The 922,746-nt window shown below is 56.7% G+C and carries 805 protein-coding genes, 19 tRNA genes, 3 rRNA genes, 3 other RNA genes, 10 pseudogenes, 1 riboswitch and 1 other annotated feature (1 of these 842 only partly in view); of the genes and pseudogenes, 338 read left to right on the plus strand and 502 right to left on the minus strand.

The genetic code is table 11. The features are described 5' to 3' along the window. Nucleotides 1-495, minus strand: a 495-nt coding sequence (gene udk, locus J2Y91_RS00005; RefSeq protein ID WP_253536741.1) for a uridine kinase, incomplete at its 3' end; no start/stop codon positions are given. A 189-nt stretch (nucleotides 496-684) separates the two neighbouring features. Here udk and J2Y91_RS00010 point away from each other — a divergent pair. After that, entirely contained in the window at nucleotides 685-1,314 is a 630-nt protein-coding gene (locus J2Y91_RS00010) for a phosphatase PAP2 family protein (RefSeq protein ID WP_253536743.1), read from the plus strand. 155 nt (nucleotides 1,315-1,469) lie between these two features. Continuing rightward, nucleotides 1,470-4,808 (plus strand): diguanylate cyclase, encoded by a 3,339-nt coding sequence (locus J2Y91_RS00015; protein ID WP_253536745.1) that lies wholly within the window; start codon nucleotides 1,470-1,472, stop codon nucleotides 4,806-4,808. Here J2Y91_RS00015 and J2Y91_RS00020 read toward each other — a convergent pair. Continuing rightward, nucleotides 4,801-6,192, minus strand: coding sequence for a hypothetical protein (locus tag J2Y91_RS00020; RefSeq protein ID WP_133623286.1), 1,392 nt, complete (start codon nucleotides 6,190-6,192; stop codon nucleotides 4,801-4,803). The genes J2Y91_RS00015 and J2Y91_RS00020 overlap by 8 nt on opposite strands. A gap of 170 nt (nucleotides 6,193-6,362) precedes the next feature. On the opposite strand from J2Y91_RS00020, the gene yegD reads away from it, so the two are divergent. After that, nucleotides 6,363-7,715, plus strand: coding sequence for a molecular chaperone (yegD, locus tag J2Y91_RS00025; RefSeq protein ID WP_133623285.1), 1,353 nt, complete (start codon nucleotides 6,363-6,365; stop codon nucleotides 7,713-7,715). A 204-nt stretch (nucleotides 7,716-7,919) separates the two neighbouring features. Here yegD and J2Y91_RS00030 read toward each other — a convergent pair whose 3' ends face one another. Further along, nucleotides 7,920-8,882, minus strand: coding sequence for an aldo/keto reductase (locus J2Y91_RS00030; RefSeq protein WP_099755259.1), 963 nt, complete (start codon nucleotides 8,880-8,882; stop codon nucleotides 7,920-7,922). Nucleotides 8,883-9,128: 246 nt separating this feature from the next. On the opposite strand from J2Y91_RS00030, the gene J2Y91_RS00035 reads away from it, so the two are divergent. The 15 genes from J2Y91_RS00035 (at nucleotide 9,129) to J2Y91_RS00105 (ending at nucleotide 29,616) form a co-directional block, all read left to right on the plus strand. Beyond that, nucleotides 9,129-10,361 (plus strand): MdtA/MuxA family multidrug efflux RND transporter periplasmic adaptor subunit, encoded by a 1,233-nt coding sequence (locus J2Y91_RS00035; protein ID WP_048915563.1) that lies wholly within the window; start codon nucleotides 9,129-9,131, stop codon nucleotides 10,359-10,361. Beyond that, entirely contained in the window at nucleotides 10,361-13,480 is a 3,120-nt protein-coding gene (locus tag J2Y91_RS00040) for an MdtB/MuxB family multidrug efflux RND transporter permease subunit (RefSeq protein ID WP_133623284.1), read from the plus strand. The genes J2Y91_RS00035 and J2Y91_RS00040 overlap by 1 nt, the downstream gene beginning before the upstream one ends. Further along, entirely contained in the window at nucleotides 13,477-16,551 is a 3,075-nt protein-coding gene (mdtC, locus tag J2Y91_RS00045; protein ID WP_133623283.1) for a multidrug efflux RND transporter permease subunit MdtC, read from the plus strand. Before J2Y91_RS00040 ends, mdtC begins: the two co-directional genes overlap by 4 nt. A 1-nt stretch (nucleotide 16,552) precedes the next feature. Further along, nucleotides 16,553-17,962 carry an MFS transporter gene (locus J2Y91_RS00050; protein WP_133623282.1) on the plus strand — a complete coding sequence of 470 codons (1,410 nt, stop codon included), beginning with the start codon at nucleotides 16,553-16,555 and terminating at the stop codon, nucleotides 17,960-17,962. Next, a complete protein-coding gene (gene baeS, locus J2Y91_RS00055; RefSeq protein ID WP_133623281.1) occupies nucleotides 17,963-19,348 on the plus strand; it encodes an envelope stress sensor histidine kinase BaeS in 1,386 nt (461 codons plus the stop codon). A gap of 14 nt (nucleotides 19,349-19,362) precedes the next feature. Beyond that, nucleotides 19,363-20,070: an envelope stress response regulator BaeR gene (baeR, locus tag J2Y91_RS00060; protein ID WP_048915558.1), complete on the plus strand. Its 708-nt coding sequence runs from the start codon at nucleotides 19,363-19,365 to the stop codon at nucleotides 20,068-20,070. A gap of 125 nt (nucleotides 20,071-20,195) precedes the next feature. Beyond that, a complete protein-coding gene (gene trhP, locus J2Y91_RS00065; protein WP_253536747.1) occupies nucleotides 20,196-21,578 on the plus strand; it encodes a prephenate-dependent tRNA uridine(34) hydroxylase TrhP in 1,383 nt (460 codons plus the stop codon). Nucleotides 21,579-21,857: 279 nt separating this feature from the next. Next, complete coding sequence (gene yegS / locus J2Y91_RS00070; protein ID WP_133623279.1) at nucleotides 21,858-22,757, plus strand: lipid kinase YegS; 900 nt, start codon at nucleotides 21,858-21,860, stop codon at nucleotides 22,755-22,757. Between the two features lie 170 nt (nucleotides 22,758-22,927). After that, nucleotides 22,928-23,395 carry a hypothetical protein gene (locus tag J2Y91_RS00075; RefSeq protein WP_133623278.1) on the plus strand — a complete coding sequence of 156 codons (468 nt, stop codon included), beginning with the start codon at nucleotides 22,928-22,930 and terminating at the stop codon, nucleotides 23,393-23,395. Continuing rightward, nucleotides 23,364-23,561: a hypothetical protein gene (locus J2Y91_RS00080; RefSeq protein ID WP_133623277.1), complete on the plus strand. Its 198-nt coding sequence runs from the start codon at nucleotides 23,364-23,366 to the stop codon at nucleotides 23,559-23,561. Before J2Y91_RS00075 ends, J2Y91_RS00080 begins: the two co-directional genes overlap by 32 nt. A 163-nt stretch (nucleotides 23,562-23,724) precedes the next feature. Beyond that, nucleotides 23,725-24,939, plus strand: a complete 1,215-nt coding sequence (gene manD, locus J2Y91_RS00085; RefSeq protein ID WP_133623276.1) for a D-mannonate dehydratase ManD — start codon at nucleotides 23,725-23,727, stop codon at nucleotides 24,937-24,939. Between the two features lie 10 nt (nucleotides 24,940-24,949). Then, nucleotides 24,950-25,960, plus strand: a complete 1,011-nt coding sequence (locus tag J2Y91_RS00090) for a Zn-dependent oxidoreductase (RefSeq protein ID WP_133623275.1) — start codon at nucleotides 24,950-24,952, stop codon at nucleotides 25,958-25,960. A 93-nt stretch (nucleotides 25,961-26,053) separates the two neighbouring features. Further along, nucleotides 26,054-27,337 (plus strand): MFS transporter, encoded by a 1,284-nt coding sequence (locus J2Y91_RS00095; protein WP_048915553.1) that lies wholly within the window; start codon nucleotides 26,054-26,056, stop codon nucleotides 27,335-27,337. A 43-nt stretch (nucleotides 27,338-27,380) separates the two neighbouring features. Beyond that, nucleotides 27,381-28,844 (plus strand): mannitol dehydrogenase family protein, encoded by a 1,464-nt coding sequence (locus tag J2Y91_RS00100; RefSeq protein ID WP_133623274.1) that lies wholly within the window; start codon nucleotides 27,381-27,383, stop codon nucleotides 28,842-28,844. 91 nt (nucleotides 28,845-28,935) lie between these two features. Then, entirely contained in the window at nucleotides 28,936-29,616 is a 681-nt protein-coding gene (locus J2Y91_RS00105; RefSeq protein ID WP_133623273.1) for a GntR family transcriptional regulator, read from the plus strand. Nucleotides 29,617-29,761: 145 nt separating this feature from the next. On the opposite strand, the gene fbaB is transcribed toward J2Y91_RS00105, so the two are convergent. From fbaB to thiM, 3 genes are all read right to left on the minus strand, one after another. Beyond that, nucleotides 29,762-30,814, minus strand: coding sequence for a class I fructose-bisphosphate aldolase (gene fbaB / locus J2Y91_RS00110; RefSeq protein ID WP_133623272.1), 1,053 nt, complete (start codon nucleotides 30,812-30,814; stop codon nucleotides 29,762-29,764). Between the two features lie 154 nt (nucleotides 30,815-30,968). Continuing rightward, complete coding sequence (thiD, locus tag J2Y91_RS00115; RefSeq protein WP_133623271.1) at nucleotides 30,969-31,769, minus strand: bifunctional hydroxymethylpyrimidine kinase/phosphomethylpyrimidine kinase; 801 nt, start codon at nucleotides 31,767-31,769, stop codon at nucleotides 30,969-30,971. Continuing rightward, nucleotides 31,766-32,557: a hydroxyethylthiazole kinase gene (thiM, locus tag J2Y91_RS00120; protein WP_133623270.1), complete on the minus strand. Its 792-nt coding sequence runs from the start codon at nucleotides 32,555-32,557 to the stop codon at nucleotides 31,766-31,768. The genes thiD and thiM overlap by 4 nt, the downstream gene beginning before the upstream one ends. Nucleotides 32,558-32,591: 34 nt before the next feature. Further along, nucleotides 32,592-32,690, minus strand: a riboswitch (TPP riboswitch). 193 nt (nucleotides 32,691-32,883) lie between these two features. On the opposite strand from thiM, the gene J2Y91_RS00125 reads away from it, so the two are divergent. Continuing rightward, nucleotides 32,884-33,615: a carbonic anhydrase gene (locus J2Y91_RS00125; RefSeq protein ID WP_133623269.1), complete on the plus strand. Its 732-nt coding sequence runs from the start codon at nucleotides 32,884-32,886 to the stop codon at nucleotides 33,613-33,615. 8 nt (nucleotides 33,616-33,623) lie between these two features. Here the strand turns inward: J2Y91_RS00125 and J2Y91_RS00130 are convergent, their stop codons facing one another. Then, on the minus strand, nucleotides 33,624-34,172 hold the full coding sequence (locus J2Y91_RS00130) for a helix-turn-helix domain-containing protein (protein WP_048915546.1): 549 nt from the start codon (nucleotides 34,170-34,172) through the stop codon (nucleotides 33,624-33,626). A gap of 103 nt (nucleotides 34,173-34,275) precedes the next feature. Between J2Y91_RS00130 and J2Y91_RS00135 the strand changes: the two genes are divergently transcribed. The 4 genes from J2Y91_RS00135 (at nucleotide 34,276) to J2Y91_RS00150 (ending at nucleotide 36,139) form a co-directional block, all read left to right on the plus strand. Beyond that, entirely contained in the window at nucleotides 34,276-34,938 is a 663-nt protein-coding gene (locus J2Y91_RS00135; protein ID WP_048915545.1) for an AzlC family ABC transporter permease, read from the plus strand. After that, a complete protein-coding gene (locus J2Y91_RS00140; protein ID WP_133623268.1) occupies nucleotides 34,938-35,261 on the plus strand; it encodes an AzlD domain-containing protein in 324 nt (107 codons plus the stop codon). The genes J2Y91_RS00135 and J2Y91_RS00140 overlap by 1 nt, the downstream gene beginning before the upstream one ends. Before the next feature lie 93 nt (nucleotides 35,262-35,354). After that, complete coding sequence (locus tag J2Y91_RS00145) at nucleotides 35,355-35,780, plus strand: GNAT family N-acetyltransferase (protein WP_048915543.1); 426 nt, start codon at nucleotides 35,355-35,357, stop codon at nucleotides 35,778-35,780. A 110-nt stretch (nucleotides 35,781-35,890) separates the two neighbouring features. Then, entirely contained in the window at nucleotides 35,891-36,139 is a 249-nt protein-coding gene (locus J2Y91_RS00150; RefSeq protein ID WP_062818168.1) for a hypothetical protein, read from the plus strand. A gap of 55 nt (nucleotides 36,140-36,194) precedes the next feature. Here J2Y91_RS00150 and apbC read toward each other — a convergent pair whose 3' ends face one another. Continuing rightward, complete coding sequence (gene apbC, locus J2Y91_RS00155) at nucleotides 36,195-37,307, minus strand: iron-sulfur cluster carrier protein ApbC (RefSeq protein WP_133623267.1); 1,113 nt, start codon at nucleotides 37,305-37,307, stop codon at nucleotides 36,195-36,197. A 132-nt stretch (nucleotides 37,308-37,439) separates the two neighbouring features. Here apbC and metG point away from each other — a divergent pair, with 132 nt between their 5' ends. From metG to sanA, 6 genes are all read left to right on the plus strand, one after another. Continuing rightward, nucleotides 37,440-39,521, plus strand: coding sequence for a methionine--tRNA ligase (gene metG / locus J2Y91_RS00160; RefSeq protein ID WP_366521322.1), 2,082 nt, complete (start codon nucleotides 37,440-37,442; stop codon nucleotides 39,519-39,521). An 82-nt stretch (nucleotides 39,522-39,603) separates the two neighbouring features. Next, nucleotides 39,604-39,999, plus strand: coding sequence for a CidA/LrgA family protein (locus J2Y91_RS00165; protein WP_048915539.1), 396 nt, complete (start codon nucleotides 39,604-39,606; stop codon nucleotides 39,997-39,999). Further along, nucleotides 39,992-40,684 (plus strand): CidB/LrgB family autolysis modulator, encoded by a 693-nt coding sequence (locus J2Y91_RS00170; protein WP_253536748.1) that lies wholly within the window; start codon nucleotides 39,992-39,994, stop codon nucleotides 40,682-40,684. Before J2Y91_RS00165 ends, J2Y91_RS00170 begins: the two co-directional genes overlap by 8 nt. A gap of 123 nt (nucleotides 40,685-40,807) precedes the next feature. After that, a complete protein-coding gene (gene cdd / locus J2Y91_RS00175; RefSeq protein ID WP_253536749.1) occupies nucleotides 40,808-41,698 on the plus strand; it encodes a cytidine deaminase in 891 nt (296 codons plus the stop codon). A 134-nt stretch (nucleotides 41,699-41,832) separates the two neighbouring features. Then, entirely contained in the window at nucleotides 41,833-43,530 is a 1,698-nt protein-coding gene (locus J2Y91_RS00180; RefSeq protein WP_048915536.1) for an NAD-dependent malic enzyme, read from the plus strand. Nucleotides 43,531-43,681: 151 nt separating this feature from the next. After that, complete coding sequence (sanA, locus tag J2Y91_RS00185; protein WP_048915535.1) at nucleotides 43,682-44,395, plus strand: outer membrane permeability protein SanA; 714 nt, start codon at nucleotides 43,682-43,684, stop codon at nucleotides 44,393-44,395. A 147-nt stretch (nucleotides 44,396-44,542) separates the two neighbouring features. Here sanA and mglC read toward each other — a convergent pair whose 3' ends face one another. From mglC to J2Y91_RS00210, 5 genes are all read right to left on the minus strand, one after another. Further along, on the minus strand, nucleotides 44,543-45,553 hold the full coding sequence (mglC, locus tag J2Y91_RS00190) for a galactose/methyl galactoside ABC transporter permease MglC (protein ID WP_048915534.1): 1,011 nt from the start codon (nucleotides 45,551-45,553) through the stop codon (nucleotides 44,543-44,545). Between the two features lie 19 nt (nucleotides 45,554-45,572). Next, nucleotides 45,573-47,093, minus strand: a complete 1,521-nt coding sequence (mglA, locus tag J2Y91_RS00195; protein WP_253536750.1) for a galactose/methyl galactoside ABC transporter ATP-binding protein MglA — start codon at nucleotides 47,091-47,093, stop codon at nucleotides 45,573-45,575. Between the two features lie 87 nt (nucleotides 47,094-47,180). Beyond that, nucleotides 47,181-48,176, minus strand: a complete 996-nt coding sequence (mglB, locus tag J2Y91_RS00200) for a galactose/glucose ABC transporter substrate-binding protein MglB (RefSeq protein ID WP_048915532.1) — start codon at nucleotides 48,174-48,176, stop codon at nucleotides 47,181-47,183. A gap of 320 nt (nucleotides 48,177-48,496) precedes the next feature. Continuing rightward, the gene (gene galS, locus J2Y91_RS00205; protein ID WP_253536751.1) at nucleotides 48,497-49,537 is read right to left on the minus strand and encodes an HTH-type transcriptional regulator GalS; all 1,041 of its coding nucleotides are present in this window, start codon (nucleotides 49,535-49,537) and stop codon (nucleotides 48,497-48,499) included. Nucleotides 49,538-49,759: 222 nt separating this feature from the next. Then, on the minus strand, nucleotides 49,760-50,383 hold the full coding sequence (locus J2Y91_RS00210) for a hypothetical protein (RefSeq protein ID WP_253536752.1): 624 nt from the start codon (nucleotides 50,381-50,383) through the stop codon (nucleotides 49,760-49,762). 470 nt (nucleotides 50,384-50,853) lie between these two features. Here J2Y91_RS00210 and J2Y91_RS00215 point away from each other — a divergent pair, with 470 nt between their 5' ends. The 10 genes from J2Y91_RS00215 (at nucleotide 50,854) to J2Y91_RS00260 (ending at nucleotide 61,853) form a co-directional block, all read left to right on the plus strand. After that, a complete protein-coding gene (locus J2Y91_RS00215; protein ID WP_253536753.1) occupies nucleotides 50,854-51,513 on the plus strand; it encodes a common pilus major fimbrillin subunit EcpA in 660 nt (219 codons plus the stop codon). Between the two features lie 95 nt (nucleotides 51,514-51,608). Continuing rightward, complete coding sequence (locus J2Y91_RS00220; protein ID WP_253536755.1) at nucleotides 51,609-52,301, plus strand: EcpB family pilus assembly chaperone; 693 nt, start codon at nucleotides 51,609-51,611, stop codon at nucleotides 52,299-52,301. Between the two features lie 2 nt (nucleotides 52,302-52,303). After that, a complete protein-coding gene (locus J2Y91_RS00225) occupies nucleotides 52,304-54,883 on the plus strand; it encodes a TcfC E-set like domain-containing protein (RefSeq protein ID WP_253536757.1) in 2,580 nt (859 codons plus the stop codon). After that, nucleotides 54,880-56,478, plus strand: coding sequence for a fimbrial adhesin EcpD family protein (locus tag J2Y91_RS00230; RefSeq protein WP_253536759.1), 1,599 nt, complete (start codon nucleotides 54,880-54,882; stop codon nucleotides 56,476-56,478). The genes J2Y91_RS00225 and J2Y91_RS00230 overlap by 4 nt, the downstream gene beginning before the upstream one ends. Further along, complete coding sequence (locus tag J2Y91_RS00235; RefSeq protein WP_253536761.1) at nucleotides 56,469-57,134, plus strand: fimbrial biogenesis chaperone; 666 nt, start codon at nucleotides 56,469-56,471, stop codon at nucleotides 57,132-57,134. The genes J2Y91_RS00230 and J2Y91_RS00235 overlap by 10 nt, the downstream gene beginning before the upstream one ends. A gap of 107 nt (nucleotides 57,135-57,241) precedes the next feature. Next, the gene (locus tag J2Y91_RS00240) at nucleotides 57,242-57,436 is read left to right on the plus strand and encodes a hypothetical protein (protein WP_253536763.1); all 195 of its coding nucleotides are present in this window, start codon (nucleotides 57,242-57,244) and stop codon (nucleotides 57,434-57,436) included. 55 nt (nucleotides 57,437-57,491) lie between these two features. Continuing rightward, nucleotides 57,492-57,677 carry a hypothetical protein gene (locus J2Y91_RS00245; protein ID WP_253536765.1) on the plus strand — a complete coding sequence of 62 codons (186 nt, stop codon included), beginning with the start codon at nucleotides 57,492-57,494 and terminating at the stop codon, nucleotides 57,675-57,677. A 58-nt stretch (nucleotides 57,678-57,735) separates the two neighbouring features. Further along, nucleotides 57,736-59,865 (plus strand): peptidase domain-containing ABC transporter, encoded by a 2,130-nt coding sequence (locus tag J2Y91_RS00250; RefSeq protein WP_253536767.1) that lies wholly within the window; start codon nucleotides 57,736-57,738, stop codon nucleotides 59,863-59,865. Further along, nucleotides 59,862-60,587 carry a hypothetical protein gene (locus J2Y91_RS00255; protein ID WP_253536769.1) on the plus strand — a complete coding sequence of 242 codons (726 nt, stop codon included), beginning with the start codon at nucleotides 59,862-59,864 and terminating at the stop codon, nucleotides 60,585-60,587. Before J2Y91_RS00250 ends, J2Y91_RS00255 begins: the two co-directional genes overlap by 4 nt. Nucleotides 60,588-60,590: 3 nt before the next feature. Continuing rightward, nucleotides 60,591-61,853, plus strand: a complete 1,263-nt coding sequence (locus tag J2Y91_RS00260; protein ID WP_253536771.1) for an HlyD family secretion protein — start codon at nucleotides 60,591-60,593, stop codon at nucleotides 61,851-61,853. A gap of 35 nt (nucleotides 61,854-61,888) precedes the next feature. On the opposite strand, the gene yeiB is transcribed toward J2Y91_RS00260, so the two are convergent. From yeiB to J2Y91_RS00275, 3 genes are all read right to left on the minus strand, one after another. Next, nucleotides 61,889-63,016, minus strand: coding sequence for a DUF418 domain-containing protein YeiB (gene yeiB, locus J2Y91_RS00265; RefSeq protein WP_187496808.1), 1,128 nt, complete (start codon nucleotides 63,014-63,016; stop codon nucleotides 61,889-61,891). 81 nt (nucleotides 63,017-63,097) lie between these two features. Further along, nucleotides 63,098-63,763, minus strand: a complete 666-nt coding sequence (gene folE, locus J2Y91_RS00270; RefSeq protein WP_048915529.1) for a GTP cyclohydrolase I FolE — start codon at nucleotides 63,761-63,763, stop codon at nucleotides 63,098-63,100. Nucleotides 63,764-64,014: 251 nt separating this feature from the next. After that, nucleotides 64,015-65,148 (minus strand): YbfB/YjiJ family MFS transporter, encoded by a 1,134-nt coding sequence (locus J2Y91_RS00275; RefSeq protein ID WP_062818167.1) that lies wholly within the window; start codon nucleotides 65,146-65,148, stop codon nucleotides 64,015-64,017. A gap of 102 nt (nucleotides 65,149-65,250) precedes the next feature. Between J2Y91_RS00275 and ptrR the strand changes: the two genes are divergently transcribed. From ptrR to fghA, 3 genes are all read left to right on the plus strand, one after another. After that, nucleotides 65,251-66,129, plus strand: coding sequence for a putrescine utilization regulator PtrR (gene ptrR, locus J2Y91_RS00280; RefSeq protein ID WP_133623250.1), 879 nt, complete (start codon nucleotides 65,251-65,253; stop codon nucleotides 66,127-66,129). A gap of 62 nt (nucleotides 66,130-66,191) precedes the next feature. Further along, nucleotides 66,192-67,319 carry an S-(hydroxymethyl)glutathione dehydrogenase/class III alcohol dehydrogenase gene (locus tag J2Y91_RS00285; RefSeq protein WP_253536773.1) on the plus strand — a complete coding sequence of 376 codons (1,128 nt, stop codon included), beginning with the start codon at nucleotides 66,192-66,194 and terminating at the stop codon, nucleotides 67,317-67,319. Nucleotides 67,320-67,330: 11 nt separating this feature from the next. Further along, nucleotides 67,331-68,173 carry an S-formylglutathione hydrolase gene (fghA, locus tag J2Y91_RS00290; protein WP_253536775.1) on the plus strand — a complete coding sequence of 281 codons (843 nt, stop codon included), beginning with the start codon at nucleotides 67,331-67,333 and terminating at the stop codon, nucleotides 68,171-68,173. 81 nt (nucleotides 68,174-68,254) lie between these two features. Here fghA and J2Y91_RS00295 read toward each other — a convergent pair whose 3' ends face one another. The 4 genes from J2Y91_RS00295 to yieE form a co-directional block, all read right to left on the minus strand. Then, complete coding sequence (locus J2Y91_RS00295) at nucleotides 68,255-69,040, minus strand: ABC transporter ATP-binding protein (RefSeq protein WP_253536777.1); 786 nt, start codon at nucleotides 69,038-69,040, stop codon at nucleotides 68,255-68,257. Then, nucleotides 69,040-70,122: a FecCD family ABC transporter permease gene (locus J2Y91_RS00300; protein ID WP_253536779.1), complete on the minus strand. Its 1,083-nt coding sequence runs from the start codon at nucleotides 70,120-70,122 to the stop codon at nucleotides 69,040-69,042. The genes J2Y91_RS00295 and J2Y91_RS00300 overlap by 1 nt, the downstream gene beginning before the upstream one ends. Nucleotides 70,123-70,257: 135 nt before the next feature. After that, the gene (locus J2Y91_RS00305; protein WP_133623248.1) at nucleotides 70,258-71,724 is read right to left on the minus strand and encodes an amino acid permease; all 1,467 of its coding nucleotides are present in this window, start codon (nucleotides 71,722-71,724) and stop codon (nucleotides 70,258-70,260) included. A gap of 193 nt (nucleotides 71,725-71,917) precedes the next feature. Continuing rightward, a complete protein-coding gene (gene yieE, locus J2Y91_RS00310) occupies nucleotides 71,918-72,784 on the minus strand; it encodes a DNA-binding transcriptional regulator YeiE (protein ID WP_048915520.1) in 867 nt (288 codons plus the stop codon). Between the two features lie 149 nt (nucleotides 72,785-72,933). Here yieE and J2Y91_RS00315 point away from each other — a divergent pair, with 149 nt between their 5' ends. Both J2Y91_RS00315 and nfo read left to right on the plus strand, forming a co-directional pair. Beyond that, on the plus strand, nucleotides 72,934-73,986 hold the full coding sequence (locus J2Y91_RS00315; protein WP_253536781.1) for a YeiH family putative sulfate export transporter: 1,053 nt from the start codon (nucleotides 72,934-72,936) through the stop codon (nucleotides 73,984-73,986). Nucleotides 73,987-74,051: 65 nt separating this feature from the next. Further along, nucleotides 74,052-74,894: a deoxyribonuclease IV gene (nfo, locus tag J2Y91_RS00320; RefSeq protein ID WP_048915518.1), complete on the plus strand. Its 843-nt coding sequence runs from the start codon at nucleotides 74,052-74,054 to the stop codon at nucleotides 74,892-74,894. An 82-nt stretch (nucleotides 74,895-74,976) separates the two neighbouring features. Here the strand turns inward: nfo and fruA are convergent, their stop codons facing one another. The 3 genes from fruA to fruB are packed head-to-tail and all read right to left on the minus strand — an operon-like array spanning nucleotide 74,977 to nucleotide 78,756. Next, nucleotides 74,977-76,671, minus strand: coding sequence for a PTS fructose transporter subunit IIBC (fruA, locus tag J2Y91_RS00325; RefSeq protein ID WP_048915517.1), 1,695 nt, complete (start codon nucleotides 76,669-76,671; stop codon nucleotides 74,977-74,979). A 16-nt stretch (nucleotides 76,672-76,687) separates the two neighbouring features. After that, nucleotides 76,688-77,626 (minus strand): 1-phosphofructokinase, encoded by a 939-nt coding sequence (fruK, locus tag J2Y91_RS00330; RefSeq protein ID WP_048915516.1) that lies wholly within the window; start codon nucleotides 77,624-77,626, stop codon nucleotides 76,688-76,690. Further along, nucleotides 77,623-78,756, minus strand: coding sequence for a fused PTS fructose transporter subunit IIA/HPr protein (gene fruB / locus J2Y91_RS00335; RefSeq protein WP_048915515.1), 1,134 nt, complete (start codon nucleotides 78,754-78,756; stop codon nucleotides 77,623-77,625). The genes fruK and fruB overlap by 4 nt, the downstream gene beginning before the upstream one ends. Before the next feature lie 373 nt (nucleotides 78,757-79,129). Here fruB and J2Y91_RS00340 point away from each other — a divergent pair, with 373 nt between their 5' ends. Continuing rightward, on the plus strand, nucleotides 79,130-80,338 hold the full coding sequence (locus tag J2Y91_RS00340) for a sugar efflux transporter (protein ID WP_253536783.1): 1,209 nt from the start codon (nucleotides 79,130-79,132) through the stop codon (nucleotides 80,336-80,338). A 1-nt stretch (nucleotide 80,339) separates the two neighbouring features. On the opposite strand, the gene J2Y91_RS00345 is transcribed toward J2Y91_RS00340, so the two are convergent. After that, complete coding sequence (locus tag J2Y91_RS00345) at nucleotides 80,340-80,594, minus strand: YkgJ family cysteine cluster protein (RefSeq protein WP_048915513.1); 255 nt, start codon at nucleotides 80,592-80,594, stop codon at nucleotides 80,340-80,342. 613 nt (nucleotides 80,595-81,207) lie between these two features. Here J2Y91_RS00345 and yeiP point away from each other — a divergent pair. Then, nucleotides 81,208-81,780, plus strand: a complete 573-nt coding sequence (gene yeiP, locus J2Y91_RS00350; RefSeq protein ID WP_048915512.1) for an elongation factor P-like protein YeiP — start codon at nucleotides 81,208-81,210, stop codon at nucleotides 81,778-81,780. Nucleotides 81,781-81,858: 78 nt separating this feature from the next. Here the strand turns inward: yeiP and J2Y91_RS00355 are convergent, their stop codons facing one another. Beyond that, nucleotides 81,859-82,176, minus strand: a complete 318-nt coding sequence (locus J2Y91_RS00355) for a YmdA family protein (protein ID WP_253536785.1) — start codon at nucleotides 82,174-82,176, stop codon at nucleotides 81,859-81,861. Nucleotides 82,177-82,295: 119 nt separating this feature from the next. Here J2Y91_RS00355 and J2Y91_RS00360 point away from each other — a divergent pair, with 119 nt between their 5' ends. The 8 genes from J2Y91_RS00360 to yejF all read left to right on the plus strand — a co-directional run bounded on the left by J2Y91_RS00360 (nucleotide 82,296) and on the right by yejF (nucleotide 92,553). Continuing rightward, nucleotides 82,296-83,264, plus strand: coding sequence for a CobW family GTP-binding protein (locus J2Y91_RS00360; RefSeq protein ID WP_253536787.1), 969 nt, complete (start codon nucleotides 82,296-82,298; stop codon nucleotides 83,262-83,264). A gap of 50 nt (nucleotides 83,265-83,314) precedes the next feature. Continuing rightward, on the plus strand, nucleotides 83,315-84,022 hold the full coding sequence (locus tag J2Y91_RS00365) for a phosphatase PAP2 family protein (protein ID WP_048915509.1): 708 nt from the start codon (nucleotides 83,315-83,317) through the stop codon (nucleotides 84,020-84,022). Nucleotides 84,023-84,530: 508 nt separating this feature from the next. Next, nucleotides 84,531-85,103, plus strand: a complete 573-nt coding sequence (mepS, locus tag J2Y91_RS00370; RefSeq protein ID WP_048915508.1) for a bifunctional murein DD-endopeptidase/murein LD-carboxypeptidase — start codon at nucleotides 84,531-84,533, stop codon at nucleotides 85,101-85,103. 228 nt (nucleotides 85,104-85,331) lie between these two features. Then, a complete protein-coding gene (locus J2Y91_RS00375) occupies nucleotides 85,332-86,921 on the plus strand; it encodes a cyclic di-GMP phosphodiesterase (RefSeq protein ID WP_133623242.1) in 1,590 nt (529 codons plus the stop codon). 110 nt (nucleotides 86,922-87,031) lie between these two features. After that, nucleotides 87,032-88,840 carry an extracellular solute-binding protein gene (locus J2Y91_RS00380; RefSeq protein WP_133623241.1) on the plus strand — a complete coding sequence of 603 codons (1,809 nt, stop codon included), beginning with the start codon at nucleotides 87,032-87,034 and terminating at the stop codon, nucleotides 88,838-88,840. 11 nt (nucleotides 88,841-88,851) lie between these two features. After that, nucleotides 88,852-89,943: a microcin C ABC transporter permease YejB gene (locus J2Y91_RS00385; protein ID WP_048915505.1), complete on the plus strand. Its 1,092-nt coding sequence runs from the start codon at nucleotides 88,852-88,854 to the stop codon at nucleotides 89,941-89,943. Next, complete coding sequence (locus tag J2Y91_RS00390) at nucleotides 89,943-90,968, plus strand: microcin C ABC transporter permease (protein ID WP_133623240.1); 1,026 nt, start codon at nucleotides 89,943-89,945, stop codon at nucleotides 90,966-90,968. The genes J2Y91_RS00385 and J2Y91_RS00390 overlap by 1 nt, the downstream gene beginning before the upstream one ends. Nucleotide 90,969: 1 nt before the next feature. Next, entirely contained in the window at nucleotides 90,970-92,553 is a 1,584-nt protein-coding gene (gene yejF, locus J2Y91_RS00395; protein ID WP_253536789.1) for a microcin C ABC transporter ATP-binding protein YejF, read from the plus strand. Here yejF and J2Y91_RS00400 read toward each other — a convergent pair. From J2Y91_RS00400 to rsuA, 3 genes are all read right to left on the minus strand, one after another. Further along, nucleotides 92,545-92,877, minus strand: a complete 333-nt coding sequence (locus J2Y91_RS00400) for a YejG family protein (protein WP_253536791.1) — start codon at nucleotides 92,875-92,877, stop codon at nucleotides 92,545-92,547. The genes yejF and J2Y91_RS00400 overlap by 9 nt on opposite strands. A 515-nt stretch (nucleotides 92,878-93,392) precedes the next feature. Continuing rightward, nucleotides 93,393-94,595: a Bcr/CflA family multidrug efflux MFS transporter gene (locus tag J2Y91_RS00405; RefSeq protein ID WP_133623237.1), complete on the minus strand. Its 1,203-nt coding sequence runs from the start codon at nucleotides 94,593-94,595 to the stop codon at nucleotides 93,393-93,395. A 22-nt stretch (nucleotides 94,596-94,617) separates the two neighbouring features. Next, nucleotides 94,618-95,322, minus strand: coding sequence for a 16S rRNA pseudouridine(516) synthase RsuA (gene rsuA / locus J2Y91_RS00410; RefSeq protein ID WP_099754029.1), 705 nt, complete (start codon nucleotides 95,320-95,322; stop codon nucleotides 94,618-94,620). A 183-nt stretch (nucleotides 95,323-95,505) separates the two neighbouring features. Here rsuA and radD point away from each other — a divergent pair, with 183 nt between their 5' ends. The 6 genes from radD to J2Y91_RS00440 all read left to right on the plus strand — a co-directional run bounded on the left by radD (nucleotide 95,506) and on the right by J2Y91_RS00440 (nucleotide 103,079). Further along, nucleotides 95,506-97,260 carry a DNA repair helicase RadD gene (gene radD / locus J2Y91_RS00415; protein WP_133623236.1) on the plus strand — a complete coding sequence of 585 codons (1,755 nt, stop codon included), beginning with the start codon at nucleotides 95,506-95,508 and terminating at the stop codon, nucleotides 97,258-97,260. Nucleotides 97,261-97,396: 136 nt separating this feature from the next. Continuing rightward, nucleotides 97,397-97,681, plus strand: coding sequence for a 50S ribosomal protein L25 (rplY, locus tag J2Y91_RS00420; protein WP_048915499.1), 285 nt, complete (start codon nucleotides 97,397-97,399; stop codon nucleotides 97,679-97,681). A gap of 451 nt (nucleotides 97,682-98,132) precedes the next feature. Beyond that, complete coding sequence (locus J2Y91_RS00425; RefSeq protein WP_133623235.1) at nucleotides 98,133-99,206, plus strand: TauD/TfdA family dioxygenase; 1,074 nt, start codon at nucleotides 98,133-98,135, stop codon at nucleotides 99,204-99,206. A gap of 38 nt (nucleotides 99,207-99,244) precedes the next feature. Beyond that, nucleotides 99,245-100,627: an MFS transporter gene (locus tag J2Y91_RS00430; RefSeq protein ID WP_208864878.1), complete on the plus strand. Its 1,383-nt coding sequence runs from the start codon at nucleotides 99,245-99,247 to the stop codon at nucleotides 100,625-100,627. A 28-nt stretch (nucleotides 100,628-100,655) separates the two neighbouring features. Then, nucleotides 100,656-101,813, plus strand: a complete 1,158-nt coding sequence (locus J2Y91_RS00435; RefSeq protein ID WP_133623233.1) for an ATP-grasp domain-containing protein — start codon at nucleotides 100,656-100,658, stop codon at nucleotides 101,811-101,813. Then, on the plus strand, nucleotides 101,814-103,079 hold the full coding sequence (locus J2Y91_RS00440; protein WP_133623232.1) for an ATP-grasp domain-containing protein: 1,266 nt from the start codon (nucleotides 101,814-101,816) through the stop codon (nucleotides 103,077-103,079). It abuts the gene before it with no gap. A 411-nt stretch (nucleotides 103,080-103,490) separates the two neighbouring features. Here the strand turns inward: J2Y91_RS00440 and yejK are convergent, their stop codons facing one another. After that, a complete protein-coding gene (gene yejK, locus J2Y91_RS00445; RefSeq protein WP_133623231.1) occupies nucleotides 103,491-104,495 on the minus strand; it encodes a nucleoid-associated protein YejK in 1,005 nt (334 codons plus the stop codon). A 156-nt stretch (nucleotides 104,496-104,651) separates the two neighbouring features. Here yejK and J2Y91_RS00450 point away from each other — a divergent pair, with 156 nt between their 5' ends. From J2Y91_RS00450 to J2Y91_RS00470, 5 genes are all read left to right on the plus strand, one after another. Continuing rightward, nucleotides 104,652-104,882, plus strand: coding sequence for a YejL family protein (locus tag J2Y91_RS00450; RefSeq protein WP_048915494.1), 231 nt, complete (start codon nucleotides 104,652-104,654; stop codon nucleotides 104,880-104,882). A 20-nt stretch (nucleotides 104,883-104,902) separates the two neighbouring features. Further along, entirely contained in the window at nucleotides 104,903-106,654 is a 1,752-nt protein-coding gene (gene yejM, locus J2Y91_RS00455) for an LPS biosynthesis-modulating metalloenzyme YejM (RefSeq protein WP_133623230.1), read from the plus strand. 75 nt (nucleotides 106,655-106,729) lie between these two features. Continuing rightward, nucleotides 106,730-106,806: transfer RNA gene (locus J2Y91_RS00460), tRNA-Pro, on the plus strand. A gap of 652 nt (nucleotides 106,807-107,458) precedes the next feature. Beyond that, complete coding sequence (locus tag J2Y91_RS00465) at nucleotides 107,459-107,665, plus strand: hypothetical protein (RefSeq protein WP_048915491.1); 207 nt, start codon at nucleotides 107,459-107,461, stop codon at nucleotides 107,663-107,665. Between the two features lie 75 nt (nucleotides 107,666-107,740). Next, nucleotides 107,741-108,451, plus strand: coding sequence for a 4'-phosphopantetheinyl transferase family protein (locus J2Y91_RS00470; protein WP_133623229.1), 711 nt, complete (start codon nucleotides 107,741-107,743; stop codon nucleotides 108,449-108,451). A 10-nt stretch (nucleotides 108,452-108,461) separates the two neighbouring features. Here the strand turns inward: J2Y91_RS00470 and J2Y91_RS00475 are convergent, their stop codons facing one another. Next, complete coding sequence (locus J2Y91_RS00475; RefSeq protein ID WP_166643171.1) at nucleotides 108,462-108,632, minus strand: hypothetical protein; 171 nt, start codon at nucleotides 108,630-108,632, stop codon at nucleotides 108,462-108,464. Between the two features lie 203 nt (nucleotides 108,633-108,835). Here J2Y91_RS00475 and J2Y91_RS00480 point away from each other — a divergent pair, with 203 nt between their 5' ends. The 6 genes and pseudogenes from J2Y91_RS00480 (at nucleotide 108,836) to J2Y91_RS00505 (ending at nucleotide 114,190) form a co-directional block, all read left to right on the plus strand. Beyond that, nucleotides 108,836-109,849 (plus strand): MsnO8 family LLM class oxidoreductase, encoded by a 1,014-nt coding sequence (locus J2Y91_RS00480; protein WP_133623228.1) that lies wholly within the window; start codon nucleotides 108,836-108,838, stop codon nucleotides 109,847-109,849. After that, entirely contained in the window at nucleotides 109,846-110,976 is a 1,131-nt protein-coding gene (locus tag J2Y91_RS00485) for a M20 peptidase aminoacylase family protein (protein WP_133623227.1), read from the plus strand. Before J2Y91_RS00480 ends, J2Y91_RS00485 begins: the two co-directional genes overlap by 4 nt. A gap of 41 nt (nucleotides 110,977-111,017) precedes the next feature. Continuing rightward, nucleotides 111,018-111,968, plus strand: a pseudogene (locus J2Y91_RS00490) (ABC transporter substrate-binding protein); the annotation flags it as partial. Nucleotides 111,969-111,979: 11 nt separating this feature from the next. Next, on the plus strand, nucleotides 111,980-112,504 hold the full coding sequence (locus J2Y91_RS00495) for a GNAT family N-acetyltransferase (protein WP_048915486.1): 525 nt from the start codon (nucleotides 111,980-111,982) through the stop codon (nucleotides 112,502-112,504). Then, nucleotides 112,491-113,393, plus strand: coding sequence for an amino acid ABC transporter permease (locus tag J2Y91_RS00500; RefSeq protein ID WP_048915485.1), 903 nt, complete (start codon nucleotides 112,491-112,493; stop codon nucleotides 113,391-113,393). Before J2Y91_RS00495 ends, J2Y91_RS00500 begins: the two co-directional genes overlap by 14 nt. Before the next feature lie 2 nt (nucleotides 113,394-113,395). After that, nucleotides 113,396-114,190 (plus strand): amino acid ABC transporter ATP-binding protein, encoded by a 795-nt coding sequence (locus J2Y91_RS00505; RefSeq protein WP_133623226.1) that lies wholly within the window; start codon nucleotides 113,396-113,398, stop codon nucleotides 114,188-114,190. 171 nt (nucleotides 114,191-114,361) lie between these two features. Here the strand turns inward: J2Y91_RS00505 and J2Y91_RS00510 are convergent, their stop codons facing one another. From J2Y91_RS00510 to apbE, 3 genes are all read right to left on the minus strand, one after another. Continuing rightward, nucleotides 114,362-116,038, minus strand: coding sequence for a multidrug ABC transporter permease/ATP-binding protein (locus J2Y91_RS00510; protein WP_133623225.1), 1,677 nt, complete (start codon nucleotides 116,036-116,038; stop codon nucleotides 114,362-114,364). Between the two features lie 97 nt (nucleotides 116,039-116,135). After that, nucleotides 116,136-116,777, minus strand: a complete 642-nt coding sequence (gene alkB / locus J2Y91_RS00515; RefSeq protein WP_133623224.1) for a DNA oxidative demethylase AlkB — start codon at nucleotides 116,775-116,777, stop codon at nucleotides 116,136-116,138. A 13-nt stretch (nucleotides 116,778-116,790) separates the two neighbouring features. Then, complete coding sequence (apbE, locus tag J2Y91_RS00520) at nucleotides 116,791-117,840, minus strand: FAD:protein FMN transferase ApbE (RefSeq protein ID WP_301291972.1); 1,050 nt, start codon at nucleotides 117,838-117,840, stop codon at nucleotides 116,791-116,793. Nucleotides 117,841-118,307: 467 nt separating this feature from the next. Between apbE and J2Y91_RS00525 the strand changes: the two genes are divergently transcribed. Then, complete coding sequence (locus J2Y91_RS00525; protein ID WP_166643170.1) at nucleotides 118,308-118,460, plus strand: hypothetical protein; 153 nt, start codon at nucleotides 118,308-118,310, stop codon at nucleotides 118,458-118,460. Nucleotides 118,461-118,559: 99 nt separating this feature from the next. Here J2Y91_RS00525 and ompC read toward each other — a convergent pair whose 3' ends face one another. The 5 genes from ompC to J2Y91_RS00550 form a co-directional block, all read right to left on the minus strand. Next, complete coding sequence (gene ompC / locus J2Y91_RS00530) at nucleotides 118,560-119,666, minus strand: porin OmpC (protein ID WP_099754255.1); 1,107 nt, start codon at nucleotides 119,664-119,666, stop codon at nucleotides 118,560-118,562. Nucleotides 119,667-120,266: 600 nt separating this feature from the next. Continuing rightward, nucleotides 120,267-121,436, minus strand: a complete 1,170-nt coding sequence (locus J2Y91_RS00535; protein ID WP_062818159.1) for a beta-barrel domain-containing protein — start codon at nucleotides 121,434-121,436, stop codon at nucleotides 120,267-120,269. Further along, the gene (locus J2Y91_RS00540; RefSeq protein WP_062818158.1) at nucleotides 121,433-123,592 is read right to left on the minus strand and encodes a type I secretion system permease/ATPase; all 2,160 of its coding nucleotides are present in this window, start codon (nucleotides 123,590-123,592) and stop codon (nucleotides 121,433-121,435) included. The genes J2Y91_RS00535 and J2Y91_RS00540 overlap by 4 nt, the downstream gene beginning before the upstream one ends. Before the next feature lie 37 nt (nucleotides 123,593-123,629). Next, the gene (locus J2Y91_RS00545) at nucleotides 123,630-124,985 is read right to left on the minus strand and encodes a TolC family outer membrane protein (protein WP_253536795.1); all 1,356 of its coding nucleotides are present in this window, start codon (nucleotides 124,983-124,985) and stop codon (nucleotides 123,630-123,632) included. A 371-nt stretch (nucleotides 124,986-125,356) separates the two neighbouring features. Further along, on the minus strand, nucleotides 125,357-143,539 hold the full coding sequence (locus J2Y91_RS00550) for an Ig-like domain-containing protein (protein ID WP_253536797.1): 18,183 nt from the start codon (nucleotides 143,537-143,539) through the stop codon (nucleotides 125,357-125,359). A gap of 805 nt (nucleotides 143,540-144,344) precedes the next feature. On the opposite strand from J2Y91_RS00550, the gene J2Y91_RS00555 reads away from it, so the two are divergent. Genes J2Y91_RS00555 through rcsB form a run of 3 tightly spaced genes read left to right on the plus strand, consistent with a single transcriptional unit; the run spans nucleotide 144,345 to nucleotide 148,824 of the window. Then, nucleotides 144,345-145,499, plus strand: a complete 1,155-nt coding sequence (locus J2Y91_RS00555) for an MFS transporter (RefSeq protein ID WP_062818157.1) — start codon at nucleotides 144,345-144,347, stop codon at nucleotides 145,497-145,499. 15 nt (nucleotides 145,500-145,514) lie between these two features. After that, nucleotides 145,515-148,175 carry a phosphotransferase RcsD gene (gene rcsD / locus J2Y91_RS00560; RefSeq protein WP_133623221.1) on the plus strand — a complete coding sequence of 887 codons (2,661 nt, stop codon included), beginning with the start codon at nucleotides 145,515-145,517 and terminating at the stop codon, nucleotides 148,173-148,175. A 1-nt stretch (nucleotide 148,176) separates the two neighbouring features. Further along, nucleotides 148,177-148,824: a response regulator transcription factor RcsB gene (gene rcsB, locus J2Y91_RS00565; protein ID WP_048915479.1), complete on the plus strand. Its 648-nt coding sequence runs from the start codon at nucleotides 148,177-148,179 to the stop codon at nucleotides 148,822-148,824. A gap of 231 nt (nucleotides 148,825-149,055) precedes the next feature. Here the strand turns inward: rcsB and rcsC are convergent, their stop codons facing one another. Further along, entirely contained in the window at nucleotides 149,056-151,908 is a 2,853-nt protein-coding gene (gene rcsC / locus J2Y91_RS00570; RefSeq protein WP_133623220.1) for a two-component system sensor histidine kinase RcsC, read from the minus strand. Between the two features lie 101 nt (nucleotides 151,909-152,009). Then, on the minus strand, nucleotides 152,010-152,984 hold the full coding sequence (locus J2Y91_RS00575; RefSeq protein ID WP_048915477.1) for a helix-turn-helix domain-containing protein: 975 nt from the start codon (nucleotides 152,982-152,984) through the stop codon (nucleotides 152,010-152,012). A 79-nt stretch (nucleotides 152,985-153,063) separates the two neighbouring features. Between J2Y91_RS00575 and J2Y91_RS00580 the strand changes: the two genes are divergently transcribed. Next, nucleotides 153,064-154,050: an alpha/beta hydrolase family protein gene (locus J2Y91_RS00580; RefSeq protein ID WP_133623219.1), complete on the plus strand. Its 987-nt coding sequence runs from the start codon at nucleotides 153,064-153,066 to the stop codon at nucleotides 154,048-154,050. A 28-nt stretch (nucleotides 154,051-154,078) separates the two neighbouring features. Here the strand turns inward: J2Y91_RS00580 and J2Y91_RS00585 are convergent, their stop codons facing one another. The 3 genes from J2Y91_RS00585 to gyrA all read right to left on the minus strand — a co-directional run bounded on the left by J2Y91_RS00585 (nucleotide 154,079) and on the right by gyrA (nucleotide 157,538). Next, nucleotides 154,079-154,279 (minus strand): hypothetical protein, encoded by a 201-nt coding sequence (locus tag J2Y91_RS00585; protein ID WP_133623218.1) that lies wholly within the window; start codon nucleotides 154,277-154,279, stop codon nucleotides 154,079-154,081. Further along, a complete protein-coding gene (locus tag J2Y91_RS00590) occupies nucleotides 154,260-154,745 on the minus strand; it encodes a hypothetical protein (RefSeq protein WP_133623217.1) in 486 nt (161 codons plus the stop codon). Before J2Y91_RS00590 ends, J2Y91_RS00585 begins: the two co-directional genes overlap by 20 nt. Nucleotides 154,746-154,901: 156 nt before the next feature. Beyond that, nucleotides 154,902-157,538 (minus strand): DNA topoisomerase (ATP-hydrolyzing) subunit A, encoded by a 2,637-nt coding sequence (gene gyrA / locus J2Y91_RS00595; RefSeq protein WP_048915474.1) that lies wholly within the window; start codon nucleotides 157,536-157,538, stop codon nucleotides 154,902-154,904. Nucleotides 157,539-157,730: 192 nt separating this feature from the next. Between gyrA and ubiG the strand changes: the two genes are divergently transcribed. From ubiG to yfaE, 4 genes are all read left to right on the plus strand, one after another. After that, nucleotides 157,731-158,459 (plus strand): bifunctional 2-polyprenyl-6-hydroxyphenol methylase/3-demethylubiquinol 3-O-methyltransferase UbiG, encoded by a 729-nt coding sequence (gene ubiG, locus J2Y91_RS00600; RefSeq protein WP_048915473.1) that lies wholly within the window; start codon nucleotides 157,731-157,733, stop codon nucleotides 158,457-158,459. Nucleotides 158,460-158,906: 447 nt separating this feature from the next. Next, on the plus strand, nucleotides 158,907-161,192 hold the full coding sequence (gene nrdA / locus J2Y91_RS00605) for a class 1a ribonucleoside-diphosphate reductase subunit alpha (RefSeq protein ID WP_048915472.1): 2,286 nt from the start codon (nucleotides 158,907-158,909) through the stop codon (nucleotides 161,190-161,192). 91 nt (nucleotides 161,193-161,283) lie between these two features. Further along, complete coding sequence (gene nrdB / locus J2Y91_RS00610) at nucleotides 161,284-162,414, plus strand: class Ia ribonucleoside-diphosphate reductase subunit beta (protein WP_048915471.1); 1,131 nt, start codon at nucleotides 161,284-161,286, stop codon at nucleotides 162,412-162,414. Between the two features lie 5 nt (nucleotides 162,415-162,419). Then, nucleotides 162,420-162,680: a class I ribonucleotide reductase maintenance protein YfaE gene (yfaE, locus tag J2Y91_RS00615; protein WP_048915470.1), complete on the plus strand. Its 261-nt coding sequence runs from the start codon at nucleotides 162,420-162,422 to the stop codon at nucleotides 162,678-162,680. A gap of 87 nt (nucleotides 162,681-162,767) precedes the next feature. On the opposite strand, the gene J2Y91_RS00620 is transcribed toward yfaE, so the two are convergent. The 8 genes from J2Y91_RS00620 to elaB all read right to left on the minus strand — a co-directional run bounded on the left by J2Y91_RS00620 (nucleotide 162,768) and on the right by elaB (nucleotide 171,507). Next, nucleotides 162,768-163,958, minus strand: coding sequence for a nicotinamide mononucleotide deamidase-related protein YfaY (locus tag J2Y91_RS00620; protein ID WP_048915469.1), 1,191 nt, complete (start codon nucleotides 163,956-163,958; stop codon nucleotides 162,768-162,770). 103 nt (nucleotides 163,959-164,061) lie between these two features. Then, nucleotides 164,062-165,456 carry an o-succinylbenzoate--CoA ligase gene (gene menE, locus J2Y91_RS00625; RefSeq protein ID WP_253539413.1) on the minus strand — a complete coding sequence of 465 codons (1,395 nt, stop codon included), beginning with the start codon at nucleotides 165,454-165,456 and terminating at the stop codon, nucleotides 164,062-164,064. Continuing rightward, nucleotides 165,444-166,418: an o-succinylbenzoate synthase gene (menC, locus tag J2Y91_RS00630; RefSeq protein ID WP_253536799.1), complete on the minus strand. Its 975-nt coding sequence runs from the start codon at nucleotides 166,416-166,418 to the stop codon at nucleotides 165,444-165,446. The genes menE and menC overlap by 13 nt, the downstream gene beginning before the upstream one ends. Then, entirely contained in the window at nucleotides 166,418-167,275 is an 858-nt protein-coding gene (menB, locus tag J2Y91_RS00635) for a 1,4-dihydroxy-2-naphthoyl-CoA synthase (RefSeq protein WP_133623213.1), read from the minus strand. The genes menC and menB overlap by 1 nt, the downstream gene beginning before the upstream one ends. A 9-nt stretch (nucleotides 167,276-167,284) precedes the next feature. Further along, nucleotides 167,285-168,049, minus strand: a complete 765-nt coding sequence (menH, locus tag J2Y91_RS00640; RefSeq protein ID WP_099754609.1) for a 2-succinyl-6-hydroxy-2,4-cyclohexadiene-1-carboxylate synthase — start codon at nucleotides 168,047-168,049, stop codon at nucleotides 167,285-167,287. After that, a complete protein-coding gene (gene menD / locus J2Y91_RS00645) occupies nucleotides 168,049-169,740 on the minus strand; it encodes a 2-succinyl-5-enolpyruvyl-6-hydroxy-3-cyclohexene-1-carboxylic-acid synthase (RefSeq protein WP_253536801.1) in 1,692 nt (563 codons plus the stop codon). Before menD ends, menH begins: the two co-directional genes overlap by 1 nt. 72 nt (nucleotides 169,741-169,812) lie before the next feature. Beyond that, nucleotides 169,813-171,069: an isochorismate synthase gene (locus J2Y91_RS00650; RefSeq protein WP_133623211.1), complete on the minus strand. Its 1,257-nt coding sequence runs from the start codon at nucleotides 171,067-171,069 to the stop codon at nucleotides 169,813-169,815. A gap of 126 nt (nucleotides 171,070-171,195) precedes the next feature. Then, entirely contained in the window at nucleotides 171,196-171,507 is a 312-nt protein-coding gene (elaB, locus tag J2Y91_RS00655) for a stress response protein ElaB (protein WP_048915462.1), read from the minus strand. A 331-nt stretch (nucleotides 171,508-171,838) separates the two neighbouring features. Here elaB and J2Y91_RS00660 point away from each other — a divergent pair, with 331 nt between their 5' ends. The 3 genes and pseudogenes from J2Y91_RS00660 (at nucleotide 171,839) to J2Y91_RS00675 (ending at nucleotide 176,860) form a co-directional block, all read left to right on the plus strand. Then, nucleotides 171,839-173,494: a glucan biosynthesis protein D gene (locus tag J2Y91_RS00660; RefSeq protein WP_133623210.1), complete on the plus strand. Its 1,656-nt coding sequence runs from the start codon at nucleotides 171,839-171,841 to the stop codon at nucleotides 173,492-173,494. 356 nt (nucleotides 173,495-173,850) lie between these two features. Then, nucleotides 173,851-176,204, plus strand: a pseudogene (locus tag J2Y91_RS00670) (M23 family metallopeptidase). Beyond that, nucleotides 176,201-176,860, plus strand: coding sequence for a hypothetical protein (locus tag J2Y91_RS00675; RefSeq protein WP_253536803.1), 660 nt, complete (start codon nucleotides 176,201-176,203; stop codon nucleotides 176,858-176,860). Before J2Y91_RS00670 ends, J2Y91_RS00675 begins: the two are co-directional and overlap by 4 nt. A gap of 136 nt (nucleotides 176,861-176,996) precedes the next feature. Here the strand turns inward: J2Y91_RS00675 and nuoN are convergent, their stop codons facing one another. The 14 genes from nuoN to lrhA form a co-directional block, all read right to left on the minus strand. Then, nucleotides 176,997-178,454, minus strand: a complete 1,458-nt coding sequence (gene nuoN / locus J2Y91_RS00680; RefSeq protein WP_048915460.1) for an NADH-quinone oxidoreductase subunit NuoN — start codon at nucleotides 178,452-178,454, stop codon at nucleotides 176,997-176,999. 6 nt (nucleotides 178,455-178,460) lie between these two features. After that, on the minus strand, nucleotides 178,461-179,981 hold the full coding sequence (nuoM, locus tag J2Y91_RS00685; RefSeq protein ID WP_253536805.1) for an NADH-quinone oxidoreductase subunit M: 1,521 nt from the start codon (nucleotides 179,979-179,981) through the stop codon (nucleotides 178,461-178,463). 213 nt (nucleotides 179,982-180,194) lie between these two features. Next, nucleotides 180,195-182,033, minus strand: coding sequence for an NADH-quinone oxidoreductase subunit L (gene nuoL / locus J2Y91_RS00690; RefSeq protein WP_048915458.1), 1,839 nt, complete (start codon nucleotides 182,031-182,033; stop codon nucleotides 180,195-180,197). Next, nucleotides 182,030-182,332 (minus strand): NADH-quinone oxidoreductase subunit NuoK, encoded by a 303-nt coding sequence (gene nuoK, locus J2Y91_RS00695; RefSeq protein WP_048915457.1) that lies wholly within the window; start codon nucleotides 182,330-182,332, stop codon nucleotides 182,030-182,032. The genes nuoL and nuoK overlap by 4 nt, the downstream gene beginning before the upstream one ends. Further along, complete coding sequence (nuoJ, locus tag J2Y91_RS00700) at nucleotides 182,329-182,883, minus strand: NADH-quinone oxidoreductase subunit J (protein ID WP_253536807.1); 555 nt, start codon at nucleotides 182,881-182,883, stop codon at nucleotides 182,329-182,331. Before nuoJ ends, nuoK begins: the two co-directional genes overlap by 4 nt. Before the next feature lie 10 nt (nucleotides 182,884-182,893). Continuing rightward, nucleotides 182,894-183,436, minus strand: a complete 543-nt coding sequence (nuoI, locus tag J2Y91_RS00705) for an NADH-quinone oxidoreductase subunit NuoI (RefSeq protein WP_048915455.1) — start codon at nucleotides 183,434-183,436, stop codon at nucleotides 182,894-182,896. Between the two features lie 12 nt (nucleotides 183,437-183,448). Further along, nucleotides 183,449-184,426, minus strand: a complete 978-nt coding sequence (gene nuoH / locus J2Y91_RS00710) for an NADH-quinone oxidoreductase subunit NuoH (RefSeq protein ID WP_048915454.1) — start codon at nucleotides 184,424-184,426, stop codon at nucleotides 183,449-183,451. Then, nucleotides 184,423-187,149 (minus strand): NADH-quinone oxidoreductase subunit NuoG, encoded by a 2,727-nt coding sequence (gene nuoG / locus J2Y91_RS00715; protein WP_253536809.1) that lies wholly within the window; start codon nucleotides 187,147-187,149, stop codon nucleotides 184,423-184,425. The genes nuoH and nuoG overlap by 4 nt, the downstream gene beginning before the upstream one ends. Nucleotides 187,150-187,199: 50 nt before the next feature. Continuing rightward, the gene (nuoF, locus tag J2Y91_RS00720) at nucleotides 187,200-188,540 is read right to left on the minus strand and encodes an NADH-quinone oxidoreductase subunit NuoF (RefSeq protein WP_048915452.1); all 1,341 of its coding nucleotides are present in this window, start codon (nucleotides 188,538-188,540) and stop codon (nucleotides 187,200-187,202) included. Next, nucleotides 188,537-189,052: an NADH-quinone oxidoreductase subunit NuoE gene (nuoE, locus tag J2Y91_RS00725; protein ID WP_133623205.1), complete on the minus strand. Its 516-nt coding sequence runs from the start codon at nucleotides 189,050-189,052 to the stop codon at nucleotides 188,537-188,539. The genes nuoF and nuoE overlap by 4 nt, the downstream gene beginning before the upstream one ends. A gap of 2 nt (nucleotides 189,053-189,054) precedes the next feature. Continuing rightward, on the minus strand, nucleotides 189,055-190,854 hold the full coding sequence (gene nuoC, locus J2Y91_RS00730) for an NADH-quinone oxidoreductase subunit C/D (RefSeq protein ID WP_099754448.1): 1,800 nt from the start codon (nucleotides 190,852-190,854) through the stop codon (nucleotides 189,055-189,057). 119 nt (nucleotides 190,855-190,973) lie between these two features. After that, nucleotides 190,974-191,648, minus strand: a complete 675-nt coding sequence (locus J2Y91_RS00735) for a NuoB/complex I 20 kDa subunit family protein (protein ID WP_048915449.1) — start codon at nucleotides 191,646-191,648, stop codon at nucleotides 190,974-190,976. A 17-nt stretch (nucleotides 191,649-191,665) separates the two neighbouring features. Continuing rightward, complete coding sequence (locus J2Y91_RS00740; protein WP_048915448.1) at nucleotides 191,666-192,103, minus strand: NADH-quinone oxidoreductase subunit A; 438 nt, start codon at nucleotides 192,101-192,103, stop codon at nucleotides 191,666-191,668. A gap of 669 nt (nucleotides 192,104-192,772) precedes the next feature. Beyond that, entirely contained in the window at nucleotides 192,773-193,699 is a 927-nt protein-coding gene (lrhA, locus tag J2Y91_RS00745; protein WP_048915447.1) for a transcriptional regulator LrhA, read from the minus strand. A 1,032-nt stretch (nucleotides 193,700-194,731) separates the two neighbouring features. Between lrhA and J2Y91_RS00750 the strand changes: the two genes are divergently transcribed. Next, on the plus strand, nucleotides 194,732-195,949 hold the full coding sequence (locus tag J2Y91_RS00750) for a pyridoxal phosphate-dependent aminotransferase (protein WP_133623204.1): 1,218 nt from the start codon (nucleotides 194,732-194,734) through the stop codon (nucleotides 195,947-195,949). Nucleotides 195,950-196,008: 59 nt separating this feature from the next. Continuing rightward, nucleotides 196,009-196,605 (plus strand): 5'-deoxynucleotidase, encoded by a 597-nt coding sequence (gene yfbR / locus J2Y91_RS00755; protein ID WP_048915445.1) that lies wholly within the window; start codon nucleotides 196,009-196,011, stop codon nucleotides 196,603-196,605. A 185-nt stretch (nucleotides 196,606-196,790) separates the two neighbouring features. Here the strand turns inward: yfbR and J2Y91_RS00760 are convergent, their stop codons facing one another. From J2Y91_RS00760 to yfbV, 7 genes are all read right to left on the minus strand, one after another. Then, nucleotides 196,791-197,876 carry a T6SS immunity protein Tli4 family protein gene (locus tag J2Y91_RS00760; RefSeq protein ID WP_133623203.1) on the minus strand — a complete coding sequence of 362 codons (1,086 nt, stop codon included), beginning with the start codon at nucleotides 197,874-197,876 and terminating at the stop codon, nucleotides 196,791-196,793. Nucleotides 197,877-197,947: 71 nt separating this feature from the next. Beyond that, entirely contained in the window at nucleotides 197,948-199,048 is a 1,101-nt protein-coding gene (locus J2Y91_RS00765; RefSeq protein WP_133623202.1) for a T6SS immunity protein Tli4 family protein, read from the minus strand. Then, nucleotides 199,045-200,712, minus strand: coding sequence for a lipase family alpha/beta hydrolase (locus tag J2Y91_RS00770; protein ID WP_133623201.1), 1,668 nt, complete (start codon nucleotides 200,710-200,712; stop codon nucleotides 199,045-199,047). Before J2Y91_RS00770 ends, J2Y91_RS00765 begins: the two co-directional genes overlap by 4 nt. A gap of 407 nt (nucleotides 200,713-201,119) precedes the next feature. Then, nucleotides 201,120-201,248 (minus strand): hypothetical protein, encoded by a 129-nt coding sequence (locus J2Y91_RS22970; protein ID WP_301291977.1) that lies wholly within the window; start codon nucleotides 201,246-201,248, stop codon nucleotides 201,120-201,122. 167 nt (nucleotides 201,249-201,415) lie between these two features. Beyond that, nucleotides 201,416-202,075 carry a sugar phosphatase gene (locus J2Y91_RS00775; protein WP_133623200.1) on the minus strand — a complete coding sequence of 220 codons (660 nt, stop codon included), beginning with the start codon at nucleotides 202,073-202,075 and terminating at the stop codon, nucleotides 201,416-201,418. 13 nt (nucleotides 202,076-202,088) lie between these two features. Continuing rightward, entirely contained in the window at nucleotides 202,089-202,583 is a 495-nt protein-coding gene (locus J2Y91_RS00780) for a YfbU family protein (RefSeq protein WP_048915443.1), read from the minus strand. 122 nt (nucleotides 202,584-202,705) lie between these two features. Beyond that, on the minus strand, nucleotides 202,706-203,158 hold the full coding sequence (yfbV, locus tag J2Y91_RS00785) for a terminus macrodomain insulation protein YfbV (protein WP_048915442.1): 453 nt from the start codon (nucleotides 203,156-203,158) through the stop codon (nucleotides 202,706-202,708). 456 nt (nucleotides 203,159-203,614) lie between these two features. On the opposite strand from yfbV, the gene ackA reads away from it, so the two are divergent. Further along, nucleotides 203,615-204,817 (plus strand): acetate kinase, encoded by a 1,203-nt coding sequence (gene ackA, locus J2Y91_RS00790; RefSeq protein ID WP_253536811.1) that lies wholly within the window; start codon nucleotides 203,615-203,617, stop codon nucleotides 204,815-204,817. Between the two features lie 121 nt (nucleotides 204,818-204,938). After that, nucleotides 204,939-207,083 carry a phosphate acetyltransferase gene (pta, locus tag J2Y91_RS00795; RefSeq protein WP_099754969.1) on the plus strand — a complete coding sequence of 715 codons (2,145 nt, stop codon included), beginning with the start codon at nucleotides 204,939-204,941 and terminating at the stop codon, nucleotides 207,081-207,083. Nucleotides 207,084-207,174: 91 nt separating this feature from the next. Here the strand turns inward: pta and J2Y91_RS00800 are convergent, their stop codons facing one another. The 4 genes from J2Y91_RS00800 to pdxR (J2Y91_RS00815) form a co-directional block, all read right to left on the minus strand. Next, on the minus strand, nucleotides 207,175-207,861 hold the full coding sequence (locus J2Y91_RS00800) for a helix-turn-helix transcriptional regulator (protein ID WP_253536813.1): 687 nt from the start codon (nucleotides 207,859-207,861) through the stop codon (nucleotides 207,175-207,177). Between the two features lie 137 nt (nucleotides 207,862-207,998). Beyond that, on the minus strand, nucleotides 207,999-208,259 hold the full coding sequence (locus J2Y91_RS00805; protein WP_253536815.1) for a helix-turn-helix domain-containing protein: 261 nt from the start codon (nucleotides 208,257-208,259) through the stop codon (nucleotides 207,999-208,001). 193 nt (nucleotides 208,260-208,452) lie between these two features. Then, nucleotides 208,453-209,538 carry an ABC transporter ATP-binding protein gene (locus J2Y91_RS00810; RefSeq protein ID WP_253536817.1) on the minus strand — a complete coding sequence of 362 codons (1,086 nt, stop codon included), beginning with the start codon at nucleotides 209,536-209,538 and terminating at the stop codon, nucleotides 208,453-208,455. A gap of 246 nt (nucleotides 209,539-209,784) precedes the next feature. Beyond that, the gene (gene pdxR, locus J2Y91_RS00815; protein ID WP_253536819.1) at nucleotides 209,785-211,293 is read right to left on the minus strand and encodes a MocR-like pyridoxine biosynthesis transcription factor PdxR; all 1,509 of its coding nucleotides are present in this window, start codon (nucleotides 211,291-211,293) and stop codon (nucleotides 209,785-209,787) included. Nucleotides 211,294-211,411: 118 nt separating this feature from the next. On the opposite strand from pdxR (J2Y91_RS00815), the gene J2Y91_RS00820 reads away from it, so the two are divergent. From J2Y91_RS00820 to J2Y91_RS00840, 5 genes are all read left to right on the plus strand, one after another. Further along, the gene (locus J2Y91_RS00820; RefSeq protein ID WP_048915437.1) at nucleotides 211,412-212,671 is read left to right on the plus strand and encodes a 4-aminobutyrate--2-oxoglutarate transaminase; all 1,260 of its coding nucleotides are present in this window, start codon (nucleotides 211,412-211,414) and stop codon (nucleotides 212,669-212,671) included. Nucleotides 212,672-212,741: 70 nt separating this feature from the next. Beyond that, on the plus strand, nucleotides 212,742-213,767 hold the full coding sequence (locus tag J2Y91_RS00825) for an ABC transporter substrate-binding protein (protein WP_253536821.1): 1,026 nt from the start codon (nucleotides 212,742-212,744) through the stop codon (nucleotides 213,765-213,767). An 84-nt stretch (nucleotides 213,768-213,851) separates the two neighbouring features. Continuing rightward, nucleotides 213,852-215,111: an ABC transporter permease gene (locus J2Y91_RS00830; RefSeq protein WP_253536823.1), complete on the plus strand. Its 1,260-nt coding sequence runs from the start codon at nucleotides 213,852-213,854 to the stop codon at nucleotides 215,109-215,111. Between the two features lie 10 nt (nucleotides 215,112-215,121). Further along, nucleotides 215,122-215,946 (plus strand): ABC transporter permease, encoded by an 825-nt coding sequence (locus J2Y91_RS00835; protein WP_253536825.1) that lies wholly within the window; start codon nucleotides 215,122-215,124, stop codon nucleotides 215,944-215,946. Between the two features lie 277 nt (nucleotides 215,947-216,223). Then, nucleotides 216,224-217,216: a TIGR04086 family membrane protein gene (locus J2Y91_RS00840; RefSeq protein WP_048915433.1), complete on the plus strand. Its 993-nt coding sequence runs from the start codon at nucleotides 216,224-216,226 to the stop codon at nucleotides 217,214-217,216. Between the two features lie 56 nt (nucleotides 217,217-217,272). Here J2Y91_RS00840 and yfcD read toward each other — a convergent pair whose 3' ends face one another. Both yfcD and yfcF read right to left on the minus strand, forming a co-directional pair. Further along, nucleotides 217,273-217,794 (minus strand): NUDIX hydrolase YfcD, encoded by a 522-nt coding sequence (yfcD, locus tag J2Y91_RS00845; RefSeq protein WP_133623197.1) that lies wholly within the window; start codon nucleotides 217,792-217,794, stop codon nucleotides 217,273-217,275. A gap of 107 nt (nucleotides 217,795-217,901) precedes the next feature. Beyond that, the gene (gene yfcF, locus J2Y91_RS00850; RefSeq protein WP_048915431.1) at nucleotides 217,902-218,564 is read right to left on the minus strand and encodes a glutathione transferase; all 663 of its coding nucleotides are present in this window, start codon (nucleotides 218,562-218,564) and stop codon (nucleotides 217,902-217,904) included. Between the two features lie 203 nt (nucleotides 218,565-218,767). Here yfcF and J2Y91_RS00855 point away from each other — a divergent pair, with 203 nt between their 5' ends. Then, on the plus strand, nucleotides 218,768-219,661 hold the full coding sequence (locus J2Y91_RS00855) for a TIGR01777 family oxidoreductase (RefSeq protein ID WP_133623195.1): 894 nt from the start codon (nucleotides 218,768-218,770) through the stop codon (nucleotides 219,659-219,661). 41 nt (nucleotides 219,662-219,702) lie between these two features. On the opposite strand, the gene hisP is transcribed toward J2Y91_RS00855, so the two are convergent. The 16 genes from hisP to tctD form a co-directional block, all read right to left on the minus strand. Then, nucleotides 219,703-220,476 carry a histidine ABC transporter ATP-binding protein HisP gene (hisP, locus tag J2Y91_RS00860; RefSeq protein ID WP_048915429.1) on the minus strand — a complete coding sequence of 258 codons (774 nt, stop codon included), beginning with the start codon at nucleotides 220,474-220,476 and terminating at the stop codon, nucleotides 219,703-219,705. 8 nt (nucleotides 220,477-220,484) lie between these two features. Further along, entirely contained in the window at nucleotides 220,485-221,201 is a 717-nt protein-coding gene (locus J2Y91_RS00865; RefSeq protein ID WP_048915428.1) for an ABC transporter permease, read from the minus strand. Beyond that, nucleotides 221,198-221,884 (minus strand): histidine ABC transporter permease HisQ, encoded by a 687-nt coding sequence (locus J2Y91_RS00870; protein WP_048915427.1) that lies wholly within the window; start codon nucleotides 221,882-221,884, stop codon nucleotides 221,198-221,200. Before J2Y91_RS00870 ends, J2Y91_RS00865 begins: the two co-directional genes overlap by 4 nt. 141 nt (nucleotides 221,885-222,025) lie before the next feature. After that, complete coding sequence (gene argT, locus J2Y91_RS00875; RefSeq protein ID WP_048915426.1) at nucleotides 222,026-222,808, minus strand: lysine/arginine/ornithine ABC transporter substrate-binding protein ArgT; 783 nt, start codon at nucleotides 222,806-222,808, stop codon at nucleotides 222,026-222,028. Nucleotides 222,809-223,092: 284 nt separating this feature from the next. Continuing rightward, nucleotides 223,093-223,662 carry a UbiX family flavin prenyltransferase gene (locus J2Y91_RS00880; protein WP_133623194.1) on the minus strand — a complete coding sequence of 190 codons (570 nt, stop codon included), beginning with the start codon at nucleotides 223,660-223,662 and terminating at the stop codon, nucleotides 223,093-223,095. 63 nt (nucleotides 223,663-223,725) lie between these two features. After that, nucleotides 223,726-225,243: an amidophosphoribosyltransferase gene (gene purF, locus J2Y91_RS00885; protein WP_048915424.1), complete on the minus strand. Its 1,518-nt coding sequence runs from the start codon at nucleotides 225,241-225,243 to the stop codon at nucleotides 223,726-223,728. Nucleotides 225,244-225,279: 36 nt separating this feature from the next. Further along, nucleotides 225,280-225,765 carry a colicin V production protein gene (gene cvpA, locus J2Y91_RS00890; protein ID WP_048915423.1) on the minus strand — a complete coding sequence of 162 codons (486 nt, stop codon included), beginning with the start codon at nucleotides 225,763-225,765 and terminating at the stop codon, nucleotides 225,280-225,282. A 299-nt stretch (nucleotides 225,766-226,064) separates the two neighbouring features. Then, nucleotides 226,065-226,802 (minus strand): cell division protein DedD, encoded by a 738-nt coding sequence (dedD, locus tag J2Y91_RS00895; protein ID WP_133623193.1) that lies wholly within the window; start codon nucleotides 226,800-226,802, stop codon nucleotides 226,065-226,067. Further along, on the minus strand, nucleotides 226,792-228,054 hold the full coding sequence (folC, locus tag J2Y91_RS00900) for a bifunctional tetrahydrofolate synthase/dihydrofolate synthase (RefSeq protein ID WP_133623192.1): 1,263 nt from the start codon (nucleotides 228,052-228,054) through the stop codon (nucleotides 226,792-226,794). The genes dedD and folC overlap by 11 nt, the downstream gene beginning before the upstream one ends. 65 nt (nucleotides 228,055-228,119) lie before the next feature. Beyond that, the gene (gene accD / locus J2Y91_RS00905; protein WP_048915420.1) at nucleotides 228,120-229,028 is read right to left on the minus strand and encodes an acetyl-CoA carboxylase, carboxyltransferase subunit beta; all 909 of its coding nucleotides are present in this window, start codon (nucleotides 229,026-229,028) and stop codon (nucleotides 228,120-228,122) included. Nucleotides 229,029-229,201: 173 nt separating this feature from the next. Beyond that, nucleotides 229,202-229,861, minus strand: coding sequence for a DedA family protein (locus J2Y91_RS00910; protein ID WP_048915419.1), 660 nt, complete (start codon nucleotides 229,859-229,861; stop codon nucleotides 229,202-229,204). 30 nt (nucleotides 229,862-229,891) lie between these two features. After that, nucleotides 229,892-230,707: a tRNA pseudouridine(38-40) synthase TruA gene (gene truA / locus J2Y91_RS00915; RefSeq protein ID WP_099753363.1), complete on the minus strand. Its 816-nt coding sequence runs from the start codon at nucleotides 230,705-230,707 to the stop codon at nucleotides 229,892-229,894. Next, the gene (locus J2Y91_RS00920) at nucleotides 230,707-231,717 is read right to left on the minus strand and encodes an aspartate-semialdehyde dehydrogenase (protein ID WP_133623191.1); all 1,011 of its coding nucleotides are present in this window, start codon (nucleotides 231,715-231,717) and stop codon (nucleotides 230,707-230,709) included. Before J2Y91_RS00920 ends, truA begins: the two co-directional genes overlap by 1 nt. A 115-nt stretch (nucleotides 231,718-231,832) precedes the next feature. Further along, complete coding sequence (gene pdxB, locus J2Y91_RS00925) at nucleotides 231,833-232,960, minus strand: 4-phosphoerythronate dehydrogenase PdxB (protein ID WP_133623190.1); 1,128 nt, start codon at nucleotides 232,958-232,960, stop codon at nucleotides 231,833-231,835. Nucleotides 232,961-233,024: 64 nt separating this feature from the next. Next, the gene (locus J2Y91_RS00930; RefSeq protein ID WP_133623189.1) at nucleotides 233,025-234,416 is read right to left on the minus strand and encodes a sensor histidine kinase; all 1,392 of its coding nucleotides are present in this window, start codon (nucleotides 234,414-234,416) and stop codon (nucleotides 233,025-233,027) included. Further along, nucleotides 234,413-235,078: a transcriptional regulator TctD gene (tctD, locus tag J2Y91_RS00935; RefSeq protein ID WP_133623188.1), complete on the minus strand. Its 666-nt coding sequence runs from the start codon at nucleotides 235,076-235,078 to the stop codon at nucleotides 234,413-234,415. Before tctD ends, J2Y91_RS00930 begins: the two co-directional genes overlap by 4 nt. Nucleotides 235,079-235,198: 120 nt before the next feature. Between tctD and J2Y91_RS00940 the strand changes: the two genes are divergently transcribed. The 3 genes from J2Y91_RS00940 to J2Y91_RS00950 are packed head-to-tail and all read left to right on the plus strand — an operon-like array spanning nucleotide 235,199 to nucleotide 238,142. Further along, complete coding sequence (locus J2Y91_RS00940) at nucleotides 235,199-236,179, plus strand: Bug family tripartite tricarboxylate transporter substrate binding protein (protein ID WP_133623187.1); 981 nt, start codon at nucleotides 235,199-235,201, stop codon at nucleotides 236,177-236,179. Nucleotides 236,180-236,190: 11 nt separating this feature from the next. Further along, nucleotides 236,191-236,622 (plus strand): tripartite tricarboxylate transporter TctB family protein, encoded by a 432-nt coding sequence (locus tag J2Y91_RS00945; RefSeq protein WP_133623186.1) that lies wholly within the window; start codon nucleotides 236,191-236,193, stop codon nucleotides 236,620-236,622. 11 nt (nucleotides 236,623-236,633) lie between these two features. Next, nucleotides 236,634-238,142, plus strand: coding sequence for a tripartite tricarboxylate transporter permease (locus J2Y91_RS00950; protein WP_133623185.1), 1,509 nt, complete (start codon nucleotides 236,634-236,636; stop codon nucleotides 238,140-238,142). Nucleotides 238,143-238,168: 26 nt separating this feature from the next. Here J2Y91_RS00950 and J2Y91_RS00955 read toward each other — a convergent pair whose 3' ends face one another. After that, nucleotides 238,169-238,951 (minus strand): AraC family transcriptional regulator, encoded by a 783-nt coding sequence (locus J2Y91_RS00955; RefSeq protein WP_133625037.1) that lies wholly within the window; start codon nucleotides 238,949-238,951, stop codon nucleotides 238,169-238,171. Between the two features lie 99 nt (nucleotides 238,952-239,050). On the opposite strand from J2Y91_RS00955, the gene J2Y91_RS00960 reads away from it, so the two are divergent. The 6 genes from J2Y91_RS00960 to flk all read left to right on the plus strand — a co-directional run bounded on the left by J2Y91_RS00960 (nucleotide 239,051) and on the right by flk (nucleotide 246,568). Then, nucleotides 239,051-239,932, plus strand: a complete 882-nt coding sequence (locus J2Y91_RS00960; protein ID WP_253536827.1) for a DMT family transporter — start codon at nucleotides 239,051-239,053, stop codon at nucleotides 239,930-239,932. Between the two features lie 442 nt (nucleotides 239,933-240,374). Next, a complete protein-coding gene (locus J2Y91_RS00965; protein ID WP_133623183.1) occupies nucleotides 240,375-240,902 on the plus strand; it encodes a fimbrial protein in 528 nt (175 codons plus the stop codon). 34 nt (nucleotides 240,903-240,936) lie between these two features. Further along, nucleotides 240,937-241,734, plus strand: a complete 798-nt coding sequence (locus tag J2Y91_RS00970) for a fimbrial biogenesis chaperone (RefSeq protein ID WP_133623182.1) — start codon at nucleotides 240,937-240,939, stop codon at nucleotides 241,732-241,734. Nucleotides 241,735-241,785: 51 nt separating this feature from the next. Then, complete coding sequence (locus tag J2Y91_RS00975) at nucleotides 241,786-244,341, plus strand: fimbria/pilus outer membrane usher protein (RefSeq protein ID WP_133623181.1); 2,556 nt, start codon at nucleotides 241,786-241,788, stop codon at nucleotides 244,339-244,341. Between the two features lie 13 nt (nucleotides 244,342-244,354). Next, nucleotides 244,355-245,386, plus strand: a complete 1,032-nt coding sequence (locus J2Y91_RS00980) for a fimbrial protein (protein WP_166643167.1) — start codon at nucleotides 244,355-244,357, stop codon at nucleotides 245,384-245,386. 144 nt (nucleotides 245,387-245,530) lie between these two features. Then, nucleotides 245,531-246,568: a flagella biosynthesis regulator Flk gene (flk, locus tag J2Y91_RS00985; RefSeq protein ID WP_048915411.1), complete on the plus strand. Its 1,038-nt coding sequence runs from the start codon at nucleotides 245,531-245,533 to the stop codon at nucleotides 246,566-246,568. 48 nt (nucleotides 246,569-246,616) lie between these two features. On the opposite strand, the gene J2Y91_RS00990 is transcribed toward flk, so the two are convergent. Beyond that, nucleotides 246,617-248,065: a sugar porter family MFS transporter gene (locus tag J2Y91_RS00990; RefSeq protein ID WP_133623179.1), complete on the minus strand. Its 1,449-nt coding sequence runs from the start codon at nucleotides 248,063-248,065 to the stop codon at nucleotides 246,617-246,619. 121 nt (nucleotides 248,066-248,186) lie between these two features. Further along, nucleotides 248,187-248,639, minus strand: coding sequence for a rhodanese-like domain-containing protein (locus J2Y91_RS00995; RefSeq protein WP_133623178.1), 453 nt, complete (start codon nucleotides 248,637-248,639; stop codon nucleotides 248,187-248,189). 88 nt (nucleotides 248,640-248,727) lie between these two features. Between J2Y91_RS00995 and pdxR (J2Y91_RS01000) the strand changes: the two genes are divergently transcribed. Next, complete coding sequence (gene pdxR / locus J2Y91_RS01000) at nucleotides 248,728-250,176, plus strand: MocR-like pyridoxine biosynthesis transcription factor PdxR (protein WP_133623177.1); 1,449 nt, start codon at nucleotides 248,728-248,730, stop codon at nucleotides 250,174-250,176. Here the strand turns inward: pdxR (J2Y91_RS01000) and J2Y91_RS01005 are convergent. Beyond that, nucleotides 250,136-251,329: an MFS transporter gene (locus J2Y91_RS01005; protein WP_133623176.1), complete on the minus strand. Its 1,194-nt coding sequence runs from the start codon at nucleotides 251,327-251,329 to the stop codon at nucleotides 250,136-250,138. The genes pdxR (J2Y91_RS01000) and J2Y91_RS01005 overlap by 41 nt on opposite strands. Before the next feature lie 541 nt (nucleotides 251,330-251,870). Here J2Y91_RS01005 and J2Y91_RS01010 point away from each other — a divergent pair. The 6 genes from J2Y91_RS01010 to J2Y91_RS01035 are packed head-to-tail and all read left to right on the plus strand — an operon-like array spanning nucleotide 251,871 to nucleotide 258,597. After that, a complete protein-coding gene (locus J2Y91_RS01010; protein ID WP_048915407.1) occupies nucleotides 251,871-252,857 on the plus strand; it encodes an autoinducer 2 ABC transporter substrate-binding protein in 987 nt (328 codons plus the stop codon). A gap of 51 nt (nucleotides 252,858-252,908) precedes the next feature. After that, a complete protein-coding gene (locus J2Y91_RS01015) occupies nucleotides 252,909-254,408 on the plus strand; it encodes a sugar ABC transporter ATP-binding protein (protein ID WP_133625036.1) in 1,500 nt (499 codons plus the stop codon). Continuing rightward, nucleotides 254,401-255,387, plus strand: coding sequence for an ABC transporter permease (locus tag J2Y91_RS01020; protein ID WP_133623175.1), 987 nt, complete (start codon nucleotides 254,401-254,403; stop codon nucleotides 255,385-255,387). The genes J2Y91_RS01015 and J2Y91_RS01020 overlap by 8 nt, the downstream gene beginning before the upstream one ends. Before the next feature lies 1 nt (nucleotide 255,388). Next, nucleotides 255,389-256,342: an ABC transporter permease gene (locus tag J2Y91_RS01025; protein WP_133623174.1), complete on the plus strand. Its 954-nt coding sequence runs from the start codon at nucleotides 255,389-255,391 to the stop codon at nucleotides 256,340-256,342. Nucleotides 256,343-256,357: 15 nt separating this feature from the next. Next, nucleotides 256,358-257,992, plus strand: coding sequence for an FGGY-family carbohydrate kinase (locus J2Y91_RS01030; protein WP_048915404.1), 1,635 nt, complete (start codon nucleotides 256,358-256,360; stop codon nucleotides 257,990-257,992). Beyond that, the gene (locus J2Y91_RS01035; RefSeq protein ID WP_048915403.1) at nucleotides 257,992-258,597 is read left to right on the plus strand and encodes a KpsF/GutQ family sugar-phosphate isomerase; all 606 of its coding nucleotides are present in this window, start codon (nucleotides 257,992-257,994) and stop codon (nucleotides 258,595-258,597) included. The genes J2Y91_RS01030 and J2Y91_RS01035 overlap by 1 nt, the downstream gene beginning before the upstream one ends. 67 nt (nucleotides 258,598-258,664) lie before the next feature. Here J2Y91_RS01035 and J2Y91_RS01040 read toward each other — a convergent pair whose 3' ends face one another. Together J2Y91_RS01040 and J2Y91_RS01045 are read right to left on the minus strand one after the other, a co-directional pair. Continuing rightward, complete coding sequence (locus J2Y91_RS01040; protein ID WP_133623173.1) at nucleotides 258,665-258,820, minus strand: Hok/Gef family protein; 156 nt, start codon at nucleotides 258,818-258,820, stop codon at nucleotides 258,665-258,667. A gap of 321 nt (nucleotides 258,821-259,141) precedes the next feature. Next, nucleotides 259,142-259,297, minus strand: a complete 156-nt coding sequence (locus J2Y91_RS01045; protein ID WP_133623172.1) for a Hok/Gef family protein — start codon at nucleotides 259,295-259,297, stop codon at nucleotides 259,142-259,144. A gap of 262 nt (nucleotides 259,298-259,559) precedes the next feature. Here J2Y91_RS01045 and J2Y91_RS01050 point away from each other — a divergent pair, with 262 nt between their 5' ends. Beyond that, nucleotides 259,560-259,925, plus strand: coding sequence for an MmcQ/YjbR family DNA-binding protein (locus tag J2Y91_RS01050; RefSeq protein WP_133623171.1), 366 nt, complete (start codon nucleotides 259,560-259,562; stop codon nucleotides 259,923-259,925). 60 nt (nucleotides 259,926-259,985) lie between these two features. On the opposite strand, the gene fabB is transcribed toward J2Y91_RS01050, so the two are convergent. After that, complete coding sequence (gene fabB, locus J2Y91_RS01055) at nucleotides 259,986-261,209, minus strand: beta-ketoacyl-ACP synthase I (protein ID WP_048915398.1); 1,224 nt, start codon at nucleotides 261,207-261,209, stop codon at nucleotides 259,986-259,988. A 155-nt stretch (nucleotides 261,210-261,364) separates the two neighbouring features. Here fabB and mnmC point away from each other — a divergent pair, with 155 nt between their 5' ends. From mnmC to J2Y91_RS01085, 6 genes are all read left to right on the plus strand, one after another. Next, nucleotides 261,365-263,365, plus strand: a complete 2,001-nt coding sequence (gene mnmC, locus J2Y91_RS01060) for a bifunctional tRNA (5-methylaminomethyl-2-thiouridine)(34)-methyltransferase MnmC2/FAD-dependent 5-carboxymethylaminomethyl-2-thiouridine(34) oxidoreductase MnmC1 (RefSeq protein WP_133623170.1) — start codon at nucleotides 261,365-261,367, stop codon at nucleotides 263,363-263,365. 147 nt (nucleotides 263,366-263,512) lie between these two features. Next, nucleotides 263,513-263,986 carry a (2Fe-2S)-binding protein gene (locus tag J2Y91_RS01065; protein ID WP_133623169.1) on the plus strand — a complete coding sequence of 158 codons (474 nt, stop codon included), beginning with the start codon at nucleotides 263,513-263,515 and terminating at the stop codon, nucleotides 263,984-263,986. Continuing rightward, entirely contained in the window at nucleotides 263,983-266,226 is a 2,244-nt protein-coding gene (locus J2Y91_RS01070) for a xanthine dehydrogenase family protein molybdopterin-binding subunit (protein WP_133623168.1), read from the plus strand. Before J2Y91_RS01065 ends, J2Y91_RS01070 begins: the two co-directional genes overlap by 4 nt. Next, complete coding sequence (locus tag J2Y91_RS01075) at nucleotides 266,223-267,521, plus strand: c-type cytochrome (RefSeq protein WP_133623167.1); 1,299 nt, start codon at nucleotides 266,223-266,225, stop codon at nucleotides 267,519-267,521. Before J2Y91_RS01070 ends, J2Y91_RS01075 begins: the two co-directional genes overlap by 4 nt. Further along, nucleotides 267,518-268,096: a nucleotidyltransferase family protein gene (locus tag J2Y91_RS01080; protein ID WP_133623166.1), complete on the plus strand. Its 579-nt coding sequence runs from the start codon at nucleotides 267,518-267,520 to the stop codon at nucleotides 268,094-268,096. Before J2Y91_RS01075 ends, J2Y91_RS01080 begins: the two co-directional genes overlap by 4 nt. 2 nt (nucleotides 268,097-268,098) lie before the next feature. Beyond that, complete coding sequence (locus J2Y91_RS01085) at nucleotides 268,099-269,070, plus strand: XdhC family protein (RefSeq protein ID WP_191149738.1); 972 nt, start codon at nucleotides 268,099-268,101, stop codon at nucleotides 269,068-269,070. A gap of 36 nt (nucleotides 269,071-269,106) precedes the next feature. Here J2Y91_RS01085 and J2Y91_RS01090 read toward each other — a convergent pair whose 3' ends face one another. From J2Y91_RS01090 to prmB, 6 genes are all read right to left on the minus strand, one after another. After that, nucleotides 269,107-269,388, minus strand: coding sequence for a YfcL family protein (locus J2Y91_RS01090; RefSeq protein WP_048915392.1), 282 nt, complete (start codon nucleotides 269,386-269,388; stop codon nucleotides 269,107-269,109). Nucleotides 269,389-269,419: 31 nt separating this feature from the next. Then, nucleotides 269,420-269,968, minus strand: a complete 549-nt coding sequence (locus J2Y91_RS01095; RefSeq protein ID WP_133623164.1) for an elongation factor P hydroxylase — start codon at nucleotides 269,966-269,968, stop codon at nucleotides 269,420-269,422. An 84-nt stretch (nucleotides 269,969-270,052) separates the two neighbouring features. After that, nucleotides 270,053-270,856 (minus strand): sulfite exporter TauE/SafE family protein, encoded by an 804-nt coding sequence (locus J2Y91_RS01100; RefSeq protein WP_133623163.1) that lies wholly within the window; start codon nucleotides 270,854-270,856, stop codon nucleotides 270,053-270,055. A 9-nt stretch (nucleotides 270,857-270,865) separates the two neighbouring features. After that, nucleotides 270,866-271,693, minus strand: a complete 828-nt coding sequence (mepA, locus tag J2Y91_RS01105; protein WP_133625035.1) for a penicillin-insensitive murein endopeptidase — start codon at nucleotides 271,691-271,693, stop codon at nucleotides 270,866-270,868. 4 nt (nucleotides 271,694-271,697) lie between these two features. Beyond that, nucleotides 271,698-272,783: a chorismate synthase gene (gene aroC, locus J2Y91_RS01110; protein WP_133623162.1), complete on the minus strand. Its 1,086-nt coding sequence runs from the start codon at nucleotides 272,781-272,783 to the stop codon at nucleotides 271,698-271,700. Nucleotides 272,784-272,809: 26 nt separating this feature from the next. Beyond that, the gene (prmB, locus tag J2Y91_RS01115; protein ID WP_048915386.1) at nucleotides 272,810-273,742 is read right to left on the minus strand and encodes a 50S ribosomal protein L3 N(5)-glutamine methyltransferase; all 933 of its coding nucleotides are present in this window, start codon (nucleotides 273,740-273,742) and stop codon (nucleotides 272,810-272,812) included. A gap of 200 nt (nucleotides 273,743-273,942) precedes the next feature. On the opposite strand from prmB, the gene smrB reads away from it, so the two are divergent. Further along, nucleotides 273,943-274,494 (plus strand): endonuclease SmrB, encoded by a 552-nt coding sequence (gene smrB, locus J2Y91_RS01120; RefSeq protein WP_133623161.1) that lies wholly within the window; start codon nucleotides 273,943-273,945, stop codon nucleotides 274,492-274,494. Between the two features lie 109 nt (nucleotides 274,495-274,603). Here smrB and sixA read toward each other — a convergent pair whose 3' ends face one another. The 4 genes from sixA to J2Y91_RS01140 all read right to left on the minus strand — a co-directional run bounded on the left by sixA (nucleotide 274,604) and on the right by J2Y91_RS01140 (nucleotide 279,170). Continuing rightward, nucleotides 274,604-275,086 (minus strand): phosphohistidine phosphatase SixA, encoded by a 483-nt coding sequence (gene sixA / locus J2Y91_RS01125; RefSeq protein WP_048915384.1) that lies wholly within the window; start codon nucleotides 275,084-275,086, stop codon nucleotides 274,604-274,606. 170 nt (nucleotides 275,087-275,256) lie between these two features. Next, nucleotides 275,257-277,410 (minus strand): fatty acid oxidation complex subunit alpha FadJ, encoded by a 2,154-nt coding sequence (gene fadJ / locus J2Y91_RS01130; RefSeq protein WP_133623160.1) that lies wholly within the window; start codon nucleotides 277,408-277,410, stop codon nucleotides 275,257-275,259. Further along, nucleotides 277,410-278,720 carry an acetyl-CoA C-acyltransferase FadI gene (gene fadI / locus J2Y91_RS01135; RefSeq protein ID WP_133623159.1) on the minus strand — a complete coding sequence of 437 codons (1,311 nt, stop codon included), beginning with the start codon at nucleotides 278,718-278,720 and terminating at the stop codon, nucleotides 277,410-277,412. Before fadI ends, fadJ begins: the two co-directional genes overlap by 1 nt. Nucleotides 278,721-278,873: 153 nt before the next feature. Next, complete coding sequence (locus tag J2Y91_RS01140; protein ID WP_099753350.1) at nucleotides 278,874-279,170, minus strand: YfcZ/YiiS family protein; 297 nt, start codon at nucleotides 279,168-279,170, stop codon at nucleotides 278,874-278,876. 374 nt (nucleotides 279,171-279,544) lie between these two features. Here J2Y91_RS01140 and fadL point away from each other — a divergent pair, with 374 nt between their 5' ends. Then, nucleotides 279,545-280,882 carry a long-chain fatty acid transporter FadL gene (gene fadL, locus J2Y91_RS01145; protein ID WP_048915381.1) on the plus strand — a complete coding sequence of 446 codons (1,338 nt, stop codon included), beginning with the start codon at nucleotides 279,545-279,547 and terminating at the stop codon, nucleotides 280,880-280,882. Between the two features lie 73 nt (nucleotides 280,883-280,955). On the opposite strand, the gene mlaA is transcribed toward fadL, so the two are convergent. The 10 genes from mlaA to ccmA form a co-directional block, all read right to left on the minus strand. Beyond that, a complete protein-coding gene (mlaA, locus tag J2Y91_RS01150) occupies nucleotides 280,956-281,717 on the minus strand; it encodes a phospholipid-binding lipoprotein MlaA (RefSeq protein WP_133623158.1) in 762 nt (253 codons plus the stop codon). Nucleotides 281,718-281,744: 27 nt separating this feature from the next. Next, nucleotides 281,745-282,965 (minus strand): c-type cytochrome biogenesis protein CcmI, encoded by a 1,221-nt coding sequence (gene ccmI / locus J2Y91_RS01155; RefSeq protein WP_133623157.1) that lies wholly within the window; start codon nucleotides 282,963-282,965, stop codon nucleotides 281,745-281,747. Beyond that, nucleotides 282,962-283,420 carry a cytochrome c-type biogenesis protein gene (locus tag J2Y91_RS01160; RefSeq protein WP_048915378.1) on the minus strand — a complete coding sequence of 153 codons (459 nt, stop codon included), beginning with the start codon at nucleotides 283,418-283,420 and terminating at the stop codon, nucleotides 282,962-282,964. Before J2Y91_RS01160 ends, ccmI begins: the two co-directional genes overlap by 4 nt. Further along, on the minus strand, nucleotides 283,417-283,974 hold the full coding sequence (locus J2Y91_RS01165) for a DsbE family thiol:disulfide interchange protein (protein ID WP_048915377.1): 558 nt from the start codon (nucleotides 283,972-283,974) through the stop codon (nucleotides 283,417-283,419). The genes J2Y91_RS01160 and J2Y91_RS01165 overlap by 4 nt, the downstream gene beginning before the upstream one ends. Beyond that, nucleotides 283,971-285,926: a heme lyase CcmF/NrfE family subunit gene (locus tag J2Y91_RS01170; RefSeq protein ID WP_133623156.1), complete on the minus strand. Its 1,956-nt coding sequence runs from the start codon at nucleotides 285,924-285,926 to the stop codon at nucleotides 283,971-283,973. Before J2Y91_RS01170 ends, J2Y91_RS01165 begins: the two co-directional genes overlap by 4 nt. Further along, a complete protein-coding gene (gene ccmE, locus J2Y91_RS01175) occupies nucleotides 285,923-286,405 on the minus strand; it encodes a cytochrome c maturation protein CcmE (RefSeq protein WP_133623155.1) in 483 nt (160 codons plus the stop codon). Before ccmE ends, J2Y91_RS01170 begins: the two co-directional genes overlap by 4 nt. Next, nucleotides 286,402-286,635 (minus strand): heme exporter protein CcmD, encoded by a 234-nt coding sequence (gene ccmD / locus J2Y91_RS01180; protein ID WP_133623154.1) that lies wholly within the window; start codon nucleotides 286,633-286,635, stop codon nucleotides 286,402-286,404. The genes ccmE and ccmD overlap by 4 nt, the downstream gene beginning before the upstream one ends. Further along, on the minus strand, nucleotides 286,632-287,375 hold the full coding sequence (locus J2Y91_RS01185) for a heme ABC transporter permease (protein WP_048915373.1): 744 nt from the start codon (nucleotides 287,373-287,375) through the stop codon (nucleotides 286,632-286,634). Before J2Y91_RS01185 ends, ccmD begins: the two co-directional genes overlap by 4 nt. Nucleotides 287,376-287,454: 79 nt before the next feature. Next, nucleotides 287,455-288,114 (minus strand): heme exporter protein CcmB, encoded by a 660-nt coding sequence (ccmB, locus tag J2Y91_RS01190; protein ID WP_133623153.1) that lies wholly within the window; start codon nucleotides 288,112-288,114, stop codon nucleotides 287,455-287,457. After that, entirely contained in the window at nucleotides 288,114-288,731 is a 618-nt protein-coding gene (gene ccmA / locus J2Y91_RS01195; protein ID WP_133623152.1) for a cytochrome c biogenesis heme-transporting ATPase CcmA, read from the minus strand. Before ccmA ends, ccmB begins: the two co-directional genes overlap by 1 nt. Nucleotides 288,732-288,977: 246 nt before the next feature. Between ccmA and J2Y91_RS01200 the strand changes: the two genes are divergently transcribed. The 12 genes from J2Y91_RS01200 (at nucleotide 288,978) to J2Y91_RS01255 (ending at nucleotide 305,896) form a co-directional block, all read left to right on the plus strand. Next, nucleotides 288,978-289,898, plus strand: a complete 921-nt coding sequence (locus J2Y91_RS01200; protein ID WP_099755043.1) for a formate/nitrite transporter family protein — start codon at nucleotides 288,978-288,980, stop codon at nucleotides 289,896-289,898. Nucleotides 289,899-289,968: 70 nt separating this feature from the next. Further along, nucleotides 289,969-290,043 (plus strand) — tRNA-Arg (locus tag J2Y91_RS01205). A gap of 599 nt (nucleotides 290,044-290,642) precedes the next feature. After that, nucleotides 290,643-291,923 carry a nucleotide sugar dehydrogenase gene (locus tag J2Y91_RS01210; RefSeq protein WP_133623151.1) on the plus strand — a complete coding sequence of 427 codons (1,281 nt, stop codon included), beginning with the start codon at nucleotides 290,643-290,645 and terminating at the stop codon, nucleotides 291,921-291,923. A 29-nt stretch (nucleotides 291,924-291,952) separates the two neighbouring features. Further along, complete coding sequence (locus J2Y91_RS01215; protein WP_253536828.1) at nucleotides 291,953-294,505, plus strand: tetratricopeptide repeat protein; 2,553 nt, start codon at nucleotides 291,953-291,955, stop codon at nucleotides 294,503-294,505. Next, complete coding sequence (locus J2Y91_RS01220) at nucleotides 294,502-296,535, plus strand: glycosyltransferase (protein ID WP_253536829.1); 2,034 nt, start codon at nucleotides 294,502-294,504, stop codon at nucleotides 296,533-296,535. Before J2Y91_RS01215 ends, J2Y91_RS01220 begins: the two co-directional genes overlap by 4 nt. 115 nt (nucleotides 296,536-296,650) lie before the next feature. Then, entirely contained in the window at nucleotides 296,651-297,724 is a 1,074-nt protein-coding gene (locus J2Y91_RS01225) for a polysaccharide biosynthesis/export family protein (RefSeq protein ID WP_253536830.1), read from the plus strand. Further along, on the plus strand, nucleotides 297,721-299,040 hold the full coding sequence (locus J2Y91_RS01230) for an ABC transporter permease (RefSeq protein WP_253536831.1): 1,320 nt from the start codon (nucleotides 297,721-297,723) through the stop codon (nucleotides 299,038-299,040). Before J2Y91_RS01225 ends, J2Y91_RS01230 begins: the two co-directional genes overlap by 4 nt. Nucleotides 299,041-299,046: 6 nt before the next feature. Continuing rightward, nucleotides 299,047-299,769, plus strand: a complete 723-nt coding sequence (locus J2Y91_RS01235; protein WP_253536832.1) for a P-loop NTPase family protein — start codon at nucleotides 299,047-299,049, stop codon at nucleotides 299,767-299,769. 52 nt (nucleotides 299,770-299,821) lie between these two features. Further along, entirely contained in the window at nucleotides 299,822-300,925 is a 1,104-nt protein-coding gene (locus J2Y91_RS01240; protein WP_253536839.1) for a KpsE/RkpR family capsule polysaccharide export protein, read from the plus strand. 40 nt (nucleotides 300,926-300,965) lie between these two features. Continuing rightward, nucleotides 300,966-302,057, plus strand: a complete 1,092-nt coding sequence (locus J2Y91_RS01245; RefSeq protein WP_253536841.1) for an SDR family oxidoreductase — start codon at nucleotides 300,966-300,968, stop codon at nucleotides 302,055-302,057. A 40-nt stretch (nucleotides 302,058-302,097) separates the two neighbouring features. Then, on the plus strand, nucleotides 302,098-303,312 hold the full coding sequence (locus tag J2Y91_RS01250) for a pectate lyase family protein (RefSeq protein WP_253536843.1): 1,215 nt from the start codon (nucleotides 302,098-302,100) through the stop codon (nucleotides 303,310-303,312). Nucleotides 303,313-303,955: 643 nt separating this feature from the next. After that, entirely contained in the window at nucleotides 303,956-305,896 is a 1,941-nt protein-coding gene (locus tag J2Y91_RS01255; protein WP_253536845.1) for a methyl-accepting chemotaxis protein, read from the plus strand. A gap of 59 nt (nucleotides 305,897-305,955) precedes the next feature. Here J2Y91_RS01255 and J2Y91_RS01260 read toward each other — a convergent pair whose 3' ends face one another. Then, complete coding sequence (locus J2Y91_RS01260; RefSeq protein WP_048915310.1) at nucleotides 305,956-307,203, minus strand: mechanosensitive ion channel family protein; 1,248 nt, start codon at nucleotides 307,201-307,203, stop codon at nucleotides 305,956-305,958. Between the two features lie 72 nt (nucleotides 307,204-307,275). After that, on the minus strand, nucleotides 307,276-307,827 hold the full coding sequence (locus tag J2Y91_RS01265) for a chorismate mutase (RefSeq protein WP_133623143.1): 552 nt from the start codon (nucleotides 307,825-307,827) through the stop codon (nucleotides 307,276-307,278). Nucleotides 307,828-308,013: 186 nt separating this feature from the next. Between J2Y91_RS01265 and J2Y91_RS01270 the strand changes: the two genes are divergently transcribed. Further along, nucleotides 308,014-308,223, plus strand: a complete 210-nt coding sequence (locus tag J2Y91_RS01270; RefSeq protein ID WP_048915308.1) for a hypothetical protein — start codon at nucleotides 308,014-308,016, stop codon at nucleotides 308,221-308,223. Between the two features lie 45 nt (nucleotides 308,224-308,268). Here J2Y91_RS01270 and J2Y91_RS01275 read toward each other — a convergent pair whose 3' ends face one another. Then, nucleotides 308,269-310,197, minus strand: a complete 1,929-nt coding sequence (locus tag J2Y91_RS01275; protein ID WP_253536848.1) for a methyl-accepting chemotaxis protein — start codon at nucleotides 310,195-310,197, stop codon at nucleotides 308,269-308,271. A gap of 339 nt (nucleotides 310,198-310,536) precedes the next feature. Here J2Y91_RS01275 and J2Y91_RS01280 point away from each other — a divergent pair, with 339 nt between their 5' ends. Continuing rightward, the gene (locus J2Y91_RS01280) at nucleotides 310,537-311,763 is read left to right on the plus strand and encodes an L-lactate MFS transporter (RefSeq protein ID WP_253536850.1); all 1,227 of its coding nucleotides are present in this window, start codon (nucleotides 310,537-310,539) and stop codon (nucleotides 311,761-311,763) included. Between the two features lie 43 nt (nucleotides 311,764-311,806). Here J2Y91_RS01280 and J2Y91_RS01285 read toward each other — a convergent pair whose 3' ends face one another. Next, nucleotides 311,807-312,697 carry an SMP-30/gluconolactonase/LRE family protein gene (locus J2Y91_RS01285; RefSeq protein ID WP_253536852.1) on the minus strand — a complete coding sequence of 297 codons (891 nt, stop codon included), beginning with the start codon at nucleotides 312,695-312,697 and terminating at the stop codon, nucleotides 311,807-311,809. A gap of 274 nt (nucleotides 312,698-312,971) precedes the next feature. On the opposite strand from J2Y91_RS01285, the gene J2Y91_RS01290 reads away from it, so the two are divergent. Continuing rightward, nucleotides 312,972-313,118, plus strand: a complete 147-nt coding sequence (locus tag J2Y91_RS01290; protein ID WP_180276845.1) for a hypothetical protein — start codon at nucleotides 312,972-312,974, stop codon at nucleotides 313,116-313,118. A gap of 116 nt (nucleotides 313,119-313,234) precedes the next feature. Here the strand turns inward: J2Y91_RS01290 and J2Y91_RS01295 are convergent, their stop codons facing one another. The 4 genes from J2Y91_RS01295 to J2Y91_RS01310 all read right to left on the minus strand — a co-directional run bounded on the left by J2Y91_RS01295 (nucleotide 313,235) and on the right by J2Y91_RS01310 (nucleotide 315,884). Next, a complete protein-coding gene (locus J2Y91_RS01295) occupies nucleotides 313,235-313,516 on the minus strand; it encodes a hypothetical protein (RefSeq protein ID WP_048915303.1) in 282 nt (93 codons plus the stop codon). A 255-nt stretch (nucleotides 313,517-313,771) separates the two neighbouring features. After that, nucleotides 313,772-314,581 carry a hypothetical protein gene (locus J2Y91_RS01300; RefSeq protein WP_253536854.1) on the minus strand — a complete coding sequence of 270 codons (810 nt, stop codon included), beginning with the start codon at nucleotides 314,579-314,581 and terminating at the stop codon, nucleotides 313,772-313,774. Between the two features lie 58 nt (nucleotides 314,582-314,639). Beyond that, nucleotides 314,640-315,089: a universal stress protein gene (locus tag J2Y91_RS01305; protein ID WP_048915301.1), complete on the minus strand. Its 450-nt coding sequence runs from the start codon at nucleotides 315,087-315,089 to the stop codon at nucleotides 314,640-314,642. Between the two features lie 12 nt (nucleotides 315,090-315,101). Next, nucleotides 315,102-315,884, minus strand: a complete 783-nt coding sequence (locus J2Y91_RS01310; protein ID WP_253536856.1) for an IclR family transcriptional regulator — start codon at nucleotides 315,882-315,884, stop codon at nucleotides 315,102-315,104. 172 nt (nucleotides 315,885-316,056) lie between these two features. On the opposite strand from J2Y91_RS01310, the gene J2Y91_RS01315 reads away from it, so the two are divergent. From J2Y91_RS01315 to ypdK, 3 genes are all read left to right on the plus strand, one after another. Further along, nucleotides 316,057-317,664 (plus strand): MFS transporter, encoded by a 1,608-nt coding sequence (locus J2Y91_RS01315; protein WP_253536859.1) that lies wholly within the window; start codon nucleotides 316,057-316,059, stop codon nucleotides 317,662-317,664. After that, nucleotides 317,664-318,692 (plus strand): HlyD family secretion protein, encoded by a 1,029-nt coding sequence (locus tag J2Y91_RS01320; RefSeq protein WP_253536860.1) that lies wholly within the window; start codon nucleotides 317,664-317,666, stop codon nucleotides 318,690-318,692. Before J2Y91_RS01315 ends, J2Y91_RS01320 begins: the two co-directional genes overlap by 1 nt. Nucleotides 318,693-318,759: 67 nt before the next feature. Next, a complete protein-coding gene (ypdK, locus tag J2Y91_RS23030; RefSeq protein WP_208864875.1) occupies nucleotides 318,760-318,855 on the plus strand; it encodes a membrane protein YpdK in 96 nt (31 codons plus the stop codon). A gap of 50 nt (nucleotides 318,856-318,905) precedes the next feature. On the opposite strand, the gene alaC is transcribed toward ypdK, so the two are convergent. After that, entirely contained in the window at nucleotides 318,906-320,108 is a 1,203-nt protein-coding gene (gene alaC, locus J2Y91_RS01325; protein WP_048915297.1) for an alanine transaminase, read from the minus strand. Between the two features lie 118 nt (nucleotides 320,109-320,226). Continuing rightward, nucleotides 320,227-320,754, minus strand: coding sequence for a GNAT family N-acetyltransferase (locus tag J2Y91_RS01330; RefSeq protein WP_253536862.1), 528 nt, complete (start codon nucleotides 320,752-320,754; stop codon nucleotides 320,227-320,229). A 123-nt stretch (nucleotides 320,755-320,877) separates the two neighbouring features. Here J2Y91_RS01330 and J2Y91_RS01335 point away from each other — a divergent pair, with 123 nt between their 5' ends. The 3 genes from J2Y91_RS01335 to J2Y91_RS01345 all read left to right on the plus strand — a co-directional run bounded on the left by J2Y91_RS01335 (nucleotide 320,878) and on the right by J2Y91_RS01345 (nucleotide 324,843). After that, entirely contained in the window at nucleotides 320,878-322,119 is a 1,242-nt protein-coding gene (locus tag J2Y91_RS01335; RefSeq protein ID WP_133623135.1) for a DUF1479 domain-containing protein, read from the plus strand. Between the two features lie 295 nt (nucleotides 322,120-322,414). After that, nucleotides 322,415-324,100, plus strand: coding sequence for a sensor histidine kinase (locus tag J2Y91_RS01340; protein ID WP_133625032.1), 1,686 nt, complete (start codon nucleotides 322,415-322,417; stop codon nucleotides 324,098-324,100). A gap of 14 nt (nucleotides 324,101-324,114) precedes the next feature. Further along, entirely contained in the window at nucleotides 324,115-324,843 is a 729-nt protein-coding gene (locus tag J2Y91_RS01345; protein ID WP_133623134.1) for a LytR/AlgR family response regulator transcription factor, read from the plus strand. Nucleotides 324,844-324,862: 19 nt separating this feature from the next. On the opposite strand, the gene glk is transcribed toward J2Y91_RS01345, so the two are convergent. Together glk and J2Y91_RS01355 are read right to left on the minus strand one after the other, a co-directional pair. Further along, nucleotides 324,863-325,828, minus strand: a complete 966-nt coding sequence (gene glk, locus J2Y91_RS01350) for a glucokinase (protein WP_133623133.1) — start codon at nucleotides 325,826-325,828, stop codon at nucleotides 324,863-324,865. Between the two features lie 158 nt (nucleotides 325,829-325,986). After that, nucleotides 325,987-327,636, minus strand: coding sequence for an alpha-keto acid decarboxylase family protein (locus J2Y91_RS01355; protein ID WP_133625031.1), 1,650 nt, complete (start codon nucleotides 327,634-327,636; stop codon nucleotides 325,987-325,989). Between the two features lie 207 nt (nucleotides 327,637-327,843). Between J2Y91_RS01355 and mgrA the strand changes: the two genes are divergently transcribed. Continuing rightward, nucleotides 327,844-328,833 (plus strand): L-glyceraldehyde 3-phosphate reductase, encoded by a 990-nt coding sequence (gene mgrA, locus J2Y91_RS01360; RefSeq protein ID WP_133623132.1) that lies wholly within the window; start codon nucleotides 327,844-327,846, stop codon nucleotides 328,831-328,833. A gap of 186 nt (nucleotides 328,834-329,019) precedes the next feature. Next, a complete protein-coding gene (locus J2Y91_RS01365; RefSeq protein WP_099754678.1) occupies nucleotides 329,020-329,373 on the plus strand; it encodes a DUF2502 domain-containing protein in 354 nt (117 codons plus the stop codon). A gap of 117 nt (nucleotides 329,374-329,490) precedes the next feature. Here J2Y91_RS01365 and J2Y91_RS01370 read toward each other — a convergent pair whose 3' ends face one another. After that, nucleotides 329,491-330,732, minus strand: coding sequence for an Nramp family divalent metal transporter (locus J2Y91_RS01370; protein ID WP_133623131.1), 1,242 nt, complete (start codon nucleotides 330,730-330,732; stop codon nucleotides 329,491-329,493). 439 nt (nucleotides 330,733-331,171) lie between these two features. Here J2Y91_RS01370 and J2Y91_RS01375 point away from each other — a divergent pair, with 439 nt between their 5' ends. Continuing rightward, nucleotides 331,172-332,356, plus strand: coding sequence for a NupC/NupG family nucleoside CNT transporter (locus tag J2Y91_RS01375; protein WP_048915289.1), 1,185 nt, complete (start codon nucleotides 331,172-331,174; stop codon nucleotides 332,354-332,356). A 56-nt stretch (nucleotides 332,357-332,412) separates the two neighbouring features. On the opposite strand, the gene J2Y91_RS01380 is transcribed toward J2Y91_RS01375, so the two are convergent. Together J2Y91_RS01380 and J2Y91_RS01385 are read right to left on the minus strand one after the other, a co-directional pair. Beyond that, a complete protein-coding gene (locus tag J2Y91_RS01380; RefSeq protein WP_133623130.1) occupies nucleotides 332,413-333,717 on the minus strand; it encodes an LLM class flavin-dependent oxidoreductase in 1,305 nt (434 codons plus the stop codon). Nucleotides 333,718-333,719: 2 nt separating this feature from the next. Then, nucleotides 333,720-334,637 carry an aliphatic sulfonate ABC transporter substrate-binding protein gene (locus J2Y91_RS01385; protein WP_133623129.1) on the minus strand — a complete coding sequence of 306 codons (918 nt, stop codon included), beginning with the start codon at nucleotides 334,635-334,637 and terminating at the stop codon, nucleotides 333,720-333,722. A gap of 149 nt (nucleotides 334,638-334,786) precedes the next feature. Here J2Y91_RS01385 and J2Y91_RS01390 point away from each other — a divergent pair, with 149 nt between their 5' ends. From J2Y91_RS01390 to J2Y91_RS01410, 5 genes are all read left to right on the plus strand, one after another. After that, nucleotides 334,787-335,686 (plus strand): LysR family transcriptional regulator, encoded by a 900-nt coding sequence (locus tag J2Y91_RS01390; protein ID WP_253536864.1) that lies wholly within the window; start codon nucleotides 334,787-334,789, stop codon nucleotides 335,684-335,686. Nucleotides 335,687-335,792: 106 nt separating this feature from the next. Then, the gene (locus tag J2Y91_RS01395; RefSeq protein WP_133623127.1) at nucleotides 335,793-336,875 is read left to right on the plus strand and encodes an LLM class flavin-dependent oxidoreductase; all 1,083 of its coding nucleotides are present in this window, start codon (nucleotides 335,793-335,795) and stop codon (nucleotides 336,873-336,875) included. Next, on the plus strand, nucleotides 336,875-337,849 hold the full coding sequence (locus J2Y91_RS01400; RefSeq protein WP_133623126.1) for an ABC transporter substrate-binding protein: 975 nt from the start codon (nucleotides 336,875-336,877) through the stop codon (nucleotides 337,847-337,849). The genes J2Y91_RS01395 and J2Y91_RS01400 overlap by 1 nt, the downstream gene beginning before the upstream one ends. Continuing rightward, nucleotides 337,842-338,426, plus strand: a complete 585-nt coding sequence (locus tag J2Y91_RS01405; protein ID WP_133623125.1) for a cysteine dioxygenase family protein — start codon at nucleotides 337,842-337,844, stop codon at nucleotides 338,424-338,426. Before J2Y91_RS01400 ends, J2Y91_RS01405 begins: the two co-directional genes overlap by 8 nt. Continuing rightward, on the plus strand, nucleotides 338,419-340,017 hold the full coding sequence (locus J2Y91_RS01410) for a rhodanese homology domain-containing protein (RefSeq protein ID WP_133623124.1): 1,599 nt from the start codon (nucleotides 338,419-338,421) through the stop codon (nucleotides 340,015-340,017). The genes J2Y91_RS01405 and J2Y91_RS01410 overlap by 8 nt, the downstream gene beginning before the upstream one ends. Before the next feature lie 154 nt (nucleotides 340,018-340,171). Here J2Y91_RS01410 and J2Y91_RS01415 read toward each other — a convergent pair. Together J2Y91_RS01415 and J2Y91_RS01420 are read right to left on the minus strand one after the other, a co-directional pair. Next, nucleotides 340,172-340,247 (minus strand) — tRNA-Ala (locus J2Y91_RS01415). Nucleotides 340,248-340,297: 50 nt separating this feature from the next. Then, nucleotides 340,298-340,373 (minus strand) — tRNA-Ala (locus tag J2Y91_RS01420). Between the two features lie 345 nt (nucleotides 340,374-340,718). On the opposite strand from J2Y91_RS01420, the gene J2Y91_RS01425 reads away from it, so the two are divergent. Together J2Y91_RS01425 and J2Y91_RS01430 are read left to right on the plus strand one after the other, a co-directional pair. Beyond that, a complete protein-coding gene (locus J2Y91_RS01425; protein WP_133623123.1) occupies nucleotides 340,719-341,507 on the plus strand; it encodes a formate/nitrite transporter family protein in 789 nt (262 codons plus the stop codon). Nucleotides 341,508-341,659: 152 nt separating this feature from the next. Continuing rightward, complete coding sequence (locus tag J2Y91_RS01430; RefSeq protein WP_048915280.1) at nucleotides 341,660-342,010, plus strand: YfeC-like transcriptional regulator; 351 nt, start codon at nucleotides 341,660-341,662, stop codon at nucleotides 342,008-342,010. 45 nt (nucleotides 342,011-342,055) lie between these two features. Here J2Y91_RS01430 and gltX read toward each other — a convergent pair whose 3' ends face one another. Further along, a complete protein-coding gene (gltX, locus tag J2Y91_RS01435; RefSeq protein WP_048915279.1) occupies nucleotides 342,056-343,465 on the minus strand; it encodes a glutamate--tRNA ligase in 1,410 nt (469 codons plus the stop codon). A gap of 272 nt (nucleotides 343,466-343,737) precedes the next feature. Between gltX and J2Y91_RS01440 the strand changes: the two genes are divergently transcribed. The 6 genes from J2Y91_RS01440 (at nucleotide 343,738) to J2Y91_RS01465 (ending at nucleotide 344,923) form a co-directional block, all read left to right on the plus strand. Further along, nucleotides 343,738-343,813: transfer RNA gene (locus J2Y91_RS01440), tRNA-Val, on the plus strand. Nucleotides 343,814-343,865: 52 nt separating this feature from the next. Continuing rightward, a tRNA-Val gene (locus tag J2Y91_RS01445) sits at nucleotides 343,866-343,941 on the plus strand. Nucleotides 343,942-343,976: 35 nt separating this feature from the next. Beyond that, nucleotides 343,977-344,052: transfer RNA gene (locus J2Y91_RS01450), tRNA-Val, on the plus strand. A 4-nt stretch (nucleotides 344,053-344,056) separates the two neighbouring features. Further along, nucleotides 344,057-344,132, plus strand: a tRNA-Lys gene (locus J2Y91_RS01455). 31 nt (nucleotides 344,133-344,163) lie between these two features. After that, a non-coding RNA gene (locus J2Y91_RS01460) (RtT sRNA) lies at nucleotides 344,164-344,287 on the plus strand. Between the two features lie 291 nt (nucleotides 344,288-344,578). Next, nucleotides 344,579-344,923 carry a FlxA-like family protein gene (locus J2Y91_RS01465; protein WP_048915278.1) on the plus strand — a complete coding sequence of 115 codons (345 nt, stop codon included), beginning with the start codon at nucleotides 344,579-344,581 and terminating at the stop codon, nucleotides 344,921-344,923. On the opposite strand, the gene J2Y91_RS01470 is transcribed toward J2Y91_RS01465, so the two are convergent. After that, on the minus strand, nucleotides 344,920-345,840 hold the full coding sequence (locus tag J2Y91_RS01470) for a LysR family transcriptional regulator (RefSeq protein WP_048915277.1): 921 nt from the start codon (nucleotides 345,838-345,840) through the stop codon (nucleotides 344,920-344,922). The genes J2Y91_RS01465 and J2Y91_RS01470 overlap by 4 nt on opposite strands. A gap of 93 nt (nucleotides 345,841-345,933) precedes the next feature. Between J2Y91_RS01470 and J2Y91_RS01475 the strand changes: the two genes are divergently transcribed. After that, the gene (locus J2Y91_RS01475) at nucleotides 345,934-346,956 is read left to right on the plus strand and encodes a bile acid:sodium symporter family protein (protein ID WP_133623122.1); all 1,023 of its coding nucleotides are present in this window, start codon (nucleotides 345,934-345,936) and stop codon (nucleotides 346,954-346,956) included. A 50-nt stretch (nucleotides 346,957-347,006) separates the two neighbouring features. Here J2Y91_RS01475 and J2Y91_RS01480 read toward each other — a convergent pair whose 3' ends face one another. The 4 genes from J2Y91_RS01480 to zipA form a co-directional block, all read right to left on the minus strand. Next, the gene (locus J2Y91_RS01480) at nucleotides 347,007-348,476 is read right to left on the minus strand and encodes a PhoPQ-activated pathogenicity-related family protein (protein WP_133623121.1); all 1,470 of its coding nucleotides are present in this window, start codon (nucleotides 348,474-348,476) and stop codon (nucleotides 347,007-347,009) included. Nucleotides 348,477-348,583: 107 nt separating this feature from the next. Beyond that, complete coding sequence (locus J2Y91_RS01485; RefSeq protein ID WP_048915272.1) at nucleotides 348,584-348,796, minus strand: DUF3820 family protein; 213 nt, start codon at nucleotides 348,794-348,796, stop codon at nucleotides 348,584-348,586. A gap of 1 nt (nucleotide 348,797) precedes the next feature. Then, a complete protein-coding gene (gene ligA, locus J2Y91_RS01490; protein WP_133623120.1) occupies nucleotides 348,798-350,810 on the minus strand; it encodes an NAD-dependent DNA ligase LigA in 2,013 nt (670 codons plus the stop codon). Nucleotides 350,811-350,880: 70 nt separating this feature from the next. Next, a complete protein-coding gene (gene zipA / locus J2Y91_RS01495) occupies nucleotides 350,881-351,840 on the minus strand; it encodes a cell division protein ZipA (protein ID WP_133623119.1) in 960 nt (319 codons plus the stop codon). Between the two features lie 220 nt (nucleotides 351,841-352,060). Between zipA and cysZ the strand changes: the two genes are divergently transcribed. From cysZ to crr, 6 genes are all read left to right on the plus strand, one after another. Continuing rightward, nucleotides 352,061-352,822: a sulfate transporter CysZ gene (gene cysZ / locus J2Y91_RS01500; protein ID WP_133623118.1), complete on the plus strand. Its 762-nt coding sequence runs from the start codon at nucleotides 352,061-352,063 to the stop codon at nucleotides 352,820-352,822. Between the two features lie 297 nt (nucleotides 352,823-353,119). Then, on the plus strand, nucleotides 353,120-354,091 hold the full coding sequence (gene cysK / locus J2Y91_RS01505) for a cysteine synthase A (protein WP_048915268.1): 972 nt from the start codon (nucleotides 353,120-353,122) through the stop codon (nucleotides 354,089-354,091). A 10-nt stretch (nucleotides 354,092-354,101) separates the two neighbouring features. Next, on the plus strand, nucleotides 354,102-354,353 hold the full coding sequence (locus J2Y91_RS01510) for a hypothetical protein (protein ID WP_208864921.1): 252 nt from the start codon (nucleotides 354,102-354,104) through the stop codon (nucleotides 354,351-354,353). Nucleotides 354,354-354,482: 129 nt separating this feature from the next. Next, nucleotides 354,483-354,740 (plus strand): phosphocarrier protein Hpr, encoded by a 258-nt coding sequence (gene ptsH, locus J2Y91_RS01515; protein ID WP_048915267.1) that lies wholly within the window; start codon nucleotides 354,483-354,485, stop codon nucleotides 354,738-354,740. A 213-nt stretch (nucleotides 354,741-354,953) separates the two neighbouring features. Then, nucleotides 354,954-356,681: a phosphoenolpyruvate-protein phosphotransferase PtsI gene (ptsI, locus tag J2Y91_RS01520; protein WP_048915266.1), complete on the plus strand. Its 1,728-nt coding sequence runs from the start codon at nucleotides 354,954-354,956 to the stop codon at nucleotides 356,679-356,681. Nucleotides 356,682-356,723: 42 nt separating this feature from the next. Further along, nucleotides 356,724-357,227, plus strand: a complete 504-nt coding sequence (crr, locus tag J2Y91_RS01525; RefSeq protein WP_012440843.1) for a PTS glucose transporter subunit IIA — start codon at nucleotides 356,724-356,726, stop codon at nucleotides 357,225-357,227. A gap of 71 nt (nucleotides 357,228-357,298) precedes the next feature. Here crr and J2Y91_RS01530 read toward each other — a convergent pair whose 3' ends face one another. The 12 genes from J2Y91_RS01530 to J2Y91_RS01585 all read right to left on the minus strand — a co-directional run bounded on the left by J2Y91_RS01530 (nucleotide 357,299) and on the right by J2Y91_RS01585 (nucleotide 367,993). Then, nucleotides 357,299-357,994 carry a GntR family transcriptional regulator gene (locus tag J2Y91_RS01530; RefSeq protein ID WP_133623117.1) on the minus strand — a complete coding sequence of 232 codons (696 nt, stop codon included), beginning with the start codon at nucleotides 357,992-357,994 and terminating at the stop codon, nucleotides 357,299-357,301. 20 nt (nucleotides 357,995-358,014) lie between these two features. Further along, entirely contained in the window at nucleotides 358,015-359,367 is a 1,353-nt protein-coding gene (locus tag J2Y91_RS01535) for an ATP-binding protein (protein WP_133623116.1), read from the minus strand. After that, nucleotides 359,364-360,044, minus strand: a complete 681-nt coding sequence (locus J2Y91_RS01540) for a response regulator transcription factor (protein ID WP_048915263.1) — start codon at nucleotides 360,042-360,044, stop codon at nucleotides 359,364-359,366. Before J2Y91_RS01540 ends, J2Y91_RS01535 begins: the two co-directional genes overlap by 4 nt. A 162-nt stretch (nucleotides 360,045-360,206) precedes the next feature. After that, nucleotides 360,207-361,085, minus strand: coding sequence for a cysteine synthase CysM (gene cysM / locus J2Y91_RS01545; RefSeq protein ID WP_133623115.1), 879 nt, complete (start codon nucleotides 361,083-361,085; stop codon nucleotides 360,207-360,209). A 76-nt stretch (nucleotides 361,086-361,161) separates the two neighbouring features. After that, nucleotides 361,162-362,250, minus strand: a complete 1,089-nt coding sequence (cysA, locus tag J2Y91_RS01550; RefSeq protein ID WP_133623114.1) for a sulfate/thiosulfate ABC transporter ATP-binding protein CysA — start codon at nucleotides 362,248-362,250, stop codon at nucleotides 361,162-361,164. Next, complete coding sequence (gene cysW, locus J2Y91_RS01555; protein WP_048915260.1) at nucleotides 362,240-363,115, minus strand: sulfate/thiosulfate ABC transporter permease CysW; 876 nt, start codon at nucleotides 363,113-363,115, stop codon at nucleotides 362,240-362,242. Before cysW ends, cysA begins: the two co-directional genes overlap by 11 nt. Beyond that, a complete protein-coding gene (cysT, locus tag J2Y91_RS01560; RefSeq protein WP_048915259.1) occupies nucleotides 363,115-363,948 on the minus strand; it encodes a sulfate/thiosulfate ABC transporter permease CysT in 834 nt (277 codons plus the stop codon). The genes cysW and cysT overlap by 1 nt, the downstream gene beginning before the upstream one ends. 2 nt (nucleotides 363,949-363,950) lie before the next feature. Continuing rightward, a complete protein-coding gene (locus J2Y91_RS01565) occupies nucleotides 363,951-364,964 on the minus strand; it encodes a sulfate ABC transporter substrate-binding protein (RefSeq protein WP_133623113.1) in 1,014 nt (337 codons plus the stop codon). Between the two features lie 225 nt (nucleotides 364,965-365,189). Then, on the minus strand, nucleotides 365,190-366,083 hold the full coding sequence (locus J2Y91_RS01570; RefSeq protein ID WP_133623112.1) for a Dyp-type peroxidase: 894 nt from the start codon (nucleotides 366,081-366,083) through the stop codon (nucleotides 365,190-365,192). Nucleotides 366,084-366,199: 116 nt separating this feature from the next. Beyond that, nucleotides 366,200-366,823: an RpoE-regulated lipoprotein gene (locus J2Y91_RS01575; protein ID WP_048915256.1), complete on the minus strand. Its 624-nt coding sequence runs from the start codon at nucleotides 366,821-366,823 to the stop codon at nucleotides 366,200-366,202. Between the two features lie 69 nt (nucleotides 366,824-366,892). Continuing rightward, nucleotides 366,893-367,339, minus strand: coding sequence for a DUF2919 domain-containing protein (locus J2Y91_RS01580; RefSeq protein ID WP_099753437.1), 447 nt, complete (start codon nucleotides 367,337-367,339; stop codon nucleotides 366,893-366,895). Between the two features lie 228 nt (nucleotides 367,340-367,567). Then, nucleotides 367,568-367,993, minus strand: a complete 426-nt coding sequence (locus J2Y91_RS01585; RefSeq protein ID WP_048915254.1) for a GNAT family acetyltransferase — start codon at nucleotides 367,991-367,993, stop codon at nucleotides 367,568-367,570. Nucleotides 367,994-368,200: 207 nt separating this feature from the next. Between J2Y91_RS01585 and amiA the strand changes: the two genes are divergently transcribed. After that, on the plus strand, nucleotides 368,201-369,079 hold the full coding sequence (gene amiA, locus J2Y91_RS01590; RefSeq protein ID WP_133623111.1) for an N-acetylmuramoyl-L-alanine amidase AmiA: 879 nt from the start codon (nucleotides 368,201-368,203) through the stop codon (nucleotides 369,077-369,079). 47 nt (nucleotides 369,080-369,126) lie between these two features. Further along, a complete protein-coding gene (hemF, locus tag J2Y91_RS01595) occupies nucleotides 369,127-370,035 on the plus strand; it encodes an oxygen-dependent coproporphyrinogen oxidase (protein WP_133623110.1) in 909 nt (302 codons plus the stop codon). Nucleotides 370,036-370,073: 38 nt separating this feature from the next. On the opposite strand, the gene maeB is transcribed toward hemF, so the two are convergent. From maeB to J2Y91_RS01630, 7 genes are all read right to left on the minus strand, one after another. Next, nucleotides 370,074-372,353 carry an NADP-dependent oxaloacetate-decarboxylating malate dehydrogenase gene (gene maeB / locus J2Y91_RS01600; protein ID WP_099753434.1) on the minus strand — a complete coding sequence of 760 codons (2,280 nt, stop codon included), beginning with the start codon at nucleotides 372,351-372,353 and terminating at the stop codon, nucleotides 370,074-370,076. A gap of 562 nt (nucleotides 372,354-372,915) precedes the next feature. Beyond that, a complete protein-coding gene (locus J2Y91_RS01605) occupies nucleotides 372,916-373,878 on the minus strand; it encodes a sugar-binding transcriptional regulator (protein WP_048915250.1) in 963 nt (320 codons plus the stop codon). Between the two features lie 116 nt (nucleotides 373,879-373,994). Further along, on the minus strand, nucleotides 373,995-374,639 hold the full coding sequence (gene dhaL, locus J2Y91_RS01610) for a dihydroxyacetone kinase subunit DhaL (protein WP_133623109.1): 645 nt from the start codon (nucleotides 374,637-374,639) through the stop codon (nucleotides 373,995-373,997). A gap of 4 nt (nucleotides 374,640-374,643) precedes the next feature. After that, nucleotides 374,644-375,645, minus strand: a complete 1,002-nt coding sequence (locus J2Y91_RS01615) for a dihydroxyacetone kinase subunit DhaK (protein WP_048915248.1) — start codon at nucleotides 375,643-375,645, stop codon at nucleotides 374,644-374,646. A gap of 34 nt (nucleotides 375,646-375,679) precedes the next feature. Next, nucleotides 375,680-376,426: an SDR family oxidoreductase gene (locus J2Y91_RS01620; RefSeq protein WP_133623108.1), complete on the minus strand. Its 747-nt coding sequence runs from the start codon at nucleotides 376,424-376,426 to the stop codon at nucleotides 375,680-375,682. Further along, entirely contained in the window at nucleotides 376,423-377,697 is a 1,275-nt protein-coding gene (locus J2Y91_RS01625; protein ID WP_133623107.1) for an MFS transporter, read from the minus strand. Before J2Y91_RS01625 ends, J2Y91_RS01620 begins: the two co-directional genes overlap by 4 nt. Before the next feature lie 71 nt (nucleotides 377,698-377,768). Then, nucleotides 377,769-378,881 carry an MDR/zinc-dependent alcohol dehydrogenase-like family protein gene (locus J2Y91_RS01630; RefSeq protein ID WP_048915245.1) on the minus strand — a complete coding sequence of 371 codons (1,113 nt, stop codon included), beginning with the start codon at nucleotides 378,879-378,881 and terminating at the stop codon, nucleotides 377,769-377,771. Between the two features lie 311 nt (nucleotides 378,882-379,192). Here J2Y91_RS01630 and rpiB point away from each other — a divergent pair, with 311 nt between their 5' ends. The 3 genes from rpiB to tkt (J2Y91_RS01645) all read left to right on the plus strand — a co-directional run bounded on the left by rpiB (nucleotide 379,193) and on the right by tkt (J2Y91_RS01645) (nucleotide 382,901). Continuing rightward, complete coding sequence (rpiB, locus tag J2Y91_RS01635; RefSeq protein WP_048915244.1) at nucleotides 379,193-379,651, plus strand: ribose 5-phosphate isomerase B; 459 nt, start codon at nucleotides 379,193-379,195, stop codon at nucleotides 379,649-379,651. 235 nt (nucleotides 379,652-379,886) lie between these two features. Continuing rightward, nucleotides 379,887-380,837, plus strand: a complete 951-nt coding sequence (gene tal / locus J2Y91_RS01640; protein WP_048915243.1) for a transaldolase — start codon at nucleotides 379,887-379,889, stop codon at nucleotides 380,835-380,837. A gap of 63 nt (nucleotides 380,838-380,900) precedes the next feature. Beyond that, nucleotides 380,901-382,901, plus strand: coding sequence for a transketolase (tkt, locus tag J2Y91_RS01645; protein ID WP_253536867.1), 2,001 nt, complete (start codon nucleotides 380,901-380,903; stop codon nucleotides 382,899-382,901). Between the two features lie 201 nt (nucleotides 382,902-383,102). On the opposite strand, the gene J2Y91_RS01650 is transcribed toward tkt (J2Y91_RS01645), so the two are convergent. From J2Y91_RS01650 to ansP, 8 genes and pseudogenes are all read right to left on the minus strand, one after another. Continuing rightward, on the minus strand, nucleotides 383,103-383,417 hold the full coding sequence (locus J2Y91_RS01650; RefSeq protein ID WP_253536869.1) for a hypothetical protein: 315 nt from the start codon (nucleotides 383,415-383,417) through the stop codon (nucleotides 383,103-383,105). Nucleotides 383,418-383,739: 322 nt separating this feature from the next. Continuing rightward, entirely contained in the window at nucleotides 383,740-384,018 is a 279-nt protein-coding gene (locus tag J2Y91_RS01655; protein WP_253536872.1) for a hypothetical protein, read from the minus strand. A 321-nt stretch (nucleotides 384,019-384,339) separates the two neighbouring features. Continuing rightward, nucleotides 384,340-384,618, minus strand: a complete 279-nt coding sequence (locus tag J2Y91_RS01660) for a hypothetical protein (RefSeq protein ID WP_133623104.1) — start codon at nucleotides 384,616-384,618, stop codon at nucleotides 384,340-384,342. Continuing rightward, nucleotides 384,615-386,183, minus strand: a complete 1,569-nt coding sequence (locus J2Y91_RS01665; protein WP_366521323.1) for an S-type pyocin domain-containing protein — start codon at nucleotides 386,181-386,183, stop codon at nucleotides 384,615-384,617. The genes J2Y91_RS01660 and J2Y91_RS01665 overlap by 4 nt, the downstream gene beginning before the upstream one ends. Nucleotides 386,184-386,222: 39 nt before the next feature. Next, nucleotides 386,223-387,170, minus strand: a pseudogene (locus J2Y91_RS01670) (colicin-like bacteriocin tRNase domain-containing protein); the annotation flags it as partial. Nucleotides 387,171-387,377: 207 nt separating this feature from the next. Then, nucleotides 387,378-388,469 carry a DUF1176 domain-containing protein gene (locus J2Y91_RS01675; RefSeq protein ID WP_133623102.1) on the minus strand — a complete coding sequence of 364 codons (1,092 nt, stop codon included), beginning with the start codon at nucleotides 388,467-388,469 and terminating at the stop codon, nucleotides 387,378-387,380. Nucleotides 388,470-388,595: 126 nt separating this feature from the next. After that, entirely contained in the window at nucleotides 388,596-389,177 is a 582-nt protein-coding gene (gene nudK, locus J2Y91_RS01680; RefSeq protein ID WP_133623101.1) for a GDP-mannose pyrophosphatase NudK, read from the minus strand. Nucleotides 389,178-389,307: 130 nt separating this feature from the next. Further along, complete coding sequence (gene ansP / locus J2Y91_RS01685; RefSeq protein ID WP_133623100.1) at nucleotides 389,308-390,756, minus strand: L-asparagine permease; 1,449 nt, start codon at nucleotides 390,754-390,756, stop codon at nucleotides 389,308-389,310. Between the two features lie 641 nt (nucleotides 390,757-391,397). On the opposite strand from ansP, the gene J2Y91_RS01690 reads away from it, so the two are divergent. Both J2Y91_RS01690 and acrD read left to right on the plus strand, forming a co-directional pair. Continuing rightward, complete coding sequence (locus J2Y91_RS01690) at nucleotides 391,398-392,033, plus strand: LuxR C-terminal-related transcriptional regulator (protein ID WP_133623099.1); 636 nt, start codon at nucleotides 391,398-391,400, stop codon at nucleotides 392,031-392,033. A gap of 214 nt (nucleotides 392,034-392,247) precedes the next feature. Then, the gene (gene acrD / locus J2Y91_RS01695; protein ID WP_133623098.1) at nucleotides 392,248-395,361 is read left to right on the plus strand and encodes a multidrug efflux RND transporter permease AcrD; all 3,114 of its coding nucleotides are present in this window, start codon (nucleotides 392,248-392,250) and stop codon (nucleotides 395,359-395,361) included. Nucleotides 395,362-395,484: 123 nt separating this feature from the next. Here acrD and ypfM read toward each other — a convergent pair whose 3' ends face one another. Both ypfM and J2Y91_RS01705 read right to left on the minus strand, forming a co-directional pair. Continuing rightward, a complete protein-coding gene (gene ypfM, locus J2Y91_RS01700; protein WP_118665656.1) occupies nucleotides 395,485-395,544 on the minus strand; it encodes a protein YpfM in 60 nt (19 codons plus the stop codon). A 247-nt stretch (nucleotides 395,545-395,791) separates the two neighbouring features. Beyond that, nucleotides 395,792-395,986, minus strand: a complete 195-nt coding sequence (locus tag J2Y91_RS01705; protein WP_048915236.1) for a hypothetical protein — start codon at nucleotides 395,984-395,986, stop codon at nucleotides 395,792-395,794. A gap of 196 nt (nucleotides 395,987-396,182) precedes the next feature. Here J2Y91_RS01705 and treZ point away from each other — a divergent pair, with 196 nt between their 5' ends. From treZ to glgX, 3 genes are read left to right on the plus strand one after another with little or no spacing between them, the layout of a single operon-like run. Beyond that, a complete protein-coding gene (gene treZ / locus J2Y91_RS01710) occupies nucleotides 396,183-397,970 on the plus strand; it encodes a malto-oligosyltrehalose trehalohydrolase (RefSeq protein ID WP_253536874.1) in 1,788 nt (595 codons plus the stop codon). Then, complete coding sequence (gene treY, locus J2Y91_RS01715) at nucleotides 397,967-400,492, plus strand: malto-oligosyltrehalose synthase (RefSeq protein WP_253536875.1); 2,526 nt, start codon at nucleotides 397,967-397,969, stop codon at nucleotides 400,490-400,492. Before treZ ends, treY begins: the two co-directional genes overlap by 4 nt. A gap of 50 nt (nucleotides 400,493-400,542) precedes the next feature. Next, nucleotides 400,543-402,618: a glycogen debranching protein GlgX gene (glgX, locus tag J2Y91_RS01720; protein WP_253536876.1), complete on the plus strand. Its 2,076-nt coding sequence runs from the start codon at nucleotides 400,543-400,545 to the stop codon at nucleotides 402,616-402,618. Nucleotides 402,619-402,956: 338 nt separating this feature from the next. Here glgX and J2Y91_RS01725 read toward each other — a convergent pair whose 3' ends face one another. The 3 genes from J2Y91_RS01725 to J2Y91_RS01735 all read right to left on the minus strand — a co-directional run bounded on the left by J2Y91_RS01725 (nucleotide 402,957) and on the right by J2Y91_RS01735 (nucleotide 405,035). After that, nucleotides 402,957-403,799, minus strand: a complete 843-nt coding sequence (locus J2Y91_RS01725; RefSeq protein ID WP_253536877.1) for a YecA family protein — start codon at nucleotides 403,797-403,799, stop codon at nucleotides 402,957-402,959. 5 nt (nucleotides 403,800-403,804) lie between these two features. Beyond that, a complete protein-coding gene (locus J2Y91_RS01730) occupies nucleotides 403,805-404,197 on the minus strand; it encodes a hypothetical protein (RefSeq protein WP_253536878.1) in 393 nt (130 codons plus the stop codon). Nucleotides 404,198-404,282: 85 nt separating this feature from the next. Then, on the minus strand, nucleotides 404,283-405,035 hold the full coding sequence (locus tag J2Y91_RS01735) for a hypothetical protein (RefSeq protein ID WP_253536879.1): 753 nt from the start codon (nucleotides 405,033-405,035) through the stop codon (nucleotides 404,283-404,285). Between the two features lie 507 nt (nucleotides 405,036-405,542). Between J2Y91_RS01735 and J2Y91_RS01740 the strand changes: the two genes are divergently transcribed. From J2Y91_RS01740 to J2Y91_RS01760, 5 genes are all read left to right on the plus strand, one after another. Beyond that, a complete protein-coding gene (locus J2Y91_RS01740) occupies nucleotides 405,543-405,923 on the plus strand; it encodes an ArsC family reductase (protein ID WP_253536881.1) in 381 nt (126 codons plus the stop codon). 2 nt (nucleotides 405,924-405,925) lie between these two features. Continuing rightward, nucleotides 405,926-407,053: a succinyl-diaminopimelate desuccinylase gene (gene dapE / locus J2Y91_RS01745; protein ID WP_048915231.1), complete on the plus strand. Its 1,128-nt coding sequence runs from the start codon at nucleotides 405,926-405,928 to the stop codon at nucleotides 407,051-407,053. 18 nt (nucleotides 407,054-407,071) lie between these two features. After that, on the plus strand, nucleotides 407,072-407,260 hold the full coding sequence (locus J2Y91_RS01750; protein WP_048915230.1) for a YpfN family protein: 189 nt from the start codon (nucleotides 407,072-407,074) through the stop codon (nucleotides 407,258-407,260). Between the two features lie 130 nt (nucleotides 407,261-407,390). After that, nucleotides 407,391-407,690, plus strand: coding sequence for a BrnT family toxin (locus tag J2Y91_RS01755; RefSeq protein ID WP_048915229.1), 300 nt, complete (start codon nucleotides 407,391-407,393; stop codon nucleotides 407,688-407,690). Further along, nucleotides 407,684-407,938, plus strand: coding sequence for a BrnA antitoxin family protein (locus J2Y91_RS01760; RefSeq protein ID WP_048915228.1), 255 nt, complete (start codon nucleotides 407,684-407,686; stop codon nucleotides 407,936-407,938). Before J2Y91_RS01755 ends, J2Y91_RS01760 begins: the two co-directional genes overlap by 7 nt. Nucleotides 407,939-407,971: 33 nt before the next feature. Here J2Y91_RS01760 and J2Y91_RS01765 read toward each other — a convergent pair whose 3' ends face one another. The 6 genes from J2Y91_RS01765 to dapA all read right to left on the minus strand — a co-directional run bounded on the left by J2Y91_RS01765 (nucleotide 407,972) and on the right by dapA (nucleotide 414,072). Next, on the minus strand, nucleotides 407,972-408,310 hold the full coding sequence (locus J2Y91_RS01765; RefSeq protein WP_418756173.1) for an alpha/beta hydrolase family protein: 339 nt from the start codon (nucleotides 408,308-408,310) through the stop codon (nucleotides 407,972-407,974). Next, nucleotides 408,261-410,264 (minus strand): tRNA(Met) cytidine acetyltransferase TmcA, encoded by a 2,004-nt coding sequence (locus J2Y91_RS01770; RefSeq protein ID WP_253536892.1) that lies wholly within the window; start codon nucleotides 410,262-410,264, stop codon nucleotides 408,261-408,263. The genes J2Y91_RS01765 and J2Y91_RS01770 overlap by 50 nt, the downstream gene beginning before the upstream one ends. 6 nt (nucleotides 410,265-410,270) lie before the next feature. Then, nucleotides 410,271-411,131 (minus strand): KPN_02809 family neutral zinc metallopeptidase, encoded by an 861-nt coding sequence (gene ypfJ, locus J2Y91_RS01775; RefSeq protein WP_048915226.1) that lies wholly within the window; start codon nucleotides 411,129-411,131, stop codon nucleotides 410,271-410,273. 143 nt (nucleotides 411,132-411,274) lie between these two features. Next, on the minus strand, nucleotides 411,275-411,988 hold the full coding sequence (gene purC, locus J2Y91_RS01780) for a phosphoribosylaminoimidazolesuccinocarboxamide synthase (RefSeq protein WP_048915225.1): 714 nt from the start codon (nucleotides 411,986-411,988) through the stop codon (nucleotides 411,275-411,277). A 161-nt stretch (nucleotides 411,989-412,149) separates the two neighbouring features. Then, nucleotides 412,150-413,178, minus strand: a complete 1,029-nt coding sequence (bamC, locus tag J2Y91_RS01785) for an outer membrane protein assembly factor BamC (protein WP_133623092.1) — start codon at nucleotides 413,176-413,178, stop codon at nucleotides 412,150-412,152. Between the two features lie 15 nt (nucleotides 413,179-413,193). Next, a complete protein-coding gene (gene dapA, locus J2Y91_RS01790; protein ID WP_048915223.1) occupies nucleotides 413,194-414,072 on the minus strand; it encodes a 4-hydroxy-tetrahydrodipicolinate synthase in 879 nt (292 codons plus the stop codon). Between the two features lie 143 nt (nucleotides 414,073-414,215). Here dapA and J2Y91_RS01795 point away from each other — a divergent pair, with 143 nt between their 5' ends. After that, on the plus strand, nucleotides 414,216-414,767 hold the full coding sequence (locus tag J2Y91_RS01795) for a glycine cleavage system transcriptional repressor (protein ID WP_048915222.1): 552 nt from the start codon (nucleotides 414,216-414,218) through the stop codon (nucleotides 414,765-414,767). Between the two features lie 68 nt (nucleotides 414,768-414,835). After that, on the plus strand, nucleotides 414,836-415,303 hold the full coding sequence (gene bcp, locus J2Y91_RS01800) for a thioredoxin-dependent thiol peroxidase (protein WP_048915221.1): 468 nt from the start codon (nucleotides 414,836-414,838) through the stop codon (nucleotides 415,301-415,303). Between the two features lie 69 nt (nucleotides 415,304-415,372). Here bcp and J2Y91_RS01805 read toward each other — a convergent pair whose 3' ends face one another. The 3 genes from J2Y91_RS01805 to J2Y91_RS01815 all read right to left on the minus strand — a co-directional run bounded on the left by J2Y91_RS01805 (nucleotide 415,373) and on the right by J2Y91_RS01815 (nucleotide 419,077). Next, a complete protein-coding gene (locus J2Y91_RS01805; RefSeq protein ID WP_133623091.1) occupies nucleotides 415,373-416,431 on the minus strand; it encodes an AI-2E family transporter in 1,059 nt (352 codons plus the stop codon). A gap of 89 nt (nucleotides 416,432-416,520) precedes the next feature. Then, entirely contained in the window at nucleotides 416,521-418,131 is a 1,611-nt protein-coding gene (locus J2Y91_RS01810; protein ID WP_133623090.1) for a sensor domain-containing diguanylate cyclase, read from the minus strand. Nucleotides 418,132-418,474: 343 nt separating this feature from the next. Then, nucleotides 418,475-419,077: a DsrE family protein gene (locus J2Y91_RS01815; RefSeq protein ID WP_048915218.1), complete on the minus strand. Its 603-nt coding sequence runs from the start codon at nucleotides 419,075-419,077 to the stop codon at nucleotides 418,475-418,477. A 672-nt stretch (nucleotides 419,078-419,749) separates the two neighbouring features. On the opposite strand from J2Y91_RS01815, the gene bepA reads away from it, so the two are divergent. Both bepA and arsC read left to right on the plus strand, forming a co-directional pair. Next, entirely contained in the window at nucleotides 419,750-421,213 is a 1,464-nt protein-coding gene (gene bepA, locus J2Y91_RS01820) for a beta-barrel assembly-enhancing protease (RefSeq protein ID WP_253536894.1), read from the plus strand. 11 nt (nucleotides 421,214-421,224) lie between these two features. Beyond that, nucleotides 421,225-421,593 (plus strand): arsenate reductase (glutaredoxin), encoded by a 369-nt coding sequence (arsC, locus tag J2Y91_RS01825; RefSeq protein ID WP_253536896.1) that lies wholly within the window; start codon nucleotides 421,225-421,227, stop codon nucleotides 421,591-421,593. On the opposite strand, the gene hda is transcribed toward arsC, so the two are convergent. After that, nucleotides 421,583-422,290: a DnaA inactivator Hda gene (hda, locus tag J2Y91_RS01830; RefSeq protein WP_048915215.1), complete on the minus strand. Its 708-nt coding sequence runs from the start codon at nucleotides 422,288-422,290 to the stop codon at nucleotides 421,583-421,585. The two genes, arsC and hda, sit on opposite strands and share 11 nt — an antisense overlap. Before the next feature lie 200 nt (nucleotides 422,291-422,490). Here hda and J2Y91_RS01835 point away from each other — a divergent pair, with 200 nt between their 5' ends. After that, on the plus strand, nucleotides 422,491-423,552 hold the full coding sequence (locus tag J2Y91_RS01835) for a haloacid dehalogenase-like hydrolase (RefSeq protein ID WP_133623088.1): 1,062 nt from the start codon (nucleotides 422,491-422,493) through the stop codon (nucleotides 423,550-423,552). Nucleotides 423,553-423,595: 43 nt separating this feature from the next. Here J2Y91_RS01835 and uraA read toward each other — a convergent pair whose 3' ends face one another. Then, on the minus strand, nucleotides 423,596-424,885 hold the full coding sequence (uraA, locus tag J2Y91_RS01840) for a uracil permease (RefSeq protein WP_133623087.1): 1,290 nt from the start codon (nucleotides 424,883-424,885) through the stop codon (nucleotides 423,596-423,598). 243 nt (nucleotides 424,886-425,128) lie between these two features. Then, a complete protein-coding gene (gene upp, locus J2Y91_RS01845; RefSeq protein WP_048915212.1) occupies nucleotides 425,129-425,755 on the minus strand; it encodes a uracil phosphoribosyltransferase in 627 nt (208 codons plus the stop codon). Between the two features lie 244 nt (nucleotides 425,756-425,999). Between upp and purM the strand changes: the two genes are divergently transcribed. Continuing rightward, nucleotides 426,000-427,040 carry a phosphoribosylformylglycinamidine cyclo-ligase gene (purM, locus tag J2Y91_RS01850; RefSeq protein ID WP_133623086.1) on the plus strand — a complete coding sequence of 347 codons (1,041 nt, stop codon included), beginning with the start codon at nucleotides 426,000-426,002 and terminating at the stop codon, nucleotides 427,038-427,040. Next, complete coding sequence (gene purN / locus J2Y91_RS01855) at nucleotides 427,037-427,675, plus strand: phosphoribosylglycinamide formyltransferase (RefSeq protein ID WP_253536898.1); 639 nt, start codon at nucleotides 427,037-427,039, stop codon at nucleotides 427,673-427,675. The genes purM and purN overlap by 4 nt, the downstream gene beginning before the upstream one ends. A gap of 28 nt (nucleotides 427,676-427,703) precedes the next feature. Here purN and pstB read toward each other — a convergent pair whose 3' ends face one another. The 3 genes from pstB to J2Y91_RS01870 are packed head-to-tail and all read right to left on the minus strand — an operon-like array spanning nucleotide 427,704 to nucleotide 432,299. Then, on the minus strand, nucleotides 427,704-428,483 hold the full coding sequence (gene pstB / locus J2Y91_RS01860) for a phosphate ABC transporter ATP-binding protein PstB (RefSeq protein WP_099754794.1): 780 nt from the start codon (nucleotides 428,481-428,483) through the stop codon (nucleotides 427,704-427,706). Between the two features lie 13 nt (nucleotides 428,484-428,496). Further along, on the minus strand, nucleotides 428,497-430,146 hold the full coding sequence (gene pstA / locus J2Y91_RS01865) for a phosphate ABC transporter permease PstA (protein ID WP_253536900.1): 1,650 nt from the start codon (nucleotides 430,144-430,146) through the stop codon (nucleotides 428,497-428,499). Further along, complete coding sequence (locus J2Y91_RS01870) at nucleotides 430,143-432,299, minus strand: ABC transporter permease subunit (RefSeq protein ID WP_253536902.1); 2,157 nt, start codon at nucleotides 432,297-432,299, stop codon at nucleotides 430,143-430,145. Before J2Y91_RS01870 ends, pstA begins: the two co-directional genes overlap by 4 nt. 143 nt (nucleotides 432,300-432,442) lie before the next feature. Between J2Y91_RS01870 and ppk1 the strand changes: the two genes are divergently transcribed. The 3 genes from ppk1 (at nucleotide 432,443) to tehB (ending at nucleotide 436,769) form a co-directional block, all read left to right on the plus strand. Continuing rightward, nucleotides 432,443-434,503, plus strand: coding sequence for a polyphosphate kinase 1 (gene ppk1 / locus J2Y91_RS01875; RefSeq protein WP_048915206.1), 2,061 nt, complete (start codon nucleotides 432,443-432,445; stop codon nucleotides 434,501-434,503). A gap of 5 nt (nucleotides 434,504-434,508) precedes the next feature. Beyond that, the gene (ppx, locus tag J2Y91_RS01880) at nucleotides 434,509-436,035 is read left to right on the plus strand and encodes an exopolyphosphatase (protein WP_133623084.1); all 1,527 of its coding nucleotides are present in this window, start codon (nucleotides 434,509-434,511) and stop codon (nucleotides 436,033-436,035) included. Nucleotides 436,036-436,163: 128 nt separating this feature from the next. Continuing rightward, the gene (gene tehB, locus J2Y91_RS01885) at nucleotides 436,164-436,769 is read left to right on the plus strand and encodes a tellurite resistance methyltransferase TehB (RefSeq protein WP_253536905.1); all 606 of its coding nucleotides are present in this window, start codon (nucleotides 436,164-436,166) and stop codon (nucleotides 436,767-436,769) included. Here tehB and J2Y91_RS01890 read toward each other — a convergent pair whose 3' ends face one another. After that, on the minus strand, nucleotides 436,770-438,998 hold the full coding sequence (locus tag J2Y91_RS01890; protein ID WP_191149765.1) for an EAL domain-containing protein: 2,229 nt from the start codon (nucleotides 438,996-438,998) through the stop codon (nucleotides 436,770-436,772). 309 nt (nucleotides 438,999-439,307) lie between these two features. On the opposite strand from J2Y91_RS01890, the gene J2Y91_RS01895 reads away from it, so the two are divergent. From J2Y91_RS01895 to denD, 4 genes are all read left to right on the plus strand, one after another. Beyond that, nucleotides 439,308-439,490: a YfgG family protein gene (locus tag J2Y91_RS01895; RefSeq protein WP_048915202.1), complete on the plus strand. Its 183-nt coding sequence runs from the start codon at nucleotides 439,308-439,310 to the stop codon at nucleotides 439,488-439,490. A gap of 179 nt (nucleotides 439,491-439,669) precedes the next feature. Then, nucleotides 439,670-441,106 carry a magnesium transporter gene (gene mgtE, locus J2Y91_RS01900; RefSeq protein ID WP_133623081.1) on the plus strand — a complete coding sequence of 479 codons (1,437 nt, stop codon included), beginning with the start codon at nucleotides 439,670-439,672 and terminating at the stop codon, nucleotides 441,104-441,106. Nucleotides 441,107-441,323: 217 nt separating this feature from the next. After that, the gene (locus J2Y91_RS01905; protein WP_099754924.1) at nucleotides 441,324-442,643 is read left to right on the plus strand and encodes an MFS transporter; all 1,320 of its coding nucleotides are present in this window, start codon (nucleotides 441,324-441,326) and stop codon (nucleotides 442,641-442,643) included. Between the two features lie 17 nt (nucleotides 442,644-442,660). Beyond that, entirely contained in the window at nucleotides 442,661-443,635 is a 975-nt protein-coding gene (gene denD / locus J2Y91_RS01910) for a D-erythronate dehydrogenase (protein ID WP_253536907.1), read from the plus strand. 67 nt (nucleotides 443,636-443,702) lie between these two features. On the opposite strand, the gene J2Y91_RS01915 is transcribed toward denD, so the two are convergent. The 5 genes from J2Y91_RS01915 to J2Y91_RS01935 all read right to left on the minus strand — a co-directional run bounded on the left by J2Y91_RS01915 (nucleotide 443,703) and on the right by J2Y91_RS01935 (nucleotide 448,819). Continuing rightward, nucleotides 443,703-444,479, minus strand: coding sequence for a DUF3750 domain-containing protein (locus tag J2Y91_RS01915; RefSeq protein ID WP_133625029.1), 777 nt, complete (start codon nucleotides 444,477-444,479; stop codon nucleotides 443,703-443,705). Between the two features lie 156 nt (nucleotides 444,480-444,635). Continuing rightward, nucleotides 444,636-446,108 (minus strand): pyridoxal phosphate-dependent decarboxylase family protein, encoded by a 1,473-nt coding sequence (locus J2Y91_RS01920; RefSeq protein WP_253536909.1) that lies wholly within the window; start codon nucleotides 446,106-446,108, stop codon nucleotides 444,636-444,638. 13 nt (nucleotides 446,109-446,121) lie between these two features. Then, entirely contained in the window at nucleotides 446,122-447,504 is a 1,383-nt protein-coding gene (locus tag J2Y91_RS01925; protein WP_253539419.1) for a diaminobutyrate--2-oxoglutarate transaminase, read from the minus strand. A gap of 457 nt (nucleotides 447,505-447,961) precedes the next feature. Beyond that, the gene (locus J2Y91_RS01930; RefSeq protein WP_133623078.1) at nucleotides 447,962-448,456 is read right to left on the minus strand and encodes a cold-shock protein; all 495 of its coding nucleotides are present in this window, start codon (nucleotides 448,454-448,456) and stop codon (nucleotides 447,962-447,964) included. A gap of 117 nt (nucleotides 448,457-448,573) precedes the next feature. Then, entirely contained in the window at nucleotides 448,574-448,819 is a 246-nt protein-coding gene (locus tag J2Y91_RS01935; RefSeq protein WP_048915193.1) for a YmjA family protein, read from the minus strand. Between the two features lie 157 nt (nucleotides 448,820-448,976). Here J2Y91_RS01935 and J2Y91_RS01940 point away from each other — a divergent pair, with 157 nt between their 5' ends. Next, entirely contained in the window at nucleotides 448,977-449,675 is a 699-nt protein-coding gene (locus J2Y91_RS01940; protein ID WP_253536911.1) for an RluA family pseudouridine synthase, read from the plus strand. Nucleotides 449,676-449,688: 13 nt separating this feature from the next. On the opposite strand, the gene J2Y91_RS01945 is transcribed toward J2Y91_RS01940, so the two are convergent. Next, nucleotides 449,689-450,228, minus strand: coding sequence for a DUF2058 domain-containing protein (locus J2Y91_RS01945; RefSeq protein WP_133623076.1), 540 nt, complete (start codon nucleotides 450,226-450,228; stop codon nucleotides 449,689-449,691). Between the two features lie 389 nt (nucleotides 450,229-450,617). Between J2Y91_RS01945 and J2Y91_RS01950 the strand changes: the two genes are divergently transcribed. Continuing rightward, nucleotides 450,618-451,913, plus strand: a complete 1,296-nt coding sequence (locus J2Y91_RS01950; RefSeq protein WP_253536913.1) for an MFS transporter — start codon at nucleotides 450,618-450,620, stop codon at nucleotides 451,911-451,913. Between the two features lie 15 nt (nucleotides 451,914-451,928). Further along, the gene (locus J2Y91_RS01955) at nucleotides 451,929-452,735 is read left to right on the plus strand and encodes a substrate-binding domain-containing protein (protein WP_253536914.1); all 807 of its coding nucleotides are present in this window, start codon (nucleotides 451,929-451,931) and stop codon (nucleotides 452,733-452,735) included. Here J2Y91_RS01955 and psrA read toward each other — a convergent pair. The 4 genes from psrA to guaB form a co-directional block, all read right to left on the minus strand. Continuing rightward, on the minus strand, nucleotides 452,692-453,609 hold the full coding sequence (gene psrA / locus J2Y91_RS01960) for an L-proline-binding transcription factor PsrA (protein WP_133623073.1): 918 nt from the start codon (nucleotides 453,607-453,609) through the stop codon (nucleotides 452,692-452,694). The two genes, J2Y91_RS01955 and psrA, sit on opposite strands and share 44 nt — an antisense overlap. Nucleotides 453,610-454,094: 485 nt before the next feature. Further along, nucleotides 454,095-458,717 carry an nSTAND1 domain-containing NTPase gene (locus tag J2Y91_RS01965; protein WP_253536916.1) on the minus strand — a complete coding sequence of 1,541 codons (4,623 nt, stop codon included), beginning with the start codon at nucleotides 458,715-458,717 and terminating at the stop codon, nucleotides 454,095-454,097. Between the two features lie 154 nt (nucleotides 458,718-458,871). Next, the gene (gene guaA, locus J2Y91_RS01970) at nucleotides 458,872-460,452 is read right to left on the minus strand and encodes a glutamine-hydrolyzing GMP synthase (RefSeq protein WP_048915187.1); all 1,581 of its coding nucleotides are present in this window, start codon (nucleotides 460,450-460,452) and stop codon (nucleotides 458,872-458,874) included. Between the two features lie 84 nt (nucleotides 460,453-460,536). Continuing rightward, complete coding sequence (gene guaB, locus J2Y91_RS01975; RefSeq protein WP_048915186.1) at nucleotides 460,537-462,003, minus strand: IMP dehydrogenase; 1,467 nt, start codon at nucleotides 462,001-462,003, stop codon at nucleotides 460,537-460,539. Between the two features lie 170 nt (nucleotides 462,004-462,173). Between guaB and xseA the strand changes: the two genes are divergently transcribed. From xseA to J2Y91_RS01990, 3 genes are all read left to right on the plus strand, one after another. After that, nucleotides 462,174-463,544, plus strand: coding sequence for an exodeoxyribonuclease VII large subunit (gene xseA, locus J2Y91_RS01980; RefSeq protein WP_133623071.1), 1,371 nt, complete (start codon nucleotides 462,174-462,176; stop codon nucleotides 463,542-463,544). A gap of 99 nt (nucleotides 463,545-463,643) precedes the next feature. Next, nucleotides 463,644-464,660 carry a M4 family metallopeptidase gene (locus J2Y91_RS01985; RefSeq protein ID WP_133623070.1) on the plus strand — a complete coding sequence of 339 codons (1,017 nt, stop codon included), beginning with the start codon at nucleotides 463,644-463,646 and terminating at the stop codon, nucleotides 464,658-464,660. Next, entirely contained in the window at nucleotides 464,657-464,983 is a 327-nt protein-coding gene (locus J2Y91_RS01990; RefSeq protein WP_133623069.1) for a protealysin inhibitor emfourin, read from the plus strand. The genes J2Y91_RS01985 and J2Y91_RS01990 overlap by 4 nt, the downstream gene beginning before the upstream one ends. Before the next feature lie 71 nt (nucleotides 464,984-465,054). Here the strand turns inward: J2Y91_RS01990 and J2Y91_RS01995 are convergent, their stop codons facing one another. The 13 genes from J2Y91_RS01995 to J2Y91_RS02055 all read right to left on the minus strand — a co-directional run bounded on the left by J2Y91_RS01995 (nucleotide 465,055) and on the right by J2Y91_RS02055 (nucleotide 486,220). Beyond that, nucleotides 465,055-467,490: a glucose/quinate/shikimate family membrane-bound PQQ-dependent dehydrogenase gene (locus J2Y91_RS01995; RefSeq protein ID WP_253536918.1), complete on the minus strand. Its 2,436-nt coding sequence runs from the start codon at nucleotides 467,488-467,490 to the stop codon at nucleotides 465,055-465,057. Nucleotides 467,491-467,748: 258 nt separating this feature from the next. Then, on the minus strand, nucleotides 467,749-467,973 hold the full coding sequence (locus tag J2Y91_RS02000; protein WP_253536921.1) for a zinc ribbon domain-containing protein: 225 nt from the start codon (nucleotides 467,971-467,973) through the stop codon (nucleotides 467,749-467,751). Nucleotides 467,974-468,078: 105 nt separating this feature from the next. Beyond that, on the minus strand, nucleotides 468,079-469,578 hold the full coding sequence (gene der, locus J2Y91_RS02005) for a ribosome biogenesis GTPase Der (RefSeq protein WP_253536924.1): 1,500 nt from the start codon (nucleotides 469,576-469,578) through the stop codon (nucleotides 468,079-468,081). A 183-nt stretch (nucleotides 469,579-469,761) separates the two neighbouring features. Continuing rightward, entirely contained in the window at nucleotides 469,762-470,943 is a 1,182-nt protein-coding gene (gene bamB / locus J2Y91_RS02010; protein WP_253536926.1) for an outer membrane protein assembly factor BamB, read from the minus strand. A gap of 44 nt (nucleotides 470,944-470,987) precedes the next feature. After that, nucleotides 470,988-471,608, minus strand: a complete 621-nt coding sequence (locus tag J2Y91_RS02015) for a YfgM family protein (RefSeq protein WP_253536929.1) — start codon at nucleotides 471,606-471,608, stop codon at nucleotides 470,988-470,990. 34 nt (nucleotides 471,609-471,642) lie between these two features. Then, nucleotides 471,643-472,920: a histidine--tRNA ligase gene (hisS, locus tag J2Y91_RS02020; RefSeq protein ID WP_253536932.1), complete on the minus strand. Its 1,278-nt coding sequence runs from the start codon at nucleotides 472,918-472,920 to the stop codon at nucleotides 471,643-471,645. A gap of 64 nt (nucleotides 472,921-472,984) precedes the next feature. Then, nucleotides 472,985-474,106, minus strand: a complete 1,122-nt coding sequence (gene ispG / locus J2Y91_RS02025) for a flavodoxin-dependent (E)-4-hydroxy-3-methylbut-2-enyl-diphosphate synthase (RefSeq protein ID WP_048915176.1) — start codon at nucleotides 474,104-474,106, stop codon at nucleotides 472,985-472,987. A 40-nt stretch (nucleotides 474,107-474,146) separates the two neighbouring features. Then, nucleotides 474,147-475,145 carry a cytoskeleton protein RodZ gene (rodZ, locus tag J2Y91_RS02030; protein WP_253536935.1) on the minus strand — a complete coding sequence of 333 codons (999 nt, stop codon included), beginning with the start codon at nucleotides 475,143-475,145 and terminating at the stop codon, nucleotides 474,147-474,149. Next, nucleotides 475,135-475,866, minus strand: coding sequence for a type IV pilus biogenesis/stability protein PilW (gene pilW, locus J2Y91_RS02035; RefSeq protein ID WP_253536938.1), 732 nt, complete (start codon nucleotides 475,864-475,866; stop codon nucleotides 475,135-475,137). The genes rodZ and pilW overlap by 11 nt, the downstream gene beginning before the upstream one ends. 87 nt (nucleotides 475,867-475,953) lie before the next feature. Further along, nucleotides 475,954-477,123 carry a dual-specificity RNA methyltransferase RlmN gene (gene rlmN / locus J2Y91_RS02040; protein ID WP_048915173.1) on the minus strand — a complete coding sequence of 390 codons (1,170 nt, stop codon included), beginning with the start codon at nucleotides 477,121-477,123 and terminating at the stop codon, nucleotides 475,954-475,956. Nucleotides 477,124-477,295: 172 nt separating this feature from the next. Beyond that, complete coding sequence (gene ndk, locus J2Y91_RS02045) at nucleotides 477,296-477,727, minus strand: nucleoside-diphosphate kinase (RefSeq protein WP_048915172.1); 432 nt, start codon at nucleotides 477,725-477,727, stop codon at nucleotides 477,296-477,298. A 220-nt stretch (nucleotides 477,728-477,947) separates the two neighbouring features. Next, nucleotides 477,948-480,263 carry a penicillin-binding protein 1C gene (pbpC, locus tag J2Y91_RS02050; protein WP_253536941.1) on the minus strand — a complete coding sequence of 772 codons (2,316 nt, stop codon included), beginning with the start codon at nucleotides 480,261-480,263 and terminating at the stop codon, nucleotides 477,948-477,950. Beyond that, nucleotides 480,260-486,220, minus strand: a complete 5,961-nt coding sequence (locus tag J2Y91_RS02055; protein WP_253536944.1) for an alpha-2-macroglobulin family protein — start codon at nucleotides 486,218-486,220, stop codon at nucleotides 480,260-480,262. The genes pbpC and J2Y91_RS02055 overlap by 4 nt, the downstream gene beginning before the upstream one ends. 184 nt (nucleotides 486,221-486,404) lie before the next feature. Here J2Y91_RS02055 and sseA point away from each other — a divergent pair, with 184 nt between their 5' ends. Then, on the plus strand, nucleotides 486,405-487,265 hold the full coding sequence (gene sseA, locus J2Y91_RS02060) for a 3-mercaptopyruvate sulfurtransferase (protein ID WP_253536947.1): 861 nt from the start codon (nucleotides 486,405-486,407) through the stop codon (nucleotides 487,263-487,265). 87 nt (nucleotides 487,266-487,352) lie between these two features. Here sseA and sseB read toward each other — a convergent pair whose 3' ends face one another. From sseB to trmJ, 5 genes are all read right to left on the minus strand, one after another. Continuing rightward, the gene (sseB, locus tag J2Y91_RS02065; protein ID WP_253536950.1) at nucleotides 487,353-488,132 is read right to left on the minus strand and encodes an enhanced serine sensitivity protein SseB; all 780 of its coding nucleotides are present in this window, start codon (nucleotides 488,130-488,132) and stop codon (nucleotides 487,353-487,355) included. Nucleotides 488,133-488,245: 113 nt separating this feature from the next. Then, nucleotides 488,246-489,535 (minus strand): aminopeptidase PepB, encoded by a 1,290-nt coding sequence (gene pepB, locus J2Y91_RS02070; protein ID WP_133623058.1) that lies wholly within the window; start codon nucleotides 489,533-489,535, stop codon nucleotides 488,246-488,248. A gap of 206 nt (nucleotides 489,536-489,741) precedes the next feature. Further along, nucleotides 489,742-490,941: an IscS subfamily cysteine desulfurase gene (locus tag J2Y91_RS02075; protein WP_133623057.1), complete on the minus strand. Its 1,200-nt coding sequence runs from the start codon at nucleotides 490,939-490,941 to the stop codon at nucleotides 489,742-489,744. 137 nt (nucleotides 490,942-491,078) lie between these two features. Further along, entirely contained in the window at nucleotides 491,079-491,576 is a 498-nt protein-coding gene (iscR, locus tag J2Y91_RS02080; RefSeq protein WP_048915166.1) for a Fe-S cluster assembly transcriptional regulator IscR, read from the minus strand. A 168-nt stretch (nucleotides 491,577-491,744) separates the two neighbouring features. Further along, nucleotides 491,745-492,470: a tRNA (cytosine(32)/uridine(32)-2'-O)-methyltransferase TrmJ gene (gene trmJ / locus J2Y91_RS02085; protein WP_133625027.1), complete on the minus strand. Its 726-nt coding sequence runs from the start codon at nucleotides 492,468-492,470 to the stop codon at nucleotides 491,745-491,747. Nucleotides 492,471-492,622: 152 nt separating this feature from the next. Here trmJ and suhB point away from each other — a divergent pair, with 152 nt between their 5' ends. Continuing rightward, nucleotides 492,623-493,426, plus strand: coding sequence for an inositol-1-monophosphatase (gene suhB / locus J2Y91_RS02090; RefSeq protein ID WP_048915164.1), 804 nt, complete (start codon nucleotides 492,623-492,625; stop codon nucleotides 493,424-493,426). A gap of 103 nt (nucleotides 493,427-493,529) precedes the next feature. Here suhB and J2Y91_RS02095 read toward each other — a convergent pair whose 3' ends face one another. Together J2Y91_RS02095 and J2Y91_RS02100 are read right to left on the minus strand one after the other, a co-directional pair. After that, nucleotides 493,530-494,534 (minus strand): nickel/cobalt transporter, encoded by a 1,005-nt coding sequence (locus J2Y91_RS02095; RefSeq protein WP_133623056.1) that lies wholly within the window; start codon nucleotides 494,532-494,534, stop codon nucleotides 493,530-493,532. Continuing rightward, on the minus strand, nucleotides 494,525-495,169 hold the full coding sequence (locus J2Y91_RS02100) for a DUF1007 family protein (protein ID WP_133623055.1): 645 nt from the start codon (nucleotides 495,167-495,169) through the stop codon (nucleotides 494,525-494,527). Before J2Y91_RS02100 ends, J2Y91_RS02095 begins: the two co-directional genes overlap by 10 nt. Nucleotides 495,170-495,304: 135 nt before the next feature. Here J2Y91_RS02100 and csiE point away from each other — a divergent pair, with 135 nt between their 5' ends. Further along, a complete protein-coding gene (csiE, locus tag J2Y91_RS02105; RefSeq protein ID WP_133623054.1) occupies nucleotides 495,305-496,570 on the plus strand; it encodes a stationary phase inducible protein CsiE in 1,266 nt (421 codons plus the stop codon). Here the strand turns inward: csiE and J2Y91_RS02110 are convergent, their stop codons facing one another. Then, entirely contained in the window at nucleotides 496,571-497,707 is a 1,137-nt protein-coding gene (locus J2Y91_RS02110) for a 3-phenylpropionate MFS transporter (RefSeq protein WP_133623053.1), read from the minus strand. Between the two features lie 110 nt (nucleotides 497,708-497,817). Further along, the gene (gene glyA / locus J2Y91_RS02115) at nucleotides 497,818-499,071 is read right to left on the minus strand and encodes a serine hydroxymethyltransferase (protein ID WP_133623052.1); all 1,254 of its coding nucleotides are present in this window, start codon (nucleotides 499,069-499,071) and stop codon (nucleotides 497,818-497,820) included. Between the two features lie 315 nt (nucleotides 499,072-499,386). Between glyA and hmpA the strand changes: the two genes are divergently transcribed. Continuing rightward, complete coding sequence (gene hmpA, locus J2Y91_RS02120) at nucleotides 499,387-500,571, plus strand: NO-inducible flavohemoprotein (RefSeq protein WP_253536953.1); 1,185 nt, start codon at nucleotides 499,387-499,389, stop codon at nucleotides 500,569-500,571. 52 nt (nucleotides 500,572-500,623) lie between these two features. Here the strand turns inward: hmpA and J2Y91_RS02125 are convergent, their stop codons facing one another. The 7 genes from J2Y91_RS02125 to purL all read right to left on the minus strand — a co-directional run bounded on the left by J2Y91_RS02125 (nucleotide 500,624) and on the right by purL (nucleotide 512,319). Continuing rightward, the gene (locus J2Y91_RS02125; protein WP_048915159.1) at nucleotides 500,624-501,790 is read right to left on the minus strand and encodes a c-type cytochrome; all 1,167 of its coding nucleotides are present in this window, start codon (nucleotides 501,788-501,790) and stop codon (nucleotides 500,624-500,626) included. Next, complete coding sequence (locus tag J2Y91_RS02130) at nucleotides 501,787-503,697, minus strand: NAD(P)-binding protein (RefSeq protein ID WP_048915158.1); 1,911 nt, start codon at nucleotides 503,695-503,697, stop codon at nucleotides 501,787-501,789. Before J2Y91_RS02130 ends, J2Y91_RS02125 begins: the two co-directional genes overlap by 4 nt. A gap of 176 nt (nucleotides 503,698-503,873) precedes the next feature. Beyond that, nucleotides 503,874-504,212: a nitrogen regulatory protein P-II gene (gene glnB / locus J2Y91_RS02135; RefSeq protein WP_048915157.1), complete on the minus strand. Its 339-nt coding sequence runs from the start codon at nucleotides 504,210-504,212 to the stop codon at nucleotides 503,874-503,876. A 131-nt stretch (nucleotides 504,213-504,343) separates the two neighbouring features. Beyond that, nucleotides 504,344-505,678 carry a two-component system response regulator GlrR gene (glrR, locus tag J2Y91_RS02140; protein ID WP_048915156.1) on the minus strand — a complete coding sequence of 445 codons (1,335 nt, stop codon included), beginning with the start codon at nucleotides 505,676-505,678 and terminating at the stop codon, nucleotides 504,344-504,346. Then, nucleotides 505,675-506,418 carry a two-component system QseEF-associated lipoprotein QseG gene (gene qseG / locus J2Y91_RS02145; protein WP_099753523.1) on the minus strand — a complete coding sequence of 248 codons (744 nt, stop codon included), beginning with the start codon at nucleotides 506,416-506,418 and terminating at the stop codon, nucleotides 505,675-505,677. The genes glrR and qseG overlap by 4 nt, the downstream gene beginning before the upstream one ends. Further along, nucleotides 506,418-507,848, minus strand: coding sequence for a sensor histidine kinase (locus J2Y91_RS02150; RefSeq protein WP_253536956.1), 1,431 nt, complete (start codon nucleotides 507,846-507,848; stop codon nucleotides 506,418-506,420). The genes qseG and J2Y91_RS02150 overlap by 1 nt, the downstream gene beginning before the upstream one ends. A gap of 586 nt (nucleotides 507,849-508,434) precedes the next feature. Continuing rightward, on the minus strand, nucleotides 508,435-512,319 hold the full coding sequence (purL, locus tag J2Y91_RS02155; protein WP_253536959.1) for a phosphoribosylformylglycinamidine synthase: 3,885 nt from the start codon (nucleotides 512,317-512,319) through the stop codon (nucleotides 508,435-508,437). A gap of 269 nt (nucleotides 512,320-512,588) precedes the next feature. Here purL and mltF point away from each other — a divergent pair, with 269 nt between their 5' ends. After that, a complete protein-coding gene (gene mltF, locus J2Y91_RS02160; RefSeq protein WP_048915152.1) occupies nucleotides 512,589-514,046 on the plus strand; it encodes a membrane-bound lytic murein transglycosylase MltF in 1,458 nt (485 codons plus the stop codon). A gap of 41 nt (nucleotides 514,047-514,087) precedes the next feature. Here mltF and tadA read toward each other — a convergent pair whose 3' ends face one another. Genes tadA through murQ form a run of 4 tightly spaced genes read right to left on the minus strand, consistent with a single transcriptional unit; the run spans nucleotide 514,088 to nucleotide 517,507 of the window. Then, complete coding sequence (tadA, locus tag J2Y91_RS02165; RefSeq protein WP_253536962.1) at nucleotides 514,088-514,573, minus strand: tRNA adenosine(34) deaminase TadA; 486 nt, start codon at nucleotides 514,571-514,573, stop codon at nucleotides 514,088-514,090. A gap of 42 nt (nucleotides 514,574-514,615) precedes the next feature. Next, complete coding sequence (yfhb, locus tag J2Y91_RS02170) at nucleotides 514,616-515,254, minus strand: phosphatidylglycerophosphatase C (protein ID WP_048915150.1); 639 nt, start codon at nucleotides 515,252-515,254, stop codon at nucleotides 514,616-514,618. A gap of 3 nt (nucleotides 515,255-515,257) precedes the next feature. Further along, on the minus strand, nucleotides 515,258-516,610 hold the full coding sequence (locus J2Y91_RS02175; protein ID WP_133623044.1) for a PTS transporter subunit EIIC: 1,353 nt from the start codon (nucleotides 516,608-516,610) through the stop codon (nucleotides 515,258-515,260). Nucleotides 516,611-516,613: 3 nt separating this feature from the next. Continuing rightward, nucleotides 516,614-517,507 (minus strand): N-acetylmuramic acid 6-phosphate etherase, encoded by an 894-nt coding sequence (gene murQ / locus J2Y91_RS02180; protein ID WP_253536965.1) that lies wholly within the window; start codon nucleotides 517,505-517,507, stop codon nucleotides 516,614-516,616. Between the two features lie 187 nt (nucleotides 517,508-517,694). On the opposite strand from murQ, the gene J2Y91_RS02185 reads away from it, so the two are divergent. The 3 genes from J2Y91_RS02185 (at nucleotide 517,695) to J2Y91_RS02195 (ending at nucleotide 519,948) form a co-directional block, all read left to right on the plus strand. Next, a complete protein-coding gene (locus J2Y91_RS02185) occupies nucleotides 517,695-518,534 on the plus strand; it encodes a MurR/RpiR family transcriptional regulator (protein ID WP_133623042.1) in 840 nt (279 codons plus the stop codon). A 178-nt stretch (nucleotides 518,535-518,712) separates the two neighbouring features. Beyond that, on the plus strand, nucleotides 518,713-519,690 hold the full coding sequence (locus J2Y91_RS02190; RefSeq protein WP_133623041.1) for a hypothetical protein: 978 nt from the start codon (nucleotides 518,713-518,715) through the stop codon (nucleotides 519,688-519,690). Nucleotides 519,691-519,693: 3 nt separating this feature from the next. Then, nucleotides 519,694-519,948 (plus strand): YfhL family 4Fe-4S dicluster ferredoxin, encoded by a 255-nt coding sequence (locus J2Y91_RS02195; RefSeq protein WP_048915140.1) that lies wholly within the window; start codon nucleotides 519,694-519,696, stop codon nucleotides 519,946-519,948. Here J2Y91_RS02195 and acpS read toward each other — a convergent pair. The 11 genes from acpS to rpoE all read right to left on the minus strand — a co-directional run bounded on the left by acpS (nucleotide 519,945) and on the right by rpoE (nucleotide 529,295). After that, nucleotides 519,945-520,325: a holo-ACP synthase gene (gene acpS / locus J2Y91_RS02200; protein WP_048915139.1), complete on the minus strand. Its 381-nt coding sequence runs from the start codon at nucleotides 520,323-520,325 to the stop codon at nucleotides 519,945-519,947. The genes J2Y91_RS02195 and acpS overlap by 4 nt on opposite strands. Beyond that, nucleotides 520,325-521,056: a pyridoxine 5'-phosphate synthase gene (gene pdxJ / locus J2Y91_RS02205; protein ID WP_133623040.1), complete on the minus strand. Its 732-nt coding sequence runs from the start codon at nucleotides 521,054-521,056 to the stop codon at nucleotides 520,325-520,327. The genes acpS and pdxJ overlap by 1 nt, the downstream gene beginning before the upstream one ends. A 74-nt stretch (nucleotides 521,057-521,130) precedes the next feature. Continuing rightward, nucleotides 521,131-521,868 (minus strand): DNA repair protein RecO, encoded by a 738-nt coding sequence (recO, locus tag J2Y91_RS02210; protein ID WP_133623039.1) that lies wholly within the window; start codon nucleotides 521,866-521,868, stop codon nucleotides 521,131-521,133. Nucleotides 521,869-521,873: 5 nt separating this feature from the next. After that, nucleotides 521,874-522,779, minus strand: a complete 906-nt coding sequence (era, locus tag J2Y91_RS02215) for a GTPase Era (RefSeq protein ID WP_048915136.1) — start codon at nucleotides 522,777-522,779, stop codon at nucleotides 521,874-521,876. Next, nucleotides 522,776-523,456 carry a ribonuclease III gene (rnc, locus tag J2Y91_RS02220; RefSeq protein ID WP_048915135.1) on the minus strand — a complete coding sequence of 227 codons (681 nt, stop codon included), beginning with the start codon at nucleotides 523,454-523,456 and terminating at the stop codon, nucleotides 522,776-522,778. Before rnc ends, era begins: the two co-directional genes overlap by 4 nt. 139 nt (nucleotides 523,457-523,595) lie before the next feature. After that, a complete protein-coding gene (gene lepB, locus J2Y91_RS02225; RefSeq protein ID WP_048915134.1) occupies nucleotides 523,596-524,552 on the minus strand; it encodes a signal peptidase I in 957 nt (318 codons plus the stop codon). Nucleotides 524,553-524,581: 29 nt separating this feature from the next. After that, nucleotides 524,582-526,381, minus strand: a complete 1,800-nt coding sequence (lepA, locus tag J2Y91_RS02230; protein ID WP_048915133.1) for a translation elongation factor 4 — start codon at nucleotides 526,379-526,381, stop codon at nucleotides 524,582-524,584. Between the two features lie 237 nt (nucleotides 526,382-526,618). Further along, on the minus strand, nucleotides 526,619-527,083 hold the full coding sequence (gene rseC / locus J2Y91_RS02235) for a SoxR-reducing system protein RseC (RefSeq protein ID WP_048915069.1): 465 nt from the start codon (nucleotides 527,081-527,083) through the stop codon (nucleotides 526,619-526,621). Next, entirely contained in the window at nucleotides 527,080-528,036 is a 957-nt protein-coding gene (gene rseB, locus J2Y91_RS02240) for a sigma-E factor regulatory protein RseB (protein ID WP_048915068.1), read from the minus strand. The genes rseC and rseB overlap by 4 nt, the downstream gene beginning before the upstream one ends. Continuing rightward, nucleotides 528,036-528,689 (minus strand): anti-sigma-E factor RseA, encoded by a 654-nt coding sequence (gene rseA, locus J2Y91_RS02245; RefSeq protein ID WP_253536968.1) that lies wholly within the window; start codon nucleotides 528,687-528,689, stop codon nucleotides 528,036-528,038. The genes rseB and rseA overlap by 1 nt, the downstream gene beginning before the upstream one ends. 30 nt (nucleotides 528,690-528,719) lie before the next feature. After that, nucleotides 528,720-529,295, minus strand: a complete 576-nt coding sequence (gene rpoE, locus J2Y91_RS02250) for an RNA polymerase sigma factor RpoE (RefSeq protein ID WP_048915066.1) — start codon at nucleotides 529,293-529,295, stop codon at nucleotides 528,720-528,722. Nucleotides 529,296-529,767: 472 nt separating this feature from the next. On the opposite strand from rpoE, the gene nadB reads away from it, so the two are divergent. Further along, on the plus strand, nucleotides 529,768-531,381 hold the full coding sequence (gene nadB / locus J2Y91_RS02255) for an L-aspartate oxidase (RefSeq protein ID WP_253536971.1): 1,614 nt from the start codon (nucleotides 529,768-529,770) through the stop codon (nucleotides 531,379-531,381). A 16-nt stretch (nucleotides 531,382-531,397) separates the two neighbouring features. Here the strand turns inward: nadB and trmN are convergent, their stop codons facing one another. Next, on the minus strand, nucleotides 531,398-532,135 hold the full coding sequence (gene trmN, locus J2Y91_RS02260; protein WP_133622983.1) for a tRNA(1)(Val) (adenine(37)-N(6))-methyltransferase TrmN: 738 nt from the start codon (nucleotides 532,133-532,135) through the stop codon (nucleotides 531,398-531,400). 132 nt (nucleotides 532,136-532,267) lie between these two features. On the opposite strand from trmN, the gene srmB reads away from it, so the two are divergent. Further along, a complete protein-coding gene (srmB, locus tag J2Y91_RS02265) occupies nucleotides 532,268-533,596 on the plus strand; it encodes an ATP-dependent RNA helicase SrmB (RefSeq protein ID WP_048915063.1) in 1,329 nt (442 codons plus the stop codon). 229 nt (nucleotides 533,597-533,825) lie between these two features. On the opposite strand, the gene grcA is transcribed toward srmB, so the two are convergent. Further along, the gene (gene grcA, locus J2Y91_RS02270; protein WP_048915062.1) at nucleotides 533,826-534,209 is read right to left on the minus strand and encodes an autonomous glycyl radical cofactor GrcA; all 384 of its coding nucleotides are present in this window, start codon (nucleotides 534,207-534,209) and stop codon (nucleotides 533,826-533,828) included. 288 nt (nucleotides 534,210-534,497) lie between these two features. Here grcA and ung point away from each other — a divergent pair, with 288 nt between their 5' ends. Together ung and J2Y91_RS02280 are read left to right on the plus strand one after the other, a co-directional pair. Then, complete coding sequence (gene ung / locus J2Y91_RS02275) at nucleotides 534,498-535,181, plus strand: uracil-DNA glycosylase (RefSeq protein WP_133622982.1); 684 nt, start codon at nucleotides 534,498-534,500, stop codon at nucleotides 535,179-535,181. 190 nt (nucleotides 535,182-535,371) lie between these two features. Further along, nucleotides 535,372-536,937 (plus strand): methyl-accepting chemotaxis protein, encoded by a 1,566-nt coding sequence (locus tag J2Y91_RS02280; RefSeq protein ID WP_133622981.1) that lies wholly within the window; start codon nucleotides 535,372-535,374, stop codon nucleotides 536,935-536,937. Between the two features lie 80 nt (nucleotides 536,938-537,017). Here the strand turns inward: J2Y91_RS02280 and grpE are convergent, their stop codons facing one another. Further along, entirely contained in the window at nucleotides 537,018-537,599 is a 582-nt protein-coding gene (gene grpE / locus J2Y91_RS02285) for a nucleotide exchange factor GrpE (RefSeq protein WP_133622980.1), read from the minus strand. 123 nt (nucleotides 537,600-537,722) lie between these two features. On the opposite strand from grpE, the gene nadK reads away from it, so the two are divergent. The 3 genes from nadK (at nucleotide 537,723) to bamE (ending at nucleotide 540,889) form a co-directional block, all read left to right on the plus strand. After that, nucleotides 537,723-538,601, plus strand: coding sequence for an NAD(+) kinase (gene nadK / locus J2Y91_RS02290; protein ID WP_133622979.1), 879 nt, complete (start codon nucleotides 537,723-537,725; stop codon nucleotides 538,599-538,601). Nucleotides 538,602-538,689: 88 nt separating this feature from the next. Beyond that, nucleotides 538,690-540,351, plus strand: coding sequence for a DNA repair protein RecN (gene recN, locus J2Y91_RS02295; protein ID WP_253536974.1), 1,662 nt, complete (start codon nucleotides 538,690-538,692; stop codon nucleotides 540,349-540,351). A gap of 190 nt (nucleotides 540,352-540,541) precedes the next feature. Beyond that, nucleotides 540,542-540,889, plus strand: coding sequence for an outer membrane protein assembly factor BamE (gene bamE, locus J2Y91_RS02300; protein WP_048915057.1), 348 nt, complete (start codon nucleotides 540,542-540,544; stop codon nucleotides 540,887-540,889). Between the two features lie 70 nt (nucleotides 540,890-540,959). On the opposite strand, the gene J2Y91_RS02305 is transcribed toward bamE, so the two are convergent. Together J2Y91_RS02305 and J2Y91_RS02310 are read right to left on the minus strand one after the other, a co-directional pair. Then, entirely contained in the window at nucleotides 540,960-541,247 is a 288-nt protein-coding gene (locus J2Y91_RS02305; protein ID WP_099753938.1) for an RnfH family protein, read from the minus strand. Continuing rightward, a complete protein-coding gene (locus J2Y91_RS02310; RefSeq protein WP_253536977.1) occupies nucleotides 541,240-541,674 on the minus strand; it encodes a type II toxin-antitoxin system RatA family toxin in 435 nt (144 codons plus the stop codon). Before J2Y91_RS02310 ends, J2Y91_RS02305 begins: the two co-directional genes overlap by 8 nt. A gap of 160 nt (nucleotides 541,675-541,834) precedes the next feature. On the opposite strand from J2Y91_RS02310, the gene smpB reads away from it, so the two are divergent. From smpB to J2Y91_RS02330, 4 genes are all read left to right on the plus strand, one after another. Beyond that, nucleotides 541,835-542,317, plus strand: a complete 483-nt coding sequence (gene smpB, locus J2Y91_RS02315) for an SsrA-binding protein SmpB (protein WP_048915053.1) — start codon at nucleotides 541,835-541,837, stop codon at nucleotides 542,315-542,317. A 49-nt stretch (nucleotides 542,318-542,366) separates the two neighbouring features. Continuing rightward, nucleotides 542,367-542,729: a transfer-messenger RNA gene (gene ssrA / locus J2Y91_RS02320) on the plus strand. Between the two features lie 211 nt (nucleotides 542,730-542,940). Next, nucleotides 542,941-543,087, plus strand: coding sequence for a hypothetical protein (locus tag J2Y91_RS02325; RefSeq protein WP_253536980.1), 147 nt, complete (start codon nucleotides 542,941-542,943; stop codon nucleotides 543,085-543,087). A gap of 81 nt (nucleotides 543,088-543,168) precedes the next feature. Then, nucleotides 543,169-543,957 carry a hypothetical protein gene (locus J2Y91_RS02330; protein ID WP_253536983.1) on the plus strand — a complete coding sequence of 263 codons (789 nt, stop codon included), beginning with the start codon at nucleotides 543,169-543,171 and terminating at the stop codon, nucleotides 543,955-543,957. On the opposite strand, the gene J2Y91_RS02335 is transcribed toward J2Y91_RS02330, so the two are convergent. The 24 genes from J2Y91_RS02335 to J2Y91_RS02455 all read right to left on the minus strand — a co-directional run bounded on the left by J2Y91_RS02335 (nucleotide 543,954) and on the right by J2Y91_RS02455 (nucleotide 562,101). Further along, nucleotides 543,954-544,238, minus strand: a complete 285-nt coding sequence (locus J2Y91_RS02335) for a hypothetical protein (RefSeq protein ID WP_253536986.1) — start codon at nucleotides 544,236-544,238, stop codon at nucleotides 543,954-543,956. The genes J2Y91_RS02330 and J2Y91_RS02335 overlap by 4 nt on opposite strands. Nucleotides 544,239-544,366: 128 nt before the next feature. Then, nucleotides 544,367-544,678 (minus strand): hypothetical protein, encoded by a 312-nt coding sequence (locus J2Y91_RS02340; protein WP_253536989.1) that lies wholly within the window; start codon nucleotides 544,676-544,678, stop codon nucleotides 544,367-544,369. 132 nt (nucleotides 544,679-544,810) lie between these two features. After that, nucleotides 544,811-546,487, minus strand: coding sequence for a phage baseplate assembly protein V (locus J2Y91_RS02345; RefSeq protein ID WP_253536992.1), 1,677 nt, complete (start codon nucleotides 546,485-546,487; stop codon nucleotides 544,811-544,813). A 2-nt stretch (nucleotides 546,488-546,489) separates the two neighbouring features. Beyond that, entirely contained in the window at nucleotides 546,490-547,020 is a 531-nt protein-coding gene (locus J2Y91_RS02350) for a baseplate complex protein (RefSeq protein ID WP_253536995.1), read from the minus strand. Continuing rightward, a complete protein-coding gene (locus J2Y91_RS02355) occupies nucleotides 546,992-547,717 on the minus strand; it encodes a hypothetical protein (protein WP_253536998.1) in 726 nt (241 codons plus the stop codon). The genes J2Y91_RS02350 and J2Y91_RS02355 overlap by 29 nt, the downstream gene beginning before the upstream one ends. After that, complete coding sequence (locus tag J2Y91_RS02360; RefSeq protein ID WP_253537000.1) at nucleotides 547,707-548,222, minus strand: tail fiber assembly protein; 516 nt, start codon at nucleotides 548,220-548,222, stop codon at nucleotides 547,707-547,709. Before J2Y91_RS02360 ends, J2Y91_RS02355 begins: the two co-directional genes overlap by 11 nt. 9 nt (nucleotides 548,223-548,231) lie before the next feature. Continuing rightward, the gene (locus J2Y91_RS02365) at nucleotides 548,232-550,370 is read right to left on the minus strand and encodes a phage tail-collar fiber domain-containing protein (RefSeq protein ID WP_253537003.1); all 2,139 of its coding nucleotides are present in this window, start codon (nucleotides 550,368-550,370) and stop codon (nucleotides 548,232-548,234) included. Between the two features lie 2 nt (nucleotides 550,371-550,372). Continuing rightward, nucleotides 550,373-550,969, minus strand: coding sequence for a phage tail protein (locus J2Y91_RS02370; RefSeq protein ID WP_253537006.1), 597 nt, complete (start codon nucleotides 550,967-550,969; stop codon nucleotides 550,373-550,375). After that, entirely contained in the window at nucleotides 550,962-552,146 is a 1,185-nt protein-coding gene (locus tag J2Y91_RS02375; protein WP_253537009.1) for a baseplate J/gp47 family protein, read from the minus strand. The genes J2Y91_RS02370 and J2Y91_RS02375 overlap by 8 nt, the downstream gene beginning before the upstream one ends. Continuing rightward, nucleotides 552,143-552,472, minus strand: coding sequence for a DUF2590 family protein (locus tag J2Y91_RS02380; RefSeq protein WP_253537012.1), 330 nt, complete (start codon nucleotides 552,470-552,472; stop codon nucleotides 552,143-552,145). Before J2Y91_RS02380 ends, J2Y91_RS02375 begins: the two co-directional genes overlap by 4 nt. After that, the gene (locus J2Y91_RS02385) at nucleotides 552,472-554,592 is read right to left on the minus strand and encodes a phage tail tape measure protein (protein ID WP_253537015.1); all 2,121 of its coding nucleotides are present in this window, start codon (nucleotides 554,590-554,592) and stop codon (nucleotides 552,472-552,474) included. The genes J2Y91_RS02380 and J2Y91_RS02385 overlap by 1 nt, the downstream gene beginning before the upstream one ends. Beyond that, nucleotides 554,589-554,729 carry a DUF6890 family protein gene (locus J2Y91_RS02390; protein ID WP_253537018.1) on the minus strand — a complete coding sequence of 47 codons (141 nt, stop codon included), beginning with the start codon at nucleotides 554,727-554,729 and terminating at the stop codon, nucleotides 554,589-554,591. The genes J2Y91_RS02385 and J2Y91_RS02390 overlap by 4 nt, the downstream gene beginning before the upstream one ends. 50 nt (nucleotides 554,730-554,779) lie before the next feature. Further along, nucleotides 554,780-555,040: a putative phage tail assembly chaperone gene (locus J2Y91_RS02395; RefSeq protein WP_253537021.1), complete on the minus strand. Its 261-nt coding sequence runs from the start codon at nucleotides 555,038-555,040 to the stop codon at nucleotides 554,780-554,782. 110 nt (nucleotides 555,041-555,150) lie between these two features. Further along, nucleotides 555,151-555,531 (minus strand): hypothetical protein, encoded by a 381-nt coding sequence (locus J2Y91_RS02405; protein ID WP_253537027.1) that lies wholly within the window; start codon nucleotides 555,529-555,531, stop codon nucleotides 555,151-555,153. Beyond that, nucleotides 555,531-555,872 (minus strand): M15 family metallopeptidase, encoded by a 342-nt coding sequence (locus tag J2Y91_RS02410; protein ID WP_253537030.1) that lies wholly within the window; start codon nucleotides 555,870-555,872, stop codon nucleotides 555,531-555,533. The genes J2Y91_RS02405 and J2Y91_RS02410 overlap by 1 nt, the downstream gene beginning before the upstream one ends. Further along, nucleotides 555,869-556,168: a phage holin family protein gene (locus J2Y91_RS02415; RefSeq protein ID WP_253537033.1), complete on the minus strand. Its 300-nt coding sequence runs from the start codon at nucleotides 556,166-556,168 to the stop codon at nucleotides 555,869-555,871. Before J2Y91_RS02415 ends, J2Y91_RS02410 begins: the two co-directional genes overlap by 4 nt. Before the next feature lie 9 nt (nucleotides 556,169-556,177). Next, a complete protein-coding gene (locus J2Y91_RS02420; protein ID WP_253537036.1) occupies nucleotides 556,178-556,633 on the minus strand; it encodes a phage protein in 456 nt (151 codons plus the stop codon). Then, nucleotides 556,630-557,763, minus strand: a complete 1,134-nt coding sequence (locus tag J2Y91_RS02425; RefSeq protein ID WP_253537039.1) for a DUF2586 domain-containing protein — start codon at nucleotides 557,761-557,763, stop codon at nucleotides 556,630-556,632. The genes J2Y91_RS02420 and J2Y91_RS02425 overlap by 4 nt, the downstream gene beginning before the upstream one ends. Next, a complete protein-coding gene (locus J2Y91_RS02430) occupies nucleotides 557,763-558,461 on the minus strand; it encodes a hypothetical protein (RefSeq protein WP_253537042.1) in 699 nt (232 codons plus the stop codon). The genes J2Y91_RS02425 and J2Y91_RS02430 overlap by 1 nt, the downstream gene beginning before the upstream one ends. After that, a complete protein-coding gene (locus J2Y91_RS02435) occupies nucleotides 558,458-558,955 on the minus strand; it encodes a phage tail protein (RefSeq protein WP_253537044.1) in 498 nt (165 codons plus the stop codon). Before J2Y91_RS02435 ends, J2Y91_RS02430 begins: the two co-directional genes overlap by 4 nt. Continuing rightward, a complete protein-coding gene (locus J2Y91_RS02440) occupies nucleotides 558,952-559,404 on the minus strand; it encodes a head completion/stabilization protein (protein WP_253537047.1) in 453 nt (150 codons plus the stop codon). Before J2Y91_RS02440 ends, J2Y91_RS02435 begins: the two co-directional genes overlap by 4 nt. Nucleotides 559,405-559,496: 92 nt before the next feature. Further along, nucleotides 559,497-560,201 carry a phage terminase small subunit gene (gene gpM, locus J2Y91_RS02445; RefSeq protein WP_253537049.1) on the minus strand — a complete coding sequence of 235 codons (705 nt, stop codon included), beginning with the start codon at nucleotides 560,199-560,201 and terminating at the stop codon, nucleotides 559,497-559,499. 3 nt (nucleotides 560,202-560,204) lie between these two features. Further along, nucleotides 560,205-561,224, minus strand: coding sequence for a phage major capsid protein, P2 family (locus tag J2Y91_RS02450; RefSeq protein WP_253537052.1), 1,020 nt, complete (start codon nucleotides 561,222-561,224; stop codon nucleotides 560,205-560,207). Between the two features lie 58 nt (nucleotides 561,225-561,282). Further along, on the minus strand, nucleotides 561,283-562,101 hold the full coding sequence (locus J2Y91_RS02455; protein WP_253539421.1) for a GPO family capsid scaffolding protein: 819 nt from the start codon (nucleotides 562,099-562,101) through the stop codon (nucleotides 561,283-561,285). A gap of 165 nt (nucleotides 562,102-562,266) precedes the next feature. On the opposite strand from J2Y91_RS02455, the gene J2Y91_RS02460 reads away from it, so the two are divergent. From J2Y91_RS02460 to J2Y91_RS02470, 3 genes are read left to right on the plus strand one after another with little or no spacing between them, the layout of a single operon-like run. Further along, nucleotides 562,267-564,051, plus strand: a complete 1,785-nt coding sequence (locus J2Y91_RS02460) for a terminase large subunit domain-containing protein (RefSeq protein WP_253537055.1) — start codon at nucleotides 562,267-562,269, stop codon at nucleotides 564,049-564,051. Then, nucleotides 564,048-565,088, plus strand: a complete 1,041-nt coding sequence (locus tag J2Y91_RS02465) for a phage portal protein (RefSeq protein WP_253537057.1) — start codon at nucleotides 564,048-564,050, stop codon at nucleotides 565,086-565,088. The genes J2Y91_RS02460 and J2Y91_RS02465 overlap by 4 nt, the downstream gene beginning before the upstream one ends. Nucleotides 565,089-565,138: 50 nt before the next feature. Continuing rightward, a complete protein-coding gene (locus J2Y91_RS02470) occupies nucleotides 565,139-565,405 on the plus strand; it encodes an Ogr/Delta-like zinc finger protein (RefSeq protein WP_253539423.1) in 267 nt (88 codons plus the stop codon). Here the strand turns inward: J2Y91_RS02470 and J2Y91_RS02475 are convergent. The 9 genes from J2Y91_RS02475 to J2Y91_RS02515 form a co-directional block, all read right to left on the minus strand. Then, entirely contained in the window at nucleotides 565,402-565,608 is a 207-nt protein-coding gene (locus tag J2Y91_RS02475; RefSeq protein ID WP_253537059.1) for a hypothetical protein, read from the minus strand. The genes J2Y91_RS02470 and J2Y91_RS02475 overlap by 4 nt on opposite strands. A gap of 123 nt (nucleotides 565,609-565,731) precedes the next feature. After that, complete coding sequence (locus J2Y91_RS02480; protein ID WP_253537062.1) at nucleotides 565,732-567,777, minus strand: replication endonuclease; 2,046 nt, start codon at nucleotides 567,775-567,777, stop codon at nucleotides 565,732-565,734. Continuing rightward, nucleotides 567,774-568,634, minus strand: a complete 861-nt coding sequence (locus tag J2Y91_RS02485) for a DNA adenine methylase (RefSeq protein ID WP_253537065.1) — start codon at nucleotides 568,632-568,634, stop codon at nucleotides 567,774-567,776. Before J2Y91_RS02485 ends, J2Y91_RS02480 begins: the two co-directional genes overlap by 4 nt. Before the next feature lie 118 nt (nucleotides 568,635-568,752). Continuing rightward, a complete protein-coding gene (locus J2Y91_RS02490) occupies nucleotides 568,753-568,980 on the minus strand; it encodes a DUF2732 family protein (RefSeq protein ID WP_253537068.1) in 228 nt (75 codons plus the stop codon). A 73-nt stretch (nucleotides 568,981-569,053) separates the two neighbouring features. Next, a complete protein-coding gene (locus J2Y91_RS02495; RefSeq protein WP_253537071.1) occupies nucleotides 569,054-569,479 on the minus strand; it encodes a hypothetical protein in 426 nt (141 codons plus the stop codon). After that, nucleotides 569,476-569,898, minus strand: a complete 423-nt coding sequence (locus tag J2Y91_RS02500; RefSeq protein WP_253537074.1) for a hypothetical protein — start codon at nucleotides 569,896-569,898, stop codon at nucleotides 569,476-569,478. The genes J2Y91_RS02495 and J2Y91_RS02500 overlap by 4 nt, the downstream gene beginning before the upstream one ends. Beyond that, the gene (locus J2Y91_RS02505; protein WP_253537077.1) at nucleotides 569,891-570,082 is read right to left on the minus strand and encodes a phage filamentation protein Fil family protein; all 192 of its coding nucleotides are present in this window, start codon (nucleotides 570,080-570,082) and stop codon (nucleotides 569,891-569,893) included. Before J2Y91_RS02505 ends, J2Y91_RS02500 begins: the two co-directional genes overlap by 8 nt. Nucleotides 570,083-570,090: 8 nt before the next feature. Next, nucleotides 570,091-570,594 (minus strand): phage regulatory CII family protein, encoded by a 504-nt coding sequence (locus J2Y91_RS02510; protein ID WP_253537081.1) that lies wholly within the window; start codon nucleotides 570,592-570,594, stop codon nucleotides 570,091-570,093. 23 nt (nucleotides 570,595-570,617) lie between these two features. Next, nucleotides 570,618-570,926, minus strand: a complete 309-nt coding sequence (locus J2Y91_RS02515) for a hypothetical protein (RefSeq protein ID WP_253537083.1) — start codon at nucleotides 570,924-570,926, stop codon at nucleotides 570,618-570,620. Between the two features lie 155 nt (nucleotides 570,927-571,081). Here J2Y91_RS02515 and J2Y91_RS02520 point away from each other — a divergent pair, with 155 nt between their 5' ends. From J2Y91_RS02520 to J2Y91_RS02530, 3 genes are all read left to right on the plus strand, one after another. Beyond that, the gene (locus tag J2Y91_RS02520) at nucleotides 571,082-571,645 is read left to right on the plus strand and encodes a phage repressor protein CI (RefSeq protein ID WP_253537085.1); all 564 of its coding nucleotides are present in this window, start codon (nucleotides 571,082-571,084) and stop codon (nucleotides 571,643-571,645) included. 1 nt (nucleotide 571,646) lies between these two features. After that, a complete protein-coding gene (locus J2Y91_RS02525) occupies nucleotides 571,647-572,675 on the plus strand; it encodes a site-specific integrase (RefSeq protein WP_253537088.1) in 1,029 nt (342 codons plus the stop codon). Nucleotides 572,676-572,806: 131 nt separating this feature from the next. Continuing rightward, nucleotides 572,807-573,697, plus strand: a complete 891-nt coding sequence (locus J2Y91_RS02530) for a hypothetical protein (protein WP_253537091.1) — start codon at nucleotides 572,807-572,809, stop codon at nucleotides 573,695-573,697. 362 nt (nucleotides 573,698-574,059) lie between these two features. On the opposite strand, the gene J2Y91_RS02535 is transcribed toward J2Y91_RS02530, so the two are convergent. From J2Y91_RS02535 to J2Y91_RS02550, 4 genes are all read right to left on the minus strand, one after another. Beyond that, complete coding sequence (locus tag J2Y91_RS02535; RefSeq protein ID WP_253537094.1) at nucleotides 574,060-574,995, minus strand: DUF4435 domain-containing protein; 936 nt, start codon at nucleotides 574,993-574,995, stop codon at nucleotides 574,060-574,062. Then, on the minus strand, nucleotides 574,992-576,368 hold the full coding sequence (locus J2Y91_RS02540; RefSeq protein ID WP_253537096.1) for an AAA family ATPase: 1,377 nt from the start codon (nucleotides 576,366-576,368) through the stop codon (nucleotides 574,992-574,994). The genes J2Y91_RS02535 and J2Y91_RS02540 overlap by 4 nt, the downstream gene beginning before the upstream one ends. 368 nt (nucleotides 576,369-576,736) lie before the next feature. Beyond that, a complete protein-coding gene (locus J2Y91_RS02545) occupies nucleotides 576,737-577,069 on the minus strand; it encodes a type II toxin-antitoxin system PemK/MazF family toxin (RefSeq protein WP_253539426.1) in 333 nt (110 codons plus the stop codon). After that, entirely contained in the window at nucleotides 577,069-577,326 is a 258-nt protein-coding gene (locus J2Y91_RS02550; protein WP_253537099.1) for an AbrB/MazE/SpoVT family DNA-binding domain-containing protein, read from the minus strand. Before J2Y91_RS02550 ends, J2Y91_RS02545 begins: the two co-directional genes overlap by 1 nt. 295 nt (nucleotides 577,327-577,621) lie before the next feature. Here J2Y91_RS02550 and J2Y91_RS02555 point away from each other — a divergent pair, with 295 nt between their 5' ends. Continuing rightward, nucleotides 577,622-578,137, plus strand: coding sequence for a DUF2778 domain-containing protein (locus tag J2Y91_RS02555; protein ID WP_253537102.1), 516 nt, complete (start codon nucleotides 577,622-577,624; stop codon nucleotides 578,135-578,137). Nucleotides 578,138-578,423: 286 nt separating this feature from the next. Here J2Y91_RS02555 and J2Y91_RS02560 read toward each other — a convergent pair whose 3' ends face one another. From J2Y91_RS02560 to flgB, 22 genes are all read right to left on the minus strand, one after another. After that, the gene (locus J2Y91_RS02560) at nucleotides 578,424-578,906 is read right to left on the minus strand and encodes an Hcp family type VI secretion system effector (protein ID WP_253537105.1); all 483 of its coding nucleotides are present in this window, start codon (nucleotides 578,904-578,906) and stop codon (nucleotides 578,424-578,426) included. A 231-nt stretch (nucleotides 578,907-579,137) separates the two neighbouring features. Beyond that, nucleotides 579,138-579,335 (minus strand): hypothetical protein, encoded by a 198-nt coding sequence (locus J2Y91_RS02565; RefSeq protein WP_253537107.1) that lies wholly within the window; start codon nucleotides 579,333-579,335, stop codon nucleotides 579,138-579,140. A gap of 2,641 nt (nucleotides 579,336-581,976) precedes the next feature. After that, complete coding sequence (locus J2Y91_RS02570; RefSeq protein ID WP_253537109.1) at nucleotides 581,977-583,518, minus strand: methyl-accepting chemotaxis protein; 1,542 nt, start codon at nucleotides 583,516-583,518, stop codon at nucleotides 581,977-581,979. Between the two features lie 155 nt (nucleotides 583,519-583,673). Next, on the minus strand, nucleotides 583,674-584,177 hold the full coding sequence (locus J2Y91_RS02575; protein ID WP_301291982.1) for a chemotaxis protein CheW: 504 nt from the start codon (nucleotides 584,175-584,177) through the stop codon (nucleotides 583,674-583,676). Further along, nucleotides 584,177-586,129, minus strand: coding sequence for a chemotaxis protein CheA (gene cheA, locus J2Y91_RS02580; RefSeq protein WP_253537112.1), 1,953 nt, complete (start codon nucleotides 586,127-586,129; stop codon nucleotides 584,177-584,179). Before cheA ends, J2Y91_RS02575 begins: the two co-directional genes overlap by 1 nt. Next, nucleotides 586,116-587,024: a flagellar motor protein MotB gene (motB, locus tag J2Y91_RS02585; protein ID WP_253537115.1), complete on the minus strand. Its 909-nt coding sequence runs from the start codon at nucleotides 587,022-587,024 to the stop codon at nucleotides 586,116-586,118. Before motB ends, cheA begins: the two co-directional genes overlap by 14 nt. After that, complete coding sequence (gene motA / locus J2Y91_RS02590) at nucleotides 587,021-587,917, minus strand: flagellar motor stator protein MotA (protein ID WP_253537118.1); 897 nt, start codon at nucleotides 587,915-587,917, stop codon at nucleotides 587,021-587,023. The genes motB and motA overlap by 4 nt, the downstream gene beginning before the upstream one ends. 84 nt (nucleotides 587,918-588,001) lie before the next feature. Then, the gene (flhC, locus tag J2Y91_RS02595; protein ID WP_099754297.1) at nucleotides 588,002-588,580 is read right to left on the minus strand and encodes a flagellar transcriptional regulator FlhC; all 579 of its coding nucleotides are present in this window, start codon (nucleotides 588,578-588,580) and stop codon (nucleotides 588,002-588,004) included. Further along, complete coding sequence (flhD, locus tag J2Y91_RS02600; RefSeq protein ID WP_099754298.1) at nucleotides 588,570-588,932, minus strand: flagellar transcriptional regulator FlhD; 363 nt, start codon at nucleotides 588,930-588,932, stop codon at nucleotides 588,570-588,572. The genes flhC and flhD overlap by 11 nt, the downstream gene beginning before the upstream one ends. A gap of 408 nt (nucleotides 588,933-589,340) precedes the next feature. Next, nucleotides 589,341-590,060: an RNA polymerase sigma factor FliA gene (gene fliA / locus J2Y91_RS02605; RefSeq protein WP_253537121.1), complete on the minus strand. Its 720-nt coding sequence runs from the start codon at nucleotides 590,058-590,060 to the stop codon at nucleotides 589,341-589,343. A gap of 170 nt (nucleotides 590,061-590,230) precedes the next feature. Next, the gene (locus tag J2Y91_RS02610; RefSeq protein WP_133622967.1) at nucleotides 590,231-591,871 is read right to left on the minus strand and encodes a methyl-accepting chemotaxis protein; all 1,641 of its coding nucleotides are present in this window, start codon (nucleotides 591,869-591,871) and stop codon (nucleotides 590,231-590,233) included. Nucleotides 591,872-591,951: 80 nt separating this feature from the next. After that, a complete protein-coding gene (gene flgL, locus J2Y91_RS02615; RefSeq protein ID WP_133622966.1) occupies nucleotides 591,952-592,863 on the minus strand; it encodes a flagellar hook-associated protein FlgL in 912 nt (303 codons plus the stop codon). A 25-nt stretch (nucleotides 592,864-592,888) separates the two neighbouring features. Continuing rightward, a complete protein-coding gene (gene flgK / locus J2Y91_RS02620; protein ID WP_253537123.1) occupies nucleotides 592,889-594,529 on the minus strand; it encodes a flagellar hook-associated protein FlgK in 1,641 nt (546 codons plus the stop codon). Between the two features lie 113 nt (nucleotides 594,530-594,642). Beyond that, nucleotides 594,643-595,590, minus strand: coding sequence for a flagellar assembly peptidoglycan hydrolase FlgJ (gene flgJ / locus J2Y91_RS02625; RefSeq protein WP_133622964.1), 948 nt, complete (start codon nucleotides 595,588-595,590; stop codon nucleotides 594,643-594,645). Beyond that, nucleotides 595,590-596,711 (minus strand): flagellar basal body P-ring protein FlgI, encoded by a 1,122-nt coding sequence (locus tag J2Y91_RS02630; protein WP_253539432.1) that lies wholly within the window; start codon nucleotides 596,709-596,711, stop codon nucleotides 595,590-595,592. Before J2Y91_RS02630 ends, flgJ begins: the two co-directional genes overlap by 1 nt. A 1-nt stretch (nucleotide 596,712) precedes the next feature. Then, nucleotides 596,713-597,426 carry a flagellar basal body L-ring protein FlgH gene (locus J2Y91_RS02635; RefSeq protein ID WP_133622962.1) on the minus strand — a complete coding sequence of 238 codons (714 nt, stop codon included), beginning with the start codon at nucleotides 597,424-597,426 and terminating at the stop codon, nucleotides 596,713-596,715. A 62-nt stretch (nucleotides 597,427-597,488) separates the two neighbouring features. Further along, entirely contained in the window at nucleotides 597,489-598,271 is a 783-nt protein-coding gene (flgG, locus tag J2Y91_RS02640) for a flagellar basal-body rod protein FlgG (protein WP_133622961.1), read from the minus strand. A gap of 21 nt (nucleotides 598,272-598,292) precedes the next feature. Next, nucleotides 598,293-599,030, minus strand: a complete 738-nt coding sequence (locus tag J2Y91_RS02645; RefSeq protein WP_133622960.1) for a flagellar basal body rod protein FlgF — start codon at nucleotides 599,028-599,030, stop codon at nucleotides 598,293-598,295. A 12-nt stretch (nucleotides 599,031-599,042) separates the two neighbouring features. After that, nucleotides 599,043-600,254 (minus strand): flagellar hook protein FlgE, encoded by a 1,212-nt coding sequence (gene flgE, locus J2Y91_RS02650; protein WP_253537126.1) that lies wholly within the window; start codon nucleotides 600,252-600,254, stop codon nucleotides 599,043-599,045. Between the two features lie 29 nt (nucleotides 600,255-600,283). Next, nucleotides 600,284-600,961: a flagellar hook assembly protein FlgD gene (locus tag J2Y91_RS02655; RefSeq protein ID WP_099754309.1), complete on the minus strand. Its 678-nt coding sequence runs from the start codon at nucleotides 600,959-600,961 to the stop codon at nucleotides 600,284-600,286. A 9-nt stretch (nucleotides 600,962-600,970) separates the two neighbouring features. Beyond that, entirely contained in the window at nucleotides 600,971-601,375 is a 405-nt protein-coding gene (gene flgC, locus J2Y91_RS02660) for a flagellar basal body rod protein FlgC (protein WP_133622957.1), read from the minus strand. 14 nt (nucleotides 601,376-601,389) lie between these two features. Further along, nucleotides 601,390-601,797 carry a flagellar basal body rod protein FlgB gene (gene flgB / locus J2Y91_RS02665; RefSeq protein ID WP_253537129.1) on the minus strand — a complete coding sequence of 136 codons (408 nt, stop codon included), beginning with the start codon at nucleotides 601,795-601,797 and terminating at the stop codon, nucleotides 601,390-601,392. Between the two features lie 263 nt (nucleotides 601,798-602,060). Between flgB and flgA the strand changes: the two genes are divergently transcribed. The 3 genes from flgA to J2Y91_RS02680 all read left to right on the plus strand — a co-directional run bounded on the left by flgA (nucleotide 602,061) and on the right by J2Y91_RS02680 (nucleotide 603,597). Beyond that, entirely contained in the window at nucleotides 602,061-602,765 is a 705-nt protein-coding gene (gene flgA / locus J2Y91_RS02670; protein WP_253537132.1) for a flagellar basal body P-ring formation chaperone FlgA, read from the plus strand. A gap of 75 nt (nucleotides 602,766-602,840) precedes the next feature. Further along, nucleotides 602,841-603,137: a flagellar biosynthesis anti-sigma factor FlgM gene (gene flgM / locus J2Y91_RS02675; protein WP_133622954.1), complete on the plus strand. Its 297-nt coding sequence runs from the start codon at nucleotides 602,841-602,843 to the stop codon at nucleotides 603,135-603,137. Nucleotides 603,138-603,156: 19 nt separating this feature from the next. Further along, nucleotides 603,157-603,597 (plus strand): flagella synthesis protein FlgN, encoded by a 441-nt coding sequence (locus J2Y91_RS02680; RefSeq protein WP_301291986.1) that lies wholly within the window; start codon nucleotides 603,157-603,159, stop codon nucleotides 603,595-603,597. Nucleotides 603,598-603,723: 126 nt separating this feature from the next. On the opposite strand, the gene J2Y91_RS02685 is transcribed toward J2Y91_RS02680, so the two are convergent. The 3 genes from J2Y91_RS02685 to fliD are packed head-to-tail and all read right to left on the minus strand — an operon-like array spanning nucleotide 603,724 to nucleotide 605,984. After that, on the minus strand, nucleotides 603,724-604,065 hold the full coding sequence (locus J2Y91_RS02685) for a flagellar protein FliT (protein ID WP_253537138.1): 342 nt from the start codon (nucleotides 604,063-604,065) through the stop codon (nucleotides 603,724-603,726). Beyond that, nucleotides 604,058-604,465 carry a flagellar export chaperone FliS gene (gene fliS, locus J2Y91_RS02690; RefSeq protein ID WP_253537142.1) on the minus strand — a complete coding sequence of 136 codons (408 nt, stop codon included), beginning with the start codon at nucleotides 604,463-604,465 and terminating at the stop codon, nucleotides 604,058-604,060. The genes J2Y91_RS02685 and fliS overlap by 8 nt, the downstream gene beginning before the upstream one ends. A 46-nt stretch (nucleotides 604,466-604,511) precedes the next feature. Then, nucleotides 604,512-605,984: a flagellar filament capping protein FliD gene (gene fliD / locus J2Y91_RS02695; RefSeq protein ID WP_253537146.1), complete on the minus strand. Its 1,473-nt coding sequence runs from the start codon at nucleotides 605,982-605,984 to the stop codon at nucleotides 604,512-604,514. Nucleotides 605,985-606,325: 341 nt separating this feature from the next. Between fliD and J2Y91_RS02700 the strand changes: the two genes are divergently transcribed. The 4 genes from J2Y91_RS02700 (at nucleotide 606,326) to J2Y91_RS02715 (ending at nucleotide 610,313) form a co-directional block, all read left to right on the plus strand. Continuing rightward, on the plus strand, nucleotides 606,326-607,837 hold the full coding sequence (locus tag J2Y91_RS02700) for a flagellin N-terminal helical domain-containing protein (protein WP_253537149.1): 1,512 nt from the start codon (nucleotides 606,326-606,328) through the stop codon (nucleotides 607,835-607,837). Nucleotides 607,838-608,296: 459 nt separating this feature from the next. Next, the gene (locus J2Y91_RS02705; RefSeq protein ID WP_253537152.1) at nucleotides 608,297-609,127 is read left to right on the plus strand and encodes a winged helix-turn-helix domain-containing protein; all 831 of its coding nucleotides are present in this window, start codon (nucleotides 608,297-608,299) and stop codon (nucleotides 609,125-609,127) included. Next, nucleotides 609,099-609,617 carry a hypothetical protein gene (locus J2Y91_RS02710; protein WP_253537155.1) on the plus strand — a complete coding sequence of 173 codons (519 nt, stop codon included), beginning with the start codon at nucleotides 609,099-609,101 and terminating at the stop codon, nucleotides 609,615-609,617. The genes J2Y91_RS02705 and J2Y91_RS02710 overlap by 29 nt, the downstream gene beginning before the upstream one ends. A 111-nt stretch (nucleotides 609,618-609,728) precedes the next feature. Continuing rightward, a complete protein-coding gene (locus tag J2Y91_RS02715) occupies nucleotides 609,729-610,313 on the plus strand; it encodes an acyltransferase (RefSeq protein WP_253537158.1) in 585 nt (194 codons plus the stop codon). A gap of 16 nt (nucleotides 610,314-610,329) precedes the next feature. Here the strand turns inward: J2Y91_RS02715 and J2Y91_RS02720 are convergent. From J2Y91_RS02720 to fliF, 15 genes and pseudogenes are all read right to left on the minus strand, one after another. Then, nucleotides 610,330-611,462: pseudogene (locus J2Y91_RS02720) on the minus strand (DegT/DnrJ/EryC1/StrS family aminotransferase). 1 nt (nucleotide 611,463) lies between these two features. Continuing rightward, complete coding sequence (locus J2Y91_RS02725; protein ID WP_253537161.1) at nucleotides 611,464-614,835, minus strand: O-linked N-acetylglucosamine transferase family protein; 3,372 nt, start codon at nucleotides 614,833-614,835, stop codon at nucleotides 611,464-611,466. 148 nt (nucleotides 614,836-614,983) lie between these two features. Next, entirely contained in the window at nucleotides 614,984-615,763 is a 780-nt protein-coding gene (gene fliR / locus J2Y91_RS02730) for a flagellar biosynthetic protein FliR (RefSeq protein ID WP_253537164.1), read from the minus strand. After that, on the minus strand, nucleotides 615,763-616,032 hold the full coding sequence (fliQ, locus tag J2Y91_RS02735; RefSeq protein WP_099753776.1) for a flagellar biosynthesis protein FliQ: 270 nt from the start codon (nucleotides 616,030-616,032) through the stop codon (nucleotides 615,763-615,765). Before fliQ ends, fliR begins: the two co-directional genes overlap by 1 nt. 10 nt (nucleotides 616,033-616,042) lie before the next feature. Then, complete coding sequence (gene fliP / locus J2Y91_RS02740) at nucleotides 616,043-616,792, minus strand: flagellar type III secretion system pore protein FliP (protein ID WP_413449793.1); 750 nt, start codon at nucleotides 616,790-616,792, stop codon at nucleotides 616,043-616,045. Next, a complete protein-coding gene (fliO, locus tag J2Y91_RS02745; RefSeq protein WP_133622941.1) occupies nucleotides 616,786-617,178 on the minus strand; it encodes a flagellar biosynthetic protein FliO in 393 nt (130 codons plus the stop codon). Before fliO ends, fliP begins: the two co-directional genes overlap by 7 nt. Further along, on the minus strand, nucleotides 617,178-617,552 hold the full coding sequence (gene fliN / locus J2Y91_RS02750) for a flagellar motor switch protein FliN (protein WP_133622940.1): 375 nt from the start codon (nucleotides 617,550-617,552) through the stop codon (nucleotides 617,178-617,180). Before fliN ends, fliO begins: the two co-directional genes overlap by 1 nt. 7 nt (nucleotides 617,553-617,559) lie before the next feature. Next, nucleotides 617,560-618,552: a flagellar motor switch protein FliM gene (gene fliM, locus J2Y91_RS02755; protein ID WP_253537168.1), complete on the minus strand. Its 993-nt coding sequence runs from the start codon at nucleotides 618,550-618,552 to the stop codon at nucleotides 617,560-617,562. 5 nt (nucleotides 618,553-618,557) lie between these two features. After that, on the minus strand, nucleotides 618,558-619,070 hold the full coding sequence (gene fliL / locus J2Y91_RS02760; RefSeq protein ID WP_253537171.1) for a flagellar basal body-associated protein FliL: 513 nt from the start codon (nucleotides 619,068-619,070) through the stop codon (nucleotides 618,558-618,560). A gap of 127 nt (nucleotides 619,071-619,197) precedes the next feature. Then, complete coding sequence (locus J2Y91_RS02765) at nucleotides 619,198-620,322, minus strand: flagellar hook-length control protein FliK (RefSeq protein WP_253537175.1); 1,125 nt, start codon at nucleotides 620,320-620,322, stop codon at nucleotides 619,198-619,200. After that, complete coding sequence (fliJ, locus tag J2Y91_RS02770; RefSeq protein ID WP_253537177.1) at nucleotides 620,319-620,768, minus strand: flagellar export protein FliJ; 450 nt, start codon at nucleotides 620,766-620,768, stop codon at nucleotides 620,319-620,321. The genes J2Y91_RS02765 and fliJ overlap by 4 nt, the downstream gene beginning before the upstream one ends. Then, nucleotides 620,765-622,144, minus strand: coding sequence for a flagellar protein export ATPase FliI (gene fliI / locus J2Y91_RS02775; RefSeq protein ID WP_253537180.1), 1,380 nt, complete (start codon nucleotides 622,142-622,144; stop codon nucleotides 620,765-620,767). The genes fliJ and fliI overlap by 4 nt, the downstream gene beginning before the upstream one ends. Beyond that, nucleotides 622,141-622,851, minus strand: coding sequence for a flagellar assembly protein FliH (locus tag J2Y91_RS02780; protein WP_253537182.1), 711 nt, complete (start codon nucleotides 622,849-622,851; stop codon nucleotides 622,141-622,143). The genes fliI and J2Y91_RS02780 overlap by 4 nt, the downstream gene beginning before the upstream one ends. Next, nucleotides 622,838-623,824, minus strand: coding sequence for a flagellar motor switch protein FliG (fliG, locus tag J2Y91_RS02785; protein ID WP_253537185.1), 987 nt, complete (start codon nucleotides 623,822-623,824; stop codon nucleotides 622,838-622,840). The genes J2Y91_RS02780 and fliG overlap by 14 nt, the downstream gene beginning before the upstream one ends. Continuing rightward, nucleotides 623,821-625,524, minus strand: coding sequence for a flagellar basal-body MS-ring/collar protein FliF (fliF, locus tag J2Y91_RS02790; protein ID WP_253537187.1), 1,704 nt, complete (start codon nucleotides 625,522-625,524; stop codon nucleotides 623,821-623,823). The genes fliG and fliF overlap by 4 nt, the downstream gene beginning before the upstream one ends. A gap of 270 nt (nucleotides 625,525-625,794) precedes the next feature. Between fliF and fliE the strand changes: the two genes are divergently transcribed. The 13 genes from fliE (at nucleotide 625,795) to speG (ending at nucleotide 638,832) form a co-directional block, all read left to right on the plus strand. Beyond that, on the plus strand, nucleotides 625,795-626,127 hold the full coding sequence (gene fliE / locus J2Y91_RS02795; RefSeq protein WP_133622931.1) for a flagellar hook-basal body complex protein FliE: 333 nt from the start codon (nucleotides 625,795-625,797) through the stop codon (nucleotides 626,125-626,127). 19 nt (nucleotides 626,128-626,146) lie between these two features. Then, on the plus strand, nucleotides 626,147-627,001 hold the full coding sequence (locus J2Y91_RS02800; protein ID WP_253537190.1) for a CheR family methyltransferase: 855 nt from the start codon (nucleotides 626,147-626,149) through the stop codon (nucleotides 626,999-627,001). Then, entirely contained in the window at nucleotides 626,998-628,053 is a 1,056-nt protein-coding gene (locus J2Y91_RS02805) for a protein-glutamate methylesterase/protein-glutamine glutaminase (RefSeq protein WP_253537193.1), read from the plus strand. Before J2Y91_RS02800 ends, J2Y91_RS02805 begins: the two co-directional genes overlap by 4 nt. A gap of 47 nt (nucleotides 628,054-628,100) precedes the next feature. Beyond that, entirely contained in the window at nucleotides 628,101-628,487 is a 387-nt protein-coding gene (gene cheY / locus J2Y91_RS02810; protein ID WP_099753763.1) for a chemotaxis response regulator CheY, read from the plus strand. A gap of 11 nt (nucleotides 628,488-628,498) precedes the next feature. Continuing rightward, nucleotides 628,499-629,137, plus strand: a complete 639-nt coding sequence (cheZ, locus tag J2Y91_RS02815) for a protein phosphatase CheZ (RefSeq protein ID WP_253537196.1) — start codon at nucleotides 628,499-628,501, stop codon at nucleotides 629,135-629,137. 17 nt (nucleotides 629,138-629,154) lie between these two features. Beyond that, on the plus strand, nucleotides 629,155-630,300 hold the full coding sequence (gene flhB / locus J2Y91_RS02820; protein ID WP_253537199.1) for a flagellar biosynthesis protein FlhB: 1,146 nt from the start codon (nucleotides 629,155-629,157) through the stop codon (nucleotides 630,298-630,300). Next, nucleotides 630,300-632,402 carry a flagellar biosynthesis protein FlhA gene (gene flhA, locus J2Y91_RS02825; RefSeq protein WP_253537202.1) on the plus strand — a complete coding sequence of 701 codons (2,103 nt, stop codon included), beginning with the start codon at nucleotides 630,300-630,302 and terminating at the stop codon, nucleotides 632,400-632,402. Before flhB ends, flhA begins: the two co-directional genes overlap by 1 nt. Further along, entirely contained in the window at nucleotides 632,402-632,818 is a 417-nt protein-coding gene (locus J2Y91_RS02830; protein WP_133622925.1) for a flagellar protein FlhE, read from the plus strand. The genes flhA and J2Y91_RS02830 overlap by 1 nt, the downstream gene beginning before the upstream one ends. Before the next feature lie 577 nt (nucleotides 632,819-633,395). Continuing rightward, entirely contained in the window at nucleotides 633,396-634,421 is a 1,026-nt protein-coding gene (locus J2Y91_RS02835; RefSeq protein WP_253537205.1) for a hypothetical protein, read from the plus strand. Between the two features lie 2 nt (nucleotides 634,422-634,423). Then, complete coding sequence (locus J2Y91_RS02840) at nucleotides 634,424-635,560, plus strand: BamA/TamA family outer membrane protein (protein ID WP_253537209.1); 1,137 nt, start codon at nucleotides 634,424-634,426, stop codon at nucleotides 635,558-635,560. Further along, nucleotides 635,557-636,711, plus strand: coding sequence for a DUF4056 domain-containing protein (locus tag J2Y91_RS02845; RefSeq protein WP_253537212.1), 1,155 nt, complete (start codon nucleotides 635,557-635,559; stop codon nucleotides 636,709-636,711). The genes J2Y91_RS02840 and J2Y91_RS02845 overlap by 4 nt, the downstream gene beginning before the upstream one ends. A gap of 413 nt (nucleotides 636,712-637,124) precedes the next feature. Beyond that, the gene (locus J2Y91_RS02850) at nucleotides 637,125-637,985 is read left to right on the plus strand and encodes a nucleoside-specific channel-forming protein Tsx (protein WP_253537215.1); all 861 of its coding nucleotides are present in this window, start codon (nucleotides 637,125-637,127) and stop codon (nucleotides 637,983-637,985) included. A 280-nt stretch (nucleotides 637,986-638,265) separates the two neighbouring features. Further along, entirely contained in the window at nucleotides 638,266-638,832 is a 567-nt protein-coding gene (speG, locus tag J2Y91_RS02855; protein WP_048915044.1) for a spermidine N1-acetyltransferase, read from the plus strand. A gap of 41 nt (nucleotides 638,833-638,873) precedes the next feature. Here the strand turns inward: speG and J2Y91_RS02860 are convergent, their stop codons facing one another. Then, nucleotides 638,874-639,293 (minus strand): hypothetical protein, encoded by a 420-nt coding sequence (locus tag J2Y91_RS02860; protein ID WP_048915043.1) that lies wholly within the window; start codon nucleotides 639,291-639,293, stop codon nucleotides 638,874-638,876. 107 nt (nucleotides 639,294-639,400) lie between these two features. Further along, the gene (locus tag J2Y91_RS02865; protein WP_048915042.1) at nucleotides 639,401-639,736 is read right to left on the minus strand and encodes a DUF2002 family protein; all 336 of its coding nucleotides are present in this window, start codon (nucleotides 639,734-639,736) and stop codon (nucleotides 639,401-639,403) included. A gap of 150 nt (nucleotides 639,737-639,886) precedes the next feature. Here J2Y91_RS02865 and J2Y91_RS02870 point away from each other — a divergent pair, with 150 nt between their 5' ends. From J2Y91_RS02870 to emrB, 11 genes are all read left to right on the plus strand, one after another. Further along, complete coding sequence (locus J2Y91_RS02870; RefSeq protein ID WP_253537217.1) at nucleotides 639,887-640,210, plus strand: DUF883 family protein; 324 nt, start codon at nucleotides 639,887-639,889, stop codon at nucleotides 640,208-640,210. Between the two features lie 290 nt (nucleotides 640,211-640,500). Beyond that, a complete protein-coding gene (gene nrdH / locus J2Y91_RS02875) occupies nucleotides 640,501-640,743 on the plus strand; it encodes a glutaredoxin-like protein NrdH (RefSeq protein WP_253537235.1) in 243 nt (80 codons plus the stop codon). A 4-nt stretch (nucleotides 640,744-640,747) separates the two neighbouring features. Beyond that, a complete protein-coding gene (nrdI, locus tag J2Y91_RS02880) occupies nucleotides 640,748-641,158 on the plus strand; it encodes a class Ib ribonucleoside-diphosphate reductase assembly flavoprotein NrdI (protein ID WP_133622919.1) in 411 nt (136 codons plus the stop codon). Then, nucleotides 641,131-643,281, plus strand: a complete 2,151-nt coding sequence (nrdE, locus tag J2Y91_RS02885; protein ID WP_301291988.1) for a class 1b ribonucleoside-diphosphate reductase subunit alpha — start codon at nucleotides 641,131-641,133, stop codon at nucleotides 643,279-643,281. Before nrdI ends, nrdE begins: the two co-directional genes overlap by 28 nt. A gap of 104 nt (nucleotides 643,282-643,385) precedes the next feature. Then, entirely contained in the window at nucleotides 643,386-644,345 is a 960-nt protein-coding gene (gene nrdF / locus J2Y91_RS02890; RefSeq protein WP_133622917.1) for a class 1b ribonucleoside-diphosphate reductase subunit beta, read from the plus strand. A 395-nt stretch (nucleotides 644,346-644,740) separates the two neighbouring features. After that, nucleotides 644,741-645,937 (plus strand): glycine betaine/L-proline ABC transporter ATP-binding protein ProV, encoded by a 1,197-nt coding sequence (proV, locus tag J2Y91_RS02895; protein WP_253537238.1) that lies wholly within the window; start codon nucleotides 644,741-644,743, stop codon nucleotides 645,935-645,937. Continuing rightward, nucleotides 645,934-647,100 (plus strand): glycine betaine/L-proline ABC transporter permease ProW, encoded by a 1,167-nt coding sequence (gene proW, locus J2Y91_RS02900; protein ID WP_253537241.1) that lies wholly within the window; start codon nucleotides 645,934-645,936, stop codon nucleotides 647,098-647,100. Before proV ends, proW begins: the two co-directional genes overlap by 4 nt. A gap of 68 nt (nucleotides 647,101-647,168) precedes the next feature. Beyond that, a complete protein-coding gene (proX, locus tag J2Y91_RS02905; protein ID WP_253537245.1) occupies nucleotides 647,169-648,164 on the plus strand; it encodes a glycine betaine/L-proline ABC transporter substrate-binding protein ProX in 996 nt (331 codons plus the stop codon). 1,416 nt (nucleotides 648,165-649,580) lie between these two features. Further along, nucleotides 649,581-650,111, plus strand: a complete 531-nt coding sequence (gene mprA / locus J2Y91_RS02910) for a transcriptional repressor MprA (protein WP_048915033.1) — start codon at nucleotides 649,581-649,583, stop codon at nucleotides 650,109-650,111. A gap of 161 nt (nucleotides 650,112-650,272) precedes the next feature. After that, nucleotides 650,273-651,445 carry a multidrug efflux MFS transporter periplasmic adaptor subunit EmrA gene (emrA, locus tag J2Y91_RS02915; RefSeq protein ID WP_048915032.1) on the plus strand — a complete coding sequence of 391 codons (1,173 nt, stop codon included), beginning with the start codon at nucleotides 650,273-650,275 and terminating at the stop codon, nucleotides 651,443-651,445. A 17-nt stretch (nucleotides 651,446-651,462) separates the two neighbouring features. Next, nucleotides 651,463-652,998: a multidrug efflux MFS transporter permease subunit EmrB gene (emrB, locus tag J2Y91_RS02920; protein ID WP_253537247.1), complete on the plus strand. Its 1,536-nt coding sequence runs from the start codon at nucleotides 651,463-651,465 to the stop codon at nucleotides 652,996-652,998. Between the two features lie 59 nt (nucleotides 652,999-653,057). Here the strand turns inward: emrB and J2Y91_RS02925 are convergent, their stop codons facing one another. After that, nucleotides 653,058-654,095: a tRNA/rRNA methyltransferase gene (locus J2Y91_RS02925; protein WP_099753747.1), complete on the minus strand. Its 1,038-nt coding sequence runs from the start codon at nucleotides 654,093-654,095 to the stop codon at nucleotides 653,058-653,060. Between the two features lie 247 nt (nucleotides 654,096-654,342). Here J2Y91_RS02925 and trxC point away from each other — a divergent pair, with 247 nt between their 5' ends. From trxC to J2Y91_RS02955, 5 genes are all read left to right on the plus strand, one after another. Then, nucleotides 654,343-654,762 carry a thioredoxin TrxC gene (gene trxC / locus J2Y91_RS02930; RefSeq protein ID WP_048915029.1) on the plus strand — a complete coding sequence of 140 codons (420 nt, stop codon included), beginning with the start codon at nucleotides 654,343-654,345 and terminating at the stop codon, nucleotides 654,760-654,762. 63 nt (nucleotides 654,763-654,825) lie between these two features. Beyond that, nucleotides 654,826-655,539 carry a tRNA-uridine aminocarboxypropyltransferase gene (locus J2Y91_RS02935; protein ID WP_133622910.1) on the plus strand — a complete coding sequence of 238 codons (714 nt, stop codon included), beginning with the start codon at nucleotides 654,826-654,828 and terminating at the stop codon, nucleotides 655,537-655,539. A gap of 70 nt (nucleotides 655,540-655,609) precedes the next feature. Continuing rightward, nucleotides 655,610-658,279 carry a bifunctional acetate--CoA ligase family protein/GNAT family N-acetyltransferase gene (locus J2Y91_RS02940; protein WP_133622909.1) on the plus strand — a complete coding sequence of 890 codons (2,670 nt, stop codon included), beginning with the start codon at nucleotides 655,610-655,612 and terminating at the stop codon, nucleotides 658,277-658,279. Nucleotides 658,280-658,375: 96 nt separating this feature from the next. After that, on the plus strand, nucleotides 658,376-659,734 hold the full coding sequence (gene pssA / locus J2Y91_RS02950) for a CDP-diacylglycerol--serine O-phosphatidyltransferase (protein ID WP_180276729.1): 1,359 nt from the start codon (nucleotides 658,376-658,378) through the stop codon (nucleotides 659,732-659,734). A gap of 59 nt (nucleotides 659,735-659,793) precedes the next feature. Further along, the gene (locus tag J2Y91_RS02955; RefSeq protein ID WP_048915025.1) at nucleotides 659,794-660,114 is read left to right on the plus strand and encodes a YfiM family lipoprotein; all 321 of its coding nucleotides are present in this window, start codon (nucleotides 659,794-659,796) and stop codon (nucleotides 660,112-660,114) included. Here the strand turns inward: J2Y91_RS02955 and J2Y91_RS02960 are convergent, their stop codons facing one another. The 9 genes from J2Y91_RS02960 to rluD form a co-directional block, all read right to left on the minus strand. Further along, entirely contained in the window at nucleotides 660,115-661,416 is a 1,302-nt protein-coding gene (locus tag J2Y91_RS02960; protein WP_062818112.1) for an MFS transporter, read from the minus strand. 244 nt (nucleotides 661,417-661,660) lie between these two features. Beyond that, nucleotides 661,661-661,776, minus strand: a 5S ribosomal RNA gene (gene rrf / locus J2Y91_RS02965). Between the two features lie 215 nt (nucleotides 661,777-661,991). After that, nucleotides 661,992-664,898, minus strand: a 23S ribosomal RNA gene (locus tag J2Y91_RS02970). 207 nt (nucleotides 664,899-665,105) lie between these two features. Next, a tRNA-Ala gene (locus tag J2Y91_RS02975) sits at nucleotides 665,106-665,181 on the minus strand. A 134-nt stretch (nucleotides 665,182-665,315) separates the two neighbouring features. Further along, nucleotides 665,316-665,392 (minus strand) — tRNA-Ile (locus J2Y91_RS02980). A gap of 73 nt (nucleotides 665,393-665,465) precedes the next feature. Then, a 16S ribosomal RNA gene (locus J2Y91_RS02985) occupies nucleotides 665,466-667,006 on the minus strand. The 16S, 23S and 5S rRNA genes sit together here with 2 tRNA genes alongside, the layout of an rRNA operon. 476 nt (nucleotides 667,007-667,482) lie before the next feature. Further along, a complete protein-coding gene (gene clpB, locus J2Y91_RS02990) occupies nucleotides 667,483-670,056 on the minus strand; it encodes an ATP-dependent chaperone ClpB (RefSeq protein ID WP_133622908.1) in 2,574 nt (857 codons plus the stop codon). A gap of 126 nt (nucleotides 670,057-670,182) precedes the next feature. Next, nucleotides 670,183-670,911 (minus strand): purine nucleoside phosphorylase YfiH, encoded by a 729-nt coding sequence (yfiH, locus tag J2Y91_RS02995; protein WP_133622907.1) that lies wholly within the window; start codon nucleotides 670,909-670,911, stop codon nucleotides 670,183-670,185. Beyond that, nucleotides 670,911-671,888, minus strand: coding sequence for a 23S rRNA pseudouridine(1911/1915/1917) synthase RluD (gene rluD / locus J2Y91_RS03000; protein ID WP_062818391.1), 978 nt, complete (start codon nucleotides 671,886-671,888; stop codon nucleotides 670,911-670,913). Before rluD ends, yfiH begins: the two co-directional genes overlap by 1 nt. Before the next feature lie 134 nt (nucleotides 671,889-672,022). Between rluD and bamD the strand changes: the two genes are divergently transcribed. From bamD to J2Y91_RS03025, 5 genes and pseudogenes are all read left to right on the plus strand, one after another. Next, nucleotides 672,023-672,754 (plus strand): outer membrane protein assembly factor BamD, encoded by a 732-nt coding sequence (gene bamD, locus J2Y91_RS03005; protein ID WP_133622906.1) that lies wholly within the window; start codon nucleotides 672,023-672,025, stop codon nucleotides 672,752-672,754. Between the two features lie 269 nt (nucleotides 672,755-673,023). Beyond that, nucleotides 673,024-673,362 carry a ribosome-associated translation inhibitor RaiA gene (gene raiA / locus J2Y91_RS03010; protein ID WP_099753847.1) on the plus strand — a complete coding sequence of 113 codons (339 nt, stop codon included), beginning with the start codon at nucleotides 673,024-673,026 and terminating at the stop codon, nucleotides 673,360-673,362. Between the two features lie 100 nt (nucleotides 673,363-673,462). Then, nucleotides 673,463-673,587: a sequence feature (Phe leader region), on the plus strand. Next, nucleotides 673,464-673,511, plus strand: a complete 48-nt coding sequence (pheL, locus tag J2Y91_RS03015; protein WP_133625021.1) for a pheA operon leader peptide PheL — start codon at nucleotides 673,464-673,466, stop codon at nucleotides 673,509-673,511. Its footprint overlaps the feature before it by 48 nt. Nucleotides 673,588-673,613: 26 nt before the next feature. After that, nucleotides 673,614-674,774, plus strand: a complete 1,161-nt coding sequence (pheA, locus tag J2Y91_RS03020; protein WP_099753848.1) for a bifunctional chorismate mutase/prephenate dehydratase — start codon at nucleotides 673,614-673,616, stop codon at nucleotides 674,772-674,774. Continuing rightward, nucleotides 674,771-674,987 (plus strand): annotated as a pseudogene (locus J2Y91_RS03025) (hypothetical protein); the annotation flags it as partial. The gene pheA and the pseudogene J2Y91_RS03025, both read left to right, overlap by 4 nt. A 105-nt stretch (nucleotides 674,988-675,092) precedes the next feature. Here J2Y91_RS03025 and tyrA read toward each other — a convergent pair. Continuing rightward, entirely contained in the window at nucleotides 675,093-676,214 is a 1,122-nt protein-coding gene (gene tyrA / locus J2Y91_RS03030) for a bifunctional chorismate mutase/prephenate dehydrogenase (protein ID WP_133622905.1), read from the minus strand. A 6-nt stretch (nucleotides 676,215-676,220) separates the two neighbouring features. Continuing rightward, complete coding sequence (locus J2Y91_RS03035) at nucleotides 676,221-677,300, minus strand: 3-deoxy-7-phosphoheptulonate synthase (RefSeq protein WP_133622904.1); 1,080 nt, start codon at nucleotides 677,298-677,300, stop codon at nucleotides 676,221-676,223. Nucleotides 677,301-677,605: 305 nt separating this feature from the next. On the opposite strand from J2Y91_RS03035, the gene J2Y91_RS03040 reads away from it, so the two are divergent. Continuing rightward, on the plus strand, nucleotides 677,606-678,121 hold the full coding sequence (locus J2Y91_RS03040; protein ID WP_048917092.1) for a GNAT family N-acetyltransferase: 516 nt from the start codon (nucleotides 677,606-677,608) through the stop codon (nucleotides 678,119-678,121). On the opposite strand, the gene J2Y91_RS03045 is transcribed toward J2Y91_RS03040, so the two are convergent. Then, complete coding sequence (locus tag J2Y91_RS03045; RefSeq protein ID WP_133622903.1) at nucleotides 678,059-678,814, minus strand: GNAT family N-acetyltransferase; 756 nt, start codon at nucleotides 678,812-678,814, stop codon at nucleotides 678,059-678,061. The two genes, J2Y91_RS03040 and J2Y91_RS03045, sit on opposite strands and share 63 nt — an antisense overlap. Nucleotides 678,815-678,922: 108 nt before the next feature. On the opposite strand from J2Y91_RS03045, the gene J2Y91_RS03050 reads away from it, so the two are divergent. Continuing rightward, nucleotides 678,923-679,612 carry a CTP synthase C-terminal region-related (seleno)protein gene (locus tag J2Y91_RS03050; protein ID WP_048917094.1) on the plus strand — a complete coding sequence of 230 codons (690 nt, stop codon included), beginning with the start codon at nucleotides 678,923-678,925 and terminating at the stop codon, nucleotides 679,610-679,612. A gap of 32 nt (nucleotides 679,613-679,644) precedes the next feature. Here the strand turns inward: J2Y91_RS03050 and J2Y91_RS03055 are convergent, their stop codons facing one another. The 6 genes from J2Y91_RS03055 to ffh form a co-directional block, all read right to left on the minus strand. After that, complete coding sequence (locus tag J2Y91_RS03055) at nucleotides 679,645-680,577, minus strand: DMT family transporter (RefSeq protein WP_133622902.1); 933 nt, start codon at nucleotides 680,575-680,577, stop codon at nucleotides 679,645-679,647. A gap of 204 nt (nucleotides 680,578-680,781) precedes the next feature. After that, nucleotides 680,782-681,144, minus strand: a complete 363-nt coding sequence (rplS, locus tag J2Y91_RS03060; RefSeq protein ID WP_048917096.1) for a 50S ribosomal protein L19 — start codon at nucleotides 681,142-681,144, stop codon at nucleotides 680,782-680,784. Between the two features lie 47 nt (nucleotides 681,145-681,191). After that, nucleotides 681,192-681,962 carry a tRNA (guanosine(37)-N1)-methyltransferase TrmD gene (trmD, locus tag J2Y91_RS03065; protein WP_133622901.1) on the minus strand — a complete coding sequence of 257 codons (771 nt, stop codon included), beginning with the start codon at nucleotides 681,960-681,962 and terminating at the stop codon, nucleotides 681,192-681,194. A 35-nt stretch (nucleotides 681,963-681,997) separates the two neighbouring features. Next, nucleotides 681,998-682,546, minus strand: a complete 549-nt coding sequence (gene rimM, locus J2Y91_RS03070) for a ribosome maturation factor RimM (protein WP_048917098.1) — start codon at nucleotides 682,544-682,546, stop codon at nucleotides 681,998-682,000. Nucleotides 682,547-682,564: 18 nt separating this feature from the next. Further along, a complete protein-coding gene (gene rpsP / locus J2Y91_RS03075; protein WP_004155935.1) occupies nucleotides 682,565-682,813 on the minus strand; it encodes a 30S ribosomal protein S16 in 249 nt (82 codons plus the stop codon). A 136-nt stretch (nucleotides 682,814-682,949) separates the two neighbouring features. Then, on the minus strand, nucleotides 682,950-684,311 hold the full coding sequence (ffh, locus tag J2Y91_RS03080) for a signal recognition particle protein (RefSeq protein ID WP_133622900.1): 1,362 nt from the start codon (nucleotides 684,309-684,311) through the stop codon (nucleotides 682,950-682,952). A gap of 166 nt (nucleotides 684,312-684,477) precedes the next feature. On the opposite strand from ffh, the gene J2Y91_RS03085 reads away from it, so the two are divergent. Both J2Y91_RS03085 and J2Y91_RS03090 read left to right on the plus strand, forming a co-directional pair. Then, nucleotides 684,478-685,269 carry a cytochrome C assembly family protein gene (locus tag J2Y91_RS03085; protein WP_048917100.1) on the plus strand — a complete coding sequence of 264 codons (792 nt, stop codon included), beginning with the start codon at nucleotides 684,478-684,480 and terminating at the stop codon, nucleotides 685,267-685,269. Nucleotides 685,270-685,291: 22 nt separating this feature from the next. Continuing rightward, complete coding sequence (locus tag J2Y91_RS03090) at nucleotides 685,292-686,578, plus strand: HlyC/CorC family transporter (protein WP_133622899.1); 1,287 nt, start codon at nucleotides 685,292-685,294, stop codon at nucleotides 686,576-686,578. A gap of 53 nt (nucleotides 686,579-686,631) precedes the next feature. Here J2Y91_RS03090 and luxS read toward each other — a convergent pair whose 3' ends face one another. The 17 genes from luxS to J2Y91_RS03175 all read right to left on the minus strand — a co-directional run bounded on the left by luxS (nucleotide 686,632) and on the right by J2Y91_RS03175 (nucleotide 699,486). Beyond that, nucleotides 686,632-687,147: an S-ribosylhomocysteine lyase gene (gene luxS, locus J2Y91_RS03095; RefSeq protein WP_048917102.1), complete on the minus strand. Its 516-nt coding sequence runs from the start codon at nucleotides 687,145-687,147 to the stop codon at nucleotides 686,632-686,634. Nucleotides 687,148-687,309: 162 nt separating this feature from the next. Beyond that, nucleotides 687,310-688,911 carry a glutamate--cysteine ligase gene (gshA, locus tag J2Y91_RS03100; RefSeq protein ID WP_208864871.1) on the minus strand — a complete coding sequence of 534 codons (1,602 nt, stop codon included), beginning with the start codon at nucleotides 688,909-688,911 and terminating at the stop codon, nucleotides 687,310-687,312. 31 nt (nucleotides 688,912-688,942) lie between these two features. Beyond that, the gene (locus J2Y91_RS03105) at nucleotides 688,943-689,371 is read right to left on the minus strand and encodes a YqaA family protein (protein WP_133622898.1); all 429 of its coding nucleotides are present in this window, start codon (nucleotides 689,369-689,371) and stop codon (nucleotides 688,943-688,945) included. Further along, nucleotides 689,368-689,934 (minus strand): fructose-1-phosphate/6-phosphogluconate phosphatase, encoded by a 567-nt coding sequence (yqaB, locus tag J2Y91_RS03110; protein WP_133622897.1) that lies wholly within the window; start codon nucleotides 689,932-689,934, stop codon nucleotides 689,368-689,370. The genes J2Y91_RS03105 and yqaB overlap by 4 nt, the downstream gene beginning before the upstream one ends. Before the next feature lie 353 nt (nucleotides 689,935-690,287). Then, nucleotides 690,288-690,364, minus strand: a tRNA-Arg gene (locus tag J2Y91_RS03115). Nucleotides 690,365-690,399: 35 nt separating this feature from the next. Continuing rightward, nucleotides 690,400-690,476, minus strand: a tRNA-Arg gene (locus J2Y91_RS03120). A gap of 55 nt (nucleotides 690,477-690,531) precedes the next feature. Next, nucleotides 690,532-690,608 (minus strand) — tRNA-Arg (locus tag J2Y91_RS03125). 143 nt (nucleotides 690,609-690,751) lie between these two features. Further along, nucleotides 690,752-690,828, minus strand: a tRNA-Arg gene (locus tag J2Y91_RS03130). A 4-nt stretch (nucleotides 690,829-690,832) separates the two neighbouring features. Continuing rightward, nucleotides 690,833-690,925 (minus strand) — tRNA-Ser (locus J2Y91_RS03135). 362 nt (nucleotides 690,926-691,287) lie between these two features. Then, nucleotides 691,288-691,473, minus strand: a complete 186-nt coding sequence (gene csrA / locus J2Y91_RS03140; protein WP_004155916.1) for a carbon storage regulator CsrA — start codon at nucleotides 691,471-691,473, stop codon at nucleotides 691,288-691,290. 249 nt (nucleotides 691,474-691,722) lie between these two features. Next, the gene (alaS, locus tag J2Y91_RS03145; RefSeq protein ID WP_048917105.1) at nucleotides 691,723-694,350 is read right to left on the minus strand and encodes an alanine--tRNA ligase; all 2,628 of its coding nucleotides are present in this window, start codon (nucleotides 694,348-694,350) and stop codon (nucleotides 691,723-691,725) included. 137 nt (nucleotides 694,351-694,487) lie between these two features. Further along, nucleotides 694,488-695,000, minus strand: coding sequence for a regulatory protein RecX (locus J2Y91_RS03150; protein ID WP_133622896.1), 513 nt, complete (start codon nucleotides 694,998-695,000; stop codon nucleotides 694,488-694,490). 189 nt (nucleotides 695,001-695,189) lie between these two features. Further along, complete coding sequence (gene recA, locus J2Y91_RS03155; protein ID WP_048917107.1) at nucleotides 695,190-696,257, minus strand: recombinase RecA; 1,068 nt, start codon at nucleotides 696,255-696,257, stop codon at nucleotides 695,190-695,192. A 94-nt stretch (nucleotides 696,258-696,351) separates the two neighbouring features. Continuing rightward, on the minus strand, nucleotides 696,352-696,846 hold the full coding sequence (pncC, locus tag J2Y91_RS03160) for a nicotinamide-nucleotide amidase (RefSeq protein ID WP_133622895.1): 495 nt from the start codon (nucleotides 696,844-696,846) through the stop codon (nucleotides 696,352-696,354). A 102-nt stretch (nucleotides 696,847-696,948) separates the two neighbouring features. Next, nucleotides 696,949-697,722, minus strand: a complete 774-nt coding sequence (gene tam, locus J2Y91_RS03165) for a trans-aconitate 2-methyltransferase (RefSeq protein ID WP_133622894.1) — start codon at nucleotides 697,720-697,722, stop codon at nucleotides 696,949-696,951. Nucleotides 697,723-697,817: 95 nt separating this feature from the next. Continuing rightward, nucleotides 697,818-698,897 (minus strand): lytic murein transglycosylase B, encoded by a 1,080-nt coding sequence (gene mltB, locus J2Y91_RS03170; protein ID WP_133622893.1) that lies wholly within the window; start codon nucleotides 698,895-698,897, stop codon nucleotides 697,818-697,820. A gap of 130 nt (nucleotides 698,898-699,027) precedes the next feature. Further along, on the minus strand, nucleotides 699,028-699,486 hold the full coding sequence (locus J2Y91_RS03175; RefSeq protein ID WP_048917111.1) for an RcnB family protein: 459 nt from the start codon (nucleotides 699,484-699,486) through the stop codon (nucleotides 699,028-699,030). A gap of 266 nt (nucleotides 699,487-699,752) precedes the next feature. On the opposite strand from J2Y91_RS03175, the pseudogene J2Y91_RS03180 reads away from it, so the two are divergent. Beyond that, nucleotides 699,753-699,978, plus strand: a pseudogene (locus J2Y91_RS03180) (cell filamentation protein Fic); the annotation flags it as partial. On the opposite strand, the gene J2Y91_RS03185 reads toward J2Y91_RS03180, so the two are convergent. Continuing rightward, complete coding sequence (locus J2Y91_RS03185) at nucleotides 699,975-700,142, minus strand: hypothetical protein (RefSeq protein WP_166643155.1); 168 nt, start codon at nucleotides 700,140-700,142, stop codon at nucleotides 699,975-699,977. The pseudogene J2Y91_RS03180 and the gene J2Y91_RS03185 overlap by 4 nt on opposite strands. 181 nt (nucleotides 700,143-700,323) lie before the next feature. Between J2Y91_RS03185 and J2Y91_RS23035 the strand changes: the two are divergent. Beyond that, a pseudogene (locus J2Y91_RS23035) lies at nucleotides 700,324-700,415 on the plus strand (hypothetical protein); the annotation flags it as partial. Between the two features lie 314 nt (nucleotides 700,416-700,729). Further along, nucleotides 700,730-703,285 carry a DNA mismatch repair protein MutS gene (mutS, locus tag J2Y91_RS03190; protein ID WP_133622892.1) on the plus strand — a complete coding sequence of 852 codons (2,556 nt, stop codon included), beginning with the start codon at nucleotides 700,730-700,732 and terminating at the stop codon, nucleotides 703,283-703,285. A gap of 175 nt (nucleotides 703,286-703,460) precedes the next feature. On the opposite strand, the gene rpoS is transcribed toward mutS, so the two are convergent. From rpoS to cysG, 15 genes are all read right to left on the minus strand, one after another. Next, nucleotides 703,461-704,453, minus strand: a complete 993-nt coding sequence (gene rpoS, locus J2Y91_RS03195) for an RNA polymerase sigma factor RpoS (RefSeq protein WP_048917113.1) — start codon at nucleotides 704,451-704,453, stop codon at nucleotides 703,461-703,463. Nucleotides 704,454-704,504: 51 nt separating this feature from the next. Then, nucleotides 704,505-705,614: a murein hydrolase activator NlpD gene (nlpD, locus tag J2Y91_RS03200; RefSeq protein ID WP_133622891.1), complete on the minus strand. Its 1,110-nt coding sequence runs from the start codon at nucleotides 705,612-705,614 to the stop codon at nucleotides 704,505-704,507. A gap of 152 nt (nucleotides 705,615-705,766) precedes the next feature. Beyond that, nucleotides 705,767-706,393 carry a protein-L-isoaspartate(D-aspartate) O-methyltransferase gene (locus J2Y91_RS03205; protein WP_133622890.1) on the minus strand — a complete coding sequence of 209 codons (627 nt, stop codon included), beginning with the start codon at nucleotides 706,391-706,393 and terminating at the stop codon, nucleotides 705,767-705,769. Continuing rightward, the gene (gene surE, locus J2Y91_RS03210; RefSeq protein WP_133622889.1) at nucleotides 706,387-707,148 is read right to left on the minus strand and encodes a 5'/3'-nucleotidase SurE; all 762 of its coding nucleotides are present in this window, start codon (nucleotides 707,146-707,148) and stop codon (nucleotides 706,387-706,389) included. Before surE ends, J2Y91_RS03205 begins: the two co-directional genes overlap by 7 nt. A 259-nt stretch (nucleotides 707,149-707,407) precedes the next feature. Next, nucleotides 707,408-707,755: an immunity 8 family protein gene (locus J2Y91_RS03215; RefSeq protein WP_133622888.1), complete on the minus strand. Its 348-nt coding sequence runs from the start codon at nucleotides 707,753-707,755 to the stop codon at nucleotides 707,408-707,410. A 9-nt stretch (nucleotides 707,756-707,764) separates the two neighbouring features. Beyond that, entirely contained in the window at nucleotides 707,765-708,175 is a 411-nt protein-coding gene (locus J2Y91_RS03220) for a filamentous hemagglutinin (RefSeq protein ID WP_253537250.1), read from the minus strand. Between the two features lie 261 nt (nucleotides 708,176-708,436). Beyond that, the gene (truD, locus tag J2Y91_RS03225) at nucleotides 708,437-709,486 is read right to left on the minus strand and encodes a tRNA pseudouridine(13) synthase TruD (RefSeq protein WP_133622887.1); all 1,050 of its coding nucleotides are present in this window, start codon (nucleotides 709,484-709,486) and stop codon (nucleotides 708,437-708,439) included. A gap of 2 nt (nucleotides 709,487-709,488) precedes the next feature. After that, nucleotides 709,489-709,962, minus strand: coding sequence for a 2-C-methyl-D-erythritol 2,4-cyclodiphosphate synthase (gene ispF, locus J2Y91_RS03230; protein ID WP_133625018.1), 474 nt, complete (start codon nucleotides 709,960-709,962; stop codon nucleotides 709,489-709,491). A 12-nt stretch (nucleotides 709,963-709,974) separates the two neighbouring features. After that, nucleotides 709,975-710,682, minus strand: a complete 708-nt coding sequence (gene ispD / locus J2Y91_RS03235) for a 2-C-methyl-D-erythritol 4-phosphate cytidylyltransferase (protein ID WP_133622886.1) — start codon at nucleotides 710,680-710,682, stop codon at nucleotides 709,975-709,977. An 8-nt stretch (nucleotides 710,683-710,690) separates the two neighbouring features. Continuing rightward, nucleotides 710,691-711,005, minus strand: coding sequence for a cell division protein FtsB (ftsB, locus tag J2Y91_RS03240; protein ID WP_048917122.1), 315 nt, complete (start codon nucleotides 711,003-711,005; stop codon nucleotides 710,691-710,693). 192 nt (nucleotides 711,006-711,197) lie between these two features. Then, nucleotides 711,198-711,518: a DUF3561 family protein gene (locus J2Y91_RS03245; RefSeq protein ID WP_048917123.1), complete on the minus strand. Its 321-nt coding sequence runs from the start codon at nucleotides 711,516-711,518 to the stop codon at nucleotides 711,198-711,200. Nucleotides 711,519-711,606: 88 nt separating this feature from the next. Then, complete coding sequence (gene cysC / locus J2Y91_RS03250) at nucleotides 711,607-712,212, minus strand: adenylyl-sulfate kinase (protein WP_133622885.1); 606 nt, start codon at nucleotides 712,210-712,212, stop codon at nucleotides 711,607-711,609. 1 nt (nucleotide 712,213) lies between these two features. Continuing rightward, nucleotides 712,214-713,644 (minus strand): sulfate adenylyltransferase subunit CysN, encoded by a 1,431-nt coding sequence (gene cysN, locus J2Y91_RS03255; RefSeq protein WP_133622884.1) that lies wholly within the window; start codon nucleotides 713,642-713,644, stop codon nucleotides 712,214-712,216. A 9-nt stretch (nucleotides 713,645-713,653) separates the two neighbouring features. Then, on the minus strand, nucleotides 713,654-714,562 hold the full coding sequence (cysD, locus tag J2Y91_RS03260; RefSeq protein WP_048917126.1) for a sulfate adenylyltransferase subunit CysD: 909 nt from the start codon (nucleotides 714,560-714,562) through the stop codon (nucleotides 713,654-713,656). 9 nt (nucleotides 714,563-714,571) lie between these two features. Further along, nucleotides 714,572-715,987, minus strand: a complete 1,416-nt coding sequence (cysG, locus tag J2Y91_RS03265; protein ID WP_133622883.1) for a siroheme synthase CysG — start codon at nucleotides 715,985-715,987, stop codon at nucleotides 714,572-714,574. A gap of 254 nt (nucleotides 715,988-716,241) precedes the next feature. On the opposite strand from cysG, the gene J2Y91_RS03270 reads away from it, so the two are divergent. Together J2Y91_RS03270 and J2Y91_RS03275 are read left to right on the plus strand one after the other, a co-directional pair. Then, nucleotides 716,242-717,228 (plus strand): aminopeptidase, encoded by a 987-nt coding sequence (locus J2Y91_RS03270; protein ID WP_133622882.1) that lies wholly within the window; start codon nucleotides 716,242-716,244, stop codon nucleotides 717,226-717,228. A 15-nt stretch (nucleotides 717,229-717,243) separates the two neighbouring features. Continuing rightward, complete coding sequence (locus J2Y91_RS03275; protein ID WP_253537253.1) at nucleotides 717,244-717,528, plus strand: YciI family protein; 285 nt, start codon at nucleotides 717,244-717,246, stop codon at nucleotides 717,526-717,528. A gap of 126 nt (nucleotides 717,529-717,654) precedes the next feature. On the opposite strand, the gene J2Y91_RS03280 is transcribed toward J2Y91_RS03275, so the two are convergent. The 3 genes from J2Y91_RS03280 to cysJ are packed head-to-tail and all read right to left on the minus strand — an operon-like array spanning nucleotide 717,655 to nucleotide 721,916. Then, nucleotides 717,655-718,386, minus strand: coding sequence for a phosphoadenylyl-sulfate reductase (locus J2Y91_RS03280; protein WP_048917130.1), 732 nt, complete (start codon nucleotides 718,384-718,386; stop codon nucleotides 717,655-717,657). Between the two features lie 12 nt (nucleotides 718,387-718,398). After that, nucleotides 718,399-720,114: an assimilatory sulfite reductase (NADPH) hemoprotein subunit gene (gene cysI / locus J2Y91_RS03285; RefSeq protein ID WP_253537255.1), complete on the minus strand. Its 1,716-nt coding sequence runs from the start codon at nucleotides 720,112-720,114 to the stop codon at nucleotides 718,399-718,401. Continuing rightward, nucleotides 720,114-721,916, minus strand: coding sequence for an NADPH-dependent assimilatory sulfite reductase flavoprotein subunit (gene cysJ / locus J2Y91_RS03290; protein WP_253537258.1), 1,803 nt, complete (start codon nucleotides 721,914-721,916; stop codon nucleotides 720,114-720,116). The genes cysI and cysJ overlap by 1 nt, the downstream gene beginning before the upstream one ends. 286 nt (nucleotides 721,917-722,202) lie before the next feature. Here cysJ and queD point away from each other — a divergent pair, with 286 nt between their 5' ends. Then, on the plus strand, nucleotides 722,203-722,562 hold the full coding sequence (gene queD, locus J2Y91_RS03295) for a 6-carboxytetrahydropterin synthase QueD (RefSeq protein ID WP_048917133.1): 360 nt from the start codon (nucleotides 722,203-722,205) through the stop codon (nucleotides 722,560-722,562). Between the two features lie 51 nt (nucleotides 722,563-722,613). Here the strand turns inward: queD and J2Y91_RS03300 are convergent, their stop codons facing one another. Then, nucleotides 722,614-723,510 (minus strand): LysR family transcriptional regulator, encoded by an 897-nt coding sequence (locus tag J2Y91_RS03300; protein WP_133622878.1) that lies wholly within the window; start codon nucleotides 723,508-723,510, stop codon nucleotides 722,614-722,616. A 99-nt stretch (nucleotides 723,511-723,609) separates the two neighbouring features. Between J2Y91_RS03300 and J2Y91_RS03305 the strand changes: the two genes are divergently transcribed. Next, on the plus strand, nucleotides 723,610-724,482 hold the full coding sequence (locus tag J2Y91_RS03305; RefSeq protein WP_133622877.1) for an MBL fold metallo-hydrolase: 873 nt from the start codon (nucleotides 723,610-723,612) through the stop codon (nucleotides 724,480-724,482). 51 nt (nucleotides 724,483-724,533) lie between these two features. Here J2Y91_RS03305 and queE read toward each other — a convergent pair whose 3' ends face one another. The 8 genes from queE to rlmD all read right to left on the minus strand — a co-directional run bounded on the left by queE (nucleotide 724,534) and on the right by rlmD (nucleotide 736,861). Further along, nucleotides 724,534-725,205 (minus strand): 7-carboxy-7-deazaguanine synthase QueE, encoded by a 672-nt coding sequence (gene queE, locus J2Y91_RS03310; protein ID WP_133622876.1) that lies wholly within the window; start codon nucleotides 725,203-725,205, stop codon nucleotides 724,534-724,536. A 94-nt stretch (nucleotides 725,206-725,299) separates the two neighbouring features. Continuing rightward, nucleotides 725,300-726,967 (minus strand): methyl-accepting chemotaxis protein, encoded by a 1,668-nt coding sequence (locus J2Y91_RS03315; protein WP_133622875.1) that lies wholly within the window; start codon nucleotides 726,965-726,967, stop codon nucleotides 725,300-725,302. Between the two features lie 108 nt (nucleotides 726,968-727,075). After that, the gene (locus J2Y91_RS03320) at nucleotides 727,076-728,962 is read right to left on the minus strand and encodes an acyltransferase family protein (protein WP_133622874.1); all 1,887 of its coding nucleotides are present in this window, start codon (nucleotides 728,960-728,962) and stop codon (nucleotides 727,076-727,078) included. A gap of 207 nt (nucleotides 728,963-729,169) precedes the next feature. Next, nucleotides 729,170-730,465, minus strand: coding sequence for a phosphopyruvate hydratase (gene eno / locus J2Y91_RS03325; RefSeq protein ID WP_253537261.1), 1,296 nt, complete (start codon nucleotides 730,463-730,465; stop codon nucleotides 729,170-729,172). A gap of 83 nt (nucleotides 730,466-730,548) precedes the next feature. Beyond that, nucleotides 730,549-732,186: a glutamine hydrolyzing CTP synthase gene (gene pyrG, locus J2Y91_RS03330; protein WP_253537263.1), complete on the minus strand. Its 1,638-nt coding sequence runs from the start codon at nucleotides 732,184-732,186 to the stop codon at nucleotides 730,549-730,551. Between the two features lie 199 nt (nucleotides 732,187-732,385). Continuing rightward, entirely contained in the window at nucleotides 732,386-733,168 is a 783-nt protein-coding gene (mazG, locus tag J2Y91_RS03335) for a nucleoside triphosphate pyrophosphohydrolase (protein WP_133622873.1), read from the minus strand. 106 nt (nucleotides 733,169-733,274) lie between these two features. Next, complete coding sequence (relA, locus tag J2Y91_RS03340) at nucleotides 733,275-735,512, minus strand: GTP diphosphokinase (RefSeq protein WP_048917142.1); 2,238 nt, start codon at nucleotides 735,510-735,512, stop codon at nucleotides 733,275-733,277. A gap of 32 nt (nucleotides 735,513-735,544) precedes the next feature. Then, nucleotides 735,545-736,861, minus strand: coding sequence for a 23S rRNA (uracil(1939)-C(5))-methyltransferase RlmD (gene rlmD / locus J2Y91_RS03345; RefSeq protein ID WP_253537289.1), 1,317 nt, complete (start codon nucleotides 736,859-736,861; stop codon nucleotides 735,545-735,547). Between the two features lie 140 nt (nucleotides 736,862-737,001). Here rlmD and barA point away from each other — a divergent pair, with 140 nt between their 5' ends. Further along, nucleotides 737,002-739,728, plus strand: a complete 2,727-nt coding sequence (gene barA / locus J2Y91_RS03350; RefSeq protein WP_133622871.1) for a two-component sensor histidine kinase BarA — start codon at nucleotides 737,002-737,004, stop codon at nucleotides 739,726-739,728. Between the two features lie 76 nt (nucleotides 739,729-739,804). Here the strand turns inward: barA and J2Y91_RS03355 are convergent, their stop codons facing one another. The 5 genes from J2Y91_RS03355 to syd all read right to left on the minus strand — a co-directional run bounded on the left by J2Y91_RS03355 (nucleotide 739,805) and on the right by syd (nucleotide 743,757). Further along, complete coding sequence (locus tag J2Y91_RS03355) at nucleotides 739,805-740,947, minus strand: glycerate kinase (protein ID WP_133622870.1); 1,143 nt, start codon at nucleotides 740,945-740,947, stop codon at nucleotides 739,805-739,807. Between the two features lie 84 nt (nucleotides 740,948-741,031). Next, nucleotides 741,032-741,481, minus strand: a complete 450-nt coding sequence (locus tag J2Y91_RS03360; RefSeq protein WP_048917146.1) for a flavodoxin — start codon at nucleotides 741,479-741,481, stop codon at nucleotides 741,032-741,034. 14 nt (nucleotides 741,482-741,495) lie between these two features. Further along, entirely contained in the window at nucleotides 741,496-742,281 is a 786-nt protein-coding gene (gene truC / locus J2Y91_RS03365; RefSeq protein ID WP_048917147.1) for a tRNA pseudouridine(65) synthase TruC, read from the minus strand. Continuing rightward, on the minus strand, nucleotides 742,281-742,607 hold the full coding sequence (locus tag J2Y91_RS03370) for a YqcC family protein (RefSeq protein WP_133622869.1): 327 nt from the start codon (nucleotides 742,605-742,607) through the stop codon (nucleotides 742,281-742,283). Before J2Y91_RS03370 ends, truC begins: the two co-directional genes overlap by 1 nt. A 598-nt stretch (nucleotides 742,608-743,205) precedes the next feature. Continuing rightward, nucleotides 743,206-743,757 (minus strand): SecY-interacting protein, encoded by a 552-nt coding sequence (gene syd / locus J2Y91_RS03375; RefSeq protein WP_133622868.1) that lies wholly within the window; start codon nucleotides 743,755-743,757, stop codon nucleotides 743,206-743,208. 116 nt (nucleotides 743,758-743,873) lie between these two features. Here syd and queF point away from each other — a divergent pair, with 116 nt between their 5' ends. From queF to xni, 3 genes are all read left to right on the plus strand, one after another. Then, nucleotides 743,874-744,719, plus strand: a complete 846-nt coding sequence (queF, locus tag J2Y91_RS03380) for an NADPH-dependent 7-cyano-7-deazaguanine reductase QueF (RefSeq protein ID WP_048917150.1) — start codon at nucleotides 743,874-743,876, stop codon at nucleotides 744,717-744,719. A gap of 155 nt (nucleotides 744,720-744,874) precedes the next feature. Continuing rightward, nucleotides 744,875-746,239 carry a nucleotide 5'-monophosphate nucleosidase PpnN gene (gene ppnN / locus J2Y91_RS03385; protein ID WP_253537292.1) on the plus strand — a complete coding sequence of 455 codons (1,365 nt, stop codon included), beginning with the start codon at nucleotides 744,875-744,877 and terminating at the stop codon, nucleotides 746,237-746,239. A gap of 38 nt (nucleotides 746,240-746,277) precedes the next feature. Then, complete coding sequence (xni, locus tag J2Y91_RS03390; RefSeq protein ID WP_133622867.1) at nucleotides 746,278-747,027, plus strand: flap endonuclease Xni; 750 nt, start codon at nucleotides 746,278-746,280, stop codon at nucleotides 747,025-747,027. A 91-nt stretch (nucleotides 747,028-747,118) separates the two neighbouring features. Here the strand turns inward: xni and rlmM are convergent, their stop codons facing one another. The 4 genes from rlmM to J2Y91_RS03410 form a co-directional block, all read right to left on the minus strand. Continuing rightward, nucleotides 747,119-748,219, minus strand: coding sequence for a 23S rRNA (cytidine(2498)-2'-O)-methyltransferase RlmM (gene rlmM, locus J2Y91_RS03395; RefSeq protein WP_253537295.1), 1,101 nt, complete (start codon nucleotides 748,217-748,219; stop codon nucleotides 747,119-747,121). Then, a complete protein-coding gene (locus J2Y91_RS03400) occupies nucleotides 748,212-748,607 on the minus strand; it encodes a DUF423 domain-containing protein (RefSeq protein WP_048917154.1) in 396 nt (131 codons plus the stop codon). Before J2Y91_RS03400 ends, rlmM begins: the two co-directional genes overlap by 8 nt. Nucleotides 748,608-748,685: 78 nt before the next feature. Next, entirely contained in the window at nucleotides 748,686-749,603 is a 918-nt protein-coding gene (locus tag J2Y91_RS03405) for a transcriptional regulator GcvA (protein WP_048917155.1), read from the minus strand. 347 nt (nucleotides 749,604-749,950) lie between these two features. Further along, nucleotides 749,951-750,175: a YgdI/YgdR family lipoprotein gene (locus J2Y91_RS03410; RefSeq protein WP_048917156.1), complete on the minus strand. Its 225-nt coding sequence runs from the start codon at nucleotides 750,173-750,175 to the stop codon at nucleotides 749,951-749,953. 155 nt (nucleotides 750,176-750,330) lie between these two features. Between J2Y91_RS03410 and csdA the strand changes: the two genes are divergently transcribed. After that, entirely contained in the window at nucleotides 750,331-751,536 is a 1,206-nt protein-coding gene (gene csdA, locus J2Y91_RS03415; protein WP_253537298.1) for a cysteine desulfurase CsdA, read from the plus strand. A 2-nt stretch (nucleotides 751,537-751,538) separates the two neighbouring features. Then, complete coding sequence (gene csdE / locus J2Y91_RS03420; protein WP_133625017.1) at nucleotides 751,539-751,976, plus strand: cysteine desulfurase sulfur acceptor subunit CsdE; 438 nt, start codon at nucleotides 751,539-751,541, stop codon at nucleotides 751,974-751,976. 181 nt (nucleotides 751,977-752,157) lie between these two features. Here the strand turns inward: csdE and tcdA are convergent, their stop codons facing one another. Beyond that, nucleotides 752,158-752,961 (minus strand): tRNA cyclic N6-threonylcarbamoyladenosine(37) synthase TcdA, encoded by an 804-nt coding sequence (tcdA, locus tag J2Y91_RS03425; RefSeq protein ID WP_133622865.1) that lies wholly within the window; start codon nucleotides 752,959-752,961, stop codon nucleotides 752,158-752,160. A 49-nt stretch (nucleotides 752,962-753,010) separates the two neighbouring features. Further along, the gene (mltA, locus tag J2Y91_RS03430) at nucleotides 753,011-754,153 is read right to left on the minus strand and encodes a murein transglycosylase A (protein WP_133622864.1); all 1,143 of its coding nucleotides are present in this window, start codon (nucleotides 754,151-754,153) and stop codon (nucleotides 753,011-753,013) included. Between the two features lie 202 nt (nucleotides 754,154-754,355). On the opposite strand from mltA, the gene J2Y91_RS03435 reads away from it, so the two are divergent. The 3 genes from J2Y91_RS03435 to J2Y91_RS03445 all read left to right on the plus strand — a co-directional run bounded on the left by J2Y91_RS03435 (nucleotide 754,356) and on the right by J2Y91_RS03445 (nucleotide 754,697). Further along, nucleotides 754,356-754,432: transfer RNA gene (locus tag J2Y91_RS03435), tRNA-Met, on the plus strand. Between the two features lie 68 nt (nucleotides 754,433-754,500). Then, a tRNA-Met gene (locus J2Y91_RS03440) sits at nucleotides 754,501-754,577 on the plus strand. A 43-nt stretch (nucleotides 754,578-754,620) separates the two neighbouring features. Then, nucleotides 754,621-754,697, plus strand: a tRNA-Met gene (locus tag J2Y91_RS03445). Nucleotides 754,698-754,781: 84 nt separating this feature from the next. Here the strand turns inward: J2Y91_RS03445 and amiC are convergent. After that, nucleotides 754,782-756,029, minus strand: coding sequence for an N-acetylmuramoyl-L-alanine amidase AmiC (gene amiC, locus J2Y91_RS03450; protein ID WP_253537301.1), 1,248 nt, complete (start codon nucleotides 756,027-756,029; stop codon nucleotides 754,782-754,784). Nucleotides 756,030-756,242: 213 nt separating this feature from the next. Here amiC and argA point away from each other — a divergent pair, with 213 nt between their 5' ends. Then, nucleotides 756,243-757,616: an amino-acid N-acetyltransferase gene (gene argA / locus J2Y91_RS03455; RefSeq protein WP_253537319.1), complete on the plus strand. Its 1,374-nt coding sequence runs from the start codon at nucleotides 756,243-756,245 to the stop codon at nucleotides 757,614-757,616. A gap of 859 nt (nucleotides 757,617-758,475) precedes the next feature. On the opposite strand, the gene recD is transcribed toward argA, so the two are convergent. From recD to rppH, 12 genes are all read right to left on the minus strand, one after another. Continuing rightward, entirely contained in the window at nucleotides 758,476-760,314 is a 1,839-nt protein-coding gene (gene recD / locus J2Y91_RS03460) for an exodeoxyribonuclease V subunit alpha (RefSeq protein WP_048917163.1), read from the minus strand. Further along, entirely contained in the window at nucleotides 760,311-763,847 is a 3,537-nt protein-coding gene (recB, locus tag J2Y91_RS03465; protein WP_133622862.1) for an exodeoxyribonuclease V subunit beta, read from the minus strand. The genes recD and recB overlap by 4 nt, the downstream gene beginning before the upstream one ends. Further along, nucleotides 763,844-766,729 carry a pitrilysin gene (gene ptrA / locus J2Y91_RS03470; RefSeq protein WP_133622861.1) on the minus strand — a complete coding sequence of 962 codons (2,886 nt, stop codon included), beginning with the start codon at nucleotides 766,727-766,729 and terminating at the stop codon, nucleotides 763,844-763,846. Before ptrA ends, recB begins: the two co-directional genes overlap by 4 nt. A 207-nt stretch (nucleotides 766,730-766,936) precedes the next feature. Then, nucleotides 766,937-770,305, minus strand: a complete 3,369-nt coding sequence (recC, locus tag J2Y91_RS03475; RefSeq protein ID WP_133622860.1) for an exodeoxyribonuclease V subunit gamma — start codon at nucleotides 770,303-770,305, stop codon at nucleotides 766,937-766,939. Nucleotides 770,306-770,374: 69 nt separating this feature from the next. Then, nucleotides 770,375-770,686, minus strand: a complete 312-nt coding sequence (locus tag J2Y91_RS03480; protein ID WP_133622859.1) for a prepilin-type N-terminal cleavage/methylation domain-containing protein — start codon at nucleotides 770,684-770,686, stop codon at nucleotides 770,375-770,377. Beyond that, entirely contained in the window at nucleotides 770,673-771,101 is a 429-nt protein-coding gene (locus J2Y91_RS03485) for a DUF2509 family protein (protein WP_133622858.1), read from the minus strand. Before J2Y91_RS03485 ends, J2Y91_RS03480 begins: the two co-directional genes overlap by 14 nt. Continuing rightward, nucleotides 771,101-771,649, minus strand: coding sequence for a prepilin peptidase-dependent protein (locus tag J2Y91_RS03490; RefSeq protein ID WP_133622857.1), 549 nt, complete (start codon nucleotides 771,647-771,649; stop codon nucleotides 771,101-771,103). Before J2Y91_RS03490 ends, J2Y91_RS03485 begins: the two co-directional genes overlap by 1 nt. Beyond that, nucleotides 771,640-772,107 carry a prepilin peptidase-dependent protein gene (locus J2Y91_RS03495; protein ID WP_048917196.1) on the minus strand — a complete coding sequence of 156 codons (468 nt, stop codon included), beginning with the start codon at nucleotides 772,105-772,107 and terminating at the stop codon, nucleotides 771,640-771,642. The genes J2Y91_RS03490 and J2Y91_RS03495 overlap by 10 nt, the downstream gene beginning before the upstream one ends. Before the next feature lie 195 nt (nucleotides 772,108-772,302). Next, nucleotides 772,303-773,097, minus strand: coding sequence for a thymidylate synthase (thyA, locus tag J2Y91_RS03500; protein ID WP_048917170.1), 795 nt, complete (start codon nucleotides 773,095-773,097; stop codon nucleotides 772,303-772,305). Then, complete coding sequence (gene lgt, locus J2Y91_RS03505; protein ID WP_048917171.1) at nucleotides 773,094-773,972, minus strand: prolipoprotein diacylglyceryl transferase; 879 nt, start codon at nucleotides 773,970-773,972, stop codon at nucleotides 773,094-773,096. Before lgt ends, thyA begins: the two co-directional genes overlap by 4 nt. A gap of 319 nt (nucleotides 773,973-774,291) precedes the next feature. Then, nucleotides 774,292-776,538: a phosphoenolpyruvate--protein phosphotransferase gene (ptsP, locus tag J2Y91_RS03510; RefSeq protein ID WP_133622856.1), complete on the minus strand. Its 2,247-nt coding sequence runs from the start codon at nucleotides 776,536-776,538 to the stop codon at nucleotides 774,292-774,294. Nucleotides 776,539-776,550: 12 nt separating this feature from the next. Further along, nucleotides 776,551-777,078 (minus strand): RNA pyrophosphohydrolase, encoded by a 528-nt coding sequence (gene rppH, locus J2Y91_RS03515; RefSeq protein ID WP_048917173.1) that lies wholly within the window; start codon nucleotides 777,076-777,078, stop codon nucleotides 776,551-776,553. Nucleotides 777,079-777,763: 685 nt separating this feature from the next. Here rppH and mutH point away from each other — a divergent pair. The 4 genes from mutH (at nucleotide 777,764) to J2Y91_RS03535 (ending at nucleotide 780,848) form a co-directional block, all read left to right on the plus strand. Continuing rightward, the gene (mutH, locus tag J2Y91_RS03520; protein ID WP_133622855.1) at nucleotides 777,764-778,450 is read left to right on the plus strand and encodes a DNA mismatch repair endonuclease MutH; all 687 of its coding nucleotides are present in this window, start codon (nucleotides 777,764-777,766) and stop codon (nucleotides 778,448-778,450) included. 74 nt (nucleotides 778,451-778,524) lie between these two features. Continuing rightward, the gene (locus J2Y91_RS03525) at nucleotides 778,525-779,235 is read left to right on the plus strand and encodes a TerC family protein (RefSeq protein WP_048917175.1); all 711 of its coding nucleotides are present in this window, start codon (nucleotides 778,525-778,527) and stop codon (nucleotides 779,233-779,235) included. Between the two features lie 151 nt (nucleotides 779,236-779,386). Then, nucleotides 779,387-779,602 carry a YgdI/YgdR family lipoprotein gene (locus J2Y91_RS03530; protein WP_048917176.1) on the plus strand — a complete coding sequence of 72 codons (216 nt, stop codon included), beginning with the start codon at nucleotides 779,387-779,389 and terminating at the stop codon, nucleotides 779,600-779,602. Nucleotides 779,603-779,807: 205 nt separating this feature from the next. Continuing rightward, nucleotides 779,808-780,848 (plus strand): NADP(H)-dependent aldo-keto reductase, encoded by a 1,041-nt coding sequence (locus tag J2Y91_RS03535; RefSeq protein WP_133622854.1) that lies wholly within the window; start codon nucleotides 779,808-779,810, stop codon nucleotides 780,846-780,848. Between the two features lie 70 nt (nucleotides 780,849-780,918). Here the strand turns inward: J2Y91_RS03535 and J2Y91_RS03540 are convergent, their stop codons facing one another. From J2Y91_RS03540 to J2Y91_RS03600, 13 genes are all read right to left on the minus strand, one after another. Further along, on the minus strand, nucleotides 780,919-781,749 hold the full coding sequence (locus tag J2Y91_RS03540; protein WP_133622853.1) for a DJ-1/PfpI family protein: 831 nt from the start codon (nucleotides 781,747-781,749) through the stop codon (nucleotides 780,919-780,921). 145 nt (nucleotides 781,750-781,894) lie between these two features. After that, nucleotides 781,895-783,100, minus strand: a complete 1,206-nt coding sequence (gene lplT / locus J2Y91_RS03545; RefSeq protein WP_133622852.1) for a lysophospholipid transporter LplT — start codon at nucleotides 783,098-783,100, stop codon at nucleotides 781,895-781,897. Beyond that, nucleotides 783,090-785,252, minus strand: a complete 2,163-nt coding sequence (gene aas, locus J2Y91_RS03550; protein WP_253537322.1) for a bifunctional acyl-ACP--phospholipid O-acyltransferase/long-chain-fatty-acid--ACP ligase — start codon at nucleotides 785,250-785,252, stop codon at nucleotides 783,090-783,092. Before aas ends, lplT begins: the two co-directional genes overlap by 11 nt. 227 nt (nucleotides 785,253-785,479) lie before the next feature. Beyond that, the gene (locus tag J2Y91_RS03555; protein WP_133625016.1) at nucleotides 785,480-786,868 is read right to left on the minus strand and encodes an efflux transporter outer membrane subunit; all 1,389 of its coding nucleotides are present in this window, start codon (nucleotides 786,866-786,868) and stop codon (nucleotides 785,480-785,482) included. A 16-nt stretch (nucleotides 786,869-786,884) separates the two neighbouring features. Continuing rightward, nucleotides 786,885-789,983, minus strand: a complete 3,099-nt coding sequence (locus J2Y91_RS03560) for an efflux RND transporter permease subunit (protein WP_133622851.1) — start codon at nucleotides 789,981-789,983, stop codon at nucleotides 786,885-786,887. Beyond that, nucleotides 789,980-793,162 (minus strand): efflux RND transporter permease subunit, encoded by a 3,183-nt coding sequence (locus J2Y91_RS03565; protein ID WP_253537328.1) that lies wholly within the window; start codon nucleotides 793,160-793,162, stop codon nucleotides 789,980-789,982. The genes J2Y91_RS03560 and J2Y91_RS03565 overlap by 4 nt, the downstream gene beginning before the upstream one ends. Next, nucleotides 793,159-794,391, minus strand: a complete 1,233-nt coding sequence (locus J2Y91_RS03570; protein ID WP_133622849.1) for an MdtA/MuxA family multidrug efflux RND transporter periplasmic adaptor subunit — start codon at nucleotides 794,389-794,391, stop codon at nucleotides 793,159-793,161. The genes J2Y91_RS03565 and J2Y91_RS03570 overlap by 4 nt, the downstream gene beginning before the upstream one ends. Before the next feature lie 571 nt (nucleotides 794,392-794,962). Beyond that, a complete protein-coding gene (locus J2Y91_RS03575; RefSeq protein ID WP_301291991.1) occupies nucleotides 794,963-796,369 on the minus strand; it encodes an efflux transporter outer membrane subunit in 1,407 nt (468 codons plus the stop codon). After that, nucleotides 796,359-799,487: an efflux RND transporter permease subunit gene (locus J2Y91_RS03580; RefSeq protein WP_133622848.1), complete on the minus strand. Its 3,129-nt coding sequence runs from the start codon at nucleotides 799,485-799,487 to the stop codon at nucleotides 796,359-796,361. Before J2Y91_RS03580 ends, J2Y91_RS03575 begins: the two co-directional genes overlap by 11 nt. 14 nt (nucleotides 799,488-799,501) lie before the next feature. Then, a complete protein-coding gene (locus tag J2Y91_RS03585) occupies nucleotides 799,502-800,629 on the minus strand; it encodes an efflux RND transporter periplasmic adaptor subunit (protein WP_133622847.1) in 1,128 nt (375 codons plus the stop codon). Nucleotides 800,630-800,831: 202 nt separating this feature from the next. Further along, nucleotides 800,832-801,020 carry a hypothetical protein gene (locus tag J2Y91_RS03590; RefSeq protein WP_048917186.1) on the minus strand — a complete coding sequence of 63 codons (189 nt, stop codon included), beginning with the start codon at nucleotides 801,018-801,020 and terminating at the stop codon, nucleotides 800,832-800,834. Nucleotides 801,021-801,452: 432 nt separating this feature from the next. Continuing rightward, nucleotides 801,453-803,168, minus strand: coding sequence for a penicillin-binding transpeptidase domain-containing protein (locus J2Y91_RS03595; RefSeq protein ID WP_133622846.1), 1,716 nt, complete (start codon nucleotides 803,166-803,168; stop codon nucleotides 801,453-801,455). A gap of 287 nt (nucleotides 803,169-803,455) precedes the next feature. Then, the gene (locus J2Y91_RS03600) at nucleotides 803,456-805,729 is read right to left on the minus strand and encodes a molybdopterin guanine dinucleotide-containing S/N-oxide reductase (protein WP_133622845.1); all 2,274 of its coding nucleotides are present in this window, start codon (nucleotides 805,727-805,729) and stop codon (nucleotides 803,456-803,458) included. A gap of 183 nt (nucleotides 805,730-805,912) precedes the next feature. Here J2Y91_RS03600 and galR point away from each other — a divergent pair, with 183 nt between their 5' ends. Beyond that, on the plus strand, nucleotides 805,913-806,914 hold the full coding sequence (gene galR, locus J2Y91_RS03605) for an HTH-type transcriptional regulator GalR (protein ID WP_133622844.1): 1,002 nt from the start codon (nucleotides 805,913-805,915) through the stop codon (nucleotides 806,912-806,914). Between the two features lie 253 nt (nucleotides 806,915-807,167). Here galR and J2Y91_RS03610 read toward each other — a convergent pair whose 3' ends face one another. The 5 genes from J2Y91_RS03610 to J2Y91_RS03630 are packed head-to-tail and all read right to left on the minus strand — an operon-like array spanning nucleotide 807,168 to nucleotide 811,537. Then, nucleotides 807,168-807,623, minus strand: a complete 456-nt coding sequence (locus tag J2Y91_RS03610) for a GNAT family N-acetyltransferase (protein WP_133625014.1) — start codon at nucleotides 807,621-807,623, stop codon at nucleotides 807,168-807,170. 2 nt (nucleotides 807,624-807,625) lie between these two features. Beyond that, entirely contained in the window at nucleotides 807,626-808,399 is a 774-nt protein-coding gene (locus J2Y91_RS03615; RefSeq protein ID WP_133622843.1) for an FCD domain-containing protein, read from the minus strand. A 38-nt stretch (nucleotides 808,400-808,437) separates the two neighbouring features. Next, on the minus strand, nucleotides 808,438-808,755 hold the full coding sequence (locus J2Y91_RS03620) for a PTS sugar transporter subunit IIB (RefSeq protein WP_048917192.1): 318 nt from the start codon (nucleotides 808,753-808,755) through the stop codon (nucleotides 808,438-808,440). A gap of 10 nt (nucleotides 808,756-808,765) precedes the next feature. After that, nucleotides 808,766-810,193, minus strand: coding sequence for a glycoside hydrolase family 1 protein (locus tag J2Y91_RS03625; RefSeq protein ID WP_133622842.1), 1,428 nt, complete (start codon nucleotides 810,191-810,193; stop codon nucleotides 808,766-808,768). A 9-nt stretch (nucleotides 810,194-810,202) separates the two neighbouring features. Continuing rightward, the gene (locus J2Y91_RS03630; protein WP_048917194.1) at nucleotides 810,203-811,537 is read right to left on the minus strand and encodes a PTS sugar transporter subunit IIC; all 1,335 of its coding nucleotides are present in this window, start codon (nucleotides 811,535-811,537) and stop codon (nucleotides 810,203-810,205) included. 181 nt (nucleotides 811,538-811,718) lie between these two features. On the opposite strand from J2Y91_RS03630, the gene J2Y91_RS03635 reads away from it, so the two are divergent. Next, nucleotides 811,719-812,030: a PTS lactose/cellobiose transporter subunit IIA gene (locus J2Y91_RS03635; RefSeq protein WP_133622841.1), complete on the plus strand. Its 312-nt coding sequence runs from the start codon at nucleotides 811,719-811,721 to the stop codon at nucleotides 812,028-812,030. Between the two features lie 147 nt (nucleotides 812,031-812,177). On the opposite strand, the gene lysA is transcribed toward J2Y91_RS03635, so the two are convergent. Continuing rightward, a complete protein-coding gene (gene lysA, locus J2Y91_RS03640) occupies nucleotides 812,178-813,431 on the minus strand; it encodes a diaminopimelate decarboxylase (RefSeq protein WP_133622840.1) in 1,254 nt (417 codons plus the stop codon). A gap of 120 nt (nucleotides 813,432-813,551) precedes the next feature. On the opposite strand from lysA, the gene J2Y91_RS03645 reads away from it, so the two are divergent. Beyond that, the gene (locus J2Y91_RS03645) at nucleotides 813,552-814,472 is read left to right on the plus strand and encodes a LysR family transcriptional regulator (RefSeq protein WP_133622839.1); all 921 of its coding nucleotides are present in this window, start codon (nucleotides 813,552-813,554) and stop codon (nucleotides 814,470-814,472) included. Here J2Y91_RS03645 and J2Y91_RS03650 read toward each other — a convergent pair. Beyond that, entirely contained in the window at nucleotides 814,469-815,632 is a 1,164-nt protein-coding gene (locus tag J2Y91_RS03650; RefSeq protein WP_133622838.1) for an MFS transporter, read from the minus strand. The two genes, J2Y91_RS03645 and J2Y91_RS03650, sit on opposite strands and share 4 nt — an antisense overlap. Nucleotides 815,633-816,130: 498 nt before the next feature. On the opposite strand from J2Y91_RS03650, the gene J2Y91_RS03655 reads away from it, so the two are divergent. Then, the gene (locus tag J2Y91_RS03655) at nucleotides 816,131-816,754 is read left to right on the plus strand and encodes a S1 family serine peptidase (RefSeq protein ID WP_133622837.1); all 624 of its coding nucleotides are present in this window, start codon (nucleotides 816,131-816,133) and stop codon (nucleotides 816,752-816,754) included. 22 nt (nucleotides 816,755-816,776) lie between these two features. Here J2Y91_RS03655 and J2Y91_RS03660 read toward each other — a convergent pair. From J2Y91_RS03660 to prfB, 4 genes and pseudogenes are all read right to left on the minus strand, one after another. Then, nucleotides 816,777-816,968 (minus strand): annotated as a pseudogene (locus J2Y91_RS03660) (aspartate/glutamate racemase); the annotation flags it as partial. Next, nucleotides 816,965-817,468, minus strand: a complete 504-nt coding sequence (locus J2Y91_RS03665) for a cupin domain-containing protein (RefSeq protein ID WP_133622836.1) — start codon at nucleotides 817,466-817,468, stop codon at nucleotides 816,965-816,967. The gene J2Y91_RS03665 and the pseudogene J2Y91_RS03660, both read right to left, overlap by 4 nt. 109 nt (nucleotides 817,469-817,577) lie before the next feature. Then, nucleotides 817,578-819,098, minus strand: coding sequence for a lysine--tRNA ligase (lysS, locus tag J2Y91_RS03670; RefSeq protein WP_133622835.1), 1,521 nt, complete (start codon nucleotides 819,096-819,098; stop codon nucleotides 817,578-817,580). Nucleotides 819,099-819,107: 9 nt separating this feature from the next. Continuing rightward, nucleotides 819,108-820,206, minus strand: a protein-coding gene (gene prfB, locus J2Y91_RS03675; protein WP_099753485.1) for a peptide chain release factor 2 whose coding sequence is annotated in 2 segments (ribosomal slippage) — nucleotides 819,108-820,130 and nucleotides 820,132-820,206 — 1,098 coding nt in all. Because the reading frame shifts where the segments join, the coding sequence is not laid out codon by codon here. A gap of 161 nt (nucleotides 820,207-820,367) precedes the next feature. Here prfB and J2Y91_RS03680 point away from each other — a divergent pair. Next, nucleotides 820,368-820,991 carry a LysE family translocator gene (locus J2Y91_RS03680; protein WP_133622834.1) on the plus strand — a complete coding sequence of 208 codons (624 nt, stop codon included), beginning with the start codon at nucleotides 820,368-820,370 and terminating at the stop codon, nucleotides 820,989-820,991. A gap of 49 nt (nucleotides 820,992-821,040) precedes the next feature. Here the strand turns inward: J2Y91_RS03680 and recJ are convergent, their stop codons facing one another. From recJ to xerD, 3 genes are read right to left on the minus strand one after another with little or no spacing between them, the layout of a single operon-like run. Further along, on the minus strand, nucleotides 821,041-822,759 hold the full coding sequence (gene recJ, locus J2Y91_RS03685; protein ID WP_133622833.1) for a single-stranded-DNA-specific exonuclease RecJ: 1,719 nt from the start codon (nucleotides 822,757-822,759) through the stop codon (nucleotides 821,041-821,043). A gap of 5 nt (nucleotides 822,760-822,764) precedes the next feature. Then, nucleotides 822,765-823,469 (minus strand): bifunctional protein-disulfide isomerase/oxidoreductase DsbC, encoded by a 705-nt coding sequence (gene dsbC, locus J2Y91_RS03690; protein WP_048917209.1) that lies wholly within the window; start codon nucleotides 823,467-823,469, stop codon nucleotides 822,765-822,767. Between the two features lie 24 nt (nucleotides 823,470-823,493). After that, on the minus strand, nucleotides 823,494-824,387 hold the full coding sequence (gene xerD / locus J2Y91_RS03695) for a site-specific tyrosine recombinase XerD (protein ID WP_048917210.1): 894 nt from the start codon (nucleotides 824,385-824,387) through the stop codon (nucleotides 823,494-823,496). A 180-nt stretch (nucleotides 824,388-824,567) separates the two neighbouring features. On the opposite strand from xerD, the gene fldB reads away from it, so the two are divergent. Then, on the plus strand, nucleotides 824,568-825,086 hold the full coding sequence (gene fldB, locus J2Y91_RS03700) for a flavodoxin FldB (protein WP_048917211.1): 519 nt from the start codon (nucleotides 824,568-824,570) through the stop codon (nucleotides 825,084-825,086). Between the two features lie 63 nt (nucleotides 825,087-825,149). Here the strand turns inward: fldB and creD are convergent, their stop codons facing one another. The 5 genes from creD to sdhE are packed head-to-tail and all read right to left on the minus strand — an operon-like array spanning nucleotide 825,150 to nucleotide 829,353. Beyond that, nucleotides 825,150-826,493: a cell envelope integrity protein CreD gene (gene creD / locus J2Y91_RS03705; protein WP_133622832.1), complete on the minus strand. Its 1,344-nt coding sequence runs from the start codon at nucleotides 826,491-826,493 to the stop codon at nucleotides 825,150-825,152. Nucleotides 826,494-826,532: 39 nt separating this feature from the next. Further along, entirely contained in the window at nucleotides 826,533-827,999 is a 1,467-nt protein-coding gene (gene creC, locus J2Y91_RS03710; protein WP_133622831.1) for a two-component system sensor histidine kinase CreC, read from the minus strand. Continuing rightward, complete coding sequence (gene creB / locus J2Y91_RS03715; RefSeq protein ID WP_133622830.1) at nucleotides 827,999-828,694, minus strand: two-component system response regulator CreB; 696 nt, start codon at nucleotides 828,692-828,694, stop codon at nucleotides 827,999-828,001. The genes creC and creB overlap by 1 nt, the downstream gene beginning before the upstream one ends. After that, the gene (locus J2Y91_RS03720; RefSeq protein ID WP_133622829.1) at nucleotides 828,687-829,106 is read right to left on the minus strand and encodes a protein YgfX; all 420 of its coding nucleotides are present in this window, start codon (nucleotides 829,104-829,106) and stop codon (nucleotides 828,687-828,689) included. Before J2Y91_RS03720 ends, creB begins: the two co-directional genes overlap by 8 nt. Then, a complete protein-coding gene (gene sdhE / locus J2Y91_RS03725; protein WP_099753482.1) occupies nucleotides 829,087-829,353 on the minus strand; it encodes an FAD assembly factor SdhE in 267 nt (88 codons plus the stop codon). The genes J2Y91_RS03720 and sdhE overlap by 20 nt, the downstream gene beginning before the upstream one ends. Nucleotides 829,354-829,579: 226 nt before the next feature. Between sdhE and ygfZ the strand changes: the two genes are divergently transcribed. Next, nucleotides 829,580-830,566 carry a tRNA-modifying protein YgfZ gene (ygfZ, locus tag J2Y91_RS03730; protein WP_133622828.1) on the plus strand — a complete coding sequence of 329 codons (987 nt, stop codon included), beginning with the start codon at nucleotides 829,580-829,582 and terminating at the stop codon, nucleotides 830,564-830,566. A 19-nt stretch (nucleotides 830,567-830,585) separates the two neighbouring features. On the opposite strand, the gene trhA is transcribed toward ygfZ, so the two are convergent. Next, nucleotides 830,586-831,239 (minus strand): PAQR family membrane homeostasis protein TrhA, encoded by a 654-nt coding sequence (gene trhA / locus J2Y91_RS03735; RefSeq protein ID WP_133622827.1) that lies wholly within the window; start codon nucleotides 831,237-831,239, stop codon nucleotides 830,586-830,588. Between the two features lie 208 nt (nucleotides 831,240-831,447). Between trhA and J2Y91_RS03740 the strand changes: the two genes are divergently transcribed. Then, nucleotides 831,448-832,056, plus strand: a complete 609-nt coding sequence (locus tag J2Y91_RS03740; protein ID WP_048917217.1) for an HD domain-containing protein — start codon at nucleotides 831,448-831,450, stop codon at nucleotides 832,054-832,056. Nucleotides 832,057-832,109: 53 nt separating this feature from the next. Here J2Y91_RS03740 and J2Y91_RS03745 read toward each other — a convergent pair. The 9 genes and pseudogenes from J2Y91_RS03745 to J2Y91_RS03785 form a co-directional block, all read right to left on the minus strand. Beyond that, nucleotides 832,110-832,721: pseudogene (locus J2Y91_RS03745) on the minus strand (SDR family NAD(P)-dependent oxidoreductase); the annotation flags it as partial. Nucleotides 832,722-832,818: 97 nt separating this feature from the next. After that, the gene (gene gcvP, locus J2Y91_RS03750) at nucleotides 832,819-835,680 is read right to left on the minus strand and encodes an aminomethyl-transferring glycine dehydrogenase (RefSeq protein ID WP_253537331.1); all 2,862 of its coding nucleotides are present in this window, start codon (nucleotides 835,678-835,680) and stop codon (nucleotides 832,819-832,821) included. 72 nt (nucleotides 835,681-835,752) lie between these two features. Next, nucleotides 835,753-836,139 (minus strand): glycine cleavage system protein GcvH, encoded by a 387-nt coding sequence (gcvH, locus tag J2Y91_RS03755; protein WP_048917220.1) that lies wholly within the window; start codon nucleotides 836,137-836,139, stop codon nucleotides 835,753-835,755. Between the two features lie 25 nt (nucleotides 836,140-836,164). After that, complete coding sequence (gene gcvT, locus J2Y91_RS03760; protein ID WP_253537333.1) at nucleotides 836,165-837,277, minus strand: glycine cleavage system aminomethyltransferase GcvT; 1,113 nt, start codon at nucleotides 837,275-837,277, stop codon at nucleotides 836,165-836,167. Nucleotides 837,278-837,788: 511 nt separating this feature from the next. Next, complete coding sequence (locus tag J2Y91_RS03765; protein ID WP_253537334.1) at nucleotides 837,789-838,211, minus strand: hypothetical protein; 423 nt, start codon at nucleotides 838,209-838,211, stop codon at nucleotides 837,789-837,791. A gap of 211 nt (nucleotides 838,212-838,422) precedes the next feature. Next, on the minus strand, nucleotides 838,423-839,625 hold the full coding sequence (gene ubiI, locus J2Y91_RS03770; RefSeq protein ID WP_048917223.1) for an FAD-dependent 2-octaprenylphenol hydroxylase: 1,203 nt from the start codon (nucleotides 839,623-839,625) through the stop codon (nucleotides 838,423-838,425). A 13-nt stretch (nucleotides 839,626-839,638) separates the two neighbouring features. Then, nucleotides 839,639-840,817 (minus strand): 2-octaprenyl-6-methoxyphenyl hydroxylase, encoded by a 1,179-nt coding sequence (gene ubiH / locus J2Y91_RS03775; RefSeq protein WP_253537336.1) that lies wholly within the window; start codon nucleotides 840,815-840,817, stop codon nucleotides 839,639-839,641. Continuing rightward, nucleotides 840,814-842,130 carry a Xaa-Pro aminopeptidase gene (gene pepP, locus J2Y91_RS03780; protein ID WP_133622821.1) on the minus strand — a complete coding sequence of 439 codons (1,317 nt, stop codon included), beginning with the start codon at nucleotides 842,128-842,130 and terminating at the stop codon, nucleotides 840,814-840,816. The genes ubiH and pepP overlap by 4 nt, the downstream gene beginning before the upstream one ends. Before the next feature lie 46 nt (nucleotides 842,131-842,176). Next, nucleotides 842,177-842,755, minus strand: a complete 579-nt coding sequence (locus tag J2Y91_RS03785; protein WP_048917226.1) for a YecA/YgfB family protein — start codon at nucleotides 842,753-842,755, stop codon at nucleotides 842,177-842,179. 170 nt (nucleotides 842,756-842,925) lie between these two features. Between J2Y91_RS03785 and zapA the strand changes: the two genes are divergently transcribed. From zapA to J2Y91_RS03800, 3 genes are all read left to right on the plus strand, one after another. Further along, complete coding sequence (gene zapA / locus J2Y91_RS03790; RefSeq protein ID WP_048917238.1) at nucleotides 842,926-843,255, plus strand: cell division protein ZapA; 330 nt, start codon at nucleotides 842,926-842,928, stop codon at nucleotides 843,253-843,255. A 41-nt stretch (nucleotides 843,256-843,296) separates the two neighbouring features. After that, a non-coding RNA gene (gene ssrS, locus J2Y91_RS03795) (6S RNA) lies at nucleotides 843,297-843,481 on the plus strand. A gap of 93 nt (nucleotides 843,482-843,574) precedes the next feature. After that, nucleotides 843,575-844,162, plus strand: coding sequence for a 5-formyltetrahydrofolate cyclo-ligase (locus J2Y91_RS03800; RefSeq protein ID WP_048917227.1), 588 nt, complete (start codon nucleotides 843,575-843,577; stop codon nucleotides 844,160-844,162). 64 nt (nucleotides 844,163-844,226) lie between these two features. Here the strand turns inward: J2Y91_RS03800 and serA are convergent, their stop codons facing one another. Both serA and rpiA read right to left on the minus strand, forming a co-directional pair. Then, on the minus strand, nucleotides 844,227-845,465 hold the full coding sequence (gene serA, locus J2Y91_RS03805) for a phosphoglycerate dehydrogenase (protein WP_048917228.1): 1,239 nt from the start codon (nucleotides 845,463-845,465) through the stop codon (nucleotides 844,227-844,229). 282 nt (nucleotides 845,466-845,747) lie between these two features. After that, entirely contained in the window at nucleotides 845,748-846,407 is a 660-nt protein-coding gene (gene rpiA / locus J2Y91_RS03810; protein ID WP_048917229.1) for a ribose-5-phosphate isomerase RpiA, read from the minus strand. A 204-nt stretch (nucleotides 846,408-846,611) separates the two neighbouring features. Between rpiA and J2Y91_RS03815 the strand changes: the two genes are divergently transcribed. Then, a complete protein-coding gene (locus J2Y91_RS03815; protein WP_253537338.1) occupies nucleotides 846,612-847,511 on the plus strand; it encodes a LysR family transcriptional regulator ArgP in 900 nt (299 codons plus the stop codon). A 56-nt stretch (nucleotides 847,512-847,567) separates the two neighbouring features. On the opposite strand, the gene J2Y91_RS03820 is transcribed toward J2Y91_RS03815, so the two are convergent. The 7 genes from J2Y91_RS03820 to tkt (J2Y91_RS03850) all read right to left on the minus strand — a co-directional run bounded on the left by J2Y91_RS03820 (nucleotide 847,568) and on the right by tkt (J2Y91_RS03850) (nucleotide 855,951). Further along, nucleotides 847,568-848,305 carry an oxidative stress defense protein gene (locus J2Y91_RS03820; protein ID WP_413449781.1) on the minus strand — a complete coding sequence of 246 codons (738 nt, stop codon included), beginning with the start codon at nucleotides 848,303-848,305 and terminating at the stop codon, nucleotides 847,568-847,570. 146 nt (nucleotides 848,306-848,451) lie between these two features. Then, the gene (argO, locus tag J2Y91_RS03825) at nucleotides 848,452-849,072 is read right to left on the minus strand and encodes an arginine exporter ArgO (RefSeq protein ID WP_133622818.1); all 621 of its coding nucleotides are present in this window, start codon (nucleotides 849,070-849,072) and stop codon (nucleotides 848,452-848,454) included. A 134-nt stretch (nucleotides 849,073-849,206) separates the two neighbouring features. Further along, the gene (mscS, locus tag J2Y91_RS03830; protein ID WP_253537339.1) at nucleotides 849,207-850,079 is read right to left on the minus strand and encodes a small-conductance mechanosensitive channel MscS; all 873 of its coding nucleotides are present in this window, start codon (nucleotides 850,077-850,079) and stop codon (nucleotides 849,207-849,209) included. Between the two features lie 180 nt (nucleotides 850,080-850,259). Further along, nucleotides 850,260-851,339, minus strand: coding sequence for a class II fructose-bisphosphate aldolase (fbaA, locus tag J2Y91_RS03835; protein ID WP_048917233.1), 1,080 nt, complete (start codon nucleotides 851,337-851,339; stop codon nucleotides 850,260-850,262). 81 nt (nucleotides 851,340-851,420) lie between these two features. Further along, the gene (gene pgk / locus J2Y91_RS03840) at nucleotides 851,421-852,587 is read right to left on the minus strand and encodes a phosphoglycerate kinase (protein WP_099753472.1); all 1,167 of its coding nucleotides are present in this window, start codon (nucleotides 852,585-852,587) and stop codon (nucleotides 851,421-851,423) included. Between the two features lie 49 nt (nucleotides 852,588-852,636). After that, nucleotides 852,637-853,656, minus strand: coding sequence for an erythrose-4-phosphate dehydrogenase (epd, locus tag J2Y91_RS03845; RefSeq protein WP_253537341.1), 1,020 nt, complete (start codon nucleotides 853,654-853,656; stop codon nucleotides 852,637-852,639). 303 nt (nucleotides 853,657-853,959) lie between these two features. Continuing rightward, nucleotides 853,960-855,951, minus strand: a complete 1,992-nt coding sequence (tkt, locus tag J2Y91_RS03850; protein WP_099753471.1) for a transketolase — start codon at nucleotides 855,949-855,951, stop codon at nucleotides 853,960-853,962. A 288-nt stretch (nucleotides 855,952-856,239) separates the two neighbouring features. On the opposite strand from tkt (J2Y91_RS03850), the gene loiP reads away from it, so the two are divergent. Next, nucleotides 856,240-856,992, plus strand: coding sequence for a metalloprotease LoiP (loiP, locus tag J2Y91_RS03855; RefSeq protein WP_048917237.1), 753 nt, complete (start codon nucleotides 856,240-856,242; stop codon nucleotides 856,990-856,992). Between the two features lie 41 nt (nucleotides 856,993-857,033). Here loiP and J2Y91_RS03860 read toward each other — a convergent pair whose 3' ends face one another. The 17 genes and pseudogenes from J2Y91_RS03860 to speA form a co-directional block, all read right to left on the minus strand. Beyond that, nucleotides 857,034-858,668, minus strand: coding sequence for a thiamine pyrophosphate-binding protein (locus J2Y91_RS03860; RefSeq protein ID WP_253537342.1), 1,635 nt, complete (start codon nucleotides 858,666-858,668; stop codon nucleotides 857,034-857,036). 20 nt (nucleotides 858,669-858,688) lie between these two features. Then, nucleotides 858,689-860,158, minus strand: coding sequence for an aldehyde dehydrogenase (locus tag J2Y91_RS03865; RefSeq protein ID WP_253537344.1), 1,470 nt, complete (start codon nucleotides 860,156-860,158; stop codon nucleotides 858,689-858,691). Nucleotides 860,159-860,167: 9 nt separating this feature from the next. Next, nucleotides 860,168-860,950, minus strand: a complete 783-nt coding sequence (locus J2Y91_RS03870) for an aspartate dehydrogenase (protein WP_253539443.1) — start codon at nucleotides 860,948-860,950, stop codon at nucleotides 860,168-860,170. Between the two features lie 9 nt (nucleotides 860,951-860,959). Continuing rightward, nucleotides 860,960-861,754 carry an SDR family oxidoreductase gene (locus J2Y91_RS03875; protein WP_253537346.1) on the minus strand — a complete coding sequence of 265 codons (795 nt, stop codon included), beginning with the start codon at nucleotides 861,752-861,754 and terminating at the stop codon, nucleotides 860,960-860,962. Continuing rightward, the gene (locus J2Y91_RS03880) at nucleotides 861,738-862,517 is read right to left on the minus strand and encodes an alpha/beta fold hydrolase (RefSeq protein WP_253537348.1); all 780 of its coding nucleotides are present in this window, start codon (nucleotides 862,515-862,517) and stop codon (nucleotides 861,738-861,740) included. Before J2Y91_RS03880 ends, J2Y91_RS03875 begins: the two co-directional genes overlap by 17 nt. Then, nucleotides 862,514-863,038, minus strand: a complete 525-nt coding sequence (locus tag J2Y91_RS03885) for a cupin domain-containing protein (RefSeq protein ID WP_253537352.1) — start codon at nucleotides 863,036-863,038, stop codon at nucleotides 862,514-862,516. The genes J2Y91_RS03880 and J2Y91_RS03885 overlap by 4 nt, the downstream gene beginning before the upstream one ends. Nucleotides 863,039-863,050: 12 nt before the next feature. Continuing rightward, nucleotides 863,051-864,235, minus strand: a pseudogene (locus tag J2Y91_RS03890) (MFS transporter); the annotation flags it as partial. A gap of 60 nt (nucleotides 864,236-864,295) precedes the next feature. Further along, complete coding sequence (locus tag J2Y91_RS03895) at nucleotides 864,296-865,495, minus strand: NAD(P)/FAD-dependent oxidoreductase (RefSeq protein ID WP_253537358.1); 1,200 nt, start codon at nucleotides 865,493-865,495, stop codon at nucleotides 864,296-864,298. After that, nucleotides 865,492-866,421 (minus strand): VOC family protein, encoded by a 930-nt coding sequence (locus J2Y91_RS03900; protein WP_253537360.1) that lies wholly within the window; start codon nucleotides 866,419-866,421, stop codon nucleotides 865,492-865,494. Before J2Y91_RS03900 ends, J2Y91_RS03895 begins: the two co-directional genes overlap by 4 nt. 92 nt (nucleotides 866,422-866,513) lie before the next feature. Continuing rightward, on the minus strand, nucleotides 866,514-867,302 hold the full coding sequence (locus tag J2Y91_RS03905; protein WP_253537363.1) for an IclR family transcriptional regulator: 789 nt from the start codon (nucleotides 867,300-867,302) through the stop codon (nucleotides 866,514-866,516). 15 nt (nucleotides 867,303-867,317) lie between these two features. Next, nucleotides 867,318-868,067 carry an SDR family oxidoreductase gene (locus J2Y91_RS03910; RefSeq protein WP_253539445.1) on the minus strand — a complete coding sequence of 250 codons (750 nt, stop codon included), beginning with the start codon at nucleotides 868,065-868,067 and terminating at the stop codon, nucleotides 867,318-867,320. Continuing rightward, entirely contained in the window at nucleotides 868,067-869,092 is a 1,026-nt protein-coding gene (locus tag J2Y91_RS03915; protein WP_253537366.1) for a Rieske 2Fe-2S domain-containing protein, read from the minus strand. The genes J2Y91_RS03910 and J2Y91_RS03915 overlap by 1 nt, the downstream gene beginning before the upstream one ends. 12 nt (nucleotides 869,093-869,104) lie before the next feature. Beyond that, the gene (locus tag J2Y91_RS03920; RefSeq protein WP_253537370.1) at nucleotides 869,105-869,413 is read right to left on the minus strand and encodes a recombinase-like helix-turn-helix domain-containing protein; all 309 of its coding nucleotides are present in this window, start codon (nucleotides 869,411-869,413) and stop codon (nucleotides 869,105-869,107) included. Continuing rightward, a complete protein-coding gene (locus tag J2Y91_RS03925; protein ID WP_253537373.1) occupies nucleotides 869,410-869,736 on the minus strand; it encodes a Rieske (2Fe-2S) protein in 327 nt (108 codons plus the stop codon). The genes J2Y91_RS03920 and J2Y91_RS03925 overlap by 4 nt, the downstream gene beginning before the upstream one ends. 491 nt (nucleotides 869,737-870,227) lie before the next feature. Next, nucleotides 870,228-871,148 carry an agmatinase gene (gene speB / locus J2Y91_RS03930; RefSeq protein ID WP_253537376.1) on the minus strand — a complete coding sequence of 307 codons (921 nt, stop codon included), beginning with the start codon at nucleotides 871,146-871,148 and terminating at the stop codon, nucleotides 870,228-870,230. A gap of 103 nt (nucleotides 871,149-871,251) precedes the next feature. Continuing rightward, nucleotides 871,252-871,695 carry a YidB family protein gene (locus tag J2Y91_RS03935; protein ID WP_494773783.1) on the minus strand — a complete coding sequence of 148 codons (444 nt, stop codon included), beginning with the start codon at nucleotides 871,693-871,695 and terminating at the stop codon, nucleotides 871,252-871,254. 63 nt (nucleotides 871,696-871,758) lie between these two features. After that, a complete protein-coding gene (speA, locus tag J2Y91_RS03940) occupies nucleotides 871,759-873,735 on the minus strand; it encodes a biosynthetic arginine decarboxylase (protein ID WP_253537382.1) in 1,977 nt (658 codons plus the stop codon). Between the two features lie 765 nt (nucleotides 873,736-874,500). On the opposite strand from speA, the gene metK reads away from it, so the two are divergent. The 8 genes from metK (at nucleotide 874,501) to ruvX (ending at nucleotide 881,684) form a co-directional block, all read left to right on the plus strand. Then, nucleotides 874,501-875,655, plus strand: a complete 1,155-nt coding sequence (gene metK, locus J2Y91_RS03945; RefSeq protein WP_048917242.1) for a methionine adenosyltransferase — start codon at nucleotides 874,501-874,503, stop codon at nucleotides 875,653-875,655. A 362-nt stretch (nucleotides 875,656-876,017) separates the two neighbouring features. Next, nucleotides 876,018-877,412 carry a sugar porter family MFS transporter gene (locus J2Y91_RS03950; protein WP_253537385.1) on the plus strand — a complete coding sequence of 465 codons (1,395 nt, stop codon included), beginning with the start codon at nucleotides 876,018-876,020 and terminating at the stop codon, nucleotides 877,410-877,412. A 74-nt stretch (nucleotides 877,413-877,486) separates the two neighbouring features. Next, nucleotides 877,487-877,999, plus strand: coding sequence for a SprT family zinc-dependent metalloprotease (locus J2Y91_RS03955; RefSeq protein ID WP_133622802.1), 513 nt, complete (start codon nucleotides 877,487-877,489; stop codon nucleotides 877,997-877,999). Between the two features lie 121 nt (nucleotides 878,000-878,120). Continuing rightward, complete coding sequence (endA, locus tag J2Y91_RS03960) at nucleotides 878,121-878,834, plus strand: deoxyribonuclease I (protein ID WP_253537387.1); 714 nt, start codon at nucleotides 878,121-878,123, stop codon at nucleotides 878,832-878,834. Nucleotides 878,835-878,894: 60 nt separating this feature from the next. Further along, a complete protein-coding gene (gene rsmE, locus J2Y91_RS03965) occupies nucleotides 878,895-879,626 on the plus strand; it encodes a 16S rRNA (uracil(1498)-N(3))-methyltransferase (RefSeq protein WP_253537390.1) in 732 nt (243 codons plus the stop codon). Between the two features lie 37 nt (nucleotides 879,627-879,663). Further along, entirely contained in the window at nucleotides 879,664-880,608 is a 945-nt protein-coding gene (gene gshB / locus J2Y91_RS03970) for a glutathione synthase (RefSeq protein WP_048917246.1), read from the plus strand. A gap of 90 nt (nucleotides 880,609-880,698) precedes the next feature. Beyond that, nucleotides 880,699-881,262, plus strand: coding sequence for a YqgE/AlgH family protein (locus J2Y91_RS03975; protein WP_048917247.1), 564 nt, complete (start codon nucleotides 880,699-880,701; stop codon nucleotides 881,260-881,262). Next, nucleotides 881,262-881,684, plus strand: a complete 423-nt coding sequence (gene ruvX / locus J2Y91_RS03980) for a Holliday junction resolvase RuvX (protein ID WP_208864869.1) — start codon at nucleotides 881,262-881,264, stop codon at nucleotides 881,682-881,684. Before J2Y91_RS03975 ends, ruvX begins: the two co-directional genes overlap by 1 nt. A 79-nt stretch (nucleotides 881,685-881,763) precedes the next feature. Here the strand turns inward: ruvX and J2Y91_RS03985 are convergent, their stop codons facing one another. After that, a complete protein-coding gene (locus J2Y91_RS03985; protein ID WP_253537393.1) occupies nucleotides 881,764-882,762 on the minus strand; it encodes a type IV pilus twitching motility protein PilT in 999 nt (332 codons plus the stop codon). 15 nt (nucleotides 882,763-882,777) lie between these two features. Here J2Y91_RS03985 and J2Y91_RS03990 point away from each other — a divergent pair, with 15 nt between their 5' ends. The 4 genes from J2Y91_RS03990 to hemW all read left to right on the plus strand — a co-directional run bounded on the left by J2Y91_RS03990 (nucleotide 882,778) and on the right by hemW (nucleotide 885,856). Next, nucleotides 882,778-883,491, plus strand: coding sequence for a YggS family pyridoxal phosphate-dependent enzyme (locus J2Y91_RS03990; protein WP_253539447.1), 714 nt, complete (start codon nucleotides 882,778-882,780; stop codon nucleotides 883,489-883,491). A gap of 8 nt (nucleotides 883,492-883,499) precedes the next feature. Then, complete coding sequence (locus J2Y91_RS03995; protein ID WP_048917250.1) at nucleotides 883,500-884,039, plus strand: YggT family protein; 540 nt, start codon at nucleotides 883,500-883,502, stop codon at nucleotides 884,037-884,039. Between the two features lie 94 nt (nucleotides 884,040-884,133). Further along, the gene (locus tag J2Y91_RS04000; protein ID WP_048917251.1) at nucleotides 884,134-884,727 is read left to right on the plus strand and encodes an XTP/dITP diphosphatase; all 594 of its coding nucleotides are present in this window, start codon (nucleotides 884,134-884,136) and stop codon (nucleotides 884,725-884,727) included. Next, a complete protein-coding gene (hemW, locus tag J2Y91_RS04005) occupies nucleotides 884,720-885,856 on the plus strand; it encodes a radical SAM family heme chaperone HemW (protein ID WP_230050462.1) in 1,137 nt (378 codons plus the stop codon). The genes J2Y91_RS04000 and hemW overlap by 8 nt, the downstream gene beginning before the upstream one ends. Nucleotides 885,857-885,941: 85 nt before the next feature. Here the strand turns inward: hemW and J2Y91_RS04010 are convergent, their stop codons facing one another. From J2Y91_RS04010 to trmB, 3 genes are all read right to left on the minus strand, one after another. Continuing rightward, entirely contained in the window at nucleotides 885,942-886,655 is a 714-nt protein-coding gene (locus J2Y91_RS04010) for a YggN family protein (RefSeq protein WP_253537396.1), read from the minus strand. A gap of 113 nt (nucleotides 886,656-886,768) precedes the next feature. Beyond that, nucleotides 886,769-887,095 carry a YggL family protein gene (locus tag J2Y91_RS04015; protein WP_048917254.1) on the minus strand — a complete coding sequence of 109 codons (327 nt, stop codon included), beginning with the start codon at nucleotides 887,093-887,095 and terminating at the stop codon, nucleotides 886,769-886,771. Continuing rightward, nucleotides 887,095-887,814 (minus strand): tRNA (guanosine(46)-N7)-methyltransferase TrmB, encoded by a 720-nt coding sequence (trmB, locus tag J2Y91_RS04020; RefSeq protein WP_133622796.1) that lies wholly within the window; start codon nucleotides 887,812-887,814, stop codon nucleotides 887,095-887,097. Before trmB ends, J2Y91_RS04015 begins: the two co-directional genes overlap by 1 nt. A 240-nt stretch (nucleotides 887,815-888,054) precedes the next feature. Between trmB and mutY the strand changes: the two genes are divergently transcribed. Genes mutY through mltC form a run of 3 tightly spaced genes read left to right on the plus strand, consistent with a single transcriptional unit; the run spans nucleotide 888,055 to nucleotide 890,547 of the window. Next, complete coding sequence (gene mutY / locus J2Y91_RS04025) at nucleotides 888,055-889,143, plus strand: A/G-specific adenine glycosylase (RefSeq protein ID WP_253539450.1); 1,089 nt, start codon at nucleotides 888,055-888,057, stop codon at nucleotides 889,141-889,143. Next, complete coding sequence (locus J2Y91_RS04030) at nucleotides 889,143-889,415, plus strand: oxidative damage protection protein (protein WP_048917257.1); 273 nt, start codon at nucleotides 889,143-889,145, stop codon at nucleotides 889,413-889,415. The genes mutY and J2Y91_RS04030 overlap by 1 nt, the downstream gene beginning before the upstream one ends. A gap of 52 nt (nucleotides 889,416-889,467) precedes the next feature. Continuing rightward, a complete protein-coding gene (mltC, locus tag J2Y91_RS04035; protein WP_048917258.1) occupies nucleotides 889,468-890,547 on the plus strand; it encodes a membrane-bound lytic murein transglycosylase MltC in 1,080 nt (359 codons plus the stop codon). A gap of 45 nt (nucleotides 890,548-890,592) precedes the next feature. Here mltC and J2Y91_RS04040 read toward each other — a convergent pair whose 3' ends face one another. Beyond that, the gene (locus J2Y91_RS04040; RefSeq protein WP_133622793.1) at nucleotides 890,593-891,423 is read right to left on the minus strand and encodes a phosphoenolpyruvate hydrolase family protein; all 831 of its coding nucleotides are present in this window, start codon (nucleotides 891,421-891,423) and stop codon (nucleotides 890,593-890,595) included. Nucleotides 891,424-891,425: 2 nt separating this feature from the next. After that, a complete protein-coding gene (locus tag J2Y91_RS04045) occupies nucleotides 891,426-892,646 on the minus strand; it encodes a Tm-1-like ATP-binding domain-containing protein (protein WP_048917260.1) in 1,221 nt (406 codons plus the stop codon). A 286-nt stretch (nucleotides 892,647-892,932) separates the two neighbouring features. On the opposite strand from J2Y91_RS04045, the gene J2Y91_RS04050 reads away from it, so the two are divergent. Next, nucleotides 892,933-893,568 (plus strand): TetR/AcrR family transcriptional regulator, encoded by a 636-nt coding sequence (locus tag J2Y91_RS04050; protein ID WP_048917263.1) that lies wholly within the window; start codon nucleotides 892,933-892,935, stop codon nucleotides 893,566-893,568. A 237-nt stretch (nucleotides 893,569-893,805) separates the two neighbouring features. Here the strand turns inward: J2Y91_RS04050 and J2Y91_RS04055 are convergent, their stop codons facing one another. After that, nucleotides 893,806-895,947, minus strand: coding sequence for an ornithine decarboxylase (locus J2Y91_RS04055; RefSeq protein ID WP_253537398.1), 2,142 nt, complete (start codon nucleotides 895,945-895,947; stop codon nucleotides 893,806-893,808). Nucleotides 895,948-896,501: 554 nt separating this feature from the next. Between J2Y91_RS04055 and J2Y91_RS04060 the strand changes: the two genes are divergently transcribed. The 3 genes from J2Y91_RS04060 (at nucleotide 896,502) to J2Y91_RS04070 (ending at nucleotide 898,204) form a co-directional block, all read left to right on the plus strand. Further along, nucleotides 896,502-896,577 (plus strand) — tRNA-Phe (locus J2Y91_RS04060). 234 nt (nucleotides 896,578-896,811) lie between these two features. Then, nucleotides 896,812-897,492 (plus strand): type 1 glutamine amidotransferase domain-containing protein, encoded by a 681-nt coding sequence (locus tag J2Y91_RS04065; RefSeq protein ID WP_048917265.1) that lies wholly within the window; start codon nucleotides 896,812-896,814, stop codon nucleotides 897,490-897,492. 106 nt (nucleotides 897,493-897,598) lie between these two features. Beyond that, the gene (locus J2Y91_RS04070) at nucleotides 897,599-898,204 is read left to right on the plus strand and encodes a TetR/AcrR family transcriptional regulator (RefSeq protein WP_133622791.1); all 606 of its coding nucleotides are present in this window, start codon (nucleotides 897,599-897,601) and stop codon (nucleotides 898,202-898,204) included. Nucleotides 898,205-898,266: 62 nt separating this feature from the next. Here the strand turns inward: J2Y91_RS04070 and ulaA are convergent, their stop codons facing one another. From ulaA to J2Y91_RS04085, 3 genes are read right to left on the minus strand one after another with little or no spacing between them, the layout of a single operon-like run. Then, entirely contained in the window at nucleotides 898,267-899,640 is a 1,374-nt protein-coding gene (gene ulaA / locus J2Y91_RS04075) for a PTS ascorbate transporter subunit IIC (RefSeq protein WP_133622790.1), read from the minus strand. A gap of 43 nt (nucleotides 899,641-899,683) precedes the next feature. Beyond that, nucleotides 899,684-899,953, minus strand: coding sequence for a PTS sugar transporter subunit IIB (locus J2Y91_RS04080; protein WP_048917272.1), 270 nt, complete (start codon nucleotides 899,951-899,953; stop codon nucleotides 899,684-899,686). Between the two features lie 40 nt (nucleotides 899,954-899,993). Beyond that, nucleotides 899,994-900,449, minus strand: coding sequence for a PTS sugar transporter subunit IIA (locus tag J2Y91_RS04085; protein WP_133622789.1), 456 nt, complete (start codon nucleotides 900,447-900,449; stop codon nucleotides 899,994-899,996). 358 nt (nucleotides 900,450-900,807) lie between these two features. On the opposite strand from J2Y91_RS04085, the gene J2Y91_RS04090 reads away from it, so the two are divergent. Next, on the plus strand, nucleotides 900,808-901,542 hold the full coding sequence (locus tag J2Y91_RS04090; RefSeq protein WP_133622788.1) for a GntR family transcriptional regulator: 735 nt from the start codon (nucleotides 900,808-900,810) through the stop codon (nucleotides 901,540-901,542). A 40-nt stretch (nucleotides 901,543-901,582) separates the two neighbouring features. On the opposite strand, the gene J2Y91_RS04095 is transcribed toward J2Y91_RS04090, so the two are convergent. The 3 genes from J2Y91_RS04095 to J2Y91_RS04105 all read right to left on the minus strand — a co-directional run bounded on the left by J2Y91_RS04095 (nucleotide 901,583) and on the right by J2Y91_RS04105 (nucleotide 904,716). Continuing rightward, the gene (locus J2Y91_RS04095; protein ID WP_166643153.1) at nucleotides 901,583-902,191 is read right to left on the minus strand and encodes a hypothetical protein; all 609 of its coding nucleotides are present in this window, start codon (nucleotides 902,189-902,191) and stop codon (nucleotides 901,583-901,585) included. Between the two features lie 258 nt (nucleotides 902,192-902,449). Then, on the minus strand, nucleotides 902,450-903,700 hold the full coding sequence (locus tag J2Y91_RS04100) for an MFS transporter (protein WP_133622786.1): 1,251 nt from the start codon (nucleotides 903,698-903,700) through the stop codon (nucleotides 902,450-902,452). Between the two features lie 62 nt (nucleotides 903,701-903,762). Next, the gene (locus J2Y91_RS04105; RefSeq protein ID WP_133622785.1) at nucleotides 903,763-904,716 is read right to left on the minus strand and encodes a sugar phosphate isomerase/epimerase family protein; all 954 of its coding nucleotides are present in this window, start codon (nucleotides 904,714-904,716) and stop codon (nucleotides 903,763-903,765) included. Between the two features lie 321 nt (nucleotides 904,717-905,037). Here J2Y91_RS04105 and J2Y91_RS04110 point away from each other — a divergent pair, with 321 nt between their 5' ends. Then, nucleotides 905,038-905,919: an SIS domain-containing protein gene (locus tag J2Y91_RS04110; RefSeq protein ID WP_048914687.1), complete on the plus strand. Its 882-nt coding sequence runs from the start codon at nucleotides 905,038-905,040 to the stop codon at nucleotides 905,917-905,919. A gap of 11 nt (nucleotides 905,920-905,930) precedes the next feature. After that, complete coding sequence (locus J2Y91_RS04115; RefSeq protein WP_133625011.1) at nucleotides 905,931-906,863, plus strand: ribokinase; 933 nt, start codon at nucleotides 905,931-905,933, stop codon at nucleotides 906,861-906,863. 64 nt (nucleotides 906,864-906,927) lie between these two features. Here J2Y91_RS04115 and J2Y91_RS04120 read toward each other — a convergent pair whose 3' ends face one another. Continuing rightward, a complete protein-coding gene (locus J2Y91_RS04120; RefSeq protein WP_133622784.1) occupies nucleotides 906,928-908,262 on the minus strand; it encodes a putative bifunctional diguanylate cyclase/phosphodiesterase in 1,335 nt (444 codons plus the stop codon). A 240-nt stretch (nucleotides 908,263-908,502) separates the two neighbouring features. On the opposite strand from J2Y91_RS04120, the gene J2Y91_RS04125 reads away from it, so the two are divergent. From J2Y91_RS04125 to yjiA, 7 genes are all read left to right on the plus strand, one after another. After that, nucleotides 908,503-909,825 carry a sensor histidine kinase gene (locus tag J2Y91_RS04125; RefSeq protein ID WP_253539454.1) on the plus strand — a complete coding sequence of 441 codons (1,323 nt, stop codon included), beginning with the start codon at nucleotides 908,503-908,505 and terminating at the stop codon, nucleotides 909,823-909,825. Next, the gene (locus tag J2Y91_RS04130) at nucleotides 909,822-910,469 is read left to right on the plus strand and encodes a response regulator transcription factor (protein ID WP_133622782.1); all 648 of its coding nucleotides are present in this window, start codon (nucleotides 909,822-909,824) and stop codon (nucleotides 910,467-910,469) included. Before J2Y91_RS04125 ends, J2Y91_RS04130 begins: the two co-directional genes overlap by 4 nt. Before the next feature lie 71 nt (nucleotides 910,470-910,540). Further along, entirely contained in the window at nucleotides 910,541-911,023 is a 483-nt protein-coding gene (locus J2Y91_RS04135; protein ID WP_133622781.1) for a GlcG/HbpS family heme-binding protein, read from the plus strand. Between the two features lie 113 nt (nucleotides 911,024-911,136). After that, complete coding sequence (locus J2Y91_RS04140) at nucleotides 911,137-911,514, plus strand: DUF1090 domain-containing protein (RefSeq protein WP_133622780.1); 378 nt, start codon at nucleotides 911,137-911,139, stop codon at nucleotides 911,512-911,514. 257 nt (nucleotides 911,515-911,771) lie between these two features. Then, a complete protein-coding gene (locus tag J2Y91_RS04145; RefSeq protein WP_133622779.1) occupies nucleotides 911,772-913,922 on the plus strand; it encodes a carbon starvation CstA family protein in 2,151 nt (716 codons plus the stop codon). Nucleotides 913,923-913,996: 74 nt separating this feature from the next. Then, entirely contained in the window at nucleotides 913,997-914,200 is a 204-nt protein-coding gene (locus tag J2Y91_RS04150) for a YbdD/YjiX family protein (RefSeq protein WP_048914688.1), read from the plus strand. A 13-nt stretch (nucleotides 914,201-914,213) separates the two neighbouring features. Then, nucleotides 914,214-915,185, plus strand: a complete 972-nt coding sequence (yjiA, locus tag J2Y91_RS04155; RefSeq protein WP_133622778.1) for a GTPase — start codon at nucleotides 914,214-914,216, stop codon at nucleotides 915,183-915,185. A gap of 39 nt (nucleotides 915,186-915,224) precedes the next feature. Here yjiA and btsR read toward each other — a convergent pair whose 3' ends face one another. Next, nucleotides 915,225-915,953, minus strand: a complete 729-nt coding sequence (gene btsR / locus J2Y91_RS04160; RefSeq protein ID WP_048914678.1) for a two-component system response regulator BtsR — start codon at nucleotides 915,951-915,953, stop codon at nucleotides 915,225-915,227. Then, nucleotides 915,947-917,635 carry a sensor histidine kinase gene (locus J2Y91_RS04165; protein WP_133622777.1) on the minus strand — a complete coding sequence of 563 codons (1,689 nt, stop codon included), beginning with the start codon at nucleotides 917,633-917,635 and terminating at the stop codon, nucleotides 915,947-915,949. The genes btsR and J2Y91_RS04165 overlap by 7 nt, the downstream gene beginning before the upstream one ends. Before the next feature lie 150 nt (nucleotides 917,636-917,785). Between J2Y91_RS04165 and J2Y91_RS04170 the strand changes: the two genes are divergently transcribed. The 7 genes from J2Y91_RS04170 to lldD form a co-directional block, all read left to right on the plus strand. Then, the gene (locus tag J2Y91_RS04170; protein WP_048914673.1) at nucleotides 917,786-918,793 is read left to right on the plus strand and encodes a LacI family DNA-binding transcriptional regulator; all 1,008 of its coding nucleotides are present in this window, start codon (nucleotides 917,786-917,788) and stop codon (nucleotides 918,791-918,793) included. Between the two features lie 172 nt (nucleotides 918,794-918,965). After that, entirely contained in the window at nucleotides 918,966-919,055 is a 90-nt protein-coding gene (locus J2Y91_RS23160) for a protein YdgV (protein ID WP_472776641.1), read from the plus strand. Between the two features lie 81 nt (nucleotides 919,056-919,136). Beyond that, nucleotides 919,137-919,484, plus strand: a complete 348-nt coding sequence (mdtJ, locus tag J2Y91_RS04175) for a multidrug/spermidine efflux SMR transporter subunit MdtJ (protein WP_166643207.1) — start codon at nucleotides 919,137-919,139, stop codon at nucleotides 919,482-919,484. Then, nucleotides 919,471-919,800 (plus strand): multidrug/spermidine efflux SMR transporter subunit MdtI, encoded by a 330-nt coding sequence (gene mdtI, locus J2Y91_RS04180; RefSeq protein WP_133622776.1) that lies wholly within the window; start codon nucleotides 919,471-919,473, stop codon nucleotides 919,798-919,800. The genes mdtJ and mdtI overlap by 14 nt, the downstream gene beginning before the upstream one ends. A gap of 50 nt (nucleotides 919,801-919,850) precedes the next feature. Further along, a complete protein-coding gene (gene yddG / locus J2Y91_RS04185) occupies nucleotides 919,851-920,753 on the plus strand; it encodes an aromatic amino acid DMT transporter YddG (RefSeq protein WP_133622775.1) in 903 nt (300 codons plus the stop codon). A 242-nt stretch (nucleotides 920,754-920,995) separates the two neighbouring features. Continuing rightward, entirely contained in the window at nucleotides 920,996-921,772 is a 777-nt protein-coding gene (gene lldR / locus J2Y91_RS04190) for a transcriptional regulator LldR (RefSeq protein ID WP_133622774.1), read from the plus strand. Beyond that, nucleotides 921,769-922,746: the 5' portion of an FMN-dependent L-lactate dehydrogenase LldD gene (gene lldD / locus J2Y91_RS04195; RefSeq protein ID WP_133622773.1), read on the plus strand. It continues 168 nt past the right edge of the window; the window shows 978 of its 1,146 coding nt (coding positions 1-978); its start codon is at nucleotides 921,769-921,771; the stop codon falls past the right edge of the window. The genes lldR and lldD overlap by 4 nt, the downstream gene beginning before the upstream one ends.

The raw sequence follows: 922,746 nt of genomic DNA on the forward strand, positions 1-922,746 counted from the left end.
CATGACCGAATCCATGGAGCGGCCGCGTTCGTTAACATCACGCTTCATACGGCGCATCAGGCAGATATCCAGCGGCGTGTCGACGAAGATGGAGAAGTTCATCTCCTGGCGCAGGCGCGCATCGGTCAGCAGCAGAATGCCTTCAAGAATAATCACTTTCTTCGGTTTGAGAATAATCGTTTGCGAGGTGCGGGTATGCTCAACGTAGCTGTAGACCGGCAGTTCAATCTGCTGCCCTGCTTTCAGCATCTGCAGATGTTGCAGCAGGAGGCTGTGATCCATGGCGCTCGGGTGGTCGTAGTTGGTTTTGACCCGCTCTTCCATGGTTAAATGGCTTTGGTCTTTGTAATAGGCATCCTCTGGGATAACGCCGATGTTTTCATCACCTACCCGATCGCGCACTTCACGATACAGCGTACTGGCAATAAGACTTTTTCCCGAGGCAGATGCGCCCGCGATACCTACGATGACGCACTGGTGTGACTTGTCAGTCATATATTAAAGACCTGATTTTGAGACGATATTAAAAAGTATGAATACACCTGGATGGAACGCCGCAATTATAGGGAGTTAGCCGCTCTGATGCCAGAGAAAAGCGCCCTTGCTGTTTTCGGACTTTCCCGTTAGGCGACAAATGCTTTCACCGTTAAACTGGACAGCAGAAAAACAGCAAAAGGAAACAGCGTGTCCTGGCATCTCATTCATCTCCTGACTTACTTTGGCGACAGCATGTTGCTGATCCCGACCGCCATCATTATGGCGCTGCTGCTGCACTGGAAAAGTGACGATAAGCGCACCGCGTGGTACTGGGTGCTGGCGTTTTGCGCGGCGGGTGCAGTGGTTAGTCTGTCTAAAATTGCCTTTCTCGGGTTTGGCATCGGCAGCGCACGCTTTAATTTTACCGGATTCAGCGGCCACAGCGCGATGTCTGCCACCCTGTGGCCGGTGATGCTGTGGCTGCTGAGCGGCCGTCTTAGCAACGTCTGGCGCGGGCTGGCGCTGGTTGTCGGCTATCTGATCCCGCTGATGGTGGGGATTTCACGCCTGGTGCTTAATTACCACTCCACCAGCGAAGTCATCTGCGGTCTGATCCTCGGTTTCACCCTCAGCACCGCCTTCCTCGTCAGCCAGCGCCGCATCCGCCCGCACGGATTCTCCCCCGTCCAGCTGTGCATTGCCCTGCTGCTGCCGCTGTTGCTGATTGGTCATGGGCGCATCGCCACCACTCAGCAATTTTTACAGCGTCTGTCGGTGCAGATAGCCGGTATCGACCATGCCTGGACGCGCGAAGAGCTGCTGAAGCTTCGCCAGTAACAGGATTCTCTGGCCGCCCCGCGCGGCCACAATCGCCTGTCAATCGTCCGAATACAGGCATCTTTGTATTTCGCGCGCTGCATCGCTTATTTCTTATGCTAGCATGGCAAAAGTTATTAAGATTACGCCTATATCGGCGCCGTGCTGGATGTGTGATGACGACAGAAACTTTGCCCCGCCCCGAGACCTCTCCCCAACCCTGGCTTAACGCCGGGCTGCTGGGGGTATTGAGTTTTGTCGTCACGTTTTACTGCCTGGAACTGATTAAGGTCAGCGGGCAGATCTCGCCGCTCTGGTTCTCTACTGCCCTGATGACCATCGTGGTGTTCCGCAACCCACGCCGCACGCTGCCGCTGCTGTTACTCGGCTGCGTGCTGGGTGTTGCCTGTGCCAATGCGCTGGTGATTGGCCCGGCTCTGTCTAACCTTCTCTTCCCGCTGATCAACCTGATCCAGGCGCTGCTTGGCGGCGCTCTGCTGCGCCTGCTGCTCGATCGCCATGCCCCACTTAGCTCGTTATTAAGCTGGAGTAAAATGTTGGTGGCCGTGGGGATTTTCACCCCGCTGGTCGGCGGGCTGCTGGCCAGCTGGCTGCTGGATATTCATGGCCATGCCTCGCTGCGCTTCTTTACGACCTGGGTGATGTCTGAAGTGGTCGGCATGCTGGCAATCGGACCGGTCTGCCTGCTGTGGCAGCGCGATTATGTGCGCCGCCACCTGCGCCAGAACGTGCTGTTTGAAGCCCTGCTGACGCTGACCGCCACGCTGGCGCTGTGTTGGGTCACGCTGCGCTATGCGCCCTGGCCATTTACCTTCGTGATTGTGATCCTGTTCTACAGCGCGGTGCGCCTGCCGCGCCTTGAAGCTTTTGTGGTCTATCTCGCCACCGTATCGATGATGTCGCTGATGCTGGTGTTCCAGCTGATCCCCATCGACACCACCGCGCGCCAGCTGCTCTCGATGCCCTGGGTCCCCTTCCTGCTGGCGCTGATCCCCAGCCATATGATGACGCTGGTGATGCACTCCTTCCGCGAAGAGCGCAAACATATCTCGGAGAGCGAAACGCGTTTCCGGCATGCCATGGAGTTTTCCGCTATCGGCATGGCGCTGGTTTCCCCCTCCGGCCAGTGGTTACAGGTCAATAAATCCCTGTGCAAACTGCTGGGGTACACCCCGAAGGAGCTACTGTCGCTTAACTTCCAGCAGCTGACCCATCCGGACGACCTCAACGCCGACCTGACGCAGCTGCAGGCGCTGCTGACGGCAGAGATCGACAACTACAGCATGGAAAAACGCTATCTGCGCAAGGACGGCGAGATTGTCTGGACGCTGCTGGCGGTGTCGCTGGTGCGCGACAGCGAGCACACTCCGCTGTATCTCATCGCACAGATCGAAGATATCACCGGCCTGAAGCAGACCGAAAAGGTCAACCAGCGCCTGATGGAACGCATCACGCTGGCGAATGAGGCGGGCGGGATTGGCGTCTGGGAGTGGGATTTTAATAGCGGCACCATGAGCTGGGATAAGCGCATGTTCCAGATCTATCAGTTGCCCAGTGCGATGCAGGCCAGTTACCTGACATGGGTAAACAGCCTGCACCCCGCCGACCGGGAGATGGCGATTAAAACCTTCGATAATGCTGCCAGAGACGGCACCCCGGCGGACGTTGAGTTCCGTATTGAAACCGCCACCGGCATCCGCTACATCCGCAGCCAGGGCAGCATCGTGCTGGATGAGAAAGGCAATGTCGAACGCATGCTGGGTATTAACCAGGATGTCACCGCTATGCGCCTGCTGACCGACGCGCTGTATCAGGAAAAAGAGCGGATGCACATCACGCTCGACGCCATCGGCGAAGCGGTGATCAGCACCGATGACGAGATGCGGGTGATCTTTATGAACCCGGTGGCCGAGAAGATGAGCGGCTGGCTGCAGCATCAGGCTTCCGGCAGGCCGCTAAGCGACATTCTGCGCATCACCTACGGCAGCCACGGCCCCCGGATAGAAAATCTGCTGCAGTGCGATGTGCCGCAGGAAAAAACACCGGGCGACTTTGACGCTGGGCTGGTGCTGCACAACCGCGCCGGCGAACAGTATGCCGTTCACTACAGCCTGTCGCCGTTGAGCACGCTGGAAGGCGAGCAAATCGGCAGCGTGATGGTCATTCAGGACGTCAGCGAGTCGCGGGAGATGATGAAGCGCCTGAGCTACAGCGCCTCGCACGATATGCTGACGCGCCTGCCGAACCGGGTCAGCTTCGAGCGTCAGCTAAAACGCCTGATCGCCAGCGCCAGCGAGCATCAGGTGCAGCATGCGCTGGTGTTTATCGACCTCGACCGCTTTAAGGCGGTAAATGACACCGCAGGCCACGCGGCGGGCGATGCGCTGCTGCGCGAAATCTCCGGGGTGATGCAGCATCACCTGCGCGGCACGGATTTCCTTGCCCGCCTCGGCGGCGACGAATTCGGCGTGCTGCTGGCGGAGTGCAGCATGGAGAAAGCCAGTGAGGCGGTCGGCCGCATCGTTGATGCCGTTAACCAGCATCGCTTTCTTTGGGAGGGCCGCCTGCACCGCGTCGGGGCCAGCGCCGGGTTAACCGTGATTACCCGGGAGAATGCCAGCGCCAGCGAGCTGATGGCCCAGGCCGACCTCGCCTGCTATAACGCTAAGCATAACGGCCGGGGTCAGCTATCGGTGTATGAAAATCACCTGCACCAGCGCCTGAAGCCAGTGATGAGCCGCATTGAAAATGAGCAGATTATCACCCAGCAGCCGATGCGCCTGCAGATCCGCGCCGCCGCGCCGCCGCGCAAAATTCATGCGGTCAGCTTCTGGCTGGCGGAGATGCAGCTGTTTACCCCGGAAGGTTATGAGATTGATGAGGCCAGCTTCCGCGCTGGCTTACAGGATGGTGAGCTGTTCGTCGCGCTCGACCGCAAGCTGATGAGTGAGTTTTTCCAGCACTATGCGCAGGGAGTGATCGGCAAGTCGCTGACGCTGGCCCTGCCGCTTTCCGGCTTCGGGCTGCGTGAGGATGCCTTTATCAGTGACGCGCTGGCGATGATAGGGCGCTATAACGTTCCGGATCATCTGCTGTGGTTCACCATCAATGCCGATGTGCTCAGCCAGCCGGACGAGCGCCTGCATGCTAATATCGGCCGCCTGCGCGCTGCCGGCTGCCGCATCGTGCTGCGCGATTTTGGCCGCAATCTTGATGCCTTCAATCAGCTGCCCGCTGATGAGATTGATTACCTGATCCTCGCTCCGGAACTGGTCAGTAACGTCCACTGTAATCTGATGGACGAAATGATGGTGTCAATTATTCACGGTCACGCCCAGCGCCAGGGGATCCTGACGCTGGCCGGACCGGTCGACCTGCCCGCCGCGCTGAATACTCTGTCATCGATCGGGATTGATGCCGTATGGGGCGATACCATCGCCGCACGCCAGCCATTATCTGCGCTGCTGGTGAACAGCTATTTTGCGATTAAGTAGGGGCAGAACACCGCTGCGCAATCCGCTGACGAGCGCGAATATCATTGTCATCCTCTTTCAGCAGCGCGCTGACGGAGAGCAGTCGGGAGCACGGCAACCCCGCCTCGATCAGCATCGCCAGCGTTACCCCCTGCTCGTCGTAGCGTAAAATATCTGCCAGCTGCGCTGCTGGCAGCGTGGCACGCTGGCGCACCGCGCTGACCAGCACCTGCTGCAGCACCGTGGGGTTTTCATCGCGAAAACGCCAGTTCCCGCGCGCCTCATTCACCAGCGTATTCTCTACTTTCCCGTCAGCTGACGCGCGCTGAAAGCGATCCCACGCTATCAGGTTGCTCTCCAGTACGGCCTGACGGGTGGGTTGAGCGGCGTATTTAATCAGCCACTCCATCAAACTCAGACGGCGCCCCGCACCCTCCGTCAAGGTTTCTTCGAGCTGCGCCGGCTGCTGGTGCAGCGCATTCATCAGCGGCTGCGTTTGACCATTTAACGCCAGCAGCGCCAGCTGCCAGACCCCCTGCGGGGCGGGCAGCCACGCCAGTAAAAAGTTGGCACTTTCGGTGTAGCCGTTAAAGATGGCGGTGGTGAAATAAGATGGCGAAGAGCCACTGCGCGGATGGATCCAGTCCGGACGTGCCTTCAGTAACAGCGCCATGCTGCGGTAAAACTTTTTCCTTTCGGCATCGTGATAAGGCGGTTCGAGGCGCAGGTCGCGCAGCGGATCGTGATCGAAGGTGAGCGCCTGAATCTGCGCCGGAGTCATCAATCTTAAGAACAGATCAAGGGCGACCGGATTATGGTGTTCAATCGCATTACTGAACGGCGTAAAGCCAAACTCCTGCCGATCGAGGGGGGAGATCCCCTGACGAATAAAGTAGTGGTAGCTCTCAACCGGATAATCCTGCTCGACTGCACGGAAAAACAGCTCGCGCTGTTGCCCGCTCGGCAGGCGGTCGAGATCTGCCCATGCCTGCCGCTGCAGCAGACCCAGATTATGCTGCACCTGCTGCTGATGGCGCGCCCATTCCATGGCGCTCTGATGCTGTGGGTAGAACCAGAATGCCGCCGCCAGCAGGATAAACAGCGCCCAGCCGCTCACCAGAGCCTGGAGCCACGCCTGCGGTCGCCAGCGGCCAAACAGCAACGTCAGCAGCGCGCAGAACAGCACCAGCCAGGCCATCATCGGCAGCGCCAGCCCGACAGCATTCAGGCCCTGCCACAGCATCACCGCGGCAATCAGGCACTGCGGCAAGAGCAGCAAGAGAAGGAGCCGCCGCGACGCAGGCTGCTGCCATTTGACGGCCAGAACCAGTGCGCCGATAGCCAGCAACAGCGGCCCCAGCATGATAATCAGCAACAGCAGCGCCACTGACAGCGTTAAGTGCACAATATGCCCCCTGCAAAATAATAAAGAACGATTCCGTTCAGCGCTGCCGATTCTATATGCAGGCGGTTGATATTTGAAAGCCGCGATATTCAAAGCGGGATTTGCCGCTTGCGCCGCCCCCGCACACAGGCTAAAGTCGCCCCCTTTTTTCACACTCAGCGGAGGAAACGATGTTTATCGGTTTCGACTACGGTACGGCAAACTGCTCGGTTGCCATCATGGAAAACGGCGCACCAAAGCTGCTGCCGTTAGAGCAGGGCTCGCCTTATTTACCTTCAATGCTGTGTGCGCCGACCCGCGATGCCGTCAGTGAATGGCTGTTCCGTCACCACCAGGTGCCGACTCCGCAGGCGGAAAACCAGGCGCTGCTGCGCCGTGCCCTCGCCTTTAACCGTGAGGAAGATATTGAAGTGCTGCCGGGCAGCGTGAAATTCGGGCTGGCGTCGCTGGCGCAATATATGGATGACCCGGAGGAGGTGTGGTTTGTTAAATCACCAAAATCCTTCCTCGGTGCCAGCGGCCTGAAACCTCAGCAGGTGGCCTTCTTTGAGGACCTGGTGTGCGCGATGATGCTGCAAATTCGCCTCTCTGCGCAAAGCGCGCTGAATGACAGCGTGACGCAGGCCGTGATTGGCCGCCCGGTCAACTTCCAGGGGTTGGGCGGCGATGATGCCAACCAGCAGGCTGAAGGTATTCTGGCACGCGCTGCCAGCCGCGCCGGGTTTAGCGATGTGGTATTCCAGTTTGAACCGGTCGCTGCCGGGCTGGATTTTGAAGCCACGCTGAGCAAAGAGACGCGCGTGCTGGTGGTGGATATCGGCGGGGGAACCACCGACTGCTCGATGCTGCTGATGGGGCCGCAGTGGCATGATAAAGCCGACCGTAAGCAGAGCCTGCTGGGCCACAGCGGCTGCCGCGTTGGCGGAAACGATCTCGACATTATGCTGGCGTTTAAAGAGCTGATGCCGCTGCTGGGCCTTGGTGGGGAAACCGTGAAGGGCACCGGCCTGCCCGCGCTGCCGTGGTGGAATGCCGTGGCGATTAACGACGTTCCGGCGCAGAGTGATTTTTACGCCGCAGCTTCGCGCAAGCTGCTGCAGGACCTGATCCGCGACGCGGCCGAGCCGCAAAAGGTGCAGCGTCTGCTGAAAGTGTGGCAACAGCATCTAGGCTATCGCCTGGTGCGCGCGGCGGAAGAGAGCAAAATTGCCCTGTCGCAGCAGAGCGAGGTGCTGACCGCGCTGGACTTTATCGAGAGCGGGCTGGAAACCGGGATTAGCGTGGCGGGATTAGAGACGGCTATCAGCCAGCCGTTAGAGCGGATCCAGGAGCAGGTGACGCTGGCGTTAAATACCAGCGGCACCCGTCCTGACGTCATTTATCTCACCGGCGGCAGCGCCAAATCCCCGGTACTGCGTGCCGCACTGCAACAGCAATTGCCGGATATCCCGCTGGCCAGCGGCGATGATTTCGGCTCGGTCACCGCCGGGCTGGCACGCTGGGCGCAGGTGATGTTCCGCTGATTTGGTTGCGGGCGTGCTGGCCCACCTGTAGGGGCCGATCATCTTTTTCGATCGGCCCTTTCACTCGTGCGGTGCGGGCGGGCTGGCTGACCGGAAAAGAGGGTCAGCCACTACGAATCCCTCGTACCGTTGATTTATTGGGTTTACGCTGCACGGACGGGCTGACCGGAAAAGAGGGTCAGCCACTACGGTAGGACCCACACATCAATAGCTGCTCACTTCCGACAGCAGGCGCAAATCGTCATCCTTCAGCTTCAGCACCGCCGCTTTGCTTAGCTCTTCAACCTGTGCCAGGGATGTTGCGCTGACGATCGGGGCGGTGATGCTCGGGCGGGCAATCTGCCATGCCAGTGCCACCTGCGTCGGCGTAGCGCGATGTTTCTCCGCCACCTCTACCAGTGCTTTGACAATCTTCAGCCCGCGATCGTTAAGATACTTCTCGACCACGCCCTGCCCGCGCGCGCTTTTCGCGGCGTCCTCTTTACTCAGGTATTTCCCGCTGAGGAAACCGCTGGCCAGCGAGTAGTAGTTAATCACCCCCAGCCCGTGATCTTTCGCGACTTTCTCCAGCCCGCTCTCATAGCCTTCACGGTCGTAAAGGTTATATTCCGGCTGCAGAGTTTCGTAGCGCGCCAGGCCATTGTCGCTGCTGACTTTCAGCGCCTCCTCAAGACGTTCATCGGAGTAGTTAGAGGCACCAATCACCCGCACCTTGCCCTCTTTAATCAACGCATCAAACGCCGCCAGCGTCTCCTGCAACGGCGTATCGGCATCGTCACGGTGCGCCTGATAGAGGTCGATATAGTCGGTTTGCAGGCGCTTGAGCGATGCCTCAACCGCCTGACGAATATAGTGCGGCGCGAGGCCGGTTTTGCCATCACCGAGGTCCATGCCAACCTTGGTGGCGAGAATAATTTTGTCGCGCTTGCCGCTCTGCTTCAGCCAGTTACCAATAATCACCTCTGACTCGCCGCCCTTGTTGCCCGGCGCCCAGCGTGAATAGACATCGGCGGTATCAATAAAATTGAGTCCCTTTTCCACCAGCGCGTCGAGCAGCGAAAACGAGGTCTTTTCGTCGACGGTCCAGCCAAATACGTTGCCACCAAACGTCAGCACCGGAACCTGAAGCTTGCTGCGGCCCAGCTGGCGATGTTCTAAATTACTCATGATCATTCTCCTGATATGAAGGATGCAACAGCCTGTAAGCTTAGCAAACTAAGCTTTTCGCGCTGCGCTAATTTGTGGCAAAAGATTTGCGTATTCGGCCCGATGAACGCGGGACAGAACAAAACTAACCCGTTATCCTTATTTCCTTCATTTTTCAGCGCTTGAAATCCGCTATTGTGACTATATTCGGGATACTGTTTTGTCCCGCCTGGGCTTCAGGCCCTGCTACCGGAGAGCAAAAAAACCATGAAATCGCAGCGCCGCGTTCCGCTAATTCCCCTGATTATCCTCGTTGCCCTGATCGGTGGTGGCGCTTACTGGTGGCACAGCCACAGCGCCTCATCCACTGCTGAGCCAAAAGCCGGCACTCAGCAACCGCGTGGCAAAGGTGGGCGACACGGCGGCGCGGGTGCAGCGATGGCTCCCGTGCAGGCGTCAGAGGCGGTACGTCAGAGCGTGCCGCAGTACCTTTCCGGATTAGGGACCGTCACCGCGGCCAATACCGTGACGCTGCGTAGCCGGGTGGACGGCGATTTAATGGCGATTCACTTCACCGAAGGGCAGGAAGTCAAAGCCGGTGAGCTGCTGGCCGAAATCGATCCGCGCCCGTACCAGGTCGCGCTGATGCAGGCTCAGGGACAGCTGGCGAAGGATCAGGCGACATTAGCCAACGCCCGCCGCGACCTGGCGCGCTATGAAAAGCTGGCGAAAACCAGCCTGGTGTCAAAACAGGAGCTGGATACGCAGCGCTCGCTGGTCAGTGAAACCCTCGGCACCCTTAAAGCCGACGAAGGCAGCGTGGCCAGCGCCCAGCTCAACCTGAGCTACAGCCGCGTCACCGCGCCCATCTCCGGCCGCGTCGGGCTGAAACAGGTCGATATCGGCAATTACATCACCAGTGGCGATACCAACGGTATTGTCGTGATCACCCAGACGCACCCGATTGACCTGGTGTTCAGCCTGCCGGAAAACGATATTTCCAGCATTCTCAGCGCGCAGAAAAGCGGCGCGGTGCCGGTCGAAGCCTGGGATCGCAACAACAAAAACCTGCTCACCACCGGCCAGCTGCTGAGCATGGACAATCAGATTGATACCACTACCGGCACCGTCAAGCTGAAGGCGCGCTTTACCAATGAAGACGATCGGCTGTTCCCCAATCAGTTTGTTAATGCGCGTCTGAAGGTCAGCACGCTGCAGGATGCGATTGTTATCCCGACCGCCGCGCTGCAGATGGGCAACGAAGGCAGCTTCGTCTGGGTGGTCAACAGCGACAGTAAAGTCAGCAAGAAAATTGTCAGCGTAGGCTTCCAGGACAGTGAAAAAGTCGTGGTTAAGGCCGGGCTGGAAGCCGGGGAGAAAGTGGTCACCGACGGGATTGACCGCCTGACCGAAGGCGCGCAGGTGGAGGTGGTGGCTGCGCAGGCCACGCCGCTGACCTCAGGGAAAAGCGCCCTGCCAAGCAAGGGAGCCAGCGACTGATGCAGGTGATGCCCCCAACGCCAGGCGGCGGACCGTCCCGCCTGTTTATTCTGCGCCCGGTCGCCACCACCCTGCTGATGATCGCTATCCTGCTGGCGGGGATTATTGGCTACCGCTCGCTGCCGGTTTCGGCCCTGCCGGAAGTCGACTACCCCACCATTCAGGTCGTCACGCTCTATCCGGGCGCCAGCCCGGACGTGGTGACCTCGGCGATTACCGCCCCGCTGGAGCGCCAGTTCGGGCAGATGTCCGGGCTTAAGCAGATGGCCTCGCAGAGTGCGGGCGGTGCATCGGTAGTAACGCTGCAGTTCCAGCTGGCGCTGCCGCTCGACGTTGCCGAGCAGGAAGTGCAGGCGGCGATCAATGCCGCCACCAACCTGCTGCCTAACGATCTGCCCAATCCGCCGGTTTACAGCAAGGTTAACCCAGCCGACCCGCCGATTATGACCCTTGCCGTCACCACCTCCAGCATGCCAATGACCCAGGTGCAGGATATGGTGGAGAACCGCGTGGCGCAGAAAATTTCCCAGGTGTCCGGCGTCGGGCTGGTGACGCTCTCCGGTGGCCAGCGGCCCGCGGTGCGGGTGAAGCTCAACGCGCAGGCGCTGGCGGCGCTCGGTATCACCAGTGAAACGGTGCGCACCGCTATCAGCAATGCCAACGTCAACTCGGCCAAAGGCAGCCTGGATGGCCCTGACCGCTCGATTACCCTCTCCGCCAACGACCAGATTAAAACCGCCGAAGGCTACCGCCAGCTGATCGTCAGCTACAGCAACGGTGCGCCGGTGCGCTTGGGCGACGTGGCATCGGTTGAACAGGGGGCGGAAAACAGCTGGCTCGGCGCCTGGGCTAACCGCCAGCAGGCCATTGTGCTGAACGTGCAGCGCCAGCCGGGCGCCAATATTATTGCCACCGCTGACAATATCCGCCAGATGCTGCCTGCCCTCACCGCATCGCTGCCAAAGTCGGTCAACGTGCAGCTGCTGAGCGACCGCACCACCAATATTCGCGCTTCGGTGCACGACGTACAGTTTGAGCTACTGCTGGCGATTGCGCTGGTGGTGATGATCATCTATCTGTTCCTGCGCAACGTGGCGGCGACCATTATCCCGGCGGTGGCGGTACCGCTGTCGCTGGTCGGCACCTTCGCGGTGATGTACTTCCTCGGCTTTTCGGTGAATAACCTGACGCTGATGGCGCTGACCATCGCCACCGGCTTTGTGGTCGATGACGCTATCGTGGTCATCGAAAACATCACTCGCTACATCGAGAAAGGCGAAAAGCCGCTGACGGCGGCGCTGAAAGGGGCGGGTGAGATCGGCTTTACCATTATCTCGCTGACCTTCTCGCTGATTGCCGTGCTGATCCCGCTGCTGTTTATGGGCGACATCGTCGGCCGCCTGTTCCGCGAGTTTGCGGTGACGCTGGCGGTGGCTATCCTGATCTCCGCGCTGGTGTCGCTGACGCTGACGCCGATGATGTGCGCGCGCATGCTGAAGGCCGAGTCGCTGCGCAAACAGAACCGGTTCTCCCGCGCCAGCGAAGCCTTCTTTGAGCGCGTGATTGCGCGCTACGGCATCATGCTGCAAAAGGTGCTCAGCCATCCGTGGCTGACGCTGGGCGTGGCACTCAGCACCATGGCAATCACCGTGCTGCTGTGGCTGGCGATCCCGAAAGGCTTCTTCCCGCTGCAGGATAACGGCATTATTCAGGGCACCGTTCAGGCGCCGCAGTCGGTTTCCTACAGTAATATGGCGCAGCGCCAGCAGGAAGTGGCCTCGATCATTATGAAAGATCCGGCGGTGCAGAGCCTGACCTCCTTCGTCGGCGTGGACGGCACCAACCAGGCGCTGAACAGCGGCCGCCTGCAGATCAACCTCAAGCCGCTTGACCAGCGTGACGACCGCATTCCGGTGGTGATCGCCCGCCTGCAGCAGGAGGTGGCGAAGCTGCCGGGCATTAACCTCTATCTGCAGCCGGTGCAGGACCTGACGATTGATACCCAGGCCAGCCGCACGCAGTATCAGTTCAGCCTGCAGGCAGGTTCGCTCGATTCGCTCAGCCTGTGGGTGCCGAAACTGCAGGCCGAGCTGAACAAATTACCGCAGCTGAAAGAGGTGAGCAGCGACTGGCAGGACCAGGGACTGGAAGCCTATATCCGCGTCGATCGCGACAATGCCAGCCGGTTGGGCATCTCCCTGTCTGACGTCGATAACGCGCTGTATAACGCCTTCGGGCAGCGGCTGATCTCAACGATTTATACCCAGGCCAGCCAGTATCGCGTGGTGCTGGAGCACGACACCGCCGCCACGCCGGGGCTGGCTGCGCTGCAAAGCATCCGGCTGAATAGCACCGATGGCGGCAGCGTGCCGCTCAGCGCCATTGCCAGCATCGAACAGCGCCACGGCGCGCTGAGCATTAACCACCTCGATCAGTTCCCGTCGACCACCTTCTCGTTTAACGTCAGCGACGGTTATTCGCTGGAGCAGGCAGTGAATGCGATAACCCAGGCGGAACAGGATCTGGCCATGCCGACGGAGATCATTACCCAGTTCCAGGGCAGCACCCTCGCCTTCCAGGCGGCGCTCTCCAGTACCGTGTGGCTGATTGTTGCGGCGGTTGTGGCGATGTATATCGTGCTCGGCGTGCTGTACGAGAGCTTTATTCACCCGGTCACCATTCTCTCGACGCTGCCGACCGCCGGGGTGGGTGCGCTGCTGGCGCTGCTGATCAGCGGCAGCGAGCTGGACGTGATTGCCATTATCGGCATTATTCTGCTGATCGGCATCGTCAAGAAGAACGCCATCATGATGATCGACTTTGCGCTGGCGGCCGAGCGTGAACAGGGCATGACGCCGTATGAGGCGATTTATCAGGCCTGTCTGCTGCGCTTCCGTCCAATCCTGATGACCACGCTGGCGGCACTGCTCGGTGCGCTGCCGCTGATGCTGAGCACCGGCGTCGGTGCCGAACTGCGCCGCCCGCTGGGCACCGCGATGGTGGGCGGCCTGATCGTCAGCCAGGTACTGACGCTGTTCACCACGCCGGTGATCTACCTGCTGTTTGACCGTCTGGCGCTCGCCACGCGCCGCCGCTTCAGCAAGCAGGAGGCAGAGTGAAATTTTTCGCGCTGTTTATTCATCGCCCGGTCGCCACCATTTTGCTGACGGTGGCGATCCTGCTGGCGGGCATGCTCGGCTTTCGCCTGCTGCCGGTGGCCTCGCTGCCGCAGGTCGATTTCCCGGTGATTGTGGTCAGCGCCTCGCTGCCCGGTGCCTCGCCGGAAACCATGGCCTCCTCGGTTGCCACCCCGCTGGAACGGGCGCTGGGACGCATTGCCGGGGTGAGTGAAATGACCTCTACCAGCTCGCTCGGCAGCACGCGGGTGATACTGGTATTCGACTTCGAGCGCGATATCAACGGCGCGGCACGTGACGTGCAGGGCGCGATTAACGCCGCCCAGAGCCTGCTGCCAACCGGGATGCCAAGCCGCCCGACCTATCGCAAAGTGAATCCGTCCGATGCGCCGATCATGATTATGACGCTAACCTCGGACACTTACTCCCCCGGCCAGCTGTACGACTATGCCTCAACGCAGCTGGCGCAGAAGCTGGCGCAAATTGATGGCGTAGGCGATGTCACCATTGGCGGCAGCTCGCTGCCTGCGGTGCGCGTCGACCTCAATCCGCAGGCGCTGTTTAATCAGGGCGTGTCGCTGGACGCGGTGCGTACCGCCATTGCCGACGCCAACGTGCGTAAACCGCAGGGTGCGATCGAGGATCAGCAGCAGCGCTGGTGGCTCAAAACCAATGACGAGCTGCAAACCGCTGCCGAGTATCAGCCGCTAATCGTGCATTACAACAATGGCGCGGCGGTGCGGTTGCAGGATGTCGCTACCGTCTCGGACTCGGTGCAGGACGTGCGCAACGCCGGGATGTCCAACGCCCGCCCGGCTATTCTGGCGCTGATCCGCAAAGCGCCGGAAGCCAATATCATTGATACCGTCGACCGGATTAACGCCCAGCTGCCCGAACTGCGCAAAGTCATTCCGGCGTCGATCAAACTGGAGGTGGCGCAGGACCGTTCACCGACCATCCGCGCCTCGCTGCATGAGGTCGAGCAGTCGCTGGCGATCTCGGTCGGGCTGGTCATTCTGGTGGTGTTTGCTTTCCTGCGCTCCGGGCGCGCCACGCTGATCCCGGCAGTCGCCGTGCCCGTCTCGCTGATCGGCACCTTCGCCGCGATGTACCTGTGCGGCTTCAGCCTCAATAACCTGTCGCTGATGGCGCTGACCGTGGCGACCGGCTTTGTCGTCGATGATGCAATTGTGGTGCTGGAGAATATCTCGCGCCACGTCGAAGCGGGGATGAAACCGCTGGCGGCGGCGCTGCAGGGGGTGCGTGAAGTCGGCTTTACCGTGGTCTCGATGAGTATTTCTCTGGTGGCGGTATTTATTCCGCTGCTGATGCTCGGCGGGCTGATAGGCCGCTTCTTCCGTGAGTTCGCCGTCACGCTGTCGGTATCGATCGCCATATCGCTGCTGGTGTCGATTACCCTGACGCCGATGATGTGTGCCTACCTGCTGCGCAATAAGCCGCGCCACCAGCAGCCGCGCATTCGCGGTTTTGGTAAGCTGCTGCTGGCCGTGCAGCAGGGCTATGGCCGCACGCTGAATCTGGTGCTGAATCATGCACGCTGGACGCTACTGGTGTTTCTCGCCACCATCGGCCTGACGATGTATCTCTACGTCTCGATCCCGAAAACCTTTATGCCGGAGCAGGATACCGGGCGGCTGATGGGCTTTATTCAGGCCGACCAGAGCATCTCCTTCCAGTCGATGCGCGGCAAGCTGGAAGACTTTATGCGCATCGTCCATGCCGACCCGGCGGTTGACAGCGTGGTGGGCTTTACCGGCGGGTCACGCACCAACAGCGGCTCGATGTTTATCGCCCTGAAGCCGCTGAGCGCGCGCACGGAAACCGCCCAGCAGGTGATTGCCCGCCTGCGCGGCAAGCTGGCGAAAGAGCCGGGCGCCAATCTCTACCTGATGGCCGAGCAGGATCTGCGCGTCGGCGGGCGCGAGTCCAACGCCGGCTATCAGTACACGCTGCTGTCCGACAGCCTCGACGACCTGCGCGAGTGGGAGCCGAAAATCCGCCGCGCCTTTGCCGCGCTGCCGGAGCTGGCCGACGTCAACTCCGACCAGGAGGACAAAGGCTCGGAGATGGCGCTGACCTACGACCGTGAGACCATGGCGCGGCTGGGGATTGACGTGGCGGACGCCAACGGCCTGCTGAATAACGCCTTCGGCCAGCGCCAGATCTCCACCATCTACCAGCCGCTCAACCAGTACAAAGTGGTGATGGAGGTTGACCCGCGCTACACCCAGGATATCAGCGCGCTTAACCAGATGTACGTGATCAACAGTGAGGGGCAGTCCATTCCTCTGTCGTCGTTCGCCAAATGGCAGCCGCAGAACTCGCCGCTGTCGGTCAATCATCAGGGGCTTTCTGCGGCTTCAACCGTGTCGTTTAACCTGCCGGAAGGGGTATCGCTGTCCGAGGCCTCCGCCGCGATCGACCGCAGCATGACCTCACTGGGCGTGCCTTCCAGCGTGCGCGGCAGCTTTGCCGGTACGGCGGCGGTGTTTGAGCAGACCCAGAGCAGCCAGCTGTGGATGATCCTCGCCGCTATCGCCACGGTGTATATCGTGCTGGGGATCCTGTATGAGAGCTACGTCCACCCGCTGACGATTCTCTCTACCCTGCCCTCGGCGGGGGTCGGCGCGCTGCTGGCGCTGGAGCTGTTCTCCGCGCCGTTCAGCCTGATTGCGCTGATCGGGATCCTGCTGCTGATCGGCATCGTGAAAAAGAACGCCATTATGATGGTCGACTTTGCGCTTGAAGCGCAGCGCAACGGCAATCTCACGGCGCGTGAGGCGATCTTCCAGGCCAGCCTGCTGCGCTTCCGCCCGATTATGATGACCACGCTGGCAGCCCTGCTGGGCGCACTGCCGCTGGTACTGACCAGCGGTGACGGGGCCGAACTGCGCCAGCCGCTGGGGATCACCATCGTCGGTGGCCTGGTCATGAGCCAGCTGCTGACGCTGTACACCACCCCGGTGGTGTATCTGTATATGGATAAACTGCGGCGTAAAGCTAAGCCGCAACCGGCACACGAAGGAGCCTGAGATGGCTAACGCCTCCCCCGCTTCGGTTCGCTGGCAGCTGTGGATTGTTGCCTTCGGCTTTTTTATGCAGGCGCTGGATACGACCATCGTCAATACCGCGCTGCCGTCGATGGCCGCCAGCCTCAACGTCAGCCCGCTGCATATGCATTCGGTGATTGTCTCCTATGTGCTGACGGTGGCGGTGATGCTGCCTGTCAGCGGCTGGCTGGCCGACCGCTTTGGGGTGCGCAACGTCTTCTTTAGCGCGATTATCCTGTTCAGCATCGGCTCGCTGTGCTGCGCGATCTCCGCCACGCTTGATCAGCTGCTGCTGTCGCGCGTGGTGCAGGGCATTGGCGGGGCGATGATGGTGCCGGTCGGGCGCCTGACGGTGATGAAGCTGGTGCCGCGGGCGGAATATATGGCGGCGATGACCTTTGTCACGCTGCCAGGGCAGATTGGCCCGCTGCTCGGCCCGGCGCTCGGCGGCGTGCTGGTCGAGTACGCCAGCTGGCACTGGATCTTTCTGATTAACATTCCGGTCGGCATAGTTGGCGCGATCGCCACGCTGATGCTGCTTCCCAACTTTACGCTGCAGACCCGGCGCTTCGACTTTAGCGGCTTCTTTCTGCTCGCGGCAGGGATGGCCACGCTGACGCTGGCGCTCGACGGCCAGCGCGGCTTAGGCATTTCCCCGCTGCTGCTGTGCCTGCTGATCCTCGCCGGGGTATTCGCCCTGCTGTTCTATCTGCTGCACGCGCGCAATAACGAGCGCGCGCTGTTCAGCCTGAAGCTGTTCGATAACCGCATCTACTCAATTGGCCTGCTCGGCAGCCTGACCGGGCGCATCGGCAGTGGGATGCTGCCGTTTATGACGCCGATTTTCCTGCAGATCGGCATGGGCTACAGCCCGTTTCACGCCGGGCTGATGATGATCCCGATGGTGCTCGGCAATATGGGCATGAAGCGCATTATCGTGCAGATCGTCAATCGCTTCGGCTATCGCAACGTGCTGGTCGGATCGACCCTCGGGCTGGCACTGGTGGTGGTGCTGTTCCCCACCGTGGCGCTGCTGGGCTGGAACCTGCTGCTGCCGGTGGTGCTGTTCTTACAGGGCATGGTCAACGCTATCCGCTTCTCGGCGATGAACACCCTGACGCTGAAAGAGCTGCCCGATGAGCTGGCCAGCAGCGGCAACAGCCTGCTGTCGATGGTGATGCAGCTGTCGATGAGTATCGGCGTGACCATCGCCGGGCTGCTGCTCGGCACCTTTGCCCACCAGGCGGTGACCGACAGCCCGACGGTGCACCAGGCCTTTATCTATACCTATTTCTGCATGGCGCTGGTTATCGCCCTGCCCGCGCTGGTGTTCTGGCGCGTGCCTGCGGAAACCGGCCCTAATGCGCTGCTGGCGCGCAGGAGAAAGCGTTAAATGTTGGCAAAATTACGTATCGGCATCACCGCCAAGCTGTTCGCGGCGATCTTCTCCACCTGCATGCTGGTGCTGATCACCATGCACTGGGGGGTGCGCCTCAGCTTTGAGCACGGCTTTATCGACTACATTAAACGCGGCAACGAGCAGCGGCTGATGATGCTAAGCGATGCGCTGGCGGACCAGTACGAACAGCACGGCAACTGGGACTTCCTGCGCAACAACAATAAGCTGGTGTTTAATATTCTGCGCTCGCTGGAGCAGAATCCCGACGCCAGTAATCAGCTGCCGCCGCACGGCTGGCGCACCCAGTTCTGGATTATTGACCAGCAGTATCAGGTGATGATGGGGCCGCGCGCGCCGGTGCCGCCGGAAGGTTCGCGGCGCAATATCACCACCAGCAGTGGCAAAGTGGTCGGCTGGGTGATTGGCTCGCCGCCCGAGCGCCTGACGCGCAGCGCCGATATCAACTTTGACCAGCAGCAGAAGCGCACCAGCTGGATGATCGTCGGGCTGACGATGCTGCTGGCCGCAGCGGTAACCTGGCTAATGTCGCGCGGCCTGTTGGCCCCGGTAAAACGGCTGGTCGACGGTACCCATCACCTCGCCGCCGGGGATTTCGCCACCCGCGTAGAGTCCTCCAGCCGCGATGAGCTTGGGCGGCTGGCGCAGGACTTTAACCGCCTTGCCAGCACGCTGGAGAAAAACGAAAGCATGCGCCGCGCCTTTATGGCCGATATCTCGCACGAGCTGCGCACGCCGCTGGCGATCCTGCGCGGCGAGCTGGAAGCGATTCAGGACGGGGTGCGCAAGCTGACGCCGGAGTCGATCGTCTCACTGCAGGGTGAAGTCGCGACGCTGACCAAGCTGGTCGACGATGTGCACCAGCTCTCGCTGTCCGACGAGGGGGCGCTGGCTTACCGCAAAAGCCAGATCGATCTGGCGTCGCTGCTGGAGCTGGTCTCCGGGAACTTCTCCCAGCGCTTTGCCCGCCATCCGCTGGCCCTGACGCTGGATCTGCCGGCGAGCGCGCCGCAGTTTGGTGACCCGGACCGCCTGATTCAGCTCTTTACCAATCTGATGGAGAACAGCCTGCGCTATACCGACCCCGGCGGCACGCTGCATATCACTTTGCAACACCTGCCGGACGGCAATTACCTTCATTTTGACGACAGCGCACCCGGTATTAGCGATGAGCAGCGCACTCAGATTTTTGAGCGCTTTTACCGGGCGGAAGGGTCGCGTAATCGCGCCAGCGGCGGCTCTGGCCTTGGGTTGGCAATCTGTCAGAACATTGTCGAAGCCCATGACGGCACCCTTGTTGCGGACCACTCCGATGCCGGAGGCGTGAGAATTACGGTACACTTACCGTATAAGACTCACTGATATGGACTCCTTTAATGCTTCCGGACAACGCTGCTCCGCTGATCTTAATCGTTGAAGATGAACCCAAACTTGGCCAGCTGATGGTGGATTATCTGCAGGCCGCCAACTATCGCACCCACCATCTGATGCGCGGTGATGAAGCCATCGACTGGATTAAGCAGCACGCGCCGGACCTGGTACTGCTCGATCTGATGCTGCCGGGGCTGGATGGTCTGTCAGTGTGCCGCGAGCTGCGCCGCTTCTCCGAGCTGCCGGTGATGATGGTTACGGCGAAAATTGAAGAGATTGATCGCCTGCTGGGGCTGGAGATTGGCGCGGATGATTACATCTGTAAGCCTTTCAGCCCGCGGGAAGTGGTGGCGCGGGTGAAAACCATTCTGAAACGCTGCCAGCGCACGCCGGAAGAAGCCCAGGCAGTCTCGCTGCTGAAGGTTGATGAAAACCGCTTTCAGGCCAGCTGGGACGAAAAACCCCTCGACCTCACTCCGGCGGAGTTCCGCCTGCTGAAAACGCTGGCGCAGGAGCCGGGCAAGGTATTTTCCCGCGAACAGCTGCTAAACCACCTGTACGACGATTATCGCGTGGTGACCGACCGCACCATCGACAGCCATATTAAAAATCTGCGCCGCAAGCTGGAGTCGCTCGACGCCGACCAGCCCTTTATCCGCGCCGTTTACGGCATGGGCTATCGCTGGGAAGCCGATGTCTGTCGTTTGATTTAGATCAAATCCCGCCGCGATTCCCGCCAGTACAATCCCCCGCCGTCGGGCCGATCGAAAAAAATGATCGGCCCCTACAAAAACTAACCCCCATTGCAATTTCTGACCTGACATCAGACTGAGACATCATGTATAAACCGGAACTGCTTTCTCCGGCCGGCACCCTGAAAAATATGCGTTACGCTTTTGCGTATGGCGCAGACGCAGTGTACGCCGGTCAGCCTCGCTATAGCCTGCGCGTGCGCAATAATGAATTTAATCATCACAACCTTGCCCTCGGCATCAATGAAGCTCACGCGCTCGGAAAAAAATTCTACGTGGTGGTAAATATCGCCCCGCATAACGCCAAGCTAAAAACGTTTATTCGCGACCTGCAGCCGGTGGTGGCGATGGGGCCGGATGCGCTGATTATGTCCGATCCCGGGCTGATTATGCTGGTGCGCGAAGCCTTCCCGCAGATGGATATTCACCTGTCGGTGCAGGCCAACGCGGTCAACTGGGCAACGGTGAAATTCTGGCAGCAGATGGGGCTGACGCGGGCGATCCTGTCGCGCGAACTGTCGCTGGAAGAGATTGGCGAAATCCGCCAGCAGGTGCCGGAGATGGAGCTGGAGATCTTCGTGCATGGCGCACTGTGTATGGCTTATTCCGGCCGCTGCCTGCTTTCCGGCTATATCAACAAGCGTGACCCGAACCAGGGGACCTGCACCAACGCCTGCCGCTGGGAATACAACGTGCAGGAAGGTAAAGAGGATGCCGTCGGCAATATCGTTCATCGCCAGCAGCCGATTGCGGTGCGCAACGTTGAACCCACGCTGGGCGTCGGCGAGCCGACCGATAAAGTATTTATGATCGAAGAAGCGATGCGCCCCGGCGAATATATGACCGCCTTTGAGGATGAGCACGGCACCTATATTATGAACTCAAAGGATATGCGCGCGGTGGCGCACGTTGAGCGCCTGACCCGGATGGGCGTCCACTCGCTGAAGATCGAGGGGCGCACCAAGTCGTTCTACTACTGCGCCCGCACCGCTCAGGTTTATCGCCGGGCGATTGATGACGCCGCCGCCGGAAAACCGTTCGACCCTGCCCTGCTGGAAACGCTGGAAGGGCTGGCGCACCGCGGCTATACCGAAGGGTTTCTGCGCCGCCACACGCACGATAGCTACCAAAGCTATGATGCCGGGTACTCCGTCTCCGACCGTCAGCAGTTTGTCGGGGAATTTACCGGCGAGCGGCGCGGTGCGCTGGCCGAGGTCGATGTGAAGAACAAATTCAGCGTGGGTGATAGCCTGGAACTGATGACCCCGGCGGGCAATATCAATTTCACCCTGGCACAGATGGAAAACGGCAAGGCGCAGCCGATTGAGGTTGCACCGGGCAACGGTCATCTGGTGTGGCTACCGCTGCCGGAGGCGGTGGATCTGCAATACGCCCTGCTGATGCGCAATCTGTCAGGCACCACTACCCGCTCCCCCCATGCGGTCGACTTGGCAAAAGAAGTCACATAATGTTACTGATATTAGAATCTGGTCACATAACCTCAGGACATTCCTGGTTATGATGCTCCCGCTCCTAACGAACAAATCCAAATAGCATATCGGTCATTCAAATTTCCACCCGAAAAAGGGATGACCTGGACCACCTCATTTGGCTCGCCCGGCTCCCCCGTGCGGGCCATTTCTTTTTTTACAGCCCTATTTTTTCAGACGTTGTCCCCCTGCGTTACCCCCAGGCGCCAGGATATGCTATATCTTGATGCAAACTGCAAACGCCATCAGGAATTAAAAATGGAAAAACATTCACTTACCCTGGCGATCCTCAACGGTAAAAGCGCTGGTAATGAAGAGCTGCGCGCGGCGATTAGCACTTTGCGCCAGCAGGGCTTCCCGCTGGAGGTACGCGTTACCTGGGAACACGGCGACGGCGAACGCTACGTGCGCGAAGCGGTAGCGCTGCAGGCCAGCACTGTGATTGCCGCGGGCGGCGACGGCACCATCAATGAGGTCGCCACCGCGCTGGCCCGCCTGGCGCCGCAACACCGCCCGGTGCTGGGCCTGGTACCACTGGGTACCGCCAACGACTTCGCCACCAGCGCGGGTATCCCGCTGGAGATGGAGAATGCGCTGCGCCTGGCCATTCTCGGTAAAGCCACGCCTATCGACATCGCCCGCGTCAATAACGACCGCTACTTTATCAATATGGCGACCGGCGGCTTCGGCACGCGCATTACCACCGAAACCCCGGAAAAGCTCAAGTCGGCACTCGGCGGCGTCTCCTACTTCATCCATGGCCTGATGCGCATGGATACCCTGAAAGCCGACAGCTGCACGCTGCAAGGCCCGGATTTTCACTGGCAGGGTGATGCGCTGGTGATTGGCATCGGAAACGGGCGCCAGGCCGGAGGCGGGCAGCGCCTGTGCCCGACCGCGCTGATTAATGACGGCAGGCTGGAGCTGAGCATCGCCACCTCGCAGGAGCTGCTGCCCACCCTCATTCACAAGCTGACCAGCGACGAAGAGAACCCGAACCTGATCACCGCTTCCCTGCCGTGGCTGACCATCAGTGCGCCAAATGAGATGACCTTTAACCTCGACGGCGAACCGCTGAGCGGAAAAGAATTCCGTATTGAGGTGATGCCGGACGCGCTGGAGTGCCGCCTGCCACCTTCCTGCGAACTGCTGGCTTAACCCCTAAAGGCCGATCGCAAAACGATCGGCCTTAATATCATCACCCATCATTATTTTGCGGCACGCCTTCCATTTTATTTATCACACCAATTATTTAAATAGACTCGTTACGCCTTATCGTTAATATACCTTGTAAATGAGCAGGCGTTATTTTTCTGCGGAGAACAAGGATGATGACACAAATGGAATTTAAAAAATTTTACTATCACACAAACCGGGTGACTTATATTTATGAGTTCCTCTCGCAGGGTATTGATTATGAGATTATTATCGAGCAGCTCACCCATGTCGATCAGGCCACCATCAGCCTGCATGACGGCTTTACCCTCAGTAAAAATGGCGCGTATGAAGTTAGCTTTGATATTAAAGCGAATCGCTTAGCGAAGCGGTTATATGCGCGGGCGTTGCCTGGCCAGGTGTCAGCAATACAGGTTATTCGCCAGATGGAGAAAGCATTAATTGCACACATGGAAGAATTTAATGCTGGTATGTATATCTTCACCGCCAGCGATATTAAGCTGGCAGCGATTTATCGACGCATTATTAAAAAACACCACGCCAGGGGAAATACTCTGGAATCAGGCTTTAAACCCATCGGGAGGGGATATGTTATACGGACGAAATACTGTTACCGCTGAGCAAAAAGAAGCGGATAAAAAGGAAGATGAAGAAGCGTGGCAAAGAGCTCTCAATATACTCACTGCGATGATGGTGCGGGCCGGGGAAGCTTATGACGCCTGGAAAGCCGAAGAAGCGGCGAAGGCAGCCGCTGCCGCGCAGGCTGACTCCTCTGCCAGTGAGTAAGCGACTTTCCACTTTCTGATAAGCGCCATCCGGCGCTTTTTTTGTTATCCCAACCCTGTTAAGCAAATGTGATCCCCTTCGCGAATTCTGCACGCGCATCTTGTATGGTAGTACGTTAAGAGCGTATTTTTTCACCATTGTCAGCGCACAAGGCGAACTCAGAATGAAAATTGTTAAAGCAGAAGTCTTTGTTACCTGCCCCGGCAGGAACTTTGTCACCGTTAAAATCACCACTGACCAGGGGCTGACCGGCGTCGGTGATGCCACGCTCAACGGGCGCGAGCTGCCCGTTGCCTCCTACCTGAAAGATCACGTCTGCCCACAGCTGATTGGCCGCAATGCGCACCAGATTGAAGATATCTGGCAGTTCTTCTATAAGGGCGCTTACTGGCGTCGTGGCCCGGTCACCATGTCGGCGATCTCTGCCGTGGACCAGGCGCTGTGGGATATCAAAGGGAAAGCGGCGAATATGCCGGTTTACCAGCTGCTGGGCGGCGCATCCCGCACCGGGGTGATGGTTTACTGCCATACCACCGGCCACAGCATTGATGAAGTGATGGACGATTACGCCAAACATAAAGAGCTGGGCTTCAAGGCGATCCGCGCCCAGTGCGGCGTGCCGGGGATGAAAACCACCTACGGCATGGCGAAGGGGAAAGGCGAAGCCTATGAACCCGCCACCAAAGGTGCCCGCCCGGAAGAGCAGCTGTGGTCGAGCGAGAAATACCTCGACTTCACGCCAAAGCTGTTTGCGGCGATCCGCGACAAGTTTGGCTTCAACGAGCATCTGCTGCACGATATGCATCACCGCCTGACCCCGATTGAAGCGGCGCGCTTCGGTAAAAGCGTGGAAGCGTACCGCCTGTTCTGGATGGAGGACCCAACCCCGGCCGAGAACCAGGAGAGCTTCCGCCTGATCCGCCAGCACACCGTCACGCCGATAGCCGTCGGCGAGGTGTTTAACAGCATCTGGGACTGCAAGCAGCTGATTGAAGAGCAGCTGATCGACTATATCCGCACCACTATTACCCACGCGGGCGGCATCACCGGGATGCGCCGCATCGCCGACTTTGCCTCGCTGTACCAGGTGCGCACCGGCTCACACGGCCCGTCCGACCTGTCGCCAATCTGCATGGCGGCGGCGCTGCACTTCGACCTCTGGGTGCCTAACTTTGGCGTGCAGGAGTATATGGGCTATTCGGAGCAGATGCTGGAGGTGTTCCCGAACAGCTGGAGCTTCGACAACGGCTATATGCATCCGGGCGACAAGCCGGGCCTCGGCATTGAGTTTGACGAGAAGCTGGCGGCGAAATATCCCTACGAACCTGCGTACCTGCCGGTGGCACGCCTGGAAGACGGCACCCTGTGGAACTGGTAAGGAGAGAACAATGAAAAGTGTGGTGATTGAACGCCCGGGCGAACTGCAGCTGCAGGAGCGCCCGCTGCTCACCCCGTCCACGGGTGAAGTGCGCGTCAAGGTGCGCTTCGCCAGCATCTGCGGCTCTGACGTGCATATCTGGCACGGCCATAATCCCTTTGCCCGCTATCCGCGCGTCATCGGCCATGAGTTTTTTGGCGTCATCGACGCCGTCGGCGACGGTGTGGATGCTGCACGCATCGGCGAACGTGTGGCGGTGGACCCGGTGGTGAGCTGCGGCCACTGCTACCCCTGCTCCATCGGCCGCCCTAACGTTTGTCGCGAGCTGCAGGTGATTGGCGTACACCGCGACGGTGGCTTCAGCGAATATGCGCTGGCCCCGGCGGGCAATGCTTACACTCTGCCGGAAGCCATCCCCGATACGCTGGCCAGCCTGGTTGAGCCGTTTACCATCGCCGCCAATATCACCGCGTTCCTTAAGCCGCAGCCGGATGACGTGGCGCTGATTTACGGCTCCGGTCCGATGGGGCTGACCGCCATTCAGGTGCTGAAAGGCGTGTATAAGGTCAGGCAAGTGATTGTCGCCGATCGGCTGGATGAGCGACTGGCGATGGCCAAAGCCAATGGCGCGGACCTGGTGCTGAATAATGGCGAAACGCCGCTGGCAGAACAGCTGAATGGCGTGCAGCCTACGCTGATTATCGATGCCGCCTGCCATCCGTCGATTTTGGCGGAAGCGGCGGCGCTCGCCTCCCCCGCCGGGCGCATCGGCCTGCTTGGATTCTCCGGCGAGGCGTGCACCGTGACGCAGCAGAGCCTGACCAGCAAAGAGCTGTCGCTGTTCACCTCGCGCCTGAACAGCCATCGCTTCCCCGAGGTGATTGCCTGGATGGAGCAGGGGCTGATCCAGCCGGAAAAACTGGTTACCCATACGCTGCCGCTCAGTCAGATTGAGCAGGCGATGACGCTGTTCGAAAAGGATCCGCGCAGCTGCTGCAAAGTGATTTTACAGGTTAGCTAACACCAGAACGCCGCAGGCCCGGTTCCCGGCCTGCGGTCAATATCAATACCTCAAACCCTACCCACTAAAAATATAACAAGCGGAGTTATTACTATGTTTAAGAACCTGCGCTGGACGATAGTCTTATTACTGTTCCTTGTTTACATGATCAACTATCTCGACCGCGTCGCGCTGTCGCTGACCGTGCCGATGATTGAAAAAGACCTGATGCTGAACGCCGAAGAGTTTGGCCTGATTTTCGGCAGCTTCTTCTTCGGCTATGCCATCTTTAACTTTGTCGGCGGTCTGGCGACCGACAAATTCGGCCCAACGCTGACCCTCGGCGTCGCCGTCGGGATGTGGTCGCTGTTCTGCGGCTTCACCGCGCTGGCGACCGGCTTCTGGTCGATGCTGATCCTGCGCGTGCTGTTCGGCATGGCGGAAGGGCCTATCTGCGCCTCGGCTAACAAGGCCATTAACGGCTGGTTCCCAAAAAAACAGGCGGCAACCGCGATGGGGCTGCTTAGCGCGGGTTCTCCGCTCGGCGGGGCCGTGGCGGGGCCGATTATTGGCTACCTCGCCCTCGCCTTTGGCTGGCGCCCGGCGTTTGCCATTATCTGCAGCATCGGCATCGTCTGGATGGTGGTGTGGTTCTTTATCGCCTCGGATAACCCGCTAAAAAGCAAAATCATCAGCGAGCGTGAGCGCGCCCTGATTGCGCAGATGAAAGATGAGCAGCTCAGTGCGGAAGAGGAGCTGTCGCAGTCGCAGCACGGGCTCGGTTACTACCTGCGCCAGCCGATCATTCTGGTCACGGCGTTCGCCTTCTTCTGCTACAACTATATTCTCTTCTTCTTCCTGAGCTGGTTCCCGGCCTATCTGGTACAGGCGCACGGGCTGGATATTAAGGCGATGAGCATCACCACCATGATCCCGTGGATTGTCGGTTTCGTCGGCCTGGCGCTGGGTGGGATCATTTCAGACAAGATCTTTAAAGTCACCGGTAAGTTACTGCTTTCCCGCAAAATTGTGCTGGTGGTCTCGTTAATGGCAGCGGCGATTTGTGTCGGCCTGGCGGGTACGGTAAAAGAGGTAACGTCGGCGGTTGGCCTGATGTCGGTTTCCATCTTCTTCCTGTATATCACCGGGGCCATTTACTGGGCGATTATTCAGGACGTGGTGCACAAGAGCCGCGTCGGCAGTATCAGTGGTTTTATCCATCTGATTGGCAGCCTGTCCGGTATCGTTGGCCCGATTGTCACCGGCTATATCGTGCAGCACACCGGCAAGTTTGACAGCGCCTTTATCCTCGCCGGCTGCGTGGCCGCGCTGGGCGCGCTGCTGGTACTGCTGGTGATTAAACCGCCGAAAACCCATAACACCCCGGTTTCAGTGTGACCCCTGCGGGCGGGGATAACCCGCCCTAAACTAAGGATGTTTTATGCTCTCCCTCGATAAGCTTCCGCAAGACGTACAGCGCCCGCAGTATGACCGCAAGGCCCTGCGCACCCGCATGGTACATATCGGTTTTGGTGCTTTCCACCGCGCTCATCAGGCGGTATGCAGTGACCGCCTCGCCGCCGAGCAGAGCAGCGACTGGGGCTATTGTGAAATCAATCTCAACAGCGGCGAGCTGATTCAGGCTCTGCGCCAGCAGCAGCTGTGCTACAGCGTGGCAGAGATGGCCGATGACCGCCTCAATCTGCGGGTCATTGGCGTGGTGACCGCCGCTCTGCACGGCCAGTCCGACGGCATCAGTGCGGTACTGGATGCACTGTGCCAGCCGGATGTGGCGATTGTTTCGATGACCGTGACGGAAAAAGGCTACTGCCATCATCCGGCCAGCGGCAAGCTGAACCTTGAACACCCGGCTATCGTGCACGATCTGGCCCATCCGGATGCGCCTGAATCGCTGCCGGGCATTATTCTTGCCGCCATCCGCCGCCGCCGCGAGCTGGGGCTGGCTCCTTTCAGCGTGATGTCCTGTGACAATATGCCAGAAAACGGCCACGTCACGCGCCAGGTTATCAGCGCACTGGCCCGCCAGCAGCAGCCCGAACTGGCCGACTGGATTGCGCAGAACCTGACTTTCCCGTCGACCATGGTTGACCGTATCGTTCCGGCGATGACGGATGACACTCACCGCGCCCTGCACAATAAGCTGGGCTGCGAAGACCCGGTAGCCGTGGCCTGTGAACCCTTTTTCCAATGGGTGATTGAGGATAATTTTGTCAGTGGGCGCCCGGCCTGGGAGCTGGCTGGAGCAGAGCTGGTTACCGACGTACTGCCGTTCGAAGAGATGAAGCTGCGCATGCTGAACGGCAGCCACTCTTTTCTCGCTTACCTCGGCAATCTGGCGGGCTATGAACATATCAGCGACTGTATGGCCGATGCCAAATTTAAACAGGCCGCACGCCAGCTGATGCTCGACCAGCAGGCGCCGACGCTGCGCACTCAGGGCGTGGACCTGACGGCCTACGCCGATTCCCTGATAGCCCGCTACAGCAACCGCGCAATTAAGCACCGCACCGCGCAGATTGCCAACGACGGCAGTCAGAAGCTGCCACAGCGCTGGCTGGACAGTATTCGCTGGCACCTCGCCAACGGCAGCAACTTTGACCTGCTGGCGCTTGGCGTGGCGGGCTGGATCCGCTATGTCGCGGGCAAAAACGAACGGGGAGAGCCGATTGCGATTAACGATCCGCTGCGTGACGATCTGGCGCAGCGTGTGGCATCGAGCAGCGAAGGTCAGGAGCGCGTGAGTGCGTTACTGGCGATGACTAACGTATTTGGTGAAGATTTACCCGCCAGCGCGCAGTTTGTCAGCCGGGTCAACCATTTTTACCAGCAGCTGCTCAGCCAGGGTGCCAAACTGACGGTGCATCAGCTGGTTGCTGACGTTTAACGCTAGCGCACTAACGCCATGCTGATTAGACTGGTGCTTTCCCGTCGCTCGCAGGCAGGCTGCTGAGCCTGCCGCAAAAGGAAGTTGCCGAATGTCTTATACCATCACCGCCAGTGAACCGGTCAACCAGCAGATCTACCGCTTTTTGCGCCAGGAGATCGTCACCTGTGCCATTCACCCCGGTTCGCTACTGTCGGAAAAAGAGGTGTCTGCGCGCTTCAACGTCTCGCGCCAGCCGGTGCGTGAAGCCTTTATCAAGCTGGCGGAAGCCGGACTGGTGCAGGTACTGCCGCAGCGTGGCACCTTCGTGCGTAAAATCTCCGCGCAGCGCGTGGCCGATGGGCGATTTATTCGTGAGGCGGTGGAAGTCGCAGTCGTGCGGCGGGCGGCCGTTGAAGCGAGCGCAGACGGACTGGCGGCGCTGGAGCACAATCTGCAGCTGCAAAGACTGGCGGCAGAGCGCCATGACAGCCAGGCGTTCCTGCTGCTGGACGATGAGTTTCATCGCCTGATTGCACAAAGTATTCACTGTGAGCTGGCGTGGGAAACGGTGGAAAATATTAAAGCCACTATGGACCGCGTGCGCTTCCTGACGCTGAGCAAAGTCTCCCCGCCCGAAAGCCTGATTGAGCAGCACCAGCTGATTTATCAGGCGCTGCGCGCGAAAGATGCCGACGCCGCCGAAAGCGCGCTGCGCCGTCATTTGCAGGAGATGATCTTCTCCATCACCCCAATTGCCGAGCAGAACAGCGAGTGGTTTGAAGCGCTGTAACGCGTAGGGGCTGACCCTCTTTTTCGGTCAGCCCTTTTTGCTCACGGCTGATGCAAACCTTCAACACGGGTCGACCGGAAAAAATGGTCGACCCCTACGGAATTTTGTAGGGGCTGACCCTCTTTTTCGGTCAGCCCGTTTTACCTCAGGCGATAGTCACGTTCTTCGCCAGATACACATCCTGCACCGAATTAATCAGCGCCACGCCCTCTCTCATCGACTTCTTAAACGCCTTGCGGCCAAGGATTAACCCCATACCACCCGCACGTTTGTTGATCACCGCGGTACGCACCGATTCGGCGGTATCCGTCTCCCCCGCTGCTGCGCCACCGGAGTTAATCAGCCCGGCGCGGCCCATATAGCAGTTCGCCAGCTGATAACGCACCAGATCGATAGGATTATCACTGGTCAGATTGCTGTAGACGCGCTCGTCGGTATGACCGAACTTCAGCGCCTGGTAGCCGCCGTTATTCTCCGCCATCTTCTGCTTAACGATATCCGCCCCGATGGTGGCGGCCAGATGGTTGGCCTGCCCGGTCAGATCGGCGCTGGCGTGGTAATCCACCCCATCCTTCTTGAAAGCATCGTTACGCAGGTAGGCCCACAGCACGGTGACCATCCCCAGCTCATGCGCCCGTTCAAACGCGGCGGAGATCTCCTCAATCTGGCGACGCGACTGCTCAGAACCGAAATAAATCGTGGCACCGACCGCCACCGCACCGAGGTTGAACGCCTGCTCGACGCTGGCGTACAGGGTCTGGTCGTACTGCGTGGGGTAGCTCAGGGTTTCGTTGTGGTTCAGCTTGACCATAAACGGAATGCGGTGGGCATAGCGGCGCGATACCGACGCCAGCACGCCATAGGTGGACGCCACGCAGTTGCATCCGGCTTCAATCGCCAGCTCCACGATATTTTTCGGATCAAAATAGAGGGGATTGGCGGCGAAGGAGGCCCCCGCAGAGTGCTCAACGCCCTGATCGACTGGCAGGATAGAGAGGTAACCTGTCCCGGCTAAACGTCCGGTGTTGTACAGGGTTTGCATATTGCGCAGTACCGCTGGCGGGCGGTTATTATCCACCATCACCCGATCAACATAATCCGCGCCCGGGAGATAGAGGCTGTCCGCTGGAATAGTCATGCAGCGATGTTGCAAAAGAGAGTCTGCTTCTTTGCCCAGTAACTGTACGATGTCCGTCATGGTAACTCCTGTCAAAGTTGTGGAGGCCGCAGCGAAGCGGCCCGCGGGTCAGACTGACTGACCTCAACAGGGTGAACCTAAAACGTCCATTAAGGCAAATTGCTGACTCCATTTTTCAGAAGGATCCGCACTAAAAAGCGTGAGGGGGTGCGCGCTACCACCACTGATGGAAATGGTGCACCGGGCCGTGCCCGTGGCCGACTTCCAGCGAGTCAGCCTGCTCCAGCGCCCCCTGCAGCCACTGCTTGGCGGCCTGCACCGTCGTTACCCAGTTATCATGGCGCGGACGCAGCGCTGCCAGCGCCGCCGAGAGCGTGCAGCCGGTGCCGTGGGTGTTGCGCGTGTTAATACGCGGTGCGGTGAAGCGCTGTTCTAACTCGCGGGTTAACAGCCAGTCAGGGCTCTCCTCTTCGCTGAGGTGGCCGCCCTTCATCAGCACAGCCTGGCAGCCGAGCGCCAGCAGCGCCCGCCCTTGTGCGCGCATCTCGGTTTCGTTGCGCGCGGGCTGGCACTGTAACAGAGCCGCAGCTTCAGGCAGGTTTGGGGTGATCAACGATACCTGCGGCAGCAGGCGTTCGCGTAGCGTGGCAACGGCCTCCACCGAGAGCAGCGGATCGCCGCTTTTCGCCAGCATCACCGTATCCAGCACCACCCACGGTGCGCTGGCACCCTTCAGGCGATCGGCCACCACGTCGACGATGGCACTTTCCGCCAGCATGCCGATTTTAATGGTGTCGATGCGCACGTCGGACAGCACCGAATCCAGCTGCGCGGCGACAAAATCCGGCTCAATGCGATACACCGACTGCACCCCGGTGGTGTTTTGCGCCACCAGCGCGGTGATCACGCTGGTGCCGTAAGCGCCCAGCGCGGAGAACGCCTTAAGATCGGCTTGAATACCCGCCCCGCCGCTCGGGTCGGTACCGGCAATAGTCATGGCGTTGATACGTTTCATACCAGCGCCTCCGGATTGAGTTGGTACAGGGCATCGAGAAACGCCGGGATAAAGCTGCCCGGCCCCTTCACCTGCGCGGCAGCACGCTCGCCAGCCAGCGATACCACGCGGCAGGCACTGGCGACATTCACCAGACGGTCGCCCGGCAGCGCGGCAAACCCGGCCACCACAGCCGACAGTGCACAGCCGGTACCCACCACGCGAGTCATCAATGGCGAACCGCCGCTCACGCTTAGCGTGCGCCGCCCGTCGGTAACAAAATCGACCTCGCCGGTTACCGCAATCACCGCGCCGCTGGCAAGCGCTAGGGTTTCGGCGGCCTGTAACGCTGCATCCGACGGATGCAGGCTGTCGACGCCACGCCCGCTGACCGCCTGTTTTGCCAGCGCCATGATTTCGGAAGCATTACCGCGAATCGCGGCGGGCCTGCTCGCCAGCAGCTGCTGACAGAATTCACTGCGGAAATCCAGCGCGCCGACCGCCACCGGGTCCAGCGTCCAGGCGTGTCCGGCGCCATTCGCAGCGCCGATCGCCGCACGCATCGCGTCACTGCGCGAATGCGTTAGCGTGCCGACGTTGACCAGTAAGGCATCGGCGATGGCGCTGAACTGCGCGGCTTCATCCGGGTCGATCACCATCGCCGGGGAGGACCCCAGCGCCAGCAGCACGTTGGCGGTAAAGGTTTGCACCACGTCATTGGTCATACAGTGGATTAACGGTGATTTTTGGCGAAACAGCGCCAGAGAGTGGGCCACGTCGGCGTGGCTGAGGCTTTGAGGTTGGATCATGATTACTCCCAACCGGCGATCAAGAAGGCGATGCCGGTCGGGCATCTGACTTCCCTACGCTGGCATTATCCAGTTCAGGTTATGCGGGTTTTTCTCAGCCGGACGGTTAGGTCGGGCACCCCGAGTCATTGATAAATCGTTAAATTTTAGAATTCATTGCGCTGGTAGCGAATCCACAGAATACGGGGGATGGCGCTATCTTGTAAACCCATTTGTCATGCATCCGAATACCAGACGCATCTCGTAGGTGACAGGTTGCGCAACGCCCATAATCCCACCTCTTTAACCGTGCCAACACCGCAAATACATCCATAATAGAGACAGAAATGAAACTTTTTATTGCCGCAACACTACTCGCCCTGTCTGCATCAGCCAGTGCAGAGACAGCGCCGCACTGGACCTATGAAGGCCAGGCTGGACCAGAAAACTGGGGGAATCTGAGCGAAAAGTTCGCCACCTGTAAAATTGGTCAGTTTCAGTCACCCATTGATATCCGCTTTGTCACTAAAGCGAATCTTCCCGCGCTAGAAATGGATTATCACTCTGAGGCGGAAAGCCTGGTGAATAACGGCCATACCTTACAGGTCACCGTGGATGATGAAGATGATTTCAAGCTGGATAACAGGATGTTTAGGCTGCGCCAGTACCACTTCCATGCGCCGAGCGAAAACCTGATCAACGGCAAGCGCTATCCGCTGGAGGTGCACTTTGTGCATGCGGATGCCAGTGGTTCACTGGCGGTAGTTGCGGTGATGTTTGAAGTGGGTGCGGAAAACAGTGCTCTCAATCCCATCCTTAAGCGCATTCCGGCTAAGTTAAACCAGAGTGTGAAGCTGGATGAGCGTTATGACCTGAAACCCCTGTTCCCGACCGATCTACACTACTACCGTTTCAGCGGCTCGCTGACCACACCACCTTGCACAGAGGGCTTGCGCTGGCTGGTGATGAAAAAGCCGGTCACCTTGTCCGCAGCACAGCTGGCGCAGTTCCAGAAAGCGCTGGCACAGAGCAACAATCGCCCGGTGCAGCCGCTGAATGGCCGTATGGTAGTCGAGTAAAGGCTTTTCTATCCCTGCTCCGCCACCAGCAGCGCCAGCGTATCCGGCTCCAGCGCCTTGAAGATATGCGGGCGATCGCCGGGATAGCAGATGTAATCGCCGGGGAATAACTCTTCCGGCGACTCTTTCAGCCCCACCAGCGCCCGCCCCTGGGTGATGATAATATGCTCAACAGAGCCGGGAATATGGGGCTGTGAGAGGCGTTCCTCGCCAGGCTGGGTGATCAGCAGATAGATATCCCGCCGCGCGCCCGGCGGACAGCTGGCCAGCAGAATGGCCTCATAGTTGCCGCGCTCGGCCACCACTTTACTTCCCTCTCCACGCCGTACCACCTGAGTCTTATTGCTCTCCGGCTCCAGCAGTTTAGCAAACGGGATATTCAGCGCCACGCACAGCGCCCACAGCGTTTCCAGGCTGGGATTGCCGTTACCCGCCTCCAGCTGCGACAGCGTGGATTTAGCGATCTCTGCCCGCCGGGCGACTTCGGCCAGCGACAGCCCTGCGCGCGTCCGCTCGCGCACCAGGCTTTGGGCAATCAGGGCGATTGGCTGGGTCATGCCTTACCTCACAGTTCGTTAAAACGAACGAAACGTTCGTCTTGATAACCTATTCTAATGCGTTCATTATAATGGCAGTTTCGTTCGATAGGGTTAGAAAAGCATGTTTAGCCACAATTTTTCCTCGCTGACGCCCGCCACGCGTAAGGCGATCTACCTGATCTGCCTTGCCGTTGGCGTGGTGGGTGTTTCCTACGGTTCTCTGGCAACGGCTTACGGTTTTCCGCTGTGGGTGCCGCTGTTCTCCTCGCTGTTTGTGCTGGCCGGGGCGTCAGAGTTTATGTTTATCGCCATTATTGCCAGCGGCGGCAATCCGTTAGCCGCCGCCGCCGCCGGGCTGCTGGTCAATGCCCGCCATTTTCCGTTTGGCATTGCGGTGCGCGACCTGGTCGGTTCACGCCTCTCCGCGCTGCTTGGCTGCCATATTATGAATGACGAAAGCGTGGTATTTGGCCTGTCGCAGTCCACGCCGCAGCAGCGTAAGGCCGCATTCTGGCTGTGCGGGCTAGGGGTGGCGATCGTCTGGCCGCTTGGGGCGCTGATCGGCAGCCTGATTGGCACCCTGCTGCCCGATACCAGCGTGATTGGGCTGGATGCCGTGTTCCCGGCGATCCTGCTGGCGCTGGTGATCCCGGCGTTTAAGTCTCGTACCACCCTGACGCGCGCCTCCTGTGGCGCGGCGCTGTCGCTGCTGGCAGTGCCGTTTACTCCGGTCGGCTTACCGGTGCTGCTGTCGATGGCCGGCCTGCTGGCGAGGAGGAAATAATGCCCGCTCACTCTTTGATCATCAGCGGTATCGCGATTCTGGCGCTCGGCACCTGGCTGATGCGTTTTGCCGGAGCAAAACTCGGTAACCGCATGGCGCTGTCAGAAAATGCGCGCACGCTGCTCTCCGATGCCGCCACCACGCTGCTGTTTGCCGTTGCCCTGGCGAATACCTTCTATGAAGGGGTACATTTTGCCGGGATTGCCCGCGTGGCTGGGGTGGCCGTGGCCGTGCTGCTGGCCTGGCGTAAGGCGCCGCTGATCGTCGTGATCTTCGCGGCGGCGCTGGTCACCGCCCTGCTGCGTTATGCCGGGGTCAGCTAACCGCCTTTACGCGCTTTTTCTTCTTCAGAAACGGCTGTTTTGCGATAAACTCTGCGCCGTTGCCACACGGCGTTTTGCTGCAGGAGTTTCATCATGAATATTCGTCCGTTTACCGAAGCTGACCGCCCCTTTTTGCGCACGCTGTTTCTCGCCTCGCGCAAGGCGAACTGGACCTGGCTGGACGACGCCGAATGGCAGTTAGAGGATTTTGACCGCGTGACGCTCGGCGAGCGCGTGCTGGTGGCAGAAGAGGACGGGCACCGCGTGGGTTTTGCCGCGGTGCTGGATAACGATAACTTTTTGCACAGCCTGTTTATTGACCCGGCCTGGCAGGGCAGCGGCGCGGGCAGCGCGCTGTTGCAGGCGGTACAGAACAGCTTTACCTCTACCGGGGCGCTCAAGTGCCTGGCGGAAAACTTACAGGCGCAGAGCTTCTATAAAAAGCACGGCTGGCGGGTAGTGGCGCAGGGCGAGAGCGACCAGGGTGAATACCTGTTAATGCACTACGTGCTGAAATAGCCGCCACCGCAGCATCACACCTGCACTGAAATATAAAATCGGCTTGCCGCCTGTCGAACACAACCGACTATAATGCGGTTTTAGCTCTAAGAATGGCGCCAGAACCGACGATGACCAACAGACCTCTTCACGAACAGGCGGGCGTAAGCAAAAACGCTTATGAGATGCTGCAATATCTGAAGCGCATTGCGCGTGGCGACAAGGCCTTTACTATCCAGGACACCCTGCTCAACCACCGCTGCAACGTGACGCCGGATAATGACTTTACCCTGATTAACCAGCTGTTTGACGGCGGGAAAATCGATTTTGATTATTCGATGGTGGATGGCTTCCAGCAGCGGCACGTGCGTTTAGTGTGAAATATCTTAAACAGGCCGACCAGAATAAAGGTCGGCCCCCTACAAAGATAGAGAATTACAGCGCGCGGAAGGCGATATCCTGCGGGATAACGTCGCCCTGCCAGTAAAGCTGGGCCGCCACGGCGTTCGCCAGCTGGCGGTAAAGGCGCGTAAACTCACTGTCCGGTCGGCGCACCACGGTTGGCTCACCAGCATCGAGGTCTTCGCGCAGGCTGATGTGCAGCGGCATCTGACTCAGCAGCCGGGTGTGATACTGCGCCGCCAGCTTCTCCGCCCCGCCGGTGCCAAAGATCGGTTCATGATGGCCGCACTGGCTACAGATATGCATGCTCATATTTTCCACCACGCCCAGTACCGGAACGTTGACCTTCTCGAACATCACAATGCCCTTGCGCGCATCCAACAGCGCAATATCCTGCGGTGTGGTGACCACTATCGCCCCGGTCACCGGCACGTTCTGCGCCAGCGTCAGCTGGATGTCTCCGGTGCCTGGCGGCATATCGAGGATCAGGTAATCCAGCTCCGGCCACAGCGTTTCATTCAGCAGCTGCATCAGCGCCTTGCTGGCCATCGGGCCGCGCCACACCATGGCGTTATCTTCGCTGACCAGGTAGCCAATCGAGTTGGTTGCCAGGCCGTGCGCCACGATCGGCGCCATATGCGTGCCGTCCGGTGAGGTCGGGCGCTGATCTTCCACGCCCAGCATGTCCGGGATCGACGGGCCGTAGATATCCGCATCCAGCAAACCCACTTTCGCCCCTTCCGCGGCCAGCGCCAGCGCCAGATTCACCGCCGTGGTCGATTTCCCCACCCCGCCCTTGCCGGAGCTGATGGCGATAATATTTTTCACGCCGTTGGTGCCCGGGCGGTTTTTCACCCGCTGCAGCGTGGCGACATCCAGCGTTAAGCGCCAGTTAATCGCGGTAGCTCGGGTCAGGCGCAGCAGCTCGGCGCTGAGCGAAGCTTTCAGCTCCTCAAACGGGCTTTGCCAGACAAACGGCATGCCCAATTCGATATGCAGCGTATTATCCATCAGCGCGCAGTGGCGTAACGCCTTCAACGTCGTGAGGTTGTGCTGCAGAGTGGGGTGTTCAAACGTCGTCAGCACGCCCATCACGATAGCACGCAGCGCCTCGGGGGAGTGATGCCCCCTGGATTGTGAAGTCATCTCGGTTCCTTGATATTGCTGGTGGTTTTGTTCGATATCTGCGTTTAAGCATATCAGATCTGCCATGTACTGACCTTAGCCGCTGGAAAAATCCTCGGGCAGTAGAAGCCCTTGTTTACGCAGGGTCCGGCAATCGGTTACCATCTAAACCCCTTTTTCAACAGGTATGAGCTAAGTCTCACTATGACTCAAGTCGCGAAAAAAATTTTGGTAACGTGCGCACTGCCGTACGCTAACGGCTCCATCCATCTCGGCCACATGCTCGAGCATATCCAGGCAGATATTTGGGTCCGATACCAGCGAATGCGCGGCAATCAGGTTTACTTCATCTGTGCCGATGACGCACACGGTACGCCAATCATGCTGAAAGCTCAGCAGATGGGTATTGCGCCGGAGCAGATGATTGCCGAGATGAGTCAGGAACATCAGACCGACTTTGCCGGTTTCGAAATCAGCTATGACAACTACCACTCGACGCACAGCGAAGAGAACCGTGAGCTGTCTGAGCTTATCTATACTCGTCTGAAAGAGAACGGTTTTATTAAGAACCGTACCATCTCTCAGCTCTACGATCCGGAAAAAGGCATGTTCCTGCCGGACCGTTTTGTTAAAGGCACCTGCCCGAAATGTAAATCTCCGGATCAGTACGGCGACAACTGTGAAGTGTGCTCGGCCACGTACAGCCCGACCGAACTGATCGACCCGAAATCGGTGATTTCTGGCGCCACGCCGGTGATGCGTGACTCTGAGCACTTCTTCTTTGACCTGCCAGAGTTCAGCGCCATGCTGCAGGCGTGGACGCGCTCCGGCGCGCTGCAGGAGCAGGTGGCGAATAAGATGCAGGAGTGGTTTGAATCCGGCCTGCAGCAGTGGGATATCTCGCGCGATGCCCCCTACTTCGGCTTCGAAATTCCCGGTGCGCCGGGCAAATACTTCTACGTCTGGCTGGATGCCCCCATCGGTTACATGGGCTCGTTCAAGAACCTGTGTGATAAGCGTGGCGACATCAACTTTGACGACTTCTGGAAGAAAGATTCGGACGCCGAGCTGTACCACTTCATCGGCAAGGACATCGTCTACTTCCACAGCCTGTTCTGGCCGGCGATGCTGGAAGGCAGCAATTTCCGCAAGCCTACCAACCTGTTTGTGCACGGCTATGTCACGGTCAACGGCGCGAAAATGTCTAAATCGCGCGGCACCTTTATTAAGGCCAGCACCTGGTTGCAGCACCTGGATGCCGACAGCCTGCGCTACTACTACGCGGCCAAGCTCTCTTCGCGTATCGACGATATCGACCTCAATCTGGAAGATTACGTGCAGCGCGTTAATGCGGACATCGTAAACAAGGTGGTGAACCTGGCCTCGCGCAATGCCGGTTTCATCAACAAACGCTTTGGCGGCCAGCTGTCTGCTGAACTGGCCGACCCGGCGCTGTACAAAACCTTTACTGATGCCGCTGAGAGCATTGGCGAAGCCTGGACCAGCCGTGAATTTAGCCGTGCCATCCGCGAAATCATGGCGCTGGCCGACGTGGCCAACCGCTATGTTGACGAGCAGGCTCCGTGGGTAGTGGCGAAGCAGGAAGGCCGCGATGCCGATCTACAGGCGATCTGTTCAATGGGCATCAATATGTTCCGCGTGCTGATGACCTGGCTGAAGCCGGTGATGCCTTCGCTGGCCGAGCGCACCGAAGCCTTCCTGAATCAGGAACTGAGCTGGGACGGCATTCAGCAGCCGCTGCTGAGCCACAACATTTCGGCGTTCAAGGCGCTGTATAACCGCGTTGAAATGGACAAGGTTAACGGCCTGATTGAAGCCTCGAAAGAAGATGCCGCGGCGGCAAAAGCACCGGCTAGCGGCCCGCTGGCGGACGACCCGATCGCTGAAACCATCAGCTTTGACGACTTCGCCAAAGTTGATATGCGTATCGCGCTGATTGAGAATGCCGAGTTCGTTGAAGGTTCTGACAAGCTGCTGCGCCTGTCGCTGGATCTCGGCGGCGAGAAGCGCAACGTGTTTTCCGGCATCCGCGCCGCCTATCCTGACCCGGCGCTGCTGGTCGGCCGCCTGACGGTGATGGTAGCGAACCTGGCGCCGCGTAAAATGCGCTTTGGCATCTCGGAAGGAATGGTGATGGCAGCCGGTCCTGGCGGGAAGGATATCTTCCTGCTCAGCCCTGACAGCGGCGCACAGCCAGGCCAGGCGGTTAAGTAACTTCGTAGGGGCGGGGCATGCCCCGCCCGGGTCAGGCATGCCTGACCCCTACGGCGATTGTCGTTCAATCCTGGGGCCGACCATGCGCAACGTTCCGCTTGTTTTATGGCAATACCTCCGCGCCTTCTTCATAATCTACCTCTGTCTTTTTGCCGGTCGCGGCATTGAAACCCTGTTGCCCGTCGCCATCCCCGGTAGCATTCTCGGTATGCTGCTGCTGTTTGCTCTGCTCGCTTCACAGCTGCTGCCCGTTCACTGGGTGAAACCCGGCTGTCATTTGCTGATCCGCTATATGGCACTGCTATTCGTGCCGATCAGCGTCGGCGTGATGAACGATATGGATATTCTCACCGCCCAGTTTGCCCCAATTGTGCTCTCCTGCATTGTCAGCACCCTGATTGTACTGGTGACCGTCGGCCTGATTTCGCAGCGCCTCAACGATCGCCACATCCAGCGGGCGGGAGGCGAAAATGAGTGATATCTGGTGGTCGCTACCGCTGACCATTGCGGTGTTCTTCGCGGCGCGAAGGCTGGCGGCGAAAGTGAAAGTGTCGATCGTCAATCCGCTGCTGATCGCCATGGCGGTGATTATTCCGCTACTTTTGCTGCTGCAGCTGCCCTATACGCGCTACTTTCAGGGCAGCAAGCTGCTCAATGACCTGCTGCAACCGGCCGTGGTAGCGCTGGCGCTGCCGCTGTATGAGCAGATGCATCAGATCCGCGCACGCTGGAAATCGATTATCAGCGTATGCTTTATCGGTAGCCTGACGGCGATGATCTCCGGCACCGCGATTGCGCTGTGGCTGGGCGCAACGCCGCAGATCACCGCTACCCTGCTGCCGAAATCGGTCACCACGCCGATTGCGATGGCAGTTTCCGGTACGCTGGGCGGCATCCCGGCGATCAGCGCCATCTGCGTGCTGCTGGCCGGGGTGCTCGGCGCGGTGTTCGGCCATATGCTGCTGAACCTGCTGAAGGTGCGCAGTAAAGCGGCGCGCGGGCTGGCGATTGGTAATGCATCACACGCTCTTGGCACCGCTCGCGCTGCTGAAGTGGACTATCAGGAGGGCGCATTCAGTTCGCTGGCGCTGGTACTGTGCGGGATTATCACTTCCCTGCTGGCGCCGTTTATTTTCCCGCTGCTGATGGCGCTGTGGGGGTAAAACTTGCGATAAGTCTCGCAATTTGTTGATCGTTTTCATGTATTGCATTGATAGAGCGATTCAGATCACATATAAATGGCTGCCGGCCCGCTAGCACGGGCGGCTTTTTGCGAGAGGCTTACTATGCACCCACGTTATCAGCAGGCATTTGCCACGCTGCCTACCCTGTTACAGAGCGCTTTGCAGCCGATATTATCCGCTGACGACTTTGCCGGATTTATCACTGCCAGCCAGGCACACCAGTTAAAACAGCACTGCGGTTACAGCGACAGCGAGCTGGCCTTTGCCCTGCTGCCGCTGGCGGCGGCCTGCGCCGTGGCCACCCTGTCTGATTTTAAAGTGGGGGCGATTGCCCGCGGAGCCAGCGGCACGCTGTGGTTTGGTGCCAATATGGAATTTGCCGGGGCCACCATGCAGCAGACGGTGCATGCCGAGCAGAGCGCGGTCACCCATGCCTGGCTGCGCGGGGAAAGCGCGCTGGCCTCGATAACCGTCAACTACACGCCGTGCGGCCACTGCCGTCAGTTTATGAACGAGCTGAACAGCGGAACGCAGCTGACGATTGAACTGCCCGGCCGCGCTGCCGCAACGCTGGGCCACTATCTGCCTGACTCTTTCGGCCCGCGCGACCTGGCGATCACCACCCTGCTGATGGATGCCGTCGACCACGGCATCGTCCCTTCGGGTGATACGCTGGAGCAGGCCGCCCTGAATGCCGCCAACCGCAGCCATGCCCCTTACAGCCAGGCTTACAGCGGCGTGGCGCTGGAGACGGCTGAGGGGGGTATCTTCGCCGGAAGCTACGCGGAAAATGCCGCCTTTAACCCTGGCCTGCCGCCGTTGCAGGGGGCACTGAACCTGCTGAACCTGGCAGGGCACAGCCTGAATACCATCCAGCGTGCAGTACTGGCTGAATCCCCGCAGGCGAAGCTGAGCCAGCAGAATGCCACCGCCGCCACCCTGGCTGCCCTCGGCTGCGGTAATCTCAGCGTCGTTGCTCTGGTTAAAGCGTAACAAAGCCTCTGTTCGTCGAGGAGGATCGCAGCTTTTGTTATTACTTGTTAACAAAAGCTGTACTTTCAGATGAATTATTTTAGGATTGGCGCCACGACACTTCCGATCCTGACACCTGACAGAGTATTAATTGCATGGAACTCGAATACGAAAGTAAACGACCGCTGTATATCCCTTATGCCGGCCCTATCCTGCTGGAATTTCCCCTTCTGAACAAAGGCAGTGCGTTCTCCATTGAAGAGCGTAATGACTTCAACCTGAATGGTCTGCTGCCAGAAACGGTGGAAACCATTGAGGAGCAGGCTGAGCGTGCATGGCGCCAGTTCCAGGACTTTAAAAACGATAACGATAAGCACGTCTACCTGCGCAATATTCAGGACACTAACGAAACGCTGTTCTACCGCCTGCTGGACAATCATCTGGAAAAGATGATGCCAATTATTTACACCCCGACCGTGGGCGCGGCCTGTGAGCACTTCTCCGAAATCTACCGCCGCGCGCGCGGCCTGTTTATCTCCTACCCAAACCGCTCCAGCATTGAAGACATGCTGCAAAACGCCACCAAGCAAAACGTAAAGGTGATCGTGGTCACCGACGGCGAGCGCATTCTTGGCCTGGGCGACCAGGGCATCGGCGGCATGGGCATTCCTATCGGTAAGCTGTCGCTGTACACCGCCTGTGGCGGCATCAGCCCGGCGTATACCCTGCCGGTGGTGCTGGATGTCGGCACCAACAATCAGCAGCTGCTGAACGACCCGCTGTATATGGGATGGCGCCATCCGCGCATCACCGGCGAAGAGTATGACGCGTTCGTCAACGAGTTCATCAACGCCGTCAAGAGCCGCTGGCCGAACGTGCTGCTGCAGTTTGAGGACTTCGCGCAGAAGAATGCCATGCCGCTGCTGGAGCGCTATCGCGACGAAGTGTGCTGCTTTAACGATGATATCCAGGGCACCGCAGCGGTGACGCTGGGTACGCTGATCGCCGCCAGCCGCGCCGCGGGCAGCAGGCTGTGCGAGCAGAAGGTGGTGTTCCTTGGTGCCGGTTCCGCGGGTTGCGGCATCGCCGAGCAGATCGTCGCGCAGATGAAGTCTGAAGGGCTCAGCGACGAAGAGGCGCGCGGGCGCGTATTTATGGTCGACCGCTTTGGACTGCTGACCGACAAACTGCCAAATCTGCTTAACTTCCAGAGCAAGCTGGTGCAGAAGAGCGACGGCCTGAGCGGCTGGGACAGCAGCAGCGATTCGCTGTCGCTGCTCGACGTGGTGCGTAACGCGCAGCCAAGTATTATGATCGGTGTTTCCGGCCAGCCGGGCCTGTTCAGCGAAGAGATCGTGCGCGAGATGCATAAGCACTGCGCACGCCCGATCATTATGCCGCTGTCGAACCCGACTTCACGCGTGGAAGCAACGCCGCAGGATATTATGGCGTGGACCGACGGCAATGCGCTGGTCGCCACCGGCAGCCCGTTCTCCCCGGTGAGCTGGAAGGATAAAACCTACCCTATCGCACAGTGCAATAACTCCTATATCTTCCCGGGTATTGGGCTCGGCGTGATTGCCTCTGGCGCGACCCGCGTCACTGACAGCATGCTGATGGCGGCCAGCCGCGCGCTGGCCGACTGTTCCCCGCTGGCGAACGAGGGCAGCGGCCCGGTGCTGCCTGAAGTGAAAGATATTCAGGGCGTGTCGAAAGTGATCGCAATGGCGGTTGGTAAAGCCGCACAGCTGGCCGGCGTTGCCGTGGTGACTTCTGAAGATGTACTGTCGAAAGCCATCGCCGCCAACTTCTGGCTGCCGCAGTATCGTAATTACCGCCGCACCTCAATTTGATCGTCTGAACCCTCACTTGATAGCCGGGTGCAGCATTGCGCCCGGTTATTTGTGCGAAATCCCGCCATCCGACGCACTGTCACTTGCTTCACTCCCCTGCCTCAAGTAGCCTTGAATTCTCTTTTGATTGCCAACCCGAGCGCCGTCCAGCATGTTGAAACGCCTGATTTATGGTCTGATTATCATCGTCGCCCTGATGGTGATGGCCGCGCTTGGCCTGGACCGCTGGATCAGCTGGAAAACGGCACCCTATATATATGACGATCTGAAAACGCTGCCGCACCGTCAGGTTGGCGTGGTCCTGGGCACCGCGAAATATTATCGCACCGGGGTAATCAATCAGTATTATCTCTACCGCATGCAGGGCGCGTTGAACGCCTACAACAGCGGCAAGGTGAACTATCTGCTGCTGAGCGGAGATAACGCCTTACAGAGCTATAACGAGCCCATGACCATGCGCCGCGACCTGATCGCCGCAGGCGTTGAGCCATCCGATATCGTGCTGGACTACGCCGGTTTCCGCACCCTCGATTCGATTGTGCGCACGCGTAAGGTCTTTGATACCAACGACTTTATTATCATCACCCAGCGCTTCCACTGCGAGCGTGCGCTGTTTATCGCCCTCCATATGGGCATTCAGGCGCAGTGCTATGCGGTGCCATCACCAAAGAATATGCTGAGCGTGCGTATGCGTGAAGTCGGCGCCCGCCTCGGCGCGCTGGCGGACCTGTACCTGATGAAGCGTGAACCGCGCTTCCTCGGACCGCTGGTGCCGATCCCCGCCGTACACGAAGTGCCGGAAGATGCGCAGAGCTACCCGGCGGTGACGCCAGAGCAGCTGCTGGAGATTCAGCAGAAGAGATAAGGCTGTAGCGTTAAATCCAGTGTGCGAGTTATCAGCCTATTTCCGAAATAAAAAGGGCCGACCCAAAAAGCGGTCGGCCCCTACGCGATCTTCTGCCACTTGTAGGGGTTGACCTTCTTTTTCGGTCAACCCGTCAGCTCAGGAAAATTACTTCTTACGTGCGTACTTAAGCGAATCCAGCGCCACGGCGAAGATGATGATGCCGCCCTTGATAATGTACTGCCAGTAAGGGTTAACGCCGATATAGGTCAGGCCGTAGTTGATCACCGTAAAGATGATAACCCCGGTTACCACGCCCGCTACCGTACCCACACCACCGGCAAACGACACGCCGCCGACCACGCAAGCCGCAATCGCATCCAGCTCATACATAAAGCCGAGGTTGTTGGTAGCAGAACCGATGCGCCCGGCTTCCAGCATGCCGCCGAAGGCGTAGAACACGCCGGACAGCGCGTACACCAGAATCAGGTTGTACGGCACGTTAACGCCAGAGACTTTCGCCGCTTCCGGGTTACCGCCGATAGCGAAGATGTTTTTACCAAAGCGCGTTTTGTTCCACAGGATCCACACCAGGAAGATGGCGATAATCGCGTAGAAGGTTATGTAAGAGAGCTTGAAGTCACCAAAGCGCAGGAAGCCCTGAGCAAAGGTTGAAAACTTCTCGTCAAAGCCCGCCACCGGCGAAGCACCCACAAAGTCGTAATACAGTGAGTTAATACCGTAAACGATAATCATGGTGCCCAGCGTGGTGATAAACGGTGTCACCTTCAGATAGGCAATAATCAGGCCGTTAACCAGACCAATCACCGCGCCAATGGCGCAGACAATCGCAATCACCGCCGCAATCGGCAGAGTTTCCAGGTGCGGAAACACCTTGTTCGCATTGTCCATCGCCTGCAGCAGCGTTGCCGCCACCACCGCCGCAAGGCCAACCTGACGCCCTGCTGACAGGTCCGTGCCCTGAGTAACAATCAGCCCGGCCACACCGAGTGCGATAATCACGCGCACGGAAGACTGAGTCAAAATATTACTCAGATTCATTAAGCTTAAGAATGTTGGATCCTGGATAATGATGATCGCCAGCAATACCAGCAGCACCACATAAATCCCGCCCTCTTTTAAAAAGGTGAGCGCACTTTTCTTATTCACTGCATTCATAGTAACAGCCCTTACATCATTAAAGGTGCAACGATGCCAAACGCAATATTTCGTTTTGCGTAGTCGTTTTTGTTTCGACAATGCCTGCAACCAGGCCATTACTCATTACCAGAATCCTGTCGGTAATCCCTAACAACTCTGGCATTTCAGAAGAGATAATAATAATCCCCTTATCCTTCTTCGCCAGCTCTGAAATCAACTGATAGATTTCAAATTTCGCCCCCACGTCAATACCGCGCGTAGGTTCATCGAGCATCAATATTTCCGGCTGGGTTAATAACCAGCGGCCGATAATGACCTTTTGCTGGTTACCACCGGATAAAGAACCGATGGACGTGTGGTGCCCCGGTGTTTTCACCCGCATGGAGTCAATCACCCACTGGGTATCGCTCTTCATGCGGCTGTTATCCAGCAGGCCAATACTGTTTTTATATTTCTTAATATTGGAGATCAGTGAATTAAAACCGATATCCAGGTACGCATAAATTCCGGTTGAGCGGCGTTCTTCGGTCACCAGGGCAAAACCATGGTTGATGGCTTCATTGGCACTGTGGTTATTGATCGCTTTACCGTGCAGGCGAATAGTACCGCCGGACTTCTCGCGAATACCAAACAGCGTTTCCACGATATCGGTTCGTTTCGCCCCAACCAGGCCCGCAATGCCGAGGATCTCACCTTTACGCAGGTCAAAGGAGATATCACGGATCGACGGCTGGCGCAGCGATGTCAGGTTGCGCACCTCAAGAATGGTTTCCCCCGGCACGTTGGCTTTATCCGGGAAACGCTGATTGAGCGAGCGCCCAACCATCATTGAGATGATCTTATCCATATCCAGCCCTTCCAGCGACTGAGTGGCAATCCACTGGCCGTCGCGCAGGATGGTGATTTCGTCACACAGCTGGAAAATCTCTTCCATCTTGTGCGAGATATAGATAATGCCGCAGCCGCGATCTTTCAGCTTACGAATAATGGTGAACAGATGGTTCACTTCTTTTTCGGTCAGCGATGACGTTGGCTCATCCATAATGACAATTTTGGCATTATAGGAGAACGCTTTCGCGATTTCGATCATCTGCATCTGGGATACAGAGAGATTAATCACCTTGTCACGCGGATCGATATCAATATCCAGCTCGTCGAAAATGGCTTTGGTATCGCGATACATTTTATCCTGATCGACGAAGAAGCCTTTTCTCGGATAACGCCCGAGCCACATATTGTCCATAACGGTACGTTGCAGAACGAGGTTTAATTCCTGATGCACCATTGAAACGCCATTTTCCAGCGCTTCTTTAGAGCTTTTGAAATTAACTTCCTCCCCCTGAAAAAGAATGCTCCCCGTATCTTTACTGTAAATGCCAAACAGGCATTTTAATAGCGTCGATTTCCCCGCGCCATTCTCCCCCATCAAGGCGTGAATAGAGTGTGGACGGACTTTTAAATTTACATTATCGAGCGCTTTAACACCGGGGAATGACTTACTGACATCAGTCATTTCCAGCAAATATTCGCGCTGTGTTTGCACGTTATCACTGCCCATATGTCTACCTGGATGAGTGGTGTAGAGTCAGGTCACCCTGACTCAACGCCTGAATACGGGCGCCGCAGCGCCCGCATCAGGTGATACTTATTTGACGAACTGAGACAGATTCTCTTTATCGACTGGAACATAGGCAACGCGAACCACTTTGCCGTCCAGCTTATAGTTGGTGCCTTCGGTAGCAGGTTTACCCGCTGCCAGGTTTTTCGCCATATCGAAGGTGGCTTTAGCCTGGTTTTCAGCATCATTCAGCACAGTACCGGCCATTGCACCGGATTTCACCATCGCCAGCGCTTCTGGCAGCGCATCTACACCGAACACCGGTACAGAAGATTTGTTGTGGGCTTTCAGCGCTTCTACCGCACCCATCGCCATTGCATCGTTATTAGCGATAACCACTTCGATTTTGTTACCGTTCGGGCCGGACAGCCAGGCGTCCATTTTGTCTTTCGCCTGAGCGGTATCCCACATCGCGGTATCCATATGCAGCTGCTGAGTTTTCAGGCCATCTTTATTCAGCGTCTCGATCACATACTTGGTACGCGCTTCAGCATCCGGGTGGCCCGGCTCGCCTTTCAGCAGCACGAACTGGATCTGACCATCTTTGTTCAGGTCCCATGCCGCGTTCGCTTTCCACTGCTTCTCGATCAGTTCGCCCTGCTTCACGCCAGACTCTTTGGAGTCAGTCCCGACGTAATAGGCTTTGTCATAGCTGGCCAGTGCTTTTGCCGATGGCTCTTTGTTGAAGAACACCACCGGGATATCGTTAGCTTTCGCTTTGCTAATCACCACCGCAGCCGCAGCCGGGTCAACCAGGTTGATGGCCATCGCCTTAACGCCCTTAGCAACCATAACGTCGACCTGGTCGTTCTGGGTAGACTGGCTGTTCTGCGAGTCATTCATCAACAGCTGAACGTCCGGGCTGTTTTTGGCTTCTTTCTCGATATCCTTACGCACCACCGACATAAAGTTGTCGTCATACTTATAAATAGTTACGCCGATACGGGTGTCAGCAGCATGAGCAGTGGCGCCAAACAGCATGGTGGCCACCAGGGCGCTGAGAGTGAAAACCTTCTTATTCATGGTATCTCCGGTTTTTTGTAGGGTAGTACTCAACGCCGCGTGTCGGCTATCAGGACAACACGCAGCATCCAGTTGGTGGCGGCGCGGCGATAGTGTTAAATCGATGTTGCGCACAGCCGACGTTCTAAAACATCAAACCCGACTTCCCTGTACGGAAATGCTTTCCAGTTACTGTGTGTGAAAATGTTTCACAGGGCAGTAAGAAGAGAGCTATCAGGGGCGCTCTCGCCGTTACATAATGTTTCAAACCCTGCAGGACGCTGCCATCATAGAGAAGGCCCTGTTAATTAACTGTGAATTTACTCACAGATTGGAAACGGTTACATCCCAGATTCGCCTGAGTTAGTGACGGCCGCCACATTTTGCCGCACGGCCACCGAATGGCGGCGCACAAGAGTAGGCATAAAGCAGTGCTCAGCACTGCTATCCAGCTCGCCAGCCGCCCCTTTTAACGCCAGTTCGGTCGCCAGTTTTGCCATGGAAACAATCGGATAGCGCACGGTGCTCAGCTGCGGGTCGGTGTAACGCGAAATAGGAATATCATCGAAGCCCACCACTGAAAGCTGCTGCGGCACCGCAATGCCGTTGTCTTTCAGCGCGGCTAAAGCTCCGGCGGCCATGCTGTCGTTATAGGCGAAGACGGCGGTCAGATGCAGATTACGCCCCAGTAGCTCCACCATCGCCGCTTCCCCGCCCTGTAAGTCGGGTTCGCCGCTGGCGCACCAGCTGTCGATTGGAGCAATCCCCTGCTCTGTCAGCGCCTGCGACCAGCCGTCACGGCGCTGATCGTTATCTTCGATGGGGTGGGCAGAACCCAGGTAGCCAATGCGCTGATGACCATGCTGTTGCAGCATACGCATCGCCATCAGCGCCCCGCTAACGTTATCGAGGCAGACGCAGCGGTGAGCAAAACCGGGGATAATCCGGTTGACCAGAACCATGCCCGGCACCTGCTGCATCAGGGACCCCAGCTCGGCATCGCACAACGCTTTTGCATGGACGATCAGGGCGTTACAGCGCTGACGGATCAGCACTTCAATCGCGTGGCGCTCTTTATCCGCCTGATGATAGGAGTTGTTGATAAGGACATGCTTGTGCAGACGCTGGGCCACGGTATCCACCGCTTTGACCAGCGCGCCAAAGAAGGGATCGGAAACGTCCATCACGACAACACCGATGGTGTCGCTAACCTGGGTGGCCAGCGCCTGCGCGTTGGCATTGGGCCGATAGCCCAGCCGTTCCACGGTTTTCAGCACCGCATCACGCGTGTCGCCCGTGACCGAAGCGCTGTTATTGAGCACGCGCGACACGGTCGCTACCGACACGCCCGCTTCACGCGCCACATCACGAATAGTAATCATGAGCGATTACCGCTGAAGTATAAGTTTTGCATAGCCCTTCCTGACAGACGCATTCTGGCGTCTATTCTGTCAGTCTTCAAAGGTTGGCTACGTGAATTGCGTCACAGCGTTGAAAACGGTTACATACAAATTTATAACCTTTGTGATGGATATCATTATCCTGTGGGACGCTATGTGAGGGATGTCCCGCTTGGTCCAATTAGTAAGAGGTTTACCCCGCATTCAGGGATCGATTAGTCGACCAATATGCCGGTAGAATTGCTGTTGGTCGTGCTTGCTGGCACCAAAAAGTTTTACCACCTGCTGCCACAATGCATAAATTCTTCGTGGATTACAGTCAAGTGCTCTGGCAATCTCTTTTGTATGAAGATTGTTTAAATAGCCGCGTAATACACTTATCTGCTGCTGGTTAAGTTTTCGATTTTTTACAGTCAGCGCCTGATAACCTGCACTCACACGGGAAGGTGATTTAACCAATACATTATTAATCAGCGCTCGCACGCAGCCAATTTTGACTCCTTTACTAAGCGAAAAATCTGCAGATAATGTGGGCATGTATTCATTTATGATTGAAAAATTAAAAACTTTGCAGTCTTGATTAGCCCGCTTGATGCGCGCTATATCACTGTCAAGGTCGATGAGTATCTCATCGGAAATCAGCACGTCATAAAAAACCATATCATAATTTTGGGTTAAAGAGGCCTCAATAAATGCACTCAGCGTACAGAAGTTCGACACGATAATGTTGGCATTCAGCTCCATGCAAATATGGCTAAGAGCTAATTGTGTGAAAACACACGCATCAATGATGGCAACATTAATTTCCATTTTTGTTTCTGCTTCCATTTTTTATTTCCACCTCCATAAAACAGTACATTTGACATGCTAAGTTAACCAATTAGCATTAATAAACTTTTACTAGACCACCGTATCACAAGAAAAACCTGAAAAAAGCCAGAGATCATCAATTGCCATAATAAGTTATTAAATATGTGCACTCTATTTTCATAGTCAGGCAGAGAGCACTTAATAACAAAAAAACCTCAGCCTTTTTATGCATGGGTTATCTTAATGCTCGCTTACACAACTAAGATAACACTTATATTCAGATTAAAATTGATTAACTTAATACAAATCTATAGTAACGAAGAGAAAAAAACGACCACAGTTGACTTATTGCCTGATAATTACATTAGGAGAAACCCTTAAATTGAGAAAAAATCCTAGCCGCTAATGTTTGCCTTAGAAAAATAATCACTTTAGTATTGACGGGCATGTCTGGAACAGCATGCCACTTCAACCCAAAAGGATTTAATATGAAAAAAATTTACGCCGCACTTCCGCTCGCTGTCGTTGCAATGACTCTCTCCAACGTGAGTTATTCTGCAGACCCGGTAGATAAAACGGTGACCGCATCAGCAGTTTGGCAAGCTGAAGCCAGCAAAGATACGACAAGTGAACTGGTTGTAACCCCAATGAGAGCACTAATGTTTAAATACTCTCCGAGCACCAACAGCTTTAACCAGGATATTGGGACCTTTGATGTCGCCATTAAAGGCGATCACTCCAGCGCGAAAAGCTTTAAGCTTGAAGCACGAATTGATGACGGTAATAACACCTTACGTCAAATGGGTGGTAAAAGTACGCTGCAAGTGGGTGGCTCTTTCGGTAGTAGTTTATTAGGTTCCAGCGCAGGCGGTACCGATCACGGGGTTGGTGCTAACAGCAACTGGACCACGCTGATTGATTCAGGTAAAGAAATTGGTACCGGCAGCGCACTGTGGAATCTGTCGCAGGAGAAAGGTTCAGCCGACACCGTGGTATCTGCACGCGACAACTTCAAATTTAGCGTAGTTAACGCCAGCGTTGATGGTATTGCCAAGACGACGGATATGTCTACTCTTCCTGATGGAATGTGGCAGGGTGAAGTGGCCGTTGCATTCCGTGCAACTTGGGAAGCTCCAGCTGCAAATTAACCTTAATTAATTTAAGGGGAAGCCCATATAATTCAATAAAAGAATAATTTACAGGGGCAGAGACTTGCCCCTGCAATTACCATAGGGAAAGTAATGTGATTAACTCTCGTACTGTTGCATTGGCATTTTTTGCCTTACCACTGGCAGCAAATGCATTGAATGTTGGAAGTGTCACCACTATTATCCCAGCTGATAAGCAACTGGTGGCTAAGCAGTTATCAAATGAAACAGACACAGGTCGTCTTGTCAAAATTTTCGCACAAAGAATAAACTCCCCCTACTCTTCCGGAGAGGTGATTAATTTTGATAGTCCATCAGAATTACTGATAACGCCTACGCGTATGATCATGCCAGCTGATTCAAAAAACCTAGTGAAAATATACTACCAGGGTAAATCAGATAATATCGAACGCTATTATCGGCTCACTTTTACCGATGAACCTGTCTCGGATAACGCTACCGAACAAACCGGAAAACAGGCTCAGGCTCTTACCAGAGCAGTGATTAGTACAATTTTGGTGGTACAACCGCGAAACAAAAACCTTGATTTCAAGTATAAAAATGGACAAATCAGCAATACCGGGAACGTTTCATGGCGAGTTACAGCAAATGGCCCCTGCCTGAAAAAACCGATACTTGATAAGAAAAAAGATTGTCGCGATGCGTTTTATGTTCCTCCAGGAAAAACCTATCTGTTCCCGACGGTAGATGTTGCAGCAAAAGAGTCATACATAGGCATATGGGATATTGGCAAATTCATTTATGTTAACAAGAATAACAACTTTTAAAAATGAATAAAAAAAACCGAATCTATAGCCTAATTGCATGGGCGATTTTTTCATCCACAGCATCGGCAATGGATAACCCTGAGAAATCTCATGTAATTGGTCAGTACCGATTCCCTGCAGCACTATACAGCATGATGGAGTCCGGTTTAGAAATACCCATAATGCTGGATAATGCTGCCAACCCCTCCGATTCTAAAGCTTGTGGTGAAGAGTGCTATGTCTCGATTGGCAAGACTATATTATTTACCGAGCATGATAAGCTGGGCCTAAGAAACATTCAAACTTCCGTTAACGATGATAACAACATCAAATTATCTACTAACTTAATTAATCAATTTGACGGGATTAACAACAAATACTTCGATGATAAACTAAATTTATCGGTTACACCATGGGCATGGTTCAGCCTGGACGTTAGCAAAATGAGATTAATACTTCATATACAACAGCAAGGGTTTGGTGTTGTAACCCGTCCGCGCCAGTTCGACATGGATGCTCCCTCGAACGAAAGCTTAAGTGGCACTATCTCATATAACTTTGGCGGTTATAGCAATAACACTTCACAGGGACTGAACACCAACTCCGGCTATCTTAACGCTAACAGCACCACTTCACTGGGAGCACAACATTTCATTCTGAATGGTTCAATGTATGTGGGCAACAGTATTTCGTCCGACCGAAGTGGCAGAATCAATGCCGCGTTATGGGAGCGCGATTACAAAGGGATGAGATATGCTGCTGGTGCGCTTGATTCCTGGAGTATGCAGTCTGTCGGTAACGTCACCGCCTTAGATGGCGGCGATATCTATGGTTTTTCATTAGGTAATGCAGCTAGCTCACGCAAACGTGATAAGACATTATCGCTCACTCCAGTCGTGGTTTTTTTCTCGCAGGCAGGTGAAGCACGCCTGTATCGCGATGGTAAATTGATTAACATCCAGCGCTTCGCAGTGGGCAATCACGAAATAGACACCTCTGTCCTGCCTTACGGTATATACAGCGTTGACATTGAAGTGGTCAGTGGCGGGCATCGCTTATCGAGAAGCGTATATCAGATTAATAAGCCATTCTCTGCTGAAGTCGGCGACAGCATGCGCTGGCAAGTATGGGGCGGCGCTTATAACCGCGATCGTTACAATAACAACCAGTATGATAACGAAAAGAAAAATCTCGATCGTGAAGATAATTTTTCACAAAATCGCAAACAGCTGCTTTCGTTGCTGGGCATTTCTTTGGGTAAGAGTCATAGCAAGCTGGAGTGGAGTTCTTCAGGGTATATGCTGCGTAACCGCATCATTGCTGAAGTTTCAGCATCGACACGCCTTATCTCCTGGTTGTCCTTAAACACTCAAGGCATGGCTGCAAGCGACGGCAGCTCACGTACCAATGTTGGATCAAATCTCAATCTGCCCTACAACGCAGGTAGCGTCTGGTACAGTTACAGCAGATTGTCCACTGGTCGATTTCTTGCGCTTTATGAAAATAAAGGGGTCAACTGGGGAGTCTCCCTGAATGTGCCGTCCTTAGGATTCATTCGCAATGGTGTCGTGACCTTCAACGAGGATCGCGATGCGATCTACGGGTATAAACGTCGCCGACTGGACTACTCTCAGGCCCTGTACGCTGGCAGGTATGGTTCTGTAAGACTGCGTACGGGTGTCGCAACTAACAGCAGTAATTATGGTTATCATAGTCATACCTCCCGTGAAAGATATGTCATGCTCGATTTCTCAATCCCGCTGGGTGATTCCATCTCCGCAGGTATATCACACTCACGTGAATCCGGTACGAATTTCGATCTCAATGCAACCCATCATTTCGAGGGTGAATACCTCAAGAGCGTTTCAGCGAATATGTCGAAATCCTTTTCAGGTAATGCTACCCGCAGCGTAGCGGGTGGCGTAACTGCGGATATTGACACGCCATTTAACGCCAACAGTGTCAGCGTCCAAACAGATAATGACAAAGGATGGAACGGTACATTGACCAGTGCAGGATCGGTTGGATGGTCAGGAATGAGCTTTGGGGCGGATAAGGGAACATCAAACGCTGGGGTGATGATTGATACCGGGCTGAAGTCGGGAGAAAAACTCATGCTTGATGTAGATGGACGTTCATACCCATTAAAAGGAAATCGTAATTACATCCCTTTGCCTCCTTACAGCAATTATAAAATTGAATTAATGAACAGTGCTGACACGCTAGATAACTATGAAATTGATGATAGCTATAAAAATAAGGTCGCGCTTTACCCAGGGAATGTTGTCCATTTGACCCCGAAGGTTAAAAAAATCGTTACAGTCTTCGGTCGGCTGGTAGATAAATACGGTCACTCTTTGGCTAAGCGCAGGATAAAAAACAGCTTCGGCCTGGCCGAAACTGAAAGTGATGGCCGCTTTGTCATCGATGTCGATACCCTTAAGCCTGTGCTGGATATTGAAACTTCAGATAACAGCGTGTGTTCAATCACGCTTGAATTTAAATCAACCCAGGGTGCCCAGTGGTTGGGTGATGTTAAATGCGCTGCTGATAACTATGTCGCGAATGCTAGCGTTTCGGATAAAGGGAGCAATAAATCATGAAATGGCTGACGTACGTTCTGGCTCTAATTTCTACTATGGCATGGTCAGATAGCACCATCCCCTTCGTCGCATTTCATCACTTGGGAGCGAAAAGCAGTGAGAACACGTCAGCACTGTATGGATTGGCGCGAGGAACAAGTTTACTGGTAGGGTCATCCACCCTGCCTGTTTTAAGCGATCAGCAATCACCAACCGTAGCAACCTATGTTCCTGGTAGTCTGACCGAAGTCGGACTAAACAATTATGATAATGACCCGGTCTGGAATTACAGCATCCAGGGATTTAAGGGCACGGCGTTTAGGGGTAGCAGCTGTACCTTCAGCTGCGGCAGTGGTTTCACTCAACCCGTTGCCGTGAGTGATTCATCTATCACGCTCAAGTATGTCGTGACCGGGGGTATATATAGCCAAAATGGTCTGGTTTTAAGCGAACCTTTCTTCAACTATCTGGCTCAGTTATCAGCAGGTAGTAATACAACTATTACTACTTCCGTAAGAAACCAATTCAACGAGTTTAGCCAAAAAAACACCGTGCATAAGCTAGGTGACTTTACCTTGTCAAACATGGAACGACTGGAGTTTGCAATTGACCCTATCAGTGGACAGATCACTCTTAAAACAGCGGACAGCAAGAAAAACTGTGTCTCATATACTCGCAATACTATGCCGGGTGTGTTGTGCAGTATTATGAGTTATACCTATCGAGGGGAATCAACAGCCGCCTGGAAATATACTCTTTCACTTAGCACCTCCAAGGTTAATCCGATTTTGTATAAATATCAGGCGAGAGGGCTAAACGTTGAATACACCTTTGATGAAAAACTATGGACGGCATTATCTAATGCCAGCACAGGTTCCGCCGCCGAGCTGGCTAACAATTTTATGGAACAGCCACAGAAACATGGCGGGACTGCCAACATGAAAATGTTCTTTCCCAATGATTTTATTTCTGCGGTTGCAACCGGCGGTAACGCCAGCGATCTGACTGATATCATGACATTATGTATAAGCGCACCCTACAGTATGATAAATGCAGACTTCTGTGTAAAACCGGGAGATGGTATCGGGATCCGCCCCATTGCACCAGATGTAGAAATTACGCCAGACAACCCCGACTATACTCTTGACCCCGATGGGCTTGCCGGCAGTGGTAAAGGCAAGATTGGTGACAGTGCACCGATAGCCATCCCTTACACCATCACGACCACCGCAGAAGATCCGGCAATGGCGATGAGTGTACGTGTCACCGGCAATAGTCAGTCATTAAATGGCCACCTCTACTGTCTTTTTCGCGGTATTGCCGATGCCAGCGCCGTCACGGTTCCGGTGCCCGGTTTCATGACGGTAGGAAATAGTAAAAAACGCTATGCGCACAATTGCTCGGGTAAAATGATAAATATTGATGACCCTTATCACTCTCCGCAGGAGTGGAATCGGCGAGACTCAGCTGTTAGTGGTCTCAAATCGTGGCACACGCCGTTTATTCTTGAGTTTCAAATGGATGATCCTGTCTCACTTAGGACATATTCCGATGGCTACTGGGATGGCGTAGTCAATGCTCAGGGAACTATTGAGGTTTCTGCATCATGGAAATAAAAAAATCAATGCGTTGCCTTTTATATTTAGCATTTTATTTTATTTCATTTAGTGCTTTTTCCCTGACTTTGGATAATCTAAATATTGACCTGATGCCTGATAAAAAGGTGCGCTATGTCACTATTCATAACAGTAGCCCGCAGAAAAATCTCTACACGGTCAGCATGGTGCAGGTCGCTGTCCCCAGACAGAGTGGTCAGGAAACCATTATTTCAGATGGTTCTCTTCTTTACTCCCCTCAAAAGTTAGAACTCAATCCCGGCCAACGCGCCGGGTTTAAGTTTTATTATATGGGAAAAACTGACAACATTGAGCGCTACTATCGGGTAAAGTTTACCGAAACACCGATAACGACGATGAAGTGGACAGCAAGCAAACGAGAAATCAGCTCTGATTTTCGCCTTGCGGTTGAAGCTATTATGATTGTCAGACCCGCTAAAATAGCGTTTAGCTATAAGATTAACAAGAATGAGATAATCAATACTGGAAATACCTATTTTAAGTATATGTCTTCTGTAGGATGCAGCAACAATTATCTTGATTCTAAATTTGTCGCCCCTGATGAAACCTTCCTAATAAATAAAAACAGCAGCAGATCAAAAAAAATACTTGTCTTTCGAGATAAAATAATTAAACTCACCTCCTGTAGCAAGTAACTACAGCTACGCTGTAATCTGTAAAAAACAAGCTAAGCCAGTAAAATAGTTAAATCTCCAATTGATTTAATTAAAAACCTCACCTTCATTTATAAAAGGAAAATAAAATGAAAGTTGTCTCTATGTTCTCAGCATCAACGGTTATCGGTGGCGCATTAAATCCAATTGAGGGGCTGGTAAAAGGCGCTCAGCTGGGCTACACCACTGGCGCTAGTATTATGGGTATTATCGGTGGTCTTGCAATGGGTGCAGTATGCGGTATCGGTGGATTCCTGGGTGCACTCGTCGGTAGCTTCAAATAACTCTAAAATAAAAACTTTACACATCTCATCAATTTAAAATTAATAAGGATATTATATGCAAGCGATTAAACTTAGCCAAGCAACTGAAATTGTTGGTGGTTGGGATCCTTTTGGTGCTGCTATTCAAGGTGCCACTAAAGGTTTTAATACCGGTACGCAGATCCTTGGCCCATTGGGCGGGACTGTCTGCGGTCTGATGGGTCTGGTCGGTGGATTCATTGCTGGCTTCCTTTCTGCGTAAGCATTAGATACTTCAAGGCCCAAATTTATTTTGGGCCTGTTAATTTCAGTAGAATAAAATGAATCTATTCTCCTTCCTTAGTTCTAAACAAAACACCCTTACACCGTTAATAAGACAGCATGAATATACAGAGTGTGGTCTTGCTTGCCTTGCTATGGTTCTTGGTCATTACGGCCACCATACTTCTGTAAGCCAACTTCGTCGTGAATATACCGTATCTGAAGATGCCGGAACATCGATGGCTGATCTGCTGCAGTGGTCAAATAGCAAAGGACTTGAAGGCCGCATACTTAAAGGTAACATTAAAGAAGTTAAGAATATTTCTTTTCCGCTGATTGCCTTTTGGCGCGGAAATCATTTCGTGGTAATTGTAAAGTCTGATGTGAGAGGGATAACAATCCATGATCCTGCGTGTGGCATACGCACTTATAAATACAGTGAAGCCGAATCTCTGTTCTCTGGGTATGTTCTTGAAATCAAACCGACACAAGAGTTCAAGAATCAGGATAAGCAGAAAGATTTCAAGCTCGAATACATGGCAAGGTTCATATCGCAAGTGGCAAAAAAACAGCTTGTTCTGTTTCTTTTTTCACTATTTTCGCTGATCATTCTGCTTATCTCGCCATCCTATGTACAGCTAGTACTTGATGAAGCAATTGCACGCAATGATTTCGACCTGGCCATCTTGCTCACATTTATTTTTGCTATTGTATTTATTTTCGATGTTGCCAGTAAATTCATCAAGCAAATACTTGAGATTTGTATGCGAAACTTCGCCTATGATGATTTAAGTCAGCATATTCGTGGTTTCCTCTTACGCACTCATCCTTCCTATTTTCGTACCAGGCCGGTAGGTGTTATTCTCGCCATCGAGAAGTCACTTCATGCTTGTGCAGACTTTATCAGCAATGGTTACGTTCTTATTGTCTATTCAGCAATGATCGCGGTTTTTAGTATGATTTTCATGCTGTTTTATAACGTCTATATTGCTCTGATCACCCTGGCATCGATGGCAGTCTTCCTGGCGATACGATTCATCCTAATTGGCCCCTACCAGCGCGCCGTGGATGACTCCATCACTAAAACTGCAGTGTACGAATCACTCTTAGTCGAAACACAAAAAGGTATTATCACTGTCAAAGCTAATAATATGGAGGTCAACCTCAACTCAATCATTGACCGATCCATGCGTGAGCACATCAATGGTTTGATGAAGCGTGAACGTTTGCTGGCTCGTTTCGATGCAGCTTCAGTCGGTGTGATAAATATCGAACAGTTGATTGTTGTTTGCTTCGGCGCATGGTCAATTCTAAAAGGTGAAATGACTATTGGTATGCTTTTTGCCTACCTGAGTTATAAACGCTACTTTGCCGATTCTGTCATTCAATTAGCGCACAAGTATCTTGATAAAAATGCTCTTCAGGGACCTCTTGAGCGCATCGGCGACTTAGTCACTTATCAGCGAGAAGATGCTCAGTTTGGTGAACGTGTCATGACGCACGTCGATGAAATCGAATTCAATGAGGTAAGTTTTGCTTATCCGGCAAAATCAGTCACTTTACACAATATCTCCCTCACTCTGCACTATGGAGAAGAAACAGTCATTATAGGGCGCAGCGGATCCGGAAAAACAACTTTTCTGCGGCTGGTATCAGGTATTCTTGCAGCCAGTTCGGGTGAAATAAGGATCAACCAGCATCCTCTGACATCTTATAAACTTACCTCTTTGCGGGAGCATATACGCATTGTGCATGCTGATGATACCTTGTTTACAGGTAGCGTGGCAGAAAACATCGGTTGTTTTGATAGCGAGCTGGATCTGGAGAGAATTATTTGGGCCTGTAAACTTGCTGAAATCGATCATATTATTTCTGAGCTTGCTCATGGCTATGACACACCCTTTGTGCCGGGAAGCCCCTTTTTCTCTGCGGGTGAAGTTCAGCGCCTTGTCCTGGCTCGCGCACTCTATTCACGACCAGACTGGTTATTGTGCGATGAGGTAACGGCTAATTTGGATAAAGAGACTGCACAAAAGGTATTGCAAAATCTTCGCAGCCTCAACATCGGTCTGGTTTTTGTCACTCACTCTCCAGAGGTGGTATACCAGGACGGGCAGCTCCTCAAGCTTGACCGTGGTAATTTAACAAAATTGGAAAATACTCCTCACGATGAAAGGAATCTGCAATGATCGCAAACTATTTGCATCAGTGGCTGGTGAAAATCGCCCTCAATCAGCCATGGGCCAGCAGGATTGAACAAAATTATTCACAGTTAATGGGAACACACCCTGATAATTCTGCTCATGAATGGCTTATGGAGCATATCCTTGAAAAATTACGACTGATGACGACATTGAGCATCAAGTCGCCTCGCCGCTGGGAGATAATATCTGCGCCATATCTTACTCCAGCTGTTCTGCAGTGGCTGGACATTACGCAACTCTACCAGCAGCGTACACTGTTGCCGCTTATGCGCTGGACGGGGCTTCCCCTGATACTGAATCAGATAAAATTACATGCCCCTGACTATTTTCAGCTAAAAATCATTACTGCTGATGAGCTCTATCACTCGTTCAACAGTCATTCATCTTCTTTTTTTTCTCAACAGCCGATGGCCGTCGTCGTTTTTATGGATGAACGGCTACCGATGTCATTTAGACAATCGATTAAATTCAACAAAAATCGATTCTTTGTTACGGCCTGTCGCGCACAGGTTCTGAACCGACTCAAGCTGTCGATTACCACTCTTTTACCTATTAACCGCTGTTTAGAACCTCTTTATTCTATCACCGGCAATCGTTATCAATCCGATCAGTATCAACTGGCCGTAAATGATACGTTTAAACATCTTGAATCTTTCCCTGCCCCCTGGGGTAAATGGGATGATATTTCTGTTTTATTGCATGGATAAGCTATGTCTTTGATTAAAAACCGCAAGGACCATCCACCGGTGGTTACCGGAAATAAATACGCCCGCATTTACCGGGTTAACATTCCGACGCTTAAGGCCGTCTCCACTCTTTTTTCACTGTTCTTTATTTGCTTACTGACTTATTCGATTATCATTGATTTCTCCGAAACAACTCCGGCTCGCGGGGTTATTATTAGTGCGAAAGGTGATGCTGAAGTCCGGGCCAAAGCATCAGGTACAATAGTGGATATCCCTGTTACAGTCGGGCAGTACATTGAAGAGAATCAGGTACTGTTTACTCTGACTCAAGACTATGGTGGAAAAGATGGCTCGGTGATCGATTATGAAGCTAAACGCTATCAGCAAGAAAAAAATCGTGCAGAGATTCGCATCAGGGAGTTAAAACTATCGGTTGAAAAGCTTAAAGCCAATCTTATCCTGCAGCATAAGTTAATAGATGCGCAGATTGCAGCATCAGAGATCAAAGTAAATAAAACCAAACAGTTGGTAAAAAATACTCAGCAGACTTTAGACTCTTATAAGAAGATGATTGATAGAGGTTATGTTTCACAGCTTGACTTGAATCAACGCACTAACGATCTCCTTAATGCACAATTAAATCTGAAGCTGGAGGAAACCTCAATACTCCAGCTGGAAAGCAATAAAAGTAGCCTGACAAACAATACTAATTTTCAAATTGACGATTTGTCAAACCAGGCATTGAGTCTCAGCAGTAGAGTTAGCGAAATAGATCGCACTCTTGCATCACGTGGTAGTAAGAGTCTGGCTATGTTAGCCCCTATTAGTGGCTATGTTGTTGCGATTAACTTCCCACCTGGCCGGGCTGTTACTCAAGACAATGAAGTGGTTATGGTCATTCGTCACGATCTGAACAGCCCACTTGAGGGATATGTCTATATTCCCTCAACAGGAGCTGGAAGGATTCACCCTGGTGAATCGGTGAAAGTACATTTCGATGCCTGGCCAGTGGATAAATATGGCACTGTCACCACCACACTCAAAGATTTTTACCCAGTGAATATTGATGCTAAATCGGCATTAATCACTCTGCCTCAGGGGCAGACATGGTATCTGGCACGTATCAGTCTTCCTGCCAGTTTTACTGACCCAAATAAACATCAGCGGTTATTGATGGGAGGTATGACCCTGGGCGCTGATATTGTAGTAGATAAAAAACCCCTTATCGCCATGCTGATAGCACCGTTAGATCGGGTCAGGGCACGTTTTCTTGGCAGTGATGATTAGCCTTAACTCTTTCTCATTAATCCAATGATGTGTCTCTAACATTGGCGGGTTAAACGCCGCCATAACCACTCCATCGGTCCCTGGCGGAAAACGCGCAGCCACAGGGTGGAAAACAACAGGTTAATCAGCCAGATCGCCGGCACCAGCATCAACAACTGCAGGCGGTCCAGCTGATTAAACAGCGCAAAGTGGTTAAATAGCGTGGTGCAGATCAGCGTCTGTAACAGGTAGTTACTCAGCGCCATCCGTCCTACGGCGGTAATGCCGTGCGTGATGCGAAAACGCTGTAACTGCGGCCAGAAACCGAAGCATAACGCGGCATAGCCCAGCGCCTGCAGCGGCGCACTGATTTCACGCGGCACCTGCAGGAAGAAGCCGGACCAGCGGAAATCCCACTGCGTTACCCACTGCATGACGATCGACGGCAGCTCAATCGCCAGGCCTGCGGTAATGAGGATCAGTCCGCTGCGACGATAGTGCTGCAGGCTGTAGGTGCCCTGCAGCCAGCCGCTGCGCATCAGCGCGGCGCCCAGCATCATCAGCCCCGCCAGCTGCCAGCCATACTGCGCCGCCAGCGCCATCAGCGCCGAACCCAGCATATCAAGACGATTAAACGCCGCTTCCCAACCGCCCTGAGTCCGCCAGAAGGTTTCATACTGCACCTCGGCCGCACCCGGCAGCCAGGAGCTGTTAGGCGTGGGTCCGGACGCCAACCCGAGCACCACCAGCACCGCGCTACCGATCAGGTAAAGCATCACGCCGGTGTTAAACAGCTGCCGCGTACCCGGCACGTCGCGGATCATGCGCCACGCAATTAACCCCACCAGCCCATAGGCCAGCAGGATATCGCCCTCCCACAGCAGCAGCGCATGCAGTAAACCGAAGATCACCAGCCACGACAGGCGCGACTGGATCCAGCGCTTGCCGCGTGGCAGCAGCAGTTGCAGCCCGGCACCGAACAGAATGGCAAACAGCGTAAGAAATTTCGCCTGCGCCAGCAGATCCATGCTCGCCCATACCCAGAAATCGCTGGCGGACGGTAGCCCCTGCCAGGCAGGATTAAGATAGGCGGCCTTCGGCAGGCCAAAGGCGGTGATATTCAGCAGCAGGATGCCGAGGATCGCCATCCCACGCACAAAATCCAGCGGAACAATACGCGGCATAAAAGGTTCCACATCAGGGATGCTGAGGCCATTACGGGCGGACCGATAAACAGGGGGTCCGCCCCTGAGAGGGATAATCAGTTAACGGTGGCGTACGGAGCGCAGAAACTCCTGCCGAGTGTTCTGGCTCGACTTGAACAGCCCACCCAGTGAAGTGGTGGTGGTGGCGCTGGTAGCATCACGAATGCCGCGTGCTTTCACGCAATAGTGAACGGCATCGATCGATACGGCCACATTATTGGTGCCGAGCAGCGTTTGCAGCGCCAGCAGGATCTGCTGCGTCAATCGTTCCTGCACCTGCGGGCGCGAGGAGAAGAACTGCACGATGCGGTTGATTTTCGACAGGCCAATCACCTTATCTTTCGGAATATACGCCACGGTCGCCTGGCCATCGATAATCACAAAATGGTGTTCGCAGGTGCTGGTCAGCGTGATATCACGTACCGTTACCATCTCGTCCACTTTCATTTTGTTTTCAATCAGGGTGATTTTCGGGAAGTTGGCGTAATCCAGGCCGGAAAACACTTCATTAACGTACATTTTGGCGATGCGCTGCGGGGTTTCCGCCAGGCTGTCATCTTCGAGATCGAGATTGAGCAGCTGCATAATCTCGGTCATATGACCGGCGATCAGCGCTTTACGCGTGTCATCATCCATGTCGCGCACGGGTGAACGCAGCGGGGTTTCCAGACCACGGGCAAGCAGTGCTTCGTGAACGAGTGTGGCTTCCTGACTCAACGTCGCCATGATTTTCTTTCTCCGGCAGGTGTGACTTGCCAGGATTAAATCCCCCAATAGATTTCATGTTGCAGGAAGGCGGCAACCGAACAAGTCCCCGGGAGCTTACATCGGTAAGTGACCGGGGCGCGTAAGGGCAGCCAACGCACCTGCAGCGTGAAAGATGAAGGGGACAGTCCTGGCGAAAATTCTGAGGCCCTATTTTGGTACACATTGCCGGTGTAATCCAGTGAATCAGAGCAATTGACGATGAAACTGCTTCATTCAGCCATCGCGTCACGCTGCCACACCAGCAGGCCGGCGATCAGCAGCGCCACGCCTGCCACATACAGCGCCGGTTCCAGCCGGTGCGTTAACGCGGTGGAGGCAGCCGACAGCAGCGGCCCGACCAACTGCCCTACCGCATAGCCGGTGGTCAGCAGCCCGGCGAGATAGCGCGTGTGCTGCGGCGCCAGTTCACGCGCGTACTGCAGCGACAGCTGCACCACGCAGAGGAAGCCGCCGCCGACCAGTGCGGCCCCCAGCGCCAGCCCGCCCAGTCCGGGCAGCAGATCGGAGGCAAATACGCCTAACGCCTGCACCCACAGCACCAGCGCCAGGCGGCGGTTACTGCTGCCCAGATGACGCGTGAGGATGCCAATCACAATGCCGATCACCGCTGCCCCACCAAATACCGGCCAGACAAACTGGCTGATCAGGCCGGGGAAGCGGGTGGTCGCCATCTGGGCCAGAAAGGTGGCGGGCAGAATGTAACCAAACCCGGCCAGGCTGTAGCTCCACACCAGCCGCTTCAGGCCCGTCGTCAGGCGCAGCGGCTCCGGCGCAATATCCGGGCGATGAAGCTGACCGGTGCGTGGCAGCGTGCGGGCGATCAGCGCCACCAGAATCAGCGCCAGCACGCCGTAAGCGGCCCACGCCCAGGCCGCGGAAACCTGCAGGCTATGCAGCCCGACGGCCAGCATGCCGCTAATAAAAATCCCGGTGCCGGGGCCAGCAAAAACGGCGGCGCTGAGGCCCGGACGCTGGTAGCGGTGCAGCTGCTCGTTGCTCCAGGCGGCGATCAGCACCATCCCCCAGCCGCTGGCCCAGCCGATCAGGAAGCGCACCACGCCGTGCAGCCACGGCCCGGAGACGCAGGCCGACAGCAGCGTCAGCAGCACGGCGCCCCAGATGCCGGCCTGTAAGCGCCACTCTACCCGGCGCGTAGCGCGCATGGCGTCAAACGAGCCGCACAAATATCCCAGATAGTTTAAGGCCGCCACCACCGCCGCGCTGGTCAGCGACAGCTGATGTTCGGCTATCATTAATGGCACCTGCGGCGTAAAGGCAAAACGCCCAATCCCCATTGCTACTACCAACGCCAGAAAGGCGCTAAACGCGACGCGCACAGCCATTTTTACCTCAGATTCTGTTTTTCAGTTGCCACCAGCATGGGGGATGAGTAAACTCACGAAAAGTGAATAATAGTAATCAAGTTACTTACAATAAGAGAATACATGGATCTGACCCAGCTAAAAATGTTCTGTGCCGTGGCCGAAAGCGGATCGGTGGTGCGCGCGGCGGAGCAGCTTCATCGCGTCCCGTCCAACCTCACCACTCGCCTGCGCCAGCTGGAAGAAGAGCTGGGCACCGATCTGTTTATCCGCGAAAAACAGCGCCTGCGCCTGTCGCCGATGGGGCATAATTTTCTCTGCTATGCCCAGCGCATTCTGGCGCTGAGCGAGGAAGCGCTCAATATGGCGAAAGGCGGCGAACCCGCGGGTAATTTCGCGCTCGGTTCGATGGAAAGCACCGCCGCCACTCGCCTGCCCACCCTGTTGGCCGAGTTTCATCAGCGCTATCCGGCCGTATCGCTGGCGCTGAGTACCGGCACTTCCGGCGATATTATTGAGCGCGTGCGCGCCGGTACGCTGGCCGCCGCGCTCGTCGACGGTCCAATCAACGTTGATGAGCTGAACAGCTGTAAAGCGTTTCCTGAGCAGATGGTGTTGATCTCAAGCACCGAGCATGCCCTGATAACCCAGCCGGCTGACGCCGCAGGCTGTACATTGTTTGGCTTTCGTCCCAGCTGCTCCTATCGCGTGCGCTTTGAGAACTGGTTCCGCGCCGCCGGGGTACAGCCCGGCAACGTGATGGAGATCCAGTCCTATCACGCCATGCTGGCCTGCGTGGCCAGCGGTGGCGGCCTGGCACTGTTACCCGCCGCCGTGCTGGAGCAGATGCCCGGTCGCGAGCGCGTGCGCCAGCACCCCATCCCCGCTGAATTACGTGATACCGACACCTGGCTGGTGTGGCGTCGCGATGCTTTCACTCCCAACGTGGAAGCGCTGAAGTACCTGATTATTGAACAATTTGACGAGAAGTCCAGCGATTAGCAGCGCTTTTCCTCAACCCTGGTTACGCTTAACTCTCTCCACGACTGACAGGAAAAAAATATATGCAGATGATTAAAACACGCGCCGCCGTAGCATGGGCCGCCGGTGAGCCGCTGAAGATTGAAGAAGTGGATCTGATGCCGCCGCAAAAAGGCGAAGTGCTGGTGCGCATCGTCGCCACCGGCGTATGCCACACCGATGCCTACACCCTTTCCGGCAAAGATCCGGAAGGCGTGTTCCCGGCTATCCTCGGCCATGAAGGCGGCGGCGTGGTGGAAGCCATCGGTGAAGGCGTGACCAGCGTCGCGATTGGCGACCACGTTATCCCGCTTTACACTCCCGAATGCGGCAAGTGTAAATTCTGCCTGTCCGGTAAAACTAACCTGTGCCAGGCCATCCGCACCACCCAGGGCAAGGGCCTGATGCCGGACGGCACCACCCGCTTCTTTAAAGACGGCCAGCCGATCTTCCACTATATGGGTACCTCTACCTTCTCTGAGTACACCGTGGTGCCAGAAATCTCGCTGGCGGTGGTCAGTAAAGAAGCGCCGCTGGAAGAAGTCTGCCTGCTGGGCTGTGGCGTGACCACCGGCATGGGCGCGGTGATGAACACCGCGAAAGTGAAGGAAGGCGATACCGTGGCGATCTTCGGCCTTGGCGGCATCGGTCTGTCGGCGATTATCGGCGCTAAAATGGCCAAGGCTGGGCGCATTATTGGCATCGATATCAACACCAGCAAATACGACCTGGCGCGCAAGCTCGGTGCCACTGACCTGATCAACCCGAAAGATTTCGATAAGCCGATTCAGGACGTGATTGTCGAAATGACCGACGGCGGCGTCGACTTCTCCTTTGAATGTATCGGCAACGTCAACGTGATGCGTTCCGCACTGGAGTGCTGCCACAAGGGCTGGGGCGAGTCAGTGATTATCGGCGTGGCCGGTGCAGGCGAAGAGATCGCTACCCGTCCATTCCAGCTGGTGACCGGACGCGTATGGCGCGGTTCCGCCTTTGGTGGCGTGAAGGGCCGTTCGCAGCTGCCGGGCATTGTTGAGCGTTACATGAACGGTGAGTTCCAGCTTAACGACTTTATTACCCACACCATGCCGCTGGAAGAGATTAACGAAGCGTTTGACCTGATGCACGAAGGCAAATCCATTCGCTCTGTGATTCATTTCAACAAAAAATAAGCGAGGAAAGGATGCCATCCACACTGGAGCTTTTAGAAGAACATCGCCTGTTTGGCGGCTGGCAGCAGCGCTATCGCCACCCGTCAACCAGCCTCAACTGCGCGATGACCTTTAGCGTATTCCTGCCTGGCCCAAAAGGCAGTACCCCGCCGCCGGTGGTGTACTTCCTCGCGGGGCTGACCTGCAGCGATGAGAACTTCAGCGTTAAGTCCGGCGCGCAGCGCGTAGCCGCCGAACTGGGGCTGGTGCTGGTGATGCCGGATACCAGCCCGCGCGGCGAAAGCGTTGCCAATGACGAGGGCTATGACCTCGGCCAGGGCGCCGGGTTCTACCTCAATGCCACCGAGGCACCGTGGGCCAGTCATTTTCGCATGTATGACTACATCAACGATGAGCTACCGGCGCTGATTTCCGGTAATTTCAACGTCAGCGATCGTCAGGCGATAATGGGGCACTCGATGGGCGGCCACGGCGCGCTGATGATTGCGCTGCGTAATCCGGGGAAATTCAGTTCGGTGTCGGCATTTGCCCCTATCGTCAATCCGCTGGAAGTGCCGTGGGGGCAAAAAGCCTTCCGCGCTTATCTGGGTGATGATGAGACGACGTGGCGTCAATACGACAGCTGCTGGCTGATGCGTAACGGCGGTGCGGTGCTGCCGATGCTGATCGACCAGGGGGACAGCGATCAGTTCCTCGCCGATCAGCTGCGGCCGCAGCGGCTGGAAGAGATTGCGCTGGAGGTGAAGTATCCGTTAACGGTGCGTGAGCAGCCGGGATACGACCACAGCTACTTCTTTATCGCCAGTTTTGTTGAGGATCACCTGCGCTTCCATGCGCAGCATCTGCTGGCATAAAAATCGGGCCGACCGAAACAGAGGGTCGGCCCCTACATGATTGCGCCCAGAGGCCGACCTTTTTTTCCGGTCGGCCCATAATCAAAACGCCGGTGATTCAACTAATCCATCAATTAATACCTGCGGGGTGCCCTGCGAACAGCGCTCAATGCGCCCTTTCACGCCGTACACCCGTGCCAGGCTCTGCGGCGTGATCACCTCTTCTGGCAATCCATCCGCTATCAGCTCGCCGTTCTGCAACATCAGCACATGCTCACCGTGGCGCAGCGCGATATTGATATCGTGTACCACTACCACCGTGACGATATTGCGCAGCCGCGTTTCGCGCCGCACCAGATCCATCACGTGGAACTGGTAGTTCAGATCCAGCGCGCTAAGCGGTTCATCCAGCAGCAGCAGCTCCGGGCGGCGGATCAATGACTGCGCCAGGCCCACCAGCTGCTTCTGCCCGCCGGAAAGCTGGTCGAGATAGCTCAGCGCCAGATGAGCGATCCCCAACTGCTCCAGCAGCGCCATCACTTCCGCTTCGCTGGCAGCACTGCTCCGCCCGCCGCTGGCGCGCTGCGCCACGATAATCGACTCCAGCACGTGCAGATGCACCCCGGCGGGCAGCGACTGCGGCAGATAGACCACGCGGCTGGCGCGGCGGGCAAACGGCAGCGCCATCAGCTCTTCACCATTTAGCCACAGCTCACCGGAGGCGCGGTTAAGCCCCGCCAGCGAGCGCAGCAGCGTCGATTTACCGCAGCCATTCGGCCCCAGCAGTACGGTGATTTTGCCGCGTGGCAGCAGGGGCACATTGAGGTCGCTGATAATCTGGCGCTTCGGATAACCGGCGTTAAAGCCGCTGATTTTTAACCCCTGCATCAGACACTCCCTCGGTGGCGCAGAATAATACTCAGGAAGAACGGCACACCCACCAGCGAGGTCACAATGCCCACTGGAATGATCACACCGGGGATCAAATTCTTCGACACCACCGAGGCCATCGACAGCACCAGCGCCCCGGTCAGCGCACTGGCAGGCAGATATAAGCGGTGATCTTCGCCAAACAGCATTCGAGCGATATGCGGTGCCACCAGGCCGATAAAGCCAATGGGCCCGACGAACGCCACCGCCAGCGCGGAGATAATGCTGATGCGCAGCAGCGTCGCGAGGCGCAGGCGGCGCACGTCGATGCCAAAACTGACGGCGCGATCTTCGCCAAGGCGCAGCGCGGTGAGTTTCCAGCTGCTCAGCAGCGAAAACGGCACCAGCACCAGCAGCGCGATGCACAGCACGCCCAGTTTATCCCACGACGCGCGCGCCAGGCTGCCCATGGTCCAGAATACCAGCCCCTGCAGGGTGTCTTCGCTGGCGATAAACTGCATCATCGACACCAGCGCGTTGAAGGTGAACACCAGCGCAATGCCAAACAGCACCACGCCGGAGGTTGCCACCTGCGTCCAGCGCGTTACCGCATCCAGCATCAGCGCGGCAAACAGCGCAAAGACAAACGCATTGGCGGAGATAAACCACTGATCGGGAATGCCCGGAATACCGATGCCCAGCACAATCGCCAGCGCGGCGCCAAACGCGGCGGCGGAGGAGACGCCAAGGGTAAACGGACTGGCCAGCGGGTTATTCAGGATGGTTTGCATCTCAGCCCCGGCGAGGCCCAGCCCCAGCCCAACCACCACCGCCATCAGCGCATAGGGCAGGCGAATATCCCAAACGATCACCCGGGTGCCGGCATCAACCGTTTCCGGCGACAGCAGCGTTTGCCACAGCGTGGAGAGCGACAGGCCCGAAGGGCCAAGGGTAAAGTCCAGCACCAGCGAGGCGACAATCGCCAGCAGCAGAATCGCCATCATCAGCAGGCGGTGGCGCAGCAGCTGATGGTAGCGCCCCATCACGCCTTCAGGAGGCTGCGCGGCAGAGGTTGCCAGCGGTTCGTGGGTTACACTCATTTGAATCCCTGTTTTTGTGTTCAGGTGCGATAAAATAGAGCAAATGATAATACGTATCAGTAATATTTGTAATCCCAGATTTCAGAATAAAAAAAGGCGCGGAGAGCCCGCGCCTGAGTTAACTTTCCGCCCGATTTATTTCTCGAATTTCGGGAATTCCATCTCGCTGTACTTCACGAAACGCGTTTTGCGCGTCAGCTTGAATCCGAACCAGATAATCAGGAACAGCGGGATACCGATGTAGGTTGCCGCCACGCCGCCCCAGTCGATGGTGTCGGACAGGAATGCCTGGTAGTTCTGGCCGAGGGTAATAATCAGGCACAGCACGAAGGCGAAGATCGGCCCCAGCGGGAAGAAGCCGGAGCGGTAAGGCAGATCGGCCAGATCGTGCCCCTGCGCCACATAACCGCGGCGGAAGCGGTAGTGGCTGATAGCAATCCCGAGCCAAGCGATAAAGCCGGTCATGCCCGAGGTATTCAGCAGCCACAGGTAGACGGTCTGATTACCAAACATGGAGGTCAGGAAGCACAGGCCCGCGACCACGGTGGTGGCATACAGCGCATTACGCGGCACGCCGCCTTTCGACAGCCTGGCGAAAATGCGCGGCGCTTTGCCTTCAGACGCCAGGGTGTAGAGCATACGCGTGGAGGCGTACATGCCGGAGTTACCCGCCGACAGTACCGCCGTCAGGATCACCGCATTCATCACCGCCGCAGCCGACAGCAGGCCAGCGTGCTGGAACACCAGGGTGAACGGGCTGACGCTGATGTCTTTCACATCGTTGCGCAGCAGGCTCGGGTCGGTGTACGGGATGATCAGGCTGATCACCAGAATGGCCAACACGTAGAATAGCAGGATACGCCAGAACACCTGGCGCACCGCGCGCGGAATGTTCTTCGCCGGATCTTCCGATTCCCCGGCGGCGATGCCGATAAGCTCGGTGCCCTGGAAGGAGAAGCCGACAATCATCGCCACGCCGATCATGGCGGCAAACCCACCGGAGAATGGCGCATCGCCAATCTGCCAGTTGTGCCAGCCCGCGCTCTCACCGCCGCGCAGAATGCCGACGATCATCGCCACACCGACAATAATAAAGATGATCACGGTGGCGACCTTGATCAGCGAGAACCAGTATTCCGCTTCGCCGAAGCCTTTCACCGAGATGTAGTTAAGCAGGAAGATCAGGCAGAGGAACAGCGCGCTCCAGATCCAGCCTGGGGTATCCGGGAACCACCAGGTCATCACCAGCTGTGAGGCGACGAGGTCAACGGCGATGGTCACCGCCCAGTTGTACCAGTAGTTCCAGCCCAGCGCGAAGCCGAAGCCCTCTTCGACGTATTTTGCGCCGTAGGTAGAAAATGAGCCTGAGACCGGCATAAACGCCGCCAGCTCACCGAGGCTGGTCATCAGGAAGTAAACCATCAGGCCGATCAGCGCGTATGAGAGTAGCGCCCCGCCCGGGCCAGCCTGCGAAATGGTCGCGCCAGAGGCGACAAACAGACCGGTACCAATTGAACCGCCAATGGCGATCATCGTTAAATGACGAGCTTTAAGCTCACGCCTTAACCCAGGCGGTTGTGTTGTTTTTGTGTCATGATCCATGTTTTAACGCTGCGCCTTGCAAAAAATGAGGCGCGATTATAGCAACATGGGCATCCCGGTATAGCGATAACGCCACGTTATAAGTTAGCTTCATGATCGGCGGCGGATTATTAGCGCGGGTACGTCAGGTGTAAACCCTCAGCACGGGGCGAGCGGAAAAATGGTCGCCCCCTGCGGGGGATCGTCGGCCCGGTTACTCGGTGCAGTAACTCAGGAAACGGCTCAGCGCTTTCGAAATATGCTTCTGGCGGTGGTGAATGCGGTACAGCGTGCGCTTGAGCGCGGGCAGCGGTATCGACACTTCCACCAGCGTTCCCATCTCCAGCTGCTCGGCAATCACCCGCCGCGACAGGCAGCTGATCCCCATGCCGTGGCGCACCGCATTTTTAATCGCCTCCGAATTGCCCAGCTCCAGCGCCAGCTCAAACTGCGGCAGGTGCGACAGCAGCAGATAATCGACAATCTCACGCGTGCCGGAACCGTGCTCACGCAGGATCCATGGCGCAGCCGCCAGGCTTTTCAGTGAGACCGGCTGGCTGAGGATCGCGGCACCCGGTGCGGCAAACACCACCAGCTCATCCTCCAGCCACGGCTCGGTGATGAGCTCGGCCATATGACACGGCCCCTCAATTAAGCCGATATCGACGCGAAAATCCGCCACGGCGGTGATCACATCCTGACTGTTGCCGACGCTCATCTCCAGCGGCAGCGCCGGGAAATCGCGGCGGTAGTTAGCGATCATCCCCGGCAGTAGATAGTTGCCAATGGTGCTACTGGCCGACACGCGCAGCGCGCCGTTATCTTCGCGGAACAGCTGCTCGATCTCCAGCGCCTGCTCCAGCAATCCGACCGCGCGCGGATACAGCAGGCGGCCATGCTCGTTAATGACCAGCCGTTTACCGACGCGGTCAAACAGCTGCACGCTGAGCTGCCCCTCCAGATCGGCGAGGGCGGCGCTGACGGCCGACTGCGATAGCGCCAGCACCTGAGATGCCTGGGTGGTCGATCCGCTTTTCAGCACCTCGGTAAAAACTTCCAGCTGGCGCAGCGTGATATGCATAGTCGTTCCTTACGGTTATTGCGGCGCATCGGGCCTCGATCAGACGATAACGCGTTAACACTTATAGTGGTTAATTATAAATATATAATCAATTTCTCTTTTATACCAGCCCCCCTCATTATGTGGATATTGCATAAGGAGAAGAGATCATGGCTGAACTGAATATTACTCATCATCATCCGCGTCCAACGCGTTTTGCTCCCGGCGTATTGCTGGCGCTGGTTATTGCCGCTGCGGCGATCTGGCTGGGCAACCAACCGCATATCGCCGCGCTGGGCCTGGGATCGTTAACGCTGGCGATTATCGGCGGGATCGTGGTCGGTAATAGCGTCTATCCGCGCATTGCCGTGCGCTGTGACAGCGGCGTCGTGCTGGCCAAACAGCGCCTGCTGCGCGCCGGTATCGTGCTGTATGGTTTTCGCTTAACTCTGCAACAGCTTACCGATGTCGGCATTAGCGGTGTGATTATCGATGCGCTGACGCTCAGCTCCACCTTCGTGCTTGCCTGCTGGCTGGGGCAGCGCGTGCTGGGGATGGACCGTGATACCAGCTGGCTGATCGGCGCGGGTAGCAGCATCTGCGGCGCCGCGGCGGTACTGGCGACCGAACCGGTGGTGAAAGCGGACCCGGCCAAAGTCGCGGTCGCCATTGCGACGGTAGTGATTTTCGGCACGCTGGCAATCTTTATCTATCCGCTGATGTGGCCGCTGGTGAGCCACTGGCTGCCGCAGATCAGCGCCAGTGAATTCGGCGTCTATACCGGTTCCACCATGCATGAAGTGGCGCAGGTAGTGGCCGCCGGTCACGCGATTGGCCCAGATGCAGAGAACTCAGCGGTCATCGCCAAACTGCTACGCGTGATGATGCTTGCGCCGTTCCTGGTGCTGCTGGCAGCGCGGGTGCGCCGCAGTGACAGCAGCAAAAGCAGCGGGCCGATTACCTTCCCGTGGTTCGCGCTGATGTTCATTGTGGTCACGCTGTTTAACTCGCTGCATCTGCTGCCGCCGGTGGTAATTAGTTATATCAATCAGCTGGATAACATCTTACTGGCAACGGCGATGGCGGCGCTTGGCCTGACCACCCATGCTGGCTCACTGAAAAAGGCGGGCCTGAAACCGCTGCTGCTCGGACTGATGCTGTTTGTCTGGCTGATTGTCGGTGGCGGTGCGATCAATCTGGCGGTCGCGCATTTGATGGCATAATTCCTGCCGTTTTCCGGTTATGATGATGCGCCTGCATTGCGCAGAATCATTAACAGGAGAACGGCATGAAATATATCGGTGCCCACGTCAGCGCGGCTGGCGGTGTGGATCAGGCGGTACAACGCGCATATGAACTGGAAGCGACTGCTTTCGCGCTCTTTACCAAAAACCAGCGCCAGTGGCGCGCGTCTCCGCTGACTGATGAAGTGATTTCCGCCTTTCGCCTCGCCTGTGAAAAGTATCACTACACGCCCGGGCAGATCCTGCCGCACGACAGCTACCTGATTAACCTCGGCCACCCGGTGAGTGAAGCGCTGGAGAAGTCGCGCGAAGCTTTCCATGATGAAGTAACGCGCTGCATGCAGCTCGGCCTGACGCTGCTGAACTTCCATCCCGGCAGCCATCTGCATCAGATTAGCGAAGAGGATTGCCTGAAGCGTATCGCCGAGTCGATCAATATCGTGCTGGATAAAACCGAAGGGGTGACGGCGGTGATCGAAAACACCGCCGGTCAGGGCAGCAATCTTGGCTTCCGCTTTGAACATCTGGCCGCGATTATCGACGGCGTTGAGGATAAATCCCGCGTCGGCGTCTGCATTGATACCTGCCATGCATTTGCCGGGGGCTACGATCTGCGCACGGAAGATGAGTGCGTGAAAACCTTTGCCGAGTTTGAGCGTATCGTTGGCTTCCAGTATCTGCGCGGGATGCACCTCAATGATGCCAAGAGCGAGTTTAACAGCCGCGTCGACCGTCACCACAGTCTTGGCGAAGGCAACATTGGTAAAACGGTGTTTAGCTGGCTAATGAAGGATGCGCGTTTTGACGGGATCCCGATGATTCTGGAAACCGTTAACCCGGATATCTGGAAAGATGAGATTGCGTGGCTGAAGTCGGAACAGCGTTAAAAAAGTAGGGGTCAGGCATGCCTGACCCCTTTTGATAACCTGTTACCAGGGCGAGGCATGCCCCGCCCCTACGGTGATAAGATTACACTTTCAGTGCTTCTGCTTCCGGGCGCTTCAGCACCGCGTAAGCCAGGCCAGCAATGAGCGTACCGACGATAATCGCCCCCAGGTAGCCCAGCACCGGGGTGATAGCGCCAGGGATCAGCAGTACAAACAGACCGCCGTGTGGCGCCATCAGTTTGGCACCAATCGCCATCGACATCGCACCCGTTACCGCACCACCGATGATGCAGCAAGGCAGGACGCGCATCGGGTCACGCGCCGCAAACGGAATCGCACCTTCAGAAATAAAGCACAGTCCCAGTACCAGCGCCGCTTTGCCGCCTTCCTGCTGACCCTTGTTGAACTTCTTACGCGCAACCAGCGTCGCCAGGCCCATCGCCAGCGGTGGCACCATACCGGCGGCCATAATCGCTGCCATAGGAGCGTAGGTTTGTGAGCTTAACAGCCCAACGCCGAACGCGTAGGCCACTTTGTTCACCGGGCCGCCCATATCAGTACACATCATGCCGCCGAGAATCGCCCCCAGTACGACCGCGTTGGCGGTACCCAGGTTCGCCAGCCACGCGGTCAGACCGGACATAATGCCGGCAACCGGCGTGCCCACGACGTAGATCATCAGCAGACCGGTGATCAGGCTGGCAACCAGCGGAATGATCAGGATCGGCTTCAGCGCTTCCATACTGGTCGGCAGTTTCACCTTCGAGCTGAGGAACTTCGCGGCATAGCCGGCAATGAAACCGGCGATAATCCCGCCAAGGAAGCCGGCGTTAATGCTGGTGGCGATCATCCCGCCAATCAGCCCCGGGGTCAGACCCGGACGGTCGGCAATCGAGAAGGCAATAAAACCTGCCAGCACCGGCACCATCAGGGCGAAGGCACTGCCACCCCCAATCTGCATCAGCGCCGCAGCCAGCGTACCCTGCTCTTTAAACGCGGTGATACCAAAGGCAAACGACAGCGCGATGCTCAGACCCCCTGCGACCACCATCGGCAGCATGTAAGAGACGCCGGTCAGCAGATGACGATAAGCCCCCGCTTTCTCTTTCTTATCTTCGGTAGCGGAAGAGTGGCCGCCCTGCGGCTGATATGGCTTGGCTTCCGCCACGGCCTTATCCAGTTCCTGCGCGGTTTTCTTCAGCGCAAGTCCGGTAGAGGTGCGGTACATCGGCTTGCCGGCAAACTTCGCCAGATCCACTTCAATATCCGCCGCGACGATCACCAGGTCGGCCTCTGCCACTTCTTCCGCAGTGATTGCGTTACCCGCGCCCACTGAACCACGGGTTTCCACCTTCACCCACCAGCCGCGCTTTTTCGCTTCGGTGTCGATGGCTTCCGCCGCCATAAAGGTGTGCGCCACGCCGGTCGGGCAAGCAGTGACGGCCACGATACGTTTTGGCCCTTTGCTGGCGGCCGCAGCCGGTGCCGGTGCCGCGCTCACCGCTGGCGCAGTGTACGGCTGGGCGTCAGTCTGCGCTTTCGCCAGCACTTGTGCAGGTTCGCGCATCAGCTGCTCGATATCCGCCAGATAGATGGCTTTACCGTTCAGCGTGCTGTCCGCTGGAATATTTTTACCTGCAACAATGACCTGGTCCGCCTCTGCCGGATTATCCGTCAGCGTCAGACCGGCTTTTGCAGCAGCCGCAGTAGTGATATTTTTTGCCAGATAGCCCGTTGCCAGTCCCAGCGAAGAATCGATTATCAGCAGCGTTTTCATTTAGCTTCTCCTGCTGTTAGTTATAGGGTTGTAGGTCGACACGCGCCATCATCGCGGCCAACTGGGTACGATCGGTAACGCCCACGTTGCTCTGGCTGACGGCCATCGCCGCCACTGCCGTTGCAAGACGCAGTGTGTGCTCGCTGGATTCGCGCATCAGCAGGCCGTAGATCAGCCCGCCAACCATCGAATCACCGGCACCCACGGTGCTTACAACTTCACAGGCAGGTGGTTTTGCAATCCATTCGCCTGAAGCATTCACCCACAGCGCCCCTTCGGCACCGAGAGAGATCACCACGTGTGCGATACCCTGCTCACGCAGCGCATGTGCTGCTTCAATCACATCTTGTAATGTCGGGAGTTTACGCCCCGCCCAGATTTCCAGCTCGCGGCGGTTAGGCTTGACCAGCCACGGCGCGGCTTTCAGGCCAGCGACCAGCGCCTCACGGCTGCTGTCAAAAATAATGCACGGGCAGTGGGTACGCAACTGCGTCATCCATTCGGTGAACGCATCCGGATCGACGCCTGCTGGCAGACTGCCGCTGACGCAGACCATGTCGAACTGACCCAGCCAGGTCAGCGAGTCGGCGGTGAAGCGCTCCCAGTCCTGAGCGGTGACTTCAAAACCTGAGAAGTTCAGGTCGGTCACGTCGCCGTCTTTTTCAGTCAGCTTCACGTTGATACGCGTGCGCCCTTCCACCACCTGGAAGCGGTTGGCGATGCCAAGGTCGCTAAACAGGTGCTGGAAGCCGTCCTGATTCTCTTTGCCGAGGAAGCCGCCAACGGTGACGTCGATGCCGAGATCCTTCAGCACTTTGGCCACGTTGATGCCCTTGCCCGCCGCGTGCAGCCCGGTGGTTTTTACCAGGTTGACTTCTCCGCGTTCAACTTCCGGCACGTACCCGACCAGGTCATAGGCCGGGTTGAGGGTAATGGTGGCTACGCGTCTGCTCATGCTGCCCCCTCACCCAGGCCGGAAGCGATGGCGGCGCCGATGGCATCCAGCGCGGCGCGGGCATCTTCACCGCTGGCGGTGAAGCGCAGACGGTGGCCTTTTTTCACGCCCAGCGCGACCACTTTCATCAGGCTGCGGCCGTTAGCGGGCTTGCCGCTGCCGTCGAGGTTAGTCACGGTGACATCACAGTTGAACTGCTTGATCACACTGACCAGGGCGGTGCCCGGACGGGCATGCAGGCCATGTTCATTACGAATGCTGAACTCTTCGGTCAGCACGTCTGCCTGTTCGGACACTTCGCTGGTTAACAGCGCGAGGATCCCGGCGGCATCGGCGCTCAGCAGGCGATCGGCTTTCTGCTGGATCAGCAGATCGCTTAAATAGTTGAGCACGGTTAACGGCTGGTCATCGGCGACGGATACGGTAATCAGCAGCTGTGCAGTTTCACCATTAACATCAAACGGTGCGGCAGCGCGGCTGATTGCCACGGCGCTGGCGAGGTTACCGCTGGTGCTGTCGCTCAGCCAGATGCCCTGCCCGAGGTTCAGCGGCTTACCGGCAATCACGCAGGTCAGGAATGAGGCATCTACCGCGCCCGCCTGCTGTAAACGCCCGGCGTTCAGCGCCTGCAGGGTCATCAGATCGCTGGCTGCAACGTCGGTGGCAATCAGCGAGGTATCAAATTTGAATTCGGCGGCCAGCTTCTCACCCATCAGGATGCTGCGCAGAGTCTCGGCAGAGTCGGCCGTTTTCAGCTGTTCCGTTACGCTGTCATCGCTCAGTACGTGCGTCAGCTGGCGCAGCAGTGCCAGATGCTCGTCAGACTTCGCCGCAATGCCGATCACCACATAGGCGGTCTGATCGTCACCCCAGGCGATGCCCTGCGGGAACTGGAATACCTGCACGCCGGTTTTCAGCACCAGGTCGCGGGTATCGGTGGTACCGTGCGGAATAGCGATGCCGTTACCCAGATAGGTAGAGGTCTGCTGTTCACGCGCCAGCATGCCGTTTACGTAGCCTTCGCCCACGTTACCTGCTGCGGTCAGCGCGGCAGCAACCTGACGAATGGCATCCTGTTTGTCGCCGGCCTGGGCACCAGGCTTAATGGCGTTGAGTTCTAACTGGAACATGGTTCTCCTCGCTGCTGAATTTGAATCGTTTCAGCTAATTTGAGAAAAAAAGCGCTATCACCTTGATAACAACCTGAAGCGACAACGCTGAAACGTTTCAATGAGTTTGGTCCCGTTAGCGGATCCGTTGCAAGTTTTACTGTGAACGGCGTAGCAGATTTTTGATGTCCCGCACATTTCATCAAGGTTTTTCGGAAAAAGAGCCCCTTAACTCAAATAGCTGAAGGCCTGCTGAAGCCAGACGGCACAGGGCTTTATTGTGCAAAAAGTGCGTTAATTCCACACACTTGCGCGAAGAATGGCAAAAGCATTCCCGCCCGCTGGATAACGGCGTAAAATCTCGCCGTTTTTCCTTACCAGGCCCGATTACCCCATGCAAATACCCGCTGCCCCCTCCAGAACCTTGCCCGGCAACCGCTCGCTGGCCTTCCTCGTGGTGGCTTTTATCTCTGGCCTCGCCGGGGCGCTACAGACCCCGACTCTCAGCCTGTTTCTCACCAGCGAAGTGCAGGTGCGGCCTTTTATGGTCGGGCTGTTTTTCACCTTTAATGCGGTCATTGGCATTCTGGTCAGCCAGCTGCTGGCGCGCTACTCGGACCGCAAAGGCGACCGTAAAACGCTGATCCTTTACTGCTGCCTGCTCGGTGCGCTGGCTTCTCTGCTGTTCGCCTGGAACCGCAGCTACTTCGTGCTGCTGCTGGTTGGCGTGCTGCTTTCCAGCTTTGGCAGCAGCGCAACGTCGCAAATGTTTGCGCTGGCGCGTGAGCACGCCGATAAAACCGGGCGCGAGAGCGTGATGTTCAGCTCGGTGATGCGCGCACAGATTTCTCTGGCGTGGATGATTGGCCCGCCCTTAGCCTTTGCGCTGGCGCTCGGCTACGGTTTCCGCACCATGTATCTCACCGCCGCCATTGCCTTTGTGCTGTGCGCGGTGATTGTGCGCTACCTGCTGCCGTCAATGCGCAAAAAGACGTTGGTCACCGCTATGCCTGTTCAGGCGCCGCGCCAGCACCGCCGCGCTACGCTGACGCTGTTTATCGCCTGCACGCTGATGTGGTCCTGCAACGGGCTGTATCTGATTACCATGCCGCTATACGTAGTCAATGAACTGCATCTGCCGGAGAAGCTGGCGGGGATCATGATGGGGCTGGCGGCCGGGCTGGAGATCCCGATCATGCTGCTGGCGGGCTATTACGCCAGGCGCTTTGGCAAACGCCTGTTAATGCGCATCGCCGCCGTTGCCGGCCTGCTGTTTTACGCCGGCACGCTGCTGTTTGATGGTGAGATGCAGATGCTGGTATTGCAGGGGCTGAACGCGGTGTTTATCGGTATCCTCGCGGGTATTGGCATGATCTACTTCCAGGATATGATGCCCGGCCAGGCCGGAGCGGCAACTACGCTGTTCACCAACTCAACGCGGATGGGCTGGATTGTTGGCGGCGCGCTGGCGGGTGCCGTGGCGCAGTTCTGGAGCTATCATGGCGTATTGTGGTTTGCGGTGGTGATGATGGCGGCAGCAATCGCCTGCCTGTTACGCGTGCCGGAACCAAAAGTGCAGAGTTGTGAAGTGGCACAAGGGTAATTCAGGGCGCGGTTTGCGCCTCCAGATCCAGCAGAAACACCATCGCCTGCTGGCGGCTACTGCCGCACATCGTCAATTCCGGCTGCAGCCCGGCACAGACTTTCGGCCGCAGCGGGGAGCCGAATATTTTGCAGCGCGACTGGCTGTCGAGCTGTACGCAGGGCGTGTTCGCCGGTTTGCCGTTGGGCATGCCGGGAATAGGCGATGAAATTGACGGTGCTGTACAGCAGGCACCACATCCGGCACGACATTCCATCACTGACCCCCTGTAATAAGATCGCGACAATAGCAGCTCGCCCCGCTGAATACTATTCTTTAACGACGGCCCCAAGGGTCGACCGAAAAAGAAGGTCGACCTTTGGGGTATGCCCGAAAATGACGTCCATCGCTAAACGTCCTTTAACCGGTCTGAGCTTAGCCTGAGCACGCCGGAACGGCAAAAGACGCTCCCTGCGGGCCTCGGCACGCGGCATCCCTGCCGCGTGACGTCCGGCTTACCTCAGGCCGAGCTCATCCCCCACTATCATCGTGCTCGCTGTGGGTTTTAAACCGCGACGCTGAAGCTTTGGGTGCAAGGAGTGAGGGCTGATTGCAGCAGGCCCACGGCCAGGGATGGCCGTGAGCCAGGCTACAGGGATGTATTCATGCCGGTGCGGAAAGCAGCCCTCCCTCCTGAAACCGGGCATCTGTCATCCCGCGATAATATTCAGATCAGTTTTTGTGGGAACACCTCACAGGTTGCCCCCTACGATTCCCTGAGATTTTGATGATCTTCCGGACAGATATTTTCACTGCGCCATCTTGCCTGGCGGCAGCGGCGCGAGTAACGTGTCGCGATAATTTATCCTCTTCACGACGAGACCTGTTTTATGCCAAGAGCGAACGAAGTTAAAAAGGGCATGGCGATCAATTACAACGGCAAGCTGCTGTTAGTCAAAGATATTGATGTACAAAGTCCCAGCGCCCGTGGCGCGTCTACCCTGTATAAGATGCGCTTTACCGATGTGCGTACCGGCCTGAAAGTCGAGGAGCGCTTCAAAGGCGATGACCTTCTCGACACCATCCAGCTAAGCCGCCGTCAGGTCACCTTCTCCTATATTGACGGTGACGAGTACGTGTTTATGGATGACGAAGACTACACCCCTTACAACTTTAAGCAGGAGCAGATTGAAGATGAGCTGCTGTTCCTGCCGGAAGGCGGCATTCCGGGTATTCAGGTGCTGACCATGGACGGCCAGATTCTGGCGCTGGAGCTGCCGCAAACGGTGGACATGGAAATCGTTGAAACCACGCCTGGCATTAAAGGCGCTTCCGCCAGCGCCCGCACCAAACCGGCCAAAATGAGTACCGGCCTGGTGGTGCAGGTGCCGGAATACCTGAGCAACGGCGACAAAATCCGCATTCACATCCCGGAACGCCGTTACATGAGCCGCGCTGACTAGCCTTCGCCTGCGACCATAAAAAAAGGCGCGGTCTGATGACGGCGCCGTTGATGTTATGTTATAACAACTTGATTATGATTACTGATACTCTACCGTGACAATCCCCACTCTTCGCTGCGCATCAATCCAGTGGATTTTGCTGCTGCCGATATTGTAGGGCAACTGCTGTGCGGTCGTGCTGTTCAGTGCCAGCGTGCTGACTTTTGTCTTGCCGTTGCGCTGACAGGAGACATTAACCTGGGTTTTATTCACATCGGAATCGCAGAGAGACTCAACGATACTGCCTTGAAAATTAATAACACCCGAACCGCTCGTTGATTGACTATTCCCTGCCATAACACTGCTCGTCCATGAGGCGAATAGCACCACGGCCGCAGCCGAAAAAATGCTTTTCATGCTCACCTCATCGTTTATTGTGTTCCTTATTAGGATAGCCAATTACAATTAGTTACATGATGAAAACAAATCACGGTAAAGAACGATAAATATCATTAAAGTTTCTTCAAGGAGTGCCGATGACCCGCGTAAATCTGATTACTGGCTTTCTCGGAAGCGGAAAAACCACCACCCTGCGCCATCTGCTGGCCAGCAAACCTGCTGGTGAAAACTGGGCGGTGCTGGTAAATGAGTTCGGCGAAATCGGTATCGATGGTGCCCTGCTGGCGGAGAGCGGCGCGGTTCTGAAGGAAATACCCGGCGGATGCATGTGCTGCGTCAACGGCCTGCCAATGCAGGTCGGGCTAAATATGCTGCTCAAGCAGACCCGGCCCGACCGCCTGCTGATTGAACCCACCGGCCTTGGCCACCCTAAACAGATCCTGGATATGTTATCGGCGGCGGTATATCAGCCGTGGATCGATCTGCGCGCCACGCTTTGCCTGCTTGATCCGCGCCAGCTGGCGGATAATCGCGTAGTAGAAAATGAAAACTTCCGCGATCAGCTGGCCGCCGCCGATATCATTATTGCCAATAAGCAGGATCGCTGGGACGAGGTCACGCAAACGGCGCTCAGCCAGTGGCAGCAGGATTTCGGCCATGCGCGGCCGCTGGTGCGCACCTCTCAAGGCACCATCGACGCCGCCCTGCTCGATCGGCCGCGCAGCAATCAGCAGGCCTTGCCCTCCCCTTTGCACCATTCTCACGGCGCCCCCTCACCGCTGGCCTCGCTGCGGCTGAATGAAAATTCCCGCTGGCGCCGCGCGCTGAATCAGGGCCAGGGCTATTATGCGGCGGGCTGGATTTTCGACAGTGACACCGTATTCGACACCATCGGCCTGCTTGAATGGGCGCGGCTGGCCCCCGTTTCGCGCGTAAAGGGCGTGCTGCGGATCGCCGAGGGCCAGGTGAGCATTAACCGCCAGGGCGCCGACTTCCATATCGAAACCCGCCAGTTGCCGCCGCCGGACAGCCGGATTGAGCTTATTCACCAGGAACAGTCCGACTGGAATATTTTACAAAGTGCTTTGTTGAGCCTTCGTTTATAATGTCAGGCATACTCTACGCCGCGACATTTCTTAATAAATCCTTAATCACAATGACAACTAAACGCCTGCTAACCATACTGGCCCTAAACGCTGCGGGCTTTGCGCTGTTCTTCTCGTGGTATCTGCCGGAGAATCATGGCCAGTGGTTTATCCTCGACAAGACGATTTTCTACTGGTTTAACCAGCATCTGGTGACTAACCAGGCCCTGCTGTGGCTGGTAGCCATCACCAACTTCCGCGCGTTTGACGGCGTGTCGCTGCTGGCGATGGGTGCGCTGTATCTGCACTTCTGGCGCCGTGAAACCCCACAGGGGCGCCGCCGGATGTTGGCAATTGGCATCACGATGCTGATTACCGCGGTCGGTCTGAACCAGTTAGGGCATTTGATCCCGGTCTCTCACGGCAGCCCGACGAAGTTCTTCCCGGACGTTAACCACGTGACCAGGCTGACCGGCATCCCGACTAAAGACTCCTCTGCGGACAGCTTCCCGGGCGATCACGGCATGATGCTGATGATATTCGCCTGCTTTATGCTGCGTTATTTCACCCGTCGCGCGTTTGCCGTCGCTGTGGTTATCGTGCTGGTATTTGCTCTGCCGCGCGTCATGATTGGCGCCCACTGGTTTACCGATATCGCCGTGGGCTCGTTATCGATAGTGCTGGTTGGTATGAGCTGGTGGCTGATCACTCCTGCGAGTGATTATCTGGTGAACTGGCTGGATCGAAACCTGCCGGGAAAATATAAGCCGCGGAAATAATTTATCGGCAGTAGCGAAACGGCGGGGAATATTTCCTCGCCTGCTGCTGCGATAATTGAAATTAATTAGTCTGCTAACGAAGCGTGATAAATAGAATTTGTTATGCTCTGGCCCGCACAAAATCCTCTGATTTTCCCATCCGTCCAGCCCGATAATTCTGATTTTAACTTGACTATGAGCGCGTTGTTGCAAAATTGCACTTAGGTGCACACGGTTGCGCTACAAATTGACGATAATGTAACCAATTCGTTGCGTAATGATTTCACATCACAAAAACCTATAAAAAACTGCTTAAAACCCCTCGCCATGCGGCTTGTAATCGGTTAACCTCACTTTCAATTAGACGATCTGGCTAAAGTATTTCGGTAAGTTACATTTTAAAGTGTGCTAAATCACACATTTTAACGTTTTCCGAATTGTCTTAGCTCACCGGACTAATTAATCTCGTTTCGCTCCGTCACTTTTCTAACGACTTGGTCGTTAAGGACTTCAAGGGATCACAAATATAATGGTCAAGTCTCAACCTATTCTGAGATATGTTTTGCGGGCGCTCCCCGCTGTCGCGTTAGCGGCGCTGTTGTCAGCATGTAGTTCGAACAGCGGACACAATGTACAAACTGATACTCATGCAGTTAAAAGCCAGAACGGTTTTTTACTTCAAGCGTCTCAGGATGAATTCGAACAGATGGTTCAGAATGTGGATATCAAATCCCGCCTGATGGACCAGTACGCGGACTGGAAGGGTGTGCGTTACCGCTTAGGCGGTACCAGCAAGCGCGGCGTTGATTGCTCCGCCTTTGTACAGAACACGTTCCGTGAGCAGTTTGGCCTGGATCTGCCCCGCTCGACCTATGAGCAGGAAGATACCGGTAAAAGTATTCAGCGCACGAAATTGCGCCCGGGTGATTTAGTTCTGTTCCGTGCAGGCTCTACGGGTCGTCATGTCGGTATTTATATCGGTAATGATAACTTCGTTCATGCCTCCACCAGCAGCGGTGTGATGATTTCTAACCTGAATGACTCATACTGGAAAAATCGCTACCGCGATGCACGTCGCGTACTGAGCCATACGCAAAGCTAACTTCCGATCTCCTGAAGTTCGCGAAACACGAGATATGAAAACGCTGCCCAGGCAGCGTTTTTTTTTGCCTGATTTTCAGCACCAATAGCGGCGCTGAAAAAGGATTGATACACATCAATAATCATAGAGACAGAACGGCCAGCGCCGTTATATTCTCATGGGCTTCATCAGAGAGCAGTATTTGACGACAACATAATAAGAACCGGCGAAAACGGGAGAAAACACCCAATGCCACTCACCACCACCGTCAGGCGGCATGTGACGCATCCGCGCAGGATAATCTGCCTGAGTGCGGCAATGGGGCTGCTCTTTTTTCTGTTATTTGTTGCTATCACGCTGATCCTGACCTGGAACCGGCGCTCCGAAGGCCATAACCGGCTTGCCGGATATACGCAGTCTTATGTCATCAACGTTTTCGATGAGCTGAAAACCACCCTGTTGCCCTTGCAGGGCGCGACGCAGGCTCCCTGTGAGCAGGTTCGCAGTGATTTAACCCAGCGCGCGGCCTTTGCGGCCAATATTCGCGCCATCCTGCTGGTGAAAGATCACAGCGCTTTTTGTTCATCCGCCACCGGCCCCATGGCGCTGGATATCGATGAAATCTCACCCGAAACCGACGCCAGCCGTGCCGTTGATATTCGCCTGATCCCCGGAACGCCAATGGTGCGCAACACACCCGCTATCGTGCTGTGGCTGAAGAATGCTTCCCAGCCCGGCAGTGGGATTTTTACCACGCTGAATATCAACCTGACCCCTTACCTGCTGCTCGCTTCGCGCCAGCAGGAGATCAGCGGTATGGCGATTGCCGCCGGGCAGAGGGCGCTGACCACCTGGAATGACAAAGTGGTCAACCGCAGTCAGCTGCCCGCCAGCCCGCTGCGTAAAATCGCCATTACGGGCTATCCACTCACGCTCTATCTGTATGGTGAAGTGCTGCCCGGGCGCGATGTTCATATTATTTTGCTGGCCGGGTTGCTGCTGGGCGTGCTGATTACCTGCGGCTGCTTCCTGCTGTTGACCCTGCGCCTGCGCCCCGGCAAGGAGATCCTGCTGGGGATTAAGCGCGGCGAGTTTCACGTTGAGTACCAGCCGGTCATTGATGCCAGCAGCGGCAAACCCTACGCGATCGAAGCACTGCTACGCTGGACGCATCCGACCGAGGGACGCATTCCACCGGACTCCTTTATCAGCTACGCCGAAGGGCAAAACCTGATCGTCCCACTGACCCGCCATCTGTTTCGCCTGGTGGCGCGCGATGCTCATCGCCTGCGTCACGCCGTGCCTAAGGGCACCAAAATGGGTGTTAATCTCTCCCCTGCTCATCTGGTTCATCCGACCTTCCGTCAGGACGTCAACGACTGGATCAGCGCGATGCCAGCAGACCACTTTGGCTATGTGTTTGAGATTACCGAACGCTCCATGGTGGCTGAGGCAAATGCCGACGAGGTGTTTGACTGGATCCGCGAGCGCGGGATCAAGATTGCCATTGATGATTTCGGCACCGGGCACAGCGCCCTGATCTATCTGGAAAAGTTCCAGTTTGACTACCTGAAGATTGACCGTGGCTTTGTGCAGAGCATTGGCATGGAGACGGTAAACTCACCGGTGCTGGACACCGTGCTGAGCCTGGCGAAAAAGCTGAATCTCAAGACCGTGGCCGAAGGGGTGGAAACCGGCGAACAGGCGCTGTGGTTAATTAACCGCGGCGTGACGCATATGCAGGGTTACCTGTTCAGTCGTCCACGCGGTGTGGCGCAGCTGATCGAATATTATCTGCAGCAGCAGGCACCGGCGAAAACTCTCAGACGTCGCGATTAGCCGGTACTGTCAAAACGGGTAAAAAGCCTTTAATATCATTGCTCCGCCCGGCTAATGGTGTCAGGCTTACGCAGATTACTGACCCCTCACAGGTGGGAGCCGATGAAACCATGATTGCGCGTATTGTTGCCCTGACTTTATTTGGCCTGACCGCCAGCGTTGCGCAGGCGGAAAAGATTAATGTGAGCTACAGCTTTGCTCAGCTGGGTACAGCGAAATACGCCAGCGGTTTCAACCACTTTGATTATGCCGACCCGGCCGCACCGAAAGGCGGCACTATTACCCTCTCCGCCATTGGCACCTACGACAACTTTAACCGTTACGCCATGCGCGGCAACCCGGCCGTAGGAACGGAGTCGCTGTACGACACGCTGTTTACCTCCTCGGATGATGAAACCGGCAGCCTTTACCCGCTGGTGGCCGAGTTCGCGCGCTACCCGGATGATTACCGCTGGGTTGAGGTCAGTATCAATCCGCGCGCACGTTTCCACGACGGTACGCCGATTACCGCTGAAGATGCGGCCTTCACCTTTAAACTGTTTATGACCCAGGGCGTGCCGCAGTATCGCGTGATCTATAAGGGCGTAACGGCAAAAGCCATTTCGCGCCTGACGGTACGTTTTGAGCTGCCAAAGTCGGACCGTGATCAGATGCTCTCTTTGCTGTCGTCGAAAGTTTTTCCGAAAAGCTTCTGGAAAGATCACAACCTCGCCGACCCGCTGCCGTCACCGCCACCGTCCAGCGGTCCGTACCGCATCACTGCCTATAAAGTGGGCCAGTCCGTCACTTATACGCGGGTGAAAAACTACTGGGCTGCAAACCTGCCGGTGAATAAAGGTCGCTACAATTTCGACACCATGCGTTATGACTACTATCTGGACGATAATGTCGCCTTTGAAGCGTTTAAGGCCGGGGCGTTTGATTTCCGCGCCGAAGGCTCGGCCAAGAAATGGGCTACGCAGTACAGCGGCAATAACTTTGCACGCGGCTATATCGTTAAGGATGAGGTACCTAATACCGTCAGCACTGATACCCAGTGGCTGGCGTTTAATATCCAGAAGCCGCAGTTTGCCGACCGCCGGGTGCGTGAAGCACTCTCCCTGCTGTTCAATTTTGAATGGATGAACAAAGCGCTGTTCTATAACGCCTACCGGCGCGTCGACAGCTATTTCCAGAACACCGAATATGCGGCGCGCAGCTACCCGGATGCCAAAGAGCTGGAAATTTTAGGGCCGTTAAAGGGCCAGTATCCGGCGGAGGTGATTGATAAGATCTATCAGCCGCCAAAGTCGGACGCTTCTGGCTACGATCGTGGCAAACTGATGCAGGCGCTGGATTTGCTGAAGCAGGCGGGCTGGGAGCTGAAAAATCAGCAGCTGGTGAATGTGAAAACCGGCCAGCCATTCCGCTTCGAACTGCTGCTGCGCAGCGGTGGCAACGACCAGTGGGTGCTGCCGTTCCAGCATAATCTGGCGCGTATTGGCATTACCATGAACGTGCGCCAGGTTGACAGCTCGCAGTATCTGGCGCGCCTGCGCAAGCGCGATTTCGATATGCTGCCTACGCGCTACCTGGCGTTTGCCACGCCGGATGCGCAGCTGCAGATTGTCTGGGCTTCGGCCTATATCGACTCGTCATGGAACACGCCGGGCGTGACCAGCCCGCTGGTGGATAATCTGATTGCGCAGATTGTGCAGCATCAGGGCGACAAAAATGCCCTGCTGCCGCTGGGCCGCGTGCTGGATCGCGTGCTGCTGTGGAACTATTACATGATCCCGATGTGGTATGCCGCCAACGATCGCTATGCGTACTGGAACAAGTTCTCGATGCCGACCACGCGCCCGACCTATGCGCAGGGCATCGACAACTGGTGGTACGATGTCAATAAAGCCGCACAGCTGCCGGCGCAACGTCGTTAAGGAGCCAGACTGTGGGTGCTTATTTAATTCGTCGCTTATTACTGATTATTCCCACGCTGTGGGCGATTATTACTATCAACTTCTTTATTGTGCAGATTGCCCCCGGCGGCCCGGTCGATCAGGCGATTGCCAATATTCAGTTCGGCCAGACCACCGGCATGCCTGGCGCCGCCGGAGAGGGCGCGGCGCACGGGCGCAGTTCGCTCAATGCCTCACCGGGCGACAATCAGTATCGCGGCTCGCGCGGGCTGGACCCGGAGGTAATCGCGGAGATCACCAAACGCTACGGCTTTGATAAGCCGCTGCACGAGCGCTACTTCACCATGCTATGGAACTACATTCGTTTCGACTTCGGTGACAGCCTGTTCCGCAGCAGCTCGGTGATCCAGCTGATTAAAGAGAGCCTGCCGGTTTCGGTGACGTTAGGGCTGTGGAGCACGCTGATCATCTACCTGGTGTCGATCCCGCTGGGGATCAAAAAGGCGGTGCGCAACGGCAGCGCGTTTGATATCTGGAGCAGCACGCTGATCATTGTCGGCTACGCCATCCCCTCTTTCCTGTTTGGTATCATCATGATCGTGCTGTTTGCCGGCGGCAGCTACCTCGACTGGTTCCCGCTACGTGGCCTGGTATCCCCGCAGTTCGACACGCTGCCGTGGTACGGCAAGGTCACAGATTATCTGTGGCATATCTGCCTGCCGGTGCTGGCAACCGTGATTGGTGGCTTCGCTACGCTGACCATGCTGACGAAAAACTCGTTTATGGATGAGATCCGCAAGCAGTATGTGGTGACCGCACGCGCAAAGGGGCTGGACGAGAAAAAGATCCTTTATCGCCACGTGTTCCGCAATGCCATGCTGCTGGTGATTGCCGGGTTTCCGGCCACCTTTATCAGCATGTTCTTTACCGGGTCGCTGCTGATTGAAGTGATGTTCTCGCTCAACGGCCTCGGGCTGCTTGGCTATGACGCCACCATCCAGCGCGATTACCCGGTGATGTTCGGCACGCTGTATATTTTCACCCTGATCGGCCTGCTGCTCAATATTCTCAGTGATATCACCTATACGCTGGTCGACCCACGTATTGATTTTGAGGGCCGCTAATGAGCCGTTTAAACCCGATTAATCAGGCGCGCTGGGCGCGATTCCGCCATAACCGCCGCGGCTACTGGTCGCTGTGGGTTTTTGCCGTGCTGTTTGCCCTGTCGCTGGGCGCAGAGCTGCTGGCCAACGATAAGCCGCTGGTGGTGCACTATCACGACCGCACCTATTTCCCGCTGCTGGTGAACTATACCGAAAGCGACTTCGGCGGCCCGCTGGAGACCCCGGCGGATTATCAGGATCCTTGGCTGAAATCGCGGCTGGCAGCAAACGGCTGGGCAATCTGGGCGCCGGTGCGCTTTGGTGACGACACCATTAACTTTGCCACCGATGTTCCCTTCCCTTCCCCCCCCTCGGCGCAGAACTGGCTGGGCACCGATGCCAATGGCGGCGACGTGCTGGCGCGCATTCTTTACGGCGCCCGCATCTCGCTGCTGTTCGGGCTGATGCTGACGCTGGCCTCCAGCGTGATTGGCATCCTCGCCGGCGCGATTCAGGGCTATTTCGGCGGCAGGGTCGACCTGTGGGGCCAGCGCTTTATTGAAGTGTGGTCGGGCATGCCGACGCTATTCCTGATTATCCTGCTCTCCAGCGTGATCCAGCCCGGCTTCTGGTGGCTGCTGGGCATCACCGTGCTGTTTGGCTGGATGAGCCTGGTGGGGGTGGTGCGTGCCGAATTCCTGCGCACGCGTAACTTTGACTATATCCGCGCCGCGCAGGCGATGGGCGTCAGCGACTGGCGCATTATGTCGCGCCATATGCTGCCCAATGCGATGGTCGCCACGCTCACCTACCTGCCCTTTATTCTCTGCGGCTCAATCACGACGCTGACTTCGCTCGATTTCCTCGGTTTTGGTTTACCGATGGGTTCGCCGTCGCTGGGTGAGCTGCTGCTGCAGGGCAAAAACAACCTGCAGGCGCCGTGGCTTGGCCTGACCGCTTTCTTCTCGCTGGCGATCCTGCTGTCACTGTTAATATTTATCGGCGAAGCGGTGCGCGACGCCTTTGACCCCAGCAAGGTGTATTGATATGGCACTACTCTCGATTCAGGATCTGAGCATTGCCTTTCGTCAGGGCGCGCAAGAGCGCCGCGTGGTCGAGGGGCTGTCGCTGTCGGTCGATGCCGGAGAGACGCTGGCGCTGGTCGGCGAGTCCGGCTCCGGAAAAAGCGTCACCGCCCTGTCGGTGATGCGCCTGCTGCCAACGCCGCCGGTAGTATATCCGCAGGGTGATATTCTGTTTGCCGGGCAGAGCGTGCTGCACGCCGATGAGCGCACGCTGCGCGGCCTGCGCGGTAACCGCATCGCGATGATCTTTCAGGAGCCGATGGTGTCGCTTAATCCGCTGCACAACATCGAAAAGCAGCTGTACGAGGTGCTGTCGCTGCACCGCGGCATGCGCCGTGAAGCCGCACGGGCCGAGATGCTCAGCTGCCTTGATCGCGTGGGCATCCGCAATGCCGCGCAGCGCCTGAGTGATTTTCCGCATCAGCTTTCCGGGGGTGAACGTCAGCGCGTGATGATCGCCATGGCGCTGCTGACCCAGCCTGAATTGTTGATCGCCGATGAACCCACCACCGCGCTGGATGTGACGGTGCAGGCGCAGATCCTGGTGCTGCTGAAAGAGCTGAAGCAGGAGATGAATATGGGCCTGCTGTTTATCACGCACAATCTGAATATCGTGCGCCAGCTGGCGGACAGCGTCACGGTGATGCGCAACGGTCAGGCGGTCGAACATAATCGCACCCAGCAGCTGTTCAGCGCACCACAGCATCCCTATACGCAAAAGCTGCTGGACTCCGAGCCGGAAGGCCAGCCTGACCCGGCTGACAGTGCTGCGGAGCCGCTGCTGCGGGTAGAGAATCTGCAGGTGGCCTTCCCAATCAAACAGGGGCTGATGAAGCGCACTGTGGGCTATCACCACGCGCTGAAGTCACTGAGCTTTACGCTGCGCCCGGGTGAGAGCCTTGGGCTGGTGGGGGAATCCGGCTCTGGCAAAAGCACCACCGGGCTGGCCCTGCTGCGCCTGCTGCATTCGCAGGGTGAGATCTGGTTTAAACAGCAGCCGCTGCATTTGTGGAACCGTAAAAAGATGCTGCCGGTTCGCCGTCAGATCCAGGTGGTGTTCCAGGATCCAAACTCATCGCTCAACCCGCGCCTCAACGTGCTGCAGATTATCGCCGAGGGTCTGCAGGTGCACCATCCCGAGCTGAATGAAGCCGAGCGCGAGGCGCGCGTGATAACCGCTATGGAAGAGGTTGGGCTGGATCCGGCTACGCGCCAGCGCTATCCGTCAGAGTTTTCCGGCGGTCAGCGCCAGCGTATTGCCATTGCGCGCGCCCTGATCCTGCAGCCGCAGCTGATCATCCTGGATGAACCGACCTCATCGCTCGACCGTTCGGTGCAAAAGCAGATCCTCGCGCTACTGAAAAATCTTCAGCAGCAGCACCGGCTGGCCTATATCTTTATCAGCCACGATCTGCGCGTGGTGCGGTCGTTATGCCATCAGGTGGTGGTGTTGCGGCAGGGAGAGGTGGTGGAACAGGGCATGTGCGAAAGCGTGTTTAGCGCGCCAGCGCAGGAGTATACGCGCCAGCTGCTGGCGTTAGCCTGAGAACGGCTCGGCAATGCCTACGCCAAAGTTTTTCAGACGGCAGGTGGTGGCGCATTCGTCTTCGCGCTGGACGAACAGGCAAGGCTCCCCTTCCCACTCCAGCACCGAACAGCTGAGCTGAATTTCAGCCAGCGCGGCCTCAATCTTCTGCATAATTTCCCACGCAGAAGCCCCGCTATGGCTGAGCAGGCGCAGCCCGATCACATCGTCATCGCTGTTCAGGAGGTTGAGTGCGCGTGGTTCGACAGCCATGCCAACAGGCCCGGCGCACCAGCGATAGCTTTGCGGCAAACGATGTACTACTGAATGTTGTAACGTATTCAACAGGGTTCCCCAGAGCGAATTTTAAACAATATTTTCACAAATAATTCACAAGGTAAATCATCAATTGGCGCCAGCAAAGCAACTCATTAATAACTGGCACTATTTACCCTGCAACTGCTTACCCTTCAGCGGGATAAATCCTGCGTTCGGCGGTTTTTTTGAGAGCTACCTCTCATTTATTCGTTATATTTACCGCGTTCGCCGGGCAATCACAACCAATTTTGCTGCAATCTGGTTACTTATTGCGAAATATTTTTACAAATAATCAACATATTGAGCAGGGTTTTAGTGGGGAAGCCAGGTGATATGGCTCGAGCGGAGAAAGGCTCTTCATTGGGGACGGTGCAGATCCTCGGCACGGGGCGACCGGGAAAATAGGTCTTCATCGGGGACGGCGCAGATCCTCGGCACGGGGCGACCGGAAAAAATGGTCGCCCCCTACGGCGGGCGATTACACTGTAGGGGCTGACCCTCTTTTTCGGTCAGCCCGGGGTCAGCCTGGAGTCAGCCCGGGGTCAGCCCACCCTATCCGATTTACGTGGCCGTGAAGCGTAGGTAAACAGCACAATCGACACGGTCGCACAGATAAAGATCGCGCCCACCATCGGCCATGCGCTGTTGAAGGTGATCAGCGACAGCAGTGCGCCAGCCAGCGCCCCCACGCCAAAGCGCAGCGTGCCCGCCAGCGAAGACGCAGTACCGGCCATATGTGGAAACTCTTCCAGGATCACCGCCATTGCATTGGATGACACCATCGCCACGCAGCCGATAAACATCGCCACGCCAAACACCAGCGGCAGGAAGCCGAGGTTCAGCGCGCTAACGATCACCATCCAGACGCCCATGGTGAACTGGATCAGCAGCCCAAGGCGGAACATCACCAGCGGCCCAAAACGGCGCACGCAGCGGCTGTTAAGCAGCGTCATCAGGAACAGAAACACCACGTTAAGCGCAAAGTAATAGCCGAAATCCTGCGGCGAGATGTGGTTCAGTTCGATGTAAACAAACGGACCGGCATTGAGGAACGAGAACAGCCCGGCAAACGAGAAGCCGCTCGCCAGCATGTAGCTGAATACGCGCTTATGGCGGAACAGCGACAGGAAATTACGCAGGGTGGTGCGCAGGTTAAACTTCTGGCGTTGATCGTGCGGTAACGTCTCTTTGATCTGGGTCACCACCATCACGGTGGTGATGACGGCCGCGGCCGAAATGGTCCAGAAAATCGCGTGCCAGCTCCAAATCAGCAGCAGCCAGCCGCCGACAATCGGTGCCAGCAGCGGTGCAATAGTGGTGACCAGCATCACGAAAGACATCATGCGTGAAAACTCCTCTTTCGAGTAAGTGTCACGCATCAGGGCGCTGATCACCACGCTGCCGGCCGCCGCCGACAGGCCATGCATAAAGCGCAGGACAATCAGCTGATCGATGGTCTGCGCCATGGCACAGGCCCCGGCAGCAATCGCAAAGATCAGCGTGCCAACGGCAATCACCGGTTTGCGGCCAAAGCTGTCCGCCAGCGGGCCATATACCAGCTGCCCGAGCGCGAAGCCAAGAATATAGGCGTTTAGCGTCATCTGTACGCTGCCCGCAGAGACCGAGAATTCGCGGGCGATTTGCGGCAGCGCCGGAAGATACATATCAATCGACAGCGGCATTAACATCGCCAGCAGTCCGAGGATCACCACCAGACCCACAGAGGAATTCTTATCCTTAGCCACGCACCCACCCTTTAAAAAAGTCTTAACGCGCCAAACCGACGCTGGCAATTTCTTCTTCTGTTAACGGACGGTATTCACCCGGTTCCATATCCGCATCCAGGGCAATCGCGCCGATGCGCTCACGGTGCAGGGCCACCACGTGGTTGCCGACGGCGGCGAACATACGTTTAACCTGGTGGTAGCGCCCTTCGCTAATGGTCAGGCGCACCGTCTGCGGGTCAATCACTTCCAGCGTCGCCGGTTTGGTCAGGGTCTTCTCATTATGCAGCTGCACGCCGTCGGCAAACTGCCGGGCAGTATCGTCAGAGAGCGGCGATTCCAGCGTCACCAGATAGGTTTTCTCGCAGTGATGGCGTGGAGAGGTAATGCGGTGCGACCACTGACCATCATCGGTCATCAGCACCAGCCCGGTGGTGTCGATATCCAGACGCCCAGCGGCGTGCAGTTTGTAAGCGGTCGGTTCAGCGAGGAAATAGAGCACCGTCGGGTGATCCGGGTCATCCGTTGAGCAGACATAGCCCTGCGGCTTATTCAGCATAAAGTAGCGCGGCCCCACCTGAACGTGCAGCGGGTTGCCGTCATATTCTACTGCGCTTTCCGCGCTGAGTTTAAAGGCACCACTGCGTACCACTTCACCGTCAACGGTGATTTTATTGGCGCGAAGTTCGCGTGCGGCGATGGCGCGGCTGACTTCCAGCTGCTGGGAAATAAATTTATCAAGTCGCATTAACTCTGCACTGCCTGTTATTTGGGGTGAAAACGGAAAATTATGTCTTGGATGTGGCGCTGAACGCTCATCCAGAATGGATTGAACAGTATAACGGGAGAAACCCACAAGGCACAGAGGGGATCGTACTCGCAAAGTAATTTCGTGGCATAATATGCCTTTGTTGCTGCTTTACGAGTGTTCATGTCGTTTACCCTACGCCCCTATCAGCAGGAAGCAGTGGATGCCACCATCAGCTACTTCCGCCGCTCCAGCCAGCCCGCCGTCATTGTGCTACCGACCGGTGCCGGAAAAAGTCTGGTGATTGCCGAACTGGCACGCGTGGCGCGCGGACGCGTGCTGGTGCTGGCGCACGTTAAGGAACTGGTGGCGCAGAACCACGCCAAGTATCAGGCCTACGGGCTGGACGCCGACATTTTCGCCGCCGGGCTGCAGCGCAAAGAGAGCCGCGCCAAAGTGGTGTTTGGCAGCGTGCAGTCGGTGGCACGCAACCTTGAGCTGTTCGATGCCGAATTTTCGCTGCTGATTGTCGACGAGTGCCACCGCATCAGCGACGCCGACGACAGCCAGTACCAGCAGATTATCAACCAGCTGCGCCAGCATAATCCGCAGCTGCGCCTGCTCGGGCTTACGGCCACGCCTTACCGTCTGGGAAAAGGCTGGATTTACCAGTTCCACTATCATGGCATGGTGCGCGGCAATGAACGCGCGCTGTTCCGCGACTGCATCTATGAGCTGCCGCTGCGCTACATGATTAAACACGGCTTTCTGGTGCCGCCGGAGCGGCTGGATATGCCGGTGGTGCAGTATGATTTTAGCCGCCTGCAGGCGCAGGAAAACGGCCTGTTTAGCGAAGCCGATCTCAATCGCGAGCTGAAGCAGCAGCAGCGCATCACGCCGCATATCATTCAGCAGATTGTTGAGTTTGCCGAACAGCGTGAGGGCGTGATGATCTTCGCCGCCACCGTTGAGCACGCGCGTGAGGTGCTCGGCCTGCTGCCCGGCAGTAAGGCGCTGATCAGTGCCGGAACCCCGGCCGCCGAACGCGACGCGCTGATTGCCGCGTTTAAAGCCCGCGAGCTGCGCTACATGGTTAATGTAGCGGTGCTGACCACCGGCTTCGATGCCCCGCACGTGGATCTGATTGCCATTCTGCGCCCGACCGAGTCCGTCAGCCTGTATCAGCAGATCGTCGGGCGCGGCCTGCGCCTCAGCCCCGGCAAAACCGACTGCCTGATCCTCGACTATGCCGGCAACCCTCACGATCTGTTCACCCCGGAAGTGGGCGCACCGAAGGGCAAAAGTGATAACCAGCCGGTGCAGGTGTTCTGCCCCGGCTGCGGCTTTGCCAATACCTTCTGGGGGAAGACCACCGCTGACGGCACCCTTATTGAGCATTTTGGCCGCCGCTGTCAGGGCGTGCTGGAGGATGATGACGGCCTGCGTGAGCAGTGCGATTATCGCTTCCGTTTTAAAAACTGCCCGCAGTGCAATGCCGAAAACGATATCGCCGCCCGCCGCTGCCGCGAGTGCGACACCATTCTGGTTGACCCGGATGATATGCTGAAAGCCGCGCTAAAGCTGAAGGATGCGCTGGTGCTGCGCTGTGCCGCAATGGTGCTGGAGAGCGGCAGCGACGAACACGGCGAGTGGCTGAAAGCACGCTATTACGATGAAGATGCCACCGAGGTCAGCGAGCGTTTTCGCCTGAAAACCCCGGCGCAGCGTACGGCCTTTGAGCAGCTGTTCCTACGCCCGCATCAGCGTGCTCCCGGCGTGCCGCTCGGCTGGAAAACCGCCGCTGATGTGATCGCCCTGCAGCCGTTACTGCGCCATCCTGATTTTGTGGTGGCGCGCAAACAGCGCCATTTCTGGCAAATTCGCGAGAAAGTGTTTGATTACCAGGGGCGTTTTCGCCGCGCAAACGAGCTGCGCTGAGTTATTGCGTTGCCTGGGGGGCGGTATTCGGCTATAATCCCGCCCGCTTTTGCCGGGTTTCACCCGGTCAAAGCTGAACAATCCAGACTGCTGCTGGGTCGCCTGTAGCAGGATTAAAAATTGAAGAGACTTAACAATGTTCACTATTAAAGCAGAAACTCGTAAAGAGCAGGGCAAGGGTGCGAGCCGCCGCCTGCGTACAGCTAACAAATTCCCGGCAATCATTTATGGCGGAAACGAAGCAGCTGTAGCTATCGAACTGGACCACGACTCCGTACTGAACCAGCAGACTAAGCCTGGTTTCTACGAAGAAGTGCTGACTCTGGTTGTAGATGGTAAAGAAACCAAAGTTAAAGTGCAGGCTGTCCAGCGTCACCCGTTCAAGCCAAAACTGCACCACATCGACTTCGTTCGCGCTTAATTGCCCGAGTGAAAATGATGTAAAGAAAACGCCGCATCTGCGGCGTTTTTTTTCGTCTGAATATTGTGGTGATTGGGGGCGGGCCTCAGCACGCAGCATCCTTCCTGATACCTGTCATTCCGCGATTATATTTAAATTAATTTTTGTGGGGCTGCTTCAGAAAAGGTCCATCACATCACTACATTTCATGCATATGAAAAACTGTTAACAATCATTCATTAAATAAAGTTTAGCTAAAATATTTTACGGCAGTAGGCTCAATATAATCCTGTAAAGACATATCCCCCAATCTCATCCTGGATGAGGATTATCAATTGAAGCTTAAAGTAGGATAAAATATTTTTCTCAGCACGAAAGAATCAGAATATATCCCTTCAGGTCTTGTAAAGTAGCCTTTGTATCGTTCTATAAGGATACCACCCCAAACCTCACCCTGGAGAGGATTTATCAAATGAAGCTAAATGTAGATCAACATATTCTTCTCAGCACGAAAGAATCAGAATATGTTCGTTCAGTTCTTGAGAATATTGCTTACGACCCATCGGGTTCTGATTTGTATCTAAACGAAATCCGTAAGGTTGCTTATGCGACATTTCCTGAGCGTGTAATAACAGCAATCAATCGAATTAAAAGCTTTTCATCTAGCGCTCTCGGTTACTTACAAATTGATAATCTTCCAATAGACAAGGGTGTCACTGGAAGCCCCCGCCACAGAGAAACCGGCAATGCATTCAAAAATGGCGTATTAAGCGAAAATGTACTGGTGACGATGGGTGTACTTATCGGTGAACCATATTCTATTGCTCATGAAGGTCATGAGCTGGTAAATAATCTTACACCACATAAAGAGGCCGCAAAAGAATTTACCGGTCTTGGATCTGAAGTTGAGCTTGATTTCCATATCGAAAATGCCGCACAAGCGTATATGCCAGAAGGTGACACCTCACCTCTTGCTCTTATATTACTTGGCGTACGTGGTGAACTTCACGGGGGCCCACAGACCCGTATTTCAGACTGCCGCCGGGCGTTAGAAAAACTTTCTGAGGAAGATATAAAACATCTTTATGGCAAAAATTTTATTATTCGCGTGCCGTACCGTTGGCGTGGCGCTTCTGCTGAACCACGTGATAATACGGACTTAAGCCCAATTCTTTCAGGCCCTATCTCTGCTCCACGTGTCACCGTGGCTTTCTACCCTGATATGGTGCTTGCAGTTAATCAAAGCGCCAAACAGGCTCTTGAAAACCTTTATCAGGCGGTACGTGAAGTCTCATTTGGCATTCAGATAAACCCTGGCAGACTGATACTCATCAATAACAGTTTCACTCTGCATTCCCGTGATAGTTTTAAACCCAATTTTGATGAAAATGATCGTGCACTTCGCTGGGTTCAGAGAGTTTTCGTTGCCCGAAACCTGTGGAACTTCAGAGAGTTCACTGCTGTAGAAGATCGCGTATTTGACCCCACAAACAAAATAGCAGCGTCTGAAAAGACAAATCTTAAAACTGCATCATCAGCAGCGTAAAGCCTTTACGACACCGCTAACGCCAAAAAGGAATGTTAATGAAACCAGCCAGTCGGACATCCCTCAAGCGCTACATTCCGGGTGGCGCCGGTAATATAACGGGAACCTTACTTGCAACCAGCTTCGGTTTCATTGTCGTCCAACTGGATGTCACAATAGTGAATGTTGCACTTCCGGAAATTGGAAGCAGCTTACGGACAGGTATATCAGGGCTTCAGTGGGTGGTTGACGCTTATACCCTTTCATTTGCTGCCCTGCTGCTTACAGCCGGATCTGCCGGAGACCGGTTTGGAAGCCGCAATGTTTTTAATGCCGGTCTTTTACTATTCTGTATGGCCTCCCTGACATGTGCGCTTGCACAGTCGGTCGACCTACTTATCGCGGCTCGCTGCCTTCAGGGTGCCGGCGCGGCGCTTATACTTCCAACCTCTCTGGCGCTACTTTCACACGCGTGCGCAGAAGATTCAGCAGCGAGAAGCCATGCAATCGGATGGTGGAGTGCTATCGGGGGAGGTGTAAGCGCCATGGGACCGGTCGCAGGGGGGCTTCTCATAACAGGTTTTGGATGGCGCGCCATCTTCCTGGTAAATCTTCCCGTATGTTTATTAAGCTTGTGGGCAACCCACCGGTTTGTGGCTGAAACACGGGCAACTAAAAGTGAAAGCTTCGATACGCCCGGCCAGATTCTGGCAATCTTATTTCTGTTTTTACTCACCTACTCCGTTATTGAAGCCGGGGCAAAAGGATGGTTTTCCTCGGCAATATGGACTGGTTTTATCCTGGCACTAACCACTGCATTATTATTTCTGGCCAGAGAATCACGGGCTGCAAATCCTATGTTACCGCTCACTTTATTTCGCAGCCCTGTACTAACAATTTCCGTTATTTTAGGACTACTTTCAAATCTGACTTTTTATGCCCTGATATTTATTCTGAGTATTTTTTTCCAAAGTGTAAAGGGATATACGCCTACTGAGACAGGGCTGGCTTTATTGCCTTTTACCGTGATTATAATTGCCAATGTAGCAAGCAGTCGGCTTGCCAGACATTTCACATCCCGCATGACGGTTATTGGCGGCGGAGTTTTATCTGTTCTTAGCTTCCTGCTTTTACACGGTCTGGAGCAGAATACACCTTATTACGTTATCATGCTGTGCATGATGTTACTGGCGATAGGCTCTGGAATAAGCACGCCTGCTCTCACATCAGCCATTCTGAGCAATGTCCCGTCAACCTGCTCTGCAACTGCATCGGCCATCTTCAACGCATCACGTCAGGTAGGGAGTGCGCTGGGCGTGGCGCTGTTAGGCGCCATGATGACAGGTACCACTGATAATATGACAGTGGGCGCCAGTCTTGCCTTTGATATTTCAGCAGTGCTGCGGATGGCCGGAGTCATACTGGCCGTATTGTTTCTGTAAAGAAATCATTTCAAACAGGAGAGTAAGCATGATGAGGCTTGTAATTATTGGCATCCGCAAAACGGGAACCAGCCTGACACTGGTTGATACTGCGCTAAACAGAGGGATTGACGTAACAATAATAAGCAACCCCGAGGACAAAATAGACGGAATTTTTTCTCCTGTCGTTGTAATAGAGTATATAACCTCAAGTGTCAGTATCATCACTAACTGGATTAAGGGAAATTATCCAACTCCTGAATCCAGCCTGAGAATCACCACGTTAAACGATGTGTACGCATGTGTTACAGCGCAGGTAAACTCGGCGCTTAATCTTCCAGGGCCAGACGTCTTGTGCGTCTCCCGTGCAGTGTCAAAACATCAACAGAAGAAAATATTCAGCGCTAATAAAATACCCACTTCCGGGTTTTGGAAAATTAGCCTTTCAGAACTTGAAAAAAAATCAGAAATCCTCGACAAACTTGAATTTCCAGTAGTTGTAAAACCCTCAGAGGGGACTGCCAGCAATGGTGTAAAACTATGCAATCTTTACTCTGAAGTCATCAGCCACCTTAATTTCCTTGCCGAACAAAAAAACCTGAGACCCGACCTGGTTCCCAGCGATATTATTCTTCTGGAAGAATATTTACCAGGTGCAGAATACTGCGTGGAATATTTTGACGGGAAATATGTGGGAGCCATACGCAAGTCTAAACGTTACGGCAATGATTTTTTTGAACGCGGCTATACTTCAGAACTTAATATAGATGAGAAAGCGCTACGCAATCTTATCGAAACAGGTTCTCGAGCAGTCGAAGCAGCAGGGCTGAATTGGGGTCCGGTTCATATTGACTGCATTGTGAATGATGGTCTGGCAAGCATTATTGAAATGAATCCCAGAATTGCAGGCAGTTTTATCTGTGACATTGTACGCGATGCCTACAGCTTCGACATGATTGAAAACCTTCTCAATAAACTTCAGGGGAAAGACGTTACTGTTCCCGTGAAGTTTATTCCTGACGCCTATGCCTGCGTTAATTTTTTCCTGGAAAGCGATCCGCTGCCCTGGGCGTTTGCTGAAAGTGGAGAATTGAAGAATGACATTATACACATCACTTATGGCCCACAGCACCTGAGGAACCGCAATCGCAGGGCATACGTTTACACAAAAATTTTAATGCGGACTAATCAACTCGAGACTGATTAAATGAAATTAATAAATACTGTGGCCATTGTGGATGGTGCATCAACCAGCGCCTATCTGGCGCCTGCTTTTCGTTCTTATGGCATTAAATGCGTGCACGTACTCAGCAGTGAGTCACTGCCAGATCGGCTCAAAGTGCAAATCATTCATACAGACTTTATACGTAGTGTCGTTTACCAGGGAGACATTAGTGTGCTGGCAAATATGCTGAAAGATTTGCAAATCGATGTGGTTTTACCAGGCGGGGGGAGTGGCATTGAGCTTGCCTCCGAACTTGCTGATGCACTTGACGTCCCCTATAAAAACCCCGGGCATCTGGCAAAAGCCCGCCGTCATAAATATGAACAGATTGAAATATTGCACCGTAGCGGTTTACTCACGCCAAAACAGTATCAGTCAGATCAGGTTGCTGGGATCGTGGAATGGACACGCACTCATCTGACCCTGCCGGTCGTGGTGAAACCTACACGCGGAGCAGGTGTAAGCGGAGTAAAGGTATGCCACACCCTCTCTCAGATCCGGGAGGCTTCTGAAAGCATTCTCAACTCTAAATCTTATTATAATGAAGATCAGAATGAAATTCTGGTTCAATCCTGTACAGAAGGTCAGGAATTTATTGTTGACATCGTGTCTTTTAAGGGAATTCACAAAGTTGTCAGCGTATGGCAAGTTGATCGCGACCGCCGCGAGTCGCCACGGCTTGAAAAAATGATGGTGGTCGATCATACGCAGCAGAGTTACTCACAGCTTATTGATTACGCTAAAAAGGTTTTGAATGTGGTGGGGCTAAATTATGGCCCATCACACATGGAAGTTATGTTAACCAGTGAAGGCCCGGTCATCGTTGAGCTGAACTCCCGCCTTCATGGAAGCCTCGACCCTTTATTGACCACAGCCGTTACGGGCGAAAACCATGTTTCCGCTACAGTAAACGCCTTTGTTAATACGTCACATTTTATCGACAGCATCAGTCAGGACCCCGTATTCAGCGGCTTCTGCGGTCATATACTGTTGGTTTCGCCAGTCTCAGATCGTGAATTCAGGGGCTTTCCGTGGGACAGAATTGAAAACCTCCCGTCTTTTGTTAGTGTAAAGCGCTGGGTGAAGCCCGGTGACATACTTCAGGTCACTACAGGCTTACAGACAGCCATCGGTATGGTCGGATTGTTTCATAAGAAATTCGAACAATTGGATACGGACTGGAAAGAAATCAGGAAAATTGAAAAAGATTACTTTTCACTACCTCAAATGCCTGCCGAGCCAGCATAGGTTGAGATTAAGCATCTTGGTCGAACTTCCGAAAACTTCTACCTACTAGAATTTCTTCAGTAATAAGGTCGCCCCTGAGGTATCCCCATAAAAATTGATCTGAATATTATCGCGGGATGACAGCTGTCGCTTTGAGGAGGAAGGCTGCTTTCAACATAGCCTCATCGTCGCAGTTGTAAACCCACAGCGAGCACAATGATAGCGGGGGCTGAGCTCAGCCTGAGGTAAGCCGGACGTCACGCGGCAGGGATGCCGCGTGCCGAGGCCCGCAGGGAGCGTCTTTTGCCGTTCCGGCGTGCTCAGACCGGTTAGCAGGCGTATAGCGAGGGGGCAATTCAGAGGATACCTTAGCGGTCAGCCCCTAAAAAGAGTGGTAGCATCGACCCGTTATGGCCCCCCTCTTCCCTGCGGCTACTTCCCGCTGGTGCGGCGCTGCAGCTGGTCGCGCAGGTTCGGTGGCGTGCCTTTGATGGTCAGCGTGTCCGTCACCGGATCCCAGAAAATACGCTCGCCTAACAGCATCGCATCGAAGTTGATGGTTAAGCCGCCGCCGCTGCCGGCAAACTTGGTTAACTGACGCAGCGTGCTGCGATCGGCCGGGAAGCTCTCTTCCAGCTCGTAGCCCTGCTCCTGGGTAAACGCCTGGAAGGTTTTCTCTCCCAGCGGCGCCAGCTCGTTCGACAACTCCGCCAGTTCAATCTCTTCACCGGACTTCAGCTGCTCGTTGCAGTAGGTCGAGACCTGCTGGCGATAGTTCTGACGCTCGTTTTTATCCAGGCTCGCCTCTTCGCAGTAATCATCCACCGCCTGTAACAGGCCGCGGTTCTGCGCTTTGGTGTCCAGCCCGACGCTGGCGCCGAGAAAGTCCATAAAGAAATCGGAGACTTTACGTCCTACCCGCCCGCGCAGGAAGGTGAGATAGCGCGTCGATTCCGGATTGGTTTCCCACTCGGTCAGATCGATACGCGCGACAATATCCGCGTGGTTGATATCCAGATAGTGCGTGCTGCTGATATCCAGCTCTTCATTAACGCGCATGCTGTTCTGGCTGCTGAGCACCGCAATCAGCAGGTACTCAACCGCCAGATAGCGGTAGTGGCCGAACAGCACAATGCCGCCTTCCGCAAACGGGTACTTGCCCAGCTCATCGCGCAGGCGTGCGCTGGCCGCGCGGCTGAACGCCAGGAAGTCATTCTCACCCTTGCGGCAGTTACGCAGCGCATCGGCCAGCTCGCTCTCTTCATTGAACAGGCCGTAGGCTTTGCTCTTGGCGCTGTAAACACGATGCAGCTCTTCCATCATCGCCGTCACGGTCACATTGGACGGCAGCAGTGAATCGCGCAGGACCAGCTCAAGCGTTTGTTCGTCACGTTTGATCATCTGGTGAAGGGCAATCTGGTCGATATCCAGACTCATGGTAAACTCTCCTTTAAGCACAGGCGCGTATTCAATCACTGTGCGCCTTTACGATCAACTGCAACAAGTTTACGCGGATGATTACGATAAAAATGCAGAAAAAAATGCGCTCTTACGGTAAGATAGCGCCTTTTAAATCTCAGTAAAATTGACCTCATGGCCCAATCATCTCGCTACAGTAACGAACGCGTGGAACGCATCCTCGCAGAAATGGTGCAGGTTCTGGAACAAAACCAGGCCCCAACCGATCTTTCCCTGATGGTTCTGGGAAATATGGTGACCAATCTACTTAACACCAGCGTGGCACCTGCGCAGCGCCAGCATATGGCTCGTTCGTTTGCCGAAGCCCTGCAGGCTTCCGTGATCAACAACGACAAAGCCCACTAAAGAGACGCCCCGATCCCGCTATGGTAACAAATCGACAGCGCTACCGAGAAAAAGTCTCCCAGATGATCAGCTGGGGGCACTGGTTCGCCCTGTTTAACATCATTTTTGCCTTTGTTCTCGGCAGCCGTTACCTGTTTGTCTCCGACTGGCCAGCCTCGCTGGCCGGACGTATCTACTCTTTCAGCAGCTGGATTGGTCACTTCAGCTTTATTGTCTTTGCCGCCTATCTGCTGATTGTTTTCCCGCTCACCTTTGTGGTGATGTCGCAACGCCTGCTGCGTTTCCTGTCGGCGATTATTGCCACCGCCGGGCTGACGCTGATCCTCATCGACAGCGCGGTGTTCGCCCGCTTCCACCTGCACCTGAATCCGGTGGTTTGGGAACTGGTCGTTAACCCCGACCAGAGTGAGATGGCGCGCGACTGGCAGCTGATGTTTATCAGCGTGCCGGCGATTTTCCTCGTTGAGATGCTATTCGCGACGTGGAGCTGGCAGAAATTGCGCAGCCTCAACCGGCGCAGCTTTGGTAAACCGCTGGCCGGGCTGTTTATCACCGCGTTTTTTACCAGCCATCTGATGTATATCTGGGCAGATGCTAACTTCTATCGCCCGATCACCATGCAGCGCTCTAACCTGCCGCTCTCCTATCCAATGACCGCGCGTCGCTTCCTGGAAAAACACGGGCTGCTGGATGCGCAGGAGTACCAGCGCCGTCTGGTCCAGCAGGGCAATCCAGAAGCGGTATCGGTGGCTTACCCGCTTAACGACATCACCTTCAGCGATAAAGGCACGCGCAATAATCTGCTGGTGATCACCGTTGATGGCCTGAATGAAGCCTCAATGGCGAAATCGCTGCCCAATCTGATGCGCTTCGCCGACGATAACGTGCGCTTCAGCCAGCACTTCAGCTCCGGCAGCTCAGAAGACAGCGGTCTTTTCGGCCTGTTCTACGGTATCTCACCAAGCTATATGGACGGTGTGCTGTCGTCGCGCGTGCCGTCAACGCTGATCAATGCGCTAAGCCAGCAGGGTTACCAGTTTGGCCTGTTTGCCAGCGACGGCTTTAATTCGCCGCTGTATCGTCAGGCGTTGCTGTCCGACTTCTCACTGCCGAGCGCGCAAAATCAGTCCAACGCGGATACCACCAGCCAGTGGCAGCGCTGGCTGGACAGCCATAAAAATGTGAGCAGCCCGTGGTTCTCCTATATTTCCCTGTCGACGGCAGATGACAGCAACAGTGCGGATAAAACTACGCTGCGCCACTACAACCGCGCAGCCGGTAACGTGGATAAACAGATTCAGAACGTGCTGACCACGCTCGATCAGAAAGGTCTGCTGGCGAATACCGTGGTGGTGATCACCGCCCAGCACGGCGTAGTGCTGGATGGCGAAGCCGTAGCGGGGAATCGTGAAATGCTGCAGGTGCCGCTGGTAGTACACTGGCCAAACACGCCGGCGCAAACCGTGAATAAACTCACCGATCATCAGGACATCATGACCACCCTGATGCAGCGGCTGCTGCACGTCAGCACCCCTGCGGTGGATTACTCGCAGGGCGAGGATCTGTTTGCCGCTCAGCGACGTCATAACTGGGTTGCCAGCAGCACCAACCATCAGCTGCTGATCACCACCCCACAGGAGACGCTGGCGCTGGATAATAACGGCAGCTATGCCGCATGGGATAGTCAGGGCAATAGTCTGAAAGACCATAAGCCGCAGCTGGCACTGCTATTACAGGTGTTGACCGACGAGAAGCGCTTTATCGCCAATTAACTGCACAAATCCTGCGCAGTCAAGATGTTAGCCGCTTGCAATCGAAGTGAAGTTGAGTAATATAACGTCATCTGTCGGCGCGTAGCGCAGCCTGGTAGCGCATCGTCATGGGGTGGCGAGGGTCGAGAGTTCAAATCTCTCCGTGCCGACCAAAATACTCCAATAGAAAAGGAGCTAATCTTACGATTAGCTCCTTTTTTGTTTCAGGGCTACTGGCCGCAGTGCTTGCCACTGCCCGGCTGTGCTTTACCTGCCTGCTGACGCTGACGGCGGGCCGGCGGGGTTCCCTGGGGATGCAGACAGGACTGACAGCGGGTCACCGGTCCGAATCGCAGCCTGGCCACTCTTAATGCATCGCTTGCTGAGAAAAAACTGCCGAGAAACTCGCGCTGCTGCACGGGAGGAAGGTGGCGACAGCCCTTGACATGGACGCCGTACAGGCCATTTTGCTGTGGTAATTTATTAATATAATAAAAAGTAAACATCTCCAGACCCTTATCGCCTTGTTGTTTTTATAACCTTATTAACATTAGACCGCTGCGCAGAATTTGGTATTAAGACTGCCGTCTTACATCGATTTTCAGAATTTCCTGCCCTGAAAAGGCTAAAAAGTGTAGTTAACGCGGCGAAAAAGGGGAGGAAAAAAGGCGCCTCTTTACAGTTTTTTTTCACTGTAGCTAAAGTTTTCACTGGTCGTAAAATTGTGGCGATCTTCTCAATTTTCAACCCTGCAACAAAACTGTCACAGTAATATCATAGGCTGTCGCTACACTTTCCCGGCAATCCGTAAACAGGATCAAACCCATGGCGACGATCAAAGCAAAAAACCTTAAAGATGCAGAAGAAATGCTGTACTCCGGGATTAGCAAAGTAGAACTGGCTTACGACATCGGCAGCGATGATTTCTTTCGCCTGGCCAGCCAGTGGTGTGACCGCGGCGCTAAAATCTCCAAGGGTGACGATCACTTCGTCGTCTCTCTGAAAAGCATGGCGATACCGCCAAATCACTGATGCGTTAAAGTAGCTTTTGATATCCGGCCATTAACCTGTTTAAATATTTTATCTTTTTTACACAGGTTAGTGGCTATGTCTGCCCTAAGCACCCCACTGTTCAGTAACTACACCCTGCGCCCCCTCGACGACTATCCGGCTATTTTGCTACTTGATGTGCATTTCGACGCCAGCCAGTTTGCGGAATCCCTGTTCAGCACCTTGAACATCACCCCACCCGCGCATCTCATTCGCGCCGTGAAAAAGCGCCGCGCTGAATATCTGGTCAGCCGCTACTGCATTCAGCAGGCGATGCAAACGCTGGGGATTGAGGGTTTTGTGCTGCGTAACGGGGAAGACCGCGCGCCAGTCTGGCCTGAGGGAATCGGTGGGTCGCTGTCCCATACGCAGCATCGGGTATGCGCGCTGCTGACGCGGGAGCGCGGACTGCTACTGGGGGTGGATTGCGAACGCCTGATGACGGCGGAAACTGCCGCCGAAACCCAGCATATGTTAATCAACGCGGCGGAAAAGCGCCTGCTGGAGCAGTGCAGCCTGCCGTTTAACCTGGCTCTGACGGTGGTGTTCTCGCTAAAGGAGAGCCTGTACAAAGCGCTCTATCCGCAGCTGTTGCAGTTTATGGATTTCAGCGCGGCGCAAGTGGTGGCCTGCAGTGACGATCTGCAACAGCTGACGCTGCGGCTGACGCACACTTTTTCAACAGAGATGGTGGCCGGGCGGGAGTTTATTGGCAGAGCGCAGGTGCAGCCCGACGAGGTGTTAACCTGGGTCGTCGGGCAGCAGTGATAAGCTTGCGTTAGCGGTTTTCATCCTGTCCACGCGGCTCCGGCGTGGTCAGCTCATAGAGATCGACACCGTACAGTTCGATCATCGGTATCATCGCCTCGACCACGCGACAGCTGTCAAAGGTTGCCATACCAGAGGGGCCTTCAAAATAACGCGTAAAGTGCTGCCAGAACCCTTTCATACTCTGTTCTCCTCTGCTCAGTGAACCCTGATTAAACCTGACGATCGCCCTGCGGCAAAATACCCATTTCTCACAGCTATTTGCGTTTTCCGGCAAAGGCCGCCATTCCCGTCTGGCGACTGTTTTAAGCCAGATTTGTTGTTTTACAGCCCCCCTTCAGCCCTTCAATAATTGCCCGCATCTGAACTGAACAAGGATGCATTATGGCTTACCGACTGAGCTTACTGGATAAAAGCCCGCTGGCCGAAGGCGAGAGCGCATCTGCCGCGCTGGCCCGCACCGTAGCCCTGGCACAGCAGGCGGAGGCGCTGGGCTATCATCGTTTCTGGCTGGCCGAGCATCACAATACTCAGGCGCTGGCCAGCCCGTCGCCGGAAGTGCTTATCGCCTGGATTCTGGCGCACACTACCCACCTGCGCGTCGGTTCCGGTGGCGTGATGCTGCAGCACTACAGCCCCTATAAAGTGGCGGAAAACTTTAACCTGCTGGCCGCGCTGGCCCCGGGCCGGGTGGATCTTGGCGTCGGTAAAGCGCCGGGCGGCCTGCCGCTGTCGACCAAAGCCCTGCAGCTTGGCGTGCATGCTGAAGAGAAAGGCGATTTTGCCAGCCAGCTCAAGCTGCTGGATAGCTGGCTGAATGCCAGACCCACGGGCAAAGAGGAGGACCAGCTGCTGGCGACGCCGCTGCCCGCCCGCCCCGCCGAACGTTTTCTGCTGGGGGCCAGCGAAGCCAGCGCCCGACTGGCGGCACAGCTGGGCTGGCAGTTTGTTTTCGCCGCGCATTTGAACGGTGACCGTCAGGAGCTGGAGCGCTCGCTGGCAGCGTATCGCGACCTGAGCGGCGGCAAATCCGCACTGCTGGCGGTACAGGTGATTGTCGCCGACTCCCCGGCCGCAGCCGAACTGCTGGCAGCGGACCTGCAGCAATACCGGGTTCATGTGGATAACGGTCAGAGCGTCACCGTGGGCAACCTTGAGCAGGCGCAGGCGTTTATTCGCCAGTCGGGTGCTACCCGGCATCGCATCGAACCGCGTGAATCGGCGGTGCTGAAGGGAACTGCATCCCAGGTTCACGCCCGGCTGGCGCAGCTGCACCAGCAGTTTGGCGTCGAGGAATTTATCATCGATACGCCGCTCAACGCCGCGGTACCGCGCCTCACCTCCCTGCGCCTGCTCGCCAGCCGCCAGCCCGCCATCGCGCAGGAGGCCGTATTATGAGCCACGATTTTGCCCAACAGCTGATCGCCTGGCGCCGCGAGCTGCATCAGTTTCCCGAGCTTTCCAATCAGGAGTTCGCCACTACCGAACGCATTAAAAACTGGCTGCGGGCTGACGGCATCACCCTGCTGCCGTTTGATCTGGCGACCGGCGTGGTGGCGGAAATCGGTCAGGGCGAGCCGCTGATTGCTTTGCGCGCCGACATCGATGCCCTGCCGATAGAAGAGGTGGTAGCGGTCGAGTTCCGTTCGCGCAACGCCGGAGTGATGCATGCCTGCGGTCACGATGTGCATACTTCGGTGATGCTCGGCGCGGCGCGGCTGCTAAAAGCGCGTGAAAAAACCTTACCCGGCCGCGTGCGGCTGCTGTTCCAGCCTGCGGAAGAGCGCTTCGGCGGGGCCAAAACGCTGATCGCCGCCGGCGCGCTGCAAAACGTCGCGGCAATCTTCGGCATGCATAACGCTCCGGAGCTGCCGGTCGGCACCTTCGCCACGCGCGGCGGCCCGTTTTACGCCAACGTCGACCGCTTTGAAATCGAGGTGTACGGCAAAGGGGCACATGCCGCCCGCCCGCAGGAAGGGGTCGATGCCATTGTCACTGCCAGCCAGATCGTCACGGCTCTGCAAACGCTGGTCAGCCGCAGCTACAGCCCGCTGGAAACGGTGGTGGTCAGCGTCACGCGTATTGAGGGCGGAAATACCTGGAACGTGCTGCCGCAAAAAGTGGTGCTGGAAGGCACCGTGCGCACCTACAGCGATGCCATTCGCCGTGATGTGCCCGTGCGCCTCGCGAAGCTGATTGAGGGCGTTGCCGCCGGGTTTGGCGCGCGCAGCGAACTCAACTGGCACCCGGGTCCGCCCGCCGTGGTCAACACCGAGCGCTGGGCCGAGTTCAGCAAACGGGTGGCGGCACGCGCCGGGTACGAGGTGCAGCACGCCGAACTGCAGATGGGCGGCGAGGATTTTGCCTTCTATCTGCATGATACCCCCGGCACCTTTGTCAGCATCGGCAGCGCCAGCGAGTTTGGCCTGCATCATCCCGCGTTTAACCCGGACGAGGCCCTGCTCTCCCCCGCTGCGCACTATTTCAGCCAGCTGGCGCAGGATGCATTACACGAGATCGCTTAACCGGCAGGGAACTGCCGAACTTTCATCTGCACACATAATAAGAGTCACTCACTATGAAAAAAACACTGCTCCTCAGCCTGCTCAGCGCTTCGCTGTTACTCAGCATCACGGCACGCGCCGAAACCGTCACCGTGAACGGCACCGGGATCAGCGTCGAAGCCAACGCCGCGCCAATCCATGCGCCGGTCAACCCGCAGGCGGTCGCGCTGCTGCCGAAGGATCTGCGTCTGGCGCAGCCGGGCAAGTTTACCGTGGCGGTTGCCGCGCTTAACTCCCCGCCGTTAACGCTGTTCTCCGACGACAATAAAACCCTGCAGGGCAGCGAGGTAGACATCGCCCGCCTGGTGGCCGACAGCCTCGGGCTGGAGCTGAATGTGGTACCTACCTCGTGGGAAGACTGGCCGCTGGGCGTCAGCTCGGGCAAATATGATGCGGCCATCACCAACGTGACGGTGACCAAAGCGCGCAAAGAGAAGTTCGACTTCGCCACCTACCGCAAGGACTCGCTGGGTTTTTACGTCAAATCTGACAGCAAAATCACCTCACTGACCAAAGCGCCGGATATTGCCGGGCTGCGGATTATTGTCGGCTCCGGCACCAATCAGGAAGCGATCCTGCTGGCGTGGGATGAAGAGAACCAGAAAAACGGCCTGAAGGCCTTCACGCCGATCTACGTCAAGGATGATGCCGCGCAGACACTGGCGATCCAGTCCGGCCGCGCCGATGCTTACTTCGGCCCGAACGTGATTGGCGCATGGAAAGCGGCGCTGACCGGCAAAACCAAACTGGTCGGCAGCGTAGACGGCGGCTGGCCAAAAGCGGCGCACATCGCGGTGACGCTGAAGAAAGGCAGCGGTCTGGTGACGGCGGTGAATGCCGCGCTGAACGGCGTGATCAAAGGCGGCGAGTACGACAAAGTGCTGAACCGCTGGGGCGAAGGCATTGAGCGCCTTGACCACTCAGAAATTAACCCGGCCGGTCTGGGCGATTAACGGAGGTCCGTATGAGCCATGAACAATTTCGCCAGCTGTCGCCGGAAGCCCCGGAGCTGGAACCGATTATCGACGGGCTTTTCGGTGAATACAGCGCGCGCTACGGCGACTTTTTTGCGCGCGATGCCGAGGTTGAACTGACCGAATGGTATCTGCCACCGCGCGGCATGTTTGTGGTGCTGGAGCGCGACGGCGAGATTATTGCCATGGGCGCCTATAAGCCACTGGATGCGGAAACCGCCGAGCTGAAGCGTATCTGGACGCGCGGCGATCTGCGTCGCCAGGGGCTGGCGCTGAAAATCCTGCAGGAGCTGGAGCGGCTGGCACTGCAGGCTGGGTATCGTCAGGTGTATCTCACCACCGGTTTCCGCCAGCCGGAGGCGGTGCGCCTCTATCTGTCGCACGGCTATCAGCCGCAGTTTGACACCACGCGCGACCCGGAAGAGTACAGCCGCGCCCCTTACGATGGCCGCCTGCGCTTTACCAAAGCGCTGCATCAGCATGCCACAACAGGAGCCACCCATGAAATCGACTGAAACCCTGCGCGTGGTGCCCGCCCGCTATCCGCTGCGGCTGGTGGGTGCGGCGATTGCGCTGTTTATTCTGGCGGTGGTGATCCAGTCGGTGGCGTTTAATCCACGCTGGGAGTGGTCGGTGTTTGCCCACTGGTTCTTCCACCCGGCCATCCTCAGCGGGCTGGGGCAGACGCTGCTGCTGACGCTGATTGCCAGCGTACTGAGCATCGTGCTCGGCGTCGGGCTGGCGCTGGCGCGCCTCTCCCCTTCCTGGCTGCTCTCCGGGCTGGCGTTCAGCTATATCTGGCTGTTCCGTTCGCTGCCGCTGATTGTGGTGCTGATTATTCTCTATAACTTCTCTTACCTGTACGACACGCTGTCGATTGGCATTCCGTTTACCGCGCTAACGCTGGCTGAGTACCACACTATCGACGTGCTCGGCCAGTTCAGCACTGCGGTGATTGGCCTGACGCTGGTGCAGGCGGCCTACAGCGCGGAGATTATTCGCGGCGGCATTCTCGGGGTCGATCAGGGGCAGTTTGAAGCCGCTGCGGCGCTCGGCCTGCCCGCCTCACGCCGCACCTATCGCATTATCCTGCCGCAGGCGCTGCGGGCGATTATCCCGACCGGCTTCAACGAGATTATCAGCCTCGCCAAAGGCACCGCGATGGTCTACGTGCTGGCGATGCCGGAACTGTTCTACACCATTCAGATGGTCTACAACCGCACGCAGCAGGTGATCCCACTGCTGATGGTGGCGGCGGTCTGGTATCTGATTATCACCACCGTTCTGTCCGCCGTTCAGCACTATGTTGAGCGCTGGCTGGCACGCGGCGCCACGCGTGAATCCGGGTCGCGCACCGCAACCACTGCGCCGGGCGCCGCCGCCATCACCCCAATCAGGAGCTAACCATGTCTGAAGCGATTGCACTGGAAAACGTCCCGACCCTTGGCCATATCTCCATCGCCGGGGTGAGTAAAAGTTACGGCAAATTTAAAGCGCTGGACGATGTTTCACTGGAGCTGACGCCGGGTTCGGTGACGGTGATCATCGGCCCGTCCGGCTCCGGCAAGTCCACCCTGCTGCGCGCGATTAATCATCTGGAGCGCGTGGACCAGGGCTTTATCCGCATTGACGGCGACTATATTGGCTATCAGCGGCGCGGCAACCGGCTGTACGAGCTGAAGGAGAAAGCGATCCTGCGCCAGCGCACCGGCGTCGGCTACGTGTTCCAGAATTTCAATCTGTTCCCGCATATGACGGTACTGGAAAATATTATTGAAGCGCCGCTGGCTCATAAGCAGCTCAGCCGCGAGGCAGCGGAACGGCGGGCGCTGGAACTGCTGGAAGCCGTCGGGCTACGCCATAAGGCCGATGCCTGGCCGCGCCACCTTTCCGGTGGCCAGCAGCAGCGCGTAGCCATTGCCCGGGCGCTGGCGCTTAACCCGAAGGTGATCCTGTTCGATGAACCCACCTCAGCGCTGGACCCGGAGCTGGTGGGCGAAGTGCTGGACACCATTAAAAAGCTGGCGCGCTCCGGCACCACGCTGGTGGTGGTGACCCACGAGATTGGTTTTGCCCGCGAGGTGGCGGACCAGGTGGTGTTTATGGTGGAAGGAAAGATTGTCGAACAGGGCAGTGCACGGCAGGTGCTGAACCAGCCGCAGCACCCACGCACCCGGCGTTTTCTGGCGAAAGTATTGTAGGACCTGCGGCACGGGGCGAACACGTTGTTTTGTAGGGGTTGACCTTCTTTTTCGGTCAACCCGTTGCGGTACCAGTGCGTTTCACCGCGTCGAGGGCGACCGAAAAAAATGGTCTTCATTGCGGCCGGTGCAAACCTGCAGCACGGGGCGACCGAAAAAAATGGTCGCCCCCTACGGGGGGGAACCCGCTGCGGTATCGGTATCGGTATCGGTGCGTTTTACCGCGTCGAGCGTGGCGGCATCGCGCTCAATGCCGGTCAGCTCGCTCAGCACGCCGTCACGCATCTCCAGCAGGCGGTCGGCATGCAGGAAGTAGTGGTCATCATGGCTGATGGCAAACACCGTTTTCCCCATCTCCTTTAACCACGGCAGCAGCTCGCGATAGAAAATGCGGCGGAAGTGCGGGTCCTGATCCGCCGCCCATTCGTCCAGCAGCAGAATGTCACGCTGTTCGGCGGTTGCCAGCAGCAGCGCCAGGCGCTTAGTCTGCCCCTTCGACAGCTTGAGGTTCAGCACCCGGTTGCCCTCCAGCTTGATCTTGTCCTGCATCTTCAGGCGTTCCAGCCAGCTCTGCACCAGCGCCGGATCGATCGCCTTACCCTGGTCATCAATCAGCCGATCAAACAGATGCACGTCGGTAAACACCGCCGAGAACATGCGGCGGTAGCTGTCCATCGCCGCGCTATCAATCACCTTGCCATCCAGCAGGATCTCACCGGAAACCGGCTGATACAGCCCGGTCAGCAGCATCGCCAGCGTTGACTTACCGCTGCCGTTGCCGCCAATCAGGAACACCAGCTCGCCACGCTTCAGCGTCATGTTCACCGGGCCAACGGCAAAACCGTGGTCGCCGTAGTGGAACATCAGATTGCGCAGCTCCAGCGTCTGCCAGCTTTTTGCCGCCGGCAGCTGCGGGAACTCCGCCTGATACGGCGCCAGATTAAACCTGTTCAGCTTGTCAAATGCCACCTGCGCGGTGAGTAACGTCGGCAGCGCGCCAACTGCTGACAGCATGGGCGTGCGCAGGAACAGCAGCGTCAGAGAGTAGGTTGCCGCCACGGCGGTATCGGCCCAGCCCAGGCTGTTGGCGAGGTAAAACGCCAGCCCGATGGCGCCGAGCATCATAATATTCGACCAGTTCACCGCGCTGAGGTGATAGGTATCGGCACGCACGATGTGATGACGGTAGGTTTTGGCATCCACGCTGTAGACCTCGTCGAAGATCTGCTGCGCGCGCTGACGGTTGAGCGCCAGCTCTTTACGCCCTTCAATAATGGTCTGGAAGTCAGCGTACAGGTTATCTTCGGTATCACGCAGGATTGCCATATGGCGGTAAACCCGCGCCACCAGCAGCCAGCCGCCGATGATGGTGATCGCCACCCAGACGGCGGTCACCACCAGCATTTTCGGCGACAGCCAGGCCAGGTAGGCCGCAGAGCCGACGGTCAGGATAATCCCCTGGATTAACTCCGGCAGGCGCACAAAAGCGATAGTAATATTGCGCACGTCGCTGGTCAGCCCGGCCAGCAGCTGTGCGCTGCCGATCTGCTCAATGCGCTCTACGCGGGTGTCGAGGATGCGTTTGATAAACTCGCCGCGCAGGCGGTAGACAAAGTGGTGGCCGAGCAGCGTCAGCGCCAGCTGCGAGCCAAGCGTTACCGCCATCAGCAGCAGCAGCAGGCCGAGAAGCTGTGGCAGCACCATCAGCGAGGAATTTAAGGTGACGATCAGCTCGCGGTTAATAAACGCGATTAGCCCGATCCCCAGCGCGGCGCTGAGCAGGCTGAGCACAATCACCAGAATAAACGGCCAGCGGTACTGCTTGTAAACGACGTGAAGCAACTCCATGAAAACATCCCGGCAGGTAAAAAAGCAGCTTGCAGTTTAATGAGAAGCAAGACGATATCAATAACAATTCTCATTCGGGAGAGTGCCGCGGGGGAAATTAGCGGGCGCGGCGGAAGGTGAGATTAAAGCGGAACGCCCCGGCCAGCGGATGAATGCCCGGCTTAAGCGGCAAAATGCCGTGATAGCGCAGGCGCGACGGACCGCCCCACACCACCACATCGCCATGCTCCAGCAGCACGCGCTGGCAGGCATCACCGCGTTCGAAGCCGCCGAACAGAAATATCGCCGGTAACCCCAGCGAGACAGAAACAATCGGCTGGCGCAGGTCGCGCTCGTCTTTATCCTGATGCAGCGTCAGTTTCGCCCCCGGCTGGTAGCGGTTGAGCAGGCAGGCATCGGGATTGAAGCCGTTAAACCCCGCCTCGCGCGCGCAGGTCACCGCCAGCTGGCGAAACAGCGGCGGCATCGCGGGCCAGCGCTGCCCGCTCAGATTATCCTGCTCGCTGTACTGATAGCCGCGTGAATCGGTGGTCCAGCCGGAATCACCGCAGTTGGTCATCGCCACCGACATGCGGTGGCCGCCGGGCGTGATGCGGTGACGAAACGGGTTCTCTGCCGCGACCTGCTCCACCAGCGTCATCAGTTCTTCTGAACGTGCGCGGGCGCGACGGCGCAGGATCACCGCCCCTTCTGCCAGCGGCTCCTGCCACGGGCTATCTTCGGCAAACAGATCGAGCATCGGCTCTCCTTAATCAGTGCGTGGAGGACGGGGTAAGAAAGGCAGCAAACTGCGGCGACATCCAGCTCTCAAAGCGATCCCCCTGCTTGTAGATCAGATACACCGCCAGTTTATCACGCAGCGCCAGCGCTTTCGCGCGCTCGGTACCCAGCACCATCAGCCCGGTATCCCAGCCATCGGCCTCCAGCGCGGTTGTGGCGATCACCGTGGCAGAAACCAGCTTGTGCTGAATCGGCTGCCCGGTTGCCGGGTCAATGACGTGCGAGATGCGCTTACCGTCCAGTTCATAATAGTTGCGATAGCTGCCGGAGGTGCTGATGCCGTGGCCCTGTAAATCGACAATTGCCTGCACCGCATTCTCTTTATCGGTCGGTTTCTGGATCGCCACCTGCCAGGCATTGCCCTGCGCGTTTTTCCCGCGCGTCAGCACTGCCCCGCCGACCGATACCAGATAGTTGTTGATCCCTTCCCGCTCCATCAGGCGCGCCAGGTGATCGGTGGCGAAGCCTTCGCCGACGGTAGAGAGATCAACATACAGCCCGGGCAGATCTTTTTGCAGCCAGGCCTGCCCGGCGCGGTTGATCACCTGCAAGTGCTGCAGGCCAGTCAGCGCGCGTGCGGCGGCGATCTGCTGCGCGTCCGGCGTTTTAACCGGCTGCTTATCCGGCCCGAAGCCCCACAAATTCACCAGCGGCCCGACGGTGATATCCATCGCGCCCTGCGTCTGCTGGCCAATGCGCAGCGACAGCGTGACGATATCCGCCATATTGTTGCTCACCGGCTGCGGGTCCGTACCGCGATAGTGATTAAACCGTGACAGCACCGAGTCATTTTTCCAGGTCGACAGCTCATGGTCGTCGTTGTCCAGCTGCTGCTGAACCGCTGTTTGCAGCGCCGCGCGCCGATCCGCTGCCACTCCGGCCAGGCTAACTCTCCAGAATGTTCCCATAGTGCGCCCTTCGAGTACCATACCATCAGGACCTTTCGATGGCTGAGGCGCGTCACAGGCTGCCAGCAAGCAAACCACCATAAAACTTAAAAAACACCGCCAATTACTCTTCATATTTGCCTGTAATCTTAATTAAAAACTGGTCCGATCCGGGTTATCGCGCAGGAAAAACTCAGATTCGAGACCTTGATCTTGCGGCGTGCTCTCACCAGGATAGTGGCTGAACAGGGCCGATCCCCGCCCCCTTTTTTCACCCTTAACAGGAGAGCCATAATGATCTATTTCGCGCTTCTCATGATTTCCACCGCACTGATTATCTTTGCGGGCTATAAGCATTACAAGCAGACACACACCCGCCAGCTGCATCGCCCGCGCTATCGCTGATGCTAACCCGGCTCCCCTGTTGGCCAGGGGAGTTGCCCTTGCGGCACTCTCTTCGTGCGCGCTGCACCGTATTAGCGCAGCTATTCTGCCCTGCCGCACCTTAATCCCGCCTCAATCGCCCCCGCTTAGCTGGCACGTTTTCTGCAAGCATGGCTGGAGACAGAAAATGTTTTCTGCTGACCGCGAGGGATACTACGATGCGCAACAAAAATTCGGTTAAAGAGAACCAGGCACGTCGTCGCCTGCTGCGTTTTTCGCTGTTTACGCTCGGTGGGATGGGGCTGGAAGGCAGTTACCTGCCAACGAAAGATCAGAGTAGTGAGAAGAAAGCGGGCGTGATTGCCGCGTAGACAGGTTGATATTGAACAGGGGCGACCGGAAAAAAAGGTCGCCCCGATGGGCCGTTCGGAAAAGACGATCGGCCCCTACAGTCGGGCCGACCCTTTTGATCAGAACTGGTAAACCAGGCCCACTGCCACCACGTCGTCGGTGTTGATACCGGCGGCTTCGGTGAAGTCGTTGCTGTCCATCAGGTTGATCTGGTAATCAACATAGGTAGACATATTTTTGTTGAAGTAGTAGGTGGCGCCCACGTCGATGTACTGCTTCAGGTTCTGGGTGCCCCAGTTCTGAATGTCGGTACCGCGTGAGGTCACGTATGCCAGGGATGGGCGCAGGCCGAAGTCGAACTGGTACTGAGCAACCAGCTCCCAGTTTTCTGCTTTATCCGCAAAGCCGTAGGCGGCTGGGTTGTCGGTGCTGCCGAAACGGGTGGCGTTGTACGATTTGGTGTACATCGCGGCCAGGTAGATATTGTTGGCATCATATTTCAGACCACCGGTGTAAGCCTCAGCTTTGTCACCGTTACCCAGCAGCGCTGCGCTGTTCTGAGTGTTGGTACGGTCGGAGGAGAACATGGCCGCACCGGCGCTGAAGCCCTGACCGAAGTCATAGGTGGCAGACAGACCGTAGCCATCACCGTTCTGCGCGGTGGCGCTGCGGTTGCCGGCGACTTCTGCATCGCTGTCGTTTTTGCCCTGGTACTGTACGGCGACGTTCAGGCCGTCAACCAGACCAAAGAAGTTGTTGTTACGGTAGGTCGCCATGCCGTTACCGCGCTGGAACATAAAGTTGTCCGCGCCGTAGGTATCGCCACCGAACTCTGGCAGCACGTCGGTCCATGCGCCGATGTCATAGGCTACGCCATAGTTACGACCATAATCGAAAGAGCCAGCATCACCAAATTTCACACCAGCAAAGCCAACACGCGTGTAGCTGTTTGCCGTACCCTGAGATTCTGCGGTGTTCAGCGCAGCCTGGTACTCCCACTGGCCGTAACCGGTCAGCTGGTCTGAAATCTGAGTTTCGCCCTTGAAGCCAAAGCGCAGGTAAGACTGGTCGCCATCGGTGCCGGAGTCGTCAGAGAAATAGTGCAGGCCGTCAACTTTACCGAAAAGGTCCAGTTTGTTGCCGTCTTTGTTATAAATTTCTGCTGCACCGGCCGATGCTGTAACCAGCAATGCCGGGACCATCAGGGAAAGAACGCGAAGTTTCATTTTATTACCCTCTCGATTATAAGTCTTATTTGCCACTGCGTGCTGAATATGGATTTGAGCACGAAGTGTCATGTTAAGCCGAGGTGAGTAATAATCTATCAGGAAAATGATACTGAATTTCCGAAAGTGTTTCATTTAAGGTAAAAATATTACAAAATGTAATTTAAGCGGAACTTTTATACAGCACAAATAGATAAAAATTATGGCATCTAAAGACAAGAAAATAAGATAAGTCCATAATTACATCAACTTAACTGGAAACCTATCCTTGCGCACTGAATGATAAAAATTTTCACCCATGTGGATGTATTATTACCCCGCTATCATCATTTTATTTCAGTATTACCTTCATTCACCCCGAATGAGTTGCCACATTTAGTATTCCCGCCGGGCTTAGTTCCCGGCATTTTTTTGCCTTTTTTCACCCAGCGTCAAAAAATGTCAATAACGGTAAAGTTAACCACGGCAACAAAATAAGTCCCCGCTTTGCCGGGAATTTACGCCAGATAACTGAAAAATATCCGGCGTGCTCCTCTCTAAATTGCCAATCAATTAAGCGCCGAAAATAACTGCCCCTTTCAGTAAGCCTGGCCGTAATATCTAACGCTCACGCAGCGACTCTTTGACTTTATTCAGCGGCTTAATCAGGTAATCCATGACGGATTTCTGGCCCGTTTTAATTTCAACATTGGCGACCATGCCCGGCACGATAGGGAATTTGCGCCCTGCTTTATTGGTCAACTCGGCTTTGTCGGTGCGCACATAGACGCGGTAGTAGTACTGATCGCGTTTGACCTCATCCTGTAAGGTATCCGGCGACACGGTTTCCACCTCGCCGTGCAGGTCGCCATAGATCGAAGAGTCATAGGCGGTCACCTTCACCGTGGCGGGTAGCCCGGGGCGGATATAGGCGATATCACGCGGGTTAATGCGCGTTTCAATCAGCAGCTGATCCTCTAACGGCACAATCTCCATCAGCTTGCCGCCAGGCTGCAGTACGCCGCCTACGGTGGTGACCTGGATATCCTTCACGATACCGCGCACCGGCGAATAGATTGTGGCGCGGGTGAGCTGATCCTCTTTACCGGTCATCACCTGCAGCTGAGCGTCGAGGTCGGCGTTATTTTTTACCTGCTCTTCACGGGCGCGTACCGCGTAGTCATTGCGCGCTTCGTCAATTTTTCCCTGCAGCTCAGTGACCTGACGCCGCAGGCGGATCACCTCTACCTGACCGGCTGCACCTTTTGCCACCAGCGGCTCAGTCATGCGCAGCTCGTCCTGCACCAGCTTTTTCGACTGTTGCAGGTTGCTAACGGTTTCCGTCAGGTTCTGGCGCCGTGACTGATAGAGCTGGGTCTCACGCGCCACCAGGTCTGGCTCTTTCAGGGTGGCTGCACTGAACTGCAGCGGTGCGCCGGTCAGCTCCGCGCGCAGGCGCTCTGCCGAGGCGCGCAGGGTGGTCGCTTTGGAGGCCGCCTCGCCGAAGTTCGACTGGAAGCGGGTCGGGTCGAGCTTTGCCAGCACCTGCCCCTTCTCCACGATGTTGCCCTCGTGCACGTTTAGCTCATCGACGATGCCGCCGTCGAGGCTTTCGATCACCTGCGCACGGCTGAGCGGGGTGACCTTGCCGGTACCGACGGTAACTTCGTCAAGAATGGCGAAGTGCGCCCAGACAATAAAGAGCACCAGCGCAGCGGTACAGATCCAGATAATGGCGGAGGTGCGCCGTTCATTTTTTTTCAGGCTGCGGTCGATCAATACCAGGCTCATGCGGCATCTCCCCGGGCGGGCGTGGCGGCCGGCGGGGTGCTGGCAGCAGTGGCACGCTTAAGAATCTCATCTTTCGGGCCGTCGGCGATGACCCGCCCGTTGTCCATCACGATAATGCGATCGACCATTTTCAGCAGCGCCGGGCGGTGGGTGACCAGCACCAGCGTGCGTCCGCTCAACCAGCCCTGCATCTGCTTAATCACATGCTCTTCCAGCTGTTCATCCATTGAAGCGGTCGGCTCATCCATCAGTACCACCTGCGGCTGGCGCAGGATCATACGGCTCAGCATCACCATCTGCCGCTGCCCGCCGGACAGCCCGCGCCCACCCTCATTAATAATGCGGTCGAGGCTGGCGGCATCCTGCTGGATCAGGCTCAGCGCCCCGCTGACGCGTAGCGCCTGCAGCATATCCTGCTCGCTGGCGTGGGGATTCCCCAGCATCAGATTCTGGCGCAGCGTGCCGAAGAACAGGCGTGAATCCTGCGACAGCCAGCCGAGCTGACGGCGCAGATCCACCGGGTCAATACGGCGCAGATCAACGCCATCGACCATCACTTTGCCCTGGCTGGCCAGTGCCTGGCCGGCCAGCAGCTTGAGCAGCGTCGATTTTCCGGCACCGACGCGGCCAAGAATGGCGATGCGCTCCCCCGGTTTAATCTGCAGCTGATTGATGGTCAGCACGTTTTTCGGGTTCTCTTCCTCATAGCTGTACTGCACGCCGCGCAGATCGTAGTGCCCGGTCAGCGTTGGGCAGTGCGCCATTTCGCCCTCCTCCGGCTGGTCGAGCGGCTTTTTCAGCAGTTCGTCCAGACCGTTCATCGCGCTTTTTGCATGCTGCCAGCGCGAGAACACCATCGTCAGCTGCATCAGCGGCGCAATGGTGCGTGAGGAGAGCATGCTGCTGGCGACCAGGGTACCGGTGGTAATTGCGCCGTCGAGCACCAGATAGACGCCGAATACCAGCATGCTGGCATAGGTCAGCTGCTGCACGCTGGAGGCCCAGCCGGTGAGCCGGGCGCCCCACAGTCGCTGCTGCATGCCGATGGCGGCGCTCACTTCATGCGTCTGCTCCCACTGGCGCTGGAAGTACGGCTCCGCCTGCAGCGATTTAATATCCTCAATCCCTTCAATGGTCTCCACCAGGATCGCGTTGCGCAGCGCCCCTTCGCGCAGCCCCTCTTTTGCCAGTTTCGCCATCGGGATCTGGATCAGCAGGCCAGGAATGACGATCAGCGGGATCGCCAGCAGCGGCACAATCACCAGCGGGCCGCCGATAAACGCCATGATAAACAGGAACAGGATGACAAACGGCATATCTGCTGCCGCCCCGACGGTGGTGGAGGTCAACAGCTCGCGCACCTGGTCTATCTCACGCAGCTGGGAGATAAACGAACCGGTGGATTTGGGCCTGGCCTCGTTGCGGATGTTCATCGCCCTGGCAAACAGCATGGAGGAGACTTTCAGGTCGATGCGCTTCCCCATCAGATCGGAAACCTGGGTACGCATCAGGCGGATAAGATATTCAATCACCGCCGCGATCAGTACGCCGCCGAACAGCACCCACAGCGTCGATTCGGACTGTGCGGGGATCACCCGGTCATAGATCTGCATCGAGAACAGGATCCCGGCCAGCGCCAGCACGTTGCCAACAATCGAGGCCAGTGAGATCTCACCAATTCGGCGCCCCATTCCTTTGAAGTTGTGCCAGAACCAGTGCTCTTTATACGGCTGAACAAATTCATCGATGCGCGCATCGCGCCCGCGCGCCGCCACGCCAACGATGCCGACCTCCTGCTGGCTCTGGGCCAGCAGCAGCGCCAGCTCGCTTTCGCGTACCACGTCGCCGCCGTCGCTCAGCCAGTAGCGGGCGTTACCTTCGCCGTCGATGGCTTCCAGCACCACCACGCTGCCGTTCTCCATGATCAGCACCACCGGCGTGACCTCCTGTCGCCAGCGGATCTTATCGCGCGGGGTCATGGTGAGATGCAGACCGAGCAGCCCGGCCAGGCGCTCCAGCTGCTGAGGCGGGCTGAGGTGTTCGAACCAGCGCATCTGCTGACGCAGGGTTTTTCCATCGGCCGGCTTACCGAAGCGCGCCGCCACGCGCAGCATGGCATCGATCCAGTTTTCGGTGGTTGCGGTTTGTTTCGTCATAGAACTGCCTTATCTGGTTGTCATGCACACGGCCGCTTTACAGCGACGGCAGCGTTTGCCCACTGTTTGCTTCACGATCGATGCCTAAAATATCCAGCAGATTGTCGACGGCGGCAGCGTAGCGGACCGTGGCATCCCAGCCGTCGTACAGCGCCGTCAGGCGGCCGCTGTCGGCCTGAAAGACATCCTGCTCCACGCTAAGCAGGTCATTCAGGCTGCGTTTGTTCAGTTTGTACTCATCGGCGTAGACCGAACGCGTATGATCCGCGCTGTCCAGCTGCATCTCACCCGCCTGCTGGCGCTGCTGCGCGCCGATCATGTCGGCGTAGGCGGTGGAGGCATTCTGGTTGATTTGCAGCTTTGACTGCTGGATGGCGGCTTCGGCGGCTTCGCGGTCGCCCTCGGCGGCGCGGGTTTTGGCATTAACCAGCCCGCCCTGATAGAGCGGCGCTTCGACCTGCAGTTGCAGCTCGTCGTCCCAGTAAGAGCGGCTCTGGTTTTCATAGCGGGTGCGCCCCGCCTGCACTTTGATGGTCGGCCAGTGGTTGGAGGAGGCCTGGCGCACGCGCTCCATCGCCGCTTCCTGCTTGGCCTGCGCGCTGCGCACCGCAGCGCTTTTCTCATAGGCAATCTTATCCAGCGTGACCTGCTGGTTGAGCAGTGCCTTCGGCAGTTCCGGCAGATTGTCGGACATCACTCCGGTCAGCACCGTCAGCTGCGCGCGCGCCGAGCGCTCCTGCGCACGATACTGCTCCATGCTGGCGTTCATCCCGGCGATGCGCGTTGACGCCTGCAATACGTCGGACTGCGAGCTAAGCCCGGCGTCGGCGCGCAGTTTCGCCATGTCGCGCACCCGCTCCAGCGAGCGAATGTTGGCGCGCGCGGCCTCCACCAGCGCCTGGTAGCGCTTGACCGACAGATAGGCTTGCAGCGTGTCCTGCGCCACGGTGGTCATGGTGTCGTAAAGGGCATATTGATAGGCTTCAGAGAGCTTGTGCTGTTCATCAATCGCCCCGCCGGTGCGGCCAAAGTCATACAGCAGCTGGCTGAGGGTGATGCCGCCAGAAGCGCTGTTGTTCAGGCTGCCTGCGGAGTCGGTCTGCTGCGAGCGCCCACCGCTGGCCGCCAGCGAGATTTGCGGATACCACGCGCTTTTCGCCGCATCGAGATCGGCGTCGCCAACACGAATTTGTGCGGCAGCTTCAGAAATTTTCGGGTTGCGGGCAAAAGCGCGCAGGATGGCATCGCGCAGGGTCAGGGTAGCAATCTGTTCTTCGGTCGGTGCCGCGCGCCAGTTAAATGCCGCGACCGGCTGCTGTTGCGCGGCCAGCGCCGTCTGACTACTCAGGCAGGTGGCAAGAATAATAACCGCGCCACGGGCGGAATTAGCCATTGAACTCTCCTTAATACCCCGGAAAAATGAAAAACGCCCGCGGAAAAACACAAGCTGTGCTGTTTCTTCCCACGTATCACGTTGGCCAGCATCACAACCATGATGCCAGGCTTTACCCGGTGTGCTTAAGGATTACCATGTAATCCGTAACAAGAATAAATTGGCTCAGTGCCAAAAAAATGCAAAGAATTTTCATGCCGTTATCAATACCGGCGTCGTTGAGTGCCAGTTTCAATACTGGGTTGACTGGCGCCACAACGACCAACAGCGGCCGAAGCCGCTTCTGGTCATTATTTTTACCAACCCATCACTTCCTCTTAACTTTAGACCCCCTGCACGGGAATGCGAACCGCGCAGGGGTTATTTTTTTGTTATACGACATGGACCTGCAGATTGTGCTGGATCAATACGTCACCCAGGGTGTTCTCCGACGACAGCGCCGAGTTGTGGTAGACGTCATAGGTTTGCCCGCCGACCGTGCGCTGCCCGGTGGTAGCCCAGATGCCGCCATCACCGTTGGCCAGCGTAACCTGGTCACCCAGCGTCCCTTTAATCAACAAATCATCCGTCTGCTTGTCGGTGATGTTCAGCGCCTCATTAAGGTCCAGCTTGATGCTGTTATTGCCCGCCTTGCCGAGGTCGATAATCTCGATATGCTCCACCTTCAGCCCGAGCGAGGTGAGATCCAGCGTGAGATGCTCGCCGTTCAGCACCAGGGTGTCGGTCCCTGCGCCACCGTCGATATGGCTAAAGTCCATTGAGCCAACCGAGATGGTGTCGTTACCGCTGCTACCCGTCACCGAGTCGCCATGCAGCACCTGCCCGTCCGCCAGCGTAATGGTGACGCCGCCGATGGTGTAAGCATCGCTGTCAGCCTCGACGGAAGTGGTCGCCGCTGCCGCGGTGCTGGTCGTCGCGCTGGTGCTGGTCGTGGCGGCATCGGTGCTGCTGGTGTCGCTGTCGGTCACCAGCGTCGAGTGAACTGCTGCGACGGCATGCGCCGTGCTGCTGCTCTCCTCCGTGGTGGTGCTGGTTTTGCTGCTGGTGCTGGAGGTATCGGTTGAGGCCACCGCCAGCGAGTCATCAGCCGCGACCGCCATCAGCGATGCCGCTGCCACCGTTGAGCTGACCGGTAACAGCGAGCCGAGCAGCAGCGTGGTAGAGGTCGTCGCCGGGTTGCCCGCCGCATCCACCGCCGCGACCGTCACCAGCGCGCCCAGGTTCAGCGTGGTGAGCAGCCCCCCGGTGAACTTGGCGCTGTAGCGCCCATTGGCGTCAATCACTGCCGTTTGCGTTTGCGATTGGCCATTCTGCGACAGCGTGATGCTGACCGTGGTGCCCGTTGCCAGGCGCAGCGTGCCGCCGGTGATGGTCAGACCGGTTAACAGCACATTCACCAGGCTGGTAACCGCATCGACCCCAACTGCCGGCAGGCTGTGGGTCACCGCCGTGAAGCTGGTGCTGTTGCCCGCCCGGTCCGTCACGGTTACCGCGACAGTGTGGCTGCCATCGGCAATCGCGCTGAGGCCCGAGCTCGGCACGCTGACGCTCCAGCTGCCGTTGCTGCCCACCGTGGTGTTGTAGACCGTACCGGCAATGTTGACCGCCACAGTTCCGCCCACCGCGTTGGTCGCCGTGCCGCTCAGGGTCTGCGCCGCCCCCGCTTCCGCCAGGTTGAGGTAGTGGTCGGTAAACACCGAGGCGTTGGTCAGCGTGACCGTTGGCGTGACGTGCGTACCAACAATCACCGATGCCGAGCCGTTTGCCGTGTTGCCCGCGCCGTTGACCAGACTGGCGGTAATGGTCTGCGTACCGTCCGCCAGCGCCAGCAGGCTGGCAGAGGGGACTGAGACACTCCAGCTGCCGTTGGCGGCAACAATGGCGTTGAGGGTCAGTGCACCGACCTTAACCGCAATGGTTGAACCTTCCGCATTGGTGGCGGTACCGGAGATAGTCTGCGCCGACAGCGCCTCGACCGCATTCAGGCCGCCGTCGCCAAACAGCGTGCCGATAGTGATAGACGGGGCGGTCTGGGCGATCACGCTGACCGTACCGCTGGTGGTCGCGCTGTTGCCATACGGGTCGCTAAGCGTGACCTGCGCCGTCTGCGTACCGTTCGCCAGCGTCGCGAGGTCCGCTTTCGGCACGCTCAGGCTCCAGCCACCGCCGCTGCCCACCGTGGTGGTATAGGTATGCGTTCCGAGCACCACCGTGACCGTTGAACCCGCCACCGCGTTAGTGGAGGTCCCGCTGATCAGCTGGGCGTTGGCGAGATCGCCCGCGCTCAGCACGCCGTCACCGAAAATAGTGTTGACCGCGATAGTGGGGGCGCTCTGCACGCCGATGATGACGCCCACGCTGGCACTGGCGTTGTTACCATAGGCATCGGTCACCGCCACGCCCACGGTAAGATTACCGGTCAGCAGCGTGGTCAGCAGCGAAGGCGCCAGCGCAGCGGTGAAGTTACCGTTGGCATCGGTGGTGGCGGTCAGCGTGGTGGTACCCACATTGATTCGGACGCTGGTTCCCGCCGCCACGTTATTCACATGCCCGCTCAGCGTCTGGCCGAGCAGCGCTTCCGCCACGCTCAGCACGCCATCGCCAAACAGCGGATTCAGCGTGACCGAAGGCAGGTTGTTGATGCCCACAATCGCACTCAGCGAGTTGCTGGTGGTGTTGCCCGCCGCGTCGGTAACGCTGACGCCGACATTGAGGTTGCCGTCGGTCAGCGTTGCCAGCAGCGCCGGGGTCAGCGCAATGCTGAATTTCCCGTCGCTGTCTGCGGTCGCTACCAGCTGCGTACTGTTCACGCTTACCACCACGCGCGCTCCGGCAGCGGTGGTGCCGCTGATGGTCTGGGTCAGCAGCGCATCCGCCGCGTTCAGCACGCCATCACCGAACAGCTGCAGCTGGTTGAGCACCAGCGACGGCGCGGTGAGGTTAACTGCCAGCCCGCCCGAGGCGCTGGCGGTATTGCCCGCCGCATCCTGTAGCGAAGCGGTCACCGTCAGGTTCGGGTTACCGGTCAGCAGCTGCAGCTGCGCCTGCGTCAGGTTGGTGCTGAAGGTGCCATCGGCATTCACCGTGGCGGTGGCAGAGACAATATTCCCCACGTTGAGATTGACGATAGTGCCCGCCGCCACGTTTTTCACCGTACCGCTAATCAGCTGGCTGGCGAAGTTAGTGACATCGTTGAGGTTGAGCGCCCCGTCACCGAAGATGGTGTTAAGGGTAATGCTCGGTTCTGCGGTCAGCAGGCCCACGGTGACGCTGTTGCTGGCGGTGTTGCCCGCCGGGTCGACCACTTTGACGCCCAGCGTGGCGTTCCCGGTGGCCAGGCTAAGCAGATCCGTGGCGCCAATATTTACGCTCCACGCCCCGCCCGCCTGCACCGTGGTGGTATAGGTTTTAGTGCCGAGGGTGACGGTAACGGTTGAACCGGCCACCGCATTCAGCGTACCGCCAATGGTCTGGCCCAGCAGCGCCTCAGCGTGGTTCAGCAGATTATCCCCGCCAAACAGGCCGGTAAGCGCCGGAACTACCGGTACGTTGTTGATAATCGCCGTGACGTTTTCCGCCAGGGTTTTGCTGTTACCTGCCGCGTCGCTCACCACTACATTGAGCGCCAGATTGCCATCGGTCACGCCGCTCAGCGCGGAGGATGGGATGGCCAGCGACCATTTACCATCCTGGCCCACGGTGGCGGTCAGGTTTTGTCCCCCCAGAGACAGAGAAACCGTTGCGCCAATGGTGCCGGTACCGGTAATCACGTGATCGACCAGCAGATCGGCTTTGCTCAGGAAGCCATTATCAAACAGCGGGTCAACCGCCAGCGCCAGGGTGTTCAGCACTTTGCTGACGGTCAGCGCGGCGCTGCCCTGGTTGCCGTTGACATCATTGACTCGGACCGACAGCACGTTGGTGCCGCTGGCTAACAGGGCAATCTCGGCAGCGGCCAGCGGGATGCTGAACACCCCGTCAGTCACCACGGCCGAGGCCAGCAGCGTGTTGCCCAGATAGACGCCAACGGTTTGCCCATCCGCGCCGGTCGCTGTCCCGGTCAGCAGCTGCTGTAGCGTTGCTTCCACCCCATTGATGATGTTGTCCTGCGCCAGCACGTTAAGCGTGATCAGCGGCGGTATGGTATCCACCACGATGCCATGCGTTGCCGTCCCGACGTTGCCCGCTGCATCGCTAATAGAGGCATTAATGGTTTGCGCATTCTGCCCCAGCGCCTGCAGATCCGCCGACGGCACGTTGAGTGACCAAGTACCGCCCGCCTGCACCACGGTGGTGTAGGTTTTTCCGCCCAGCGTGACGGTCACCGTACGCCCCACTTCAGTGAGCGATGCGGTGCCGCTGATGGCCTGCGAAACCGCGGCTTCGCTGGCATTCAGCACATTATCCGCACCGGCAAAGTCGCCGATAGTCAGGGTTGGCACCACCGTATCGACCAGCACCGTGGTGGTGGTGGTTACCGGAGAGCCAACGGTTGGGGTATAGGTGACAACCACCGTATCTGTCCCCTGCGGGAATTCCGCGGTGGAGAGTGCAGCCGAGGTCCAGTTGTTATCCGCACGGATTGCATTAACCGTCACCGTGCTGACTAAGGTGCCATTCACCGTAATGGTGATGGTGCCTCCGACACCCGGGGTGGCATTTTGCAACGCACCGCTCAGGGTGGTGGTTGCCCCATCCGCTGCGTTAATAATATTGTCGCCGGTTACCGGGTTCAGCGTGATTGACGGCGTCAGCGGCACGGTCAGGTCAAGAATCACCGAACCATTGGCGGTGGCGGTGTTACCCGCCGCGTCGGTAATCGACACGCTGTAAGCGCCCAGGTTGGTTGCCAGCTCGGCGAGCGCGGCGACCGAGACATTGACGCTCCAGCTGCCGTTGGCCTGCACCGTGCCGGTTAAGGTCTGGCTGCCGATGGTCAACGTCACGGTGGAACCGACGTCGGCAGCGTTAGTGGTTCCGGTCAGCGTCTGAGTGGTCAGGCTTTCCAGATAGCTCAGGGTGTTATCCCCGGCAAAGGTCAGGCCGGAGATCGCTGGCGCCACGGTGTCAACGATAAAGCCTTCGCTGATGGTGTTGCTGTTGCCCGCAGGGTCTGTCACGGTCACCGACAGATTCTGCGACCCCTGGCCAATCCCGCTCAGTTCGGCGTTGGTCAACGCGAGGCTCCAGTTGCCGTTGGTCCCCACCGTAGCTGCATGGATCTGGCCGTTGAGGGTGACGGAGACCGTCTGGCCTGCCCCCACTGCCCCGGTGGTCCCGGTCAGCGTGCCGCCGTTGGTCAGCTCGTTCAGGTTAAGGTAGCCGTCACCAAACGCCACGCCAACCGTCGGCAGCGGCAGCGTCAGGTAAGCGTCGAAGCCCAGCGTCTGGCTGGCGCTGTTGCCTGCCGCATCGGTTACCGTCACGCTGAGATTGTGTTCGCCGTTCGCCAGGCCGCTCAGCGCCCCGGCAGGCAGCGCCACCGACCAGCTGCCGTCGCTGTTCACCGTGCCGGTATAGCTGATGCCATTGACGTCGACCTTCAGCACCACGCCCTGATTGGCGCCGGTCACGCCGGTATTCCCGGTGATGGTGATCGCACCGTTGGCCTGAGTAATGCCCAGCGCGTCGTTAGCAAACGGATTGGTGATGGTCGGCACCGGGGCGGTCAGCACGGCGGTGTAGCTGCCGTTGAGCACCGATTCGTTACCGTAGCTGTCGGTAGCGGTCACCACCACGGTTTTCGTCCCGTTGCCAAACCCGGCAAGCTGATCGGGCGTCAGGTTCAGCGACCAGTCGCCGTTGGCGTTTACCGTGGCGGCAATCGCCGTACCGCCGTTAATACTGACCAGCACGCTCTGCCCCGCCCCGGTCACGCCAGTGGAGCCGCTGAGTAGCTGGGCGACGCCCGCCTCGGCAATGCTCAGCAGGCCATCGACAAACGGCGTAACCAGCGTCACGGCCGGAATATCATGCACCGCCACCACCAGCGAGGTATTGGCAGAGCTGCTGTTGCCAACCGCATCGGTGATGGTCACCGAGATCGGCCAGTTACCGTCCGGCAGCGCCTGCAGCACCTCAGCCGACAGCGGCAGCGACCAGCTGGTGCCGTCGGCACTGATGGTGGCAGGCAGCAGTGCGCCATTGACGTTGACCGTCACCGTCAGCCCCGCAAGACCACCGGCATGGGTGATCGCCCCGCTCAGGGTGCCGCCGAGCGCCGCTTCCGCCGCGTTCAGCACGCCGTCGCCGAACAGCGGAAGGCCGCCAACGGACACGGTTGGCAGTGCGGTTACGATGGCGTCGAAGTTCAGCGTGGCGCTGTCGCTATTGCCCGCTGCATCGCCCGCCGTCACCACGATTTCATGATTGCCATTGCCCAGCGCCAGCAGCTGCGCCGGTGACACCGTGGCGCTCCATACGCCATTATCATTGACCGTCGCGGTCAGCGCGGTGCCGCCAATGGTGACGCTGATGGTCTGCCCGGCCCCGATCAGGCCGGTGGTGCCCGTCAGGGTCTGTGCGACGCCCGCCTCAGCGACATTCAGCAAGCCGTCAACAAACGGCAGATTGATGGTTGGGTTCAGCGTAGTGGTCAGCACCAGTTCCGCACTGGCGGTAGCGCTGGCCGGATTCACCAGCCCGGCTTCGGTACTGACAGTGACCTGCACCGCCCCGTTACCCAGCCCGACCAGCGCGCCCGCCGGAATATTCGCCGACCAGGTACCGTCAGCGCCCACCGTACCGGCAAAGGTCAGGTTACCGACCGTCACCACCAGCGCCGTGCCGACCTCAAGATTGCTCACCGTACCGGTCAGCGTCTGCGCCAGCGCCGCCTCCACGCCGCTCACCAGGCCGTCACCAAACGGCAGATCCAGCGTCAGCGTTGGCGTATCGTGAACATCCACCACAATCCCGACGTTGCTGGTGGTGGTATTGCCGTTGGTATCGATAACGGACACGCCTACCGTGACGTTGCCGTCCACCAGCGCCAGCAGATCGGCGGCTGGAATAGTGGTGCTCCAGTTACCGTCTGCATCGGCCAGCACGTTGTAAACTTTGGCCCCCACCGTGATGGTCAGATTAAGGTTTGGCAGGGTGGTGCCTTCAATCAGCAGGCCCGCCAGCGCTTCGGCCAGGCTGAGAATATTATCCGCACCCACGCCGACATCCACCGTCAGCAGCGGCGGCACGGTGTGAACGGTGAACTCCTGGCTGTCCGTCGCCACGTTCTGCGCCACATCATTGCCGGTCGCGGTGACGGTGTTGCCATCTTGCGGCAGCGCCTGCACATCCGCAGCGGGCACGGTGGCCTGCCAGTTGCCGTCGGCATCCACCGTCGCGGTGTAGTTTTTATTGTTCAGAGTGACGGTAATCGTCTGCCCCGCCGGAATATGCTGGCTGCTCCCGGTGATCGTCAGGTCACTGCGCGACTCCTGGTAGTCGACCATATCGTCGCTGGTCACGGGATCGATGGTAATGGTTGGCAGGTTGCCAGGCTGCGCCACCACGGTGAAGTCCTGACTGTCGTTGGCAATATTGCCATCGCGGTCGGTGACGGAAACGCTCACCTGCTGAGCACCATCCGCCAGCTGCTGTACATCCGCAGCCGGTACGCTGAAGCTCCATTCCCCACCGGTTACCGTAGTGGTATAAGTCTGGCCGCCGAGCGTGATGGTGACCGTTTGACCGTCCGGCACGCCGTCACTGGTGGTGCCACTCAGCAGCAGCGGCTGATTATGCTCGGTGCTGTTGATGTAGTCATCGCCGGAGACCGGAGCAATGGTGATTAACGGCAGGTCAGCAGCGGTAGCGCGCACGGTGACGGTTTCAGTTTGTACCGTCTGGTTGCCCGCGCTGTCGGTCAGCGTGGCGGTCACGGTGTAATCGCCGTTGGCAAGCGTTTTGGTCACGCTGCCCGGCAGATCGAAGCTCCAGCTGCCGTCACTCTGCACGATAGCAATGTAAGCAGGCTGGATGCCGTTAAAGATGATGCTGACCTGCTGGCCCACCTCATCCGGCGAGGTACTGCCGGAAACGGTAATCGTCTGCTGGATCTCGGTCGGGTTGATGACGTTATCACCCGCCACGTTATTCAGCACCAGATCCGGCGGCGTCAGGTCCACGATGGCGGCGCTGCTGACAGTGCCGCTGTTACCCGCGGCATCGGTCACCGTCACCGTAATCGGCAGATTGCCTTCGTTCAGCCCCTGCAGCGTAGCCGCCGGGATATTCAGCGTCCAGTTGCCGTTGTTATCCACCGTGGCCGGATAGTCCGTGCCGCCGATGTTCACGCTGACCTGCTGGCCTGCGCCGACAGTACCGGTGGTCCCGCTCAGCGTCTGGCCTGCGCCTGCTTCATCCTGGTTGAGGTAGCCATCGCCAAACGGGGTGTTGATGGTCGGCTGCAGCGCGGCGGTCGCCAGGGTGACATCCGCGCTATTGCTGCCCGGATTGCCCGCCTGGTCGGTGACCGTGGCGGTCAGCGTGTAATTGCCGTCGCTGACGCCCGTCAATGCCGCCGCCGGAATATCCAGCGTCCAGCTGCCGTCGGCACCCACGGTGGTGGTCCAGGTCTGGCCGTTGAAGTTAACGGTGACCGTCTGCCCTTCCAGCGCCGGACCGCTGCCGTTATCGGTGCTGCCGCTAATGGTCAGCGGCTGGCCCGCTTCGCTGGCGTTAATAATACCGTCGCCGGCAATCGGGTTCAGCGTAATGGCCGGAGCCACGGTATCAACGTTAAAGCTGACCGGCTGCGTACTGGCGTTGCCCGCCGCATCGGTTGCCGTCACCTGCAGGGTATTGCTGCCCTGTTCGAAGGATTGCAGTAGCGCAGAAGGCAGGCTGATGCTCCAGTTGCCGTTACCGTCGACGGTGCCGCTGTACTGGGTGCCGTCAATGGTGACGCTCACCGTCTGGCCGTTACCGCTGACGCCGGTGGTGCCGTTCAGCGTCTGGGTCAGCGCGGCCTCACTCGCGTTGAGCGCGCCGTCGTTAAACGGCACGTCGACAGTGACGGCAGGAAGCGTGTTGACCACCACATTCAGGCTCGCACTGCTGTTGACGAGGTTACCGGTGGCGTCGGTGACGCTGACGCCGACGGTTGCCGGGCCATCAGGCAGCCCTGCCAGCGCGGCAGCCGGAACCACCACGCTCCATGCGCCGCCGTTGCCGACCGTCGCCTGGAAAGTCTGGCCGTTGATGGTCAGCGTCAGCTGGCTGCCCGCGTCGACGTTGGCGGTGTGCCCGGTCACGATCAGCGGCTCCTGCGCTTCGCTGGCATTGAGATAGCCGTCGTTGGAGATCGGGTCGATACTGATGCCGGATGCCAGGCTGTTTACCGTGACATCATGGCTGGCACTGACCGGGTTTCCGGCCGCATCGCTGACCGCCGCCGCGATGGTGGTAGTGCCGTTCTCCAGCCCTTGCAGCGTGGAGGCAGGAATAGAGACGCTCCAGCTGCCGTCCGCCTGCACCAGCGCGCTGTATACTTCCGTACCAAGGGTGATGCTGACCGTCTGCCCGGCTTCCACATTACTGGTGGTCCCGGAGAGCAGCTGGCTGCTCTGCTGCTCCGCCCCGTCCAGGATATCGTTGCCGGCAAAGGTATTGATGCTGATGGTCGGCAGATCGGCGGCCGCCGCCTTGACCTCCAGCGGGCTGCTGGTGGTGGTGCTGTTGCCTGCTGCATCGGTCGCCGTAACGCTCAGCGTGTAGCTGCCGTCAGCCAGCGCCTGCAAATCGGCGCTCGGAACAGATACCGTCCAGTCGCCGTTGCCGTTGACCTGCACGCCCTGGTAGGTGACGCCGTTCAGCGTGACGACAATCGTGTCCCCGGCTTCGCCCCGGCCGCTGACGGCCAGATCCGCGCCCTGTTCGGCAGCATTCAGGATGCCATCGCCCGCCACGGGGGCTACCGTTACCGTTGGTGCCACGGTGTCGACCGTAAACGGCTGGGTGGTATTGGCGCTGTTACCTGCGGCATCGCTGACCACCACGCTGAAGCTGTTATCCCCCTGGGCCAGGCCCGCCAGCGCGGTGGCAGGTACCGCCACGCTCCAGCTGCCGTCAGCCGCTACGATACCGGTATAGGTGGTGCCGTTCAGCGTCAGGGTGACGGTCTGACCATCGCCCGTCACGCCGGTGCTGCCGGTAATATTTTGTGTCGCCGTTGCCTCCTGCGCGTTGAGCGCGCCGTCGCCAAACGGTGGGTTAACGGCGACCACCGGCTGGGTATCAACAATCACCACCAGGCTGCCGCTGCTGGTCTGGGTGACGCCCGCCGCATCCGGGCCGCTGACCACAATCGGCAGCGTGCCGTCGGTGAAATCCGCCACCACGTTTTGCGGCAGCGTCACGCTCCAGCTGCCGTCTGCCTGTACGGTTGCCAGGTAAGACGCCCCGCCAATCGCCACGGTCAGCTGGGTTCCCGCCGTGTAATTCGCCGAGGTGCCGCTGATGGTCAGCGGCTGCGCCGCTTCCTCCGCATTCAGGTAACCATCCACGCTGACCGGGTTAATCGCCAGGCCGGAGAGCTGATTATTGATCTCGAAGCTGCCGCTGACCGTGGCCGGGTTGCCTGCCGCATCGCTGACCACCACGCTGTAGCTCTGTTGGCCGTTACTCAGCGCCTCCAGCGCGGAGGCCGGAATGGTTATGCTCCATGACCCGCTGGCCTGCACTACGCCAGTGTAAGTCACACCGCCCAGCGTGACGCTAACCAGCTGCCCTTCCTGCACGTTAGTGGTGGTGCCGCTCAGCACCTGACTGACGTGCTGTTCCGCGCCGTCAACGATGTTGTTACCGGCAAAGGTGTTCACCGTCAGGGTCGGCAGCGTTGCCGCGTCCACACTGACCGCCAGCGTGCTGGTCTGCGTAGTAACGTTACCTGCGGCATCGGTAGCGGTCACGCTGAGCGGATAGTTACCGTTGGTCAGCGCAGCCAGATCGTCAGCGCTGAGCGGCAGCGACCACTGGCCGTTTGGCCCGACGGTGGTGGTGTAAGTTTCATTGTTTAGCGTGACGGAAATGCTGGCCCCGCGCTCGCCGCTGCCGCTCAGCGTAATGCCCTCCTGCTGCTCGGCGGCGTTGAGGATGTTATCCCCGGCTGGCGGATTTAGCGTCAGCGCTGGTGCAGCGACGTCCACCGTCAGCGCCGGGGTCTGCGTGCTGATATTGCCCGCGCCATCTTTCACCGCCACGCTGACGGTGTAGTCGCCGTTGTTCAGTGCAGCGAGATCGGCTGGCGGAACGCTGACCGACCAGTTGCCGTCACCGTCAACGTTAGCGGTGTAGACTTTGCCGTTCAGCGTCACGCGCACGCTGTCATTGCTGTCGCCGGTACCGCTGATGGTCAGCGGCTGCCCCTGCTCGGCGGCATTGAGATAGCCATCGGTAGAAATTGGCGCCACGGTAAAGTCCGGCGGCGTGGTGTCCAGCCCGACAGGGCGAGTCACGGTCGCGACATCTCCCGCCGTTGTAGTGGCCGTCACGGTCAGCGTGTAGCTGCCATCGGTCGCGCCGTTCAGCGCGCCGGCCGGAATGGTGGCGCTCCACAGGCCATCAGGCCCGACGGTGGCAGGGTAGTTAGTGCCATTGAAGTTCACGACCACCGAGGTACTGCCGTCCGGCACGCTGCCGGTAACGTTAAACCCGGCGGCCGCTTCTGCCGCATTGATCAGATCGTCGCCCGCAACCGGATTCACCAACACTTGATTGGTGATGCTGGTATCCACATCGACCGTCGCATTTTGGCTGGCGCTGTTACCGTTCGGCGCGGTCACCACTACGGTTACCGTGTTGTCGCCCTGCGGCAGTGCCCCGAGGGTCTCTGCCGGAACGGTCACTGACCATGCGCCGTTCACCACCGTGGTGGTCAGCGTCTGGCCACCAATGGTGACGCTGACGGTATCACCGTTGGTGCCGGTCCCGGTGATATCCAGCGGCTGCGCGGCTTCAGCGCGATCGATGATGCCGTCTCCGGCAATCGGATCGAGGGTATAAGTAGGCGCGGTAAGCTGCACCTGGACTACTTCACTGTTAACCGTCTGGTTGCCCGTTGGGTCAGAAACCGTGACCGTCAGCGGATAGCCGCCGTTTTGCAGCGCCAGCACGTCGTTGGCCGGGATGGTGGCGCTCCAGTTGCCGTCACCGTCGACCACCGCCTCATAGGTTTTGCCATTCAGGCTGACCACCACGCTATTGCCCGCCGTGGTAGTACCGCTAATGTCGAGCGGCAGCTCATGTTCCGCCGCGTTGATAATGCCATCTTCCGCCACCGGGCCAACCGTCACTGGCGGCAGCTCAGTGGCAATATTCACCGGAACCGGCGTGGTAGTGCTGCTGTTTCCGGCCACGTCCGTCGCGGTGACGGTAATGTTCTGTTGCCCGGTCGGCAGCGCCTGCAGCTGTTCCGGCGTTAGCGCCAGCGTCCACACGCCGGAGCTGTTAACGGTCGCGCTAAAGTCCGTACCGCCGATGTTGACCACCACCGTCTGGCCGTTGCCGGTTTCGCCAGTGGTGCCGCTCAGCGTCTGGCCCGCGGCTGCGGTTGCTTCAGCATTGGTCAGCACGCTGTCGCCAAACGGCGCTTCCAGCGTTGGCTGCGGCAGAGTGTTGATATGCACATTGAGGGTGCTGCTGCTGGTCACCTCAGTGCCATTTGGCGCCACCACGCTGGCGGTGGCGGTAAACGGACCATCGGCCAGTACGGTGAGATCGCCCGCCGGAATGGTGGTGCTCCACGAACCGTCCGCCTGCACCTGCGCGCTGTAGGTTTTGCCGTTGAAGGTGAAGGTGACGGTGCTGCCTTCCGCGATATTGAGGGTGCTACCGCTCACAGCCAGCCCGTTTTCGGCTTCCTGCTGGTTGAGATAGCCGTCGTCGCTCAGCGGGTCGAAGGCAATCGCCGGCTGGGTGTTATCCACGGTGAAGGTTTTGCTGCTGCTGCCGGTGTTGCCTGCCTGGTCAGTAATGCTGACCGTCAGGGTGTAAGAGCCATTCGCCAGCCCGCTCAGCGCCGATGCCGGCAGCTCCACCTGCCAGCTGCCCGGACTGCCCGCCTGCACCGTGGTGGTGTAGCTTTCGCCGTTCAGGGTAACGGTAACCGTATTTCCGGCTTCGGCATTGGTCACGGTGCCGCTGATAATCTGCGCCACCTGCTGCTCTGCGCCATCAACGATATTATTGGCGGTGACGTTAGAGACAAAGATCGCCGGAACCCCGGTATCAATAGCCAGCGGCGTGCTGGTGCTGCTGGTGTTGCCCGCCGGATCGGTTGCGGTGACGTTGAGGGTATAGCTGCCGTCGGCTACGCCCGCCACGTACGTTCCCGGAATGGTCAGCGTCCACTGGCCGTTGGTGCCGACCACCGCGCTGAAGGCGGTACCGTTCAGCTCAACGCTAATGACGTTACCCGCTTCCCCGCTGCCGGTGACGACCAGCGGCTGGCCGGATTCCGCGGCGTTAATCACGCCGTCAGAGACCGGATTAACGCTGACCGCTGGGGCCGTCAGGTCCACTTCGATGGTGCGCGTGACGGTGGTGCTGTTGCCCGCCGTATCGGTGCTGGTGACCTGCAGTGGGTAGCTGCCATTGGTCAGGGCCGTCAGTGCGTTTGCCGGCAGATCGATGCTCCAGCTGCCGGTGCCGCCAACCGTGGTAGTGTAGGTTTCGCCATTCAGCGTGACGGTGATGCGGTCGCCGACCTCGCCGGAGCCGCTGAGGGTTTGCAGCTCGCCGCTCTCTGCGGCGTTGATGCGGTTATCCCCGGTCAGGGCTTCCACGCTGACCTGCGGCGCTACGGTGTCGACGGTGAAGTTGCCGGTCGCCGTGCTGGTGTTGCCCGCGCTGTCAGCCACCGTGACGCTCAGGGAGTTGGCCCCCTGCGGCAGAGACTGCAGCACGGCGGAAGGCAGGGAAACACTCCAGTTGCCCTGCGCGTCCACCGTCCCGGTGTAGGTAATCCCCGCAATCACCACGCTGACGGTCTGGCCTGCCCCCTCCACCCCGGTGCTGCCGCTCAGGGTCTGCTCGCTTCCGGCCTCCACCGCGTTGAGCAAGGCATCGCCAAACGGCGGATTGATGCTGAGGTCGAGCTCAGAGGTCACGGAACTGTCCAGCGAGTGCTGAGCCGTGACGGTGTTGCCATTGATATCCGTGGCAGTGGCGGTCACGGTCAGGTTGCCGTTGGGCAGCGCCACCAGGTCGGCAGACGGCACATTCACCGTCCAGCTACCGTCGCTATTGGTCGTGGTCAGATACTCTTTGCCGTTGAAGGTCACCGCGACGCGGCTGCCTGCGGCAACAAAGCGGCTGAAGCCGTGAATCGCCATCGGCAACAGCGACTCGTTGTGGCTCAGCATATTGTCATCGCTGATCACCCCGATGGCGATGGCGCTGAAGGTGTTATCAACGGTGAAGCTCCCGTTGGCGCTGGTCGGGTTACCGGCAACGTCGCTGACGCTGACGGTGTAGCTGTCGGTGCCGTTCGCGAGGTTAGCCAGCGCCGCTGCCGGAACCAGCACGCTCCAGCTGCCGTCGGCGTTCACTAGCCCGGTGTACTGGTTGCCGTTAAGCGTCACGGTCACTACCTGCCCGGCCTGTACGTTGCTGGTGCTGCCGGTCATCAGCTGCGACAGCCCTTTCTCGGCGCCATCCACAATATTATCGCCGGCAAACGCGCCCACGGTAATCACCGGCAGCGAGGCAGCGCTGGCAATCACGGTCAGCGGCTGGCTGCTGCTGCCCATGTTGCCGACACTGTCGGTAGCGGTCACCGTCACGGTGTAGCTGCCGTCCGCCAGGCCGCTAACCACATTGGCCGGTATATTGGCGCTCCAGCTGCCGTCGGCAGCCACGGTAGCGGTGTAGTCGACGTTGTTGATGGTCACGACCACGCCCGCACCCGGCTCGGTGGTGCCGACGATCGCCAGCGCCGCGTTATGCTCGGCAGCATTAAGATAGCCATCGCCGGAAACCGGCGCGACGGTCACAACCGGAGGCGCGGTATCGATGACGATCGGCGCCTGCACGGTGGTTTCATTGCCGCCGCTGTCGCGTGCGGTAATGCTGATGTCATATTTGCCATCGCTCAGCCCCTGCAGGGTGGCCGGGTCGACATTGACGCTCCAGCTGCCGCTGGCATCGGCCGCGCTGTGGTAGGTCACACCGTTGATCACCACGGTAATGGTGCTGAGCGCCTCTGCCTGGCCGCTCAGCACCAGCGGCTGATTCTGCTCGCTGGCGTTAATCACGCCGTCGCCAGCAATGGTGCCGACAGAAAGGGTTGGCGGGGTGGTATCCACGCTGACAGTGGTGCTGCTGACGATCTGATTGCCTGCGGCATCGCTGACGGTCACGGTGACCGTATTGCTCCCCTGCGGCAGCCCGCTGAGCGCCGATGGCGGCAGCGTTACGCTCCACTCGCCGGTGGCCGGGTTAACCGTCGCCGGGTAGTTCACGCCGTTCAGGCTCACGGTGACCACCTGGTCCGGCAGCGCCAGCCCGGTATTACCGCTCAGCACCTGCGGGGTTGTCGATTCGCCCAGGTTGAGGATATTGTCGCCACCGAAGGCGGCATTAAATTCAATATTGTTCGGGAAGTTAACCTGCACGCCCAAATTGAGGCTGCTGGTCACCGAGTTGTTATTGGCATCGGTGACCACCACCGGATAACTGCCGTTAGCCACTCCGGCGAAATCAGCCGGAGGGATGGTGATGCTCCAGCTGCCATCGGCTGCCACGGTGGTGTTGTAAGTATGACCGTTAAAGGTGACGGTGAGCGGCGCGCCCACGGGCAGATTGAGGCTGGTACCGTTCACGCTAACCGGTGACTGAGCCTCCTGCGCGTTGACCCAGTTATCTTCGCTGATCGGAGCAATGGCGAGGCTGGCGGCAGCCGGATCGAGAGCCACACTGACCGAACCGCTGCTGGTCGCGACGTTGCCTGCTTTATCGGCAACGGTGGCGGAGTACGTTACCGTCTGGCCGTCGCTCAGGCCGCTGAGGGCGCTGGCCGGGATGGAGACGTGCCACAGCCCGCCCGCCAGCACCGTGGTGGTGTACTGCACCCCGTTGAAGGTCAGGGTCAGGGTTTGTCCGGCCTGCACGTGGGCGGCGGTGCCGCTCAGCTCCTGCGCCACATTCAGCTCTGCCCCCTGCAGAATATTATCCCCGGCGAAGCTGTTGAAGGTGATGGTTGGCTGATTGGCTGGCTGGGCGGCAAAGGTCACCTCGGTATAGGCCGTGCCCTGGTTACCGGCCGTATCGGTTGCCGTCACGGTGACCGGATAGCTGCCGTCAATGAGGGTAGCTTTGCTTTCCGGCGGAACCACCACGCTCCAGTCGCCGGAACCGTTGGTGGTGGTGGTCAGCGTCACGTCGCCAAACTTCACCTGAATAGTGCTGTTGGCTTCCGCCCGACCGCTGATGGTCAGGTTACCCGCCAGTTCAGCGGCGCTGACGTAGCCATCGCCGCTGACGGGGTTAACGCTAACGGCAGGCGCCAGCGTATCCACGTTGAGATTCAGCGGGTCACTGCTGACCGTGTTGCCATATTTATCGCTGGCCGTTACCGTCAGCGAATTATTCCCCTGCTCAAGCTGCTGCAGCGCGGAAGCTGGAATATTGACGCTCCAGCTGCCGTTCGCGCCCACCGTCGCGGTGTAGGTCTGACCATCCAGCGTCACGGTGACGGTCTGGCCGCCGGTGCTGGTGCCGGTCAGCGTCAACGCCTGGCCGACATCGGCGGCGTTGAGTGGGGCATCAGGAATATTCACCTCCAGCCCCGGAGGCTGGGTATCGACATTCACCTGGGTGGTGGTGGTGGTTTTGTTGCCTGCGGGATCGGTGACGGTCACCACCAGCGGCAGCTGCCCTTCAATCGGGGTTGAGACCGCATTGGCGGGCAGAGTGACGCTCCAGCTGCCGTTGCTGTTTACCGTGCCGGTGTAGGTGTTGCCGTTGAAGGTCACAGTGACGGTCTGGCCCGCCCCGCTAACGCCGGTGTTACCGGTGATGGTCTGGCTGCTGCCCGCTTCCGCACCGCTCAGCACCCCGTCGCCAAACGGCAGATCGATCCCGGCATTTGGCAGCGTGGTGTGGACGTCAACCGTCACGACCGTACTGTTCTGCAAGGTGGTGCCGTTGGCCAGCGTCGCGGTCGCCACGATCAGGTTTGAACCCTGCGGCAGGCTTTGCAGATCGGCAGACGGCACGCTGATGCTCCAGCTGCCGTTCGCTGCCGTGGTGGTGGTGTAAGCATGGCCGCCGAGGGTGACGGAAATCGCCGTGCCGGCTGGCAGACCGCTGGCCGTACCGGAAATGGTCAGCGCACTTTGTGCCTCTGTGGCATTGAGGTAACCGTCGCCGCTTATCGGCGCGGTGATGCTAATGCTGGGGCTGCCGCTGGTATCGGGCTCAACGGTAAAGTTATGCGTATCAGTGGCTGTCTGACCGCTGGCGTTGGTGACGGTCGCGGAGAGGGTCGCGGTGCCGTTCGCCAGCGCCTGCAGTGCGCTGGCAGGAACCGAGACGCTCCAGCTGCCGTTGGCCTGCACGCTGGCGCTGTAGGAAACGCCGTTCAGGGTAATGGTGACCGTCTGCCCGGCCTGTACGTTGGTGGTGGTGCCGCTCAGCAGCTGGCTGGTCTGCTTTTCCGCGCCGTCCAGCACGTTATCCCCGGCAAAAGTGCCGATGGTCAGGGTGGGTACGCCGGGTACCACCGTTGGCTCAACGGTGAAATTATGCGTGTCGGTCGCCGTCTGGCCGCTGGCGTTGGTGACGGTGGCGGAGAAAGTGGCAGTCCCGCTCGCCAGCGCCTGCAGCGCGCTGGCAGGCACGGAAACGCTCCAGCTGCCGTTGGCCTGCACCACCGCCGTGTAACTCACGCCGTTAAGCGTGATAGTCACCGTCTGCCCGGCCTGCACGTTGGTGGTGGTGCCACTCAGCAGCTGACTGGTCTGCTTTTCGCTGCCGTCAAGAATGTTATCCCCGGCGAAGTTGCCGATAGTCAGCGTCGGCGTGGTGGCAGGCGGATTAGTGCCGCCGTTGTTGTCATTGCCTCCGCCACCGCCGCCACCGCCCGCTAAGGCGCCGATGCCCACGCCGACTAATCCCAGCGCCCCGATACCGGCAGCGGTCATCACGCCGCTACCGGCCCCCGTATCAGCCAGCAGCAGCGGTTCAATACTGCCGAGGGATTCATATTGCGGGGTCAGGACCATCGCGGTCTGTGCATCAAGTTCGTTGGTCACCGGGAACAGCACGTGCTCCGGCCGGTTAACCCCATCGTCAAACACCAGTTCGCTGTGCTCGCCGTCCACATCGTCAAAGAAGAACTGCTGATAGCGCACGGTAGTGCCATCTTTCATGTGCAGGATCAGGTCGTTACCCTGGCGTTCGTATTCAGCCACCATCTCGCGCGTGCCGTGGATTTTCACCACGCTAGGCTGATTGAGGAGAACCGTTTTCGAGGAGCCCGAAGTGGCCTGAGAGAGGATCGTTCCGTCGTCGCGTGAAAGGATTTCTACGCTGCCATTATTGAGCTGTGCCATGGTCATAACCTCGTGTACACCAGATAACAGGGATTAAGTGTCCAACGCACAAAAGTGAAAATAAATTTCACTTTTATTGCGTTAGACAAAATTTTGAGCAGTGCCATCTACCGGCAGCGCTTTTCACCTGATGCACGGACGGGGGTTAGTTTCCCCGCGAAAATATAGGACCTAAACTGGCTAATAGAGACTGTTATTTTGTTAATTTCACTAACAGATATAATTAATAAAGTGAATGTGTTGTTTGATGTTTATTTATCGGAAGGATAAATTTATTTAATTACTAACCGTACTCGACAGCTGAGAAGAGCGGCAAAAAATGTCAGATAATTACGATTCAGCTGACAGTAATGATTTGATTTAAATCCAAGAAAAATCCTAATCAGCAGCGAGAGGAATGGGCGATTTATTAGGTCAGAGTGGATTAAAAACAGGTAATACCCCCCGGTGAGTTTCGCGAAAATTTCATGTTGATTCGTGACATTCAGCACAAGTTTTATCCCAGACAAATGTCTGGTGAGGAACGGTCATAAAGTCACTGCCAGCAGAATTTTTTTACGCTTTTCCAGTGATTTGGCTTAAGGAGTGATCCCCGTCACGTTTTCCAGGACTCCTCTGGAAATTTGCCCTTAAGCGACAATTCTGATTAACAGCCGCATTTTTTCAGGTTATTAACTCCTCTACCCTAATGTAGCTGGATTGATGCCAGCGCTTTTAACCTCATTCCGCCAGGGTTTAGCTTCTTAAAACAGGTCAGATGTGGTAAAAATTGGGGCTAATTTTTGTGGCTGGCAATAGGGATAAAATGACGACAGTGGATGCGCAAGCCTCTGATACTCAAGCGCGAGCAGTACAGCGCGCAACGCGAATAGCGTTTTTGATCGCCGGTATCGGGATGGCGTCGTGGGCCCCGCTGGTCCCCTACGCTAAACAGCGTGCTCAGCTGAGTGACGGCTCACTCGGTACCCTGCTGCTGTGCCTGGGTTTAGGCTCACTGATCGCCATGCCGCTCACCGGCGTGCTGGTCGGCCGCTTCGGTTGCAAGCGGGTGATGGCCACCGGAAGTGCTCTACTGCTGGTCCTGCTGCCTCTGCTGGCATCGCTCTCAACGCCCCTCTCGCTGGGCCTGACGCTGATGGTATTTGGTGCTGCGATCGGGTTAATCGACGTGGCGATGAATATCCAGGCCGTGGAGGTCGAAAAGGCCGCAGATAAGGCCATGATGTCGGGCTTTCATGGCTTTTTCAGCGCGGGGGGGATTGTCGGTGCCGGTCTGGTCAGCGCGGCCCTCGCCCTTGGCGCCAGTCCGTTAGTTGGCGTGCTGTTTATCGATTTATTACTGGTCCTGCTGTGGCTGGGCTGCCAGCGTCACCTGATGAACCAGCGCCTGCACCAGCCGGATACACCGCTGTTTGTGATGCCGCGTGGCTGGGTACTGTTCCTTGGAGTGATGTGCTTTATTCTGTTTTTAACCGAAGGCGCAATCCTCGACTGGGGGGCGCTGTTCCTCAACCAGGCTCGTGACCTGCCTGCCGCTCAGGCCGGGCTGGGCTATGCGGTGTTCTCGGTGGCGATGACCATTGGCCGCTTAACCGGCGACCGAATCGTTAACTATTTTGGCCGCACCGCGACGCTATTCTGCGGCACGCTCTGCGCCGCCGCCGGGATGCTGCTGGCGGTGTTGGTGCCGAGTACGCTGGTGACGCTGCTGGGTTTTATGCTGATCGGTTTTGGTGGTGCCAATGCCGTACCGATTATGTTCACCGCTGCGGGTAAACAGCAGGTGATGCCGGTCAATCTGGCGATTTCGGCCATGACAACCATCGGTTATGCAGGTATTCTGGCAGGCCCGGCTTTAGTCGGATTTATCTCACAGTTGTCCAGCCTGTCGGTGGCCTTCAGTGCCATTGCCGCGCTGCTTTTAGTCGTGGCTGCCAGCGCCCGACTGATTACACGTTAACTGGGGTTTCATTGCATGTTGCCATATAAATTTCCGCTGACATCCGGCAATGTTACGCGCTTTTTTGTGATGTTTATCGTGGTGCTGCTCCTGGCATCAGGATTTATGATCCACAACGCGGTAAACGCCTGGTTGACGGAAAAACGTTATGCGATGGCGGATATCACCCATGCCATGCAGAAGCGCATTGATACCTATCGCTTCGCCACCTGGCAGATCTATGAAAACCTGGCGGCCAGCGCGGCCGGTATGCCATCGAACAGTCTGCAGGAAACGCGCCTGCGCCCGGACGTCTACTATCTGGAAAAAACCCGTCGTAAAACCGAAGCGCTGATTTTTGGTTCTCACGATAGCGGCACGCTGGATATGACCCTGCGCATGAGCAACTACCTTGATACGCTGTGGGGCGCGGAAAACAGCACCTGGTCGATGTACTTTTTGAACGGCCAGGATAACAGCATGATCCTGGTCTCTACCCTGCCGCTGAAGGATATGGCCACGCGCTACAAAGAGAGCGCCATCAGCAATATCGTTGAGGCACGCCGCGCGGAGATGCTGCAGCAGGCCAACGCCCTGGACGAGCGCGAGAGCTTCTCGCCGCTGCGCCGCTTCAGCTGGCAAAACGACCACTACTTTACGGTACGCACCACTTTTAATCAGCCGGGTCACCTGGCAACCGTGGTGGCGTTTGACCTGCCGGTGAATGACCTGGTCCCGCTCAATATGCCGCTGGAAAACTTCCAGTTGAAGCAGGATGCCGCACCGGTGGCGGAAGGGGATGACAATCAGGACAGCAACGGCAGCACGCGCATTGACTGGGTTAACCCGAATATTGAAATTGCCGCTTCGCTGGCCAGCACCCCGCTACAGCTGGTTTATCGCGTACCGATCACCGGCCTGGTCATTGATACCCTGCACAATCTGCTGTGGCCGCTGCTGGCAAACCTCGCGCTGCTGATCATGTCGCTGGCTGGGCTGTTTTTGCTGCGCCAGCAGTCGCTGCGCCCGAGCGAGAATCAGAGCGCAGAGCTGGAGTCATTGCGCCTGCTGAACGAAGAGATTGTTGGCACGCTGCCGGTCGGTCTGCTGGTGTATGACTTCGCCAACAACCGCACGATTATCAGTAACAAGATTGCCGAACATCTGCTGCCGCATCTTAACCTGCAAAAGATTATCAATATGTCCGATCAGCATCAGGGCGTGCTGCAGGCCACGGTGAACAACGAAGTGTATGAGATCCGCCATGCGCGCAGCGTCATCTCTCCGCATACCCAGCTGTTTATGATGCGCGATCAGGACCGGGAATTACTGGTCAACAAGAAGCTGCAGAAAGCGCAGCAGGTGCTGGATAAAAACCACCAGTCGCGTCAGCAGCTGTTACAGAACCTGGGTCATGCCCTGCAGCGCCCGCTGCATGATGTTATCGGCCGTTTGCAGTCGCTCGGGGCGGAACACCCGCCTGAGCAGCTCGAAGATTCGCTGGAGGCATCAAAGGCTCTGAGCCGCCTGGTGGATGATATCGTGCTGCTGAACCAGCTGGAAACCCTCGACTGGGCGCCGGACGCCTGCAGCTTCAGCCTGCAAACCCTGCTGGATGAGCTGGCGGTAGAGATCCTGCCGATAATGCGCCGCAAAGGGTTGACGCTGATGATTAACAACACCCTTAGCAGCGATGAGATGCGTTTCGGTGACCGCCGGGCCATTGCTAAAATTCTCTCAACGCTGGTGCATTACGCGGTGACCACCACCACCTGGGGCCGCGTCAGCATCACCATCAGCGCACCGCCAGAGCGCGCCGACCGCCTGTCGATTGAGATTGTCGATACCGGCGCGGGGCTGTCCGCCGATGAGATGGCGAATACCGATTTCCCGTTCCTCGGAGAGACGCACCAGGATCGTTTTGGTCAGGCATCCGGTATGGCCTTCTTCCTCTGCAAGCAGCTGTGTAAACAGCTTGGCGGGCATTTGGACATTGCGGCGCGCCCGGATATTGGCTCGCGCTACAGTATTCAGCTACACGCCCCGCTGGAGCCACAGCAGGATCAGGAAGAGAAACTGCTGGAAGGGGTTAACGCCCTGATTGATATTACCGTTGATGACGTGCGTAAAATCGTGGTGCATCAACTGGAAAACTGGGGCGCGAACTGTATTACGCCAGACGAGCGCTTCTCCGGCCAGGAACATGATGTGCTGGTGACTGACGATCCACAGCGTTTAACGCCATGGTCGCTACTGCTCACGGATGATGAACCCGGTTTCAGCCAGCTGGCTGCAAATCAGTACCGCGTGAACTTCAATATCAGCAGTGCGATGCAGGATGCGCTGCTGACGTTGATTGAACAACAGCTTGCCCGGGACGAGTTGACTGACGAAAATATGGACCCGCAGGATACGGCTCAACTTTTCGCCAGTGGCTACTTCCAGCTTTTCGTTGATACAGTACCAGATGATGTAAAGAGGCTGTATAATGAAGCCGCAGACAGGGATTACAGTGCGCTGGCTCAGACCGCACACCGGCTGAAAGGCGTGTTTGCCATGTTAAATTTGCTACCCGGCAAGCAGCTTTGTGAAACGTTAGAACTGCACATTAAAGAATGTGACGATTCAAACATTAAAAATACCACCAGTGAAGTTGACACTTACGTCGATGAACTGCTGCAGCAAGGTAACCAATAATATGAATAACCTGAATGTCATTATTGCCGACGACCATCCTATTGTTCTGTTCGGCATTCGTAAGTCGCTTGAGCAGATTGAATGGGTCAACGTTGTAGGCGAATTTGAAGACTCCACGGCCTTAGTTAACAGCCTGCCTAAGCTTGATGCGAACGTGCTGATCACCGACCTTTCTATGCCAGGTGAGAAATATGGCGACGGTATTACGCTGATTAAATACATCAAGCGTCACTATCCCGACCTGTCGATTATTGTTCTGACCATGAACAATAACCCGGCGATCCTGAGCGCGGTACTGGACCTGGATATCGAAGGGATTGTCCTGAAGCAGGGTGCACCAACCGACCTGCCGAAAGCGCTGGCAGCCTTGCAGAAGGGTAAGAAATATACTCCGGATAGCGTGGCAAAACTGCTGGAGAAAATCAGCGCGGGTGGCTACGGTGACAAACGTCTGTCGCCGAAAGAGAGCGAAGTATTACGCCTGTTTGCTGAAGGTTTCCTGGTGACTGAAATTGCCAAGAAGCTGAACCGCAGTATTAAAACCATCAGTAGCCAGAAGAAATCAGCGATGATGAAACTGGGTGTTGATAACGATATTGCCCTGCTGAATTATCTCTCTTCAGTGAGCATGTCTCCTTCCGTAGATTAAGCCAATATTCACCTGGCGGGTCGACCGGAAAAAATGGTCGACCCCTACGAGGGAATGTGTAACGGGTCGACCGGAAAAATGGCCGCCCCCTGCGAGGGAATGTGTAACGGGTCGACCGGAAAAATGGCCGCCCCCTGCGAGGGAATCTGTAACGGGTCGACCGGAAAAATGGCCGACCCCTACATGGGAATTTGTAGGGGCTGACCTTCTTTTCCGGTCAGCCCTTAATACTTAAACGCTACCCCTGCCCTTTCTCACCCGCTCCGCATAAAACGCCAGCGCCTGCTGCAACGTATCCATCGTCACCGGCTTCGACAGGCAGTTATCCATTCCGGCCTCAATACAACGCTGCTTCTCTTCGGCCAGCGCATTCGCGGTCACGCCGACCACCGGGAAAGTTTGCCCCAGCTCGCGCAGGCGCTGCGTCAGACGGTAGCCATCCATATTCGGCATATTGACATCGGTCAGCACAATATCAATCTCGCTGCGGCTCAGTACATTGAGGGCATCAATACCGTCCTGCGCCGTTTTGACGCGGTAACCCAGCGAGCCGAGCTGATCTGACAGCAGCATGCGGTTGATCGGATGGTCATCAACCACCAGAATCAGGATATCGTCATTGCTGACGCCGCTCTCCTGCTCAACCAGCGTGGCCGGTAATCCTTCCGGCATCGCGACTTCCACGCGATAAATGCGCCCAAGCAGCACCGGCAGCTCGTGCGGCGTGGTCGTGGCGCACAGCCAGCGCCCCGGCAGCACTTCGCGCGGTCCGTCATTATGACGATTGTCGAAGCGTATCACAGCGCGCACGTTCTGTTCCGGCTGGCAGTCGTAATCGCAGATAATCACGTCCTCCGCTTCAGCCTCACCCTCGTAGCGCCGCACCTGGATGCCATGACCACGCAGCATTTTGTCGAGGAATTCCGCCAGCTGATCGTTACGCACCGCCAGCCAGCACTGTTTATCCTGCAAGCCATCATGCAGCTCGGGGGTCATCACCCGGCTGTTGTAGAGCGGTATACGAATAATAAACTGGCTGCCCATCCCCGGCTCGGAGTCCACCTCAATATCGCCGTCCATCATGTTGATCAGCTTCTCACAGATCGCCAGCCCGAGTCCGGTTCCCTGGAAATTCCGCTGCACGCCGCTGCCGACCTGGAAGAACGGGTCAAACAATCGGGTCAGCTCCTTCGCCGGGATCCCCACGCCGCTGTCGCGCACGCGGAACGCCAGGTAACCATCCTTGACGTAGGCGTGCAGAACGATGCCGCCGGTATGGGTAAACTTGATGGAATTACTCAGCAGGTTGGAGATCACCTGCTGCAAACGCATCGGATCGCCGTCCAGCGTCACCGGCACGTCGCTGTCGATAAAGCACCACAGCGTCAGACGCTTTTTCACCACCATCGCCAGATAGTTGGAGGTGATATGCGCTATCACCTCACGCGGGGAAAACTCACGCGGCTCAATCTTCAACTGCTCAGACTCGATTTTCGAGAAATCGAGGATATCACTGATGATTTTCAGCAGCAGGCTGGAGGAGTTGTTCATCGCCGTCACCAGCGACTCCACGCCTTTCGGTAAGGTTTTGGTTTGCAGCAGGTCGAGGTTACCAATAATGCCGTACAGCGGGGTGCGTAGCTCGTGGCTGACGGTGGCGAGGAACATCGATTTCGACTGGCTGGCCTGCTCTGCGGCCTGCGCCATCTCCTGCAGCGACTCTTCCATCTTCACGCGCGCGCTGACATCCACCAGCACGCAGATCGCCACGTTTTCATTGCGGTAGCGTGAATGCACAAAGCTGATTTGCAGGTTGGTATTGCTTCCGGTCAGCACGTCGACAAAGTTAACCTGCTGTCCGCAGATAATCTCGGTCAGACGCAGCCGGTCTTCCTGGGTCAGCATGGTGAGGTAGTTGTGCGCCAGCTCGTTACTCAGAATATTGGTGCCGTCGCTGGTGCGCAGAATGCAGATCCCGACCGGCGCCGAAGCGACAATTTTGCGGTTGAACTGCTCATGCTCTTCCAGCCGGTGTGCATTATCCTCGGCGGGGAGAAACATGCGGCGCTCGAACAGCCAGGCGAGGGTAAACAGGATAATCGCGCTGATAATATTCAGCAGGATGGCGTTGATCAGCAGCATTTTTAGCGGCTCAATCATCGCGCTGGTCGGCACCGAGTACACCACGCTCAGGGACGAAGGCGGCAGCTCTTTTTTCATCACCAGCTGTTTGTACCCGGCAACATAGCCAAACCAGCTGGCGTCATCAGGGAGATCGTCGGCGGAAAAGGCCAGCGCGCCGCGGGACGAAGAGAGCACCCGCTGGTTGTTCTGATCGACCAGCGTCACCGCCACCGGCAGGTTGCCCGGGGTGATAAAGTCCTCCATACGAATGCTCTGCTCAATACCGAGCAGCGCCGCAACCTTATTCGCCACATAAACCGGGGTGATCATATAGTAATAGCCGACCCCCGGCTGCGCGGTTGGCGACACCCAGAACAGGCTATTTTTGCGCTCCTCTTCGTTGCCGCTGCGGTACTTCAGGATGCGTTCATGCAGCGATTTCAGCGCTCGCTCACGGTCGACGGAAGCATTCCCCACCCCGAAGTCCGCCAGGCACTGGCTCTCGCCACCGACGAAAAATACCCGGTTCAGCTCATAGGCCGAGGCAAAGTTCACTTTCCAGTAATTGAGGAAATAGCTGAGCGATTCCAGCGAATTACGCCAGGTGTTGCTCATCGCACTACAGTCTGAATCGGCATAAAGCGGGTAGAACTGCGGCAGCGTACTCTTACCGGGAAACACGCCGTTCAGCACATCAAGCCCGCTGGAGGAGGTATTCAGGCGGTTTTCAGCAATAAACTTCAGCTCGCGCGTCACGTCTGCGGAGTGACGCACGTACCACTGAGTCTGGTCATAGCTGGTATTAAACTCCTGGCGAACCTGGGACTCTCTCTCGTGCAGGACGTTAATAATGTAGAACGTTGTCAGCAAGGCACCCAGCATCCACAGCATCAGCGCCAGCGCACGGAACAGGTAGCGCGAGATTTTTAACGTTGTACGGAAAGAGACAAGATATTTCAAACGGGACCCACGCAGCCATCAGCAGTGATAAACAGAGTGCCGATACAGTAGCGTTCACCTGCTGAAAAAGCCAGTTATCCCCGCCCCGCCCCCGCTCTATTTCAGCTAATTCTGCTTTGTTCCCCGGACTCTTTACGCCACTGCGAGGGGGTTTTGCCGGTAATGCGCAGAAACTCGCGATTAAAGTTTGATTTGGTCTGGAAACCGACGTTTTCCATGATCTCAATGATCGTACTCTGACTGCGGCAAAGGTGCTCGCAGGCTTCAGCAATTCGCCAACTGTTAACATATTGCGATACGCTCTGGCGGTGGAGTGCATTGATGGCGGCGGAGACCTGACGACTCGGAATTCCTGATTTACGCGCCAGCTGCTCGAGGTTCAGTCCGGTCTCGCGATGAATACCGCTACGCATCAGCTCATCGATGCGCTCGAGCACGGCGGCGTCGCCCTCTTTCACTTTGCGCGATTTTACCGCCGTGCTGGCGGTGGCAGGCGTCAGCAGTAGCGTCAGGGCCACCAGCAGGCAAACCAGTAAATTACCGCAGGCTGTTAATAGCTGAACCCCGCTGCCCGCCCTGTATTCCAGCAGCCCCGCAACGCTGATGTCGATCAGCGCGACCGCGATTAGCAAGACGGCCAGCAGACGCCAGCCATTCACGCTCAGGCCACTGCTCTCCAGCGGCAGCTGGCAGAAAGTGTCCCTGCCCTGACGCAATGTTATCAGCATCGCTGCTGCGCTACTCATCCAGATGACTGCCATCAGCCCATCAATCGCCTGCGGTAGCCACAGGATACTGCCCGCCATTAACAGTAGCGCCAGCACGCTAAGCGCAAGATGCAGCCTCTGCCCGGTGGCCTGGCACAGTGCCAGATAGCAAAACAGCGGCAGCGCGACTGCCGTCAGCGGCTGTATTATGCGCAGCTGATTAAACTGCGGCAGTGCCCCCAAACCGGCAACCACCGTGTGCAGCAGGAAAACCAGCAGCAGCAGACGGAAGAACGCGCCAGCCTGACGTTTCTGCACCAGCAGCAGCAGGCAGGCAAAGCTAAGGAGAAAATTTATCGGTATTAGCATAGGACTCAATCGCGATCGAGGACGCCAGGCGCCTGTAAAGTTCTGATAATGTGACTTTTATACGCGAGGAGTAAATAAGATGCGCCTGATTTTTCTGTTTTCACTGATGCTAATCAGTTTCTCGAGCTGGAGCTATTCCGTTGCTACACAGCAGGAAACGCTCAGTAATCCTGCCCTGAAGCGCACGCTCAATGTCCGTATTTTCTACCCCAGCGATAGCCATCGGGCGGCCAGGTTGCAGGCAGCAAGCCCGGTGTTCTCTGGATTTTATGCGTCAGAACAGGCTCAGCCTGCTGCAGGTCAGTTTCCCCTGATTGTGCTGAGCCACGGCAGCGGCGGTAATAACAGCAGCCTGGCCTGGCTGGCCGTGCCGCTGGCGGCGCAAGGGGCCATTGTGATTGCCGCTAATCACCCGGGCAGCACCACCGGCGATTCCAGCCCCGATACCGACCTCACGCTGCAGACGCGCGACCTGTCGTTTTTAATCACCCACTATCTTGATGACGCCAGATGGCGGCCTGCCATTGACGCCAACAGGATTGGTGCTATCGGGCATTCAAAGGGCGGTTACAGCGTGCTGGCACTGGCCGGGGCGCGGATAACACAGGCACGGCTGGTTGATTACTGCCGCAGCAAACCGCAGATGCCGGACTGCCAGTTTTATCAGCGCGGGCACCTGCCGCTGGCACAGCGATCGGCGGCCACGCTGGCGGCCAGCTATCGTGACCCGCGAGTGAAGTTTGTCGTCGCTATCGACCCGGCAATGAGCGATGTTTTCACTCCCGCCAGCCTGCATTCCATTACCCTTCCACTGCTGGTGATTGCCGCGGGCTATTATATCCGCGCGCAGCCGGAGATTAATTTGGGGGTGGATAGGTTGCCGCTACCGCTGTTGCACCTGCCACAGGCCGGGCACTTTGACTTCCTGCCGCAATGTCAGCCAGCGGCACAAGCGATTCTGGCAGAGGAGGGGGAAGCATTTATTTGCGAAACATCGCGGGAAAAGCGTGAGGAGGTACATCAGCAGACAATTACCGCCGTCAGCGCGTTTATTCAGCGCAGCTGAGCAGCGGGAGTTTCAATATGGAGTGAACTCAGCGTTTCGATTTGAGTTCAGGTTTGGCAGAGAGGTCGGGGCCAAGGAAAGGCTCCAGCGATCCATACTCGAGCAGGATTTGGCGTATCCTCGCACTGCTTTCCAGAAACATCTGGTCCATCGCTGCGCCGATCGCTTCCCGCCGCTTTGAGGTGGCTATGATGCTCATATCCATAGCACTACTTTTTTTCAATGACATATACTGCCTCCTGCAACCACGTCTGATTATAGATAAATCCTTTTTCAGCGGCATGACGCCGCAGCAATCTATCGTACATTTTCCCTAATGCCGGATGGATTGGCATAGCCAGAAGAGAGGCTACAAGCTGATGCTGAAGAAAACTCTCCACCGCCTGGCCGACCCCTTCTGCCAAAAACCGTATCAACTCACTGTAGCTAAATGCCATACGGCGGTCGACTCTGTAGCGGGCACCAGGTTCCGACGAGAATAGCGCGTCATATGGATAAAAATCAACCAACCAACAGCAATTCTGTAGGTAATAACCAGACCAGTAACAACCAAAGCAGTTATGGATCATCGTTGGTAATCTTTTTATCTCAACAACATATTCATTGTTTCTACCCCCTGACTTTTTAACCGAAACCAGATAACTCAGCGCGTTGGCTAATAGCGGTGATGAGAACGCCTTAACAGTAATATCCATGGCCACCTCTCCTTTTGGGTACCCGCGGGTTGTATCACTCTCTGCTCTGCTGGTCAGATTTGGCGCTGCATCCTGCGTAGCGTCTTCCAGATCCCCAGATTTCAGGCAAAAAAAAGCCGGTTCAGCTGAACCGGCTTTTTCATCAGGGCTTAACGATTACTCGTCGTCGGCCTCTGGCGCTTCATCGTCATTGTCGACTTCAGGTGCGATATCATCATCGCCTTCCGCCACGCTGCCGTCGATAGCATCGAGCTCTTCTTCCGCTACCGGCTCGGCCACGCGCTGCAGGCCAACCACGTTTTCATCTTCCGCGGTACGGATCAGGATCACACCCTGGGTGTTACGCCCGACCACACTCACTTCAGAAACGCGGGTACGCACCAGCGTACCGGCATCGGTGATCATCATGATCTGATCGCTGTCGACCACCTGTACCGCACCGATAACCGGTCCGTTACGCTCGGTGACTTTAATCGAGATCACCCCCTGAGTCGCACGCGACTTGGTCGGGTATTCGCTGTTGGCGGTACGCTTACCGTAACCGTTCTGCGTCACCGTCAGGATGGCGCCGTCATCACGCGGCACAATCAGGGAAACCACGCGGTCACCTTCTGCCAGCTTGATACCGCGCACGCCTGAGGCGGTACGGCCCATGGCACGCACAGCGCTTTCAGCGAAGCGCACCACTTTACCGGCGGCAGAGAACAGCATGGTTTCATCCGTGCCGTTAGTCAGGGCCACGCCGATCAGTTCGTCGTCGTCACGCAGGTTGACGGCAATAATACCGGCGCTGCGCGGACGGCTGAACTCGGTCAGCGCGGTTTTCTTCACGGTACCGCTGGCGGTCGCCATAAAGATGTTCCAGCCCTCGGCGTATTCACGCACCGGCAGGATCGCGGTAATACGTTCATTCGCTTCCAGCGGCAGCAGGTTGACGATTGGACGCCCACGCGCACCGCGGCTCGCTTCCGGCAGCTGGTAGACCTTCATCCAGTAGAGACGACCACGGCTTGAGAAGCAGAGGATGGTGTCATGGGTGTTGGCCACCAGCAGGCGGTCAATAAAGTCTTCTTCTTTAATACGCGCTGCCGATTTACCCTTACCGCCGCGGCGCTGCGCTTCGTAATCAGTCAGTGGCTGATACTTCACGTAGCCCTGGTGCGACAGGGTCACCACAACGTCTTCCTGGTTGATCAGGTCTTCGATGTTGATATCGGCGCTGTTGGCGGTGATCTCGGTACGACGCGCGTCGCCGAACTGATCGCGGATCAGCTCCAGCTCTTCACGGATCACTTCCATCAGGCGCTCTGAACTGCCCAGAATGCGCAGCAGCTCGGCAATCTGCGCCAGCAGATCTTTATACTCGTCGAGCAGTTTTTCATGCTCAAGGCCGGTCAGTTTCTGCAGGCGTAAATCCAGGATAGCCTGCGCCTGCTGCTCGGTCAGGTAGTACTGGCCGTCACGAATACCGTACTGCTCTTCCAGCCACTCAGGGCGGGCGGCGTTGTCACCGGCACGTTCCAGCATCGCAGAAACGTTGCCCAGCAGCCATGGACGGGCAATCAGGCCCGCTTTTGCTTCGGCTGGGGTCGCAGCCTGGCGGATCAGCTCGATAATCGGATCGATGTTTGCCAAGGCCACGGCCAGTGCTTCAAGGATATGAGCACGGTCGCGCGCTTTGCGCAGTTCGAAGATGGTACGGCGGGTGATCACTTCACGACGGTGACGCACGAAGGCTTCCAGAATATCCTTCAGCGGCATAATCTTCGGCTGGCCCTGATGCAGTGCCACCATGTTGATGCCGAAAGAGGTTTGCAGCTGCGTCAGCGAGTAGAGGTTGTTTAACACCACTTCGCCCACGGCATCGCGCTTCACTTCGATGACGATGCGCATACCGTCTTTGTCAGACTCATCGCGCAGGGCGCTGATGCCTTCCAGACGCTTCTCTTTCACCAGCTCGGCGATTTTCTCGATCAGGCGCGCTTTGTTCACCTGATAAGGAATTTCATGCACGATGATAGTTTCACGGCCGGTCTTGGCATCCACTTCCACTTCGCCACGGGCGCGGATGTAAATTTTGCCGCGACCGGTACGATAAGCTTCTTCGATGCCGCGACGACCGTTGATGATAGCAGCGGTGGGGAAGTCCGGGCCTGGGATGTGCTCCATCAGGCCTTCAACGGTGATGTTCTCATCGTCGATATACGCCAGACAGCCGTTGATCACTTCGGTCAGGTTGTGCGGCGGAATGTTGGTCGCCATACCGACTGCAATCCCCGAAGCACCGTTAACCAGCAGGTTAGGTACGCGGGTTGGCATCACTTCTGGGATCTGCTCGGTGCCGTCGTAGTTTGGCACAAAGTCGACGGTCTCTTTTTCAAGATCCGCCAGCAGTTCGTGAGCAATTTTGGACATGCGCACTTCGGTATAACGCATCGCCGCAGCCGAGTCGCCGTCGACGGAACCGAAGTTACCCTGGCCATCGACCAGCATGTAGCGCAGCGAGAATGGCTGCGCCATACGCACGATGGTGTCGTACACGGCGGTATCACCATGCGGGTGATATTTACCGATGACGTCGCCGACAACACGGGCGGATTTTTTATAGGCTTTGTTCCAGTCGTTACCGAGCACGTTCATAGCGTAAAGCACACGGCGGTGAACCGGCTTTAAACCATCACGGACATCTGGCAGCGCACGGCCAACGATGACCGACATTGCATAATCCAGATAAGAGTTCTTTAGCTCTTCTTCGATATTGACCGGTGTAATTTCGCGGGCGAGGTCGCTCATGGACGCGCTTTCCTTCTGTCTTATTCCCGGATTCAAAGGTGCGAAAGTATATCACATCGCGGGCATGTGTTGAATGGAAAGCATCGCTTTGGCCGCTTTATTGCATTCTGTTTTTAGCGCAGGCAACAACCCTGGCTGTCAGGGGCGGGAAACTTGTATACTGCGGCAAACTTTGGCCGGAGTCATACCCCAATGAAAGCAGAACAAAACGCGGGCGCGCAGAACGTAGATCGCGGCGAGATCGCCAAATTTGAAGCAGTAGCAACACGCTGGTGGGACCTGGATGGCGAATTTAAGCCGCTGCACCGGATCAACCCCCTGCGCCTCGGCTGGATTGCTCAGCACTGCGACGGGCTGTTTGGTAAAAAGATCCTCGACGTCGGCTGCGGCGGCGGCATCCTGGCGGAGAGCATGGCACGTGAAGGTGCTAACGTCACCGGGCTGGACATGGGCGCGGAGCCGTTACAGGTCGCCCGTCTGCACGCGCTGGAAAGCGGTGTAACCATTGATTACGTGCAGCAAACGGTTGAAGAGCACGCCGAACAGTTCGCCGGGCAGTATGACGTGGTGACCTGTATGGAGATGCTGGAGCACGTGCCGGACCCGCGCTCTGTGGTTCACGCCTGCGCCAGGCTGGTGAAACCCGGCGGCGAAGTGTTCTTCTCTACGCTGAACCGCAACAGCAAAGCCTGGCTGATGGCGATTATCGGCGCTGAGTACGTGCTGCGCATGGTGCCGCGCGGAACGCACGACATCAAAAAATTCATCCGCCCCGGCGAACTGCTGAACTGGGTTGACGAAACCCCACTGCGCGAGCGCCATATCATTGGCCTGCACTACAACCCGCTGACCAACCACTTCAAGCTGGCCCCTGGCGTTGATGTGAACTACATGGTTCACACGCACCGCGCAATTGACTGACCCATCAGGGGGTGGATACCACTCCACCCCTGCCAGATCTTTTTCGTCTTACAACTGTCATCACGGCTGAGTTAGGGTTACCCCATCACGACAATTATTGCTGTGAGGCGTCTCAATACGCCGCATTTTTCAGCAAAGAAATTCAGGAAATATCGGGGATGAACAAGAAACCCGCGCTCGATCAAATTTCTAAAAAATTTCTCAAACCATTGACATCGACTGTGGGCCTTGAGAAACGTGGACTTAGGAAAAATACCCACCCTGCGACAGTAGTTTCACCTGAAAATCAAGCCTTGTTAAGCACGCGGAAATTACTAGAATACTCACCATATTGTTAGTCAGTCTTCCCTCACCCCCTATATATAGTGTTTATCCACAGAGTTACTCACAACGAGCAAGCTGTGTATAAACGTGGGGATTATTTGTTAAGGACAGGTAAAACGCGACATGAATCAGAGTCTGCTTGTAACCAAACGCGACGGCCGCACCGAACGCATCGATCTCGATAAAATCCACCGTGTTCTCGACTGGGCTGCCGAAGGTCTGCAAAACGTCTCCGTTTCGCAGGTTGAACTGCGTTCACACATCCAGTTCTACGAAGGTATTCGCACCTCCGACATTCATGAAACGGTGATCAAGTCTGCCGCTGACCTGATCTCGCGTGATGCACCTGATTACCAGTACATGGCCGCCCGCCTGGCCATCTTCCACCTGCGTAAAAAAGCCTACGGCCAGTTCGAGCCGCCGAAGCTGATCGAGCAGGTCAAACGCATGGTCGATATGGGCAAATATGACCCTCACCTGCTGGAAGATTACAGCGCGGAAGAGTTCGAGCAGATGGACGGCTTTATCGACCACTGGCGCGACATGAACTTCTCCTATGCGGCAGTCAAGCAGCTGGAAGGTAAATACCTGGTGCAGAACCGCGTCAGCGGTGAGATCTACGAGAGCGCGCAGTTCCTGTATATCCTCGTGGCCGCCTGCCTGTTCTCTGGCTACCCGCGTGAAACCCGTCTTGATTACGTCAAGCGTTTCTACGATGCGATCTCCACCTTTAAGATTTCGCTGCCGACGCCAATTATGTCCGGCGTGCGCACCCCGACGCGCCAGTTCAGCTCCTGCGTACTGATTGAGTGCGGCGACAGCCTTGATTCCATTAACGCCACCTCCAGCGCGATTGTGAAGTACGTTTCTCAGCGTGCCGGTATTGGCATTAACGCCGGTCGCATCCGTGCGCTGGGCAGCCCGATCCGCGGCGGTGAAGCATTCCACACCGGCTGCATTCCGTTCTATAAGCACTTCCAGACCGCGGTGAAGTCCTGCTCTCAGGGCGGCGTGCGCGGCGGTGCAGCGACCCTGTTCTACCCAATGTGGCATCTGGAAGTGGAAAGCCTGCTGGTGCTGAAGAACAACCGCGGCGTTGAAGGCAACCGCGTGCGTCATATGGACTACGGCGTGCAGCTGAACAAGCTGATGTATCAGCGCCTGCTGAAGGGTGAAGAAATTACTCTGTTCAGCCCGTCCGACGTGCCTGGCCTGTATGACGCGTTCTTCGCCGATCAGGATGAGTTTGAGCGCCTGTACACCAAATACGAGAAAGACGACAGCATCCGCAAGCAGCGCGTGAAGGCGGTGGATCTGTTCTCGCTGATGATGCAGGAACGCGCCTCTACCGGCCGTATCTACATTCAGAACGTTGACCACTGCAACACCCACAGCCCGTTTGACCCGGCAATCGCGCCAGTGCGCCAGTCTAACCTGTGCCTGGAGATCGCACTGCCGACCAAACCGCTGCTGGATGTTAACGACGAAAATGGCGAAATCGCGCTCTGTACGCTGTCGGCGTTTAACCTCGGCGCGATTGAGAGCCTGGACGATCTGCAGGAGCTGGCAACCCTGGCGGTGCGTGCGCTGGATGCCCTGCTCGACTACCAGGACTACCCAATCCCGGCCGCGCAGCGTGGCGCAATGGGCCGCCGTACTCTGGGTATTGGCGTGATCAACTACGCTTACTACCTGGCGAAGAACGGCGTGCGTTACTCCGACGGCAGCGCTAATGTCCTGACGCACCAGACCTTTGAAGCCATTCAGTACTGGTTGCTGAAAGCCTCTAACGATCTGGCTATCGAACAGGGTGCCTGCCCGTGGTTTAACGAAACCACCTATGCGCAGGGTATTATGCCGATCGACACCTATAAGAAGGACCTGGATGCGATCTGTGATACGCCGCTGCTGCTGGACTGGGAAGCGCTGCGTGAATCGGTGAAAACCCACGGCCTGCGCAACTCTACGCTCTCTGCCCTGATGCCGTCTGAGACCTCTTCCCAGATCTCGAACGCCACCAACGGTATTGAACCACCGCGCGGTCATATCAGCATTAAAGCGTCGAAAGACGGCATTCTGCGTCAGGTGGTGCCAGAGTATGAGCGCCTGAAAGATAACTACGAACTGCTGTGGGATATGCCAAATAACGACGGTTACCTGCAGCTGGTCGGCCTGATGCAGAAATTTATCGACCAGGCAATTTCATCCAACACCAACTACGACCCGACGCGCTTCGCCAACGGTAAGGTGCCGATGAAGCAGCTGCTGAAAGACCTGCTGACTGCCTATAAGTTTGGCGTGAAAACGCTTTACTACCAAAACACCCGTGACGGTGCGGAAGATACGCAGGAAGATCTGGCGCCATCGATTCAGGATGACGGCTGTGAAAGCGGCGCCTGCAAAATCTGATAACGGTGGGTCAGGCATGCCTGGCCCCTATGCGCAACATTGACTCTGTAGGGGTCGGGCATGCCCGACCCTGAAGCATTTGGACTGAATCATGGCTTACACCACATTTTCGCAGAATAAAAATAACCAACTGTTAGAACCGATGTTCTTCGGACAGCCGGTAAACGTGGCGCGTTTCGACCAGCAGAAATATGACATCTTTGAAAAGCTGATCGAAAAGCAGCTCTCTTTCTTCTGGCGCCCGGAGGAAGTGGACGTCTCGCGCGATCGTATTGACTATCAGGCGCTGCCAGAGCACGAAAAACACATCTTTATCAGCAACCTGAAGTATCAGACTCTGCTGGACTCCATTCAGGGACGCAGCCCGAACGTGGCGCTGCTGCCGCTGATCTCGATCCCGGAACTGGAAACCTGGATTGAAACCTGGGCGTTCTCTGAGACTATCCACTCGCGTTCGTACACCCATATTATTCGTAATATCGTTAACGACCCGGCGCTGGTCTTTGACGATATCGTCACCAACGAGCAGATCCTGTCACGCGCCAAAGATATCTCTGGCTACTACGACGATCTGATCGAAATGACCAACTACTGGCATCTGCTGGGTGAAGGCACGCACCAGGTGGCGGGCAAAACCGTGACCGTCAGCCTGCGCGCGCTGAAAAAGCAGCTCTATATCTGCCTGATGAGCGTCAACGCGCTGGAAGCGATCCGCTTTTACGTCAGCTTCGCCTGCTCTTTCGCCTTTGCCGAGCGCGAACTGATGGAAGGCAATGCCAAAATCATTAAGCTGATCGCCCGCGATGAAGCTCTGCACCTGACCGGCACTCAGCATATGCTGAACCTGCTGCGCAGTGGGGAAGACGATCCGGAAATGGCCGAGATTGCTAAAGAGTGCCGTCAGGAGTGCTACGATCTGTTCGTGCTGGCTGCCGAGCAGGAGAAAGAGTGGGCGGAGTATCTGTTCAGCGGCGGTTCAATGATTGGCCTGAACAAGGATATTCTGTGGCAGTACATTGAGTACATCACCAACATCCGTATGAACGCTGTTGGTCTGGATCTGCCGTTTAAAACCCGCTCGAACCCGATCCCGTGGATCAACTCGTGGCTGGTGTCCGATAACGTGCAGGTTGCTCCGCAGGAAGTGGAAGTCAGCTCTTACCTGGTCGGACAGATCGACTCTGAAGTCAACGCCGACGACCTCAGCGACTTCGAACTGTAATTCTGATGGCACGCTCTACCATTACGCTGCGCACCACCGGTGCGCAGCTTGAATGCCATGATGAACACCCTTCCCTGCTGGCTGCGCTGGAATCGCACCGCGTCTGCGTGGAGTATCAGTGCCGCGAAGGCTACTGCGGCTCCTGCCGGATGCGCCTGTTGAAAGGGGAAGTGAGCTACAGCGCGAAACCGCTGGCCTTTGTGCAGCAGGGTGAGATTTTGCCATGCTGCTGTAAGGCCGAGGGTGATATTGAGATCGAGCTGTAGAACGGGTCGGGCATGCCCGACCCCTACACGATCTGGCGTAGGGGCTGACCTTCTTTTTCGGTCAGCCCGTATTGAAACGCCCAAATCTTATAACGTTTCCACCACATCTATCCAGCCATGCCCGGTGCTGACGGACTGACCGTTCAGCCAGCGGCGCAGCATATTCATCGCCAGCATGGCCACCATATCCTGCCGTGCCTTCAGATCGTGACGGTTGACGTTGAACTTCACCTTCTGGGCAAAGGTGCCATCCGGCGTGTGCAGCGCAAAGCCTAAACGATCGTCCTCAATGCCGCCCACCAGCAGCGCCACAGCGGAACCGCTGCTGGCTGCCAGCTGGCGCGCACGCTCGGCCATGTTCTGCAGCGGCTCGGCCTGATTCGGCAATATGTTGCCCGCGGCCAGCGCGGCGCCGGCGGAGATCAGCTGCCACTGCAGCAGCCCGGCGCTGAACTGTTCGCTGACGGCCAGCGTAAGGTTGCGCGCCTGCAGACGGCGCGCCAGCTGCTGCGGTAAGGTCTCAAATCCTTCAAAAATCACGCTGTCGCCCGCTATCTCGCGCACCTGCTGCCAGAACTGCTCCATTTCCGGCAGTTTTTCCGCCGGGCCGTTCAGCTTCAGTTCGATAATCGGCATCGAGGCGCGATAGCCCATCACCACGCCTTCCGGCAGCGGCAGCGGTTCAATGTCGGATGCCAGATCGCTCTCGCCACGGCCAAAAGTGGTCATGCGCAGGCAGACCGGCGGCTCTGGCAGCTGATAACGGGCTTTCAGGCGCGGCAGGATCTGGTCCATCACCATCACTTTATATTCGGAAGGGACGCCGGGGGTGAAGAAGATCCAGCAGCGGTTAAGCTGCATGGCGAAACCGCAGGCGGTGCCGACCGGATTGTCGATCATCTCGGCCCCTTCCGGGATCTCCGCCTGCTTACGGTTGCTGGCGGCCATCGCCTTGCCGCGGCTGGCGAAGAAAGCTTCCATTTTAGCCAGCCACTCGGGGTGAATTTTTAGCGCCACACCGGCGGCGGTCGCGGCGGCCAGCGCGCTCAAATCGTCGCTGGTCGGGCCAAGACCGCCGTTGACGATCAGCACGTCAGCCACTTTGCTGCGTTCGGTCAGCACCGTGACCAGTTCCTGCAGGCTGTCGCCCACCGTCTGGCGGCTGGTCATCGGTAAACCGTGTTCAAACAGCACTGTCGCCAGCCAGGCCGCGTTGGTATCGACGATCTGGCCGTGCAGCACTTCATCGCCGGTTGCGAGCATTTCCACTCTTATCATGTTGTTCTCCGGTGTACTCAGGGCATAACACGGTGGACTGTGTCCCGTAACTGGTCGTGGTGCCGTCGCAGTGCCAAACTCACGCACAGTTATGGAACACAGTCTAGGAAGCCCTTTGCGGAAACACAACGTCAATTTCCTGCTGCTGCTGCTGCGCCACCCACTGCATCAGCCGGCGGCGCGATGGCTTGATGCCACCGCAGCCGAGCGCTGGCAGCGTATACCACTTAACCGGGCGCTGCCAGGCAGCCAGCTGCGGCAGCGCCCATGCGGCCAACGGTGCCATTGCCACCCCGTCATTCACCAGCGCCACCGGCCGGCTGCCGTATTCATCATCTTCCAGCGCGACCACGACTGCCTGCGTCACCTGCGGATGCCGCAGCAGCAGGCGCTCAATCACTTCCGGCTGCACGGCTTCTGCGCCACAAAAAAACAGGTTATCCCGCCGGCCAAGAACGCAGAGTTCATCCAGGCGCCACGCACCGAGATCGCCGCTGTGCAGCCAGCCGTCGGCATCCGTCAGCGGACGCAGCTGACCCTGCTGCCAGTAACCGAGCGCCAGCGTGGGCGAGCGTAGCCAGATCTCACCGTTGATAATCCTGACCTCCTGCCCGTCGAGCGGCTTCCCGACGCCCGGACGGTCGTCTGCACGTTTGGCGCTGACGGTCGAGGCGCTTTCCGTCATGCCATACCCGCAGAAGCAGCGGATGCCCGCTGCCTCCGCCCGCTGCACCAGCTCGCTGGCGATAGCTGCGCCTCCCAGCAGCACCGAGCGCAGCATTGCCGGGCGCTCCGGCTGGCGCAGCAGTCGCCACAGTTGGGTTGGCACCAGCGAAGCGAAACTGCTGCGCGCCAGCGCGGCGCTAAACCCGGCACTGTCCACCAGCGTTAATGTCGCCCCGCTGACCAGCCAGCGCCAGAGAATGCCCAATCCGGAAACGTGAAACAGCGGCAGCGACAGCAGCCAGCGGTCGCGCGCGCTGAACTCCATCAGTGCGATCACCGCTGCAGCACTGTGCAGATGGGCCGCAATCGTGTGCGCTGCGGCTTTTGGCAACCCGCAGGAACCCGAGGTCAGCGTCAGGGTTGCCAGCGCTGCCGGCTGCCAGGGGTGAATAACATGGCCTGCGCGCCGCAGGTGCAGCAGCGCAGGCGGGTTCAGGCAGCCAGCGCCTGCGCTGCCGACGCTGAAATCGGCGCGGAGGTTGGGTAACAGCATTTCCAGCTGGCTGTCCGGCAGCTGGGGATTAAGCGCCAGCACCCGGGCGCCGCAGGCGAGCAGGCTTAGCCAGCTCACGACCGCCTGCAGACTGTTGGCACTGCGCAGTATCACCAGGTTACCCGGCTGCACGCCCTGCTGGCGAAACCCCTGAGCGTGCTGGACAATTTCCTGCTCCAGCTGCTGCCAGTTGAGCGTGACGTCACCCGCATCGATGGCCTGCGCCTGCGGGCATCTGCGCGCCCAGTGACGCCACGGCCAGTCAGTCAGTGCTGCCACAGACATGTTAAAACCTCCCTGTCGGTCACGGGCACCGCCACGGGTAGCGCACTGCCGGGCCAGCAGCGCAACAGCTGCTGCTGCATCAGCTGCAGCGTGTCGAGCCCCGGGATGATGCCCGGCGTGAGCCAGTGTGCCAGCCGTGCCAGCTGGGTCAGACCGAGGCTCGACTCCAGCGCGCTGCTGATTACCGCGGTTAATCCCTGTGATTTGGCCCATGCCACCTGCTGCTGCACGCGCTGAATGCTGCCGGTCAGCGTTGGTTTGATCACCACCGCGCTGACGCCCGGTGCTGCTGCCAGCGGCCCCTCGCGCAGGCTCTCATCCCAGGCAACAGCGATGGATGTTTGCTGGGCAAATGCGAGGCTTTCCGCCATGTTGCGGCACGGCTCTTCGATAAAGGCGATGCGCCCGCGCAGCTCGGGTGAGACGTAGCGGGCAAACTGCAGCGCTTTTTCCAGGCTCCAGCTGCGGTTCGCGTCCAGCCGCAGCGTCAGGTTAGGTAGCGCCTCCAGCAGCAGGTTGGCCTGCATCCCGTCGCGCACCGCTTCATACAGCCCAACTTTCATTTTTGCCAGCGGCTGCGGCAGCTGGCGCAGCCGCTGGAACAGCTCATCCGGGTCGCCGCTGCACAGTAAGGCGGTACGATACTCGCCTGCGGTGGGCAGCGTGCCATCCAGCTCGGCAAGCGCACAGCTGATGCCAAATGCGACGGAAGGCAGATCGCTCTCTGCGGGATGAGAACCGGCGCGCCATGCCGCCAGCCAGGCACGGCAGGCCTGCTCTGCCTGCGCGGGCGTTTCCACGCTGAACTCTGGCAGCGGCGCAATCTCACCCCAGCCCTCACCGCGTTGGTCACGCAGCTGGATCAGCAGGCCCTGGCGCGCTGTTAACCGCTGATGGCGCAGCACGACCCCCGCTTCCAGCGGGATCTGATAGCGATACAGTGCGACCGCACGCATCAGGGATTGCGCCGGAAGTGGCTGAAATCGGGCGAGCGTTTTTCATTGAAGGCGTTGCGCCCCTCCTGCCCCTCTTCGGTCATGTAGAACAGCATGGTGGCGTTGCCCGCCAGCTCCTGCAGCCCGGCCTGGCCGTCACAATCGGCATTGAGCGCCGCTTTCAGGCAGCGCAGCGCCATCGGGCTGTTCTGCAACATTTCGCGGCACCAGCGCACGGTTTCCTGCTCCAGCTGCGCCAGCGGGACGACGGTGTTCACCAGCCCCATCGCCAGTGCCTGCGGTGCGCTGTACATGCGGCACAGGAACCAGATTTCCCGCGCTCTCTTCTGCCCGACAATGCGCGCCATATAGGCTGCGCCCCAGCCGCCGTCGAATGAACCGACCTTCGGGCCGGTCTGACCAAACTGTGCGTTATCCGCTGCGATAGTCAGATCGCACATCATATGCAGTACGTGCCCCCCGCCGACGGCATAGCCGGCTACCATTGCCACCACCGGCTTCGGGCAGGTGCGGATCTGGCGCTGCAGGTCGAGCACGTTGAGGTGATGCACCCCGGCATCATCCTGATAACCGCCGTAATCGCCGCGGATTTTCTGATCGCCGCCCGCGCAAAACGCCAGTTCGCCCTCGCCGGTGAGGATAATCACGCCGACCGCCGGGTCGCGCCGCGCGTTATCCAGCGCCTGCTGAATTTCGCTAATGGTCAACGGGCGAAAAGCGTTGCGCACCTCCGGGCGGTTAAGGGTAATTTTTGCTATGCCGTCGCTCGACTTGTGATAGCGGATATCGCGGTAGTCCGCTGCGCAGTCGTGCCATTCGACGGGTGCCGTCAGCAGGCTTTCATCGGGGTAGATCATCGAAGTTCCTTAATGATAATTGAGCACGCGAGCGAGCTGATGGGCAAAAGCCAGCGGGTTCGCCAGGTGAGAGTTGTGGCCGGCAGCGGGGATCACCGCCGGGGGCAGCGCGGCCTGAAGCGCCAGCTGCAGGAATTTTTGATCCCACTCACCGCACAGATAGCGGAACGGGAAACTTTTCTGCCGTAGCTCCGGCAGGAGCCACGGCTGCGCCGACAGCGACGTGGCCTCCAGCATCGCGGCCAGCCCTTCACCGCGATTATCCAGGCGGCGAGCCACCAGGCGCTGGCGCTCAATCGGGGTCAGCTCGGCAAAGACCGGCTGCTGATACCACTGGCACAGCGCCTGCTCCAGCGGCTGCTGGCGAAAGCGCTGCGCCCAGCAGAGATCGTGCTCCCTGCGGGTCGCGCGCTCTGAGGGCGAAGCGAGGCCAAAATGTCCGGCTTCGACCAGTAACCCCATCAGTCCCTTCCCGGCATGGCGGCAGGCGTGGTAAAGCGCCAGCCGCCCGCCGAGCGAATAGCCAATCAGCCAGTAGCGCTTAACCTGGTGATAATCCAGGGTGGCGTTAAGCCGCTGCGACAGCTCATCAAAGCCGTTAACGCTTTGCGCGCGCGAACCACCATGCCCGGGGAGATCAACGCTGAGCAGCGGCCAGTGGCTGAAATAGCGCTGTACCGGCTGCCACTCCTGCGCGCTGCCGAGAAAACCGTGCAGCCAGACCAGCACCGGGCGCGTGCTGTGATGATGCCCCTGCCAGTGCGCATGGAGCATCACAGGGTCACCACTTCTCTGGCGCAGCAGGCCAGGGTTTGCGCGCCGTCATCGCCATTGACCACCACTTCGACCAGCGTGACGCCGCCGTTAAAGCCCTGCTGCACCGCCTGTTGCAGCGCCAGCCAGCTGGCCACGCGCTGGAACTGCAGACCAAACAGCGCCGCCGCATGGCTGAAGTCCGCCTGCGGCGGCAGGGCAAACAGCGAAGCGCGCTGCGCAGGCGGCGTCGGCAGCAGCGAGAAGATCTGCCCTCCCTGATTGTTGACCACCAGGATCACCACCGGAGCCGGGGCCTGCAGCAGCAGCGCCAGGCTGTTAAGATCGTACAGCGTGGAGAGGTCGCCCAGCAGCACCAGCAGCGGCTGGCCGTTGCCGCGCTGGGTGCCCGCCGCCGTCGCCAGCAGGCCATCAATACCGCTGGCACCGCGATTGCAGTACACCGGATATCCGGCCGGCAGCGAGGCAAAGGCATCCACCAGCCGGATCGACAGGCTGTTACCGAGAAACAGCGCGCCTTTTTCCGGCAGCAGTTCGGGCAGACGATGCGCCAGCTGCGCCTCGCCGAAGTGGTGCAGATGCTGATGAAGATAGCGCCGGGTGCGCTGCGCCAGCGCATCAAGCTGCGGGCACCAGGGCTGGCGCGGCTGGGCCGGATGGTGCTGTAACCAGCGATCGATCTGCACTTCCATCCGCCGCCCGCGCGGGCATGCCGGGTTACGCTGGCCGGGCAGAGGATCAACATGCCAGTAGCTCTGCGCCCGGCAGTTGGCCTGGTAGCCGAGCAGGTTTTTCCCGGTCAGGCTGCTGCCAAACTGCAGCACAATCTGCGCGGCATCCAGCGCCCGCTGTGCATCGGGATGTGCCAGCCACAGCGCGGCGGCCGGTAATGGTTGCCCACATTGCGCAATCACATCACCCAGCAGCGGCCAGCCCAGCTCTGCGGCCCACTGCCCCACCAGCACGCCCTCGGCCGCCGTCATTCTTCCCGCAATCACCACGCCACGCTTCTGCCGCCAGAACAACCAGTCGGCTTCGGTCGGGATATTCACAGTGCGAGCGTAATGCAGCCAGGGATCCCGGCTCTGCCACCAGTCGCCCAGCGCCTGCTGCCAGCCAGGGAAATCATCGCTCTGCTCAGCGTACAGCGGCTCGGCAAACGGACAGTTAATATGAACCGGACCGTGACGCGGGTTTGCCAGCAGCGTATCCAGCGCGCTAACCAGCCAACGCGCCGGGATCTCCGCCGTCGGGCGCGGCAAATTGAGGGAGCCTGCGAGGTGAGATGCAAACAGGCCAGGCTGTTCGGTCGCCTGATTGGCGCCGCAGTGGATCAATTCTGGCGGGCGGTCGGCGCTGATAATGACCAGTTTTTCTCCGGTCAGCTGCGCTTCCACCACCGCCGGATGCAGGTTCGCCACCGCCGTGCCGGAGGTGACAATAATCGCCACCGCCTGGCGGGTTGATTTCGCCAGACCCAGCGCCAGAAAGCCCAGCCCGCGCTCGTCAAAATGGGTGTGGCACACCAGCTTTTGGTTTGCCGCGGCGGCCAGCGCCAGCGGCGCCGAGCGTGAACCGGGTGCAATGCAGACGTGGTGGATGCCGTGGCGCGTGAGCGTCTCCAGCAGCACCTCTGCCCAGCAGCGATTAAACGCTGCCTGTGAACTCCCCTGCGACCTCGTTTGCTGCATAGCCACTCCGCATCAAAAACCCTGCTGCTATTATAAGCAGCTGTTCTGCGCCCTTTTTGATTTGAACCCGTATTACGCCGGGTTTTCACCACTGAATAAGCAGCCAAGCGTCGCTGCCTTATGCTCAACTTCCTGCCACTCCCGCTGCGCATCGGAGCCGCTGACAATGCCCGCTCCGGCATACAGCCGCGCCTGATTTCCCCGTACTTCGGCACAGCGCAGCACCACCGCGAACTCACTGTGGTGCAGGGAGAGATAGCCAATTGACCCGCTGTACCAGCCGCGCTGAAATGACTGATGCTGATGAATGAACGCAGCGGCCGCGCGGCGCGGTAAGCCATAGACGGCGGCGCTCGGCTGCAGGCGGGACACGCAGCGTGCGTCATCGCTGTGGCGCAGCGTGGCGTGAATGCTGCGCCGCAGGTGCTGCAGGTGACGCAGCGGCAGCAGTTCCGCAGCCGCGACGTCGAGCGCCGTCACCTCATCGGCCAGCCGCTGGCGGATATCCTCAACCACCAGCTGGTTTTCCCACTGATTTTTACCGTCGGTCAGCAGGCCAGCCTCAGCAATATCGGCGGTACCCGCCAGGGCTTCGCTCCACAGTTCCGTGCCATGCCGGGCATATAATCTTTCCGGGCTGGAGCCTGCCAGTGCCCGATCTTCGGCGGTGGCCAGCATAAAGTGATAACAGCGCGGGTTGATCTGCTGACTGGCGGCCAGCAGCGCTGCAGCTGAGAGCGGCTGCGCGCAGGTGAAATCACTGGCGCGGGCCAGCACGACCTTATCCAGTTCGCCAGCGCGAATGGCCTGCAGGGCGCGCTCAACCTGCTGGCACCAGCCGGATTTATCCGGCTGCGTATTGACGCTGATTGCGCGGGGTAACGGTGGCAGCGGCTGTGACGGCAGCAGGCCGTCGAGCCAAGCCAGCAGGCGCCGGGCTTCCTGATACAGGGAGGTCTCGCTGAGTAAGTGAAGGCTCAGCCACTGCCCGCTGTCGTCCTGTCGCAGGCTGAGGATCGGCAGAAACAGGTAGCTGTCGCCATCGACGGCGTTCGCCCCGACCAGCTGCCAGTGCGGCGGGAGTGCGTGAAGTCGTGCGGTCGCCCGATCCATCGAGCGGCAAACATCCCGCGCCCCAAGCGCCATTAAGGTGCTCTGCCCGCAGCGCGACTGCCAGTAAAACTGCGGCCAGCAGCGCTGGCTACCCAGCCACGCCAGCGCGTCGACCTCCCCTGACAGAGAGACGCGTAGCTGCAGCGCGCCGGGGGCATCACTCGAAATCTCAATAAGCTGGTCACGCAGTTGATGCAGCGCACGGACGAACGGCAAGGGAACCTCGGCAGTAAACGGGCCAGGCGCACATTTTAATGAAGGGAAAAACGGGGAATATTGATCTCAGTGGGGCAGAATGAAAACAGGCGCCGAAGCGGCGCCTGAATCACGAGCAATTAACGCTTAGCGTCGAGCCAACAGCAGCCCGACGACCAGGCCAAGGGTGGCACCGACGCCAATACCCTGCCACGGTTTATCATGCACATACTCGTCGGCGCGCGTGACAGCCTGCTTAGCGCGCACATAGTAGGTATCAGACGCGTTGCTGACGCGGGATTTCACTTCATTCAGTGATTTTTCCGCTTTCGCTTTCAGCTCCATGTATTTCTGGTCTGCCGGGTCGCCCGATGATTTCAGTACTTGTTCCAGCGTTTCAGTCAGTAACGCCAGGTCGTCATCCAGTCGAGTTTCATGTGGTTCAGTTGTTGTTGCCATTTCCATTCTCCTTGGGCGAATAACATACGTTGATAACTATAGACAGTATTTGCCGCTCTGCCTGGCTAAAGCGACCAGGAATGCGCTGAGAATCGCGCAGAAGGTTGCCATAAGGCGCGTGTATTTGTGCTTCAGGCGCGGTAAACCAACGAATAAACACGGGAAATCACTGCGGCAGTTAGATTTATCTGATAAATTTTGCGTGAACTGAATTATCAACCCGGCTCGCTGTCGTAACTCCCTGTAACCGGGCTAAATCCGGCCAAGCGAATGCGTGCAAACGCACGACAGTCACTACAAACTCCGTTCACCTGAGGAAATTATTTCCGGCATGAATCGAAGAATGTTTATGAAAGCGTCAATGGCATTCGCTACCGTAAGTGGGATGTCAGGACTCTCCGCGTTATTCTCCCAGGCTGCCTGGGCGGAAGATGGGATTGCCGACGGAACCGCTAAGCGTTTTGACTTTGACGTCCTGAAAAAAATGGCTGCCGGCATGGCAAAACAGGCCTATGGCGGCGCTCCGGCCCCGCTGCCGGAAACGCTGGCAACGCTGACTCCGCAGGCCTATAACGAAATCCAGTACGATGCAAACCACTCGCTGTGGAACGGCATTGACAATCGTCAGCTCGACGTTCAGTTCTTCCATGTGGGCATGGGCTTTAAACGCCGTATCCGCATGTTCTCCGTTGACGGCGCCAGCCGTGAGGCGCGTGAAATCCACTTCCGCCCGGAGCTGTTCAACTACAACAATGCCCACGTGGATACTCAGCAGCTGGAAGGCAAAAACGACCTCGGCTTTGCCGGTTTCCGCGCGTTTAAAAAACCGGAACTGGCAAAACGCGACATCGTTTCGTTCCTTGGCGCCAGCTATTTCCGCGCGGTAGATGAAACCTACCAGTACGGGCTGTCGGCACGCGGCGTAGCGATCGATACCTTTACCAGCAAAGAAGAGTTCCCGGACTTCACTGCCTTCTGGTTCGAAACGCCAAAAGCAGACGACACCACGTTTGTGATGTATACCCTGCTGGATGGCCCAAGCTGCACCGGCGCATTTAAATTCACCATCCACTGCGAAGAGAAACGCGTGGTGATGGAAGTGGAAAACCACATTTATGCGCGTAAAGATATTCAGCAGCTGGGTATCTCTCCCATGACGACCATGTTTAGCTGCGGCAATAACGAACGCCGCATGTGCGACACCATCCATCCGCAAATTCACGACTCCGACCGCCTGGCGATGTGGACCGGTAGCGGTGAGTGGATCTGCCGCCCGCTGAACAACCCGCAGCGCCTGACCTTTAACGCTTATCAGGACGAAAACCCGCGCGGTTTCGGCATGTTACAGCTTAATCATGACTTCCAGGATTATCAGGACGTGATTGGCTGGTACAACAAGCGCCCGAGCCTGTGGGTTGAGCCGGTCGGCAAGTGGGGCAAAGGGGCGATTAACCTGATGGAGATCCCGACTACGGGTGAAACGCTGGATAATATCGTCTGCTTCTGGCAGCCGGCGGACGCCATCAAAGCGGGCAGCGAACACAGCTTCTCCTACAAACTTTACTGGAGCGGCCTGCCGCCGGTTCGTAGCGGTCTGTCACGGGTGAATGCGACGCGCACCGGAATGGGCGGCTTCCCGGAAGGCTGGGCGCCGGGCGAACACTATCCCGACGTCTGGGCGCGCCGTTTTGCGGTCGACTTCGTGGGTGGCGATCTGAAAGCGGCGGCCCCGAAAGGGATCGAGCCGGTGATCAACGTCAGTGGCGGCACCCTCAAGCAGGTTGAGATCCTCTACGTCGAGCCTATCGACGGCTACCGCATCCTGTTTGACTGGTATCCTGACAGCGACTCCACCGCACCGGTGAATATGCGCCTGTTCCTGCGCACCAAAGATGAGACGCTGAGCGAAACCTGGCTGTATCAGTATTTCCCCCCACCGCCGGACAAGCGTAAGTATATTGATGACCGCGTGATGACGGCGGGTTAAATAAGTTAATTGACTGGCCAGAATACCTGGCCAGTCTGATGATATCTAATCAATAATGTTTCATGCTGAAATCTCAGCGTTGTTAACCCCCTCTTGTGATTACTGTCGGCATTAGCGCAATTAATGCCTGTTCATTAATTAGCCGCGCGTGATACTTTTCCCACTCAGATTGAGAGGAAATCCAGGAGGGATACCATGTCGTTACACCCGTTGATCCATATTGCGTCTTTTACATCTTCACTCAATTCCCGCTTTCGATTAAACGTCCTTGTATTAAATCAACAACCTTCAAAATCGACTTTAATGCATTTCCTCAATGCTTTAGCGACCAGCGGTATCGACGAGAGGGTGAATAAATGATTATCAGCCCCCCGATGCTGCGTGATAAAAACTACGGCGAAAGTGATATTGACTGGGTGATGCGTATGATCCCCATTGCCCCTCAGCGTAACTATCCGATTAACACCCATCAGTCATGGCACGGCGGTGTGCATCTCAGGCACGCAGACAGTGGGCCCAGGCCCGAGTATATCCGCGCGATTGCCGATGGAACGGTCGTATCCTTCCGCCCGTCGAACCTGGATATGCGTGATAAGCCACCGCTGAATTATAACGGTGGTTCTGACTGTGGTTATGTCTTGCTTAAACATGAAACGGAAACGGGCAGCGGTGAACAGGGCAAGGTGACGTTTTACTCTCTGTATATGCATGTGAAAGATATTTCCGATGCAATGCAGAAAAATGACCGAATTTACCGCAAGGACCCACTGGGCACCGTCGGACGGGTTGATGCCCGGAATGGTGTTCACTTCCAGATATTTGTGACGATGCCAATCTGCAAAAATTAGTCGGTCGTACCACCCCAGAACTGGATATCAGCCACGATGGTCGCCGGGACGTGGTATACGGCGATATTCATTTTTACCTGCCGCCAGGCACCCGATTCTATCCATCACGACCGGATAACAATGCCCCGCAGTCACGTGAAGATGCCGTTTATCAAAGTGAGCAACCGCTGTACGTCACTATGGCCTTTGAACAAGGCAACGGCAGTATAACCACCCGCTGTAAGGTTCCTGCTCCGGGTGTGGGTTATGCAGAAGTGGGTGAAACACTGGTTAATGCGGATGTGGACGATAATGACGGAGGGTATGAGTCGCTACTTTACGATCTGGCTAAAAAGTTATATCCAGATAATCCTTCAGCCGGTTACGAACTGCTGCGCTTTGGCCGAATTATCCATCCCGATCGTGAAACGCTGATGCCCGATAATGCGCCATTATGGCGCACAGTTAACTACCCCGGCGGGCACGGATGGGTCAATATTGCTGCGGCTGAAATCAAAAAATTCAGTGATGCGGATTTCCCGCACTGGCTGGGCTGGCTGCTGATTGATGACGATCCCGATGATAACAGCCAGTGGAATTCACCAAGCCTGTTCGCGATGAACGGCGAAGACTTAAGCCGCACTATCTGCCACTTTCCGTTTGAGTGGAACGAAGACAGCGTAGAAACCCGCTATAGCTGGCTGAAATCGCAGGAAATCGCGACAAGCATAGCCCGCCGCCAGGCTGTGCATCGCGCACAGACCACAGACAGCGGGGAGCAGAGCGATACATCATGGCACTCCTCCAGGTTGGAGGAGTTTGATAAACCAGTTACTGCGCCCTCCGCCTGGGAGCTGGCAGCCAGCCAGGTGGTGCTGGCAGAAGATGACTGGGATAAGCTGATCGCCCATGCCAGGGCACTGTGCTTTAACAGCACAGCGTGCGGGCTGCCTGCCGGGCGCGTCTGGCACTTTGAGCCACGCCAGTTTATTGCTCATTTTCGCCGCTGTTCCTGGTTAAGTAAGGCTGAATTTAAGCAGACTATCCCCTCTTATGCCATGCGCCTTGTCGGAAAAATTTACCACTGGGAACCGGTCCATCTTAATGAGGGGGATGGTTCCGTCTTCTCACTGCATTATCAACAACTCAATATCGCCATGCGTAAATACGGTATTAACACCCCGTGGCGCATGGCGTGCTTCCTCGGGAATGCCTGCCAGGAGACGCAGTGGTTTAGCACCACCGCGGAAGGCTACCGCTACAGCAGAAAAAGTGCTTTAAGCGGGCAAACGGAATATTACAACGCCTGGTACTATCCGTGGCACGGGCGCGGATTTTTACAGCTGACCAACCCTGACAACTATTTTAGCTATTTCAGCTTTCGCGGTTACCACTATCCGCAAGCTATCCGCAACACGCTGGTGGCGGCCTACCGCCGTATAGCGAATAACCGTGCACTGCGCGACGGTGATACCTCGCTGTATGATGAGAACCAGCCGGAGCTTAGCACAGAGATTATCGGCTGGCGTGAACAGGTTAACACCGGGAGCTATCAACCAGCTGACAGTGCGGGGTTTTATTGGGTTAAAGCGGGAATGGCCGCCTATGCCGATCAGGAGCACGTTCTGGAACGTCAGCTAATCTCAACGATCAGAGGAAGTAAGGTCTACTATCGCAGCCTGGCCTTCTGGCGGGCCAGCGCAGCGGTTAATCTCCCGACAAAGGTTGATAGAATAGATTATTCCGGCCTGAATGGTTTTGATGCACGCTGCTGCGCCTATGGTAATGCTCTTTCGGTGCTTACAGAAATAAGGTTCCCTGACTCAGAAAACCATTGCACGGTGGAAAACCCCGAATCCAATCAGTTGAGGAGGAATAAATGAAAGCGCTAATTTTTATATCTATAATATTAAGTTTCGCCGTCCATGCAGCTATCACACCAATGATTAAATTTCCTGAGTCATTCAATGAAAAAAAATACTCACCCCGGACCATTAGAGAAATTTCATTTGTACATTACATCCAGGAGTCAACTGCATGCAATAACGCAACATTTAATGATTACTACTTCCCCGCAAGAAAGAAATACTCCTGGCCCAGCCGAGGAGATGAACCTGAGACAAAACCCATAAAAGAGTGGTTTTGTCTTTATGCTAATGGCATCCGTGAAGCGGGGTATGACGTTAGCGTAAAGCAGAAAGTTGTATTCAGCACAAAAAATAACAGCTGGGAGCTGAGAAAAAGCGCTTACATCCATAAAGACCATAAAGAAAAAAAATATATTCCACTCAAGCTGTACAATATCCAGTCAACACACGCCAAAGGATTTATGGTTGTTGATGAAAATATCACCGAAGATAATAAGTCACAGCTGGGAGATAAAAACCTTAAAAAGAAAATCTATTTTTGCATGATTCAAAACAGCTCTGGATTGTGCGGATTTGGTAATTTAATGATAAACACTGATGGAAAAGAAGTCGATCTCACCCCTTACTTTCTGAAGTCACTGGAAAGTATGGAATTAGGCGTTAAAGAGTAAGTCATTATCAGTATTTCCCACCACCGCCGGACAAGCGTAAGTATATTGATGACCGCGTGGTGACGGCGGGTTAATCAAATTACAGGTAAAAAAAATCGGGCCACCAGAGCCCGATTTTTATTGGCAGAGCGCTGAACTACATCAGCGGCTGCGCCAGTTTCACCAGCGAGATCAGCGGCTGCGGGTAGATACCCAACGCCAGCACCAGAATCGCTGAAATCAGCACCACCACACCACCCGCGGTGAATGCCCAGTTTGCCGGGGTATCACGCTGCATCAACTCCGGCGGGTTGAGGTACAGGCTGACGGTCATACGCAGGTAGTAGTAAAGGCCGATGGCACTGCCCAGCACCACGGCGCCGGTCAGCCACCACAGATGCGCACTCACACCGACCGCAATGACGTAGAACTTACCGATAAAGCCAAGCGTCATCGGGATACCCGCCAGTGACAGCATCATCACGGTCATCACCGCGGCGAGGATCGGACGGTGCCAGAACAGACCACGGTAGGAGTACAGCGAGTCAGCATCCGGGCCACGGTAAGGGCTGGACATCAGGCTGACGACACCGAAAGCACCAAGGCTGCTGAACAGATAACCGGCCAGGTAAACGCCAACCGTCTCCATCGACAGCTGGTGAGTCTGCACGGCAATCAGCGCCACCAGCAGATAGCCGAGGTGAGCAATTGACGAGTAGCCCAGCATACGCTTGATGTTGGTCTGCGAAATCGCCATCAGGTTACCGAACAGCATCGACAGCACCGCCATGATGCCGAGTACGCTGCGCACGCCTTCGTTATCGGCCAGCGGTGCATACATAAACAGGCGCATCAGCACGCCAAAGATGGCGATTTTGCTGGCGGTAGCCAGGAAGGTCGACACCGGAGCCGGAGCCCCCTGATAGACGTCTGGCGTCCACAGGTGGAACGGAACCAGCGACAGCTTGAAGCCAAAGCCGACGATCATCATACCCAGACCCGCCATCAGCAGCGGCTCATGCAGTACGCCATCGTTCAGGCTCTTACCCAGCGAAACAAAGCTGAGGTTGCCCGAGTCCGCATACACCAGCGCCATACCGAACAGCAGGAATGACGATGCCGCTGCCGACAGGATGGTGTACTTGATCGCCGCTTCCAGCGAGCGTTTCTGCTGGAAGGCGTAACCCACCAGGCCAAACAGCGGCAGGGAGATCAGCTCAATACCGAGGAACAGCGAAGCCAGGTGATTGGCGCTGGCCAGCATCACACCGCCCAGGGTCGCAATCAGCACCAGCAGGTAGAACTCTTCGCGGTTATCCGGGTAACCCGCCAGCCACGGGTAGGCAAAGGTGCAGGTTGCCAGGCTGGCAAGAATAACCAGCCCGGTATACAGCATCGAATAGCTGTCCACGCGCAGCAGCGGGGTGACATCCATTGGCCCAGCCTGGCCGACAAAGTACAGCGAGAACAGCGCCAGGTTGAGGCCGATGACGGCCAGCGTCGCATTGACGAAGTGATTGCGTCGCCACGCAATGGACAGCATCACAACTACCACCGTCAATCCGACGATCAGCAGCGGTAAAAGCGCGATCAATTGTTGAGGAGTTATTGTCATGGCGAATTACGGCCTTGTAGTTGAAATTGAAGCAGAAAACCACTGCTGAATATTGCTCATCGCAGCATGCGAGGTATCCAGAATCGGCTGAGGATAAACACCCAGCAGCACCAGCAGGACCACCAGCACCATAATCATCAGGAACTCACGCGCTGACATCCCGCGCAGTGGCGTATCTGACTTTGGCGCACCGTAGTAAGCGCGTTGCATCATAATCAGTGAGTAAACCGAAGCAAACACCAGACCGAAGGTCGCGATGACGATGATCACCGGCACCGTCTGGAAGCTGCCCGTCAGGATCATAAACTCCCCGACGAAGTTACCCGTACCCGGCATCCCAAGGTTTGCTACCGCGAAGAACAGCGACAGGCCCGGTAACCATTTGATACGTGCCCACAGGCCACCCATCTGACGCATATCACGGGTGTGCAGGCGTTCATACAGCTGACCACAAAGGATGAACAGCGCAGACGCTGACAGGCCGTGTGCGATCATCTGTACCACCGCGCCCTGGAACGCCAGCTGGCTACCGGTGTAGATAGCAATCAGCACGAAGCCCATGTGGGAAATCGAGGTGTAAGCAATCAGGCGTTTGATATCGTACTGCGAGAAAGCCATCCACGCGCCGTAGAAGATACCAATAATCCCCAGCCACATGGCGATAGGGGCAAACTCGGCCGAAGCATTTGGGAACAGCGGCAGCGCGAAGCGCAGCAGGCCGTAAGCGGCGGTTTTCAACAGAATACCGGCAAGGTCAACCGAACCTGCGGTTGGTGCCTGGCTGTGCGCATCCGGCAGCCAGCCGTGCAGCGGAACCACCGGCATTTTTACCGCGAAGGCGATAAAGAAGCCCAGCATCAGCAGGTATTCCACGCCGTGCGACATTGGCGTTTTCAGCAGCAGTTCATAGTTGAACGTCCAGATGCCGGTCGCGTTGTAGTGCACAAACACCAGCGCCAGAATCGCAATCAGCATCACCAGACCGCTGGCCTGGGTATAGATGAAGAACTTGGTTGCGGCAGAAATACGCGTCTTCCCGTCGGAGGCTTTGTGGCCCCACAGCGCGATCAGGAAGTACATCGGCACCAGCATCATCTCCCAGAAGAAGAAGAACAGGAACATGTCCATGGCGAGGAACACGCCGATCACGCCACCGAGGATCCACAGCAGGTTAAGGTGGAAGAAGCCCTGCCATTTCTCAATTTCATTCCACGAGCAGAGGATCGCCATCAGGCCAAGCAACCCGGTCAGCACCACCATCAGCAGCGACAGACCGTCGAGCGCCAGATGGAACTCAATACCAAAGCGTGGGATCCACGGAACGGAGAACTCAGATTGCCACTGCGGAATACCCGCAGCCTGCGTCAGTGAGTAGCCACCCTGCAGCCAGAGCTGCAGTGAAAGCACCAGCGTCAGCCCCATTGCGATCAGTGCGATCCAGCGCGGCAGCTTGGGTCCGAAGCGCTCAAGCTGCCAGCACAGCAAGCCACCGACAAACGGGATCAATATAAGCCAAGGTAATAACATGGCGGGCCTTTCCCTTTTTTGTCCCCTGCGTGAGCTATCTTGCTCGGTATTTTGCTTCCCGGCAGTGCTCGCAATGCTCACATACAAAAGTATGCTGCGCTTGCTCTGCGCTGGCGGTAAACAAACTCCCTTCGCCGATAACGCTCATCATTCAGGAGAATATTTTCAACATTTATATCAGGGTGAACATAAATTCACCCCACTCACGAACCTTTACATCACCATCAGCAGAGCCAGCACCACCACGGCGCCGATGCTCATTGAGGCCAGATACCAGCGCAGGTAGCCGTTTTCACTGATCACCAGGCCTTTGTTTGCGCCACGCGCCAACAGTGCCGGGATGTTCATCAGGGCATTTAGCGGGTCACGCGACAGCAGCCAGGCCACGCCGAGGTAAGGCTTAACGAAGATTTTGTCGTACAGCCAGTCGAAGCCCCAGGCAGCAAACCACCAGGTCGAGAAGAAACGGCCTGGCGCGCTGTTGGCGATCGAAGTCACCAGCGTGCGTTTGCCCAGCCACAGCGCGGCAGCCAGCAGAATGCCGACAATCGCGACCACGCCAGAGGCAATCTCCAGCGTCAGCACGCTGCCGTGCGCCAGTTCAGCGGTATCCGGCAGTACGCCTTTCAGCGGCGGCACAATCATCGCGCCAATAAAGGTTGAGAGAATTAACAGCACGATCAGCGGCAGATGATGAGTAATCCCTTTGCCGGCGTGAGCGTGAATTTGTTCTTTCCCGTGGAAAGTAATGAAGATCATACGGAAGGTGTAGAGCGAGGTCATAAAGGCCCCGGCCAGACCGGCAATCATCAGGTTAAGATGACCATTAGCCAGTGCCCCTGCCAGAATCTCATCCTTACTGAAGAAGCCTGCAGTGATCAGCGGCAGGGCAGACAGCGCGGCGCCCCCGACCAGGAAGCAGACATACACCAGTGGGATACTTTTACGCAAGCCGCCCATTTTGAAGATGTTCTGCTCATGATGGCAGGCAAGGATCACCGAACCCGAGGAGAGGAACAGCAGCGCTTTGAAGAACGCATGGGTCATCAGGTGGAAAATCGCCGCATCCCAGGCCTGAACGCCGAGCGCCAGGAACATATAGCCAATCTGACTCATGGTCGAATAAGCCAATACGCGCTTGATATCGGTCTGCACCAGCGCCGCAAAGCCTGCCAGCACCAGCGTCACCGCACCAACGATACCGACCAGATGCAGCACTTCCGGCGTCATCAGGAACAGGCCGTGAGTACGGGCAATCAGATAGACACCTGCGGTGACCATGGTTGCCGCGTGGATCAGTGCAGATACCGGGGTTGGGCCCGCCATCGCATCGGCCAGCCAGGTCTGCAATGGCAGCTGGGCTGATTTACCGACCGCACCCCCTAACAGCATCAGGGTTGCCCACATCAGCATATGGTTATCGGCAGCAAAGTGTGCCGGCGCCAGCTCGACCATCTCGCGGAAGTTCAGCGTACCCAGCTCGTTGTAAAGAATGAACAACGCAAATGCCAGGAACACGTCACCCACGCGGGTCACGATAAAGGCCTTCATCGCCGCCGCACCGTTTTTCGCTTCGGTGTAGTAGAAACCGATCAGCAGGTACGAGCAGAGACCCACGCCTTCCCAGCCGAGATACATCAGCATCAGGTTATCGGCCAGTACCAGAACCACCATGCTGGCGATAAACAGGTTGGTATAGGCGAAGAAGCGCGAGTAGCCCTCCTCCCCACGCATGTACCAGGAGGCGAACATATGGATGAAGAAGCCGACACCGGTGACCACGGACAGCATAGTCAGCGACAGCCCATCCAGCGTCAGGCTGACGCTGATGTTGTAGTTACCTACGTGGATCCAGGTCCACAGCAGCTGATTAAATACCTGCTGGCCGTTGGCAAAGAAGTCCATGCCAACATAGAGCGTGACCAGCGCGGCCAGACCGACAGAGCCCATCCCGACGGTAGCGGCCAGATTTTCTGACCAGCGACCACGGGAAAATGCCAGCAGTAAGAAGCCAATCAGCGGAAACAGGATTGTTAAATAGAGAAGGTTCATCCGCGCATCTCACTCACTTTATCAATGTTGAGGGTCTGACTGCGGCGATGCAGCTGCAGCAGCAGCGCCAGGCCAATACTGGCCTCAGCCGCAGCCAGGCTGATTGCCAGGATATACATCACCTGACCGTCTGCCTGACCCCAGTAGCTCCCCGCCACCACAAACGCCAGTGCTGCGGCGTTAATCATGATTTCGAGACCAATCAACATAAACAGCAAGTTACGGCGAATAACCACGCCCGTGAGTCCGAGGACAAACAGAATGGCCGCCAGAATAAGTCCATGCTGCAGAGGGATCATACCTGCTCCTCCTTGTTACTTTTCACTTTGTCCGCCGGGCGGTTGCTCAGCACCTCACCAGCGCGCTGCTCGCGACCGATGTGGAAGGCCACGACCAGGCCTGCCAGCAGCAGCATGGAAGCCAGCTCGACGGCCAGAACATAAGGACCAAACAGGCTGATGCCGACGGCTTTTGCATCGATCATCGTGCCGTCAATGCCCTGGTCATTAATGCTACGGATGGCGTAAACCAGCACCACCAGCAGGACAAACGACAGCACGGCTGGCCCGATCCACATAGACGGTTGCAGCCAGCGGCGCTCCTGCTCGATCTCCTGGCCGCCAAGATTCAGCATCATCACCACGAAGACGAACAGCACCATGATGGCACCCGCATACACAATGATCTCCAGCGCACCGGCAAAGTAAGCGCCGAGCGAGAAGAACACACCGGCGACAGCCAGCAGAGAAATAATCAGGTACAGCAACGCATGTACCGGGTCTGTGTGGGTGACAACGCGCAACGTCGCCAGCACCGCTACCAGTCCGCAAAGATAAAACGCAAATTCCATGCCTGGCTCCTTAAGGTAACAAGCCCTTGACGTCGATGGGTTTGGCTTCGTTTTCTGCGTCGCCTTTGTCTTTGCCGTCGATCGCCATACCCGCCATCCGGTAAAAATTGTATTCCGGGTATTTGCCCGGGCCGGAAATCAGCAGGTGTTCTTTTTCATACACCAGATCCTGACGCTTGAACTCACCCAGTTCGAAATCTGGGGTAAGCTGAATCGCAGTGGTCGGGCAAGCCTCTTCACACAGGCCACAGAAGATGCAGCGCGAGAAGTTGATACGGAAGAATTCCGGATACCAGCGGCCGTCGGCCATCTCTGCTTTTTGCAGCGAGATACAGCCCACCGGGCAGGCTACGGCACACAGGTTACAGGCAACGCAGCGTTCCTGGCCGTCCGGATCGCGCGTCAGCACGATACGCCCACGATAACGTGGCGGCAGGTAAACCGGCTCTTCCGGGTACATCATGGTTTCGCGTTTGGCGAAGGCATTCATACCTATCAGCCAGATACTGCGTACGGTTGTCCCGAAACCAACGACAAGGTCTTTTAATGTCATGTTCTTAACCCCTTACTGCGCCGTGTACAGAATCACTGCGGCGGTCGCCAGCAGATTCAACAGCGTCAACGGCAGACAGACTTTCCAGCCGAACGACATCACCTGGTCATAGCGCGGGCGCGGTAACGCAGCACGAATCAGAATGAACATCATCATGAAGAATGCCGTTTTGATGGCAAACCAGAAAATCGGCGGCAGCCACGGACCATACCAGCCACCGAAGAACAGCGTGACGATCAGTGACGATACGGTCACGATACCGACGTATTCACCGACGAAGAACAGGCCGAATTTCATCCCGGCATACTCAATGTGGTAACCGTCGGCCAGTTCCTGCTCGGCTTCTGGCTGGTCAAACGGATGGCGGTGACACACGGCAACACCGGCGATGCAGAAGGTGATAAAGCCCAGGAACTGCGGGATCACGTTCCACAGATGCTGCTGGCTGTTCACAATGTCGACCATGTTGAACGAGCCAGCCTGAGCGACCACGCCCATCAGCGACAGGCCGAGGAACACTTCGTAGCTCAGCGTCTGGGCCGAGGCACGCATCGCACCGAGCAGTGAGTATTTGTTATTACTCGACCAGCCCGCGAACAGCACGGCATACACTGCCAGGCCTGCCATCATCAGGAAGAACAGCAGACCGATGTTCAGGTCCGCGCCCATCCAGGTGGAAGTCACCGGCACAATCGCCATCGCCAGCAGCAGCGAGGTGAAAGCGATCATTGGCGCAAGGGTAAAGATCACGCGGTCGGTGAACGGTGGGATCCAGTCCTCTTTAAAGAACATTTTGATCATATCCGCCACCAGCTGCAGCGAGCCGCCCCAGCCGACACGGTTTGGTCCGTAACGGTTCTGGAACAGGCCGAGCAGGCGACGTTCGCCGAAGCTCATAAACGCGCCGCAGCCCACCACGACAAACAGAATCACTAAGGCTTTTACGACGGCGATAATGACGTCGATAACTTCCGGTGTCAGCCAGCTCATTGTGCAGCCTCCCGCAGATTTTCAATGTCGCTTCCGGCAAGGAACGGTGGAACACCCGGCAAACCAATTGGCAGACCAACCTGCCCTGCCTGCAGGTTGCTGGAGAAGCGCACCGGCAGACGCAGGATTTCACCCTGGCAGTTAAATTCCACCGCAGCACCGGCATTTACGCCCAGTTTTGCCGCATCGTCCGGGTTCACCATCACGTAAGCCTCAGGCATACGCTGCTGAATAACCGGAGCGCGCTGCGTCATCTCTTCACTACCAAACAGGTGGAAGTATGGCACCACGCGCCAGCTTTCGGCGTTACCGCTGAAGGCAGCCGGCACATTTTCGAACCAGCCCAGCTGAGACTCACCCGCTTCGATCAGGCGCACGCCTGGATCGCCGTTGCGCAGATGTCCACCCACTTCCGCCTGGAATTTGTTCCATGCCTGCGGTGAGTTCCAGCCCGGAGCCCATGCAAATGGGATCTGCGAGCGCGCAGCGCCCGGCTGGTTGTTCCCTTCCATTGAGAAGGAGAACATGGTGTCTTTGTCCTGCGGCTGACGCGGTTCGTGCACGCTGATATTGGCGCGCATCGCGGTACGTCCACTTGAGCGGTGCGGCGAACGCGCCAGCTTCTGACCACGAATACGGAAGCTGGCATCCGGTGCCGCTTCTTTGATTCCGGCCAGCTGCGGCAGTACCGCCACGCAGGCATCTATGACGTGATCGAGCTGGCTCCAGTCCACTTCGCGGCTGTTGATGGTGCTCTGCAGCGAGTGCAGCCAGCGCCAGCTTTCCAGCATCTGAACTTTTTCGTCGTAGTAAGCCGGGTCATAAACCTGGAAGAAACGCTGTGCGCGGCCCTCCTGATTGACGACGGTGCCGTCGCTTTCGGCGAAGCTGGCGGTAGAGAGGATCAGACCGGCCTTTTCGCTGGTGGCAGTACGCTGGTGATCGAGCACGATCACGTTTGGCGTATTGCTCAGCGCGGCATCCACGGTGGCTTTCGGCAGGTGACGATAGAGATCGTTCTCCAAAATGATCACCGCATCTGCCGCGCCGTTTTCCAGCTCGGCCAGGGCGACGTCGAGCGAGTGACCGCCGATCATGCCAAGGCCAACGCTGTTTGTGGCACCCGCAATCAGGGTGATCCCCACATCAGAACCGCGCGCTTTCAGCGCTTTCGCCACGTTAGCGGCGGCCTGAATCATCGCTTCACTGCCGGAGTGAGTGCCGGAAATAATCAGCGGTTTTTTCGCACCGGCTAGCGCCTGCACGATCACATCAATTTTGCCCGCCAGTGATTTATCGAGATCGCTGACTGCCGGTGCGCTGGCGTCCAGCTCATGGGCGATGGCAAAACCTAAGCGCGCCTGATCGTCAACCGGGGCGCGATAGCTCCAGGCGGCGATATCATCCAGGCGGGTTTCATCCACGTTAGTGACGAACAGCGGATGTTTGGCGTTCTGACCGATATTGAGAATCGCAGCAATCTGCCAGTCCGCGACTTTCTGTGCGGCGGCCATTTCACGCGATTTGCCCTTCACGGCCTGACGCACGGAGAGCGCAACGCGCGCCCCGGTCTGAGTCAGATCTTCACCCAGCACCAGCACCGCATCGTAGCTCTCAATATCACGCAGCGCCGGGGTGTGAATGCCGCTGTCGCGCAGCACGTTGAGCATCAGCTCAAGACGCGCCTGCTCGCCCGCAGCGATACCGGTAGAGAAGTTTTCTGCTCCCACCAGCTCGCGCAGGGCGAAGTTGCTCTCCACGCTGGCGCGCGGTGAACCGATGCCGATCACTTTCTTCGCCTGGCGCAGCACATCTGCGGCTCCCTGCATCGCCTGCTCAGCGTTGAGCGCGATCCAGTCATCGCCGCGGCGCTGCATTGGCTGGCGCGGGCGATCTTTCAGGTTAACGTAGCCATAGCCGAAACGGCCACGGTCGCACAGGAAGTAGTGGTTTACCGTACCGTTATAGCGGTTTTCGATGCGGCGCAGTTCACCGTAGCGCTCGCCCGGGCTGGTGTTACAGCCGATGCTGCACTGCTGGCAGATGCTTGGCGCAAACTGCATATCCCACTTACGGTTGTAACGCTCGGAGTGAGTTTTGTCGGTGAACACGCCGGTTGGGCAGATTTCGACCAGGTTACCCGAGAATTCACTCTCCAGCACGCCATCTTCCGGGCGGCCAAAGTAGACGTTGTCATGCGCACCGTAAACGCCGAGGTCTGTACCATCGGCATAATCTTTGTAGTAGCGCACGCAGCGATAACAGGCGATACAGCGGTTCATCTCATGGGAGATAAACGGACCGAGATCCTGATTGCGGTGAGTACGCTTGGTGAAGCGATAACGGCGGAAACTGTGGCCGGTCATCACTGTCATATCCTGCAGGTGACAGTTACCGCCCTCTTCACAGACCGGACAGTCGTGCGGGTGGTTAGTCATTAACCACTCCACCACGCTTTCGCGGAACTCTTTCGCTTCACCATCATCGATGGAGATGAACGTGCCATCGGACGCCGGGGTCATGCAGGACATAACCAGGCGGCCACGGGTGTCTTCGGCATTTTGGAACTGCTTTACCGCACACTGGCGGCAGGCACCGACGCTACCGAGCGCCGGGTGCCAGCAGAAATAAGGAATATCAAGGCCGAGGGAGAGACATGCCTGCAACAGGTTGTCTGCACCATCAACATCATATTCTTTACCGTCTACATGAATTGTAGCCATAGTGAACATGCTTCCGTAAGGCCCGTGCGAACACGGGCGTTAAACTTTGCTTACCAGCGCGCCTTTAACAGGTTTGGCTGGATGCCGCTAATCGCGTGTGCGTTGCTGTATACCTGGGGTGCCATACCCGCTTCAAACTCTTCGCGGAAGTATTTAATGGCACTTTGCAGTGGCTCTACTGCACCCGGCGCATGCGCACAGAATGTTTTACCCGGGCCAAGCTGGCGGCAGAGCTGCAGCAGGGTTTCGATATCCCCTGGCTGCCCCTGCTTGTTCTCCAGCGCGCGCAGAATTTTAACGCTCCACGGCAGGCCGTCACGGCAGGGTGTACACCAGCCGCAGGATTCACGGGCGAAGAACTCTTCCAGATTGCGCACCAGCGACACCATGTTGATCTCGTGGTCAACAGCCATTGCCAGCGCCGTACCCAGACGGCTACCGGCTTTACCAATGCTGGCAAATTCCATTGGCAGGTCGAGGTGGGATTCGGTCAGGAAGTCAGTCCCTGCGCCACCCGGCTGCCAGGCTTTGAATTTCAGGCCGTCGCGCATGCCACCGGCATACTCTTCCAGAATTTCGCGGGCGGTGGTGCCAAACGGCAGTTCCCAGACGCCAGGATTTTTGACCCTGCCGGAGAAGCCCATCATTTTGGTGCCGGTATCTTCACTGGTGGAAATGCCTTTGTACCAGTCAACGCCATTAGCAATGATGGCCGGCACGTTGGAGAGCGTCTCAACGTTATTCACACAGGTCGGCTTGCCCCAGGCACCCGCTGATGCCGGGAAGGGTGGCTTGGAGCGCGGGTTAGCGCGGCGCCCTTCCAGGGAGTTAATCAGCGCGGTCTCTTCACCACAGATATAGCGACCCGCGCCGGTGTGCACGATCAGCTCAAAGTCGAAGCCCGACCCGAGGATATTTTTACCCAACAGACCCGCTTCGGTTGCTTCCGCGATGGCGCGGCGCAGGTTAGCGGCCGCTTCAATATATTCGCCACGCAGGAAGATATAGCCACGATAGGTTTTCAGCGCGAAAGCGGCGATCAGCATGCCTTCCACCAGCTGGTGCGGCATCTGCTCCATCAGCAGGCGGTCTTTATAGGTGCCTGGCTCCATTTCATCGGCGTTACACAGCAGGTAACGGATGTTCATGGATTCGTCTTTCGGCATCAGGCTCCACTTCAAACCCGTGGAGAAGCCTGCACCGCCGCGCCCTTTCAGACCAGAGTCTTTAACCTGCGCGACGATCTCTTCCGGCGCCATGGATTTCAAGGCTTTCTCAGCACCGGCATAGCCATTCTTACTGCGATATTCCTCAAGAAATACCGGCTGTTTGTCTTCACGCATGCGCCAGGTCAGCGGATGCATTTCGGCAGTACGCACGATCTGTCTCATTGATACTGCTCCAGTAAGTTGGCGATGCCTTCCGGCGTCAGATGAACGTGAGTGTCTTCATCCACCATCATCACCGGCCCCTTGTCGCAGTTACCCAGGCAACAGGTCGGCAGCAGCGTGAAGCGGCCATCAGCCGTGGTCTGGCCCGGCTTGATGTTCAGATTGGTCTCCAGCGCGGCCTGAATGCCCTGGAAGCCAGTGATGTGGCACACCACGCTGTCGCAGTAGCGGATCACATGGCGGCCAACCGGCGTGCGGAAGATCTGGCTGTAGAATGTTGCTACCCCTTCCACATCACTGGCCGGAATACCCAGCACATCCGCAATCGCGTTAATCGCGCCGTCTGGCACCCAGCCGCGCTGCTTCTGAACAATTTTCAGCGCTTCAATTGAAGCGGCACGCGCATCTTCGTAATGGTGCTTTTCATGCTCGATGGCGTCGCGCTCGGAGGCACTCAGCACAAAAGCCCCGGATTCATCGATCGTTTCGATCGCAATTCTTTGATCGTGCATAATTAGCGGTCCACGTCTGACATAACAAAATCGATACTACCGAGGTATACGATCAGGTCGGATACCAGGCTGCCGTTGATCACTGAAGGGATCTGCTGCAGGTGCGGGAAGCTAGGCGTACGCACGCGGGTGCGATAGCTCATGGTGCTGCCGTCGCTGGTCAGGTAGTAACTGTTAATCCCTTTGGTCGCTTCAATCATCTGGAAGGACTCATTGGCCGGCATCACCGGGCCCCATGAAACCTGCAGGAAGTGAGTGATCAGGGTTTCGATATGCTGCAGCGTGCGCTCTTTTGGTGGCGGCGTGGTCAGCGGATGGTCAGCCTTGAACGGGCCTTCCGGCATGTTCTTCAGGCACTGTTCCAGGATGCGCATACTCTGACGCATCTCTTCCATCTTCAGCATCACGCGGCTGTAAGCACAGCTGACCCCGTCACCGATTGGAATGTCGAAATCGAAGTTTTCATAACCGGAGTAAGGGCGCCATTTACGCACGTCAAAGTCGAGACCCGTCGCGCGCAGACCTGCGCCGGTGGTACCCCAGGCCAGTGCCTCTTCCATGTTGTAGGCAGAAACACCTTTCGAACGGGCGATCAGCACGGAGTTTTTCAACGCGGTCTGTTCGTAGGATTTCAGACGTTTTGGCAACCAGTCCAGCAGCTCGCGCAGCAGGCGCTCCCAGCCTTTCGGCAGGTCATGCGCCACGCCGCCAATGCGGAACCAGGCCGGGTGCATACGGAAACCAGTAATGGCTTCCACCACGTCATAAATTTTCTGGCGATCGGTAAAGGCAAAGAACACCGGAGACATCGCACCGACGTCCTGAATAAACGTTGAGATGTAGAGCAGGTGGCTGTTTATACGGAACAGCTCTGAAAGCATCACGCGGATGACATCCACGCGCTCTGGCACTTTGATACCGGCCAGTTTCTCAACCGCTAACACGTACGGCATTTCATTCACGCAGCCGCCAAGATACTCGATGCGGTCGGTGTAAGGAATGTAGCTGTGCCAGGATTGACGCTCGCCCATTTTCTCCGCACCGCGATGGTGGTAACCGATATCCGGCACGCAGTCGACGATCTCTTCGCCGTCCAGCTGCAGGATAATACGGAACGCACCGTGCGCAGACGGGTGGTTCGGGCCGAGGTTGAGGAACATAAAGTCCTCATTGTTGGTGCTGCGCTTCATGCCCCAGTCTTCAGGCTTAAAGGTGAGCGACTCCATCTCCAGATCTTCTTTCTGCTTGGTCAGCTCGAAAGGATCGAATTCGGTCGCACGCGCCGGATAATCTTTGCGCAGCGGGTGCCCTTCCCACGTCTGCGGCATCATGATGCGCGTCAGGTGCGGGTGGCCCTCGATATTGATACCAAACATCTCCCAGGTTTCACGCTCATACCAGTTGGCATTCGGGAAGATTTTGGTGATGGTCGGCACATTCAAATCGTTTTCAGACAACGCCACCTTGAGCATGATATCGCGATTGCGTTCAATGGAGATGAAGTGGTAGAAAACGGAAAAATCCGCCGCGGGTAAACCCGCACGGTGAGTACGCAGACGCTCGTCCATGCCATGCAGGTCATACAGCATGACATAGGGTTTTGGCAGCTTGCGCAGGAAATGGATAATCTCAAGCAGCTGCTCACGTTTCACCCAGACTACCGGAATGCCGGTACGGGTTGCTTGCACAGTAAAGGCGTCAGGCCCAAAACGATTACGCAGCTCGCCGATCACCGGGTCATCCTGGTGATCTCGGGTTTGCCATAACGGCTGAGCGAGATCTTGCGTGGTTAAATCTGTCATAAGTGGTTCACCATTCTGGCCTGTCATCCAGGCGCTCAGTGTTGGCGTCAGGTGGGTCGGCGCACGTTACATTGTGTTTTTTTTGCGCTGTTGCTGACCACATCCATAAACTGCTGTTTTTAAATTTCGTCAGGCGTGCGCAGATTCGTCACGGCGATACGCTCGGCATTCTTTCTGTCGCGCTCCGACTGCATATTGGCGCGATACACGCCCTGATCGCTGACAACCCACGACAGCGGGCGGCGCTCTTTGCCAATCGACTCCTGCAGCAGCAGCAGTGCCTGCATATAGGCTTCAGGGCGCGGAGGGCAACCCGGGATATACACGTCAACCGGCAGAAACTTATCCACGCCCTGCACCACAGAATAGATATCGTACATACCGCCGGAGTTCGCGCAGGCACCCATCGAGATCACCCACTTGGGTTCCAGCATCTGGTCATACAGGCGCTGCACAACCGGAGCCATCTTGGTGAAACAGGTTCCCGCTACCACCATAAAGTCAGCCTGGCGAGGCGAAGCACGAATAACTTCCGACCCGAATCGCGCCACGTCATGTACCGCCGTAAACGAGGTAGTCATTTCGACGTAGCAACAAGAAAGGCCGAAGTTAAACGGCCAAAGGGAGTTCTTACGACCCCAGTTCACCATGTCATGCAGAGCGTGTTCCAACTTGCCCATATAGACGTTTTGATGAACGTGCTTTTCCAGGGGATCGGTAACAATCTCCTGTTTTTGCAGGGGGTAACGGTCGTTCTCACCGTTCGGGTCTATGCGGGTGAGCGTATAGTCCATGTGTTTTTGCCTCGCTGTTACTGCTTGTGACGGTTGGCGTGCGAGATGGTGGTTGGTTTGACGTCAAACTGACGACGGGCAGGAGCCCAATCCAGCGCGCCAATGCGAACCAGATAAAACAGACCAGCTAGCAGAACCAAAATGAAAATAGCGGCTTCCACAAAGCCGACCCAACCGCTTTCGCGGATCGCCGTCGACCATGCGTAGAGATAGAGGGCTTCAACGTCGAAGATGACGAAGAACATGGCAACCAGGTAAAACTTGGCAGACAGGCGCAGTTTAGCGCTGCCCACCGAAGCAATACCGGATTCAAAAGGTGTATTTGTATGCCTTCCACGGGCTTTTCCGCCCAGGAACCATGCTCCGGCCAGCATTGCGCAGCAAAGGCCAATAGAGACGATCAGGAAAACAGCGAATGCCCAATGATGGGCGACGACTTCTGTGGTTGTTGACATACTCTTGCTTACTCACCAAAAGTGGCGTTTCGCGTCCTGCTCTGATAATTGGCAGTTAACACACCACATCGATTCAAGGGAAGAATGAAAAACCTGATAAATCTTACTGTCTTTCGCGATTAGGCAGTAATTTTATGTGGTTTTTTACTCCTTTAACTAACCTTTTGTCAACTTTGACAAAACTATCCGCACATTAATTTACACCCACAACACGAATTTAACATATGATGCTCAATAAGTGAGCTAAATCGAGTCAGTAGCATCATGTGAAGTTAGTGTAGCGGGTAAAACCTTGTTTGGATCGGGTATTTAACAACGCCTATTTTGGCAGGATTCACCCGGTTTTCCTGCCCCTTATTGGGGTTATTTTTTTGATCCAGAACACAGTTTGGTGTTTTATGCCGGTAAAACAGGCAACTTTTTTTGAGCAGAATCAATTCACTGATCGGACCAGAGTGGAGCGTGAGGGAGGAATTTTGGGTTTTTAGCTGAATGGGCGCTTTTTAACGCGCATAGCCAGATTAATGCCAAAAAATGGCCTGAGCTGGCATATAAATTTGCAACAAAAAGGCCCTTCAGCTTAATTTCTAACTGAAAGGCCTTTTTTAACCACTCATTTCGAAAACAATCGACTTTTAATGATAAAAGTAATCGTTTGCGTTTGGACGGTTATTCATCTTCGTCGGCGAAGCCTGCGGCGCTCTGCCCTGCAGTGATCAGGTTGTACGGATCGTTGCTGGACTCCATCGCGTTGAAGATTGCCAGCGCCAGCTCGTTATCGCTGTCCGGATTACGGCACAGCAGATACTCGGTATCCGGCAGCATTGGCAGGCCTTCTGCAGCACCCATTACGCGCAGCTCCGGGCTCATCATCTCCACCGGACGCGCAGTCACACCTAAGCCCGCTTTCACCGCAGCACGTACCGCAGCCAGCGTAGAGGCCACGTACGATATACGCCACGGGATGCCCGCTTCGTTAAGGTGATCGATCGCCATGTCGCGGTATGGGCTTGGCTCATCCAGCAGCACCAGAGGAATCGCTTCCCCACGCTGGAAGATGTAATCAGCCGCGCAGTACCACAGGGTCGGCGACGTACGCAGTACCTGCCAGGTGAAATTCATCGGGCTGGAGGTGGTCACCACCAGGTCAACTTCGCCCTGGTTAAGCATTTCCATCATAAATGGATTGCGCTTCACGCGAACGTCGATGGCCAGTTTCGGGTATACCGAGGTCACACGATTGAGCAGGAACGGTAAAATGGTATCAGAAGTATCATCGGAGGCACCGATGGTGAGCACCCCCTGAATGTTGCTGTACATCAGAGAAGTACAGGCTTCATCGTTGAAGCGCAGTATCTTTCTGGCGTAGCCCAACAGCTGAATACCATGTTCCGTCAATAACTTGTTGCGTCCATGCCTGGCAAACAGCTCTTTGCCTACCAATTGCTCCAGACGCTGCATCTGCTGGCTCACGGCGGATTGCGTTCTGCACACGGCGGCCGCAGCAGCGGCAAAAGTGTTCAGGTCGGCAACAGCCACGAAAGTTCTCAGCAGATCGAGGTCGAGATTAAGTATCGGACGATTTGCACTAGTCATGTTTTTCTTCACTTTATAAGTTTTTTACAAACAGCTACCCTGGTGTTATTACCAGTCTTATCAAAGGGATAAGACGATAACAATTGCGTAATGGCTACAGTGTTTAGCAATTAAAAATTACCCGATGCATTACTTACATTTGCAGACGATAAAGACTCTTCACCTCCAGCCGTCGATCCCGCTTGAGCCAGGATTTACTGCCAGAGTTAAATAGGTTCTTCTGTCTGATACATCACTAATGCACGCTGCACTAACCCATAAGTTGCAGGAAGCCGCGTCGTTATAGTTAATTAACACCGACGAAACTCAAAAAAGGATGAGTTGTGGTGCCGCAAGTCTAAAACAACCATTGAAAATTGAATTGCCAGATCGCTGTAGTTACAGCGCAAAATGTTAAGTACAACTTACTATTTAGGGTAATAAAAAGCGTTTTTTTATCACCCGGAGTACCTGCACGCACGGTGCAAAGTCTCCTGAGCATTATCCTGACATACTGTCGTTTACTTTTTAAGCCCAAAAGCAATTAAACTTATCACTAAAGCAAGATTTTATCGGCGACAGCACGCAATACCGGGCCTGGCCCTAAAAAATTTATCGTCACACGGGTAGCCTCAAGTTCCGATCCTTCTCTCCCCCCTCCCCCCTCAGATGCTGCCTATTCTTCAGCTATCGCCCCGACTGATTAAAAAACAGACAGTGAAATAAGCATATCTTCACAGTTTCTTAAAGCATCAGTACACCGTTTTTTACTGAATCAGCTAACAGAGTCCCTTTAGTGGAACGACTAATCATGCAGGCGCTTGACAGCGTAGAATCATTGCACAGATGTTAGTATCGGATTACACCCATTATGCAGCATGAAATATCAGAATATTCGGTCCTGACGTGCCCCCCTGCCAGCTGAGTGAAAAAACATCCTTTAACTCACCAAAGCCCGCTGTCGCCCTTCAAAAGCTCAGAGGAGAGGAGTACATTGTGCAATGTTTAGTTTTCCACGGCAGGAACGCAGTTCTGCCAGTCAAGGCGACAAAAATGACCCCAATTGATAAATCCAGCAAACTGGATAATGTGTGTTACGACATTCGCGGCCCGGTGCTGAAAGAAGCTAAGCGCCTCGAAGAAGAAGGTAATAAAGTCCTCAAGCTGAACATCGGCAACCCGGCGCCGTTTGGTTTTGAAGCCCCCGATGAGATTCTGGTGGATGTGATCCGCAATCTGCCAAGCGCTCAGGGCTACTGCGATTCCAAAGGGTTGTACTCGGCGCGTAAAGCGATCATGCAGCACTACCAGGCACGCGGCATGCGTGATATCACCGTTGAAGATATCTACATCGGCAACGGCGTCTCTGAACTGATCGTACAGTCGATGCAGGCCTTGCTGAATACCGGTGACGAAATGCTGGTTCCGGCGCCGGATTATCCGCTGTGGACTGCGGCCGTCTCGCTTTCAGGTGGCAAAGCCGTTCACTACCTGTGTGATGAGTCCGCAGGCTGGTTCCCGGACCTTGATGATATCCGCAGCAAAATCACCCCGCGCACCCGCGGCATTGTGATTATCAACCCCAATAACCCGACCGGTGCCGTTTACAGCAAAGAGCTGCTGATGGAAGTGGTCGAGCTGGCCCGTCAGCACAACCTGATTATTTTCGCCGACGAAATCTACGACAAAATCCTTTACGATGCCGCACAGCACCACTCTATTGCGGCGCTGGCGCCGGACCTGCTGACAATCACCTTTAACGGTCTGTCTAAAACCTATCGCGTCGCGGGCTTCCGCCAGGGCTGGATGGTCCTCAACGGGCCGAAGAAGCACGCCAAAGGCTATATTGAAGGTCTGGAGATGCTGGCCTCCATGCGCCTGTGCGCCAACGTTCCGGCACAGCACGCCATTCAGACCGCGCTGGGTGGATATCAGAGCATCAGCGAATTTATCCAGCCTGGCGGCCGCCTCTATGAGCAGCGCAACCGGGCATGGGAGCTGATTAATGACATTCCGGGCGTGAGCTGCGTGAAGCCAGACGGCGCGCTGTATATGTTCCCGAAAATTGACAGCAAGAAGTTCAATATTCACGATGACCAGAAGATGGTGCTCGACTTCCTGCTGCAGGAAAAAGTGCTGCTGGTTCAGGGCACCGCCTTTAACTGGCCGTGGCCGGATCACGTGCGCATTGTCACGCTGCCGCGCGTTGATGAACTGGATATGGCGATTAACAAGTTTGGTCGTTTCCTCAGTGGCTACCGCCAGCTGTAATGTTCTCCCCAAAGAGCGGCTCAGGCCGCTCTTCGCATTTTGTACCAGGGAAAATAATCATGACCCAAAGCCACTTCTTCGCCCACCTCTCCCGCCTGAAGTTAATCAACCGCTGGCCGCTGATGCGCAACGTGCGCACGGAGAACGTTTCCGAACACAGCCTGCAGGTAGCGATGGTTGCCCATGCGCTGGCGGTCATCAAGAACAAAAAGTTTAATGGCAATCTCAATGCTGAACGCATCGCCATGATGGCGATGTATCACGATGCCAGTGAAGTCCTGACCGGCGATCTCCCCACCCCGGTGAAGTATTACAATGCGCAGATCGCCCACGAATATAAGAAAATCGAAAAGATAGCCCAGCGTAAGCTGATTGAGATGCTGCCGGAGGAGCTGCGCTCCGCCTATGCTCCACTGATTGACGAGCATCAGCACAGCGAAGCGGAAACGGCGGTGGTGAAGCAGGCCGACGCGCTCTGTGCCTATCTGAAGTGTCTCGAAGAGCTGTCGGCGGGCAATAATGAGTTTCTGCTGGCCAAAGCTCGCCTGGAAAAGACGCTGGCACAGCGCCACAGTCCGGAGATGGACTACTTTGTAGAGGTATTTGTTCCGAGCTTTAGCCTGTCGCTGGATGAGATCAGTCAGGATTCGCTGTAACCCATCGGCAAAAACTGCGTCAGCGTGAGATTATGCAAATGCGGTAGCCATGGCAGAGCAGCAAAGAGTATGCAGGCCAGCGTTAACGCAACCTTGTGCGGGTAAATTTTCATGTTAAGCAACCTTGCACTGCTTTTAAACAGTGGCTCCCAGGAAAACCGGAGAGCCATATGTAACTCAATTAGTTATTTGTAGCGCAGTGAATTGACCAGTCGGTCCCAGATTTCAATCATCTGCGCTTCGCTGTAGCGCGTTTTTAGATACTCACTGCTGAGGCCAACAATAAGATTGGGTTTTTCAGGCGTGGCATCGCGCTCATTGGCATAAAGAAGAAAGTCATAATAAGTATTATTTTCATCTTCATGCGTCACCGGATTTGTAATAGTCTGATTTCCACCGAACAGCCAAGTCTCACTGGGAATGCCCCCAGGCGCAAGGGTCATTTTCTTCATGCTGTATTTATTGGATGTTTTCAGCGCTTCATTAATTTCCGCACTACGATTAAACAGAGTGTCATCTGAACCCTCTATCGTATTGTCCATTTCAGCACCAAAAACAAAATCATCATTGACATATCGGAAGGTGATTTTTTCAATGTGTTTAGCGCCATCATCCCTGATAAATCCGTTTGGTATACACACCCCTTTTTCCCTCGGGATTTCTTCATCCTTTCGGCCACTTAAGCGCGAAATCAACGATTGCAGTGCGGCCAGCTTGGCGGGTTTGGTGTTTGCATCTGCTTCAGTAAAACCATCAGCTAAATATTCAATTTTCTCTTGCTTATTTTTCTCACCAGAGAAATCCTGAATATCCGTAGTAATGACAAAGGCCACATGATTGACATACACATGGGCCTCAAGCTGGCGGTAAATATCTGGCGTAACCGACTCGTTATGATCATAAATCATGCCACGACCATCAGGTAAGGTAATGACTTCCTTCAGATAGGGGGCATCTTTGGCTTTATTTCCAGGTTTATTAATCGCGTCACGCAGTTCCTGCTCTCTCAGCCTTATCCGCTGCTGAAAGGCTGGCGGGTAGACCCACTTGCTGCTGATTTTAAAGTCATCGATAAAAATCATATCGTGCAGCTGGTTGTTAAATGACTGCGGCACATCAATGATATAGCGCCCGATGCACTGCGGTTTGGTCTCGGCAAACAGGGTGTTGATCACAGAACTCTCCTTCATCGGTGACGTGACAGCTTTAGCCTGGACAATAAACATGATGAAGGCCAGCGACAGCGCAACGCTGTAATGGAAAATTTTCATGATAAGCATCCTTGCACCGTTTTTAACAGTGGCTCCCAGGAAAACCGGAGAGCCATAATTAACTCAATTAGTTATTTGTAGCGCAGTGAATTGACCAGCCGGTCCCAGATTTCAATCATCTGCGCTTCGCTGTAGCGCATTTTTTTGTACTCACTGCTGAGACCAATATAAAAGTTGGGTTTTTCAGGCGTGGCATCCCGTTCGTTGGCATACAGGTCAAAGTCGTAGACGGTGATCTTTTCATCCTCGTTCGTCTGCTCATTTCTGAGATCTTGTGTACCACCAAACAACCACATTTCAGTGGGGATACCGTTAATGGTCCGCGCCTCTTTTTTAATGCTGTACTTATTGGAGGTTTTCAGCGCTTCGTTTATTTGCGCACTGCGATTAAACAGAGTGTCATCCGAACCCATAAACTTGTTATTTTCATATACACCCAAAATAAAATCATCATTTTCATAGCTAAATGTCACTTTTTCCATGTGCTTAGCGCCATCATCCCTGATAAACCCGTTCGGAATACATACCCCTTTCCCCCTCGGGATTTCTTCATCCTTTCGGCCACTTAAGCGCGAAATCAACGATTGCAGTGCGGCCAGCTTGGCGGGTTTGGTGTTTGCATCTGCTTCAGTAAAACCATCAGCTAAATATTCAATTTTCTCTTGCTTATTTTTCTCACCAGAGAAATCCTGAATATCCGTAGTAATGACAAAGGCCACATGATTGACATACACATGGGCCTCAAGCTGGCGGTAAATATCTGGCGTAACCGACTCGTTATGATCATAAATCACGCCACGACCATCAGGTAAGGTAATGACTTCCTTCAGATAGGGGGCATCTTTGGCTTTATTTCCAGGTTTATTAATCGCGTCACGCAGTTCCTGCTCCCTCAGCCTTATCCGCTGCTGAAAGGCCGGCGGGTAGATCCACTTGCTGCTGATTTTAAAGTCATCGATAAAAATCATATCGTGCAGCTGGTTGTTAAATGACTGCGGCACATCAATGATATAGCGCCCGATGCACTGCGGTTTGGTCTCGGCAAACAGGGTGTTGATCACAGCACTCTCCTTCTGCGTGATAGGCGGTTGTGTGGCGGCCACGGTCGGGGTAGCCAGCAGCATGCTGCTGGCCAGCAGCGCTAACATAGTAAATTTCTGGACAGATTTCATGGAACCGGGACCTCATGCACCATTTTCACAATCGCCCGCAGGGTAAATTGCAGGGCCGGTCGTTTAGAGATATCTTTCAGGCTGCTGACGTCATAGGCTTTCTGATGTTCAACTGCGGTTGCCAGCACGCTTTTGATGCTACTGCTATGGCGTATAGTGTTCAGTGATTCCACCGGCACCGTACCGTCACCCGGGGTGTTGGATGAGCCGAGTCGGTAGACCTGAGCACGCTGAAGCGGCAACGGGACTTCCCGGTAGTTATTGGGCAGTTTTAAGTCATTCTCACCCTTTTTTTTCGGGTAAACCTGGGTGATCCTGTTCCAGCTTAGCGTACCGTCAGAGTCTATTTGATCACCATAAAACGCATAGCTATTAGGGTGATAGGTATCGTCTAAATTTTCAATAAATGGTTTTACTACTTTACGAATACACCTGTTGTATTCAGCCCAGTTGCTCTTTATTACCGCTGCATCCTTATCGATAATATCGGCCTCATACAGGCGATACCACAGGGTTTTATTGAGGTAAATCTCGCCGAACGGGTCCCGGGTTTGCGGCAGTGCTATATCGCTGTCATCCTCATTAACTCCTTCCACCGTCAGCCATGGCGCGCCACCAAGGTATTTAGCCGAGGGCAAAAGCTGCAGCGGTGCCGGGGCGCGGGCTAACACCGGCATCAGCTCCTGCGCCGTACTGCCCAATACCGCCCCCGCCATCCCCTCCTGCCCCGCGCCGACTTTCATACGGCGGTACGCCGCCGGGGAACCGAGGTCAGGGATAACGCCGTGCACAATGCCAAGGATTTTATCCTTAGCCCCTAAAATCTGCGAGGCATAGCGCGCCACCAGCCCGCCCATGGAGTGAGTGACGATGATGACTTTCTCCTGCCCGGCGGGAAAGGCCATGCCGTGACCATGCTCATGTTTGTAGAGGTCAATCACCTCGTCGATATAGTTAACCAGCCCCTCGGCAGAAGTTTTATTATCCTGCAGCCAGTTATAGCCGTAGACATGGAGCGGCAATAAAAAATTCCGGAAGTGGTCAAGCTCCTGCTGAGTCATTACGGATTCGCCACTAATCTCGTCTCCTTTATCCTGCGACAGCGGCCTGCCCACCAGCTGGCTTAACACGCCGCCTTTCCCCCGTGCGGGCGTGGCGTAATTCACCAGGTCCTGCTGCCAGTCATCCAGCAGTGCCCCCTGGAAGACGCTTAAAAACTTGCCGTAGCTGAAGGATAAAATCTCGCCCCAGCCGCGTTCGCTGCGGGTTGGAAACATTTTTCCGTCATCGGATAACGGTGAATAGAAACTTTGGTCGATATCGCCACGGTTATCCACCTTAGTGGTATTGGGGTTTAGCAACTCCCGACGGTCATTGCCTTTTTTCCGCGCCCACTCCCAATACACCCCCACCTGACTGTCGCCGCGCCAGATAACGCTCTTCTTACCCTCATCGTTTGACATCAAATTCGTCCCCATCACGCCGGGGAGAAAAATCACCGGGATAACCTTAATCGGTGGCTGCAGCAGCACCGCCCTGGCATTCAATGATTTTTTCTGGTTCTGGATACCGTGCCAGTTGACCAGCCCGTGCTGGTCCCACTCCGGCAGTATGTAGGTCACATGCTGACCGTCACCGTTTCCCTGCTGTGTTTCTTCCGTCATTCGTCACGTCCTTTTTCCGTTCAGGTAGATACTTTCATTACGCTGCCGGGCAGCGGTCCTTTAGCTTTTTTTCGGCAAAGTCGCGCTGTGTGAATCAATATCGACATTATTCTGCGTTGACGTTTAACCCGATGAGGAGGTTGCCAGGGATTGCTGTATGCCGTCGCCATTTTTAAAACTAAACGCCTGGCCCACCACGTCGATACTCTGTCTGCCAGTCTTTAACTGCTATAACTCAGCCTGCATCTCACGCTGGTTGTCTTGCGCCTTATGTTGGCCATCCACTTTGATTGGTAATCCCTTTAAATAGTGAACTTCAGAGTAGGTATACACACTCTTTCATAGGTATTTAGCTGCGACTATATAGCAGCCAGGTTAATGGCTGCAATATGTCAAATCAGGAATTTCTAGCTGATTTTTATAGGATTTTTCTTGCCTTCTTGAGTTAACCAGCTGAATGGGATGGCGAAAAACACATCGATATTATCGGAAAAGCTAAAGGATTCGTCAGCAACCAGCGTCAGAATAAACAGCATCAACCCGCCAGTATTATCACATTATGTTAACTGTTGAATGTAATGACCTTCACCTGATCTGACTTTTATCATCACTGCTTTAGCTGGATGCGGAAGAAGATATACCAGCCAGGCTGGAAGTTACGCTGCAGGAATACTGCAGCGCAGTTGCGGGGTCTTAGGGGAGATTAGTGTTTGCGATGGACGTTGACGCTGCCGTCAGGATTCTTGTTGATGATCAACTCTTCCAGCGAGCTGAGCACCATATCGACATCTTCCAGCCGCGGTGAATCTGCCGGCGCGTTAACCGCGATCACATGGCTGCCGGAAGCCAGACCGGAGAGGATCCCGGCAGCGGCATCTTCCACCACCACGCACTCCTCCGGTTCCAGGTCGAGCAGCTGGGCGCCAAGCAGATAGGCATCCGGCTCTGGCTTGCCGCGCTCAACGCGCTCGGCGGTGACAAATGCTGCCGGGGCGGGTAAACCTGCCGCCGCATGGCGCGCGCTGGCAACGGGTATGGAACCTGAAGTGACGATCGCCCAGGGGATCTCCAGCTCGTCCAGCTGGCTTAACAGCGCAACGGCACCGGGCAGGGCAACAATGCCGTCAATATCTTCAGCTTCCAGCTTTTCCAGCGCGATAAATTCCTGCTGAATCTCCTCCGCTGAAGCCCCGCTCATAAAGTGGCGCAGTGAGGTAATTGCCTGCTTACCGTGGATGAAGCCCAGCACCTCTTCAGGAGCGATCCCGTGGCGCTTACCCCAGTTTTTCCAGGCACGTTCAACTACCGCAAGGGAGTCAACTAACGTGCCATCCAGATCAAACAGAAAACCTTTACACTTCACCGCATCTTCCTTCTCAGGCGTTGATAACTTGCGCGATCTCGTTCGCACTCAGATGATACTGCCGGGGACAATTGTGCCACAGCGCGAGCATGCGTTGGTATTTTTCCCACATCGGCACCTGAGTATCAAACTCGTGGCTGCCCGCATCAAAGTGGGTGTAGCGCCCTTCAACCTCCACCAGAAAGCGCACATAGCCAAGATATCGCCCTTCAGAAGCGGCATCAAAGCCAGGGAATACCAGACGACGCAGCTCGATGCCCTGCGGTTCTTTCAGATTGGTCCAGGAGATATGCAGGGCATGATACATCTCCATCATCGCGATCAGCGTGCGGCACTCCGCCTCCGGAAGCTGGCTAAAATCGTTATCCAGCTCGCGCATCTGCAGGCCAAAGCCGCGTTCGATAATGGTCTGATGGCGCTGGTAACGCGCGGCGTTATCCGGGTCGAGCATCGCCATCATCTGGTACTGATTGGAAAGAATTAAACGCTGGGCATGGGTCATGTCCATTTGGGGCTCCTCCGCCACGGGGAAAATAGTCAGTGGCGGCAGGATCTCACGGCGCGGGGAGAGGCTTCTTTGACGCAGCGCGGGTTTCCGGTGAGATCGTCACAGAAAACCCGCAAACGCGATTAAAGGTCGTCGAGGAAGGTTTTATCCAGCTGCTTGAAGGCGCGCTTCAGCACGTCAGCCAGTGACTGATAGGTTGGCTTGCCTTCCACCGGGGCAATGGCCTGGCCTGCGGCCTGCAACTTTTCACGCACGTCGTGGAACCAGCCCAATAAAGAAGGCGGCAATGGCGTTACCGAGCGCTTGCCCAGCCACCACAGACCCTGCATCGGCAGGCTGCAGGCGAACAGCGCGGTGGCGACGGCCGGGCCCAGCTGCCCGCCAAGGGCGATCTGCCAGGTGAGGCTGAAAACAGCCACGGGCGGCATAATGCGGATGGCAAACCGTGTCGCGCGCGTGACGCGATTTTCTGGAAACATAGGCGCAAGGCGTTTATCGACAGGCCATGTCTTCATGTAGTGCTGACCATGCTGGAACAGCTTAAACCAACCGACACTGCCGGATTCATTCGCCATGGCTAACCTCAACTTCAGAGATAAATATTAAAAAAAAATTACAAGTCACCAACTTTACCTAACATCATTCAAAATATTTTGTCTTTACGGCTGACACTGGTTATCCTGTGCGCGTTTTTACCCGTCATACTTCAAACTTCAGGTGCGCCGACTTCCTTTGCTCACCTCAGTCACTTACTTGAGTAAGCTCCTGAGGGTTCACTCAGTTGCCGTCTTCCTGAAACTCGAATTATTTAGGGTAATGCCCTGGACAGCGAGCAATCCTGGTCAACATTCGGCCAAGCCATGAAAAAGCGCATCAGATTTAAAAAAAAATCGTAAAGTTTCCAAAATTTTTTGCTTTCGGACAAAACTTTCCGGCAGCATGATGTTCATCATTAATGTACCAGCTTTCATGCGCTACGCTGATAGTCTGTTTGACTTTTATTTCGCCACTTTTAATAAATAGGACCTTCCATGTCGAGTAAGTTAGTACTGGTTCTGAACTGCGGTAGTTCTTCCCTGAAGTTTGCCATTATCGATCCGGCAAACGGCGACGAATACCTGTCAGGTTTAGCTGAATGTTTCCACCTGCCGGAAGCCCGCATTAAGTGGAAACTGGAAGGCGCTAAACAAGAAGCGGCTCTGGGTGCAGGCGCAGCGCACAGCGAAGCACTGAACTTCATGGTTAAAACTATTCTGGCACAAAAACCAGAACTGTCGGCACAAATCGTTGCTATCGGTCATCGCATCGTTCACGGTGGCGAAAAGTTAACGCAGTCCGTCGTGATTGACGAATCCGTCATCCAGGGTATCAAAGACGCCTCTTCATTTGCACCGCTGCACAACCCGGCGCACCTGATCGGCATTGACGAAGCGCTGAAAAACTTCCCGCACCTGTCAGATAAAAATGTGGCTGTTTTCGACACCGCATTCCATCAGACTATGCCGGAAGAGTCTTATCTCTACGCCCTGCCGTACAAATTGTACAAAGAGCACGGCGTACGCCGCTATGGCGCGCACGGTACCAGCCACTTCTACGTGACGCAGGAAGCCGCCAAAGTGCTGAACAAGCCGGTGTCCGAGCTGAACATCATCACCTGTCACCTGGGTAACGGTGGTTCGGTTTCCGCTATCCGTAACGGCGAGTGCGTTGACACCTCGATGGGTCTGACCCCGCTGGAAGGCCTGGTGATGGGGACCCGCAGCGGTGATATCGACCCGGCGATTATCTTCTTCCTGCACGATACGCTCGGCATGAACGTGGATGCGATCAACAAGATGCTGACCAAAGAGTCTGGCCTGCTGGGCCTGACCGAAGTCACCAGCGACTGCCGCTATGTGGAAGATAACTACGATACCAAAGCCGATGCCAAACGTGCGATGGACGTTTACTGCCACCGCCTGGCGAAATATATCGGCTCTTATGCCGCGCTGATGGATGGCCGTCTGGACGCGGTGATCTTCACCGGCGGGATTGGTGAGAATGCCGCGATGGTGCGCGAGCTGTCGCTGGCGAAGCTCGGCCTGCTGGGCTTCGAAGTGGACCACGAACGCAACCTGGCCGCGCGCTTCGGCAAAGCCGGCTTCATCAACAAAGAGGGCACCCGCCCGGCGCTGGTTATCCCAACCAACGAAGAGTTGGTCATCGCGCAGGACGCAGACCGTCTCACCGCATAATAAACGCTTCTCTCCGTCAGCTCAGGCTGGCGGAGTTGTTTTAGACACCAAGAAATTTGTATAGCCCTTGCTACTGGAGCAGCTGCTCTACGTGTGCAGGCTAAAGTCATGAGGAGTTACTGTGTCCCGTACAATCATGCTCATCCCTACCGGCACCAGCGTCGGCCTGACCAGCGTCAGCCTCGGCGTTATTCGTGCTATGGAACGTAAAGGCGTGCGTCTTAGCGTCTTTAAGCCTATCGCCCAGCCGCGCGCTGGCGGCGACAGCCCGGACCAGACCACCACTATCATCCGTAAAAACTCCAGCATTCCCGCCGCCGTGCCGCTGGCCATGAGCCGCGTGGAATCCCTGCTGGGTTCCAATCAGCAGGACGTGCTGATGGAAGAGATCATCGCCAACTACCATGAAAACACCAAGGATGCAGAAGTGGTGTTGGTAGAGGGCCTGGTGCCGACGCGCAAACACCAGTTTGCCTCGGCGCTGAACTATGAAATCGCCAAAACGCTGAATGCGGAAATCGTCTTTGTGATGTCGCTGGGCAATGACTCGCCGGCGCAGCTGAAAGAGCGCATCGAACTGACCCAGAGCAGCTTCGGCGGCAGCAAAAACAAAAACATCACCGGCGTGATCATTAACAAGCTGAACGCACCGGTTGACGATCAGGGCCGTACGCGCCCGGATCTCTCCGAGATCTTCGACGACTCCACCAAAGCCAGCGTCGCGAATATCGATCCCAAGCAGCTGTTCGCTAACAGCCCGCTGCCGGTGCTGGGCTGCGTGCCGTGGAGCTTTGAGCTGATTGCCACCCGCGCTATTGATATGTGCCGTCACCTTGACGCCCGCATCATCAATGAAGGTGAGATTGCCACCCGCCGCGTGAAATCCGTGACCTTCTGCGCACGCAGCATTCCCCACATGCTGGAGCACTTCCGTCCGGGTTCCCTGCTGGTGACCTCCGCCGACCGCCCTGACGTGCTGGTTGCGGCCTGCCTTGCAGCGATGAACGGCGTTGAGATTGGTGCCATCCTGCTGACCGGTGGTTATGCGATTGATGCGCCCATCCAGAAGCTGTGTGAACGCGCCTTCCAGACTGGCCTGCCGGTCTTTATGGTCGACACTAACACCTGGCAGACCTCTCTCAGCCTGCAGAGCTTCAACCTGGAAGTACCCAGCGACGATACCCAGCGTATTGAGCGCGTGCAGGAGTACGTGGCCAGCCACATTGACGCGGACTGGATCGAGTCGCTGACCGCCGCTTCAGAACGCAGCCGCCGCCTTTCTCCTCCGGCCTTCCGCTACCAGCTGACCGAGCTGGCGCGTAAAGCGGGCAAGCGCATCGTGCTGCCGGAAGGCGACGAACCTCGCACCGTGAAAGCGGCGGCTATCTGTGCCGAACGCGGCATCGCCACCTGTGTCCTGCTGGGCAACCCGGAAGAGATCCAGCGCGTGGCCGCAGCTCAGGGCGTTGAGCTGGGTAAAGGCATTGAGATTGTTGACCCGGAAGCCGCACGTGAAAACTACGTGGCGCGCCTGGTAGAGCTGCGCAAGAGCAAAGGTATGACCGAGGTGGTCGCGCAGGAGCAGCTGGAAGATAACGTGATGCTCGGCACCATGATGCTGGAGCGTGGCGAAGTGGACGGCCTGGTTTCCGGTGCGGTTCATACCACTGCCAACACTATCCGCCCGCCGCTGCAGCTGATCAAAACCGCGCCGAACAGCTCGCTGGTCTCCTCGGTGTTCTTTATGCTGCTGCCTGAGCAGGTGCTGGTGTATGGCGACTGCGCCATCAACCCGGACCCGAATCCGGAACAGCTGGCAGAGATTGCGATTCAGTCCGCCGACTCGGCGCTGGCGTTTGGCATCGAGCCGCGCGTGGCGATGATCTCCTACTCCACCGGTAACTCAGGTGCCGGTAGCGACGTGGAGAAAGTGCGTGAAGCGACGCGTATCGCGCAGGAAAAACGCCCTGACCTGGTGATCGACGGTCCACTGCAGTATGACGCAGCGATCATGGCCGACGTGGCGAAATCTAAAGCGCCAAACTCCCCGGTTGCCGGCCGTGCGACCGTGTTCATCTTCCCGGATCTGAACACCGGTAATACCACTTATAAAGCGGTACAGCGCTCTGCGGACCTGATCTCCATCGGGCCAATGCTGCAGGGGATGCGCAAGCCGGTCAACGACCTGTCGCGTGGCGCACTGGTTGACGATATCGTCTACACCATCGCGCTGACGGCGATCCAGTCGAAGCAGGCGGAAGGGTAATCGCGCAGCCGGGTCAGGTTTTCCTGACCTTCTGCAGACAACTGCTGACGCTTTATTCTGTAGGGGCCAATCTTTATTCGATTGGCCCTTTTTATTCCACGGGAAAAGATTCGCAGCGATTGAAAAAGCTTTGTGGGATATAGTTATTCATATTGTTATCGTGACAATACTCAATCAGCCCCCGTTTGTTGCACACGCCAATCTTGCTGTACATATTCTGCACGTAGTTTCCTACCGTACGTTGCGACAGCCCCAGGCGGATGGCAATCTCTTTCACGGAATAGGTATGTAGAATGTAAAAAATGATTTCCCACTCGCGATCGGTAAATATTTTTGAAGGTGGGGTAAAGACCAGCGAGGTAGGTACTTTTATTTTATTAAGCTTAGTCAGGATAATATTTTCAACCGGCCTACCGTGGAAAAAGGTTCCCCTCACGCTACCATCTTCTGCAATAAGGGGATATTTATCAAAGAACCAAGGAGAAAGGTAGGGCCTGTTTTCCCACGGATGTATCTCTAGTGCGGTCACGCGATCCCTGGCTTTTTCAACGGTTCTGTCATGCGCCTGAAAACAGTCCTGATATTCACAAAAATGTGAAGGCAGTTCACAGTCCAGCCGGCCTTCAAGGTTAAACCCTGCTGGCAACATAAGCATTTTCCTCAATACTGCATTACCAAAAATAAATCGTGACTCTGTATCCTTAGCCCCCCATGGTTCGCTGCTATGCTCCCAAAAGCGAATCAGCATATTGATGGTACTCTTTAATGTATCAGCCATGATATTACTCCCGTTCATTCCTTAAATATAAATAATGCCTTTATCTCACCCTCAACATAGCGAAGACCATCACAAGAATAAAAATATCGATAAATAGCTATCTGCTGAATCATTTTGTGAACGTGACAAACCAGGTACTAAGATTTTTTCCTGATGATGCGTTTGATTGTCTTTCCTGATGCGGAGAAATAACGCTGCGGCCAGATGACTTCCGGCGTGGTACCAATCGCATTAGCGATAATTAATTCCCCCTTCGGCCACGGACGGGTCAAGGCGTTAGCCAGAGTGCCCGGTGCCAGTCCATGCTCTATTGACAGCGCAGCGAGCGACCCTTTTTCCTTGCGGATAGCAGCCAAAATATCCTGTCGATGCCAGTTTTCACTCTGCTTATCCCTCATGATTCGCTCCCTGCGCGAGAAAAAGATAACGCCGTACCCGTCGGCCCCATCCCATTCAATGGCAATCAGCTCGCGGTAAACAGGGTAATAATCACTCTGATTTGCAAAACGACATTACGAGGACATTGAGAAAAGCTGTAACGCATGGAAGGATGAAAAGTCAGGCAGCCCCGACCTTTCATTTTATCGCTAATTACTGGATCACCACATCCAGCGCCCGCAGATGCTGCGGCTGCCACGACAGCAGCACTTCACTGCCCGGCTGCCAGCGGCTGTCCATTTTAGCGGGTGACAGTTTGACCATAAAGTTCCCCTGCCCTGCGACTTCCGTCAGCATCCGCACGTGATCCCCCAGATAGATAAACTGCTGAATCCGCGCCTTCACCTGCTGATCGCCCTGTTCCGGCGCATTGACGTTAATGCGCTCCGGGCGGATGCTGAGCTGGATTTTTTTACCCGGCGAGCTGGGGCGCACTTTGAGCGCATCCAGCTCGCAGCCATCGTCCAGCTGCACGCGGTAGTAGTCGCCCTGCACTGAGATCTGAGTCGCCAGCAGGCTGTTATTTTCGCCGATAAACTGCGCGACGAAGGCATTCGCCGGCTGCTCATAAAGCGTGCCGGGGCTGTCCATCTGCTGGATCATGCCGTCGTTGAATACCGCCACCCGGTTCGACATAGTCATCGCTTCGCTCTGGTCGTGCGTAACGTAGACGATGGTCAGACCCAGCATTTCGTGCAGCTGTTTAATCTCCAGCTGCATATGCTCGCGCAGCTGCTTATCCAGCGCACCCAGCGGCTCATCCATCAGTACCAGCTTAGGTTCAAACACCAGCGCTCGCGCCAGGGCCACGCGCTGCTGTTGCCCACCCGACATCTGCGCCGGGTAACGATCGGCCAGCGACGTCAGCTTAATCATATCGAGAATGCGCGACACCCGATCTTTAATATCCGCCTTGTTCATGCGGCGGATCGACAGCGGGAATGCCAGGTTTTCCGCCACGGTCATATGGGGAAACAGCGCATAATTCTGGAATACCATACCGATATCACGCTGGTGCGGCGGCAGGGTATGCAGCGGTTTCTCGCGTAGAAAAATCTCGCCATCGGTCGGGGTTTCAAAGCCAGCGAGCATCATCAGGCTGGTGGTTTTTCCAGATCCCGATGGCCCTAAAAGCGTTAAAAACTCACCCTCCTGCACCTCAAGATTCAGGTTGCGAACCACCAGCTTTTCGCCGTCGTAGCTCTTTTTGATGTTCTTAAAACTCACCAGGGATCTCATAGTATTCTCTCGTCAAGCGGGGGAAAAACCTCTCAGGCACGCTTTGTGCATTACCTGCACCGGGCGCATCTGTCGGGTGGCTCTTTTTTAGCTCTACCACAACGAATTTCGCTTAGACAAGCAGAATTTGACAAACCCCCCAAAAAAAAGCCTGAGAGATAATCTCCCAGGCTATTGTTTTCTATTGTCTTTTATCTTCGCACCAGTTTGAGTCACACAAATAACCCGCAGAATCAGGCTATTTGATTAGTTCGCACTGCGTTGGTGCAATTGCGCCGACTGCAGGCGACGGTTGAGACAGGCGAGCACCGGGGCAAATTTCTCCGCCATCTGCTGCTCCTCGACGCAGGCATAACCCAACAACAGCCCGCGCCGCGTGGTACCCAGCAGGTAATAGGCCGAGAGCGGGCGGGTCAGCACGCCGTTTTGCTCCAGCTCGGCGCTGAGCGCCACATCGTCAATATTATCGGGCAGGGAGAGGATCAGGTGCAGCCCGGCATTGCTCTGCTGAGCGATAAAACTCTCCCCCAGGCTCTCCTTGATGACCCGCACCAGCTCCGCGCGGCGGCGACTGTAGAGCTGGCGCATCTTGCGCACGTGCGCCGCGTAATGCCCCTCGCGAATGAACTCCGCCAGCGTCAACTGCACCAGCCCATTGCCGCCGCGATACAGTTCGGAGTGAGCCATCTTCATGCGCGCCGCCAGCGCTTTCGGCACCACCATGTAGCTCAGGCGCAGCCCGGGGTAGAGCGTTTTGCTGAAGGTACCGAGATAAATTACCGGTGCATCCGGTGCCAGCCCCTGCAAGGCCGGGATCGGCGACTCGGCAAAGCGAAACTCACCGTCGTAATCATCCTCCACCACCCAGCTGCCCGCGCTTTGCGCCAGCGCCAGCAGCTGGTGCCGCCGCTGCAGGCTCATCACCGAACCGAGCGGATACTGGTGCGAAGGCGTGACGCAGATCAGGCGCGGCGGGCGCAGCTCCGCGCTAAGGTCCGGCAGCGTCATGCCCTGCTCATCCACCGCCGTCGGCAGCAGGTCGATACCGTTGACCGCCAGCACGTTGCGGATCCCCCAGTAGCCCGGCTCCTCAATCCACGCGCGGTCGCCCGGGTCGCAGAGCATTTTCGCCAGCAGGTCCAGCGCCTGGTGCGTCCCGGCAGTGATCAGAATTTGCTCCGGCGTGCAGTTGACCGAGCGGATCACCCGCAGATGGTCGGCTAACGCCTGCTGCAACTCCAGGCAGCCGCCGTGGCTGGAGTAGCTCAGCGCCTCCACCGGCATACGGCGGCTAAGCCGCAGGTGGATCTTGCGCCAGATGTCGTGCGGCATATGGCTGACATCCGGCACGCCGGGCATGAACGCACCCCACTGATGTGGCCCGGCCCCGCTGCGCGTCAGCAGCCGTGAACCACGGCTGGAGAAACGTACAAAGTTAAATGGCTTGCCGGCGCTGACCGGTAACTCCTCGGTTTCCGGCACCGCTTCCGGCAGTGAGTCGCTGACGAAGGTACCACTTCCGGTGCGCGTCTGCAGATAGCCCTCGGACTGCAGCTGCTCGTAGGCTGCCAGCACGGTATTACGTGAGACCGACAGCTCGCGCGCAAGGTCGCGCGTGGCGGGCAGGCGGCTGCCGGTGGCAATGGATCCATCCTGAATCGCACACTGCAGCACGTCGTACAAACGTTTGCCCAGCGCCCCATTAGGGTTCCGGGCTAAGCGGTGTGCAAGCAGGTCTCCGAGTAACGTTCGCAAAATTGGTTCCTTGAAATAAAAAAAACTGGATCTGGTTTATAAACCCCCGAAAAAGCTACAAAACAGGGAGAGCTGAGAATGTGTGAAGTTTATACCTAAAATTTGACGAGGTAACACCATGAGTCACAGTGAAGTACAACAGCGCCGTCTGAATGCCACACCGCGCGGTGTCGGTGTGATGTGTGATTTCTTCGCCGCTAAGGCTGAAAATGCCACGCTGTGGGACCATCAGGGCCGCGAATATATCGACTTCACCGCCGGGATCGCCGTGCTCAACACCGGCCACCGGCACCCAAAAGTGATGGCCGCCGTCAGCCAACAGCTTGAGTGCTTCACCCATACCGCGTACCAGGTGATCCCCTACGAGAACTACATCGCTCTGGCCGAACAGCTTAATGCCCGGGTTCCTGTCAGCGGTCCGTGCAAAACCACCTTCTTCTCAAGCGGTGCCGAAGCGGTAGAAAATGCGGTGAAAATTGCCCGCGCTGCCACCGGTCGCCCTGGCGTTATTGCTTTCACCGGCGCATTCCATGGCCGCACGCTGATGACCATGGGCCTGACCGGTAAAGTCACGCCGTATAAAACCGGCTTCGGTCCCTTCCCCGGCTCCGTATTCCACGCCCGCTATCCGAACGCGCTGCACGGCTACAGCGTGGATGATGCGCTGGAGAGCCTGGAAACGCTGTTCAAATGTGATATCAGCCCGCAGCAGGTCGCGGCAATCATTTATGAGCCAATTCAGGGCGAAGGCGGTTTTAACATCGCCCCCGCCGAGTTTGTCAGCGCCCTGCGTAAGCTGTGTGACCAGCACGGCATCCTGCTGATTGCCGATGAGATCCAGAGCGGTTTTGCCCGCACCGGCAAGCTGTTTGCCAGTGAATACTATGAGGTAAAACCCGATCTGATGACCATGGCGAAAAGCCTTGGCGGCGGACTGCCTATCTCTGCCGTCTCCGGCCGCGCTGCGGTGATGGATGCGCCAGAACCCGGTGGTCTTGGCGGCACTTACGCCGGTAACCCGCTAGCGGTGGCGGCCTCGCTGGCGGTGTTAGAGGTGATCGAAGAAGAGCAGCTGTGCGCACGCGCGCTGCGCCTCGGCGCTGAGCTGGTCGAAACGCTGAATAGCAGCAACAACCCGGCGCTGGTCGAAGTCCGCGCGCGCGGTTCCATGGTGGCCGCCGAATTTAACGACCCTGCCACCGGTAAACCGTCCGCAGAGATTGCGCGCAGCATCCAGCAGCGTGCGCTCGAGCAGGGCCTGATCCTGCTGACCTGCGGCGTGCACGGCAACGTCATCCGCTTCCTCTACCCGCTGACGATCCCAGACGCACAGTTCAAAAGCGCGCTCGCACTGCTCTCTACTTTATTACGTGGCTGATCGATTGCGCCCGGCCACAGGGAAGTGGCATAGAAACTGCACATAAAACATTAATAATCAGGAGTTTGGCATGGTTAAGACATTAGCTGCACTGATTCTCGCGACATTCACACTCCAGGCGCAGGCGGAAAGCCTGACGGTGATTTCGTTCGGCGGCACCAATAAAGATGCACAGGACAAAGCCTTCTATAAACCGTTTACCGCCGCAGGCAAAGGCACCCTCGAAGCGGGTGAATATAACGGCGAAATGGCGCGCATTCGTGCGATGGTCGAAACAGGTCAGATCGGCTGGGATGTGGTGGAGCTGGAAACCCCGGAACTGCAGCGCGGCTGTGAAGAGGGTCTGTTTGAGACGCTGGACTGGAATAAGCTGGGCAAGAAGTCGGACTTTATCCCTGCTGCGGTGACCGAGTGCGGCGCGGGCATTTTCGTCTGGTCAACCGTGCTGACCTATGACGCGGACAAGCTGAAAAAAGGGCCAGCCAGCTGGGCAGATTTCTGGAACGTGAAGTCGTTCCCGGGCAAACGTGCCCTGCGTAAGAGCGCGAAATATACCCTGGAAATTGCGCTGATGGCCGACGGCGTGAAGCGGGAAGAGGTGTATAAAGTGCTGGCCACTCCGGCTGGCGTTGAGCGCGCCTTCAAGAAACTGGACCAGCTGAAGCCAAATATTCAGTGGTGGGAATCCGGCGCGCAGCCGCTGCAGTGGCTGGTATCCGGCGACGTGGTGATGAGCTCCGCCTATAACGGCCGCATCGGCGCCGCGCAGGATGAAGGCCACAACTTCAGGATCGTCTGGGACAACGCGCTGTATGACCTCGACAACTGGGCGATCGTTAAAGGGTCGAAGCACAAGGCGCTGGCGGAGCAGTTTATTGCCTTTGCCAACCAGCCTGAAAACCAGAAGGTGTTTGCCGAGAACATTCCTTACGGCCCTACCAACCTGAATACCAGCAAACTGCTGGATCCGGCGCGGCTGAGCAAACTGCCGACGGCACCGGAAAACCTTGCCGTTTCCATGCAGATCAACAGCGAATTCTGGCTCGAGCACGGTGAAGACCTGGAGCAGCGTTTTAACGCCTGGGCGGCAAAATAATACCCTGCGGGCGGACCGCAACAAAAAGTCCGCCCCTACTGTAGGGGCGACACCCCGTTGCCAGATATCTTTCAGGAGACAGCAATGAGTCATACCGTAATGGAAACCCCCACCCCTGCGGCCCCAGCCGGGGTGTCGCTAACCCGGCGCCTGCGTCAGGTCGACGGTACTAAAACCCGCCGCTCCCTGCTGCTGATTGCGCCGCTGCTAATTTTCGTGGTGCTCTGTTTCCTGTTTCCAATTGCCTCCATCCTGAGCAAAAGCGTTGAGAATCCGGAATTCCACGACGCTCTCCCGCAGACTTCCCGTGCGCTTGAGCAGTGGTCGGGGAAAAACCTGCCGGATGAAGCGCTGTACGCCACGCTGGGCAAGGAGCTGATCGCCGCACGTGAAAGCGGGCAGATTGCTGCCGTGGCTAAACGCCTGAGTTATGAAAACGCGGCTTTCCGCCGCCTGATCGTCACCGCGCCACGGCAGGTGCCGGAATCGGGCATGGGGGTTAAAGACGCGCTGATTGCCAAACAGCCTTTGTGGGGCGAGCTCTCCACCTGGCAAACGCTCAAGCGCGTCTCCAGCCCGGTGACCAGCTATTACCTGCTGTCGGTGTTTGACCGTAAAATTGATGTGCAAAGCGGTGACGTTAAGGCCCTGCCCGCCGACCAGGCGCTGTATGTCAATGTGCTGCTGCGCACGCTGTGGATGGCAACCGTGGTAACGCTGCTGTGCGTGGGCATTGGCTATCCGCTGGCTTACTGGCTGGCAAAACAGCCATCAAACCGCGCCAACCTGCTGATGATTCTGGTACTGCTACCGTTCTGGACCTCGCTGATTGTCCGCACCGCCAGCTGGATCGTGCTGCTACAGTCCGGCGGATTGATCAACCGGGCGCTGATGGCGGTGGGCATCATCGATCACCCGCTCACGCTGGTGTTTAACCGCGTCGGGGTGTTCATCTCCATGACCCACATCCTGCTGCCATTTATTGTGCTGCCGCTGTACGCGGTGATGAAGGGGATTTCACCGAGCTACGTGCGTGCTGCGGTATCGCTTGGTGCTCATCCGTTTCTTGCCTTCTGGCGCGTCTATGTGCCGCAGACCTGGGCCGGGATTGCTGCCGGAGCGCTGCTGGTGTTTATGATGGCGATTGGCTACTACGTGACCCCTGCCCTGCTGGGCGGCCCGGACGACCAGATGGTCAGCTATTTCGTCGCCTTCTTTACTAACAGCACCATGAACTGGGGCATGGCCGCCGCACTCGGCAGCCAGCTGCTGATCATTGTTATGCTGCTGTACATCGTATATATCCGCGTCACCCGCACCTCTGCCGAAGCGGCAGCTCACTAAGGAGATGATGATGAGACAACAGGGAACCCTGATCCTGCGCTTGTGGAAAGGCCTGTTCAATTTCTACAGCGCTGCGGTACTGCTGTTTTTAATTGTGCCGGTGCTGGTGATAGTGCCGCTCTCCTTTAACGCCAGTTCATTTCTCAGCTACCCGCTGAGCGGCTTTTCGCTGCGCTGGTATCAGACCTTCTTTCATTCACAGGAGTGGCTGAGCGCGTTGGGCAACAGCCTGATTATTGCCCCTCTGGCCACCCTGCTGGCGACGGTGCTGGGCGTGCTGGCGTCGATGGGGCTGCTGCGCGGTGAGTTTCGCGGCAAAGGACTGGTGATGGCGATGATCATTTCGCCGATGGTTGCGCCGGTGGTGATCATCGCCGTGGGAATGTTCTTCTTCTTCGCCAGGCTGTCGCTGCTCAACAGCTATCTCGGTCTGGTTCTGGCCCATGCGCTGCTGGGGGTGCCCTTTGTGGTGATCACCGTCGTGGCGGTGCTGAAGAGCTACGATACTAACCTGTCACGCGCGGCGGCCAGCCTGGGCGCATCGCCGTTCCTGACATTCCGCAAGGTAACGCTGCCGCTGATTGCCCCCGGAGTGTTTTCCGGTGCGCTATTTGCCTTTGCTGCCTCGTTCGATGAAGTGGTGGTCACGCTGTTCCTTGCCAGCCCCGGCCAGCGCACGCTGCCGATCCAGATGTTTGCCGGGATCCGGGAAAACCTTGATCCCACCATCGCTGCCGCGGCCAGCCTGATGATTGGCGCATCGCTGATCCTGTTAATCGTGATGGAAATTTTACGCCGCCGTGGGGAAAAAATGCGTCAGCCCGCGCAGGCCTGAACAATAGGTTGTATTAAACAGTACCGGGGTAATTCAAATACGCTCTCGCAAACAGGTATTTGAATTACCCTTTAATGCTTATTGATTAAACGCTAAATATTTAAAATGTCCCCATTCGCTAGTCTGCTTTTGCCGTAATTCCAATAAATTTATTTTCTGGTGGAAATCACTTCTCGTGACTAACCTTACTTCGAACGCATCAGGACTTGCGTTCACTTGGATAACTGTCAAAGCAAGGTTCAATTAGCAACCAGAGATTAATCAAAGGAATAATGTTATGAGCGAAAACTTTACTCAACCGGTTTATCGTGAAAATTACACTGGCGTACCATTAAAACGTATTTCATGGAGCGCTGTTTTTGCCGGCGTTATTTTGTCGATTGTCATCTATCTGCTGCTTTCGATATTAGGCACCGCTATTGGTACAACCACTATCGACCCGCTGAAGGAGCAAAATCCACTGGATGGATTGGGTAAAGGCGCGCTGATTTGGAGCGGGCTGAGCATGCTGATTTCCATAGCGGTTGGCGCCTTCGTCAGCGGCAGACTGGCACAGCGTGAAGGCGCGCTGCACGGTATTTTGATGTGGGCAGTTAACACGCTGATCTGCGTCTGGCTTGTGGTCTCTGTACTGAGTTCAGCAGTGAGCGGAACGGCAAGCGTGATCGGTTCCGGATTTAATTTGATGGGACAAGGTATTTCTGCCGTCGCCCCGTCGGTCACCCAGGCAGCCAAAGATAAACTGAAAGAGAGCAATATCGATCTGGGTAATGTTCAGAACGAGCTGGAAAAAACGCTGCGTCAAACCGGCAAGCCGGAGTTGCAGCCTGAGAATCTTAAAAACGATGCCCAGGGCGAAGCGAATAATGCGCAAAATCAGGCGCAGGATACCGCAAATCATCCGCAAACCGCGGACAGTGATTTAAGCAACTGGTTTAAAGGTGTGGTTGAACGTAATCAGGCTACCCTGCAGGCCGCCGACGTTGATGCGCTGAAAAATATTATTAAAGCGCGTACCGGGAAAAGCGATCAGGAAGTGGACCAAATGGTCGCTCAGGTACAGAAAAGCTATGAGCAGGCTTATCAAAAGTATCAGCAGCTGAAAGCAGAAGCCGAGCAGAAAGCGCGTGAGGCAGCCGAGAAGGCGGCCGCGGCGACGGCAAAAGCCAGCTGGTATCTGTTACTGATCCTGCTGGTGCAAGCGGTTATCGCGGGCGTGGTAGGTAAAATTGGCCGTAATACTCAGCCGGAAACTAAAGTGCTGAATTAATCGCAATTGCTGCCAGTTAATGAACAGGGATGCACAGTGATGTGCATCCCTTTTTATTAGAAAGTGCCTGACTCGTTGTTACGCGTCAGCCACAGCGACAGCGCTTTCAGCGAGTCGTTGGTGAATTCGTCACAGCGGGCGGTAATCTCTTCCGGCGTCATCCAGAAAATCTCATCCACTTCCTCTTCCTGCATGGCGAACGGGCCATGAGAAACGCAGCTGAACAGCCCGCCCCATACGCGGCAGTGCTCATCCTCGTAGTAGAAATGGCCGTGCTCGGCAAACGGCACCGCCGCGATGCCCAGCTCCTCTTCCGCTTCACGGCGCGCGGAGGCCAGCATCTCCTCACCGCTCTGCACCACGCCACCGGCCGTGGCATCTAACATGCCCGGCATAAAATCTTTAATTTCTGTGCGGCGCTGTACCAGAATTTTACCCCTGCCATCGTGAACCACGATGTAGGTTGCGCGATGGCGCAAACACTGCGCTCGCATCTGCGCACGGCTGGATTGTGCAATAACCTCGTTATCTTCGTTAACGATATCCACCCACTCCGTGCCCTGATCTTGCTCCACCATCCGTAACCCTTTTATTGTTCTGGCGCCTGGCGCTCAGTTGAATCAAACGTTTTTACGCGCCTTCGCGCTGCGCTTAAATTAATGTTTAACGCCGTATGACGCAATCATCAATTTGTGCTCATCCCGCACTCTGCTGTTTTTGACGACTCGGCAAGCCACAGCTGCACCGACGCACGCTGCCACTGGAAATGGGCGTAGTCAGCCAGCCGCTGCGGCAGCGGGTCATCATGCAGAGCCAGGCGGTTCAGCATCACGGCCAGATCGGTGTCGGCAATCGACCACTCGCCAAACAGATTCTGCTGGCCTTCCGGCAGCATGCGATCGGCAGCAGCGATAAGCCTGGCGGCTGACTGCTGCGCCGCTTCATCCAGCGCGGCAAAACGCTTACCGGCAAACAGCACCTCGGTCGGACGCTGCTGGCGAATGGGCATAAAGTCGCTGCGCAGCCACGCCTGTATTTCACGCGCTTTGGCGCGCTTTTCAATGTCACGCGGATAAAGGCGCTCATATTCCGGTGCCGGAAAACGGTCTTCCAGATACTCAGTAATCGCTGAAGACTCAGAGAGCTGGAAACCGTCTACCGCAAGGGTGGGAACGCGGCGGGTGAGCGACACTTCGCCATAGGCTGGCTGCTGATGCTCCTGGCTGGCAAGGTCGACACGCTTCAGCGTAAAAGGAATGCCTTTTTCACTGAGGGCAACGTAAACCGACATTACATAGGGGCTGAAGAAATTGGCATCTGACCATAAAACGAGAGTGGGATTACTCATCCGGACGTCCTCTGACGTTCATCAACTTGAACCTCCTGTTTAGCTGTTTTTTAGCCTAAAGGCAATCACCTGAACAGCTTCCTGCTGGTTTTCAGAAACCCTTACCATCGCGGCCTGACGCGGCATCGCTCACACGCAAACTCGCTAACTTCACCTATGCTAAACACAGGATGTGGATACCCATCACTTTGAAGGAAAACAACATGCATATATTGATCACTGGCGGCACCGGGCTGATTGGCCGACCGCTGACGGCACGCCTGCTGCAGGCCGGTCACCAGGTTAGCGTGGTGACGCGCGATGTCGCCGCCGCCCGCCACCTGCTGGGCGAACAGGTTAATCTGTGGTCGGGGCTGGACCAGCAGCGCGATCTGAACGGTATTGATGCGGTGATTAACCTGGCCGGGGAGCCGATTGCGGATAAGCGCTGGAATGAGGCACAAAAGCGCCAGCTGTGCGACAGCCGCTGGCTGCTGACCGAACGTCTGGTCGCGCTGATTCAAGCCAGCAGCGAGCCGCCTGCCCTGCTCATTTCCGGTTCCGCCACTGGCTTCTATGGTGATGCCGGCGAAGTGGTGCTGACCGAGGACGATCCGGGCCATAACGAGTTCACCCACCGGCTTTGTGCAGGCTGGGAGCAGCGGGCACTGCGCGCGGAAAGCGAACGCACCCGCGTCTGCCTGCTGCGCACCGGCGTGGTGCTGGCAAAACAGGGCGGTGCGCTGGCAAAAATGAAGCTGCCGTTTAAGCTGGGCATTGGCGGGCCGCTCGGTAACGGTAAGCAGTATATGCCGTGGATCCATCTGGAAGACGCCCTGAACGGCATCATCTGGCTGCTGGAACATCCCCAGCTCAGCGGGCCGTTTAACCTGGTGGCACCTTATGCGGTTCGCAACGAGCAGTTCGCCGCCGCGCTCGGCCATGCCCTGCATCGTCCGGCGTTTATGCGCACGCCCGCCGCCGCCATCAAGCTGATGATGGGCGAATCGGCGGTGCTGGTATTAGGCGGGCAGCATGTTATCCCGCAGCGGCTGGAAGCCTCGGGATTCAGTTATAAATGGTATGAGTTAGATAAAGCGTTAGCGGATGTGGTGTAAACAACTGCGTAGGGGCCAGGCATGCCTGGCCCTACCGAATATTACTTTAACGCGCCAGACAAAAACTGCTGCAGGCGGCCGCTCTTCGGGTTGTTAAACAACTCTTCAGGCGCGCCCTCCTCCTCGATTTTCCCCTGATGCAGGAAAATCACATGGCTGGAAACGTGGCGGGCGAACTCCATCTCGTGAGTCACCACCACCATGGTTTTGCCCTCTTCCGCCAGTTTCTGCATGATGCGCAACACTTCGCCCACCAGTTCAGGATCCAGCGCGGAGGTCGGTTCATCAAACAGCAGCACTTCTGGCTCCATTGCCAGCGCACGCGCGATGGAAACGCGCTGCTGCTGACCGCCGGAGAGATGCACCGGATATTTCGCCCGCGCCCGCTCATCAATCCCCACCTTATCCAGATAGCGAATGGCGCGCTCACGCGCTTCACTCTTGCTCAGGCCCAGCACCTGGATCGGGGCTTCCATCACGTTCTCCAGCACTGTCATATGGCTCCAGAGATTAAAGTGCTGGAATACCATCGTCAGGCGGGTTCGCAGCATGCGCAGCTGCTCTTTGTTGGAAACTTTCAGCTGGCCGTCGGTATCGCGCACCAGGTTAATACTCTCATTGTTGACAGAAATTGTGCCTTCACTCGGCTTTTCAAGGAAGTTGATGCAGCGCAGGAAGGTACTTTTCCCGGAACCGGACGAGCCGATAATGCTGATCACATCGCCCGCGTTCGCCTGCAGAGAGACGCCCTTCAGCACTTCATGCTCACCGTAACGCTTGTGCAGTTCGGTGACGTTTAATTTATTCTCAGCCATAGTGTCACTCAATGTGAAGATGAAGGTTTAACGTGCGCCAGCCAGCGTTTTTCCGCTTTACGGAACAGACTAATCAACACATAGGAAATAATCAGATACAGCACCGCAGCAATACCGAACGCGACAAACGGCTGGTAGGTTGCGGAGTTAATGTCGCGCGCCACCTTGAGCAGGTCCGGCACCGTGGCGGTAAACGCCAGCGCCGTCGAGTGCAGCATCAGAATCACTTCGTTGCTGTAAGCCGGTAGCGCGGTGCGCAGCGCCGCAGGCATGATAATGCAGCGGTACAGCTTGAAGGTGGAGAAACCGTAAGCGCGTGCGGCCTCAATCTCACCGTGCGGCACCGAGCGGATCGCCCCGGCAAAAATCTCGGTGGTATAGGCACAGGTATTCAGCGTCAGCGCCAGCAGCGTACAGTTCAGTCCGCTGCGGAAGAAGGCATTCAGCAGCTCGGTGCCTTTCACAATCTCCAGCGTGTACATGCCGGAATAAAACACCAGCAGCTGCACATACAGCGGGGTACCGCGAAACACATAGGTAAACAGCCACACCGGGAAACGGATCGCTTTAATTGGCGAAACGCGGGCAATGGACAACAGCACGGCCAGACAGCCACCCAGCACCACGGAGATCACCAGCAGCCACAGCGTGATCGCCACGCCGGAAAAGCGATAACCGTCGGTCCACAGCAGGGCTTTCCAGTATTCCTGAATAATTTCGATCATAAGTCAGCCCTTTTCACGCCTACCGTATAACGGCGTTCCAGCCACCACAGCACGCCGTTGGAGAGCGTGGTAAAAATCAGATAGATCACGCCCGCGACCACGGCGAAGTAGAACGGCTGCCAGGTCGATTTCCCGGCCAGCTGCGTGGCCTTCACAACATCTTCCAGCCCCAGCAGCGACACCAGCGCGGTGGCCTTCAGGATAACCTGCCAGTTGTTGCCAATGCCCGGCAGCGCGTAGCGCATCATGCCTGGGAAAAGGATGCGGCGGAAGGTCTGGGATGAGGTAAAACCAAAGGCGGTCGCCGCTTCAATCTGCCCTTTCGGTACGGCCATATAGGCCCCGCGGAAGGTCTCAGTGAAGTAAGCTCCGTAGATAAAGCCGAGGGTGATGATCCCGGCAACCATCGGGTCAATGTCGAACTGCGACAGACCCAGGAAATCGGTAACCTGGTTAAGGATAATTTGCAGACCGTAAAAGATCAGCAGCATCAGAACCAAATCAGGCACGCCACGGATCAGCGTAGTGTAGCCTTCAAATACAGCCACCAGTGGGCGACTGCTGGAAAGTTTGGCCCCGGCGCCAATTAAACCCAGTACAACGGCAACCACCAGAGAGCTGACTGCCAGCTCGAGGGTGACCATAGCACCTTTAAAAATGACTTCAGAGTAGCCATACAGCATAAGCAATATCCTGTCGTTCTACCGTCATAGTTCAAGCCGCAGATGCGTTGTCTGCTGCTCGAGCTATTCAGGTATATATCATCATTTTGCGGGCAGTAGCCCCACCGTGTCAGACGGTGGGGCCTGCAGACAGGTTTTTACTTAACCGCCGTACACATCAAAATCGAAATATTTTTTCGCTAATTTGTCGTAGGTGCCATCTTTACGCATTTCGTCGAATGCTTTATCGATAGCGGCTTTCAGCGCGGGGTCATCTTTACGCATGCCCATACCGGTACCGACGCCGAAGATCTTCTCATCTTTTACCGCCGGGCCGGCAAACGCATATTCCTTACCGGCTGGCTGCTTGAGGAAGCCTTCGCTGGCGGCAACTTCATCCTGGAAAGCGGCATCGATGCGGCCCGCGGTCAGATCCTGATACACCAGGTCCTGGTTCGCGTACGGGGTCACAGTAATGCCTTTAGGACGCCAGTTGTCGTTGGCATAGGTTTCCTGCGTAGTGCCCTGCAGCAGCCCGATGGTTTTACCTTTCAGCGACTCCAGCGTTGGCTGAATTTTCGACCCTTTAGGCGCGATCAGACGTGAGTTTGCCGCGTACAGTTTTTCTGAGAAGGCGATCTCCTGCTGACGCTTTTCGGTAATCGACAGAGAAGAGATGATCGCGTCAATTTTTTTCGCTTTCAGCGAAGGGATCAGCGCATCAAAATCACTTTCCACGAAAGTACATTTGGTTTCCATGCGCTTACAGATTTCGTTGGCCAGATCGATATCAAAGCCTACCAGCTGCCCCTGCGCATTCTTCATTTCGAACGGTGCATAGGTCGGGTCGGTGCCGATACGCAGCGTTTTTGGGCCAGCCGCAAATGCGCTGCCCGCAGCCAGTGTTGCCATCAACAGGGAGAGAACCAGGACCTGCTTTTTCATAAATTACCCTCGAGTTTCAGTATTATTATGTGGTTCGTGATGTGTCTGCGCGGTACGTTGAAAACAGCTTCACCCCTTACTGATAGCAGATTCCGTGCCACATTTTGTGGCAAGGCCCTGTTTATATTACGCAAGGTAAAAGCACCGCGATTACTCAGTTTGCAGGAAAATGTATAGCAGGTTTGTGAGCGGCAGGAAGCAACTATGTTTCATATTGGTGCACAACTTGCACGAAAAGCGATTCAGCACCAACATTTGCACTTAATCAGTGCAGCCCGTTGGCGCTATGCACCTTGCCAGCGCGTAAACAGATCGTTGTCCAACTCGATATCAAACTGGTCGATTACGCGGTTTACCGTCTGGTCAACGATGTCCATCACGCTCTGCGGACGATGATAAAAAGCCGGCACCGGCGGCATAATAATCGCCCCCAGTTCAGCGGCCGTGGTCATCATGCGCAAATGGCCGAGATGCAGCGGGGTCTCGCGCACGCACAGCACCAGACGGCGACGCTCTTTCAGCACCACATCCGCCGCGCGCGTTAGCAGGCCGTCGCTATAGCTGTGAACGATCCCGGAAAGGGTTTTCATTGAGCACGGCAGAATAGCCATGCCGTCGGTTTTGTATGAGCCGGAAGAGATACTGGCGGCGATATCACGCACGTCATGCACCACATCGGCCAGCGCCTGAACCTCGCGCACGGTGTAATCACTCTCCAGCGCCAGCGTCTGACGCGCGGCCTGGCTCATTATCAGATGGGTCTCTACCCCGCTCACCTGCTGCAAAATTTGCAGCGTGCGGATGCCATAAATCACCCCGCTGGCGCCAGAGATACCAATAATGAGTCGCTTCATAAAAATCCTTAAAAAAAATGGGCCGGAATCACTTCCGGCCCATCTTAGCGTATTTACCCGGGCTTAGCCTTCGTTATGCATTTCCAGGTTCTCAACTTCGTTCTGACGCTGCATCGCCTTCGCATCGTCATTACGCAGCGACTGCAGATACTCCAGGTATTGCTGATCGACGTCTTTGGTAACGTAGATACCGTCAAATACCGAGCATTCAAACTGGGCAATATCGGGGTTCTCTTCACGCACCGCTTCGATCAGGTCGCTCAGATCCTGGAAGATCAGCGCATCAGCACCAATCAGCTGGCGGATCTCTTCCACTTCACGTCCGTGAGCAATCAGCTCAGTGGCGCTCGGCATATCGATACCGTAAACGTTCGGGAAGCGAATTTCCGGGGCCGCAGAGGCGAGGTAAACTTTTTTCGCCCCGGCTTCCCGCGCCATCTCGATGATCTGCTCACAGGTGGTGCCGCGCACGATGGAGTCATCCACCAGCAGCACGTTTTTACCGCGGAACTCAGCACGGTTAGCGTTCAGCTTGCGGCGAACCGCACTGCGGCGCAGGTGCTGGCCCGGCATGATAAAGGTACGGCCTACGTAGCGGTTTTTCACAAAACCCTGACGGTAGGGCTTATCGAGAATACGCGCCATCTCCAGCGCGATATCGCAGGAGGTTTCCGGAATGGGGATAACCACATCGATGTCGAGATCTTCCCACTCGCGGGCGATTTTCGCCCCCAGCTTGGTACCCATGCGCACGCGGGCGCTGTACACGGAGATCTTATCAAGGAAAGAGTCCGGGCGCGCAAAGTAGACATACTCGAACAGGCACGGATTGTATTTCGGGTTCTCCGCGCACTGGCGGGTAAACAGCTGACCTTTTTCGGTGACGTACACCGCTTCGCCAGGTGCCACATCGCGCAGGAACTCAAAGCCTAAAGTATCCAGCGCCACGCTTTCGGAAGCGACCATATACTCGGTGCGGCCGTCGGCCATGCCGCGTTTCCCGATAACCAGCGGGCGGATGCCGTTCGGGTCACGGAATGCCACCAGGCCATGACCAATGATCATCGCCACACAGGCATAAGCCCCGCGCACCTTCTGGTGAACGGCAGCAATGGCGGAGAAGATGTTTTCGGCTTCCAGCGGGTAGTGCTGAAAGCGGTCCACTTCCTGCGCAAAGATGTTCAGCAGGATTTCGGAATCCGACGTGGTATTCACATGACGGCGGCCACTTTCGAACAGCGCCTTGCGCAGCTCGTGGGCGTTGGTCAGGTTGCCGTTGTGGGCAAGGGTAATACCGTAAGGGGAGTTCACATAGAAAGGCTGGGCTTCAGAAGCACTGGAACTTCCTGCCGTTGGGTAGCGCACGTGGCCAATACCCATATTGCCCTGCATACGCTGCATGTGGCGGGCTTCAAATACATCGCTGACCAGGCCGTTTGCTTTACGCAGACGGAAGCAATTCAATGCATCAATGGTAACGATGCCGGCGGCATCCTGCCCACGGTGCTGAAGCACCGTTAACGCATCATAAATCGACTGGTTGACCGGCATGAATCCGGCGATCCCGACAATACCGCACATAGTGACATTTCCTCATAAGCCGCAACCCCAGTGCGATTACTGGGGCAAAAAACTCGACGTGCTTTTCAGGTAATCAAAAAACCACCTGATGATGTAACTGAACTGGGGAATAAGCTGAGACTGCTGCCAGTCCGGGCTTTTGGAAAAACCGGTGAAAGTATCAAGGAAGAACAGCATCGCTGAAACAATCAGCACACCACGTAATGCCCCGAAACAGACTCCCAGTACTCTGTCGGTACCCGACAGGCCGGTTTTTTCAACCAGCGACCCGATCACATAGTTGACGATTGCCCCGACAATCAGCGTGGCAATAAACAACACCGCAATGGCGATTCCATTTCGAACCAGTTCGTCTTCAAATCCTGTAAACCAGACGGCAAGGAAGGAGTAGTAATGACTGGCGACAAAAAATGCGCAACCCCAGGTGACGAGAGAAAGAGCTTCCCGAACAAACCCACGGATCAGGCTGACAAGAGCCGAAAAACCAACAACCGCAATAATGACGTAATCTATCCAGACCATGAACTCTTCCAGTGACAATGCCCCTGAATCCAGCCATCCAGCTCGTTCGGGGCGAATTCTAACAGAAAAAGAAAACGTTTGCGTAGGGTTTTCCCACGTCGATTTAAATAATCGCCGACGTGGAAAAAATCTACAGACGGGCCACGATTTCGGCCGTCAGCACGCCGCAACGCAATACCTTGATTTGCCAGTATCATCACGTAGTACGCCCGGAACGACAGTGCTGCCGTTCCGGGCGTGAGACGATAAAAGCTATCGCAATCATAGCCCGTGCCATTGCTGCGCACGGGTTAACAACACTATCTAGCGCTGTAAGGCTTCACCACCCCGCCGAGGCCGGAGATGCTTTGCAGCTGGCTGACTGACGCCTGCATTTTCGCCTTGGAGGCATCCGGGCCGACGTAAATCCGGGTGATCTGCCCCTGCACCGGCGTTGAAGGCACGGTAAAGGCGCGATAGCCCGACAGACGTAGCTGGGCGACAATCTCATTCACCTTAGCGGCATTTTTCAGCGCGCCGAGCTGAACAACATAGGCCTGACCGCCTGGTGCGGCTTCCGCTGCCGGTGCTTCTTCTTTCGGCTGCGTTTTCTCAACTGGCTTCTCGACCGGTTTTTCTACCGCTTTCGGCTTCTCAACCGGCTTCGCTTTCTCAACTGGTTTTTCTACCGGCTTCGGTTTCGCCAGCGGTTTCTCCACCACTTTCGGCGGCTGCTGCTGCACCGGCGGCGGCGTAACGACAGTCGGCTGATTGCGCGACTGCGGCACGGTGGAACCACTGTCCGCCTGTGAGGTATTTTCACTGCTGCCTGGTGCCGTGGCCGCTGCGCCTTGCGGCGGCTGAGCAGGCAACGACTGCGTGACAGGCGGTACGAGATCCGTTTCCTGCTGATCTTCCGGTTTCGGCACCAGCGGGATTGCGGCAAACTCTTCTTTGTAATGTTTTTTCTTACCATCGAGCACGCCGGGCAGCACGATCACACCCAGCGCGACAATGATGATGGTTCCGACTAAACGGTTCTGAAACTTACTGGCCACTGCCGTTCTCCGTTTCCATCGTTTCCATGACCTGCGCTACGGTGTGGAATGAACCACACACCAGCACAATATCCTGTTCTGCTGCCTGCTGCAGCGCCTGCTGATACGCCGCCGTCACCGAACTGAAGGCCTGCGCGCCCTCCAGATACGCCATCAGCTGCTCCGCGCTGGCACCGCGCGGGCCGTCAAGCGGCGCACAGTACCAGGCATCAACCTGGGGACGGAGGCAGGCCAGCGTACCGGCAATATCTTTGTCGTGCAGCATACCGACCACCGCATGGACCTTCCCGACGTGCGCTAATTCTGCCAGTCGGCCAGCCAGATAGGCCGCCGCATGGGGATTATGCGCCACATCGAGGATCACCCGCGGTGACTCTGCCACCGTCTGAAAACGGCCCGGCAAAATGGCCTGATGCAGATGCGTGCGGATCACCGTTTCATCGACCTTCAGCCCGGAGGCACGCAGCGCAGCCAGCGCGGTGGCGGCATTGGGCAACGGCACCTGCGGCAGCGGTAACTGGTCGACGCGGCCCTGAGCATCCTGGAAAGACCAGCCTTGTGCGCTGGCCTGATATGACCAGTCACGATCGCGCTGGCTCAGCAGTGCGCCCTTCTCCGTCGCCACATCTGCAATGGTATGCGGCATATCCGGTTCACCGACAATGGCCGGTTTGCCGCCGCGGAACACGCCCGCTTTTTCGCGACCAATGCTTTCACGGTCCGGCCCCAGCCAGTCGGTATGATCCAGCGCAATACTGGTGATCACGGCGACATCAGCATCCACGATGTTGGTGGCGTCAAGGCGCCCGCCGAGGCCAACTTCGAGGATCGCGACGTCCAGCTGCGCCTGCTTAAACAGCCACAGCGCCGACAGGGTGCCGTATTCAAAATAGGTTAACGAGGTTGCGCCACGCCCGGCTTCAATTGCCGCAAACGAAGCGGTGTGTGCCGACTCGGCCAGTTCTGCCCCCTGAATGCGCACGCGTTCGGTGTAGCGCACCAGGTGCGGGGAGCTGTATACGCCCACGCGAAAGCCTGCGGCCATCAGCACAGTTTCCAGGGTTCGGCAGGTGGTGCCTTTGCCATTCGTTCCGGCAACGGTGAAGACCATGGGGGCAGGTTTGAGCAGGTCGAGTGAGGTGGCAACGCGCTGGACACGATCCAGCCCAAGTTCGATAGCCTGAGAGTGTAAATGCTCAAGATAATAAAGCCACGTGGCAAGAGGCGACGTGGCTTGAGGAAGATTATCCATGTGTCCCGTTCACAAAGTTACGGTTCATTGGTGAAAGGGACCCGTGGTCCCTTTCTCATCATCGATCAGGCCTCGGGGCTCTGTGGAACAGCAGCGGCTTCAGCGATCTCTTCTTCCTGCGGTGCAGGCAGATTCATGAACTTAGCCAGCAAGCAGGCCAGCTTGAAGCGCATCACCGGACGGCGCACGATCATGTCGATCGCACCCTTCTCGATCAGGAACTCACTGCGCTGGAAGCCCGGCGGCAGTTTTTCACGCACGGTCTGCTCAATCACGCGTGGGCCGGCAAAGCCGATCAGCGCTTTTGGTTCAGCAATGTTGAGGTCGCCCAGCATCGCGAAGCTGGCAGAAACCCCGCCCATAGTCGGGTCAGTCAGCACGGAGATATAGGGCAAACCACGCTCCTGCATCTTCGCCAGGGCTGCACTGGTTTTCGCCATCTGCATCAGCGACATCAGCGCTTCCTGCATACGCGCACCGCCTGAGGCCGAGAAGCAGATCATCGGGCAACCATCTTCCAGCGCCTGCTCAACGGCACGCACAAAACGCGCGCCGACCACAGAACCCATTGAGCCGCCCATAAAGGAGAACTCAAACGCGGCAGCCACAACCGGCATCCCGTGCAGGGTGCCTTTCATTACGATCAGCGCGTCTTTTTCGTCGGTCTCTTTCTGAGCAGCGACTAAGCGATCTTTGTATTTTTTTGAATCTTTGAACTTGAGCAGATCTTTGGGTTCCAGCTCGCTGCCCAGTTCAGTCATTGAACCTTCGTCCAGCACGCTGTGCAGACGGTCGCGACCATGCATACGCATGTGGTGGTCGCATTTCGGGCAGACTTCGAGATTGCGCTCCAGCTCGGCACGGTAAAGAACCTGCCCGCAGCTATCACACTTGGTCCAAACCCCTTCAGGAATGCTTGCTTTACGCGATGGGGCAGTTGTGCTCTTGTTGAGAATTCGTTCAATCCAGCTCATTGATGACCTTTCTGTTTGAACCTGGCCTTCTCTTGGGAAGTGCCAGTTTTTCTTTTCTACGTTGCCACGCCGGGCGGCAACGCAAACCATAAATTGTCGCTCATTAAACCATAACCGCCCGTCACTGTGGATAAAAATCTGGTAAGGGGGTGACAGTCTGATGATCTCTCATATTACTGTTTTTGCTGACGTGCCGCACGGCGATGACGCCATACTTCGATAACACCCGGCATAATGGACAGCAGGATAATCGCCACAATCAATAACTTAAGGTTCTCCTGCACCGCAGGCAGGTTTCCGAAGAAGTAACCCGCATAGGTAAACAGCAGCACCCACAGTAGCCCGCCCGCGACGTTGTACAGCGCAAAATGACGATAGGACATTTTGCCCATTCCAGCCACGAATGGCGCGAAAGTACGAACGATCGGCACGAAGCGCGCCAGAATAATCGTTTTACCGCCGTGGCGCTCGTAAAATTCATGGGTTTTATTGAGATAGCTGCGACGGAAGATTTTTGAGTTCGGGTTGCTGAACAGCTTATCGCCAAACAATCTGCCAATGGTGTAGTTAACCGCATCGCCGAGGATCGCCGCCACCACCATCAGCGCCACCATGGTGTGCACGTTCAGGTCATTGCCCGGCAGTGCGGCCAGCGCACCGGCAACAAACAGCAGGGAATCCCCCGGCAGGAACGGTGTTACCACCAGCCCGGTTTCGCAGAACAGGATCAGGAACAGAATGGCGTAAATCCAGATACCATACTGTGCCACCAGTTCCGCAAGGTGGACGTCGATATGCAGAATGAAGTCGACAACAAAACGAATCAATTCCATACAGGCTTCCTTTAATACTCCAGGCCAGGGTTAATCCCCGAGGAACAGTGGTCCCATCGGTGGACGGGGTAATTCAAAGCGTGCGGGATAATCCACGGCGACCAGATAAAGACCCTCGGCACGCGCGGTCGCTGCTGCCAGCGTTCGGTCTTTCGCCGCCAGTAGCTCAGCCATCCAGCCTTCGGGCTGATTCCCGCAGCCAATTTCCATCAGGCTGCCCACGATATTGCGCACCATATGGTGCACAAAGGCGTTAGCTTTAATATCCACCACCACGTAAGCGCCAAAGCGGCTGACGTTGAGGTGCATCACGTAGCGCATCGGCGTGCGCGACTGGCACTGCACGGCGCGGAACGAGGTGAAGTCGTTCTCGCCCAGCAGGCACTGTCCGGCACGCTGCATCTTTTCCACATCCAGCGGATGGTAGAAGTGCGTGACGCCCCCCGACAGGATCGCCGGGCGCAGCCGCTGGTTGTAGATCACATAGCGGTAACGGCGCGCCGTGGCGCTGAAGCGGGCGTGAAAATCGTCCGCCACCGTTTTAACCCAACGCACCGCAATATCCGCCGGTAAATTGGCGTTAGCGCCCAGCGTCCATGCGGCATCTTTACGCTGCGCGCTGGTCTCGAAATGCACCACCTGTCCGGTGCCGTGGACCCCGGCATCGGTGCGCCCGGCGCAGAACACCACCACCGGATGATCGGCCACTTTCGTTAGCGCCTTTTCCAGTTTTTCCTGCACGCTGCGAACTTCGTTCTGTTTTTGCCAGCCGTAATAGCGGCTGCCGTCATATTCAATGCCCAGCGCCAGCTTGGTCAGCGGCTGTGGCACAGTGCTGTCGGACATCAGTACAGATACTCCTGCACCAGTTTTTCAGCGGTTTTGATCGCCATCAGCGCGCCGCCAAAGCGTACGTTATCGGCCACTGACCAGAACTGTAACAGCTCGGCGATACCGTAATCATTGCGCACGCAGCCAATGCTGAGATGCGCGCTGCCGGAGGCATCACCGACCTGAGTCGGGAAGTCATCTTCATCGGTCAGGTTGATATCTTCCGCCTGCTGCAACGCTTCACGCGCCTCTTCGGCCGAGACCGGACGCAGGTTTTCAATATGCACAATCTGCGCGTTACCGTAGAACACCGGCGCCTGCACGGTGCTGACCGCGATAGGTAAACCGTCGTCCTGCAGCACTTTACGCACCTGATCCACCAGGCGGCGCTCCTGCGCGACGCTGCCTTCCGCATCAGCGACCAGCGGCAGCATGTTGAACGCCAGCTGGCGGCCGAAATACCCCTCTTCAGTCGGCAAACCGTTCAGCAGACGCGCACTTTCACCGGCCAGCGAATCCACCGCCGCTTTGCCGTGTGAAGAGGCGGCCAGCAGGTTGGTCACCTGCAAACGCCCGAGACCGGCGTTATCCACCAGCGGTTTGATGGCGCACAGCAGCTGGCTGGTTAATGCATCGGCCACGCTGATAATGTTGCGGTTGCGATAGTCGCCCAGCACCTGGGGATTGACGTCAGGCACCACCAGCGGAACGTCCGGCTCCAGCGCGAACAGGTCGCTGCTGTCGATCACCAGGCAGCCGGCGTTGGCCGCATCTTCCGCGTAACGTGCCGAGGCGTCACGCCCGGCGACAAAGAAGGCCAGCTGCGCCTGTGACCAGTCGAAGTCAGCCGCATCGGTGACCTGGACCGATTTGCCTTCATAGCGCAGTACTTCACCCGCGCTACGCTCGCTTGCCAGCGCGTATAACTCACCAACCGGGAACTGGCGTTCCGCCAGCAATTCCAGTAAAGCTGCCCCTACTGCGCCTGTCGCACCTAAAAGCGCGATATTCCAGCCGTCAGACATGTTGGTTTACTCCAGACAATGACACAAAAGTAGAAGACGATGACTTCATCGCCTTAAGATTCAGAAAAATCCCTTCATGAAATCGAGATTTTAAATGAGATGAATTAATAAAGACTTAATGGCTAAAGGCGTTAAAGCCCAGCCTGTTGAGCAGCGCTGCGGCCTCGGCGTTATCACACTCAACCTGCAGTGAAGACCATTCGCGGCGCTCCTGATAATTCTTACGCAGACGGTCGAATTCACCGGCTATCGCCGCGACGTGGCGCAGCGGTGCATCATCGCGGCGCACATCATACACCAGATGCACCAGACGTTTTAGCGTTGCCTGATCGAGCGGGCCATGTAGCGTGATGCGGCCAAATTCCGGCGCCGGCAGCAGCGTGTCCAGCGCCACCTGCTGCGGCTGGCCGATAAACTGCGTCCAGGCTTCAAATACCTGAGTGGTGCCGCGCGCTTTGCCTTCCAGCGTATACCCGGCAATGTGGGCGGTGGCGATATCCACCTTATCCAGCAGCGGCAGCGACAGTTCCGGCTCCGGCTCCCAGACGTCGAGCACCACGCTCAGGTCGTCGCGCTGCCCCAGCACTTTCAGCAGCGCCGCGTTATCCACTACCGGGCCACGGCAGGCGTTGATCAAAATAGTATGCGGCTTCAGCGCCAGCAGCAGGGCCTCATCGGCCATATGCAGGGTCTGATAGGGCCCCTGCTTGAACAGCGGAGTATGGAAGGTCAGGATATCGGCCTGCTCTACCAGCTCAGAGAGCGCAAGGAAATCACCTTCATCACCGCGATCGGCCCGCGGTGGATCGCACAGCAGCGTACGAATGCCCAGCGCTGCCAGCCGCGCCTGCAAGCGACCACCGACATTGCCCACGCCGACGATACCCACGGTGCGGTCCGCCAGCTGGAAACCATCACGCTCGGCCAGCAGCAGCAGTGCGGAGAAGACATATTCGACCACGGCGATGGCATTACAGCCGGGCGCGGCGGAGAACGCGATGCCCTGCTCGCCCAGGAACTCTTCGTCAATATGGTCGGTGCCCGCCGTGGCGGTGCCAACAAACTTCACCGGCTTGCCCTTCAGTAGTTCAGCATTCACTTTGGTTACCGAACGCACCATCAAACCGTCCGCATCGTCCAGTTCGGCCTGCGGGATGGGGCGACCCGGCACGGCAACCACATCACCGGTGCGGCTAAACAGTTCGCGGGCGTACGGCATATTTTCATCAACGAGGATTTTCACAGTCTGTTTCCAGTCGGCTGGGTGAGGGGCATTATTCTGCCACAAGCACAGCCGGGAGACATCCTCAGCGCACAGACGGCAGCGGGGAAAATTGCACGCTGATTTGCAAACCGCCCAACTGCGCACTTTGCGACAGCTGCGCCTGGCTGCCGTGCCAGCGAGCAATATCTTTTACCAGTGCCAGACCCAACCCGCTACCGGCTACCTGGCTGCTGTGCTCCAGACGGTAAAACGGCTGCAGCGCCTGTTGACGTTCTGACTCTGCAATCCCCGGCCCGCTATCCTCCACCCGCAGGGTACCGCGCCGCACGCTGACCGTAATCGTGCCCCCCTGCGGCGTATATTTGATGGCGTTATCCAGCAGATTGGCACAAAGCTCAGCCAGCAGATGGGTATCCCCGCATATCAGGCATTGATCGTCACCTTCGTATCCGAGATCGAGCTGCTTGCTGCGCGCCTGCGGGTAACGCAGCAGACAGGCTTCGCGCACGATAGCCACCAAATCGACGTTATTTTTCACCTGATCCTGCTGCATCGCCCTGATGCGCGATAACTGCAACAGTCTTTCGGTCAGCACGATCGTGTCATCGAGGGTGTTGCGCATCCCCTGAAGACTTTCGCGCCATAAAGCCGGATTATCGCTGTTAAGCGCCACGCCAACCTGCGTTTTCAGAATGGTCAGTGGGGTACGCAGCTGGTGAGAAGCATCGGCACTGAAGCGCTGCTGGCGTGCCACCATGCCGCGTAACCTTTCAATGTAGCGATTCACCGCGACCATCAGCGGCTGCATTTCCGACCACGGCAGCACGGCAGGCAGCGGAGAGAGATCGCCGGGGTCGCGCAGCAGCATCACCCCGGACAAGCGTCGCAGCGGGCGAAGCACTTTGCGCAGTACCCATCCCGCCAGCAGCAGCGTAATTAATACCAGCGCCCCCTGGCTCAGGATGGCGGTGTACAGCAGGCCACCGGCAAAATCACGGCGCGAGTTGAGGGTTTCCGCCACCAGAATCAGCGCCATCCCTTCAACACTCCCTTCGTTCACCGGTTGCCACAGCGCGGCCACCCGGATGGGTAAGCCGTGGTAATGACCATAGTAAAAGTGCACCAGCGCAGGATAGATACGGGATAGCGGAGTATTCTTCGGCAGCGGTGGCAGGTCGTCATAGCCGGAAAGCGTTTTACCTTCAGGGGAGATCACCTGGTAGTAAAGCTGGTCGTTCATATTGCGCTCGAAACTGTCGAGCACCACCCAGGGAACATCCACCTCCAGATGACCATGCTGCACGCGCAGCCGCTCCGCCACCGTCCGCGCAGAGGCCAGTAGCGAGCGGTCGTAAGCCTGATTTGCCGCCTGCAGGGCGCTGGCGTAATGGGTATAGACCGACAGCCCCCACAGGATGAGCAGCGGCAGCCCGAGCCACAGCAGCAACTGTGCTCGCAGCGAATCCAGCCTCATAGCTGGCATTCAAGGCTGTAGCCCAGTCCGCGTAAAGTTACAATCGCGACATTGCTGCCAGACAGTTTTTTGCGCACCCGGTGAACGTACAGTTCGATACTCTCCAGACTGGCCTCATCCGCGAGGCTGAAGGTTTGTTCGTACAGCTGCTGGCGCGACACCGGACGACCACGCCGCTGCATCAGCGTGGTCAGGACGCTCGACTCACGCGGCGTCAATGCTAAGGGCTTGTGCGCCAGTTCGAAAAAGCCCTCGTTGTGAAACACCAGCTCGCCAAACGACTGCGCCTCCTGCACTTGCCCCTGGCTGCGGCGCAACAGCGCCCGGATACGCGCTTCGAGCTCTTCCAGTTCAAACGGCTTGCTGAGGTAATCATCCGCCCCCTGATTCAGTCCGCGCACCCGATCGGTCAGCTCATTACGGGCCGTCAATAACAGCACCGGCATCGCCTGCCCACGCTTACGCAGGCGACTGAGCACCTCCAGACCGTCGAGCCTCGGCAGAGAAATATCCAGCAGCACCAGCTCATACTGCTCGGTTTGTAACAGATGATCGGCCGCCATTCCATCAGCCAGCCAGTCAACGGCAAAGCCCGCCTGCGTCAGCGCTTTCTGCAACCAGCAGGCTAACTCGACCGTATCTTCGACCAGTAAGAGACGCATATCACACCCTGCTATTTTTTTCGTTAGCTGAAAGGTAAATGAAAGGTTACAGAGTTAACAATCCCATAACCCCATTTTTTGGGAAGGTTCACAAACTCGAAGCAATGATCGGAGTAACTCATGAAAAAAATGATTCGCAGCACCTTAGCCACGGCCATTTTGGCACTGGCATCCCCAGCCTCCTTTGCTGCTGAAGCCCCTTCCCGCACCGAGTGCATAGCGCCGGCCAAACCCGGCGGCGGTTTTGATTTAACCTGCAAGCTGCTGCAGGTCTCCCTACAGGATACCAAACAGATTGATAGCCCAATGCGCGTCACTTATATGCCTGGTGGCGTGGGCGCCGTGGCCTACAACGCCATCGTCGCCCAGCGCCCGGCGGAAGCGGGCACGGTGGTGGCGTTCTCCGGCGGCTCGCTGCTTAACCTTTCACAAGGCAAGTTTGGCCGCTACAGCGTGGACGACGTGAAGTGGCTGGCGGCGGTCGGCACCGATTACGGCATGATCGCGGTGCGCAGCGATTCACCGTATAAAAACCTCAATGAACTGCTGAAAGCGATGAAGGAAGACCCTGACAAAGTGGTGATCGGTGCGGGGGCCTCCATCGGCAGCCAGGACTGGATGAAAACCGCCCTGCTGGCGCGTAAGGCCGGGGTCGACCCGCGCAAAATGCGCTATGTGGCCTTTGAAGGCGGTGGCGAACCGGTGACCGCGCTGCTGGGCAACCATATTCAGGTGGTTTCCGGCGATATGAGTGAAATGGTGCCGCATTTACAGGGGGGCAAACTGCGCGTGCTGGCAGTGCTGGCCGATAAACGCCTGCCGGGTGTACTGGCGGACGTCCCGACGGCCAAAGAGCAAGGGGTGGATGTGGTCTGGCCCGTTATCCGCGGTTTCTACCTTGGGCCGAAAGTGACCGATGCCGAGTATCAGTGGTGGGAAGACGCGTTTAAAAAAATGGTCCAGACCGACGAGTTTAAAAAGCAGCGCGATCTGCGCGGCCTGTTTGAATTCAACCTGTTCGGTAAAGAGCTGGACAGCTACGTGAAGCAGCAGGTCACTGACTACCGCGAACAAGCCAAGTCCTTTGGCCTGGCAAAATAACAGGGGCGACCATGAGCGATCGTATTTTTGCCGTCGTCTGGCTGCTGTTGTGCATCGGCGGACTGTTTATCGCCTGGGGCATTCAGAGCGAGTACAGCTATGAACCGGTCGGGCCCCGGCCCTTCCCGATGATCATTCTTGGCCTGATGGCGGTCTGCGCGCTGTTTCTGCTGTTGCGCAAGCCAGACACTATCCACTGGCCAACGCACGGCACGCTGCTGCGCCTGCTGCTACTGATCGTCTCTCTCGCACTGTACGGCGCGCTGTTTGAAAGCCTCGGTTTTCCGCTGTCGACAACGCTGCTGACCTTCGCTATCGGCATGCTGTTCGGCGCAAGCTGGTGGGCCGCTGCGCTCTCCGGCGTGGTGATGGGCGGAGTGCTGTTTTACGCCTTTGACCGCCTGCTCGAAGTCACACTACCGCTCGGCAGCTGGCTGAGCTAACGGAGAACCTGATGGATACCTGGTCCTTTTTAATGCAGGGCTTTGCCGTCGCCATGACGCCGGAAAACCTGCTGATCGCCTTAATTGGCTGCTTTATCGGTACCATTGTTGGCCTGCTGCCGGGCCTTGGCCCGATCAACGGCGTGGCAATCCTGATGCCGCTGGCCTTTGCACTGCATCTGCCGGCCGAATCCGCACTGATCCTGCTGGCAACGGTGTATATCGGCTGTGAATACGGCGGGCGTATTTCGTCCATTCTGCTGAATGTGCCGGGCGATGCCGGGGCGATAATGACTGCGCTCGACGGTTACCCGATGGCGCAGCAGGGGCGTGCGGGCGTAGCGCTGTCGATTTCGGCGGTCAGCTCATTTATCGGTTCCACTATCGCCATTGTCGGCATCATCCTGTTTGCGCCGATACTCGCCAACTGGTCGCTGGCATTTGGTCCGGCGGAATATTTTGCGCTGATGGTGTTCGCTATTGCCTGCCTTGGCAGCATGATGAGCCAGAACCCGCTCAAATCATTCCTCTCGGCGTTAATCGGCCTGAGCATGGCCACGGTCGGCGTTGATGCCAATACCGGGGTTTACCGGTTTACCTTTGACAGCGTTCACCTCTCCGACGGCATTCAGTTCGTGGTAGTGGTGATTGGTCTGTTCTCGGTAAGCGAAATCCTGCTGATGCTGGAGTCCACCAGCGGCGGCCAGAAAGTGGTGCGCGCCAGCGGACGTATGCTGTTCAATATGAAAGAGGCGGCCCAGTGTACCGGTGCCACACTGCGCTCATCGCTGATTGGCTTCTTTGTTGGCGTATTACCCGGTGCAGGAGCCACCATTGCCAGCGCCATTGCCTACATGACCGAGAAGAAAATCAGCGGTGGCGAAACCTTCGGCAAGGGCGATATTCGCGGCGTGGCCGCGCCGGAAGCGGCGAATAATGCTTCCGCCTGCGGCTCGTTTATCCCAATGCTGACGCTGGGTATTCCCGGCTCCGGCACCACGGCGGTAATGGTGGGCGCGTTGACGCTGTATAACATCACGCCAGGCCCGGAGATGTTTGTTGAACAGCCGGATATTGTCTGGGGGCTGATTGCTGCCCTGCTGATCGGCAACGTGATGCTGCTAATCATGAATATCCCGATGATCAATATCTTCGCCCGTATGCTCACTATTCCGCTGTGGTTCCTGGTGCCGGCGATTGCGGCCATCTCCGCCGTCGGTGTTTATGCGGTTCACAGCACCACCTTTGACCTGTTGTTAATGGTGGGCTTAGGGATCTTCGGCTATATCCTGCGCAAGATGGATTTCCCTATGTCTCCGCTGATCCTCGGTTTTGTACTTGGCGGAATGCTGGAGCAGAATCTGCGCCGCGCGCTGTCAATCAGCAACGGCAACCTGCCTATTCTTTGGGAGAGTCTGATCTGCAAACTGCTATTGGTGCTGGCTGTCAGCGTGCTGGTCGTGCCTCCGCTGTGGAAACGCTGGCGTCGTAAGCGCCTGCAGTCGGCAGAGTCTCATTAAGCCCGGGGCGTGGGACGCCACGCCCGCTAACTTCCGGCACGATGACGATAACGTTCCGGCGTGGTGCCTGACTGCTGCTGGAACATCACAATCAGCGCTGACGCCGAGCTATACCCCAGGTCCAGCGCCACCTCCTTAACACTTTTCCCCTGTTCCAGCAGCGAAATTGCGTGCAAAAAGCGCAACCGCTGCCGCCATTCACTGAATGACATGCCAAGCAGCGTCTGGCAGCGCCGCGACAGGGTGCGCTCCGTGGTGTAAACACGCTGCGCCCACTGTGCCAGCGTGGTGTTATCCGCCGGGTTACGCTCCAGCGCCTGCAATACCGGCGCCAGCGCCTTATCCTGGGTAGAAGGCAGATAACTCTGCTGGCTTTCCGCCTGGCGCAGCTGGTCGAGCAGCACCGCGCATAGCCGACGATCTTCAGCACTTTCCGGCACCAGCAGCTGGCGAGCAGCGCACTCATCGATAATCGCATGTACCACCGGACTGACGCGCAGCAGGCAGGCACGCGGCGGCAACGATGCGCAATCCTCTGCGGCGATATTCAGCGTGCGAAAATGCGCCTGCTTGTGGTTATAGCTGGCATGCTGCTGCAAAGGGGGGATCCAGATCGGCAGATCGGGTGGCGTCAGCAGACGCTCGCCCTCCACCTGCATCTCCAGAACGTTGCACTTAACGAAAATCACCTGGCCCCAGCGGTGCTGGTGCGGCAGATATTCGGTACGCGCATTGGCCTGTTCATAGCGGAAGAACAACCGCAGCGCTTCGGCATCCGCCGGTGCGCTATAGGTTAACTGCTGAATCATCTTGTCCGGTTGCGTCATACTTTTGTCTGATTATGATTATCTGTTTCAAAACCGACAAGATTACACTGCTGCGCTTTCCCTGAACATAAGAGAACCCCGATGAATTTTCTGTTTCCTCTGTTTGCGGTGCTGATCTGGTCGATCAACGCCGTGGTCAGCAAGATGTCTGCCACGGCAATCGATCCCGCCGCCATCTCCTTCTACCGCTGGCTGCTGGCCCTGCTGGTGCTGGCCCCGTTTGCCCTGCCCGGCGTCTGGCGCCATCGTCAGCAGGTGAAACAAAATGGCTGGAAGTTACTGGTGCTCGGATTACTCGGTATGGTGCTGTATCAGAGTCTTGCCTATTATGCCGCTCACAGCGTCAGCGCGCTGTTTATGGGGATCCTCAATGCGCTGATCCCGCTGCTGACGGTACTGTTAAGCCTGCTGCTGCTGCGCCTGGCTCCGACCGTCGGCATTCTGCTCGGCAGCCTGCTCTCCTTTTGCGGGCTGGTGTGGCTGGTCAGCCAGGGTAATCCCGCGCAGCTGCTGTCGCACGGACTGGGCAAAGGTGAGCTGATGATGTTCGCCGCATCAGGTTCTTACGCGCTGTACGGCGTGCTCACTAAACGCTGGGCGCTGCCGCTGCCTAACTGGCAGAGCCTGTGGGTGCAAATCTTCTTTGGCGTGCTCCTCCTGACGCCGGGTTTTCTGCTGGCGCCGGACGTCTCGCTCAATGCGCACAATATTCCGCTGGTGCTGTTTGCGGGCATTTCTGCTTCGATCATTGCTCCGTTTTTGTGGATCCAGGGGGTGGCACGACTCGGAGCCAGCACCACAAGCATCTTTATGAATCTGGTGCCGATTTTTACCGCAATTATTGCCGTACTGTTCCTGCATGAGCAGCTGCACGCCTATCACTATATCGGCGGCGGGATCGCGATTTTAGGCGTTGCCCTCGCCCAGAGATTACGTATCACATTGATATTTAATAATAAATAATGCCACTTTAGATTATGTAGCTGTAGGATTTCTTTCTTGCAGCTGCCCCCACCAATCACTAAGATCATTCTGATATTTAAATAAATACTTCTAAATAAAATCAATTATTTTTAATAAAAACATACCAAATATAATAAAACATAAATATTTATGTTATTTTGGACTATTTGCTATTTACCATTTTCACACAGCGACTAATCTTCTTAGCAATGCAAGCATTAACGAACTGGGGAATCGTTCATTATCGATATATCTAAAAACCTGACATTCTCTCGCATTTTTATTCTCGAGATTCGAGAGTGATTCCACCAAGATTCTATTTATCTTTATTTTATTCAGCTGAGGAAGTTTTCAATAAAACTTCAGGTAAAAAATAAAACATCGCTTGTGTTAATGATATTTAAATTAACAATCGGCACTTTCAAATCAAAAGGAATTAAATATGAAAAAGACATTACTGACCACCGCGCTGATTTCAGTGATAGTACTTCCTATATCATCGGCAATGGCTTATGACGGAACAATCAAGTTTGTTGGCTTAATTTCCAACACCACTTGTAACATCAATATCAACGGGCGCGGCAGCAACACGACGATAAAATTTAATCCTATATCAGAAAACGCCCTTCCACAAAAAGGGGCAGTTGCTAACGAACTGCCTTTCACCCTGGTATTAGATAATTGTAAGAATGCCACTAACTATGTCCGCGCATTGTTTGAAAGCCCGCAAACGGATTACCGCACAGGTAACCTGATAAACAATGGCGATGCAGCCAACGTTCAGATACAACTGCTGGATAAAACTCATCAACCAATCAGGCTGGGCGATGGTTCACAGTCCGATGGTGCCTCGTTCAAAATTATTGATAATACGGCTACCCTGAACTATTTTGCGCGTTATTATGCCACTGGAAAAGTCACTGGCGGTAAAGTCGACACGCTGGTCCATTACTCATTAAACTATTTCTAACTCATCACTCTGTTTAAAGTGCAAGGGGAGAACCTTGCACTTTATCGTGCATCCAAAATATAGAGTATCGATTATGCCAGTCGTAACAAACCTTCCTCACTCACTATTGATATATTGTATCTATATACTGTTAGCCTCGCAAAGCCTGGTGAGCCACGCTAACGTTATCATTAATAGTACACGCGTGATTTACCCACAAAATCAGCATGAAGTGAGTGTTCAGTTAACCAATGACAGCCCCCAGCCTGCGCTGATACAGGCGTGGATTGACAGCGGTGATCCTGATGCAACTTTTAACCAGATCTCCGTGCCCTTTATATTGACGCCTCCCATCGTTCGTATTGAACCACAAAGTGGTCAAACGCTAAGGCTGACCTGGACCGGGGGCAGTTTACCGCAGGACAGAGAATCGGTTTTTTGGCTTAATATCCTCGACATTCCACCCAAAAAAACTGACTCAACGGACAGTAATATCTTGCAGATGGCGATCCGCAGCCGGATTAAAATTTTCTTTCGCCCGCCCTCTCTTGATGAAAAAGGTGCAACAGGGTCATTTCAGTCACTACGCTGGCAGCGCGCATCTGCATCCCCGGCCACCATCCTGACTATTTATAATCCATCAGGTTATTTTATTAATATTGCAAGTATAACTATTGGCCACCATGGCAAGGAGATAACAAGTTTAAACGGGGAGATGATTGCGCCACGCGGCTCAGCAGAATTCAAATTCACGCATCTTCCGGAAAAAATAGATAACACCGCGTTGCGCTACGAAATATTTAATGACTACGGCAGCATTACGACGGTGAAAGCCGATAACAACAAAAAATAGCTCCAAGCCACATCACGCCTGATTTAATTGAGCTAAATATGGAGAGAATAGATGTTCAGGATACTTTTCACTGCCGCTCCTGTCTGGCGTCTCCGGCTTTGCAACTTTTTCTCGCGTAGTCTGTTACTTCTTGGATTGCTGAGTATAGAAACTCAACAAAAACTTTTCGCCGCAACGGATGAGGGAATCGCTATATTTGATGCTCATTTTTTACGTAACACCTCTGATGAAAGTATTGATGTTTCACAGTTTAGTCGCGGTCACGCGTTACAGCCCGGTCGCTATGATGTCAATATTGTGCTGAATGAAAGATCGATTAAACAATTAAAAGTGACGGTTAAAAAAATTTCAAACCACACGGTTATCTGTATAACGCGCCCGCTGCTCAATTTATTACATATAAAAAGCACTTACATTGACGACCAGCAGCTAAAAAAACTCGATACTTCTGCAAACTGTTTAAGTCTGGAACAGCTTATTCCTGCCGCAAGTGCCCATATCGACATTAGCACCTTAAGCATGATAATCGCTATTCCGCAGGCAGCATTACAGCATCAGGCACAAAATGAAGTTGATCCTTCTTTGTGGCAACGAGGAATTAATGCTCTTATTTTAAACTATAACGCTAACTACTATCAGTCAAAGCAGGATGGTAGCGCGTTTAACTCCTTATATAACAGCAATAATATTGGCCTGAATATCCATGGTTTTCATTTCCGCCATCTGGGATCGCTGAACTGGCAAACTGAGAGCAGCACGCACTATCAAAACCTGCGCAATTATGTTGAGCGTGATATCAGTTCAATCCGGTCGCGCATTACTGTGGGAGACGCCGATACCAGCGGCAATCTTTTTGATAGCTTTTCATTCCGCGGCTTAACACTGCGCAGCGTCGACGCCATGCTGCCAGATTCGCGGCGCGGCTATGCTCCCGCCATTAGAGGCGTGGCTCAGACCCATGCCCGCGTTAGCGTGCGGCAGAATAACGTGCTGCTGTATGAAACCACCGTCCCTCCTGGCCCCTTTAGCTTCGACGACCTTTATCCTACCGGCTATGGTGGAGACCTGGTGGTCACCATAAGGGAATCCGATGGCCAGATAAGTCAATTTATGGTGCCTTACGCTTCTATTCCCCAGCTGGTGCGTCAGGGAACAACACTGTTTAGCATTACCGCCGGTACGCTGCGTAATATGAATCTGTCCAACACGGAAACCGTCGCCCAGGCCACGCTGCAACGGGGGGTCAGTAACCTTGTGACCAGCTATGGCGGTATCTTAACCACGCGTAATTATCACGCTTTCCTGCTGGGCGGCGCAGTCGGCACGTCAATGGGGGCGCTGGCGCTGGATGTCAGCCAGGCACAAACGGTCAGCCGCAGTAAGCGCCTTTCAGGTCAAAGCTATCGAATGACCTACAGCAAAGAGTTTAATCAGAGCAGCAGTAGCGTATCTGTCGCCGCCTGGCGCTTCTCATCTTCCGGTTATCTGGGCCTGAATGATGCGATGCACTGGATAGATAACCGGCGGCGTAACGTCCCCTCTTCCTGCGATGATGCAAAGCAGGCGCAGCGTAGCCGTCTCTCCATCAGCCTTTCACAGACTCTGCCTGAAAGCTGGGGGCAAATGTATCTGACTGCAATCAGGCAGAATTACTGGCGCAATAATGGCAATGACAACCAGCTTCAGGCGGGATACAGCAATGCGTTTCGCTCGCTGAGTTGGTCACTCTCGGTAAACCGCTTGAGTTCACGCGATGGGGGAGAGACTCAATTTTCTCTCGGCTTCTCACTGCCGCTGGGCAGCGACATGCAGGATACCAGCATGAACCTGAACGTTAACCACGACGCCCAGGGATTATCCAGCCAGGTTAATCTCAGCAGTTCACTGGGAGCAGAACAGCAGTTTGATTACAACGTTGGAATAAGCCAGGATCGCCAGCAGGGAGCCAGCGCCAATACGGTCGCCAGCTGGCACTCAGCCTGGAGCACCTTGCAAGGCAGCTATGAAGCTGGCAACCATAGCCACTCATGGTCCGGGGGTCTCAGCGGGGCGCTGGTAGCACTGCCTGATGGCGTGATTTTCAGTCCCTGGTACAGCGAAACCATGGCGCTGGTCGATGCGCCTTACGCTAAGGGCGCCACGGTGGAAGGTCACTCTGGCCTGAAGCTCAATGATCAGGGACGTGCACTCGTTCCCTATATGATTGCCTACCACCTCAATGAGATCGTCCTCGACCCACAAGGGTTACCGCCAGATGTGGAGCTAAAGAGCACCCGTCAGCAGAGCGCACCATATGCAGGTGCGCTGGTTAAAGTTAAGTTTGCCACCACGCGCGGTCGGGCTGTGTTAATCCATTCTACCCACTCCGATGGTCAGAGCCTGCCGTTTGGTGCCAGCGTGAGTGATGAACGGGGGAATAACCTCGGATTGGTTGCTCAGGGCGATATGATCTATGTCCGTCTACCAGAGGGACGTTCTCGTCTGGTGGTCAAATCCGGCGAAACAACCGTCTGCACGCTGACCGTTACTCTTCCCCCGCACCAGCAGCTGGAAAACGGCTTTGAACGGTTTAACACACCCTGCCTGCCTGCTAACGCCCGATCGTAACGAGATGAGATTGATGAATTATCGATACTATTTACTGCTGTTTGCCGCCGTTGCGCTCGCACCGTTCAGTTTGCCGACCCAAGCCGGCTCGCTGAAATGTGTCACAGAGCGGCGAGGCGCTTTCCCGCTGGTGGTGTTCAACGCCGGCAACGCGCTGAAATTATCCTCTTCACTGCCAATGGGAGCTACGGTGTTTAACCAGAGCTACACTATCACCGCCTGGTGCAGTATCAGCGACCCTCAGCAGCAGGGAAATGAACTGGCCTTATTCATTCGCCGTAACGGCAGTAAAATACTCGGTAACGGCTTAACGCTGATCACCACGCTAAATGGCGATCGGGGTAGCGATGATGGCGTAGTCAGTACCGGCGTGATGATTACCAATCATAATGCTGCGGCTGGTCTCCCGCATAGTACCTGGCAACGAGCCAGCTTTGGCGTCACCGTTGAAATTGTTAAATCCGGGCAAACGCCGGAACGCCCTGAGCAGGTAACGCCAATTAACTCACGCATTTCACTATTTGATATTGGCTCCGACAACGGCGGAAAAAAAGCGAACTATCAGATGCTGGATGCCGAAAAGTGGCTGAGCTTCAAAGCAAAGAGCTGTAAAGTCCAGGGACCTGCGTCCTTTAGCGTTTCGCTAGGTACCATCAGGATCAGACAAGACCGGGGTTTCGGTTCAGCTATCGGTTCCACTAGCGAGGGTAAAACATTCGCGCTTAACTTTATTTGCGATACGGATGTTTCGGGCAATTTTAATGTGATGCTGCGGCTCGATGGTCAAACCCCAGCAGGTGGGGCAAAACAGGGATTGATCAGCCTGAACAGCCAGGTTCACAGCGCCAGCGGCGTCGCGATACAAATCTTACATGCTGCCAGTGGCTTTCCGGTAGATATTGGCAACAGCTGGAAAATCGGCAGTTATCCTCTTGCCCGCCGTACCATAGAAGTGCCGTTGCTTGCACGCTACTACCAATTGACACCGGGCATTACTCCCGGAAAGGCTACCGGCATACTCACCTGGACAATCAGCTATCTGTAAACGGTGCACGTTAAAAAAAAGTCGGAAAGCGACACGATTAAGCCGCCCTGCTCTACCTATCCCCGGCCGGGATTGTTATCATGCTCTATTACCCTCTGTGGTCCGGCGCGCCCCGGATAATGACTCTGACTGAAGGACTTCGCCATGCAACCTTTGAGTGGCCCTGGTGCGCCGATTCCCGGCGATCGACCGACGATCGATGCCCAAAAGGGCACATCGCGCCCCGGCCCTGGCGATCAACCTCTTACGCCCGCACAGCGCACCACGCTGGAGCGCCTGATCGTCAAGATCATGTCGCTCAGCACGCTGAAATCCCCCGAGCTGTGGGCTGGCCTGCGCCATGAGGTCGGCGTAAAAAATGATGCGGGCCTGCTGGCGCGCCATTTTCCTCCGGCAGAACAGTTCCTCAATACGCGTTTGTCACAGGTGCAAAACACCCACGCCACGCGCCAGCTGTTACAGCAGCTGACCGACCTGCTGCCCACCGGGAATAACCGCCAGGCGGTGAGCGACTTTATCCGTCAGCAGTTTGGTCATACGGTCTTAAGCTCGCTCAACCCTGACCAGCTGCGTCAGGTGCTGACCATGCTGCAGAACGGGCAGATGGCGATCCCACAGCCGCAGCAGACGCGCAGCAGCGATCGCAGCCTGCTGCCAGCCGAGCATCAGACGCTGAACCAGCAGATTTCGCGCCTTGCCGCCGCCACCGGCGAGCAGCCGGTCAAACTGTGGGCTTCCGTACTGAAGGTGATGAACCTGCACAGCGGTGATCCTATCCCCTCGCGCGCCTTCCCGCTGCTCAACCAGTATCTGCAGGCCAGCCAGACGCTTAGCCAGCATAGCGCACCGACGCTAACGCAGCTGATTGCCACCCTGAAGCAGCCGCCGGATGTGGGCGAGCAGCGTATGCTGGAGGATTACAGCCAGCAGCGCTTCAGCATTGCGCCACAAACGGTGCTCAGCCCGACTCAGGCACAGGACCTGCTCAATCTGCTGTTCAGCCGCCGCGCAGAGCGTTTGCAGGAACAGCCGCTGGCCGACAGCGAGCTGAATCCAAAACCGATTGCAGCGCCAATCTGGGGTACGCTGCCGCCGATGTTGCAGCCGCTGGCGAATCGTCCGGTGTTTACCGCCTTTGCCATGCTGATCCTGCTGGTTCTGGTGCTGTGGATGCTGTTCTGATTTAGCGCCTTATCAGGGCTGGCGCCAACGCGGCGCCAGCTCTTCTTCTCAGGCCACTTCCTCTACCGGCTTGCCGCCAAAGCGGTCGCGCATAATCTGCTCGATCTCCTCCAGGCTCTTACCTCTTGTCTCCGGCAGCATCAGCGCCACAAAGGCCAGTGAGCCGATGTTAATGATGGCGAAAATAAAGAACGTTTTGCTGCCGGCAAACGCCATTAGCGGCGGGAAGCAGAAAGCGACCAGCGCATTAAAAATCCACTGTAATGACACCGCGGTGCCCGTCAGCGCCCCGCGCAGCTGCATCGGGAACAGTTCGGACATCAGCAGCCAGTAGACGGGTGAAATGCACATCTGCATAAAGAACAGGAACATCAGAATAAAGGCCAGCGCCAGATAGCTTTGGGTTAAACCGGCTGGCACCAGCGTCATCACCAGCCCTAACATCAGCTGGGCGGCGATAACAAAGAACAGCCCGGTCATCAGCATTTTACGGCGTGGGAAGCGGCTAACCGCCCAAATACCCACGAAGGTGGCAATCACGGAAACCACACCGTTGCCAATCGTGGCGGCGATAGAGGCGCTGGTTCCCAGCCCGGTCGACTTCAGGATAATCGGCGTGTAGTACATAAAGGCATTGACCCCGGTGAACTGGATAACGAAACCCAGCCCGATGCCGATCATCAACAGGCGCAGCACCCATTTTTCCTTAATCAGGGTCATCACGTCCGGCCCACGCTCGGCCTTACGCGCCTGTTTTTTCATCTCGCGCATCTCCTTACGCACCTCTCGCGGAGTTTCACGCAGGTACTTCAGGATGTTTTTTGCCTCCTGCAGTCGCCCTTCGGCCACCATCCAGTGCGGGGATGCCGGAACAAAAAAGGTGCCGATAAACAGCAGCAGGCCGGGGATCATGGCGATAGCCAGCATATAGCGCCACAGGTGTTCGTCATGCAGCAGATAGCTGAGCAGAGTGCTGGCAACGTAGGCCACCAGCTGGCCGGTGACAATCATCAGCTCATTACGGCTCACCAGTGGAGCCCTTAATTTCGGACCGGCGATCTCAGCAATAAACACCGGCACGGTGGCCGACCCGCCGCCAACGGCGATACCGAGCAGAAAACGCATCGCCACCATCACCGAAATCGACGGTGCAAGAGCAGTACCGAGGGAGCCGGCAACAAACAGCACGGCGAGGCTGCGTAGCGTGATGCGGCGGCCAAACTTGTCGGAGAAGAAACCACTGAGGAAGGAACCGAGCGCGGCGCCAAACACCAGTGAAGAGGCGACCAGCCCTTCAGTAAACGAGTTTAAGCCCAGCCCGCCCTGTGCCGCAGGCGCGGACATATAGGGTAAAGCCCCGGAGATAATACCGGTGTCGTAACCAAAGGCCAGCGCGCCCATGGTGGCGACGAGCACCACAAAGAAAATTCGCTGTTTAACAATCGTCGCGCGCGAGGACTCATCGGCTTCCGAGGAGTCTGAGGAGGTTGTGTTCATATGATCCCTGAATAAGAAGAAAAGTCTGTGGCGCTCACATTTATTGTGGAAAAGGCGCTAAACGGTGAGTCGCGCAAAAAGTGTAGACTCCGTCACAGTTTTCGACAAATTCAAAAGTCATTTAACATCCGCAGTCGCTTAGAGCGGCAGCGGCGGGCCACTGCCCCGCGTTATCTCCTGTCACGATCGGATGGCTATCGCGCTGCCAAAAATCCAGCCCGCCGATCAGCTCTTTCACCTGAAAACCCGCAGCAGCCAGCTTCCAGGCTCCTTTGGTCGAACCGTTACAGCCAATGCCGTCACAGTAGGTGATATACACCTTTTCGCGCGCCAGTGCGGCCAGGGTCTCTGCCGTCATGGTGCGATGGGGAAAGCTGAGCGCCCCGGCTATATGCCCGGCGCGGTACTGCTGTGCGGAGCGCACATCCAGCACCACAATCGCCGCGATGCCCGCAGCAAGGTCCTGCGCCACATCCCAGGCATCGGCGTAATGCGCCAGTTTGTCACGCAGCCACGCTTCACTCTGCGCGGGGGATGGCGGGGGAAACTGTAAAACGGCTGAAAATGGGTTCATCTCATGCTCCGGTTCGGGTTAATGTTGTTATCTTAATGCGAATGGGTCTTTACAATAAGACCGATTAAGCCACTACGATAAGGCCAATATGCCCACTGTTACCGTGCCGTTTCCTGCCCTGTTTAGTCGTCAGAATGCCACCACCCTGCGCGAGAAAGTGTGCGCGATGCTGCGTCAGGCCATCGTCGACGGCTCACTGCCAACCGCGGCACGCCTGCCCTCTTCTCGCGTGCTGGCCAGCGATTTGTCGCTGTCGCGCATCACGGTTGAAGCAGCTTACAGCCAGCTGGAGAGTGAAGGCTATCTGACGCGTCAGACCGGGCGCGGAACGTTTGTCGCTGTTGCGCCCGTGCCGCCGCCGCGCCGCCGCCCGCCCGTGGCTGCCCCGCTTCTTTCCCTGCGCGGGCAGCAGATCGTCGCCGACGGCGGCTGTGAAGATCCGCCGTTTCCTCAAGCGTTTGCAGCCGGATCGCCAGACCTGCGCGCGTTTCCGCAGCGGATATGGCGTAGACTGACGCAGCAGCGCCTGCGGCTGGATGGCGAAAGCCTGATGCGCTACGGCGATCCGCTCGGCCTGCCGGCGCTGCGCCAGGCGGTGGCGCACTATCTGGCGCAGTCTCGCGGGGTGCGCTGCCACGCCGAACAGGTGGTGATCCTCACCAGTTCCCAGCAGGCACTGCAGATGATCGCCCTGCTGCTGTGCGATAGCGGCGACAGCGTTTGGCTGGAGGATCCGGGCTATCTCGGGGCCTGGCAGGCGTTTAGCAGCAGCGGCGCGCAGGTCAGCGGCATCGCTTGCGATGAGAGTGGCGCGATTATTCCGGGTGGAGATGCGCCAAAGCTGGTGTATCTCACGCCATCCCATCAATATCCCACCGGCGTGACGCTAGCGCTGGAGCGGCGCCTGGCGTGGCTGGCTTTTGCCCGCCAACAGCAGTGCTGGCTGATAGAAGATGATTATGATAGCGAGTTTCACTACGACCAGCGCCCGATGCCCGCCTTACAGGGTCTGGAAGAGGATGCCCGGGTGCTGTATCTCGGCACCTTCTCCAAAGTGCTGTTTCCCTCTTTGCGGCTGGCGTATCTGGTGGTGCCCGATGCATTAATCGAACCATTACGCCGCCTGCGCAGCATTATCGACGGGCACAGCGCGCAGCTGATGCAGGCGGTGACGGCAGATTTTATTCACCACGGTCACTTTGCCGCGCACCTGCGCCTGATGCGCCAGCTGTATGCCAGCCGCCGCAATCTGCTGGTCAATGAGGTGAATGACAAACTCGCCGATCGCCTTACGCTATTCCCACATCAGGGCGGTTTACAGCTGGCGGTCGGGCTGAAAATGGGCAGTGAACAGCAGCTGACGCAGCAGGCAGCGCAGCACGGCCTGCTGCTGCCGCGCCTGTCTCCGCTTTATCAGCAGCAGCCAGCGCAGGCGGGCTGGATGCTGGGATATTCCGCCCTGCAGCCGGCGGAGATCGTCCAGGCAGTGACACGGCTTAGCCGCCTGGATTGGTCAACCCCGCGCGGGCAAAGCTGAAGGTGACGGCAATACCCAGCGCGGCGCAGACCGCACCGGCAATGTACACCGAACCGTAGCCGAGACCGGTGGCCAGCAGCCCGGTAAGCGGGCCGGTGATGCCATAAGCGATATCCTGAAACGCCGAAAAACCGCCTAGCGCGGTGCCACGCACCTGCGGCGCCACCCGTTTTAGCACCTCAACTCCCAGCGCCGGGAACACCAGCGAACAGCCGCAGCCGGTCAAAGCCGCCCCTGCCAGGGCTATCCAGCCGTTCGGGGCCATGCCCAGCAGCAGCAGGCCAAGCGCTTCCACCATCAATGAAATCAGCGCCACGCGCGTGCCGCCCAGCCGATCCGGCAGGCCGCCAAACAGCACGCGCACCAGCACAAAGGCTACGCCAAACGCGGTTAAAGCAAACCCGGCATTGCCCCACTGGCGATCGGCGAAATAGAGCGAGGTGAAGGTGCCAATCACCGCAAAGCCTGCCCCCTGAAGTGCCAACGCAGATCCCGGCTGTGCAATCTGCCCAACCACTTTCCACAGTGACGGTCGCTCACCACCGTGTACCGGTACGGCGCGCACGCCAAGGTTGAACAGCAGCGCCGCCAGCGGCAGCAGAATAGTGGCAATGCCCAGCAGTGCAAAACCGCCGTGGCTGTATAACAGCAGCCCGAGCGGTGCTCCTGCAGCCAGCGCGCCATAAATGGCCATGCCGTTCCACGACATCACCTGGCCGCCGCGTGTCGCGCCCACCAGCCCCATACCCCAGGTCAGATTGCCGGTCAGCAGCTGGCTTTCACCAAAGCCCAGCAGCAGGCGCCCGGCCACCAGCAGGGCAAATTTAGCCATTACCGGCAGCGGCAGCAGTGCCGCCAGCAGATAGGCAACCCCAACCAGCGCCAGCGCCAGCATGCCCTGTAGCGTTGAGCGTTTTGCCCCGCGCTGATCGGCCAGCCTTCCGGCATAGCCACGCGTTAGCAGCGTGGCAAAAAACTGGATGCCTACCGCAACGCCCACCAGAAAGTTGTTCAGCCCCAGCACCTGGTGAACATAAAGCGGGATCACCGGCAGCGCGAGGCCCGCCGTCAGGTAGGTGAGAAATACGGCAAATGAGATGCGCGCCAGCGCAGTCGTGGCCTGCGCCGGGCGTTGGTCGATACGGCTGGACATCGTTAACTCCTCCTGAGAGAACCGGGGCACGGCCTGTGCCACAGATGGTTATGGAATTTTATTTTCAAAGACAACCAGAGTGGCTAAATAGTTTCAAATCGTCAACGCTATTAACCGCCCGCGCTGGAATGTAACCCAGTTACGTGCCTTATTACCTGCGGTAGCTAAACAACCAGACCAGGCTCAGGCATAAAATCGCGATATGCGCCGCATTTCGCTGACAAAAATAGCGGCTGTTTGAGATTAGAGTACCACTTTCACTCAGGCCGGGAAGCGCCCTGCGGGTAATTGTTACCAAAATGATAACAGGCAAAAAAATTAACAATAATGAAACAATAAGATCTCAGTAAACTTCCTACAATCACGCCGAAAATAACAACTTATTAACAGATTTAACTACATAATTTAACTTTAAAGGTCACAGATCACACTTTCCATCATTGCCCACTTCTTCGCCAAAATCTTATTGCTATCGTGAGCCGGTGGTGAAATCCACCCTCATACCTGACGAAAACAACGATCTGGATAACAAGGTACTGCTATGAAATTTAACCTCGCGTTACTCAATGCATGTGTCGTATCCGCCTGCATGTTATTAGCAACACCCGTGCTGGCAGCAGAAAAACATGATATCGCCGTCGTGGCAAAAGTCACAGGCATTCCGTGGTTTACCCGGATGGCGGTGGGCGTGGACGAAGCGGCGAAAAAGCTCGACGTCAATGCTTACCAGGTTGGCGGCTCCACGGCCGATCCGGCGCAGCAGGTAAAGGTGATTGAGGACCTGATCGCCAAAAAAGTCGACGCAATCATCGTGGTGCCCAATGACGCCAAAGTCCTTGAGCCCGTGCTGAAAAAAGCGCGTGACCAGGGCATCGTAGTGCTGACCCATGAATCCCCGGACCAGCAGATTGGTCAGTGGGATATTGAAACCATCGACAGCACTAAATATGCCGAAAAGAATATGGATGAGCTGGCGAGCGCGATGGGTGGCAAGGGCGGATACGCCATTTACGTTGGCTCGCTGACCGTGCCGCTGCACAATGCCTGGGCCGATGCGGCCATCAAATACCAGAAAGAGAAATACCCGGAAATGCACGAAGTGACCGCGCGCCTGCCGGTGGCGGAGAGCATCGACAAATCCTATGCCACTACGCTCGACCTGATGCGCACCTACCCTGACCTCAAGGGCATCATCGGTTTTGGCTCGCTTGGCCCAATCGGTGCCGGACAGGCGGTGAAAAGTAAACGGGCGAAAAACAAGATCGCCGTGGTGGGTATCGCGATGCCTGCTCAGGCTGCGCCTTACCTGATGAGCGGCGATATCAAAAAAGCCCTGCTGTGGGATCCAAAAGATGCCGGTTTCGCCCTGGTCAGCCTGGCGGATCAGCTGCTGGATGGCAAACAGGTGACGCCTGACCTGACCATCGACGGCCTGGGCAAAGCGGATGTTGATATGCAGCATCACGTTATCCGCTTCAACCGCATTCTGGAAGTGACCAAAGATAACGCTAAATCCCTCGGTTTTTGATTGTTTCGGGCCGGCGACTGTCGGCCCTCACCCACTCCAGGGCGATGAATGATGGCCACACAAACTCCTTTTATATCGTTGGAAAAAATCAGCAAATCGTTTCCCGGCGTGCGTGCGCTGGATAACGTCACGCTGACGCTGAACCGCGGCGAAGTACACTGCCTGGCCGGGCAAAACGGCTGTGGCAAAAGTACCCTGATCAAAGTCATTTCCGGGGTATATCACCCCGACAAAGGCTCGCATATCAGCGTTGACGGCAAGCGCTTTAACCAGCTCAGCCCTGCCCTGTCGGCGTATTACGGCGTGCAGGTGATCTACCAGGATCTGTCGCTGTTTCCCAATTTATCGGTGATGGAGAACATCGCGGTCCACCGCTATCTGCCGGGCGGCAGCTTCTGGGTGAATCGCCGTGCCATGCGGCAGCTGGCGCTGGAGACCATGCAGCGTATCGGCGTTAGTCTCGACCCGGCGCGCAAAGTAGAAAAACTGTCGATCGCCGACCGGCAGCTGGTGGCGATCTGCCGGGCGCTGGCCGCCGATGCCAGCCTGGTGATCATGGATGAGCCCACCGCCTCACTGACGCGCCATGAGGTTAATGGCCTGCTGCGCGTGGTGCGTGAGCTAAAGGCCGCCGGGATCTGCGTGGTGTTCGTCAGCCATAAGCTGGATGAGGTGATGGAGGTTTCGGACCGCATCAGCGTGATCCGCGACGGCAAGCTGGTCGGCACCTATGCCGCCAGTGAACTGGACGGTGATGAACTGGCGTTCCTGATGACCGGCCAGCGCTTCAGCTTCAGCCACCTGCCGGAGCGGGCCGACCGCAGCGAAACCCCGCTGCTGGAAGTGCGCAACCTCTCCCGGCGCAACCAGTATCAGCAGATTAACCTGCAGCTAAGACGCGGCGAGATCACCGCCATCGTCGGCCTGCTGGGTGCCGGGCGCACCGAGCTGTGCCTGTCGCTGTTTGGCCTTTCGCGCCCGGACAGCGGCGAAATGCTGATAGACGGTAAGCCAGTCAGGCTGCGCCATAATCGCGACGCTATCCGCCACGGCATTGCTTACGTTTCGGAAGATCGTCAGAGCGAAGGGCTGATTATGCCGCAGTCGATCTTCGATAACCTGCTGGTGCCGGTGTTTGGCCGCCTGCGCGGTCGACTCGGCTTGATGGATCGCGCGCAGGCGCGCCACCAGGTGGCCTCACTCATCCGCGAGCTCAATATCAAAGTGTCCGACAGCCAGCTGCCGGTTCAAACGCTTTCCGGCGGCAACGCCCAGCGCGTGGCGATCGGTAAATGGGTGGCGACGCAGCCCAAAGTGCTGATCCTCGACTCGCCGACCGTCGGCGTCGATATTGCTAATAAAGAGGGGATCTATCGCATTGCCCGCGAGCTGGCCGATTCCGGTATGGCGGTGCTGATGATATGCGATGAGATCCCGGAAGCTTACTACAACAGTCATCGCGTACTGGTGATGCGCAAAGGCGAGCTGGTTGCCAGCTTCGCGCCCCATCAGTGCAGCGAAGAGGAGATTGCCGGGGTGGTTAATGAATAACAAGCTGCGTCACTTGATCAGCCACCATGAGTTCTGGCTGGGTCTGTTAATTGTCCTGCTGGCGCTGGGACTAAGCCTGCGCACCAGCGAATTTCTCACTCTCGGCAACCTGACCGACGTGGCCACCAGCTATGCCATTCTCGGCATTCTCGCCTGCGGCCTGTTTGTGGTGCTGATCGCCGGAGGCATCGATATCTCCTTCCCGGCGATGACCGCCATCGCGCAGTACGTGATGGCCAGCACCCTGCTGGCGCACGGCGGCAATTTCTTCAGCGCCTTTGCCATTGCCATCGGCTGCGGGCTGCTGCTCGGCATGGTTAACGGGCTGCTGGTATACCTGCTGAGGGTGCCGGCAATTATTATCACCATCGCCACGCTCAACCTGTTCTATGGCCTGCTGGTGTGGATGACCAACGGCACCTGGCTGTACGGCTTCCCGGAATGGTTTATGAACGGCATTAACTGGCTCTCCTTTACCGCTTCGGACGGCTATGAATATGGCCTGACGCTGCCGCTGCTCTGCCTGCTGGGCGTCTTTGTGCTGACTGGTGTGCTGATGAACTTTACCCGCTTCGGGCGGCAGATCTACGCGATGGGCGGTAACCGCGAATCCGCTTCGCGCCTCGGCATCAACCTGCGCAGCCTGCATCTGGCGGTTTACGGATATATGGGCGTGCTGGCGGGCGTCGCGGCCGTGGTTCAGGCACAGACCACGCAGTCGGTAGCACCGAACTCGCTGGTCGGCTACGAGCTGACAGTGCTGGCGGCGGTCGTGCTGGGAGGAGCCAGTATGAGCGGCGGGCGAGGAACGCTGATTGGTACCCTGCTCGGCGTATTACTACTGGCCTTCCTGCAAAACGGCCTGACGCTGATGGCGGTGTCATCCTACTGGCACATGGTGTTCAGCGGAGTGATTATTCTGGTGAGCGTCAGCGCGACGGCGTGGAACGAGAAACACCAGCTGGCGAAGGGGAACTGAGATGCAGACATTACTGAATAAACTGCCGGGCGACCGCATCATCCGGCTGCAGCTGCTGATGATGGTGGTGGTGCTGGCGCTGTTTTCCCTGACGCTTGGCGGACGCTTCTTTAGCAACGGCAACTTTCAGTCTATCGCCAGCCAGCTGCCGGTGCTGGGGCTGCTGGCATTAGGCATGGCAGTGACCATGCTGACCGGCGGCATTAATCTGTCGATTATTGCCAGTGCCAATGCCTGCTCGCTGGTGATGGCGGCACTGATTGTCGCCCATCCGGAACAGCCGCTGTGGCTGGCCCTGGCGCTGCTGGCCGGCCTGCTGACGGCTGTAGCGATTGGCGTGCTTAACGGTGTGCTGATTGCAGTGGTGGGCGTTTCGCCAATTCTGGCAACGCTCGGCACCATGACGTTGATTGCCGGGCTGAATATCCTGCTGTCGAACGGCGCGGTAATCTCTGGCTTCCCGCCGCTGATCCAGATGCTCGGCAACGGGGATATCGCCGGCATCCCGCTCTCGCTGTTGATCTTCCTGCTGGTCGCTGCGCTGGTGTGGCTGCTGCTGGAACGCACCACGCTCGGGCGCAGCATTCTGCTCATCGGTTCGAATCAGAAGGCCACGCGCTTTAGCGGGGTGAACACCACCCGCGTGATTATCACCGTGTATGTCCTCTCCGCGTTGATGAGCTGGGGAGCCGCGCTGCTGATGATGTCGATGTTTAACTCTGCCAAGGCAGGTTATGGCGAGTCATGGCTGCTGGTCACCATCCTCGCCTCCGTGCTCGGCGGCATCAATCCTGACGGCGGCTTTGGCCGTATTCCCGGGCTGGTGCTGGCGCTGATTGTGTTACAGATGATTGAAAGTGGACTGAATCTGCTGGGGGTGAGTAGCTACCTCACCATGGCACTTTGGGGTGGCGTACTGATCCTGTTTATTGCGTTGCAAAATCGCAGAACCTGACGACTGAGGATAAAAATGGCGAGCTATTACATTGGTGTGGATGTGGGAACGGGCAGCGCACGCGCGGGGATTTTCGATATCACCGGGCGCATGATGGGCCAGGCCAGCCGTGAAATTGAGATGTATCGCCCACAGGCCAATTTTGTCGAGCAGTCCTCCGACAATATCTGGCAGGCGGTTTGCCAGGCGGTGCGCGATGCGATTAACCAGAGCAATATTAACCCGGTGCAGATTAAAGGGCTGGGCTTTGATGCCACCTGTTCGCTGGTGGTACTGGATAAAGAAGGCAAGCCGCTGACGGTCAGTCCGTCCGGTCGTAATGAGCAGAACATCATCGTCTGGATGGACCACCGCGCCATCGTGCAGGCCGAGCGCATTAATGCCTTAAAACATCCGGTGCTCGATTACGTGGGTGGCGTAATCTCCCCGGAGATGCAGACTCCGAAGCTGCTGTGGCTGAAACAGCATATGCCCGCCAGCTGGCAGAATATCGGCCATCTGTTCGACCTGCCCGACTTCCTGACCTGGCGCGCCACGGCGGACGAAACCCGCTCGCTCTGTTCGCTGGTGTGTAAATGGACCTACCTTGCCCACCAGGACGGCTGGGATGCCAGCTACTTTAAACAGATTGGGCTGGATGACCTGCTGGAGCGCGACGCGGCTAAAATTGGCAGTGAAGTGAAAAGCATGGGCGAACCGCTTGGGCGAGGGCTGACCCAGCGCGCCGCCAGCGAGCTTGGCCTGTTGCCCGGCACGGCGGTTAGCGCCTCGATCATTGATGCGCACGCTGGCAGCCTTGGCACCCTGGGTGCCGCCGGGCCGTCCGGCGAGCTGGCTGATTTTGACCGCCGCATCGCGCTTATTGGCGGCACCTCCACCGGTCATATGGCGATCTCCCGCGAGCCGCGCTTTATCAAAGGTGTTTGGGGGCCCTACTTCTCGGCGGTGCTGCCAGACTTTTGGTTGAATGAAGGCGGCCAGTCAGCAACCGGGGCGCTGATCGACCACGTTATCCAATCGCACCCCTGCTACGCCACGCTGCGCGAACAGGGAAAAACTCAGGATAAAACCATTTATGAAGTGCTGAATGGCCTGCTGCGCAGTATGGCGGGTGAAGCGGATAAGATCGCCTTTCTCACGCAGGATATCCATATGCTGCCCTATTTCCACGGCAACCGTTCGCCGCGGGCGAATCCGAATCTGACCGGAATGCTGACCGGATTGAAGCTGTCGCGTACCCCGGAAGATATGGCGCTCCATTATCTGGCCACCATTCAGGCGATTGCGCTCGGCACGCGTCACATTATTGAGACCATGAACCAGACGGGTTACAGCATCGATACCATTATGGCCAGCGGTGGCGGCACGAAAAACCCAATTTTCGTGCAGGAGCATGCCAACGCCACCGGCTGCACGATGCTGCTGGCGGAAGAGAGCGAATCAATGCTGCTGGGCAGCGCGATGATGGGCACGGTGGCTGCAGGCGTATATGACTCACTGCCGGAAGCCATGAATGCCATGAGCCGGATTGGCAAAACCGTCACCCCGCAAACCAACGAAATCAAACGCTACTACGATCGTAAATACCGCGTGTTCCGTGAGATGTATCACGACCATATGAAATATCAGCAGATGATGCAGGAGGCCTGATGGATGCCCAACAGAGCTGGCAGCAGGCCTGCGCGGGCTGGCAAAGTTATCGGCAAGCGCTGAGCGCGCTGGAGCAGCAGCTCGACCGTCAGCAGTGGCAGGCGGTGCTTGATGCCCTTGCCCACTGTCGCGGAAAAATCGCCGTCACCGGCATCGGCACTTCCGGCATCGCGGCGCGTAAAATCGCCCATATGCTGGCCTGCGTTGAGCACCCTGCCATCTGGCTGAGCGCCGCCGATGCTGCGCACGGTGACATCGGTTTTCTGCGCGCCGATGACGTGCTGATTATGCTGTCGCGCGGCGGCAATTCCGATGAGCTGACGCGCCTGCTGCCGACGCTTAAAGCCAAAGGCACCCTGCTGATTAGCGTGACCGAAAACGCTGATTCGGCGATTGCCCACGCGGCAGATTTGCTGCTGCTCATGCCGAAAACGCAGGAGATCGACCCGCTAAACATGCTGGCGACCACCTCCATCATCAGCGTACTGGCGGTGTTCGATGCGATGATTGCCGTGCTGATGGAATACAGCGGCTATGACAGGCAAACACTGCTGGCGGTGCACCCGGGCGGCAATGTCGGGAAGATCCTGCGCGAAGAGCAATAGAAAGGGTGCTTAAGGACAGTGCATCGCCACACCGAAAAGGCGGGATTGCTCCCGCCTCCGGCTGCTCTTACTTCTGCGGGTTGCAGGCCATAAACGCAGCCACCTCTGCGATACCGGTGCGGATCCGCACCTCACACAGGTCCTTCCTCGTCACCAGAACGGCGGCCAGCGCCGTCATACAGAGGATGATAAGGGCGATAAAGATCGCCTTGTGCTGTTTCATGGTTGCTCTCCTTGTCTTTCGACGGGTAAGAGGCTAACCTGATGTTGCTAGGCATCGGATAGGCCTCGGGTTGATTGAAAAATCACTCGGGGCTTTTCTCTTTCTGCCGTCTGCAAACAGCATGCTTAAGGCAGAAAGCCTCAAGCACCCGCGGGAATAATACAAACCTCACATTTAATATCTGCGGCAAACGTGCGCAGGCCGCCGGATATTCTCATTATTGAGAGCATCAGCAGCTGCGGACGGGAATGGAGAAAGGGTGCTTAAAGACAGTGCATCGCCACACCGAAAAGGCGGGATTGCTCCCGCCTCCGGCTGCTCTTACTTCTGCGGGTCGCAGGCCATAAACGCAGCCACCTCCGTAGTATTAGTGCGGATCCGGAACTCACAGAGATCCTTCCTCGACACCAGAACGGCGGCCAGCGCCGTCATACAGACAATGATAAGGGCGATAAAGATCGCCTTGTGCTGTTTCATGGTTGCTCTCCTTGTCTTGCGACGGGTAAGAGGCTAACCTGATGTTGCTAAGCATAGGATAGGCCTCGGGTTGATTGAAAAATCACTCGGGGCTTTTCTCTTTCTGCCGTCTGCAAACAGCATGCTTAAGGCAGAAAGCCTCAAGCACCCGCAGGCATAGTACGTCTCTCACGCTTTATATCTGCTGAATAAGTGCGCAAAAAAGGAAAGCGCGGTTGCTCTGTGCTAGCCTGCTGATATTCAACGATGACGGATGCTGGCAATGGACGGACAACAGATACAGAAAATCGCGATGCGCATCGCACAGGCGTTACCCGCTGCTGAGCTGTGCTACCCGTTCGGGCCGGAGTATGAAGTGTTCAAGGTCCGCGGCAAGATGTTTGCTCTGATGGCACAGGTGCGCGGCGAGAGGGTTGTAAACCTGAAATGCCGCCCGCAAGATGGCGAACTGCATCGCGTGATTTATGACAGCATCCACGCCGGCTACCATATGAATAAGCGCCACTGGATTTCGATTTATGCCGGAGAGCAGATAAGCGAAGGATTGATCAAACAGCTGGTGGAAGAGTCATACGACCTGGTGGTTGCCGGGCTGCCGAAGCGCTTACGGCCAATGGAAAAACGCTGATTTACCTGAGAGGTAAAAAAAAGGGGAGACTTTACAGTCTCCCCTTTTTATTTCGGCAGATTACGCCAGTTTGCGCATCACCAGGGTGGCGTTGGTGCCACCGAAACCGAAGCTGTTTGACATCACGGTGGTCAGCTTACGCTCGGTAGGCTTCATCACGATGTCCAGGCCTTCGGCCGCCGGGTCCAGCTCATCAATGTTGATGCTTGGTGCAACGAAACCGTGCTCCAGCATCAGCAGTGAATAGATAGCTTCCTGCACGCCAGCGGCACCCAGAGAGTGGCCGGTCATGGCTTTAGTGGCTGACATGGCCGGGGTTTTGTCCGGGAACACGGCGCGAATTGCGCCAAGCTCTTTCACGTCGCCAACCGGGGTAGAGGTACCGTGGGTGTTCAGGTAGTCGATTGGGGTATCCACGCCTTCCATCGCCATACGCATGCAGCGCATTGCGCCTTCACCTGATGGAGCCACCATATCAGCCCCGTCAGAGGTTGCGCCGTAGCCGACGATTTCAGCGTAGATGTGCGCGCCGCGTGCCAGAGCATGTTCCAGCTCTTCCACCACCACCATACCGCCGCCGCCAGCAATGACGAAGCCGTCACGCTGCTGATCGTAGGTACGGGACGCTTTTTCTGGCGTGTCGTTGTACCTGGTGGACAGGGCGCCCATCGCATCAAACTCACAGGACATTTCCCAGCACAGCTCTTCGCCGCCGCCAGCAAACACGATGTCCTGCTTGCCCAGCTGGATCTGCTCTACCGCGTTACCGATGCAGTGTGCAGAGGTGGCGCAGGCGGAGCTGATAGAGTAGTTAACACCGTGGATTTTGAACGGGGTGGCCAGGCAGGCAGACACGCCGGATGCCATCGCTTTGGTCACCATGTAAGGGCCAACGCCGCGCAGGCCTTTAGCGCGCATACCGTCAACGCTGGCAGCCTGATAGAACGGAGAACCGCCGCCGGAACCGGCAACCAGGCCCACGCGTGGGTTATTCTGGTACTGCTCGTCAGTCAGGCCGGCATCTTTCACCGCGTCCTGCATGGAGAGGAAAGCATAAATTGACGCATCGCTCATAAAACGCAGCATTTTGCGGTCAATACGCGCCGCAATGTCTTCTTTAGACAACTTAACATTGCCCCAGACGTGACTACGCATGCCGGAATCTTTCAGCTCCTGCGAGAAGGTAATACCAGAGCGTCCTTCACGCAATGATGCCAGAACTTCCTCTTGGTTATTACCAATACTGGAAACGATCCCTAAGCCAGTAATCACAGCACGTTTCATTCAATACCTCTTCCACTTCTAATTAGGATTCGACTGGCACTCTAGCTTACAGTTGTACGCCGAACAAGTCCGATCAGCAGATTCCTTGTGTAAATTTGCGTAGGGTCAACCACATCGTTAAAATCGCGCCACTGCCTGAGCAATGAGCCTTTGCCGTGAAAACCGCACCAATAGAGTACGCTGAGCTAAGCTGGAACGATCAGGGTACACCTGTATCCCGAGTATTTGATGATGTTTACTTCTCTAACCAGAATGGTCTTAAAGAGACGCGTTATGTATTTCTCGGCAACAATGGTCTGCCTGAGCGTTTTGCTCATCATTCGCGTGATTTATTCATCACCGCGGAAACCGGCTTTGGCACCGGTCTGAATTTTCTCACCCTATGGCAGGCTTTTGACGCCTTTCGGCAAGCACAGCCAGACGCTACGCTACAGCGTTTGCACTTTATAAGCTGTGAGAAGTTTCCGTTAAGCGCCAGCGACCTGGCGGCAGCCCATGCCAGCTGGCCGGAGCTGGAAAATTATGCACGCCAGCTGCAGGCACAGTGGCCCGAAGCGCTGCCGGGCTGTCAGCGCCTGCTGCTGGACGGCGGCCGCATCACGCTTGACCTGTGGTTTGGCGATATTAACCAGCTTATTCACACTTTTGATGACACCCTGAATCAGCAAGTTGATGCCTGGTTCCTCGACGGCTTCGCCCCGGCGAAAAACCCCGATATGTGGACTCAGGAGCTGTTCGACTGCATGGCTAGGCTGGCGCGCCCTGGCTGCACGCTGGCGACCTTTACCGCCGCCGGATTTGTGCGCCGTGGGCTGAATCAGGCCGGGTTCGCGGTGCGCAAATGCAAAGGCTTTGGTGAAAAACGCGACATGCTGGCAGGCTATCTGCCCGCAGCGGTGGTCACCACCGCGCAGGCTCCGTGGTATGCCCGCCCTGCCGCCGATGGCGATGATATTGCGATCGCCGGAGGCGGTATTGCCAGTGCGCTGCTGGCGCTGGCGCTGCTGCGGCGCGGCAAACGGGTGACGCTCTACTGCGCCGATGCCCTGCCGGCACAGGGTGCTTCAGGCAATCGTCAGGGCGCACTCTACCCGCTGCTCAACGACCACGACCCGGCGCTGGCGCAGCTGTTCCCTGCCGCCTTTACCTTTGCACGGCGCCTGTATGACCAGCTGGACCTCGCTTTCGAACACGACTGGTGCGGCGTGACGCAGCTGGCGTGGGATGAGAAAAGCGCGCAGAAGATTGAAAAAATGCTGCAGATGGGCCTGCCGCACAGCATCGCGCACGCGGTGGATCGGGTGGAAGCGGAAGCGCTCTGCGGTGTGCCGACCGGCTGTGGTGGCATCACCTATCCCCTCGGTGGCTGGCTCTCCCCCGCTGAACTGACCGCCGCGCTGTGGCAGCTGGCGCAGCAGCAGGGGGCGCAGCTCAACTGGCAGCACGAAATCACGCAGCTGAATGAAGCTGAACAGGGCTGGCAGCTGCACTTTGCCGCCCAGCCTGCACGCCATCACCGTAACCTGGTGCTCGCGACCGGTCACCGGCTGGCGCAGTTCACGCAGAGCGAAAAACTGCCGGTGAATGCCGTCGGTGGCCAGGTCAGCCACGTGCCGACCACGCCTGCCCTGACCTCTTTGCAGCAGGTGCTGTGCTACGACGGTTATCTCACCCCCGTCAGCCCGCACTACCAGCAGCACTGTATTGGCGCCAGCTATCATCGTGGCGCCACTGACGCCGAATACCGCGCAGAGGACCAGCAGGAAAACCGCGAGCGCCTGCTGCGCTGCCTGCCCGGGGAACAATGGCCTGAAGAGATTGATATCAGTGGCGCAGAGGCCCGCTGCGGGGTGCGTGCCGCCACGCGCGATCATCTGCCGATGATTGGCGCACTGCCGGACTACAGCGCCACCCTGGCGCAGTATGTCACGCTTGCTCAGCAGCCGCAGCAGGCAGGCACTGCACCGGCCCATCAGGGGCTGTTTATTCTGGGAGGGCTGGGCTCTCGCGGGTTATGCAGCGGACCGCTGGCGGCCGAAGTGCTGGCGGCTCAGCTGTGTGATGAACCTATCCCGCTCGATAATGCCACGCTGGCGGCCACCAGCCCCAATCGTTTCTGGGTACGGCGACTGCTGAAAGGGCGCCCCGTGGAATAGGGTAAGAATTATCTTTGCGCTAAGGTGCTATCGCCAGCAAACCAGCTTAACTAAAGCACAAAAAATAGCATAAAATCCGTAATTGCCCTTGAGTTCTTCAGGGGCAATTCGCTCCCCCGCCGGGGTAATCAACGGATGATTCAAGCTATGTATTTCACACTTAACGGCCAGCACGTCACTCTTGATGACGCGCACTCAGACACCCCGCTTCTCTATATTCTGCGCAACGACTTCCAGCTTAACGGCCCGAAATACGGCTGCGGCATCGGTGAATGCGGCGCCTGTACTATCACTATCGATGGCGTCGCTGCGCGCTCCTGCAGCGTACCTGCCCACACCGTGGCCGGAAAACAGGTCACCACTCTGGAAGGGCTGGCCGATGGCGACAAGCTGCACCCGGTGCAGCAGAGCTTTATCGATGAACAGGCTGCGCAGTGCGGCTACTGCACTAATGGCATGATCATGACGCTGGTCGCGCTGTTCAGGCGCGAGCCCCAGGCCTGTGAACAACAAATAAAAAATGAGCTGGCGTTTAACCTCTGCCGCTGCGGTACGCATCTGGAAATTTTGCGCGCCGCGCAGAAAGCCCGTGACATTATCAGCGGGGAGCAGAAGCCATGAACCTGTTTAATCTCACCCGCCGCCGCCTGTTAAAGGCCGGGGGCGTCATCAGCGTCAGCACGCTATTACCCCAGACAACATTCGCGCAGGCACAATCGTTAACGCTCCCTGAGCGCCCGCTTAATCGCATGGACAGCTTTATCGCGCTGGCTGCCGATGGCAAAGTCACCGCCTTTAACGGCCACGTCGATCTCGGCACCGGCGTGCGCACTGCCTTAGCCCAATACGTTGCCGATGCGCTCGACGTGCCCTTCCACTCTGTCACCATGATCCTTGGCGATACCGCACTGACGCCGGATCAGGGGCCCACCATCGCCAGCGCCACGCTGCAGGTTACGGCCGTGCCGCTGCGCCAGGCCGCCAGCCAGCTACGTCAACAGCTGATGCAGCTGGCAGCCAAAGTGTTAAACGTTGCGCCCGGCCAGCTGCGCAGCGAAGCCGGCTGGGTTTTCGACAGCAGCCATCCGCAACGCCGCCTGAGCTATGGCCAGCTTGCCAGCCGCGAAGACACTCATCTGCCGCTGGACACTTCCATTACGCTACATACTGCCAAGCCTCGCTACGTGGGCAAATCGGTGCCGCGCGTGGATATCCCGGCCAAAGTGAGCGGCCAGCTCACCTGGATTCACGATCTGCGCGTGCCGGGCATGCTGCACGGCCGCGTTATCCGCCCGCCCTACGGCGGCGCCGACAGCAGCGCCCCACTCGGCAATAGCCTGCTGGCGGTGGATGAACATTCGATTGCTCATCTGCCGGGCATCGTCAAAGTGGTGGTTAACGGAGATTTTGTCGGCGTGGTGGCCCAGCGAGAGGAGCAGGCTATCGCCGCGATGTACGCGCTGAAAGTACGCTGGCAGCCCTGGGCCGGGCTGCCGGAGCTCGGGCTGGACCAGCTGCATCAGACGCTGAGTAACTGTGCCAAAACAGCGCGCGTGCTGCGCGACGATCCAGGAACCGATCTTGCCCTGAAACAGCGCCATATTAGCGTGGATGCCGATTACGTCTGGCCCTATCAGCTGCACGCCTCCATTGGTCCCTCCTGCGCGGTAGCCGACATCACTGACGACCGCGCACGGGTGTGGTCCGGCACGCAGAACCCGCACGACCTGCGCAAAGATATTGCCCTGCTGCTGAGGCGCGATGCCGCGGCAGTTGAAATTAAGCGTATGGAAGCCTCTGGCTGTTATGGCCGCAACTGTGCCGATGACGTCGCCGCCGATGCTGCGCTGCTGTCGCAGGCAACGGGCGTGCCGGTGCGGGTGCAGCTGATGCGCGAGCAGGAAGCAGCATGGGAGCCGAAAGGCACCGGTCAGCTGATCCGCGTGCGCGGCGGGCTGGATCGCATGATGAATATCTCCAGCTACGAGCTGCGCACCTGCTATCCATCCAACAACGCTACCACGCTGCCGCTGCTGCTGACCGGTAAAGTCCCTAACCTGCCCGTGGTGCAGTCGATGGGGGACCGCACGGCCGTTCCGGCCTATCATTTCCCACACATGCGTATGATCTGTGAGGATGCCGCCCCGCTGGTGCGCGCCTCCTGGATGCGCGGCGTTTCGGCCCTGCCGAACGTTTTCGCGCATGAGAGCTGGATGGATGAAATCGCGTGGCGCACCGGGCGCGACCCGATCGATCTGCGGCTGGGCTATCTCACTGATTCTCGTGCCGTGGCCCTGATTGATGCGGTCAAAAAAATGGCGCGCTGGCAGCCTGGCCCGCCGCATCGCCAGCAGCAGCAGGGTGACTGGCTGCACGGGCGTGGATTTGCCTGGGCACGATACATCCACAGTCAATTTCCCGGCTTCGGTGCCGCCTGGGCTGCCTGGGTGTGTGACCTGCGGGTGAACCGCCTGAGCGGTGAGATCAAACTCGAGAAGATTTTTGTCAGCCACGACTGTGGGCAGATGGTCAATCCGGCCGGGGTACGCCACCAGGTCCACGGCAATATTGTGCAGTGCGCCAGCAGAGTGCTGAAAGAGTTCGCCACTTTTGATGGCAGCGGCACCACCTCACTCGAATGGGGCAGCTACCCACTGCTGCGCTTCGATGAACTGCCGCAGGTGGAGATCAATCTGCTGGATTATCCCGACGAACCGGCAATGGGGGCCGGTGAGTCTGCCTCGGTACCGGGCGCGGCTGCGATTGCCAATGCGCTGTTTGACGCAACCGGCGTGCGCTTCCGTGCGCCACCGTTTACTCCGGATCGGGTATTACGTGAACTACAGGGAAGTGAAGCATGAAAAATGGCAAAAAAAAGCCGATCGCACTGGGCGTGCTCCTGCTGCTGGCGGGCAGCGCTGCGGCACTGCTCAGCATGCAGCCCGAGATAGCGCCGATTTCACCAATGCAAACCCCTTCGTTCTCCGCGCAGAGCATCGCACGCGGCAAAACGCTGGCCGCGCTTGGCGACTGTGCTGTCTGTCATACCCGCAAAGGCGGTGCAACCAACAGTGGTGGACTGGCAATGGCAAGTCCGTTTGGCACTCTCTATACCAGCAATATCACCCCGGACATGGACAGCGGAATAGGCGCCTGGTCCTATCCGGCGTTTGAACGCGCCATGCGTCATGGCATTGACCGCCAGGGAAATTACCTCTATCCGGCGTTTCCTTACACCGCCTTCACCCACACCAACGACCAGGATTTGCGGGATTTATATGCTTATCTGATGAGCCAGCCCCGCGTCAGCTATCAGCCGCCGCAGACCAGCCTCAGGTTCCCGTTTAATATTCGCCGGGGCATGGCGGCCTGGAACTGGCTCTATCTGCAGCCGGGGGCGCTACCGCCCAATCCTCAACAGGATGCGCAGTGGAATCGCGGCGCTTACCTTGCCGAAAGCCTCGGACACTGCAGCGCCTGCCACACGCCGCGCAACTTCGCGGCGGCCGAAAAAACCGGGCGCGATCGTCTGGCAGGCGGCGTTGCCGAGGGCTGGACCGCGCCGGCACTCAACGGTAGCTCTCCGGCGCCGGTTGCATGGGATAAACCGCAGCTGATGCGCTATCTGCGCCACGGTTTTTCCGCCGAACACGGGGTGGCAACCGGTCCGATGGGGCCTGTAATAGCCGGGGGATTATCCCAGCTGCCAGACGAAGATCTGCAAGCGCTTGCCAGCTGGTTAAGCAGCTTCCAGCCGCCGAAAACGCAGCAGGCGGCAGCGCTGACGGCAGCGGCCGACCAGCGCAGTGAACGACTCGACTCACCCGGAGCCAGACAATATTCCGGTTCCTGTATGGCCTGCCATTCTCAACAAAAAGGCCCGCAGCTCGCGGGAGTTCGCCCGTCGCTGGCGCTCAACAGCAATCTCTATCTTGGCGAGCCGGACAATCTTATCCGCATCGTACTCGATGGCATCGACCATCCAGCCAGTGACAATCTCGGCACCATGCCCGGTTTTCGTCACCAGCTTAATGACAGCCAGATTGCCATGCTGCTCAACTGGCTACGCACGGAGTTTGCCGGGCAGACCCCGTGGCAGGGGCTGCAGGATAAAGTGGCAGGAATTCGTAAGCAAAGCGCCAGGGAGTCGCAATGAAAACTGGAATTCTGGTGATGGCTGCCGGTCGCAGCTCGCGCTATATCGAGCAAAGCGGTCAGCATAAGCTGCTGATCCGTCACCCCACCTGTCACAATCTGCTGCTGCTGACCTATACCCTACAGCTGGCTATCGCCGCCTGTGGAAAACGCGTAAACGTTGTGGCACGCCCCGAAGACCGTCAAATTATTGAGCTGGCACAGCGTTATCGCTGCGCCACCACCCTGATTGAAAGTGATGGGTTAGGGTCGTCAATTGCCGCCGGTGTTGCAGCACAACCCCAGTGGTCGGGCTGGCTGGTGATGCTGGCTGATTTACCCTGGCTCCAGCTCAGCACCGTTAAGCAGGTTTATGCCGGGCTGCAGTTAGCTGATGTCGTACGCCCGCTATGGCAGGGGCGCAGAGGGCATCCGGTAGGTTTTAACGCCAGTCTGCGCGAGCAGCTGCTGGCGTTGAAGGGGGAAGACGGCGGGCGCCACGTCATCTCTCCTGCACCGCCGCTGCTGCTGGATGTCGATGACCCCGGCTGCGTGCGTGATATTGACAGGCCCGCCGACTGGCTCAGCGGGAGTTAAGCATGCGCTCACTGGATATTACGGTGCTGGAAAGTGCGCTGGGGTGGCTGCAACAGCAGCGCAGCATCTGGCTGTGTACCGTTCTGCACACCTGGGGGTCGGCCCCGCGCGCGCCCGGCGCGCTGCTGGCGGCCTCTGATGCTGGTGCGGTAAGCGGCTCACTCTCTGGCGGCTGTATTGAAGAGAGTTTCCTGCGCCGCCTGGCGGCAGGAGAATTTCGCCAGCCCAGCCAGCGCGTGCGCTATGGTGCAGGTGGACTGCAACCCGATATTAGCCTGCCCTGTGGCGGCAGCCTTGAGGTGCTCATCGAGTACCTGCCCCCTTCGGCCGCAGCGGAGCGTTATCTCGCCCAGCTGCTGAGCGCGCAGCGCGGGGAGTGCTCATTACAGAAACGCGTCGTGACAGGCCAGTTTGCCCGGCTGACTCCCTGTGAAAAGGCCACGCCGCAGTCTGAAATTCGCTTTGATGACCAGCAGGTCAGCCTGAAACTTACTGGCTCGACCACGCTATTGATAGCCGGACTGTCGCCGGTCGCTGACTACTGCATTCATCTGGCGCAGATGCTGGGCTACGCTGTTGTGCTTTGTGAGCATCGTGAGCAGCCACTGGCAGCGTTCCTCGCCAACAGCACGCTGAGCGATGGCGTCACCGTGATAAAGCAGTTCCCGGCGCGTTATCTTGAACAGCATCAGTGCGCAGCGCACACGGCCATCCTCTGCCTGACGCACGATGCGCGCATCGACGATCTCACCCTGATGGAAGCCTGTCGCGGTGCGGCGTTTTATATTGGCGCACTGGGTTCACCGCGCAACAGCATGCACAGGCTGGCACGGCTGGCGGCGTGCGGGGATTTAACGAAGGAGCAGCTGGCGCGCATCGCAGCCCCGGTTGGCCTGCCAATTGGCAGTAAAACGCCACCGGAGATTGCGCTGGCGATTATGGCGGATATTGTGCGGGTAAAAAACGGGCGCTGAGGGCAGCGAGAGTGCTGCCCACAGGTAAGCGGGAGGTTACGACGGTTGGCGCGCCTGCAGGAACAGGTTGTCCCACATGCCAATCACCAGCGCCTGGTCACGCGGCGACAGTTCACCCGCCTGGATAGCATTTTGCAGGCTATTCTGTACCTGAATCTGCAGTGCCTCCGGGGTATGTTCGCCGCTCAGCTCCAGCTCGGCCACGGCCAGCGTCAGGTGACCGCGCAGATAGCCACCGGCAAACAGCTCGTCGTCGCTGGCGTGATCCACCATGTCATCAATCAGGCCAAGAATACGCGCCTCAAATTCATCGATCATATCTTTCCTCTGTAAGCAATTCGCGCGGCCGTTAGCACAAGTCTTCCGGCCAGGGAAACTGCGCCGCCGTTAGCGGGGGAGTTGAGTAAAACGAGCGAAGTTCGGCAATCAGTCGTGCCGGGCGCGCGGGAATACCTTTTTCCAGATATTCCATCACCTGAGCATGGACCTTACGCTGAAACGCAATGCGATCCGGCTCACAATCACCTTCAAGATTGTCACAACTTACATTGAACGGAAAGCCCGCTGCAACACTAAACATCCACTCCAGCGCCTGCGGTTTGATCTCCACGGATTCAAACTGGCTCTGGGTGGCTTCATCACGGCCGTCCGGGCAGTACCAGTAGCCAAAATCCACCCGCTTGCGGCGCTCGGGACCGGCAATACACCAGTGGGAAATTTCATGCATGCCGCTGGCGTAGAAACCGTGGGCAAAAACCACCCGGTTCCACGGTGAACTGTCGTCAGCAGGAAGATAGATCGGTTCGTCGTCGCCTTTAATCAGGCGGGTCTGAAAATCATCCATAAAGCAGCGATCGAAGATGTCGATCAGATCCTGATAGTGGTGTTGCGCGCTCATAGCTGTTTGTCGTCAAAGTAAAAAAACGCGCAATTGTCGCATTTTGTACGGCGGGTTTCGAGAACTATTCTCACCCCGCGCGCATCAGCCCGTGAGCTGATGAAACCAGCTAACTAACTCTGCGCCGTGGCTGTCATACAGCAGTTTGGCGCTCATCACCGCAGAGACAATCACGATCATCGGGCGGATAAGCTTCTGCCCTTTGCTCAGCACCATCCTGGCCCCGAGGCGCGCGCCGCACACCTGGCCGACCAGCATCACCAACCCCACCAGCCACACCACTTTGCCGCCAATCATAAACAGCAGCAGGCCGCCGAGGTTGGAGGTAAAGTTCAGCACTTTGGCATGCGCGGTGGACTTCGCCAGGTTATAGCCGCACAGCGTGACAAACGCCAGCGCGTAGAATGACCCGGCGCCGGGGCCAAAGAAGCCATCGTAGAAGCCCACGCAGCCCCCGGCGACCAGTGCAAACGGCAAGCCGTGCAGACGCCGCTGGCGATCTTCTTCGCCAATCTTCGGCATCAGCAGGAAATAGAGGCCAATGGCAATCACGAGCAGCGGCAGCAGCTGGCGCAAAATATCGCCCTTGACGTGCTGCACCAGCAGCGCCCCGCTGATTGAGCCGAGGAAAGTCAGCGCAATATTCAGCTTCTGCTGGCTGAGATCGACCGCTTTACGGCGGATGAAATAGAGGCTGGCGGAAAACGATCCGCCCACCGACTGCAGCTTATTCGTCGCCAGCGCCTGGGCCGGTGACAGCCCCGCCGCCAGCAGCGCCGGAACGGTTAACAGCCCGCCGCCGCCCGCAATAGAATCGATAAAACCCGCCAGTAACGCCACCAGAAACAGCACGCCGAGCAACCACGGCGCCACGCTAACCCATTCCATTTTAACGCCTTACAGTAAGTGTTTATCCAGCAGAGCCTGACACGACGGCGGCAACGGCGGCGGCTCGCGCTTCACCGGCGGCGTACTGCCCGGTTTTGGCGGAGCGAACCAGCTCTGCAGCTCGGCGCCGCAGCCGTCACCCGGCGGTGGCAGCGGCTGATCCTGACACTCCAGGCTACCCGCCGGGCAGCGCAGGCGCACGTGCATATGCGCACGATGCTGGAACCACGGTCGCACCTTGCGCAGCCAGTCGCGATCGCTACCGGCATCGGCACACAGCTGCTTTTTAATCGCCGGATTGACGAAAATACGCGTGACGTCGTTATCTTTCGCCGCCAGTTTAATCAGGCTGTCGATCTCTGGCTGCCAGTGACGCGCCACGACATTTTTGCCGTCGGCAGCCACCAGATCGAGCGGCTGAGGCTTCAGCAACATCTGCTGCGTCCAGCGCTGTTTCGGCAGCTGCAGCCAGATATCCACGTCCAAGCCGGACTGATGGCTGGCGTGACCGCTGCTGAAGCGCCCACCGGCCGCCATGCCCATATCGCCGACCAGCACTTCGCCGAGGCCCAGCTGACGGGTTTGCGTGCTGAGCCGTTGGATAAAGGCGATCAGATCCGGGTGGCCATAATAGCGCCGCTGATCGGTGCGCATCACCTGATAGCCCGATGCCTCAAGCGGTAGCGCCTGAGCGCCGATAATACAGCCGTTGGCGAAGCCACCAATCGACTGCGGCGCGCCGCTGACCGGCTGGCGAATAGTCTGCCACGGGGTGGCGGCCTGTACGGTGGCGCTGGTCAGCAGCAGCGCGCCTAAGGCAATCAGCGTCTTCTTCATGGCGTTACCAGCGTGGGTAAGTGGTTTCAACATCGGCGTTCTGCGCGCGGTGGCGCAGCAGGTGGTCCATCAGCACAATCGCCATCATCGCTTCCGCAATGGGCACGGCGCGGATCCCCACGCAAGGATCGTGACGGCCCTTGGTGATCATCTCCACTTCTTCCCCGCTACGCGTCAGCGTCTTGCCCGGCACGGTAATGCTGGAAGTCGGTTTCATCGCCAGGTTGGCAACAATGGTCTGACCGCTGCTGATCCCGCCTAAGATGCCGCCCGCGTGGTTGCTCTGGAAACCGCTGCTGCGGATTTCGTCGCGGTGCTCGCTGCCGCGCTGGCCGACGACCGCAAAGCCATCACCGATTTCTATGCCTTTCACCGCATTGATGCTCATCAGCGCGTGCGCCAGATCAGCGTCCAGGCGGTCAAACACCGGCTCGCCGAGACCCGCCGGAACATTCTCTGCCATCACCGTGACTTTCGCCCCGATGGAGTCGCCCTCTTTTTTCAGGGCGCGCATCAGTTCGTCCAGCGCTTCCAGCTTTGACGGATCCGGGCAGAAGAACGGATTCTGTTCAACCTGGTCCCACTCTTTCAGCTCGCAGGCGACGTCACCAATCTGCGCCAGATAGCCGCGCACTTTGATGCCGTACTTCATTTCGAGGTATTTTTTAGCAATCGCACCGGCCGCCACGCGCATCGCGGTTTCACGCGCTGAAGAGCGCCCGCCGCCGCGGTAGTCGCGGAAGCCGTACTTCTGGTCGTAGGTGTAATCCGCATGACCCGGGCGATAGAGATCTTTGATCGCGCCGTAGTCCTGCGAGCGCTGATCGGTATTTTCGATCAGCAGTCCGATGCTGGTGCCGGTGGTGCGCCCTTCGAACACGCCCGACAGAATTTTCACCTGGTCCGGCTCGCGGCGCTGGGTGGTGTAGCGTGAAGTGCCCGGACGGCGACGATCGAGATCGTGCTGAAGGTCGGCTTCGGTCAGCGGGATCCCCGGCGGTACGCCATCCACGATACAACCGAGGGCGATGCCGTGCGATTCGCCGAACGTTGTGACCCGAAATACTTGTCCAATGGTATTACCCGCCATACGGCTTCCTCACTAAAATTTAAAAATCAGTCTTTATAGATTTTGAAATGATGTTGTGCGTCGATAATCTGCTGTTTGGTCAGCATAAACACGCCGTCACCGCCGTTATCAAACTCCAGCCAGGTAAACGGTACATCCGGATACTGCTCGATCATGTGCACCATGCTGTTGCCCACTTCGCAAATCAGCACGCCCTGCTCGCTGAGATAATCCGGTGCGCAGGCCAAAATACGGCGCGCCAGCTTCAGCCCATCGCGACCCGCAGCCAGGCCGAGTTCCGGCTCGTGACGGTACTCGTTCGGCAGGTCGTCCATATCGTCGGCGTCAACGTAGGGCGGGTTAGTGACGATCAAATCGTACTGCGTTTTAGGCAGTTCGCGGAACAGGTCAGCGCGGATCGGCGTGACGTGGTGGTCAAGGCCGTGCGCGCTGATATTTTGTTCAGTCACCGCCAGCGCATCCGTGGAGATATCCACCGCATCGACTTCCGCATCCGGGAAGGCGTAAGCACAGGCAATCGCGATACAGCCGCTGCCGGTACACATATCAAGAATGTGCTGCGGCTCGTCAGCGATCAGACCGGCAAAGCGATTGTTGATCAACTCGCCAATCGGTGAACGCGGCACCAGCACGCGCTCATCGACGTAGAATTCATGGCCGCAGAACCAGGCTTTATTGGTCAGGTAGGAGACCGGAATGCGCTCGTTGATACGGCGGATCACGCGCTCAACGATGCGGTGACGCTCGCTGGAAGTGAGGCGCGCCGTGCGCATATCTTCAGGAATATCCAGCGGCAGATAGAGCGTTGGCAGCACCAGCTGAACGGCTTCGTCCCAGGGATTGTCGGTGCCGTGGCCGTACCAGATGTCAGCGGCAGAAAAACGGCTGACCGACCAGCGCAACATATCCTGAATAGTGTGCAGTTCATTGACTGCTTCTTCGACGAAAATTTTGTCCAAAGTGCCCTCCGCAGGCCGTTCTGTTAAACCCGGGCGTTAGTTTGCCATGAAGCTGGTGATAATTCAGCGCGCAGGGGTGAAAAAGCTGAGATTTGTTTCAGCCGCGGGCGCGGAAAAGGTAGACTGGCGACAGAAAATGACTGAAACGCCCCTTTAAAGCGGTTGCGAAACAGCAGCCAGGAAAATAGTGACCTACAGAGATGAGCAAAAAAGAGAAGCTGAGCGCGGAAGATGAGGCGCTGTTTCGCGGGTTGATGAGCGGCACGCGCAAGCTGGCGCAGGACACCATTGTTCATAAACCGCTGCGTAAAAAGATAAGTGAAGTCCCGCAGAAACGCCTGTTGTCGGAACAGATAGATAACAGCCACTATTTTTCCGACGAGTTTCAGCCGCTGCTGGCCAGCGAAGGCGCGGTGCGCTATGTGCGTGCGGATGTTGACCATTACAAGCTGAAGCAGCTGCGCCGCGGTGATTTCAGCCCGGAGATTTTCCTCGATCTGCACGGTTTAACGCAGAATCAGGCTAAGCAGGAGTTGGGCGCGCTGATTGCCGCCTGTCGCCGTGAGCATATTTTTTGTGCCAGCGTGATGCACGGGCACGGTAAACACGTTCTGAAGCAGCAGACACCGCTGTGGCTGGCACAGCATCCGCACGTAATGGCATTTCATCAGGCACCCAAGCTATTTGGCGGCGATGCCGCGCTGCTGGTGCTGATTGAAGTGGAAGAGTGGTTACCGCCGGAATTACCGTAGCCTGGATGGCTGATTTGACACGGGCCGACCGGAAAAAAGGGTCGGCCCCTACAGGTGACGCGGAATAGTGTAGGGGCCGACCTTTTTTTTCGGTCGGCCCGCAAGGCGATTACATCGCCTTGGCTAATTTCGCCGGAGAGACCTGCCACTCGAGCTTGCCCAGCACATTTTCCGCATCGAAGTCGATGCAGGCAATGGCGGAAGTGGCAAACATCGGCGGCGCTTCCTGCGGGCACAGCTCTGCCACCAGGTAGCCCACCAGCGGCAGATGTGAAATCACCAGCGCCGACTTCACGCCTTCATTCGCCAGCGCGTGCAGGTAGCACGCCACCAGCCCGGGGTCGCCACCCGGGGTTAATTCTGGCAGCACATCCTCACCTTCCGGCAGAGGCAGCGCTTCACGCACCGTGCTGAGAGTCTGCTGGGCGCGCAGATAGGGACTGACCAACACCCGTTCAATATCAACCGACTGACCGCTAAGCCAGGTCGCCATTTGACGGGTTTCATCACAGCCGCAGTGAGTCAAAGGTCGAACTGAATCACTTGCTGCATCTAAAGCCGCATCGCCGTGACGCATTATGAAAACTTGCATATAGCACCGCTGTTGTTAAACAAAAACGCCGGGGGACAACGCCAACCGACTCTTCATTCAGAGAATGAACGCTGTGTTGTACCCCAATGCCTTGAGTATAGTCAACCGATTGTTTACTTATTGAGCGCCCTGGTGGGCACCCGCCATAAGTAACTCACCCCGTGACCAGACTAACCCGCTGAATCACGAAAACTATTCAGATTTACGTCCGGTTTATAGAACGTTTGCTGCTGTTCCAACATTTTTTTCAGCAGCGCGCAGGGAGCAAAACGCGCACCGTGACGCTGCGTTAACAACTCTAAACTGTTAACCACTTCAGCAATGCCCAGCTGGTCCATATAGCGGAACGGCCCCCCGAGGAAAGGTGGGAAACCAATGCCAAATACCGCGCCGATATCACCGTCGCGCGCGCTGGCAATCACCTGCTCTTCCAGGGTGCGCGCCGCTTCATTCAGCATCATCATCACACAGCGCTGCGAGATATTCTGTGCGTCAAGGTGGTGTTTTGGCGTGATGTTCAGCAGGCGGTAAATGGCACTGTCCACCTGTTTTTTTCGCCCTTTCTGCGGATAGAGATAAAAGCCGCGCCCGTTTTTGCGCCCTTTGCGGTCGTCATTCAGCACCGCAACCAGTGCTGGCGGCAAGGCGAAACGTTCTCCCCAGGCCTGTTCGAGGATCGGCATAATATGGGTGCCAACATCAATACCGACCTCGTCCAGCAGCTGCACCGGACCGACCGGGAAGCCAAATTTAACCAGCGCCGCATCAATAGATTCGATCGGTTCGCCCTCCAGCAGGCAGTGCATCGCCTCGATCATATAGGGCGCCAGAATGCGGTTAACGTAGAAGCCAGCGCTATCCGCCACCACAATGGGGGTTTTACCCTGCTTTCTTGCCAGAGAGACTGCCGTCGCCACCGTCTCTGCTGCGGTTCCCGCATGAGGGATCACCTCAACCAGCGGCATTTTTTCCGGCGGGCTGAAGTAGTGCAGACCAATAACGTTATGCGGACGCTGCGCGCCGGCAGCGATTTCGGCAATCGGCAGCGAAGAGGTATTGGAGGCAAACAGCGTTTCTGCGCCGCAGTGCTGTTCAATCTCCGCCACCATTTTCTGCTTCAAGGCCAGATCTTCAAACACCGCTTCGATCACCATATCGCGCTGGCTGAACCCCTGGTAATCCGTGCTACCGCTGATCAGTGCCATCTGCTGCTGGCGTTCGGCCGCGCTTATCCGGCGTCTTTTAACGCCTTTACTTAACAGATCCCAACTGGTTTTCAGCGCGTGATTGATACCCTGCGGGCTGACATCCTTGATGCGCACCGGTAATCCGGCACGCGTGGCGGTCACACAGGCAATTCCCCCGCCCATCAGCCCCCCGCCGAGCACGCCAATGCTGCGCAATGCGCGCGGCTGAGCCTGTGCGCCCCGCTCTTTTTTCATTGCGGTGGTGGCAAAGAACAGGCTGCGCAGTGCGGCAGACTGCGGCGTCATTGCCAGCTCGCCAAAGGCGCGGGCTTCGGCGGCATAACCGCTACTGCTGCCCTTCTCCAGCCCGCAGCGCACCACGCTGAGGATTTTATCCGCCGCCGGATAGTTGCCGTGAGTTTTCGCCTGCGTCTGGCGCTGGGCCAGACGGAACAGGATGGCACGCCCCGCTGGGCCGGCGAGCAGCCGTTCGCGCAGCGGAAGACGCTGTCGGGCGGTACGCGGTTGCAGCGCCAGCTTAACGGCGGTATCCAGCAGGATACTGTGGGCGACGGCATCATCCACCAGCCCACATTTGCGCGCGGCGCGGGGGCGCAGCGTTCTGCCGGTAAGGATCATATCCAGCGCGGTCGAGGCGCCAATCAGGCGCGGCAGGCGCTGGGTGCCGCCGGAGCCGGGCAGCAGCCCCAGCTGCACTTCCGGCAGGCCAAGGCGGGTTTTGTCGTCGAGCGTGCAAACCCGGCGGTGGCAGGCCAGCGCCAGCTCCAGCCCCCCCCCCAGGCAGGCACCGTGGATAGCTGCCACCACCGTAACCGGCAGCGCTTCAATCTCGGCCATCACGTTCTGCCCCTGCTCGGCCAGCGACTGCGCCTGCTGAGCATTTTCACAGGCGGCGATCATGCTGATATCGGCCCCGGCAATAAAGGAATCGGGCTTGCCGGAAATCAGTACGATGCCAGCCAGCCGGGGATTGGCGCGCGCATTGCGGATTGCCGTACGGATCTGCGCAGCAAACTCCGCTTTCAGGGTATTCATCTTCTCGCCCGGTACGTCGAGGGTAATCACCGCCACGTTATCCAGGCGCATCGTCAGCCTAAATGCGCTTGTCTGTTCCATTATTCCGCCTCCAGAACCATGGCTGCACCGAGGCCACCTGCCGCGCAGGCGGTGACTAATCCTAAGCCGCCGCCGCGCCGCCGCAGCTCGTTAAGCGTCTGGGTAATCATACGCGCCCCGGTGGCGGCAAACGGGTGGCCATAAGCGATGGAGCCACCCAGCACGTTAAACTGTTCCTGATTGACTTCCCCCAGCGCGTGCGGACGGTTCAGCACCTCACGGGCAAAACGCTCATCGGCAAACATTTTCAGATTAGCCAGGGTCTGGGCGGCGAAGGCTTCATGCATATCGATCAGGCTGAGGTCGGCAAGGGTAATTCCGGCACGATCCAGCGCCAGCGGTGAAGCATAAGATGGCCCTAACAGCATATCTTCGCGCACGCCAATCGCCGTGAAGGCATAGCTGCGCAGATAGCCGAGCGGGGTTATGCCCAGCTCGCGCGCGCGCGATTCCGTCATCAGGATCACCGCCGCCGCACCGTCGGTCAGCGGCGTACTGTTGGCGGCCGTCACCGTGCCATGCTGGCGGTCAAAGGCCGGGCGCAGGCGCGCATAATCTTCCGGCTTTGAGTCGCTGCGCACGTTGTTGTCCTGCTCCAGCGGCTGCTTCCACGGTGGCGCAAACGCCGTCATCACTTCTGCGTTCAGCAGCCCCTGCTGCCAGGCGCGCGCGGCGTGCTGATGAGAACGGTGCGCCAGCGCATCCTGCTGTTCACGCGTGATGCCGTGGCTTTTCGCCATCTGTTCGGCAGTATCGCCCATGCGCAGCCCGGTTGAATACTCCGCAACCGCAGGCGGCACCGGCATTAAATCACGCGGGCGCAGGCGGGAAAGCAGCCTGAGCTTTTGCCCGACGCTGCGTGCTTTACTGAGGTCGAGCAGCGTGCGCGCCAGGGTTTTACTGACGCCAATCGGCAACACGGAAGTGGAGTCAGCCCCGCCGGCGATGCCTGCCCGAATCGTCCCCGCCAGCAGGCTTTCCGCCACGTTGGCTACCGCCTGAAAGCTGGTGGCGCAGGCGCGGCTGACGCTGTAAGCATCCGTGCTGACGTTGAGTCCGCTGGCCAGCACGATTTCACGGGCAATATTCGGCGCTTCCGGCATCTGCACCACCTGGCCGAAGACCAGCTGCTCAATGATGTCAGCCGGCAGCTCGCTGCGCGCCATCAGTTCACTCACCACCATACGGCCAAGCTCCAGCGCAGGAATACCGTGGAAAGCCGTTGCCTGGCGGGCAAAGGGGGTACGTAAACCGTGGGTAATGGCGATACGATCGCCCTGACGGGTCAGCAAAGGTAATGCTTTGCTCATTATTCTCACCTGTGTCGTGTCGATAGAGGCATCATTGCCAAAGAGGTCGGACCTGATAAGTGTAATCAGAATTGATGCAGGCGCTACGACGGGAAGAGAAAAATGCGAGTGGAAACACGAATCTGGCGAAGGAGAGCTCCTCCGCCACGGGGATTAACGCAGAGCGAGCTGGAAGATCATCGTTTCAGCCTGGCAGCTGAAGGTAAAATCACAGTCCAGCTGTACGCCCTGTGGCGTTTCGCTGATGCGACTGTCAATAGTGCAGGGTTCAGATTCCACCGCCCGCGCTTTTTCACTTAGCGATTGCAGCATCGCCTGGGCTTCAGCATGGGTGCTAAATAGCTGGCTGAATGTGGCAGTACAGTCGGTATTATCCATTATCGTGCCCACATCCACACAGCAACAGGCCGCCGTTTCACTGGCACTACAGCGGTTAATGGCATCGCTCATACATCCTCCGGCATGCCACCCAGATACGGCGGCAGATTATTTAGACTGGCGTCAGTCTACGCTTGCCCGGTTTTCAGCTCCAGCCATCGGGCAAAAACAGCGTGTTAAGTGACGAAAATCACACTATTATTTGATCCAAAACAAGTCAGACTAAGACCAGTAAATATCAAGTGTAAGTTTTTTGTTAGCCAGATCTCTTTTCCAGCATCATTTCCGCAATATTTAAAAAACATTATTGCAACACATATACAGGTCAGACCTATACTTGCGCCACTGGTCTGATTTGTTGGTTGTCTGTCAGTCCCTAGAATTCGCGATCCCTTGTTACGCTAAGTAACAGAGTTTAATAAAAATCCGATAATGAGGTTGTGGTCATGAACCATAAAAACCTGTTTGCTAAGTCTGCACTCGCAGCAGCAGTGGCGCTTGTTTCTTCGAATGTCGTAGCAGCCGGCTTTCAGCTAAACGAATTTTCTACGATTGGCCTCGGTCGTGCCTATTCTGGTGAAGGCGCGATGGGTGATACCGCCGCGTCCGCCAGTCGTAACCCGGCAACCATGGCACTGATGGACCGCCCGATGTTTTCCATCGGCGGGGTATTTATCGACCCGGACGTGAATATTAGCGGTGAATCCGGTTCCGGCAACAGCCTGAACGCCGATAATATTGCACCAACGCAGTGGGTTCCTAATATTCACTACGTTCAGCCAATAAACGACCAGTGGTGGGTTGGCGCCAGCGCCACCTCTAATTACGGTCTGGCAACAGAATTTAATGATGGTTATGCCGGCGGTCCGTTTGCGGGTAAAACCGATTTAATGACCATGAACCTGAATTTAAGCACCGCCTATCGTCTTAATCAGCACTTCAGCTTTGGCGTAGGTTTTGATGCTGTCTACGCCCGTGCCAAAATCGAACGTAATATCGGTGAGCTTGGTGCCCTACTGCCTGCCGCAGGATTACCTGCTGCACCGGCCGACACGCAGATTGCCCATCTTAAAGGTGACGAATGGGGTTACGGCTGGAACGCCGGTATCCTGTATGAAGTAGATGACAACAACCGCTTCGGCCTGACCTACCGTTCTGAAGTTAAAATCGACTTCGACGGCGATTATCGCAGCGATATCCCGGTAGCTTATAACCCGATTGGCGGTCAGTTCGGCCTGCCAACCGGCACCAGCGGCCAGACAATTCCGGGGTCGCTGTCGCTGCATCTGCCAGAGATGTGGGAAGTTTCCGGCTATCACAAAGTCGCGCCTCAGTGGGCGGTGCACTACAGCCTGGCCTACACCAGCTGGAGCCAGTTCCAGGAACTGCGCGCCACCGACAGCAACGGCAATGATCTGTTCCTGAAGGATGAGAGCTACCATGATGCCTACCGCATCGCGCTGGGTACCAGCTACTTCTACGATAAAAACTGGACCTTCCGTACCGGTATCGCCTTTGATGACAGCCCGGTCCCTTCTGACAAACGCTCTATCTCGATTCCCGATCAGGATCGCCTGTGGCTGAGCGCCGGCGCGTCCTACGCGTTTAACGATAATGCTTCAGTCGATGTCGGCGTCTCCTACATGCACGGCCAGAGCGTAACGATTAAAGAGGGTACCGACCCGGTTGCCACCGCGCGAAATGGCGGCGTAGCAACCCCTTATACCTTTAATTCTGAAGGTAAAGCGTGGCTGTACGGCGCGAGCTTTAACTACAAGTTCTGATTGCCCGGCAGGCTCTAAGTACAAAAAACCCCACATCAGTGGGGTTTTTTATTGCCTGAAGCTAATCGGGTATTTACTGGGAGTCGATAGAATTCAGATCGCCCTCAATCGCCGACGCGTTCGGGTTTTCCTGCGGGATCAGCTTGCCGTCGCTGGCAAGGAAATCATGATGCTGGAAATAGGCCGCACGCACGAAGGCGTAAGGATCTTTCGAGTTTTTCAGCATAGCGTCGGAATCCAGCAGCTGGGCACGGGTTTCAATCCCTTCCAGCGTCCATTTACCAATCGACATCCACCAGGTCAGCCAGCTGAGCGGTGGGTACACATCGTCGACCAGCCCGCCAATATCTTCACGCGGCGTAAAGCCACCGTAGCCCGGCAGCTCCACATAGGTTCCGTAACCCACACCGTAATGGCCGAGCGTGCTGCCGAAGGCGCGCGTCTCTTCTTTTGCCAGTTTCGGGTTAGCCATGGAGGCAACATCGATAAAGCCGCCCATGCCCAGCAGGGTGTTCAGGAAGAAGCGGTTAAAATGCACCATCGCCTTGTACGGATTCCCTTCCACGAAGTAGTTCACCATGGTGGCAGGCTCATCGAGGTTGCTGAGGAAGTTCCCCAGACCGGTGCGCGCAGGCACCGGCACATAATCACGCCAGGCCACCGCGACGGGACGCACGACATAAGGATCCAACACGTTGTAGTTAAAGTTGAACATTGAACGGTTGAAACCTTCCAGCGGATCGGAACGCCCCTGTGGTTCATCCCCCGGTTTAGAGCTAGCGCAACCCACCATCAGTACGCTCGCCAGCACTAAGCCCGTCAGGCGATAGTTCATAGTTTTCTCCCTGTACTGTTTTATAAATTATCGCCCAGCGGATGACATTTGCCGGTTAATTTCAACAGCCATCTGCTGCTGCCCGGCAAACGGGGTGACCGCACTCAGCCCAAACCAGTCGCCCGGCTGCGGATTGGCGCTGCCATCACGTGAAATACGCACGCGGACCTGTAACTGGTGCTGCGCGGATAACAGGCGCTGCGGCATCATGGCATTGCTGTCATCCAGCGTGAGCGATAAAGGAAAATGGCTCAGCGGTAACTTTTTCACCGCCACGGGGACCGGTGAGTTCCCGTCTGACACGGAAATATACAACACTCCGCCCTCTGGTAACATTTTTTCTGCCGCAGGCGACAGAGTGACCGTTAGTGCCAGCTGGCTATTTTGCTTACCGGATGCGCTTTTGGCCTGCTCGATGCTGCGCTGGATCATCAGCACGCGCCGATCGTCAGCCGGTAACAACTGTAACATCTTTTGCCAGGCGCTAATCGCCTCCGCATAGCGCTGCTGACCAAAAGCATTAAATGCCAATAAGCCCAGCACCCGCAAATCGCTGCCGTCATGACGCGCCATCTCTTCCAGCATTGCCGTTGCCTGGCTGTTGTCCTGCGGATCTTCAGAACGGGTCAACACTTCAGCATAGCTCAGGCGCACTTGCTCATCGGTTGGCGCCAGCTGTAATGCATGACGAAACGCCTGGCTGGCCGTGCTGGCGTTGTTCAGCACCATGCCCAGCCGGCCGAGCATCATCCAGTCGTTGAGATTTGTCGGGTCGCGCTGTAGCTCGCTGCGAATGCCTAATGCCAGGCGCGCCAGCTGTTCCATGCTCAGCGGGCGGGCCTGCGGGTCCATCACCTGGGCACGCAGCGCGGGCAGTTCGTTCTTCACCTGCTGCCACGCCAGCACCTGCGACAGGCCACCGGTTTTCAGATAGAAACCGATGCTGACGCCGAGCAGCAGCAGCACGCCCGGCAGCAGCACCCAGCGGCCGATCGGACGTTCCCTCAGTGACGTTTGCGGCGGCACGTCCAGCAGCAGCGTTTGCTGCAGTTCGCGCACCATCTCCGGTCGCTCGGCCACCACGCCCTGCGCTTCATCTTCTTCCAGCTCGCGCAGGCGCTGATGGTAAAAGGTCTGGTTCAGCGTATCGCGGTCACTCACGCTGCCGCTATTTCTGCGCCAGGCCAGAACAAACAGCAGGCAGGCGGCGATCAGCAGCGCCAGAAGGGTTAGCAAAAGTGCGCTCATGGTTGCTTCCTGTTATTTAACAACGCATCCAGCCGCTGCTGCTCGGCGGCATCCAGCTCGACATGCGGCGTGCGTTTGCGGCTGCGCAAAATAATCACCAGCGCGCCAATGATCACAAACAGCGCCGGGCCAGCCCACAGGATCAGGGTGGAGGCAGTCAGCGGCGGCTGATAAGAGACAAAATTACCGTAGCGCGCCACCATATACGCCTTCACCTGTTCCGGCGTCTGCCCTGCGCGCAGCAGCTGATACACCTTGAGGCGCATATCCCCGGCGATCATCGCGTTTGAGTCGGCAATGCTGTTGTTCTGGCATTTCGGGCAGCGCAGCGATTCGGTCAGATGGCGGTACTGCTGCTCCTGGGTGACTGAATCAAACTGATAAGTATCGATATTATCGGCCAGCGCCAGGCTGCTAAACAGCAGTGACGCCAGCAGGATCAGGATAGATTTCACGAACCGCTCTCCTGGCTATATTTCTGCCACAGCGGTTTGACTTCGTCATTCCACACGCGCTCGTTGAGATCGCCCGCGTGGCGATAGCGGATAATCCCGTGACCGTCGATCAGGAAGGTTTCCGGCGCGCCGTACACGCCCAGATCCAGCCCCAGCATCCCGTCGCCGTCATACAGGCTCAACGCATACGGGTTACCCAGCGTATTGAGCCAGTTAATCGCTTTCTGGCGGTCGTCTTTATAGTTCAGGCCCACCACGCGCACGCCTTTGGTCGCCAGCGTGTTGAGGTACTGATGCTCCGCGCGGCAGGTTGGGCACCAGGTAGCCCAGACGTTCAGCAGCAGCGGTTTACCGTCGGTCAGCACTGACTGGTCAAAGGTTTTGCCCGGCTGGTCGAGTGATTCCAGCTTAAATACCGGCACCGGCTTGCCGACCAGCGCCGACTCCAGCCGCGTCGGATCATCGCCGTTGGCGTTACGGGTTAGCTGCCACAGCAGCGCCGCCGCCAGCAGCAGAAACAGGATCAGCGGGATATAGAGGATTTTCTTGCTCATGCCAGCTCCTTCTGCGCTTTCTTACTGGCGCGATAGCGCGGGTCGAGCAGGCAGAAAATGCCGCCCACCGCCATAAACACGCCGCCAAACCAGATCCAGCGCACAAAAGGTTTGTAATAGATGCGTACCGCCCACGAATTACCGCCCAGCTCTTCGCCCAGCGCCGCATAGAGATCGCGCGTAAAGCCGCCGTCGATCGCCGCTTCGGTCATCATGGTACGCGCCACGCTGTAGTAACGTTTTTCCGCGTGCAGCGTGGCCTCATGTTTGCCGTTGCGCGTCACGTCGATAATGCCCACGCCGCCGGAGTAGTTCGGTCCCTGCAGGCTTTGCACGTCGCGGAAGGTGAAGTGATAGTTGTGGATATCCACGCTGTCACCCGCCTTCATACGCACGTCGCGCTCCACGCTGTAGTTCTGGCTGAAGGCGATGCCGATCACCGTTACCGCCACCCCGAGGTGGCCCAGCACCATGCCCCAGTGGCTGCGCGACAGATGGCGCAGCCCGCGCAGAAAGCTGTGGCGGTGAGTCGCGCGCTCGTGCAGCTCCAGCAGCGTCAGGATAATCACCCAGACCGCCATCATCAGCCCCACTACCGTCATCGCTTCAATGCGGTCCTGCATCAGCCACGGCAGCAGTATCGACAGCAGCAGGGTAGCAACCACGGCAATCGCCAGGCGCTTCCACAGCTTCTGCGGCTCATCGCGACGCCAGCGCACCAGCGGACCGATGCCGAGCATCAGCGCCAGCGGAGCCATCAGCCAGGTAAACAGCGTATTAAAGAACGGCTCGCCGATGGAGATGGTGCCCAGCCCTAGCTGTTTATGCACCAGCGGCAGTAGCGTACCGAGCAGCACCACCAGCATCGCGGCAATCAGCAGCACGTTGTTGCCGAGCAGGAAGGATTCCCGCGACCACACCTCGTTCTGCACCCGGCTGCGCACCTTGCTGCCCTTGATGGCGTACAGCAGCAGCGAACCGCCGATAACAATAATCAGGAAGGCGAGGATAAACATGCCGCGCGCCGGATCGGAGGCAAACGAGTGCACCGACACCAGCACCCCGGAGCGCACCAGGAAAGTGCCCAGCAGGCTGAGGGAGAAGGCAGCGATCGCCAGCAGCACGGTCCAGGCCTTAAAGGTGCCGCGCTTCTCGGTAACCGCCAGCGAGTGGATCAGCGCCGTTCCGGCCAGCCACGGCATAAACGAGGCATTCTCGACCGGATCCCAGAACCACCAGCCGCCCCAGCCAAGCTCGTAATAAGCCCAGGCGGAACCGAGCACGATGCCGATGGTGAGGAACACCCAGGCCGCCGTGGTCCACGGACGCGACCAGCGCGCCCAGGCGGTATCCAGCCGTCCGGCCATCAGCGAGGCAATCGCAAAAGCGAACGCCACCGAGAAGCCGACATAGCCCATATACAGCAGCGGCGGGTGGAAGATCAGCCCAATATCCTGCAGCATCGGGTTCAGGTCGCTGCCGTCGATAGGGAAGTCCGGCAGCGTGCGGGTAAACGGATTCGAGGTTAGCGTGATAAACAGCAGGAAGCCGAGGTTGATCATCCCCATCACCGCCAGCACGCGGGCAATCGCCTCCAGCGGCATCGCGCGGCTGAACAGCGCCACCGCCAGCGTCCAGGTGCTCAGCAGCAGCACCCATAGCAGCAGCGAGCCCTCATGCGCGCCCCAGGTGGCAGCCACCCGGTAGTAAACCGGCAGCAGCGTATTGGAGTTGGTGGCCACATACGCCACGCTGAAATCATTCACCACAAAGGCGTGAACGAGGATAATAAACGCCGCCGCGATACAGGCAAACAGCCCGTAGGAGAGCGGGCGGGCCAGCCCCATCAGCCGACGATCGTGGCGCGCCGCGCCCCACAGCGGGTAGATGCTGAGCAGCAGGGAGAGCGCCAGCGCCAGGCACAGCAGGAAGCTGCCGATTTCGGGGATCATGACTGGCCTCCGTTATTGTCGTTAGCGGCAGGATGGGTGTGATTCTTCTTCATCGCGTCACTGATTTCCGGTGGCGTGTATTTTTCATCGTGCTTGGCCAACACTTCTTTGGCGATAATGTGCGTACCGTCCTGCAGTACGCCCTGCGCCACTACGCCCTGCCCTTCGCGGAACAGGTCCGGCAGAATACCTTCGTAGCTGACGTTAATCACCGCGCTGTTGTCATACAGCTGGAAGGCGACTTTCAGGGTATCCGGGTCGCGCTTAACGCTGCCCGGCATCACCATGCCGCCAATACGCAGCCGCTGCCCCGGCTCCGGCTTAACGTGGGTTTCACCTTTGCCATACACCACTTCACCAGGAGTGTAGAACAGATCGATATTAGAACGCAGTGCGTACATCACTAAAGCCGTTGCCAGCCCCAGCCCGACGAGCACCACCATCACCAGCATCAGGCGATTTTTACGACGGGGATTCACGATGGCTCTCCTGCCGCTTCACCGGCGTTTTTTTTCACTTTTGCCGCACGAATGCGCTGCTCACGCGCCTGGCGCTGACGAATATCCGCCAGCAGCCGACGACGTTGTAAAACGGTATGCACTACCAGGCCGCCAAGGGCAACCAGCGTACAGATTACGGCCAGCCAGACATAGAAGGCGTAGCCGCCCATGGCAAAGAAGTCGTGCCAGGTAGAGAATGCCGGCGTCATGATTTACGCCCCCCTTTTGCCGCCACGGCAGCCACCCACGGGCGGTGGCGCTCGCTCAGCAGCAGCAGATTGCGCAGGCGCATCAGCGTCAGGGTAACGAATATCAGCAGATAACCGAGGATTGACCAGCGCAGCGGCGTGCGCATACTCGGGTCTATCGCCTGCTGCAACACCCCGCTAGACCCCTGGTGCAGCGTGTTCCACCACTGCACCGAGTAGTGAATAATGGGCAGGTTAACCACCCCAACGAGGATCAGGATGCTGGCCGCGCGGCCCGCCATGCGGCGGTCGTCAAAGGCGTGATAAAGCGCGATAGTGCCCATATAAAGGAACAGCAGCACCAGCTCCGAGGTCAGGCGTGCATCCCAGATCCACCAGGTCCCCCACATCGGCTTACCCCATGCGGAACCCGTCACCAGGGCAATAAAGGTAAATACTGCCCCCACCGGAGCCATTGCGGCGGCGGCAAGATCGGCGGTTTTCCACTGCCACACCAGCCCGACAAAGGCCGCAATCGCCATTGAGGCATAGATGCCCATTGACCACATCGCGGCAGGCACGTGGATATAGATGATGCGGTAGCTGTTACCCTGTTGATAATCTGATGGGGCAAAACCGAATCCCCATGCCCAGCCGAGCAGCAGCGCCGCGATGCCGGGAATGGCAAACCACGGCACAAAACGGCCGCATAACGGGTACAGCCGCTCGGGCTGGCCCAGTTGATGTATCCATTTCCACATTATTATTTTGCTCACAATAAAAGAAATCGTTCTGGTATCTGCATCGGAACTGCCGCGCGCACCGGTCTCTGTTAGCCGTTTAGTGCACGCTTACCCGTAAAGCTGCTGCGGTGGCAAACGGCGCCAGCGTGGCGCTCCCCACCAGCAGCGCGCCGAGAATGGCCAGGTAACCATCAATCGGCAAGCCCATCCCGGCAGCATCAATCGCCGCACTGGCAAAAATCAGCACCGGTACCGCCAGCGGCAGCACCAGTAAACTCAGCAATACGCCACCGCGCCGCAGCCCGACCGTCAGCCCGACGCCAATGGCACCGAGGAAGCTCAGGGTGGGTGTCCCCAGCAGCAGGGTCAGAGCTACCGCCCGCCAGCTGGCAAAATCCAGCGACAGCAGCAGCGCCACCAGCGGCGACAGCAGCAGCAGCGGTAGGCCGGTGACGATCCAGTGCGCCGCCACCTTGCCCAAAACCGTTATCGGCAGCGGTGCGGGCAGCAGCAGCAGCTGTTCCAGCGAACCATCGAGAAAATCATCGCGAAACAGTCTTTCCAGCGCCAGTAGCGAGGAGAGCAGCGCCGCAACCCAGACAATCCCGGGGGCAATTCGCGCCAGCAGCTGCGGCTCCGGGCCGATGCCGAGTGGAAACAGGGTAATCACAATCAGGAAAAACCACAGCGGATTGATAATCTCCGCGCCGCTGCGAAAGGCAATGCGCAGTTCACGCTTGAGTACGCGCCAGAACATCACGGCTCCCCTGCGTAAGTGAGACGAATACGGCTGACGCGCTGAGCGGCCCCTGGCAGATCCTGATGGGTTGTGAGGATCACTGCCCCGCCCTGCTCTGCGTGCTGCACAAACAGCGCCATCAGTTTCTCCACGCCGGATTTATCGATTGCCGTCAGCGGCTCATCGAGGATCCACAGTGCGGCCTGGCTCAGCCACAGCCGCGCCAGCGCCACGCGCCGCTGCTGCCCGGCGGAAAGGGCTGCGACGGGCACATCTTCATAACCGGTGAGGTCAACCTGCTCAAGCGCCTGAAACAGCTCATCCGCCGTACGTTCGGCATGCCAGAAACTGAGATTTTCAAACGGCGTCAGCACCGCCTTCACCCCCGGCTGATGGCCGAGGTAGAGCAGGCTGGCATGATAGCTTTCGCGCTGGCGCTGGATGCTTTCCTGCTGCCAGAGGATCTCTCCCTGCTCCGCCCGGCTGAGGCCGGCAAGAATTCGCAGCAGTGAGGTTTTCCCTGCCCCATTCGCCCCTTCAACCTGCACAATTTCACCCGCCGCAACGGTAAAGCTGAGATTGCGAAACAGCGCCCTTTCGTCGCGAACACATGTCAGATTTCTGGCTGCCAGCATGGGAGGAAGATCACACTTTGTTAAATTTGATGGCGAATAGTACCACAGGCTTTACGTTCGCTGAAACGCGGCAGGTCGCGCCCGGCGCGGTTTTGCGGCTCTGTACGCCGTAAAGCGCACAAAAACAGCTGAAAACATCGCTGCGGTTAAAGCTTTGTTACTCTTCTTATAAAATCTACTTACATTTCACTTTTTAGCGACAATACCCGCTACGCTTATCAGGACACTTTATTACTGGGGGGAAAAATGGATAACACACAAAAAGAGACTGAAAATCAGGTTGAGAGCGAAGAGAGCGAACAGGGCGAAGAGATCGAGGTGGATGAGGAGGCGTTGCCCTCACGCGCTGCTGCGGTCCATGAACAGATCCGCCAGGAAGGTGAGAAGGAGTTAGAGCGTGATGGGCTGGCGCTGCTGTTTTCCGCCATCGCGGCCGGGCTGTCGATGGGCGCATCGCTGATGGCAAAAGGGATCTTTCAGGCCAATCTGCACGACGTGCCCGGTGGTTTTCTGCTGGAAAACCTCGGCTACACCTTCGGCTTTATTATCGTCATTATGGCGCGCCAGCAGCTGTTTACTGAAAACACCGTGACGGCCGTGCTGCCGATAATGCATAAACCTAGCGGCAGTAACCTGCTGCTGCTGCTGCGCCTTTGGGGGCTGGTTCTGGTCGGGAACCTGGTAGGTACCGCGCTGGCGGCGCTGGCCTTTACCCATATGCCCATTTTTGACGATGCGGTGCGCAGCGCCTTTGTCAGCATCAGTCAGAAAGTGATGGAGAATACGCCGGGAGAGATGTTTGCCAATGCGGTGGTATCCGGCTGGATTATCGCCACTATGGTATGGATGTTCCCTTCCGCTGGCGGCGCGAAAATCTGGATTATTATCCTGATGACCTGGCTGGTAGCGCTCGGCGACCTGGCGCATATCGTGGTGGGTTCGGTAGAGATCTTCTATCTGGTGTTCAACGGTGAGATCCCGTGGCAGCAGTTTATCTGGCCCTTTGCCCTGCCGACGCTGGCGGGTAATATCATCGGCGGCACCTTTATCTTTGCCCTGATCAGCCACGCGCAGATCCGCAACGATATGAGCACCGAGGCCAAAGCTAAAGCGCAGGCCGAGGCGAAGCGTAAGCAGCATAAAGAGAAGAAGGATTGCGCGGATTGATGGTTAAACGCGCAGTCAGTCAGGTAACTGGTTAATCCGCGGCGATAATTGCGTTATACTGCGCGCCGCGGTCCCCTTAGTTAAATGGATATAACGAGCCCCTCCTAAGGGCTAGTTGCAGGTTCGATTCCTGCAGGGGACACCATTTCACAGTTCGCCCCCTCCTTCGTGGTTCGCAAAAACGCTTAAAAGTCAGGCTCAACTTAAGACACTCTTTCGCGATGGTTCGTTGGCAAACATGCTCCACAACGGTTAAAAAAAGTAGTGCTTAAGTTATTGATTCGCAGAATCAATAATTCCGTAAGATATTTTTCCTGTTTAATATATTGTTGCATATTGGAATTAAAACCTCGTAAAGACGCTTAATTTTTTCATAAAACCTCGCCTGACTTACGCTTATAAAAAATGTATATTTCACCTAAATTTCAACCTGCAATAAACACTATATCTTGATAACATTGAAGATACATATTGAAAATGGTTTTATTGATTTTAGTAAAATCACCACCAGAGGCTTAACTTCCCGCAGAATCCTGAAAATTTAATGATTATCGATAAATATCTATTTAAATCGATCGATTCAATGATTATAAACTAACCACCACCCCACCCTAAATAACCGGACACTGGCTCTTACCAGTAAGAATCAGGAGTGAAATTAATAAAAAAACTATAGCTTATTAGCTGTAGAAAAAATCACGTATTGTTCATATCAAATTAGGATAACTTTTTAAGGATTTCGTTATGAATGTTCAGAATATCGCTGTATGCGGGTTAGGATATGTTGGCCTGCCTGTTGCTGTAGCACTTGCTCAACATTTTAATGTGATGGGTTTTGACGTAGACACCGAGCGGATAAGTCATTTACGGGACTTTAATGATTGGACTGGGGAAGTTAGTCAAGAAATACTCGCTCACTCAACACTTCAACTCACTGATAAGATAGAAGATATTAAAGATTTCGATTTTTTTATCGTCGCAGTACCAACCCCAATAGATGAACGCTGCGCGCCAGATTTTACCATGTTGAAAGAGGCGAGTCGTTTGATAGGCTCGGTGCTGACACAAGGAAGTACGGTTGTTTTTGAGTCGACAGTATATCCGGGTGCCACGGAGGAAATCTGTGCTCCTGAACTGGAAAAAAGTTCGGGGCTTCGTTGTGGTATTCATTTCAAAATTGGCTACAGCCCTGAGAGAATTAATCCAGGTGATACTGAACACCCGTTCGAAAAAATTATAAAGGTGGTAGCAGGCCAGGATGAGGATACGCTGGAGCGAATCGCCAGCGTCTATGAAACCGTGGTCGAAGCTGGCGTTTTTCGCGCTTCATCAATCAAAGTGGCTGAAGCTGCAAAAGTCTTAGAAAATACCCAGCGCGATATTAATATAGCCTTGATGAATGAAATATCTAAGATTTGCGCACTGATAAAAATAAATACTTCTGACGTGCTAAAGGCTGCGGGTACGAAGTGGAACTTCATGCATTTCACACCAGGTTTAGTGGGAGGGCACTGTATTGGCGTAGACCCTTACTATCTGACATCTAAGGCTCAGCAATATGGCTATCATCCCGAAGTCATCCTGGCAGGACGGCATATTAACGACAGCATGGCTGAGCACGTTGCCTCCAGACTGATCCAAATTTTGGCCTGTAGCAAGCGGCTCGCATCGTCAACTCGTGTCGGTATTGTTGGCATCACGTTTAAGGAAAATGTGCCAGATATTCGCAACTCGAAAGTCATCGATCTTTATAGAGAGTTAGGACGTTATGGCGTCAATTCACTGGTAAGCGACCCTCTTGCCGACCCAATTCAGACGGAGCGCGCATACGGGATGACTTTAGTTGACCCTTCGTTACTGATAGACCTCGACATGCTGATACTCGCCGTTCCCCATACCCAGTCGGTGAAACTCATTTATCGAAGGCTCGATCAAATGGTGGCGAAAGGTGGCGTGTTATGCGACCTCCGTTCAGTACTGGAACCGTCCCGGTTACGTTCAGACATTCTTCACTGGACGCTGTAATACCTGGTTCAACATGGAGTAATCATCCTATGACTTCCCTGAGTATTTGTCCGATAGGAACCTGCCGTATCCATCAGCCTTTGCGTATCTGCACTCAGCACTATCCAATAGCGTTAGAGCATGGGCGCAACTATGGTTATATCCATACCAGCACCGAAGCACTGCAGCAGTTACATTTTATGAAAGGAGAAAAAAAATTTTCCGACGATATAAAACCACTTATTTTCCGGCCAGGTACATCTGCCAGTTTTGTCTTAACCCCTCACCATCAAGCAGATATCTATATGGTGGAGATTTCATCAAACAAGCTGCATTACATCGATGATCAACCGATCCAGTGTAATTATACCTATCGCTATTTCAGTGATTTCTTTGCCAACAGTGAGCGCGCAAAGTTGTTCTGGTCAATGGCGGGAGATGATCAGATCAACGCCCGACGTAAAGTCCTTGAGGAAATGCCGGTGTTTCAGCGCCTGTCGTCGGACGATCGTGAACTTCTTGCCCGCATCCAAAGGCGAAATCTTGCTGACGATGAGATTGCACGCGATATGGAAGAAATCACACAAATCATCGGCCGCGATAAGCTGGTGTTTGTCACACATGTTAACGCTTGTACCGCAGACAGTGCTGTCATTAATCGGCGAAGCGCACTGATCAAGTTGGTGCGTGAGAAGGGTAAGCACCTGGACGTCGCCTGCTATGACCCAACACCGTTAATGCGCCGGCTCGGGCAGATCAACGCCATTGCCAATGACGGGCTGGATTTAGCGCACTATACCGATCTGTTTAATGAGCGGCTGGGTGAAGACTGGTACAAAATTTTTGTCTTGCCGCGACTCGATGCCTCGACTTTTCATGATGTGCCCTCACCCGAAGAGAGCCAGCTTGCCGAAATCGAGGCTCTATGGAACGCCGGAAAGCACCTTAGTGCCTCACGACAATTACATGAGGCTTTGCGTAATCAATTCGCCTCACGTCGTCACCGTATTCTGCTCGGGCGCATGCAGTATGAACTGGGCGACTTTGAGAATGCCATCCGTCATCTGCAGTCGGCCAAAGAGCAGGGCGACACCAATGATGAAAAAAACGATCTGATGCTAATGCGGGCCTATTTCAGAATAGGTCAATATCGCGAGGCCCGTTTGTGCGCGCAAGCGTTGCTGTCAGATGAAACCGTCACGCTGGAAATTATGCATGTCTGTGCAGTTTCGGCAACGCATCTTGGCGAGCATACTGCTGCGCTCGGTGAGTGGAAGCAGCTGTTTCGCCTGAGCGATGACAAAGCCGAAGCTGCTCAGGCAGTGTTGAGCCTGCTGGAAGCGATGGCAGATAAAGATGCTGTGCTTGACTGGGTAGAAAAAGTGCTTGAGGTACTGCCAACGCATGGTCCCTGTTTTGTTGTGTTGTGGAACCAACGGCTGGCAGAGGCAGATCGGGCGGGCCTGCTCGAACTTGCATCCCGACCCGTCGTTTTGAGCGAACAGGAGGCCTTCAATCTGACATGCCGCACTGCTGAACAGGGTTTTGCCCTGCCGGCAGCGTTACTCGTCGTAGCGCATGCACTACCTGAGAGCCATGACCCTGGGGTAACGACATGGATCAAAAATCAAGCTGGCAAATGGTTGCAGGAGGGTATGAGCCAGCTTGATGAAGGGGAGCTGCTAAAAGCTGCGGATAATATTCAGGCACGAGCCTGTCTACCTGCAATCAACAATACGCTCAGACGTGCACGGCGTTCACTGGAACAGAAGATGCGCGTTGATATACGCCGTGCCTTCCAGCAAAAACGTTATGAAGAGGTCATGGAGATCTCACTTATCGCTAGCCAGACTCTGACAAGTTTTCCCGAACTTAATAGTTTCACGGGCCGGGCGGCGTATGCGCAGGGAGACATCACAACAGCGTTGCTGTACTTGAGACGGGCCGCCAGCGAAGAAGACGCGACCGTCGTGGCGAAGGTTTTATTGGCGCGTACTGCCGCACGCAGCGGAGAACATATCGAAGAAGCCATTGACACCTACCAGGAATTGCTAGGAAGTCATCCGACGGAGGCATGGGTCAGCGATGAAGCAAAGCGGCACATTCCCCGGTTGGAGAGTCGCCTGACGCGCGTGGCGCGTGAGATGTTGACGCAAGGCGAATATGACAAAGCATGGGAGCTACTCAAACGCGCTGAAAATGTTGATGCGAATAACCCGGCGGTCTCACGGGAGAAAAAACGCGTAATTTCGGCACTCTATTCCAGACTTAAGTCCCTGGCTCCTGACAATGTCTCTGAGCGACTGATGATTGGCGAAACGATCCTGCGTTTTGCCCCCGAAGATACGGTAGGACTTAAAGCCGCAGCGACGGCGGCAATGCGAACCCACCGATTTACCGAAGCCCTGCACTACTGGTCTTTATTACGGACGCACTCTGAAAAACCAGAATTGATCGATGCCAATATCAATAAATGTCATTTATGGATTGACCGGGCGCGGCGCAAAAAACAGTCTGACATTTTTATGCCAACTCTTTCCGTTTTGCCTGCTATCGATAGCCCATGTTCCCGCTCTGAGTGGGTAATGGACCAACCATTATGACCGAATCGAACAAATTAGTTTCGGATCTGCATATTGCGACGCTCCGCGAGCTTGAGAATACGCGTTCTCGTCTGGCAGAAATACTCAAGCTTTGCCTCACCGATGACGCGGCACATCGTCATCTGAAAGAGGCTGAAAATCTGGCGCTCAGGTATTGTAATGATATTAAGGTGCAAGCGTTTTGGCTGCAAATCAGGGAGCGAACGGGAGACAGCACGGGTTTGAGCGAGCAATGGGCTGCGCTTTTGCTCAATTGCCCACAGGATCCTGCTCTTTTACGTCTCTATGTCCGTTACCTGATGAAGGCGCAGCGTAAAGGGGAAATCCCCGCGCTGATTGACCAACATCTGCCAGAAAATATGGAAGATATGCACTCTGCCCTGGCACGCGCAGGGATAATGGTGGATGCCCATCTGTACGACAGGTCAGATACCCTATTTCGTAGACTGATTGACCGCTATGATCATCCGACCATACGGGTACGATTCGCCAAAAATTTGCACAAGCGCGGTTTGTTGTATGAAGCGATTGAGGTGCTCGCTCCAGTCGCTGAGGGTCAGGATCCGGATAGCCCGATCGGAGAGTTCAATATTCGGCTCATGGATGACTACGATTTTTTCTGTCGGCTTGAGCCCAGCGGCAGTATTGTCGGGCAGCACATCTCAATGCTGTCACTGAAGCATGCATTGCTCCATTTCCGTTATCGGGAAATTGTCGCAGGGAAGGCGCAATCATCACGCATCGCCTTGATCACAGGAAGCCTCGGACCCGGGGGAGCCGAACGCCAGTTGGCCAGACTGGCCTGCTGCCTGACGTCTCCCCGCCAACTGCAAGAAGGGGCAGAATACCCGCTTCAACATCCACTTCTCATCAATGTCATCGTCAAGCGCTATACCGCAACGGTTGCTGAAACGAACACACATAAGCAGCTGGATTTTTTTCTCCATGACCTCCTTGACGCTGGAATCAAAGTGACAGAGATAAACAATCTGCCAGTGAATAACCTGTTCGCTTTAACAAACGGCGATCCTGATTTTCTCAGACTACTGGAGCATCTCCCGGCTCAAGTGCGTTATGGCTTAACACGTCTGTATCCGTATCTTCTTGAAAATCGTTTTGATGTTGCCAGCCTGTGGCAGGACGGAACCTGTTTCTTTGGCGCGCTGGCTGCGCTACTGGCTGGCGTGCCCGTCATTCATCTGGTGTTTCGCGGCCTGCCGCCTAATCTGCGTGGCGCACGCTACAAACCTGAATATCGTTTACTGTACCAGGCGCTGGCTGAAATTCCGGGGGTCTGTTTTATCAGTAACAGCAAAGTGATTGCCCGGGAATATGCTCAGTGGCTGGATTTGCCTATCGAACGTTTCCATATTCTTTATAACGGTGTGCCAGTGCCAGCCATCGGCGCTCCGGGCAAAGAGGAAAGCAAATGGCAGGAATTTTCGCAACATACCAAGGATGCCACCGAAACCATCGGCGGAGTATTCCGTCATGAACCCGATAAGCAGCCACACATATGGGTCAGGCTGGCACATCACTATTTGCAGCGTCGCCCAAATGCACGCTTTGTCATGGTGGGCGATGGCCGATTACTGGAAAGCACACGCAATTTAGTGAACGAACTGGGGATCCAACAGCATGTGCTTCTGGTGGGATTATCCCGGCACGTCGGATTCTGGTATTCGAAAATGGACGTAAAGGTACTCCTTTCGCTGTATGAAGGATTACCGAATGTGCTTATTGAGGCGCAGCTGTTGGGCGTGTTAACCGTGTCAACACCTGCGGGTGGCTCTGGCGAATGCTTTATTGATGGCGTGACCGGACATCTGCTCTCTCGGGCAGAAAATCCCGATCTTGATGAAGCCTGCGACAAAATTTCATTGCTGGTGGATAGCCTCCATTCCAATGCAGAGGTGCGCGAAATGGCAAAAACACGCGCACGTAAGCTGTTTGCTGTCAACGCGATGCGCGATACGTTCATCGACTTATGTCGCTCTTCAGTCATGCATGACCAGCTGACTACGGTATAGAAATCTCTGCCTTTAACTGAGATTACGCTGATTCATTTCAGGATGGTGTTTAAGAAGAAAAACAATGCGTTTCAGGGAGGATTGTGTGAGGAAGATACGCGTTAAGGAGACACTGATGTTGTTACTTCTGGCCTGCACGACACTACAGGGATGTGGCTTACCACGCGGTGGCCCCCTGCTCAGCGAAATAGAAAAGTCGTACAACCAGGGAGGCATCCAACTGCTACCCGTGACGCCATCACTCGCAACAGCCAGCCGAGATGCACAACATGCCAGCTTTCCCGAAAGCTTTCTCACTGCGACGGAAACCGACCTCACCCGTTTGGCCCCGGGAGACAGTGTCAATGTCATCCTCTGGGAAAGAGACGGCCTGCAACTGTTTATGCCGGACACTGGCGGCAGGGCCGATCTGGGAGAACTGGTCCTTGACCACGAGGGGGCAATCTATCTGCCCTATGTGGGAAAAATTCCGGCGAAAGGACTCACCATCGCACAATTACGCGATGCCATCATGAGACATCTACACGGCATCGTGAATGCTTCCGCTGTGAACGTACAGGCAGGGTCACGGAGTAGCCAGATGGTAATCGCACAGGGCGATTTATCTAAATCTGGCGCATATCCGCTCAATCAGGCAACCCGCAGATTGAGCGGGTTACTTGCACAGGCCGCACCGGATCAGCGTAATCCTGAACAAATGGCAATCACGGTGCAACGTTCCGGGGAGTCGGCTTCTGTTCGTTTGGCCGATATCTATCGTAATCCAGCTCAGAATATTGCGTTACAGCCAGGGGATGTTGTCGTTGCGCATAACGTGACTCAATATTTCACTGTATTGGGCGCTGCCAACGGGCAAAAACGTCTCAGGCTGAGTAAACGTAATTATAGCGTTGCCGATGCCCTTGGTGATGCCAGTGGCCTGAACGACAGCCAGGCAAACCCTGGTGCTGTATTCCTGATGCACACACCTGATGCAGATAGCTTTGCTTCAGGAACGGAAGCGCAGCCAGTTGTCTATCAATTTGATTTTACTCGGCCGGAGCAGCTGGTCCTTGCCAGCCACTTCGTGGTGCACGAAGGTGACCAGATTTACATTTCGGACGCACCATTTACTCAAGTACAAAAAGTACTTTCTGCCTTCAGCTCAACGCTGGGTTCCGTTCGCTCTGTCACGGGCATAGAGCAATGAGAGCGGATATTCATCATGAGAAGTTAACACAACCAGCCGCGGAGTCTGCTGATAGCGACCTTGATTTATTGCGTCAGCAGGTAGATGCCGCCACGAGCCTGGCGCTGGAACCGCTTGAAGTTTCATTGGCGATATTCCTCAGCTCACTGGCGCGTCTACCACATGCCACGATCGGTCAACGACGCGCAATCTACGAGGCGATCCAGACCGGGCAGAAAAGTGGCCTCACCCGTATTGGCGCTGAGGATGCGCTGGTGAATGTTCGTTACCGCCAGCTTCGCATGATCATGCGCTATCTCGAACAGGATATCCGGGCTGGCGTTGACGTGCTGGCTGAGGGTTTTCATTCAACAGATCTTGAGCGAGATTACCAGCGGCTGGAGGCAGGCTATGCCATAAGGGTTGCACAGCAAAAGAGTCGGGCTGCGCGTGCAGCGAAGTCCAACGCATCTGCGGCTGAGTTACTCACCCCTCAAGAGGCCGAGCAGTGTTCGTCACTGGGGATACGCATGAATCGCATTCATGCCGCTCAACAGCTACGGCCGCTGGAACGTGGTGCTTCGTGGCCAACCACACTGATACCTTTAATCTGTTTTCTTCTGCATGTTATTCGCAATGAAAGTCGGGTGGCGTTACTGTGGGCGATGCTTGCACCTGCCTTACTGCTTGGCTTGATTTCAACCCCCTATTTCCTGACAGGCGTTCGCTATATTTTGGGTATGGATGTCGCGACATTCGCACTGTTGGGTGCGATTACGTGGATTATGGTTCGGCAGATCGTCTTTCGCAGCAGTACCCACTATGTCGCATCGCGCGTATTAGTTCATTTGAGTGTCATCACGCCACTGCTGTGTTCTCTGGCTTATGCGCTGATCCAGCTCGGTATCTATCTGGTGGTATATCTGGTGCTGCTGCCTGCCGGGGCTTATCTGAACCTTATCACTCCCCCCGACCAGTGGATGATGGTTCTTTTTTATGTGCTGATGATGGCGTTGGGGGCAACCGCAATCGGTATCCTGTTTGGCAGCATCGCCTCAATCTGGCCCTATTTCCTGCGTTTCTCTGCTGTTATCGAGCGTTTCCTTCAGGTGTTCTCCAGTGTTTTTCTTGTTTCAGAACAGTTACCTGAAGCATATCGGAGATATTTTTTGTGGTCGCCATTTGCGCACGGCATGCAGTTAATGCGGCAGGCTTATTTCGAGAACTACACATCACAAGATGCAAGCCTTAACTATTTTTTTATCATGCTGGTGATCATGGTCGCCATTAGCTTGCTCGCTGAACGTCTGTTGCGCTGCAATGTGCAGCCAATGTGAGGACCCATGATCCATCTGACTGGTGTGACCGACTGTCCGCGAGTATTTGGCGAAAGAAAACTGCTGCTATCGAATGTTGATCTGGTGCTTGCGCCCGGCCGCTATGCGTTGCTTTCAAGCAAGCCTGAATGTCATCGTCCGCTGTTAGACGTGCTAGCCGGAATTCGCCCCCCACAGCGCGGGCTGGTACAGCATCGCGGTCTGGTTTCATGGCCGATGGGCCGCCAGGGCTTCATCCGTGGTAAAGGCTCAGGCCTGAAAATGGTGCGGCTTGTCTGCAACCTTTTTGGCCTGGATGTGCACTCTTCGATCGACTGGTTAGCCGACTTGATGACCCACCCTGAGTATCTGTCCAGGCCAATGTCTGACTGGCCGCTTTTTATGCGACAGGAATTTTCTTTTGCATTAGCTCTGATACCCGATTTCGATATCTACCTGGTTGATGGAGCAATGCCATTTCAGCCTTGCCGTTTTACAAGATTATGGCGAGCGCTGTTTGAGAAGCGGCTGGCAAACCGCACGTTGATACTTTCCACATATCGTCATTCGCAGATGACGGACTATTGTACGAAGGCAATGATCTATGAGCGAAATGGACTCCGCATCGAAGAAAACCTCACAGATTGCATCGGGAAATTCCCTGCAAGGCAAAACAGCAGCGACGCCTCTGCACAGTCAATCGACGTATCCAACTTCAGCTCCTCTGCAGGAGACCCCTTCATATATTGAGACCCACTCGCAGGAGGAAGAGACTTATCTACTCCGTCTCCGGGCCGACGCTTTGCGCAAGCTGCGCAGGGAGCGTTGGGTTATCGCAACATTCATTTTACTACCCGTACTGCTGGCAACGCTGTATCTGACGAATTTGGCGACGCCGCGCTACACCGCCGAGTCTAGCTTTTCGGTGCGAGCCAGCGATCGGCAAAGCTATGCCTCACCTGACAACGCCACCAGCCTGATTTCAACGGACGGCAGCGCTGCAAATGGTTTAGTGGACGGTTGGGCTGTTAACAGCTTTCTGAATTCACGCGATGCCATGCATCAGCTTGACAGGAAAATTGGACTGCGCCGACATCTCACCAACACGACGCGCGACCCGGTGAACAGACTGATGCCTGAAGCGGATGACGATGCACTGTATAAGGCCTATCAATCAATGATAAATGTCTCCTACAACATGCTCGAGCAGCTCAACCTGATGAGGATCAGCGCTTTTTCGCCAAACGATGCGCGAATAATTTCGCTTGCTTTGCTGGAGCTAGCCCAGCAATTCGTACACAACATGGATGAAAAAGGCATTGCCGATGCGCTGAAAGTTTCCCAACAAGCAGTCACTCTGGCCGAACAACAGGCCCGGCATGCGAGGGAGAAACTGACGAACTGGCGTATCACAAACGGCAATATCGATCCTACCGCAGATGCGGCAATGCGACTCACGCTGATCGCTCAACTTGAAGGCGAACTCAATACAGCCAGCATCAATCTTTACAAAATTCGTGCACTGGGCAATGCCCATCATCCAATGATGCAGGCAGCAAAAACAGAGGTAGACGCCCGACAAAAGCGGCTCGTCGAAATTCGCCAGCATCTGAGTGGTTTGGGAGATTCCGAAGTCAATCGGATGAAAACCTATGAGGTCCTCAAGAATGCACAGCAGTTTGCGGACGCTAATCTCGTCACCGCACGCCAGAATTATCATCAGTCGTTTATCAGTACGCTGCAGTTGCGCCGCTATCTTAGCATTGTCGTCAACCCTGAGCCTGGCGTTCGCCCTGACAGCCCCAATGCATCCATCATCCTGTCGGAAGCTCTGGTGGTGGGTTTATTACTGGTCTTCATTTATCGGATTGCTGCAGGAGTATCACGCGCATTGCGCTTTAGATGAGCATTGCCATGCTTTTATTCTTCATTCAAAGGATTCTGATATGAAAATAGCGATTAACCAAAATTCTCTGTTGCCCGCCTGGGCACAGCACCCTACCCAGCAGGCATTGTGCACAAAATTACTTGCACAACGGTGCCACTGGCTAATCACCGGAGCCGCAGGATTTATTGGTTCCAACCTTGTAGAGACGCTGCTGATGCTCGGACAGGACGTGCGGGGTTTAGATAATTTCTCAACGGGACACCAGCGTAATCTGGATGAAGTCAGGGATCGCGTGGGGGCAGAACGCTGGCGCCATTTTCGTTTTATTGAAGCCGACATCAGAAACCGCAGCCACTGTAGCAGAGCGGTCAGGCAGATTGATTACGTGTTGCATCAGGCAGCCCTGAGCTCTGCCCCGCGTTCGGTGGATGACCCGGTGGCAAGCCACGAGGTGAACATCACAGGTTTCCTAAACATGCTTGATGCTGCACGGTGTGCACAGGTACGTCGCTTCGTTTATGCCGCATCCAGTTCGACCTATGGTGATGAGCCGAATTTGCCCAAGCGTGAGGATCGCATTGGTCAGCCTCTATCACCTTACGCAGCAACCAAGCTAATTAGCGAAATTTATGCCGGGGTATATGCGCGAACCTACGGTTTTGGCACGACCGGGCTACGCTACTTTAATGTTTTTGGTGCGCGCCAGGACCCGGCCGGCGCCTATGCAGCTGTCATCCCAAGATGGATCTCCGCAATGTTTGACGGGCAAGATGTCGAAATATTTGGTGATGGCGAGACCAGTCGGGACTTTTGTTATATCGGCAATGTCGTGCAAGCCAATCTTCGCGCTGCGCTAAACTTCAGGCCGGGAGCGAGCACGATTTATAATGTCGCTGTTGGCGAGAGAACCACGCTTAACCAACTGTTCGAGATCATCAGCAATAATTTGAAATTGCTGGGCTTTGAGTATGGCCGACAACCACGCTATAAAGCCCTACGGCCGGGCGACGTGCGCCATTCTCAGGCTGATATATCTAAAGCTCAGAGCGAACTGAGCTATGTACCTCTTGTGGATCTAAAAGCAGGCCTGAAAGAAACCGTGCCATGGTACGTGCGCTTGCTCATTGATAAGCGTATTAAGCATGACTAAGCAAGGAAGGATTGGGGGGGCATGCCGTCGGGTTCAACGTATGCTTGCACGTGCATCTGTCACGCTACTGGGCATGGGCAGTGCGATCGGTTTTTTTGTACCGATATCCCAGGCCTCACCCCATCGGTGCGACAGGGCATTAGAGGATTGTGCGTTGGTGAAGTCTCTTTTGAAACAACGACAGGGATATGGTCGCATGGCGCAGGGAGGCGTAAAGGGGGACGTTGTGCAGGTAACATCAATGGCAGATAGCGGTCCGGGGACACTGCGAGATATCCTCAAACAGGCACACGACTTGAATGTCCCTCTCTGGGTACGTTTTGCCTCCGACATGACGATCAGGCTTGATTCACAGATTCGGGTGCCTTCCAATGTGACAATTGACGGCCGAGATAAACGCGTGAAGTTGCTGGATTATGGGCTCGCTATCTATCACAGTCACAATGTCATCGTCACTCATCTGACGATTGACGGGAGGTTACGCACTTTCTCTCAAGCCATCAATATCGCAAATTTTTCGCACGATGTCTGGATCGATCATCTCGATCTCTCCCGTTTTGCCGACCGGCTGCTCAACGTCAAAAATGGTGCAACGGACGTCACACTGTCCTGGACCCGCTTCCATGATGACGACAAAGTCATGCTGCTCAATAACATCACGTCGGCCAATCTGTTTAAACATTATCATCGCGACTCACAGGCTCGGGTCACGCTGCATCACAACTATTTCTTCAATACGGTGCAGCGTAATCCACGGGCACAATTTGGCACATTCCATCTTTATAACAACGCACTGGAGAACTGGGATTTTTATGGTATGAGTTTCAGCCTTGAAGCCCTTGCATTGATTGAAGGAAATATATTTATCAACCGTGCCAAAAGACCTTGTAAAGAACCCAAATATTTTCCCACGGTTGAGGGGGTTAAAGCCAGATACTGTCAGTATATTAAAAGCGCCCCTGCCAGGAGCGCACTGGAAAATGGTAAATCAGATCGGCGAAGTTATGAGCGGACAAAAAAACGATATGCTTACAGACATCGCGTAGAGGCTTTTTTAAAGGTCAGAGATAATCTTTACCTGGCGGATGCCCGTCAGGTGCTCAATAACTTTCGCGCAGATCGTGTGCCTCAGCCACCTTATAATTACGATTATGAACAGCCGTCTTTAGCATTGTTAGATCGAATTCGACGGCTTGCGGGCAATACATCTAACGATTCAGAGGCCGCATTAAGCAGTAAGGCGCGCAGCAGGTAAAAAACAAGTCAATAAATCTACCCTCTGGAATTGGGCCAGTTAACGCACGAATCTGTTTTGCCAGCACTATCTTTTTACGACCTGATAGCCAAACACTCCATAACATACATCCTTAGAGATAAATAGACAGGATGCAATAAAGTAAGTTAAAAAACCAATCGGGTTATTTATTTAGCAGTCTTAACTCCTTGAGAAATATGCTCTTGTCCTTGCTGAAATGAGCTCTTTCTTGAGATAGCAGTATCAAAAACCCCCTTATCGGCATATTCCCTGCAAACTTTAACCTCTTTTTCCATCGTTAATAAAAATGCATTTATAGCGTTCAATTAAATACCACAAGAGTAGCAATAATATAAAAATAACAATAAAAACAACAATTTATAATAGCTTAAAAATAAACCTATCATTAATAAATATTACCAGTTTCCTTCATGGACAATCACTCACTTGAACCTATACTTCAACTCGCTATGCAAAAGATTTATTTATACCTAGATAACAAATCTCATTCTCATTATTGAGTCATGCAGTGGTTGTCCCTAAGTATGAATTTTTAAGCACATTTGGCATTCAGATATAAATTGTCATTCACCCACCAGTGAAATAACGAACAGCCATATTCAACTTAAGTGAAATTAAAAAAATGAAAAAAATCCTGAATACGATTAATTTGCCTGCAAAGTTTCTCATTCTTGCTTTTTTTGCTTTGCTGCTGTTTGCCGTACCCTCATGGCTTTTTGTCAATGAAGGTAATCAACAGATAAACGCTAAAGAGCGAGAATTGCAGGGAATTCCCGTTGAAAAACAGATGCTGAATCTGCTCAATATGATGCAGCTCCATCGCGCACAAGCGGCAATCGCCGTGGCACAGCAAAATGCCGCTATTCCTGCACGTCTGGCGCTGAAAGAGCAGGTAGAACAGTCTATTAGCACTCTTCAGACCACGCTGGCCGCCACCGGTCAGGACAATGTGGCCTGGCAAGATTTTAGCAAGGTGACAGCACAGTGGCAGCAGCTACAGCGCGACATTGACAGCCGTAACCTGACGCTGCAAACCAACCTCTCGCGCCACGCCGAAATGATTCGGACGCTGCTTGATGCCAATATTGAAGTGATCGACTATTTTGGCCTGTCGCTGGATCCAGATTTAAATACTTACCAGTTTATTATCAGTACATTCAGTCGCCTGCCAGAACTGACAGAAACATTGGGTCAGATTCGTGCCCGGGGTACGTCACTACTGGCCAGCAAAGAGGCGATTCAGGACAGCGATTACGCCCGTATGGAGTTTCAGATCCTTAACGGTAAGAATGCTCTGCGTCTGTATAACGCGAATCTTTTAAAGTCCTTTAACACTGATAGCAGCGTACGCGAAAAGTTTAGTGGTCAGGCTAATGCCGCACTGCAACAGGCGGGTGAAGCCTTAGCCCTCGCTGAGGACGTCTTTATTAAGCGGACGAAAAACGATCTCCCGCCCACGGAGTTCGTGGCACGCTTTACCGCTGCGATCAATCAGTACAATCAATTTGCTAACGACGCGAGTAACCAGCTCAGCAACATGCTTTCTGAGCAAATTAGTCAGCATCGCACCGCTCAATTTGAATTGCTGGGCGTGCTGGCACTGCTGGCGGGGCTTATCATCTTCCTGGCGGTATTTATCATTCGCTCCATCACCGGGCCGGTACGTGATGCCGCAAAAGTTGCCAAAGATGTCGCTGCCGGTGATTTAACCTCGCACCTGGTGGTGACCGGAAGTAATGAAATGGCGGGCCTGATCGCCTCGTTGATGGAGATGCGCCAGCGCCTTTCTCTGCTGGTTGCGGATATCAAGGATAACGCCACGACGATTGCCACCTCTTCTGAAGAAATTGCTCAAGGCAATGGCGACCTCTCCGCGCGCACAGAGGAGCAGGCTGCTTCACTGGCACAAACGGCGGCCAGCATGGAAGAGCTGTCATCCATCATTCTGCAAAACGCCGAGAATACCCGCTACGCCGCAGGCATGGCTACATCGGCCACCGATGCGGCACTGTTAGGGGGAGAGGCGATGCAATCCGTCATGGTCTCCATGCAGAAAATCAGCGCCAGCGCGGGTCAGATTGAAGAGATCATCAGCGTTATCGACGGTATTGCCTTCCAGACAAATATTCTGGCGTTAAACGCCGCCGTTGAGGCAGCCCGAGCCGGGGAACATGGTAAGGGGTTTGCCGTGGTCGCCGCTGAAGTCAGAGCGTTAGCCCAACGTTCTGCCTCTGCAGCGAAAGAGATTAAACAGTTAATTGCACACTCGGTGGAAAATGCGCGCCAGGGTATTTCAATGGCTGAGGATGCCGGAGAAAAGGTGAAGCAAAGCGTGGGTGCGATTGAACAGACTGCGCAGCTGGTCAACGAAATCTCCTCCTCTTCCCAGGAGCAGAGCGCCGGCGTGTCGCAAATCAATATCGCCGTCAATCAGATGGACCAGGTGACTCAGCAAAATGCGGTGCTGGTAGAACAGTCCGCCTCTTCTGCCGATGAGCTGGCCGCGCGCGCGATACAGCTACGAGAGCTGGTGGCCGTGTTTCGTACCGGGCAGCCAGCGTAACGGCACCGCGCATTAAGACAGGGCAATCCGGTGTGGTCAGTCCCACACCGGATGTGCCGTTACTGCACCTTGAACCCTTCCGCTATTGCCCGCACATCATTGCCGGTGGGCGCCTGATGAATGCGCAGACCGAATTCATCCACCACCGCAAAGATGTGGTCGAAGATATCCGCCTGAATACTTTCATACTCCAGCCACACCACGGTATTGGTAAAGGCGTAGATTTCTACCGGTAGCCCCTCTGCGCCCGGTGCCATCTGGCGCACCATCAGCGTCATATCCTTGCGGATTTTCGGATGCTGGCGCAGATATTCGGTGAGATAGGCGCGGAAAGTGCCCACGTTGGTCATCCTGCGCTGGTTAAGTACCGAATCACGGGTGTTGTGTTCGCCATTCCAGCTGTCAATCTCCTGCTGACGCTCGGCAATATAGGGTTGCAGCAGGCGCGCCTGCGCCAGCTTTTGCTGCTCCTCTGCGCTAAGGAAGCGAATGCTGGTGCTGTCGATATTAATGCTGCGCTTGATACGGCGGCCGCCGGAAGCGGACATGCCGCTCCAGTTTTTAAACGCATCGGAAACCAGCGCATAAGTTGGGATAGTGGTAATGGTATTATCCCAGTTCTGTACTTTTACCGTGGTCAGGCCGATGTCAATCACCGCGCCGTCGGCGCCGTATTTCGGCATCTCCAGCCAGTCGCCCATTTTCAGCATGCTGTTGGCCGACAGCTGTATTCCCGCCACCAGCCCGAGGATCGGGTCTTTAAATACCAGCATCAGCACCGCGGCCATCGCGCCCAGCCCGCTGATCAGAATGGCCGGAGATTTACCAATCAGCAGCGAGATCATCATGATGCCAATCACGATCGCGCTCAGCAGCTTCACGCCCTGCAATAAGCCCTTAAGGGGAAACTGTGAGGAGAAGGCAAAACGGTGCGCCAGGCCCTGCATCACGTCCAGCAGCGAGAAGAATGACATCAGCGCGTACAGCATCACCCACAGCTGGGCGCAGGTGGTGACGATGGCGGCAGCATCGCTGCCCTTTTGCAGCCACAGCACCGCCTGCACGTTGACGATCACCCCCTGCAGGGTAAATGCCAGCCGGTGAAACAGGTTGTTTTGCGTGATGACTTGCAGCCACAGGTGGCTGCTGGCCTGCGCACGCTTCTCAAAGGTGCGCAGGACGATGCGGTGCAGGATAAAGTGAATAATAATGGCGGTGAGGAAAATAATGCCAAAAATAACAATAAGCGAAGTGGTGTGGTCGGGTTCTATTCCATATTGCTTTAATAATGCGAGTAACTGCTGCATGACGCCTCCTTTTCGAACGAGGAGGGATCATGCCTGCTGCGGCATCCAGGTTCAACCCCTGGTTATCCGTGCTCAGGTCTTGGTTTTACTCGCGGCGTGGCAGTCACCTGACCATAATCTGACCTCCCGGAGCGTGCGATAAAGGCGCGATTTATCCGCATCGCTCAGGTTCGGCTGATTAAGCTGCCCGACAAACTGCTTTTCATCCAGCGCGTTGAGTGTCTTCTGCTGCAAGCCTTGCGCAATCTGCTGCAATATAACGTCATTGAGTCTGGCGAGCTGGGCGCGCACCTCTTCCAGCGGTCGGGGCTGCCAGCCATGAATCGGCGTAGCCAGCCAGTCAGCACGAAAACGATACTGCACCGCTTTGGCCGCGTCCATCTGCGCCTGAATAAACGGCACTACCGAGTTCTCATCCAGACAGAACTGCGTCGCGCGCTGTTTGCTGGCAGCCAGCACCTTCTGTTCCTGCTGCAGATCCTCTATTGGCCGGTGCTTGTCGGCCTTAAACGCCGCCACATCTTTCATATAGCTCAGGCGTTGATTAACCGAGGCGGCGAGATCGCTGGCCTGCGCGCTGCCGATGCTCAGGCATAACAGAGTAAATAGAATTTTTGCTGACATGTGGCTTCCCTGTTCCCGTTTATTGACCTGCAGACTGTAGATCATTGGGCTGGATATGCCAAAGCATGATGGCGCATTTAGCGACCTGCAGCAGAATCGCGGCAGAAATCGGCGATATTCGACGAATTGATTTGTGCGCACAGGGGCTAAGCTGGTGGAATAACTGATAGCCGTACGGAGCACCCTATGCCAGATAAAGACCCCGTTGTTGAACGCCTCTCCCTTGAGGTAGTTGCACTGCGCAATATTGTGCAGATGCTGATCGCCTACGGCAATGTGCCGACCGGCGGTAAGCTGAACAAGTACCTTGAGAAGGTGGCAGAAGACGTTGAGCACCGCGACGGGCGCGAAGCGAATAAAGCGATTGCCGATGTGATCCGCACCTATATTCGCTAAGTGCGGCGACAAAGCCCCGGTATCACGCCGGGGCCTGCCAGCCTGTTACGCCACTTTAAACACTGAGATATCCTGCGCCAGCTGCGAAGCTTCGGCATGCAGGGCGTGAGTGTTTTCAGCGGTCTGATGAACCAGCATCAGGTTCTGCTGGATGCTGCGCTCCATCTGCGACACGGCCTGAGTGACCTCGGCAATGCCTTTGCTCTGCTCATCGCCCGCCACGCGGATCTCACCCACCACCTCTTTCACCTTCAGCACATCTTTCACCAGCTCTTCCAGCTGACGCCCTGCCCCTTCCACCAGCTTGCTGCCGGTCAGCACATTGCTGTCTGACTGGCCAATCAGCGCTTTGATCTCGTGCGCCGCCGTCGCGCTGCGCTGGGCCAGTGCCCGTACTTCAGAGGCCACCACGGCGAAGCCGCGCCCCTGCTCGCCGGCGCGGGCTGCTTCCACCGCCGCGTTCAGCGCCAGAATATTGGTCTGGAAGGCGATACCGTCGATCACACTGAGGATCTCACCGACGCGGCTGGATGACGTGCGGATGGTTTCCATCGTATCAATCAGCTGACGCATCACATCACTGCTATTGCGTGCGATCTCTGCGGTCTGCTCGGTAAAGGCATCGGCCAGCCGGGTGTTCTCGGCGTTCTGCTGTACTGTCGCATTGAGCTGTTCCATCGCCGCGGCGCTCTGTTCGACCGCTGCCGCCTGCTCGCTGATTTTTCCGCTCAGCTCCTGATTGCTCTGCTCCAACCCGCTGGCGTTGTGCGCCACCTGTACGCCGCTCGACTGCACGTTGGTGATCACCCCGGCAATCTTGTCGACAAACTGGTTAAAGGAAACGGCAATATCGGCAATTTCATCACGGCCGGAGGTATCGAGGCGGCGCGTCAGGTCACCGTCGCCGTGGGCGATATCGTCCAGCGCTTTACGCGTGGATTCCAGCCGCCCGGAGATCTGGCGGGCAACAAACCACAAGATGACCAGCAGCAGCAGCAGTGCCGGGATCAGCAGGATGAAAATGTCCTGCATGATATTATCGGCCAGCGCGGTCACCTGGGATTCCGGCGTCACCAGGCCGATCGTCCAGCCGGTATCCGCCATGCGAAACAGGGTCAGCTGGCTGCGGGTGTGCAGCCACTCATCATTCAGGTTGCTGAAGGTGGCGCTGCCTTGGCTGGCGCTGGCGGATTTCACTGCTGCCACCATCGGAGCAAGCCACGCCTGCTGCTGCGCCAGATCGCTGAACTTCTTCAGCGCCTTATCTTTGATACCCGGGAAATAGAGCACGTTGCCAGCCTGGTCGAGAGCAAAAGCATAGCCGCCGGTACTGGCGCCGTTGCGCTGCATAAAGCCGGAGAGGTTGTCCAGCAGCACGTCAAAAGTGGCGACGCCGGCAAAGGTATCGCCCTTGCGGTAAGGCACGCTGCAGGTCACCATATTTACCCTGGATACCGGGTCCTGGTAAACTTCCGACCAGTTGCACTTATTGGGGGAAGTGGTGCGGGTCGAGGTGTACCACAACTCGTGATGATAGCCGGTTCCGGCAGGGTCGTTATAGCCGTCAGAGTAGTCGAGGCTGCCGCTGGCGTTGCGCGCCCAGAAGAAGCTGCGGCGGGCTACGCCGTCACTGAATGCATTCGGCTCCGGCCAGATTCCACCGCCGGCAATGCTTTTGTCGCCCTTGCTGTCGATAATTTGCGGCAACACCTGGCGAAACAGCGCTTCATCGTGCGGCAACACTTCGGCCAGCCGCGCCAGGCTCACGCCCTCACCCTCTACGCGGATCAGCTGCTGATTAAGCTGGCCAACGATATTCTCTCCGGTTTGCTGAATTAAGCTGTTACTGGCCTCGATCACGCGCGGCTGGCCGCGCAGTGAGATAGCCAGATAGACCATGATGCAGGTAAGCAGCAGCATTAAGACGCCACCTGACATCAATTTCCCTGATAAACGAACTGGAACCCACGACATAATGAATATCCTCAAAATGGAATTGCACAGCGACTATCAGAGATAAGCTCAACGCTAAATATTGATTAAGGTTATGCAGCTGCGTTCTAAAGACGCTTTATCCGGTTAATATCGGCCGTGCCGTCATAAAACTTTAACTTGTGGGAAAAACTTGATATATATCAAAATATTCCACTACCTGGTATTCTGCGTTCGATCCCTGAGACTGCCGTTCATGTCGCTCTCAGTGCATTTCATTCCCTGCTAATGGCAGCTCATGCCCTTTTCTCCCGCCATAAAGAAGCCGGTCTTACTATGGCTGCAATTCCATATTGTTAATTTTCCCACCGGGAGAGCCCCATGAGCACAGCAACCGTCAGCAGCAGCGTTAATCGCACCCGCGGGTTAACCCTGATAGGCACTATCATCACCCAGTTTGCGCTGGGTTCGGTCTACACCTGGAGCCTGTTCAACGGCCAGCTCTCTATGAAGCTGGACGCGCCCATCAGCCAGGTGGCATTTTCCTTTGGTTTGCTGAGCCTCGGCCTGGCGCTGGCTTCTTCGGTAGCAGGGAAATTGCAGGAGCGTTTTGGCGTGCGCAACGTCACTATTGGTGCCGGCCTGCTGATGGCGATTGGCCTGATGCTGACCTCGCAGGCGGATAATCTGTTTATGCTTTACCTCAGCGCCGGGGTACTGGTCGGTCTGGCGGACGGGGCAGGCTATCTGATGACGCTGTCCAACTGCGTGAAGTGGTTCCCGGAGCGTAAAGGGGTGATCTCAGCCTGTGCTATCGGCGCTTACGGCCTCGGCAGCCTGGGCTTTAAGTTTATCTGCAGCTACCTGCTGAGCGTCTACAGCCTTGAAACCACCTTTATGATCTGGGGCGGCGTGGCAATGACCATGATGATCCTCGGCGCGCTGATGATGAAAGATGCCCCTAAACAGCAGGCGGCGGGTAACAAAATGGCGAGCCAGGCGCGTGACTATTCGCTGGGCGAATCGATGCGCATGCCGCAGTACTGGATGCTGGCGCTGATGTTTTTGACCGCCTGCATGAGCGGCCTGTACGTGATTGGTGTGGCGAAGGATATCGGCGAGAGCATGGTACATCTGAGCGCGCAGACGGCGGCGAATGCAGTGACCATCATTGCGATTGCCAACCTCAGCGGTCGCCTGGTGCTTGGCGTGCTGTCGGATAAAGTGGCGCGTATTCGGGTGATCACCCTGGCGCAGGTGGTGTCGCTGGTCGGCATGAGCATTCTGCTGTTCAGCCATATGAGTGAAAGCAGCTTCTTTATTGCCATTGCCTGCGTCGCCTTCAGCTTCGGCGGCACCATTACCGTTTATCCGTCGCTGGTCAGTGATTTCTTCGGCCTGAACAACCTGACAAAAAACTACGGCGTGATTTACCTCGGCTTTGGTATCGGCAGCGTGATGGGTTCACTGATCGCCTCACTGTTTGGCGGCTTTACCATCACCTTCAGCCTGATTATGGCGCTGCTGGTTATCTCCCTGATGCTCTCCGCCACCATCCGCATGCCGCACAAGCCGGCAGCGCGCAAAGAGACGCTGCAGCACGCCTGACGGCACGCAAGAGTGGCCCGCTGCTGAACACAGCGGGCTTTTTTTATGCCTGTTGATGGCGAAACTTCGGCTCCGGCAGGCCCGCCACCGCCACGCGCACCGCAAACAGGTCACCGCACTGCGGATATTGCGCCAGCTCCTCAGCGCTACGATTTTCGCGTGAGCTGGTGATATACAGCGTTTTCAGATCCGGCCCGCCAAATGCCACCATGGTCGGCCAGCGTACCGGCAGCGGGATCTCATCGACAATCTCCCCGCTGTGCGGATCAAGACGAATGACTCGGGCGCCGTCGAACATCGCCGACCAGTAATAGCCTTCACTGTCGACCGCCGCGCCGTCGGGGATCCCCCCCTGCTGCTGAATAAAGCGGCGCACTACCTGGCGCTTACCGATCTCCCCGCTGTGGGGGTCAAGCGGGTAGCGGTACATCACGCCGTTTGGCGTGTCGGTGTGGTACATCCAGCGGCGATCGGGAGAAAATGCCAGCCCGTTGGAAATCTTAATATCGTCGGCCTGCCTGCTCAGGTTCAGCTGATTATCGACGCGGTAAAGCGCCGCGCCGTTGCGATCCTGCGGTTCCCACAGCGTGCCGCACCAGAAGCGCCCAAAAGGATCGACGCGGCCGTCGTTAAAGCGGCTGCGCGGCGCATCACCGGGATTATCCGCGATGCGCTGGGTAATTTGCCCCTGCTCATTAAGGAAGCAGACGCCGCTGCGCAGTGCGGCTATCAGCCCGCCCTCTGCGCGCAGGCCGATGCAGCCAATATCTTCCGCCACCGGCCAGCGCTGATGCTCGCCTGTGGCCGGGTCAAAGCGGTGCAATGCTGGCGCGAGGATATCGACAAACCACAGCACCTGCTGCTCGCTGCACCACAGTGGGCACTCACCCAGCTCCGCCTGTACCGGTAATACGTTGCTCACCTGATAATTCATCTCAGCTCCTTGCACGGTTATTTACCTTAAGTGTACGTGATTTTATCCGCGGCATCGCAGGCAAAATTCCCTACCTCATTTAATGTTTGAGACAATTCCCAATCGAAAGGCCTGTTTTTAGGCTATATCTTATTTAATAAATAGCAGCTTAATAAATAACTCTGCTATTGGAATTATTTTGAAATACCTTATTAAATAAATCTACAATCGACGCATTATTCCTCCACTTTTCCCACGTAGAGTTGTAGCTATAGAAAAGGGAAGGAGAGACATAATGAAAAACATAATTAAAGCAGCGACCGTAGCTGCACTGATTGTCATGCTGAGTGGTTGTATCGTTGGCCGACCTTATCACGGCGGCGGCGGATATCACGGCGGCGGAGGGTATCATCATGACCACGGCAGACACCGTGGCTGGTAAGGAAGTCAGGTGAGGTTTTCTCACCTTCGCGGGCAAAGCCTGCACACAGCAAGATAATAAAAACAGAGAAGTTGAAATAAATTGGGCGGGGATTTCCCCGCCCTTATTTTTTGCTTTTAGCTTTTAACGCTGAAATTACACTGATACCAGGCTTTCTTCAGTCCCGGGACGTGGCTGTCCTGCGGGTCAAGCGCTTCTACCTTATCGAACCCGCGCTCATTACAGTAGCGCTCAACATCTTCCAACATGGCGGTCTTATCCACGCTTGTCGGGTTAAAACGATATTGCACGGTATTCACCGCCGGATCTTCATCGACTTTCTCAAAAGCCCCTGGTTTGCTGGAAGTACAGCCCGCCAGCAATAACAGCGCCAGAGCGCCGAACAGTTTCGTTTTCATTCTGATTCCCCTCTTCCGGTGCCGCATAATAACAAGCTCCCCCTCCGTGACTATCGGATTCCGGCGCATTTGCATAATTTTACTTACGTTATGCAATGTTCTACCGATTGAATCGATTCAGGAAGACGCTTAGCGTTATCTGCTGTTAGGTGCGAATATGCTTTACAGACATCGCGACATGTCTGCACAACACCAGGATTTTTATTAATAATTACAATATTTTATGCCCGCGGCGAGCGGGCTTTTTTTTGCAGGTCAGTTACCTGTTCCGCTAATAATTATACGTAAGACGTTTGCCGAATCCTTATCAGTAAGTGCCAGAACCGACTGATAAAGATCAATGGTCATATCGCACAGCTTCGCTTCGTCAACGCCCACTTCAGCAGGCGTATTGAGGGTTTGTAAGTCACTGCCCCACTTCGCGTACAGCGTGCGCACCACCCCCTGCAATTTTACTCTTCCCTGCTGTAAATCAACCGGTTGGTCAGCACCATTGCTGTGCTTAAACAGCGTATCCATCGCCAGCAGTTCGCTGTCGGTCAGCGGCTTGGGCAGCACATCGCTGATGTTGATCCCCCCCTTCACCTGCGGGAACAGAAAGCGGAAACATTCAGCGGCACCTCTTTCACGCATCGCTTTCATCTCCTCAAGGGAAATCTGCATATAGCGGATAAGATCTTCATCGCGCGCGGCGTTGATGCGCTGATTTAGCAGATCGGCAGCCAGCGGGCGCAGGCGATCAATCGCCTGCTGTAAGGGTACGCCCGCCTCAAGGCTGCTGAGCAGCCGATCGTTTGCCTGACGGTAGAGCGTGGGCTGCTGCTCTTTGATGGTGCGCCAGACGGGCTGCACCGCCAGGCTGTCCTGCGCGGCAGCCAGAGCCGCTTCCTGCTGCTGACGCGGGGCTATCCAGCCGTAGTAGTAGAGATTCCCCAACAGCAGCGGCAGTACAAACAGCAGCGCGCCGGTTAGTTTCGACAATTTTTGGCGTTTTAGCAGCCAGCCGATAACCAGCAGCCAGACCAGAGCGGAGAACAGCGAGGCGAGAATAGCGTGAGAGTTCAAAACAGGTTCCTGAAATCATCAGGCCGGGTTGCCGGCCTGTCTAAGGTTCGTCGGTGGGTTAATCAGCGCGGACGTCAATCAGCACCGGGCAGCTGGCGCGTTCAATCACGGCGGCGCTGCACGATCCTTTCAGCAGGCGGTTGAACGAGGAGAGATGGCGGCGGCCCATGATGATCATCGCGGCGTTCAGCTCGTTGGCCTGGGCGACAATACTTTGTGCCGACTCGCCGGGAACCACCTTGCCGCGCGCCTTAACGCCCGCGCGTTGCAGTTCGGCCAGCGCCATGCGCACTACGGCTTCAGCGGTATTTTGCTCATCGAGCGCCAGGCCGAAATCACCCGGGTCCTCCCCGGCTTCAATATCAAACGCCCCGGAAGCAGAGTAGCTGGCATCAACACAGCACACCACCACCACTTCCGCCTGTAAAGCCAGCGCCTGTTCGGTGGCCAGCGCCACCACTTTACGTGCAATAACTGAATTATCTACAGCGACTAAAAGCGTTTTCATATCCCTCTCCTGTCAGTCACGTAATGCCGCTTTTCCAATCTCATCGATCAGCGCGTCTTTACACTTGAGGATTTCAGCGCGATTGCGCTCCTCATTCAGCTGAAAGCGTGCGCTGGGGATCAACAGGCTGATGGAAAAGCGGCCAAGAATGGTATCGATCGCCACGGCCATGGTGGAGATCCCTTCCAGCGTTTCGCCGCGATCGTAGGCCAGGCCAGTGTGACGAATTTCATTTAAGTGCGCCAGCAGCGCGGGGAAGTCACGCACCGTCAGCTCGGTCATGGCCTGGTAGGCCTCGCCCACCAGCTCTTTTGCCGCTTCATCACTGTCCAGCGCCAGCAGAGCGCGCCCGCCGGAGGTGCTGTAGAGCGGCAGATTCATGCCGATGCGCGGCACGACCCGCAGCTCGCGATCGGCCACCACGTAGTGCACGATGGCCAGCTGCAGCCCGCTGGCGCGCGCCAGCGAGACGGTTTCGCCCGTGGCATCGCACAGCGCCTGCAGCCAGGGCTGAGCGATAGCCACCACGTCGGTATGCACGTTGGCGATCAGCCGCAGCAGCGCGGGGCCAAGGCGCACGCCGCCCACGCCGTGGCTGCGCACCAGCTGCACCGAGTCGAGTGCGCCGACGATGCGCTGCACGGTCGATCGCGGCAAATCGACGGCCTGGGCGATCTCGCCCAGACTCATGCCGTTTGGTGTGGCCCCCAGCGCATCTAATATTTTCGCGGCGCGTGTGATGACCTGAATGCCGCCGATCCGTTCATCATCGCGGCAGTGTAGGGGTTCAGACATAGGGATTCTCTTTCCTTGTAATCGGCAATTACTTTAGCACTATTTGGCTTAGCGGACACGCTGTATCGCATTGCAATACAGTGCATCACCCTGTACTATTGCCGCAAATGTATCACGATGCAATACAGTGCATCGATAATAATAACGATGAATGATGTCGGAGCCCCCTGCTATGAACTCCCAGCCTGCCGCTATGCCCGCACCGCACCCATTTACCCTGCGCCTGGCGCTGGGGCTGGTCGGCGTGCTGATCGCCGCGCTCAGTTCAGGACTTAACGATCGCGTCACCGATCTGGCGCTGGCCGACATTCGGGCGGCGATCGGTATCGATTTTGACAGCGGCAGCTGGATCACCTCCAGTTACCAGGCCGCAGAAGTGGCGGCCATGATGATTGCGCCGTGGTTTGCCGTGACCTTCTCCCTGCGCCGCTTTGCGCTGGCAGTAACCTTTGGTTTTGCGCTGATCGCCATGATCCAGCCCTTAGCCCGCGATGCCAGCACCTTTATTACCCTGCGCACAATCCAGGGGCTGTTTGGCGGGGCGCTGCCACCGTTGCTGATGACGGTGGCGCTGCGTTTTCTGCCGCCGGGCATCAAACTCTATGGCCTGGCCGCCTATGCGCTGACCGCCACCTTTGGCCCGAATATGGCCGCCTCGCTGGCGGCGTTCTGGACCGATTCCGTCGGCTGGCAGTTTACTTTCTGGCAGGTGATCCCGGCTTGCCTGGTGGCCGCCACGCTGATTGGCTGGGGACTGCCGCAGGATCCGCTGCGCCTTGAGCGCTTTCGCCAGATTGATGCCTTCGGCATGCTGACCGGCTGTAGCGGCATGGCGCTGCTGGTGCTGGCGCTGACCCAGGGCGAGCGCCTTGACTGGCTGCAGTCACCGCTGATTAGCGCCATGCTGCTGGCTGCGGCTGCCCTGCTGCTGGTGTTCCTGATTAACGAATGGTATCACCCGCTGCCGCTGTTCAAGCTGCAAATGCTGCAGCGTAAAAACCTGACCCACGGACTGCTGGTGTTAGCGGGCGTGCTGATGGTGGCACTCTCCGGATCTGCGCTGCCCTCTGCCTACTTCGGGCAGATTGACGGGTTTCGCACCGCGCAGTTTGCTCCGCTGGCGCTGACCATTGGCCTGCCGCAGCTGCTGATTGCGCCGCTGATAGCAGCCCTGCTTAATCTGCGCTGGGTAGACTGCCGCTGGATGCTGACCGCCGGCGCGGCGCTGATGGTGCTCTCCTGCCTGCTGGGAATGCAGCTGACCGACGACTGGGCGCGGCAGAACTTCTGGCTGATCCAGAGCCTGCAGGCGTTCGGTCAGCCGATGATGATCCTGCCGGTACTGATGAGCGCCACCAGCGTCGTGTTACCGCCCGAAGGCCCCTTTGCTTCCGCAATGTTTAATACCGTACGCGGCTTTTCCAGCGTCGCCGCCGGGGTACTGGTGGAAAACTTCCTCACCCATCGTGAAAAATTCCATTCGCACGTGCTGGTCGATCAGCTCGGCAACCGTCCGTGGCTGATGACCGCCCCCGGCAGCGACAGCGCCAGTGCTCTGGCTCCGCTGCTGCCGGACGGTTCAATCAGCTCCGGCGAGAACCTTGGCCATTTCAGCACGCTGGTAAAACATCAGGCGGTGATCCTCAGCATCAGCGACGGCTACCTGCTGATCATCGGCTTCGCTCTGCTGCTGGTGCTGCTGACCGCCTGGCTGCCGAAACGCGTCTGGCCACCGCAAACCTTACTCACTTCTGCTCCGCTTACTCCGGGAAAATTATAATGCGCTTCACACCTGCCAAACGTACCACTCTGCTGCTCCTGCTGCTGTTGATCCTGCTGGCTATCGCCTTTTTCGTCTGGTCGGCGATCAACCACCGTTCGCTACGCACCGATGACGCGGTCGTCACGGCGGACTATACGCTGGTGGCCCCGAAAGTCTCTGGCTATATCAGCACGGTAAATGTAGCGGATAACCAGCAGGTGAAAGCCGGTGACGTGCTGGCAACCATCGACGATCGCGACTATCGCGTCGCGCTGGAAACCGCCCAGGCCAATTTACAGGTCAGCGAAGCGAAGCTGAGCAGCATTGATGCCCAGCTTGAACAGCAGCAGGCAACCATCGCCCAGACGGCCGCCGCGGTCAGCGCCAGCCAGGCGACCCTGAGCTACGCCGGGCAGAATGCCGAGCGCTATCGCCGCCTGCTGAAAAGCGGCACCGCAACGGCGGATGAACAGCAAAAATCCAGCTCCACCATGCAAAGCGCCGCAGCGCAGGTAAAGCAGAGCCAGGCGGCCGAGCTGGCCGCGCGTAAGGAAGTGGCCGTGTTGCAGGCCAGCAAGAAGCAGGCGCAGGCCGATATCGCCGCGATGCGCGCCAGCGTGGATCAGGCGCAGCTTAACCTTTCGTATACCCGCATCACCGCACCGATTGACGGCAGCGTTGGGCAGCGCGCGGTGCGCCAGGGGGCGTGGGTGTCGGCCGGAACGCGTCTGCTGGCGGTGGTGCCTTTGCAGCAGAGCTATGTGGTGGCCAATTTTCTTGAGACCCAGCTGGCGCATGTCAGCCACGGCCAGGCCGTTTCAATAACGGTGGATGCCCTGCCCGGAGTTACGCTGCGCGGCCATATCGACAGTATCGCACCGGCGACCGGCTCGACCTTTGCCGCAATTACCGCCGACAACGCGACCGGAAACTACACTAAAGTGGTTCAGCGTCTTCCAGTTAAAATCGTGCTGGAACCGGGCCAGCCTGAGCTGGCAAGGCTGCGCGTTGGCATGTCGGTGGTGCCGCAACTGGAAAGCCATTAATGTAAGAAAGGTCTCAGAACAAGCGTCTTTATTTTGCCGGGAAATAGCGGTAGATTAGCGTTCGATCATGGGTGTTCAGAGGGTTTTTGCAGTGAAATATGCTTTTATGGGGATCTCTTTTATCCTGTTAATCTGGGTTGGCACTTTCTATCTGATGCTGTAATGATTGGCCGGATAAAGAAAAGGGTCAGGTGCGCCTGACCCCCAGCCTGGTTAGTTCACGCCCTCTCCACGAAACATCGCCTTAATCCCTCTTACCGCCTGGCGAATACGGTCGCTGTTCTCTATCAGCGCAAAGCGCACGTGGGTGTCGCCGTAATCGCCAAAGCCAATCCCCGGCGAGACGCAGACTTTCGCTTCCTGCAGCAGCAGTTTAGCGAACTCCAGTGAACCCAGGTGCGCATAGCGATCGGGGATTTTCGCCCAGACGTACATCGAGGCTTTCGGGTTATCCACCATCCAGCCCGCCTCGTGCAGCCCTTTCACCAGCACATCACGGCGGCGTTTATACTGTTCGGCGATGTCGCGCACGCACTGCTGATCCCCTTCCAGCGCGGCAATCGCGGCAACCTGTAGCGGGGTGAAGGTGCCATAATCGTGATAGCTCTTAATGCGCGCCAGCGCCGCCACCAGCTCTTTATTACCGACCATAAAGCCGATACGCCAGCCCGCCATGTTGTAGCTTTTCGACAGCGTGAAGAACTCCACTGCCACGTCGCGCGCGCCCGGCACTTCCATAATCGACGGCGCTTTCCAGCCATCGTAAACGATATCGGCGTAAGCCAGGTCGTGGATCACCAGCACGTTGTACTGCTTAGCCAGCGCGATGACCCGTTCAAAGAAGTCCAGCTCGACGCACTGCGCGGTGGGGTTCGACGGGAAGCCGAGGATCATCATCTTCGGCTTCGGATAGCTTTCGCGGATCGCACGCTCCAGCTCGTTGAAGAAGTCCACGCCCGCCACCAGCGGCACCGAACGTACCTGCGCCCCGGCAATCACGGCACCGTAGATATGGATGGGATAACTCGGATTCGGTACCAGCACGGTATCACCGTGATCGAGCGTTGCCAGCATCAGGTGTGCCAGCCCCTCTTTGGAACCAATGGTGACAATCGCTTCCGATTCCGGGTCGATATCCACCTGGTAACGGTCGGCATACCAGCGGGAAATCGCCCGACGCAGGCGCGGAATGCCGCGCGACGTCGAGTAGCCGTGGGTGTCATCACGCTGCGCCACGGTGCAGAGTTTTTCCACGATGTGCGGCGGCGTCGGGCCGTCCGGGTTGCCCATGCTGAAATCGATAATATCTTCCCCGCGACGGCGTGCGGCCATCTTCAGTTCGGAAGTGATATTGAATACATAGGGGGGAAGACGTTCGATACGGGAAAAACGGCGAGCGGAATGATTGTCAGCCATAGTAACCTCTGATTAACGTAAGCGCCCGGACCATCCGAGCGACGCTGACCACCGTAGTGGTCGAGGAATGACCATAACGTACATTTCTGTAACCTGTCGAGAGGCAGAATAAAATTTTTTATCTGGCCGTATTAATGCGTCCAAACAGCCAGTCATTCACCCACTGGCCGCGCAGCAGATAATTATCCCGCAGCGTCCCCTCCAGCACGAAGCCGTTTTTTTCCAGCACCCGGCGCGAGGCGATATTGCCCTCCACCACCTGCGCTTTCAGCTTGTGGAACTCACACTGCGCCAGCAGGAAGTCACACAGCGCCCCCAGCGCTTCGCTGCCGTAGCCCTGGCCGAAATAGTCGCTCAGCAGCGAATAGCCCACTTCCACCTGCCGATGGGGAGCCCATTCCGGGTTCGCCCCCATCATGCCTATCGCCTGGTTGTCCTCTTTGCGGCGGATAACCAGGCACAGCATGTGAAAGCTGGTCACCTGCCAGGGCGCCAGCCGGTCCTGAAAACGCTGGCGGATATCGGCCAGCTGCGGTACTGCACTGATAAACTCCATGCAGGTTTCGTCAGTGTGGACCTGTAAAAAAAGCTGCCAGTCTTCCGGCTTCAGCCGGGTCAGTACCAGTCGTTGCGTGGTGAGTTGCATCGTTTCGCTCACTAAAAGGGGAAAAACCACAAAATAGTCATCTCTTTTATCTGCCGCTTTTTGGCCGTGTAATCGTCCTGCCCTACAGCAAAACGATAACAATTTTGTCACTGGAGAACGACCATGGCCCCTCTCAAAATCGACAATATTCCCGACGCAGTGCGCCAGATTAAAGCGCAGCTGCGCCAGCAGCTTCCCAACTATCGCCAGGTGTTTGCCGAACTGGATGCCGATATGCGCCGCCAGATTGCCACGCTCAACCATGAGCAGCAGCGCGGTGAGCATCCGGTACCGCAGCTTGAGGCCAACGATATCCTGAATCAGCGCGTGACGGAACAGCAAAAAAATCTGATCCGCCAGCGCGGCTGCTGCGTCATCAAAGGCGTGTTCACGCGCCAGCAGGCCAGCGACTGGAACCAGCAGATTGGCGATTACCTCGACGAGAATCAGTTTGTGGAAAAGCTAAAACATGCCGCCGAGGACAATTACTTTGGCGACCTGAAGCAGGGTAAGCCGCAAATCTACGGCATTTACTGGTCCAGACCCCAGGTGGAGGCGCGTCAGGATGCACGCATGCAGGCGGTGCAGGCATTCCTTAACTCGCTGTGGCAGAGCGAAAGCCACGGCCAGCAGCACTTCGACCCGACGCGCATCGTCAGCTACGCCGACCGCACGCGCCGCCGCCCACCGAACTCGGGTTCACTCGGCCTGTCGCCGCACGTGGATGGCGGGTCGCTGGAGCGCTGGCTGGATGAGAACTTCCGTCACGTCTACCGACACGTGTTTAGCGGCAACTGGCAGCAGTACAATCCGTTTGATGCCGAGAAACGCTGCGAAGTACGCGAATTTCCCTCCCCTGCCGTCTGCTCGATGTTTCGCACTTTCCAGGGCTGGACGGCGCTGACGCCGCAGCGCAAGCACGGCGGCACCCTGCAGCTGCTGCCGATCGCCAACGCCATGGCGTGGATTTTACTGCGCGCGCTGCAGGATGATGTCGCGGAGGATGACCTGTGCGGTGCCGCTCCGGGGCGCGCTTTATCGATTAGCGAGAAGTTTCATCCTCTTTTACTTGAAGGTTTTTCCTCTATTCCCGATATGGAAGCGGGCGACACGGTGTTCTGGCATTGCGACGTGGTTCACGCCGTGGAAAATGAGCATCAGGGCGAGTTCGACAGCAACGTGATGTACATTGCCGCCGCGCCGTGGTGCGAGAAAAATGTCGCCTATTTACAGCGCCAGTGGCCCGCCTTTGTTGAGGGGCGTTCGCCACCGGATTTCGCCGCCGACGATTTCGAAGTCGATTTCGTCGGGCGCGCCACCGCGCAGGATCTGACGCCATTGGGCAAGCAGCAGATGCTGGAGTAACCCTGCGGGGCGATCGAAAAAAGGTCCCCCGTGAGGGATCTGCACAAACATTGTGCCTGGATATTGTCGCGGGGTGACCGGTGTCAGGTTTCAGGAGGCGGTTAGCGGACGTTTAGCGAGGTAAGTCGTTTCTGGGAATACCCCAGTGGTTGCCCCCTGTTTATCCGGGAAAAATTGATCCAGGCCGGGATTAACCGATTGCCACGCTGTGATCCCTGGCACATCCCGCCCGCTTTCCCTATCATAGCGCCACTGTTTTCCGCCAGCCGAGATGCCCGTGCATTCGATGTTTGAGATGTTGCTCGCCGTGTTTGATCGCGCAGCGCTGATGCTTATCTGCCTGTTCTTTATTACCCGTACCCGTCATTTCCGGCAGCTGTTGCAGAAGGACGAGCACTCGCGCCAGGAGCTGCTGGCGGTGACCGCTATTTTCTCGCTGTTTGCCCTGTTCAGCACCTGGACCGGCATCAATGTTGAAGGGTCGCTGGTCAACGTGCGCACCATCGCCATTATGTCCGGCGGCATCCTGTTTGGCCCGTGGGTCGGCATCGCCACCGGAGTGATTGCCGGGCTGCACCGCTTCCTGATCGACATTGACGGTGTGACTTCGGTACCGTGCCTGATCACCAGCATTGCCGCCGGGATCGTCTCCGGCTGGATCAATCTCAAAGTGGTGAAAGAGAAGCGCTGGAGCAGCGGCATTATCGGCGGGATGGCCTGTGAAACGCTGACCATGGTGCTGATTGTGCTGTGGGCGTCACCGACCTCACTGGGCGTCGATATCGTCTCTGAGATTGCCATTCCGATGATCCTCGGCGCGGTCAGCATCGGTCTGATCGTGCTGCTGGTGCAGAGCGTGGAGGGGGAAAAAGAGGCTATTGCCGCCCGCCAGGCGAAGCTGGCGCTGGATATTGCTAATAAAACTCTGCCGCTGTTCCGCCAGGTCAACAGCCAGTCGCTGCGCCAGGTGTGTGACATCATCCGCAGCGATATCAACGCCGATGCGGTGGCGATGACCAATACCCGCCAGATCCTCGCCTACGTTGGCGTGGGCGAAGGCAACTATCGTGACGGCGATGACGGCATCAGCCCGACCACGCTGGCGGCGATTTCACAGGGTAAAATCATCATTAAAAATAATGATGAGGCGCACCGCACCCCGGAAATTCACTCGATGATTGTCATCCCCCTGTGGGAAAAAGGCGAAGTGACCGGCACGCTGAAGATCTACTATCGTCATGCGCACCGCATTACCTGGTCACTGAAAGAGATGGCGGTCGGGCTGTCGCAAATTATTTCCACCCAGCTGGAAGTTTCACGCGCTGAGCAGCTGCGCGAAATGGCTAATAAGGCGGAGCTGCGCGCCCTGCAAAGCAAGATCAACCCACACTTCCTGTTCAACGCGCTCAATGCCATCTCCTCCTCTATTCGCATTAATCCCGATACTGCGCGCCAGCTGATTACCAATCTTTCGCGCTATCTGCGCTATAACCTCGAACTGAATGACGATGAAACCATCGACATCAAAAAAGAGCTGTATCAGGTGAAAGATTATATCGCCATTGAGCAGGCGCGCTTCGGCGACAAGCTGACGGTGATTTACGATATCGATGAAGATGTCAACTGCCCGCTGCCCAGCCTGCTGATCCAACCGCTGGTGGAAAACGCCATTGTCCACGGCATCCATCCCTGCCGGGGTAAAGGCGTGGTGACGCTGAGCATTAAGGATCAGGGCCATCGCGTGCGTATTGCGGTGCGCGATACCGGCCACGGCATCAGCGAAGAGGTGATGGCGCGCGTGAAGCGCAACGAAATGCCGGGCAACAAGATCGGCCTGCTGAACGTGCATCACCGGGTGAAGCTGCTGTACGGCGAGGGGCTGCATATCCACCGTTTTAATCCGGGTACCGAAATCACCTTCTACATCAGTAAGAACGGCGCCATGTTGCCGGAAAACCAGAGTGTTTCATTGACTGCCTGAGATGGGAAACCGATGTGAAAGCAATAATCGTTGAAGATGAATTTCTTGCCCAGCAGGAGCTGAGCTGGCTGATCCGCCAGCACAGCAGCATTGTCATTGAAGCCACCTTTGATGACGGCCTCGACGTGCTGAAGTACCTGCAGAGTCACCAGGTGGACGTGATATTTCTCGATATCAATATTCCGTCGCTGGACGGCATGCTGCTGGCGCAGAACATCAGTAAGTTCGCCACTAAGCCGCTGATCGTGTTTATTACCGCCTATAAAGAGTACGCGGTAGATGCCTTTGAGCTGGAAGCATTTGACTACATTCTCAAGCCATGGTCAGAGATGCGCATCGTCACGCTGCTGCGCAAGCTGGAAAACCATGCGCAGAGCAGCGCACAGCTCAGCAGCACGGCGGCGCGCCCTGCTCCGTACACCATTAATCTGGTGAAGGACGAACGCATTATCGTCACCGATATCAACGATATCTATTACGCAGAAGCCCATGAAAAGCTGACGTTTGTCTATACGCGGCGGGAAGAGTATGTAATGTCGATGAATATCACCGAATTTTGCAGCCGCCTGCCGGAGGCGTATTTCTTTCGCTGCCACCGCTCATACTGCGTCAATCTGAGTAAGATCCGCGAGATTGAGCCGTGGTTTAACAACACCTATATTCTCAAGCTGCGCGATATGGAGTTCCAGGTTCCGGTCAGCCGCAGCAAGGTGAAGGAGTTTCGCCAGCTGATGCGGCTGTAGCGCCGCATCAGCCTGGAGATTACAGCACGCGGCCCAGGGTCTGACGCAGGTGCGCGCCCGCGCCCAGCAGGCCCGGCTGATCGTGAGTGATCATAAAGACCGGAATGCGCGAGGTGTAGTCGCGGAAGCGGCCTTTATCTTCAAACGCCGCACGGAACCCGGAGGCTTTAAAGAACTCCAGGAAACGCGGCACGATGCCTCCGGCGATGTAGACACCGCCAAAAGTGCCGAGATTCAGCGCCAGGTTGCCGCCAAAACGGCCCATGCAAACGCAGAACATCGACAGCGCACGGCGGCAGTCGGTGCAGCTACCGTCAAGCGCCCGCTCGCTGACATCGCGCGGCTTGAGGTTTTCTGGCTCCCGGTCATCTGATTTAACAATCGCCCGATACAGGTTTACCAGCCCGCCGCCGGAGAGAATACGCTCGGCAGAAACGTGGCCGAGCTCAGCGCGCAGTACCTCAAGGATCATATCTTCTTCGTCGCTGTTAGCAGCGAAATCAACGTGGCCGCCCTCGCCCGGCAGGCTCACCCAGCGCTTATCCACGTGGACCAGATGCGCCACGCCGAGCCCGGTGCCCGCACCATACACGGCAACCGGCTTATCCTGCACCGCCGGTTCGCCGCCGAACTGCAGCACGTCGTCAGGCGACAGCATCGGGATCGCCATCGACACGGCGGTAAAATCGTTGATGATCTCCAGCGACTCGAAGGCCAGGCTGGCTTTCATTTTACTGGTGGAAAATGCCCAGTCATGGTTGGTCATTTCGACCCAGTCTTCCGTGATTGGGCAGGCGATGGCAATACAGCCATGCTTAATATCCTGCTGCTGTTCATCCAGATAAGCGCGGATCACCGCTTCCAGACTGGCATAATCTGTCGTGGGGAACGTTTTGGCTTGTGAAATAGCACCGGTCTCAACTTCACACAGTGCCAGGCGCGCATTGGTGCCGCCGACATCACCTACCAAAGCATACTTAGTCATTATTGTTTTGCTCCACTTACGTCAATTAGACACACTATAAATTCCCCCCGTTAAAACGACAACGATCAGCGGAAGTAAAACCTACGCGAGCGTTACCTTAACGGGGTTAGTGCTTTTTGCCCACGGGCAACAGTCTGAATTGCGCACTAAATGGCAGTTTAGCTGCTGTTACGCTGATGCAGCGCCTGGGTGACGGCGGCCAGCAGCGGCGGAATGTCCTGCTGCGGCAGCACCACTTCCACCAGCGACAGGCGCGAGTTCCCCTCAAGCAGCTTCATCACTTCCTGCAGCTGCACCGTTTGCGTTACGCGCCAGCTCTGGGCCTGACAATCGACGTTCAGCGCCTGCGGCAGCCGCGTCCAGTCCCAGTGAGCGATATCGTTATAGCGCTGCTCTGCGCCGTGGATGGCACGCTCGACGGTGTAGCCATCATTATTGAGCAGGAAAATCACCGGTTTTTGCCCATCGCGCAGCATCGATCCTATCTCCTGCGCCGTCAGCTGGGCCGAACCGTCACCGATTATCAGCACCACGCGGCGGGCAGGCTCTGCCGTTTGCGCGCCAAAAGCCGCCGGTAATGTGTAGCCGATCGATCCCCACAGCGGCTGAACCAGCAGGCGGGCATCCGGCGGCAGGCGCAGAGAGGCCGCACCGAATGCCGCCGTTCCCTGATCGGCCAGAATAATATCCCCGGGGCGCAGAAACGCCTGAATCAGCGGCCAGAAGCTGTTTTGCGTCAGATTGTCTGAGCAGTCCCCTTCCAGCTGCGGCGGCGCAACAATGGCGCGCTGCCAGCCTGCACCATGCTTACGTGCCAGCTGGTGCAGCACTTCCAGCGCAGTCGCCATGGGCAGCTCGAACGTCTGGTCACCGATGCGGCTGCGATATAGCCCGACGTCAATGGTTTTTGCGCTGTCAATCTGCTGAGTAAAGCCGGCGGTAATGGTATCGGTATACATTACCCCCACGGTAACCAGCACGTCGCTCTGCTCGATCACCTGTCGAGTGTGTGGCGCACTGGAGGCCCCGGCATAGGTGCCGGCAAAGCCATGCAGCGTTTCCGGCAGCAGGCTTTTTCCCATCAGCAGCGTGGCAAATGGCATCGGCACCTCGCGCAGCCAGCGCACCAGCGGTTGCTGCTGCCCGGCACGATCGGCGAGGAAGTCAGCCAGCAGCGCCACGCTGGCGGCCGGGGCCAGCTTCAGCTCTGCGGCATCGGCAAAGGCCGCCCGCTGTGTGCTGTTGTGAGTGACGGGCAGCAATAACGGGGTTGAAGGCGGTGAAAGCGGGCTTTCTGCCACGTTGGTCGCCAGCAGCAGATAGACCGGGCGATACCCGGTCAGCGCGGCAATCAGCACCCGGTCAATCTCTGCGGCCGCGTTCTCTGCCGTCAGCACGCTGCTGGCGACGGAAATTTCCTGATGCATACGCATAAAGTGGCGGAAGTCGCCATCGCCCAGCGTGTGGTGCAGCAGCTCACCCTTATTCTGTGAGGTTTGTGAGGGCGCGCCAACGATATGCACCACCGGCAGATACTCGGCATAGCTGCCCGCCACGCCATTGATGGCGCTCAGTTCACCCACGCCAAAAGTGGTCAATAACGCCGCTGCCCCGCGGCAGCGGGCATAACCATCCGCCGCATAGGCGGCATTAAGCTCGTTGGCACAGCCCACCCAGGCAAGACGCGGATGGTCGATAACGTGGTCAAGAAACTGCAGGTTGTAGTCCCCGGGCACGCCGAACAGATGATCGATACCGATCTCATTTAAACGCGTAAGAAGATAATCCCCAACGGTATAACTGCTCATCATTCGGCTCCTCATGGCGGTATGAATTGAGTATTAGCGATTATTTTCACTCTGTTATAGGAAACTCCTTTGACCGCGTGGCAACAGATCGTTACGCCGTTCAGATTTATCTTTAAGTTGCGATCCATCCCGCTCTTTCGCTTAGTGTAACCGTATACACTGCTATGCTATCCCGCGTCCTTACCGTTTCAATCACAGGATTTACTCATGGTTTATCAAGCAGATGCCCAGCGTTATGAGAAAATGACCTACCACCGCTGCGGGCGCAGCGGCCTGAAACTCCCGGCAATTTCACTGGGTTTATGGCACAACTTTGGCGACAGCACACGCGTGGATAACAGTCGTGACCTGCTGCGCCATGCTTTTGATAACGGTATCACCCATTTTGATCTGGCCAATAATTACGGTCCGCCTCCCGGCTCGGCCGAGGAGAATTTTGGCCGGATTCTGCGCGAAGATTTTCGCCCGTATCGCGATGAGCTGGTGATCTCCAGCAAGGCGGGTTACACCATGTGGCCAGGACCTTATGGCGACTGGGGTTCGCGCAAATACCTGATTTCCAGCCTGGATCAGAGCCTGCAACGCATGGGGATGGAGTATGTGGATATCTTCTACCATCACCGCCCGGATCCGGAAACGCCGCTGGAAGAGACCATGGCAGCGCTTGACCATCTGGTGCGCCAGGGCAAAGCGCTGTACGTGGCGCTTTCCAACTACCCGGCAGAGCTGGCCGCGCAGGCGATTGCTATCTTGCAGGATCTCGGCACGCCGTGCCTGATCCACCAGCCGAAATATTCGATGTTTGAGCGCGCACCGGAAGGTGGCTTGCTGGATGTGCTGGCGCAGAAGGGTGTGGGCAGCATTGCCTTCTCCCCGCTGGCCGGTGGTGTGCTGACCGACCGCTATCTCAACGGCATCCCGGAAGATTCCCGTGCAGCCAGCGGCAGCCGTTTCCTCAGCAGCGATCAGCTGACGCCGGAGAAAATGGAGAAGGTTCAGCGCCTGAATGCGCTGGCGCAGCAGCGCGGGCAAAAGCTGTCGCAGATGGCGCTGGCGTGGGTTTTACGCGGCGGCCACGTCACCTCGGTGCTGATTGGCGCCAGTAAAACTGCGCAGATTGATGATGCGGTGCAGATGCTCAACAAGCGTGATTTCAGCGCAGATGAGTTAGCCCGTATAGAGTCAATTCTGGCTTAATCCCGCCATGCGGGCCGACCGGAAGAGAGGGTCGGCCCCAACGAGAATTGCCCCTTTCCCCCCTGCAGAAAAATCCCAATTCGCCGTTTTTGCGCGTTTATCAGAATTCACCAGGCGTTAAGCCAGCAATCTCGTTATATTGTGCTGCTACAGCGGAGAAGGCAGACCGCTGATAAAGGAGATAATATGAAACGCTTATTGCTTGTTGCCACTTTATTGGCAAGTTTGTCCCCGTTGGCGGTACACACAGCTTATGCCGACAGCGCACGTATTACTTTAGCCCCGGGAGTGACGCTGCATTTGGGCGACCGCGACGATCGCGGACGCTACTGGGACGGCGGCCGCTGGCGCGACAACCACTGGTGGCGTAATAATTATCGCTACAATGAAGGGCGCTGGTGGCGACACGAGCAGTGGCGACGCCATGAAGCAGAGCGCCGACATCATGAAAGGGAAAGGGAGCGCCGCTGGCGCGACCACGAGCGCCATCGTGAATGGCGTCACGACCACGGTCGCCATCACGGCCACGACCGTTGGTAACCATCCTGGCGGGTCAGGCATGCCTGACCCCTACGAAAAACATCCATTTGAATGCTGCGGCATAGGCCGCATGCATAACGTTAAGCGTAGGGGCGGCGGCATGCCCCGCCCGGTTTTTTACAAATTCATTCCCATCGATACCAGCAGATACCCATTCAGCACCACCACAACCGCGACGATCAGGCGGCCAACGTTCTGCATCAGGCGCGAGTTCACCATATCCCCCATCAGCTCACGGTTGCCGGTAAAGACCAGCAGAGGCACCAGCGCCAGCGCAATACCGAAGCTGAGCAGTACCTGGCTCATCACCAGTATCCGCGTGGGTTCCCAGCCTGCCATAATCACAATAAAGGAGGGCAGCATGGTGATCACGCGTCGCACCAGCAGCGGAATATGGAAGTGGATAAAGCCCTGCATCACCACCTGCCCGGCCATGGTGCCGACCACGGTAGAGGACAATCCTGCTGCCAGCAGGCTAAGGCCAAACACCAGCGCGGCGGCTTTACCTAACAGCGGGTCCAGCGTCAGATACGCCTGGTCGAGATCGGCAATCCCGCTGTGGCCGCTAAAGTGGAATGCGGCAGCCGCCGTGGCCATCATCGCCAGATTCACAAAGCCGGCGATAGTCATGGCAATCGCCACATCCAGCTTGGTTGAAGAGTAGCGCTGCTCCCGTGTACCGCCATCGCTGCTGTTCTGCGTCAGCGAGGAGTGCAGGTAGATGACGTGCGGCATAATGGTCGCGCCAAGCACCCCCGCCGCCAGCAGCACGGCATCTGCGGTTGGCAGTGATGGCACCGCCATACCCTGCAGCAGGTCGACCACCTTCGGCTGCGAGAAAAACAGCTCAATCACATAGGCCGCCGCGACAAACAGCAGCAGGCCACCGATCACCAACTCCAGCGGCTTTGAACCACGGCTTTGCAGCATCAGGATCAGAAACGTTGCCACACCGGTGAGCATCGCCCCCTGCAACAGGCTGACGCCAAACACCAGCTTGAAGCCTATCGCCGCGCCGATAAACTCGGCAAGGTCGGTTGCCATGGCGATAATTTCCGCCTGCACCCAGTAAAACCACACCGCCGGGCGCGGAAAACGATCGCGGATATGCTCGGCCAGATTTTTGCCGGTAGCGATACCCAGCTTGGCAGACATCAGCTGGATCACCATCGCCATGATGTTGGCCCAGACAACGACCCACAGCAGGGTGTAACCGTAAGAAGCACCTGCCTGGATATTGGTGGCGAAGTTGCCGGGGTCGATATAGCCAATCGCCGCAATAAAGGCTGGCCCCATCAAGGCAAATTTGATTTTACGACTACTGCGGACGTTCTGCTCCGCAGTGCGGCTTTCCGACATAGCTGTTACCCCTGCTGCTAAACACCTGACAATTATCATGCCTTTAAGTGATAATGATTATCAAGTGCATTTAAAATGGTTATCTTTATCGCTGTGATAGCCAGCGCTATGAGTTATAGCAATGGCTATACTTTTAGATAAAGTACGGCAACGCCAAAAAATGAGCAACCTTTTTCACTGTAGGGTATCTGGCATTCACTTACCACTTGTGCGGTGATTTTTTCATCGCAATTCAGCCAGGATTGTTTTAATAAAGAGGTCGGTAAGCGCAACTTTACGCGTAAGCTGTTAAAAAAGAGTGAAAACCTGTGACGCCTCAAGCTTTTCTGTAATCTGCTGCAATAGGGAATTGTTATATTGAGGCATAGATCTCGTTTTTCCGGTTCCTGTTACATAGAATGTGCAACGAAATATAACAGCCCTCAAATTTGGAGCAAATATGTCCCGCATTCTTCACTTTGCTTTGGCACTGGTGGTGGTGACTCTGCTGGCCTTGTTAGTCAGCCGTGACCGTAAAAACATCCGTGTCCGCTTTGTCATACAGCTATTGGTGATTGAAGTCGCCCTCGCCTGGTTCTTCCTGAACTCGGAAGTGGGTCTCGGCTTCGTCCAGGGGTTCTCAAATCTGTTCGAAAAATTACTGAAGTACGCGGCGGAAGGGACCAACTTCGTCTTTGGTAATATGAGCGATAAAGGTCTGGCCTTCTTCTGGCTTAATGTGCTGTGCCCTATCGTCTTTATCTCTGCGCTGATCGGCATCCTGCAGCACTTCCGCATTTTGCCCATCGTCATCCGTGCCATCGGTACCGTGCTGTCAAAAATCAACGGTATGGGCAAACTGGAGTCTTTCAACGCCGTCAGTTCTCTGATTTTGGGACAGTCAGAAAACTTTATTGCGTATAAAGATATCCTTGGAAAAATGTCCGAACGCCGCATGTACACCATGGCAGCGACCGCGATGTCGACCGTTTCAATGTCGATTGTCGGCGCCTACATGACCATGCTGCAGCCAAAGTATGTGGTCGCCGCGCTGGTACTCAACATGTTCAGCACCTTTATCGTGCTGTCATTGATCAACCCGTACCGCGTTGATAGCGAAGAAGACCTCAAGCTGGGGAATACCCATCAGGGACAGAGCTTCTTCGAGATGCTGGGCGAATATATCCTCGCCGGTTTCAAAGTGGCAGTGATCGTGGCAGCGATGCTGATTGGCTTTATCGCCCTGATCTCCGGGATTAACGCGCTGTTCGACTTTATTTTCGGTATCAGCTTCCAGGGCATTCTTGGCTATGTCTTCTTCCCGTTCGCGTGGGTGATGGGCGTGCCGGCTCATGAAGCGCTGCAGGTCGGCAGCATCATGGCGACCAAACTGGTATCAAACGAGTTTGTGGCAATGATGGATCTGCAAAAAATCGCCGGTACGCTGTCACCGCGTGGTGAAGGCATCCTGTCGGTGTTCCTGGTATCGTTTGCTAACTTCTCCTCGATCGGTATCGTGGCGGGTGCCATCAAAGGCCTGCATGAAGAGCAGGGCAACGTAGTTTCCCGCTTTGGCCTGAAGCTGCTGTACGGCTCAACGCTGGTCAGCGTGCTGTCGGCCTCGATTACGGGTCTGGTGCTGTAATAGGTTTGCGGGCTGACCGAAAAAAAGGTCAGCCCTGTGCCAAATCCCCCTTCGATTCACAACGGTACCGCCAGGTGCTCGCGCAGCGTTTTCCCCTGATACTCCTTTCTAAAGGCCCCGCGCCGCTGTAACTCCGGCACCACGTAATCGGCAAAATCATTCAGTGACGCAGGCATATCGGCCGGCATCAGCACAAATCCATCGCAGGCCCTCTCCTCTACCCAGCGAATCATCTCGTCAGCTATCGAGCGTGGTGTGCCCACCAGCAGCGGGAATGAGGCACTGGCGGCATAGGTTTTCGCCACCTGCGCCAGCGTCTTCCCTTCCTGCCGCGCCTGCCTGATCACATATTCAAAGCGCCCTTTGCTGCCGCTGATCTGCGCAAAGATATCCGGGAACAGCTCATCAGGGTCATGCTGTGACAGATCGTAATTCATGCTGGCCGACATAAAGCTCAGGCCCGCCAGCGGGTTAACCAGTTCGTCCAGCTCACGGCGTTTCTCTTCAGCCGCCCGCTGCGTGGCGGCCACCACTGGCATAATTCCCGGCAGCACTTTGCAGGCGGCGGGCGGGCGACCGTGCAGGGCCATCTGCTGTTTGAACTGCTGATAGAACAGCTGCGCGCGTGCCAGCTCGGGCTGCACGGTGAAGATCACCTCCGCCAGCCGGGTCGCCACCTGCTGGAAATCCGCCGAGACGCCCGCAAGGATCTGCACCGGCCTGCCCTGCGGCGGCTGGCTGACCGTCAGCGGACCTTTGATTTGAAAATGTTTGCCGTGGAAATGGCTGTAGCTGACCTTGCTGGCATCGACATACACGCCGCTGGCTTTATCAGCCACGCGCGCGCCGGGTTGCCAGCTCGCCATCAGCAGCTGCACCGCGTCGATAAACTCGGCCGCGCGCTGATAGCGTTCGCCGTGCGGGGGCAGCTGCTGACGGCTGAAGTTGTGCGCTTCGCCGTCGTTAGTCGACGTCACCGCATTCCAGGCGGCGCGCCCGTGGCTGAAGTGATCCAGGGTCGCCAGCGTGCGCGCCGCGTGAAACGGTTCGCCATAGGTAGTCGACAGCGTACCCCCCAGCCCGATGCGGCGGGTGAACAGGCTGAGCGCGGTCAGCAGCGCCATCGGTTCCGGGCGCGCATAGCCGGGACGATACTGCACGGTAGTGGCGATGTCCGCACCGTAGATATCATCGATCGACAGCTTATCGGCAATAAAGGCGAAGTCGAATTTTGCTGCCTCGGCCTTCTGCACCAGCTTCAGCCAGGTTTCCAGCTGCATCGGGTCCGGGTTTTCGGCGTCAGGATGGCGCCAGCCGCCCGCATGCAGCCCGGTGTCGCTCAGGTAGAGTGCCAGGTGCATAACTATTTCCCCGCCGATAAGGAGAGATCGATAAACGATTCGGCCTTGAGCGGTTTCGGGATCAGGCCATTTTTCGCGTAGAAATCAGCGGTATTTTGCTGGATAGCCAGCACCTGCGCCTTATCGCTGACCACCGTATTGATCTCACGCTTCACCTTTTGCAGCGCGACGTCCTGCGGGATGCGCAGCAGCTTAGCAATTGACGCGGCGTACTCCTGCGGATGCTGCGCCCCCCAGGCCCGTGCGCGCGTCAGCCGCTGGCTGAAGTCCGACAGCTCGCTGCGCCTGGCGGCAATCGCGCTGTTGCTGGCGACCAGGTAGTTGAGCGCCGGGTAATCTTTGCCGTCAGCAATAATCTGCGCGCCGGACTGCTGGGTGGCGAACGAGACGTAAGGCTCCCAGGTGGAAACCGCATCCACCCCGCCCTGATCCAGCACCAGCGTGGCCTCTGCCGGGGTCGTGAACACAAAATTGACCGCTTTAACCGCGACACCAGCGCGTTCCAGCACCTGCAGCGCCAGATTATGGCCCGACGAACCTTTGACGGTGGCAATGCGCTTGCCCGCCAGCTGCTGTGGCGTGGTGATAGCACTGCCCTTTTTGACGATAATCGCGTTACCCGCATACTGAGTGGCAAGAATGCCTTTGGCATCCAGGCCGGCGGCCACGGCAAAAGTGAGCGGTGCATCGCCGACCGAACCGGCATCAATCGAGCCGGCGCGCATCGCTTCCAGCAGCGGAGCGGCATTGGCAAATTCGTGCCAGTCGAGCGTATACGGCAGATTGTTCAGCTCGCCAGCGGCTTCAAGGATGGCACGGGCATTGCCGCGCTGATCGCCAACCGACAGCGTGGCGGCAAAGCTGGTGGAGCTGACGGCGGCCAGCAGCAGGGAAACAGGAAGCAGATAGCGTGATTTCATCGGGTGTCTCAGCAAGTGGAAAAAACTGAGACTAGCACCGCGCTGTTTATAATCTGAACGCATTTTATCGGCAATAAATATGCATAATGAGCATATTAAATTCCATAACGAGCCATTATGCTGACGTTTTTTACTGCTGGAAAACTGCGATGAAACTGGAAGATCTTCACGCCTTTGTCACCCTTGTGCAGCTGCAGTCCACGCAGCAGACCGCCAGCCGACTCGGGCTGACTCAGCCTGCCGTGACGCGACGGGTGCAAAACTTTGAGGAGGCGCTGGGCGTGCTGCTGCTGGACCGCCAGACCAAACCGCTGAAACCGACCGCGCTTGGCCTGCTGGTGTATCAGCAGTGCAAGCGCATCGCCGCTGAAGTAGAGGCCCTGACGCAGCTGGTCTCTGGTGATGCCGCCCCGCAGGGCGTGCTGCGCTTTGGCCTGCCGCACAGTCTGACCGATGATAGCCTGCTTCCGGTGCTGGCCGCCGTACAGCAGCGCTACCCCGATTTACAGCCACGCCTGAGCAGCGGCTGGGGTAATCAGCTACTGCAGCAGCTGGATCAGGCCCAGCTGGATGCCGCCCTGCTGCTGTTCCCGGCGGGGAAAATCTTTGACGGTGGATTGCAGGCGCGCGGTCTGGGTGCCGTGCCGCTGGTGGTGGTGGCCGCCGATGACGGACAGCCGCTGCCGCGCACGCTGGCACAGTGCTATGCCCGGGGCTGGATCCTCAATCCGGACGGCTGCGGTTTTCGTGCCGCAATTGCCCGCGCGCTGGCGGACCAGGGGTTGCCGCTTCAGCTGAATATGGAAGTTCAGGGCACCGCGTTGCAGCTGGGGTTAATTGCCGGGGGCAGCGGGCTGGGCATTTTACCGCGCATGCTGCTGCCGCGTGCCGCAAAGCAGCTGCGGGTGCGGGAAGTCCCGCTGCAGGACTTCAGCCCGCAAAGCGAGCTGTGGCTGGTGCATCCGGCGCTCCCGGCCAGCCATCAGGCCGCCGTCAATCTGTTCGCCACGACGCTGGCAGGTGGATTTGGTCTCAGCGAGCATTGCTGATTTTTATATTAACAACGAAGAATTATGAATTTCACACATAGTGTTTTCGGCTTTAGGGTTGGCTCTCACCCCGCCAGTGCGCGGCGTTCACCACGGAGAGCACAGCATGAGCATTCAGTTCCTCGGTATGATTGGCCACCGCCTGGCCTCGGAAACCATTAGCGCCAGCGGCCCGGTGTTTAACAAACAGTATATTGCCGACTTCGCCCGCGCCCACGAGGACGCGGGGTTCGACCGCATTCTGATCGGCTACTGGTCCGATCAACCCGACGGTTTTCTGGTCACCGCCCATGCGGCGGCCAATACCTCAACGCTGAAGTTTTTACTGGCGCATCGCCCCGGCTTCGTCTCGCCAACGCTGGCGGCGCGCAAGCTGGCAACGCTTGACCAGTTAACCGACGGCCGCCTGGCGGTGCATATCATCAGCGGCGGCAGCGATGCCGAGCAGCGCCGCGACGGTGACTATCTGAATAAAACCCAGCGCTATGCGCGCACCGACGACTTCCTCAGCGTGCTGAACAGCAGCCTGACCTCCGCGCAGCCTTACGATCATCAGGGCGAGTATTATCAGGCGGAGCAGGCATTTTCGGCGGTAAAGCCCGTGCAGGGTAAGCTGCCGATCTATTTTGGCGGTTCCTCCGACGAAGCGATCGGCGTGGCGGCTCGTCACGCCGATGTGTTTGCGCTGTGGGGAGAACCGCTGAAAGGCGCGGCGGAAACCGTGCGCACCGTGCGCGCCGCAGCCGCCCGCCACGGGCGTGAGATCGGTTTTAATATCTCCTTCCGCCCGATTATTGCCGCCACGGAAAAAGAAGCCTGGGAGAAAGCGGAATATATCCGCGAAGAGGCGCGCAAAAGGCTGCATGAGAGCGGCCACAATTTTGGCTCCACCAAGCCGCAAAGCGTGGGGGCGCAGCGCCTGATGGCCGCCGCCAGTGAAGGTGAGCGTCTCGACAGCGTGCTGTGGACCGGCATCGCACAGCTGGTCGGCGGCGGCTATAACTCCACCTCCCTGGTCGGCACGCCGGATCAGGTGTCTGATGCGCTACTCAAATATTACGATCTCGGCATTGAGAGCGTGCTGATACGCGGCTTCGACCCGCTCAATGATGCGCTGGAGTATGGCCGCGAGCTGATCCCCCTGACGCGGGAAAAAGTGGCGGCTCGCCGCGTGGCAAGGAGCGCCTGATGAGACGTCATGCACTTTACGCCCTGCTGCTGGCGGCGGTGGCGACCTCGGCACTGGCGGCGGAAAAAGTCACGCTGCGGCTGGGCGATGTCAAAGGCGACCGCTTTATCTCGCTGCGCGCCTCGGGACAGCTCGATAATCTGCCTTACGAGCTCAAGCTCAGCTCGTTTGATTCCGGTGCGCCGGTGCAGGAAGCGCTCAATGCCGGGGCGCTTGACGTTGGCTTTACCGGCGACCTGCCGTTTCTGTTCGTCTATGCCGCCGGCGCGCCGGTGAAAGCGGTCGGTGCCTGGCAGAATAACGCCGACAGCATCGCCCTGCTGGCCCGCCCCGGCAGCGGCATCCACAGCCTGCAAGATCTGAAAGGTAAGCAGATTGCGGTCAATCGCGGCGGCTGGGGGCACTTTCTGCTGCTTGGCCTGCTGGAGCGTGCCGGACTGAAACCGCAGGATGTCACGATGCGCTTCCTTGGGCCGGTGGACGGGCGCGCCGCGCTGGCGACCGGATCGGTTGATGCCTGGGCCACCTGGGAGCCGTATGTCTCCTCCGCTATCGTGGTCGACCACGCCGTGCTGGTACCGCAGGGCGGCGGCAAGGGCATTCTTTCCGGTTACTCCTATGCGCTGGCGCGTGAAGAGGCGCTGAAAGAGAGCGGTAAACGCCAGGCTATTAGTGACCTGCTGGCAAGGCTGGCGAAAGCGCAAATCTGGGCACAGCAGCATCCGCAACAGTTTGCGCAGGCACTGAGTCAATCACTCAACATGCCGGTCAGCATTACCCAGCGCTGGATCGCCTCTGCGCAGATCCGCCCGACCCATTTTAATCCGCAGCTGGCGGCAACGCTGCAAAAGTCAGCGGACTTCTTCTATCGCTATAAGGTACTGCCAAAAGCCATCGATGTGCATAACGCCTTCGATTATTCGCTGGCCGACGCGGCCAACCGCATCGCCGCCGGGGAGAACCCCCATGAGTAATCCACAACGACTGCGTACCTTTCTCGCCGGGCTGGCGAGCCTGCTCGACGAGAAGCCGCAGCAGCAGGAGATCCTGCTGCACGGCAGTGCACTGCTTAAAGAGCTGGTGCGCGTTGATGACTGGCTGCCCGATGAGTTCGCCCAGCCCGATCCCGCGCGCTACCAGCAATACTTGCTGTATGCCGACGCGCAGCAGCGCTTTTCAGTGGTGAGCTTTGTCTGGGGGCCGGGCCAGACCACGCCGGTACACGATCACCGCGTCTGGGGGCTGATCGGCATGCTGCGCGGTGCCGAGGTTTCGCAAGGCTATCGCCTGACGGAAAGCGGCCTGCAACCCGACGGCCACGCTGTGCGGCTGGAGCCAGGTACGGTTGAGGCGGTGTCGCCGCAGGTGGGCGATATCCACCGCGTCAGCAATGCCTGGGGTGACCGCACCTCGGTCAGCATTCACGTCTACGGCGGCAATATCGGCGGCGTGCGCCGGGCGGTCTACCTTGATGACGGCAGTGAAAAACCGTTTATTTCCGGCTACAACAACACGCATTTACCAAATATCTGGGATCTCTCACATGACTGAATTCAATCCGCTTACCCGCGACTATCATCAGCTGCGCCACGCGCTGCTTAATCGCCAGGAGGTGGCGCTGGTCGATGTGCGCGAAGAGGCCGACTACGCCAGCGGGCACCCGCTGTTCGCGGTGAATATCGCGTACTCCAAATTGGATATCGAAATCCTTAACCGCATTCCGCGGCTGAATACCCCGGTGACGCTGTATGACAATGGCAGCGGGCTGGCGCGGGCTGCGGCGCTCAGGCTGCACGAGCTTGGCTATCAGGATATTGCCCTGCTGGCGGGCGATCTGGCAGGCTGGCGTGAAGCCGGAGGCGAACTGTTCATCGACGTCAATTCGCCATGCAAAGCGTTTGGCGAGCTGGTCGAAAGCTGCGCCGCAACCCCTTCACTCAGTGCCGAAGAGGTCGATGCACTGCTTCGCAGCGGCAAACCGGTGGTGGTGCTCGACGCGCGCCGCTTTGATGAGTACCAGACCATGAGCATTCCCGGCAGCATCAGCGTGCCGGGCGGCGAGCTGGCGCTGCGCGTGCGCGATCTCGCCCCTTCACCGGAAACCACTATTATTGTTAACTGCGCCGGACGCACGCGCAGCATTATCGGCACGCAGTCGCTGGTCAACGCCGGCGTACGTAACCCGCTTTTCGCCCTGCGCAACGGCACCATCGGCTGGACGCTGGCCGGCCTGGCGCTGGAGCACGGACAGTCACGCCAGTATGCAGGCACCAGCGATACCGCGCGAGTGCAGGCGGCGCGCCAGGCGAGGACGCTGGCAGATAAAGCCGGCGTGCAGCGCACCACGCTGAAAGAAGTACAGCTGTGGCAGCGCCAGCAGCAGCACACCGTTTATTTGTTTGATGTGCGCGCCGCCAGCGAATACGAACACGGCCATCTGCCGGGCAGCCGTCATGTGCCCGGTGGCCAGCTGGTGCAGGAGACGGACCACTATGCCAGCGTGCGCGGCGGGTGGATCGTGCTAATCGACGATGACGGCGTGCGCGCCAACAGCACCGGCTCGTGGCTGGCACAGCTGGGCTGGCAGGTGTGGGTGCTGGACGACCTGTGCGCGCAAGATTTCAGCGCCAGCGGCGGCTGGGCACCGCTTATCCCACCTCTGCCAGCTCAGCAGGAAGTTGAACCGCATCAGTTGGCCAACTGGCTTGCAGAGGGCGATACGCAGGTGCTGGATTTCACCACCAGCGCCAATTACGTCAACGCGCATATTCCCGGTGCGGCCTGGCTTCAGCGCTCGGCACTGACGCAGCAGGGTGCGGCCATTCTGCCCGCCGCGCAGCGTTACGTGGTGACCTGCGGCAGCAGTATGCTGGCACGCTATGCAGTGGCACAGCTGGAAGCGCTGACGGGTAAAGCGGTTATCGTGCTGAAGGGCGGAAATACGGCATGGAAAGCGGCGGAATTGCCGGTGGAAGCTGGGGAAACAGCCCTGCTGCTGCCGCGCATCGATCGCTATCGCCGCCCTTATGAGGGTACGGATAACTCCGCCGAGGCTATGCAGGCGTATCTCGATTGGGAGTATGGTCTGGTGGCGCAGCTGGAGCGCGACGGCACGCATGGGTTTAGCGTGCTGACGGGGTAAAATTCGTCGCGTCGCTATGCCGAAACAGGGGGCGGGCGTACGTCCAGACCGACCGCGACAGCGGTTTCTGGCCGGTAGTTGTAGCCTGCCCCTGATAAAACGCAGACGAAAAAAAATCCGCCTGAGCAGATTATTGTTCACATCATTAAGAATTTGGTGGAGATAAGCGGGATCGAACCGCTGACCTCTTGCATGCCATGCAAGCGCTCTCCCAGCTGAGCTATACCCCCACTACTAACTCTGCGATTTTTCGGTGCCACCCAATCTGCTGGTGAAGATTTGGTGGAGATAAGCGGGATCGAACCGCTGACCTCTTGCATGCCATGCAAGCGCTCTCCCAGCTGAGCTATACCCCCAAGCCGAAAAACCGTGTCGTGTTGACGGCGGGGATAATATGAAACGGTGGGGTTGGTGTCAACGGCAAAATGATAATCTGAGATCGATCGCTGAAAAAGCCGTCAAAGCGGGCAAGAAAGCGCTAACTCTCTGTTTTCTGCGGCGGTCTCATGCCTCTATATCTGCCTGAGCACTTTTTCTGTTAAGCGCAGGTTAAAACACTCCTAAAAGCTACTTGTTTTTGTTAATTGAGCGTGCAAAACTGCGGCGTTTTTTGTTGCCGGATCCCCTTGTGCGCTGGATACAAGCGTATTTAACCGCCCGCAGAATCCGGCCCTTTTTGTCACTACACCACCAGAGTTATTATGTCATTGCACACACCAAAAGAAATTGCGGCCGTTGCCGTTGAGTCTGGCGTGGTTAAAAGCCGCACCCCGGTTTCCTCATTACTGATCCTTGGTTTTCTTGCCGGTGCGTTTATTGCATTCGGTTTCCTGCTCTATATTCACGTCGTTAACCAGCTTCCAGCAGACTGGGGCTCTTTTGGCACCCTGCTGGGCGCAGCGGTATTCCCGGTGGGGATTATTATCACCGTGCTGGCGGGCGGTGAACTGCTGACCGGAAATATGATGGTGATGCCCGTCGCCTGGTTCGCACGTCAAATCAGTGCGCTGAGCGTCATGCGTAACTGGTTCTGGGTCACCGTTGCTAACTTTATTGGCAGCGTGGCTATCGCCTGGTTCTTTGGCCATATGCTCGGCATGACCGAAGGCGACTACCTGAAAAAAACCGTCGCTATTGCCAGCGCCAAAGTTAACGCCGATTTCATGCACGCGTTTATCTCCGGCGTGGGCTGTAACTGGCTGGTCTGCCTGGCGACCTGGCTGGCTTTTGCCAGTAAAGACGTGGTGGGCAAAATCTTTGGCATGTGGTTCCCGGTGATGGCGTTTGTGGCTATTGGCTTCCAGCACGTTGTCGCGAACATGTTTATCGTTCCTGCGGCCATTTTTGCCGGTTACCTGAGCTGGGGCGAATACCTGCCAAACTTTATTGCGGTATTCCTTGGTAACGCCGTCGGCGGTGCTATTTTTGTGGGTCTGGCCTACTTTGTTGCATTTCGTGCACCGCAGCCAGCAAGCTCGACTTCCCGCTAATCGTGCTATCCCCTGCTTATGCAGGGGTATTTCAGATCCTCCTCAACTTTTTTACTCTTCGTTCTGCCAGAGTTAGTAATTTGTGTTAGTTGTTCATGTGATGAATTGTTGTAATATGCACAATGACTTTATTCGGCAAAAGGGATGGTAAAGTGAAAAAGGATTGGTTAACGCCGGAAGAACTGGCACAGCAAACAGGTTTTAGCAGACAGACCATAAATAAATGGGTGAAGAAAGAGGCTTGGACGACCGCACCGAAGCCCGGTGTTCAAGGTGGAAAAGCACGCATGATTCATATTGATGAACGCGTAAAGCTCTTTTTGAAATCGACACGTCATGCTGCAGAGCCTAATGCCCAGTACCGCGTCAATCAAAATTCTCTTCCCGCACTTTTAGTGACTTCATTGCAGCAGTTGAGCCATGAGGAACAGGAGAAGCTGGCAGCGATGCTGCTACGCGAGGGAATTCAGGGGATTTTGCAGCGATTGGGTATCAGTAGTTAATACTATAAACCCGGCCTGGCGGCCGGGTTTTTTAATGGCGGAGGGTTAGGCTTCGCGGGTGGCAATAAACGCCAGCGCCTTCTCAATGCGCGCCACGCTGCGTGACTTTCCAATAGCATGCACTGTCACGTCCAGCGCAGGAGACTGACCGCCACCGGTCACCGCGACACGCAGCGGCATGCCAACCTTGCCCATGCCGACTTCCAGCTCATCCGCCGTCGCCTGAATCGCCTGATGGACGTTTTCCGCCGTCCAGTCGCTGATAGCAGCCAGCTTGTCACGCACCACTTCCAGCGGCTGACGCGCAACCGGACGCAGGTGCTTCTTCGCGGCATCAGCATCAAACTCAGCAAACTCTTCATAGAAATAGCGGCAGGACGCCGCCATCTCTTTCAGCGTCTTGCAGCGTTCACCCAGCAGTTTTACCAGCTGCGCCAGCTCAGGACCGGTGCGGGTATCAATGTTTTCCTGCTCGATATGCCACTGCAGGTGGGTAGCCACGTATTCCGGAGCCAGGCTGTTGATATAGTGGTGGTTCAGCCACTGCAGCTTTTCGGTGTTAAACGCGCTGGCAGATTTGCTGACCTGATCGAGATCGAACAGTTTGGTCATCTCTTCAAGGGTGAAAATCTCCTGGTCACCGTGTGACCAGCCCAGGCGCACCAGATAGTTCAGCAGCGCTTCCGGCAGATAGCCGTCATCGCGATACTGCATTACGCCGACCGCACCGTGGCGCTTGGAGAGTTTCTTACCGTCATCGCCGAGGATCATTGAAACGTGGGCATACACGGGCACCTGCGCGCCAATCGCTTTCAGGATGTTGATCTGACGCGGCGTGTTGTTGATGTGGTCTTCACCACGAATAACGTGGGTAATTTCCATATCCCAGTCGTCAATCACTACGCAGAAATTATAGGTCGGCGCACCATCGGTACGGCGAATGATCAGGTCATCCAGCTCCTGGTTGCTGAACTCGATCGGGCCACGGATCTGGTCGTCAAAAATAACCGAACCTTCCTGCGGGTTGCGGAAACGCACCACGCAAGGTTCATCATCCGCATGATGCTCATGGCTGTCGCGGCAGCGGCCGTCGTAGCGTGGCTTTTCGTTGTTTGCCATCTGGGTTTCGCGCAGCGTTTCCAGACGCTCTTTAGAGCAGTAGCACTTATACGCGCTACCCGCTTCCAGCATCTGGTCAATCACCGTGTTGTAACGGTCAAAACGCTTGGTCTGGTAGTAAGGGCCTTCATCCCAGTTGAGATTCAGCCAGTTCATGCCATCCATAATGGCATCGATCGCCTGCTGAGTTGAACGCTCCAGATCGGTGTCTTCAATACGCAACACAAACTCGCCGCCGTGATTGCGGGCAAATAGCCAGGAGTAAAGTGCGGTACGAGCGCCGCCAACGTGCAGATAGCCAGTTGGGCTGGGAGCGAAGCGGGTTTTGATTTTCATTAATGAATGCCTTATTACGCGGATGCTTTGGCCAGTGTCAGAAGCGTGCTGTCACGTTCTGATTTTTGTGGGGCACATTCTACCATCTGTCGTCGAATCCTCAACGCCATTCCCCGTCTGCCGGGGGAACATTGCCTTGATTTCGTTCAGCAACCCGCTGTTTTTGCCTGAAATCACCACTTCCTGACTATTTTTACGACGAACACACATTTTACATTGAAAAAGCGTTGACTCATTTCGGCGACTCCCTATAATGCGACTCCACACAGCGGGGGTGATTAGCTCAGTTGGTAGAGCATCTCCTTTACACGGAGGGGGTCGGCGGTTCGAGCCCGTCATCACCCACCATCATTTGATGAATGATGCCCGCGAAAATGCAGTACCCAGAGATTCGAGATATGGGTGATTAGCTCAGTTGGTAGAGCATCTCCTTTACACGGAGGGGGTCGGCGGTTCGAGCCCGTCATCACCCACCATATCTCAGTAAGATTTCTGGCCCGCGTGACGATATGGGTGATTAGCTCAGTTGGTAGAGCATCTCCTTTACACGGAGGGGGTCGGCGGTTCGAGCCCGTCATCACCCACCATATCGGGTCGTTAGCTCAGTTGGTAGAGCAGTTGACTTTTAATCAATTGGTCGCAGGTTCGAATCCTGCACGACCCACCAATGTAAGAAGGCGCCCTAAAGGCGCCTTTTTGCTATATGCGATTCGGGCGGGGTTCGAACCTGCAGCAGGTTCGGGTCGAACGCAGTGAGACAGCGTTGCGCCAGCAACGACCCGAAGGGCGAGGCGAAGCCGAGTTATCCTGCACGACCCACCAATGTAAGAAGGCGCCCAAAGGCGCCTTTTTGCTATGTGCGATTCTGTGCGATTCTGGCTGACCGAAAAAGAGGGTCAGCCACTACAGGCTGGTAAGTCGCATATCGCGCCGGGTTTCGTAGGGGACGACCGCTTTTCTGGTCGTCCCGTATTTGCCGCGCAATTCCCCCAACTTTACTGGTCACCCTGCCCCTCTTTGCACTTTCTTATCACTCCTTTTACGCTTTAACGCCTCAAGTCTTATGCGATCCCGTCCGATAACCCGTATTGGTTAATGACAAAGGAGACAGAGATGAGCACTATCGGCAGCAGTAGCAGCGTCGCCAGCAGTTCAGGCAGCGGCAGCTCAGCTTCACAAACCACCAGCATCACCAAGCAAATCATCGCGCTGGAAAACCAGCTTAAAAGCCTGAGTGATGACCATGAGCTGACGGATGAGCAGAAGTCTGAGCAGCAGCAGATGATCGAAGGCCAGATCGCGATGCTGCAGGCACAGCTGGCGCAAATCCAGCAGCAGCAGGCGGAAAAAGCGGCGGAAAAGCAGGAAGCGAGTAAGCAGCCTGATAGCGGCAGCAGTAAAGTTGCTGACGGCGTTAACCGCCCAACGGCAACCAATACGCTGAACGTTTATATCTAAAACGGCGGCGCACTGGCCCGCTGTTGCGTCAGCAGTTCCGCCTGCTGACGCACTTCCTGCCAGATAGCTTCTGCCGCAGGCGTCAGCGAGCGGTTTTTACGCCGTATCAGCATAATGGTGCGATTTATTTCCGGCAGAATGCGCTTGACCATCAGCGGCCTGCCCTGCGGTAACGGCAGGGCCAATGCAGGCAAAATGCTGATACCAATCCCTGCTTCCACCATCGGGTAAAGCGTGGCCGGATGGCCAATCTCCTGGGCGATTTCCGCCTGCACCTGCTGCACGCGCAGTGCCTCATCAATCAGCACCCGGCTACCGGACGCATAATCCTGTAATACCAGCGTGCGCTGATTCAGCATATGCCAGTGGATGGTCGCCTGCGCTGCCAGCGGGTCATCCTGACGGCACAGCAGCAGAAAGGGTTCATCGAGGATCGCCTCCGACTCCAGATCGTCGGCCTGCAGTGGCCCGACGACAATGCCAAAATCCACTTCCGCATTGCGAATGCTTTGCAGCACCCACTGCTGAGGGCGGTCGCGCAGCATCACTTTGATCTCCGGGTAATGCAGCTGCCCAGCCGCCAGGCACTGCGGCATCAGGTGTGCGGAGATGGTCTGGCTGGCTGCCACACGCACCGTCCCGCTGCGCTGCTGCCCGTAGCTGCGCACATCCAGCAGCGTGTTGTTCAGCTCCTCTAACAGGCGTTCAAGGCGGCTGGCGAGCTGCTCACCTGCTTCGGTCAGCAGCACTTCACGGGTAGTGCGATCCAGCAGGCGAATACCCATTTCGTTTTCCAACTCTTTAATGCTATGGCTGACGGCAGACTGGCTCAGGCCAATCAGCTGCCCCGCCTGGCTGAAACTGCCCTGCTGGGCCACGGCAACAAACACGCGCAGCTGACGAAGCGTATAATTCATCGATTTTTCTCATATATGAATTCAATAAATCAATTTTATTTCTAAACCTCCTCAGCGCACAATAGCCGCATGTTTTTTTAACCGGGCATTAACATGCGTATTTTTCGTATCGACCCACTGATGTTGAAACTGATTATCACCGTGCTGCTGGCCTCTTTCCTGCCTGCGCGCGGCCATTTTGTTGATTTCTTTGAGTGGCTGACTACCGCCGCGATCGCCCTGCTGTTCTTTATGCACGGCGCCAAGCTGTCGCGGGAGAAAATCATCGCCGGCGGCGGCCACTGGCGTCTGCACCTGTGGGTAATGTTCAGCACCTTCGTCATGTTCCCGGCGCTGGGCATGCTGTTTGTCTGGTGGCATCCGCTTAATCTCAGCACCGAGATTTATACCGGCTTTATGTATCTGTCGATCCTGCCGGCTACCGTTCAGTCATCGATTGCCCTGACCTCTCTGGCCGGGGGGAACGTTGCGGCGGCGGTGTGCAGCGCTTCGGCTTCCAGCCTGCTGGGGGTATTTATCTCTCCTCTGCTGGTTGGCCTGCTGATGAACGTCCACAGCGACGTCCCGGGCGGCAGCCTGGCGCAGATCGGTCGCATTATGCTGCAGCTGCTGGTGCCGTTCGTGATTGGTCATCTGTCGCGCCGCTGGATTGCCGGATGGGTTGAGCGCAACCGTGGCCTGATTGGTAAAACTGACCAGGCGTCGATTCTGCTGGTAGTTTACTCCGCCTTTAGTGAAGCGGTGGTCAACGGTATCTGGCACCGCGTGGGGGCGATGACCCTGGTATGGATTGTGGTCGGCAGCCTTGGCCTGCTGTTTGTGGTGCTGGCCGTTAACCTGGCCGCCGCGAAGCTGTTCGGCTTTAATCGGGCGGATGAGATCACCATTCTGTTCTGCGGCTCGAAAAAGAGCCTGGCAAACGGCGTACCGATGGCGAACATTCTGTTCCCGTCCGCGGCGGTGGGGATTATCGTTCTGCCGCTGATGATCTTCCACCAGGTGCAGCTGATGGTCTGTTCAATGCTGGCGCAGCGCTATAAGAAGGCGGGAGAGAAGCTGGCCACCGGGGAAAAAGCCACCACGAGTAGTAAAGCGGTGGTTGAATCGCAGAAGTAACGTGCCACACTTACCGTCGCAGACCGAGCGGCTGCGACGGTTACCCCTCTTTATTCCTGACTTTCCCCCAGGCCACGTCCCGGCAGCGTCTTACAGGCCGGGCCATTCTCCGCTGGCGCAACCGTCGGATATTTATCATCCGGAGTAATATAGACCGGCGTTGTGGCAACAAAACCATCTGCGAAGATGGCTTCAACGTAGGTTGCCTGCCAGCCTTTCTCCGGTGATGCTAATTTGATATTCAGCGATTCGCTAATCGGCAGCGCTTCTGCCTGGTATTCAATCTGACAGGAGTGGCGGAAATCACGCGCTTCCGGGTTTACTGCCTGCCAGAGCTTAAGCTCTTTGGGTGACTCGGAGAATGTTACTTTTAGCTGGCTCTCCTGCAATGCCGTTGTTACCACCGGCAGCGGCTGCGACTGCTGGATTCGATTCACAAAATGGGTTAATGACTGCTCGGCGAAGTCACGGATACCTGCATGCCCGCTGTTGGGTGCCATACGCAGGGATTTTTGCCCCGGCAGCTGGTCAAAGTAGAAACGGCTATTATCAGGGACATAGAAGTCATCACCGCTGGCATTGATAATATATTTAGGGATCTCCAGACGCTGACCGTACGCGCTGTCTTTATATTCCAGCGGGTCTTCAATTTTCATTAACTCAGCAAACTGTGGCGTTTCCACGCTGGTATCCACCCCTTTTTGGAAATAGGGATAAAATGCCACTGGCCAGTTATTACCATAGCTGCGATACATATGCTTTAGCGCAGGGCGAATACCCAGTAAATCAATGGCAAACGGTGCAATAGCCTCAACGCGAGGATCGGCTATCGCCGCCAGCCATGTGGTCCAGCCGCGTTTTGAAATACCGGAAACAATGAATTTTTTCACCTGCCACTCATCAAGCTCGCGCTCTGCCAGATTCATCACCTGCGACACCGTGGCCGCCATCGGTACGTGCAGCGGGATCGTTGGCGTTGCCTGCGGATCTTGCATAAAAATAGACCAGCTGTGCGCCACGCTGTCATCTTCCGCTTTAGCCTGCGCATCGTTAGCGTAAGTGAGAAGCTGATTCGGGACATTGCTGACTGAGACAATAATCGAGCGGGTATTACGCGCCAGCGAGGCTAATTTCTCTCTGGTCATATCGGTTGAGGCTTTGGCCGGCTTACCCGGTTCGGGATTATTGGTGCCGTTATTAATAAATACCACCGCCCGGGCGGAAAGCGCATTCTGCGGAATATAGATATCAACATCGTGCTGCCATACTGCAGGCTGAACCAACCCTGCCGGTGACCAGGACTGAGAGTTGAGTGAATAGTGGCGCAGTTCCAGCTGCTCGAGATTTTCGCTGCCTAGCCAGTGGTAGTCCAGCGGTTCGGATGCCAGCGCTGCACGATAGCAGGGGATAACACTGCTGAAGCTGTCTTGCGGATTACCACAATCAGCCCAGGCAGCGGTAGAGCAAGCAGCGCCGGTGAGGCCAGCCAGAGTAAGAATATAAGCACTTAAACGCGGCATTAACGTTCCTTTTAGCTAAAATCATCATTAGCTGACGATGATATCGCGTAAAAAGTGCCAGTTGCCGCATGGCTAAGGTTGTTTAAGGTGCAAATCAACTGTTTAAGCTAGCGCTTAAGCGGTTTCACCAGCCCTTCCAGACCTTCGATTTTAATCGCCAGCGCGATCTGCATCAGCTCCCCCAGATGCCCCTGCGGGAACTCATCTTTACGCGCAAACCACAGCAGATACTCTTCCGGCAGGTCGATCAGCACCCGCCCTTTGTATTTGCCGTAGGGCATGACGGTATTGGCGATCTCAATCAGGTGTTGTTTTTCCATGTCACTCGCCCAGTAAGCGGATCATTTCTGCTTCGTCGATCACCTCAATCCCCAGCTCCTGCGCTTTGACCAGCTTGGAGCCGGCGGCTTCCCCGGCAATCACCAGATCGGTTTTCTTCGACACGCTGCCGCTGACTTTCGCCCCCAGCGCCACCAGCCGGTCTTTCGCTTCGTCGCGCGAGAGAATGCTGAGCGAGCCGGTCAGCACCACGGTTTTCCCGGCGAACGGGCTGTCGATCTCTTCGGCTTTCACCACTACCACTTCCGGCCAGTGGATGCCGGCTTTCTCGACCAGCAGGCGGATCACCTCACGGTTGCTCTCTTCATCCATAAAGTTACGCACGTGGCTGGCGACCACCTTGCCCACGTCCGGTACGGCGATTAACGCCTCCAGATCGGCGGCCATTAACGCCTCCAGGGTACCGAAATGCGCGGCGAGGTTAGCAGCGGTGGCTTCACCAACTTCACTGATGCCCAGCGCATAGAGGAAGCGGGCAAAGGTGGTTTGTTTAGCTTTCGCCAGCGCGTCGACGACGTTCTGTGCCGACTTCGGCCCCATACGATCCAGCCCGGTCAGCTTGCCGGGGGTGAGATCGAACAGATCCGCCGGATTTTTCACGTACTCTTTATCCACCAGCTGGTCGATGATCTTCTCGCCCATGCCGTCGATATCCAGCGCCCGGCGCGACACAAAGTGTTTAAGCGCCCCTTTGCGCTGCGCGCCGCAGATCAGACCGCCGGTACAGCGGGCAACGACCTCTCCCTCAACGCGCTCAACGTCCGAGCCGCAGACCGGGCAGTGCGTCGGGAACTGCACTTCACGCGCCTGTTGCGCGCTCTCCACCACGCTGACCACCTGGGGAATCACATCACCCGCGCGACGGATCACCACGCGGTCACCAATCTTCAGGCCGAGGCGTTCAATTTCATCGGCGTTATGCAGCGTGGCGTTACTCACCATCACGCCCGCGACCAGCACCGGCTCCAGGCGCGCTACGGGAGTAATCGCGCCGGTGCGGCCCACCTGGAATTCAACGTCGCGCACCACGGTCATCTGCTCCTGCGCCGGGAATTTAAACGCCACCGCCCAGCGCGGTGCGCGTGCCACAAAGCCGAGCTGCTCCTGCAGATCGAGCGAATCGACTTTGATCACCACGCCATCGATATCAAAGCCGAGATTCGGGCGGTCGGCCTCCACCTGATGGTAAAACGCCAGCACTTCTTCCGCGGTGTGGCACAGGCGCACGCGTTCACTGACCGGTAATCCCCAGGCTTTAAACTGCTGCAAGCGCCCGATATGGCTACGCGGCATGTCACCGCCTTCCAGCAGGCCAAGACCGTAGCAGAAGAAGGTCAGCGGGCGTTTGGCGGTGATACGCGGGTCAAGCTGGCGCAGCGACCCGGCGGCGGCGTTACGCGGGTTGGCGAACACCTTATTGCCGGTGCGGCGCGCTTCGTCGTTCATCTTTTCGAAGCCAGGCTGCGGCATAAACACTTCGCCGCGCACTTCGACGCGGGCTGGAATATTCTCCCCGCGCAGGCGCAGTGGGATGGCGCGAATAGTGCGCACGTTAGCCGTGATATTTTCGCCAGTGGTGCCGTCGCCACGGGTGGCAGCGCGCACCAGTTCGCCGTTCTCATACAGCAGGCTGACCGCCAGTCCGTCGAGCTTCAGCTCGCAGCAGAAGGTGATCTCATCCACGCTTTTCAGGCGATCCTGCACGCGCTTGTTAAATGCCAGGTAGCTCTCTTCATCAAAGGCATTATCCAGCGACAGCATGGGCACTTCATGACGCACCTGCTCGAAGGCGCTTAATGGCGCAGCCCCGACGCGCTGGGTCGGGGAATCGCTGGTGATGAGTTCAGGATGCTCAGCTTCCAGCGCGCGCAGCTCCGCCATCAGACGGTCATATTCCGCATCGGGGACTTCGGGGGCATCAAGCACGTGGTACTGGTATTCGTGGTGGCGAAGCTGGGTTCGCAGATGGGTGAGTTGTTGTTGTACGGATTCCATAGCGGCACCATCAAAGATAAAAAACCCCCGAAGACGGGGGTTTGGGAAGAGTTCGATTATAGCGGGAAACTCAGAGGCTGTTAGCGTCAATAACGTCGCGGATGCGCGCCTTGTAAGTTTCCAGCTTTTGCGGCGTCATCATGCGGCGTTCATCATCCAGCACCACGCCACCAACATCGTCGGCGATGCGCTGTGCGGATTGCAGCATCAGCTTGAAATTCTGATGGGCATCACCGTACGACGGCACCATCATAAAGATAGAGACCCCCGGGGTGGAAAACTCGGACATGTTATCCGGGTTGAACGACCCTGGCTTGACCATATTCGCCAGGCTGAACAGGACCGGGCCGCTGCCCGCTGGGTTCAGATGACGATGGAAGATGTTCATTTCGCCAAACTGGAAGCCAGCCTGCAATACGCCCTGCAGCAGCGCTTCACCGTTGATCACGCCACCGGCGTGGGCCGAAACGTGCAGTACCAGAACGGTCTCTTTACGCCGCGCTTCTTCACGCTTCTGCTCAGCAATCTCTTCAACCGTCGGTTCCGTCACTGCTGGCTGCACAGGCGCAGCGGGCGGGCTAACAGGCTCACGCGTGACGGCCGGGCGAGCAGGCTCAGGCTGACGCACCGGCGCTGAAACTTCCGGTTCATCGTATTCAGGTTCCGGCGCGTGCGGCAACTCACCGCCAAACAGCGGATCCAGCTCTGGCTGCTCATCAATTTGTGGCTGATGACGCACAGGTTCTGGCTGCTGACGTGGTTTGGGCTGACGCGGCGGCTCATCCCCGGCATTAAATCCACCCAGGGAGGTGTCCGTTGGCTCAGGCTGGTTACGCTGTACGCGCACTTCACCCACGCCCTCTTCATCATCCTCGAACGCTTCTTCTCTGTCCTGCTTTAAACGCTTGTGCGGGCGATCGCGAAAAACCGATGAGCGCTCTTTACGGCTGGTCCACAAGCCGTGCAGTAAAAGCGCTATTATGGCGATCGCGCCAACAACGATTAATATCAGACGCAAATCCTGCATCATTGTATTCTCTGTTGTTCCAATACCTTGCCACCGCGGCAAACTTTATCCTCTAACTGTATTTGCCCGAGTACACAAGTGCAAGTCCGTGCAGTATTTTCTGACAAATATCACGTACCAGGTGTGCTTTTTTGCTGTTTTTTCGCGCAAAGGGCACCTGGTAAGTAGAAAAAGCTGGGTTATGATAGCCTCAGCCTGCCCGAATAATGGAGAAAAACCGTCCATGTCACATCACAATTCCGACCCCGCATACAACGGCGTGCACTATTTTGCTCAGGGATGGAAACTGATCCGCCTGCCTGGCATCCGTCGTTTTGTCATTCTTCCACTGTTAGTGAATATCGTCCTGATGGGTGGCGCCTTTGTCTGGTTGTTCCACCGCATGGGCCAGTGGATACCAGAGTTGATGGCGCTGGTTCCCGGCTGGCTTCAGTGGCTGAGCTATCTGCTCTGGCCACTGGTGGTGTTGTCGATCATTTTAGTCTTTAGCTACTTTTTCTCCACTATTGCCAACTGGATTGCTGCACCGTTCTGCGGGCTACTGGCGGAACAGCTGGAAGGAAGGTTGACCGGTAAACCGCTGCCGGACAGCGGCTGGAGCGGGCTGGTGAAAGATCTGCCGCGCATAATGAAGCGTGAATGGCAGAAACTGGCTTACTATCTGCCGCGTGCGCTGGTCCTGCTGTTGCTCTATTTTGTCCCAGGTTTTGGTCAAACCGTTGCACCGGTGCTGTGGTTCCTGTTTAGCGCCTGGATGCTATCGATTCAGTACTGCGACTATCCGTTTGATAACCACAAGGTCAGTTTCCGCCAGATGCGCTCTGCCCTGCGTCAAAATAAGACCGACAATATGCAGTTCGGCGCGCTGGTCAGCCTGTTTACCCTCATCCCTGTTCTGAATTTGGTGATCCTGCCCGTCGCCGTTTGCGGCGCTACCGCGATGTGGGTCGATCGTTACCGCGCGCAGCTGGCACTGCATCGCTAAACGTTCTCTCCCCCCGCTGATTGCAGCAGGCTCACGGCCAGGGATGGCCGTGCGGAAAGCAGCCCTCCCTCCTGAAACCTGTCATGGCGCGATGATATTCAACCCAATATTCCTGGTAAAACTTCAGTGTTCGCCCTCTGCGCATTGATTCCTCATGCTTACAGATGCCCCTTATGCCATTTCGGCAGGGCTTATTTCCAGCGAACATATCTATATACGATTTCTTCACTTCCTTGTGAAATTGAACAAGGTATGCTCTAAGCCAATCCCAAAATTTCAGACAGTTAAGGACAGGCTATGAGCAAGATCTATGAAGACAACTCTTTAACAATCGGTCATACGCCGCTGGTTCGACTGAACCGCATCGGTAATGGACGCATTCTGGCTAAAGTTGAATCGCGTAACCCTAGCTTTAGTATCAAATGCCGTATCGGTGCCAATATGATTTGGGACGCGGAAAAACGGGGAATTCTGAAACCGGGCATCGAACTGGTGGAGCCGACCAGCGGCAACACCGGTATTGCGCTGGCCTATGTGGCAGCAGCACGCGGTTATAAGCTGACGCTAACCATGCCGGAAACCATGAGCGTTGAGCGCCGTAAACTGCTGAAAGCACTCGGCGCTAACCTGGTGCTGACCGAAGGTGCGAAAGGCATGAAAGGGGCAATCAGCAAGGCAGAAGAGATTGTTGCCAGTGACCCGGATAAATTCGTGCTGCTACAGCAGTTCAGCAACCCGGCAAACCCGGAGATCCACGAAAAAACCACCGGCCCGGAAATCTGGGAAGATACCGATGGCGAAGTGGATGTCTTTATTGCCGGTGTTGGTACCGGTGGCACCCTGACCGGGGTGAGCCGCTACATCAAAAACACCAAAGGCAAAAAAGACCTTATCACCGTGGCAGTGGAACCGACCGACTCGCCGGTCATTGCTCAGGCAATTGCTGGTGAAGAGATCAAACCTGGCCCGCATAAAATTCAGGGTATCGGCGCTGGCTTCATTCCTGGCAACCTCGATCTCAACCTGGTTGACCGCGTGGTCGCCATCACCAATGAAGAGGCGATCTCCACCGCACGTCGTCTGATGGAAGAGGAAGGTATTCTTGCCGGTATCTCTTCCGGGGCAGCCGTTGCTGCCGCGCTGAAACTGCAGGAAGACGAGGCGTTCGCCAACAAAAATATCGTGGTAATCCTGCCCTCTTCCGGCGAGCGTTACCTGTCAACCGCCCTGTTTGCGGACCTGTTTACTGAGAAAGAATTGCAGCAGTAATGCCGGCTGGATGAAATTGTCTGAAAAAGCACCCGAACGGGTGCTTTTTTGTGGACTGCGTCAAACTTTTGTCACCCTGCAGATTGATTTTACCCTCGTGTGTCTGGTATTTAGACTGCCAATTATTTCGATCCGTAAAATTAATCGCGGCGTGAACTGGATCAAGCTGAATCGATTTACTGGTTTGGCGCTGAAAGGTAATCGCGGCATAATGGTAGGCGGAAAAGCGAGGCGGAAATCCCGGATTTTCACTCAATCTTAACTCCACCTTACCAGCGCATTTTTTGGCCAGTCTTCATACCATGCCAGCGCGACTCAATACAGGCTAAAGTCATGCCCCCAGGCTAGACTTTGGATCAACAACACCAAACCATGAAGTTGGGGAAACATAATGTTCCAGCAAGAAGTCACCATTACCGCACCAAACGGCCTGCACACTCGTCCAGCAGCTCAGTTCGTTAAAGAAGCGAAAGCCTTCTCTTCCGAAATCACCGTTACTTCTAACGGCAAATCTGCCAGCGCCAAAAGCCTGTTCAAGCTGCAGACGCTGGGTCTGACTCAGGGCACCGTTGTTACCCTGTCAGCAGAAGGCGAAGATGAGCAGAAAGCCGTTGAGCATCTGGTTAAACTGATGGCTGAACTCGAGTAATCAGCACACTTTCCAGCTGTCCAGCGCAGTGTTTCAGGACAGATGATTGCAATATTGATCGCGGACAGTACGTCCGCGATGTTGCTTTCGTAAAGTAGCCGAAAGTAGTCAACTCACATTGCATTCTGTTCCGGCTCGCTGAGTGGATCAACCGATGCAGTCATCTGGGCTACTTTGCTTCAGATGATTATCAGAGAAAGAAAAGGTAGGGTTATGATTTCAGGCATTTTAGCATCACCGGGTATCGCTTTTGGCAAGGCGCTTCTGCTGAAAGAAGATGAGATTATCATCAACCGGAAGAAGATTACTGCCGACCAGGTCGATCAGGAAGTTCAGCGTTTTCTTGATGGTCGTAAAAAGGCTGCCGTGCAGCTGGAAGCGATCAAAATCAAAGCCGGGGAAACCTTCGGTGAAGAGAAAGAAGCGATCTTCGAGGGGCATATCATGCTGCTGGAAGATGAAGAGCTTGAGCAGGAAATCATTGCCCTGATTAAAGACGAGCATGCCACAGCGGATGCCGCTGCCTTTTCCGTGATCGAAGGCCAGGCGAAAGCGCTGGAAGAGCTCGATGACGAATATCTGAAAGAGCGTGCTGCCGACGTCCGTGATATCGGTAAACGCCTGCTGCAAAATATCCTTGGTCTGCATATCGTTGACCTCAGCGCTATCAACGAAGAAGTTCTACTGATCGCGAAAGATCTGACGCCATCAGAAACCGCGCAGCTGAACCTGAATAAAGTGCTTGGCTTTATCACCGATATCGGTGGCCGCACCTCACACACCTCGATTATGGCCCGCTCACTTGAGCTGCCCGCTATCGTAGGTACCGGCGATGTGACCAACCAGGTAAAAAACGACGACTTCCTGATCCTCGATGGCGTTAATAACCAGGTGTACGTGAATCCAACGCCTGAGAAAATCGAAGAGCTGAAAGCGGTCGCTCACCAGTATCTCAGCGAGAAAAACGAGCTGGCGAAGCTGAAAGATCTGCCTGCCGTGACGCTTGACGGTCACCAGGTTGAAGTCTGCGCCAACATCGGTACCGTACGCGACGTGGCCGGTGCAGAGCGCAACGGCGCGGAAGGCGTAGGTCTGTACCGCACCGAGTTCCTGTTTATGGACCGTGACTCACTGCCAACCGAAGAAGAACAGTTCCAGGCGTATAAAGCCGTCGCGGAAGCTGTGGGTTCTCAGGCGGTGATCGTGCGTACTATGGATATCGGCGGTGACAAAGATCTGCCGTACATGAACCTGCCGAAAGAAGACAACCCGTTCCTCGGCTGGCGCGCAATCCGTATCTGCATGGACCGCAAAGAAATTCTGCATGCCCAGCTGCGCGCGATCCTGCGTGCCTCCTCCTTTGGCAAGCTGCGCATCATGTTCCCGATGGTGATTTCCGTTGAAGAAGTACGCTTCCTGAAAGCCGAACTTGAAACGCTGAAAGCTCAGCTGCGTGCTGAAAGCAAATCCTTCGATGAGAGCATTGAAGTCGGCATTATGGTGGAAACCCCTGCCTCGGCCGTTATCGCTCACCATCTGGCAAAAGAAGTTGATTTCTTTAGTATTGGGACAAACGACCTGACGCAGTATACTCTGGCCGTGGATCGTGGTAACGACCTGATTTCCCATCTCTACAACCCAATGTCTCCTTCCGTTCTGACGCTGATTAAGCAGGTTATTGATGCTTCTCATGCCGAAGGCAAGTGGACTGGTATGTGCGGTGAGCTGGCAGGCGACGAACGTGCTACACTACTGTTATTGGGAATGGGGCTGGACGAATTCAGCATGAGTGCCATTTCTATCCCACGCATCAAGAAAATTATTCGTAATACGAATTTTGAAGATGCGAAGGCATTGGCAGAGCAGGCTCTGGCTCAACCGACAGCGGACGAGTTGATGAACCTGGTCAACAAGTTCATTGAAGAAAAAACACTCTGCTGAAGCCTGACACGCTGGCCCAATATTACTGCTTAGGAGAAGAACATGGGTTTGTTTTCAAAACTTTTTGGCGATAAGTCAGATTCCGCATCTGGTGCCATTGAGATCGTAGCACCGCTGTCTGGCGAAATCGTTAATATCGAAGATGTACCGGACGTCGTGTTTGCGGAGAAAATTGTTGGCGACGGTATCGCTATCAAACCTACTGGCAATAAAATGGTTGCGCCGGTCGATGGCACCATCGGTAAGATTTTCGAAACCAATCATGCTTTTTCCATCGAATCTGACAATGGCATTGAGCTGTTCGTCCACTTCGGTATCGATACCGTTGAGCTGAAAGGCGAAGGCTTCAAGCGCATCGCTGAAGAAGGCCAGAAAGTGAAAAAAGGCGACGTCGTGATTGAGTTCGATCTGGCTCTGCTGGAAGAGAAAGCAAAATCGACGCTGACGCCAGTGGTGATCTCCAATATGGATGAGATCAAAGAGCTGGTTAAGCTGACGGGTAGCGTTGTAGTGGGTGAAACTCCGGTTATCCGCATCAAGAAGTAACGCTATCGTTAACGTCAAAAGCCCCCCGCAGGCAGCTGCGGGGGGCTTTTTTTTATGCCAGTGATACCGGGTTAAGAGCTGGAGAGCAGCGCATCACGCAGGCTGAGGGCATTCAGCGGGGTGTCATCCAGATCCAGCTGGTGCTCCAGCTGAAGCAGGTGCTCATTCATCATCGCCTGAGCATCTGCCACCTCCCCTGCTTTCAACGCGTTAATCACTGCACTGTGCTCCTGACACTGACAGGCGGGGCTGTCATTGCGCTGATACAACGCCACGATTAACGAGCTGCGCACCATCAGGTTTTCCAGCATCTCAATCAGTACCTGATTATCGCTGATCCTCGCCAGCAGCAGGTGGAACTGGCTCAGTTCACGCACGATATCACGGCGATCTTCACCGGCGATGGCGCGCTTTTCCGCCTGCATATGGGCATCGATTTCGGCCTGATGGCACGCCAGTTTTTCGGGGGTAATTGCGGCAATCATTGCGCCTTCAATCGCTCGACGGGCAATAAACACTTCTCTGGCCTCACGCGCCTGCGGCCGTGCAACCCGCGCGCCGCGATTTGGCGCGATCGTCACAATTTTCTGAAGCGCCAGCCGCTGCAGCGCGGCCTGGACGTGATTGCGATTGGCCGATAACGCCTCCACAATTTGTGACTCAACCAGACGTACTCCCGGTTTTAACCGATGCTGTGCAATAGCCACTGATAACGCATCGACTATGCGCTGCACTTCCTGTTGTCTGGCGCTGCTCACACCGCTCATGACGTTTCCTCTTTAAATACTTATACCACCCAGTGCGGCAGGCGAAGAGTGATTTCCAGTCCGCCGTCACGGGCATTCATTGCGCTGACGTCACCCCGATGGGCCGCCACGACTTTACGCACGATGGATAACCCAAGGCCATAGCCTTTACCTGAAAGGGGCGAGTTTACGCGCACAAACGGGTCGAAAATGCTGGAAAGCTTATCCGCCTCCACCCCCGGCCCGCGATCGCGCACGCTGATAATCAGCCAGCCCTGCTCCTGGCGCAGGTTTATCTGCACCTGCTGGCCTTGCAGCGAGAAGCGCAGCGCATTACGCACCACATTCTCCACCGCCGAGCGGATCAGATTAGCATCCCCTTTGACGGTGTAATCCTGCTGCTCATCAGCGTACAACAGGATTTCAACGCCGGGAACCTGTGCTTCATAACGCGCATCGTTCGCCACCGCTTCCAGCAGCCCCAGCAGGTCGAAATACTGCTCATCCGGCAGCGCCTGATGCTCTGCTCGCGACAGCGTCAGCAATTCGCCGATCATTTTATCCAGGCGCCGGGCTTCTTCATCAATGCGGTCGAGCGAAGCACCAACCGATTCCGGCGTCTGGCGCGCCAGCCCGGTCGCCAGCTGCAAACGTGCCAGCGGTGAGCGCAGCTCGTGCGAGACATCGTGCAGCAGCTCCTCACGGGCGCTGACCAGCACCGACAGGCGCTCGACCATGGCATCAAAGTCCTGCGCCACCACCGACAGCTCATCGTGGCGGCGGCGCATCTGCGGGAACAGACGCACCGAAAGGTCACCTTTTGAAACGCGGGCAAAGCCGGCGCGCAGCTGGCGCATCGGGCGCGTCAGGTTCCAGGCAAGGATCAGGCTGAACAGCAGGCCACACACCATGCCGACGATAAACAGCGGTTCCGGCATGTTCAGGATGCTGTGAGGATGCCTGCCCATGGAGCTGTCAGCGCGCAGCCCCGCCACGTCGTAGCTCAGCTGATACTGGCGGCCATCGGCCCCTTTGACCCACTCCGTTACCTCTTTGGGAAACTCACCCGGCCCCAGATCGCGGTTGAGTTCATCGCGCGGCTGAAGCTGCGGCGGCGGTGACGCCACCACTTTGACCGAGAAGAAACGCCGGTCGTTAGGCGGCCAGTCGACCATCATATCGTTCAGCGCCTCCATCCCGCCGCGCTGCAGCACCGAGACGGCCGACGTCATCTGCAAATTAACGATGCGCTTAGTGGCCATGTTTTCTGGCGGCTCATGATGCTTGCCATATAAGCTAAAACCCAGCCAAAGCAGCTGGGTAATAGCGATATAGGTGAGCCAGAAGCCGATCAGGATCTTCCAAAACAGGAAGCCGCGGAAGCCGGTTTTCATCGGATACGGTAGCCGATACTGCGCACCGTCTCAATATTGATGGTGTCATGGGTCAGCGCGGCCAGCTTCTGGCGGATATTACTGATATGCACGTCCACGCTGCGGTCGTAAGCTTCACGCGGGCGGCCTAACCCCTTTTCAGAGAGTTCATCTTTCGACACCACGCGGTCCGGCGAGCGCAGCAGCAGGTCCAGCAGGTTGAACTCCGATGCCGTCAGGTCAAAGGGCTTTTGCTGCCACTCGCTGATGCGCGTGGCCGGATTAAGCGTCAGCTCGCCCCAGGCGATAACATCTTTATTCTCAATAACCACGGGCTGCTCCTCCACGCGGCGCAGCACCGCCCGCAGGCGCGCCACCAGCTCGCGCGGGTAGCATGGCTTCGGCATATAGTCATCCGCACCCATCTCAAGGCCGATCACGCGATCGATGTTGTCGCCCTTGGCGGTCAGCATAATCACCGGCAGGCGGCTGTTCTGTCGTACCTGGCGCAGCACGTCAATCCCACTCATATCCGGCAGCATAATATCAAGGATCATCGCGTGGTACTGGCCAGATAGCGCCCCATCCACGCCCGCTTTGCCGGTCAGAACCAGCGAGGCGTCAAAACCTTCCGCAATCAGATACTGACTGAGCATGGTGCCCAATTCGAGGTCGTCATCGACCAGTAAAATTTTCATACAGGATCTCTCAATGATATAGCCGCCATTTTCGCCTTAAACCGACGAATTAGCAGCCGCTTTTACCCAATCCTTACAGTCTAACAAAGGCGGAAAAAAGGGGCGGAAGGATTTGATAGGCGTGGCGCCAGAAGGTTCTGCCGCCGTTGAGAAAAAGGGAGGCTAATAGACGCCGGTTGAGAGGTAGCGGTCGCCGCGATCGCAGATAATCGCCACGATGACGCTGCCGGGCTGTTCACGCGCAATACGTAGCGCTCCCGCCACCGCGCCGCCGGAGCTGACCCCGCAGAAGATGCCTTCGCGCTGTGCCAGCTGGCGCATCGTCTCTTCGGCTTCCTGCTGTGACATATCGATCACCCGATCTACCAGCTCAGGACGGAAGATGCCCGGCAGATAGGCGGCAGGCCAGCGGCGAATGCCGGGAATGCTGCTGCCTTCCGAGGGCTGCAGCCCGACAATCTCCACCGAGCTACTCAGCTCTTTCAGATACCTGCCGACGCCGGTAATGGTCCCGGTGGTGCCCATGCTGGAGACAAAATGGGTCAGGCGGCCAGCGCTCTGCTGCCAGATTTCCGGCCCGGTCGTCTGATAATGCCCGAGCGGGTTATCCGGGTTGTTAAACTGATCCAGCACTTTGCCTTCCCCGCGTGCCGCCATCGCGGCGGCCAGGTCACGCGCGCCCTCCATGCCCTGCTCGCGGCTGACCAGAATCAGCTCGGCACCGTAGGCCTTCATCGCCGCCTGGCGCTCAATGCTCATATTCTCCGGCATCAGCAGCTTCAGCACATACCCTTTCATCGCGGCGATCATCGCCAGCGCGATACCGGTATTGCCGCTGGTCGCTTCAATCAGCACGTCGCCGGGGCGAATTTCCCCGCGCAGCTCAGCCTGATGGATCATCGACAGCGCAGCACGGTCTTTCACCGAACCAGCGGGATTATTTCCCTCCAGCTTTAGCCAGATTTCGCTGCCGTTGTCCGGCGCCAGGCGCTGCAGCTTAATCAGCGGCGTATTGCCGATGGTATTTTCGAGTGTGGTCAAGGTGTGATTCCCGGCATGAAATGAGAGAGGCCGGAATTACCCAGCCTCTCTCCAAAAGATGTCAGCACAAAAAATATCAGGCGCTCTGCGCAAAGGCAACAGGGCGTAACGGCGTATCGCCGTGATACAGGCGCGCGTGCTGCAGGCCGACGAACAGGCGCTCACCGCGGATCGGTGCAACCTGGTCCCCTTCCATGACCACGGTAATCGGCTCACCGCTCCACTCTGCGGGCTGAACCACCAGCTGCCAGTAATGCCCACGCGGACTGACTTCAAGAATCTGCACCGGCAGCGGCGTTTCCAGGCTGCTCTGACGGCTGACGTTAATCTCCCACGGGCGCAGGAACAGCTCAACCGCTCCCTGATGCGCCGGCGCGTAGCCCAGCGGCCAGTGATGGGCACCAACATGGAACTGGGAGCCGTGCACTTCGCCGTCGAAGCGGTTCACTTCACCGAGGAACTCCAGCACAAAACGGGTGGCCGGATCGCGCCAGACGTCGTCCGGCGTGCCCACCTGCTCAATGTTGCCCTGGCTCATCACCACCACGCGGTCGGCGACTTCCATCGCTTCTTCCTGGTCATGGGTCACGAAGACGCTGGTGAACTTGAGTTCTTCATGCAGCTGACGCAGCCAGCGGCGCAGCTCTTTGCGCACCTGCGCATCCAGCGCGCCAAATGGCTCATCCAGCAGCAGGATCTGTGGCTCAACGGCCAGCGCACGCGCCAGCGCCACACGCTGCTTCTGCCCGCCTGACAGCTGTGCCGGATAGCGGCTGGCAAGATGCCCCAGCTGCACCATCTCCAGCAGGCGGGTGACCTTCTGCTTAATTTCTGCTGCTGACGGGCGTTCGCGGCGTGGCAGCACCGACAGGCCAAAGGCGATATTGTCGAACACCGTCATATGGCGGAACAGCGCGTAGTGCTGGAACACAAAGCCGACCTGGCGATCGCGGGCATGCACGCGGCTGACATCCTTCCCGTGGAAGCTCAGGCGCCCGCTGTTCTGGTTTTCCAGCCCGGCGATAATACGCAGCAGCGTGGTTTTGCCGGAGCCAGACGGCCCCAGCAGCGCCACCATTTGCCCGGAAGGGATATCCAGGGAAATATCGTTCAGGACTTTCGTCTTGCCGAAGGATTTATTGATGTTACCGATCTCAATGCTCATGGTTCCCCTCCCGTTGCAAGCGCTTCTGCTGGCTCTCTAACCGCCACTGCACCGCACTTTTCAGAAACAGCGTCACTATCGCCATCAGAGTCAACAAGCCCGCGGCGGTAAATGCGCCCACGCTGTTGTAGTCCTGATGCAGTAATTCAACCTGTAATGGCAGCGTGTAGGTCTCGCCGCGAATCGATCCCGATACCACCGAGACCGCACCAAACTCACCAATCGCACGGGCGTTGGTTAACACCACGCCATAAAGCAGCGCCCAGCGGATATTGGGCAGCGTCACGCGCCAGAACATTTTCCAGCCGGAGGCGCCCAGCAGCACCGCCGCTTCATCTTCGTGCGAGCCCTGGCTCAGCATCACCGGCACCAGTTCGCGCACCACAAACGGACAGGTGACAAATATGGTGACCATGGCCATGCCCTGCCAGGAGAACATCAGCTGGATGTTATGGGCATCCAGCCAGCCGCCTGCCGGGCCGTTCACGCCCCAGAACAGCAGATACATCAGCCCTGCCACCACCGGCGACACGGCGAAAGGAATATCAAACAGCGTCAGCAGCAGCTGGCGACCGGGGAAGCTAAAACGCGTCACCAGCCAGGCCAGCAGGGTTCCGAACACCAGGTTGACCGGCACCGCGATCAGCGCAATCAGCACGGTCAGCCAGATCGAGTGCAGCATATCGGCATCGCCAAGATTGCTCAGCGTGGCCATCAGCCCCTCAGAAAATGCGGTAGTGAAAATTGCCACTAAAGGCACCACCAGCAGCAGCAGGGAGATCAGCATCCCCAGGCCAATCAGGATCCACTTACCCCACTGAAAGCGGGTACGATCTGCCCCTTTAAAATCGGTAACGTCTGCCATTAGTGGCCTCCAATACGACGGCCAAAGCGGCTCTGCAGGGTGTTAATCGCAAACAGCAGCAGCAGCGAGGCGGCGAGGATAACCGAGGCAATCGCGCTGGCTGCCGGATAATCGAACTCCTGAAGGCGCACAAAAATCATCAGCGAGGTCACTTCGGTTTTCCACGCGATATTCCCGGCGATGAAGATCACTGCGCCAAACTCGCCGAGGCTGCGGGTGAACGACAGCGCGGTTCCGGCCAGCAGCGCCGGGCCAACTTCCGGCAGCACCACGCGGCGGAAGCTCTGCCACGGCGTCGCGCCTAAGGTTTCAGCCGCTTCTTCATACTCTGGTCCTAACTCTTCCAGCACCGGCTGCACGGTACGCACCACAAACGGGATACTGGTAAACGCCATCGCCACGGCAATACCGAGCCAGGTGTAAGAGACTTTAATATCGAACTGCGCCAGCCACTGACCGTACCAGCCGTTGACCGAGAACAGCCCGGCCAGCGTCAAACCCGCTACCGCGGTTGGCAGCGCAAACGGCAGGTCCATCAGGCCATCAAGCATGGCGCGGCCCGGGAAGCGGTAGCGCGTCAGGATCCATGCCATCAGCATGCCAAACAGCGCGTTGAAGAGGGATGCCACACCGGCAGCCAGCAGGGTCACTTCATACGCTGCAACCACCTGCGGGTTGGTGATCACTTCCCAGTACTGCGCCAGCGTCATCTGCGACAGCTGCATCAGCAGCGCGCTGATCGGCAGCAGCAGGATCAGACAGGTGAAAAACAGGCTGCTGCCAAGGCTGATGCCAAACCCGGGCAGTACGCGCTTACTACTGGTTGCAAACATCTTTAACGCCCCGCCGCTAACAGCTTATCCAGCTCGCCACCGCTGACGAAATGGGTTTTCATCACGTGATCCCAGCTTCCGAAAGACTCCTCAACCTTAAACAGGTTGGTCTGCGGGAAGCGATCTTTCTGTTCGGCCATCAGCTGCGGATTATTCACCCGGTAGTAAAACTGGGTCATTATCTGCTGTGCCTTCGGCGTGTAGAGATAGTTGAGATAGGCTTTGGCCGCGTCTTCGGTTTTGTTGTGTTCGACATTTTTATCGATCCACGCCACCGGGAACTCCGCCAGAATATTGGTTTTCGGTACGATCACTTCATAACCGTCTTTCGCGTACTGGTTGCGGATGGTGTTCACCTCCGACTCAAAGCTGATCAGCACATCGCCCAGCCCGCGCTCCACAAAGGTGGTGGTGGCCCCGCGTCCGCCGGTATCAAACACTTCGACGTTTTTCAGAAACTGGGTCATCGACTTTTCGGTTTTGGCTTTATCCTGGCCATCGGACCGATCGAAAGCCCCCCACGCGGCCAGGTAGGTATAGCGCGCATTACCGGAGGTTTTCGGATTCGGGAAAATCAGCTTCACATCGTCACGCACCAGGTCGTTCCAGTCGTGGATGTTCTTCGGGTTACCTTTACGCACCAGGAAGGCCATGGTGGAGTAAAACGGCGAGCTGTTATTCGGCAGGCGCTGCTTCCAGTCGGCCGGGATCAGGTTGCCTTTGTCATGCAGGATCTGCACGTCCGTGGTCTGATTGTAGGTCACCACGTCCGCCTTTAGCCCCTGCAGGATTGCCAGCGCCTGCTTGGAGGAACCGGCATGGGACTGTTTTATGGTCAGGGTGTCGCCCGGATGCTGCTGCGCCCACTGCTGCTCAAACGGTGCATTCAGGGCGGTAAACAGCTCGCGTGACACATCATACGAACTGTTGAGAAGTTCTGTGGCCTGCGCGCCTGTTGCCAGCAGTATAGAAAGTGCGGTAGCGCTCACTAATTTTTTAACCGTCGGTAACGTCATATTGCACCCTGAAAGATTGCCCGCCAGCCAGGCCATAAGAGCGTTCAGTTTATTTATAACCCGGGTGAAAGCTGTAGCGGTTTTATATACCGTTTGGTGCTTTGCAAGTAGAAAACGCTATAAGGGTATGGAATTGGTTATGCAGGGGATGGGAAATGAAGGTCGGGGCGGGTCATGACCCGCCCGGTCCAGGCATGCCTGGACCCTACGCGTGGCTAACTGACATTACAACGCCGCTAGCTGCTCCAGCGACGGTGCATAGAAGTAGCTGCCGCTGACCGGCTTGGTGAAGCGCAGCATCGCATCGAACTTGCCGTCGGTTTCGCCGAACATGCTCAGCAGCTGCTGCTCAATGTTATGCAGCGTATGGCAGTAGGCGAGGAAAAACAGCCCGTTGGTGCCGCTGGCCGTGCCGTACGGCAGGCTCTGACGCAGGATCTTCAGCCCTGCCCCGTTCTCCTTAAGGTCAACGCGCGCCACGTGTGAGGTCACCGGGCGGGCATCCCCTTCCAGCTCTTCATTACTGACTTTGGTACGGCCCATGATCTGCTGCTGCTTATCCACCGTCAGGCGGTTAAACATTTTCAGATTGTGCTGCCAGCGTTGGCTGAACACGTAGCTACCACCCGCATTATCGCCCGCGGCAATAATCGCCACCTGCTGGCGCTTTTCACCCTGAGGGTTTTCAGTGCCGTCAACAAAGCCGCTCAGATCGCGGTCTTCCGTCCAGCGGAAGCCGTGCGTCTCTTCGGCAATGCGCAGGGTGTCACCAAAGGCCGCGAGCGCAGCCTGGGCAAGGCTAAAGTTAACATCGTGACGCAGCGACTGAATATGGATCAGCAGGTCGCGCTGGGTGGCGGGGGCCATGCCCTTGCCCAGCGGCAGGAAATCTTTCAGCTCGCTGACCTGTGACGGATTGAGGTCGCTCCACAGGCCGTTGCCAAAAGCCATCACGGCACCGAGGCCGGCATCCGGGTACTGCTGCTGCAGTGCTGCTAACTGCTGTAAGAAGTTCGTCACGGCGCGGCGCAGAACGGCAATATCGCCCGCCACCATGGCTTCAAGGTAAATAGCAAAACGGCGATGCTCTAACAAAATGCCGCTCTGGAAATGGGACATACTGCTCTCCTGGCGTTCAGGTTATTTCTGCTCGATTTTGCGCCGTATCATACCTTAAATCGTACCGCCAGGAGACTATTTATACGCAGTATTACTGGGGTCTTTGTCGCCAGGCGTTAGCGGCGCCAGATAATTTTGCTCAGCTTCCAGCTTTTCAGCGCATCGTCAGACGGCATCAATCCTTCCGGCCCGTGCCATTCGCCGCTGAACTGGTAGCTGATGTGCTGGCTGCCCGGCGCCTTACACTCCACGCTGGCGCTGTCGCCTGCGCTGGTCTGCTGGCAGGCGCCAAACGCTTTGCTGTAGAGATCGCTGAATGGCGTGCCGATCTTAACGCCGCTCTCAGTGGCCACATCGCTGTCGCTGACCTCAATCTGGTTAACGGTCGTCTGCCCCGTCAGCACCATCTTGACCTGTTTGTCGCTGTCCAGCGCCTGCCAGAAGTGCACGATATTGCCGTTGGCGGTGCGCATCCCCTGGCGCAGCTGATAGTTGCCGCTCAGGCCATCCTCTATCGCCTCCTGCTGCATGGCGGTGCTGCCATTGACTTTACCCACGCCCTGCTCGCTCACCTGCAGCGAAGAACTAAACCAGTGCGTGGGGGACAGGCTGGACCACGACCAGGAAATCGGATTCCACCAGGTGGATGACGAGGCGCTTTGCGGCTGCGAAGAAGAGGAACCGGCGCAGCCAGCCAGCATGATGGTGGCGATTAACAGCGCCGGGCGAAAAGTTTTCATGACAACTCCAGTGAATAAACGGGGTCCTTAATTACCTGCTTGGAGTACCGGCAGGCAAAAAAGTTTTATTTAATGATTTTTTGCCGGGTCGAAGCAGTCGCGCAGCCGTGGGGAGAACAGCAGCGCCAGCAGCGCAAGACCATCCAGCAGCGTCACCATCAGCAGCAGTTCGGAGAGCGGATCCTCTTCCTGCCACTGCATCAGCAGCGGCGCCAGCATCGTCACCGCCAGCGTGATAATCAGCACCCAGCGCCAGGCCTGCCACAGGCGCGGCAGGCGCTGACGATAACCGGTCAGCAGCAGGCCAATGGCGGCTGGAATGCCAAAACCCAGGCCAAGCCAAAACGAGTGAGTATCCGGGTAGAATAGCTCCAGCAGCTGCGTGCCCTGCTGGCGCGACGCACCGGCCATAACAAACATCACCCAGGTGCGGGCCTGCAGCAGTAAGATTGCCCAAAAGCTCAGCGGCAGTCGCAGCTGGCCTTTGGCGTCGTAATCATCAGGGGAATAATTCACATTAATTACTTAACAAATCAGGCACCGTATTCCTCAAAATCATTGGCGTTGTGGCAAGGCAGCAAAAGCGTGACAACTCGCTCAATGAGCGAGTTGAACAGCGCCTGCGCTGGCCCGCAGGGTGAGCTTCATCAATGAAGCTCATAATCCCGATGAGCTTACATAAGTAAGTGATTCGGGTGAAGGCTTGCCGCTAACGCCGCCACGGCGTCAAGGATGACGAGGGATTTAATACTCGCGGTCTTCAATCAGACGCTTGCCAAGCAGCAGGCTGTCCTGAGTTTCATAATCCAGCTTTTCGTAAAAGCCCGCTACCGCATCGTTCTCTTCGCGCACCATCACATTGATTTTTGGGCAGCCGCGCGCAATCAGTTTTTTCTCCAGGCGATTAATCAGCGCGTTGGCAAAGCCACGGCCCTGATAATCAGGATGCACGCCGAGATAATAGGCAGAGCCGCGATGTCCGTCGTAGCCGCCCATCAGCGTGCCAACGATCTCGCCCCCCACCACCGCCACCAGGAACAGGTCCGGGTCGTGATTGAGCTTACGCTCGATATCCATTTCCGGGTCATTCCACGGACGTAACAAATCGCAACGCTCCCAAAGGGTGATCACTTCTTCAAAATCATCTTGTCGGAATGCGCGGATTTCCATGGGATATACCTGATGTTAAGGCTAATTTGCTGATTATCACGCTTTCTTCTGCAGGTGCAAGTCTGTTAACGCACCTGAAAGAAAAAAAACGGCTGTTGTGCAATTAGTCTGCTGAAATAACTGGTAAAAACCTGAAATAGTTCCCCCCTCGCTGTCGACGCATTGTTACGATATAACACTAAGCACTTAATGCTTCAGGATCTTCTTATGAAAAAGATTTCTCAGCTGACGCCGCTCACCAGCCGCCGTCAGCTTCTGCTCTCCGGCCTGGCGCTGGCGCTGCTGGCGAACAGACCGGCCCGCGCAAAACAAGAAGAGGCCACGCTGCGGGGCAGTTCAGTTCTGCCGAGGCCGGTTTCTCCACCGCCGCCGCGCGCGAAAAACGCTAAACGTATCGTGATGATTGACCCCGGCCACGGCGGGATTGACTCCGGCGCGGTCGGTCACGAAGGCTCGGAGGAGAAGCACGTGGTGCTGGAGATCGCCAACCATATTCGTCACCTGCTGGGTGACCATCCGCGTATTGAAGTGCGCCTGACGCGCGAAACCGATCGCTTTATTCCGCTCGGCGAGCGCGTGGAGATCGCCCATCAGCACGGTGCTGACCTGTTTATGTCGGTGCACGCCGACGGGTTTACCAGCCCGAGCGCTAACGGCGCCTCGGTCTTCGCCCTCTCAAATCGTGGCGCCAGCAGTACCATGGCACGCTACCTCTCCGAGCGTGAAAACGCGGCAGATGACGTCGGCGGCGTCAAAGTGGCGGCGAAAGATCACTATCTGCAGCAGGTGCTGTTCGACCTGGTGCAGACCGATACCATTAAAAATAGCCTGACCCTCGGCAAGCATGTGCTGAGCCAGATCCGCCCGGTACACCATCTGCACAGCCAGCACACCGAGCAGGCGGCGTTTGCGGTGCTGAAGTCGCCCTCCATCCCGTCAGTGCTGGTGGAAACCTCATTTATCACCAACCCTGACGAGGAGCGCCTGCTCGGCACCACCGCGTTTCGCCAGAAAATTGCCGGGGCGATCGCCGACGGCATCGTCAGCTTTTTTGACGAGTATGATGCGACCAGGCGCACAGGCTGAGCCAAATGGCGTATAATCCGCGCGTCTTTTTGCCACAGGATTTGCTGATGAACACTCCGGATATCGCCCAGGTTAAGCAATTTTTACTCCACCTGCAGGATGAAATTTGTCGCAAACTGGCTGCCGCCGATGGCGGGGCTGAGTTTGCTGAAGACAGCTGGGATCGCCCAGGTGGCGGTGGCGGGCGCAGTCGCGTACTGCGCCAGGGTCGGGTGTTCGAGCAGGCTGGCGTTAATTTTTCTCACGTCCACGGTGATGCAATGCCGGCTTCCGCTACCGCTCACCGCCCGGAGCTGGCGGGACGCAGCTTCGAGGCGATGGGCGTATCGCTGGTGATCCATCCGGAAAATCCCTATATCCCGACCAGCCACGCCAACGTGCGCTTCTTTATTGCCGAGAAGCCGGGCGCCGACCCGGTGTGGTGGTTTGGTGGCGGTTTCGATCTGACCCCTTATTACGGCTTCGAAGAAGATGCGGTGCACTGGCATCAGACCGCTGCCGACCTGTGTCAGCCATTCGGCGACGATCTCTATCCACGCTATAAAAAGTGGTGCGATGACTATTTCCATCTCAAGCACCGCAACGAGCAGCGCGGCATTGGCGGGCTGTTCTTTGACGACCTGAACACCCCGGATTTCGACCAGAGCTTCGGCTTTATGCAGGCGGTAGGCAATGGCTTTAGCGACGCCTATCTGCCGATTGTCGAGCGCCGCAAGGCGATGCCGTGGGGCGAACGCGAGCGCGATTTCCAGCTCTATCGCCGCGGGCGCTACGTCGAGTTTAACCTGGTATGGGATCGCGGCACGCTGTTTGGCCTGCAAACCGGGGGCCGCACGGAATCGATCCTGATGTCGATGCCGCCGCTGGTGCGCTGGGAATATGACTATCAGCCGCAGCCGGGCACGCCGGAAGCCGCGCTGTACAGCGATTTTATCGTTCCCCGCGAGTGGATCTAAATGAAGTGGCCGGGCATCACACCCGGCCTTTTTGAGGATCAGAGCGGTGCGGTTTGCGCCTCCACCACCGCCAGCGCCACCATATTGACGATGCGCCGCACCGAAGAGATCGGCGTCAGCACGTGGACCGGTTTGGCAATCCCCATCAGTACCGGGCCAACCGTCACGCCGTCGGAGCAGGAGACGCGCAGCAGGTTGTAGCTGATACGCGCTGCCTCTACGTTCGGCATAATCAGAATGTTGGCCGAGCCTTTTAGCGGGCTGTCCGGCATCAGATCCTGGCGAATACTCTCCACCAGCGCGGCGTCGCCGTGCATCTCCCCGTCGATTTCCAGATCTGGCGCACGCGCCTTCACCAGCGCCAGCGTGTCACGCATCTTGCGGGCGGCGGGCGCATCGGAAGCGCCAAAGCTGGAGTGCGACAGCAGGGCGACTTTAGGCTCAATGCCGAAGCGGCGCACGGTTTCTGCCGCCATCAGCGTCAGCTCGGCCAGCTGTTCCGGGGTCGGGTTTTCGTTGACGTAGGTATCGGCAATAAAAGTATTGCCGCTCGGCAGCTCCAGCGCATTCATCGCTCCGGCGACTTTCACATCCGCACGGAAGCCAAACAGCTTCTCCACAATGTCGTAATGCTGCTTGTAGTCGCCGACGGTGCCGCAGATCAGCGCGTCGGCTTCACCGCGATGAACCATAATCGCGCCAATCAGCGTCGGATTACCAATCACCGCCCGCTGCGCCTGCTGCGGTGAAACGCCGCGTCGCTTCATGATCTGGTAATACTCGTTCCAGTACTCTTTGAAGCGCGGATCGGATTCGTTGTTCACCACCTCGAAGTCTTTGCCCGCCTCAATTTTCAGCCCCAGCTTCTGCAAGCGCATCTCGATCACGCTTGGGCGACCAATCAGGATCGGTTTTGCCAGGCCGAGCGTCACCAGCTCCTGCGTGGCGTGCAGCACGCGCGCCTCCTCCCCTTCGGCCAGCACCACCCGCTTCGGATCCTTACGCGCCTGCGAGAACACCGGTTTCATAAACAGGTTGGTTTTGTAGACGAACTCCATCAGCTTTTCGCGATAGGCATCGAAGTCGGCAATCGGCCTGCGCGCCACGCCGGACTCCATCGCCGCTTTCGCTACCGCCGGGGCGATCTGCACAATCAGACGCGGATCAAACGGTTTGGGGATCAGGTACTCCGGGCCAAACGACAGCTCCTGATCGCCGTAGGCCGAGGCAACCACGTCGCTCTGCTCCGCCAGCGCCAGTTCGGCAATAGCGTGCACCGCCGCCAGCTTCATCTCCTCGTTAATTGCCGTCGCGCCCACGTCGAGCGCCCCGCGGAAGATAAACGGGAAGCACAGCACGTTATTCACCTGGTTGGGGAAGTCCGAGCGGCCGGTGCAGATAATGGCATCCGGGCGCACCTCTTTCGCCAGCGGCGGCAGGATCTCCGGCTCCGGGTTGGCCAGCGCGAGGATCAGCGGGTCACGCGCCATCCGTTTTACCATCTCCTGAGTCATCACTTTTGGCCCGGAGCAGCCGAGGAAGATATCGGCATCGGCAATCACCTCGAGCAGGCTGCGCTTGCCGCTGTCGGCTACCGCATAGGCTGCCTTGGTCTGTTCCATGTTGGCGTCACGGCCCTGGTAGATCACCCCTTTTGAATCGCACACCACGATGTTGTGCTTCTGCATACCCAGCGCCACCAGCAGGTTAAGGCAGGCAATGGCAGATGCGCCGGCGCCGGAGACCACCAGCCGCACGTCGGAGATGTTTTTCTTCACCACGCGCAGGCCGTTAAGCACCGCGGCGGTACAGATGATCGCCGTGCCGTGCTGATCGTCGTGGAACACCGGGATATTCATGCGCTCGCGCAGTTTCTTTTCGATGTAGAAGCACTCTGGCGCTTTGATATCCTCCAGATTAATACCGCCAAAAGTCGGCTCCAGCGCCGCCACCACGTCGATCAGCCTGTCGGGATCCAGCTCGTCCACTTCGATATCAAACACGTCGATCCCGGCGAATTTCTTAAACAGTACGCCCTTCCCCTCCATCACCGGCTTACTCGCCAGCGCGCCGATATTGCCCAGCCCGAGCACTGCCGTACCGTTGGAGATCACCGCCACCAGGTTGGCACGGGCGGTGTATTTATCCGCCGCCAGCGGATCGGCGGCAATCTCCAGGCAAGGCGCAGCCACGCCAGGAGAGTAGGCCAGCGCCAGATCGCGCTGGGTGGCGAGCGGCTTAGTCGGGGAAACCTGAATTTTTCCCGGGACCGGGAACTGATGAAAATCGAGCGCACTCTGTTTTAACTGATCGTCCATTAGCAGGATCCTTTTCTTTTCTGAGGGTACAAACATCCCAGTATAGAAGGGGCGGACGGGGGAAAAACTTGAGGGAGTGCATAGAATTGGCAATCGCATGATAAGGGCCGATCGAAATAGAGGATCGCCCCCTACAGTAGGGGGTGACCCCTGAGGTATCCCCAGAAATAACCTCCATCGCTAAACGTCCGCAAACCGGTCTGAGCTCAGCCTGAGCACGCCGGAACGGCAAAAGACGCTCCCTGCGGGCCTCGGCACGCGGCATCCCTGCCGCGTGACGTCCGGCTTACCTCAGGCCAAGCTCATCCCCCACTCGCATCGTGCTCGCTGTAAGTTTTAAACCGCGACGCTGCGGCTTTGGGTGCAAGGAGGGAGGGCTGATTGCAGCAGGCCCACGGCCAGGGATGGCCGTGAGCCAGGCTACAGGGATGTATTCATGCCGGTGCGGAAAGCAGCCCTCCCTCCTGAAACCGGGCACCTGTCATCCCGCAACATTATTCAAATCAATTTTTGTGGGGATACATCAGGGGCTGACCCTCTTTTTCGCTCAGCCCGCGAAACATTATTTGGTCATATTCAATAACGTACGGATATTCTGTGCGGAAGTGGCAATGATATCGATCGCGCCAGTGCGCAATGCACCGAGAATCGCCATCGCTTTGGTGTTTTCGGAGGCGATGGCAATCACGCAGGGAATTTTACGCAGTTCATCAATGCTCAGGCCAATCACCCGATCGTTCATTACCGTATCCACATGCTGACCGTGCGCGTTGAAGAAGTCATAACCTGCAATGTCACCGATCACGCCCTGATTAAGGCTGGCATCAATGATCTCATGCGGGGTGAACCAGCCGAGCTTTACCATATAGCTATTTTCGTTCATATCGCCGATACCGACCAGTGCCACATCCGCCTTACGGGCGCGGTCCAGCGTCTCTTTAATGGTGCCGTTCTGCATAAAAGCCGCTTTCAACGCCCGGTTTTCCACATAGGCCGGGGCGTAAAGCGTTTCGCTGATCCCGCCAAATTTTTTCGCCAGGCGGCGGCTAATATGGTCGGCGTTGATGGCATCACCGGGACGGTGGGTGCCGCCAATGCCGCTGATAAAGTGGCAGCTGCGGGTGGGAACGCTGCCAGGGTGGTCCGCCACCGCCGCGATATTGCGCCCCTGCCCGACCGCCACCACCGCGTTGTCTTTTAGCGACTGCGACAGATGCATCGCCACCAGCGCTGCCACCTGACGGCGCTGCTCTTCTTCATCCTGATGGTCAAGGGCAATTAGCGCCCGCTGCAGCGGGAAGCGCTCCAGCAGCTGCTGCTCCAGCCGGGTACTGAACACCGGGTGATAGCGCACGTTAATCTCAACGATGCCCTCTTCTTTCGCCCGCTTGAGCAGGCGCCCCACTTTAATGCGGGAGATACCAAATTTACGCGCAATCTCTTCCTGGGTAATTTCATCCTGATAATATGCAACGGCAATTTCCGTCAGCAGTTCAGTGTCCTGAGATAGCGTGTTTTTTTCCATCCGGGCAGTCGTCTCTCTTGTCGGTTTGAGGTGCTGGCGCGGAAGAATTCACCGCGCCTCAGGCAACAATTTACACCATTTTTTACTTTGACCGGGCGGATTTCTCTCTCGTCAAATCAGGCTGTTTCCGTACTTAACGCGCGCTCGACGCAATCTGCCATCTGCGTCAACAGCAGACAGCAGGAGACTGCGCCAGCATCCAGCACGCCGCGAGAGCGTTCACCAAGACGGCTGGCGCGGCCAATTTTCGCCACCAGATCTTTGGTTGAGTCTCGCCCTTTAACCGCCGCCTGCGTCAGCGCGGCTAACATGGCAGGATAACCGCTTGCTGCCGTCGCCTCTGCCGCTTCCACCGCCGGGATCAGCGTATCCATCAGGCATTTGTCGCCAACGCCCGCCTCACTGATATCCTGCAGCTCGCTAAGCCCAGCCCGCAGCATGGCGGCAAACTCGGGGGCGCTCAGCGCGGACTTGTCGCGGATGCTGTCGGCCATTCCCATAAACAGGCTACCGTATAACGGCCCCATCGATCCGCCGATCCCCTCCATCAGCGCATCTGAAAGCTTGTCGAACGCCTGCGCCAGCGAATGCTGTGGCGAGAGTTTCTCCCCACACTGAGTGAATCCCTTAGCCATATTGATGCCGTGATCGCCATCGCCGATAGCCCCGTCAATCTCGCTCAGGTAATCACGATTTTGCCGAATAACGCTAACCAGATCGTTCACGAGGATGTCGCCGTGCTGCGTCGAAAATTGTGTCATGATCTCACTCCATGTGGGTTAAACCCGGCGCCTGCGTTGGCAGGTCCACCAGTTTCTTCAGTTCATCGTCCAGCGTCATCACCGTTAGCGTCACGCCCATCATCTCCAGCGAGGTAAAGTAGTTACCGACTAGCGCCCGGTGGACCCGAATGCCTTTTTCCGTCAGCAGCCTCTCCACTTCGGCGTAGTAGATGTAGAGCTCCATTACCGGCGTGGCCCCAAGACCGGACGCCAGCACCACCACCTCCGGGTGTGGGCCGCTTACAGGCTCCTCCAGCACAAAGTTCAGCATGGTGGCCGCGATCTCACGTGCGCTCTGAGTCGGAACCACTTCGATCCCAGGTTCACCGTGATGGCCGATGCCAATCTCCATAGTGCCCGGCTCAATATGGAAATTCGGTTTACCCACTGCAGGGATCGTGCAGGAACTCAAACCGACGCCGATGGAACGACAGTTATCGATCGCCTTTTGCGCTACGCCGATCACGCCATCGAGGTCATATCCCAGAGCCGCCGCCGCCGCCCCGACTTTCCACATCAGAATTTCGCCCGCTACGCCGCGACGTCGTGCTTTTTCACTGGCCGGAGCGGAGGCGACATCATCGTTCGCCACCACGGTTTTTACCTCAATGCCCGCAGCGGTCGCTTTTTTGATCGCCATTTTGACGTTCATATTATCGCCCGCATAGTTGCCGTACAGACAGGCGACACCCGCCCCCCCGTCCGCCGCTTTACACGCGTCGAGGAAAGCACCTGCGGTTGGCGAGGAGAAGACTTCGCCAATCGCCACGGCATCGAGCATGTTCTCGCCCATATAGCCGAGGAATGCGGGTTCATGCCCGGAACCTCCGCCGGTGATTACCCCGACTTTCCCCTTGATGGGGGCCTGCGGGCGCTTCAGTACGCGCGGATTTTCAGTCGCCTGATACACCGCTGGATGCGCTTTCAGATAGCCCTGGATGGCATCCTCTACAACATAATCGGGGTCGTTAATAATGCGATTCATTGTCACTCCTTATTATTGATGCGCCTGTGGCACCTCAGCAGATGGTGAAACCACCGTCGACCACCACATTGGCGCCGTTCATCATTGCCGCTCCGGGGCTGGCAAGGAACAGTGCGGTAGCGGCAATGTGCGCTGGCTCAGCAAAGCGCCGCAGCGGGATCTGTTTTTTGTGGGCTTCCCCGGCTTCTCCTGCCCAGGCTTTCGCGCCCAGCTCGGTCAGCACCACGGTCGGAGAGATGGCGTTGACGTTGATATTGTGCGGTCCCCACTCCAGCGCCAGCACCTGGGTTAACCCCACCACCGCCGCCTTACTGGCGCAGTAGGCAATGTGCTGCGGCAGCGCCACCCGGCTTGCCTGCGAGGCCATATTGATAATGTTGCCGCTGTTCTGACGCAGGAAATGCTGCCCCGCCGCCTGACACACCAAAAACGTGCCTTTAAGATTGATATCCAGCGTTCGGTCCCAGTCTGCTTCACTGAGTGCCTCTGCCGGCCCAAGCAGCGCCACGCCGGCACAGTTGACGGCAATATCCAGCGCGCCAAAGTGGCTAATCACCTCTGCCACCGCCGCGTTAACCGCCGTACGTTCAGTCACATCCAGCGCAATACCCAGCGCGCTTTCAGCGTTTAGCGCGGCGGCAACCTGTACCACACGGTCGTCACGGTCCAGTAGCGCGACCCGTGCTCCCTGCTGCAAAAATTCCTGGGCGATGGCATAACCAATGCCTGCCGCCCCACCGGTTATTAGCGCAACTTTGCCGTCTAATGGCAGTTTCATCATGAAGCTCCTTTTTGTTTCATCAACGGGCCGGAGGGCGAGGGTATCGGGTGCGATGAACTCGCAGGCAGCGTGACGAACTTCATCAGCAGCGCCGCCACCAGATAGAGACCGGTGTAAATCCAGATCACTCCGCTAGCGCCGAGCGAACCGATAAACAGCCCGACCACCGCCGGGCCGACAAAGGTACTCAGCCCTGCGCCCAGATTGAGAATCGACATCGCGGCACCTTTATTTTCAGGTGCCAGGGTGGGCATCAGGGCTGACAAAGGCACAAATGCCGCCAGGCAGGCGCCGAACAGCCCGGCCATGGTGACGGTAGCCCAGTAGTTGGGGCCAACCCACTGCGGCATATAGAAGAACAACAGGGTCGTCATCGCGCAGCCGATGCAGCCAAACCACATCACCACGTTGCGCCAGCCTAAACCGTCACTGACAATGCCGAACAGCAGGTTGAAGATGATATTGACGCCCCACAGCGCGGCGTACATGTGCAGCCAGTCGGTGCGGGTAAAGCCCAGGTCCATCATGTAGGTCGGCATAAACACCACGAAGCCATACGCCGCCGAGGTATTGATAGTGCGCACGATACCGCCAAGGCCAATCTTCGGATTTTCAAAGGCAATGGTGATGCCCTTCAATACATATGCCAGCGACGGTTTCTCGCGTTTTTCCTCTACCGTCTCACCGCCGCGGTTGAGGAACAGGGCGATCATCGCACCGAGCATGACAAAAATCAGTGCACTCCACAGCGTGTGGATCTCCCCGAGCCAGGGCAAGGCAATGCTGGAGTAAAGCACCCCGAGCACGCTCAGGCCGCCGCTGTAGACAAACCAGAAGATGCCCACCGCCGAGCCGAGGCGCTCTTTCGGTGCCTCATACGCGACCCACACCAGAAAACCGTAGGCAAACAGCGGATAACCCAGGCCACGCAACGCGTAAGTCGGGATCATGGTTGCCAGATGATGGCTGGGTAGGCCGAAAGTGAGGAACAGCACAGAGCCGATCATAAACATCACCAGCCCGGCCAGCATCACCCGCCTGGCGGTGAAGATCTCTGCCAGCACGCCAGAGAACCACGCGGCAATCGCGGCGGCAAAACCGTAAACGCTAAACAGCAGCGCAGACTGCTGAACGGTCATGCCATTCTCAATCAGATAAGGCGACAGCCAGCCCTGCTCCAGCCCCTCACCCATCATAAAGATCAGTACCCCGGCATAGCCCAACAGCAGCTTCGGCGACAGGCCAATGCGGTCAATCATTCGTTGCAACATACAACCCCCTGGAAAAAAATGTCAGGAAGTGCGCCCGGATTAAGCGGGACGACCGCACCGTAAGATTTGGTTTAAAGATTGGGATTGAGCACCACTTTGATGGAATCAACACCGCGCTTCATCAGGTCAAATCCTTCAGCAAAACGTTCAAGCGGCAAGGTGTGTGTCACCACGCCACGGGTCGGCAGCGATCCGTCACGAATGCCCTCAATGACCAGCGGGTAACAGTAAGGACCAAGGTGGGAACCGAGCACGTCAAGCTCTTTGCGATCGCTGATAATGCTCCAGTCGATACTGACCGGATCTTTGAATACCGAGAATTCGACGAACGTGCCGAGCTTGCGGATCATCGCCAGCCCCTGCTCAACAGATTTTCCTGCACCGGTCGCTTCGATATAGATGTCGCAGCCGTATCCTTCAGTCATCTCCTTAACGATTTTCTCCGCGTCCTGACGCGCGGGGTTAATCACAATATCGGCGCCGAAGCGCTTTGCCAGTTCCAGACGGTCGTCAGAAAGGTCCAGCACCACCAGTTTCGCCGGGCCGGATTTCTTGATTGCCCCGATCATTCCCAGGCCCAGCGTCCCCGCTCCTGCCAGCACCACCACATCGCCCAGCTTGATGTTGGCACGCTGCACGGCGTGGAACGAACAGGCGTAAGGCTCAATCAGAATGGCATCTTCAATTGGCAGCTCAGCGGGCACGTGGTAGTTGATCGCCTCTTTGGTGAACTTCATATACTGCGCCATACCGCCATTGACGTTGTTCTGGAAACCGTACAGATCGTGTTTTTCACACATCCAGTACTGACCGCGGTTGCAGAAACGGCAGCCCCAGCACGGCACAATCTGCTCGGAGATTACCCGATCGCCCAGCGCAAACTGTTCAACATCGTCGGCCAGCGCCACGACATGACCAATAAATTCATGGCCGGGGATCATTGGCGCCTTAATATAGGCAGGCTGCTTGTCATCGCCCCAGAAGCTCGGCGCGCCCTCCCAGGCTTTGACATCGCCTGCGCATATCCCGCAAGCCTCAACCTTCACCAGAATTTCACCTGGGCCAATGGACGGCACCTCCACTTCCTGCAGGCGGTAGTCTCCGGGCGCAAATGCCACAACAGCCTTCATCCGTGACGGAATTCCCTCTTTACGGCGGTTCTGCACTTCACACTGCTGGCACATAATCCTCTCCTCAACGTTTGATCATTTACACATCCAAGTAACAATTGAACAGTACGCAGGGCTTATGGATAAGCCAACCGGAGAGAGCTTAAATTGTGATTTGGTGCATAAAACGCGTAATTAGTGGGTCAGCACTCGTTTTCAGATCCTGAATATGTGACAAGACCCTATTTTATTTTTGTGAACAGCCAGAAAACAAATAATCAAATGAACTTCTATTGAACATTTGTTTTATTGCGATTAGGGTACTTCTGTGCCGGTGCGATCCCAGGGATCACGCCGCTTCCGTCACGTTATTTTGGAGATCTGCTATGCTTTCTATTGCAATTGGCGCTGATGATGCCGCCATTGAGTTAAAAAACATCCTGGTCAACTACCTGCAGCAGGCGGGCTTTGCCACCACTGATTACAGTGCTGACATGCAGCAGGAGAGCGGTTGCGCCTACCCTGATATTGCCTGGACAGTGGCACAAGCCATCAAGACTGGCCGGCATCAACGTGGCATCCTGGTGTGCGGTACGGGCATAGGAATGAGTATCACGGCGAATAAAGTGCCCGGCATCCGCGCCGCTCAGTGTCATGACACTTACTCAGCTGAGCGCGCGCGTAAAAGCAATAACGCGCAAATCATCACGTTGGGCGCCCGCGTAATTGGGCTGGAGCTGGCAAAATCCATTGTGGCAGCCTGGCTTAAAGCCGAATTTGAAGGGGGCCGTTCGGCGCCTAAAATCGAAAGAATTGGTTACTACGAGCAGCTTACAGGCGGTTAAAGGTCAGCGCCGCGATGGCGTAAACTTCCGCTAAGAGTGATAAGGCATCACCCATTGGGCGGGCCCATTGCAACAATCAGAAAAAGCGCATTCCTATTCGACAGCGCCTGATGCACTGTGATCCGCCTGAGATATTTTTCTTATCATCGTTACACCCAAAATAGTTGGGGTTGCAGGCAGGCACTTAGCGCCTGTGCAACCTGAAGTATCAAGGGTATTCAAGGAGCTTAAAGAGATGAACCAGCTAGACGCACTAAAACAATTCACCACCGTGGTGGCAGACAGTGGTGATATTGAATCGATTCGTAACTACCACCCGCAGGATGCGACCACTAACCCGTCTCTGATCCTGAAAGCCTCCGGCCTCGACTCTTATAAGCATCTGATTACTGACGCCATCGACTACGCCAAAAAACAGGGCGGCAGCAAAGAGACCCAGATCATTAACGCCAGCGACAAAGTCGCCATCAACCTCGGTATGGAAATTCTGAAAAGCGTTCCCGGCCGTGTTTCTACCGAGGTGGATGCGCGCCTCTCCTTTGACCGCGGTATGTGCGTGACCAAAGCCGAGAAGCTGGTAAGAATGTATGAAGAGAACGGCATTGACCGCTCGCGCATCCTGATCAAACTGGCTTCCACCTGGGAAGGCATCAAAGCGGCGGAAGAGCTGGAGAAGAACGGCATCCAGTGTAACCTGACGCTGCTGTTCTCCTTCGCCCAGGCCCGTGCCTGTGCCGAAGCGGGCGTGTTCCTGATCTCCCCGTTTGTTGGCCGTATCTACGACTGGTACAACAGCCGCAAGCCGCTGGACCCGTATAACGTGGATGAAGATCCAGGCGTGCAGTCGGTACGTAAGATCTACGAATACTATAAGCAGCACCGCTACAACACCGTGATCATGGGTGCCAGCTTCCGTAAGACCGAGCAAATTGTTGCGCTGGCAGGCTGTGACCGCCTGACCATCTCCCCTAATCTGCTGGAAGAACTGCAGGCCAGCAACGCGCCGCTGGAGCGCAAGCTGACCCCATCAACCGAAGCTTTTCATCAGCCAGCCTCGCTGTCTGAATCTGAATTCCGCTGGGAACACAATCAGGACCCAATGGCAGTAGAAAAACTGGCGGAAGGTATTCGTCAGTTCGCCGTCGACCAGCAGAAGCTGGAAGATGTGCTCGCCGCTAAGCTGTAACCTCTTTACACCCTCTATTAAGGCGGGCCACTGGCCCGCCTCCACCACTTTCGGGAGAAAATTATGTCTCAACGTAGAGAACTGGCTAACGCAATCCGCGCACTGAGTATGGACGCCGTGCAAAAAGCCAATTCCGGCCACCCTGGCGCACCGATGGGCATGGCGGATATTGCGGAAGTGCTGTGGCGTGAATTCCTGCATCACAACCCGGCCAACCCAACATGGGCCGACCGCGACCGCTTTATCCTCTCCAACGGTCATGCCTCGATGCTGCTTTACAGCCTGCTGCACCTCAGCGGCTACGACCTGCCGATAGAAGAGCTGAAAAACTTCCGTCAGCTGCACTCCAAAACCCCCGGTCACCCGGAGATCGGCTATACGCCGGGCGTGGAAACCACCACCGGCCCGCTGGGCCAGGGTCTGGCCAATGCGGTGGGGATGGCGATCGCCGAACGCACGCTGGGCGCCCAGTTCAACCGCCCTGACCACGAAATTGTCGACCACTTCACCTACGTATTTATGGGCGATGGCTGCCTGATGGAAGGCATCTCCCATGAAGTCAGTTCTCTGGCGGGTACGCTCGGCCTTGGCAAGCTGATTGGTTTCTATGACCATAACGGCATCTCGATTGATGGTGAAACCGACGGCTGGTTTACTGACGACACGGCGAAACGCTTTGAAGCCTATCACTGGCATGTGATCCACGACATCGACGGCCATAACCCGGACGCCATTGCCGCGGCGATCAAAGAGGCGCAGAGCGTCACCGATAAACCGTCGCTGATCGTTTGTAAAACCATTATCGGCTTCGGTTCACCGAATAAAGCCGGTAAGGAAGAGTCGCACGGTGCTGCGCTGGGCGTGGAAGAAGTGGCGCTGGCGCGCAAAGAACTGGGCTGGAACTACCCGCCGTTTGAGATCCCGAAAGAGATTTATGCGCAGTGGGATGCGAAAGAAGCCGGTGCGAAACACGAGAAAAGCTGGAACGAAAAGTTCGCCGCCTATCAGGCTGCGCACCCGGAACTGGCGGCAGAGTTTACTCGTCGTATGGATGGCGGCATGCCGGATAACTGGCAGGCAGAGACCCAGAAATACATTGAACAGCTGCAGGCTAATCCACAGAAAATCGCCAGCCGTAAAGCCTCACAAAACGCGCTGGAAGCCTACGGTCCGCTGCTTAAAGAGTTCCTGGGCGGCTCCGCTGACCTGGCACCGAGCAACCTGACAATCTGGTCAGGCTCGAAGTCGATCAAAGAGGACTTTGCCGGTAACTATATCCACTACGGCGTGCGTGAGTTCGGGATGACGGCAATTGCCAATGGTCTGGCTCATCACGGCGGCTTTATTCCGTATACCGCCACCTTCCTGATGTTTGTGGAATATGCGCGTAACGCGGTGCGCATGGCGGCGCTGATGAAGGCGCGCCAGATTATGGTTTATACCCACGACTCCATCGGCCTGGGCGAAGATGGCCCAACCCACCAGCCGGTCGAGCAGCTGGCAAGCCTGCGCGTCACGCCGAATATGAGCGTCTGGCGCCCGTGCGACCAGGTAGAAACCGCCGTGGCGTGGAAGCATGCCGTCGAGCGTCATCACGGCCCAACCGCGCTGATCCTCTCGCGTCAGAACCTGGCGCAGCCGGAGCGTACTCCAGCGCAGCTGGAGAATATCTCACGCGGTGGCTATGTGCTGAAAGACAGCGACGGCACGCCGGAAGTGATCCTGATCGCCACCGGTTCCGAGGTAGAAATTACCCTGGGCGCAGCTGAAAAACTGACGGCAAGCGGTCATAAAGTCCGGGTAGTCTCCCTGCCCTCTACCGACCTGTTCGACGCGCAGGATGTCGCCTACCGTGAATCCGTACTGCCTTCCGGCGTGACGAAACGCGTCGCGGTGGAAGCCGGTATTGCTGACTACTGGTATAAATATGTCGGCCTGAACGGCGCTATTGTTGGCATGACCGGATTTGGTGAGTCGGCTCCCGCTGATAAGCTGTTCCCGGAATTTGGCTTTACGGTGGAAAACATCGTCAGCCATGCCGAAGCGCTGCTGAAACCGCACTGATAGCGAAATAAGTGTGAAAAAAAAAACCGCCGGAAGGCGGTTTTTTTATGGTGTGAACAATCATGTTAGCAGACATTATTGTTCACATGTCCTGCAGGAAAAGACAGGCAGAGCAGCGGGAGGAAATATATTCCTGCGCAGAGAGAAACACCAGACTTCTTGTGAAAAAAGCAGCAAAACACCATTGGGCGGCTTTTCTGCTTAGCGCAGATTGAACAGTTCAAAATATCGCAGGAATTGATCACTCAAAGCCATATTTTTATCCTTACGACACTGAGGCATCTTCCAGTTAATACCACGAGTTAACTTCATCTGCTTCGACATAGTTAACACCTGCAAATAAATAAGCAACCGAATTGCAGATCGAAACTCTCCGGTTTGGTGAACTTCAGGTTTAAATCTGGAATATAGCCTATCCAAAGTAATATATGAAAGACCTTCCCCACTGTTTCCAACCAACGATGCAGCAACATCGAATATTGATTCATTAATCACCAGACTATTAAAATCAATCATTTACTCCCCCTATCCGTATCTGAATCCTCAGTATCCAAAGCATTCTGCGTATAAAGCAATTTATAATCATCAGCAAGCTTATAATCCTCCAGCGTTGCCGAATGGATATTGTTCCATGTCTCATCATCCGATTCGCTATCCGCATAGCCCAACGCACGGTAATGCTCCCGCTCGCGGATTTCACGAGTGTAAAAGCGTTTATCGGAATGATTAACTACCACCTGGATATAAATAACAAAAAATCGCCCCAGACATGGGGCGATTCAGGCTAAAGCGTATAGCTGCATACCGTTAGATAAACCTTGCTATACTTAATGCTAACTTACTCAAAGCCATATTTTTTATCCTTGCGGCACTGTGGCATTTCCCAGTTAATTCCGCGAGAAAGGCCCATTTGAGGAGACATATCCAGAATTTGTTTATCAACCAATTGGCGAATAACATCACGAAATTCTCGAGTTTCATGCACCTTGGGATTATATTGCGAGTAAAGCCTATCCAAAAAAATGTAAGATACTGTACGTTCACTTCCAGTACCTGCCAGACAACATGCTACATCAGCTATAGTTTCGTTCGTAATAAGAGATTTTACATCAATCATTTGTTTCTCTCCAACTCGTCCTTAAGATCTGCATCCAGGGATTCTTGTGTATAGAAATTCAAAACCTTATCAGCAAGCTTATAATCCTCCAGCGTTGCCGAATGGGTATTGTTCCATACCTCATCATCCGTTTCGTTATCCGCATAGCCCAGCGCCCGGTAACGCTCCAGCTCGCGGATTTCATGGGTGTAGAAATTTTATGGGAAAGAGTGAACAATCTCCTCAAAATAAATCACAAAAAAATCGCCCCCTTTGGGGCGATTTAAACTAAATGGTACTACGGGGGTTCTGTTAGTCAAATAATGCTGAATTTATATAAACTCATTCAAAGCCATATTTTTTATCCTTACGACACTGAGGCATCTTCCAGTTAATACCACGTGAAAGGCCCATTGTGGATGACATATTAAGAATTTGCTTTTCAATCAACACCCCCAATGTATTTTGAAACTCAAAACTTTGAATAACTTCAAATTTATATCTACTATAAAGTCGATCTAAACTTACGTAGGAAAAAACTTGCTCGCCTCCACTTCCAGCCAATGCACAGGCAACATCTGCTAAAGATTCATTTTCAATCAAACTTTTAAGGTCAATCATTTCTTTATCTCCTCCTCTTCTCTTTCGAAAGCATCCAATGCCTCATTTGTATAAAGATCATTACCCTTATCAGAAATTTTATAATCTTCAAGAGTTGCCGAGTGGGTATTATTCCATGTTACACCATCCGTTTCGTTATCGGCATAGCCCAACGCACGGTAGCGCTCAAGCTCGCGAATTTCATGAGTGTAAAAACGTTTATCGGTATCCGTGGCGGCGATCTTGCCACCAGTAATATCCGTTAAACGTTGCACCATTACATCATTACCCGATGATGCACCAAAACGCTTCACGTGTATTTTCACCAGCTCCACTCCAGCAGCATCAATATCTGCCGTGCGCCAGTCAAGGTCGCGTATCGGCCCACCGCACTTTTCGCTGTTATATTTACGGCCACTGTATTTACCTTGGGTATTCCACTCCCCATAGGGGCTATGCAACATGACATACAGCGGCTGAATGCCGGAACCGTCCGGGAACACCAGGATAAAGTCGCGCCAGCTTTTCACCGTTGGTAGCGGCAGTACCGTGGCGCTCAGCGCGGGCAGGCTGATGATATTGCCGCCGGTATGAATAAACGCGCTCGGTAACGGCGCCGGGCCGTCCAGCACAATCGGGCCGTTAGCCCCGGGAGCATTTGCCGGGCTGACCAGAATCTGCGGCCGACCGGCAGCCATATCCGCAGGCAGCGTGAACTGGTAATAGTCACTCTGCGGATCGAGGGTGGCTGACAGCACGCGCAGCGGCTGCGGCGTCTGCGTTCTGACCAGCTGCAGATACGCCGCCCCCGCGTAAACTGCCAGCTGCCCGCGCAGAGACGTATTGACGCTTTTACCCACTGCGGCCCGCAGTGCGCCTGCGTTCGTCAGGCCAATCACCACCGGGGAAATCGCCGCCAGAAATACCTGACTGAAATCCGTGCTGTTGAGCTTGCCGGACTGCCATAACGCCTGGGTATCCAGCTCCAGCCCGGTGGTGGTGATGCTGATATCCCCGTGCGGCTGCGGTTTTAGCCGTGCAGCCGCCGCCAGCAGGTTTTGCGTGTAGGCAGCGGACTGCGCCGCCGTCGGCCCGGCGTAACCATTTCCCAGATAGCTAAAGCCCGGCGGCGTGTTGCTGCCGTAGCCGCGCAGCGGGAAAACATTCGCGCCCGCCAACTGTTTGTTAGCGCTGTCGCGTAACTGTTGCAGCAGCAGCCCTAGCGTCTTATCGGCAGCGACTTTAGTCTGATTTAGTAACTCAAGCTTTGGTGCAATGACAGCCAGCTTAGCCTGGGCGAGGAAAATCTCTGCCGGAGCGTTGTCATGCTGCGCCTTCAACGATTCGACAATCTTTTGTTTCTCCTCATAAAGTGTCTTGAACTGCGCCAGCGTCATTTTTCCAGTCAGGGTCTGGTAAAATTTGTCGATCATCTCAGCGGCTATCTGGTCTATCGTCGCCTGGCTCGTTTTCGATGTCGCCCTGGCCTGGTCAAGCTCCTGCGCCCAGCGCTGCTGCTGCGCTCTGGTTGCCGCCAGCGCTCTGACGCACGTTTCGCGATCGCTACGTGCCAGCTTCAGCCTCATCTGCAGCGTCTCGCCGGGATGCTGTTTATCCCAGGCGGCCTGCTGCGCCGCTAACTGCTGCTTTTTTTCATCCAGCTGTTTTTGCGGCAGAGCGGGTGTGACCGTGACATAGATCGGGGCAATATGGCTGCCAACCGGAAAGGAGATGATGGCATCGTGAGTCTGATTGCCCGGCACCGCGTGTAGCAGTTCAACACTGGCAGGCGTGCTGGCGGTGACGGTTTTCGAGCTGCTGGGCGTGACATTTTTTGCCGGAGAGGTATCAATTTTAATCGTCAGAGCGGGTTTACCCGGCACCACGCTGGCGGTAAATACCCCCGGTCGGCTGGTTGCCGTCGCCTGCACAACTTAGACCTGAGACTGCGCCGGAGCAGGCTTCACCAGCGCCAGCTGTTGCTTACCATCAACAATGACATCCTGAATCCGTAACTGAGTCCTGACGGCTGGCTGGGTGGTAATCGTTTCTTTAGTCAGCAGGCCTGCGGGCAAAGTATCGACCACCGACACCATGTCATTACCACTGAGCGAGGAAGGGATCAACATGCCAACCACCATGCCCGCCAGACGCCCCGCGTAGGGTAAAGCATCCACGGCCAACGCTCCAAGTCGGGCTAAAGCCTCATCCATCGCCGCACTGACAGAAGTGCTGGTATTCAGCGTGGTTCCCCATCCGCCGCTAATAACAGCCAGCGACATCGGCACGCCGGGCAACATCATCGCCTGTAATTCTGGGTGACTTTTCAAATCATCTTCTGATGATGAAGTATGACTCCCCCCATTTCCGCCCGCATTACCGGTATTATGTGAATTACCCCCTTTGCCGCCGGTATAATGATGGATCGTGTGACCACCGGGATCGGTGGTATTGCCCCACCCCGGACCATCATTAGAGGTAATAGCGGTAAGCCCGGCAGTAAAGGTAATTCCCCCATCCTGGGAATGAATACCTGCATGCCCGCAATAAAACTTTATTCTATTTCCTTTCATCTTTACTCCATGTCCCGCGTCTTTGCGGTGTGAACAGCCCTTCCAGTTATCTGGTTTGAAAAATGAGAAAGTGAATAGCCAGGTGCTCAGTACTTCAGAGCGTTAATATCAACAGAGTTTCAGGGCGGGGATAAGCAGACGCAGGCGTGCAGCCCATGACACATCAATGGGCTGCACGAAATTAAGCGGGGAATAAAGAAAAGAACGTTAAGGCTGCATCTCCACGCTGGCAGTCGCGGGCGGTGGCGTATTATTGCTGACCCACAGCGTCGGCCACTGGTCGCTGCTGTGCCAGGCGTCACAGGTGCTCTCCTGGGCGTATTCCGCCAGCACAAACTCGCGGCCATTATACTGCCAGCGGGTCGCCACACCGCAGTCGCCCAAGCCGCGATCCTTACTGTAGGTCAGCAGCTCACCGCGTGCCGCATCAAAGTCGGCATTGACCAGCTCCAGCTGTTTACTGCTCTGCTCGGGCGGTGCGAACGGCAGCGTCAGCGTGACGCTTTTGGAGACATAAGGCTGGCTGCGCGTCACTTCGAACGCCAGATCGATGGTGTTATACGCCCCCATTTCACAGCTCACCAGCAGCAGTGCCTTCTCATCGTTCAAGGGAGAAACGCTGACCTCGCGCCGCTGCGGATTAAGCGAACAGCTATCGCTGTTAACCCGCCAGGTGCCGAAATCGATCAGCCCGCTGGTTTCATCGTGCGTCAGTGCCAGCGGCGGGCGCGGCGGCGGGGCAACCTGCGGCAGCGCCGGCACCGGCGGTACATCCCAGGCGGCGCGGTCGCCACGCTTAATCCAGGCACTGGCACCGTTGACGCGCCCCTGCACCTCATCCATCAGCAGCAGCGCCGCCTTCAGGCCGTGCAGCGACACCGTGGCATCCGCCCGGTAGAGCAGCTGGATGGCATCGGCATCCATCACCTGAGCGAGGAATTCATCGATAGAGATAGCGTGATGGGTCAGCAGGTGGTGCGGCTCCACATCCCAGTGTTTAAGGTCGAGCTGCAGCCGTCGTCCATCCAGCAGCAGGTTGTCGCGCAGCGCGCCGCCCGTCAGTTCGCCACTGTAGCGGTTGCCATAATCGATGCGCAGTTCGGCCTGGGCATTATTCCCCGCCGCACGCTCCAGCGTCATTGCCAGCCCGTTATCGCCAGGGAAACTGCGCGCTTCGCAGCTGTTGAGGTTGTTGCAGGTAATCTGCCAGTCAGAAAAAGTCTTCTGTAACGGCTGGGCCTGCAACGCTGCCGCAAACAAAAACAGGGGCAGCACTGACCATTTCGTCCAGTAAGGCATTGATCGAGGGGTCCCGGTGATGTGAGGCAAAGAAGAATATTAGCACAGACGATCTGTGCACTGATTCCATCATGCGTTGCTGCGCCCGGGGCCTCAATCGGATTTATCGGACAGTCGTGGTCAGATTCAACTCAGACGCAGCCAGCCTTCAATCAGGGCATGCTGTAACAGGGTTACCGTTTTACCATCTTTGATGCGGCCATCTTTGACCATCGCCCAGGCTTGCGGGAAGGTCACTTCCAGCACGTCGATATCCTCATCCTCTACCCCGCCCCCGGCGTTATCGCGCTGGGCATAGCTATATTCCGCGGCAAAAAAGTGGATCAGCTCGGTCACGCCGCCCGGCGACATGTAGAGCTCATACAGCTTTTCGACTTCGCCCACCGCGTAACCGGTCTCTTCAATGGCTTCTTTACGGATGCAGTCTTCTGGCGAATCATCATCAAGCAGCCCGGCACAGGCTTCAATCAGCATGCCGCTGGGATTGCCGTTAACCCAGGTGGCAATGCGGAACTGACGCGTCAGCACCACGCTGTTTTTATCGCGGTTGTACAGCAGGATAGTGGCGCCGTTGCCACGATCGTACACTTCGCGCTTGTGGCGGAGGGTGGAGCCGTCCTTCGCGGTGATCTCGTAGGTAAAGTTGCGCAGGGTGAACCAGTTTTCTGACAGGATTTTATTTTTGATGACGTCGATCTTGGCTGACATACAGGCTCCGTTGAGATGAATCGGGAGTCTGCCATCTTAGAACGCAACGCGAGGGAAAACTATCTGAAAGACAAAGGGTCAGGCATGCCTGACCCTTACCGTGATGACCTGAGCACTTCGCCGATGGCGATTAGTGGTTATGTTCTTCCTGCGCCAGCGCATTCACACGCTTGCGGGCGCCAAACCAGCCCAGTACCAGCACCACGGCAATCAGCGGGATAGCCGCAATGGTGTAGGTGCCGTTCGGGTAGTCAAACGCCATCAGCACCAGCACGCTGGCCAGGAACAGCAGCGTCAGCCAGGAGGTAAACGGCGCCCACGGCATTTTAAAGCTCACATCTTCCGCTTTACCCTCTTTGATCGCTTTACGCAGGCGCATCTGGCACACCACGATAAATGCCCAGGAAGAGATAATCCCCAGCGCCGCAACGTTCAGTACGATCTCAAACACGCGCGATGGCACCACGTAGTTCAGGTACACGCCGATGATGTATACGCCGATGGTGACCAGAATCCCCATATAAGGCACCTGCTGGCCGCTCATTTTCGACATGAACTTCGGCGCAGATCCGCCCATCGACATCGAGCGCAGGATACGCCCGGTTGAATAGAGGCCGGAGTTCAGGCTGGAAAGCGCTGCGCTCAGTACCACGATATTCATAATGCTGCCGACGTAAGGCACGCCCAGCTTGGTAAAGAAGGTCACGAACGGACTTTGACCGGCCTGATAGGCATTCCACGGCAGCAGCAGCACCAGCAGCACTACCGAGCCGACGTAGAACAGGCCAATACGCCAGATCACGCTGTTGATCGCTTTTGGCAGCATGGTTTTCGGGTCTTTACACTCCCCCGCGGCGGTGCCCACCAGCTCAATTGAGGCAAAGGCAAACACCACCCCCTGCACCAGCACCAGCGCCGGCATCAGACCATTGGGGAAGAAGCCGCCGTTGTCGCTGATCAGATGGAAGCCGGTCGCGTTACCGTCCAGCGGCTTGCCGCTGCCGAGGAACACCACACCGACCACCAGGAAAATCACGATCGCCAGCACTTTAATCAGCGCAAACCAGAACTCCATTTCGGCGAACCACTTCACGCCGATCATATTCATCGTGCCGACAATGGCCAGCGCGCCAAGGGCAAACACCCATTGCGGCACATCACCAAACGCGCCCCAGTAGTGCATGTAGAGCGCCACGGCGGTGATATCCACAATCCCGGTCATCGCCCAGTTGACGAAGTACATCCAGCCCGCCACGTAAGAGGCTTTTTCACCGAGGAACTCACGGGAGTAGGAGACGAAGCTGCCGCTTGACGGGCGGTGCAGTACCAGTTCGCCAAGCGCGCGCAGAATGAAGAAGGAGAAGATACCGCAGACTAAATAGACCAGCGCCAGCGCCGGCCCCGCTGCCTGCAGGCGGGCGCCTGCTCCGAGGAACAGACCCGTACCAATCGCGCCGCCGATGGCAATCATCTGAACGTGACGGTTGTCCATAGCTTTATGGTAGCCGGAATCATGAGAATTTAACCAACGTCTTCTTGCAGCGCGTTTGTCTGCGCCAGATTTTTTATCAGCTTTCATTTTCTATCCTAGTTGTCCTGTCCACAAAAGAGTGATGCGGCTACCTGTCCCGGGTATCCTGTTTTCTTATCTGTTTTCGAAGATGCCGACCAAACGATTGCGTACACTGTCGCATGTCTGAACAACTCCCCTGCCAGCTGTAGTTATATTCTTGACGCAGGCAGGGAAAATGCGGCGATGCATCCTAACCGTTCTGATTAACTGACGCAAAAAATCCACGACCGAAATCGTGAGCTTTTGTGATTTTTGTCGGAGAACGCATAAAAAAACCGACCACAATTTGCGGTCGGTCAGTGAAAACACTAAGTACTACACAGGGACATACAGGGATGAGGGTAATGCTGGGGTCTTGCGGTCAATCTCACTACTTAACGCGGTTGATGGGTTAATTATGGCCTGGTTCAATGAAAAGCAGGGTGAGGGTTAGGTAAAAGCGTTAAAGCATTGTCAACGAAAAACCAGCCAACTGGCGCCAAACGTCAAGAAGTATGTCAAAAGCCAACTGATGTAACAGGGCGTGAAAGTGCCCGCTTTTGCTACTTCTGCAAACTCCCTGCCGGCATTACACTACCCACTTGATTGAAAGGGTGATGAGAGTACGTTGCCCTCAATTCGCCGTCCGCAGGCAAGGAGTGAAGGTTATGGAAGATCACGATTTCAGCGTATTGATTATCGAAAGCCACCCGCTGGTACGCTACGGACTGCACAGCCTGCTGGCGCAAGACCCGCGTTTTAAGCTGATAGTAGAGGCAAAAAGCGGTGCCGAAGGGGTGAGCAGAGCGCGCAGCCTGCGCCCCACCCTGATCCTGCTGGAGCGTGAAATCAGCGATATGCCCTACCCTGATGCGATCAGTGCGCTGCGCGGCGCTTCGGCCGATTCGCAGATTGCGGTGTTAATAAACCAGCAGTGCGCTGACTTTTCGGCACTGATGACTTCCGGCGTTCAGGGAGTGATTCTAAAACGCACCGAAACGGAGCCACTGCTGGCAGAGATCGTCAAGGTTGCGCAGGGCGGTAAGGCCTGGAGCGCGGCTCTGCAGGGGATTTATGGCGCCGCAGTACAGCAGGCCGATCGGCTGAGTATTCTCACCGGGCGCGAGCGTGAAGTCTTGCGTGAGGTGGCAAGCGGGTTGGCGAACCGTCAGATAGCCGACTGCCTGGCGATTTCAGAGCAGACCGTGAAGGTGCACATCCGCAATGTGCTGCGTAAGCTAAACGTGCACTCACGCGTGGCCGCCACCGTGCTCTGGTTATCCAGCCCGCACGCCAACCTGTAACTGGCCGGGGCCGCTTTCGTACGATAATTTACATATTCTCCTCATTTTCTCCACGATTACTGACACACGGGCAGGTAAAGTGATTAACTGCCGGAGCGTGTTGAATAAATTAAAAATTTTGCTCCGCGCTGGACGCAATATGCCTAACGCCGCAGGAAATACCGGCACTCTTTTCTTCTACTCTTTACTCAGATAACACGCTGCGGAGCTCGAGATGGCGAATTTCTTTATCGACCGCCCCATTTTTGCCTGGGTGCTGGCGATCCTGCTGTGCTTAACCGGCGGCCTGGCGATTGTCTCGCTGCCGATTGAACAGTATCCCGATCTGGCTCCCCCCAACGTACGCATTACGGCTAACTATCCGGGTGCTTCTGCCGAAACGCTGGAAAACACCGTGACTCAGGTGATTGAACAGAACATGACCGGCATCGACAATCTGATGTACATGTCGTCGCAGAGCAGTAACACCGGCCAGGCCACCATCACCCTCACCTTTAGCGCCGGGACCAACCCGGATGAAGCGCGCCAGCAGGTGCAGAACCAGCTGCAGGCCGCCCTGCGTAAACTGCCGCAGGACGTGCAGTCGCAGGGGGTTACCGTCAATAAAACCGGCGACAGCAATATCCTGATGGTGGCGTTTGTCTCCACCGACGGCAGCATGGACAAGCAGGATATCTCCGACTACGTTGCCAGTAATATCCAGGATCCCCTCAGCCGTATTGACGGCGTCGGTCAGGTGGATGCCTACGGCTCGCAGTATGCGATGCGTATCTGGCTCGACCCGGATAAGCTGATTAACTATGCGCTGACCACCGCCGATGTGGTCAGCGCCATCGAATCGCAGAACAGCCAGGTCGCCGTCGGCCAGCTCGGTGGCCTGCCCTCCGTTGATCGCCAGGCGCTGAACGCCACCATCAACTCCCAGTCGCTGCTGCAAACCCCGGAGCAGTTCCGCGAAATTACGCTGAAAGTGAATACCGACGGCTCGGTGGTCACCCTCGGCCAGGTGGCAAAAGTCGAGCTGGGCGCCGAAAAATATGACTTCCTCAGCCGCTACAACGGCCTGCCCGCTTCTGGTCTCGGTATCAAGCTGGCATCCGGCGCCAACGAAATGGAAACCGACAAGCTGGTGCGCGCCCGCCTGGAAGAGCTGTCACACTATTTTCCGCACGGCCTGAAAACCGAAATCGCCTATGAGACCACGCCATTTGTTAAAGCCTCGATTGAGGACGTGGTGAAAACCCTGTTCGAAGCGGTGCTGCTGGTGTTCCTGGTGATGTACCTGTTCCTGCAAAACTTCCGCGCCACGCTAATCCCAACCATTGCCGTTCCCGTGGTGCTGCTGGGCACCTTTGGCGTGCTCTACACCTTTGGCTACAGCATCAACACCCTGACGATGTTCGCGATGGTGCTGGCGATAGGCCTGCTGGTGGACGATGCCATCGTGGTGGTGGAGAACGTTGAGCGCATCATGAGTGAGGAGGGTCTGTCACCGCGGGAAGCGACGCGCAAATCAATGGGCCAGATTCAGGGGGCGCTGGTGGGTATTGCGCTGGTGCTGTCGGCAGTCTTTGTGCCGATGGCCTTCTTCGGCGGCACCACCGGTGCGATTTACCGCCAGTTCTCCGTGACGATTGTTTCGGCCATGGTGCTGTCGGTACTGGTGGCGATGATCCTTACCCCTGCCCTGTGCTCCACCCTGCTGAAACCGCTGGCGCAGGGGCATCACCACGGTCGTCGCGGCTTCTTCGGCTGGTTTAACCGCGTGTTCAACAGTCAAGCGCAACGCTACCAGCGCGGCGTCGCCAGAATTCTCGCCAAAGGTGGCCGCTGGCTGCTGCTCTACCTGGCGCTGATCGCCATTATGGCCCTGCTGTTTGTGCGCCTGCCTACCTCCTTCCTGCCGCTGGAGGATCGCGGTATCTTCACCACGCAGATCCAGCTGCCGCCGGGCTCCACGCTGCAGCAAACCACCAAAGTGGTGGAGAAAGTTGAGAAGTATTACCTGACCGAAGAGAAGACAAACGTGCTGTCGGTGTTTGCCACTATCGGCTCGGGACCGGGCGGTAACGGGCAGAACGTCGCGCGTATGTTTGTGCGCCTGAAAGACTGGAAAGAACGGCAGGACAGCGAAAACTCCGCCTTTGCCATTATCGAACGCGCCACCAAAGCCTTGAGTAAAATCAAGGAGGCACGGGTAATTGCCAGCAGCCCGCCGGCCATTACCGGGCTGGGTAACTCCGCCGGCTTCGATATGGAGCTGCAGGACCACGCTGGGCTGGGGCACGACGCCCTGATGAGCGCACGCGATACGCTGCTGGAGATGGCGCAGAAAAACCCTGCGCTGACCCGCGTACGCCACAATGGTCTGGATGACAGCCCGCAGCTGCGCATTGATATCGATCAGCGCAAGGCGCAGGCGCTGGCCGTCTCGCTGGATGATATCAACGCCACCCTGCAAACCGGCTGGGGTTCGACCTACGTCAATGACTTCCTTGACCGTGGCCGCGTCAAGAAAGTTTACGTGCAGGCCGATGCGAAGTTCCGCATGCTGCCGGACGACATCAGTAAATGGTACGTGCGTAATACCAACGGGGAGATGGTGCCGTTTACCGCCTTCGCCACCACCCACTGGGAAACCGGTTCGCCGCGCCTCGAGCGTTATAACGGCTACTCGGCGCTGGAAATTGTCGGTGAATCGGCCGCGGGCGTCAGTAACGGTGCCGCCATGGACGTAATGGAGAAGCTGGTGAGCCAGCTGCCAACCGGCATCGGCCTGCAGTGGACCGGGGCGTCACTGCAGGAGCGCATGACCGGCGCGCAGGCCCCTGCGCTGTACGCGCTGTCGCTGCTGGTGGTGTTCCTGTGCCTCGCCGCGCTGTATGAGAGCTGGTCGATTCCCTTCTCGGTGATGCTGGTGGTGCCGCTGGGGGTCATCGGTGCGCTGGTCGCCACCTGGCTGCGCGGGCTGGAAAACGATGTTTACTTCCAGGTGGGTCTGCTGACGGTGATCGGGCTGTCGGCGAAAAACGCCATTCTGATCGTAGAGTTCGCTAACGATCTCAATACCCGCGGAGGCGATCTGATTGAATCAACGCTGGAGGCATCACGCCAGCGCCTGCGACCGATTCTGATGACCTCGCTGGCATTTATCTTCGGCGTGCTGCCTATGGCCATCAGCAACGGTGCCGGTTCCAGCAGTCAGCATGCGGTAGGGACGGGCGTGATGGGCGGGATGATTTCGGCGACGGTACTGGCGATCTTCTTTGTACCGCTGTTCTTCGTGGTGGTGCGCAGGCGCTTCCCGCTGAAAGAGAAGCCGCTGTAAGAGACAAACCCTGAAGATTGTCTGCAGCAAAAAGGCAGCCTGAAAGGGCTGCCTTTTATTTATTTGGGATACTGAAGATCAAGCCGGTTGACAGGCTCGCCGTGCTTTTCTTAATGAAACTCATTACTTACGTAACATGGTTTCAATAAAGTCTTTCCAGTTCCCTAGTTCTAAATCGATCATAATGCCCTCTCTTATTTTGTGGGGTCATTTTAGGACGATTCCTAGTCAATTGGAAGTGATTGCGGCCAGTTACTGCCATAGGTAAAAGCGTGATTAATCGGGTTTGGCTGAATTTGTGTGCTGGCGCACACTCCTCAGGTAATGATTTCTAAGGTAATTATCAGGCGGTCAATAGATAGCCGGGTTTTGGAATTTTTCAAATCCGCAGAAAGGTGACCCGGCGCGCGAATGCCACCGGGTGGGCCAGTTATTTCAGAATGATCACTTTGTCATAGCCGCCGCTTTCACTGTCGATATGCGTCTTGGCATCAGGATGCTCTCTCATCACCGCCTCGACGATCTGGGCAAACTCTTCACAGCGCGAATTTTTTTTGCGCGTCAGGACAATCGTTGACTGGGTCTCTTCGACCTTGTGCGCCGCCGACTCTTTAAGATAGTTCATCGCTCCCCTCCTTTTATCATGGGTTTCTACCCCTCCGAATATAGATGAAGTCCACAAATAACAGAAGGGTACAGAAGTCTGACTTTTGATACAGGGCATCAAACGCCCCCTCTTACTTCAGCGTCGGCATATCTGGTCTATGATTGATTTTTAGCGCAGCGGCTGTTGGTGGCGTTCTCAATAACGAGGTGATTCAATGCAGTCGAGCACATTGGGTAAGGGTTGGGGTAGCGAATATCACGAAACGGGTCAGGTAAACTTTCGTCTCTGGGCCAGCGGACAGCAAAAAATCGCTCTGAAGCTGGATAACGTTGAGCACCCGATGCACACCGTCGGCGATGGCTGGTTTGAGCTGCAGCTTGCAGACGTAAAACCCGGTAGCGCCTATCAGTTTGTGCTGGCGGACGGCACCGCCGTGCCTGACCCGGCTTCGCGCGCGCAGCAAACGGACGTTAACGGCCCTTCGCTGGTCGTCGACCCGCACAGCTATCGCTGGCAAAACGCCGGATGGCAGGGGCGAGCGTGGGAAGAGAGCGTGTTCTATGAACTGCACGTCGGCACCTTTACCCCGCAGGGCACCTTGCAGGCCGCTATGGGTAAACTGCCGCAGCTGGCAGAACTCGGCATCACCGTGATTGAGCTGCTGCCGCTGTCGCAGTTTGGCGGCGAGCGCGGCTGGGGCTATGACGGCGTGCTGCTGTATGCGCCGCATTCCGCCTACGGAACGCCGGACGACCTGAAAGCCTTTGTCGATGCGGCACACGGCCTTGGGTTGTCGGTGGTGCTGGATATCGTGCTCAACCATTTTGGCCCGGAGGGCAACTATCTGCCGCTGCTGGCCCCGGACTTTTTTGATCAATCGCGTAACACCCCGTGGGGACCCGGCATCGCCTATCACGTTGACGCGGTGCGGCGCTACATTGCCGATGCCCCGCTGTGGTGGCTGCAGGAGTACCAGCTGGATGGATTACGCTTCGACGCCATTGACCAGATTGTCGATAGCTCGCCAAAGCACGTGCTGATTGAGATTGCCGAACGCATCCGCGCTGAAATCACCACCCGCCCAATCCACCTCACCACCGAAGACTGCCGCAACGTCACGTTCCTGCATCGCCGGGCGCAGGATGGATCCACGCCGCTGTTCAGCGGGGAGTGGAACGATGATTTCCACAATGCCATGCACGTGCTGGCAACCGGCGAAACCCACGCTTATTACCAGGATTTTGCCCAGCAGCCGGAGAAACTGCTCGCCCGCGTCCTGACCGAAGGGTTTGCTTATCAGGGCGAAGTGTCGCCGCAGAGCGGGGAGAAACGCGGTGTCGATAGCCGCAGCCAGCCGCCGGTGGCCTTTGTCGACTTTATTCAGAATCACGACCAAACCGGCAACCGCGCGCGCGGCGATCGGCTGATTAGCCTGGCCGGCAGCGAGCGTACTCAGGTTCTGTACGCTGCCCTGCTGCTGTCGCCGCATATTCCGCTGCTGTTTATGGGCGAGGAGTACGGCGAAACTAACCCGTTTATGTTCTTCACCGATTTTCACGGCGAGCTGGCCAGAGCGGTGCGCGAAGGGCGCGCCAGAGAGTTTGCCGGCCACGAGGATCATATGGATGAGAGCGTGCCCGACCCGAACGCTGAATCAACCTTTATCAGCTCGAAGCTCGACTGGCAGAAGCCTGAGAGCAGCGCAGGCGCGCAGTGGCTGGCGCTGACGCGGCAGCTGCTGGCCATCCGCCACCAGCATCTGGTGCCGCTGCTGGCCCACGCCCCTGGCAATTGCGGCAGTGTGATTGAAACCGCGCCCGGCTTCCTCGCCGTCAGCTGGAAGTGGCCGCAGGCAACGCTGTCGATGGCGCTGAACACAGGAGAGCGCGCACACGCCCTGCCTGAACTGCCCGGCAGCACCCTGTTCGCCTGGCCTGAAGCCGCAGAGGAACTGGCACCGAATGCCATTATCGTCCGGCTGGCAAAGGAGGAAGCAGCATGACTATCCCGAGCGCCACTTATCGCATCCAGTTTCGCAATGGTATGACCTTTGACCGCGCCGCCGCGCTGGTGCCCTATCTGCAGCGGCTCGGCATCAGCCATCTTTATGCCTCGCCGATCTTCACCGCCACGCACGACTCAACGCACGGCTACGACGTGACGGACGCCAACGAGATCGAACCGTCGATCGGCGGCCGCGCCGGATTTGATCGCATGGTTGAGGCGCTGCATCGCGCCGGGCTGGGGCTGATCCTCGATATCGTACCCAACCATATGGCCGCCTCGCTGGAAAACGCCTGGTGGTATGACGTGATCGAACACGGCGCTGACAGCCGTTATGCCCACCATTTTGATATTGACTGGTCAAGGCGGCTGACGCTGCCCTTCCTCGGCGACGGCTTTGAACACGAGCTGGAAAATGGCCAGATTGCGGTCAAGCCAGACCCCACCACCGGTAAACCGGCCCTCGCCTGCTACGACAGCTTCTACCCGCTGTCACCCGCCAGCTGGCAGGGGCGCGAGGCCGAGGTGTTGCAGCTGACCGATCGGGCAGCCATCAGCGCCCTGCATGACAGCCAGCCGTGGCGGCTGATGAACTGGCGCGAGGCGGCCAGCAACCTCTCTTACCGACGTTTCTTTGAGATTACCGGCCTGGTGGGCGTGCGGGTTGAAGATCCCCAGGTGTTTGCCGATACGCATCGCCTGATCCTCGAACTGGTTCACAGCGGCGCGGTCAATGGGCTGCGGGTCGATCACGTCGACGGCCTGGCCGATCCCAAAGGCTACCTTGACCAGCTGCGCCAGCAGGCCGGAGCGGACTGTTACATCACGGTGGAGAAAATCCTCGCGGAGGAGGAGCATATTCCCGCCGAATGGCCGATTTCCGGCACCACCGGCTATGACTTTATGGCGTCGCTCTCCGATGCGCTGGTCGATAATGCGAAACTGCCCGCATTACGCAAAATTTATCAGGAAGTGGTCGGCAAACCGGTCAATATGGTCGCCGAACTGCGGGCCGCCAAGCTGCTGATGGTCGAGAATAACTTTGCCGGAGAGTTCACCCGGCTGGCGGCGCTGCTCGGTGACATTGCCGCTGCCGACAGCCGTGCGCCCGATGCCCAGGCACTGCGCCTGGCGCTGCGCGAGCTATTGATTGCCTTCCCGGTGTACCGCACTTACGGCACCCCGCAGGGCATGCCCACCGACAGCCGCGCACTGCTGCAGCGCACCGCGCAACACCTCAGCGCCAGCGCTTATGCGCCGGACAGCAGCGCGCTGGCATTTCTGCTGCAGGTGCTTAACGGTGAAGTGGCAGAGCAACAGCGCGCCACGGCGGATGAGTTGCGCAGTCGTTTTCAGCAGCTCACCGGGCCGCTGATGGCAAAATCGGTGGAGGATACGCTGTTCTTCCGTCAGAACATGGCGCTGGCGCTGAACGAAGTCGGTGCTGAACCGCTGCCGCGCACCTTCTCTGTCGACCGCTTCCACGCGGAGATGCAGACGCGGCTGGCGCGCCAGCCGGATGCGCTGTCCGGCACCACCACCCACGATACCAAGCGCGGCGAAGATGCGCGCGCGCGGCTCTACACCCTGACCGAAGCCCCGGACGTTTGGGCAGCCTGCGTGATGCGCTGGCGCCAGATGAATCAGGCCCGGGTCACGCTGCTGGCCGACGGCCCGGCGCCGAAACCCGCCGGAGAGTGGATGCTGTACCAGGCACTGGCCGGCGTCTGGCCCGCCACGCTGCAGCCGGATGACGAAGCCGGACTCAGGGCGCTGGATGAACGCTTCCAGGCCTACGTGGAGAAAGCGCTGCGCGAAGCCAAGCTGCGCACCAGCTGGGTTGACAGCAATGATGCCTATGAAAAGGCGGTGCTCGACTACGCTCACCACCTGCTCTCCCCGGCTAACCTGACATTTTTGCAGGACTTTACCCGCTCGCTGCAGCCCTTTGTGCGCGCCGGGCTGGTCAACAGCCTGACGCAGACGGTGGTGAAACTGACGGCGCCGGGCGTGCCGGATATCTATCAGGGCAGCGAAACGCTGGACTTCAGCCTGATCGACCCCGACAACCGCCGCGAGCCGGATTATCCCGCACTGGAGCGCATGCTGGCCGGGCAGCAGTTCCCGATATCCACCGGGGAAGCAAGCTGGCTGAGCGGGCAGCTCAACCAGCACGCGATCGCCAGCCTGCTGGCAATCCGCCAGCAGCTGCCGGCGCTGTTTTGCCGCGGTGACTATCTGCCGCTCGCCGCCGCCAATGCTGAGCAGGATCATCTCATCGCCTGGGCAAGAGTGGACGCCAGCGACGCGCTGATCGCCATCGCGCCGCGCCTGGTGTTCAGCGCCGTGCAAAACGGTTTTGCCGCCACCTGCCAGGTGAGAGTCGATATCGCACTGCCTGCCGGGCTAACCCAGCGCCGCTACCGTAATATTTTCAACGGCGAGGAGATAACCAGCAGCGAACGTTTAGAAACTACCCTGACCGGACTTTTCCCGGCCATTTTCATCGCCATACGCTGACCTCTATCAGCGTCAACGTCGCTACATAACTTGCACGATGGGGAGAGAGCATGTCGGACAGTCAGCTTTATGAAATAACCGCGGGTTACAGCTATCGTCTGGGTGCCAACGTTGAGGAGAACGGGGTGAATTTCGCCCTGTTCTCCGCTCACGCCGAACGGGTAGAACTTTGCCTGTATGACGCCAGCGGCAAAAACGAAATTGCACGCCTGACACTGCCGGAATACACCAATGAGGTGTGGCACGGCTTTGTGCCGCGCCTGCAGGCGGGAGCGCTGTATGGCTACCGCGTCTACGGTCCTTATGAGCCGGAAAACGGCCATCGCTTTAATCACCACAAGCTGCTGATTGACCCTTACGCGCGCGAGCTGGTGGGCGACATTGAATGGGATGCAGCCTGCTTTGCCTACGATCTTGAGCACGAAGATAAAGACCTGACCTTTGACACGCGCGACAGCGGGCCGTTTATGCCCAAGTGCAAAGTGATCGACCCGGATGAGTTCAACTGGCACGACGAAAATCGCCCGGCGATTGCCTGGTCGGATGCGGTGATCTATGAGGCGCACGTCAAAGGCTTCACCCAGCTTAATCCGGCGCTGCCAGAAGCCCTGCGCGGCACCTATGAAGGCATGGGGCACCCGGCAACCGTCGACTACATCAAAAACCTCGGGATTACCTCGGTTGAGCTGCTGCCGGTGCACTGGTTCCCGGACGATCAGCACCTGCTGGATAAAGGGCTGAAAAACTTCTGGGGCTATAACACGCTGGCGTTCTTTGCCCCGGCCTCACGCTATTACGGGCCGGCGGGTATTCAGGGCTTCCGCGATATGGTGCGCGCCTTCCATGATGCGGGTGTCGAGGTGATCCTTGACGTGGTGTATAACCACACGGCGGAGGGCAACGAGCTTGGCCCGACGCTCTCTTTTAAGGGCATCGACAACTACTCCTACTACCGCACGCTGCCGGAAGAACATCGCTATTACATCAATGACACCGGCACCGGCAACACCGTGAATACCTCGCATCCGCGCGTGCTGCAGATGGTGCTGGACTCTCTGCGCTTCTGGGCGGAATCGATGCATATCGACGGATTCCGCTTCGACCTGGGGACGATTCTCGGGCGCGAACCGCAGGGCTTCGACCCGCGCGGCGGCTTCTTCGACGCCATTATGCAGGACCCGGTGCTGTCAAAACTGAAGCTGATTGGCGAGCCGTGGGACATTGGCCCCGGGGGTTATCAGGTTGGCGGCTTCCCGCCGGGCTGGGGCGAATGGAACGACAAGTATCGCGACACCGTGCGCGAATACTGGCACGGCGACAATGTCTCCAGCGATTTTGCCGCACGCCTGCTCGGCTCCGGCGATCTGTACGACCAGCGCGGGCGCCGCCCGTCGGCCAGCATCAACTTTATCACCGCCCATGACGGCTTTACTCTCAATGACCTTGTTTGCTGGAATGAGAAGCACAATGAAGCCAACGGCGAGGACAATAACGACGGCCACAACGATAACCGTTCATATAACTTCGGTGCCGAAGGGCCAACCGACGATGAGACCATCAACGCCCTGCGCGACCGGCAGAAACGCAACTTCCTCGCCACGCTGCTGTTCTCCCACGGCACGCCGATGCTGCTGGCGGGCGACGAGTTTGGCCGCAGCCAGCAGGGCAACAACAACGGCTACTGTCAGGACAGCGAGATCTCATGGGTCCACTGGGAAAATCGCCGCCCAGCTGACGATGAGTTACATGAATACACCCGCCATCTGCTGACGCTGCGCGCTGCGCAACCGCTGCTGCGGCGCGAGAGCTGGCGCGATGGCATGGAGATAAAATGGTTTAACGCCGGGGGCGGCTTCCAGCTGCCCGAGCACTGGGAGCATGGCACCACGCTGGGCGTCTATCTGTCACGCGCCGATCTGCAGCAGGAGGACGGGATCTGGCATGACGTGCTGATGCTGTTCAATCCGTTTGAGGGCAATGTTCCCTTCCTTATCCCGCAGCTTGGCGAAGGCGGCTGGGTGCTGGAGATCACCACCAGCTCCACCGCTAAGCCAGGTATGGTGATTACCCGCGAGAAGGATTTTGAACTGGAGGGACGCAGCTTTGCGCTGTTCAGAAGGCCGTAACGCTGGCAGTCTGGATCGAAACCCCGTACTGAGGCATTATTTGCTAATTAACTGATTAGCAAGGTATCGGCGATGGCAGCATTCCTGCCCATCGCCGCACCGCGTCTTAAGTACAGGGAACCGCGTTATGACAGACAACACAGCAACAACCCCGCTGACGATGTACGGCATCAAAATATATTTAACATTTGGATAATATCTATAAATAGCCCCATACCTTATTAAAAATAAGGCAATATTTGCATCATACCCTACTGCACTTCTCCCCAGCCCTAAAAAACCAATAACAACTAAGACGAAATTTATTTATAATAAAAACTCACTCACAGCTCAATAATTCAAATCAGCTTAAATGATTTAAATTCTATATGACGATGCTTTACATATTCATTTTTGATACAACATTTCTTATACTTTATCCCACTACCACAAAAACACCTCTCGTTTCTTGATACTTTAACCCAATCAGGATTCTTCTTCATAAAATCCAAAACAATAGCTTCAGAGAAATTAACTGGATTCATTTTTTTATCATTAAACAAAGACACCATATCGATAAAAACCTTAAAGGATGGATGATCATCGTTAATTCCAACCACAAGCCTTTTATCTAAAGGGGAATGCACCAATGCAATATGATCCAATCGTTCTATTTTATTTATTATTGCATAAGCTATTTCACCGAAGTATAAATCACCTCTCAAATGCTCACAATCATCACTATCCATGTCTTTATGACATATACTACACTCATGATTTGACTCGATAAAACCAACACTTGAAAATAAACCATAGGGATATAATCTTTCTAATGACAACAGTTGCTTTTCAAAAAACAAGACAGTTGTACACTGAAGAGTATAGAATTTTTTAATACTCCTAAGGCTATCCAAAGAGTCTTGCAAAGAAACCCATGAATTATAGTATTTTTTATCTTCGATACTTCCCCAGAAAGAAGCCAAGTTATCAAAAAACGTAAAAAAAACCTCCCATATATAACCGTCATTCCTTTCTTTTTCTGCAGTTGAATTACTCTTTGATATTCTAATTTGTGAAATCGCGTCTTTTGCAATAAGTTTAACATTATGATAGTGACGGAGGCTTAACTCATGAAATATAGACTCAACATACTCACGAGGCACAAACCGTAATGTCAATGAAGACAATTTCAATTCATACATTATTTCTACTCCATGAACTTATTAACGCTGAATTTTTGAACCGTATCTTTTAGAGCATCACTGCTTCCTTTGAAAAAAAATTCCTTTTCAACCCCATCCTTTTCATTTTTATATTTAACATTAAAGGTTATTTCATTTCTTTCACCTTCCAACCTACCTCTGAAACAGTATTGAACATACTCAAAAACGAGTTTCAAGTAGTCCCCCAATGTTCCTTCAATAGCTAAATTCACGTAAGGAAGTATTAAGGAAAAATCATGAAGTGCATATTTTTTAGAATCCAAAGGAATTTGAAAATCAACTTCGGGGTGATTCATTTTTACCCACTTCCTAAAGTTTCCTGAATCTGTTGGGACCGCGCCATGATAATTTTCGTTGCCCAGAACTTCGATCTTCATTACCCAAACCCTTTGTTAAAATAAATAAAAAACCTTATTTCACTGCAATTTTGTAACATAAAATACATTGAGCTACTTTTTAAACTTAGTTTATATCCCTTGCATTCAAAAGGATAGTAGGTGGAACCAGGAAACCGTTCCACTGTAAAAAAAGATAATCTATAATATGTTGATATAAAAACTTATCAAGTAAATAGTAAATCCAATAACGTTGAGTAGAGTTAAACCTTGTCATAAATATAGATTTTAATATTGAAGTGTAATTACAACCTTCATCATCACTTATTTTTATTATTTCCACTACCTCAATAAATAATGAAAGGCCATCCAAGATCTCGAAACTAGAGTATTCCATTGTTGCAAAATATGAAAATTCCTCAAGTTCGTTTTCTGTCTCGCCTTCTTCATGTGCCTGCAGTGCAGTAACCACAAAATCATTACACTCGTCACATAATGCATCAAGGTTTATAATTTTATTTGTTAATTGGCAATACAATCCTTTTTTTAATGATCCTTCCAACTCACTTACTAAACTTCTAACAATTTCAATATTCTCCTTTCTTTCAATAAGCCTGTAAGATTTCATCGATTCATCTAAAGTTCTAATCAAAATTAAAACAGTAATAAATGTTAACAACGGAGCTAGCACCCCAGCCACCCCACCTATAAATGAACCAAATGCCCCCCAATCGCCAGCTTCTTTTGAAAAACCAGAATGAAAATTATAAAAATATAATACAAATGGAATGGATATTATAAACACAAAAAAAATAGCTGCACTCATATACCCTTTGATAAATATCAAAATAAACTTAATAAATTTATGTGTGTTTCGCATAACTCCCACCTAAAAAATTAAATCCTAACTAGTTTTTTTGTATTTTTTCAGTGAAAAAAGAGTGCCATATGATAAAAAAGTGACTCAGAATTCACACAAGACATTGATTTAATTATTTTATTTTTCATAAACGACGTCAGAAACTAACTTCCTGATCCTTGGAAAAGCAGCCTAAATCAATGCCTCTGCAGTATGGCATATGCTGCAAACCCCAATCAAGTAAGATAAAGGAGACATTATCAAGCAAGTGACCGTTGTGATTTCAGGATACAATCGAATTCTAATAGCTCAAAAAAACGTCTAATATCTTACCGAGAAATCACTTCGTTCTAATCAACCTTCTATATAACCCCAATATTATGGGCAAATCCTAGATTAGCTATTTTTTCTATAATAATCATCAGACCAGACAAGTCAAATACCCAACGCGGCATTAACAGGTACATTGTTTTCAAGTATCGAGATCGCAGGTATGCTACTGACCATTAGAAAAATATAGGAAACCTCATGAAAACTAAGGCAGATCGCCAGATGACGATGTACGGCATCAAAAACTGCGACACCATTAAAAAAGCCCGCAAGTATCTGGAAGCGCACGGCGTGGCCTATCAGTTCCACGACTATCGCGCTGACGGGCTGGATGCAGAACTGCTGCAGCGCTTTATCGACACGCTCGGCTGGGAGCCGCTGCTCAACACGCGCGGCACCACCTGGCGCAAGCTGGATGAGGCGGTGCGTAATGCGGTGAATAATCCCGCAGCCGCACGCGATCTGATGCTGGCACAGCCGGCAATCATCAAACGTCCGTTGCTCTGTGCGCCGGACGGCACTATGCTGCTGGGCTTCAGCGAAGCCACCTGGCAGCCGTTTATTCAGGAGAAGTCATAATCATGTACTGTCCGGTCATTGAGCTGACGCAGCAGCTTATTCGTCGCCCTTCCCTCAGCCCGGATGATGCCGGTTGTCAGGCTATTCTGATTGCCCGCCTGCAGGCGCTGGGTTTTACTATTGAGCCGATGAACATCGGCGATACCCTGAACTTCTGGGCATGGCGCGGTCAGGGTGAAACCCTGGCGTTTGCCGGCCACACCGACGTGGTGCCGACCGGCGATGCCAACCGCTGGATCAACCCGCCGTTTGAACCCACCATCCGCGACGGCATGCTGTTTGGCCGCGGCGCGGCTGATATGAAAGGTTCACTGGCAGCGATGACCGTGGCCGCCGAGCGCTTTGTCGCCGCGCATCCAAACCACAAAGGCCGCCTGGCTTTCCTGATCACCTCTGATGAAGAGGCCAGCGCCACTAACGGCACGGTGAAGGTAGTGGAAGCGCTGATGGCGCGCAACGAACGCATGGATTACTGCCTGGTGGGCGAGCCGTCGAGCACCGAAGTGGTGGGCGACGTGGTGAAAAATGGCCGTCGCGGCTCCATGACCGCCAATCTGACCATTCACGGTGTGCAGGGCCATGTGGCTTATCCGCACCTCGCCGATAACCCGGTACACCGTGCCATGCCCGCGCTGAATGAGCTGGTGGCCACCGAGTGGGACCAGGGCAATGAATTCTTCCCGCCGACCAGCATGCAGATTGCCAACGTTCAGGCCGGCACCGGTAGCAATAACGTCATCCCCGGTGACTGCTTTGTGCAGTTCAATTTCCGCTTCAGCACCGAACTGACCGACGAGCTGATCGTTCAGCGCGTGCAGGAACTGCTGGACCGCCATCAGCTGCGCTACAGCATTGAGTGGAAAGTGTCCGGTCAGCCGTTCCTGACCTCACGCGGTAAGCTGGTGGATGCGGTTGTTAACGCGGTTGAGCACTATAATGAGATCAGACCGCAGCTGCTCACCACCGGTGGCACCTCTGACGGGCGCTTTATTGCCCGCATGGGCGCACAGGTAGTAGAACTGGGTCCGGTGAACGCAACCATTCATAAGATCAATGAGTGTGTAAAAGCCGCCGATCTGCAGCTGTTAAGCCGCATGTATCAGCGGATTATGGAACAGCTGATCGCCTAAGCGATCTGGGGTGAAGATATGGAATTTTTGAAGCATTACTGGTGGATACTGGTGATCCTGCTGATGGTCGGCATTCTGATGAATGTCTACAAAGACCTGAAGCGAATCGACCATAAAAAGTTTCTCGATAACAAGCCTGAGCTGCCTCCGCATCGTGATTTCAACGATAAGTGGGATGATGAAGACGACTGGCCGAAAAAGAAGTAGCCTACTACCCGCATTTAATTTCAATTTGTGAAACTCCGCTCAGCCCCTTTTTTTTATCCGGGGCTGGCGTTGCTGCGCATAAAATTTGCTCTATTTTGTAGTGACAGGAATGTCACTACAGGGATAGGGAATGCCTTTGCTATACTTACACCATGGGTACACTTACGAGTGGGACTCAAAGAAAGCACAGCACAATTTAGATAAGCACAAAATAAGCTTTGAGCTTGCCTGTGAGGTCTTTGACGATCCCAACATTCTCTCTACCCGCGATCTGTCTGAAATTTATGGCGAAGAAAGATGGCAGCATTTGGGTGAAATTAAAGGCTGCGTGGTTTTGCTGGTTGTCAGCACCGATCGGAACGACAACATACGGATAATTTCCGCTCGTAAAGCGCTGCCAAAAGAGATCGGGAGATACAGACAATGGTAGGAAAGCTAGAGCAACTGAATGAGCTGGCAACGATTCAGGCCAAAGACATTGATACCAGCGATGCGCCAGAGTTAAAGGACAAAGCATGGTCAACGGCTGAACGCGGCAGGTTTTATCGGCCAAAAAAAGTACAAAAAACGGTGCGTATCGACGCAGATGTTCTTTACTGGCTTGAGAGCAAAGGGCCGGGCTATCAGACGCGTATCAATAACATTCTGCGTGAAGCCATGGGCAATGAAGGAAAATAGCGATGCCGGGTAGCTGTACTGCCCGGCATAAACCTACATCAACGCAATCACATCATCCTCGCCCGGCGTTGCCCCGCCCAAGGCTTCGTCAAAATAGCGGCGCGGCACGGTAAACCGCAGGCGATCGAGCGCCAACTGCATCGCGCGGTCATCCACCGCATGCGGTAGATCGTCGACGATATCCAGGGTTACATCCCCTCCCAGCGCCGTTAAACGCGCTTCCGCCGCAACCGCGTGAGTAAGCGGCAGCGTACTGTCATCGTCGCCGTGGATCAGATGGAGCGCGGAAGAAAATGAACGGTTTTTGACGATGACGTTGAATTTATTGCAACGAGTCAAGCCACTGGCGCCACCGATCGGCCTGCTGAGCATCCAGCGCCATCAGCCCCTGCCGGGCTTCCTGGCGCTGCGCGGCCAGCAGCGCTTTACGCCCGGAGAGTTTCGCCCTGGCTATCACTTCAGCACTGCGTTGTTGCTGCAGAAGAGCGGCACTCAGCAGCGGCAGTGCGCAGGGCCGCTGGCTGACCAGCCTGCCCAGCGCGGCCAGGCTGGCTTCAAACGGCCGCTGTGCCCAGGCGAAACCGGCCAGCTCACGCCAGTCATCCTCATCAATATCAGCATAGCAGTGTGTCGCGAGCGGCAGCTCTTCTCCGGGCAGCTGACGACGTAACCACGCCCCTGCCCGCTCGAAGCGCTGCGCGGCACGCTGTGCCAGCTGCTGTCCAGCGGGGCTGAGCGGCAGAATCGCCATCGCGCTGAAGCAGCCGCTGCTGGCCTCGCGCACGCTGCCGATACGCACCAGCTGAAAACCGCAGCGCTGCCAAAACTGCCAGAGCGCTGAGGTGAAGCCAAAGCTGACTGACAGATAATCCAGCCCCTGCGCCTGCTGCTGACAGCCCGCCACCAGCTGCTGACCGATGCCCTGCCCGCGCAGCGCGGCGGCGACCGCAATCCGGCTGATGCGCCTGGAGCGCAGCTGAGGCGCGTCGACCTGCCCGGCATGCGCCGCCAGCGACTGCGCCACCAGATTGCCACGCGGGCGGCGGGTTCCGGCCCAGACGGCGCTGGACAGCGCCGCGCTCAGGCCGCCCTCATCCACCAGCCATAGCGCTCCCTGCACGCTGTCGCCCTGCAGCGCAGCGCTAAAATGCATGCCGGGCGCATCCATCATGCGCCGCAGATCGAGCGGCGAAGTGCGGTAGTGCGCGCTGGTTAGCAGCTGATATACCGCTGCCATTCGCGCAGGCTGCCGCCCCCAGTCGGGCTGTTCCAGCGCCACGTAATCCATGCTGCCATGCTGCGGCTCGACCTCCCGGTCATCAAACAGCAGCGCATCGCTGATAAAAGACTCCAGCGGATCGTTCGCCGCCCAGCGTAATGGAGTATCGAGCTGATGCAGCGTCACATTGGGCAGCGCGGCGCAGAATTTCAGCAGGAAGCCACGCCCGGTGCCTTCGTAACCCTGCACCGTGGTGGTCAGCAGCACGCGCGGAAACAGCGCAACCAGCTGGTGCAGCAGCGGCGCGGGGATCGCCGCCGCCTCGTCAATCAGCAGCCAGTCCACGCCGGGCTGATGCAGCGCCGCTTCGGCCAGCAGTCGGTCGGGCGCGATAAAATGAAAGGCATCACCGGCAAACTGCGCCAGTACCTCGGTGGACACCTTGCCCGGCGCGGTGACCAGGCAGCGCCCCGGCCAGCGTGCGGCCAGCATGCCCGCCAGCGCAGACTTGCCGCGCCCGCGCGCAGCGGTGATCGCCTGAACACCAGGAGACGCGTGCAGAAGTTTTGCCAGGATTTGCTGCTGCTGCAGGCTGCCATCGTCCGGCAGCCAGTGCGGCACGGCTTCAGCGACGGGTAATATCAGGGGGTGATTTTCTCGCCAGAGCACGGCCCGGGCATCGGCCTGTATCAGCTGCTGCAGACGCTGAATAAAACGCGGGGTGGCGCACGGCGCATCGCGCTCGCTCCAGCGCAGTGAATCCTCGTCAGGCTGCTGCGCCCAGTGGTCCCACTCCGGGACCAGCAGCAGCAGCCAGCTGCCCGCCTGTAACGTTCCGGCCAGGGCGGCCAGCGCTTCGGTGTGAAAACCGCTGCGGGCGTCAAATACCGCGTGGCGGAACTCGCGCCCCAACAGCGTGCGAATAGCAGATGGCGCGCAGCTTTGCACGCTATGCGACGGCTCGCCAACCCACAACCAGTCGCCGGGCAGCTGTTCCATCAAGCCTGCAGCCTGCTGTTCACTCCATTGCGCTGTCCCGCTGAGCACCAGCAGTCGTCGCCAGCCCTGGCACTGCAGCCGCGCCGTGCCGTCGCGCCACTCACTCACCCGCGTTTAACCGGCAAAGGTATTACACTGGCCAGGATTTCCGCCATCGAAGCCTTTTTTAAACCAGGTGTAGCGCTGCTGTGAAGTGCCGTGGGTAAAGCTGTCCGGCACCACGCGCCCCTGGCCGCGCTGCTGCAGACGATCGTCACCGATCGCCTGGGCTGCATTCAGGGCCGATTCGAGGTCACCGGTTTCCAGCACGTTCTGCTGCTGCATATAGTGGCCCCAGACGCCGGCAAAACAGTCCGCCTGCAGTTCCATCTTCACCGACAGCTGATTCACCTGAGTCTGGCTGGCACCCTGCTGCATCTGGCGAACTTTCTGCTCAATGCCAAGCAGGTGCTGGACGTGGTGACCAACTTCATGGGCGATCACGTAGCCCTGGGCGAATTCTCCACCCGCACCGAGTTTATTTTTCATTTCGTCATAGAAAGAGAGGTCGATATAGACTTTGCTGTCGCCGGGGCAGTAGAACGGCCCCATCGCCGCCTGGCCGCCGCCGCAGGCGGTCTGCGTCTGGTTGCGGTACATCACCAGCGTAGGGGCTTTCCACTGTTTCCCCATCTGCTGGAACAGCTGCTGCCAGGTATCTTCAGTCATGGCAAAGATGGTGCGGGTAAACTGCGCCGCTTCATCCTCTTTCGGGCTGGCCTTGCGCTGCTGCTGGGAAGTTTGTGTCATCTGCGTGCCGTCCCCGCCCAACAGCGGCGAGAGGTCGTAACCGTAATAGCTGGCCACCACCACCACGATAAGCAGAATAATTCCGCCTTTTCCACGGGGAATACGCATACGCCCACCGCCGACGGTTCCGGACTCGTTACGGCGATCTTCTACATTGTCGCTTTCGCGACGCCCTTGCCAACGCATACAGTTATCCTCATGATCGCTCAAAACAGCGTATGTGGATTTTAGTCTGACGCAGCGGGGAAAACCAGAAAACGCGGAAATGGAAGAGGATTTTGCGCAAAAGGCTGAGGAAGGCCGGGCGCACCCGACCTCAAAATAGCGGGTTAGTCGAGCTTCACGCCCAGACGATTAGCCACTTCTTCATAGGCTTCAATCAGGCCACCGAGGCTCTGACGGTAGCGGTCTTTATCCATCTTGTTCAGCGTCTCTTTGTCCCACAGGCGTGCACCGTCCGGGGAGAACTCATCGCCCAGCACCACTTCGCCTTTGAACAGGCCAAACTCCAGCTTGAAGTCAACGAGGATCAGGCCCGCGTCAGAGAACAGCTTGCTCAGTACGTCGTTCGCTTTGTAGGTCAGCTCACGCATACGCGCCAGGTTCTCTCTGTTTACCCAGCCGAAGGTTTCACAGTAGGACTCATTCACCATCGGATCGTGTTTCGCATCGTCTTTCAGGAACAGGTCAAACAGCGGTGGGTTGAGGATCATCCCCTCTTCCACGCCCAGACGTTTTACCAGCGAGCCAGCCGCACGGTTACGGACCACACACTCAACCGGCACCATATCCAGCTTCTTCACCAGCGCTTCGTTGTCAGAGAGCAGGGCTTCCATCTGCGTTGGGATACCGGCTTCCTGCAGTTTGGTCATGATGAAATAATTGAACTTGTTGTTAATCATTCCCTTACGGTCAAACTGTTCGATGCGCTCACCGTCCAGCGCTGACGTATCGTTACGGAATTCGAGTACCAACAGATCCGGGTTTTCGGTGCTGTAAACGGTTTTCGCTTTGCCGCGATACAACTCAGCTTTTTTCTGCATCTTGTTTAACTCCAAACGATAATGAACTGTTACTGTCGGACCGGCTGAACCGGGCCGTTAATATTTTGCCTGGCGGAATTATATGTTCCGCGGGTAAAAAACCGAAGCAATCGTTTACGTCAGACGTAAATAAAAAGGCCGGAAGTATCCGGCCTTGTGGCTTACTTGCTGAATGCGGCCTGGAACACCGCCACCAGCGCATCGTTCTGCGACTGGGTGAGCGGGTGACCTTTAGGGTCGAGGAACTGCAGGCTGCTACGGTTATCGAGGTCACCGACCTGAAGTTTGTAGTCGCCGTTTTTCAGTTCAGGATCCTTGGCACCCAGTTCGTCGAAGGTATTGCTGCCTGGCGCTTTATAAGTCACGTTCAGGCTACCCTGTGAGCGGTTGTTGTCGGTCACTTCCATACCAACGCGCTTCAGCGTTGCCGGCAGGCGCTGCCAGACCACATTGAACGGTGCACGCAGGATCAGATTAGGCAGGCCGGTATCATCGGCACCGCTCTGTACGTCAATTTGCGTTGGGCTGCGGCTGGCAGCGGCATCTTCACGTGTGGTTTCAACCTTATCCATGGTGGCGCTGATTTCGTTCAGCATCTGAGCGGTGTAACGCTGGATCTGCACTGGCGAAGTCACTACTTTATCCTGCTGCTGCAGCTCAAGCAGTTTCACCATCAGAACCTGCTGGCCTGCCTGCGGCTGCACGCTCAGCTGATAGCGGCCACGGTACTGATTATCTTCATCAGCACGGTTCCACTGTACCCAGTCGGTGGTCAGGGATTGACGCGCATCCTGACGGTCGGCAATCGGGAACTTCAGTGACTGCACCGCGTCAACAACCTGCGGCCAGATAGCGCTGCGGCTGTCGACCATCAGCGTACCGGTGTTACCGGCAAACTGGCTGCGGGTGCCGTTCATCAGTGCCAGCGTCTGTGCTGGCGGACGAATGTCCAGCTGCTTGCCTACCTGCCCATTAGGGTTGACCGACGGAATATCAAAGTCGCCATTTTGAATCGGCAGGATCATGCCAGCAGGCGCGCGCAGATCGCTAAGATCGGCGGCCTGCAGGTAGGATTCGTCACCGCTCACCTGACGCTTGTAACGCTGGTCGTTAGAACATGCTGCCAGCAGCATAACCAACGACAGTCCCACCACTTTCGCTACCGTGGACTTTTGTACTGAGTAAGCCATTAATTCTCCCTAAATTTAAAGCAGGCCAGCGTTTTTCAGTGCCTGCTCAACAACCGGACGACCGGCATCGGTCAGCGGCGTCATTGGCAGACGCAGCGTATCGGTTGCTATTAATCCTAATCGTTTCGCGGCCCATTTCACCGGGATAGGATTCGGTTCAGCAAACAGCTTGTGATGCAGATGCATCAGGCGCTGGTTCAGAATGCGCGCTTCGGCAAAGTTGCCCTGCTGCGCCAGAGCGCAAAGCTCGACCATTTCACGTGCGGCAATGTTTGCCGTAACGGAAATCACGCCGTGCCCGCCCAGGTGCATGAAGTCGAGCGAGGTGGCATCATCGCCGCTCACCAGAATAAAGTCTTCATTTACCCGCTCTTGGATCTGACTAACCCGCGATAAGTTCCCGGTGGCCTCTTTGATTCCGATAATATTTTTAATTTTGGCCAGGCGACCGACGGTTTCCGGCAGCAAATCCGTGCCGGTACGTGACGGTACGTTGTACAGCATCTGCGGCAGCTCGGTGCTTTCCGCGATGGTTTTGAAGTGCTGATACAACCCTTCCTGCGTCGGACGGTTGTAGTACGGCGTGACGGTCAGGCAGCCAACAACGCCAGAATTTTCGAAACGTTTGGTCAGAGAGACGCCTTCCGCAGTGGCGTTTGCACCGGTGCCGGCAATAACAGGGATACGGCCATCGGCCAGTTCCAGTGTCAACATCACCACGTCACCATGTTCATCATGGCTCAGGGTGGCGGACTCGCCGGTGGTTCCTACAGAAACAATTGCCGCGGTGCCGCTGGCAATATGGTAATCAATCAGTTTTTTCAGACTCGCACGGCAGACATTACCTTTGTCATCCATCGGCGTTACGAGTGCAACAATACTTCCCGTGAACATTAGCCATCCCCTCGACAAACAAGTGCTTCATGGTACGTTTGACCGTGCAGTAAAAGCAAGCGCGCAGCACGGCTCAAGCGCTTGTCAGCAGTTTTTTTTATGTTTACCTTATGGTTATTAGCATTTGCACAGGAAGATTGATTTTGTCGCAGTCATCGCAACACCATTTGGTTATCACTGCCCTTGGGGTTGACCGCCCGGGGATCGTCAATACTATCACCCGTCACGTCAGCAGCTGCGGGTGCAATATTGAAGATAGCCGGCTGGCTATGCTGGGTGACGAGTTTACCTTTATCATGCTGCTGTCCGGCAGCTGGAACGCCATCACCCTGATTGAATCGACGCTGCCGTTAAAGGGGGCAGAGCTGGAGCTGCTGATTGTGATGAAGCGCACCAGCGCCAGTACGCGACCGCCCCTGCCCGCCACGGTGTGGGTGCAGGTGGAGGTCATCGACTCCCCGCACATCATTGAGCGCTTTACCGATCTGTTTGATTCGCATCAGATGAATATTGCCGAGCTGGTGTCGCGCACACAGCCTGCACAAGAAAACCAGCCACCTTTGCTCTATATTCAGTTAACCGCCCATAGCCCGGCCAGCCAGGATGCGTCATTAATCGAGCAAGCGTTCAACCGGCTATGTACAGAACTCCATGCTCAAGGCACTATTAAGGCGGTTTCTCACCACGGCGCGTAATCCTTAACCTGCACGTGGGAAGCGCGTGAATTTTAACCCTGGTATGATGATAAAAATGGAGAGTAGTGATGAATCCACTGAAAGCCGGTGATACTGCACCGAAATTTAGCTTGCCCGACCAGGACGGCGAACAGGTAAATTTAACCGACTTCCAGGGACAGCGCGTTCTGGTATATTTCTACCCGAAAGCGATGACGCCAGGCTGTACCGTACAGGCATGCGGTCTGCGCGATAGCATGGACGAGCTGAAAAAATCCGGGGTTGAAGTATTAGGTATCAGCACCGATAAGCCGGAGAAGCTCTCACGCTTCGTCGAGAAAGAGCTGCTGAACTTCACTCTGCTGTCTGATGAAGACCATCAGGTATGCGAGCAGTTTGGTATCTGGGGCGAAAAAACCTTTATGGGCAAGACCTATGACGGCATCCACCGCATCAGTTTCCTGATCGGCACTGATGGCAAAGTTGAGAAAGTTTTCGATGATTTCAAGACCAGTAACCACCACGATATCGTGATGGATTACCTGCAGTCGGCGTGATTTGAACCTGCGGGCCGACCCGCAAACGTCGGGGCCGATCGTCTTTTCGATCGGCCCTTGATAAACCTTCTACAATTTAGCCAGTTCATCCGGCCAGGCATGCACCACCGCTTTCACCAGCGTGGCGAGCGGTATGGCAAAGAACACCCCCCAGAACCCCCATAGCCCGCCGAAAATCACCACCGACAGAATGATCACCAGCGGATGCAGGTTTACCGCTTCTGAGAACAGTATCGGCACCAGTACATTGCCATCCAGCGCCTGAATTACCAGATAGACGATAATCATGGTCCAGAAATCTCCGGACAGCCCCCACTGGCCCAGCCCCACGCCAATCACCGGAATGGTGACCGCCATTGCCCCGACGTAGGGGATCAGCACCGAGATACCGACCAGCACGCCCATCAGCAGCGCATAGTTCATACCGATAGCGAGGAAGCCAATCCAGCTGGCGATGCCGACCACCACCATCTCCAGCACCTTGCCGCGAATGTAGTTCGACACCTGCTGGTTCATCTCAACCCATACCTGCCCGGCAAGACCGCGATTGCGCGGCAGCACGCGGCGAATGGCGTCCAGCATCTGATCTTTGTCCTTCAGCAGGAAAAACACCATCAGCGGCACCAGCACCAGATAGATAGCCAGCGTCATCAGCCCAACCAGCGAAGCCAGAGAATATTTCACCAGCTGGTCGCCCATGCCGCTCAGGCGGCTGCGCAGATTTTCCACCACAATATCGATAATGCCGACATCCATCAGCGTTGGGAAACGCTCCGGCAGACGGGTAGCGAACTGATACAGCCGCGTCAGCATGGTCGGCATCTCATGGGCGAGGTTGATGCCCTGCTGCCAGGCGACCGGCACCACCACCAGCAGCAATATCAGGATCAGGGTGGCAAAGACGATCAGTACCAGCGTCACCGCCCAGGTACGCGAGCAGCCAAGCCGCTCGAGCCTGACCGTGGGCCATTCCAGCAGGAAAGCCAATACGATTGCCACCAGCAGCGGCGCCAGCAGGCCATTAAAGAAAAACAGGATGCAGAAAGCAGCGATCAGGATCGCCAGCAGCGCAATGGCCTGGGGATCGCTAAAACGGCGGCGATACCACTGCATTATAAGTTCCAGCATGGTAAGTCCTTGCCTGAGAATGAGTGGGGGAAAGTGTACCTGAAACGCAGCGCCCCTGCAGTGTCGTCTGGGGCGCTGCGCGCGAACGCTTAATGCGGAAGGGGCTGTACAACTGCAGGCTGTTCGGTGCTGTTTTTTGCCACAATCACCTGATTGCGCCCGGCGTTTTTAGCCCGGTAAAGCGCATCATCCGCCTGCTTGAAGGTGTGCTCCATGGCGACGGCATTTTTCGCGGCCCAGAATGCCACTCCGACAGAAATGGTGATATGCCCGACCTGCTCCAGATCGAACCCTTCAATACGGCAGCGCACGCGCTCCGCGATCATCATGGCCACTTCGCGATCGGCGCCCGGCAGGATCATCAGAAACTCTTCGCCGCCGTTACGACAGATGACATCAGTCTGTCTGGCCCCCTGCTGCAGCTGGCGCGCCACGGTTTTAATCACCGTATCGCCCGCATCATGACCAAAGGTGTCATTAACGCGCTTAAAGTAGTCGATATCCAGCGCCAGTACCGCGAACGACTGGCTGGTGGCCTGGAAGTATTCCAGCACCGCATTCAGGCCACGGCGATTCAGCAGTTCGGTCATCGGGTCGGTCTGCACTTCGCTTTTCAGTCGGCCGATTTTGTCCTGCATCAGGGCGATCCCCGCCAGCATTGCCCGCTTAATCTGCGAGGCTTCGTAATACCAGGAGCGGATGCTGTTGATCTCTTTCGAAACGTTTTGCGTATCCATCTGGCTGGCTTTACGCGCCAGCTGCCACAGCGGTAGCGCAATGCGCTGGGCGAGGATCAGGGCCAGAATCAGCGTCAGCAGAGCAAACGGCACCGAATGTTTCAGCACCTGCAGCAGCAGGCTGTTGAGCGGCGCCAGCGTAGCCAGCCTCGGCTTGAGCGTGACGATGGTCCAGCCAGCGGTCGGGACGTTAGCGTAACCTGCCAGCATCGCCTCACCATTATCAGCGCTAACTTCCCTGTTGCCGTTGCTGGCTTTGCTGCGCTGGTCATTGCTGATTAACGGGTTGATGGTTTTGCCGACCATCTGACGGTCCTGGTGATACAGCACCTGATTTTTACCGTCGATGACGTACAGCGTTGAGCCATCACGATAGAACTGCTCACCGAGCAGCACGTTCAGAATGCTTTTTTTCTTCAGATAGATAGAGCCGCCAACATAGCCGAGATACGTGCCGGTTTTTGACCAGATTGGCCAGGAGACAAACACCAGCAGATTATTGGCGGCAGACATGCTCGGCTGGCTGATCAGCGGTTTGCGCTCGGCCAGCGCCTGTTTTGCCGCAGCTGAACTGAGGTGCATGCCCTTCAGCATCAGTGATTCCGGCGAAATAGCGCGCACCCAGCCGTTAGCATCAACAATCACCACCGAGTTAAAGCTGTTGGTTTGCTCGCGCAGGCGATCCACTTCCTGCTGTAGCCTGTCGTCATCTTCCAGCCCGCTGCCCAGCACTTTAGCGCTGTAAGAGAGCTGTGATTGCGCCAGCTGGAAAAACACCTCGGTGGTCGACGCCAGCTTGGTGGCGTAAACCCGGTTGGCTTCCAGCGTATTACCGATCAGCACATCGCGCTGCACACGCCAGCTGGCGTACAGAGAATTGGCGAGAGTGATCACAATGCTGGCGACCGCCAGCAAGGTTATTAGCGTGCGCAAGTCCGTTTTGGGGCGGGTAAGCCTCAGCATGGACTCACCTCGGTGAGAAGCATCATCATCAGCGCCTTATAATTTTTTATGCGCGTTGATACCCAAAAAATTTCATGTTGCAGGAAGGCGGCAAGTGAGGGGATCCCCGGGAGCTTACTCCAGTAAGTGACCGGGGTGAGCGAGTGCAGCCAACACACCTGCAACGTGCAAGATGGAGGGTATGTTTAAAAGTGCGAGTTATGCCCTGGTAAAGCACCTGCCAATTGTACACCTCTCAGCCATTTTGGGAATAATCTGACGCTATCAGGGCCAGGAAATATTTCACTTAAATCGAAAAAGGAATTTATCAGAAGAAGCGGGCCAGTTGGCCCGCAGCGCGGGGTTACATTGACAGGAAGGCGTAGCCCTGGTTTTCGAGGGTGGAAACGGTCGTCGGGCTGGAGAGCGCATGGGTAACGGATTTATCAATCCACTCGGGTTTATAGTGGTGGAAAGCCACCGACTGGTCGCACACCGATACGTCCACGCCCTTCTCGCGCAGCGCAGCAATCAGCTTCAGGTTCGGGTTATCCATACCGAACTGCTTATGATACTGCTCGTTGTTCAGCATTGCTGGCGTGCCGTCGCCGGTGACCGAAACCACAAACTTCAGTTTTTCTGCTGGAACGCCGGAAGCCACGTACAGATTAACCACGCGCGCCACGCGCTCCAAACCGAGGTTCGGATCGTTCGGGCCGTTCTCCGCTTTGGTTATCTGGAAGACGATTTTATTGCTGTCGTTGACGTTCGGCTTGTAAGCCACGTTCGGCTCGTAGTGCATTTTGCCATAGCCTTCAATCGCTGGCGTCGACCAGAAACCCGCCGGGTCGCTGGCCGGATCGGCACGACTGGCAATTTTATCGATCAGTTCAGGCGCTTTAGAAAAGCTGGCGCCGACAAAACCAGCTACAGCCGCAATCAGGACATAAGAAACCACAGGACGCATAACCACTTCTCCGTAAGAGCACAGTAATGAGTGAGATATAACACAGGCTTTAGGGAAAGCTTTACCGGCTATTTTCCGCCTGGTGGCTTATTAGTTTCATATTGAAATAATATGCATTTACTACTGTATAGCTAAAATGACCTTTCCTGACTTCATTAGTGATGCCAATAAAGCCAATGTAATCCGTAGGGTCGAGGCATGCCTCGACCTTAATTGAAAGGTTCAGGCATGCCTGAACCCTATGTCTGTTTTAATCGCTGGATCTGATGATTTACTCATCATGCGATGCCGATAAAATTTAATTTAAGTAATAGAAAATTTTACGGCAACCGCCTCGGGCAATTTTTCAGAGTAACCCCTATCAAACGGCATGCCACTATCAGTAAATTTGAATAAATTTACCTAACTTTAAACAAAGAGGGGCAATGCCCCGACAACTTCTCTAGCGCCAGCAGTCGATTAGTGCTGCGGCTGGCTATCCGCTGCGTTCAGTTTTTTACCGCAAAATCCCGCCCAGCTCGCCCCGGCAGGTGCAACAGCGGTAATTAAGGCATTTCATTCCCCACGGGCACTGGTTAAGATGGCTTCTTAGTGTGGCTATCTTATGCCCGCAGAAGAACATTTCGGCACTTTGCCGGTCAAAATCTGGACTTCCTTGTTAGGGATTGCGATATGTTAATCCGATTCAACCGAGGCCTGCTGGCTTCCCTGATAGTGACGCTGCTCGCAGCCCAGACGCTGCCAGCACGTGCGGACGTGAGCGATAATCTACCGGATATTGGCACCACCGCGGGCGGAACCCTGTCGATTAATCAGGAACTGGCAATGGGCGATTTCTACGTGCGCCAGCTGCGCGCCAGTGCGCCAATCATCAATGACCCGCTGTTAAATCAGTATATCAACGGCCTCGGCCAGCGCCTGGTGTCCCATGCCTGGTCAGTCAAAACCCCGTTCCATTTCTTCCTGATCCGTAATGATGAAATTAACGCCTTCGCCTTCTTCGGCGGCAATGTGGTGCTGCACTCCGCGCTGTTCCGCTACGCCGATAATGAAAGCCAGCTGGCTTCGGTAATGGCGCACGAAATCTCGCACGTGACCCAGCGCCATCTGGCGCGTGCGATGGAAGATCAGCAGCGCAACGCCCCGCTTACCTGGGTGGGTGCGCTGGGTTCAATTCTGCTGGCGATGGCCAGCCCGCAGGCCGGAATGGCGGCGCTGACCGGCACGCTGGCCGGAACTCAGCAGGGGATGATCAGCTTTACCCAGCAGAACGAACAGGAAGCCGACCGTATTGGCATTCAGGTGCTTCAGCGCTCCGGATTTGACCCGGAAGCCATGCCAAACTTTCTGCAAAAGCTGGCGGATGAGTCGCGCTTCGCCTCCAAACCACCGGAAATACTGCTGACGCACCCGCTGCCCGACAGCCGCCTCGCCGATGCGCGCAACCGTGCCAATCAGATGAAGCCGGTGGTGGTGCAATCCTCACAGGATTTCTATATGGCAAAAGTCAGGGCGCTGGGCATGTTCTCCACCGGGCAGAACCAGCTAAATGACGATCTGCTGACCCCACTGTCGCACGGCAACAGCCGTGAACAGGCCGCCGCGCAGTATGGTAAAGCCGTGCTGTTGCTGGGCGAGAATAAATTTGCCGAAGCGCGCAATATCATCACCCCGCTGCTGGCAAAGCAGCCGGATAACGTCTGGTATCTCGATATCATGACCGACATTGATATCGGGCTGAAACAGCCGCAGCAGGCCATTAACCGCCTGCTGGCGGTGAAAGGCGTCAATACGATCCCGGTATTGCAGATCAACCTGGCGAACGCCTATGTCGAAGCGAAACAGCCTGCTAATGCCAGCAAAGTACTGTACCGCTACACCTGGGCAAATAAGGACGATCCTAACGGCTGGGACCTGCTGGCTCAGGCTTCTGCCGCGCAGGGTCTGAGCGATGAAGAGCAGGCCGCGCGCGCCGAGAGTCTGGCGCTGGCCGGCCAGCTCGACCAGGCGATCCGCAGCCTGAGCAGCGCCAGCGCCGCCGTGCCGCTTGGCAGCCTGAAACAGGCGCGTTACGACGCCCGTATCGATCAGCTGCGCCATTTACAGGAACGTTTCCGCCAGTATCAGAAATCATAAGGAGAGGATGAATGGCTGAAGTACAGATTTACCACAATCCACGCTGCTCCAAGAGTCGCGAAACCCTGGCGCTGCTGCAGGCGCACGGCATTGAACCCGAAGTGATCCTCTACCTGGAGACGCCACCGGATAGCGCCACGCTGCAAGCGCTCCTGCAGCAGCTGGGTTTCAGCAGCGCACGCCAGCTCATGCGTCATAAAGAGGAAGCTTACAAAGCGGGCGGACTCGGGGATACGAGCCTGAGCGAGCAGCAGCTGCTGGCGGCGATGGTGGCAGAACCGAAGCTGATTGAGCGGCCAATTGTGGTGGCCAACGGCCAGGCGCGCATCGGCCGCCCGCCTGAGCAGGTGCTGGAGATTTTATTGCGTTCTAAAGGCTGAGGGCTTCTTTAACAAACGGGATGGTCAGCTTGCGCTGAGCGCTGATTGATGCGCGATCCAGCTGATCGAGCGTCAAAAACAGCGTGCGCATCTCACGATCGAGACGTTTAAGCAGGAAGCGGCCAACGTCTTCCGGCAGTTCGAATCCGCGCAGGCGGGCACGCAGCTGAAGCGCCTGCAGCTTATCTTCGTCGGAGAGCGGCTGCAGTTTATAGATCTGGCCCCAGTCGAGGCGCGAAGCCAGATCGGCCAGCTTGAGGTTAAGCTGGCGCGGTGGGCGATCCCCGGTGATCAGCAGCCGGGTTTTTCCAGTTTCCAGAATGCGGTTATACAGGTCGAAGATCGCCATCTCCCAGGGTTCATCCCCGGCAATGCACTCAATATTATCGATGCAGATCAGCGCCAGCTGCTCCATGCCGTCCAGCACTTCCGGCACAAACCAGGTGCGCTTATCCAGCGGCACATAGCCCACCGCTTCGCCTTTGGCCGACAGTTCCGCGCAGGCCGCGTGCAGCAGATGGCTGCGCCCGCCACCTTCACGTGACCAGAAATAGAAGTAGCTACCGTGTTCCTGATGCAGAGCGCCCTGCAGCGCAGCCAGCAGCGACGGATTTTCCCCCGGCCAGAAGCTGGCGAAGGTTTCGTCGTCGGGCAGGTAAAGTGGCAATGAAAGCTGTGCCGGCGTGTTCAGAATCACCTCAGGGTTTTGGCAGGCAGAAATCGCGAAAAATTCTAACACAACTCGGTCAGGATCATGAAACGCTTAGCGGTCAGCGATCGTCGCGGATCGTCACAATACGCGGCAAAAAGTGCGATTAGCGCTTACTGGATAGCATAATGGTTTAAAAATCATTAGCCTTGGGCCAGTTTTTTTATTCAATAACATGGAGTCGTTATATGCCGGTCACCCGCAAAATTCGCCTGAGTATCCTCACTGCCGGCCTGTTAGCCTGTCTCGCAAGCCAGGCCACCGAGCTGCAGCACTGGCCGCAGCCGCAGGCGGACAAACTGAATCAGCTGATCGAACAGCATCGTAACAAAGGCAACTATGCGGTGTTCGATATGGATAACACCACCTATAAGAACGATCTGGAAGAGGCGTTAATACCGTGGCTGGAGAATCAGAAACTGCTGACGCGGGAGACGCTCGATCCTGCGCTTAAGCTGATCCCTTTCAACGACCTGCCGGGCAAACCCGAGAGCCTTTACAGCTATTATCACCGCCTTTGTCATATTGATGAGCTGATTTGCTATCCCTGGGCAGCACAGATTTTTTCCGGTTTTACTTTGCAGCAGCTGAAGCAGCAGGTGGATGCCATGCTGGCGCAGCAGGCGGCTATCCCGGCCTCCCTTAATCAGGAGGGTCAGCAGATCATTACGGCGGTAGAGCCGCCGAGAATGCTGCGCGGCATGCAGGAGCTTTTTGCCAAACTGCAGGAGAACGGTATCCGCGTGTATATCATGAGCGCCGCACATGAGGAGCTGGCGCGCATGGTGGCTAGCGACCCTCACTATGGCTATAACGTTAAAGCGGAAAATGTATTAGGTATCAATACCCTGCTACGAAATACCGTCACTGGCGAACTCACGACCGCACGCAAACAGATCCGCGAGGGCCGCTACCGGCCCGAACAGAATCAGCAGTTGCAGATGACCTCCTATCTGATGAACCCAATGACCTGGTATGAAGGTAAAGCGGGCAGCATGCTGGCGTACATCGATCAGTGGCGCAAACCGATTCTGGTTGGCGGAGACACCCTCTATTCAGATACTTACATGCTGCTCAACAGCACTGATGTGGCCAGCGGCGGGCAGCGACTGTGGATTAGCCGCAGTGACAATACGCGTAAAAAGCTCGATGGGCTGATTAAAAAGATGGTCAGTGAGCAACAGCAGGCAGGGGTAACCCCTGATGCCGATAAAAACTGGATAGTGGTGCAGCAGCAGCGGCTGGAATAGTCGTTACGTTAAGGGCGAGCATAAAGCTCGCCCTTACAATCCCTTACTTACCGTCCGTGCGTTCGTCAGGGACGTCGATCACCTCTTCTTCGCGGCTGCACAGGCTGATCACCTTGAAGATCAGGCTAAGCCCAACGCCCACTACGGTCGCCAGCGCCATGCCTTTCAGCTCAGCCGCGCCAATATGCACCTTCGCCCCGCTTACGCCGATAATCAGGATCACCGAGGTGAGGATCAGGTTCTGCGCTTTGTTGTAATCCACTTTCGACTCAATCAGCACGCGGATACCGGAAGCGCCGATCACCCCATACAGCAGCAGCGAAACGCCGCCCATTACCGGCACCGGGATCGCCTGAATAGCCGCCGCCAGCTTGCCCACGCAGGAGAGCAGGATCGCCAGTATCGCCGCGCCGCCGATCACCCAGGTGCTGTACACGCGGGTGATCGCCATTACGCCAATATTCTCGCCGTAGGTGGTATTCGGCGTGGAGCCGAAGAAGCCGGAGAAAATGGTCGAGACGCCGTTGGCAAACATCGAACGATGCAGGCCCGGATCTTTCAGCAGATCTTTTTTCACGATGTTGGCCGTGACCACCAGGTGACCGATATGCTCGGCAATCACCACCAGCGCCGCTGGCAGGATGGTAAAGATGGCATACCACTCAAAGCGCGGGGTGTAGAACGTTGGCAGCGCAAACCAGTGGGCTTCACGCACCGGCGTCCAGTCGACGATGCCCATGCCATAAGAGAGCGCGTAACCAACCAGCACGCCGATCAGAATCGGGATAATCGCCATAAAGCCGCGGAACATCACCGAACCGAAGATAGTCACGCCCAGCGTCACCATCGAGATAATCACGGTTTTACTGTCGGGTGAAGTGCCATCCGCCGGCAGCAGACCGGCCATATTTGCCGCCACGCCCGCCAGTTCCAGCCCGATAACCGCCACAATCGCGCCCATGGCTGCCGGGGGAAACATCACGTCCAGCCAGCCGGTACCGGCCTTTTTGACAATCAGCGCCACCAGGCAGAACAGCACGCCGCACATGATAAAACCGCCCAGCGCCACTTCATAGCCCAGCGGCAGCAGCAACAGCACCGGGGAGATAAAGGCGAAGCTGGAACCGAGGTAGGCCGGGATTTTACCTTTACAGATAAACAGATACAGCAGCGTGCCGATACCGTTGAACAACAGTACCGTGGCCGGGTTGATATGGAACAGGATCGGCACCAGCACGGTGGCGCCAAACATAGCGAACAGGTGTTGGAAGCTAAGTGGAATGGTTTGCAGCAGCGGTGGCCGCTCGCTTACGCCAATTGCGCGACGCGTCATGATGTTGTTACCCCTTGAGTTTGCCTTTGCTATAAAAAAACCGACTCTGCGGTCGGTTTATAAAAATGAATAGTCTATCGACCCACGGCTTTTCCCACGGGCAAAATCAGGCAGACCAGGCGTTATCGTCGCAGGCAGTTTGGGCACGGCCAGCGCGCAGGAACCGGAGCGTACACAACGTACGTGAGGATTCCGAGCACTGCCCGGGTTCAAAATGGCAAGTAAGATAGCCTGGAGCATTGTTTATTTAGTACCAAAAATCTTATCGCCGGCATCGCCGAGGCCTGGGATGATATAGCCCTTCTCGTTCAGGCCCTGGTCGATGGACGCGGTGTACACTTCCACATCCGCGTGCGCTTTCTCCAGCGCCGCCAGCCCTTCCGGTGCCGCGACCAGCACCAGCACCTTGATGCTGGTACAGCCCGCTTTCTTCAGCAGGTCGATGGTGGCGATCATCGAACCACCGGTTGCCAGCATGGGGTCTACCACCAGCGCCATGCGCTCTTCAATGTTGGAGACCAGCTTCTGGAAATAAGGCACCGGCTCCAGCGTCTCTTCATCACGATAGACGCCAACCACGCTGATACGCGCACTCGGCACGTGCTCCAGCACCCCTTCCATCATGCCAAGACCGGCGCGCAGGATTGGCACCACGGTAATTTTCTTACCTTTGATCTGATCGATTTCTACCGGTCCGTTCCAGCCTTCGATGGTCACCTTTTCAGTTTCCAGATCGGCGGTGGCTTCATAAGTCAGCAGACTTCCCACTTCTGACGCGAGTTCACGGAAACGTTTGGTGCTTACGTCATGTTCACGCATCAGACCCAGTTTATGTTTGACCAGCGGGTGTTTGACTTCCACGATCTTCATTGTTGTACTCCCGGAGTGTTAAGCTGCAAAAAAAAATCGCGAGATTATAGCGCCATTTAGGCTCGGCGCCATATGACTTAGTGCAATAGTTTGCACGCCCTCAGCATTATTCCTAAGGATTAGCTAAAATCCGGCTATCTGCAATGCGTGCAAGAAGGCACTCGCAAACGTTTGCCTGCACTGTTAGAATTGCGGCGCTTTATTTTTACCACCACACCAACCGCAAACCGCGTGGGGATTCGCAGTGACCGACAAAACCTCTCTCAGCTATAAAGACGCCGGCGTAGATATCGATGCGGGTAATGCTTTAGTCGACCGTATCAAAGGCGTAGTGAAAAAGACTCGTCGCCCGGAAGTGATGGGTGGACTGGGCGGTTTCGGTGCGCTTTGTGCACTGCCGCAAAAATACCGCGAACCGATTCTGGTTTCCGGCACTGACGGCGTCGGCACCAAGCTGCGTCTGGCGATGGACCTGAAACGCCACGATACCATCGGTATCGACCTGGTCGCGATGTGCGTTAACGATCTGGTGGTTCAGGGTGCTGAGCCCCTGTTTTTCCTTGATTATTATGCCACCGGCAAACTGGATGTGGATACCGCAGCCAGCGTTATCACCGGCATCGCTGAAGGCTGTTCACAGTCAGGCTGTGCGCTGGTAGGCGGCGAAACCGCTGAAATGCCGGGCATGTACCACGGCGAAGACTACGACGTGGCCGGCTTCTGCGTCGGTGTGGTTGAGAAATCCGAAATCATCGACGGCAGCAAAGTGACCGATGGCGACGTGCTGATTGCCCTGGGTTCCAGCGGCCCGCACTCTAACGGCTACTCGCTGGTGCGTAAGATTCTGGAAGTCAGCAACACTGACCCGGAAACCACGACGCTTGCAGGCAAATCACTCTCTGACCACCTGCTGGCACCGACCCGCATCTACGTGAAAAACATCCTGAGCCTGATCGAACAGGTTGATGTTCACGCCATCGCCCACCTGACCGGCGGCGGCTTCTGGGAAAACATCCCGCGCGTCCTGCCGGATAACACCCAGGCCGTGCTCGAAGAGTCAAGCTGGGAGTGGCCAGCGGTGTTTGGCTGGATGCAGCAGGCGGGTAACGTTAGCAGCTTCGAAATGTACCGCACCTTCAACTGCGGCGTCGGCATGGTGATCGCGCTGAGCGCGGCTGAAGCCGATAAGGCCGTAAAGCTGATGAATGATGCCGGCGAGAAAGCGTGGAAAATCGGCGTGATCAAAGCCTCTGACTCTGAAGAACGTGTGGTTATTAACGCATGAAGCGCATAGTCGTGCTGGTTTCCGGTAATGGAAGCAACTTACAGGCAATCCTGGACGCCTGCCAGCAGGGACGGATCAACGGCAGCGTCGCTGCCGTTTTCAGCAACAAAGCTGAGGCTTTTGGGCTGGAACGCGCGCGCGCAGCAGAAGTGCCGGCGCATGCGCTGGCGGCTGCGCAATTTGCTGACCGCGCCGCGTTTGATCGTCAGCTGATGCTGGAGATCGACGCCTATGCGCCCGATCTGGTGGTATTAGCCGGCTATATGCGGATCCTCAGCGCCGAATTCGTCCAGCGCTACGCCGGACGGATGCTGAATATCCACCCTTCCCTGCTGCCAAAATATCCCGGTCTGCACACCCATCGCCAGGCGATTGAAAATGGCGATGAAGAGCACGGCACCTCGGTGCATTTTGTCACTGAAGAGCTGGACGGCGGTCCGGTGATTTTGCAGGCGAAAGTGCCGGTATTCAGCGACGACAGCGAAGAGGATGTCACGGCGCGCGTGCAGCATCAGGAACACGCGATCTACCCGTTGGTGGTGAGCTGGTTTGTTGATGGCCGCCTGGCGATGCGCGATGGTGCGGCGTGGCTGGACGGCCAGCAACTGCCTGTTGAAGGGCATGCGTTCGAATAAGCGTTTGCGGGTCGGGCATGCCTGACCCCTACCCATATCTGCCGGTAATATAATCTTCCGTACGGCGCTGACGCGGCGCAGTAAACAGTTCGTCGGTCAGACCAAACTCCACCACACTTCCCTGATGCATAAACGCGGTATAGTCCGACACGCGGGCAGCCTGCTGCATGTTATGGGTGACCAGAATCAGCGTGAAGTGCTGCTTCAACGTGCTCATCAGCTCCTCAATCACCAGCGTGGAGATGGGATCGAGCGCCGACGTTGGCTCATCCAGCAGTAAGATTTCTGGCTCAATCGCTATCGCCCGGGCGATCACCAGCCGCTGCTGCTGCCCGCTGGAGAGCGTCAGCGCATTCTGCCACAGATTATCTTTCACTTCCGGCCACAGTGCCGCCGCACGCAGCGCCCGCTCCACCGCTTCATCCAGTACGCGTCGGTCACGCACGCCCTGCAGGCGCAGGCCATACACCACGTTGTCATAGATGGTTTTGGGGAACGGGTTAGGACGCTGGAACACCATTCCCACGCGGCGGCGCAGCGCAGAGAGATCCTGCTGCGGGGCGAGGATTGAGTGCTGCTGCAGCCGGATATCCCCTTCGATACGGCAGCCGTCAATCGTATCATTCATACGGTTAAAGCAGCGCAGCAGGGTCGATTTGCCGCAGCCTGAGGGGCCGATTAACGCGGTGATGCGATTTTTCGGCACCCGCAGGCTGATGGCATTCAGGGCGGGTTTTTTCCCGTACCACAGGCTGAGTTTATCCAGCTCCAGCGCGGTATCCGCATCGTCAAAGGTGACATTGGTCATAAAGAATTCCGTGTTAATGCATCAGCGCACGGTAGCGCTCGCGCAGACGATGGCGCAGGACCATCGCCATTAAATTTAAGCCCAGAATCAGCAATACCAGCAGCAGCGCGGTGGCAAACACCAGCGGGCGGTCAGCTTCGGCATTGGGGCTTTGAAAAGCCAGATCGTAAATCTGAAAGCCGAGATGCATAAATTTACGATCGAGGTGTAAATAAGGGAACAGTGAGTCAATCGGCAGCTCGGGCACCATCTTCACCACGCCGACCAGCATCAGCGGCGCGGTCTCCCCGGCGGCGCGCGCGACGGCCAGAATCAGCCCGGTCAGCATCGCCGGTATCGCCAGCGGCAGCGTGACGTGCCACAGGGTTTCTGCCCGGGTTGCGCCGAGCGCGAGGGAACCCTGGCGCAGCGATGGCGGAATGCGCGACAGCCCCTCTTCGGTGGCAACAATCACCACCGGCAGGGTCAGCAGTGCCAGCGTCAGCGAAGCCCACAGCAGCCCCGGTGTACCAAAGGTCGGGTTCGGCAACGACGAGGCGAAGAACAGGCGATCGAGGCTGCCGCCCATCAGCCAGACAAAGAACCCGAGGCCAAACACCCCATAGACAATCGACGGCACGCCAGCCAGATTGACCACGGCAATGCGCACCAGCCGCGTCAGCAGGTTGCGCCCGGCGTACTCGTGCAGCCAGACGGCGGCAATCACGCCGAGCGGCATCACCACCACCGACATCAGTAGCACCATCAGCACGGTACCAAAGATCGCCGGGAAAATGCCGCCGTCGCCCTGGCTGTCACCTTTAGCATCGCTGACGAAGTGCCACAGCTGGCTGCCGAAATGCTGCCACTTCTGCGCCAGCGTCATGGCATTGGGCTGCCAGGCAGCGACAATCTGCGCCAGCGAGATCGGATGCTGCACGCCGCCCGCATCGCGCAACAGCAGCACGGTACTGTTGCTTTCACGCTGCAGGGCCGACAGTCGTGCGGCCTGGCGGCCAAACTGGCGCTGCAGTTCGGCGCGGTCTGCCTCATACATCGACTGCGCCTCCGCCGTGTAGCGCTGCTCGTCGCGCTGCTTCTGCCGCTGGCGCGCCAGCTCCTCCATCTGCGCATTCAGCCGCGCCATATTCACCCGGCGCAGCTTTTCCGCTTCCTCGATACGCTGACGCGTCTGCACTAAACGCTGCTGCAGCGCCTGGCCGAGATCCTGTGCCGTCAGCGGCTGGCTCTCTTCCAGCAGCCCGTCAAACCAGCCGTAGGCGTTGCCGCCGCTGCGCCGCTGCAGCACGATCGCCTGGCCCGGCGTATCCTGCTGCACAATCTGGCTGGAGAGAATCGTGTGAAAATCCGGGGCGTTAAAATCGCGGTTGCCGGTTTTGATCAGATAGCGCGTAACCTTTTCCGGCGTCTTCCCGACCAGCGGCTGCCCGCTGGCCAGAAGCTGCTGGCGCGAGACCGTCTGCCGTTGCGCCACTTCGCCCAGCATCTGCACCTCACCGTGCGGGGTTTTTAGCGTGAACTGCACCAGCGGCTGCGGCCAGAAATAGCGCAGCCCCTGCCAGGCCAGCAGCGCAATCAACAGCAGGAAGGCCAGCAGGCTGAGCGCTACCGCGCCCCCGGTCAGCCAGCGCCAGCGGTGATTATTGCGTGCCGCGTTGATCATCCCTGAATCTCCTGCTGGCTGTAACGCTGGCGCAGGCGCTGACGCACCATCTCCGCAAGGGTATTGACCACCAGGGTGAACACCAGCAGCACCAGCGCAGAGAGGAACAGAATACGGTAGTGAGCGCTGCCCGCTGCGGCTTCCGGCATCTCCACCGCCACGTTCGCCGCCAGCGAGCGCAGCCCTTCGAACAGGCCGCCGTGCGTCACCGGGGTATTGCCCGTCGCCATCAGCACGATCATGGTTTCTCCTATCGCGCGGCCAAAGCCAATCATTAAGGCGGCAAAGATGCCGGAGGAGGCTCCCGGCAGCACCACGCGCGTCAGAGTTTGCCACTGCGTCGCCCCCAGCGCCAGCGAGCCCTGCCCGAGCTCGGCCGGAACGCTGAAGATGGCATCTTCCGCCAGGGTGAAGATCAGCGGCACCAGCGCAAAGCCCATCGCCACCCCGGCCACCAGCAGATTACGCTGCTGATAGTGAGTACTGATGACGTCAGCCAACTGCTGCCCCCACAGCGCCTGTACGGCCAGCGGCACCAGCCACAGGGTTGCTGCAGCGGTCAGCAGCAGGACCGGCAGCAGAATCAGCACTTCACGCCCTTCGGACAGCCAGCGCCTGCGCCAGTGCGGCGGTAATTTTTGCATTGCCCAACCGCACAGCAGCAGCACGGCGGCCAGCGCCAGCGGCAGCAGCAGCACGCCGGGGAGCCTGTCGGCAATGCGCGGTGCCAGCCACAATCCGGCGATCAGGCCGATTACCACGCTGGGCAGCGCCCCCATCATCTCAATGGCCGGTTTCACCCAGCGCCGCAGTGCTGGCGTCATAAACCAGGCGGTGTACATTGCCGCTGCCAGCGCCAGCGGCGTGGCAAACAGCATCGCCAGCCCGGCGGCCTTCAGGGTTCCCACCACCATCGGCACCAAGCTGTATTTCCCCTGATAGTAGTCATTGGCGGAGGTCGACTGCCAGACATAGTCCGGGGAAGGATAGTGCTCGTACCACACTTTTTGCCACAGGCTGCGCCAGCTGATGTCCGGCCATGGATTGGTCAGCTGAAAGTGCTGCCAGCGCCCGTCACGCTCCACCAGCAGCCCGTCGCCTTCCGGAGAGAACTTCGCACGGGTGATACCCGGTTTGAGCTGATGGCTGAGGATGGCTCCCTGCTGCTTGCTGGCAAACAGCTTAAGCTCGCCCTGCGGGCTGAGCGTGGCGAATACGCGGCGGTGTGCTTCGGTGACGATCAGCGGCTGCCACTCTGCCCCGGCAAAACGGCGGATCTGGCGCAGGTGCGGGCCGCTCGGGCTGGCGATATCAAACCACTGGCTGATGCCGTCTTCATCGGCGATCAGTAGCGAACTGCCGCCGCTCAGCATCGCGATGCTTTTCACCGGCTGCGTCAGCGTCAGCTCGTCGCGCAGTTGAGGCGCGCCGCTGCCGATGTTCCAGACGCGCAGCTGTGAACCGGCCAGCGCAAACAGCAGGCGGCCATCCGGTGACAGCAGCAGCTGGCTGACGTCGCGGATGTCCAGACGATAATTTTGTGCAGGGAGCTGGGATTGCAGCTGCCATAGCGTGATATGGTCGGGGGTCGCCAGCGCCACCTGCCAGCGGTTTTCACCACTTTGCGCCAGGCTGAACTGGTTGATGGTCGTTTCACCGCTGGAGAGCGGCAGATCGCCCAGCGGGAACTTCCAGTGCGGCGCTTCACCGGGGATAAACTCAGGTTTTACCAGCACCATTGAGCCCTGTGCTGACAGCAGCAGCGTGCTGCCGTTATCGCTACTGCTGCTGGCTCTGACCGCGCTGCGCATTAGCGGGAACGGGCTCATCGGCGGCTCAGCATTCAGCGGGATAAACTGCCCGTGGCCCTGATTATCAATGCGCCAGCCCCACTGCTGCTGCCGGTCCATCCCCAGCGCAACCGCAGGCTGATGTTGCCACAGTTTGATTTCGTTTCCGGCGTGGATCGCGGGGGAGACGAACAGCGGAACGACGACCCAAATCAGCCAGAAAAACAGCAGCATCATTACCAGTAGAATGGCCACACCGCATGCCGTGACCACGCGCCGCGTCAGCCGATCGATAAAGCGGCGGCGCCCGGCGTTGTCGTGAACAGGGATTGGGCGGTCAGTCATATCAACGTGGGTTTCCATTGTGCTTCGAAGCCGCTATGTTGCCCGTATGTAGTTAATAAGACAATCAACATTCACCGGGCGTTGGACAATGCTGCCATACTCTCGCCATAATGTTGCAGAACAATGGATACCTTCATCCTGAATCAGCCAACGGAGTAAAAATGGGTCAGGAAAAGCTGTATATAGAGAAAGAGTTAAGTTGGTTATCCTTCAATGAACGCGTGTTGCAGGAAGCTGCCGATAAAACTAACCCGCTGATTGAGCGTATGCGCTTTCTGGGTATCTATTCCAATAATCTGGAAGAGTTTTATAAAGTCCGCTTTGCAGACCTGAAACGCCGCATTCTGATCGGCGAGGAGCAAGGCTCCCCAAATACGCCGCGCCACCTGCTAAAAAAAATCCAGGCGCGCGTACTGAAAGCCGATCAGGAGTTCGACAGCCTCTACAATGACCTGCTGCTGGAGATGGCGCGTAACCAAATCTTCCTGATTAATGAACGCCAGCTCTCCCCCAATCAGCAGAGCTGGCTGCGCCACTACTTTAAGCACCATCTGCGCCAGCACATTACTCCGATCCTGATTAACCACGACACTGACCTGATTGAGTTCCTGAAAGACGACTACACCTATCTGGCAGTGGAGATTATTCGCGGCGAAGATATTCGCTATGCGCTGCTGGAGATCCCCTCCGATAAAGTGCCGCGCTTCGTTAATCTGCCACCGGAGACGCCGCGCCGCCGCAAGCCGATGATCCTGCTGGATAACATCCTGCGCTACTGCCTGGGCGATATTTTCCGTGGCTTCTTCGACTACGACGCGCTTAACGCCTACTCGATGAAGATGACGCGCGATGCGGAATATGATTTGGTCACCGAGATGGAGTCGAGCCTGCTGGAGCTGATGTCTTCCAGCCTGAAGCAGCGCCTGACGGCCGAACCCGTGCGCTTTGTTTATCAGCGCGATATGCCGGATGCCATGGTGCAAATGCTGGGTAAAAAGCTCAACATCACCAACTATGACTCGATTGTTCCCGGCGGCCGCTACCATAATTTTAAAGACTTTATTGGCTTCCCGAACGTGGGCAAAGCGAACCTGGTCAATAAACCGCTGCCGCAGCTGCGCCATATCTGGTTTGACCGCTTCCGCAATGGCTTTGACGCCATCCGTAATCGCGATGTGCTGCTCTACTACCCTTATCACACCTTTGAGCACGTGCTGGAGCTGCTGCGCCAGGCCTCCTTTGACCCAGCGGTGCTGGCGATCAAAATCAATATCTACCGCGTGGCGAAGGACTCACGCATTATCGATGCGATGATCCACGCCGCCTATAACGGCAAGAAAGTCACCGTGGTGGTGGAGCTTCAGGCGCGCTTCGATGAAGAGGCCAATATTCACTGGGCCAAGCGGCTGACTGAAGCCGGCGTGCATGTGATCTTCTCCGCGCCTGGCCTGAAGATTCACGCCAAGCTGTTCCTCATTTCGCGCCATGAAAACGGCGAGATTGCGCGCTATGCGCATATCGGCACCGGTAACTTTAACGAAAAAACCGCACGTATTTATACCGACTACTCGCTGCTGACCGCCGATGCGCGTATCACCAACGAAGTGCGCCGGGTGTTTAACTTTATCGAAAACCCGTATCGCCCGGTGACTTTCGAACATCTGATGGTCTCGCCGCAGAACTCGCGCAAGATGCTGTATCAGCTGATTGATAATGAGATCGCCAATGCGCAGAAAGGCATTCCTGCCGGTATCACGCTGAAGATTAACAACCTGGTCGACAAAGGCCTGGTGGACCGCCTTTATACCGCGTCCAGCGTCGGTGTGAAGGTCGAACTGCTGGTGCGCGGCATGTGCTCGCTGATCCCGAATCTGGAAGGCATCAGCGAAAATATTCGCGTTATTAGTATTGTCGACCGCTACCTGGAACACGATCGCGTCTATATTTTTGATAACGGCGGCGATAAAAAAGTGTTCCTCTCGTCCGCTGACTGGATGACGCGCAACATCGATTATCGCATCGAAGTGGCCGTCGCCATCCTTGACCCTATTCTGAAACAGCGCATCCTGGATATTATCGCCATCCTGTTAAGTGATACGCTGAAGGCCCGTTTCGTCGATAAAGAGTTGAGCAACCGCTATGTTCCACGCGGTAACCGCCGCAAGGTGCGCGCCCAGCTGGCCATCTACGATTACATTAAATCACTTGAGCAACCTGATTAATCACTATGCCAATTTCCCATAAAAGTACGCCGAAACCGCAGGAATTTGCTGCCATCGACCTGGGTTCGAACAGTTTTCACATGGTGATTGCCCGCGTAGTGGACGGGGCGATGCAGGTGCTTGGCCGTCTGAAGCAGCGCGTGCACCTGGCTGACGGGCTGGACAGTAACAACGTGCTGAGCGAAGAAGCCATCGAGCGCGGACTGACCTGCCTGGCGCTGTTTGCAGAACGTTTGCAGGGCTTCAGCCCGGCCAATGTCACCATCGTCGGCACCCATACCCTGCGCCAGGCGGTTAACGCCGAAGATTTCCTGCAGCGTGCCGCCGACGTTATCCCCTACCCGATTGAGGTGATCTCCGGCCACGAAGAAGCGCGCCTGATCTTTATGGGTGTGGAACATACCCAGCCGGAAAAAGGCCGCAAGCTGGTGATCGATATCGGCGGCGGCTCAACCGAACTGGTGATTGGTGAAGACTTCGAGCCAAAACTGGTCGAAAGCCGCCGCATGGGCTGCGTCAGCTTTGCCAATCTCTACTTCCCGGGCGGCGCCATCAGCAAAGAGAACTTCCGCCGGGCGCGCCTGGCTGCGGTGCAGAAACTGGAAACGCTGGCATGGCAGTACCGTCTGATGGGCTGGCAGTATGCGCTCGGTGCCTCCGGCACCATTAAGGCGACCTGTGAAGTGCTGCAGGCAATGGGCGAGAAAGACAAGCTGATTACGCCGGAGCGGCTGGAAAAGCTGTATGACGAGGTGATCAAGCACAAATCGTTTGATGCCCTGAGCCTGCCGGGGCTGTCGGAAGAGCGTAAAGGGGTGTTTGTGCCGGGTCTCGCCATTCTTTGTGGCGTATTCGATGCGCTGGCGATCCGCGAACTGCGCCTGTCCGACGGTGCGCTGCGCGAAGGCGTGCTGTATGAAATGGAAGGCCGCTTCCGCCATCAGGATATCCGCAGCCGTACCGCACAGAGCCTGGCAAACCACTACGCCATCGACAGCGATCAGGCGCGCCGCGTGCTGGAAACCACTGAACTGCTCTACAACCAGTGGCGCGACCAGAACAGCAAGCAGGCCAATCCGCAGCTGGATGCGCTGCTGAAGTGGGCGGCGATGCTACACGAAGTGGGTCTGACGATTAACCACAGCGGCATGCAGCGCCACTCCGCCTATATCCTGCAAAACACCAATATGCCGGGGTTTAATCAGGATCAGCAGACGCTGCTGGCCACGCTGGTACGCTATCACCGTAAGGCGGTGAAAGTGGATGAGATGCCGCGCCTGACGCTGTTTAAACGTAAACAGTTTCTGCCGCTGGTGTTCCTGTTGCGCCTGGGTACGCTGCTGAATAACCAGCGCCAGGCGACCTCGAAACCTGAGGAACTGAAGCTGGAAACCGATGAGGGTCACTGGACCCTGACGTTCCCGCGTGACTACTTCAGCCAGAACAACCTGGTTCAGCTCGACCTTGAGCGCGAACAGACTTACTGGAATGACATCACCGGCTGGCAGCTGACCATTCAGGAAGAAGCGTAACCGTTGACGGGGCCGATCGGAACAGAAGATCGGCCCCGACAGAACCAGGGCCGATCGGAACAGAGGATCGGCCCCTACAGGTAAACTTTTTTTCGCTCAGGCTTAAATGACCACGCAAAATTGATCCTATGACCTTACGTACAGACAGCTACTTTAGCGAAAAATACTCGCTCACCGCGCCGCATTCCGAAGTCGCCGCAGCCATGCCGTATCTGGATGGCGGCAAAGCCCTGGACGTCGGCTGCGGCAGCGGTCGCAACACGCTTTATCTCAACAATCGCGGCTTTGACGTCACGGCCTGGGACATTAACCCGGCTTCGCTGGCGCGGCTGGAGCAGATTATCAGCGCGGAGAACCTCAGCGGTATCCATCCCTCTATTCAGGATCTCAACCAGCATCGTTTTAACGGCGCCTATAATCTGGTGCTGTCGACGGTGGTGATGATGTTTCTACAGCCGGAAACGATCCCACAGCTGATTGCCGACATGCAGGCCAGCACGGTGCGCGACGGTTACAACCTGATCGTCGCCGCGATGGATACCCAGGACTACCCATGCGATCAGGGTTTCCCCTTTGCCTTTAAGTCCGGTGAACTGAGCCACTATTACCGCAAGTGGCACATCGTGAAATACAACGAGCATGTCGGGCAGCTGCACCGCAAGGATGAGAATGGCCAGCGCATCTCCCTGCGCTTTGCCACCCTGCTGGCGCAGAAGGCCAGCGTGAAAGCGTAATTACTTGCTCAGGGCGGACGTCGCCAGATCCTGCAACGGCAGCGCTTCACCGATGGCGACGCCCTGCAGATAATCCACGCCCAGCTTGCGCAGCGCGCTTGCGGTCTCCTCGTTTTCCACCGATTCGGCAACGATCTGCATGCGCTTGAGGCGGGCCACCATGCAGATTGACTCGATAATCTGGTAATCAAGGCTGTTATTCAGCATGTTGCGGATAAAACTGCCGTCGATCTTCAGCATGTCCACCTGCACCACTTTCAGGCTGGCGTAGCTGGCATAGCCAGTACCGAAATCATCAATTGCCACGCGGCAGCCTAACTGGCGCAGTTGGGCAATGGTTCGATTAACCCAGCTATGATCGCTGAGCATCGGCGATTCGGCGACTTCAATGATCAGCTGCCACGGTTCAATATCGCTGGCTTTCAGCCGGGCAGCCAGTTCAGTGGCCAGCTGAGGGCGACAAAGCGTGGCGGCAAACAGGTTAACGGCCAGACGGATCCCCGGCAGCACAGCGCGGTGACGGTCAATAAAGGTTAACGCCTGGTCCAGCACCATGCGATCCACTTCCCATGTCAGGCCAAATTCCTGCACGACGGGCATAAAACTCGCTGGCTTGATGTACTCGCCCTGCGCATTCACCATGCGCAGCAGAATTTCATAAAAGTCATCGCCGCGCACACCGTGGATTTTCTGCGCCACCAGGCAAAAACCGTCGCTCTGCAGCGCCAGTTGAACATCGCGCAGCATTTCCAACTTTTCACTGACGTGACGCTGGACCGGGACCTTCTCCGTCTGTTGCAGATTTTCCGCATGGCCGCTGCGCAAGGAGATCTCCGCCATCGCGCTCATTTCCCCCAGCAGTTCATACAGATGTGATACGGGCGGATAAACGCTGCAGTGGCTGATGCCGACCTGCGGATGGATCGGCAGGCCATCCCAGCTCAGACGATAATCTTTTAACCGCGCTTCTAACCCTTCAATGCGAGCCTGGTAGCCGATACTCCCCAGGCGCACCACCAGGTCAAACCCCGGCAGCTGATAGATCCCTTCACCTTTAAGGAGGAAGGGTTGCAGATGACTGGCCAGACTGCGTTTATACTGAATCCGCAGCTTCAGGCCATAGGTTCGGCTCAGGCGGTCAAGGTCGGGAATACGTAAAAAGCAGAGTGCCGAACCGGCATTTTTTGCCAGGTCCTGATTTAAGGCGCGCAGATTCGGCATGCCAATGACCGGATCGGTAAGCGCCATTTCGCGAGCTTTTGCCAGTAAACGACGCTGGCGGGTGCTGAGGGCCGACATCAATAAGATCGTCAGCGTAAACACCAGCAAATTGGCTGAGATCACGGCGAGGTTGTAGGGTTCAACCAACGGGTCCATAAAGCGGTCACGCAGCTGATAGAGCACCACCAGCAACGTCCCCCAGCACAAAGAGGTGAACAGATAGCCAAAGCGCAGCGCTGCCCACAGCATCAGCGGTAAAAGCAGGGGGATACCATACTCGGTCGTCAGCAGATTATTGGTCGTAGTGCGAAACTGCGTCAGCATAATCAGCGCAGCGAGCATCAACGCCAGCCAGCTAAACCACTCGCGCAGCGTAACCCCGGCAGCAAATTGCTGCTGGCAGCGGCCGCTCAGAATACGTAGATAATAGGGGTTGCGAAAAATGCGCAGCATAAAGTAGAACAGCTGCACGGTAGCCAGGGAGGCCAGCAGCACCGATTGATAGTTCAGCAGCGTATGCAGAGAGTAGAAATCATGAGCGAATACTGAATTCGTCACGGGTAAAATGCCTATCGGCATCGCCAGCTGCATCATTGCAATAAACATCGTCGGCATGGCAAAGGCCAGCCAGAACAGGCGTGCAGAGACCTGGCTCACCTCTCCGAAGCTAATCCCCCAGCGCTTTTTGGTCTGTGCGCGATAGCCACTCCAGCCCAGCACCAGCGTAGTCATAATTAATAAAACAATCACCGTCGCCTGAGTGCCGGTGTAACGATGAAAATAGTGCCAGCATAGCGCGAGGACGATACCCGGTAGTGCTCCCCAGTCAAAAACCATCAGCAAGGCGATCATCAACGCCAGCGGCAAATAGATGAGATAGACGTAACCTTCAGGGAACCATAACCGGACCGACATTGAGGAGGCCACAGGCATCAGCAGTAGGGCGAACAGGAGCGGTAGCCCCCACCAGCGGCGAGAGAGTGTTTGCAGCATTACCAATTTAGTCATGAGGGTATCGTAGAATTTAGTATTATTAGCAGGTTTTATTTATTCTAACCAACAATCATGTTGAGAATTGGTGAAAAGTATTATTAAATCCTGAGTATAGTAGAGCTAAAATCTCACTCTAATTTGATCTAAATCAGTTTATTTTATAATAAATGCTATTCCCACCATTTGATCAAACCACCATCGGCCAGAACAGATGTTATTCTTCAGCGGGCCAGTTGTTGATCGTGGCGCAGGATCGTTGACCTGCACGCGATGCTGTGCGTAAATTGTTCATCGCCCGCACGGGCACATTACAGGAAAAATTGCGTGAATAGCGCTATGTCATTTAAAAAACGTCAGAAAACCGGAAGCATGACGCGAGTTATCTTGCTGGTGAGTTTTATCATCTTGTTAGGACGCCTGATCTTCGTAGTACCCGGTGCTATCGAGCATCATCAGCAGAAAAAACTGCTACCTGCGAACCCAGTCAGCGTCGTTAACGACAAATAGCCACTGCCGGGTGGCCATGCTGCAAACGCTTTTCGGAGCTTTTGCTGACCCGCTGATGCCCAAAATCAGCTAAGCTATATGCGCTCCGCTTCCCTCTTTATACCTGAAAACCCTCAGGCTGCAGCTCACGGTTCTGCCGTCTGGAGTGGTTAAAGTTCAGTCTGACAAAAGGATGTTGTATGTCCGTAGCGCCTTCTCATGTTCAGCAGTTAGCTGAAGTTCGCAGCCGTATTCTGAACCTGCTGCTGAATGATAAAGACCTCGTCGATACCCTGCTGGAACGCCCGCTGCGCGAGTCCGAGGCTGAAGCTGAGGCGCATCGCGAGCAGGTTGAAGAGATTAAAGCCACGCTTCCGGTACTGCACGCGGCCGATATTGCTGACCTGCTGGAGGCCCTGCCCGAGGATGAACGCCTGGCGCTATGGCGGCTGATTGGCAACGATCGCCGCGGCCGGGTGCTGGTTGAAGCCTCAGAAAACGTCTGGGAAAGCCTGATTGAGGAGATGAGCGACCGCGATCTGCTGCGCGCCATCAAACCGCTGGATATCGACGAGCAGGTTTATCTGGCTAAGTATCTGTCGCGCGACCTGACCGGGCGCCTGCTGACCTCGCTGGATCCGGAACTGCGTTCGCGCGTGCTCGACGTGGTGGATTTCGACCGCGACCGCGTTGGCCGCATCATGGATTTCAAGCTGGTCACGGTGCGCGCCGACGTGACGCTGGCGACCGTTCAGCGTTTTCTGCGCAGTAAGAAAACCATCCCCGACGGCACGGACAAGCTGTTTGTCACCGGAAAAAATAACAAGCTGCTGGGCGAACTGCCGCTGACGGAAATCCTGCTGAATACTCCGGAAAAGTTGGTGTCGGAGGTGATGAACGCCAAACCCACCACCTTTCTGATTGACGATAAAGCGGAAGACGCGGCCGGTGCCTTCGAACGTTATAACCTGATCTCCGCCGCCGTTATCGATGCCAAAGGCAAGCTGATGGGGCGCGTCACTATCGAAGATGTCGTCGACCTGGTCAACGAAACCAACGACAGCAGCATGCGTAAAATGGGTGGGGTTAATCCTGAAGAGGATGTGTTTGCCCCGGTGCGAAAAGCCGTGCGTACCCGCTGGGCCTGGCTGGCGGTCAACCTCTGCACTGCGTTTGTTGCCTCACGCGTGATTGGCCTGTTCGAGGCGACGATTTCCCAACTGGTGGCGCTGGCCGCATTAATGCCTATCGTCGCCGGGATTGGCGGCAACACCGGCAATCAGACTATCACCATGATTGTGCGCGCCCTCGCCCTGCATCAGGTGGAACCCGGAAACTTCTCGTTCCTGATAGGGCGCGAGCTTGGCGTGGCGCTGATTAATGGCCTGTTCTGGGGCGGCATCATGGGGGGCATTACCTGGGCAATGTACGGCAACCCGGCGCTGGGCGGCGTGATGATGCTGGCAATGGTGCTGAATCTGCTGCTGGCGGCCTTGATGGGGGTGCTGATCCCCCTGCTGATGACCAAATTCAAGCGCGACCCGGCGGTGGGTTCCAGCGTGCTGATTACCGCGCTAACCGACACCGGTGGCTTCTTTATCTTCCTCGGGCTGGCCACGATCTTCCTGCTGCCCTGATCGCAGGATGTGACGCACTTTGTTATAAAATGATAATTAATGGTTTAATCTGTGACTTATCGCGCAGAACAAATTCCCCGCAGCGCCTAACCTAACAAAAAATAACAAACCTGCACGTTAATTAACTTCCGAAGGTTGAGGATCCCCTCAGCGTTCGGAAGGCGGTTTGCTATTGCCTGAAAAAGGACATCACCCTACCCCAGCTAAAGGATGCTCTATGAACTCATCAGCCACGGTTCAACCGCAGATAACGGCCGCAGACGACAGGGAAGAAACTATCTGGCGCCGCGCCGTCTGGCGCATTCTGCCTATCCTCACCGTAAGCTACATTTTTGCCTATCTCGACCGCATCAATGTGGGCATTGCCAAACTTCAGATGTCCAGCGATCTGGCATTTTCTGAAACGGTCTATGGCCTGGGCGCCGGGATCTTCTTTATCGGTTTCTTCTTTTTTCAGATCCCCAGCAATATGGCGCTGCATCGCTTCGGCGCGCGCCGCCTGCTGGCCGCGCTGCTGATCTCATGGGCGGTGATCGCCCCGCTGACCGCGCTGGTGGCGACACCGTTCCAGTTTTACGCCGTGCGCTTCCTGCTGGGGCTGACCGAATCGGGCTTTTATCCCGGCGTTATCCTTTACCTTTCGCTGTGGTTCCCCTCCTACCGCCGCGGCAAGATGTTTGCGCTGTTTGCCGCCGCCGTGCCGCTATCGGGACTGCTTGGCGGACCGATTTCGGGCTGGATCATGGAGTATTTCCATAATGTTCAGGGCATCGCCGGCTGGAAATGGCTGTTCATTATTCAGGGAACCCCCTCCCTGCTGATTGGCCTGCTGGTGTTCTGGCTGCTGCCGGACCGCATCGACACTGCCCACTGGCTCAATAGCGAGGAGAAAGCGCTCATCGCTGAACGCCTGCGTGAGGATGCGGTACAGGAGCCTGCCGGGGCGCAGGCCAGCCTCGGAGCCGTGCTGCGTAACGGCAAGCTGTGGCTACTGACCTTTATCTACTTCTGCCTGATTGCCGGGTTTTATACCGTCAGCTTCTGGCTGCCGACGCTGGTGCGCAATGCCGGCGTTGAGGATGTGTTTACCGTGGGTCTGTTAACCGCTATCCCCTATGCGGCAGCGATAGTCACGATGATTGTCGCCTCACGCAGCGCGGATAAGCACCGTGAGCGCCGCTGGCATCTGGCGCTGATCGCGGTGATGAGCGGCGTGGGCATGGTGATCTCCGCGCTGTACAGCGACAACCTGTGGGTGGCGATGTTTGGCCTGACGCTCGGTGCCGCTGGCGGCCTCAGCACGCTGCCGCTGTTCTGGAGCCTGCCGACCGCGTTTCTCGGTGGCACCATGGCCGCTGTCGGTATCGCGCTGATCAATTCGTTTGGTAACCTGGCCGGTTTTGTCGCGCCTTATATGATGGGCATCCTGACCGACCTGACGCACTCCACGTTGACCGGCATGATGATTATTTCCTGCACGCTGTTTGTCGGTGCCGCTGCGATCTTCCTGATCCCCGGCCGCATTGTTAACCGCTAATTTATCGAGGTTGAGTTATGAATATCGTCATTACCGGCGCTGCCGGATTCCTGGGGAAAAAACTGGTTGAGGCCCTGTTGGCAAAAGGCTCACTGCGCGATGCGCAGGGCAAGTTGCAGGCAATAGAACGAATTACCGCTATTGATATCGTGCCGCTGAACGGCATCGAGGATGCACGCCTGAAAGTGCTGAGTGGGGATATCAGTAACGCCACCGAGCTGGAAACGCTGATTGATGAGCGAACCGACAGCGTGTTTCATCTGGCGGCGGTGGTTTCTGGCCAGGCAGAGCAGGATTTCGATCTTGGAATGAAGATCAACGTCGATGCCGCTCGTCAGATCATGGAGCGCCTGCGCGCCCTGCCGCAGTGCGTCAGGCTGGTCACCACCAGTTCAGTCGCGGTATTTGGCGGCCAGCTGCCGGATAAAGTGGCGGATGACCAGGTCTGGATGCCGCAAAGCTCCTACGGCACGCAGAAGGCGATGAATGACCTGCTGCTGTCGGACTACAGCCGCAAAGGATTTCTCGACGGCCGCAGCCTGCGCATGCCGACCATTGTGGTGCGCCCGGGAAAACCCAATGCGGCCGCCTCCAGCTTTGCCAGCGGGATTATTCGTGAGCCGCTCAATGGCGAGGCCGCCAACTGCCCGGTCAGCCTGGATACCCGGCTGTGGCTGATGTCCCCGGCAAGAGCCGTCGCCGCATTGATCCTCGGGCACGAACTGGAGCGCGCGCAGCTCGACCAGGGCCGGGTCATTAACCTGTGCGGCCTGTCGGTAACGGTTGAAGAGATGCTCGGCTCGCTGCGCCGTATCAGCGGTGATGAGGTGCTGGCGCGTATCAGCTACCAGCCAGACCAAGCGATTATCAATATCGTGAACTCCTGGCCCGGTGATTTCCATGCCGACTATGCCCGTCGCCTCGGCTTCCAGGCCAATGCCTCATTCGATGAGATGGTCAGGGAGTATCAGGCAGAGAGCGGTGGCGCTTAAGCTCTTTACTGAGGTTAAAGGTCAGTGCGGCGCCTTCAAGTTGGCGGAAGCCCCGGCGAATTTCACCTCAGGTCTGCGGATCTTCTTTCTGCAGATTGTTATCGCCGAGGCCGCCGATAAACGGCAGGCGCAGCTGGAACGGCGAGATGCCCACACCGAGGTTGAGGCCGAGCACGTTGATTTCAACGCCCTCTTCAGCGCCGACGGTAAGCCCGGCGACGCCGAGCAGGGAGAGCTGCACGCCGCGCCCGGACGGCGGCAAACCTATCGGGTTGCGCAGCGAGCGGTAGTCTTTACCGATGGCGTTCGCGGGCATATTCAGCTTCAGCTCGGGGACTTCGCGGCCAATGTGCGCGAGGAAAGTGTTGCTGTTTGGGCCGGGCCAGGCATGGTAAGTTTGCGGCCACGGGTAGGAGGCTATCGCCGCTTCGATTTTCGGGATCATCGCTGCGGCCAGCGGACCGCGGCGCTCCAGCAGCACGCGCGGGCGAGCGCCGAACCAGTAGCCGTCGGGGATATTGCGGTTAAACCGCACTTTGTCGCCGCTCCCCCAGCCAATCACCTCAACGCGCTGATAATGCGTTTCCCCTTCGCGCTTGTAGATAATCCACGGATGCACCGCCACCACGCCTCTCCAGCCATAGGTTGGGGCCACGTAAACCTGAATAATGGCGCTGGCGGCATTACGCAGCGGGTCCGGGGCCTGGCCGGAAGAGTCGCGCCGCGCCGTTGCCCAGCTCTCATTGCCTGCGCTCTCCTGGCGGTTAGCCTGCGCGAGGCTGACGCCGAGCGACAGCAGCAGAATGCAGGCAAAGACCAGGCTCAGGGCTTTCAGTGAGATCATCATGGGGGTTCCTGTACTTCGCGGGCGGGTTTGATTGCCATTATGTCGGGATATGGCGGGGCTGTGGAGAAATATTTATCCGCTAACGGTAATAAAAAAAGCCGGTAACATTGCAATGTTACCGGCTTTCATCTGCGAACGTGCTGCAGTCGAGCGTTATGCGCTCAGCAGCGGCTCTGCCGTTTTCTCAACCAGTGCCAGCAGCAGCTTGATGTCCTGCAGCGTCACGGTTGGGTTCAGCAACGTCATTTTCAGGCAGGTCACGCCATCCGACTCGGTCACCCCGACGTTGGCACGGCCGGAATCCAGCAGTGCATCACCAATTCTCTGGTTCAGCAGCGCGATATCGGCATCGCTGCTTTGTGCCAGTGACGCTGGACGATAGCGGAACAGAACGCTGGCCAGCTGCGGCTGCATCACCAATTCCAGCGCAGGCTGCTCGCTAACGTACTGCGCCACTTCCTGCGCCAGCGTAACGCCGTGATCGATAATCTCGGCATACTGCTTTTGCCCTAATGCCTCCAGGCCCATCCACAGCTTCAGCGCATCAAAACGACGCGTGGTTTGCAGTGATTTGGACACCAGGTTAGGCACGCCCTGCGCTTCGTCAAACTCAGAGTTCAGGTAAGCCGCCTGATAGCGCATCAGCTCATAGTGGCGCGCGTCCTTCAGCAGGAAGGCACCGCAGCTGATGGTCTGGAAGAACTGCTTGTGGAAGTCGAGAGTGATGGAGTCCACCAGCTCAATGCCGTCCAGATAGTCGCGGTACTTCTCAGACATCAGCAGCGCACCGCCCCAGGCCGCATCAACGTGCACCCAGATCTGGTGTTCTGCCGCCAGCGCGGCAATCTCACGCAGCGGGTCGATAGCGCCCGCATCGGTGGTGCCCGCCGTTGCCACGATAGCCAGAATCTGCTCGCCGTTAGCCTGCGCCTGCGCCACTTTGGCGCGTAAATCGTCGATGTCCATCCGCGCAAAGCGGTCGGTTTTCACCAGCGTGACCGAGCGGTAGCCCAGCCCCATCAGTGCCATATTCTTCTGCACCGAGAAGTGGGCGTTTTCAGAGCAGAACACTTTAATTTTGCTCAGATCGCCCGGCAGACCATCCTGCTGTACCGAGTGGCCGATGCGCGCAAAGAAGGCATCACGCGCCAGCATCAGGCCCATCAGATTGCTCTGGGTACCACCGCTGGTGAACACGCCCGCATCGCCAGGCTGATAGCCCACCTGGGAACGCAGCCACTCAATCAGCTTCACCTCAATAATGGTGGCTGACGGGCTTTGATCCCAGGAGTCCATGCTCTGGTTAGTGGCATTGATCAACACTTCAGCAGCCTGGCTGATCACCAGGCTCGGGCAGTGCAGGTGCGCCACGCACTGTGGATGATGCACCGACAGGCTGTCCTTTAAGAAGTACTCAACCGCACGCTCAATCGCGGCCTGGTTGCCCAGGCCCTGAGGAGTAAAGTCCAGCTGAATACGTTCGCGCAGCTCGGCAACAGATTTCCCCTGATACATCTCAGGCTGCTGCAGCCACTGCACCACAGCCTTGCTGGTCTGTTCAATCACCCGCTGGTACGCTTCGGTACTTTGCGCAGAAGCGGCCAGAATTGGATTTAACCGGGACATCAACTTACTCCAATCAAACAGGTTTTACGCCAGAGGACAGCAGGGCGTTTTCAAATTTATCCAGGAAGACGCTCAGCTCTTCTTTGCTGATCAGCAGCGAAGGCAGCAGGCGCAGCACGCAACCGTTACGGCCGCCGCGCTCCAGGATCAGACCGTGCTCAAAGCAATTCTTCTGGACCAGTGCAGACAGCTCGCCGTCCGCCGGGTGGCAGCCCATCTGATCCGGTGCTTCGTCAGGTTTAACCAGCTCAATACCGATCATCAAACCGAGACCGCGCACGTTGCCGATGACCGGGTAGCGTTTCTGCAGCTCAGCCAGCTGGCCTTTCAGCCACTCGCCCTGCTCTGCCACTTTGGCCGCAACGTTGTTGTCCTTCAGGATCTTCAGCGTGGTCAGGCCGGTTGCCATCGCCAGCTGGTTACCGCGGAAGGTGCCGGTGTGATGGCCAGGAGACCAGGCATCGAACTCTTTCTTAATGCCCAGCACGGCCAGCGGCAGACCGCCACCGACAGCTTTGGACATCACGATGATGTCTGGCTCAATGCCGGCATGCTCGAAAGCGAAGAATTTACCGGTACGGGCAAAGCCAGCCTGCACTTCATCCAGAATCAGCAGGATGCCGTGCTCTTTGGTCACTTTGCGAATGCGCTGCAGCCACTCAGCCGGAGCCGGGTTGACGCCGCCTTCACCCTGAACGGCTTCGAGGATCACCGCCGCAGGTTTGCGCACGCCGCTCTCAACGTCGTTGATCAGGTTTTCGAAGTAGTAAGTCAGCGCTTTAACGCCAGCCTCACCGCCGATACCCAGCGGGCAGCGGTACAGATGCGGGTAAGGCATAAACTGCACTTCTGGCATCATGCCATCAACCGCTTCTTTCGGAGACAGGTTGCCGGTCACGGAGAGCGCACCGTGGGTCATACCATGGTAGCCACCGGAGAAGCTGATCACGCCAGCACGGCCGGTCACTTTTTTCGCCAGCTTCAGCGCAGCTTCAACGGCATCAGCACCGGACGGGCCGGTAAACTGCAGGCAGTACTCTTTACCCTGGCCTGGCAGCAATGACAGCAGGTACTCTGAGAACTGATCTTTCAACGGGGTTGTCAGGTCAAGCGTATGTAACGGCAAGCCGCTGGTAATGACATTCTGGATACTTTGCAACACATCAGGGTGGTTATGTCCAAGTGCCAGCGTTCCCGCACCGGCCAGGCAATCAAGATATTGATTATTCTCAACATCCGTGATCCAAACGCCCTGGGCTTTCGCAATTGCAAACGGCAATTTGCGTGGATAACTCCTAACATTCGATTCAAATTCAGCCTGACGGGCCAAATAGGTTTCATTGTTTGCGTTTAATGTAGTCGCACCTGAATTATCAATACGGACTTTATCCGTCATCATATCTCTCCTACAACCAGGGTCTCGTTGGTACCGCGGTTGAATAAATGTAATAAGAAAAAGACTATGTAAAAAGCGCGGCCACAATATAGCTTTTTGCCCCACATCTCAATGATTTATTTTGTTTAGATTTTTAGGTTTTTTATCATGCTAATCAATAACTTGCTTCGTACCTAACCGATCGTGCTGTCTTCAACACCTAAGAAAGTGATTAATAATGCAGCAAAGTGGAGGTACGCGAGAGGGTAAGTAGTTCAGAGGAAAGGAGAAAAAGCCTGCGGCGAGGATTAGTTATAACAATTAAATAACATCTGAATTTTGTAAGGAAAAGCAAATTGGCTGCGGACTACGTCAGGACGTGACCAACAGGCCAGATGAAAGGTGAGCATCGTTAATTAAACCATGCCGAAATCTGCTGAGGATTAAGCGCAGCATTTCGGCACAGAGTGAGTCGGGGTTATTTCAGGCCCTGAGCATTAAGCATTTTCACCGTGGCATCCACGTCTATCTCATCTTCCGAGAAGATGAGCGTCGTTCCCTGGAAGGTGGTGATCGCCAGTTTTTTCAGCGAGCGCATCTCGCCAGGTTCCGCGGCGGCTTTCGGCCTGATGCTGTTCATCAACAGGCCGACGGACAGCACCGCATTTTCTTTATCAATACGGGTGTCGGCAGGCACTTCTTCGCTGTAAACCAGCCAGGACTTGATTGAGGTGAGCTTGAGACGCTCGCCAGCGATAAAGATGTGGTTACTTTCCGGCGCAACTTTCACCGCGAACGCCGACAACCCCTTGGTATTCGTGGTCGGCTCGAAGGTGACGGCCGCATCTTTCTTGATCAGATCGGGATTGACGACCTTGATCACATGAAAATAACGGTTATCGCCGTTTTCATCTTTGATAAAGCCAAAGCCTTTATCTTTAAACCAGGTTGTGATCGTTCCGTTCATCGCCATTACCGCCTACCTAATCGTTTATCTACTCAATTTTTGCAGCGCGCAGTGTAAAGCACAACGCCCGCGCAGACCACGCCTTTGCTGTTAGTCTGGACGAAAAATTCCCCGTGCGCGAGGCTACTCGTTGCCCCACTGATTGAGGAAGTTGGCGATATCATCAATGCGCTGCGGGTCGATGTTGGCTTCAACCGCCATCTCTTTCTGCCCTTCCTCGCTGATCTCTTCATTATTCATCAGGCGGGTCAGCAGCAGCTGGAAGTAAAGCGCCAGCGAATCACGCTCTGCTTCACTCACCGGCTTAGCGCATTCGGTCGCATACTCATCGGCGATATCATAATATTTCAGCGGGACATCATTATGCATAACAGACTCCTAGGGTAAATTTATGCCCGACAATGGCCGGGTCGTCTGGCCGCGATCTTACCTTAACCAGCCTGACTTGTCCTGCTGACGCGCTGGGATTCGCAACCTGGCTGAAAATTCTTTATCATCCGCTGCCACTTCTTCTGCAGGCAATTTGATGTCCACGATTATCGATACTTTTATTGCCCCGCCCTGTCATGAAGAGATCGCCATCCTCTGGCAGGACGATCATCTGCTGCTGATCAATAAGCCCGGCGGGCTGCTCAGCCTGTCGGGGAAGAATCCGCAGAATCTCGATTCGGTCCATTATCGGCTGGTGCAGACCTTTCCGGGCTGTACTCTGATCCACCGCCTGGATTTCGGCACTTCCGGGCTAATGGTGATTGCGCGCAATAAAGCGATCAATGCCGCACTCTGCCAGCAGTTCAGCCAGCGCAGCGTGACCAAGGTATACAGCGCGCTGCTGTGCGGACATCTGGAAAACGATGAAGGGATCATTGACGCGCCGATCGCCAAAGATCCGGCGCTGTTTCCGCTGATGTCGATTTGCGCCACCAGCGGCAAGCCTGCCCGCTCGCGCTATCGGGTGGTTGAGCGCACGGTACACTTACTGGCAGAGGGGGCAAGAGTGCCGGTGACGCGGGTGCAGCTGATGCCGGAAACCGGGCGCACCCACCAGCTGCGTATTCACTGCCAGCAGCTGGGGCACCCTATTCTGGGCTGCGACCTGTATGGCGGCCTGTCACAGCCCGGCATTAAAAGCACGCCACGGCTGATGCTGCACGCCAGCGAGCTGCATTTTGTTCATCCCGTAAGTGGAGAACGGATCGCAGCGCGCAGTGACAGTCCGTTTTAGCCACGCTGCGTCATTACCACATCAGATCGTCGGGCACTTTGAAGTCCGCATACGGATCTTCTTCGTCCTGCTCTTCCTGGCTCAGCGCACTGTTCAATACGATACTGTTGGCATCGCGCTGGGCGATTTTATCGGCCACGCTGGCGGGGATGATGGCATACTGGCTCTCACCGCTGGTGTCGTTGACCAGACGAGCAATCGCCAGACGGCCGTTAATCAGCTGCGCCTGAGTGGCCTTGTCTACCGCGATTTTTTTAATCAGATTGTTATCGGTGAAGTTAAAATCAATATCGCCTCTTGAGACGGTGACTTTATTCATTTCAATCAGCTGCTTCACCTGCGCTTTGTACTCTTTCGACAGCGCCGCCTGCTTTTGCTGTTCGCTGAGCTGCTTGTCCCGCTCAATCTGCGCTTTTTTATTCTCTTCTACTGCCTCTCTGGCTTCACGCGCCTGAACGCGGGACTTTTTCGCCGTTCTCTCTACCTTGGCCAGTTTCTTACTGGACACCAAACCCGCTTTCAGCATCTGCTCTTGTAGAGTGAGTTTTGTCATTTCCGCTCTCGAATCCATTAAATAATAGCGGAGGATTATACCCGCAATTGCCCAGGCTGTAACAGGCAGTCGCCGATCATCCCCGGCTTTCTGACAGATTACGCGGCAAACCCGGCAGCCACTTTATCCCTGGCACAAGGTTTTTAGCCCCTCAAGCGGTATGAACCCTGTCACAAAACGCGCATCAGTTTTTTTGCCCGAAACCGACACGCTAACGCCGAGGCGCTTTGTTAATGGCCCGTTAACGCTTAATACCGCCAGTTGTTAACAGAAATTGATGCGTCAAACGCATCAGTCTATGAGTTTATTGCGCTTATTTACTTTATTTCGCTGATTCAGTCTGCAGAAACAGGCGCGCTACAAGCGTCAATAACAAACTGGAGATAAAGATGCTTACCTCTCACGCACCCATGACAAATCGGGCGAGATTTAGCGCGATCCTGCGCGTTACCTCTGGCAACTTTCTTGAGCAATTTGATTTCTTCCTGTTCGGATTTTATGCCACCTACATCGCCCATACTTTTTTCCCGGCCAGCAGTGAATTTGCCTCGCTGATGATGACCTTCGCGGTGTTTGGCGCTGGCTTCCTGATGCGCCCCATCGGGGCAGTGGTGCTGGGCGCCTATATTGATAAAGTCGGCAGACGTAAAGGGCTGATCGTTACCCTGTCGATCATGGCGGCAGGCACCTTCCTGATCGTGCTTATTCCGTCCTATCAGACCATCGGAATTTGGGCGCCGTTGCTGGTGCTGTGCGGTCGTTTATTACAGGGGTTCTCGGCCGGCGCCGAGCTAGGTGGCGTATCCGTGTACCTCGCCGAGATTGCTTCACCGGGGCGTAAAGGCTTTTACACCAGCTGGCAATCCGGCAGCCAGCAGGTCGCCATTATGGTGGCAGCCGCGATGGGCTTCGCGCTGAATGCCCTGATGGAGGAGAGCGCTATTCGCGACTGGGGCTGGCGCCTGCCCTTCCTGTTCGGCTGCCTGATTGTGCCGTTCATCTTTTTCCTGCGTCGCAAACTGGAAGAGACCGAAGAGTTCAGCGCCCGTCGTCGTCACCTGGCGATGCGCGAGGTGTTTACAACCCTGCTGACAAACTGGCAGGTGGTGATAGCCGGTATGCTGATGGTCGCCATGACCACCACGACGTTTTATTTGATCACCGTATATGCCCCGACCTTCGGCAAAAAAGTGCTGATGCTGAGCGCCTCTGACAGCCTGCTGGTCACCCTGCTGGTCGCGGTATCTAACTTTCTCTGGCTGCCGATCGGTGGCGCCCTCTCCGACCGCTTTGGCCGTAAGCCAGTGCTGATCGCCATGGCACTGCTGGCGCTGGTAACAGCCTACCCGGCACTCAGCCTGCTGGCTGAAGAGCCCAGTTTCTCCATGATGCTTACGGTGCTGCTGTGGCTCTCATTTATTTATGGCCTTTACAACGGCGCGATGATCCCGGCATTAACGGAGATTATGCCAGCGGAGGTTCGGGTCGCCGGTTTCTCGCTGGCCTACAGCCTGGCGACGGCCATATTTGGTGGATTTACCCCGGTTATCTCTACCGCACTGATTGAATACACCGGCGACAAGGCATCACCAGGCTACTGGATGGGCTTTGCTGCACTGTGCGCCTTGTTAGCGACGCTGTATCTGTATCGTCGCAGCACCTTATCACTGCAACCCACCGCCTGAATCAGGGAGTTCGTCATGCACAAAATAGTTCGTTCACTGTTCGCCATACTGCTGCTTTGCTGCGCCAGCTCCGCCGCGCTGGCCAAAGAAGTGACCGTGATGATTTCCGGCGGCTTTAAGGCCGCCCTGGAGAAACTCGCCCCGCAATTTGAAGCCAGCAGCGGTGATAAAATCACGCTGGTATCCGGACCCTCAATGGGTAAGACGCCGCAGGCAATCCCCTCGCGGCTGGCACGCGGAGAGAAGGCCGATGCGGTGATTATGGTCGGCGACGCGCTGGAAAATCTGGAAAAAGATCGCTGGATCCGCCCGCATTCACGCGTGGAGCTGGCCGACTCGCCGATTGGTATGGTGGTGAAACAGGGCGATGCGCAACCCGAGATTAAAACTGATGCGCAGCTGCGTCACACCCTGCTTAACGCCCGTTCTGTCGCTTACTCTGACAGTGCCAGCGGACGCTATGTCAGCAGCCAGCTGTTCAAAAAGCTGGGCATTGAGAAGGAGATGAAGGAGAAAGCCCATCAGGTTGAACGCATTCCGGTGGCCTCAGAGGTGGCAAAAGGCCACTATGCGCTCGGTTTCCAGCAGGTGAGTGAACTCCTCCCGGTCGCGGGTATCACCTTTGTTGGCGAACTGCCTGACAATGTCCAGTACATCACGCGCTTTGCCGGGGCGGTCACCGCCAATGCGCAACATCCTCAGGAAGGTAAAGCGCTGCTGGAGTTTCTCTCCTCCGCCGCGGCGCAAAAGGTCATTCACGCCAGCGGGATGCGATCCGTCAAGAGTGAGCAACGCTCGAGGGTGAGTGATACTGTTCAGTAATCAGGTTTTCCAGCTCGGTGGCTAACCAGGACTGCATGCGCCCGTTTCGCCTGATCAGGCCAACGGTGCGCTTCACCACCGGATCGGTGAGCGCCAGATGAGTCAGCACTGAATGCCCGGAGCGCGGCATCGACATGGCGGGAACGGCGGCAATGCCGATCCCCGCCTCCACCATGCCCAGCATGGTGGTGACATGGCGGGTTTCACAGATGCTGGGGCGCTCAGGCGTGATGTGCTCCAGCTTCTGATCCAGCAGATTGCGGTTGCCGGAGGTCTTATCCAGACCGACATAATCCTGCTGATAAAACTCGCGCCAGGTCAGACTTTTGCTGCCTGCAAGCGGGTGATCGCGCCGGCAGGCAGCCACGTAGACATCTGCAACCAGCGGCAAAAATTCGAGGTCGGGTTGCAGGCTGGTGGCAAAGCAGATACCAAAATCAGCCTGACCGCGGGTCACGGCTTCGATGACATTGCCTGCACTGCTATCGATAAGCTTGACGCGCACGCGGGGAAAGCGGGCCTGAAAACGGCGGATCACGTCCGGCATAAAGTAATAGGCCGCGGAAGGCACCGTGGCCACGGTCACGACCCCCCTGCGTTCCTCACTGACTTTATTGATATCCGCTAATACTGACTCCACGTTGATCAGCAGCTGCTCTGAACGCTCCGCAAAGGTCTGCCCGTAAAGGGTCAGGGTGACGCGGCGGGTGGTTCTGTCGAACAGTTTAATGCCCAAAGCGGATTCAAGCTTCTCTATCCGGCGGCTCAATGCGGATTGGGAGAGGCAGATGGACTCCGCGGCAAGGCGAAAATTTCCATATTCAATCAGCGCGCGAAAGGCATAGAGATCGTTAAGATCAAAATTAACGGGCATAGCGGCAGACAATCCTTTCAGGGTCAGCAAGGCGTAGAGCAGAAATCATAGTCAGTTATGGCGCAACGGCAACCTTTATCCTGGCTCTGTGGCGGGTGATGCAGCGGATAGCTGAAAGGCGATAAATATTGGGCATAAAAAAGCCCGCAGGTACGCGGGCTTAGCGGTGATTCATGGCTTAATCATGCCGGGAGGTTAAATCATCCCACTTCATTCTCAATAGGCACATATAAACCCTTGGAAGCGCAGTTTTTAAACCAACTGCTATTCCGTGACCATAAGAAATGCCATACGAGAAACTCTCTTGAGGGTGATATCGCTAGGAAACACCTACCCAGGGCAACACCGGTATAAAGCTGCCGCATCAACATCAGAATCCGGAGAACATCAGCCCATAATCGAATCGGGCGACCGATTAGGATATCGTCCCATCCAAGCTGTGGGAGGCCAGATAGCGGATGGGTTGAGCGGATACGGCTTGAACCTTAACGGCGCAGCGCAAATGCTGCAGCGTCATCTGCGCCATCAACCTCGGCGTCAAGCAGGCGCTCGTAGACCGTCATCGCACGAGTTTTGATCTCTGTTGGTGAGCGCTGAAGTGCAATCACAAGCCCTATAAATTCGCCGTCGTATAACCCTCCAACGGTTCTATCTGGCGATGCACGTGCAAGCTCAGTTACAGCCTCAGCGATTTCAAGCACCAGCATTTCAAAGCCAGGATAAAGCAACAGGTGCTGAAGCGAGCGTACAAACAGCAGCCCCATCGATTCTCTGAGCATATCAATATTTACTGCAATAGAAGCTAGTAGGGCTCGCGTCATCTCATCAGGAGGTAATCGCTCGCCACGATCTACAGCTGTAGATAGAGCATGAGCCTCGAACCCACTGACAATGCTTGAGACAGAAATTAGGTAGGCATGCGAACGTCTTCGAATATCGAGATCAAGTTCGCCCCACCCCGCTGCAGCTGCAAATAACACTCCAGACCTTGCAGAAATATCATTCCCGACCATCACCGCTTCGACTATCTCGCCCATCCCACAAGAAGTGGCGCTATCGACAATCACGCATGCAGCAGAGAACTCAGCACCAATCTGCCTAAGCTTACGATCGCTGTGACTGAGCCAGAAGTTGACAATCTCCTGCTTTAGGCTCGTATGCATGCGATCGCGTAGGCGCCACAACGGCTGAACTACAGCTGCATCTTCAAACGCCTCAGGAAATCTCCGCCAGATCGCCTCAATCAGTTCTCCCACTCTTGCCGCGTCCGCCCACCAAAGTTCATGCGACCTGAACATGAGGATCGCCCCCCAAACCTCGGGATCTTCAGGATGAGTAACGTGTAGTTCCAACTCCGCGAGCCAACCATCACAATCCACGCCGTCACGATGGAGATATCCCGCTGCGATCGCTGACAGCAGCGTGAAATTGCGCTGAGGGATAAAATGCATCCCCCCACCCCGGCCGAATAGTATGGCCTCAGGGCGTTGATCTGGTTTCTCATTCCGCTCACGATTAGATTTGTTTAACTCGGCATGACTTACTGTTTCTGCGGCCAGCACCTTGGGGTCGCGCTGCAGCCAGCCTTTGAGCAACTCGATGTCACGATCCTCAAGACCTTTCAGGTGTTGAGCGAGTACCTCCATGGCGCTGGCAACATCGTGGCGAAAGCTGGTCGACGAAAAGCCACGGGATTGGGCATCCCAAATTAAAGTTTTTTGTGTATGAGCGTCAACTACCTCAACCGCCGACAACTCCCTGATAGCAGCGCCAGCTACCTGCTCGTGCAGACCCGGTTGTAAACGCGGAATGATACGAAGAACACGATCTGGAAACGACTTCGCAAATGCAGCAAAAGCCCGAGACAACTCATTAACACCACCCTTCAGCCAGTGTTTCGGGTGCTCATGGCGGCCAGTATGGTCGTTTACTGCATCTAACATTTTGATAATCGCATCGTCACTGGCTTTCGCCATCTGATCGTGGCTCATGGGTGATCCAACGTACTGCGCCATCCTCCGACCGCCACGCTTTGCTTGTAGCGTGGGCTGTTCGACCTGCCACTCCTCAACTTGCCTACGACGACGGGGCGTCAGCACTTGCACAGGTAGTTCGGCAAGTAAACGCAACCTACGCTCATCAGACCAACGGAGCAATCGCCTTCTCTGGGCAGGATCTCGCTCTTCCAGTAATTCTTGCCCCCAAGGCTCCCAAGCTTCGATGTAATCGCGCACCCGCTCAATATCAGCTAGAGAGATGTTGGAAGTGATCTGGGCAATCAGTGTGCTTGACGACCAACCGCAGATCACGTAGCCGACATTATTTTCATCGTCGAACGAGTCGTTACCTAGATGAAGACGCCGTTGATCGGCCAGGAGAAACGCGAGCGCATCCTCAGCAAATACAGCCGAGTTCGCCGCCAGGGTATCGGCCACTAGCGACTGGACCTCGTCAATTTCTACAGCAACAACAGTAGCAAGCAATTTGCGCACACCTTTCGGGTCAGAAACTGCTGACTCTTCGAGCACACTCCGCAGCAGCTGCGTCAAATGCCCCTCGCCAGTGTCATATTTCCAATCGTATGGAACTGATATTGATTGCGGATACCCATGCCCGGGCCGTCCACCACCAACCTCTCGCGATGCCACCCCGACAAACCAAGGCAGAAGCCTTTCGGCACAATAGAGCGGTGCGGCTGCCGCAATCTTTTCAACACCATAAACCCTGATGCCATTGTGCCGATCCGCAGGCTGCAATTCAGCCCAAGATGAGATTAGATCCAAAGCAACCTGGGTATTACCGTTCTCATGCAAAGTCTTGGCATAATGGGATATCGCCCAATATGCCAACCTCGTTCGATTAAATATTGTACGGACATGGGCGATTGCACGATCAATCGCAATACCAGAACGCTCAAAGAGACTAAACACGTCTACGTCATGTGAAGCATCCGACCAATAGCGGTCAACCAGATCCATAACTTGGCTCGAATCCTCAGCAACTTCTCGAACGAGCAGCATGGTCGCATTCCAGCGATGCTTTTCGTCCTGTAGAAGAAAAGGAAGAAGCGGCAGCATCCCTGACCTCCAGCACGGCCATCTTATCGCTACCTGTCTGAATGCCCGATTCGATAGTGCATGATCGTTACGCGCCATCCAATCGACCCAAGCAATATCACTTGCGCTCGGATCATCAGTACTCGCCAAGTAATCGACCACAAGATGTCGCAAATGTCTGCGTGTCTTGGGGTTTGGTAGCAACAAGCGAATTGACATCTCATAGGAAGCCATATCAACCCTTCGCATGTGCTCAAGGCCGCGCAAGACAGTTCCTCGCGCAAATAAGCCTTCCTGGCGACTCCATGCGTAATCAGCTAACTCTTGTGCGGTTCGGAGTGTTTTAGCCTGGAAATCATCAAGCCATGACTGATGACTGAATCCAATGCTGACGTCCTCACGGATGACGATGCCAATCGACTCGGCCCAACGCAGCATCTCGCTGTAGTCAGGATCATAGTAAGCGGCCGGCCGCCAAAGGCTCTCATACTGCGTCATGTCGGCTGCCAGCTGCCGCAAGAACGCAAGACACGAAGCACGCGCGGCCCCTACAGGTAGTTTTTTGTCCAGCCATCGTTCAAGTAAATTTGCAGCTGTTAAATCCGTAGGATTTAAGCCAGATTTGACAAGATCGACGTATATACCGAGAGCAAAAGGTGTACGCAGCGCCTCTTTAAGACTGTCCGGCACGACCGCAGAGTCTATACCGAGCTCACCAAGCAGTGTGGATATCCGCTCGAACGAGGGCAAGGTAAGTAGTAACTCATCCGCATCAAGCAACCTAAATCGAGCGTCGAACTTCGCCTCAAATGGTCGCGAAGAAACGATGACATGAATGGGAAGTTTATTGCCATCTTGATTCTCTGCATCCTGCAGCCGAGACGCAAGGCGAAGTAGGACCTGCATGCGCTGTGAACTCTGGTCCATCACTTCACTGACAGCGTCAAGCTGATCAATGATCAGCACAACCGGGGCTTCAACCGCCAGCGAGAGAAGCTCATGTTCGATATCACCTGACATACCCAGATCGCGAGCGAGGTCGGCGAAATTCACAATATTAGGGCTGAGCATGTCGGCCTTTATAGCTAGCACAGTCTTATGGCGGGCTTTGAGGGCACAATACAGCCCAGCTAGAAGTGCTGACTTCCCAGTCCCTGCTCCTCCGACGACCAGCGTGGAGCCTGCAGGATGCCGATTGATCCGCTGGATCAGATCGTCGAACTCCGGTCGCTCTATATGCTGTCCCCAAATCAGTTGAGGCCAGTCGGCCAAACCGCGCGACCCGCGCGTGATGTCTTCCTCAACATCAGCTCTGGTGAATGTTTGTGTGCTCTTTGAGACCAAGCCAACTGCAGCGAACTGAGCCTCAATCATGGCCTCTGCATCCTTCACAGCCAAGACAAGTTCAACCTTGAAAAACCGCTGACGGACAGCAGGGTTACAATCCAGTAACGCGTCGAGATCGACTGGTCTAAGAAGCTCATATTTCAGGTTCTTCAGGGCCGCCTTGATGCCTGGCATGACAGCCTCGATCTTCAGCATCGAGAATGCTTCATACTTTTTAATGACTTCAGTAGCCAGACCTAAAAGCTCTGTTTCATTGGCAGTTAACCAAGTCTGTGGCGCATCGAAAAAATCAGTTGTAGTACTGGCAGGATCCGAAGCAAGGGCAAGAATAAATCGAAAACCAACCGGGTCCGGCATAAGCGCCGGCTCAAGCACGACATGTAGAAGGAACTTGATTACCTCACGGAGCGTGTCCGGCCGGGTGAAACCAGCTTTAACCTTTTTGCACTGAATAAGCCCAACTGGCCGCTCATCCTTCGTGAGCCAAACATCCCGCCCTTGATCAGCTCCTGTGACCATCAAGCGAGTATTGCTGTACCACGGCGAATCAGATGTAAGCCCTTGATAGATGCTGTACAGGAGAAGTTCAAAATCAGCGTCCGTCAACGCAAGATAATTTGCTCTATCTGGTCCCACACGCCCTTCGTCTAATGCCTTGACGTGAGCGTACTCAACGTTAATCTCATCATCTGTGAGGACTTTCATACTGGTCTTCCGTATTTGACGATTTCCAGCAACCGACAAAGAGCTGCTGCCAACCCAATGCGACACTTTCTATAGCGAGGCTGAGCGCCACTGATGCAGGCATAAAAAACCGGCCGAAGCCGGTTCTTTCATTCAGTCATGTAGCACTGTAGGGTCATTCCCACTCGATCGTCGCCGGTGGCTTACCGGAGATATCGTAAACCACGCGCGAAATACCATCGACTTCATTGATGATGCGGTTGGAAACGCGGCCGAGGAAATCGTACGGCAGGTGTGCCCAGTGCGCGGTCATAAAGTCGATAGTCTCGACCGCACGCAGGGAAACCACCCAGTCGTACTTACGGCCATCGCCCATCACGCCGACGGAACGCACCGGCAGGAACACGGTGAACGCCTGGCTCACCTTGTTATACAGGTCAGCTTTATGCAGCTCTTCGATGAAGATAGCATCGGCGCGACGCAGCAGGTCGCAGTACTCTTTCTTCACTTCGCCCAGTACACGCACGCCGAGGCCCGGACCCGGGAACGGGTGACGGAACAGCATCGCGTGCGGCAGGCCGAGTTCCAGACCGATTTTACGCACTTCGTCTTTGAACAGCTCACGCAGCGGCTCAACCAGGCCCATCTTCATCTCTTTCGGCAGGCCACCCACGTTGTGGTGTGATTTGATCACGTGCGCTTTGCCGGTGGCAGACGCGGCGGATTCAATCACGTCCGGGTAGATGGTGCCCTGCGCCAGCCACTTCACGTCTTCCAGCTGCAGCGCCTGCTCGTCGAACACTTCAACGAACACGCGACCGATGATCTTACGTTTGGCTTCCGGCTCGGCTTCGCCCGCCAGCGCGTCGAGGAAGCGTTTTTCACCTTCCACATGGATAATGTTCAGACCGAAGTGGTCGCCAAACATCTCCATCACCTGCTCGGCTTCGTTCAGGCGCAGCAGGCCGTTATCGACAAATACGCAGGTCAGACGGTCGCCAATCGCGCGGTGCAGCAGCATCGCGGTCACGGAGGAGTCAACGCCGCCGGACAGGCCGAGGATCACTTTGTCGTTACCCACCTGCTCGCGCAGGCGTTCAACGGCATCTTCGATGATTTTAGCTGGGGTCCACAGCGCTTCACACTGGCAGATATCGCGCACGAAGCGCTCCAGCAGGCGCAGGCCCTGACGGGTGTGGGTCACTTCCGGGTGGAACTGCACGCCGTAGAAACGCTTCTCTTCGTTGGCCATAATGGCAAACGGGCAGCTATCGGTGCTGGCAACGGTGACGAAGTCAGACGGGATCGCCGTCACTTTGTCGCCGTGGCTCATCCACACGTCCAGCAGCGGCTTACCGCCAGCGCTGATGGCGTCTTCAATGTCGCGTGTCAGCGCGCTCTGGGTTCTTACTTCCACCTGCGCGTAACCAAATTCGCGCTCGCTGGAACCTTCCACTTTACCGCCCAGCTGCTGCGCCATGGTCTGCATGCCGTAGCACACCCCCAGCACCGGCACACCGGCGTTAAACACGTAGTCTGGCGCACGCGGGCTGCCATGCTCGGTGGTACTTTCCGGGCCGCCGGAGAGGATGATGCCGTTCGGGTTGAACCCGCGGATCTGCTCTTCGGTGACGTCCCACGCCCACAGTTCACAGTACACGCCCAGTTCACGCACGCGGCGCGCAACCAGCTGAGTATACTGTGAACCGAAATCGAGGATCAGTATGCGATGCTTATGAATATTTTCCGTCGTCATTGGGCTATTCCAGGGCGATGTAGTACAAATTCGGGATTAGGTTTATAACGCCCGGCTCTGAGCCGGGCGGGCAATACGGGGTTGTTATGAACCCATACGGTAGTTCGGGGACTCTTTGGTGATGGTCACGTCGTGAACGTGGCTCTCCTGAATCCCGGCACCGCTGATGCGAACGAATTCCGCTTTGGTGCGCAGGTCGTCGATAGTAGCACAGCCGGTCAGGCCCATACAGGAACGCAGGCCGCCCATTTGCTGATGCACGATAGCCTTCAGGAAGCCTTTGTAAGCCACGCGGCCTTCGATCCCTTCCGGCACCAGCTTGTCAGCGGCGTTATCGGTCTGGAAGTAGCGGTCTGAAGAGCCTTTAGACATGGCGCCCAGTGACCCCATGCCGCGATAGGACTTGAATGAACGGCCCTGGTACAGCTCGATTTCGCCCGGAGATTCGTCAGTACCGGCCAGCATTGAGCCCACCATCACCGCAGAAGCGCCGGCGGCGATAGCTTTGGCAATGTCGCCCGAGAAGCGGATACCGCCATCGGCGATTACCGGAATACCGGTGCCTTCCAGCGCAGCGACCGCGTCAGATACGGCGGTGATCTGCGGCACACCCACGCCGGTCACGATGCGGGTGGTACAGATTGAGCCAGGGCCGATACCGACTTTCACCGCGCTCACGCCCGCTTCCACCAGCGCCAGTGCGCCAGCGCCGGTTGCCACGTTACCGCCGACGATCTGCAGGTCAGGATATTTTTCACGGGTAGCACGAATACGCTGCAGCACGCCTTCGGAGTGGCCGTGAGAGGAGTCGATCAGCAGCACGTCAACACCGGCTGCGACCAGCGCATCCACGCGCTCTTCGTTACCGGCACCGGCACCGACGGCGGCACCGACGCGCAGGCGTCCGTGTTCGTCTTTACAGGCGTTCGGTTTACGTTCGGCTTTCTGGAAGTCTTTAACGGTGATCATGCCCAGCAGATGGAAGCTGTCATCCACCACCAGCGCTTTCTCGACGCGTTTTTCGTGCATTTTGTGCAGTACCACTTCGCGCGCTTCGCCCTCTTTCACCGTGACCAGGCGCTCTTTCGGCGTCATCACGGCAGAAACGGGCAGGCTCAGGTCGGTCACAAAGCGCACGTCACGGCCGGTGATAATCCCCACCAGTTCGTTATTGCCGTTCACTACCGGGTAGCCGGCAAAGCCGTTACGTTCGGTCAGCGCTTTCACTTCGCTCAGGGCAGTGGTAGGCAACACGGTCTGCGGGTCGGTGACCACGCCGCTTTCGTGTTTCTTCACCTTGCGCACTTCTTCAGCCTGGCGCTCGATAGACATGTTTTTGTGGATAAAGCCCAGACCACCTTCCTGCGCCAGTGCAATAGCCAGACCCGCTTCGGTCACGGTATCCATTGCAGCGGACAACATAGGAATGTTTAAACGGATAGTTTTGGTGAGCTGGGTGCTGAGGTCGGCCGTGTTTGGCAGTACAGTCGAGTGGGCAGGAACGAGCAGAACGTCGTCAAATGTCAGGGCTTCTTTAGCGATTCTTAGCATGGCAATATCTCAACCTCAGGGTGAATGAGAACTTGTAAAATATTGCCGCGGCATTATACAGGCCGTAATCGATTGCCTCCAGCATTATTTACCAAAAACTCTTGATCCCCTCAGTGAGCCATGTAGTATCGGTTAATTAACCCTCTGATTTAAAGTTTGATCTTCATCACATGTCGCTACCGCCAACCGCCAATATTTTTACCGTCAGCCGTCTGAACAGCACAGTGCGCAAGCTGCTGGAGATGGAAATGGGCCAGGTCTGGCTGAGCGCGGAGATCTCGAATTTCTCCCAGCCCTCTTCCGGTCACTGGTACTTCACTCTGAAGGATGATGGTGCCCAGGTGCGCTGCGCGATGTTTCGCAACAGCAACCGCCGCGTCACCTTCCGCCCACAAAACGGCCAGCAGATTCTGGTGCGTGCCACTATCACGCTGTATGAACCGCGCGGCGATTACCAGCTGATTGCCGAGAGCATGCAGCCGGCCGGCGATGGTCTGTTACAGCAGCAGTTCGAGCAGCTGAAGCAGCGCCTGATGGCCGAAGGTCTGTTTGAGCAGGGCCATAAGCAGCCACTGCCGGACCCGGCGCGTCAGGTTGGGGTCATCACCTCCGCCAGCGGTGCCGCGCTACACGACGTCCTGCGCGTGCTGCAGCGACGCGACCCGTCACTGCCGGTGGTCATCTACCCAACTCAGGTACAGGGCAGCGATGCCCCCTCAGGCATCGTCAGGGCGATTGAGCTGGCGAACGCGCGCAATGAGTGTGATGTATTAATTGTCGGGCGCGGCGGCGGCTCGCTGGAAGATCTGTGGAGCTTTAACGACGAACGCGTGGCGCGGGCGATTTTTGCCAGCCGCATTCCAGTCGTTAGCGCCGTCGGCCATGAAACCGACGTTACCATTGCCGATTTCGTCGCCGACCTGCGCGCGCCGACCCCTTCCGCCGCGGCGGAGCTGGTCAGCCGCAATCAGATTGAGCTGCTGCGCCAGCTGCAATCCCAGCAGCAGCGCATGGAAATGGCGATGGATTACTACCTTGCGCAGCAGCAGCGCACCTTCACGCGCCTGCAGCACCGCCTGCAGCAGCAGCACCCGCAGCTGCGCCTGGCACGCCAGCAGACGGCGCTGATGAAGCTGCAGCGCCGTCTGGACGACGCCGTGCAGCAGCGGCTGCGCCAGGCAACGCGCCAGCAGGAGCGGATCGGCCAGCGCCTGAACGCCATCCGCCCGGAGATGCGCATTGAGCGCGCCAGCCAGCAATTGCAGCAGTGGCACTACCGCCTGCAGCAGGCGATGCAGCAGCAGCTTAACGGCAACAAACAGCGCTTCGGCAACCTTGCCGCCCAGCTGGAGGGCGTCAGCCCGTTAGCGACGCTGGCACGCGGTTTCAGCGTCACCACCGCCGCCGACGGCCAGGTGATCAAAAAAACCAAACAGCTGCACCCCGGCGACACGCTGAAAACCCGTCTTGACGACGGCTGGGTGGAGAGTGAAGTGACCGCGATTACCCCGGTGAAAAAAACGCGCAGGCGCAGCGCCTGAAGCCAGGAGGGTTCTGCCCTCCTCTTCCCCCCATTTCCCCCATTCGGCCCACGCGAAACTATACTTGTCTGACATTCCTCGTTAAGCAAGGAGCCTGTTATGCCTTATGGTGTGATCCCCCCGTATATCCTGCGCAAGATTATTGACCACGGTTCTTCCCGCCAGCAGAGCTGCGCGCGTCAGACGTTGACCCACGTACAGACCCTGATGAATGAGAGCTGGCAGACGCCGCACTCAGCCACCACCGCCACGCCGGGCAGCGTACAGCGTGAAATCTACGATGCCGGGCAGACGCAGAGCCTGCCGGGCACGCTGGTGCGCAGTGCCAGCCAGCCCGCCGCTGGCGATGTGGCGGTGAACGAAGCCTGGGAATACCTCGGTATTACCTATGATTTTTTCTGGCACGCCTACCAGCGCAACTCCCTGGATAACAAGGGCCTGACGCTGCTTGGCACGGTCCACTACGGTAAGGATTACCAGAATGCCTTCTGGAACGGGCAGCAGATGGTGTTTGGTGACGGCGATGGCGAAATCTTTAACCGCTTTACCATCGCACTCGATGTGGTGGGCCACGAGCTGGCGCACGGCGTGACGGAAAACGAGGCCGGGCTGATCTATTTCGAACAGGCCGGGGCGCTCAACGAGTCGCTGTCCGATGTGTTCGGCGTGCTGGTCAAGCAGTATCACCTGCAACAGAGTGCCGACCAGGCCAACTGGCTGATTGGCGAGGGGCTGCTGGCGGAGGGGATTAAGGGGCGCGGCCTGCGCTCGATGTCCGAGCCGGGCACCGCCTACGACGATCCGCTGCTGGGTAAAGATCCCCAGCCCGGCCATATGCGCGATTACATTCAGACGCGCGACGATAACGGCGGCGTGCACCTTAATTCCGGCATCCCCAACCGCGCCTTCTACCTGGCCGCCGTGGCGTTGGGCGGCTTCGCGTGGGAGCTGGCGGGCTATGCCTGGTACGATACGGTCTGCGATAAAACGCTGCCGCAGAATGCCGATTTCAAAACCTTCGCGCAGTTCACTATTCGCCACGGCGAGAAACGCTTTAACCAGGCCACGGCGGCGGCGATTGAGGAGGCCTGGAAACAGGTGGGTGTGCTGACATGAAACAGCCAGAATTAAGCGATGACGCGATTATCGATGTGGCGCGTGAAGGGGGCTTTGCCATGATACCTAAGCTGGCTGAGCCACGCCGTTTTGCGCTGTCGCAGCTGGCGGCAGCGCAGAAAGAGCGGGTGTGCGAGGTGATGCGCCAGGCGCTTCCGCTGGGCGAACCGGAAGACCACCAGGCCGCGCTGGGGCGCGGCGACCAGCGCTATTTTCGTATTCAGATAAGCTACAGCACGCAGCAGTCCGCAGGCGCTATCGTGATACTGATCCCCGAACAGCTGGCGCCGCCGGAGCTGGAATCGCTGTGGCGCGATGGCTAACAGGCAAAAAAATACCCCTTCATCGCTGAAGGGGTATGCGTGACATCAGGTTAGCGGCCAGGCCGCTGCCATTAGTTGTCCAGTGCGTAAGCGATCACGTAATCACCACGGTCCGGCGACTGACGAGCGCCGCCTGCGGAGATCAGGATGTACTGCTTACCGGTTTTCGGTGATTTGTAGCTGATTGGGCCACCCTGGCTGCCCACTGGCAGACGGGCTTTCCACACTTCTTTACCGGTAGAGGTATCGAAGGCGCGCAGGTAGTAATCCTGAGTGCCTGCGATGAACACCAGGCCACCCTGGGTTGCCAGCGTGCCGCCCAGAGTCGGCATACCCACCGGCATTGGCGCACGCATTTTGATACCAAATGGACCGGTATCCTGCACGGTACCGACTGGCACCTGCCAGACGATTTTCTGCGTCTTCATGTCAATCGCCGACAGCGTACCGAACGGCGGCTTCTGGCAAGGGATGCCCAGCGGCGACATAAAGCGGTTTTTATTCACCGCGTACGGCGTGCCTTTCATCGGCACCAGGCCCATGCCGGTATTCACGGCTTCACCACCGTTACTGACCGCACCATCTTTCGCTGGCGCTGCTGGCACCATCTGCTGCCAGAGGCCCAGGCGCATATCGTTGACGAAGATCAGGTTATTGTTCGGGTCGGTCGACAGGCTGCCCCAGTTCATCCCGCCCAGAGAGCCAGGGAAGCTGAGTGACTTATCGGTACCCGGCGGCGTGTAGAGTCCGGAATAACGCATGGATTTGAAGCTGATACGGCAGGCCAGCTGATCAAACGGCGTGGCGCCCCACATATCCGACTCGGTCAGCGTTTCGTTGCCGATTTGCGGCATGCCTACTGAGCGCGGCTGGGTTTTAGCATACTGCTCGTTCGGGATGTTAGCCTGCGGAACCGGCTGTTCAACCACGTCAGTCAGCGGCTTGCCGGTTTGACGATCCAGCACGTAGATCTGACCAGACTTGGTGCCAATGACCACCGCTGGCGTGGTGCTGCCATCTTTATGCGGGAAGTTAATCAGGCTTGGCTGCATCGGCAGGTCGAAGTCCCACAGATCGTTATGCACGGTCTGATAAACCCACTTCTCTTTACCGGTGGTGGCGTCCACGGCCAGTACGGAGGCACCGTATTTGTGGTCCAGCTTGGTGCGATTGACGCCCCACAGGTCAACAGACGAGCTGCCCATCGGAATGAACACGGTGTTCATATCGGGATCGTAAGACATGGGTGCCCAGGAGTTAGGCGTGCTGCGGGTGAAGTGCTCGCCCGGCATCAGGATCGCATTCGGGTCGTCTTTGCCTGGGTCGAACGCCCAGCGCATTTTACCGGTGATGACGTCAAAGCCACGCATCACGCCGCCAGGCATATCGGTGCTAACGTTGTCCGCCACGCGGCCACCGACCACAACGGTGGTGCCGGCCAGCGTCGGTGCCGACGTCAGTACATAGCTCGGATCTTTGGCTTCGCCCATACCTTCCAGCAGGTTAACGCTGCCGTTGTTACCGAAGTCTGCACAGAACTTACCGGTATCAGCGTCTAAGGCAATCAGACGGCTGTCGATGGTGTTCATCAGAATACGGCGCTGACAGGCCGCACCGGCAGGCAGGTCGATTGCCGCCGGAGGAACAGATCCCGGTACTTTAGGCTGCGTCAGTGGCTGGGTAGCATCAAAGTAAGCCAGGCCACGGCAGCGCATCCAGACCGAGGATTTCGCATTGATGTCCGCTTTCCAGATCTGCTTGCCGCTGTCGGCTTCCACTGCAATCACATTGTTATGCGGAGTACAGAGGAACACGGTGTTGCCGACCTGCAGAGGTGTCTGCTGGTCTTCTGCGCCGTTACCGTCCGGGCTGAGTGGCGTATCGCCAGTGTGGAAAGTCCAGGCCACTTTCAGATCTTTCACGTTATCGCGGGTGATCTGGTCCAGCGCCACAAAGCGGCTGCCGCCCGGGGTGTTGCCGTAGTTATCCCAGTTTTTCTGCTCGGCGGATTTATCCACCGGAACCAGCGGCAGCTCCTGACCGTTTGCTGCCACGGTCGGATGCGGCTGGAACATGCCATATACAGTTGCCAGCAGGCCAACCACCATCACCGCGCTCAGGCCATAGGCCACTTTCGCCGCGGGTGCTTTACCCTCACGCTTGCGCAGTGCCGGGAAGGTGATCAGCGCCAGCAGGAACATGCCTGCCGGGAACATCAGGCGCGAAACCAGCTGCCAGAAGTCGAGACCGGCATCCTGCACTGCCCAGATCAGGGTACCGATAAATACCAGCGCAAAAATCAGTACCGCAGAAGATTTGCGGCGGAAGAACTGAACGGCGGAAATCACGATGAGGATGCCGGCAATAACGAAATACCAGCTACCACCAAGTGAGGCTAATTTCCCACCACCAATGACAAAGTAGAGGCCCGTTGCCAGCAAGATTAAGCCCAGCAAGAAGCACCACAAGCCCAGCCATTTAGATGACCCGGCAGTTGATTGAGGCATAGCAGAAATACTCCTGGAGAATAAGGCGCAGCAATGTTTAACGTCTTATTTTTATTAACATGTTTCACGGGATGGCCCGTCCTGCGTTTGTTGCTGGCGCTCGTCACTCACGGCAGGCATGGCTGAGCACCCGTAACAAACGGCAGGATTGTACCACCAGGTTCATAATACGATAAACAGAAAATTAACAAGCCGTCTATGTTTGATAACTATAGAAGGAAATTCGCACAGAATGATAAAGGTGATAGTTGCCGGGGTTTACGGAGTTCCGGCGGGCAGTAGCAGCAGCCGTCTCTTCGAGATCAGGCCGTGACCGTGCTGACAAAAATAGTCGACCGCGCCGCAGGCTTTCAGGACCTGTAATGGTTTCTGGCAGTCGGGGCAGCAGGCAATAGCGGGGATAGCGCGCTGGCAGCGATCGCAGTAAAACTGCTCAGCCATCGCGGTGAGTGGGTGCTGACAAACGGGGCAAGAAAGTGACATCGGCATCTCCTTTACTTAAGCGCGGCACCAAAAACAAAGGGTTGACCCCAAAAGCGGTCAACCCCTACTTTACACGCTGGCGAGGCTATCAGGCCCCCTTGCGGATCAACGTTTGTTCTTTTTGAGATGGCTCATTAAGCGTTGACGTTTACGCTGCTGGTTTGGCGTCAGCAGGTTGCGCTTACCTTCGTACGGGTTGTCACCCTCTTTGAACTGAATACGGATTGGCGTACCCATAATTTCCAGCGAGCGGCGGAAATAGTTCATCAGATAGCGCTTGTAGGAATCCGGCAGGTCTTTCACCTGGTTACCGTGGATCACCACAATCGGCGGGTTATAGCCTCCGGCGTGGGCATACTTCAGCTTCACGCGGCGGCTGCGCACCATCGGTGGCTGATGGTCGTCGGCCGCCATGTTCATGATGCGCGTCAGCATCGAGGTGTTCACGCGACGGGTAGAACAGTCGTAGGCTTCGGTCACGGATTCAAACAGGTTACCGACGCCGCTGCCGTGCAGGGCGGAGATAAAGTGAATGCGCGCGAAGTCGATAAAGCCCAGACGGTAGTCCAGCTGCTCTTTCACTTCGTCGCGGATCTCCTGTGACAGGCCATCCCACTTGTTAACCACGATAACCAGTGAGCGCCCACTATTCAGGATAAAGCCGAGCAGCGAGAGATCCTGATCGGAAATCCCCTCGTGAGCATCAATCACCAGCAGCACAACGTTGGCATCTTCAATCGCTTTCAGGGTTTTGATGACCGAGAACTTTTCTACGGTTTCGGTAATTTTCCCGCGCTTACGCACCCCGGCTGTGTCAATCAGGACATATTCACGTCCGTCACGCTCCATCGGAATGTAGATGCTGTCGCGGGTGGTGCCCGGCATGTCGTAAACCACCACGCGTTCTTCACCGAGGATACGGTTAGTGAGCGTTGACTTACCGACGTTCGGACGCCCGACGATAGCCAGCTTGATCGGCAGATCCAGCGGGTTAAAGTCATCTTCTTCATCTTCCGGCGTTTCGCCGTTAGCTTTGGCTTCTTTCGCCGCGAACTCTGCCCAGTAGGCTTCGTTCTCTTCTTCTTCGGTCAGTTCCGCCTCGGGCGCAACTTCGTCCATCCACGGCAGCAGCACCAGCTCCAGCAGGCTGGTAACACCGCGCCCGTGTGACGCGGCAATCGCGTGGATTTCACCCAGACCGAGCGACCAGAAGTCGGTGACGGCGGAATCCGCGTCCAGACCATCGGTTTTGTTCGCCACGATAAAGGTTGGCTTGTCGCGCGCGCGCAGGTGCTTGGCGATGGCGGTATCAGCAGGCATCAGCCCGGCACGCGCATCGACCATAAACAGAACCACGTCGGCTTCTTCAATCGCCAGCAGCGACTGTTCCGCCATGCGTGTTTCCACGCCCTCTTCGTTACCGTCGATACCGCCGGTATCGATACAGATAAACTCACGCCCTTCAATTTCAGCGCGACCATATTTGCGGTCTCGAGTAAGCCCAGGAAAATCCGCCACCAGCGCATCTCGCGTGCGCGTTAAACGGTTAAACAGGGTGGATTTTCCCACATTGGGACGCCCGACAAGCGCGACCACAGGTACCATAGTGAAGCCTCATAACTAAAAAATAAGCGCCTGGCTGCGATTTTATTCGCGCTGCAGGCAGATAAACTGCCGCTCTACTCAGGCCGATGGCGCCTAGAATAACACGCCTTGGATAAAACAAAACGGCCCCTTGTGATCAAGGAGCCGTATTTACCCTGACTACGGGTAGCAGATCGCAGCAGATTAACGCGTAATCGCGTAAACCTCACCGTCTTTGGACTGGATCAGCAGCTTGTCGCTGGCCACCACTGGCTCAGTCTGGAAGCCGGAGCTGTCCAGTTTCTGCTGCGCCACAAAGCGGCCATCGTCGGTGTTAAGCCAGTGCAGGTAACCTTCCGCATCACCCACCACCAGGTAGCCGTTGTACAGCACCGGGGAGGTCAGGTTACGGTGCAGCAGATCGCTCTGGCGCCAGAGGGTTACGCCACCGTCGGTGTTCAGGGCGATCACGCGGTCATCCTGATCCACCAGATAGATGCGGCCACCGTCAACGATCATATCGTGTACCGAGCCGATTTCGCGCTTCCACATGATCTGGCCGGAACGCAGATCCAGCGCCGTCAGGTTACCGTTGTAGGCCAGGGCATACACCACGCCATTGACGATAACCGGGGTGGTATCGACATCGGCCAGGCGGTCGATTTCGGTCGCGCCGCTTGGCTGGGAAATACGCTGCTGCCAGATAATCTGGCCCTGGTTGAGGATCACGGCGCTCACGCGGCCGTTATCACCACCCACTATGGCGGCGCCGAATGCGGTCGATGGCGCAGACTCACCGCGCAGGCTCAGGGCCGGCACGTCGAGGTTAACGGTCCATTTTACGCTGCCGCTGGTTTGATCAAGACCCTGCAACATGCCGTTGCTGGTGTGAACCAGCACCAGGCCATCGCTGACCACCGGGCGGGATAACACTTCACCGGCCGCTTTGGTCTGCCACGCCACGGAGCCATCGCTGGTGTTCAGGGCATAAACCTGGCCGCGCTCGCTGCCCACGTAGACGTGGCCCGCATCAACGGTCAGGCCGCCAGAGAGCAGCGCCGGGATATTGCTGGAGAAGAAACCGGTTTTTTCTGCCAGGTCCACTTTCCACTGTTCTTTGCCGTCGCCGGAGTTCAGCGCCTTGACGATGCCATGACGGTCAGCCGCATACACGGTATTTTCCGCCCAGGCCGGGTGCAGGTTAGAGTAGAAATCCCCCACTCCGTTGCCCACCGAGGTGCTCCAGACTTTTTCCGGCTCGAACTGATTCTGAACGGTTGGCAGCGGCGACATTTTAACCACGTCTTCTTCACCGCTAAACCATGAACATCCGCTAAGTAAGGTGACTGACATCAGTCCCGGCAGAAGTAACTTACGCAATTCCATGAAATCCCTCTTGTGCCTTGAAGGCCAAATGTACAAGGAGCTATTTAGCCCGGCAGATTATTCACTTTCATTTGCAGCATCTCTTTCAGCGTCGAAGAGGCGTCAGAATCAATGCCTTTAGTCCACGCATCGCGTGCACCCTTCGCGTCGCCTTTGCTGAGCAGTGCTTCACCGCGCACGTCAGCCACGATCGCTGTCCAGCCGTCGCCTTTCACGCTTTCCAGCGTTTTCAGCACTTCATCCGGCTGCTTCTGCTGCAGCTGAATGCGCGCCAGGCGCAGATTCAGTACCGCCTGCAGATTCGCATCTTTGGTATCTTTCAAACCGCTTTGCAGCTGGGCTGCGGCTTTGTCGAGCTGGTTAGCATCAACATAGCGTTTCGCCAGGTCGAGAGAAGCCAGCGCGCCATAAGTATTGCTGTTATCGCTGGCGAATTTCGCTGCGGCCTCCAGCGTGGCGGGTTTGCTGGCATCCAGTGCCGAGGTCACCTGCTGATAGGCCGCAGAGGTTTCACGTGAACCGCTGTCCTGATGGCTGCTCCAGTAACGCCAGCCGACCAGTGCGCCCACGCCCAGCACCACGCCAACTACCAGCGCTTTGCCGTTCTGTGCGAAGAAGTTCTTCAGCGCATCTACCTGCTCGTTTTCGTTGCTATATACTTCCACGCAATCCTACTCCTTTAAATCGTGCCGTCAGGGCTTAGCGCTGTAACATCGAGGCCAGCGTGGATGCAGCATCACACTGCGCCAGCGTCTGCTGCTCGCCGTTACGTAAATCTTTGATGACCAGCTGGCCGTTAGCCACTTCGTCTTCGCCGAGTACCAGTGCAATGCGGGCGCCCCACTTATCTGCCCGGGCAAACTGCTTCTTGAAGTTACCGCCGCCAAAGTTCGTCATCAGCTTCAGCTCTGGCAGCGCATCACGCAGCTGTTCAGCCAGCAGCATCGCCGCACTCTGCACGCCCTGACCTGAAGCGATAACATAGACATCAACAATGCGCGTCGGTTCAAATTCCGGGTTAACGGCCTGCACCAGCAGAACCAGGCGCTCCAGGCCCATGGCAAAGCCCACGGCCGGCGTGGCACGTCCACCCAGCTGTTCTACCAGACCATCGTAGCGGCCACCGGCACAGACCGTGCCCTGCGCGCCGAGGCTGCTGGTGACCCACTCAAACACGGTACGGTTATAGTAATCGAGGCCGCGCACCAGGCGCTGGTTCACGCTGTAGGCAATGCCCGCCGCATCCAGCAGGCTGCACAGCCCGGTGAAATGCGCGCGCGACTCTTCATCCAGATAATCGCCCAGCGTTGGCGCATCGTTCAGCAGCGCCTGCACGTCCGGATTTTTGCTGTCCAGCACGCGCAGCGGATTGCTGTACATGCGGCGCTTGCAGTCTTCGTCCAGCACCTCTACGTGCTGCTCCAGGAAGGCCACCAGCGCATCGCGATAGTTGGCGCGGGCTTCCAGCGAACCGATAGAGTTCAGCTCCAGGCGCACGTGCTCAGCGATGCCCAGCGCTTTCCACCAGCGGGCGGTCATCATGATCAGCTCAGCGTCAATGTCCGGGCCTTGCAGGCCAAACACTTCGGCACCAATCTGGTGGAACTGGCGGTAGCGGCCTTTCTGCGGGCGCTCGTAGCGGAACATCGGGCCGATGTACCACAGACGCTGTTCCTGATTGTACAGCAGACCGTGTTCAATGCCGGCGCGCACGCAGCCTGCGGTCCCTTCCGGGCGCAGCGTCAGGCTTTCGCCGTTGCGGTCGTCAAAGGTATACATCTCTTTTTCAACCACGTCGGTCACTTCACCGATAGCGCGCTTGAATAACGGGGTCTGCTCTACAATCGGCAAGCGGATTTCGCTAAAGCCGTAGCTGCCCAGAACCTGCTTGAGGATCTGTTCAATACGCTGCCACACCACGGTATCAGCCGGTAAATAGTCGTTCATGCCACGAATGGCCTGGATATTCTTCGCCACTGCTTTCTCTCATCAATTTCATTCAGCCGGGGACGACCGTATCAAAAGGCCGTCCCCTGCCAGATTATTTTTCGACCTGCTGGATGGTGATCCGGCGCGATTCGTCCAGCATGGTGGCTTTAGCACGAATGCGCGCTTCCAGCTGGTCAATCATATTGTCGTTATCAAGACGCTCGCGCAGACGCACGCCATCTTCGTAGAAACCGCTTTTCTTGTTGCCGCCGGTGACGCCCATGGTCGATACCGTGGCTTCACCCGGGCCGTTAACCACGCAGCCGATAATCGAAATATCCATCGGCGTAATGATATCTTCCAGCCGCTCTTCCAGCGCATTCACCGTGCCGATCACATCAAACTCCTGACGGGAACAGGTCGGGCAGGCGATAAAGTTGATGCCGCGGGAGCGGATGCGCAGTGATTTCAGGATATCGAAACCGACTTTCACTTCTTCTACCGGGTCCGCCGCCAGCGAGATACGCAGCGTATCGCCGATCCCCTCAGAGAGCAGCAGGCCAAGGCCAATGGCGGACTTCACCGCACCGGCGCGGGCGCCACCGGCTTCGGTGATCCCGAGGTGCAGCGGCTGATCGATCTGCTTTGCCAGCAGGCGATACGACTCAACGGCAAGAAACACATCCGAGGCCTTCACGCTGACTTTGAACATGTCAAAGTTCAGACGATCGAGGATATCCACGTGACGCATCGCCGATTCCAGCAGCGCTTGCGGATTCGGCTCACCGTATTTTTCCTGCAGATCCTTTTCCAGCGATCCGCCGTTCACCCCGATACGGATCGGAATGTTGTAGTGGCGTGCGCAGTCGACCACCGAGCGGATGCGCTCTTCATTGCCGATATTGCCCGGGTTAATACGCAGGCAGTCGACGCCATATTCGGCGACTTTCAGGGCAATGCGGTAGTCGAAGTGGATATCAGCAACCAGCGGGACGTTAACCTGCTGTTTGATCAGGCGGAAGGCTTCGGCGGCATCCATGGTTGGCACGGAAACGCGCACGATATCAACGCCAACGCGCTCAAGTGCTTTGATCTGGGCGACCGTAGCAGCGACGTCAGTGGTTCGGGTATTGGTCATGGACTGAACGGCGATGGGGGCACCGTCGCCCACAGGCACCTTGCCGACGTAAATACGTTTAGATTTGCGACGGGTAATGGGTGCTTCGTTATGCATATTCTTTCTCCACAATTACTCGCGACCAGAAAAAGATGCGTTATTGCGCACCTAAAGTCAGGCGAGCAACCTGGTTAGTACGGATAAAACGACTCAGATCAACAGGCTTACCCTGATACTCGATCTGTACTGCGGCCGGGGCACCAATTTTCAGGCGATAAGGAGCCGTACCGGCGAGGCTCAGTTTACCACCGCTACGCTGAATGCCGCTGAACAGTTTTTTACCGGCAGCATCGGTCACTTCCAGCCAGCAATCGCTGGAGAAGTTCATGATAACCGCATTCGGATCGGCAGCAGGCTGGCTGACGCCGGCGCTGCTGGTCGGTAGCTGACCGTTGGCAGCGTTATCAACCGGTGCCTGCGCGGGAGATACCACCGCAGGCTGCGAGTTCGCCGCCTGGGTGTCCGCTGCCGGTGCCTGAGCACTGGCAGCCGGCGCGTTAGCTGCTGGCGTGCTGCTATCCGCAGGAGCCTGGCTTGGTGCCATATCCATCGGCACCGACTGGCCGCTGGTATCAGCACTGCTGCTGGCATTGCCGTCAGTCAACGGAATAGACTGCCCGTTGCCGCTATCCCCTTCCGCAGACGCATTCTGATCGGCCATCGAGACCAGATCGTCCTGAGCGGCTTTATGATTCTGCCACCACCAGGCACCCGTCAGGCCCACCACCACAAACAGCACCAGCCAGGTGAAGATCATCAACCAGCCATCACGCTTTTTGCGGCGTTTGCCGAGGGAGAAGCTTTGCATCGGTTCAACTTTTGCGGCTCTGACCGGGGCTTGTTTAGCCATCATCGGCAGCAGTTCTTCTTCCGGCACGCGAACCAGACGTGCGTAAGAACGGATATAACCCCGCAGGAAGGTCGATGCCAGATCGGCAGGCGACTTGTCCTCTTCAATATCGCGGACGGTGGAAAGTTTCAGGCAGAGGCGCTCAGCAACGTTCTGCTGAGTCAGGCCCATCTGTTCACGGGCGCTGCGCAGGCGCTCGCCTGTTGAATTTACGTTGGATTTGTCTTCAGTGGCTTCAGTATTCATTAGCTAAAAAATGCTGGTGCTGTATCGATTGTGGAAAAATTTGCGCAAGTTGCGCCCCATAACGCTGTACATCATCGGGCTGGTTGGCCTGCGCGGCGAAGCGAATCTCTAACCACAGACTTTCCGCAGAAACAGGAAAGTTGCGTTGATAAACATCTAACAGGAGCCGCGAGTCTGCGCGTCTCCCCTTTCCAAATCGCCTTTCGGCTTCTGCCAGCATAGGCATTCCCTTAGCAGGATCGGTCTGCACCGCATCCGCCAGCGCATAACGCGCTTTCTCTTGCTGCCCGGCATTCAAAAAACAGTAGCCCGAGTTTTCCAGCGTATCGGCACGAAGTCCGTCTGCTGAATCTGCAATGGCCCTGCTGAACTGCCGTTGTGCCGCATCATACTGCCCTAAACCGCAGAGAAACGCACCGTAATTATTAAGCACATAGCCGTTTTGCGGTGCAAGTTTCAGCGCGCGGCGATAATGCTGCTGCGCCTGGCTCTGCTCCCCCATCTGCTGCTGATAACGCGCCATTGCCAGCTGGGTTCGGTAATCTTTTGGCGCCAATGCCAGCGCCCGCTGCACATTGCGGCGAGCCGCTTCATTATCACCCCGCAGCAGATAGGCCAGGCCTAGCTGTATGCGCGTCTCTACCAGTGCTTTACGCTGCGGTGAAGTTTGGCACCCCACCAGCAGCGACAGCGCTAAACCAACGATTAAACCTGCCCGCATCCCTGTTTCTCCCGGTATCCATTCGCGGCTTATGCTACGCCAATGTTTACAGAGTCAACACGCTGCAGGGCAGGAAAACACCGGGTTTCAGATCGCCTTCACAGAGATGGCTTCACCGGCCATTTTCTTTTTCAGCGTGCGCTTGGTGCGGTCGATCACTTCCCCGGCCAGCTGGCCGCAGGCGGCATCGATATCATCGCCGCGGGTCTTACGCACAATAGTAGTAAAACCGTAATCCATCAACACTTTAGAGAAGCGATCGATGCGACTGTTCGAACTACGACCATAGGGTGCGCTTGGGAAGGGGTTCCATGGGATCAGGTTGATCTTACAGGGTGTATTTTTCAGCAGCGCGGCCAGTTCATGAGCGTTATCCGTGCTGTCATTGATGTGGTCAAGCATCACGTACTCAATGGTCACACGCCCCTGGTTGGCATTTGACTTGCCAATGTAGCGGCTGACCGCGGCCAGGAAGGTCTCAATATTGTACTTTTTATTGATTGGCACAATTTCGTCACGAATTGTGTCATTTGGCGCGTGCAGTGAAATCGCCAGCGCCACGTCAATCATATCGCCGAGTTTATCCAGCGCCGGAACCACACCGGAGGTGGAGAGGGTTACGCGGCGTTTCGACAGGCCAAAACCGAAATCGTCCAGCATAATTTCCATCGCCGGAACCACGTTGTTCAGGTTCAGCAGCGGCTCGCCCATCCCCATCATCACCACGTTGGTGATCGGGCGCTGGCCGGTAACTTTGGCCGCGCCGATAATCTTCGCCGCGCGCCACACCTGACCGATAATTTCCGATACGCGCAGGTTGCGGTTAAAGCCCTGCTGCGCGGTGGAACAGAATTTGCACTCCAGCGCACAGCCCACCTGGGAAGAGACACACAGGGTGGCGCGATCTTTTTCTGGAATATAGACAGTTTCAACCTGCTGGCCGCCGACCTGGATAGCCCACTTGATGGTGCCATCGGAGGAGCGCTGCTCTTCAGCCACTTCCGGCGCGCGGATTTCCGCGACTTCCTTCAGCCGGTTACGGAAGACCTTGTTGATGTCGGTCATCTCGTCGAAGTCATCACAGCAGTAGTGATAGATCCACTTCATCACCTGATCGGCACGAAACGGTTTTTCACCCATGCTGGCAAAAAACTCACGCATCTGCTGACGATTAAGATCGAGCAGGTTAATTTTCTCTTTTTTTGGCGTTACGACGGCAGGTGAAGCGGACGACGGAGTCACAATAAGTTCGGACATAATATTCTCTGGCCTCGTTGTTACACGTTATGGCGCTGGGTTTGAAGTGAATAAAATAGAAGCGCCCCGGAGAGCGAACTCCCGGGGCGCATTATTGTACTCATGACCTTCACAGGGTTAAAGCACTATAGCGAATTAATTTGTAAACCCTGCTGCAGGCCAGGCAGCCGAATTAACGGGTGCGCGGGCACACTTCGTTTTCGCCGAAGAAGTAAGCGATTTCACGGGCAGCAGATTCAGCAGAATCTGAACCGTGGGTCGCGTTCTCGGTGAAGCTGTCCGCGTAGTCTGCACGCAGGGTACCAGCCAGTGCGTTAGCTGGGTTAGTTGCGCCCATCAGGTCACGGTGACGCTGTACGGCATTTTCGCCTTCCAGTACAGAAACCACTACCGGACCAGAGGTCATGAATTCAACCAGACCATCGAAGAATGGCTTACCCTGGTGCTCAGCGTAGAAACCTTCAGCCTGCTCTTTGCTCAGGTGCAGCATTTTGCTGCCAACGATTTTGAAGCCAGCGCTTTCAAAACGGTTGAAGATTGCGCCGATCACGTTTTTTGCCACAGCGTTAGGTTTTACGATGGAGAATGTACGCTCAATAGTCATGTTGACCCCTGTCTTATCTTTCGAGTGTAGCCGCGAAAACGGTGTTCCCGGCCGGGAAAATGGCCGCAGATTATAGGGGGCATCGCGATGGATGCCTATCGGAGATTCAATAATTTATTGAAAAACTCGACCACCCTCGCGGGAATTTTGCCCCAGCTGGCGCTATTTTACGCAGCGCGGCGGATGATGACCATGATTGCGGCCAGGGTTCTGTCTGAAATTAACGAATTAATTCGACATGAATCAAACGGCTGTCGGCGCGCCCGCGATCGTCCACCGCACGGACCCGGTATCTACCCGGCCTTGTTGGCCGCCAGTCGAGCGGCACTTTGCTGGCACTGCTGCCGAGGAAGATATCGTCGATAAACCAGTAGACGCTGCTGCTGTCGGCATCCGTCACCGCGCTGAAGCTGATTTTGTCACGCCCCTGCTGCGACTGGCGCAGCGTATAGGTGATGTTTTTCTGCGGCGAGGTGATGCGCGGCGCGTCGCCCCCCACGGCGCCCTGCTGGCACTGCGTAGCGGGCGGCTGGCGTTTCGGTAACCCTGCCAGCGCGAAAACGTTCGCCAGGTCAGAGGGCCAGAACTCAAACACCTCAACGCGGGTCTGCTGCGGATCCCACGGCGCGCAGGCCACCTCGCCGCTGTGATTATCGATGCGCAGCGGGCGGTAAACCGTGTCGACTTTGATCGGCGATTTGCCGGGAATAAACCAGCTGCGCCCGCGCTGCTGGCACCACTGCGTCGGCAGGTTGCCGCTCGGCAGGCAGATCTCCACCCTTTTTAGCTGCGGCGGGAAACGGTGCTGCGGCTCTTTCAGCTGTGGGTAGCTCGCCACCACGCTGTCGATGATATTGAAAAACAGCGGTGCGGCCGCTTCCACCCCAACAAAGGCCTCATTGCCCTGCCCGGCAAAATTACCCTGCCACACCACCAGCACGTACGGACCGAAAATCCCGACGCTCCACGCATCGCGGAATCCCCAGGAAGTGCCGGTTTTCCAGTACACCGGCAGCGACGAGGGCCGCTGTGCCAGGGTGTCACCCGGGCGACGGTGCTGGCGCAGAATATCCAGCGTCATAAAGCTGGCCTCTTCACTCAGCAGGCGGAAGGCTGGCGGCACAGGCGCCTGCTCGCGCATGCGCAGGTCGCGCAGTTCGCCACGGTTTGCCAGCATCGCGTACAGCTTAGCCAGCTCCTGCGCCGTCACTTCCCCGCCGCCGAGCACCAGCGAAAGACCATAATGTTTTTCACTCGCCATATTGCTGACGCCGGCCAGCTGCAGGAACTGATAGAAGCTGGGCTGGCGCAGCTGCGAGGCGATAGCCACCGCCGGAATATTGCGGCTGAAGTTCAGTGCATCGGTGGCGGTGACCGGGCCGAGAAAGCGGCGGTCAAAATTCTCGGGCGCATAGCTGCCAAATGATGATGGCACGTCCTTCAGCACCGTCATCGGGTGCAGTACGCCCTGCTCCATGCCCAGCGCGTAGATAAACGGCTTCAGTGCCGAGCCCGGAGAACGTTTGGCGGTGGTGCCGTTAACCTGCCCCTGAATCTGCCGGTTGTAATAATCCGCCGAGCCGACCAGCGCACGTACTCCCATATCACGCGTATCCACCAGCAGTACCGCGCTGTTATGAATGCCGCGGCTCTGATTGCGGCGGATAAACGCCCGCACCTGCTGCTCCACCAGCCGCTGCAGCCCGGCATCGAGCGTGGTGTCGACGCGCGGCAGACGTTCGCCGTTTTGCAGTTGCTCAATAAAATGCGGCGCGATAAACGGCAGATCCTGCGGCTGGCGCAGCGCCAGCGGCAGGCTGAACAGCGCTCGCTGGCTGGCATCCGTCGCATAATGCTGCTGCCAGCGCTGGAACAGGCGGTTGCGGGCCTGCATCAGCGGCGGGCTGACTTCATCACTGCGCGGATTGATGCGCAGGCTCGGCGACTGCGGCAATACCGCCAGGGTCAGGGCTTCGGCCAGCGTCAGCTGAGACGGCGGTTTAGCAAAATAGATCAGGCTGGCGGCGCCGATGCTTTCGATGTTGCGGCCATAGGGCGCGGCGTTGAGATACGCTTCGAGGATATCGTGTTTGGAGTAGCTCAGCTCGAGCTGCACGGCGCGCAGCACCTGCAGCAGCTTGCCGCCGGGCGAACGGGTATTGAGCTGCCAGTGCATACGCGCCAGCTGCATGGTGATGGTGGAGCCGCCCTGAAGCCGCCCGCCCGCCACATAGCTGCGCCAGAAACCGCGCACCAGACTCAGGGGATTAAAACCGGGGTTGACCCAGAACCAGCGGTCCTCATGCAGCAGCAGCCCACGTACTGCCAGCGGAGAAACCTGCTCCAGCGGCGTCCACTGTCGATAGCGGTCGTCGCTGGCTAGCGAGAGGCGCAGCAGCGTGCCGTGGCGATCATACCAGGCGGTAGAAAGCGGGATGCCCTGCGAAAGCGGCGGGTGTGGCCACAGACGAAAACCGATCAGCAGCAGCGCCAGGAGTCCCAGCGCTGCTGCCAGATTTTGCAGCAGGCGTTTCATCGTGACGCTGCAGACGCTGCTTCAGCCGCCACCACCTCGATTTTCCCCTGCGCCGCCGACATCGCCTGAATGTCGCGATCGTACATCGCTTCACCATAGGCCGGCGGGATGGTGAAGCTGCCGGTGTTGGTGGCTTTGATCTGGTAGACAAACTCCTGCAGATCTTTCGTCGCGCTGCCGTAAATAATGACCCGGTCTTCGCGAATATCGCTGTAGTCCGGCGACCAGGTGGAGCCATTGGCCGCCAGCGGAGACTGCCAGGTGGAAGAGGCTTCCTCCGACGGCTCTTCAGCGTCGTTTTCCGGCGCGGGTGGCGTTTGCTGCACCACCTCAAAACCGCCCGGCAGCAGGTCGACTATCGCCAGGTTACTCAGCGCCTGGTTTGCATTGGCGCGGATCTTGAGGCGTACGTTAATCGTCTGCCCCAGCGTCACCTTGCTGACCTCTTTGCCTGCGGCATCGGTGTAATCCCGGCTAATCTCCAGCCCTTTCGCCACCGCCTGCTGCGGTGCAGCCAGATCGTAACCTGCCTGTGTAACCACGTACCAGGCCGGTGCATCGCCCTGATTACTGAACTGCACGGCGCTGGCCGCCGCAGTGAACTGCCCCTGCGCAAAGCGGCCCTGCAGCGTGGAGATCAGCTGCGGTACTTTACTGCCGCGGGCCTGCTGGCTAATGCTCAGCGCGGCCGGATCGTTCTGCTGCGCCACCTGTGCGGAGTAGCTCTCCAGCGCCAGAATGCTCATCGCGGCAGAGAAGGTGGTGTAGCGCTGTTCACGCAGCGCCTGCACCATATTTTCCAGCACCTGCGGCGGCACGGCGGAGATGCTCTCCGGGAAGTGGCGGGTAATCAGATACAGCCGCGTGGCGTCCGTCACCAGCGGATCGTAGTAGTTATTGGTCCACCAGCTGTTATCCCAGGATTTGCTCAGCGCCTGCCAGGTCGGCTGCAGCAGGCGGTTGGCTTCCTCATCGGCTTTCAGTAACTTCCACGACGAGGCCAGGTAGAGCGCGCTAAGATCGCTGCTCCAGCTCTGCGGGAAGCGTTTTTGCAGCGTCTCCTGAACGGAGGCCAGCGCGCTGGTCGTGATTTCGCCCTGGCGCGTCAGCAGATAGACCGCCCAGGCACGCAGACGCAGGTGATAGAGATCTTCATAACCGCTGGCCGCCAGAGTGCGCAGCGCCACGTTAGCCTCATCCAGCATCCCGTTGGGCAGCGGATAACCTGCAGCGCGGGCTTCCAGCAGATACTGCACCACGTATGGCGTCACAAACGGGTCGACCTGCGGTGAAGCCATCCACAGACCAATTCCGCCGTCAGCGTTCTGGCGTGAGCGCAGCACGTCGAGAATGCCCTTCAGCTGCTGACGCACTTTATCTGCATCCAGCGCGCCGCGCAGTTCCGGGTGCTCGCTCTGCAACAGCAGCGGGATCGACTGGCTGACAATCTGTTCGGAGCAGTAGTACGGGTAGTCAGCCAGATAGCTGGCTAATCCACGGGTCAGCACCAGCGGCGAGTTCGACACTGCGGCCTGACGCTGGGCGTAAGCGCCAAACATCTGGCGCAGGTTGTCGACCTGCTGGCTGCTGCCGTTCATGCGCCCCATCACCGTCTGGATGCGGAACGGCATCGCCGGGCGTACCGAGGTGCTGATGGTGCGGCGGCTGGTTTTGTCGCCGAAGCTGGCGCTGAACTGCAGCGGTGCATCGCCCAGTTCGGCTTTGGCCCGCAGGCGGAAACTCACCATGCCTTCATGTTTGGCGGCCAGGCTCAGCGACTGCTGCGCGCTGCCGACCACTTCCAGCTGCGGCGGTGGCGTAAGCTGAACCGCAATCGGCAGCGGCTCTGCGCTCTGGCCGTTAAGGTTGTTGCTCACCCCAACGCTGACGTCAAACTCATCGCCCGGCGCCACCATCGACGGCACGTTCGGCGTCAGGATAAAGTCATCACGCACGGTAGTGGCGGTCTGCGCTTTACCGATTTTATCCGGCGTCACCGAAATCGCCATCACGCGGATTTTGCCATTGAAGTAGTCCGGCAGCGGATAGGTAAACTGCCTGATGCCGTTGACTTCGGCGATCCCGGACCAGTAAGCCACCGGTTTATCACGCTTGCGCTTGAACGGGTTGAGGTGCAGATCCATCCCTTCCGCCCCGTCACCGCCTGGTGCGGAGGTCAGCGACATCAGTTTGCTGAACTCCGGCAGGATCAGGTCGAGGATCTGTGAGCTTTCCACGCTCAGTTCGCGCTTGCGGAAGAAGTAGTCGAGCGGATCGGTCAGGCGATAGCGCGCCACCTGCAGGATCCCTTCATCCACCGCAAACACCGCCACCTGCTGTGGGCCATCGGTTTTGACATCAATGGTCAGGTCCTGCCCCGGCTTCAGCAACTCAGGGCTGGTCAGGGTCAGGGTGTTTTTGCGCGCCGCATTGCTGATTTTGAACGGCATCACGCCATAGCTCAGCGGGCTCATAAAGATCTCGTCGGAGTTGATATCACGCACAAACTGCACGTTGATATAGGCGTTACCTTCCAGCTCAGACGGAATGCGGATCTTCTGCACCGAGTTAGTGGTGGTGGTATGGAACCACTGCCAGCTGTAGACACGGTCTTTCTCGATGGTGATTAGCCCACTGCCGGTGTATGGCGCACTGATCGCCACTTCGATCTCATCACCTGGCAGATACAGGGCACGATCCAGCTTCATCTTCAGCTCGGCATTGCGATCCAGCGAGCGCGTCAGGTTCGCTTCCCCTGCCACGCTATAGGCGATGCGGTTGAGCACTTCCCCTTTCGCATCCTGCACCACCAGCACGTAGTCGCCGGGCTTGTCGGTCGCCAGCGCCAGGCTATGGCCGCTGGCAGGCAGATCGAGCGCGATCTCAGAAACCGGGATCTCTTTCAGCTTCGACTGGTATTTATACACGCCGGATTCCTGTCGCGTCAGCACCGACAGATATTTCTGCTGCAGCAGCTGCAGCTTCAGGCCGCTGAGCGCAATGGTATCCAGCGCCGGATTAATGGCGATCAGGTTAACGTTGCGTAGCGCATTCTGACGGATATAACCCAGGTCGCCATCGGCCTTCGCGCCGATCAAATAATCATATGGCGAGACCAGCGTGCGGGCGGTCGCAGCCACCGAGCGACCGCTGCCCGCGACAAAGGCTTCGGACAGCAGCTGCAGCTGATAAGTTGACTCGCCCCATGCGCTGAGATCGAGCTTGATGGCCGCCTGGCCTTTGTCATCGGTGGTGCTCTCTTCCAGCTCGGTCTCATAGCCGTCGCTGGCGGATCGCGCTTCATAGAAGGCGTAATCGGCATAGCGATCGAAGGCCGGATAGACCGGGCGCAGAGTCAGTTTTGACGCCACGCGCAGCTTCTGCGCCGGGGTACCAAACAGATTCTGCACGTCGATACTGGCCTTCAGTTGGTCCGGCTTCACCCAGCCCTGCTGCTGGTCTGGCGTCAGCGTCAGCTTAACCTTCAGCGGGTCCGGCTCGAACTCTTTGACGTTGACCGAGGTGCTGCCAAGCAGGCGCGTAGAGTCTTCATCCTTGCCCGGCAGATAGAGGTAGATATTCCATTCGCCGGTCGGCGCGTTTTCTGCCGTGGTAAAGCTCAGCTCGTTGAAGCCGCTCGCCGTCAGCGTCAGCGGCACGGTGCGCATCAGCTTGTCGCGTGGGTCATGAATTTCTGCCCGCACGGGCACCCCCGTCACCAGGACGGCCCAGTCGGCGGCACGGGTAATCAGGCCGATATTAAAGGTATCGCCAGGGCGGTAAACGCCGCGGTCAGAAAACAGATAGCTGCTGAGCGTGCGCTTGTCGTCAGGCGTGGCATCACCGTAGACGTCAAAGCGGGAAAAATCGAGGCCGCGATCGTTGTCGCGCCCGGTCGGCAGGAAGGAGACATCCCCCTCTTTTTCCACCAGGAACATCACCGGCTGGCGCTCGTTGGTGTAAACCTCCAGCGACGGGAAGCTGACGTGACCATCACTGCCGGTGACGCGGCTCATTATCTTCTCACCGTTTTTCGCCACCACCGATACCTGCGCGCCCGCAACCGGCTCGCCGCTGCCTATCGACTGCACGAACAGATCGCGAGTCTTATCCTGCGAGCGCTTGGCAATAATGCCCAGATCGGTCACCACCACAAAGCGTGAATCACCCACACTCTCTGCGGCAGCGTCCTCCTCCTGGTACTCATCTTCTGCAGGTTGCTGATCCTTCTGACCCGGTGTCCACTGCGATAAGGTCAGCAGGAAAATGCCGCGATGCGATTTGGCGTCAGTCGAGAGGTAGCGCGACAGATCAACGCCCTGATAGCTCACCTCCCCCGGGTGACTATTATTGACCGCCGTCTGGTAGCGGAAGTGCTCGGTAAAGTATTCATCGTTCAGACGATTGAAATCGGCCGAAGCGAATTCACGACTTTTGAACGAAACGATGTGCTGTAGCTGGCTGGGGATCACGCGTTTGATATCAACCCGCAGGCCCGGCACGTTGCGCGCGGCCACGCTGATGCGCTTATCCCCCTTCACGGACAGCAGGGATCCCTCGGCGGCGAAGCGCAGCAGCTGCGGATAGTCCGGCACCTGCACCACGCGCCAGACTTTTTCCGGCATTTTGTAGCCGCCGCTGGAGGTCATGGCGGCATTAACTTCCACCAGCAGCCAACGGTGCGCCGGGGCATCAAATTTAAAGCTGAACTGCGGCTGATAGCTCTCTTCCGTATCGTTCAGGCTGAGCGGCAGCCGGGCTGATTGGTTGATAACCGCCTGATCGACCTCCTGCTGATCCCAGTCCGTCTCTTCCTCATCAGGATGGCGCGGATCGTGCTGCGGCAGCAGCCACACCCGAACCGCTTTATTAATATCGCTATCGCGCACCGCATCGCTAAAGGAGAGGATCAGCGCGCGCTCGCCCTGGCTGCCCGCTTTATCGACCACCATCGCGCTGATATCGCTGACGCTCAGGCTGTAGAGGTTCGGCACCGTCACCCAGGCTTCAGCTTTGCGCCCGGCGTCATTGCCGGGATGCGAGGACTTCACGCTGCCGTTAACCTTGAGATGCACAAAGCCACCGTGATCCATCGGCTGCAGCGGCGCAGAGCGCACCCAGGCGTTCAGTTTCTTTTCATCCCAGGTGACGCTGAATTTTAGCGGCTGCTCAGATTGACCTTTGGCACTGGTCAGCCCGAGCGACAGCTGTTTCTCCACGCTCTGCACATCGGCAGGCGCGTTAAATTTAATATTGAAGATGGCGCTGTGCTGGCTGCTGTCCTGCGGATCCTGATAATACTCGGTAGAAGCCACCTGATAGTCGAAGGCCGGGGTGCTGAAGTGGTAGTCCGTTTTATCGATGCGGATCTGGGGCGCCAGCAGGGTTTCCGGTTTGAGGGTGACATCGTAGCCCGCGCCCAGTGGCAGCGGCTGCTCTGGGGTAAAGGTCAGCGTCCAGGCATTCTGCCACTGCCAGCCGCCCTTCAGGGCCGGTTTCAGGGTTATGCCGTCAGTGACGGTTTTGCCCACCCGCGTGACCGGGGCCACCGACTGATTAAAGCGCAGCGTGAGGGTTTGCACTGCGGGTTTTGCCTGGCTGTAATCCACGGCAGAGGGGTCGACGGCGCTGACCTGGCTATGCTGAACGGCCAGCGGCGCAACCTCAATGGGTTTTGGCCGGTTCTGCCACTCGTGCCAGCCATAGAAGGCCGCAGCAGCCATCGCCACCAGCAGCAGCAGGCTGGCGGTAATGGCTTTAGGATGGCGGTTCACGCCCTGCTCCAGCCGCTGGAAGCCGTTTTTCAGCGGGGCAACCCAGACGGGAGCGCGCCAGTTAACCTCGCCCAGCAGCGGGCGCAAAATTCGCCCCAGTAAACGCAGCAGCAGGCAGATCAGCCAGCACAGCGCATTGACCAGGATAAAAGGCAGGCGGAGCAGAAACTTGAGCACATCCATCGGTGAGAACCTTCCGTGTAACAAAACTGGTCAAAGAGTAATTGTTTATCCGTGCAATATCTATCTGCGACAGCAACATTTTGCCGGATTTGAGCGCCTGCTCTGAATGCAGTGATTTACCCTTGTGATAGCGCATGAAATGGCTGAAACTCAGCTTCATATTTTGACTGACTGCGAGGCCGCTATGACGACTCTTTCTCTGTTTGTTTCCGCTGACTGGCTGGCGGAGCATCTCGATGATGACAATGTGCAGATTCTGGATGCGCGCATGTTGCCGCCAGGCCAGGAGAAAACCCGCGACCTCAGCGCTGAGTACCGGGCAGCACACCTGCCGGATGCGCCGCTTTTTGATATTGAAGCGCTGTCCGACCACACCAGCCCCTACCCACATATGATGCCGCGCGGTGAAACCTTCGCCGTGGCGATGCGTGAGCTGGGCGTGAACAGCGATAAACATCTGGTGGTCTACGATGAGGGCAATCTGTTTTCCGCCCCGCGCGCCTGGTGGATGCTGCGCTATTTCGGCGTCTCTCAGGTGTCGATTCTCGCCGGAGGCCTGGCAGGCTGGAAGCAGGCAGAGCTGCCGCTGGCCAGCGGTGCGGTTGAACTGCCGGAAGGCGAGTTTGAAGTGGCACCGGGTGAAGGCGAGATTAAGCGCATCACCGATGTTCTGCTGGTCAGCCATGAAGGTGGCGCGCAGATCGTTGACGCCCGCGCCGCCAATCGTTTCCACGGTGAAGTGGACGAGCCGCGCCCTGGCCTGCTGCGTGGCAGAATTCCGGGCAGCCTGAACGTACCGTGGAACTCACTGGTGAGCGAAGGACGCTTAAAACCGACGCAAGAGCTGGGTGAGATTTTCAGCCAGCAGGGGGTGGATCTGTCGCAGCCGGTGATAGCCAGCTGTGGTTCCGGGGTAACGGCGGTCGTGGTGATTCTGGCACTGACCAGCCTGGGCGTGAAAAACGTAGCGCTGTATGACGGTTCCTGGGGCGAATGGGGCACGCGCCAGGATCTGCCGCGGGTGAATGATTCAATTCAGGGCTGACCGGAGCGGGTCGATTGAAAAAGAGGATCGACCCCTACTCGTAGGGGCGGACCCTCTTTTTCGGTTCGCCCGCAACATCCCCGTATTTCAATCGATATTCTTCACTTTAAAATCACGCAGGAAACTGCCCCAGCGCCGCTCGTAAAACGGGGTGATATGGGCAATAAAGAAGTGGCTGATGCCCTTCTCCCCTTCTACCACGTGACAGATATCAATCGGTTCATCTTCCAGCAGCGTATCCGTTGCCACGCTGCCCGCCGCCTGAATAATCGCCCCGACGTCGCCATCGGCTTCAATACCAATCAGCAGGTTCGCCGGCTGATCCGCACGCTCTTTGATATGCGCGAGATAGGCGCGGCGCACTGACTTGTATTTGGCAAACAGCTGGGTCAGCGAATCCACCATCTGTGCTGGCGGCTCAGCGATCTCCGACAGCAGCAGCGCCGTGCCGCCCTCAAGCACCGTCTGCTGGCTCAGCGCATTACTGTCATCACCCAGCAGATGGGCGATTTCGCGCGGTGAAAACTCTTTGCCGGTCGGCAATTTCGGATTGAGGAACAGCGCCTCTCCGAGGGTCATTTCAAACAGGGTACGCACCGGCATCACCAGGTAAGCCTGCTCACCGCTGACGGCCTGCTCCAGCGCTTCTGCTGACGTAAAGAACGGGATAATGCTGGTGCCGTCCTCTTTTTCCCAGTGCTGCAGATCCACCGGCGTGCTGGCATCAATCGCCTGCCCGGATTGCGCACTTTCCCCCGGCACCACCACGCTGGCATCCAGCAGCAGCGAGAAAAACTCCGGGCGGTGCGCCGGTTCCGTAGCGGCCAGTTTCAGCACTTCTTCCAGGCGCGAATTAAGATCGTTCATTGAGATATTCCAGAATAAGAAGCGGGCGGACCGAAAAAGAGGGTCCGCCCCTACAATAACCAGATAATTGCAATCCGTAGGGGCCGATCCTCTTTTTCGATCGGCCCTTTTAATTACGCCCGGCTTAACAGCAGATTAGCGACGGTGCGCACGCCCAGCCCGGTAGCACCGGCGGACCACTGGTCCACTGCGCCTTTGCGGTAGGTCGCGGAGCAGTCGATGTGCAGCCAGCCCTGCTTATAGTCAGTGACAAAGTGCGACAGGAAAGCCGCCGCAGTGCTGGCACCGGCCGAGTGCGCGGGGCTGGCGATGTTATTCAGATCGGCGAAGTTTGACGGCAGATGGCTGCGGTGGAACTCAGCCAGCGGCAGGCGCCAGAACGGCTCGTTCTCCCCTTTTGCACTGCTCATCAGGGAGTCAGACAGCGCATCGTCGAAGCTGAACAGCGCGTGATAGTCGTTACCCAGTGCCGTTTTCGCCGCGCCGGTCAGCGTAGCGGCATCAATGATCAGCTCAGGCGTTAAGGCGCTGGCGTCGATCAGACCATCGGCGAGCACCAGGCGACCTTCGGCATCGGTGTTCATCACTTCAACGGTTTTGCCATTGCGGTAGTGAATGATATCGCCCAGCTTAAAGGCATTGCCGCTAACCATATTGTCCGCGCAGCACAGGATCAGCTTCACGCGCTTTTTTAGACCGCGGCTGATAGCCAGCGCCAGGGCGCCGGTCAGGGTGGCGGCACCGCCCATGTCGGACTTCATCGAGTCCATAAAGGCGCTCTGCTTCAGGCTGTAGCCGCCGGTATCAAAGGTGATGCCTTTACCCACCAGGCAGGCATAAACCGGGGTGTCATCGCTGCCGCCCGGGTTGTAATCCAGCGTCAGCAGTACCGGGCTACGCGTGGAACCCCGGCCAACCGTGTGCAGACCCATATACTTTTGCGCTTTGAGATCGTCGCCTTTAATAATGCGGTAGCTGACGTCGTCGCAGGCAACGGCGCACAGCAGATCGATGGCGCGCGTGGCCAGCTGCTCCGGGCCGAGCTCTTCCGCCGGCAGGTTAATGGTGTCGCGCACCCAGTCAATCGCCTTCAGGCGGCTGTTCAGCTCTTTCTGGTCAGCCTCGCTCAGCGCAGCCCACTGCACTTCGCGCTCGCCTTTCGGGCTTTTATAGCCCTGCCAGAATGCCCAGCTGCTTTCCAGATCCCAGCCGTCGCCGCTCAGGCTGACGTGGCGAATGCCCTGGCCGTCAAGCTTACGCGCCGCGCGCTGGATGGTGACCAGCGGATCGCTGCCGGTCAGGTGGATTGTCATGCCCGCGTCATTGCTGCTGAGGGTGGCTTTTTCGCCCCAGCGTGGGTCGGCTGCTGCCGTGGACAGGGTAATGTTCATCGGGGTGGTCATCGCATGGCTCCTTACCATTTTTGTCTTGTGGACCGGGTCTGCCCGGCCTCTGCGATCTGTCGCGCAGACGGATGCTATTCGAATTTGATGAGTCAGACTAACAGAAATATGTCAGGGATGTTTTCGTCAGGTGCTCTGAGCGGCGGCACCAATGCAAAACGGGCCAGAAAATTTCCGGCCCGCTCTCTGCGTCACAATAAGTCAGTTTAGCTGCTCTGCGCGACACCGTTGGTTTTAAAGGCTTTCCACTCCGGCGACAGCTCACGCAGGCGGGCGATAGACTTCTGCACCAGCGCAATAGCGTAATCCACTTCTTCTTCGCTGGTGAAGCGGCCAAGCGAGAAGCGGATGGAGCTGTGCGCGAGTTCGTCATCCAGGCCAATTGCGCGCAGCACGTAAGAGGGTTCCATGCTGGCGGAGGTGCAGGCCGAACCGGTCGATACCGCCAGATCTTTCAGCGCCATGATCAGCGACTCACCGTCAACGTAGCGGAAGCCGACGTTAAGAATATTGGCCGCGCCGTGCTCCAGCGAGCCGTTAAGCTGCACCTGCTCAATGCGGTTCAGCCCGGCCCACAGGCGGCTGCGCAGTGCGCCGAGGCGCGCCATCTCAACGCTCATCTCTTCTCTGGCAATGCGATAGGCTTCGCCCATGCCAACAATCTGATGCACCGGCAGCGTGCCGGAACGCATGCCGCGCTCGTGCCCGCCACCGTGGATCTGTGCTTCGAGACGCACGCGCGGCTTGCGGCTAACGTACAGCGCGCCGATCCCTTTTGGGCCGTAGATTTTATGGGCGGAGAACGACATCAGATCGACGTTCAACTGGCTGAGATCGATTGGCAGCTTACCGACGCTCTGGGTGGCATCAACGTGGAAGATAATCCCGCGTTCGCGGCACAGGTCGCCAATGGTGGCGATATCCTGCACCACGCCGATCTCGTTATTCACGTGCATGATCGATACCAGCACGGTGTCATCGCGCAGGGCAGCCTGCAGCTGTTTAAGATCCAGAGTACCATCGGCCTGCGGGTCGAGATAGGTCACGCTGAAGCCTTCACGCTCCAGCTGCGCGCAGGTATCGAGCACGGCTTTGTGTTCGGTGGTGCAGGTAACGATGTGGCGGCCTTTTTCCTGATGGAAGGTGGCAGCGCCTTTAATGGCCAGGTTGTTGGCTTCGGTCGCGCCGGAGGTAAAGACGATTTCACGCGGGTCAGCGCCAACCAGCTCAGCAATCTGGTTACGGGCGATATCCACCGCCTCTTCAGACTGCCAGCCAAAACGGTGTGAACGGGAAGCCGGATTGCCGAAGGTGCCGTCCATTGTCAGGAACTGCATCATCTTGGCCGCCACGCGGGGATCGGCTGGCGTGGTGGCAGAATAATCCAGATAAATCGGTAATTTCATTGCTGATTAGGCTCCGGGAGGTTGTGGTCTCCGTCCTGCTGCGCCCTGAAATTCTGACGGCTGCAGAAATGAATAAAAGGCCCGGCAGGCCTTTTATTTATCTCCGGTGGCGAGAAAGAACCTCACCCGGGCTGCGATCAGGCGCGCAGATTGACGTTAATTGTTTCCTGCATACGGCCATTTGGCGCACGACGGATTTCATTGCTGTTCTGGCGGTCAGCCACATCCAGGATCTCCTGGTTGTTAACCAGTTCAGCCAGCGTGATGTTGTTGAGGAAGTCGCTGATGCGCTCGCTCAGGTCACGCCACAGGACGTGAGTCAGGCAGCGTTCTCCGCCCTGGCAGCCTTCTTTGCCCTGGCACTTGGTGGCATCAACCGATTCGTCAACGGCGGTGATCACCGCACCCACAGCGATAGCATCGGAGGCTTTACCCAGCAGATAACCACCGCCCGGACCCCGTACGCTTGCCACCAGACCGTTCTTGCGCAGACGGGAGAACAGCTGCTCAAGATAAGAGAGGGAGATGCCCTGACGCTCTGAAATATCCGCTAAAGGCACCGGGCCTTCGTGAGAGTGCAGTGCAACGTCGAGCATAGCGGTAACAGCATAACGGCCTTTGGATGTCAGTCTCATGGCGTAAACGACCTCGGTTGTAACCCTGGATGGGCGTTAACAAATTATGGACGCAAGTCTGACATTCCTGACTAAATTGGTCAAGTATTTAACCTACTAAAACAGTCAACTATTTAACCAAGTAATTCACTCAAGTATTATGCTGTTATTTTCATCGCCACTCTCCCCTTACTCGCCCTGCTTCTTCTCGATGGATGAGAGCATTCCGCGCAGGATATTCAGCTCGTCACGCTCCGGGCGGGCGCGGGTAAACAGACGGCGCATTTTGCTCATCACCTGGCCCGGGCTGGCTTCGCGGATAAAGCCGCTGCCGATCATCATCTTTTCCATATGCTGATAGAAGCGCTCAAGGTCATCAACCAGCGGATAGGGCGACTCGACGGCCTCGGTCTGCTCCGTTTCCAGCGACTGCAGGTACGCCATGCGCACCTCATAGGTGATAACCTGCACGGCCATCGCCAGGTTGAGCGAGCTGTAGTCCGGGTTCGCGGCAATCGCGACGTGGTAGTGACACTTCTGCAGCTCTTCATTGGTCAGCCCAACGCGCTCGCGGCCAAACACCAGCGCTACCGGCGCCTGCTGGCCCTCTGCGACGCTTTTCAGCCCGCATTCACGCGGGTCAAGCATCGGCCACGGCAGCGAACGCGAACGGGCGCTGGTGCCGACGACCAAGCTACAGCCGGCAATAGCTTCATCAAAGGTATCAACAATTTTGGCATCGCCAATCACATCGCTGGCACCGGCGGCGAGCGCAATGGCCTGCGAGTCCGGTTTTACCAGCGGGTTGACCAGATAAAGGTTGGTTAAGCCCATGGTTTTCATGGCACGGGCCACGGAGCCCATGTTGCCAGTGTGAGAGGTTTCAACCAGCACAATTCGGATATTTTGCAGCATAAGGATTGGGGTCTGCTCGCGGTCTGAGAGATAATTTGAAGATGCTAACATATTTTCAGGACATTTGCCGTTATGCCCTGCTATACTACGCGCCGTTTTATATCAGATTAAATGATATACCGTTCTTTAACATCCAGTGAGACGAAACTTATATGCATCCAATGCTCAACATTGCCGTGCGCGCTGCGCGCAAGGCCGGAAACGTAATTGCTAAGCACTATGAAACCCCGGACTCCGTCGAAGCCACCCAGAAGGGCAGCAACGACTTCGTGACCAATGTTGACCGTGAAGCGGAACGCCAGATTATTGAAGTGATCCGCAAATCTTACCCACAGCACACCATCATCTCAGAAGAGAGCGGTGAACTGCCGGGCGAAGACCAGGATGTACAATGGGTTATCGATCCACTGGATGGCACCACCAACTACATCAAACGCCTGCCACACTTCTGTGTTTCTATCGCCGTGCGCATCAAAGGCCGCACCGAAGTCGCCGTGGTTTACGACCCAATGCGTAATGAACTGTTCAGCGCCGTACGCGGTCAGGGCGCTCAGCTCAACGGCTACCGTCTGCGCGGCGGCAGCGCTCGCGATCTGGATGGCACCATCCTGGCGACCGGTTTCCCGTTCAAGCTGAAGCAGCACGCAACCCCTTACATCAACATCGTTGGCAAACTGTTCACCCAGTGTGCAGACTTCCGTCGCACCGGTTCTGCTGCGCTGGATCTTGCCTACGTTGCCGCCGGTCGCGTAGATGGTTACTTCGAGATTGGCCTGAAGCCATGGGATTTCGCTGCCGGTGAACTGCTGGTGCGTGAAGCGGGTAGCCTGGTGACTGACTTCACCGGCGGGCACGGCTATATGCTGTCTGGCAACATCGTGGCGGGCAATCCGCGCGTGGTGAAAGCGATGCTGGCGAATATGCGCGACGAACTGAGCGAAGCGCTGAAGCGTTAATTGCTATCGTTGCCCTGGCATTCCTGAACGGGCCGATCGAAAAAAATGATCGGCCCCTACAGGGGTTGACCGCTTTTCTGGTCAACCCTTTTTTAATATCGGATCAGCGTAAAAACATCGGGCGAATCCCGCCGGATATCGCAGGCTGCGCACTCAGCCACAGCATTACCCCCGCCATGACCAGCAACACGCCCCCCAGCAGCGCCAGCGAATTGACCGCCACCGTCTGCCATCCCTGCGCGGAAGCGCCTTTGCTCAGACGCAGCGCCAGCGCGCGTGACATCTGCACCACCAGCGCCATCGCCGACACCGTCAGCGCCGTTCCCAGCGCCATCACAATGGCGGATAACACCCCCCAGGCATAAACCCCAATCACTTTGGCAAACAGCAGCATCATGATCGCCCCGGAACACGGGCGCAGCCCCATCGACAGCACCACCGCCGCTTTGGTTTTCCAGCCCACCGCCTGCGCCAGCATCGCGCTATCCGGCACGTGCTGATGGCCGCAGCCACACTGCTCACTGTGCTGATGATCCGCCGTGACAATACGCCTGATGCTCAACCCTCGCCTTGCTGGTTTTAGTGCGGCCCATAACTTTTTACCTGCGCGCCAGCACAGCCATAAGCCCAGCCCGCTCACCAGCAGATAGCTGCCCTTCTCCAGCCAGTCGCTGCTGAGATGCAGCTGGCGCGAGGAGAGTTGCAGCACCACCAGCATCACCGTGACCAGCAGGATCGCCACCGCCCCCTGTACCACCGCGGCCGCCAGCGTCAACTGCAGGCTGGTTTTCAGTTTAGTGGGATGGGTAGCGAGAAAGGTGGCAATCACCACTTTACCGTGCCCGGGGCCGAGGGCGTGCAGCACGCCGTACAGCAGGCTAAAGCCCATCAGCGCCAGCCCTGCCTGATGTGGATGGCTGGCGACCTGCTGCAGCAGCGCGGTCATCTGTTGATGCAGGCTTTTCTGCCACAGAATGCTCTGCAACAGGATCTGCGGCCAGAAGTGCCACACCAGCAGGCCCGTAGCGATGACGATTAGCGTCAGCAGATACAGCGGCCATGCCCGCCAGCTGCCGTGTGCTTGCGCCCTGAGCATGTTTACTGGCATATCAAAGTCACCGTCTGGGCAAACTGACGGCCGAGGTCCATCTCTTCCGCCGGGGCATCGGCTTTATCCAGCGACAGTGCGTAAGCCTGCATGGAGGCATCCGGCTGCGGGGTTTGCAGCTGGAACCTGCACTGTGCAGCCAGCTCGGGCGGGACGATCAGTGATTTTTCGGAGTCGTAATACATATCTACAAAGTACGTTGGGTCAAAAGTCGAAAAGAGATAGCGCTGGCCTTTCAGCGGCTGCGGATGCGCCAGCGGCAGGATAAACTCCAGCACCGCTTTATGTCCCTGCCGTGACAGATGGTATTCCGGCGGCAGATTATCAAACTTTACCGGCTGTTTCTGGTGCCAGAACTCGCTGAAATAGTGCTGGCCAAGCACGTTCGCCATCACTTCCGCCGCCAGCTTTTTCCACACCACCGAGTCGGGCTTTGCCTCACCGGCGTCATACAGCAGGTCGGCCGAGGTAATTTCATCCATCACCCAGCGCATTTTCAGCCCGGTGAGCTGGTCACCCTGATGGACCAGCGTGGTCTGCATAGCGATAAAGCTGTGCGGATGTGCCAAAACAGCGGGCGAAAATCCTGCAGCCAGCCACAGCAGGCCAGCCTTCAAAGTGTTATAACGTAACAAATTAAACCCCACAGCACCGTTTGTCGATTAATTTTGTGACCTGTCTTAAAAGCTCTGAATAAAAGCGCGCGGATTTGTCACAAACCGCGCGGCGCGGGCTATTCTTAGCGCAATCAATTGTCACTGGAATCGCAGATGATGAGTGCATACTCACCAGAAATTTCTGTCCTCTCCAGTCCGCAGCGCCGCTGTCACCTGCTTTTGATGCTCTGCCTTCCTGAACCCATTGTCACGCTGGAGTCGGTTTGTCAGCTGAACGCAGTTGATCCTGCCATTGCCCGGCAAGATATAGCGGAGGTCGCGCTGGAAATCCAGCGTTATCACCGTCTTGCCATTGAGCAGGACGGCCAAAGGTTGCGCATCCAGGGGACGCAGCTCGACCAGCGGCTGTGCCTGCTGCATAGCCTGCGCCGCACGCTGCGGCTGTCACCCGACTTCGCCCACGGCTATTTTGCCAGCGCGCTGCGCCGCCAGCTGCAGGCCATCACGGTCGATAAAGCCCTGTACGACGAACATAATCTCAGCGCGCTGGTTCAGCACTGTGCGCTCTACCTCGCGCGCGATTTCAGCGGGCGCGACGGCTCTTTTTTACAGCTGGTTTTTCAGTATTCACTCGCACACCGCTGCCCGACAGACTTTACCCCCCAGCAGCAGCGGTGGCTGCGCGAAAAGAGAGAGTACCCGCTGGCCGAAAATATTGTCCACTGCTGGCAGAAGCGCGGTTATCAGCCCATGCCCGGCGACCCGGCGCTGCTGGCCTTAATGTTCAGCCAGCTGCATATTCCGCTACCTGAGCACTGCCAGCGGGAAAACGAGTGGCAGCTGCTGCAGGCGGTTGAACAGCTTATTCAGCGCTTCCAGGCGCTTTCCGGCATGCGCTTCAGCAACGAGGCCGGGCTCAGCGCGCAGCTCTACACCCATCTGGCCCAGGCGGTGGAACGCACGCATTTTGCTATCGGCATCGATCACTCGCTGGTGGATGATGTGGCGCAGCAGTATCCGCGCCTGTTGCGCACCACGCGTGAAGCGATAGCCGACTTTGAGCAGCACTACGGGCTGCAGTTTTCCGATGAGGAGATGGGGCTGATTGCGATTATCTTTGGCGCATGGCTGATGCAGGAGAGCGCGCTGCAGGAGAAACAGGTGCTGCTGCTCACCGGCCATGACCGCGATCTGGAGCGTCAGGTAGAACAGCAGCTGCGCGAGCTGACGCTGCTGCCGCTGACTATCAAATATCAGGATGTCGCCGACTTCCAGCGCCACAGCGCGCCAAAAGGCATTGCGCTGGTGATCACCCCTTATGCCACGCCGCTGCCGCTCTACTCACCGCCGCTGATCCACGCCGAGCTGCCGTTGGGCGAACACCAGCAGCACAGTATCCGCGCGCTGCTGGAGTCATAATCAGGCCACTTTCGGCCGCAGGAACAGTGCCGGCACCACCAGCAGCGCCATCACCCAGAACACCCCGCCCTGCAGATGCTGGAACAGCACGCCGCACACCATCGTCATCAGGGCAATTCCGCCGCCCATCGCCAGCGCCGAGTACACCGACTGCAGGCGGATCACCTCGCCCCCTTCCCGCGCCGCGATAAAGCGCATTGCCGCGAGGTGGCAGACGGTGAAGCTGCCGCAGTGCAGGATCTGTGCGAGGATCAGCCAGCCCAGTTCGGTGGAGGAAGCCAGCAAACTCCAGCGCACGATGGCGCAAATGCCCGAGAGCAGCAGCAGGTCGCGCGCGCGCCAGCGGCGGAACAGACGGTTGCTGGAAGCGAACACCACCACCTCAGCCACCACCCCCAGCGACCACAGATAGCCAATCACGCTCGACGAATAGCCCGCTTCCTGCCAGTAGATCGCGCTGAAGCCATAATAGGCGGCATGCGCTCCCTGCATCAGCGTCACGCACAGCAGGAAGCGCCAGACGGCATTCTCACTCAGCATCTGCTTCCACTGCGCCCAGCCCGCATGGCTTAGCTGCTTCTGCGCACCCAGTGGCATGACCGCCGGGCGCAGCATCATGCCGCCGAGCATCGCGATACAGCCCGCGCACAGCAGCAGCAGAATGGCGTGATAAGAGAAGATATTGACCAGCACGCCGGTTAACGCGGAGCTGATGACAAACGCCAGCGATCCCCACAGCCTGACCGGGCCATAGGGCAGCGCGATCTGCCGCTGCCAGGTGGCGGCCAGCGCATCGCTCAGCGGCACCAGCGGCGAGAAGAACAGGTTAAAGCCGACCATCACCAGCAGCAGCCACAGCCACTCGGCCCCCAGCCAGAAGCCCAGCGCAAACAGCAGCGTCAGCGATGCCAGCAGGCGTAGCGCACTGACCAGGCGGGAAGGATTGGTGACGCGGGAAGCGATGAGCAGGCTGCCAGCAAAGCGGGCAATCATGCCGCAGCCGAGCAGCAGACCGATTTTTTCGGGTGCCAGGCCACTCTCTTTCAGCCATACCCCCCAGAAAGGCAGATAGACACCATAGGCGAAAAAGTAGGTGAAGTAGCTTAATCCAAGCCAGTAGGTGGAGCGTATCGTCATTTTCCCTCCGACAAAGTGGAGGCTAATGTACACCGTTGCTGCGGACAAAAAAATAACGGGACACTTTCGTGTCCCGTTATTGTCATAACGCTCTCAAAATCGAGAAGTTATCAGGCGTAAACCGGGAAGCGTGCACACATTTCCAGCACCTGCTTCTTCACGCGCTCGCTCACGCCTTCATCATTGATATTATCGAGAATATCGCTGATCCAGCCGGCCAGCTCGCGCACTTCCGCTTCTTTGAAGCCGCGGCGCGTCACAGCCGGGGAGCCGATGCGGATACCGGAGGTGACGAACGGGCTTTTCGGATCGTTCGGCACGCTGTTTTTGTTAACGGTGATGTTGGCACGGCCCAGCGCGGCGTCCGCTTCTTTACCGGTCAGGTTCTTGTCAACCAGGTCCAGCAGGAACAGGTGGTTATGCGTACCGCCGGAAACCACGTTGTAACCGCGTGCCAGGAACACTTCCACCATCGCTTTGGCGTTTTTCGCGACCTGCTGCTGGTAGGTTTTAAACTCAGGTTCCATCGCTTCTTTGAACGCGACGGCCTTACCGGCAATCACATGCATCAGCGGGCCGCCCTGGCCGCCAGGGAAGACAGCAGAGTTCAGCTTCTTATACAGATCTTCGTCACCGCCCTGCGCCAGGATCAGGCCACCACGTGGACCCGCCAGGGTTTTGTGAGTGGTGGACGTCACGATGTGCGCATGAGGAACCGGGTTAGGGTAAACGTCCGCAGCAATCAGACCGGCAACGTGCGCCATATCAACAAACAGGTAAGCGCCAACGGTGTCAGCGATTTCACGCATTTTTGCCCAGTCGCACACGCCAGAGTAGGCAGAGAAACCGCCCACGATCATTTTCGGCTTATGCTTCTGCGCCAGTTCGGCCAGCTCGTTATAGTCAATTTTGCCGGTTTCGTCGATGCCGTAAGGGATCACGTTGTACAGTTTGCCAGACAGGTTAACCGGGGAACCGTGAGTCAGGTGGCCACCGTGTGCCAGGTTCATCCCCAGAATGGTGTCGCCCGGCTGCAGCAGCGCGGTGTAGACCGCGAAGTTAGCCTGGGAACCGGAGTGCGGCTGGACGTTGGCATAGTCAGCCCCGAACAGCGCTTTGGCACGGTCAATAGCCAACTGCTCAACGATATCCACGTACTCGCAGCCACCGTAGTAGCGCTTGCCCGGATAGCCTTCAGCGTATTTGTTGGTCAGCTGCGATCCCTGAGCCTGCATCACGCGTGGGCTGGTGTAGTTTTCTGAAGCAATCAGCTCAATGTGCTCTTCCTGACGCACTTTCTCCTGCTCCATCGCCTGCCACAACTCGGCATCGTAATCGGCAATGTTCATTTCACGCTTTAACATCTGCATCTCCTGACTCGACTGACTATCAACAATAAATGATGGGCAACAGTTTAAACTGTTTAGCACCCTGTTGAATAGCGTCAAGACTGCCTTTTTACGCAAACGATTGGCTTGCTGTCTGGCAAGGGTTTGTTACGCTTTTTGTCATTTCCTGACAGCGGAGTTTTCCTCATCTGCCTGTTGCGGATTTTTCACCACCACCACCCGCTCCCTGTGGATAAATAACCATCATCATAAAAGGTGTATTTACAATGCATCTCCCAAATTATAAGATGCATTTAAAATACATGTTATGTAGAGCATCAGGAGCCCACCATGCTAGATAGCCACACTATTGCCACCGTGAAATCCACTATCCCCGCCGTCGCTGCGCTGGGTCCGCGTTTGACCGCGCACTTCTATCAGCGCATGTTCAGCCACAATCCCGAGCTGAAAGATATCTTCAACATGAGCAACCAGAGCAGTGGTAATCAGCCTGAAGCGCTGTTTAACGCCGTCTGTGCCTACGCCAGTAACCTCGATAAGCTGGCCGCGCTCGGCCCGGCAGTCGAGAAAATTGCGCAGAAGCACACCAGCTTTGCCATTCGCCCGGAACAGTACGCCATTGTCGGTGAACACCTGCTGGCGAGTATTGATGAGCTGCTGCATCCGGGTGAGGAGATCCTCGCCGCCTGGGGTAAAGCCTATGGCGTACTGGCCGGGATTTTTGTGCAGCGTGAAGAGCAAATCTATGAAGAGGTTGAGCAGAAAGTCGGCGGCTGGCGCGGTGGTCAACGTGAGTTTGTTATTAGCGAAATTATCCCGCGCAGCGCAAAAATTAAGAGCTTTATCCTGACCCCGGTTGACGGTCAGCCCGTCGTGGATTACCAGCCCGGTCAGTACATTACGCTGTGGGTGCGTGACCCGTCATTTGCTAATCAGGAGATCCGCCAGTATTCACTGACGCGGATGCCGAATGGTCGTGACTACCGCATTGCCGTGCGCCATGAAGAGGGCGGCACGCTCTCCAGCTGGCTGCATCAGCAGCAGCCCGGCGTGCGTCTGCACCTGGCGCCACCGGCCGGCGACTTCTTTATCGATATTGCGGCGCAAACCCCGGTAACGCTGATCTCTGGCGGCGTCGGTCTGACCCCGATGCTGGCCATGCTGCACAAACTGGCACAGGAACAACATCAGGCGACGGTACAGTGGTTACACGCGACGGAAGACGGCGCAATGCATGCTTTCGCAGAGGAAGTCGGCGAACTGGGTCAGCAGCTGCCGAATTTCTCGCAGGAGATCTGGTATAACCATCCGCGCGCGGAAGATGAAGGCAAGTATCAGCACCGAGGACTCATGAACCTGCTGCCGCTGGAAGCGAAACTCAGCGATCCGGCGATGCACTACTACCTGTGCGGCCCGCTGGCGTTTATGGCGATGGTGGAAAAGAGCCTTCTGCAGTCAGGCGTGGGGAAAGAGCGTATTCACTACGAAGTATTTGGCCCGCATAAAGCGCTGTGATGCTGTCGGGCAGCGGGGGATCTCTCCCGCCGCTGCCCGATCGTCCCGCTGGCTATTTAAGCCTGCGCGCCTCAGCAACCTGCTCTGCGCTGACGGCAGGGGCCTGATTGCTCCAGCTGCTGCGCAGGTAGTTCATCAACTCGCTCATCTGCACATCATCCAGCGTCCAGCCGTAACCGGGCATCGCCTGCGCCATGCCGTGCCGGGTCACTGGCGTCTGCGCACCTTCCAGCACCACGCGCAGTGCGCTCAGCGGGTTTGCTGCCGTCAGCGTTGCGTTACCGTCCAGCGCCGGGATGACATGCGCATCGCCTTTACCCTCGCTGCCGTGACAGGTTGAGCAGTACATGGCATAGGTTTTCGCGCCCGCGGCGGAAGGAGCGGCAGCGGGCAGCGGGGATGCTGGAGCCGGCGGCAGGCTGCGCAGGTAGACGCCGATACTGTTGAGGTCCGCATCGCTGAGATACTGAGTGCTGTGCATCACCACCTCCGCCATGGGGCCGACTACCGCCCCCTGCTTGCTGCGCCCCGTTTTCAGCAGCGCCACCAGTTCATCCTGCGCCATGCCGCGCAGCGACGGTGCAAACCAGCCGTCAAGTTCGGCACCGCTGAGATAAACGCTGCGGCTCTGATCCAGTGCCTGCTCCTGCAGTGCCCAGCCGCGCGGGGTGTGGCAACTGCCGCAGTGCCCTGCGCCCTGCACCAGGTAAGCCCCGCGATTCCATTGCGCACTCTGCTGCGCATCAGGCTGATAACGATCGTCATTGTGGAACAGGGCATTCCAGATCCCCAAAGGCCAGCGCATTGACAGCGGCCAGGAGATATCGCTGTCGCGATTTGGCTGACTGCTGGCCGGGACTTCATGCAGCAGATAGTCATAAAGCGCGCGCATATCCTTATCGCTCATTTTGGCATAGGCGGTATAAGGCATTGCCGGATAGAGGTGATGGCCATCGCGAGCGATACCCTGGCGCATGGCGCGGTCAAATTCGGCAAACGTATAGCGGCCAATGCCCTGCTGTTTATCCGGGGTAATATTGGTGCTGTAGATATCACCGGGCGGCGTAGGGAAACGCAGCCCGCCCGCCAGCGCTGCGCCGCCGGGTGCGGTGTGACAGGCAGTACAGTCCGCCGCTTTGGCAACATATTCGCCCGGCGACATGGCATTAGCCGCACTGCTTACCAGCAGCAGAACCATCCCTGAAAGCAACGTTTTCATACTCCCTCCCCCGGTGCGTTTTTTCCGTGCACCAGCTCGTTCACTGCCCGCCATGCCTGATCGACCGCCGAATGGGCATAAGGGCTCCAGTCCGAGTCGGAGTTAGCAATCACGATATTACCGACGGGGGCACGGGCGCGCTCAATAATCTTCTGCGCCTCATCCTCATCATCAAATAAGCCATTGATGGCGTAAGAGTAACCGTGCGACCAGCGGTTAACGGTAATCGCCTGAATATCGCGCTGATGGTCGAAGCCTGCCGGCCCAAGCATCGCCTGGAGCTGTTCGCGGATCATCTGTTCATGAGCATCGAACGAGGTGCCCAGCAGCATCGCGCGCCCTTTACGCGACTGCTCGCGGGCGCTGAGGCCGCTGCCGGGCAGAGTCGGCACATACACCATATGCAGCCCGATCGGCTGATTGGGATCGTGGGGGTGCTGGTAGCCGCCGAGGCTGACCGGATAGTCAAGCTTGACCCGTGAATAAGGTGCGCCAGGGGCATAAACCTCATGCACGCCCAGTTTGATAAAGGCGCGCCAGTTAGCGATGGTGACCTTGCTGTAGACCAGCGGAGCTTTAACATTCTGCTTCAGCGCTTCCTGCTGGGCCTGCGACATCTGCGGCACCAGATACGGGATCATCATATTGTATCCGGCCATGACCACCTTCCCGGCGCGGACTTTCGTCAACTTTTCACCCGTCATATAGCTGACTTCCACGCCACCGTCGACGTTCACCACCTGCATGCCGGTACTGTTAAGGCGTAGCTTGACGTCAGAGTCCGCCCTGTCCAGCTGGCTGTAGTCAAATTTCGCCCGCACGATATCATTCATATCGTGTCCGGCGGGGTCAACGGCCGGGATCAGCTTGCGCACCAGCAGCCGGGCCAGTGTCGCGTTGCCATCCGGGAAGTGGAAAACATAAGGATCGTCGAGGTCAGCCTGCGATTCAGCGTCCAGCGGCGGCAGCCCCATGCCGTCAAGGCCCGGCAGGTCGCAGATACGCGCATCGCTACAGGCGGTAGCATCAATACCCACCGCCTGAAAGTCGTTCGTGGTTTGCTGGAAGTAGCGCATTGCCAGCTCGCTCAGGCCCACTTTATCGCGCAGGAAGGTGGCGTAACTGTGAGTATCCAGCCAGGCGACTTTTTCCTGCTGGCTGAGTCCTGGCAGATAATCTTTCGCCACCGTATGCAGCTCAATCAGCGCGGCGCGATCGCTCTGCGGCAGCGGGAAGTCATTGATAAACGCCTGCCATGAACGTCCGTTCAGGCGATCGCGTGGGATATCATCCGCCACCACTTTGCCCGGGTCGCCGCTGACGACTTTATCCACGCCGAAGTTTTTCTTATCAAAGTAGACGCCGCGACTGAGGCCAAGGTCAGGATAGAAGGTTTTATCGAAGCCGCGCTCCATGGCATCCAGGCTGATCCCCAGCGTTTTTATCAGGCCCATCATCACCGGGCTGAAGTTGGAGTGCGGGGACTGGAAAGATTCGCTGCCGCCATAGCCAAGGATTGTGCCGTTGCTGCTGCTGAGTTCATTACGCTTGGCGTGGCCGCCGAAGTCGTCGTGGTTGTCGATCAGCAAAATCCGCTGCGGTTTATCCTGCAGCTGCTGCCAGAAACAGGCGGCAGCCAGGCCGCTAATTCCGGCGCCGACCACCACCAGATCAAACTCCTCGCTGACCGGCAGAGAAGCAAAGTCGAAACTGACGCCATCACGGCCGAGCCGGTGGGCATTTTCAAAGGAGCCCGGATGGTTGCCGCGCAGCCCGCTCAGCGCCGGTGGGTAATAGAGCGTTTTGTTGGCCTGCAGCGGCGAAGCGCGCAATATCTGCAGGGGGGTCAGCCCGGCGGCGACCGTAATCGCGACGCCGTTAAGAAAATCGCGGCGGGTAATAGCCATAAAAAAGTCCTTCTTGATAGTCTGCTCAGCCCTTATGGCTCAAGCGGGCTATTGTCAGCATCAGAAGATCATTGTCAAACCGGGGAGGGGGAACAGCAGCAGAAATAAGGAATTAATAATTTTAAGGGCCTGAATGCTCAGACCCTCAACGACTTCAGCGTAGAAAAAGGCAGCGCTTAGATCGCCTCTTCATCTTCTTCGCCGGTGCGGATACGCACCACGCGCGACACGTCATAAACGAAAATCTTGCCGTCGCCAATCTTACCGGTCTGCGCGGTACGCATGATGGTATCCACGCAGGTATCGACGATATCGTCGGCAATCACGATCTCAATTTTGACCTTCGGTAAAAAATCGACCATATATTCAGCGCCACGATACAGTTCGGTGTGGCCCTTCTGACGACCAAAGCCTTTCACTTCGGTCACGGTCATTCCGGTGATGCCGACTTCCGCCAGCGCTTCACGCACGTCGTCCAGTTTGAACGGCTTGATAATTGCATCAATCTTTTTCATGGCAGACCCTTTTCTCCCCCTCCATCAGGGAAGGGGAACAGTTAACATTGCCGGACAGGTCACGCTGCGCGGTCCGTCTCTCTTTTCAGGCAGCTAAACTACCATAACTGGGCAGCGGAGCGGCACTGAAATTACTCTTTAAAATCGGCAGCATCCAGCTCGTGACGCGACAACAGCTTGTAAAACTCGGTGCGGTTGCGCCCGGCCAGGCGTGCTGCGTTGGTGACATTCCCTTTGGTCATCTGTAACAGCTTACGCAAATAATTCAGTTCAAACTGGTTGCGCGCTTCCACAAATGTCGGCAGCGCGGTGTTTTCTCCGGCCAGCGCCTGCTCGACCAGCGCTTCGCTAATCACCGGGGCGGAGGTCAGCGCCACGCACTGCTCAATCACATTCACCAGCTGCCTGACGTTGCCCGGCCAGCTGGCGGCAATCAACCGGCGCATTGCGTCGGTAGAGAAGCTGCGCACGAACGGTTTATGCCGCTCCGCCGACTGCTTCAGCAGATGGTTTGCCAGCAGCGGAATATCCTCCGCGCGCTCATGCAGCGCCGGGATTTTTAAATTCACCACGTTAAGACGATAGAACAGATCTTCGCGAAACTCCTTCTTCTCCATCGCTTTTGGCAGGTCACGGTGGGTAGCGGAGATGATGCGCACGTTGATATCGAGATCGCGGTTGCTGCCGAGCGGGCGCACCTTGCGCTCCTGCAGTACGCGCAGCAGCTTAACCTGCAGCGCCTGCGGCATATCGCCGATCTCATCGAGGAACAGCGTGCCGCCCTCGGCGGCCTGGAACAGCCCCTCGCGGCTGCTTACCGCACCGGTAAAGGCCCCTTTGGCATGACCAAACAGCTCTGACTCCAGCAGCTGCTCCGGCAGTGCGCCGCAGTTGATGGCAATAAATTCCTTGCCCGCGCGCGGACTGGCGGCGTGGATGGCCTGCGCCAGCACTTCCTTGCCCGTGCCACTCTGCCCGTTAATCAACACGCTGACGTCAGACTGCGCCACCATGCGTGCCTGCTCCAGCAGGCGCAGCATCAGTGGGCTACGGGTAACGATGGTTTCGCGCCAGGCTTCATCACTGCCCGGGGCGCGATGTGCCAGCGCCTCATCAATGGCTTTATACAGCGCATCGCGATCGACGGGCTTGGTCAGGAAGCTGAAAACGCCCTGCTGGGTCGCGGCGACCGCATCCGGGATCGAACCGTGCGCGGTGAGGATGATCACCGGCATGCCCGGCTGCAGCTTCTGGATCTCAACAAACAGCGCCATGCCGTCCATCTCATCCATACGCAGGTCGCTTATCACCAGATCGATGTTTTCGCGGTTGAGCACCCGCAGCGCTTCTGGCCCGCTTTCCGCGGTGGTCACGCTAAAGCCTTCGCTGCTGAGGCGCATCCCCAACAGCTTCAGCAGGCTGGGGTCGTCATCCACCAGCAGCAGGCGGGCCGATTTTTTTATCATGGGTTGGCATCATCCTCTGATTTGATATCCGCCGGCGTGTTGTCGTCCGGTGCGCTTTTATCCGCGCCGTGGCTGCTGCTGTCGGCCGCATCCGGCGAACGGCGGGCTGAGAGCTTGCGCTCGATGTCGGTCAGCGTGTCCAGCTTGCGTCGCGTCACTGCCAGCTCTTTATTGACGGCCATCTGCTGCTGGCGCAGCGCGTCCAGCTGGGCATCGCTGCTCTCCTGCAGGCTGGCATAGCGCGAGCGCTCCTGCGACAGCTGCAGTAATGAACCCTGCCCTTCGCGCCACAGCATCAGCAGCGGACGGACCGCAGAGGGATAATCGTAGCTGTAGCTGTCCAGCCGCTGCAGATAGGCGCGGCGCTCGAGCGGCGTAATATTGCCATTGCTCAGCAAAACGGCCTGTTTGAAGGCGCCGTGCCAGCTGTCGCCCGGCCAGCGTTTAGCCTGCGCGCGGGCATCGGCCGGAGACAGCCGCACCGCGCAGTCCACCGCGCGCAGCCAGTACAGCGGATTATTGACCGCCGTGACATCGACCCAGGACCAGATGTGCTCACAGTCCACGCGTTGGAAATCGACAATTTTGCTCTCAGGTTCGCTGAGATGGCTGGGCAGGCCCTTCACCACGGTGGGCGGCGCGGTGTGGCTACAGCCAGTCAGGCTCAGCCCAAGCAGTGCTGCCAGCAACATTCTGCCCAGGCTTTGTTGAACGCTGGCAGAAAAAAGTGTTAAGCGCATCAGTGTTTCTTCCCGGCGGTGGTATTCAATTCAATGCGGAAGCAGACATCAGCCTCATCGCTGTCGACCAGCTGTAGATCGCCCTCCAGCTGACGCACGCAGTCCTTAGCGATACTCAGCCCCAGCCCGCTGCCTTTTACTGCGCCTTTGCGCTGCAGGTTGCCCTGGAAGAACGGCTCAAAAATCATCGCCCGTTCTGCCTGCGGGATCGCGCTGCCGGTGTTCGCCACCTCAATGGTGACGCGGTTGCCCTGCTGGCGGCTGCGGATCCAGATTTTCCCTGATTCTGTGCCGTAGTGTAACGCATTGGAGTAGAGATTATCGATGGCCCGCAGTAACAATGTCGGCTCTGCGCGGCAGCTCGCCGCCTGCAGATCAATCGCCGTATCAATCAGCTTAGCTCGCGCGGTCAGACTGTGGGTGGAAACCAGTTGATCGATGAGCGGCCGCAGCACCACGTCGCTCATCTCAACCGGGCCGTCTGCCAGCTTGCGGTTGTAGTCCAGCAGCTGTTCAATCAGGGTTTGCAGGTGGCGGCTGCTGTCGTTAAGAATGCTAACCACCTCTTTCTGGTCAGCGGTCAACGGGCCGGCCACCTCATCGGCCAGCAGTTCCGTGCCTTCACGCATGCTGGCCAGCGGGGTTTTCAGCTCGTGGGAGATATGGCGCAGGAACTCATGGCGCTGTGACTCCAGCCACGCCAGCCGCTCGCTCAGCCAGAGAATGCGCTGGGCCAGAGAGCGAATTTCACGCGGGCCTTTAAACGCCAGGCTCTGCCCGAGCGAGCGCCCCTCACCCAGGCGGTTAATCATGCGCTCGACCGCTTTCACCGGGCCGATAATCATGCGGGTAAACAGCAGGACCAGGCCGAGGCTGAGCAGGAACAGGATTAATGCCTGCCAGCCGAAATACTGGCCGCGATCGGCAATTTCGCGCTGCAGCTGCAGACCACGGGAGAACACCACCTCCCGCGTGGTTTTCACCAGCTGGCTGTTAGCGGCGGAGAATGACTCCAGCACATCGCCTGCGGCTTTTACCGGGCTGCTATTATGGCATTTGATCTGGCTGAGCTGGGTAAGATTCTGCCGCAGGTTCTGGTAAGTGCGCATATCCGGCAGTACCGGCGCATGGGCGTCCAGCATCTGGGAATAGCGGCTGCGCTGCGTCTGATACAGGCGGGCCAGCATCGGGTCATCAAGCACGCAGTACTGACGATAGCTGCGCTCCAGCTCCAGCGCGGTGCGCGCCATCGCCTCGCTACGACGAACGTCGGTTAGCGTCGTGCGGTTAGTGTCCGCCGCACGCTCGCTGAGCGCCGACAGGCTTTCCCAGGCCTGCCAGGCCAGCACCAGCAGCGGCAGCAGCACCAGCAGGAAAGCCATCAGCACCAGCTGGCGCAGAGAGCGGGGAAACAGACGCCATCTCTTCACGGAAGATTCTCTTTGCATAAGGTAGCGTGATGCTAACGGAGAGTGCGATGGGATGAAAGTGCTACGCCACAAATGACGATGGCCGGTTCAAAGAACCGGCCATCTGAAGAGGTGGTGCCTAACTCAACGTTACGTCCGATGCTTGATAACGTCACAGGGTGAACGATTATCGGTGGGGTGGACGGCAGGCACCGTATTGTGCGTCATTCTGGATGTTATGAGCTCGCCGCTTGCGCAGGGCTTTCATAACCAGGTGAATGAGCCACTGCACAGAGTATAGCAATTGCCGTGCCAACATTGCAACAAGCATGTTAACCCCCTATAAAACGGCACTTTTTACGATTATCGCCAGCCGCAAAAGCGCGCTTTCTGACCAACCGGTCTGCAAAACTGTCTGCATTTAACGACATCAATCAGAAAAATCGCAGGTAGCAAGCTAAATCAATTAGTTAGGTGTCACCTTTTCACGACACCCGAGAGATTGATTTGTCGTGAAATTGCAACAGAGGCGACAATGGGCAAAACGGGGGCGAAAAAAAACCGGTCTGCCTGGGACCGGTTTGTTAATTAGCGCATCAACTCAGGCTTAGCCCAGCTGCTTACGCGCATTGCGGAAGATGCGCATCCACGGGCTGTCCTCGCCCCACTCTGCCGGGTGCCAGGAGTTGCTGACGGTGCGGAAGACGCGCTCCGGGTGCGGCATCATGATGGTCACGCGGCCGCTTTCGTTGGTCACCGCCGTAATGCCGTTCGGAGAGCCGTTCGGGTTCGCCGGATACTGCTGGGTCACCTTGCCGAAGTTATCCACGAAGCGCAGCGCCACCAGGCCTTTATGCTCCAGCTGGCCGAGGTGCGCTTCATCGCGCACTTCCACGAAGCCTTCGCCGTGCGAGACCGCGATTGGCATGCGTGAGCCCACCATGCCGTCGAGCAGCAGGGACGGGCTGGCAGCCACTTCGACCAGGCTGAAGCGCGCTTCAAAGCGCTCGGACTGGTTACGCACAAAGCGCGGCCACTCTTCGCTACCCGGGATCAGTTCGCGCAGGTTGGACATCATCTGGCAACCGTTACACACGCCCAGCGCCAGGGTCTGCGGACGATGGAAGAAGGTTTCGAACTCGTCACGCACGCGGGCGTTGAACAGAATCGACTTCGCCCAGCCTTCACCCGCGCCCAGCACGTCGCCGTAGGAGAAGCCGCCACAGGCAACCAGCGCCTGCACGTCATCCAGGCCACGACGACCGGCCAGCAGGTCGCTCATATGCACGTCAACCGCATCAAAGCCCGCGCGGTGGAAGGCGGCAGCCATCTCAACGTGGGAGTTAACGCCCTGCTCGCGCAGCACCGCAACTTTCGGGCGCGCACCGGTAGCAATGTACGGTGCAGCGATATCTTCCTGCGGCTTAAAGGTCAGCGCCACGTTCAGGCCAGGATCGCGATCGTCTTTCTTCGCCTCGTGTTCCTGATCGGCACAGCTCGGGTTATCACGCAGGCGCTGCATCTGCCAGGTGGTTTCTGCCCACCAGGTACGCAGCGTGGTGCGGCTTTCGCTGTAGACCGCAGCGTCACCGGAAGTAATGGTGAAGCGGTCACCTTCTACCGCCTTGCCCAGCAGGTGGACGCACTCCGCCAGGCCGTGCGCCGCAAATACCTGCTCAACCGCGGCGCGATCGGCGGCGGCTACCTGAATCACGGCACCCAGCTCTTCGTTAAACAGCGCGGCCAGGCTGTCGCTGCCCAGCGCGGCAATATCGGCTGCCACGCCGCAGTGACCGGTAAAGGCCATCTCTGCCAGCGTCACCAGCAGACCACCATCGGAACGGTCGTGGTAGGCAAGCAGTTTGCCGTCGGCCACCAGCGCCTGGATGGCATTATAGAAGCCAGCCAGCTGCTGCGCGTCACGCACGTCGGCATGCTTATCGCCCAGCTGACGGTAAACCTGAGACAGCGCGGTAGCACCCAGCGCGTTCACCCCTTTGCCGAGGTCAATCAGCAGCAGGGCGTTATCCACGGTTTGCAGCTGCGGCGTGACGGTTTTACGCACGTCTTCCACGCGGGCAAAGGCGGTGATCACCAGCGACAGCGGCGAGGTCATCTCACGCTGCTCGGTGCCCTGCTGCCAGCGAGTTTTCATCGACATTGAGTCTTTACCGACCGGGATAGTAATCCCCAGCGCCGGACACAGCTCTTCACCGACCGCTTTCACCGCCTCATACAAACCGGCATCTTCACCCGGGTGACCGGCTGCGGCCATCCAGTTTGCCGACAGCTTGATGCGCGTCAGCGGACCAATCTGCGTCGCGGCGATGTTGGTCAGCGCTTCGCCAACGGCCAGACGACCGGAGGCGGCGAAGTCGAGCAGCGCAACCGGAGCGCGTTCGCCCAGCGCCATCGCTTCACCGTAATAGCTGTCGAGGCTGGCGGTGGTCACCGCACAGTTGGCAACCGGGATCTGCCACGGACCCACCATCTGGTCACGCGCCACCATGCCGGTAACCGAGCGGTCGCCGATGGTGATCAGGAAGGTTTTTTCCGCCACGGTTGGCAGGTGCAGCACGCGATTTACCGCGTCGGCAATGCTGATATCATCACGCACCAGCGCCTCGCCTTTGGCCTTCAGCGTGGTGACATCGCGGGTCATTTTCGGGGTTTTACCCAGCAGCACGTCGAGCGGCATATCAATCGGCGTGTTGTCGAAATGGCTATCCGCCAGCGAAAGGTGCATCTCTTCGGTGGCTTCACCGATCACCGCGTAGGGCGCGCGCTCGCGTTTGCACAGCGCATCAAACAGCGCCAGGCTCTGCGGCGCCACGGCAAGCACGTAGCGCTCCTGCGACTCGTTACACCACACTTCCAGCGGGCTCATGCCCGGCTCGTCGTTGAGGATATCACGCAGGTTGAAGCGTCCGCCGCGCTCGCCATCGCTGACCAGCTCAGGCATGGCGTTGGAGAGGCCGCCCGCGCCAACGTCGTGGATAAACAGGATGGGGTTCTCTTCGCCCAGCTGCCAGCAGCGGTCGATCACTTCCTGGCATCGACGCTCCATTTCCGGGTTGTCGCGCTGTACGGAGGCGAAGTCGAGGTCGGCATCCGACTGGCCGGAGGCCATAGATGAAGCGGCACCGCCGCCCAGACCGATATTCATCGCCGGGCCACCCAGCACAATCAGCTTGGCACCCACGGTGATTTCGCCTTTCTGCACGTGGTCAGCACGGATGTTACCAATGCCGCCCGCCAGCATGATCGGCTTGTGGTAGCCGCGCAGCTCTTCGCCGTTGTGGCTGTTGACGCGCTCTTCATAGGTACGGAAGTAGCCGTTCAACGCCGGGCGACCGAATTCGTTATTGAATGCCGCGCCGCCCAGTGGGCCTTCGGTCATGATATCCAGCGCGGTAACAATACGGTCCGGCTTGCCGAAGTCCTCTTCCCACGGCTGCTCAAAGCCCGGAATGCGCAGGTTAGAGACCGAGAAGCCCACCAGACCGGCTTTCGGCTTGGCGCCGCGCCCCGTTGCGCCTTCGTCACGAATTTCGCCACCGGAACCGGTCGCGGCACCCGGCCACGGGGAGATCGCCGTCGGGTGGTTGTGGGTTTCCACCTTCATCAGGATATGCGCCTCTTCCTGATGGAAGTCGTAGTTGCCCTGCTGGTCGGCGTAGAAACGCCCAACCTGAGAACCTTCCATTACCGCGGCATTATCTTTATAAGCTGACAGCACGTGGTCCGGGGTTTTCTCAAAGGTGTTTTTGATCATCTTGAACAGCGACTTCGGCTGCGCCGCACCATCAATCACCCAGTCGGCGTTGAAGATTTTATGGCGGCAGTGCTCAGAGTTAGCCTGAGCAAACATATACAGCTCGATATCGTTCGGGTTGCGCCCCAGCTTTTCAAACGCCGCCAGCAGATAGTCGATCTCGTCATCGGCCAGCGCCAGGCCCAGCTTGATGTTGGCCTGCACCAGCGCGTTACGGCCTTCACCCAGCACATCGACGCTTTGCAGCGGCGCAGGCTGATGATGGGCGAACAGGGCTTCGGCCTGGGCGGTGTCGCTAAACACGCACTCCATCATACGGTCGTGCAGCAGCAATGCCAGCTGGCCCCACTGTGCTTCCGTCAGCTGAGGTGCCTGCACATAGAAGGCCAGGCCGCGCTCAAGGCGCAGCACCTGCGGCAGATCGCAGTTGTGGGCAATGTCAGTCGCTTTTGAAGACCACGGCGAAATCGTGCCGGGACGCGGGGTCACCAGCAGCAGACGGCCTTCCGGGGTATGCTCAGCGAGAGAGGGACCGTATTTCAGCAGACGCTGCAGGCGGGACTTTTCATCCTCGCTCAGCGGCGCGCTGACATCGGCGAAATGGACGTACTCGGCGTAAATATCACTCACTGGCAGGTGAGCGTCCTGAAAGCGGGTCAGCAGTTTGTTAATACGAAATGCCGACAGAGCGGGCGAACCACGCAGAATTTCCATCATTAAAGATCTCTCGTCTCGAAGCGCCGGGCGACGCTTCATTGGGCGCAACAGGGAAAACGGGCGCTATTATAGAGAATCCCCACCCGTTACGAAACCGTTTGCGCAGAATTAATCGCCGTGCAGATTTGGCTGAAAAACGCGCAAATCAAGTTGAATTCAGTTGCGGAGCAGCGCGGAGTTGCGCAAAATGCCCCACGCTCAGGACCAATTATAGACAATAAATACTGCCATAAAAGACAGATACCTGAGAGCCACCGAGAGATAACTATTTGAAACGCCTTAAATTAAACTATCTGCTGATCGGGCTGATCACAGTGCTGCTTGCGCTTGCACTGTGGCCCTCGATCCCCTGGTACGGCGGTTCTACCGACCGTATTGCGCAGATAAAATCGCGGGGAGTGCTGCGCGTCAGCACCATAAACTCCCCGCTGACTTACTACACAGTCAATAAATCACCGGCCGGTATGGATTACGAGCTGGCGAAACGCTTTGCCGATTATTTAGGGGTGAAGCTGCAGGTCACCGTCCGCCCGAACCTGAGCGATCTGTTTGACGATCTCGAAGATGACAAAGCAGACGTGCTGGCGGCCGGTCTGATCTATAACAATGAGCGGCTGGCGCGTTTTCGCACCGGTCCTTCCTACTATTCAGTTTCCCAGCAGCTGGTGTATCGCATCGGTGCGCCGCGCCCGAAAAACCTTGGCGATCTGAAAGGACGCCTGACGGTAGCGTCAGGGTCGGCTTACCTCTCAACGCTGCGCGCGGTGAAGGAGCATCAGTATCCCGATCTTGACTGGGCGATCGCCACCGACCAGACACCGCAGGCGCAGCTGGAAGCGGTGGCCGACGGCAAACTCGACTATACGGTGGGCGACTCGGTCACTATTGCCCTGATGCAGCGTATCCATCCTCAGCTGGCCGTGGCGTTTGATATCACCGATGAGGAGCCGGTCACCTGGTATATGCAGCGCGAGGCGGATGACAGCCTGAACGCCGCCCTGCTCGACTTCTTCAATCAAATGGGCGAGGAAGGCGCGATGGCGCGCCTCGACGAGAAGTATTTAGGTCACGTTGGCACCTTTGATTACGTCGATACCCGCACCTTCCTGCGCGCCATTGATGAGACACTGCCGGATATCCAGCCGCTGTTTGAGAAGTACGCGCAGGAGATAGACTGGAAGCTGCTGGCCGCGATCTCCTACCAGGAGTCGCACTGGAACCCGCAGGCCACCTCACCTACCGGGGTGCGCGGCATGATGATGCTGACGCGTAACACCGCCGATAGCCTGAACGTCACCGATCGTACCGATCCGGAACAGAGTATTCGCGGCGGCAGTGAGTATCTGGTACGCATGATGGAAAAGGTGCCGCCGACCATCCCGGAGGATGAGCGCATCTGGTTCGCACTGGCCGCCTATAACATGGGTTATGCGCATATGCTTGATGCGCGCAAGCTGACGGAGAAGCAGAAAGGCAATCCTGACAGCTGGGCAGATGTGAAGATGCGCTTGCCGATGCTCAGCCAGAAGCGCTATTACAGCCAGACTAACTACGGCTATGCGCGTGGCCACGAAGCCTATGCTTATGTAGAGAATATCCGTAAGTATCAGATAAGCCTGGTAGGATATTTGCAGGATCAGGAGCGTAAGCTGGCACAGCAGGCGGCGATGGAAGCCGAACTGGGCCAGGGTTATCCGGCGGTCGAGCCGAAGATTGCGATGAATTAACCGCTGTCGCCTGCCGGGCTGACCGAAAAAAAGGTCAGCCCCTACAACAACTGGCGTTGTGCCTTCTTTTCAGCCCGGCGCTGACGGAAAAAATCACTGAGCAGCGCCGCACACTCTTCGGCCAAAATCCCCTGTTCAATCTTCACCTGATGATTCATGCCCGGGTGGCCCAGTACATCCATCAGTGAACCGGCCGCGCCCGTTTTGGCATCGCGGGCGCCAAACACCAGCCGCCCGACGCGGCCATGCACCATCGCGCCGGCACACATTACGCACGGCTCCAGCGTCACGTACAGCGTGGTATCAATCAGGCGGTAGTTCTCGATCACTTTGCCGCCCTGGCGGATCGCCATGATCTCCGCGTGTGCGGTCGGATCGTGGTGGCCAATCGGCCGATTCCAGCCCTCGCCAATCACCTGCCCGTGGTGAACCAGCACCGCGCCAACCGGCACTTCCCCTTCATCCCAGGCGCGTTGGGCCAGCGTCAGCGCATGGCGCATCCAGAATTCGTCGTTATTGTCGCTCACCTGAGTCTCCGGCAGAAAAAAAGCGCGACATTATATACCAGTTCAGTCCAGTTGCTGTAGCTCACCCGCAGGCGTCACGCGAAAACGGTGCTGGCAGAAAAACAGCAGCGGATTGTCCTGCTTGCTGTCGCTGTAGCCGCTCCATAACTGCAGTGGGGTGCCGATCTGCTCTTCCAGCTGCGCCACCTTTTCATGGCCAAGACAGCGCATCGCCAGTACGCGTCCGCCGTGGGCGCGCGCCATCTGGCTGGCGATCAGTTTGACGTGCGGCAGAAATGCCGAATCAAAGTAGACCTGCTCCACCAGCGGCTGCGGGGAGCCGGTAATCAGCCAGACATCGGCATCTTCGCTGCGCAGGTAATCCGTCAGCCGCTGCTGCACTACCGGAAACGCGGTGACGCGCTGGCGAAACCAGCGGGCAAACTGCTGCTCGCGCGCTTGCAGGCGCGCTTCACTGTGGCCGAAGGTGATCGACCACAGCAGCAGGCTCATCGGCCAGCGCGCTGCCCGGCCCTTAATCAGCAGCCCGGCACCTATCACCGGCAGCAGCGGCACCACCAGCAGCAGATTAAGCGGCTGGCGCCAGAGCAGCCAGCGCATAAAGGTGCCGAACATATCCTGCTGGTGCAGGGTGCCATCAAGGTCGAAAAATACCACGCGTCGTTGGCGACTGGATGTCAAACCTTACTCCTCAGGATCGTTAAAGCCCATAAACCAGGCAAACAGGAAACCGCATACAGCAGCTGTCAGCCAGCCTGCCAGATACATCATCACTTTTCCAGCCACAATGGTCAGCGCCAGCGGCAAGCCGGAGAGACCGAAGGTGATCAGGGTAGCGACCTTAGCATAGCTGATTACCGCGCCGCCCACCGCCCCGCCGAGACAGGCGGCGATAAACGGGCGGCCAAGCGGCAGGGTGACGCCGAAGATCAGCGGCTCCCCCACGCCCAGAATGCCAACCGGCAGCGCCCCTTTCACCAGCTTTTTCAAACGTGCGTTACGGGTTTTCAGCAGCACCGCCACGGATGCGCCAATTTGCCCGACGCCAGCCATTGCCAGAATGGGCAGCAGCGCGTTAGAGCCGTGTGCCTGCACCAGCTCCACGTGGATTGGCACCATCCCCTGGTGCAGCCCGGTGAGCACCAGCGGCAGAAACGTTCCCGCCAGCAGCGCCCCGACCAGCACGCCACCGCGATCGATAGCCAGCGTGGCCCCGTGCGCGATGGCATCGGAGATCGTGCCGCCCAAGGGTTGCAGTAGCACAATCGCCAGCGTGGCAGTAATCAGTGTCGTCAGCAGCGGATTGAGGATCAGCTCCAGCGACTCCGGCAGGCGCGCGCGCAGCCGTTTTTCAATCCAGCACATCAGCGCAACCACCAGCAGCACCGCGATCACCCCGCCGCGCCCGGGCACCAGCGGTTCCCCAAACAGCGTGATATTTGCCAGCGCCGGGCTGGAGAGTATCCCGGCCATCACGCCGCCCAGCGCGGTCGAGCCGCCAAATACGCGGGCGGTGTTCACGCCGACCAGAATATTCATAATGGTGAAAATCGCGCTGCCGAAGATCGCCGCCAGTCCGAGAAGGTTGGGATACTGCGTTGCAATATCGCCGACGATATCCGGGCGCTTAATGATGTTAATCACCCCGGTGATCAGCCCGGAGGCGATAAATGCCGGGATCAGCGGGATAAATACGTTCGCCAGCTGGCGCAGTGCGTCACTGAGCGGAGCATGATATTTCGCCCTAGCCCGCGCTCTGTTTTCACGCACGCTGTCGATCGCCGCAGGGCTCATCAGGCTGCGCATCGCCTCCACCACTTTGGCTGCCGCGCCCGGACCGACGATAAACTGGTGCTGGCTCCCCTGCTTGACGTAGCCTTTTACGCCCTCCAGCTGGCGCAAATCGTTGAGCTGCAGCAGCCCTTCATCGCTGACCTCAACGCGCACCCGCGTCATGCAGTTTTCCAGCTTAATGATATTGGCCGCGCCGCCAATGCCCTGCAGCAGCGCCTGCGCCAGCCGGGTAGACTTTTCCATGCCTTATCCTTTCAGTGCAGCACGCAGGAAGCCATGATGCTGTAGCAGGCGCCGTTTAGCCTCAGGGGCTGGGATGTCCGCCAGGATCATCAGAATCGCCGTTTTCACCTCGTGATGAACCTGTTGTAACGCCGCATCGGCCTGCTCGGGCTGGCAGCCGGTGGCCTCACACACCATGCGGCGTGCGCGATCGACCAGCTTGATATTAGTGGCCTGCATATCGACCATCAGGTTTTGATACACCTTGCCGATTTTGACCATCGCACCGGTCGAGATCATATTCAGTACCAGCTTCTGGGCGGTGCCGGATTTCAGCCGTGTGGATCCGGTCAGCGCTTCCGGGCCAACCACCGGGGAGATAGCGATTTCCGCCTCATGGGCAATTGGCGAGTCGGGATTACAGGAGATTGCCGCTGTGCGGCAGCCCTGCTGGCGGGCATAGCGCAGCGCGCCGATCACGTAAGGCGTGCGCCCCGATGCTGCCAGCCCGACCACCATATCGTTAGCGGTCAGATCCAGCGCCTGTAAGTCGCTGACGCCGAGCTGTTCATCATCTTCCGCCCCTTCCACCGCCTTCAGCAATGCGCCTGGCCCCCCGGCGATCAGCCCCACCACGACGCCGTGCGGCACGCCAAAGGTTGGCGGGCATTCGGAAGCATCCAGCACGCCAAGCCGGCCGCTGGTGCCAGCGCCCATGTAGATCAGACGTCCACCTGCTGCCAGAGAAGCGGCTGCGGCATCGACGGCTGCGGCCACCTGCGGCAGCGTCAGGCTGACCGCCGTAGCAACGGTGGCATCCTGCTGATTAAACTTGGTGACCATCGCCAGCGTCGACAGATTATCGAGGTCGAGCGTGTCCGGGTTGCGCGTTTCTGAGACCAGTGAGCCAAGGTTCATTATTCCCCCTACTGAATTTTTAATTCTAAATATAAAAACTATAATGGAATATTTAATTCTTTGCGACGACGCATTTTCCTGTTTTTAATCATCGCGGCAATAAAATGAAACGCTAGACTTAACGCTCTGCCTGTTATCATTGCAGATAATTCAATATGATGGATCTGAATTCGTAAGAGGAAAAGAGATGAGCTCACTGCTGCGTATCCGTCAGCTGTATCCCAGCCTGGCACTGAATGAGCGCCGTCTGGCGGATTTCCTGCTGTCGCAGCCGGACCGTGCGCGCCATCTGAGTTCACAAAAGCTGGCTGACGAGTCAGGGGTGAGCCAGTCAAGCGTGGTGAAATTTGCCCAGAAGCTGGGTTACAAAGGCTTTCCGGCGCTGAAGCTGGCACTGAGCGAGTCGCTGGCTGACAAAGATGCTATCACCGTGCACAACCACATTCTGAGCGACGATGCGTTAAAGGTGGTCGGTGAGAAGCTGTTTACCGAAAAGCAGTCGGCAATCCGCGCCACGCTGGATATCAACAGCGAGGAGATGCTGCTGGAAACGCTGCGCCTGCTGAAAAATGCCAAGCGTATCGTGCTGGTCGGTATTGGGGCTTCCGGCCTGGTGGCGAAAGATTTTTCCTGGAAGCTCATGAAGATTGGCATCAGCGCCGTTGCCGAGCAGGATATGCATGCGCTGCTGGCCAGCGTGCAGGCGCTCAGCCCCGGCGATGTGCTCCTGGCGATCTCCTACACCGGCGAGCGCCGCGAGATCAATCTGGCGGCGCAGGAAGCGCAGCGCATCGGTGCGACCGTGCTGGCCTTCACCGGCTTTACGCCTAACACCCTGCAGCAGTCCGCCAGCCACTGTCTCTACACCGTGGCGGAAGAGCAGACCACGCGCAGCGCGGCAATCTCCTCAACCACCGCCCAGCTGGCGCTGACCGACCTGCTGTTTATGGCGCTGATTCAGCGCGACCCGGAACGCGCCTCCAGCCATATCCGCCACAGTGAAGCGCTGGTGAAAAAACTGGTGTGAATCGTCAGGGGACAAAGTATAATATTCCCGGAAATTTATAAAAAATTCCGGGATTTTAATTTTTGATATATGGAAACTGCATTAATCAGATGTTAATAATCTCACTTTCTTTTAGGGACCCGAGCTTACAGAGACAGATGCAATCACCCTGCTCGCAGAATTTTAATGGACATATAAAATGTTAAACGTAACATTACACTTAAAAAAATCACAACATTTGAACCAGTATATTTACGGGTTTTTAATGCTGCAACGCACTGGGATGCTTAAAATAAAAAGCATCATCCATGACAGCTCATTAAAAAAACATATCCTTCGTGCAAACATACAAGGCTTGAAAATCGTATATGACGCTGAGGATGGGGATCATTTTGAGAGAGGCTTCTTTTCGCAACCTGATTATGAATGGTGTGATTTTTATTATAAAAGAAGCTGCAGTGATTCATTGCTAATGAAATACCCTAAGTGTCGACCATTAACATTCAACTACAGTTTAACGCCCTCGCATAGCAGAATTGACTACCTTAATCAAAGTTTTCGTCGTTTTTTGGGAAAAGGTGATATTCGCCATTACGATCTTGAGGTAACACCTGCTTACTCATCTCAACCCAAGATTCTTTATATCACAGGTTTATGGGATCCTATGGAATCATATGATCCTGAAGTGCAGAGAGAGATTGAAGAGATCACAATGAAAAGAATCTCAATCCTGAGAACTTTAAAACGTCACTATTCTCATTGTGCAACATTTGGTGTTGATGGCGATCGTGATTTCACTCGTCGCGTGGCTGGGGAGTTTATCCTTCCAAAAAAAATGACAAATAGACCTCATTTCATCAGCATGATGAAAACTCATGACATATGCATCACGACTAATGGTTTGCATAATTCGATTGGTTGGCGATTTGGAGAATTTGTAGCTTCTTCCAGAGCTATTATTTCTGAAAAATTACATTATAAAGTTCCCGGGAGTTTTTCTGATGGTGATAACTACCTCAGCTTCAATAATGAAGATAGTCTTTTAAATAATTTATCCAAATTATTGGAAAATCATGACATGCGTTTCTCAATGATGATTAAAAATCAAAATTATTACAAAAAGCATGTGCGTCCGGATATTCTTATAATGAATACGATAATTGAAAGCAGGGTGTAACATATGGCGCTGCTGATCACCAAAAAATGTATCAATTGCGATATGTGTGAGCCGGAGTGCCCGAACCAGGCGATTGCGATGGGGGATGAGTTCTACGAAATTGACGGCGAGCGCTGTACCGAATGCATCGGACACTACGACGCCCCTACCTGTCAGCAGGTCTGCCCGATTGATAACACCATTATTGTTGACCCACAGCGCATTGAGAGCAATGAGCAGCTGTGGGACAAGTTTGTAGAACTGCATACGACAGGTTAATTTTCGATAATCACCGTAGCACAGGCATAATGGCGCTCGTCGGCCAGCGTGACGTGGACGTGTGCCACGCCGAGCTTATTCGCCACTTCCTGCGCGTGCTGGAAAAAGCGCAGGCCGGGTTTGCCCAGCTCATCGTTGTAAACTTCAAACTGATTAAACGCCAGCCCACCGCGGATCCCGGTGCCGAAGGCTTTCGCCGCCGCTTCTTTTACCGCAAAACGTTTAGCCAGAAAGCGCACCGGCTGCTGATGGGCCTGATACTGCCGCCATTCATTATCACTCAACACCCGCTTTGCCAGCCGATCGCCGGAGCGGGAGATCACCCCTTCAATACGGGCGATCTCCACGATGTCGGTGCCGAGGCCGAGAATAGCCATTAGCGACGCGCTTCCCGCATCAGCTGCTTCATCTCTTTCACTGCGTCAGCCAGCCCGCTGAAGAGCGCCCGGCCAATAATTGCATGGCCGATGTTCAGCTCATGCATCTCCGGCAGAACCGCAATCGGCTGGACGTTATGGTAGGTGAGGCCGTGGCCCGCATTGACCTTCAGGCCTTTGCCTGCGGCGTAGGTGGCCGCCTCGGCAATACGTGCCAGCTCGGCGTCACGCTCCGGGCCTTCTGCGGCTTCAGCGTAGGCACCGGTGTGGATTTCGATGTAGGGAGCGCCCGCCGCCACGGCGGCGTCAATCTGGCGATGGTCGGCATCAATAAACAGGGAGACCAGAATACCAGCCGCATTAAGGCGCTGTACTGCCGCCGTCACTTTATCCTGCTGGCCGGCAACATCCAGCCCTCCCTCGGTGGTCACTTCTTCACGCTTTTCCGGCACCAGACAGCAGAAATGCGGCACGACCTCGCAGGCGATATCGACCATCTCATCGGTGACGGCCATTTCCAGGTTCATGCGCGTCTGAATGGTCTGACGCAGAATGCGCACATCGCGGTCGGTGATATGACGGCGATCTTCGCGCAGGTGTACGGTAATGCCATCGGCACCGGCCTGTTCGGAGACAAACGCCGCCTGTACCGGGTCGGGATATTGCGTGCCGCGCGCATTACGCACGGTGGCCACGTGATCGATATTAACGCCTAACAACAACTCAGCCATGACAGTCCTCAGATTATCGCGAAGGGTTTTGTCGAGTGTACAACGTTCAGCAGCCCGAAGGGTATGACCTGTGGCTATTCGTCCGCGGCTGGCGCTGCGTCCGCTGGTTTTCTCGGCAAAAACTGACGAAAAAGCTCGGTGCTCTTGAGAGGTTTACCGCCAAGGTAAGGCTTCAGCGCAATGCGGGTGAAGCGCTTGGCGGCGCGCAGGGTATCGGCATCGGGGAATTCACGCTGGTAGAGCGCGCGCAGGTGGCGTCCGGTAAAGCTGCGGTTGTTCACCACCAGACTGGCAATAAAGCCCTTCTCTTCACGATAGCTATAGGTCATCTCATCGGCGACCTCTTCGCCGCTGCCCGCGCAGTGCAGGAAATCAACGCCGTAGCCAAGATGGCCGAGCATCGCCAGCTCAAAGCGCCTCAGCGTAGGTTCCGGCGAGCCGGTCACGCCTGCCAGCCCCTGAATGCAGTGCAGATAGTCAAAAAACAGCTCGCTGAAAGCCGTTTCGTGTTCCAGCACGCGGGAAAGCAGTTCGTTGACGTAGAGACCACAGTAGAGAGTAATACCGGAGAGAGGCAGCGCCAGAGAGACAGGTTCAGCCCCGCGCAGCGTTTTCACTTCGCCGCGACCGCCCCAGCGCACCAGCAGCGGGGTGAAAGGCTGTAATGCGCCCTTCAGGCTGGAGCGTTTGGAACGGGCACCTTTGGCCAGTACCCGTACCCTGCCGTGCTGTTCGGAGAACAGGTCAAGCAGCAGGCTGGTTTCGCTCCAGGGGCGTCCATGCAGGACAAACGCGCGTTGCCAGCCTTCCATCAGGTTCAGAGATCGTCGGTATAGCCCAGGCTGCGTAAGGCGCGTTCGTCATCCGCCCAGCCGGACTTCACTTTCACCCACAGCTCGAGGTGAACTTTCGACTCGAACATATCTTCCATATCACGGCGCGCTTCAGTGCCGATCACTTTGATCTTGGCGCCTTTATTACCGATGACCATTTTCTTCTGACCTTCGCGCTCCACGAGGATCAAACCATTAATGGTCAGCCCGCCGCGCTCGTTGGTCACAAACTGTTCGATTTCTACGGTCACCGAGTAGGGCAGTTCCGCGCCGAGGAAACGCATCAGCTTTTCGCGGATGATTTCGGAGGCCATAAAACGCTGCGAACGGTCGGTAATATAATCTTCCGGGAAGTGGTGCTCAGCCTCCGGCAGACGCTTACGCACGATGCTGGCGATGGTATCAACGTTGTCGCCCTTTTCGGCAGAAATGGGCACCACGTCCATAAAGCTCATCTGCTGCCCCAGGAACTGCAGGTGCGGCAGCAGAATGCTTTTGTCCGTGAGGTTGTCAATCTTGTTGATCGCCAGCAGCACCGGCACGCGGCCATCTTTCAGCTTGTTCAGCACCATCTCGTCATCGGCGGTCCATTTGGTGCCTTCAACCACGAAGATCACCATTTCAACATCGCCGATTGAGCTGCTGGCAGCGCGGTTCATCAGGCGGTTGATCGCCCTTTTCTCTTCCATATGCAGGCCGGGGGTATCGACGTAGATCGCCTGATAATCCCCTTCAGTATGGATGCCCATAATACGGTGGCGCGTGGTTTGTGGCTTACGCGAGGTGATGGAAATCTTCTGCCCCAGTAACTGGTTCAGTAGTGTAGATTTACCAACGTTCGGGCGGCCTACAATAGCAATAAAGCCGCAATGGGTAGTTTGTTCGCTCATTCAATTCCCAGCTTAATCAGCGCCTGTTCGGCCGCTGCCTGCTCAGCTTTGCGTCGGCTGGAGCCGGTTCCCACAACCGGTTCTGCCATGCCGCTTACCTGGCAGTGAATAGTAAATTCCTGATCGTGCGCTTCGCCACGCACCTGTACCACCAGATAAGATGGTAACGGCAGATGACGACCCTGCAAGAACTCCTGCAGACGCGTTTTTGGATCCTTTTGTTTATCGCCCGGGCTGATCTGATCGAGACGACTGGCGTACCAGTTGAGGATCAGCTGCTCTACCGTCTGGATATCGCTGTCGAGGAAAACCCCGCCAATCAGCGCTTCCACGGTATCCGCAAGAATCGATTCACGACGGTAGCCGCCGCTTTTCAGTTCACCCGGCCCCAGGCGTAAACATTCGCCCAGGTCAAATTCCCGTGCCATTTCAGCCAGCGTGTTGCCACGCACCAGCGTGGCGCGCATGCGGCTCATGTCGCCTTCATCCACGCGCGGGAAGCGCTGATAAAGGGCGTTAGCAATGACGTAACTCAGAATTGAGTCGCCCAGGAATTCCAGTCGTTCGTTGTGTTTACTGCTGGCGCTGCGGTGAGTGAGCGCCTGCTGTAACAATTCCTGATGGGTAAAAGTGTAGCCCAGCTTTCGTTGAAGCTTGTTAATTACGATGGGGTTCATGCGTTACCAATTTCTGAATGCGTCAATTATGCTGCACACGGAACAGGGCTGAGCCTGTACACCAACACGATCTGTTTCGTGTGCAGTGGCCTGGTATACGACCAGGCCACCCGTAGTTAATGTTGCCCGCTGGCAAACATTAGTGAATACCGCCAATCCTGCTGAGACGAACGCCCGTTGGCCATTCCCCTTCCTGCTTGTCAAAGCTCATCCAGATGGCGGTGGCTTTGCCTACCAGATTACGCTCCGGGACAAAGCCCCAGTAACGGCTGTCTGCGCTGTTGTCGCGGTTATCACCCATCATAAAGTACATGCCTTGCGGCACGACCCAGCTTGACTGCGGCTGGCCCGGCTGCTGGTAATATGAACCCGGCTGACTCTGCGCCTGGGTTACCAGCAGGATACGGTGGGTGACATCGCCCAGCGTCTCGTTGCGGGTGGCTAAACGCAGGCCGCCCTGCATCGATTCGCCCTGTGGTACCTGATAGAAACCGTTGCCAACTTCGTTACCGCTGAAGCCGCTAAAGGTCTGAATAAAGTCGCTTGGCTGCACGTCTGAATAGGTCACTGCCAGCGCTTTATCGCACGGCGTGCCGCCATCACAGGCGGGCTGAATTGAGACCGTTTTGCTCAACGGATCGTACACCACGCGGTCACCCGGCAGGCCAACAACGCGCTTAATGTAATCCAGGCTCGGATCTTTCGGGTATTTAAATACCGCGATATCCCCGCGCTTCGGATGGCCAGTTTCGATCAGCGTGGTCTGAGTAATCGGATCTTTAATCCCGTAGGCGTATTTCTCTACCAGGATAAAGTCACCAATCAGCAGCGTTGGCATCATTGAACCGGAAGGGATCTGGAACGGCTCATAGATAAATGAGCGCACCACAAACACCACGAACAGCACCGGGAATACCGATGCCGTGGTTTCCACCCAACCCGGCTGCTTGTCAGCCTTGGTTTCCGCAATGCCTTCGGCCTGCGCCGCCGCGCGTTTGGCGCGACGGGCCGGCGCCCATTTGAACTTATCGATGCACCAGACAATACCGGTGACGAGCGTTGCTATCGCCAAAATCAGGGCGAACATATTAGCCATTCCAGTTCCCTCAAAGCCCGAATTCGGGCTTATTTGCTGTCTTTACCTACGTGCAGAATGGCCAGGAACGCTTCCTGCGGCAACTCAACGTTACCCACCTGCTTCATACGTTTCTTACCGTCTTTCTGTTTCTGCAGCAGCTTTTTCTTACGGCTGACGTCACCGCCATAGCACTTAGCCAGCACGTTTTTACGCAGCTGTTTCACCGTTGAACGGGCAATAATGTGGTTGCCAATGGCCGCCTGAATCGCGATGTCGAACTGCTGACGCGGGATCAGGTCTTTCATTTTCTCGACCAGCTCGCGGCCGCGGTACGGCGCGTTGTCGTTGTGGGTGATCAGCGCCAGCGCATCGACGCGCTCGGAGTTAATCAGAACATCAACGCGCACCATGTTGGACGCCTGGAAGCGTTTGAAGTTGTAGTCCAGCGACGCGTAGCCACGGGACGTTGACTTCAGACGGTCGAAGAAGTCGAGTACCACTTCCGCCATCGGGATTTCATAGGTCAGCGCAACCTGGTTACCGTGGTAAACCATGTTGGTCTGCACGCCGCGCTTCTCGATACAGAGCGTAATGACGTTGCCGAGGAACTCCTGCGGCAGCAGCATGTGACACTCGGCGATGGGCTCGCGCAGCTCTTCAATGTTGTTCAGCGGCGGCAGTTTACCCGGGCTGTCCACATAGATGATCTGGTTGTCGGTGGTCACCACTTCGTAAACCACGGTAGGTGCCGTGGTGATCAGCTCGAGATCGTACTCACGCTCCAGACGTTCCTGGATGATCTCCATGTGCAACAGACCCAGGAAGCCACAGCGGAAGCCAAAGCCCAGCGCGGTAGAGCTTTCCGGCTCATAGAACAGGGAAGCATCGTTCAGGCTCAGCTTGCCAAGCGCATCACGGAAGGCTTCATAGTCGTCAGAGCTGATGGGGAACAGACCGGCGTAAACCTGCGGCTTCACTTTTTTAAAGCCTGGCAATGCTTTGTCAGCGGGGTTACGTGACTGGGTCAGAGTATCCCCGACCGGAGCGCCAAGAATGTCCTTGATAGCACATACCAGCCAGCCTACTTCACCACAGTTCAGCACGTCGGTATCAACGCGCTTCGGCGTGAAGATACCCAGACGGTCAGCGTTATAAACCTGACCGGTGCTCATCACCTTAATTTTGTCGCCTTTACGCATGGTGCCGTTTTTGATACGCACAAGCGAGACGACGCCAAGGTAGTTGTCGAACCAGGAGTCGATGATCAGCGCCTGCAGCGGGGCTTCCGGGTCACCTTCCGGCGGTGGAATGTCGCGCACCAGGCGCTCGAGCACGTCAGGCACGCCGATACCGGTTTTCGCTGAACAGCGCACCGCATCAGTGGCATCAATGCCGACAATATCTTCAATCTCCTGCGCCACGCGATCCGGATCGGCCGCCGGCAGGTCAATTTTGTTCAGTACAGGTACGACTTCCAGATCCATTTCCATCGCGGTGTAGCAGTTTGCCAGGGTCTGAGCTTCTACGCCCTGCCCGGCATCCACCACCAGCAATGCACCTTCACAGGCCGCCAGCGAGCGCGAAACTTCATAGGAGAAGTCAACGTGTCCCGGAGTGTCGATAAAATTGAGCTGGTAAGTTTTACCATCGGGTGAATGGTAATCGAGCGTCACGCTCTGCGCTTTAATGGTGATGCCGCGCTCACGCTCTAAATCCATGGAATCCAGAACCTGCGCAGCCATTTCGCGTTCGGTTAACCCGCCGCAAATCTGGATCAGACGGTCAGAGAGCGTGGATTTACCGTGGTCGATGTGGGCGATGATAGAAAAGTTTCTTATGTGCTTCATTATTGAGATTTTTCTGCCTTACAAATTCTGGAACTCTCGCGATGCGAAGCAGGAGAGCGTGATATCACAGGCGGACACTGGCCCGAAAGGCAGCATTCTACACTACATATCAAAGGGGTGGAATCTTCGCAGGCAGGCAATAGTGCACGCAAAGGCATATCAACGAGGAAATAAGATTTGAACCAGCGTGGAACGGGGCTGACGGCAGGATAAACCCGCCGCCAGATTCGAGGCCAGTCAGGCATCGGTAGTGACGTGCAGCGCGTCAGGAGGCAGTGCAACGCTGAGGATCACCGGCTGGAAAGAGGCTGAACGGCCCAGAATGCTGGAGATACCTTTTGCAATAATAAAACCGCCCACGCCGCCCAGCAGCGCGCCGCTGGCCGCGGCCAGATCGCTGTGGAACAGCATCTGGAAGACGCCGGCCAGGACGAATAAACCGATAAGCGGCGTCATATAAACCAGAAATGCCGAACTCAGCAGGCTGGTTTCGGCAATGCCTAATTCAATACGCTGGCCCGGCTGCAGCGGCTCGACGCTGGTGATTTTCATCACGTGCGCATTTTTTGGCCCCAGCTTGTTCAGCATATGGCTGCCACACCCCTTGCGGGCAGAGCAGCTGCTGCAGGAAGTTTTCATTTCGGAGTGCAGTGTGGCAATACCATTCTGCCACGAGACCACCGTCGCCCATTCTCTCATCATGGTGTTTTACCCATCGTCACGCTGTCAGCAATACGTTTAGCGGTGGCAGGAGGCAGTTCGCCCACTACCGTAATTTCCGCATTATTACGCACTTCAGTCTGCACCGTACGACGCCCAGTGCGCAACTGCTGTGGCGAACTGCTTTTATCCGCCATCGTCACGTTGATGGAAAAACTGAACAGACCATCGGAGTAGAGCCGGGATTCCACCGGGCGATCAAGCGAAGGTAGCTGGCGGCGGCTCTGGGCGATCTCTTTCATTCCGGCGGGCAGCCAGCCAGCTTTCCAGTTGAAGGTCACCGCACCGCTGGTAGGTACCGAAAGCACCGGCGGCAGCTTAGCGGTTTCCAGGCCCTGCATAATCTTACGTACGCCGTCATCCACCGCGAAGCTGACCACGCGGTACTGTTCCAGCGTCTCGCCGTCGCGGTCCATCAGGTCAACCCGCAGCGGCAGCTTAGTGTCGCTGTCCAGCCAGACAATGTAACCGTAGCGCGTACCATCACGCGGCACGATGCGGATCACTTCGCACAGCTGGTCGGCAATGCGCGTGCGGCCAACGGAGACAAAATCATAGGTCGCGGCAAGCTGCTGAAAATCGGCATACACCAGCGCCGGCAACGAATCAACAATGTGATCCCCGGTCATGGTGAACGGTTCCAGCCCCGCTTCAAAATAGCTGACCTCATTGCCGCGCTGGATAATCTCACGGCGCGGCCCATCCATCTGCAACAGCTGGGCAAAGACTTTGTTGTCGATAACGGTATGACGGTAGCGAAGCGATTCAATGCCCATGCGGGAGACATTGATATAGGCAAGTTCGTAACTGAGAGACTGGCTGGCCTGCTCCATCTGTTGCAATAGTGCCCCGGACGGCGTTTGCGCGGCCGGGGCGACAGAGGAGTACATCAGGCTGCCAGCCATAAGGCTGACTGCACACCAAAGCTGCTTCATTACTGCGATTGCATTCCTAACGACTGGTTACCTGGAACCTGAGCAGCAGCCTGCTGATCGGGGCTTTGCTCAAACTGCAGCTGTTCAGCATGCAGACGGCGTTGCAGTTCATAGTCCTGCAGCAGCGCATTCACGCGGCGGCGCTGGTCCTGAACCTGCTGGTTAGCGTTGCTATTGTTAGTGTTCGCGTTGTCTGCGGGCACACCCAGGCTAACCTGGGAAGCCTGCCCCATCATCGGCAGCGTGTTAAACACCGGGGCGTCGGAAGACTGACCGACCACCGGTTTATTGTACTGCTGCACGCCGACAATCACGGCCAAAGAAACGCAAGCGGCGACGCCAACCTGAGTAATCTGAGCTGCCCACGGGCGCACTTTTGCCCAGCACGGCATCACGGCAGCCTGTTCAGGTTTAGGCTGTGCTTCAACAATCAGAGGAGTGACTTTCTGCGCTGGCTCGTTCTCAATCGCCGCCATAACGCGCGCGGAGATATCAAAATCGAGCAGCTGAGGAACATCACCGCGCAATGTGTCGCGAATCAGGTGATAGCTTTCCCAGTTTTTCTGCAGCACAACGTCTTTAGACAACGCGGAAATGGCTTCATTATCCAGCGTTTCACCGTCCATCAGAGCGGAAAGTTGTTCTTTCTGCATACCTCAATACCCTTCCTGTGTCCGCTATCGCTAGCGTTGGATAAGCGGTTGAATTTTATTATCGATAGCTTCACGGGCGCGGAAAATACGGGAGCGAACAGTCCCTACCGGGCAATCCATGATCACGGCTATCTCTTCATAGCTCAGGCCATCGAGTTCACGCAGGGTGATAGCCATGCGCAAGTCTTCGGGTAACGTCTCGATGGTACGAAAAACGATTTGTCGCAACTCTTCTGACAACATTAAGTTCTCAGGGTTCGATATTTCTTTCAGAGCTCCCGCACTTTCGAAATTTTCTGCATCGATCGCGTCCACATCGGTAGACGGCGGGCGGCGCCCCTGAGCAACCAGGTAATTTTTGGCCGTATTGACGGCAATACGATAGAGCCAGGTATAGAAAGCACTGTCGCCCCGAAAAGATTCCAGCGCACGATAGGCCTTAATAAACGACTCCTGCACTACGTCAGGCACGTCTCCGGAGGGCACATAGCGGGAAACCAGGCTCGCCACTTTATGCTGATAGCGAACTACCAGTAAGTTGAATGACTTCTGGTCTCCTTTCTGTACACGCTCTACGAGAACCTGATCCGTTAACTGCTCGCTCATCCGAGGTAAATTCTCCCCAAATCTGTCTTCACGCGTAATCGCACTTCCAGCAATAACTCAATCTTTTTGAGCAAGCATGCGGTTTGAGTCGTCATCATCAGGAAAGTTCCATTACGCCATTATTTTTGTGTAGCCGCCGGGGGACAGGACAAATCAGCACGCTTTTTTATGCATTCTTACGGATTTGTCGGCCACTGCCTCTCTTTGTTCCTGAAACAGTGAAGCTCAGGAGCCCAACAGCCGTCGCAGAGTACCGCAAGGAGCCTCAGTTTTCACCCTATAATCACGACAATAAGTGAACGTTCGTAATATTAAACGCCCTCTTACGCGAATTTTTCAAAAAGATGTCGTTTTTGTGACGAGCACTATTTGATTTGGCTCCCACTCTCGAGCGTGGTCGATAAAAAGCCTTTTTGCCTGGTTAATTTGAGTGCTATGCTCAGCAAACAACCTGTTTAGTAAATTAAACACCATGACTCTCTCTTCCGATTATAGCTGTGACGTGTTGATTATTGGCAGCGGCGCAGCGGGCCTTTCGCTGGCGTTACGGCTGGCCGAAAAACATCAGGTCACCGTGCTGAGCAAAGGCCCGGTCAGTGAAGGCTCCACGTTTTATGCTCAGGGCGGTATTGCCGCGGTGTTTGATGAAACTGACAGCATCGAATCACACGTGGAAGACACCCTGATTGCCGGCGGCGGCCTGTGCGAACGTGAGGCCGTCTCCTTTATCGCCAGCAACGCCCGTCACTGCGTGCAGTGGCTGATCGACAACGGCGTGCTGTTTGATAAAGACACCCCGGCCAACCATGAACAGCCCTACCACCTGACGCGTGAAGGCGGCCACAGCCACCGCCGCATCCTGCACAGCGCCGACGCCACCGGCAAAGCCGTGGAAACGACGCTGGTCAGCCAGGCGCTGAGCCATCCGAATATTAAGCTGATTGAACGCAGTAACGCCGTTGACCTGATTGTTTCCGATAAAATCGGGCTACCGGGCGAGCGCCGCGTGGTGGGCGCCTATATCTGGAACCGCAAGCGTGAAGCGGTGGAAACCTGCCGCGCCCGCGCCGTGGTGCTGGCAACCGGCGGCGCGGCGAAAGTCTATCAATACACCACCAACCCGGACGTCGCCTCCGGTGATGGTATCGCGATGGCCTGGCGTGCAGGCTGTCGCGTCGCCAACCTTGAATTTAATCAGTTCCACCCAACCTGCCTGTTCCACCCGGATGCACGCAACTTTCTGCTGACCGAAGCGCTGCGCGGTGAAGGGGCCGTACTCAAACGCCCTGACGGCACGCGCTTTATGCCTGACTTCGATGCGCGCGGCGAGCTGGCCCCACGTGATATCGTGGCGCGGGCGATTGACCATGAGATGAAGCGGCTCGGCGCTGACTGCATGTATCTGGACATCAGCCACCAGCCGCCGGAATTTATCCGCGCCCATTTCCCCACCATTTACGAAAAGCTGCTGACGCTCGGCTTTGACCTGACGAAGCAGCCGATCCCGATTGTGCCTGCGGCGCACTACACCTGCGGCGGCGTGATGGTCGATCGGCAGGGCCGCACCGATCTCAGCGGCCTGTATGCTATTGGTGAGGTCAGCTACACCGGCCTGCACGGCGCTAACCGCCTGGCCTCAAACTCGCTGCTGGAGTGCCTGGTGTACGGCTGGTCAGCCGCCGGGGATATCCATCGTCGCCTGCCGGACGTGCCGATGGTGGCGGGGTTACCTGCGTGGGATGAAAGCCGGGTCGATGATTCGGACGAGCGCGTGGTGATCCAGCATAACTGGCACGAGCTGCGGCTGTTTATGTGGGATTACGTCGGTATTGTGCGCACCACTAAACGCCTTGAGCGCGCCCTGCGCCGCATCAACACGCTGCAGCAGGAGATTGACGAATATTACGCCAATTTCCGCATCTCCAACAATCTGCTGGAGCTGCGTAACCTGGTTCAGGTCTCCGAACTGATGGTGCGCTGCGCGATGGCGCGCAAGGAGAGCCGCGGGCTGCACTACACGCTGGACTATCCGGAAGCGCTGGATGAAGCGCTGCCGACCATTCTGCAGCCGCAGCTGAACGATTAATTAGTGGAACCTTTCTTTAGCGGAATAAATAGAAATCGCGGGTCAGGCTACAGTGCGCTTCAGAGTACTGCTGGTCTGGCCCGCGAATCGTCATCCGGTCCAGCAGTTGTTCACCCGCTTGCGGGGAGAGCGCCAGCAGCACGCGGTTTGGTGGCCGCGTCTCGTTATCAGACACGTCGGTGCGAAAACGCAGATGCCAGCCGCGCTGCAGCGCCAGCTCCACCAGCTTACTCCCGGCTGCTTCCGGCAGGACGACGCAGAAAAACCCCTCTTCAGCGATCAGATCCTCAGCACACTTCAGCAATACATCGTGCGTCAGGCTGGCGGTGTAGCGCGCGGAAGCCCGCTGCGGGCTGGCGCACTCCGATCCCGGCGCAAAATAGGGAGGATTGCTGACAATCAGCGAATAGCGCTGCACGCAGCGTTCGCTCCAGCTAACAATATCCGCCTGGTGCACATGCACTCTGCCGGGCCACGGCGATGCTGCGACATTTTCTTTGGCCTGCCCGGCTGCCGCTTCATCCAGTTCCACCGCATCAATTTCGACGTTTTCAGCGGTTCTCTGCGCCAGCATCAGGGCAATTAAACCACTGCCGCTGCCGATATCCAGCGCGCGCGTAACGTTCGCCACCGGCGCCCAGGCGCCCAGCAGCACGCCATCGGTGCCGACCTTCATCGCACAGCGATCGTGAGCAACAAAAAACTGCTTGAAGGTAAATCCGTTGGCGCGAAGAATGGCTTTCTGTTGTGACATTTGACTGACCTGAAAGGGAAACGGCGCTAGCATAGGACAATCCGCGATGAAGGAAAAGTCATTAACTCGACACAAACAGATGAAGATCGCGCTCAATCTGTCTATAATCAGCGCCCCAAACTGAGGTAGACCATGACTGTAACCACTTTTTCCGAACTCGAACTTGACGAGAGCCTACTGCAAGCCCTGCAGGAGAAAGGCTACACGCGCCCTACTGCCATTCAGGCAGAAGCTATTCCGGCTGCACTGGAGGGTCGCGACGTTCTGGGTTCGGCACCAACCGGTACAGGCAAGACTGCGGCCTACCTGCTGCCCGCGCTACAACATTTGCTCGACTTCCCACGTAAGAAGTCCGGCCCGCCGCGCATTTTGATCCTGACCCCGACCCGGGAACTGGCGATGCAGGTTGCAGACCAGGCGCGTGAGATGGCGAAACATACCCACCTTGATATCGCCACCATCACCGGCGGCGTGGCGTTTATGAACCACGCCGAAGTTTTCAGTGAAAACCAGGATATCGTGGTCGCCACCACCGGCCGCCTGCTTCAGTATATTAAAGAAGAAAACTTCGACTGCCGCGCGGTAGAAACGCTGGTGCTGGATGAAGCCGACCGCATGCTGGACATGGGCTTCGCGCAGGATATCGAAACTATCGCCGCCGAAACCCGCTGGCGCAAACAGACGTTACTGTTCTCCGCTACGCTGGAAGGCGAAGCGATCAAAGACTTCGCAGAACGCATTCTGAACGAGCCGATCGAGATTGAAGCCGATCCGGCACGCCGCGAGCGTAAAAAAATCCAGCAGTGGTACTACCGCGCTGACCATATCAAACACAAAACCGCACTGCTGATCCACCTGATGAAGCAGCCGGAAGTGACCCGTGCCGTGGTGTTCGTGCGCAAGCGCGAGCGTGTGCACGAGCTGTGCGGCTGGCTGCGTGAAGCGGGCATCAACACCAGTTACCTGGAGGGGGAACTGGTGCAGGCCAAGCGTAACGAAGCGATCAAACGCGTGGTTGAAGGCCGCGTTAACGTACTGGTGGCCACCGATATCGCTGCACGCGGCATCGACATCGACGATGTCAGCCACGTGTTCAACTTCGATATGCCGGTCACCGCAGATACCTACCTGCATCGTATTGGCCGTACCGGGCGTGCAGGCAAAAAAGGCATCGCCATCTCCCTGGTAGAAGCCCACGACAACATGCTGCTGGGCCGCATCAGCCGCTACATCAAAGAGCCGCTGAAAGCGCGTACCATTGATGAGCTGCGCCCGACCACCCGCGCGCCGAATGAGAAGCTGAAAGGCAAACCGTCGAAGAAAGTGCTGGAAAAGCGTAAGCAGCAGAAAGAAAAAGAGAAGGCTGAAGAGAAACCGCGCGTCAAAGAGCGCCATCGCGACACCAAAAATATCGGTAAGCGCCGCAAGCCAAGCGCGGCGAAAACTGACAGTGCGGAATAATCACACTGCATAACAAAAAACCGCCTCCAGGGGCGGTTTTTTATTCGCCGATCGCGAGCAGAAATGGACCTTAGCGCAGAGAATTTCGTCCAGCCCGCAAAAAAACTCAACCTCAACAGTCTCTCAGCAAAAAATCAGGCCTAAAAACCGCATATTATCAGTTACGTAGACAAAATAAGCGGATGGCGCGATATTCGCCATCCGCTTATTTACCGACGGCTGTTAATGCTTAAAGGCTTTCAGTAAAGGTACGCGTAATCACGTCACGCTGCTGTTCTGGCGTCAAAGAGTTAAAACGCACGGCATAACCGGAAACGCGAATGGTCAGCTGCGGATATTTCTCCGGGTGCTTCACCGCCTCTTCCAGCGTTTCACGGCTCAGGACGTTGACGTTCAGATGCTGACCGCCCTCCACGCGCACCTGCGGTTTCACCTCCAGCGGGATTTCACGATATTCGATTTCACCGAGATCGCTGACCGGTACCACCTGATCTTCGCTGTAGCCGGCTTTAGCACAAACGCAGCGTGCTTCCGCTTTGTCGCTGTCCAGCAGCCAGAAAGAGTTCAGCAGGGCATTATTGGTTGCTTGAGTAATTTGAATTCCGGTAATCATGTTGTTGCCTCCCAGGCAATGGGCGCTGAAGAGAAGCTCAGCGCCAGGTTGATGGATAAACCCGTAATTGACTGGGATCTGTATACCAGCCTGCGAATAAGGCCTCTTTGATGCAAATCAAGCCATCGCTGGCACACTCGCTGGGTGATTGAGCAACTTTCTGTTTTATATCAATTTTAGCCGGATAATAATTTCTTCAATTCGTGTAAAAATTCAATTATTTTTTAAGTGTCACCCCGTGGGAAAGCGCGTTAAGCTACGCCCTTTGATGACGTTAAGGAGACGGTAATGGTCAATACCATGACCTGGCACGATGTGCTGGCTGAGGAAAAAGAGAAACCTTACTTTAAGGAGACGCTGGCCCGGGTAGCGGCAGAGCGTGCGGCTGGCAAAACCGTCTATCCCCCGCAGAAAGATGTTTTTAACGCTTTTCGCCTCACCGAACTGGGCGCGGTAAAAGTGGTTATTCTGGGTCAGGACCCTTATCACGGCCCCAACCAGGCGCATGGACTGGCCTTTTCCGTACTGCCGGGGGTCGCAGTGCCCCCTTCGCTGGTCAATATGTATAAAGAGCTGGTGACGGATATTCCCGGCTTCCAGCGCCCGAATCACGGCTTCCTTGAAAGTTGGGCACTGCAGGGGGTGATGCTGCTGAACACCGTGCTGACGGTGGAAGCCAGCCAGGCGCATTCGCACGCCAAATTCGGCTGGGAAACCTTTACCGATAACGTTATTGCCGCCATTAACCAGCATCGCGAAGGCGTGGTCTTTCTGCTGTGGGGCTCGCACGCGCAGAAGAAAGGCAGCATTATTGACCGCCAGCGCCACCATGTCCTGCAGGCGCCGCACCCTTCCCCGCTCTCCGCGCATCGCGGCTTTTTTGGCAGCGCCCACTTTTCCAAAACTAATCAGTGGCTGAGCGAGCATGGCGAAACGCCGATTGACTGGGCACCGCAGTTACCGGCTGAATAACTCGTAAGATCAGGGGGAAGCCGCCCCCTGAAAAATAATTTCCCTGCTGAATCACTTACATTTCCACACGCTTAACTGCGAATTCCATCACAACTTCTTATCAAGTTTTGCCCTCACCTGCCGATGGGTTCGAAGTCGAGGAGCATAAAAATGCTCCCTTTCTGGCTCGAACCAACTTAGGGGTAAATCAATGTCATCGCTAAAGAATATGAAAGTAGGCGTGCGGCTGGGTGCTGCATTTGGCCTGGTGATCCTGCTTTTGATCATCGTCAGCGCTACCGCAATTATTAAGACCAGCAACATTAATCATTCCATCGACAGCATCATCAGCGACCGCTACACCAAAGTCCGCCTGTCGTTTGACGTGCGCGACGGCGTTAACGACCAGATCAAGTTTCTACGCGGAATGGTGCTGGACGCCGCCAACCCGGGTGCTAACGATAAGCGTTTTGCTCAGCTGAATGCGGCAACCGCCAAAACCAATGCGGCGATTGAAAAAATTGCCCAGCTGCAAACCACGCCAGTCGGCATTAAGAAGATCAAGGATGTGAAAGCGGCCGCTGCCCTGTTCGAGCAGGATAAACAGGATCTGCTGGATCTGATCCGTGCGCGGGATATCACCAATGCTACCGAAGTGGTGCTGCGTAAAATCACCTCCACCCAGAATGCCTTCCTTGATATCGTGGTGGCCTTTGCCGACTCGCAGTCTGGACAGCTGCAGGCCGAAGGCGTTAAGGCGGTGAAGGATGGCTCAACGGCGATAAAGATCACGCTGATCTTCTCCGCGCTGGCAATGATTGCGGCGGTGCTGCTGGGCTATTTCCTCACCCGTTCTATCGTACGCCCGCTGCGTGAAGCGGTGAAAATTGCCGAAAATGTCGCGGCGGGCGATCTGCGCAGCGCCATTCATGTCACCTCAACGGACGAAACCGGCCAGCTGATGCAGGCGCTGAAGAACATGAATGAAAATCTGCAGAAAATTGTCTATGAAGTGCGCTCCGGCACCGACCTGATTGCCAGTGCCTCCAGCGAAATTTCGGCGGGCAATATGGACCTCTCTGCCCGTACCGAGCAGCAGGCCAGCTCGCTGGAAGAGACCGCTTCGGCAATGGAACAGATCACCTCAACGGTGAAGCAGAACGCCGACAACGCACGCCAGGCCAACCAGCTGGCCGCACAGGCTTCACAGGTTGCCTTGCAGAGCGGCGATGCGGTGAAACAGGTGGTCAGCACCATGGAGATGATTAACGGATCGTCGAAAAAAATCGTCGATATCATCAGCGTGATTGACGGCATTGCCTTCCAGACCAATATCCTGGCGCTGAACGCCGCCGTTGAAGCCGCACGCGCTGGCGAGCAGGGGCGCGGTTTTGCCGTTGTTGCCTCCGAAGTACGCAGCCTGGCGCAGCGCTCGGCTTCCGCCGCGAAAGAGATCGCGCAGCTGATTCAGGACTCGGTGAGTAAAGTTGATGAGGGTGGCAAACAGGTGGCGAAAGCAGGTTCCACCATGGATGAAGTGCTCTCCAGCGTGAAAAGCGTGACGCAGATTATTGGCGAAATCTCGATTGCCAGCGCCGAACAGAGCAGCGGTATTGATGAGATTAACATGGCGATCACCCAGATGGACCAGGTGACCCAGCAGAACGCCGCGCTGGTCAACGAGTCAGCCGCGGCCGCGCAGTCGATGCAGGAGCAGGCAGATCAGCTGTCGGTCGCGATCCGCGCATTTAAGGTTAACGAACCTGCTTTCCAGTAAGCGCGCATAAAAATAGCCGCACAAGGCGGCTATTTGGATACTGCAGGAGCGACCGGGGAAAAGGTCGCCCCGTGCAGGCATTAAGCTTTGGCTTTGGCGACGGCAACCATCGCCGGGCGCAGCAGGCGACCGTTCAGGGTATAACCGCGCTGCATCACCATCAGCACGTGGTTTGGTGCGACCTCTTCAGACTCCATCATCGACATCGCCTGATGCACTTCCGGGTTGAACGGCACATTGGTGTCGCCAACCACTTCCACGCCAAACTTACGTACCGCACCCAGCAGTGACTTCATGGTCAGGTCGATGCCTTCAATCATCGAAGCCAGTTCCAGGTTCTCTTTATCGGCCACTTCCAGCGCGCGCTCCAGGCTGTCGATCACTGGCAGCAGCTCGTTGGCGAATTTTTCCAGCGCAAATTTGTGCGCTTTTTCCACATCCAGTTCGGCACGGCGACGGATGTTTTCGATCTCTGCCTGAGCACGCAGCTGCGCATCGCGCACGCCACCCAGAGAGTCGGCCAGCTGTGCTTCCAGTTCAGCAATACGCTCATCACGCGGATCCACCACTTCTGCTGTTTCCGCGTCCTGGTTTTGTGCCTGCTCCATCTCGATTTCGTCTGAAACTTGCTCGTTTGGTGTGTTCTGTTCTTTACTACTCATGAATTTCTCCGCGTTTGTGCATATTCATCTCGCTGGTTCGCTTATTATGGGGATCAGAATCGCGGTTTCAAGGGAACCAGTCACATTGTCGGGGCAGTTTACCTCGTAAGGAATGCCAGTAACATGAATACCCACTTCAACTGCATCGGGATCGTCGGCCATCCACGCCACCCCACCGCACTCAGCACCCATGAAATGCTGTATCGCTGGCTGACCGGGAAAGGCTATCAGGTCATTATTGAGCAGCAGATCGCGCGCGAGTTGAAACTGGATGGCGTCCTGACCGGAACGCTGGCGGAGATTGGCCGCAAGGCCGATTTGGCGGTGGTGGTCGGCGGTGATGGCAATATGCTGGGTGCGGCGAGAGTACTGGCGCGCTATGACATCAAAGTGATCGGTATCAACCGCGGCAACCTGGGTTTTCTCACCGACCTTGACCCGGATAATGCGCAGCAGCAGCTGGCCGACGTGCTGGAAGGGGAATACTTCGCTGAGAGCCGCTTCCTGCTGGAAGCCCAGGTTTGCCGCCAGTCCGGCACGCCGCGCATTGGCACGGCGATAAACGAAGTGGTGCTGCACCCGGGCAAAGTGGCGCATATGATCGAATTCGAGGTCTATATTGACGAGAACTTTGCGTTCTCGCAGCGGTCGGACGGCCTGATCATCTCCACGCCGACCGGTTCCACCGCCTATTCCCTCTCGGCCGGCGGGCCAATCCTCACCCCGTCGCTGGATGCCATTGTGCTGGTGCCGATGTTCCCGCATACCCTGTCGGCCCGCCCATTAGTGATCAACAGCAGCAGCACCATCCGCCTGCGTTTTTCCCATATGCGCGGCGACCTGGAGATCAGCTGCGACAGCCAGATAGCGCTGCCTATCCAGCAGGGAGAAGATGTACTAATCCGCCGCAGCGATTATCACCTGAACCTGATCCACCCGAAAAATTATAATTATTTCAACACGCTAAGCTCAAAGCTCGGCTGGTCAAAAAAATTATTCTAAAAAGCGTGCTGCCTGAGTTTACTGTTTATAAAACCAGTATATACTGTATGAAAAACCATATCTGTGTTTTCATACAGGAAAGACAATTATGCTGGCACAACTGACCATCAGTAACTTCGCGATTGTTCGCGAGCTTGAGATCGACTTTCAGCGCGGAATGACGGCTATCACCGGGGAAACCGGTGCGGGTAAATCCATCGCCATTGACGCGCTGGGTTTGTGTCTGGGTGGTCGTGCCGAGGCTGATATGGTGCGCCAGGGGGCAGCGCGGGCCGATATCTGCGCGCGCTTCTCCCTCAAAGATACCCCTTCCGCGCAGCGCTGGCTGACGGACAACCAGCTGGATGACGGTAACGAGTGCCTGCTGCGCCGCGTGATCAGCAGCGACGGTCGCTCACGCGGCTTTATCAACGGCACTGCGGTGCCGCTCTCCCAGCTGCGTGACCTCGGCCAAGCGCTTATCCAGATCCACGGCCAGCACGCCCATCAGCTGCTGCTCAAGCCTGAACACCAGAAAACGCTGCTGGATGCCTACGCCGGTGAGCCTCTGCTGATGCAAAACATGGCGCAGCACTACCGTCAGTGGCATCAGAGCTGCCGCGCGCTGGCGCAGCATCAGCAGCTGGCGCAGGAGCGTGAAGCGCGTCGTGAGCTGCTGCAGTATCAGCTGAAAGAGCTGAACGAGTTTGCGCCGGTCAGCGGCGAATATGAGCAGATCGATGAAGAGTATAAGCGCCTGGCAAACAGCGGGCAGCTGCTCTCGACCAGCCAGCAAGCCCTGCTGATGCTGGCCGATGGCGAAGAGAACAACCTGCAAAGCCAGCTGTATACCGCGCGCCAGCTGATGACCGAGCTGATGGAGATGGACGACAAGCTGAGCGGCGTGTCTGTCATGCTGGAAGAGGCCGCGATCCAGATCAGTGAGGCCAGCGATGAGCTGCGCCACTACTGTGACCGCCTCGACCTTGATCCTAACCGCCTGCACGAGCTGGAGCAGCGCCTGTCGCGCCAGATTAGCCTGGCGCGCAAGCATCACCTCGCCCCGGAAGAGCTGCCCGTATTTCATCAGCAGCTGCTGGCAGAACAGCAGCTGCTTGACCAGCAGGAGAGCGACCAGGACGAGCTGAGCGAAGCCGTCAGCGTGCACTATGCTGCTGCCCTGAGCTGCGCACAGCAGCTGCACGCACGCCGCACTCATTTCGCCAACGAGCTGAGCGGGCTGATCACCGACAGCATGCACACGCTGTCGATGCCGCACGGCCGCTTCAGCATTGAAATTCAGTTCAACCCGGACCACCTGACGGCAGAAGGCGCGGACCGTATCGATTTCCGCGTCAGCACCAACCCTGGCCAGCCGGTTCAGCCGCTGGGCAAAGTGGCATCGGGCGGTGAGCTGTCGCGCATCGCGCTGGCTATCCAGGTGATTACCGCACGTAAAATGGATACGCCGGCGCTGATTTTCGATGAGGTGGACGTGGGTATCAGCGGGCCAACTGCTGCGGTGGTGGGTAAAATGCTGCGCCAGCTGGGTGAATCCACTCAGGTGATGTGCGTGACGCACCTGCCGCAGGTTGCGGGCTGTGGTCATCAGCATTTCTACGTCAGTAAAGAGACCGACGGCGCGATGACCGAAACGCATATGCAGCCGCTGGACAAGCGCGCCCGCCTGCAGGAACTAGCACGTTTACTGGGCGGCAGCGAGGTCACGCGCAACACGCTGGCGAACGCCAAAGAGCTTTTAGCCGCCTGACCATTGCACTTTTTTACCGGATTGTGGTCATATCGTTGCTTCGCAGAGGTTTTAAACTGCGGAAAGGTTTATTATCATCGGCAGCTTACACTGGTATCGTAGTTGCACACTGATAGACCCATGTCCTGGAGCGGCTTGTTTCAGGGAGTCCGGGGATACGAATATAGCCACAAAGGAATAAACATTGATTATGCGCTGTAAAACGCTGACTGCTGCCGCGGTGGTTCTTCTGATGATGACCGCTGGATGTTCCACTCTGGAGCGAGTGGTTTACCGCCCGGATATCAACCAGGGCAACTACCTGGTCGCCAATGACGTCGCCAAAATCCATACTGGCATGACCCAACAGCAGGTTGCGTACACGCTGGGCACGCCGATGATGCACGACCCGTTTGGTAAAAACGTGTGGTATTACGTATTCCGTCAGGAGCCAGGCCATGAGCCGGTGAAACAGCAGACGCTGACCCTGACGTTTGATCAGAACGGCACGCTGACCAACATTGATAACAAACCTGCACTGAGCAAAAACGAAGGTTAATCGTCTGTTCATGCCGTGGCCGCCCCTCTTTTCCGGTCGGCCCATAAAAAAATAAGGCGCTCAATGCGCCTTATTTTTTTGCTGCCCGCTCCGCCCGCTGGCGGCGCAGATCTTTCGGGTCGGCAATCAGCGGCCGATAGATTTCGATGCGGTCACCGCTTTGCACTTCATCCTGCAGCTTCACCGGGCGGCTGAAAATCCCCACCTTGTTCTGCTGCAAACTGATGTCGCTGCGTATCTCCAGCAGGCCTGAGGCGATGATCGCTTGCTCTACGCTGCTGCCTTCCGGCACTTTAACGCTGTAAAGATACTGCTTGTCCGGCAGTGCATACGCCACTTCCACCACGATATCAGGCACTGTAGACCTCTTTCGCCCGCTGGGTAAACGCCTGCACCATGCTGCTGGCCAGCTCTTTAAAGATGCGGCCAAATGCCAGCTCAACCAGCATGTTGGTGAACTCAAAGTCCAGATTGAGCTCAACCTTGCAGGCCTCTTCGCTCAGCGCAGTAAAACGCCAGCCGCCGGTCAGCTTACGGAACGGGCCATCAACCAGCTGCATATGGATACTTTGATTATCGGTCAGCGTATTGCGGGTGACGAAGGTTTTACTGATACCGGCTTTGGAGACGTCAACTGAAGCGGTCATCTGGTCATCGCTGGCGTCCAGCACCCGGCTACCGGTGCAGCCCGGTAAAAACTGCGGATAGCTGTCAACGTCGTTAACTAAGCGGTACATCTGCTCAGCACTGTACGGCACCAGCGCGGAACGACTAATCTGGGACATAACGATTCCTGTCAATTTCTAGAACTTATCAATAATACCATTGCCAGCAATCAAACAAAAATTCTCTCCGGCCGGGCATCTGCTAGAATACCCGTTTACCCCGCTGGTAACGTTACAGGGGATGCCATTAATCACGGCTTCATGTAAACTAAGTGGCACTATGACAAAGAAAAAAGCACATAAACCCGGTTCCGCTACCATTGCCATGAACAAGCGCGCCCGCCATGAATACTTCATCGAAGAAGAGTTCGAAGCCGGGCTTTCGCTCCAGGGATGGGAAGTCAAAACTCTCCGCGCCGGTAAGGCCAACATCAGCGACAGCTACATCATGCTGCGCGATGGCGAAGCTTACCTGTTCGGGTCAACTTTCCAGCCTTTGAGCGTCGCCTCTACGCATTATGTCTGCGACCCGACGCGCAGCCGCAAGCTGCTGCTGAAAAAACGCGAGCTCGACACGCTGATTGGTAAAGTTAACCGTGATGGTTACACCATTATTGCGCTGTCGATGTACTGGAAAAACGCCTGGGCTAAGCTGAAAATCGGCCTGGCAAAAGGTAAGCGCGAGCACGACAAGCGCGATGACATCAAAGATCGTGAGTGGAAATTAGACAAAGCGCGTATCATGAAACACGCTAATCGCTAACCTACTGGTACAGCGACAGGTTTTTCTGATATACTGCGAAACAGTACTTGGGGCTGATTCTGGATTCGACAGGATTTGCGTAGCCCTAGGAGCATGCCGAGGGGCGGTTTGCCTCGTTAAAAGCCGCAAAAAAATAGTCGCAAACGACGAAAACTACGCACTAGCAGCTTAATACCCTGCTTAGAGCCTTCTCTCCCTAGCTTCCGTTCTTAAGACGGGGATCAAGAGAAGTCAAACCCAAAAGAACTCGTGTGGATACCCGGCCTGGGGTTGAAGCACTAAAACTAATCAGGCTAGTTTGTCAGTGGCGTGTCTGTCCGCAGCTGGCCGGCGAATGTAAAGACTGACTAAGCATGTAGTGCCGACGGTGTAGTAATTCTGGACGGGGGTTCAAATCCCCCCAGCTCCACCAAATAAAACAAAGGGTTACGTTCCAGCGTAGCCCTTTTTCTATTGAAGTGGCGGCAAATTGGCGACAGACTAGCAATTTTAGTTTGTTATGTCGCTGTTAAGTAATGCTGGCCTTATCAGGCATACAGTTGGGTCGTAGCAGCCGTTCAACTGAAATTTAAGAAAGTGCTACGGATTTGAGTGCCCCATTAAGGCAACCTCTAGGAGTTTCGATGAATACTTTCGAAAAGGGCTCAGATCTGCTTTCAAAACGCATTTATGCTATGAGTGGCTTAATCATGGCATTAGCGAATATTGGACTACACCCAGTACTCGTTATTCCTATTAGTGCTTTACTTGTAGCATTTCTGCGTAAATGATAGCGTAACAAGTCCGGCCTAACGAAAGTTAGGCCACCCCAACCTCTTAGCTTAAACTATCTTATTTTAAAAGGATGTTACATGGCTACACAGTTTGAAAAATTAAAAAAAGAGTTGGATGAACTCGATAGAATGGGTCGTGTTCTATATTTCTCCATGCTCAAAGAATGTGATAAAGTTGATGATGAGTTTGTCCTTAAATTAAAAGAGAATGGCTACGAGATAGTAAATTTCAGACTCGAATACCAAAGCTGGTACACTAAGTCCTATCGAGTAGTATCTCAACTAATTAAAGAAAGATTATCAGAATTTGAATACTTATATAAAGGTGATCCGAAAAGAAAAAGCATTAGTTACTCAAACTACTCAATTACCGATTATATTCTTCAATTAGAAACCACGAACGGACTAGGCGAAAGAATCCGTACTCCAGCTGATGCAGTGTCTAAGATGGAGATACAATATAAAATCTTATCCTCTGCAAGAGAACGATTCACTAGTGTTCTATTCGACATCAAAGATATTGTACAGGCTGATATTTTTGATTCAGAACTCGACACCTCGCGTGAACTTAATAAAAAAGGGTTCGTACGAGCAGCAGGGGCGGTTACTGGTGTAATACTTGAGAAGCACTTATCTCATATTTGTTCATTGCATGAAATTAAATTACGCAAAGCTAATCCGGGAATTTCTGATTACAACCAATCATTGAAAGACAATGAAGTGATCGATACGCCCACGTGGCGTTTTATTCAACATTTGGGTGATATCCGTAATCTTTGTGATCACAAAAAAGAACGTGAACCAACGAAAGATGAAGTTAATGATTTTATTATCGGAGTTGATAAAATCACTAAAACTGTATACTAATATAGCAATGAAGGCTTCTTGCCTTCATTTTTATTTTCTAAATGCTCAAACGCCGCTTGCCATGCTGTACTCTCATCAGGAAATGGCTTAACAGCAATGCACCGCCACTCATTTTCCCCGCTGCCAATCACCAAATACCGTACATCCCACTGATCGCCGCGTGGCCATATGACGTATCGCCCATCCGGTACGCCGTTGCGCGGCAGCGTATCCGCTTCAGTCAGCTTTTCACCTCTGGCCATAAACATAAAAACAGCCCCATTGATGGTTATGCGTCTCATAGTTCTGCCCTCTGTGAATATAAAAACTGTATATAATTACAGTATATTCATTTCGGTAATTTCAGTCACCCCGTGAAACCACTCACACCGCAAAGCCGCGCCGCACCTGAGTTTTTCATTCTCAGCCATTACGCTAACGATCCCATTAACGATCCGGGAATTTGACGCAATATATGCAAAACCCTTTCATATCTGATGCTTACGATTTTTAAGCGATCCTTTAATGATCCAGAAAACTGAAAAATGCTGAAATCCTTTTCAATCTTTTCAGTTTGGGTTTTTCCGCAAAGGCCCAGCGGCGGCGCGGGCTGGCGGTGTGGTTTGTAGAAATATGAAACTGAAAAAACTTTTAGATCCAAAAACGGCAGGCGGGTGCGGTGTAGTGCCGTTTTTGTCTCCGACCCGTTTATTTTGTCAGGCTGTGGCGGGCTGTGCGCCACGCTGCTGCGTTAATCCTTTTTGGTTTGATACGGACGCCGCCACGCTGCCGCGCCTCGCTGTGCGCGTTCTGGTGGCTCTGGGGTATGGGCGTAAAAAAGCCCGCACTGGGCGGGCTGAGTTTCTGGCGGGGATCAGCCGATTACCGGCCTGTATTTTGTTTTCAGTTTATCGGCCTGACTGCCCGTCTGCGCGATGGCTGCCGCGTTCGTCGGCTGTCCCGTGTCCGGGTGCGTATGGGCTGCCGTCAGCTGCGCCAGCTGCCTGACCACATCGAGGGTATCCAGCATCAGCTGCATCACGTTAATCTGCTGACTACCTACCCAGACAACGGGCGCAATCACCTGCTGCTGCGCGGCGGCGATGCTGCTGCGTATGCCCCCGATTTTTTCCATCAGGTCGCCTGCCACATCGCTGGTACTGCCTCCCGCGATGCTGGCTTTGCAGTCGCCCGATACAGTGGCCACACGGTTACCCTGTACCGCCTGCGCATAATCGCCCAGCGTGACACATTCAATAGCTCCGGCCAGCAGCGTGCTCTTACCCACTACGGTAGTTTTGTCCGTGGCCTTAACCGTGGTTTCCCGCGCTATAAGGGTGCGGGTCTCGTCGTCGGCCTCGATGCTGCGCGACATTGAAGACTCAGTGATCGCCTGGTCCGTTTTGCGCACCCAGTCACCGCCCTGGGTGATGCGCTGCGAAACTTCCTCCCGCTGCTGCTGTAGCTGCTCGCCCGGCTTTATGTCCGGCAGGCTGTTGCCCTGCGCCATGGTCTGCCGGACAAAGGGCTTATCCGGCCTGCCTCCGGTAAAGCCAATTTCGACCAGCGTCCCGGCTGGCGGAAACTGGAACATGCCGGAATCATTGCCCGCCATAGGGACAGGAAGCGGCACGGCTGAATAAAGCGGCGTGCTGCCGTCCGGGTTGCCGTCCGCATCCAGCAGCTGCAAATCCACGGCGTATCGTGGCCGGAACGGATCGGCAAAATCGCCACTGCTGACCGACTCGGCAGGCGCTTCAACCCGCGCAAACTTTGGCAGATGCAGGCCGGAAGCCAGCTCAGGGTAAGCAACCTCGATCTGGCGCTGAACTGGCGATTTTTGGGATGCCCTGCCCGTCACCTGACTGCGCGAAGCCCATGTAATTTCCAGCTCGTCATTGTGCAGTCTGACCCGCGTCAGCCGCTGGCCGTTCAGCTCCACGCCGGGGCGGATGCTCTGCACCACCGGGATGGTCATGGCATTGCCGCCCGTGGCGCTGCTGGCGAACTCTGCCGGAACGTCCACGGGTTTTCCGGCAAACAGGGCGTGCTCTGCCGCGCCCAGCCACACGTCCCCGTCCGGCAGCTGATACCACTGATAATCGGTGACGCCGAACGCCGCGCCCAGACTGGCCAGCAGCTGGAAGCCCGTCCCCGAATGGGTAAAGTGCGGGATCGGCTTATCAGCATATGAGGCGCTGGCCACGCTGACCGTCAGCCCGCTGTTTTCCGTCAACCAGCCAGCAATCTGGCGCAGCGTGGGATGCTGAAACGAGCACGGCCAGCTGCGATCAAAAATCCCGACCAGCTCGCGCACGAAAAGCCGCTGGTAGCCGTTTTCTGCGGGCTGGCTGCGCTCAACGTAACCCGTAAACCAGCGCAGCACTTTATCCGTGTACCCCACATCAAGCCGGACCACCTTCCCGGTGTAGTCCTGTGCGGTTTCTGCGGTAATAAACCCCCGCCCGCAGCCGTTCAGCTCCAGCACGATATTCACATCTACCAGGTGAACCGCATCACCGGACAGCCACAGCTTTTTGATTGGTTTCATCCCTACCCCAGCGAGTCATTCACGGGTTTGAGCACCTTGCGCTCGAACCACGTCATTTTGTCATCATCTTCCGCAGCTGAGCTGCTGCCGCCTGCCGTCTGTTTTGTCGCGCTGATTTTGCCAGCGGCGCGGGCCTGCTTTTTCTCGTCCACGCTCAGGCGCTCTTTGATTGTGAACGTCACCAGCCAGGCCATTTCTTTATCCTGTCGCGGTGCGTCAATATTCCCGGTAAAAGTCCCCTCACGGAAATTTACGCTACGGGCCTCCATACACGCCACGCGGTAAACCTTCAGCTTTCCGGCCTTGTCGCGTGCGCTGGCCATTTCAAAAATCTGCTTCAGCATATCGCGCTCACTGAACGGCACCAGCCCGGACACGCGCAGCTCTTTTGCCTTGATGCCCTGCTCCGCAGTGGCCGTGCTTGACGTCTGGCCAGACTGGTCCTTTTCCTGAAACGCCATGGAAATCGTTACCCGGATGTTTTTCAGGAAAATGCCTTTGCCATCAAGGGCGAATGTTGCTGTCGATGTCATGGATCATCCCTCCCAGTGACGTCAGGTCGTCCCCGATAAACATCATGGCCACCGTGTAGATCGCAGACGGCTGCGGGATATTTTTTACCAGCTCGATGGCGGCAGTGGCCACATCGCCGCGTGACGAAAACACCCAGGCGGGGGCTGATTTGGCTTTCAGGTCTTCAAGCCCCGCGCTGATGCTGTCCAGCAGGCTGGCGTGTTCGGCGGCGAACTCGCCCAGTCGGGCTTTCAAACCGTCCATGCTGCTGCCCGCGCTGGCCTCCAGTTGCGCCTTTGCGGTGCGCAGGGCATTCATCGCGGCGCGGCTGGTCGGCACGGAAAGCGGCAGCGAGGGCGGCAGGCTGTTTAGCCCCTTTGCGGGCAGCTGCATTTTTACGGTGTTAAGTAGTGCGGAAGACTGCGCCAGGCGCGCTACCTGCGTAAACGCCGGGGCCGGAAATACGCTGGTTAGCAGGCCAAGCGACTGCATGAAAGCATCATGGGAATCGCCGCACACCATGAACACCGTCAGGTCAGCATCGCCGCCCATACTTGCCAGCTTTCCGGCCAGCCAGTTGACGGCGTTTACCGGGCTGAGAAACGCGCCGTTATCCGTCTGCTGCCCCAGCCCGTACACCCACGGATGCGCGGGGACAATGGAACAGGTGATCGCCGCCATATCTTCAGGAAAGGCAAGCACCGCTTCACGCCACATACGCAGGCACCTCCGGCCACTGGATTTTATCCTGCTGGCTGATGTCGACCCGGTTCAGCATGACCCGATAGCGCTTCCAGGCTAAAAGCAACTCGCTTTCATCATCAGTTGCGATACCCAGATCAGCGGCATCCTGAAGTGGCGCAATTGCTTCAGCGGCTTTTCTGGCTAACGACGCTTTTTCAGCTTCCGCAGCTGCCTGCTGTTCTTCCTGCGTCAGTGTGCGCTCTAACGCTTTTTCACCGTCGAAAATCCAGCGACCATCAATGGCGAGCTGAGCGGGTTTGCGTGCCAGCTCAGCCACATAAAGATCGAGCGGAAAAAGCTCGGACACATCATAAGAAAATGCCCGGATAACGCCGCTGTCGTCATAAACAACTTTTACCCGCTTAGACGCGAAATCCTTCTGACTTTCGTACCAGTCCGCCCCATTCTCATCCTGCAAATACAGCACGCTCTCATCTGTATCAGCGGGTTTATACAGCTTCCATTTTGTCGTATTCATGTCAGTTCCTCATGCGTAAGCCACGGTGACCCATGTACCATTGATAAGCTGCTGGAGCGGGCGGTAATACATGTAACCAATCTGATTACCTTCATTGCCATTTCCGCCAGTAATAACGCATCCTCGCGGGGCTTCGGTCATGTTCCCGTCAGTAGTTATCTGGCCGCGAGCACCCAGCCGTACCCCAGTCACATAGCGAGCATTGGCCGCAGCCTGGGTAAAATAACGGGCGTCAAAGTTGGAATAATTACCCGGCTGAATAACGCCATTGCCGTAAATGTTCCCTGAAAAGCCCACATCATGCCCAAACTGGCATTTTCCTGTAGCGATATCGACATAGAACGGACGCAGTGAGTTATAACCACCGTAAATATCATTTTTATCTGTCATCATCAGGTAATGCCTGATGCCGTCATTTCGCCAGAAGACGCCATAACCGTTGTAAGCAATACGGAAGTTATCAGGCTTTGTGGCCTGGTATTCCGCGCTGCTTCGCAATGGCCCGGTGATATTCAGGCTGCCTGTGTGGGTCAGCAATTCCGACCAGTCAGCTTCGAACCCGAATCTGTCACGGGCAGATCGATACCAGATGCCACGATTTTTATAATCAATTCTGAACTGTGCGGATGGACAACTTCCCACGCGCTGATTCAGGTGAAATATCATCTGGGATGATCCATCCAGAGACAGGTTATATAAACCGCTTTTAGCATTCCACGCGGGCGCATTTGGCCCGCCTGAGATTGAACCGTCTGGAATTGCATCGACATCAGCCGCTGAAGGCTTATTTCCGGTGTGATAAATCTCGTACCACGAATTCCACGCCTTGGCGTCACCGTTACGCGTTCTGAAAGCAATCCTTTCTCCCGCGCCGCTGTATGAAGCGGAAATAGTGACGTTATAGCCATTACCAGCCCCTGAAAAATCCAGTAGCGAGCCTGTAAAGGGCGGGGCGTTCGGGACATTGCTGTATACAAAACTCGTCGCGTTTGCGGGAAGATCGTTCGCATCAGCAACGTTACCCACAGACGGGTCACGCTGTGCCCTGATATTTGTTACAGCCAGCGCTTTCACGTCTTCCGCTGAAAGGTCAAAATCACTGGTTAGCTGGTGCCCGTTGATTTTGCGCGTGTTAGGCACCGCGTTAACAATGCGCGGATCGTTGCCTGCTGCCACCGTTCCGGCAGCGGTGCCAACATCCAGCAGTGACGCCCCTTTCAGCTTTAGTGCTTCTCGCGCTTTCGGGATACTGTCTAAATCAGACAGGTTCCTGTCTTTACGGGCGTAGGCGCTGGCTCCGCCCTGGTCAGCCAGCGAACCTTTAGGCCGCAGGTCCGTGATGTTTCCCGCAGCGTCAATGCTGGCCACCGCAAACACGTAGTGCTGACGGCCATCCGCCACGTAATCTGCCAGGCTGGCGGCAACCTTAATCGCCGTCTCAACGGCCCAGACGCTGGTCAGCGTTCCCTTAAAACAGACGTCCAGCCAGACTTTGACGGGCTTTGTGGTCAGTGTCAGGGGCTGACTGGCGGCCAGCTGCGTGCGCAGCCCTGCTACGTACCCCACGCCCGGCGCAATGCTGTAACTGCTGCCCGATTTCGTCACCAGGTAGCCGTTATCAAAAAATGCCGCCGCGCCATAAATATCGACGTTCTCAATCCTCTGGCGTTCATCAACACCGCCCAGGCGGGCAGTAAAATCAATCTGCCACGTTTCGGCGGGCGTGGTGATCTGCGTCTCAGCCTGCGCGCCGTTGTACTCCATCACAAAAGAGCGCGTCAGCACGTTGCCCTGCTGCCCTGCCGCGTTTTTTACCTTCTGCTGCACCGGGGCATGAACAATCATCGCCACGGTGTTGGTGGCTTTGTTAATCAGGCCAATCCAGTTAAATGCAAAGTCGCCCACGTCAGCGCCCAGCGTGACGGAATAGGCCACCGCGTTTTCATTGATAACCCCCGCCTGGCTGACGTCCTGACGATGCACAATCTGCGCGGCAGGCGGCAACCCTTCGCTGCGGTTGATTGGCGCAGCCGGATCGAGGCCCGGCACGTTGGCCAGTACAAACCCGTCCAGCAGTACGGGCGCGCCGCTGACGGCCTGCCGTGCTTTCCACTGCTCAAAAGCCAGCGTTATAATGGTCTGAGACATCCCTAATCCCCCAGTGATGCGCCAAACGTGGCGCGGTTAGTGGCTGTTGCGGCCAGCGTGCTGGCGGTGTAAACGATGTATTCCCCGCCGTACCATCCGGCGCTGATCGCAATGTTATTCGCCGTAATCACTTCGAACCGGTAGCGGCGACAGGTGCGCCCGTACTGCTGAATGATCAGCATGAGTAGCTCAGGGTTTTCAGACAGCTGGCCGTCCGTGACCCGGACGGTAATCACGTCCCAGTCAATGCCCGGCTGGCGCTCCTGCAGCTCGACGTAACCAATACCCAGCCGCCTGAAGATAGCGATAAACCCGGCCACTGAACCCGCGTCACGAGCATTGATAAAGGCATACGCCACGCGCCTGCGGTAGAGCGCCAGCCCCTCACCGTTGAACCGGGTAATGTCGCGCTGCCATGCCAGCAGCCCGAGCAAAGACTCGCTACACGTCAGCGGATCAAACTGGTTAAGTGGCCAGTTAATCCAGCTCCAGACCTTCGCCCAGAACCTGCGGGCCGCCCGTAGCAGCGCGGCAGGCTCGCCGCGATTCATCCATGAGGGCAACGTAATCCCGGACAGCATTTTATTAAAATCAGTCATGTTCAAGGCTCAGCGTCAGCGACGACAGGCGCGGCACGCTCAGCCCGCTCACGATGTCGTCCAGTGAAAATTTCAGCGAATCCACCACCGGGAAGGTTTTGTGGATCTCGCGACCAAGGTTTGAGAAGGAAAAACGCGAATACGGCCACGTCTTCAGCACGCTGTAATTGCCGTTTTCACGAAAGGCGCAGCGGATAAGGTTCTCAACGCCGCCCAGCAGCTCCGCCCGGCCCTCTGCCGTCATATTGTCCGGGTTAGTGATAAACACCTTCACGGTCAGCGCGTGCTGCGTTTCCGGCATGGCCATGCACTGCATATCGTCGCCGTGGCCGTGATGCCCCTGGGTGTTCACGTAGTCATTGACCGCATCAATAAAGGGCTGAGACGTCACGCCGCTGTCCAGCAGCAGGTAAGCGTTAGCCGTTCCCGGCCCGCGAGGGGCATCGTGCAGAAAGAAAATTCTGTCAGTGCTCAGCCCCACCACCCCGGCGATCATGCTGCGGTACACCGCGTCAGTGTGATAACTGCCTACGAGGTTGAACTGATTGCGGGCGCGGTCCCTCAGCTCGTCGTCAGACTCTTCATCGGCACCCGGTGACGTCAGCCAGTCCTCGCCGTTTTCAACGCGGGCGATCCCGGCCACGGCTACGGGTAAAATCCGGTAGTAGCCCGGCGCGAGGTTCCACGCTCCGCCCGTGCCGGAAGCCATCACCGCAATCTGCGCATCCGCCTGGCCACTCTCGATGGTCACATCGCTGATGGTCGTCAGGGCGTACACCACCCCGTTAATGCGCTCAGTCTGGACGACCGTCCCGGCCTTCACCGTCACCACGCTCTTTGCATCCTGCTTGATGAAGCGGATCACACCCTGCGCGGCGGTGGCGGGTTTTGGCGTGACGTTCACCGCCCACGCCAGCAGCCGCAGCATGGAACCGCTAGCGGTGGCCAGAAACATGCTGGCCATCACCGTGGTGGCCAGGGCTTTTATCAGCCACATGACGGGGGCAATCACAATCGCCGTAATCAACCGCCAGAACGGTGACATGCGCGATGTGTTGGTGATAATCCCCTCGCTTTTAACGATGGCGTCAAACTCCTGCCGCACGGCGTCAGCAGTGACCGGGACGCCGTTTTGTTTCAGCACCTCGGTAAAATCCACCTCTGGCTTATTGTTCACAGCGTCACCCCCGCGTTAATCGTTCCGAATTCGTAGGTTTGCGCGGTCACAAATAACCGCTTTGCGCTTTCTTCCTCAATAACCACCGTTCCGGGAATAATTCGCTCATCACTTTCAACCAGTAATTCCAGCTGCGTGAATATATCCGCACGCATTATCGTCCCGCGCTCCGCAATCAGCTCCACAATCAGCCCGGACTCAATAATGGCGTGGACAATATCCTGTCCAATACTTTGCTGGTTATTACAGGTAACAGGCTCATTACCCGTATTGAGCGTGAAATTACCGTCATTAATCAGCAGGTCGATATACAGTAAATCCGCCATCAGTTCATCTCCTGCCATTCCATTAACTGCCCCGGCGTCATTCCGTTCACGGCGTTAATTTCGACTTTCTCAATGCGCCTGCTGTTATCCGTGACGCTCTTATTGTTGCTGGAGAGCGTTTTATTAATTCCGCCCTTATCCAGATTATTCAGGCTTCCGCCCGTTGACAGCGTGTTATCAATCACCGGGGGCTGCGGGTCCGGTACGCCACCGATTAAATCAATATCAATACCGGGGATCATATTGAGTTTTTCAATCAGCCAGTTTAATGAACTCATGGCGGTGCGCTTCACCGAAGCCCAGACGTTGCCGAACACGTTCATAATGCCGCTGGCCACGTTCCCCAGCGTTTTCATAATGGAGAAATTTTCCAGCAGCGCGATAAAGCTGTTCCACCCCTCTGTGATGAACGCCCAGGCTTTTGTAAACACGCTACCCACCCACTGCACTGCACTGGCCACCACCTGAAACGCGCCGATTTGCATGATTGTTGCGGTTACCCGGTCCCACGCGCCAGTCATGAGCAACTCCAGGCTGTTCCAGCCATCCCCAATAAACGCCCAGGCCTGTATAAACACCCCGGCCACCCACGCCACCGCGTTGGCCACCGCCTGAAATGCGCTGGTATTCATAATGGCCGCTTTTACCTGTTCCCAGTGCGTCACCAGCAGATAGCACCCCGCTACCAGCGCCGCAACCAGACCCACAATCAGCAGGATCGGCCAGCTCATAAAATTGATGGCCACGCCGGATGTAATTGCCGCCATTCGCACGGCCAGCATCACACCGCGCAGGGTTTTCATGATGAAGTTAAACGCCACCACCGCCTTTTGCGCCACCCACAGCGCCGCCGTATAGGAGCGAACCACGAAAACCAGCAGCGCCCATACGCCCCTCAGCCCTCTGACGATAAACCCGCTAACGCCCATGACAACGTTAGCCCCTGCACCCACTGCCGCGAAACTCAGGACAGCCATCGCCGCGTAGCCCACCACGCGGGCGATGTTGGGAAACATCTGCATCCAGCGGGCGAAAGTCTGCCCCATATCCGCCAGGCGGTTGAGCAGCGGATAGATAACCGGTATCAGCGTCAGGCCAATCACGCGGCGGATGGCCGTCAGGATTTCCATAAACCGATCCCATGGCTTAACCATCTTGCTGGCCATCTCCTGCGCCCGCTTCAGCCCGTCACTGCCGCCCAGCTCGGTGATGTTGCGCTGGAGCACGTCAACATTGCCCCACAGCTGCTTGACTACCGCCGAACTGTCCCCGAAAGCCGCATCAAGCTCGGCCTGCGCCTTAAGATTCCCCTCAATGCTCTTACCGTATTTGCCCTGTAGCTTGATGAGCATTTCCGGCATCGAGAGCATTTTCCCGGCTGAGTCTTTGAAGCTCAGCCCCAGCTTTTTGGCCCCTTCCGTGGCCGTGGTCATGAACCCTTCATAAGCGCTGCTGGCTTCCGTGCCCAGCGTGCGGCGCAGCTGGCCCATGACGGCCATCTGTTCATCAATCCCGATCCCGAAGTTGGAACCCACCCCGCGCGCGCCCTCCATCAAATCCTTGATAGCGGCCATGTCCGTGCCAAAGGTGTTTTTCATGTACGCCATTTTTCCGGCAAGCTCGTCAGCAAACTGCACCTTACCAACCTGGTCCGCATAACTTTTAAAGTTGGCGAACATCTGCCCCATAAACTCAGCGGACTCTGCCGCCGTTCCACCCACCGCTGCGGCGATGATGTTTGCCGTGCGGGTCAGCTGCGGCAGCTCCTTAGCTGTCAGTCCGGCAATCGAGGCATTGATATCCCCGGTAGACTGCACGAACTCCACCGCGCTGCGCCCGTAGGTCATGGCGAAGGTGTTCGCATCACGCTCGATGGCTTTCAGTGCGCCGCTGTCGATACCCCGCGCCGCCTGTTCCTGTAGCGTGTCGTACATTTCAATCGCCGGACCCAGCGCCCCTTTTATGGCCAGACCGACACCCAGCAGGCCCGCACCACCCACGGCGATGCGCTGGAATGATACACGGGATTTATCGGCAAATGACGTCACCGACCCCTGCGCCTGTTTTAATGGCCGGGTGATTTTGTCGATCAGCGATAAAGTAAATTCCAGTGATTTCATTCTTTGCCTTTAAATGCCAGCGCCACGCCATTAGCCACGGAAATACGCTGATATTCCCAGTGCCGGTTATCGAGCCACAGCGCGGCGGCGAGACTGTCCTCACTATTATCCTCATGGGGTAAATAGTGACGCCGCAAAATAACGTATTGTTCGAGTCCGTTAGATTCTATGTTACGGACCCGCTCGGTTAGTTTTTTACCGTAATTTCCAGCTCTGGCGTGTATTCTTCCAGCAGCTTACCGACAATCTGAAGCGTAGCGCCGGGGATTTCCATAAACTTCAGCAAGGCTTCTTTACTGCCTGCCTCAACGGTGCGAACCAGAAAGTTATGCGCCGGGGCAACTTTATTATTCATCGCCACTTCGTTGATGTATTTATTGTAAGTCGCCATATCAGGGTTAAAGGTGATATCCACGCCAGCGATATTCAGTACAATTGATTTAGCCATTATTAATTTTCTCTCTCAGTAAAATTTCGTCGATTAGCTGGTTATGTCGCGCCGCGCACTGGCTGTATAACTCCAGATAAATTAACAGCGCACTGGCGGCACTTTTTCCGTCATTTCCCGCGAGGCGCGGAAGCTGAAGCGGGCATTTGATTATCACGCTCTCCTGAAAGGGTACGCTCTGCCTTTTCGGTGGCGGTGTTGAACAGGCTGATATAGTCATCAGACAGACAATCGTTAGCAAAAACTGGCCGGGCCAGCTCCGCGTATATCTCTTTTGGCGGCGCATTGCGCAGTGCCTCCAGCTTGTTTTCAAGCGTGCGGGCTGACTGGCTCGCGATGGACGTTGCCGCCTCTGCCGCCCTGCTGCCCGCTTTTTCAGCAGCGCGTTCCGTCACCAGATCGATGCTGTCGCGCTGCCACTCCTTCGCCTGCCACCCCGCACCGAACGCCAGCAGCAGGGCCAGCACATAGAACAGCGTGCTGCGTGCCATCAGCGCACCCCGTTGTGCTCAAGGCTGAAGTGGTTTCCGTCAGGGTTTGACTTAAAGCGCCCGCCCCAGCTGCCCCCGATAGATTCCCAGAATTCGCCCAGCGCCCGGTAATCCTCGGTGCGGGTTTTATATTCGCCGTTAATGAACAGGTTGAAGTCCACCGCCAGGCGCTGCGTATGCAGGCTGTTGCTGATGCCCGTTCCCTTGCCTGCATTGATGCGTGCCTGCTCCGGCGTGCGGTACGCCTCGCCAAAGGTCAGGCGCATCCCGTTCTCTCCGGCAAAGTTAATCAGCTGCGCCACAAGCGCGGTAAACAGCTGCTGTTTTTCACTCAGTGTCATACTGGTTTTTTCCCCGTCAGTAACGTACTGCCCTTACGTTTAAGCCACAGCTCAATAGCCTGGTGGCCAGCGATACCCAACCCGGACCCGATACCCAGAATGGCCGTCAGCGAAAGGCCCGGTATCCACACCAGCACGGCTCCTGCCACCATTGAGGCCGCCGATCCCAGAATAATCCGCCCAATGAAAAGGCGGGGTGTAACCTGCTCAGGGCTTACCAGAAGGTTTCCCAGTGCGATCAGTGCGCCCGTAAACAGCAGCAGCAAAATCGCCATGACGCCTTTTTCTTCCTGCATTTCCCGCCCTTAACTAATCAGGTTTTCCGTGACGTCCGATTCCAGATACGGCACGCCGTTGATGTTGACGAACTTTGGATCGGTCACGAAGTATTTAATTTTGTGGGTAGTGATAGCGCCGCCCTTCGGATCGAGATCCAGAACGTTGCTCAGCACCAGCTTGCAGCCGAACGCCTCCACCTTGTTTTCTTCAGAACCTGCCTTTGCATAGAACAGAAAATCAACCGGGGAAATACCGCGCCACGAACCCGCACGGCGGGCGATGGCAGTCAGCTGCTGTAGCGTTTTGCTGCTCACCTCCACTTCCCCCTCAGCCCCCACGTCCCCGGCCACATAGCCGTCCGGCACGCCCTGCGTCTGCACGGCGGCGGTGTTGTCAGTGATGTCCAGGCTCACTTTCTCAAAGTGAACCAGCTCACCGTCCATATGCACATCAAAAGACTGACCCGATAAACGCTGTGTCATGCCTGCGCCCCCGTAGTATCAAGACTGGTATCCAGCATCAGGCTCACGGTGATTTGCTTCGGACATTCAACCGGGCGGATCACCAGATAGATGCTGACCTTTGTCGGTGACGTCCACACAATGCTCACGTCACCGTCACGCGGCGATTTCACCTCACCGGGGAACCGCACGCCGTTAATCAGGCTGGCCGTCGACATTTCGCGCAGCGGTTTCGCCATGTAAAGCTGTGCGGCGGCCATGCTCGACGGCGTGGAGTTAAGCGAACGGTCAGCAATGCGGGCAATCGCCAGCAGCCTGACGCGCCGCGCCACTTTGTCAGCGATGCGCAGGTACTCAATCGCCTGATAGTCACCCCCTTCCGCGTCCAGGGTGCGACCGTCCGCCCAGTAAAGCCCGTCGTAGTCGGGATACCACATCGGCACGCTGAAGCGCTTCGCCTCCAGCGCCTGAAGCGTGGCCAGATCCAGCGCCACCCCGGTGCCGTCAGGCGGGTAATCATCCTGCCCCAAATCGGCCACCGCGCCCGTTTTCACGCGGGCGGGGCTGTCGGCGATGGTCACGGCCCGGTTACACAGGCGGCCAGCCAGTACGCCCGGCTCATGCCCCCACAGACGCGGCACCAGCTGGACGCATGGCGCGGCAATACCACTCTGTAAGGCGCTCAGGCGCTCCAGATAATCCGCCCAGCTTTCCTCCGCCTGCGGTCCCTGCACCGACAGGATGAACCATGCCCAGCGGCTAAACTTCGCCAGCAGCGTGGCGCGCAGTGCCACGGCGTCATTAATCGGGGCTTTGTCGCTGATGTCATCTGCCAGTACCACGCCCTCAACAGAAGCCACCTTTTGCGCCGCCAGCACAGCGTTCACCCAGGCGCCATCTTCCGCATCGTCAGCCAGCACATGCACGTAGGCCGCCCAGTTCTGTCCGGCGTTGCTCATCGCGGCCTGCACGTTGCGTTTTAATACCGTATCGGCTGCACCCAGCAGCGCATCAAAATCACTCTGGGTATTTACCGCCAGCGTTTTACCCACGTTTGCAGCGCCGCGACCGACAAAAAGAACGCAGCGCTCAATTTCGTTCGTCTCGCCCTGCAACTGGTTAAGCTGGTTTACCGTGACGTTTGGCCACATTAAACACCTCCCCTGATATCCTGTGCGCGGACGTCAGCACCGTAGCCAATGGCCTGAAGCTGACGCGCCAGCGCCTTGTTAAAATCATCGCTGCTCATCCCCACGAACTGACGAGCCGGCAGGTCAATAGTCCACGCTGATTTACTCGCCTTGCCGCTGAGTTTTCGGATCAGCAGCCCGGCCTGTGCGTACTTCATTGTTTCCGTAATTTCTTTCAGTGGCGGCTTGCGCCATCGCACGCCACGCCTGACCTTGTAGCCCAGTTTTCGCAGCTTTTTGGCCTGCGCCGGGCTGGCCATCCGCCCCGCATCGTTACGGGATACCGTCTTGCCCGCCCGAACCGTGGTTTTCATGCCCTCCTGGTGCGCGTAGCCCACCACCCCGGCATTCACACCGCCGTAGTTTCCGCCCCGCAGGTAGAGCCGCACGGCGTCAATCTCAGGCATTTCCCGGATGTGCAGCAGGCCCGGCAGGTTGCGCAGCATCTTCCCCCTGCGCCGGGTCTTGCGGCCCTGCCACGCCGTGCCGTCAGGTGCCTGCTGGTTGCGCACGTTGCGCTTTGCGGCGGGGATAACGCCGTACTTCGCCATTCGCCAGATAAAGCGCTGGCGCTTCTTCTGCGGCAGATCCAGCGCGGCAATCTCGCGGCGCATATCCTTCAGCTGCGCGGCGTTTATCTCCGCACCGAACAGGCTCATTCATCCCCCGTACTGGCTGTGCTGCCGTCAGCGCCAAATACCTGCGCAGTGAGTGCCGTCCAGATAACCGGATCGGCTAGCCGCCAGCGCTTACCATCCAGCGGGATGGGACCTTTTTCGTCTTCCACTATCACCAGCTCTTCCGCCATCGGGACGGTCACCACCACCATGGATGTGTTGTCGTCAATCACCCCGATATCCCAGTCAGGATCGGCGTTTGTGATTCCCACCTGCCCGAGCAAATCCTGTGCATTTCCGGCCAGCCACGCGTCGAGCAGCGACATCAGCAGGCGCGGATCGCATTCCCGATGCGGGAAACGTTCCCATGACAACACCGCGTCATAGCGAATAATCGACTGCCGGTACTGCCCCAGCCCGTAATCTTTCGCGGCGGGGATGGTCTTCATCGCGTCGATTTCGCTGCTGAAAGAGAGCATGGCCCGCTTCGGCATGTTGCTGGTGATGAACGCCGTCAGTGAATCAATCTGGCTCATATCTTTTTCACCGTGGCCCGCTTCAGCCCCTTAATCAGACGGATCGCGATGGACGATTCCGCCAGCAGTCCGTTGCGCGTTTCATCGCTCTCCTGTCCCGGATGCGACTCGCGGCGGCCAACGGACGCAAACTCGCCCATAAGGTCCGCTTTTGCCCTGGCATACACCGCCTTTTTGTACTGGGCGCACAGCTGATTTTGTCCTGCCATCTGCACGCCTGGCACCGCCTGCGCAGTGGCAAACCCATTGCCCTGGTGTTTCTCCTGCACGCTGGCCAGATCGCCGTTGACCTCTCCGGTGGCGGCAAGCAGCGCCTCTGCCACGGTCTGCGCGTCCATGTCTGCCGGGATAGCGCGCGCCCGCTGGAAGTCAGCCAGGTTCATGTCCGGCCAGAAACCGTTATTCGTCAGCGGTTCGTCCTGGTACTCAATTGGTTTGCCGCTAAACATTCAATTCTCCCGAAAAAAGCGGGCTGACCGGGGTCCACGGCACATTGCGTTAGCTCTGCCCTCACCCGCGCCCGCTCGGCTTGCGGTAGTCGTTATGGCTGATTGCTCAGCGAACGGATGCGGGCAGCGATGGTTTTACGCATGGTCCCCACACCCACTTTTTTGTGACGGGATTCAGCGGCGGCCAGAAGCGCGTCCGCTTTTTCCAGTAATTCCACATCGTCGTGCGCGGTGGCGCGGGCCTCCCCCTTGCCGTCACGCAGCAGCATCAGCCCGGCAAACTTGAACCATTTGGCCGTGATTTCCTCATGCAGCCGCCAGTGTTCCGTCACCTTTTCAAAGGTGCGCGAGAAATACGGCTCGATGCTTTCACCACGGGCCAGCGTCTCTTCTGACCAGGCCAGCACGGTATCCGCCACGAACGCCGGGAACGTGCTTTTAATGTTTTCCGGCGTGGGCTGCTCCTGGCTGATGGCGACATCGGCCAGATCGAGCGCCTGCTCAAAGTCACCCACGTCAAACAGCCAGATAACGCACCAGGCAAACACTGGGTTGCGGTAGTTTTTCCCGGCGTCGATATACTCACGCACGGTAGGCATCCAGCGCGGCAGCAGGTCGTTACGCTTCATCTCGATGCGCTCAGCAATGGTAGGCTGTGACCTCACCCGCTCCAGATCGTCATTCAGTGCCAGCAGCTGCATGTGCAGACTGGTCGCGCTGTTGATGGCTTCCTGCTTTGCCAGCTTCTGTTCCATCTCAATACGCCTGTTATGGCGCTGTGCGGGTGAAAGTCCCATTCCTTAGCCCTCTACTGGTGGCGAAACATTGCCGATAGTCACGGCTTTTTCGTCAATCGCCGCGTACAGCTCCGGCACTTCAACGGCGTAACCTTCATTGCGCAGGTACTTGTTTTCGTACTGCTTGCGGTCCTCAACAAACTCCGCCTTACGCTGGCGGGTGCCGCGCTGCGTATAGATATGCAGGTTACTGAGCGGCGTCACCACCATGCGCTTGCCCGGCATGAACGGCGGCACGATCGCCTTGCGGCCCGCGATTGTGCTGTCCAGCATCTGCGCGGCGATCTTCTCGGTCGGGCGGTCAGCTTTCTGGTACAGGCGGTATTGCTCAGCGGCCACCAGATCAGCACCAACCAGCACCACCAGGCGCGGGTCAGTGCGGTACTGCGCCGTGATTTTGCTGCTGATAAGGTCAGAGGCCATCGCATCCAGTGATGCATAATCGCCACCCTCACCCAGGGTCACGGCATCGGTGAGGATTTGCTTGCCGTCTTCAAAATCTTCCATGCGCTTATGCCAGCCGATATTGACGTCTTCACCGTTAGGGTTAGCCTCTGCGTCTGTGGTTTTTTCCACTGACGTGCCGTTAAAGCCAATGCGCAGCTGGTCGAGCGCAAACGCCTGGTTCGAAAAGGTCTGCACCAGCTGGAAAAACTCGTTTTCGTCGCCCGCGTTGGCCCACAGTGACAGCAGATCCCAGCGCAACGCTGCACATGAATCGGTTTCAACCAGCTTGTATTCGTTGCCCTCAACGCCTACGCGCCGACTAAAACGCCCACTTTCACTGCGCCCGGTATGCAGTACAGAAGACCCCACGGACACCACCTGGCCGGACAGCTGATCAACATCAGCCACGGTGATCAGGTTAAGAAACTCCACGGACTCCAGCAGCGCCTGACGTAGCGTTGTTTCCTGCGGGTCGCTCAGCGAAAAATAGCGGTTAGGTTTATTAACGCCGTAACTTTCAGCAAGACCCGCTGCATAGGCATTAATAAACTGTTCCGCACGTTTATTTAATTTCATCAGATTCCCTCTCGCCCTGTGGCGAAAAAATCATTAATACGAACTCCGGCAATAAAAATTACAGGAATTTAAATCGCGATGCTGGCTCGTTCTTTTTAGTACCAAAACTGCGGCGCGGCAGCGTGGTAACTTTCTTATCCAGCTTGTTAAAGTTCTTAACAATATCGGATACGTTATCGCGCAGCACTGCAAAATCTTCGGTATCCACGACTTCTTTCACCGTATCCAGATCTTCCTGCGTGTCAGAAAGCTGGGATTCAATTGCCGCAACGCGGGTTTCCAGATTATTTAGCGCGTCAGCCAGAACCTGAAGCTGATCCGGCTCATCACCTGAAGGCTCATCGGTATTTTCTTCAAAGTGCTTAGGCTTAATACCAAAATAGCTCTGCCAGTTAGGTTTTTTCATTTCGTTATCCTGTTCAATTCCTTTCCGGCTCACGCGGCAGGCGTAATAACCGGGGTTAGATTTCCTGCGTTTATTAAATCGCAGTCGGGTAGTTCCCACGCTGGCGGGGGTATCGGTAACGGCCAGCCCTTCAAGATAGCTGCGCCCCGTGCCGCGCCAGTTGCCGTCTTCGGTCAGCTCCACTGAAAAATAAATCAGCTGGTCGCGGCTGTTTGCGTCCAGCAGATACGCATTAGGCCGCAGCTGAACATACAGCCTCACCAGCCCGTCATCACCTTCCTGCCACATTGTGCAAAGCACTTCGCCAAAATTGCCGAAATCTTTTTCATGTTCAGGCCAGATTAATGCGCCGTATAACTTCGGGTCATAGGTTTCAGCAGCATCAATAAGCCACTGCCTTTCTAATTCCCGCTTATCTACGGTATCTCCTTCTGTAGCAACACAAAGCCAGTCAGTGCGTAAATGCGACATTATTTTTCCTGATTGCTTGATGCGTTCCAACGAAATGAATTATTCACCATCACAACACCCGGCGCACCCCTTTAAATTCGTTTGCATTCGGCTAACGCCTCTTTATCGAACCCACCCGAATAACACCACCATATTTATATAAATTAACCCTGCATAATAAAGACTATGGCTAAATACAGTGATGAATTAAGAGGCGTTGCGCGAGCGCTTTATCTGCGACGACACACGCCTAAAGAAATTGCGACCGATTTAAATCTGCCGAATGCGCGGATCGTTTACTACTGGGCGGAGAAATTCGGCTGGGCTGATTTACTCAGTCATGAAAGCACCGAGGAGGCAATAGAGCGCCGCTGCCAGCTGCTGGCGCAACGGGACGGCAAGACGGACCTTGAACTAAAGGAACTGGACCTTTTAATCGCCCACAGCACCAAGCTGCGGGCGCAGGCGAATAAGCATAAGGAGAAGCTGGCAGAGGCACGCGGGCGCGGCGGCTCCGGCCGCGGCTCCGGCGACGGTGAAGAGGAGGACGGCCAGCCGCGCAAGAAACGTCAGTATAAGAAAAATGATATAAGCGGCCTTAACCAGGACGACTTTGACGAGTGGGCGAAAGAGTACCTTTTTGGCTATCAGAAACACCTGCGCCTCAACATTGGCCAGCAGGTGCGCAACATCCTCAAAAGCCGCCAGATCGGTGCCACCTGGTATTTTGCGTTTGAAGCGTTTGAAAATGCCGTACTGACGGGCGACCCGCAGATTTTTCTTTCTGCGAGTAAGGCGCAGGCGGAGGTGTTCCGCTCGTACATTGTGAACATCGCGGAGCAGTATTTTGGCATCACGCTGACGGGTAACCCTATCCGGCTGAGCAACGGCGCAGAGTTGCGTTTTCTCTCCACAAACAAAAATACCGCGCAGTCCTACAGCGGCCACCTGTACTGCGATGAATATTTCTGGGTGCCGAACTTTGCACGCCTGAACGAAGTGGCCAGCGCCATGGCCACGCACGATAAATGGCGTACCACGTACTTTTCCACGCCATCGGCCAAAACGCACCAGGCCTATCCGTTCTGGACAGGGGAAGAGTGGAAGCTCGGCAGCAAAAAGCGTGCGGCGACCACCTTCCCGAAATTCAGCGAACTGCGGGACGGCGGGCGGCTGTGTCCCGATGGCCAGTGGCGTTACGTCATTACCCTGGAAGACGCGATCAAGGGCGGCTTTAACCTCGCCAGCATCGATAAACTGAGGAACCGGTATAACGCTGACACGTTCAACATGCTCTATATGTGCGTGTTCGTTGACAGCAAAAACTCGGTGTTCAAGTTCAGCGACCTGGAGGCGTGCGCCGTCGATGTATCGGCATGGCAGGACCATGATCCCGAAGCGCTCCGGCCATTCGGCAATCGCCCGGTGTGGGGCGGGTTTGACCCTGCACGCTCCGGCGACCTGTCCACGTTTGTTATCGTCGCGCCACCACAGCATGACGGCGAAAAGTTCCGCGTGCTGCGGGTGTTCAACTGGAGGGGAATGAATTTCCGCTGGCAGGCTAAGCAGATCGAAAAGCTGTTTAAACACTACAACTTCACCTATCTGGGCGTTGACGTGACGGGCATCGGCTCCGGCGTGTTCGACAACATCCAACACTTTGCGCTGCGCGTGGCCGTGGCGATTCGCTATGACCGCCACACCAAGGACCAGCTGGTACTAAAAGCGGCTGACGTGGTAGGCAGCAGGCGCATTGAGTGGGATCGGGATTTGAAGGAGATCCCGGCCTCGTTTATGTCCATCCGTCACACCACGACAAGCAGCGGCAACGCCATGACGTTTGTCGCTGACCGCAGCCCGGAAACGGGCCACGCGGAAGCGTTCTGGGCCATATCGCACGCGCTTCACAATGAACCGCTCAACTACGAAAACAAGCCAAAATCCAAATGGGGGCTGAAGAAAGCAGCATGACTAAAAAACAATGGCGACCTGCCAGCAGGAAAAAGAAAAGCGCCCCGGCTGAAAAGCAGCGCCACATGAGCATTATCACGTTTGATAAGCCGGAACCCGTGCTGACCACCGGAACGGACTACCGCGAAATCTGGTATGACAACGATTTTGAGCACTACACGCTGCCGATTGACCGCCTCGCCCTGGCGCAGCTGGTCAACCTCAACGGCCAGCACGGTGGCATCCTGCACGCCCGCAAAAACATGCTGCTATCCGGCTATGTCGGGGGCGGCCTGACGCATGACCAGCTGGAAGGGGCGGCGATGGATTTTTTCACCTTCGGCGACCTGGCCATTGTGAAAATCCGCAACGGCTGGGACGAGGTGACCGGGCTGGAACCCATGCCCGGCCTGTACATGCGCCGCCGCAAGGATGGCTGTTTTGTGGTATTGCAGGACGGCGAGCCGCTGGTATACCCGCCCGAAGACGTCATTTTTATCAAAATGTACGACCCCCAGCAGCAGATTTACGGCCTGCCGGACTATATCGGCGGCGTACACTCCGCGCTGCTGAACAGTGAGGCGGTGATTTTCCGGCGCCGCTACTATCACAACGGCGCACACACGGGCGGCATTTTGTACACGCGCGACCCGGCCATGACGGACGAAGTGGAAGAAGAGATCGGACGGCAGCTGGAGCAAAGCAAGGGGATCGGCAACTTCAGCACTATCCTGGTGAATATTCCGGGCGGTGATGCTGACGCGGTGAAGTTTATCGAGATGGGTGATATTGGCGCGAAGGATGAATTTGCGAACGTGAAGAACATCAGCGCACAGGACGTGCTCAACGCGCACCGCTTCCCGGCAGGGCTGGCGGGTATCATCCCGCAGAACGCGGCAGGACTCGGCAACCCGGAGACGGCCCGCGACACATACCGCAAGGATGAAGTGCTGCCGATTCAGCGACGACTCGCCGCAGCGGTTAGCAACGACCCGGAAGTACCGGATCGTCTTCACCTGACATTTGCAGACGAAACAACTAACAAGGATGCAGTGTGATGAAAAAACGGCTAAAATCCAGGCACAAACACCCTGCCGGAGCCGCTAACATGCGCGTATTGAAAATTGAATGCACTGAGTGCGGTTCTAAAGCGATTATCCGCAAGACGAACAGAAAACACCGAGAACTTGCTGATATTTATTGCGCCTGCACTGACGTGGAGTGTGGCCATACTTTTGTTATGAATCTGACCTTTTCACACACACTAAGTCAAAGCGCTAAGACCGGAAACATGCTGATACAGCAGATCGTAAATTCTATGTCTCCTGAACAGAGGCAGATTACCCTAAACCTCTTACAGCCCAGCAACGCTTAATCTTTAGATAAACAGCCTCTTTTGTAGAGGCTTTTTTGTTCCTGCTCCCTGTGATTAAGATTCACCAGCAAATCCCCAGATAAATCAGCCAGCAGTGAGAGAATATCGCTATGTTCCTCACCCTCTAACTCTACTCCAGCGGCAATCCTTGCAACCAGCGCGATACGCCGCGCTAAGATAATCTCATTAAATAAATCAACCATCTCATTCCCCCCCCACAAAATAACTGTACATCCATACAGTATAATATTCATAAGCGAATATGAAACATTTTTTCATAGTAACCACTCATAAAATGTTGTGTAGTGCCTCAGTAACACATTGATTTAGCACCACCCCGGCCACATTTCGCCCGGTGTTCCCGCGCTTTCCTCACTGATTTTGCCGTTCCGGTATCGCAGTTTGCCAACCCCGGCATAATCCAGCCCGCTGCCGCGCATCAGGATCGCTATTTCGTCTTCGCTCCCCTCAAAACCCCGACTTTTTAACTCCAGCTCTAACCGTCTGCGCTCCGCGCCCGTACAGTTATTGACAGAACTCCAAGGGGCCGCGTTGCGGCCTGGAACAGCATCCTCCGCTGGCGCTTCGGACAACTTCGCAACCTTTTCCCACTTAACCAGGCGAGTGGGAACCTCGGAGCCAGCAACCTGCGGGCTATAGATCCCCTGCACGCGCTGGACGTCTTCGCCATATTCGTTGCCGCACTCCGTAATTTCATAAGCCAGGCGAATAACCAGATCGTCACGCGCAACCAGCGGGCCGCCCTGCGCCTGGGTGTATGCTGCCCAGTCCACGGCAACGTCTGCGGAAGCCAGCACAGCATCCATCCGGGGATCGTCCAGCGTCTGCCCGCGCATCCTGCGCAGCTCACGCCACACGGTGACGGGTGCGCCACCAATCTGCTGAAACTGACGGATGCGCCAGCGCGAAGACCACGCGGAGACCGCCTTGGCCATTTCTCTGGCGTTGCCGTCCGTCTCGCCGTCTTTCTCATCATCAAGCGCGTAACCGTCGATGTTTTTTGATATGTATTTGGCGATATAGCCCGTGGCGCTGCCTTTAGCCGGATCGATATCTTCAGCATGGAAACGGGCTTTCATAGCCTGCGGCGTGTTCAGCTCGTCGGCATCTTCCTCACGGGCATATTTCGCCATGATTTCAGTGGCGCGGGCTTTGTGTTCCGGCAGCATGAAAAACAGCATGTGCCAGTGCGGTGTCCCGTCATGGTGAGGTTCAACCACACGGAAGCCAAACAGGTGGATCTCTTCACGCGAGAGCGCTGCGCGGATTTTTGACCACACTTTGCAAAGATACTTTTGCGTCTCACGCGGGCTGCTGCCGTTCCACTGGGACACGAAACCGCCCCTACGATGTACGGAGTGATAGCGGGATGGCGCGGTGATGGTGTAGAACACACCCGCACACCCCATATCGTTGGCGATATCTTCAAAACCTCGCATACGTGCCATAAGTTCACATCTCCTGATTGCCGGGTTAGCGTTGCTGCGGTCAACGGTGGCCGCCATCGATATGCGGTCACCGTCGCCATTAATGAGATCAAACCGTTTAAAAAACTCGCGGTTTCGCTTCTTTTGCTCCACCCACTCGCCCAGCGTGCTGCGCGAAACATAGGCCGTAGCAGATCGCTGTACCTGCCCCACTGCGATGGCCATGTGTTCCCGTTGCAGGTCGCGGCGGCGCTTCAGACGTATACGCCACCACTCCGGGGCCATCATGCGCAGCAAACCGCTTTCAGCATGGCGACGCTTTATGCGCCCGGTCTTCTTAACAGACTCCCAGTAAGGCGGCGTGGTGCCACACCTGATCGCCTCCTGCGCCAGATACACATAAGCATTAGCTGTGCGCTGTGCGGCTTCTTTTTTATCGGGGGCTTGTTCTGGCGCGGTTTCTTCCGTCCAGACGTTAAACGCTTCGCCCAGATAGTTGGCCACGTCATAGGAGAGATCACGGATTTGCTGGCGGTCATAGGTCGGCAGGCTGTCCAGCTGGTCTTTAAAGGGGGATGGCATCCCGTGGGTATAGTCTTTCTGCCACTGCTGCGTGACCTTCTTCAGCCGTGGTAATACGTTCTTTCCGATGGTGTTGCGTAAAAACGTATTAGCGCGGCGGCGCCCGCTCTTGCCTGACTTCAGCAGCGTTTCGTAACGGTGGCCAAAATACCCGGCGAGGAAGTCGGGCATATCATGCAGGAACTGACTGCGCCAGCTGTGATCGACTGCATCAGCGTGCCACAGCTTCAGCTCAATAATGGAGATATCACGCGGCGCACCAGGCGCGAAGACATCACGCCGAAACTTATTAACGGCGTGATAGTGCTCCGGGGCAAAATTTATTTCGTGGGTGCCACTCATGGACGGCACTGTATTCCACTGCGTTTAGATGGGCGGGGGTCATTCGGGTAACGTGTAGCGATGATTTCAGGCGCGGCCACGCGAGTGCCGGCCGATGCGCCAACGGAGCGCGCAACGTTAATTTTATGCAGATCAAAACGCCCGAAACCGTACTGGCCAGTGGTCAGCAGGCTGTCACTGTTGGAAGCGACAACGGGATAGCCCTGCATGGCCAGCGCGTAAAGCCTGTTCGCAAGCGCCTGCTGCTGGTCAGTTCCGAAACCGCCAGTGTGATAGCCCGTAAAGCTCTCTTTGCCTTCCAGCGGGTTATAAGGTGGATCGCAATAAATCACATCACCACCGCGCACCATCTCCAACGTTTCACTGAAATCAGCGCAGACGAATGTTGCCCGCTTAGCCTTCTCAGCAAACGCTCGGATTTCAGCTGCCGGGAAATACGGATCCTTGTATTTGCCGTATGGGACGTTGAACTGGCCCGCCTGGTTATAACGCACCATGCCATTGAAGCAATGGCGGTTCAGATACAGAAAAATAGCCGCCTTTTCATAAGGCTTATTACATCCGTAATTGAACGAGTGACGCCAAATATAAAAATCTTCAGCGTCATTAGCACAAGCAAACAACCCGCCCGCCAGATCAATCACGGCGTCCAGATTGCAGATCAGCTGCCGATAAAAATTGATTAAGTCCGGGTTAATGTCTGCAATCAGATACTCGTCATAGTCAGTATTCATCATGACAGCGCAGGAGCCTGCGAACGGCTCAACCAGGCGTTTACCCTTCGGCAGATGCTTTTTCAGTTCTTCCATCGCCCGGCCTTTACTGCCCGGCCATTTCAGTGGTGTGCGTTGTGCCATCTTCCCTACCCTCAGTCGTAATTATTTGATTCGTAGCGCTCAGCTTTCACTGCTTTCAAAACCCCGCGCAGCCATACGGCAAAGCCTGCTATACAAAGCAGGCTTATTAACGTGATGGTCAGTGCCATTGATTTACCCAGGTGGCGGACTCCTCGCGCATCAGCTCGACAATCTCCACCGCAGACAACTGATCGATGCTGGCGCGGGTAGCCATGTGATCAAGACGACTGGAAAGCAGAGTGGCCATATCCTTGCGCCCTTCGATGTGCGCATTAGTGCAGATCTCCTGCACCATGTCGGCAGAAGGAGAGGTGTTTTTTTTGATGTCCTGGCGGGTCATTTTCATGGGGTTTTCTCCGATTCAGAGCGCAGAAATCCCCGGCCGCAATTAAGGGGCCGTGCGATTCCTGCGGGATTTATTAGTGGGTGACGCTAGGGCGTTTCAAGATGGCTTCATCAAATGGTGACGCAGCCGAACGATTAACAGCGGGAAGTTGGTGAAGTTCGATAGTCAGATCCCACCACGCAGAAATTGCCGTGGTGATAGTCCCCTGCCCCAGTAATCCGGCCATGTAGTAGAGAGAGCGAATCGCGCTGATTGCCTCGACCTGCGCAATGCTGGTTTCAGCCTCGCGATAAACCCGGCTCCAAAGCGCAGCGCCAGCAGCCAGCCACTGGCGCTTATCATCTAAATGTTCCGTGTCATTGAACAGGAACGGGCGCAGCGAAACCTGCGGGCCAACTACCGCGCATTTAGTCAGGAAAAATTCAGCGTACTCAGTGCTGACGCCCCATACAGTGAAATCAGCCAGCAACCCGGCCTTTTCAACGGTGATGATTTTCATTGCTGCTCTCCAGCTTGATTTCTTTCATGTTCGCCAGCGGTCAGCGGCATGATAATGTGCGGTGCTATGACCATTTCCTGTCGCTGGCAGATTGGCGTTGCACTGCAGTCAGGGCGTTCCGAAGTCCTGCGGGTGAAACTGGTGCGGGACAAACTGCCAAAACCATCGAACATATCGCGAGCCATTTGAATGCCGGTACGCAGCTGGACCATGCCTCGCGAATCAATACGGGCGTAAAGCTCGCGCCAGTTGCAGCCGGAAAGGTGATGATTAAAGTTCTGCGAACCGGATAACGAGGCGGCGTGAAGCACCAACCCGCGCATTTCCGGCTTAAGCGAGTCCCAAAAATCAGCGGCCTTTGACTGCTTGCTGTTAATTTGCTGGCGGATACGCTCCAGCCATTTCTGATTATCAGCCACGTTTGCCCCCTACTAATTCCAATAAACGAGAGAAAGCCGAACGGCGGCGGGCCTGCACTGCGGGTTTAACCCCCGGCGCTGGCTGCCAGCGTTGACCGTTTGAAAGTTCGATCCAGCCATGGCCGAAACTGGGTAGCTGCTGGCTGGGTGACGGTCGTTTGAGCAGTTTTGCGAAAATAACCATGGTTTACCTCACATCATTCCGGGCATGGTGGCGCTGACCAGATCGACAGCTGCAGCCACAATGGGGGTGGATTGAAACCGGGATTCGACAGTGAGCATGATTAGCGACAGATTGCGGATCGCATTACTCGCCCGGTCTAAAATGGCGTTTTTACGCGCCTGGGTTAACGGTTCATCAGATACAGCCTGGCCAGCAATCGCGCCCACATCCGCCGTGGCGTTGAGCGCGTATACAGGTACGCTGCTGTTCATAACCTCATTGACAGGCACGGACGGCAGGCAGTTAAGCTGCGCCAGCACACCATCAATCAGGCGGGCATCATCGGTATAAACAACGATGGCCAGCAGGTCTTCCACGGTCAGCTTGTGCGGCTGGTCCGGGTTCAGCTTGTTGCGTAATACCTGCGGGGTCAGTCCAACGGCGCGGGCAGTTGCCTCGACGTTATTGGCCAGCGCAAACGCTCGGCAAGCTGCATCAAAATGGGGGTGTTTGGACTCAATGTAATCAAACATGCGCATTCCCTCGGCAGCGGTCATTATTGCTCTGCGGTCCGCTTTGAAGCTCGATAACCATCAGGCACGTTGATTTCGGCTCCAGTCACGTTGATCACAAAATTAGAATGACCAAGAGCGGCGCGGGTCTTCTCCTGCACATACTCGAAGTATTTGATTTGACTGCGACCACCTACACGCTTGCAGCCCTTACGGATTGATTTAGGGATATTTTTTACCTTCCCCTGCTCAGTCCATTTGTAAACGGTGTGAATGGACATTTTTTCCAGGAATGCGAATTCTTCGGGGTATACCCATACGCGAGGAATGTTGATTGATACCTGTGCGTTCATAGTGCAAAATCTCCGTTGTTAGTTCGTTTTCGTATAACTTCGTATCGCTTGGCATCTCATTTGCGGTGATTTGCCTATCTCAATCTCGTATGAGATGAGTTTATACATCTTCATTCGAGATTGGTCAACCCTCTTAAAAGGACTCATTTGAGATTATGCTTTTGACAAACGACGGTTCTGCGGCGATCAGCAGAGTGATGGAGGCTTACGGCTTCAAGTTTAAAAATGACCTCTGTCGCCATGTAGGTATGTCTTCAAGCACACTGGCAACTTGGGTAAGCAGGAATCATTTTCCTGCAGAACTGGTCATACGCTGCTCAATTGATACAGGGGTGTCATTACAATGGCTTACTACTGGAACGGGGCGTATTCGTGAGTTGCAGCGCACAGACATCGAATCTCTATCAAGCTGCGTGTTGAGCGATGGGAAACTTTTAGAATCAGGCAGTATCATGTTTGACAAACTTTTCCTTCCCGCTGGTTTGCGCAAGCCCTTTGTTCTGAGAAGCAGTGGTGATTTTTATTTTCTGGAAAAAGACTTTTCAGATACAACAGACGGCCAGTGGCTGGTTGAAATTGAAGGGAAAAGCAGCATCCGTGAACTTGCATTTGTCCCCATTAAGAAAGTCAAAGTTTTAGGTGGTGGCGTTCCCTTTGACTGTTCAGTAGACGAAATCAGCATTGTTGCGCGAGTTATTAGCGTTCAGAAAAAGGTCTGATATGACTGTACGTAAATTGCCATCCGGGAAATGGATTTGTGAATGCTACCCCGGAGGCAGAGATGGAAAACGGCTGCGCAAGCAATTTGCCACTAAAGGCGAAGCGGTAGCCTATGAAAATCACATCATGGGCGAAACTGAGAGCAAGCCTTGGCTCGGTGAAAAGCAAGACAGCCGCCATTTGTCCGAAATTATCAATCTGTGGTATTCCCTGTACGGGCAGACTTTATCTTCACCGGAAAAGCTTCTTAACAAGCTGAAAATGATTTGCCACAACTTAGGCGATCCCCTGGCAGTTGACGTTACGCCGGGCGTGTTTACGTCTTTCAGAGAAAGACGGCTCAAAGGTGAGGCTGTCGACGTTTACGGCGTTCCAATGGCAGCGATCAAACCGAAGACCGCCAATTTAGATCAGAGCAATTTATCTGCCGTTTTTGGGACTTTGAAGAAATTAGGGCATTGGAAAGCACCTAATCCAATCGCTGGCATACCATTATTTAAAATTACTCAAAGTGAATTAACATTTTTAAGTCAGCAGGAAATTAAAAAAGTCTTAGACGCATGCGTTGAATCATTAAACCCTGATTTACTAATGGTTACCCGAATTTGTTTAGCTACAGGAGCAAGGTGGAGTGAGGCAGAAAAACTAAACAGATCGCAAGTTACTCAATATCGTGTTACGTTCACCAAAACTAAAGGCAAAAAGAACAGAACCGTTCCCATCAGCAAAGAACTGTACGGAGAAATCCCCAACAAGCATGGAAGGTTATTTCAGCCATGCAGAAAGGCATTTGAAAGGGCTATAAAACGCGCTGGAATAGACCTACCCGAAGGGCAATGCACGCATGTTTTAAGACACACCTTTGCAAGTCATTTTATGATGAATGGTGGTAACATTCTGGTATTAAGAGAAATACTCGGTCATGCCGATATAAAGATGACAATGGTCTATGCCCATTTCGCCCCCGACCATTTGGATGATGCAGTTACAAAAAACCCCCTATCCAATTTAACTTGGACAAGAAAATGAATCATACGAGTATTTCCTCATTTTTTATACTTTCACACTTAGCAATAATTATTTCATTCCTCCTACTAAGTTACAAAGTAGGATGGCTTAAGCTTGATCATAGAAGTCTTTTCCATCAAAAACTTTTCTGGATGGCTATTTTAATCCCTGCCCTGTCCTTTTTGGCTTATGGCGCTTGGGCTTGGTGGGGACATTCTCCTGACCTATCAGAAAATGGATTTGAAGTATTTTATAACATTTCTAAAGTACCCTTACTTTTTTTAGCTACTTCAGTACCACTTGCATCTATTGTCAATAACATCCACAGAACCATTCAAACAGAAAAACAAATTAATGAATCTGAGAAGAAAAACTTATCTGACTCTTATTATACTCACTTAAAACACACGTTAGATATGTTAGAATCGATTGAATACAGAGAGCTAGCGCTAGAAGAAAAAACTTCTGGACGAAAGTTCAAATTACAAATCAATAACCCCGTAAGTTTATATAAGAAAATTTTTAACAGATCATCATATTTAAACGGAGCGGTTTATATTCCTGACGAGCTTTTAACGCGAACGATAGAACAGGCATGGGCTGATATCAATAAAGGTTTAAAGAATTCAAATAGAATACTTGGTAAATCCACACAAACAACCAAAACTGACATATTTAGACAATTTATAAATATTTATAGAATTGAAAGATCATTCGAAGTGATATCACAAACCTTGAATATTAACAATAATAAAAACTTCTCCAGACCTTATTTCAAGATTGCAGAATTAAGTTACGAAGGTATTTTTTTCGATGATAATAGCCTTATGAAAGGAATTGAAGAGCTTGATGCAGTTTGCCAAAAAATATTTGACATAATTAACGCTAACGATCCCAGCAAGTACGTAGATAATTATCACTTCCTAAAACAAAATATTTTTGTAGACCACTGTGGATTCCCTTCGCGAGAAAATGCCCCTAACTTTTGTACGAAACAAGTAAATTTACACATAGAAAAATGGCGACAAAATGGCGACACATAAGCCAAAAGAGTAGCAATGCAAACTAATAGAAACCAAGAAAAGCCAACTAACCAACTGAAAAATATCGCAATACATTGTTTATGGTATTATAGATAGACTATGTAGTAATTCTGGACGCGGGTTCAACTCCCGCCAGCTCCACCAAATCTTTTCGCGGCGGTTCCAGAGCCGATCGCAGAAGTCCTGAAAGCCCACAAGGTTAACGCCGAGTGGGCTTTTTTGTGTTTGAATGTTATAAACTAATCAGCTAGATTGCTTTGAAAAGACATCGATCCAATTTCATAATTTTAAAAAAACAAATAAATAAGTTCATTACTTCAATTATAGCCTAGATTTCATCCCTATTTGATAGCAGGGCAGGCTCAGCCCACTATAACATCAAACAAACTTACTGGATAATTATGCTGTGATCGGTCAATCTTTCTAACCCAACTTTCAGACAAAGCATTGGCGATAATCTCCTCACTTATATTGCTAAATTTATTTGCACCTTCCTCAGCAAGAGATTTATTTTCATTATTATTTATGTTAAAAACACATGCTGAAAAAACCCTTTGCAAAATAATCATCGCAGTATGCCCTCTACTGATCCTTGAACACACAATTGGAGGAGACGTAGAAGTAATCGAAAAATACTCATGATAAAAATCATAAAAACTATTATTATCTTCACAATCTTGCCAAGTGAGATCTGTTCTTTTCTTAAGAAAAATTTTATCGTCTTGTATTATAAAATCTCTCCATGTAACTAGCGATAGTGGGAATGTTAATCTTTGCATTTCTCTTGATGCTAACGTAAGAGCTGCAATTAGCTGAAAAGATGAATCTATGATTCTTTCAAACAAATTAAATGATAAATTTTTATTTTCCCCTGAAAAAAGATACCTATATGCATCTATTAGAATATTCTTATGAAAAAAGTAATTTTCCATTGAATGTCCATATGTCCAATGTAACTTATTGCTCGAGTAATGCCCTTCTAAGTCATCTTTAATAACATCTGCTACGGAAAAACTTCTAAACTCTCTGTCGCACAGAAAGTAAACGTTATCTATACCCAGTTCTACCGATCCTTGATGGATAGCCTCAACTTTTTTTCTGTTATTCTTGTTGATTCCCTTATCACTTGACTTTATGTATTGGGCTGCATCAATATGGATTTTGTTATGTGGAGCAACTACTGAAAGCAAATTATTGAGATGTTGACGATCGTATCTACCCTCAACAAGTACTCTTTTTTTCGTGCTTATTGAAATTGCTGTTAAGTATGTGTCTACAGTATAAGCGAGTTCACTCATATGCTTTCATCCTCATCAAAATCAATCTCACCTTCTTCGCTTACAGATGAAACAAAAAGTGGAACTATTGCTTTCATACAATGTTCATAGCCTGTCGCAATTGATGGGGAATGTGTACAAACAATAATTTGTCGCCCTCCCAATTGTGATAGCATATTTTTTAAAAGATCCTCTTGCCAATCTATATGTAGAGAAAGTTCAGGCTCGTCAATTAGAACAATTGCATCAGAGCTCATTTTTGATGTCGCATATAGCATAGTCAATAATTGTCTCTCTCCAGATGACATTACACGTATACTACTCCATGTTCCATCCGGAAATTTCAGCCCTACTTTAGGATTTCTTCTTTCCATATCAAAATCATATTTTAATGTTTTATCTTCTAGAAATGAATTTACCGATGTAAAATACTTATTAATTTGAGCAAACGAATTTATTTGAAATTCTTGGCGAGCTTTAAGGGCATCCCTATAAACAACTAAGGCTCCGGCAACAGAATTACCCACGTCACCCTTAGCTCCAGAACTAACTAAAGTTCTGATTTCATCATTTATCTTAGAATATTCTTCATAATAATCAATTTGCAACGCTTTATCTTGTGGCTTTGCTAATTTTTGAATTTCAGTTAAAACCTCATTTGGTTTTATCTCATCAATAGAGTTTTGCTCAATCAAAGCAGAAAAAACTTTCACAAAGGACTCCGAAAAGACCTTACCTTCATATCGTCCAATGTTTACTTGTGCGTTTCTTATTTCATCCTTAATTCGTTCCTCAATATCTATTGGGGATGGATAGTTAATGCTTGGTAAAAATTTTCCAAATAAATTTCTTGCAAAACTGTTTACTTTCTTCTGAACAATTCCGCTTCTGTAATGCCTACGTTCAAAATCATTATCAGGATATGTATTCCATGCTTCTAGCATCGTTCTAAAGGCAGGGAAGTAAGAACATGAAGTTTTCTTCAATTCATTCCTCTTGACAAAATCATCGATTATTGATAATAACTTAGGCTTAAGTTCTCTTACATAGCGGTCAGTTTCGACTTCCCTCAAAGATTCAACAGCCTCAGATACCGAAAATTCTATCTCATCCCCTGTTTCATGTAAAACTTTTATAATCTGATTACCGTTTAATGCGAACTTTCTAATGCAAACCCTTACACCATTATTATAAGTTGCAATAATCTCCTCAAAATTTAAAAATGCGAACCTAACATAATCGCAATTGACAATATTTGCTATTATATGAATAAATGTCGTCTTCCCTGCACCATTCTTTCCGTGGATAACATTTAACCCTTCATCAAGATTTATAGATAAATTGTATCTATTATGAATTTTGAATAACTCAACCTTTTTGATACTTATACTCATTTTCTTACCTTCATTATTTTATTGCTAATAAAGCAAAGTTATAAGACTTCACTTTGGGAAAATAATTATTTTAATGCCTAATTTTAAATACACAACAGCGCTTTGAATTAAACTGACAAGAATTATAGAAAATCCTGACTTACCATGAATAACTAGTTTTTTTAACTACCCTATTTTCAATAACGAGTTACTAGGCATCATGAGACTTTGAAGCAGAGACCACTGCGGAGCAAAGCAATCTTTTAGAATACTTAGTAACGTCTCTTTCAGCTTTTTCAATGACGGCGATATGCCGCTTAGACCGCTGATAGATTTGAATTCAAGGGCAACAGGATATTATAGTTCATAAACCGTCGTGCAATTGTTAATTATTCAAAAATCGTCGCTAGCCGAGCCATCACATCTTCAACTATTTCTGCTAGAGCATCCTCCAGTTTCCTGCCGTGTCGTGAAGCCATATCCAGAGCGCGTGGTCGATCGCAGCGGACTACACCGACGGTGCGCATACCCGCGTCATCCAGCGGCACTGCAAATCCTGCTATACGGGCAAAGTTGCCGCCATTAGTAACAGGCAGCACGACTGGTGTTCCGGTCATTCGGTTAAAAGCACCAGGCGAAACTATCATAACTGGCCGCGTTCCCTGCTGCTGATGTCCCAAAGTAGAGGCAAGTGAGACGAGCCAAATCTCCCCTCTTTCCATCAAATTAACTCTCCACCCACAGGTTTATTATTCAGCAATTCACTATCATCAGATGAAATTTCAGCATGACTGCCACATTGAGCAAGAAGTTGCTCAAGCGTGTAGCGCGGGCGAGATTGTGCCTCCACAATCAGTCGACCAGCATCTACAGCCATACCTACTTTCGCTCCAACATTTAGCTGCAAAACATCCAGTAGCGCAGGTTGTATTGTCAGCATGATAGAGCCTTCAACTTTATGCAACTTTGAAATCAACATAATTCATTTCCCTTTAACAACATGATAAATAACGTCATAATCAGCAGAATTTAAGCCTAGATCCCACTGTGTTCAACTTAAACCTTTCGATACAAGGCTGAAAACTACAACGTACTTTCACAAGCTACTGGGTACACGTTGTACTCAACATTTCATATTACACATATGGTTAACTGATCACTTTAGGGGACATCAATCGTGCCGAAATCGCTCTAAATGTACTCTCATCATTTTTAATCGGTTGTAAAATATATGACTTTCACATCATAAGGGATAAATGATGCAAATTTGTCGAATGGATTACAACAATCTGACTCATCATGGATACGTTGCGAAATTTCACTGCTACGGAATTGGAACGTTTGACGTTTTTTCTGGAAAACCTGGTTACATTAACAAACCTGAATGCTCATACATAATAAATTCCAGTCTTCCTCCGGGGCAATATTGGATTGTTGATAGACCTGCGGGTGGAATATCAAATCGTTTAAGAGGTACAGCTCTTGATTGGTGGAACGGCACCGACCATTCATCTTGGCTTGGAATCTATAGTTCTCAGACAATGTCAGATCATCTCTTCGTCAATGGTGTTGAACGTGGTGGGTTCAGGATTCATCCTTTAAGGCCTAATGGCGAAGGCGAATCATGGGGTTGCATTACCTTTTTTAGCCTTTTCGATTTTAACTTATTCCGAAGCGCTGTTCTTAATCAAAAAAAATTCAAAGTTCCGGGGAAATCTGCTTTAATGGCTTATGGCCGTATTGATGTCACAGGGAGTACTAATTTTGGCTCATGCATCCTTCCGCAGTAGAATTTTATTCTTATCATTAATGTTATTTAGCTTTACTGCATCTTTCTTCATATCCCGATTCATTGGGGTTAGTAACTTAGGCTTTCAAATATATCAGTACATTAGCCCTAAGTTGTCACCTGAAATGGAAGTTTTTTTTAATAGTGGTGAAGAAAGCAACCTCGAGGTCATTATAGACTTGGTAATAATCACATTGATTTCATTAATTTTATACGTAGTGTTAAAAAAAATTATACAGAAAACATATAAAAAAACCAAGAGATTGTAATCACCCCTTGGTTTTCATCTATCTCTCATTCCAAGAGTCTGAAAAAATAATATTTCCATCCACATAACGCCAAGTTATTATTTCATACATCAATGAAATAGACTCAAGGTGATTTAAATGCATATGAGCAGGATCTTTGGAGTTAATCATTGCTGGTGATATTGATACCAACTTGATATTTTCCATGTTCATTACAAAGTATCCAACCTCCTGCCCTGCATCATTAATTTTATACCACCATAACTCACCAGATTTAAGTGTTTGACCTTTAGATACAGCTTTATAGAGGTAAGGAGATGAACTATCGAACTCTTTTTCAAGAGACATCACTCCATGAGTTCGTGTTCCCGTAATTTTCCCATTTCTCCCATCTACAGGTATGCTTACATTATGATTGAAACCTAGGACTTCTATACTTCCCTCACGACCATTAACATCTACAGATCCCTTAATATCGGCACCACCATCATCTTTTAACCACAAATAGGCTGGAATGGCCATTACAAATCCCTTCTCGCTAAGACAAGAAGTCATCATAACAACAAAATCAGATATTAATCATCATAACCTCTAAATAAAAATGACTTACCGCACTTATTCCTAAATATAATTAACACATATTCAATAACAGGGAAGGAGCAATCTCATAATTATTGGATTACTCTTACATACTATATGTGAAGACTTTTCAACAGGCACCGCCAATGCAATGCCTGTATCTACTTCCAGTCGTCAGATCTCAGTTAACAGGTGATCTTCGCTCTCCATCCGCAAGCTCAGCATCTCAATGCGTTCCACCAGCACCCACAGCAAGATATCGCGGGCTATAGGGTGAGTGAGTTCGGTGATCGCAAAGGCCAGAGCGCGGCACTGGTCGCATAACTCAGTGGTTTCTAGCGGGGTGTAATCATAAATTCCATCATTCATCATGGTTATCTCGAAGCAATCATTTAGATATATGCGCAATTTATGGCGCATATTGCCGAGATACAGTGTCAGGACGCCAATCCTGTCGCCGGATTTTGCCGACGCATGGCTACCTTAATCCCCACAGAAGCACTTATTCAAGCACACACGATTTGTTGCAGCCGATTCTGGAAGGCGGCGCATAAAACGTAAAAACTACGCGTGCCTAAACAAACAAGTCGCGACTCGCTAACCGCATTTATAAGCGTCGCGTGACGAGGAGCGGGGAATGAAAGGCGGTAAAGAACGTGTATATATCCAGGTTAACCCGCCTTCATACACCGGATCGTTCGGAAAAGGCGATCGGCCCCTACGATATGAAAGCTCGCAAATCTTCCTGGCATCGTCGCTGTTTAAAACCCACAGCGGGCACGCTGTTAGCAGGGATGAGGCCTGCCGGAGGTAAGCCGGACGTCACGCGGCAGGGATGCCGCGTGCCGAGGCCCGCAGGGAGCGTCTTTTGCCGTTCCGGCGTGCTCTGGCTGGCCTCAGACCGGGTTGCTGATCGTATCGCGATGGAAGTCATTTGGGCGAGGGGTCAAAGGAGGTTCCCTGTGGCATATCAAAGCCCCGGAATTCTGCCGGAGCCTCTGCGGGTCGATCGGAAAAGATGATCGACCCCTACGGAATATGAAGGATCGGAGACCGACCGAAAAAGAGGATAGTCCCCAAAGGTATGAAAGCTCTCGAATCTTCCTGCCATCGCCGCAGCTTAAAACCCACAGCGGGCACGCGGTTAGCAGGGATGAGGCCTGCCGGAGGTAAGCCGGACGTCACGCGGCAGGGATGCCGTGTGCCGAGGCCCGCAGGGAGCGGCTTTTGCCGTCCCGGCGTGCTCTGGCTGGCCTCAGGCCGGGTTGCTGATCGTATCGCGATGGAAGTCATTTGGGCGAGGGTTTACAGGATATTCCCTGCGGCATATGAAAAGCCCCTGATTTTTGCCGGAGCCTCTGCGGGTCGACCGAAAAAGATGGTCGACCCCTACGGTATATGAAGGATCGGAGACCGACCGAAAAAGAGGAGCGTCCCCATCGGAATATGAAGGATTAGAGACCGACCGGAAAAGACGGTCGCCACCACAGTATATGAAGCCCACCTATCTTCCTGCCATCGTCGCGGCTTAAAACCCACAGCGGGCACGCTGTTAACAGGGATGAGGCCAGCCGGAGGTAAGCCGGACGTCACGCGGCAGGGATGCCGCGTGCCGAGGCCCGCAGGGAGCGTCTTTTGCCGTTCCGGCGTGCTCTGACTGGCCACAGACCGGGTTGCTGATCGTATCGCGATGGAAGTCATGTTGTGCGGGTTTACAGGATGTACCCTGCGGCATATGAAAAGCCCCTGATTTTTGCCGGAGCCTCTGCGGGTCGACCGAAAAAGATGGTCGACCCCTACGGTATATGAAGGATCGGAGACCGACCGAAAAAGAGGAGCGTCCCCAACGGAATATGAAGGATTAGAGACCGACCGGAAAAGACAGTCGCCACCACAGTATATAAAGCCCACCGATCTTCCTGCCATCGCCGCGGCTTAACACTCGCAGCGGGCACGCGTTAACAGGGATGAGGTAAGCCGGACGTCACGCGGCAGGGATGCCGCGTGCCGAGGCCCGCAGGGAGCGTCTTTTGCCGTTCCGGCGTGCTCTGACTGGCCACAGACCGGGTTGCTGATCGTATCGCGATGGAAGTCATGTTGGTGCGGGTTTACAGGATGTACCCTGCGGCATATGAAAAGCCCCTGATTTTTGCCGGAGCCTCTGCGGGTCGACCGAAAAAGATGGTCGACCCCTACGGTATATGAAGGATTGGAGACCGACCGATAAAGAGGATCGTCCCCAACGGTTTATGGAGGATCGGAGGTCGACCGGAAAAGATGGTCGCCCCCTGCAGTATATGAAAGCTCGCGTATCTTCCTGGCATCGTCGTGGCTTAAAACCCACAGCGGGCACGCGGTTAGCAGGGATGAGGCCTGCCGGAGGTAAAGCCGGACGTCACGCGGCAGGGATGCCGCGTGCCGAGGCCCGCAGGGAGCGTCTTTTGCCGTTCCGGCGTGCTCTGGCTGGCCTCAGGCCGGGTTGCTGATCGTATCGCGATAGAAATCATGTTGGTGCGGGTTCAAAGGAGGTTCCCTGTGGCATATCAAAGCCCCGGAATTCTGCCGGAGCCTCAGCGGGTCGACCGAAAAAGATGGTCGACCCCTACAGTATATGAAGGATTGGAGGTCGACCGATAAAGAGGATCGCCCCCAACGGTTTATGAAGGATCGGAGGTCGACCGGAAAAGATGGTCGCCCCCTACGGTATGAAAGCTCTCGAATCTTCCTGGCATCGTCGCTGCTTAAAAACCACAGCGGGCACGCGGTTAGCAGGGATGCCGCGTGCCGAGGCCCGCAGGGAGCGGCTTTTGCCGTTCCGGCGTGCTCTGGCTGGCCTCAGGCCGGGTTGCTGATCGTATCGCGATGGAAGTCATTTGGGCGCGGGGTCAAAGGAGGTTACCTGTGGCATATCAAAGCCCCGGAATTCTGCCGGAGCCTCAGCGGGTCGACCGAAAAAGATGGTCGACCCCTACAGTATATGAAGGCTTGGAGACTGACAGGCAACAGCGGTGCCCTAACTCGCTATCCGGAACACCTCTACCATGCTCGCCAGATGACCGGCGTCCTGCTCCAGCGTGCTGGCATCGTTCGACGACTGGCGTACCAGGTCAGCGTTCTGCTGGGTGGTAGTGTCCAGCTCATGGATCGCCTGGCCAATCTGCTCAATGCCCTTACTCTGCTGGTCAGAAGCCTCGGCAATATCACTCATCAGCTGATTCACCTCGCTAACCTGCTGCAAAATCTCACCCATGCTGGCACCGGCATGATTGACACGCTCGGTGCCGGTTTTCACCCGGCTGCGCGACTCGTCGATCAGACTGGCGATCTCTTTTGCCGCCCCGGAACAGCGCTGGGCCAAATTACGCACCTCCCCCGCCACGACCGCAAAGCCGCGGCCCTGTTCCCCGGCGCGCGCCGCTTCAACTGCCGCGTTCAGCGCCAAAATATTGGTCTGAGCGGCAATGCCGTTGATCACGCTGGTGATGTCGTTTATGCGCTCCGAACTCTCAGCAATCTGATTCATCGTGGTCACCACTTCCGCAATCACCTCCCCGCCCTTAGCGGCGTTGGTCAATACGCTGTGCGAAAGCTGGCTGGCTTTTTTAACGCTCTCCGTGGTGTTTTTTACCGTCGCGGTAATCTCTTCCATACTGGCTGCGGTCTCAACCACCGCGCAGGACTGCTGATGCGTGCGGCGATCGAGGTGCTGATTGCGCAGAGCGATTTCACCCGACGCCTCCTGCACCTTGCTGACGATAGTGCGGATACCGCCCACCATGCTGCTGAGCTGCCCGTTCATTGAGCGCATTGCGCGGCTCAGCTGCGCCACTTCATCAATATTGCTACGGGCGTTAAGCCGCGAGGTTAAATCCCCGCGCTCAATGTGCTCCGCCAGCGACACCGCCTGATGCAGCGGGGAAATCAGCTTGCTGCGCACGATGAATAGCATCCACGCCATCAGCAGCAGCGTGAAGACCAGCAGCGCAGCGCCAATCGCCATGCCGGAGCGGAAGTTGCTGCTCGCCGTCTCGTTCAGCCGCTGCGAATAACGTTCATGCAGCAACAGCTCGGCATCGAGGTTTTTCTCAAACGCCCGCGTCAGCTCGCCCACTCTGAGCAGCGCACCGTTATAGGCAGCGTCGTCATTGCGCTCTGCCGCCGCCAGCATTGGCTGCAATCCCTGCTGGCGCAGAGCCAGATAGCTGGCGCGATAACGCTCTCGCAGGGCACCTTCATCTGCCAGCAGCTGCGTCGCGCTGAAATTGTCAAAAGCCGCGTCGGCCTTCGCCAGCACCGCTTTCGCCAGCGCCAGGTACTCAGCCGCACGCTGCCCCTCCCCCTGATTACGCTCAAAAATATAATGGCTCAGATGCACCTGGAAAGTGCGGCTGTGGTTGATCGGGTCGATCACCGACAGAATGACGCCGATCTCCTGGTTAATATCGTTAAGCGAGGTATTCGAGCGGTTAAGATTATTCAGGCCGGAGAGGGTGCTCATCAGCGCTGTCAGCAGCAAGATGCCAAGGCCAATCAGCATATATTTTCTTAAAGACATTATTCCATTTCTCAATATTTGCAGGTGGGTGATCCATACAGCGCAAGCTGCAGTCAGGTCCTCAGAGGCAGTGAAAAAATAGTGGGATTTACTCTTAGCGGTAAGCTACCCAGGCACACCGCCTGTGCCGTGCGCCTGTTTCCATCAGCAGAAGATTATTCCGCGAGGGCATCAACCATCGAGCCGACCACGTGCATCTCTTCGCGGCTCAGCAGCATTTCGATATTCACCAGGATCACCATGCGCTTATCCAGCACGCCCAGCCCCTCAAGATAGCGGCTGGTCATCACCGAAGAGACGTCCGGGGTGGGTTTGATCTGGCTGTCGTTCAGCGACAGCACATCCGCCACGCCATCGACCACAATGCCCATCACCCGCTCTTTCAGGTTCAGCACGATCACCACCGCGCTGTCATCTTCCGCCACCACCGGCAGCTCGAAGCGCGTGCGTAAATCAACGATCGGGACAATGACGCCGCGCAGGTTGGTGACGCCGGTAATAAAGTCCGGCACGTTGGGGATGCGCGTTACGCGGTCGCAGCCGCGGATCTCCTGTACCTTTAAAATATCGATGCCGTACTCTTCATTTCCCAGGCGGAAGACCAGATACTTTTGTACTGCAGCATCGGCCGCAGCAGAATGACTGCCGGTTGATAGCATTATTGATTTACCCCTTTCTGCGCAGCGGGCAGGTCACGCAGCCCCGCCAGCTCAATAACATCGAGAATCAACGCTACGCTGCCATCGCCGAGGATGGTGGCGGCGGAGATGCCCGGAACTTTGCGATAGTTGTGCTCAAGATTTTTCACTACCACCTGATGCTGACCAATCAGCTGGTCAACCCACAGGGCGTAACGGCAGCCGCCGCTCTGCACGATCACGATAATGCCGTCATCGCCGCTGGCTTCGCCCGGTACGGCAAAGGCCTGGCGCAGCTCGATTAACGGCAAATATTCACCGCGCACCTGCACCAGCCGGGAATTGCCGACAAACTGATACAGCATATCGTCGCTCGGCTTGAGCGACTCCATCACCACGTTGAGCGGCAGCACGTAAATCTCGTCGCCGACTTTGACCGACATACCGTCGAGGATCGCCAGGGTGAGCGGCAGCAGAATGCGGATGGTCGTGCCCTTGTCGCGTACCGAGTGCACCTCAACGTGGCCGCCCATTGCCAGGATATTGCGCCGTACCACGTCCATGCCGACGCCGCGCCCGGAAACGTCGGTAACGTTCTCGGCAGTGGAGAATCCGGCGGCGAAAATCAGCATCCATACCTCTTCATCCGGCGCGGAGTCGCTAATCTGCGTGCCGCGCGCGCGCGCTTTCGCCAGCAGCTTGTCGCGCGGCAGGCCCGCCCCGTCGTCGATCACCTCAATCACGATATTGCCGCCGTGATGTTCTGCCGAGAGCGTCAGATTACCGGTCGCGCTTTTACCTTTACGCAGGCGCTCCTCTTTCTCTTCGATGCCGTGATCGAGGCTGTTGCGTACCAGGTGCGTCAGCGGATCGATAATGCGTTCGATCAGGCTCTTATCCAGTTCGGCCGAACCGCCTTTAAGCGTCAGCGCCACGTCTTTCTTCAGACGGCTACCGAGGTCATGCACCAGGCGCGGGAAGCGGCTAAAGACGTAATCCATCGGCATCATGCGGATCGACATCACCGACTGCTGCAGCTCGCGCGCGTTACGTTCCAGCTGCGCCACGCTGCTGAGCAGCATGCCGTATTTGGCCGGGTCGAGCTGCGCCGTCAGCTGCGAAAAGATCGCCTGGGTGATAATCAGCTCGCCAACCTGATTAATAATCTGGTCTACCTTCTCCACCGCCACGCGGATGCTGCCGGATTCGGAACTGGCCGGGCGTTTAGGGGCGGCAGACTTTGCTGCGGGTTCGCCAGACGGCGGTGAGGCGGGGACGGCTGGCGCAGGGGGAGCCGGCGGCGCAGCGGCGGCGGCGGCGATCGGCTGGATCGCAATCTGCGATTCGTCGAGCACAAAGCACAGCACCGCGCTGATATCATCAGCCGCAACGCTGGTCTCCAGCTCCACCGTCATCCCGGCTTCCGCTGGCTGATAGCTGATAATCTCACCGAGATTCGCCAGCTCATCGCGCAGCAGCGTCTGATCGTCTAAACCCAGCCGCGACAGCGTAATCATCAGGCGGTCATGGCGGGCAGGAGCGTCTGCTGCCGGGGCAGCGGCGGGAACATGCTCGATCGCGCCACCCTTCTCCAGCTGCGCGATGTGCTGGAGCGCTTCACAGATATAGCGGAAGCTCTCCTCATCCGGTTCCTGCGACGACTGGTAGGCTTCCAGCTGCGCTTGCATAATGTCCTTACTTTCCAGAAAAAGGTTAATCATCTCGCGGCTCAGCTGCATTTCGCCGCAGCGCGCTTTATCCAGCAGGTTCTCCAGAATGTGCGTGGTCTCCTGCAGCACATTAAAGCCGAACGTCCCCGCCCCGCCCTTCAGCGAGTGGGCCACGCGGAAGATGCCGTTCAGCTGTTCGATATCAGGATTAACGATATCCAGCTGCAGCAGCTGCTGCTCCATCTCGGACAGCAGCTCCTCCGCCTCGGCGAAGAACACCTGAGAAAATTCATTCACGTCCATCGTAATCACCCTGCACTGCGGTCACGGTTGTTCCCTGCGGCAGCTTCGCGTCCGGCTGCTGCAGGACGGTATTCTCTTCCAGCACCTGGCGCTCTTTCAGCTTGCTCAGGACCAGAATGCTGATGCGGCGGTTCATCGGGTTGTCCGGCGTGATGTTCGCCAGCCCCATGCGGCTGCCGGTGCCGATCACGCGCAGGAAGCGCCCGTCATCCAGCCCGGCCCTGACCAGCACGCGGCGCGCAGCATTGGCACGGCCCGCGGACAGCTCCCAGTTGCTGTAGCCGCTATTGCCCGCGGCGTAAGGCACCGAATCGGTGTGGCCGGTCAGGCTGATCTGGTTTGGCAGCTGGTTCAGCAGCGGTACCAGTGCCTGCAGAATGCCGTTCATATAGGGCGCGGGCGTCTCGCTGCCGGTGCGGAACATCGGCCGCTCCTGGCTGTCGGTGATCTGAATCATCAGGCCATCGTCGGTCAGCGTCAGCAGCAGGTTGGATTTGAAGTCGCTGAGGCGCGGGTCGGTTTCAATCATCGCCTCCAGCCGCGCTTTGGCACTTTTCAGGCTCTGCACGTTCTTAAAGCGGTCCAGATGATCGACCTTGCGCTTAAACACTTCGCCATCCTGCTTCATCGGGTCGTCGCCGCCTCCCGGAATAATGCTCTCGCTGTAGCTGGTTTTGTTACCGTTGGCCATGGTCGGCTTAAGCGGCATGCGGAAGTAGTCGGCGATCAGCTCGCGCTGCATCGGCGTCGAGGCTGAAAGCAGCCACATCACCAGGAAGAAGGCCATCATGGCGGTCATAAAATCGGCGTAGGCGATTTTCCAGGTGCCGCCATGGTGAGCATGTTTTTTATGCTTACGCTTGCGCGCGCGGATGATGGTGGTGGTGCCCTTCATTCCGTCGCTTCCGCCGTCTTACCACTGGAGCTGGCGTTGCTTTTGACCTCACGCACGTGGTTTTCCAGCTCTTCGAACGACGGGCGCTCGCTGGTGTACAGCGTCTTGCGGCCAAATTCGACGGCAATCTGCGGCGCATAGCCGTTCAGGCTGGAGAGCAGCGTCACCTTAATGCACTGCATCATTTTGAGCTGGTCGCTACTCTTCTGGCGCAGCAGCGTGGCCAACGGCAGCACGAAGCCGTAAGCGAGAAGAATACCGAGGAAGGTACCGACCATCGCGTGGGCAATCAGCATACCCAGTTCGGCCGCGGGGCGGTGGGCGGCGGCCAGCGCATTTACCACGCCCATCACCGCGGCAACAATACCGAATGCCGGAAAAGCATCGCCGACGGTATTCAGGCTGTTGGCCGGGACTTCCAGCTCCTCCTGGCGGGTTTCGATCTCTTCGTCCATAAGATCTTCGATCTCATGGGAGTTCATGCTGCCGCTGATCATCAGACGGAAGTAGTCGAGCACAAAATTGATTAGGATAGGGTCGTTAAGCAGTCGGGGGTAGGCAGCAAAGATGTCACTACTGGCGGGTTCTTCAATATCTTTTTCCAGCGACATCAGCCCATTAATGCGGCTCTTCAACAGCAGCAGAAACAGCAGCGCCATCAGGTCCATATAGACCGCTTTATTGTAGCTGCGCCCGACAAACAGGCGCCCCAGCGCCTTACCCGTTGCTTTAAGTGATTTAGCGTTATTACCGACAATGAATGCGCCAACGCCTGCACCGCCGATGATCAACAGCTCAATCGGCTGAAACAGTGAGGCCAGGTTGCCGCCAGACATCATGAACCCGCCAAATACTGTAACAATTACAACAAGATAGCCAATAATAACTAACACAACGACTCCTATCTACTCTTCAAGTCCGATGTCGGCATCTCGGCCACCATCGTGTAACAGCCATCTCGTAAACTGCCGGGTCGGTTAAGCGGATGCCGCCAGCTGCTGCTGGTTGAATGCGTTAACATAATCCTGGCTACTGGCCTGTGAGCGTTTCAGCGCACGCGAAGGAGGGCTGCACAGGCTGCAGGTAAAGGGATTTTTGATGTATTCAGTCGACACCACAAACCCGCCTTTGCACACGCTGCAAGGCTTTTGAGAAATAATGCCGCAGCTTACGAAGCGTAATAAGGTCCATGCACGGGTTAATCCCAGCACGGGTTTTTCTGCGGAACGCGGATAGCACTGTTCCAGATAAAGACGGTAAGCCTTCATCAGCGTTTCAATCGGTCGGCCATTTTCCGTCTTTTGCAGATACAGGCAGATGTTATAAAACATCGACGAATGAATATTCTGCTCCCAGGACATAAACCAGTCTTCGGAGAATGGCAGCATGCCTTTCGGGGGGGGACAGCCACGCAGTTCTTTATACAAGCGCAATAAACGGCGGCGGCTTAATGAGGTTTCTGATTCCAGTACCTGCATTCTGGCGCCCAGGGTAATGAGTTCCATGGCAATATTGACCTCATGAATCTCTTCGAGCAGGCTTTTGTTATCGCACATTTTTCTCACCCTCGTTAACAGCGTTATGGTGCAGGCAGAGATTGTTCAGTAAATCAGTCGATAAAATAATACCGGTATGAATCTGCTGGAGTGCTTCAATACGCGAATCTTTAGTCAGGTTTTCAATCACCACTTCATCGTCCACGCGCAGACGGCAAATAAGCTGATTTGTCGATGCCAGCTTCATTAACTGCGGCAGCGACAGTTCTTTCAGATTATCAATCGTCCCTTCGGATAAACCGAGGCGAAAACCCGCGGCAAATTTATCCTTACGAATAAGTTGCTGTGCCAGAAGCAGGTAGGAAAGGTTAATATCATGAATACTTTGCAGGCTTTCATCAAAATTTGGCATTTAAATTCTCTCAACTTTACGCAGGTGATTATGTGAAATAGCCAATCACACTCTTATTACTTAAGCTGACGCAGAGAGCCTTTTGGTATTGGCATCGCTGATTACCCGCCTGCATATTACCCAGCAAGTAATAACCAAATAAAATAATGTCAATGCCAAACGGCGGCTGCATCAAAAGGTGTGTGCATCCTAACCAGCTTAGTTTCAGACCACAACACACCCAAAGATTGACCCATGCGGCATATCAACCTATCTCATTGAAATTGATCATTATTAATGAAAATTAATCATTATTAATTGGAGAAAAATTAATGTTAATAAGAACCTTCTTAAAAACAAAGAGTCATGGAGAACAAAAAACAGGCATCGTACGTACTATTTCCCGGTCATAACCCCTCACAAGGATGGTTAATAAGCGTCCATCCTGGCTCTTATTCTCTTTATCGCCAGACTGTGCAACTGGCTGACTCGCGTTTCAGTAAGGCCAAACACCAGCCCAATTTCTTTCATATTTAAATCCTGTTGATAGTAGAGCTGCAAAATCCTCTGCTCTCTCTCCGGGATCATACTGATGTGCTCGCCGATTTTAGCGATAAGATTATCCTGCATCGCCTGATTAAGCGGATTTAATAACTCATGCTCTTCATCGACGCGTTCGTAAGCGTCTGAAAACTGTTCCTGTAACTCATCAAGCGAATAGACCTGGCTGATATTGGTATCCGCCAGCATCTGCTGCAGTTCCTGAACGCTAACATTCATTCTTTCAGCAATATCAGCTTCCGTTGCTTCCCCGCCCTTTTCCTGCTCTATTTGCTGAATCATGACGGTCATTTCGCGCGCATGCTTGCGTACCCGCCGGGGCACCCAGTCACGTTCGCGTAGTTCATCCATTAATGACCAGCGAATCTTTTGTGAAAGGTAAGCACTTAACGTCACGCCTTTCTTCGGATCAAAACTATCGATGGCAGATAAAAAGCCCAACGAAGCCGCCTGAATCAAATCGTCAAGCTCAACGCTGGCAGGTAAACGCTTCTGTAAACGCAGCGCTTCCTGGCGGGCGATATGCTTATATTTCGCCCACAACGCCGTTTTATCTTCAATGCCACCTGAAGTATATATTCCGTCCACGCTACCGTTCTCACCTGATAATATCAGCAAGAATTATCAGGTGAAACGCCGCTTTTAAATAGTGCGAAAAGACTTTATAAAAACGGCCAATCTTGCACTTTGCTCAGGGAAAAATAATTAATTTTATTAACGGCGATAATCAGCGGCAACTTTGATGCCATTTCTGACGATTAAAACGTTTCCCACTTATCATTATCACTATCAATCACTGCCGGTTTAAACGTGCGCCCCGCTGCCACCCGCGACGTTGCCACTGCCTCGCGCTGCGGCGCGTCGCTGAGGACAAACTGCGACACCAGATTTTCCAGCGCGTCAGACTGCATCTCCAGCTCGCCCGAGGCCATCGCCGCTTCTTCCACCATGGCCGCATTCTGCTGCGTGACCAGATCCATCTCATTCACCGCCTGAGAAATCTGGTTGATCCCGGCGCTCTGCTCATCGGAAGCTGAGGTGATCTCCCCCATAATCTCGGTGACCTGAGTCACGGAAGAGACAATCTCCTGCATCACCGCGCTGGCCTGCACCACCTGACGCGAACCGCTATCCATGGTCGCCACGCAGGTATTAATCAGCTGGTTAATCTCTTTAGCCGCTTCCGCGCTGCGTTTCGCCAGATTACGCACTTCTTCCGCGACTACCGCAAAACCGCGCCCCTGCTCACCGGCACGCGCGGCTTCAACCGCCGCATTCAGCGCCAGAATGTTGGTCTGGTTAGCAATGCTGTCAATGACGCCGTTAATGTCGGCTATCTGGCGTGAACTGGTGGTGATCTGCTGCATGATCTGCTCAAGATTCTGCATCGCCTCGCCGCCGTTGCGGGCGTTACCGCTGGCACTCTCAGCCAGCTGGCGCGCCGTGTGCGCATTGTCAGCATTCTGACGTACGGTGGTTTTAATCTCCTCCATGCTCGCGGCGGTCTGCTGCAGTGCAGAAGCCTGCTCTTCGGTGCGCGACGACAGGTCGCTGTTACCGGTGGAGATCTCACGCGCATTTTTATGAATGCCCAGCACGCTTTCGCGGATGCCGGAGATGGTAGCGGTCAGCGAGGTACGCATCTGTTCCAGCGCCTTCAGCATCACGCCGATCTCGTTATTGGCGCCAGCATCCACCGTTTTGCTGAGATCGCCTGCCGCGATGGTTTCCAGCGAATGGATGGTCAGATCGAGGCGGCGCGCCAGGGTACGCTTCAGCCAGATGCGCACAAACAGCAGCATCAGCAGTGCGCCAATCACCACGGTCACTCCCAGCACGATCATCTGCTGATAATCTTTTTCCGCTTCATCGAGATATTCCCGATCGCTGCTGTCCGAGTACCCCGCGTAGGTCGCCATTTTAGCCCGCAGCAGATTACGGTTCTGCACTTCATCTTCCAGCGATCCCGTGTAGGCCGCAGGGTTAGCGATGTAGTTCTTTTTCAGCATCGCCGTTTTATACAGCGCTTCAAACACCGCCTTGACCTCGTTTGCGGCGTTAGCTTCCTCAGCGGTGTTAAAAGGCGAGGACATAAACAGATCCATGCGCTCGCGGGCATTTTTCAGGATGGTATCAGCCGCCTGCACCATCGCAGGCGATGGCGGGTAGCCTAACTGCTGTTGCAGCATCAGACCGTTGATGTGGCCAAAGCTGGAACTGATGTTGTAAGCGGCATCCCGTAGCGAACGGTCATTATCAGATGACACCACAATGCGCTGCAGGTTTTTGTTATTGCCCATAGCGTTATAGACGGAGAAAACCGTGGTGAGTAACAGCACCAGGGCAAACAGACCGATGATCAGGCTGATTGCACTTTGTATTTTTAGATTCTTCAACATAGTGTCCACACGGTACCCCGCTGGCATAGCAAATACGCCAGCGGGACTACCTAAAAATTAAAAAGAGGGATGGGAAAGGGTTACGACCGGAACAGCGTCATTTTTTGCATTGACTGGAATACCAGCATGGAAGCTTCCATGGCGTACTGGGACATTTTGGCCTCGGAGGAGAGGCGCACCATCGTCCCCACATCCGCACCCAGCACGTTGGTCAGTTTGTCTATGATGGCGTCGCGGTCTGCGTCCCCCTGCAGGTTCAGTCTTTCGATCTGCTGCATATGGGTCCCCAGCTCGGACTGCACTTTGCCGATGCTGCTGATACCGGCATCCACTGCGCGGTTGGCGTCGCCCAGGGCCAGTTGCACCGCATCGCGATCGATCGGATTAGCCGTCAGTGCAGCTGCAGCTGCCTGGAGCGTTTTGAATAAACTGTCCCCGGCTCCGCCTTCGCCAAAGATATCTTTACCCAGATGTCCGGTCTGGATTTCAGTTCCTTCTGCAATGGTCTGGCGCTGCGCCGTATCACCGCCCATGTAGTTACCCAGATCGTCGTAGGGGGCCGTGTCCGTCTTAAAGCCGGAGAACAGATAACGACCGCTGCCGTCCTGGGTGTTCACCAGATCGGTCAGGCTGCTGGTGATACCGTTAATCTCTTTACCTAAGGCGGCAAGATCTTCCTCAGAGGCTGTCCCATTCATCGCCGCAAGGATCTTGCTGTTCAGCTCTTTTGATACCAGCTGGCTCATCGACTGCAGCACGGAATCCGCCTGCTGCATGTTGCCCATCACCGCAGATCGGGTGTTGCTGTACAGCTCCATTTTGGCCAGCGCATCCTGGTACATCACCGCATCGGACGCGCCTTTAGGATCGTCAGAGGCCGCCAGCAGGGTCTTTCCTGCCGATAAACGGTTATAAACGCCGTAATTTTCATTAATCCGCGCCGTCATGGCCTGAACGCTCTGATTAAACATGTACTGGGTGCCTAAACGCATACTCTGTTCCTCCTCGTATCGGCAATTATCTGATAGCCAGCAGGGCATCAAACAGGGTGGTGGCGGTTTTCAGGATTTGCGCATTCGCGTTGTAATACTGCGTAAACATCTGCAGCTTCATCCCCTCTTCTTCAATATTGACCCCGACCACCGACTGCCACTTCTCGCCCAATTCCTTGAGAACGCTGTCAGCCGTTTTCAGGTCGGCCTTGAGCGAGCTGGTAGAAGAACCAATCGCGCTGACCAGGCTGGAGTAGGCTTCGGTCAAGGTGGCTTTACCAATCAGCTGCTTACCCTGGATACCCAAAAGCAGAGCCAGGTTCTTATTGTCCGACTCTCCCCCGGTCGGGCTCCCCGCTGCGGCAATCTCATCGCCGCTGGTAATGGCGATATCAAGGTTTTCCGCCACCCCGGAAGCCGGGTTCAGCATAAAGCTGTCGCCAGGGTCAGCCGTGCCGCTAACGCCGACGGACAGACCGTCGAACGTCAGTTCACCCGATGCCGGATCGATGGCGGAGGGCACCACGCGCCCGTCTGCCCCCTTCACTTCCCAGTTACCCGCCGCCCCCATAGTGATGGTGTAATCTTCGGCCTGCACCGCGCTGTAAGGTTTAGTCAGGGTGACGTTCAGCGTGGCACCGCCGCTATTGTTGCGGTTGGCGAATGCCGTCGGGTCCGGGACCTTGAACAGATCGTCGCCCGCAGCGCCGTTAGCGTCAAAGCCGCCACCGTTCACCTCGTTAAACCTTCCGGCCATCTGCAGCGCCATCTGGTTCAGTTCGTTACGCGCCTTGCTCAGGTCTTCGTTGCGGAACTTAAACAGCCCGCCCAGCTTGCCGGCGGTGAAGCGTTCTTCATTCAGCTCTTTGGCATTGCCGCTGCTGTCAACATAAGAAACCACGGTTTTGTTGGGGTTGGCGTCAGAGACGGCGGCCTGCAGTGGGTATGAGCGGTTGCCGGATACCAGCGGGCGGCCATCGGCCATCGCCACATCCGTCCGTCCGGTCTCTTTGTTTTCCGTGACCTGAATCCCCATCTGACCGCTTAACTGGGTCAGCAGGTTGTCGCGCGCGTCCAGCAGATCGCCTGGCGGGGTGCCGTGCTGCGAGGTGATTTTCTCGATCTCTTCATTGAGCTTGGCCAGCTGGGTGGTGGCATCGTTAATCTCTTTAACGCTCTGCTCAATCTGAGAGTTAGTGCTCTTTTCCAGCCCGCTCAGGCGCTTGGCGGTGGTATTAAACTGGTAGCTGACCGAACCGAGCGTGTTAAAGCCGGCCTGGCGTGCGGCAGGATCGCTGGGGTCGTTATCCAGGGTTTTCAGGGCGGCGAAGAAATTATTCAGCGACACTGACGGGTTAGCTTCGCTGTTACCCATCATATTGTCGATTTCCGCCAGCTGTTCGTAACGGCCAATCAGCGCGCCCGCATTGGTGTTCGCGCCGCGTACCTGGCCATTCAAGAAGCTGTCATTATTACGATACACGCCGTTAGCCTGGGCGCCGTAACCGTAAAAACCATTGCCGGTGCTTAGTCCGCCCGCTTCACCAATAATAAGGTCGCGACGGCTGTAGCCAGCTGTTGGCGCATTATTAATATTGTTACCGATGACATACAGTGCGGAGTGCGCCGTGCTGAGGCCGCTTTTGGCTAAATTAAATAGATTCATATTTTATCCACGAAATTCATCGTGCGCGGCCCGAAAATCGGCTTCAGACGGCGCCTGTTTTTACTGTCCTTATTACTTCATCGGTGATTCACAAATTTACTGAAATGTCTTTGCTAAAAAAGTTGCGACAGATCGTTTTTATACGCCTGCACGCCCTGAGTAATATTGCCTTTGACCTGCTGGATAATATTAATCAGCTTACTGGCATAGGCCGGATCGGTGGCGTAGCCCCCCGCCTGCAGCGCGTGCGCGCCCTGCTCGGCAGAGGAGGACTGCGCCACCTTCTGATAGCGCGGGTTGTTCTTCAGCAGCCGGGCATAGTCGCTTAGTGCCTCGCCGTAGGAGTCATAAACGCGAAACGCCGCTTTGATTTTCTGCGGCGCGCCGTTGATATATTCGGTGGTGGTGATCTCGGTGGTTTTACCCTGCCAGTCGCCGCTGGCTTTAATGCCGAACAGGTTGTGGCTTGGCTTACCGTCCCCGGTGAGGATTTCGCGTTTCCCCCAGCCCGACTCCAGCGCTGCCTGAGCCAGAATCAGATGCGGATGGATGCCGCTGCTCTGCGCCGCCTGCAGCGCCGGGCGCAGAAGGCGGGAGATAAACGGCTGGGAGCTGCTGCTGCGGGCAGCTATCGCGCTCAGCGGCGTGGCCTGTGCGCCTGTCGTCGCTGAGGGGGCGCTAACCGGCGCATGGGTCAGTGAATATGGCCCCGGGGCCGGAGCGGCAATGCGCTGCGCCTGCCCTGGCGGATCCTCCCCCTCTCCCCCCATCTGGCGCACGATCATATCGGCAAAGCCGAGCTGGCTTTTTTGCGCCAGGTCCTGCGCCAGCTGCTGATCGTGCATTGAGGTGTACATCTCCGAGGCCTGGCTGTGCATCAGGCCATCCTTAAAGCCGGCATCGCGCATGCTTTTCAGCATGACCTGCACGAAGATCCCCTCCATCTGCTTCGCGGCGGCGCGCAGCGCCTGCGGTGATTCGCTGCCCCCCGCCTTCAGCTTCAGCGTATCCAGCGAACGGACATCCCAGGAGGCAGTATTAAACTGGTCGATTTCACTCATCAGTTGGTCTCCAGCTTCGCGCGCAGGCAGCCCGCGCTTTTCATCGCCTCGAGGATCGACATCAGCTCATTCGGCGTGGCACCCAGCCCGTTAAGTGCCCGGATGACATTATTCAGGTCGGCACTGCTGCTGACGTGCTGTAATGCCCCGCCGCTGTCGCGCACCGAGATATCGGTCTGCGGCACCACCACGGTTTCGCCGCCGCCGAACGGCGTATTCGGCTGGCTGACCTGGTTATTCTGCGACACTTCCACCGTCAGGCCGCCGTGCGCCACCGCGCAGGAATCGAGCGTCACGTGGCGGTTCATCACCACCGAGCCGGTGCGCGAGTTGACGATCACTTTGGCATCCTGAATACCGACGCGCAGCGGGATATCCTGAATATTGGCGAGGAAGCGCACGCGTGACGGGCCGTCCGCCGGGGCAAACAGGCGCACGGTGCGCGCATCCTCCGGCATCGCTGCCCCGCTGAAGCGGCGGTTAATTTCATCGCTGATCAGCTGCGCCAGGGAAAAATCGGTGTCGTTGAGCTGCAGGCGCAGTGCGCTCTGGTTGGCAAAATCGTTTGGCACTTCCCGCTCAACGCTGGCACCGCCGTTAATGCGCCCGCCGTTGAGCTGGTTTACCTGCACCCGGCTGCCGCCCGCCTGTGCGCCGCTGCCGGAGATCAGCACGTTGCCCTGCGCCAGCGCGTAAATCTGGTTATCCGCGCCCTTCAGCGGGGTCATCAGCAGCGTGCCGCCGCGCAGGCTCTTGGCATTGCCGAGCGAAGAGACCACGATATCGATGCGGTCGCCGGGCCGGGAAAAGGCCGGCATCTCGGCCGTCACCATCACCGCCGCAATATTTTTCAGCTGCATATTGGTGCCAGCCGGAACGGTGATGCCCAGCTGGGAAAGCATGTTATTCACGCTCTGCCCGGTGAAGGGGGCCTGCATGGTCTGATCGCCGGTGCCGTCCAGCCCGACCACCAGCCCGTAGCCCATCAGCGAGTTAGAGCGCACGCCCTGCACCGTCACCAGGTCGCGGATGCGCTCGGCGTAAACGAAGGTTGGCGCCAGTATTACCAGCGCGCTGAACAGCAGAGTGCAGAGTAAAAAAGTTTGTTTTTTCATCGTTATATCAGAATGGTGAGAGGTTCAATAACACACGCTGCAGCCAGCCCATGTTCTGCGCTTCATTGATGTAGCCATTGCCCACGTATTCGATACGCGCATCAGCCACCTGAATGGAGGGCACGGTGTTATTGCCGCTGATGGTGCGCGGATTCACCACCCCGGAGAAGCGGATAAACTCGGTGCCCTGGTTAATGGCGATCTGCTTCTCCCCCACCACCTGCAGGTTGCCGTTGGGTAGCAGGTTCATCACCGTCACGGTGATGGTGCCGGTAAACGTATTACGTGCCGCCGCCCCGCCCTTACCGGCAAAATCCGACTTGCCGCTGGCTTCGAAATCCAGCTTGCCGTTACCCAGAAAGCCGCCTACCGAATCCGGCACGGCAGTCAGCCCGGCCCCGGCCGAGCCATTACGGTTGGCGCTGGCGCTGGAGCTTTTGCTGGCGCTGACATTCTCCTGCAGCAGGATGGTCAGCGTATCGCCGACGTTACGCGGCCGCCTGTCTTCAAACATCGGCTGATAGCCATAGTTCATCCCCTGCCCGCTCTGAAACAGCGAGCCGTTTGCACTGGTCGCAGCCATCGCTAACGGTGCTGCGGTGGTCGGGCCCTGCACCAGAGGCTGCTGCAAAATATGCGCGCAGCCACTGAGGAACAACGCCGCGCTCAGGGCGGCGCTGGCGGCCCGGCCATGACGATAAAACGCACTGAATAGATTCATGTTATTTACGACTTAACGCTCCTGACCCGCCAGGCCTGAGCACTGACGGGGCGAGGTGAGGATTACAGCTGAGCCAGGCGCTGGAGCATCTGGTCAGAAGCCGAGACCGCCTTACTGTTAATTTCATAGGCGCGCTGCACCTGGATCATGGTGACCAGCTCTTCCGCGACATTGACGTTGGAGGTTTCCACATACTTGTGCTTGAGGCGACCCGCGCCATCCATGCCTGGGGTGACTTCATTCGGTGCGCCGGACGCCTGGGTCTCCACATACAGGTTGCCGCCGATGCTCTCCAGACCGGCATCGTTGATAAAGGTGGCCAGCGTCAGCTGCCCCACCTGCTGCGGTGCCGCCTGGCCCGGTACCGTCACGGTGACAATACCGTCTTCGCCCACGGTCAGCTCTTTGCCATCCAGCGGGACGGTGATATCCGGCTGTACCGGATTACCGTCCGCAGTGACCATCTGGCCGTTTTCGTTGCGCTTGAAGGAGCCATCTCGGGTGTAGGCGGTGGTGCCGTCCGGCATCTGCACCTGGAAGAAACCTTTGCCCTGAATGGCGATGTCATAGTCACTGCTGGTCTGCGTCAGTCCACCCTGAGTGTGCAGACGCTCGGTGGCCACCGGGGCCACCCCGGTACCCAGCTGCATCCCGGTTGGCAGCGTGGTCTGTTCGGAAGCCTGAGCCCCCGGCTGACGCATGGTCTGGTACAGCAGGTCCTGGAACACCGCGCGCTGGCGTTTAAAGCCGTTGGTGCTGACGTTGGCGAGGTTATTGGAAATAACATCCATATTGGTCTGCTGCGCTTCCAGACCGGTTTTTGCAATCCATAAAGAGCGGATCATGTTATGACTCCTGCGTAAGCATCAGCTCACGCTTAAAAGCTGGTTAGCCTGTTTGGCATTTTCATCAGCGGTGCGGATGGTTTTCATATTCATGTCGAAGCTGCGGGCGGTGGCGATCATTTCGGTCATCGATTTGACCGGGCTGACGTTGCTGCCCTCCAGCGCTTCGGGGCTGAGGCGCATCGCTTCATCAGCCGCTAACGCCCCACCGCCTGCCGGGTGGAACAGCCCGTCGTCACCGTGCAGCAGGCTCTGCATCTCCGCCTGCGCCAGCTTGATGCGGCCAACCGGCGTCACCGCCGTCGGGTCATCCCCGGCGCCGAGCGCCGTCAGCGTGCCGTCCGGCGCAATGGTCACGGCGGACTGCGGCGGCACGGTCAGCGGTGCGCCGTCGCCCATCAGCGGAAAACCGTTAATGCTCAGCGCCCCTTCGCTATCCACCTGAATCGCCCCGTTGCGGGTGTAAGCTTCCTGCCCGTCGGCCATCGCCACGGCCAGCCAGCCGCCCTGCGGCAGAGCGACATCGAGGCTGCGCCCGGTGTGATTAATTGGCCCCATGCTGTTGTCGTGGTAGGGCGTGCTCTCGGCCACCAGCGCACGGGTGGCGTGCGTTTCACCCTCGATCGGCACCGAGCGGAAAGCCGCCAGCTGGGCACGAAAGCCGGTAGTGGAGCTGTTAGCCAGATTATTGGCGGTGACGGCCTGACGGTTCAGCGCCGCATTGGCGGCGCTCATGGCGGTATATATCGCGCGATCCATTAACTGCCGCCGTTATCGCAGGTTAACCAGGGTCTGCAACAGCTCAGACTGGGTTTTGATGGTCTGAGAGTTGGACTGGTAGTTGCGCTGATAGACGATCATGTTGACCATTTCAGCGCCGAGATCGACGTTGGAGCTTTCCAGCGCCCCTCCGGTCAGCTTACCGAAGCTGCCGGTACCGGCGATGCCGACCACGGAAGGGCCGGACTGCGGTGATTCGACCCAGGTGTTATTGCCGTTCTGCTGCAGCCCGCCCGGGTTGGTGAAGTTTGCCAGTACCACCTGGGCAATCAGCTGTTTTTCACCATTGTCATAGTTGGCAACGATTTCGCCGTTATCGCCGATCTGGAAGTTGACGTATTTGCCCGGCGCGTGGCCATCGATGGTGGCAGGATCCATCGCATTCTCACCCGAGTTCTGCGTCAGTCCTGAAAGGTCGAGGGTCATACTGAGCGGTGCTGCGCCGTTGAAAGCGGCACCTTTCACCGCCAGGCTGGCAGGATCGGTGACCATTTTTCCGTTGCTATCAAATTCGATATCCAGCTTTTCATAGGGAGTACCGCCACCAGCAGGGGCTGAAGAGTCGTTGCTGTATGCCGTCCACTTGTTATCCGCGGTTTTGACATAGTAGATATCGACCGTGTGGCGGTTACCCTGGCTGTCATAGGCTTCAACCTGGCTGGAATAGCTGTAGGTATCGCCATCTTTCGGATTGAACGGGGTTTTAGTGACAATCTCTTCACCTGATTTCAGGTTGCCGGTCAGTTTGCCGCTGGTGGATGCCACTGGCGGCATACCGGTCTTATTAATCTGAATCGGCCCCACGCCCGCGCCCGGTTGAATCGCCGGTGGCGTGCCGGTGGCCTGATAGCCGGTCAGGCGCAGGCCATTACTCATGTTAGTGATGTAGCCATTAACATCGGTATCGAACTGGCCGTTACGGCTGTAGTACGCCTGCCCTGCTTCATCCATCAGGCGGAAAAAACCGTTGCCGCTGATGCCGAGATCGAGATTACGCCCGGTGCCGGTTAAACCGCCATCGTTGAAGTTCTGGCTGGTACCGGCTACCTGCACGCCCATGCCCTGTGCACCGGCGAAGATATCGGCGAAGGAGACTGAACCCGCTTTAAACCCATAGGTTTGTGAGTTGGCAATGTTGTTACCCACCGAGTCCAGCGCGCGCGATGCCGCATTGAGGCCGCTCAGGCCTTGTGAAAAGCTCATAGTAAAATTCCAGAAAGTGAAGTGAGTAGTTAACGAATAACGAAGATCTCGCTTAACGTCGTGGTTTTGCCCTTAGCCAGATGCAACACCGCGCCCTGTGCTCCGAAGGAGACCGCTTCAATCTTCTCGGCAACCAAACCAACGATCTCAGGCGCCTGGCCCTCGGCCGCGCTGGCGCTATAGGTCACGGTGTATTCCATGTCTGCTTCTGGCTCAGACGGTTTGAAGTTCTCCAGGTCGTCGAGGCTGAACTCGTTAATACCCGCTTTCGTCTTCGACCCTTTCAGCTCGGCGGTATAGGCCTTACCTGCTGCATCGGTCAGCGTCACGGTGACCTTCTCTGCTTCCCCCCCGAGGGCAAAGCTCAGCGGTTTTTCGTCACTGGCGGTATCCACTCCCCCCCAGGTCACTTTCTGATCGCCCTCAACCATGACTTCGCGGCCAACCCAGGATGCCGAGCTCATTTGCTGCATATTGACCAGCAGCCCGCCCACGGTATTAAGCGATTTATTCAGGCTCTCAACCCCGGCAGCGGTGTTGAACTGTGCCAGCTGGGAAGTCAGCTGGTTATTGTCCATCGGGTTAGTCGGGTCCTGGTTCTGCATCTGTGCCACCAGCAGCGTCATAAAGCTGTTGGTGAGGTCGGCAGCGCTGCTGCCGGTGCCAACACCGTTATTGCTGTTATTGTTTACGGAAGAAACTGCCATAAATTATCCTTACTGGCCGAGTGATAATGTTTTCAACATCAACGACTTTGCTGAGTTCATCACTTCGACATTGGCCTGATAGCTGCGGGAGGCGGAGAGCGTGTTGACCATTTCATTCACCACATTGACGTTCGGCATGCGCACGTAGCCCTGCGGGTCCGCCAGCGGATTGCCCGGCTCATACACCAGCCGATCCGGCGCGGTGCTCTCCACCACTTCACCGATTTTTACCCCACCGATATCGCCTCCGGCATGGGTATCCACCTCAAAAGTGACCTGACGGGCACGATACGGCTGCCCGTCCGGCCCGGCCACGCTGTCGGCGTTGGCCATATTGCTGGCGCTGACGTTCAGTCGTTTTGACTGGGCAGTCATTGCCGAGCCTGAAATATCAAAAACGCTAAATAACGACATTTTTATGATTCTCCCTAAGCGAGGACGCTCATCATTTTTTTAATATCCGCACCGAGGAAGGTCAGGCTCGACTGATATTTCACGCTGTTATCGGCAAAGCTGATACGCTCGCGGTCCATATCGACGGTATTACCGTCAGCACTGGGTTGATCCGGAATGCGGTACAGCAAACTGGCATCGTCAAAAACCTTGTCCTGCGCCTCAATATGGCGATGAGAGGTTAATGACAGTGACACCGGTGATTTCGCCAGTGACTGATTCGCCAGCGTGTTTTTTAACTGTTGTGAAAAATCGATATCGCGCGCCATATAGCCGGGCGTATCGGCATTAGCAATATTTGATGCCAGCACTTCCTGCCGACGCGAGAGTAAACTCAACGCCTCCTGCTGAAAGCGAAACGCATCATCAAGTTTATTGATCATCGAAGTTAGGCCTCGCGCCTGAAAATTTAACCGTCATATTTTAGCCAGCGTAGTTCAAATATTACACTGCAAAGAACTGACAGAAATAACCGCTTTTAGCGGGTTAAATTCCCCTGCGAGACATATTAAATAATAACTCATTCAATTGGCGGCAAAACTGTCGGTATTTAGCGCAATAACATCCGCAGCAGCTGGTTTATAATTTAATCATCAACCATTGAGTTGGCCTTATTTATACCCGGCAACCAGGGCACTTTATTATTATGCTTTTCCGTTCATCTTTTCTGCTGCTGACGCTGTGCCTCAGCACCTCGCTGGATGCCAGCACCCAGGCGCTGCCTGCCAGCGAGCAGCGCCTGCTGACCAGGATCAACGGCCTGCTCAACCAGGGTCGGCCAGTGGGTGAGAACAGCAATCTGGTGCAGGTCGCGACGCTGTTAAGCCCGGCGAGGCAGCTGTCTGCACTCTGTGCCGAACCGGTGATGACCCTGGCGGGGAATGAGCGCCGCCTGGTCGGGCGGCGCAGCGTGGTGGCAAAGTGTGGCGCGCGGCGCCACTACCTGACGATTCAGGTGAAGGCGCAGGGAACCTGGTGGCTGGCAAAAAACCGCCTGGCAGCGGGCAGCCGGGTTTCAGCGGGTGATATTGAGCCGTTCACCGGCAGCCTTGAGCACCAGCCCGACGGGATCATTTTTGATGCCGCAGAGATCATCGGTCAGACAACCACGCGCGCCATTGCGGCGGGCAGCCCGCTGCGTCAGAATCAGCTGCGCCAGCACTGGCGGCTGCGCAATGGGCAGACGGTGGATATTGTGGCGCAGGGAAAAGGCTTTCGTATTCGCAGCGCGGGCAAGGCGCTGGCTAACGCCGCGGTAGACGATATGCTGAAAGTGCAGACCCGTTCCGGGCAGACCGTCAGCGGTAAAGTGACCGCTGACGGCCAGGTGGTGATTTTTCTGCAAGAATAATTTTAGTTTCTCGCGCAATCACCGATGAGAAGGTTATAAGCAGTCACTTTTTCCCTTTACCAGGCGAGATTCACCATGAGCATTGACCGTACCCCCCCCGCTGCCGCCGTTAACGCCATTGCTGCCACTCAGGATATGCGCATTCGTCATCCTCAGCAGGAAGCAGAAAGCGCGCGCGTGCAGGCGAGCGGCGATGACAAAACCGACGTGAAGCTGAGCGCGCTGACCCAGCAGATGAAAGCGGACACCCACGGTGACATCGACTATGCGCGTGTTGCTGCGGTACGTGCCGCCCTGGACGCCGGCGAGCTGCCCATTGAACCGGAAACGATTGCCCGTTCGCTGGTCATGGATATCTTTCAATTTAATTAAACACTGAGCCCGTTAAGACATGGACAAGCTGTATCCGATATTGTCACAAATGAAAACGTCGTTGAGCGAGCTGGAGGCGATCATGATTGAGGAAGTCAATCAGCTGAATCGCCCCCAAATTAATCCTGTTTCACTCCAGGTATTAACGGACAATAAAAGCCAGCTGCTGTCGACCATTCAGTATTACGACGAGCTGCGTCGTCGGGAAGAAGCCGAGCGTAACATTGCCGCCCCCTATCGTCAGCAGGGTAAATTATTTAGCTGCTGGCAGCAGGTTACCGAACAGATCCAGGCAACCAAAGATCTGAACGGCAAAGTTGAAGAGCTGCTGAATATCCATATGAAAAAAAATCAGCAGCTGAAGAAAGTGGTGGATAGCGTCAACGGTAATAATATTTACGGCGCTGCGGGTGAATCCCACAGTGCGCCAACCGCGCGCGCCTATAACATCAGCGTCTGAACATCCCTTTAGCATTTACCTTGTGACTATTCGCCAGCGCGCCGCTGGCTTTTTTTTGTCTGAAATGGATCAAATACGCACTGCCACAACAATATAGATCGCTGCAGCAGCGGTAACAGCAGGGAATTAACGCGTAAGGGAGGTGAAAGGCGCGGCGTACGCACTGCTGGCCGCTTTACCTTTATTCAACGTGGTCATTTCGCTACGCAGGGTGTCGAGACGTGAGCGCATCCGTTGCATCATCAGTTCTTCATTTTCCATCAGATTATTGATAACTACACGCACGGCAATTTGCTCTTCATCACTAAGGTGGTCATGGTCACAGGCCATGGCGGCACTGAGCAGCGAGGCGTATTCCGTCATCGAATCAATAAACTCATCCCATTTTCCCTGGCGGGTCAGTTCCAGCATGGTGATATTCAGCAGTGCTGCCTGCTCCAGCCCTGAAGTCAGCGTTTTCTTATCCATAAGTCACCTGCTTTTTCGCCGGCTCAATCTCTTTCCAGGTGGTTGAGATGGTGGTCATAATCTCAATCAGATGCGGTAACTCTTCCGGTGCCTTATTGAGATTTATCAGCAGCAGATTACGCGAAACATACTCGTACAGACTCTCCAGCTCTTCGCTGATTTTGCCGCCAACCTCATGGTTCAGCGCGCAGCGCAGGCCGTTATCGATAATATTAATTGCCCGTGAGATCATCTCGCCTCTCCTGGCGATATTTCCCTGTTCAAAATAGATTTTTGCCCGCACCATGGCGTTTACCGCGCCCTCCAGCAGCATGGTGATCAGCTGATGCGGCGTTGCCCCGGTCAGCTGGCTTTCAAGCGATACCTGCGCATAGGCGCTCTGGCCTGTCCTGCTATACATAGTCATCGTTTCCTGCCGGGCATCGCGCGATGCCCGGCGTTAAAAGTTAAAGCCCGGCCAGCATCGATTGCAGCTGATTGCTCATGTTGTTCATCTTGCTCATCGCCAGATCGAGGCGCTCAAAGTCTTTACGGTTACGCTCGACCACGGCATCGATCATCTTTTCCATCTGCTGAATGCGGTCGCTGACCTGGGACGTTTGATTCTGCAGCCCTTTGGTGATCTGCTCGATCACCCCTTTGACTTTCGGGATAGCATCCGCGTCACCGATGTAGGTTTTAATAATGTCCTGCATCTTGTCGGCAATCCCTGCGCTGGTGCCTTTACCGAGGAACAGGGCTTCGATTTCTGCCGGGTTTTCCTTAACTGCTGCCTCCAGCTTTTTACTGTCAATGGTCAGCTTGCCGGTAGCGGCATCTTCGGTTTTCACCTCGATACCCAGTTTAGCCAGCGAAGCAAACACATCGCTCAGCTCACTGTTGCTGCCCACCGCCACTTCACGCATATCCGCCGTCAGGCGGCGCAGCGTACTGTTGCCCATCAGCGCGCCGTTGCCCGCATTCGGTTCACCCTCTTTACCCTCTGCGGGTGGTTTCCACGCACTGGCGCTGCTCGACTCAGACAGGAAGGCGTTATACAGCTTCACAAACTCTTCGATGGCGCCTTTGAACTTGCTGGTATCGCTGGTCACCGAGAGGTTTTCATAGACAAATTTCATCGGGTCATCTTTGTCTTTTTCAGAGACCTGCTGCAGCTCCAGCGTGATGCCGTCGATCGCGTCGGTAATGGTGTTGCTGCTGCGGGTGAGCTTGACGCCATCAATCACCACAATGGCATTCTGTGCTTCAACCGTGGTATCCATTTTGCCTGCGGGTGGCTTAGCGGCTGCCGGGTCAAAGTTCAGCACATCACCCAGTTTATTGTCCCCTTCGACTTCGACTTTGATCTGGCCTTCATCCCCGGTTTTCTTCGAGGTCATTACCAGGGTAAATTTGCCGTCCTCGGTCGGGCGCACTGAGGCAGTGACATCGCCTTTTTCCTGATTAATTTTTTTGGCAATCTGTTCCAGCGAGGTTTGATCCTTCGCCAGCTCAATCTCCATTGGCTCCCCGTCACCGACGCTGATCTTCAGCGTGCGCTTATCCAAACTTTGATCGCCAAGATTGTCCGTGCGGCTGCTCTGCGCCCCGGTACCAATTTTGTGCGCACGCGCCAGCTGCTCAACGTAGACTTCATAGCTGTCCGGCTGCGCGCCGGAAGTGGCGGTAGCTTTAAACGCTTTATTGGTGCCGACGGTCACGCCGTGGAAACCATCGTCGCCAATCTTTTTCAGATTTTCGTTCAGCGCCGACAGCGAACTGGAGATTTTCCCCCAGGAGGACACCTGATTATTAAATCCGGTTTTCTTTTTGGTATACGGATCCAGTTTCGACTGCTCGGCTTTTTTAATCTGCTCAAGCATATCGGCAAAATCAATGGTCCCACCAGAACCCAGTCCTGGAATTGCAAACCCGGCCATTCTACTCTCCTGCTCGTAGGGTTAATTTGTTATCACATAAATAGCCATCGGATATTTTTCACTTTAGTTTAATTTTTTACAGTTCTGGCGACAACAGCCTCATCCCTTATCTGACACAGGTGCCATCTGTTCTGCGCTTTGAATGGCGTATAAAGGAAAGCCACTTAACCAAAGCCGATAATTAGCCTCAACCATGAAGCTAATTAGAGGATTTGAACTTTTTCGCAAAAAAAATTTCAGTCATTTTTAATTCACACCGATAGCTTAGTTATGCGCAACAACGTACGACGCATAAGTTAATAGCACTTAATTTAGCCCAACCCATTTATGAGGATTTAAATATGGCCCAGGTCATTAACACCAACTCACTGAGCCTGATGGCTCAGACTAACCTGAACAAATCACAGGCTTCTCTGGGTACCGCTATCCAGCGTCTCTCTTCCGGCCTGCGTATTAACAGCGCCAAAGACGATGCAGCGGGTCAGGCTATCACCAACCGCTTCACTGCCAACATTGAAGGCATGACTCAGGCGGCACGTAACGCCAACGACGGTATCTCCCTGGCGCAGACCACTGAAGGCGCGCTGAACGAGATCAACGACAACCTGCTGAACATTCGTCGTCTGTCCGAGCAGGCACTGAACGGCACCAACTCAGAATCTGATAAAAAATCCATCCAGGAAGAAGTCACCGCGCGTCTTGCTGAAATCGGCCGTATCGCCAAAGACACCGAGTTCAACGGCGTGAACGTGCTGGACGGCTCCACCTCTTCTCTGCAGATTCAGATTGGCGCGAAAGATGGCCAGACCATCGGTATCGACCTGCCAGCCATGGACCTGGAGAAACTGGGTCTGGATAAGTATACGGTGGTGAGCGCGCTGGAGAGCAAGTACGTCAAACCAACGCTGAGCGCTGCAGGCAATGCTGTCGCCGCAACTGCTGATATCGGCAATCCTGAGAGCCCAACCGGATTTAAGCTTAATGCGGCTGCAATGGGTAAAATTGCAACTGAAGTTGGTGCCGCTAGCGCAGCAAGAGTTGAGCTTTTCAGCGTCGACGATGGTAAGGGCGGAACTCAGTACTACGCCTACGATTTAGATAAAGATGTGGCAACTCAAATCACCATGACCGCGGATGGATTAGGTGCACCTGAAACCGCTCCGGGTGCTGCCGATGAAGTGATTGGCCAGATGGCTACCGTTACAGCAGGAGAAACGCTTTCCAATGTCGACTCCGATATCCTGAAAAACGGCGTTAGCGCCCTGGAAGGTAAAGCACGCGATTACGCAGTGGGTAAAGAGATCACTCTGGCCAGCGGCGGTACTCACACCCTGGAAGCCACCGATCTGGATGCTGTCGTTGCAGCGCTCGGTGGCACCGCAACAGCGGACAACACCCAGCTGATCGGTCTGGAAGATAAGTCGGGCAATATGACTTATTATGCGGTGAGCACTGCTGCCGATGGCAGCCAGATTGGTGCAGAAGTCACGCTGGATGATACCGGCGCGGGCTTCACTGCAGTGAAAGCCGCTGATATGAGCGTGAAAGATCTGCAAAAAATGGAAGAGCTGCATGGGGGCGCCGGCGTTCTGGCGACCATGGATGCTGCCCTGGCACAGGTTGACAGCTTCCGCTCTGGTCTGGGTGCGGTGCAGAACCGTTTCAACTCGATCATCAGCAACCTGAACACCACCGTGAATAACATGACCGAATCGAAATCACGTATCCTGGATGCGGACTTCTCTTCTGAAGTGTCTGCCATGAGCCGTGCCAACATCCTGCAGTCAGCCGGTATCACTGTGCTGTCCCAGGCGAACCAGGTTCCACAGAACGTGCTTCAGCTGCTGCGTTAATTCGCGTTAAGTTTCCGGCCCATCCTGTCAATTTTGGGCTGTTGCCCTCCCCCCGGGGAGGGTTTTTTTATGCGTGCACGAAGTACCATTAATAAACTGAATGCTTCACCCCTCCCACTTTCTCCTTCATGCCTGTTTACCACTATTAACAAAGTTAAATCTCCTTCGCTCATAGCAGAATATTCAATGTCCATTTACTAATTAACAAACATTTACAAGATTATTAACCCTGGCAACCATCGCGACTTTTTGCCCTATGTGGTGCATAATACGCCGTGAAATTAATAAATTAACAGAAAGAAGCTGCCCTTCCACCGTTATTAAAACATTAACAATGCTAAATACAGCAACCGTTTCAGGCCTGGCGCTTCTTTCACTAACTAGGAAAAATCCTAATACATTCAATTAAATCAATAGCTCACTAAATATAATAACTCTTAAAGAAGATTCGCTACTCTTATGCATAACACCATCGCCATTGGCACCTCGCTAAAACTCGACCGGCGTACCCGCACGCTGTCGAACACTAAAGATGGGAACAGCGTTACGCTGCCTGCTTCTGCCTGCCGCTGCCTGCAAGCCCTGGTGGAGGAGAAAGAGAACGTCCTGTCCTACGAACAGCTGATGGATATCGGCTGGCGCAACGCCGGGGTCGAAGTCACCGAAAACAGCGTCCGCGTGATGATCACCAAAATCCGCCGCGCGCTGGGGGCGCTGAAGGTTGACGATCGCATCCAGCTGGTTGCGGTTACCCGCAGCGGCTATCGCCTGATCGTCAATAAAGAGGCGGTGGTGGTTCCCGCTGCGCCCCCCGCAAAGGTCATTACTCCCCAGGCCACTCCACCCATCCCGCCAGCAGATGCCCCACCGCCACTGCCGCCCATGGCCGCGCCCGCATCGGGAGAAAAAACGGCCGTGTGGCCACGCCGTCTGTTAGCCTGTGCCGTTGGAGGGTTACTGGGCTGCCTGGCGGTGTTCCTTATCAGCGGGTATTTCAAAGTCGTGCCACAGCGCACCGACTTTATTCGCTGGCACGGGGAGGCGATACCGCCCGAGACTGAAGTATGGGTTCCGCAGGGGGAGCTGTCAGCCGCACAACAAAAAACGGTAGTCCAAACGCTACAGCTCTATGCACTTTACGCCAGCGGTTATGGGCCCTATGAGGAGAAAGCGCGCTTCCTCTACATCACCCTTGGCCATTCCCCCCGTCACCTGGGGCTGATTGCCTGCTCCATCCCGCTGCGAGCCTCGGAGAATAATTGTGAGTCGTATTACTTCACCAAACGTTAAATCCTCCCCCCTGCTGTGGTCTGCCGGGAGCTTTCTGCTGGTCGTGCTGTTCTTCTGGGTGAAAGACGTGATGTTTTATCCTTTGAAAGATAGCTGCGTGGCGCCGGAATCTTATTATGCAATTGATGACAATAACCACTGGACCGTTGCCCGTGGTGTTTATCACTCCTACCGTGAAGGGTTGTCGCAGGTGCGTATCGTGTATAACGGCACCATTCAACACTACACCAGTGGAATGCCGTCAATGCGGGCGGTAACGGTGCTGCGTGAAGTGACTATCAAGGCACATCTGAGACAGAATCGCCTGCACAGCACGGTGCTGGAGCAGAGCCGCAAGCTGGGCGATCAAAGCAGCGATCAACAGGTCTTACAGTACGTTTTCCCCCATATTAAACCCGGTGAAAAAAGCACTACCTGGCTCTATCTGTTGAACGGTTCAGCCATCGCGACAGGCAGCGAAACCACACCGCGTACGCTCTGTGTTAACTGACGATCGGGGGTATCACCGCTAATTGGCTCCATTCCTGCCCGCTTTACGCGCTAAAGGTCGGGGCACATATCGCTTAAAATACCTGCCAATCGGACACTGATGAGAACAGCGATGGAAAGGTTGAATCCAGGGTATTACAGCGGTGCGCAGTTAAGGGAGATCGGCTTCAAGTCGGCAGGGGAAAATGTGCGGGTGGCGAAAAACTGCACCATCGTCGGGCCAGGTAATATTAGCCTGGGTGACAATGTCAGAATTGATGGCTTTACCACCATCATTGCGCCTGGAGAGGGGTATTTAACGCTGGGTAGTTACGTTCATATCGGCAGTCACTGCACCCTGCTTGCCAGTGCGGGGATCGTAATGCGCGATTTCTCCTGTCTGTCGCACGGCGTCAGGCTGTATACCAAAAGTGACGACTACAGCGGAGAGTTTATGACTAACCCTATGGTTCCGTCGCACCTTACCAACGTAACTTCCGCACCCATCGTCATTGGCCGCCATGCCATTGTTGGCTCACAGGCCAGCATCATGCCCGGCTGCTTTCTTGCCGATGGCAGCGCGATCGGCGCCAATTCCCTCGTCACCAAGGATTGTGAGGAGTGGACAATTTATGCCGGTTCCCCCGCCAGAAAGATCAAGGAGCGCAAGCGTAACCCGCTGACGCTGGAAAAATTCATTACCGCGCCAGCCCGATAGTTCTGGCGCGCTACGACTATGCCGCCGTGTCTTTCGCCGCATAGCCTCTGATGATACCGATAATAACCTCAATAACATCCTGCTCCAGCCCCGGATAGAGCGGCAGGCAAATCACGCGATCGGCAGCCCGGTGCGCATTCGGCAGATTTTCAGGATTGGCCCCGGCCGAGTGACGGTAGATATGGAAGCTGCTGATCAGCGGATAGAAGTAGCGGCGTGGGATAATATTCTGCGCAATCAACGCCTCGTAGAGCGCATCGCGGCCTAACCCATATTCAGCTTCGACCACCAGGGGAAAATACGCATAGTTCCAGGCCACGTTTTGCGGCAGCGGGGGGATGTGAATGCCCTTCACTCCGGCCAGCCCCTGACGGTAGGTGGCATCCAGCGCCGCGCGCTGGCCGATCGCATGTTCGATATGCTCCAGCTGCAGCAAGCCATAAGCCGCCTGCAACTCGTTCATTTTGCCATTAATCCCCGCCGCCACCACGGTGGTCTCATCAGCAATACCAAAGTTTTTTAACAGGTCAATACGCCGCTTCATGCTGGCGCTGTGGCTGATAATTGCCCCCCTTCAATGGTGTTGAACACCTTGGTAGCGTGGAAACTCAGCACCGACAGATCGCCCTCCAGCAGCACGCTGCGCGAGTTATGCCGTACGCCAAAGGCGTGGGCGGCATCATAAATCACCTTCAGGCCATACAGGTCAGCGATCTGCTGAATGCGCGCGCTGTTGCAGGGAATGCCGTAGCAGTGCACCGGCATGATCGCCGTGGTGTTGGCGGTGATCGCCTGCTCAATTTTTTCCGCATCCATATTAAACCCGCCCGCTTCGGTATCGACAAATACCGGCGTCAGGCCATTCCACAGCAGCGAATGGGCGGTAGCAATAAATGAGTAGGGTGTAGTGATCACCTCGCCGGTTATGCGCAGTGCCTGCAACGCGGTCAGCAGGGCAATAGTACCGTTGGAAAACAGGCTGATATGCTCTACACCGAGGTGATCTGCCAGCGCGCTTTCAAGCTGCTGATGATGTGGACCGTTGTTGGTTAATACCCGGTTATCCCAGATCTGCTCCAGATACGGAATAAACTCGGCCAGCGGCGGCATCAGCGGTCGGGTGACATAGGTTTTTTTATCCAGTGACATCTTACTGCTCCTCCCAACGATGCTCATCTTCAATAAACAGTGCGCTGGGAACCTCACCTGCCAAATGACGCTGCCAGACGGTCTCGATCATCTTTTCAAAGTAGTAAGCATTATGGCTGTGGCTGGCTTCACGCTGTTTGATACGTGCGCGCAGCGACTGACGAATGGCGCTGAGATAGTCATAGCGCCGATCGAGTTCAATCACCTTAGCGGCGTACTCATCCAGGCTGGCGGTGACGAATTCGCCGAGGTTGAAGGTTTTCATCGTTGCCGCCGTGGTGCGGGAAACCGCAGAACCTTCCGTGGTCGTCACCAGCGGCACCCCCATCCAGCTGGCGTGCTGCGCGGTGGTTCCGGCGGAATAAGGGTGGCTATCCAGCAGAATATCGACCTCATTGTGCATGGCCAGATAGTCAGCAAAGCTCTGCTTCATGCGAAAATCCAGCTGCTCAGGCTTAACGCCACGCCGGGTCATCTCCAGCCGGTAGCCGTCGCTCATCCGTTCATCGTTCATATAGGCGAACAGCAGTCGGGCATGTGGCAACGCCCGCAGGATGTTGGCCCAGCAGTCGAGGATTGCTGGCGTCAGTTTTTGCGGCCGGTTGAAATTACCCAACGTCAGATAGCCATTTTTCAACGCCGGCAGTTCGCTCACTTCCGGCGCCACTGCGCTGTATTCAAATATTTTTGCCGAAGGCAGCGAGACTAATTTTTCCGTGAAGATCGCATCCAGCTCACCGGGTGCCATCAAATGATCGTGGGCGATGTAATAATCCATCTGCTGCAGCCCGGTGGTGCCAACAAATCCAATCCATGACATCTGTAGCGCGGCGGGCTTCAGCGCAAAGGTCAGCAGGCGGTTCCCCTCGGTAAAGCCAGAGAGATCGATTAGCACATCAATGTTATCGCTGGCAATTTGCTGCGCCAGCTCCAGGGCGCTGAGGGCCGCGACGCTGCGAAACAGCGTCGCGCTTTCGCGATATTGCTGGGTGATCCGATCCTCTCTGCCCGTTGCATAAGCATACAGCTCAAAGCGATCGCGATTAATGCTGTGCCACACCGGGTAAATGAAATGATGTACCGGGTGCCCTCTTAAATCCCCTGACACGAAGCCAATGCGGATTTTATCCCTGCCGTCCGAAGGAGTCTGTGCGCTTCGCGCCAGCGTAGTGCTTTGCGCCCACTGGCTGGCCAGCACGCCAAAGTCGACGTGGGCATGGAATTTTTCTTCCGCACTGAGAACGGCATCATGGGACAAAAGAAACAGGTAAAGCGCATGGCTATTTAGCCGATTAATAGCGCCCTTCGGTAATGCCAGCGCCTGCGTGCACAGCGCTTTTGCCTCTTCCATTCGCCCGGTGTGGCTATACAGGGTGGCGAGACGTAACAGGCTGATGCTGTTTTTCGCATCATGTTTTAAGGAAGCCTGCAGGCACTGCTCCTCGCGTATTTTATCGTCGATTGCGTTGTAGCAGCTGGATAAATCCAGCCAGCGCTCGCCGTTTTTGTCATCCTGTTTTAACAGCTGCTGAAACAGTAATCGTGGGGTAGATGATTTTGCCTCAAGGCTGGTCAGCACCCGCGCCAGCGAATTCAGCACGGAGTGCAGATCGCCGCCCTGCCCAAGCCTTCTCGCCAGCAGCGTCAGCGCCGTTTCGTTATCTCCCGCCTTATTGCAGGCCGCGGCCGCCAGCATCAGTAAGGTACTGTCCGTGGGGTGCTCTATCAATAGCCCGGCAATATCCTCGCGGGCTTGCTGAATATGCCCTGCATTGAGCAACTGCTGGGCTTTAGAGGCTTTTATGGGGTTGACGCTGACACGCGGTTTTATTGCTCGCAGGCTACGTTCCATACTGGCTGATAACAAGCCACCCTGCTCTTCTGCACTGGTGGCCAGCAGAAATGCGCGCATGGCGCCCTCAACCAGGGTTCGATCGCCACAGGCAATGATGCGCTGCCAGAAGTGCGCCCAGCTGGTAGCGCTGCCAATAAGCAGGCCTTTGCCCGCCAGTTCAATGGCGTATCTTGCATCGCTCAAATTATCCGGATGCGGCCATCGCTGCCACGCCGCAAACTCTTCACGCTTAAACGCCAGCCGCTCCCCCCACCCGTTGGTGCGGGCGCAGTAAGCGCCGTCGGCCACTTCCGTGGTGCTGAAATCACAGGTCAGCCTCAGCTCACCCTCGGCACGGTTATAGGGTGACGGCGCGGCGCTGAGATACAGCGATGGCGGCTTATTGAGGAACAGCTCTTCCAGCGCGGCCATCATCCTTTTGCGATGGTCGACCGGGTTTTCTGGTTCCAGCGTCAGCTGGATGAGTTGTTCCGTGCTGAGACTGCGCGGCCAGGCGGCGCTCAGCCAGTCGAGCAGGCGGCGAATATCCGGGTTGCTGGTATTAACCATTTCGCCGTAGCGCGTAATGCGCTGGTTTTCATCCCCGGTCAGTGCACAGCTCGCCGCCCAGTGCATCGTCATGAGCTGGCTAAGATCCGGTCGGTGACTGAAAAGCTGAGCGGATTTCCCGCTAATCAGCAGGCTAAAGCGCTCGCTGCGCTGCACGGCAAAATCGAGGTACTGCTGCGCCTGCAGTGCGCTGCTGCCTGCCGCAACCGTCTGGTGCAGCAGCGCGATCTGAGCGCCGTAGTGGGCAGCCAGCTCTGACTGCGGCACCACATCGCCCAGCAGCTGAAGCCGTTCGGCATCCACCCGCTGCGCGAAATCGCTCAGCAGACAGGCGTCCTGATTCTCTTCCAGATACTGCGCGTGCAGCTCAGCATCGCTCAGCTTCTGTGCCGCCGCCGCAGCCTCTTTCACGTCAATGCTGGCGTCCGCCATCGCCATAAAGCTCAGCATCGCTCTGGCGCTGGCCAGCCACGCCTGCTCGCTCTGCGCCGCCGCGCTGTGGAAAACGATCGCCTGCTGTAATACCTTCTGGCTTCTGGCCCCCGGCAGGGTATTCCAGCGCACCGCGATAATCCCATTATCGTTGAGCTGCCGCTGGCACCATTGCATCAGGGCACTGCGCGCGCTGTTATCCAGCAGCGTGTACATCGCCGGGATAATAATATAATCGAAGCGGCCTGCATCTATTGACAGCAGATCCTGTAAGCCCAGGCAATAGAGATGGAGATTATTCAGTTCAGCCTGGCGGGCATTATTCTGCGCCGCCTCGATGCGCTGTGCATCAATATCTACGCCCACACAGGTTGATTGTGGATAAACCGTGGCATGACGGATTAAATTAGCGCCATTTCCGCAGCCAATCTCCAGAATAGCGGCAGTAGAAACATCTCCACAGGGGAATTTATACAGCCAGGCCGCAGCCGCAATTGCCGTCGGGGAGTGATGCCATGAGGTATATAAGCTTGCCACAAAAATATCCTGAGTGAGGGTGAATCCTGGCTGCGGTGCGCGCCAATAAATAAGAATATGACTATGGCGAAATTCTATCATTCGAAGGGGGAAGTCGAGCTACGGATAAGCGGGCAGAAGTGGTGACAATTAATTTTTTTATCGGGTATTAAGCCAGAGCGTGAATTAACGCCGCCATATTATCAAATACCGTCGCCATCAGCCTTTCGATAAACGGGGCGAGGGTTTGGGAAATCAGCGACAGCGCCACCATGCCCACGGTCAGCGTCAGCGGGAAGCCGATCACGAAAATCGACAGCTGCGGCGTCATACGGTTAAGCAGGCCAAGGATAAAGTTAATGCACAGCAGCAGCGCGATAATCGGCAGCCCAAGCATCAGCCCTTGCTGAAAAATCATCCCTGCCTGATTGACCAGCAGGTAAAAGCCGCCCAACTGCAGCGGCGCATCGTCCACCGGCAGCTGCTGGAAGCTTTCGGCGACCATGGCAATCAGCCACAGATGGCCGTTGAATACCAGGAACAGCAGCGTCACCAGCAGATTGAGGAAGCGTGAGATCACCGGAATATTCCCGGCATTAGGGTCAAAGAAGGTGGCGAACGACAGGCCCATCTGCATACCGATCATCTCCCCGGCCATCTTCACCGCGACAAACAGCAGCTGGATCGACAGCCCTAACGCGGCGCCGATCAGCACCTGCTTTGCCACTGCCCAGACGCCCTGCACCGAATACAGCGCGATCTGGCTGTCCGGCAGCTGGCCGCCAATCAGCGCGGCGATCAGAATCGAAAGCCCGACGCGCACGCGCACGCTGACGCCCTTCTCACTAAAGACTGGCGCCACGGTTAACAGCGCGGCAATACGCACCATAATCAGGAAATAGTGGCTGAGCAGCTCATAGATCTGCGGCAGGGGAACGGAAAAGGCCATCAGCCGATAACTGACGGAATGTTGATAATCAGCGCGCGGGTGTATTCGATAAAGTTACGCATCATCCACGGGCCGAGGATCACCGCAATGCCGACAATCACCAGGATTTTGGGAATAAAGGTCATGGTCATTTCGTTGATCTGCGTGGCGGCCTGCAAAATACTGATAATCAGGCCGGTGGCCAGCGCGGCCAGCAGCAGCGGCCCGGCGACCATCAGGCCGAGTTTTATCGCCTGGATTCCGAGGTTCATTACACTTTCAGGAGTCATGACGGGTTACCTAACTGTAGAAGCTCTGCGCCAGCGAGCCCATTAACAGGGTCCAGCCGTCGACCAGCACGAACAGCATCAGCTTAAACGGCAGTGCAATGGTGGCGGGCGGCACCATCATCATCCCCAGCGCCATCAGAATACTGGCAATCACCAGGTCAATAATCAGGAAGGGGATAAAGATGGTGAAGCCGATCTGGAACGCGGTTTTCAGCTCGCTGGTGATAAATGACGGCACCAGAATACCCAGCGGCACCTCTTCCGGCGTGTTGAACTCCCCGGCTTTGGCGATCTGTGCAAACATCGCCAGGTCGTTTTCCCGCGTCTGGTCCAGCATAAACGCCTTCAGCGGCTTGATGCCCTTCTCCAGCGCCACTTCCATGGTGATCTTATCTTCCTGCAGCGGCTGCCAGGCTTCATCGTAGATCTGGTTAAACACCGGCGACATTACGTAAAAGGTCAGGAACAGCGCCAGCCCGACCAGTACCTGGTTTGGCGGCGCCGTCGGGGTGCCGAGCGCGTTACGCATCAGCCCGAGCACGATAACAATGCGGGTAAAGCCGGTCATCATCAGCAGCAGCGCGGGCAGGAAGGTCAGCGAGCTGAGCAGCACCAGCGTCTGCACCGGCAGCGTCCAGCCGCCGTCGCTCTGCGGGTTCGCCAGGGTGATATCGCCGTTGGCCGCCAGCGCGCTCGCGGCAGGCAGCAGCAGTGCGGCCAGCCCGCAGAGCAGCCGCAGCAGAGAGGTGCGCGTCATGATGCCGCGCCCCCGCGCTGTTTCTGCCTGAGCTTATGCAGCAGCTGGCCGAAACTTCCCGCGCCTGCTGCCGGAACCTCTGGCTGCTCACTGAGCGGTTTCGCCAGCGTCGCCAGGCAGACGATCTGCGTGGCCGTCACGCCCAGCACCAGACGCTGATCCTCAACGTCAATCAGCACGATACGCTCGCGTGCGCCCAGCGATTTACTGGCGACCACCGCAATCAGGCTGCCGTCGTTAAAGCGACCGGCGATGCCGCTGCGACGAGCCGCCCAGGCCAGCAGCACCATCACCAGGATAATCAGCGCCAGCGCACCGGAGACCGTCAGCAGCACCGAATCTGTCCCGCCTGTCGAGGCCGTGTTGATCATTGAGGAAGAGGTTTTCATTAGCGGCTCAGGCGGTGCATACGCTCGGACGGAGTAATAATATCGGTAATGCGGATGCCGAATTTATCGGACACCACCACCACTTCGCCCTGCGCAATCAGGTAGCCGTTAATCAGGATATCCAGCGGTTCACCCGCCAGGCCGTCAAGCGACACCACCGACCCCTGGCTCAAACGCAGCAGCTCTTTAATGGTCATTTTGGTCCGACCCAGCTCTACCGTCATTTTGACCGGGATATCGAGGATTAAATTAAGCTCATCTGAAAATTGTGGCACTGACATTGGCTGGGTCATTCCCGCTGAACTCTGCTCGCTCATCGCCTCCCCCCAAAGGTCATCCGTCTCTGAACCCGACGAGAGTTTATTGTCGCTCATGGGGAAATTACTCCTTATCAAACGTATGTAATGCGGATTGAATCATCTGCTCTATGCGCAGAGCATACTGATTGTTTACGGAGCCATATTTCGCGGTAAATACCGGCACGCCACCGACGCGGGCGGCAATAAGCTCCTGCTTATCTAAGGGGATCACATCGTCGATCTTGAGATTCATCACGTTCGACAGACGGGTATCCACATCGGCAAACTGCGCCACCAGCTCCAGCTCGGTTTCGCGCATCTGGCTGACCAGCAGGCCGCGCCACTGGGTATCTTCGTGCCCGACGTTCTCCATCGGTGGATTACTCAGTACTTCACGCAGCGGCTCAATGGTGCTGAACGGAATACAGATATTGAACTCGCCCTTGTGCGATCCAATTTCCACCGAGAATGGCGTCGTCACCACCACGTCATTCGGTGACGAGGTGATGTTGGTGAACTTCACCTGCACTTCAGAACGGATATATTCCGTTTTGATTTTAAAAATGGTGCTCCAGGCAAACTCGTAGGCTTCCTGCGCCATGGTCAGCATGCGGTGGATCACCCGCTGTTCGGTCGGGGTAAATTCCCGCCCGTCCGCCTTGGTGGGAAAACGACCGTCGCCGCCAAACAGGTTATCCACCGCCATAAACACCAGCCCCGGCGAGAAGGCCATCAGCGAGGTGCCGCGCAGCGGATTAAGATGCAGCAGGTTCAGGTTGGTTGGCACCGGCAGGTTGCGGGCAAACTCGTGATACGGCTGGATTTTAATACTGCCGGCGGTAATATCCGGGCTGCGGCGCAGCAGGTTAAATAACCCCATGCGAAACTGGCGCGCAAAGCGTTCGTTAATAATTTCCAGCGAATGCAGACGTTCGCGGATCACCCGCCGCTGAGTGTGCGGATCGTAAGGCCTGGCCTCATGGTCGGTGACGCTGTTCAGCGGTTCATCGCTGCTTTCGCTGTCGGCATTCAGCAGGTGATCAATTTCTGCCTGGGATAGAAAGTTGTCAGACATGGTTATTACCGCAGAATAAATTCGTTAAACAGGACATCTGTGACCGAGACCGCCTGTTTAGATGCCAGAGGCTTGCTCACTTCATCTTTAATTTTGTCCATCAACTGCTGCTTACCTTCATTGGTGGACAGCTCTTCATAACTTAATTTCGACAGCAGAATCAGCAGGCGACTACGATATTCCGGCAGAAACTTTTCCAGGGTCAGCATCGAGTGTTTATCTGCCATTCGTAGTGAAACGCCGACAAACAGCACGCGGTCGCTCTCTTTTTCCGTTGGTTTGAGGCTGACGGTAAAGGTACTTAATGACTGATACAGGGGTTCTGCGTCGACAGGCTTTTTCACTGCCGCTGTGCCATCTGTATTAGCTGGATTAACTGGATTAGCCTGTAATTTTTTCATTTCCCAGAACAGGTAACCGGCAAAACCACAGGCCGCAATCATGACGATAAACATTAAAATCATCAAAAATGGACGCCGCGAACGGCCGCCCGCTGCTTTTTTATTTTTATTACTCATTGATTAAACTCTGTAATGAAAGCGCTATTCTGATTTCTGTCACATCAGATAAGGCGCGTATTGTAGTCCACTTATTCGCCAGGATAATTACCTGATGAAGTTCCATTAGTGCGGGTATTTCACCGCATCATGCAAAGGTATTTATCCCGGCAGCGGAGCTCAGATGGTGCAGCGCGATCGGCTGACTATTTTCCTCTTCCAGCAGCGGCTCAGCGCTCCCCTGCCGCGCGTGGCCATGGCCGGATGAGCCGTTGCCCTGCGCCTGGGCGCCTGCGAAATGCGGATTATCCGCGCTGACGCTGGTCTGCCCCAGCTGGACCCCTGTTTCTGCCAGCGCGCTGCGCAGCTGCGGCATTGCGGCTTCCAGCGCCTGACGCACCTGCGGATGTTCGCTGACGATATGCAGCTCCGCCTGGTTCTGCTGCATGCGCAGGGTGATTTGCAGCGCGCCCAGCTCTTCCGGGTGCAGCTTGATCTGCGCGTTATCCACGCCGTCACGGCTGAAGATCGCCAGCTGCTGACCGAGTGACTGCTGCCATGCCGGGGTGCCTACCGGGTGCGGGTTAACGACGACTGGCGGCGCTGCCGGAGCGGGCAAGGTTATGGCGGTCAGTACCGGACGTGGCGCCGCCATCAGCGGCGCATCGCTGGTGCTACGGCTATCCAGCGGCAGCAAAGCCTCGCGCTCAGGACTGACCACCAGCGGTTTAGTGGTGTTGACGGCCAGCGCGCCGAGCTGCGGCAGGCTGGCTGGCAGCGTTTCCGCTACGGCGTTCGCCGCCTGATCGAGCGGCAACGGCGGGCGCGGCACCGGGGAGCGCGATGGCCGCACGTCCGCCGTTACCTCGCGCAGCAGCGGGGCATCCTGCGCATCGGCCCCGGCGTTTTGCGCCACCAGCTGCTGTAGCTGCCAGCCATCGGGCAGGGCTGGCTGAGCGGGCAGCAGTGGCGCAGGCACCACAGCGTCAGGCGTCAGCAGCACAATCTCTGGCAGGGCGGACTTGTCATCCGCGCCAATCACTGGCGGCAGAGTACTCTGGTCATCCGCAGCAACCACTTCCGCCAGCAGCTCGCCCGGAATCTCTTCCCCGGGCTGTACTGGCAGCAGCGATTCCGGCAGCAGCGGCGCGTTGTCCGTCAATCCTGCCAGCAGTTGAGCAAAGTGCCCTGCTTCCCCTGCAGCCAGCGTCTCATCAGGCCCTGCCAGCCTGCGGGCCGCACTGCCCAGCAGCGCATTGATATCAATATTCATAGCCTGTCTCTTTTTTGCCCGGCTCGCTGCGCGAACTCGTCCATCATTTTTTGTTCATGGCGGTTTTCCGCCAGGGTGCGGGCGTCTTCACGCCGCGTCAGCAGGGTCTCAAACGCGGTGAGCCGCTGCTTGTCCTGTATCCAGCTCTGCTTCGCCTCGGTGACGTTCAGCTCGCACTGGCTGAGGTGCTGGTCGTGCTGCTTCACTACCTGATTCAGCGCTAAAATAAACGCCTGATGGTTCACCAAGTCGGCGACGCTCATGCCGCGGCTCTGCATGCTGCTGCGCAGCGACTGCTGGTATTCGCGTTCATAGCCCTCCAGCTGCTCGCCCTGGGTCAGCGCCTGCTGCCAGACCTGCTGCGCGCTGCCTAACGCCTGGGTGGTCTGCGTTAACTTCTCTGCGGCCATCTCACGCAGCATGACCATCGGATTTTGGCTTTTCATCGGCTTATGCCCTGTGCAGTGACGTCAGGAAACAGCTGCGCCAACGCGCTGACGGCCCGGTCGTAATCGCAGCTTTCGTGGATCGCCTGGTGCAGATACGCTTCCATCGCCGGATAGTGCTGGATAGCCTGGTCGAGCAGCGCATCGCTGCCCGCCACGTAAGCGCCAACGCTGACCAGGTCACGGTTGCGCTGGTAACAGGAGAGCTGCTGCTTGAAGGTCTGCACTTGGCGGTACTGCGGGTGCGGGATCAGCTCGGTCATTGCGCGGCTGATCGACGCTTCAATATCGATTGCCGGGTAGTGCCCGGACTCCGCCAGACGGCGCGACAGAACAATGTGGCCGTCGAGAATGGCACGTGCCGAGTCGGCAATCGGGTCCTGCTGATCGTCGCCTTCGGTCAGGACGGTGTAGAACGCGGTGATGGAACCGCCGCCGGGCATACCGTTACCGGCCCTTTCCACCAGCGCGGGCAGGCGGGCAAACACGGATGGCGGATAGCCTTTGGTCGCCGGGGGTTCGCCGATCGCCAGCGCCACCTCACGCTGCGCCATGGCGAAGCGCGTCAGGGAATCCATAATCAGCAGCACGTTAAGGCCGCGATCGCGAAAATCTTCGGCAATGCGCGTGGCGTACACCGCGCCCTGCATGCGCAGGATCGGTGACACATCCGCCGGGGCGGCAATCACCACCGCACGCTGGATCCCCTCTTCACCGAGGATATTTTCAATAAAGTCTTTCACCTCGCGTCCGCGTTCACCGATTAGGCCGACGACGATGACGTCGGCATCGGTAAAGCGCGCCATCATGCCGAGCAGCACGCTTTTCCCGACGCCGGATCCGGCAAACAGCCCCATGCGCTGGCCGCGCCCGACGGTCAGCAGGCCGTTAATCGCACGTACGCCAACATCGAGCACTTTTTTGATCGGGTCACGGTGCAGCGGGTTAAGCGGCTGGGTAAACAGACTGGCGCAGTCGGTTTTCAGCGGCGCCGGGCGCCCGTCCAGCGGGCGGCCCTGCGCGTCCAGCACCCTGCCGAGCAGCTGTGGCCCGACCGGCAGCTGTTTGCCGACCGCTTCGGACTCCGGCGCGTAGACGCGGGCGCCGGGCAGGATGCCGTCGACGTGCTCCAGCGGCATCAGATACAGCACCTGATCTTTAAAGCCGACCACTTCGCTTTCCACCGGCACCACGCCGTCGCGGGTTTGACGCTCAACAATGCACAGTGCGCCAATCGGCAGCTTCAGCCCGACCGCTTCCATCACCAGCCCGGTGGCGCGCGTCAGCCTGCCGTACTGGCGAAACGGCGCGATATCGCCGATGCGCGTCTCGACGCGATCGATCGCGTCAAGCCAGCGTTGCAGATGCGCTGTCATGCGGATAGCTCCTCGTGCGCCAGCTGGCACAGCTTCTGCCAGCGTGTTTCTAAGGTGGCATCCAGCTCCACTTCATCGGTTAACAGGCGGCAGCCGCCGGGTAACAGCTGGCTGTCGGTATGCAGCTCCCAGCCCATCGCGACCAGCGTCTCGCCGAGCGCCCCGTCAATCAGCGGACGATCGTCCGGGTGGATCATCAGCCGGATTTTGCCGTTCAGCAGCGGATCCTGGCGCATCAGCTGTTTAATCTGCTGCTGCAGCTGGGTATTGCTGCTGCCCTGCTCGCTGCCGTGCAGGCTCTGTACCGCCTGCAACGCCAGCTGCACCAGACGGCTGGGGATCAGGCTGTCGAGGCTGTCCAGCGACAGCTTGAATGAAGCGATCCACGCTTCGACGCCCTTCAGCGCCGCCTGCTGCGCGCTCTGAGCCTCGCTGATGCCCTGCGCGATGCCGGCTTCATGCCCGCTGTGAAAGCCGGCTTCATAGCCCTGCTTTTTGCCCTCTTCCTGGCCCTGAGTCAGCCCCTGGTTGTACCCCTGCTGCTCCGCCTGCTTGCGCAGCCGTGCCAGTTCGGCTTTGAACTGGGCATCGCTGGCCGGGTTGTTAGTGACCGGCAGCGGCTCCTGGTGCTCGCTTTCCGTAGCCAGTAAGTTATCCGGCTTCCAGCTGCGCCACTGCGGTTTATTCTGCTCATCAGACGTAGGCATCGTCGCTGCTCCCAATCAGAATTTCGCCGGTTTCGGCCAGGCGACGCACTACCAGCAGTACCGATTTCTGTTCTGCCTCGACCTGCGACAGGCGCACCGGCCCCCGGGAAGCGAGATCCTCGGCCATCAGGTCCGCCTGGCGGCGTGACATATTGCGGAAGAACTTGTCGCGCAGCGCCTCGTTGGCCCCTTTCAGCGCGATCAGCAGGGTCTCGCTTTCGATCTCCTGCAGAATGCGCTGGATGCTGCGGTCTTCGACATCCACCAGATTTTCGAACAGGAACATCTCGTCGATGATTTTCTGCGCCAGCTCGCCGTCGAAATCGCGTACCGCGTTGATCGCCGCCTCTTCCTGCTGGGATTTCATCAGGTTGAGGATCTCCGCCGCCGGACGCACGCCGCCCATTTTGCTGCGCTTGAGGTTCTGGCCGTGCAGCAGATTGTTGAGCACTTCGGTCAGCTCCTGCAGCGCGGCAGGCTGCACGCCACCGAAGGTGGCGATACGCAGCATAATGTCGTTACGCTCTTTATCGTCAAACTGCCCCAGAATATCTGCCGCCTGGTTACGCTTCAGGTGCACGAGGATGGTGGCGATAATCTGCGGATGCTCTTCGCGGATCAGGTCGTATACCGTTTGCGGCTCCATAAAGTTGAGCGTTTCGATGCCGTTGTTGCCCTGCTGGGAGTCCAGCAGATCTTCCAGCAGCGACGAAGCGCGCTCTTCGCCCAGCGCTTTCACCAGCACGCTGCGCAGGTAGTCGTTGGTGTTCAGGCTCAGCGCCGCATACTCGCCAGAGTCTTTGGCGAACTCCTCCAGCACTGCTGACATCTGGTCATGGGTAAAACCGGCCATGTTGACCATCGAGCTGCTGATCTGTTTGACCTCGTGGGCGTTGAGGTGCTTAAACACTTCGGCCGCCAGCTCATCGCCGAGGGTCAGCATGACGATGGCGCTTTTATCACAGGCATTCATGGTTTCTGCTGCTCCTTATTCATCCACTGACGCATGACCAGGGCGATCACGCGCGGCTCCTGTTCGGCCAGTTCGCGCAGCTGCTGACTGTTCATCTCGCTGTCGACGCGGCGCTGTGCTTTGGCGTGAGCTTTCATCTCCGCCACTTTCTTCTTCTCATCCAGTTCAACCTGGCGTACCTGCTGCTCCATCTCCATACGACGGATCGCGGTTTCCTGATGGCGCAGCCAGGTCGGCTGCACCAGCTTGCGCCACAGCACCCAGGCAATAATGGCGATCACCAGGTAGCGGGCGATGGACATCATCAGCGCCTGGAAGCTCTGCTGCTGCCACAGCGGTGGCATCACCTCTTCCTCTACGCCGTTAAAGGCGGAGTTAACGATGTTGATGCTGTCCCCGCGTGCAGCGCTGTAGCCGATAGCTTCTTTCACCAGGGTGTTGATACGCTCCAGCTCGGCGGCGGCCAGCGGGCCTGGCTTGCCCTCTTTGCCGGCAGGCAGGTAGTTAATCACCACCGCCACCGACAGCCGTTGGATCTGCCCGACGCTGGTTTTGGTGTGGATCAGGGTGCGGTCAACCTCAAAGTTGGTAGTTTCATCGTTGCGGTTGTTATAAGGCTGGGCGCTCTCGTTGCTGCCCGCGCCTGCCGTTTGCGTGCTGGTGCTGTTGTTCTGACCCTTGGCGGCCGGAGTGGCTGGCGTCAGCGGTTTCCTCAGGGGAGCCGTTGCCGGGGTTGGCGGCGTATTGCTTAACGCGCCCGGAACGCCGCCGGTGGTGCGTCCGTTGCCCTGCGCTGACTGGCTGGACTGACGGCTGCGGATCGCCATTTTGTCGCTGTCTGCATTGGGCTGATACTGCTCATCGGTGCGCTCCTGCTGGGTAAAGTCCATTTGTGCGGTGACCTGGGTGCGCACATTGCTGTCGCCCACCAGCGGGGCCAGCAGACGCTGAATGCGCTGCTGATAATCGTTTTCAATCTCGTTGGTATACTTCAGCTGTGAGGTCTGCATGCCGCGCACGCCGCTCTGCGTCAGCAGGTTGCCGCGCTGGTCGACAAGGGTGACGTTATCCGCCGATAGCCCGGTGACCGCACTGGAAACCAGATGGGTAATCGCCGTGACCTGGCCGTCATCCAGCGTGCGGCCCTGCGCCAGGGTGACGCTGACCGAAGCGGTTGGCAGCTTCTGGTCACGTACGAACATCGACGGTTTCGGCACCGCCAGATGCACGCGAGCACTGAGGATCGGCCCGAGGTTTTCAATGGTGCGTGACAGCTCGCCCTCCAGCGCACGCTGAAAGTTAATCTGCTCGCTGAACTGGCTGATACCGAACTTCTCCTGGTCGAGCAGTTCAAAGCCAACGGAACCGCCCTTCGGCAGCCCCTGCTGAGCCATCTTCATGCGCGCTTCGTGCACCTGCCCTTCCGGCACCATAATCGCGCCGCCCGGCGTATCGATGCGGTAAGGGATATTCATCTGCGCCAGCTGAGTGACAATGGCACCGCCATCCTCATCGCTAATGTTGCTAAACAGCACGCGATACCCCGGCTCCTTCGCCCAGATTAGCAGTGCAATGATCGCGGAAAGTGCCGCCGCAGCGGCGATAACCAGCAGCAGTTTAGGGTTGGCGCGAAATGAGCTCATTGCCGCCTTTATACTGTCTGCCGGGTTGCTCTTTAAATCATTTGTTGTGGCACTCATGCCGTAATCCTGTAAGAAATAATCACGCAGCCAAAACCTGCGAACAAGCCTGCCGGTGATGCAAGACAGCAGCCGATGAACGTATATTTTGAGAAATTTTGAGGGGCGTATTATCGTCCTAAAGGCGTTTTTTTTAAGCATAAATAAGCTCAAAGTTCTGTCAGCTTATCGGGTTTTTCGCCAATTTCTCCCCCGTGTTAATATGCATCTGTCTAAAAGCTGCGCAATTTTTATTGCACCAGAATTCATTAATTAGCCGGAATAAAAATAATGTCAGCATCAATTCACAGTGTGATTGGGCAAATGCACGCTCAGGCCCAGAAAATTTCGGGATCCGCTGATTTCCTCTCTGCCGGAAAGTTAACAGATAACGTGGGCGGCGCGACATTCTCGGACGCCTTGTTTAACAGCATCAATGAAATCAATAAGACACAGCAGGTAGCCAAGAAAAATACCCAGGATTTTATGTCCGGAAAAAGCGATGTCGGCCTGAATGATGTGATGCTCTCCATGCAGAAATCATCGGTGGCATTTAGCTTTGGCGTGCAGATGCGTAATAAAATGCTCAGCGCCTATCAGGAAGTTATGAGCATGCCGGTTTAAGGCATTGACGAACATCATCATGAATGAAAATTTGCGCGTACCGCTTCGCACTCCCCAACTCTCAGACGCGCTGAGCGACCGGGAATTACAGCGTATCAGCCAGCTGATATATCAGCGTGCCGGTATTGTTCTCACCGAACAAAAGCGAGACATGATATTTAACCGCCTGTCACGCCGCCTGCGTGAATTAAAATTAGCGCGCTTCAGTGAATATATTCAGATCCTGGAATCCAGCCCGGACAGCCCGGAATGGCAGGTATTTATTAATTCTCTGACCACCAACCTGACCGCGTTTTTCCGCGAGGCGTACCACTTTCCAGCGCTGGCAGAACATGCCCGCCAGCATGCCAGTGGCTATCGCGTCTGGTGTACCGCGGCCTCGACCGGTGAAGAGCCGTGCTCAATTGCCATGACGCTGGATGAGGTTCTCGGCCCGGCCATCGGCGGGCCGCGCATCTGGGCAACCGATATTGATACCGATGTGCTGGCGCGCGCCAGCGCCGGGGTTTACCGCCTGGCAGACGTGCAGAGCCTTAGCCCTGCGCAAAAGCGCCAGTTCTTTTTGCGCGGCACCGGGGATAACAGTGAACAGGTGCGCGTGAAGCAGGAGCTGCTCGCGGCGATCCACTATCAGCGCCTGAATCTGCTGGACGCCAGCTGGAATGTGCCCGGCCCATTTGACGCGATTTTTTGTCGCAACGTAATGATCTATTTCGATGCGCCGACGCAACAGCGGCTGATCCAGCGTTTTGCCCAGTTGCTGAAGCCAGACGGACTGCTGTTTGTCGGCCATTCGGAGCATTTTAACCATCGGCAAAGCCCGTTCCGCCTGCGCGGACAGTCGGTGTACGCACTAACGGAGACAGGACGTTGAATAAGATACGAGTGCTGTGCGTCGACGACTCTGCCCTGATGCGCAACATGATCACGGCGGTCGTCAATCAGCAGCACGATATGGAGATGGTGGCGACGGCGGCCGATCCGATCACTGCCCGCGAGCTGATCAAGAAATTTAACCCCGACGTGCTGACGCTGGATATCGATATGCCGCGTATGAACGGGCTGGAGTTTCTTTCACGCCTGATGCGCCTGCGCCCGATGCCGGTGGTGATGGTCTCCTCACTGACCGCCAAAGGGTCCGAAGCCACCCTCACCTCACTGGAGCTGGGGGCGGTGGATTTTATCGCCAAGCCGGACGTCAGGCAGAACAGTGAAATCGACCACTGGGCACTGCTGGTAGCCGACAAAATCCGCGTGGCGGCGCGGGTCGAATTCCCCCAGCGGGCGCACGCGGCGAGCGAACGCCACAGCATCAGTGCGCCGCACCTCGGGATGGAAAAAATTATCGCTATCGGTTCCTCAACCGGTGGCACGGAAGCCCTGCGCCGGGTACTGACCCCGATGCCGGCCAACTGCCCCGCCGTGCTGATCGCTCAGCATATGCCTGCGGGCTTTACCCTGTCGTTTGCCCAGCGCATGAATTCGCTGTGTGCAATGACGGTGAAAGAGGCCGAGGAAGGCGAACCGGTGCTGAACGGCACCGCCTATATTGCCCCTGGCGATCGGCATATGGAGATTGCGCGCCAGGGCAAGGGCTATCAGATCCGCCTCAACAGCCATCCGACGGTTAACCGCCATCGCCCTTCGGTCGACGTGCTGCTGCACTCGGTGGCCGAACACGCCGGGCAGCACGCCGCCGGGGCGATCCTGACCGGGATGGGCAGCGACGGTGCGCGCGGGCTGCTGGCGATGCGCCAGGCCGGAGCCTGGACGCTGGCGCAAAGCGAGCAGACCTGCGTGGTGTTCGGTATGCCGCGCGAAGCCATCGCGCTACAGGCCGCGGTCGAAGTGACGGATCTCCAGCATATCAGCCAGCGTCTGATCGACAGCTTCACGCCGGCGGACCGCAGTAAAACAGCAAAATAACAGCGGGATACCTCCACCGTTTGCAGGAGGATTTTCAGGATAACACCATGTTGGATAAGAGCTTACGTTTTCTGGTTGTTGATGATTTTGCCACGATGCGCCGCATCGTCCGCAATCTGCTACAGGATCTGGGTTACAAGAACATTGAAGAAGCGGAAGACGGCCAGGATGCGCTGAACAAGCTGCGCGCTGCCGAATTTGATTTTGTGGTCAGCGACTGGAACATGCCGCATATCGATGGTCTGGAACTGCTGAAGACCATTCGTGCCGACGCGGCTATGGCCAAACTTCCGGTACTGATGGTCACGGCAGAAGCCAAGCGCGAAAACATTATTGCCGCCGCTCAGGCCGGCGCCAATGGCTACATCGTGAAGCCTTTCACCGCCGCCACGCTGGAAGAGAAGCTGGGCAAAATTTTCGAAAAACTCGGTTAATGACAATGACAATGACAGAGAATAATTCACCCGGCAGCGATAATTTTAAAGACATCTTTTTACGCATTGGTCAGCTGACGCGCGTGCTGCGCAACAGCATGGCTAACCTCGGCCTCGAACAGGCCTTACAGGAAGTTGCCGAGGCCTTCCCGAACACCCGCGATCGCCTTGACTACGTCGCGGCGAAGACTTCCCAGGCTGCCGACCGGGCGCTGACCTGCGTGGAAGTCGCCCGCCCGCTGCAGGAGTCACTGGGTAACGAGGCAGCGGCACTGAACGCCCGCTGGGACGCCTGGTTTGTCGAGCCGCAGCCGCTGGAAGAAGCGCGCGAGCTGGTCACTGCCACGCGTGCCTACCTTCGTCAGGTCCCGGACGTCACCCGCAGCACCAACCATCAGCTGACCGAAATCATGATGGCGCAGGACTTTCAGGATCTGACCGGCCAGGTGCTGCACGGCCTGGTCAATGTGATAGAAGTGGTGGAGAAAGAGCTGATCAGCGTCCTGCTGGAAAATATGCAGGAGATTGAGCCGGTTAATGCGCATGACAATGCCCATCTGAAAAACGGCCCACAGATCAACACCACCGCTGAGGGGATCGTTGCCTCGCAGGAACAGGTGGACGATCTGCTGGAATCACTGGGCTTCTGAGTTAACTGGCCGCCGCTATGTCGCAAGAAAGTGATAACGAGAAAACCGAAGACCCCACGCCCACGAAACTGGCGAAATCGCGTGAAGATGGACAGATCCCGCGCTCAAAAGAGCTGACCACGCTGCTGATGCTGCTGGTGGGATGGGGGCTGATGGTCGGTGGCGGTGAGAGCCTGGCGCGCAGTCTGATGCATCTGCTGCACAACGGACTGACTTTCGATCGGCTGCTGACGGCCGACCCGGCGCATATGCTGCAACGCGCTGCCAGCCTGCTCGGTCAGGCATCTCTCGCCACGCTGCCGTTTGTCTGCGGCCTGTTTATTACCGCAATTGCGGCACAGCCGATTGTTGGCGGGCTGAACCTGAGCGCGAAGTCGATCAAGCTGAATCTGAAAAAGCTTAATCCGCTCAGCGGCATCAAGCGCATGTTCTCGGCGCAGATGGCCTCCGAGATGCTGAAGGCGATTTTAAAAGTGCTGCTGGCCTCGCTCGGCGGCGGGCTTTACCTGCTGCTGAATAAAGAGAAATTTATCCGGCTGATCTTCGAACCGCTCGGCATGGCGCTCAGCGATATCGCCAGCCTGCTGATCGGCTGCATGCTGGCAGTGATCCTGTCGCTGATCCCGATGGTGGCCTTTGACGTGATTTACCAGATCTACAGCAACTGGAAGAAGCTGCGCATGAGCCATCAGGAGATCAAAGATGAGTTCAAAAAGCAGGAAGGCGACCCGCTGATTAAAAACCGCGTGCGCCAGATGCAGCGCGCCATGTCGCAGCAGCGCATGATGAGCGACGTTCCCGATGCGGACGTGGTGGTCAATAACCCGACGCACTACTCTGTCGCCCTGAAATATCAGGACGGCAGCCTCGGCGCACCAAAAGTGGTGGCCAAAGGCAGCGGCCTGATTGCCCTGCGCATCCGCGAACTGGCGGAAAGCCACAGAGTTCCGATGCTGGAAGCGCCCCCGCTGGCGCGTGCGCTGTATCGCCACTGCGAAATTGGCGCACCCATTCCGGCTGATTTATACAACGCGGTAGCAGAAGTCCTGGCGTGGGTTTACGGCCTGCGCCGCTGGCGTAAAGGCTTTGGACAGCGCCCTGTCACCCCTGAAAACCTTCCCGTGCCCGACGCGCTGGATTTTGCCCAAGAGAGTAAAGAGTGATGGCTAATCTCGCCACCCAGTTACGATTACCGAAGTTTAAAGAGACCCAGTGGCAGGTGCTGGCCGGCCCGGTGCTGATCATGACCATCCTGGCGATGATGATCCTGCCGCTGCCGACTTTCGTGCTGGATCTGTTCTTCACCTTTAACATCGTGCTGTCGATCATGATCCTGCTGGTGGCGATGTTCACCCAGAAGACGCTGGAATTCTCGGCATTCCCGACGGTGCTGCTGTTCTCCACGCTGCTGCGCCTGGCGCTGAATGTCGCCTCGACGCGGGTGATCCTGATGGAAGGCCACACCGGCACCGGAGCCGCAGGCGCGGTAGTTGAAGCCTTTGGTAACTTCCTGGTGGGCGGTAATTTCGCCATCGGCATCGTTGTGTTCATCATTTTGATCATCATTAACTTTATGGTGATCACCAAGGGTGCCGGGCGTATTGCCGAAGTGGGCGCTCGCTTTACCCTCGACGGGATGCCGGGCAAGCAGATGGCGATTGATGCCGACCTCAACGCCGGGCTGATTGGCGAAGATGAAGCCAAGCGCCGCCGCCAGGAAGTGACGCAGGAAGCCGATTTCTACGGGTCGATGGACGGGGCCAGCAAGTTTGTGCGCGGTGATGCGATCGCCGGGCTGATGATCATGGTGATCAACGTGCTGGGCGGACTGATGATCGGCATCATGCAGCACGACATGTCGGCGGGCATGGCGGCGGAAACCTATACCCTGCTGACCATCGGCGATGGCCTGGTGGCGCAGATCCCGGGGCTGGTGATCTCGACTGCCGCCGGCGTGGTGGTGACCCGCGTGGTCAACGAGCAGGACGTGGGCGAGCAGATGGTCAGCCAGCTGTTTACCTCTCCGCGCGTCATCGTGCTGTCCGCCGGGGTGATCGGCCTGCTGGGGCTGATCCCGGGTATGCCAAACCTGGTGTTCCTGCTGTTTACCGCCGCGCTGCTGGGCATCGCCTGGTGGCTGCGCGGCCGCGAAAGCCAGCAGAGCGCCCGCGCCGGCGTGGCCGGGGGCAGCGCCGAAGAGAAAGCGATGGCCGAGGCCGAAGCGGCGCAGGTCAATGAAGCCACCTGGTCCGATGTACAGATGGAGGACGTGCTCGGGCTGGAAGTGGGCTACCGCCTGATCCCGATGGTGGATCAGCAACAAAGTGGTCAGCTGTTAACGCGGGTGCGCGGCATCCGTAAGAAGTTTGCCCAGCAGATGGGCTTTCTGCCGCCGGCGGTGCATATCCGCGACAACCTCGACCTCTCGCCAACCTCGTATAGCATTCTGCTGAAGGGCGTGGAGATTGGCCGCGGTGAAACCATGCCGGAGCGCTTTATGGCGATCAATCCGGGCTGTGCCGAAGGAGATGTTCCCGGCATTGCCTGCGTTGAGCCGACCTTTGGTCTGCCTGCGCTGTGGATCGAAGAGGTCCAGCGCGAGCTGGCACAGACCCTTGGCTATACGGTGGTTGACCCGAGCTCGGTGATTGCCACCCACCTGAATCATCTGATCAGCATCCATACCGACGAGCTGTTTGGCCGCCAGGAGGCGCAGCAGCTGCTCGATCAGCTGACCAAACAGTCGCCGAAGCTGGTGGAGGATCTTATCCCCGGCGTGATCACGCTGACCACGCTGCATAAGGTTTTGCAGAACCTGCTGGCGGAGCGTATTTCGATCCGCGATATGCGCACCATCATTGATACTCTGGCGGAATTTGCCACCAGCCACAGCGATGCCGATGAGCTGACCGCCCGCGTGCGCGCCCGCCTGGCTCGCGCCATCACTCACCAATGGTTCCCGGCGGACCAGGATATTCAGGTTATTGGCCTCGACCTGTCGCTGGAACAGCTGCTGATGCAGGCCACGCAAAGCGGCAGCGCCATTGAACCCGGCATTGCTGAAAACCTGATGAAGCAGACCGAGCTGGCGTTGCAGCACCAGGAGGGTATTGGCGCGCCGCCGGTGATGCTGGTCAACCCGATGCTGCGCCTGATGCTTTCACGCTATCTGCGCCGTATCTTCCCGCAGCTGGTGGTGCTGTCGAGCCAGGAGATCAGCAGCCAGCGCAACGTGCGCATGACCTATATGATTGGTGGCCGCTGATGAAGGCCTGGCTTTGGCTGCTGCTGGCAGCACCGCTGGCCGCAGAGGCCGCAGGCGGTTCCTGGGGCAGTCAGAGCCGTGGTGGGATAATATCAATGGGTAAACAGCAGGTGAAAAGCGAACCGATTACCCCTTCCGGTTCCCTCCCCGCCGGCGCGGTGGGAGTGCGAGTGGCATGGCGCATTACCCCCAGCCACACGCCGCCGCCGGATCTGAAAATCACGCTGTGCAGCGCGCAACGCTGCATGGCGCTGCCTGCACTTTCCGGTGAGTTGGCAATGCCGGCTTCCTTCCCGGTAAGCGGACCGTTTTATTTTACCTACTACGCCCAGTCGCGCGGCCCGCTGTTTCCAGTGCTGACCATTCTGCGCAATCAGCTGACGGTGAATTACCGGGTTGCCGCCGGGAGAAAATAGTTTTGCCAAGGACGCCAGGCCTGACGCGGTATTTAGCCGACGTGAGTTTATCCTGACAAGCGCAGCCTGCTGCCGCAAACACATTCCCTCACCCGTATTTAATTCTGGAAGCGGGCGCATAAAAAATATCGCTGCATTACATCACTTGCTGAATCAATGGAATCATGCGTGCAAATCATTTTCTTTTCTGCTTTGCTATTTCACTTACGTTAAGTGAAAGCTGAATCGTTCCATGCGAAACGCCTTAATCCTTTTATTTGTGGAAACGCTCAGTTAATTTTTTGATCTGCGTCCGTTTAAGCCTAAAAAACAACTCATCGATTATTTTAAGTCCGTAAAAGAGTCCAAAGATGATGGTGAGTTATACCATGAATACTCCTCGCCCAGACTGGCTGCCGGAACGGTAGAATTCAAATATTTAAGAATAAGATTAACCCGTAGTAACTAGCATTAGCATTGAACGTTGGGATAGCCAAAAAGTTCAACCCAAGCGCATTTTATGGCGTAATTATTTTTATAAAACTCATATAGACTTCTGCGCACCACATCCCCTTAACGCTATACATGGATTGTAATAATGAACCAGCACTCACGCAAAAAGGCCAATATGCTTATCGGGCTTTTTTTAAGCTCTGCTCCCGTATCAATGGTGTTCGCCGCTATTCCCAATGCTGAGAAACACCCGCTCGCACTTGATTATCGTCACGCGCCTGATCCCTCTGCACTGAGTCAGGAACCGAAGCCAGCCAGAGCGCCCGATCTGTTTGGTGAAACCACCGGTCCACTGCCATTCTTTGGTGAGGAAATTCGCCAGCGCGGTTATGACCTGCCCGATCCTTACGGGATTGGTTATAACTATATGGATATGCACCAAAATATTAAGGTAAACAGCATTAACTTTAGCGGACTGTCACTATTCGGAACGCCGCTACCGAGCGATAATTTTAAGATCGACGTTGGACACACCCGTGAGAAAAGCCAGACGCACACCGCGCGCCTGGATACCTGGCTATTCCCGTTTATGAACATATACGGCATCGTAGGGCATACCAAAGGCTCTTCCGTTTCCCGGATTGATACGGTGGCAGCGGGCGCTCAGGTTCTGTATAAAGACCTCGATTTTAAGCTTAAATTTAAAGGCACCACCTATGGCGCAGGCACCACCCTGGCCTATGGCTATCATGACTGGTTTGGCACGCTCGATTTTAACTATACCCGCACCGATTTCGATATTCTGGATGGTAACACCCATGCCTTCACCTTCACGCCGCGCGTAGGCTATCGCTTTACCGTACCGGGTTCCGACAGGTTCAATATTCCGCAGTCCCATGCCAGCCTGTGGGTTGGCACCATGTATCAGGATGTCTCACAGGACTTTCGTGGCAATATCAGCAACCTGCATATGCCTGCTGAGTTAGCCGGACTGGTTAAATTTGTTAACCAGGACGATAAGGGCCGCTTCCGGGTGAAGCAGCACTTGCAGTCACCGTGGAATATTCTGGTCGGTGGGCAATATGAAATAACCCGTAACTTTAATATTACCGCTGAAGCCGGGTTCGAGAAGCGTAACAGCGTGATGCTGGGCGGCGAGTTCCGCTTCTGAGTATGCGAATAAACTCTTCGCTGTTATTTGGCCTGCTCTCTATTTCCCCGATCGCGCAGGCCAATTTTTTGCCCAGCAGGGTGACCGTCGATCATTACCTGGCAAAACTGGGGTCAGACCAGCAGGTGAATACCGCGAAAGGCATTGACTGGGGCATCGTCCCCGGTCCGTTTTATACCCCGGAACTGGGCATCGGTATTGGCGTTGCGGCTGTCGGGTTGTACCGGCCCGATCGGCAGCAGGAAAACACACCGCTCTCGTCGCTGGCTCTGACAGGCTTTGTCAGTTCGACCGGGGCTTTCGGCTTCGGGTACGAGAATGACACCTTTTTTCACCATGACCAGTGGCGGTTTTATATCGAGGGTGACCTCAGCCATCGCCCGCTCTACTACTGGGGGCGGGGCTATCGTGAAGGGCGCCATCGCCACGACAGGCAAAAATATGACTCCAGCCGTTTTAACGCCACGCCACAGCTGCTTTATCGGCTGCGCGCCAACACCTATGCCGGGCTTGGCTGGGCGGTTTCATGGGAGCGTGCTTCCGCGTTGCAGGATAAGCCATCGGGCGGCTTTTCGCGCAACCCCGTCGCGCTGGATCAGCTAAACTCCGGCTTCAGCCTGCTGTTCAGCTATGACACGCGCGATTTTATCGCTAACCCGTCGCAGGGACAGGTGTTGAACATCCATTACACCGATTACCTCCCTTCGCTGGGCAGCGATAACCGCCTTAAGGTCTGGGATCTGCAGTATGACCGTTACCACCCGCTTAATGACTCCACGCTGCTGGCCTGGGAGCTGTATAGCCGCCTCGCGACCGGGCAGGTGCCGTGGACCATGCTGGGTTCGCTGGGCGACAGTCGCCACCTGCGCGGCTATTATCAGGGGCGCTTTCGCGCGCGAAATATTGTGACTACCCAGCTCGAACTGCGGAAAAAACTGAGCTGGCGCCATGGCGTGGTGGGCTGGGTCGGCGCGGGCAGCATGTCTCAGCGCCCGAGTGAAGTGCTGGATGGCCACTGGCTCCCTTCGATTGGGGTTGGCTACCGCTTCGAGTTTAAAAAACGGATGAATGTGCGGCTTGATTACGGTGTCGGTCAGCGCAGCTCCGGTTTCTATTTCCAGGTTGGTGAAGCATTTTGATCGCCCGTCTCTTACTCTCATTCAACCTGCTGCTGGCAGGCTGCCAGGCCCGGCATCTGGAGAACATGCCGTTTAATGTGGCGAGTCTGCAAGGCCCGGCCGCAGTCGCCAGCGTGGTCTGGCCGGTGATAGCCAAGCTGCCCGCCCCGCAGGGCCTGCGCCCCTGCTGCGCCTTCGGTTATAACGTGCGGGCAAAAGTGCTGGGTATTCCCGTTCCCGGATTCAAAATCGGCAACGTCATCGCCGCGGACGATAGCGGTCAGCATCACTATAATGACCACTTACTGAGTATCCTCAGCACGCTGAGCGGTCTGAATCGCGAACATGACGGCATCATCTATACGCTGCGCGGCGGTTTTATCGATCTCGCCCACGTGCGCGATACCGCCGATAATACCCTGTGGCTATTCAGCCAGATCTGGCCGCGCCTCGGCCAGGCTTTCACCGTCAGGCTTGATGATGAGCTGGGGCAGCGCACGATCCGCCTGTGGCCGTTTACCCCGCCCGCGACTGCGCTTGCGCGCTACCATCTGGCCGTGATGATGGCCGCTCAGCTGGCTTATCAGCTGGCGGTATGGCATGAGGTGGCGCAGTGGTACGGTTTTGAGTCGGTACCTGGCTACTCTGAAGCCGTGTCGGCATTTTCACCGGAAGACCTCTATTCCAACCTGCTTGGCGCGCGCCTTGCCAGCGACCTGTTGAACCATGGCGGCGCCAGCACGCTCAGGCAGTATCAGCGTACAATGGCGCAGGCAATCCCGCAGGCGCTGGCGCAGCTTGAGGCAGTCAGCCCGCAGCAGACCCGTTTTCACTTCGATATGCTCGACGGCAAGTGGTGGAATAGCCGCTGCCGCCTGCCGGATAAATTCCTGGTACGCCGGCGCAACTATCTCACGGGCGCCCTGCGCTACCCTACCCGCCCCGCCGAACGTGTGCCGATGCTGTGGCTGACGCTACCCGACAGCTTTAACGGCCATCCGCTCAACGCTTTCGCCCGGCTGGAGATCTGGCCCGGTAACAATATGAAACAGCTGCCCGCGCCCAAAAGCCCCAGGATTTTCTATCGGTTTGCCGATTTTGCCACGCTGGCGCAGCAGGCAAATGAGGTCGACCGCCGCCGGCTGCTGCGTATCGGCCAGCGCTGTAAATGAGTATTTTATCGCCATTATCGCGTTGTTTTTCATAAGATAAAGTTATGTCTGAGCGTTCATTTTCTGCCCTCGCCGTTCTCCCCTGGATCGCTGCTTGCTGCTTTCCGCTGCGGATCTCACCAGGCAACCGATTACTCTGGTGAGAAAGCAGGCAAAAGCCCTTTTGCCAGAAAGTTCCCCTCCACATGCAAATAAACGTGATGCACATCACACTTTAACTGAATTGAAATGAAACAGAATTTGACAAGTGTGAGCGATCTCTATTTCCTTATAGCCTGTTCGCGGCACACTGCCGCTGCATTCAAGGCGGGTGTTTTCGTCGCATCAATAATCACCCATCGTCGCCCGTAGAAACCGTAACCCGATCGTCGTGCTGGCTGCCGCGCAGGGTCACAGAGCATGTGGTAATAATAATGAAATATAAAATTATGATGGCTGGTGCGCTGGCCGCGCTCTCTTATACCAACGTTTCTTTTGCACAAGATAGCAACCCGGAATATGTTTCTGACTGGTGGCACCAGAGCGTAAACGTGGTGGGCAGCTATCACACCCGCTTCGGGCCGCAGCTGAATAATGACCTGTATCTGGAATATGAAGCCTTCGCCCACAAAGACTGGTTCGATTTCTACGGCTATATCGACGTACCTAAATTCTTCGGCGTGGGTAACGGCAATGACGTTGGCGCATGGGACGATGGCTCACCGTTCTTTATGGAGATCGAACCGCGCTTCTCGATCGACAAACTGACCGGCACCAGCCTGGCATTCGGTCCGTTTAAAGAGTGGTACTTCGCGAATAACTATATCTACGATATGGGTGACAATAAGGCCAACCGCCAGAATACCTGGTATATGGGCCTGGGCACCGATATCGACACCCATTCTGATATCGGCCTGTCGCTGAACGTGTATGCGAAATATCAGTGGGAAAACTACACTGCTGCCAACGAAGACAGCTGGGACGGTTACCGCTTCAAGGTGAAATACTTTGTACCGCTGACCCAGGTGTGGGGCGGCAACCTGAGCTACATTGGCTTTACCAATTTTGACTGGGGTTCTGACCTCGGTGATACCGCCGGTCGCACCAGCAACTCGATTGCTTCCAGCCATATTCTCTCGCTCGGCTATGACCACTGGCACTACTCGTTCGTGGCGCGTTACTTCCACAACGGCGGCCAGTGGGAAGATGGCACCGAGCTGAACTTCGGCAAGGGCAACTTTAACGTGAAGTCGAACGGCTTCGGTTATTACGTGGTGGTGGGTTACAACTTCTGATAACCCGCTGCGGGCCGATCGAAACAAAAGATCGGCCCCTACGTACTGCCTGGATCGCGGGCCGATCGAAACAAAAGATCGGCCCCTACGTACTGCCTGGATCGCGGGCCGATCGAAAAAAAGGATCGGCCCCTACGTATTGCCTGGGTCACGGGCCGATCGAAAAAGAGGATCGGCCCCTACAAACGATGATTCAACGCGCCTGAAGGCGCGTTTTTTTTGTGCCCGCTAAAACGCTATACTCGGGCCGGCAATATTGCCTCTGCAAAAAGGAATTTTTATGTCTGCGAAGTCCGTCGACCACAGCGTTAAGCTGCGCCCGCTGGAGCGTGAAGATCTGCGTTTTGTCCATCAGTTAGACAACAACGCCAGCGTGATGCGCTACTGGTTTGAGGAGCCGTATGAGGCCTTTGTTGAGCTGTCTGACCTGTACGACAAGCATATTCATGACCAGAGCGAACGGCGTTTTGTGGTGGAACATGACGGCAGCAATGCCGGGCTGGTAGAACTGGTGGAGATCAACCATATCCACCGTCGCGCCGAGTTTCAGATCATTATTGCCCCGAGTCATCAGGGTAAAGGATTGGCAACAAAGGCGGCCAGACTGGCGATGGATTACGGTTTTTCGGTGCTGAACCTCTATAAACTTTACCTGATCGTCGATAAAGAGAACGCCAAGGCCATTCATATTTATCGCAAGCTGGGTTTTGAGATTGAAGGGGAGCTGATCCACGAATTCTTTATCAACGGCGAGTACCGCAATACCATTCGCATGTGTATTTTCCAGCATCAGTATCTGGAACGCTTCCGGCCACCGCACGCCATGGTCAATCCAACGGCGCAGTAAACCATCAGGCCGGATCGCTCCGGCCTGAATCGTTTATCCGCTTAGCCGCGCGCGCCCACCGGGTTCATGATGGTTTGCAGGATTTCCGGCTCAATTTTATACATTCCCCCGTAGAACGGGTCCACCACCAGCCAGCCGGGGAAGCCAAGCAGGGGAATATTGCCGAGCAGATACCACAGATTCGGGCTCTCTTTCAGCGGCAGGGTTTGCGGCACGTAGCCAGGCCGTTCCAGCATCACCCGGTATTTTTTCTTGCCGAAGTAGCTGCCGTTCGACTTAAGAAGGCTGACGGTTTTTGGCGTATAGCCTTCAGCCACCGCGATGCCCGTCTCATCCTGCACCACAAACTTCACCCCCGGGGGCTGAGTTTGCAGGGTCACATCCTGACGCTCACTGCCGACAATCGTCGCGCATCCACTTAACATCCACGCTGCTGCCAGCGCTGCTATCAGCCGTTTCATGGTTAACCTGCTTTTATCCCAACATGACAGTAGTCTAAGCGTTGCGTGAACAAACAAGCGGGCTAATAGCGTATGAATTGGGCGCTTATTCCAGCCTTGGCCACCAGTCAGCCAAACATCTTTTCCAGATAGCGCTCAAGTGCCATGCGCGAGCTGAAGCCGTGGGGGATGCCGTAATGGTCGTTCGATTCCCCGGCCAGATACATCGGGAAACGCACATAGTGGTCGCAGGTTTTCACGTCTGATGATGCCAGTGCCAGCGACTGGCTGCGCTCCTTTAACGTCGGGTGGATCACCAGTGCCGTCCGCCCGAGGCGCGCCTCGCGATTGACGTAGACATAGTCTTCACCACGACGATAACCGTAGGTTTTTGTGGTAACCGCGTCCATTTCAAATCCCGCTTTTTCCAGTACGCGAGCAACCTCATCAGGTCGTAGATACATGCTTATTCCTCTCAGTCTGCCAAACCCCGCAACCTTACAACGGCTGCGCAGTCAGGGCTTTCGGATTAGTCCATAAACGCCGCCCGGCGGTTGGCGTTATGTGAAGCTGTTCTATACTAATAGTAGGTTTTTACAGTAAGGGAGCAAAAAATGTTCAACCGGACATCGAAAAATAACGATATCGACCTGAATCAGGATGTTTCCCAGCTGGCGGACAGCCTTGACGATCTGCTGAAGTCTTACGGCAGCAAAACCAAAGATGAAGTGGACGGCGCGCGCTCACGCGCAGAAGCGCTGTTGAAAGAGACGCGGGCGAAGCTGCACGGTAATAACCGCGTAACTCAGGCGGCGAAAGACGGTGCAGGACACGTTGATAACTACGTGCGCGACAAACCCTGGCACGGAGTTGGCATTGGTACCGCGCTGGGTATTTTTATCGGTGCACTGATCGCGACGACCACATCCTCACGCTGATTATTGGCAAAATTTAACTGATTGATCATCGGCCCGTGGCGAAAGCTGCGGGCTTTTTTATTGCCTGAAAATTTTTTATCTGACGCAAACCTTGCGGCACAAGGGCTGGATGCGAGGTGGATTACCAAATGCAAAAATACTATATGTTGTGTGGTTGCATTTCGGCATCGCTATATCTAGTATTTACTCCATCAAGACCACGCAACAAGTTGTGGTCGCGGCGGCGCCAGTAGTGTTACCAGAAAGCGCCTGTTAAGCCAGTCAAACAGCCATCAAGGTAAATACGAATCATGCGCATTATTATTTACACTAAAGATAACTGTGTCCAGTGCAATGCAACAAAAAACGCGATGGACAAGAAAGGGATTGATTATCAGCTGATTAATCTGGACCACGAGCCGACCCACGTGGACGCGCTGAAATCGCTGGGCTACCGTCAGGTGCCGGTGGTCATGGCGGAGCAGGACCACTGGAGCGGCTTCCGCCCGGACAAAATCCAGGCCCTGAGCCAGCTGGCACAGACGCGGGGATAAGCTCATGACAACGCTGGTCTACTTCTCCAGCCTGTCAGAAAACACCCATCGTTTTATTACCCGTTTAGATCTGCCAGCCCGGCGTATCCCGCTGGATAACGCTCAGCGCCTGCAGGTCGATGAACCTTACATCCTGATAGTGCCGAGCTACGGCGGCGGCACCGCTCAGGGTGCGGTGCCTAAACAGGTAATTCAGTTTCTGAATGACACCCACAATCGTCAGCTGATCCGCGGCGTTATCGCCGCTGGCAACCGCAATTTTGGCGAGGCTTTTTGCCTGGCTGGCGACATTATTGCGCGTAAATGTCAGGTGCCTTACCTCTATCGCTTTGAGCTGATGGGCACCGCTGACGATATCGCTAACGTTTACCACGGAGTAACCCAATTTTGGCAGCGACAGACAGCACACTCATAGAGGCCCAGCCGGCCACTGCCGATTATCACGCGCTCAACGCGATGCTTAATCTGTACGATGCCGAAGGCCATATTCAGTTTGAAAAAGATCGCGAGGCTACGCGCCAGTATTTTATCCAGCACGTGATCCCTAACAGCGTGCGGTTCGATTCCATTGCTGAACGCCTGCAGTATCTGGTTTCCGAAGGCTATTACGAAGCCGACGTGCTGAATGCCTATCCGTTTGAGTTCGTCTGTTCGCTGTTCCAGCAGGCTTATGAGCGCCGTTTCCGCTTCCAGACCTTCCTCGGCGCGTGGAAGTTTTACACCAGCTATACGCTGAAGACCTTCGACGGCAAGCGCTACCTGGAAGGCTTCACCGAGCGCGTCTGCATGGTGGCGCTAACGCTGGCCCAGGGCGACCAGGCGCTGGCGCACGCGCTTACCGATGAGATCCTGTCCGGGCGTTTCCAGCCTGCAACGCCCACCTTCCTCAACTGCGGCAAGCAGCAGCGCGGTGAGCTGGTCTCCTGCTTCCTGCTGCGCATTGAAGACAATATGGAGTCGATTGGCCGCGCGGTGAACTCAGCCCTGCAGCTCTCCAAGCGCGGCGGCGGCGTGGCGTTCCTGCTCTCTAACCTGCGCGAATCCGGCGCGCCGATCAAGCGCATCGAGAACCAGTCGTCCGGCGTGATCCCGGTGATGAAGATGCTGGAGGATGCGTTCTCTTACGCCAACCAGCTCGGCGCACGTCAGGGTGCTGGCGCGGTGTATCTGAATGCGCACCACCCTGATATCCTGCGCTTCCTCGACACCAAGCGCGAAAATGCCGATGAGAAAATCCGCATTAAAACGCTGTCGCTCGGCGTGGTGATCCCGGATGTGACCTTCCAGCTGGCGAAAGATAACCAGCCCATGGCGCTGTTCTCACCCTATGACGTTGAGCGTATTTACGGCCTGCCGTTTGCCGATATCAGCATCAGCGAAAAGTATGAAGAGATGCTGGCCGACGAGCGCATTCGCCGCACCTTTATTAACCCGCGTGAATTTTTCCAGACGCTGGCCGAGATCCAGTTTGAGTCCGGCTATCCGTACATCATGTTTGAAGACACGGTGAACCGCGCTAACCCGATCCACGGGCGCATTAACATGAGCAACCTGTGTTCGGAAATTTTGCAGGTCAACACCCCCACCGAATACAATGATGACCTCAGCTATCGCCGCATCGGCAAGGATATCTCCTGTAATCTGGGTTCGCTGAATATTGCGCACACCATGGATTCGCCGGACTTTGCCCGCACGGTTGAGATTGCGGTACGCGGCCTGACGGCGGTTTCCGATCAGAGCCACATCCATTCAGTGCCGTCGATTGAACAGGGGAATGCCCAGTCGCATGCTATTGGCCTCGGGCAGATGAACCTGCACGGTTACCTGGCACGCGAAGGTGTCCACTACGGTTCCGAAGCCGGGCTGGATTTCACCAATATCTACTTCTACACCATCACTTATCACGCGCTGCGAACCTCAAACCTGCTGGCGCGCGAGCGGGAAAGCACTTTCAGCGGCTTCAGCGATTCGCGCTATGCCAGCGGTGAATACTTTCATCAGTACGTTGAGCAGAGCTGGCAGCCGCGCACCTCGCAGGTTGCCGAGCTGTTTGCCGCAGCCGGGATTGCCATCCCGACGCAGCAGCAGTGGCGCGAGCTGAAAGAGTCGGTGATGCAGTACGGCCTGTATAACCAGAATTTACAGGCGATCCCGCCGACCGGTTCAATCTCGTATATCAATCACGCCACGTCGAGTATTCACCCGATTGTGTCGCGCATTGAGATCCGCAAAGAGGGCAAGACCGGGCGGGTGTACTACCCTGCTCCGTTTATGAATAACCATAATCAGCAGTTTTACCGTGATGCCTATGACATTGGCCCGGAAGCGATTATCGACACCTACGCGGAGGCAACGCGCCATGTCGATCAGGGGCTGTCGCTGACGCTGTTCTTCCGCGATACCGCCACCACGCGCGATATCAATAAGGCGCAGATTTACGCGTGGAAGAAAGGGATAAAGACACTTTATTACATCCGCCTGCGCCAGATGGCCCTGCTGGGGACCGAAGTGGAAGGCTGCGTCTCCTGCTCACTGTAAAAACAACGCTGCGGGCGGGGCATGCCCCGCCCCTACGAATAACGCACCGCATAGCGTAGGGTAAGGCATGCCTGCCCCACCAGGATCCGCCCAGGAACAACACCATGAAATTAAAAAAAGTTCACGCCATCAACTGGAACAACATCGAAGACGAGAAAGATCTGGAAGTGTGGAACCGCCTGACCAGCAACTTCTGGCTGCCGGAAAAGGTACCGCTGTCTAACGATATTCCGGCGTGGAACTCCCTGAATGCCGATGAGCAACAGCTGACCATCCGCGTGTTCACCGGCCTGACGCTGCTCGATACCATCCAGAACACCCTCGGCGCTCCGGCGCTGATGGCCGATGCGCTGACGCCGCATGAAGAGGCCGTGATGTCGAACATCAGCTTTATGGAAGCGGTACATGCCCGTTCGTACAGTTCGATCTTCTCCACGCTGTGCCACACCAGCGATGTTGATGCCGCCTACGCCTGGAGCGAAGAGAATGCCCCGCTGCAGCGCAAGGCCGAGATCATTCTGCAGCACTACTACGAAAACGACCCGCTAAAGAAGAAGATCGCCAGCGTGTTCCTCGAATCGTTCCTGTTCTACTCTGGCTTCTACCTGCCGATGTACTGGTCGAGCCGCGGCAAGCTGACTAACACCGCCGATCTGATCCGTCTGATTATCAAAGATGAGGCTGTTCACGGTTACTACATCGGCTACAAGTATCAGAAAGCCCTGGAAAAAGAGACGCCGCAGCGCAAAGAGGAGCTGCAACAGTTCGCCGTTGAACTGCTGCTGGCGCTGTATGAAAACGAAATTGAATATACCGATGCGCTGTACGCAGGCGTCGGCTGGCAGGAAGAGGTGAAAAAGTTCCTGCATTACAATGCCAACAAGGCGCTGATGAACCTCGGCTACGAGGCGCTGTTCCCCTCTGAGATGACCGATGTTAACCCGGCTATCCTCTCGGCGCTGTCGCCAAACGCCGATGAAAACCACGACTTCTTCTCCGGCTCCGGCTCCTCCTATGTGATGGGTAAAGCGGTCGATACCGAAGATGAAGACTGGAACTTTTAATCTCTTCAGCAGTGGCTGCCGACGGCAGCCATTTTTCGCCGCCCCCCAGTTTTATTAGTCATTAAATTTCAGCCATTCACCTGCCGATTATTGAGATAAATATGACAGTTTTCTGACGATTATTTTCCGCGTATCCCTCCCCAATTACACACCAATTACGGCCCTACCAGGACCATTCTCAACAGAATATTCATTTTTTTCACCCTCGCTCAATCCGCTGCAATCCCTTACCCGCTCTGGCATTAGCCAGGACGGACATCTCATTATGCATTTTTGATCTGGCCATTTAGGGTTGTCTCAGATTCTGAGTGTGCTACGGTATAGGCCGATAATATTTGACCACACAGAAGAGATAATATAATAAAACCCACCAATAACCGGGAATGAATTAATGCATGGCTATTAAATTAGAAGTTAAGAATTTATATAAAGTCTTTGGGGAAAATCCCGAGCGCGCATTTAAGCATATTGAAAAAGGGATCAGTAAAGAGGCACTGCTGGAGAAAACCGGCCTGTCTCTTGGCGTGAAAGACGCCAGTCTGGCCATTGAAGAAGGCGAGATCTTTGTCATCATGGGGTTATCCGGCTCAGGGAAATCCACCATGGTTCGCCTTCTCAATCGTCTGATAGAACCCACCCGCGGCCAGGTCATCATTGATGGCGAAGATATTGCAAAAATATCTGATAGCGCATTACGCGAAGTCCGCAGAAATAAAATCAGCATGGTATTCCAGTCATTCGCACTGATGCCACATATGAACGTGTTAAATAATACCGCCTTCGGCATGGAATTAGCTGGCGTCCCGTTACAGGAGCGCCAGGATAAAGCCATGGATGCGCTGCGCCAGGTGGGTCTGGATAATTATGCTCATGCTTATCCCGATGAACTCTCCGGCGGGATGCGTCAGCGCGTTGGATTAGCGCGTGCGCTGGCAATTAACCCCGACATATTATTGATGGATGAGGCTTTCTCCGCGCTCGATCCCCTGATTCGTACCGAAATGCAGGATGAGCTGGTGAAATTACAGTCGCGCCATCAGCGCACTATCGTATTTATCTCTCACGATCTCGACGAAGCGATGCGCATTGGCGACCGCATTGCCATTATGCAGGGCGGCGAAGTGGTGCAGGTCGGCACCCCGGATGAGATCCTGAATAATCCGGCCAATGACTACGTGCGCACCTTCTTCCGCGGCGTCGATATCAGCCAGGTATTTAGCGCAAAAGATATCGCCCGCCGCAGTGCCGCCGCGCTGATCCGTAAAGCGCCCGGCTTCGGCCCGCGCTCGGCAATCAAACTGCTGCAGGATAATGACCGCGAGTATGGCTACGTGCTGGAAAAACAGCGCTTTGTCGGCACCGTATCGATTGACTCGCTGAAGGCCGCGCTGGCCGCCGGTGAAGGGCTGGACCAGGCGATGCTGGCAAGCCCGACGCCGGTGGCGGCCGAGACTTCGCTGAGCGATCTGCTCTCCCACGTGGCGCAGGCACCCTGCGCGGTGCCGATTACCGGCGACGAGGGTCAGTACATCGGCATTATTTCCAAAGGCATGTTATTGCAGGCATTAGATCGTGACGGGGGTCAGGCATGAGCGAGCAAACCAGTAATCCGTGGGACACCAGCGCCCAGACCACCCGCGCACCTGCTGACGGTAGCACGGCCACCAGCAGCAGCGATCCGTGGGGTTCTCCCTCGGATACCGCCACCAGCCAGCCCGCACCCGATGCGGCAGCAGGCGGCAGTTCGGACGCCTGGGGCACTCCCTCCGGCGGCGGGCATGACGCGGCGACCAGCGGCAGCGACTGGCTGAACAACGCTCCGGCTCCGCAGGCCGAGCACTTCAATATTCTTGACCCGTTTCACAAAACGCTGATCCCACTCGACGGCTGGGTAACCACGGCGATTGACTGGATCGTTTCCCACTTCCGCCCGCTGTTTCAGGGGATCCGCCTGCCGGTGGACTATATCCTCAGCGCCTTTCAGCACATGCTGCTGGGCATGCCGGCCCCGGTGGCGATTATAGTCTTCTCGCTTATTGCCTGGCAGCTCTCCAGCCTCGGCATGGGCATCGCCACCCTGGTGTCGCTGATTGCGATTGGCGCGATTGGTGCCTGGTCGCAGGCCATGGTGACGCTGGCGCTGGTGCTGACCGCCCTGCTGTTCTGCATTATTATCGGGCTGCCGCTTGGCATCTGGCTGGCGCGCAGCCAACGTGCGGCAAAGATTATTCGTCCACTGCTCGATGCGATGCAGACCACTCCGGCGTTTGTTTACCTGGTGCCTATCGTGATGCTGTTCGGCATCGGTAACGTACCCGGCGTGGTGGTGACCATTATCTTCGCCCTGCCGCCGATTGTGCGCCTGACCATTCTGGGGATTAAGCAGGTACCCGCCGATCTGGTGGAAGCCGCAGAATCCTTCGGAGCCAGCCCGCGCCAGATGCTGTTTAAAGTACAGCTGCCGCTGGCGATGCCGACCATTATGGCCGGGGTTAACCAGACCCTGATGCTGGCGCTGTCGATGGTGGTTATCGCCTCGATGATCGCCGTGGGCGGCCTCGGCCAGATGGTGCTGCGCGGGATTGGCCGCCTCGATATGGGGCTGGCAACCGTCGGTGGCGTCGGCATCGTGATTCTGGCGATTATCCTCGACCGCCTGACCCAGTCACTTGGCCGTGACAGCCGCAGCCGCGGTAACCGCCGCTGGTACGCCAGCGGTCCTCTGGGGCTGATTACCCGCCCGTTCGTCAAATAACGCTTCCGGCGGCGCCCGTTGCGCGCCGCCTGCCTCCTCCGCAAGACCCATGATAAAAAGGAATAACTATGCGCAAGATGACCTTGCTGGCCGCTGCATTCACCACTCTGGCTACCGTTCAGGTTTCTGCCGCCGATTTACCGGGTAAAGGCATTACCGTTAAGCCGGCTCAGAGCACCATCACCGAAGAGACATTCCAGACGCTGCTGGTGAGCCGCGCGCTGGAGAAGCTCGGCTACACCGTCGATGACCCGAGTGAAGTTGACTATAACGTGGCTTACACCTCGATCGCCGCAGGTGATACGACGTTTATCGCCACCAACTGGCAGCCGCTGCATGATGATATGTATAAGGCCGCCGGCGGCGATGCCAAATTCTATCGCCAGGGCACCTATGTGCAGGGCGCGGCGCAGGGGTATTTGATCGACAAAAAAACCGCTGAGAAGTACCACATTACGCGTATCGACCAGCTAAAAGATGCGAAAATCGCCAAACTGTTTGATACCAACGAAGACGGCAAAGCCGATCTGACCGGCTGTACGCCTGGCTGGGGCTGTGAAGCGGTGATTAATCACCAGATACAAGCCTACGACCTGAGCAACACCGTGGAGCATAACCAGGGAAACTATTCGGCGATGATTGCCGATACCATCACCCGCTTTAAAGAGGGCAAGCCGGTGCTGTATTACACCTGGACGCCGTACTGGGTAAGCGATGTACTGGTTCCGGGCCGTGATGTGGTGTGGCTGCAGGTGCCATTCTCCTCCATGCCGGGCGAGCAGAAAGATGTGGATACCAGGCTGCCGAACGGGGCGAACTATGGCTTCCCGGTGAACACCATGCATATCGTGGCGAACAAAGCCTGGGCGGAGAAGAATCCAGCCGCGGCGAAGCTGTTTGCCGAGATGAAGCTGCCGATTGCCGATATCAATGCGCAGAACTCGCGTATGCACCAGGGCCAGTCTTCCGAAGCGGATATTAATGCTCACGTTGACGGCTGGATCAAAGCGCATCAGGCCCAGTTCGATGGCTGGGTGAAAGACGCGCTGGCTGCGGGTAAATAAATCAGCCTTGATTACCGGTTAACGCGGGGCGACCCGAAAAGCGGTCGCCCCCTACATTGAGTCCGCGTGGCCAATAGGATTTTCGCAGGGGGCGACCTTCTTTTCGGTCGACCCATGCATTGAGTCCGCGTGGCCAATAGGATTTTCGCAGGGGGCGACCTTCTTTTCGGTCGACCCATGCATTGAGTCCGCGTGGCTAATAGGATTTTCGCAGGGGGCGACCTTCTTTTCGGTCGACCCATGCATTGAGTCCGCGTGGCCAATAGGATTTTCGCAGGGGGCGACCTTCTTTTCGGTCGACCCATGCATTGAGTCCGCGTGGCCAGGATGATTTTCGTAGGGGGCGGCCTTCTTTTCGGTCGACCCATGCATTGAGTCCGCGTGGCCAATAGGATTTTCGTAGGGGTCGACCTTCTTTTTCGGTCGACCCATGCATTGAGTCCGCGTGGCCAATAGGATTTTCGCAGGGGGCGACCTTCTTTTCGGTCGACCCATGCATTGAGTCCGCGTGGCCAATAGGATTTTCGTAGGGGTCGACCTTCTTTTTCGGTCGACCTTATGGCGCTACAATCCTAAATTCGGGGCGACCCGAAAAGCGGTCACCCCCTACGGTTATCCTGCCAGGCGGACAACTGGTTTGTCCTGTCAATTATCATGTGAGTAAAATAGTTTTCTGGATTACTATTAGCCTATGAGACATTTCTTTAGTCCACATAGATTGTCATGAACGCCTCCCGCTCTGGCCTTAATCTCGTCCAGATTGCGCCAGTCTCTGCCGCTAGTGCTCTGCCCCTCGCCTGTTACCACGATGCCCAATCCACTGCTGGCCCTGATTATCGGGATTCTGCTACTCGACCTGCCGCTGCAGGCCGGGCACATTACTCATCTGAGTGCGATCGTTCAGCCGGGTATAAGGTTTGTACAATCGGTGTTTTGTTAACCTTACTTAACCTTTTTAACGGGTGGTACGGCTTGATTTCCAGGGCGCTGGCCAATGATTTTTTGCGGAAAAAATGAAGTTTTTTCAGACACCACGGCCTGTTAACGCATTTCGCACTCTGGTAAGGTTATGCGCAATTTATTCAGGCTGGTTATTTTTTCACGTGAAATTATTCAGTTATTGCGTAAAAAGCGCTCGGGTAATTCACTAATTTTGTTACCGGGTTACTGTCCCATTTTAATACTGCTCCATCACCAACTTGTGCCAGCCCAATCGGTTTTTGGCCTGCTGTGTACCCCATTGTATGCACAGCATTGCTCTTTCGCGCACTAAGCGCCCTGGGTTATGGAAAGACCTGGAAACTACTGATGATGACAGCAGCATAGTGAACACCATCACAGGCTGGCGAAATGTCGCGTTACTTTATTAGTCATCATCGTTACTATACCAGTTGCAACTAGTGAGGTTCCTTCAGAATGGAAAGTTCGTTTACCCCTATTGAACAGATGCTAAATTTTCGCGCTAACCGTCAGAAAGATTTCCCCCTTCAGGAGATTATGCTGACGCGTCTCTGTATGCATATGCAGAGTAAATTGCTGGAAAATCGCAATAAAATGCTCAAGGCTCAGGGGATTAACGAGACGCTGTTTATGGCATTGATTACGCTGGATGCACAGGAAGACCACAGCATTCAACCGTCAGAGCTGAGCTCCGCTCTCGGATCTTCCCGTACCAACGCCACCCGTATTGCTGATGAACTGGAAAAACGTGGCTGGATTGAACGCCGTGAAAGCGATAACGATCGCCGCTGCCTGCACCTGCATTTGACGCCTAAAGGAAACGAGTTCCTGCGCCAGCTGCTGCCACCGCAGCATCAGTGCCTGCAGTTACTGTGGTCATCGCTCAGCGGTTCCGAAAAAACACAGCTGGAAGCGATTACTCGTAAGCTGTTGAACCGACTGGATCAGATGGACGAAGAAGAAGTGGTCGCCTCACTCTCTCGTTAATAGTTCCCGTAATAGCATATTGTGCGACACACCATTTACTGGAAACCGCTACTTTAAGCCCCCTCATGCCAGCGCTAATCACGCTGGCATTTTAGACTTGGGCGTTCGTCACCCGTGATGATGGAGACGAGCCCGTATGGCAAGAAAACCTGGAGAAAACCATGAGTGCAAGCGCGGTGGAACAAAACCCGCAGCAGCCCAAAGATAAAAAGAAGACGCGTAAACGCGCGCTGATTATCCTGGCTGTGCTGTTCGTCATTATCGGGGTGGCTTATCTGACTTACTGGTTCCTGGTGCTGCGGCACTATCAGGAAACTGACGATGCCTATGTTGCTGGAAACCAGGCGCAGGTGATGGCGCAGGTTTCAGGTAGCGTCAATAAAGTGTGGTTTGACGACACTGATTTTGTCAAAAAAGGCGATGTGCTGGTGACGCTTGACCGCACGGATGCTGAGCAGGCGTTTGAAAAAGCGCAAACCGCTCTCGCCACCAGCGTGCGCCAGACGCATCAGCTGATTATCAACGGCAGGCAGTATCAGGCCACTATCGATTTGCAAAGAACGGCGCTCGACCAGGCGCAGGCGGATTTACGCCGCCGTGAACCGCTGGGTGCCGCAAACCTGATCGGTAAGGAAGATCTGCAGCACGCGCGTGATGCCGTCGCCACCGCCAGGGCACAGCTGGATGTGGCAGTGCAGCAATACAATGCCAATCAGGCGGCGGTGCTCAACACCTCGCTGGAAAATCAGCCGGCGGTAAAACAGAGCGCGGCGGAGCTGCGTGATGCCTGGCTGGCTCTGCAGCGCACGAATGTGGTCAGCCCGATTGACGGCTATGTCTCACGCCGCAGCGTTCAGGTCGGTTCGCAGATCTCCACCACCACCCCGCTGCTGGCGATCGTGCCGGCAAATAATCTGTGGGTGGACGCTAACTTTAAAGAGACCCAGCTGGCAGGCGTGCGCATCGGCCAGCCAGCGACCGTGGTAGCCGATATCTACGGTGATGACGTGATTTACCACGGCAAAGTGGTTGGCCTGGATATGGGTACCGGCAGCGCGTTCTCCCTGCTTCCGGCTCAGAACGCCACCGGTAACTGGATCAAAGTGGTGCAGCGCCTGCCGGTACGTATCGAGCTCGACCCAGCGGAGGTCGCGAAGCATCCGCTGCGCATCGGCCTGTCAACGCTGGTGAAAATCGATACGGCTAACGCTGAAGGCGCGGTGCTGGCGACCAGCGTGCGCAGCAAACCGGCCTATGAAAGTAGCGCTCTGGCGCTGGACCTGGCGCCGGCGAATGCCCTGATCGCTGATATCATCCGTGCCAATGCCGGCTAAGCCAGCGGGAGGCTGTTATGGCGCGTAAACCGCTTGAAGGCACGCAGCTGGTCCTGATGACCATTGCGCTGTCGCTGGCAACATTTATGCAGGTGCTGGACTCCACGATTGCTAACGTGGCGATCCCCACTATTGCCGGAAACCTGGGGGCATCGAACTCTCAGGGAACCTGGGTGATCACCTCGTTTGGCGTGGCTAACGCCATTTCAATCCCGATCACCGGCTGGCTGGCCAAGCGTTTTGGTGAGGTGAAACTGTTCCTGTGGTCGACGGTGGCGTTTGCCATCGCGTCATGGGCCTGCGGCATGTCCGAAAGCCTGACCATGCTGATCTTCTTCCGCGTGATTCAGGGGGTGGTCGCCGGGCCGCTGATCCCGCTGTCGCAGAGCCTGCTGCTGAGCAACTATCCTCCGGCGAAGCGCAGTATGGCGCTTTCACTGTGGGCGATGACGGTGATCGTCGCGCCGATCTGCGGCCCGATCCTCGGCGGCTGGATCAGCGATAACTACCACTGGGGCTGGATCTTCTTTATCAACGTGCCGATTGGTGTGGTGGTAGTGATCCTTGCGCTGCAAACGCTGCGCAACCGTGAAACGGAAACGATAATCCGCCCGATTGATACCGTTGGCCTGGTGCTGCTGGTGGTGGGTATCGGCTGTCTGCAGGTGATGCTGGACCGCGGTAAAGAGCTGGACTGGTTCAGCTCCACTGAAATCATTATTTTAACGGTCGTTGCCGTCGTAGCCCTGGCGGTGCTACTGGTGTGGGAGTTGACCGACGACCACCCGATAGTGGATTTGTCGCTGTTTAAGTCGCGCAACTTCACCATTGGCTGTCTGTCGATCAGTCTCGCCTATATGCTCTACTTCGGCTCGATTGTTCTGCTGCCGCAGCTGTTGCAGGAGGTGTACGGTTACACCGCCACCTGGGCCGGGTTGGCATCGGCGCCGGTTGGGATTATCCCGGTGATCCTGTCGCCGATTATCGGCCGTTTTGCGCATAAGCTGGATATGCGACGGCTGGTCACCTTCAGCTTCATTATGTATGCAGTGTGCTTCTACTGGCGTGCGTATACCTTTGAACCGGGCATGGACTTTGGAGCATCGGCGTGGCCGCAGTTTATCCAGGGCTTTGCCGTGGCCTGCTTCTTTATGCCGTTGACCACCATTACGCTGTCAGGCTTACCGCCGGAGAGGCTGGCAGCGGCATCGAGCCTGTCGAACTTCACCCGTACGCTGGCAGGTTCGATTGGCACCTCGATCACCACCACCATGTGGAGCGATCGTGAGTCATTGCACCATGCTCAATTGACGGAATCGGTCACTCCGTACAGTACTAACAGCCAGGAGATGTACGCGAAGCTGCAACAGCTGGGGATGACCCACGACCAGGCTTCTGCGTATATCGCGCAGCAGATCACCAATCAGGGGCTGATTATCTCCGCCAATGAGATTTTCTGGGCTTCTGCCGGGGTGTTTATCCTGCTGCTGGTGCTGATATGGTTTGCCCGTCCACCGTTCGGTGCAGGCGGCGGGGGCGGCGGCGCGCACTAAATTGCCGGCATAAAAAAGGGGGCGACCACGTAAATGGCCGCCCCCTTTTTATCACTGCATCAGGCGTTCTGACGCCACCATTCAGCCAGCAGGACGCCGGTTGCAACGGAGACGTTCAGGCTTTCTACCTTACCGGTACCGCCGATGGAGACGCTGAGGTCGCCCTGATCGAACGTGCTGTCAGACAGACCATCGCGCTCCTGACCCAGCACCAGCACCATTTTGGCCGGCAGCTCTGCACGGGACAGCGGCACGCCTTTATGACTGGACGTGGTCACAATGGTATAACCGGCTTTACGGAACGCACTCAGACCGGCAGCAAAGCTTTCGCCGCTAATGGCCTGAACGTGCTCTGCGCCACCCTCTGCAGTACGCACCGCAGCGCCTGACTCCAGCATCGAAGCATCATCCACCAGCAAACCTTTGACGCCAAAATGCGCACAGCTGCGCATGATGCCACCCAGGTTGTGCGGGTTGCCGATATCCTCCAGCGCCAGCACGCAGTCTTTCTCACCTGCGGTTGACAGCCATTCGCTGACCGGCATGCCGGAGCGCTTTTTGATCAGGAAGCAGACGCCACCATGGTGCTCGGTGCCGGAGGCTTTCTGCAGTTCGGCTTCATCCACGGTGTGGTAAGCCTTGCGGTTAGCCGCCATATACTTCAGTGCTTCACGGAAACGCGGCGTAACGCTCTGGATAAACCAGGCGCGCACGATGCACTCCGGACGGCTCTGGAACAGCGCCTGGCAGGCATTTTCGCCATACACACGCGTCTCTTCCATACGCTGACGACGGATCTGCTCCGGGTCGATATAGCTTTTACCGCTGATACCGCCGTGATCCGGCTTATCGTCTGCTACTGCATTTGGCGCACGGGAAACGGTACGCCACGGAGAGTCAGAGTGCCCTTCGTCGCGATCGCGCCCGCCACGTGGCTTGCTGTCTGCATTTCGTGCCGGACGGCGCGCGCCATCCTGCTGTGGACGAGGAGCGCCTTTACCGGTACGGGGGTTCCCGCCCTTAGTGCTCTTCTCATCATCGCCGCGGACATACATCACTTTGACCTTGCCGCTCTTACCTTTAAATTCGTCGTTCATTTTTCCTCCACCTGGGCTGAGCGCGAAGCGCGCAGATTACCTGATGTGGCGGCGCTTAGCTATTAACTTCCAACAAAAGCCGCTGACCCGGGAGTGGGCCGTTCAGGCGCGCAGCCAGTTTGCCAGACATTACCTATTATACCCATTGAACAAATCGCGTTGTTCCACATTAACGGGGCCAGCATAATGCTGGCTGATTTACTGAAAATGCAGTAAGTAATCACTTACTACCAGACTGAGGTGAATAATGAATACCGTTTGTGCATCCTGCCAGGCCACCAATCGCGTCCCCGTCGAACGCGTGTCCGACGGCGCGAAATGCGGCCGCTGCGGCAATGACTTATTCGACGGCCACGTGGTGAATGCCACGGCGGCGACCCTGGATAAATACCTCCAGGATGACCTGCCGGTGGTTATCGACTTCTGGGCCCCGTGGTGCGGGCCGTGCGTCAATTTCGCTCCGGTGTATGAATCCGTGGCTCAGGAGCGCAGCGGGCAGATCCGCTTCCTGAAGGTGAATACCGAGGCGGAGCCGGAGCTGAGCGCGCGCTTCCGCATTCGCAGCATCCCCACCATTATGGTGTTCAAGCAGGGCCAGATGGCCGACATGCTGAACGGGGCAATGCCGAAAGCGCCGTTCGAAGAGTGGCTGAACGAAAACCTGTAAGCATCTGGCCGGGCATGCCCGGCCACAATCCGTTAGAATAGCGTTTTTCGCTGATGATCCAAGATGACCGATAACGCCGTTCTGCGCCTGCGCGCTGCCCGTCTCGCCCGTGCCACCCGCCCTTTCCTTGCCCGAGGTAACCGCACCCGCCGCTGCCAGCGCTGCCTGCTGCCAGAAAAGAACTGCCTGTGCGCGACGCTCAGCCCGCAGCAGGCGCGCAGCCGTTTCTGCCTGGTGATGTTTGACAGCGAGCCGATGAAGCCAAGCAACACCGGTCGCCTGATTGCCGATATCCTGCCGGACACGCTGGCGTTCGGCTGGTCGCGCACCGAGCCGGACCCGGCACTGCTTGCCGCAGTGCGCGATCCGCAGTATCAGCCGATGGTGGTGTTTCCCGCCTCCTACGCTGATGAGGGCCGCACGGTACTGAACAGCCCGCCGCTGAGCGGTAAGCCTCCGCTATTTATTGTGCTCGACGGCACCTGGACCGAGGCGCGCAAAATGTTCCGTAAAAGCCCGTGGCTGGATGCGCTGCCGGTGATGTCGCTTAACCTGACGCGCCCGTCCAACTATCAGCTGCGCGTGGCGCATGCGGCTGGCCAGCACTGTACTGCTGAAGTGGCGGCCGAGCTGCTGCTGCAGGCCGGTGATACTTCCGCTGGTGAAGCGCTGTTTCAGCATTTCGATCTGTTTCGCCAGCGCTATCTGGCGGGCAAGCCGCATCATCCACAGCAGGCGGCTGAAAATGATGACGAAAAAGCGCCAGCGATCAATTAACTGACACACCAGGCAACAACTTCGCCCGACAACAGGTAGAATTAACCCATCGTTGTCAGAGGGAACGAAGATGAGCCAGCGCGGACTTGAAGCCCTGCTACGACCGAAATCCATTGCGGTGATCGGTGCCTCGACCCGGCCAGAACGCGCCGGTTATCTGATGATGCGTAATCTGCTGGCCGGGGGCTTTAGCGGCCCGGTGCTGCCGGTGACGCCAAAATACCAGGCCGTATGCGGCGTGCTGGCCTGGCCCGATATTGCCAGCCTGCCGCTGTCGCCCGATCTCGCCATTATCTGCACCCATGCAAAACGCAATCTTGAGCTGCTTGGCGCGCTGGGCGAACGCGGCTGTAAAGCCTGCATTATTCTCTCCGCCCCGGAAGAGCAGCTGACCGAGCTGAAAGCCTGCGCCAGCCGCTGGCAGATCCGCCTGCTTGGTCCGAACAGCCTTGGCCTGCTGGCGCCCTGGCAGGGGCTGAATGCCAGCTTCTCGCCGGTGCCGATTACGCCGGGCAAGCTGGCGTTTATTTCGCAGTCTGCGGCGGTCTCCAACACCATTCTCGACTGGGCACAGCAGCGCCAGCTGGGCTTCTCGTGGTTTATCGCGCTCGGCGACAGCCTGGATATTGATGCCGATGACCTGCTGGACTTCCTGGCACGCGACGGCAAAACCAGCGCGATCCTGCTTTATCTCGAACATCTCAGCGATGCGCGTCGCTTTGTCTCCGCTGCCCGCAGCGCCGCCCGCAATAAACCCATTCTGGTGATCAAAAGTGGCCGCAGCCCGCAGGCACAGCAGCTGCTGCGCACGCACGGCGGGATGGATGCCGCGTGGGATGCCGCCATTCAGCGCGCCGGATTACTGCGCGTGCAGGACACTCACGAACTGTTTTCGGCAGTGGAGACGCTCAGCCATATGCGCCCGCTGCGCGGCGAACGCCTGATGATTATCAGCAACGGCGCGGCACCGGCGGCGCTGGCGCTGGATGCGCTGGATGCGCGCAACGGCAAGCTCGCCACGCTGAGTGAGCCTTTACTTACCCAGCTGAGCGCGCAGCTACCGGAAGGTATCACGCCCGGTAACCCGCTCGATCTGAAAGATGATGCAACTCCGGAACGCTATCTGCAGGCGCTCTCTCTGCTGCTCGACAGCCATGACCTCGACGCCCTGCTGATTATCCATGCGCCCAGCGCGGTAGCCCCCCCCACGCTGACCGCGCAAAAAGTGATTGAGCTGGTGAAGCAGCATCCACGCGGCAAGCAGCTTACGCTGCTGACCAACTGGTGCGGCGAGTTCTCATCCCTGGAGGCACGCCGCCTGTTTAGTGACGGCGGCATTCCCACTTACCGCACTCCGGAAGGCACCGTCACCGCGTTTATGCATATGGTGGAGTATCGCCGTAACCAGAAACAGCTGCGTGAAACGCCGGCGCTACCCGCTAACCTCACCGCCAATACCGCCGATGCGCACCGTCTGATCCAGCAAGCGCTGAGTGAAAGCGCCAGCACGCTGGATACCCATGAAGTGCAGCCGATCTTGCAGGCTTACGGGCTGACAACGCTGCCAACCTGGATTGCGGGCGACAGCGCTGAAGCGGTGCGTATCGCCGGACAGATTGGTTACCCGGTGGCGCTGAAGCTGCGCTCGCCGGATATTCCGCACAAGTCGGAAGTTCAGGGGGTGATGCTCTATCTGCGTAGCCCGGAAGAGGTGGAACAGGCGGCGAATGCGATTGTTGATCGCGTGCGGCTGACCTGGCCACAGGCGCGGGTGCATGGCCTGCTGGTGCAGAGTATGGCGAACCGTGCCGGGGCACAGGAGCTGCGCATTGTGGTGGAGCAGGATCCGCTGTTCGGGCCGGTGATTATGCTGGGTGAAGGCGGCGTAAGCTGGCAGGCCGACCGTCAGGCGGTGGTGGCCCTGCCGCCGCTCAACATGACGCTGGCGCGTTATCTGGTCATTCAGGCAATTAAGAGTGGGAAGATTCGCGGCCGTAGCGCTCTGCATCCGCTGGATGTCGCGGGACTGAGCCAGGTGCTGGTGCAGGTATCAAACCTGATTGTCGACTGTCCGGAGATTGTGCGGCTGGATATTCATCCGCTGCTGGCGAGCGGCAGTGAGTTTACCCTGCTGGACGTGACGCTCCAGCTGGCGGAATTTCACGGCGATGCCGAAGCCCGGCTGGCGATCCGTCCCTATCCACACTCGCTGGAGGAGGCGGTCGAGCTGAAGAATGGTCAGCATTGCCTGTTCCGGCCGATCCTCCCTGAGGATGAGCCGCTGCTACAGCAGTTTATCGCCCGGGTGACAAAAGAGGATCTCTACTATCGTTACTTCAGTGAGATCAATGAGTTCACCCATGACGACTTGGCGAATATGACTCAGATCGACTACGATCGGGAAATGGCGATCGTCGCGGTTCGCCAGCATAACGGCAGCGATGAGATTATTGGTGTGACCCGCGCGATTTCGGATGCCGATAATATTGATGCCGAGTTTTCCGTGCTGGTGCGCTCTGACCTGAAGGGATTAGGGCTGGGCCGAAGATTGCTGGAGAAGATGATTATCTATACGCGCCAGCATGGGTTACAGCAGCTCAACGGAATTACTATGCCGGGCAACAAAGGCATGGTGACGTTAGCGCGCAAGCTGGGATTTGCGGTCGAAGTGCAGCTGGAGGAGGGTATCGTCGGGCTTTCGCTACCGCTGCAATCCGCAGAGATATTTCTTGAAAAGTAAATCTCACCCTATCCGCACCAACTAATGGTATTATTCGCGGTTAGAGTGATGATTTTATGGCAAAAGGCCATTCCATGAACAGAGAAGAAACGCACTGTGATGTTGTCTAAATTCAACCGAAACAAACACCAACAGCACCTTGCGCAACTGCCAAAAATTTCTCAGTCAGTTGCTGATTTCACCACGCTGTACTCCCCGGCGGAATTTCGCGAGACGCTGCTGGAAAAAATTGCGTCTGCGTCCCGGCGCATCTGCATCGTGGCTCTCTATCTGGAAAATGATGAGGGTGGCCGCGCCATCCTTTCTGCACTGTATGCGGCGAAAAAACAGCGCCCGGAGCTGGACATCCGCATACTGGTTGACTGGCATCGCGCCCAGCGCGGCCGCATCGGTGCAGCCGCATGCGCCACTAACGCTGACTGGTACTGTGAGATGGCCGCGGAAAATCCCGGCTTTGCCATTCCGGTTTATGGCATCCCTGTCAATACCCGTGAAGCCCTTGGGGTGCTGCATCTCAAAGGGTCAATTATTGATGATACGCTGTTTTACACCGGCGCCAGCTTTAACGACGTCTACCTGCATCAGAAAGATAAATACCGTTACGATCGCTATCAGCTGATCGGCAACCGCGTGCTGGCCGATACCATGTTTAAATGGATCGATACCAACCTGATTCAGGCCGAAGCCGTGCATCGCCTCGACCAGGTTGAACGCCCAAAAAGCCCGGAGATTAAGAATGAAACGCGCCAGTTCCGTCAGGATCTGCGCGGTTTTGATTATCAGTTTAACGGCGATGCGAACAACGAAGAGCTGGCGGTCACCCCGCTGGTCGGGTTAGGTAAGCGCAGCCTGTTGAACAAAACCATTTTCCATCTGATGCCCTGCGCCGAACAGAAGCTGACTATCTGTACGCCGTACTTTAATCTGCCGGCTATTCTGGTGCGCAATATTATCTGGCTGCTGCGCCGGGGCAGAGAGGTGGAGATTATTGTTGGTGATAAGACCGCCAACGACTTCTATATTCCGCAAGATCAGCCGTTCAAAATTATCGGTGCGCTGCCTTATCTGTACGAGATTAACCTGCGACGCTTCCTCAGCCGTTTGCAGTATTACATCAACAGCGGGCAGCTGACGGTGCGCCTGTGGAAAGATGGTGAAAACAGCTATCACCTGAAGGGGCTGTGGGTAGATGACGAGTGGATGATGGTGACCGGTAATAACCTCAATCCGCGCGCCTGGCGCCTCGATCTCGAAAACGCGGTGCTGATCCACGATCCGCTCCAGCAGCTGACTGAACAGCGCGACCGCGAGCTGAGCCTGATCCGTGAGCACACCACGATCGTGCAGCATTTCCACGATCTGGAGAGCATCGCCGATTATCCGGTTAAAGTTCGCAAGCTCATCCGTCGCCTGCGCCGTATTCGTATCGACCGGTTAATTAGCCGCATCCTGTAAGCGACTATAATGCTCAAATCCAGCCCTGTTTTTACAGGGCTTTTTTATGGGAGTTGACGATGCGTTTTTTCCTGCTGGCGCTACTGTTAATGTGCAGCGGCTGTACTCATATGGCCCAGGATCGGTGGACCGGGCGCGATAAAGCGCAGCACTTTTTCTCATCGGCCTTTCTCTCCGCCGCGGGGAGTGCTTACGGCGAACGTCAAAACTGGAGTCCGGGCCACAGCGGCAGCTTCGGCGTGCTGTTTTCCGTCAGTCTGGGGGCGGCAAAAGAGTTTTATGACAGCCGGGAAGGCGGGAGCGGCTGGAGCTGGAAGGATTTTAGCTGGGATATAGCCGGTGCTGCCACCGGCTATGCATTATGGAATCTCGGCCAGTAACTACAGTTTCAGCCCTTTGCCTCTGCGATGGAGCATCAGCGAAACAAGGAAGGCAACGGCGCCCATGGCGGAAACATACCAGAAGAAGCTGGTTTCGCTGCCTGCCGCTTTCAGCGACAGCGCCACGTACTCCGCCGAGCCACCAAACAGCGCATTCGCCACGGCATAAGACAGGCCAACCCCCAGGGCGCGCACCTCGGGCGGGAACATTTCCGCCTTGAGGATCCCGCTGATTGAGGTGTAGAAGCTGGTGATCAGCAGGGCCAGCATGACTAATGCGAAGGCCAGAACCGGGCTGCTGACGGTTTGCAGCACGCTAAGGATCGGCACGGTACATACCGCAGCAAAGCCCCCGAAGATCAGCATCGAGTTGCGGCGCCCGATCTTATCCGACAGTGCGCCAATTAACGGCTGCAGCAGCATAAAGACAAACAGGGCTATCGTCATCAGCCCGCTGGCGGTCTTATGGTCCATTCCCGACGTATTCACCAGGTATTTCTGCATATAAGTGGTAAACGTGTAGAAGCTGAGTGAACCTCCGGCCGTAAAGCCCAACACCATGATAAAGGCGCGGCGGTGCTTCCACAGCCCCTTCAGCGATCCGGCATCTTTATGCCCGCGGGTTTTATCATCTGAAGTTTCATTCAGTGAACGTCGCAGGTAGAGCGCCACTATGGCCAGCGCTGCGCCAATAGCGAACGGAATGCGCCATCCCCAACTGCGCAGATCTTCATCCGACAGCACCTGCTGCAGTACCACCACCGTCAGCAAAGCCAGCAGCTGCCCGCCAATCAGAGTGACATACTGGAAGGATGCGTAGAAACCTTTGCGCCCTTCTATTGCCACTTCACTCATGTAGGTTGCACTGGTGCCGTATTCGCCTCCGACGGATAGCCCCTGGAACAGGCGCGCCAGCAGCAGCAGCACCGGCGCCCAGACGCCAATGCTTTCATAGCCCGGCAAACAGGCGATAACCAGTGAACCGAAGCACATCATGCACACGGAGATCAGCATTGACGTTTTACGCCCATGCTTATCGCCAATGTAGCCAAACAGCCAGCCGCCGATTGGCCGCATCAGGAATCCGGCAGCAAAGACGCCTGCGGTTTGTAACAGCTGTGTGGTCGGGTTGCCGCTCGGGAAGAAGATATGAGCGAAATAGAGTGAGCAGAATGAGTAGACGTAAAAGTCGAACCACTCAACGAGATTGCCGGATGAGGCACCGACGATTGCCCAGATGCGCTGGCGGGCGCTCATTGGATTTTGCGCCTGCGAATGTGTTTCGGTGATGGACTCTGCCATGTAATAACCTCGTAAGTTCTTTCCCTGCTTTAATAGCACCTAAGTTGGTTAATGTAACAGTTAACTCAAATGTGCGTTTGTTAAGAATTTGTTTTATAAGGATTGATTTTGTTTTATGTGAGCCAGCATTGATTATTACATAGTGGCAGAGAATGGCGAACAAGACCGAGGGAAGATAAAGGTAAGGGGATTCTGAAATGCAAAAAACCCCGGCCTTTCGGTCGGGGTTATTGCTTTATTTGATGCCTGGCAGTTCCCTACTCTCGCATGGGGAGACCCCACACTACCATCGGCGCTACGGCGTTTCACTTCTGAGTTCGGCATGGGGTCAGGTGGGACCACCGCGCTAAAGCCGCCAGGCAAATCTTGGTGCACGAAACGAATATTTTGCACTGCTGCTGCGTTGGCCGCGCTCGCAAAGTCAGTCACATACTTCAGTATGCTCCCTCCTTTCCTTCGCTTGCCGCCTTGCTTCAGCACAAAATATTTCGTTCCCGCTAAATTGTTATCCGGTCACAGGCTGAAAATCTCTTTTGCGTCTCTCATAACGCACACCAGAACGCTTCTGGCGTTGTAAGGTTAAGCCTCACGGGTCATTAGTACCGGTTAGCTCAACGCATCGCTGCGCTTACACACCCGGCCTATCAACGTCGTAGTCTTCAACGTCCCTTCAGGGGTCTCAAGGACCCAGGGAGAATTCATCTCGAGGCAAGTTTCGCGCTTAGATGCTTTCAGCGCTTATCTTTTCCGCACTTAGCTACCGGGCAATGCCATTGGCATGACAACCCGAACACCAGTGGTGCGTTCACTCCGGTCCTCTCGTACTAGGAGCAACCCCTCTCAATTCTCCAGCGCCCACGGCAGATAGGGACCGAACTGTCTCACGACGTTCTAAACCCAGCTCGCGTACCACTTTAAACGGCGAACAGCCGTACCCTTGGGACCTACTTCAGCCCCAGGATGTGATGAGCCGACATCGAGGTGCCAAACACCGCCGTCGATATGAACTCTTGGGCGGTATCAGCCTGTTATCCCCGGAGTACCTTTTATCCGTTGAGCGATGGCCCTTCCATTCAGAACCACCGGATCACTATGACCTGCTTTCGCACCTGCTCGAGCCGTCACTCTCGCAGTCAAGCTAGCTTATGCCATTGCACTAACCTCACGATGTCCGACCGTGATTAGCTAACCTTCGTGCTCCTCCGTTACTCTTTAGGAGGAGACCGCCCCAGTCAAACTACCCACCAGACACTGTCCCCACGCCGGATCACGGCGCCAGGTTAGAACATCAAACGTTAAAGGGTGGTATTTCAAGGTTGGCTCCACGCAGACTGGCGTCCACGCTTCAAAGCCTCCCACCTATCCTACACATCAAGGCTCAATGTTCAGTGTCAAGCTGTAGTAAAGGTTCACGGGGTCTTTCCGTCTTGCCGCGGGTACACTGCATCTTCACAGCGAGTTCAATTTCACTGAGTCTCGGGTGGAGACAGCCTGGCCATCATTACGCCATTCGTGCAGGTCGGAACTTACCCGACAAGGAATTTCGCTACCTTAGGACCGTTATAGTTACGGCCGCCGTTTACCGGGGCTTCGATCAAGAGCTTCTCCTTACGGATAACCCCATCAATTAACCTTCCGGCACCGGGCAGGCGTCACACCGTATACGTCCACTTTCGTGTTTGCACAGTGCTGTGTTTTTAATAAACAGTTGCAGCCAGCTGGTATCTTCGACTGCCTTCAGCTCCGTCAGCAAGTGACTTCACCTAGCGACAGCGTGCCTTCTCCCGAAGTTACGGCACCATTTTGCCTAGTTCCTTCACCCGAGTTCTCTCAAGCGCCTTGGTATTCTCTACCTGACCACCTGTGTCGGTTTGGGGTACGATTCGATGTTACCTGATGCTTAGAGGCTTTTCCTGGAAGCAGGGCATTTGTTACTTCAGCACCGTAGTGCCTCGTCATCACACCTCAGCGTTGATAAGAGTCCGGATTTACCTAAACTCTCCGCCTACATGCTTAAACCGGGACAACCGTCGCCCGGCTAACATAGCCTTCTCCGTCCCCCCTTCGCAGTAACACCGAGTACGGGAATATTAACCCGTTTCCCATCGACTACGCCTTTCGGCCTCGCCTTAGGGGTCGACTCACCCTGCCCCGATTAACGTTGGACAGGAACCCTTGGTCTTCCGGCGAGCGGGCTTTTCACCCGCTTTATCGTTACTTATGTCAGCATTCGCACTTCTGATACCTCCAGCATGCCTCACAGCACACCTTCAACGGCTTACAGAACGCTCCCCTACCCAACAATACTTGCGTATCGCTGCCGCAGCTTCGGTGCATGGTTTAGCCCCGTTACATCTTCCGCGCAGGCCGACTCGACCAGTGAGCTATTACGCTTTCTTTAAATGATGGCTGCTTCTAAGCCAACATCCTGGCTGTCTGTGCCTTCCCACATCGTTTCCCACTTAACCATGACTTTGGGACCTTAGCTGGCGGTCTGGGTTGTTTCCCTCTTCACGACGGACGTTAGCACCCGCCGTGTGTCTCCCGTGATAACATTCTTCGGTATTCGCAGTTTGCATCGGGTTGGTAAGCCGGGATGGCCCCCTAGCCGAAACAGTGCTCTACCCCCGAAGATGAGTTCACGAGGCGCTACCTAAATAGCTTTCGGGGAGAACCAGCTATCTCCCGGTTTGATTGGCCTTTCACCCCCAGCCACAAGTCATCCGCTAATTTTTCAACATTAGTCGGTTCGGTCCTCCAGTTAGTGTTACCCAACCTTCAACCTGCCCATGGCTAGATCACCGGGTTTCGGGTCTATACCCTGCAACTTAACGCCCAGTTAAGACTCGGTTTCCCTGCGGCTCCCCTATACGGTTAACCTTGCTACAGAATATAAGTCGCTGACCCATTATACAAAAGGTACGCAGTCACACCACGAAGGTGCTCCCACTGCTTGTACGTACACGGTTTCAGGTTCTGTTTCACTCCCCTCGCCGGGGTTCTTTTCGCCTTTCCCTCACGGTACTGGTTCACTATCGGTCAGTCAGGAGTATTTAGCCTTGGAGGATGGTCCCCCCATATTCAGACAGGATGTCACGTGTCCCGCCCTACTCATCGAACTCACAGCGAGTGCATTTTTGTGTACGGGAGTATCACCCTGTACCCTGCGACTTTCCAGACGCTTCCACTAATGCACCCGCTGATTCAGGTTCTGGGCTGTTCCCCGTTCGCTCGCCGCTACTGGGGGAATCTCGGTTGATTTCTTTTCCTCGGGGTACTTAGATGTTTCAGTTCCCCCGGTTCGCCTCATGCCACTATGTATTCATGACATGATAGTGTGACGTATCACACTGGGTTTCCCCATTCGGGTATCGTCGGTTGTTGCGGTTCATATCACCTTACCGACGCTTATCGCAGATTAGCACGCCCTTCATCGCCTCTGACTGCCTAGGCATCCACCGTGTACGCTTAGTCGCTTAACCTCACAACCCACAAGCGTCCCGAAGGACAGCATGCTGTCGTGAGCATTTGAGAGACTCGAACGCATCGTTAGTTTCATTCTTATTACGGAGAATGAACGCGACGCGTCGTTTCAATTTTCAGCTTGTTCCGGATTGTTAAAAAGCATAATACTTCGCAGCATGCTGTTATCCAGCACACTCTGAAGTATTTTATTTAGAAAAACAGTATGGTGGAGCTAAGCGGGATCGAACCGCTGACCTCCTGCGTGCAAGGCAGGCGCTCTCCCAGCTGAGCTATAGCCCCATACAGTCTTACAGAAACCTTTTACTACCATTACATTCCAAAGAAGAAATGTAATTTGTGCTCAGGCAAGGCATGCAGGAGGGAAGTTTACGTTGGTAAACGACCGAGTGCATAACGCCGCATGAGTGCAAATTTGGTAGGCCTGAGTGGACTTGAACCACCGACCTCACCCTTATCAGGGGTGCGCTCTAACCACCTGAGCTACAAGCCTGTAGAGGTTTTTCTGCTCGTTACTTTTTCATCAGACAATCTGTGTGGACACTACGCGGGAAGGTATCTTCAGGTAAGGAGGTGATCCAACCGCAGGTTCCCCTACGGTTACCTTGTTACGACTTCACCCCAGTCATGAATCACAAAGTGGTAAGCGCCCTCCCGAAGGTTAAGCTACCTACTTCTTTTGCAACCCACTCCCATGGTGTGACGGGCGGTGTGTACAAGGCCCGGGAACGTATTCACCGTAGCATTCTGATCTACGATTACTAGCGATTCCGACTTCACGGAGTCGAGTTGCAGACTCCGATCCGGACTACGACGCACTTTATGAGGTCCGCTTGCTCTCGCGAGGTCGCTTCTCTTTGTATGCGCCATTGTAGCACGTGTGTAGCCCTGGCCGTAAGGGCCATGATGACTTGACGTCATCCCCACCTTCCTCCGGTTTATCACCGGCAGTCTCCTTTGAGTTCCCGACATTACTCGCTGGCAACAAAGGATAAGGGTTGCGCTCGTTGCGGGACTTAACCCAACATTTCACAACACGAGCTGACGACAGCCATGCAGCACCTGTCTCACGGTTCCCGAAGGCACTAAGGCATCTCTGCCAAATTCCGTGGATGTCAAGGCCAGGTAAGGTTCTTCGCGTTGCATCGAATTAAACCACATGCTCCACCGCTTGTGCGGGCCCCCGTCAATTCATTTGAGTTTTAACCTTGCGGCCGTACTCCCCAGGCGGTCGACTTAACGCGTTAGCTCCGGAAGCCACGCCTCAAGGGCACAACCTCCAAGTCGACATCGTTTACGGCGTGGACTACCAGGGTATCTAATCCTGTTTGCTCCCCACGCTTTCGCACCTGAGCGTCAGTCTTTGTCCAGGGGGCCGCCTTCGCCACCGGTATTCCTCCAGATCTCTACGCATTTCACCGCTACACCTGGAATTCTACCCCCCTCTACAAGACTCTAGCCTGCCAGTTTCGAATGCAGTTCCCAGGTTGAGCCCGGGGATTTCACATCCGACTTGACAGACCGCCTGCGTGCGCTTTACGCCCAGTAATTCCGATTAACGCTTGCACCCTCCGTATTACCGCGGCTGCTGGCACGGAGTTAGCCGGTGCTTCTTCTGCGGGTAACGTCAATCGACGAAGCTATTAACTTCATCGCCTTCCTCCCCACTGAAAGTACTTTACAACCCGAAGGCCTTCTTCATACACGCGGCATGGCTGCATCAGGCTTTCGCCCATTGTGCAATATTCCCCACTGCTGCCTCCCGTAGGAGTCTGGACCGTGTCTCAGTTCCAGTGTGGCTGGTCATCCTCTCAGACCAGCTAGGGATCGTCGCCTAGGTGAGCCGTTACCCCACCTACTAGCTAATCCCATCTGGGCACATCCGATGGTGTGAGGCCCGAAGGTCCCCCACTTTGGTCCGAAGACGTTATGCGGTATTAGCTACCGTTTCCAGTAGTTATCCCCCTCCATCGGGCAGTTTCCCAGACATTACTCACCCGTCCGCCACTCGTCACCCAAGAGCAAGCTCTCTGTGCTACCGTTCGACTTGCATGTGTTAGGCCTGCCGCCAGCGTTCAATCTGAGCCATGATCAAACTCTTCAATTAAAAGTTCGATTTGCTGAAACAAGTTCAGCGGTGCTCATCTGTAAAACGTCATAATGAATTTCATTATGTGTTCACTCGTGAGGCTTGATATTTTTTACGTCCGGAGACGCTGATATCAATCCTGCGAGTGCCCACACAGATTGTCTGATAAATTGTTAAAGAGCGTTGCGAACAGTGCCGAAGCTTCCTGTCGCGAGGTGGCGTATATTACGCTTTCCTCCTTCGGAGTCAACTTCTTTTTGAGAAGTTTTTCCGGCGGTTCAGATACTTCCTGAACCTCTTAACACGCTGGCCTGTAAGCCGTTGTTCCGTGTCAGTGGAGGCGCAGTATAGGGATTTTCTGGAGAGTGGCAAGGGCAAATCGCAAAAAACTTTTCAAGCGCTCACTTTCCAGGCAAAAGACCCTTTAAGGCCCGTTTTTTGCCTCTTTAATAAACAAAAATGGGCCAGAGGCCCATTTTTGTCACTTACCGTTATTACTGATGTGCGACGATGATATCGTTTTCCACATCCATTTGGATGGTTTTGCCCGGCACTAACTCCCCGGACAAAATCTGCTGCGCCAGCGGATTCTCTATCTGCTGCTGAATCGCACGTTTGAGCGGCCTTGCCCCGTAAACCGGGTCGTAACCATTCTCCGCCAGTTTCTGCAATGCTGCTTCTGCGATATGCAGTTCATAACCGCGCTCTTCGAGGCGCTGATACAGACGCGTCAGCTGAATACGTGCAATAGAGGCAATATGCTGCTCGCCCAGCGGGTGGAACACCACCAGCTCATCAATACGGTTGATGAACTCAGGGCGGAAGCTTTGGCTAACTACGGCCATCACCATCTCTTTCATCGCATCGTAACTCAGCGCGCCGAAACGCTCCTGAATCAGGTCGGAACCGAGGTTCGAAGTCATGATTACCACGGTGTTACGGAAATCGACCGTTCTACCCTGGCCATCCGTCAGGCGACCGTCATCCAGTACCTGCAGCAGAATGTTAAACACATCCGGATGCGCCTTCTCGACTTCATCCAGCAGGATCACCGAGTAAGGACGACGACGAACCGCTTCTGTCAGGTAGCCACCCTCTTCATATCCGACATAGCCGGGAGGAGCACCAACCAGACGCGAGACAGAGTGTTTTTCCATAAACTCGGACATATCAATGCGCACCATGGCATCGTCACTGTCGAACATAAAATTCGCCAGCGCTTTGCAGAGCTCAGTTTTACCCACCCCGGTTGGACCGAGGAACAGGAATGAACCGATCGGGCGGTTAGGATCGGCCAGGCCTGCACGGCTGCGGCGAATCGCATTTGAAACCGCTTCAACCGCTTCATTCTGACCAATCACCCGCGTATGCAGCTGCTGTTCCATACGCAACAGCTTGTCGCGCTCACCTTCCATCATGCGGTCCACTGGGATGCCGGTCCAGCGCGCCAGTACGTCGGCAATTTCGACGTCGGTCACGCGGTTACGCAACAGGCGCATGGTTTTGCCTTCAGACTGAGTGGCGCTCTCCAGCTGTTTTTCCAACTCTGGAATTTTACCGTACTGCAGTTCTGACATCTGGGCCAGGTCGCCCTGACGGCGCGCCTGCTCCATCGCCAGCTTGGCATTTTCCAGCTCTGTCTTGATATGCTGAGTACCGGACAGAGAGGCTTTCTCCGCCTTCCACTCTTCTTCCAGCTCTGAATACTCGCGCTCTTTCTGGCTCAGCTCAGCTTCCAGCATATCCAGACGCTTGATGCTGGCATCGTCAGACTCTTTCTTCAGCGCCTGCTGCTCCAGCTTGAGCTGGATAATCCGGCGTTCCAAGCGGTCCAGTGATTCCGGCTTCGAGTCAATCTGCATACGGATGCTTGAAGCAGCTTCATCGATCAGGTCGATGGCTTTGTCCGGCAGCTGGCGGTCAGCAATATAGCGGTGCGATAAGGTCGCGGCCGCCACAATTGCCGGGTCGGTGATCTGCACATGGTGATGCAGCTCATAGCGCTCTTTCAGCCCGCGCAGAATAGCGATGGTGTCTTCCACGCTCGGCTCGGCAACAAACACTTTCTGGAAACGACGCTCCAGCGCGGCATCCTTCTCTATATACTGACGATACTCATCCAGCGTAGTGGCGCCCACGCAGTGCAGCTCACCGCGCGCCAATGCCGGTTTCAGCATATTACCGGCATCCATTGCGCCGTCGGCTTTACCGGCGCCGACCATGGTATGTAGCTCGTCAATAAACAGAATGACGTTCCCTTCCTGTTTCGCCAGGTCGCTCAATACTGCTTTAAGGCGCTCTTCGAACTCACCGCGGTACTTCGCCCCGGCAATCAATGCACCCATGTCCAGCGACAGAACGCGGCGGCCTTTCAGCCCTTCCGGCACTTCGCCATTGATAATGCGCTGCGCCAGCCCTTCCACGATCGCGGTTTTACCCACGCCTGGCTCACCGATCAGCACCGGGTTATTTTTGGTACGGCGCTGCAGAACCTGAATCGTACGGCGGATCTCCTCGTCACGGCCGATGACAGGGTCGAGTTTGCCCAGCTCAGCACGCTCGGTCAGATCGATGGTGTATTTCTTTAATGCCTGGCGCTGATCTTCAGCTCCCTGGTCGTTCACGCTGTCGCCTCCACGCATCTGGTCTATGGCTTTGGTTAGCTTGTCGCTGGTTGCTCCGGCAGATTTCAATAAATCAGCCAGCGAACCGCGCGAATCGAGCGCCGCCAGAACGAATAATTCTGATGAGATAAAGTTGTCGCCGCGCTTCTGCGCCAGCTTGTCGCACAGATTAAGTACCCGCACCAGGTCAGCAGACGGCTGAACATCACCCTCGGTACCTTCCACCTGCGGCAGACGGCTGAGTGCTTGTTCAATCGCGTTACGCAGGGACGAAACGTCCACGCTGGCTGAAGTCAGTAAAGGGCGAACGGACCCACCTTCCTGAGTGAGCAGTGCGCTCATCAGATGCAGAGGTTCAATGAATTGGTTGTCGTGGCCAAGAGCCAGTGACTGGGCGTCGGCGAGTGCCAGTTGGAATTTGTTAGTAAGACGATCCAGACGCATAATTTCCCCCTATCAGGTCAAGTTGCTACTGGAGATTAAATGAGGTCATCCCTCAAATTTTTCAAGGTTAATGACCTGACATTTTGGAGAAAAAAACATCAATCCGGACCGTCTTATCGCGCTAGGTTATATCAGCCAGATCAAACTTGCCATACGGCCGGTGACGCCATCGCGTCGGAAGGAGAAAAATTGCTCAGCCTGAGTATGGGTACATTGGCCGCCACCCCAGACCTGGCGCACTCCGCAGGCCTGTAGCCGCTGTTTTGCCAGCAGCCATAAATCCGCATAAAACTTTTCGCCTGCCGGGCGGAAAGCTGCTGAATCGCCTGGATTTTGCGCAATGAACGCCTCGCGCACCTCCGGGCCAACTTCAAATGCATCGGGGCCAATCGCCGGACCAAGCCAGACAGAAATCTCAGCAGGGGGCGCCGAAAAAGCGTTTAAGGTCTCCTCCAGCACGCCATTACACAGACCGCGCCAGCCAGCATGAGCAGCCGCCACTTCCTGACCATCCTGCGAACAAAACAGCACCGGAAGACAGTCAGCCGTCATCACCGCGCACACGACGCCCGGCGTACGGGTATAGGCCGCATCCGCACGCAGTGAAGCGGGAGTCTGCCAGCTGAGCGGCAAAACGTCCGTACCGTGAACCTGTTCCAGCCATTGCGGCATCGAAGGCAGATCGCCCAGCTCAAGCAGCCGCTGGCGATTCACCCGCACGTGCTCAGGGTCATCACCGACGCGATCGCCAAGATTAAGGCTGTTCCACGGCGCCTGACTGACTCCACCTTTGCGCGTACTGCTGCACGCGCGAACGTTAACGGGAACCGACCAGTTAGGTACGATCAGGCTCATTACCAGTCCATCTGCTCTTTGAATTCTTCGGTATCGGCCTTCAGGGCATTGATCAGGTCGACCATATCCTGCGGCAGCGGCGCATGCCATTCCATCTCAATCCCGGTGATCGGATGGTAAAGGCGCAGCATGGTGGCGTGCAGTGCCTGGCGGTCAAAGCCTCGCAGCGTACCGATAAAGGCTTCAGATGCACCTTTTGGCGGACGCGGGCGGCCACCGTATAACGGATCGCCCACCAGCGGATGATTAATATGTGACATATGCACACGGATCTGGTGCGTACGTCCGGTTTCAAGGCGCAGACGCAGACGCGTGTGCGCGCGGAAATGCTCCATAATACGATAGTGCGTAGTAGCCGGTTTACCCATCGGATGAACGGCCATATGGGTACGCTTGGTCGAATGGCGGCTGATCGGCTCGTTAACCGTTCCGCCCGCCGTCATGCGACCAATTGCCACGGCTTCATATTCACGGGTGAATTCACGCAGCTGCAGAGACTCCACCAGGTGAGTCTGGGCAGGAACCGTTTTCGCCACGACCATCAGACCGGTCGTGTCTTTATCAAGGCGGTGAACGATGCCCGCGCGCGGCACATCGGCAATCGCCGGGAAATGATGCAGCAAGGCATTTAGCACCGTGCCATCCGGATTACCGGCGCCAGGGTGCACCACCAGATCGCGTGGCTTGTTGATCACCAAAATGTCGTCATCTTCATAGACGATATTGAGTGGGATGTCCTGCGCCTCCCAGCGAGCTTCCTCTTCGATCTCTGCATCGATGACGATTTGCTCACCGCCGAGCACTTTTTCTTTGGGTTTGTCGATAATTGCACCGTTTACGGTGACGCGACGGTCCAGAATCCACTCTTTTATGCGAGAACGTGAATAATCAGGGAACAATTCGGCCAAAGCCTGATCTAACCGTTGTCCGAGTTGCGATTCGGATACCGTTGCGTTGAGTTTTACTTGTTGTGCCATAAATAAACAGCTTCTTCGTTAACGTTGGGTTTTCACGGCGATGCCGTTTAATATAATGTGCTATCGTACCTGGTCACTACCGGAGGCTTAACGGACAGCTTCCTGAATAACACTCTGAGGATAAGCAAATCGTCATGACGCGTATGAAATATCTGGTGGCTGCAGCCACGTTGAGCCTGGCATTAGCTGGATGTTCCGGCTCCAAGGATGTGGTGCCAGACAGCCCACCTTCCGAGATTTATGCCACTGCCCAGCAAAAACTGCAGGACGGTAACTTTAAAGGAGCAATAACGCAACTGGAAGCGCTCGATAACCGCTATCCTTTCGGCCCTTACTCCCAGCAAGTTCAGCTAGACCTGATCTACGCTTACTATAAAAATGCCGATTTGCCGCTGGCGCAGGCCGCTATCGACCGCTTTATGCGCCTGAACCCGACCCATCCGAACATTGATTACGTGATCTATATGCGTGGCCTGACGGACATGGCGCTGGATGACAGCGCATTGCAGGGCTTTTTTGGTATCGACCGCTCAGACCGCGATCCAACCCATGCGCGTGATGCATTCAAAGACTTCTCGCAGCTGCTGCGTGGCTATCCAAACAGCCAGTATGCGACGGATGCACGCAAGCGCCTGGTGTTCCTGAAAGATCGCCTGGCGAAATATGAGCTATCCGTGGCGGAATTCTACACTAAACGCGAGGCATATGTCGCTGTGGTTAACCGTGTAGAGCAAATGCTGAAAGATTATCCGGATACTCAGGCAACCCGAACAGCTCTGCCACTGATGGAAAATGCTTACCGTCAGCTGCAGTTGAACGCGGAAGCCGAGCGCGTAGCAAAAATCATTGCCGCTAATCAGGCCTGATTCTGACGCAATAAAAAAGGCAGCCTGCGGGCTGCCTTTTTTTTGACTAAAAACCCAGCTAAACGCCAAATTTCCTGTCCGGTTAACCCATCAACAATGCCAGTTAACATGCCCGCGTACAACCCCTGAAACGCCATTTACCTGCCCTGCTCGCAATTTTCGTGCACTTGACAAAAAGTGACAAAAAAACGTGATCTTTATCACACATTTATCGATTTTACGCGCTATGCTGGACCTACCAAGACGGAAATGACAGAGAGGTAAGCACTATGGTTCTGAACATTACCAGTAAACAAATGGAAATTACTCCGGCAATTCGCCAGCATGTCGAAGACCGTCTAGCCAAGCTTGAAAAGTGGCAAACCCACCTGATAAACCCGCACATTGTTCTTTCGAAGGAGCCGAAGGAGTTTGTTGCCGATGCGAACATCAACACGCCCAACGGTCCGCTGATTGCCAGTGCTAAACATGAAGATATGTATACCGCAATCAATGACCTGATCAACAAACTGGAGCGTCAGCTGAACAAGGTTCAGCATAAAGGCGAAGCGCGCCGCGCTAACGCCAGCGTGAAAGACCTCAGCGTGGTTGAGGCTGACGAAGAATAAATTCGTTAAAATGAGGATAACGCGCCTGCGGGCGCGTTTTTTATTGACAGAAGGAAATTGCAGCGGTTACTTTAACCTTTCAAGACACAGTGGATACCCCAATGAAATCAGCTCCGTTTTTCTTCGCATTCTTTTTTACCTTCCCCTGACTGGGAGGCAATTCGTCGTGTGAGAATGAATGCGAAGACGAACAATAAAGCCTCCCAACCGGGAGGCTTTTTTTTTTAGCGAAATCTGGACAGGTAGCACATATGAACTCCGAAAACCCTTTGCTTGCTCTGCGCGGTAAGATCAGCGCACTGGACGAACAACTGCTGTCGCTGCTGGCACAGCGCCGCGCGCTGGCGGTAGAAGTTGCCGAGGCCAAAATGGCCACGCACCGCCCGATCCGTGACATCGACCGCGAGCGCGATCTGCTCGAACATCTGATCACCCTGGGTAAAGGCCACAAGCTGGATGCGCATTACATCACGCGCCTGTTCCAGCAAATTATTGAAGACTCCGTTTTGACCCAGCAGGCGCTGCTGCAAAAACAGCTGAACAATACTAACCCGCATTCGGCACGCATCGCCTTCCTTGGGCCAAAAGGTTCATATTCTCACCTGGCGTCACGCCACTATGCCGCCCGCCATTTCGACAGCTTTATTGAGAGCGGCTGCCTGAAGTTCCACGATATCTTTAATCAGGTCGAAACCGGCCAGGCAGATTACGCGGTGCTGCCGGTGGAGAATACCACCTCGGGTTCCATTACCGATGTGTATGACCTGCTGCAGCAGACCAGCCTGTCTATCGTGGGTGAAATTACTATCCCTATCGACCACTGCGTGCTGGTATCCGGCAATACCACGCTGCAGGAAATCGAAACGGTTTACAGTCATCCACAGCCTTTCCAGCAGTGCAGCCAGTTTGTTAACCGCTATCCGCACTGGAAAATTGAGTACACCGAAAGCACCGCAGCCGCGATGGAAAAAGTGGCCGCGATGAACTCACCCAAAGTCGCCGCTCTGGGCAGTGAAGCCGGTGGCGAGCTTTACAGCCTTCAGGTGCTGGAGCGTAATCTGGCCAACCAGCGTCAAAACATCACCCGGTTTATTGTGCTGGCGCGCAAGCCGATTGAAGTGTCGCTCCAGGTTCCAGCCAAAACCACGCTGATTATGGCCACTGGCCAGCAGGCGGGTGCGCTGGTTGAAGCCCTGCTGGTATTGCGCAAGCACAATCTGACCATGAGCAAGCTGGAGTCGCGCCCGATTAACGGCAACCCGTGGCAGGAGATGTTTTACATCGACTTCCAGGGCAACCTGCGCAATGACGACGTGCAGGAAGCACTGCGCGAGCTGGCCCCAATCACCCGCTCGCTGAAAGTGCTTGGCTGCTATCCGGGCGAGAACGTGGTCGCCGTCGACCCGCAGTAAACCGCCAGCCTCAGGCAGCGGCGGCTTTCAGTCAGCGCCAGCAGGTAACCGAATGCCTGCAACCCGTGCCGCTGCCGCATCGTATCCGCGTTTATATGGTGAATCCTGACCTGACAACCTGACGGTTGCGGTAAATATACCGGGCTGATGATGGCGCATGACGGGGCGCTGAACGCCGCGGTTGCTACGGTTAAGGGCTATAAGCAGGTATCAACGCTTAAACTCACGGGACGACCGAAAAAGAGGGTCGTCCCCTACGGCATAGCCACGGTTAAACTAATGGGACGACCGGAAAAAAGGGTCGTCCCCACGGTTGGGCTACGCTCTGCTGTCGTTAGCCTGACGCAGCAGCGTGCGGCTTTCCGCCTGGAAGCGTTTAGCGTAGTCGCCAAACCAGTGTTCCACGCGGCGGAAGCTGTCAATAAATGCCTGCTTATCGCCATGCTCCAGCAGCTTAATCGCCTCGCCAAAGCGCTGATAATATCGCTTAATCAGCGCCAGGTTGCTTTCCGACGACATAATGATGTCAGCGTAAAGCTGCGGGTCCTGCGCAAACAGCCGCCCGACCATCGCCAGCTCCAGGCGGTAAATCGGTGACGAGAGCGCCAGTAACTGCTCCAGCTGCACGTTCTCTTCGGCCAGGTGCAGGCCATAAGCAAAGGTCGCAAAGTGGCGCAGCGCCTGAATAAACGCCATATTTTGATCGTGCTCCACCGCGCTGATGCGGTGCAGGCGTGCGCCCCAAACCTGAATCTGTTCGAGGAACCACTGGTAGGCTTCCGGCTGGCGGCCATCGCACCAGACCACAACCTGCTTAGCCAGGCTGCCGCTGTCCGGCCCAAACATCGGGTGCAAGCCCAATACCGGGCCAGAGTGTGCTGCCAGCATCGCCTGCAGCGGTTTATTCTTCACCGAAGCGAGATCAACCAGAATGCAGTCCGGCGCCAGCGGCGGCAGTTCGCCAATCACCTGCTCGGTGAGGTGGATAGGCACGCTGATAATCACCATCCCGGCATTCGCCAGCATCGCCGCAGCATTGTCCCAGTCCCCTTTGTCGAGGATCTGCACCTGGTAACCGGAGAGCGTGAGCATCTTTTCAAACAGCCGCCCCATCTGCCCTTTACCGCCGACGATCACCACCGGACGCAGCTCAGGACACAGGGTTTTAAAGCCCTTATCATTTTCACTGGTGTAGGATTCACGCATCACGCGGCGCAGCACATCTTCGATCAGGTCCGGCGGTACGCCAAGCTTTTCAGCCTCGGCGCGGCGCGAGGCCAGCATCGTGGCCTCACGTTCCGGGACATAAATCGGTAATCCGTAGCGGCTCTTCACCTCGCCCACTTCCGCTACCAGCTCCAGCCGTTTTGCCAGCAGGTCCAGCAGCGCTTTATCCACTTCGTCGATTTGATCGCGTAGCGCGGTCAGTTCAGCCACCATAACTCGTTAACCCTCTTGCGACAGACGCGCCGCCAGCACTCCGTTCAGATCCTGATGAATTTCACGCAGCAGGCTTTCGGTGGTTTCCCAGTTGATGCAGGCATCGGTGACGGAAACCCCGTAGCGCATATCACTGCGCGGCTGCTCGGAAGACTGATTGCCTTCGTGAATGTTACTTTCCAGCATCAGGCCGATAATTGAGCGGTTGCCATCTTTGATCTGCGCAACCGCAGACTCGGCAACGCCCGACTGGCGACGGAAATCTTTATTAGAATTGCCATGACTGCAATCTATCATCAAGGCGGGGCGGAGTCCCGCCTGCTGCATCTCTTTTTCACACTGCGCCACGTCTTCCGGGCCGTAGTTAGGCTTTTTACCACCGCGCAGGATCACATGCCCGTCCGGGTTGCCCTGAGTCTGTAACAGGCACACCTGCCCTGCCTGATTGATACCGACAAAGCGGTGTGGCATGGCCGCAGCGCGCATGGCGTTAATCGCGGTACCCAGGCTGCCGTCGGTGCCGTTTTTGAAGCCAACCGGCATTGACAGGCCAGAAGCCATTTCGCGGTGCGTCTGGGATTCAGTGGTACGGGCGCCAATCGCAGACCAACTGAACAGATCCCCCAGGTACTGTGGGCTGTTTGGATCCAGCGCTTCGGTTGCCAGCGGCAGGCCCATCTCCACCAGATTGAGCAGCAGCTGGCGCGCAATATGCAGGCCGGCTTCCATATCAAAAGTGTTATCCATATGAGGATCGTTGATCAGCCCTTTCCAGCCCACGGTGGTACGTGGCTTTTCAAAGTAGACGCGCATCACGATGTACAGCTGATCGCCAACCTGATCCGCCAGCGCTTTCAGGTCACGCGCATAGGCGAGAGCCGCTTCGGTATCGTGAATGGAACACGGACCGCACACCACCAGCAGGCGATGATCTTTCCCGCTGATGATGTCAGAAATAGTCTGGCGTGAAGCGGCAATCTGCCCCTCCAGCACGCTATTCAGCGGGAACTGCTTTTTCAGTTCTTCCGGGGTAATCAGCACCTGTTCGTTGGCAATATGTACATTATTCAGCGCATCTTTTTGCATGATCGTCATCCTGGCAATTCGTTAATAGGGATCCTCAGCGAGGTTGAAATCAACTGTACCAGAATGCGTACATAACACAACAGCCATATGTACACAATTATTACCACCTTTATTAAAAACACCCTAAAATCACCCACTTTAACTATATAAAACAATGACTTGAATAACGCAAATCATGAAAGCGGAATGTACATATAAGTTTACATTGCAGCATCAGCATTGAAAAATACCAATTATTTCCGTTACCTGCGCGACCCTCAGGATCTATACTCAGCCTCACTCAGGGAAAAGAACAGGAGCCGAGCGTGAATTTAGTCATTCGCCCCTTTGCAGAGCACGATGCAGCCGCTTTTGCGAGTGCGGTTAATCACTCTCTGGATACGCTGATCCCATGGATGGCGTGGGCACATGAGGATTATCGGGAGGAAGAGGCCCGTCAGTGGTTCCGCTATACCCATCTGCAACGTCAACAGGGCACTGCGGACGAGCTGGGCCTGTTTGCAGAAGATGGTCGCCTGCTGGGCGGCGCGGGGATACGCTATCCGGCTGGCGCGGAGAGCCCGGCGGCGCTCGGCTACTGGGTGCGCAGCAGCGAACAGCGTAAGGGAATTGCCCGCAGCGCCGTAAAATGGCTGGTTGAACGGGCGTTCTCCCAGCCGGATATCGACGTCATTGAGATCCTTGCCGCTGAAACCAATCTTGCCAGCCGTGCTGTCGCGGTAAGTGCCGGCGCGGAATTAGTCGCTGTGCGTTACGGGCTAATCGTGCTGAACAGCGGCCCGGTCAATACCGCCATCTACCACCTTCGCCGCCCGCATTAGCGCGCTGAGCGATTGTCGCTGCTGCCCCTGCGCATCGATGTTCTGCGGGGACAGCCAGTCAGTCAGCACCTTGTCGATCGCTGGCCATTCGCCATCAATAATGGAAAACCAGTCGGAGTCACGCGTACGCCCTTTACGTGCCATCATCTGGCGGAAAGTGCCCTCCCAGGTGAACCCTAAGCGTAGCGCCGCGTTGCGTGATGGCAGATTCAGCGCATCACACTTCCACTCACAGCGGCGATAGCCGAGGTCAAAAGTGTGCTTAATCATCAGCCACAGGGCTTCAGTGCCAATCACCGTGCGCTTCATAAATGGCGACCAGGTGACACCCCCGATCTCCAGCGATCCATTAACCGGGTCGATGCGCATATAGGAAACCAGTCCTACCGGAATTTCGCGCTGCGTACAGAAGATGGTAAAGGTGACAAAGGTTTTCTCCGCGGCGCGCTGCTCGAGCCAGATATGAAAATCAGCCAGGGTTTCCGGGCGTTCCTCCGTTAAATAGGTCCAGTCGCGGCCATCGGGAGCCGAAGCATAAGCGGCATAAAGGCCAGCCGCATCGCGGGCGGCATCAAGCGGTTCCAGGCGGCAAAAGCGGCCGGTTAGCGCCTGTGGAGCGGGAATAGCAACGGGCTGCCAGTCCGGCAGTGCTGCGCCAATGGGCTGTCCAAACTGATTGATACGCTGTGTCACATCTCTCTCCTTGCGTGCGGTAGACACCCAGCATACGAATAACCTGCGGTGCTTGCCAGCGTGAAACCGTTGCAGTAGCATCCTTTTTTACCTGCACAGGAAACGACAATGACCTACCTTCGTTTAGCTCTGGTTGGCGACTACCGTCCCGATGCCGTTGCGCATCAGGCCATCCCCCTGGCCATTTCCCTGGCTGCGCAAGCCCTTAATCTCGACGTTACCCCACAATGGCTACCCACTGAAACCCTGACCGACCGCAGCATGTTGCAGGATTTTGATGCCATCTGGCTGGTGCCGGGCAGCCCGTATCACAGCGATGATGCCGCGTTTATGACGATTACTTATGCGCGAGAGAACAACGTGCCGTTTCTCGGTTCCTGCGCCGGATTTCAGTACGCTATCGTGGAATATGCTCGCAATGTGATGGGCTGGACCGATGCCGGCCATGCCGAAACGGCCAGCGGGGGTCGACTGGTTATTGCGCCGCTGAGCTGTTCGCTGGTCGAGAAAAACGGGGATATTTTGATTAAGCCCGACACGCTGCTGGCGCGGGCCTATGGCAAATCTGAGATAACAGAGGGCTATCACTGTAATTTTGGCGTGAACCCGGATTTTGTTGTCGAGCTGAGCGGCTACCCACTACGCCTCAGCGCGCACGATCGCGATGGCGATGTGCGCGCGATGGAGCTCCCGGGGCATAAGTTTTTCGCCGCCACGCTGTTCCAGTCCGAGCGCGCCGCGCTGCGCCATGAGCTGTCACCACTGCTGGTTGAGCTGCTGCGCGCAGCAAGCCAGTAATCAATTGAGGCGGGCGCGGGTCCCGCCTCAGATTATCCGCCGACGTTGAGCGGCGTGATCCCCCGCCGACTGCGCCGTTCAAAATAGAGAGAGATCGCTCCCCCGCTGACCACCAGCCCCGCGCCAATCATTGTTGCCGACTGCGGTAATGTGTCCCAGAACAGATAGCCGATAAACACCGACCAGAGTAGCGTGGTGTAATCAAAGGGTGCCAGCAGCGAGGCATCGGCATATTTCAGGCTCAGCGTTAGCAGGATCTGCGTTATCCCGCCTAATAGTCCGCAGCCCAGCAGCAACATCAGCTGCCTGCCGTTGGGCAGTGACCAGCCAAAACCCAGGGTCAACAGCGAGGTCAGCGTGGTGGTAATGGCGAACCAGAAGGCAATTGCGCCAGGTTTTTCAATGCCGTTGAGGTAGCGGATCTGAATCGAGGCGCCGGCGATGCACACCGCCGCCAGCAGCGCCAGGATCATGCCCAGCGTAGACAGCCAGCTCAGCGTGCTGAATGCCCCTTCTCTTGCAAAGAACAGCTGCCCGGACATCATCACGATGATCCCGGCAAACCCGGCAATGACCGCGACCCAGCGATGAGACTTCACCTTCTCACGCAGGAAGAGTGCCGCCATGACCACCGTGATTAGCGGCGCGGCATAATTGATCGCGGTGACCTCAGTCAGCGAGATATACAGCAGTGCCAGATAGCTGAAATACAACCCCCCTGTACCGGCCAGCCCGCGCAGGAAGTGTCCTTTAACATTGCGCGTACGGATACCGTCAAGGATATTGCCCTGGCACCACAGCCAGATAAACAGCGGGATAAGCGCCACTGAAGAGCGAAAGAAGATCACCTCTCCAACCGGGATAGCGCCGTCTAATCCTTTCACGCAGGCCATCATCAGCGTAGAGGTCAGGGCACCGCCGATTTTCATCGACACGCCGGTTGAAGGGCTGGGCGTAAAACGCATAGCGAATATCGTTCCTGCAAAGGATAGGGTTCTATCAAACATACGCGCTAATTTTTACATATCCGGTTAAATATCAGCAGGGAACGGCTTTTTATTTCGTTTCGGCGGGCGCGACAGGCAGAAAATTTCGCGGGGATATTAGAGGAATTTTGCGGATAAAAAAAGGGCCAGCCCGCAGGCCAGCCCTTTGTTTGCTATTAACTATTAAGAGGCCGCTTTAGCGCCCAGACGTTCTTTGATACGTGCAGACTTACCAGTACGCTCGCGCAGGTAGTACAGTTTGGCTTTACGCACAGCACCACGACGTTTCACAGTGATCGAGTCGATTACTGGGGAGTGAGTCTGGAATACACGCTCAACACCTTCGCCGTTAGAAATTTTGCGAACAGTGAATGCAGAGTGCAGACCGCGGTTACGAATAGCGATAACCACGCCCTCGAATGCCTGCAGACGCTTTTTAGCACCTTCAACGACCCATACTTTCACTTCCACGGAATCACCCGGACGGAATGAAGGTACGTCCTGTTTCATCTGTTCTTGTTCGATCTGCTTAATAATGTTGCTCATAATTAAATCTCTTATCCTGGGTAAACTGATAGTTAAGGCGGATGGCGTTATGCCTTTCCAGCCGTATCATGTTTTGTTGCCTGGCGATGTTCCCGTTGGAACTCAGCCAGCAACTTTGCTTGCTCTTCAGTCAGAGCCAGGTTTTCCAGAAGTTCAGGTCTTCTAAGCCAGGTACGGCCCAGCGACTGTTTCAGGCGCCACCGGCGAATATCAGCATGGTTGCCCGACAGCAGAACTGGCGGTACTTCCATCCCTTCTAACACTTCAGGGCGGGTGTAGTGTGGGCAATCCAGCAAACCCTCCGAGAACGAATCCTCTTCGGCTGACGCCTGTTTCCCCAGCACTCCCGGAATAAACCGGGAAACCGAGTCAATCAGCGTCATCGCTGGCAGCTCGCCACCGCTGAGTACGTAATCCCCAATCGACCACTCTTCGTCAATCTCGGTTTTGATTACGCGCTCATCGATCCCTTCATAACGACCACACACCAGAATTAACTTATGGTTGGTCGCCAGCTCGCAGACCCCATCTTGATCGAGTTTACGCCCCTGAGGTGACAGATAAATCACCTTTGCGCCTTCTCCTGCCGCCGCTTTTGCTGCGTGGATGGCATCCCGTAAGGGTTGAACCATCATTAGCATTCCCGGTCCGCCGCCGTAAGGACGTTCATCCACGGTACGGTGCCGGTCATGAGCGAAGTCACGAGGACTCCAGCTCTGAATGCTGAGCAGGCCATTTTTTACTGCCCGGCCAGTTACTCCGTAATCGGTAATTGCGCGAAACATTTCAGGAAACAGGCTGATTACGCCAATCCACATACTTTGCGCCGGAGTATTACCGTTTTGTTCGGAGCTCAAAAACCAGGATCCCAATCTACTTTGATGGTGCGAGTAGTGAGATCGACATTCTTGATAACCTGTTCATCGAGGAACGGAATTAACCGCTCCTGCGCACCAAATGCATCCTTCAGGTTAGCCTTGACGACGAGAACGTCGTTTGAACCGGTTTCCATCATATCGATGACTTTACCCAGCTCGTATCCTTCAGTGGTGACTACCTGGCAGCCCATCAGGTCTTTCCAGTAATAGTCGCCGCTTTCCAGTTCCGGCAGTTGCTCTGAATCCACGACAATTTCGCAATTGGTCAGCAGACCCGCAGCATCACGATCGTCAATGCCTTTGACTTTGATGATCATGTCCTGATTGTGGCGCTTCCAGCCTTCCAGCTCGACAAGCTGCCATTGACCCGCACGTTGGATAAACCACGGCTGATAGTCAAAAATGCTTTCAGCGTCTTCGGTGGAGGAAAACACTTTGAGCCAACCACGAATACCGTAGGCCGAGCCCATCTTCCCCAGAATTAACGGGTTAGCGGGAGGCTGGGCGGTGAGTTGCTTGCTCATGTTGACCACCGTGACAGATTAAGCTGCTTTCTTAGCTTGTTTGATCAGCGCGTTAACGCGATCAGACAGAGTAGCGCCCTGGCCAACCCAGTGCTCAATGCGGTCCAGATCCAGACGCAGTGGCTCAGCCTGACCTGAAGCGATCGGGTTGAAGAAGCCAACGCGCTCGATGAAGCGACCGTTGCGAGCATTACGGCTGTCGGTTACGACTACCTGATAAAACGGACGCTTTTTAGCGCCGTGACGTGCCAAACGAATTGTTACCATAACATCCTCTTTAGTTAATAAAACAACCGGGCCCCATTGAGGGAACGGGGCCCGGGTGCAATATAAAAAGCCCGAAAATTTTACTCATTTTGGCGCAAAAAGCAATCTAATTCGCCTGAGCCATTTTCCAGCTTGCTTAACGGCCTGGGAAACCTGGCGGCATCATACCTTTCATGCCGCGCATCATTTTCGCCATGCCACCTTTCTTCATCTTCTTCATCATGCGTTGCATATCGTCAAACTGCTTTAATAAGCGGTTAACGTCCTGCACCTGCATGCCTGAACCTGTCGCGATACGGCGCTTGCGTGAGCCTTTGATAATCTCCGGCTTTTCACGCTCTTTGCGCGTCATGGAGTTGATCATCGCTTCCATACGCACCAGCACTTTATCGTCCATCTGCGATTTAACGTTGTCCGGCAGCTGTCCCATGCCCGGCAGTTTGCCCATCAGGCTGGCCATGCCGCCCATGTTACGCATCTGCTTCAGCTGGTCGAGGAAGTCGTTGAGGTCGAAACCGTCGCCCTTCTTCAGCTTGCTGGCCAGTTTCTCGGCCTGGGCGCGGTCTACCTTACTTTCGATATCTTCGATCAGCGACAGCATGTCGCCCATGCCGAGGATACGTGAGGCGATACGCTCCGGGTAGAACGGCTCAAGGGCTTCGGTTTTCTCACCGACACCCATAAATTTAATCGGTTTACCGGTGATATGACGAATCGACAGTGCAGCACCGCCGCGGGCATCACCGTCGACTTTAGTCAGAACCACGCCGGTCAGCGGCAGCGCTTCGTTAAACGCCTTCGCGGTGTTCGCGGCATCCTGACCGGTCATGGCATCGACCACAAACAGCGTTTCTACCGGATTAATCGCGGCATGAACCTGCTTGATTTCGTCCATCATCGCTTCATCGACGTGCAAACGACCGGCGGTGTCCACCAGCAGCACGTCGTAGAATTTCAGCTTAGCCTGCTGTAATGCATTTTTAACGATGTCGACCGGCTTCTGGCTGAGGTCTGACGGACAGAAGTCGACGCCCACCTGCTCGGCCAGGGTTTCCAGCTGTTTGATCGCTGCCGGGCGATAAACGTCGGCAGAGACCACCAGCACTTTCTTCTTGTGCTTTTCACGCAGGAACTTACCGAGCTTACCGACGCTGGTGGTTTTACCCGCACCCTGCAGGCCCGCCATCAGCACCACGGCCGGTGGCTGCGCCGCCAGGTTCAGAGTGTTGTTCTCCTCGCCCATGGCAGCAACCAGTTCGTTTTTAACGATCTTTACGAACTCCTGACCCGGTGTCAGGCTTTTGTTCACTTCGTGACCGACGGCGCGCTCTTTGACGCGTCCGATAAAGTCACGGACTACCGGCAGCGCAACGTCCGCTTCCAGCAACGCCATGCGCACTTCGCGCAGCGTGTCCTTGATATTGTCTTCTGTCAGCCGCCCGCGGCCACTGATATTGCGCAGGCTTTTCGACAGTCTGTCGGTTAAATTATCAAACATCGTCTCTCGCTCAACGTAATGAGAGGCCGCCTCGGCGACACAATGGCGCGGATTATAACATAGTGACGCAGCGATCTCAGCCATATGCGTTGAGATCGTTTGGAGCCAGCCGTCGCTGGCGCTATACTGGTTTTTTTCTCAGTCTTGTCGGTAACTAACGAGATCTATGTCCGTATTTGCGATTCTGGCGCTACTCGCCTACTCATTCAGCCTTGCCCTGATCGTTCCCAGCCTGCTGCGTAAGAACAGCACATGGCGCCGTCTGGCGGTGCTGTCCGCCGTGGCAGCGCTGGTGTTTCACGCTGTGGCGCTTGAGCAGCGCATATTTGGGCCTGATGGCGGGCAGAACCTCAGCCTGCTGAACATCGGTTCGCTGGTGAGTCTGCTGATCTGCGCGATTATGACCATTGTCGCCTCACGTAATCGTGGCTGGATCCTGCTACCGATAGTCTACAGCTTCGCGTTGATTAACCTGGCTTTTGCGACTTTCGTTCCCAATGCCTTTATCACTCACCTGGAAACCACCCCGGGAATGATGGTGCATATTGGCCTCGCCCTTTTCGCCTACGCCACCCTGATTATCGCCGCGCTGTACGCTCTGCAATTGGCGTGGATTGACTGGCTGCTGAAGAACAAGAAACTGGCTTTTAGCACCGACATTCCGCCGCTGATGACCATTGAGCGTAAGATGTTCCATATTACGCAGATTGGCGTGGTGCTGCTGACGCTGGTGCTCTGCACCGGTCTGTTCTACTTACCGGATCTGTTCAGTCGTGAGAACATTGATAAAGCCGTGCTGTCGATACTCGCCTGGTTTGTCTATATCGTACTGCTGTGGGGCCACTATCATGAAGGCTGGCGTGGGCGCCGCGTCGTCTGGTTCAACTGCGGCGGGGCATTTTTGCTCACTATGGCTTATTTTGGTAGCCGCATGCTGCAGCATTTATTAACCTCCTGAATTTCCAAAGCAAGGACCTCTCTTGGAACACGTTTCAACTACGACCCTGATTATTACGCTGGTCATCATGATTCTGGTGTCGGCGTACTTCTCCGGTTCCGAAACCGGCATGATGACGCTCAACCGCTACAAGCTGCGCCACCTCGCTAAAAACGGTAACCGCGCCGCGCGTCGGGTCGAAAAATTACTGCGCCGCCCGGACCGCCTGATAAGCCTGGTGCTGATTGGCAACAACCTGGTGAACATTCTGGCCTCAGCGCTGGCGACTATCGTCGGGATGCGCCTGTACGGTGATGCAGGGGTAGCTATTGCCACGGGTATTCTGACTTTCCTGGTGCTGGTGTTCTCAGAGGTGCTGCCAAAAACTGTCGCCGCGCTCTACCCGGAGAAAGTCGCCTTCCCGAGCAGCATCTTGCTGGGGCCGTTGCAGATCGTCATGATGCCGCTGGTGTGGCTGCTTAACACCATTACGCGCATTCTGATGCGCATGGTCGGTATCAAAAGCGACGGCGCTATCAGCGGCGCACTGAGTAAAGATGAGCTGCGTACCATCGTCCACGAATCGCGCTCGCTGATGTCGCGCCGTAATCAGGACATGCTGCTGTCCGTGCTTGACCTGGAAAAGGTCAACGTGGATGACATTATGGTGCCGCGCAATGAGATTGCCGGTATCAACATCAACGATGACTGGAAGTCGATTGTTCGCCAGCTGACGCATTCACCGCATGGCCGCATCGTGCTGTACCGCGACTCCCTGGATAATGCGATGAGCATGCTGCGCGTGCGCGAAGCCTATCGTTTGATGACCGAGAAGAAAGAGTTCACCAAAGAAGTGCTGCTGCGCGCCGCCGATGAGATCTACTTCGTGCCGGAAGGCACCCCGCTCAACGTGCAGCTGGTAAAATTCCAGCGCAACAAGAAGAAGGTCGGGCTGGTGGTGGACGAGTATGGTGATATCAAAGGGCTGGTGACCATCGAAGATATTCTCGAAGAGATTGTCGGGGACTTCACCACCTCCATGTCGCCAACGCTTGCCGAAGAAGTGGTGCCGCAGAACGATGGTTCGGTTCTGGTTGAGGGCAGCGCCAATATCCGCGAGCTGAACAAAGCCTTTAACTGGACGTTGCCGGAAGAGGAAGCGCGCACCGTGAACGGCATGATTCTGGAGGAGTTGCAGGATATCCCGCTGCCGGGAACCACGGTCCATATCGGGCATTACGCCGTTGATATTCTCGATGTGCAGGACAACATGATTAAGCAGGTACGCATCACGCCGAAGACATCATTGAAGGAATCGGTCGGGTCGTAAACGTAGGGGCCAGGCATGCCTGACCCTGGCGAGGCACGCCTCGCCACTACGATTTAGATGTGCAGCTCTTTCAACTTCTCTTTTGGCAGCGCCAGATCTTCATTGCGGTTCACACCAATCTCTTTAGAGATGACGTTACGCGCGATCTCCTGAGCCTGCTCCAGCGAGTGCAGCTCACAGCTTCCGCACTGGTAGATATTCAGTTCAGGAATATCACTCTGCTGCTTCACTTTCAGCACGTCTTCCATCGCCGCTTTCCACGCTGTCGCAACGCGCTTTTCGTCCGGCACGCCAATCAGGCTCATGTAGAAACCGGTGCGGCATCCCATTGGTGAAATATCGATGATTTCGACACCGTCACCGTTCAGGTGGTTACGCATAAAGCCGGCAAACAGGTGCTCCAGCGTATGGATCCCGCGCTCGGTCAAAATCTCAATGTTCGGACGGCAGAAACGCAGGTCGAATACGGTAATGGTATCGCCCTGTGGCGTTTTCATGGTCTTCGCAACGCGCACAGCAGGCGCATTCATGATGGTATGATCGACGGTAAAGCTATCCAGCAATGGCATACGGTTACCTCAACTAATGAATTTATTTTTGCAATGATGAAACTTTTACGCGTAGGGCGCGTCTGAATATATGAAAGACGCGCATTTGTTATCATCATCTCATCCCTGACAACAGAGATGTTAATTTGGCCACAGTGATTGTGGCCTTTTTCTTTTCTAACGCTAGCCTTTGTCTTTCAAAAAGGCATCCAGACTAAGCGTATCACTTTCTTCAATCTCCTGCTGACTTACCTTAGAGCGCAGAGCCTCATCGCTAAGCTGCTGTTCAGTCAGCACTTCCAGCGGCTCTTCGCTCAGCTGCTGGCGATACTGCTCGGCCAGCGCCAGTCCGGCACCGCCAATGCCATTGGCTTTCAGGTTTTGCAGGAAGCGCGCTGAGTAAGTCAGATCGGGGTCATCAAACGAGGCCACCAGGCGATCGCAGACTTCCTGATAGTGATGTTCGCCGCTCTGCCCGTCCAGCGTTTCCGCTACGCGCCGCAGGTCGCTAAACAGCGCTTTACCCACGTCTACCAGCGGATGCTGTGCTTCTTCACACCCCATTGCGATAGTCTGGCCAGGTTTACGCCCTTCAAGGATCACCCGATTCCAGTTTTTACGCGTGCAGGCCAATTCTGCGCTGCTCATCTCAGGCGCATCAGCCAGTGCACACCAGATCAGGAACAGATCCAGGAAACGCACCTGGTTGGCGTCTACGCCGATGGGCGAGAACGGGTTGATATCCAACGAGCGCACTTCGATATACTCGATACCGCCGCGCTGCAGTGCATCCGAAGGCGCTTCGCCCGATCGGGTGACGCGCTTCGGCCGGATTGGCGCATACAGCTCATTTTCAATCTGCAGCACGTTAGTATTTAGCTGCAGCCAGTCGCCGTTTTCATCCTTCACGCCCATGCTGGCAAACTCTTCAGACGGGGTTTTAATCGCCGCCTTCAGGCCCTTAATGTATTCCGCCAGGTTGTTGAAGGTAATGTTAAGGCTGCTTTGTGACTTGTTGGTGTAGCCCAGGTCACTCAGACGCAGTGAAGTGGCATAAGGCAGTGACAGCATGCCTTTATCGCTGCGTTCGAACGGCAGCGCGCTCTCTTTCCCCTGCATGAAAGAAGAGCAGATTGCTGGCGATGCGCCAAACAGGTAAGGGATCACCCAACCAAAGCGGTAGTAGTTACGGATCAGGCGCAGATAGCCATCGGAGATCGCCTCTTTACCGCTTTCCGCATCCTTCACCCCTGCCCACTCCTGCCAGAATGAGAGTGGCAGCGAGAAGTTATAGTGCACGCCAGAGATAATCTGCATCAGTGCGCCATAGCGGTTTTTCAGCCCCTGGCGATACAGCGTTTTCATCTGGCCGATATTCGAACTGCCGTACTGCGCCAGTTCAATATCCTGGCCGGGATCGATCATGCACGGCATGCTCATCGGCCACATGCGCTCTTCACCAAGCTCGCGCGCAACGTGACGATGGATATCGCGTAAAAACGCCAGCAGACGATCAATGTCCTGATCGACCGGCGTAATAAATTCTAACAGCGTTTCGGCAAAGTCAGTGGTGATCCACTTATGCGTCAAGGCTGAGCCAAGGGAAGCTGGGTGCCCGGTCGTGGCCAGATGACCATCCGGTTTAACGCGCAGAGTTTCGCGCTCAATACCGCGGCCAATACCTTTAAGTGCGTCAGGATGAGCTTCCAGCCAGGAAAGCGCCTGTGATACGTCCGGGATCAAATTGACCTCCCGCTCAGAGAAAAACTTATTATTGTTAAGCATAATGTTAACCGTAGCGCCGCCCTAAAGCGAATCAATGCCACCATTCCATGCCCTGAAGTGTTGCGGCTGCCAGTACTACGTAACGCAAGGTCTTGCCGATAGCGAGAAAAATCACCACCGGCAACCAGGCAAAACGTAACCACCCGGCAACAACGCACAGCAGATCACCAATCACTGGTAACCAGCTGAAAAGCAGCGCAGCAGGCCCCAAACGGTGCAGCCACGCCGTTGCTGTGTCATGCCATCGCCCCTGATTTTTCTGTGGAAGCAGGCGACCTATTACAATGTTGGTTAATCCGCCCAGGGTGTTTCCCAGTGCGGCAGTGAAAACCAGAGCGCCAACAGAAACTTTCCCTGCCAGCAAGAGCCCTACCAGTAGCGCCTCTGAGCTGCCCGGTAACAGCGTGGCGCTGAGAAAGCTACTGGCAAACATCGAACCATACGAAAGCCATTCACTCACAGCAGACGGACATCCACCGCATCCATGCCTGCTGCTTTTGCTGCCTGTATACCAAAATCAGCGTCTTCAAACACCACACAGCGCGCGGCCGGTACACCGATCAATTCGGCGCAGCGCAGAAATGTATCAGGTTCCGGCTTGTGGCGTTTAACATCATCTGCTCCGACAATGGCGTCGAAATGTGCCAGAAGGCCGAGATGCTGCAACAGCCCCACCGCCATCGCATGCTCGCTGCCGGTGCCTACCGCCATCGGGCGGCGCCCCTTGTACGATTTGACAACGTCAATCAGCGGCAGCGGCTGGACGGTATCAAACAGCATCGTTTTCAGTAAGGCGGTTTTCTCTGCGGCCAGTCGATGAGGATCGAGGTCGCTGTGATGATCGGCAATAATCACCTGTGCAATGCGCCAGGTCGGTGAGCCATTAAGGCCAATAATCGCCGTTTCGTCGAAGGTCATGCCGTACTGCGCCAGCACCTGGTGCCAGGCTTTACGGTGTGTCGGCTCGGTGTCGAGGATGGTGCCATCCATATCGAAAATCAAGCCATCATAAGCATCGTACATTCTCGTATCCATCCTGATAACGGAACGATTACTTTAGCGTAAAAGCACACTGGTTGTCGCTGCTAGCATGGATCCGCAAATGCCTTGAAAGATATAGGGATTTTGAGATTCAGATAAATACGTGGGATAAAGCTCAGGTAGAATTTGGCTTAAGACCATGAAGTTAAGGGGGAATTCGAGGATAGGTGGATCTGATAAGATATAATGATTAATGAAGTGATAGTGCATCCAGGAGGATTATTCGGCTTCGCCTCACCCTGACGGGCCGTCGCACGCGACGTTATCCTACTTTGGGATTGCTGGAACAACGCAACAACATACGGGTACAGCGGTGCGGTTAATTTGGAGAGATATGGTGCATCCAGGAGGATTCGAACCTCCGACCGCTCGGTTCGTAGCCGAGTACTCTATCCAGCTGAGCTATGGATGCATAGGTAAAACGTATGAAGAGGTTTACTGAAAATATGGTGCATCCAGGAGGATTCGAACCTCCGACCGCTCGGTTCGTAGCCGAGTACTCTATCCAGCTGAGCTATGGATGCATTTGATAAAACATTGGGGGAGATAATGCGACAAACCTGAGGAGATACTAAAGAATGGTGCATCCAGGAGGATTCGAACCTCCGACCGCTCGGTTCGTAGCCGAGTACTCTATCCAGCTGAGCTATGGATGCATTGTTAATTCTTGTATAACGCAGGGTGCTGACTACTCACCGTGATGAAGGCTGTAAGCATTCATCAATACTACCTGAAATTAAAGCCGCACTAAGCAACTTTAAAAGAGCTGGAACAGAGGTATTTCCAACTTCCTAAAATATGGTGCATCCAGGAGGATTCGAACCTCCGACCGCTCGGTTCGTAGCCGAGTACTCTATCCAGCTGAGCTATGGATGCAAAATGGCGGTGAGGCGGGGATTCGAACCCCGGATGCAGCTTTTGACCGCATACTCCCTTAGCAGGGGAGCGCCTTCAGCCTCTCGGCCACCTCACCACTAGCACTCTTTCGAGTTGTGCTTCAGAACGTTGTTTCTGCTCATCGGCACTGCGTGGCGCACATATTACTTTCTGGGCGTTGTAAGTCAAACAATTTCTCCCCCTTTTTTCGTCACTCGTGTTTGTTTGCACAAAAGCCACGCAATACGGCCAAATTGGCGACAAAAAGAGTGATTAATCAACAATGAAACTGCGAAAAGCAACGCTAAGTCTGTACGTTATAAATCTGTCAGAGGGATAAATTTTTGGCAAAAGAACAGCGTGAATGGGTAACAAAATGGGAAAAGTAGTGGGGAGGAAGGGAAAAAGGGAACTGAAAACCGGTAGCGCCTCGCTACAGGGAGCGAGGCGCTGGATCCGTTAGTAACTTGTCTGCTGAGTTTTTTCGGCCTGGATGCGCTGATAAATCTCTTCGCGATGCACCGAAACTTCTTTAGGGGCGTTCACACCAATACGTACCTGGTTACCTTTGACTCCCAGCACAGTTACAGTCACCTCATCACCGATCATGAGGGTTTCACCAACTCGACGAGTTAGAATAAGCATTCTTTGCTCCTTGAAAGATTAAAAGAGTCGGGCTAACTGCTTCCCGGCATTATCCATCATATAACGCTAAACGTAGATTATGACAAATACACTAAGAGTGCACCTGCTTACCAATACATTCTGCTGATAGTTAGTTTAGCCGAAAACCGGATTATCAACCTGACTTTATGATTACAGGGTTGTAGCGCGGAAGTAAAGCGCCCCGGATTTACGCCCGGTGCGCCTGCTCGCGACACGTTTTTTATAGTGTTACAGTTTTGCCGCTACCCATGACTCAACGCCAGACAGCGCAGCAGGCAGCGCCTGTGCATCTGTACCGCCTGCCTGAGCCATATCCGGGCGACCGCCACCCTTACCACCGACCCGCTGAGCCAGTTCGCCCACCAGTTCGCCCGCTTTCACGCGGTCGGTCAGGTCTTTGGTCACGCCAGCAATCAGAGAGACTTTGCCGTCGCTAACCGTTGCCAGCACGATAATTGCGGAGCCGAGCTGATTTTTCAGATCGTCTACCATCGTACGCAGCATCTTCGGTTCGACGTTGCTCAGCTCACTGACTAACAGTTTGGTGCCTTTCAGTGCAATCGCTTGACTACTTAACGATGCACTTTCTTGCGCAGCCTGCTGATCCTTCAACTGCTGCAACTCTTTTTCCAGCCCGCGCGCATGGTCGATCAGCGCACGCACTTTCTCATTCAGATTACTGTTATTGGCTTTGACCAGGTGTGCGATATCCAGCAGCTGCTCGTTCTGGCTGTAAACCTGTGCCAGCGCCCCTTCCCCGGTGACGGCTTCAATACGGCGCACGCCAGCGGCGGTGCCGGACTCAGAGGTAATACGGAACAGGCCGATATCACCGGTACGCACGGCGTGCACACCGCCACACAGCTCGGTTGAGAAGTCGCCCATGCCGACAACGCGAACGTGGTCATCATACTTCTCGCCAAACAGCGCCATGGCGCCGTGAGCTTTCGCCGCTTCGAGCTCCATGATGTTGGTTTCAATCGGCAGGTTGCGGCGGATCTGCGCATTGACAATCTCTTCAACCTGGCGGATTTCAACCGGCTTCATCGCCTCGAAATGCGAGAAGTCGAAACGCAGGTATTTGTCGTTCACCAGTGAGCCTTTCTGCGCCACGTGCTCGCCAAGTACCTGACGTAACGCCGCGTGCAGCAGGTGCGTTGCCGAGTGGTTTAGACGAATGCGCGCACGGCGTGCCTCATCCACCTGTGCCGCCACGCGATCGCCGACGCGCAGCTTGCCTGCCGACAGTTTGCCGATATGACCAATCGCCTGCGCGTACTTCTGCGTGTCGTTCACGCTGAAGCTGGCCTCGCTGGTTTTCAGCTCGCCGGTATCGCCAACCTGACCACCGGATTCACCATAGAATGGCGTTTCATCGAGAACGATCACCCCTTCCTGACCGGCATTGATCTCATCAGCTGCCTGCCCGTCAACGAAGATGGCCGTCACTGCTGCATTCAGCGCCAGCTCTTCATAGCCTTTGAAGGCAGAGGCCTGGTCAATGCGGATCACGTTGTTGTAGTCCGTTCCGAAACCGCTGGCGCTGCGGGCGCGCTGTCGCTGCTGCTCCATCGCCTGCTCGAAACCGGCTTCGTCAATTTTCAGGTTACGCTCGCGGCAGACGTCCGCCGTCAGGTCGACCGGGAAGCCAAAGGTGTCGTAGAGGCGGAAGACGGTTTCACCATCCAGCGTGTCGCCCTGCAGGTTTTCCAGCTCTTCATCCAGCAGCGCCAGACCGCGCTCCAGGGTTTTCGCAAACTGCTCTTCTTCGGTTTTCAGGATCTGCTCGACCTGCGCCTGCTGGCGTTGCAGATCTTCACCCGCTGCACCCATAACGGCAATCAGCGGAGCAACCAGTTTGTAGAAGAAGGTCCCTTCTGCCCCCAGCATGTTGCCATGGCGCACCGCACGGCGAATGATGCGGCGCAGCACGTAGCCACGGTTCTCATTCGACGGGATCACACCATCGGCAATCAGGAAGGCACAGGAACGAATATGGTCGGCGATCACGCGCAGCGATTTATTGCTGAGATCGGTCGCACCGGTAACCTGCGCCACTGACTGAATCAGTTTGGCAAACAGATCGATTTCGTAGTTGGAGTTCACATGCTGCAGGACCGCACTGATGCGCTCCAGGCCCATGCCGGTGTCCACGGATGGCTTCGGCAGGGGCAGCATGGTGCCGTCGGACTGGCGGTTGAACTGCATAAAGACGATGTTCCAGATCTCGATATAGCGGTCGCCATCCTCTTCCGGGCTGCCCGGAGGGCCGCCCCAGATGTGATCGCCGTGGTCGAAGAAGATCTCCGAGCACGGGCCGCACGGGCCGGTATCGCCCATCTGCCAGAAGTTATCGGAAGCGTAGGCGCCGCCTTTGTTGTCGCCGATACGGATGATGCGCTCACGCGGCACGCCGATCTCGTTTTCCCAGATGCCGTAAGCTTCGTCATCGGTCTCGTACACGGTGACCCACAGCTTCTCTTTTGGCAGGCCGAACCACTCAGGGCTGGTCAGCAGCTCCCAGGCAAAGCCAATGGCCTCTTTCTTGAAGTAGTCGCCGAAGCTGAAGTTGCCCAGCATCTCGAAGAAGGTGTGGTGACGCGCGGTGTAACCGACGTTTTCGAGGTCATTGTGCTTACCACCGGCGCGCACGCAGCGCTGCGACGTGGTGGCACGAGAATAATTACGCTTGTCCTGGCCGAGGAAAACGTCTTTAAACTGGTTCATCCCGGCGTTGGTGAATAATAGCGTCGGGTCATTGTTTGGGACGAGGGAGCTACTGGCTACAACCTGATGTCCCTTGCTCTGGAAAAAGTCGAGAAACGCTTGACGAATCTCCGCAGTGCTCTTGCTCATATTTGTCCTGGAATCACGCTAACGTACGTTTCGTGGGTCATGTTACGCCGGATCGGCTGCTGCCTGCGGCGACACACGAACAAAAAGTGGTGAATAAGATAAATTTTCTTCAGAGGGAAGTAAAATCCCATCGAAGGTCAATCATCAAAATTTGCAAAAATAGCCCGTATATCTTCGGTAAAGAAGCCCTTCGTCATCAGATAACGCTGTACCCTGGCTTTTTCCTTCCATTCGGTAGGAAATGGCAGGCCGAACTTCCTTTCCGCCAGATCAAACGCCTGCTTTGACCAGTCAATTTCGCTGGCGGCCAGCGTCTCATCAATCAGGTTTTTATCGATGCCTTTCTGGCCCAGCTCCATGCGAATGCGCTGCGGCCCATAACCCTTTCGGCTGCGGCTGGCCAGATAGCGCTCAGCAAAGCGCGTATCGTCCAGCCAGTTATGCTGATAGCACCACTCAACAACCTGGTCGATCTCCTCCGGGTGCAGCGGCTCTGGTGGCGTTTCCGCCTTTGAGAACTGGGCCGCACGCTCGCTGGAGACCACCAGCTTACGGCGAAATTCCGCCTCGCTGTGGTCGCGCATCGCGAGGATACGCGTTGCCCGCTCCAGCAGTTTTGCATGCCGGTTTCGTTCGGTGGTTTCTGACATAGTGCTCCACACCGTTTTCGGTTAGATGTACACGAGTTAAGGGTAACGTCTGTAGAGGTGCCGTGCGAGGAAAAAGCGTTGAGAATGGGCTGATTAAAGGGATAAAGCAGGTTCAGGCTGGGATAAAAAGGGGAATGTGAAGATAAAACCAGGGTCAGGCATGCCTGACCCCTGCAGAATATACCGCTATCAGAACTTTTCGTCTGCGTCGCTGGTTTCGTCCACTTCATGCGCAGCAGGGACAAAATCAGGCTTGTCATCCTGGTTACCCAGCAGCATTTCACGCAGCTTCGCGTCGATTTCGTTGGCAATCGCCGGGTTCTGCTTCAGGAAGCTACCCGCGTTGGATTTACCCTGACCAATTTTTTCGCCGTTGTAGCTGTACCATGCACCGGCTTTTTCAATCAGCTTGTGCTTAACGCCCAGGTCCACCAGCTCACCGAAGATGTTGATACCTTCGCCGTACATGATCTGGAACTCAGCCTGCTTGAACGGGGCAGCGATTTTGTTTTTCACCACTTTCACGCGGGTTTCGCTACCGACCACTTCGTCACCTTCTTTAATCGCACCGATACGGCGGATATCCAGACGGACAGAGGCGTAGAACTTCAGTGCGTTACCACCGGTCGTGGTTTCCGGGTTACCGAACATCACACCGATTTTCATACGGATCTGGTTGATGAAGATCAGCAGGGTGCTGGAGTTTTTCAGGTTACCGGCCAGCTTACGCATCGCCTGGCTCATCATACGTGCCGCAAGGCCCATGTGGGAGTCGCCGATTTCGCCTTCGATTTCCGCTTTTGGCGTCAGCGCCGCAACGGAGTCAACGATAATCACGTCAACCGCACCGGAACGCGCCAGCGCATCACAGATTTCCAGCGCCTGCTCACCGGTATCCGGCTGAGAACAGAGCAGGTTATCGATGTCTACGCCCAGCTTCTTGGCATAGACCGGGTCAAGGGCGTGCTCGGCATCGATAAACGCACAGGTTTTACCTTTGCGCTGTGCGGCAGCGATAACCTGCAGCGTCAGCGTGGTTTTACCGGAAGATTCCGGGCCATAAATTTCGACGATACGGCCCATAGGCAAACCGCCTGCACCCAGTGCGATATCCAGGGATAACGAACCGGTAGAGATAGTCTCCACATCCATGGTGCGGTCTTCACCCAGGCGCATGATGGAGCCTTTACCAAATTGCTTTTCAATCTGGCCCAGCGCTGCTGCCAGTGCTTTTTGCTTGTTTTCGTCAATAGCCATTTCTACTCCTAATCATGCGGGTAAAGCACACGCGGACGCTGCTTTGTCTCTAAAATATGCGCTGATTATACTGTATGGTCATACAGTATCAAGTTTAATTTTTGAGAAAATGATCGTGCAGGGTCTGAAGTGCCCAGGCGGTTGCCTGGCGACGAACGGCCTCGCGGTCACCGTGAAAACGCTCAACCAGCGCCAGGACTTCTCCCGTCGCGGCGGCAAAGCCAAACCACACGGTGCCCACCGGTTTCCCCTCACTGCCCCCATCCGGCCCGGCGATGCCGCTGACCGACAGCGCATACTGCGCCCCCGCCTCGCTGAGCGCGCCCTGCGCCATCTCACGCACCACCTGCTCACTCACCGCACCAAACTGCGCCAGCGTAGATTCACTGACGCCAACCATCTGCTGTTTTGCCTCATTGCTGTAGGTGACAAAGCCGCGCTCGAACCAGGCTGAGCTACCGGCAATGTCGGTCAGCACCTTGGCTATCCAACCGCCGGTACAGGACTCCGCCGTGGTGACGCTGGCATTGCGCGCCAGCAGCTGCTGCCCTACCCGGGTGCTCAACTGGCTTAATTCACGATCTGTCATAGCGCTCTCCCCCGCCCGATGTTTAAGAGCAAGAGAGTAGCACTTTTCTTTCAGGCAAGAGTAAGGGGACGCGCGTTTTGCGGCGCGTCTTCCAGCGTGGGGTCAGATTTTTCGCGCTACGATAAACAGGCGCGGGAAAGCCAGCAGCAGATTGCCATCGTGGCGAACGGGATAAGCCGCGCTGATTTCGGCCAGATAATCAGCGAGGAACTGCGCCTGCTGCGCATCGCTAAGCCCGGCCAGGAAGGGCCGTAAGCCGGTGGCACGCAGCCAGTCAACGATCGACTGCGGCGCAGGCATCACGTGATAGTAAGTGGTGCGCCAGATATCCACCCGGCAACCCGCCGCGCTCAGCAGGTCGTAATACTGCCCGGTGGTCAGCAGCCGTTTACGGTCCGCGGCCTGTGGCGATATCTTGTCCTGCCATTGCGGGCGTGCGGCCACTTCGCGCATCAGGCGATGGCTGGGCTGATCGAGATTATCCGGCATCTGCACGGCCAGCACGCCGTTGGCAGCCAGCTGGCTAATGAGATGGGGGAACAGCTGCGGATGATCGGTCAGCCACTGCAGTGAGGCATTCGCATAAATCACCTCCTGCGGCAGGCTGGCCTGCCAGCTGCGGATATCCGCCAGCTCAAACGCACAGCCCGGTAAGCGCTGCTGCGCCTGATCGAGCATTGCCTGCGAACTGTCCAGCCCGGTGATACGGGCAGCGGGCCACGCGCGATGCAGCAGTTCGGTACTGTTGCCGGGGCCACAGCCAAGGTCGGTCGCGCAAGAGACGTTGGATAAAGGGATGCGGTTAAGCAGTTCCTGCGCCGGGCGGGTGCGCTCCGCTTCGAACTGGCGGTAGAGATCGGGGTTCCACTCTTTCATTATTCCTCGCTAAAAGATCGGTGACAGCCAGGGCTACTGTAAGCCTGACTGCCAGCGCGATAAATAACAAAATTGCAACAGAATCGCGTTACGCCCTAGCGCGCATCGCGCACGGCTTCACCCAGCTGCCAAACCGCCATCGCGTAATGGTTGCTGTGGTTATAGCGGGTGATGGCATAGAAGTTCGGCAGCCCGTACCAGTACTGATAGCGGGTGCCCATATCAAACTTCAGCAGGCTGACCTGCTGGTTGTTATCCAGCGGGATGGTGGGTGACAGACCGGCAGAGGCCAGTTGCGCCACGGTGTAACGGGTTTTAAAGCCGCTCACCAGCCCGGGAGCCTGCCCGTTAGCCTGCACGGCCACCGTGCCGTTTGTCAGCCAGCCGTGCTGCTGGAAGTAGTGCGCCACGCTGCCAATCGCATCGACCGGATCCCACAGGTTGATATGGCCGTCGCCGTTAAAGTCGACCGCATACTGCTTAAATGCCGACGGCATAAACTGGCCATAGCCCATTGCACCGGCAAACGATCCGCGCAGGTCCAGCGGATCATCATCCTCTTCACGCGCCATTAGCAGGAAGGTTTCCAGCTCACCGCTGAAGTATTCGGCGCGGCGCGGATAGTTAAATGACAGCGTCGCCAGCGCATCCAGAATGCGGGTTTTACCCATCACGCGGCCCCAGCGCGTTTCCACACCGATAATGCCGACAATGATTTCTGGCGGCACGCCATAGGTTTTCTGCGCCCGCTCCAGCGCATCGCGATACTGGTTCCAGAACGCTACGCCATTCTGCACGTTGTCCGGCGTGATGAATTTGCTGCGGTAGCGGATCCACGCGCCGTTTGGCCCGGTTGGCCCCTGGGTGGTTGGCGTGGGTGCCTGGCGGTCCATCAGGCGGATCACCCAGTCGAGGTTCTTTGCCTGCGCCAGCACATCGTGCAGCTGCTGGCGCTCAAAACCGTGCTTGCGCACCATTTTGTCGATAAATGCGTTGGCCGCCTGATTATTGGAGAAATCGCCCCCCAGCACGGTGCCGCTGTGGGCAGGCTCAAGCAGGAAGCCGCCGTTGCCTTTAAACGGATTGCCGTGGGGTTCAGCCGGGGCCGTTTTCGGCTGGCTACTACAGGCGGAAAGTAAAGCGACGACAGGAAGAAGAGTTGCCAGATAACGCATCAGATATCCATATTGCAAGGCCGGGAGGTCAGAAATAGAGGATAAAGCATTGAGCGGGAGGAATTAAAGCGGATTTACTCAACGGCGCTTCGCGGTGGTGATGCAAAGCGCCGTTTAATAACAGGCTGGCTTAGTGCTTGTAGTAGATTTCACCGGATTCAGCTTTCAGGATCTTACCTTCGGCGTTGGTGATTAACACGTAGTTACCGCCCATATAGGTCCAGTGGCTGTCGGCTTCCGGCGCAGGCAGATGGCGCACGTTCCACTGGCTCACTTCATACTTTTTGCTGCGGTAAAGGTCCGGTGCGATATCACCAATGGAAAAACGCTTAAAGTCAGCAAAGAAGGTTTTTACTTCATACGGGTCGGCAGGATTAGGCTGATCTGCCTGCTGCGCATCGCCCGGTGCCTGTGACAGCGAGTTCTGGGATTCCGGTGTCTGAACCGGCGGGGTCTGGCTCTGCACTTCTGGCACGGCCGGAACCGCAGTTTCTGCCGGCTGTTCACCTTCCGCATAAGCGGTGGACATGCCGGACAACGCTGCAGCCGACAACACGGCTGAACACAACACCACTTTCAACTTACGCATAGTTTCTCCAAAATGACGCCATCCGGCAGTGAACGACTGCAAAACTGGCATAAAGAAAGACAATAAAGACATGATTAAAAGCATCAGATATCACTTAGATAACACAATCATACGATGGTTCCCGGTGGGATGCCCGCGATGATCGTGTGCTGGCTGCCTGAGCCAGGGGAATTTTTGTTAACAGTCATGACGCGTAATGCCTCTTACCGGGTGGATTGAGCGACTCGCGCCCGGTTTTTTCGCCGAATCTGCGAGCCGCCTTCCCGATCGCCATAACCCATGTCGAGCTGATACTTATCCATTCATTTAGAGAAGGATACTGACGCTAATCGCGACTATTAACCGAAGTGATGGCGGTTCAGGGGGTAAAAACGCCGAAGTATCATAGCTGGGAGCAAAACAAAACCCAATATGTCGGCTAGTCATGCAGGCATGCCTATGGGTTACGAGCCGATGAAATACTGGGTTAGTAAGGCTTTAAGAAGGGATTAAGCAAGGCGTAAATGGGAGAATTTTTTTCGCGTCGCTTCAAGGGAAGCTTCGATCTTCGCTGATGACTGCCCTGTTTCGACAGCTGTAGACGTCACCACTGAACGAACAATGTCAGCACGAGATGGCCTGGCGTAGCTTGCCTGAGTTTTTTTGTTGTTGCTCATATTTACTCCTGAAAGCAGAATCTGGGCGGAAATTCATCGCACAAAAATCATACTAAAATTTCCACGCGAATTCACTAAAGTCTCTCAGAGACTCACTCACTACCCCTGCCCCGGTAGACGATTCTGCATTATAACTTGCGCATAAGAGGAGCGTAATGGCGCACCACGATTTACACCTGAATTGAAGGGAGGAGCCGTCCGTCAGATAACGGAACGCGGTTATTCCGTCGCTGAGGTTTCTGACCGGCTGGGCTTTCCGCACACAATCTCTTCATAGGTTTTCTCCGACACCCGCTTTATCTCTATCACCAGATTCCATTGTTTCGAGCGCCCTCGAAGAAAGTCGCTTCCCCGCCGGTTTTCCTGTCAAACAGACTCCGTTATCATATTCACCACGTACTCGTGAAAAGAGATGTAGGTTGTGGCCAGTAAAGCTACATTTTACCCTGCTACAGTTTGGCAAATGACACCTAAGCCTGCCGTGGACTGTAGGATTTCATGAGATCCAGCGAGACTACGTGAGAACAAATGATAATCATAAAATCACTTAACTCTCTAATTTTTATGATAATGGACATCTCAAGACTATGAGTACATTAGAAAATTTCAGCTCGCACACCCCTATGATGCAGCAGTATCTGCGCCTCAAGGCTGACCATCCTGAGATCCTGCTGTTCTACCGCATGGGAGATTTCTACGAGCTGTTTTACGACGATGCGAAACGCGCCTCGCAGCTGCTGGAAATTTCACTGACCAAGCGCGGCGCGTCGGCCGGTGAACCCATTCCGATGGCGGGCGTGCCCTATCATGCGGTAGAAAACTACCTGGCGAAGCTGGTGCAGCTCGGCGAATCGGTGGCGATTTGCGAACAGATTGGCGACCCGGCACTCAGCAAAGGGCCAGTCGAGCGCAAAGTGGTGCGTATCGTTACCCCGGGCACCATTAGCGATGAAGCGCTGCTTAACGAGCGCCAGGATAACCTGCTGGCGGCTATCTGGCAGAGCCAGCGCGGGTTTGGCTACGCCACGCTGGATATCAGCTCCGGCCGCTTCCGCCTTGCCGAGCCAACCGACCTGGAAACCATGGCGGCTGAACTGCAGCGCACCAATCCGGCAGAGCTGCTTTATCCGGAAGATTTTGCCGCGATGGCGCTGATTGAAAACCGTCGTGGCCTGCGCCGCCGCCCGCTGTGGGAGTATGAGCTGGACACCGCGCGCCAGCAGCTGAACCTGCAGTTTGCCACGCGTGACCTGAGCGGGTTTGGCGTTGAGCAGGCGCACCACGCGCTGCGCGCCGCAGGCTGCCTGTTGCAGTATGTGAAAGACACCCAGCGCACCTCGCTGCCGCACATTCGCTCGCTCACCATGGAGCGCCAGCAGGACGGCATTATTATGGATGCCGCTACCCGCCGTAACCTGGAGATCACCCAAAATCTCGCCGGCGGCATAGAGAACACCCTCGCGTCGGTGCTGGATAAAACCGTCACGCCAATGGGCAGCCGCATGCTGAAACGCTGGCTGCATATGCCGGTGCGCAATTCGCAGACCATCGCTCAGCGCCAGCAGAGCATCAGCGCGCTGCAGGACCTGCATGAATCGGTAACGCCCCTGCTGCGTCAGGTCGGTGACCTGGAGCGTATTCTGGCGCGCCTGGCGCTGCGCACTGCCCGCCCGCGCGACCTGGCCCGCATGCGTCATGCCTTCCAGCAGCTGCCGTTGCTCAACGCCGAGCTGGAGCATAACGAAACTGCCCACCTGCAGACCCTGCGTGGGCAGATGGGCGAATTTACCGAGCTGCGCGAGCTGCTGGAGCGGGCGATTATTGAAACCCCGCCGGTACTGGTGCGCGACGGCGGAGTGATTGCCCCCGGCTACAACGCCGAGCTGGACGAATGGCGCGCGCTGGCGGATGGCGCCACTGACTATCTCGACCGCCTAGAGATCCGCGAGCGTGAAAAACTGGGGCTGGATACGCTGAAGGTCGGCTTCAACGCCGTGCACGGCTATTACATCCAGGTCAGCCGCGGGCAGAGCCATCTGGTGCCGATCCACTATGTGCGCCGCCAGACGCTGAAAAACGCCGAGCGCTACATTATTCCCGAGCTGAAAGAGTATGAGGACAAGGTTCTCACCTCAAAAGGCAAAGCGCTGTCACTGGAAAAAGGCCTGTACGACGAGCTGTTCGACCTGCTGCTGCCGCACCTGGAAGCGCTGCAGAACAGCGCCTCGGCGCTGGCGGAGCTGGACGTGCTGAGCAACCTCGCCGAACGCGCCTGGACGCTGAATTACAGCTGCCCGACGCTGAGCGATAAGCCGGGTATTAAGCTGACCGGCGGGCGTCACCCGGTCGTTGAACAGGTGCTAAAAGAGCCGTTTATCGCCAACCCGCTCTCACTGTCACCCCAGCGCCGCATGCTGGTGGTTACCGGCCCGAATATGGGCGGTAAAAGTACTTACATGCGCCAGGCAGCGCTGATTACGCTGATGGCCTATATCGGCAGCTTCGTGCCCGCCGAGCAGGCGGTGATAGGCCCGATTGACCGAATCTTTACCCGCGTGGGCGCGGCGGACGATCTCGCCTCAGGCCGCTCGACCTTTATGGTGGAGATGACCGAGACCGCCAATATCCTGCATAACGCCACCGAATACAGCCTGGTATTAATGGATGAGATCGGGCGCGGTACCTCGACCTATGACGGCCTGTCGCTGGCGTGGGCCTGTGCCGAGAGCCTGGCCAGCCGCATCAAAGCGATGACGCTGTTTGCCACGCACTACTTCGAGCTGACCACGCTGCCGGAACAGATTGAAGGCGTGGCTAACGTACACCTTGATGCGGTTGAGCACGGCGATACCATCGCCTTTATGCACAGCGTGCAGGACGGCGCCGCCAGCAAGAGCTATGGTCTGGCCGTTGCCGCGCTGGCAGGGGTGCCGAAAGAGGTGATCAAGCGCGCGCGCCAGAAGCTGAAGGAGCTCGAAGCCCTGTCCGGTAGCGCGGCCGCCACCAAAGCCGACGGTTCGCAGCTGCCGCTGCTGGTAGAAGAGACCTCCCCGGCGGTAGAAGCGCTTGAAGCGCTGGATCCGGATTCGCTGTCGCCACGCCAGGCGCTGGAGTGGATTTACCGCCTGAAGTCGCTGGTGTAGCACCGGTCTCAACGCGGGCGAGGCATGCCTCGCCCCTACTTCTTAAGAATCCTGACATGCCTCGCCGCGACCTCTCAAGAACCCGTAATCGCAGGCAATAAAAAAGCGGTGACCGAAGTCACCGCTTTTCGCATTACCCTGTTCAGTATTTATTGAAGCCGTTTATTCTCGCGTGTTATTCGCGGAACAGCGCTTCAATATTCAGACCCTGCGCCTGCAGAATTTCACGCAGACGACGCAGGCCTTCAACCTGAATCTGACGTACACGCTCGCGGGTCAAACCAATTTCACGACCCACATCTTCCAGCGTGGCCGCTTCGTAACCTAACAGGCCGAAACGACGTGCCAGCACTTCACGCTGCTTGGCGTTCAGTTCGAACAACCACTTGACGATGCTTTGCTTCATATCATCGTCCTGCGTGGTATCTTCCGGGCCGTTGTCTTTTTCATCGGCCAGGATATCCAGCAGCGCTTTCTCAGAATCTCCGCCCAGAGGCGTATCGACTGAAGTAATGCGTTCGTTGAGGCGCAGCATCCGGCTCACGTCATCAACAGGCTTATCTAACTTTTCTGCGATCTCTTCCGCACTTGGCTCATGGTCGAGCTTGTGGGAAAGTTCACGCGCAGTACGCAGATAAACATTCAGCTCTTTAACGATATGAATCGGCAGACGAATGGTACGGGTTTGATTCATGATCGCCCGTTCAATAGTCTGACGAATCCACCAGGTGGCGTAAGTAGAGAAACGGAACCCTCTTTCCGGGTCAAATTTTTCTACTGCACGGATCAGGCCGAGGTTACCTTCTTCAATCAGGTCCAGCAGCGCCAGACCACGATTGCTGTAACGACGGGCAATCTTCACCACCAGACGCAGGTTGCTTTCGATCATGCGGCGACGCGATGGCACGTCACCACGGAGTGCACGGCGGGCAAAGAAAACTTCTTCTTCTGCCGTGAGCAATGGAGAATAACCAATCTCTCCTAAGTAGAGCTGCGTAGCATCAAGAACGCGTTGTGTTGCGCCTTGCGACAGCAGCTCTTCTTCTGCTAAATCGTTATCACCAGGTTCATTTCCGACGAGAGCCTTCTCATCAAAAACCTCAGCTCCGTTTTCGTCGAATTCCGCGTCTTCATTTAAATCGTTAACTTTCAGCGTATTCTGGCTCATAAGCGGCTCCTACCCGTGATCCCAAGGGCAGAACACCAAGGTTCTGCCGGATTAACGTTGCGGTAAATAACGCAACGGATTTACGGATTTCCCCTTGTAACGAATTTCAAAGTGCAATCTAACCGAGCTTGTGCCGGTACTGCCCATGGTTGCAATCTTCTGGCCCGCTTTCACTTCTTGTTGTTCACGGACCAGCATCGTATCGTTATGGGCATAAGCACTCAGGTAGTCATCATTATGTTTGATGATAATCAAATTACCGTATCCGCGTAGCGCATTACCGGCGTACACCACGCGACCGGAGGCGGTGGAAACGACGGACTGACCACGAGATCCCGCGATATCGATACCTTTGTTGCCCCCTTCGGAAGCAGAGAAGTTATCAATGATCTTACCATCTGTTGGCCAACGCCAGCTTCCCACAGGGGTAGTGCTGTCCGTCGTGCTACTTACGGTCGGGGCGGTAACCGGCACTGTTGTCGTTGCAGCAGTTTTACCGGACGAAGGCAGCATTTTGCCTCCACTTTGTGTACCTGAATCCTCAGAATACGTAATTACCGGCTGGTGTGCAACCGTTGCGGTTGTCATTTGCGCACCGGACGGAGGCGTGCTGACACCGCCAGCGGTCGCATCGGCTGCCGTAACCGCATTGCCGCCGGTAATAGGCGTACCGGTACCGTTAGCGACCTGCAGCTGCTGGCCGACGTTGAGGCTGTAAGGCGCGGCGATATTGTTGCGCTGTGCAAGGTCGCGGAAATCGTTGCCGGTAATCCAGGCAATATAGAACAAAGTATCGCCACGTTTCACGGTATAGCTGTCGCCGCCGTAGCTACCTTTCGGAATATTCCCATAACTACGGTTGTAGACGATGTGGCCATTTTCGGTAGTTACGTTCTGCTCAGGGGCGGCAGAAGGGGTCACCATACCGCCAGTAGACGGAGGGCGAGCCGGGGGAATAAACCCGCCGTTGCTGCCGCCGGAACTGGCGCCTGATGCGCTGCTCATCGCGGAATTGCTGCTCATCATGCCGGAGTCATTTCCGCCAACGGAGCTGATGGGGGCCTGCGTGTTATCGCTGCTGGAACAACCTGCCAGCCAAAATCCAACCAATGAAACGGCCGCAATACGGCGCAATTTAAATACTGGGCTTCCCGTGCTCATTAATCCCCCACTTACGGCAATACTTTAACTTCAGAGACGCAACATAGCTGACGGCAGCAAGGCCCGCATGCGCAAATTTAATCAGATACTAACAATATCAATGATGGCGTGCCACGGAACAGTTGTATAGAAATGTCCTGGTTTAATCTGACTCAGGCCAGATCGCCTTTTACCAGCGGCACAAAGCGCACCGCTTCAACATTCTCAATCAGGAACTCATCGCCCTTACGGCGAATACGCTGCAGCACCTGCTGCTCTTCCCCTACCGGCAGCACCATGATGCCGCCCTCGTCGAGCTGTGACATCAGCTCCATAGGGATCTCCGGCGGCGCGGCGGTGACGATAATCGCATCGAACGGGCCGCGCGATGGCCAACCCAGCCAGCCATCGCCGTGGCGGGTAGAGACATTATGCAGATCGAGCTGCTTAAGGCGGCGCTTGGCCTGCCACTGCAAACCTTTAATGCGCTCAACCGAGCAGACATGCTCCACCAGATGCGCCAGAATCGCCGTCTGATACCCCGAGCCGGTACCGATTTCCAGCACGCGGGATGCCGGCGTCAGTTCAAGCAGCGCGGTCATTCTCGCCACCGTATAGGGCTGGGAAATCGTCTGCCCGGAACCAATCGGCAGCGCGGTATTTTCCCAGGCTTTATGTTCGAAAGCCTCATCGACGAAACGCTCGCGCGGCACCTCTTCAATCGCCTTTAGCAACCGTTCGTCATCGATGCCCTGCAGGCGCAGTTGCGCCAGCAACGTCTCTATACGACCACTCACCATTGGCGGCTGACCTCAACGTTTTCCAGCCAGGAGGAGACCACTTCCTGCGCGGCATGCGCGGTGAGGTCAACGTGCAGCGCGGTCACGGAAACATAGCCTTCATCGACGGCGGCGAAATCGGTTCCCTGGCCGGCATCCAGTTTTTCACCCGGCGGGCCAATCCAGTACATCGTATTGCCGCGCGGGTCCTGCTGGGGGATCGCCCGATCGCTGGGATGGCGGCTGCCGCAGCGCGTGACGCGGATGCCTTTAATTTGATCCAACGGCAGGTCGGGCACGTTGATATTGAGGATGCGCCCGGTGCGCAGCGGCTCACGCTGTAGCGCTTTGAGGATCGAACAGGTTACCGCCGCCGCGGTGTCATAGTGCTGATGCCCGTCCAGCGACACGGCCAGCGCAGGCAGCCCGAGGTGGCGCCCTTCCATCGCGGCAGCGACCGTCCCGGAGTAAATCACGTCATCACCCAGATTAGGGCCAGCGTTGATGCCTGAAACGACGATGTCCGGCTTCGGCTGCATCAGGGTATTCACCCCGAGATAGACACAGTCCGTCGGCGTGCCCATCTGCACGGCAATATCGCCATTCGGATAGTTAAAGGTCCGCAGCGGCGTCTCCAGCGTCAGCGAATTGGAGGCACCGCTACGATTACGATCGGGTGCGACCACCTGCACCTCGGCAAATTCACGCAGGGCGCTCGCCAGTGTCTGGATGCCTGGCGCATGGATACCGTCATCATTACTCAGCAATATGCGCATTTAACACCTAATTTGTTGATTTTTATTCCTTATCGGCGGTGAAGCATCGTTAACAACATGATATCGAAGTATCATGAACGATCAATCCACGAAGTCGCCGGTGGGTCAGTTGATGCATTTTAGCTGGATGATTCAGCTTGTGGTAGGTGTAAGTTTCTGGTTTCAGTTGGGACAGGGGGCGGATAAGGGGTGAATCAGCTCGCCGCGCTGTAGGCGCTTCCTGCAGTGATATCCCGCCAGATAAAGGCGGGATATATCATTAAGGCTGATAGTCTTCATATTCCCAGGCAAAAAACCTTGATAGTTTTTGCGCTATCTCCATCCAGTCTTCGCCTTCGCACCGATCAATATGATCCGTAATGGTCTTTGTGATCTCATCCAGATCATATGTGCGCACCAGAAGCGTATGTCGCATCAGTTCCGGCAGCCACTGATGCTTGCAGAGCCATTCGGGGGTACAAACAAAAAGGTCAAATTTATCCGCCCCACTACTACTTTCCGTTCCAATACGAAGCAGCAAGCGAAGAGAAAATACATTCTCATCTTCTGGATAAAACTCATTCAGAAGATAATCATCGTTCGAAATACTCTTTAAAATAGCTTTCACGTTTATTACCTAATTTATATCCATATGGCCATTGCCAATCTTAGTTTTATCTCCTGTGGCAGGATCTATTTTGAAAGTCTCAAAGTTGGCCTGAGTACCCGTTATAGCATGCGAACTGTTATCTTTAGATGCTGGAAAACGGTATACACGAGTTCCATCTGCACTCATTAAACCTTTTCCGTCACCTGTTAATCTTGCTCCATCCCCAGCCCATATTTTACCTAACCGATCCGCTTCAGCCACAGAGCCAGAACCAACCCCATAGTTCACTTTTCCATTATCGCCTTTAACAACTGCGCCTAGCCTCGGATCCTGCTTCGCAATATGACTCATAATCTCCTGCGACAGCGCGGGCAGGTTTGCCGATGCGGCATTGGCTAATAGCAGGCACATCACCGCTGCGGCTGAAAAGTATTTCATCCCTGAAATCATCCTTTATCCATTTATTGATGCGTGACGCTTAATTCCTGACGAAAATGAGACTACATCAACTGAAGATTAAATATAGGATTAAAAACAGACACCGCATTTTATGCCAGGATAAAATCATTCAGTAAAATAACAAACACCAGTGCTTACCTGATATTTAATTGGCTGAATTTAGTTATTAGATTCGTTATTAACAGCAGAAAAAAACAGAAGGGAAATATTGGGTTACCGCAGAAGCGGTAACCCGGCAGATTATTCGTCGGCGTCGTCGTGGGCGCTTTGCGTCTGCAGCAGTTCGCGCACCACGCTGGTGGCAAAACTGCCTGCCGGTAGCCAGAAATTCATCTCCAGCGTCACATCATCCTGCCACTCCCAGCGCAAATCACGCGGGATAACCAGCATTGCGCGGCGCGCCGCATCAACGCGCTCACGTTCCATCAGCGCGATGAGCGCCGCTTCACTCGCCAGGCTGTTCTGCTCAAAGGCCAGCGCATCCTCACGCGTGCCCCATTCGCCCGATCCCGGCAGCGGTGCAGTAACGCGCAGCTCGTTGTTATCCACGCGCTGCTGCAGGCTCTCCAGCTCTGCGGCTTCCGCCACGAACCAGCTACCGCGCCCGGTCAGCTGCAGCGCATCACCCGCTAACACTTTGCCCAGCGAGCCCTGCTGCGCCAGGCGGTCGCTGACCACCTGATTAAACATCGCACTGCGCGCTGCCGACAGAATAAAGCTGCGCTTATTACGCTCGCGCACTTTGATCTCATCCGCCGCCCAGCGTTGGGCCATCGTCAGGTTATTGCCTTCATGACCAAACCGCTGGCTGCCAAAGTAGTTTGGTACGCCGCCCGCAGCGATCTGTTGCAGGCGCTGCTCCACCGCAGCGCGGTCGGAGATCTGGCGCAGGATCAGCGTAAACGCATTGCCCTGCAGCGCACCGGTACGCAGCTTGCGGCGATGGCGGGCGCTTTCCAGCACCTGCACGCCGCTCAGTTCAAAGGTGCTGAGATCGGGCGTGACCTTGCCCGGAATACGCAGGCAGAACCACTGCTCGGTGACCGCATGGCGATCTTTCATTCCGGCAAAGCTGACGTCACGCGGGTGGATCCCGGCAAACTTTGCCAGCGCTTCCGCCACGAAACGGGTGTTGCAGCCGGTTTTACGAATGCGCACCAGCAGCTGTTCACCATCACCATCCGGCGCGTAGCCAAGGTCTTCAATCACCACGAAATCTTCGGCGTTGGCTTTCAGCACGCCGCTGGCGGTGGGTTGGCCGTACAGCCAGCCCTGAGTGGTTAAATCCATGGTTATGCCTTTATCAACAGCGCAACGGCTTCGCAGGCGATGCCCTCGCCGCGCCCGGTGAAGCCGAGCTTTTCCGTGGTCGTCGCCTTGACGTTGACCTCATCCATATGGATCCCGAGATCTTCAGCGATATTGATGCGCATCTGCGGCGAGTGCGGCAGCATTTTCGGCGCCTGAGCAATAATCGTCACGTCGACGTTACCCACGCGGTAGCCTTTTTTGGCGATCTGACGCATCGCTTCGCGCAGCAGCTCGCGGCTGTCGGCGCCTTTATAGGCGTCATCGGTGTCCGGGAACAGTTTGCCGATGTCGCCGAGTGCAGCGGCGCCCAGCAGCGCATCCGTCAGCGCGTGCAGCGCCACGTCGCCGTCGGAGTGCGCCAGTAAACCTTTTTCATAAGGGATACGCACGCCGCCAATAATCAGCGGGCCTTCGCCGCCAAAGGCATGTACATCAAAACCGTGTCCGATACGCATCACGCGCACTCCTTAATCTTTGTGTATTTGGGTGAGGTAAAATTGCGCCAGCGCGAGGTCTTCCGGGCGCGTTACCTTCAGGTTATCACTGCGGCCGCTGACCAGTTCGGGACGGTAGCCACAGTACTCCAGCGCCGAGGCTTCATCGGTAATGGTGGCGCCTTCCTCAATCGCTTTCAGCAGGCAGTCGCGCAGCAGGGTGAGCGGGAACAGCTGCGGCGTCAGTGCGTGCCACAGCGCCTCACGATCGACGGTGTGATCGATATCCGCGCGGCCGTGGCTGGCGCGCTTCATGGTATCACGCACCGGCGCGGCCAGAATGCCGCCAACCTGGCTGGTCGCGGTTAGCGCCAGCAGGCGGGTTAAGTCGGTGAGGTGCAGACAGGGGCGCGCTGCGTCGTGCACCAACACCCAATCCGCGCCATCAGCCGCCTGAAGCCCGGCCAGTACCGAATCCGCGCGCTGGCCACCGCCGATCACGCTAGTGATGCGGGGATCCCGCGCAGCCGGCAGCTGAGAAAAATGGCTGTCCAGCGGACTCAGGGCAACGATGACGCGCTTTACCGCCGGGTGCGCCAGTAGCGCATCCAGGCTGTGCTCGAGCAGGGTTTTTCCATCAATGGTGAGATACTGTTTCGGGCATTCTGACAGCATACGGCTGCCGATGCCTGCCGCAGGAACCACGGCAATCACATCCGGGAAGGAGACGACATTAGTCATGAGTATCGTTACTGGTTAGCGGTTCGACCTTGCTGCGCGTTTCTTCTGTTTTGATCCGGCACAAGGCGATAGAAAGTCTCGCCGGGTTTAATCATCCCCAGCTCATTGCGTGCGCGTTCCTCGATCGCTTCCGAACCGCCGTTAAGATCGTCGATTTCGGCAAACAGCTGATCGTTGCGCGCTTTTAGCTTCGCGTTATTCGCCTGTTGCACCGCAACATCCTCATTAACGCGCGTATAGTCATGAATGCCGTTCTTGCCCAGCCAGAGCGAATATTGCAACCAGCCAAGTAGTACAAGTAACAGCAGCGTAAGTTTTCCCATCCCCGCCCCCTGAAAAACGGCTCAATCATCCCATAACTTTTGGTACGACTCCACACTACAGGTGAAATAGAACCACTTTCTCAGAATACGGCATAAAAACGCGTTAAAAAGCACCAGAAATAACCCGGCAGCCGCAGGACGACGGCAAAATTTTGTAACGCAGCGATGCGTTTGTTCATCAACGAGGAGAGGTTACCAGCCGCTGAGCAGCGTGAACAGCAGCCAGAACAGGCAAATCACCAGCAGTGCGGTGATCAGCATCGTCCATAGCAGCTGACCGCGCAGCAGCACGCTGGTGGCAATGCCGACCAGCACCGAGACCGGAAGTAACGCCAGGAAGAAGGGCCAGGTGTAGAGGAAGAAGAACAGCGTGTTGGAACCATACAGCAGGAAAGGTATCGCCAGCGCGACCCACCAGGAAACAAAGCCCACGACACCGCCGGGAAAAGACCATGAGGGCTCTTCGCGTTCGCGTTCGTCTTTTCGTGCCAGCATGGGGGTAACGTTTTGCATAAATATCCCGTTGAAGCTGGGCGGCTTCGGCCTGTTGCGCTGTCGCCGCCCGATCACCGCCCCCGCAGGGGCGTTGGCCATAGCCATCTCAGGATTTGATGATATCTCGCTGACGCAGCAGATCTAACAACTGAGCGGTTAATTGTGTTACCAATTGTTCGCCATCAAGATGAATATCCGCAGGCTCTGGCGCTTCATACACCGCGTCAATTCCGGTGAAGTTACGCAGCTCTCCGGCACGGGCTTTTTTGTATAACCCCTTTGGATCGCGCGTTTCACAGATCGCCAGCGGCGTGTCGACGAACACCTCGATAAAACGCCCTTCCCCCAGCATTTGGCGCACCATCTGCCGCTCGGCGCGGTGCGGAGAGATAAACGCCGTCAGCACGACCAGTCCGGCATCCACCATCAGCTTTGCCACTTCACCGACGCGGCGGATATTCTCTTTGCGGTCATCATCGCTGAAGCCGAGGTCACGGCATAAACCGTGGCGTACGTTATCGCCGTCCAGCAGATAGGTGCTGACGCCAATCCGGTGCAGCGCCTGCTCCAGCGCCCCGGCCACGGTGGATTTACCGGAGCCTGACAGCCCGGTAAACCACAGCACCGCGCCCTGATGACCGTGCTGCGACTCGCGCTCCTCCCGGCTTACCGGATGGGCGTGCCACACCACATTCTCATCATGCTGCGCCATATTACTTACCGCCCAGCAGGTCGCGGGCATTCCAGTGCGGGAAGTGGCGGCGCACCAGCGCGTTCAGCTCCAGCTCAAAGGCGCTGAAATCGCCGCTGTGCTGCTGCATCTCCTCTGCCAGCGGCTGGCGGATCATGCCCGCGCCCACGGTGACGTTGCTCAGGCGATCGATAAAGATCATCCCGCCGGTTACCGGGTTCTGCTGATAAGCGTCGAGCACCATTGGCTCATCGAAAATGACATCGACCAGGCCAATGCCGTTCAGCGGCAGCTGTTGAGCAACGTGCTGCGTCAGGTTATTGATCTCCACCTGATGCTGAATATTTTCGATGCGCACGCGGGTCTTCTTGCCGGCGATTTTGACGTCAAAGCTCTGACCCGGTGTCAGCGGCTGTTCCGCCATCCACACCACGTCAACCGCTGCGCCGCGTACCGGCTTAAGATCGGCATCGGCCGCCACCAGCAGATCGCCACGGCTGATATCGATCTCGTCCTTCAGCACCAGGGTAATCGCCTGGCCAGCGGCTGCCTGCTCCAGATCGCCATCAAAGGTGACGATGCGCGCAATGGAAGACTCCACGCCGGACGGCAGCACTTTCACCCGCTGCCCTGGCTGCACCACGCCGGAAGCCAGCGTCCCGGCATAGCCGCGGAAGTCGAGGTTCGGGCGGTTGACGTACTGCACCGGGAAACGCATAGGCTGCTGTTCTACCACGCGCTGCACCTCAACGGTTTCCAGCACGTCCAGCAGCGTCGGGCCGCTGTACCAGTTCATCTGCGCACTGGCTGACGCCACGTTTTCGCCTTCCAGCGCCGACAGCGGAACAAAGCGGATATCAAGATTGGCCGGCAGCTGCGCCGCGAAATCAAGGTAGTCCTGTTTGATCTGCTCAAACGTCTCCTGGCTGTAGTTCACCAGGTCCATTTTGTTGACCGCCACCACCAGGTGTTTGATACCCAGCAGCGTCGAGATAAAGCTGTGGCGGCGCGTCTGATCCAGCACGCCTTTGCGCGCATCGATCAGCAGGATCGCTAGGTCGCAGGTTGAGGCACCCGTCGCCATGTTGCGCGTGTACTGCTCGTGCCCTGGGGTGTCGGCAATGATAAATTTGCGCTTCTCAGTGGAGAAGTAGCGGTACGCCACGTCGATGGTGATGCCCTGCTCGCGCTCGGCCTGCAGGCCATCCACCAGCAGCGCAAGGTCAAGTTTCTCCCCCTGGGTGCCGTGACGCTTACTGTCGTTATGCAGCGTGGAGAGCTGGTCTTCATAAATCTGGCGCGTGTCGTGCAGCAGGCGGCCAATCAGCGTGCTCTTGCCGTCGTCGACGCTGCCGCAGGTGAGGAATCGCAGCAGGCTTTTGTGCTGCTGTGCGTGCAGCCAGGCTTCCACCCCGCCCTGATCGGCAATCTGTTGTGCAATGATAGTGTTCATGACGGCTCCTTAGAAATAACCCTGACGTTTCTTCAGCTCCATGGAGCCTGCCTGATCGCGGTCAATCATGCGCCCCTGGCGCTCGCTGGTGGTGGAGACCAGCATCTCTTCAATGATCGAAGGCAGCGTTTGCGCTTCTGACTCCACCGCTCCGGTCAGCGGCCAGCAGCCAAGGGTACGGAAACGCACCATGCGCTGCTCGATCACTTCACCCGGCTGCAGGTCAATGCGATCGTCATCGATCATCATCAGCATACCGTCACGCTCCAGCACCGGGCGCTCGGCGGCCAGATAGAGCGGAACAATTTCAATGTTTTCCAGGAAGATGTACTGCCAGATATCCAGCTCGGTCCAGTTAGAGAGCGGGAACACGCGAATGCTTTCGCCTTTATTAATCTGGCCGTTGTAGTTGTGCCACAGCTCAGGACGCTGATTTTTTGGGTCCCAGCGGTGGAAGCGGTCGCGGAAGGAGTAAATACGCTCTTTGGCGCGTGACTTCTCTTCATCACGCCGTGCGCCGCCGAAGGCCGCATCAAAGCCGTACTTATCCAGCGCCTGCTTCAGCCCTTCGGTTTTCATGATGTCGGTATGCTTCGCGCTGCCGTGGACAAACGGGTTAATCCCCATCGCCACCCCTTCCGGGTTACGGTGCACCAGCAGCTCGGCGCCTATGTTTTTCACCATGCGGTCGCGGAACTCGTACATCTCGCGGAATTTCCAGCCGGTATCAACGTGCAGCAGGGGGAACGGCAGCGTACCCGGGTAGAAGGCTTTACGCGCCAGATGCAGCATCACCGATGAGTCTTTTCCGATGGAGTACATCATCACCGGGTTGCCGAACTCTGCCGCCACTTCGCGAATAATATGGATACTCTCCGCTTCCAGTTGACGCAGATGAGTGAGTCGTTTTTGATCCATAACTTTTCCTCAAGCCAAATTCACAACGGGGGACTCGCGTCCATCCTGCTGCGCTGAATGTTGAAACCACGCCAGCTGCTGATGCAGATTGACCACTTCGCCAATCACTATCAGCGCCGGAGTTGGGGCGTTGCGTGCCAGTTCTTCAAGCTGTTGTAAGGTGCCGGTCAGAACCTGCTGGTCCTGACGGGTGCCGCGGCTGATTACCGCCGCCGGCGTGTGCGGGTCGCGACCGTGAGCGATCAGCTGGCTGGAAATCTCACCGGCTTTCATTGTTCCCATATACACCGCCAGCGTCTGACTGGCGCGCGCCAGTGATGGCCAGTCCATATCCTCACCGTCTGCACGGCAGTGGCCGGTAATAAACAGGGCGCTCTGCGCGTAATCGCGGTGCGTCAGCGGGATCCCGGCATAAGCGGTGGCGCCCGCTGCGGCGGTGACGCCCGGTACCACCTGGAAGGGAATGCCCGCCGCCATTGCGGCCTGCAGCTCTTCGCCGCCGCGACCAAAGATAAACGGGTCACCGCCTTTGAGGCGAACCACGCGTTTACCCTGGCGAGCCAGCTCTACCAGCAGGCGATTGGTCTCTTCCTGCGATACGCTGTGCGCATTAGCACGTTTGCCCACGCAGATGCGATCGGCATCGCGGCGCACCAGGTCAAGCACCTCATCGCTGACCAGATGGTCATACAGCACCACGTCCGCCAGCTGCATCACCTGCAAGCCGCGCAGCGTCAGCAGACCGCTGTCGCCCGGGCCTGCACCCACGAGGATTATCTCGCCCTGGGACGCTTCCGGGTCCGTGAGCTGCTGGTCAAGGGTGCGCTTTGCCCCCTCGACGTTGCCGGAAGCCACCTGGTTGGCAAACAGGCCGTTAAACGCCTTTTCCCAGAAGCGGCGGCGATCCGACATCATGTTAAAACGTGCTTTGACCTTGTTGCGCCACTGCCCGGCGATTTCTGCCATCTGGCCGAGGTTGGCGGGCAGCAGAGATTCCAGCTTCTCGCGCAGCAGGCGTGCCAGCACGGGCGCCGTGCCGCTGGAGGAGATCGCCACCACCAGCGGGGAGCGGTCAACAATAGAAGGGAAAATAAATGAACACTTCGGCTGGTCATCCACCACGTTCGCCAGCAGATGGCGCTCGGTGGCATCGATGAAAACCTGGCCGTTCAAATCGCCGTCGTCGGTTGCGGCAATCACCAGGAATACCCGGTCGAGCTGCGCGGCCTGATACTCTGTCGCCAGCCATTCGATACTGCCGCTGGACTCCAGTGCCGTCAGCTCTTCACACAGCTGTTGTGAGACCACCTGCACGTGTGCTCCGGCGCGGCGCAATAGCTCAATCTTGCGCGCAGCAACATCGCCGCCGCCTACCACCAGCACCGGCTTATGCCTGATATCAGCAAATAAAGGGAGATAATCCACGTGAACCCTGTCTTAAACACGTTAAGTTAAAGGGACTATACGTCCCGGCCAGCAAGCTTATGAAATTACTAATTGGAATGAGTAGTTACTGAATGGAATAACGTCCTGGTAAAGCAGCGAACAAAATGTGCTTAACGGATGATATTTGGGGGCTTTCAGAGAGATTGAAATTGTGTAACCCGCTTCACAATTTCATACTAGCCCGGCAAATATTTTCGCACATTACGTCACAGGATGACGATTAAGGATCGCAAATGTTCACTCTACTGCGTCTTGGAGCGCTGGCAGCGCTGCTCGGCTGCGGCCTCAGTTTGCCAGCTCATGCAGCCAGCCTTAAGAGCGGCAGCATGGCAGAACAGCAGTTACGTCATATCGCCACCTATTTTCCCGGCCGCATGGCGGGCAGCCCGGCAGAGATGCTCACCGCCGACTATTTGCAGCATCAGTTCAGCCAGCTGGGTTACCACAGCGACCAGCGCCGTTTTAATACCCGCTATCAGTATCAATATCAGGACGGGCATCAGGCGTGGCGTAATGTGAATGCCACCTCGGTGATTGCCGCGCGCGAAGGCAAAGTGCCGCAGCAGATTGTGATTATCGCCCACAGCGACAGCTGGATGCCGCACAGCGACAAAGAGATGCAGCAAAATCTCGGGGGACTGAGCGATCAGGGCGTTGATGATAATGCCTCAGGCCTCGGCGTGATGCTGGAACTGGCCGCACGGCTTGCCAGCACGCCGCTGCACTACAGCCTGCGTTTCGTGGCGCTCAGCGGTGAAGAGATTGGCCAGCAGGGCAGCGAAGATTACCTGTCGCGCATGACGCCGGAAGAGAAACATAACACCCTGCTGGTGATTAACCTCGACAGCCTGATTATCGGTAATCAGCTGGCGTTCACCAGCGGCAGCAAAACCCCAAAAGCGGTGATCATGCAGACGCGCGACCGGGCAATAGCGCTGGCCCACCGCCACGGTATCAGCGCCATCAAACTCAACGCCGCGCAGGAGCAGGGGCCGTTCGATCGCGCAGGCTTCCCGCTGCTGCTGGTGAAGGCCAGCGATGGGGTCAACGGAAAGGCGCCACGGGCAGTCGCTGAGAAATTCCCCACCCTGCTGCGCCATCAGGCACAGCGTGATAATTTAACCTATATTGACCGCTGGCTGCCGGGCCGCATCACGCGCCGCACGCACGACAGCGTCACCGTGCTGCTGCCGCTGATCCGCGAACTTGCTAATCCTTAAACTCTGGAGTTGCCGATGTATATCGTATTTCTGACCTACACCCGCCCAATCGAAGAAGTTGAAGCGCTGTTAGAGCCGCACATTGACTGGCTCAATCGTTACTTCACCGCCGGGGCCTTTATCAGCGCTGGACGTAAAGATCCGCGCACCGGTGGCATGATCATGGTAAGGGAAATGGATCGGAAACAGCTGGATGTGATTCTGGCAGAAGACCCCTTCCAGCAGGTCGCCAGCTATGACGTCACCAAAGTGAATATTACCCGCTCCGCGAAGAAGTTTGCCGAGCTGACGGGGATTTGATTTACGCTGGCTGGATCAGCGGGTCGGGCGTGCCCGACCCCTGCAAAAAACCGAGTGCTCAGAATATCCCGACGGGGAGCACGCGTCAGTGCGCATGCGTGAGGCATGCCTCACCCGGCCGGCATATTACTCGTGCAGCCCACACTCGCGCTTCAGGCCGAAGAAACGGGTCTCTTCTTCTGCCATACCTGGCTCCCACTTGCGCGTGGTGTGGGTGTCGCCCACCGACAGGTAGCCCTGCTCCCACAGCGGGTGATAACCCAGGCCGTGCTGCTGCAGATACTGATAAACCTGGCGGTTATCCCAGTCGATAATCGGCAGCAGCTTAAATACCCCTTTTTTGATCGCCAGCACCGGCAGATGCGCACGGCTGCCGGACTGATCGCGGCGCAGGCCAGCAAACCACGTCTGCGCTTTCAGCGTTTCCAGCGCGCGGTTCATCGGCTCGACCTTGTTGATCTGGTTGTAGCGTTCGATGCCCTCAACGCCCTGCTCCCACAGCTTACCGTAGCGCGCTTCCTGCCATGCCGGGCTGTGCTCAGCACGGAACACCTGCAGGTTAAGATCCAGCTTCTCAGTCAGCTGGTCAATAAACTGGTAGGTCTCCGGAAACAGATAACCGGTATCGGTAAGGATAACCGGAATGCCGGGTTTCTGTTTGTTAACCAGGTGCAGGCTGACCGCCGCCTGAATACCAAAGCTGGAGGTCAGCACCGCTTCGCCCGGCAGATTCTCCAGGCCCCAGATCACCCGATCCTCGGCGGAGAGTTTGTCCAGCTGGTTGTTAATTTTGGCGAGCGCCATCACGCGCTCAACCTTCGGTAACTCGTTCAGTGCAGAGAGATCGAGAACTGCCATATCACGCCTCCATCATTCCCAAAAATCACGGGCCGGATCGAGTACCGGCTTAACCACACCGGCACGGATGGTGAAGTCACCAAAGCCTTCATCGGCTTCACGCTCCTGCGACCAGCGGCCAATCAGTTCATCAAGGGTAGCCAGGATCTGCTCTTCGTTGATGTTTTCGCGATACATCCGCGGAATACGCGTCCCGATGCGGTTACCGCCAAGGTGCAGGTTATAGCGGCCCGGCGCCTTGCCTACCAGCCCGATCTCGGCCAGCAGCGCACGGCCACAGCCGTTCGGGCAACCGGTGACGCGCAGCACAATGTGCTCATCGCCGACGCCGTGCTGAGTCAGGATCCCCTCAACGCGGGTGACAAACTCTGGCAGGAAACGTTCGGCTTCGGCCATCGCCAGCGGGCAGGTCGGAAACGCGACGCAGGCCATCGAGTTTTCACGCTGGTGGCTGACGTTCTCCATCAGGCTATGCGATACCGCCAGCTGTTCAATTTTCTCTTTCTCCGACTCCGGCACGCCCGCGACAATCAGGTTCTGGTTAGCGGTTAAGCGGAAGTCGCCCTGATGGATCTTGGCGATCTCCGCCAGGCCGGTTTTCAGCGGCCGGCCAGGATAGTCAAGAATACGGCCGTTTTCGATAAACAGGGTCAGGTGCCATTTGTTATCGATGCCCTTCACCCAGCCGAAGCGGTCGCCACGCGTGGTAAACGCATAAGGACGGGTCGGCTCAAAGGTGATACCGGCACGGCGTTCAACTTCCGCTTTAAACACCTCAGGACCGACGCGCTCCAGAGTGTATTTGGTCTTGGCGTTTTTACGATCGGTGCGGTTGCCCCAGTCGCGCTGGGTGGTCACCACGGCAGCCGCCACATCGAGGATCTTCTCAACCGGCAGATAGCCGAACTCGGTTGCGGTGCGGGCGTAAGTTGCTTTGTTACCGTGATCGATAGATAAGCCCCCGCCCACCAGCAGGTTGAAGCCGATCAGCTTGCCGTTTTCAGCAATGGCAATAAAGTTCATGTCGTTGGCGTGCAGATCGACGTCGTTATGCGGCGGCACCACCACGGTGGTTTTGAACTTACGCGGCAGATAGGTTTCGCCGAGGATCGGCTCCACGTCGGTGGTCGCGACCTTCTCCTGATCCAGCCAGATCTCAGCGTAAGCACGGGTCTGCGGCAGCAGATGCTCGGAGAGCTTCTTCGCCCACTCGTAGGCTTCCTGATGCAGCTCAGACTCAATCGGGTTTGAGCTGCACAGCACGTTACGGTTCACGTCGTTGGCGGTCGCCAGGGCGTCGAGGCCCACTTCATGCAGCATCTGGTGCGCCGGTTTCACGTTGCCTTTCAGGATGCCGTGGAACTGGAAAGTCTGACGGTTGGTCAGACGGATGCTGCCATAAATGGTGTTGTCGGCGGCGAATTTATCAATCGCCAGCCACTGGCTTGGCGTCATAATGCCGCCCGGCAGACGGCAGCGCAGCATCATGGCATGACGTGCGTCCAGCTTCTGCTCGGCGCGCTCGGCGCGGATATCGCGGTCATCCTGCTGGTACATACCGTGAAAACGGATCAGCAGGAAGTTATCGCCATTGAAGCCACCGGTCAGACCATCATTCAGGTCTTCTGCGATGCCGCCGCGCAGATAGTTGCTCTCTTTTTTCAGACGCTCGGCGTCAACCAGCTTGCCTTCGACAACCAGCGGTCCTGGATATTTTTCATCGCTCATTAGTACACATCTCGCTGATAACGGCGCTCAATGCGCAGCTCACTCAAAAATTCATCGGCCGATTCGATGTCCATTGCACCAAATTCAGCTACCACTTCCAGTAATGCCTGTTCTACATCTTTCGCCATGCGGTTAGCATCGCCACAGACGTAAATATGCGCGCCCTCTTCAATCCAGCGCCACACTTCCGCCCCTTTGGCGCGGATCTTGTCCTGAACGTAAACTTTATGCTGCTGGTCACGCGACCAGGCTAAATCGATGTGGGTCAGCAGGCCATCTTTGACGTAGCGCTGCCACTCAACCTGGTAGAGGAAGTCTTCAGTAAAGTGCGGATTGCCGAAGAACAGCCAGTTTTTACCGCTGGCGCCATCGTTGTCGCGCTGCTGCATAAAGGCGCGGAACGGGGCGATACCGGTGCCAGGACCAATCATAATCACCGGGGTTTCCGGATTGGAGGGCAGGCGGAAATTGTCGTTATGCTCGATAAACACGCGGATTTCAGCGTCTTCTTCAAGGCGGTCAGCAAGATAGCTGGATGCCCCACCCGCACGGGCACGCCCTTCAATCTCATAGCGCACCGCGCCCACGGTGATATGCACTTCGCTCTCGCTTTCTGCCTGGGAAGAGGCAATCGAGTAGAGGCGCGGCGTCAGCGGACGCAGCAGGCCGGTCAGCTGTTCGGCATTAAGTTCGGTCGGGGCGAAACGCACCATATCGACAATCGGCGTGTTCTGCGCGAAGTGCTGCAGTCTGGATTTATCGCCGGCCGTTTCCAGCAGCGCTTCATGACGGGAAAGTTTGGCATACTCCGCAACAATCTGCGGGGTATTCACCGTCAGTTCATAATGTTTTTGCAGCGCTTCAGCAAGCGTCAGGGTGCTGCCATCAACGGTAACGCTCTCGTCACCTTTCAGCCACAGCAGCTCCAGCAGTTCCTGCACCAGCGCGGCATCGTTCTCAAACCAGACGCCAAGCGCATCGCCCGGCTGGTAGCGCAGGCCGGAATCGCCAAGGTCGATTTCAATGTGGCGCACGTCCTTATCGGAGTCGCGGCCGGTAATTTTCTGGTTCACCGCCAGGCTGGCGGTCAGCGGCGCTTCTTTACTGTACGGGCTGCTGTGAATTTCATTCACGCTGCCCGCCGCGGCTGCCGCTGACTGGGTGGCGCTGGCATCCGGCACGCGTGCCTTGAGGATCTCAACGATCTGTTTGCGCCAGGCTTCCGCCTGCGCCGCGTACTCCACGTCGGCATCCACGCGTTCTAACAGGCGCTCACCGCCCAGCTCAGCCAGCTTGCCGTCGAAATCCTTCCCGGCCTGGCTGAAGAACTCATATGAGGTATCGCCAAGGCCGAACACCGCAAAGGCGCTGCCGTCCATTTTTGGCGCTTTTTTCGACATCAGGAATTTATGCAGCGCCACCGCCTCTTCCGGCGGTTCGCCTTCCCCCTGAGTGGAGGTCACTACCACCAGCAGTTTTTCCTGGCCAATCTGCTTGAACTTATAGTCGCCGGCATTCACCAGGTTTACGTTGAGTTTGGCGGCCAGCAGGTCATCGCGCAGCTGTTCAGAGAGCCGGCGGGCATTGCCGGTCTGAGAAGCGGAAAGAATAGTGATGGTGGGTGCTTCAACCACAGCAGGCGCCGCCGCAACAGCACTACCCGGCGCCTGGTTAACCATGCCCCAGAAATAACCGGAAAGCCACGCCAGTTGGGTCGCTGAATAATCACCGGTGGCTGCCTGCAAGCGGGCGAGCTGGTCCGGGTTTAACGGAAGCAAGTTATTGGGAGCCTGAGTCGTCATTGCGTTGAAAATTCCACAGTCGAAGTTCTATAGCAACAGGGTAAGGGCAAGCATAATAACCCTTAAATAAGGGTTGGAAATAATTAATAACCAAAATGACTAAACGGTTTTTCGGGTAAGCGTTAGCAGCAAAACAGATTAATCATCGTGTTATTTTTCAACGAGTTGGAAGCGTCACCATTTGATAACACTTTCACTTACTGCCAATAGCTGTGAAACGGGTGCGAAAAAAGCTGTTTTCCGGTATCCTGCGGCGGTTTTTAAGACAAAGACTGAGACTGCAATTATGGCGACCACGCTATTTAAAGATTTTCAATTTGAAGCCGCGCACCACCTGCCAAACGTGCCAGCCGGGCACAAATGCGGCCGCCTGCACGGGCATTCGTTTATGGTCCGGCTGGAAATTACAGGCGAAGTGGACGCGCATACCGGTTGGGTGATGGATTTCTCAGAGATCAAAGCGGCCTTTAAGCCGGTCTACGATCGTCTGGATCACTACAATCTTAACGATATTCCGGGCCTTGAGAACCCGACCAGCGAAGTACTGGCTGCCTGGATCTGGCAGCAGATGAAACCGGTGCTGCCGCTGCTTAGTGCGGTGATGGTGAAAGAAACCTGCACGGCTGGCTGCGTGTATCGCGGTTAAATGGTGGGCGAGGCATGCCTCGCCCCTGGGATCCCTCGTTGTCATCTTCTGCTATCTCTGCACCTGTTCCCCACGAAACCACTCTGCCAGAAAATCCAGCAGCGCCCGCAGCCGCGGTGGCTGATGCTGGCGTGAGGTATAAATCGCATACAGCCCCAGCTCCTCTAACTGATACTGCGGCAGCAGCGCGACCAGCTGACCGCTGGCGAGCAAGGGAGTTACGCTGTAGGTGGGCTGCATGGAGATCCCCACGCCTGCCAGCGTCGCTGACAGCAGCATCACCGAGTCATTGGCACTCACATTACCACTGACGGCCACCGCCTGCTTTTCCCTCCCCTGGCTGAAATGCCACAGGCTCTTGCCGAAGTGCGAATAGCACAGGCAGTTGTGCTGCGCCAGCTGCGCCGGAAGCTGCGGAGTTCCCGCCTGCTCCAGATAAGCGGGTGACGCGCAAATCACCGAGCGGCAGGTATCCAGCCGGCGCGCGATCGCATTCGGGTCAAGCTGCGCCGTAATGCGAATCGCCAAATCGATACGCTCCTCGATCAGATTGACCCGCTCATTGCTGATGTGCAGATCGATATGCACCTGCGGGTGCCGCTGCTGGAACACCTCGATCGCCCTCATCAATACGCTCTGCCCGAGTGACAGCGAGCAGGAGATCCGCAGGCGGCCCGACAGCGCCTGGCCCTGCGGCGGGGGGCTGTGCTCTATCTCCTGCGCCAGCGCGATAATCTGCTCACAGCGAACCAGCGCATGTTCTCCGGCCGGGGTCAGACTCAGCCGGCGCGTGCTGCGGTGGAGCAGGCGCGCCCCTGACCAGCTTTCCATCTGGGTAAGATAGCGGGTGACCATCGCTCGCGACATATCAAGGGTGAGCGCCGCGGCGGACAGGCTGCCGCGTTGAACAATGGTAATAAAGACGTGGGCTGCAGTGAGGCGATCCATGATTTGTCCGTTTTATGCAACAATCTGTTGCCTGATAGTCGGTTTATCTGCTGATTTATGCAACTTAAACTGGTTCTTTTCAGGCTTAAGGTGCCCATTATGAAAGCTCGTCTTACTCTGTTGCTGGCTATTGCTGCCAGCGCTCCACTTTATGCGGCTGAATCACTGAAGCTGGAAGTTTATAACCCTGGCGAATCGAGTATCTTTGCGGTCTCCAGCGAAATTATCTCCGGCCCGCGTGAAGTGGTGCTGATTGACGCCCAGTTTCAGCGCAATGATGCCGAAGCACTGGTAAAACACATCAAAGCAACCGGCAAGCAGTTGACTACGGTGTTTATCAGCCAGTCCGATCCGGACTACTACTTCGGCCTTGAAACCATCCATAACGCTTTCCCGCAGGCAAAAATCCTCGCCACTGCCGCCACGGTCGATCTGATAAAACAGACTAAAGATGGCAAGCTGGCATTCTGGGGGCCGAAGATGGCGGAGAATGCCCCGCGGTCGCTGATTGTCCCGCAGGTACTGGAGGGTCACACGCTCAAGGTTGACGGCGAGGTGATTGAAGTGAAAGGGATCGATGGCCCGCAGCCGCAGAATAGCTGGCTGTGGATCCCAACGCTAAAAACCGCGCTGGGGGGCGTGCTGGTTTCAGGCAACAATATTCACGTCTGGCTGGCGGATGCGCAGACGCCCGAAGAGCGTGCCGTCTGGCAGCAGAAGCTGGAGGATATCAAAGCCCTGCGACCGCTGCGGGTGATCCCGGGCCATTTCCTGCCCGGCGCGGCAGAAACGATAACCTCGGTAAACTTTACTCAGCGCTATCTGCAGGCTGCGGAAAAGAACCTCGCCAACAGCAAGGACTCCCACGCCTTTATTGCCGCGATGAACGCGCAATATCCGCAGCTGAAGGATAGATCCAGCCTGGAATTAAGCGCTAAGGTACTGAAAGGCGAAATGAAGTGGCCGATGTAGGCCGCTGATAGCGGGCCGATCGTCTTAACGATCGGCCCGAAAGAGGGTTAATCAGGCAATATTCAGATACTTATGGGTCTGCATCGACAGGCGCCAGTTGCGCGCAATGCAGGTTTCGATGCACAACCTGGTCGCATCGTCTTTCTGGCTGATCGGCTGCAGCGCGATAATCCGCGTTTTCTCATCGCTGAGCGTTGCCAGCAACTCGTCTAACGCATCAACATCACGCTGGCGAGCCACCGGGTGCTTCACCTCGTCGGCGCGGATTAAAGCCTGGTTCAGCACATCGTAACCGCCGCGCATATTCACCTTCGGCGAGACCGTAACCCAGGTTTCCGGGGTACAGAGCACCTCGTGAGTGCCGCTGGTTTCAATCTGGCAGCTAAAGCCATTCTCCTGCAATGCGGCAGTCAACGGCGTCAGATCGTGAATACAGGGCTCACCGCCGGTAATCACGACGTGCTTAGCCGTCCAACCGTGCTGACGGATCACCCCAAGCAGGGCCGCCGCATCCGCCGCGCCCCAGGCATCGGTTTCTACGGTTTTCAGCAGAATATCCCCCAGCGAGGTTTCCCGATCGGCCAGCTTATCCCAGGTGTGTTTGGTATCACACCAGCTGCAGCCCACCGGGCATCCCTGCAGGCGGATAAAAATTGCCGGCACGCCGGTGTAAACACCTTCGCCCTGCAACGTCTGGAACATTTCATTTATCGGGTACTGCATGCACATCTCGACTGGCGGCTAAATTAAGGGCGCAGATTATGGCAGATTGACGGGATAAGGCCAATCACACTGTGCTTTTTTCCGCCATCAGACGTTAAAAGGTCTCCCAGCTGCCTTCATCGCTGGCCGTTACCTGGCGCGGAGCCGTCAGCTTTAGCGGCTTTTGCACCTTAACAGCGGGCGCCGTCAGGCTCTTTGCCTGATGCTGGCTGATTTTAAACACCGCCACCGCCTGCGACAAACGGCCCGCCTGCTCCTCCAGTGAGGCTGAAGCGGCTGCGGACTCCTGCACCAGCGCGGCGTTTTGCTGCGTCACGCGGTCCATCTCGGTAACTGCCTGACCAATCTGGTCGATACCGCGGCTCTGTTCGTCGCTGGCGGAGGAGATCTCCCCCATAATGTCGGTGACGCGCACCACCGCATTCACGATGTCGTTCATGGTCTCCCCGGCGGTGGTAACCTGCTGGGAACCGGCATCCACGCGGCTTGCGGAGGCTTCAATCAGCCCTTTAATCTCTTTCGCCGCCTGAGCGCTGCGCTGCGCCAGATTACGCACTTCCCCCGCCACCACGGCAAATCCACGCCCCTGCTCACCGGCACGCGCGGCTTCCACCGCGGCGTTAAGCGCCAGAATATTGGTCTGGAAGGCGATGCCGTCAATCACGCTGGTGATATCAGCAATCTTTTTGGAGCTGTCGGCAATTTCGCTCATGGTTTTCACCACGCCATTGACCACACGCCCGCCCTTTTCAGCCGTTTCTGACGCGCTTTTTGCCAGTGATGAGGCCTGACGCGCATTTTCGGCGTTCTGCTTCACGGTCGCCGTCAGCTCTTCCATGCTGGCTGCAGTCTGCTCCAGCGAGGCAGCCTGCTGCTCGGTGCGCGACGAGAGGTCGTTGTTGCCTTGGGAGATTTCGCTGGCGCCGGTGTAGATGGCGTTAGCGCTGTCGCGCACGTTGCTTACGGTGCCGATCAGCGACTGCTGCATCTGCGTCAGACCCTCAGCCAGCAGACCCATTTCACTGCGCCCTGCCACCACCAGCGTTTCTGACAGGTCACCGGAGGCGATGCGCTGAATATGTTCCAGCAGCTGTTTCAGCGGCGTCAGCAGCACGCGTTTAATCACCATCCAGACGGCAATAACCAGCAGCACCAGACTCAGTACCACCAGCGCCAGCGTCCACACCATATTACGATAACCTTGCTGGTTATCTTCGCTGCCGGTCTGCAGCAGTTTGCCATTCTGGACGCGCCAGGTATCGTAACTTTTTTCCAGATTATCCTGGGCTTCCTGCGCTTCCAGATTGCCGTAAGCCTGATAGTTATTGGCACCCAGATATTGCACTGACATTTTTAACGTTTCGGAAAATTGCTGATAGTGCTGCTCAACGGTGTTCGCAAGCTGTTCATTTTCGCCAACCTGCATCGGGAAGCTTTTATAACGGGCGAAGTGCTGGTTCGCATCATCCAGCGTCTCCTGTGCCTGGCTCAGCAGCTTACTGATGGCGGCCAGGGACTTCTCGTCCGTCTGATTTTTCAGCATGCGGATGGCCACACGGTTAATCGTGACGCGGGTCTTAACCAGCGTCTGCCACGCGTCGCTCAGCTGCCCCTGCTGCTGGGTCAGGATAGTGGCGCGGGTAAAATTATCCTTGTCCTTGCTGATGGCATTAAACGACAGCGCGCTGGAAACCAGCAGCAGCGTGCTGAAAATGAGCAGCATAATGATAATGCTGGTAACGACTTTGATATTTTTAAGCATGATGCCCACTCTGTAATAGGAAAACTCCTGGTACAGGTAGTATCGGCATAAGATGATTCTTACTTAAATTAATTACAAAAACCCCCGACGGCTGCCGGGGGTGGCGGGTTACATAAAGTTTTTGTCGTGCATCTGAATCATCGCCTGCTTTGCCACATCTTTCGCTCCGCTGAGGGTGAAATGGCCATAATCGTTAGAGAGCGGATGGCCGTCGGAGGCGATTCCCCGGCAGACGTTACCCGGGCAAACAATCGAGTAGACCGAGATATAGCGCGTCCCCTGCGCCAGCATTGCCGCGTTCATCTGCGCATCCGTTGCACGCACCTCTTTCTTGACGGAGGAGGCGACCAGATCTTTGCGACCGTCGGTCTGATAGGCCAGCAGGTCGGGCAGGGCTTCGGTGTACTCCACGGTCGGCCCCATCACGATGATGTTATCCGAACGCGTTTTCAAATGGTCGAGCGTGGCGCGCAGCGGCGCAATATCTTCCGCTGCCCAGCGCGCGGAAATAATCACGCCATCAATTTTATGCTCGGGTATCCACTGGTCATACACGTAATCCACCAGCTCGCTGCACGGATTGCGCAGAGACTGTCGGGAGAGCGGCTTACAGCCCGCCGAGGTCGCCTGGATAACATTGATGTCACTGCCTGCCGCCAGGCTGACAGCACGCCACAGGTGCGCCGCATGGCTGTCACCGATCATCACGTAGTTCTTCTTTTCCGGCACGGTTTGCAGGCAGAACTGGCGGTCAAACGGTTTGTCCTCATGGCTTTTGCCATCGACAAAGCACTGCCCGCGACGGTATTGATAGTCAAACTCCGGCATTTTGCTGTACTGCGCATACTGCGCCAGCGACAGCGCCTGCGCTGAGAACTGCCCGGAGCCGTTGCTGAGATGGCCCTTATAGATCGCCCCGGCAGACATCAGCGCCAGGCCAACCACCGATGCGGTCACAATACGCCCGGGGGAAACCCAGGCCAGTTTGTAGCGGAAGGGTATTTCAATCAGATAGCGTGAGGCAATCGCCAGGGCAAACGTCAGGCCAAGGATCGTCAGCTCGCGCACGCCCGGCTCGAAGTTAAAGAACATGCGCGCATAGACGATAATTGGCCAGTGCCAGAGGTACAGGCAGTAGGAGATCATGCCGATATAGACGATCGGCTTCAAGGCCAGCACGCGCGAGACCACTGACTGCTGGCCGGCAAGGATAATCAGGAAGCTACCGACGCAGGGCCACAGCGCATTCCACCCCGGGAAAGGCATATCGGTATTCAGCTGGAAGAAGCCGTAGAGGATCAGCGCCAGCCCGGTCAGACTGATGCCGTGCTTCAACCCGGCGGTTAAGCGCGCCGTTTTTGCTTCCAGCCCGGCAACCGCAATAATCCCCCCCAGTGCCAGTTCCCAGGCGCGGGTTGGCAGCATGTAAAAGGTAAATGTCGGCTTGCGGGTCACGCCATAGATACTCAGCAGCAGCGAGGCGACAATGACCAGCAGCATCACCTGCGTCGTGCGGCTGCGGAACAGGCGCACTACCAAAAGCAGTACGATAGGGAAGAGGATATAGAACTGCTCTTCTACCGCCAGCGACCAGGTGTGCAGCAGGGGTTTCAGATCGGCCGGGCCGTCAAAGTAACCGGTGGTTTTCCAGAAGAAGATGTTAGAGGCGGAGAGCAGCGCCGCCAGAGCACTGTTGCTCAGGTCGCTAAACTGCGCGGGCAGCAGATGGTAATAACCAAAGACAAGCGTAGCCAGCAGCACCACAAACAGCGGCGGCAGAATGCGCAGGCAGCGGCGCTTATAAAAGTCGAGGTAAGAGAAATTTCCCGCCATCGCGTTGTTATAGATAATCCCGCAGATCAGATAGCCTGAAATGACGAAGAAAATATCCACCCCGGTGAAGCCGCCGGGTATACCACCCATCCCCATGTGGTACGCAATAACGGGCAGTACGGCAAGTGCGCGTAGCCCGTCAACATCAGCACGGTATTTCATTTTGACGTTCCTGATTACAAATAGTACCAGGAATTTACACAAAATTACCGAAGAAAACGCCCCACCCGCCGTGAACCAGGACTTTTCCGCATCGGAAGGATTCTCATCTAACTCACTGAAAATAATATGATAAGCAAAAAAAAGCCCCGTCCGCAGACGAGGCTTTTCAGATAATCCTCAGCCCATCAGGCTTCAGATATCAGCATCTTACTGGCCTTTAACTTCTTTCAGGCCGTTGAATGGCGCACGGTTGCCCAGCGCTTCTTCGATACGGATCAGCTGGTTGTACTTAGCAACACGGTCAGAACGGCTCATTGAACCGGTTTTGATCTGGCCTGCAGCAGTACCCACCGCCAGGTCAGCGATGGTGGCATCTTCAGTTTCACCTGAACGGTGAGAGATCACCGCAGTGTAACCGGCGTCTTTTGCCATTTTGATCGCAGCCAGCGTTTCGGTCAGTGAACCGATCTGGTTGAATTTGATCAGGATGGAGTTAGCGATGCCTTTGTCGATACCTTCTTTCAGGATCTTGGTGTTGGTAACGAACAGATCGTCACCCACCAGCTGGATTTTGTCGCCCAGCACTTTGGTCTGGTAAGCGAAACCAGTCCAGTCAGATTCATCCAGACCGTCTTCGATAGAGACGATTGGGTACTGTTTAGTCAGGTCTTCCAGGAAGTGAGTAAACTCTTCAGAAGTGAAGGATTTGTTACCTTCGCCTGCCAGCACGTACTTGCCGTCTTTGTAGAATTCAGACGCTGCGCAGTCCATCGCCAGGGTGATGTCTTTACCCAGTTCGTAGCCTGCTGCTTTTACCGCTTCAGCGATAACAGCCAGTGCTTCGGCGTTAGAACCCAGGTTTGGCGCGTAGCCACCTTCGTCACCGACCGCAGTGCCCATGCCTTTCGACTTCAGCACTTTTGCCAGGGTATGGAAGACTTCAGAGCCCATACGCACAGCTTCTTTCAGCGTTTTTGCGCCAACAGGCTGGATCATGAATTCCTGAATGTCGACGTTGTTGTCTGCGTGCTCGCCGCCGTTGATGATGTTCATCATTGGCAGTGGCATAGAGAACTTGCCTGGGGTGCCGTTCAGTTCAGCGATGTGCTCGTACAGCGGCATGCCTTTAGCAGCAGCGGCTGCTTTGGCCGCAGCCAGGGAAACGGCCAGGATGGCGTTAGCACCAAACTGAGATTTGTTCTCAGTACCGTCGAGATCGATCATGATCTTGTCGATGTTGGCCTGGTCTTTCGCATCTTTACCGGTGACCGCGTCAGCGATTGGACCGTTAACGGCGGCTACCGCTTTGGTTACGCCTTTACCCAGGAAACGAGATTTGTCACCGTCACGCAGTTCCAGCGCTTCGCGAGAACCAGTAGAAGCACCTGATGGCGCTGCTGCCAGACCGACAAAGCCGCCTTCCAGGTGAACTTCAGCTTCAACGGTCGGGTTTCCACGGGAGTCGATGATTTCGCGACCGATGACTTTAACGATTTTGGACATTAGTTTTTCCTCAGTACAAGTTAACTTAAACTTAGACACAAACAGCCTGAAACGTTCAAATTTTCAGGCTGTTATGAAAACACTTATTTTGCCAAACGCTTCTGGTACTCGCTGGCGGCTTTTACAAAGCCGCTGAACAGCGGGTGCCCGTCTCGAGGTGTTGAGGTGAATTCCGGGTGGAACTGACACGCAACATACCAGGGGTGGTCAGGAAGCTCAATGATCTCAACCAGCTGGTCATCCCCTGAGCGGCCTGCGACACGTAATCCAGCCGCCTCAATCTGCTTCAGTAGCATATTGTTGACTTCATAACGATGACGGTGACGCTCAACGATGGTGTCAGAGCCGTACAGCTTCTGCACCAGGCTGTTTTCGGTCAGCTGACACTGCTGGCTGCCGAGGCGCATGGTGCCGCCCAGATCGCTCTGCTCACTGCGCTGCTCGACGTTGCCGTCTTCGTCGCGCCATTCGGTAATCAGCGCCACCACCGGGTACTTACAGTCCGGGACGAATTCAGTCGAGTTCGCGCCTTCCATATGAGCCACGTTGCGGGCGAATTCCATCAGCGCAACCTGCATCCCCAGGCAGATGCCAAGGTAAGGGATGTTGTTTTCGCGCGCGTACTGCGCCGTCATCAGTTTGCCTTCCACGCCGCGATAGCCGAAACCGCCAGGAATAAGGATAGCATCCAGATCCTTCAGCAGTTCCACGCCACGGGTTTCAACATCCTGTGAGTCGATCAGTTTGATATTCACGGTGACGCGATTTTTCAGGCCGCCGTGCTTCAGCGCTTCAATCACCGACTTATAAGCATCCGGCAGCTCGACATATTTGCCGACCATACCGATGTTCACTTCGCCGCCTGGATTGGCTTCTTCGTAAATCACCTGCTCCCACTCGGCCAGGTTGGCTTCCGGGGCATTCAGGTTGAAGCGCTTACAGATATAGTCATCCAGGCCCTGCGATTTCAGCATGCCAGGAATCTTGTAGATGGAGTCGACGTCTTTCAGTGAGATAACCGCTTTTTCCGGCACGTTACAGAACAGCGCGATTTTCGCCCGCTCGTTGGCCGGTACAGCGCGGTCAGAACGGCAGATCAGCACGTCAGGCTGAATACCGATCGACAGCAGCTCTTTCACCGAGTGCTGGGTTGGCTTGGTTTTCACTTCGCCCGCAGCCGCCATATAAGGCACCAGCGTCAGGTGCATGTACATGGTGTGCTCACGACCTACATCTACCGCCATCTGGCGAATCGCTTCGAGGAACGGCAGTGATTCGATGTCACCCACGGTACCACCAATTTCAACCAGCACAACATCGTGGCCTTCGCCGCCTTCGATGATGCGCTCTTTGATCGCATTGGTAATGTGTGGGATCACCTGAATGGTCGCGCCCAGATAGTCACCGCGGCGCTCTTTGCGCAGCACTTCTGAGTAGATACGGCCAGTGGTGAAGTTATTACGACGGCTCATTTTGGTACGGATGAAGCGCTCGTAGTGACCGAGGTCAAGATCGGTCTCTGCGCCGTCATCGGTCACGAAGACCTCACCGTGCTGAGTCGGGCTCATGGTGCCCGGATCCACGTTGATGTACGGGTCCAGCTTCATGATGGTCACATTAAGACCACGTGCTTCGAGAATGGCGGCCAGGGAGGCTGCGGCAATGCCTTTACCCAGAGAGGAAACGACCCCGCCGGTCACAAATATATAGTTCGTTGTCATGCTGAACCTGAGAATGTAGGTTTAAAGACGATGGAATGAATAACCAGGACGGGAAAATAGTATACCCGAATCCCCCGGGTGCGACAATTGATCGTTTCCGGTTGTGTGCCGTCCACCGCATTTACCGCCCTGACATTACCTGAATGGCGGAAAAATAAGGTTGATGCATGTCACATTTTTGTTGAATCGTGTCAGCCAATTATTCCTGAGATTTTACCACCTGCCACGCGTCTTCCATCTGGTCCAGGGTAGCCTGCGACATTTCCATCCCCTGACTGGCGATAATCTGTTCAACCTGGCGGAAGCGGCGTTCGAATTTGGTATTGGCTTTCTGCAGCGCGGTTTCCGCCTTACTGCCGAGGTGGCGTGAAAGGTTAACCGTGGCAAACAGCAGGTCGCCGATCTCCTCTTCCAGCTTGTCCTGGTCGATAACCGCCTGCTGCGCTTCGTGCATAACCTCATCAATTTCTTCGTGTACTTTGTCCAGCACCGGCCCGATGGTGGTCCAGTCAAAGCCCACGCTGCTACAGCGCTTCTGGATTTTATGGGCGCGCATCAGCGCTGGCAGCGCGGCAGGAATATCGTCAAGCGCCGAATGCTGTGCTTTCTCCGCACGCTCGTCGCTTTTGATTTTTTCCCAGTTAACCAGCACCTCAGCGCTGCCGCTCACCTGAGCATCGGCAAAGATGTGCGGATGGCGGCGCTCCAGCTTATCGCTGATAGCGTTGCAGATATCGTCGAAGTTAAAGCGCCCCTCTTCCTGCGCCATCTGCGCGTAAAACACCACCTGAAACAGCAGATCGCCCAGTTCACCGCGCAGATCGTCAAAGTCGGCGCGGTTGATCGCGTCGATCACTTCATAGGTTTCTTCAAGGGTATAAGGCGCGATGGTGGCAAAGGTCTGCTGGCGATCCCAGGGGCAGCCGTTTTCCGGATCGCGCAGGGTTTTCATGATGCCCAGCAGGCGATCGAGAGAAGTCATAATTTATTCCTGATTTGTAGGGGCCGACCTTCTTTTTCGGTCGGCCCTGTGCATCGCCATGACGGGGCGACCAGAAAAGCGGTCGCCCCCTACGATTCACTGATGATCAATGTAATCTCTTAGCGTCGATGATATCCGGCACCTGATTCAGCCGCGCAATCACCCGGCTCAGCACCTGCTGATTATAAATTTCAATATCCATATCTATGGTCGCCAGCTGCCTCTTGGTATCGCTGTGGCTGGAAACGCCCAGCACATTGACCTTTTCGTTAGCCAGAATGGTGGTGATGTCGCGCAGCAGGCCGCTGCGATCGTTGGCGGTGACGCGCACCACCAGCGAATAGCCGCTGGAATAAGACTCACCCCAGACGGCATCGACGATGCGTTCCGGCGCGTGCGACATCAGGTCCGTCAGCTGATCGCAGTCTGCGCGGTGAATCGAGATCCCGCGCCCCTGGGTGATAAAGCCGGTGATATCATCGCCGGGGATCGGCTGGCAGCAGCGCGCAATATGGTGCATCAGATTGCCGACACCTTCGACCACCACGCGCCCGCTCTCTTTACTGCGCGGTACGCTGTTGGAGGTTTTCTGCGTCAGCTTTTGCAGCGCCTCGCGGTCTTCCTCTTCCGCACTTGGCTTGTGCAGCTTCGACTGCAGGAAGTTGCTCATCTGATTGAGGCGCACATCGCCGCCGCCAATTGCCGCCAGCAGTTCATCCAGCGTATTGAAGTTGTAGCGCGGCAGCAGCAGCTTCTCGGCATCTTTCAGATTGATATCGAGGTGGTCCAGTTCGTTGTCGAGGATCTGGCGCCCGGCGATAATATTCTTGTCGCGATCCTGCTTGCGGAACCAGGCGTGCACCTTAGAGCGCCCGCGGCTGGTGGTCACGTAACCGAGGTTCGGGTTCAGCCAGTCGCGGCTCGGGTTCGGCTGCTTCTGGGTGATGATGTCAATCTGGTCGCCCATCTGCAGCTGATAGGTAAACGGCACGATGCGCCCACCAATCTTCGCGCCGATGCAGCGGTGGCCGATATCGCTGTGAATATGGTAGGCAAAGTCGAGCGGCGTGGAGCCGGCCGGCAGGTCCACCACATCCCCTTTCGGGGTAAACACATAGACCCGATCGTCAAACACCTGGCTGCGCACTTCGTCGAGCATCTCGCCGGAGTCCGCCATCTCTTCCTGCCAGGTAATCAGCTTGCGCAGCCAGGCAATACGCCCTTCATGGCCGGAGGCGCCGCGTGCGCTGCCGCCGGCTGCCGCGCCCTCTTTGTACTTCCAGTGCGCCGCCACGCCCAGCTCGGCATCTTCATGCATCTGGCGCGTGCGGATCTGAATCTCAACGGTTTTACCCTTCGGCCCCAGCACCACGGTGTGAATGGACTGATAGCCGTTCGGTTTTGGGTTCGCGACATAGTCGTCGAACTCGCTTGGCAGATGGCGATACAGGGTATGCACAATGCCCAGTGCGCCGTAGCAATCCTGCAGACGCTCCGCCACGATGCGCACGGCACGCACGTCGAACAGCTCATCAAAGGCCAGCGCTTTCTTCTGCATCTTGCGCCAGATGCTGTAGATATGTTTCGGGCGGCCATACACTTCCGCCTTCACGCCCTCTTTCACAATCTCGGTACGCAGCGACTGCACAAAGGTATCGATATAGTCTTCGCGATCGATACGGCGCTCGTGCAGCAGCTTGGCAATGCGCTTGTACTCTTCCGGATGCAGGTAGCGGAAGCAGAAATCTTCCAGCTCCCACTTCAGCTGGCCGATACCGAGGCGGTTAGCCAGCGGAGCATAGATATTGGTGCACTCTTTCGCCGCCAGCACGCGCTCATCTTCCGGCGCGTCTTTGACTTCGCGCAGGTGGGCGATACGCTCCGCCAGCTTGATGACCACACAGCGGAAATCTTCCACCATCGCCAGCAGCATGCGGCGCACGTTATCGACCTGCTCAGAGGCCATTGAGTCATTATGGGTGGCTTTTAACTGGCGAATAGCGTCCATATCGCGCACGCCGTGAACCAGCGAGACGATAGCTTTACCGTGCTGCTCCTCAAGCCGCTGCTCGGTAACCACCCCAGCGTCGGCCAGCGGGAACAGCAGCGAGGCACACAGCGTTTCGCAGTCCATGCTGAGCATCGAGAGGATTTCAACCATCTCAACGCCGCGCCACAGCAGCAGCGCGGCATCAGGATGGTCTTTAGTGGTCGCCTCACAATAGCGCCAGGTTTCGGCCAGTCGTTCACATGACTGCTGGTTGGAGATCCCCAGACTGGTGATCCATTGGTCGAGCGCAAACTCGCCAGCCGTATTCAAATGTGCACTTCTTACCGCAACCATATCCTCTCCTGGCGTAGCCCCCGTTCAGGGACCTATTTTCGGCTAAACAGCACCATGGATTCCAGATGCCCGGTATGTGGGAACATATCGAGCATTGTCACCCGTTCCAATTGGTAGCCGGACGTCAGTAATGCCTGACTATCCCGTGCCAGCGTCGTCGGGTTACAGGAAACATAGACCACCCGCTGCGGCGCAAGTTTAATGATATGCGCCATCACGCCGGCGGCACCGGCACGCGCCGGGTCCAGTAACACCTTGTTAAATCCCTGAGCAGCCCAGGGTTGGCGGCTGACATCCTCTTCGAGGTTATGCTGCCAGAACGACACGTTATGCAAATTATTCAATTCTGCATTATACGCACCCTTCGCCACTAATGCTGCAACACCCTCCACACCTGCGACATTTTCAGCCAGTTTACCCATTGGCAGGCTAAAATTTCCCATTCCGCAGAACAGGTCAAGCACCCTGTCGTCCGCTTTCAGCTCCAGCCACTCCAGCGCACGGGCCACCATCTGCTGATTGACCTCATCATTGACCTGAATAAAGTCGCGCGGGCTGAAGGTCAGCGTCAGGTCGTGAGAACGATAGTGTGGCATCTCTCCCGAAATCTGCACAAGCGTGTCACTGTCAGGGGCAAGATACAGTGCCAACTGATGCTCATGCGAAAACTGTTCCAGTTTTTGTCGGTCGCTGTCAGCAAGGGGGTCAAGATGGCGTAAAACCAGCAGCGGGCCGTTATCCGCCAGCACCAGTTCAACGTGCCCGAGGCGCCGCACCGCCTGCAGATCATTGAGCACGGCGCGAAGTGGCTGAATCAACGCATTAAGTTCGGGCTTCAAAATGGGGCATTGCGTGATATTGACCAGCTCGCTGGAGGCCTTTTCGCGAAACCCCATCTGCAGGGCTTGGGTTTTCGGCTGATAATTGAGGCTGAGACGGGCGCGGCGGCGGTAGCCCCAGGGCTGCCCGGCAATCACGTCGTCGACGCTCACGGCAAAGCCGCTTTCCCGCGTCAGCAGATGCGCCAGCGCGTTTGCCTTGCTCTGCTGCTGGAGTTCGCTGGATGCATGCTGCTGCTGGCAGCCACCACAGCGGCTGAAATGCGGGCAGCGCGGTTCCACTCGCTGCGGGCTGGCGCTAATAATGCGCTGCACCACGCCGCGTGAATACTGGCGCTTATCCTCTTCGATCCTGACTTCGACCTGTTCGCCGGGCAGCGCGCCCTGCACAAACAGCGCCTTGCCATTGTGGCGTGCCACGCCCTGACCAAAAGCATCCAGATCATGAACCGTTACCGTTATCGTCTGGCGGGTCGTCACGCGCCGTTTTGCAGAGTAGAATTGCGCCATTATTTCTTTGCTTCTCAAAAGTCAGGGTTATTGCCGGAAAAAATCGGGTGTAGCCTGGCATAGCGGCAGAAAAAATTCGACTGATTCAGGATAATACGCAACACGGACGGCAGAGCTGCACGCCGCGCACAGGGAATATTATGACCAAATACAGCCTGCGGGCACGCATGATGATCTTAATTCTGGCGCCGACGCTGATGATCGGGCTGCTGCTGTCGACGTTTTTTGTCGTCAATCGTTATAACGAGCTGCAAACCCAGCTGACCGATGCCGGGATAAATATTATCGAGCCGCTGGCCGTTTCCAGCGAATACGGTATGACCTTCCACAGCCGCGAATCGGTGCGCCAGCTGGTCAGCCTGCTGCACCGCCGCCATTCGGATATCGTGCGCGCTATCTCAGTGTTTGATGACCACAATCAGCTGTTCGTCACCTCGAATTATCATCAGTCCCCTGACCTGCTGCGCCTGCCGGATAACACGCCGCTGACGGCTAGATACCTGAAGCAGCGCCAGGGTAACTCCGTTATTCTGCGCACGCCGATCCTTTCTGAGAGTTACTACCCCGATGAGTCTCCGGGGCAGGACGCCAAACCGACCGGTAATCCGCTCGGCTATGTGGCGATAGAGCTCGACCTGCAGTCGGTGCGCCTGCAGCAGTATAAAGAAGTGTTTATCTCCACCCTGCTGCTGCTGCTGTGCCTGTGTATTGCGATGCTGTTTGCCTACCGCCTGATGCGCGACGTTACCGGGCCAATTCGGAATATGGTCAGTACCGTTGACCGCATTCGCCGTGGGCAGCTCGACAGCCGCGTTGAAGGCTATATGCTCGGCGAGCTGGACGTGCTGAAAAACGGCATTAACTCGATGGCGATGTCGCTGACGGCCTATCACGAAGAGATGCAGCAGAATATCGACCAGGCGACGTCCGATCTGCGCGAAACGCTGGAGCAGATGGAGATCCAGAACGTTGAGCTGGATCTGGCAAAAAAACGTGCGCAGGAGGCGGCGCGCATCAAGTCCGAGTTCCTCGCCAATATGTCGCACGAGCTGCGCACCCCGCTCAACGGCGTCATCGGCTTTACCCGCCAGACGCTGAAAACCACTCTCAACTCGACGCAGCGCGACTACCTGCACACTATCGAACGCTCGGCGAATAATCTGTTGAGCATCATCAATGACGTGCTCGACTTTTCCAAGCTGGAGGCGGGCAAGCTGATTCTGGAAACCATTCCGTTCCCGCTGCGCGCCACGCTGGACGAGGTGGTGGTGCTGCTGGCGCAGTCGGCGCACGATAAAGGGCTGGAGCTGACGCTGAATATTCAGAGCGACGTGCCGGATAATGCCATCGGCGATCCGCTGCGCATGCAGCAAATCATCGTCAACCTGCTGGGCAACGCGATTAAATTTACCGAGCGCGGCAATATTGATATTCGCGTGGAAAAACGGGCGCTGAGCAATAACCGCATGGAGCTGGAAGTACAGATTCACGATAGCGGCATCGGCATTTCCGAAAAGCAGCAGTCGCAGCTGTTCCAGGCATTCCGCCAGGCCGATGCCAGCATCTCACGGCGCCACGGCGGCACCGGGCTGGGGCTGGTGATCACCCAAAAGCTGGTCAACGAAATGGGCGGTGAGATCTCCTTCCACAGCCGCCTGAACCACGGCTCCACCTTCTGGTTCCACATTAATCTGGCGCTGAACCCCAACGCGGCAAGCGATCCGCGCCTGATGGACTGTATTGAGGGGCAAAGCCTGGCCTACGTTGAGCCTAACGCCGCCGCCGCCAAAGCGATGATGGAGATGCTCAGCATCACGCCGATGAAAATCCACTACAGCCCAACGCTGGCCGAGCTGCCGGACCCGCACTACGATGTGCTGCTGATGGGGCTGCCGGTAGCCGATCGCCATCATCTGGAAATGACCGGTGAGCAGCTGACGCCGATTCTGCAGCGCGCCGACAGCGTGATTATGGGCCTGCCGTTCCAGATGCAGGTGTACACCGAAGAGCTAAAAGCGCGCGGCGTGACCGCCTGCCTGATCAAACCGATTTCGATGACGCGCCTGCTGCCGATTCTGGTCGATCACCATGCCAGAGATGTTCAGCAGTTGATTGAGCGCCCGCGCCTGCCGCTGCGGGTGATGGCGGTTGACGATAACCCAGCCAACCTCAAGCTGATTGGCGCTCTTCTCGAAGAGCAGGTGGCGCACATTGTCCTGTGTGATAGCGGCGAAGCGGCGATCAAGCAGGCCCGGCTTCAGCATCTCGACATTATTCTGATGGATATTCAGATGCCGGAAATTGACGGCATCCGCGCCAGTGAAGAGATCCGCGCCCTGCCGCAGCACGCGAATACGCCGATTGTCGCCGTGACCGCGCACGCGCTGGATGGTGAACGCGAACAGCTGATTAAAGCGGGGATGAATGACTATCTTGCCAAGCCGATCGACGAGAAAAAACTCAGCCGCCTGCTGGCGCGCTATTCGCCGAGTGCGCGCCAGGCGCTGCCGCCGGTGATTGAGGTCCCGGCGTCCCTCGACTGGGCGCTGGCGCTGCGCCAGGCTGCTAATAAGCCCGACCTTGCCCGCGATCTGCTGCAGATGCTGGTGGATTTTCTGCCGGAAGTGCAGTCGCTGATCGACCAGTATATTGGCGAAAATAATATCCCGGCGCTGCGCGATATCATCCATAAGCTGCACGGCAGCGCCAGCTACAGCGGCGTGCCGCGCATGAAACAGCTCTGCCTGCAGCTGGAGCAAAATCTGCGGCACCATGAGGATATCAGCGCCGTTGAGCCTGAGCTGTTTGAGCTACTGGATGAGATGCAGAATGTGGCGAGACTGGCAACGGAACGCTTAAAACATTAGCCGCGGGTTGGTCATAGCGGGTCAGGCATACCTGACCCCAACGGAATTTCCCGCACGCCAGCGGGCGAGGTCACCATTAACCAATATGCATCCCAATAGCTAGCGTGGCGGCGATATTGCGCGCGGCGATACGCACATTTTCTGCCGCTTCGTCCAGCGCCTCCTGCAGGCTGCAGATGCGGTAGATCACGCTGAATACCGCGTCCAGCCCGTGCTGATGCACCACGCCCGCATCCTGCGTCAGGCTGCCAGCAATGGCGATCGTCGGTATGTGATAGCGCTTAGCCACCCGCGCCACGCCAATCGGGACTTTACCGTGAATAGTCTGGCTGTCGATACGCCCTTCGCCGGTGATCACCAGCGTGGCATCCTGCACCAGTGCATCCAGACCTAAGGCATCAGTAACAATCTCAATGCCCGGGCGCAGGGTGGCCTGACAGAACGCGAGCAGCCCTGCGCCCATCCCCCCTGCTGCGCCGCCGCCCGCCACGCTTAACACGTCACACTGCAGGTCACGCTGAATAATGCGGGCAAACTGCGCCAGCGCTTCATCCAGCTGTTTCACCTGCTGCGGCGATGCCCCTTTTTGCGGGCCAAATACCGCCGATGCCCCCGTCTCTCCAAGCAGCGGATTGGTCACATCACAGGCGACGTCGATACGGCAGCTTTTGATACGCGCATCGAATTCACTGAGGTTAATCGAATCCAGCTGCGCCAGCGCCGCGCCACCGTAAGCCACGGGCTTACCGCTGGCGTCGAGTAATTTAGCCCCCAGCGCCTGCACCATTCCCGCGCCGCCGTCATTGGTGGCGCTGCCGCCAATACCAATAATCAGGCGCTCGACCCCCTTATCCAGCGCATCGCGGATCAGCTCGCCGGTACCCCAGCTGGTGGCGTGCAGCGCATCACGCCGATCGGCAGGCACCTGCTCCAGCCCGCTGGCGGCGGCCATTTCGATAATCGCGCAGCAGCCGTCGCCGGACAGCCCGTAAAAGGCATCAACCGGCGTGCCCAGCGGACCGGTAACGCGCAGTGGAATAATACGGCCCCCCGTAGCAGCAACCATGGCGTCAACGGTGCCTTCACCACCATCGGCGACGGGCAGTTTGACGTAGTGTGCATCGGGAAAGATGTCGCGAAAACCCAGTTCGATTTGGGTGGCAACCTGTAACGCAGAGAGGCTTTCTTTATAGGAATCCGGGGCGATAACGATTTTCATAAGTTATCCATCAGGTTGGCGGTGGGGCACCATTGGCACGGGCCGACCGAAAAAGATGATCGGCCCCTACAGATACGGCATACTTTATCCGATCAGCTTAGCCCACTGCTCAACCCACGGGGAGGTGACCTCCTCCGGTTCCGGATTTTCGCAGGCATCCACCGTCAGCATCTCGCCGACGCGCTGCGCGCCGTGCTCCTGCAGCAGTTCAGCAAACTTTTTACCGCCGCCGCAGAAATCGTCGTAGCTGCTGTCGCCCAGCGCAATCACGCCGTAGCGCAGCCCTGGCTGGTGGCCGAGCTTATCTTTAATCGCGTGGAAGAGCGGCGCGATGCTGTCCGGCAGATCGCCCTGCCCGGTGGTCGAGGTGATCACCAGCACCACTTTATCCGCGTAGTGCTGCCACTCTTCCAGCGTTGCATCTTCATATATCTTGACCTGATGCCCGGCTTCAAGCAGCAGAGTTTCGGACTCTTCGGCGACCAACAGTGCGTTACCGTAAACCGTGCCAACAAAAATGCCTACCTCAGCCATACCCTCTCTCCTTATCAGAACTCAATTTTCTCACTATCCTGCGGGCTTTCAGCAGCAAACTCAACCCGGGGGATATGCGGGAGCGTGTTTTGCCAGCCGCAGTGCGTCATCGCGCGCTGCCATACTGCATCCAGCCCGGCTCGTAACAGCAGCGGCTCGCCGCTCACCGGATGGTTCAGGCGCAGCTCGCTGGCATGCAGCATCAGGCGATTCATAGCAAAGTTGGCTGCCGCTGAGCGGTTCTGCTTCAGGTCGCCATGGGCGCTGTCGCCGATAATCGGATGACGCAGATGCCTCATATGACGGCGTAGCTGATGCTTGCGCCCCGACTCCGGCAGCATTTCCACCAGCGAATAGCGCGTGGTGGCGTAAGGTCCGACCGCGACCGGCAGCTCTGCCGTTGCCACTCCGCGCCAGTGGGTTACCGCAGGCTGCGGGGCTTTTTCCGGCTGGCTAAACTTGTCGGCGATTTTATCCAGCTCTTCGGTCAGCGGATAGTCGAGCGTCTCTTCGCCCTCCAGCCAGCCGCGCACCACGGCATGATAGGTTTTTTGTATTTTATGCTGTTCAAACTGCTGCGACAGCAGGCGCGCCACCTCGCTGGACAGCGCCATCAGCAGCACGCCGGATGTTGGGCGATCGAGCCGGTGTACTGTGAAAACATGCTGGCCAATCTGGTCGCGCACGGTCTGCATCACAAACACGGTTTCATGGCGGTCGAGCCAGCTACGGTGCACCAGCCAGCCCGAGGGTTTGTTTACCGCAACCAGCCACTCATCCTGATAAATAATCTCCAGCATTAGTTGGGCGACTCGAACAGCTGATCAAAAGCGTTTAAGCGGTGCAGCAGCGCGGCGCGCTGCGGAATTTCGCCCTCCAGCCAGACTTCATAGTAGGGGGCGATGGCCAGCGCAACGGGCAGAGGTGCAGCCGCATCCAGCAGGGCCTGCATACGTGGCAGGAACACCCACTGCAGCCACTGCAGCGGCGTCATGGTGTCAAGGCAGAAAGGTTCAGTGCTGGTAAAAGCTTCGCTGTTAGGCGCAACGGATTGCCATAGCCCCGCCTGTTTAAGCAACGATTCAATTGCCAGTAATCGTTCCTGAATCTGTTGTTCACGGCTCATAGGGATCTCCCACTGTGGTTAAGGGCGCAGAGCATAGCATTCACACGCTGCTCAGTGAAAAGTATGCACGAAAAAAAGGGGCACTGTATTAACAGTGCCCCCGGTTCGTTCGCAGCTTTCCAGCTACCTTTATGCTCCCTGCTCTTCCTTGAAAACTGTTCCTGTGCTCTCCTGAGCAAACATCATCCTGATGTTATCCGTTCACTTCCCTGCTAGCCGTCTTCCTGTACGGTTCACGTTCTCCTTCCTGGAGGTGTCCATTACCTCATCCTGAGGTTTCCCTGCTTCAATCCCGAAGCCTGTCCCTGCGACATCATCCTGATGGGTCCAACTCATTCCATGAGTACGTCACTCCTTGACGTTAATCCTGTTCCTGAATGCCCTTCCGATGAGGTAATTCTGCCTGATTGTCATAAGCAAACAAGATACTTCTCACGGCTTTTTGTGGCATAAGCTTAAGATAATTCGCAACAATCTGGCTAACTTAATGATCTACAATATTTTTACATTTGAATGCTAGCAGACATTAAGTTCATTCGTAGCGATCTCTCACAACCTTTGTGAGAGATCTCGCACAGGACGGGCAGAGAAAAGCGCATTACAGGCCATTAAGCGGCTGTAAATGAATAAGAAAGTTCTGAAGAGATGGGGCGAGAATCTGACGTTTTTGCGTGCCCAACTGCTCAAGGATCACTTCGCCGCTCAAATTACACACCGACACCACTTCCAGCTCAGAGTCTGTTGTGGCGACAAATAAAGTCGGGGAGTGCTTCAGCCGACGCTTCATGACCAGATGACCAATCAGGTTCTCCTGCACGCGCTGAAAATCATCTTCACTCCAGACCTGTACCAAAGACACGCGCTGACCGGAAAAAGTTCCCGACATATCTGCGGCAAATTGTGCGGTATAAAAGCCGCTAACGGACGGCTGCAGCTGGATATCCAGCGCACGCTCTACCGACTCCAGATTTTTGGCCAGCGTAAATGGCTGCGGCTGCCACCAAACGGCATCGCCCTGCGTAGCCACGACACACGGCGAAGGGATGCCAAGCAGCTCCTCGCTGGCGGGAAGGTGGCCGCTCTCTTGCTGCCAGAGGTCACAGTAGCGTTGGCTAAAATCGCGTAGTGCCTGGGCGGTTTCTTCGATCATTCTTTTTTCACTCTTAGCTGGCTGGGTTACACTTACAGGCCATTGTAGCCTGAATGCTAATCAGGCTAACGAATTCGTCATCTCGCCTGTCCCGACGGGCGCAATAAGGTATCAGCATGTCTTCATACGACCATCATCAGGCACTGGAAGGCCTGACACTGGGGAAACCCACAGAATACCACGACAGCTATCAGCCTGCGCTGCTACAGGCAGTGCCGCGTAGCCTGAATCGTGAACCGCTGGGGCTCTATCCGGATACCCTGCCGTTCACCGGAGCCGATATCTGGACGCTGTACGAGCTCTCCTGGCTCAACAGCAAAGGGCTGCCGCAGGTGGCGGTGGGTGAAGTGGCGCTGGATGCCGACAGCGTGAACCTGATCGAGTCGAAAAGCTTTAAGCTCTACCTCAACAGCTTTAACCAGACAAAATTTGCCGACTGGGGCGAAGTGCGTCAGACGCTGGAGCGCGATCTCAGTGCCTGCGCCGCAGGCAAGGTCAGCGTGGCTCTGTTCCGCTTGCAGGAAATTGAAGGGCAGCCCATTGGCCATTTCGACGGCAGCTGTATTGATGAGCAGGACATCGTGATTGATGATTATCAGTTCAATGCTGACTACCTGCGCGACGCGGCCGCTGGGGAGATCGTGGAAGAGCAGCTGGTGAGCCACCTGCTAAAATCTAATTGCCTGATCACTAATCAACCCGACTGGGGTTCGGTGCAGATCAGCTATCGCGGCCCGCGCATTCAGCGCGAAGCCCTGCTGCGTTACCTGGTCTCATTCCGCCATCACAATGAGTTTCACGAGCAGTGCGTAGAGCGTATTTTCAGCGATATTCTGCGCTACTGCCAGCCGGAAAGCCTGAGCGTTTACGCGCGCTACACGCGCCGCGGCGGGCTGGATATCAACCCGTGGCGCACCAATGGCCAATTCAAGCCGGGACGCTCGCGCCTGGTTCGCCAGTAATCTCCGGTTTATCTCTGTTAATCTGTTGTTAAATCAAAGGCGAAAAGGCTAATCTGGACACGGGCAGCAGCAGCACGCTGCCCAGGGAAATTTTGCCCCGTTGACCGCCATATCACGGGGTTACTGCACACCCAGGCGGGTGTAAAGGAGTTCACTTGATTACACATATCAGCCCTCTTGGCTCGATGGACCTGCTTTCACAACTGGAAGTCGACATGCTGAAGCGCACGGCCAGCAGTGATCTCTACCAGCTGTTTCGTAACTGCTCACTCGCCGTGCTCAACTCCGGTAGCCAAACCGACAGCAGCCATGAGCTGCTCTCCCGCTTCGAAAGTTTTGATATCAACGTGTTGCGCCGTGAGCGCGGCGTCAAACTGGAGCTGATCAACCCGCCGGAAGAGGCGTTTGTTGATGGCCGGATTATCCGTGCGCTGCAGGCTAACCTGTTTGCCGTACTGCGCGACATCCTGTTCGTCAACGGCCAGATCGATCAAGCCGGTCGCTTCCAGCGGCTGAAAATTGAAGATCCGGTTCATCTCACCAACCTGGTATTCTCCATTCTGCGCAATGCGCGCGCGCTGCTCGTCGGCGAAGAGCCGAACACCGTAGTGTGCTGGGGTGGTCACTCGATTAACGCCGTGGAATATCAGTACTGCCGCACCGTTGGTGCCCAGCTCGGCCTGCGCGAACTGAATATCTGCACCGGTTGCGGACCGGGCGTGATGGAAGCGCCGATGAAAGGGGCCGCCGTCGGCCACGCCCAGCAGCGCTACAGAGAGGGCCGCTTTATTGGCCTGACCGAGCCGTCAATTATCGCCGCCGAGCCGCCAAACCCGCTGGTTAACGAGCTGATCATCATGCCGGACATTGAAAAACGTCTGGAAGCCTTTGTACGCATGGCGCACGGCATCATTATCTTCCCGGGCGGCGTAGGTACGGCGGAAGAGCTGCTCTACCTGCTGGGTATATTGATGAACCCGCATAACCATGACCAGGTGCTGCCGCTGATCCTCACCGGGCCGAAAGAGAGCGCCGATTACTTTAAGGTGCTGGACGAATTTATCGCCAGCACCTTGGGTGATGAGGCGCGTAAACACTACACCATCATTATCGATGATGCGGCGGAAGTGGCGCGGCTGATGAAGAAAGCGATGCCGAAGGTGAAAGAGCATCGCCGCGAAACCGGCGACGCCTACAGCTTTAACTGGGCGTTGCGTATTGCTCCTGACCTGCAGATGCCGTTTATGCCGAGCCATGAAAATATGGCAAATCTTAACCTGTCGCCGGATCAGCCCGCCGAGGATCTGGCTGCGGCACTGCGTCGCGCGTTCTCCGGGATCGTCGCCGGTAACGTTAAGGATGTCGGCATTCGCGCAATCAAAGAGAAAGGGCCATACAAGCTGCACGGCGATCCGCAGATCATGCGCCGCATGGACGATCTGCTACAGGGCTTTGTGGCTCAGCACCGCATGAAGCTGCCGGGCAGTGCCTATATTCCCTGCTACGAAATCATCAAGTAACCGATGAGCGGCCTGCGGGCCGCTCAGGATTAACGATTTTGCACCATTTACTGATTATCGATGCGCTGAATCTGATTCGCCGCATACACGCCGTCCAGGGTTCTCCCTGCCAGGACGCCTGCCTGAATGCCATCCATCAGCTGCTGGTGCATACCCGCCCGACGCATGCTGTGGCGGTGTTTGACGATGACGACCGCGCTGACAGCTGGCGGCACCGGCTGCTGCCGGATTACAAAGCCGGGCGCTCGCCGATGCCGGATGCGCTGCACAATGAAATGCCGCTGCTGCGCGCGGCCTTTGCCGGCGTAGGGGTTAACTGCTGGCACTCTCCCGGCGATGAGGCTGACGACCTCGCCGCGACGCTTGCCAGTAAAGTGGCCGCCGCCGGGCATCAGGCTACCATTGTCTCCACCGATAAAGGCTATTGCCAGCTGCTGGCACCTAATGTGCAGATCCGCGACTATTTCCAGAAACGCTGGCTCGACGTGCCGTTTATTGCCGCCGAATTTGGCGTGGCGCCAGCCCAGCTCACCGACTACTGGGGGCTGGCAGGGATCAGCAGCAGTAAGATCCCGGGCGTGGCCGGTATCGGCGGCAAAAGCGCCACGCAGCTGCTGCAGCAGTTTGGTAGCCTGGCAGGAATTTATCAGCAGCTGGATCGGGTGCCGGAGAAGTGGCGCAATAAGCTGGAGCAGCATCGCCAGATGGCGGAAATCTGCCAGCGGGTCGCCACGCTGAGAACGGATTTGGTACTGGCGGGGAATTTAAAGGATTTGCGATTGCCGTAATTCGCGGGCGGACCAGAAAAGCGGTCCGCCCCTACAGTAGGGGCCGCTCATCTTTTTTGATCGGCCCGCGCGCGATTGACGATGGTAAAAATTAACGCTCGTCGCGGCGGCCCGGCGTGGCGGCCCAGATACGGCGAATATGCACCGTCACTTCTTCGCGATCGTGGTACAGCTGACGCGCCTGGATCTGCGCGTTAATGCCGTTTTCCACCAGCTTCTCGTGGATCATCTGCAGATTCTGCGACACTTCCTCATAACGCTTCTTCATCGGCAGTTTGAGGTTAAAGATCGCCTCACGGCACCAGCCGTTCACCAGCCAGTCCGCCATCAGATTCGCCACGCGCACCGGTTTTTCCACCATGTCGCACACCACCCAATAGTTATTGCTGCGCGTCGGGCGGTACTTAAAGCCGTCCTCACGCTGGTGGAATACCTGCCCGGTATCCATCAGGCTCGGCGCCATCGGGCCGTTATCCACGGCGTTCACCATCATGCTGCGCTGCACCAGCTGATAGGTCCAGCCGCCCGGGCAGGCCCCCAGGTCCACCGCCCACATCCCGCTTGCCAGGCGCTCATCCCACTCATCGGCAGGGATAAAGACGTGGAAAGCCTCTTCCAGCTTAAGCGTGGAGCGGCTTGGCGCATCGGAGGGAAACTTCAGGCGCGGGATGCCCATAAACAGCGGCGAGTTGTTGCCCGGCAGCGAGTAACCCACATAGCAGCAGCCCGAAGCGATAAAGAACACGTGGATCACCGGACGCTTGTTGCTCTCATAGTTCAGCAGAATATTCGCTTTACGCAGGCTGGCGCGCAGCGGCACGGTGAACTTGCGGCAGAATTTCAGCAGCTCTTTGCTGGCATTGGTGTCGGGCACCTCTACGCGCAGCTCGCCGCCCTTCTCTACTGCGCCGGTCAGCATCCCCACGACCGGCGTAATGCGGTCCTCGCTCGACAAATCGCGCAGCAGCTCGCCGACCACCATCATCTGGCGGGAGAAGATCAGCTCGCTAAACGGCAGTGAGGCCAGCAGCTTCTCGGCTTCCCCCTGCTGATAGCACTCAAACAGCACATAGGCAGAGTCATCTTTCACGCGGGCAAAACCGAAAATCTCGCGCTCGGCGGCCTTAGCGGTGATCTCCGCCGCGCACTCTTTCTCAAAACCCTGACGGCAATACAGTAAAATCTTATTCATGGCGATCTGCCCTTTTTTTCAGACGCAGCGCGCCAACCAACATCAAAATCCAACCGATCAGGAAGCAGGTGCCTCCGATCGGCGTAACATACACCCAAATTTTCAGGTGCGACAGCGCCAGACAGTAAAGACTGCCGCTGAATAACACCGTGCCCAGCGCCAGAAACGCGCTGCTCCAGTAGAACCAGATATCGGCGCGGCGCAGCATGGCCGCAGCCAAACCCAGTACCGCAAGAGTATGAAACGCCTGGTAATCCAGCCCGGTTTTCATCCAGGCCATTTCAGCGCTACCCAGCGACCGGCTCAATACGTGGGCGCCAAAAGCCCCCAGCGCCACATAGAAAAATCCACTGATGGCGACGAAAATCAGCATTGCACGACTGGACATAACAACATCCTCTGAGAACACGGAGCGCGCTCCGTGGTGCTTAATTACTGCCCGGCGGTATCGGCGCGCCAGGCGGGTTTATTGTTCATAACGAAAGCGGAATTTTTCCTGTTCGCTTGCGGCTTTCGCAAGGATCCACTGCCGGAAGGCGGCTATTTTACCCAGTTCTGCCTGACTGTCATGACAAACCAGATAAAAAGCATTTTTACTGACCAGCACATCGTTAAACGGGCAGACCAGACGCCCCGCTTCTATCTCACTCTGCGCCATCACGTTATTGGCCAGCGCCACGCCCTGGCCGTGGATCGCCGCCTGCAGCACCATCGCGCTGTGGCTGAATATCGGCCCCTGCTGCACATTGATACTGCCCAGCCCGAGCTGACGCGTATACGCCTGCCAGTCACGGCGTGAAGCATCGTGCAGCAGCGTATGATTGGCCAGCCCGGCCGGGGAGGTCAGCGGGCGCTCGCCGGTTAGCAGCAGTGGGGAACAGACCGGCAGCAGATATTCCGCATACAGTTTTTCCACCCGCAGCCCCGGCCAGTTACCGCGCCCGTAGAAAATCGCCACATCGACATCATCAGCCAGCTTCTCCTCATCGCGGTCGACGGCGGAGATACGCACGTCGATACCCGGATAAGCTGAGTTAAAGCTGGTTAGCCTCGGTACCAGCCACTGAATAGCAAAACTCGGCAGCAAACTGACGGTGAGCGCGCCTTTGGCACTGCGCGCCTGCAGTTTGCGCGTGGCGTCGTTCAGCGCGGTAAAAATCTCTTTGATATCGAGGTAATAGCTCTGCCCCTCTTCGGTCAGCAGCAGCGAGCGATTGCGTCGGCGAAACAGCTTCAGGCCGAGGAAATCCTCCAGCGACTTGATCTGGTGGCTGACGGCGGCCTGGGTGACAAACAGTTCCTCAGCCGCTTTCGTGAAGCTGAGGTGACGCGCTGCGGCATCAAAAACGCGCAGGGCATTCAGCGGTGGTAAACGTTTAGACATGGTAGATGGGTGCTTTTCGCTCAAGGCCGGGTACAGCTCTGACAGTCAGAGTGACGTATTAGTTTTTTTTATCCGAGCCATTATAATTTGTCCGTTGAGGAACTACCAGCAAATACCTATAGTTGCGCCACTTCCTGAGCCGGAACGAAAAGTGCATTGAAATTACGGGTTAACTCGCGGAATTTTGAGGGGCTTTTGGCTTGTGGTCGTGATGTTGTGTTTGCAATTGACCTGACGATTTTCGGGTCTGGTAGCTGAGCTACCTTTTATTCCTGTAGATTTACCCTGTCTGTCCAAGTGATTTTAATAGCACCGCTTAGCGCGGTGCTTTTTTTTGCCTGTCGCTATTACTGGTTGGTCTCAACCATCTCTTTCACGTCAGAACGGTTGATCTGCTGCTTGTTGCCGTTGGCATCTTTGTAGCTGATCATGCCCGTATCGTTGTCGACCACTGGCTTACCATCGGATACGATAGTGCGACCATCATTGGTATGCATAACATAGTTGCTTGAACACGCGGCCAGAGTAAAGGTCATGGCACAGGCTGCAATAACTGCGGCTAATTTTTTCATTTTTATATCTCCATGCTGAGAGTGAAACTACCTGCATACGTTGCTCTTAATGACAGGTAATCGTTTAAACTTTACTTGAATTAGCATAACGCGCTTTGCCGTCTTTGCCAGAAAAGTACATAAATTTCAGCCTGGTCCTAAATTACGAGAAACAGATGACGTCATTTAACCCGCTGCACTTTCGCCAGCAGTTTCCCGCGCTGGGCGATGCCGGATGTTACCTGGACAGTGCCGCTACCGCGCTAAAACCGCTGGCGGTGATCGAAGCCACCGAGCAGTTTTATCGCCTGAGCGCCGGGACGGTTCACCGCAGTCAGTTCGCGGCCGCGCAGCAGCTCACCGCGCGCTATGAAGACGCGCGCAGTCAGGTGGCAAGGCTGCTGAATGCCTGTGATAGCAGCAACATCGTCTGGACCAAAGGCACCACCGAGGCCATTAACCTGGTCGCGCAAAGCTATCTGCGTCCGCGCCTGCAGCCGGGGGATGAGATCCTGGTTAGCGAAGCCGAGCACCACGCCAATCTGGTGCCGTGGCTGATGGTGGCTGAGCAAACCGGGGCCAAAGTGGTGAAGTGGCCGATTGGCGCCGACCGCCTGCCGGATCTCAGCCTGCTACCCGCACTGCTCAATGACCGCACCCGCCTGCTGGCTGTCGGTCAGATGTCGAACGTGACCGGCGGCTGTCCGGACCTGCAGCAGATTATTGCACTGGCCCATGCGTGCGGTGCAAAAGTGATGGTCGACGGCGCCCAGGGCGTGGTGCACTGCCCGCAGGATGTACAGGCGCTCAATATTGATTTCTATGCGTTTTCTGGACATAAGCTGTATGGACCAATGGGCATCGGCGCGCTGTACGGCAGGGCGGACCTGCTGGCAGAGATGGCGCCGTGGCAGGGCGGCGGCAAGATGCTGAGCCGCGTCGACTTTAACGGTTTCACCCCGCAGGCAGTGCCGTGGTGCTTCGAGGCAGGCACGCCAAACGTTGCCGGCGTCATTGGCCTGAGCGCCGCGCTGGAGTGGCTGAGCGGCGTTGATATTGCCGCCGCCGAGCGCTGGAGCTGCGACCTTGCCGACCTTGCTGAAGCGCGGCTCGCTGCCCTGCCCGGCTTCCAAAGCTACCGCTGCGGCAACGCCAGCCTGCTGGCGTTTGATATCGCCGGTATTCATCACAGCGACGTTGTGACGCTGCTGGCGGAGAGCGGCATCGCCCTGCGCGCCGGTCAGCACTGTGCGCAACCGCTGCTGGCTGCGCTCGGCGTCAGCGGGACACTGCGCGCCTCCTTCGCCCCCTATAACACGCTGGAAGATGTGGACGCGCTGGCCGCGGCGATGACCACCGCTTTGGCGCTACTGGCTGATTAATGATGAATTCATCCCCGATCGCCCCGCACCCGTTTGGCACAGCGATAACTGCCGACTCGCTACTGACGCAGTTCGCCAGCTTTCGCCAGTGGGAGGATCGCTATCGCCAGCTGATCCTGCTGGGCAAGAAACTGCCGGCCCTGCCGGAGGCGCTGAAAACGGCGGACATTGAGCTGAGCGGCTGTGAAAACCGCGTCTGGCTTGGCTATCAGCAGCTAGAAAATGGGCAGATGCACTTTTACGGCGACAGCGAAGGGCGCATTGTGCGCGGGCTGTTAGCCGTACTGCTGTGTGCGGTAGAGGGAAAAACTGCCGCCGAGATCCGGGGATCGGACCCGCTGGCGCTGTTTGACGGGCTGGGATTGAAAGATCAGCTGAGCGCCTCGCGCAGCGCGGGGCTGCAGGCGCTGGCCGATGCGGTGCGGCGCGCAGTGGCCTGACGGGCCGACCGAAAAAGAGGGTCGGCCCCTACAAAAAGTGCCACTTGCTAACGGTAGGGGTCGGCCCCTACAAAAAGTGCCACATGCTAACGGTAGGGGTCGACCGCTTTTCTGGTCGACCCGAGCAAACAGAGGCCGACCTAACAAGCGGGTCGGCCAGTGCAGTTGCCCCGAATCCGCGTTACGCCTGGCGTGCCGCCTTCGCCATCATCTTCTTCAATACGTGCGACACCGCGACAAAGCCAAAGGTGGCGGTTACCATGGTTGCCGCACCAAAACCTGCGGCGCAGTCCATGCGTTTTGGCCCCTCAGCGGTGCTGCGTGACGCGCATACCGAGCCATCCGGCTGCGGGTACATCAGCGCCTCGGTTGAGAACACGCAGTCAATGCCCAGCTTACCCTTGCTGCTTTTGACGATGTTAAAATCGTTTTTCAGCCGCTCGCGCAGCTTCGCCGCCAGCGGATCCTGAATCGTTTTTGCCAGATCGGCGACCTGGATCTGCGTGGGATCAATCTGCCCGCCCGCCCCGCCGGTGGTCACCAGCGGCATCTTATTGCGACGGCACCACGCCAGCAGCGCCGCTTTCGGGCGCACGCTGTCGATAGCGTCGATCACATAGCTGTAGCCCTGGCTCATCAGCTCTGCGGTATTGTCCGGCGTAATAAAGTCATCAATGCAGGTGACGCGGCAATCCGGATTAATTTCGCGGATCCGCTGCGCCATCACCTCGGTTTTCGCCTGCCCGACGTTATCTTTCAGCGCATGGATCTGCCGGTTAGTATTAGTGACGCAGACATCATCCATGTCGATCAGGGTGATCGCCCCAATTCCGGTACGCGCCAGCGCTTCCGCCGCCCACGACCCCACGCCGCCAATCCCCACCACGCAGACATGCGCGTCGGCAAACAGCTGTAGCGCAGACTGACCATATAGACGCGCCGTACCGCCAAAGCGCTGCCGCCAGGCGTCTGAAAGAACCATCATGGATTAATTCCTTAAAAGCAGCGGGCCGCAGCAAGCGGCCCGTCGGGGTTTACTGACTGACCAGTAATGACCCCTGAGAAGAACTGTTCTGTGCCGATGAGAATAGCGGCTGGCCCGCGCCCGGTGCGGCTTTTAAAACCCACACGCGGCCGTAGTGATTAAACCATCCGGCCATATGACCGGCGTCCGGGCCGATGCCCTGGTAAATATCAAAATGCTGGCCCTTGATTGCGCCGCCGACGTCCAGCGACACCATCATGCGCATCTCATATTTTCCGGTAAATTTACCGTTGTTGTCCAGTAAAGGAACTTCTGCCAGCAGCGCCGTTCCCGGTGGGATCAGCGAACGGTCAGAAGCTACCGAGGCTTTTGCCACCAGCGGCACCGCACTTGCCCCACGTACTGGCGCAAACGTTTCGGGCTTGAAGAACACAAAGGATGGGTTCTGCTCCAGCAGTTCGCGCACCTCTTCCGGGCTGTGCGTTTCACCCCAGTGGCGAATCGCCTGCATCGACATATCTTCACGCTTCACTTCACCGCGGTCGATCAGCACTTTGCCGATGCTGCGATAGGCATGGCCGTTTTTCCCGCCGTAGCCGAAGAAGGTCAGCGGGCGCCCGTCGCCGTAGTCAACGTAGCCGCTGCCCTGCACATCCATGATAAAGTTATCCATCAGTGAGTTGCTGTAACCCACGATATAGCGTTCACCCAGCGCACCGCTGTAGATATCTGCACGGCTTGGCAGGCGGCCACGTTTTGGCGGCATGCGGTAAAGCGGATACTGGAACTCACCCTGGCGGGTATATCGTGCTTCAATCACCGGCGTGTAGTACCCGGTAAACTGCACGTTGCCATAGTTGTCGGTGCCTTCCATCTGATAAGCATCCAGTCCGAACTGGCGCAGCTGGCGCGTATCGCCCCCGGCCATCAGCCAGCTCTCAATCGCGCTGTAGGTGCCCGACTGGCGCGAATACATGCCCGATGAATATGAACGGATCTGCCCCACCTGGTCGGCAAAGTCTCTGCCATTAACCGGGCGGCCTTTAGCGTTAGGCTGGTTGACCAGCCCGAGCGGCTGATCCAGTTTCCCGTCTTTATACTGTTGCCCACGATCGGTGGGTTTTGACGAACAGCCCGCCAGCAGTGCCAGCAGCGTGCCGGTCACCAGATATTTCGCCCAACGTCCTTTCATGCCTTGTTTACCTTTATACGGGAACCCTGGGCGAAGATAGCAAAGGCGTGGTCAGATTTAAACGTGCCGCCGGAAAAAGTACGCATTTGTGCAACAATTCAGCAGCTGGGTTAAAAAATGAGTTATAAGCACGATTTTACCCACTTATCCGCAAAAAGGGGTTGCAACAAAACCCATCAGGCGTATAGTGCGCTTCCACGGACGCGGGATGGAGCAGCCTGGTAGCTCGTCGGGCTCATAACCCGAAGGTCGTCGGTTCAAATCCGGCTCCCGCAACCAATTCACTAGCAGCTTAGTGAAGCAGCAGTAAAAGATAGTGTCGTGATGGAAGCGACAAACCACGCGGACGCGGGATGGAGCAGCCTGGTAGCTCGTCGGGCTCATAACCCGAAGGTCGTCGGTTCAAATCCGGCTCCCGCAACCAATTTTGTCTCGTGGTGAGAAGTAGAGTTAAAGCGTCAATCGGACGCGGGATGGAGCAGCCTGGTAGCTCGTCGGGCTCATAACCCGAAGGTCGTCGGTTCAAATCCGGCTCCCGCAACCAATTAAGCACCCTTAAGGGTGTTTTTTTGTATCTGAAATTTGTCCCCTTACCCAATATCCCGGCAGAATCCTTTCCGCCCGCTGACTATTTATGCGGTGCCAGTGACGCGCCGTTGGCAAAGTAGGCTTTTATCCCCGCCAGAATCGAATCTGCCACCTGATGCTGAAAACGCGTGGTGCGCAGCTTGCGCTCCTCTTCAACATTGCTGATAAAAGCCGTCTCAACCAGAATTGACGGGATATCCGGCGCTTTCAATACCGCGAACCCAGCCTGATCAACGCTGCGCTTGTGCAGATGGTTAATCTTCCCCATGCGCGAAAGCACCTCTTTACCAAACTTCAGGCTGTCGTTGATGGTCAGGCTCTGCACCATATCAAACATGGTGTGGTCGAGATAACGGTCGCCGCTCATGCTGACGCCGCCGATCAGATCCGATTCATTCTGCGTCTGAGCGAGGAAACGCGCAGCGGTGCTGGTTGCCCCTTTAGTCGACAGGGCAAAGACCGAAGAGCCCCGCGCCGCGCGGCTGGTGAAGGCATCGGCATGAATCGACACAAACAGATCGGCGCGCTGCTTGCGTGCTTTGGCCACCCTCACCTTCAGCGGGATAAACACATCTTCATTACGCGTCATATAAGCGCGCATATTCGGCTGCTTGTCGATAAGCTGCTTCAGGCGGCGGCCGATTTTCAGCACCACATCTTTTTCCCGCGTCTTATGCTTACCAATCGCGCCGGAATCTTCCCCGCCGTGGCCAGGGTCGATCATTATCACAATTGGCCGGTCTCTCCCTGCTTTGCCCGGCAGCGCGGCCTCCGCTGGCTGGCTACGTTCCAGATCCCCCTGGTTGTAATCTTTCAGCAACGCGAGCAGCGGATCATCATCCTGCGGCCGGTCCCGCGCCGGGTAGAGATCGAGCACCAGACGGTTTTTAATCCCGGCGACCGGATCGAGGGTGAACACGCGCGGGCTGACGTTCTGTTTTAGCTCCAGCACCAGCCGCACGGTGTTGCGATCAAACTGACCCACGCGCGCATTTTTAATGTAGGGGTCATCCTGGCGTACCAGATTGGCGACGCCGTTAAGCACGTGGTTAAGATGAATATTTTCAATATCCACCACCACGCGGTCAGGGTTGCTCAGCGCAAACTGCTTATATTTCAGGGCGGTATTCGACTCAATGGTCAGGCGCGAATAGGTTGAGGAAGGCCAGATGCGGATGGCCACCACGTGACTGCTGGCCGCCCAGCCTACCCGGCTAACGCTGAGTAAACAGACAGCCCCGGCGCCCTGTAGAAATCGCCGCCGGTTAAGCGAAGTTGAATCGGTCATGCCACTCCAGATGCTGTAATTTGTCTAATAAAAAGCCAATAAAGAAAATTTTGCAAAAACTTTAACGAATCCACCAGGCAGTGTCACCCCGAAAAAGCGAATAAATGCAGTATATTAGACTGTGGGAAATGCGCGAGCGGGTGATAAGTAAGGATAAAAGTCACTTGCACCCAGGACGAGAAAAGAATAAAAATACACTTTTATCGAATAATAATGCAAAGAGGGTTTGCCGTGAAGGAACGTAGTACCGAGCTGGTTCAGGGATTTCGCCATACCGTTCCCTACATCAATGCCCACCGTGGTAAAACGTTTGTCATTATGCTGGGTGGTGAAGCCATCGAGCACGAGAACTTCTCCGGCATCATTAATGATATCGGCCTGCTGCACAGCCTCGGCATCCGTCTGGTGGTGGTGTACGGCGCCCGCCCGCAGATCGACGCCAGCCTTGCCGAGCGCAATCTGGAACCGCTCTACCATAAACACACCCGCGTCACGGACGCTCAGTCGCTGGAGCTGGTGAAGCAGGCCGCAGGCCGTCTGCAGCTGGATATCACCGCCCGCCTGTCGATGAGCCTCAACAATACCCCTTTGCAGGGCGCGCATATTAATGTCGTCAGCGGTAACTTTATTATCGCCCAGCCGCTCGGCGTCGATGACGGCGTGGATTACTGCCACAGCGGGCGTATTCGCCGCATTGATGAAGAGGCGATCCATCGTCAGCTCGACAGCGGCGCTATCGTGCTGATGGGTCCGGTGGCGGTCTCGGTGACCGGCGAAAGTTTTAACCTGACCTCAGAAGAGGTGGCGACGCAGCTGGCGATTAAGCTCAAGGCCGAGAAGATGATCGGCTTCTGCTCCGAGCAGGGGGTGACCAACCGCGATGGCGTGATTGTCTCCGAGCTGTTCCCCAACGAGGCGCAAAAGCGCATTGAAGAGCTGGAGAGCGATGAGGATTATCACTCCGGCACGGTACGCTTCCTGCGCGGTGCGGTGAAGGCCTGCCGCAGCGGCGTGCGCCGCAGCCACCTGATCAGCTATCAGGAGGATGGCGCCCTGTTACAGGAGCTGTTCTCCCGCGACGGTATCGGTACCCAGATTGTCATGGAGAGCGCCGAGCAGATCCGTCGCGCCACCATTAACGATATCGGCGGCATTCTGGAGCTGATCCGCCCGCTGGAGCAGCAGGGTATTCTGGTGCGCCGCTCGCGTGAACAGCTGGAGATGGAGATCGACAAGTTCACCATCATTGAACGCGACAACCTGACCATCGGCTGTGCGGCGCTCTATCCGTTCCCGGAAGAGCAGATTGGCGAGATGGCCTGCGTGGCGGTTCACCCGGATTATCGCAGCTCTTCACGCGGCGAAGCGCTGCTGGAGCGCGTAGCGCTGCAGGCACGGCAGATGGGGCTGAAGAAGCTGTTCGTATTGACCACCCGCAGCATTCACTGGTTCCAGGAGCGCGGTTTTATGCCGGTGGACGTCGAGCTGCTGCCGGAGAGCAAAAAAGAGATGTATAACTATCAGCGCCGTTCAAAAGTGCTGATGGTCGACCTGCGCGAAGCCAGCGTGCATACCCGGCAGAGTTAATCCCGCACCGCGCGATTACCCGTAGGGGGCGACCCTCGGGCGGACCCAAATAGCGGTCCGCCCCTACAAAAAACCTGCAGCACCGAATATCCTGAAGTGAATCGTAGGGGTCGATCATTTTTTCTGGTCGACCCTCGGGCGGCCCCAAACAGCGGTCCGCCCCTACAAAAAACCTGCAGCACCGAATATCCTGAAGTGAATCGTAGGGGTCGACCCTCTTTTCCGGTCGACCCTCGGGCGGACCCAAACAGCGGTCCGCCCCTACAAAAAAACCTTCAGCAGCCGAATATCCTGAAGTAAACCGTAGGGGTCGACCATTCTTTCCGGTCGACCCTCGGGCGGACCCAAACAGCGGTCCGCCCCTAAAAAAAACCTGCAGCATCGAATATCCTGAAGTGAACTGTAGGGGTCGACCATTTTTTCCGGTCGACCCTCGGGCGGACCCAAACAGCGGTCCGCCCCTACAAAAAAACCTTCAGCAGCCGAATATCCTGAAGTAAACCGTAGGGGTCGACCATTTTTTCCGGTCGACCCTCGGGCGGACCCAAACAGCGGTCCGCCCCTAAAAAAAACCTGCAGCATCGAATATCCTGAAGTGAACTGTAGGGGTCGACCATTTTTTCCGGTCGACCCTCGGGCGGACCCAAACAGCGGTCCGCCCCTACAAAAAACCTGCAGCACCGAATATCCTGAAGTGAACTGTAGGGGTCGACCATTTTTTCCGGTCGACCCTCGGGCGGCCCCAAACAGCGGTCCGCCCCTACAAAAAACCTGCAGCACCGAATATCCTGAAGTGAATCGTAGGGGTCGACCATTTTTTCCGGTCGACCCTCGGGCGGACCCAAACAGCGCTCCGCCCCTACGCAATCGTCAGGCGCTCTACTAATCCACTCCGGCGCCGGGTGCGCATTTTCACCGCACTGCTAAATACCGCTTTATCGGCGTACAGCGTCAGCTGCTGTTTGGCGCGGGTAATCGCGGTGTAGACCAGCTCCCGCGTTAATACCGGCATTACCTGGTTTGGCAGCACCATCAGCGTGTGCTCAAACTCCGATCCCTGGGATTTATGCACCGTCATCGCAAAGGCCGTATCGTGCGGCGGCAGGCGACTGGGCTGCACCGCTTTAATCGTGCCGTCCGGCAGCGGGAAAAACACCTTTAGCTGCTGCTCGTCATCCAGCATCGCAATACCAATATCGCCATTAAACAGCCCCAGCGCGCGGTCGTTACGGGCGATCATCACCGGCCGCCCGGCATACCATTTGCCGTACAGCGCCACATTACGGCGGATAAGTCCGGCGGCACGCAGCACCTGCTCAATGCGCTCATTCAACCCCGCCACGCCAAATGGCCCCTCGCGCAGCGCGCACAGCAGCTGGAAGCGGCTGAAGGCCGACAGCACCTCCGCAGGTGATGCTCCGCTCTTCAGCCGCATCAGATAGTCACGATAGCCCGCCACGCACTCATTCAGCAGCTGCTGATAGTCTTCGCTGCTGCTGAGCGCGTGACGCTTGATATCGCTAAAGCCCTGGGCAAAGACCTGCTCCACCCGCTTCACCTCACCGGCATTCACCGCCAGTGCCAGCTGGCCAATCCCTGAAGACTCCGTGAAGCGGTAGCTTTTGCGCAGCAGGCAGAGAGCATCGCGCACCTGGGGCGCATCAGCATCGTCCCGCCCTGCCACTTCACAGCCGGTAAGGCGCGACAGTTCGGCGGCACGCTGCACGCTGTAGCCAGACTCGGCACAGCGGCAGATATCGCCCAGCACAGCACCGGCTTCCACCGAGGCCAGCTGGTCACGATCGCCGAGGAATATCACCCGGGCCTGCGGCGGCAGCGCGGCGATCAGGCTGGCCAGCATCGGCAGATCGACCATCGAGGCTTCATCCACCACCAGCACGTCGAGGTGCAGCGGGTTCGCCGCGTGATAGCGCATCCGCTGGCTGCCGGGCAGCGCGCCCAGCAGCCGGTGCAGCGTGGTCGCCTCCTGCGGAAAGCTTTTCAGCACCGCAGCATCCAGCTGCAGGCTCTGCAGAGTTTTGCCCAGCGACTCCGTCAGGCGCGCCGCCGCTTTACCGGTCGGTGCCGCCAGCTCAATGCGTGGCGTACCCGGCGACAGTTCGATCAGGCTGGCTAGCAGCTTCGCCACCGTCGTGGTTTTGCCCGTGCCAGGGCCACCGGAAATCACCGCCACCTGCCGCGTGAGCGCCACCGCCGCGGCTATCTTCTGCCAGTCATCAGGCTGCTGACCAAAGTAGCGGTCCAGCGTCAGACGAATAAGCGCCTCTTCCCGCACCTGCGGGATCGGCTGGCGCTGAATAAACTGCGCCACTTCGCCTTCGCTCTGCCACATGCGGTGCAGATAGAGACGCTGCTGGTGCAGCACCAGCGGCGTTGCCGCGCTGCCGTCGCTGACCGCCGGCTGCGCCAGCAGCAGCGTTGACCAGTCGTCCGGTGCGCCCGCCGCCTGCCACAGCGCCTGCGCCAGCTCAGGGTGACGCCCGGCGAAAAAGGCTTCCGGCTGCAGCTGGTCCAGCGGCAGGCAGACGTGCCCCTCTCCCGCATCGCGGCTGACCAGCGCCGCCGCCAGCATCAGCGCGGGCTGCTGCTCAGTTGCCACCATCCGGGCAAACTGCACGTCGAGCGCGCGCAGCAGGCGCAGGCTCTGCGCCTGTTTCAGTAATTCAGCCAGCGTCATACGCCGCTCTCCGCTTGTTTGGCAAACAGCTGGTCGAGCGCCTCGACAAACTCCGGCGCGGGCCGCGTGCTGTAAATGCCATTGCTGGCATCGGTGCCGTCCAGGCCGCGCAGAAACAGATAGATCACCCCTCCAAAGTGCTGCTGGTAGTCATAGTCCGCCAGGCGGTGGCGCAGATAACGGTGCAGCGCGAGGGTGTAGAGCTGATACTGCAGATCATAGCGGTGCGACTGCATCGCCTGCGCCATTGCCTGCTGGGTATAGGCGCTGCTGTCTTCACCCAGCCAGTTGGATTTGTAGTCCAGCAGGTAATATTTCCCCTGCCAGCAGAACACCAGGTCGATAAAGCCTTTCAGCATGCCCTGCACCTGATAGAAATCCAGCGGCGGGCAGCCCGCCGACAGCGGGTCCTGACGTACCAGCGCGTCGAGCGCTTCTGCTTTTAGCAGGCGTTCAATCGGCAGGTAGAATTGTAACTCCACCCGGCGCGCATCGGCGGGCAGCTGGTGAAGCGAGACACCGCTGTCGTTAAGCGGCGTCTGTAAAATGCGCGTAATCCACTCGCGCACCACCGGCAGCCAGGCTTCATCCAGCCCCTGCCCGCTCAGCTGCTGCATCAGCCACGCATCGTCAACGGCTTCAGTGAACTCCAGCGTTTCAAACAGGCCGTGCAGGAAGGTGCCAGGCGCGGCACCGCGCGGAAAGGTGTGCGGCGTCAGCTGCGGCAGCCGCTCGGCGCTGGCTTCGCCGGCGGCATCCACATCGAGCCGCGGCAGCAGGTCCAGTGCCGTCGGCTGCCCGTGCTGCTGCAGGCCGGAGTAGCTGGTGACGCGCCAGTCATCGCGCAGCGTCCGCGCCATCTGCAGGCTGCTGAGGCTTTGCTCCTCCTCCCGCTGCGGCTGCCACGGCGCGTCATCAGGCTCGCCCGGCTCCAGCAGTGACGTGGCTTCGCTTTGCAGCGCGAGCAGAGCAGTGCGCAAGCCCGCGGCATCAGCCGCTTCCCCCTGCTGCACCAGATAGCCCAGCGCGCTGCGGTGCAGATCGCTGTTGCCCTCTTTTTTACGGTTGCCTTTGATCAGCGGCGCAATGCCGACGCTGCAGTGATACACCGAACGGGTCAGCGCCACGTAAAGCAGGCGCAGATCCTCCGCCAGCCGCTCCTGCTCCGCCAGCTCCACACTCTCTTCACCCTGCTGCAGATCGAGCAGTGCTTCAAAGGTCTGACGGTCGTGATAGACGCCGTTATCCGCCTCGCGGTAGTTCGCCACAAACGGCAGCCACACCAGCGGATACTGCAGCCCTTTAGATTTATGGATGGTCACTATCTGCACCAGGTGGCGGTCGCTCTCCAGCCGCAGCTGCTGATTGGCCACCGCGCTGTCCGGCTGCTCAAGCTGTTGTGCCAGCCAGCGCACCAGCGCATGCTCGCTGTCCAGAGTGGCAGCAGCCTCCTGCAGCAGTTCACCAAGATGCAGCAGATCGGTCAGGCGACGCTCGCCGCCATCGGAGGCCAGCAGATTCTCTGCCATCTGACGCTGCACCATCAGCTCGCGCAGCATCGGCAGCACGCCACGTTTCAGCCAGCGCTGGCGATATCCGGCAAACTCATCCACCAGCGCATCCCAGGCGCGCTCGTCGCGACTCAGGGCATCCAGCGCCAGGGCATCAAGCCCAAACAAACTGCTGGCCAGCGCGCTGCGTAACACTCTCTCCTGCTCCGGTGCCAGCACCGCCTGCAGCAGCCACAGCATCTCGCGCGCTTCCGGGGTGGTAAACACGCTGTCGCGATTGGAGAGATATACCGACGGGATATTCAGGCCGTTTAACGCCTCGCGCATCACCGAAGCTTCGCTGCGGCTGCGCACCAGAATAGTGATATCCGAAGCCTGCACCGGGCGCTGCTTATCGGCTTTACCAATCAGCGCTTTACCCAGCTGGCCGGCGCTGAGCCAGCGACAGATCTGCGCTGCACACTGGCGGGCCATAAACTGTTGGTAATCACTTACCCCCACGCCTTCCCCCGGCTGCAGCCAGAACTGCAATGCGGGCTGCGGCTGGCCATCGAGCCTAAAGCTTAAGGTCTGGTTCGGCTGCGCCGCGGCGACGGTGATAAAGGGGATTTCGCTGAACAGGAACGGATTGTTCTGGCGTAAAAACAGCTGGTTAACGCCGTCCACCATTGCCGGTGAAGAGCGCCAGTTTGTTTCCAGCGTGTAGTGGGCGCTAACTTCGGCGCGCGCCTTCATATAGGTAAAAATGTCCGCACCGCGGAAGGCGTAGATCGCCTGCTTCGGGTCGCCAATCAGCAGCAGAGCGCTGTCGGGCTGGCGCACGTACAGCGTCTGGAAAATGCGGTACTGCTGCGGGTCGGTATCCTGGAACTCATCGATCAGCGCGACCGGATAGCGCTGCCGAATAGCCGCCGCCAGTGCCGCACCGCCCGGCTGCTGCAGGGCGGCATCAAAGCGCCCCAGCAGGTCGTCGAAGCCCAGCTGCGCATGCAGGCGTTTCTCCTGTTGGGTGACAAAACGCACCTCGTGCAGCGCGCGGGCAATCACCAGGTCACGCAGCGATAGCGGCTCGGCAAGGAAGGCATCGATCTGGTCAAACAGCGCATGGCGCGGCGGTTCACCCTTTTTCGTTTTATCCAGCAGCACGCGCTGGCCGAAGCGCTCAAGATCTTTCGGCACCTCGTAATCTTCCGTTGCCTGCTGCGCCCACTGGCTGATTTTTTCCAGCCAGTTAGGTAAGTGCTTACTGTTGTAGCTACGCCGGTCAACGCCGGAGGCTTCCAGCAGCGCCAGCAGATCGCCCGCCGCCAGCCACGCCTGTTTCAGCGCGTCGATCTGCGCAATGATTTTCGCGTGGCGCTGCTCCAGCGTCTCGTCAGGATGCGGCGCTGACTTCAGCGCGGGCGCTTCGCCCCCCAGCCACGGTGACAGGGTCTTCAGCAGCTGCTCCGGGCCCGCCCACAGCTGGCGCACCACTCTGGCCACCGCCAGCGGTAGCGGGTAGCAGTGGCGGCGCCAGAAGTCAGCAGTCGCCCGGCGGCGCAGCGGGGTTTCATCTTCTATCAGCTGCTGTTCGAACAGCATACCGGACTCGAACGCGTTGAGATTCAGCATGCGCTGGCAGAAGCCGTGAATGGTAAAAATCCCCGCTTCATCCATCTGTCGCTCCGCCGCCAGCAGCATGGAGGCCGCCCAGTCGCGATCGGGCAGTTCTGCCATCAGTGCGGAGAGCATCGGGTTGCGGCTCTCGCCGCGCACGCAGGCGATGCGCAACTCGTGAATATTGGCGCGAATACGCCCGCGCAGCTCGGCGGTAGCCGCTTCGGTAAAGGTCACCACCAGGATCTCTTCGACCGACAGCGGGCGGCTGAATGCCGCCTCGCCGCCCAGGCCGAGCAGCAGGCGCAGATAAAGCAGCCCGATGGTGAAGGTCTTACCGGTCCCTGCTGAGGCTTCAATCAGCCGCTCACCGTGCAGCGGCAGAGTTAACGGTTCAAGCCGCTCAGGCCTCCGTTGGCTCATGGCGTATCCTGGCTCACCGGCAGCGACTGTTGCAGCGTGGAGAGGTCTTTCCACGTGGTCCAGCCCTTCTCTTTGGCATAGTCGGCTTTACCATGGTGGCTGCCGGAAATCTGCGACAGCAGCGCCAGCCCGGTCGGTGCCATCACCGCCTGATGGAAGAAGTCAGCCACCGACTGCGGCGTCAGCGCCTGGATCTGAGCAATCACTTTCTCGCGGGTATCGAACTTGTAGTTCTCGCGGTCAAAGTCTTTGCTAAAGCGCCCTGCTTCTTCATCCAGCGTCTGCGGACGCTGCTTCAGTTCGTTGATCATCGCGGCCTGATACTGGGCAAAGTCCGCTTTGCTCATCTCACGCAGGCGTTTTTCCGCCGTGGGGTAGAAGGCTTTAAAGCGGCTCAGCAGGAAGGCAGGCTGCTTGACGTTGCTCTGCAGCAGGAAGCCAATGCCCCACTGGCGGCCGACCGGCATCTGGAAGGCAAACACCGCATAGCCCAGCTGCTCTTCAGTGCGCAGCTGATTGTAGAACCACGGCTGGATAATCTGGCTCAGCATCGCGCTGCTGGCCATGCTCTGATACTCCTCAAAGCCGACCGGGACGTAGACCGCTGCCAGCGCCGAGTCGGTGCTGCTGCCCGCCTCCTGCAGGTTAGCCAGCGTTGGCTTCGTGATGGTGACGTGCTCACTGTGCCACCACTCATGGCCTTCACAGTTGAGCTGGGTTTTCACCTCGGTGGCCAGACTGCGCACCGCATCCGGGGTCATATTGCCGACCACCATTAGCTCCGGCGCAGACTGCTCCAGCAGCATTTTGCGATAGTCCATCAGCTGTTGCAGGCTGATGGTTGCCACCAGCTTGCGGCGCTCGCTGCGCTGGGTGTAAGGCAGTTGGGAAAGCAGCTGCGCAGGCTGGATAGCCAGCTCAAAGGCTTTGCCTTTGTCTGCCGCATCCAGGCGTTCCAGATACCAGGATTTCGCCTGTTCCAGCTGCGCCTGAGTCGGCGTGAAGCTGGTGTAACCCTTCAGCAGCTGGCTCATCAGCTTCGGCAAGCGCTGGGTAAAGCCGGTAGCGCTGAAGGTCACGCCGTCGTCTTCGCTGGTGGAGAAGCTAATGCCGCCCACCGACGCCTGCGAGCTCAGTTCATCCAGCGCGACGCCCGCCAGGTAGTCATTCAGCGCAAACATCACCTGGTTCTGTGCCGTGCTCATCGCAGCCTTGTTACGCAGCGCAAGGGTGATATTGGCCTTCGGCTCGTCCGCGTAATACTGGCTTGGCATATAGAACACCCGCAGCCCCTGCTGATTCATCAGCTCTTGCGGACGCGCATAAGCCTTATCGGCCTTGATCAGGCTGAAATCATCGGGGATATACGGGTTAAGCACCGGCAGCGACAGTGTGATTTTATCGCTTTCCACCTGCCAGTCCTTAAAGCGCTGGGCGCTGATTTTGTCGACCTGATAGGGGGCATCAACAAAGTAGGCGGTTTTATTGTGCGGCTCTTTGGGGCTGATAAACCAGATGCGCGCGTTTTCCGGCGTCATGCCGTCCAGCCGGGCTCCGATCGCTTGCGCATCGTAGTCATCGGCGATATACGGGGCCACCAGCGTATCGGCGACCGGAACGCGCAGCATGGTGTCCACCAGCCATTCTATGTAGTCCATATCGCGGGTGATCGACGGGTAGCGGAAATCGAGATCCAGCACGTGCGCCACTTCATCAAAGTAGCGCTTATCAATCCCCTCGGTGCGCAGCTGGTTGAGGTAGCTGAATACCGCCGCAATCACCTCATCGCGATTCGCCTGGCCTTTATCGGTCAGCGAAATCGCAATCGAGAATACACCACCGTTACGGTCGATAACCGGATCGGCCCCGGCACTGATCGAATCGGCCAGGCCCTGGTTTTGCAGCCAGTCTGACAGCGTGTTTTTGCTGCGGTTGCCAATCAGATAGCCAATCAGCGTGTCGGTTTTACTGCGGAATTTATCGCTGTTGTTATCAATGCGGAATTCGATTTTCAGCTGCTTGCGCGGCTGGGCCGGCACGTAGTGAATGATGATGCCTTTTTGCTTATCGGTCACCACCGGCACGCTAATATCGGGTACCGTGGCATGGTGGTTGGCGACACGGCCAAAGGTCGCCGCAGCAATTTTTTGCAGCTCTGGCAGCGGCTGATTGCCGTAGATCACCGCCTTCATCAGGTTGGCGGAGTAGTAGCGATGATAAAACGCGGTCAGCGCATCGTGCAGCTTGCTGCCGGGCTTGTCGCGCAGGGTTTCCAGATTACCGCCGGAGAAGCGTGAACTCGGGTGCTCGGGGTTGAGCGTTTCCGCACCAACCTGCGCCATCCGCAGCCCGTCACGCGAACGCGCCATCGTTAGCTCGGCGTTAACCGCATGGCGTTCACGGTCGGCATTCACCGGGTCGAGCAGCGGTTCGGCGATGGCGTCGGCCAGGCGATCGACAGCGGGCTGCAGCGCATCGTTTTCCACTTCCAGGTAGAACGCGGTGCGGTAAGACGCGGTGCTGGCGTTGTGGCTGCCGCCATGTTTTTTGAGGAATTCAGCAAGGTTATCCGGCTGCGGATAGCGTTTTGACCCCATCAGCACCATATGTTCCAGATAGTGCGCCAGCCCAAGCTGGTCGGTGGGGTTTTCCAGCGAACCCACCGGCAGCGTCAGCGCCGCCAGCGATTTAGTGGCTTGCGCATCGGAAACCAGCAGCACGGTCATGCCATTGTCTAACTTGATGGCCTGGTACTGGCGAGGATCCTTCTCACTTTTGCGGATAGTTTCAGTAATCGGTTGCCAGCCATCCTGCGCCTGAACCAGCGGGGCGAACAACGTGACGGAAACAAAACAAGCTAACCAGACTGCATAACGACGCATTCAAACTCCTCAACGGGCTGTTATTCTCCGGCTTCCTGCCGGTTGAATATCGGCTTACAGATTTCAGCGCACGGCTGTGTCACGCACGCTAAGTCATCAGGCTGTGTCCCGCAATTTTGGCGCTACGACCGCACCACGACCCATTGCGGGACACAGCCTAAATCAAAAACACTACAGGATGTCAGCCTGAATGTCCTGAAAACATGCTTAATCCGGGCGATGATGCTGCAATAACGGTAACAGCCAGCGTTCGGCCTGTTGAGTCATCTCCTGCACGCCGGTCTCATCCAGCGAACGCAGCAGGCGTTGCAGATACGGATCGCTGCCCTCACCGTCAATTTGATAATTGCCCTGCCAGCACTGTAACAGCTTCGCCCGGGCTTTTTTCTGCGTGGCATCATCGCGCTGCACCACGCCGGTTTTATCATCAAAACACTCTTTGAGCCAGGCCCCACCGGAAGCGGTGAGCAGCAGCGGGGCACACATGCCCAGCCGGTAACCGTCAATATAGTGAGCCAGCTGCTGCAAAGCCTGCTCTGCTGGCAGCGGCGGGAAGCGCCACTCGCTCTCTTTGCGCCCCATCATTACGCTGCTGCCGCTGCCGCCCAGCGCGCAATACACCAGGTGTTCCAGCCAGAGCGTCAGGCCATCGTTAAAGTTGAGAATGCCGGGCCGCCAGCGCAGCAGGCCGTTATCCTGCACCTGCGTCAGCCAGCCGCTTAACGTCAGGCCGCCGATCTCCAGCGCAATTTCCCAGCTCTCCGCAGCGGCACGCTGTTCGCGTATGCGCCCGGCCAGTTCACTCATCTCCTGCTCCTGCTCCTGCCAGAACAGTTCACCAAATGCCCCGTAGGGCAGCGCCCCGGCGGCACGCTGGCGCGCGTACAGACGGTCACTCTCGCTGCCGTCGATCAGGCTGTTCAGCAGCTGTGCGTTGACCTGATAACGGCTGAGACCGTCGAGGGAGAACGGCTCCGCATCCGGTAGAGCGGTCTCTTCCAGCTGGAAGCTGACGCCGAGGCGCAGGCTGAAGAATGCCCGCACCGGGTGGCGCCAGAAGCGCACCAGCTTGTCAAAGCTCAGTATCTCTTCGCTTTCATCCGGCAATGCCTGCATAAACGGGGGATGTGCCGTACCGCGGGCGGCGGCGGCGGGCAGCCACTCGGCGGCAAAGCTGCGAAACTCCGCCTGCTCACGATAATTCTCTGCCGCAAACGGCATGCGGCTGTGCAGATGGTGCAGATGGTCGATCAGCGCCTCAGCGCTGCTATCAACATCTTTGTCACGATCGGCGGCCAGACAGAAGCTCTGACTGATGTACTCCACTAATTCACTGACCAGCACTGAAGGATATCGTTCGGTATTATCCTGAATCGAGCGGCCGATATAGCTGATGTACAGCTGCTGCTGCGCCGAGTTCAGCGCTTCAAGGAACAGGTAGCGGTCATCGTCGCGGCGGCTACGGTCGCCCTTCTGCGCCTGCTGGTTCATCAGGTCAAAACCGAGCGGCGGCAGCGTACGCGGGTAAACGCCGTCGTTCATGCCCAGCAGGCACACCACCTTAAAGGGAATGGAACGCATGGGCATCAGGGTGCAGAAGTTGACCGGCCCGGCGAGGAAGCGCTGGCTGATTTGCTGCTGATCGAGGCGCGCCGCCAGGTCGTCACGCAGGATGGTCAGCGGTACCGCCGGCTGATAGCCAGCCTGCACCCCGTTGGCGATCGCCTGCTGCCACTGCTCTTCAATCAGCGCCAGCGCCGCTTCGGTTTCGGCATCGCGGGTAAAGAAGTCGTCAAGCAGCTGACGGCACAGCGGCAGCCACTCCGGCAGCGGGCGCGCCTCGCTCAGCCACTGCCGCCAGCGGTGCAGTTGCGCGAGGAGTTCCGCCAGGTTGCCCGCCAGTTCAGCAATCAGCCCGCTCGACTCGTCATAGGGCAGGATGCCTTGCCAGTCCCCCGCTTCGCTGTTCATCGCGTAGCCGAGCAGCATGCGCGTCAGGCCGAAATGCCATGTGTGCTGGCCGGTGGCGGGCAGCTCCAGCTCGCGCACGTTGTCATCATCCAGCCCCCAGCGAATGCCGGATTCCCCTACCCAGTGACGCAGCAGGCGCAGCCCCTCTTCATCGACCGCAAATCGGGCGGCCACGGCCGGCACTTCCAGCAGCCCCAGCACCTCTTCGGCGGTAAAGCGGCTGTCCGGCAGGCTGAGCAGGGAGATAAACGCCTGCAGCGCCGGATGCGCCTGGCTGGCACTGCGGTCAGAAATTGCGAATGGCAGCGCGCGCTCTGGCGGGGCATTGCCAAATACCGCCTGGATAAACGGCGTGTAGGCGTCGATATCCGAAACCATCACGATGATATCGCGCGCGGTGAGGCTCGGGTCGGCGTCCATCATCGCCAACAGCCGGTCCTGTAACACTTCAACCTCGCGCTGCGGGCTGTGGCAGAGGTGAAGAGAGACTGAGCGGTCTTCCGCCGCCAGCACGCGCTTGCTGCTGCTGCTGGCCCACTCACTCTGCTTCAGGCCAATCGCCGCATGATCTTCCAGCTCCAGCAGGTCGCGCTTTAACGTTTGCAGCAGGTTTACCGGCTCGATGTCGACAAAGGCGAAAACTTCGTTTGGCTCCATTTGTGCCAGCAGATAGAGGTTGTCACGCCCGAGCTTCCCCCAGGAGGCCAGCAGCGGATTGCTCAGCTGCTGCTCGCCATCGGCATTGAACAGCGAAGAGGCGTTCTCGACGTCGCGGAACTGCGGAATTTCACGGTTGTCCTGATAGTGGCGGCGGTTACGGCTTTGCAGCTTCGCCAGGAAGCCGTAGTCCTGAATATCGCCCCAGTAGTGACGGCAGGGGTTAGTGAACAGCAGGTGGATATCAATGTGTTTGCCCAGCGCCTGCAGTGCCTGGAGATAGACGGGGGGCAGCGCGGAGATGCCGCAGATAAACACCCGGTCCGGCAGGTTGGGTGGGCGCGTGCTGTCGCTTTCCAGCCTGGCGATAAAGCGCTGATAAAGATTGGCACGGTGCCATTCCGGCTGGCCGAGCTGATGGGTATATTCCACCAGCGCCGCCCACAGCGGAGCCTGCCAGATCTGCGCCTCGCCCAGCCCGTCAACCAGCTGCCCCTGCTGCCAGCTGTTCAGCCACTGCGGGCGATAGACCAGATACTGGTCAAACAGGTCGGCAACGCGGGAGGAGAGCTGGAACAGCTTACGCTTGTCGTCATCGTCGCTAAGGTAGTGGCGCAGCATGGTGAACGCGTCGTCCGCCAGCATCGCGGGCAGGATCGCCATCAGCTTCCAGCTCATGCTGGATTTGTTAAATGCGCTCTCTTTCGGGATCTCCGGCAGGACGCGCACGAACATATCCCAGATAAAGCTGGCGGGCAGCGGGAAGTCAATGTTCGCCGCAATGCCAAACTGTTCGGCCAGCGACATCTGGAGCCACTGCGCCATACCCGGGCTCTGTACCAGTACCACCTCCGAACGGAGCGGATCGCGCAGCGGCTGGTTTTCAATCTGCCAGCAGGCCAGCGTTTTTAACAGATCCAGCTGATTGGAGTGGTAAACGGTAAACATGTCACGGTCCTTTAATTTGCGCCGACGGCTACTGTAACCCGTTCGGCACGGCTTGAAAAATAGCATCTGTTAACCCCTGTTCGCCGGGCACTGTAGCTGCGTCAGTTCTGCGCTGCGTCCGGCGGGGCCGGTCGCCCGCGCGCTGAGCAGCTGGCACCCTGACGGGCCGCTGCGCGCCTGCAGCGTGGAGCGCCAGCCGGGCATCTCCTGGCCCTCCAGCCTTTGCTGCGCGTTACGCCACGCTTCGCGCTGCTGCCACTGTTGCTGGAACCCCAGCCCGAGCGCCTGCTGATAGTGCATCAGTGCCGTAAAGCTCAGGCTGAACAGCAGCAGTGCAAACAGCGTTTCCACCAGGCTAAACCCCTGCTCATTGGTCAACATCACAGGCTCCTTTCTCTGCCAGCGGGCAGAAATCCAGCCAGCCGTGCGGCAGTGCGCGCACGCCGTTGCCAGCACGCTCTGCAACCCAGCGATACCACGCCAGCGTACCCGGCCCGCTATCCGCCCGCAGCAAGATAGCAGACGGCAGGCGCTGCAGGCAGGCGCGCCAGGCGTACGCGGTGAATTGCTGGCACTGCCAGCCCGCCTCCCTGCCCCAGCGCAGGCGCCCCCCCCACGCCAGCGCCGAGGCTGCCGCAGCCTGCTGCTGCAGATACAGGCGCTGGTCGGCGACCAGGCTAAGCGAGTCACTGAGCTGACGCCGGGTGGCGTTCAGCAACAGCGTGCCCATCAGCAGGATAATGATGACCATCAGCAGTGCGCCGCTACCGCGCTGCCGTTCAATCACTGCGCACATTAAAGATTTTCCGCCGTCAGCCAGTGCTCAACGCGCTGCGTCACGGTAGGTACGCGTTTGGCATAGCCGCCGAGGGTGATTTTTACCTGCCGCTCCGCACGCGCCACCTTAAAATCCCTAATGCCAATCAGGCGCGGGTCGTTGAGCCGCTCCCAGCCGCCGCCTTCACAACTGCTGACGCCACGCTGCATCTCCAGGCTGCCCGCCCGCAGCCGGTAGCCATACAACTCGCTGTCATCGCGCCCGGCCGCTTCCCATTTGCCATTACTGTTTTCATCCCAGCGCAGCAGCAGACAGCTGCCCGCCGACTGCAGGCTGAAGGCGGGGCCATGGCAGTCGCCGTGGCAGTAGCCGGCGCGCCTGATGGCTTTCTCCAGCGTCTGCACGATTTGCAGCAGTTCCTCATTGAGCTGCACCTGCATCATCAGACGCAGGTTCTGCCCCTGCAGCAGCGGCAGGAAGCGGGTTGCGCCGAGCATCAGCACGCTCCCCACCGCCAGCGCAATCAGAGTTTCCAGTAGCGTAAAGCCGTGCGCCTTCATCGACACTCCTCGCTGTCCTGCGCGCAGATGCGCACCCTGCCGCGCGCGGAGACGATAATCCGCCGCTCGCCGGCTTCCCCTGCGATGACGATCCTCCCCGGACGGGCGGCGTTTTTTTTGCCATAAAAACCCATCCCGTCGGTCAGCGTCTGTACCACGATCCCCGGGTACGGCGCCCGTAAGTGCAGAGGGCCCGGCGTAGAGCACGGCTGTGCGCCCTCTCCCGCACCGAGGCACCAGCCAGCGCCAGGTTTTAGCCACAGCAGCCGCGTGCGGTTGTGCCAGTTGGCATCGCTACGCAGCCGCTGCAGCAGGCGCTGGATCTGCAGCGCGCTGTCGTTGAGCTGTTGCCGCTGCTGAAAGCTGTTCCAGCCGTGCCAACCGCCGAGGCTAAGTAAGCTAACAAGGGTCACCACCACCATCATTTCCAGCAGGGTGAATCCGCTAAGGTTATGCGTTTTCATCTGCGGAATTCTGCGCTTCTGGGCAAAAGATACCAGCACGGGAAATGCGTTTTATGCGCTGTTATCCAGAGAGATCAGCGTGTTGCAGCGCGTGTCATTCGGCATGCGAGCAGGGTTCAGGAATGGAAGAAAGTTGCGGACGAAACGGGGGGAAAAGTGTGCCTCTCCGCCAACAGCGCGCGGAGAGGCAGCCGATCAGATGGCGACCGGGGCTTTAATGGCCGGATGCGGATCGTAACCTTCGATCTCGAAGTCATCAAAGCGATAGTCGAAGATAGACTCCGGCTTGCGCTTGATAATCAGCTTCGGCAGGGCGCGCGGTTCGCGCGTCAGCTGCAGGCGCGTCTGCTCCAGGTGGTTGCTGTACAGATGGGTATCGCCACCGGTCCAGACAAAATCACCCACTTCAAGGTCGCACTGCTGGGCCATCATATGCACCAGCAAAGCGTAGCTGGCGATATTGAACGGCAGGCCGAGGAAGATATCGCAGGAGCGCTGATACAGTTGGCAGGAGAGCTTGCCGTCCGCAACGTAGAACTGGAAGAACGCATGGCACGGGGCCAGCGCCATCTCATCCAGTTCGCCGACATTCCATGCAGAAACGATGATGCGGCGCGAGTCCGGGTCGCTTTTCAGCTGTTCGACCACCTTGCTCAGCTGGTCGATCTGGCGCCCATCCGCTGCCCCCCAGCTGCGCCACTGTTTGCCATAAACCGGCCCGAGGTCACCCTTTTCATCGGCCCACTCGTCCCAGATCGACACCTTATTTTCCTTCAGGTAGGCGATGTTGGTGTCACCGTTAAGGAACCACAGCAGCTCATGAATGATAGAGCGCAAATGGCACTTCTTGGTGGTGACCAGCGGAAAACCGTCCTGCAGATTGAAACGCATCTGATGACCAAAAATCGACAGCGTGCCGGTTCCGGTGCGGTCATTTTTGGGCGTGCCCTGCTCGAGCACGTGCTGCATTAACGCCAGATACTGTTTCATTTTTCCTCACGAACCTGTTGCGCAGGGCGACGACGATACGCCCAGATCATCATAATCACGCCAGCCAGAATCATGGGAACAGAGAGGATCTGCCCCATGCTGATGCCGCTGAACAGGCCCAGCTGCTGGTCCGGCTGACGGAAGAACTCAACAATAATACGGAACGCACCGTAGCCAATCAGGAACAGTCCGGAGACCGCGCCCATTGGGCGAGATTTACGAATAAACACGTTGAGGATGATAAACAGTACCACCCCTTCAAGGATCAGTTCGTACAGCTGCGATGGGTGGCGCGGCAGTACCCCGTAGGTCGACAGCAGCGATTGCCATTCCGGGTGAGTGGTGACCAGCGCGATATCTTCACTGCGAGAGCCTGGGAACAGCATTGCCCACGGCAGGTTCGGGTCGACGCGGCCCCACAGTTCGCCGTTGATAAAGTTACCCAGGCGGCCCGCACCGAGGCCAAAGGGGATCAGCGGAGCGATAAAGTCAGACACCTGGAAGAAGTTACGTTTGGTGCGGTGTGCAAACACCAGCATCACCACGATCACGCCAATCAGACCGCCGTGGAATGACATGCCGCCATCCCAGACTTTGAACAGATACAGCGGGTTATCGAGGAACAGTGGCAGGTTGTAGAACAGCACATAGCCGATACGCCCACCGAGGAATACGCCGAGGAAACCGGCGTACAGCAGGTTTTCCACTTCTTCTTTTTTCCAGCCGCTGCCCGGCTGATTAGCACGGCGCACCGCCAGCCACATCGCGAAAATGAAGCCCACGAGGTACATCAGACCGTACCAGTGCAGAGAGATTGGCCCGACGGAGAAGATCACCGGGTCAAATTGGGGGAAAGCCAGATAGCCGTTATTCATCTTTCACCATTGTTGAAGTCTGTCCAGACAGGCAGCCAATATTGCCAGAGCGTTGCAGGGACGGGCGTACCCCGCCTCTGCATCATTCAGCCTGGGGGCTGCATAAGGCGCGCATCATAGCATAATGCGAATTAGTGCGGCCCCGGCTAACTGTAAACTTTATTAATTGTAGGGTTCAGCAAATCGCGTTTTAGGCGTAATTGTTGCAGCCAGTTTGCCCGCGGACAGCGCACAGGAACCGGAGCGTACACGTAGTACGTGAGGATTCCGAGCACTGCCCAGGGGCAAAATGGCAAATAAAATAGCCTTAAACGTGATTTTAGCGGCCGCCGCGGATCAGACCGCCCAATCCCCTGCGCTCCATAAAGGCCGCCACCATATGGCGCACGTCGCTGGCATGCTGCGCATCCAGGCCACGCTGTGCCAGCGCCTGTGACTCTTCATGGTCGATATGGCGCAGCAGGTATTTCACTCGCGCCACGTTGCGCCCATTCATACTGAGATGGTGATAGCCCATCCCGACCAGCATCACCACGCACATCGGGTCACCGGCCATTTCACCGCACAGGCAGAGTTCAATCCCGGCACGGCGGGTTTCATCGGCAATGGCTTTGAGGGCGCGCAGCATGGCCGGGTGCAGGCTGTCATACAGGCTCGCGACCCGAGTGTTGTTGCGATCGACCGCCAGCAGATACTGGGTCAGATCGTTGGTGCCAACGGAGACAAAATCGACCCGCTGCTTGAGCTGGTCGATCATAAAGATCATCGACGGCACTTCGATCATAATCCCGATGCGCGGCTGTGGGATGGCATAGCCGAGCATCTCTTCCACTTCACGTGCCGCACGATCGATCAGGCGGCGCGCTTCGTCGATCTCATCCAGGCTGGTGATCATCGGCAGCAGTATACTGAGGTTGTCGCTGGCGACGTTTGCGCGCAGCATGGCGCGCAGCTGCACCAGGAAGATCTCGGGCTGATCGAGCGTCAGGCGGATGCCGCGCCAGCCCAGGCACGGGTTCTCTTCGCTGATTGGCATATACGGCAGCTGCTTATCGGCACCGATATCCAGCGTTCGCAGCGTCACCGGCTTGTCGAGGAACAGCTGCAGCATGCCCTGATATTGCGCCACCTGCTCTTCCTCAGACGGGAAGCCGCTCTGCAACATAAACGGGATTTCCGTGCGGTACAGGCCAACGCCGTCGACGCGGCTGCCGAGCTTCTGCTCATGCTCCGCGCTGAGGCCCGCATTGAGCATCACCTTCACCGGCTCGCCGCTTTTCAGCGCGCCCGGCAGAAATACATCATCCTCGGCCAGCTGGCTCAGCTCATTTTCCTGGCTGATCAGCTGCTGATACTCCTGCACCAGCACCGGTTCCGGGTCAACCAGCAGCTCGCCGCGATAGCCGTCGACGATCAGCAGGCGCCCTTTCATCAGCTCCGGCTGAATATCTGCGCCCATCACCGTCGGGATGCCCAGCGCCCGCACCATGATCGCTGCGTGCGAGTTGGCCGCGCCGTCGCGCACCACCACGCCCGCCAGGCGATCGTGCGGCAGCTCTGCCAGCGTGGTCGCCGTCAGCTCATCTGCCACCAGCACAAAACGCGGCGGCCAGCTGTTGGTGCCCTGCATGGTGTCATCGAGGTGAAACAGCAGGCGCTGCCCGAGCACGCGCAGGTCGCCGGAGCGCTCGCGCAGATAGCTGTCCTGCAGGCTGGCGAACTGGGCGGCAAACTTTTCAATCACGGTTTTCACCGCCCACTCCGCCACCGAGCCCGCATCGATCTCAGCCAGCAGATCTTTCTTCAGCCGCGCATCGCTCAGCAGGTGCGAGTAGAGATCGAAGATGGCCGCACTCTCTTTATGCATGCTGGCGGTGAAGCGTTTGCTGTAGCGGCGGAACTCACTGGAGGCTTCGCTGATTGCCATGGCAAGGCGTTCACGCTCGCGCACCGTGTCCAGCGTAGAGGCGGCAGAGACGTTTTCCAGCGAGGGCTGGCTGGAGTCGACCCAGCCTTCCGCCACGGCGACGCCAGGCGCGGCAGCCAGCGCACGAATGCGGGTTTGCCGATACTGCCCAAACAGAGCGTTAAGCTGGGAATGCGAGAGAATGCCCGCCATCTGCGTGGCGAGGGTGACGAGGAACGACTCCTCGCTTTCATCAAACTGGCGGTGCTCGCGCTGCTGAACCACCAGCACGCCAAGGAGCTGGCGGCGGCTGATAATCGGCACGCCAAGGAAGGAGCGGAAACGCTCTTCCTTCACGGAGGGAATATATTTAAAGCTGGGGTGACTCTGCGCATCAGCAAGGTTGATAGGCTCTGCCAGACGACCGACCAGCCCGACGATGCCTTCGTCAAATGCCAGGGCGACCGTGCGCCCACGCGGCTTTTTTAGCCCACGCGTAGCCATCAGGTAGTAGCAGCGGCGATCGTGGTCGGCAAGATAGACCGAGCAGACCTCGGTATCCATCGCCAGACAGATCTCATTAACCAGAATATCCAGCGCCTCGGTAAGCCGGGGCGCTGCCGCCACTTTCTCAACTATTTCGCGCAGCTGTGTGAGCATAATCTACGTGGCTTAACCTCTCTTCCGTCGAAAACCAGGCGTATTCCGCTGAACGGTCGTCTCCTGCAGGGGCATAACCACGCTGGCGAACTCTTTCATCACACGGCGGTAAACATCGCGTTTAAAAGAGACCACCTGGCGAACCGGATACCAGAAACTGACCCAGCGCCAGCCGTCGAACTCCGGCGTGCTGCTGGTCTGCATATTGATATCCGCGTCATTGCACATCAGCTGCAGAAGATACCACTTCTGTTTTTGGCCGATACAAACCGGCTTTGTGTCCCAACGCACCAAACGTTTTGGCAACTTATATCGTAACCAGTTACGGGTAGATGCAAGGATACGAACATCCTTGCGGTTCAAACCGACTTCCTCGAAAAGTTCGCGGTACATCGCCTGCTCCGCCGTCTCGCCAGGGTTAATCCCTCCCTGAGGAAACTGCCAGGAGTGCTGACCATAACGTCTGGCCCACAGCACCTGTCCCTGCCTGTTACAAATTACGATACCAACATTCGGGCGGTAGCCATCATCATCGATCACCGGACTACCTCAAACTAAAACTGGATGTTCTGATTGTTTCATACTCCTTACAGACGGTAAACCACTGCTTTCAGGCGATGTGTGGCGCTGCAGCTGGGATAACTCGTCCTTTAAAGCAAAGTTATAAACAGAAAGCGGGTTAAAAAGGCGATCTTATTCACGTTTTCTGTGGATAGCTTTGTGCAGAACTCTGTTAACAGGTGGGGAAAACTTTATTACCGGCAAAACTCACCCGCGATTCAACTCAGAATAAACCCATATTAATCATCATCTTTAGAGGTTAGTCACAGCTTTTACCTGGGTTGTCATGCTGCTGTCATCAGCGCAGGATCGCCAGCTGATGAAAGATCGCACACTTAGAACGTTATCCACAGAATATGCCGATTAGTTAGGCTGTATAACGGCTAAAGCGGGTAAAAAACCCTGCGTCAAGGCTGTAAATCGAAACAGTATTATCAAAAAGGGCAAGTTATCCCACTTTTCTGTGGATAACTACCCGGGGGAACCTGTTCATTGTCGGTGACAACCCGGGTAAAACCCCTGGGAGCTGCGATTTTTCCTGCGGGCGAGAGAATAAAAAAACACGATTTATCATGCTATTATTAGCGTTTTCCCCAGCCTGAAATCTTTCTCTGGCTGTGTGTGCAAATGGCGTCTATTTTTTGAACAAAATCCGGAAGTTATTATGACTGGCGATCTTAACCTTATCCCTCCCCCAGAAAATGAAGCCGAACTGTTGGCGCGCGCTTCTGCGCTGGCGGGCTATACGCTGGGAGAACTGGCGCTGCGGATTGCGCTACCGATCCCGCGCGATCTCAAGCGCGATAAGGGCTGGGTGGGGATGCTGCTGGAGCGCTATCTCGGCGCCAGCGCGGGCAGTAAGCCGCAGCAGGACTTCGCGGAGATTGGCGTGGAGCTGAAAACAATTCCCGTAGATGCCGCTGGTCGGCCGCTGGAAACCACCTTTGTCTGCGTGGCGCCGCTGACCGGCAACAGCGGCGTTACCTGGCTTAACAGCCACGTGCGCCACAAGCTGCATCGGGTGCTGTGGGTGCCGGTAGAGGGCGATCGGGCGATCCCGCTTGAGCATCGCCATGTCGGCGCACCGCTGCTGTGGAGCCCGAATGAGGAAGAAGAGCGCCAGCTGCAGCGCGACTGGGAGGAGCTGATGGATATGATCGTGCTGGGCCAGGTGGAGCAGATCACCGCGCGCCACGGCGAAGTGCTGCAGATCCGCCCAAAAGCCGCCAACAGTAAAGCGCTGACGGAAGGCATCGGTCAGCACGGGCAGCCGATTATGACCCTGCCGCGCGGCTTCTATTTAAAGAAAAGCTTTACCGCCCCGCTGCTTGCCCGCCATTTCCTGCTTTAAAAGTAGTTCCGCAATAGTCAACCTTGCGTATAATCGCCGTTTAGCTTTCGTTTAAGTTTAAGGGTTCACATTTTATGTTTGAATGGATTGCCGATCCTAATGCCTGGTTAGCGTTGGGTACGCTGACGATCCTCGAAATTGTCCTCGGGATCGATAACATTATTTTCCTCTCTCTGGTCGTCGCCAAACTACCTAAGCATCAGCAGAATGCCGCCCGCCGTATTGGCCTGGCCGGCGCAATGCTGATGCGCCTTGGCCTGCTGGCCTCTATTGCCTGGGTTATTCGCCTGACCGATCCGCTGTTCACGCTGATGGACCATGCCTTCTCAGCGCGTGACCTGATCCTGCTATTCGGCGGGCTGTTCCTGCTGTGGAAGTCGAGCATGGAGATCCACGAAAGTATCGAAGGCGGCGAAGGCGAGCATAAAACCAACGTGCACTCCTTTGCCGGGGCTATCGTACAGATTATGGTGCTGGATATTATCTTCAGCCTCGACTCGGTGATTACCGCCGTAGGCCTGTCCGATCACCTGATTATTATGATGGCTGCCGTCGTGATTGCTGTGCTGGTGATGATGTTTGCCGCCCGCGCAATTGGTGATTTTGTCGATCGCCACCCGTCGGTGAAAATGCTGGCGCTGGCGTTCTTAATCCTCGTTGGCTTCACGCTGATGCTGGAGAGCTTTAACATTCATATTCCTAAAGGCTACATCTATTTCGCCATGTTCTTCTCGATGTCGGTAGAGTGCCTCAATCTGTTACGCAATAAGAAGCAGCCCGCGTAAATCGCCATTATCCCGCAGGTAAACTCTGCGGGATAAGTCAATGGCCTGATGTGCGTCAGCTATACTTTCGGACTCATGCGATTATCGGCACCGGGAAAATAGTTTATTACTGGGCTAAAGTGAGAGAAATGAAAGCGTAACGGAGACGAATATGAAGGTTATTTTTGGCGCAGCGGTGCTGGGCCTGGCAGTTTTAGTCAGCGGTTGCAGCAGTGATTATGTGATGGCAACCAAAGACGGTACGATGATTATGACTGACGGTAAGCCGCAGATTGATAAAGAGACCGGGCTGGTGAAATACACTGATGGTTCTGGCCACGAGAAGCAGATCAACGGTGATGAAGTCTCCTCCATCGTTGAGCGTTAAGTTATGCAATGCCACCTGGTCCTGCGCGGTTAAAGGTGGCTCTCTGGCGCATTTCCCGATAAATCCCCTCTTCCCCCACCAGGCCTGCGCGGTTATAGTCAAAAACCGGGTTTCGGCGCGTCAGCGCTTACCTGAGGCAGAAAGCACTCTGTTGCGGACGAAGCTGATGTCCCTGACCATTTAATAATGAAAAAGGAAGCCGGCAATGCATTATCACCGTATCCCTCACAGCACCCTGGAAGTCAGTTCTCTGGGGTTGGGCACCATGACGTTTGGTGAGCAAAACAGCGAAGCCGACGCCCATGCACAACTGGATTTAGCACTCAGCCGCGGCATCAATCTGATCGATACCGCCGAAATGTACCCGGTGCCACCGCGCCCGGAAACGCAGGGCCTGACCGAGTCTTACATTGGCAGCTGGCTGAAAGCCCGCGGCAACCGCGACAAAGTGGTGCTGGCGTCGAAAGTGGCTGGCCCGGTGCGCGGCGCCGATGCGTCAATCCGCCCAAACCAGGCGCTGGACCGCAAAAATATTCGTGCCGCGCTGGACGCCAGCCTGAAGCGTCTGAACACCGATTATCTCGATCTCTATCAGCTGCACTGGCCGCAGCGCCAGACCAACTATTTTGGCAAGCTGAACTATCAGTACAGCGATAACGCCGCCACCGTCACGCTGCTGGAAACCCTGGAAGCACTGACCGAGCAGGTGCGCGCCGGTAAAATTCGTTACATCGGCGTGTCGAATGAAACACCGTGGGGCGTTATGCGCTACCTGCAGCTGGCAGAGAAACACGAGCTGCCGCGTATTGTCAGCATTCAGAACCCCTACAGCCTGCTGAACCGCAGTTTTGAAGTGGGCCTGGCGGAGATCAGCCATCACGAAGGCGTTGAGCTACTGGCCTATTCAAGCCTGGCGTTTGGGGTGCTGAGCGGAAAATATCTTAACGGGGCCAAACCGGCCGGGGCGCGCAATACGCTGTTCAGCCGCTTTACCCGCTACAGCGGCGAGCAGTCTGAGCAGGCCGTGGCGGAGTATGTCGCGCTGGCGCAAAAACACGGACTGGATCCGTCGCAGATGGCACTGGCCTTTGTGCGCCAGCAGCCGTTTGTTGCCAGTACGCTGCTGGGGGCCACCACGCTGGAGCAGTTGAAAATTAATATCGACAGCTATGACGTCACGCTGAATGAGGATGTGATGGAAGGGCTGGAAGCGATTCATCGCCGATACACTTACCCGGCGCCATAATTCCCCGTTCGTCAGTAACAAGGGCCGATCGAAAAAAATGATCGGCCCCTACAGAACCAGGTCAGATACTTTAGTATTGCTGAACGCGTTTAGCGCTCTGCTGCACGCGCTGCTTCCAGTCTGGCGTCTCCTCTTCGACCATCTGCCATATCATTTTACGGGCCTCTGCCGTCACGTTAGCCGGCGCGGTTTTTGGCGTGCCGCTGTTATAAGGCGGATGCGGATCGTACTGCACCAGCAGCTGGGCAAATTCGGCGCTCTCTCTGCCCATCAGCGTGTCGCTCAGGGTGAGGCCAAAATCGATACCCGCGGTGACGCCGCCGCCGGAAATACGGTTACGGTCAATCACCACCCGCTCATCTAGCGGGATGGCGCCAAACGGCTTGAGATCGTCAATCATCGACCAGTGCGTCGTCGCCTTGTAGCCCTTCATCAGCCCGGCAGCGGCCAGCAGAATCGACCCGGTGCAGACGCTGGTCACCCACTCCGCTTTACTGCCTACTTTGTGCATCCAGTCGAGCATCTTAGTGTCATGAAGATGGGCGTAAGGATTGCCGGTGCCGGTCACGCACAGAATATCGACCTGCTTCAGCCGATCAAAGGTGGTGGTGGGTAAAAACTGCAGAAAGGAGAGCTCAGTACTCAGCGGCTGTAAATCATGCGCGACAAATTCTACGTTCAGATGCGGGTTTCTCAGCACGGTGGCCGGGCCGACCAGATCCAGCGGCGTCATCCCCGGGTAGAGCACAAATGCCAGCGTTGGCTTACCCGACTTATCCTTCACCGGCAGAGCTGGCTGCGGTTGCGGAGTACTGGCTAACAGCGAGGTGCTGGCACCGGCCCCGATGCCTGAGGCAATCAGCGCCAGGGCAGATTTAGCAATAAATTCCCTTCTTTCCATGTCCGTTTCTCCATAAAGACAGTGATACTGATGCGTCATGAGTGACGCCGCGTCACTTTATCGCAGAGAAGGGATCTTCAGAAAGCGGAATGAGTGGGAAGTTGTGCGCTTTAATCAGCAAAACGGGCCTTTCGGCCCGTTGATGTTATACCCGGCGTTTTTGTGCCAGCTGCCAGCCCCAGAGTACCGCAATGGCAATAGCAAACAGCGCGCCGAAGCCGACCCCGGTGGCAACCGGCGGCGCGCCCAGCTTGATCGCCAGCGAGTAAAGGCCGAGCATCAGCAGCATCGCGGTGTTCTCACCGAGGTTCTGCACCGCAATCGCATTGCCCGCCCCGACGCTCTCTTTACCGCGCATCTGCAGCAGCGCATTGAGCGGCACCACGAAGAATCCGCCGAGCATGCCGATAATCACCAGCAGCACGTAAGCATTGATCGCCTGATGCTGCAGCGAGAAGGCGACGACGGCCACACCGATCAACACCCCGGCAGGCATACAGCGGCCGACCGTTTTCAGCGTCACCAGCTTCGCGGCCGCAATCGCACCGATAACAATCCCTATCGCCACCATCGCATTCAGCAGCGTCGGCGTTTTATTATCGGTTATCCCCAGCGCCACCGGCACCCACAGCACCAGCAGGAAGCGCAGCGTGACGCCCGCGCCCCAGAACAGGCTGGTTCCGACCAGCGAGAAGCGCGTCTGGCCGTCGCGCCACAGCACGCGGCAGGCGTTGAAGAAGCTGGCCGACATCTGTTTCGGGTGCCAGGACTGGCCGCCGCGCGCCGCCGCCAGTTTCGGGATCAGCAGGTTAGCCGCTACCGCCAGGCCGTAGGCCAGCACGCAGGCCACCAGCGCCCCGGTCAGATTCCAGTCGGCGAGGAAGCCGCCCGCCACTGAACCCAGCAGGATCGCGGCGATGGTCGAAGACTCCATCAGCCCGTTGGCTTTTACCAGCGTTTCTCCGTCGGTCAGCTCGCCGAGAATGCCGTATTTCGCCGGGGAGTAAGCCGCAGCGCCAATGCCCACCAGGCTGTAGCCGAGGAACGGATCCAGCCCCACGCAGATGGTCAGCGCCCCCAGCAGCTTTAGCCCGTTGGCGAACATCATCACCCGTCCTTTAGCGTAGCTGTCCGCCAGCTGGCCGACGAACGGCGCGAGGATAATATAGGTAGCGACAAACACCATCTGTAATATCGGCTGGCTCCAGTCCGGATAGACCTGCTGTTTTAGCACCGCAAGGGTGGCAAACAGCAGCGCGTTATCGCCAAATGCTGACAGGAACTGGGCGGCGATCACCGCCATCATGCCTTTCGACATCAGCGGTTTAGCACCAGCAACTTCACTCTTCATGTTGTGCCTCTGGCTTTTCTGCCATTTCGCGCAGGGTGACAAAGTCCGGTTTCCCGCTGCCGAGCAGCGGCAGCTGTTTCAGCACGTGGATATCACGCGGTATCGCCAGCTCCGGGCTGCCCAGCTCGCGGGCGGCGCGGGTCAGCTGTTCACGCGTCAGTTCAGTATCGGTGGTAAACAGCACCAGCGCCTCGCCGCGATTACCGTCCGGCTTGATGGTTGCCGCATGCTGTTTTTCAGCGGACGCTTTCAGCGCGATCAGCTCGACGCTCTCCAGTGAGACCATCTCACCTGCGATTTTAGCAAAGCGCTTCACGCGCCCCTGTATCTGGCAGAAGCCGCCTTCGTCAAAGCTGACGATATCGCCGGTGTCATACCAGCCCGCTTCCATCTGCCCTTCGCCATTATCCGCCGCCGGCGCTTCCAGCACGCCCGGGCGTTCTACACGCAGGTAACCTTTCATAATGTTCGGGCCGCGCAGCTGGAGCTGGCCGCCATTTTCAATACCCGGAACCGAGATCAGGCGTGAATCCATCCCCGGGAGAATGCGCCCGACCGTGTGGGATTTTGCTGCCATCGGCACATTAATCGCCACCACTGGCGCGCACTCGGTAACGCCATAACCTTCGAGAATACGAATGCCGTACTTCTCCATCCACAGTTCACGCGTGGTATTTTGCAGCTTCTCAGCGCCGGCAACCACGTAGCGCAGGCGGGCGAAATCATACGGGTTGGCAAAGCGCGCGTAGTTGTTAAGGAAGGTCGAGGTGCCGAACAGCACGGTGCAGTTACGGTCATAGACCAGTTCAGGCACAATGCGGTAATGCAGCGGGCTGGGGTAGAGAAACACCTGCGCCCCGGTCATCAGCGGGGTAAACAGGCCCACGGTCAGGCCGAAGGCGTGGAACAGCGGCAGCGCGGACATAAAGCGGTCACGCGGGGTAAAGTCCGCCACGGTACGGATCTGCTCAACGTTAGCCAGCAGGCTCTTGTGTGAGTGCACCACGCCTTTCGGATGGCCTTCTGACCCCGAGGTGAACAGCACCATGGCTGCATCCTCCGGCTGCTGCACCACTTCCGCTCTGGACGGCATCAGCAGATGACGCAGCACCCACAGTTTGTCCTGCGTGGTGACGGTATCTTTCAGATCTTCGAGGTAGATCCATTTTACCTGGGTGATGCCTTCCGGCAGGTGCCACAGCTTGCCTTTGTCGAGGAACTGGCGCGAGGTGAAGACGGTTTTTACTTCAGCGGCGGTCAGCGCGCTGGTCAGCCCTTTCACCCCGGCGGTGTAGTTGAGCATCGCCGGAATTCGCCCGCGCAGCGATGCGCCCAGGATCGCCGCCGCGGTGACGGTGGCATTGGGCAGCAGCAGGCCGACATATTCGCCCTGGCGGGTGTAGCGCTCCAGAATGCGCCCGACGCCGAGCGCTTTTTTCAGCAGCCCGGTGTAGCTGTCAGGTTTGAAGCTGACGTCTTCAATGCAGGGCTTGAACAGGCCGTAGCGGGTGCGCGCCGCGAGAAATGCCTGATACAGCGTCTCACGCGGGCGCACCGCCATGCGTGCTTCCATCATAATGTGCTGCAGATGCTCGCCTGCCAGCTTGCGGCGGTCGCGCGCGCGCGGCGCATCCGGCATCGGAATGACGGTAGCGGGCAGCACGGTGAGGGTAATACGCGGGAACAGGCGGCGTTTAAACACCCCGGCCAGGCGGCCAAACGGCGAGAATTCGGCCCCTTCAATACGCATCGGCACCACGGTCGCCTGCGATTTGGCCGCGACGAACGCTGCACCGTCGTAGATTTTCATCAGGGAGCCGGTGACGGTGATACGTCCTTCCGGGAAGATCACCACCGGGCGCCCCTGGGCAACCAGCTTCACCAGATGTTTTAACGCCATCGGCTTCGTCGGGTCGAGCGGCACAAAGTCAATCAGCGAGCGCAGCGCGCGCATGTACCACTGTTCGCTGATCGAGGAATATACGGCAAAGACCGGCTTTACCGGCAGAAAGACCGCCAGCAGGATGCCGTCAATAAACGACATATGGTTGGGGGTGATGATCACCTTCTCTTTATATAACCCAGAGAGGTCGCCGTTCAGGCGCGTGCGGAACAGCACCCGCAACAGAAAACGCAGTACGGAAAACAGCATGTCTTGTCCTTTCTCGCTGCAATAAACTGGGTTAACGATGCAGGAAAGGTGCGGACAACTCAATATTTATTAAGGAATTGGTGCGGTGATGACGTGTAGGGGTCGACCTTCTTTTCCGGTCGACCCGTGCAGCCAGTTACGGGCGGACCGGAAAAAAAGGTCCGCCCCTACAGAACTTCGATGAGAAATAACCCATATATACTCTGTTAAGCATCAAGTAACCGACCCTACATTTTATCTGACCAGCCGCCGCCGAGCGCCACGATCAGCTTCACGCTGGTGACCCACTGGGTGCTTTGCAGCGTCAGCAGGCTCTGCTGCTGGCTAAGGCTGGTGTTTTCGGTGCTGGCAACGTCGAGATAGTCGATCATCCCGGCCTGATACTGATTATAGGTGACGCGGGCGGACTCCTGCGCCGATGCTGCCGCCCGCTGCTGCGCCTGCATTTCCGCCGCAAAAGTGTGCAGCTCCACCAGATAGTTTTCCACCTCTTCGAAGCCGGACAGCACCGTCTGCCGATAGCTGGCCACGTCAGCGTCATAGGCAGCCCGCGCCTGTTCAACTTTCGCCGAGGTGGCGCCAAAGTCGAGCAGCGTCCCGCTCAACTCCGGCCCCAGCGACCAGACGCGGTTCGGCAGGGAGATCAGGTGGCTAAAGGTCGAGCTGCTGTAGCCGCCGCTGGCGCTGAGCGTCAGGTCGGGATAGTAACCGGCAATCGCCACGCCAATCGCCGCATTGGCGGCGGCCACGGTGCGCTCGGCCTGGGCGATATCCGGGCGGCGCTGCAGCAGATCCGCCGGTAACGCCTGCGGAATAGCGGGCAGCGTGGCCTGCAGCGGTGCCACCGCCAGGCTGAACGCCGCCGGGGTTTGGCCGATCAGCACCGCAATGGCGTGCTCCAGCTGCGCGCGCTGCCAGCTGAGATCGAGCGCCGAGGCGCCGGCGCTCTCCAACTGCGTTTCCGCCTGCGCCAGCGTGCCGCGCGATTCGCTGCCCGCCTGGTATTTGTTGTTGATCACCGTCAGGTAGCGCTGATAGGCCTCAACGCTTTTCTGGTACAGGGCGATGCGCTGGTCGAGAATGCGCAGCTGGAAATAGTCCTGTGCCAGCGTCGACTGCGCGCTGAGGGTAATGTTGGCAAGCTCCGCCGCACTGGCATCGGCGCTGGCCCGGTTCTCCTCCAGCGTGCGGCGCAGTTTGCCCCAGATATCCAGCTCCCAGGACGCGGACGCCTGCAGCGAATGGCTGTTGCTGATGGATTTGCCTGTTTCACTGCTGCTGGCGGTGCCGCTGCGCGTCGAGCTGCCGCTGCCGGTAACGCTCGGCAACAGATTGCTGCGCGACTCCGAGGCCAGCGCCAGCGCCTGGCGATACTGCGCTTCATACTGCGCCACATTCTGGTTGGAGACCTGCACCTGACGCAGCAGGCCATCGAGCGTGGAGTCGCGATAGACCGCCCACCACGCGCCTTTGCTGGCCTGGTCCTGCGGAGTAGCCTGCTGCCAGCCCTGCGCTTCTTTATAGTGCAGCGCGCCCGGCGCACTCGGGCGCTGGTAGTCCGGGCCAACGGCACAGCCACCCATCAGCAGAGCGAGCGCAACGGGCAGGGTTTTCATCATCATTTTCATCGGATTATTCAGCCTGACGCAGGCGCTGCCACTGGCGTTGAGTGGCGCGACTGACGCGATCAAGATAGAGGTAAACCACCGGGGTGGTGAACAGGGTTAATAGCTGGCTGAGCGCCAGGCCACCGGCAATCGCCAGCCCCAGCGGGCTGCGCAGATCGGCATCGCCGCCGCTGCCGAGCGCCAGCGGCAGCGCGCCGAAGAAGGCGGCCAGCGTGGTCATCATAATCGGGCGGAAACGCATCAGGCAGGCCTGGGTAATCGCCTGCTGCGGGCTCATGCCCTGCTGGCGTTCGGCGGCCAGCGCAAAGTCGATCATCATAATGGCGTTCTTCTTCACAATGCCGATCAGCAGCAGAATACCGATCAGCGCAATCACCGTCAGCTCGGTGCCGGTCAGCAGCATCAGCAGCAGCGCGCCGACCCCGGCGGACGGCAGCGTGGAGAGGATGGTCAGCGGATGGATGTAGCTCTCATACAGCATGCCCAGCACGATATACACCGCCGCCAGCGCTGCCAGAATCAGCCACGGCATAGAGGCGCTCAGCTCGGTAAACGCCTGCGCGGTTCCGGCAAAGCCCGCCTGCACGTTGTCCGGCAGGCCGATTTTCGCCATCGCCGTTTTCACCGCCGCCTGCGCCTGCTCCAGCGATACGCCATCCTGCAGGTTGAAGGCGATGGTGCTGGTGGCCGACTGCCCCTGATGGTTTACCGACAAGGGCGCGTTAGCCCCGCTGAAGCTGGCGAAGGCGGAGAGCGGAATGCGATCGCCGCTGTCGTTAATCACAAACAGCTTATTCAGCGTCTGCGGGTCACGCGTCCATTCACCGCTGAGCGACATCACCACGTGGTACTGATTCAGCGTTTTATACAGCGTGGCGACCTGGCGCTGGCTGAAGGCGTTGTTCAGCATATCGTCGAGCATCTGCACGTTGACGCCGAGGCGAGTGGCGCGATCGCGATCGATGTTGATCATCACCTCTTGGCCGCCGGTCTGCGAATCTGAATCGACGCTGGTCAGCAGCGGGATCGCCTCCAGCGCCGCTTTGACCTTCGGCGTCCAGACGCGCAGCGTGTCGAGATCGTCGGCCTGCAGGCTGTACTGATACGAGGCGTTGGCGCTGCGCCCGCCGATATGGATATCCTGCGCCGCCATCAGAAACAGCTGCACCCCGGGCACGCTGCTCATTTTGCCGCTCAGGCGGTTGGCGACTTCGCTGGCGTTGGCGTCACGCTGGTCGAAGTCCTTCAGATGCACGAAGAACATCGCGGTATTGCGCGAACCGAATGCCCCGCTGCCCATCGACGACATCACGCCATCCACCGCCGGATCCTTTTCGATCATTGCGGCAAAGGCTTTCACCTTTGGCTCCATCGCCTGGAAGGAGACATTCTGATCGGCTCGCATCATGCCCATCAGCAGGCCGGTATCCTGATTAGGGAAAAACCCCTTCTGCACCACCGCATAGAGAAACAGGTTGAGCACCACGGTAAGCAGCAGGCTAAACAGCGTCAGGCGCTGGTGGCGCATCACCCACGCCAGCGCCGCCGCATAGCTGGACAGCAGGCGATTAAGGCCGTTTTCTATCCACTGGTAAAGAGGATGTGGCCGCTTTGTCACCTGCGGTTTACGCTTCAGCAGGCGCGAACAGAGCATCGGCGTCAGGCTGAGCGACACCACCATTGAGATAATCAGTGAGCTAGTCAGCGTGACCGCGAACTCGCGGAACAGGCGACCAACAATGCTGCCCATCAGCAGGATCGGGATAAACACCGCAATCAGCGACAGAGTCATCGACAGCACGGTAAAGCTGACCTCCTGCGCGCCTTTAATCGATGCACGTACCGGGCTCAGCCCCTGTTCGATATAGCGGGTGATGTTCTCCAGCACCACGATGGCGTCATCGACCACAAAGCCGGTGGCGATAATCAGCGCCATCAGCGACAGGTTATCCAGGCTATAGCCGAGCAGATACATCACCGCGCAGGTGCCGACCAGCGACACCGGCAATGCCAGCGCCGGGATCGCCAGCGCCCGCACGTCGCGCAGGAAAACAAACACCACGCCAATCACCAGCAGCATGGCGATCAGCAGCGTCTCTTCGGTGTCGTACAGCGAGGCGCGCACGTTGGGGCCGCGATCCACCACGATGGTCAGCCTGACGTCGGCGGGCAGCGCTTTCTCAATCTGCGGCAGCTGCGCTTTAATGCCGTCGATGGTCTCCAGCATGTTGGCCCCGGCGGAGCGCGTTACGCCAATGGTCACTGACGGCGAGCCGTTATAGAAACCGGCGCTGTAGTTATCCTCCACCGCGTCATAGACTTTCGCCACGTCGCTTAAGCGAATAGCGCGCCCGTTGCTGTAGCTCACCACCAGGTCACGATACTGCTGCGCCTGCTCCAGCTGGCCGTTGCCGTCAACCATCCACGACTGGGTTTTCCCTTCCAGCATTCCCTTAGGCAGATTGGTGGTGCTGTTGGCCACCGCTGCACGCACCGTATCCAGTGAGATACCGGCCTGGCTAAGCCGCTGCGGCTGCAGGTCGATGCGCACGGCGGGCAGCGCGCTGCCGCGCAGCGAGACCTCCCCGACCCCATTCACCTGGGCAACCTTCTGTTTGATCTTGCTGTCGGCAAGGTCATACAGCTCGGCGCTGGTGCGGGTGGTGGACGAGAGCGCCATCATCACTATCGGCGCGTCGGACGGGTTGGCTTTCTGGTAGGTCGGCAGCGACGGCATGCTGCTCGGCAGCAGGCTGCGCGAGGCGTTAATCGCCGCCTGCACGTCGCGCGCCGCGCCGTTGATATCGCGGCTCAGCGCAAACTGCAGGATGATATTGGTGGAGCCCTGCGAGCTTTCCGAGGTCATCTCGCTAATGCCGGCAATCTGCCCCAGCGCGCGCTCCAGCGGGGTAGCGACGGTGGCCGCCATGGTTTCCGGGCTGGCGCCGGGCAGGCTTGCCGACACCATAATGGTCGGAAAGTCCACCGTCGGCAGCGGTGCGACCGGCAGCAGGCGGTAGCCGAGCGCCCCCAGCAGCAGGATCCCCAGCGTCAGCAGCAGCGTGGCAACCGGGCGGAAAATAAACAGGCGCGTGATACTCATTCGCGCCCCCGCGCGGCGCGGCGGCGCAGAGCGCGTCTGGCGCGCTGCGACATGCCGTCAAACCACAGATAGATCACCGGGGTGGAGAACAGCGTCAGCAGCTGGCTGAAGATCAGCCCGCCGACGATCACCAGCCCCAGCGGCTGGCGCAGTTCGGCTCCGGAACCGGAAGCCAGCATCAGCGGCAGCGCCCCAAGCAGCGCGGCCATGGTGGTCATCAGGATCGGCCGAAAGCGCAGCAGGCACGCCTGGTGAATCGCCTCACGCGGGCTGAGGTGCTGCTTATTCTCCGCCTCCAGCGCAAAGTCGATCATCATAATGGCGTTCTTTTTCACGATGCCGATCAGCAGGATCACCCCAATCAGCGCGATCAGGCTGAATTCGGTATCCGCCAGCAGCAGCGTCAGCAGCGCGCCGACCGCCGCCGAGGGCAGCGTCGAAAGAATGGTCACCGGGTGGATAAAGCTCTCGTAGAGAATGCCCAGCACCACATACATGGTGAGCAGCGCGGCGAGGATCAGCCACAGCGTATTGCCGGTGGCGTTCTGGAATGCGGCGCTCTCGCCCTGGTAGCGCAGCGTAATGGATGACGGCTGCGCCAGCGCGGCGCTGACCTCGCTAATCGCCTGCTGCGCCTGCTCCAGCGAGTAGCCCTCATTCAGGTTGAACGACACGTTGACCGCCGGGAACTGATTGAGGCGCATATGGACCAGCGAGCCGGTGCGCAGATGGATGGCGGCCACCGAAGTCAGGCGCACCATGCCGGTGGTGGTCGTGGCGGTCGCGCTGCTGGAACTGCTGCTGGTTGATGTAGAGAGGGTAGCGCTGCTGGCGCTGGTCGAACTGCTGCCGGACGGCTGAAGCCAGACATCGTCAAACGACGCCGGGGAGCGCTGGAACCTTGGCGCCACCTCCAGCACCACGCGATACTGATTCGACTGGGTAAAGATGGTCGAAATCAGCCGCTGGCCGAAGGCGTTATACAGCGCGGTATCAACATCGGCGGCGGTAATGCCGTAGCGCGCGGCGGCATCGCGGTTCAGCTCGACCCAGGCCACTTGCCCCTGGTCCTGCAGGTCGCTGACCACGGAACTGAACTCCGGGCGCTGCTGCAGCGCGCTGACCAGCTTCGGCGACCACGTCACCAGGGTTTCGCTGTCGGCGTCGTCGAGGCTGAACTGGTAGCGGTCCGGCGTGACCCGATCGTTGACCGTGAGATCCTGTGCCGACTGCATATAGAGCTGAATGCCCGGCACGCTGGCGCTGGCCTGCTGCAGCTGTTTGATCACGGCATCGGCGCGCTCGTCACGATCCGCAAAAGATTTAAGGTTGATCTGCATACGGCCGCTGTTGAGGCTGGTGTTACTGCCGTCAATGCCGACGGTAGAGGAGAGGCTTTCAACCGCCGGATTTTTCAGGATCTCCGCTGCCAGCTGCTGCTGACGGCGCGACATCTCCTTAAACGACACATCCTGCGACGCCACGGTAACCCCCTGGATCAGCCCGGTATCCTGCGCCGGGAAGAAGCCTTTCGGGATCGCCACGTACAGCAGCACGGTAAACACCAGCGTGGCCAGCGCGACACAGAGCGTGAGCCGCTGATGGTTCAGCACGATGGTCAGCAGGCGGTCGTAACCGGCCACCAGCTTATCGAAGAACTGCCCGCCCTTGCGGTAAAAGCGCGACTGGCGCTCCTCGGGGATGTGGCGCAGCAGGTAGGCACACAGCATCGGCGTCAGGGTCAGCGACACCAGCATCGAGACGAAGATCGACACCGCCAGGGTGATGGCAAATTCGCGGAACAGCCGCCCGACGACATCCCCCATAAACAGCAGCGGGATCAGCACCGCAATCAGCGAGAAAGTCAGGGAGATAATGGTGAAGCCAATCTGCGCCGAGCCTTTTAGCGCCGCTTCCATCGGGGTTTCGCCCTGCTCAAGACGACGGGAGATGTTCTCCACCACCACAATCGCATCGTCGATGACAAAGCCGGTGGCAATGGTCAGCGCCATCAGCGAGAGGTTATTCAGGCTGAAGCCCGCCAGGTACATCACGCCAAAGGTGCCGACCAGCGACAGCGGCACCGCAAGGCTGGGGATCAGCGTCGCCGCCACGTTGCGCAGGAACAGGAAAGTCACCATCACCACCAGGCCAATCGACAGCATCAGCTCAAACTGTACGTCGCCGATCGAGGCGCGAATCGTCTGGGTGCGGTCGGAGAGTATCGTCATTTTCACCCCGTCCGGCAGCGCAGCCTGCAGGGCCGGCAGCTGGGCTTTGATGCTGTCCACCACCGAAATCACGTTGGCACCGGGCTGGCGCTGTACGCTGATAACAATCGCCGGGCTGTTGTTCGCCCACGCCGACTGCCAGGTGTTTTCCGCCGCCTCTTCAATGTGCGCCACGTCGCGCAGGCGCAGCGCCGACCCATTTTTATAAGTGAGGATCAGATTGCCGTACTCGGCGGCGGTGCGCAGCTGGTCGTTGGCGTCGATGGTGACCGAGTGAAACTGGCCGTCGAAGCCGCCCTTTGAACCGTTAACGTTGCTGTTGCTGACCAGGGTGTTAACGTCTTCCAGCGTCAGGCCGTGCGCCGCCAGCGCCTTCGGATCCATCTGCACGCGGATAGCGGGTTGATGCCCGCCCGCCAGCGTGACCATGCCAACGCCGGAGATCTGCGACAGCTTCAGCGCAATACGGGTGTTCACCAGATCCTGCACTTTGGTCAGCGGCAGCGTGTCCGAACTGGCCGCGAGAGCGATCACCGCGCTGTCCGCCGGATTCACCTTTTTATAGGTTGGCGGATTGGGCAGATCGGTCGGCAACAGGCTGTCGGCGGCATTGATCGCCGCCTGCACTTCCTGCTCCGCGACGTCGAGCGACAGGTCGAGGGAGAACTTCAGCGCAATTACCGAAGAGCCGCTGGAGCTGCTGGAGGACATCTGGCTAAGGCCCGACATCTGCCCGAGCTGGCGTTCCAGCGGCGCGGTGACCGAGGAGGCCATCACGTCCGGGCTGGCGCCGGGATAAAGCGTGGTGACCTGTATCGTCGGATAATCCACCTGCGGCAGCGCCGAGGTCGACAGCATGCGGTAAGCGAAAATCCCGGAGAGCAGCACGGCCACCATCAGCAGGATAGTGGCTACCGGGCGGGCGATAAAAATGCGTGACGGATTCATGGTGCTGTCTTACTGCCGGCCGCGCTCTGCACCTCTTCGGCAGAGACCACCGAGACTTTGCTGCCGTTGGTCAGGCGATCGATCCCTTCCGTAACGACCTGCTCGCCGGCCGTCACCCCTGCGAGGATCGCCTGCTGGCTGTCACCAAACGCCGGGCCAGTGTTCACCGCCCTGCGCGTCACGCTGTGGTCTTTATTGACCACCCAGACAAAGCTGCCATCGCTGCTGAGCTGCAGTGCCTGAGCCGGGATGACCATCGCCTGTTTCAGCGTGCCGGTTTGCAGGCGCAGATTGACAAACTGATTGGGATAGAGCGCCTCATCCTGATTGGCAAACAGCGCTTTTAGCTCCACGCTACCGGTACTGGTATCGATCTGGTTGCTGATAAACTGCACCTCCCCCTGCCCCAGCTCGCTGCTGCCCTGCTGGTCAAACGCGGTGGCGGGCAGGCTCTGGTCGTGGTGCAGCGCTTTAAGCAACGACGGGATATGGCTTTGCGGCACGCTAAAGGTCACCGCGGCAGGCTGGGTCTGGGTAATGGTGACTAACCCGGTAGTGGAGCTGCTCTGCACCATGTTACCGGCATCGACCAACCGCAGGCCGACGCGCCCGCCGATCGGGGCGGTGATGCGCGCATACTCAATGTTAAGCTTTGCCGCATCAATCTGTGCCAGATCGGCTTTCACCGCCCCGCTGTACTGGCCGACGGTGGCCGTTTGCGTGTCGAGATCCTGGCGCGCCAGCGAGTCCTGGGCAAACAGTTTCTGGTAGCGCGCCAGCGTCAGCTGGGCACTTTTCAGCAGCGCCTGATTCTGGTTAAGGTCGCCCTGATACTGCGCCAGCGTGGCCTGGTAGCTGCGCGGATCAATCTGCGCCAGCAGCTGCCCGGCGCTGACTTTCTGCCCCTCTTTGAAGTAAACGTGCGTCAGCTGCCCGTCAACGCGGCTGGTCACGGTGACCGTGGCGTTGGGGATGACAGTGCCAAGCGCCGTCAGATAGATGGGCACATCAGCCTGCGTGACCTCGCCGGTGTGCACCGGCGTCGTCATCCCCGCCATCATCGGGCCTGCACTGCCGGGCCCGCCCGGCCCTTTCATGCCGCCATGCGCGCCCGCTGCGGAATGAGCCGGCCAGAAGCGCCAGACCAGGCCTGCGACAAGCAATAGCAAAATAACGCAGAGGATGATATTACGCCGGGAGTGCGGCTTTTTCGGGCGGTTCGCGGTCATGAGGTTACGTTCTTTAAGATGCAGCAAAGTGATAAATGCGCCGGAATGTCCAGCGCGATAAGAATGCAATGCGGGTCAGATCTGTTCCGAACCCTACGCAACCTTGTACAACCACATTCTGACGGGCCAGGCATGCCATGGCCCCTACGGATATCTGATGCGGGCCTGGCATGCCATGGCCCCTACGGATATCTGATGTGGGCCAGGCATGCCGTGGCCCCTACGGATATCTGATGTGGGCCAGGCATGCCGTGGCCCCTACGGATATCTGATGCGGGCCTGGCATGCCGTGGCCCCTACGGATATCTGATGCGGGCCTGGCATGCCGTGGCCCCTACGGATATCTGATGCGGGCCAGGCATGCCGTGGCCCTACGGATATCTGATGTGGGCCAGGCATGCCGCGACAGCTGCGGATTTGTACTCTGGTTTTGTAGGGGTCAGGCATGCCTGACCCGCTAAGCCATCAACCTTTGTTGATAGTCATTTCTATCATCATCTATCCCGCTGACGAGATTCTATATTGGGGGCGTAAGAATTTCGTAAAAAATGCGATATTTAATCAGGAATGCTCACGATCTCCAGCCACCTCCCAGCGCTTTATACAGCGTGATCTGCTGGTTTAACTGCCCCAGACGGGTGGCAATCAGCGACTGCTGGGATGCATACAGTGAACGCTGCGCGACCAGAACATTGAGATAATTATCCACGCCTTCACGGTAGCGCACCGTGGCAAAGCGGAAATTGCGCTGGTTTGCCGCCTCATCCAGCTGGCGTGCTTTTAGCTCATCCTGATAGGTTTCCTGCCCCGCCAGGGCATCCCCCACCTCTTTAAACGCGGTCTGAATGGTTTTTTCATAGTCGGCGATTTCAATGCGTTTTTGCAGTTTAGCGATATCCAGATTGGCCGAATTCACCCCGCCATCGAAGATCGGCAGGCTGATACTCGGGCCAAACGACCAGGCCGCCGTGCCGCCGGAGAGCAGGTGGCTGAAAGTGGCCGAGGTCGAACCGCCAGAAGCGGTCAGGCTGATGCTGGGGAAGAACGCCGCCCGCGCCGCGCCGATATTGGCGTTGGCGGCTTTCAGGGTATGTTCCGCCGCGATAATATCCGGGCGGTGGGTCAGCAGGTCAGACGGCAGGCCCGCTGGCGTGGCCGGAAAGTGCCACGCTTTCTGCAGGCGCGCGCCCGCCAGCAGGTTCGGCGGCAGATCGCTCCCCACCAGCAGCGCCAGCGCGTTAACGTCCTGACGCACCTGACGGCTGTAGCTGGCGATATCGGCCTGCGCCGTGCGCACCGACGTTTCTGCCTGTACCAGATCCTGCTCGCTGGCCACGCCGCCGTCATAGCTGCGTTTGGTCAGGTCATATGAATCCTGCTGACTTTTCGCTGTCTCCTGCGCCAGTGCCAGCAGCTCGTTATCCGAGCACAGCGACAGATAGCTCGAAGCCACTTCGGCGATCAGGCTGATCTGCGTCGCGCGCTGGGTGGCTGCGGTGGCCAGATACTGTTCCAGCCCCTGGTCGCGCAGGCTGCGCAGGCGGCCGAAGAAGTCCAGCTCCCACGCGGTCACCCCCAGGCTGGTACTCATCTGATGATAGGTTACCGGGCCGCTGCTCTGCGTGCTGTAAAGGCCCCCTGGCAGATGGGTGCCGCTCCCTTCAGCATCGAGGTCGATGGACGGCAGCAGCGCCGCACGGTCAATTTGCACCTGCGAACGCGCCACTTCCACGTTCAGCGCCGCCACCCGCAGGTCGCGGTTATTGGCGAGCGCGCTGGCAATCAGTTTGTGCATCACCGGGTCGGTAAAAAAGCTCTGCCAGCGGATCTCTGCGCCATTTCCGGCGTGGGTTCGATCCTGGCTGCCATAGTGCGTGGCCACCGGCAGCGCCGGACGATGATAGTCCGGCTCCATGGTACAACCCGCCATAATCAGCGCCAGCGGCACAACACCCAGAGTGAATGACTTACGCATCATGTTTTTCATCCTCAGTTTGCGTCTTTTTAGTACGCGTGAAGCACTGTGAGATCGCCACATAGAACATCGGCACAAAGAAGATGGCGAGGAAGGTTGCGGTGATCATGCCCCCGACCACAGCGGTACCAATCGAGTGCTGGCTACCCGCCCCCGCGCCGTGCGAAATGGTCAGCGGGAAGACGCCCAGCACAAAGGCCATTGAGGTCATGATGATCGGGCGGATGCGCAGCCTGGCCGCTTCGGTTGCCGCCTCCACCAGGCTCTTGCCGTGGTTATCGTGCAGTTCTTTGGCAAACTCGACGATCAGAATGGCATTTTTCGCCGCCAGCCCGACGGTGGTCAACAACCCGACCTGGAAAAACACATCATTGGTCAGCCCGCGCAGCAGCACGGCGAGAATGGTCCCCAGCACGCCGAGTGGCACCACCAGCAGCACAGAAATGGGAATCGACCAGCTCTCATACAGCGCCGCCAGGCACAGGAACACCATGATGATCGAAATGGTATACAGCGCCGGGGTCTGCGATCCGGACATCTGCTCCTCATACGACAGGCCGTGCCACTGCACGCGGAACCCTTTCGGCAGCGTGGCGGCAATCTGATTAACGGCCTTCACCGCATCGCCGGAGCTGTAGCCTGCCGCCGGGGAACCCATAATTTCTACCGCCGAGACGCCGTTAAAGCGCTCATAGCGCGGCGAACCGGACTGCCATTTGCCGCTGCCAAACGCCGAATAGGGCACCATATCGCCGCTGGCATTGCGGAAGTACCATTTGTCGAGATCTTCCGGCGTGACGCGCGAACCGGCGTTGCCCTGCACGTAAACTTTCTTCACGCGCCCGTTGTAGATGAACTGGTTAACGTAGGTCGACCCCCAGGCGGTGGAGAGCGTGTCATTGATATCTTCCAGGCTCAGCCCCAGCGCCCGGGCGCGTTCATCGTCAATAATCAGGTGATACTGCGGCTCATCCTCCATGCCGTTGGGGCGGGTGGCGAACAGCCGTTTGTCCTGGGCGGCCTTAGCGAGGAACTGATTACGCGCCGCCATCAGCGCAGCATGGCCCTGGTTGTTGATATCCTGCAGGAAGAAGTCGAAGCCGGTGGCGTTACCCAGCTCCATGACCGCAGGCGGCACCAGCGCGTAGGCTTTGACATCTTTCAGCGTGGCGAAGTACGCCATGGTGCGCGCAGCCACTTTAGCCACCGACTCATTGCTGTTGCGCTGATCCCAGGGTTTTAGCAGTACGAAGGACATGGCGGTATTTTCCCCGCGCCCGGCAAAGCTAAAGCCGTTCGGTGAGAACACCGACTGTACGGCGGGTTCATGCTTCAGCAGCCAGGCTCCGGCCTCATCCAGCACCTGCTGGGTACGCTCGCTGGAGGCATTTGCGGGCAGGGTCATCTGCATCATCATCACCCCCTGGTCCTCGTCCGGCAGAAACGAGGTCGGCACGCGGGTAAACAGGTAGCCGGTGGCGCCGACAATCACCAGGTAGACGATAAAGAACAGGCCACGGCATGAGATCACCGTGCCCACGCTGCGGGTATAGCTCAGCGCCCCGGCGTCAAATTTGCGGTTGAACCAGCCCGCGAAACCGGTGGTTTTCACATTGGCCGAGCTGGCTTTTAGCAGCGTGGCGCAGAGCGCTGGCGTGAAGATCATCGCCATCAGCACCGACAGCACCATCGCCGAAACGATAGTGATCGAGAACTGGCGGTAGATGGTCCCGGTCGATCCGCTGAAGAAGGCCATCGGCAGCAGCACCGCCGACAGCACCAGCGCAATCCCCACCAGCGCCCCCTGAATCTGCTGCATCGATTTAATGGTGGCCGCTTTCGGATCCAGCCCTTCGTCATGCATCACGCGCTCGACGTTCTCTACCACCACGATGGCATCATCCACCAGCAGGCCAATCGCCAGCACCATGCCGAACATCGTCAGTGTGTTAATGGTGTAACCGCAGGCGGATAAAATACCGAAGGTGCCGAGCAGCACCACCGGCACCACCATGGTGGTGATCAGGGTAGCGCGCAGGTTTTGCAGGAACAGCAGCATCACCAGGAACACCAGGATAATCGCCTCAATCAGCGTTTTCACTACCTCGTGGATTGAGGCGCTGACCACCGGAGAAGTGTCATACGGGAAGTTCACTTTTACGCCTTCAGGCAGGAACGGCTCGATGGTTTTCACCGTGGCGCGCACGCTGTTAATCGCATCCAGCACGTTGCCGCCGCTGGCCAGGCGCAGCGCAATCCCCACGGAAGGTTTACCGTTAAAGGTGGCGGAAATGCTGTAATCCTGCGGACCGAGGTCGACACCGCCGACATCGCGCAGGTGCACCTGCGAGCCGTCCGTATTTACCCTCAGCAGGATATTTTTAAACTGTTCCACCGACTGCAGGCGCGTCTTGCCGACGATAGTGGCGCTGAAGCGCGCCCCCTGCACGGTTGGCAGCCCCGCCAGCTTACCGCTGGAGACCTGGACGTTCTGCTGGGTGATGGCGGTGGTGATATCGCTGGGGATCAGCTGATATTTGTACAGTTTCGCCGGGTCGAGCCAGATGCGCATGCCGTACTCAGACCCCAACACGATAAAATCACCGACGCCGTTACTGCGGGCGATGGGGTCCTGCAGTTTCGACACCAGCAGATCCGCCAGGTCGCCGTTGCTCATATTAGGGTTGCTGGAGGTGAGCCCAACGACCAGCATAAAGTTCGCCTGGTATTTACGGATATTGATCCCCTGATTCACCACCTCGGTCGGCAGCTGGGATTCCGCCAGCGACACCTTGTTCTGCACCTGCACCTGGGCAGTATCCGGGTCGGTGCCCTGATTAAAGGTGACAATGATGGTCGCGCTACCGTCACTGTTACTCTGTGATTCGATATAGCGCAGATTATCCAGCCCGTTGAGCTGCTGCTCGATAACCTGGACCACGGTGTTCTGGGTGGTCTCCGCGCTGGCGCCTGGGTAAGCCACCTGCACCGAGATCGCCGGCGGCGCAATGTTAGGATACTGGTTGATCGGCAGGCTGTAGATCGACAGTGCGCCGACCAGCATCACCACGATTGCCACCACCCAGGCGAAGATCGGGCGTTCAATGAAGAATTTTGACATCTGATTTTCCTGATTTACTGCGCGGAAGGATCGGTGGTGGTGAGGTTGGCCTGCGGCGCGACTTTAGGCTGGCTCGCCGTGGCGTTGACCCGTGTTCCGGCACGCACGTTTTGCAGGCCGTCCACCACCACGCGGTCGCCCGCTTTCAGGCCGGAGTTGACCAGCCAGGCTTTGCCGACCATCTGCCCGGTGCTGACCATCTGCACTTGCAGCCGGTTATCTGCCCCCACTACATACGCATAGGGCCGCCCTTTGGTGTCGTGCATAATCGCTTCCAGCGGCACCAGCAGCCCCTGCTCGGCGACGCCCTGCGGCAGGCTGGCATGCACAAACATTCCCGGCAGCAGTTGGCGCTGAGGGTTCGGGAATGCGGCTCGCAGCGTCACGCTTCCGGTGCTTTCATCGACGGTCACCTCAGTGAACTCCAGCTTCCCTTCCAGCGGGTACGCCGAGCCATCCTCCAGCGTCAGTTTTACGGCGGCGGCATTCTGCCCTGCGGCCTTCAGCCTGCCATCAGCCAGCGCGCGCCGCTGTGCCAGCAGGTTGAGTGAGGACTCGCTGACGTCAACGTAGATCGGGTCAAGCTGCTGGATCAGGCTCATATAGCCTGTCTGCCCGCTGGTGACCAGCGCGCCTTCCGTCGACAGCGAGCGGCCAATATGACCGCCGATCGGTGCCAGCACGTGGGTGTAATTGAGATTGACTTTAGCGCTTTCGAGATCGGCTTTCGCTTCGCGCGCGGCGGCAACGGCATCATCCCAGGTCTGGAAGCTGATGGCGTGGGCGGCGGCCAGCGGTTTGTAGCGCGCCGCCAGCTTGTCGGCGTTAATTGAGGTTGCCAGCGCCTTATCGTAAGCAGCCTGATAGGTCGCCGGATCGATCTGGTACAGCGGCTGCCCGGCTTTTACCTCGCTGCCTTCGGTAAACAGGCGTTTGAGAATAATCCCGCTCACCTGCGGGCGAACTTCCGCGGTACGTACCGCTGTGGTGCGGCCAGGCAATTGAGTAAACAGCGTGACGGGCTGGCTGTGTAAGGTCGCGACGCCGACGTTGACGGCAGCCTCGCTAATGGTTGGCGCGGGCGTCCGATCGCAGGCGGCCAGCAAAAAAATTAAACTCGCGGGGAGGATCCTTAAGCGCATGGTGAAGTCTCAATTAGATGATACTAATTAGTAACGAGAGTGATTACTCTCATAAAGGAGAGCCATTATAGAGGGAGCGTCATCCTGACAGTGTTAAGTTTCTGCAAGGGTTGTTATCGAAACGCTACGTTTAAACGCTTCGTGCCGAATCAACATAATCAACAGCCGTACATGGCCCCTTCGTACGGTTCATTCGCTGTTATTAGCCGCGCGGTTCAATCCCTCGCCGACGCAGCTCACGCCGGGCCAGCTCCTTCAGCCAGCAGGCAAGCGTGACATTGTCATCGTCGGTCAGCGTTCTTAGCTGAGCGTGAAGTTCAGGGTTGATACGCAACTGAAAAGCCGCTGAGCGGCCACCGACTTTCTGCGTCCTGTCTTTAAGTTTCGGCATCGTGAGCAATTCCTGAGAGTAAAAAAGCGCCCCTTGTCGCGCTACCAACACATCAAGGGGCTGACACCACGCAATGGAATGCAGAACTGCGCAGTGGTAGAAGCACCTTACAGGGTCGGAATTTTTTCTTTTGACGATTGGTGTAGTTAAAGCGGCTGCAGATGTTAGCGAGTCTTTCTGCTGACATGATTAGGTAATGGGAGAGTGGCGGGCAAAAAAAAACCCACGCATCCGCGTGGGTTGGTGCAACTGAACAGGGTATCAGCCTGCCGGGAGCAGGCTGCATTCTCACCAATCAATACCTCTGGGAAAGCTATTGTCATCTGAACCCCTTGGGGAAACCAGCAAACAAAAGCAAATGATTGGCGCGAAATGAAACCAGTTATGACCGCTGCTGCACTTCTTTACATATTGATTATATTAGGATTTTTCTTATCCATGGTTATTTAAGGCATCGGGGGCGATATTCATATGCTTCAGCACCGGGCCGATAATATTGCCAAATACCGGGGCCGCAACCGAGCCACCAAAGTGGTCGCCGGCGGTTGGGTGGTTAATCATGATCACCAGCGCCACCTGCGGGTTACTGGCCGGCGCCACGCCTGCCGTGTAGTTAATGTAGCCACCGTCATATTTTCCGCTGTCGCCCATCTTTTCGGCGGTACCGGTTTTAATTGCCAGGCGGTAACCCGGCACGGCGGCGCGCACGCCACTGCCGCCCGGCAGCGCATCGCTCTCCATCATGTGCACCACCGAACGCACCGTATCCTCCGGTGCGACCCGGGTGCCCATGACCGGCGGGCTGACCTTAGTGATCGACAGCGGGCGATAAACGCCAAACGAACCGAGGGTGGCATATTCACGGGCAATCTGCAGCGGGGTGACGCGCAGGCCATAGCCGAATGAGAAGGTGGCGCGTTCGATATCGGCCCAGCGCTCGCGGTGCAGCGGGAAGTAGCCCACGCTTTCACCGGTCAGCCCCAGCCCGGTCGGCTTGCCCAGCCCGAACGAGTGATAGGTGTTGACCAGCACTTCGGCAGGCATCGCCAGCGCGATGTGCGATACGCCGATATCGCTCGATTTTTGCAGGATGCCGGTCATGGTCAGGCGCGGCCAGTGACCAACATCGCGGATCAGGTGACCGTTGACGCGGTACGGCGTGGTGTCCAGCACCGAGTCCGGGCGCACCAGCTTGCGGATCAGCCCTTCCATCACCACCAGCGGCTTCACCGTCGAACCCGGTTCATAGCTGTCGTTGATCGCCGTATTGCGCATCTGCATCGGCGACACATCGACAAAATTGTTCGGGTTGAAAGAGGGGTAAGACGCCATACCGAGGATCTCCCCGGTGTCGATCTTAATCAGCACCGCCGCGCCCGAATCCGCTTTATTGAGGATCACCCCGTCGCGCAGCTTGCTGTACATGGTGTACTGATCAAATTTGTCGATGCTGAGCTGCACCGTCGGCGGCTGCCTGGGCGGCTCGTAGTTGATCATCGCCACAATATTGCCGTTGGCATCCTGGCGATATTTCTCCACGCCCGGCGTGCCCTGCAATAGCTTGTCGAAGCCCTTCTCCAGCCCGGTCAGGCCGGTATTATCCGCGCCGACAATCCCGAGCAGCGGGCCGGTTGCCTCAGACATCGGGTAGAAGCGGCTGTCGTCATACACGGTGGTGATGCCGGTCAGGTGCAGCTTGGCGATATCTTTGGCAATGCCGAGTTCGATTTTACGCCCAAGATACAGGAAGCGGCGATTGGGATTGGCGTTGATCTGGGCCGCCAGCTGTTCCGGGCGCTGATCGAGCGCATTCGCCAGGTATTCCCACTTGTCGCTGGTAAAATCCGGGTGCGCTTCCAGCACGCGCTGCGGGTCCGCGATGATATCGCGCGACGGCACGCTCAGGGCCAGCGCTTCACCGTTACGGTCCAGCAAGGTGCCACGGTTAGTCGGCAGCGTAACGGTACGCAGCGAGCGCTCGTCCGCCTGCTTCTCCAGCATTGGATGGTTGATGAGCTGCAAATCCGCAGTGCTGGCCAGCAGGAACACCAGGCAGCCCAGCACACCCAGGCACACCAGCCGGAAACGCACGGGATTAAAAGTGGGAGCAGGCTGATCTTTAGCCTTATTACGTTTGAGCGGCGGCATCAATTTTCCGGAAAAGAGAACGAGGTAACTATGCGGGAGTTATACAAAAAATGCAGGTGGGTTAACAGGGAAACTGTGTTTCAGATCGTGAGTGACAGGCAAAAAAAACCTGCGCATCTGCGCAGGTTGGTGAAACAAAGCGATAAAAACTTTTTGATGTTCACCCATCAATACCTCTGGGATCTGAACTGTAGCAATCCCCCCACTTCAGCCGCTACCGCGCAATCGCAACAGTTACCCGCAAAATGTAACCAGCTATGTGATATGTAGGGGTTTCTGCAATCTTTTTAGTCCGTCACCTCTGCCTTTTTAATTTCCACCAGGCAGCTCATCGCGTTCGGGCCCTGGGTCAGCGATGAGGTGCCGATATCCAGCGTCAGCACGTTAGGATTTCCGGCGCGATCGTACGGCTTCCACGCTTTACCAAAGCCCGGATCGAACCAGGCGCCGGTGGCGATCAGTACCACCTGCGGGCTGACGCCGTCGGTAAGGCGCACCCCGGCCTGCATACGGCCACGGTCGTTGCTCACTTCAATCACGTCGCCGTCGCTGATGCCGCGTGCGGCCGCATCGTCAGGATGCATCCACAGCGTTTCACGCCCGGCGGTTTTATTGGCCTGCACGGAAGGGGTCGCATCCATCTGACTGTGCAGACGGTCGTGCGGCTGAATGGAGATCATGTGCAGCGGGAAGCGCTCGCCAATTGGCGCACCCAGCCACTCCTGCGGCGGCAGCCACTCGGGATGCGGTGCGAAATCTTCCAGCTGATAACCGGCAATGGTTTGTGAGAACAGCTCGATCTTGCCGCTGGCGGTTTTGATTGGGTTGGCAATCGGGTCCTGGCGGAAATCGGCCATAAAGACCCACGGCTTTTCGCTCGGCGGGATCTCAACGTGGCCCTGCTGCCAGAAGGTTTCAAACTCCGGGAAGTCGATGCCTTTGCCCTGATGCGCCAGCGCGCAGCGCTGGTAAAGATGCTTGATCCACGCCATCTCATCACGCCCCTCGGTAAAGGTGTCGCGGTAGCCGAGGCGCTCTGCGATATCGGCAAAAATGTCGAAGTCATTACGCGCCTGATGCTGCGGCTTGATCGCCTGATGCATCGCCAGCACGAAGCGGTCCTTCGAGGAGCCGCCGATATCGTTACGCTCAAGGGAGGTCGTCACCGGCAGCACGATGTCCGCCATTTGCGCCGCGGGCGTCCAGACAATATCCTGCACGATCACCGTGTCCGGGCGATGCCAGCCCTCTACCAGCCGGTTGAGCTGCTGATGATGGTGGAACGGATTGCCACCGGCCCAGTGGATCAGGTGGATATCCGGGTAGTGATGCGTCTTGCCCTGGAAGCGATATTCCTGGCCCGGATTCAGCAGCATGTCGCTGATACGCGCCACCGGGATCGCCAGATCTTCAATCGGGTTGCGCCCGGTCGACATCAGCGGCGATGGCCCCTCGGTGCGCGGGTTGCCGACGCTGTTCATTGACCCATGCCCGAAGGAGAAACCCGCTCCCGGCAGGCCCGGCTGACCGAGCATCGATGACAGCGCGATCATCATCCAGTACGGCTGCTCGCCGCGATGGGCGCGCTGTACCGAATAGGAACAGGTAATAAAGCTGCGTTTGCCGCACAGCTGCTGCGCCAGCAGGCTGATACGCGCCGCCGGGATACCGGTAATCGCGCTGGCCCACTGCGCCGTTTTCGCCTGCCCGTCGCTGTGGCCAAGCAGATAATCGCGCAGCTGCGGATAGCCCACGCAGTGCGATTGCAGGAAGGCATTATCTACCGCGCCGAGGCGCTCAATTTCAAAACCGAGCGCCAGCATCAGCGCTACGTCGGTATTCGGGCGGATTGGGATCCACTCTGCGTTAACAAACGCCGGGCAGTCATCGCGCATCGGGCTGATGTTAATCACCGGCGTGCCTTTAGCCGCCAGCTGCAGCAGCGCGGGTTTCAGGCTGTGCTCCCCTGCTCCGCCGGACGCCACCTGGCTGTTTTTCAGCGCCAGGCCGCCAAAGGCGACAAAAATCTCGCAGTGATCGACCACGCTCGGCCAGTCGGTGACGCGCCCGGTCAGCGGCATGTAGGTGCCGATAACATACGGCAGGAAGAACTGCGCCGCCCCCCAGCTGTAGTTGCCCTGCTGGTCGATACCGCCGCCGCCCAGGTTATAGAAGCGGCGCACCAGCGTGCGCGCGTGGTTGACGCGCCCGGCAGAGGACCAGCCGTAAGAGCCGTTGAAAATGCCGCTGGCACCGTAGCGATCGCGCACGCGGCGGTTCTCATCCGCCACCAGATCGAGCGCGGTTTCCCAATCCACCGCGACAAAGTCCTCGCGCCCGCGCAGGGTGCGGTCGCTTTTCTCACGCGATTTCAGCCACGAGCGGCGCACCATTGGCTGGCGGATACGTTTATCCGAATAGACCAGCTCGGGAATAGTGTTGAGCATCGGGGACGGATCCTGGTCCGCGAAAAAAGGCTCGCAGCGCAGCAGTTTTTCATTTTCAACCACGGCACTGAAGGCACCCCAGTGGGCCAGATGGGGCAGTTTTTTTATCGTCATGGCAGGATCCGCTATTCGGCAAATTTTCTGGAAACTCAGAATATCATCTTTCACCGTACCCCGGCAGATGTCGTTTATCTCTCCGGTTTGCGATGGCTGCGACACTCTGCACGCTTGCAGTCGCTGGCGCTTTCCGCAACACTATCCGCTATGTAAACGCTTACCCAGGAAGGCATTTAACCGATGGCTACCATTAAGGATGTTGCCAGGCTCGCGGGCGTTTCGGTTGCTACCGTCTCACGCGTGATTAATCACTCCCCCAAAGCCAGTGAAGCATCAAGGCTGGCCGTCACCCAGGCGATGGAGTCGCTGCAGTACCACCCGAACGCCAATGCGCGGGCGCTGGCGCAGCAATCCACGGAAACTATCGGGCTGGTGGTCGGTGACGTTTCCGATCCGTTTTTCGGCGCAATGGTGAAATCGGTTGATGAAGTCGCCTGGCAGACCGGCAACTTTTTGCTGATTGGTAACGGTTACCATAACGAGCAGAAAGAGCGTCAGGCGATTGAGCAGCTTATCCGCCACCGCTGTGCGGCGCTGGTGGTTCACGCCAAGAAAGTTCCCGATGAAGATCTGCTGCCGTTAATGCAGCAGATCCCGGGGATGGTGCTGCTCAACCGCGTGCTGCCCGGCTTTGAAACGCGCTGCATTGCGCTGGATGACCGCTACGGATCCTGGCTGGCGACGCGCTACCTGATCCAGCAGGGTCACAAAAATATCGCGTTTATCTGCTCTAACCATCCGATCTCCGATGCCAGCGACCGCCTGCAGGGCTACTACGACGCGCTGAAAGAGCACAGCCTGCCGTGCAACGACCGGCTGGTGGCGTTTGGCGAGCCGGATGAGGTGGGCGGCGAGCAGGCGATGACCGAACTGCTCGGCCAGGGGAAAACCTTTACCGCAGTGGCCTGCTATAACGACTCGATGGCCGCCGGGGCGCTGGCGGTGCTGAGCGATAACGGCGTGCGCGTGCCGGAAGAGATGTCGCTGATTGGCTTTGATGATGTGCTGGTGTCGCGCTATGTGCGCCCGCGCCTGACCACCGTGCGCTATCCGATTGTCACCATGGCGCAGCAGGCTGCCGCGCTGGCATTGGCATTAGCCCACGGCCAGCCGCTGCCGGAGGTCACCAACCTGTTCAGCCCAACGCTGGTGCGCCGCCATTCGGTGGCATCGCCGCCGTAATCCTGCGAAAAACGGGCGAGGCATGCCATCGCCCCTACACCGTATCCGTGGGATCGCCGCAGGGGTCGGCATCGACGACGCACTATCCGTGGGATCGCCGCAGGGGTCGGCATCGACGACGCCCTAACCGTGGGATCGCCGCAGGGATCGGCATCGACGATGCCCTATCCGTGGGATCGCCGTAGGGATCGGCATCGACGATGCCCTATCCGTGGGATCGCCGTAGGGGTCGGGCATGCCCGACCCGCACCGCTTAACCCAGCGCTTTATGATACAGACGCACGCGCGTCGCCGGGTAATCCAGCGCATCGCCGATATAGTGCCAGCCAAAACGCTCGTAATAATCAGCACAGGCAGAATAGAGGTACAGATGGCGGTCGCCGCGCTGAAGGCAGCAGTCGATCACCGTCTGCTGCAGGCGTTCACTTAAACCGCGCCCGCGATAGCTCTCATCCACGTACAGCGCCGCCAGCCACGGGAAAAGATCCTGACGGCTGATCAAATCGCAGCGCCATAATCCCACGGTACCCACCGGGCGGTCGTCATCCAGCGCCACAAACGTCAGCGGCAGGTCGGCACCGCTCAGACTGCTGTCGATCACGCTGGCATAAAAGTCGCGGCTGTTATCGCTGCCAAAAGCCTGCCATAGCCAGTCGGTGACCACTTCGCGGGTTGCCGGTACCGCGCTCAGCGGCACAATACGCAGCAAACTCATACCAGCTTGCCCTGAAAAATCGGCACTGATTCAAACAGATAGCCATCGAAATCTGGGGCATCGGCATCGGAGAGCTCCAGCAGGCTGTGCTTCACATTTTCCAGATGCTGCCACATTGCCTGCCACGACCCCATCACGTCACGGCGGCGCAGCGCGGCGAGGATGGTCTGATGGTCGCCGAGCCACTTCAGGCGGTAGCTGCGGGTTTCAATATGGCCGCGCAGCTGCTGCCACAGCGGACTGCTTTCGTGATGACGCCAGATGCTGTTAACGGTATCCAGCAGCATCTGATTCTGCGTCGCGCCGGCCAGCAGCAGGTGGAACATTTTGTCGTTGTCCTGACTTTTGTCATCGAGCGCGATGGCGCGCTGCTCCTGCTCCAGCGTGCGCTTGAGGTTTTCGATATCCGCTTTGGTGGCCATCTTCGCCGCAAATGCTGCGATATTGCTCTCCAGCAGCTGGCGCGCCTGCAGCATCTCAAACGGCCCGACGTCGCTGCGGAAGAATGCCTCTTCTTCGTCGCTGCTCTCCGAGGGGATGCGCATCACGTAAACGCCGGAGCTTTGGCGAATATCTACCGTGCCCTCCAGCTCCAGCATTAGCAGGGCTTCACGCACAATGGTACGACTGACGCCCCAGGTCTCGGCGATATTACGCTCCGGCGGCAGACGCGAACCGACCGGATAGTGACCATCGATGATTTGCTGGCGCAGATCGTGACCGATTTCCTGATACTGCTTTTTTTCCTGCGCAGGCGCACCTTTGTCCACAAAACCACCCTTTCAGCCATTATCCGTATTGATTGGCGCTAGTTTACCAAAGCCAGCGCCTGATCGAGTACTTTTGCGCCGTTAAGGGTGCCATAAGCCACCGAATCAATCACCGCGATGGGGATTTGATAGCTGTCGGTCAGCTTGCGGTTCTCCTCCAGCTTGAAGCGCACCTGCGGCCCAAGCAGCACCACGGCCACTTCACCGACGTTATTTTCCAGCTCGTCGCGCAGGTTCTGTTCCGGGATGGCGTAGATCTGATACGCCAGCCCGCGTGCCGCCGCTTCTTTTTCCATCCGCGTCACCACCATCGAGGTGGACATGCCTGCTGCACAGGCGAGAACGATTCTTTGCATGATTAACTCCTTATTTGGCTTCATCATCCAGCTCAATGCTGAGCTGGCGGCTGTCACTTATCTGGCGATACCAGCGGGCGGATTTTTTCATCCGGCGCTGGCGCTGGTTTTGCAGGTCGATCTCGATCAGTCCGTAGCGATTTTTAAACGCGTTCATCGGCGACACGTTGTCGGTGAAGGCCCAAAGCATATAGCCCTGGCAGTTGATGCCCGCCTCACGCGCCAGCAGCGCCTGATAAAGATGCTCGCCGATAAATTCAATGCGGTAGTTATCCTGAATCTCTCCGCTGGCGTTTTTGAACTGCGCTTCGTTCTCAATTCCCATCCCGTTTTCGGCAATAAACCACGGGAAATTGTCATACTCACTCTTCATGCGCTGCGCCATATCCCAGACGATGTGCGGTTGGATCTCCCAGCCGCGCGACTTATTCATTCGCCGCCCCGGCAGTTCAAAGTGCTCAAAATAGTAAGCCGGATGGAACGGGGTCTCCGGGTGCCAGGCGCGCGACGGAGCTTTCACGCGGTGTGGATAATAGAGGTTGATGCCCACTTCATCGACGCGGTTGGCGCGGATAATGGCCAGCTCCTGCGCGTCGACCTGCCAGTTCACGCCATGTTTTTCCAGCAGCGCCAGCAGTTCATCCGGGTACTCGCCTTTGATTGCCGGGTCGAGGAATACGCGGTTATAGAACAGATCGTAGATCTGTGCCGCCTGCACATCGTGCGCGGCAGCCGAGCGTGGATAGGTCACTTCCGGGTTGAGGATAGTGCCGACGGTGCCCTGATAGCCTTTGGCGCGGAACAGCTGCACCACTTTCGCCGTGGCGAGATTTTTGTGGTGGTTCCACTGCATCCAGGTGTCGGTGCTCTGCTGATACGGCCAGCGCAGCGCATCGAGATAGACCCGCGTCTGCACCACCACCGGCTCATTAAAGGCAAACCAGCGCGTCACTTTGTGTGCGTAGCGGGCGAACACCTGCTCTGCGTAGCGCATAAACAGCTCGACCACGTGTTTCGATGCCCAGCCGCCGTACTGCTCCAGCAGCGTGGCGGGCAGTTCGTAATGCTCCAGGCAGAGCATCGGCTGGATGCCGTTTGCCAGCAGCTCGTCAATCAGGCTGTCGTAATACGCCGCGTACTCTTCATCCACCACCGCATTCTCATAGTCGGTAAGAAAGCGCGACCAGTTGATTGAGGTGCGGTAGTGCGTCAGCCCCGCCGCTTTCATCAGCGCCACGTCCTCTTTATAGCGGTTGATGAAATCGGTGGCGACCGCCGGGCCGTAGCCGTCGTGCCAGACGTGGCGGTCCTGCTGATACCAGGCATCGAGATAGGAATCCTGGCCGGCTTTCTTGCCGCTCCAGCCTTCGGTTTGCCACGCGGAGGCGGCAGCACCGAGAATAAAATCCGCCGGAATGGTGATAGTTACCTTACTCATTTTCGCTCCTTAATTTTTCGCCAGTTCAGGCTGCAGCGCCTGCGCTTCCGCAGCCTCTGCGCGGCGGGCGGCAACTTTGACAAATGGGATATAGATGAGGATCGACACCAGGATGCAGACAATCTGCGTTACCACTGCCCCCATCGACCCGGCGGTGGAGAGCCAGGCGTTAATGATGGGCGGCGTGGTCCACGGCACCATGACCACCGCTTTGCCAGCAAACCCGGTCAGCGTCGCAAAGTAGCCAATGGAACCGGTAATCAGCGGAGTGATGATGAACGGGATAGCGAGGATCGGGTTCAGCATGATTGGCATGCCGAAGATCACCGGTTCATTGATATTGAACAGGCCGGGGCCAAAAGAGAGCTTGGCGATTTCACGCATCTCTTTGCGTTTGGTCGCCAGCATCACCGCGCTCAGCAGGCCGATGGTCAGCCCGGAGCCGCCGATGCTCATGTACACATCCCAGAACGGCATGGTGATGATATTCGGCGCCTCTTTACCCTGCTCAAAGGCGTTCATATTGACCAGAATCGCCCCCAGCAGCAGCGGTTCGCGGATCGGCTTCACCATCTGGTTACCGTGGATGCCAATCACCCAGAACAGCTGGGCAACAAACATCAGCAGCAGAATGCCCCACAGGCTCTGCACCACCGATTCCAGCGGCTCCTGCACCACTTTGTACACGGCGTCATACAGATACATGCCGGTGAAGCGGTGGAAAATAAAGCCAAAGGTGGCGATGGCGGAGACGGTGATAATCGCCGGGATCAGCGCCGAGAAGGAGGCGGCAACGTTGGGCGGCACGGTGTCCGGCATTTTGATTTTCAGGCGATCGACATGCTCCAGGCGGCAGTAGATCTCCACCGAGAGGATGGCAATAAACATGCCGAGGAACAGGCTTTTGGTGTCGGAGAACTGCTTAGCCAGCACGTCGGTTACCACCTGCATCTGGCCATTGACCATCATGCTCAGCGTGGTGGGGGTGACGGCAATAAAGCAGATGATCGCCAGCAGGCCAGGAAACAGCGTTTTAATGCCGTTGATTTTTCCCAGCTCAATGCCGATCAGAAACACCGCGCCGATATTGAGGAAGCTCAGCGTGGCGTAGTTGATGCTGGAGGTGATCGGTTTCAGCTCGGCAAGGAACGACAGCGCCTGAAAACTGGCGAGGCCATTTTTGCCGTCCAGCACCATATTGGAAATCAGCACCGAAAATGCACCGACGATAATGACCGGCATCAGCGTAATAAACGACGCCTTGATCGCCATGATATAGCGATAGCTGTTGAACTTGGTGGCAAAACTCCCCAGAGAGTCGATTAGCCGTTCCTGTAGAGACATGGGTGAATCCTCGAGGTAAGGGGTCAGGCATCCCGGCATGAATATTTCTGCAGCTCACGCGGCAGTGGCATACCAAAAATAAACAATCGGTGATTATTTACTGTGATAAATCTCTCAGAAGTGATCACTGGTATTCCAATAAGATGAATCAACCAATTTTGGTATACCAATGGAGACAATCATGGATTTTGAACAGACGATGATGGAGCTGCTGATTAATGCGGGTGAAGCGCGATCCCACGCCATGAGCGCCATCCAGCAGGCGCGCAAGCGCGACTGGCAGGCGGCAGATGAGGCGCTGGCGGCCTCCTCTGAGGCTTCACGCGCCGCGCATAAAATCCAGACGCAGCTGATCGGTGCCGATGAGGGCTGCGGCAAAGTGCCGGTGACGCTGATCCTGGTGCACGCGCAGGATCACTTGATGAATGCGATGCTGTGCCGCGATCTGGCCGAGGAGATTGTGCTGCTGAGGAGAGAGATGTTCGCGGGATGAGAACTCAAACGGGCCGACCGGAAAAAAAGTCTTCATCCCGGAGGGTGCAAACCATCGGCACGGGGCGACCGGAAAAAAGGGTCGCCCCCTACGGATCCATTCTGGCGTAGGGGCTGACCCTCTTTTTCGGTCAGCCCTCAGGCCGGGTTACAGCTCCAGCGCCAGCAGTTCGGCGACGGTTTGCGCACGGCGGATCTGGCGCGGCTCGCCGTTTTCGAACAGCACCTCCGGGATCAGCGGGCGGCTGTTGTAGTTGGAAGACATCGAAGCGCCGTAGGCACCGGTATCGTGGAACACCAGCCAGTCGCCGACTTTCACTGCAGGCAGCGCACGGGTCTCGACCTTGCCGCCTTCCAGCTGGGTGAAGACATCCCCGGATTCGCACAGCGGCCCCGCCACTACGCTCGCAAGCGTCGTGGATTCATCCAGCTGGCGGCCATCACCGGCCATCGCGGAAATGTGGTGATAGCTGCCGTACATGGAAGGACGCATCAGGTCATTGAAGCCGGCGTCCACCAGCACAAAGTGACGGCTGCCCATACTCTTCACCGCGCGCACCTGGCTCAGCAATACGCCGGACTCCGCCACCAGGAAACGCCCCGGTTCAATCTCCAGCTTCACCGGGTGGCCGAGGTGCTGCGCCACGCGCTGGCGCGCTGCGTCCCACAGGCCGTAATAGTGATGAGTATCAATGGTCTCTTCGCCAAAGCGGTACGGGATCGACAGGCCGCCCCCGGCAGAGATCGCTTCAAGATCCTGACCAAAGCTCACGACCAGGTTAACCATCGCATCGCACACCTGCTCGAGGTGGCCGTAGTCGACGCCGGAACCGATATGCATGTGGAGGCCGACCAGCTTCAGCTGGTAGCGCTGAATCGCTTCCAGCGCCAGCGCCATATCCTCGTGCCAGATACCGTGCTTGCTGTTTTCACCGCCGGTGTTGGTTTTCTGACTGTGACCGTGACCAAAGCCCGGGTTGACGCGCAGCCACACCGGATGCCCGGCAGAGACCTGGCCCAGCTGGTGCAGCATATCCACCGATCCCGCATTCACCGGCACTTTCAGCTCGGCCACGCGCGCCAGCGTTGGCTCATCCAGCAGGTCGGCGGTAAACACAATCTCATCGCCGCCCGCCACATAGCCCGCCGCCAGCGCACGCTCAATCTCACCCAGCGAGACGGAATCCACCTTCACACCCGCCGCACGCATCAGGCGCAGGATATGAATATTGGAGCAGGCCTTCTGCGCAAAGCGCACCACGTCGAACTGCTGTAGCTGGCTGATACGATCGTGGATGATCGCCGCATCGTACGCCCAGAGCGGGCCGCCGTATTGCAGCGCCAGCGGCAGCAGGTTGTCCTGATTCAGGGCGGTGGTGGTGTCGGTAAGCAGGCGTGGCATAAGCAGTTCTCCATAAGGTTATGCCGCTATTACGCCACAGCAGGGGGCGGGAGAAAAATATCTGTTTTAACGAACCCTATTCATCCATGATATAGGTTGTGAGAGTCAGAGGATCAGATCATGGCCGGGGTTTCGTTACGTCATATTGAAATTTTTCACGCGGTGATCACCACCGGCAACCTGACGGAAGCCGCGGCGCTGCTGCACACCTCCCAGCCCACCGTCAGCCGCGAGCTGGCGCGCTTTGAGAAGCTGACCGGCCTGCAGCTGTTTGAGCGGGTGCGCGGCCGTCTGCAACCCACAGCGCAGGGGCTCCATCTCTTCGAGGAGGTGCAGCGCTCGTGGTACGGGCTGGATCGCATCATCAGCGCAGCGGAAGGGCTGCGCCAGTTCCGTCAGGGCGAGCTGTCGCTGGCCTGCCTGCCGGTATTTTCGCAGTCGCTGCTGCCGCTGCTGTGCCAGCCGTTTATGCAGCGCTACCCGGATCTGAGCCTGAATATTATTCCGCAGGAGTCGCCGCTGCTGGAGGAGTGGCTGTCGGCGCAGCGCTACGATCTGGGCCTGACCGAAACCACCCATACCCCGGCAGGCACCGAGCGCAGCGCGCTGTTTACCGCTGATGAAGTCTGCGTGCTGCCTGCCGATCATCCGCTGGCGCAGCGCGCCGTATTAACTCCGGCGGATTTCAACGGTCAGAACTATATCAGCCTGTCGCGCACCGACAGCTATCGGCAGATTGTGGATGGGATTTTTGCTGAGCATGGCGTGCAGCGGCGCATGGTGATGGAGACGCACAGCGCGGCATCAGTGTGTTCGATGGTGAAAGCGGGGATTGGCGTATCGATAGTCAACCCGCTGACGGCGCTTGACTACGCCGACAGCGGAGTGACGATCCGGCGCTTCAGCATTGCCGTGCCGTTCACCGTCAGTCTGATCAGGCCGCGCCATCGCCCTGCTTCTGCGCTGGTCGACGCCTTCAGTCAGCATCTGCACCAGCACATCGGCCTGTTCAGCGAGCGGCTGGCGCAGCGGCTGAGTTAAGCGTTCGCCACCTGCGGACGACCGCGTGAACCACGGAAGGTGTACAGACAGACCAGCAGGCCGATGAGCGCCAGCACGGCGGCCGATACCGGCACCGCCGTCAGGCCGTAGCCGCCGCCAATCACTGCACCGCCAACCCAGGCCCCGAGCGCATTGCCGACGTTAAACGCCGAGATATTTAGCGTCGAGACCAGATTGGGCGCATCTTTCCCGTGGCGCACCACGTTGATTTGCAGCGCCGGAACCATAGCGAAGGTGGCCATCGCCCACAGGAACAGGGTGATCTCCGCTAACCACAGCGAGTGGCTGGTCCAGCTAAACAGCAGTGAAAACACCGCAATCAGCGAGAAGCTGAGGATCAGGCTGAACGACACTTTCCAGTCGGCCAGCTTGCCGCCGAGGATATTGCCCACCGTCAGGCCAGCGCCGATCAGGAACAGCGTCCAGCTGACGCCGCGGTCGGTGATGCCCGTTACCTGCAGCAGCAGCGGGGCAATGTAGCTGAACAGCGCAAACATCGCGGCGGCAAAGAACACCGTCATCAGCAGCGACAGCCACAGCTTACCGTTGTTCAGCGCGCTCACTTCGGCAGCCAGATGCACCGGCTTTTCGTCGCGGTTGGTTGGCAGGCTGACGATCAGGCCGATAAACGCCAGTACGCCGATAATCGCCACGCCCCAGAAGGTGGCGCGCCAGCCGAACATCTGGCCAAACCAGGTTCCCAACGGTACGCCCAGCACGTTCGCCAGCGTTAAGCCGGTAAACATCAGGGCCACGGCGGATGCCTGCTTGCCCGGCGCCACCAGGCTGGCAGCAACCACGGCACCAATTCCGAAGAACGCACCGTGACAGAGCGCGGTGACAATACGCGCCAGCATCAGCAGGTTGTAGGTGTAGGCCAGCGCACAGAGAATGTTGCCGACGATAAAGATCGCCATCAGCAGGATCAGCGTGCGTTTACGCGGCAGCTTCGCGGTCAGCAGCGCCATAATCGGTGCGCCAATCGCTACGCCGAGCGCATAGCCACTGATCAACCAGCCCGCCGAGGGGATGGAAACACGCAGGTCATTCGCCACCTCCGGCAGCAGCCCCATAATGACGAATTCGGTGGTGCCGATGGCAAAGGCACTCAGCGCCAGCGCCAGTAATGAAACAGGCATATGAAACACTCCCAGGATAATAGAAATTCGGCTCTCAGGATGCTGAGAGCAACAGCGAACAGGTGAAGAAATATAATCCAGCTGCCCCGATATGAACCATCAGAGGAATAAATTTGATCCAGATCACATTAACTAATTAAAACACAGCTGATGAAAGGCTTACAGTCCGGCGTCGGCAAGGGTCTGTTGCCGCAGAAGCAACAATTGGCGATTTGCGTTAAAATCAGAATCAATAAAATGTGATCCCACACTCATTTTGTCTTTTTTCTTCGCTATACTTGCCAGTAGCTCACCGAAACATCATTTTTTCTAATCATTTTAAACTGGGCTTTTTCTTAGTTTTGAATCTGGATATTCAGGCTGCTTGCATTTCGGGCGCAATGAGTCAGACCTTACCGCCGCGGCGATACATTAAAGTTCTGCCAGGCACCGCCGATAAGTCAAATATCAGGATTTGGCGCTAACTGTCAGGATCCTACCTACCGCTGAGGAGAGTCGATGCGCATTGCACTTTGCCTGCTAGCCCTGTGCCTGACGGGGTGTTCTGTAGGGAAGTATCAGTACAGCAGCGAGGCTGAAGAGCGCGTCGATATGACGGTGACCGGTATCCCCACGGTATTAGGGCTGGGCACGCTCGGCACCACCATTCCGCTGACGCCGGATTACAGCCTGACCGCCGCGCACGTAGCAAAATATTCGCTGTACAAGGTGAAGTCGTATCACCCTGAGTGCGATCTCGCGGTGGTGTACCATAAAAACAGCAACCTGCAGCCGCCGCACTTCCGTAACGGCTTGATCGGCGACAAGGTGAACCTCTACGGCTACAGCTTTATCTCGGCAATGCCGGTAGCATCCAGCGGCACCAATCTGATCAATACCGGGCTGAAAAATTCCTGGAACAAGGTGAGCTGCGTGGTGGTGGCTTCCGATGCGGGCGTAGTGCAGGGGATGTCCGGTGGGGCGGTGTACAATGCCTCGGATGATTCGATTGGCGGCGTGATCGTTGGCTACAGCAAGCGCATCAACGATATAAAAAGCGGCAAAACGCTGTATAAGAACGTATCGCTGTATATCCCCTTCGCCCGCTTTAAAGAGTGGCTGAATGACGCGGTGAAATCGTAATTGCAGGGGGCGGCATCGGCCACAGCATCCGCCCGGCTTTATCCCACTCACCGCTGGCCTGGCAGGCCTCAATATCATGAAAATCAACGCTGTATAACACTATCTTTGCCGAATGCAGGCCGCCGAGACGCGCCTTGATCCCTTCATTGATCATACGGTAATAGGGCACGGTGGATTCCCAGCTCATGCCGCCAATCAGTCCCAGCGTCTTCATTGTTGGTCCTTCTTTAGGGCATCCGGCAGCCCGTCATGGGGGCCAAATTCCTGCGCGGGGGGGTTCTCCCACCGATCCTCACGCGTGGCGAGGTAGACCGGATTTTTCGGATACCAGATGCGGTTCTCGGGTTTATTGGCTTCACCGACTACGATAAAGCGCGCTTCGCGATCGCTGTTATTGATAAAGGTGTGGCAGATGGCGGTGCCAGCCGGAAACGCCACTGCATCTCCGGGCTGCAGGCGGTGCAGCTCGCCGTTAATCCATACGTCCGGCTCGCCCTCCAGCACGAAAGCGAACTCCTCTTCGGCACTTTCGGCATGTGGATAGGACATGCGGCGTCCCGGCAGCAGGCGCTCGTGGTGGATCCCCAGACGCGTCAAGCCAAGCAGGCGCCCGAGCGGGGCGCCAATGGACATCAGCTCGTCGCTGTCCGGGTAGTGTTCATTATCCTCCCCCTCCAGCTCCTGCCAGTGGCGGATAAAATCAGGTCGGGTCATGGCTGCTCTCCGTGCCGGGATATTTTTGAACAGTCACTATTGGCTATTTTGCTGATGGAAGCAAAAAAAAACGGCCCGCATTGCGGACCGTTTATCAGAAAAACAGGACTTACTTGTTGGTCGGGCGCAGTGCCGGGAACAGGATCACATCGCGGATGGTGTGGCTGTTGGTGAACAGCATCACCATACGGTCGATACCGATGCCGAGGCCGGCGGTTGGCGGCAGGCCGTGCTCCAGGGCGGTAACGTAGTCTTCGTCGTAGAACATCGCTTCGTCATCGCCGGCATCTTTGGCATTAACCTGCTGCAGGAAACGATCGGCCTGATCTTCCGCATCGTTCAGCTCCGAGAAGCCGTTGCCGATCTCGCGGCCGCCGATAAAGAACTCGAAGCGGTCGGTGATTTCCGGGTTGTGATCGTTACGGCGCGCCAGCGGCGACACTTCTGCCGGGTATTCTGTAATGAAGGTTGGCTGGATCAGGTGCGCTTCTGCGGTCTCTTCGAAGATCTCAGTGACCACGCGGCCCAGACCCCAGCTCTTCTCAACTTTGATGCCGATAGACTGGGCGATAGCCACGGACTTATCGAAATCGTCGAGATCGGCCAGGTTGGTTTCCGGGCGATACTTCAGAATCGCTTCTTTCATCGTCAGCTTGTCGAACGGCTTGCCGAAGTCAAACTGCTGGTCACCGTAAGGCACCACGGTGGTGCCCAGCACGTCCTGCGCCAGCGTGCGGAACAGGCTTTCAGTCAGCTCGATCAGATCTTTGTAATCCGCATACGCCATATAGAGTTCCATCATGGTGAACTCAGGGTTATGGCGCGGCGAGATACCTTCGTTACGGAAGTTGCGGTTAATTTCGAACACGCGATCGAAGCCACCGACCACCAGGCGCTTCAGGTATAGCTCTGGCGCAATACGCAGGTACATATCGATGTCCAGCGCGTTGTGATGGGTAATAAACGGACGTGCAGAAGCACCGCCAGGGATCACCTGCATCATCGGGGTTTCCACTTCCATAAACTCACGGCCAACCATGAAGTTACGGATACCGGCCATGATCTGTGAGCGGATTTTGAAGGTCTTACGCGAGTCGTCGTTTGAGATCAGATCCAGGTAACGCTGGCGGTAGCGGGTCTCCTGATCGGCCAGGCCGTGGAACTTGTCCGGCAGCGGACGCAGGGCTTTAGTCAGCAGGCGCAGTTCGCTACAGTGCAGGGTCAGCTCGCCGGTTTTGGTCTTAAACAACTTGCCGCGCGCGCCGAGAATATCCCCAAGGTCCCATTTCTTGAACTGCTCGTTGTATTTGCCTTCTGGCAGATCGTCGCGGGAAACATAGAGCTGGATAATCCCGCCCACGTCCTGCAAGGTGACGAAAGAGGCTTTACCCATAATACGGCGGGTCATCATACGACCGGCAACGCTGAACTCTTCGCCGATCAGCTCCAGCTCTTCATTCTCTTTATCGGCGTATTTAGCGGCCAGAACGTCAGAGGTGCTGTCACGGCGGAAGTCGTTCGGGAACGCCACGCCAGTTTCACGCAGTGCGGCCAGCTTTTCGCGACGTGATTTCAGTTCGTTATTAAGCTCAAGTGCGGCATCAGCGGCCTGCGGTTGTTGTTCAGACATGTGAGTTCCTTATAACCCTGCTTTCAAACTTGCTTCGATAAAACGATCCAGATCGCCGTCCAGAACCGCCTGAGTATTGCGCGTTTCTACGTTGGTACGCAGATCCTTGATGCGGGAGTCATCCAGCACGTAAGAGCGGATCTGGCTGCCCCAGCCGATGTCAGACTTGTTGTCTTCCGCCGCCTGTTTGTCCGCATTTTTCTTCTGCATTTCATATTCATACAGCTTGGCACGCAGCTGTTTGAAGGCCTGATCTTTGTTCTTATGCTGAGAACGGTCGTTCTGGCACTGCACCACAATGTTGGTCGGTAAGTGGGTAATACGCACCGCCGACTCGGTTTTGTTGACGTGCTGACCACCGGCACCGGAAGCGCGATAAACGTCAATACGCAGGTCGGCCGGGTTGATATCGATATCGATATTGTCGTCCACTTCCGGATAGACAAACACCGAACTGAACGAAGTGTGGCGGCGGCCGCCGGAGTCGAACGGGCTTTTACGTACCAGGCGATGCACGCCGGTTTCAGTACGCAACCAGCCGAACGCGTAGTCGCCGATGATTTTAATGGTGGCGGATTTGGTTCCGGCCACTTCACCGTCGGACTCTTCAATAATTTCGGTTTTATAGCCTTTGGCTTCCGCCCAGCGCAGATACATCCGCAGCAGCATGCTGGCCCAGTCCTGTGCTTCGGTGCCGCCGGAACCGGCCTGAATATCCATGTAGCAGTCAGCGCTGTCGTACTCGCCGGAGAACATGCGGCGGAACTCTAATTCACCGAGTTTCTTTTCCAGAATATCGAGTTCAGCCACTGCTTCATTGAAGGTCTCTTCGTCTTCGGCTTCTACGGCCAGCTCAAGCAGGCCAGTGACATCTTCCAGCCCCTGCTCCATCAGATCCAGCGTTTCAACGACGGCTTCTAATGCAGAGCGCTCTTTACCCAGCGCCTGGGCGCGGTCAGGTTCATTCCAGACATCAGGCTGCTCAAGTTCAGCGTTTACTTCCTGCAGGCGTTCTTTCTTGGCATCATAGTCAAAGATACCCCCTAAGAACGGCGCTGCGCTCTGTGAGATCCTGAATACGGTTCTTTACCGGATTAATTTCAAACATGTTTTGAGATCTTTTTAGGTGATCGAAATGGACGAGAATGTAACCACGCAGTTTAACTGAAATAGCGCCCGGTTTGTAGCACAGAACGCACCTTGTGCGTTTTGTGCGGTAGGGGTCGGGCATGCCTGACCCGCTCTTTTGACCACAATGGAGACCTGAAGATGTCCGTTACTGATGCCCTGCTGGCATTTACTTTCGCCGCCACCCTGCTCACCCTGACGCCGGGGCTGGATACCGCGCTGATTTTGCGCACCTCCACCGTGGAGGGCAGCAGAAAGGCCATTCAGGCACAGCTGGGGATCAATGCCGGCTGTCTGGCGTGGGCAGCGGCGGTCGCTTTCGGCCTGGGTGCGCTGATTGCGGTGTCCGAGCTGGCGTACAACCTGCTGAAGTGGTGCGGTGCCGCCTATCTCGCCTGGCTGGGCGCACAGATGCTGCTGAAGCCACGCAGCCAGATGGGCGAGGCCAGGCTGGCAAAAGGCACGCAAAACTGGTTTTTGCGCGGCTTTTTCGGCAATTTGCTGAACCCGAAAGTGGGTATTTTTTACGTCTCTTTCCTGCCGCAGTTTATCCCGAGCGGACATTCACCGGTGCTGTGGACTTTTGGCCTGGTGATGATCCACGTGCTGCTCGGCACACTGTGGTCATCGTTACTGATTTTCAGCACGCGCCGTCTTTCCGGGGTGCTGAAGCGTGAGAAGGTAGTGAAATGGCTGGACCGCACCACCGGCGGGGTGTTTCTGCTGTTTGCCGCGAAGCTGGCGCTGAGCCGCCGCCCGGGATAGTGCAAAGGGCCGACCGCAAAAAAGAGGGTCGGCCCCTACAGGCTGTTGCTTACAGCGCCCAGAGATGGTCGATAATCAGCTGCACGGTACGGTTACCGCGAAACTCATTGACGTCGAGCTTGTACGCCAGCTCAACCTGCCTGACGCTCGGGTCCGGCCACAGGGTGGTATCGACATTAAAGGCAATACCGTCCAGCAGCGGGCCGCCGCCAAGCGGCTCAATCATCACTTTCAGATGACGCTCGCCCACCAGCCGCTGCTGTAACAGCTTGAACTTGCCGTCGAAGGTCGGCTCCGGGAAGGCCTGCCCCCACGGACCGGCTTCGCGCAGCAGCTCCGCCGTGGGTAACGTCAGCTCCTGTGCCATCAGCTCACCGTCGGACCAGACCACGCCCTGAAGGGACTCGGCATCCAGCCACTCGCCGACCAGCTCAGCAAAGCGCTGGCGGAACTCGTCGAACTTAGACGCCTCCAGCGACAAACCCGCCGCCATCGCGTGGCCGCCAAACTTAATGATCAGCCCGGGGTTTAGCGTATCAAGCCGCTCCAGTGCGTCACGCATATGCAGCCCGGCAATAGAGCGGCCTGAGCCTTTCAGCGTACCGTCCCCCGCCGGAGCAAAGGCGATCACCGGGCGGTGGAAGCGCTCCTTCAGGCGCGAGGCCAGAATGCCGACCACGCCCTGATGCCACTCGGGATGATACATGGCGATACCGAGCGGCAGCGCGTCATCGCTGCTTTCGAGACGATCGCACAGCGCCAGCGCTTCCGACTGCATCCCCTGCTCGATCTCTTTACGCGTCTGGTTTAACGCATCCAGCTCGCTGGCCAGCATACGTGCCTGACCGAGATCGTCACTCAGCAGCAGCGCCACGCCAACCGACATATCGTCGAGACGGCCCGCAGCATTTAACCGCGGCCCGAGCGCGAAGCCTAAGTCGCTGGCGGCCAGCTGACGGGCATCGCGATTGGCGATCTCCAGCAGCGCGCGGATACCCGGGCGGCATTTCCCGGCGCGAATACGGCTCAGCCCCTGCCACACCAGGATGCGGTTATTAGCATCCAGCGGTACCACGTCGGCGACCGTGCCCAGCGCCACCAGATCCAGCAGTTCCGCCAGGTTTGGCAGAGTGGTCACGCCGCTGTCGCGCAGCTGCGATCGCAGGGCCAGCATCAGGTAGAACGCCACGCCCACGCCCGCCAGCGCCCGTGAAGGGAACTGGCAGTCGCTCAGGTTGGGGTTAACAATTGCGTCGGCTTCAGGCAGCGAGTCGCCCGGCAGGTGGTGATCGGTCACGACCACCGGGATCCCTTTCTCGTGCGCCAGCGCCACACCCGCGTGGGAGGAGATGCCGTTATCGACCGTGACAATCAGCTGCGCGCCGCGTGCCGCGGCCTGCTCAACCACTTCGGGACTGAGGCCATAGCCATCATCAAACCGGTTCGGCACCAGATATTTAATGTTGCTGCCGCCCATGCTGCGCAGTGCCAGCACCGTCAATGCGGTGCTGGTGGCACCGTCGGCGTCGAAATCGCCGACGATCATGATGCACAGGTTATCCGCCAGCGCGCGCTGCAGGATCTCAACCGCCCGCTGAATACCGCTCAGCGACTGGAAGGGATGCAGGTTTTTCGCACCGCGCTCCAGCTCGGCAGCCGCGGTGACACCGCGTTGAGCGTAGAGACGACGTAACAGCGGGTGCAGTTCAGCAGGAAGTGCAGCAGCATCCGTCGCCTCGCGGCGACGGAGTTCAGTTTTACTGTTCACGAAAATCAGCCGCCGTTTTTCTGGCTGTCGAGGAATTTCTTCAGATCCTGCGGCCCCTGATAGCCGGGGATCATGGTGCCATTTTCCAGCAGCATGGCAGGGGTGCCCTGAATGCCGAACAGCACGCCCAGTTTGTACTGCTGACCAATATCGATTTTACAATCGGCCGGTGCGACCGTGTCGCCCTTCATCGCGGCGCTGAATGCTTTGCGCGGGTCGGCGCTGCACCAGACGGACTTCATCTCTTTGGCTACCTGACCATTCATCCCTTCACGCGGGAAGGCCAGGTAGCGCACGGTAATGCCCAGCGCGTTGTAGTCAGCCATCTGCTCGTGCAGCTTGCGGCAGTAGCCACAGGTGATATCGGTAAATACCGTGATCACATGCTGCTCTTTTGCGGCTTTGTACACGATCATCTCGCTGCTTAACGCATCGACTTTTTTCTGCAGCAGCTGATTGGTCACGTTGACCGGCTGGCCGCCGCTGACGTCGTACAGCGGCCCCTGCAGGAAGTGTTTGCCGTCTTCGGTGACGTACAGCACACCGCTCTCACTCAGCACGGTTTTAATGCCCGGCAGCGGCGAAGGCTGGATCTCGGTCTGCTGTAAGCCCAGTTTGGTCAGCGACTGTTTAATGGCGGCATCATCGGCGTGGGCCAGCCCGCTGACCGAAGCGATGAGGAGAGAAAGTAACAGGTAATGCTTCTTCATTTGATGTCCTTATGTACTCTGAAATCAGGCACGCGGGTGATGCTGCTGATGCAGCTGGCGCAGGCGCTCGGTCGCCACGTGCGTATAAATCTGGGTAGTGGATAAATCGCTGTGGCCTAACAGCATCTGCACCACGCGTAAATCAGCGCCGTGGTTAAGAAGATGCGTGGCAAACGCATGCCTCAGCACGTGCGGTGACAGTTTTTCGCTGTCGATACCCGCCAGTGTGGCGTAATGTTTGATGCGATGCCAGAAGGTTTGTCGGGTCATTTGTTGCGCGCGGTTACTGGGAAACAGCACGTCCAGCGTCTGGCCGTTAAGCAGCCACGGGCGCCCGTACTCGATAAACTGCTCGATCCAGTGCACCGCTTCCTCGCCCATCGGTACCAGCCGCTCCTTGTTGCCTTTACCGATCACCCGCACCACGCCCTGGCGCAGGCTGACATCGCTGAGCGTTAAACCCACCAGTTCGGTGACGCGCAGCCCGGTGGCGTACAGCAGTTCCAGCATCGCTTTATCGCGCAGCTCAATCGGCTGATCAAGGCAGGGTGACTGCAGCAGGCGTTCGACCTGTGCTTCCGACAGATCCTTAGGCAGGCGCTGCGGCAGTTTGGGCGAGGAGAGCAGCGCGCTGGGGTCGTCCTCGCGCAGCTTCTCGCGGTAGAGGTACTGGAACAGGCGGCGCATGGCACTCAACAGACGGGCAGAGCTGGAGGCTTTGTAACCGCCTTCCAGCCGCTCGGCGAGAAACCCCTGCAGGCTGACGGCATCCACGCTCAGTAATGACAGCTGTTGATGCTCCAGCCAGCCGCACAGCGAACGCAGGTCGAGACGATAAGAGGCAACGGTATTCTGCGCCAGATTGCGCTCGATCCACAGGGCATCAAGAAATTGCTCAATCAGATCGTTATCCTGCACCTTATCCTCTCTTTTATTGACACGGCGTGGCTGTCAGTGCGCTGCCAGAAGTAGTTTTATAGCTAAATATCAGCATGATACGTCATACTCATGCTGAGTGAACCGCGTCCATTATGCCTTATTCATGGCCGTTTCTGATATAATCGCCACCAGACTTTAGTAAAAATGAGTTCCACTACCATGAATATTGGTCTGTTTTACGGCTCCAGCACCTGTTATACCGAAATGGCCGCTGAGAAAATCCGCGACTTTATCGGCGAAGATCTCGTCACGCTGCACAACCTGAAAGATGACTCCCCGGCGCTGATGGAGCAGTACGATCTGCTGATCCTCGGCATTCCCACCTGGGATTTTGGCGAGCTGCAGGAGGACTGGGAAGCGATCTGGACCGATCTGCCAACGCTGAATCTGCAGGGCAAAGTGGTGGCGCTGTACGGCATGGGCGATCAGGGGGAGTACAGCGAATGGTTCCTCGATGCGCTGGGCATGCTGCATGAAGTACTGGCCCCGTCCGGCGTCAAGTTTGTCGGCTACTGGCCGCTGGCAGGCTACGAATTTACCAGTACCAAACCGCTCACCGCGGATGGTCAGAAATTTGTCGGGCTGGCGCTGGATGATATCACCCAGTTTGAGCAGACCGATGAGCGCATTGCGCAGTGGTGTGAGCAGATCCTGACCGAGATGGCGGAGCTGCTGTAATCAGAAAAGGGGCGACGGGTAGAAAGGTCGCCCCCTGCATCCGGTAACGGCACTCTGCACGAATTACTGTCGCGGCTGGCCCTCTTTTTCGCTCAGCCCGTTAATGACCTGCGTTGCGGACAGGCGATACCAGTCGATATGGCGCGTCAGAGCCATAATTGCTGCCAGTGCCGCCATCAATACCCCGGTTCCCAGTAGCAGCGCACTATCCTCTGACTGCAGCAGCTGCCACAGCACCGCATCCAGCACCAGCAGCCCGGTGACAAACATCAGGCTTCGGCGCCATCCTTTCAGCACCGCCTGCAGGTAGAAGCCGTTGATCGCCGCGCAGGTCAGGCTGGCACTGAGCCACGCCAGGTTGAAACCGATATGCTCAGACAGCGCCAGCAGCACCAGGAAGAACATCACCAGCGACAATCCAACCAGCAGATACTGCATCGGGTGAACGCGCAGCGCGGTGAGGGTTTCGAACAGAAAGAACGCCATAAAAGTCAGGCCAATCAGCAGTACGGCATATTTGACCGCCCGCTCAGTTTGCTGATACTGATCAACCGGATTGACCACCATCGCGCTGAAAGCAGGCAGTTTATCGCTGCTGACGGTGCGGTCGTCACGCACCAGCGAGTTCAGGTTGTTGGCAAACCAGCTGCTCTGCCAGCGGGCACTGTAGCCCTGCGCTGTAATGGTGTGCTTTTCGGGCAGGAAGCTGCCGGTAAAGCCCGGGTGCGGCCAGTTGCTTTGTAAATCGAAAGTACTGTTTTTCCCCAGCGGCACCACCTCCAGCTGCTGAGTCCCCTGAAGCTTGAGGGTAAAATTCAGCGCCAGACTCTGCTCCTGCAGCACACGGTCAGGCAGGGTGACATGCAGCCCTTCGCTGCTGCCCGGCAGTTCACTTCCCGGCTGGAAATCGAAGCTCTGCTCGCCGATATGCAGTGCTGACACGCCGCTGATGCCGCGCGAATCCCCCAATGCCATCACCAGCTTAGGCTCACCGAGCGTAATGCCGGGTCTGTTCAGGTCGCGTAACTGCCCGCCATCAAAGGTGGCGCTCAGCGCAAGGTCTGTGCGCCATACCTGCCCCTGATAAATGCCCACGCTGCGCGGCTCCACACGCTGCTCCCCAGCCACTTTCAGGCTCTCTGGCAGGTAATAACGCAGGTGGCTGACCTGTTTGGTCACCTCTTTTCCGTCCTGCATTTCGCGGGTGATTTCGCTCCAGGGTACGGCAATCAGTGGACCAAAAAGGCGCTGCGGACCGCTGGTACTCTGACTGAGCTTGAGCGCCACATCATCGCGCCAGGCGGTACGCTCGGCGATCAGTGAGCTGAGCATTTGCAGCGGTACCAGCAGCAGCAGCAGGCAGCCAATAAGGGTTAATACTTTCCAGAATAGCGGGGATTTGATCATGGGTTCCTCCTGAGTTTGTCACGCAGAAGCTAACCGCTGTTAATGAGGTGAGAATGAAGCTGTGTGAAGGGACGGTGAAGTGGTGAAGGATTTCTTTAGCGTCAGACAGGCAACCACCCCTCCCTGCGGCAGATTGCTCAGCGTTATTTTGCCGTGATGCAGACGCGCCACTTCCTGCACGAAAGCCAGCCCCAATCCGCTGCTTTTCTCTCCATTGCTGCGCGCCAGGGAGTAAAAACGGTCAAAGATAAACGGCAGGGCGTAATCAGGGATACCGCTCCCGCTGTCGCTGACCTTGATGACGATTTCCGTATCAAGAAGTTCGGCACTCAGCGTCACCTCTCCCTGCTGCGGCGTAAAATCCAGGGCGTTATCCAACAGATTAGCCAGCGCCTGTTCCAGCAGTAGCCGATCGGCATTCACGCTGATCCCGGCAACGGCAATATGGTCAATGTGCAGATGCTTACCCTGTGCCTGCACCGCACGACTGTCGCAGAGCGATGCCATCAGCGGCAGCAGTTCCAGGGTTTGCAGCGCAATCTCCGGGCGGTTTTCAAGCTTCGCCTGGCGCAGCAGGTTGTCGATCAGCCTTTGCATGCGCGCATTTTGCTGCAGGATATTGGCAGAGAAGCGTTGTACCACTTCGACCGGGGGGCACTCCTGAAGAATTTCCGCCGCTCCGCGTATTGCCGCCAGCGGGCTTTTCAACTCGTGCGTCAGGGCGTGAGCATAGTGCTCAATATAGCGTTTGCCCTCCAGCCTCAGGCGCATACTCTCCAGCGCCTGCGCCAGCTTACGCAGTTCACTGCTGTTCATCGCGGGCAGCGGCAGCGCATCGCCGCGCGTGACCGAGTCGGCATAGCGCACTAATCGCCCAACCGAGCGGTTGATCCACAGCACAAATCCCAGCCCAATCAGCAAGGCTATCCCCAGCAGCGCCGCACCCGCCCACAGAATGCGGTGCTCACTGCGGCGGATCACCGGCAGCATAGTGCTGTTGGCCTTGCCTACGCTGACCACGCCGATTAGCCGCTCGCCGTCACGCACCGGAGCAGCCACGTACATCACTGAACTGCTTTCATCATCCGGATTACTGCGGGTACTGCGCGCGCCGTACTGCCCGCGCAGCGTCAGCCAGACATCGTTCCAGCGCGAGTAATCCTCCCCCGTCGCCCGCCCTGCCGAGTCGAATAAAACCTTGCCGCGATCGTCAGTGAGGTAAACGCGATACTCATTACGCCGCTTGGCAATACCGCTAATGCTGGCGTTGACCGGATAATCAGCCAGCTGGGCAAATGCCTGCGCCAGCTCTCCACGCTGCGGATTGCCGCTCAATATATCGCTACGGGCAAACTGTGCCAGCAGCGTGGCGGTATCCACCAGCGTGCCTTCCATGGCGCGCCGCACGCCGGGTTTTATCTCCTGCAGGAAGATGTTCAGTACAAACCAGGCGGCTACCGCGACAATCAGGAAGTAGCCGAGCAGCAGGCGCATTCCGATACGCATCAGCCCGCCACCAGGCTGTACCCCAGCCCGCGATGAGTCATCAGCACCTGGCTGTCAGGGTTGATTTCACGCAGCTTGGCACGCAGGGTTTTGATATGGGTATCAACGGTACGGTCAAGGCTCTCCTCGGCCTCTTTCCACACCAGATCCATCAACTGCTGGCGTGAAAAAACGCGCCCGGGTGACAGCAGCAGGGTTCGCAGTAACAGATATTCATAGCGCGTTAAGGATAACGGCTGCTGGCACCACTGAATGCTGGCAGCAGCCTCATTAAGGGTAAAGCGCCCGACCTGAAGTTGCGCAGCCTGCGCCACACGCTGCTGTTTTTGCAGGCGGCGCAGCAGGGTTCGCACCCGGGCGCAAACTTCGCGTGGTGAAAAGGGTTTAGCGACGTAGTCGTCCGCGCCGATCTCTAAGCCGAGCAGGCGGTCGATCTCCTCACTGCGCGCAGTCAGAAACAGCACCGGCAGCTCAGGCAGCTGCGCCAGTAGCTGGCGGCACAGCTCAAAGCCGTTAATGTCCGGCAGCCCGACATCAAGAATAACCAGATCGGGCTGCTGGCGGGCAACCGCCTCCAGCACCGGCAGCCCGCGGGGAAACCAGCGGGTAGTGAAGCCTTCAAGCTGCAGCATGTAGAGCAGGGTATCCGCGATGGCAGCTTCATCCTCAACTAACCAGATCGTCGCACTACTCATCCGCGCGCTCCTTATTCATCAGCAGCTGCTGGCGCAGCAGGCGCCATTCGGCGCTTTCCATAGCGTCGGCAAACAGCCACAGCCGCTCGCGCTGACCTGCGTGATTACGCAACGACAGCAGTATCGCCTGGCGGGTGATCCACGGCGGAATCGGCATCTGCCACTGCTGCTGGCGCCAGCGCACAATGTGCCCCGGCAGCAGGGCGAGATCCCCCTCGCGTCTGACAATCCGCCGCTGACTGCGCAGGCATTCCAGCACCACCAGCACCGTTAAGCCTGCCCACAGCAGGGTATAGCCAAAGCTGGCCGACCAGGCTGCCAGCAGCAGCGCGAGGATGACGGTGCCATGCAGCATCAGCGAGGCACAGCGGGCATACCAGGAAACCCGCAGGCTACATTGCCACAGGACCACGTTGTTGGTTTCGCTCCTGAATCAGCGCCACCATCCTTCTCAGCTCCGCATCGGCTGGCTCGCCGTGGTTCATCAGCCAGTTAAACAGGTCCGGGTCATCGTTCTCCAGCAGCCGGACAAACAGCTGCTTGTCGGTGTCGTCCAGTGAGTCAAACTCATACTCAAAAAACGGCATGATGGAGATATCCAGTTCGCGCATGCCGCGGCGGCATGCCCAGTGAATACGTGCTTTATTTGTAATATCCATGTCACTCAGCGTCGGTTAACCAAACATGGCGCACAGTGTACCGCTTTTTTGCGGCGCTGTTGATGATGCAATGCACTGCGTGCGGCACGGCGCGCAAAACAGCGTTACCGGTTGCAGGGTTATCACGCGTTTTGTGCCGCTTTTTCTGGAAACAGGTTGCAAAGCAGGTGCGCTCTTTTAACATGAGCAACAGATTTCACTAAATTCGTTAATTTAGGACTGAATTATGCCGAATATTTCTTACCCTCCCCGCCAGCCGGTCGCCTCAGCACGCCTGCCGCTGACCCTGATTTCACTGGAAGAGTGGGCGCTGGTGAACGCCAGCGGTGCAGATCACGTTAGCTATTTACAGGGTCAAGTGACGCTGGATGTTGCGGCGCTGGCCGACAATCAGCACCGCCCTGCCGCGCACTGCGATGCCAAAGGGAAGATGTGGAGCAACCTGCGCCTGTTCCACCGTGGCGAAGGAATGGCCTTTATTGAGCGCCGCAGCCTGCGCGACACTCAGCTGACCGAGCTGAAAAAATACGCGGTATTCGCCAAAGTGACGCTGCTCCCGGACGATGAAGCGGTGCTGCTGGGCGTGGCCGGGTTCCAGGCACGCGCCGCACTGGCGGGGGTTTTTGACGCCCTGCCCGACGCTGGCTCCCCGGTGATCCAGCAGGATGACAGCACGCTCTTGTGGTTTAACCTGCCCGCCGAGCGTTTCCTGCTGGTCACTACGGCGGCCAAAGCGCAGGAGCTGCAGGATAAACTGGCGGGTGAAGCCCAGCTCAACGACAGTCGGCAGTGGCTGGCACTCGATATTGAAGCCGGCTTCCCGATCATCGACAGCGCCACCAGCGCCCAGCTGATCCCACAGGCGACCAACCTGCAGGCGCTGGACGCCATCAGCTTTAAGAAAGGCTGCTATACCGGTCAGGAGATGGTGGCACGCGCTAAATTCCGCGGTGCCAATAAACGTGCGCTCTTCTGGCTGGCCGGCAAGGCTGGCGTAGTGCCTGCGGCAAATGATGCGCTGGAGATGCAGATGGGTGAGAACTGGCGCCGCACCGGCACCATCCTTGCCGCCTGCCAGCTGGATAACGGCGAGGTCTGGGTGCAGGCCGTGCTAAATAACGACCTGGAAGCGGATACCGTGCTGCGCGTGCAGGGCGATGAAGGCGGCAAACTGGCGATTCAGCCACTGCCTTACGAAATCACCCAGGGCTAATTGAAGGGGCGCAAGCCCCTTACATCACGTATAAATAGATGGCGAGAAAGTGGCATAGCGAACCGCCCAGCACGAAACCGTGCCAGATGGCATGGTTATACGGAATGCGCTTCGCCACGTAGAAAATCACCCCGAGCGAATAGATTATCCCCCCGGCGGCCAGCAGCCAGATACTGCCTGACGGCAGGCGTAGCGCCAGCTGATACAGCACGATCAGCGACAGCCAGCCCATCAGCATGTAGGTCACCAGCGACAGCGCCTCAAAACGATGCGCAAACACCAGCTTAAACACTATTCCTACCAGCGCCAGACCCCAGATAACCGCCATCAAACCGTGCGCCAGCGGCGATTTCAGCGCCACCAGCAGGAACGGCGTATAGGTTCCAGCTATCAGCAGATAGATTGCCGAATGGTCGAGCTTTTTCAGCCAGAACTTAGCGCGTTCGCCAGGAATGGCGTGATACAGGGTGGAAGCGAGAAACAGCAGGATCATACTGCCGCCGTAAAGGCTGTAGCTGGCGATTGCCAGCGCACCGGCACGGGCGTCTATGGCCTGGTCGAGCATCAGAACTAAGCCAATCACGCCAAACAGGCAGCCAATGCCGTGGCTGATGCTGTTGGCGACCTCTTCCGCCAGTGAGTAACCGGGCTCCAGTAGTTTTTGTTTCGCCATATCTAACGATAATCCCCAAGAAATAGGTCCAACCCTCGCAAAATGCGCGGGTGGAAAATTCATCACAAATAGCCTAACTGAGAATAATTTCAGAGTACACATGTAAGCTAAAATATATATGTAACCTTGTAATACATTTTCTTTAAAGAATTACGCAAACGTTTCCCTTAAACTATTGGCAAGTTTTTAGGGGATAAGTGAGAGTGTGATGTCTGACAGGGTAGCAGCCTTAGATTTCGGCGCGATGACAGAAGTGGTGCAGTTTTTAATGGAGCTCGACAAGCTAAAAGGCGTGGAGCGCCGCACGCGACTGCTGGGCAATGCGCGCCAGGAGAACTCTGCGGAACACAGCTGGCACCTGGCGATGGCCGCCATGAGCCTGGCACCGTTCTCCCGTGAGGCAATCGATGTGCAGCACGTGGTGCAGATGGCACTGGTGCATGATGTGGTGGAAATCGATGCCGGGGATGTGATGGTTTACGACCTGGCAGCACGCGATGCGATTCATGAGCAGGAAGTGGCGGCCGCCGGACGTATTTTTGGCCTGCTGCCTGCGGAGCTCAATCAGCGTTTTCGCGCCCTGTGGGATGAGTATGAATCCGGCGAAAGCGCCGATGCGCGCTTCGCCAATATGCTCGACCGCGCACTGCCCATCATGCTTAACCTGCATAATCAGGGACAGAGCTGGCGAGAGAACGGCATTCGCCTGGAGCAGGTTAAGGCACGCAACGTGAAGCTGGCGCAGCAGTGGCCGGAGCTATGGCAGCACTTAGAGCAGCATCTGGATAATGCGCACCAGCAGGGATGGTTATTGTGACTTGCGGGCGGACCGAAAAAGAGGGTCCGCCCCTACAAATATTTCGCCTTACCTTCCACCCGCTGCGGTTCCCCCCCGTCAGCGTGCATTTCGGTGTAGATAAAGCCGGGCCGCACGCCGTTGACGCGAATGCCCTGCGCCGCCACTTCCAGCGACAGCCCTTTTGTCAGGGTATCCATGGCCCCTTTCGAGGCGGCGTAGTCAATGTACTCGCCCGGTGCCCCAATGCGCGACGCGGCGGAAGAGACATTGACAATCGCCCCACCTTTGCCGCCGTGATGATGGCCCATGCGTTTGACCGCCTCACGGCAGCAAATAAAGCTGCCGGTCACATTGGTGGCAAATACCCGATTGATGCGCTCGGCGCTCAGCTGCTCCAGCGTCGCCTGCTGGAACAGGATCCCGGCGTTATTCACCAGAGCTGTCAGTTGACCTGGCTGGCGGTCAATCTCCGCAAACATCGCTATCACCTGCGCCTCATCGGCAATATCCGCCTGAATAGCGAACGCGCTGCCGCCCTGCTGTTCTATTACATCCACCACTTCCAGCGCGGCATCGCTGCGGCGGGCATAGTTTACCGCGACCCGCCAGCCCATCTGCGCCAGCAGAATAGCGGTCGCGCGACCGATCCCCCGGCTGGCACCGGTAATTAAGGCGATCTTCATTCAGCATCTCCAATAAAAAGGGCAACCATTGGCTGCCCCTGTCAGAAAGGATTACATTCGGGGCAGGATTGCCTGCCCTGGGCAAAACATGCGCCCGTTATTCGTATTCACTCATCGGTACGCAGGAGCAGAACAGATTGCGGTCACCGTAAACATCGTCGAGGCGCTTAACGGTTGGCCAGTATTTATTGTCGCTGCCTGCCGGGAATACCGCCAGCTCACGCGTATAAGGGTGGCTCCACTCACCGACAATTTCCCTCTGCGTGTGCGGTGCATTTACCAGCGGGTTATCGTCTGCCGGCCATTCACCATTGAATACGCGATCGATTTCCATACGGATTGCCAGCATCGCATCGATAAAGCGGTCCAGCTCAATTTTGCTTTCCGATTCGGTCGGCTCAACCATCAGGGTGCCCGCTACCGGGAAGGACATGGTAGGTGCATGGAATCCGTAGTCAATCAGGCGCTTGGCAATATCCAGCTCGCTGATGCCGGTCTGCTCTTTCAGCGGACGAATATCGAGAATACATTCGTGCGCCACGCGGCCGTCACGCCCGACGTAGAGGATTGGGTAAGCTGACTGCAGGCGATGGGCGATGTAGTTGGCATTGAGGATCGCCACCGAACTCGCCTGCTTGAGCCCCTCTGCGCCCATCATGCGGATATACATCCAGCTAATCGGCAGAATGGATGCACTGCCGAATGGCGCAGCAGAGACTGCGCCCTGGCCGGTCAGCATATCGTCAATCTGCACCACGCTGTGGCCCGGTACAAACGGTGCCAGATGCGCTTTCACGCCGATAGGCCCCATACCCGGGCCACCGCCGCCGTGCGGGATACAGAAGGTTTTATGCAGATTGAGGTGCGACACGTCTGCACCAATATAGCCCGGCGTGGTAATGCCGACCTGCGCGTTCATGTTGGCGCCGTCCAGGTAAACCTGACCGCCAAACTGATGGACGATCTGGCACACTTCGCGGATCGTCTCTTCATACACGCCGTGCGTTGACGGGTAAGTGACCATAATGCAGGAGAGTGCTTCGCCCGCCTGCTCCGCCTTCAGGCGCAGGTCGTGCAAATCGATATTGCCCTGTTTGTCGCAGGCTACCACCACCACAGCCATACCGGCCATCTGCGCCGAAGCCGGGTTGGTGCCGTGTGCAGAGCTGGGGATCAGGCAGATATTTCGCCCGGCTTCGTTGCGGCTTTCGTGATAGCGACGGATGGCCAGCAGGCCGGCATATTCGCCCTGCGCGCCGGAGTTCGGCTGCATGCACAGCGCATCGTAGCCGGTCAACTGCACCAGCCACTGCGACAGTTGGCCGATCATCTGCAGATAGCCAGTTGCCTGCTCTGCCGGGCAGAACGGGTGCAGCTCGGCGAACTCGGGCCAGGTGATGGGGATCATCTCCGCCGCCGCGTTCAGCTTCATCGTGCACGAGCCAAGCGGGATCATCGCCTGATTGAGCGCCAGATCTTTGCGCTCCAGGCTGTGCATATAACGCATCATCTCGGTTTCGCTGTGATGACGGTTAAACACCGGATGGGTCAGGATCGCATCCTGACGCAGCATTGCAGCGGGAATGGAAGCGCCATCCGCATCGAGGGCATCGATCTCCAGCCCGTGCTGCTCGCCCAGCAGGATTGAGAACAGCGCCGCGACGTCTTCACGCGTGGTGGTTTCATCCAGCGTAATGCCGACCGCATTGAGGATATCGCTGCGCAGATTAATACCAAAGCTCAGCGCACGATCCAGCACGGCAGCTTTATCCGCCACTTCTACCGTCAGCGTATCAAACCAGCTGTGATAACGCAGTTTCAGACCACCCTTCTGCAACCCGGCCGCAAGAATATCGGTCAGGCGATGGATACGCCCGGCGATGCGCTGCAGCCCGGCCGGGCCGTGGAATACCGCGTACAGGCTGGCAATGTTTGCCAGCAGCACCTGCGAGGTGCAAATGTTAGAGTTAGCTTTCTCACGGCGGATATGCTGCTCGCGCGTCTGCATCGCCATACGCAGTGCGGTGTTGCCCGCGGCGTCACGCGATACGCCGATAATACGGCCAGGCATTGAACGTTTGTGTTCGTCACGCGCGGCGAAGAATGCCGCATGCGGACCACCGTAGCCCATTGGTACGCCGAAGCGCTGCGCGGAGCCGAAAACGATATCCGCGCCCTGCTTGCCCGGCGCCTGTAACAGCACCAGCGCCATAAAGTCGGCTGCCACGCTGACCACCACTTTGCGGCTTTTCAGCTCAGCAATCAGGTCACCGTAATCATGCACTTCACCGCCGGTGCCGACCTGCTGTAACAGCACGCCGAACACATCCTGCAGCTCCAGCACTTTCTCCGCTTTATCGACCAGCACCTCGAAGCCAAAGGTTTCAGCGCGGGTGCGCACCACGTCCAGCGTCTGCGGATGAATATCATCAGCAACGAAGAAGCGATTGGCATTTTTCAGCTTGCTGACGCGCTTTGCCATCGCCATCGCTTCGGCGGCGGCGGTCGCTTCATCCAGCAGCGAGGCAGACGCGATATCCAGCCCGGTCAGGTCAAGAGTCAGCTGCTGAAAGTTCAGCAGTGCTTCCAGACGGCCCTGGGAGACTTCCGGCTGGTAAGGAGTGTATGCGGTGTACCAGCCTGGGTTTTCCAGCATGTTGCGCAGGATCACCGGCGGCGTCAGCACCGGGGTGTACCCCATGCCAATAAAGGATTTATAGCGCTGATTTTGTGATGCAATCGCCTTCAGCTCGGCCAGCGCCAGGTGTTCGGTCAGCGCATCGCCTACCGCAGGTGGGCTGGGAAGCTGGATGTCGGCGGGCACAATCGAGGCGATGAGCTCGCTCAGCGATGAGGCACCGATGGCGCTGAGCATCGCTGCCTGCTGTTCCTGGGAAGGTCCGATATGGCGCTCGATAAATGCACCGTGATGTTCAAGCTGGCTGAGAGTCTGGGTCATTAGCGGTAAATCCTGCATCGGGCATCGGGTTTCAGGGCAGCGAATAGCCCGCCCTGAAGTGACGATTAAACGTTATTCTGAGATGGCGGCAGCGTAAGCAGCAGCATCAAGCAAGGTTTCGAACTCGGTATCATCGCTGGCTTTGATCTTGAACAGCCAGCCTTCGGTGTAGGGATCGCTGTTCACCAGTTCAGGCTCAGATTCCAGCGCGCTGTTTACCTCAATGATTTCGCCGCTCAGTGGGGCATAGATATCAGACGCGGCTTTCACCGATTCAGCCACAGCGCAATCTTCGCCCTGGCTATAGGTGTTGCCAAGATCCGGCAGGTCAACAAACACCATGTCACCGAGCAGCTCCTGCGCATGCTCGGTGATCCCGACGGTAAAGGTGCCATCGGCCTCTTTGCGCACCCATTCATGGCTGTCACGATATTTCAGTTCGGCTGGTACATTGCTCATCAATATGCTCTCCAAAAGGCAAAAATTATTTCGTCACCGGCTTACCGGCGCGGACAAAAATCGGTTTAGTCACCTGCACCGGCATTTCGCGGTTGCGGATCTGCACAATCGCCTGCTCGCCAATTCCGGCAGGCACGCGCGCAAGGGCAATACTGCATCCCAGCGTTGGGGAAAATGAACCACTGGTGATAATACCTTCATGCTGATTGCCATCGGCATCGCTGAAGCGCACCGGCAGTTCATTACGCAATACGCCTTTTTCGGTCATGATCAGGCCCACCAGCTGGTCGGTACCCTTTTCGCGCTGCTGTTCCAGCGCTTCACGGCCAATGAACTGGCGATCGGCTGGATCCCATGCAATGGTCCAGCCCATATTGGCGGCCAGCGGAGAAACGCCTTCATCCATCTCCTGACCGTACAGGTTCATGCCGGCTTCCAGACGCAGCGTATCGCGCGCGCCAAGGCCGGCAGGCTTGACACCCGCTGCCAGCAATTTCTTCCAGAAATCGGCAACCTGCTCGTTTGGCAGGGCAATCTCGTAGCCGGATTCACCGGTATAACCGGTGGTGGCGATGAAATAGTCACCCGCCTGCACGCCAAAGAACGGCTTCATTCCGCTGACGGCGGCGCGCTGCGCATCATTAAACAGCGTCTGGGCTTTCTGCTGGGCATTGGGTCCCTGCACGGCCACCAGTGCCAAATCGTCACGCTCGGTCAATTCAACGCCGTAGTCAGCGGCATGCTGACCGATCCACGCCAGGTCTTTCTCACGCGTGGCGGAGTTGACCACCAGGCGGAAGAACTCTTCGCTAATAAAGTAAACAATCAGATCGTCAATCACCCCGGCAGAGGCGTTGAGCATCGCGCTGTACAGGGCTTTGCCCGGCAGCGTCAGTTTGGCAACGTCATTGGCCAACAGATAACGCAGAAATTCGCGCGTGCGTGCGCCGTGCAGGTCGACAATCGTCATATGAGAAACGTCAAACATCCCGGCGTCCGTGCGCACTGCATGATGTTCATCCATTTGCGAGCCGTAATGCAGCGGCATCATCCAGCCATGAAAATCCACCATGCGGGCACCACACGCCTGATGCTGTTCGAAAAGGGGAGTTTGCTGAATCTCGGTTTGCTGAGTCATATCATTCCTGTATCTGATATCCGGTTGCTGACCAGCGCCTCTCACCGCCTTTGCGGGACCGACGCAAACGTTACCTTAGCTCTGAACTTACCACCGAACACGCCAATTAACCATAAGTAAAACGGGGTCGAATCTGTTGCCGTGCCAGAAATGGCCAGGCTGAGTTTCCAGTGTTTTTCACCAAAAAAATGCGTTATAACGCACGAATTCAGTAATTAACCGTCACTCATTCAGTTTAATGGCCAGGATTAAGCACGCACGGGGAAAAAAACCACTTGAGGGAAAAGACCTATGCATTATTAAAAGTAATGCGAGCGCGGGGGTGAAATTAGAATAATTCAAACGATGTGCAAAAAAGGGGCATCCATTGCACCAAAAGTGCAAACAGGGACAAAGAGGGACAAAGAGGGAGGAGGAAGGCAAGAAGATTCCTCAGTTACGCTAATAATCGGCATCCCGATACAAAGATGCCTATATCAGACGAGAAGAGGGGGGTATGGTAAAACATCAGTCAGCCTTTCAGAACGGCTTCCTTCACGAACCAGGCAAGAACAGCCAGGATTGCCGGGACTAAAAGTGTCCAGGTGATTTTAGCGTTGAGCGCATCAAACCTGTTATTCGTTCTTACTTCTAAAGCGGCTAACTCTTGTATCAACTCTGCGCGAACACTTTGCACCTCGGCGCGGATACTTTGCCCCTCAGCGCGGACACCTTGCACCTCGGCGCGGATACTTTGCCCCTCAGCGCGGACACCTTGCACCTCAGCGCGGACACCATGCACCTCGGCGCGGACACCTTGCACCTCTGTTCTGACACTCTCAACATCAGCTTTGGTCGCAAAGCTTTCAGAGCGCGCAGTGAGTATGCCCAGATCGATTTTGATCTGATGGCTATCCTGTTCCAGATGTTCCACGCGTCTGGTCAAATTGTCCATTCCACCTCCATTCCCCCCTGTTTGCGAAACACGATAACTGCGCCATTGATGTATATTCTCACTCATTAAGCCATCCTTGCTTTGCCTGAACTTTTCCGAACAAATTTTAACCAGCACGCAGACGCAATCCTTGCATCTTTAGCTATCAGGCCGTTGGTGAATATGTGCTATTGCGGTGAATCAGGGCCGCAGCCCCGATTTTTTACTGATTTCAGCTCAGCCAGTCAGGCAGATCGTGCAGCCCCATTGCCTGCTTGAGCAGGCGTGGCTTGACGCCGGGAAGCGTGTCCGCCAGCGCCAGGCCAACATCGCGCAGCAGTTTCTTCGCCGGATTATTCCCGTCAAACAGCTCGCGGAAACCCTGCATGCTGGCGAGCATCACCGCCGCGCTATGCTTGCGGCTGCGCTCGTAGCGACGCAGATAAAGATGCTGGCCAATGTCTTTGCCCTGCTGCTGCAGGCGCTTGACCTGACCAATCAGCTCAGCGGCATCCATAAAGCCAAGGTTAACCCCCTGTCCGGCCAGGGGATGAATGGTGTGGGCCGCATCGCCTACCAGCGCCAGACGGTGAGCCGCGAAGTTGCGCGCGTAGCGCCCCATCAGCGGGAAGGATTGGCGCTCGCTCTCCACTTCACACAGGCCAAGACGCAGGTCGAACGCGACCGACAGCTGCTGGTTAAACACCGCAGCAGGCATCTCTTTCAGGCGCAATGCTTCCTGGGGTGATAATGACCAGACAATTGAGCTCAGATGCGGGTCGCTGAGTGGCAGGAAGGCCAGAATGCCGTCGCCGTGAAACACCTGACGCGCCACCGCGTCATGCGGCTTCTCGGTGCGGATGTTGGCAACCAGCGCATGATGCTGATAGTCCCAGAAAGTTAGCGGGATATCGGCTTTATTACGCAGCCAGGAGTTGGCGCCATCCGCCGCGACCAGCAGACGAGCGGTCATCATGCTGCCATCCTGCAGGGTAACGAACGCTTCGTTGTCACCAAAGGCGACCTGCTGTAACTGCGCCGGGGCAATCAGGGTGATATCACTGAGGCTCTCCGCACGCTGCCATAACGCCTGGTGGATCACCCGGTTTTCGATAATATGCCCGAGGTGCGCCAGCCCCTGCTGCTCATCGTCAAACGCGATATGCCCGAAGCTGTCGCGGTCCCAGACTTCCATGCCATGGTAGGCGCTGGCGCGAGCGGCGAGGATGGTGCTCCAGACGCCAAGATGCTGCAGCAGGCGTTCGCTGGCGGCGTTGATCGCCGAGACGCGCAGCCCAGGGGCCGCATCGGCCTCAACTGCCGTCGGCACTTCGCGCTCCAGCACGGCCACGCGTAGCCCGCTGCCCTGTAAGCCACAGGCCACGGCCAGCCCGACCATACCGCCACCGGCGATGATCACATCATAGGTTTGCATTACTGCTTTCTCCTCAACGCTTAACCCAGCCCAACGTGCGCTCGGCCAGCAAATTACGTAACAGCGGCAGATGATCCATCGCCAGCAGTCCCAGATTGCGCCCAATAACCAGCGGCGTATAGCGGTTTGCAAACAGTCTGACCAGCCCATCGGTAATGCCGATGGTGGCCTGCGCGTCCGGCTGACGGCGCTGCTGATAGTGTTGCAGGGTGGCGAATGCGCCCACGCCCTGCCCGGCGCGCCATGCCGCCGCCAGCGTTTCCGCCAGCGACATCACGTCACGAATACCGAGATTAAAGCCCTGCCCGGCGATGGGGTGCAGAGTCTGTGCCGCATTGCCGACCAGCGCAAGACGATGGCCAACATGCTGTGCAGCGGTTTGCAGCTGCAGTGGATAGCTGTGGCGCTGGCCGACATGAGTGATGCGCCCCAGCCGCCAGCCGAATGCACGCTGCAACTCCGCAATAAAACGCCCGTCGTCCCAGCCGTCCACAGCGGATTTTTGCGCGAGCGGATGGCACCACACCAGCGAACTGCGCCCGTCTGACATCGGCAACAGCGCCAGCGGGCCATGTTCGGTAAAGCGCTCGAACGCCCGCCCCTGATGCGGCAGCTGAGTTGAGACATTGGCAATCACCGCGACCTGCTGATAATCCGCCCGCTGCCAGCTGATGCCACAGGCGGTTGCCACCTGCGAATGCGAACCATCAGCGGCCACCAGCAGTTCGCCGCCGAGCGTTTCCCCACGGGCGAGCGTGACGCTAACGCTATTCTGGGTACGCGTCACCTGCGACACTTTATCCGGGCAGCGCAGCGTGACCCCTGGCGCCTGCTTCAGGCGGTTGAACAGCCGCTGCCCGACCTCGTGCAGCTCAACCACCTGACCCAGTGCAGAAACGCCGTAGTCGGCCGCGCTGAGTGAAACAAAGCTAGCGTGGCCGCGATCGCTGACGTGAACGTCGGTAATAGCCGTGGCGCAGGAGGCCAGCAGCGGCCACAGATCAATCGCGGCAAGCTGCTGACAGGTACCTTCCGCCAGAGCAATAGCACGCCCGTCGTAGCCAGGATGCGCCCGGCTGGCAGGTTCTGTGGCTTCCACCAGGGTGACCGCCAGCTTTCCCTGAGTCAGATGGGAAATGGCTAACGCCAGCGTGGCCCCCGTCATCCCGCCGCCTGCGATAATTATGCTCATGAACGCTTCGCTGCCGCCATTAGTGCTTCAATCTCATCCGCATCTTTCACCACCGTGTCGGTCAGGTTTTCATTGCCATCTGCGGTGATAATAATGTCATCTTCAATTCGGATACCGATACCGCGATACTCAACGGGTACGTCCGCGTCCGGAGCGATATACAGCCCCGGTTCAATGGTCAACACCATGCCCGCTTCAAGAATGCGGTCGCGGTCCACGCCGTAGTGACCGACATCGTGCACATCCAGACCCAGCCAGTGGCTCAGACCATGCATAAAGAACTGGCGATGGGCATTTTCAGCGATCAGGGTATCGACATCGCCCTGCATCACGCCCAGCTCCACCAGGCCGCTCACCATAATCTTCACCACTTCCGCCGTCACTTCACGGATGCTGATGCCGGGTCGATACAGTTCCAGCGCCTTATTCAGCGAAGCCAGCACAATATCGTAAATGGCGCGCTGCGGTGCGCTGAATTTGCCACCGACCGGGAAAGTGCGGGTGATATCGCCAGCATAGCCCTTGAGCTCGCAGCCCGCGTCGATCAGCACCAGCTGGCCGTCGTGCATCTGGCTCTCGTTTTCGGTGTAGTGCAGAATGCAGCCGTTCTCCCCGGCACCAACGATGGTGTTGTAAGAGGGGTAGCGGGCGCCGTGGCGGTTGAATTCATGATGAATCTCCCCCTCCAGCTGATATTCATACATTCCCGGACGCGATTTCTGCATAGCGCGGGTATGAGCCAGCGCGCTAATACGGCCCGCTTCACGCAGTACCGCCTGCTCTTCCGCGGACTTAATCAGGCGCATCTCATGCACCCACGGGCGCCAGTCGGTCAGCGTGGCCGGAGCGGAGAGATTCTGGCGCGAGCCACGGCGCAGGGTATCCAGCGCGCTGAACACGATGCTGTCGGCCCCGGCGTACTGGCCCTGCGCGTGGTACACCACGTCCAGCCCGTTAAGGAGCTGGTGCAGCTGCTCACCGATATCGTCCCACGGCAGCGCACGATCCACCGCCAGAACCGCAGGCGCAGCATCCTGCCCCAGACGGCGGCCAAACCAGATTTCAGCCGTAAGATCGCGCACGCGGTTAAACAGCACGCTGTGATTGTGATTCTCATCGCTTTTAATCAGCACCAGCACCGCTTCCGGTTCATTAAACCCGGTGAAGTACCAGAAATCGCTGTTCTGCCGATAGGGATACTCACTGTCGTTGCTGCGAGTTGCTTCCGGGGCGGCAAAAATCAATGCCGCACTGGCCGGGGCCATTTTTGCTAACAGCGCCTGGCGGCGGCGCAAAAACTCTTGCTGGGTCATACGATCTCCTGAATGCTGTTCCATTAAACCGCTGAGTAGCGACAGTTTAGTGCAGCGTTGGCTTTTTCATTACCACATTGGTAGGCACGACACGGGTGAAGGTGTCGTGGCACAGCAGGGCCGCTACGCGCACGTATTCGATCACCTCTTCCAGCGACTGCTCCAGCTCTTCTTCATCTTCGTCTTCGTCATAGCCCAGCTGGGCAATGGTACGCAGATCGTCGATGGCTTCTCCCGTCTCCCCTTTCACTTTGTCGAGCTTCGGCTGCGTGACGCCAAGGCCGAGCAGGAAGTGATTCACCCAGCCCGCCAGCGCATCGGCGCGGTCAAACACAGTGATATCATCGTCCTCAGGCAGGTAAAGCTGGAACAGGAAGCCTTCATCTTCCAGCGAGTTGCCCGTCGCTTCGTGCAGCTGCTGCAAAGGCAGTGACAGCGTCTGTGAAAACGCCATGCCCTCGTTAGTCAGGTCGTGAACCAGCGATTGCCAGCTGCTGTCCTGGTTGCCGCCACAGATCAATCCGCTGATCAGGCCGTGCATTTCGGCAGGGGTCATTCCGACTCCCTGCTGCGTCAGTACTGAGGCCAGCTGGTCATAGCCCGGCATTGTGTTAGTTAGTGACATACGTTTTGGCCGTCGTTGGCGAGTTTAGTTCGTGATATGCTACCACCAGGTGCCTCAACGATTCCAGAAAGGGGTTGTTTCTTCTATTAGGGGTAGTTATAGTGGCGCCCCTCCCAAGCCATTGAGTGGTAAGGGTGATTGCGGGCGCAGTAATCAGTCAGGAAGGTGGCATGTCTGCACAACCGGTAGATATTCAAATTTTTGGCCGTTCATTACGAGTAAATTGTCCGCCGGAACAGCAAGATGCGCTGAACCTGGCCGCCGAGGACCTCAATCAACGGTTGCAAGACTTAAAAGTTCGCACTAGAGTCACAAATACTGAGCAGCTGGTTTTCATCGCCGCACTCAATATTTGCCATGAACTGGCGCAGGAAAAAGTCAAAACTCGTGACTATGCGTCCAACATGGAGCAGCGTATTCGCATGCTGCAGCAGACCATTGAACAGGCATTGCTTGAGCAGGGTCGCATAACTGAACGCACTGGTTCTAAGTTCGAATAACACTTCAACGTTAGCTATGATAGAGTGACGGTGAAGTAAAAAATTCTCTGAGATGTTTGCAAGCGGGCCCGTCCCCTGAGCCGATAATTAATACCAAACAGAGTGTGACGCTCTGTAACCTGTGCGCAAGCTCGGTCCGTCCGAGAAGCCTGATGGTTACGACGGCATACTCACCTTGAACCATGGGTTCAAGGGTTACAGCCTGCGGCGGCATCTCGGAGATCCCCATTTTTTAAGATCTCCCCTTCTTTCTGGCATTTACACTCCCAGCCTTACCCGGCAATCTGAAAACACCATCCGCACATGGAGTTGCCAGAAAATGAGCCTCAATCTTCTCGACCGTCAGGATATCCGCACCCACGTCCGCCACCTGCGGCGCGAACTCAGTGATGAGCAGCAGCAGCTTGCCGCCGTGCAGGTCGCCGAACACGCGCTCAATTTTGCCCCGCTGCAGCAGGCAAAAAACATTGCGCTGTTTCTGTCGGTAGATGGTGAACTCAATACCCGTCCGTTAATTGCCAAGCTCTGGCAGCGCAAACAGCAGGTCTATCTGCCCGTGCTGCATCCGTTTTCTGCGGGCCAGCTGCTTTTCCTGCGCTATGACGAGCATACCGAGTTGAAGATTAACCGCCTGCGCATCCCGGAGCCGCCGCTGGATATCCGTCGTCTGCTGCCGTTAAGCGAGCTGGATGTGCTGATGGTGCCGCTGGTGGCGTTTGATGCCGAAGGGCAACGTCTGGGAATGGGTGGCGGATTTTACGACCGCACCTTGCAGAACTGGCAGCAGCATGGCTTTTTGCCCGTGGGGCTGGCGCATGACTGTCAGCAGGTCGAGAAGCTGCCAGTGGCGAAGTGGGATATCCCGTTACCGGCGCTGATTACGCCGTCGAAGATCTGGCAGTGGTGATTGATTGCGGCGGTGTCAAACACCGCCCGGGGCCGATCGAAAAGAAGATCGGCCCCTATAGCATTTAGTAAAGCAGACGGGCGCGAATGGTACCCGGTATCGCTTTCATCAGCTGCAGCGCTTTGTCGGCTTCATCCTGCGACGCATCAACATCAATGACCACATAACCCATCTGCGGTGTGGTCTGCAGATACTGGGCTGAGATGTTGATGCCCTGATCGGCGAAAATCAGGTTGATAGCCGTCAGCACGCCTGGACGGTTTTCATGAATGTGCATCAGACGGCTGGCATTAGCACCGTGCATTGGCAGCGAGGCTTCCGGGAAGTTAACCGCTGACAGCGTTGAGCCGTTATCAGAGTATTTCGCCAGTTTGCCCGCCACTTCAATACCGATATTTTCCTGCGCTTCCTGAGTTGAACCTCCAATGTGTGGGGTCAGGATCACGTTATCAAACTCGCACAGCGGTGACAGGAAGGGATCGCTGTTGGTCGCTGGCTCTTCCGGGAACACGTCAATCGCCGCGCCGGCCAGATGCTTGCTCGCCAGCACTTCGCACAGCGCAGGGATATCGACCACGGTGCCGCGTGAAGCGTTAATCAGCAGCGCACCTGGCTTCATCAGCGCCAGCTCTTCCGCTCCCATCATATTCTGCGTCGACGGCGTTTCCGGCACGTGCAGGCTTACCACGTCGCTCATATTCAGCAGGTCGGAGAGATGCTGCACCTGGGTCGCATTGCCCAGTGGCAGTTTGCTTTCGATATCGTAGAAGAAGACGTGCATACCAAGGCTTTCCGCCAGCACGCCCAGCTGCATACCGATATGGCCATAGCCAATGATACCGAGTTTTTTACCGCGCGCTTCAAACGAACCTACCGCCAGCTTGTGCCAGACGCCACGGTGCGCTTTGGCATTAGCCGCAGGCACGCCGCGCAGCATCAGCAGCAGTTCGCCGATAACCAGTTCAGCTACGGATCGGGTGTTGGAGAAAGGTGCGTTAAACACCGGAATACCGCGGATAGCAGCGGCATGCAGATCAACCTGGTTGGTCCCGATGCAGAAGCAACCGACGGCAACCAGCTTTTCCGCCGCCGCGAAGATCTCTTCGGTGAGGTTGGTGCGCGATCGAATCCCGATGAAGTGTGCATCGCGGATGGACTCTTTCAGCGCTTCGCTGTCCAGTGCGCCTTTATGAAATTCAATGTTGGTGTAACCAGCAGAGCGCAGGTTATCGATGGCGCTTTGATGCACGCCTTCCACCAGCAGGAATTTAATCTTGTCTTTCTCCAGTGATACTTTTGCCATTTCCCGACCCTATTTAGCAGACTTCAATGATGGCTGATATAAGCCAGCCTTCTGTCAAAATAACAAAATTTACGCCTGCGGCAATACAAACGATTGCCTGACGCTCAGCACGGCGATGCTCTGAGCCAGAACAAAGCGATAGAAAATCATGGTGCAATGCGCACGACCAGGAGGATAGTGCGGCAGGCAGGCACAATGTGACATAAGTCACCAAATTTAGCCTGCAAAAGAAAAGATGTTTTTTGGCAAAAAATATCTGGCGCCGCGTGGGCGCCGGACAGATCATTTTTTGATGGTCTTCACGCCATCCGGCGTACCAATCAGCGCCACGTCAGCACAGCGCGCGGCAAACAGCCCTACGGTGACCACGCCTGGCAGCGCATTGATCGCGGCTTCCAGCTTAATCGGTTCCATAATCTTAAGATTATGCACGTCGAGAATAATGTTGCCGTTGTCGGTCACCACGTTCTGACGGTACTCCGGCAGCCCGCCGAGCTTAACCAGTTCCCGTGCCACATAGGCACGCGCCATTGGGATCACCTCAACCGGCAGCGGAAAATTGCCCAGCACATCAACCTGTTTGGAGGCATCCGCAATGCAGATGAAGCGATCGGCCACCGCAGCGATAATCTTCTCGCGCGTCAGCGCCGCACCGCCGCCTTTTATCATCTCCATCTGGCGGTTGATCTCATCGGCACCGTCAACATACACCGCCAGCTGGTCGACTTCGTTAAGGTCAAAAACGGGAATGCCGTACTCTTTCAGCTTCGCGGTGGAGGCTTCAGAGCTGGAAACAGCCCCTTCGATCTGATGCTTAATCGAGGCCAGCGCATCAATAAAGTGTGCGGCGGTCGAGCCAGTGCCCACACCAACAATCGTGCCCGGCGTGACGTAATCAAGCGCTGCCCAGCCAACGGCTTTTTTCAGTTCATCCTGCGTCATGGTATGTTTAAAACCTGTGCTGCATTGTGTGCGCGTAGTATAAAGCAAGGCTGCAAAAAAAAACCGCTATGCGCGGCATTTGATTGGCAGGATTGGAACACAGCCCACAAAGTGGTTGATTCATAAAGTGAGGTTAGCACGGCGCAAAATGCGTAAAATATGGCATAGTGCAACTTCCACACCTGAAAGAGAGTAGAACGACTGATGAAACGCCCGGATTATCGAACGCTTCAGGCGCTGGATGCAGTGATTCGCGAGCGCGGCTTTGAACGTGCAGCACAAAAGCTCTGTATTACCCAGTCTGCGGTTTCCCAGCGCATTAAGCAGCTGGAGAATATGTTCGGACAGCCGCTGCTGGTGCGCACCGTACCACCGCGTCCGACAGAACAGGGGCAAAAACTGCTGGCGCTGCTGCACCAGGTCGAGCTGCTGGAAGAGGAGTGGCTGGGCGATGATAACGGCGGCACCACTCCCCTGCTGCTGTCGCTGGCGGTCAACGCCGACAGCCTGGCAACCTGGCTGTTACCGGCGCTGAAAACCGTACTGACGGATTCGCCGGTGCGTTTGAACATTCAGGTGGAAGATGAGACGCGCACGCAGGAACGCCTGCGTCGCGGTGAAGTGGTCGGCGCAATCAGTATTCAGCCGCAGCCGTTACCGAGCTGTCTGGTCGATCAGCTGGGCGCGCTGGACTACCTGTTCGTCGGCTCAAAAGAGTTTGCCGCCCGCTACTTCCCCAATGGCGTCACGCGCTCCGCGCTGCTGAAAGCCCCGGCGGTCGCCTTTGACCATCTGGACGATATGCATCAGGCATTTTTACAGCAGAACTTTGACCTGTCGCCGGGCAGCGTACCGTGCCATATCGTTAACTCGTCGGAAGCCTTTGTGCAGCTGGCGCGTCAGGGAACGACCTGCTGTATGATCCCACACCTGCAAATTGAGCGTGAACTGGCGGAAGGTGAACTGATTAATTTGACCCCGGGGCTGTTGCAGCGCCGCATGCTCTACTGGCATCGCTTCGCGCCGGAAAGCCGGCTGATGCGTAAAGTGACCGATGCGCTGCTGGCGCACGGCCATCGCGTGCTGCGTCAGGATGCGGAATAACCGCATGCCGGGCATTTGTAGGGGCCGATCTTCTTTTCCGATCGGCCCGTGCAAGATTAAGGATTACGCTGCAATTCAAACACCACGTCAACCTGGTCGTCGAAGTGAATGCTCTGCTGCTCGTAGGTCTGCGCGGCAGACGTCATCGGGGCGGCATCTGCGGTTTTATACATGCGCGCCATTGGCATTGGCTGGTAGTTCGCCACGTGATAACGGATGCTGTAAACCGGGCCAAGCTGGGTATTAAAGCCCTGCGCCAGTTCGCCTGCCTGCCTGGTGGCATCCTCGATCGCGGCTTTACGCGCTTTCGCTTTATACTCTTCAGGGTTGGCCACGCCCAGCTCCACTGAACGGATCTCATTCAGGCCCGTCTTCAGCGCACCATCCAGCAGATCGTTAAGCTTATCGAGCTTGCGCAGCGTTACCTGCACCTGGCGCACCGCACGGTAGCCTTTCAGCACCGACTTACCATCTTTAGTGTAGTCATATTCAGGTTGGGTCCGCAGGTTGGCGGCGTTGATATCTTTCTTCTCAATACCGTTCTTATCGAGGAAGTCGAAATACTGCTGGACGCGGCTGTCCGCCTGTTTCTTCGCTTCGCCCGCATCCTTCGCGGAAACATTCACTTCGATAGCCAGCGTGGCGATATCCGGGGTGGCATCGACGCTGGACTGCCCGGACGTCACCACGTGCGGGCCATTAGGTAACTCGTCTGCCTGCGCAGCTAATGGCAGCGTTCCCAATCCAATCATTGCGGCCAGGGCCAGTTTAGTCAGCTTCACTGCTTCCTCCATGGGGTATTTCATCGGCTTCGTATGAGCAGCTGCCGCAGAAAAGCGCTGCGGCAGCGAATTGTTCCGTCTCAGAGCAACGGTTCAGCATATTTTAGTGCGTGATAACCGCTCACGCTATGACATCAATTCCTGGAGTGAAGTTCCCGTCAGAGGAAAGAGAGGGCCTGCAGTGCCAGTTTGAGGGCGATGGCCCACATAACCAGCCCGACCAGCAGGTTGATGATGCGCTGGGCTCGGCGGGTGTTGAGCAACGGCGACAGCCAGGAGGCCAGCAGGGCAAGACCGAAGAACCACACCACCGAGGCACTGGCGGAGCCGAGCGCAAACCAGCGGCGCGCTTCTTCAGGCAGCTGTCCGCCCAGGCTGCCAAGCACCACAAAGGTATCAATGTAGACATGCGGATTGAGCCAGGTGACGGCCATCATTGTCGCCACGATACGCCAGCGCCCCTGCTTTAACGCCTTAGCCGACGCGAGATCAACATCGCCGCTAAACGCGGTGCGCAGGGCACCAAAGCCGTACCACAGCAGGAAGGCCACACCGCCCCAGGTCACCAGATTAAGCATCAGCGGTGACTGGTTGAGCAAGGCGCTACCGCCAAAAATCCCACCGCAAATCAGCACGATATCGCTCAGCGTGCAGAGTGCCGCCGTCATCAGATGATACTGACGTCGCACGCCCTGGTTCATCACGAACGCATTTTGCGGACCGAGCGGTAAAATCAGCGCTGCGCCCATGGCAACACCTTGAAGGAAAACAGATAACACGGGAAAGCCCTCAGCGGATAACGATGATGGCAAGTGTATAGCGCGGGAATTATTAGGGGAAATGGAAAAAATTAATGGTTTATAAGAAAGGCTAATAATGGGTCAGCCACTATTTCAGGCCGACCCGGAAACCATTACTCAGCTTTTGCCGCTTCGGCTTCAGGCGCTTTGACCTGATGCAGGTGCACGTCCATCTGCGGATAAGGAATACCGATCCCTTTAGCATCCAGCGCGCGCTTGAAGTTCTTCATCAGATCCCAGTACACGTTCTGCAGATCGCCCGCTTTGCTCCAGCAGCGGATCACCACGTTGACGGAAGAGGCCGCCAGCTCGTTCAGGCCGATCTGCACGCCGCGCTCCTGCAGTACGCGTGGCTCCGCATCAACCACCTCACGCAGCAGGGTCAGCACTTGATCAATATCGGCATCGTAGGCCACGCCAATGATGAATTCGTTACGGCGCTCCGGCTCGCGCGAGAAGTTAACGATGTTACCGGCGATAATTTTGCCGTTAGGCACCACCACGATTTTGCCGTCGGCAGTTTTCAGGGTAGTGGAGAAGATCTGCACGTTCTGCACAGTGCCCATTACGCCAATATCGATAAACTCACCCGTGCGGAACGGACGGAAAGTGACCAGCAGGACTCCGGCCGCCAGGTTTGAGAGCGAGCCCTGCAGTGCAAGGCCGATAGCCAGGCCGGCAGCACCCAGAACGGCAATTACCGAAGCAGTCTGCACACCCACGCGGCCCAGCGCGGCAATCAGGGTGAAGGCAATGATTCCATAGCGCACCAGAGCCGACAGGAAGTCAGCCACCGTGGCATCGATATGGCGCGCACGCATCACTTTGTTAATCGCGTTGGAGATAATGCGTGCGACGATCATCCCGACGATGATGATTGCCAGGGCAGCTACGATATTGACTGCATAGCTCAGCAGCAGCGCCTGATTGCGCACCAGCCAGCCCCCGGCACTGTTAATACCACCAACTACATTTAAATCGTCCATAAACTGATCCCGTTGTTGCCCAAAAGGGCGTTCAAAACTCTGCCAGCAAGCGGCAGCCGATGGCGTTAAGGGTATGCAAAAAATTGCAGTTTTGCCAAACAAGTCACGAAATCACCTGAACATTCCGAATTGATTGCATAAAAAAAGGCCCCTCAGGGCCTTTTTTGAGCAGAAGCTGAATTACAGTACGTCGACCGCGTTCAGTTCTTTAAATGCCTGCTCCAGGCGAACAATCATTGAAGACTGGGAAGCACGCAGCCATACGCGTGGATCGTAGTACTTCTTGTTCGGCTTATCAGCGCCTTCCGGGTTGCCCAGCTGCGCCTGCAGATAACCTTCGTTCTTTTTGTAGTACTGCAGGATGCCGTCCCAGGTTGCCCACTGGGTATCGGTATCAATGTTCATTTTGATCACGCCATAACCGATAGACTCTTCGATTTCAGCCGCAGATGAACCGGAACCGCCGTGGAATACGAAGTCCAGGGAGTTCACTGGCAGACCGTGTTTTTCGCTGACGTATTTCTGAGAATCACGCAGGATGGTCGGGGTCAGTTTCACGTTGCCTGGCTTGTACACGCCGTGCACGTTACCGAATGAAGCAGCGATAGTGAAACGTGGGCTGATGGCGTTCAGCTTGGTGTAAGCGTAATCAACGTCTTCTGGCTGGGTGTACAGCGCGGAAGCGTCCATGTGGCTGTTGTCCACGCCATCTTCTTCACCACCGGTGCAGCCCAGTTCAATTTCCAGGGTCATGTCGATTTTCGCCATGCGCGCCAGATACTTGCTGCAGATCTCGATGTTTTCTTCCAGCGACTCTTCAGACAGGTCGATCATGTGAGAAGAGAACAGTGGCTTACCGGTTTTGGCGAAGTGAGCTTCACCCGCTTCCAGCAGGCCGTCGATCCACGGCAGCAGTTTCTTCGCGCAGTGGTCGGTGTGCAGGATAACCGGCACGCCGTAATGTTCAGCCATCAGATGCACGTGGTGTGCGCCAGAGATTGCGCCAAAGATAGCAGCAGCCTGTGGCTTATCTGATTTCAGGCCTTTACCGGCGATGAAGCCAGCGCCACCGTTGGAGAACTGAATGATGACCGGTGCTTTTACTTTCGCAGCGGTTTCCAGAACGGCGTTGATGGAGTCAGTACCCACGCAGTTAACTGCTGGCAGGGCGAACTTGTTCTCTTTCGCCACTTTGAAGATCTTCTGAACGTCGTCACCGGTGACAACGCCTGGTTTTACGAAATCAAAAATTTTAGACATGTTAGCTTGTCCTGTTTCTTCGGTCGTATTAAAGGATTCAGATCTCACGCGGGGCATCAAACACCCCGCACTGAGGATTAATTAGTTCTGCTTCGCACGCTCTTCCAGCATGGCAACCGCAGGCAGAGTTTTGCCTTCCACGAACTCGAGGAATGCACCGCCACCGGTAGAGATATAGGAGATTTTATCTTCAATACCAAACAGGTCGATGGCCGCCAGCGTATCACCGCCGCCAGCGATGGAGAATGCGTCACTGTCTGCAATCGCTTTAGCAACGATTTCAGTGCCTTTACGGAAGTTAGGGAATTCGAACACGCCAACCGGGCCGTTCCACAGAATAGTTTTAGCTTCTTTCAACAGCTTAGCCATGGCTTCTGCGGTTTCATCACCGAAGTCCATGATCTCTTCATTGTCCTGAACTTCAGACACTTTCTTCACGGTAGACGGTGCAGTTTCAGAGAATTCCGTGCCGACGCGAGAGTCGGTAGGAACCGGGATCTTGAACTCATCGCGCAGTTTTTTCGCCGCTTCAACGAAATCTGGCTCGTACAGTGATTTACCGACGTTGTTGTCGATGGCCACGAAGGTGTTAGCAATGCCACCGCCAACAATCACGGTGTCAGCAATCTTCACCAGCGAGTTCAGTACGTCAAACTTAGTGGAGACTTTTGAACCGCCAACCACTGCCACCATTGGGCGCGCAGGCGTTTTCAGGGCTTTACCCAGCGCTTCCAGCTCGTTCGCCAGCAGCGGGCCAGCACAGGCGATTGGGGCAAATTTACCCACGCCGTGCGTTGAAGCCTGTGCGCGGTGCGCGGTGCCGAAGGCGTCCATCACGTAGACGTCGCACAGGGCCGCGTATTTTTTAGAGAGCGCTTCGTCGTCTTTCTTTTCGCCCTTGTTAAAACGAACGTTTTCCAAAACCACCAGCTTGCCGGCTTCCAGCTCAACGCCGTCGAGGTACTCTTTCGCCAGGGAGACGTTTTCCGCGCCCAGCTTATCTTTCAGGTAGTTCACTACCGGCAGCAGTGAGAACTCTTCGTTGTATTCACCTTCGGTCGGGCGACCAAGGTGGGAGGTTACCATCACTTTTGCGCCCTGCTTCAGGGCCGCTTCGATGGTCGGCAATGAAGCACGAATTCGTGCATCAGACGTCACTTTCCCTTCTTTCACTGGCACGTTTAAATCGGAACGAATTAGTACGCGTTTACCAGCAAGATCCAGATCGGTCATCTTAATTACAGACATGGTGAATCCTCTCGTTTAACTCTTAAGTTTTACAGGCGCAAACCGCGCCCTACCTGAAACCGCTTGCGGCCATCGCTAACGTGGTATCAATCATCCGGTTAGCAAAGCCCCATTCGTTGTCGCACCAGACTAAAGTCTTAATCAGGTGCTGACCGCTGACCCGCGTCTGCGTGCCGTCCACTATGGCACTGTGCGGATCGTGGTTAAAATCTATCGAGACTAACGGTAATTCCGTATAGTCAACTATACCACTAAATGCCCCTTCTGACGCACTTTGCAGCAGGGCGTTGACCTCACATGCCTTTACCGCATCACGCACGCTGACGCTCAGGTCAATGGCCGTCACGTTGATGGTCGGCACGCGCACCGCAATCGCTTCGAAGCGATCGTTAAATTTCGGAAAAATACGCGTAATGCCGGCGGCCAGCCGGGTGTCGACCGGAATAATCGACTGGCTGGCAGCGCGGGTGCGCCGTAAATCCGGGTGATAAGCATCAATCACCTGCTGGTCATGCATCGCCGAATGAATCGTGGTGACGGTGCCGGACTCAATACCCCAGGCATCATCCAGCAGCTTGATAATCGGAATGATGCAGTTAGTGGTACAGGAAGCATTCGACACCAGCAAATGCTCCGGCAGCAGCGCTTTCTCATTCACGCCGTAAACCACGGTGGCGTCCAGATCGTGCCCGCCTGGGTGTGAGAACAACACCTTTTTTGCCCCAGAGTGCAGGTGCGCTTCACCATCGGCACGGCTGCCATAAACTCCGGTACAGTCGAGCACGACATCGACATTCAGCTCGCGCCACGGCAGGTGCGCGAGCTCTGCCACATGCAGCAGGCGGATGGTGTCATCCCCTACCGTCAGCAGGTCGCGCTCCTGACGCACATCCCATGCGAATCGCCCGTGGCTGGTATCGTATTTCAGCAAATGTGCCATGCCCGCGGCGTCCGCCAGCTCATTGATGGCGACGACCGTAATTTCAGCACGTCGCCCGGTCTCGTACAGCGCGCGTAAAACATTGCGCCCAATGCGACCAAACCCGTTTATGGCAATGCGAACTGTCATATTACTCCTGCACCAGAATTCACCGTAAAATCGGACAATTAGCCTGAGCCAGCCGTGGCGATTTGTACAGCAGATTCTTATCGAATGGTCGGCGAAAATAACAGGGCCCACTGACAACTGAAACGCTTCAGCCAGAATAATAGAAGTCAGGAATAATAGGAATGACTGGGATCAATTGCGGCGCGTAAGTTTGGATCTACGTCACAAATTTAGAATTTATCGGTGGGAACAAAAAAGGGGCGGGTATGCCCGCCCCCTACGCTATAACATCCTGAGGCGAGGCATGCCTCGCCCGCTGCGTGATTACAGCAGCGCTTTCGCTTTAGCGACCACGTTATCCACGGTGAAGCCAAACAGGTCGAACAGCTTCTCGGCCGGTGCAGACTCGCCGAAGCTGGTCATACCGACGATGGCACCGTTCAGGCCGGTGTATTTGAACCAGTAATCTGCGATACCGGCTTCAATCGCCACGCGCGCGCTGACAGCTTTCGGCAGCACGGATTCGCGGTAAGCGGCATCCTGCTTGTCGAAGGCATCAGTAGACGGCATGGAAACCACGCGCGCCTTACGGCCTTCAGCAGTCAGCTGCTCATAAGCGCCCACGGCCAGCTCAACTTCTGAACCGGTAGCGATGAAGATGACCTCCGGCGTACCGTCGCAATCTTTCAGCACGTAAGCACCACGCGCAACGTTAGCCAGCTGCTCAGCGGTACGATCCTGCTGTGCCAGGTTCTGACGCGACAGGATCAGCGCAGTTGGGCCATCCTGACGTTCGATGCCATATTTCCACGCAATCGCCGACTCAACCTGGTCACACGGGCGCCAGGTGCTCATGTTCGGCGTCACGCGCAGGCTCGCCAGCTGCTCTACCGGCTGGTGAGTTGGGCCATCTTCGCCCAGACCGATAGAGTCATGGGTATAGACCATCACCTGACGGATCTTCATCAGTGCAGCCATACGCACCGCATTACGGGCATATTCGACAAACATCAGGAAGGTCGCGGTGTACGGCAGGAAACCACCGTGCAGGGTGATACCGTTAGCGATAGCGGTCATACCGAATTCGCGCACGCCGTAATGGATGTAGTTACCCGCTGCATCTTCGTTGATTGGCTTAGAACCAGACCACATCGTCAGGTTGCTTGGCGCCAGGTCAGCGGAGCCGCCCAGATATTCCGGCAGCAGTTTGCCAAAGGCTTCGATGGCATTCTGTGACGCTTTACGGCTGGCGATTTTCGCCGGGTTCGCCTGTAGCTGTTCAACAAACTTCTGCGACTCAGCAGCCCAGTTTGCCGGCAGCTCGTTATTCATGCGGCGCTTGAACTCAGCGGCCAGCTCCGGGAAGGCTTTAGCGTAGGCAGCAAACTTCTCGTCCCATGCAGCTTCTTTCGCCTGGCCCGCTTCTTTCGCGTCCCACTGTGCATAGATGTCTGAAGGAATTTCAAACGGCGCGTGGTTCCAGCCCAGCTGCTTACGGGTCAGTGCAATCTCTTCATCGCCCAGCGGCGCACCGTGGGAGTCGTGAGTACCGGCTTTGTTCGGCGAACCGAAGCCAATAACCGTTTTGCACATCAGCAGGGAAGGCTTATCGCTCACCGCTTTGGCTTCTTCCACCGCTTTCTTAATCGCGTCCGCATCATGACCGTCCACGCCGCGCACCACGTGCCAGCCGTAAGACTCGAAGCGCTGCGCGGTGTCATCGGTGAACCAGCCATCAATGTGGCCGTCGATGGAGATACCGTTGTCATCATAGAACGCGACCAGTTTACCCAGCTTCAGCGTACCCGCCAGCGAGCACACTTCGTGCGAGATGCCTTCCATCATGCAGCCGTCGCCCATGAACACGTAGGTGTTATGGTCAACAATATCGTGGCCCGGACGGTTAAACTGCGCGGCCAGCGTGCGTTCTGCAATAGCAAAACCGACCGCGTTGGCGATACCCTGGCCCAGTGGACCGGTGGTGGTTTCCACGCCTACGGTGTAGCCGTATTCAGGGTGACCTGGGGTTTTGGAGTGCAGCTGACGGAAGTTAGCCAGTTCACTGATTGGCAGATCGTAACCGCTGAGGTGCAGCAGGCTATAGATCAGCATTGAGCCGTGGCCGTTTGACAGCACGAAGCGGTCGCGGTCTGCCCACAGCGGGTTAGTCGGGTTGTGATTCAGGAAGTCACGCCACAGAACTTCGGCGATATCGGCCATGCCCATTGGGGCGCCCGGGTGGCCGGATTTGGCTTTTTGCACCGCATCCATACTCAATGCGCGAATGGCGTTGGCAAGCTCTTTACGAGAAGACATTTTCTACTCCAGGTCGGATTTAACGCTTCGCCGTCCTTAACCTATTGTAATGAATGAGTTATCAGGCAAAGCCGAAGGAAAGTCGACAATCAATGTACATGAAACACGGGTAACATGTACATGGCGCAGGATGTAAAAAAAGTCACATTAGTGGCCCTTTCGGAGCAGTGGTGCTATGCATTTATACCAGCAAAGGCTATAACTCCGGTTTCGCTGGCAATAATTCGCCCAGCATAAATTGACAACTTTTTGATTTCTATACCTTGTTACCTAAATGGATGAACTGGAATGATGAAACGTATTTCTGTTAGCGCGATCGCACTCGCGACATTAGTTTCCGGCTGTCAGAATTTTGACAGCAATGCCCTGATGCAGTCAGGCGCGCAGGCTTACCAGGCTGCTACCCTGAGCGATGCGCAGGTTAAAGAGCTGAGCGAAAAATCCTGTCAGCAGATGGACAGCGAAGCGCAGATTGCTCCCGCCAGCAGCACTTATGCTCAACGCCTGAAGAAGATCTCCGCTGCGCTGGGCGACAATATCAACGGCACGCCGGCTAACTACAAAGTCTACGTCACCAAAGATGTCAACGCGTGGGCGATGGCAAACGGCTGCATCCGCGTTTACAGCGGCCTGATGGATATGATGACCGATAATGAAGTGGAAGGTGTGCTGGGCCACGAAATGGGCCACGTCGCGCTGGGCCACTCGCGTAAAGCGATGCAGCTGGCCTACTCCACCACCGCTATCCGCACCGCGGCGGCCTCTGCTGGCGGTATTGCCGCTTCGCTGTCACAGTCGCAGCTGGGTGACCTGGGTGAAAAACTGGTGAACGCGCAGTTCTCCCAGAGCCAGGAATCGCAGGCCGATGACTACTCGTTTGATCTGCTGAAAAAACGCAATATTAACCCGCAGGGTCTGGTGACCAGCTTCGAGAAGCTGGCGAAGCTGGAAGGCACGCACGAAAGCAGTATGTTTGACTCGCATCCGGCTTCTCAGGCGCGCGCCGACCATATCAAAGAGCGTATCGCGGCCGGTAAGTAATTGCGGGCGCGGCAGGGGGCGGGCATGCCCGCCCCGAATCATTAATATAAGGTTTTCTGCGGTGGGCCGGCAAAATGCAAGGGTCCGATTGCGCTCATTTTTACCTCCACCAGCGTTGGCCCCGGCATCGCTATCGCTTCCGCCAGTACGCTGCTGAACATGGCGGCATCGCTGATGCTCCAGGCCTGCATCCCCATCGACTGCGCCAGCAGGGTATAATCCGGCGTGTGCAGTTCGTTGTAATACTGCCGCCCGCCAAAATACTTATCCTGAATGCCGCGCATCACGCCGTAACCTCCGTCGTTCATCACCAGCAGCGTCACGTTAGCCCGCTCCTGCACCAGCGTCGCCAGCTCGCCGACGCCCAGCGCCAGCCCGCCGTCACCGACCAGGCCAATCACTTTACGCTGCGGATTGGCCAGCGCGCTGCCAATCGCCATCGCCAGCCCCATTCCGATTGCCCCGGCCAGCGAATGAATATTGGCTAAGGGGCCGTTGGCACGCAGTAAACGACTGCCCCAGACGCTGCCGGAAACGGTAATATCACGCACCAGAATGCCCTGCGCGGGCAGCGCGGCGGCAACGGCATCGTTCAGCCCGGCATACACTCCGCACTGGGCGCGCAGTTCACGTTCCGCTTCTGCCACCGCCTGCGCAATCTGGCGATCGCCCGCCGCATCGCTGACCGGTGACAGGCGCTGTGCCAGTGCATTCAGCAGCGCAGCACAGTCATAGTTCAGCACCTCGTCCGCCAGATAATTTCGGCTGGCCGCTGCCGGGTCGATATCAATCTGCACCCGCGGCTGTGGCAGCGTCAGGGTCCAGCTGCGCGTCTCATTACTGCGCAGGCGCGAACCGGCGATCAGCGTTAAGTCGCATTGCGCCATCACGCTTTCCACCGCAGGAGAGTTGTGAAATGCGCGCAGGCTGCGCGGATGATCATCCGGCAAAATACCGCGACCGTGCGCGCTGGAGATCACCCTGAACCCGGCGTCTGCCAGCTTTCTTATTGCCTCGCTGCAGCCTGATGCTCCACCGCCGACCCACAGCAGTGGGCGCCGGGCACGTTTCACCTTTTCCACCAGCGCGGCAATCACGCTCTCCGGCGGCGCAGGCGCAGAAAGTGGACCGACCGGCGGCGTCACCAGCGAGGCGGGTATCAGGCTGTTCTGGATATCTATCGGGATCTCGACCGAAACCGGACCGCACGGCGGCGTCTGAGCCGTCTGGATTGCCCGATGCAGCAGCGCCACCGCCTGCTGCGGCGAGTGCACGCGCAGCGCGGCCTTACCGGAGCTGCGCAGGAAAGCGAGCTGGTCGCGGGCTTCGTGAATAAATCCGCTGTCGGCATCAAGATACGCCTTCTCAACCTGCCCGGTCAGATGCAGCAGAGGCGTTCCGGCGTTCATCGCTTCGAGCAGCGACCCTACCGCGTTGCCCGCTCCGGCACCGGTACTGGTTAGCGCCACCCCCAGCCCGCTGAACCTCCCGTGCGCATCAGCCATGGTCACTGCGCCCGCCTCGCCGCGAGCGGGAACAAAGTGCAGCTTCCCACGCTGGCCGATGGCATCGGCAATCGGTAAATTGTGAATAGAAATAATCCCATATAGCGTTTTAACCCCGTATAACTCAAGAGTCCGCGCCAGCGCTTCACCCACCGTTATCATTTCGCTCATCGCTATTTCCCGTTCCATAGTTAGTCACTCCAGGCGTTAATTGCCGGGGTCATCGCCAGATAGATGCTCTTCTGCTGCATCCAGGCCTTAATGCCCTGCAGCCCCTTTTCGCGACCAAGGCCACTCTGCTTGAAACCGCCAAACGGCGTGGCTATCGAAAAGACTTTGTAGGTATTGATCCACACCGTGCCGCACTCCAGCCGATCGGCAAGCTGCAGGGCATAAGGGATGTTGCGAGTCCAGATGCCCGCCGCCAGGCCATAAATCGAATCATTGGCCTGGGCTATCAGCTGCTCCTCATCATCGAACGGCATCACCACCAGCACCGGGCCGAAGATCTCCTCCTGGCACACTCTTGCCGCGTTATTCAGCCCGGCGATAATCGTCGGCTGGAACCAGTTGCCGTTCGCCAGCGCCGGATCGGCAGGGATCTCTCCTCCGCACAAAATCTCGCCACCCTCTTCACGCGCCAGCGCCACATAGTCCATCACCGACTGGCGGTGCTCGGGGCCGATCAGCGGGCCGATATGGGTGCCGGGACGCAATGGGTCGCCAAGCCGCAGGCCCTCCGTTAACTGCAGCAGTCTGTCGATCAGTCGTGGGTAGAGAGAGCGATGAATAAACAGCCGCGATCCGGCAATGCAGGCCTGCCCGCCAGAGCTGAAAATGCCGTAGCAAATGCCGCGTGCGGCCTGCTCGATATCGGCGTCGGCCAGCACAATGGTCGGGGATTTCCCTCCCAGTTCCAGCGAAGTGCCGATCAGTTTGTCCGCCGCGATATGCGCCAGACGCTGGCCGGTACGGGTTCCGCCGGTAAAGGAGATTTTCTTCACCAGTGAATGACGCGCCAGCGCTTCCCCGACTATCGAGCCTTTGCCTGGCAGTACGCTGAGCAGCCCCGGCGGCAGCCCGGCCTGCTCAAACAGCGCGGCCAGCTCCAGCGCCATCAGCGGCGTGGCTTCCGCCGGTTTCAGCACCACGGCATTGCCAGCCGCCAGCGCCGGGGCAATTTTCTGCATCTCACTGGCAATCGGTGAGTTCCACGGCGTGATTGCCGCCACCACGCCGATCGGCTCGTAGCGACTGAGGGTGATAAAGTCGTTGCTGCGCGGCGGCGGGATCTCCCCCTCCATCACTTCACAGACGGCCGCAAAATAGTGCGCGGTTGCGGCAGCGCTGGCGACCAGCCCGCGCGTCTCCGCCAGCGGTTTACCATTGTCGCGCGTCTGCAGCTGCGCCAGCGCCTCCAGCCGTTGCGTAATAAGGTCCCCCACTCGATGCAGGATCGCGGCACGCTGGTGTGGCAGGCTCTGCCGCCACTGCGGCGCCCGCCAGGCGCGCTCGGCCGCGCTAACTGCCAGCTCAACATCGTCCAGGCTGGCGGCATGCAGCCAGCCATTGACCGATCCATCGGCCGGGTTGGTGCTGCAAAAACGCTCTCCGCGCCCTTCGCGCCACTCGCCGGCCAGGTACAGCTTTAACGTTTCCATCAGGGTTCCTTAGAGATAAAGCAGCTGACGGCAGGCCTCTACGGCACTGAGTGCTGCCAGCATGGAGGTTTTCGCATTGGTGCTGAGCGGATAACCACGCAGTTCCAGGTAGAGATCGCCGAACTTTCCCGCCGCCTGTAGCGTATGGGTATTGCGCTTTGTCGCCGGGTCAACCATCAGCTCAACCTGCGTCTGGTCCATCCCGATCCCAGCCAGAGCAATGGTCGCCGCCACGTTGGCGTTAGCCGGGAACAGCCGTGCGGCTTCACGCGCGCTGCCGCGCCAGAACACCTGACGGTCGCTGACCGCCATCAGGTCGATCTGCGTTTCCGCATGGCTACCCCGCCAGCTGGCCGGGCTTTTACACGACTGATAGATCACATGGTCCAATCCGCCCTCGCGCGCGGCAGCCAGCCCGTCCAGCCCGGCGACGGCACCAGAAAGCGGGATCAACCGTCCCCCCCCGCGGTGACAGGCCGCCAGCAGGCGCTGATGCAGTAACTCATCCGCCAGCGCGCCGGTGGAAATCACCGCCAGCCGCCAGCCGCGCCGCAGAACACATTCAGCATATTCGCCGACGGCCTGCTGGCTGGCACACTCCAAAACCAGCTGCGGCTGCCCGTCACAGGCCTCAGGGGAGGTCAGTGCGGCAACCCGTGTGCCAAAGCGATCGCGGATCGCCGCATGATGGCTTTCCCGCGCCACTATCCAGCCAGGCTCAACGCCCTGCGGCAGCCGCGCCAGTACTTCCTGTGCCATGGCACCAAAGCCGATTAGCATGATCTTTTTCATCATTTACCCTCATAGCTGGCGGGAAAAACCGCCTGAGACATCCAGCGCCGCCCCGGTCGTGAAAGAGGCCAGCGGCGAGGCGAGAAACAGCAACGCGCGCGCCGCCTCTTCCGGCTTGCCAAGCCTTCCGAGCGGAATACCGCGCCGCCGGGCCAGCGCAGTCGTCCACTGCTCCCAGCTGAGATCGCGATCTTCACGCTGTTCAAAGCGCCGCCGCCACTGCCCGGACTCCACCATGCCGAGCAGGATCGAATTCACCCGAATACCTTTGCTGACCAGATCTTTCGACAGGGTCAGCGTCATGTTTAACAGCGCAGCACGCGCCGCAGAGGTGGCAATCATGTGCTCCTCCGGCTGGCGCGCCAGCAGCGAATTGACGCAGGTCACCGAAGCCATATCCGACTGTTCCAGCCACGGCAAAAAAGCCTGCAGCGGGTTGAGCACGCCAAACAGTTTCAGCTCTGCTTCATGCAGCCAGGCATCGCGCGGCGTGTCTGCGTAGTTCGCCACATAGCCCTGCCCGGCGTTGTTGATCAGCATATCCACCGCGCCAAAACGTTTGCTGACCGCCAGCGCAAAGCGCTCAACCTGCTCCGGCACCAGCACGTCACAGTGGTGCGCCAGCATATCGGCCTCGGGGAACTGCTCACGCAGCCTGGCCTGCGCACTGGCTAGTCGCGCCGTGTCGCGCCCGCAGAAGGCCACTCTGGCGCCGGCGGCCAGCAGCAGCTGTAACGTGGCGAAGCCGATACCGGAGGATCCCCCGGTGACCACCGCCACGCGCCCGTTAATTTGCAGGTTCATTTTCGGCCTCCGTAATACGCTGCAGCTGGCGATTAAAAAACGCCGCATTATCGAGATAGCAGGCATGCCCGGCAGTCGGGATCGTCAGGTAAGGCAGGCTCCAGCGGCGGGCAAGCTCACGCACCGCCGCTGGCGGCGTAATCTCATCCAGCTCACCGCACCACACCTCTGTCGGGCAGTGAATATCCGCCAGCCAGTGATGGATATCCTCCGTTGCCAGCATGGATGCCGCCTGCAAATACCCCGACGCATTCAACCGCCGCATGCCCGCCGCCACCGTTGCGATATCGCGTTCATCGGCCAGCGGGCGCAGCAGATGGGCGGCGCGGCTGTCGGCCAGCTGCCGTAAACCGCCGGACAGCTGCTGCTCGCGCTGTTCCATCACCTGGCGCTGCTTTTCAGGCGGCGCACTGCCGTAGCCCTGCGCCGGGTCGGCCAGCACCAGCCGCGTGACGCGGTTTGGATATCGCACGGTAAAAGCACTGGCCACCAGCGCCCCCAGCGAATGCCCTACCACCGCCGCACGCGAGATATGGGCATCATCCAGCATCTGCGCCAGCACATCGGCATACAGCGCGGCGGAGGGATGGGGGTGAGTGAGCGGCTGGCTCTGCCCGTAACCCGGCGCATCCCAGGCCAGCATGTGGCAACACTGCTGCAGGCCGCTGTTATTCAGCTGCTTATGCCAGTTGCCGCTGCCGGAACTGATGCCGTGCAGCAGCACCAGCGCCGGTCCATTTCCGGTTTCCCACCATTGGATCATTGACGTTTTACCTTAGCCAGCGGGTGATCGTGCGGATAGGTCGGGATATGCGGCTGCGCGGTGCCCAGCATCACGCACATCAGCGCTTCCTCTTCGCCGTGATTAAACAGACCGCGATAAATTCCGGCAGGAACGGAGATCAGGTCACGTTCGTTGAGCACCGTTTCACAGTAGCTGTCGCCATCTTTGACCATCAGCGTGATGCAGCCTTTCAGCATGAAAAACACCTCCTCCACATCGTCATGCAGATGCAGCGGCCCTTCACTTTTTGCGGGCAGCACCATGGTTGAGAAGGTGAAATGCTCGGCCGGCACGGTGTTGGTATCTGCGGAGACGCCGGTCGCCCCGGTGCCGATATAGCGCATCTGCGCCCGGCGGTATTTCGGGTCGAAATCGGCCTGAAACTTCAGGGCATTCCAGTCATATTTGCGCCCGGAAAAACGCGCAATGCGCGACTCTACCCACTCATCCATCGGCAGGTTGGCGGGTTTTACAACAGCGTTAGATTTAGTCTCTGACATGATGAGTACTCCTCAGTAACGTTTCAGGATTGGCAGTAACAGCACGCAGCCCGCTGCGGCCATCACCACCAGAAACAGCAGGCCGCTGTCCATGCTGTGAGATTCGGCGATTAATGCCCCCATCAGCAGGGGTGCCAGCGCCCCGGCAAAATTCCCCAGGCCGTTGAAAACGCCCCCCGCGGTAGCGCTGACGCTGGGCGGCGTGGCTTTCGCCAACAGGGCAAAAATATTCGGCGCCCCGGCTCCCCACATAAAGGTGCTGAAGCTCATGGCGGCAATCACCTGCGCGGTTTGTTGCAGGTGCAGCACCGCCAGCAGGCCAAGTGATGCACCCGCAAGCGAGATAAAGCAGGCCAGTGCCCGCCGGTCGACGCGGTCGGAGAGCCAGGCCCCCAGCCCTTCCCCCACCAGCATGGCGATAAACGGCAGCGACGAGAGCCAGCCGACGTCGCGCAGGTGGATGCCGCGCCCCTCGACCAGATAGCTGGGGAGCCAACCGTTCACGCCCCACAGGTAAGTGAGAAAGGTGATATTGCACAGGCAGATAAGCCAGAAGTGACCGCTGCGATACAGCACTGCGCGCGCGGCTTTACGCGGTTGTGTACTGCTGCAGGTGCCTGGCGATCCGCGGCGAATATTGCGCAGCGCCAGGCATACCCAGCCCACGACGGGCAGCGTCAGCAGCGCCATAAACCAGAAGGTGCTCTGCCAGCCAAACCGGCTGAGGATAAACAGCGAGAGGGGAAACCCGATGGCAGCACCAATCGGCGTTCCCAGCAGCCACAGCATGGTGGCGCGGGCCTGCAGGTGCTGCGGGAAGTTATTGCGCACCACGGCAAATGCCAGCGGGAACAGCGGCCCTTCCGCCACGCCAAGCGCGATGCGCAATCCCAGCATGGTCCGGTAGGAGTGGCAGAAGCCCATCGCCACCATCAGCAGGCACCACAGCAGCATCATGCCCGCCAGCAAACGCAGCGGATTGATGCGGTCGCCCAGCCCGCTGAGCAACATCGAAGAACAGCCATAGCTGAGCAGAAAGGCGCTCATTAACAGCCCCAGCCGCGTGGTGTCGAAACTCAGCCCCATCGCCTGCTGAAAGTGCACGTCAGAAAACAGGGCGGCAATACTCACCTTGTCGAAAAAGGCCAGCAGCACGCAGGCAAATAGCGCCAGCGGGATCGACCAGCGAACGGTTTCAACCTGCCCGGCTGCCGCAAGCGGCGGGTGTTCAAGTGTGCTCATCTGCCTGGCCTCCGGTTAACGTAACGACATCAGTGAAAAGTCGGGGTCAGCCAGCTGCGCCGCATCCAGCGGGCGCTGAGCCAGCATCCAGCGCTTCGCCAGCTTAATGCTGCGCGCATCGTTAAATGCCACCAGCTGCTGCAGGCGGCTGTCCGCGCCGAGACGGAACCACAGCCCACCTCCGGGCTGCGGCCTGACAATGGTGCTTGCCGCGTCACCGGGCAGGCCGAGGATCTGAATATTGACGTCGTATTGATCCGACCATAGCCAGGGGATCTCGCCATACCCTTCAGCCTGCGGATCAAGCATCGCCTGCGCGGTGGCAATGGCCTGATTTTGGGCAAAGGCCCAGGACTGCAGCGAGATACCGTATTGCGGATGGCGCGCCACATCGCCGATGGCAAAAATCGCCGGATCGCTGGTCTGCCCGTGGGCATTTACGACGATGCCATTCGCGACCTCAAGCCCGGCCTGCTGCGCCAGTTCAAGATTTAGCTCAATCCCAATCCCCACCACCACGCGGTCAAAGGTTTCGGCTTCGCTGCTCGCGCAGCTCAGCTGTGGCCGATCGTGCTGTTGATGAAGTACGATTTCACCGCAGTCGAGATGCAGCCGCACCCCGTGCCGCTGATGTAGCGCCAGCAGCGCCGCCGACACCGCCGGGTCAATACTGCGCTGGCACAGTGCGGGCTGGCGCTCAAACACCGTGACGTCGATACCTTTGCTGCGGGCCGAAGCGGCAATTTCTAACCCGATCCAGCCGCCGCCAACCACCGCCAGGCGCTGGCAGTCGTTTAGCCCGGCTTTCAGCGAGATGGCGTCCTGCCAGCTGCGTAAGGTGTGAATACAAGGATGGTTTTGCCACTCGCGCCCCGGCAGGCGAGGACGGCTACCGGTAGCAATCAACAGCCGATCGTAGGGCAGCTGCTGACCATCGCTGAGCAGCACGCGCTTTTGAGCGCGCAGGATCTGCTCGGCGCGCAGCGGGCGATACCAGCTGAGATCGAGCGCCGCCTGCACAGGCTCGCTAAACAGGCGGGTCAGGGCGACCTCCTCCTGCAACAGCACACTTTTCGACAGCGGCGGTCGTTCATAAAAGTCCCACGGCTCGTCGGCCACCACGCTGATAGGCTGGTCGTAGCCCCTGTCGCGCAGGGTTTTCGCCGCCCAGCCGGCCGCCTGCCCGCCGCCGATAATCACAATCCCGGCGCTCATAGCGCCTCCTCACTCTTCAGCTGGCGGCGAGTGGTGTAATCGATGCCCCCTTCTACCGCCCATTCAGTAAAGGAGACCAGCGAGTGCTCCAGCTCACGCGGCTGCCAGTTTTCCGTCAGCCAGTCATCGTTGGTGTAATACTCGAACGCCCCCCCAGCCGGGCTGTTGACGTACCAGAAATAGGCGGAAGAGACCGGATGGCGGCCGGGGCCAATAAAGGTGCTCCACTGCTGTTTGTTCATCGCCAGGCCACCGCCAACCACTTCATGGATATCGCGCACGGTAAACGCCACGTGGTTCAGGCCGCGCTTACCATTCGGCAGCTGCAGGAGAAACAGGGTGTGATGGCCACCGCGCTGCTGAGCCCGCAGGAACACCGCGCGATTGATGTAGCGGTCAGAAACCTCGAAGCCGAGCACCTCGCGATAGAACTTCTCCGTCTGCGCCAGGTCACTGACAAAAAACACCACGTGACCAATATTGATTGGCGTTGCCTGGGAATAGACCGGGCTCGGCTGGTCGATACGGCGAATATCGTCCCACTGGTTGATGCCCGGAACCTCGAGTTCGACCTTACGCTGCTGGCGGACAACAATACGTAGCGCCATACCATTAGGATCGGTGCAGTACAGCGCCCCGCCGCGCTCCTGGCAACTGGGCTGGTCGCGCATTTTTTGCGCAATAGCGGCCAGTGCCGCTGCATCTTTAACCCCCCAGGTGACGCGCCGCAGGGTGGAGCCTGCTTCGAAGGCCGCTGGCAGGTCCGGGTTGTCCAGCGGGGTGAATTCAACCTGTGCGCCGCTCAGCGTTTGAAACAGACGATCGCTGCCGTTCACCGGCGACAGGCCAAAATCACGGATGAATTTGCTGCACAGTGCCGGGTCTTCAACGCCAAATTCCAGCTTTTCAATTCCAGTTACGCGCATGCTCTCTGCCTCTTTTTTGTTCAAAATGACGAATCCGGACGTAGAGATCCCCGACGCGGTTAAGCGCCTGAAAAATTTACGCAGTGAATGGGTTAGCCGGCCTGGGCGTGATGCCCTAACAGGCCTGAGATTTTCGTCGCGGCATCGGCCACCAGCTGCTGCAAATGCCTGCGGTCAGCGGCCGGAATTTCGTGCATTGGCACCATGATGCTGACCACTGCCGCCACCCGACTTCTGGGCCCGAAGATCGGGTAAACAATCGACGAAATTCCAGGGCGAAAGAAAGATTCACCAATCACATAACCGCGCTGGTTATCCTGCTGCACCATCTCCCACAGCGTCTCACGATCCTGGGATGGCACCTGGGCCGCGCCCGCAATCAGCGGCTCCGGATAGAGTTGTTCAAAATCGCTGCGGTTCAGATCGGTGAGCAGCACCCTGCCCAGCGAAGTGCAGTGAACCGGTAGCCGTGAACCGACGCTCACCTGATTGATGCGCGCCCCTGCGGCGCTGACGCGGGCGATGTAAATCAGATCGCGCCCGTCGCGTATCGCCAGATGGCTGCTACACTGGCTGCGGTCGCGCAGCTGCTCAATCACCGGCTGCCCCGCCTGCGCCACATCCAGCGAGGCGATATACTCAAACCCCAGCCGCAGCACCATCATGCCAAGAGTAAAAGTGTTGTTACGCGGGTTACGCTGTAAGAAACCCAGGTGCTCCAGAGTCTGCACCACGCGGTAAGCGCTGGCTTTTGGCATGTCGACCAGCCGGTGCAGCTCGGCGAAGGTCATTTCGCGCTGCTGCTCGCTAAAGGCGAGTAGCAGCTGCAACCCGCGATCTAATCCCGGGATCAGATAGCGGCAGCTTGATGCTTCAGACATGAAGACTCCTGCACATCAGTTAAAAACAAATCCACCGTTAACCGGCAGCAGCTGCCCGGTAACGAAGTCAGACAGCGATGACAACAGCCAAATCACGCTGCCGCTGACGTCCTGCGGGTGCTGCGCTCCGGCGAGCGCGCGCCCCTGCTCATACAGCTGATGCCGGGCCGCTGGCACGTACTCTGTGGCGGCGACCCGCGTCAGCCCCGGGGCAATGGCATTGACGCACAGCCCGCGCTCTCCCAGCTCCCGCGCCATTGAGCGCGTCATGGCAATAATCGCGCCCTTACTGGCAACATACGCCAGCAGGTTCGGTGCGCCCCACAGCGCGGTATCCGAGGCGACGTTGACGATTTTTCCGCCGCGTTTCATCAGTGGCACCGCCGCTTTTGAAACCAGCCAGCTGCCACGCACATTGACCTGCATTACGCGGTCCCACAGCTCAATGTCGTAATCCAGCATGCTTTTGCCACCGACGCCGGTCGCCAGCGCGCCATTATTAACCAGCCCGTCGAGGCCGCCCTCGCGGGCGACAAGCTGCATAACGTCGACAATCGCCTGCGGATCGGCAATATCCAGCGGCAGCGCTTCGACTTGCGCCCCCTGCTCACGCAGCTGCTCAGCGCTGGCTTCCAGCTCGCCGGCCAGAATATCGAGCATCACCACCCGTGCCCCCTGCGCGGCGATGTCCTGCGCAAACTGCCAGCCCAGGCCACGCGCTGCACCGGTTATCACGATGCGTTTTCCTGCCAGCAGCCCGCCCATCACGGCGTCTCCTGGGGGGCTAACTCTGCCAGTCTTGCCAGCTGCTGCTTCGCCGCTTTCTGCATACTGCGGCGCAGGCGTGACAGCCCGACATCGTGCTGATAGAGATATTCATGGTCACGCGCAGCCGGGGCCATTGATTCGAGGATCACCCGGTCCTGCTCCAGTACGTCCCAGTGCAGCTTCTCCAGCCGGTTGCGGTAGAAGAAGCGCCACATATCACGCTGCCAGCCTTCAACCTGGCGAATGCGCCAGAAAAATACCCGGCAGCGATTCTGCTCTTCCGGCACTACCATGCCAACAATCCAGAACGGGCCGCCCGGTCCGAAACGTTGCTGATAGGGGATCGACAGCCGCATCCACTGCGCTCCGCTTTCGCCAAACTCTACCCAGTCGAAATTCACCCCTTTTTGCCCATCCTTCTGGAACACAAAACCGGTTTCGGTTGGCTGCAGCGACATATCCGCCTTGTGGTCGCCCTCCGCCATCGAGTGCGAAGAGGAGTGCAGATAGGTGCCGTGCATCGGATCCATCACGTTTTCCAGCGCGTACTGATAATTGCAGTTCCATGCAGCGGTGCAGAGGAAGTTGCTGTAAGACTTGCTGTCGGCCAGCTCCTGCGGGAACACCAGTTCCGCTGGCGGATCCTCTGCGGTAACGCCAAACCAGATAAAGATTGCGCCATGCGCTTCCTGCACCGGATAGGCGCGCACGCACTGCTGCCCAACCAGCGGGCAGCGGTCGACGGCCGGCACATCTTTCACCGTACCGCTGCCCGCCACTTCCACCCCGTGATACCAGCAGGCAATACGGTCGCCGAGGTTCCAGCCCATCGACAGGCGCGCACCGCGGTGCGGGCAGCGATCTTCCAGCGCCTGCAGTTTGCCTTCGGCATCACGCCATACCACCAGCTGCTGGCCCAGCCGTGTAATGCCCACCGGCGCGGAGTGCACTTCCCAGCCCGCCAGCACCGGATACCACAGGCCGCGTAATCCTTGATCGAGATATTTCTGTACGTCAGTCATCTTCGCCCCCTGTCAGTAACCGTTGACCTGTAGAAATTCGCGCAGGCTGGCATCGCTCCACGGCTTACCGCCGCGATCGAAGACCCGCTGCTGATTAAGCGCCGCCACCAGCTGCTCCAGGGTATTTATCTGCTGGGAAAACAGCGTTTCCAGCGCGCTAATCAGGGCGATTTCAAAGGCGTCAGGCTCACGACGACGCGTCTGCCAGATGATATTTTGATATTCACCCGGCTGATGGATGGCACCGTTCCCCCCCTCTTTCGGGGGAGTGAATTGCCAGCTCTGCGGCAAATGTGGATTAAATTCCGCTTGATTGCTCATGGTTGCTCATCCTCCGCAACGACAGTGATTTGTATTTGGTTATCGACTATCCGTAATGGATAGCGTTTCAGGTCGCGCTCCCCCGGCTCGCGCAGGCAGCGTCCCGTTCTGATATCAAAAACAGCCTCGTGCAGCGGGCACTCCACTTTGCCATCCTCAACAAACCCCTGGCTCAGCAGGGCGTAAGCATGTGGGCAGATATCCTCCAGCGCGTAATATTCACCATCGACCAGATAAATTCCGATCTCCCGGCCATCAATATTGCCGGTGAAGGGAAAATCGGCCTGCACCTGCGAAATATCACAAATAGGGCTCCAGCTCATTATTTAACTCCAGCATCTGTTTCAGATATAAAACTTTGTTTCCTATCTAATACGGTCAATATAGAAGCGGAGGGTTGAGCGTCAATAGGCGATATTTGCTAAAAATTAAATGAGATGATTTTTATTTAAAACAAACGTGCAAGAGATCACGAAATAAAATAATTTCACCGCAATAAATCAAATCTGTAGCAAAAACCAGATCCAGACAACAGCAGAGAAAAATACCCTTTTAAAACAGCAGCAAAGCCACCCTTTTCGGCATAATTAGTGCAAAAAGCATTTTCCAGAATTAATTATCACTGATGAATAAGAATAATAGAAAGTTTCACCAGTAAAACAATTACGGCGACTCCCGGCAGGGTTTTTAAAAAAAACGCTATTACCGGCAGCGTCACTTTTTCTTCGGGGTAAATTAAAAGCGGAGTTAATTTGGCGGGCCGACAGGGGAAGTGTTTACCCCGCAGCGCATTCCGCGCTGCGAGGCAGACGGATTAACCTTTGTTGGATGCCTGCACGTGCAGCATATCCAGCGCCAGGCTGGCTGCCGCCAGCGCGGTGATATCAGACTGGTCATAGCCTGGTGCCACTTCCACCAGGTCCATCCCCACGATATTCATACCCTGCAGACCGCGGATCAGCTTGCTGGCTTTATCGCTGGTCAGGCCGCCGATCACCGGAGTGCCGGTGCCAGGCGCATGTGCCGGGTCAAGGCAGTCGATATCAAACGTCAGGTAGATCGGCAGATCGCCAACAATCTGCTTCACCTGCGCCAGAATATCATCGACGCTGCGATCGTTGATCTGCGCGGCATCCAGCACGTTAAAGCCCAGTGACTTATCAAACTCGGTACGGATACCGATCTGCACGGAATGCTCCGGTGAGATCAACCCTTCCTGCGGTGCCGTATAGAACATGGTGCCGTGGTCAAAGGTCGGGCCGTTAGAGTAGGTGTCGGTGTGCGCATCAAAATGCACCAGCGCCATCTTACCGAAGGTTTTGGCGTGGGCGCGCAGCAGCGGCAGCGAGATGTAGTGGTCACCGCCAAAGGTCAGCATACGCTTGCCGTTCGCCAGCAGCTTCTCCGCGTGCGCCTGCAGCTTGTCGCTCAGGTCCTGCGAATCACCGAATGCATACACCAGGTCGCCGCAGTCAATCACGTTCAGGCGCTGACGCAGGTCAAACTCCCACGGCCAGCGGCAGCCTTCCCACGCGAGATTGGTCGAGATCTGGCGGATAGCGCCGGGACCGAGGCGGCTGCCCGGGCGGCCGGAGGTGGCGGCATCAAACGGTACGCCGGTAATCACCCACTCGGCATCGCTGTCGTAGGGCTGGAAGTTAACCGGGAAACGCATAAAACCAAAGGCGTTAGACACCAGCGAGTTATCGTACTGATTACCCAGGGTGTTATACATAGCTGTTCCTCTCTGACTGAGCAAAAAAAAGATGAAAAAAAATCCCTACCGCGTCGTTAGGCCCGACGAGGAAGGGATTGATTAAGCACTATTTTAACCTGGTTTAACGTTTAAAAATATCGTTAACAAAGCTACCTAAATCGGCAGAGCCGGACTTCACTTCTGGCTTCACTTCCCCGCCCGGCGAAATGCCGTCGACAAAGTTCGGCAGGAACTGGCTGAGCAGGTCAGCGGCACCCTGCCGATCGGTGCGCAGCTTGTCTGCCAGTGACTGGATCTCGCCACTGCCAAACGCCGACTCAATTTCACCGCTGCCAATCGCCGCATTCTGCCCGTTGCCAATCCAGGAGTTCAGAATGGCACCAAGACCGCCCTGCTGAAACTTATTGAACAGCACTTCAATGCCGCCCTGCTCCTGAATCCATTCCCAGATGGCCTGAAACTGTCCCACGTTAAGCCCACCGGCCGCGTTACCGCCGCCGTCGCCCAACGCACTTTTAAGAAAACCGTCAAGCAAACCCATATTCGACTCCTTAACTCTTGGCACTGAGTGCCTGGCTGGAGACTTCTTATTTGCTGCGCGCCAGCAAACGCGCGCAGCGCCGGAAGATTATTCGTCTTCCAGATAAGTGTAGCCGTATAACCCGGCTTCGAACTCTTCCAGGAACTGCGCACGCAGATCCTCATCCAGATCGCTCTGTTTGATCTGATTACGGAAGTGGGTCAGCAGCTCGGCCGGGTTCAGCTGCACGTACTCCAGCATGTCCGCCACGGTATCCCCTTCGTCGGACAGCTGAACTTCCACGCTGCCGTCAGGGAAGGCAAACACGTCGACCGCTTCGGTGTCGCCGAACAGGTTGTGCATGTTGCCGAGGATCTCCTGATACGCCCCTACCATAAAGAAGCCCAGCATCGGCGGGTTATCAATATCGTACTGCGGCATCGGCATGGTGGTGGCAATACCGTCGCCGTCGACGTAGTGGTCGATGGTGCCGTCCGAGTCACAGGTGATGTCCAGCAGCACCGCACGGCGCTCCGGCACCTGATTCAGCCCTTCCAGCGGCATCACCGGGAACAGCTGGTCAATACCCCATGCATCCGGCATCGACTGGAACAGTGAGAAGTTGACGTAAATCTTATCCGCCATGCGCTCCTGCAGTTCGTCAATAATCGGACGGTGCGCGCGGTTGCTCGGGTCCAGATGCTGCTGAATATAGTGACAGATGCTGAGATAGAGCTGCTCCGCCCAGGCGCGCTGGGTCAGATCGTAAGTCCCCTGCGAATAACCGGTATGGATGTCAAACAGGTCCATCTGGCTGTCGTGCAGCCATTCGCGCAGCGAGCGGCGGTTATTCGGCTCGTGCATCTCCTGCCAGGTATCCCACATGCTGACAATCGGGCGCGGGGAGTCTGCCAGCGGCGGCTGCGGCTCGCTGAACTCGTTGCGTTCCACACCAATGATGTTGGAAACCAGCACGGTGTGGTGCGCAGTCACGGCGCGGCCCGATTCGGTAATCACCGTTGGATGCGGCAGACCGTGCTCTTCGCAGGCATCGCCAATCGCCCAGATAACATTGTTGGCATATTCGTTCAGGCCGTAGTTGACCGAGCAGTCGCTCTGCGAGCGGGTGCCTTCATAGTCAACGCCCAGACCGCCGCCGACGTCGAAGCACTGGATATTAACGCCGAGCTTCGCCAGCTCAACGTAGAAACGCGCCGACTCGCGCACGCCGGTGGCGATATCGCGGATATTGGCCATCTGCGAACCGAGGTGGAAGTGCAGCAGCTGCAGGCTCTCCATGCGGCCCGCTTCGCGCATGATCTCCACCAGCTTCAGTACCTGAGTGGCAGAGAGGCCAAACTTGGATTTCTCCCCGCCGCTCGACTGCCATTTACCGGAGCCCTGCGAGGCCAGGCGCGCGCGGATACCGAGGCGCGGCACCACATTCAGGCGTTCGGCCTCTTCGAGGACCAGTTTCACCTCGGTCATTTTTTCCAGCACCAGATAGACCTTGTGGCCCATCTTTTCGCCGATCAGCGCGAGGCGGATATATTCACGGTCTTTATAGCCGTTACAGACGATCACCGAACGCGTCATGCCCGCGTGGGCCAGCACGGCCATCAGCTCGGCTTTAGAACCGGCTTCCAGGCCCAGCGGCTCGCCGGAATTGATTAGCGATTCGATAACGCGCTTATGCTGGTTAACCTTAATCGGGTAAACCAGGAAGTAGTCACCGCGATAGCCGTAAGACTCGCGCGCGCGTTTAAAGGCGGCGTTAATCGAACGCAGGCGGTGCTGCAGAATTTGGGGGAAGCAGAACAGGGCTGGCAAACGCTGGCCTTCGGCTTCGCGCTCTTTCACCAGCTTAGCGAGATCGACGCGCGCTTCCGGCACATCCGGATCCGGGCAGACGCTGATATGGCCCAGCTCGTTGACGTCGTAGTAGTTATTGCCCCACCAGGCAATATTGTAAGTGCGCAGCATGCGGCTGGCATCTTGATCGCTCATTGCTACCTCCTGCATCGAGCGGAGTACACCCTGTTCGCCAGCTGACGAACCCTTAATATTCTTCATGTCGTCAGACATCGCGAACCTCAAGTTGTAATGAAGCAAAACAGCCAGCAGCTACAGGAGCATCCTGTAGCAAGAAATCATCGACCGTCGCCCTTTTCAGCCCGACAGGCTGAGAGCGAAGAGTCGGCTTAGGAAGTATAACATTGTAAAACAAGTCGCGGACTCCGTATCAGCAGCCAGAGAGCCAACAGGGACAATACTCAGGATAATCCGAGAATATCGTGGTGTTGTGACAGTTTAACCAGTGTGTGGAAAAGCAAGAACTGAGGCTGAAAGTCAGTAAAAACACGGTGACTGACAGTCTGGTGCGGCGCAAGTCAAAACCGCAACGGCAGGCGCGGCGTTTTATACAGCTAACCCTGTGAAATTGCAAAATCTTACTGTGCTAAATGCGACCCCTGTCAGGATTAATTGCCGCTCTTTACGCTAACTGAAAAATCCTTTAAGCAAAAAAAACTGGCAATCCGCTTAGCGTGTAACCTAAAATAGCCATCCAGATGTTAATCCGTCTATACTGGTTAACTTCTATACCCTAAATAATTCGAGTTGCAGGAAGGCGGCAAACGAGTGAATCCCGATGAGCTTACAACAGTAAGTGATTTGGGTGAACGAGAGCAGCCAACGCGCCTGCAAGTTAAAGTATGACGGGTATAAGCGTCTTGCTCTACTGCTCATGGCTTTGCCTGTGGGGGCGCTAATTCTGAGTGACCGGCTGGTTTCCAGTCTTTGCGCTATGCAGTCGATCTTCCACCCGTTCAAGTCAAGGTAAAGAATAAAATGGCTAAACACCTTTTTACATCCGAGTCCGTATCAGAAGGACATCCTGATAAAATCGCCGACCAGATTTCTGATGCCGTGCTCGATGCCATCCTCGAGCAGGATCCGAAAGCCCGCGTTGCGTGCGAGACCTATGTGAAAACCGGCATGGTGCTGGTCGGCGGTGAAATCACCACCAGCGCATGGGTTGATATCGAAGAGATCACGCGTCAGACCGTGCGTGATATTGGCTATGTTCATTCTGATATGGGCTTTGATGCCAACTCCTGCGCCGTACTGAGCGCGATTGGCAAGCAGTCACCTGATATTAACCAGGGCGTTGACCGTACCGATCCGCTGGAACAGGGTGCAGGCGACCAGGGCCTGATGTTTGGCTATGCCACCAACGAAACCGACGTGCTGATGCCAGCTCCCGTGACCTACGCTCACCGTCTGGTGCAGCGCCAGGCAGAAGTGCGTAAAAGCGGCACGCTGCCGTGGCTGCGCCCGGATGCAAAAAGCCAGATCACCTTCCAGTATGACGACGGCAAGATCGTGGGTATTGACGCGGTAGTGCTGTCGACTCAGCACGCGGAAGATATCTCGCAGAAAGATCTGCAGGAAGCGGTGATGGAAGAGATCATCAAGCCGGTTCTGCCTGCAGAGTGGGTTAACGCCAGCACCAAATATCATATCAACCCGACTGGCCGCTTCGTCATCGGTGGCCCAATGGGCGACTGCGGTCTGACCGGTCGTAAGATTATCGTTGATACCTACGGCGGCATGGCTCGTCACGGCGGCGGTGCATTCTCCGGTAAGGATCCATCAAAAGTGGACCGTTCGGCGGCCTATGCTGCGCGCTACGTAGCGAAAAACATCGTTGCTGCCGGTCTGGCCGATCGCTGTGAAATTCAGGTTTCCTACGCTATCGGCGTGGCAGAACCCACCTCAATCATGGTGGAAACCTTCGGCACCGAGAAAATCTCCACCGAAACCCTGACCCTGCTGGTGCGCGAGTTCTTCGACCTGCGCCCTTACGGTCTGATCCAGATGCTGGACCTGCTGCATCCGATCTATCGCGAAACTGCCGCTTACGGTCACTTTGGTCGCGAACATTTCCCTTGGGAAAAAACCGACAAAGCAGCCCAGCTGCGTGAAGCTGCCGGCCTGAAATAACCTTTTCGGCTAACAGTTTCAAAGGGGTACCTTCGGGTGCCCTTTTTTTATTGGCGAGATGATAGCGGTTACATTTATAAATATCTTACTTTTCTGATAATTAAGATTTTCCTCTCTTAACATTTCGACATAAAATGCGCTATTTTCAGCACTGTCTGATGTTGATTGGGCTGCGAAATAATACACACTATAAATTGCTATGACTTACAGGTTACAAAGCGCAGCGGCAGGGAAAAAAGGCATTTTCAGATACTTCTGGTGTGTAAGCGATTACACCAGTGTGATCTGAAGCACAGTCTGATGCGCCTGGGTTTTCTAACATTTATAACAACAACAAGCGGTACTACCTAAACGGAGGCGTTATGCCTGATAATAAAAAACGCAGCAGAACATCGAACAAGGCCATGACCCTGTTCGTCTGTTTCCTTGCAGCCCTGGCCGGTCTGCTGTTCGGTCTGGATATTGGCGTTATCGCCGGTGCATTACCTTTCATCGCGAAAGACTTCAACGTGACTGCGCATCAGCAGGAGTGGATCGTCAGCTCAATGATGTTTGGTGCCGCCATCGGTGCCGTCGGCAGCGGCTGGATGTCTTCCTATCTTGGTCGTAAAAAGAGCCTGATGATCGGCGCGGTGCTGTTCGTTATCGGCTCTCTGTGGTCCGCATTTTCGCCAAACCCGGAAATGCTGATTGTTGCCCGCGTCCTGCTGGGCCTGGCTGTCGGTGTCGCTTCTTACACCGCACCGCTCTACCTGTCTGAAATCGCCCCGGAGAAAATTCGCGGCAGTATGATTTCGCTGTACCAGCTGATGATCACCATTGGTATTCTCGGTGCGTATCTTTCCGATACCGCATTTAGCTACACCGGCGAATGGCGCTGGATGCTGGGCGTGATTACCATCCCTGCCCTGCTGCTGCTGGTTGGCGTCTTCTTCCTGCCTAACAGCCCACGCTGGCTGGCGGCGAAAGGTGACTTCCGTAGCGCCCAGCGCGTGCTGGACCGCTTGCGTGACACCAGCGAGCAGGCCAAACGTGAGCTGGATGAGATCCGTGAAAGCCTGAAGATCAAGCAGTCCGGCTGGTCACTGTTCAAAGACAACAGTAACTTCCGCCGGGCGGTGTATCTGGGCGTGCTGCTGCAGGTGATGCAGCAGTTCACCGGGATGAACGTGATCATGTACTACGCGCCGAAAATCTTTGAGATTGCCGGCTACACCAATACCACCCAGCAGATGTGGGGTACGGTGATTGTCGGTCTGGTGAACGTGCTGGCCACCTTTATTGCTATCGGTCTGGTGGATCGCTGGGGCCGTAAGCCAACACTGATCCTCGGCTTTATGGTGATGGCGCTGGGGATGGGAATTCTGGGTACCATGCTGCACGTCGGTATTCACTCCGACACTGCACAGTACTTCGCGGTTGCCATGCTGCTGATGTTTATCGTTGGCTTTGCCATGAGTGCCGGTCCGCTGATCTGGGTACTCTGTTCTGAAATCCAGCCGCTGAAAGGGCGCGATTTCGGCATCACCGTTTCCACCGCCACTAACTGGATCGCTAACATGATCGTTGGCGCCACCTTCCTGACCATGCTGAACAACCTCGGCAACGCCAACACCTTCTGGGTCTACGCGGCGCTGAACCTGTTCTTCATCGTGCTGACGCTGTGGCTGATCCCGGAAACGAAAAACGTTTCGCTGGAGCACATCGAACGCAATCTGTTGGGCGGTAAAAAACTGCGCGATATCGGTCAGCGATAACTGACCTGTACTCTGGCCGGGGCAACCCGGCCAGCTTATTGCTTATCCCCTCATCCCACCGTATCCTTGCCCTGATGAAACCTCAGAGACTCCCCATCGCCCTGCAACAGGCGGTTATGCGCCAGCTGCGTGAAAAATTGCAGCAGGCTAACCTGCGCCTGGAACGTAGCTACCCGGAACCGGCGCTGGTCTATCAGCAGCGCGGCACCGCGGCGGGCACGGCATGGCTGCAAAGCTGGGAAATTCGCCTCAACCCGGTACTGCTGCTGGAGAACCAGCAGGCGTTTATCGATGAGGTGGTGCCGCACGAGCTGGCGCATCTGCTGGTGTGGAAGCACTTTGGGCGCGTCGCCCCGCACGGTAAAGAGTGGAAGTGGATGATGGAGAGCGTGCTCGGCGTCCCTGCGCGTCGCACCCATCAGTTTGAAATCAGCTCGGTACGCAGCCGTGCTTACCCCTATCGCTGCCGCTGTCAGCAGCACCAGCTCACCGTCCGCCGTCATAACCGGGTGATGCGTGGCGAGAGCGAATATCGCTGCCTGAAGTGCGGGGATATTTTAACAGCGGGTGATTTCCAGGATTCTTAAAAACCCCTATTTCGTTTAATAATCAGTCGATATTGGACTGATATCTCAGCCAATTATTCGTAATTACGGGTACTTCTGTTACTCTCCACGCCTCTTTCATGGATTACAGATTTACTGGAATATGTCTCGCAAAATTTGGGCCGTTTTGGCTGTCACCCTGCTGCTTCCCTCCTTCTTTACCCAGGCACTCAGCCTGGATAACTATCACCAGAATAGCTTCGGCCAGGCTAAAGCCTATGCGGCGCAGATCAATGCCGCCGCCCCTGGTAGCTTCTACTGCGGCTGTAAAATTAACTGGCACGGAAAAAAAGGCGTGCCGGACCTCGCATCCTGCGGTTACCAGGTACGTAAAGATGCTAATCGCGCCGGACGCATCGAGTGGGAGCACGTGGTTCCGGCCTGGAGCTTCGGCCATCAGCGCCAGTGCTGGCAGAACGGCGGGCGTAAAAACTGTGCTAAAGACAGCGGCTATCGCCGTATCGAAACCGACCTGCACAACCTGCAACCGTCGATTGGAGAGGTGAACGGCGACCGCGGCAACTTTATGTACGGCCAGTGGAACGGTGGAGAGCAGCAGTACGGTCAGTGCGCGATGAAGGTCGACTTCAAGAATAAGCTGGCCGAGCCACCTGCCCGGGCGCGCGGCGCCATTGCCCGCACCTGGTTTTACATGCGCGATCGCTACCAGCTCAGTATGTCGAAGCAGCAGACGCAGCTGATGACCGCCTGGAATAAACTCTATCCGGTCAGCCAGTGGGAGTGTGAGCGCGATGAGCGCATTGCCAGCGTGCAGGGCAACCATAATCCGTATGTACAGCGAGCTTGCCAGCGGTAAAATCACTGACCTACACTAAGCCGCATTCACAGCGATTTGATAACTTTCAACAGGATTTCCATGCGTATACCCCGCATTTATCACCCTGAAGCTTTAGACGTGGGCAGTGAAATCGCCCTGCATGACGATGCGGCAAACCATATCGGGCGCGTACTGCGCATGGTGCCGGGCCAGCAGCTGGAATTGTTCGATGGCACAAATCTGACTTTTTCCGCCGAGATTATTCAGGCCGATAAAAAAAATGTGCGCGTCAAAATCACCGCAGGCCGCGCCGATAGCCGCGAGTCACCGCTGCACCTGCACCTGGGGCAGGTCATGTCACGCGGTGAAAAGATGGAGTTCACCATCCAGAAAGCGGTAGAACTCGGAGTAAATGTCATTACCCCCTTGTTTTCTGAACGCTGTGGCGTAAAGCTGGATGCCGATCGACTGGCGAAAAAAATCCAGCAGTGGCAGAAAATCGCCATTGCCGCCTGCGAACAGTGCGGTCGCAACAGCGTGCCGGAGGTTCGACCGGCGATGGCACTTGACGCCTGGTGTGCCGAGCAGGATAGCGGGTTAAAATTAAATCTTCATCCGCGGGCAGAACACAGTATTAATACCTTACCGCTGCCGGTTGAGCGGGTTCGCCTGTTGATTGGACCGGAAGGCGGGCTGTCAGCGGATGAAATCAACATGACAGCGCAGCACGGCTTTACCGATATCCTCCTCGGGCCGCGCGTATTGCGTACCGAAACCACCGCCCTGACGGCCATTACCGCCCTGCAGGTGCGCTTTGGTGATTTGGGTTAAACACAGCTAACTAATTTAGAGCGTAGTGGAGAAAAGAATGATCAAGCTTGGCATCGTGATGGACCCGATTACTTCCATCAACATAAAAAAAGACACCAGCTTCGCCATGCTGCTTGAAGCTCAGCGCCGTGGTTATGAAATTCACTACATGGAGATGAACGATCTCTATCTGCGTGGCGGTGAAGGCCGTGCGCGTACCCGTCTGCTGAGCGTTGAGCAGAACGTTGATAAGTGGTTTGAATTTGGCAGCGAACAGGACATCCCCCTGTCCGATCTCAATGTGGTGCTGATGCGTAAGGATCCGCCGTTTGATACCGAATTCATCTATGCCACCTACATCCTTGAGCGTGCAGAAGAGAAAGGCACGCTGATCGTCAATAAGCCGCAGAGCCTGCGCGACTGTAACGAGAAGCTGTTCACCGCATGGTTTGCCGAGCTGACGCCGGATACGCTGGTGACCCGCAACGCCAGCCAGATCCGTGAATTCTGGCAGCAGCACGGCGACATCATCCTGAAGCCGCTGGACGGCATGGGTGGGGCGTCCATTTTCCGCGTGAAGAAAGAAGATCCTAACCTGTCGGTGATTATCGAAACGCTGACCCAACACGGCAGCTTCTACTGCATGGCGCAGAACTTCATTCCCGGCATCAAAGACGGTGACAAGCGCGTGCTGGTCGTGGATGGTGAGCCGGTGCCTTACTGCCTGGCGCGAATTCCAAAATCGGGCGAAACCCGTGGCAACCTGGCCGCAGGTGGTCGTGGCGAAGCGCGTCCGCTGACCGAAAGCGACTGGGAGATTGCCCGCCGTGTTGGTCCAACCCTGAAAGCAAAAGGACTGATCTTTGTTGGTCTGGATATTATTGGCGACAAGCTGACGGAAATTAATGTGACCAGTCCAACCTGCGTTCGCGAGATCGAAGCCGCATTCCCGATTTCTATCACGGGTATGCTGATGGATGCGATCGAAAAACGCCTGGCCTGATTGTTGCGGCGGGGCCGGATTGCCCCGCTGCTCACCCTTAACGCCCGGGCTTTACAGCCCGGCCGTTAACCAGACTACAGAACATTAAGTATGAATTTACAGCATCACTTTTTGATTGCCATGCCTACGCTGCAGGACCCGCTGTTCAAACGTTCAGTGGTCTATATCTGTGAACATAATAGTGATGGAGCGATGGGGATAATCGTCAACAAACCGATGGAAAACCTGACGGTTGACGGCATCCTGCAAAAATTGAAAATCTCCCCGGCACCGCGTGATAGCGAAGCGAAGCTGGATAAGCCGGTGTTTGCCGGCGGTCCGCTGGCGGAAGATCGCGGATTTATTCTGCATTCGGCGCAGAAAACCTTTTCCTCCAGCATTCGGGTGTCGGATAACACCGTGATCACCACTTCGCGTGACGTCCTGGAAACACTGGGCACGCCCGAGCAGCCCGAGCACGTGCTGGTGGCGCTGGGCTACTGCGCCTGGGAGAAAGACCAGCTGGAAACCGAGCTGCTGGAGAATGCGTGGCTCACCACCCCGGCCAACAGCAATATCCTGTTCCACACGCGTATTGCCGAGCGCTGGCGTGAAGCGGCGAAAAGTATTGGCGTGGATATCCACAATATCGCCAGTGATGCAGGGCACGCCTGATGAGCCCTCAGACTCTGCTCTCTTTCGACTTCGGAACCAAAAGCATTGGCGTGGCCATTGGCCAGCAGCTGACCGGTACCGCCCGCCCGCTGGCTGCTCTCAAGGCCAACGATGGCGTACCCGACTGGAACAAAATTGAAGCGCTGCTGAAAGAGTGGCAGCCGGACCGCGTGGTGGTGGGGTTACCGCTCAATATGGATGGAACCGAGCAACCTCTCACCGCGCGGGCGCGTAAGTTCGCCAACCGCCTGCACGGCCGCTTTGGCGTACAGGTTGATCTGCACGATGAGCGCCTCAGCACCGTCGAGGCACGCGCCGAACTGTTTGAACGCGGCGGCTTTCGCGCCCTGAGTAAAGGCAGCGTCGACTCGCTCTCTGCGGTGATTATCCTGGAGAGCTGGTTCGAGAATAATTACGAGTAGCCAGAGTAGATAGTGCATATCCCCGGCACGGTGCGACCGGAACAAATGGTCGCACCCTACAATTCCGGTCGCCCCGCAATCAACCTGCGGCCAATAACCCCCTTCTCTGCCGCTCCGCCATGCTCTGCTCGAAGGTCTGCATCCCCAACTGACTGCCGGTCTGTAATAGCGCGGGCAGCTGGTGTGTTTTACCCTCGCGGATCAGGTTCGCTACTGCCGGGCTGTTGACCAACACCTCGAACAGCGCTACCCGCCCCTGCTGCGCCGCCACTAAACGCTGAGCGATCACCGCTTGTAAACTGCCTGCCAGCTGGCTGCGCACCAGATTCTTTTCGCTGCCCGGAAACACATCCACCAGCCGCTCCACTGCCTGAGCGGCGCCGCGGGTGTGCAGCGTCGCCAGCACCAGGTGCCCGGTCTCCGCGGCGGTGAGCGCCAGCTGGATTGTCTCGGCATCACGCAGTTCCCCCAGCAGGATCACATCAGGGTCCTCACGCAGCGCCGCGCGCAGCCCATCACCAAAGCGGGTAAAGTGCTGGCCCATTTCACGCTGCTGGATCAGCGACTGCGCGCTGCTGTGCAGAAACTCGATCGGGTCCTCCAGCGTCAGGATATGGCGGCGCTGCTGCTGATTCATCGCCGCAATCAGCGCCGCCAGCGTGGTCGACTTGCCGCTGCCCGTCGCGCCGACGACCAGCACCAGCCCCTCCTGAAGCTGTAGCAGCGTCTGGCTGATGGCGGGCAGGTGCAGCGCTTCCAGCGGCGGACAGTGGCTGGCAATCAGGCGCAGCGCCAGCGACAGGCCGCAGCGCTGACGAAACAGGTTGGCGCGCAGCCGCACGCCATCCGGCATGGTCAGGGCAAAATCCACCTGCCCGCTGCGCGCCAGCTCCTGATGCTGGGCCGTGCTCAGCCAGCGCAGCGCGAAGCTCTCCAGCCACTCATCGCGCATCACCCCTTCACCCTCAATGCGCTCCAGGCGACCATTACAGCGCCAGAAGGGATAATGACCACTGCAAAGGTGCAGATCGCCTGCATTATGCTTTACACTAAGGGCCACAATTTCTTCAATATCCATATTTTCTCCCTGACTATGACTTCGATTGAGCACAACTTACGGCATGTCCAGCTGCGGATCTCAGCGGCGGCAGCACAGTGCGGGCGCGATCCGAAAGAGATTACGCTGCTTGCAGTGAGCAAAACCAAACCCGCGAGCGCGATCGAAGAAGCAGTGGCTGCCGGGCAGCGCTGCTTCGGCGAAAACTACGTGCAGGAAGGCGTGGATAAAATCCAGCTGCTGGCTAATCCCGCACTCACCTGGCACTTTATCGGTCCGCTGCAATCCAACAAGAGTCGGCTGGTGGCGGAGCACTTTGACTGGTGCCATACCGTTGACCGTCTGCGCATTGCCAGCCGCCTTAACGACCAGCGCCCGGCAGGGTTAGACGCACTGAATGTTCTGATTCAGGTAAATATCAGTGACGAACAGAGTAAATCAGGCATTATGCTGGCTGACCTGCCTGCGCTTGCTCAGCAGATAGCGGAAATGCCGCGTCTGAGACTGCGCGGGCTGATGGCAATCCCGGCGCCGGAAAGCGACTACGCACGCCAGCTGGCGGTGTGTCAGCAGATGGCGCAGGCTTTCACGCAGCTGCAACAGGATTACCCCGGCGTCGACACGCTGTCGCTGGGAATGAGTGACGATATGGCTGCTGCTATAGCGGCGGGCAGTACCATGGTGCGTATTGGCACTGCAATTTTCGGCGCGCGCGACTACGGTCAGGCCGCTGCTAATCACAACAACTGAGGAACCTCATGCTAGCGTTGATCTTTCTGGTAACAACCGTGATGGCGATTTATATCAAAGTGTTGTTACTGCGCATCTGGATGCAGTGGGCGCGCTGCGACTTCTACAACCCGTTCTCACAGTTTGTGGTGAAAATCACTCAGCCGGTGGTAAAACCGCTACGACGCATTATCCCCTCTATCGGGCCGCTGGATAGCGCTTCCCTGCTGATTGCGTATATCGTCAGCGTACTGCTCGGGCCGGTGCTGCTGCGCCTGTTCGTACCGGATCCGATCTTCCTCTACCTCGGTCTGGTGATCCTGGTGAAAGCCGCCGGCGTGCTGGTGTTCTGGGTAATTATCGTGCGCTCACTGATGAGCTGGATAAGCCAGGGGCGCAACCCGGTTGACTACGTGCTGATCCAGCTGACCGAGCCGTTAATGGCCCCGGTGCGCCGCATTATTCCGGCGATGGGCGGCATCGATTTCTCAGCAATGGCGGTGATCCTGATCCTCTACATGCTGAATTTCTTAGGCCTTGAATATATCCCAGGCTGGGCCCAGTTCTAATCTAACCGTCGCCTTTTACCCTACAGGTGCGTTGGTCGCCTTCCTGTAGGGCAAAATTCCCGGTTATATCACTCTTGATTGTTGTGGATTAACTATGCAAAAAGTTGTACTCGCCACCGGCAACCCCGGTAAAGTTCGTGAACTGGCTGACCTGCTGGCCGCGTTTGGCCTTGATATCGTGGCGCAGACGGAACTGGGCGTGGAGTCAGCCGAAGAGACCGGCCTGACCTTTATTGAGAATGCCATTCTGAAAGCGCGCCACGCGGCAGCCGTCACCGGCCTGCCGGCGATTGCCGATGACTCCGGTCTGGCGGTTGATGCGCTCGGCGGCGCACCGGGAATCTACTCGGCGCGCTACGCGGGCCTTGACGCCAGCGACCAGCAGAATCTTGACAAGCTGCTGGTCACGCTGGATCCCGTGCCGGATGGCCAGCGCCAGGCGCAGTTCCACTGCGTGCTGGTCTATCTGCGCCATGCTGAAGACCCAACCCCGCTGGTATTCCACGGCAGCTGGGAAGGTGAAATCACCCGCGCTGAAGCAGGCCAGGGAGGATTTGGCTATGACCCGATCTTCTATGTGCCGGAATTAGGGAAAACGGCGGCAGAGCTGACAAAAGACGAAAAGCGTGCGGTTTCTCATCGCGGTAAAGCGTTGAGCCTGCTGCTGGACGCCATGAAAAATGGTTAAGCTGCCCCCGTTAAGCCTGTACATCCACATTCCGTGGTGCGTACAGAAATGCCCGTACTGCGATTTCAATTCCCACGCGTTAAAAGGCGAAGTGCCGCACGAGGAGTACGTGCAGCACCTGCTGAACGATCTGGATATCGACCTGCCGCTGACCGGCGGGCGCGAGGTCAGCACCCTCTTTATTGGCGGCGGCACCCCGAGCCTGTTAAGCAGCGAAGCGATGCAGATGCTGCTGGACGGCGTGCGGGCGCGCCTGCCGCTATCGCCAACGGCTGAAATCACCATGGAAGCCAACCCCGGCGCCGTGGAAGCCGACCGCTTCAGCGGCTATCAGCGCGCGGGCATCAACCGCATCTCGATTGGCGTGCAGAGCTTCAGCGCCGCCAAGCTGGAGCGGCTGGGGCGCATTCATGGCCCCGAAGAGGCCCGGCGTGCCGCAAAGCTGGCGGAAGACCTCGGCCTGCGCAGCTTTAACCTCGACCTGATGCACGGCCTGCCCGATCAGTCGCTGGCCGAAGCGCTGGACGATTTACGCCAGGCAATTGCCCTCAACCCACCGCACCTGTCGTGGTATCAGCTGACCATTGAACCGAACACGCTGTTCGCCTCACGGCCGCCGCGCCTGCCGGATGAAGACGATCTGTGGGATATTTTCGAGCAGGGGCATCAGCTGCTGAGCGCCGCCGGCTATCAGCAGTATGAGACTTCGGCCTACGCCAAACCGGGCTATCGCTGCGAGCACAACCTAAACTACTGGCGCTTTGGCGATTACCTCGGCATCGGCTGCGGCGCGCACGGCAAGCTCACCCAGCCAGATGGCACGATTATTCGCACCACCAAAACCAAGCATCCGCGCGGTTTTATGGCCGGGAAATATCTTGATAAGCGCCATGAAGTGGCGGACAGCGAGAAGCCATTCGAGTTCTTTATGAACCGTTTCCGCCTGCTGGAAGCCGCGCCGCGTGCCGAATACAGCCTTTACACCGGTCTTGCGGAAAGCACCATTCGCGCGCAGATCGACGAGGCACTGGCGAAGGGTTACCTGACGGAAACCGCGGAATACTGGCAGATTACGGAGAAAGGAAAGCTGTTCCTGAATTCGCTGCTGGAGCTGTTTTTAACGGAATAAAATTTAGGGGTCAGGCCCAATTTACGTACGGGTCATGCTCAATTTACGTACGGGTCAGGCATGCCTGACCCCTACAAAATCACGCTTATTTCAGACCGGCAATCAGCGCCTTGCGTTGCCCTTCCAGCGCGGTCACGCGATTACACACCTCATGACCAAAGTTCTGGAAATCCTGCTCCTGATTGCTCCACTCGGCCTGAATTGCCTGCTGTAAGCCACCAAGGTTGCCCATAATCGCCTGCAGCGGATTATCGCCGCTGGTCTGCTTGCTGCCCATCTCGTTCAGGCTGTCCTGCACCACGCCACCCAGCGCGTTCTGCACCAGCTGTTCACCGTCCTGACGTACCTGATTGACCGCCTGATGGTGGAAGGTCAAGCCGTCGCTGCGGTGCTCAATAATGCGGTTCATCTGCTGCTTGAGCTGGCCGTCCAGCGTCGTCAGGCGCTGACGCACCTTGCTGTTTTCACCCAGCTTCTGCACCACCACCCGGTCCAGCGCCACGCGGCCTTTCTCCAGGCGCTGCTGGGCACCACTATCGATCCATGGCAGGTCGCGGCGCAGTGCGCTTTGGTAATCAATGGCTTTCTGGCGCGTGGCGGCGTCAACATCGACCACTTTGCCGTTGCGCTGCACATCGCCTACCGGAGAGATTGCCAGTTTACCGCTGGCACCCACCACCTCAACCTGGTTCGGGCTGATGATGATGTCGTCCTGAGGATTCACGCTGCACTGATAATCTGCCTGTGCCTGACCGGCGGCCAGCAGCAGTAATGCCCCGCTGAAAAGCGCTTTGCGCATAAATTTCGCTCCTTGATTGAGAAAGGGCCGATCGAAAAAAGATCGGCCCTTACAATGGGTGATGTGCTTTCTCTCGAAGGGGCTGACCCTCTTTTTAGGTCAGCCCTGACAAGTTAGTCCCACCAGACGTCGAAAAGTTCGGTCACTTTAACATCGTTTAACTTACGCGCTTCCAGCCAGTTCTTCACCAGTTCGCGGTGCTCATCGGTGCATTTACCGATTTTCTGCAGGCAGATCAGGCCTTCCCACTGCAGGTAGCCGCTGCCGTCAAACGCCAGGCCGTTAGGGTCGATCACTTCATTGATCAGGGCATCAACCGTACTGTCGATGGTCTCTTCGCTACTGCCTTCCGGGAAAGTGAAGCCCACGGAAAAACCTAACTCCTGAAACTCATCAATGTGCATTTTCTTACGAAGACGACGACTGCGTTGTGTAGCCATTATTTAACCCTCTCAAACATCAGATCCCAAACACCGTGGCCAAGACGCTGGCCGCGCTGCTCAAATTTAGTTAACGGTCGTGATTCCGGGCGTGGCACCCAGTTAGCCGTTTCAGACTGGTTTTTGTAACCGTCGATGCTGCTCATCACTTCGAGCATATGTTCGGCATAGGCTTCCCAGTCGGTTGCCATATGGAACACGCCGCCCAGCTTCAGCTTGCGCATCACCAGTTCGGCAAACGGCACCTGTACGATGCGGCGCTTATTGTGGCGCGCTTTATGCCAAGGATCGGGGAAGAACAGCTGCACCATACGCAGCGAATTATCCGGGATCATGGTGTTCAGCACTTCCACCGCGTCATGGCACATCACGCGCAGGTTATCGACGCCCGCTTCCTGCGCCGTAGCCAGGCAAGCCCCTACGCCAGGCGAGTGCACTTCAATGCCGAGGAAGTTCTGCTGCGGATTGCTGGCCGCCATTGACACCAGCGAAGCGCCCATGCCAAAACCAATCTCTAATACCACCGGCGCATCACGGCCAAACAGCGTGGTTAAATCGACCGGTTCCGGCTGATACTCAACGCCCATCACCGGCCACAGCTGATCCAGCGCCTGCTGCTGGCCTTTAGTCAGACGGCCCTGGCGGCGCACAAAGCTGCGGATCCGGCGCATAGCGCGGCCGTTTTCGTCAAATTCCGGTGAGATAACATCGTTTTTCATGATTCTGCCTGCGGCTGTGCACTTTGGAAAGCGGGCATTATGCCTTCAGGAAGGCAAAACATAAAGACCGCCCTGCTTGTCAGCTTACCCGGCTAGCAGTATAGACGCCGCAGGCATCGCTGGCTGCATCCGGCCAGCAATGCGATAACAAATTACCGTGATTATCCGGTTTACACTCCTTACTGTCTGTGCTGGAATCCCTGCCTGATTTTTAGCAACGACAGGGCGGCGGTTTCGATGATGCAGGCAGCACAATTTTCTCAGCAGGTACTGGCGTGGTATCAGCGCTTCGGGCGGAAAACCCTGCCGTGGCAGCTGGAAAAAACGCCCTACAAAGTCTGGCTGTCCGAGGTGATGCTGCAACAGACGCAGGTCGCCACCGTCATCCCCTATTTTGAACGCTTTATGTCACGCTTCCCGACCGTTACCGACCTCGCCGCCGCGCCGCTGGATGAAGTACTGCATCTGTGGACCGGCCTCGGCTATTACGCCCGCGCGCGCAACCTGCATAAAGCGGCGCAAAGGGTGGCCGAGAAGCATGGCGGTCTCTTCCCGCAAACCTTCGAAGAGGTCGCTGACCTGCCCGGCGTCGGGCGCTCTACCGCCGGGGCTATCCTCTCTCTGGCGCTCGGTAAGCATTTCCCTATTCTTGACGGCAACGTGAAGCGCGTGCTGGCGCGCTGCTATGCGGTGGACGGCTGGCCGGGGAAAAAAGAGGTGGAGAAACGCCTGTGGCAGATCAGCGAAGACGTCACCCCTGCCGAAGGGGTCAGCCAGTTCAATCAGGCGATGATGGATCTGGGCGCAATGGTTTGCACACGCTCCAAACCCAAGTGCGAGATCTGCCCGCTGAACCTCGGCTGCATTGCCTATGCTAACAGCAGCTGGGCACAGTACCCTGGCAAAAAGCCGAAGCAGACTATCCCACAGCGCACCGGCTGGCTGCTGCTGATGCAGCAGGGGCAGGATGTCTGGCTGGAGCAGCGCCCGCCGGTGGGGCTGTGGGGCGGGCTGTTCTGCTTCCCGCAGTTCAGCACTGAAGAGGAGCTGCGCCAGGCGCTACGCAACAACGGGGTGGATGACCAGCGGCTGCAGCAGATGACTGCCTTCCGCCACACCTTCAGCCATTTCCATCTGGATATTGTGCCTATGTGGCTGGATCTGCCTTCGGCCCGTGTGGCAATGGATGCCGGGCCGGGTCTCTGGTATAACTTAGCGCAGCCGCCCGCCGTAGGGCTGGCCGCGCCGGTGGAACGTCTGCTACAGCAGCTGCGTCAGCCGCAGCAAATGGCGCTGAGCGCTCGCGCGACAGAAGAAGAGGAAGAGTAATGAGCCGAACTATTTTTTGCACGTTCCTGCAACGTGACGCCGAAGGGCAGGACTTTCAGCTGTATCCGGGCGATGTGGGTAAGCGCATCTACAACGAGATTTCTAAAGAAGCCTGGTCAAAGTGGATGGCAAAACAGACTATGCTGATCAACGAAAAGAAACTCAGCATGATGAACCCAGATGACCGTAAGCTGCTGGAGCAGGAGATGATTAAGTTCCTGTTTGAAGGCCACGAAGTCCATATCGAAGGTTATACCCCGCCAGAAGAATAAGCGTTGGGCCTCACAGATGAGGCCCTCTCAATTGTGGGCGAAGCATTAAACGATGAACAAGAAACTGATAAGTCTGCTGGTTATTGCACCATTACTGATCTCCTGCTCCGGCAAGAAACAGAATAACTATCATGAAGAGTGGGTTAAAGACACCAACGGCTTTGATATCCTGATGGGTCAGTTTGCCCACAACATTGAGAATATCTGGGGCATTAACGAAGTACTGATCGCCGGTCCAAAAGACTACGTGAAGTACAGCGATCAATATTATACCCGTAGCCATATCAACTTCGACGCCGGTAGCATCACCATCGAAACCATCGCCGGAACGGATCCTATGGCCAGCCTGCGCCAGGCGATTATCACGACCCTGCTGATCGGCGAAGATCCGGGTAATGTCGATCTGTACTCCGACGTCAACGATATTCAGATCAGTAAAGAGCCGCTGCTGTACGGCCAGGTGCTGGATAACACCGGCCAGCCGATCCGCTGGCAGGGGCGCGCCGCCAGCTTTGCTGATTATCTGATCCAGAATAAGCTGCAAAAGCGTAACTCTGGCCTGCATGTGATCTGGTCCGTCACCATTCCGATGGTGCCAAACCACCTCGACAAGCGTGCGCACAAATACCTGCCGATGGTGCGTAAAGCCGCCGAGAAATACGGGGTCGATCAGTCGCTGATCCTGGCAATTATGCAGATTGAATCGAGCTTCAACCCCTATGCGGTCAGCCATGCGGATGCGCTGGGCCTGATGCAGGTCGTGCAGCACACCGCCGGGGTCGACGTTTTCCGTATGAAGGGGAAATGGGGCAAGCCAAGCCGCAGCTATCTGCTGGACCCGGAAAACAATATCGATGCTGGTACCGCGTACCTGTCGATACTGCAGGGTAGCTATCTGTCCGGCATCAGCAACAGCACCTCGCGCCGCTATGCGGTGATCACCGCCTACAACGGCGGAGCGGGCAGCGTGCTGCGGGTGTTCTCCAGCGATAAAAATCGCGCCTTCAGCAACATTAACGATATGTCACCGGCGCAAGTCTATCAGCAGCTGACCACCAACCACCCGTCAGCGGAATCACGCCGCTACCTGGTGAAAGTGACCAACGCGCAGAAAGGCTATCACCGCTACTGACAGCCGCAGAGGCCGGGCATGCCCGGCCTTGTTTTTGGCTGCTATTTAGCGACTGATGTTTTTGAATTTTTTGGTGGTGTCGGTCAGCGCCACTTCGGTTGGCAGGCGTTCCATCGAGCTGGCGCCGTAGAAGCCGTCGCACTGCGGGCAGTTTTCGAGGATGTACTGCGCATCTTGCGGGCTAGAGATGGGTCCGCCGTGGCACAGCACAATTACATCTTCGCGCACCGCTTTGGCCGCGGCGGCCCACTCGTTGACCAGCGGCACACAGTCCCTGAGCTGCAGCGCAGTTTCTGCACCGATGTTTCCGCCGGTGGTCAGGCCCATATGCGGCACGATGATATCCGCCCCCGCTTCGGTCATGGCCACCGCGTCTGCGGCGCTAAACACGTAGGGGGTGGTCAGCATCTCTTTCTGATTCGCCAGACGGATCATCTCCACTTCCAGCCCGTAACCCATGCCGGTCTCTTCCAGATTGGCGCGGAAATTGCCGTCAATCAGGCCCACCGTCGGGAAGTTCTGCACGCCGGAAAAACCCAGCGCCTTGAGGTCGTCGAGAAACTTATCGAAATTGCAGAACGGATCGGTGCCGTTGACGCCAGCCAGCACCGGCGTCTGTTTCACTACCGGCAAGACCTCTTTCGCCATATCAACGACGATCTCGTTGGCATTGCCGTAGGCCAGCAGCCCGGCCAGTGAACCCCGCCCGGCCATGCGGTAGCGGCCGGAGTTGTAAATGACGATCAGATCGATACCGCCAGCCTCTTCGCACTTGGCCGACAGCCCGGTCCCCGCGCCGCCGCCGATGATCGGCTCGCGGCGGGCAATCATCTGTCTGAACTTAGTCAGCAGCTGCTGACGATTAAAAGCAGGCATAGTTATTTTCCTCTGGGTGCCAGTTGGCGAAATTGAGCCACCGCCGCAGCGGCAAATTGTGGATGATTAATATTCCACGGCAGTCTGATTATTTGTCGCAGCGTGGTTTGCTTTAGCTCAGCTTCCAGCGTGCGGATAAAGGCCCGATCCGCTTCCGGTGACCAGAACGGCTGGCCTTCTGCATCCAGCGCCGAGAAGCCACCTTCCGGGATCAAAAAGCGGATCTCACCCGCGCAGCGGTTGAGCTTTTCCGCGATCCAGCGTGCCATCGCCACATTCTCTTCCACCGTGGTGCGCATCAGCGTCACCTGCGGATTGTGGTGATAGAACTGGCGAGCCGCGTACTTTGCCGGAATAGTGGAAGGATGGCCGAAGTTGACCATATCCAGTGCCCCGCAGGAGATGACGCAGGGTACTTCGCTGCGCGCCAGCGCATCAAAACGATCTTCACCGCAGGCCAGTACGCCCTCAAACAACAGATCGCACACCTCGGTGGTGGTCAGATCCAGCATCCCGCAGAGCATATGGCTGTCTGCCAGCTTCTCCATGGCTTTGCCGCCGCTGCCGGTGGCGTGGAATACCAGACAGTCATAGTCGGCCTCCAGCCCGCTGCTGACGGCCTCAACGCACGGCGTGGTAACGCCAAACATCGTCAGGCCGATAGCCGGCTTATCGCTGCTGTCCGGCGGCACGGAAAACATTACCGCCCCGGCAATCTGATGCGCGGCATTGCCCAGCACCCGGCGCGAAATGCGGTTCAGCCCGGCAACATCCGTCACCGAGTAGAGCATGGCGATATCGCTGGCGCCGATATAGCCGGAAACGTCACCGGACGCCATGGTGGAGACCATCAGCTTCGGGATGCCCACCGGCAGCGCCTGCATTGCGGGCGTGATCAAGGCCGTACCGCCCGAACCGCCTAAGCCGATCACCCCGGCTACATCATCGCGCTGGCTAAGGAAAATCTCAAAAGCCCTGGCCATCGCCACTATCGCCTTCCCCCTGTCGCCACAGAACACCGCACCGCGCCCTTCAGGGTGGAAATCCGCCACGGTTTCGGCAGAAATATCACCGGTAAAAGGTGTGCTAAGTTGTTGAGTTGACAGGTCAACTGTAACGACTTTTACTCCAGCCTGAGCAATCAGCCCGCTGACGTAAAACAGTTCCCTTCCTTTAGTATCCGCTGTCGCAACAGCGTAGATGGATCCAGTATCATTATTCATTGGCGTTAAAAAAACCTGTTATTTAGATTAATAAAGAGTTGATTAACTTGAGATAAAAACGTAAATAACCATAAGGTACAAAGAAACCACACTAAGTGACGCTAACAGTAGCACCTTGAAGATTGATAAATCAATTGAATGAAATATGAGTCTCGTGGTGATTTTGACTACGCTTATAGTACCGGGAAACAGCCATAACCGTTCCCGGGCAGTCAACGCCGGTGACACATATAGCTGTCTGCCGACCCGAAGATGAGATCGTTTGAACTGGAAAAATGAGGTTATCGTGGAGCAAAGGGATTCCGCTGGGGTGTTAGGGTTAACATCAACACGCGCAAGAACACGCCGCTTACTGATTGATACAGCGATGAAATTGTTTGATAGCGGGGCCTTTCCCTCTATCACTGAAGTAGCCCAGGAAGCGCAGCTGTCGCGCGCCACGGCTTATCGCTACTTCCCCACGCAAAGCGCGCTGGTCTCAGCTATCGTCACGGAGACGCTTAGCCCGATTAAACACTGGCAGCCGACCAAAAAGGATGCCAGCGAGCGCATTGATGAGCTTCTGAGCTTTGCCTTTCCGCGCATGCTGAAGCATGAAGGTACGCTGAGGGCTGCGCTGCACCTGTCACTAACCCAGTGGGCGCAGTCGCAGTCGACCGATGCGGTGCCGCCAAAAGAGAAGCTGGTGCGCGGCAATCGTAAAGCGATGCTGACCCAGGTCGCCGCGCCGCTGAGTAAAGAGCTGCCGCCCGCGCTAATGGAGCGCGTGCTGCAGTCGCTGTCGCTGGTTTACGGCTCAGAGATTTTTCTGGTGATGAAGGATATCTGGGGCTGTGACAACGATGAGCTACAGGATATCGGCAAGTGGATTGCCAAAGCTATCGTGCGCCAGGCGCGGGAAGATGCTCTTGAACTGCAATAAAGCGTGGGTTAGTACCGGGCGAGGCATGCCTCGCCCCTGCGCTGAACCACCTTAATGGTCGGGCATGCCTCGCCCCTGCGCTGAACCACCTTAATGGTCGGGCATGCCTCGCCCCTGCGCTGAACCACCTTAATGGTCAGGCATGCCTCGCCCCTGCGCTGAACCACCTTAATGGTCAGGCATGCCTCGCCCCTGCGCTGAGTCACCGTAGTGGTCGGGCATGCCCGACCCAGTTTTTCACGCCAGCACATACCCCTGCAGGCGCTTCACGCCGTCTTCACCCGCTTCGACATACACGCCCTGCAACTCCGGTGAGAAGCCCGGCAGCAGGTTCAGCCCCTCTTCCAGCGCCAGGAAATAGCGCTGAACCGCCCCGCCCCACACTTCGCCCGGCACCACGCACAGCACGCCCGGAGGATAAGGCAGCGCGCCTTCCGCCGCGATGCGTCCTTCTGCCTCAGCGATCGGCACCAGCTCCACGTTCCCGCGAATAAATTCGATATTGGCATCCTGCGGGTTCATCGCCACTTTTGGCAGGCTCTGCTGGCGGAACATCGCCTTTTGCAGATCCTTCACGTCGTGGCTGACGTACAGATCGTGCATCTCCTGACACAGGCGCTTCAGCGTATAGCCCGCATAGCGGGCCGCATTTTTGCGGTAAATGGTCGGCAGCACGTCGCGCAGCAGGGCATCTTCTTTGATGTGCTGCTCGAACTGCGCCAGCTTCGCCACCAGCTTCGCCATCTTCTCTACGCTCTCCGCCGGGGTCAGCAGGAACAGGATCGAGTTAAGATCGCACTTCTCCGGCACCACGCCATTCTCACGCAGGTAGTTGGCGAGGATGGTGGCTGGAATGCCGAACGAGGCATATTTGCCGCTGGCGGCATCAATGCCCGGCGTGGTCAGCAGCAGCTTGCATGGGTCGACCAGATACTGATCCTTCTCATAACCGGCAAAGCCGTGCCACGCTGCGCCTGGCGCAAAGCTGAAGTAGCGCGGATCGGCGGCGATCGCATGCGTTGGCGCATCCTGCCAGGATTTACCGTCAACCTCGTCGGGAATAAATGGTTGGATCATCTCACAGCGCGCGAGGATCGCCTTACGCGCATCAATCCCCAGCACCACGCACTCGTGCCACAGGCGGCGTCCGGCCTCGCCCTGATGCATTTTCGCGTTGATATCCAGCGCGGCAAACAGCGGATAGAACGGGCTGGTAGAGGCGTGCAGCATAAAGGCATTGTTCAGCCGCTTGTGGCTGCAAAAACGCTGCTGGCCGCGCAGGTGGTTATCTTTTTTATGGATTTGCGAGGTCTGCGAGAAGCCCGCCTGCTGCTTATGCACCGACTGAGTAACGAAAATGCCAGGGTCTGAGGGTTTGAGATCCAGCAGCAGCGGCGAGCAGGCCTGCATCACCGGAATAAACTGCTCGTAGCCGACCCACGCCGAGTCAAACAGGATGTAGTCACACAGGTGGCCGATGCTGTCGATCACCTTACGCGCGTTGTATACCGTACCGTCATAGGTGCCAAGCTGGATCACCGCCAGGCGGAACGGGCGCTCGTCGCTGGCGCGATGCGGCGCAACCTGCTGGATCTGTTTGCGCACGTACGCTTCATCAAAACAGTGCGCGTCAATGCCGCCGATAAAGCCAAACGGGTTGCGCGCGGTTTCCAGATAAACCGGCGTCGCCCCGGCCTGGATCAGCGCTCCGTGATGGTTGGATTTATGATTATTGCGGTCGAACAGCACCAGATCGCCACGCGTCAGCAGCGCATTGGTCACCACTTTATTGGCGCTGGAGGTGCCGTTAAGCACGAAGTAGGTTTTATCGGCGTTGAACACCTTCGCGGCAAACTTCTGCGCATGCTTGGCCGAGCCTTCGTGGATCAGCAAATCGCCCAGCTTGACGTCCGCATTGCACATATCAGCGCGAAACACGTTCTCGCCAAAGAAGTCGAAGAACTGCCGTCCTGCCGGATGCTTTTTGAAGAACTCACCGCCCTGATGGCCGGGGCAGGCAAAGGTGGTGTTATCCATCGCCACGTATTTGGTCAGCGTCTGGAAGAACGGCGGCAGCAGCTGCGCCTGGTACTGCGCGGCGGCGGCTTCCAGCAGCGCAGCATCTTCCGCCTCTCCGCTCAGCACGCCGTCCACCGCCGGCAGATCTTCCGCCTGCGAAGCATCATCCAGCGCGATAAATACCGGCAGGTTAAAACCGGTATGACGCAGCAGCGCCAGCACGCCGGAGCGCGAATCAGAAACGGAGAGCACCACCGCTGCCACATCGGTAAAGTCGGTGTTATCCAGCGTCACGACTTCGCGCCCGGTCTGGAGGTGAATAGCGACGGTGGTACTGGCTGCAATTTTCAAAGGTGTCATAGCACAAATCCCAGGCGGTCAAGGATGAGTGGGTGCCAGAGGCACAGCATAGCAAGGCGCAAAAACGCCTTGCTGGCGAAAGAGTCACAGGCTGTCAGCGATGAAGTGCCGCTCAGACCGATAGACATCAGTAAAATCAGATCGCGTCTGTTTTTACGCATGGCCAAAAGTTAAGCGTAAGAAAACCTCACCGCACGGTGAAAGAATTTATCAACAGGGTATTACAGCAGGAAGATCGGCGGGCGCCCGGCATCAGCAGATGTCGGTTACAGATGCTGGCTGGCAGCAGTGAACCTCTCATGGCGGCGACCTCGATACGGGGATGATGAACACGTCAGAATTTTCGCAATAATGGCATTTTTTAATTGCTGGTTCAACCGGCAAAACAGCCTGCGCGGCAGGGAGTTCAGCGCCTCAATGCTATAGATTTGCCCGAAAAAGTGACGATAAGTTGGTCTTTCAGAACAGTATTGATGGAAAAGAGTGCAATCAGTCGCTGTTCTTCAATAAAGCCGTTGACGGGATCGATGGCATACGGTTTAATGCGCCCCGTTGCCCGAATAGCTCAGTCGGTAGAGCAGGGGATTGAAAATCCCCGTGTCCCTGGTTCGATTCCGGGTTCGGGCACCACATTCAGAAGAACCCGCCTATGGCGGGTTTTTTGCTTTCTGCGGTATCTCACAGCGGAATCATCACGGCACATCTCCTTCTGCAAACTCACGCTGAAAGTTTTTATCCATCGCAACTAGACGACTGGTCTAATTGGTGTTAACTTTACTTCAGCCACACCGCAGGCACGAATCTCACCGCGCCATAGACGACTGGTCTAATTTAAACGCTAAACTTAACGGCAGGAGATTGATGATGAAGATTCTTATGGTGTTAACCTCACACGATCGGCTGGGCAATACCGGACGCAAAACCGGTTTCTGGCTGGAAGAGCTGGCTGCGCCCTACTACGCATTTAAAGATGCCGGCGCGCAGATCACCCTGGCCTCGCCAAAAGGCGGCAACCCGCCGTTAGATCCAAAAAGTAATGAGCCTGACTTCCAGACTGAGCATACTCACCGCTTTGAGGCCGATGCGGCAGCAACCGCCCAGCTCGCCGCGACAGTTCGCCTGGACAGCATTTCAGCGGCTGACTACGACGCAGTATTCTATCCAGGCGGCCACGGTCCACTATGGGATCTGGCCGAGGATGAAAACTCCATCAGGCTTATCGAGAACTTCCTGGCGGCTAACAAACACGTCGCCCTGGTTTGCCACGCGCCGGGCGTGCTGCGCCACGTCACAACGCCTGAAGGAAAACCGCTGGTGGCAGGCAGAAAGGTGACCGGCTTCACCAACAGTGAAGAAGAAGCGGTCGGCCTGACTGAGGTGGTGCCATTCCTGGTGGAAGACGAGCTGATTGCCAAAGGCGGGATCTACTCCAAAGGCCCGGACTGGAGTTCCTATGTGGTCAGTGATGGCCTGCTGATCACCGGACAAAACCCAACGTCGTCTGCAGCGACGGCAGAACAGCTGCTTAAACAGCTGGCTGAATAGCAGCAGGCTGATATTGTGGCGTGGACGAGTAGAGCCGTTTTTGTGAAAATAGGGTTCTACTCTCCCGCGAACAGACAACCGACCTGGCTTTTGATAACGTGACCCTATGACAACTGCAACTCAATTCCATGGCAATGAAATCCGCGACCACATTCTTGCTACAGGCCAGCGCATCATGGCCGGTAAGGGATTTTCTGCCGTTGGATTGAATGAAATACTCAAAGATGCGGGTGTCCCTAAAGGCTCGTTCTATCACTATTTCAGTTCGAAAGAAGCCTTCGGCGTTGATATGCTGGCGCACTATTTTGCGGATTATCTGGCAGAGCTCGACAGCACGCTCAGCCAGCCCGGTCTGACGATGGCGCAGCGGCTGATGAATTACTGGCGACTGTGGCAAGAAACACAGTCATTCTCCGATTGCCAGGGTAGGTGCCTTGCCGTCAAGCTCGGTGCCGAAGTGGCCGATCTCTCAGATAATATGCGTGCAACCCTTCGGTCTGGTACGTCTGGAATTATTTCGCGCCTGGCAGATGCGCTGGAGAAGGGCGTGGCCGAAGGCTCACTGGTGATTGATGATACTGCCGCTAACGTCGCTGAAAGCCTTTACCAGCTCTGGCTGGGTGCCAGCGTGATGGTCAAGATCGTGCGCAATACCAGCCCGTTTGATTCCGCCATGAGCCTGACGCAGAAAGTGATTCGCGTTACCCCATAGCGGCAAAGAGTACCTGATCAATCCAGAGAGCGTCTCCTCTCTGGATGTGATCCACAAAGGTATTACTCTGGACTCTCTTCCACTATCACCTTCTTCTTCGCCGCAAAGTTGTACACCACCAGCAGCGCAAAAATACCGGTAATGATCATGGTGATGGTGCCTTTATCCATAAAGCGCGCCATATTGCCGAGAAGAATACCCACCACGCCAAAATCGGTATCCGAGAAGGTGGTATTGGTCAGCCCAATCGCACCGAGCACCGGCAGCAGGGCCACAGGCAGGAAGGTGATCAAAATGCCGTGGGCAAACGCGCCGCAAATCGCACCGCGCTTGCCGCCGGTCGCATTACCAAATACCCCAGCCGTAGCGCCGCAGAAGAAGTGAGGTACCACCCCCGGCAGGATCAATACCCAGTGCAGCTGGCCGAGGATAAACAACCCCACCAGGCCGCCTACAAAGCTGGAAATAAAGCCCACCAGCACTGCGTTAGGGGCATAAGGGAAGACGATCGGGCAGTCCAGCGCAGGCCGTGCGTTGGGCACCAGCTTCTCAGAGAAGCCGGTAAAGGCCGGGACAATCTCCGCAAGGATTAAGCGCACGCCCTGCAGAATGATAAACACCCCAGCAGCAAAGGTGATCGCCTGAATAAAGGAGTAGACCAGGTAGTTTTGACCGTTGCTGAAGTGGCTCTCGACATACTCTTTACCTGCGGAAACAGACAGGATCAGGTAAATGATCATCATGGTCAGGGAGATGGAGATGGTGCTGTCGCGCAAAAAACTCAGGTTTTTTGGCATGTTCATCTCTTCTGTGGATTTCGAACCTTTCCCCACTACCGAACCAATCCAGCCCGATAACACATAGCCAATCGTTCCGGTGTGCGCCAGGGCTACATGATCGCCACCGATGATTTTACGCATATAGGGCTGGGCCAGCGCCGGGAAAAATGCCATCAGCATGCCCAGAGCCAGGGAGCCGGTGTAAATCAACTGCACCCCTTCAAAACCGGCCACCGACAAAATAATGGCCACCATACAGGCCATATAAAAAGTGACGTGGCCTGACAGATAGATATATTTCAGTCGGGTAAAACGGGCAACGACAATGTTAGCCACCATACCGAAAGCCATAATCAGCGTGGTCGGTGCGCCATACTTCGCCAGTGCAATGGATACCATCGCCTCATTGTTGGGGATGATCCCCTGCACATCAAAAGCGTGTTTGAAAATGTCACCCAGCGGCGTCAGCGAGCCGACCAGTACCGTTGCCCCGCCAGCCAGCACCAGAAAGCCGAGGATGGTTTTCACCGTCCCTTTAATCACCTCGGGGAAAGGCTTTCTCTGTGCCACCAGCCCGAATAGCGCCACCAGCCCCACCAGAATGGATGGCACCTTCAGCACGTCGACGACAAATTGCAAAAGGTTTTGAGTAAACATAGTAACCTCTAGGGTAAGGTGTTCATCTAAAGTGACAAATTTTTTATTTATCAAAATACTCGCGTATTTTATTTTCGACTTCTTTCAGGTCGATAATATTATTAATAATGATAACTTTTCCCTCCGGAAGGTTGGCGCTATAAGCAATATCCTTCGCCATGACGAAGACATCTGCCACATCAGGGGTCACAGACCCGAGATCGGAATGGTCAACATCCGCTTCGATTTCGAGTTTCTTCAGCACTTTCTTGATATTCATTTCCATCATGAAGCTGCTGCCTAAACCTGAACCACACACCGCCATAATTTTCATCTCAGACCTCATCACCTGTTGTTGATAATCACACTGTCAGTTAAGCATTGTCTGCTAACAGAATCTTTTTAAGCGCTTCCTGACTGCGCGCATTAAAAACTTTGTCCATTATCTCTTCGTCAGAAAGGACCTCCGCCAGCTGCGAGATCATTTCAATATGGCTATGACTGTCCGGGGCAGAAAACATAAAAATAGCGTCGACCGGGTCATTCTCTTCCGAATCAAACTTCACCGCCTGCCCCAGCTTGACGATAGATAACCCCAGCTGACTGGCCCCCTCTTCCGGGCGCGCATGGGGCATGGCAATATGTGGGGCGATGACAAAATAAGGCCCAATCTCCTCTTTCTGCCGAATAATGGCATCAATATAGCTCTGTGCGATTGCCCCTTCATTAAGCAGAGGACGCGCGGCAATTTGCAGCGCTTCTTTCCAGTCCGCCACGTTATCAACATACTGAATTTTTTCGTTATTCAACCACTGTGCCAGCTGCGACATCGCTTTTCTCCTGGGAAAGCTCGCAGTGATGTACAGTCAGCTTCGGGATCTGTGAATGAAGCTGATAGCGTTATCTGTCACATCATTGAGAGCTGCTGCCCCTGTCGCTTGAATTTAGTACTCTATGATCAAGTCTAGACAGGTTTAAGATGTATAGTCATCTTGATGATGAACCCGGAGGTGTACAGATACAATATGTAAAGTTAAAATAGTGCTGGACATGTTGAGCTTGAATGTAAATTCGTTAACTTGATCACAACTCGATGTCACTGAAGTGGCATACAGCAATAATAAAGAGCACACCTGTGCAGGCACGACTCAGGCGAGTCGGCCCTCACTCTGAGCGGGATGAATTGAAATGATCGATGGCATTACAGAAAAACAGAAAGAAGTTGTCGATTATATCCTGACAAAAATTAAAGCTGACAAACTGCTGCCCGGAGATAAGCTCGATACGGAAATTGCCATCGCCAAAAATATTGGCATTACGCGCGCAACCGTGCGCGAAGCGACGCGGATCCTGATTGAGCAGCAGCGAATATACCGGGTGAAAGGATCCGGGCTGTTTGTTGGCTCTATTGGCATCAGCAATAACGCCGGAAGGTTTCATGCCCTCTCCCCTTTTGATTATCAGGCGCAAAAGCACGGCCACAAAGGGGTGAGAAAAATTGTCTCGGTCAGTATTATGCGCGTGCCCTCGGCGGAAATAGCGCAGGCGTTACGCATTAAGAACAGCGACCAGGTCTATAAAATATTACGCCTGATGTGCTTCGATGATATTCCCGTGGCGCTGGAACACATTCACCTGCCGGTCAGCCTGTTTAGCAGCATGGAGTTCAGCAAGCTGGAAATATCCAAATACTCTTACCTTGAGCAGATAACCGGTAAAAAAATACAGCGCAGGGATCAAAACTTAACGGCGCTCAATCTCACCGATCCTGACGTGCTGGCCCTGCTTAACCTGGCGCAAAACGATGCGGTGATTGAAATCAACGAAACCGTGTTTCTTGATGATGGTCAGCCGTGCGAAGTGAATATTGCCATTATCAATACCCGCCTGTTCCCGCTGCGGCAAAACTCGCAGCGGCCGTGACCAAACGGCGAAAAAAAACCCGCCAGCGGCGGGTTTAATTTTATGCGGCGTATGCGGCTAATCTTTCTCTATTCTTTGCTACAAGAATCACGCCACGGCGCGATTCATCGGGGTGTAATGACCAGATCGCATCCTCTGGTATTGATACGCCATTATATATCAGGTGCTGCCCGTCATACGGGAAAAATGCTCCGAGGTCAGTATCGAGAACAAATATGGCGAGACTCTTTGATTGTTCCGCAATCTTTTTCCACAATGCTTTCCCGCCTGGGTAGTGCATGTGATTGCTCATAAGAACCACCCCACACTCATTAACCAGCGTTTCATACAGTAGAGTGGCTAACCCTAATTCGCGCTGTGTACCCTCTACGCAAACGCTCTCGACCTGTAAAGCATCGTCTTGCCAGAACCGTTCAACAGAGAGCACTACATCACCTACTGTCTTCTTACGTTCGAGCTCCAGGATAGCGATAGCGCGGTTACGCTTAACGCCATCGATTTCTTCCGGTTCAGTCTTAATGATGGCCGCACGTGGCGTCGCTGCATCATAAATAACAGCCATAGCCACGCCTGCAATCTCGAAGGAATGCACGATTTTGAATGCCCGCGCTACAGCGGATGGGCTGTAAGAGACTGGATAAACAATCATTGTACTATCCTCTTTCATGAGTACAGGCATAACAGACATCATCCTTGATATATAATTTCAAACGGTGACCATTCAGCCACTATGCGACTTTAAGGTTAAAAAATCAACAACCCGTCAAGTGAAAAATAATCAGAATTTATTTTTACCATTTGTATTTTAATGATTTTTTATCATTCCCCAAGCGGAACGAAACGGTAACGCCCCGGGTACGTCAGACTGAAAGTCCTCTTTACCTCGGGGCAACAAGCCCGGCTACAGCTATTCAGAGTGCCGCAGTGCCCCCTTGCCCTTCACCACTTCCTGCGCCTCAAGCTCCTCCGGGGTTTTTAGGAACGGGGTGAGCACACCGCTGAGCACATACAGCCCGGCATATATCCCCAGTACGCCGCCAGCACCCAGCGAAGAGTAAAATAGCGCGGTGATGGCAGGTGCGATAAACGCCCCCAGACCGGCCCCCAGGTTCAGCACCGACATCGCCGCCCCTTTGCTGTCCGGCGCCAGCATCGGGAACAGGGCCGACAGCGGCACATAGCCCGCCATGGTGATCCCGCACAGGCACAGCACAAACATCATCACATAGAAGTTGTGGCCCAGTACCTGCGGCACCGCCCACACCAAAATCAGCACCGCAGCATAAGCGAAGCCACCGACCCACATAATGGTGGTGCGCCAGCCAAATTTATCGCCGAAGAAGCCAAAGAACAGGTTGGCAAAAATCGCTACCAGGAATACCGCCGACCACATATGCAGCCACTCGGTTTTACTGTAGCCATAGCTGATCAGGTAGAGCGGCAGAAACGTCGCCAGGCCATATTGCGCAATGCCGTTGACCGATTTCACCACCAGCCCCATGGCAATCACCGGGCGTTGCAGGATGGTGATGCCCTTCAGCAACTCGGCGGCGCTGAACGGGTGGATCTCGGAAGCGGGCACCACGTCGCGATTCACCCAGATCCCCAGCACGGAGCCGACGATCACAAACAGCATCCCTACCCACAGCACGTGGATTTCGCCCAGCACCGGCAGCGCCAGCGAGGAGAAGAACGGCCCGATCACGCTCAAGCCCAGCGAGAAGGTGAACCAGAACCAGCCGACCGCCGTCGCGCGTCGTTCCACCGGCGTGCTGTAGTTAATCCAGATCAGGAACGAATAGGCAAACAGCGGATAGCCAATGCCGCGTATCGCATAGAACGGCAGCATCCACGCCATATGCATGGTTTGCAGGCCGAGGGCGATAAAGCCAATGCTGCCAACCACAAAGGTCAGCAGACCAAACAACATCACCTTACGCGGGCCGAGGGTTTGCACCAGCACGCCGGTCACCCAGGCGGCCAGCGTTACGGTCACGCCATAAGCGGTCAGCAGGTAAGAAGCCTGAGCGACGGAAAGCCCTTTTTCCACCAGCCAGATAGAGATCCAGGCTTGTTCAACCCCGTCGCCGATCATAAAAATAGTCAGGCCGATATAGCCCCACAGCAAGTTCTTAGGCAAACCTATTTTATTCAACATAGTTTCCCCCAGTGTCTGACACCGACTGGTAGTAAGTAAGAGGTAAGAGTCTGATTTTGTTTTTATTCGGCGATCATTTTCATCAGCATGCCCTGCACTTTCAGCGCGTCCTGGCTTTTGATCAGCTGGTCGATTTCAGCGATGCTCAGGCGGTCAATAAAGCCGGCCAATGCCTTGTACATACGGATGTTCTGCGCGCACTCGGCCACCGGGTCTTCGCGGCTTGGGAAAGTATCGAAATAGATCAGGCCGCTGAAATTCACGCGTTTTGCGTAATAGATGTATTCCAGGGTCTGCATCAGATGCACCGAGCCCAGCATCAGGCCATCGTCAAAATGTCCGTAGCCGTCATTCAGATGGAAGCCGACCAGGCGATTTTTGCGAGCCGACTGGAACAGTGAGAAAGCCGGGTTCTCTTTCTTCATGATCATGTGGCAGAAGTCGAGAGTAATGCCGAGATTATCCGCGCCCACATCGTCAATCAGCATCAGGGTCGATGACACATCGCCGATAAAGGAGAAGGTGCGAGGCTCGTAGGGTTTGTATTCAAAGCTGAACTGCATATCCGGGTGTGCATGGGTGACGGTCTGCAGGGCGCTGACCAGCAGCTCGTAAGCGCGGAAGTAGTCCTGCTGGAACGGATAGTCATAGCCATCGTAGCCAAACCACAGCGTGACGGTATTGCCACCGAGGTACTTGCACACTTCTGCCGCTTCCAGCGTAATATCAATCGCTTTTTGGCGCAGCGCGGCGTCGGGATTAGTGAATTCGCCGTCGATAAACTCCTTGTTATAGCGCAGCGCGATGCCACCTACCTGCAGGTTGTTATCGGCGATGGTCTTTTTAATCAGCTCTTTACTCTGGCCAACAAAGTGTTCCGGGTAGTTAAGTTCTATATGCGTTAAGCCATCTACGCTACCCATACGGGTAATCAGATCGCAGGTGTCCATTTTATTCTTAGCATCAAATAACTCGGGACGTGAACGAAATGAATTAATACGGGAAGAGAATTTCATTTTAAATATCCTTGCATGAAGTTTCCCTTGCGTTATAAGTGACTTTACCCGCCTGGTAAATGGTAAAAATCAAATAACACCGAAAATAAAACTGACAGAGAGTTTTTAATAGTGAAAATTTTACTATCAGTAAAACACTTTTAAAACAGATGTTTATACTTTCATTTTCCTGCCAGTAAAATGAAATCGCGTAATACGATGATTTTATTTTACTCACAGTAAAATGACATAGTAAAACGTTTTACAGCATGTGATCTGGTTAACACTTTTCGTTTACCCCCCATGCTAGTTTACGGATAAAGTTTTCTACGAGCCCTAATCATGCATAACCGACTTAAAGGCAATGAGATATTTTTACTGGCGCGAACGCTTGCACCCGAGCTGGGTAAAAAAGAACGTTCAATTGCCCGCTTTATTGATGACAACCCCCAGTCATTATCTAAAATGTGTATCACGGATATCGCTAATTATCTCAACGTCAGCGTTTCCAGTATTACCAAAGTGTCGAAAAAGCTGGGGTTCACCGGTTTTCACGATCTCAAGCTCAATATTGGCAGGCAGGTTAACTCGCAGGAGGAGATCGTCGATATTCCACTGATCCCCGACTCGGAAAAGTATGTCGAACAGGTTATTGAGAGCACCTTCCTGAATTCAGTGATGGCGCTCCAGGAGTCGTTGAGCGTGATTAACAGCGCGGTGATCAAGGCCGTCGCCTGGCTGTTCATTAACAAGCCGGAAAGCGCGCGCATCTTTATTGCCGGCTGCGGGGGGTCGGGATCGATCTGCGATGACTTCAATCATAAGCTGCTCAAGATTGGCATCTTCTCCTCGGTGTTCAGCGACAGCCACAAGCAGCTGATGACCGCCTCGCTGATGCAGCCGGGCGATATTCTGCTGGCGATTTCGCACTCCGGGCAGACCACCGATATTATCCAGATGGTCAAAGCCGCTAATGAGCACGGTGCCGAAACCATCTGCCTGACCAACTATCCCAACAGCCCGCTCAGCCTGATCGCCAAGCACTCAATTATCTCCTCGGTGAAAAACAACCCGATTACCGGGGAAAATGCCACCACGCGTATTGTCCACCTCAATATTCTGGACGCCATTTTCACCATTATTGCCAGCAAAACCAGTGAAAAGAGCCAGACCAGTTTACACAACACCAGAAATGCGGTGGCGTCCAAACGCACCGCCAATTAAGGGCCGAAATGATGAAACATCATGTTGTTGTTATTGGCAGTCTTAACTATGACATTCTCGTCCAGCAGGATCGCCTGCCGGAGATTGGGGAGACCTTCACCGGTAATGAGCTGATGCTGATGCCCGGTGGAAAAGGCGCAAACCAGGCGGTGCAGTGCGCCAAACTGGGGCTGAATGTGAATATGGTGGGCTGTGTCGGCAACGATATTTACGGTAGCGAACTGCTTAAATCGCTGAGCGAGAACGGGGTTTCCGTGACGCAAATTAGCCAGCGCGGAAAAACCTCCGGCATTGGCATCGTGCAGATCCTCGAGTCCGGTGACTATTGCAGCACGATTATTAAAGGGGCGAACTATCTGATCGGCGAAGCCGATATCACCGACGATCTGTTTCGCGATCGGCCGCTGGTAATACTGCAGTCCGAGATCCCTGAACAGGTGGTGGATCGCGCCATCGCCCTGGCGCGCCAGCACCACTGCCAGATCCTGCTGAACAATGCCCCTGCCCGCCACATCTGCGCGCAGGCGCTCAGCCAGGTCGATTTCCTGGTGGTCAACGAGACCGAAGCCAGCCTGATGAATCAAAGCTCCGTCGCCTCGGTGAGCGATGCCATCGCCTGCGCGGCGGAGCTGCATCAGCGGGTTAATGGCCAGGTGATTATTACGCTGGGGGAAAAAGGCGCCGTGCTGTCGAATCAGGCGGGAGCGCAGCACTATCCGGCGGTGTTTTGCCCGGACGTGGTGGATACCACCGGGGCGGGGGATTCATTTATCGGCGGCATCGCTTACTGCCTGGTCAACCATATTGCCCTGGAGGAAGCGATTCCCTTCGCGGCGGAGATCAGCTCCTGCTCAATTCAGAAATATGGCGGCCAAAGCTCCTTCCCGATGCTGCCCGACGTGGCGCACGCGCTGACGCAAAACCGCCAGCGGCTGTTTGGCTGATGGCGCAGGAGTAATAAAGCCCCGGCGATCGGACCGGGGCTTTGCCTGAAACCGTCAACCTCCTTCACGCGGGCCCCTGTTGCCGATGTTGCAGCGCAAAAGCGCGAAAATCTTCCATACTCAGCGGGCGCGAAAAGTAGAAACCCTGAAACGCCGTACAGCCGAAATCCTGCATCAGCGACCACTGCTCCGCCGTTTCAATGCCTTCCGCCAGCACTTCCAGCTTCAGCTCCAGCCCCATGCGCGCAATATTCCTGGCGATCACGGCACCCTTACGATTTTCACTGGCGCCGGAGATAAAGCTGCGGTCGATTTTGATCTGCTCCAGCGGCAGGCGGCGCAGGTAGCTCAGCGATGAAAAACCGGTGCCAAAATCATCGAGCGAGAAGCGGAATCCGGCGGCGGCCAGGGCAACCATTTTCGCCACCACGGCGTCAATATCGGAGGCAAACACGCTCTCTGTCAGTTCAAGCTTAACCCGCGCAGGGGGGATCTGCGCCCTGTCCGCCTGCTGGATCAGGCGCGCAACGAACTCAGGTTTCATCAGGTGATCCACGGTAACGTTGATCGACAGCGTAAGATGCGCCGTCGCCGGGTTCGCCTGCCAGTGTGCCAGCTCGCGAAAAGCGCTGCCGATCACCCAGTCCCCCACCGCAGGCATCAGCCCGGCCTGCTGGGCAGCGGGAATGAACCCGGACGGTGGCACCATTCCCTTACCCGGCAGCTGCCAGCGCAGCAGCGCTTCGGCTCCGTTAATCTGCCCGGTCGCATTCAGCAGCGGCTGATAAAACAGCACGAATTCGTCATTGTAGAGCGCATGCTGGATCGCGCGGATCTTCTCGCTGCGGCGGGAAAAGTCGGCCTGCATCGCCACGATGCCAGCGCATAAAATCCCCGTGGCTAAAATGACATTCACCAGCGGGATATAAATACGCAATTGGTGTTGCATGGGGTGGGCAAAGGGATAGACCAGGTCGGCACTGCTGAGAATAATAAACGCCAGCAGCGTGCTGGCGATAAGCGCCAGCTGTGCCAGCGTGTGCCTGCGCTGATAATTGATATAGCCCACCAGCGCGATAGTCAGCAGATACAGGTGCGTGGTTCGCGGGATCCCCTGGTCGGGAATATCATAGCGCAGGCAAAACACCACGACGTAAATAAGATGAAGCAGCTGGGCCAGCATCAGCCCGCTGGAAAAATTGCCGCGCATTGCCACCCGCCAGCTGGCCAGGGCTGCACCTGCCATCACCAGCAGTGATTCAACCTCTCCCCATTGGTGCATCAAACTAAATACCGCCAGCCACCCGACAATAACCCCTAAACCACTCAGGAAAGCCATCCGGCAGAGATATTCGAGATGTTCTTCGTTAGGGGTTTTACCTGTTCTTCGTCCTGGCATAATGCAAATAGCTCCAGTGAAATTGGATTTTTTTTATTATTTTAATGTGACTAAAAATAGCGAATCAGAAAGGCTCCAGTGATTTAACGTATTTTCCGAAACGCGTCAACAATTTACATATGGCACTCATTACTCATTTTCGTTACCGGGACCGGTCCTGTTCAACTCGCCGCACGGTTGATTCCTGGTAATAATTAAGGCTCAATCAGGCAGCCCATTTGATATAAGGATAAACTGGTGATGCCTCCGCTCATAAAACGCAGCCTGATCGTCTGGCTGATCCTGATGCTGATCCCGCTGGTGCTGGTGCCTGGCATGCAGCTTTATCAGCAGTGGAAAAGCTTTGAGGCCTCTTTTCAGGCACTGGAAACCCAGATTGCCTACCGCTTAACGCAAAATGCCGCCGTGCTGCCGCTGATCTCCCCCGGCAGCGATGCCGCCGCCCTGAACCATAAATTTCCGCAAATTGTGGCGATTGAGCCGCTGCCTGCCAACGCTTCGCAGGAGATCCGCATTACCCCAGCGGACAATGGCCGCTACTGGCTGAACAACCCCTGGCAGCAGGTGCGCGAACTGGTCGACTTCCGCCCGGTGATTGACGACGCGAGAAAACAGTCTGGCTTTCAGCATCTGGCGCTCAACTGGCAGGGCACCGTGCTGCTCAGCTCCCAGGCTCAGGAGAGCAGCGGCTGGTGGCACTGGAGCACCACCTTCGCCCAGGAGCTGCAGCCGTTCACGCTGACGGCCAGCGCATCGCCACGGTGGCAGGCGCTCGCACTGTGGCCACCGCTGCTGCTGGCGGTATTGCTGACGCTGATGATGGTGTTCGTGCACCAGTACCAGCGCCAGCGCCAGGCCGACCGCCGCGCGCAGTTTTATCAACATACCCGGCTGAATGCGCTGGGGGAAATCACCACCGGCATGGTGCATGAGATCAATCAGCCGCTGGCGGCGATTCAGAACTGGTTAAAGGCGGCACAGCATTTGCTGGCCAAAGGCGACGTCAGCCAGATACCTGCCGCGCTGGAAGGCGCGCTGGGTCAGACACAGCGCATCGCATCGCTACTACAGCGTTTTCGCGACCATCTGGAACAGCGTGAAGTCACGCTGGGCGCGGTAGAGATCAAACGCGTCTGGACGCGAGTGGAGGATCTGCTGGCGCGTGAAATTCGCGAAGGCGATATCACCGTGCAGCGCGACTTCTCCCCGCCTTCCCTACAGGTAAAAGCCGATCCGCTCTGGCTGGAACAGGTGCTGCACAACCTGCTGAGCAATGCGATACAGGCGCAAAGCAGCCAGCGCAAAGGCTGGGTGCAGGTGCACTGCCGCCGCGAAGAGGAGAGCGTGGTGCTAACCTTAACCGACGGCGGGCGCGGATTCTCAACCGAAGGAATGGAGCAGGCGCTGATGCCGTTTTACACCACCCGCAGTGAAGGAATTGGCCTTGGGATGTCGCTGGCTGAAACCCTGATGTTGCGCATGAACGGCAAAATCACCCTCGCCAACCATGCGGGCGGTGGTGCCTGTATCCAGTTGCATTTTCAGTTATGGGAGCAGCAATGAGTACCTCACCTATCTGGCTGATTGACGATGATGCCTCAATCCGCGACTCACTCAGTTTTCTGCTGCAAACGCTGGGCTGGCAGGTCACTACCTACAGCAGCGTGGCCGCCTTTGAAGCCGATAGCAGCGTAACGCCCACGCTAACCGGCTGCCTGCTGATGGACATTCGCATGCCCGGCAAAAGTGGCCTGAGCTGGCTGGAGGAGACCTCGCAGCACTATCCGCTGGTTCCGGTGATCCTGATGACCGGGCACGGCACCATCGACCTCTGCCGCCGCGCCTTTCAGCACGGTGCCTGGGAGTTTTTCACCAAGCCGCTCGACAGCGACAAGCTGATCGACTGCATCAGCGAAGCGCTGGTAGAGAGCGAGCAGCGGGCCGCGCAGCAGCAGGAGCGACAGCTGCTGGAGAACAAATTCGCCCAGCTCACCCTGCGTGAACGCGAAGTGCTCGAACTGCTGGTCGAGGGCCAAAGCGCCAAGGAGATCGCCCGCGCACTTTCGCTCTCACCGCGCACTGCCGAAGCTCATCGCGCCTCGATCTTCGCCCGGCTGGAAGTCAGCAGCCTCGCCCCGCTGGTCTGGGAGTACGCCCGGCTGAAAATGCTGTCGCAACCTGGTAAATCTACCAGGTCGAACGGGTAATTAACCGAATAGTTGTTACAGGGTATATTTCGCAAAATAGGGTTCTCTGAAAAATAACCGGAACCTCTAAAATGAAACTGACCTTCCCTGTACTCGCCGTTCTGGCTGGCCTGACGGCTCAGCCCCTGCACGCCGCCACCCTGACCGAAAAAAACATCTCACTGCAGCAGGCTAACGACCTCGCTGCTGCGGTGATCAAATCCTGCTCGGCCAAAAATTACAACGTTAGCGTGACCGTACTGGATCGCGGCGGCAATGTGAAAGCCCTGCAGCGCATGGACAATGCTGGCCCGCACACCATCGAAGCCAGCAAGATGAAAGCCTTCACCGCGCTCAGCACCAAAAACCCGTCTGGCAAAGTGATGGAAGCCGCTCAGTCTAACGCGGGCGCCGCCGGCATGCGTGAAGTCCCTGGCTTCCTGCTGCTGGCTGGCGGCCTGCCGCTGCGTGACGGCGACCAGGTGATCGGCGCAGTCGGCGTGGGCGGAGCACCGGGCGGCAATCTGGATGAGCAGTGTGCTCAGGCCGCAGTGGATCGCGTTATCAAAGGCTGATTACGCCTCGCGGGGTAACTTCCGCTCTTCCCTTCCCCGGCTGGCGATGCTGGCCGGGTTCCAAATCTTAAATTCCTCGGCTGAGCTGGGGATAAATCACAGAGGTATTCACCATGAAAATTCGTCTTCTGATGGCTTCACTGCTGATGGTCATGGGTTCAGCTCATGCCGCTGAAACCCTGACCGGCTGTGCCGCGAAACGTGCCGAAGTGGCGCAGCAGATCCAGTACGCCGAAGCCCATGGCAACAGCGCACAGAAAGCCGGTCTGGAGAGAGCGCTGAAAGAGATCGATCAGCACTGCACCGACAGCAGCCTGATGGCCGACCGTCAGCAGAAAGTGCAGGAAAAGATGGAAAAAGTCGCCGAGCGCCAGGCCGACCTGCGCGAAGCTCAGGCCGGTGGTAGCAGTAAGAAAATTGCTAAACAGCAGGAAAAACTGGCACGCGCCCAGCAGGAACTGCAGGAAGCACGCGACAGCCTCAGCCAGTAATCACTTCAACATCGGGCTAACGGGTGGTTTTTACCACCCGAGCCAAGGCCAGCTGCCAAACACCTTGACATCAACGAGACCTTAATCACAGTTTTCAATCCCTTAACTGCGCCGAAAAACCGCTTAGTCCGGCGAGCAACCGCTTATCGTTCTATACAACCGCTCAAGCAATAATCCCCCCTGATGGTATTGAAATTCGCCACCATAGACCCGTCTCTCTTACCCCTTTTTTCAACACGAAAATGACCAGGTTCCCTATGAATAAAAATAATTTTTTCAAACATATACCCTGGATGATCCTCGGCATCATCGGGGCTTGCTGCCTGGCTGTGGTGGCGCTCAGGCGCGGCGAACATATCAGCGCGCTGTGGATTGTGGTGGCCTCGGTATCGGTCTATCTGGTGGCATATCGCTACTACAGCCTGTACATCGCCCAGAAGGTGATGAAGCTCGACCCAACGCGCGCCACGCCTGCGGTGATCAATAACGACGGCCTCAACTATGTGCCGACCAACCGCAACGTGCTGTTTGGTCACCACTTTGCTGCCATAGCCGGCGCTGGCCCGCTGGTCGGCCCGGTGCTTGCGGCGCAGATGGGCTACCTGCCCGGCGTACTGTGGCTGCTGGCTGGCGTCGTGCTGGCCGGGGCGGTGCAGGACTTTATGGTGCTGTTTATCTCACAGCGGCGCAACGGTGAATCGCTGGGCGAGATGATCAAAAAAGAGATGGGTGCCGTGCCGGGCACCATTGCCCTGTTTGGCTGCTTCCTGATCATGATCATCATCCTCGCCGTGCTGGCACTGATCGTGGTGAAAGCCCTGGCGGAAAGCCCGTGGGGCGTGTTTACCGTCTGCTCGACGGTGCCGATCGCGCTGTTTATGGGCATCTATATGCGCTTTATCCGCCCGGGGCGCGTCGGGGAAATTTCGCTTATTGGCGTAGTCCTGCTGGTCGCCAGCATCTGGTTTGGCGGCGTAGTGGCCCAGGATCCGTACTGGGGCCCGGCGCTGACCTTTAAGGACACCACCATCACCTTTACTCTGATCGGCTATGCGTTTATCTCCGCGCTGCTGCCGGTGTGGCTGATCCTCGCGCCGCGTGACTATCTCGCCACTTTCCTGAAGATCGGCGTGATCGTTGGCCTGGCGATCGGCATCGTGATCCTCAACCCGGAGCTGAAAATGCCGGCGCTCACCCAGTACATTGACGGCACCGGGCCGCTGTGGAAAGGGGCGCTGTTCCCGTTCCTGTTTATCACCATCGCCTGCGGTGCCGTCTCCGGCTTCCACGCGCTGATCGCCTCCGGCACTACGCCAAAGCTGCTGGCCTGCGAAACCGATGCGCGCTTTATTGGCTACGGCGCGATGCTGATGGAGTCCTTTGTGGCGGTGATGGCGCTGGTGGCGGCATCGATTATTGAGCCGGGTCTCTACTTTGCCATGAACACCCCGCCTGCGGGCCTCGGCATTACCATGCCAAATCTGCACGAGCTGGGCGGCGATAACGCGCCGCTGATAATGGCGCAGTTAAAAGATGTCACGGCGCAGGCCGCGGCCACCGTCAGCTCTTGGGGCTTTGTGATTTCACCTGAACAGATCATGCAAACCGCTAAGGACATCGGCGAGCCTTCGGTGCTCAACCGCGCCGGCGGTGCGCCAACGCTGGCAGTGGGGATCGCCCACGTGTTCGATAAAATCATGCCGATTGCCGATATGGGGTTCTGGTATCACTTCGGTATCCTGTTCGAAGCGCTGTTTATCCTGACCGCGCTGGATGCCGGTACGCGCTCCGGCCGCTTTATGCTGCAGGACCTGCTCGGCCACTTTGTGCCGTTCCTCAAGAAAACCGACTCGCTGCTGGCGGGCATCGTGGGCACGGCGGGCTGCGTCGGCCTGTGGGGTTATCTGCTGTATCAGGGCGTGGTTGATCCGCTGGGCGGGGTGAAAAGCCTGTGGCCGCTGTTCGGCATCTCCAACCAGATGCTGGCTGCCGTCGCGCTGGTGCTGGCGACCGTGGTGCTGATTAAGATGAAGCGCACGCAGTATATCTGGGTAACGGTGCTGCCTGCTGTGTGGCTGCTGATCTGTACCACCTGGGCGCTGGGGCTTAAGCTGTTTAGCAGTAACCCGCAGATGGAAGGCTTCTTCTATATGGCCGGGGAGTATAAAGCGAAGGTGGCGGCAGGGGGTGAGCTGACGGCGAAGCAGATCGCCGACATGAACCATATCGTGATCAATAACTACACCAACGCAGGCCTGAGCATCCTGTTCCTGGTGGTGGTTTACAGTATTATCTTCTACGGTTTCAAAGCCTGGCTGAAAGCGCGCCAGATCGCGCAACCGACCGATACCGAAACGCCGTACGTGGCGGTGCCGAAAGAGGGGGTGAAGATTTCATCCGGCCATTAGCCACCGTGTGCGGGACATATCCCGCACTTTCGCAGGGGCTGGGCATGCCCAGCCCGCACAACGGGGAAGACACGATGTTCGACAACTTAGGCGCGGCAAAAAAATACCTCGGCCAGGCGGCGAGGATGCTGGTCGGTATTCCTGACTACGATACTTATGTGCTGCATATGCAGACCCATCATCCGGACAAACCGATGATGACCTACAAAGAGTTCTTCCGTGAGCGCCAGCAGGCGCGCTACGGCGGAGATGGCAAAGGCGGCATGCGCTGCTGCTGATAAGGAAAACACCATGAAACCGATTGCCGTTACCGTGCTCACCGGCTTTCTCGGCGCGGGCAAAACCACCCTGCTGCGCCACATTCTGCACGATCAGGATGATTACAAAATCGCGGTGATCGAGAACGAGTTCGGCGCCGTGGCCGTAGACGATCAGCTGCTCGGCGCACGCGCCACGCAGATCAAAACCCTGACCAACGGCTGCATCTGCTGCACGCGCTCCGGCGAGCTGGAGCAGGCACTGCTGGAGCTGCTCGCCAGCCTCGATAGCGGTGACGTTACCTTTGACCGTCTGGTGATTGAATGCACCGGCATGGCCGACCCCGGCCCGATTATTCAGACCTTTTTCGCACACGAGGTGTTGTGCGAGCGCTATCTGCTTGATGGGGTGATCGCGCTGGTCGATGCCGTACACGCCGAACAGCAGATGGACCAGTTCACTCTGGCGCAGTCGCAGATTGGCTATGCCGACCGCATTCTGCTGAGCAAAACCGACGTTGCCGGAACCCCAGCCAATCTGCTGGCACGGCTGCAGCGCATCAACGCCCGCGCGCCGGTTTATCCGGTGGTGAACGGTGAGATAGACCTCAGCCTGCTGTTTAACACCCGCGGTTTTATGCTGGAAGAGCAGGTCATCAACAGCGCACCGCGCTTTAATTTTATCGCCGATAAGCACAACGATATCAATTCAGTCGTGGTCGAGCTGGACTACCCGGTCGCGCTGGAGGCAGTATCAAAAGTCATGGAGGAACTGCTGTCCGGGTTCGCCGACAGCCTGCTGCGCTACAAAGGCATGTTGTGGATCGACGGTCAGCCCTGCCGCCTGCTGTTCCAGGGCGTGCAGCGCCTGTACAGCGCCGACTGGGACCGGGAATGGCAGCCCGAGGAGCAGCCCGCCAGTACGCTGGTGTTTATCGGCGTACAGCTGCCGGAAGCGCAGATCCGCACCGCATTTGCCGCGCTGAAGCCGCAGCCTGTCATTTAAGCGACACCCTGCCGTGTAAACTACAACCTGCCGTGTAAACTACAGCCCCAGCGCCTCCTTCAGGCTCTTGAGATAACGGCGGCTCACCGGCACGGTATGACCATCACGCAGCAGCAGTTCCGCCTGGCCGTTATCCTCCAGGCGGATCTCTTTCAGATGCGCCATATTCACCAGATACTGACGGTGGCAGCGCAGCAGCGGCGTGCGGTGCTCCAGCACCCGCAGCGTCAGCTCGGTAAACCCCTCCTTGCCGTCGTGGCTGGTGACGTAAACGCCGCTCAGGCGGCTGCTGACAAACGCCACCTCCTCCATCTGTAACAGCCAGATGCGGCTGTGCCCACTGCACGGAATAAACTTCAGCGGCTGCTGGCTCTCCGGCAACACCGAGACATCCTGCACCTCCTGCTGCTGATGGCCCTGGCGCAGGCGCGCCAGCGTCTTGCCCAGGCGCGCTGCCTCTACCGGCTTCAACAGATAGTCAAAGGCGTGCTCCTCAAAGGCCTGCACCGCAAACTCGTCAAAGGCGGTGAGAAACACAATCCACGGCCGCTGCTGCGGATCAAGCATGCTGACCATCTCCAGCCCGCTGATGCGCGGCATCTGGATATCGAGAAACACCACGTCTGGCCGCAGCTTGTGCACCATGGCGATGCCCTCAATGGCGTTGCCGCACTCGCCGACAATCGCGATATCGCCCTCCTGCTGTAGCAGGATGCGCAGGTTCTCCCGCGCCAGCGGCTCATCATCGACAATTAAAACGCTTAACATACTGGCTCCTCCAGCGGCAGGCGCAGGGTAATACGGGTAAAACGGTCCGGCTCGCAGGTCACGCTGATGCCGTAGCCGTCACCAAAACGCACGCGCAGGCGCTTATCCACCAGGCTCATGCCCAGCCCGCTGCCTTCACTCTTTGGCTGGTACAGCCCGGCGTTATCCTCAATCGCCAGCAGCAGATGCTGCCCGTCGCGGCTGGCGCGCAGCGTAATCTCGCCGTTGCCCAGCAGCTGTGAGGTACCGTGCTTGATCGCGTTCTCGACGATAGGCTGCAGGGTAAAGGCGGGCAGCTGGTGATGCGCCAACTCCGGCGGCACCAGCAGCTGCACGCAGAGCCGCGACTGAAAGCGCGCCTGCTCGATCTGCAGATAGGCATTTACATGCTCAATCTCATTGGCCAGCGTAACAATCTCCGACGGCCGCTTGAGGTTCTTGCGGAAGAAGGTCGACAGATACTGCACCAGCTGCCCGGCCTTGTCGCTGTCGTGGCGGATCACCGCCATCAGGGTATTGAGCGCGTTAAACAGGAAGTGCGGGTTGACCTGCGCATGCAGCAGTTTGATCTCTGACTGCGCCAGCAGCGCCTTCTGCCGCTCATACTGTCCGGCGAGGATCTGCGCCGACAGCAGCTGCGCGATGCCCTCTCCCAGCGTGCGGTTAATCGAGCTGAACAGGCGGTTACGCGGCTCGTAAAGTTTGATGGTGCCGATCACCCGCTGGTTTTCCCCGCGCAGCGGGATCACCAGCGTCGAACCCAGCTTGCAGTTAGGGTGCAGCGAGCAGCGATACGGCACTTCATTGCCGTCGGCGTACACCACTTCGCCGCTGTCGATAGCGCGCCAGGTCAGGGAAGAGGAGATCGGCCTGCCCGGCAGATGGTGATCATCACCGGTGCCGGTAAACGCCAGCAGCCGCTCGCGGTCGGTGATGGCCACCGCGCCGATATCCAGCGCCTGATACAGCACCTGCGCCACCTTCATGCTGTTCTCTTCGTTAAACCCCTGGCGCAGTATCCCCTCGGTTGAGGCCGCTACCTTGAGTGCGGTGGCGGAGAACGCCGAGGTGTACTTCTCAAACATCGCCCGCTTGTCGAGCAGAATGCGCATAAACATCGCCGCACCGACGGTATTCGTCACCATCATCGGCGCGGCAATGCTCTGCACCAGGTGCAGCGCATCGTTAAATGGCCGGGCGATCAGCAAAATAATCGCCATCTGCATCAGCTCGGCAAAAAAGGTGACCAGCCCTGCGGTGAGCGGGCTGAAGACCTTATCGCTGCGCCCGCGCCTGATCAGCACGCTGTGCACCACGCCGCCAATCAGCCCTTCGGCGATGGTCGAGATCATGCAGCTCAGCGCGGTCATGCCGCCAAGGGAATAGCGGTGCAGCCCGCCCGTCAGCCCCACCAGCCCGCCGACCACCGGCCCCCCCAGCAGCCCGCCCATCACCGCGCCAATCGCCCGCGTATTGGCAATCGAATCTTCAATATGCAGGCCAAAATAGGTGCCCATAATGCAGAAGATCGAGAAGGTGATGTAGCACAGTAGCTTGTGCGGCAGCCGCACCGTGACCTGCATCAGCGGGATAAACAGGCGGGTTTTACTCATCAGCCAGGCGATAACCAGGAACACACACATCTGCTGCAGCAGCAGTAAAATCAACGTAAATTCGTACATCCCTATAGCCCCCCGTTCAGGATGTTTGCAACATACACCGCTGCGCGGCAATTTGCCTGGCCTGGCACGACAAAATGCGAGCCGCTACGCAGGAAATATCCTGAAAAGATGGTTTACTGTCCGGCAAACCACCTCAGAAACACCTCAGAAATGAAATTTTCCATCAAGCAGATCGCCGCTCAGGCTGGCGTCAGTAAAGCCACGGTCGACCGTGCGCTGCATCAGCGCGGCGCGGTTCACGCCCAGACGGAGCGCCGAATAGCGCAGGCGCTGCGCGACCTTGAACAGCAGCAGCGCATGAGCCTCGCCAGCGGCCGCACTATCCCGATCGACGTTATCCTGCATACGCCCACGCGTTTCAGCCAGCTGGTGACCGATGCGCTGCTGGCGGAGATTGCCAGCTTTGCCCCTTTCCGCCTTACCCTGCGCCTGCATGTCTTTGAGAACACCGACCCCCAGCAGATCCGCCGGCTGATGCAGCGCTGCGCCAGCGACAGCTACGGCATTATTCTCAAGGCGGAAAATGACCGCATGCTGACGGAGGTTATTGAAGAACTGCTAAAGCAACGGGTGCCGGTAGTGACGCTGGTGACCGACCTGCCGGACAGCCAGCGCATTCGCTACGTCGGTATCGACAACCACTCGGCCGGGCATACGGCGGCGTATCTGATGGCGCGCCTGCTGGGGCAGCGCACGCCACAGGTGGCAGTGGTAACGGGCAGCGAACGCTTTCAGGGGGAACAGGATCGCGCCGCCGGGTTCTGCGCGGCGCTGGCGCAGATGGCCCCGGCGTTGACCACGCTGCGCATCAGCGCCGGATACGGCATCGATCACCCCACTTTTTGCGCGCTGGCGCAGCAGCTGGAGCGCCATCCGGCACTGGGGGCGGTGTACTGTGCAGGCGGCGGCAACAGCGCCATCGTGCGCGCTTTTGCCGCTGCCGGGCGGGAAATCGCGGTATTCATCGGCCACGACCTGGATAGTGAGAACCGCCAGCTGCTGAGCGAGGGAAAAATGGACCTGCTGATCCACCACGAGCTGCAGCAGGATGCACGCTGCATTTTCCAGAGCCTGCTGGCCTTTCACGGCTATATCCCACAGCCTGAAGTGAGCGCGCCGTTCTCACGCGTCAGTGTGATCACGCCATGGAACGCTTAAGCAGTCGGAATAACTAAACAAACCATCAATACCAGGGTAAAGAATCGCAAACAGCAAGATAAACACCACATCCGCATGTTATAACAGAGCCGTGTTCAACTACCGGAGACAATTTCCTTTCCGCACCGACGAAAAGCAACAACGCGGATAAGTTGTAAAAATTATGGATAATATGGTCAGGCTCGACCCCATCATGCAGTGCCCCGCTTTCTCTTCTGCCTTATCCCTTTCCGGTGAACAACACTGGCGTAACGCGCTTTAGTCCCGCTTTAACCCTACGACATTAAGCTGTTATATCCTGCCGCCAAGGCGGGCGCGTTATCCCCTGTTCTGTGGAAAATAAATCATGCTGTACTGGATGTTACTGGCTCTGGCGATCGCGCTGGAAATCACCGGCACCCTGCTGATGAAATGGTCTAGCGTAAGCGGCAATCCGGCGGGCTACCTGCTGATGCTGCTGTTGATTGCTCTCTCTTATATTGCCCTGTCGATTTCGATTAAAAAAATCGCCCTCGGCGTCGCTTACGCGATGTGGGAAGGCGTGGGTATTCTGTTTATTACGCTGTTCAGCGTGCTGCTGTTTGACGAGTCGCTCTCGCTCATGAAAATCGCCGGACTGGCGACGCTGGTGGTGGGCATTGCGCTGATTAAATCCGGCACCCGCACGGGAGGCCGTCATGTCAGCGTTTGAGTGGATTCATGCCGCCTGGCTGGCGGGTGCGGTGGTGCTGGAGATTGCTGCCAATATCTTTCTCAAGCTTTCCAACGGCTTTAAGCGCAAAGGCTACGGTCTGCTGTCGCTGCTGGCGGTGCTGGCGGCGTTCAGCGCGCTGGCCCAGGCGGTAGAAGGGATCGAGCTGTCGGTCGCCTACGCGCTGTGGGGTGGCTTTGGCATTGTGGCCACCATCGCGGCAGGTCGTGCGCTTTTCGGCCAGCGCCTGAGCGGCAAAGGTTGGCTGGGCGTGCTGTTGCTACTGGTCGGTATGGTGCTGATTAAATTCGCCTGACGGGCTGCCAGCCTGTAAAGTCAGCTAAAAATTTTCGGGCAGCGGATAATATGGATTACAGAAAAGCAACGGGGATTGGCCTCATCGCCATCCTGCTGTGGAGCACGATTGTCGGGCTGATACGCGGCGTCAGCGAGGGGTTAGGCCCGGTCGGTGGCGCCGCCGCTATTTACAGCCTCAGCGCGCTGATACTGCTGGTGACGGTCGGCCTGCCCAGGCTGAATACCTTTCCGCGTTCCTATCTGCTGCTGGGCAGCCTGCTGTTTGTCAGCTACGAAATTTGCCTCTCTTTATCCCTCGGCTATGCCGCCAGCAGCACCCAGGCCATTGAAGTGGGAATGGTTAACTATCTCTGGCCGGCGCTAACGGTACTGCTGTCGATAGCGGTGCTGCGGCAAAAGTGCAGCCTGCTGATCGTTCCCGGTCTGGCGCTTTCGCTGATCGGCATTTGTCGGGTGCTGGCGGGCGATCATCCGCTGTCGCTGGCGGAGATTGACCGCAGCGTCGCCTCGAACCCGCTCAGCTATGGGCTGGCCCTGAGCGGCGCGCTGATTTGGGCGCTGTACTGCGTGGTAACCAAAAAAATCGCCAACGGCAGCAACGGTATCACCCTGTTCTTCCTGCTTACTGCACTGGCGCTGTGGCTGAAATACTTCTCCGCTCCGCAGCCGGAGATGGTGATGAACTGGCGCGTCGGCGCTTGTCTGGCGCTGGCGGCGCTGGCGATGGGTTTTGGCTATGCCGCGTGGAATATTGGCATCCTGCACGGCAATGTCACCGTGCTGGCGACCGCCAGCTACTTTATTCCGGTGCTATCGGCGCTGCTCGCCGCCCTGCTGCTCAACTCCAGCCTCTCCTTAGCCTTCTGGCAGGGCGCAGGGATGGTCAGCGCGGGATCGCTGATCTGCTGGTGGTCAACGCGGCAAAAGGGTCAGCGCGGGGGGGGGCGGTGAACAGCGCTGTTGTAGCTGATTGGCTTGATGAGTTCCCATCTCCCAGCCAGATCATAACGAACGGTCCTACCAATTCAGAAAAAATCTGAATCCCGTCCACAGAAAACTAAAAAACTGCGCGCTGCGATTGTCTTTTCTGCACAAAATATTAACTATCAGCCCCTGAAAGCCGTAGATGCGCTGAATTGGTCGGACCGAGTTCAGCGGCGGAAATCCCTTCCACCAGCAGGAGCTGCCCAGACATGACCACCCGCGCTGACCACCTGGCGAGCCGCATTCAGGCGCTGATCGCGCAGCGACAGCTGGCCCCCGGCAGCCGCCTGCCTGCGGAGCGCAAGCTGGCGCAGGAGCTGACGGTATCACGCTCTTCGCTGCGCGAAGCACTGCAGAAGCTGGTCGGCGAAGGCGTCCTGTTCAGCCGCACCGGCGGTGGACACTATCTGTGTGACGCGCCCTCGCCGTGGTCGGAACAGCGTATTGTGCAGCCGCTGAAAGCGCTGGTCGCCGCCGATCCGGACTATCGCGATGACATTCTTGAGGCGCGCCACGCCATTGAAGCCAGCACCGCCTGGTTTGCCGCACTGCGCGCCACCGATGCCGATAAAGCAAAGCTGCAAACCTGCTTCGATGCCACGCTGAATTGTACCGAGAGCGATGCCCCGGAGCTGGCGGCGCAGGCCGACGTGCGCTTTCATCTGGCGATTGCCGAAGCCTCGCACAATGTGGTGCTGCTGCAGACCATGCGCGGCTTCTTCGATCTGCTGCAATCTTCGGTGATGCACAGCCGCCAGCGCATTTACAGCGCGCCGCACATTTTTGCCCAGCTGACCGAACAACACGAGGAGCTGCTGCTGGCGATCCTCGCCGGGGAGCCGGAGCGCGCCAGCCGCGCCGCCCGCGTCCACCTCGGCTTTGTCCACAGCACGTTGAAAACCATGCAGGAAGATGATGCCCGGCAGCAGCGCAGTACCCGCCTGCCGGACGATACAATCGATACACTCCAGGGAGAGAAACGATGATTATTTCAGCCGGCACCGACTACCGCGCCGCCGCAAAACGCATTCTGCCGCCGTTCCTGTTTCATTACATCGACGGGGGTGCCTACGCCGAACATACCCTGCGCCGCAACGTGGATGACCTGGCGAATATCGCCCTTAAGCAGCGCGTGCTGAACAACATGTCCGAGTTGAGTCTGCACACTACGCTGTTCAACGAAACTCTGGCGATGCCGGTGGCGCTGGCACCGGTCGGGCTGTGTGGCATGTACGCACGCCGTGGCGAAGTGCAGGCGGCGAAAGCGGCGGCGGCGAAAGGCATTCCATTTACCCTTTCCACCGTCTCGGTGTGCCCGATTGAAGAGGTGGCTCCGGCGATTAACCGCCCAATGTGGTTCCAGCTCTACGTGCTGAAAGATCGCGGCTTTATGCGCAACGCGCTGGAACGCGCTAAAGCCGCGGGCTGCTCGACGCTGGTGTTTACCGTGGATATGCCCACCCCGGGCGCGCGCTACCGCGATGCCCACTCCGGTATGAGTGGCCAGAACGCCGCGCTGCGCCGCTACTGGCAGTCGGTTACCCATCCACAGTGGGCGTGGGACGTTGGGCTGAACGGCAAACCGCACGATCTCGGCAATATCTCCACCTACCTCGGTAAACCGACCGGGCTGGAAGACTATATCGGCTGGCTGGCGAACAACTTCGACCCGTCGATCTCGTGGAGCGATCTGGAGTGGATCCGCGAGTTCTGGGACGGCCCGATGATCATCAAAGGCATCCTCGACGCTGATGATGCGCGCGATGCGGTGCGCTTCGGCGCCGACGGCATTGTGGTCTCTAACCACGGCGGTCGTCAGCTTGATGGGGTGCTGTCAACGGCGCGTGCGCTACCCGCCATTGCCGACGCGGTAAAAGGCGACATCACCATTCTGGCCGACAGCGGCATCCGCAACGGCCTGGATGTGGTGCGCATGATTGCGCTGGGTGCCGACAGCGTG

This window comes from Erwinia aphidicola, from assembly GCF_024169515.1.
In the GTDB taxonomy this organism is placed as follows: Bacteria; Pseudomonadota; Gammaproteobacteria; order Enterobacterales; family Enterobacteriaceae; genus Erwinia; species Erwinia aphidicola.

Bases quoted from the DNA above. Each gene is read 5' to 3' on its own strand.
- J2Y91_RS00015 (WP_253536745.1), top strand. From the start codon at position 1,470: ATGACGACAGAAACTTTGCCCCGCCCCGAGACCTCTCCCCAACCCTGG.
- yegD (WP_133623285.1), top strand. From the start codon at position 6,363: ATGTTTATCGGTTTCGACTACGGTACGGCAAACTGCTCGGTTGCCATC.
- J2Y91_RS00030 (WP_099755259.1), bottom strand. From the start codon at position 8,882: ATGAGTAATTTAGAACATCGCCAGCTGGGCCGCAGCAAGCTTCAGGTT.
- J2Y91_RS00035 (WP_048915563.1), top strand. From the start codon at position 9,129: ATGAAATCGCAGCGCCGCGTTCCGCTAATTCCCCTGATTATCCTCGTT.
- J2Y91_RS00040 (WP_133623284.1), top strand. From the start codon at position 10,361: ATGCAGGTGATGCCCCCAACGCCAGGCGGCGGACCGTCCCGCCTGTTT.
- J2Y91_RS00050 (WP_133623282.1), top strand. From the start codon at position 16,553: ATGGCTAACGCCTCCCCCGCTTCGGTTCGCTGGCAGCTGTGGATTGTT.
- baeS (WP_133623281.1), top strand. From the start codon at position 17,963: ATGTTGGCAAAATTACGTATCGGCATCACCGCCAAGCTGTTCGCGGCG.
- baeR (WP_048915558.1), top strand. From the start codon at position 19,363: ATGCTTCCGGACAACGCTGCTCCGCTGATCTTAATCGTTGAAGATGAA.
- trhP (WP_253536747.1), top strand. From the start codon at position 20,196: ATGTATAAACCGGAACTGCTTTCTCCGGCCGGCACCCTGAAAAATATG.
- yegS (WP_133623279.1), top strand. From the start codon at position 21,858: ATGGAAAAACATTCACTTACCCTGGCGATCCTCAACGGTAAAAGCGCT.
- J2Y91_RS00075 (WP_133623278.1), top strand. From the start codon at position 22,928: ATGATGACACAAATGGAATTTAAAAAATTTTACTATCACACAAACCGG.
- J2Y91_RS00080 (WP_133623277.1), top strand. From the start codon at position 23,364: ATGTTATACGGACGAAATACTGTTACCGCTGAGCAAAAAGAAGCGGAT.
- manD (WP_133623276.1), top strand. From the start codon at position 23,725: ATGAAAATTGTTAAAGCAGAAGTCTTTGTTACCTGCCCCGGCAGGAAC.
- J2Y91_RS00090 (WP_133623275.1), top strand. From the start codon at position 24,950: ATGAAAAGTGTGGTGATTGAACGCCCGGGCGAACTGCAGCTGCAGGAG.
- J2Y91_RS00095 (WP_048915553.1), top strand. From the start codon at position 26,054: ATGTTTAAGAACCTGCGCTGGACGATAGTCTTATTACTGTTCCTTGTT.
- J2Y91_RS00100 (WP_133623274.1), top strand. From the start codon at position 27,381: ATGCTCTCCCTCGATAAGCTTCCGCAAGACGTACAGCGCCCGCAGTAT.
- J2Y91_RS00105 (WP_133623273.1), top strand. From the start codon at position 28,936: ATGTCTTATACCATCACCGCCAGTGAACCGGTCAACCAGCAGATCTAC.
- fbaB (WP_133623272.1), bottom strand. From the start codon at position 30,814: ATGACGGACATCGTACAGTTACTGGGCAAAGAAGCAGACTCTCTTTTG.
- thiD (WP_133623271.1), bottom strand. From the start codon at position 31,769: ATGAAACGTATCAACGCCATGACTATTGCCGGTACCGACCCGAGCGGC.
- thiM (WP_133623270.1), bottom strand. From the start codon at position 32,557: ATGATCCAACCTCAAAGCCTCAGCCACGCCGACGTGGCCCACTCTCTG.
- J2Y91_RS00125 (WP_133623269.1), top strand. From the start codon at position 32,884: ATGAAACTTTTTATTGCCGCAACACTACTCGCCCTGTCTGCATCAGCC.
- J2Y91_RS00130 (WP_048915546.1), bottom strand. From the start codon at position 34,172: ATGACCCAGCCAATCGCCCTGATTGCCCAAAGCCTGGTGCGCGAGCGG.
- J2Y91_RS00135 (WP_048915545.1), top strand. From the start codon at position 34,276: ATGTTTAGCCACAATTTTTCCTCGCTGACGCCCGCCACGCGTAAGGCG.
- J2Y91_RS00140 (WP_133623268.1), top strand. From the start codon at position 34,938: ATGCCCGCTCACTCTTTGATCATCAGCGGTATCGCGATTCTGGCGCTC.
- J2Y91_RS00145 (WP_048915543.1), top strand. From the start codon at position 35,355: ATGAATATTCGTCCGTTTACCGAAGCTGACCGCCCCTTTTTGCGCACG.
- J2Y91_RS00150 (WP_062818168.1), top strand. From the start codon at position 35,891: ATGACCAACAGACCTCTTCACGAACAGGCGGGCGTAAGCAAAAACGCT.
- apbC (WP_133623267.1), bottom strand. From the start codon at position 37,307: ATGACTTCACAATCCAGGGGGCATCACTCCCCCGAGGCGCTGCGTGCT.
- J2Y91_RS00165 (WP_048915539.1), top strand. From the start codon at position 39,604: ATGCGCAACGTTCCGCTTGTTTTATGGCAATACCTCCGCGCCTTCTTC.
- J2Y91_RS00170 (WP_253536748.1), top strand. From the start codon at position 39,992: ATGAGTGATATCTGGTGGTCGCTACCGCTGACCATTGCGGTGTTCTTC.
- cdd (WP_253536749.1), top strand. From the start codon at position 40,808: ATGCACCCACGTTATCAGCAGGCATTTGCCACGCTGCCTACCCTGTTA.
- J2Y91_RS00180 (WP_048915536.1), top strand. From the start codon at position 41,833: ATGGAACTCGAATACGAAAGTAAACGACCGCTGTATATCCCTTATGCC.
- sanA (WP_048915535.1), top strand. From the start codon at position 43,682: ATGTTGAAACGCCTGATTTATGGTCTGATTATCATCGTCGCCCTGATG.
- mglC (WP_048915534.1), bottom strand. From the start codon at position 45,553: ATGAATGCAGTGAATAAGAAAAGTGCGCTCACCTTTTTAAAAGAGGGC.
- mglA (WP_253536750.1), bottom strand. From the start codon at position 47,093: ATGGGCAGTGATAACGTGCAAACACAGCGCGAATATTTGCTGGAAATG.
- mglB (WP_048915532.1), bottom strand. From the start codon at position 48,176: ATGAATAAGAAGGTTTTCACTCTCAGCGCCCTGGTGGCCACCATGCTG.
- galS (WP_253536751.1), bottom strand. From the start codon at position 49,537: ATGATTACTATTCGTGATGTGGCGCGTGAAGCGGGCGTGTCGGTAGCG.
- J2Y91_RS00210 (WP_253536752.1), bottom strand. From the start codon at position 50,383: ATGGAAGCAGAAACAAAAATGGAAATTAATGTTGCCATCATTGATGCG.
- J2Y91_RS00215 (WP_253536753.1), top strand. From the start codon at position 50,854: ATGAAAAAAATTTACGCCGCACTTCCGCTCGCTGTCGTTGCAATGACT.
- J2Y91_RS00225 (WP_253536757.1), top strand. From the start codon at position 52,304: ATGAATAAAAAAAACCGAATCTATAGCCTAATTGCATGGGCGATTTTT.
- J2Y91_RS00230 (WP_253536759.1), top strand. From the start codon at position 54,880: ATGAAATGGCTGACGTACGTTCTGGCTCTAATTTCTACTATGGCATGG.
- J2Y91_RS00235 (WP_253536761.1), top strand. From the start codon at position 56,469: ATGGAAATAAAAAAATCAATGCGTTGCCTTTTATATTTAGCATTTTAT.
- J2Y91_RS00240 (WP_253536763.1), top strand. From the start codon at position 57,242: ATGAAAGTTGTCTCTATGTTCTCAGCATCAACGGTTATCGGTGGCGCA.
- J2Y91_RS00245 (WP_253536765.1), top strand. From the start codon at position 57,492: ATGCAAGCGATTAAACTTAGCCAAGCAACTGAAATTGTTGGTGGTTGG.
- J2Y91_RS00250 (WP_253536767.1), top strand. From the start codon at position 57,736: ATGAATCTATTCTCCTTCCTTAGTTCTAAACAAAACACCCTTACACCG.
- J2Y91_RS00255 (WP_253536769.1), top strand. From the start codon at position 59,862: ATGATCGCAAACTATTTGCATCAGTGGCTGGTGAAAATCGCCCTCAAT.
- J2Y91_RS00260 (WP_253536771.1), top strand. From the start codon at position 60,591: ATGTCTTTGATTAAAAACCGCAAGGACCATCCACCGGTGGTTACCGGA.
- yeiB (WP_187496808.1), bottom strand. From the start codon at position 63,016: ATGCCGCGTATTGTTCCGCTGGATTTTGTGCGTGGGATGGCGATCCTC.
- folE (WP_048915529.1), bottom strand. From the start codon at position 63,763: ATGGCGACGTTGAGTCAGGAAGCCACACTCGTTCACGAAGCACTGCTT.
- J2Y91_RS00275 (WP_062818167.1), bottom strand. From the start codon at position 65,148: ATGGCTGTGCGCGTCGCGTTTAGCGCCTTTCTGGCGTTGGTAGTAGCA.
- ptrR (WP_133623250.1), top strand. From the start codon at position 65,251: ATGGATCTGACCCAGCTAAAAATGTTCTGTGCCGTGGCCGAAAGCGGA.
- J2Y91_RS00285 (WP_253536773.1), top strand. From the start codon at position 66,192: ATGCAGATGATTAAAACACGCGCCGCCGTAGCATGGGCCGCCGGTGAG.
- fghA (WP_253536775.1), top strand. From the start codon at position 67,331: ATGCCATCCACACTGGAGCTTTTAGAAGAACATCGCCTGTTTGGCGGC.
- J2Y91_RS00295 (WP_253536777.1), bottom strand. From the start codon at position 69,040: ATGCAGGGGTTAAAAATCAGCGGCTTTAACGCCGGTTATCCGAAGCGC.
- J2Y91_RS00300 (WP_253536779.1), bottom strand. From the start codon at position 70,122: ATGAGTGTAACCCACGAACCGCTGGCAACCTCTGCCGCGCAGCCTCCT.
- J2Y91_RS00305 (WP_133623248.1), bottom strand. From the start codon at position 71,724: ATGGATCATGACACAAAAACAACACAACCGCCTGGGTTAAGGCGTGAG.
- yieE (WP_048915520.1), bottom strand. From the start codon at position 72,784: ATGCATATCACGCTGCGCCAGCTGGAAGTTTTTACCGAGGTGCTGAAA.
- J2Y91_RS00315 (WP_253536781.1), top strand. From the start codon at position 72,934: ATGGCTGAACTGAATATTACTCATCATCATCCGCGTCCAACGCGTTTT.
- nfo (WP_048915518.1), top strand. From the start codon at position 74,052: ATGAAATATATCGGTGCCCACGTCAGCGCGGCTGGCGGTGTGGATCAG.
- fruA (WP_048915517.1), bottom strand. From the start codon at position 76,671: ATGAAAACGCTGCTGATAATCGATTCTTCGCTGGGACTGGCAACGGGC.
- fruK (WP_048915516.1), bottom strand. From the start codon at position 77,626: ATGAGCAGACGCGTAGCCACCATTACCCTCAACCCGGCCTATGACCTG.
- fruB (WP_048915515.1), bottom strand. From the start codon at position 78,756: ATGTTCCAGTTAGAACTCAACGCCATTAAGCCTGGTGCCCAGGCCGGC.
- J2Y91_RS00340 (WP_253536783.1), top strand. From the start codon at position 79,130: ATGCAAATACCCGCTGCCCCCTCCAGAACCTTGCCCGGCAACCGCTCG.
- J2Y91_RS00345 (WP_048915513.1), bottom strand. From the start codon at position 80,594: ATGGAATGTCGTGCCGGATGTGGTGCCTGCTGTACAGCACCGTCAATT.
- yeiP (WP_048915512.1), top strand. From the start codon at position 81,208: ATGCCAAGAGCGAACGAAGTTAAAAAGGGCATGGCGATCAATTACAAC.
- J2Y91_RS00355 (WP_253536785.1), bottom strand. From the start codon at position 82,176: ATGAAAAGCATTTTTTCGGCTGCGGCCGTGGTGCTATTCGCCTCATGG.
- J2Y91_RS00360 (WP_253536787.1), top strand. From the start codon at position 82,296: ATGACCCGCGTAAATCTGATTACTGGCTTTCTCGGAAGCGGAAAAACC.
- J2Y91_RS00365 (WP_048915509.1), top strand. From the start codon at position 83,315: ATGACAACTAAACGCCTGCTAACCATACTGGCCCTAAACGCTGCGGGC.
- mepS (WP_048915508.1), top strand. From the start codon at position 84,531: ATGGTCAAGTCTCAACCTATTCTGAGATATGTTTTGCGGGCGCTCCCC.
- J2Y91_RS00375 (WP_133623242.1), top strand. From the start codon at position 85,332: ATGCCACTCACCACCACCGTCAGGCGGCATGTGACGCATCCGCGCAGG.
- J2Y91_RS00380 (WP_133623241.1), top strand. From the start codon at position 87,032: ATGATTGCGCGTATTGTTGCCCTGACTTTATTTGGCCTGACCGCCAGC.
- J2Y91_RS00390 (WP_133623240.1), top strand. From the start codon at position 89,943: ATGAGCCGTTTAAACCCGATTAATCAGGCGCGCTGGGCGCGATTCCGC.
- yejF (WP_253536789.1), top strand. From the start codon at position 90,970: ATGGCACTACTCTCGATTCAGGATCTGAGCATTGCCTTTCGTCAGGGC.
- rsuA (WP_099754029.1), bottom strand. From the start codon at position 95,322: ATGCGACTTGATAAATTTATTTCCCAGCAGCTGGAAGTCAGCCGCGCC.
- radD (WP_133623236.1), top strand. From the start codon at position 95,506: ATGTCGTTTACCCTACGCCCCTATCAGCAGGAAGCAGTGGATGCCACC.
- rplY (WP_048915499.1), top strand. From the start codon at position 97,397: ATGTTCACTATTAAAGCAGAAACTCGTAAAGAGCAGGGCAAGGGTGCG.
- J2Y91_RS00425 (WP_133623235.1), top strand. From the start codon at position 98,133: ATGAAGCTAAATGTAGATCAACATATTCTTCTCAGCACGAAAGAATCA.
- J2Y91_RS00430 (WP_208864878.1), top strand. From the start codon at position 99,245: ATGAAACCAGCCAGTCGGACATCCCTCAAGCGCTACATTCCGGGTGGC.
- J2Y91_RS00435 (WP_133623233.1), top strand. From the start codon at position 100,656: ATGATGAGGCTTGTAATTATTGGCATCCGCAAAACGGGAACCAGCCTG.
- J2Y91_RS00440 (WP_133623232.1), top strand. From the start codon at position 101,814: ATGAAATTAATAAATACTGTGGCCATTGTGGATGGTGCATCAACCAGC.
- yejK (WP_133623231.1), bottom strand. From the start codon at position 104,495: ATGAGTCTGGATATCGACCAGATTGCCCTTCACCAGATGATCAAACGT.
- J2Y91_RS00450 (WP_048915494.1), top strand. From the start codon at position 104,652: ATGGCCCAATCATCTCGCTACAGTAACGAACGCGTGGAACGCATCCTC.
- yejM (WP_133623230.1), top strand. From the start codon at position 104,903: ATGGTAACAAATCGACAGCGCTACCGAGAAAAAGTCTCCCAGATGATC.
- J2Y91_RS00465 (WP_048915491.1), top strand. From the start codon at position 107,459: ATGGCGACGATCAAAGCAAAAAACCTTAAAGATGCAGAAGAAATGCTG.
- J2Y91_RS00470 (WP_133623229.1), top strand. From the start codon at position 107,741: ATGTCTGCCCTAAGCACCCCACTGTTCAGTAACTACACCCTGCGCCCC.
- J2Y91_RS00475 (WP_166643171.1), bottom strand. From the start codon at position 108,632: ATGAAAGGGTTCTGGCAGCACTTTACGCGTTATTTTGAAGGCCCCTCT.
- J2Y91_RS00480 (WP_133623228.1), top strand. From the start codon at position 108,836: ATGGCTTACCGACTGAGCTTACTGGATAAAAGCCCGCTGGCCGAAGGC.
- J2Y91_RS00485 (WP_133623227.1), top strand. From the start codon at position 109,846: ATGAGCCACGATTTTGCCCAACAGCTGATCGCCTGGCGCCGCGAGCTG.
- J2Y91_RS00495 (WP_048915486.1), top strand. From the start codon at position 111,980: ATGAGCCATGAACAATTTCGCCAGCTGTCGCCGGAAGCCCCGGAGCTG.
- J2Y91_RS00500 (WP_048915485.1), top strand. From the start codon at position 112,491: ATGAAATCGACTGAAACCCTGCGCGTGGTGCCCGCCCGCTATCCGCTG.
- J2Y91_RS00505 (WP_133623226.1), top strand. From the start codon at position 113,396: ATGTCTGAAGCGATTGCACTGGAAAACGTCCCGACCCTTGGCCATATC.
- J2Y91_RS00510 (WP_133623225.1), bottom strand. From the start codon at position 116,038: ATGGAGTTGCTTCACGTCGTTTACAAGCAGTACCGCTGGCCGTTTATT.
- alkB (WP_133623224.1), bottom strand. From the start codon at position 116,777: ATGCTCGATCTGTTTGCCGAAGATAGCCCGTGGCAGGAGCCGCTGGCA.
- apbE (WP_301291972.1), bottom strand. From the start codon at position 117,840: ATGAAGAGTAATTGGCGGTGTTTTTTAAGTTTTATGGTGGTTTGCTTG.
- J2Y91_RS00525 (WP_166643170.1), top strand. From the start codon at position 118,308: ATGCGCAACAAAAATTCGGTTAAAGAGAACCAGGCACGTCGTCGCCTG.
- ompC (WP_099754255.1), bottom strand. From the start codon at position 119,666: ATGAAACTTCGCGTTCTTTCCCTGATGGTCCCGGCATTGCTGGTTACA.
- J2Y91_RS00535 (WP_062818159.1), bottom strand. From the start codon at position 121,436: ATGAGCCTGGTATTGATCGACCGCAGCCTGAAAAAAAATGAACGGCGC.
- J2Y91_RS00540 (WP_062818158.1), bottom strand. From the start codon at position 123,592: ATGACGAAACAAACCGCAACCACCGAAAACTGGATCGATGCCATGCTG.
- J2Y91_RS00545 (WP_253536795.1), bottom strand. From the start codon at position 124,985: ATGGCTAATTCCGCCCGTGGCGCGGTTATTATTCTTGCCACCTGCCTG.
- J2Y91_RS00550 (WP_253536797.1), bottom strand. From the start codon at position 143,539: ATGGCACAGCTCAATAATGGCAGCGTAGAAATCCTTTCACGCGACGAC.
- J2Y91_RS00555 (WP_062818157.1), top strand. From the start codon at position 144,345: ATGACGACAGTGGATGCGCAAGCCTCTGATACTCAAGCGCGAGCAGTA.
- rcsD (WP_133623221.1), top strand. From the start codon at position 145,515: ATGTTGCCATATAAATTTCCGCTGACATCCGGCAATGTTACGCGCTTT.
- rcsB (WP_048915479.1), top strand. From the start codon at position 148,177: ATGAATAACCTGAATGTCATTATTGCCGACGACCATCCTATTGTTCTG.
- J2Y91_RS00575 (WP_048915477.1), bottom strand. From the start codon at position 152,984: ATGCTAATACCGATAAATTTTCTCCTTAGCTTTGCCTGCCTGCTGCTG.
- J2Y91_RS00580 (WP_133623219.1), top strand. From the start codon at position 153,064: ATGCGCCTGATTTTTCTGTTTTCACTGATGCTAATCAGTTTCTCGAGC.
- J2Y91_RS00585 (WP_133623218.1), bottom strand. From the start codon at position 154,279: ATGTCATTGAAAAAAAGTAGTGCTATGGATATGAGCATCATAGCCACC.
- J2Y91_RS00590 (WP_133623217.1), bottom strand. From the start codon at position 154,745: ATGGATATTACTGTTAAGGCGTTCTCATCACCGCTATTAGCCAACGCG.
- gyrA (WP_048915474.1), bottom strand. From the start codon at position 157,538: ATGAGCGACCTCGCCCGCGAAATTACACCGGTCAATATCGAAGAAGAG.
- ubiG (WP_048915473.1), top strand. From the start codon at position 157,731: ATGAAAGCAGAACAAAACGCGGGCGCGCAGAACGTAGATCGCGGCGAG.
- nrdA (WP_048915472.1), top strand. From the start codon at position 158,907: ATGAATCAGAGTCTGCTTGTAACCAAACGCGACGGCCGCACCGAACGC.
- nrdB (WP_048915471.1), top strand. From the start codon at position 161,284: ATGGCTTACACCACATTTTCGCAGAATAAAAATAACCAACTGTTAGAA.
- yfaE (WP_048915470.1), top strand. From the start codon at position 162,420: ATGGCACGCTCTACCATTACGCTGCGCACCACCGGTGCGCAGCTTGAA.
- J2Y91_RS00620 (WP_048915469.1), bottom strand. From the start codon at position 163,958: ATGATAAGAGTGGAAATGCTCGCAACCGGCGATGAAGTGCTGCACGGC.
- menC (WP_253536799.1), bottom strand. From the start codon at position 166,418: ATGCGTGCGGTCGCACTGTATCGCTATCAGATCCCGCTGGAAGCGGGG.
- menB (WP_133623213.1), bottom strand. From the start codon at position 167,275: ATGATCTACCCCGATGAAAGCCTGCTGACGGCACCCGTCGAATGGCAC.
- menH (WP_099754609.1), bottom strand. From the start codon at position 168,049: ATGCTCCATGCGCACTGGCAGGGGCATCATCACAGCACGCGCCCGGTG.
- menD (WP_253536801.1), bottom strand. From the start codon at position 169,740: ATGCAGCAAACGAGGTCGCAGGGGAGTTCACAGGCAGCGTTTAATCGC.
- elaB (WP_048915462.1), bottom strand. From the start codon at position 171,507: ATGGCAACAACAACTGAACCACATGAAACTCGACTGGATGACGACCTG.
- J2Y91_RS00660 (WP_133623210.1), top strand. From the start codon at position 171,839: ATGAATCGAAGAATGTTTATGAAAGCGTCAATGGCATTCGCTACCGTA.
- J2Y91_RS00675 (WP_253536803.1), top strand. From the start codon at position 176,201: ATGAAAGCGCTAATTTTTATATCTATAATATTAAGTTTCGCCGTCCAT.
- nuoN (WP_048915460.1), bottom strand. From the start codon at position 178,454: ATGACAATAACTCCTCAACAATTGATCGCGCTTTTACCGCTGCTGATC.
- nuoM (WP_253536805.1), bottom strand. From the start codon at position 179,981: ATGTTATTACCTTGGCTTATATTGATCCCGTTTGTCGGTGGCTTGCTG.
- nuoL (WP_048915458.1), bottom strand. From the start codon at position 182,033: ATGAACCTTCTCTATTTAACAATCCTGTTTCCGCTGATTGGCTTCTTA.
- nuoK (WP_048915457.1), bottom strand. From the start codon at position 182,332: ATGATCCCTCTGCAGCATGGACTTATTCTGGCGGCCATTCTGTTTGTC.
- nuoJ (WP_253536807.1), bottom strand. From the start codon at position 182,883: ATGGAATTTGCGTTTTATCTTTGCGGACTGGTAGCGGTGCTGGCGACG.
- nuoI (WP_048915455.1), bottom strand. From the start codon at position 183,436: ATGACATTAAAAGACCTTGTCGTTGGTTTCGGGACAACCGTACGCAGT.
- nuoH (WP_048915454.1), bottom strand. From the start codon at position 184,426: ATGAGCTGGCTGACACCGGAAGTTATCGACGTCATTATCGCCGTCGTA.
- nuoG (WP_253536809.1), bottom strand. From the start codon at position 187,149: ATGGCTACAATTCATGTAGACGGTAAAGAATATGATGTTGATGGTGCA.
- nuoF (WP_048915452.1), bottom strand. From the start codon at position 188,540: ATGAGACAGATCGTGCGTACTGCCGAAATGCATCCGCTGACCTGGCGC.
- nuoE (WP_133623205.1), bottom strand. From the start codon at position 189,052: ATGCACGATCAAAGAATTGCGATCGAAACGATCGATGAATCCGGGGCT.
- nuoC (WP_099754448.1), bottom strand. From the start codon at position 190,854: ATGACAGATTTAACCACGCAAGATCTCGCTCAGCCGTTATGGCAAACC.
- J2Y91_RS00735 (WP_048915449.1), bottom strand. From the start codon at position 191,648: ATGGACTATACGCTCACCCGCATAGACCCGAACGGTGAGAACGACCGT.
- J2Y91_RS00740 (WP_048915448.1), bottom strand. From the start codon at position 192,103: ATGTCAACAACCACAGAAGTCGTCGCCCATCATTGGGCATTCGCTGTT.
- lrhA (WP_048915447.1), bottom strand. From the start codon at position 193,699: ATGACTAGTGCAAATCGTCCGATACTTAATCTCGACCTCGATCTGCTG.
- J2Y91_RS00750 (WP_133623204.1), top strand. From the start codon at position 194,732: ATGACCCCAATTGATAAATCCAGCAAACTGGATAATGTGTGTTACGAC.
- yfbR (WP_048915445.1), top strand. From the start codon at position 196,009: ATGACCCAAAGCCACTTCTTCGCCCACCTCTCCCGCCTGAAGTTAATC.
- J2Y91_RS00760 (WP_133623203.1), bottom strand. From the start codon at position 197,876: ATGAAAATTTTCCATTACAGCGTTGCGCTGTCGCTGGCCTTCATCATG.
- J2Y91_RS00765 (WP_133623202.1), bottom strand. From the start codon at position 199,048: ATGAAATCTGTCCAGAAATTTACTATGTTAGCGCTGCTGGCCAGCAGC.
- J2Y91_RS00770 (WP_133623201.1), bottom strand. From the start codon at position 200,712: ATGACGGAAGAAACACAGCAGGGAAACGGTGACGGTCAGCATGTGACC.
- J2Y91_RS22970 (WP_301291977.1), bottom strand. From the start codon at position 201,248: ATGCTGTTTATTCTGACGCTGGTTGCTGACGAATCCTTTAGCTTTTCC.
- J2Y91_RS00780 (WP_048915443.1), bottom strand. From the start codon at position 202,583: ATGGACATGACCCATGCCCAGCGTTTAATTCTTTCCAATCAGTACCAG.
- yfbV (WP_048915442.1), bottom strand. From the start codon at position 203,158: ATGGCGAATGAATCCGGCAGTGTCGGTTGGTTTAAGCTGTTCCAGCAT.
- ackA (WP_253536811.1), top strand. From the start codon at position 203,615: ATGTCGAGTAAGTTAGTACTGGTTCTGAACTGCGGTAGTTCTTCCCTG.
- J2Y91_RS00800 (WP_253536813.1), bottom strand. From the start codon at position 207,861: ATGGCTGATACATTAAAGAGTACCATCAATATGCTGATTCGCTTTTGG.
- J2Y91_RS00805 (WP_253536815.1), bottom strand. From the start codon at position 208,259: ATGAGGGATAAGCAGAGTGAAAACTGGCATCGACAGGATATTTTGGCT.
- J2Y91_RS00810 (WP_253536817.1), bottom strand. From the start codon at position 209,538: ATGAGATCCCTGGTGAGTTTTAAGAACATCAAAAAGAGCTACGACGGC.
- J2Y91_RS00820 (WP_048915437.1), top strand. From the start codon at position 211,412: ATGAGTCACAGTGAAGTACAACAGCGCCGTCTGAATGCCACACCGCGC.
- J2Y91_RS00825 (WP_253536821.1), top strand. From the start codon at position 212,742: ATGGTTAAGACATTAGCTGCACTGATTCTCGCGACATTCACACTCCAG.
- J2Y91_RS00830 (WP_253536823.1), top strand. From the start codon at position 213,852: ATGAGTCATACCGTAATGGAAACCCCCACCCCTGCGGCCCCAGCCGGG.
- J2Y91_RS00835 (WP_253536825.1), top strand. From the start codon at position 215,122: ATGAGACAACAGGGAACCCTGATCCTGCGCTTGTGGAAAGGCCTGTTC.
- J2Y91_RS00840 (WP_048915433.1), top strand. From the start codon at position 216,224: ATGAGCGAAAACTTTACTCAACCGGTTTATCGTGAAAATTACACTGGC.
- yfcD (WP_133623197.1), bottom strand. From the start codon at position 217,794: ATGGTGGAGCAAGATCAGGGCACGGAGTGGGTGGATATCGTTAACGAA.
- yfcF (WP_048915431.1), bottom strand. From the start codon at position 218,564: ATGAGTAATCCCACTCTCGTTTTATGGTCAGATGCCAATTTCTTCAGC.
- J2Y91_RS00855 (WP_133623195.1), top strand. From the start codon at position 218,768: ATGCATATATTGATCACTGGCGGCACCGGGCTGATTGGCCGACCGCTG.
- hisP (WP_048915429.1), bottom strand. From the start codon at position 220,476: ATGGCTGAGAATAAATTAAACGTCACCGAACTGCACAAGCGTTACGGT.
- J2Y91_RS00865 (WP_048915428.1), bottom strand. From the start codon at position 221,201: ATGATCGAAATTATTCAGGAATACTGGAAAGCCCTGCTGTGGACCGAC.
- J2Y91_RS00870 (WP_048915427.1), bottom strand. From the start codon at position 221,884: ATGCTGTATGGCTACTCTGAAGTCATTTTTAAAGGTGCTATGGTCACC.
- argT (WP_048915426.1), bottom strand. From the start codon at position 222,808: ATGAAAAAGCAGGTCCTGGTTCTCTCCCTGTTGATGGCAACACTGGCT.
- J2Y91_RS00880 (WP_133623194.1), bottom strand. From the start codon at position 223,662: ATGAAGCGACTCATTATTGGTATCTCTGGCGCCAGCGGGGTGATTTAT.
- purF (WP_048915424.1), bottom strand. From the start codon at position 225,243: ATGTGCGGTATTGTCGGGATCGCCGGATTCATGCCGGTCAACCAGTCG.
- cvpA (WP_048915423.1), bottom strand. From the start codon at position 225,765: ATGGTCTGGATAGATTACGTCATTATTGCGGTTGTTGGTTTTTCGGCT.
- folC (WP_133623192.1), bottom strand. From the start codon at position 228,054: ATGGATAATCTTCCTCAAGCCACGTCGCCTCTTGCCACGTGGCTTTAT.
- accD (WP_048915420.1), bottom strand. From the start codon at position 229,028: ATGAGCTGGATTGAACGAATTCTCAACAAGAGCACAACTGCCCCATCG.
- J2Y91_RS00910 (WP_048915419.1), bottom strand. From the start codon at position 229,861: ATGGAATTGATTCGTTTTGTTGTCGACTTCATTCTGCATATCGACGTC.
- truA (WP_099753363.1), bottom strand. From the start codon at position 230,707: ATGTCCGACAGCACTGTGCCACAGCCGCTGACCAAGCTGGCGCTGGGC.
- J2Y91_RS00920 (WP_133623191.1), bottom strand. From the start codon at position 231,717: ATGTCTGACGGCTGGAATATCGCGCTTTTAGGTGCGACAGGCGCAGTA.
- J2Y91_RS00930 (WP_133623189.1), bottom strand. From the start codon at position 234,416: ATGAGGCTGGATTCGCTGCGAGCACAGTTGCTGCTGTGGCTCGGGCTG.
- tctD (WP_133623188.1), bottom strand. From the start codon at position 235,078: ATGCGTCTCTTACTGGTCGAAGATACGGTCGAGTTAGCCTGCTGGTTG.
- J2Y91_RS00940 (WP_133623187.1), top strand. From the start codon at position 235,199: ATGAAAAAAATGATTCGCAGCACCTTAGCCACGGCCATTTTGGCACTG.
- J2Y91_RS00945 (WP_133623186.1), top strand. From the start codon at position 236,191: ATGAGCGATCGTATTTTTGCCGTCGTCTGGCTGCTGTTGTGCATCGGC.
- J2Y91_RS00950 (WP_133623185.1), top strand. From the start codon at position 236,634: ATGGATACCTGGTCCTTTTTAATGCAGGGCTTTGCCGTCGCCATGACG.
- J2Y91_RS00955 (WP_133625037.1), bottom strand. From the start codon at position 238,951: ATGATTCAGCAGTTAACCTATAGCGCACCGGCGGATGCCGAAGCGCTG.
- J2Y91_RS00960 (WP_253536827.1), top strand. From the start codon at position 239,051: ATGAATTTTCTGTTTCCTCTGTTTGCGGTGCTGATCTGGTCGATCAAC.
- J2Y91_RS00965 (WP_133623183.1), top strand. From the start codon at position 240,375: ATGAAAAAGACATTACTGACCACCGCGCTGATTTCAGTGATAGTACTT.
- J2Y91_RS00975 (WP_133623181.1), top strand. From the start codon at position 241,786: ATGTTCAGGATACTTTTCACTGCCGCTCCTGTCTGGCGTCTCCGGCTT.
- J2Y91_RS00980 (WP_166643167.1), top strand. From the start codon at position 244,355: ATGAATTATCGATACTATTTACTGCTGTTTGCCGCCGTTGCGCTCGCA.
- flk (WP_048915411.1), top strand. From the start codon at position 245,531: ATGCAACCTTTGAGTGGCCCTGGTGCGCCGATTCCCGGCGATCGACCG.
- J2Y91_RS00990 (WP_133623179.1), bottom strand. From the start codon at position 248,065: ATGAACACAACCTCCTCAGACTCCTCGGAAGCCGATGAGTCCTCGCGC.
- J2Y91_RS00995 (WP_133623178.1), bottom strand. From the start codon at position 248,639: ATGAACCCATTTTCAGCCGTTTTACAGTTTCCCCCGCCATCCCCCGCG.
- pdxR (WP_133623177.1), top strand. From the start codon at position 248,728: ATGCCCACTGTTACCGTGCCGTTTCCTGCCCTGTTTAGTCGTCAGAAT.
- J2Y91_RS01005 (WP_133623176.1), bottom strand. From the start codon at position 251,329: ATGTCCAGCCGTATCGACCAACGCCCGGCGCAGGCCACGACTGCGCTG.
- J2Y91_RS01010 (WP_048915407.1), top strand. From the start codon at position 251,871: ATGAAATTTAACCTCGCGTTACTCAATGCATGTGTCGTATCCGCCTGC.
- J2Y91_RS01015 (WP_133625036.1), top strand. From the start codon at position 252,909: ATGGCCACACAAACTCCTTTTATATCGTTGGAAAAAATCAGCAAATCG.
- J2Y91_RS01020 (WP_133623175.1), top strand. From the start codon at position 254,401: ATGAATAACAAGCTGCGTCACTTGATCAGCCACCATGAGTTCTGGCTG.
- J2Y91_RS01025 (WP_133623174.1), top strand. From the start codon at position 255,389: ATGCAGACATTACTGAATAAACTGCCGGGCGACCGCATCATCCGGCTG.
- J2Y91_RS01030 (WP_048915404.1), top strand. From the start codon at position 256,358: ATGGCGAGCTATTACATTGGTGTGGATGTGGGAACGGGCAGCGCACGC.
- J2Y91_RS01035 (WP_048915403.1), top strand. From the start codon at position 257,992: ATGGATGCCCAACAGAGCTGGCAGCAGGCCTGCGCGGGCTGGCAAAGT.
- J2Y91_RS01040 (WP_133623173.1), bottom strand. From the start codon at position 258,820: ATGAAACAGCACAAGGCGATCTTTATCGCCCTTATCATCCTCTGTATG.
- J2Y91_RS01045 (WP_133623172.1), bottom strand. From the start codon at position 259,297: ATGAAACAGCACAAGGCGATCTTTATCGCCCTTATCATTGTCTGTATG.
- J2Y91_RS01050 (WP_133623171.1), top strand. From the start codon at position 259,560: ATGGACGGACAACAGATACAGAAAATCGCGATGCGCATCGCACAGGCG.
- fabB (WP_048915398.1), bottom strand. From the start codon at position 261,209: ATGAAACGTGCTGTGATTACTGGCTTAGGGATCGTTTCCAGTATTGGT.
- J2Y91_RS01065 (WP_133623169.1), top strand. From the start codon at position 263,513: ATGTATTTCACACTTAACGGCCAGCACGTCACTCTTGATGACGCGCAC.
- J2Y91_RS01070 (WP_133623168.1), top strand. From the start codon at position 263,983: ATGAACCTGTTTAATCTCACCCGCCGCCGCCTGTTAAAGGCCGGGGGC.
- J2Y91_RS01075 (WP_133623167.1), top strand. From the start codon at position 266,223: ATGAAAAATGGCAAAAAAAAGCCGATCGCACTGGGCGTGCTCCTGCTG.
- J2Y91_RS01080 (WP_133623166.1), top strand. From the start codon at position 267,518: ATGAAAACTGGAATTCTGGTGATGGCTGCCGGTCGCAGCTCGCGCTAT.
- J2Y91_RS01085 (WP_191149738.1), top strand. From the start codon at position 268,099: ATGCGCTCACTGGATATTACGGTGCTGGAAAGTGCGCTGGGGTGGCTG.
- J2Y91_RS01090 (WP_048915392.1), bottom strand. From the start codon at position 269,388: ATGATCGATGAATTTGAGGCGCGTATTCTTGGCCTGATTGATGACATG.
- J2Y91_RS01095 (WP_133623164.1), bottom strand. From the start codon at position 269,968: ATGAGCGCGCAACACCACTATCAGGATCTGATCGACATCTTCGATCGC.
- J2Y91_RS01100 (WP_133623163.1), bottom strand. From the start codon at position 270,856: ATGGAATGGGTTAGCGTGGCGCCGTGGTTGCTCGGCGTGCTGTTTCTG.
- mepA (WP_133625035.1), bottom strand. From the start codon at position 271,693: ATGAAGAAGACGCTGATTGCCTTAGGCGCGCTGCTGCTGACCAGCGCC.
- aroC (WP_133623162.1), bottom strand. From the start codon at position 272,783: ATGGCGGGTAATACCATTGGACAAGTATTTCGGGTCACAACGTTCGGC.
- smrB (WP_133623161.1), top strand. From the start codon at position 273,943: ATGAGCAAAAAAGAGAAGCTGAGCGCGGAAGATGAGGCGCTGTTTCGC.
- sixA (WP_048915384.1), bottom strand. From the start codon at position 275,086: ATGCAAGTTTTCATAATGCGTCACGGCGATGCGGCTTTAGATGCAGCA.
- fadJ (WP_133623160.1), bottom strand. From the start codon at position 277,410: ATGGAACAGACAAGCGCATTTAGGCTGACGATGCGCCTGGATAACGTG.
- fadI (WP_133623159.1), bottom strand. From the start codon at position 278,720: ATGAGCAAAGCATTACCTTTGCTGACCCGTCAGGGCGATCGTATCGCC.
- J2Y91_RS01140 (WP_099753350.1), bottom strand. From the start codon at position 279,170: ATGAGCGATGCCATTAACCGCTGTAGTGCCAGTGAAACGGCGGCCTGT.
- fadL (WP_048915381.1), top strand. From the start codon at position 279,545: ATGAACCATAAAAACCTGTTTGCTAAGTCTGCACTCGCAGCAGCAGTG.
- mlaA (WP_133623158.1), bottom strand. From the start codon at position 281,717: ATGAACTATCGCCTGACGGGCTTAGTGCTGGCGAGCGTACTGATGGTG.
- ccmI (WP_133623157.1), bottom strand. From the start codon at position 282,965: ATGAGCGCACTTTTGCTAACCCTTCTGGCGCTGCTGATCGCCGCCTGC.
- J2Y91_RS01165 (WP_048915377.1), bottom strand. From the start codon at position 283,974: ATGAGCAAGAAAATCCTCTATATCCCGCTGATCCTGTTTCTGCTGCTG.
- J2Y91_RS01170 (WP_133623156.1), bottom strand. From the start codon at position 285,926: ATGATCCCCGAAATCGGCAGCTTCCTGCTGTGCCTGGCGCTGGCGCTC.
- ccmD (WP_133623154.1), bottom strand. From the start codon at position 286,635: ATGACGCCGGCATTCTCTACCTGGCACGACTTCTTTGCCATGGGCGGC.
- J2Y91_RS01185 (WP_048915373.1), bottom strand. From the start codon at position 287,375: ATGTGGAAATGGATACATCAACTGGGCCAGCCCGAGCGGCTGTACCCG.
- ccmB (WP_133623153.1), bottom strand. From the start codon at position 288,114: ATGTTCTGGCGCGTACTCAAGCGTGAACTGCGCATTGCCTTTCGCAGC.
- ccmA (WP_133623152.1), bottom strand. From the start codon at position 288,731: ATGCTGGCAGCCAGAAATCTGACATGTGTTCGCGACGAAAGGGCGCTG.
- J2Y91_RS01200 (WP_099755043.1), top strand. From the start codon at position 288,978: ATGGATAACACACAAAAAGAGACTGAAAATCAGGTTGAGAGCGAAGAG.
- J2Y91_RS01210 (WP_133623151.1), top strand. From the start codon at position 290,643: ATGAATGTTCAGAATATCGCTGTATGCGGGTTAGGATATGTTGGCCTG.
- J2Y91_RS01215 (WP_253536828.1), top strand. From the start codon at position 291,953: ATGACTTCCCTGAGTATTTGTCCGATAGGAACCTGCCGTATCCATCAG.
- J2Y91_RS01220 (WP_253536829.1), top strand. From the start codon at position 294,502: ATGACCGAATCGAACAAATTAGTTTCGGATCTGCATATTGCGACGCTC.
- J2Y91_RS01225 (WP_253536830.1), top strand. From the start codon at position 296,651: ATGTTGTTACTTCTGGCCTGCACGACACTACAGGGATGTGGCTTACCA.
- J2Y91_RS01230 (WP_253536831.1), top strand. From the start codon at position 297,721: ATGAGAGCGGATATTCATCATGAGAAGTTAACACAACCAGCCGCGGAG.
- J2Y91_RS01235 (WP_253536832.1), top strand. From the start codon at position 299,047: ATGATCCATCTGACTGGTGTGACCGACTGTCCGCGAGTATTTGGCGAA.
- J2Y91_RS01245 (WP_253536841.1), top strand. From the start codon at position 300,966: ATGAAAATAGCGATTAACCAAAATTCTCTGTTGCCCGCCTGGGCACAG.
- J2Y91_RS01250 (WP_253536843.1), top strand. From the start codon at position 302,098: ATGCTTGCACGTGCATCTGTCACGCTACTGGGCATGGGCAGTGCGATC.
- J2Y91_RS01255 (WP_253536845.1), top strand. From the start codon at position 303,956: ATGAAAAAAATCCTGAATACGATTAATTTGCCTGCAAAGTTTCTCATT.
- J2Y91_RS01260 (WP_048915310.1), bottom strand. From the start codon at position 307,203: ATGCAGCAGTTACTCGCATTATTAAAGCAATATGGAATAGAACCCGAC.
- J2Y91_RS01265 (WP_133623143.1), bottom strand. From the start codon at position 307,827: ATGTCAGCAAAAATTCTATTTACTCTGTTATGCCTGAGCATCGGCAGC.
- J2Y91_RS01270 (WP_048915308.1), top strand. From the start codon at position 308,014: ATGCCAGATAAAGACCCCGTTGTTGAACGCCTCTCCCTTGAGGTAGTT.
- J2Y91_RS01275 (WP_253536848.1), bottom strand. From the start codon at position 310,197: ATGTCGTGGGTTCCAGTTCGTTTATCAGGGAAATTGATGTCAGGTGGC.
- J2Y91_RS01280 (WP_253536850.1), top strand. From the start codon at position 310,537: ATGAGCACAGCAACCGTCAGCAGCAGCGTTAATCGCACCCGCGGGTTA.
- J2Y91_RS01285 (WP_253536852.1), bottom strand. From the start codon at position 312,697: ATGAATTATCAGGTGAGCAACGTATTACCGGTACAGGCGGAGCTGGGT.
- J2Y91_RS01290 (WP_180276845.1), top strand. From the start codon at position 312,972: ATGAAAAACATAATTAAAGCAGCGACCGTAGCTGCACTGATTGTCATG.
- J2Y91_RS01295 (WP_048915303.1), bottom strand. From the start codon at position 313,516: ATGAAAACGAAACTGTTCGGCGCTCTGGCGCTGTTATTGCTGGCGGGC.
- J2Y91_RS01305 (WP_048915301.1), bottom strand. From the start codon at position 315,089: ATGAAAACGCTTTTAGTCGCTGTAGATAATTCAGTTATTGCACGTAAA.
- J2Y91_RS01310 (WP_253536856.1), bottom strand. From the start codon at position 315,884: ATGTCTGAACCCCTACACTGCCGCGATGATGAACGGATCGGCGGCATT.
- J2Y91_RS01315 (WP_253536859.1), top strand. From the start codon at position 316,057: ATGAACTCCCAGCCTGCCGCTATGCCCGCACCGCACCCATTTACCCTG.
- J2Y91_RS01320 (WP_253536860.1), top strand. From the start codon at position 317,664: ATGCGCTTCACACCTGCCAAACGTACCACTCTGCTGCTCCTGCTGCTG.
- ypdK (WP_208864875.1), top strand. From the start codon at position 318,760: ATGGGTGTTCAGAGGGTTTTTGCAGTGAAATATGCTTTTATGGGGATC.
- alaC (WP_048915297.1), bottom strand. From the start codon at position 320,108: ATGGCTGACAATCATTCCGCTCGCCGTTTTTCCCGTATCGAACGTCTT.
- J2Y91_RS01330 (WP_253536862.1), bottom strand. From the start codon at position 320,754: ATGCAACTCACCACGCAACGACTGGTACTGACCCGGCTGAAGCCGGAA.
- J2Y91_RS01335 (WP_133623135.1), top strand. From the start codon at position 320,878: ATGGCCCCTCTCAAAATCGACAATATTCCCGACGCAGTGCGCCAGATT.
- J2Y91_RS01340 (WP_133625032.1), top strand. From the start codon at position 322,415: ATGTTGCTCGCCGTGTTTGATCGCGCAGCGCTGATGCTTATCTGCCTG.
- glk (WP_133623133.1), bottom strand. From the start codon at position 325,828: ATGACTAAGTATGCTTTGGTAGGTGATGTCGGCGGCACCAATGCGCGC.
- J2Y91_RS01355 (WP_133625031.1), bottom strand. From the start codon at position 327,636: ATGAGCAGTTATACCGTTGGGGATTATCTTCTTACGCGTTTAAATGAG.
- mgrA (WP_133623132.1), top strand. From the start codon at position 327,844: ATGGTTTATCAAGCAGATGCCCAGCGTTATGAGAAAATGACCTACCAC.
- J2Y91_RS01365 (WP_099754678.1), top strand. From the start codon at position 329,020: ATGAAACGCTTATTGCTTGTTGCCACTTTATTGGCAAGTTTGTCCCCG.
- J2Y91_RS01370 (WP_133623131.1), bottom strand. From the start codon at position 330,732: ATGTCGGAAAGCCGCACTGCGGAGCAGAACGTCCGCAGTAGTCGTAAA.
- J2Y91_RS01375 (WP_048915289.1), top strand. From the start codon at position 331,172: ATGTCCCGCATTCTTCACTTTGCTTTGGCACTGGTGGTGGTGACTCTG.
- J2Y91_RS01380 (WP_133623130.1), bottom strand. From the start codon at position 333,717: ATGCACCTGGCACTCTACCTGAGCGACACCGGGCTGCATGCGGGCGGC.
- J2Y91_RS01385 (WP_133623129.1), bottom strand. From the start codon at position 334,637: ATGAAATCACGCTATCTGCTTCCTGTTTCCCTGCTGCTGGCCGCCGTC.
- J2Y91_RS01390 (WP_253536864.1), top strand. From the start codon at position 334,787: ATGAAACTGGAAGATCTTCACGCCTTTGTCACCCTTGTGCAGCTGCAG.
- J2Y91_RS01395 (WP_133623127.1), top strand. From the start codon at position 335,793: ATGAGCATTCAGTTCCTCGGTATGATTGGCCACCGCCTGGCCTCGGAA.
- J2Y91_RS01400 (WP_133623126.1), top strand. From the start codon at position 336,875: ATGAGACGTCATGCACTTTACGCCCTGCTGCTGGCGGCGGTGGCGACC.
- J2Y91_RS01405 (WP_133623125.1), top strand. From the start codon at position 337,842: ATGAGTAATCCACAACGACTGCGTACCTTTCTCGCCGGGCTGGCGAGC.
- J2Y91_RS01410 (WP_133623124.1), top strand. From the start codon at position 338,419: ATGACTGAATTCAATCCGCTTACCCGCGACTATCATCAGCTGCGCCAC.
- J2Y91_RS01425 (WP_133623123.1), top strand. From the start codon at position 340,719: ATGTCATTGCACACACCAAAAGAAATTGCGGCCGTTGCCGTTGAGTCT.
- gltX (WP_048915279.1), bottom strand. From the start codon at position 343,465: ATGAAAATCAAAACCCGCTTCGCTCCCAGCCCAACTGGCTATCTGCAC.
- J2Y91_RS01465 (WP_048915278.1), top strand. From the start codon at position 344,579: ATGAGCACTATCGGCAGCAGTAGCAGCGTCGCCAGCAGTTCAGGCAGC.
- J2Y91_RS01470 (WP_048915277.1), bottom strand. From the start codon at position 345,840: ATGAATTATACGCTTCGTCAGCTGCGCGTGTTTGTTGCCGTGGCCCAG.
- J2Y91_RS01475 (WP_133623122.1), top strand. From the start codon at position 345,934: ATGCGTATTTTTCGTATCGACCCACTGATGTTGAAACTGATTATCACC.
- J2Y91_RS01480 (WP_133623121.1), bottom strand. From the start codon at position 348,476: ATGCCGCGTTTAAGTGCTTATATTCTTACTCTGGCTGGCCTCACCGGC.
- J2Y91_RS01485 (WP_048915272.1), bottom strand. From the start codon at position 348,796: ATGGAAAAACAACACCTGATTGAGATCGCCAATACCGTCATGCCCTAC.
- ligA (WP_133623120.1), bottom strand. From the start codon at position 350,810: ATGGAATCCGTACAACAACAACTCACCCATCTGCGAACCCAGCTTCGC.
- zipA (WP_133623119.1), bottom strand. From the start codon at position 351,840: ATGATGCAGGATTTGCGTCTGATATTAATCGTTGTTGGCGCGATCGCC.
- cysZ (WP_133623118.1), top strand. From the start codon at position 352,061: ATGTCACATCACAATTCCGACCCCGCATACAACGGCGTGCACTATTTT.
- cysK (WP_048915268.1), top strand. From the start codon at position 353,120: ATGAGCAAGATCTATGAAGACAACTCTTTAACAATCGGTCATACGCCG.
- J2Y91_RS01510 (WP_208864921.1), top strand. From the start codon at position 354,102: ATGAAATTGTCTGAAAAAGCACCCGAACGGGTGCTTTTTTGTGGACTG.
- ptsH (WP_048915267.1), top strand. From the start codon at position 354,483: ATGTTCCAGCAAGAAGTCACCATTACCGCACCAAACGGCCTGCACACT.
- ptsI (WP_048915266.1), top strand. From the start codon at position 354,954: ATGATTTCAGGCATTTTAGCATCACCGGGTATCGCTTTTGGCAAGGCG.
- crr (WP_012440843.1), top strand. From the start codon at position 356,724: ATGGGTTTGTTTTCAAAACTTTTTGGCGATAAGTCAGATTCCGCATCT.
- J2Y91_RS01530 (WP_133623117.1), bottom strand. From the start codon at position 357,994: ATGAGCGGTGTGAGCAGCGCCAGACAACAGGAAGTGCAGCGCATAGTC.
- J2Y91_RS01535 (WP_133623116.1), bottom strand. From the start codon at position 359,367: ATGAAAACCGGCTTCCGCGGCTTCCTGTTTTGGAAGATCCTGATCGGC.
- J2Y91_RS01540 (WP_048915263.1), bottom strand. From the start codon at position 360,044: ATGAAAATTTTACTGGTCGATGACGACCTCGAATTGGGCACCATGCTC.
- cysA (WP_133623114.1), bottom strand. From the start codon at position 362,250: ATGAGCATTGAGATCGGTAACATCAATAAATCCTTCGGCAAGACGAAA.
- cysW (WP_048915260.1), bottom strand. From the start codon at position 363,115: ATGGCAGACGTTACCGATTTTAAAGGGGCAGATCGTACCCGCTTTCAG.
- cysT (WP_048915259.1), bottom strand. From the start codon at position 363,948: ATGTTTGCAACCAGTAGTAAGCGCGTACTGCCCGGGTTTGGCATCAGC.
- J2Y91_RS01565 (WP_133623113.1), bottom strand. From the start codon at position 364,964: ATGACGTTACCGACGGTTAAAAAATTAGTGAGCGCTACCGCACTTTCT.
- J2Y91_RS01570 (WP_133623112.1), bottom strand. From the start codon at position 366,083: ATGTCCCATTTCCAGAGCGGCATTTTGTTAGAGCATCGCCGTTTTGCT.
- J2Y91_RS01575 (WP_048915256.1), bottom strand. From the start codon at position 366,823: ATGAAAACTTTTCGCCCGGCGCTGTTAATCGCCACCATCATGCTGGCT.
- J2Y91_RS01585 (WP_048915254.1), bottom strand. From the start codon at position 367,993: ATGGAAATCCGCGCATTCCGACAAGATGATTTTGAAGAAGTGATCACC.
- amiA (WP_133623111.1), top strand. From the start codon at position 368,201: ATGAAAAAGATTTCTCAGCTGACGCCGCTCACCAGCCGCCGTCAGCTT.
- hemF (WP_133623110.1), top strand. From the start codon at position 369,127: ATGAACACTCCGGATATCGCCCAGGTTAAGCAATTTTTACTCCACCTG.
- maeB (WP_099753434.1), bottom strand. From the start codon at position 372,353: ATGGACGATCAGTTAAAACAGAGTGCGCTCGATTTTCATCAGTTCCCG.
- J2Y91_RS01605 (WP_048915250.1), bottom strand. From the start codon at position 373,878: ATGGAAAAAAACACGCTATCTCAGGACACTGAACTGCTGACGGAAATT.
- dhaL (WP_133623109.1), bottom strand. From the start codon at position 374,639: ATGACACAATTTTCGACGCAGCACGGCGACATCCTCGTGAACGATCTG.
- J2Y91_RS01615 (WP_048915248.1), bottom strand. From the start codon at position 375,645: ATGAATCGCATTATTAACGACCCCGATTATGTTGTAGAGGATGCCATC.
- J2Y91_RS01620 (WP_133623108.1), bottom strand. From the start codon at position 376,426: ATGATGAAACTGCCATTAGACGGCAAAGTTGCGCTAATAACCGGTGGG.
- J2Y91_RS01625 (WP_133623107.1), bottom strand. From the start codon at position 377,697: ATGTTGCAACGAATGATTGACCGCATTGGCCTGTCGCCGAAGCTGCTG.
- J2Y91_RS01630 (WP_048915245.1), bottom strand. From the start codon at position 378,881: ATGTGCCAGCAGTGTGAAGTGCAGAACCGCCGTAAAGAGGGAATTCCG.
- rpiB (WP_048915244.1), top strand. From the start codon at position 379,193: ATGCTTTCTATTGCAATTGGCGCTGATGATGCCGCCATTGAGTTAAAA.
- tal (WP_048915243.1), top strand. From the start codon at position 379,887: ATGAACCAGCTAGACGCACTAAAACAATTCACCACCGTGGTGGCAGAC.
- tkt (WP_253536867.1), top strand. From the start codon at position 380,901: ATGTCTCAACGTAGAGAACTGGCTAACGCAATCCGCGCACTGAGTATG.
- J2Y91_RS01650 (WP_253536869.1), bottom strand. From the start codon at position 383,417: ATGATTGATTTTAATAGTCTGGTGATTAATGAATCAATATTCGATGTT.
- J2Y91_RS01655 (WP_253536872.1), bottom strand. From the start codon at position 384,018: ATGATTGATGTAAAATCTCTTATTACGAACGAAACTATAGCTGATGTA.
- J2Y91_RS01660 (WP_133623104.1), bottom strand. From the start codon at position 384,618: ATGATTGACCTTAAAAGTTTGATTGAAAATGAATCTTTAGCAGATGTT.
- J2Y91_RS01665 (WP_366521323.1), bottom strand. From the start codon at position 386,183: ATGAGGCTGAAGCTGGCACGTAGCGATCGCGAAACGTGCGTCAGAGCG.
- J2Y91_RS01675 (WP_133623102.1), bottom strand. From the start codon at position 388,469: ATGCCTTACTGGACGAAATGGTCAGTGCTGCCCCTGTTTTTGTTTGCG.
- nudK (WP_133623101.1), bottom strand. From the start codon at position 389,177: ATGTCAGCCAAGATCGACGTCATCAAAAATAAAATCCTGTCAGAAAAC.
- ansP (WP_133623100.1), bottom strand. From the start codon at position 390,756: ATGAAAGCTGATAAAAAATCTGGCGCAGACAAACGCGCTGCAAGAAGA.
- J2Y91_RS01690 (WP_133623099.1), top strand. From the start codon at position 391,398: ATGGAAGATCACGATTTCAGCGTATTGATTATCGAAAGCCACCCGCTG.
- acrD (WP_133623098.1), top strand. From the start codon at position 392,248: ATGGCGAATTTCTTTATCGACCGCCCCATTTTTGCCTGGGTGCTGGCG.
- J2Y91_RS01705 (WP_048915236.1), bottom strand. From the start codon at position 395,986: ATGAACTATCTTAAAGAGTCGGCGGCGCACAAGGTCGAAGAGACCCAG.
- treZ (WP_253536874.1), top strand. From the start codon at position 396,183: ATGCAGTCGAGCACATTGGGTAAGGGTTGGGGTAGCGAATATCACGAA.
- treY (WP_253536875.1), top strand. From the start codon at position 397,967: ATGACTATCCCGAGCGCCACTTATCGCATCCAGTTTCGCAATGGTATG.
- glgX (WP_253536876.1), top strand. From the start codon at position 400,543: ATGTCGGACAGTCAGCTTTATGAAATAACCGCGGGTTACAGCTATCGT.
- J2Y91_RS01725 (WP_253536877.1), bottom strand. From the start codon at position 403,799: ATGTATGAATTGAAATTGTCTTCATTGACATTACGGTTTGTGCCTCGT.
- J2Y91_RS01730 (WP_253536878.1), bottom strand. From the start codon at position 404,197: ATGAAGATCGAAGTTCTGGGCAACGAAAATTATCATGGCGCGGTCCCA.
- J2Y91_RS01735 (WP_253536879.1), bottom strand. From the start codon at position 405,035: ATGCGAAACACACATAAATTTATTAAGTTTATTTTGATATTTATCAAA.
- J2Y91_RS01740 (WP_253536881.1), top strand. From the start codon at position 405,543: ATGAAAACTAAGGCAGATCGCCAGATGACGATGTACGGCATCAAAAAC.
- dapE (WP_048915231.1), top strand. From the start codon at position 405,926: ATGTACTGTCCGGTCATTGAGCTGACGCAGCAGCTTATTCGTCGCCCT.
- J2Y91_RS01750 (WP_048915230.1), top strand. From the start codon at position 407,072: ATGGAATTTTTGAAGCATTACTGGTGGATACTGGTGATCCTGCTGATG.
- J2Y91_RS01755 (WP_048915229.1), top strand. From the start codon at position 407,391: ATGCCTTTGCTATACTTACACCATGGGTACACTTACGAGTGGGACTCA.
- J2Y91_RS01760 (WP_048915228.1), top strand. From the start codon at position 407,684: ATGGTAGGAAAGCTAGAGCAACTGAATGAGCTGGCAACGATTCAGGCC.
- J2Y91_RS01765 (WP_418756173.1), bottom strand. From the start codon at position 408,310: ATGCTCAGCAGGCCGATCGGTGGCGCCAGTGGCTTGACTCGTTGCAAT.
- ypfJ (WP_048915226.1), bottom strand. From the start codon at position 411,131: ATGCGTTGGCAAGGGCGTCGCGAAAGCGACAATGTAGAAGATCGCCGT.
- purC (WP_048915225.1), bottom strand. From the start codon at position 411,988: ATGCAGAAAAAAGCTGAGTTGTATCGCGGCAAAGCGAAAACCGTTTAC.
- bamC (WP_133623092.1), bottom strand. From the start codon at position 413,178: ATGGCTTACTCAGTACAAAAGTCCACGGTAGCGAAAGTGGTGGGACTG.
- dapA (WP_048915223.1), bottom strand. From the start codon at position 414,072: ATGTTCACGGGAAGTATTGTTGCACTCGTAACGCCGATGGATGACAAA.
- bcp (WP_048915221.1), top strand. From the start codon at position 414,836: ATGAATCCACTGAAAGCCGGTGATACTGCACCGAAATTTAGCTTGCCC.
- J2Y91_RS01805 (WP_133623091.1), bottom strand. From the start codon at position 416,431: ATGCTGGAACTTATAATGCAGTGGTATCGCCGCCGTTTTAGCGATCCC.
- J2Y91_RS01810 (WP_133623090.1), bottom strand. From the start codon at position 418,131: ATGCTGAGGCTTACCCGCCCCAAAACGGACTTGCGCACGCTAATAACC.
- J2Y91_RS01815 (WP_048915218.1), bottom strand. From the start codon at position 419,077: ATGCGTCCTGTGGTTTCTTATGTCCTGATTGCGGCTGTAGCTGGTTTT.
- bepA (WP_253536894.1), top strand. From the start codon at position 419,750: ATGTTAATCCGATTCAACCGAGGCCTGCTGGCTTCCCTGATAGTGACG.
- arsC (WP_253536896.1), top strand. From the start codon at position 421,225: ATGGCTGAAGTACAGATTTACCACAATCCACGCTGCTCCAAGAGTCGC.
- J2Y91_RS01835 (WP_133623088.1), top strand. From the start codon at position 422,491: ATGCCGGTCACCCGCAAAATTCGCCTGAGTATCCTCACTGCCGGCCTG.
- uraA (WP_133623087.1), bottom strand. From the start codon at position 424,885: ATGACGCGTCGCGCAATTGGCGTAAGCGAGCGGCCACCGCTGCTGCAA.
- upp (WP_048915212.1), bottom strand. From the start codon at position 425,755: ATGAAGATCGTGGAAGTCAAACACCCGCTGGTCAAACATAAACTGGGT.
- purN (WP_253536898.1), top strand. From the start codon at position 427,037: ATGAAGCGCATAGTCGTGCTGGTTTCCGGTAATGGAAGCAACTTACAG.
- pstB (WP_099754794.1), bottom strand. From the start codon at position 428,483: ATGACCAATGTCACCTTTGACGATGCGGATACCGCGCTGGAGCTGGAT.
- pstA (WP_253536900.1), bottom strand. From the start codon at position 430,146: ATGATCAACGCGGCACGCAATAATCACCGCTGGCGCTGGCTGACCGGG.
- J2Y91_RS01870 (WP_253536902.1), bottom strand. From the start codon at position 432,299: ATGGAAACCCACGTTGATATGACTGACCGCCCAATCCCTGTTCACGAC.
- ppk1 (WP_048915206.1), top strand. From the start codon at position 432,443: ATGGGTCAGGAAAAGCTGTATATAGAGAAAGAGTTAAGTTGGTTATCC.
- ppx (WP_133623084.1), top strand. From the start codon at position 434,509: ATGCCAATTTCCCATAAAAGTACGCCGAAACCGCAGGAATTTGCTGCC.
- tehB (WP_253536905.1), top strand. From the start codon at position 436,164: ATGACCTTACGTACAGACAGCTACTTTAGCGAAAAATACTCGCTCACC.
- J2Y91_RS01890 (WP_191149765.1), bottom strand. From the start codon at position 438,998: ATGACTAAATTGGTAATGCTGCAAACACTCTCTCGCCGCTGGTGGGGG.
- mgtE (WP_133623081.1), top strand. From the start codon at position 439,670: ATGTCCGTAGCGCCTTCTCATGTTCAGCAGTTAGCTGAAGTTCGCAGC.
- J2Y91_RS01905 (WP_099754924.1), top strand. From the start codon at position 441,324: ATGAACTCATCAGCCACGGTTCAACCGCAGATAACGGCCGCAGACGAC.
- denD (WP_253536907.1), top strand. From the start codon at position 442,661: ATGAATATCGTCATTACCGGCGCTGCCGGATTCCTGGGGAAAAAACTG.
- J2Y91_RS01915 (WP_133625029.1), bottom strand. From the start codon at position 444,479: ATGATCTCACTGAAAGCCCTGAGCCTGGTCTTTGCCTGCATTCTGCTG.
- J2Y91_RS01920 (WP_253536909.1), bottom strand. From the start codon at position 446,108: ATGTCCCGGTTAAATCCAATTCTGGCCGCTTCTGCGCAAAGTACCGAA.
- J2Y91_RS01925 (WP_253539419.1), bottom strand. From the start codon at position 447,504: ATGACGGATAAAGTCCGTATTGATAATTCAGGTGCGACTACATTAAAC.
- J2Y91_RS01930 (WP_133623078.1), bottom strand. From the start codon at position 448,456: ATGGCGATGAACGGAACGATCACAACCTGGTTTAAAGATAAAGGCTTT.
- J2Y91_RS01935 (WP_048915193.1), bottom strand. From the start codon at position 448,819: ATGCATAATGATGTCCCGCTGAAATATTATGATATCGCCGATGAGTAT.
- J2Y91_RS01940 (WP_253536911.1), top strand. From the start codon at position 448,977: ATGTCCACGATTATCGATACTTTTATTGCCCCGCCCTGTCATGAAGAG.
- J2Y91_RS01945 (WP_133623076.1), bottom strand. From the start codon at position 450,228: ATGACAAAACTCACTCTACAAGAGCAGATGCTGAAAGCGGGTTTGGTG.
- J2Y91_RS01950 (WP_253536913.1), top strand. From the start codon at position 450,618: ATGCTTACCTCTCACGCACCCATGACAAATCGGGCGAGATTTAGCGCG.
- J2Y91_RS01955 (WP_253536914.1), top strand. From the start codon at position 451,929: ATGCACAAAATAGTTCGTTCACTGTTCGCCATACTGCTGCTTTGCTGC.
- psrA (WP_133623073.1), bottom strand. From the start codon at position 453,609: ATGCCCGTTAATTTTGATCTTAACGATCTCTATGCCTTTCGCGCGCTG.
- J2Y91_RS01965 (WP_253536916.1), bottom strand. From the start codon at position 458,717: ATGAAAGTCCTCACAGATGATGAGATTAACGTTGAGTACGCTCACGTC.
- guaA (WP_048915187.1), bottom strand. From the start codon at position 460,452: ATGACGACGGAAAATATTCATAAGCATCGCATACTGATCCTCGATTTC.
- guaB (WP_048915186.1), bottom strand. From the start codon at position 462,003: ATGCTAAGAATCGCTAAAGAAGCCCTGACATTTGACGACGTTCTGCTC.
- xseA (WP_133623071.1), top strand. From the start codon at position 462,174: ATGTCGCTACCGCCAACCGCCAATATTTTTACCGTCAGCCGTCTGAAC.
- J2Y91_RS01985 (WP_133623070.1), top strand. From the start codon at position 463,644: ATGCCTTATGGTGTGATCCCCCCGTATATCCTGCGCAAGATTATTGAC.
- J2Y91_RS01990 (WP_133623069.1), top strand. From the start codon at position 464,657: ATGAAACAGCCAGAATTAAGCGATGACGCGATTATCGATGTGGCGCGT.
- J2Y91_RS01995 (WP_253536918.1), bottom strand. From the start codon at position 467,490: ATGCCTCAATCAACTGCCGGGTCATCTAAATGGCTGGGCTTGTGGTGC.
- J2Y91_RS02000 (WP_253536921.1), bottom strand. From the start codon at position 467,973: ATGTCACTTTCTTGCCCCGTTTGTCAGCACCCACTCACCGCGATGGCT.
- der (WP_253536924.1), bottom strand. From the start codon at position 469,578: ATGGTACCTGTGGTCGCGCTTGTCGGGCGTCCCAATGTGGGAAAATCC.
- bamB (WP_253536926.1), bottom strand. From the start codon at position 470,943: ATGGAATTGCGTAAGTTACTTCTGCCGGGACTGATGTCAGTCACCTTA.
- ispG (WP_048915176.1), bottom strand. From the start codon at position 474,106: ATGCATAACGAAGCACCCATTACCCGTCGCAAATCTAAACGTATTTAC.
- rodZ (WP_253536935.1), bottom strand. From the start codon at position 475,145: ATGAATACTGAAGCCACTGAAGACAAATCCAACGTAAATTCAACAGGC.
- pilW (WP_253536938.1), bottom strand. From the start codon at position 475,866: ATGCGGGCAGGTTTAATCGTTGGTTTAGCGCTGTCGCTGCTGGTGGGG.
- rlmN (WP_048915173.1), bottom strand. From the start codon at position 477,123: ATGTCCGAACTTATTGTGACTCCGTCGTCCGCTTCACCTGCCGTCGTA.
- ndk (WP_048915172.1), bottom strand. From the start codon at position 477,727: ATGACTATTGAGCGTACATTCTCCATCGTAAAACCTAACGCTGTGGCA.
- pbpC (WP_253536941.1), bottom strand. From the start codon at position 480,263: ATGAAACGCCTGCTGCAAAATCTGGCAGCAGCGCTGGGACTCCTGGCG.
- J2Y91_RS02055 (WP_253536944.1), bottom strand. From the start codon at position 486,220: ATGGATGTGCTCAAGTTTCTGCTCCGCCTGCCTTTTATCCTGGTCAAT.
- sseA (WP_253536947.1), top strand. From the start codon at position 486,405: ATGACGACTCTTTCTCTGTTTGTTTCCGCTGACTGGCTGGCGGAGCAT.
- sseB (WP_253536950.1), bottom strand. From the start codon at position 488,132: ATGAACGATCTTAATTCGCGCCTGGAAGAAGTGCTGAAACTGGCCGCT.
- pepB (WP_133623058.1), bottom strand. From the start codon at position 489,535: ATGACCACCCCGATGAACATTACCCTGTCCACGGCAGCAGCCGACCCA.
- J2Y91_RS02075 (WP_133623057.1), bottom strand. From the start codon at position 490,941: ATGAAATTACCGATTTATCTGGATTATTCTGCCACCACGCCAGCCGAT.
- iscR (WP_048915166.1), bottom strand. From the start codon at position 491,576: ATGAGACTGACATCCAAAGGCCGTTATGCTGTTACCGCTATGCTCGAC.
- trmJ (WP_133625027.1), bottom strand. From the start codon at position 492,470: ATGCTGCAAAATATCCGAATTGTGCTGGTTGAAACCTCTCACACTGGC.
- suhB (WP_048915164.1), top strand. From the start codon at position 492,623: ATGCATCCAATGCTCAACATTGCCGTGCGCGCTGCGCGCAAGGCCGGA.
- J2Y91_RS02095 (WP_133623056.1), bottom strand. From the start codon at position 494,534: ATGCCAGTAAACATGCTCAGGGCGCAAGCACACGGCAGCTGGCGGGCA.
- csiE (WP_133623054.1), top strand. From the start codon at position 495,305: ATGATGAGTGCATACTCACCAGAAATTTCTGTCCTCTCCAGTCCGCAG.
- J2Y91_RS02110 (WP_133623053.1), bottom strand. From the start codon at position 497,707: ATGACGATACGCTCCACCTACTGGCTTGGATTAAGCTACTTCACCTAC.
- glyA (WP_133623052.1), bottom strand. From the start codon at position 499,071: ATGTTAAAGCGTGAAATGAACATTGCCGATTACGATGCCGAGTTGTGG.
- hmpA (WP_253536953.1), top strand. From the start codon at position 499,387: ATGCTAGATAGCCACACTATTGCCACCGTGAAATCCACTATCCCCGCC.
- J2Y91_RS02125 (WP_048915159.1), bottom strand. From the start codon at position 501,790: ATGAAAACGTTGCTTTCAGGGATGGTTCTGCTGCTGGTAAGCAGTGCG.
- J2Y91_RS02130 (WP_048915158.1), bottom strand. From the start codon at position 503,697: ATGGCTATTACCCGCCGCGATTTTCTTAACGGCGTCGCGATTACGGTC.
- glnB (WP_048915157.1), bottom strand. From the start codon at position 504,212: ATGAAAAAGATTGATGCAATTATCAAGCCGTTCAAACTGGACGACGTG.
- glrR (WP_048915156.1), bottom strand. From the start codon at position 505,678: ATGATAAAAAAATCGGCCCGCCTGCTGCTGGTGGATGACGACCCCAGC.
- qseG (WP_099753523.1), bottom strand. From the start codon at position 506,418: ATGCGCTTAACACTTTTTTCTGCCAGCGTTCAACAAAGCCTGGGCAGA.
- purL (WP_253536959.1), bottom strand. From the start codon at position 512,319: ATGATGGAAATTCTGCGTGGTTCGCCCGCTCTGTCGGCATTTCGTATT.
- J2Y91_RS02175 (WP_133623044.1), bottom strand. From the start codon at position 516,610: ATGGAAAAGTCTACCCGGCTGGCGCAGGCGCTGCTGCAGGGCATTGGC.
- murQ (WP_253536965.1), bottom strand. From the start codon at position 517,507: ATGAACCTTGGCTCACTGGTCTCAGAAACGCGCAACCCGGACACGCTC.
- J2Y91_RS02185 (WP_133623042.1), top strand. From the start codon at position 517,695: ATGAGCTCACTGCTGCGTATCCGTCAGCTGTATCCCAGCCTGGCACTG.
- J2Y91_RS02190 (WP_133623041.1), top strand. From the start codon at position 518,713: ATGTTAAACGTAACATTACACTTAAAAAAATCACAACATTTGAACCAG.
- J2Y91_RS02195 (WP_048915140.1), top strand. From the start codon at position 519,694: ATGGCGCTGCTGATCACCAAAAAATGTATCAATTGCGATATGTGTGAG.
- acpS (WP_048915139.1), bottom strand. From the start codon at position 520,325: ATGGCTATTCTCGGCCTCGGCACCGACATCGTGGAGATCGCCCGTATT.
- pdxJ (WP_133623040.1), bottom strand. From the start codon at position 521,056: ATGGCTGAGTTGTTGTTAGGCGTTAATATCGATCACGTGGCCACCGTG.
- recO (WP_133623039.1), bottom strand. From the start codon at position 521,868: ATGGAAGGCTGGCAACGCGCGTTTGTCCTGCATGGACGCCCCTGGAGC.
- era (WP_048915136.1), bottom strand. From the start codon at position 522,779: ATGAGCGAACAAACTACCCATTGCGGCTTTATTGCTATTGTAGGCCGC.
- rnc (WP_048915135.1), bottom strand. From the start codon at position 523,456: ATGAACCCCATCGTAATTAACAAGCTTCAACGAAAGCTGGGCTACACT.
- lepB (WP_048915134.1), bottom strand. From the start codon at position 524,552: ATGGCTAATATGTTCGCCCTGATTTTGGCGATAGCAACGCTCGTCACC.
- lepA (WP_048915133.1), bottom strand. From the start codon at position 526,381: ATGAAGCACATAAGAAACTTTTCTATCATCGCCCACATCGACCACGGT.
- rseC (WP_048915069.1), bottom strand. From the start codon at position 527,083: ATGATGAGAGAATGGGCGACGGTGGTCTCGTGGCAGAATGGTATTGCC.
- rseB (WP_048915068.1), bottom strand. From the start codon at position 528,036: ATGAAGCAGCTTTGGTGTGCAGTCAGCCTTATGGCTGGCAGCCTGATG.
- rseA (WP_253536968.1), bottom strand. From the start codon at position 528,689: ATGCAGAAAGAACAACTTTCCGCTCTGATGGACGGTGAAACGCTGGAT.
- rpoE (WP_048915066.1), bottom strand. From the start codon at position 529,295: ATGAGCGAGCAGTTAACGGATCAGGTTCTCGTAGAGCGTGTACAGAAA.
- nadB (WP_253536971.1), top strand. From the start codon at position 529,768: ATGACTCTCTCTTCCGATTATAGCTGTGACGTGTTGATTATTGGCAGC.
- trmN (WP_133622983.1), bottom strand. From the start codon at position 532,135: ATGTCACAACAGAAAGCCATTCTTCGCGCCAACGGATTTACCTTCAAG.
- srmB (WP_048915063.1), top strand. From the start codon at position 532,268: ATGACTGTAACCACTTTTTCCGAACTCGAACTTGACGAGAGCCTACTG.
- grcA (WP_048915062.1), bottom strand. From the start codon at position 534,209: ATGATTACCGGAATTCAAATTACTCAAGCAACCAATAATGCCCTGCTG.
- ung (WP_133622982.1), top strand. From the start codon at position 534,498: ATGGTCAATACCATGACCTGGCACGATGTGCTGGCTGAGGAAAAAGAG.
- J2Y91_RS02280 (WP_133622981.1), top strand. From the start codon at position 535,372: ATGTCATCGCTAAAGAATATGAAAGTAGGCGTGCGGCTGGGTGCTGCA.
- grpE (WP_133622980.1), bottom strand. From the start codon at position 537,599: ATGAGTAGTAAAGAACAGAACACACCAAACGAGCAAGTTTCAGACGAA.
- nadK (WP_133622979.1), top strand. From the start codon at position 537,723: ATGAATACCCACTTCAACTGCATCGGGATCGTCGGCCATCCACGCCAC.
- recN (WP_253536974.1), top strand. From the start codon at position 538,690: ATGCTGGCACAACTGACCATCAGTAACTTCGCGATTGTTCGCGAGCTT.
- bamE (WP_048915057.1), top strand. From the start codon at position 540,542: ATGCGCTGTAAAACGCTGACTGCTGCCGCGGTGGTTCTTCTGATGATG.
- J2Y91_RS02310 (WP_253536977.1), bottom strand. From the start codon at position 541,674: ATGTCCCAGATTAGTCGTTCCGCGCTGGTGCCGTACAGTGCTGAGCAG.
- smpB (WP_048915053.1), top strand. From the start codon at position 541,835: ATGACAAAGAAAAAAGCACATAAACCCGGTTCCGCTACCATTGCCATG.
- J2Y91_RS02325 (WP_253536980.1), top strand. From the start codon at position 542,941: ATGAATACTTTCGAAAAGGGCTCAGATCTGCTTTCAAAACGCATTTAT.
- J2Y91_RS02330 (WP_253536983.1), top strand. From the start codon at position 543,169: ATGGCTACACAGTTTGAAAAATTAAAAAAAGAGTTGGATGAACTCGAT.
- J2Y91_RS02335 (WP_253536986.1), bottom strand. From the start codon at position 544,238: ATGAGACGCATAACCATCAATGGGGCTGTTTTTATGTTTATGGCCAGA.
- J2Y91_RS02345 (WP_253536992.1), bottom strand. From the start codon at position 546,487: ATGAAACCAATCAAAAAGCTGTGGCTGTCCGGTGATGCGGTTCACCTG.
- J2Y91_RS02350 (WP_253536995.1), bottom strand. From the start codon at position 547,020: ATGACATCGACAGCAACATTCGCCCTTGATGGCAAAGGCATTTTCCTG.
- J2Y91_RS02355 (WP_253536998.1), bottom strand. From the start codon at position 547,717: ATGTGGCGTGAAGCGGTGCTTGCCTTTCCTGAAGATATGGCGGCGATC.
- J2Y91_RS02360 (WP_253537000.1), bottom strand. From the start codon at position 548,222: ATGAATACGACAAAATGGAAGCTGTATAAACCCGCTGATACAGATGAG.
- J2Y91_RS02365 (WP_253537003.1), bottom strand. From the start codon at position 550,370: ATGTCTCAGACCATTATAACGCTGGCTTTTGAGCAGTGGAAAGCACGG.
- J2Y91_RS02370 (WP_253537006.1), bottom strand. From the start codon at position 550,969: ATGACTGATTTTAATAAAATGCTGTCCGGGATTACGTTGCCCTCATGG.
- J2Y91_RS02380 (WP_253537012.1), bottom strand. From the start codon at position 552,472: ATGGCGGATTTACTGTATATCGACCTGCTGATTAATGACGGTAATTTC.
- J2Y91_RS02385 (WP_253537015.1), bottom strand. From the start codon at position 554,592: ATGAAATCACTGGAATTTACTTTATCGCTGATCGACAAAATCACCCGG.
- J2Y91_RS02395 (WP_253537021.1), bottom strand. From the start codon at position 555,040: ATGGCTAAATCAATTGTACTGAATATCGCTGGCGTGGATATCACCTTT.
- J2Y91_RS02405 (WP_253537027.1), bottom strand. From the start codon at position 555,531: ATGGCACGCAGCACGCTGTTCTATGTGCTGGCCCTGCTGCTGGCGTTC.
- J2Y91_RS02410 (WP_253537030.1), bottom strand. From the start codon at position 555,872: ATGACACTGAGTGAAAAACAGCAGCTGTTTACCGCGCTTGTGGCGCAG.
- J2Y91_RS02415 (WP_253537033.1), bottom strand. From the start codon at position 556,168: ATGCAGGAAGAAAAAGGCGTCATGGCGATTTTGCTGCTGCTGTTTACG.
- J2Y91_RS02420 (WP_253537036.1), bottom strand. From the start codon at position 556,633: ATGACACAGCGTTTATCGGGTCAGTCTTTTGATGTGCATATGGACGGT.
- J2Y91_RS02425 (WP_253537039.1), bottom strand. From the start codon at position 557,763: ATGTGGCCAAACGTCACGGTAAACCAGCTTAACCAGTTGCAGGGCGAG.
- J2Y91_RS02430 (WP_253537042.1), bottom strand. From the start codon at position 558,461: ATGAGCCTGTTCGGTGCGGAGATAAACGCCGCGCAGCTGAAGGATATG.
- J2Y91_RS02435 (WP_253537044.1), bottom strand. From the start codon at position 558,955: ATGAGCCAGATTGATTCACTGACGGCGTTCATCACCAGCAACATGCCG.
- J2Y91_RS02440 (WP_253537047.1), bottom strand. From the start codon at position 559,404: ATGTTTAGCGGCAAACCAATTGAGTACCAGGACGAACCGCTGACGAAT.
- gpM (WP_253537049.1), bottom strand. From the start codon at position 560,201: ATGGGACTTTCACCCGCACAGCGCCATAACAGGCGTATTGAGATGGAA.
- J2Y91_RS02450 (WP_253537052.1), bottom strand. From the start codon at position 561,224: ATGAAATTAAATAAACGTGCGGAACAGTTTATTAATGCCTATGCAGCG.
- J2Y91_RS02455 (WP_253539421.1), bottom strand. From the start codon at position 562,101: ATGTCGCATTTACGCACTGACTGGCTTTGTGTTGCTACAGAAGGAGAT.
- J2Y91_RS02460 (WP_253537055.1), top strand. From the start codon at position 562,267: ATGGCTAAATACAGTGATGAATTAAGAGGCGTTGCGCGAGCGCTTTAT.
- J2Y91_RS02465 (WP_253537057.1), top strand. From the start codon at position 564,048: ATGACTAAAAAACAATGGCGACCTGCCAGCAGGAAAAAGAAAAGCGCC.
- J2Y91_RS02470 (WP_253539423.1), top strand. From the start codon at position 565,139: ATGCGCGTATTGAAAATTGAATGCACTGAGTGCGGTTCTAAAGCGATT.
- J2Y91_RS02475 (WP_253537059.1), bottom strand. From the start codon at position 565,608: ATGGTTGATTTATTTAATGAGATTATCTTAGCGCGGCGTATCGCGCTG.
- J2Y91_RS02480 (WP_253537062.1), bottom strand. From the start codon at position 567,777: ATGAGTGGCACCCACGAAATAAATTTTGCCCCGGAGCACTATCACGCC.
- J2Y91_RS02485 (WP_253537065.1), bottom strand. From the start codon at position 568,634: ATGGCACAACGCACACCACTGAAATGGCCGGGCAGTAAAGGCCGGGCG.
- J2Y91_RS02490 (WP_253537068.1), bottom strand. From the start codon at position 568,980: ATGAAAATGACCCGCCAGGACATCAAAAAAAACACCTCTCCTTCTGCC.
- J2Y91_RS02495 (WP_253537071.1), bottom strand. From the start codon at position 569,479: ATGAAAATCATCACCGTTGAAAAGGCCGGGTTGCTGGCTGATTTCACT.
- J2Y91_RS02505 (WP_253537077.1), bottom strand. From the start codon at position 570,082: ATGGTTATTTTCGCAAAACTGCTCAAACGACCGTCACCCAGCCAGCAG.
- J2Y91_RS02510 (WP_253537081.1), bottom strand. From the start codon at position 570,594: ATGTTTGATTACATTGAGTCCAAACACCCCCATTTTGATGCAGCTTGC.
- J2Y91_RS02515 (WP_253537083.1), bottom strand. From the start codon at position 570,926: ATGAACGCACAGGTATCAATCAACATTCCTCGCGTATGGGTATACCCC.
- J2Y91_RS02520 (WP_253537085.1), top strand. From the start codon at position 571,082: ATGCTTTTGACAAACGACGGTTCTGCGGCGATCAGCAGAGTGATGGAG.
- J2Y91_RS02525 (WP_253537088.1), top strand. From the start codon at position 571,647: ATGACTGTACGTAAATTGCCATCCGGGAAATGGATTTGTGAATGCTAC.
- J2Y91_RS02530 (WP_253537091.1), top strand. From the start codon at position 572,807: ATGGCTATTTTAATCCCTGCCCTGTCCTTTTTGGCTTATGGCGCTTGG.
- J2Y91_RS02535 (WP_253537094.1), bottom strand. From the start codon at position 574,995: ATGAGTGAACTCGCTTATACTGTAGACACATACTTAACAGCAATTTCA.
- J2Y91_RS02540 (WP_253537096.1), bottom strand. From the start codon at position 576,368: ATGAGTATAAGTATCAAAAAGGTTGAGTTATTCAAAATTCATAATAGA.
- J2Y91_RS02545 (WP_253539426.1), bottom strand. From the start codon at position 577,069: ATGGAAAGAGGGGAGATTTGGCTCGTCTCACTTGCCTCTACTTTGGGA.
- J2Y91_RS02550 (WP_253537099.1), bottom strand. From the start codon at position 577,326: ATGTTGATTTCAAAGTTGCATAAAGTTGAAGGCTCTATCATGCTGACA.
- J2Y91_RS02555 (WP_253537102.1), top strand. From the start codon at position 577,622: ATGGATTACAACAATCTGACTCATCATGGATACGTTGCGAAATTTCAC.
- J2Y91_RS02560 (WP_253537105.1), bottom strand. From the start codon at position 578,906: ATGGCCATTCCAGCCTATTTGTGGTTAAAAGATGATGGTGGTGCCGAT.
- J2Y91_RS02565 (WP_253537107.1), bottom strand. From the start codon at position 579,335: ATGATGAATGATGGAATTTATGATTACACCCCGCTAGAAACCACTGAG.
- J2Y91_RS02570 (WP_253537109.1), bottom strand. From the start codon at position 583,518: ATGTCTTTAAGAAAATATATGCTGATTGGCCTTGGCATCTTGCTGCTG.
- J2Y91_RS02575 (WP_301291982.1), bottom strand. From the start codon at position 584,177: ATGCTATCAACCGGCAGTCATTCTGCTGCGGCCGATGCTGCAGTACAA.
- cheA (WP_253537112.1), bottom strand. From the start codon at position 586,129: ATGGACGTGAATGAATTTTCTCAGGTGTTCTTCGCCGAGGCGGAGGAG.
- motB (WP_253537115.1), bottom strand. From the start codon at position 587,024: ATGAAGGGCACCACCACCATCATCCGCGCGCGCAAGCGTAAGCATAAA.
- flhC (WP_099754297.1), bottom strand. From the start codon at position 588,580: ATGTGCGATAACAAAAGCCTGCTCGAAGAGATTCATGAGGTCAATATT.
- flhD (WP_099754298.1), bottom strand. From the start codon at position 588,932: ATGCCAAATTTTGATGAAAGCCTGCAAAGTATTCATGATATTAACCTT.
- J2Y91_RS02610 (WP_133622967.1), bottom strand. From the start codon at position 591,871: ATGTTGAAGAATCTAAAAATACAAAGTGCAATCAGCCTGATCATCGGT.
- flgL (WP_133622966.1), bottom strand. From the start codon at position 592,863: ATGCGTTTAGGCACCCAGTACATGTTTAATCAGAGCGTTCAGGCCATG.
- flgK (WP_253537123.1), bottom strand. From the start codon at position 594,529: ATGAATCTATTTAATTTAGCCAAAAGCGGCCTCAGCACGGCGCACTCC.
- flgJ (WP_133622964.1), bottom strand. From the start codon at position 595,590: ATGAGTGAAATCGACCAGTTTAATACTGCCTCCTGGGATGTCCGTTCG.
- J2Y91_RS02635 (WP_133622962.1), bottom strand. From the start codon at position 597,426: ATGAATCTATTCAGTGCGTTTTATCGTCATGGCCGGGCCGCCAGCGCC.
- flgG (WP_133622961.1), bottom strand. From the start codon at position 598,271: ATGATCCGCTCTTTATGGATTGCAAAAACCGGTCTGGAAGCGCAGCAG.
- J2Y91_RS02645 (WP_133622960.1), bottom strand. From the start codon at position 599,030: ATGGATCGCGCGATATATACCGCCATGAGCGCCGCCAATGCGGCGCTG.
- flgE (WP_253537126.1), bottom strand. From the start codon at position 600,254: ATGAGCTTTTCACAAGGCCTGAGCGGCCTCAATGCGGCATCGCGCGCG.
- J2Y91_RS02655 (WP_099754309.1), bottom strand. From the start codon at position 600,961: ATGGCAGTTTCTTCCGTAAACAATAACAGCAATAACGGTGTTGGCACC.
- flgC (WP_133622957.1), bottom strand. From the start codon at position 601,375: ATGTCGTTATTTAGCGTTTTTGATATTTCAGGCTCGGCAATGACTGCC.
- flgB (WP_253537129.1), bottom strand. From the start codon at position 601,797: ATGATCAATAAACTTGATGATGCGTTTCGCTTTCAGCAGGAGGCGTTG.
- flgA (WP_253537132.1), top strand. From the start codon at position 602,061: ATGCTTTTCCGTTCATCTTTTCTGCTGCTGACGCTGTGCCTCAGCACC.
- flgM (WP_133622954.1), top strand. From the start codon at position 602,841: ATGAGCATTGACCGTACCCCCCCCGCTGCCGCCGTTAACGCCATTGCT.
- J2Y91_RS02680 (WP_301291986.1), top strand. From the start codon at position 603,157: ATGGACAAGCTGTATCCGATATTGTCACAAATGAAAACGTCGTTGAGC.
- J2Y91_RS02685 (WP_253537138.1), bottom strand. From the start codon at position 604,065: ATGGATAAGAAAACGCTGACTTCAGGGCTGGAGCAGGCAGCACTGCTG.
- fliS (WP_253537142.1), bottom strand. From the start codon at position 604,465: ATGTATAGCAGGACAGGCCAGAGCGCCTATGCGCAGGTATCGCTTGAA.
- fliD (WP_253537146.1), bottom strand. From the start codon at position 605,984: ATGGCCGGGTTTGCAATTCCAGGACTGGGTTCTGGTGGGACCATTGAT.
- J2Y91_RS02700 (WP_253537149.1), top strand. From the start codon at position 606,326: ATGGCCCAGGTCATTAACACCAACTCACTGAGCCTGATGGCTCAGACT.
- J2Y91_RS02705 (WP_253537152.1), top strand. From the start codon at position 608,297: ATGCATAACACCATCGCCATTGGCACCTCGCTAAAACTCGACCGGCGT.
- J2Y91_RS02715 (WP_253537158.1), top strand. From the start codon at position 609,729: ATGGAAAGGTTGAATCCAGGGTATTACAGCGGTGCGCAGTTAAGGGAG.
- fliR (WP_253537164.1), bottom strand. From the start codon at position 615,763: ATGGCCTTTTCCGTTCCCCTGCCGCAGATCTATGAGCTGCTCAGCCAC.
- fliQ (WP_099753776.1), bottom strand. From the start codon at position 616,032: ATGACTCCTGAAAGTGTAATGAACCTCGGAATCCAGGCGATAAAACTC.
- fliO (WP_133622941.1), bottom strand. From the start codon at position 617,178: ATGAAAACCTCTTCCTCAATGATCAACACGGCCTCGACAGGCGGGACA.
- fliN (WP_133622940.1), bottom strand. From the start codon at position 617,552: ATGAGCGACAATAAACTCTCGTCGGGTTCAGAGACGGATGACCTTTGG.
- fliM (WP_253537168.1), bottom strand. From the start codon at position 618,552: ATGTCTGACAACTTTCTATCCCAGGCAGAAATTGATCACCTGCTGAAT.
- fliL (WP_253537171.1), bottom strand. From the start codon at position 619,070: ATGAGTAATAAAAATAAAAAAGCAGCGGGCGGCCGTTCGCGGCGTCCA.
- J2Y91_RS02765 (WP_253537175.1), bottom strand. From the start codon at position 620,322: ATGAATATTGATATCAATGCGCTGCTGGGCAGTGCGGCCCGCAGGCTG.
- fliJ (WP_253537177.1), bottom strand. From the start codon at position 620,768: ATGAAAAGCCAAAATCCGATGGTCATGCTGCGTGAGATGGCCGCAGAG.
- fliI (WP_253537180.1), bottom strand. From the start codon at position 622,144: ATGACAGCGCATCTGCAACGCTGGCTTGACGCGATCGATCGCGTCGAG.
- J2Y91_RS02780 (WP_253537182.1), bottom strand. From the start codon at position 622,851: ATGCCTACGTCTGATGAGCAGAATAAACCGCAGTGGCGCAGCTGGAAG.
- fliG (WP_253537185.1), bottom strand. From the start codon at position 623,824: ATGAATGCCTGTGATAAAAGCGCCATCGTCATGCTGACCCTCGGCGAT.
- fliF (WP_253537187.1), bottom strand. From the start codon at position 625,524: ATGAGTGCCACAACAAATGATTTAAAGAGCAACCCGGCAGACAGTATA.
- fliE (WP_133622931.1), top strand. From the start codon at position 625,795: ATGTCAGCATCAATTCACAGTGTGATTGGGCAAATGCACGCTCAGGCC.
- J2Y91_RS02800 (WP_253537190.1), top strand. From the start codon at position 626,147: ATGAATGAAAATTTGCGCGTACCGCTTCGCACTCCCCAACTCTCAGAC.
- cheY (WP_099753763.1), top strand. From the start codon at position 628,101: ATGTTGGATAAGAGCTTACGTTTTCTGGTTGTTGATGATTTTGCCACG.
- cheZ (WP_253537196.1), top strand. From the start codon at position 628,499: ATGACAGAGAATAATTCACCCGGCAGCGATAATTTTAAAGACATCTTT.
- flhB (WP_253537199.1), top strand. From the start codon at position 629,155: ATGTCGCAAGAAAGTGATAACGAGAAAACCGAAGACCCCACGCCCACG.
- flhA (WP_253537202.1), top strand. From the start codon at position 630,300: ATGGCTAATCTCGCCACCCAGTTACGATTACCGAAGTTTAAAGAGACC.
- J2Y91_RS02830 (WP_133622925.1), top strand. From the start codon at position 632,402: ATGAAGGCCTGGCTTTGGCTGCTGCTGGCAGCACCGCTGGCCGCAGAG.
- J2Y91_RS02835 (WP_253537205.1), top strand. From the start codon at position 633,396: ATGAACCAGCACTCACGCAAAAAGGCCAATATGCTTATCGGGCTTTTT.
- J2Y91_RS02840 (WP_253537209.1), top strand. From the start codon at position 634,424: ATGCGAATAAACTCTTCGCTGTTATTTGGCCTGCTCTCTATTTCCCCG.
- J2Y91_RS02850 (WP_253537215.1), top strand. From the start codon at position 637,125: ATGAAATATAAAATTATGATGGCTGGTGCGCTGGCCGCGCTCTCTTAT.
- speG (WP_048915044.1), top strand. From the start codon at position 638,266: ATGTCTGCGAAGTCCGTCGACCACAGCGTTAAGCTGCGCCCGCTGGAG.
- J2Y91_RS02860 (WP_048915043.1), bottom strand. From the start codon at position 639,293: ATGAAACGGCTGATAGCAGCGCTGGCAGCAGCGTGGATGTTAAGTGGA.
- J2Y91_RS02865 (WP_048915042.1), bottom strand. From the start codon at position 639,736: ATGTATCTACGACCTGATGAGGTTGCTCGCGTACTGGAAAAAGCGGGA.
- J2Y91_RS02870 (WP_253537217.1), top strand. From the start codon at position 639,887: ATGTTCAACCGGACATCGAAAAATAACGATATCGACCTGAATCAGGAT.
- nrdH (WP_253537235.1), top strand. From the start codon at position 640,501: ATGCGCATTATTATTTACACTAAAGATAACTGTGTCCAGTGCAATGCA.
- nrdI (WP_133622919.1), top strand. From the start codon at position 640,748: ATGACAACGCTGGTCTACTTCTCCAGCCTGTCAGAAAACACCCATCGT.
- nrdF (WP_133622917.1), top strand. From the start codon at position 643,386: ATGAAATTAAAAAAAGTTCACGCCATCAACTGGAACAACATCGAAGAC.
- proV (WP_253537238.1), top strand. From the start codon at position 644,741: ATGGCTATTAAATTAGAAGTTAAGAATTTATATAAAGTCTTTGGGGAA.
- proW (WP_253537241.1), top strand. From the start codon at position 645,934: ATGAGCGAGCAAACCAGTAATCCGTGGGACACCAGCGCCCAGACCACC.
- proX (WP_253537245.1), top strand. From the start codon at position 647,169: ATGCGCAAGATGACCTTGCTGGCCGCTGCATTCACCACTCTGGCTACC.
- mprA (WP_048915033.1), top strand. From the start codon at position 649,581: ATGGAAAGTTCGTTTACCCCTATTGAACAGATGCTAAATTTTCGCGCT.
- emrA (WP_048915032.1), top strand. From the start codon at position 650,273: ATGAGTGCAAGCGCGGTGGAACAAAACCCGCAGCAGCCCAAAGATAAA.
- emrB (WP_253537247.1), top strand. From the start codon at position 651,463: ATGGCGCGTAAACCGCTTGAAGGCACGCAGCTGGTCCTGATGACCATT.
- J2Y91_RS02925 (WP_099753747.1), bottom strand. From the start codon at position 654,095: ATGAACGACGAATTTAAAGGTAAGAGCGGCAAGGTCAAAGTGATGTAT.
- trxC (WP_048915029.1), top strand. From the start codon at position 654,343: ATGAATACCGTTTGTGCATCCTGCCAGGCCACCAATCGCGTCCCCGTC.
- J2Y91_RS02935 (WP_133622910.1), top strand. From the start codon at position 654,826: ATGACCGATAACGCCGTTCTGCGCCTGCGCGCTGCCCGTCTCGCCCGT.
- J2Y91_RS02940 (WP_133622909.1), top strand. From the start codon at position 655,610: ATGAGCCAGCGCGGACTTGAAGCCCTGCTACGACCGAAATCCATTGCG.
- J2Y91_RS02955 (WP_048915025.1), top strand. From the start codon at position 659,794: ATGCGTTTTTTCCTGCTGGCGCTACTGTTAATGTGCAGCGGCTGTACT.
- J2Y91_RS02960 (WP_062818112.1), bottom strand. From the start codon at position 661,416: ATGGCAGAGTCCATCACCGAAACACATTCGCAGGCGCAAAATCCAATG.
- clpB (WP_133622908.1), bottom strand. From the start codon at position 670,056: ATGCGTCTGGATCGTCTTACTAACAAATTCCAACTGGCACTCGCCGAC.
- yfiH (WP_133622907.1), bottom strand. From the start codon at position 670,911: ATGAGCCTGATCGTACCTAACTGGTCGGTTCCCGTTAACGTTCGCGCG.
- rluD (WP_062818391.1), bottom strand. From the start codon at position 671,888: ATGGCACAACAAGTAAAACTCAACGCAACGGTATCCGAATCGCAACTC.
- bamD (WP_133622906.1), top strand. From the start codon at position 672,023: ATGACGCGTATGAAATATCTGGTGGCTGCAGCCACGTTGAGCCTGGCA.
- raiA (WP_099753847.1), top strand. From the start codon at position 673,024: ATGGTTCTGAACATTACCAGTAAACAAATGGAAATTACTCCGGCAATT.
- pheA (WP_099753848.1), top strand. From the start codon at position 673,614: ATGAACTCCGAAAACCCTTTGCTTGCTCTGCGCGGTAAGATCAGCGCA.
- tyrA (WP_133622905.1), bottom strand. From the start codon at position 676,214: ATGGTGGCTGAACTGACCGCGCTACGCGATCAAATCGACGAAGTGGAT.
- J2Y91_RS03035 (WP_133622904.1), bottom strand. From the start codon at position 677,300: ATGCAAAAAGATGCGCTGAATAATGTACATATTGCCAACGAACAGGTG.
- J2Y91_RS03050 (WP_048917094.1), top strand. From the start codon at position 678,923: ATGACCTACCTTCGTTTAGCTCTGGTTGGCGACTACCGTCCCGATGCC.
- J2Y91_RS03055 (WP_133622902.1), bottom strand. From the start codon at position 680,577: ATGCGTTTTACGCCCAGCCCTTCAACCGGCGTGTCGATGAAAATCGGC.
- rplS (WP_048917096.1), bottom strand. From the start codon at position 681,144: ATGAGCAACATTATTAAGCAGATCGAACAAGAACAGATGAAACAGGAC.
- trmD (WP_133622901.1), bottom strand. From the start codon at position 681,962: ATGTGGATTGGCGTAATCAGCCTGTTTCCTGAAATGTTTCGCGCAATT.
- rimM (WP_048917098.1), bottom strand. From the start codon at position 682,546: ATGAGCAAGCAACTCACCGCCCAGCCTCCCGCTAACCCGTTAATTCTG.
- rpsP (WP_004155935.1), bottom strand. From the start codon at position 682,813: ATGGTAACAATTCGTTTGGCACGTCACGGCGCTAAAAAGCGTCCGTTT.
- ffh (WP_133622900.1), bottom strand. From the start codon at position 684,311: ATGTTTGATAATTTAACCGACAGACTGTCGAAAAGCCTGCGCAATATC.
- J2Y91_RS03085 (WP_048917100.1), top strand. From the start codon at position 684,478: ATGTCCGTATTTGCGATTCTGGCGCTACTCGCCTACTCATTCAGCCTT.
- luxS (WP_048917102.1), bottom strand. From the start codon at position 687,147: ATGCCATTGCTGGATAGCTTTACCGTCGATCATACCATCATGAATGCG.
- gshA (WP_208864871.1), bottom strand. From the start codon at position 688,911: ATGCTTAACAATAATAAGTTTTTCTCTGAGCGGGAGGTCAATTTGATC.
- yqaB (WP_133622897.1), bottom strand. From the start codon at position 689,934: ATGTACGATGCTTATGATGGCTTGATTTTCGATATGGATGGCACCATC.
- csrA (WP_004155916.1), bottom strand. From the start codon at position 691,473: ATGCTTATTCTAACTCGTCGAGTTGGTGAAACCCTCATGATCGGTGAT.
- alaS (WP_048917105.1), bottom strand. From the start codon at position 694,350: ATGAGCAAGAGCACTGCGGAGATTCGTCAAGCGTTTCTCGACTTTTTC.
- J2Y91_RS03150 (WP_133622896.1), bottom strand. From the start codon at position 695,000: ATGTCAGAAACCACCGAACGAAACCGGCATGCAAAACTGCTGGAGCGG.
- recA (WP_048917107.1), bottom strand. From the start codon at position 696,257: ATGGCTATTGACGAAAACAAGCAAAAAGCACTGGCAGCAGCGCTGGGC.
- pncC (WP_133622895.1), bottom strand. From the start codon at position 696,846: ATGACAGATCGTGAATTAAGCCAGTTGAGCACCCGGGTAGGGCAGCAG.
- tam (WP_133622894.1), bottom strand. From the start codon at position 697,722: ATGAAAGAGTGGAACCCCGATCTCTACCGCCAGTTCGAAGCGGAGCGC.
- mltB (WP_133622893.1), bottom strand. From the start codon at position 698,897: ATGCGTTATCTGGCAACTCTTCTTCCTGTCGTCGCTTTACTTTCCGCC.
- J2Y91_RS03175 (WP_048917111.1), bottom strand. From the start codon at position 699,486: ATGCGTAAGTTGAAAGTGGTGTTGTGTTCAGCCGTGTTGTCGGCTGCA.
- J2Y91_RS03185 (WP_166643155.1), bottom strand. From the start codon at position 700,142: ATGAGCAACAACAAAAAAACTCAGGCAAGCTACGCCAGGCCATCTCGT.
- mutS (WP_133622892.1), top strand. From the start codon at position 700,730: ATGAGTACATTAGAAAATTTCAGCTCGCACACCCCTATGATGCAGCAG.
- rpoS (WP_048917113.1), bottom strand. From the start codon at position 704,453: ATGAGCCAGAATACGCTGAAAGTTAACGATTTAAATGAAGACGCGGAA.
- nlpD (WP_133622891.1), bottom strand. From the start codon at position 705,614: ATGAGCACGGGAAGCCCAGTATTTAAATTGCGCCGTATTGCGGCCGTT.
- J2Y91_RS03205 (WP_133622890.1), bottom strand. From the start codon at position 706,393: ATGGTGAGTGGTCGTATAGAGACGTTGCTGGCGCAACTGCGCCTGCAG.
- surE (WP_133622889.1), bottom strand. From the start codon at position 707,148: ATGCGCATATTGCTGAGTAATGATGACGGTATCCATGCGCCAGGCATC.
- J2Y91_RS03220 (WP_253537250.1), bottom strand. From the start codon at position 708,175: ATGAAATACTTTTCAGCCGCAGCGGTGATGTGCCTGCTATTAGCCAAT.
- truD (WP_133622887.1), bottom strand. From the start codon at position 709,486: ATGGATTTAACCACTCAGGGCTGGCTGTACGGCCAACCCACCGCCAGC.
- ispF (WP_133625018.1), bottom strand. From the start codon at position 709,962: ATGCGTATCGGACACGGTTTTGATGTACATGCCTTTGGCGGCGAAGGC.
- ispD (WP_133622886.1), bottom strand. From the start codon at position 710,682: ATGACTAATGTCGTCTCCTTCCCGGATGTGATTGCCGTGGTTCCTGCG.
- ftsB (WP_048917122.1), bottom strand. From the start codon at position 711,005: ATGGGAAAACTTACGCTGCTGTTACTTGTACTACTTGGCTGGTTGCAA.
- J2Y91_RS03245 (WP_048917123.1), bottom strand. From the start codon at position 711,518: ATGCAAAACGTTACCCCCATGCTGGCACGAAAAGACGAACGCGAACGC.
- cysC (WP_133622885.1), bottom strand. From the start codon at position 712,212: ATGGCGCAGCATGATGAGAATGTGGTGTGGCACGCCCATCCGGTAAGC.
- cysN (WP_133622884.1), bottom strand. From the start codon at position 713,644: ATGAACACTATCATTGCACAACAGATTGCCGATCAGGGCGGGGTGGAA.
- cysD (WP_048917126.1), bottom strand. From the start codon at position 714,562: ATGGATCAAAAACGACTCACTCATCTGCGTCAACTGGAAGCGGAGAGT.
- J2Y91_RS03270 (WP_133622882.1), top strand. From the start codon at position 716,242: ATGTTCACTCTACTGCGTCTTGGAGCGCTGGCAGCGCTGCTCGGCTGC.
- J2Y91_RS03275 (WP_253537253.1), top strand. From the start codon at position 717,244: ATGTATATCGTATTTCTGACCTACACCCGCCCAATCGAAGAAGTTGAA.
- J2Y91_RS03280 (WP_048917130.1), bottom strand. From the start codon at position 718,386: ATGGCAGTTCTCGATCTCTCTGCACTGAACGAGTTACCGAAGGTTGAG.
- cysI (WP_253537255.1), bottom strand. From the start codon at position 720,114: ATGAGCGATGAAAAATATCCAGGACCGCTGGTTGTCGAAGGCAAGCTG.
- cysJ (WP_253537258.1), bottom strand. From the start codon at position 721,916: ATGACGACTCAGGCTCCCAATAACTTGCTTCCGTTAAACCCGGACCAG.
- queD (WP_048917133.1), top strand. From the start codon at position 722,203: ATGGCGACCACGCTATTTAAAGATTTTCAATTTGAAGCCGCGCACCAC.
- J2Y91_RS03300 (WP_133622878.1), bottom strand. From the start codon at position 723,510: ATGGATCGCCTCACTGCAGCCCACGTCTTTATTACCATTGTTCAACGC.
- J2Y91_RS03305 (WP_133622877.1), top strand. From the start codon at position 723,610: ATGAAAGCTCGTCTTACTCTGTTGCTGGCTATTGCTGCCAGCGCTCCA.
- queE (WP_133622876.1), bottom strand. From the start codon at position 725,205: ATGCAGTACCCGATAAATGAAATGTTCCAGACGTTGCAGGGCGAAGGT.
- J2Y91_RS03315 (WP_133622875.1), bottom strand. From the start codon at position 726,967: ATGCTTAAAAATATCAAAGTCGTTACCAGCATTATCATTATGCTGCTC.
- J2Y91_RS03320 (WP_133622874.1), bottom strand. From the start codon at position 728,962: ATGAAATACCGTGCTGATGTTGACGGGCTACGCGCACTTGCCGTACTG.
- eno (WP_253537261.1), bottom strand. From the start codon at position 730,465: ATGTCCAAAATCGTTAAAGTCATCGGTCGCGAAATCATCGACTCCCGT.
- pyrG (WP_253537263.1), bottom strand. From the start codon at position 732,186: ATGACAACGAACTATATATTTGTGACCGGCGGGGTCGTTTCCTCTCTG.
- mazG (WP_133622873.1), bottom strand. From the start codon at position 733,168: ATGACTTCTCTCGATCGCCTGCTGGGCATCATGAAAACCCTGCGCGAT.
- relA (WP_048917142.1), bottom strand. From the start codon at position 735,512: ATGGTTGCGGTAAGAAGTGCACATTTGAATACGGCTGGCGAGTTTGCG.
- rlmD (WP_253537289.1), bottom strand. From the start codon at position 736,861: ATGGCGCAATTCTACTCTGCAAAACGGCGCGTGACGACCCGCCAGACG.
- barA (WP_133622871.1), top strand. From the start codon at position 737,002: ATGACCAAATACAGCCTGCGGGCACGCATGATGATCTTAATTCTGGCG.
- J2Y91_RS03355 (WP_133622870.1), bottom strand. From the start codon at position 740,947: ATGAAAATCGTTATCGCCCCGGATTCCTATAAAGAAAGCCTCTCTGCG.
- J2Y91_RS03360 (WP_048917146.1), bottom strand. From the start codon at position 741,481: ATGGCTGAGGTAGGCATTTTTGTTGGCACGGTTTACGGTAACGCACTG.
- truC (WP_048917147.1), bottom strand. From the start codon at position 742,281: ATGCTGGAGATTATTTATCAGGATGAGTGGCTGGTTGCGGTAAACAAA.
- J2Y91_RS03370 (WP_133622869.1), bottom strand. From the start codon at position 742,607: ATGAGCCGTGAACAACAGATTCAGGAACGATTACTGGCAATTGAATCG.
- syd (WP_133622868.1), bottom strand. From the start codon at position 743,757: ATGATCGAAGAAACCGCCCAGGCACTACGCGATTTTAGCCAACGCTAC.
- queF (WP_048917150.1), top strand. From the start codon at position 743,874: ATGTCTTCATACGACCATCATCAGGCACTGGAAGGCCTGACACTGGGG.
- rlmM (WP_253537295.1), bottom strand. From the start codon at position 748,219: ATGAATAAGATTTTACTGTATTGCCGTCAGGGTTTTGAGAAAGAGTGC.
- J2Y91_RS03400 (WP_048917154.1), bottom strand. From the start codon at position 748,607: ATGTCCAGTCGTGCAATGCTGATTTTCGTCGCCATCAGTGGATTTTTC.
- J2Y91_RS03405 (WP_048917155.1), bottom strand. From the start codon at position 749,603: ATGTCTAAACGTTTACCACCGCTGAATGCCCTGCGCGTTTTTGATGCC.
- J2Y91_RS03410 (WP_048917156.1), bottom strand. From the start codon at position 750,175: ATGAAAAAATTAGCCGCAGTTATTGCAGCCTGTGCCATGACCTTTACT.
- csdA (WP_253537298.1), top strand. From the start codon at position 750,331: ATGACGTCATTTAACCCGCTGCACTTTCGCCAGCAGTTTCCCGCGCTG.
- csdE (WP_133625017.1), top strand. From the start codon at position 751,539: ATGAATTCATCCCCGATCGCCCCGCACCCGTTTGGCACAGCGATAACT.
- tcdA (WP_133622865.1), bottom strand. From the start codon at position 752,961: ATGATGGTTCTTTCAGACGCCTGGCGGCAGCGCTTTGGCGGTACGGCG.
- mltA (WP_133622864.1), bottom strand. From the start codon at position 754,153: ATGAAAGGACGTTGGGCGAAATATCTGGTGACCGGCACGCTGCTGGCA.
- amiC (WP_253537301.1), bottom strand. From the start codon at position 756,029: ATGACCGATTCAACTTCGCTTAACCGGCGGCGATTTCTACAGGGCGCC.
- argA (WP_253537319.1), top strand. From the start codon at position 756,243: ATGCAAAGAGGGTTTGCCGTGAAGGAACGTAGTACCGAGCTGGTTCAG.
- recD (WP_048917163.1), bottom strand. From the start codon at position 760,314: ATGACGCTGGCTGAATTACTGAAACAGGCGCAGAGCCTGCGCCTGCTG.
- recB (WP_133622862.1), bottom strand. From the start codon at position 763,847: ATGAGCCAACGGAGGCCTGAGCGGCTTGAACCGTTAACTCTGCCGCTG.
- ptrA (WP_133622861.1), bottom strand. From the start codon at position 766,729: ATGCGTCGTTATGCAGTCTGGTTAGCTTGTTTTGTTTCCGTCACGTTG.
- recC (WP_133622860.1), bottom strand. From the start codon at position 770,305: ATGTTTACCGTTTACCACTCCAATCAGCTGGATCTGTTAAAAACGCTG.
- J2Y91_RS03480 (WP_133622859.1), bottom strand. From the start codon at position 770,686: ATGTTGACCAATGAGCAGGGGTTTAGCCTGGTGGAAACGCTGTTTGCA.
- J2Y91_RS03485 (WP_133622858.1), bottom strand. From the start codon at position 771,101: ATGTGCGCAGTGATTGAACGGCAGCGCGGTAGCGGCGCACTGCTGATG.
- J2Y91_RS03495 (WP_048917196.1), bottom strand. From the start codon at position 772,107: ATGAAAACGCATAACCTTAGCGGATTCACCCTGCTGGAAATGATGGTG.
- thyA (WP_048917170.1), bottom strand. From the start codon at position 773,097: ATGAAACAGTATCTGGCGTTAATGCAGCACGTGCTCGAGCAGGGCACG.
- lgt (WP_048917171.1), bottom strand. From the start codon at position 773,972: ATGAATAACGGCTATCTGGCTTTCCCCCAATTTGACCCGGTGATCTTC.
- ptsP (WP_133622856.1), bottom strand. From the start codon at position 776,538: ATGCTCACACAGCTGCGCGAAATAGTTGAGAAAGTGGCGGCAGCGCCC.
- mutH (WP_133622855.1), top strand. From the start codon at position 777,764: ATGACTGGCGATCTTAACCTTATCCCTCCCCCAGAAAATGAAGCCGAA.
- J2Y91_RS03525 (WP_048917175.1), top strand. From the start codon at position 778,525: ATGTTTGAATGGATTGCCGATCCTAATGCCTGGTTAGCGTTGGGTACG.
- J2Y91_RS03530 (WP_048917176.1), top strand. From the start codon at position 779,387: ATGAAGGTTATTTTTGGCGCAGCGGTGCTGGGCCTGGCAGTTTTAGTC.
- J2Y91_RS03535 (WP_133622854.1), top strand. From the start codon at position 779,808: ATGCATTATCACCGTATCCCTCACAGCACCCTGGAAGTCAGTTCTCTG.
- J2Y91_RS03540 (WP_133622853.1), bottom strand. From the start codon at position 781,749: ATGGAAAGAAGGGAATTTATTGCTAAATCTGCCCTGGCGCTGATTGCC.
- lplT (WP_133622852.1), bottom strand. From the start codon at position 783,100: ATGAAGAGTGAAGTTGCTGGTGCTAAACCGCTGATGTCGAAAGGCATG.
- aas (WP_253537322.1), bottom strand. From the start codon at position 785,252: ATGCTGTTTTCCGTACTGCGTTTTCTGTTGCGGGTGCTGTTCCGCACG.
- J2Y91_RS03555 (WP_133625016.1), bottom strand. From the start codon at position 786,868: ATGAAAACCCTGCCCGTTGCGCTCGCTCTGCTGATGGGTGGCTGTGCC.
- J2Y91_RS03560 (WP_133622851.1), bottom strand. From the start codon at position 789,983: ATGAGTATCACGCGCCTGTTTATTTTCCGCCCGGTTGCCACGCTGCTG.
- J2Y91_RS03565 (WP_253537328.1), bottom strand. From the start codon at position 793,162: ATGAATCCGTCACGCATTTTTATCGCCCGCCCGGTAGCCACTATCCTG.
- J2Y91_RS03570 (WP_133622849.1), bottom strand. From the start codon at position 794,391: ATGACCGCGAACCGCCCGAAAAAGCCGCACTCCCGGCGTAATATCATC.
- J2Y91_RS03575 (WP_301291991.1), bottom strand. From the start codon at position 796,369: ATGATGCGTAAGTCATTCACTCTGGGTGTTGTGCCGCTGGCGCTGATT.
- J2Y91_RS03580 (WP_133622848.1), bottom strand. From the start codon at position 799,487: ATGTCAAAATTCTTCATTGAACGCCCGATCTTCGCCTGGGTGGTGGCA.
- J2Y91_RS03585 (WP_133622847.1), bottom strand. From the start codon at position 800,629: ATGCGCTTAAGGATCCTCCCCGCGAGTTTAATTTTTTTGCTGGCCGCC.
- J2Y91_RS03590 (WP_048917186.1), bottom strand. From the start codon at position 801,020: ATGCCGAAACTTAAAGACAGGACGCAGAAAGTCGGTGGCCGCTCAGCG.
- J2Y91_RS03595 (WP_133622846.1), bottom strand. From the start codon at position 803,168: ATGCCGCCGCTCAAACGTAATAAGGCTAAAGATCAGCCTGCTCCCACT.
- J2Y91_RS03600 (WP_133622845.1), bottom strand. From the start codon at position 805,729: ATGACGATAAAAAAACTGCCCCATCTGGCCCACTGGGGTGCCTTCAGT.
- galR (WP_133622844.1), top strand. From the start codon at position 805,913: ATGGCTACCATTAAGGATGTTGCCAGGCTCGCGGGCGTTTCGGTTGCT.
- J2Y91_RS03620 (WP_048917192.1), bottom strand. From the start codon at position 808,755: ATGCAAAGAATCGTTCTCGCCTGTGCAGCAGGCATGTCCACCTCGATG.
- J2Y91_RS03625 (WP_133622842.1), bottom strand. From the start codon at position 810,193: ATGAGTAAGGTAACTATCACCATTCCGGCGGATTTTATTCTCGGTGCT.
- J2Y91_RS03630 (WP_048917194.1), bottom strand. From the start codon at position 811,537: ATGTCTCTACAGGAACGGCTAATCGACTCTCTGGGGAGTTTTGCCACC.
- J2Y91_RS03635 (WP_133622841.1), top strand. From the start codon at position 811,719: ATGGATTTTGAACAGACGATGATGGAGCTGCTGATTAATGCGGGTGAA.
- lysA (WP_133622840.1), bottom strand. From the start codon at position 813,431: ATGCCACGCCTGCTTACCGACACCACCACCGCCCTGAATCAGGACAAC.
- J2Y91_RS03645 (WP_133622839.1), top strand. From the start codon at position 813,552: ATGGCCGGGGTTTCGTTACGTCATATTGAAATTTTTCACGCGGTGATC.
- J2Y91_RS03650 (WP_133622838.1), bottom strand. From the start codon at position 815,632: ATGCCTGTTTCATTACTGGCGCTGGCGCTGAGTGCCTTTGCCATCGGC.
- J2Y91_RS03655 (WP_133622837.1), top strand. From the start codon at position 816,131: ATGCGCATTGCACTTTGCCTGCTAGCCCTGTGCCTGACGGGGTGTTCT.
- J2Y91_RS03665 (WP_133622836.1), bottom strand. From the start codon at position 817,468: ATGACCCGACCTGATTTTATCCGCCACTGGCAGGAGCTGGAGGGGGAG.
- lysS (WP_133622835.1), bottom strand. From the start codon at position 819,098: ATGTCTGAACAACAACCGCAGGCCGCTGATGCCGCACTTGAGCTTAAT.
- J2Y91_RS03680 (WP_133622834.1), top strand. From the start codon at position 820,368: ATGTCCGTTACTGATGCCCTGCTGGCATTTACTTTCGCCGCCACCCTG.
- dsbC (WP_048917209.1), bottom strand. From the start codon at position 823,469: ATGAAGAAGCATTACCTGTTACTTTCTCTCCTCATCGCTTCGGTCAGC.
- fldB (WP_048917211.1), top strand. From the start codon at position 824,568: ATGAATATTGGTCTGTTTTACGGCTCCAGCACCTGTTATACCGAAATG.
- creD (WP_133622832.1), bottom strand. From the start codon at position 826,493: ATGATCAAATCCCCGCTATTCTGGAAAGTATTAACCCTTATTGGCTGC.
- creC (WP_133622831.1), bottom strand. From the start codon at position 827,999: ATGCGTATCGGAATGCGCCTGCTGCTCGGCTACTTCCTGATTGTCGCG.
- creB (WP_133622830.1), bottom strand. From the start codon at position 828,694: ATGAGTAGTGCGACGATCTGGTTAGTTGAGGATGAAGCTGCCATCGCG.
- sdhE (WP_099753482.1), bottom strand. From the start codon at position 829,353: ATGGATATTACAAATAAAGCACGTATTCACTGGGCATGCCGCCGCGGC.
- ygfZ (WP_133622828.1), top strand. From the start codon at position 829,580: ATGCCGAATATTTCTTACCCTCCCCGCCAGCCGGTCGCCTCAGCACGC.
- trhA (WP_133622827.1), bottom strand. From the start codon at position 831,239: ATGGCGAAACAAAAACTACTGGAGCCCGGTTACTCACTGGCGGAAGAG.
- J2Y91_RS03740 (WP_048917217.1), top strand. From the start codon at position 831,448: ATGTCTGACAGGGTAGCAGCCTTAGATTTCGGCGCGATGACAGAAGTG.
- gcvP (WP_253537331.1), bottom strand. From the start codon at position 835,680: ATGACCCAGACTCTCAGCCAGCTTGAACATCACGGTGCATTTATCGAG.
- gcvH (WP_048917220.1), bottom strand. From the start codon at position 836,139: ATGAGCAATGTACCAGCCGAACTGAAATATCGTGACAGCCATGAATGG.
- gcvT (WP_253537333.1), bottom strand. From the start codon at position 837,277: ATGACTCAGCAAACCGAGATTCAGCAAACTCCCCTTTTCGAACAGCAT.
- J2Y91_RS03765 (WP_253537334.1), bottom strand. From the start codon at position 838,211: ATGGACAATTTGACCAGACGCGTGGAACATCTGGAACAGGATAGCCAT.
- ubiI (WP_048917223.1), bottom strand. From the start codon at position 839,625: ATGCAAACCTATGATGTGATCATCGCCGGTGGCGGTATGGTCGGGCTG.
- ubiH (WP_253537336.1), bottom strand. From the start codon at position 840,817: ATGAGCATAATTATCGCAGGCGGCGGGATGACGGGGGCCACGCTGGCG.
- pepP (WP_133622821.1), bottom strand. From the start codon at position 842,130: ATGACCCAGCAAGAGTTTTTGCGCCGCCGCCAGGCGCTGTTAGCAAAA.
- J2Y91_RS03785 (WP_048917226.1), bottom strand. From the start codon at position 842,755: ATGTCACTAACTAACACAATGCCGGGCTATGACCAGCTGGCCTCAGTA.
- zapA (WP_048917238.1), top strand. From the start codon at position 842,926: ATGTCTGCACAACCGGTAGATATTCAAATTTTTGGCCGTTCATTACGA.
- J2Y91_RS03800 (WP_048917227.1), top strand. From the start codon at position 843,575: ATGAGCCTCAATCTTCTCGACCGTCAGGATATCCGCACCCACGTCCGC.
- serA (WP_048917228.1), bottom strand. From the start codon at position 845,465: ATGGCAAAAGTATCACTGGAGAAAGACAAGATTAAATTCCTGCTGGTG.
- rpiA (WP_048917229.1), bottom strand. From the start codon at position 846,407: ATGACGCAGGATGAACTGAAAAAAGCCGTTGGCTGGGCAGCGCTTGAT.
- J2Y91_RS03815 (WP_253537338.1), top strand. From the start codon at position 846,612: ATGAAACGCCCGGATTATCGAACGCTTCAGGCGCTGGATGCAGTGATT.
- J2Y91_RS03820 (WP_413449781.1), bottom strand. From the start codon at position 848,305: ATGGAGGAAGCAGTGAAGCTGACTAAACTGGCCCTGGCCGCAATGATT.
- mscS (WP_253537339.1), bottom strand. From the start codon at position 850,079: ATGGACGATTTAAATGTAGTTGGTGGTATTAACAGTGCCGGGGGCTGG.
- fbaA (WP_048917233.1), bottom strand. From the start codon at position 851,339: ATGTCTAAAATTTTTGATTTCGTAAAACCAGGCGTTGTCACCGGTGAC.
- pgk (WP_099753472.1), bottom strand. From the start codon at position 852,587: ATGTCTGTAATTAAGATGACCGATCTGGATCTTGCTGGTAAACGCGTA.
- epd (WP_253537341.1), bottom strand. From the start codon at position 853,656: ATGACAGTTCGCATTGCCATAAACGGGTTTGGTCGCATTGGGCGCAAT.
- tkt (WP_099753471.1), bottom strand. From the start codon at position 855,951: ATGTCTTCTCGTAAAGAGCTTGCCAACGCCATTCGCGCATTGAGTATG.
- loiP (WP_048917237.1), top strand. From the start codon at position 856,240: ATGATGAAACGTATTTCTGTTAGCGCGATCGCACTCGCGACATTAGTT.
- J2Y91_RS03860 (WP_253537342.1), bottom strand. From the start codon at position 858,668: ATGAGCGAAATGATAACGGTGGGTGAAGCGCTGGCGCGGACTCTTGAG.
- J2Y91_RS03865 (WP_253537344.1), bottom strand. From the start codon at position 860,158: ATGGAAACGTTAAAGCTGTACCTGGCCGGCGAGTGGCGCGAAGGGCGC.
- J2Y91_RS03870 (WP_253539443.1), bottom strand. From the start codon at position 860,950: ATGAAAAAGATCATGCTAATCGGCTTTGGTGCCATGGCACAGGAAGTA.
- J2Y91_RS03875 (WP_253537346.1), bottom strand. From the start codon at position 861,754: ATGAACCTGCAAATTAACGGGCGCGTGGCGGTGGTCACCGGGGGATCC.
- J2Y91_RS03880 (WP_253537348.1), bottom strand. From the start codon at position 862,517: ATGATCCAATGGTGGGAAACCGGAAATGGACCGGCGCTGGTGCTGCTG.
- J2Y91_RS03885 (WP_253537352.1), bottom strand. From the start codon at position 863,038: ATGTCAGAGACTAAATCTAACGCTGTTGTAAAACCCGCCAACCTGCCG.
- J2Y91_RS03895 (WP_253537358.1), bottom strand. From the start codon at position 865,495: ATGAGCGCCGGGATTGTGATTATCGGCGGCGGGCAGGCGGCCGGCTGG.
- J2Y91_RS03900 (WP_253537360.1), bottom strand. From the start codon at position 866,421: ATGCGCGTAACTGGAATTGAAAAGCTGGAATTTGGCGTTGAAGACCCG.
- J2Y91_RS03905 (WP_253537363.1), bottom strand. From the start codon at position 867,302: ATGTCTGAAGCATCAAGCTGCCGCTATCTGATCCCGGGATTAGATCGC.
- J2Y91_RS03910 (WP_253539445.1), bottom strand. From the start codon at position 868,067: ATGGGCGGGCTGCTGGCAGGAAAACGCATCGTGATAACCGGTGCAGCG.
- J2Y91_RS03915 (WP_253537366.1), bottom strand. From the start codon at position 869,092: ATGACTGACGTACAGAAATATCTCGATCAAGGATTACGCGGCCTGTGG.
- J2Y91_RS03920 (WP_253537370.1), bottom strand. From the start codon at position 869,413: ATGAGCAATCAAGCGGAATTTAATCCACATTTGCCGCAGAGCTGGCAA.
- J2Y91_RS03925 (WP_253537373.1), bottom strand. From the start codon at position 869,736: ATGAGCTGGAGCCCTATTTGTGATATTTCGCAGGTGCAGGCCGATTTT.
- speB (WP_253537376.1), bottom strand. From the start codon at position 871,148: ATGTATAACACCCTGGGTAATCAGTACGATAACTCGCTGGTGTCTAAC.
- speA (WP_253537382.1), bottom strand. From the start codon at position 873,735: ATGTCTGACGACATGAAGAATATTAAGGGTTCGTCAGCTGGCGAACAG.
- metK (WP_048917242.1), top strand. From the start codon at position 874,501: ATGGCTAAACACCTTTTTACATCCGAGTCCGTATCAGAAGGACATCCT.
- J2Y91_RS03950 (WP_253537385.1), top strand. From the start codon at position 876,018: ATGCCTGATAATAAAAAACGCAGCAGAACATCGAACAAGGCCATGACC.
- J2Y91_RS03955 (WP_133622802.1), top strand. From the start codon at position 877,487: ATGAAACCTCAGAGACTCCCCATCGCCCTGCAACAGGCGGTTATGCGC.
- endA (WP_253537387.1), top strand. From the start codon at position 878,121: ATGTCTCGCAAAATTTGGGCCGTTTTGGCTGTCACCCTGCTGCTTCCC.
- rsmE (WP_253537390.1), top strand. From the start codon at position 878,895: ATGCGTATACCCCGCATTTATCACCCTGAAGCTTTAGACGTGGGCAGT.
- gshB (WP_048917246.1), top strand. From the start codon at position 879,664: ATGATCAAGCTTGGCATCGTGATGGACCCGATTACTTCCATCAACATA.
- J2Y91_RS03975 (WP_048917247.1), top strand. From the start codon at position 880,699: ATGAATTTACAGCATCACTTTTTGATTGCCATGCCTACGCTGCAGGAC.
- ruvX (WP_208864869.1), top strand. From the start codon at position 881,262: ATGAGCCCTCAGACTCTGCTCTCTTTCGACTTCGGAACCAAAAGCATT.
- J2Y91_RS03985 (WP_253537393.1), bottom strand. From the start codon at position 882,762: ATGGATATTGAAGAAATTGTGGCCCTTAGTGTAAAGCATAATGCAGGC.
- J2Y91_RS03990 (WP_253539447.1), top strand. From the start codon at position 882,778: ATGACTTCGATTGAGCACAACTTACGGCATGTCCAGCTGCGGATCTCA.
- J2Y91_RS03995 (WP_048917250.1), top strand. From the start codon at position 883,500: ATGCTAGCGTTGATCTTTCTGGTAACAACCGTGATGGCGATTTATATC.
- J2Y91_RS04000 (WP_048917251.1), top strand. From the start codon at position 884,134: ATGCAAAAAGTTGTACTCGCCACCGGCAACCCCGGTAAAGTTCGTGAA.
- hemW (WP_230050462.1), top strand. From the start codon at position 884,720: ATGGTTAAGCTGCCCCCGTTAAGCCTGTACATCCACATTCCGTGGTGC.
- J2Y91_RS04010 (WP_253537396.1), bottom strand. From the start codon at position 886,655: ATGCGCAAAGCGCTTTTCAGCGGGGCATTACTGCTGCTGGCCGCCGGT.
- J2Y91_RS04015 (WP_048917254.1), bottom strand. From the start codon at position 887,095: ATGGCTACACAACGCAGTCGTCGTCTTCGTAAGAAAATGCACATTGAT.
- trmB (WP_133622796.1), bottom strand. From the start codon at position 887,814: ATGAAAAACGATGTTATCTCACCGGAATTTGACGAAAACGGCCGCGCT.
- mutY (WP_253539450.1), top strand. From the start codon at position 888,055: ATGCAGGCAGCACAATTTTCTCAGCAGGTACTGGCGTGGTATCAGCGC.
- J2Y91_RS04030 (WP_048917257.1), top strand. From the start codon at position 889,143: ATGAGCCGAACTATTTTTTGCACGTTCCTGCAACGTGACGCCGAAGGG.
- mltC (WP_048917258.1), top strand. From the start codon at position 889,468: ATGAACAAGAAACTGATAAGTCTGCTGGTTATTGCACCATTACTGATC.
- J2Y91_RS04040 (WP_133622793.1), bottom strand. From the start codon at position 891,423: ATGCCTGCTTTTAATCGTCAGCAGCTGCTGACTAAGTTCAGACAGATG.
- J2Y91_RS04045 (WP_048917260.1), bottom strand. From the start codon at position 892,646: ATGAATAATGATACTGGATCCATCTACGCTGTTGCGACAGCGGATACT.
- J2Y91_RS04055 (WP_253537398.1), bottom strand. From the start codon at position 895,947: ATGACACCTTTGAAAATTGCAGCCAGTACCACCGTCGCTATTCACCTC.
- J2Y91_RS04065 (WP_048917265.1), top strand. From the start codon at position 896,812: ATGAAGATTCTTATGGTGTTAACCTCACACGATCGGCTGGGCAATACC.
- J2Y91_RS04070 (WP_133622791.1), top strand. From the start codon at position 897,599: ATGACAACTGCAACTCAATTCCATGGCAATGAAATCCGCGACCACATT.
- ulaA (WP_133622790.1), bottom strand. From the start codon at position 899,640: ATGTTTACTCAAAACCTTTTGCAATTTGTCGTCGACGTGCTGAAGGTG.
- J2Y91_RS04080 (WP_048917272.1), bottom strand. From the start codon at position 899,953: ATGAAAATTATGGCGGTGTGTGGTTCAGGTTTAGGCAGCAGCTTCATG.
- J2Y91_RS04085 (WP_133622789.1), bottom strand. From the start codon at position 900,449: ATGTCGCAGCTGGCACAGTGGTTGAATAACGAAAAAATTCAGTATGTT.
- J2Y91_RS04090 (WP_133622788.1), top strand. From the start codon at position 900,808: ATGATCGATGGCATTACAGAAAAACAGAAAGAAGTTGTCGATTATATC.
- J2Y91_RS04095 (WP_166643153.1), bottom strand. From the start codon at position 902,191: ATGATTGTTTATCCAGTCTCTTACAGCCCATCCGCTGTAGCGCGGGCA.
- J2Y91_RS04100 (WP_133622786.1), bottom strand. From the start codon at position 903,700: ATGTTGAATAAAATAGGTTTGCCTAAGAACTTGCTGTGGGGCTATATC.
- J2Y91_RS04105 (WP_133622785.1), bottom strand. From the start codon at position 904,716: ATGAAATTCTCTTCCCGTATTAATTCATTTCGTTCACGTCCCGAGTTA.
- J2Y91_RS04110 (WP_048914687.1), top strand. From the start codon at position 905,038: ATGCATAACCGACTTAAAGGCAATGAGATATTTTTACTGGCGCGAACG.
- J2Y91_RS04115 (WP_133625011.1), top strand. From the start codon at position 905,931: ATGAAACATCATGTTGTTGTTATTGGCAGTCTTAACTATGACATTCTC.
- J2Y91_RS04120 (WP_133622784.1), bottom strand. From the start codon at position 908,262: ATGCCAGGACGAAGAACAGGTAAAACCCCTAACGAAGAACATCTCGAA.
- J2Y91_RS04125 (WP_253539454.1), top strand. From the start codon at position 908,503: ATGCCTCCGCTCATAAAACGCAGCCTGATCGTCTGGCTGATCCTGATG.
- J2Y91_RS04130 (WP_133622782.1), top strand. From the start codon at position 909,822: ATGAGTACCTCACCTATCTGGCTGATTGACGATGATGCCTCAATCCGC.
- J2Y91_RS04135 (WP_133622781.1), top strand. From the start codon at position 910,541: ATGAAACTGACCTTCCCTGTACTCGCCGTTCTGGCTGGCCTGACGGCT.
- J2Y91_RS04140 (WP_133622780.1), top strand. From the start codon at position 911,137: ATGAAAATTCGTCTTCTGATGGCTTCACTGCTGATGGTCATGGGTTCA.
- J2Y91_RS04145 (WP_133622779.1), top strand. From the start codon at position 911,772: ATGAATAAAAATAATTTTTTCAAACATATACCCTGGATGATCCTCGGC.
- J2Y91_RS04150 (WP_048914688.1), top strand. From the start codon at position 913,997: ATGTTCGACAACTTAGGCGCGGCAAAAAAATACCTCGGCCAGGCGGCG.
- yjiA (WP_133622778.1), top strand. From the start codon at position 914,214: ATGAAACCGATTGCCGTTACCGTGCTCACCGGCTTTCTCGGCGCGGGC.
- btsR (WP_048914678.1), bottom strand. From the start codon at position 915,953: ATGTTAAGCGTTTTAATTGTCGATGATGAGCCGCTGGCGCGGGAGAAC.
- J2Y91_RS04165 (WP_133622777.1), bottom strand. From the start codon at position 917,635: ATGTACGAATTTACGTTGATTTTACTGCTGCTGCAGCAGATGTGTGTG.
- J2Y91_RS04170 (WP_048914673.1), top strand. From the start codon at position 917,786: ATGAAATTTTCCATCAAGCAGATCGCCGCTCAGGCTGGCGTCAGTAAA.
- J2Y91_RS23160 (WP_472776641.1), top strand. From the start codon at position 918,966: ATGGTCAGGCTCGACCCCATCATGCAGTGCCCCGCTTTCTCTTCTGCC.
- mdtI (WP_133622776.1), top strand. From the start codon at position 919,471: ATGTCAGCGTTTGAGTGGATTCATGCCGCCTGGCTGGCGGGTGCGGTG.
- yddG (WP_133622775.1), top strand. From the start codon at position 919,851: ATGGATTACAGAAAAGCAACGGGGATTGGCCTCATCGCCATCCTGCTG.
- lldR (WP_133622774.1), top strand. From the start codon at position 920,996: ATGACCACCCGCGCTGACCACCTGGCGAGCCGCATTCAGGCGCTGATC.